Consider the following 887041-nt stretch of genomic DNA (forward strand, 5'->3'; position numbering starts at 1 on the left):
CACCGAGCCGGGACCGCGCAGCATCGGCGACATCCCACAGGCTGGGTGAGTCGAGCGCAGCCTGGAGCCGGGCACGCCCTTCGGTCCCGCCTTCCTGATAATCGAGAAAGCGCGGATCCTTGATGCCGAGGCGATATTCGAGCTCGCGGAACTGCGCCGACTGAAAGCCCGACGAGGTGCCGAGCACGTGGCGGAAGCGCGAATAGTCGACCGGTGTCATGGTCGCGAGCACGTCCCACGACAGGGTCATGACCGACTGGATTCGGCTGACCCTGGCAAGCGACTTGTAGGCAGAGGCGAATTCATCCGCTTCGACCAGGCGGATCGCGAGATCCACCTCGTGAAGCATCTGCTTCAGCCACAATTCCTTGGTCTGATGGATGATGATGAACAGCAGCTCGTCATGCAGGTCGGACAGCGGTTGCTGCGCCGAGAGCAGGGCGGGAAGCTGGAGATAATCGGCATAGGTCATGCCGGCCGGGTGCGCGGTCATGACCAATGCCTCTAGGCGGATCGCCGCCGAACACCAACCTTCATCCCCGGCAAGCGGGGAAGCAGGCGATTACTGGCCGGGCTGCCCCGCGCCGGTGCCGACGCCGCCGACCGTACCGATATTGCCGAAGAACTCCTCGAAGAAGCTCTTGCGGCGGCCCAGCGTCGGGGTGGTCCGGCCGTAGGGGTCGATCGAGGCGATCTGCTCCTTGCCGGTGCGGTCGACGGCGGTGACGTTGCCGGCCGGATCGAAGCGGATCCGGAGCACCGTCTGTTCGGTCACCCGCGGATTGCGGAAGGCGAAGGTCGAGGTGTTGCGGCTGACATAATACCATTCGCTGTCGCCGAACTGGCCGGTGAAGGTCGGCCGGCCGAGCGTCTTCTCGACGCTGGTCTTGTTGTCGGTCCCGACCTGCACCGCAGAGGCGAGCTGCTCGTCCATGATGTAGCCGCGGCTCTCGCGGTAGCCGGCGCAACCACCAGTGAGGAGGCCGAGGGCGACGAGAGTGCCGAGGAAAGCGAGACGGTTGCTGGTCACTACGAGATGCTCCGGGTACCGCCGCCCTTGCGCCGGTTCTTGCCGCGCTCAATATCGGCTGTGGACGACAACGCCAAGTGCGGTCGGCCGTCTGAACGGAGGATGACAGATGAAGTCGCTGATGCGACTGTTTCGCAGTGAGCCCAGCATCGCCCGGCCGCTCTACCAGCAGGTCGTGGCGAAGGCCCGCCAGCCCCACTGGTATGTGGCCGGCGAAGCCGAGGACACGATGGAAGGGCGATTCGCCGTCCTCGCGACGTTGCTCGCGCTGACCGACCTCCGGCTCGAGCAGGGCGGCGAACATGCGCGGCAGGCGAGCGTCGGCCTTACCGAATGCTTCGTCGACGACATGGATTCGCAGCTTCGGCAGGACGGGGTCGGCGATCCCGTCATGGGAAAGAAGGTCGGGAGCCTGGTGGGCGCGCTCGGCGGCCGGGTCGGCGCCTGGCGGCGCGTCGTTGCCGGCGAGGAAAGCTGGGAAGCAGTCGCGGGCCGCTCCTTCTACCGCGACCGGGTGCCCGGCGAGGCCGCGCTGGCGCATACGGTGGACGAGCTGAAGCGTTACTGGTCCGCGCTTAAGGGCCGGACCGACGAGGCGCTGGTCGAGGGAGTTCTTCCATGAGTTCGTCCGACAGCTTCGCCCATCATCTGTCCCTTGCGGCGCTGCGCGACGGGCAGCGGCTCGATCTTGTCGCCGACGAAGCCGAGCGGGCGGCGATCGCCGAGCGGCTCGACCTCCTCGCGCTCGACCGGTTCGAGGCGCATGCGGTGATCGGCCGCAACGGCGACGAAGTGCGCGCCGAAGGGCGCATTCGCGCGACGCTCGCGCAGGCCTGCGTCGCGACGGGCGAGCCCGTCCCGGGCACGGTCGACGCCCCTTTCCTGCTGCTGTTCCGGCCCGAGCCGTCGGTCGGTCCCGACGAGGATATTGAGCTCAGCGAAGAGGATTGCGATGTCGTCTTCCACGACGGGCGCGAGATCGATCTCGGGCAGGCGCTGGCGGACGAATTGTCGCTTGGCCTCGATCCTTATCCACGCAGCCCGCAGGCCGACGATGCGCTGAAGGAAGCGGGCGTGTTGAGCGAGGCCGAGGCGGGACCATTTGCCGCGCTTGCGGCGCTCAAGGGCAAGTAAGGCCGCGCGTCACTCGAGCGACGCGCGGCAAAAGTTCGCGCCTAGAACGGTTATTCCGGGAGACAGCTGTAACTGTATGTAAGAACAGGCTCCTGCCGTCTCCTAGGTTGGCCGATTAGCTTATTATTTCATGATCCTATCTGTAACTAAAGCCTTTTTTTTCCTTTGGCATGTCAGCTAAGCGCCGCCCGGAGGGAAGTCGGCGCGGAATGCCTAGGATAGTGCTTGCGAGCCGATCCTCCTTCTGTAAGCATTCGTTTCGCCGCCGGTGAAAGCCTGGCGGTGGGGCGTGGAAACCCCTGAACTTACGACACCGGTCACGATGGCCGGGTGGCCGTCGCGCATGTCCAAGGCTCCGCCTAAAGGCGGCGGCGCCTGTGCGTAAGTCCAGGTTTCCAACACCCGGCTCAGCCTCGGGTCGCCTCAATCATATATTGGATTTGCCGGCGCTAAGGTTGGGCTGGAGGAGGCGATATGTCGGAACATGCTGATGCGGAGCTCTTGCGCAAGTGGATGTTCGGATATCTGCTCGAGCACACGGGCGAAGATAGCTCATACTACAACATCCTCGAGAGGCCTGTCTCGCAACAAAATGAGTTCCTTCCTCTGAATGGACCGGAGTTGGACCGGGCGGAGCTATTCAAAGAGCTCGTGACGCGACTGGCAACCATCCTCGGCTCCGAGGAGGCGGTGGGCCGGTGGCTGTTGCACAGCACCATCTTCGACGAGTTTGGGGAAGCTCGGCCCATCATGTACCTTGAAGAGGGAGGGTTCTGGTCGCTGAGTCTGCTCAACGACGTTGTTGGAATTGCGCGAGCTCACCCAACTGATCCCCTTGGGCTCAGGTTCGAGGTGAACGGGGCAGAGCGCGACTTAGCAAAGGATCTCGAGAGCTGCCTGGACCTTATTCCAGCTGCCTGGGACATGGATGACGAGACGTTCGAGCGTATCCTGGGTGTGGGACCAGGATACCTGCGGTCCTGGCGGCATCATGAGGCCGGAGTCAGTGCTAGTGTTCTGCAGCAGCTCCGACGCGTCCTCATCTTCCATGAGACGCTTCGGCTTCACGTTAGGCCACGAGGCTATGCGGCTTGGTGGCACAGGGAATGGGCGGGGGGTAGCGCGATCGGCGCTCGCTCGCCTCTCCAGGTCTGGCAGGATGAGGGCTGGGACGGACTCAACTTCATCAAGCAGGTGTTTTGGGGACAGCAAGCCTGAGAGGCCGTGCGAGCTGGAGGGTAGAATTGGACCTGCGCATCGTCACAGCGAAGGAGGCTGTCGAACTACTCGAACAAGGGTGGCCAACCTTAGCCGTGAGCTTGGTAGGCGATGACCTTCGGTTTCCCCTTGCCAGCTACGGGCCACATCACCTCGTGATCAAATTTCACGATATTGAGGGCGAGGTTCATGGCTACATGGCACCGACGACGCCGCAGATTGCCCAAGTGCTGGAGCATACTAGGCATCTTAAAGACGGCGACCGCTTGTTGGTGCATTGCCATGCCGGCAAAAGTCGATCGCCAGCGATGGCCATCGGTATCCTCGTTCAGAGTGGGCTTTCGCCACCCGAAGCGTTTGATGTGGTCCGAGCAGCCAGACCAGAACTCATACCAAACCGTTTGATGATCCGCTTGATCGATGGGCTCTTGGAACTTGACGGTAAGTTGGTTTCGTTAGTGGACACCTACTACAAGGGGTTTGGCTCAGAAGTGCTCCTACCGAATAGAGGCGGGCTGAATCTTTAGGTCATCGCGGGCTGGCACGGACTAATTAGGTGAGCCTTCATGGCTGCTTAGCGCCCAAATCAGTCATGCGCAGCCAATCTGATCGTACTCGCAAGCTGCCCTTCGTTCACATTAGCACCCTCGGGCAAGCCACCCGCTGATTTACATCCAGTGGGTGAGTAGGTCGAAACTGCTGCGATCCGCGCGGGGCCTTTAACATCTGTCTAACTGCCACGAAAATCTTTGGGCGCGACCCTCTCGTCGCGGCGACGATCTCAGACACAGTTAGCGAAATGTCCGCTTTCGACCCATCGCGGACAGAACGCCCGCGAATGCAGGATGCTAGGGTGGGCGACATGTTTCGGCGCTCGTGCCGGTCAACGGTTCAGCACGGTGCTGCCAGCTTAGAAGGGCGGCAATTCCTGGGCGATACGCCAGCGCTCGATCTCTTCCTCGAAATCCTCAATGAAGGCCGCCGCCATGCCTGCGTAGGGTTGGTCGTGCTCGGCGAACACCTTGAGGCCAGTGACCGCGTCGCGAATGGCCTGGAGTTCCTGCGGTGTACCCTGGCACTGGTTCAATCGGTCGACGATCAGGCCTTTTGCGTAGAGCATCGGGCGAAGCGGAGTCATGCGTTCGATGACCAGATTGGCGCGATTCAAGGCACAGGTCCGGATCGTATAGTCGCCGTATGCGCTCGCCTGACCCTTCGTGACCTTCGCGTGCATCAGCGGCAGTTCGGACGAGAAATCCCATGCCACATCGTTCCTTGGATCGCGCCGGCAGGGATCTATCAGCTTGGCGTCTTCCTGGTGGAGCGAGCAGGTGCTGCTGACCGCACGGACGCCGAGCACGTCGAACTGGCTGGCCTTGCCGACGCTGGCCGGACCGCGCTTGGTCAGCAGGGTCATCACCTCGGCATGGGTCATGCCCGGCTTCACGATATGCTGCCGAAGGCTCTTGTTGCAGTCGCGGCAGGTCGGGAGGAGGTTGAACCAGTCGTGGGCAAGCCACCAGTAGCCACAATGGCCAGGCACGTTATCGGGCGGGCCTTTGGGCCGGTAGTGCTCGACCTCATTGGCGCCGACCGCATAGATCTTGCTCTCGCAATAAGCGCATTTGTTGCCGCTGAGACGCGCGAGCGCGGCCCTGACGTCATTGTCCCGGTAGAACTTGAATTTGAACGACACGTAATTCGGCTGCCACGGCGAGCGTGCCGCGTAATAAGCGGCAGCGTCGAGCTTCTCCTGCGCGACCGAACCGCTAGGCGTCGTCAGGGAGGCGGGCGAGGCAACGCTCGCACGGTCCAATTTACGCATCTCAGCCTCGCGGGCCTGCCTGCTTCAGCGCCTGGAAAACCTCGCTGACCGCCTCGGCCCGCGCTTCTGTCGCAAGCCGGGGTTCCTCGCGTTGTCGGAGATAGCGCAGCAGGGCCTCGTGGATGATTTGAGCCGTAGCACTGTCGCCGACCGTGATCCTAGAGACGAGGTCCGCCGCCTCCTTGCCGATCATGCGTTCGGGATTGGCTTCGTCGATGTCGGCAATACGCGCGATGGCAAGATGCACGCTGGGGTCGATGGTGCTCGACAGCCCGAAGAATTCAGAGGTGAGCAGCTGCTCCGCGCGCATGCCGCTGACCGGGGGCAGGTCTTTAAGCAGGTGGACGCTTCCAAGCTCGTCCCTCGCAAGGACAGACACTTCGCCATCGTCCATGCCGCGCACGCACAAGGGATCATGCGTCGTTGCGATGAACTGGACGCCTGGAAGCGCGGTCCTCAGCGACGACATGACCTGCATCTTCCAGCGCGGATGGAGGTGGGTCTCGATCTCGTCGATCAGGACGACCGCTTCGGCCTTCTCGAGGTTCGACCAATGCTCGAGAAGCCAGCGGCACATGTCCGCGACCATGGCGATGACTGACCGATAGCCCTCGCTGAGCTGCGCGATAGGGGTCAGCTGTCCCTGTGCGTACACCGAGATTCCCGCGCGCGGGTCGTTGACGAGATGGTCGTCGTCGCCGATTGGAAGGATGGCCCGCACCGTTCGCGCAACCTGGTCGAACTCATAAGGAGACAGCTCGTTCAGCCAGTCCCCGGGATCGTCGATCGGGTGCCGACTGTCGAAGAGGCTCCGCACCGCGTCCGCCGCGGTCCGCTTTCGATGCCCACGGGCTGGCTTGAAGTAGCGGTGCGGCCCATAGCCGAGAACCAGCGCGGACGGGTCGAGCGTACCGTCGATCTGTTTTCGGACCGGATCGTATTGGAAGACGGCAGGATCGCTTCGGCTGTAGAATTCGATCGAGACCTCGGAAGTGTGCTTGCCCCAGACGTCCCAAGCGCCGCGCCGCTCGCTTCGGGCAAGCTGCTGGTCCGGAAGCTTCAGCCGCATTGCTTCCCGTCGGCCGAGCAAGGCCAGGGCGGTTGCAGCAAGCGAGGTTGACTTGCCGACCGCATTCTCGCCGAGCAGGAGCATGCATGGCGCGCCGTAGCGCTCCGACCGTCCGATCGGGAAAGAGATTGACAGGTGATCGACGGCCCGGAAATGCTGGACCTTGAGGCGGCGAAGCGATCCGCTGCTCGGCGGTCGCGCTGGGCTCACCTGTTCCATCGCGGCCGGCGCTTCGAAGATCTCGAGCGGCGCACGCCGCCGGCTAAGCTCGCCGACGCGCGCCCGGTCTCCATTTTCAACCAGATCAATGGCGGCTTCGAGCCGGCTGAGCTCGTCGGTTGTGCGCTCGGCGAGAATGGTCCGGAGTTTTCGAAGGAACGCGGGGCCGCTGTTCGGCGAGGCGTTGGCCTGCCCGAACTCGCTGAGCGTCCGGCAGATGACGTCGCGGCAGGCGCCGGCATGCGCTTCGGACTGCAGGAACCGGTAAGGTAGCTCGCTCTCGCGGCGAAGCGCCCGGCGCCAGATCTGCAGCGCGATCTGGATGGCTTCGTAGCGCGAACCGACGAGGTCAGGCTCATTCAGCTCGAAGATGTGGACGGTCGCATTGCCTTTCACTGAGTTTGGCTTCGGAAAGCATTCGCCCGACATGAGATAGGAGAGGTGGGTGAATGGGTTGTCCCTCGCGGGGTCGAGCAGATGCGGCCGCTCTTCACTCCGGACTTCGTCGGGCGTGGCGAGAAAGCGGGCGCGATAGCCGCCGACCGGAAACCGGTCATGCCTAGCCCGCTCGCACCTGCGGCACATCAGGAGGAGATTGTACCACTCGTAGGCGAGCCAGGAATAATGGTCCGCGAGTTCGGACCCCGGCTCTTCATCGCCAAGGGCAATTGGCCGGTAATGACTTACGTTGCCCGAAACGGCGCCGATCGGCCGTTCGCAATAAGCGCAGCGTCCGCTGAATTCTGAGATAAGCATCTCAAACAGCGGGCCTGAGTGAAAGAGATCGTGTTCGATTGGCGCGCGGCGCTGGCGCCGGTCGTCGCGCGGCCGACGCGCCCAATCCAGCAAGCGGTCTCGGGCCGGTTCGACCAGCTCGAAAAAAAGTTGGTTAGGTCGGGTCCGGGAGACTTTGAGCACGGACAAGCCTTCTTCACATCATTCCAACGGGAAAAACAACAGCTAATCCGAGCCCGGCCATTTTACCACTAAAGTGTCCGGAATCCAGCGTTGCACCGAGTTTCGAATATTTGTTCGATTGAACTGCGCATTGAAGGGAGTTCTGTCTGATACGTAGGCTAAGTTGTTAGTTCAGGTTTGGTCCCTATGCCGGTCCGTGGGCAACTCTGCCCCTCCCGCTTCATTGGCTGATAACTAAAACAAATTGGAAGATGTCTGACGATCGCTTCGGCACAAATGTGAAAGAGACTGGAGAGGACAGTAGTAAGCCCCTAACTGTTGCGCACAGCGCTGCGCAAAGGGCATTGTCAGAGAACCTCGGCTTCCAAAGTAAGGCAGATCATTGCAATTGTGGGAGAAAATGGTGGACGCACTATGGCCCGAACCTAGGACCCGCTGATTAAGAGTGAGTTGTCCCGCGCCCGTTTTCCGGTCTCAAGGCCGGAAAGCGGACGGGCCGCTACCGGCCAAACTCAGCCCCAATCACCATCCGTCTGAGACCCCCTCTCGAACCAGGCTCTATGGCCGCAAAAGGAGGTTGGCCATGGACTAAACGAAAGGCGAACAAAGACTTGCTCGGACATCGACAATATGTGACGTCCCGATAATGAAAGCTGCAGCTTCTAACGTTGTGCCAATCCGCACCGAGCCGCGCCACAACATCAAGTGCGCGGACAACCTCGATTATATGCGCTCTCACAAGAATGAGAGCATGAACCTCATCGTGACTTCGCCGCCTTACAATATCGGCAAGGCTTACGAGCAGCGAACCTCACTTGAGCGCTACGTCAAGCAGCAGGCCGCGACCATCGCCGAGGCTGTTCGGCTGCTGCACCCGAATGGCTCGATCTGCTGGCAGGTCGGCAATCATGTAGATGATGGCGAAGTCTTCCCGCTAGATCTCGTGCTGTATGACGTGTTCAAGAAGCACGGCCTCAAACTTCGCAACCGGATCGTCTGGACGTTCGGACACGGTCTACACTGTCAGAAGCGTTTCTCGGGCCGGCACGAGACAATCCTATGGTTCACCAAGTCAGACGATTATGTCTTCAACCTCGACCCTGTTCGAGTGCCCGCCAAATACCCGAACAAAAAGCATTTCAAGGGGCCAAACCGGGGTGAGCTTTCGGGGAATCCATTGGGCAAGAACCCGGGCGACGTCTGGGACATACCGAACGTTAAGGCCAACCACGTCGAAAAGACCGACCATCCATGCCAGTTTCCGGTAGCTTTGGTCGAGCGCTTGGTGCTCGCGCTGACTAAGCCAGGCCAGTCTGTCTTAGATCCATACCTCGGTGTCGGTTCATCAGCGATCGCTGCGTTGAAGCACGAGCGGCTCGCCTACGGCTGCGACCTTATGCCGGAATATGTGGCCATCGCAGAACAGCGCATCGCCGAGTTTTACGCCGGCACTCTTAGAACACGGCCGATGAACAAACCGGTTTACGATCCTTCGGGCCCGGCCGATGCGGTTTGAGTATGTTCATGACCATCATCATGCTGCCGCCGCCTTCCAGGAGCGCGACATCTATGAATGGCTGACTGACGTTTTCGAGGCGCCGGCTGTTCCAATCCGACCGGGCAGCACGAACGAGATAAGGGCGCATATTCAGTCGGAGTTGGAGAACGATGGCTGGGCTCTGAACGTCAGGATAGACCAGGAGCTGGCTAATACAGTTTCCGCTATCAAGGGCGACCTCGGTTTTCAAATCCAGACGGGTAACATGAGCCGTGCGCCATATGATCTATTGAAGCTTCAGTATCTGTTTCAGTCGAAGCGTATTGCTGTGGCTGCCTTCGCTTTGCCGACTAAACTTGCTGCCTCAAAAATTGGCAGCAACATTGCGCACTTTGAGCGTATCTGTAAGGAGTTGGCCGTCTTTGATAGGGTAATCACAGTACCTATACTGGTGATTGGATTCGGCTAGGGGGTCAGTTGCGTTGAAATACAAGATTGAGCTGGTCGCGCCGGTGACGCGCGAGGCAACTATCGCTGCCAAACTCAACACCAACCCGCCGCCAGCGACACGTGAGTTCTACGGATTTCGCAATCGCAAGTGGGACCTCCCGCTGATCAGCGTGCCGATCGGTCTTCCGATCTACCGGATGGCTAATTTTCGCACATTCACCGATCAGCGCGATTTCATCGCCGAGGAGCAGAAGCCAGCCGATTATTTCTCGGCTGGCCAAGAATCGGAGGCCGTTCAGCAGGATCAGCACAAGCTGCTCCACCGCCTGGCGGAAAGAGGCAAAGCGGAATCCGTTGTTTCTGTCAGCGCTGTGCTCGAAAAAGAGGGGCAGCGCCAGCCACTCCTCATTACCGCCTCTGGCGTTGTCGTGAACGGTAATCGTCGCCTCGCTGCGATGCGCGAGATCTACGAGGACGACCGGGTCAAGAACGCCAAATTCAGCCATATCGACGTGCTCGTGCTTCCCGCCGATGCAACGGCGGAAGAGGTTGTCGACATCGAAGCCAATCTCCAGGCGATGCCGGAGACCAAGTTAGATTATGACTGGATTGGCGAGGCGCAATTGATCAAGGCGCTGGTCTCGCTTGGCCGCAGCCACGCCCAAGTCGCCGATCAGCTGAATCGCAAGGAAAAGGAGATTGGCTACGCCATCCAGACGTTGAGCGAGGCCGACCTCTACTTGAAGGAGGCTGTTGGCGCCGAAGGCGGTTATGCCGAAATTCGCGAAGCTGCGGAGCAACTGTTCAAGGATTTGCCCAAGCTGATCGAGGACAAGTCGGAGGAGAAGAAACAGGCGAGCCGGGTGATTGCCTGGACGCTGTTCCAGAACAAGGAAAAGCTACCCGGCCGACTTTACGACTATAACGCTGCAATCGGTCGACTGGCCGACGATGTCATTGCCAGAGTCGCCGAAGAGCAGGGCCTGGACACCGACGAGGACGGCGAGGATGCTGATGTCGACGACGAGGGTTTCGACATTGTTCTTGATCCTGACGCGACCTCCAGTTCAACTGCAGCCGTCGTCGAGGCGCTACTTGGCGAGGATCGCGGCGACGCGGTCGACTCGTTAGTTGAAGCTGCCATCACTGTTATCGAGCTGGAGAAGGGCCAGCGCTCGGGCAAGGAAGCGCTGAAGGTCGTCACTCAAGCTCATTCCAAGCTAGCGTCGGTCGACATCTCCAAAGCGGCCGTGACCACCCATGCCGGCATTCTCAAGCAACTTGAGGCCATCAAAACCATAGTGACCAATCTCGAGAGCGAGCTCGCGAAGGCCAGCAAGGCGCCCGCAAAGGAATAACCTTCAGCATGCCGACCGAGATCGAGATCGACTATGACGCGCTGCGCGTCCGAGGGTTTGTGTCGCGCCGGACCGATGAGGGACATTCCTCGGTCTGGGAAAGGATTTCGGCTCGTCTTGCCGGCAATAGCGAAGTCCAGCAGCTCGGCGACCGGTTCGACATGCCCTGGCCCGAAACGCTTGGGCTGATTCGGGAATTCGGGACCGCCAGCCTTCAGCGCTCACTCGATTTCCGCTTTCGAGTCACCGAGCGTGCGCGCGGGCCGATGCAGCGCTTCATCGACGAAGCGCGCGAGACCAGGCAATGCCGCAACCAGCTCAAGGTGAACATTGAGCCACATGACATTCAAGCCCAGCTTCTATCGCTCGGTTACACGCGCCAGCTAAGGCAGTTCCAGCTGCGCGATCTCTCACACCTCCTTTCACTGTCTCACGGTGCCAACTTCTCAGTTCCGGGTGCCGGCAAAACATCGGTAAGTCTTGCGCTCAGCATGCTGGTCCGGCGCACGGACAGCCACCTGCTGGTGATTGCGCCGAAGGCCGCGTTCCCTGCGTGGCGCGAAATCGTCAGCGAGTGCATTGCCTCTGATGCGAGTGAGCAAGCAAAGGAGCCCTTCACTTTCCTCGACGGCAGCGAAGAGCAGAACGAGATTGCTCTACGCAGCGGCGCCACTCGGTTCGTGATGTCCTATGACCTGATGGTTCGCCAGCAGGGCTTGATCGCGGCCTATCTGGCCCGGACTCCGGTTCATCTGATCCTCGACGAATCGCACCGGATGAAGGCCGGACAAGCGTCACAGCGCGGGGCCTTCCTCACCAGCATCGCTACCCTCCCCGTTCGTCGCGACATCCTCTCGGGTACGCCAATGCCCCAGCAGGCAAGCGATATGGCATCGCAGCTGAGCTTCCTATGGCCAGGCCAGGGTTATGACCTGGATATCCAGCGTGGAGCAGCGCCACGGGAAGTGCTCGGCTCACTTTACGTGCGAACCACCAAGACCGAACTTGGGCTGCGGCCGCCCAAGCGCTTCTTCCATGACGTCGACATGGCGCCTGGCCAGCTTGCGCTCTACGGGGTCGTTAAAAGCGAAATCCTGCGCCAGCTTACCAAGGCGGTCAGTCAGGAGCAGACGGATTTCGTCTCGGCCCGCCGGTCGGTGATGCGGCTGCTTCAATTATCAACCAATCCCGCGCTCGCGCTCCAAGCCATGGCCCAGGACTATCATGGCATCACCTCAGGGATTGCCGAGCAGGTCGTGACGGAAGGGGCGTCAGCCAAGATGCGCGCCGTCGCTGAGCATGCCCGAAGGCTTGCTGCTGAGGGTCAGAAGAGCGTGATCTGGACGATTTTCACTCAATCGATCCTCGATATGGAGCGGCTGCTCGCCGATCTTGGCCCGGTGACGCTTTATGGCGCCATCTCAACGGGCGCGCCCGAAGACCCTGAGACCCGTGAGGGACGCCTGCGCACTTTCCACGAGGATCCGGCCTCGATGGTTATGATTGCCAACCCAGCAGCGGCCGGGGAAGGCATCAGTTTGCATAGGGTGTGCCACAACGCCCTTTATCTCGATCGAAGCTATGTATCGACGCATTACCTTCAGTCGATCGATCGAATTCACCGACTCGGTCTGGAAGACGGCATCGAGACCTTCATCCATGTTTACCGGACGAGGGCCCCAGCTGGTCTTGGCAGCGTCGACCTGTCGGTCAGCCGTCGACTGGCTGTCAAAATCCGCAACCTCCAAATGCTTCTGGACGATCAAGACCTCCACGAGTTGGCGTTCGACGAGGAGAATGCCGACGACCCAGTCGACTATGACATCCAGATGCAGGACCTTATCGACCTAGTCGAGGAGCTGGAGGGCCGGCAGCACAGTACCGACGTTGAAGAGGCCTGAGGCGTGGAGTTCGATCGCCTTTTCACCATTTCCGCCTTCGAGGGATTGAGGTTGCTCCGTGGCCTTCTGGCCGAACAGCCCGGCCTTCCAATCCACGAGTGCATGGCAGTGCTGATCGCGCGCTCCCCCCAAGCCAGCGGCTATGATCTTGAGGCGGCGCTAAAGCTCCACACCCTGGTTCGACGCGACGCGCCGGACGCGCACGTCGGCTTCTATCGCGAGTGCGTGATGGCGGTCATGATTCAGTCGTTGCCGGCCTGGGCCAAGGTCATGACGATCGGACGAGGGCGCTTTATCAAGAGCATCCGCAAAGATGAATATCGCGATATTCGGAGCGTCTTTCGCGAGGCGCGACTCCTAGCTGACCCACCTACGATGGATGACATACGTTGGTGGGATGAGATGAAGGAGCGGGTGCGAACGTCGAAGAATCTCGTCACGATGGAGCGGGCCCGCGAGGCCGAGCGCCTTTCGCTCGAGCATGAGATGCGCGAACTCAGCAAGGCTGGGATTGACCGATTGCCGGAATGGACCGCGATCGAAGACGACACGGTCGGCTATGATATCAAGTCCTTCCGCGAAGTTGCTGGGGTCATTCGACCGATCCTGATCGAGGTCAAATCGACGATCGCATCGCCACTTCGCTTCAACGTCAGCCGCAACGAGTGGAAACAGGCGGCGTCAGTCGGAGATGCCTACCGCTTCCACATTTGGGACCTCACCCCGACCCCTGCGCGGCTTTATGAGAAGAGCGTCGAGGATGTCCGCCCGCATATTCCGGTCGACAATGCGCAAGGCGAGTGGACCAATGTCCGTGTCCCGGTGTCGAGCAACAACGTCGTCGCGGCAGAGGATATCGACTGGGCGGCCTAACCGGCCCGGCGAGATATAGTCAAAGCATAAGCGGATTGGGCGGCTGTCCGCTCGGTGTCGCGATGGAAGCCGAACCGTGCCTGCTTGACCTACAAACCGCGCCGTAGACGAACCATCATGCTGCTACCCTTAACCTGCTGCTGATCGCGTCGCGAACTGCTTGCTGCAACCAAGTCTTACGCTTCGTTGCCTGCGCCGGTCGTGCCAGCGCAGAACGAAATTCCGCCGGATTGCCTACGAGCACCACGCGGCGCTTACCTCTAGTGACCGCCGTATAAATAAGCGCACGGTCTAGGATGCGGCTTGGCGTCACTGGTACAATAACTGTCTCGAACTGCGACCCCTGCGCCTTGTGCGTGGTGATCGCCCACGCCCGCTCAAGGTTGTCCAGTAGTTCAACGGGAATGGTGCGATCACCTTCATCAAACCTCACAGCTAGACCATCCGTGGTCATGCCAAGAACTTTGCCGAGGCTGCCGTTCCACAGGCCAAGGTCATAGTCATTAATGGTCCAGATGACCGGTTCGCCCCGCAGCCATGTCGTTGGATCAAGCTTACGCGCGGCCGACCACGAGTCATGAAGGCCCGCGTTCATTGCATCCGTGCCGCCGTCGGCGGGATCTCCGCCGCCCTTGATAGACCCAATGATCTGAGCGGAGGGAAGGCTACGGCGGATGGATACGGCAGTCGTCACCACGTCGGACCGGTGGCAGACCGCGATCGCCACGCCAACCTCGTTAGCCAGATTGTAGATGGGCAAATCTGGCAGAACCCCGTTGCGTATCGCTTGCGCGAACGCTGGAATGCCAGTCTCAGCGTCCTGACGCATCACCTCAGTCAGCACCGTGCGCGGTATCTCTTCGACGTCGAGCAGGGCGTGAAACGTAAGCCCGAAGCCGACTGGCGGCAGCTGTCCGTCGTCGCCCACGAGCAAGAAGCGACAACCCTCGGGTGCCATCGACATGATGCGGTACAGCGACCCGACATCGATCATGCTTGCTTCATCGATGATGATGATGGGCAACGTAGACAGGTCGTTGTGTCCGGCGAAGACGCCATGCAGCCAGCCCGCAATTGTGCGGGCCTGTTGGCCAGTCGCTTCGCGCATCCTTAGTGCGGCCCTGCCTGAAAGCGCCATCATTTCGACAGGTATCCCTGCGGCTGCGGCAGCGCGGCAGATCGCTTGCAGCGTCGTTGTCTTGCCAGTGCCGGCACCGCCAATAAGCAGTGAGAAGTTCTTGGTGATCGCCATGGCTACCGCCGAAGCTTGACCAGCGTTCAGAGTCAGAGCTTCCGATGATTTATCGGCGAGGGGCAGGATGGTCGCTCCTCGCAAACCAGAGGCGAGTTCATGCGCGATCCGTTCCGCCACGGCATCCTCCATGAGCGCGGCTCCTGGTGCCTGCCATCCAGTTTGGCGCTTGCGGACGGCACCAAGATGCAAAGCTATCTCGATATCCTGATTACTAACGGGAAAGCCCAGAAGGGCTCCCGCAGCATTCGTCAGACTTTCGGTATCCATCAGGGTGTCGCCCTCAGCCAGGCGGGCATTTAGCACGGCTTCAAATGCAGCAGCCAAGCGGCGCGGGTCCATCGCCTCGCAGCCCATCCGGCCGGCAATCGCGTCGACCGACTTCCAGTTGCTGAAAGCAAGCAGGCGGTAAGGGTCTTCATCGATCCGCTTGAGCGCGTCCGCCCCGTATATAGCGAGCAGCTCAACCGCGATGCGAGATGAGAGACCAAGCCTATCCAAGCCGGCGAGCACGCGTGGCTCGGCATCGACAGCCGGCCATTCCAGAAGAATTGTGTCAACCTGCGCTCGGGAACGGTTGTCATGCCCAAGGACGCGCAACAGTGCCTCAGTGTCGCCCGCATCTAGGCGGTCGACGAGTTGCTCGCCATAGGCGTCCCACAGTTTGTTCGCTGTTGAGTCACCAACACCGGGAAAGCGCTGGCCGGCTAGAAGGCGCGCAAGCAGTCGGCCTTGGGGCCTCACGAGCGCCATTTCATCTACCACGACTTGCGGGCCGAACTCGGGATGGCTCTCGTTCCGACCGCGAATGTGCCAAGTCTCACCGGTGGCAGGCGGGCGCGGCATATCCCGCGCCAAGAAGCGGCGGCGGACCGCCCTTTCGTCTTCTGCACGAAACACCGCCATGCTGGCGGTGGCATGCAGGACTTGGGTGACGGTTGCTTGGACGGTCATCTCGCTCATCGGGGCAGACGACCCGTCTCCGCTAGGTGCTTGTCGATCGCCTTGTAGCGAATCATGTCGCGCCTAAGCTCCGTAGCTTCGCTGCGGGCGATCAGCAGCTCGCGCTCGAGCTGATTTACGCGATGGCGTAGCTGCTTCTTCTCTTCATCATCGTCAGCGGTCGAATGCTTGGATGATGCCGTGGCAGTTTCGCTCCCTTTCGTTGCGATTGATGGAATTCCATGCAGTTCGAACCGCTCGTCGCACAAGTCGCGGTTCCGTTTATTTTGGTAGATGACCTGCCGGCTGGTGAGGGGCACATCGCGAACGATCGCAGCGATGTCGCCGGATCCGTCAGGCTTTCGTGGAATGCTGGCGCCCACACGGTCGAAGTAATCCTGCAGGGCTCTGTGGTTGGCGTCACCACGTTCCCTGTTGCTGATGTCCGCCATGTTAGTCGCTCTCGCGGGCAGGCAACGAACGCTCTAGGTCTTCTACGGTCACGCCCTTCATCTTGGCATTGTAGATGTAGCGGACGAACCGCTTCTCATAGCCTTCCACAAGGCGATTTAGCCGCGCAATCTCATCGTCGCGGGCCTTGAGCCGCTTCGCCGCGAGCTCCGCCTCGACCGGACGCACACTGTGCGCCAGCGGATGTAGTCTAGCGCCCATCCCATGCGCGCGAGGTGAGTGTCCTCGTGAACGATGCGGGCGACCTCTTTCCCTGCCACAAGCTTGGCAGGCTTCTTGCTCGCCCGCATGGCTTCGGAGAGCGTCTCGATCTCCTGCGGATAGAATAGGCGGCCGCCTTGAATTCGTTGATCAAGGTCAATCCCATGCTCATCTAGCCACTCGTGAAATAGGCAGATCGCATCGATTTCGCGCTTAGCGCTGTTGATCGACCCCTTTCGGTGATGTGCGGTGCTGTAGCTGCAGACCTGCGCATCTGGCAGGCCGGTCGAACGGGAAATCATCAAGGGAAAGCGCTCGCCGCTCTCCATTCTGATGATCTTGGTACTGTATCCTACGTTCGAACGCACACTCGCCCCCACCTCCCCGGCAAGGGGCCGTGGATACAATTCGTAACTGGTGACTCGGTAGTCAACCGCTCAGGTGCAGCAACAGAGTGCTTAGCATCACACCGAGGAAGGCGGGCAACAGCTACAAACAGTCACCCGTCAATTTCCTTGGGAAAAGAACCTTTCGCTAGCTACAACTTTTGCCGCTGAATGGCTACCACCGTCTCGTTCGCGGGGCGCTCAGTTACAAAACGCCGCCTCACCCTATATCAGAAGGGCACGTCGTCGTCGAGATCGTCGAACGCCGCCGGCGCCGGACGGTTGGCCGAGCTCGACGACCCGCCGCGGCTGCCGCCACCCGAATAGCCGCCACCGAAGCCGCCATCATCATAGCCCGAGCCGCCGCCGCTGCTGCGACCGCCGCCGAAGCCGGCGCCACCACCGGCGCCGTCACCGCGACCGTCGAGGAGCACCATCGAGCTGTTGAAGTTGCGCAGCACGACCTCGGTCGAATAGCGATCCTGGCCGTTCTGGTCCTGCCACTTGCGGGTCTCGAGCTGACCCTCGAGATACACTTTCGAGCCCTTTTTGAGATAGCTCTTGGCGACCTTGGCGAGGCCTTCCGAAAAGATCGCCACCGAATGCCACTGGGTGCGCTCCTGGCGATTGCCGTCGCGATCCTTCCAGTTTTCGGAAGTGGCGACGCGCAGGTTCACGACCTCGCCCCCGTTCTGGAACGAGCGGCTTTCCGGGTCCTGCCCGAGATTGCCGACCAGGATGACCTTGTTGACGCTTCCCGCCATGAATCGAACTCCTCTTTCTTGAAGAGCAGCTATAGGCCGAGCGCGACTGCCGTCCAGTAGGTGACGCCCGCCGCGACATAGGCGAGCGCGAAGAGGTAGCCGAGCATGAACAGCGGCCATTTCCAGCCATTGGTTTCTCGCCGCGTGACCGCGATCGTCGACACGCATTGCGGCGCAAAGACGAACCAGGCGAGGAAGGCGAGCGCAGTCGGAAGCGGCCAGTTCTGGCCAAGACGCTCGGCGAGGCTCTGCTGCACCTGCGCCTCGTCGGCCTGGTCGATCGCATAGACGGTGGCGATGGCGCTTACCGCCACTTCGCGGGCGGCCATGGAGGGAAGCAGGGCAAGCGCGATGTCGTGGTTGAAGCCGATCGGCTTGACCACGACCTCGATCCCGCTCGCGATCTTGCCGGCGATCGACACCTCGCTCTGCTTTTCGCCCGGGCCGGCCTGCGGGAAGCTGGCGAGCGCCCAAAGCAGGACCGTGGTGATCATGATGATCCCGCCGGCACGCTTGAGGAAGATGATGGCGCGCTGCCACAGTCCGAGGGCGACGTCCTTCAGCGCGGGCAGCTGGTATTTTGGCAGCTCCATCATGAAGAAGGAGGAGGCGCCCTTCGCCACCGTCCGGCGCAGCAGCAGCGCCGCGACCAGCGCACCGACGATCCCGGCGAGATACAGGCCGAACATGACGATGCCCTGCAAGTTCACGCCCGGCAGCACGTCGCGATTGGGAATGAAGGCGGCGATGACGAGGGTGTAGACCGGGAGCCGGGCCGAACAGGTCATCAGCGGGGCCACGAGGATGGTCGTCAGCCGGTCCTTCTCATTGTCGATGGTCCGGGTCGCCATGATCCCGGGGACGGCGCAGGCGAAGCTCGACAGCAACGGGATGAAGGAGCGGCCCGAGAGGCCGGCGCGGCTCATCAGCCGATCCATGAGGAAGGCGGCGCGAACCATGTAGCCGGTGCCTTCGAGTGCAAGGATGAAGAGGAACAGGATGAGGATCTGCGGCAGGAAGACGACCACCGCGCCGACCCCGCCGATCACGCCATCGACCAGCAGCGAACGGAGCACGCCTTCGGGAAGGGCGGCGGTCACCGCGGTGCCGAGGGCTTCCATCCCCGCCTCGAGCCACCCGACCGGAGTCTCGGACCAGGCGAATACCGCCTGGAACATGGTGAACATCACGAGGGCGAGGATCAGCGGCCCGGTGACGGGGTGAAGGAGCCAGCGGTCGAGCCGGTGGGTCCAGCGCCTGACCTTGGTTTCGCTGACCACGGTCGCGGCGGCGATGCGCCGGGCTTCCCGCGCGAGCGATTCGGGCGCGGACCGCGGTTCGGGCGTGGTGCCGAGCTGCGCTGCAACCGCATCGCGAAGCGCCTCGACCCCGCGGCGCCGGACGGCGACGGTCTCAATCACGGGGACGCCCAGTTCGGCCGACAGCGCCTCGGCGCTGAGCTTGAGGCCGTCGCGCTCGGCCATGTCGACCATGTTGAGGGCGACCACCATCGGTAGTCCGAGGGCGCGGAGCTCGAGCGTGAAGCGGAGGTGGTTGTCGAGATTGGATGCGTCGAGCACGACCAGCAGGGCGTCAGGCCGACGTTCGCCGGCCTGGGCCCCGGTGAGGACGTCGCGAGTGACCGCTTCGTCGGGGCTGGAGGGCTCGAGCCCGTAGGCGCCCGGGAGATCGACCAGCTCGACCGGCCGGCCATCTCCGAGCAGCAGCTTGCCGCTCTTCCGCTCGACCGTGACGCCCGGATAATTGCCGACCTTCTGCCGCGCACCGGTCAGTGCGTTGAAGAGCGCGCTCTTGCCGGCGTTTGGATTGCCGACCACCGCGACAAGAGGAATGGGCAGGGTCATGCCGTGACGTTCCGGCTTGTTCACCGACCGCGGATCAGGATGCGGGAACGACGCGAATCGCGCGGGCGTGGGTCCGGCGAATCGCCACGGTCATGCGGCCGACCCGGACGGCGAGCGGATCGCGGCCGAGGGGGCCCGTGTGCAGCGGCTCGACCTCGACATCATGGTCGAAGCCGAAATGGCGCAAACGCGCCGCTTCGCTGAAGCCCAGCGATGCCCAATCGACGTCCGCGATCCGGCCACGGCGTCCGAGCGCAAGCTCGTCGAGACGGAACGCAAAGTCAGCGGGGGCGGGCTGAACGGTCATTACTGAGATTGATTATCAATAACAGGAGCGAAGGTCCAGTGGGACAAAACGTCCCACCGCTTCGCCTCGCTCACCGTGGCGGATAGCGGAGCCTTCCGAGGAAGCGCGTCAGGCTCGGTCGCTCGCGTTGTCCGACGCCCGCCTTCCACTTCTCGAAGCGCATCACCTCGTCGATTCGCCGATCGAGGAAGGCAGCGGTGTCGGCCGCGCCTTCGCTTTCATCCTGGAGCCAGGCGAGCAGGGTCGATCCGTAGACCGCCGAGAGGATCGCGCGCTTGGTGTAGTGATTATAGTCGGTCGCCGTGTCGCCAGCGAGGCGCCACATGACGTCAGCACTCCGCCACGACAGGCGAGTCGCGGCCGCGAGGTTCTGCGGCATGGCAAGCACCGACAAAGCGCGGCGGATGGCCTCCTTGGCGGGTTCCTGGATCTGGAGCCGCTCCCAGACGAGGCTGCGGATCCGCTCGCGGATCTTCATCGTCGCCAGTGTCTCGGGCGGGAGCCGCTCGGCCAATGCCGCGTCCACGCCTTCGCCGAAGAGGTCGATCAGGCCGACGGCATCGTCCGGGACAGCGAGGGCGGCCACCGCGGGATCGACGCCTTCCGACAGCGCCGCGGCCTCGACGGCCGTCCGGGTCCAGCCGTCGAAGGCGGCATTTTCGCCGATGGCGAGGGCCAGCTGCCGGCGGGCGGCGGCGACGGGAGTTTCGATGGTTTCGCTCATGCCGCCTCCGAAGTGGGGGAAGAGGGTCGCTCCTGCAAGCGCACGAGGATGAGGGCGAGAGCGATCGCGGCGGCACCGGCAAGGTCGAGTGGCGTCATGACTTCGCCATAGACCAGCCAGCCGATCGCTGCCGATACGGCAGGTTGGGTGAGAAGAGCGAGGCCGACAATCAGCGGCGGAACCTGTCCGAGCGCATAGACGAGGCATCCTTGGCCGATCACCTGGCTGCACAGCGCGAGCAGGAGCAGCGCGGTCCACTGCTCAGGCATCACCTGCTCGCCCAACAGCAGCGCGAAGGGCAGGAGCATGGCCGCACCGAACAGGCTGGCGAGAATCAGGACCGGCAGCGGCTTCATCTCGCCGCGAACCCGCTCGATCGCGATCAGGTAGCCGGCGTAGAGGAGGCCGGCGATCAGAGCGAGGATATCGCCGTGAAGGTAGCGCGGGCTGAGTTCGGCACTGCTGGCCATCAGGAGGCCCGAGCCGAGCGCGGCGAGGAGCAGGGCGCTCCCCTGGCGCAGGGTAGGCCAGGAGCGCGCCAGCCACAGGCCCCAGCCGGCAAAGGCGAAGCTTGCGACATTTCCGAACAGGGTCGCATTGCCGAGCTTGGTCAGGTGAATGCCCGCATGCCAGGCCGCAAGGTCCGCCGCGAAGAAGAAGGCGGCGATCGCAATCACGATTCCGACTCCGCGGCGCGGCCAGATGGCGGGCTGGCCCATGGCCTTTCCGAGCAGCAGCAGGAACGGCAATGCCAGCGCCAGTCGCCAGAAACCGGCCGCTGAAGGGCCGACGTCGCTGAGGCGCACCATCCACGGGCCGAACGCCAGCGCGACGTTGCCGATCAGAAGGATGATGAAGGCGCGAGCGGGAACGTGCGTCACCCGGTCACCCGTAGCGCCGGAATGACGCTGGTCCACCCATGGGAAGCAGCAACCCGCCATTGCCGCGAGCGATCGCCTCCCTACCTATCGGCTCGTGCTCGCTTCACTTTGCCAGGATCGATATGCCCAATCTGTTTGACCCGGTCGCCTTTGGTGACCTCCAGCTTGCCAACCGAATCGTGATGGCGCCGCTGACCCGCGGCCGGGCCGGGCGCGAAGCCGTCCCGAACGACCTGATGGCCACCTATTACGAGCAGCGGGCCGATGCCGGGCTGATCATCTCCGAAGCGACCGGAATCAGCCGCGAAGGCCTCGGCTGGCCCAACGCGCCCGGGCTGTGGAACCGGGATCAGGTGGAGGGCTGGAAGAAGGTCACCGAGCGGGTCCACGCCAAAGGCGGGAAGATCGTTGCGCAGCTCTGGCACATGGGGCGGCTGGTCCATTCGGACCTCGGCGGCGGCCAGCCCGTCTCGTCGAGCGTCACGACCGCGCCGTTCAAGGCACACACCTATGAGGGCAAGAAGCCCTATGAAGAGGCCCGCGCGGCGACCCTCGATGACATCAAGCGGATCATCGGCGACTATGCGACGGCGTCGCGGCACGCCATCGAAGCCGGCTTCGACGGCGTCCAGCTGCATGGCGCCAATGGCTATCTGATTGACCAGTTCCTGCGTTCGTCGGCCAATCACCGCGATGACGATTATGGCGGGTCGATAGAGAACCGCCTGCGCTTCGTCGCCGAAGCGCTCGAAGCGGTGGGCGCGGAGATCGGCATGAGCAAGGTCGGGATCCGCTTTTCGCCCAACAGCCTCAGCCAGGGTGTCGAGGATGATGATCCCGAGACGCTGTTCGTGGCGCTCGCGAAGCGGCTCGAGGACCTGCGCGTGCCGTGGATCGAGCTTCGCGAACCGCGTCCGGGGACGACCTTCGGCGACAATCCGAGCGACCCCGTCAGTCCGCTGATGCGGCCGATCTATTCGGGCGGGATTGTCCTCAACAGCGACTATGTGCGCGACAATGCGACCGAGCGCCTGCACGAGGGCGTCGCCGATGCGATCAGCTTCGGGCGACCGTTCATCTCCAATCCCGATCTGGTCGAACGGCTCCGCGCCGATCTGCCGCTCGCCCAGGCCGACGTGAAGACCTTCTATTCGGAAGGGCCCGAGGGATACACCGACTATCCTCTGGCGACGGAACAGGCGACGGCCTGATTGTTTCTTAGGGCATGGAGACAGCAACGATGCGGGTGAACTGGAAAGCCACGGGCGCGGTCGCGGCGGGAGCCCTGGTGGGCCTCGGGATCGCTTATGTCCTGCGCGAGAAGGCGACCCCGCAGCCCGGCTATCGCGTGCTCGTGAGCGAGGGCGATCTTCAGATCCGGGCCTATCCGGCGCTGAAGGTCGCCGAGACCGTTGTCGCGGGACCGCGCAAGGAAGCGCTGCGGGAGGGCTTTCGCCGGCTTGCGGCCTACATCTTCGCCGAATCGCGCGAGGGTGAGAAGATTCCGATGACCGCGCCGGTCCTGCAGGACGCGGGCAATCCGATGGCGAGCGATCCGCCGGTTTTTGACGACGAGGTCGAAGGTGGCTGGCGGGTGCGCTTCATCCTGCCCGAAGAGTTAACCGATCCGCCGGCACCGCCCGAGGGAGTGACGATCGTCGACCTGCCCGCCCGCCGGGTCGGCGCGGCGAGTTTCCACGGGACGGCGCATGACGAGCGGCTGGCGGCGGCGGAAGATCGGCTGCGCGGCTGGCTTGCGCGCCATGGCGAAGAAGTGGTCCGGAGCGAGGCCGAATACGCCTTCTACAACAGCCCGATGATCCCGCCGGCCCTGCGCCGCAACGAGGTGCTGCTGGCGCTCGTCTGATTTCCCGGCGCCGGGGGGGCACCTGGAATTAGAGCGGGTGCCCGTCGGTATCCATCAGCACTTCGCGGCGGCCGACATGGTCGGGCTGGCCGACCTTGCCGTCCTTCTCCATCCGCTCGATCAGGCGCGCGGCGCTGTTGTAGCCGACCCGCATCTGCCGCTGGAGGTAGGAGGTCGAGGCCTTCTGGCTTTCGGCCACGATCTGCACCGCCTTGCGGTAGAGCGCATTTTCGGGATCGTCGTCCCCGTCGGGCGCGCCGTCGAGGGCGAAGCCGCCGTCCTCGGGCTCCTCGGTGACCGCGCTGATATAGTCGGGCGTGCCCTGCTTGCGCCAATGATCGGCGATCAGGCGGACTTCCTCGTCGCTGACGAAGGGGCCGTGGACGCGCAGGATCTGCTTGCCGCCTGGCATGTAGAGCATGTCGCCCTTGCCGAGCAGCTGCTCCGCTCCCTGCTCGCCGAGGATGGTCCGGCTGTCGATCTTGCTCGTCACCTGGAAGGAGATGCGGGTCGGCAGGTTGGCCTTGATGACGCCGGTGATGACGTCGACCGAGGGGCGCTGGGTTGCCATGATGAGGTGGATGCCGGCCGCACGCGCCTTCTGGGCGAGGCGCTGGATGAGGAATTCGACTTCCTTGCCGGCGGTCATCATGAGGTCGGCGAGTTCGTCGACCACCACCACGATCTGCGGCAGGACCTCATATTCGAGCTCCTCGGTCTCGTACACCGGCTGGCCGCTGTCGGCGTCATAGCCGGTCTGCACCTTGCGCCCGAGCTTGGTACCGCGCGCCTTCGCCTCGAGGACCTTTTCGTTGAAGCTCTTGAGTGCGCGGACCCCGAGGCTCGCCATCATCCGGTAGCGCTCCTCCATCTGCTCGACCGCCCACTTCAGGGCGCGGATCGCCTTGGGCGGCTCGGTCACGACCGGCGCGAGAAGGTGGGGAATGCCGTCATAGATGCTCAGTTCGAGCATCTTGGGATCGATCATGATCATCCGGCACTGGTCCGGACCCATCCGGTAAAGGAGCGAGAGGATCATGCAATTGAGCCCGACCGACTTGCCCGAGCCGGTGGTGCCCGCGACGAGGAGGTGCGGCATCGGCGCGAGATCAGCGATGACGGGGTCGCCGGCGATATTCTTGCCGAGGATCAGCGGCAGGCTCATCGCCTGATCGGCAAAGGCCTGACTCCCGATCAGTTCGCGGAGCGCCACGCTCTCGCGCTTCGGGTTGGGAAGCTCGATGCCGATGACGCTGCGGCCGGGAATGGTCGCGACGCGGGCCGACAGCGCCGACATGTTGCGGGCGATGTCGTCGGCAAGCTGAATGACCCGGCTGGCCTTGATCCCGCTGGCGGGCTCGAGTTCGTACATGGTGACGACCGGGCCAGGGCGGACCTCGACGATGTCGCCGCGAACGTGGAAGTCCTCGAGCACGCTTTCGAGCAGGCGCGCGTTGCGCTCGAGCCCGGCGCGGTCCACCTGGCCGCGGCCCGCTTCGGATGGCGCGGCGAGGAGGTCGATCGGCGGAAGGGCATAGCTGTCGCCGAGCGCGAGGCTCTGCTGCTGCGCGGCATTGCCGCCCTTCTTGCCGCGGACCTTCTCGGCGACAGCGGGAGCGATGGCCCGGGTCGGCTCGCTGACCGCGACCTGCGGGCGTGACTTGGGCGGCGCGGCGACGCGCGGCTCGGCCGCTTCCGTCGCCGTCCGGCGGGGCGCCGGAACACGTTCCGCCGAACGCTTGAGCTTCTCGGTGACGAAGGCCTTCTCTTCCTCGCGCAGCGCGAGCGCGAAAAAGGCAAGGGCGATCCCGCTCAGACCGAGCAGGATGATGAGCGCGATCCGGGTCGGGCCGGCGATCGCCTGCTCCGGGATCATCGCCAGAAGCGAGTTCCAGCCGGCGGCACCGGCCAGGCCGAGGACCCCGCCCCAGCCGGCGGGAAGACCCGAGATGCCTGCGCTGGAATTGATCGTCAGGCCGAGCGCCATGCCGATCAGGAAAGCGCCAAGCGATGCGATCAGCAGCGCGCGTCCGATCCGGCCAGCGTGGCGGCCGCCGAGGAGACGGACCCCCGCGAGGGCAAGGACGGGCAGCAAGGCCAGACCACCCGGGCCGAAGACGAGAAGCAGCGCATCGCTGGCGTAGGCGCCGGGCAGGCCGAGCCAATTGGCGGCAGGACCGCCCGCCGCGGTGCTCCAGCTGGGATCGGTCCGCTCGTGCGTCAGGAGCGCGATGGCGAGGCCACCGGCGAGCGAGAGCAGGAGCAGGCCCGCGACGCGCACCGCGAACGCGCGCACGGCATCGCCAAGCCGATCCCGCCAATCGGGTTCGAGCGCGCGCCGGTCGGCGCGGGTACGTGCTGCAACGGTCGCCATGATCCTCTTCCCCGCCCTCTTCGGCCGTTCACCTATTGTGCCTGTCACCCGAGTCCATGGTCAAGGATGACGGCATGACGACGAGCCTCTACATGCGACTTCCATGACACGGTCCATCTCTTCGTCCACGGACGTCATCATTCTCGGCGGCGGGCTGGTCGGCCTGTCCCTGGCCGCCGCGCTCGACGGCGCCGGCCTGACCTCGACGATTATCGATCCCGCCGACCCCGCCCCGTGGCGGGAGGCGGCGTTCGACGGACGGACGACCGCTGTCTCCTCCTCGAGCATGCGAATGTTCCGGGTGACGGGGGTCGCCGACCACTTCGCTACCGAGGGCTGTCCGATCGAGGCGATCAGGGTCGCCGATGGCCTGCAGCCGGGCGGCCTGACCTTCGAACCCGGCGAGGATGGCGAACCGCTGGGTGTCATGCACGAGAATCGCAACCTGCGGAGCGCGCTGCTCGACCGCGCCGAGGCCGGGGCGAACATCACGATCCACTGGAAGAGCCGGGTGCAGGAAGTCGTCCGAGACGATTATCGGGCCTTGGTCCGGCTTGCAGACGGTCGCGAACTGCAGGCGCCGCTGGTCGTCGGTGCCGAAGGGCGAAAGTCGCCGAGCCGCGAGGCCGCAGGCATCCGCATGGCCCGCTGGTCCTATCGTCACACCGCAATCGTCTCGACACTGGCCCACGAACGGCCGCACGAGCAGATCGCCTACGAAATCTTCTATCCCGCGGGCCCCTTTGCGCTGCTGCCGATGCGCGACCTTGCCGATGGCCGCCACCGCTCGGCGATCGTCTGGTCGATCGAGAACGACAAGGCGGCCGGACTGCTGGCGCTTGATGATGCCGCTTTCTGTGCCGAGGCCGAAGCGGCAATGGGCGGCTTCCTCGGGAAGATCGCGCTTCTGACGCCGCGCACCTCCTACCCCCTCGGTTTCCATCACGCAGTACGGATCACCGACCGGCGGCTTGCGCTGATCGGGGACGCGGCCCACGCGGTCCACCCGATCGCGGGTCAGGGGGTCAATCTCGGCTTCCGCGACGCGGCTGCGCTGGCGGAAGTTCTCGTAGACGGCGCCCGGCTGGGGCTCGACCTCGGGGATGCGCAGCTTCTGGCGCGCTATCAGCGCTGGCGGGCCCTCGATGCCTTCAGTGTCGCGCTGGCGACCGACGGCCTCACCCGCCTTTACGGCGTCCCGGGAAAGACGGCCTCGGCGGTACGGCGATTCGGGATGGCGATGGTCGACCGGCTCGGGCCGCTCAAGGAGCGGCTGAATGCGGCTGCGCGCGGCAATAGCGGCGACCTGCCGCGCCTCCTCATCGGCGAAGCGCTCTGATCACTGCAAGCGGGGGCTGAGGTCCCCGCCGCCCTGCGCGAGGCGCAGGAACTGCATCAATTGCACAAGCAGCTCGGCGCGGGTCGAGAGGCCCTCCTCCTCGAGCAGCGCCTGCTTGGCACCCGCGTCGAAGGGCGCGACCTGCGCGATGGCATTGACCAGCATCTCGTCGTCGAGGCGCTCGACCGCGGCCCAATCGACAGTCAGCCCCATCGCATCGCCGAGCAGGCGTGCCTCCTGCTCCACCGCCGCGCGGAGCACCGACGGCAAGGCATCGGGCTCTGTTTCCGCATCGCCGCCGGGAAGGACATCGGCCTGGCGGTAGGGCGTGCCCACATCCGCTTCCGCAATCAGGCGAAAGCGGGTCGTGCCCTGGAGGACGATGTTGAAGCGACCGTCGCCGAGCTCCTCGAGGCCAACGATCTCGCCAATGCAGCCTACCCGGTAAAGCTCGGGCTGGCCGAGACCGTCGTCGGGCTCCGCCTTCGGCTGGATCATTCCGATTAGCCCGCCGCCGGCGACGGCGTCCTCCACCATCTGCCGGTAGCGCGGCTCGAAAATGTGCAGCGGGAGATGGCTGCGCGGAAAGAGGATCGCGCCGCCGAGTGGAAAGAGCGGAAGACGGAGCGGCGATTCGCTCACGTGAACAGCAGCGCCGACAGGCGGCGGCGCTGACCGCGGGCCCAGGGATCCTCGAGACCGGTCGCCTCGAGCAGCTGTAGGAAACGGGCCCGCGCCGCGCCCTCGTTCCATTCGCGATCGCGCCGGACAATCTCGAGAAGGGCGTCGGCAGCCTCGTCGCGTCGCCCGCCAGCCATCAACGCATTCGCCAGCTCGAGCCGGGCCTCATGATCATCGGGATTGACGTCAAGGCGTCGCTCGAAATCGCCGGTGTCGATCGCTGCAGCGGCAGGCGGACCGGCGATGTCCAGGGCCGCCCTTGCCCGCGCCACCGCGGGATCAGCCTTTGCCGATTCGGGCAGCGCCTCGACCAGGGCCGAAGCCTCGTCATGCCGGCCGAGCGCAATCAGCGCGCGAGCGAGACCGGAGACGACCTCGGGGTGGTCTGGGTCCATCTCCGCGACCTGGCGAAAGATATTTTCGGCGCGTTCCGCATCGCCCGCGGCAAGCACTTCCTCGCCCATCGCGATCAGGGGCGCGATTTCGGCTTCAAGCGCCTGTGCCTCGCCCTTGACGGGCAGCTGGCCAAGAAGCTGGTCCAGTACGCGAGTCAGCTGGCCTTCGGTCCGGTAGCTGGTGAGATCCGCCACCGGCTGACCGCCGAAAATGGCATAGACGGTGGGAATCGACCGGATCTGGAACTGGGCGGCAATCACCTTTTCCTGGTCGACGTCGATCTTGACCAGCGTGACCCCGCGGTTCGCATAGTCGGCGGCGACCTTTTCGAGCACCGGGCCGAGTTGCTTGCACGGCCCGCACCACTCCGCCCAGAAGTCGAGAATGACGAGGCTGTCGAGCGACGGCTGAAGCACCCGTTCCTGGAAGCTCCGAATCGCTTCGCGCTCGTCCGCGCTCATCCCGAGGTTGGTGGCCACGTGCTTTGCTTGTCCTTTCACCGGTGCTTGCGGCCATATGGGCTACGGCTGCTTCTGCGCCAAGGTGTGCAACGGTAGAGCGTCATGAGGGTTGCCAGCCGCCTGACCCGTTGCTAATGGCCCGCGACCCGACGGCCTCCAGCGCCGTCCAACACGCCAGAGCGGGCGTAGCTCAGGGGTAGAGCACAACCTTGCCAAGGTTGGGGTCGAGGGTTCGAATCCCTTCGCCCGCTCCAGCGATTAGAAGCACTTACGCCGGCCATCCGCCGCCTTGCCAAATTTCTGGTCACCACCCCGGTCACCACGGGCCCTGCTTTTGTCTCAGGGCGTCTCACCGCGTCCGGCAGCTTCCTTTGCCGGTTGGCGCATCGCCGTTAGACACTGACGCCCAGCCTCACTCGCGTAGCATCTTTAAGGCGCCGAGTGCTCACCTTGAGCACGGCGAATTTCGCTTCACCAAAAGCCAGCGCTTCTGTATAGAGTACAGAGCGAAACTATATATTTATGAAGAGCAGTTCTCCTCAGGGCTACAATGTCCAAATGGTGGCCGCCTTGGCGGGGCTTACCCCTGCTATGGTGAACTATCTTTGCCGCCAGAAGCTCATACAGCCGAGTTTGTCGAAGCAGCGCGGTCGTGGCCGGCCGCTAACTTACGGCTTCGGCGACATAGTTATGCTGCGTGTGATCGCTCGGTTGTTGGGTGCTGGCGTGGCGGTTGCGCGGGTCCGAAAGGCATTTACAGCTCTCCGCAAGCACCATCCGGCAATTACACCGACTGCTCTTCCGGCTCGCTACCTGGTCACCGATGGTAAGAGGGTCTTTCTCTCCGACGGAAAGGCTCAACTCGAAGAGCTGGACGATGGGGGCCAGATGTCCTTTGCATTCGTTTTAGAACTTTCAGCGATTCGCGATGAGGTCCTGAACGAGGCCAAGAAGCGCGATCTGCTACTGAGGAGCGCATGATGGCGATGGCCGCAGCATCAACGGGGCGGGTGGACAGCCTTCCGATGGGCGAGCTGTTGGACCGTATCCAACTGGAGCAATTTCGCCACGACGAGCTCTATCATCGGGAAATCAGCCGCCTACCGACGCAAGCTAAGCTCAAGCATATGGCACTTCACTTCGCCAAGTATGCTGGCAACCTAGCGGAGCGCCCTGATGATACCGCAAACTACAAGCGGATCGTCACTGACGTGTTCGTGATAGCGACCTCGACGGCAAACATCTTAAATGTTCGTCTCGCAAATGAGCCGATCAATAGGGACGATGATGTTCGATTTGAAGCGGGCTCTACGATTGCAATGAGCAGGGCACTTTCCATCAATGCAGGCCGGATGGCAGCCGCGTGTGAGAAGTTGGACCACCTTGAGGATTATCCGTTCCGGCCAGTTATCAAGGCCGCAACAATCGAACTGCTCCGGGCAGCACTGAAGGCTTGTCGTGCGGAGTCTTGGGTGATCCAAGATCTCGTGTCGGCTCGCCTTCAGCCCGTTAAGGAGAAATCGATCTTCTACGGTAAGCTCTGACATGGCGTTCTGGAGCGGCAACAAGCTTACCGTGGAGATACCTAGGCAGAACATCGTTGAGGGTTTTCAAGCAGAGCAGGTCGACTGCTCTGCGTACACTCTGACATTGGGCGAAGAGTTCTTTGTAACGCCTGATTACTCCGTACCCGTTCGCAAGAATACGAAGCAAACACTCGCAGCTTCGAAGCGCTGGGACCAAAGCCTCCCCGCTTCTAAACGGGTAGAGGGGGGGCCAATGATCGTTCCCCCAGGACAATTCGCCTTCCTCTTAACGGAGGAGCTTCTTCGAATACCGCACGATGTCATGGCTTTCATCTCGCTCAAGTCGAGCGCGAAATGGCGCGGGCTTATCAACGTGTCGGGCTTCCACGTAGATCCAGGCTTCGAAGGGCGGCTCATCTATTCGGTTTATAATGCTGGCCCGACACCCATCCAGCTTAATCGCGGACAAGATTTGTTCCTCCTTTGGTTGGCCGATTTGGATAGCAGTGCCACGGTTGACTTCGCTAAGAAGCAATCGAAGCCGCTCCTCGAAATTCCTTCCAATATGATTTCGGAAGTGAACCGGCAGATCCACTCTCTGCAGGAATTATCTAATCGGATCGAAACAGTAGCAAGCCGCCTCACGGTTATGGGGTCCATCCTTACTATCTTGAGCGTTGTTGCTGGTCTTGTATTTGCTGCCATGCAGGTACTTCCTCGCAAAGAGGCGGCCTCGGCTCCGCCCGTCACGTCAGTCCCACCAATGCCCTCTGTGGCACCTACAACTTCGGGGGCAGCGCCAGCCGCCGCTCCACCAGTTGGAACTGGCTCCCCCGTCGCTCCAGGGTCGCCTCTACCGACGAATCCGGCAGTAGGCACAGCGCCACAGCCGGCCGTGCCTCCCACAAATAAATTGACGCAGTGACGGGAGCTGACCTCGTTCCCCTTCTGGGTGCTGCCGACATTTCGCCTTGTGGACGGTATCGTTACACTCTTTCGCGCGTGTGGAAGCGAGAGCTTCCGAGCCTCACGTTCATCATGCTCAACCCTTCAACTGCCGATGCAACAAAAGATGATCCAACTATTCGTCGCTGCATCGGCTTCGCGCGCACTCGGGGGTTTGGAGGATTGCGGGTGCTTAATCTATTCGCATTTCGGGCTACCGATCCCGCACAGTTGAGCGCTGAACTTGATCCGGTAGGGCCGGACAACAACAAGCACCTCGGCGAAGCGTTCGAGGGTGCGCGAGACAAAGCGCCAGTGATTGCTGCGTGGGGCGTCCATGGGGTTCTAAACGAGCGGGAGCACGAGGTGCGGCAGCTGGCCGCTGAGTGCGGTGTTCCGCTTATGTGTCTTGGCACAACCAAAGCGGGGCATCCGCGGCACCCGCTTTATGTACGAGCCGCCCAGGAGTTCATCCATTTCGCTTAGTTGATGTAGAAGGTAGCGCTCGAACGGCGGTGCTGCCCTTCTCAACGCTGAGGAGCCGCTTGGAGCCCTCAACCAACTATCGGCTGAGTTATCTGCAAGGCGTAACTATTGATTGGAGCTGAGGGAGCGTGGTGGCGCGGCTAAGTCAGAAGCACCGAGGGGCTTTCTTCACCCCCGATTATGTGTCGACGGCGTTGGTCCGATGGGCAATCCGCAGTGCGGAGGATCGATTGCTTGACCCAAGTTGCGGTGATGGCCGCTTCATCGCGGAGCATCGCAATAGCGTCGGCATTGAGCAGGATGGGCAATCCGCTGGTGAGGCCATCGCCCGTGCCCCTTGGGCGTTGGTACACGAAGGCGACTTCTTTGCATGGGCTTGTGAGACAACTGAGCGATTCGAGTGCGCCGCGGGCAACCCGCCCTTCATCCGCTACCAAACTTTTAAGGGGCCTGTCCGCGAGCGAGCGCTCCAATATTGCCAAGGCTTAGGTGTGAGCTTCTCAGGCCTCGCGTCCAGCTGGGCACCGTTCTTGGTGGCCACGGCCAGCTTACTGAAGCCTGGCGGCCGCTTGGCTTTTGTTGTTCCCGCCGAAATAGGGCACGCGCCCTACTCGGCTCCCCTTCTTGAGTATCTCGTCAGCAATTTCGCCACGGTGCACGTGGTGGCAGTCCGGTCCAAGCTGTTTCCGGATCTGTCGGAAGACTGCTGGCTCCTCTACACGGACGGGTTTGGAGCCCGAACGGAGACAATCCGCTTTACGGCGCTTGATGCCTTTACCGGGGCGCACACAGCCCGCCCGCCCCGCGAGTGGACGCCGGTGCCCGTCGCGGAGTGGCGTTCAGATTGGAAGCGGAGGCTTCGGCCGTTCATCCTCCCGACCTCCGTGCGACAAGCTTACGTTCTAGCTTCACGCGACTTTAGCGGGCGCCGCTTCAAGGACGTTGCTGGGGTGGGCATCGGCTACGTGTCTGGGGCGAATGAATTTTTTCACCTCCGGCCATCGGAGGCGGCGCGGTGGGGCATTCCAGATGCGTTCTTGCATCCGACCGTCCGCAATGGCCGAGCGCTCCCGAACAAGCACCTCACCCGCTCCACCATCGCGAAGTGGCAAGCCGCGGATGATCCGGTCATGTTGCTCCGGCTACCGAAGGTAGCAGCGAGCGAACTGCCCGCGGCTGTTCGGCGCTATCTGGACAGCGGCCCGGGCCTTGAGGCGCGCGAAGCTTACAAGTGCCGCGTCCGCAAGCCGTGGTTCTCCGTGCCGGACGTGCAAACGCCCGACTTCTTCATGGCCTACATGAGCGGCACGTCCGCCGGACTCGTGCGCAATGGTGGCGGCGCCACGTGCACCAACTCCGTTCACGGCGTCCGCGTCCACGATGCCAGCGGCATGCAGGACTTCGTGGAGGCGTGGGATAGCCCCTTCCTCGCTCTAAGCCGCGAAATTGAGGGCCACCCGCTTGGGGGCGGCATGCTCAAGCTGGAGCCGCGGGAGGCTGGCCAGTTACTCTTGCCCCCAGGCCGGGCCGCGCTCCGCTCGGACGACCTTGAGCAAGCCGTGAGCACGATGCGCCAGTGGAGGCATTATGCAAGCGCGGAGGTCTCGTGATGGCCGCCAAGAAGCCCAACTTCAAGGCCCAAGCTTGGGTGCTTTTTGACCATATTGTTGCGAGCGCGGCCCCGGGTGGTGTTCACGGCAATCCGTGGACGAAGGACCAGCACGGCGCGCTCCGCCTAGAGCCCGACTATGCAACTTTAGAGCTTCTACTTGGCGTGCCACTTCACTTGCAGGCCGGGACGCAATCCGGAGTTCCGGCGCTCGCGCTAGATGTGTGGCTTAGCTACGAGCTTCGGCGGGCAGGGTTCGACCTGGACCGGGTTTGGCCCCGGCCCATCAATCCGCGCATCTACCCCGCATCGGTGGCGGCGCTCCTCACCTCTCTCCCGGCCACGTTGCGCAAGCCCGTTGCGGACCGGATTGCCTCCAAGTCATCCATCAAGGGCCTCACGTCGGCCTCCGCAGCGATCCTAGGCAAGAACTACTTCAAGCAAGTCGACGTCATTATGACGGACTGGGACACGGGCCCAGAGCTTCTCGTGTCAACGAAGCGGATGGATTCTTCCTATGGGAAGAACGCTCCGAACCGGATTGAGGAGTCCTATGGGGACGCCAAGAACCTTAGACTCAGACATCCCCTCGCGGCCTTGGGATTTGTTTTTGGGCTCCGGTCGGACATTCTGCAAAAGGAGCCCGGGACGGCCGTGAGGCTCTTCGATCTACTTGCGAAGCTTGGGCAAGAAGATGACGCCTACCACGCCACTTGCCTTATCCTGATGGAGTATGGGAACGCAGCGGCCTTGCCGAATGAAGGCGATGAGCCGGAAGACGGCTTCCCCGAGCCGGGCCCCCAAGTGGATGGCGAGGACGGTGACGAAGAGGTCCCCATCGACGTTCCGGAAGAAACCTTGACAAAGGCTATTGCGAGCCTCCCCACCGTAAAGGTGCGCACGGATCTCACGCCGGATGAACTGGACCCGGGCCGGTTCTTGGCGGCGATGGTGACCCGGGTGCTTCGCACCACTCCAGTGAACATGCACGAAGAGGCCCGGCGGCGCCGCGCGTCTCCGATCTAAGAGACCTACGAGATCATGCCCGGAGAATCCGGGAGACAATGGCCTCAAGCTCCGTCTCCACTCCGGCCGCGGGCGGAGAAAGGGCATCCGTCCCGGCCGGAATGAAGGTGGTTGAAGCGGGTGCAGGAAAAGGCAAAGCGCTCATCGCGCTTACTTCCGCACGAAGATAGCGAGCCCGCCGGCGGAGGTCGGACGCTTGCTCAAGGTCTGCTCGTGAGCCGGCAGGATGAAGGTAGCGACCACCGTGGGGGCAAGCTTCGCCAATGCCCACGCGGGCGAATATGGCGTCTGCCTCGCGGTCGGCGTTGGCGGCATCGGATAGAAGCTGGGCGGTCATGCGCGCTCTCGCGGATTGATGACCCCCGTAGGGCGCCGCCCGACCGCGGCGGCAATGAAGGCGAGGCATGGAAGCGCAGTTCCATGCTTGGCCGCCACCATCTCCAAATCAGCTCGAAGCTCGTGCGGGAGCGTCTCCGGCTCCGGCACCGCAAGCACATGCCACCCGAGCGCCCCAAGAGCCGCTTCAATGGTATCTAAGCCGGGCCTGTTGTTAGTCCGCCATGCCTTGAAGGTGGACCGGAGCACGCCGGAGCGGTGCTCAAGTTCGTCATAGCTCATGCGCTGCCTCTTCATCTCGGCGAAGGTGGCCTTTGCGAGAGGGTGGCAGTGCTCCGGGATTGTGATTCTGCTTGCCCGGTTGGTGAGGGTGTCGTGGTGTCCCATGGCCACAAGAATGGCGGCCTTTCAGTGCCCGTCAGGAGCGTTCCGGTAGCCTCACTTTTGATGGTTTTGCGAGGTCCGCAAGCGGCTGTTTCTTGTGGCTAACCATCTAACAGACTCTAATGATTCAGTTTTTTAGACGCCCTTTAAGTGCCTGAGACTCTTGCAGGAATCATGGAATTTCGTTATCAGCGAATAAGGCCCTGCGCTCACCGAAGCCTCCAGTTTTGCTGGAGGTCCTTAGTAGGTGGATGTGGGGCCTACTTGTTTGGGTTCTTCCCGCGAGTGTGGTCCTGTACGGCGCCGCGGGGCTCGAATTTCCAATGCCGGTAGGGGTGAATCCAGCGTGACTGGACTCCATCAGCGTGACCGGTAGACGCACCGATATTGAAACCCGGGTATATGCATCGAACACGAGCATTGATGTGCTTGTAGACGCGTTCTTTCGCCCGAGTTCGATTACCTCGCCGTCTCTTTCCCTCCGGGATGGCCTTGTGAAGTTCATTAAGCCGAAACTGCATCGAGCCGAGTACCACGTCCACGGCTTGCAAAATGACGTGCTCACTTGAGTTTACCTCAGCGATGTCGGCCTTGGCGATGCTCACGCGAGCTTGCCTAAAACCCGCAAGATCGCTGACTGCGGCAAGGTAGTTTCGAAAATTGTTCAGCTTTTCGGCCGTGTCAGGTGCTTGGTCCAGAAGCACGGCGCACGTGATTTCCTCAGCGGCCTCCGGATTGCAGTGCTCCAGGCCGAAGGCATGCTTGATGAATTGATAGTAGAGTTTGAAGTAAGCAGCCCCTTCCTCGTACTGGAGGTGCGCCACCTGGTTGATGTTCTGTGTGAACATCACCCGGACCTTGAGGGTGCCAGCCTCAAGGAATTCAAATATCTTGTCTACGAAGGCGATGTAGCCGGCCTCGTTATAGGCGCTAATTTTCGTCCACTTCGCCTCACCGTTGAGGTTGTGAGCTTTCTTGACGGCCTCTAGCGCGTCCGCAATCTCTTGCCGATCGGACTCTTGGAGGAGGGCTCCACCGTAGAAGTTCGAAAAGTACCTGCCCTTATCCTGTGACTCGTCGCAGTAGATCACATAGCGCATGGGCAGGCTCTAGCTTGTCACGCCCCTCAGTTGAATCGCGAAAACAATCATTGCGCCTCTTCGCGCATGAAATTGAAGGAAGAAACAAGTCGGATAGTTTTACATAATCTAGAAGGGTGTTGGGATCGCGCGTTTACCCCCTCCCGGCGCCGGTCCGGGAGGACCCGCCGCTTTTTGCCGGGTATCCCCTCGCTGGCGGCCCGCCGTGCCGGCCGGGGTTACACCCGGCCCGTCTCCGACCAACGCGACAGGAGCCTCACATAGATGCGAGGGTAGTGGGACCGGACCACCCGCCCCACAATGCCCTGAGCGTCCAAGCGAGCCTCCACCTTGGCTCCCTGTTGAAGCTTGCCAAGGATGACAAGCGGCGTGCTCTTCTTGCCTTTGCGCCGTGCCAGGAACGTGCTTCCGCCGGTCCGGAGAAAGAAGGGCTTCCGCTTCGTGCCCTCCATGCGCTTGAGCTTTGCGCGTTCCTGTATGTGGGTGCGCGCCTCACCAATTCGGCGATACATGGGGATGAAGAGCTTGCCCTGCTTGGGCTCATTGATGCCGACTACGTGCCGGCCCATGAAGCGGTCCAGGGTGCCGACCTCAGCCGTGAGCTTGCTAGGCGTGGCGGCGCGCATCCGCACGCCCCGGTCCAGCCAAGAGTTGCGCCGGTGAAAGACGGCTTGCCCGGCGCGCCAAGCCGGAACCGCCTTCTCCGCCACGAAGGTGAGCGACTTGGCCGCCATGAGCCGAGAGACCCCCGCGAGCCGACGGAAGCGGGCAATGTCCTTGCGGTCGAGGATGATGTTGAGTTCGGGCAATTGTGGGCCTTTCGTTTTCTAATTCATCCTCTGCTCCACCCACTGCTCCACCGGCCTTCTAATAAAGGCCGGTGGAGCAGGTGGAGCAGTGGAGCAGATGTTTGCTCTACCTAAGTGGAGCACGGGTGGAGCGGCGGTGGAGCAGGTGGAGCAAAGCCTTAGATTTCCGCCGTTTCGCGTTGGCCCAAGCGGAACACAGGCACGGTCTTGCGGCGCTCATCCTGTCCGAAGCTCCGAATGATGATGCGGCGGGCCTCAAGTTCCTTGATGATGAGCTGCGCGCGCCTTTCCCAACCGTCCTCCGTGCCGAGTTCGAAGGCATCCGCAACCGCCCGTCCAACCCACCCGTGAGCCTGTTGTGAAGCCCGCCACTCCTCCTCGCCCAAGAGGTCCGCAAGCCGCGCGACGGCCACCCGTGAGAGTTCTTGCTCCACGACTGGAGGCTCCCACTTCGTCACGACCGCCACTTGGTCCTCCGGCCGGCTCAGACCTTCGGAATTGCCGAGCCCAACGGAGACGAGGTGAAACCAAGTCTTGCGGTCACCTTTCGGCGCCATGTTGGACTTCCCGCCGGTGCCGGTCGAAAAGTAGCCGTGACGCTCGTGCTTGGGGATGCCGAGTGCATTGGCATCGGCCTCGCTCATTGGGTTGAGCGCGCGCGCATCACGAACCTTGGACACTAGCGCGTCACCGCCGCGGCTATCCTCTGCCGTGATGGCGTTGCCGTTCGGCTTGCGGGTGTGGTGGGCGAGCCCAATGGCCACCCCGGCCCGCTGCGCCACTGTTTTCCAGGCGGATGCGGCTTGCTGGATGGCGCTGTTGTCGTTCTCGTGGACAGAGTGCGTTGAGACAAACGGGTCCACGAGCATGACGTCAATCTGCCGTGCCTTGAGAGCCTCAACCAATTGGTCGATCTTGGGCGTAAGGATGCGGGTGCCGTCCTTGCCTTGCTCAGCAAGCACAAGCGGCACGTCATGGCCGTTGTCGATGAAGAGCCGGTCGCCAAAGGCACCGGGGGGAAGCCGGTGATGCTTGGCCACGGCCATGAGGCGGCGGACCATCTCATCTTCCGGCTCCTCGCCATTCCACCACCAAACACGAAGTGGCCGCTCCGGCACGTCATGAAGGAGCGCCCGGCCGGTAGCCATCGCCGCCGCCTCAGCCGCCGCGAGCGACGTCTTGCCCACGCCGCCCGGCGCCAAGGTAAGGCTCACCTCGCCGCGGATGAGGTGCCGGCCGTAGAGCCATTGCCGGCGCGGAATGCGGGCAGGGTTGATCCACACGAACGGCGTTGGGGCAATCGGCCCGTCCTCCGGCTTGCGAAGGTGCGCGAATGTTTGCTCGCGCCCCACCCGCAAGCGCTCCAACTCAAATTCGGTGTCCTCATCCTCGCGCTGGTCTTGGGTGAGTGCTTCGCGGCGGAGACGCTCATTGCGCTCCACGGCGGCCGCGCGGGCCGCCACCCTTGCCTTCGCAATTGCGGGGAAAAGAGGCTCAACACCCTGTCTCCGAAACTCGGCAACGGCCGCATCAAGGGCCTCATCTCCGCTCAAAGCAGGCAACTCGCGGGCGAGATGCGCCGCCGCGTAGGCGAGGCCCGTTTCCGGGTCGGCAAGCAGTGCGGCGCCCCTCATGCTTCACCCGTGAAAAGAAGGGTCGTCGCAAGCGTCACTTCGGCCGCGCGCTGCCTTGCGCGCTCCTCCTCAGCCTCGCGGTCCGCCCGGCCGCTTGCCGCACTTTCCAGCGCGTAACTGGCCGTCTCCAATTCGGCCTTCATGCCAAGCTCCTCAAAGGCCTTGAGGGCGCAATAAGCGGCCTCGGCATTTGTCACTGCATGGCGGCGGGCGACTTTCGTAGCCACGCGACAAATCCCGGAGTCGATGGCGCTAGGGTGCGTGTCCATTGGGAACTCGCACTCGCTCGCGTATATGGCGGCGTGAGCCCGGGCGAGGATTAGTGCGGGCTCTGGAACGCGCCCCTCGGCGGGCTGCACGGGCGCGTAGATGTTGGCGCGCCCGACGTTGGCAACGGCAAGGTCTATTTCCCGCTGCGCCTGGCCCCCGCGGAAGGCTTGGCTAAGAAGTGACTTCGCCTTGAGGAAGCTGGCGCTGCGCGGGTGGATGGTGCCGGGCTCAATTGGCTTCTGGAAGAAGGCATCGACCAAGGCGAGGTCCGCCTCTTCCGCCCAATCCCACTCATCGTCACCGGCGCGACCGGCTACGTAGCTGAGTTCGGCGAGGCCGGAGAGTTGTTTCTCGCTGTTTTGGAGAACGAAGGTGCGGAGGATGGAAATGGGGCCATCGGGATTGGCCTCACCTTCCTCAAGGAAACGGCTAAGGGTCATGCGCGTCATGCCTTCTAAGCGGCGGCCGGTTCGTTCCCGGCCGCCGTTTTCGTTTGGATGTCAGGAGCAGAACAGGGCTTCGCCATTCCAAGCGAGCACAGTGAGATTCTCGGTGAGTCCGCGAAGCCCGTTCATGCCGGCAAAGTGCTTATGCCTAAGGCTTCCTTCGGCGTTTTCATGCGGGGTCGGCACGCGCGGCGTGAAGCAATCCGCGCCAGCCCGGAGGCTCCGCCACGCATCCTTGTCCGCCTGAATCTCCCGGCACACTTCTGCAAAGGCTTCGGCCGCCTTGGTGTAGCGGGCCTCAAGACCGCGCTTAAGCTTGTCGGTGCGGCGCGCCTGCTCATCGATCCGCAACTGGAACTCAGCACGCCGCTCACGGCTCTCTGCAATCGGGATTGCTTCGCGGATTGCCGTCACGGTCCGCCGCTTGGTCCTAATAAGCGCCTCAAGCTCACCGTGCCTTTGCTGGGCCTCATTAAAGCGCGCATCACCGACTAGGTCGGGAAGAGCGCCATCCAGTTCGGTGAACTCCTCTTCCATCCCGGCGAGGATGGCTTGCTCACTGGCAAGGTTCGAAGTGAGCAGTTCCACCGAGGCGGGAGCGGCATCACGCCGCGGTGCCCACCGGCTCATTGGACGGCCCCGGCTGCGAAGGCTTCGACTTCGGCCCGATCATAAAGGAGGCGCGAGCCCGGGCGTTCACCCTCGCGGACCGGCCGCGGGCCAAAGCCGGAGCGATGCCAATTGTTCAGGGTTTGACGCGTCACACCCAAGAGTGCCGCTGCCTCAACCTGGCTCAAGCCAAGGCGGAGGGTGGGAGAAGGGGAAGTAAGCAAGTTTGCCTCCATCGGTTGCGGAGGTCACTTTTCCACCGGTGCAAATGCTCGTCAGGGCTGTTTCAATAGCCTTAGGCCGCTCCTTTGCCTCCCAACGCCTCCGCCAGCGGCGCAATGGCTCGATCCGCCGCGAGCCGGGCGGGGTCATGCGCGATGTGGGCGTAAATGGCCGTGGAGCGCGCATTGGCGTGTCCAAGGATGCTGCCCACCATAAGCAGCGCCTCTCCGCTAGACGCCGCGGCCGAGCCAACACTGTGGCGTAAGGAGTGGGGAGTGACGCCAGGCAACCCGGCGCGCTTCACCACCTCCGGCCACACGCCCTTAGTGCCGTTGTAGAAGCCTTCGCCGCGCTCCGCCGGGAAGACATACTCCTCGCCCTCCTCCGCGTCCTTCTTGAGTGCCTCAAGCAGGGCGACCGCCGCACCGCTTAGAGGGCGCACACTCCGGCCAGTCTTGGTGTCCTCAAAGATGAGGAGACCGCGCTCAAGGTCGCACTCCGCCCACCGAAGCCCGGCAATCTCGTTGCGCCGGCATCCCGTGAGCACCCAAAGCCTAGCAATGTTCGTCGCCTTCGGATTGACCCCCTCGGCCTCAAGGTCGCTCAGAGCCGCTCCTAAGCGTTTGACCTCCTCAAGGGACAGGAAGCGTTCGCGCCGGTTATCGGTTTTGCGGACGCTCGCCATGGCCACGGGGTTGCTCGCCACGATGCGGCGGCGCTGAGCGAAGCTGAACACCGCGGAGAGGTCACGCACCACCTTGCGAGCCGCCCCTTCCCCACCTTTGACGATAATGCGCTTCCGCGGCCCGACCTTCTCATCCTTGGCGGTCCTGCCCTTGGCCACGTCCCGGACGAACTTCTCCACATCACCCTCTGTGACATCGGCGGCGCGTTTGGTGCCGAGCAGGGGAACAACGTGGTGGCGGAGACGCGCCAAGGTGTATGCCTTCGTGGCGTCCTTCATCGGCTCGCCTTGACGCATGCCGCGCTGAATAACGCACCCCTCTTCCTCATAGAGGCTGACGAGTTGGGCCATCGTCATTGCTTGGCGCCGCTCCTTAAGTGCTCCGGCCGGGTCATGGCCAAGCCGCGCCTTTGCCAACACCTTCGTTGCTTCGGCACGTGCTTCCGGTGCTGACACGAGCGGATACTTGCCGAGCGTCATGAGCCGTTGAGCCGCGTTCCGGCCGCCCCCATCCGCGCGATACTTGACCACCCACACCCGGCCGCCGGTAGGCTCTACCCTCAGCCCGAAGCCTGGAAGGCCCGCATCCCAGATGGTGTAGCGGGCGGCCCGCATCTCAGCGTTGTCCGCGGTGACCTTTGTGATTCGGAGAGCTTTCATGAGCCCTCTTTAGCGGCTGGTCACCACGCGGTCACCACCGATCCCGATATTGTGCACACGAGCGCATAGAGCCGCACCGGACCGCAAGGCTTCTGGTTTTCCTCTGTTTTCTCCCGCAAATTGCCGGATGTAAAGTCCGCAGGAGTTCGCAGCAATTCACGTTTGCCAACCTTGCCAAGGTTGGGGTCGAGGGTTCGAATCCCTTCGCCCGCTCCAGCGGTTCCTTCCATAGAACCCGCACATTCCGGCCGCATCGAGCGGCTCAGCGTAGCGCGATCCCGCCGGATTCCGCTTCGTGCGCGGCGATGACGCTGCGCACGACGTCATTCATGAGGTTCATTCGGACGATCAGCGGCGTTGCAGTCCGCTTGATCATCACGGCGACGGCGTAGCTTCGCCCGTCGGGCGCGGTGAGCACGCCAATATCGTTGTAGCCGGCCTGGATGCCGTTGAGGATCTGGCCCGTCCCCGTCTTGTGGGCGAGGGTCCAGCCGGGCTTCAGCCCGCCGCGAAGACGATTCTTCCCCGTCCGTGTGTCGCTCATGATGGTAAGAAGCCGCGCCGTGGAGGCTGGCGACAGCAATTCCCCACGCTTGAGCCGCGCGAGGGTCCCGACGATCGCCGTTGGCGCCGCTCCGTCATAGGGATCAGCGATATAGCGCTCGAACAGGCTTTTCCGGACCGGCATCGGCAGCTTGTCGCGGGCGCGGTAGAAAGCGTCGCCGATCGAATAGCTCTGGCTCCAGGTAAGGCCGGCGATCTTCGACTGGAGTGCCCGCTCCCCTTCGTAGAAGCGGATCGAGCCGAGCTTGCGGTCGGCGATGAAGCGGCGCACGGCGGCCGGGCCACCCGCGACCCGCATCAGCTTGTCGTTTGCCGTATTGTCGGACTTGGTGATGGCGTCGATCAGCAAGGCTTCGACCGTGGTCGTATAGGTGCCGCCGGCGATCACCCGCTGCGCGATGGGCTGGTTGAACAGGGTAAGGTCGCTCCTGGTGAGCGTGACCGGCCCCTCGAGGGTCAGGCGCCCGCGATCCACCGCGTCCATCGCCGTCAGGGCAACGAAGAATTTGCTGACGCTCTGCTGCGGGTAGAGTTCGGTTTCCTTCCAGCCGGTCTTCCAGCCGCGATCGACCGACTGGACGGCAATGCCGACCTTGCCATCGAATCCCTGACCCAAGGCGTCTATCCGCTGCGCAAGCCCGGCAGGAGCGGTCGCGGTCGGTTGCACCGCTGCCGGAGACCCAAGCGCTGCGATGCCGAGAAAAGCACCGACAAACAAGCGGATGACCCGTGGCGTCATGGCGTCGCCCCTCCCCTTCAGCAGCGTGGCGCGAGCCGTGCCCCGCGCCCGAGCCCAAGATTCGCAAAGTGAAGTTGCCCGCGCAACCCTCTAGCGACTGAGCAGCGCCGCGCCTTCGATCTCGTCGAGTGCCCGGTGTGCCGCGACATAGCTGCGCGCATCGGCGACCCATTTGGGCGCACCGCCGATCCCGGGAAGCCGCATCGCTTCCGCAAGCGCCTGGTCGACTTGGCCGGTCGCCAGCCGCGCGGCCGCACGATCATACGTCGCGACCGGTCGCTGGCTTGGCTGGTCGGCGCGCCGGATGCTGACGAGGCCACCCATTTCGCGCTTCAGGTTCTGCCAGAGGCTCGCGCTTTCCGGTGCAGACTTGAGCCGGGGGGCGAGCGCCGAGAAGTCGGCGCTGAGCTGATCGAGCCGGACGGGCCGGCGCGAGGCGGTAATGATCGTGGCTACCGCCCGTGCATGGGTCGGTCCGAACCGCTCGGTGAGCAAGGGTTCAAGATAGCCGAGCGCCACGCCGCGCTCGATCGCCCGGCGCGCCGCGAAGGCAACGAGCAAGGCGTCGGCGCGACCGGCCGACCCTTCGGCCTTGGCGGTCGCCGCTTCGACCCGGGCAATACGTTGTTCCAGGGTAGCGACGCGTGCTTCCTCGAGCGGCGTGGGTGCCACGACCGTCGGCGCTACCTGCGCCAAGGGCTGAACGGTCTGCGGCGTCGTCGCAAGTGCCTGTGCCGGCTGGTTGCGGACAACCCCCGCAATTCGGGCAGCATCGGGATAGTGGGACAGCACCCACAAGGTGGCGCCGCCGCCTGCCAGCAGCAGAAGCAAGGCGACGAGCAGGAGCGCGCTGAAGCTCATTCCCTTGGTCGAGGCGTTGCTGGTCATGGCGCAGAGTCCTTGCACAGGTCGGCGGCAAGGAAAAGCAAGGCGGGTTCGCTGGGCTGTGGGGCGGCTTCGCAGCGCTGCCAGCCCTCGCCGCAGGCCGCGGCCGCGGCCGGGCTGATCGCCGCAATGGCAATGCGGCTTCGATCGAGGTCGAGGTCGGCGACCCTGCGGCCTGCCGCGGGCGAGTGAATCAGGAGGACCGCATCGAGCAGCGACGCGGGGTCGGGCGGCGGCAGGGCCTCGGTCCGGTAGACGGTGACGCTTTCGATTTGTTGCCGGGGCGCGCTGGGCGCGATCCGCTCCTCGCCCGCGAGGTGGAGAAGCCGCAAATTCTCGGGAACGGAAGCGAGCAATGCGTCCACTCCGCCGTTGCCGACACTGACGACCGTGGCCCCTGCCCTCCGGGCCTTGTTGGCGGTTGCCTCGCCGACGGCATGGACCGGGAGGTCGGGCAGGGTGCCCGCATTGCGAACGGCGTTTGCGCTGGTGAGTAGAAGGCCATCGAACGGGCCCGGCGGCATGTCCCAGTCTACCGATATTGTCCGGAAAAGCGGATGGAGGCGGACGTCAAAGCCCTTGAGCGCGGCATTCGTCGCCGTCGTCAGGGCAGCCGGCTCCGGCCGGAGGACGAAGAGCGGCTTCACGCGCCGGCGAACAGCGCTCGTATGTCGGGAGACGCGCGGCCGAGCAGCTCTTCCGCGAGCGCCTGGCCCGCCCGCTCCTCATCACCCTCGTCGGCGCGTATCTCCCCGCTGACGCAGCTGGCACCATCGCTGCTGAGCAATTCGGCCCGGAGCCACAGCCGCTCGTCACCCTCGATCACGCCAAGTGCCGCGACCGGGCTGTGGCAGGAGCCGCCGACCCCGCGCGCGAAGGCACGTTCGGCAAGGACCGCGCGATGGGTCGGGCGATGGTCGATTGCGGCGAGGAAAGCGCGCGTATCGCCATCGTCGGCCCGGCATTCGATGGCGATCGCCGCCTGTCCGGGGGCAGGAAGGAAATCGTCGGTCTCGATCGCGCAGCCTTCCTCGATGCCGAGGCGGTCGAGACCGGCCGCGGCGAGGAAGGTGGCGTCATAGCTGCCCTCCGCGATCCGCATGAGGCGCGTCGCGACATTGCCGCGCATGATCGACACCTGAAGGTCCGGGCGCTGGCGAAGGAGCTGGGCGGTGCGCCGGGGCGAGCTGGTCCCCACCCGCGCGCCCTGCGACAGCGCATCGAGCGAGGGAGCGCCGATCAGCCGGTCGCGGACGTCGGCGCGCGGCAGGAAGGCGGCAATGACGAGCTCGGGCGGACGTTCGCTCTCGACGTCCTTGCAGCTGTGCACCGACAATTGGGTGGCGCCCCCGAGCAGTGCCACGTCCAGTTCCTTGGTCCACAGGGCCTTGCCGCCGATCTCGGCGAGTGCACGGTCCTGGATACGGTCACCGCTGGTGCGCACCTCGAAGAGCGAGACCGCGCCGCTGTCCCAGCCGTGTGTTTCCTCGAGCGCGGCGGCGGTTGCCCGCGCCTGTGCGAGGGCCAAAGGTGAAGCTCGGGTCCCGAGGGTCAATCGCGCGCTCATCGGCTCCCCTCTTGCCAGAGCCGCCCGGTGAGGCAAAGGCCTGCCCGCAATGGCATTGATCCTCGGTCTTGAATCCTCCTGCGACGACAGCGCGGTCGCGCTGGTCAATGACGACCGGCAGATCATCGCGCAGCGCGTGATCGGGCAGAACCAGGCGCATCAGCCGTTCGGCGGGGTCGTCCCCGAAATTGCCGCGCGTGCGCACGTCGAGGTCTTGCCCGGGTTGGTCCGCGAAGTGCTCGACGAGGCGGGAATGACGCTTGGCGACGTTGACGCCATTGCGGCAACTGCGGGACCCGGCCTGATCGGGGGCGTGCTGGTCGGCCTCCTCACGGCCAAGGGGCTGGCCCTCGCCAGTGGCAAGCCGTTGCTGGCGGTCAACCATCTCGAAGGCCATGCGCTGTCACCGCGGCTGATCGATCCCGACCTCCGCTTCCCCTATCTGCTGCTGCTTGCAAGCGGCGGGCACTGCCAGTTGCTCGAGGTGCGTGGCGTCGGAGACTATCGGCGGCTCGCGACCACCATCGACGATGCCGCGGGCGAAGCCTTCGACAAGGCCGCAAAGTTGCTCGGGCTGCCTTATCCGGGTGGCCCTGCGGTCGAGGCGCTGGCGCGCGAGGGTGATCCGACCGCGGTTCCGCTTCCACGCCCCCTGGTCGGAAGCGGCGAGCCGCATTTCTCCTTCGCCGGATTGAAGAGCGCGGTGCAGCGCGCGGTGGTGGCGGGCACCAATCGTCCGGCCGACATCGCGGCCAGTTTCCAGCAAGCGGTGGTGGACTGCTTCGTCGACCGGACCCGCATCGCCTTGGAGAAAAGCGACGCGCCCGCGCTGGTCGTGGCCGGCGGGGTCGCGGCCAATGAGTCAGTACGCTCCGCGCTTCAGGAGTTGGCCGCGAGCAGCGGCCGCCGTTTCTCGGTGCCGCCTAGCTGGCTCTGCACCGACAATGCCGCCATGATCGCCTGGGCAGGGGCGGAACGCTTCGCCGCGGGCCTGGTGGACGGGCTCGACGCACCCGCCCGCGCCCGCTGGCCGCTCGACGAACGGGCCGAGGCGGTCCGGGGGGCAGGAGTGAAGGCATGAAGGTCGGAGTGATTGGCGGCGGCGCCTGGGGCACGGCTCTTGCGCAGGTCGCCGCGCAGAAGGGCGAGACCCTGTTGTGGGCCCGCGAGCCCGAGGTCGTGGAGAGTATCGCCTCGACACGGCAGAATGCGCTGTTCCTGCCGGGCGTGCCCTTGTCCGAAAATATCCGCCCGACCGCGGACCTCGCCGATCTCGCGGAATGCCAGCTCTGGCTGGTGGTCACGCCCGCCCAGCATATGCGGCAGGTGCTCGAGGCCGCGCCGCGCTGCGCCGGCGCACTCCTGCTCTGCTCGAAGGGGATTGAGGAACGCTCCGGCCTGCTGCTCCACGCCGTGGCGCGGGAAAGCTGTGCCGACGCCGAGGTGATGGTGCTGTCGGGGCCGACCTTCGCCCATGAGGTGGCGGCCGGCCTCCCGACCGCGTTGACCCTTGCCGCCGAGGATGGCGCCGACGCCGAGGCGGTCCGGGCGCGTCTCGCCCTCCCCGCTTTCCGAATCTATCTTTCGGATGACGTCGCGGGCGCCGAAGTCGGCGGCGCCGTGAAGAATGTGCTCGCGATCGCCTGCGGGGTCGTCGAGGGGCGCCGGCTCGGCCAGAATGCCCGCGCGGCGCTGATTGCCCGCGGCTTTGCCGAGATGACCCGGTTTGGACTCGCGCGGGGTGCCCGGGCGGAGACCCTTGCCGGTCTTTCGGGGCTTGGGGACCTCGTCCTCACCTGCTCCTCGACCAGCTCGCGCAACTTCTCGCTCGGCAAGGGGCTCGGGGAAGGTCGTGCCGCGGCCGAACTGATGGCCGATCGCCGTACGGTGGCCGAGGGCGCTTTCACCGCGCCAGTACTTCGCAGGCTCGCCGAGGACGAAGGGATCGACATGCCGATCGTCGCGGCGGTCGATGACCTTCTTGCCGGGCGGGTCGACGTCGATCAGGTGCTCGAACGACTGCTCAGCCGACCCCTACGTGCCGAAAGGATCTAGAAATCCCACGCAATGCCCTTCTTTTCCCAGTCCCCGTAGCGGGTGGGATCGGGCCGCGGCTTGTCGCCGGCAGGCGGCGGCGCGGGTTCGGCCGCCTCGGGCTCGGGCACGGGCGGCGACTTGCTGAGGTAAGCGGGCGGCTTGAGATTGCTGGGGCGCGGCATGCCATGGGAGATGGGCGATGAGGCGGCCGCAGCCAAGGGGGTCGGAAGCCGGTGTCGATCTGCGCCGCGCCGCGTTGCGAATCCTCGATAGGACGCTGCGCGGCGGGCAGACGATGGAATCGGCCGCGCAGGGTGGCCCCAAGCTGTCTCCCGCCGACCAGGCGCTGGCGCTTGCCATTGCCGGCGAGACGTTGCGCCGCCTGCCGCTGCTCGACCGGTTGATCGACAGCGCCACGCGCCAGCCGCTTCCCGAAGACAGCAAGGCCCGCATGGTGCTGCGCCTGGCGCTTGCCCAGCGGATCGCGCTCAATGTTCCCGACCATGCGCTGGTGGCGACGGCCTTGCCGCTGGTGGACGGCGGGCCGCGACGGCTCGTGCATGGCGTGCTCGGCACGCTGCTGCGCGGAACGCTCCCCGGGCCCGACGAAGGCGCGCTTCCTGAAGCGGTGGAAGCCCGCTGGACGGCGGCCTGGGGCGCGGAAGCGGTCGCCGCAGCGCGTCGTGCCATCGTCCGCCGCCCGCCGCTCGATCTCAGCTTCAAGACGACCGAAGCCGCGACGGCGTTCGCCGAGGCCGAGGGCGGCCGCAGTCTTGCCGAGCGCCATGTCCGACTGGCCGATTCGCGCTCGGTGACGGGTCTTCCGGGGTTCGAGGAGGGCGACTGGTGGGTCCAGGACCTCGCTTCGACCCTGCCTGCCCGCCTGATACCGGAAGCGGCGGTACGGATTCTCGACGCCTGCGCGGCCCCTGGGGGCAAGACGCTCCAGATCGCCGCGGCCGGCCACGAGGTCACTGCGCTCGACCGATCGGAGAGTCGTCTCGCGCGACTTCGCGCCAATCTCCACCGGACCAAGCTCTCGTCCGCGATCGTCGTGGCCGACGTGCTCGGCTACGTTCCGGACACGTTATTCGATGCCGTCCTGCTCGACGCGCCCTGCTCCGCGACCGGCACCTTCCGGCGGCATCCCGAGGTCCTTTATCGCGCGAGCGATCGCATCATCGCCGAAAGCGCCGAACTCCAAGGCCGCCTCCTTGCCGCCTCCGCGGCGTGGGTCCGACCGGGCGGGTCGCTTGTCTATGCGGTGTGCAGCCTGGAGCCCAGCGAGGGGGAGGCGCAGATCACAACCTTTCTCGCCGCGCATGAGGATTTCGCGCTGGCGGAACAGCGCCGCGTTCTCCCCGGCGAACTTGAAGAGGAGGGCGGAATGGACGGCTTCTTCACGGCGCGCCTTGTCCGACGGGGCTAAGCCCGTCTAATCGGTCCCATGGCCCAGCCGATCATCGCGCCTTCGATCCTTTCCGCCGACTTCGCACGCCTCGGCGAGGAGGTCCGCGCCATCGATGCGGCCGGGGCCGACTGGATCCACATCGACGTCATGGACGGGCATTTCGTGCCGAATCTCACCATCGGCCCGATGGTGGTGAAGGCGCTCCGCCCGCACAGTGCCAAGCCGTTCGATGTGCACCTGATGATCAGCCCGGTCGATCCGATGCTCGACGCCTTTGCCGAGGCAGGGGCCGATATCATCACGGTGCACCCCGAGGCGGGTCCGCACCTTCACCGGACGGTCCAGCGGATCAAGGCGCTCGGCAAGAAGGCCGGCGTGTCGCTCAACCCCGCGACACCCGCCAAGATGCTCGACTATGTGCTCGAGGAGATCGACCTCGTGCTGGTGATGAGCGTCAATCCCGGTTTCGGCGGCCAGAAGTTCATCTCCTCGCAGCTCAGGAAGATCGAGGCGATCGCCAAGCGCGTCGCCAAGGAAGGCCTGGACGTCACGGTCGAGGTCGATGGCGGGGTTGATGCCGCCATCGCCCGGCAGTGCACCGATGCCGGAGCGACCGCGCTGGTTGCGGGCACCGCCGCCTTCCGTGGCGGGCCGGATGCCTATGCGGCCAATATCGCCGCCCTGAAGAGCGGCGAATGAGCGAGCCCGGCGCGCTCCAGCGGCTGGCGAATGTGCCGCTGCTGCAGCGGCTGGTCGCCCGCGGCAAGCCGCCGCTTCGCCTGATCGGGGTTGCCCGTGATCATGTCACCGGGACCAAGGCGCGTGGCGAGCAGTTGCTGAAACAGCAATTCGTTGCCGGTGGCGAAGCCATCGAGCTGACGGACTTTAATTGGTCGTCGATCGATCCGGCGACGCCGCTCGGTGCCGAGCTTCAGGGCTTCGGTTGGCTTCGGGACCTCGCCGCTGCGGCGACCCGCGAGCGCGGCGCCGGGATCGCCGAGGATCTCGTCGGGCGCTGGCTGCTTGCGCATGGCGCGAAAGTCGATGTTGCCTGGGCCCCTGCCTTGTGGGGCGAACGCCTGCTCTTCTGGCTGGCCTATGCGCCTTACATCCTGTCACGGCGTGATGCCGATTATCGCTCCGCCCTGCTCAACACGATGGCGCGGGGCGCCCGCCATCTTTCGGCCGAAGCGGACAAGGCGCCGCCGGGCCTGCCGCGCATCACCGCCTGGGCAGGACTGACGGGAGCCTGCCTGCTCCTTTCTTCGGGAACGGCCCGCCTCGCCCGCGCCGAGGCCGGGCTGTCGCGGGCGCTGGCGAGTGCGCAATTCGATGATGGCGGACTGATGAGCCGCTCGCCGGCCGAGCAGGTCGTGCTCGTCGATCGTCTCGGGCTTCTTCGTTCGGCTTATGCGGCCGCGCGGCACGACTTTCCGCAGGGGTTCGAGGATGCCGGTGCCGCAGCGCTGGCCGCGCTTCATGGCGTCACGATGGGCGATGGCAGCCTGTCGAGCTGGCAGGGAGGTAACGAAGGCAGCAAGACGGGGCTCGCCGCGCTGGTCGAGGGCTGCGGCTTCCGCGCCCGGCCGCTGCGACAGCCGAGGGGGTGGGGCTACCATCGGCTGAGCGCGCTCGGCACCATCCTCGTCATCGACGCAGCGCCGCCGCCCGAGCGCAAGCTGGCACGGATCGGCTCGGCCTCGACGCTCGCCATCGAACTCAGCGACGGGCAGCAGAAGCTGGTCGTCAATTGCGGGGGTCCAGGGGCCTATCTCGGAACCCTGCCGGAAGGACTGGCTCCCGCCCTGCGGACAACCGCGGCTCATTCGACGCTGACGCTCGCCGACACCAATTCGACCGCGATCATGCCCGACGGCTCGCTCGGCAAGGGCGTCGCGGATGTCACCGTCACCCGCTCCGAAGACAATGACGCCAGCCGGATCGAGGCCGCGCACGACGGCTATGTCCGCGGCTTCGGTCTGGTCCACGACCGGGCGCTCAGTCTCGGCAACGACGGCAAGGAAATCCGCGGGCTCGACCGCCTGATCGCCAGAGGCCGGCGCAAGCTTCGCGAAGACGTGGCCTTCGCCATCCGCTTTCATCTTGCCCCCGGAGTCGAAGCCGTTGCGACGGCCGATGGTTTCGGAGCACTGATCCGCTCGCCCGGGGCCCCGCCCTGGTCCTTCCGCTGCCGCGGCGCCCAGCTCTCGCTCGAGGAGAGCGTGGCGGTCGACGGCAATGGACAGCTTCGCGCCACGCTCCAGCTCGTTCTTGCCGGCGAGGTCTCGCACCTCGGCGGCGAGGTCGGCTGGCAATTCCGCCGCTCCAGCTAGGACTTCCTTCTTCCCATGACCGATCACGTTCCCGTTCGCCGCGCTCTCCTGTCCGTGTCCGACAAGGAGGGCCTCGACCGCCTTGCCGACGGGCTGGTCAAGCATGGCGTCGAGCTTGTCTCGACCGGGGGGACTGCGGCCCGGCTGCGCGAGCTCGGTCACGCGGTAAAGGACGTCAGCGAACTGACCGGCTTTCCCGAAATGATGGACGGGCGCGTGAAGACGCTTCACCCGACGGTCCACGGAGGCCTTCTCGCCGTGCGCGATGAGCCCGAACATGCGGCGGCGGCACAAGCCCACGGGATCGGCTTCATCGATCTCGTGGTGGTGAACCTCTATCCCTTCGAGCGCACCGTCGCCGGCGGGGCCGATCGGGATACGGTGATCGAGAATATCGACATCGGCGGTCCCTCGATGGTCCGCTCGGCGGCCAAGAATCATCGCTACGTGACGATCGTCACCGACCCGACCGACTATGCGGCCGTCCTGACCGAGATGGACGGCAGCGGCGGCACGACGTCAGCGAGCCTTCGCAAGCGCCTTGCGGCCAAGGCCTTCGCTCGCACCGCGGCTTATGACAGCGCGATCGCGAACTGGTTCGCCTTTGCCGACCAGGGCGAAGCGATGCCCGCGACGCTGCCGGTCGCGCTCACAAAGGCCGCCGAGCTTCGCTATGGCGAGAATCCGCACCAGTCGGCAGCGCTCTATTTGCCGCAGGCGAGCAACGTCGCCGGTGTCGCCGGGGCCCGCCAGGTGCAGGGCAAGGAGCTTAGCTACAACAATCTCAACGACGCGGACGCCGCGCTGGAACTGGTTGCCGAGTTCCGCGACGGCAAGCCCGCGTGCGTCATCGTCAAGCATGCCAATCCGTGCGGCGTGGCCGAGGCCGACAGCCTCGAGGATGCCTACACGCGGGCATTTCAGTGCGATTCGGTGTCGGCCTTCGGCGGCATCGTCGCGGTGAACCGGCCGCTTGACGGCCCGACGGCCCGGGCGATCGTCGACATCTTCACCGAGGTCGTGATCGCGCCCGATGCCGACGCCGACGCGCTCGCGCTGTTCGCGGCGAAGAAGAACCTCCGCCTGCTACTGACCGGTTCGCTCCCCGATCCGCGGCGGCCGGGCCTCCAGATGAAGAGCATCGCCGGCGGCATGCTGGTGCAGAGCCGCGACAATGGCGTGATCCTTCCGGCCGACCTTCAGGTGGTGACGAAGCGCCAGCCTACCGCCGCCGAGGTCGCGGACTGCCGCTTTGCCTGGACCGTCGCCAAGCATGTGAAGTCGAATGCCATCGTCTACGCCAAGGACGGCGCGACGGCCGGGATCGGCGCGGGCCAGATGAATCGGCGCGATTCGGCGCGCATCGCAGCGGCCAAGGCGCGTGAGGCCGCCGACACCTTCGGCTGGGGCGAATCCCGGACCGTCGGCTCGGCCGTGGCGAGCGATGCCTTCTTCCCCTTCGCCGACGGGCTGCTTGCGGCGGTCGAGGCGGGTGCGAGCGCGGTGATCCAGCCGGGCGGCTCGATCCGCGACGACGAGGTCATCGCGGCTGCCGACGAGGCAGGTCTGGCGATGATCTTCACGGGCATGCGCCACTTCCGCCACTAAGGCTCAGCGCGCGGCTTCCCCCGTCGTGCCGGGCGCCGGGAGATCGACGTCGATATCCTTCTTCTTCATCTTGAAGAGGACGCGGTCCTCGGGGCCGAAGCCCTTCTTCCAGACGACAAACCCGAAGGTGCCGAGGATCGCCGGGATACCCAGCCCGAGCGCCAGCCATTCGGGCAGCCGAATGGCGAGCTGACCGACGACGAGCGCGGCGGCGGCGGCCCACACCAGGGGCCAGCGCCAGCCACTGACCGGCGCGCCGAGGAGCTTGGAGGCGAGGCGCGCCTTGCTCACGGCAGCAAAGGCGAGGGCTAGGCAGAGGGCCACGGCAGGCGCGGTCGCCTGCCACTCGGGCGGCCAGCCAAGCCGGCGGAAGAGGATGATCAGCGCGACCGTCAGCACCGCCTGAAGTGCTAGCATGGCGAGGCTCAGCATCATGTTGCGGTGGCGCGCAATGTAGATGAGCGCAGCCTCGCTCGTCGTGGCGGTCGCCGCGATGACCTCGGCGCCGAGAAGGAAGATGAGCGCGGCGGTACCGGCGACGAAGGCCGGGCCGACGAGACCCATCACGCCCTCGCCAGGGATGCCGAGCGCAAGCGCCACGGCCGCCTGCGCGGCGATTACCCAGAAACCGACCTGACGGATCTGGCGCGCGACGCCGACCCTGTCGCCCTCCTCGAGGCTCCGGCTGATTACCGGGCCGAGGATCGGATCGAAACTGGTCTTGAGCTTGCTCGGTAGCGAGGCGACGTTCTGGGCGACGTAATAGACGCCGACCAGAGCCGGGGCGGCAAACAGGCCGAGGATGGCGAGGTCGATGCGCCGACTGGCCCATTCGACCGTGTCGGCGGCGGCGATCGGCATGTACTGGCGTGCGAGGCGCCAGCTTTCCACCGGTTGCGGCCGCCAGCCATGAGCGCGGCCGTAGGTTCGCAGAAACGGGATGATCGAGGCGATCAGGGCACCGATCATCGACAACGCATAGGCAAAGATGAGGCCGTCGCGCTTCGAGATGAAGGCAAAGGCCAGCGCCGCGATGCTGATCGTCCAGGGTTCGACGATCGCCCGGGCGCGGACCGTCGCGCCGACGTCGTGACGATAAGCCAGAGCGGCGAGCATGACGTCGCTCCACGCCAAGGCCAGGACGGCGACTGGGAGAAGCCACTCCAGACCGTAGATTTCGCTGTTGGGGAACATCACCCGCGGGAAGGCGAACAGGATCGCCATGCCGATCAGGCTAGCAACGAGGGCCACCAACAGCGCGTCCCAGGTGATGCAGACATGGGGCTTGTCGGTCTTGCTCAGCTGCTGCGCGAGCCCGCGCTTGAGGCCGAGCGTCGCCAGCTGGGCCACGAATTCCACGACCAGCACGGCATAGGCGAAGCGGCCGAGTGCTTCGGCGCCGTAAAGCCGTCCGGCAATGAACAGGAACGGCAGCCGCGCTGCCAGCCGGAGCAGGAATCCGAAGAAGTTGATCCGCCCGCCCCGCGCCAGCGCCGCAAGGTCCTGCCGTGGTGCTTCCGGCGCGGCGGTCGTCTCCGCCTCGCTCAATGCGCGACGCCCCAGTTCGCGCCCCAGCCCACCTCGACGCTAAGGGGAACATCAAGGGTCACGACCGGCTCTGCTGCCGACGCCATGACGTCGCGGATGACCGCCGCGGCCTTTTCCTCGTCGCCATGCGGGACTTCGAAGACGAGTTCGTCATGCACCTGGAGGAGCATTCGCGTGCCTTCGAGGCCGGCGGCCCGCAGCGCTTCTGGCATCTTCACCATCGCCCGTTTGATGATGTCGGCGCTGGTGCCCTGGATGGGGGCATTGATCGCCGCCCGTTCGGCGCCCTGGCGCAGGTTCATGATGCCCGACTTGATGTTCGGGAAATGCGTCTTGCGACCAAAGAGGGTCTCGGAGAAACCGCACTCCCGGACCTTCTGTAGGGTCGTCGAGATATAATCCTTGATGCCCGGGAAGCGCTCGAAATAGCGGTCGATCATCGCCTTGCCCTCTTCCCGGCTGATCCCGAGCCGGCCGGCCAGGCCCCAGCTCGAGATGCCGTAAAGAATGGCGAAGTTGATGGTCTTGGCCTTGCCGCGGCTGTCCTTGCCCGCGTCACCGAACAATTCCATCGCCGTAATCGTGTGAATGTCGTCGCCCGCCGCAAAGGCTTCCTTCAGCTGCGGCACGTCGGCGATGTCGGCCGCGAGGCGTAGCTCGATCTGGCCATAGTCGGCCGAGAGCAGGCTGTGGCCTTCCTCGGCGATGAAGGCGTGGCGAATCTTGGCGCCAAGCTCGGTGCGGATCGGAATGTTCTGGAGATTGGGGTCGGTGGACGACAGGCGTCCGGTCTGCGCGGCCGCCAGCGCATAGCGCGTATGAACCCGTCCGCTCCTGGGATCGATCTGCGCCTGGAGCGCGTCGGTGTAGGTAATCTTGAGCTTGGTGAGCAGGCGCCAGTCGAGGACGAGCCGGGCGACTTCGACCCCGTCGGCCTCAAGCCGCTCGAGTTCGCTCTGATCGGTCGAATAGGCGCCGCTCTTCCCCTTTCGGCCGCCCTTGAGGCCGAGCCGGTCGTAGAGCACCCCACCCAGTTGCTGCGGCGAACCGATGGTGAAGGGGCCGCCGGCCGCGGCGTAGATCTTCTCCTCGAGCGCGGCGATCTCGGTTGCGAAAGTGGCAGAGAGCTCGGCCAGATAGGGGCGATCGACCTTGATGCCGTCGCGCTCCATCGCCCCGACGACGGGAACGAGCGGAAGGTCCACCATCCGGTAGACTCGCGTCCCATGCTCGGCGGCAAGGCGATGCTCAAGCCGCTGCCAGAGCCGCCAGACCATGTCGGCATTTTCGGCCGCATATTCGGTCGCGGCCGCGACCGGCGCGGCGCCGAAGCGGATCGCCTTCTGGCCGGTCCCGACCACCGCCTTGAGCGGAAGGCACTCATGCTCGAAATGCTTCTTCACCAGTTCGTCGAGGCCGTGGCCGAAGCGACCGCCATCGAGGGCGAAGCTGGCCAGCATCACATCCTCATGCGGGGCAACCGTGATGCCATGTTCCGCGAGGAGCTTGAGCTGGTCCTTGAGATTATGCCCGAGCTTGAGGACGCTATCGTCCTCGAGGAGGGGCTTGAGCAGGGTCAGGCCCTCGGCGAGCTTGAGCTGCGCGGGCCCCTCGCTGAGGAGATCCGTCGTCCCGTGGCCGAGGGGGACATAGGCCACCTTGCCCGGCGCCAGCGCGAGGCTGATCCCCGCCAGCCCCTCGGCAAGTCCATGGCCGCCGTCGCCCTGCAGGTCGATCGCCACCTTGCCCTGCGCGCGCGCCTCCTCGATCCAGCGGCCGAGCGTATCAGCGTCCGCGATGGTCGCGTAGCTCGACCGGTCGATGGTGATCGGCTCGGGATCGCCCGGACCGGCAGTACGCGGCGGCACGGCGGCGCGCTCGCCTTCGGGCGGCTTGGCGCCGGGTCCGAGCATGCGCGCAAGAAGCGTCTTCCAACCCTGATCCTCGAGGAATTCACGAAGTGGGGCTTCCGGGATGTTCTTCAATTCGAGCGCTTCGAGCGGCTCGGGCAGGTTCATCTCGCACACCAGCCGGACGAGTTCGCGGCTGAGACGCGCATTGTCGGCATGGTCGAGCAGGTTCTGGCGGAGCTTGGGCTTCTTGATGCCGTCGGCGGCCGCGAGCACCGCATCGAGGCTGCCATGCTCTTGGATAAGCTGGCTTGCGGTCTTGGGCCCGATGCCCGGCACGCCCGGGACATTGTCGACGCTGTCACCCATCAGCGCCAGCACGTCGCCAAGAAGCTCGGGGCCGACACCGAACTTGTCGACCACGTAGGCGCGATCGATCCGCCGGTCGTTCATCGTGTCGAGCATGTCGACCGAGCCATCCTCGATGAGCTGCATCAGATCCTTGTCGGAACTGACGATCGTGACCTTCCAGCCCTGTCGCTTGGCCTCGGTGACGTAGCAGGCGATGATGTCGTCGGCCTCGAGGCCTGCCTGCTCGATGCAGGGAATGGAAAAGGCGCGAGTGGCGACCCGGATCAGCGGAAGCTGCGGGACGAGATCCTCGGGTGCTGGTGGCCGGTGCGCCTTGTACTGGTCGTACATCTCGTTGCGGAACGAGGACGAACCCTTATCGAGGATGACGGCCATGTGGGTCGGTCCATCGGCCTTGCTGAGCCCGTCGGCGAGCTTCCACAGCATGGACGTGTAGCCATAGACCGCGCCGGTGTTCATGCCGTGGCGGTTGGTCAGCGGCGGAAGCCGGTGATAGGCGCGGAAGATGTAGCTCGATCCGTCGACGAGATAGAGGTGGGGCTGGGCGTCAGACATGAGCCGGCGGGTGTAGCAACATCCGCACCCGAATCCACCCGAGGGGCGCGAAGCCACAGCCATTTGACATCGATCAAGGCACCGCCGCCTGCGTCGCCTTACTCCCCTTGGCAGCAAGCCAAGGAGTCGAACGATGACCGACCGTTTCAATCGCGATCTGCTCGCCGCGCGCGGCGAGGTGGTGCCGGCGCCGGCAGTCAATCAGCCCGAAGCCGACGAGCGGCCCTATTGCACCGACCGCAACTTCGGTTTGCCGCCGGTCCTGCTGCTCGGCGCCTTCGCCTGCTTCTTCGGCTATCTCGCGATCATGTGGATCGGCTTCTCAGCCGACGGTCTGATCCTGCCCATGGTGGTCAATTTCATCTTCGTCGCCGCCTTCGCCTTCGTTCCGGCGAAATGGGCGACGATGAAACCGGAGCATCGCAGGAAGGCGCTCGACTGGGCGCACTTCCGGGCGGTCGGGATCGACACCGAGACCGGGCAGACCAGCGCGCGCGAGGCCATCACGCTCGTCCTGCTGCTTCCGGCGGTGATTCTGTTCTGGGGGCTGGCCACGACCACCATAGCGGCTCTGGTCTGACCCTCCGGCTTGCTTAGGGCAGGCCTCCGGTCCCCAGTTGCGCGGCGTCGATCAGTTCGACGCCGCGCAATCCCTTGCGGCGGATCGCGCCGTTCCTTTCGAGAATTCCCATCTGGCGGCTGACGGTTTCGATGGTGAGGCCGAGCAGACTGGCGATCTCGGCCCGGCTGAGCGGCAGGTCGAAACGCGCTGCCGGATGACAGGGCGAATCGCTGGCGGCGTCGGCCATGGCCAGCAGGAACGCTCCGACCCGTTCGCGAGCCGAATGCCGACCGACCATGGCCATCAGCGAGCGGGCGCCGAACAGGTCCTCACTCGACCGGCGGAGAAGGGCGCGGGCAAGCGCCGGATAGCGCTCGACAGCCGCTTCATACTCGCGGCGCGAGAAGAGGCAGACCTCGCTCTGCGTCAGCGCCACCACGTCGAAATTGGTCAGCGGCGCGAAGAGTTCGCCGACGAAGCCCGCGGGATGGACGAGACTGAGGATCCGCTCGGTCCCCTCCTCGTCGCTGGCGCTGATCTTGAGCGCCCCGCGCACGAGCGTCGCGCAGCGATCATTGTCCTCGCCCGCGGCAAACAGGGTCTCTCCGGGCTCGAGCAGCCGGTGCCGGCCGAACCGCGCCAGGTCGGCCCGCTCACCGTCGTCGAGCGCCGCGCAAGCCGCGCGATCGCGGACCGGGCAGGTTGCGCAGGCAAGCGGGCTTGAACTCATGAGCGGGGTGTAACCGAAGCCGGCCGGGGATTGCCACCGCCCGCGCACGGGTCGATGACAGAGCCATGGCCGAGAAATTCGCACGACATAAGCAACCCTGGACCCCCGACGAGATCGCCAAGCTTCATACGCTTGCGGCCAAGGGCATGGGGCTGAAGGCCATCGCCAAGGCCCTGACCCGCTCGGAGGAAAGCACGCAGGCGCAAGCCAAGGTGCTCAAGCTCAAGATCGCGAAGCTGCGCTAGGGCGCCAGCACCGTATCCTTGGCCTGAGCGAGCGTCCGCGGATAATCCGTCGTGAAGTGCAGCCCGCGGCTCTCGCGGCGATGGAGAGCCGAGCGGACGATGAGGTCGGCGACCTCAACCAGATTGCGCAGCTCGATCAGGTCGGGCGTGACGCGAAAGTTCGAATAATAGTCGGTCACTTCGCCGCGGAGCATGTCGATCCGCCGCTTGGCCCGCTCGAGCCGCTTCGTGGTCCGGACGATGCCGACATAATTCCACATGAAACGGCGGATCTCGCCCCAGGTCTGGGCGATAACGACTTCCTCGTCGCTGTTCGTTACCCGGCTCTCGTCCCATTCACGGACCCTGGCCAGCGGCGGCAATTCGTCCCAGCGTGTTAGGATGTCCTTCGCCGCGGCCTCGCCGAAGACGAGGCATTCGAGCAGTGAATTGGAGGCGAGCCGGTTCGCGCCATGGAGGCCGCTCTCCGTGACCTCGCCTGCGGCATAGAGCCCGGGCGCGTCGGTCCGGCCGGCGATATCCGCCACGACGCCGCCGCAGGTGTAATGCTGCGCGGGGACGACCGGGATCGGGCCCTTGGTCATGTCGATGCCCAGCCCGATCAGCTTCTCGTAGATGTTGGGGAAGTGCCCCTTCACGAATTCGGGATCACGGTGCGAGATGTCGAGGTGGACGAAGTCGAGCCCGTCGCGCTTGATCTCATTGTCGATGGCGCGGGCGACCACGTCACGTGGCGCTAGCTCGGCCCGCTCGTCATAGTCGGGCATGAAGCGGTGGCCGGTGAGCGGATGCTTGAGCACCCCGCCTTCGCCGCGGACCGCCTCGGTGATCAGGAAATTCTTGACCTCGAGATTGTAGAGGCAGGTCGGGTGGAACTGCATCATCTCCATGTTGGAGACACGGCAGCCCGCACGCCAGGCCATGGCAATCCCGTCGCCCGTCGCCCCGCGCGGCGCGGTCGAATAGAGATAGACGCGCCCCGCACCGCCGGTCGCCAGCACGGTCGCCCGGGCAAGCAAGGTCTCGACCTTCCGGGTCTGGCGGTTGAGCGCATAAAGCCCGTGTACCGCCCCTCCGCTCGAGAAGCGTTCCTCGTGCCGCCCGGTGATGAGGTCGATCGCGACCATGTCCGGGAGGAGGACGATATTGGGATTGGCGGCGGCCGCCTTTTCGAGCGCCTGCTGGACCGCCCAACCCGTCGCGTCGGCGACGTGGACGATCCTTCTGTGGCTGTGGCCGCCCTCGCGGGTCAGGTGAAGCGCGCCACCTTCTTCAGCGAAGGGGACGCCGAGCTCGATCAGCCGCGCGATCGCTGCCGGTGCGGCGCCGACGACATGTTCGACGACATCGCGGTCATTCAGTCCCGCGCCGGCCGCCATCGTGTCCTCGACATGGGCCTCGAAGCTGTCGCCCTCTTCGAGGACGGCGGCGATCCCGCCCTGCGCCCAGCCCGTCGCGCCCTCGCCGAGGCCGCCCTTGGCGATGACCGCCACCCGGCGATGCTCGGCAAGGTTGAGCGCTGCGGTCAGTCCGGCAGCGCCCGACCCGATGACGAGGACATCAAAGGACTTCATGCGGCGCGATCAGGCTTCGGAGCGCACGAGGCTAAGGAACACATCCTCGAGGTCGGGCTCCTTCGTCACCACGTCGACGATACCAAGGCCGTCACGCTGAAGGGCGGCGAGGACCTCGCCGGCGTTCACCTGGTCCTTGCGATAGGTGATGGCGAGACTGCGCTGCCCCTGCAGCACGACCTTATCGAAGCAGATATTGTCGGGAACGGCAGCAAGGTCGCGGTCGACCGTTACTACCACGTTCTTTTCCTGCGCACGACCGAGCAATTGCCCGGTCGGCTCGTTGGCGACCACCTTGCCGTGGTTGATGATCGCGATCCGCTCGCACAGCTCCTCGGCTTCTTCGAGATAGTGCGTCGTCAGGATCACCGTCGTTCCCTGCCGGTGCAGCTCGCGCACATATTCCCACAATTGCTGGCGAAGCTCGATGTCGACCCCGGCGGTGGGCTCGTCGAGCACTAGGATGGGCGGCGAATGCACCATCGCCTTGGCGACGAGCAGCCGCCGCTTCATGCCACCGGACAGCGTCCGGCTGTAGGCATGGGCCTTGTCGGTCAGGCGCATCGCCGCCAGCAGTTCGTTGCTGCGCCGCTCGCCCTTCGGAATGCCGTAGAGGCCCGCCTGGATCTCGAGCGCCTCGCGCGGCGTGAAGAAGGGATCGAACAGGATTTCCTGCGGCACGATCCCGATCGACAGCTTCGCATTGCGCGGGTGCTGATCGATGTCGAAGCCCCAGATGTCGACCTTGCCCTCCGACTTGGTGACGAGGCCCGCAAGGATGTTGATCAGGGTCGACTTGCCGGCACCGTTGGGGCCGAGCAGGCCGAAGAATTCTCCTTGCTTCACTTCGAGCGAAACGCCGTCGAGGGCGCGCTTGCCCCCGTCGTAGGTCTTGCCGAGGCCGTCGATTCGAATGGCGGGTGCGTCGCTGCTCATGGCTGATTCGCTTAGCGGCGGGGCGATGCGGGCGAAAGCGGAAGAGGTAAATTGAGCATTTACCCTACTTCCTAAAGTGGATTTGACGTTAACCCTCCTAGAGCAGCACCCATGTGGCGCGCTCCTTGCCTGTTCTGTCTTGCGGCGATCGTCGCCGCGACCCCGGCGGCAGCGCAGAATGCGCGCTTTTCGGCGACCCCGCGTGCCAAGGCCAGTGCGGCGCTCATCTTCCCGCTGACGGTCGTCACCAAGAACAACCTCGATTTCGGCTACATCGCCGTCAACGCCGCGGGAACGGTGGTGATCGATCCGAACACCAGTGCTCGGAGTGTCACCGGTGGCGTGCTCGCCCTCGGGGGGAGCCCCCGCCCTGCCACCTTCCTCGGTGCGGCACGAAGCGCCTCGGTGGTCATCATCCGCCTGCCAAAGTCGGCCGTCACGATCCGCCGTGTCGGTGGGACCGAGACGATGCAGGTCCAGAACTGGACCCTCCAGGGGCAGGACAAGCGCACGCTGGCGCGATTGGAGGCCTTCGAATTCAACGTCGGGGCGACCTTGGTAGTCAATGCTAACCAGGCCGAGGGCTTCTACACGGGCGAATTCGACGTCACCGTCCAGTATCCATAAGCGCCGCCGACTTCTGAAGGCACAGGGTTAAGGCCGCCTTGAGGAGCCTTGGTGAACCACTGTTGAGACGCATCCAACCAAAATGGTGGGGTTCAACAAATGTGGGGAACCCGAACAATGCGTTTTCATCTTGCCGCCGCGGCGCTCGCCGCCACCACCGCTTTCGCTGCTCCGGCCGCCGCCCAGTCGGTTCCGGTTTCATCGTCGGACTCGATCCAGGCCCGTGCGCTGCTGATCCAGCCCGCCACGATCCAGCGCGTCGACGACCTCAGCTTCGGTACGATCGTCGCCACTCCGTCGTCGACCGGCACCGTTACCATCAACCCGAATGATGGCAGCCGTACCGTCGCGGCGCCGCTGGTCGGCTCGACCGCCGACGTCGGTCAGCGCGGTCGCTTCATCGCCAACGGCCTGCCGAACCAGCCGGTCAACCTGGTGGCGGCCTTCCCGGCCTACCTCCAGAACACCGCCGACCTGACCCGCACCGTCGCCTTCACCGGCAGCCTCGACAATGACGGCACCAGCCGCGTCATCGGCGCGACCGGTGTCTTCTATGTCGGCGTGGGCGGCACCATCACCATCGCGGCCAACCAGATGCCCGGTCTCTACACCGGCGAAGTCACGGTCACGGCCCAGTTTCAATAAGCACCCCACAGCTTATTGAAGCGACGGGAGGCGGTTGCTACCTCGAGGGTATGCAGCCGCCTCCCGAAGTCGTTCGTGTCACCAGCAACGCCGTCCATTGCGACGGCAGCGGCGACATCAGCCCCGCGCTCGGCCATCCGCGCGTCTTCCTCCGCATCGACGAAAAGGGTTTCGTCGAATGCGGCTATTGCGACCGCCGCTTCGTCCTCGTCGGCGGTCCGGCCGATGACGGGGTCGACGGGCAGGTCGCCGCCTGATGGGGGCCGAAGACCCCCGCCGCTTCCTTTTTTCGTCGGCGCTCGATCCGGACGAGGCGCGTCGCCTCGCCGCCAAGCACCTGTCGCCCCATGACGATGGCGAACTTTACCTTCAGTATCGCCGCTCCGAGGCGTTCGGCTTCGACGATGGCCGGCTGAAGACCGCCGACTATCATGTCGGCCAGGGCTTCGGCCTGCGCGGGGTCAGCGGCGAAGCAACGGCCTTTGCCCACGCCAACGAACTTTCCGCTGCCGCCATCGATCGGGCGGCCGAAACGCTCCGACTGCTCGTTCCGGGCGGCAGGCCGACGCTTGCGCCCCCGAGGACCAATCGCGCGCAATATGGCAGCGAGGATCCGCTCGGCGTTCTGCCCTTCGCCGACAAGGTCGCGCTCTGCCAGCAGATCGACGCCGTCGCCCGAGCCCGCGATCCGCGCGTGGTCCAGGTCAGCGTCGGCCTCCAGGCGAGCTGGAGCGTGGTCGAGATCGTCCGTGCCGACGGCTTCGTCGCCACCGACGTCCGCCCGCTTGTCCGATTGAACGTCCAGATCGTGGTCGAACAGAACGGCCGGCGCGAGATGGGCTTCCATGGCCTTGGCGGGCGCTACGACATGCATCGCCTGTTCGATGAAGCCACCTGGAACCGGGCGATCAACAGCGCCCTCGCCCAGGCGCTGGTCAATCTCGATGCCGTCGCCGCACCCGCGGGTGAGATGACCGTCGTCTGCGGACCGGGCTGGCCCGGCGTGCTGCTTCACGAGGCCGTGGGCCACACGCTCGAAGGCGACTTCAACCGCAAGGGCACGAGCGCCTTTTCCGGCCGCCTTGGCGACCGCATCGCGGCCCTGGGCGTCACCGTGGTTGACGACGGCTCGCTCCACGAACGGCGTGGCAGCCTGACCATCGACGACGAAGGCACGCCGACAGGGCGGACCACACTGATCGAGGACGGAATCCTGGTCGGCTATCTCCAGGACCGGCTCAACGCCCGCCTGATGGGAGTCGAGCCGACCGGCAACGGGCGCCGCGAAAGCTTCGCCCACGCGCCCATGCCGCGCATGACCAACACCTTCATGCTCGGCGGAAAAGACGATCCCGCCGAGCTGGTGTCACGGGTCAAGGACGGCATCTATGCCAAGAGCTTCGGCGGCGGGCAGGTCGACATCACCAGCGGCAAGTTCGTCTTCGGCTGCACCGAGGCCTATCGCATCCGCGACGGCAAGCTCGGCGAACCTCTCAAGGGCGCGACCCTGATCGGAGACGGACCGACCGTCCTCACCCGGGTCAAGGGCATCGGCAACGATCTCGAACTCGACGAAGGCGTCGGCATTTGCGGCAAGGGCGGGCAGAGCGTTCCCGCTGGGGTCGGGCAGCCAACCCTCCTGATCGACGGAATTACGGTCGGGGGCACCGCCTGAGCCTCGTCGAGGTCGCCCGTTACCCAACTCGGGTGGATGCCGATCTCGCGCGCTTGCTGCTTGGAAGCCATGGCATCGAAGCGCGGCTGTTCGACGCCGAGGTGCACAGCTTCCTCGCGATCGGATCGCTGATGCCGGTCCGGCTGATGGTGCTGGACGAGGACGCTCTCGACGCCCTCGCGCTACTCATAGAAGATGGTCGACTGCCGCCAGGCTGAAACCGGCTTCACCTGCCTTGCGCTCGAGGTCGGCCCGCGGAACGCCCTGCTCGCGGCAGGCGACTGCCCAGGCAAGGGTCGAGCGCATCCCCGATCGGCAATAGGCAAGCATCTTGCCGTCCCCGACCTCGTTCATCGCCTCGCGCATCTGTTCGATCGTGGTCGGACCCAGCCCGCGCGCAATCGGGATGTGACGATAGCCGAGCCCGGCCGCCTTCGCCGCGGCTTCGATCTCGTCGCTGGTCGGCTGTCCGTCGTCCTCGCCGTCCGGGCGATTGTTGATCACCATCGTGACGCCATGCCGCCGCGCTTCCTCGAGATCCTCGCAGTGGATCTGCCCGGCCACCATCACCCTGTCGTCAAGCGGCTTGAACGCGGTCATCGTCGGTTTCCTCCTCAGGGCCTTGCCAGCGGGCACGGATCATCTCGCTGGTCAGGCGGCTGCCATCGTGGCTCCAGCCCGGCTCGCGCCAGGCATAATGCCATTTGGCACGTCCGGGTGCCGTTCCCAAGTCGCGGATCATCGCCACCCATTCGTGGACCGCGGCCCAGAGGGGATTGAAGGATCGCAGCGGGGTGACAATCCCGTAGCGCGGCCGGTCGTCGTCGCGCTCGGGCTCGAAGGTGCCGAGCATGCGGTCCCACACGATGAACACCCCCGCATAGTTACGGTCGAGATAGCGCGGATTGACCGCATGGTGAACGCGATGGTGCGAGGGCGTGTTCATCACCGCTTCGAACCAGCGCGGAAGCCGCCCGATCGCCTCGGTGTGGATCCAGTATTGGTAGACGAGGTTGAGGCCTGCGCAGAAGAAGACGAGCGCGGGCGGAAAGCCGATCACGAACAAGGGCAGGCGAAAAAGGAAATTAAGGCTGATGAAGCCGGTCCACGTCTGCCGCAGCGCCGTCGAAAGGTTGTAGGCCTCGCTCGAATGGTGGACGACATGGCTTGCCCAGAACCAGCGTACGCGATGCGCCGACCGGTGGAAGAGGTAATAGGCAAAGTCGTCTGAGACGAAACAGAGGATGAAGCTCCACCAGGCGACCGGGATATCGAACAGCCGGACGCGATGGAGCCCGGTGGCAAAGGCGAAGACGAGCCCTGCCGTCAGCGTGCCCGCGGCGAGGCTTCCCAGTCCCAGCGTGATCGACGTCGCGCTATCCTTGAGGTCAGGCCCCTTTCCCCGCGCGCGCTTAAGCCACCGTGCTTCAAGCCCCAGCGTGGCCAGGAAGAAGGGGATGGCGAGGATGACCGGATCGGGAAAGGTCATGGCCGTGCGATCCTAGGCGAATGCGGCAACCGTCTCCAGCATTGCCGCGCCGTAACGCTTCAGCTTTGCCGCGCCGACACCCTGGATTTCGGCCAGTTCGTGCAGCGTCGCAGGCTTGGCGGACGCGATTTCCCGCAAGGTGGCGTCGTGGAAGACGACATAGGGCGGCACCCCTGCCTCCTTCGCGAGCGAACGGCGGGTATCGCGCAGCGCATCGAACAGCGGATCGTCGGGAAAGTCGGTGCTGTCGGCTCCGCGACGTGAGCGCCGCTTGCGCGCCAGCGGGATCGCGATGCGCACCTCCTCCCCCGCCTTGAGGATGGCGCGCGCGCCTGGCCCGAAGCTAAGACCCCCATAGGCATCGGCGCGCAAGGCATCGCGGGCGATGAGGGCGCGCGCGACGGGCTGAACCAGACGCAATTCCTCGTCCGAGCATATGCCGAAGACGCTCAAGCGGTGATGCCCGTTGGCGTGGACCTTATCTGTCTCCTTGCCCGCAAGAACATCGGAAAGATGTCCGACCCCGAAGCGCATCTCCGTGCGGAAGGCGGCCGAGAGCAGTTTCTTTGCGACCTCGGTGACCTCGATTGTCTGCGGCGGGTCGAGGCAATTGTCGCAATTGCCGCAGCGCACCGGCGGATCCTCGCCGAAATGGCGAAGCAGCACGGCGCGGCGGCAATCTGTCGTTTCTACCAGCCCCGCGAGCGACTGGAGACGCGCCCGTTCGTCTGCCTGCCGTTCTGGCGGCGTGTCCCGCTCGATCCGCTGGCGAGCAAGCGCGAAGTCGCCGGCCGACCAGAAGAAATGCGCCTCGGCAGGATCGCCATCACGCCCGGCGCGCCCGGTTTCCTGATAATATGCCTCGATCGACTTCGGGCTCCCGGCATGGACGACCGTCCGGACGTCGGGCTTGTCGATCCCCATGCCGAAGGCGATCGTCGCGGCCATCACCATCTCTTCCGAAGCGACGAACGCGGCCTGGTTGGCGGCGCGGATCGGGGCCTCGAGCCCGGCATGATAGGAAAGCGCGGACCGCCCGCTCGCGGCGATCTGCGCGGCCATCGAATCCGCATCCTTGCGGCTCGACACATAGACGATTGCCGGACCAGGCCGCTCCTTGAGCAGGGCAAGCACCTGCCGCCCGGCCTGCTCGCGCGGGCGAATATGGTAGCGGATGTTGGGCCGGTCGAAACCGCTGATGATCAGCCCGTCCTCGGGGATGCCGAGCTGGACGAGGATATCGGCCCGCGTTCGCGGGTCGGCGGTCGCAGTGAGCGCCAGCCGCGGCACCTCCTCGTGATCGCCGAGCAATCTCGTCAGCAGCCGGTAGTCGGGCCGGAAGTCGTGCCCCCACTCGCTGACGCAATGCGCCTCGTCGATGGCGATGAGGCTGAGCGGCACGCGATCCGCGAGACGCCGGAAGCCGTCGGTCGTCGCCCGTTCGGGCGCGACGTAGAGAAGGTCGAGGTCGCCGCCGAGGAAGCGCTTCACCACCGTGTCGCGATCGTCGGCACTGGTCAGCGACGCCGCCCGAATGCCAAGCGCCTCGGCGCTCCGGATCTGATCGTGCATCAGCGCGATCAGCGGCGAGATGACCAGCGCGGTGCCGTCGAGCGCGAGCGCCGGCAGCTGGTAGCAAAGGCTCTTGCCCGCCCCCGTCGGCATGATCGCAAGCGTCGGCCGCCCGGCAAGCACGCGCCCGACCACCTCTTCCTGCACCCCGCGGAAGTGGTCGAATCCAAAGACTTGTTTGAGTAGCTGATGCGGGTCGGTCACAGCATCGCCTTTGGCCGCCCTTTCGCACCCGGCGCAACCTTGTCTTGGCTGCCGTGCCCGTCCAAACGAGAAATTGGGTAGGGGATCGATAAGATGAACATGTCCGAGCGGAGCCTTGCGGAGCTCCATGCCGATTTCCGTGCATCCAGCACCAATGCCATGCCGATCGCCGGCCTCCTCACCTGGGGGGCACTGGGGCTAGCCGCGCTCGTCCTGCCCGAGCGGACAGTCGCCAACGCCTCGCTCTACATCATGGCGGCGATCCTGCCGCTCGCCTTCCTCATCGACCGGCTGCGCGGCCGCAACCTGTTCGGCGGGGGCGACAATCCACTGGTCCGCCTCTTCCTGCTCGGGATCCTGATGGTCGGCCTGACCGTCCCGCTGGCGGTGATCGGGAGCAAGGGCGGGCAAGCGCTGCTGGTCCTCCTCGGCATGGCGATCCTTGCCGGCATCGTCTGGATCCCCTTCGCCTGGGCCGCCGACGACCGCAGCGGGATCACCCACGCCGTCGCCCGCGCGCTCGGCTGCTACCTCGCCTATGGCTTCGTGCCCGCACCCTTCACCGCCAGCGCGATCTGCGCGGTGGTCGTCGCGGCCTATGTCTATTCGCTTCTCGCCATGCGCCCGATCGGCCCGGCGGCCCGCACCGCGGGGGCTCGCACCGCCGCCGCATGACCGTCGCCGTCGACATGGGCCTGTCGCCGCAAGGCCAGCCCGTCACCATCGATCTCGAGGAACTGCTCGCCACCCGCCTGCTCGTCCAGGGCAATTCGGGAAGCGGCAAGTCGCACCTGCTGCGCCGCCTGCTCGAGAAGAGCGCGGGGCAGGTGCAGCAGATCGTGATCGACCCCGAAGGCGACTTCGTCACGCTCGCCGGCCCCTACGGCCACCTCGCGATCGAGGCCGCCGAGCATGACGAGAAGGAGATCGCCCGCGCCGCCGCCCGGATCCGCGAGCATCGCGCCTCGGTCGTGCTCAGCCTCGAGGGCCTTGAAGCCGAAGGCCAGATGCGCTGCGCCGCCTCCTTCCTCTCGGCCCTGTTCGATGCGCCGCGCGACCATTGGTATCCCGCGCTCGTGGTCGTCGACGAAGCCCAGCTCTTCGCCCCTGCCGGCGGCGGCGAGGTCGCCGAGGAAGTCCGCCGCGCCTCGCTCTCGGCCATGACCAACCTCATGTGCCGCGGCCGCAAGCGCGGGCTCGCCGGGATCATCGCCACCCAGCGCCTCGCCAAGCTCGCCAAGAACGTCGCGGCCGAGGCCTCGAACTTCCTCATGGGCCGGACCTTCCTCGACATCGACATGGCGAGAGCCGCCGATCTCCTCGGCATGGAGCGCCGGCAGGCCGAGGCGATCCGCGACCTGCCCCGCGGCACCTTCCTCGCGCTGGGCCCCGCGGTCAGCCGCCGCCCGCTGTCGATCGCGATCGGCGAAGTGGAAACCCGCGCCCGTTCGATGAGCCCCAAGCTCGTGCCGCTGCCGACCGCGACCAAGAGCGAAGATTTGCAGGAGCTGCTGTTCCAGCCGGGCTTCGATTTCGAGCCCGCCCCCGCGCCGCGTCCCGAGCCCAAGCCGCTTCGCTCCGAAGCGCTGATCGAGATGCTCGCCGCCAAGCAGCCCGCGCCGACGCCGGCGCTCCCGGCCAAGTCGGACGAGGAGCAGGCCGCCGCGGTCGCGGCCGCGCTCGAGGCGATGGTCGCCGATCCCGATTCCTCGGGCCGCTCGGGCGCGGTGCTGTTCCAGGACTTCACCGTCCGGCTGCGCATGGCCGGCGTCTCCCCGAGCCCGCTCGACCTTCCGGCCTTCACCCGCCGCCTCGCCATGGCCCGCGCGGGCATCTTCACCGAGGACCCCGACTGGCATCCCGCGCTTGAGGCCGCCGAGGGCCTGCCCGAGGACATGCTCGGCCCCTTCCTGCTCCTTGCCCGCGCCGCGCGCGACAGCCAGCCGACCCCGAGCGACGAGGCGATCGCGGCGAGCTACGGGACCGCCAGCCTCGGCCGTGCCCGCCGTCTCCTGAGCTACATCGAAAGCCGCGACCTCATCGTCACCCGTACCGACCTCAGCGGCAAGCGCAGCATCGCCATCCCTAGGCTGGGCTGGAGCACCGCAGCGGCCTGACGGCCAGCTATTTACTGGCGATTATTGTCGCGCTTTACCGGAAAGTGTAAATGGAGTCGGCTTCCAGGGGGAAGCGATCCATGTCCGGAATCGAGATCGTCGTCTGCATCGCATTCGACCATCGCGCATCGGCCGATGGTCTGGCGCGCTTCAGGGACTGCCTTGCCCGCTGCCCGCGGGTAGCAAGTACGCTCGAAGTCACCGGGACCTTCGACCTGATCGTCGAGGCGCGGTGTGAGACACTTGCCGACTATCTCGCTGAGCTCGAGCGTTTGCGCCCCCTTCTCGCAGAATATGCGACGCGGGTCGAAAGCAGCTTCGTCTGTCGCAAGCTTCAGCAGGCGGTTGTTACCGAAAATGATCACGCCATCTGGCTGACATGCGAGGATGGCCGCCGCCGGGTCCCGCTCGAACTGATCGACAAGGTAATCGCCGAGGGCGACTATATGCGCGTCCATGTCGGCGAATGGTCGACCCTGGTTCACCAGACGCTCTGTCGGACGGCCGAGCAGCTCTCGCTCGGTCGCTTTCTCAAGCTGCACCGCTCCTGCCTGGTGCGACTTAGCTTCATCGATCGGCTGATCCACGAAGGTCGGCGGTGGCGCGCCCGCCTGCGCGATGGCAGCGAGGTCCCCATCGCCCCGAGCAGCGTCCATGACGTCCTTCGCGCGACCAATGGCGAGTCGTCGACGGATCGACCGGCCTCATCGAAAAAGAGCGAGCCCATCGTTCTCGGCAACTGACCTCACCGAATCCTGCGGGCGGCAACCGGCTCCACGTGAAAGGAATATCGCCGGGACGCTCGGTCCCGATGGAGGCTTCTCATGCAACAGCGGACAATCCCCTGCCTGGTCGCCGCCGGTTTCCTCGGCGTGGCCCTGTGCGCCAGCGCGACGCAGGCCCTTGCCGGACCACCGGCCGAAAATGTCGTGGTGCAGGGCAAGCGGATCGATCCCGCCACGCAGCGCGTGGTCAGCTATGCCGACCTCAACCTCACCATCCGCCAGGATCGTCGACGATTGGATCATCGCATCTACCGGACCGCGGGGTCGCTCTGCTTCGACATGAATGGCTTTGACAGTGGCGAATGCACCAGCCTCGCCGTGCGCAGCACCGATGCGCAGGTCGCCGAGGCCGTGAAGCGCGCCTATCGCCAGATGGCCGGACTGCCGACCGGGCCGGCGCTGCAGATCACGATGGTGATCGGGCACTAGGTCCGGCGACCGGGGGCACCCGCTTCTCGCTCAGATAGCGAGGAGCGGGGGTCGCCCGGCACCCGCTTCATTCGGCCGCTTCGGCGAGCGCCTGTTCCTGGGCCTGCCGTGCCCACATGTCGGCATAGAGACCACCGCGCCGAAGGAGCTCCGCGTGGCTTCCTTCTTCCGCCACCTGTCCCCCGTCGAGGACGACGATCCGGTCGGCGTCAACGACGGTCGAAAGTCGATGCGCGATGGTGATGGTGGTTCGCCCGGTCGAGACGCCGCGGAGCGTGTCGAGGATCGCTTCCTCGGTTCGGCTGTCGAGTGCGCTGGTCGCCTCGTCGAGGATCAGGATCGGCGGGTTCTTGACCAGGGTGCGGGCGATCGCGACGCGCTGCTTCTCGCCGCCCGAGAGCTTCAGCCCCCGCTCGCCGACGCGGGCATCAAACCCCTCCGGAAGCGCCGCAACGAAGCGGTCGAGCGACGCGCCGCGGGCAGCGGCTTCGACCTCTTCCTGCGTTGCCGCATCGCGGCCGTAGGCGATGTTGTAGCCGAGCGTGTCGTTGAACAGCACCGTATCCTGCGGGACGATGCCGATGGCCGCGCGGAGGCTGTCCTGGCGAACCGCGGCAATGTCCTGCCCATCGATCGTGATGCGCCCCTGCTGGGGATCGTAGAAACGGAAGAGTAGCCGCGCCAGCGTCGACTTGCCCGCACCGCTCGGCCCCACCACAGCCACCGTCTGGCCGGCGGGGACATCCAGCGTCAGCCCTTTCAGGATCTCGCGCCCGTCCTCGTAGCCGAACCTGACGTCTTCGAAGCGAACGTGGCCGCGTTCCACGTGGATCGGAGGCGCGCCGGGTCGGTCGGTGACCTCGGCCGGCGTGTCGAGCAGCCGGAACATCTCGTCCATGTCGGTCAGGCCCTGGCGGATCGTCCGATAGACGGTGCCAAGCATGTCGAGCGGACGGAAGAGCTGGGTCAGCAGCGCATTGACCACCACCAGATCGCCGGTCGTAAAACGCCCCTGGCTCCAGCCCCAGACGGTGTAGGCCATCGCCCCGAACATCAGGAGATTGGTGATCAGGCTCTGCCCGATGTTCATCGCCGCGAGGCTGGTCTCGATCTTGACGGTCGACCGGGCGAGGTTCGCCACGGCTCGGCCGTAAAGGGTCCGCTCCCGCTCCTCGGCGTTGAAATATTTCACCGTCTCGAAGTTGAGCAGGCTGTCGACCGCGCGGGCAGTCGTGGCGGTGTCATGCTCGGTCCATTGCTCGCGCAGCCGAACGCGCCAGTCCGTGACCGCCTTGGTGAACCAGATGTAGGCGACCACGGCAACCGCCGTGGCGGCGACCAACCCCGGCCCGAACTGAGTCCAGAAGAGGACCGCCACGATCAGCAGTTGGAGAATCGTCGGCGCGAGATTGAAGAGGAGGAAATAGAGCATCATGTCGATGCTCTTCGAGCCCCGCTCGATGATCTTGGTCACCGCGCCCGTGCGCCGCTCGAGATGAAAGCGGAGCGACAGGCCATGAAGATGCGCGAAGGTCCGCTCGCCAAGGACCCGCGTCGCCTCCTGCCCGACCGTCTCGAACAAGGCGTTGCGCAGATTGTCGAGGAGGACGCCGCCGAAGCGGGCCGCGGCGAAGGCTGCAACCAGGGCAAGCGCAAGCGAGGCCGCGTCCGCGCGGCCAGCCGTCATTGCGTCGACTGCGCCGCCAAACGCCTTTGGAAGGACGATCGTGGTGACCGTGATCGACAGCAGCACCATCAGGAACGAGCCGACCACGCGGAGCTTCAGGCCCGCCTGCCCCTTCGGCCACAGATAGGGCAGGAAGCGCAGCAGGACCTTGAAGCCGCTCGGCTCGCGGACGGGTGAAGATCGATCGGCAGCGGGAGGCATGAGGCACCAAGGTAGGAAGTCGTCGCCGCCCGTGCAAACGCACAACCGAAACGACTGGAACCGCGTCATTATCTCCGGGTTCTACCCTCCAAGTCACCTTGCGGGGTTAAGCATCATGGGTCCGGTCACTTTCGTCATTGCCATCATGGGTTGCGCCGACGGCGGCGCGTCGTGTCAGCAGGTCGCGCAGACGCCCGTCCGCTACGAGAGCGCAGCCTCCTGTGAGGCCGCGACCGCCGGCGTGCTTGCACAGAGCACCGATTTCGATTTCCCCACTCTGATCGCCCGCTGTCAGGCCGCCAAGGCGCCGGCCGCGGCCGAGCGCGCGCCGATCCGTCGTGGCGGCCAGCCGGTCAAGGAGGGCTGAACCGTGGCCGACGTCCTCGATCCCCCCACCCGCGAAGAGCCGCAGATGCCGGGCAACGAGCATGAGCTCGAACCCAAACCCGACTTCATGCCACGCTACCCCGGGTCGGGACGGCTCAAGGACAAGGTTGCGATCGTCACCGGCGGTGACAGCGGGATCGGCCGGGCGGTTGCCGTGCTCTTTGCCCGCGAAGGGGCCGACGTCGCGATCCTCTACCTCAACGAGCATGAGGACGCTGCCGACACGCGCAAGGCTATCGAGGCCGAGGGCCGCCGCGCCATCTGCATCCCGGGGGATCTCGGCAGCCGCGATTTCTGTTTCAAGGTCGTCCAGCAGGTCGTGGATACCTTCGGCAAGCTCGACATCCTGATCAACAATGCCGGCGAGCAGCATCCCGACGAGAAGATCGAGGACATTACCGAAGAGCAGCTCCGCCGCACCTTCCAGACCAACATCTTCTCGATGTTCTTCCTGACCCAGGCCGCGATGCCACACCTCAAGAAGGGGTCGACCATCGTCAACTGCACGTCGGAGACGATGTATAAGGGCGCCCCGATCCTGCTCGACTATTCATCGACCAAGGGAGCCATCACGGCCTTCACGCGGAGCCTTGCGCAGAATCTCGTCGACCAGGGAATCCGGGTGAACGGCGTGGCGCCGGGTCCGATCTGGACCCCGCTCAATCCTTTCGGCGGCCAGCCGAAGGAGAAAATGCCGGAATTCGGCAAGGACACCCCGATGGGCCGGCCGGGTCAGCCCAATGAGGTCGCCCCGGCCTTCCTGTTCCTCGCCTGCGAGGACTCAAGCTACATGACCGGGCAGGTGCTGCACCCCGACGGGGGCAACACCATGTCCAGCTAGAAGCTCACTGATAGGCGACCTGGATATCGAGCGTGCCCGCGTAGAGGCCGTCCGGCATGGTCGAGGTGAAGGACAGGGTCCCGCCGACTTCGAACAGCTTCCCAGGATTGCCGCTGTTGTCGATCGTCACGCTCGACGGGAACGTGGGCGTTAGCGTCAGCGTCCCGCCCGTCCCGTTGGTCATCGTGACGGTTGGCGTAACCGAGCTGATGAGCGCCACCTGATTGTTGGTGCCCGTTACCCGATATTGCGCGGTGCTGAAGGTGCCCGAGCAGGTCAGTCCGCCGGTCGACCCGCAGGTCCGGCCCGATGGCGTGATGGCCACCGTATCGGACCCGGTGAACGTCCCGACCAGCACCGTTCCAAACACGAGGTTGCGAAGGCCGGTCAGCTGCAGCGGCTTCATCACGTTGACGCTGGCGGTAGGCTTGGCCCCGGTGACGCTGACCTGCTGGGCTGCGGCTGGCGTGGCCAGGAGGAAGAGAGCAGCCGTGGCCGCCCCCGCTAGAAACGAGGTTACGCGCATTCGTTCGACCCCCACGATCGACGTTGAAGTAAGTGCCGCATTAACCGTCCCGCGCTACCGAAGGCTTCGCGGGCATGGTTAAGACGACGGTGAGAATTGCGGCCGGTCACAGATAATCGACCGTGATCGGGACGTCGCCGCGGTAGGTGCCCTCGGCATCGCCGCTGACGAAGAGCTCGCCGCCGAAGCGGACCCTCAGGCGTCCGTCAGCATCGAGCCTCGGAAAGGCCGGCAGGTCGCTGCGGATGGCCGAAATGGTCAGCATTCCGCCGGAAAAACCGAACAATTCGATCCGCTGCGGAAGCGCGACCCGAACCTGCCGTCCGGGCTCCCCACGAATGACGACTTCGCCATTCATCGCCCGTCCCGTCATCGGCGCGAGGGCGCCGTTGGTGACCCGGCTGCCATCTGGTCCGAGTTGGGCCGTTCCACCGGACGGTCCGGTCAGGATGACCCGATCAAAGTCGAGACTGGTCTCGACCTGGAGCGCCATCGGCTTTGCAGCGTCCGGCTCGGCCGTAAGCCCTGCCTCCTCACTGCACAGACGACAAGGCGCCGCACTCGCCACCGTTGGCGGGAGCGTCGCAAGCAGCAGAAAGGGCAGAAGCCACCGCATCGGAACCGCGATAGCTCCAGAATGGTGTAAGCTTGGTAAAGCGGGCGATAACCATTGCAGCTCCCGGGCTTATCCCCACATTCGCATGCAAAGGAGTGTGTCCATGAGCGATCAGAATGAAGCGGGCGCCGCCCCAACCACCGAAGAGGAATGGAAGGCCAAGCTTGGCCCAGAGCGCTACCGCATCCTGCGTCAGTCAGGGACCGAAGCGCCGTGGAGCGGTGCCTTGCTCGAGAACAAGGCCGAGGGCGAATATATCTGCGCTGGCTGCGGTACGCCGCTGTTCGAGAGCGACACGAAATACGAGAGCGGCAGCGGGTGGCCGAGCTTCACCGCACCGGTCGATAAGGATGCCGTGGCCGAAATCGAGGACTTCTCGCATGGCATGCACCGGGTCGAAGTGCGCTGCGCCAAATGTGCCGGACATCTGGGTCATGTCTTCCCTGATGGCCCCGGACCCGACGGCCTCCGCTACTGCATCAATTCGGCGAGTCTCGACTTCAAGCCGGAGAAGTGAGGATTTGCGGGGAGCGGCTCCTCTTGCCGCTCCCCGCGTGACCGCTTAAGCCCTCTCTCCTCATGGCCAGGCAGCCCGTTCGTCCGCGCGCAGCGCCGGCACCCTCATCTTCCGGATTTGGCGCCATGGTAATGCGTCTGGTGAAATGGGGCATCGTCCTTGCCCTTGTCGGCCTGGTGGTGCTCGGTGTGGCGGTCAGCGTCGCCTACACCCAGCTTCCCTCCTACCAGAGCCTGTCGAACCGGACCGATCTCGGCCAGAACATTCGGATTCGCTCCGCCGACGGGAAGCTGCTCGTGCAGCTCGGGCCCAATCTTGGCGAGTGGATTCCGTACGACGAGATCCCCGCGACGATGCGCGCGGCGATGATCGCAGTCGAGGACAAGCGGTTCCGCCACCATCCCGGGGTCGATCCGATCGGCATGGCGCGCTCGATCAAGGTTCGCCTTCAGACAGGCCGCTTCAGCCAGGGTGGCTCGACCATCACCCAGCAGCTGGCGCGCAACATCTTCCTCAACAACAGCCGCAACTTCGGACGCAAGCTCAAGGAAGCCGTGCTGGCGCTCGCGCTCGAGGCCAAGTTCAGCAAGGACCAGATCCTCGAACTATACCTCAACCGGGTCTATTTCGGCGGCGGTGCCTACGGGATCGATGCGGCAAGTCGCACCTTTTTCGGCCATGGCGCAAGCCGACTGAGCCTTGGCGAGGCGACCATCATCGCCGGCCTGGTCAAGGCGCCGAGCAACTATTCCCCGACCGCCGACGTCGAAGCCGCACGCGGACGCGCCGACGTCGTGCTGAAGTCGATGGTCGACAATGGCTTCGTGTCGGCCAGCGCCGCGGCCAATGTCGATCCGGCCAAGATCGTCGTCCAGCAGGGCGCCAAGCAGAACAGTATCCGCTACTTCACCGACTGGGCCCTCCCCCAGCTCGACACGCTGATCGACGAGAGCAGCGAGCCGATCGAGGTCTGGACCACGCTCGACACGGGCATGCAGGCCGCTGCCGACCGGGCGATCAACGCCAATGCACCCAAGGGAGCGCAGGGCGCACTCGTCGCGCTCGACCGGGACGGGGCGGTCCGGGCGATGATCGGCGGACGCGATTATGTGAGCAGCATCTACAATCGCGCGACCCAGGCGCAGCGCCAGCCCGGCTCTTCCTTCAAGCTGTTCGTCTATCTCGCCGCGCTCGAAAGCGGGATGAAGCCGACCACCACGCTCGTCGACGAGCCGGTCGACGTCGAGGGCTGGCGTCCGCGCAATTCAACCCGCGCCTATCTCGGTCCGGTCTCGCTGCGCGAAGCCTTCGCCAGGTCGATCAACACGATCAGCGCAAAGATCGGTGCCGAGCTGGGCTTCGGGACGATCGCGGACATGGCGCGGCGCTTCGGGATCACCTCCCCGCTGTCGACCTATCCCTCGATGGTCCTCGGTACCTCCGACGTGCGGCTACTCGACATGACCCGCGCCTACGCATCGGTCGCCAACCAGGGCCTGTCGGTCAGCCCCTATGCCATCACCAAGGTGACCAGCAGCGACGGGCGCCTTCTCTATCGTCATGCCGCCGACGAGCAGCGGACCCTGGTCGCCCCCTGGGTTGCAGCGGGGATGACCGACCTCCTCCAGACCGCGGTCATGAGCGGGACCGGGCGTGCAGCGCAGATCGGCAGGCCTGTCGCCGGCAAGACGGGCACCACCCAGTCCAACAAGGACGGCTGGTTCATTGGCTTCTCGAGCGGAATCACGGCCGGTGTCTGGATGGGCCGCGACGATGCCCGGGCCATTGCCGGTCTTCAGGGCGGCACCGCGCCCGCGCGTGCCTTCCACGACTTCATGGTGAAGGCGGTGGCCAATCGTCCGGTCGAGCAATTCCAGACCGAAGTCCCGATGCCCGACTGGCAGCTCGAGCCCGGCGAAGAGACCTACATCGGGAACGAAGAATTGCCATTCGAGCCGCAGGTGGATGCCGACGGGAATCCGATCGGCACTCTTCCCGACGATCCGCTTGCGGCACAGCCAGGGCAGCCGGGCGTCCAGGATGGCCAGCCAGTGGCGCCGGCAACGCCCCCGGGTCAGGAAACCGAGATCGACCGGATCTTCGGCGGCGAGCTTCCGCCGCCGGAGCGCCAGCAACCCGCCCCACCGCGTGAGCGCGCCCCGGCGCCGGGATCAGTGCCGTCCGACGGCACGCAGCGCCGGACCCAGCCGACGCAATTCTGACCGCGCCTTCAGGACCGGGCCGCCGAACAGGCGCTGCTCTGCGGCCTTGAAGGCGGGCGAGTGATCCATGTGCAGCCGATGCGCGACTTCGTGCGCCACCACGAAGCGAAGGACGTCGGGCGGCGCCAGGATCAGGCGCCAGCTGTAGCGGATTGCCCCTGACGACGAGCAGCTGCCCCACCGGCTGGTGGCATCGCCCACCGTCACCGAGCGGACCGGCACGCCGGCATCCGCGGCAATTCTGGCAGTCTCGGTGCTGAGCACTTCGCGCGCCCGACCCCGGAGCCAGCGTTCGATGGCGGCAGGCAGGCTAGTGGCCGGGCCCCCGACCACCAGCCGGTCGCCGTCGAGCCGAACACCGCGTCGTCCCGCGGGATCGTGCTGGACGATCACTTCCTTGCCTTCGAGCGGAAGCACTGCTCCGTCCGCAAAAGGCTGGCCTGCCGGCGCACGCTCCAGCTGCTGATCGATCCACGGCCGCTGCTCCGCGACCCAATCAAGCGCGGAGCGCGCCGACGTCCGCCACGGCATGGTCAGTTTGAGGAGCCGCCGATCATGGTCGATCCGGAGGCGCAGTCGACGCGCCCGGCGAAGGCGGCTCAGCTGGACGGGAAGAGGCAGCCGCGGATCGTCAGAGATCACGGTCGGTCAGGTGGAATTCGAGCTCGCCCGCGTCGACTTCGCTGATCGTCCAGCCGCGCGTCGACATGCCGGCCTCGTGGACCGATTCCCGGCTGCCGCTTTCGAGATAGTGCCATTCGGGAAGAGGCGCACCATCGGCCCGCAACTTGTAGGCACAGGTCGAAGGCAGCCACTCGAGCTCGTCCACGCGGTCCATCGACAGCTGGACGCAGTCCGCGACCCATTTCTTGCGATTGGGATAATCGGTGCAGCGGCCGTTCTTCCGGTCGAGCAGCTTGCAGGCGACGTTGGTGGGATAGAGCTCGCCGGTGTCGGCATCTTCGAGCTTGTGGAGGCAGCAGCGCCCGCAGCCGTCGCACAGGGCTTCCCACTGGCCGGCATCAAGCGCGTCGAGCGGCTTGTCCCACCAGCGGACATCGGCAGTTGCGGGCTTGTTCATTGGAAGCGCAGACTTGGTCTGCTAGAGGCCTGACTTCAAGCATTTATCCTGATCGACTGGCGGACATGGCACAACATCGGCTCTTCCTTGCGGCAGCGGCGCTGGCGCTGGTTACGGTTCCCGCCGCAGCGCAGTTCAAGAGCGCCGGCTATGATTTCATCCAGGCCGTCCGCGACCGTGATGGCAACAAGGTCACCGAGCTCGTCAATCAGCCCGGTTCGACCGTGGTCAACTACCGCGACGACAGCGGGGAAGCGGCAATCCACATCGTGGCCGGTCGCCGCGATCTTGGCTGGCTGCGCTTCCTGATCGGTGAGGGCGCCGATGTGAACCTCGGCAACCGGAACGGCGACACCGCCCTGATGATCGCCACTCGGATCGGTTTCGGCGAGGGCGTGGACGCACTGCTCAAGGGTGGTGCGCAGGTCGACAAGACCAACCGTCTCGGAGAGACCGCGCTGATCCTAGCGGTCCAGCAGCGGCAGCTGCCGATCATCCGCAAGCTGGTCGAGAAGGGCGCCAACCCCGACAAGACCGACAATGCGAGCGGCCGAAGCGCACGGGATTATGCGAAGCGCGACGCGCGCGGTCCCGAGATGCTCAAGCTGATGGAAACTGCCACGGCCACCAAGCCCAAGGCCGCTGCCGGACCGGGCCTCTAGAAAAGACTTACTGACCCCAGCCGAGCGTGGGGTCGATCTGCGCGCTGAGGCGCCGCGCGGCCCGTCGCGCGAAGCGCAATAGCTCCGCCTTGCGCCGTGCCGCCGCGAGCGGCCGGTGCGGCGCTTCTCGCAGGACCGCTGCATCATAGCGATCAGCGACGATCACGCCCGCGGTGTCGGGGAGGAAACGCTCCTCATCGAGCAGGGCGGACAAATGCCCCGGCACCGCCCAGAAGAAGCGGTCGCAATAATCGAGATAGTCGGTCCACTTGCCGTCGCTGGTGAGGTCAGCCTTGCTGACCTTGATCTCAACGATGGTGAGCTGCCCCTTGGGATCAATGCCCATCAGGTCAGCACGTCGCCCATTGGGAAGCGGCACTTCGCAGATCGCGAACAGATCCCAGCGGTTGAACAGGCGCGTGACCCCTCGCGCGACTTCGATCGCGACCGGGGGAAGGTCACGGAAACAGTCGGGCGCAAGGGCGGAATCGGCAGCGGCGGTCACAGGTCCTGCTTAGAACAGGACGGGAACGCTCGCTAGACTTCAGCGGTAGAAGATGTGATTTCCGACCGCCGCGACGCGGGTCATGCGCCAGCCCGGGCTAACCCGGCGGGCATGGAAGAAGAGCGCCTTGCCGACATTGCTCTCGCGCATGTCGCCGTCAACGATGCGGGCAATCGCGACCGCATTCTTCCACTGGAGGCTGTTCTTGTTGATCGACGGCCAGCGACCGCCGCGAACGAAGCTGAACTGACCGCGCTGGGTCAGCACGCCGCAATAGGAACCCGGAAAACGACCACGGCTTTCGGCGCGATTCTCGATCACCTGACCGACGGCAAGCTGACCGGCGAGCGGCTCGCTCTTGCTCTCGAAATAGACACCGGCGGCCAGGCACTCGAGCTCGCGGCTTCCGGCATCGCTGCGGCGAAGCTGGGCCACGGTTTCGGCAAGGCTCGCGCCCGGCGCGATCGCCACGCGGTCTTCGCCGTCGGCCGGGGTTGCGGGCGCGGGCTCTTCACTCCCGGCACTCTGTGCCGGAGCAAGCGGATCGCGGGAAAGGGGGGTGGTGACGAGCGGTTCGGGATCGAGCTTGGCAACGGCGGCGACCACCCGGTCGGTTGCAGTGCCCGGGACGACCTGGGCGGGAGCAACGGACCCTGCGCCAAGCGCAGCGGCAGCAACCATCAAGACAAAGCGACGAACCACGAACTACCTATCCAACTGCGGTGGACAGCCGGATGACGTGGGTTGCAGCCGCAGACGCGACCGATACCAAGAACGCCAGGGCTGATCCCCCGTCTCGCGCGATACCCCGGGCGGTTCTGGACCGGCCCGGGGCATACCCCGCTCGAAAGCTGTTCCTCGGTTCGTCGCATTCCTGCCGTGGGTCAATCGTCGGAGATCATTCCCGCGATGAATCGTTCCGCCGACGGGACGTCCAGTTCAATCACCCACAGATCGGGGTCGGAGTCCCGCGCACGCGCAAGATGTTGTTGGGGATTCGCCGAATCGTCCCATTTTCGGCTTTCCCAGCAGTAGCGGCCATCGCGCTGCAGGAGGCGCTGAACGATCGCCGCGGTCGTGCCGCGCTCGAGGATCACGACCAGCAACGCGCCTCTTTCGGCCTCGCCGCGCGCAAGGACAGCCCCAAATCCGCCCTCGGTCTGGGCACGGGCAATAAGCGCAGACACCTCGACGGCGGACGCAAGCCGCGGCTCGCTCACGTCGGCTGGTATCCGGGCAATCCGGCAAGCGCGATATGCGAGCGAAGGAAGGTCCCGGTCCCGCGCGCGCACTCTTCCCCCGACGAATCCACGATCCGCGCATCGGCGACGAACACGCGCCGTTTGCCACTGATCCAGCGCCCCTCGGCAAAGGCCGGACCCTCGCGCAGCGGCTTGGTGAAATGGAGGTTGAAGGCCGTGGTCAGCAGGAAGCGATCGCTGACGAGGCTGTTCGCCGCATAGAAGGAGGCATCGTCGAGCATCTTGAAATAGAGCGTGCCATGCGCGGCGCCGGCCGCGTGGAAGCTCTGCGGCTCGACCGAGAAGTCGATCCGCGACACACCCGCGTCGAGCAGCGTCAGGGTCGAGCGGAACAGGCGATTGATCGGCGCGGAATCGTAGAGGGCCTCGAGCGCACGAAAATGCGCTTCGGCCCCCGTTGCCGTTCCGCCCTCAGGCAGCGTGCGGTTCATCGACCCCGATCAGCACCGCGGCCAGCGCATCGCTGGAGCGCGCACCGCGCAGCTTCTCCAGCGTCGGCGCATGGCGAACCACGCGGCTGATCGCGGCCAGCGCCTTCAGGTGGTCCGCGCCCGCGTCGGGCGGCGAAAGCAGAAGAAAGACGAGATCGACCGGATCGCCATCGATCGCCTTGTAGTCGATCGGCTCGGTAAGCTGCGCGACAAGCCCGTAGATACGCTTCAGTCCGGCCACCTTGCCGTGCGGAATGGCGACGCCATTGCCGAAGCCGGTCGATCCCAGCCGCTCGCGTTCGCCAAGAGCCGCCACCAGTTCCGCCGAATCGATGCCGAGACGCTGCCCGGCAATCTGTCCCAGGCTCTGGAACAAGGCGCGCTTGTTGGCCGCCGCGAGGGCAGGGCGAATGGCGTCGAAGTCGATGAACGAACCAAGCTGCATTACGAACACTCTAGTGCCGGGCCGAATACCCGCCGCGGCTGATGCCTCAACGACCGCGCGCGGTCTAGCGATCCGTGGGTTCGACCCAGCCGATGCTGCCGTCGTCCCGGCGATACACCATATTGTAGGCCCCGCTGGCGCTGTTGCGGAACATGAGGGCGTTGGTGTTGCGCAGGTCGAGCATCATGACCGCGTCCGACACGCTGGCGTTGGGAATGTCCACGCGGGTTTCCGCGACGACCGGCGGATGCTCGGGCGCGGGCTCCTCTTCCGACGGCGGCGGTGCGAAGACCGTGTAGGCGGCGACGAGCTCGTCGGGGACGGCGACCTGCCCGTCACCCTTCCGCTCGCGCAGGCGCGATTTGTAGCGCTTGAGCTGCCGTTCGATCTTGTCGGCGGCGCCGTCAAAGGCGAGATGCGCCTCGGAAGCCCGGTTGCTAGCCTTCAGCACCACCCCGTTCACGACCGGGGCGACGATGTCGCAGGTGAAGCCGTTGTCGTGCGGGCCCTTGCCGAAGGTCACGTTGGCGGCCGAGGCGCGGCTGAAATAGCGCTGGATCATCGGCTCGAGACGATCACCGACGTGGGTCCGGAGCGCGGCGCCCGTTTCCACCTGGTGGCCTGCGACCCTGATATCCATTCCGACGTCCTCCTGCCTTGCGAAGGCCACTTCTACTGGAGGGCGATTGCCGACCAGAGAGTATCCTTCATCTTACCGATGAACTGGGCATGCGCCTCGAGCTCGTCAAGCGAAGGGGCGTGCGGACGCGGTGGACGCACCGGGCGGTTCGTCGAACGAAGCCCAACGATGATGTCGGGCGCCGCGGCGGCGCTCTTCGCGGTCGTGTCGGCAAGCAGCGACAGGCCGATCTGCCGGCCGCCCGTCAATTCGACATAGACCTGCGCGAGAAGCTGCGCGTCGAGCAGGGCGCCATGCTTCACCCGGGCCGATCGATCGACGCCGAAGCGGGAGCACAGCGCGTCGAGGCTGTGCTTGGCCCCCGGATGCTTGGATCGGGCAAGGACCAAGGTACAGATCATCCGGGTCAGGCAAACGGGGTCACGACCGCACTGCGACAGCTCGGCATTGAGAAAGCCGAAGTCGAAGGCGGCATTGTGAGCGATCAGTGGCGCGTCGCCAATGAAGTCGAGCAATTCCTCGCACTTGTCGGCGAACAGCGGCTTGTCGCTGAGGAAAATGGACGACAGGCCGTGGACGGCCTCAGCCTCGCTCGGCATCGAGCGTTCGGGATTGAAATAGGCATGATATTCGCGGCCGGTGGGGCAGCGATTGACCAATTCGACGCAGCCAATTTCGACCATGCGGTCGCCCGTCGCCGGGTTCACCCCCGTCGTCTCGGTATCGAACACGATTTCGCGCATGCGAAAGGCTATGCGCCCTTGCCTTGCGTCAGTCCAGCAAGGATCGCATCCACCTGGCGCTCGGTTTCGGTGAGGCTGATCGACGTGTCGATCACATGGTCGGCGCGCGCCCGTTTCTCTGCGTCGGGCAACTGCCGCGCCAGGATATGCTCGAGCTTCTGCGGGGTCATGCCCGGCCGCGCGAGCACGCGGGCGCGCTGTACCTGCGGCGGGGCCGACACGACCACCACCGTATCAAAGGCCTTCTCGCCACCCGTCTCAAAGAGCAGGGGAATGTCGAAGAGGAGCAGCGGCGCGTCAGCATTGTCCATGATGAAGCGCGTCCGCTCATGATGCACGGCCGGATGGACGATCGCCTCGAGCGCGGCGAGTTCGTCGGGCTTGCCAAGAACGGCGGCGGCAAGGGCGTCACGATCGACCGCACCGTCACGCGTGGTCTCGGGAAAACGCTGTTCGATGGACGGAACCAGCCTACCACCGGGGCCCTGCAGCGAGCGCACCGTCGCGTCGGCATCGAACACCGGCACACCGCGCGCCGCAAACATTGCCGCGACGGTCGACTTGCCCATTCCGATCGAGCCGGTGAGGGCGATCCTCTTCATGCCGTGAGCAATGCCCGCAACTCGGGGTCACAGCCACGGGGTGCCGACTCGCCGAAGAAATGCTCGAATGCCGCTGCTGCCTGCGCGATGAGCATGGCCAGCCCATCGATCGCAGTCAGCCTCAATGCCCGCGCCTGGCGGAGAAGAGCGGTCTCGAGCGGATCATAGACCATGTCGAAGACGATCGATCCCGGTGCCATCCGGGTCAAGTCGACGTCGAGCGGCGGATGGCCGCGCATTCCGAGCGGCGAGGCGTTGATGAGGAGGCCGGGCCTGCCACCAGCGACACCCGCCCGCGCCAGCTCCTCAATGGCCTCAACCGCATATGGCGCATCCTCGTCGCCATCGAAACGGCGACGGAAAGCCAGGGCGCTTTCATAGGTCCGCCCATAGGTGTTGAGGTGAAGACTTGTCGGTCGGCGCAGCAGCGCGATAGTCGCGGCGGCGGCGGCGCCTCCGGTACCGATGACCGAGGCCGTGAAATGGTCGTCGCTCTCAAGCCAGTCCGACAGCGGCTCGCGCACCCCGATCCAGTCGGTGTTATGCCCCGACAGGCGAGCCGGATTGCCGAGACGGGTGATCGTATTCGCGGCGCCGATCAGCCGCACCTCGTCCGATTGCTCGGCAAGATGACCGATGATGTCCCGCTTGAGCGGCATGGTGACGTTGCACCCGCACCAGAGCGGATCCGCGCGCCGCGCTTCGAGATAAACCGGCAATTCCGCGCTCGTCACCCGCGTAGCGCGGTAGTCGTGGTCGAGGCCAAGCTTCTCCAGCCAGAACTTGTGGATCAGCGGCGACTTCGAATGACCGACCGGATCGCCAATCACCTCGGCATAAGGCACGCCTGACGTCATAACGGCAGCACGCCCCGCTCCCGCAGCGCGCGCAGGAGCGGCAGCAGCGGGAGCCCGAGGATCGTGAAGTGATCGCCCTCGATGCGCTCGAACAACTGGACGCCCGGCCCCTCGAGCCGGAACACGCCGACGCAATAGCTGACCTCGGGCCAGTCCGCCTCGAGATATGCTTCGATAAACGCTTCGCTCAGCGGCCGGACCTGGAGCCGCGCCTCGCTTGCATGGCGCCAGACGACCTGCCCGCCCTGCGCCAGCACCACCGCGCTGGTGAGCCGCATCGTCTTGCCCGAGAAGAAGCGCAGATGCTCGGCCGCGGTCTCGCGGCCGGCGGGCTTGTCGAACCGGCGCCCCTCGACGCTGACCAGACTGTCGCTTCCGATCACCAGCGCGTCGCCTTGATCCGCACTCACCGCCAAAGCCTTCGCTTCGGCCAGCCGCGTCGCGAGCGCCGCATCGTCGCCCGCGAAGCCCGCCTTCACCGCCGCTTCGTCGACCCCCGGCGCCCGCACCCCATAAGCCACCCCTGCATTGGCGAGCAGGGTGCCCCGAATAGGTGAAGTTGAGGCCAAGATCAGGGTCACGCCGCCAGTTCCATGTTCGTTCCTGTGGAGAAATGCCCCTCAGCCCCTAGCGCGGATCGGGGGATGGACCAATCGGAGCGCGTCCAAACCGCCCGCGGTCGATTCCCCGACTCGTTTATCCACGGGCCACGAAGCCATCCACAAGCCTGTGGATAGCGGGAATCCTGCGCCGCGAATCGGCGGTCTTGCGAGAAGAACGGTTTCCGGCCACCTGTTGGCAACCGCGGGAGGTCCACTTAATCCCCCTCATGGGGCGACCAACAGACTCCAACTACCTTTTAAGAATCTAAGAGAGAAAGAGATAAGGGTGGCGGATCAGCCTTCGAGTTTGACGACCGACAAACCCCTTCTGGCCGTGCTGCAAGGCGAGCGCCGGGATCCGCCGCCGGTATGGATGATGCGCCAGGCGGGCCGCTATCTTCCTGAATATCGTGCGCTTCGGGCCGCGAAGGGCGGTTTTCTCGACATGGTATACGATCCGGCCGCCGCGGCCGAGATCACACTCCAGCCGCTCCGCCGCTTCCCGCTCGACGCCGCGATCCTCTTCTCAGACATCCTGATCGTCCCGCACGCGCTCGGCCAGGACCTGACCTTTGTCGCCGGGGAGGGGCCGCGACTCTCGCCGCCGCTCAAGGACGCCGAGATGTCGGCCTTCATGCCGCGCCCGGATCGCTTCGAGCCAATCTACGAGACGGTCCGCCAAGTGAAGGCGGCGCTTGCGCCTGAGACGACGTTCCTCGGCTTTGCGGGAAGCCCCTGGACCGTCGCGACCTACATGGTCGCCGGCGAAGGCAGCCGCGAGCAGGCCGAGGCGCGCAGCCTTGCCTATCTCGACAGCGGCAAGTTCGCGGCGATCATCGCAGCCATCGAGGAATCGATGATCGGCTACCTCGTTGGGCAGGCCGACGCCGGGGTCGACGCCGTGCAATTGTTCGACAGCTGGTCGGGCAGCCTTGCGCCTTCTGAATTCGAGCGCTGGGTGATTGCCCCGACCGCACGCATCGTCGAGCGGCTGCGGGCGCTTCGCCCCAATCTCACGATCATCGGCTTTCCCAAGGGCGCCGGCGGCAAGCTCGCCGCTTATGCGCGGGAAACCGGGATCGACGCGGTCGGCCTCGACGAGACGGTCGATCCGGTCTGGGCCCATGCCAGCCTTCCCCCGGGGATGCCGGTACAAGGCAATCTCGATCCGCTGGCGCTGATTGCCGGCGGTGAATCGCTCGAGCAGGCCGTGAATCGGATTCTGGCGGCGCTTGAAGAACGTCCGCACGTGTTCAACCTCGGCCACGGCATCCAGCAGACGACGCCGATCGCCCATGTCGAGCAGCTGCTGCGCCTGCTCGGGAAGGCCATCTGATGCTTGATCCCTACATCGGCTTTCTCGGCAACGCCTATCCTTGGGTGAAGGCCGCGCACCTCACTTTCGTGATCTTCTGGGTCGCCGGCCTCTTCCTGCTGCCGCGCTTCTACGTCTATCACCACGCGACCGCGCCCGGTTCGGCCGAGGATCGCGCCTGGATCGAGCGCGAGAACCGGACCCGCTCGATCATCCTAACCCCGGCCTTGATCATCGTCTGGGTGCTGGGCCTTGCCCTCGCGGTGCACCTCGGGGCGTGGACGATGGGCTGGTTCCACGCCAAGCTCCTCTTCGTCATCCTGCTGTCAGGCTACCAAGGCTGGCTCGGCGCCTACGGTCGCAAGCTCGCCAAGGGCGATCGGCCGCTCGAGAATCGCACGCTCCGGATCATGAACGAGGTGCCCGGCATCATGACCGCGATCATCGTGGTTCTGGTGATCGTCAAACCCTTCTGAATCGTCGTCGCCGGCAGGGGTGACCTTGTCGGCGGCGCCACCTCTTCCCACATCAGTGTCAGCGCAGGCTTGGCGCCACCTGCTTCCGATGCTTTCGCGAAGCGCCCTCAGCGTGCAGGTTGACTTGCCGCCCGCCTCGCCATAGGCCGAAGGCAGATACGGCCGCACCGGCCCGTATTTTCCCTTGATCGCCGGTGTGACCGCACGTTTCTCGCTGCGGCTCTACAGTCATCCGACTGCCAAACTTTCCAGCAAAAGACAGATACATGCATCTGAAAGATCTCAAGCAGAAGACCCCCGCCCAACTGGTCGCACAGGCCGAAGAAATGGGAATCGAGGGGGCGTCCACGCTTCGCAAGCAGGACCTGCTTTTCTCCATCCTCAAGGTCCGCGCCGAAAGCGGCGCCGAGATCATGGGCTCGGGCACGATCGAAGTCCTCAACGACGGCTTCGGCTTCCTGCGCAGCGCCGAGGCGAACTATCTCGCCGGCCCTGACGACATCTATGTCACGCCGCAGGTCGTCCGCCGCTTCGGCCTTCGCACCGGCGACACCGTCGAAGGCGAGATTCGCGCGCCCAAGGATGGCGAGCGCTACTTCGCGCTCAACCGCGTCACGTCGATCAACTTCGATGAACCCGATGCCGTCCGCCACCGCGTCAACTTCGACAATCTGACGCCGCTCTATCCGGATTCGAAGCTCAAGCTCGACACCCTCGATCCGACGATCAAGGACAAGTCGGCGCGCGTGATCGACATCGTTTCGCCGCTCGGCAAGGGCCAGCGCGCGTTGATCGTCGCGCCGCCGCGGACCGGCAAGACCGTGCTCCTGCAGAACATCGCCCGCGCGATCACCGACAACAATCCCGAAGTCTTCCTGATCGTCCTCTTGATCGACGAGCGGCCCGAGGAAGTCACCGACATGCAGCGCAGCGTCAAGGGCGAGGTCGTCTCTTCGACCTTCGACGAGCCCGCGCAGCGTCACGTCCAGGTCGCCGAAATGGTGATCGAGAAGGCCAAGCGCCTCGTCGAGCACAAGAAGGATGTCGTCATCCTCCTGGACTCGATCACCCGCCTGGGCCGCGCCTACAACACGGTCGTGCCGAGCTCGGGCAAGGTGCTGACCGGTGGTGTCGATGCCAATGCGCTCCAGCGTCCGAAGCGCTTCTTCGGCGCTGCCCGCAACATCGAGGAGGGCGGCTCGCTCTCGATCATCGCCACTGCGCTGATCGACACCGGCTCCAAGATGGACGAAGTCATCTTCGAAGAATTCAAGGGCACGGGTAACAGCGAAATCGTGCTCGACCGCAAGGTCGCCGACAAGCGCATCTTCCCGGCGCTTGACGTGGGCAAGAGCGGCACCCGCAAGGAAGAGCTGCTGGTCCCGCAGAATACCCTCACCAAGATGTGGGTGCTGCGCCGGATCCTCATGCAGATGGGCACTGTCGACGCGATGCAGTTCCTCCTCGACAAGATGCGCGACGCCAAGTCGAACGAGGACTTCTTCGCCTCGATGAACCAGTAAGCGGAACGAAGGCGGTACCGGTGCGGTTGGCGTGCCGGTGCCGCGTTCCTCTCAAGATGATTTTGCCCGGAGCCTGCCTTGCTTGACCTCATGATCGCCGCCGCCGCCGCAATTGGCGGCCCAGCCGATATCTGGGCCTCGATCGTCAAGGATTTCAGCAACATCACCGAGCCGGCGGCCTTCTCCGCCTTCCTTCAGGTGCTGATGATCGACCTCGTCCTCGCGGGCGACAATGCGATCGTGGTCGGGGCACTCGCTGCCGGCCTTCCGGCGGAGCAGCGCAAGAAGGTCATCCTCATCGGTGTCGCCGCGGCCCTCGTGCTGCGCATCATCTTCGCATTGATCGTCACGCAGCTTCTGCAGATCGTCGGCCTGATCCTGGTCGGCGGGCTTCTCCTCCTGTGGGTGGCATGGAAGATGTGGCGCGAACTCCGCCATCATGACGACAATGCCGGATCGCCCGAGATTGCGGGTGATGAGCACAGCGGCCTTCGCCCCGCGAAGAGCTTCGCCGGTGCGGCCTGGGCGGTCGCTGTCGCCGATGTCTCGATGAGCCTCGACAATGTCCTGGCGGTCGCAGGTGCCGCACGCGAACATCCCGGCATCCTCATCGTCGGCCTGATCTTCGCTGTCGCGCTGATGGGCCTCGCGGCCAACATCATCGCTAAATATATCGAGCGCTATCGCTGGATCGCCTACATCGGCCTTGCCGTCATCGTCTATGTCGCCGGCAAGATGATCTACGAAGGCTGGATCGATCCGCAGGTCGGCCTGGGTCGCCTCTTCGGCTGACTTGCCTTGCCCCGCCGCGCCGGGGCATCGGTCAGCGGTGAGCAGGACAGTCTACGCACTTTCGAGTGGCGCCCTCCCGGCGGCCATCGGCATCGTCCGTATCAGCGGCCCGCAGGCGTTCAGCGCGCTCGAGCGGCTCACGGGTAGGCGAACCCCCCCACCAAGGCTTATGGCGCTGAGCGCGCTCCACAGCGCCGATGGCGCCGTGCTCGATCATGCGGTCGTCGTCTGCTTTCCGGGGCCGAACTCGGCGACCGGGGAGGATCTCTGCGAACTTCATCTGCACGGGGGAAGGGCGGTCGTCGCTCGGGTCCTCGATGAGCTTGCGGCATTCGAATATCTTCGCGCGGCCGAGCCAGGAGAGTTCACGCGCCGGGCGCTCGAGAATGGGCGGATCGACCTGACCGAGGCAGAAGGACTTGGGGACCTGCTGGCGGCCGAGACCGAATGGCAGCGCCGCGCCGCGTTGCAGGTCGCTGGCGGCGGTCTCAGGCACCAGGTGGAAGCCTGGCGCGAGCGACTGGTCACCCTTGCAGCCCGGGCGGAAGCCGCGATCGATTATGTCGACGAGGACGAAACCGAACTCGATCTTTCTGACCTCAGCGCCGAAGTGGCGAGATTGGCCGAGGAATGGCGACACTGGATTGCCCAGCCTCGAGTGGAAATGCTTACCTCTGGACTGCGCGTCGTGCTGGCCGGTCCTCCCAACAGCGGAAAGTCCAGCCTCTTCAATGCGTTGGTTGGGGACGAGCGGGCCATCGTCACCGATATCCCGGGCACTACCCGCGACTTGGTTGAAGCGCGCCTCGATATCAAAGGCATTCCCGTCACCTTGGTCGACACCGCTGGCCTCCGGGAAAGCCAGGACGTGGTGGAGGCTATCGGCATCGAGCGTGCGGAAGCCGCGATCGAGGGTGCCGACATCGTCCTATGGTTAGGTGCTGATGCGCCGCCGTCGGACTCTCGGGTGATCGATGTTCATGCTCGCTGCGACGTGAGGGCGGATGATGTTAGAGAAGGCGCGCTGTCGGTATCGGCTATGACGGGCCTTGGAATATCTACGCTCGTGGAACGCCTGGCGCAGGTGGCAAGTACGCTTCTGCCTGCACTTGACCAGCTATCACTGAATCGTCGGCAGGCTGATCTCATTGAAGAGGCGCTGGACGCGCTGGTATTGGCCGATGCATCTGACGCTTTGCTCACCGCGGAGGCATTGCGACAGGCGCTTAGTGCCTTCGACCGCTTGTCAGGACGCCAAAGCGTTGATGAAGTTCTCGATGCGCTATTCGGACGCTTCTGCCTCGGCAAGTGATGTTCCACGTGGAACATCTCGATAATGTGAGCCAACGAAACTATGTGATTGCAGATGTTTGACGTTGTCGTCGTTGGAGCTGGCCATGCCGGCGTGGAAGCTGCAGCGGCCGCTGCGAGGCGAGGAGCGACCGTGGCTCTGCTGAGCCTGTCGCCTGACAATATTGGCCAAATGAGCTGCAATCCGTCGATCGGTGGAGTGGGCAAGGGGCATCTTGTCCGTGAACTCGACGTCTTCGATGGTTTGATGGCGCGCGCGGCCGACCGTTCGGCGATTCATCGCAGGATGCTCAATCGCAGCAAGGGGCCAGCAGTTTGGGGGCCGCGAATGCAGGCCGACCGCCAACTGTTCGCGCGTGGCATTCGCGCCTTGCTCACTGAAGTGCCCGTTCAAATCCTTTCAGGCGAGGCAGTCGCTTTGCTTTTGCGCGGTGGCGCCGTGCAAGGCGTGACACTCAAGGACGGCTCGAACATCCTGTGCCGGGCGGCGGTCCTTGCGACGGGGACCTTCCTCGATGCGCGCATCTTCATCGGAGATGACGTGCGCCGTGCCGGGCGTCTGGGAGAGGTGGCCAGCATTCCGCTCGCCGCACAGCTACGGGAAGTTGGGCTCGCGCAGCGTCGCCTGAAAACGGGCACGCCGCCGCGCCTCGATGGCCGGACGATCGATTGGGCTCGTCTCGCCGATCAGCCGAGCGACGCCGACAATTGGCGTTTTTCGTCTCTCCCAGAAGTGGTTCCGCAAATCCCGCAGGTACGCTGCGCCATCACGCGAACGACAGAGGCGACCCACGAGATCATTCGGCATTCGGAGTCGCGGTCGCCGCTTTACTCCGGCGTGATCGAGGGGAGAGGGCCACGTTACTGCCCCTCCATCGAGGACAAGATTCGCCGCTTCGGTGATCGGGACGGTCACCAGATCTTTCTTGAGCCCGAGGGGCTGGACGACAATCTCGTCTATCCTAACGGGATTTCGACATCGATGCCGGTCGAGGTGCAGGAGGCCTTTGTCCGGTCGATACCCGGTCTTGAGCGGGCCGCTATCGCGCGTCCTGGCTATGCCGTCGAGTATGAGCATGTCGACCCTCGGCGCCTCGGGTCCGACTTACAGGCGCGCGAGATTGCTGGGCTGTTTCTCGCAGGACAGATCAACGGGACAACCGGCTATGAGGAAGCGGCCGCTCAAGGCCTTGTCGCCGGCCTCAACGCGGCAGCTCGGGCGACTGAAAAGCATCCCGTCCTATTTGATCGACGCAGCAGTTACATCGGCGTGATGGTGGACGATCTGACGGTTCAGGGCGTCACCGAGCCCTATCGAATGATGACGGCGCGCTCGGAATACCGCTTGGCTTTGCGGGCAGACAATGCCGTGGCCCGCCTTGGCGAGGCTGCACTCAGGTCCGACGCATTGAGCGTTGCCCGGAGGGGCGCGATTGAGGCGCATTTGTCGTTCAGGAGCACGCTGGCCTACCAGGATACGGACGAAGGGAAGGCAGACGCTCTGTATGCGCCCTACCTTATCCGCCAGGAACGGGAGTGGGAGGCGGTGGAGAAGGCGAAGGCGATGCGCCTTGGTGCAACCCTTGATTATGCGTCCATCCCTGGCCTTTCAGCTGAAATGGCGGAGCGCCTCACCTTGGCGAAACCGGAAGACATCGATCAGGCGAGTCGAATCGCCGGCGTTACTCCAGCAGCGCTAACTGCATTGCATCTGGCAGCAAGCAGGCTGACCGCGTGAGCAAAGTCTCCTACGTTGTTTCACGTGAAACACAGGCTCGCATCGATCGATTTGTCGCAATTCTCCTTGAGGAAAATGAGCGCCAAAACCTAATCAGCCGGAACAGCGTTGGGCATGTGCAGCGGCGGCATATTAACGATAGCCTCCAGCTCCTCTCTCACGCTCCATCGGACGCGACCTGGCTAGACATCGGGAGTGGCCCAGGCCTCCCGGGTCTGCTGCTGGCAATAAGCGGCGTCCGTCACATCACGATGGTCGAGCCTCGTCGTCTCCGCACCGACTTCCTTTCGCGCTGTCGCGACGAGCTTGCTCTCGACAATGTCACGATCGTCACGGGCAAGGCCGAGCAGCTTGATGGTACGTACGACGTCATCACGGCACGCGCCGTGGCCTCGCTCGACAAGCTCTTCGTGATGGCATCACCGCTAGCCCATGCAGGAAGCCGATGGGTGCTGCCAAAGGGCCGAAGTGCTGCGAAGGAACTGGAAGAGGCGAGGCGCACGTGGCAAGGTGAGTTTCGGCTGGAGCCCAGCGTAACGGATGCGGAGGCCCGCATCTTGGTGGCATCGGCGGTCCGGAAAAGGACGGGGCGGGGATGATCAAGGTCGCAATTGCCAATCAGAAGGGTGGGGTGGGGAAGACCACCACGGCCATCAATCTCGCGACCGGCTTGGCGGCCATGGGATGGAAGGTCCTGCTCGTTGATCTTGATCCGCAGGGTAACGCCTCGACGGGTCTCGGCGTTGGACCGCAGGCTCGCGAGCGTAGCTCGTATGAAGTCCTCATCGGCACGGAAACGGTCACGGACAGCGTTTTGGAAACACGCGTTCCGCGGCTCGATCTTCTTCCGGCAACGCAGGACCTTTCCGGCGCTGAGGTCGAGCTCGTCGAGCTTGAGCGCCGCACTCACCGCTTGTCGGATGCCCTCGATGCCGCACCGGGCCGATGGGACATCTGCCTGATCGACTGCCCGCCGTCGCTTGGCCTGCTTACGGTCAACGCGCTGGTTGCCGCGCGTCACCTACTGGTGCCGCTGCAGTGCGAATTCTTTGCGCTCGAAGGGCTTAGCCAGCTCCTACAGACCGTGGAGCGGATCCGCACCCGCTTCAATCCGGAGCTCTCCATCCTCGGTGTGGCTCTCACCATGTTCGACAAGCGCAATCGCCTTTCGGCGCAAGTGGCCGAGGACGTTCGCGCCTGCCTCGGTGCGGCGGTGTTCGACACCGTCGTCCCGCGCAACGTCCGACTGTCCGAAGCACCGAGCCATGGGCTTCCGGCGCTCATCTACGACCTGCGCTGCTCAGGCTCGACCGCTTATGTCGGTCTCGCCCGCGAGTTGATGGCGCGACTCCCGGCCCTGAAGGAAGCAGCATGAATCAGCAGGCGCGCGGCCTTGGCCGCGGTCTTTCGGCCCTCCTGGGCGATGTCCCGGCCACTGCGGCCGCGGGCAGCGCCGAAGGCGTGCGCGAACTCGACATCTCGGCCATCGAGCCCAACCCCGGCCAGCCCCGCCGAATCTTCGCGGAAGAGGCTCTGGCTGAGCTTGCCGAATCCATCGGTGCGCGGGGCGTGCTGCAGCCGATCCTGGTTCGCCCAGGCGCAAAGGCGGGGACGTACGAAATCATTGCCGGCGAGCGTCGCTGGCGCGCCGCACAGCGCGCACAGCTGCACCGCATCCCGGCCATCATCCGCAACTTCGACGAAGCAGGAACGGCTGAAGTCGCGCTGATCGAGAATGTGCAGCGCGCGGACCTCGGACCGCTCGAAGAAGCCGACGCTTATGCGGCGCTTGTCGAGCGCTTCGGGCACAAGGCCGAAGAGGTCGGCAAACTCGTCGGAAAGAGCCGGAGCCACGTCGCTAACCTGTTGAGATTGCGAGATCTTCCGGAGGCGGTCCGCAAGCATCTTGAGGCCGGATCGCTGACCATGGGTCATGCCCGGGCGATCGCGTCATCCGACGAGGCCGAGATGCTGGCCGAGGAGATTGTGCGCAAGGGATTGTCGGTGCGTCAGGCCGAGGCACTGGCGCGCAAGCGGCGACCGGGCCCTGGCGCGGACATCGCGCGGGGAAGTGCTCGCCTGGCCGCGTCGGCGCGGGATGCCGACCTGCTCGCGCTCGAGCGGCAGCTTGGCGATCTTCTCGGACTCAAGGTTGCCATCCAGCACAATGGGGGCACCGGCCACGTTGCGGTACATTTCTCGAGCCTCGATCAGCTCGACCTCATCTGCCAGCGCCTGAGCGGTGAGCCCATCTGAGAGGGGCCGGTCAGCGCTGCGCGGCGCGGGCCACTTCGAGCAGGGTTTCACCCAAGGATGCCGTCGGGGGCACGGGGCGCAGCAACAGCTCCTTTTCGAGCCGCTGGACGCGTGCAAAGGCATCGCTGAGGCGGGCCGATGTCCAGCGTGGCAGAATGCGGCGCACGGCATCCTTGTCGCGCCAGACATTCCGCATCACGTCGTCCGGTCGCTGTCCGGCATCCAGCCGGGCGCGAAGCGGCGCGAGCATCAGCAGGCGACGCTGCAGGGCGCGCACCACCGGGATGGGGTCGATGCCTGAACTCACCAGCAGTGCGAGCTCTTGCCCCAATCCCCGAAGATCGCCAGCAAGCGCGAGGTCGCCCGGCCGGCTGTGATCGGTTTCCGATTGGTCGATGCCGAGCGCATCCACTGTGTCCTCGGAAAGATCCTTGGGAGTCTCTGGCGACGCCTCGCAGTAGAGAGCGAACTTCTGCAATTCGAGCTTGGCAAGCATCAGATCGCCCGCCGCCTCCTCGGCGATCCGCTCGCCCAATTGCGGCGCGATGCGCAGGCCTTCGGCGCGGCCAAGCTCGAGGATGGCTGCCACGAGATCGCGGCCGGTCAGCGGCTCGCTGACGATGTGGAGCGCCCCATCGCGCTTGTCGGCGAGCTTCGCCAGATTGCTGTCCTTGCGAAGTGCCCCGCTGGTGATCGCCACCGTCGGCGCCTCGATACCCGGAAGCTCCAGCATCGCCTCCAGCGCAGCGATGCTCTCCTCGCCCGCAGGCTCGATCCAGAGCAGGCGCTTGCCGCCGAACATTGAAATGCTGGCGGCTTCGTCGGAGAGCCAGCCCGGATCAGACTTGAGCTGCGCGCCCGTACTTGCGACCTTCTCCGCGCCGAGCGCGCTCAGCAACCGCGCCGCCAGAAGTCGGCTGTTGGACTGGTCGTTGCCGGAGAAAAGATAAAGGCGCGCCGCGGCGTCGGGCCGGTCCAGCATGGCGCCGGCTCGGCCTGAATCAATTCTCACGGCTTGCGGCTGGCGTTTGCGTAGAGGCCGAGGCGGCCCACGATCTGGTCGGCGACGACCTGCGCGAGGCGCTCGGCAGCCGTCTGCTCCGCCGCCACCGTCGCCACATCGGAGCTGACCGCATCGATCCCCGCGTCCGAACCCGCGGTGGCGTCGAGCGCGATCTGGCCGGTAGCATTGTCCACCAGCCGGTAGCGCGCCCGAATAGTCCGGCGTTCGCGGGTGACCGCGGTATCGCCGCGGATACCGAAACCGGTCAGGTCATCGTCGACCTCCACCTCGAGCCGGTAGCGCTCATTGCCCTGCGGCTCGCCAAGTCGATCGGCGAGGGCGGCGCGAAGGAGCCAGCCGGTCCGGCCACCACCGATCGGCTGGACCGCGACGGACTGCAGGAAGGTCGCCGTCGGACCACTCGCACCGCCACCATAGACCGGGCGAAGCGCGCAGGCCGATACCGATGCCGCGAGGGCGAGGAGGAGGGCGATCCGCTTCACAGGACGATATTGACCAGCCGGTCGGGCACCACAATCACCTTCCGCGGAGTCGCGCCGTCGACCAGCGCGGCGACCTTGTCGGCCGACATTGCCATTTCCTGAAGCGCGTCCCGGTCGAGCCCGCGCGGTGCGCTCAGCGTGTGGCGAAGCTTGCCGTTGACCTGGACCGCGATCGTCACCTCGTCATCGACGAGGAGCGCAGGATCGTGCGTCGGCCAAGGCTGGTCGACGGCCATTCCGTCGCCGCCAAGCGCCTGCCATGCTTCCTCGGCGAGGTGCGGCGCCATCGGCGCGACCAGCACGACCAGCATGCGAATGGCGGCGCTTCGATCGGCCGAGGGCGCGGCTTTCTCAAGCGCTCCGACGAGCTCGTAGAGCGCAGCGATCGCCTTGTTGAACTGAAGCCCCTCAATGGCACCGCCGACCGAAGCGATCGTGCGGTGAAGCTTGCGGGTGATCGCCTGATCCTGGCCATCCGCAGTGACCGGGGAGGTCGCAAGGCGCCACACGCGCTGGACGAAGCGAGCCGCGCCCTCGATCCCGCCGATCGACCATTCGAGGTCTCGCTCGGGCGGGGAATCGGAGAGCATGAACCAGCGCACGGCGTCGGCGCCGTAGCGGTCGATGATGAAGTCCGGGTCGACGACATTCTTCTTCGACTTGGACATCTTCTCGACGCGCCCGGCAGTCACCGGATGGCCGCTCTCGACATGAATCCAGTCGTCGCCGTCGCGTTTGACCTCGTCGGGGCTGAGCCAGCTTCCGTCGCCGGCGCGATAGGTCTCGTGGGTGACCATGCCTTGGGTGAAGAGGCCCTTGAAGGGTTCCTTGACCGACAACTTCCCGATCCGCTCGAGCGCGCGGGTCCAGAAGCGGGCATATAGCAGGTGGAGGATCGCATGCTCGACCCCGCCGATATATTGGCCGACCGGAAGCCAGGCCTGGGCCTCGGCCGCGTCGAACGGCTCGTCGTCGGGCTGCGAGGCGAAGCGGATGAAATACCATGAAGAATCGACAAAGGTGTCGAGCGTGTCGGTCTCACGCCGGGCCGCCTTGCCGCACTGAGGGCAATCGACCTTGCTCCAGCTCGGGTGGCGGTCGAGCGGATTGCCCGGAATGTCGAAGGTGACGTCCTCGGGAAGAACGACCGGAAGCTGGTCCTTGGGTACCGGGACCGCGCCGCAATCATCGCAATGAATGATCGGGATCGGCGTGCCCCAATAGCGCTGCCGGCTCACGCCCCAGTCGCGGAGGCGATACTGGGTCTTGCCTTCGCCCCATCCGTCGGCCTCGGCGCGGCGAATGACCTCGGCCTTGGCGGCGTCGGTGGTGAGGCCATCGAGGAAGCGGCTGTTGACCGCGACGCCGGCAATGGTCTCGGCCTCGGCGAGCGGCGCGTCGGCCTGATCTGCGGAAGCGGCGACGACGCGGGTGATCGGAAGGCCGTATTTGGTCGCGAATTCGAAGTCGCGCGCGTCATGGCCGGGGACGCCGAACAGGGCGCCGGTGCCATAGTCCATCAGCACGAAGTTCGCGATCCAGACCGGCAGCTGCCAGTTGGGATCGAGCGGGTGGGTGACCGTCAGGCCGGTGTCGAACCCGAGCTTTTCGGCGGTCTCGATCTCGGCCGCGGTCGTGCCGCCCTGCTTGCAGCGCGCGATGAACGCCGCGACCTCGGCATTGTTGACCGCCAGTGCTTCGGCGATCGGATGGCCGGGCGAGATTGCGACGAAGCTCGCGCCAAAGATCGTGTCGGGACGCGTCGTGAAGACCTCGACCTTGCCACCTTCCGGCCGGGCAAAGCGGAATTGCAGACCGCGGCTCTTCCCGATCCAGTTTTCCTGCATCACCCGGACCTTGTCCGGCCACTGGTCGAGCGTGCCGAGGCCCTCGAGCAGTTCTTCCGCGAAGTCGGTGATCCGCAGGAACCACTGATTGAGCTTGCGCCGCTCGACGAGCGCGCCAGAGCGCCAGCCGCGCCCGTCGATCACCTGCTCGTTCGCCAGCACGGTCATGTCGACCGGGTCCCAGTTGACCTCGGATTCGCGGCGGAAGACGAGGCCGGCCGCGAACAGGTCGAGGAACAGGGCCTGCTCATGACCATAATAGTCAGGTTCGCAGGTCGCGAGCTCGCGGCTCCAGTCGAGCGCGAAACCGAGCCGTTTCAGCTGGCTGCGCATTTGCGCGATATTCGCACGGGTCCACTCGCCCGGGTGGACCTTCTTTTCCATCGCCGCATTCTCGGCCGGCATGCCGAACGCATCCCATCCCATCGGGTGAAGGACCTCAAAGCCCTGCGCGCGACGGAAGCGGGCGAGGACATCGCCCATGGTGTAATTGCGGACGTGCCCCATGTGGATGCGTCCCGACGGATAGGGAAACATCTCGAGGACGAACGACTTAGGCTTCGAGCTCGCGCTGTCCGCGCGGAAACAGGCCTGCGCCTCCCACCGCTCCTGCCAGCGGGAGTCGCTCGCCGCCGGTTCGAAACGGTCGGTGGTCATGCTTGCTCCTTAGATGGGATGGACCTCAGCCGCCGACGGCGGCGCGGCGGATGTCGCGGGCGCGGGTGAGGATGATGTCCTCGAGCTTCTGCACCGTCGCGGCAGTCACCGGGGCGTCGACCCACTGACCGTTCTGGCTGACTTGGCGCGAGGCGGCGACGCGCAGGGCGTCGGCACGGAGATCCTGATCGAGGATCGAGACGGTCAGCTTGACCCGCTCGCCCGGCGAATTGGGATTGGCATACCAGTCGGTCACGATGACGCCGCCGTTGCTGTCGGCGGTGACCAGCGGCGCGAAGCTGAGCGTGTCGATCGCCGCGCGCCACAGATAGGTGTTCACGCCGATCGCCGTGGTCCGGCTTGGCGCCAGCTCGACCGGGATGTTGCGGTTGCGGCTGCAGCCGGCGGCCGTCAGCGCCACGGCTGACAGGAGTACAACGGCAAGCGGTCGGCGCATGATCGGTTTCCTAGGTAGACAGGGCTTCGTGCCTAGCGCTGTATAGAAGGTGCGCCCTCCCTCGCAAGCCGTTCCGCTTGGCGGCGCACCTGTGGATTCGATGTCACAGAACGGGGCGATTCCCGATCCGACGTGGAACATTCATCTTCGCCAGCCTATGTATCGCTTGAAAGGACCGGGGAAGTGGTGAGTCGCCTGCGCGACATGAAAGGAAAGCTGGCTGTGGCGGTTGCCGCAGTGAGCCTTGTCCTGCCCGCTTCGGTGGTGATCGCAGCGCCCGAGAAGGGCAAGCGTCCGCCCGCCGTTTCCTTGAGCTTCGATGGCGGTTTCACGCCGGCGCAGGCCGATCCGCGGCTCGCGGCGGCGCTTGCGAGCCGGCCGGCGCTCGCTTCAGACCTGCGCTTCACGCCGGCGGCCAGCCGTCAGCGTCCGTCGCAGATCCGAATCGCGATTCGTGCGCGGGCGTCGTCGCCGACCCAGGTCGCGCTGCGGGATCGCGCAGCCGCTGCGGCGCCGATGAACGGCGGGATGGCCCTTACCCCGGCGAGCTACAATCTTGGTGCGGCCGTCGGCTGGAAGCGCTTCGCCGTTTCGGCCGATGTCAGCAAGGCGCAGGGCGCGACTCCGGCGCTCAGCCCGCGCGAAGGCGCGACCGTCGGCGTCAGCTACAGCGTGAAGCGCTTCACCGGGCGTGTCGCCGCCAGCGCCGACCGGGCCGAGCAGACCCGCTCGAGCGTGATTGCGGATCCGACCGCTTATGCCCTCGATGTCGGCGGCGCCTACAATATCAGCCGTAACATCGCGGTCACCGGCGGCGTGAAGTACAAGATCGAGCGTGAACGCGTCGCCACCTTCCGCGACCAGCGCCGCGACAGCCAGGCTGTCTACATCGGCACGGCATTCAAGTTCTAAGCCAGCAGTCGATTCCGGCCCAACCGTAGAAGCCAAGTGCCATCAGCGCTTCGCCGCGTCCTGCATCCATGCCGCCCAGGGCAATCGTCCTGCAGCCGCTTCTTTCGGCTAGCTTCAGAGCCTCGTCGACGCCAAGCGCAGGCGCTCCCGGATGGGAACGCGTTGCATGAACCGGCGAGACGAAGGCAAGATCGGCGCTCGCCGTCCTTGCAGCCTCTGCCTGATCAAGGTCGTGAACCGAGAGACTGAAGGGCAGGTGCGTTGCGGCCGCTGGGTTGTGCACAAGATCGGCCCCGACCTCGGTTGCGAGGTCGACATCCCGCGCCACACCCAGAATCAGACCAAGGTCCTTCACCTGCTCGGCGAGGACACGACGCAGGGCCGGTGGCGAGGCATGGTGGCGAACGATAACGCCTGCATTGGCGGCGGCGGATCGGCGAAGCGCTTCGCCCAGCCGGTCGCCAATTCTCTCGTCGGTCAACAGCCACGCGCGCGGCCAGTCTTGCCTTTGCATCGCCTGCCCTCCTAGCAGGCGGCGATGTCCGACGCAGCCGCCCGCCTATCCGCCATTCATTCCATCATCGCGCGAGCCGCTGGCGCCGCGAGGCGCTCGGCCGGCGACGTGACTCTCGTCGCGGTGAGCAAGAATCGCTCGGCAGACCAGATCGAGGAGCTGATTCTCGCCGGGCAGCGCGACTTCGGCGAGAATCGGGTGCAGGAGGCCGCCGACAAGTGGCCCGCCCTGCGAGCGCGCTACCCAGACATCCGGCTGCACATGATCGGACGCCTCCAGTCGAACAAGGCGGCGCAGGCTGCCGGCCTCTTTGACGTTATCCACTCACTCGACCGCAGAAGCCTCCTCGATGCGCTGGTGGCGGCGGGCTGGCAGGGACCGACCTACGTGCAGGTCAACATTGGCGATGAAGAGCAGAAGGGCGGCATCGACCTGAAGGATCTGCCGGATTTCCTCGCGGCAGTGCGCGGGAGTTCGCTGGATCTCGAGGGTCTGATGGCGGTCCCGCCCGCGGACGTCGAAGCCAGTCCCTATTTCGCCCTGCTCGCAAAGCTCGCGCGGCGCCATGACGTCAAGGGTTTGTCGATGGGTATGAGTAGCGACCTGCGCTCGGCGGTCATGCTTGGAGCCACTGTCGTCAGGGTCGGGACGGCGCTGTTCGAAGACTAGTCGAGGTGCCCGCTCTTGGCTTTCTTGGTCGCAAGATAATGGGCGTTGTGCGGGTTCTCGGGAAGGTGATGGGGCACGCGCGTGACCCGAATGCCTTCCGCAGCAAGACCATCCATCTTGGCGGGATTGTTGGTGAGTAGTCGCACCTCGTTGATTCCGAGCGCCCGGAGCATCGCAGCCGCCAAGGCAAAGTCCCGTTCGTCGTCGGCGAAGCCTAAGCGCCGATTGGCTTCCACCGTGTCGAGGCCGCGGTCCTGGAGCGCATAGGCGCGAATCTTGTTGGCAAGACCAATCCCGCGGCCCTCCTGGCGGAGGTAGAGTAGGACACCGCTTCCTTCGGCCTCCATCAGGCGAAGCGCGGCCTGCAACTGCGGACCGCAATCGCACTTCAGGCTGCCGAAGACGTCGCCGGTAAGGCATTCGCTATGCAGCCGGACGAGCGGCGCCTTGCCCCCCAGGGTCCCGACGACCAGCGCAACATGTTCGCTGCCATCCTCGGCTGCACGCATCGCCACGATCTGCGTTGCCGCGTCGAGGCCTTCGACCGGCAAGGCAGCGCGTGCCGCGATCGACACGGTGCGGGGGCGCGCGGCATTTGTCGCTTCGGACGACTTGATGGCGATGCTGCTGGGAGTGTTCACGACCCACAGCGCCGGCATCAGCCCGGCCATCCGCGTCAGCGCCAACGCGCCCCGCGCGGCCTCGACATCCGCGACATCGATGGCGCGCAGCGGCCCGCCGAGGAAACGCGCGAAATCCTGTCCCGCGTCGACAAGGGCGAGCGCTGCCTTGCGATCGAGCCATCGTTCGCGGGCAATCAGGGCGGGCTGGCGGTTCGAGGCAGCATCGCGCTGGTTGCCAAGACCGATGGCGGCGGCACGCGCACCGCTGACAAGAATAGGCGCAGTCGCGTCGGCATCGACCAGCGCGAGCAGCTCTGCCGTTGCCGTCTCCACCGCGGCCACGGTCAGGCCGTCGACACTGACCGACCGGCCAGCGCGCAAGGCGGCGATGGCGTCGGCCGCCGTGCTCAAAGATCGAGCTCGACCACCAAGGGCACGTGATCGGACGGCTTCTCCCACGCGCGGCAGGGTTCATGCACCATATGCATGGTGGCCTGCGCGGCGACACTCGGGCTCGCCCACATGTGGTCGAGACGGCGCCCGCGATCATTCTTGGTCCAGTCCGGCGAGCGATAGCTCCACCAGGTGTAGTTGCGCTGGGGCGCGGGCACGAACTTGCGGCCGAGATCCACCCAGTCATGCGCCTGCTGAAGCCGGCCAAGCGCCTCGACCTCGATCGGCGTATGGCTGACGACGTCGAGCAATGCCTTGTGGCTCCAGACGTCGCATTCGAGCGGCGCGACGTTGAAGTCGCCGACGATCAGGCTCGGCTCGCGCAGGTCTTCCGACCAGCGCGTCATGCGCTCGATGAAGTCGAGCTTCTGCCCGAACTTGGGATTGACCGTGCGATCCGGGATATCGCCCCCGGCCGGAACATAGACATTCTCGAGCCGGAGGCCCTGGGGCAGTCGGACGCCGATGTGGCGCGCCTCGCCATTATCCTGCCAGTCGTGCCGGCCAGGCTCCTCGAGAGGGATCTTGCTGAGGATGGCGACGCCATGATGCATGCGCTGTCCGTGTAGCGCCTGGTGGACATAGCCGAGATCGCGGAAGAACTCCGCCGGGAAGACCTTGTCCTCGGCCTTCGTCTCCTGAAGGCAAAGGACATCAGGCTGTTCCTCGGCGAGGAAGCGGCCGACGATGCCGGTCCGGGCGCGGACCGAATTGATGTTCCAGCTGGCGATCTTGATACGGGTCACGAACGCTCCCTAGCGCGAGGGGAGCCCCATAGGCAAAGGCCCCCGCTCCGGGGGCATGGAGCGAGGGCCGACCAAGCGTTCGTCACGCGAGGGACCTGTCGGCGGCAAGGTAACAGGGGGAAACCCTAGCCATTCCGACGGTCAGATGCGCTACTATCTCATTCCGGATGAAGCCCGCATGAACAGTGGCGCTTTTGCTACCAATTACTTGCGCTTACGGGGTTCGGCGTAGCTGAACGCGCTGTCGGGCACGGCGACATTGTAACGCTGCCCGTCCAGCTTCACCGTGGTCCGCTTGTTCTGCGCGTCGATCGCGGTCCAGCCCTCGAGCATCAGCCCGCCGGGCGCGCCGGCGTTGCGGGAGAAAGCCAGCAACAGCGTGCCGAACTCGGGACGCCGCGCATCACGCGCACGAACGATCACGACGCCGGCATTCTTCTGCGGCTCGATGCGGGCGATGCGCGACAGGTTCGGCTGCGGCGAGAGCAGCACGGCGAGCGGCGACTTGGCGATCGGCCAGGCCGACTTCTGCCCGACCTCATAGTCAATGAAGGTGAGGTTCCGGCCGTCGCCGACCATCAGCATGTTGGCGCCTGCGCCATATTCGAAGCGGATCTTGCCCGGCCGCTTGAGGCTGAGATTGCCCGACTGGCTGCGGCCGCGACCATCGGTCTGGACGAAGCGCGCAGTCATCGACTGGGTCGCGCCGAGGCTCTGCTCGACCTGCTTGAGGGTCGAGGCCGACTGGGCGAGCGCGGCCGGCGCGGTCAGCGACACCAACGCGACGGGCGCGAGAAGGCGGGCCGAGAAACGGAGGAGGGACATGGATGCTCCTGTGATCATGATTGGCGGATTGCCTAGGACGTCCGCCTTGAATGCCCTCTGAACTTGGCGGTTCCCTGCGGTTCAGCCAGCGAAGCGGGCATTGAGTGCAAGAAACGCCAGCGCGGCCTCGGCCGCACCGCCACCCTTGTCGAGCTGCGCGGGGTCGGCGCGAACCAACGCCTGCGCCTCGTTTTCGACCGTGAGGATGCCATTCCCGATCGCCAGCCCGTCCAAGGTGAGGTCCATGATCCCGCGCGCGCTCTCGTTCGAGACCACCTCGAAATGGTAGGTTTCGCCGCGGATGACGACGCCAAGCGCGACAAAGCCATCGAATTTCTCGGTCCGGGCCAGCGCGGCGATGGTGCCGGGAACCTCGAGGGCGCCGGGAACGGTCACCGTCTCATGCGTGTGTCCAGCCGCCTCGATCGCCTTGCGGGCGCCCTCAAGCAGCATGTCGTTGAGGTGCGCATAGAAGCGGGCCTCGACGATCGCGATGTGCAGCGGCTCCATCTCCTCAGCCCTCCTGTCCAATGCAGCGCTCTTCGACGATGGCGAGGCCATAGCCGCTGAGGCCGACGGGCGTATGGCGGGTATTGGAAAGCAGGATCATGTCGTGGATCCCAAGCGCGGCGAGGATCTGCGCGCCGATGCCATAGCTGCGCAGCGCTTCGCCTTCCTCGACGTCCTTGCCTGAGCGGCGGTCCGCCGCGCGCGACAGCGAGCCGGGGCTCGCCGCATGGAGCGCAACCACCACGCCCGAGCCCTGCTGCTCGATCATCTTCATGGCGCCACCGAGGAGCCCCGTCCGTTCGGAGCGCTCGCCCAGGACGTCGGCAAAGAGGTCGAGGCTGTGCATCCGCACCATCACCGGCTGCTCCGGATCGAGAGGGCCCAGCACGAGCGCCAACTGCTCGGCGCCGGTCGCCTTGTCGCGGAACACCTGCGCCTGCCATTCGGTGCCCGAGGCGCTGGTGAAGGGCGACGCGGCAACTCTCTCGACAAGGTGATCGCGACGCAGGCGGTAGGCGATGAGGTCGCGGATGGTGCCGATCTTCAGCCCGTGGGTGCGCGCGAAGTCGATCAGGTCGTCGAGCCGGGCCATGGTCCCGTCCTCGCGCATGATTTCACAGATCACGCCCGAGGGGTTGAGGCCGGCGAGCCGCGAGACGTCGACTGCAGCCTCGGTATGGCCGGCCCGGACCAGCACACCGCCCGGGCGGGCGACCAGCGGGAAGACATGCCCGGGCGAGACGATGTCGTCGGCGCCATTGGCGGCATCGATGGCGACGGCGATGGTCCGCGCGCGGTCGCCCGCGCTGATCCCGGTCGAGACGCCGGTGCGCGCCTCGATCGAGACGGTGAAGGCGGTCTCGTGGCGGGTGCCATTGGTCCGCGTCATCAGCGGCAGGCCGAGCTGGTCGACCCTGTCCTTGGTCAAGGCAAGGCAGATAAGCCCGCGGCCGTGGCGAGCCATGAAGTTGATCGCGTCGGGGGTCGCCATCTGAGCGGGGATGACGAGATCGCCCTCATTCTCCCGGTCGTCGTCGTCGACGAGAATGAACATGCGCCCATTGCGCGCCTCGTTGATGATCGCTTCCGGGCCGACCAGCACTTCCGCCGTACCGCGCTGGAGCAGCTTCTCCAGCCTGACCAACGTGTCGGCGGTCGGATTCCATTCGGACGAGCCGAGTTTCCTCAGGCTGTTGGGATGCAGTCCCGCGGCACGGGCCAGACCCGACCGGCTGATCTCGCCGGTCTCGATGATCGCATTGAGGCGATCGATGAGATTGGTAGACATGCTCAACCAGTATCACATCAAAATGTGATACTCCAGTGCGACAACCTAACCTGCAATGTGATGTGCGGTCGTCATGCGCTGGAGATAACGTGCGAGCACATCAATCTCCACATTGAGCTTTCGTCCCAATGTGGTGCTGCCGAGCGTGGTGTGCTGCCAGGTATGCGGAATGATGTTGACGCTGAAGTGCGTCGCATCCTCGTGATCCTCGACCTGGTTCACCGTCAGCGAGACGCCATCAAGGGTTACCGAGCCCTTGGCGGCGAGCATCGGCCCGAGCGCCTTGTCGACCGCCAGGCCGACGCGGGTGGAATCGCCCTCGGGGCAAAGTCCGATCACTTCGGCGAGGCCATCGACATGTCCGGTCACCAGATGGCCGCCAAGTTCGTCGCCAAGGCGTAGCGCCCGCTCGAGATTGATCCGTGCTCCTTCGGTCCACAGCCCGGGCGCGGTGCGTGCGATCGATTCCAAGCTGATATCGACGGCGAACCAGTCGTCGCCCTTGTCGACCACCGTCAGGCAGGCGCCGGAACAGGCGATGGAGGCGCCGAGGGTCACGCCGGCCATGTCGTAGCCGCAGCCAATCACGAGCCGTAGGTCGCCGCGCTGCTCGACGCTGCGGACGGTGCCGATATCGGTGATGATCCCGGTGAACATATTATCCTCTCGCGGCCGCCGACCGGACGCGCTCGTAGACTTCGAGCCGGTCGATGCCAAGCGAACGCCCGTCTCGCGCCTCCCATCGGCCGTGCGCGTCGCCAATCGCGTCGAGGCCGATATATCCGACGCTCTGGCGCCCCTCGCCGATGATGATCGGGGCCCGGTAGAGCAGGATCCGGTCGACAAGATCGGCCGCGAGAAAGGCCGTCGCCGTCGCCGAACCGCCTTCGACCAGCAGATCGTTGACGTCATGAAGCCGGTAGACTTCCTCGGGCGAGCGCAGCATCACCCAGCCATCCACGGCCTCGCCGCGGCTCAGGAGGGCCCGTCGGGGCGAGCGCTCCTCGAGGCCTGGAAGCCGCACGTCGAGCCGGGGCTGATCGGCCTGGAGGGTGCCGCGGCCCACCAGGATCATGTCGTGGTGGGCGCGCTCCAGATGGACATGGGCGCGGGCATCCTCGCCGGTGATCCACTTGGACTCGCCCGAGGGCAGCGCGATCTTGCCGTCGATCGACAGCGCGAGCTTGAGGGTGACGCGCGGCCGTCCCAGCGCCTGGCGGGTGAGCCAGCCGGCCATGCTCTCGCGCGCTGCCTCGGCAAGCACGCCCGTCTCGACCACGATCTCTTCGTCCCGGAGCTTGGCAAAGCCTTGGCCCCTGGTTCGCGGATCAGGATCTTCGATCGCGGCAATCACACGCGCTAGCCCCGCCGCAATGATGAGGTCGGCACAGGCTGCTCCGCGTTCGCTCCGATGATTGCAGGGCTCGAGCGAGGTGTAGAGCGTGCCGCCCCGCGCACGATCGCCCGCCATGGCGAGCGCAACGGCCTCGGCGTGCGGCCGACCGCCTTCGGCAGTGGCGCCAAGGCCCACCACCTTGCCGGCGGCGTCCAGGACGAGGCAGCCGACGTTGGGATTGGGCGCGGTCGTCCCCCGCGCCGCGCGGCCGAGGGCGATCGCCTCGGCCATCCGCTCGGCGTCAGTTCTCGATGCCGAAGGTATTGGCGATCTCCTGGAACTGCTTCTGGCGAGCCGCCGCCCGCTCCTCGTTCTTCTTCTGGTCCTTGACCTGGTCCGCCTTGATCTCTGCGTCGGTGCGGTTGGCCGACCAGCTGTCGACGTAGGTGATGGTCGGGGGCGGGGCGGTGTTCACCTTCGCGTCGAAGAAGAAGAGCACGAGGATGAAGAGCGTGAAGAAGAGGCTGAGGCCGAGGGCGATCGTATGCTCGCGCCCGCGGCGGGATACGAAGGCCTTCAGGTCTTTGTACGCGGCCTTCGGGCTGTGCATGGGGGGAAGCACGGACATGACCGGAATGTAGGGGGGCGGAAGGCGTACGGCAAACACCGCTCCTCCCGCCCCTCGAGATCTACTCCTCGAGCTGAAAGCGAAGGGTCACGACCATGGTCGTCGCGACGGCGCGACCGTCCTCGGTCGCAGGCTTGTAACGCCAGTAGCGCAGCAGGTGGGACCGGGCGGCGGCGAGGAACTCAGGGTCCGCCGCACCGACGGGTTCGACGCCGGTCACCCGGCCCCGGGCGTCGATCGAGAGTCGGAGCCGGAGCGAGGCCTGCTCTTCGGCGCGACGCTTGGACTCGGGGTAAGGCGGACGGAGGAGGTCAGCCGGCGTGATCGCTCGGGCCGCCAGGCGGACAGGCGGGGCTGGCTTCTCCACCGTGGGAGGCTGCAAGGGAGTTTCGATGATCGGACCCAGCTCGGGCACCGTCGTCTCGATATTGACGCCGGTCTCGAACGTCGGGCCGGGGTTGGGGATTGGCACCACCGGGGGCGTCGGATCGACGAACGTCGGCCGCTGCGGTCGCGGAATCGGCTGGTTGCCCTCTTCGATCGGCTTCGGCGGCACTGGCTTGGGGGGCTCCGGCTTCACGTCGTAGATAACCGTGTCGATGATCGGAGGCAGCGTCGGCGTCTTCATCTTCGCTGCGGCAAGCAGCCCAAGCGCAACGACATGCGCGCCAACGATCAGCGTGAGGGTCGAGGAACTGAGCGGACGCCGGGTCTTCTGATGTGCGGCATAAGCAAGCATGACCACCTCCTCATCTCGAGTCGATGAGAGAATGTTACATCATAACATTTAAGTGGCAAGCTTCGACTTAGCTCGCCTTGAACGGCTCCGTTAGGCTTGTGCGGCGGCCCGCAAGCGCGTGACGGCTCGGTCCTGTCCGATCAGCTGGACGAGGGGGCCCATTTCGGGACCGTTGTCACGCCCAGTCAGCGCAAGACGAAGTGGGAGGAACAGCGCCTTGCCCTTCCGGCCGCTGCTCGCCTTCAGCGCGCTTGTCAGCGCCTGCCAGGGTGCATCGTCCCAGGCGATCACGGTTGCAGCCTCGGCCGCATCCCGGAGGAAGGGGCGATCTTCTTCGGCCGGCGCCGCAGCCGGAATGTCGCCTTGGACGACATCGCGCCATTGTTCGATCTCGCCGAGATGCTGGAGAGCCGTGCGCAAGGCCAACCAGCGCGGTTCGTCTACCCAGGCGGGAACGCGGTCGGTCACCGCTCCTAACGGCAATAGATGCAGCAGCCGCGCATTCAGCTGATGCACCTCGGCCATGTCGAAATGGGCCGGCGCACGGCCGAAGTGCGCAAAGTCGAAGGTGGCGGCAAGCGGCGCAAGATCAGCGACGGGCTCGACGGGCTGGCTCGTTCCCAAACGGGCGAGAAGGCTCAGCAAGGACATGGGCTCGAGCCCCTGCTCCTGCATGGCCGGTACACCGACCGCGCCGAAGCGCTTCGACAGCTTGCCTTCGGCGGCAACGAGCAGCGCTTCGTGCGCAAGAGTTGGGGGCTTGGCACCAAGTGCGGCGAACATCTGCAGTTGCACCGCACTGTTCGACACATGATCTTCACCGCGCACGATGTGCGTGATGCCGAGATCGATGTCGTCGATCACCGACGGCAGCAGGTAGAGCCAGCTTCCGTCCGCCCGGCGGATCACCGGGTCGGAGAGGAGCCGCGGGTCGAACTTTTGCTCGCCCCGGACCAGATCGACCCACGCAATCGGCGCCTCATGGTCGAGACGGAACCGCCAGTGCGGCGACCGGCCTTCGACCGCGACATTCTCGCCTGCGGGCCGCTCGTAGACCGGCGGCAACCCGCGCCCGAGCAGCACCTTGCGGCGCAGGTCGAGCTCTTCCGGTGTCTCGTAACAGGCATAGACCCGGCCCGCGGCCCGAAGTCGCTCGAACTCCCGTTCGTACAATTCAAAGCGCTCGGACTGGCGGACACTCGCATCGGTATGAAGCCCCAGCCAGGCGAGATCCTCGTGGATCGCCACCTCGGCCTCCGGGGTCGAGCGCTCGCGATCGGTATCGTCGATCCGCAACAGGAACCTGCCGCCGTGCCGCGTGGCGAACAGATAATTGTGGAGCGCGGTCCGAATGTTGCCGACGTGGAGGCGGCCGGTGGGCGAGGGGGCGAAGCGAGTGACGACGGTCATTGCCCAGTGCCGCTACCCCGTTGGCGCCCCGGAGGAAAGGAGAGGACGGCCTAGCCGCCCGTGCGGAAGGCGTTGGTGATCGGGTAGCGACGATCGCGACCGAAGTTGCGCCCGCCGATCTTGACCCCCGGCGGCGCCTGCCGCCGCTTGTACTCGGCACGGAGCACCAGTTTCTCCATCTCCGCGACCAGGGCGCGGGGCTCACCCGTCTCGTCCACGATCTCGCTGACCGACAATTCGCGGTCTATCAATCCGTGAAGGATCGGGTCGAGCCGGTCGTAGGGCGGCAAGCTATCCTCGTCCTTCTGGTTGTCGCGAAGCTCGGCCGAAGGCGGTTTGGTGATCACCTGTTGAGGCATGACGGGGCCCTCAGGGCCGAGGAAGCCGGCGGGACGATGCGCGTTCCGCCAGCGCGAGAGCGTGAAGACCGTCGTCTTGTAGGCGTCCTTCAGGACCGAATAGCCGCCCGCCATGTCGCCATAGAGCGTCGCGTAGCCCACGCTCATCTCGCTCTTGTTGCCGGTCGTCAGCAGCATGTGGCCGAACTTGTTCGACAGTCCCATCAGCGTGACCATCCGCAGCCGGGCCTGGATATTCTCCTCCGCAAGGTCGGGCTTCCGCCCCGTAAAATTCTCGGCGAGCATCGTCTTTATGGCCTCGACCGCGGGGACGATCGGAATGACGTCATGACGGATGCCGAGAAGCCGGGCGCTTTCGGCTGCGTCCGCTACGCTGGTCGAGGCCGTGTAGACCGAGGGCATCATCACGCCCCAGACCTTGTCCGCACCGAGCGCGTCGACCGCCACCGCCGCCGACAAGGCCGAGTCGATGCCGCCCGACAGGCCGAGCAGCACGCCCGGAAACCCGTTCCGGCCGACATAATCGCGAAGGGCGACGACCATCGCCCGGTAGACGTCCTCGGGGTAGGGCGCGAGCGTCGCCACCTCACGCGTTGCGCACCCCCAGCGCCCGTCCGCCCCGCGCGACCAGTCGGTCAGCAGCAACTGCTCCTCCCAGTCGCGCATCTGGACGACCAGTTCGCCATCGCTGTTGAAGACCATCGAACTGCCGTCGAAGGCCAGTTCGTCTTGCCCGCCGACCCGGTTGAGATAGGCGAGCGGCAGGTTCGTCTCGCGAGCACGATTGCCGAACAGCTTGCGGCGCAGATCGTCCTTGTTGATCTCGTAGGGACTGCCATTCGGGCTGAGCAGGATTTCCGCCCCGCGCGCCTTCAGATGGTTGGGCACGTCCTCGAGCCACAGATCCTCGCAGATCGGGAAGCCGATCCGGACACCCTTGAAGGTGAACACCTCGGGCAGAGGCCCCGGCGTGAAGACGCGCTTCTCGTCGAACGTGCCGTAGTTCGGCAGCTCGCGCTTCAGCGTGGTGAAGAGGATTTGGCCTCCGTCAGCGACCACCAGCGCATTATGCGCCTTGCCGTCGCGGACCAGGATCGTCCCGAAGGCGATCGCCGGACCGGGCTCCACCGTCGCGGCGACAAGCCGCTCGGTCGCCGCTGCCGTCTCGCGAAGGAACGCCGGCTTCAGCACCAGATCCTCGGGCGGATAGCCGACCAGCTGGAGCTCGGGAACGAGAAGGAGGTCGGCGCCCGCCGCCGCCCCGCGCATGGCGAGGATCGCCTCGGCATTGGCCGAGAGATCCCCCACCCGCTGGTTCATCTGGGCAAGCGCAATGATCAGCCGGTCGGTCATGCTTCGTCCCTAGCCGCTAGCGGGCTTTCGTCCAACGCAAGCCCCCGCTAGAGGGCGGTCGAGAGCTCCCGGGGAGAAGGCACGATGAAACTGTTGGCCGGCAATTCCAATGCGCCGCTCGCCAAGGCGATCAGCGATTATCTGGAGCTGCCCCTGACGCAGGCCAGCGTCCGCCGCTTTTCGGACGAGGAAATCTTCGTCGAGATCCACGAGAATGTCCGCGGCGAGGACGTCTTCCTGATTCAGTCGACCAGCTATCCCGCCAACGACAATCTGATGGAGCTGCTGATCTGCGTCGACGCCCTGCGCCGGGCCTCGGCCAAGCGCATCACCGCGGTCATTCCTTACTTCGGCTATGCCCGCCAGGACCGAAAACCCGGCCCGCGCACGCCGATCTCGGCCAAGCTGGTGGCGAACCTCATCACGACCGCCGGCGCCAACCGCGTCCTGTCGGTCGACCTTCACGCCGGCCAGATCCAGGGCTTCTTCGACATCCCGACCGACAACCTGTTCGGGGCACCGGTCATGAGCGCCGACATCCAGGCCCGTTTCAGCGACCAGCCGATCACCGTGGTGTCGCCCGACGTCGGCGGCGTGGTTCGCGCCCGGAGCCTCGCCAAGCGGCTCGATAACGCGCCCCTCGCCATCGTCGACAAGCGGCGCGAACGTGCTGGCGAATCGGAAGTGATGAACATCATCGGCGACGTCGAAGGGCGCTTTTGCATCCTGATCGACGATATCGTCGATTCGGCCGGGACGCTCTGCAATGCCGCTGCGGCGCTCAAGGCACAGGGCGCAGTCGGCGTGGTCGCTTACGTCACGCATGGCGTGCTGTCCGGCGGTGCGGCGGCCCGCGTCGCCGCCAGCGAGCTGACCGAACTCGTCGTCACCGACAGCATTTATGCGGGCGAAGCCGATCTTCCCGGCACCAAGATCCGCCGGCTCACCATTGCCCCGCTATTGGCCGAGGCCATCCGGCGCATTGCCGACGAGTCGAGCGTTTCGTCGCTGTTCGACTGATCGTCAGGGAGCGGCGACGGCGCGCGTCGTCGCGCTGACCGTCGCGGTCTTGGCCAGGGTGCGCAGGCGCCCATGGACCCAAGCACGCCCGGCGCCGAAGCTCGCGGCCGGCTCGAAGCCGGTGCGGCCGTCGGCGGAGACGGGCGCGTCGCCCTGCTCCTCGAGCAGCCACCAGCGACCATTGGCGCGCGCGGCCAGCATCACATAGTCGCCGCGAATCCGATCCCGGCCCATGACCAGATAATAATCGTTCCGCGGGTAGCCGAGCGCCTTCAACGCCTGAAATTTGAGGATCGCGCGATCGTCGTCGTCGCCGAGCCCGGTGGAAAGCGTCTCCGAGGCATTCGCCCAGTAGGTGCGGGCACCATATTGCGTCGCGTCGGAGCGCCAGTTCACGCGCCGGTCGACCTGCGCCTGAAGAAAGCGGAGCTGGTCGAGCTTGCCGAGCTCACGCGCCGGGGCGACGAACGCCGCCAGCGCGGGCGTCGGCCGCGCTTCCTGCATGATCTTATGCCATTTGTCCGCCCAGCGCCCCTGCGGACCGGGGATGGCGACCGTGCCGAACAGATTGGGACGAACCGGAGCAGTTACGACCGCATCGTCGCCGCCAGGTGACGGATCAGCGCTTGCGATTGCGGGAGCCCCGAGGCCGGCCACCAGCAGAAACGCAGCCGCGCCAGCCATGGCAGATCGCAATCCGTCGCAAGCGCTCATCGAGCCTCCGATGCTGAGAACCCCCTCTCGGCCTAGAGATGAGTTCACGAGGAGGACGCTTGAGGAAGATGATGGTTAACAGCCCAAGGCCAAACTACGCTGTAACGTGCTTGTATTAAGTTGAACCGAGTAAGATGCTCTTGCCTTGCTGCTCCAAGTTAATCTCGCGGTACAGTCCTTTGACGGTAGTCGAGTCGGTAACAGCGAAAGACTCCCATTTCTCGCGAATCATGCAGTCGGTGCAAGAAGACCGGTCGCGACATAAAGAATGGCGGCGACGGGCCCCGTCAGCAGCACGGCGGCGATCAGCCCAAGTCGGACGAACAGGGGGTCGACGCCGGTACGATCGGCGATACCGGCGGCAACACCCATGAACTTGGCGTCGCGGCGATTAAGGACGAAGCGTTCCATCTTTCTACTCCAGATAGGGTTGGTGATCAGGCGACGGGGAGGGGGCCGACAGCCGCGCTGACGAAGAGCAGGGCGGTGATGAATGCGCCGGCAAAGGAGACGGCGATCTGGCGGGGATCGATGGTCGAAGTCATGGTCAGTTCCACTGTCTGGGCGGCGAAAGTGCCGCATGCCGACGTCAATGCAGGGGCCGTGCCAAACAGAAGAAACCTCGCTTCGTCAGTGCCTTAACCAAGAGCCTGCACGGAAGCGGAAGCTTGGACGACAGCGGGGTTGGGCAAATTCCCCATCTTTTGGCGCTGTCCGGAAATTCCCCAACGGCCCGTTAACCAATCTCGCCAGCAAAGCGGCAAGGGGTGAGGGTTAATGGAGGGCTTACCGCGTTTGGGGCCTTCTGCCGCCGAACGCTCGGTGTGGGGACTGAACGACTATGAAGAAGCTGATCTTTGCTGCGGCCGCGCTGGCCGCTTTCGCCGCCGCGACTCCGGCTGCTGCCCAGTCGGCGACGGGCGCGACGCCCAAGGCGACGGCCAATGCCCGCCTGATCAAGCCGCTGACGCTGACCGCGATGCGCGACCTCAATTTCGGCACCATCGTGATGGGCACACTGACCGCCAACGAAACGGTCAGCATCAATGCCGCCGGCGTCGTCAGCTGCGGTTCGTCGGGTAACCTCGTCTGCACCGGCACGCCGCAGTCGGCGGGCTATCGCATCACCGGCACCCAGGGTCAGGTCGTGGTCGTTTCCTCGGCCGCTGCCAGCTTCCCGCTGAGCGGCAGCAACGGTGGCACCCTCAACTTCGTGCCCAGCCTGCCGACCCCGATCACGCTCGGCAACTCGGGCAGCCCGGGCAATGATTTTAGCGTCGGCGGCTCGGTCTCGATCGGCAGCGCCACTCCGGACGGCGTCTACCAGGGCCAGATCGATATCCAGGTTGCCTATCAATAAGACCCGCTGATCTCGCGATCAGACCAGAGAAGGGCGGTCCCGGAAGGGGCCGCCCTTTGTCGTTATCCAGCGGCGGATAAGCGGGATGGTTAGCGCTTCATCAACCATTGGCTGCGAGAAACACTCCGAAATGGCGGCAATTGGGCCGCCTTCGGGAGCCGACAACGCCATGACCCTGACTGCTCGATTCGCCCTCCGGACTGCCTTGCTCGCACCGCTCCTGGCACTTGCCCCGGCGGCGCAGGCGGGCGTGGGCGATCTGCTGGTCGCACCGACCCGGATCATCCTGAACGGTGGCAAGGGCACCGAGATCATCCTCAACAACATCGGCGACGATACCGCGACCTACCGTATCTCGGTCGAGCTGAAGCGGATGCGGCCCGATGGCACCTTCGAGGACGTCGCCACGCCGAGCGCCGCCGAGGCAGCCGCCCGCGACATGGTCATCTTCGCGCCGCGCCGGGTCGTCCTTCCGCCCAAGCAGCCGCAGACGATCCGTATCGCCGCCCGCGCCCCGGCCGGACTGCCCGACGGTGAATATCGCGTCCACATGCTCTTCCGCGCCGTTCCGCCGGCACAGCCCCCGGTCCAGACCCCGGCGGACTTCAAAGGCATCGGCTTTGCCCTGACGCCAGTCTATGGCGTCACCATTCCGGTCATCGTCCGCCTCGGCAATCTCGCGGCGACGGCTGGAATCGCCAATGTCGGCAAGGTCCAGGTCGAAGGGCGTCCCGCGGTTGCGCTGGAGCTGACCCGCTCGGGCTCTCGCTCCACCTATGGCGAAGTCCGGATCATGAAGGCTGGCTCCAAGGAGCCGCTCGCCATGCAGCGCGGCATCGCCGTTTACACCGAGCTCGGGCGCCGGCAGGTCACCATTCCGCTCGAACCTGCGGTCGCCGCGCAGGCGGTCGGACCGGTCACCGTTCAATATGTCGAGAATGTCGACGGCGTGACGACGACGCTCGCCGAGACGAGCGCGGTCCTCCGGTAAGCCAGCGCAGGGGGCGGGGACACTTACGGTCATGACGCGGCGCTGGCTTCGCTGGCCCCTGTCGCTGGCAGTCGCCAGCGGCCTGGGCATCGCCGCGCCCGCTTCCTCGCCCCAAGGCGCCGCCGCCTGGTCGGCCGACCCCGAAAGCCAGTTCCTCCTCGACGTCCAGATCCGCCAGCGCGCGATCGGCGACGGGGTTCGTGCCTATCCGGTGGCGGGGGGCACCTGCGTCATTCTCGGTGACCTCGTCACGGCCTTGGACCTCCCGATCAAGATCGACCTCGCTGGACGCCGCGCGGCTGGCTGGGCCTTCAAGGAGCAGAACAAGCTCCTGATCGACCGCGCCGCCGGGCGGGTGACCTACGGCAGCAAGAGCGAAGCCCTCGATAGCGCCCTCATCGAGGATGCCCCTGAGGGCTGGTGCGTCGACACCCGGGCTCTGTCCCGCTGGCTCGGCCTCGTCGTCGAGCCGCGCACCGATGCCTCGCTGCTGACCCTCCAGACGGACATGAAGCTCCCGGTCGAGCTTGCCGCCGAACGACGTGAGCGCGCAGCCCGCCTCAGCAAGGCGAGCTTCGACCTCAAGTCCCTGCCGCAGGTGCGCCTGCCCTATCGCATGTGGCGGACGCCATCGGTTGACGTCATGGTTGACGCCGGCCTCACTTATTCTGCCTCCACCGGCGCCCGAATCGACCATCGCGCAAGCATCATCGCCGCCGGCGAGGCGCTGCAGATGAGCTACGAGGCCCGGATCGGAACCGATCAGCGCGGGCTTCCGACCAATCTTCGCTTTCGCGCCTTCCGGTCCGATCCTGACGGAGGTCTGCTGGGCCCGCTCCAGGCGACCCACGTCGCCGTCGGCGATGTCGAAGGTCTCGGATCGCCGCTCGCCGCAGCCACGGCGACAGGCCGCGGAGCCGTCGTCACCAATCGTCCGTTGTTCAAGTCGGTCGCCTTCGACCGCACGCAATTCAGCGGTGAGCTTCCCCCCGGCTGGGATGCCGAGCTCTACCGCAACGGCGAACTGGTCGCCTTTGCCGCCGCCACCGGCGACGGTCGCTACCGCTTCGACGACGTCGCCTTGTCCTTCGGCGACAATCGCTTCGAGATCCTCACCTACGGTCCGCAGGGGCAGGTGAAGAGCCGCATCGAGACCGTAAATGTCGGGCCCGATGCGGTCCCGCCCGGACAGACCTATTATTGGGCCGGCGTGGTCGACCCTGGCCGCGACATGCTCGACTTCCGGCATAGCCGCGCTCCGCCTGACCGGGACGGGGGCTGGCGCGCGACGGCGCAGGTCGAGCATGGCCTCGATCGCCGCACCTCGGTCGCAGCGCTGGTCCAGACGCTCAGCGTCAACGACGAGCGCGTCACCTATGTCGAAGGCACCGTCCGGCGTTCGATCGGGCCCGCGATCGTCGAGGTCGCCGCTGCGCGCGATGATCGCGGCGGATTGGCCTTTCGCGGCCAGGCGCTGGCGAAGATCGGCGGGACCAGCATCGCCTGGAGCAGCTTCCTCAGCCGCGACTTTGCTGCGCGCCCCGACGGGCTCGGCGCCACGTCCGAGCACCGCCTGAGCGTCGACACGCCGATCAAATTCTCTTCGAACTTCACCCTGCCGCTTCACGGCGATGTGCGACTGGCGCGCCGCGAGGACGGGGGGCGCACCATCGAGGCCAATGGCCGCACCAGCATCATGCTGAGTCGCTTCAACCTCGCCGCCCTCGTCCGCTACCGCGACGAGCAGCCTGCGGGCGGCATCGAGCGGCGGCGCGAGGCCGAACTGGGGCTGATCGGCAGCGGCCGCATCGGACCGGTCCGCGTTCGCGGCTCCACCGAATGGGAAATCGCCCCCGGCACACGTCTTCGCCGTGCCGAGCTATCCGGCTACTGGAGCCGTGGCGGCAACGCGGACTGGGAAGGCGCGCTCGCCTACGAGAAGACCGAGGGCCGCTTCCGTGCCCGGGTCACGCACATCCGCCGCTTCGACCAGCTCGCCCTTGCCGGGACGCTCGAAGCCGCGAGTGACGGATCGGTCGCTGCAGGCCTCAACCTCACCTTCTCGCTCGACCGGGGCAACAATGGCTGGCGCTTCAGCCGGCAATCGCTCGCCGGCACGGGCAGCGTGCGCGCGCAGGTCTTCCGCGACGCCAATGGCAATGGCATCCGGGACGGGGACGAAGCACTGGAGAGCGGGGCCTTGCTCACCGCGGGCCTCCGCCCCGCCGACAAGCCGACCGGCAAGGACGGCTGGGGCTCGGTTGCCGGCCTCGACAATTATCGCCCGGTCGCGATCGGCGTGGATACGAGCTCGCTCAGCGATCCGAACCTCGTCCCGGTGCGCCCGGCCCAGGTTGTCGTTCCGCGCCCCGGCATTTCGGCCGAGCTGCTGATCCCGCTGACCGGCGGGGGTGCAATCGAAGGCGTGCTGATTAAGGACGGCGGCGGCGCCTTCGAAGGCTTGGCGCTCGAGCTGGTCGACGCCGACGGCAATGTCGTCGCGACCTCGAGCAGCGATTATGACGGTTATTTCCTGTTCGAACGCGTGCCCCCGGGCCGCTACGCACTGCGTCTCAGCGAAGCCAGCGCTGCCGCCGCCAAGGCGCAGGACCGAATGGTGATGCCGACGGTCGAGCTCAAGACCGACCAGGCGGTTGCCCGGCTGGGATCGCTGGTCGTTCGGGCAGCGCCGAAGATGGCCGTTAACCAAGAAGTCGTCTCAGGCGACTTGGCATCTCTTCAGCGCTAAACTGCTGGATAGCTTCACTTCTTGAGTGAAGTGGTGCGGTCGAGAAGACTCGAACTTCCACGGCCTTTCGGCCACAGCGACCTCAACGCTGCGCGTCTACCAATTCCGCCACGACCGCACGTGATGTCGGCACCCGCAGGAGGAGCGCCGTTGGCAAGGCCCGCGCCTCTAGCAGCGGGATTCGGGGAGCGCAACAGGGGATGATCCGTTCCAATTCGGATCAAAGGTAAACGTCGCGTTTACCTTTCTGCCCGCTGATGCGTATCCTGAGCATGATGCTGACGTTCGCCTTGCTGGCCGTGTCCGCAGTGACCGCGCCGCCACCTCCGCCACCGGTGGCGCGCGCCTCGACCACGGCGTTCGTCCGCGTGGTCCGCGCGGCCGCGATCCGCAATGGACGCAGCGATGAGCCCCATCGCCGGACCATCGTTCGTGATGAGCAGGGGCACTCCCGATTGTTGCTGGAATTCGAGTAGGTTAGGCGCCGACCGCTTCGCCGTCGCGGCAGACCGGCGGCTTCTGCTGCTCGCCGAAGAAGACTTCGAGGCAGGCCGCCGCGGGTGGAATATTGAGGTTCGCGCTGTTGAAGCTCGCGCTTCCGCCGGGCGCAAGGCGCGGCGCGGGCGGCGGAATGGTCCACTTGTAGACCACCTGCTGGTCGAGGCTGCGCAGCTGGGCATTCAGCGCCGGAACCGCCTGCGGCTGGTCGGTCGGATTGATCACCATGCCGCTGACTTCGAGAAGCTGATTTCCGCTCGCGAGCTTCTGTCGGCTGTGCTGCTGCAGCTGGAGAAGCAGCTTCGTCTGTCCGTCGGCCTGGGCGAGGCCGAGGCGATTCTTGAATTCGCTCGGCGCCAGGAACCAGATTCCGGCTGCGATCGCCGCCACCAGCACAAGAAGCCCAAGGATGGCGAGCGGCCAGCGACGACGGGCTGGCGCCTCGTCCTCGTCGCCGTTGGCGAAGGGGCTGTAGAGATCGTCGATCGCTTCGGCCCGGCCGGCCCGGAGCGGGTGCGAGGTGCGCTGCGGCTCCGACTCTTGGGCCGGCACGGCCTCGGCGGGATAGGGATCGCTCGCCGCCGCGGCTTCGGCTGGCATGACGGCGGGCTCGCTCTCGACGCGATCGACCACCGGCTCCTCGACGAGGTCGGCCTGCATGCTGCTCTCGGTCGCCGCGGGCTCGGGAAGAACAGCCTCGTCATGACGCGCATCGGCGGCATTCTCGAGCGGCTGATCGGGATGCGCGTGATCACCGACGTCGCCGGGCGAGGCGGTGTCCGCCGACTGGTCGAATGCGGAAGCTTCGGACCGCTCCTCGCCCAGACCCTCGCGACCCGTTTCCGGAACGTGCTGGACGGGCGCTTCCTGCACGGGATCGTCCTGACCGAGCGTCTCCGGATCCTGGTGCCAGCTGTGCTTGCACTGGGCGCAACGCACCGTGCGTCCCTCCGGCGGAATGGCGCCATCCTTGACGACGTAACGCGTCCCGCATGACGGGCAGGTAAGGATCATGGTCGGCCGCTTTCCCTCAGAACCGTCAACAATAACGGTGCGTAACCTTTTCGTGAATCCATTGGCAAGCTAGAGCCTTGCACTTGAGACGATTAGAGGGGGCGAGACTGGCCGCGCTGGTCGAGTTTGACGGGGTGGGGCTGCGTTACGGGACCGGCGCGGAAGTGCTGGCCGGTCTCGACTTTCGCCTTGCGCCCGGCGGATTCTACTTCCTCACCGGCCCGTCCGGGGCGGGCAAGACGTCGCTGCTCAAGCTGCTGTACCTCGCCCAGCGTCCGACCCGCGGCCGCCTGCGCCTGTTCGGCGAGGACCTCGGCGAGGCGCCGCGCGCGACCCTTCCCGCCTTCCGCCGCCGGATCGGCGTGGTTTTCCAGGATTTCCGGCTCGTCCGGCACCTCTCGGCTTTCGACAATGTCGCGCTTCCGCTGCGCATCGCGGGGCAGAGCGACCGCGAGATCGAGGGGCCGGTCCGGGAGATGTTGGCCTGGGTCGGTCTGGCCGATCGTGCCAGCGCGAAACCGCCGACCCTGTCCGGTGGGGAGCAGCAACGCGTGGCCATCGCCAGGGCCGTGATTGCCCGTCCCGAGCTGCTCGTCGCCGACGAACCGACCGGCAACGTCGATGCCGCAATGGCCGACCGCCTCATCCACCTGTTCGAATCGCTCAATCGCCTCGGCACCACCGTCGTGGTCGCAACGCACGACATGTCGCTGATCGCGGCGGTGAAAGGCGCACGGCTGATGCGGCTCGAGAACGGCCGCCTCGCCGATCCGACCGGCGAACTGCGCCATCCGCCATCGGCCGGTGCGCCGGAGCTCGACCGATGAGGGGCTGGCTTCCGCCCACGCCGGCGATGCGCAAGCTCCTGCCGGACCAGCGCAAGCGCGCGGCGCCGTGGATCATGGGGCTGATGACCTTCGTCAGCCTTGTCGTCGGCGCCCTTGGCGTCAGCCTGCTCGGCGCCGTTGCCGATCTCGAAGGTGCGGCCAAGGGGCGCTGGTCGCTCCAGGTCACCGGCACGCCGGCCGAGGCCGCCCGCGCCGAGGCCCTGCTCCGCGCGTCGCCTGACGTCATCGCCATTGCGCGCGTTCCTGACGCCGAACTGCGCAAGACCCTTCGTCAGTGGCTCGGTCCCGCCGCCGAGACGCTCGACCTCCCCTTGCCCGCCCTCGCCGACGTGTCGCTCAAGGCGGGCGCTGATGGAGAGCGCCTCGCCCGCAATCTCGGCGCGACGGTCCCGAGCGCGCGCCTGGCTCCCTATGCCACGGAGTTGAAGCCGCTCCTCGCGACGCTGCAGGGGCTTGCCTTGCTGGTGACCGGCCTCCTCGTCGTTCTCGCCGCGGCGATGGCGGCGGCTGTCGCGCTCGCCACGCGCGCCACGCTGGACAGCAACCGCGCAACCCTCGAGGTGCTGCATGGGATCGGGGCGACCGACACCCAGCTCGTCGGCCTCGTCCAGCGGCGCATCGCACTCGATGCCCTCGGAGGAAGCCTCGCCGGCGCGATCGCCGCAGCATTGGTCCTTGGCCTCGCGCTTATCCCCGCGCGCGACCTTCTTGCCGGCTGGGGCGGCGCGCCCTTGCTCTCGGTCTCTCAGCTGACCCTTCTCGCGCTGCTGCCGCTTGCCCAGGCCGCTCTTGCGACTTTGGTTGCTAGGCGTGCCCTTCGGCGGGCACTGGCGGACACCTTATGACGCTTCGTCTCGCCGCGCTCGGGCTGCTTTTCTATGCCCTCGGCTTCGTGCTCTTTGGCGTGTCGCTGGCCAAGCCCGCGCCGGCCGAGCGGACCGACGCCATCATCGTCCTTACCGGCGGAAGCGGGCGGCTCGAGCGCGGCATGGCCTTGATGAAGCAGCGCCAGGCGACGCGAATGCTGGTCGCCGGCGCCGATCCCAGCGTCACCCGCGCCGACCTCGCCCGCCGCCTCGGGAAGGGTTCGCGCGCGACGCTTCGCTGCTGTGTCGATCTCGGCTCGGAGTCGGTCGATACCCGCAGCAATGCCGAAGAAGCCCGGCGCTGGATGCAGAAGCGCGGCTATCGCTCGCTCCGCCTCGTGACCAGCGACTGGCACATGCGGCGTGCGGCCTATGAATTTCATCAGGACCTGCCCGACACGCGGATCCTGCTGGACGCGGTCGCGACCCGGCCCAGCCTGTTCACGCTCTTCGCCGAATATAACAAATATCTGCTTCGGCGCGCGGCGCTGTGGCTCGACGTCTGAGGAATCCGGACCCGTGAATGCGTTGCGCTCCGCGCTCTACTTCCTGCTCTTCTATCCGGGCACCGTCTTCTATTGCATCGCGACTCTTCTGGTCGCGCCGTTCGGAAGCGGGCCCGTCCGCACGGTCATTCACGGCTGGGCGAACTTCCATCACCTGCTCGTGACCAGGCTGCTGCGGATCCGCTTCAACGTCGAAGGCACGGTGCCGCCCGGGCCCTTCCTCGTTGCGGTGAAGCATCAGGCGATGGTCGAGACGATCGAGGTTCTCCGCCTCGTCGATACGCCCGTCGTCGTGATGAAGCAGCAATATGTGAATACGCCGCTGCTGGGCGCGGTCATGCGACGCTATGGCGTCATCGGGGTCGACCGCGAGGCTGGCGCGAGCGCGCTGCGCGAGATGATGCAGCGCGGAAAGCAGGCGATTGCCGACGGTCGTCCCGTGGTCATCTTCCCCGAAGGCACGCGCGTGCCGGTCGGCGAGCATCCCCCGCTGCGACCTGGCTTTGCGGGTCTCTATCGCGCGCTCGGCCTCCCGGTCGTGCCGGTCGCCCACGACAGCGGACGCCTCTGGCCCAAGGGCTTCATCAAGCGTCCCGGAGTGATCAATGTCCGTATCGGCGAGACCATTCCCGCCGGCCTCAAGCGCGACGCGATTGAAGAACGCGTCCACGCCGCGATCAACGACCTCGCCTAGGCCCGCAGTCGCGCGCCGAGCTTGCCCGCTGCCGCAACCACCTTGTCGCCGAGCGCCTTGAGGTCGGCATCGGTAAGGCTGCGCTCGACCGGCTGGAGCAGGACCTCGAGCGCGAGGCTGAGATCGCCACCTTCTGGCTGATAGCGGTCGAACACACGCACGTCGGTGATCAGCGCCTTGTCCGCCCCGCGGATCGCCCGGACGAGATCTCCCGCTGCAAGTGACGGCGGCACCACGAAGGCGAAATCGCGGCTTACCGGCTGCAGCGCCGGCGGGGTGAAGGCCGGCCGCGCCCGACCCTTGTCGCGAGCGGCCGGGACGGCGTCGATATAGAGCTCGGCCATCTGCGTCGTCGTCGGCAGGTCGAACTGCCGGGCAAGCGCCGGGTGGATCTCGCCGAAGCGCGCCAGTTCGGCCTTGCCGAGACGGAGCGAAGTAGAGCGGCCAGGATGATAGGTCTCGCCCGCGCCCGCGCTCAGCTGGAGATTGGCGACCGGCGCGCCCGCTTCCTCGAGCAGCCGAAGGACAGACGCCTTGACGTCAAATGGCCCGAACGGCTGCGCTTTTCCGCCTTGCCAGTCGCGCGGCGAAGCCTCGCCCGTCAGCAGGATTCCGACGGTCACGCGCTCGCCTTCGGCAAGGTAGCGGCGCCCCACCTCGAACAGCCGAACGCTGGTCGCGCCGCGTGCAAGGTTGCGGGCCGCGGCCCGCACGAGGCCCGGCAACAGCGAGCCGCGCATCACCTTCATATCTTCGCTGATCGGGTTGGCGAGGACGTGCGCCGAGCCGCCGAATGCCGCCGCTTCCTCTTCCGAGATGAAGCTCCACGTCACCGCTTCATGAAGACCGCTTGCCGCCGCCGCACGGCGAACCCGCCGTTCGACCCGCTGCGCAGGCAAGGCGACCGGCGCCGCCACTCCCGGCTGGCGGGGGAGCGGGGTCGAGGGAAGCTGGTCGTAGCCGGCGACGCGGGTGACTTCCTCGACGAGATCGGCCTCCCCGTCGATGTCCGGGCGCCAGCCGGGGACCGTCCAGCCGCCACCGCTCTCGCTGAAGCCCAGCGACCGAAGGATCTCCGCCTGACGCGCCGGGTCGAGCGACAAGCCCGCCAGCGCCTCGACCCGCTCCGGACGGAGCGCGACCGTCTTCGGTGCCACCACCCCGGCCCATTGCGCTCCCGTCGCGAGGGTGACGTCGGTGGGAATGCCACCGCACAGATCCACGATCATCGCGGTCGCCGCATCCACCATTGCCAGCAGATTCTGCGGATCGACGCCGCGCTCGAACCGGGCCCGGGCATCGGTGTTGATCTGGTGGCGCTGGCCGGTACGCGCGATCGCGACGGGATCGAACCAGGCGCATTCAAGAAGGACGTCGGTCGTCTCGTCTGAGACGCCGGTGCTGCTCCCGCCGATGACGCCGCCGAGGCCGAGCACCCCATTGTCGTCGGCGATCACGGTGTCGCTCTCCGCGACGGTATAATCCTTGTCGTTGAGCGCCGCGAATGTCTCGCCCGCACGTCCGCGGCGGGCGCTGACCGCACCGCTGAGCTTGGCCGCATCATAGACGTGGAGTGGCCGCGCCTGGTCGAGCGAGAAGAAATTGGTGATGTCGACCAGCGCCGAGATCGGACGCAGCCCGACGGCAAGCAGTCGGCGCTGCAGCCACTCGGGGCTGGGGCCATTCCTGACTCCGCGGATCAACCGCCCGGCAAAGGCCGCGCAGCCACTGTCGTCCGCGACCCCGATCGAGACCGGATTGGCGCCGGCGGCCGCGATCGCCGGCTGCGGCAGTTCGCGGAGCGTCCCGAGGCCGCCCGCCGCCAGATCGCGGGCAATGCCGCGAACCCCGAAGCAATCGGGACGGTTGGGGGTCACCGCAATGTCGAACACCGGATCCTGAAGCCCGCGATAGGCAGCGAAGCTCTCCCCGACCGGCGCGTCGGCGGGAAGCTCGATGATCCCGTCATGCCCTTGGCCGAGCTCGAGCTCGCGCTCCGAGCACATCATGCCGTTGGACTCGACGCCGCGGATCGCCGCGACCTTGAGCGTGAAGTCGCTACCCGGAACATAAGCGCCCGGCGGGCCGAACACGCCCTTCATCCCGGCCCGCGCATTGGGCGCGCCGCAGACGACCTGCATCGGACCGTTGCCGGCATCGACCTGGAGCACCTGCAGCTTGTCCGCCTGCGGATGGCGTTCGGCCGACAGCACCTCGGCGACCACGAATGGCGCCAGTTTCTCCGCCGGATCGTCGACGCTTTCGACTTCGAGGCCGAGCGCGGTGAGCTTGTCGGCGATCTCGGTGACGCTCGCCTCGGTGTCGAGGTGATCCTTGAGCCAGGACAGAGTGAACTTCATGCGCCCACTCCCGCGCTCAGCGTGGGAACGCTCAGCGCCCCGAACCCATAATGTTTCAGCCAGCGAAGATCGCCGTCGAAGAACTGGCGCAGGTCGTTCATCCCATATTTGAGCATCGCCAGCCGATCGATGCCGGTTCCGAAGGCAAAGCCCTGCCACTCGTTGGGATCGAGCCCGGCGGCAGCGATCACCCGCGGATGGACCATCCCCGAGCCGAGCACCTCCATCCAGCCCTCAGCGCCGCCAACGACGCGGCGACCCTTCTCCATCGACCAGCCGACATCGACTTCGGCCGAGGGCTCGGTGAACGGAAAATAGGAGGGACGCAGGCGGATCGCGATGTCGTCACGCTCGAAGAAGGCCTTCAGGAAGGTCTCGAGCGTCCACTTCAGATGCCCCATGGTGATGCCGCGATCGATCACCAGCCCCTCGACCTGATGGAACATCGGCGTGTGCGTGGCGTCGCTGTCCGAGCGATAGACCCGGCCGGGCGCGATCACCCGCAGTGGCGCGCCATGCTTCCGCATCGCCCGGATCTGCACCGGCGAGGTGTGCGTCCGCAGCACGAAAGTGCCTTCGACGCCTTCGCGCGGCTCGACATAGAAGGTGTCGTGCATCGCGCGTGCCGGATGCGTCTCCGGCATGTTGAGCGCGGTGAAATTATACCAGTCGCTCTCGATCTCGGGTCCCTCGGCGACCGCGAAACCGAGGTCGGCGAAGATCTCCGCCAGCTCGTCCATCACCTGGCTGACCGGGTGTACCGATCCCGCCGGCACTTCGGCAGAGGGCAGCGACAGGTCGATGGTTTCGGTCGCGAGCTTGCGCTCCAGTTCGGCCGCTTCGAGCGCCGCCTTGCGTGCCTCGATCGCGTCCGCGACTTGTGCCCGCTGCCCCTGGATCTCGGGTCCCCGTAGCTGACGCTCCTCGGGGCTCATGCCGCCGAGGGTCTTGAGGAGGGCGGTTACCCAGCCGCTCTTGCCGAGCGCGGCGACGCGTTCGGAATCGAGCGTCGCAAGGTCGACGGCGTCGGCGATCCGCTGCAGGGTCGAGGGAAGATCAGACATGGTCGGCGCCTGTAGCGCCTCATGCTTTGCGGCGAAAGCGGGCGGCCCGCCGCGCGCGGCCGATCAGGCCACGAACGGATAGGGCGAGATCGTCTTCCTGTTCTCGTGCACCGCCAGCCGCGCCCCGGCCGGCGGCGTCGCGCGATAGGCACAGTCGAGCCGCGGGCAGATCGAGCAGGCCGGTCCGACCGGTGTCACCGGCGCCTTGTCGAGATCGATCCCGGTCGCGCAATGGAGCTTGTGGGCATGCTCGATGCTACATCCGAGCCCGATCGCCAGCAGCCCGCCCGACAATTCGGTCTTGATCGGCCGCTCGATTGTCCGCGCGACCGTGAAATAGCGATGGCCGTCGGGCGTCTCGATAAGCTGCGTGACGACCTGCCCCGCGGCCTGGAAGGCGGCATGCAGGTTCCAGCGCGGACAGGTGCCGCCGAAGCGCGAGAAGGGGAATCGTTCGCCGGCATATCGCTTGCTGACATTCCCGGCGGGGTCGATCCGCAGCATGAAGAAGGGAATGCCGCGCGCACCCTGCCGGCCGAGCGTGGTGAATCGGTGCGACACCTGCTCGACATTGGCACCGAACTCGGCGCACAGCCGGTCGATCGAATAATGATAGCGCTCCGCCGCGGCGAGAAACTTGCCATAGGGCATCATGATCGCCCCCGCCGCATAATTGGCAAAACTCATGTGCAGGAGGTGGCGGGTGCCGGGGTCGGGTGGCCGCGCGGCATCGAGCAGCCGCGCGATGATCGGGTGGAATTCGAGCAGCGACAATTGATAGGCGATGCCGAACGTCTTGTTCTCCGGCCGCAGCAGCGACGACAGCATGAGCAGGCGCCGCTGCGGGTCATAAGCCTGGCTCGCACCCTGCAATTCCTCGGGTCCGACGACCCGGACCTCGACGCCATAGGCTTCCTTCAGCCGGCGCCGCAGCGGCTCGGCCACCGACAGCGGATCGCCCAGCGCGCCGCCGAGGGTCTCCGCGCCTTCCTCCAGCTCGGGGAAATGGTTGAAGCGGGCCTGGATGAAGTCGCGCACCCAGGTCTCGGGCGTGATCAGCGCGCGCTCGTCCCCGTCGAGCGCGACATCGGTCGCCACCGGGCGCCGCTCGCGCAGCGCGGTGTAAAGTCGTGACACACCCTCGGCGATGCTGGGGCTGTTGTCGCTGAGCTCGAGGATTTCCTGGCGGCTGATTTGGAGGTCGGCGAACATCGGGTCCGCGAAGACCTCCGCCAATTGCTCGGCCGATCCCTGTTCGCCGCTTTCACTCGCGAACTGCCGGATGTCGATTTCGAACGCCTCGGCGAGGCGCAACAGAATGCCCGCCGTCACCGGTCGCTGATTGCGCTCCAGATGATTGAGATAGCTCGGGGAAATGCCGAGCTCGGCCGCCATGCTGCTCTGCTGGAGGCCACGATCGCGCCTGAGCCGCTTGAGCCGCGCACCGAGGAAGAGCTTCTTGGGCATGCTGTGTTTTGTCAAAACTTTTACAAACTCACAAGTCGCGCTTTGACGCTTCTGCATTTTTCCTTGGTGCCTTGCCCGCCTCTCGATGTTTTCAGGGCAACAACTTCAGGCAGCCCCTTCCCCGGGCCGCCGAACCACGAGGAGACAGGCCATGGGTCAGCGCTTTTGGGTCATCGGCGGCGAATATCGCGATTGCGCATTCAACGAGATCGAGCCCGGCACCGAGCGGGTCAGCGGCCCCTTCGGCGACGAACTCAAGGCGCGCATGGAATGGCAGCGCCTGACGTTCCGCGACAATTGCGCCGCCACCGAGCGCTACACCATCGCCATCGAACCGCGGATGGGCCGGGCCTGATCGTGTCGGGCGCCGCAGCGGGCGGCGCCTTTCAGTGAAAGGAAGTTTCTTGTCGTATCAGTCCGAGATTGCGACGGCTGCCCAGTTGATCGGCGGCCAGGGTTCCCCGTGGGAGGGTATCGATGCCGAGGCGGTGGCGCGCATGCGGCTGCAGAACCGCTTCCAGTGCGGCCTCGACATCGCGCGCTACACCGCCGGGGTGATGCGCCGCGACATGGCCGCCTATGATGCCGACCCCGCGGCGTACACCCAGTCGCTCGGCTGCTGGCACGGCTTCATCGCCCAGCAGAAGATGATCGCGATCAAGAAGCATTTCGGCACCACCAAGGGCCGCTATCTCTATCTCTCCGGCTGGATGATCGCCGCGCTCCGCAGCGATTTCGGTCCGCTTCCCGACCAGTCGATGCACGAGAAAACCTCGGTGCCGGCACTGATCGAGGAGATTTATACGTTTCTCCGCCAGGCCGACTCGCGCGAGCTGAGCCTCCTCTTCCGCGACCTCGACAAGGCCCGCGCCGGCGGCAACGAGGTCGAGGAGAAGCGCCTCCTCAACGCCATCGACAATCACGAGACGCACGTTGTCCCGATCGTCGCCGACATTGACGCGGGCTTCGGCAATGCCGAGGCGACCTATCTCCTTGCCAAGAAGATGATCGAGGCTGGCGCCTGCGCCATCCAGATCGAGAACCAGGTCTCCGACGAAAAGCAGTGCGGTCACCAGGACGGCAAGGTGACCGTCCCGCACGAGGACTTCATCGCCAAGCTCCGCGCGGTCCGTTACGCCTTCCTCGAACTCGGCGTCGACGACGGGATCATCGTAGCCCGGACCGACAGCCTGGGGGCTGGCCTGACCAAGCAGATCGCGGTGAGCAAGGCGCCCGGCGACCTCGGCGACCAGTATAACAGCTTCCTCGACTGCGAGGAGATCGGCGACATCACGCAGGTCAACGGCGACGTGCTGATCAACCGCGACGGGCGCCTGATGCGGCCCAAGCGGCTGCCGTCGAACCTCTACCAGTTCCGACCCGGCACCGGCGAGGACCGCTGCGTCCTCGACTGCATCACCTCGCTCCAGAATGGCGCCGACCTCATCTGGATCGAGACCGAGAAGCCGCACATCGAGCAGATCGCCGGCATGGTCGACCGGATCCGCGAGGTGATCCCCAACGCCAAGCTCGCCTATAACAATTCGCCGTCGTTCAACTGGACGCTGAACTTCCGTCAGCAGGTGTATGACGCCTGGGGCGCGGAAGGCCGCGACCTCGCCGCTTACGACCGCGCCAAGCTCATGAGCGTCGACTATGACGACACCGACCTCGGTCGCGAGGCCGACGAGCGGATCCGGACCTTCCAGCGCGACGCCGCCGCTCGCGCCGGCATCTTCCATCACCTGATCACGCTCCCGACCTATCACACGGCCGCGCTGTCGACCGACAATCTCGCCCGCGAATATTTCGGTACCGAAGGAATGCTCGGCTACGTGAAGAACGTGCAGCGCGAGGAGATCCGCCAGGGAATCGCCTGCGTGAAGCACCAGAACATGTCGGGCTCGGACATCGGCGACGACCACAAGGAATATTTCGCCGGCGAAGCCGCGCTCAAGGCCGGCGGCGCCCTCAACACCATGAACCAGTTCGCGGCTTGATCCGTTCGAAAAGGTTCGCAGGATGGCGCGGTCCGGACTGATCTCCGGGCCGCGTTTCTCCCTGTTCCCTATCCCAGAGCTTCAGAAAGTGCCGCGTTGATGGATGCCGCCACCACGACCCGCCTGACCGTCGATCCCTGCCTCGCCGCCTTCATCGACGAAGAAGTGCTGCCCGGCCTGGCGCTTGATCGCCGGGCCTTCTGGGATGGGGTGGAGGACATCTTCGCCCGCTTTACCCCGCGCAACCGGGCCCTGCTCGAGACGCGCGACCGACTTCAGCAACAGCTCGACGACTGGCACCGCACCCACGGCGGCCAGGATAGCGACCCGGTGGCCTACGAAGGCTTCCTCCGCGAGATCGGCTATCTCGTCCCCGAACCCGCCCTTTTCCACATCGGCTCCGACCGCATCGACCCCGAGATCGCGACCATGGCCGGGCCCCAGCTGGTGGTCCCGATCCTCAACGCCCGCTTCCTCCTCAACGCCGCCAACGCACGCTGGGGGAGCCTCTATGACGCGCTCTACGGCACCGATGCGCTTGGCAGCCTCCCCCCGGCCGGCGGCTATGACAAGGCCCGCGGCGCCGAGGTGATCGCCTTCGCCCGCCGCTTCCTCGACGAGGCCATTCCGGGGTGGCAGGCCGCCCTCGACGGCGGGACTTGCGAGCATCTCGTCGCGCGCCGCGACGGTGGCCTTCTCTTCGCCCACCACGGTCTTCACGTCGAGCTGGTCATCGATCCCTCGCACCCGATCGGGCGCGACGACCCCGACGGCATCGCCGACGTCATCCTTGAAAGCGCCCTCAGCACCATCTGCGACCTGGAAGACAGCGTTGCCGCCGTCGATGCCGAGGACAAGGTCGCGGCTTACCGCAACTGGCTCGGCCTGATGCGCGGCGACCTCGAGGCCAGCTTTGACAAGGGCGGTCGGAGCCAGACCCGCTCGCTCGCCGAAGACCGCCACTGGACCGCGCTCGATGGCACCCCCCTGACGCTTCCCGGCCGAAGCCTGCTCCTCGTCCGCAACGTCGGCCACCTGATGACCAATCCCGCGGTCCGGCTCGCGGACGGCGCGGAGGGTCCCGAGGGGATCCTCGACGCCATCGTCACCAGCCTGATTGCACTCTACGACCTCCGTGGCCTCGGCCGCTTCCGCAACAGCCGCGCCGGCTCGGTCTATATCGTCAAACCCAAGATGCACGGCCCGGAGGAAGCGGCCTTCACCGACGCGCTCTTCGCCGCGGTCGAGGACCTGCTCGGTCTCGCCCGCAACACGCTGAAAGTCGGGGTGATGGACGAGGAGCGCCGCACCTCGGCCAATCTCGCCGCCACCATCCATGCCGTCCGCGACCGGATCTTTTTCATCAACACGGGCTTCCTCGATCGCACCGGCGACGAGATGCACAGCGCGATGCAGGCGGGCCCGATGATCCGCAAGGCGGAGATGAAGGAGAGCGCTTGGATCAAGGCCTATGAAGGCCGCAATGTCGCCATTGGCCTGGCCTGCGGGCTCGGCGGCAAGGCACAGATCGGCAAGGGCATGTGGGCCGCGCCCGACCGCATGGCGGACATGCTCGCGCAGAAAGTCGGGCATCCGAAGACGGGCGCCAACACCGCATGGGTGCCGAGCCCGACCGCGGCCACGCTCCACGCCGTCCATTATCATCAGGTCGATGTATTCGCCTGCCGCGACGCGCTCCGCGGGACGCCCGAGCCGCCCTTGCGCGACCTCCTGAGCATCCCGCTCGCCCGGGGCATCAACTGGTCTGCCGAGGACATCACGGCCGAGCTCGACAATAATGCGCAGGGCATCCTCGGCTATGTCGTCCGCTGGGTCGACCAGGGCGTCGGCTGCTCCAAGGTCCCCGACATCCACGACATCGGCATGATGGAGGATCGGGCGACGCTTCGGATCAGTTCGCAGCACCTTGCCAACTGGCTTCTCCACGGAGTCTGCACCCGTGAGCAGGTCGAGGAGTCGCTCCGCCGCATGGCCGCCAAAGTCGACGCCCAGAACGAGGGCGATCCGCTCTATCGCCCCATGGCGCCGAACCCCGACGCCAGCCTTGCCTTCCAGGCCGCCCGCGCGCTGATTTTCGAGGGCCTCGAGCAGCCCAATGGCTATACGGAGCCGCTCCTTCACCGTTTCCGCCAGCAGGTGAAGGCCACCGCGTGAGCTGGCCGGCGCTCGATCCGGCGCGCGACGCGGGTACTTGGAGCGTTCTTCACCTCGCCAGCCAGATGCTCGGAAAGCTCCGGATCGCGCATGCCGACTGGGTCAATCACGGCTGGCACGCAGCGCTTCAGCCGAGCGCCAGCGGATTTGCCACCGCCCCGATCGCGGCGGGGCCGCGTCGATATTCGCTGTCGATCGACCTGTGCGACCACCACATCCACCTGACAACCAGCGAAGGCGCAAGCGACGCCGCACCGCTTGCCCAGCCGTCGATCGCAAGCCTGCACCGCGACTTGGTCGCGATGCTCGATCGCCATCGGCTGCCGAGCAGCTTTCACGGCCGCCCGAACGAGGTTGAGGATGCGCTCCCCTTTGCCGCGGACGAGCGCCCAATCGACTATCGTCCGGACAGTGCCGAACGCCTCCGCGACGCGCTTGCCCATATCGTCCCCGTCTTCGAACGCTTCCGCGCGGGCTTCGCCGGCAAGGTCAGCCCGGTCCATTTCTGGTGGGGCAGCTTCGACCTTGCCGTGACGCGCTTCTCGGGCCGCGCCGCGCCGGTGCATCCCGGCGGCATCCCCGGCCTCCCCGACCGCGTCACGCGCGAAGCCTATAGCCACGAAGTGTCGAGCGCGGGCTTCTGGCCGGGCGGGATCGTGGGCGCCGACCCAATCTTCTACAGCTACGCTTATCCTTCGCCGCCAGGCTTTGCCGAGGCGCAGGTGGCGGCCGGCCAATTCGACCAGTCGCTTGGCGAATTCGTCCTGCGCTATGACGAAGTGCGCGCGGCGGGCGACCCGGCAGCGATGCTGCTCGATTTCCTCGAGTTGACCTACGCCGCCGCGGCCGACCTCGCGAACTGGGACCGCTCGACCTTGGAGCGCGAGCCCGTCGCCCCCTGAAAGCGACGGACCGTCAGCCGGCGCGCACCCGAATGACCGCTTCGACGTTGCGCCCGTAGCGCTCGGCGAGGCTTGGGCCGGACCCCTCGCTTAGCCCTACAACCGCCAGCGCGATGTCGCTGCAGTCGAGGCGGGCAAAGGTCTGCAGCGGAGCGAGGTCCTCGGGCCGCCCGATCCACGGGTCGGCATTGCCGCGCGGCTGCGGGAAGTCGAACGGCTCGGTCGTGACGCGGATCAGCAGCTGCTGACGATGGACGGATGGTCGCTCTTCCGGACGTTCGAGAGCGTCGATGATCGTGCGGACGCGTTCGTGGAGCGTCAGGGCGAGCTCGAAGCCCGTCCACTGGAGCACGCTGCGGTGATAATCATCATAGATGAGGGCTTCGGACAGGCTAGCCTTTGCGGCGGAGCAGAGCGTAGCGGCGTAGCTCAGGCGGAGCGAGTTCGCGCTGAGCCAACCCTTCGCCATCAGTTCAGCAGGCTGCTCGACCGGCCTCGTCAGCGGCTTCGTCCAGTCTTCCGCGAACCCCCATGCGAAGATTGAGTGGGGATCGGAAAGACCGCGGTGGCCGCCCGCGACGAGGAAAAGGGAAGGGCGCGTCGTGGCGAGGGCCGCCTCGACCTCTTGATGCTCGATCACCGGCGGATGAGCCCGGAAACCAGCAAACAGATACATGTGGCCGTCTACCCCAAAAAGTGGCCGACACGAAAAAGGGCGCCCCGGTTGCCCGGAGCGCCCCTGATATCGTCACCGAAGTGCGGCGTTACGCGGCGGCCTGAGCCGAGCGGTCGCCGTCGTTCGGAAGCGCCTTCTTCGCCTGCGCGATGAGCGCGGAGAAAGCGGCACCCTCGTGCATCGCCATGTCGGCCAGGACCTTGCGGTCGAGGTCGATGCCCGAAAGCTTCAGCGCGTGCATGAACTGACCATAGGTCAGGTTCTCGGCGCGGACCGCGGCGTTGATGCGCTGGATCCACAAAGCGCGGAAGCTCCGCTTCTTCACCTTGCGGTCGCGGTAGGCGTACTGCCCGGCCTTCTCGACCGCCTGACGGGCAATGCGGATCGTGTTCTTGCGACGGCCATAATAGCCCTTCGCCTGTTCAAGGATGCGCTTGTGCTTGGCGCGGGTGGTTACACCCCTCTTGACGCGTGCCATCTGTCAGAACTCCTTACTTGAGACCGTAGGGGGCCCAGAGCTTCACGCGGGCCGTATCGGCTTCGGCGAGAACTTCGGTGCCGCGGTTCTGGCGGATGTACTTGGCGTTGTGGCTGATGAGCCGGTGGCGCTTGCCGGCGACTCCGTGCTTCACCTTGCCAGTGGCGGTGAGCTTGAAGCGCTTCTTGACGCCGCTCTTGGTCTTGAGCTTGGGCATTTCGTCTCCTGTGCTGCCCGCGAGCGGGCGACGTTTCTCACCTGACACGGCAGCCCTGACTGGCCGGCCCGGTGGTTTTTCCAACGATCTGGAAAGGAGCGCCCCCTAGCGGCGAGTCGCCCGCTTGGCAAGGTCACCAGGGAACGCGCTGCCCCTGATAGTCGAAGAAAGCGCCGCTGTCCTTGGCCGTCAGGCCCGCGATGACGTCCATCATGCCGGCGATGCTCTGCTCGGGCGTGACCGGAGCATTGCTTCCGCCCATCCGGGTCTGGACCCAGCCGGGGTGGAGCATGGTGCAGACGAGGTCGGTGTGGGTGAGCGCGAGCGTCTTCCACGCCATGTTGAGCGCGGTCTTGCTCGAGCGATAGGCGAGGAACCCGCCAGAACCGTTATCGGCGAGCGAGCCCATCCGCGTGCTGATCGCGATGAGCTTGCCCTTCGCCGCGCTGACGTCGGGCTGAAGCGCCTTGGCGAGGAGATAGGGGGCGACGGTGTTGACCGCGAACGTGTCGAGCCATTGGTGGGCCGAGGCCGCGTCTTCGGCCTCGCGCGGGCCGTAGGTGCCGGCATTGGCGATGAGGAGATCGAGCGGCTTTCCCGCCCGCATCGCGCTCACCGCACCGGCATCGCTCATGTCGAGATGGCGAACCTCGGCGCCGAGGCCGTCGAGCTCGGCGGACGGCTCGCGGACGGTGGCGATGACGTCCCAGCCCGCGGCGCGATACTGGCGCACGAACTCGAGGCCGAGGCCGCGGCTTGCGCCGGTGACGAAGACGGTAGGCATGACTTTTTCCTTTGTTGCGGTCGAATGGGCAGCCCCCGAACGCACCGCGCCGCCGGGGTGTCCTTTGTACCACCCCGGGCTCCCTCGCTATCGGCGGGTGTTTCCGTTATGCTGGCCTCATCTTCGTTTCTATCAACGAGGGAGAGCCGACATGATTTCGGACGAGCGTCACTATAGCGCAGAGCAGGTGACCGGAGCACGCCAGGAAGGGGTGGTGCGGTGGATATTGGGAATATCACTCCTGCTGATCGTTGTCGCCATGTCGGCGGTCTGGATCTTGCCAGCGCTCATCGACTGAGCCTCGCGCGGTTCGTCGCCGCGCAGGGTGGGGTCTATGAAATGGCGCTGGCCGAGCTTCGCGCCGGCGAGAAGCGAACCCACTGGATGTGGTTCGTTCTCCCGCAGCTACGCGGGCTCGGCTTCAGCATCATGGCCGACCGCTACGGGCTCGAGGACCTCGCCGAGGCGCGGGCTTATCTCCATCACCCCTTGCTCGGCACGCGCCTGGTGGAATGCATCGAAGCCCTGCTCGGCCATGCCGGGCGCCGGACCGCGGGCGAAATCATGGGCGTAGTCGACGGGATCAAGCTTCTCTCCTGCCTGACCCTCTTCGAGGCCGCCGGCGGCGGGCCGATCTTCGGCCGGGCGATCGAGGCTTTCTACGGCGGCGAACGCGACCGCCGGACCCTTGCGATCATCGAGCCGTAACAAAAGTTGGTCGTTCCGGGAACGGAAGGGTCGCTTGCGCGCTTGTGCCTGCTGGGATGAGCACGCATCCTGTGCACCGCGGCTCCCGGGCCGCGGTGCTTACCTTTCAACGGGGAAAAGACGCTCATGAACAAGTTCAAGCTCACCATGGTGGCCGCGGGCCTCGCTGCCCTTGCCGCCTGCAACAACAACACGCCGCAGGAGCAGGCTGCCGACAACATCGAGGCCAATGCCGAGATGACTGCCGACAACCTCGAGGAAGCCGCCGACAACGCCGCGACCGACGCTCAGGAAGATGCGCTCGAGAACCAAGCCAGCCAGGTTCGCGAGAAGGGCGAGGAAAAGGCCGACGCGACCCGCACCAGCGCGGACCTCGACGGCAACAGCGCCGACGACACGGTCTCGGGCAACAGCTCGAACTAAGCCGCAAGGCTTGGCACGAAGGAGGGTCGCTCGCGCTGCGGGCGGCCCTTTTTCTTGCCTCGGCCCCCCAAGACGGGCTGTAACGGCGCCGTGACCGATCGCGCTTCGACCCCGCCGCTCTCCCGACCCGCCCGCTGGGTGAAGCGCGGCTTCCTCCGCTGGTTCGAGCGGAACGGGTGGAGCGTCGAGGGCCAACTGCCGCTGCCCGACAAGGCGGTGGTGATGGGCGCGCCGCATACCAGCAACTGGGATTTCCTCGTCTTCGTCGGGGCGATGGAGGAGCTGGGCGTCGAGGGGCGCTACATCGGCAAGTCGAGCCTGTTCAAGTTCGGTCCCATGGCCCGCTTCATGCGCGGGCTGGGCGGGATCCCGGTCGAGCGGACCAAGCGCAACGACCTCGTCGCGCAGGTCAGCGCCGAGCTCCGCCGGGCCGACAGGATGCTCCTCGTCATCGCCCCCGAAGGCACCCGCCAGCCGACGCAGGACTGGCGGCTCGGCTTCTACCGGATCGCCCTTGCCGCGGGGGTGCCGATCGTCCCCGCGGGTCCCGATTATGGCCGCAAGGTCGCGATCTTCGGTCCGCCGATCATGCCGACGGGCGATCCGGTCACCGACCTCGAGCCCGCCTGGGACTTCTTCCGGACGCTCGTCCCGCTCCATCCGGACAAGGTCCTTTTCCCGGATGGCACCGGGATGGACGGACGCCTACACTCGCCCGCAATTCCCTGACGCCCGACAAGGAGCCCAACGATGCGCCGCTTCCTCCTGCCCTTCCTGCTCCTCACCGCCTGCTCGCCGCTCAGCGCGGCGCTTCCGGTCGGCGCTAAGGCGCCCGATTTCACCACCACCGGCGCGCTGGCGGGCAAGCCCTTCACCCTGCATCTCAAGGACCAGCTCAAGAACGGCCCGCTGGTGCTCTATTTCTATCCCAAGGCCTTCACCGAGGGCTGCACGCTCGAGGCCAAGGCGTTCAGCGACGCGATGCCCCAGTTCCGCAAGGCCGGCGCGCGGGTCGTGGGGATGAGCGCCGACGGGCTCGACAGCCTGAAGAAGTTCAGCGTCGAGGCCTGCCGCGGCCAGTTCCCGGTCGCGACCGCCTCGCCCGAGCTGATCAAGGCCTATGACGTGAAGCTGCCGGTCGCCCCGCTCAGTAACCGCACCAGCTATGTCATCGGGCAGGACGGCCGGATCATCTACGTCCACTCGGAGCTGAGCTGGAAGGACCATGTCTCGAAGACTCTGGCGGCGGTCCAGTCGCTCAAGGCGAAGAAGTAAGCCAGGGTCACGAAGGTAACACAGGACGGGGTGCCGATCCGTCCCCGTCACCACCGCATCCGCGGCGAAAAACCGCCAAGGATGGCGCGGCGTCGAAGGTGACGAGCCGTGACCCCGCCGGCCGGCGTGGTCCGCATGATCGCAACCCACATGCGGGCGAACAGGCTGTCCGGATGGCGCCGGCGAAAGCGATAGGCGCTTTCGCGGCTCAGCCCCGCGGCAGCGGCCGCGTCGCTGACGCAGCGGGTCTGTTCAAGGGCGACGAGGAAGCGGCACTGACGGAGCGCCGTCCAGTGGCGGGAGCGACGATCGTCTTCAGGGTCGTCGTTGGCAATCGAGTCGCGCATCGACCAGCGTAGATCATGCGAAATCCTACTAGTGAAGCCCTGCCGGCGAGCCGCGCGCTCAGGGTGCGTCGGGCAGGCGTTCGAGCACCATCCGATCGCTCTCGTCGCCGCTGGCCGAGCGATAGGTCTCCCCCCGCACCGGGTGCGCGGGATCGGCAAGGTCGAAACTCAGCGCATGCTGGTGGCTTTCGCGCTCCGAATCGAGGTCGGTCGCGTCCCGGAAGGCAAAGCGGATGGCCGGCCCGTTGCCGCTGAGCGCCAGCCGCGGCTGGTTGCCCTGCGGGCAGTAATGGGTCGCGAGCAGAGTGTTGCCGTCGCGATGGTAGAGGGTGAGGCTGTGCGGCTTGCCGCGGGCGGTCCATTCCTCGACCAGCACCGTGTCCCTGGCCGTAAGATAGTAGCGGATCCGCAGCGGGGACGATGGATCGTCCTTCCGGCGCCAGGTTCCGACCATGGTCTTCAGCCGGAAGAAAGCGGTGCCGATCGGATCGGGCGTGACCATGACCGGCGGCGGCGGGGCGAAGGGCAAGGTCAGATAGGCAAGAAAGGCGATCATGCGGGCCGGGCCTCCATGCGCCCGCCGGCGATGGTGGACCGCTTCCCCTTCAGGAGGCAAGGCGCAAAAGGACGTCGTGCCGAGCGCTTCCCAGCGGCGATGGATCCGATGCGGGACGATTGCCGCCCCTTTACCTTCTGGCAGCAGCTTTGCCCCTAGGATGGGTTCATGGCCCGCCGATGACCCCAGCACTGACCGCCCAAGCCGAGCCGGACCCGTACGCCGATCGCCGCCTGCATCCGCGGGTAACCGTGGCGCTTCCGGCCTTCCTGATCCTCGGCGGGCGGCGCTATCCCGTGCAGATCGTCGACCTGTCGGCGGGCGGCGCGCGGCTCGACTGCGGCACGGCGCTGGTCGCAGCGGGCGCGCCGGTGACGCTGAACTGGGGCGCGGCGAGCGCGCAGGGAACGGTTCGCTGGCGCGACGGCCGGCAGGCGGGTCTGGCCTTCGCGGCCGAACTCGATCCCCGTGACGTGGCCGACCTCGCCCGGCGCTCGGAAGCGCTCGAGGCGCGGATGCGGGGCTGACTGACGGCGCGGGCGCCGGTCAGGCGAGCGCGATGCCGGCGCCCTCGGTGGTGACGGGGGCTTCCTCGCCGCGCGAATAGGTGCCGACGAGGATTCCGGCGGCAAGGACATTGCCCGCAAGCAGCGTGCGGACGTCGCTCCGGCCCGGATTGGGGTCGGGGGCCGCGGCCTGCTCCTTCAGCGCGAAGAGCTGGAAGACATAATCATGGGCACCGTGGCCGGTCGGGGGATCGGGCGGAAGCCAGCCCTCGGCGAAATAGCTATTGCGACCGACGTCCCGCCCGTCCTGCCCCTCGCCGTCGGCGATGATCGCGCCTTCGGCGAGCTGGTTCGAGGCGGGATCGATCCCGGCCACGATGGCATGAACGAAGGGGTTGGGCGCAGGAGCGTCGGGGTCCTCGACGATCAGGAGCAGGCTGGCCGCTTCAGCGGGAATGCCGGTCCAGACCAGGGGCGGCGACAGGCCGTCGCCATCGGCGGTGAAGCGCGGCGGCAGTCGGCCGCCGGGCGCGAAGGCCGGACTCGTCAACTGGATGGTCGCGGGCGGCGCCTCGGACAGAGCGGCGATGGTGAGGCGGTCGTGCCCGGCCCGGACATTGCCGAGCGCGGCGCCGAGCCAGTGGGGAAGTTTCTCGAGCATGGTCACGCAACGCACGAGGCGCCGCCGGGGCCCATTGGCGCGGCGCCGCCCGCCCGGGCACAGACCCGGACGGGCGGCGACTTGGTCATCAGCGCACCTGGACGCGGACGACCGGGCGATTGGCGCGATAGGCGACCGGCTCGTAGCGGAGGCGGACCGATTCCACGTCGCGGCGGTTGCCGCGGAGGTCGACGGCCCGCGTACAGGTCCCGGCATTGAGGATCGCGCGGGTGTTCACGTCCTGGCGGCCGCCATTGGCGAAGCGAATGTCGAAATCGCGCAGGCGAAGCGGGGCGTTGATCGCACAGACCCGGATCTCGCGCTGGCGGGTGACGCCGGGAAGGCGGATCGTGTCACTGTCGCGCCCGTCGACGCGGGCGGTGCCGATGGTCCGCCAATTGCCCTCGTTCCAGCGCCACTGCTGGGCGACGGCGGGGGTCGCGGCGGCGGCGAGGCCAACGGCCGCGGTCACGGCGGCGAGCATCAGTCGGCTGGTCATCATGCGTCTCCTTTGCATACTTCCAAGGAGCTTCTTCAATGCGCGTCGGGGCGGAGACGTTGCCTGAACGAACCCCCGTTTGCACTCGGTTCGTCGCTTGTGAACGGGGGCGAAACGAGCCGTTGCGCGAGGGTCAGGAAGGCGGCTTGTCGCGGCCGAGGCGCTTTGCCCAGTCGACCCGCATCAGGAGGACGATGGCACCGATCATGGCGACCTGGACCGCAATGCCAAGCGGGCTGGTCAGCTCCTTGCGGAAGCTGTCGCCGAGGCTGGTCGCCCGGAGGCCATCGGCGGCGAGCGCATAGATGGAATAGCTGACGAGGCGGCCGGCGAAGAAGGCGAGGGTGAAGGGGAGGAGGCGAACCCGGGCGAGGCCGGCGGCTTCGAACAATTGCGCCGACGGCAGCGGTGACAAAGCGAACAGGCCGAGTGCGAGCAGGCCGTTGCGCCGGTTCTTCTCGAGCGCTTCGCGGGCGGCGGTGAGGTTGGCGCGCGAGCGGTCCGAGAGGAAGCGGTCGCCGACGAGGCGGGTGGCGGTGGCGAGGAGCAGTCGCCCGCTCGCCGCTGCCGCCGCGCCGGTCGCGATCAGGACCGGGGCGGAGACCTCGCTGTTGAGCATGAACAGGACGATCACCGACCAGGTCGGCGGCCCGAACGCCGGGAGCAGATTGATGCCGAGGACCAGCGCGACGAAAATCAGAATGTCGTGCACGTGGTCGCCCGGCGATCCTTTCTTCGACCTCCGCCCGGCTCAGTCGTGCTCGCGGCCGTTGCTGCCGATGTAGAGCTCGTTGCCGCCGGCGCGGTATTTCTCGCTCATCTCGGCCATGCCGGCCTCGGCTTCCTCGACCGCGACGCTGCTGGTCTCGAGGGGGGCGTTCTGCTTCGCCGCGAAGTCGCGGACTTCCTGCGTGATCTTCATCGAGCAGAATTTGGGCCCGCACATCGAGCAGAAGTGCGCGGTCTTGGCGCCTTCGGCGGGGAGCGTCTGGTCGTGGTAGCGCTCGGCCGTGTCCGGATCGAGGCTCAGGTGGAACTGGTCGCGCCAGCGGAATTCGAAGCGGGCGCGGGATAAAGCGTCGTCGCGGACCTTGGCGGCGGGGTGGCCCTTGGCGAGGTCTGCGGCGTGGGCGGCAAGCTTGTAGGTGACGACACCGACCTTGACGTCGTCGCGGTCGGGGAGGCCGAGATGCTCCTTGGGCGTGACGTAGCAGAGCATTGCCGTGCCGAACCAGCCGATCATCGCGGCGCCGATGCCGCTGGTGATGTGGTCGTAGCCGGGCGCGATGTCGGTGGTGAGCGGCCCGAGCGTGTAGAAGGGCGCCTCGCCGCAGCTTTCCAGCTGCTTGTCCATATTCTCCTTGATCTTGTGCATCGGCACGTGGCCGGGGCCCTCGATCATCACCTGGCAGTCGTGCTCCCACGCCTTTTTGGTCAGCTCGCCGAGCGTGTAGAGTTCGGCGAATTGCGCTTCGTCATTGGCGTCGGCGATCGAGCCGGGGCGAAGGCCGTCGCCGAGGGAGAAGGCGACGTCATAGGCCTTCATGATCTCGCAGATCTCGTCGAACTTCTCGTAGAGGAAGCTTTCGCGGTGATGGGCGAGGCACCATTTGGCCATGATCGAGCCGCCGCGGCTGACGATGCCGGTGACGCGCTTCGCCGTCAGCGGAACGTAGGGCAGCCGGACCCCGGCGTGGATGGTGAAATAGTCGACGCCCTGCTCGGCCTGCTCGATCAGCGTGTCGCGGAAGATCTCCCAGTTGAGGTCCTCGGCAATGCCGCCGACCTTCTCGAGCGCCTGGTAGATGGGGACGGTGCCGATCGGCACGGGCGAGTTGCGCAGGATCCACTCGCGCGTGTCGTGGATGTTGCGGCCGGTCGAGAGGTCCATGACCGTGTCGGCGCCCCAGCGGATCGCCCAGACCATCTTGTCGACTTCGGAGGCCACGTCGGAGGCGACCGCCGAATTGCCGATGTTGGCGTTGATCTTGACCAGGAAGTTGCGGCCGATCGCCATCGGCTCGGTTTCGGGGTGGTTGATGTTGTTGGGGATGATCGCGCGGCCGCGGGCGACCTCGTCGCGGACGAATTCGGGGGTGACGTAGTCCGGGACGGCGGCGCCGAAGCTTTCGCCGTCGCGGGCCGCGGCTTCCTTCAGCTGGCGCCGGCCGAGATTCTCGCGGACCGCGACATATTCCATCTCGGGGGTGATGATGCCGCGGCGGGCATAATGCATCTGCGTGACGTTCTGGCCGGCCTTGGCGCGGAGCACGGTCTTACGGACGCCGGGGAAGGGCGGGACCCCGCCCGAGCGGTCCGGGCCCAACTGGCCATTGTCCTCGGGACGGACCTCGCGCTGGAGCTTCTCCTCGACGTCGCCGCGCGCGCGGATCCATTCGCGGCGAAGCTCAGGAAGCCCCGCCATGATGTCGATCCGGGCGATGGGGTCGGTGTAGGGGCCCGAGGTGTCGTAGAGGGTGACCGGCGGCTCGAGGCTCGACGGCTCGAGCTCGACCTGGCGCATAGCGACGCGGATCCCGCCCGGGCCTTCGACATGGATCTTGGTCGAGCCACGGATCGGCCCGGTGGTGACGGTGAGTTCGGTGCGCGCGTTGATGTCGGCCATAGTGGTGTTCCTCTTCCTCCGCCGGGGTCAGCCGGATCAGGTTCTCGGGTCGGAGGTTGCAAGGCCTCCCTCTCAGCTCAGGCGAGCTCCCCGGGGATGCCGCACGCATAGGCGCGCCGGTGCCATTGCGCCAGCCGTTAGGCCTTGCCATTCAGGCGGGGCATGGGGCTGACACATCTCGACCGGCTGGAAGCGGAGAGCATCCACATCCTGCGGGAGGTGGTGGCGACCTGCCGGCGGCCGGTGTTCCTCTATTCGATCGGCAAGGATTCGAGCGTCATGCTCCACCTGGCGCTGAAGGCCTTCGCGCCGGCGCCGCCGCCCTTCCCGTTCCTGCACATCGCGAGCGGATGGGATTTCCAGGCGATGCTCGAGCATCGTGACGCCATGGCGTCACGCCACGGGCTCGATCTCAGGGTCTGGCACAACGAGGCGTCGCTGAGCCCGTTCGACACGCCGACCCCGGCCTATACCCGGGCCATGCTGACCGAGGCGCTGCGCGACGCGCTGACGGCGGGCGGTCATGACGCGGCGTTCGGAGGCGGGCGGCGCGACGAGGAAAAGGCGCGCGCAAAGGAGCGCATCTTCTCCTTCCGGGGGCCGGCCGGGGGCTGGGACCCCAAGTTGCAGCGGCCCGAACCGTGGAACAACTATAATGCGCGGGTCCATCCCGGGGAGAGCATCCGCGTCTTTCCCCTGTCCAACTGGACCGAGCGCGACGTGTGGGATTATGTCGCCCGAGAGGACGTGCCGCTGGTGCCGCTTTATTATGCGGCGGAGCGGCCGACCGTGGTCCGCGACGGGACCTTGCTGATGGTCGACGATCCGGCGCGCTTCCCCGGCCTCGATCCTGCTGAAGTGGTGATGCGCCGGGTGCGCTTCCGGACGATGGGCTGCTGGCCGCTGACAGGCGCGATGGAAAGCGACGCCGACGATATCGCCAAGGTCCGCGCCGAGATGGCCGCGCTCCGAACCAGCGAGCGGCAGGGCAGGGTCATCGACCGCGACGAGAGCGCGTCGATGGAGATGAAGAAGCGTGAGGGCTATTTCTGATGGACCTGCTGCGGTTCATCACCTGCGGCAGCGTCGACGACGGCAAGTCGACCCTGATCGGGCGGCTGCTACACGACAGCATGGCTCTGATGGAGGACCAGCTTGCGGCGCTGGAAAGCGACAGCAGGCGAGTGGGGACGCAGGGGCAGGAGATCGACTTCGCGCTGCTGGTCGATGGCCTCGCCGCCGAGCGCGAGCAGGGCATCACCATCGACGTCGCCTATCGCTTTTTCTCGAGCGCGACCCGGCGCTTCATCGTCGCCGACTGTCCGGGCCACGAGCAATATACGCGCAACATGGCGACGGGCGCCTCGACCGCCGACGCCGCGGTGCTGCTGGTCGATGCGCGCAAGGGCGTGCTGACCCAGACCCGGCGCCATGCCGCGATCTGCCGGCTGATGGGCGTCCGGCACCTGATCCTCGCGGTCAACAAGATGGACCTCGTCGGGTTCGATCGCGAGCTGTTCCAGAAGATCACCGACGAGGCGGCGGCACTCGGCGCTGCGGAGGCCGTTCCGCTGTCGGGGCTGGGCGGGGACAATGTCTTCGCCCGGTCGGCGCGCATGCCCTGGTACGGCGGGCCGACCCTGATGGAAGCGCTGGATGCGATTCCGGTCGCGGAGTCCGACGCGGCCGGGCCGCTGCGGATGCCGGTCCAGTGGGTCAACCGGCCGCACCAGGACTTTCGCGGCTTTGCCGGGCAGATCGCGGGCGGCTCGGTGCGACGCGGTGACGATGTCCGCGTGCTCCCGTCGGGACGGACCAGCCGGGTTGCGGGCATCTTCCTCGGCGATGGGGAGGTCGGCGAGGCCGAGGCCGGCCAGTCGGTGACCCTGACGCTGACCGACGCGGTCGAATGCGGGCGCGGGTCGATCATCGCCGGGCAGGCCCATCCCCCCGAAGTTTCCGACCAGTTCGAAGCGAGCCTCGTCTGGCTTGGCGACGAGGACCTGCTGCCGGGGCGGGGTTACTGGCTGCAGATGGCGGGCCAGTGCGTCACCGCGACCGTCCAGCAGCCCAAATATGAGCTGGGTATCGACAGCGGCGAGCAACTGGCCGCGAAGACGCTGGCGATGAACGGGATCGGCGTGGTGGAGTTTGCCACCGACCGGCCGCTCGTGTTCGAGCCCTATGAGCGCAGCCGGACGCTCGGCGGCTTCATCCTGATCGACAAGCGCAGCAATGCGACAATTGCCTGCGGGATGATCAATTTCGCGCTGCGCCGGGCGCAGAACGTCCACTGGCAGGCGATCGAGGTCGGCCGCGAGGCCCATGCGCGGCAGAAGGGGCAGCGGCCCTGCGTCGTGTGGCTGACGGGCCTCAGCGGGGCGGGCAAGTCGACCATCGCCAACCTGGTCGAGAAAAGGTTGTTCGACCTCGGTCGGCACAGCTTCCTCCTCGACGGGGACAATGTCCGCCACGGGCTGAGCCGCGACCTCGGTTTCACCGAGGCGGACCGGATCGAGAATATCCGACGGGTGGGCGAAGTCGCGCGGCTGATGGCCGACGCCGGGCTGATCGTCATCACCGCCTTCATCTCTCCCTTCCGGGCCGAGCGGGCGCTGGTCCGGCGGATGCTGCCCGAGGGCGAATTCCTCGAAGTGTTTGTCGACGCGCCGCTGGCCGAGGCCGAGGCCCGGGACGTGAAGGGCCTCTATGCCAAGGCGCGCGCGGGCGAGATCAAGAATTTCACCGGTATCGACAGCCCCTACGAGGCGCCCGAGCGGCCCGACCTCAGGATCGATACGACGGAAATGAGCGCCGAAGAGGCGGCCGAGGCGATCGTGGCGGTGCTGCTGCGCCGCGAGTGAAGTGCGGGGAGAGAGCGAAATGCTGAAGCCGGTGTTCGGACGAAAGAAAGCGAGCACGTCGCCTCCCCTCCCGCAAGCCCTGGGCGTGGTGATCGTGCCCCGGGGCGCCTTCGACAGCGCGCAGACCTGGTCGCTCGCCGAGGCGCTGGCGATGTTCGTCGACCATGCCCGGGAGGATGCCCTGTTCGAGCCTGCCGAACTGGTCGCCGATGCGGTTGCGGTAGCGGCGGCCTATGGCTGGTCGGGCGAGATCGACAGCCGCTCCAACGGTGAGTGGCGCGAGCGGGCGACCGCCGAGGACGTCGAGCCGGTCGGCCGCGGCCTCCGCCTCATCGGGCGGAGCGACGTCGCCGCGCAGCTTGCCGGGGAATTTGCCCCGGGCCAGCAGCCCGACATCCTTGGGCTCGCCGCCGACGTCAGCGCTTGGGTCAGGGGCCAGCCGTGGCTCCTAGTGCTCGGCGACGGTGGAAAGGACCGGGTCTACAAGGAAGTGATGAAGCGGCTGTTCCGGGCCAATCCCGCCTTCGCCGCGCGGGCGCCTGGGCGCCGCTTCACCAGAGCCCAAGTCGAGCGGCATTCCGATCCGGCAGTGGCGGGGCTACCAGCCCCGCTCGAGGCGCTGATCGCCGAGGCCGAGCATATTGCTGACAGGGAGTCGCGAGGGGCCTGATCCGCGAGCGGCATGGCGACCGGTCGAACACGCAGGAAGAAGGACGTTCGGAATGACTCATGACATGCAGAAGTGCTGGTTCCTCGTCGCGGCGATCGTGATTGCCGGCGGGGCGCCGATGCTCATGCTGGCGGGTTCCTCCTATTCTTGGATCACTCACTGGACGCTCGACCTCCTGAGCTGGCCGCTCGACGGGGACATGGTGGTCGACGGTGGGGCCGAGCGGCTGCTGTCGCCGATCCTCGGCGGGATCCTGATCGGCTGGGGCGTGACCATGTGACTGATGGGACGGCTGATCTACGATGTCGCGCCCGAGCCGACCCGCAAGGCCGCGCTGGTCGGGCTGAGCTGCTGGTTCGTCGCCGACAGCCTCGGCTCGATCGCCGCCGGAATTCCCGCCAATGCCGTGTGGAACATCCTCTTCTACGCCATCGCCAGCTATGGCTTCTGGCGCCCGGTCGCGCGGTAGCGCGGGCGCGGCTGGCGGTCAGGGCGGCGCGGCCGGCTTGCGGGAGAGTCGGACCCATGTTCGCGGTTCCGCGTTCAGGCCCTTACAATAAAGGGAGAAATGACGTGCGTGCTCTGATCCTGGTCGCTGGTGCGGCCCTTTCCCTCGCGGCCTGCGGAAGCAATGCCAACGAGGCCGACAATGCCGATGCCAACCTGATGATGGCCGACAACATGTCGATGGACGCCAACATGGCGGCGCCGATGGATGCCAACATGATGGGCGGCAACATGGGCGGCATGGGCGGCATGGACGGCAACATGGCGACCAATGGGTCGACCGAAGCCAACATGATGGCGACCGACATGAACACCAACGATCGCGACACCAACCTCGCGAACGGCATGTAAGCCGACCGGTTCACCGGACCGCCGGGACGATCGCGTCCTTGCGGTCCGTCTCCGGGGAAGCGCCCGCTCCTGGTTCAGGAGCCGGGCGCTTCTTTGTTTGTGGCGATTCCGACACAATCGGTACGCGGCTGCAACCATCGGCGTGGCCGCGGGTTCGGCTGGCCATGAAGCATCTTCCCCTGATCGCCGCTATCGCCCTCCTCGCTCCCGGCGCCGCCCTTGCGCAGGACAAGCCCGACCTTCGCGTACGGGCGGGGCTGGGCGCGCAGATCAAGCCCAAGTTCCTCGGCTCGGACGAATTCCGGATCGCCGCGCTGCCGAGCATCGACATCGCCAAGGGCGACGAGGAGTTCAGCTTCGACGCCGCCGACGACGGGATCAGCGTTCCGCTGGTGAAGAGCGGCGACTTCTCGTTCGGGCCGTCGGCGAACCTCGCCCAGGGGCGCAAGGACAAAGATGTCGGCGCGCCGCTCGGGCGGGTGAAGACGACGATCGAGGTCGGCGGCTTCGCGCAATATCAGCTGAGCGACACGCTCCGGCTGCGCGGCGAGCTGCGCAAGGGGCTGAACGGCCACGACGGGCTGGTCGGCAATGTCGGGGTCGACAAGGTCTGGCGCGACGGCGACCGCTACCTGTTCGCGGTGGGCCCGCGGGTCCTCTGGTCGGACGCGAAATACCAGCGCGCCTTTTTCGGCGTGACCCCGCAGGCGGCGCTGGCCTCGGGCCTGCCCGCTTATCGCCCGAGCAGCGGGATCCACGCGGTTGCGCTTCAGGGCGGCGGCAACGTCCAGCTCGGGCGCGGGCCGTTCGGGCTGTTCGGGATCGCGCGCTACGACCGGCTGGTCGGCGACGCGGCCAGGTCGCCAGTGGTGCGCGAGCTCGGCTCCCGCAACCAGTGGAGCGCGGGGCTGGGGCTCAGCTACACCTTCCGGGTCAAGCGCTAGGCGTCAGTCGCCTTCGCCGGGCTCGGGCGAGAAGTAGGCGTCATACTTGCCGTCCTTGCCCTTATACTCGTCGGCGTCGGCCGGGCTGTCCTTCTTGCGGGTGATGTTCGGCCATTGCGCCGAGAAGGTCGAATTGAGTTCGAGCCACTTCTCGTTGCCGCTCTCGGTGTCGGGCAGGATCGCCTCGGCCGGGCATTCGGGCTCGCACACGCCGCAGTCGATGCACTCGTTGGGATTGATGACGAGCATGTTCTCGCCCTCGTAGAAGCAATCGACCGGACAGACCTCGACGCAGTCCATATATTTGCAACGGATGCAGGCGTCGGTGACGACGTAGGTCATGGGTCTTCTTCGCTCCTCTGTTGCCAGCAGCGCTATTGCGCGCCGCCGCCATCGTCAACAACGAGCTCTTCATAGTGGGTCCGCGCCTCGGGCGCAGGGCCGCGCCGGGCGGGGAGCGCGACGACCCGGATGACCCGCACCGCACCGCGCAGGGGGAAGGTGACGACGCTGCCGACGCGGACGCTGTCGGCGACCTTCTCGACCCGGCGGCCGTCGATCCGCGTGCGGCCTTCCTCGATCAGGGCCTGGGCCTGGGTGCGGCTTTTCAGCAGGCGGACGCAGAACAGATATTTGTCGAGGCGCATGGGTCCTAGCGCTTGAGCCCGGCAAGGGCGGCAAAGGCATTGCCGGGGCGGGCGGGGGCCGGCCGGGCCCGGGTGCGCGGGCGGGTGCCGCGCCAGTGCCAGGCGCTGTCCGACTGGCGGAAGCCGACCTCGGCCATCAGCGATGCCAGTGCCGGGTCGGACAGGCCGAGCGAGGTGACGAGGTCGCGGTCGATCGGCTCGAGCGGCTCGCCCACGGGGCGCTCGGCGGCGCGGGCGCGATGGGCGAAGGCGGCGAGGCGATCGGCAAGGTCGACCCGCAGCCAGCTGTCGCCGAGCCGGCGATAGGCAAGCGCGGCGCCGTCGCGATCGGCCTGCCCGTCGAGGGTCGAAGCGCCCGGACGGGGCAGCGCCGGCATCGGCCGGCCGGCTCGGACCGCGAGGAGGACTGCCCGCCAGCGCTGCGCCTCGGGCTTGAGCAGCGACGGGGCGAAGACGTCGAGCGCGCCGAGCCTTACCTTCAGCTTGTGAAGCGCGGCGCGCATTGGCCGGTCGAGCTGGGCGATGGGTTCGGTCAGCGCGCGGCGGGGAAGCAGGCCGCCGGCATCGTAGAGCATCGCGGTAAGCGCCCGCACCGGAGCGCCGAAATGGCGATCGGTGGCGGCACTGCCGAGCCGGGCGAGGTCGCCGACGTGGCGCTGGACCTGGCGTTCGAGCCAGGCCTCCATCCGGGCGCGAAGCTCGGCCCTGGCGGGAGCCGACAGGCGGTCGAGCGCGCGCGCGGTGCGCAGGGCGGGCTCGGTCAGGCTGCGTCCGGGAGCGAGCCGGGCGAGGAGATGACCGTCGGCGGCGATGCCGATGTCGCCGCCGGCGGGCGCGAACAGGGTGAAGCGCTTGTCCTCGTCGGCGCAGAGCGCGCGGGCGCGGCGGTCGAGCTCGTCGCCGAGGCGGCGCTCGGCGGCGGCGAGGAGCAGGCGCTTGTCCGCAAGGCGCGCGTTCGGATCGACCTTGAAGTCGAAGCCGGTGAGGTGGCCGATCGGCTCGGGCCCGACGCTGACCTCGCCGTCGGCGGCGACGGTGACGGGCAGCGCATCGGCCCCGCGCGCGCCGATGTCGCGGATGAGGACGGCGGTGCGGCGGTCGACGAAGCGCTGGGTCAGCCGCTCGTGCAGCGCGTCCGAAAGGCGGGCCTCGACCAAGCGCGTGCGCTCCGCCCAGCGGGCCGGCTCGGCCAGCCAGTCGGAGCGGTGGGCGATATAGGCCCAGCTGCGAATGCCGGCGAGGCGGTCGGCGAGCGCCTCGATGTCGCCCTGCACATTGTCGAGCCGGGCGACTTCGGCGGCGAACCATTCGTGCGAGAGGTGGCCGCCATCGGCGATGTAGCCGAACACCCGGCGGACCATCCGCGCATGGTGCATCGGGCCGACCTTGCGGAAATCGGGGAGGCCGCAGGCGGCCCACAGGCGGCGGGCGACGACCCCCTTGCGATCGGCGACCGCGGGATCCTCGGCGATGAGCTTCAGGACCGCGAGGTCGATCGACAAAGGCGCGGGCCGGAGCAGCGGATTGTCGCTCCGCGCCTCGAGACTGCGGATCAGCGCGGTCACGTCGGTGAAGTCGAGATCCGACGAGCGCCAGTAGAGATGGTCGAGGGGGCGGAAGCGATGCTCCTCGATCGCGCTGATCTCCTCCTCGGTGAAGGCCGGGCCATTGTCGCCGCCGAGACCGAGCGTGCCGAAGGTGCCGTCGCGCTGGTGGCGCCCGGCGCGGCCCGCGATCTGGGCCATTTCGGGGATCGTCAGGCGGCGGTCGCGGCGGCCGTCGAATTTCTCGAGCCCGGCGAAGGCGACATGGGCGACGTCCATGTTGAGCCCCATGCCGACGGCATCGGTGGCGACCAGATAGTCGACCTCGCCGCGCTGGAACATCGCGACCTGGGCATTGCGGGTGGCGGGCGACAGCGCGCCCATCACCACCGCGGCGCCGCCCTTGAAGCGGCGCAGCATCTCGGCGAGGCCGTAGACCTGCTCGGCCGAGAAAGCGACGATCGCCGAGCGCGGGGGAAGCCGCGAGAGCTTGACCGAGCCCGCATAGCGCAGGGTCGAGAAGCGCGGCCGGCTGACGATCTCGGCCTGGGGAATGAGCTGGCGGACGAGCGGCTTGAGGGTCGCCGAGCCGAGGATCAACGTCTCCTCGCGGCCACGGGCGCGAAGCATCCGGTCGGTGAAGACGTGGCCGCGTTCGGGATCGGTGCCAAGTTGCGCCTCGTCGATCGCGCAGAAGGCGAAGTCCTGGTCGGTCGGCATGCTTTCGACCGTCGACAGGAAATAGCGGGCGGCGGGGGGCACGATCCGCTCTTCGCCGGTTATCAGGGCAACCGAATTCTCGCCCTTCAGCTTGACCACGCGGTCGTACACCTCGCGCGCCAGGAGCCGCAGCGGAAAGCCGATGACGCCCGAACTGTGGGCGCACATCCGCTCGATCGCCAAGTGGGTCTTGCCGGTGTTGGTGGGCCCGAGAACGGCCCGAATGATGCCGTCATCACGCGCGGCCATGGAGTTCATGTTGGCAGCAACGCGCGGCAGCGCAAGACGGCGCGTCATCCATCCGTCGCTTAGCGGTGCGTTAACCTTGATCGCCGACAAGGCGGGCATGTTTCAGTCGCCCCGCCCGCTGGTCGCCGCCGCTCCGGTGTCGGCATTCGGCCGTGCCGCCGCGCTGCGCCCGCCGGCGCCGCCGTTCCGGCTGGTCGTCGACCTGACCGAGGCACCCTTCAGCCGCACCTGGTGGCGCGGCGCGGCGACCTTGCTCCTGCTGATCGCCGGGGTGACGCAACTGGCGCCGCCGCTGCGGCCGCTGCCCTCGGGCGTGCCCGAAGCAGCCGGGCCCGACCAGGCGCGGCAGGAAAGGGCGCTCGCGATCGCACCGATCGACGCCGGCTCACGGACGGGGATGGTGCTCGGCGAAGGGCCGCGCGCACGGCTGATCGCCGCGGCGCCGGCCCGGCAGTCGCGCGACCTCAGCCTCGTCTTCGCGGCGGGCGACGATCTCGTCGCCTTGCTTCAGCGCAACGGCGTCGCCAATGCCGACGCGGTCGCCGCGGCGAGCCGGATCCGGGCCGAGAGCGCGGTGCCGCCGGCCGGGACGACCCTGTCGCTCCGGCTCGGCGCGCCCGATTCGTCCGGCCGTCGGCCGATCGAACTGATGCGTTTCCGTGCCCGCCTCGACCTCGAGCTGACGCTGGTACGCGGCGCCGACGGCCTCGCTGCCGAGCGGCGGTCGCTCCATGTCGACCGGACCCCGCTGCGGATCCGCGGCAGTGCGAGCGGGGGCCTCTACTGGGCGCTGCGCGCCGCGGGGGCGACCCCGGCGCAGGCGGCCGACTATCTCCAGGCGGTGGGCGACCGGGTCGACGTCGGCAGCGAGATCAGTTCGGGGGACCGGTTCGAGCTGGTGATCGCGCAGGCGAAGGCCGCCTCGGGCGAGGCAGTCCCGGGCCCGCTTCTCTATGCCCGGCTCGAGCGCGCGGGCGCGACGCCCGTGTCGCTGGTGCGCTGGCCGGTCGCGGGCAAGCTCCAGTGGCTCGACGAGAGCCGGTCGCCCGAGCCGGTCCGGAGCGGGCTCCTGCGCCCGGTGGACGGGCCGGTGACCTCGGGCTTCGGATCGCGCATGCATCCGATCCTGCGCTTCCTGCGGATGCACAAGGGGATCGATTTCGGCGCCAGCTGGGGCACGCCGATCGTCGCCGCCGCCGACGGGCAGGTGATCCGCGCGGGTTGGGCCGGCGGCTATGGCCGGCAGGTGCGGATCGCCCATTCGGGCGGGCTCGTCACCAGCTACAGTCACATGAGCCGGATCGTCGCCCCCGACGGCGGGGTGGTCCGGCGCGGCGAACTGATCGGCTATGTGGGGTCGAGCGGTCTTTCGACCGGTCCGCACCTTCATTACGAGGTGCTGAAGGACGGCGTTCCGGTGAACCCGCTGGGGGTGACCTTCGTCAGCCGGCCGATCGTCAACGAAGGCCTGATGGCGGCGCTCCGCGCCCGGGTAAAGGCGCTCCGCGGCGGCTGATACCTGGCGCCGGCAACGCCCGACGCGCCGGCGCAACAGACGATTGACGGTCCCCGATCTTCTCGCCAGATTTTGCCCTTCCTATGGGGGGAAATGAGAATGAAGACGTTGCTTGCCGCCGCGATGCTTGCTGCCGTGGCGATCGCCGCTCCGGCGTCCGCGGGGGAAAAGAAGACCTATGTGATGGTCAATGAGGAAGTCGGTGTTCCGGTCTTCCCTTACGACATCAAGGATCGCCCGTACGAGGTGCTCGGCGAGGTGAAGGCCGGGGTGCGCAAGGCGACTGCCTTCAGCAAGTCGCCGAGCCAGGCCAAGATCTATCGCGAGCTGTGGGAACGGGCCGAGAAGCTCGGCGCCGATGCGGTGATTAACGCCAGCTACGGCAATGCCCATGTCACCGCCTTCAGCTGGGGCAAGGCCAATGCCACCGGGACGGCGATCCGCTTCAAGGCGGCAGCGCCCGCCCCCGCTCCCGCCCAGTAAGGCGATGAGCATCCTGCTGGTCGCGGCGGCTTTCCAGGCCGCCGCGGTCGCGTCGCCCGCCACGCCGGCGGTGACGCCTGCCGCTCCGGTGAGCATCGCGCCGGTGCCGGCCCCGCCGGTCGCCGCGCCACTGCCCGCAACCGTCCTGCCCAAGAACACGATGCTCCGGCTGATGGTGCTCAGCGAGGTCAATTCGCGCGACCACAAGCCGGGCTATCGCTTCAAGCTGCGGGTCGACGAGGATGTGGTGGTCGACGGGGTCAAACTCGTCCCGACCGGCGCGATGGCGTGGGGCGAGGTGACCAGCGCCGAGGGCACGGGCAGCGCCGGCAAGTCGGGGCGGATCGGGGCCAAGCTCCTCTATCTCGACCTTGGCGGGCGGCAGGTGCCGCTCTCGGGCGATCGCCAGAACAATGGCAGCGGCGGGACCGGGCAGATGGTCGGCGGGATCGTTGCCTTCGGCGTGCTCGGCCTGTTCATGAAAGGCAATAACGCGAGCATCAAGGCGGGCGAGATCATCAACGGCTACACGCTCGAGGATGTCGCGCTCGAGACAAAGGCCGCGCCAGGCGCATGACCTCGCTCCTGCTCGCCTTTGCACTGGTTCAGGCGGCGCCCGCGCCGACGATCCTGCGGGCGGGCACCCCGGTGCGGCTGGCGACCGTCACCGAGATCAGCTCGCGCGGACTGGTCCAGGGAAGGCGCGTGCCGCTCCGGGTGACCCAGGAGATTTCGGTCGGTGGCCAGGTGCTGGTCCCTGCGGGCACGGCGGCGGTAGGCGAGATCGAAGCGGTGTCAGAGAAGGGAATGTTCGGCAAGGCCGCCAAATTCACCCTCCGCCCGTTGTTCGTCGAGCTCGGCGGGCGGCGGGTCAACCTCATTGGCCGGCGGCAGGAAGCCGGCGAGAAGGGGACGACCGCGGCGGCGGTGACGACCTTCCTCACGGGCGGGCTCGGCCTCATCATCACCGGCAAAAGCGCGATCCTTGCGGCAGGAAGCGAAGTGCGGGGCGAAGTGCGCGACGACCTGACGGTGCGCTGACCCATGAAAGTCCGAACCCCTCGCCCCTCGTTCTGGCGCGTCCGGCGAACGGGTCGTGCTTAACGGGCGTTAACCACTATCGCGCGGGCCTTGCTGCGGCCATCCCCTTCCTTTGCAATCCTTTTTCGGGGTGGGGACCTCTTCATGCGTAGCCTGTTCGGCCTGTCTTCGCGCGACATCGCGATCGATCTCGGGACGGCCAACACCGTCGTCTATGTCCGCGGCACCGGGATCGTTTCGAGCGAACCGTCGGTGGTCGCGCTCGAGGTGGTCGACGGGATCCAGAAGGTTCGCGCGGTCGGCAACGATGCCAAGCTGATGCTCGGCAAGACCCCGCAGGGCGTCCGGACCGTTCGTCCCTTGCGCAACGGGGTGATCGCCGACCTCGAGACCGCCGAGGAGATGATCAAGCATTTCATCCGCCGCGCCGGCGGGGGGCCGAGCCGCTTCTCGCGCGGGCCGGAGGTCGTGATCTGCATTCCCTCGGGCGCGACCAGCGTCGAGCGGCGGGCGATCCGCGACGCGGTCAGCAATGCCGGCGCGGATTCGGTGTCGCTGATCGAGGAGCCGATGGCGGCCGCGATCGGGGCGGGCCTGCCGGTGACCGATCCGATCGGCTCGATGGTGGTCGATATCGGCGGCGGGACGACCGAGGTTGGCGTGATCTCGCTCCAGGGGATGGCCTATTGCAGGTCGGCGCGGGTCGGGGGCGACCGGATGGACGATGCGATCGCGAGTCACGTCCGGCGCAAGTTCAACCTGCTGATCGGCGAGGGCACGGCCGAGCGGGTCAAGCTCGAGATCGGTACCTCGCTCCGCCCGGGCGACGGGATCGGGCGGACGACGATCGTGCGCGGGCTCGACGTCAGCCGCGGCGTGCCGGCGGAAATCGAACTCAACCAGGGCCATGTCGCCGAAGCGCTGGCCGAGCCGGTCAACCAGATCGTCGAGGTGGTCCGGATGGCGCTCGAGCACACCCAGCCCGAGATCGCCGCCGACGTGATCGATCACGGCATCACCATGACCGGCGGCGGCTCGCTTCTGACGGGCATCTCGACGCTGCTGCAGGAAGCGACGGGGCTTCCGGTGCATATTGCCGACGATCCGATGAGCTGCGTCGCGCTTGGCGCCGGCCGGACGCTCGAGAACCAGGTGCTGCGCGGGGCGCTGCAGGCGGCCTGACCCTGCTCAGGTCGCGGAAAGGATGAGCGCGGCGGCCTTCGCCGGTTCGTCCCACATCGGAAAATGTCCGCTGTGCTCGAACCAGTGGAGGCGAGCCCCCGGAAAGGCCTGCTGGGCGCGTGACGCCTGTACCGGGAGGCAAAGGCGGTCGTGACGGCCCCAGCCGATGGTCACCGGGCCCGAAGTGGCCGGACCGGTCTGCGCCGGACCGGACGCGAGATCGCGGACCAGAGGTTCGGCCGTAGGGGTGCGGGCGAGGCCGACAAGTTCGCGGGCGACGAAATCGCCGTCGAGCGCCCACGGCCGCGCCGATAGCTGGGCGAGAAGGGCGGAGCGGCTCACGGCATTGCGGGCGAGCGCGGGGACTGCCCCTCCGAGGGATCGGAGCAATTTGATCGAACCGAGCAGGGTCGTGCGGACGAGGCTTCGCTCCCAGCCCTGCCAGAAGCCGCCGGGATCGAGTGCGACGACCGGACCCGAGAGCCCGCGCCGCGCCATGTCGAGGACCAGCCGGGCGCCGAGGGAGCTTCCGACCATTGGCACACCGGCCAGTCCTTGCGCGCCGAGCCAGTTGTCGAGGCTCTGCGCGAGCCCGGCAAAGGTCCCGGACCCCGGCTCAGCGGGACTGTCGCCATGCCCGGGAAGGTCGACGAGGATCAGCTCGCGCTCGGCAAGGAGCGGGATGATCGGGTTCCAGGCGGCGCGGCTGCTGCCGAGCCCATGGACGAGCAGCAATGGGCGGCCGCTGCCGCGTCGTTCGAATGCAATGGTCATGGCGGGTGAACGAAGCGCGCCGGGAAACGGACCGGTTTTTCTCGATTTCGTCGACAGGCCGAGGGCGACAGGGCGTTCCGGCCATGCCAACATGCCGCCGGGGGAGATCATTCGAGCATGCGCCAATCCGTCGACCGGCTGACCATCATCGGGCTCGCGGCCCTGCTGATGCCGCTCCTGACCATGTGGCACGAGATCGGCGGCCATGCTGCAAGCTGCGCCGCGCAGGGTGGGCAGGTGGCGACGCTCGGCGCCTTCTATGTGGACTGCAAGGGGTTGACGGGTACGCCCGACCTCGTGGTCGCCCTCGCCGGCGTCACCGTGAACATCCTGCTCGGGCTCGTCGCTTATGCGGCCTGGTGGGGAGCGCGGGGTGACCTTGCGAGGCTCTTGCTGTGGCTGGTGTGGGTCAGCAACGGCTTCGTCGCGGCGGGCTATTTCCTCTTTTCCGGTGTCACCTCGGTCGGGGATCTCGGTGTGGGGAGCGGTGGCGGACTGGCCCCGCTCGCGGTCTCGCAGCCCGTGCTGGTGCGGGCCGCGGAAATTGCGGTCGGCGGCGGGGCCTACATCCTGCTCGTCAAGGCGGCGATCCGCGCGCTCGACACGATGATCGGCAGCGGACCCGCGACCCGCCAGGCCCGGCGCGGGATCGCCCATGTCTTCTATGCCGGGGTCGGGGTTGGAGCGGTGCTGGTCGGCCTGCTCAACCCTGTCGGCTTCTTCGTCACCATCATGTCGGCCGCGGCATCGAGCTTCGGCGGGCATGCCGGCCTCATCTCGGTGGGCTATGCCGACGGCAAGGCAGACGCGCCGCGCGCCTTCGTGATCGAACGCAGATGGCCGCTGATCATCGCCGGGGCGGCGGTCCTTGCCGCCTTTGCGATCATCCTCGGCCCATCACGGCATTTCTGACGGGCGTCAGCGCCCGTGGCCGCGCCAGCGCTTGACGGTGCGGGTAATGATCTCGGCTTCGCCGCCGGTCTCGCGCCAGAGGTTGGCGAAGCTCGGGTCGGACGAGGCCGGGCGCTTCTCAGGCTCGAGATCGTCGAAGCGGACCCGGATCGGAATGGCGACGCCTTCGCCGCAGACGATGCACTCGCGATTGCGGAGCGCGGGGATGGCGTCGAGGAAGCCGCGGGCGCCTTCCGGCATGGCGGCGCGGACGCAGGCCTGGTCGCGGTCGTTGTTGAGGCGCATCGAGATGATCGTGCCGCACTGCGACAGCACGCCCTCGGCAAGATCGGACGGGCGCTGCGTGATGAGGCCGAGCGAGACGCCATATTTACGGCCTTCCTTGGCGATCCGCTCGAGGATCTTGCGGACGGCCTGGACGCCGTTGTTCTCGTCCTTGGGGACGTAGCGATGGGCTTCCTCGCAGACGAGGAGGATCGGGCGCTGCGCCTCGGTCCGGCTCCAGATCGCATAGTCGAAGACCATGCGCGCAAGCACCGAGACGACGACGCTGGTGATGTCCGAGGGCACGCCCGAAACGTCAACGATCGAGATCGGCTTGCCGTTGGCGGGCAGGCGGAACAGCTTGGCGATGAAGCTGCCCATGCTGTCGGTGATGTTCATGCCCGAGAACATGAAGGTGTAGCGCGGATCGGCCTTGAGCTCGTCGAGCTTGGTCTTCAGCCGCTGGTAGGGCGTGGTGTCGCCGGCGCGGTCGAGCTTGCCCATCTCGGCGACGAGGATCGCGTTAAGATCAGTCAGGAGATAGGGAATCGGGCTGTCGACGGTGACCTTGCCGAACTGCTCGGAGAATTTGTTCTTGGTCCGGGCGGCGAGCAGGCACTTGGCGAGGATGTCGGCGTCGCGGTTGCGCTCGGCGCCGTCGGTGGTGAGCAGCACCTCGCAATGCTCCTCGAAGTTGAGGAGCCAGTATGGCAGCTGGAGATTGTCGACGTTGAACAGTTCGCCGCAGCCCTTGAAGGCGGCCGAATATTCGCCGTGCGGGTCGATCATCACGATGTGCCCCTCGGGCGAATAGTTGCTGATCCGATGGAGGATCAGCGCGACCGAGGTCGACTTGCCGGTACCGGTGCTGCCGAGGATCGCGAAATGCTTGGACAGCATCGGATCGATGTAGAGTGCGCCGCGAATGTCGTCGGTCGGATAGACGGTGCCGATCTCGACGTGGGCGCTGTCGCTGGCGGCGAACACCTGACGGAGGTCGTCGGTCGAGACCGGATGCACTTCGGCGCCAGGGATCGGATAGCGGGTGACGCCGCGGCGGAAGCCCGACATGCCGCCGCTCTTTTCGCGGGTGCCTTCGCCGAGGAAGTCGATGGCGGCGAGGACGCTGCCGTCATTGCCTTCGCGCATGGTGCGGACGTTGGCGATGAGCCAGCTCGAGCCGACCGCCATCTTCACCTGGCTGCCGACCTGCCCCGACATGGCGACCGAGGGATCACGATGGTCGGCGAGCGAGAGGAGGCGGCGAGGGTCGAGCTTCACCTGGCTGCCCGACCCGGCGATCTCGAGCACCGCGCCGATCGGATCGAGGCGCTCGGAGAAAGCCGGGACGCGACCGCCCTGATCCTCTTCCGCGACGTTCGAAAGCTCGTCGATGAGCTGCCTGAGGTTGACGTTCTCGTCCATGGTGAAGGCACAATCCCCGAGTGAATTTCGGGAAAAGTCCTAGCTGCGCGAGGTTAAGATTTCTTTTTACACGCGGCGGCCGAGGAGGGCGGCGGCGCCCCAGCCGAGGAACAGGCTGAGGAGGACGGCGGCGAGGCCGTAGAAGAAGCCGTGGCGGCGCGCGGCGGTGGCGACGAAGCGCTCGAACCCGGCCTTGCGGACTTCGACCTCCTTGGTCGAGGCGGCGATGACCTTCCCGCGATCGATGAGGAAGGTTTCGGTCTCGTAGGTACCGACCGGGACCTGGCTCGGGATGGCGATGCGGGCGCGGTAGAGGACGCCGTCGCTGATCTCCACGCCATGATCGTTTTCGGCGTAGAGGCCCTGGCGGGCACGAAGCTCGAGCAGCCCGGCCTCGAAGCGCCGCTCCTTGTCGGGCTGGGCGCCGCCGCCGGGGGAGAGCTGGAGGTTCTGGACCCCGAGCTCGTAGACGGCGGCAGTACGCTCGTCGACGATCAGCCGTAGTGGGCGGTTGGAGGCGACGGCGTAATAAGAGGGCGCCGAGGAGAAGCGGTGGCTGTCGGCGTTCATCCAGATCCCGGCGATCTTCTGCTTCTCGCGGACGATCAGCGGCTGGACCGGGCCCTTGAGGACAACCGCGACGTCGAGCGGCCGGGTCGGGGTGCGGCCGCCGGGGTAGAGGATCGCGCCGAACAGCAGGAGCTGCGCGCCGCTGAAGCTGTAGCGTATCTCGATGTTGCGGGCCGAAATGTCGGGGACCAGCCGGGGCCCCGCCTGGCCGAGCAGGAGCGGGGTCAGCGCGAGGAGTGGCAAGAGTCGGCGGCGCGGCATCGCTCAGGCGAACTCGATCGAGAAGATCTCGTCGGGGCGATAGGTCAGTCCGAGCGCCATCCGCAACGCGACGAGGAGAATGATGACCGCGAGGCTGAAGCGGAGGAGGTCGGGCTTCAGCCGGGTGGTGAGGCGCGCGCCATATTGCGCGCCGACCACGCCGCCGACGAGAAGCAAGGCGGCAAGCACGATGTCGACCGAGCGGGTGGTGAGCGAGTGGATCATCGTCGTGCCCGCGCTCACCGCGATGATCATCACGAGGCTGGTGCCGACGACGACGCGCGGGGCCATGCCGAGGATGTAGATCATCGCCGGGACCAGCACGAAGCCGCCGCCGACCCCGAGGAGGACGGTAAGGATGCCGGCCATGAAGCCGAGCGCGAGCGGAGCCAGGGGCGAGAGGTAGAGGCCGCTCGCATAGAAGCGCCAGCGCATCGGCAGGGAGGCGACCAGCCGGTGGTGGCGACGGCGCGGAGCCGCATCTTCGTTGCGGGGAAGCCAGCCCAGCGCGGTCGCGGCGTCCTTCAGCATCAGGCCGCCGATGCTGCCGAGGAGAAGGACGTAAAGAAGGCCGATGAGGACGTCGATCTGGCCGCTCGCCTGGGCGAGGCGGAAGAGGACGGCGCCGGCCAAGCTCCCGAACAGGCCGCCGACGATCATCACCGCACCCATCCGGAAGTCGACCCCGCCGCGCTTGGTATGGGCCATGACGCCGGAGACGCTGGCGCCGATGATCTGGGTGGTGGCCGAGGCGACCGCGACGCTCGGCGGGATTCCGTAAAAGATCAGCAACGGCGTGGTGAGGAAACCGCCGCCGACGCCGAACAGGCCCGACAGGATCCCGACCAGCCCGCCCAGCGCCACGATGAGCAGCGCGTTGACGCTCATGTTGGCGATGGGAAGGTAGATATCCATGGGCCGGGCAAGCGATAGCGGCTCGGGCGCTGGAGGCAAAGGCGCGGGCGGTCGGCGGCGCGCAGGGCACCAGCTTGGCGGTGCCGCGTTGCGCCTCTAGTCCATGACTATGACCCTGCGCCTCCTGCTCGCCCCGGCCGCCGCCCTCCTTGCCGGAGCCTGCGCCACCCTTCCCCAAGCGACGGCGCCGACCCAGGCGCCGGCGAGCGCCCGGCCGGGCTTCGTGATCGCCGCCAACCCGCTTGCCGCCAAGGCCGGGATGGAGGTGCTGCAGCGCGGCGGCAGCGCGGCCGACGCGGCGGTCGCGGTGCAGGCGACGCTCGGCCTCGTCGAGCCGCAGTCGAGCGGGCTCGGGGGCGGCGCCTTCATGACCTATTATGACGGGGCGACGCGGAAGGTCACCGTCTACGACGGCCGCGAGGTCGCTCCGGCGGGCGCGACCCCGACCATGTTCATCGGCGCCGACGGCAAGGCCCTTCCTTTCCCGGTCGCGGTGCTGAGCGGACGCGCGACAGGCGTCCCGGGCGCGGTCCGGATGCTCGAGACGGTCCAGCGGGCGCATGGCGCGCTGCCCTGGAACAGCCTGTTCGAAGGGACGGCACAGCTCGCCGAGCAGGGCTTTGTCATCAGCCCGCGGCTCGGCAAGCTGCTGGGCGGCAACTACCCGCAGCTGACCGCACCCGACGTAGTCAAATATTTCAGCAAGCGCGACGGGAGCAGGCTCACCACCGGCGATGTTCTCCAGAACCCGGCCTATGCGACCTTCGTCCGGCGGCTGGCGCGGAACGGGGCGAATGCGCTCTATCGGGGCGAGACGGCCGCGCGGATCGTCGCCCGGGTGCGCGAGGGGGCGCTACCGGGGGCGATGAGCACCGCCGACCTCGCGCGCTACAAGCCGGTGACCCGCGAGCCCCTGTGCCGCGACTGGCAGGGCTACCGCGTGTGCGTGCCGCCGCCCCCATCGAGCGGAGTGGCGACGTTGCAATTGCTCGGGCTGCTCGACCGGACCGACATTGCGGCGCGCGGCCCGACCGACCCGCAGGCCTGGTACCTGTTCGCCGAGGCCTCGCGCCTGATGTATGCCGATCGCGACCGTTATGTCGGCGATCCGGCCTTCGTCGACGTGCCGGTCGAGGGGCTGCTCGCGCCCGACTATCTCGCCGAGCGGGCGCGGCTGATCGGGAGCAGGGCCGGTCCGCCGCCAATGGCGGGGACCCCGCGCGGCACGGTCACCGCCGGGCTCGACCGGACGCAGGAGCCGGCCGGGACCAGCCACTTCATCGTCGGCGACAGCGCCGGCAATGTGGTGAGCATGACCACGACCGTCGAGAGCATCTTCGGCTCAGGGAGGATGGTCGACGGCTTCTTCCTCAACAACCAGATGACCGACTTCAACTTCTCGCCGGTCGACGAGGCGGGGCGGCCGGCCGCCAATGCGGTCGCCGCAGGCAAGCGGCCGCGCTCGTCGATGACCCCGCTGATCCTGCTCGGCCCCGACGGAAGCTTCGCCGGTGCGTTCGGGAGCCCGGGCGGGAGCTCGATCCTCGCTTATGTCGGCAAGTCGATGACGGGCGCGATCCTGTGGAAGATGCCGGTGCAGGACGCGATCGCGCTGCCCAATCTCGTCGCCCGCGGGTCGAGCTTCGGCGGGGAGACGGGCAAGTTCGCACCGGGCGTCCTCGAGGGACTCCGCGCGCGGGGCATCGACCTCAAGCCCGGCCAGGGCGAGGACAGCGGAGTCCATGCGGTGATGATCCGCGACGGGCGGTTCGACGGGGGCTATGACCCGCGCCGCGAGGGCGTGGTGCTGATCGACGACAAGAGGACCGCGGTCAGGCGCTAGAGCCGACCGCCTCGGCAAGGGTCGAGAAGCGGGTCTGTCTTAGGCGCTGCAGCAGGTCGTCGGCGATCGCGCGGGCGATGCCCGGCCCCTGATAGACCATCGCCGAATAGAGCTGGACGAGGCTCGCCCCGGCGCAGATGCGGCGCCAGGCGTCATAACCGTTGGCGATGCCGCCCGCCGAAATGAGCGGCACCTCGCCGCCGGTCACCGCGTGGAAGGCTTTCAGCTGGTGCATGGCGAGGCTTGCCAGCGGCACGCCCGAGAGCCCGCCTGCCTCGCCGGCGTGGCGCGAGCTGAGCGGGGGACGCGTGACCGTGGTGTTGGAGACGATGATCCCGTCGATCCCATGATCCCTGACAGCCCGGACGATCCGGATGGGGTCGCCGTCGTCGAGGTCGGGCGCGACCTTGAGGAAGACGGGCGGATTGCGGAAGGCCGCGCCTCGTGCCTCACGGACCGCGGCGAGGAGCTCGGACAGCTCGCCGCCTGCCTGGAGGTTGCGCAGTCCCGGCGTGTTGGGCGAGCTGATGTTGACGGTGAGATAGTCGGCGACGGGCACCATCCGCTGGATGCCCTCGGCATAGTCGCGGATGCGGTCGGGGCTGTCCTTGTTGGCGCCGATATTGACCCCGACGATGCCGCGGCGCGGCGCCTTGAGGCGCGCGAGCGCCGCCTCCTGTCCGCGGTTGTTGAAGCCCAGCCGGTTGATCACGGCTGCGTCCTCGACCAGCCGGAACATGCGGGGCCTGGGATTGCCCGGCTGGGCGAGCGGGGTGAGGGTGCCGACCTCGACGAAGCCGAAGCCGAGGCCGAGCATGGGGCCGAAGACCTCGGCGTCCTTATCGTATCCCGCGGCAAGGCCGACTGGCGACGGGAAGGACAGGCCCGCGACGTCCATCTTGAGCGCCGGGTCGAACGACGGTGGCGTTCCGGCCGGCAGCGCCTTCAGGCCCGCGATGCTCAATTTGTGCGCGCGCTCCGCGTCGAGCGTGAAGACGAGCGGCCGGAGGAGGGAATAGAGGGCCATGGGCCTTTCGCTGTTGGTCGAACTTTCGTCGGCCCGGCCTTGAGCCGGGGTGCGCCCACCTGCAAGAAGCAAGCTGCTGGCCGGGTCAAGCCCGGCGACCAACCGGAAAGGCCCGACTTGAAGCAACTCCTTCTTCTTGCCTCCACCGCAATGCTGGCGGCCTGCGCGACCACGACGCCCGATCCGCTGATCGCCCCGCCGCCCGATAGCATCGCGGCCGAAGCGCCGGCAGCCGCTCCGGCCCCGGCCGCGATCCCGGCGCGCAATGCCGCGCTCGCCGCCTTCTTCGAGGAATATGACAAGGCGGGCCTCGCCCTGTCGCCGCTGTCCAAGGCCTATCGCGGGATCAAGGACGCCGATTACGGCAAGTGGGACGAACTCAGCGACGCCGCCGACGCGCGCGACCGGGCGCTCGACCGGCGGTATCTCGCCGAGCTTCGCCAGCGCTTTCCGCGTGCGTCGCTCAGCCCCGAGGACCAGCTGAGCTATGACCTGTTCGAATATCGGATCGCGCGCAGCGAATCGCTCTGGCCCTATCGCAAGAACGGGCTGATCTTCGACCAGATGAACGGCGCGCAGAGCGACGGTCCCGCCTTCCTCATCAACATCCACAAGGTCGACAGCGTCTCGGACGCGGAGGCCTATGTCAGCCGCATCTCGGCGATCGCGACCTATCTCGACCAGTCGGTCGCCGAGGCCAAGGCGCGCGAAGCGAACGGCGTGCTCGCCCCCAAGTGGGTCTATCCCTACGTCATCGCCGACAGCCGCAACCTCATTCGCGGCGCGCCTTTTGACAGGGGCGAGGACAACGATCTGTGGGCTGACTTCAAGGCCAAGGTCGGCAAGCTCGACACCGATGCGGCGACCAAGGCCCGCCTGCTCGGGGCCGGGCGCACCGCCATGGTCCGCGACCTCAAGCCCGCCTACGCCCGAGTCATCACCGCGATGCAGGCGCAGATGGCCAAGGCCGGCACCGACGACGGCATCTGGCGCTTCCCCAACGGTGCGGCGGAATATCAGGCGCGGCTGAAATTCTACACGACGACCGATTACACCCCCGACCAGGTCCACGCGCTCGGCCTCGCGCAGGTGGCGCGGATCCACGGCGAGATGACCGCGCTCAAGGACAAGGTCGGGTTCAAGGGCTCGCTGGAGGACTTCTTCAAGTTCATGCGCGAGGACAGGCGCTTCTATTACCCGAACACGGCGGCCGGAAAGCAGACCTATCTCGACGAGAGCCTGAAGGCGCAAGCGCAGGTCCAGGCCGCGCTCCCGCGCTTCTTCGGCCGGCTGCCCAAGACCGCGCTCCTGATCAAGCCGGTCGAGGCGTTCCGCGAGAAGAGCGCGGGCAAGGCCTTCTATTCGGATCCGCCCCCGGACGGCTCGCGCCCGGGCACCTATTACGTCAACCTCTACAATATGAACGACATGCCTTCGATCGAAGTCGAGGCCTTGTTCTGCCACGAGGGCATTCCCGGCCACCACCTCCAGGGCGCGCTGTTGAGCGAACTTGGCGAAGGCGAAGTGCCGCCCTTCCGCCAGTTCTCCGGCTACACCGCGACCGACGAGGGCTGGGGCCTCTATGCCGAGAAACTGTGCAAGGAGATGGGGCTCTACCAGGATCCCTATCGCGACTTCGGGCGCCTGCAGCTCGAGCTCCACCGGGCGATCCGGCTGGTCGTCGACAGCGGCCTCCACCACAAGCGCTGGACCCGCGCGCAGGCGATCAAATATGTCGAGGACAATAGCGCCGACGCCAAGGGCGGGATCGTCAAGGCGATCGAGCGCTACATCGTCTATCCGGGCCAGGCGACGGCCTACATGATCGGCAAATTGAAGATCGAGGAGCTGCGCGCCAAGGCCAAGGCGCAGCTCGGGACCCGCTACGACGACCGGCAATTCCACGACACGATCCTGCTCGCCGGTTCGATGCCGCTGAGCATGCTCGAGACCCGCGTCGACGAATGGATCGCACGGACCAAGGCCTAGGCCCCGGCCAGTTGTGAAATGGAGTGTTCCGGCCTAAATAGGACCGGAACACTCCATTATGCGACTGACCCACCTTGCCGACTATGCGGTCGTGATCCTGACCGCTGCCGCCCAGCACTTGGGCGAGGAGCGCCTGTCCGCGGCCGCGCTATCGGCCGAGACGGGGGTTCCGTTGCCAACGGCGCAGAAGGTGCTCGGCAAGCTTGCCGCGGCCGGGCTGCTGCAGTCGAGCCGGGGCGTCGGCGGCGGGGTGACCCTCGCCCGGGCGCCCGGACTCATCTCGCTGGCCGAGATCATCGAGGCGGTCGAGGGACCGATCGCGATGACCCAGTGCAGCGGGTCGGACGAGGCCAGCGACTGCGCGCTCGACAGCCGCTGCCGGCTAAAGCCGCACATGAACATCGTCAGCCGCACGGTGCGTGACGCACTGGCGGGCGTGACCCTCGAACAGCTGGCGCGCGAGCGCTCCATGGAAATTGCATGACCGACGACGTCACCATCAAGAATCGCGAGGCGCACGAGGCCGCCGACAAGCTTGCCACCTACGAGTGGGGCTTCTCGACCGACATCGAGTCCGAAAAGGCCGAGAAGGGCCTGTCCGAGGATACGGTGCGCTTCATCTCGGCCAAGAAGGGCGAGCCGGAATGGCTGCTCGAATGGCGGCTGAAGGCCTATCGCGCCTGGCTGGAGATGGAGGAGGTCGACTGGGCCAAGCTCGACATTCCGGCGATCGATTACCAGGACGCTTATTATTACGCCGAGCCCAAGAAGAAGCCGACGATCGCGTCGCTCGACGAGCTCGACCCCGAAATTCGCCGCACCTACGAGAAGCTCGGAATCCCGATCGAGGAGCAGAAGGTGCTCGCCGGCGTCGAGGGCGCACGGAAAGTGGCGGTCGACGCGGTGTTCGACAGCGTCTCGGTCGCGACCACCTTCCGCGAGGAACTGGATCGCGCGGGCGTGATCTTCCGCTCGATTTCCGAAGCGGTGAAGGAATTCCCGGACCTCGTCCGCAAGTATCTTGGGTCGGTGGTCCCGCAGCGCGACAATTTCTTCGCCTGCCTGAACTCGGCGGTCTTCTCCGACGGGACCTTCGTTTACATCCCCGAGGGCGTCCGCTGCCCGATGGAGCTGTCGACCTATTTCCGCATCAATGCCGAGAATACGGGCCAGTTCGAGCGGACTTTGATCGTCGCCGACAAGGGCAGCTACGTCAGCTACCTCGAGGGCTGCACCGCGCCGATGCGGGACGAGAACCAGCTTCACGCCGCGGTGGTCGAGATCTTCGCCCACGAGGATGCGGAGGTGAAATATTCCACCGTCCAGAACTGGTATCCGGGCAATTCGGAAGGCGTCGGCGGAATCTACAATTTCGTCACCAAGCGCGCGATGTGCTCGGGCGCGCGCTCGAAGGTGTCGTGGACGCAAGTCGAGACCGGTTCGGCAATCACCTGGAAATATCCGAGCTGCATCTTGAAGGGCGAGGGCAGCGTCGGCGAATTCTATTCGGTCGCGCTCACCAATAACCGCCAACAGGCCGACACCGGCACCAAGATGGTGCACATCGGCGCCAACACCCGCTCGACCATCGTGTCGAAGGGCATTTCGGCGGGCCGCAGCGACAATACCTATCGCGGGCTGGTCCGGGTGCTCCCGGGGGCGGAGAACGTCCGCAACTTCACCCAGTGCGACAGCCTGCTCCTGGGCGACCAGTGCGGCGCGCACACCGTGCCCTATATCGAGGTCAGGAACCCGACCGCGACCATCGAGCATGAGGCGACCACGTCCAAGATCAGCGAGGACCAGCTGTTCTACGCCATGAGCCGCGGGCTGGATCAGGAAGCGGCGGTGGCGCTGATCGTGAACGGCTTCGCCCGCGAAGTGCTGAAGCAGCTGCCGATGGAGTTCGCCGTCGAGGCGCAGAAGCTGCTTGGAATCAGTTTGGAAGGAAGTGTTGGCTAAGTGCTGAAGATCGAGAACCTCCACGCGACCGTCGCCGACAAGCCGATCCTGAACGGTCTCACCCTCTCCGTTCCGGCGGGTGAGGTGCATGCGATTATGGGGCCCAACGGGGCGGGCAAATCGACGCTGGCTTATGTGCTCGGTGGGCGGCCGGGCTATGAGGTGACCGGCGGTTCTGTGACGCTCGACGGCACCGACCTCCTCGCACAGGAAGCGCATGAGCGCGCCGCGGCGGGTCTGTTCCTCGGCTTCCAGTATCCGGTCGAAATTCCCGGCGTGTCGTCGATGCAGTTCATCCGCGAGAGCCTCAATGCCCAGCGCCGCGCTCGCGGCGAGGCGGAGCTGTCAGGTGCCGAATTCATCCGCCTCGCCAAGGCCGAAAGCGCCGAGCTCGGCATGGATGTCGAGATGCTCAAGCGCCCGGTCAACGTCGGCTTCTCGGGCGGCGAGAAGAAGCGCGCCGAGATGGTCCAGATGGGGATCATGCGGCCCAAATTCGCGGTGCTCGACGAGACCGACAGCGGCCTCGACATCGACGCGCTCAGGATCGTCGGCGCCGGCATCAATCGCATCATGCGCGCGCCCGATCGCGGCGTGCTGCTCATCACCCACTACCAGCGGCTGCTCGACGTCGTGCAGCCGGACAAGGTGCATGTTCTCGCGGGCGGGCGGATCGTCCGCTCGGGCGGGCCAGAGCTGGCGCTCGAGCTCGAGCGCGAAGGCTATGCGGAGGTCGCATGATCGCGCGCCTGCTTCTTCTTCCGCTGATGCTCGCGGCATGCAGCCAGCAGCCGCCGGTGGCGGTCAATGACGAGGCGCCGGCGATGACCGACGCGCCCGCGGCCGAGCAGGATGCGATCGAGGACGCGCCGATCGGCAATTCGTCGATGGTGGCGGCAAACCATGCGACGCCGACTGCGCCGGCTTCGAACGGGGCGATGCCGCCCTTCGCCGAAGTGCCGAACGCGCATCCGACCGCGCCCGAGAAGGCGCCGATCCCGGCCAAGTTCCGCGGCACCTATGCCAAAGACGCGGCCGCCTGCGCCGACCTGAATGACCCGAGCCGCCTGACCGTTTCGGGCACGACGGTACGAATGCCCGACAAGGTGATCTTCGGCGACCGCTTCGATACGTCGGATGCGAGCAGTGTCACGGTGTCGGGCAAGATCGAGGGCACCGACACTCCGGCGAGCACGCGCCTGACCCTCGACGGCACGGTGTTGCGTCAGGCGGGCGCCGCCGACCGGGTGCGCTGCGCATGACCGTCGACACGCTTCCGCTCCCGACCCGCAAGGATGAGGCCTGGCGCTATGCCGACCTCGGCGCGCTCGACCGCGTCTGGCACGGGCTTGCCGCGCCGCGCCGGATCGAGATTCCCGCCGCCGAGCAGCACCAGCATGTCCTGATCGCCGCAGACGAGCCGGTCGAGGTGCATCGGGCCGAGATCATTCTTGGGGAAGGCGCGACCCTCGCGCTGTTCGTCCTCAATGGAGTCAGCGACTATGGCCGGGTCGAAGTCGACGTGACCGTCGGCCGGGGCGCGCATTTTGAACTCAGCGCAGCGAATATCGCTGGCGGCAAGGCGACCCAGGAAATCGTCACCGTGGTCCGCCATGTCGAACCCGAGGGCACGTCGAGCCAGACCGTGCGGAGCGTCCTCGCGGGCCAGTCGACCGGTTCCTACCTCGGCAAGGTCGCGGTCGCGCGCCACGCCCAGAAGGTCGACGGCGAACAGTCGGTGAAGGCGATGTTGCTTGATCGCGGCGCGACGGCGAACTGCAAGCCCGAGCTCGAAATCTACGCCGACGACGTGAAGTGCGCCCATGGCGCCAGCGTCGGCGAGCTCGATTCGGATCAGCTCTTCTATGCGCTGTCGCGCGGGCTCGATCCGGCTAGCGCCAAGGCGCTGCTGCTCGAGGGCTTCGTCATGCAATTGTGGGACGGGGCGCCAGAGGACCGGCGCGAAGAACTGGTCGAGGAAACGCGGCGCCTGCTGCGAGCGGTGGCGGCGTGAACGTCCAGGCGCCAATCCCTGCGCCGCTCGACGTGCGTGACCAGTTTCCGGCGATCGCCGGCTGGCACTATCTCGACAGCGCGGTCTCGGCGCAAAAGCCGCAGGCGGTGATCGACGCGATCACCAATGCTTATGCGCGCGATTATGCGAGCGTGCATCGCGGGGTCTACCAGCGCTCGGCCGACATGACGCTCGCCTATGAAGCGGCGCGGGCGCGGGCGGCCGAATTCATTGGCGGCTCGGCCGAGGAGCTGATCTTCACCCGCGGCGCGACCGAGGCGATCAACCTCGTTGCCCATCGCCTGCCCAGGGAAGGCCGCGGGCGGGTGCTCCTCTCGGCGCTCGAGCACCACAGCAACATCGTGCCGTGGCAGCTTGCGGGCTACGAGATCGACGCGGTGCCGCTGACGGCGGATGGGCGGATCGATCTCGACGCGGCCGAAGCGATGATCAGCGAAGAGCATCGGGTGGTGAGCTTCGCGCACGTCTCGAACGTGCTCGGCTCGGTCGTCGACGCGGCCCGCGCGGCGGCGATCACGCATTCAAAGGGCGCCCTGCTGCTGCTCGATGGCTGCCAAGCGGCGCCGCGGCTCGCGGTCGACGTCGCGGCCATCGGCGCGGACTTCTACGCTTATTCGGGGCACAAGCTTTATGGTCCGACCGGGATCGGCGTGCTGTGGGGCCGCAAGGCGCTGCTCGAGAGCATGCCGCCCTGGCAGGGCGGCGGGGCGATGATCGACCGGGTGACCTTCGCTGGCACGACCTTCATGCCGCCGCCGCAGCGCTTCGAGGCGGGCACGCCGCACATCGTCGGCGGGATCGGGCTGGCCGCGGCGATCGACTGGGTCGAGGGGATCGGGGTCGAGCGCCTTCATGCGCACGAGGCGGCGCTGGTCGCCGACTGCCGTGCGCGGCTGCGCGACCTCGGCTTCGTGACGCTCTACGGCCCGGAGGAAAGCGCGGGAATCGTCAGCTTCACGGTCGACGGGGTGCATCCGCACGATGTCGGCACCATATTGGACGATGCCGGGGTGGCGATCCGGGCCGGGCACCATTGCGCCCAGCCGCTGATGGACCTGCTCGGGGTGCCCGCGACCTGCCGGGCGAGCTTCGCCGCGCACAGCGACGCAAGCGATCTGGATGCCCTCGTGGAGGGCCTGCACAAGGTGAAACGGATCTTCGGATGAACGAGGAACGCAAGATCGAGGTCGAGGAAGTGGCGAGCGTCGCGTCGCCCCCCAAGGCGCGTGTCGAAAGCGCGGGCGAGACGTTCGAGCGGAAACGCGACTATCTCGCCGGCTTCCTCAGCGAAACGCCGGCCGAGCTGCCCAAGGGCGGAGCCGGGAGCGATCTTCAGGCCGCGATCGTCGAGACGCTCAAGACCATCTACGACCCGGAAATCCCGGTCGACATCTACGAACTCGGCCTGATCTACGACGTCAGCGTGACCGACGAAGGCGATGCGACGGTGCTGATGACGCTGACCACGCCGCATTGCCCGGTCGCGGAATCGATGCCGGGCGAGGTCGAGATCCGGGTCCTGTCGGTGCCGGGCGTCCGTGACGCCGAGGTGAAGCTCGTCTGGGATCCGCCCTGGGATCCGTCCAAGATGAGCGACGAGGCGCGGCTCGAACTGGGCATGCTGTGATGAGCGAGACCAGGCTCCGCGCCCGCCCTGCGGCGATCATCCTCACCCCGGCCGCCGAGCAGCGCGTCGCCGACCTCATGGCCAAGGCCCCGGCCGACGCGATCGGGGTCAAGCTCTCGACCCCGCGGCGCGGCTGCTCGGGCCTCGCTTATTCGGTCGATTATGTCACGAGCGAGGACAAGTTCGACGAGAAGATCGAGACGCCGGGCGGGACCTTCTACGTCGACGGCGGGTCGATCCTCTACCTGATCGGCTCGACCATGGACTGGCGCGAGGACGATTTCACCGCTGGTTTCGTGTTCGAGAACCCCAATGCCAAGGGCAGCTGCGGCTGCGGGGAAAGCTTCACCGTCTGACGGGGGTGCACATGCCGCGGCTCACCCGCTAAGGGGCGAGCCATGTCCAAGATGTTCCGAATCTCGCTTCCCGATGGTTCCGTCCGGGAGATGCCCGAAGGGTCGACCCCGGCCGATGTCGCCGCGGCGATCGGGCCGGGCCTTGCGAAGGCCGCGCTCGCGGCGCGGGTCAACGGCGAGGTGCGCGACATCATGCGCCCCTTCGAGGAAGACAGCGAGCTCGCGCTGATCACTGCGCGCGACGAGAAGGACGCGCTCGAGCTGGTTCGCCACGACTTCGCCCACGTCCTCGCCGAGGCGGTGCAGAAGCTGTTCCCCGGCACCCAGATCACCTTCGGTCCGGCGACCGACGACGGCTTCTATTACGACTTCGCGCCGTCGGCCGATCGCGGTCCCTTCACCGAGGAGGATTTGCCGGCGATCGAGGAGGCGATGCGCAAGGTGATCGCGGCCGACGAGCCGCTGATCCGCGAAGTGTGGCGCCGCGAGGACGTGCGCGACTTCTTCGCCCGCACCGGCGAGACCTTCAAGGCCGAGTGGGTGATGGAGCTCCCCGCCGACCAGACCATCACCATGTATCGCTCGGGCAGGGGCGACGACGCCTGGATGGATCTGTGCCGAGGTCCGCACCTTGCCTCGACCGGCAAGCTCGACCCGCAGGCGTTCAAGCTGACGCGCGTGTCGGGCGCCTACTGGCGCGGCGATCCCAAGAACCCGATGCTCAGCCGCATCTACGGGACGGCGTGGCTCAACAAGAAGCAGCTCGCCGAGCATCTGACGCGGCTCGAGGAAGCTGCCAAGCGCGACCATCGCAAGATCGGCCAGGCGATGGACCTGTTCCATCTCCAGGCCGAGGCGCACGGCAGCGTCTTCTGGCACCCCAAGGGCTTTCTCATCTGGCGGCAGCTCGAGAGCTACATGCGGCGCAAGCTCGACGCCGCCGGCTATCAGGAGGTGAAGACCCCGCAGGTGATGGACGCGCGCCAGTGGGAGAAGTCGGGCCACTGGGGCAAGTATCGCGAGAACATGTTCGTCATCCCCGACGAAGTGCCGAACACCGAGGACGAGGGTCCCTTGGTGTCGGACGACGCCCAGTGGATGGCCCTGAAGCCGATGAACTGCCCGGCGCACGTCCTCATCTTCAAGCAGGGCATCACCAGCTATCGTGACCTGCCGCTGCGCATGGCCGAGTTCGGCTGCTGCCACCGCAACGAACCGCATGGCGCGCTTCACGGCATCATGCGCGTCCGCCAGTTCACGCAGGACGACGCGCACATCTTCTGCCGCGAGGATCAGCTCGTGCAGGAAGTCCGCGATTTCTGCGACCTGCTCGACGGCATCTACAAGGACCTGGGCTTCGACAAATATGCGGTGAAGCTCGCGCTTCGCCCCGACAAGCGCTTCGGCAGCGACGACATGTGGGACCAGGCCGAGGCCGAGCTGCGCGAAGCGGTGGTGGCGAGCGGCCGGGCGACCGAGGAGTTCGGCTGGGAAGAGCTGCCCGGCGAAGGCGCCTTCTACGCGCCCAAGCTCGAATTCCATCTGACTGATGCGATCGGCCGGACCTGGCAGGTCGGCACCATCCAGTCGGACCGCGTGCTGCCCGAGCGGCTCGATGCGAGCTATGTCGGCGAGGATGGCGAGCGCCACCGGCCGGTGATGCTCCACCGTGCGATCCTCGGCACGTTCGAGCGTTTCATCGGGATCCTGATTGAGCATCATGCGGGCAATCTCCCGCTGTGGCTCGCCCCGGTGCAGGCGGTGGTCGCGACGATCGTCTCGGACGCCGACGGCTATGCCGACGAAGTGAGCGCCAAGCTGCGGGCCGCGGGCTTCCGGGTCGAGGCCGACACGCGCAACGAGAAGATCAACTACAAGGTGCGCGAGCACAGCCTTGCCAAGGTCCCGCTGCTGCTCGTGGTGGGCAAGCGCGAGGCCGAGGAAGGCAGCGTCGCGGTCCGCCGGCTCGGCTCCGAGGAGCGACAGCAGGTGATGAGCCTCGATGAGGCGCTGGCGATGCTTCGGGCCGAAGCGACCCCGCCCGACCTTCGCTAGGGCTCAGGCGCTAGGCCGGATCGCGACGCGCCACCGCGTCGAAATAATGGTGCATGGTGGTGAGCTGCTGGTCGTCGCGGCCGCGGATCGCGCGGCGCGCCGCTTCGGCTTCCTCGCCGATCCGGACCAGCCGCTCGAGCGTCGGCGCGGCATAGTCGCAGCGCTCGTCGGTGCGGGCGGTGCGGCAGCGCTCGAGACAGGCGTCGATCAGCTCGGGCACGCGCTTCTCGCAGCTGATCATCAGCTGGGCCTCGTCGGGCGTAAGCGCGGCGGAGCGGCGCTCGGCGAGAAGGGCGGCGATCCGCTCGCGAGCGAGCCGGGCCTGCTCGCGCTGGCGGCGATCGAGCAATGCGCTGAGGCGTGACCAGCGCGGGTCGAGCGGCATCGCGCGCGGCGCCGCTCCGACGAAATTCGCGGCCGCCGCCTGGAACGAGCGCAGCACGCGCTTCGCCATCCGGACACCGAGCCAGACGAGCGCGATCGTCATCACCAGGAAGAAGATCAGCAGGGCGCCAAGGAATTCGAGCATTGTTTCAACCACTCCCGCTCCCCATGTAGGAACGACGGCGGCGCGCTTCGAGAGGGGCGCAGCTGACGCCACGCCGCCACAGCGGGCAAGAAAAAGCACCGTTTCAGCGGGCCGCACCTTTTCAGCGGCGGTCCGAGCGCCTAGCTGGCAACCTCATCCCATTGCATACGGAGATTGCGTTATACGTCCGCCCATGATGCGCCGCCCGATGGCGCCGCCCCAATTGTCCGGTCCTCGCTACAACGAATTCATCCAGAGCCAGAAGGTGCGGGTGATCGACGAGAACGGCGAGAACCTTGGCGTGATGTATACGCGTGAAGCCATCGAGCAGGCGGCAGACGTCGGCCTCGATCTGGTCGAGATCAGCCCGAACGCCGATCCGCCCGTCGCGAAGTTCCTCGACATCGGCCGCTTCAAATATGAAGCCCAGAAGAAGGCCAACGAGCAGCGCAAGCGCCAGAAGACGCAGGAGATCAAGGAGATCAAAATGCGTCCGAATATCGACGACCACGACTACGAGACCAAGATGAAGAAGGTCGTCGAGTTCCTCGAGGAGGGCGACAAGGTGAAGGTCACCATGCGCTTCCGCGGTCGCGAAATGGCGCACGGCCAGCTCGGCATGGCGGTGCTTCAGCGAGTCGCCGCGGCGACCGCCGAGATCGCCAAGGTGGAGGCCCATCCGCGCATGGAAGGCCGCCAGATGCTGATGGTGATCGCGCCCAAGTGATCCGGCGCGGGTTCGCCTGCGCCTTATCATTCAAGTAAGTTAATGGAAAACCGTTGCTGCGGTGCAGCATGTTGCGGCTCTGACACAGGGCCGCAACATTAGCCGCTGCGGCACGTCCGCGCCGCTTCCCAAGGGGCGCGGCGCTCCTCTACGCCTTCCCTTCTGAAAGAAGTGATTTTCTCGGAGGGGTTCTTTTCCATGCGCAAGTCCATCTGGCTGCTTTCGGCCGGCCTGTTCGCCATCTCGACACCGGCTTATGCCCAGTCGACGGATACCGACGGTCAGGGCGCACAGCCGACCGAAGGTGCGACCGCCGAAGCGGGCGCCGTCGCCAAGACCGACACTCAGCCGCAGACCGCCGAGCAGACCAACCAGGCCGACGTCGGCGACATCGTCGTTACCGCGACCCGCCGTAACGAAGCCCTTTCGGACGTTCCGCTCGCCGTCAGTGCGATCACCGCGCAGACCCTCGAGAATTCGGGCGTCGCCGACATCCGCCAGCTGACCCAGGTCAGCCCCTCGCTGCTCGTTTCCTCGACCTCGTCGGAAGCCGGCGCGGGCGCCGCCCGTATCCGCGGCATCGGCACCGTCGGCGACAACCCCGGCCTCGAAAGCTCGGTCGCGGTCTTCATCGACGGCGTCTATCGCTCGCGTACCGGCGTCGGCCTCACCGAACTCGGCCAAGTCGATCGCATCGAAGTCCTTCGTGGTCCGCAGGGCACCCTGTTCGGCCGCAACGCCTCGGCCGGCCTGATCTCGATCATCACCGCCAAGCCGAGCTTCCAGCGCAAGGTCAATGCCGAGCTGACGGTCGGCAACTATGACCTCCGCCGCCTCGAAGTCGGCGCGACCGGCGCGCTCAACGACCAGTTCGCGATCCGCGCCGACGCCATCTACCTGAAGCGCGACGGCTTCCTCAACGACGTGATCTCGGGCCGCGACGTCAACAATCGCGACCGCTACCTCGTCCGCCTGCAGGGCCTCTACAAGCCGAACGACCAGTTCAGCTTCCGCCTGATCGGCGACTATTCGAAGCGCGACGAGGAATGCTGCGCCGCGACGTTCCTGCGCGCCCGCAACTACGCCAGCGTCGGCGGCGCGGTGGTCGAGCAGCCGTCGAACATCGCCGCCCTCGAGCGTGGGCTCGGCGGTGTCATCAACGACGACACCTTCTCGCGCGACATCGCGATCACCCCGGGCCGCAGCTTCCGCCAGGACGTGAAGGACTATGGCGTGTCGGGCGAAGCGGTGTGGGACTTCGGCGGTGCCGAACTGACCAGCATCACCGCTTATCGCTACAACAACTACATCCGCGGCCAGGACGCGGACTTCAACAACCTCGACATCATCTATCGTGGTGACGACGGCAGCGCCTACAACAAGTTCAAGACCTTCAGCCAGGAACTCCGGCTGCAGGGAAGCGCGGTCAACGACCGCCTGAACTGGCTCGTCGGCGGCTATTTCGCCAACGAGGACCTGACCGTCGCCGACAACCTCAGCTACGGTGCGGACTACGAGCGCTACAGCAACTGCCTGCTCTTCTCGAGCGTGCTCCCGACCGCGGTCCAGACCAGCTCGCCGACCTGCATCAACCAGACGGTCGTGACCGGCACCATCGCCGGCCTGCAGGCGCTGCCCGCGACCGATCCGCGCCGCGCGAACATCCCGGTGCTCCAGGCGCTGAACGCGATCCCGGGCCGCCCCGGCTTCGGCTCGCTCGCCGCGGCGCTCGGCCTGTCGCCGACCACCTCGTTCAACGGGGTCGGCCTGCGTGACGTCTACGACCAGAAGAGCCGCAACTTCGCGCTGTTCACGCACAACATCTTCGCGATCACGGACAATGTGAAGCTGACGATCGGTGCGCGCTACACCCGCGAGCGCAAGACGCTCGATGCGACCTTCAGCGACAACAACCTGCTGTGCCGCACGCTGACCGCGCTCAACGGCACGACCAACCCGCTGGCGGGCTTCCAGGCGCTGCAGCAGCTGCCCTGCGTCATCCCGAGCGTTCCGGGCGGCAGCCTCTCGCTGACCGACGGCAAGCGCACCGAATCGAAGATCTCGGGCACCGCGGTGCTGAGCTGGAAGCCGGCCGACAACGTCCTGACCTATGCGAGCTACTCGCGTGGCTACAAGGCGGGCGGCTTCAACCTCGACCGGTCGGCCTTCGCCCGGACCGTCGTCTCGGGTGCGCCGGGCGGCGTGACCGCGGCGGCTAACCTCAACCAGCTCGAGTTCAAGCCGGAGATCAACGACGCGCTCGAACTCGGCGTGAAGTACAATGGCCGCGGCATCGACATCAACGTCGCCGCCTTCAACCAGCTGTTCCGCGACTTCCAGCTGAACACCTTCAACGGCCTCAACTTCTTCGTCGAGAACATCAACAGCTGCCAGAAGTACCTCGGCGGCGGCGACAGCGACAACGTCGCGACGACCGGTGCCTGCGCCAAGAAGGATCTTCGCGCCGGTGTCCGCAGCCGCGGCATCGAGATCGAGGTCTTCACCCGCCCGGCGACCGACGTGGCGATCAACCTCGGCGGCACCTTCGCCGACACCCGCTATCGTCGTAACCTCGTCGGCACCGACGGCCGCGCGCTGAGCCCGGCGCTGTTCCAGCTGCCGGATCGTCGCCTGTCGAACAGTGCCGCGCTGTCGCTGACCGGCTCGGCCTCGTTCACGCCGCGCATCACCGCCAGCGGCATCCGTGCCCTGTTCTACATGGATGCGCGTCACTCGAGCGCATTCAACACCGGGTCGGACCTCGACTTCGAGAAGATCCAGCCGGCCTACACCGTGGTGAACGGCCGCGTCGGCATCAGCGGTCCGAACGGCCTGTGGGCGGTCGAGCTGTGGGGCCAGAACCTCTTCAACGAGGAAGTGCTGCAGGTCGCGTTCGACGCCACCCTGCAGGGCTCGGGCACCTATCGCGCGGTCCGCAACAACGCCCTTAACGGCGCGGTCCGCGGCTTCACCGCGACCTCCTCCAACCAGCTGTTCGGCGCCTTCCTCGCCGAGCCGCGCACCTACGGCCTGACGCTGCGCACGCGCTTCTAAGCCAAGGGATCGAACAGGAAGGGGCCTCGCGGGAAACCGCGGGGCCCTTTTCCTTTGCGGCAGGGAAAAGAAGGTCAGGCCGCGACGGGCGCGGCGACCTCCTCGACCCGCGCGGCGGCCAGCAGCAGAGGGCGCAACTCAACCTGCTCGGCCTCGCTCAGCTTCCGGCCACTCGCCCCGGCAAGATAGAAGACGTCCACGGCCTTCTCGCCAAAGGTGGCGATATGGGCCGAGTGGATGGTGAGCCCCGCCTGGTGGATGGCGCGGGCGAGCGCCGCGAGCAGGCCGGGCCGGTCGACCGCGCGGACCTCGACCACGGTGAAGCGGCGTGAGGCGCCTTCGGCAATGGTGACCGAAGGGACCAGGGGAAAGGCGGTCATGCGGGTGGTCGGCGCGAGCTCGGGCAGGCGGTCGGCGGCGATCGCGTCGGTGACCGCGCGGACGATGCGGCTGCGCCGGCGCCGGTCGGCATAGGGCCGCCCCTGCCCATCCTGAATCAGGAGATTGTCGAGGGCCATTCCGTCGCGCGTCGTGTGGATCCGCGCGTCGACGATGCCGGCGCCCGCGGCGGCAAGGCCGGCGCAGATGCGGTAGAAGAGGCCGGGGCGGTCGGGCGCGAAGATGGTGACTCGGCTCGCGCCTTCGGCCTCGCCCTCGACGCGGATCGAGGCCGACCGATCGCCGGCAGCCGTGGCTTCGGCGATCTGGCGGGCATTGTCCTCGATCCAGTCGGCGGGTTCGGCCAGCCAGTAGCTGTCGGGCAGGCGGTCGCCGTGGGCGGCGGCGGTGGCTTCGTCCCATCCCATCGCCCGCCGGAGAGCGTCCTGGCGGGCGGCGACTTCCTCGCTTCGGCCACGCTGCTTGTGGCCGAGCCGCAGCCGCTCCTCGGCGAGGTCGTAGAGGGTGCGAAGAAGGCCGCGCTTCCAGTCGGTCCAGACGACGGGCCCGACGGCTCGGATGTCGACCACGGTCAGGAGGAAGAGCAGGCGGAGACGCTCGGCGCTCTGCACCTCGGCGACGAGGTCGTCGATCGTCTTGGGATCGGCGAGATCGCGCTTGAAGGCGGTACGGCTGAGGAGGAGATGCTGGCGGACCAGCCAGGCGACGGTGTCGGTCTCACCCGGGTCGAGCCCGAGGCGTGGGCAAAGCTCGCGGGCGACCTCTTCGCCAAGAATGCTGTGGTCGCCTTTGCGGCCCTTGGCGATGTCGTGAAGCAGCACCGCGACATAGAGGACGCGGCGCGACCCGATCTGCCGGAAGAGCGCGCTGGCCAGTGGATGGTCCTCGGCGAGCTCCCCCCGCTCGATCGCCGCCAGCAGCCCGACCGCGCGGATCGTATGCTCGTCGACGGTATAGTGGTGGTACATGTCGAACTGCATCTGGCCGACCACGCGGCGGAAGTCGGGGACGAAGCGGCCGAAGACATTGGCCTCGTTCATCCAGCGCAGCACCAGTTCGGGCCGGTCGCGGCTGGTCAGTACCTCGAGGAACAGGGCATTGGCCTCGGGATCGTCGCGGACGTCGTCGACCAGCCGCGAATCCCGGGTCGCGATCCGCATCGCGTGGGGATGCACCTCCATCTTCTCGCGGGCGGCAATGGCGAAGAGGGCAAGCAGGCGGCGCGGGTCCTCGCGGAGATAGCGATCGTGCGGCAGCGCCAGCCGGCCACGATCGATGACGAACCCGCCGAGCCGCCGCGGACGGCGGAGGAAGGTCGGCATGGCGAAGCGGCGGCCCTTGCTGCCGAGCTGGTCGTCGAGCTGGGCAAGGAACTGGCCGGTAAGGTCCCCCACGGTCCGTGCCTGAAGGAAGTACATGTGCATGAAGCGCTCGACCGCGCTCTTGCCCGGACGATCGGCATAATGGAGCGCTTCGGCCAGTTCGCGCTGGTGGGCGAAGCTCAGCCGTTCCTCGGCCCTCCCGGCGGAGGCATGAAGCAGGCAGCGCACCGACCAGAAGAAGCGCGCCGCGCGATCGAACCGGGCATATTCGGCATGGGTCAGCAGGCGCTCGGTGACTAGTTCCTCGGGCCTGGCGATCCGGCGGACATAGCGCCCGACCCACATCAGGGTCTGGAGGTCGCGAAGGCCACCCTTGCCGTTCTTGACGTTGGGCTCGACGAGATAGCGGCTGTCGCCGAATTTCTCGTGGCGCTCGTCGCGCTCGGCAAGCTTGGCGGCGACGAACTCGGCCGCGCTGCCGCTGACGATCTCGGACCAGAAACGGGCGTCCGCCTCCTCGTAGAGCGCGCGGTCGCCGGTGACGAAGCGACTCTCGAGCATGGCCGTGCGGATGGTCATGTCCTCCTGCGCAAGCTTCAGCAGCTCGGGCAGGGTGCGGATCGCCTGGCCGACCTTCAGCTTGGCATCCCACAGCGCATAGAGTGTCGCCTCGATCACCTGCTCGCACCAGGCGGCGCGCGGGTGAGGGACGAGGAACATGAGGTCGATGTCGCTGAACGGCGCCATCTCGCCGCGGCCGTAACCGCCGAGGGCAACCAGCGCGACACGCTCGGCGGCGGTCGGGTTGCTGTTCGGGTAGAGGCGGCAGGCGTCGGCAAAGGCCTGTGCGACGAGGCTGTCGGTGAAGGCTGAGACGGCCGCAGCGTGGCTCCGGCCCGCCTCGGGCGCCGCCGCAAGACGCTCGGCAAGGTCGATGCGGAAGGCTTCGATTCGCTCGGGCAGTGAGGCGTTGAGGTCCACATTTCCCTCCTACAGGCTGTCGCCTTGCCGGGCGAGGGGCGCATGCTAGTCTTGTTCGCACGGGGGTGCGGTCATGGACTGGGGCAACGTCGTCGCGCGCGCAGTGGAATGCCTGAGGGCAGGGGACGCCGCCGCGGCCCGCGCCCTTCTCGAACCGGCGGTGGAACGCCCCGACGCCCCGCCCGCCGCTTGGCTGCTTCTCGCGGATTCGCGGCGGATCGGTGGCGACGAGCCTGGCCATGAAGCGGCGCTCGACCGCGCGCTGGCCCGTGACGGCCGCTTCGTCCCCGCCCTGCTCGCTAAGGGAGAGTTGCTAGGCCAGCGCGGCGACGACCGGGGCTCGGTCAGCTTCCTGTCACTGGCTCTGGCCAATGCCCCTTCCGACGCGCCGCCAGCGCTCGCCGCCCGGCTCGTTCGTGCGCGGGAGATGGTCGCCGCGGCACAGGCGCGGTTCATGGACCATCTCCAGGGTGAGCTTGGTCGGGCCGGGTTCGGCGGCGCGCATCCGCCGCGTTTTGCCGAAGCGCTTGCGATCCTGTCGGGCAGCAAGGCGATGCAAATCCAGCAGCCGACCAGCTTCTTCTACCCGGGCCTGCCGCAGACCGCCTTTCATGACCCGGCCGACCATCCGTGGGTTCGGATGCTCGAAGCGGCCGCCCCGGCGATGCGCGCGGAGCTGGAGGCCCTGCTCCAGGAAGAGGGTGCGTTCGCGCCTTATGTGCAGGGCGATCCCGCACGTCCGAACCGCGGGCATGCGCTCCTCGACGATCCGCGCTGGAGCGCACTCTACCTGTGGCGGAACGGCAGGCCGGTCGCGGACAATGCCGCGCGCTGCCCGGCGACGATGCGTGCGCTCGAGGCGGCGCCGATGCCGATGATCCCCGGGCGTGCGCCCAACGTCCTCTTCTCGATGCTTCGACCGAAGACCCACATTCCGCCGCACTGGGGCATGCTCAATACGAGGCTGATCTGCCACATTCCGCTGATCGTGCCCGACGGTTGCCGCCTCCGGGTCGGCAATCATGAGCGGACCGTCGAGGCGGGGAAGGCTCTCCTCTTCGACGATTCGATCGAGCACGAGGCGTGGAACGACAGCGACGAAGTGCGTGTGATCCTGCTGCTCGAAGTGTGGAATCCCGCGCTCGATGCGGCCGAACGCGCGCGGCTGACCGCGATGTTCGAGGGCATCAACCTCTACGGCGAGGGCTGAGCGAGCGCCTTTAGCCGGTAGAGTGCTTCGAGTGCCTCGCGCGGGGTGAGCGCGTCGGGATCGATCGCGCTTAGCGCGTCGGCCAGCGGATCGGCGGCGGCAGGTTCCTTGGCCAGCGCGGCAAACAGCGGCAGGTCGTCGAGCCCGGCGGCGATCCCGCCCGTTGCGTCGCGCCCGGCCTCGAGCTTTGCGAGCACCGCCTTCGCCCGCGACACGACCGCCGGGGGAAGGCCGGCCAGCCGCGCCACCGCGATACCATAGCTGCGGTCGGCGGCCCCCTCGGCGACCTCGTGGAGGAGGACGAGATCGCCCTTCCATTCGCGCGCACGAACGTTGTGGAGCGACAGGCAGGGAAGCCGTCCGGCAAGCCGCGTCAGCTCGTGATAATGGGTCGCGAAAAGGGTCCGGCTCCTCGCTTCGTCATGCATCGCCTCGACCACCGCCCAGGCGATGGCGAGCCCGTCATAGGTCGAGGTGCCGCGGCCGATCTCGTCGAGGATGACGAGGCTGCGCTCGGTCGCCTGCGCGAGGATGGCCGCGGTCTCGACCATCTCGACCATGAAGGTCGAGCGGCCGCGGGCGAGATTGTCGGACGCGCCGACCCGGCTGAACAGGCGATCGACGAGGCCGACCCTGGCGCGGGCGGCGGGGACGAAGCTGCCCGCCTGGGCGAGGAGAGCGATCAGCGCGACCTGGCGAAGGAAGGTCGACTTGCCGCCCATGTTGGGACCGGTGATCAGCCATAGCCGGTCGCTCGCGCCGAGCATGCAGTCATTGGCGACGAACCGCTCGCCGCTGGCGGTGAGGGCGCGTTCGACCACCGGGTGACGGCCGGCCTCGATCTCGAGGCAGGGGGCGTCGTCGAGCGCGGGCCGGGTCCAGCTGCCCTCGATCGCCCGCTCGGCAAGGCCGGCCGCGACGTCGATCCGGGCAAGCGCGTCGGCGCTGGTGGCGATCGCCTCGGCCTTTGCGATGGCGGCCTCGGTGAGGCGCTGGAAATGCGCCTGCTCGAGAGCGAGCGCATGGCCGCCGGCCTCGAGAACCCGGCTTGCCTCCTCGTGGAGGGCGGGGCTGTTGAAGCGGACCGCGCCGGCAAGGGTCTGGCGGTGGGTGAAGCCGCTATCGGGCGCAAGCAGGCGATCGGCATGCCGTGCCGGCACCTCGACATGATAGCCGAGGACGGCATTGTGGCGGATCTTGAGCGCGGCGATGCCGGTGAGTTCGCGATAACGTCCCTCGAGCTCGGCGATGGCCCGGCGGCCGTCGGTCGAGGCGCTGCGCAGCCGGTCGAGTTCGGGATCATGACCCTCGGCGATGAAGCCTCCCTTGGCGGCATCGAGCGGTGGCGAGGGGACAAGCGCGCGGGCGAGCTGGTCGACCAGCGCTTCATGGCCCCCGAGGTCTGGCAGCAGAGCATCGAGCAGCGCAGGGCGGAGCGCCTGGCCGGCAAGCGCCGCGGCGAGGTCGGCGGCACCGGACAGTCCGTCGCGCAGTGCGGCAAGGTCGCGCGGGCTGCCGCGTCCGGCGACGAGGCGGCCGAGTGCCCGGCCGAGATCAGGCAGGCTGCGGAGGACGGAGCGGACCCGTTCGCGGCGGATCGGCTCCTCGGTGAGCCAGGCGACGAGGTCGAGCCGTTCCTCGATCCGGCGCCGATCGGTGAGCGGTGCGGCAAGATCCTGACCGAGCAGGCGGCGACCTGCGGCGGTGACGCAACGGTCGACTTCGGCGAACACCGAGCCCGCCACCGCGCCGTCCTGCGCACGGCAGATCTCGAGGCTGGCGCGGGTCGCGGCGTCGATCGCCATATGGGCCGAGCGCTGGACCCGGCGGGGGAGACCAAGGAAGGCGGTCGATTCGCGCTGGGTCGAATCGAGATAGGCGAGCAGGCCCGAAGCAGCGGCGAGTTCGGCGCGACCGGGATTGCCGAGGCCGGCGAGGTCGGCGAGGCCGAACCGCCGTTTCAGGGCCCGTTCGCCCGATGCGCTGTCGAATCCGTCGTGCTTCCAGCGTCCGGCGATGCCCGCGACGGGCTCCGCGCCGATCACCTCGGCGGGACCGAGGCGTGCCAGCTCGGCGGCGAGCTCGCCCTCGCCGCAGGCAATGAGTTCGAAGCGGCCGGTCGAGATATCGCAGGCGGCAATCGCCCACTCCTCGCCTGCGCGCCCGATCGCGGCCAGCCAGTTGGCCGAGCCGCTGTCGAGGAGATTGTCCTCGGTGAGCGTGCCCGGCGTGACCAGCCGCACGATGGCGCGGTCGACCAGTGCCTTGGAACCGCGCAGGCGCCGCGCCTCGGCCGGGCTCTCGGTCTGCTCGGCGATGGCGACGCGGTGGCCGGCACGGATCAGCCGGGCGAGATAGCCTTCGGCCGAATGAACCGGGACCCCGCACATCGGCACTTCGTCGCCGCGCCGGGTCAGCGCGATGTCGAGGCAGGAGGCGGCGACCTTGGCGTCGTCGAAGAAGAGCTCGAAGAAGTCGCCCATCCGGTAGAACAGCAAGGCGTCACCGGCCTCGGCCTTGAGGCGGTGATATTGCTGCATCATTGGGGTGTCGGCGTCGGCCCGGGCCATGCCACCGTCCTAGCTGCTCATCGCGCCTCACGTAACCACTTCGTTCGTGCTGAGCGCAGTCGAAGCACGCTCGCGCCAAAGCCCTTCGACTTCGCTCAGGGCGAACGATCGTTGGGAAACATAGGCAAATCGGCTAGGGGCTCCCCCATGTCCGAAAGCAATGTGAAGTTTTCCGAAGCCGAGGCGCTGCATTTCCACTCGCGTGGGCGGCCCGGCAAGATCGAGATCGTCGCGTCGAAGCCGATGGCGACCCAGCGCGACCTCAGCCTCGCTTATTCGCCCGGCGTGGCCGTGCCCGTGCGCGCGATCGCCGAGGATCCGGCAACGGCCTACGACTATACCGCCAAGGGCAATCTCGTCGCGGTTATCTCCAACGGGACGGCGATCCTCGGTCTCGGTGACCTTGGCGCACTGGCGTCGAAGCCGGTGATGGAAGGCAAGGCGGTGCTGTTCAAGCGCTTTGCCGACGTCGATTCGATCGACCTCGAGGTCGACACGCGCGATGCCGAGGCGTTCATCAACGCGGTGGCCCTGCTCGAGCCGAGCTTCGGCGGGATCAATCTCGAGGACATTGCCGCGCCCGACTGCTTCGTGATCGAGCAGACGCTGCGCGAGCGGATGAACATTCCGGTGTTCCATGACGACCAGCATGGCACCGCGATCATCACCGCTGCCGGCCTCATCAACGCCTGCCTGCTGACCGGCCGCGACCTCAGGGACATCAAGGTGGTGGTGAATGGCGCCGGCGCGGCGGCGATCGCCTGCACCGAGCTCATCAAGGCGATGGGCGTGCGCGGCGACAATGTCATCATGTGCGACCGCACCGGGGTCATTCACAAGGGCCGCGACGATCTCGACCAGTGGAAGAGCGCGCATGCGGTCGAGACCGAGCGCCGATCACTCGCGGATGCGCTGAAGGGCGCGGACGTGTTCCTCGGCCTGTCGGCGGCGAAGGCGCTGAAGCCCGAATGGGTGACCGACATGGCGCCCAAGCCGATCATCTTCGCGATGGCCAATCCCGATCCCGAGATCACGCCGCCCGAAGCCAAGGCGGCGCGCCCGGACGCCATCGTGGCGACCGGCCGGTCGGACTACCCCAACCAGGTCAACAACGTCCTCGGCTTCCCCTTCATCTTCCGGGGGGCGCTCGACGTGCGCGCGACCGCGATCAACGACGAGATGAAGATCGCCGCCGCCAATGCGCTCGCCGAACTGGCGCGCGAGGCGGTCCCCGAGGAAGTGGCCGCGGCCTATGGCGGCATCAGCCAGCGCTTCGGCGCCGACTACATCATTCCGGCCCCGTTCGACCCGCGGCTGATGGAGCGGGTGCCCGCGGCGGTCGCCGAAGCCGCGATGCGCTCGGGCGTCGCCCAGCGCCCGATCGAGAATTTCGCCGCCTATCGCCAGCAGCTCCGGGCTCGGCTCAACCCGACCGTCAGCGTGCTCAGCCTCGCCTACGAGGCGGCCAAGGCCAATCCCAAGCGCGTGCTGTTCGCCGAGGGCGAGGAGCATGTGGTGCTGCGCGCCGCCATCGCCTTCAAGGAAGGGGGCTATGGCACGCCGGTGCTGGTCGGGCGCGACGACGTCCATGACCGGCTGCGCGAGCTCGGGATCGACGATCCGTCAGGCTACGAAGTCCTCAACAGCCGCAATTCGCCGCTCGTCGGTCGTGCGGTCGACCACCTCTATGCCCGGCTCCAGCGCAAGGGCTTCCTGCGCCGCGAGATCGAGCGGATGGTCAACCAGGACCGCAACTATTTCGCCGCCGCCATGCTCGCGCTGGGGGAAGCCGATGCGATGATCACCGGCGTCACTCGCCCCTTCAGCCAGTCGCTCCGGCAGGTCGAGATGGTGATCGACCATGAGGAAGGAAGCGATCCGTTCGGCGTGAACATTATCGTCGGGCAGAACCAGACGGTGCTGATCGCCGACACCGCGGTGACCGAGCGCCCGACCGCCGAGCAACTGGCGGCGATCGCGATCCGCTCGGCGGCTTTCGCCCGCCGCATGGGGCAGGAGCCGCGCGTCGCGTTTGTCAGCTATACCACCTTCGGCAACCCGCCCGGCGCCTATGTCGGTGAATTGCGCGAGGCGGTGGCACTGCTCGACACGCGCTCGGTCGACTTCGAATATGAAGGCGAGATGGCGCCTGACCTCGCGCTCAACCACGACATGCAGCGGCGCTTCTATCCGTTCAGCCGCCTGTCGGGTCCGGCCAACATCCTGATCATGCCGGGCCTACAATCGGCCAGCCTGTCGGCGAAGATGCTGCGCGCGCTGAGCGGCGAGAATGTTCTCGGGCCGTTCCTGCTCGGCATGAAGCTGCCGGTGCAGATCGCGCCGATGACCGCTGGCGCGAGCGATCTCGTGACCCTCGCGGTGCTCGCCGCTGGCGCGGTCGACGGGGTGCGGCGGGGCTAGACCCGCTCGACGCTCGAGACGGCGTCGGTCGCCCGGAGCGCGGCCATGATCGAGTGGAGGTGCGCAAGATCGTGCACTTCCACGTCGACGTGGAAGGTGTGGAAGCTGCCGTCGCGGTGGACCTGGGCGAGATTGACGATGTTCGCGCCCTTGGCGCCGAGCGTCGTCGCCATGCTGCCGAGCGCGCCGGCGACGTCGCGCAGGATGATGCAGAGGCGCGCGGCCGCCCCGTCCGAATCGTCGCTCCAGCTGAGGTCGAGCCAGTCGGCGTCGATCCCGCTCGCGAGGAGGTCGCAGCCGATCGCATGGACCTCGATCTCCTCGTCCTCGCGGCGGAGGCCGACGATCCGGTCGCCCGGAATCGGGTGGCAGCAGGGCGCGAGGTGGAAGGCGACCCCCGGGGTCAGGCCGCGGATCGAGATGGCACGGCGCTGCGCGGCCGGCCGCGGGGCGACATCGCCGCCGGTCGATCCGGGCACCAGCGCCTCCATCAGCGCCTCGTCGCCGATCCGCTTGCGCGCGATGGCGATCATCAGCGCGTCCTCGTCCTCGAGCTTGAGCTTCTTCAGCGCGCGCGGGAGCGCTTCCTTGGGTGGGGCCACGGGCAGGCGGGCGACGATCTCGTCATAGATCTTGCGGCCGAGCTCGACCGTCTCGTCGCGCTCCTTGTGGCGGACGAAGCGGCGGATCGCCGAGCGCGCCTTGCCGGTCGCGACGAAGCGCAGCCACGACGGCTGGGGCGTCTGCGCGTCCGAGGTCAGGATTTCGACCTGGTCGCCATTGTCGAGAAGCGTGCGCAGAGGGACCACCCGGCCGTTGACCTTGGCGCCGACGGTCTTGTCGCCGAGGCGGGTGTGGACGGCATAGGCGAAGTCGACCGGGGTCGCGCCCTTGGGAAGCTGGATGAGCTCGCCCTTGGGAGTGAAGGCGAAGATCCGGTCCTGGTACATCGCCATCCGGGTATGCTCGAGGAGCTCCTCGGGGCTGGCGGCATGGTCGAGGATCTCGACCAGGTCGTCGATCCAGGGGACGTGGATATCCGCGACCGGCTTGCCTTCCTTGTAGGCCCAGTGGGAGGCAAGTCCCTTCTCGGCCTGGAGATGCATCTCGCGGGTCCGGATCTGGACCTCGATACGCATCTTGCTGTCGTGGATCACCGACGTGTGCAGCGAACGGTATCCGTTGCGCTTGGGCGTCGAGATGAAGTCCTTGAAGCGGCCGGGGACCATCGGCCAGCGGCGGTGGATGTCGCCGAGGGTGCGGTAGCAATCGGCCTCGTCGGCGACGATCACGCGGAAGGCCATGACGTCCGACAATTGCTCGAAGCTGATGTGGCGCTCGGCCATCTTGCGCCAGATCGAATAGGGATGCTTCTCGCGCCCGGTGACCTCGGCCTCGAGCCCGTGGTCGGCGAGGTGGAGCTTGAGCCCGAGCCCGATCCTGCTGACGAGGTCGCCGCCCTCGGCATGAAGCTGGGCAAGGCGGCGGGTGATCGAGGCGTAGGCGTCCGGCTCCAGCTCGCGGAAAGCCAGCGTCTGCATCTCGTTCATGATCTCGTACATGCCGATCCGCTCGGCGAGCGGCGCATAGATATCCATCGTCTCGCGCGCGATCCGGCGGCGCTTCTCCTCATTCTTAATGTGGTGGAGCGTGCGCATGTTGTGGAGCCGGTCGGCCAGCTTCACGAGGAGGACACGGATGTCGCCGGAGAGCGCGAGCAGGAACTTGCGGAGGTTCTCGGCAGCCCGCTCGCTCTCGGACTGGGCCTCGATCTTGCTGAGCTTGGTCACGCCGTCGACCAAGCGCGCGACGCTGGCACCGAACAGCCGCTCGACCTCATCGGGGGTGGCCACCGTATCCTCGATCGTGTCGTGGAGGATCCCGGTGACGATCGTCTCGTCGTCGAGCTTCAGGTCGGTAAGGATCCCGGCCACCTCGATCGGGTGGCTGAAATAGGGATCGCCCGAGGCACGGGTCTGCGAACCATGCGCCTTCATCGAGAAAACGTAGGCGCGGTTGATCAATCCCTCATCGGCATCGGGATCGTAAGAGCGAACCCGCTCGACCAGCTCATATTGACGAAGCACTTTCGCTATGTGGGACGAGCAGGCGTCCTGTTGCAAGTGCGAAGTGGTGCGTCCCCGCAGCAACATTAACCTATGTTAGTGCAAGCGCGCTGGCGACGACCGGGAAACTATGCTTCTTCTCCGCCAACTTAACGCCAGGGGAGCAAAGTATGGCGCGTGATGCCGGTCTCGTTAAGGCATTTCAGGCATCCTCCGACGCTTGTCCGATACCGGAAGCGATCGCGCTGATCGGCGAGCGCTGGACCTGTCTCATCCTGCGCGCCTCGATGCTGGGACTGCGTCATTTCGAGGAATTCCAGTCGTGCCTGGGGATTGCGCGCAACATCCTGTCCGACCGGCTCGGCCGGCTGGTCGAAGCCGACATTCTTGCCCGCTCGCCGGATCCGGACGACCGCCGGAAGGTGATCTATGCGCTGACCGAGCGGGGCGCGCAGCTGCTTCCGGTCATGGCCGCGCTTCGCCAGTGGGCGCTCGACGCCGGTCTCGGCAAGCCGACCCATCCCGCGCTCGCCGACCGGCGCGACCGCAAGCCGGTGGCCCGGATGACGCTTCAGGCGCACGATGGGCGCGAGCTCGCGCTCGAGGACCTGGTCTGGATCGGGGCCGACGGGGAGGTGCTCGCGCTTCCGGCGCCGATCAGCCGGAGCAGAAAAAAGGCCGCCTGAACCAGGCGGCCTTTTCAAGGAAGCTTATTCGTAGTCGCCGCCCGACGGGGTCGGCCGCGGCGGGGCGGCCGCGGTGAGGCGGAGCGCCTCGGCCGATTCGGCCAGCGAGGCCAGCTCGTCGGTCGCATCCTCTTCATCAATCTGGACGCGCTGGAGGCTCGACACCACCGCTTCCTGAAGATCGCGCGGACGAACGGTTTCCTCGGCGATCTCGCGCAGGGCCACGACCGGGTTCTTGTCGCGGTCGCGATCGATGGTGAGGTCGGCGCCGCCCGAAATCTGGCGGGCGCGCTGGGCGGCCATCAGGACCAGATCGAAACGGTTCGGGATCTTGTCGACGCAATCTTCGACGGTGACGCGTGCCATGCGGCTTGGCCTTCTCGGGTAAAAGCAGAAGCTGTGAAGAGAGGCCGGGGACCTAAGGAGGAAGTGGCCACAAGTCAAGGAAAGCCGGTTTGCGTGCCCCGCCGGACCAGCTAGGCAAGGACGCACGATGGCCACCGTCCAGCCCCGTCCCGAGCCCGCCGGTCCAATCACGGCCGAGATTGCCGGAACGCGCCTGACGCTGGTCGAGCGTGGCGCCGACCGGCTCCGGCTTCTCCTGCTGATGATCGACCGGGCGACGACCTCGGTGCGGATGATCTTCTACATGATGGACGGCGACGCGGTCGGCGAGGCGGTGCGCGATGCGCTGGTCCGGGCGGCCCGGCGCGGCTGCGACGTGCGGCTGGTCCTGGACGGCTTCGGTTCGGACATTCCTTCCGGCTTCCTCGATCCGCTCCACGAGGCAGGCGGCCATAGCTGCCTGTTCCACCCGCGGATCGGCGCACGCTACCTCCTGCGCAACCATCAGAAACTGGTCGTGATCGACGATTCCGAAGGCCTGACCGGCGGCGCGAATCTGACGGTCGATTATATGAGCGACCACAGCGACAGCCGCTGGCGCGACCTGTGGATCCACATCGAGGGGCCGGCGATCCGTCCCGCAGCGCGCTATTTCGACGCCGTGCAGCGCTGGACCACCTCGCCCAAGCCCCGGCTTCGCGAACTGCGCCGGCTGCTGCACCGCTTCTCGCAGCACAAGGGGCCGCTGCAGTGGCAATATTCAGGGCCGGTGCGACGCTTCCATCCCTGGACGGTGGGGGTCGCGCGCGAGCTGATCGCAGCGAAGCGGCTGGACATGATCTCGGCCTATTTCGCACCTCCCTTCGCGATGCTGCGGCGGCTGTGGCGGCTCGGCGACCGGGGTGAGGTGCGGATCGTGACCGCGGCCAAGTCGGACAATAATGCGACCATCGCCGCGGCGCGCTTCACCTACCGCCGCCTGCTTCGCCACCGGGTGCGAATGTTCGAATATCAGCCGGAGAAATTGCACACCAAGCTGCTGATCATCGACGATGTCGTCCACATCGGCTCGGCCAATTTCGATTTCCGCAGCCTCTACCTCAATCTCGAGATCATGTTGCGGATCGACGATGCCGGCTTCGCCCGGGAGGTGCGCGGCTATTTCGAGCGTCAGCTTGCCGACTGCACCGAAATCACCCCCGCGCTCCACCGCGCCCGCGCGACCTGGTGGAAGCGGATCAAATGGGCGCTCAGCAATTTCCTGGTGACGGCGGTGGATTATACCGTGACCCGCCGCCTCAACTTCGGGCCCGAAGGCTAGGCCTCGTTCCTCCACGCCCAGAAGAGGGTCGCGGGGGGAACGTTGATCCACTCGAAGCCGCGGTCCAGCCGATCGAAGAAGGGCGCGATGAAGTCGCGGACCTTGGGGCTGAACTGATAAACGAGGAAGGCGCCGCCCGGACGGACCGCGCGCGCCGTCGCCGCACCGATCGCATCGCCGACGCCCGGCGGAAGCGTCGAGAAGGGCAGGCCCGAGACGATATAGTCGGCCTGGCCGAGGCCGCGGTCCGATAGCACCTTCTCCACGTCCGCCGCGCTCGCGGTCACCGCGATCAGGCGGGGATCGTCGATGCTTTCCTTCAGGTAGGCGGTGAATTCAGGGTTGGTGTCGATCGTCACCAGCTTCGCATCTTCCGGAAGCCGGTCGAGGATCACGCGGGTGAAGGTCCCGACGCCCGGGCCATATTCGACGAACAGCTTGGTCTCGGCCCAGTCGACCGGGCCGAGCATCTTGTCGATGAGGCGCTGCGAGGAGGGGATGATCGAACCGACCATCACCGGGTGCTTGACGAACCCCAGAAGGAAGGCGAGCCGCTCCGAGCCGCCCCTGCGGCGTCGGGCAAGGCGGCGCCGTTCCTTGAGAGCGCGGGCAGAAGTGGCTTGCATGGGGGCTCCGGCTAAAGCGTCGGCGGGCGGCTGGCAATGGAGAAGAGCCAATGCCCGCCGCCTTGGCAAGTTCCGCCGGGCCGCTAGGAGCATTTTCCATGGCGGACGGAGCATTGCGGCGACAGAAGGTCGGGAGATCGGCCCTCACCACCACGCATTTCCTGCTGCTCTTTTCCGCCATGCTGGTCGCGGCCGCGGGCAATACCGCGCTCCAGTCGGTCATGCCGGCGATCGGCCGCGCGGTCGGGATCGCCGATTTTTGGGTCGCCATCGCCTATACGTGGAGCGCGGTCCTGTGGGTCTGGCTCGCGCCCTACTGGGCCGAGCGCAGCGACCACCACGGGCGCAAGGCGCTGACCCTGCTCGGGCTCGGCGGCTTCATCGTCTCGATGACCCTGTGCGGCTTTGCGCTCATCGCCGGCCTTCACGGCTGGGTCGGGCCGGCGCTGACCTTCGTCCTGTTCGGCCTGTTCCGGGCGATCTACGGCGCGCTCGGCTGCGCGACGCCGAGCGCGACCCAGGCCTATCTGGCCTCGCGCACACGCCGCTCCGCCCGGACCGCACAGCTTTCCGCCTTGTCGAGCTCGTTCGGGCTGGGGACGATCGTCGGGCCGGCGCTGGCGCCCCTGTTCGTCTTGCCCTTCATCGGCCTGCCCGGCCCGCTTTTCGCCTTCGCGATCATCGCGCTCGTGGTGTTCGCCGCGATCCAGCTCGGCCTGCCCGACGATCGCGGGCATCTGGGCCGCGGCCGCGGCGCGGCAATGAGCTATCCGAGCCTCGCCTCGATGATCACCGGGGCGAGCGTCCGCGCCGCGACCGCACCTTATCGCCAGAAAAGGCTGTCATGGCGTGACAGCCGGATCCGGCAGTGGATCCTCGCCGGTGTCGTCGCCGGTCATGCCCAGGCCGCGACCCTGACCTGCCTTGGCTTCTTCATTATCGACACGCTCAAGGTCCCGCCGCTCGGCGCCGAGCAGCCGATCGCGATCGTGATGATGGCCGGCGCGGGCGGGACGCTGGCGGCGCAATGGGGGATCATCCCCAAGCTCAACCTGTCGCCGCGCGCGCTGATCGTATGGGGCTCGGTGATCGCCGCCATCGGTCTGGGCGTGACCGCGCTTGCGTCCGACCTCTACGGGCTGGTGCTCGGCTTCGGCCTTACCTCGATCGGCTTCGGCTTCACCCGGCCGGGCTTCACCTCGGGCGCGAGCCTCGCCGTCCCGCTCGCCGAGCAGGGCGGCGTGGCCGGGGTGATCACCTCGGCCAACGGCATTTCCTATGTCGCCGCGCCGGGGCTCGGCATGGCGCTCTACGCGGTCGACCCGCACCTGCCCTTCGCGGTGGCGCTGGGCACGGTGCTGGTCCTCGCCTGGTGGGGCCGCCGCCTCGCCTAGCTCTTCCCGCCCGCCTTGGGCTGGAGCATGCCCGGACTGACGAAGCCGATGCCGCCGCGATCCGGGCGGACCGCGTCGCTCTTTAGCGTGTCCTGGATCCGCTCATATTCCGCGAGCATCTCCGGGGTCACCGACGCACGGGTTTCGGCCAGCGCGGTCTCGAAGTCGCCCATCGATACCTGCGCGTTGCCGAGGTCGCGGCGGAGCGCGGTAAGGCCCGCGCGCCGGGTCAGGTCCTCGAGATCGGCGCCGGTGAAGCGCTCGGTCCGGCGGGCCAGCACCTCGAGGTCGACATCGGGGGCAAGCGGCATCGACTTGGTGTGGATCGCGAGGATTCGGCGCCGGCCGGCGACGTCGGGCGGCCCGACATAGACGAGCTCGTCGAGGCGCCCCGGACGGAGCAGCGCCGGATCGATGAGGTTCGGCCGGTTGGTCGCGCCGATCAGCACCACCCCCTGGAGCTCCTCGAGCCCGTCCATCTCGGCAAGGATGGTGTTGACCACCCGCTCGGTCACCTGCGGCTCGCCGAGGCCCCCGCCACGCGCCGGGACCAGGCTGTCGAGCTCGTCGATGAAGATCACCGTCGGCGCGACCTGGCGGGCCCGTGCGAACAGCCGCGCGATCTGCTGCTCGCTCTCGCCATACCATTTGGAAAGGAGGTCCGAGCTCTTGGTCGCGATGAAATTCGCCTGGCTCTCGCGCGCCGCCGCCTTGGCGAGGAGCGTCTTGCCGGTGCCCGGCGGACCGTAGAGGAGGAAGCCCTTGGCCGGCCGGATGCCGAGGCGCCGGAAGGCATCGGGATGCTTGAGGGGAAGCTCGACGCCTTCCTTGAGCTTGGACGCGGCGGCATCGAGCCCGCCGACATCATCCCAGCCGATGGTCGGGACCTGGACCATGACCTCGCGCATGGCCGACGGCTGGACGCGCTTCAGGGCATTGTCGAAGTCGGACGCGAGCACGCTCAGCTTGTCGAGGATCTCGGTCGGGATGGTCCCGTCGGCGAGATTGATCTCGGGCATGATCCGGCGGACCGCCTCGAGCGCGGCCTCGCGGGTCAAGGCGCCGAGGTCGGCCCCGACGAAGCCGTAGGTGCGCTTGGCCAGCTCATCGAGATCGACGCCGTCGGCCAGCGGCATGCCGCGAGTATGGATGCCGAGGATCTCGCGGCGACCGGTCTCGTCGGGGACGCCGACCACGATCTCGCGGTCGAACCGGCCGGGACGGCGAAGCGCCTCGTCGATCGCCTCGGGCCGGTTGGTCGCGGCGATGACGACGAGGTTCTGCCGCGGCTCAAGCCCATCCATCAGCGTCAGCAACTGCGCGACGAGGCGCTTCTCGGCCTCGCCCGAGACCTGGTCGCGCTTGGGCGCGATCGAGTCGATCTCGTCGATGAAGATGATCGACGGCGCGGCCTGGCTGGCCTCCTCGAACAGTTCGCGGAGGCGCTTTTCGGATTCACCATAGGCCGAGCCCATGATCTCGGGGCCGGCGATATGGAAGAATTGCGCATCGCTCTCGTTGGCGACCGCGCGCGCCAGCCGGGTCTTGCCGGTGCCGGGCGGGCCATGGAGCAGCACGCCCTTGGGCGGATCGACGCCGAGGCGCTGGAACAATTCGGGGTGGCGGAGCGGAAGCTCGACCATTTCGCGCAGCGCGTCGATGGTGTCGCGCATGCCGCCGAGATCGTCATAGGTGACATCGGCCCGGCGCTCGCCATGCTGCTCGGTATATTCGGGAAGCAGTTCGACCACCGTGTCGCGGTCGATGTGGACGATCCCGCGGGGCGTGGTGGCGACCACCGCCAGCCGCACTTCCTGAAGCGCGAAGGCGGGCGCGTTGAGTAGCTGGCGGACATGGTCGGGCATGTCGGCATTGACCCGCTGGTGGCCCGCGGTCGCGACCGTATCACCCGCGGTCAGCGGCCGTCCGGCGAAGCTGCGCTTCAGCGCCTCCGACGAGCCCTGCAGCCGGACATTGTTCTGTGCCGGCGCGAACACGACCCGGGTGGCCGCCTTGGACGTGCCGCGGCGGACCTCGACGAAATCGCCCGAGCCGACGCCCGCATTGGCGCGCTGGAGGCCGTCGAGGCGGATGATGTCGAGACCCTCGTCATCGCCATAGGGGCGGATCGCGCGGGCCGGGGTCGAGCGCTTGCCGACGATCTCGATCACGTCGCCGTCCTGCAGGCCGAGCTGGTCCATGATGGTGGTCGGCACGCGCGCGATCCCGCGGCCGCTGTCGGCTGGTGGCAGGTTGGCCACCTGCAGGCGGCGAATTTCGGTCTCGACGTCGGCCATTCATTGCTCCTTTGCGGCGCCCAACATCAGGCACCGCACATGGGTTCAATGTGGGCGAAGGTGCGCGCGAAAAAAGAGGGCTATTTGAGCAGGCCCGCGATCCGCCGGAGGACGGACCGGGGCAGGATGCGCGGACTTTGCGCGCCGACCTTGTTGAAAAGGCCGGGCACCACGACGGCTTGGTTGGCCGACAGCGCGGCGAGCCCCGCCTCGACCACCGGCCCCGGGAGCATGGCGATCCGGTCGAAGGTCTTGGCGACCGTCGGTTCGAAGCCGGCGAGCTCGCCGAACTCGGTCTGGGTCGGTCCGGGGCAGAGCGCGGTGACGTGGACCCCGGTCCCCCGCACTTCCTCGTGCAGCGCCTCGGTGAAGCTCAGCACGTAGGCCTTGGTGGCGAAATAGACGCCCATGCCGGGGCCGGGCTGGAAGGCGGCGGTCGAGGCGACGTTGAGGATTCCGCCGCGCCCGCGTTCGATCATGCCGGGCAGGACGCCGCGCGACAGTTCGGTAAGGAGGCCGCAGTTGAGGTCGATCATCTGCCGCAGGCGCTTCACATCCTGCTCGGCGACCCGGCCGCGAAGCCCGAAGCCCGCATTATTGATCAGGCAGTCGACATGTTCGCCATGGCTGGCGAGGTCGGAGAGTAGGCGCTCGGCAGCGCCCTCCTCGGCAAGATCGAGGGCAAGGGCGCGGGCATTGCCGAGTTCGGCCGCCAGCGCCTCGAGCCGGTCCTTGCGCCGGGCGACCAGCACCAGCCGCGATCCCTGCTTCGAGAGCTGGCGGGCGAAGTCGACCCCCAGGCCCGCCGAAGCGCCGGTGATGAGAACGACTGGTGCGGTCATCAATGTCTCCGTTAGGCGACGGTCGCCTTGACGATGGTGCCCGGGGTACGCGGCGGCTCACCAACGGGAAGCGCGTCGACATGCTCCATGCCGCTCTCGACATTGCCCCAGACGGTGTACTGGCGGTCGAGGAAGCGGGCGTCGTCGAAGCAGATGAAGAACTGGCTGTTGGCCGTGTCGGGCTGATTGGTCCGGGCCATCGAGCAGGTCCCGCGGACGTGCGGCTCGGCGTTGAACTCGGCCTTGAGGTCGGGAAGGTCCGAACCGCCCATGCCAGTGCCGGTGGGGTCGCCGCCCTGGGCCATGAAGCCCGGGATCACGCGGTGAAACTTCACGCCGTCGTAAAAGCCCTTGGCGGCGAGACCGGCGATGCGCTCGACATGACCCGGGGCGAGATCCGGACGGAGGCGAATGACGACGTCGCCGCCGCTCGAAAGGGTAAGGGTGAGGGTCTGCGGCTGGTCGGCCATGAAAAACGCTCCTGCTGTAATATTGCCGCGCACTTAAGCATTGCGCCCGCCGAGCGCCACCCCGCAGGGGTGACAAAGGCGCCGCGGAGTGACAGGAGGCGCCGAGCATCACCAGCAAGCGGGACGGGGAGGACAGATGAGCGAGCGCGAACCGCTTGATGCCGAACTGCTGTCCGCGACCGACGCGAGCCCCGCGCATGGCGAGGAGCCCGAGCGGGTGGTGATGGACAGCGAGGACCGGCTTCGTCCCGACTTCGTCGCCGAAGTGCTCGACGCGGTGCACGACGGCGACGCCGAGACCGCGCGCGAACTGGTCGAGCCGCTCCATCCCGCCGATGTCGCCGATCTCATCGAGCTGGCCCGCGCCGACGAGCGCGAGGGGCTGGTGGCGGCGCTTGCCGAACTGGTCGACGCCGAGGTGCTGGCCGAGCTCAACGAGCATGTCCGCGAGATCCTCGTTGCCGAAATGGCGCCCGAGCGGGTCGCCGAAATCGCCGGCGAACTCGACACCGACGACGCGGTCGCGATCATCGAGGATCTCGAGGAGGACGAGCAGCGCGCCGTGCTGCGCGCGATGGAGCCCGACGACCGGGCGGCGATCGAGGAAGCGCTTACCTACGGCGAGGAGACCGCCGGCCGCCTGATGCAGCGGGACCTGATCGCGGTTCCGACGCACTGGAACGTCGGCCAGGTGATCGATTACCTGCGCTCCGAAAGCGATCTTGCCGACGATTTCTGGGAAGTGTTCGTGGTCTCGCCGTCGCACCATCCGGTCGGGACCTGCAAGCTGTCGACCATCCTCCGCTCGCCCCGCGCGACGAGCGTCTCCTCGATCATGGCCGAGGAGCAGACCCTCATCCCGGTCGACATGGACCAGGAAGACGTCGCGCTGCGCTTCCAGAAATATGCGCTGGTCTCGGCCGCGGTGGTCGATGCGAGTGGCCGGCTCGTCGGCATGATCACCGTCGACGACATCGTCCACATCATCCAGCAGGAAGCGGGCGAGGACGTGCTGCTGCTCGCCGGCGCGGGCGAAGGCGACATCAACGAGGCGCTTGCCCCGACCATCCGGCGGCGGCTGACCTGGCTGGTGATCAACCTCGGTACCGCCATCCTTGCGGCAAGCGTGGTCGGCTTCTTCCAGTCGGAGATCGCGGCCTTCGCGCTGCTCGCGGTGCTGATGCCGATCGTCTCGGGTATGGGCGGCAATGCCGGGACGCAGACGCTGGCGGTCACGGTGCGGGCGCTTGCGACCAACCAGCTGACCTCGTCGAACACGCTCCGGATGTTCGGCCGCGAGTTCAAGATCGCGCTCGCCAACGGCCTCGCCCTCGGCGTGCTGATCGGTTGCGGGGTCGGGCTCCTGTTCGGCAATGCGACGCTCGGCTGGGTGATCGCGGCGGCGATGGTGATCAACAATCTTGTCGCGGGGACGGTCGGGATCATGGTCCCGGTGACCCTCGAGCGGCTGCGGATCGACCCTGCGGTCTCATCGGCGGTGTTCGTCACCACGGCGACCGACGTGATGGGCTTCTTCAGCTTCCTCGGGCTTGCGGCAGCGGTCGGGCTGGCTAGCTAAGCCCTTGATCGGGCGTCGCTAAATAGCCATTAGCAGCCTCGTGCCGCTGCATCTCACCAAAGTCGCCGTCGGCTGCCGCGACCTTCCCGCGCTGGAACGCCGCTTCGCCTCGCGCAGCGTCGACGGCGAGGTGCGTGTCGTGACCAGGATGCGGCCCAAGCGAATGGCCGAGATCGTCGAGGGCGGCGCGCTTTACTGGATCGTCCAGCACCGGCTGGTCGCCTGCGCCACCATCCTGCGGTTCGAGGACCGGCCCGACGGTCGGCTCGACATCGTCTGTTCCGAGCGCCTTCAGGCGATCCCGACCATGCCCAAGCGCGCGCATCAGGGCTGGCGCTATCTCGCCCACGAGGATGCGCCCAAGGCCGGGGACAATGACGATAGCGGGATGAGCCTGCTTCCGCCCTCTCTCTATGGGCGGCTGTCGGCGCTGGCCCTGCTCTAGCGCGCCTCGCGGCAGCCGCTGACGGTGACCGAGCCGCTTGCGCGAAGGACGCAGGCGGGGTTGCCCGCGACCTGCACCTGGACCGCGCCGCTGGCCGTGACGGTCGCCTTCGACCTTGCGACGACCGAGACCGTTCCGGCGCCGTCGGCGGCGAGGGTGATCTCGTCGGACAGGAGACTGGCCGCATCGAGCGCGGCGGTGCCGCGGTTGATATAATTGGCGGCCTTGGTCCGGCCCGCGAGCTTCAGCGAGCCGCTGCCCTGGGCCGAGGCATTGACCCGGTCGGCCGTCAGCGCGCCGACGCTGAGCACTCCCGAGCCCTGCATCGCGAGATCGACCGAAAGGCCGCTCATCCGGTCAATGGCGAGGCTGCCGGCGCCGACGAGGAGCGCCGTTCGCAGCGAAGGCGTCGCAAGGCTGATTCGAACGGGGCCATAAGAGGCTGCGCCGCTGAACGACTGGCTGCGCTGGCGGAGGATGAGGGTTGTGCCTTCGACCCTGAGATCGATAGCGTCGAGCGCGGCAGGGCTCCCTTCTGCCCGCGCGGACGGGGCGCGGCCGGTAGCAAGCGTGATGCTGTAGGGGCCCTCCACCCGGATCCGGTCGAAGCTCGTGACCGAGAAGGTCCGCGGGAGCGACGCCGCACCGAGCGGGGTCGAGGCGGCGAGCAGGAAAAGGGCGAGGTAGCGCGTCATGGCGCCACACTCGCCCCTAATGGTTAACGGACCTTCAAGCCGCCAGGATCAGGAGCAGCGGATATCGCCGCTGCCCTTCTTGCTGGTCTCGCAACGCGCGCCGCCGCTGATCTCGATATCGCCCGAGCCCATGATGCTGGCACGGGCCTGGCCGGTGGCATTGGCGCGGATGCTGCCGCTGCCGGCGATCGAGGCTTCGGCGCGAGTCGCGGTGAGGCCGGCGGCGTCAACCTCGCCCGACCCGGCGATCGAATAGCGCGCATCCTCGGCCTTGCCGGCGACGCGACCGTTGCCGGAGCCCGCGATCGACAGCTTCAGCTCGCGGACCGCGACCTGCCCGACGTCGAGATCGCCCGAACCTGCCACATCGGCTTCGAAACGTTCGCCGGAGACGCGGTCGATGCGGACATCGCCCGAGCCTGCGATCCTTGCCGCCTCGAGCGCCGGGACCGTGATGGTGACCGTGGCGTTGCGGTCGTTCCAGCTGAACGAGTTCAGCCACCCCTTCTGCTCGGGGCGGATGCGGAGGCGATTGCCTTCGACCGACACGTTCATCCGCTCAATCAGCTTCTGCGGGCCCTCGGCCCGGACCGAGGCCGTCTTGCCGGTCGTGACCTGGACATCGAAGGGCCCGGCAATCTCGATCGAGCGGAAGTCGCCGACCTCGAAGGCGCGGCTGGTGGCCGGACCGCCGTTTTCCTTGGCGCCCGCGGAGCAGGCCGCCGCGGCGACGGAGAGAAGGACGATCGATCCGAGATGCTGGCGACGCATGGGCATTCCCCTGACTAGCTGTATTGCATGATTAATACAGCAGTGCGGAGCGCCACGCAAACAAAAAGGCGCCGCCCCGTCGGGCAGCGCCTTCCTGTTTCGCGGAAGAATAGCGGAGGGGCTTAGTCCTCGACGACTTCCTTGGTCTTGTGATGGACCAGCGCGGCCTTGTTCAGGATCTCGTGGATCTTGGCCAGCGCCGACTTCTCGTCGGTCTGCTCCATCGCACCGAGTTCGCGCGCCAGGCGCGAGGCGGCGGCTTCGAAGATCTGGCGTTCCGAATAGCTCTGCTCGGGCGCATCGTCCGGGCGGAACAGGTCACGGGTCACCTCGGCGATCGACGACAGGTCACCCGAGTTGATCTTCGCTTCATATTCCTGGGCGCGGCGCGACCACATGGTGCGCTTCACCTTGGGCTTGCCCTTGAGGATCTCGAGCGCGGCCAGCATCGTCTTGTCGCTGCTGAGCTTGCGCATGCCCACCGAGTCGGCCTTGTTGACCGGAACCCGCAGGGTCATCTTTTCCTTTTCGAAACGGAGAACATAGAGCTGCAGGCTGGTGCCCGCGATCTCGGTGCTCTGGAGTTCCACGACGCGTCCAACACCATGCTTGGGGTAAACCACGTAATCGCCAACGTCGAAGCTAAGAGCCTTCGCTGCCATTATTGACCTTTCCAGATGCGGGATATGGTCAATGGTCGGATCGGCGCCCCCAAGTCGCCCCGGCCATCATCATCCCTGTGCGGACACTGCCTGTGTTAAACAGTTGCGAACAAGGCCGCCTGCACGGTCATGCAGGTCGGCCCCTTGTCTTCACTCTTTAACACAAAGCCATTCAAATCGCTAGCCCCAGCTGCCGGGGCATCCCGTCGTTAACGGGGACGAGGTTGGACAGTCCGAGCCCGAGCAGCCGCACCCCCCGCGGAACCGGAAGCAGCTGGTCGAGGAGAAAGTGACCGGCAGCGGCGAAGCTGGCCGGATCGGCGATCGGGTCGGCGAAGGTCTTGGCGCGGCTGATCAGCTGGAAGTCCGAAAATTTGACCTTGAGCGTGACCGTGTGCCCGGTCGCCTTGGAGCGCATGATCCGCTCCCAGGCGAGGCCCGCGACCCGCTCGAGCTCGCCGTGCAGGGCTTCGGGTCTCGAATGGTCCTCGTTGAAGGTCCGCTCGGCGCTGACCGACTTCGCCTGCCGGCTGCTGCGCACCGGGCGCTCGTCAAGTCCGCGGGCGATCCGCCAGTACCAGTCACCCGAACTGCCGAACCTGCCCTTCAGCTCGTCGAGGCTGAGTTGCTGCAGGTCGGCTCCGGTCATGATTCCCAGTGCCTCGAGTCGCTCGGCCGTCTTCGGGCCGATCCCGTGGAAGCGGCCGACCGGAAGCGAGGCGATGTAGCGCTGCGCCTGCTCGGGGCGGATCACGCACAGGCCGTCGGGCTTGTTCTGGTCGCTGGCGAGCTTGGCGACGAACTTGCAGTAGGAGACGCCTGCGGATGCGGTTAGGCCCGTCTCCTCGCGGATTCGACGGCGGATCGCCTCGGCGATCGCGCGGGCCGACCCGAGGCCGTGGCGGTCCTCGCTGACATCGAGATAGGCCTCGTCGAGGCTCAGCGGCTCGATATGGTCGGTATAGTCGGCGAAGATCGCCCGGATCTGCGTCGACACCGCCTTATAGGCATCGAAGCGGGGCTTCACGAAGATGAGGTCGGGACAGCGCCGCTTGGCGGTGACCGAGGGCATGGCGGAGCGCACGCCGAACACCCGCGCTTCGTAGCTCGCCGCGGCAACTACCCCGCGATGACCACCGCCCACCGCCACCGGCTTGCCGCGAAGCTCGGGATTGTCGCGCTGCTCGACGCTGGCGAAGAAGGCATCCATGTCGACGTGGATGATCTTGCGCACGGGGGGGGGCGGTTCGGGCGTATCGTCGGGGAGCGGAGACGGGGCCGGCGCGTTCACCCCCCGTTCCCTACCTTGGCTTGAGCGGAGAGTCATGCTTTAGGGCCGCCAAACTCTCATCTTCCGGGAAGATTCATGAACATCCACGAATATCAGGCCAAGGAATTGCTCGCGAAATATGGCGTGCCGGTTCCGGCGGGACATGCGGCGATGACTGTCGAAGAAGCCGTCAAGGCGGCCGAGCAGCTTCCCGGACCCCTGTGGGTGGTCAAGGCGCAGATCCACGCAGGCGGTCGCGGCAAGGGCAAGTTCAAGGAACTGGGACCCGACGCCAAAGGCGGTGTCCGCCTCGCCAAGTCGATCGACGAAGTCCGCGCCCACGCCGAGGAGATGCTCGGCAAGACGCTCGTCACGGTCCAGACCGGCGATGCCGGCAAGGAGGTGCAGCGCCTCTACATCACCGACGGCGTCGATATCGCCAAGGAATTCTACCTCGCGCTGCTGGTCGACCGCGAGACCGGCCGTATCGCGGTGGTCGCCTCGACCGAGGGCGGCATGAACATCGAGGACGTCGCCCACGACACCCCCGAGAAGATCGAGACCATCACCATCGATCCCGCCACCGGGCTGATGCCGCACCACGGCCGCGCGGTCGCGGCGGCGCTTGGCCTCACCGGCGATCTCGCCAAGCAGGCCTCGAAGGTCCTCGCCGGCCTCTACGCCGCCTTCCTCGGCAGCGACGCCGAGCAGATCGAGATTAACCCGCTCGCCATCACCGACGACGGCAAGCTGATGGTGCTCGACGCTAAGGTCGGCTTCGACGGCAACGCCATGTTCCGCCACAAGGATCTCGCCGACCTGCGCGACCTCACCGAAGAGGATCCGATGGAAGTCGAGGCGTCCAAGTACGACCTCGCCTACATCAAGCTCGACGGCGACATCGGCTGCATGGTGAACGGCGCCGGCCTCGCCATGGCGACGATGGACATCATCAAGCTGAATGGCGCCTTCCCGGCCAATTTCCTCGACGTCGGCGGCGGCGCCAACAAGGAAAAGGTCACCGCGGCGTTCAAGATCATCCTCGCCGATCCGGCGGTGAAGGGAATCCTGGTCAACATCTTCGGCGGCATCATGAAGTGCGACATCATCGCCGACGGCATCGTCGCCGCCGCGCGCGAGGTCGATCTCAAGGTCCCGCTGGTGGTCCGCCTCGAGGGCACCAACGTCCAGCAGGGCAAGGACATTCTCGCCAACTCGGGCCTGCCGATCGTCGCCGCCAACGACCTCGGCGATGCGGCCGCCAAGATCGTCGCGGAAGTGAAGAAGGCGGCCTGAGCGTCGTCCCGGTGAAGGCCGGGACCTCAGGCTACCTAGGAAATGCTCATGTCACCTGAGATCCCGGCCTGCGCCGGGATGACGGAGGAAACGAAATGAAGGTACTCGTCGCGGTCAAGCGCGTGATCGACTACAATGTGAAACCCCGGGTGAAGATGGACGGTACGGGCGTCGATCTCGCCAACGTGAAGATGAGCATGAACCCCTTCGACGAGATCGCCGTCGAGGAAGCCATCCGCCTGAAGGAAAAGGCCGGGGCGACCGAGATCGTGGTCGTGTCGGTGGGCCCGCAGAAGGCGCAGGAAACGATCCGCACCGCGCTCGCCATGGGCGCCGACCGCGGCATCCTCGTCCAGACCGACGACGAGGTCGAGCCGCTCGGCGTCGCCAAGATTCTTGCCAGGATCGTCGAGGAAGAGCAGCCGCAGGTCGTGCTGCTCGGCAAGCAGGCGATCGACGACGATTCGAGCCAGGTCGGGCAGATGCTCGGCGCGCTGACCGGCTACGGCCAGGGCACTTTCGCCTCGAAGGTCGAGATCGCGGGCGATACCGCGAACGTCACCCGCGAGGTCGACGGCGGGCTCGAGACCGTCGCGCTCAAGCTCCCGGCGATCGTCACCACCGACCTTCGCCTCAACGACCCGCGCTACCCGTCGCTGCCGAACATCATGAAGGCCAAGGCCAAGCCGCTCGCGACCAAGTCGCCGGCCGACTATGGCGTCGACACCGCGCCGCGGCTCGAAATGCTCAAGGTCGCCGAGCCCGCCAAGCGCGTCGGCGGCGCCAAGGTCGGATCGGTCGATGAACTGGTCGCCAAGCTCAAGTCTCTCGGAGTTGTCGCATGAAGATCCTGGTTCTCGGCGAGCACGCCAACGGCAAGGTGAAGGATTCGACGCTGGCGACCCTCGGCGCCGCGGCCAAGCTCGGCGGCGAAACCGATCTGCTGCTGATCGGGTCGGATGCGGCTGGCGCCGCGGACGACGCCAAGAGCATCGGCGGTGTCGCCAAGGTGCTGGTCGCTGCCGACGCGGGCCTCGACCATGAGCTGGCCGAGACGGTCGCGCCGCTGCTCCATCGCCTGATGGAAGGCTATGACGTCCTTCTCGCCAGCTCGACCACCACGGGTCGCAACATCGCCCCGCGCGTCGCCGCCTTGCTCGACGTCGCGCAGGTCAGCGACATCATCGCGGTCGAAGGGCCGGACACGTTCCAGCGCCCGATCTACGCCGGCAACGCGATCGCCACGGTTCGCTCGAAGGACGCCAAGAAGGTCATCACCGTTCGCGGCACCGCCTTCACCAAGGCCGAGCGCAGCGGCGGATCGGCCTCGGTCGAGACGGTCGACGCAGGCGTCAGCAACGCCGTGTCGAGCTTCGTGTCGATGGAAGCTTCGGAAAGCGAACGCCCCGAGCTGACCAGCGCCAAGATCATCGTCTCGGGTGGCCGTGCCCTGGGCTCGTCGGACCAGTTCCATGCGCTGATCGACCCGCTCGCCGACAAGCTCGGCGCCGCGGTCGGTGCCAGCCGCGCCGCGGTCGACGCGGGTTATGCCCCGAACGACTATCAGGTCGGCCAGACCGGCAAGATCGTTGCCCCGGAGCTCTATGTCGCGGTCGGCATCTCGGGCGCGATCCAGCATCTCGCCGGCATGAAGGACTCCAAGGTCATCGTCGCGATCAACAAGGACGAGGAAGCCCCGATCTTCCAGATCGCCGACGTCGGGCTCGTCGGCGACCTGTTCAAGCTGGTCCCGGAGCTGACCGAGAAGCTCTGAGCTTCCGGGGCACTAGCCGCGGCTCGAATATCGGCTAACCTCGTCCGGCCGATCATCTGGACGAGGATGGCCTGTACATGTCGAACGCGTTGACGATCCTGATCGTGGCGAGCCTCGCCGCCGGGACGGCGGAACCCAAGGCGCCGGTGACCCTCGCGCCGCTGACGCCGTGGAACCTCGACTATGGCGAGAACAGCTGCAAGCTCGCCCGGACCTTCGGCGACAAGGCCAATCCGCTGACCCTGATCTTCGAACGGATCGGGCCGGGATCGCGGATGACCATGATCGCCCTCGGCGGACCGCTCGGCGCCCCGATGAGCGCGGGCTGGGCCAAGGCCAGCTTCCTGCCTTTCTCCGAGCGGCTGTTCGAGGACGGCATGATCGCCGAGACGAAGGAGACCAAGAAGACCGCCATCCTGTGGTCGGGCGTCGGCTTCGTCGACGAGGAGCGGCTGTCGCCCTCGGACCGCCGAATGAAGGATCGCGAGCGGCGCGACCTCGCCAAGGAAGAGGCGGAGCGCGCGGAGATCGACCGCAGTGCGGCGGCGGTGACCGCGGTGCGCATCGCCGAGCCGGGACGCAAGCCGATCCTCCTGCAGACCGGTGCGATGGGGAAGGGCGTGGCGATGATGCGCGACTGCGCCCGCGACCAGCTCCGCACCTGGGGCATCGATCCCGCCGTCGAGGACAAGATCGTCGTCCGCGCCAGGGCGACCAAGGACCTCGCCAGCCTCCTCGACTGGCGCGACTATCCGTCGAACGCGATGCGCGAGGGCCAGCAGCAGAAGCTCGATTATCGCCTCAACGTCGATGCGACCGGCAAGGTCACGCGCTGCGTCACGCTCACCATGTTCGATTCGCCCGAATTCGGGAAAGTCGTCTGCGAGAAATTCTCGCGGGCGAAGTTCATGCCGGCAGAACTCGCCGACGGCACCAAGGTGCCGACCTACGTCAACGGCAGCGTCCGCTTCCAGATGCCGGACTAGGCTGACACTTAATCCGGATTTAAGCAGTTTCCCCTAGCCCTCCGCTTGCCGAAGTCAGGGGGGGTGACGTGGAACATCAACGTATCGAAGCCAGCGAATCGCGGGTGAGGGGGGCGGAAAGGCTCGAGCGGGGACTTGAGGCCGTGCTGTTCGGCAGCCGCTGGCTGATGGCGCCCTTCTACCTGCTGATGGTGGTCGCCCTTGGCATGCTGCTGGTCAAGTTCACGCAGGAAAGCTGGCACATCGTCACGCACACGCTGACGATGACCGAATCCGACGCCGTGCTCGCGGTCCTGTCGCTGATCGACATCACGCTGACCGGCAATCTGCTCCTGATGGTGCTGTTCGCCGGCTACGAGAACTTTGTCTCGAAGATGGACGTGAATGATCATGAGGACCGGCCCGAATGGATGGGCAAGGTCGATTTCGCCGGCCTGAAGCTCAAGCTCATCGCCTCGATCGTCGCGATTTCGGGCATCAACCTACTCAAGAATTTCATGGCGCTTGAACCGGGTGCCATGGCCGCGGGCAAGACCGAGCAACTGTTCTGGATGGTGGTCATCCACATGACCTTCATCGCCTCGGGCGTAATGCTGGCCTTCATGGACAAGATCGCAGCGAGCACTGGCAAGCACGGCTGAGCGGCAGGATTCAGAAGCCCGCCAGGAAGCCGGCCACGTTGTCGCCGAGCGCCTCGACGGCATAACCGCCTTCGAGGATGATGAGGGTCGGAAGGCCCATCGCCGCGACGCGCGCCGCGAGTCGCCGATAATCGTCGGTGCGGATGGCGAAGTGGCTGATGGGATCGCCCTCGTAGGTGTCGGCGCCGAAGCTCACGACCAGGAGCTCGGGCGCCTGCGTCCCGAGCCAGTCGCAGGCCGTTGCGAGGGCCGCGTCATAGGCGGCGAAGCTGGTGCCGCGCGCCAGCGGAAGGTTCAGGACGTTGCCGCCGCTCTCGTCGGCGTGGCCCCAGTAGAAGGGATAGTCGGTTCTCGGATCGGCGTGCAGCGACGCGAAGGCGATGTCGCTGCGCCCGTGGACGATGTCCTGCGTGCCATTGCCATGATGATAGTCGAGGTCGAGGATGGCAGTACGCCCGCCTGACACGAGCGCGGCGATGGCTGCCCAGTTCAGGTAGCTGTAGCCCCCCATATAGTCCGGGCCCGCATGGTGCCCCGGCGGGCGGGTGAGGGCGAAGGCATGGTCACCGGCGACCGTCGCCCCGAGCGCGCCGAGCAGCGTCGCCGTGCCCGCCTGAAGCGCGTCCCACGTGCCTTGGCTGATCGGTGCGCAGGTGTCGTAGCAGTGCTGCCCGAGCCGCGCGTCGATGCGGGTCAGCTCACGCGGTCGCCGGTGCACAGGAAAGGCATAGGGGAGGACGTCGCCCGCCCGTCCCGCTGCCCGCCATTCCTCATGCGCGGTGCGGAGGAGGTCGAGATAGGCCGGATCGTGCGCCGCGGCCGCGGCCGCGAGCAGGTCTTCGCCCGAACATACTGGCGGCGCCTCGACCGGGCCGATCGCGGCGAGCACCGAATCCACCCGCTCGACCACGTCCGCGGCCGGGTGGAGCGCCCCGTTGAAGAACTCGCTCTGCGGCTCGTGGCCGCGCTGCCGCTCGTCCCAGAAGCAGCGCATGGTTAGCGCTGCAGGTCGCTCGGGAGGGTCGGCTCGCTCAGCAACTGCTCCATCCGCTCCCACCGCGCCTTGGGATCGGCAAAGCGCTCGACGTCGCGTGCGACCATGTCCCGGCCGATATTGTAGTTGATGACGTAGGATCGGTACTGGCGCGTGAAGGCGATCGACTGCTTTGCCCGGTCGGCGCCGACGAGCTGATACTTCTGGGTCAGCCGGATGGCGGTCGGTTCGTCGATCTGTCCGTCGAGGAATTGCTGGGCAATAGTGTTGCGCGCCGGGCCGAGGTCGCGGATCGCGTCGAGCAAGGCGTCATAGCGGGCGATCTCGCCCGCCGGCAGGCCGGCGATCGGTGCCAGCACCGCCGCTTCGTAGCGGGCCTTGCGCGCGCTCGGGAAGGCAAGGTCGATCCCGTAATTGGCCGAGCCCTCGGCCAGCAGCGACTGCGGCGAGAAGAGCGGGTAGACGGTGAATTCAGTCCAGCCCTTGGCTTTCACCAGCCGCTCCTCGAGCAGCACGTTCAGGACATGGTGGCCCGGATAGCCCTCGTGGCACCCGAGATCGACCGCGCGGCTGAGGCGGATCGGAAGGTCGGTGTTGATCTCGATCCGGCTGTGGTCGTTGCCGAGATAGTAATTGTAGCCCGACCAGCTCTTGCCGGTGACGAAGGCGAGATCGAACTTCTCGGCCGGGGGCAGGTCGATATGCTCGATCGTCGCCTGGCGGCAGGCGGCGATGGCCTGGCGGAACACCGGCTCGAGCTTGTCGCGCGGGATGGTGAAGCGGTTCTGATAGGCCTCGACCCTGTCGGCGAGCGCGCCGTCGCCCGGCACCAGCGCCTCGATGCGCGCCAGTACGGGGTCGAAGGTCGCAAGCGGCTTCACCTCGGGACGCACGCCAAACAGGCCCTGCGCTTCGTCGGCGAAGGACAGCTTCTCTCCCTGCAGCATGCGCAGGCGGGTGGCGGCGGCGGTCAGCTGCGCCTGGAGGAAGGCGGCGCGGCGCGGCTCCTCGGCGGACAGCGACGCGACCCGGCCCTGCAGCGCGGCAACCCGGGCCGCGAGAGCCGGGAAATCGCTCGCGGCGGCCAGCGCCTGGCCTTCGCTCTTGAGCGCCGGATCGCCGTAGTAAGCGTCGATATAGCCGTCTTCCTTCTCGCCGATCGCGAGCTGGAGCACGACATAATCGCGGGCGACCGCCGGCCAGCCCGAGGCGGGCGCTGCCCCGGGCGCGGTGGCGCAGGCGGCGAGGGTCAGCGCGGCAAGGGCGGAGAAAAGGGATCGTTGCATACGGTGGGGTCCTTCTCGGCGTCCTCGCCGAAGATTTCGTCGCATTCCTCGCGGTCGCCCGGTCCGTCCTCGGTCGGACGCGCAAGCGCGAGCATGATCGTCCCCGCTATCCCCGACAGGAGCGAGCCGAGCAAGGTGCCGATCTTGGCCTCGTCGATCAGCAGCCGGTCGGTGAAGGCCAGTTCGCCGATGAACAGGCTCATGGTGAACCCGACCCCGCACAGGAGCGCCGCGCCATAGACGTGCGCCCAGCTCAGTGACTGCGGCTTGCGGGCTAGGCCGGTCCGGTCAGCCAGCCAGATCGCGCTAAGCACGCCCACCTGTTTGCCGACGAACAGGCCGGCCGCGATCGCGAGCGGAAGGGTGTCGAGCAGCTGGTCGAGCCCGCCGATGGTGACGCCCGCGCTGGCGAAGCCGAACAGGGGCACGATCCCGAACATGACGATCGGATGCAGGCGATGCTCGAGCCACTTGAGCGGCGAGCGGGCTTCGCCCCGGCCGAGCGGAATGGTCAGCGCGGCGACGACCCCGGCGATGGTCGCGTGGACCCCCGACAGGAACACCGCCAGCCAGAGGAACGGGAACAGCAGCAGGAAGGGCCACAGCCGCCGAACCCCGAACATGTTGAGCGCCGCCATCGCCCCGACCAGCAATGCGCTCGCGCCCAATGCCGTGAGGTTGATGTCGGCGGTGTAGAAAAGCGCGATGATCGCGACCGCCCCGATGTCGTCGATGATGGCGATGGTGACGAGCAGCAGCTTGACCGCGGCGGGCACGCGCTTTCCGAGCAGGGCCAGCAGGCCGAGCGCGAAGGCGATGTCGGTCGCGGCGGGGATCGCCCAGCCGGGCGACAGGACCGGGTCGAAGCCGCTGACCAGCTTGTAGACGAGCGCCGGCACCGCCATGCCCACCGCCGCCGCGATGATCGGCAGACGCCGGGCCTCGGGGCTCGCCAGCTGGCCGTCATACCATTCGCGCTTCACTTCCAGCCCGACGAGCAGGAAGAACAGTGCCATCAGCGCGTCGGCGATCCAGTAATGGACCGACAGCGGCCCGAGCTTCGCCTCGAGCAGCGCATGGTAGTTGTGCTCGAGCGGGCTGTTGGCGATGATGAGCGCCAGCGCGGCGGCTCCCATGAGGAGCAGCCCGGCGTTACGATCGTGCGAGGATGAAGCTGCGTCCGCCATGCCCGGGGACATGCCGGGCAGCTTCAACTCACGCAACCACTATCGGGTCAGGCAGTGGCGGCCTGCCGGACTACGACCTCGAGGCTCATCTCGGCGTTGAGCAGCTTGGAGATGGGGCAGTTGGTCTTGGCTTCCTCGGCGAGACGGCGAAGTTCGGATTCCTCGATGCCGGGCACGCTGGCGACCAGCTTGAGGTCGGAGCGGCTGACCTTGAAGCCGGCGCCATCCTGGTCGAGCTTCACCCGCGCCTCGGTCTCGAGCGTGCCGTCCGAATGGCCCGCGCCGGCAAGACCGAAGCTCAGCGCCATGGTGAAGCAGCTCGCATGCGCCGCGGCGATCAGTTCCTCGGGATTGGTCCCGGGTTCGCCCTCGAAGCGCGTGTTGAAGCCGTAGCGGCTTTCTTCGAGCACCTTCGACTGGGTGGAGACCCAGCCTTTCCCGGTCTTGCCGAGGCCTTCGTAGCGCGCGGTCGCCGAGCGGGTGATCATGATCGTCTTCTCCTTGGGTGGTGGACCAATGGACAGGTGGGGTGTCCGTTCGATCCTGCAACGGATGAAGAGGCGGACCGTTCACCGGCCATGGCCTGCAACGCACAACAGGCGAGTGGCGCTTTCCGGGGCTGGCTCGACACCATCGACGGCAAGCCGCTGATCATGGGGCATTTCGACGCCGACGGGCTGGCCGCGGTGGCGATCCTCGCCCGCTCGCTCCCCGACAGCGCGGTGCGGCTCGTCGGCAAGGGCGAGACGCCGTGGACCCCGGCGGTCCGATCCGAACTCGAGAAAGCGAGGCCATCGGCGGTCGTCGCGACCGACCTCGGCGTCCGCGAGGGCAATATCCTGCCCGGCACGCCGACCTGCCTGATCGATCATCATGTGCCGACCGGCACGCCCGGCGACGCCCTAGTCATCAGCGGCAATGGCTGCACGCCCGAGCCGACCAGTGCGCTCCTCGCCTGGTGGGCCTGCGGCTGCCGCGAGGAGCTGCTGTGGCTCGCCGCCATCGGCCTCATCGGCGACATGGCCGAGGACAAGGGCTTCGACGAAATCGCCCGGGCGCAGACCCGCTACGGCAAGACCGCGCTCCGCCAGGCAGTCAGCCTCATCAACGCGCCGCGCCGCACCGCCGCGGCCGATGCCAGCCCGGCGCTCGCGCTGCTCATGAAATGCGACAATCCGAAGGAGCTTCTCTCGGGCATCCATCCGGAGACTGCTGTGCTGCTTGCGGCCAAGGAAGAAGTGAAGGCGGCGATGGACGGCGCGAAGAGGGTCGCGCCCAAGGTTCGCGGCGAGGTCGCGCTCATCCCGCTCGACAGCCCGTGCCAGATCCATCCGCTGATCGCGCAGCAATGGCGGACGCGCCTCAAGGACAAGGTCGTGATCGCCGCCAACAAGGCCTATCGCCCGGGCTGGGTCCACTTCGCCGCACGCACCGCCGCCGGCCACGACCTCATCCGCTTCTTCGCCGACCGCCGTCCCAAGGGCGCGGGCAGCGAATATGGCAGTGGCCACCGCGCGGCGAGTGGCGGCGCACTCAAGATTCCCGACTGGAACCGCTTCGTCGCGGACCTCGGCTTCCCGGAGGAACAGATCGCGTGACCATCGACCCCAATCGTCCCCTGCGTCTCGGCTTTCCGGTGAAAGTCATGGGCGTCCCTGGCCTCAAGTCGGGCGACAGCCGCCGCTGGCAGAAGGACCCGCATCTCAAGTGCAGCCTCGAGCTGCTCGACGGCGTGCTCGACTATCTCAAGAAGGTCGAGATCGACATGTACCGGCTGAGCTCGGACATCGCGCCCTACGCGACCCATCCCGACATGCCGCAATTCCACAACATGGTGGCCGAGAGCGACGCCGAGCTGGCGGCGTTCGGCAAGAAGGCGCGCGAACTCGACATCCGCCTCTCCTTCCACCCCTCGCAATATGTGCTCCTGAACAGCCCCGACCCCGACCTCACCGCCAAGTCGATCTGGGACCTGTCGAGCCAGGCCGAGATGCTCGACCGCATGGGCTGCGGGCCCGAAGCGGTGCTCGTCACCCACGTCGGCGGCGTCTATGGCGACCGCGAGGCCTCGCGCGCCCGCTGGATCGAGGGCTACAACCAGTGCCCCGAGCATGTGAAGCGCCGCCTCGTCCTCGAGAATGACGACATCCGCTTCTCGGCCGCCGACGTCCTGTGGATCACCGAGCGCTGCGGCGTGCCTTGCGTCTTCGACTACCAGCACTTCTGGTGCCTGAACCCAGAACGTCTCGACATGCGCGACACGCTCGAGAAGATCCTCGCCACCTGGCCCGAGGGCGTCCGACCCAAGATCCACTTCTCCTCGCCGCGCACCGAGCTTCGCGAAGTGAAGCGCAAGATCACGCCCAAGCAGCGCGAAGCCGCGATGGCCGGCAAGAAGAGCAAGTCGAAGGAGCTGACGCGCGCGCCGGTCAAGGCGACCGCCCGGGTGAAGACCGTCCTCCTGCCGCCGATCTGGACCGGCCACAGCGACTTCACCAATCCGTTCGAATTCGCGACCTTCATGCGCCACGCCGAGGGGCTCGAATTCGACGTGATGATGGAGGGCAAGGCGAAGGACGTGTCGATCATCAAGCTGCGCCCCGACCTCCTGCGCTTCGCGCCCGACGTCGCCGCCCGCTTCGGCATCTATCCGGACGATGCCGAGGAGCTCGCCGCGCAGGACAAGGCGCTCGAGCAGGGGGTCAGCGCCGAGGATGAGCCCGACGTCGACGAAGGCGGCCGGGTCGACGCGCCCGAGGAGGCGCTCGCCTGACGCGCTCACGAAGAGGGGCGCGAACCCTGACGGTCCGCGCCCCTCGTCGTTCCCGGCGGCTTACTTGCCGAGATAGGCAGTCAGCTCGGCCTTGCTGACGCTTCCGCTCTTGTCGGCATCGGCCTTCTTGAACGATGCCGCGAGATAGCCGGTGGTCGGCTTCTTGCCCCCGTTCGCGGTCTGGAGCGCGCTGATCCAGCTGTTGAACTCGGCTTTGCTCAGCGCGTCATTGCTGTTCTTGTCATAGCTCGCCCATTCCGAATCGATCACGCTTCCGGCCTGCGTGTCATTCTTAGTCGAGGCGGGCGAGGCAGGGGTGGCTGGAGTCGCCGGCGTGGCGGGTGTCGCGGACGTGTCCGGCACCGCGGGCGACAGCGGATCGCTCGACGGCGTCGCTGGCGTGGCGGGCGTGGCGGGCTGCGCCGGGGTGGCCGGGGTCACCGGCCCGGCAACCGGCTTGCCATTCTCGGCCGGCGGCGCGGTCTGAGCCATGGCGGCCGCACTGGCAAGCAGCGTCGAGGCGGCAAGAAGGGTCTTCAGCATGGATGTCTCCAGGATTGAAAGGGGAAGGTCGGCCGGAGAGCCAACACATCCTTTCAACGGCTGCTCCTTGCTTCCGGTGCCTCGGCACAACCTGTAGTTGGCTCGTTCCGCCTGTAGAACAAGCGTTTACTTGCAGCGGCTTAGCGGAGGTCGCAGATCTTACGCTCAGACCGGAGTCGGCGCGACGACGATCACGGTCCGATAGCCGTCGGGATCATGATGGCTCGTCACGGTGCCGCCGAGCTGCTGCACCGAATGGGCAATGAGCCGCAGTCCCAGTCCAGAGCGGCTCTTGGGTTCGGACGGGGCGGCAGGCCGCGATCCATTGTCCTCACAGGTCAGCCGGTAGCGCCCAGCTTCCAGCGTCTCGCCACGAAAGCGGATGGAACCCGTTCCGTCACCCACCGAATGCTTGACCGCGTTCGCGGCAAGCTCGTTCACGACCGTACCGAGGTTCGCCGCCTCGCGCGCTTCGACGTCAAAGGAATCGAACTCGCCGGTCACGGTCACTGCGGGCGGCTGCGACTGGTCGATGAGGTTGACGACTTCCCCGAGATAAGCGGCGAGATCGACCCGCCGCTGACCGCCATCGCTGAGGTGCCGATGGAGCAGCGACACGGTGTCGATCTGCTGCGCCACGCGGTCGAGCACCTCGCCGGCGTGCGGATCGGCTTCCGATCGGCGCTCGAGCCGGACGAACGCCGCCACCGTGCTCAGCGAATTCTTGATCCGGTGATCCATCTCGTTGCGCAGAACAGCTTCGGCCGCAAGCACCTGGCGCAGTTCGATCTGGGTCATCACCTGCCGCGCGAGCACCTCGAGCGCGTCGCGCTGCATCGGGGTCAGATTGCGCGGCTTGCGGTCGAGCACGCACAAGGTCCCGAGCGGCACGCCCGCGGCCGTCCGGAGCAAAGCGCCCGCATAGAATCGCATGCCGTCCTCGCCGGCGCAGAGCGGATTGTCGCGGGTTCGCTCATCGGCGTGCGTGTCGGGGATCTCGACGAAATCATTCTCGCGAATCACATGGGCACAGATCGAGCTTTCGAGCGACGTCTGGTCGCATCCGAGGCCGACCTCGGCCTTAAACCACTGCCGGTCGGAATCGACCAGCGACACCAGGCTCACCGGGACGTCGCACAGACGCGACGCCAGCGTGACGATATCGTCGAAATCCCGCTCCCGCGGCGTATCGAGGATGTTGTACGACCGCAGGACGTTCAGTCGGGTACCGAGCAACTCGTCAGAAGACACGTACGGAGAAACCCCCTCGTTTCGGACAATTCCGCCGCTTGCAGCACAATGTGGCGTCATTGGGGAGAGGGGGTGGTGCCCAGAGCCGGGATCGAACCAGCGACACTGCGATTTTCAGTCGCATGCTCTACCAACTGAGCTATCTGGGCCCACGGTCTCGCGGGCAGGCCGTTCGGCCGTGCGAGCGGCTCCCCTAACGGCGCTCATCCTCGCTGTCCAGCCCGGGATCGGCGGGCGGGCCCGGAATACGATAGCCCTCGCCCAGCCACTGCAGCAGATCGCGGTCCTTGCAGCCGCGCGAGCAGAAGGGCGCATGGTCAGGGCTGGCAGGCTTCTTGCACAAAGGGCAGGGCTTAGACGGGTTCGGCATGGCCACCTGAAATGGCGAGCCCGGGGTCCGCGCGCAAGCTGACGGCGCCGCCGCGCTGGCGGGCGAGGAAGTCGAGCCAGTCGGGCCTGGCCTCGAGCAGCGCGGCTACCGAAGGTGCCACCGCGAGCCGGGTCGGCCCATGCCCCGCCATGCCGGAACGGCGCAACAGGGCGCGCGCCGCGAAGGCGGGGCGGTCGTGCGCAAGTTCGAGCAAGGACGCGCGGCGGCGAGGCCGGACGACTTGGAGGAAGCCGAAACCGTTCACCGCCGTCCGCTCGAAAGGTTCGTCGGCGAGGGCTGCGTCGAGCGCCTCCGCGGCGGCCTGCCTTGCCGCCTTGCCCGGGGTCGACGGAAGGTCGATGCCGATATTGCCCTGAAGGTCGAGCCGGCGGATTGCCGCACCGGCCGCCGCGGCGCCCGCAACCGCGAGCTCGGCCGGATCGAGCCAGCCGTCGACGTCGATCACGGTCATCGCCGGGGTCAGCGCAAGCAGCAGCTCGCCGCCGCGAAAGGCGACGCGGCCGCTCGCCGCCTCGTCGAGCAAGTCGTCCCAGCCGGCCGCGCCGAGCCGATCACCCGCGTGGGGTGGGAAGGGGAGCTCCGTTGCGGGGGGCAGCGCCGGGATTGCCGGAGCATCGGTCGACGCCGGTCGCCCGAGCGCCCGCTTCCACGGCTCGGGGCCGGGCAGCGCCGGACGGGTGATCTCGAGCGTGAAGCGTCCGCCTTCGCTTTTCCCCGCCGGGCGCCGCTGAAGCAGGACCTCGCTTCCGTCCTCGAGCCGGGCAAGCGGCCGCGGTGCCACCGAGACGAGCCGCGCCTCCTGCACCGTCCCCGCGACCAAGAGGTCATCGGGCTGGATCCGGGCAGCGAGGATGTGATCGCGCTCGAGCAGGGCGTAGCGGGTTTCCCCGATCCCGCGCTCGGCGACCCACTCAGGCAAGCGGGTAACCGGCGCTCTTCAGGAGGAGTCGGGTCTCGGCGAGGGGCAGGCCGACGACATTGGACCAGCTGCCGGCCATGAAGCGCACATAGACTTCGCCATAGCCCTGGAGCGCATAGCCGCCGGCCTTGCCGCGCCATTCTCCATGCCCGGCGTAGTAATCGATTTCCTCGTCGGACAATCGCTTCATCGCAATCACGGTCTCGACCAGGCGGGTCCTCAGCGACTTGCCGGGGGCCGCGAGGGCGACCCCGGTCAGCACCTTGTGCCGGCGGCCCGAGAGCAGGGCCATGCACGAGCGCAGCGTTGCTTCGTCCTCGACCTTGGGGAGGATCCGGCGGCCGACCGCGACCACTGTGTCGGCCGCGAGCACCAGCGCGTCAGGCTCGAGCGCGGCAACCGCCAGCGCCTTTTCGCTGGCGAGACGCAGCGCGTGGGGGCGCGGAAGCTCGGCCTTGCCGGGCTCTTCGTCGATGTCGGCGGGACGGATCGCGTCGGGGGTGACTCCGATCCTGGCAAGCAGATCGACCCGGCGCGGGCTCGCCGAAGCGAGGACCAGGCGCATCACGCGCCCTTAGCCGTTGTAGCCGGGCGGGCCTCCGCGGCCGGGCATGAAGCGGTAGGTGATGCGGCCCTTGGTCAGGTCATAAGGGGTCAGTTCGACCAGCACTTCGTCCCCGGTGAGGACGCGGATGCGGTTCTTGCGCATCTTGCCGGCGGTGTGCCCCAGGATCTCGTGACCATTCTCGAGTTCGACGCGGAACATCGCGTTGGGGAGCAGTTCGACCACCCGCCCGCGCATCTCGAGAAGTTCTTCCTTGGCCATGCAAATCCTTTGTGAAGCGTCAGCTTTTCGCCGCGCCCTTAGCGGGGACGCGGCGAAAAGGGAAGGAGCGGCTCAGGCGGGATTGTAGCGTGCGAGCCACTTGGCGGCTTCCTCGAGCCACTGCAGGCGGTCGCTTTCGAGCGGGAACTGGTGCGTGTTGCGCGGCTGCTCGATGTAGCGGAAGTCCTTGCCCTCGACCTTGCCCGACGACTTCAGCCGTTCGACCAGGAAGCGGGCCTGCGCCGGGGGCACGCGTTCGTCCTTGGCGCCCTGCACGATGAGGATTGGCGCCCATTGGCCATCGGTGTTCCGGGCCGGGGACACGTCGGCGAGGCTGGACGCTGCCGAGCCGATATATTTCGAGCTGAATTCGCCGAGATAGTTGCGGTCGTAAGCGGTCATCTTGGGGATGTCGTAGACTCCCGCGCCGGCGATCGCGCAGCGATAAAGCTCGGGATTGCGCTGCGCTGCACGGGCGGCGGCATAGCCGCCATAGGACCAGCCCATGACGCAGACCCGCTTGGCATCGACCAGGCCCTGTGCGGCGAGATGGCGGACGCTGTCGTCGAGGTCGTCCTGCATCGCGGCGCCCCAATTACCGTCGCTCATGGCCACCCAGGCGTAGCCGAAGCCATCCGAGCCCCGATAGTTGGGCTGGACCACGGCATAGCCAAGCTCGGCCATCGCCTGCGCCCAGCTGTCGAAGCGCTCGTAATCGCGCGCCCACGGGCCGCCGTGCGGCATGACCACCAGCGGCAGGCCCTTCGCCTCGCGCAGTCGCGGCAGGGTCAGCACCGCATCCACGTCCTTGCCGTCGCGCGCCTTGTAGGTGATCGTCCGGACGGGGTTGAGGCGCGCGTCCTTCAGCGTCTCGCTCATCCAGCCGACCTGCCGCGTCGCGCCCGTTTCCGTGTTGAACAGATAATAGCCGCCGCGCTGATCCGGCCGCCCGACGTGGAAGAGGATGTTCTGCCGCGGCTTGTCGGTCGAGACGATCGTCGCATTGCCCTTGCCCGCCGTCTCGTCGAGCGCGGCCTGGATTTCCTTCAGGCGCGCATCGTACCAGATGCGCTCGGGCCGATTGCGGATGATCGCAATGCTCTCGATCGCGTCCCCGGCATCGGTCGAGTCCACGTCGGAGACGTCATATTTGGGATCGGAGAACACCTTTCGCCCGATGTCGAGCGTCTGCAGGTCCATCTCGTAGACCGCGTTCGTGCCCTCGTGACGGCTGACGACCAGCGCCTTGCCGCCGGGCAGGAACAGGCGCGGGATGGGGAGGGTCTTGTAGCGCTCGTTGCGCTCCTTGATGATCGTCTTGAACGGCCCGCTCCCGCCCGCGCGATAGAGCACGGTCGTTCGGCCGGTCTCGCGGTCGTTGCTCCCGCCCATGCGGACGTTGCCCTGCGCGTCGGCGACCCAGAAATTGACCCCGCGGGTCGGCCGGAGAACCACCGTCTGGGCCCCGGTGAGAGCATCGATCTCGAGCACTTCGGGGTTGCTGAGCCGCTCGGTCCCGCGACCGGCCGCCATCCGCGACAGCAGGATCCGCGGCCGGCCCTCGTTCGACACCCACAGGACCTGGCCGCCCGAGATGAAGGTTCCATCCCAGCCGAGCAGGGTCCGCGCCTTCGTCTTCCTGTTGTACGACAGCGCCCGGCTGGCGGTGACGCGATTGCCGTTGAGGTCGGTCACGGCCGAAATGATAATCAGCAGATTGTCGGGGTCGAGCCAGCGCCAGCTGTTCACCCGGACGTCGTTGAGCTTGTCGAACTCGCCGTCGCGGGCGATGACTTCGGGCTTCGCATTGGGCTGGTCGAGCGGAATGATCGTCAGCACCTGCTCGTCGCCGTTCCGGACCCGCGCCGCGATCGCGGTCGCATTGGGATTGAGCCGCGGCTGCTCGAGCTGGGGATTGGCCGCGAACACGCTGAGCGGCTGGCGCGGCAGCGGTGCTTTCGCCGCCTGCGACTGGGCCGCGGTCGCGACCGGAAGCGTCAGCGACGCCCCCGCGAGAAGGAGCAGCCCGCCCAACGCCTTACGAAATGTCATCTGATCTTTCCCCCGGAACCCGATTCGGCGTGCCGAAGGTAACCGCCTGGGAAATGGAGAAAAGAGGGAATCCCGGAAGGCTCCGGCGGATTAGGCCTCGACCTTTTCGCGCTTGTGCCGACGCTGGACCAGCAGCTTGTCGATCTTGCGCCCGTCGAGGTCGACGATCTCGAATCGCCAGCCGTCATGATCGAAGGTTTCGCCCGTCTCGGGGAGGTGCTTCAGCACCGACAGGGCAAAGCCCGCCACCGTCGAGAAGTCGCGGTCGGCGGCGAGATTGATCCCGAGCCGGTCCTCGAGGCAGTCGGCATTGGCCGAGCCCGAAACCAGGAAGCTGCCGTCCTCGCGCTCGACCAAAGGAGGATCGTCATCATCGTCGGCGTCGTTGGCGAAGGTGCCGGCCAGCGCAGCAAGGATCGAGCCAGGGGTCACGATCCCGTCGAGATGGCCATATTCGTCGTGGACGAGCGCCAGCGGGACTTCGGCCGAGCGGAGCACGGTGAGCGCGTCCATCGCGTCCATGACGTCGGGGATGACCTGCGCCTTGCGGGCCAGCGCCCGAAGATCGATCGAGCGGCCGTCGAGCAGGGCGTCGAGCATGTCGCGGGTCTGGACCACCCCGACGATCTTCTCGACCGACCCTTCCGCGACCGGAAGCCGGCTGTGCGGTGTCTCGGCGAGCGCAGCGCGGATTTCATCGGGCGAGCTGTCGATGTCGATCCAGTCGACCTCGGTCCGCGGGGTCATCACCTCGCGCACCGGACGGTCGGCGAGCCGCACGATGCCGGAAATGATCGCGCGTTCCGATTCCTCGAGCACGCCCGCGGTCTGCGCTTCGGCGACCACCAGGTGCAGCTCCTCGGCAGTGACCTGGTTCTCGTTGGTGCGGTTGAGCCCGAGCAGGCGGAAGATGAGCGCGCTGCTCTTGTCGAGCACCCACACCAGCGGCGAGGTGATCTTGCTCAGCCACAGCATCGGCCGGGCGACGAGGGTCGCGATCCGCTCGGGATTGCGCAGCGCGAACTGCTTGGGGACCAGCTCGCCGATGATCAGCGACAGATAGGTGGTGACCGCGATGACCAGCCCGAAGCCGACCTGCTTGGCAAGGTCGGGATCGAGCCCGAGCCCCTGCAACCGCTGCGCGGTCGGTTCACCAAGGCTGGCGCCCGAATAGGCACCGGCAAGAATGCCGATAAGGGTGATCCCGATCTGTACCGTCGACAGAAAGCGCCCCGGGTCGGACGCCAGCTGGAGCGCGGTCTTGGCGCCGCCGCTGCCGCCACGGGCAAGCGCCTTCAGTCGCGCCTCGCGTGCCGACACGATCGCCAGCTCGCTCATCGCGAACACGCCATTCAGCGCGATCAGCGCCACGATCAGGACCAGATCGAACCAGGGAAAGGGGAGCAGGGTGCCGCTCATCGAGGGGTCAGCTTCTAGCCTTCATGCACGGCCAGCGGCAAGCGGCCGATCGTTCTGCGAACGGAACCATCGAAGCCGGTCGCGGTTTCGTCGTCCTGCGTTTAAAATACGGAGAAATGCAAACATGAAGCTTTCCAAGAAGCTGACGGTCGGCGCGATGGCCGCCTCGCTCGTGGCCACCTCGGCCTGCACCACCAATCCCGAGACCGGCAACCGCCGCCTGAGCAACACCGGCCTCGGCGCCATCCTCGGCACCGGCGCGGGCTATATCCTCGGTGACATCATCGGTGGCCGCAACAGCCGCACCGAGCAGATCATCGGCGCCGGCATCGGCGGCCTCGCGGGTGCCGCGGTCGGTCGCTACATGGACCAGCAGGAAGCCGAGCTTCGCCGCGAGACGGCCGGCACCGGGGTCGACGTCATCCGCCAGGGCGATGACCTCATCCTGCGCATGCCGAGCGGGATCACCTTCGCCTACAACCGCTACGACATCCAGCCGCAGTTCCAGTCGACCCTGAACGAAGTCGCGAGCACGCTGGCCCAGTACAACCAGAGCTACATCGACATCTACGGCCACACCGACTCGAGCGGGTCGGACGCCTACAATCAGACGCTGTCGGAGCGTCGGGCCGAATCGGTCGCCAACTATCTCAGCGCTCGCGGTGTCGCCCGCGCCCGCATGGCTACCCGCGGCTTCGGCGAATCGCAGCTGCTGGTGAACCCGGAGACGAGCGAAGCCGATCGCGCCGCCAACCGCCGCGTCGAGATCAAGGTCGTTCCCTTCCGCGGCTAGCGCCGTTCGGAGAAGAAGCGGCGGAGCTGCTCCGCCGCTTCTTCCTCTCCAATCCCGCCAAGCACGTCGGGCCGGTGGTGGCAGGTCGGCTGGCCGAACAGCCGCGGGCCGTTGACCACCGCCCCGCCCTTCGGGTCCTCGGCCGCAAACCGCAGCCGCGCGATGCGGGCAAGGGCGATCGCCCCCGCGCACATGGCGCAGGGCTCGAGGCTCACCCACAGATCACAATCATCGAGCCGGCTGGTGCCGAGGTGCGCCGCTGCGATACGCAGCGCGACCATCTCGGCGTGGGCGGTCGGGTCAAGGCCACCGCGCATGGCATTGCGGCCTTCGGCGACGATCCGGTCGCCGCGGGTCACCACCGCTCCGACGGGCACTTCGCCCGCCCGAGCGGCCTCGGCCGCAAGGTCGAGCGCACGGCGCATGGGGAGGGGAAGCGGGAAGCCCATGCCTCCCGCTACCCGGTTGGTTAGCGCTGCGTCGAGTCGGTCGTCGCGGGCTGCTGGCGGTTGGCGGCCGGGGCGGTCGCCGGTGCCGAGCCACCGGGAGCGACGCGGATTTCCGGAACCGGGATCGTCCGCTGGCCGGTGCCGACTTCGATCTTGCCGGTCTCGACCTTGAACTTGGGCTCCTGGCCGCCCTTGACGGTCACGCCATTGCCGTTGGCCGCAACCCCGGGCGCGACGGCAGGCTGGGTCTGGGTGATGCTCACGAAGCCCGTTGCGACGAGGGCGATCGCCCCGACGACCAGCAGCATGAGGATAAGGATGATGGCGCGCATCGCCGACGTTCTCCTGTTTCGTTTCGCCTCGACAACGCACCGTTGCGCGCAAGGGTTGCGGTTGACGCGAAGGGGGGGAAGGGTTAGGGGGCAGCGCTTTCCGGGAGCGCTCATGAGAGTGCACCCTCGATCAATCACGGGATAGAGATAATGGCGCGCGTCTGCGAGCTGACCGGCAAGGGCCGGCAGGTGGGCAACAATGTTTCCCACGCGAACAACAAGACCAAGCGGACGTTTCTGCCGAACCTGCAGAACGTGACCCTGATCAGCGATTCGCTGGGCAAGAGCGTCAAGCTGCGCGTCTCGACCCACGGACTGCGCTCGGTCGAGCATGTCGGCGGCCTCGACAACTGGCTGACCAAGACCAGCGAAGAGAAGCTCGGCACCGAGGCGCGCAAGCTGAAGCGCGAACTCGCCAAGAAGGCCAAGTCGGCCGCCTGATCCTGCGTCGTCCCGGTCTCGGCCGGGACTTCAGTGCCTCAGGGTAGAGAAGCCTCGGCTCCGGCCGGGGCTTTTGGCGTGTCAAGCTCCAGGCGCAGCAGTATCGTCCGCCGCCAGCCGTCATTGTCGGTGACCGCCCAGAGGCGGACTCCGCCGCCCGGCAGCGGCTCGGCCGCCAGCCCCTCGACATTGTCGACCGGTCCGAGCGGCAAGGTCGCGACGATCCGGAGATGCAGTCCGTCCCGGGACCGCCCGAGCAGCGCCAGCCGGTTCCGGATCCCGCGCCAGGTGATTTCGCGCACCGCAACCACCACCCGTCCACCGGGCAGCGCCGCCGCGTCGGCGATGCCCCCGGTCCGTCCCTGAAGCTTCAGCCATTGCCGCTCGCCCGTCGGCCCCAGCAGGAGCGCTTGGTCGCTTTCCTCTGGCAGGAGCAGCAGCCCGTCGCGGAGCATCACCATCGCCTCGACCCCGGCATTGCGCTTCCAGCCTTCACCCGGGAGCCCGACCCGAACGGGGGCGCCCCGGCCATAGGACCAAAGCGAATGGCGATTCTCGAAGGCGACGAGCAATTGCCCGCCATGCACCAGCATCGCTTCCGAATCGCGAAAGCGGCGGAAGGTCGGATAACCCGGGCCATCGGGAAGATCGCGCAGCACGGCACGCTCGCCCTCGCCCGGTCGCGGGATCGCGATGAGCACGGCCGAATCGGTGAGGGTGAGCAATCGACCGTCGCGAAGCAAGCGAAGCGCTGACAGTCCCGCGAAGCGCGGGTCGGGGCTCGCCAGCGTCCAGCTACCCGTCAGTCGCCAGCCGGGCGGCGCGTCCCAGCGCAGCGGCAGCGTTGTCGCCGTCACCACCGTCACCCGCGGCGGGGCGGGCAAGCGGTCCGGAAAGTCGTCGCGCCGATCGCCGTGCAGCAGTCCGGTCGCAACCAACGTAAAAACGAGGAAAATCAGGAGCTTGAATATGAACAGGGGCTGCCAGTGCCGTTCAGCCCCGTTCAACCCCGAATCGCGCATAAGCTCTTCAACGGACGGGCTTTTTCCCCCTGTCGGCCCGTCCGCCCATTTCCCTCGTGTCGCATATCGAGGGGGGCTCGGCAGCTAGTCGCATAGCGCTGCCGGGCCCATCCTCTTCCCATCAGGCCGGCACGTCGAACAGCTGGGCCAGCTGCTCGACCAGCGCACCGCCCAATTGCTCCGCATCCATGATCGTCACTGCCCGCGCATAGTAGCGGGTCACGTCATGCCCGATACCGATCGCCGCGAGCTCGACCGGCGAGCGCGCCTCGATCCAGCCGATCACCTGCCGCAAATGCTTCTCGAGATAGGCGCCGCCGTTGGCGCTCGCGGTCGAATCGTCGACCGGCGCGCCGTCGCTGATCACCATCAGGATGCGCCGTTCTTCGGGCCGCGCGACGAGGCGATTGTGCGCCCACAGGAGCGCTTCACCGTCGATATTCTCCTTGAGCAGGCCCTCGCGCATCATCAGCCCGAGATTGCGCCGCGAATGGCGATAAGGCTCGTCCGCGCGCTTGTAGACGATGTGGCGAAGGTCGTTGAGGCGACCGGGATTGGGCGGCCGTCCCTCGCCGAGCCAGGCCTCGCGGCTCTGCCCGCCCTTCCAGGCGCGGGTGGTGAAGCCGAGCACCTCGGTCGCGACCCCGCAGCGCTCGAGCGTCCGCGCAAGAATGTCGGCGCAGATGGCGGCGATCGAGATCGGCCGCCCGCGCATCGAGCCGCTATTGTCGATCAGCAGGCTGACGACCGTATCCTTGAATTCGGTCTCGCGCTCGACCTTGTAGCTCAGCGAATGGCCGGGGGAGACGATCACCCGCGCCAGCCGGGCGGCGTCGAGCAGCCCTTCCTCCTGGTCGAAGTCCCACGAGCGGGCCTGCTGCGCCATCAGCCGCCGCTGCAGCCGGTTGGCGAGCCGCGTCACGACCCCGCCAAGCTGCCCCATCTGCGTATCGAGATAGGCGCGCAGCCGGTTAAGCTCTTCCTCGTCGGTGAGGTCGGAGGCTTCGACCACCTCGTCGAAGCGGGTGGTGAAGGCCTTATACTCGCCGGTGAGCTCGGGCTCGTTCGAGCGGCGGTTTGGCCTGGCGGCGGCGCTGGTATCGCCTTCCTCTCCGGCCTCGGCAGGTTCGTCGTCCTGCTCCTCGCTCTCGACGTCCTGCTCGTCCTCGTCGCTTTCCTCTTCCTGCGCGCGCTGCTCCATGTCGCCGCCCGACGCGCCGGCATCCTGATCCTGGTCCTCGCCGTCGTCCTCGCCCTGGTCCTCGCCCTCCTCGTCTTCGCCGCCTTCCTCCGGCTCGTCCTCGGGGCGATCCTCGGCGCTGACGAGCTCGAGATCCTCGAGCAGCTTGCGGGCGAGGGCGGCAAAGGCCTGCTGGTCGTCGAGGGTCAGCGCGAGCCCGTCGAGGTCGGCGCCTGCCTTCTCCTCGATCCAGCCCTGCACCAGCTCGAGCCCGCGCGCGGCGGCATCCGGCGGCGGTGCGCCCGTCAACCGCTCTCGGGCAAGCAGCCCGAGCGCGGTCGACAGCGGCACTTCCTCGGCATTGCGGGCGCGGGTGATGGCGTCGCTCCGGACCCGGGCCTCGGCCAGTTCGGACAGATTGTCGCGAACCCCGGCCATCGTCCGGGCACCCAGCGCCTCCACGCGCGCGCCCTCCAGCGCATCGAACACCGCGCGGGCTTCGGGGTCGGCCGGTGCCAGCCCGGCATGAAGCTTGGGATCGTGATGTCGGATACGGAGCGCCGCCGCATCGGCCGCGCCGCGCGCCTCGGCGACCAGCTTGGGCGCAAGGCCCGGCCCCGGCGACACGACCCGCGCCAGCTTGCCGCCCTGCGCCCCGCTTTCCGAGGCGAAGGCGACTTCGACGTCATTGTCGCGCGCGATCGCCCGGGCGGTGCCCGCGAGCACCTGCCGGAAGCGGTCGAGGGGCGTGGTCTCGGCCATCAGGCCTTGCCGGCCACGCTCTCCGGCAGGTCCTTGCCGAACACCCGCTGATACATTTCGGCGATCAGCGAGCGCTCGCTTTCGTCGCACTTGTTGAGGAACGACACCCGGAAGGCGAAGCCGACATCGCCGAAGATCAGCGCGTTCTGCGCCCAGCTGATCACCGTGCGCGGGCTCATCACGGTCGAGATGTCGCCGTTGATGAAGGCGTTGCGGCTGAGCTCGGCGACCTTGACCATCTGCTCGACCGTCTTGCGACCGTCGGGCTTGTCATATTCGCCCGACTTGGCGAGCACGATCTGCGCCTCGGTCGCGGCCGGCAGATAGTTCAGCGTCGTCACGATGTTCCAGCGGTCGAGCTGGCCCTGATTGAGCGCCTGCGTCCCGTGATAGAGGCCGGTGGTGTCGCCCAGCCCGATCGTGTTGGTGGTCGCGAACATCCGGAAGAAGGGGTTCGGGCGGATCACGCGATTCTGGTCGAGGAGGGTGAGCTTGCCCTCGACCTCGAGCACGCGCTGGATGACGAACATGACGTCGGGCCGGCCCGCGTCATATTCGTCGAACACCAGAGCGACCGGGTGCTGCAGCGCCCACGGCAGCAGGCCTTCGCGAAATTCGGTCACCTGCTGGCCGTTTCGAAGCACGATCGCATCGCGGCCGATGAGGTCGATGCGGCTGATGTGCGCGTCGAGATTGATTCGGATGCAGGGCCACTTCAGCCGCGCCGCGACCTGTTCGATATGGGTCGACTTGCCGGTGCCGTGATAGCCCTGGACCATGACCCGGCGATTGCGGGCGAAGCCGGCGCAGATCGCGAGGGTGGTGTCCGGATCGAACACATAGGCCGGATCGAGATCGGGCACGCGTTCGTCGGCGTCCGAGAAGGCCGGGACCTCCATGTCGCTGTCGATGCCGAAGGCGTCGCGTACCTTCACCATCTTGTCGGGCGCGCTCATCAGCGTCTCGCCCGAAGGCATCTGCGTGTCGTTCGAAAGGTCGGCCATGAAGCGGGCTCTAGCTTGCGCCGCCGGGCGTCTCAACCTTCGGCGGCAGGGTGAAGAGCGTGAGGAAACGCCGGGCGAGCGCCTCGTCTCCCTCGATCTGCAACAAAGTCAGCGGAGCGCCGCCATAGACCACCGCCGCAATGCTTGTCGGGGGAGCGGTGATCACCGCCGCCGCCTCCTCGATCGTGCCGCGGCGGACCTTGATCGCGCCATCCCTCACCACCGCGACATAGATCATGTCGCCGAAGCGGAAGGCGATCGTCCCGCTAAAGTCCGCGGCACGCTCGGCGTTTAGCATGGCGTCGAAGGACAGCATGATCGAGACGCCCGACAGCGGCAGCGTCGGGTCGTGGCCCGGTGAACGCGCCGCCCAGCGGCCGAGCTCGCGGATCAGGACCGCCGTCTCCAGCCCCCAGGCGGTCGCCTCATAGACCTGCACCGAGGCCGGCGGCGGAAGGCGGCGCTTGCGGACCAGACCGCGCGCCTTGAGCTCGGTCAGGCGCTGGGTCAGGACATTGGCGCTGATCGCCGGAAGGTCGGCGCGAAGCTCGGAGAAGCGCCGCGGCCCGAGCAGCAGCTCGCGCAGCACGAGGAGCGCCCATCGTTCCCCGATCAATTCGAGGGCGTGGGCAGTCCCGCAGGCATCATCATATCCCCGCCGCGCCTCGGCTCGCCCCAGCTTGGTTATTTTTTCTAACGACACGGTTGCAATGTATAACTCTGGTGGTCATGCTTCAAGGGTTCCGAGTCGCCAGGAGGAGGGAAGCCCGTGGCCCGAATGATCTTCATCAACCTGCCCGTCACCGACGTCGCCAAGGCGACCGCTTTCTACGAGGCGATCGGACTGACGAAGAATCCGGCCTTCTCGAACGAGCAGGCGAGCGCGATGGTGTGGAGCGACGTCATCAACGTGATGCTGCTCGACCGGGCCTTCTTTGCGACCTTCACGCCCAAGGAGATCGCCGACGCCCACCGCACTGCGCAAGTCGCGCTGTGCGTGTCGGAGGACAGCCGCGCGGCCGTCGACCAGCTGGTCGAGAAAGCGGGCGCCGCCGGGGCCGAGATGGATCCCGGCCCCAAGCAGGAAATGGGCGAGATGATGTACGGCCGCAGCTTCGCCGACCTCGACGGGCATCACTGGGAAGTGATGTGGATGGACCCCGCCGCCGCGGCGCAGGGTGCCCATGCCCTCGAACAGGCCTGAGGCGCGCTGACCATGTCCAAGCCGATCGTCAGCGTCTTCGCCTGGGTGCCCCCCTTCGCCCGCGGCCAGGTCCGCGACCTTCGCGTCCGCTGGGCGCTGGAGGAAGTCGGCCAGCCCTATGATGTCCGCAAGCTCGCCCTCGGCGAGCACAAGCAGGCTGCGCATCGCGCCCGCCAGCCCTTCGGCCAGGTCCCGACCTACGAGGAGGACGATCTTGTCCTCTTCGAATCGGGCGCGATCGTCCATCATGTGGCGAGCCGCTGGCCGGGCCTCTTCCCGGAAGACCGCTCCGGCCAGGCCCGTGCGACCGAGTGGATGTTTGCCGCGCTCAACACGCTCGAGCCGCAGATCATGGAGCTGGCGATCATCGACATCTTCGAGGCCGACAAGCCCTGGTCCAAGCCGCGCCGCCCGGCGGTCGAGAAGCGGGTCGCCGAACGCCTCACCGAAGCCGCCCGTCGCCTCGGCGACCAGCGCTGGTTCGATGGCGACTTCTCGGCCGGGGACCTGCTGATGGTGTCGGTGCTCCGGATCCTCGACGGTGACCCGCTGCTCGCGGCCGAGCCCAGCCTCCTCGCCTATGTCGAGCGCGGCACCGCCCGTCCGGCCTTCCAGCGTGCCCTTGCCGCGCAGCTGGCCGATTTCACCGGCGAACCCCCGGTCGGCTTTGCTGCCTGACACCCTTTGCCCGAAGGAGAGATGACCATGACCTATGTCGAAGGCTTCCTCACCCCCGTGCCCGTCGCCAACAAGGAACGCTACCTCGCCCATGCGCGCGAAGCGGCGGCGATGATCCGTGACCATGGCGCGACCCGGATGGTCGAAACCTGGGGCGACGATGTGCCGCGCGGCACGACCAACGATCTGTGGAGCGCGGTCGAGGCAGCGCATGACGAAGCCGTCCTGTTCAGCTGGTTCGAATATCCCGACAGGGCGGCGCGCGACGCGGCCAACCAGAAGATGATGGACGATCCGCGGATGGAGGGCATGGCCAAGGACATGCCCTTCGACGGCAGCCGCATGATCTATGCCGGTTTCGAGGTCATCAACGACGAGGGACGAGGCGGACCGTTCGGCTATCTCGACGGCGTCGTCGTGCCCGCCCTCAGCGCGCACCGCGATGCCTATCTCGCCTTCGCGCGCAAGGCCGCGGCGATATTCGTCGAACATGGTGCGACCCGCGTCGTCGACGCCTGGGGTGACGATGTCCCCGAGGGCAAGGTCACCGATTACCGCCGGGCCACGCATCTCAAGGACGGCGAGGCGGTCGCGTACAGCTGGATCGAATGGCCCTCGAAGGAAGTCCGCGACCAGGCCTGGGGCAAGATCATGGCCGACAACCGCCTCGCCGGCAGCAGCGAGGAGCGCGGGATGGACGGCAAGCGCATGATGTTCGGCGGGTTCGCGCCGCTGCTGGAGGCCTGAATCATGACGAGCACCAGCGGCAATTTCATCTGGTACGAACTGATGACCCCCGATCCCGACGGGGCGAAGGCCTTCTACGACAGTGTCGTCGGCTGGGACATCGAGCCGCAACCGGCGGGCGAGATGGACTATCGCATGATCCGGCGGGGCGACGGAGGCAATGCCGGGGGCGTGCTCCGGCTGACCGAGGCCATGCTCGAGGGCGGGGCCGGGCCCGGCTGGCTCGGCTATCTCGACGTCGCGGATGTCGACGCCGCCGTCTCGGCGATGGTCGCCGACGGCGCGAGCGTCCACATGCCGCCGACCGACATGCCCGGCGTCGGACGACTGGCGATGGTCGCCGATCCCTCCGGCGCGCCCTTCTACCTGATGAAGCCGACCCCGCCGCCGGGCCGGCCCGACGCGGTCAGCGACGTCTTCTCGGTCGACCGTCCGCACCACGTGCGCTGGAACGAGCTCACGTCGGCCGACCCGGCCCGCGCCATCGATTTCTACAGCAGGCACTTCGGCTGGTCGCAGGAGGGCGCGATGCCGATGGGTCCCGCCGGTGACTATCAGTTCCTCCAGCATGGCGGGGTGGGGATCGGCGCGGTGATGCCGTTCATGGCCCCCGAGGCCCGCTCCGCCTGGACCTTCTATGTCGGCGTCGACGACATCGACCGGGCGGCGGAAGCAGTCCGCGACGGCGGCGGGCAGGTGCTGATTGGCCCGCACCAGATCCCGGGCGGGGAATATTCGCTCACCGGCCAGGATCCGCAGGGAGCCTTCTTCGGCCTGGTCGGTCCGCGCCGGGGAGAGCAGGCATGAACGACAAGCTCGTCACCTGCCTGTGGTTCGACCATGGCGAGGCAGGAAAGTTCGCGGCGCATTATGCGGCGCTCCTTCCCGACAGCGCGGTCGGCGCGACCCACCACGCGCCGTCCGACTTTCCCGGCGGCCAGGCGGGCGCCGAGCTGACGGTCGAGTTCACCTTGCTTGGCCGACCCTTTCTCGGCCTCAACGGCGGGCCCAACTTCAAGCCCAACATGGCGGTCAGCCAGATGGTGGTCACCGAGACCCAGGCCGAAACCGATCGTTACTGGGACGCGATCACCGGCGACGGCGGCCAGCCGAGCGACTGCGGCTGGTGCATCGATCGCTGGGGCTATGCTTGGCAGATCACCCCGCGAGTCCTGCTCGAGGGCACGACCAGCAGCGATCCCGCCGTCGCCAGGCGCGTCTTCGCGGCGATGATGACCATGCAGAAGATCGATCATGCGGCCATCGAGGCCGCGCTTCGTGGAGATAGTGATGCGTAAGATCCTGGGCTGCGCCTTCGTATCGCTCGACGGCGTGATGCAGGCCCCGGGCGGGCCGAGCGAGGACCCGACGGGCGGCTTCGAGCATGGGGGCTGGCTTCCCCAGTTCTTCGACGAGGAGGTCGGCGCCGCAATCGATCGCTTCTTCGCCAAGCCATACGACTTGCTCCTCGGCCGGCGCACCTACGACATCTTCGCGGCCTACTGGCCTTATGTCGGCGGCGAGGCGACCGGCATCGGCGAGGTGTTCGACCTCACCGGCAAGGACGACGGCGAAGCCGCCGCCATCCAGATGGGCAAGGACTTCACCGAGGCGACCAAGTTCGTCCTGACCCGCGGCAATCCCGATCTCGGCTGGTCCAATACCCGCCGCCTGTCGAGCATCGACGACCTAGCCGCGGTGAAGCAGGAGGAAGGCCCCGATCTCCTCATCCAGGGATCGAGCACGCTCTATCCGCAATTGCTCGCCGCTGGCCTCCTCGATCGCCTGACCCTGATGATCTTCCCGGCGCTCGTCGGCGGGGGCAAAAGGCTGCTGGGACAAGGGACGCCCGCGAAGGCGATGACCCTGCTCGATCAGGTGACGACCCCTTCCGGGGCGGTGATCGCTACCTACGAGCCCGCCGGCGCCATCGCCCACCAATGGGCCGGCCCGCAGTCGACCAGCCCGCGCGAGACCGCGCGGCAGCACGCCATCGCGGAGGGACGCTGGTGAGCGGCCTCGTCCTCCACGGCCATCCGTTCAGCAGCTACACCTGGAAGGCGCTGATCCCGCTCTACGCGAACGACACGCCGTTCGAATTCCGCATGATCGACCAGTCGGTCCCGAAATTCGAAAGCTTCACCGGCCGCAATCATCCCGCCGGCCAGTTTCCCATCCTCGAAGATGGGGATCGCGTGGTGATCGAGGCCAGCTCGATCATCGAGCATCTCGCCCTTCATCATCCCGGACCCGCGCCGCTGGTGCCGACCGATCCCGGGGAAGCCAATGTCGCGCGGATGATGGACCGGGTCTTCGATCATTATGTCATGGCGAACGTCCAGCGCGTCATGGCGGCCTATTTCAACAACAAGGATGATCCGGGCGGCGAGGGACTCCGCGCGGAGCCCGATGCGCAGGAAATCGCCCGGGCCAAGGTGGCGCTGACCAGGGCCTATCGCTGGATCGAGCGCTGGCTCGAGACCCACAGCCTCCCGCCGCATGTCAGCTTGGTGAGCTGCGCCGCCGCGCCGTCGCTCTTCTATGCCGACTGGGTCGAACGGATTCCGGCCGATTGCCCGCGCCTCATCGCGCTCCGCGCCGAGCTGCTGGCCCTCCCGCCGGTCATCCGCTGCGTCGAGGATGCCCGGCCCTACCGCGCCTTCTTCCCCTACGGCGCCCCGGACCGGGACTAGGCGAAGGCGCTCGCCACCTTCAGGGTCGCCCAGGCGTCGAGCACGGCCGCGAGCTTCTTCTCGTGCGCCCGGTCGCCGCCGTTGCGGTCGGGATGGTAGCGGCGCACCAGCTCCGAATAACGCTTGCGCACCCCGTGGAGGTCGCTGTCCTCGCCGAGGCCGAGCACGCCGAGGGCCTGCCGCTCCTCGCCCGAGAAGCGGCTGCGGACCGGAGCTTCGCGGCGGAAACGATCGCCGAACCGTCCACTGATCGCATCGAGCGGGTCCTTGAGGTCGCTCCACGCGGGAGCGGGATCGGCTCCCGCCGCCGTCGCGAAGGCGCGGGTCGAGCGATCCCAGCCGGCGATCGGCGACTGCGCCGCCTCGATCTCCTCGGTGCTCATGCCCGCGAAGAAATTGTAGCGCGCATTGTGCGCCCGGACGTGGTCGAGGCAGAGCCACTGCCATTCGCCCGGCCCGTCGAAGGTCGGAGCGGTCAGCGGCGCCTTATATTCGCCCGGCTCGGGGCAGCCGGGGACCGCGCAATGGGCGGCGGCGCCTTCGACCCGGCCGTGGAACTTGGGAGTGCGGGAAGCCATCTATCTCTTCGTGTCTCAGCCTGACTATATAGGAGCGATGAACGCTCCTTCGAAGGGGCCGGTCGCCACCGAAATGCTGACCCGCCTTGAATCCGCGCTCGCGCCCACGGCGATCGAGCTGGTCGACGACAGCGAGGCCCATCGCGGCCACGGCGGCTATCGCGGTGAGGGTGGGGAGAGCCATTTCACCCTGCGCGTCGAAAGCCCGGCCTTTGCCGGCCTCAACCGGGTCCAGCGCCAGCGGCTGGTCTACAAGGCGCTCGGCGATCTCATGCACCAGCAGGTGCACGCCCTGGCAATGGAAACGAAGGCACCCGGCGAATGACCAACGACGATCCCCGCCTCCTGAGCCTCGCCCCCGTCACCCACGACCTTGGCGGCTTCAAGGTCCATCGCACCTTGCCGCACAAGCAGCGGACGATGGTCGGCCCCTTCATCTTCTTCGACCAGATGGGCCCCGCGCGCCTCGGCGTCGACGAAGGCCTCGACGTCCGCCCGCACCCGCACATCAACCTCGCCACCGTCACCTATCTGTTCGAGGGCGCGATCGACCACCGCGACAGCGTCGGCTCGATCCAGCGCATCGAGCCGGGCGCGGTCAATCTCATGACCGCGGGCAAGGGCATCAGCCATTCGGAGCGCTCGCCTGCCGACGAGCGCGCGGCCGGCCCCAGGCTTGACGGCATCCAGACCTGGCTCGCGCTCCCGCAATCCAAGGAAGAACTCGACCCCGGCTTCGAGCACACCCCCGCCAGCGCCATGCCGTGGATCGAGGGCGACGGCGCGAGGGTCAACCTCATCATGGGCGAGGCGTTCGGCGCGGTCTCGCCCGTCACCCAGCACCACCCGACTATCTACGCCGCCATCCACCTCGCCCCCGGCGCGGCGCTCGAGCTCGACCGCGAGGCCGATGAGCGCGCGCTCTATCTCCTCGAGGGCGATGCGGGCGTCGACGGCTTCGCCCTCGAGCAGATGCACCTCGTCCTCCTGCGCCCCGGCACGAAGCCCGTCCTCCGCTCGGAGCGCGGCGCCCGCCTGATGCTCGCCGGCGGCGCGCCGATGGACGGGGAACGCCACGTCTGGTGGAACTTCGTCTCCAGCCGCCGCGACCGCATCCAGGAAGCCAAGCGCGCCTGGAAAGCCGGCGAATTCGCGCTGCCGCCGCAAGACGACCACGAGTGGATCCCGCTCCCCGAGGTTCCGCTCACCGTCAGCTATCCCTGATCGTCCCGCCACCTCGCGCGAACGATCGGACTTCGCAGCCCCCCCCCACCAAGCTTCGAAGAGGTGCGCGCACTCACCGCCGTCGATGATTCGCGGGAGCAAGGTGTCGAAGGACGTCGCGCGGCGCGGTCGGGCAGCGCCTGGCTCGCTGGTTCCGGACCCCCGCACGACATCGAATGCGGCTATCGGCTCACCAGGTTTCGACGGGGGTAGGCCTGATCCCGGTAAGGCCCTTGTCGCGCAACTCTTCTGCCAGCGGGTCGGAGATGAACGTCGCGCCGCTTGCGGATCGACTGTCGACCCACAGGTGGGCCGTGCCGATCCTGTCCCGGCTGAGAACAAGTTTGGGCGGAAGCCCTGGGTCCTTGCCGGCCGGAAGCTCCTGTCCGCGTCGAAGCAGGTCACCCAGCGGCACCCAGTAGATGCCGCGATTGAGCGCCATGGTCGGATTGTCGGGATGCATCGAATCGATGCGCTGACCGACGAAAAGGAAGTAGCGCGTCTCGAGCGCCTGACCGGCGCTGTTCTCGTAAGCGACGGGGACGAACTGGTGCACGCCGGGCTCGAGCGCTTCGATCACTTCCTTCGCGCGGGACGAGACATTCCGGATCAGCCCGTTGTCGAAGTCCGGGACTGCATGACCTTGCCGATCCTTCCAGCGCATCCGGGTCGGAAGATGCTCGGTCCGCACCGGTCGGCCCGCCATCAGCGGCAACCCTCGCGCGGGATAGCCGCCATCCGGCGTTTCGTCGTCCAGCTTCACCTGATCGATCGCCCCGTCGAGCGCTTCGACCTCGACGTAATAGCCATGCGCCGGCACCACGTTCAAAGCATATGGCATCGCGATTCCCCCGATTTGCGACCCGCCGGTGAGGCCGTCCCGTCGTGACCGCGAAACTCGGCAGGCCCACCGTCCGCAACGGGCCGAACGCAAGTGAGCATCAGTCCCGGCCGCCCTTGTATCCCTTGATCGGTTTCAATTTCCCGAACTCTTCCTCGAGCGGCGCATGCCCGAGCGGGGCCATCGCCGCCGGCTTCTCGTCCATCCTCGTGTCCGGCAGCCGGTCGAGCAGGTCGCGGATCAGCGTCAGCCGGCCGCGCCGCTGGTCGTTGAAGTCGACCAGTGTCCACGGCGCCGCCTTGGTATGCGAGGCCTTCAGCATCGCCTCGCGCGCCGCCGTGTAATCCGCATATTTCTCCCTCGCGGCCGCGTCGATCGGGGACAATTTCCATTGCTTCAAGGGATCGGTCTGGCGCTCGGCGAAGCGCTCCTCCTGCTCGGCCTGGTCGCAGGTCAGCCAATATTTGAAGAGGAGGATGCCGTCTTGCGCCAGCATCTTCTCGAACTTCGGCACGGCCTCGAGGAAGGCATCGACCTGCGCCTCGGTCGCGAAGCCCATCACCTTCTCGACGCCCGCCCGGTTGTACCAGCTGCGGTCGAACAGCGCGATCTCGCCCTTGCCCGGCAGGTGGGCGACATAGCGCTGGAAATACCATTGCCCGGCTTCCTGCTCGGTCGGCTTCGCGAGCGCGACGATCTTGCACTGACGGGGATTGAGGTTCTCCGCGACCGCCTTGATCGCCCCGCCCTTTCCGGCGGTGTCGCGGCCCTCGAAAATGACGAGGATGCGCTGCCCCGTCGCCGCCGCCCAGCGCGCCATCGCCACCAGCTCGACCTGCAGCGGCTCGGCGAGAGCCTCATATTCCTTGCGCTTTAGACGATCCATGAGCCGACCTCCGGCGACCAACATTGCGGGAAGAGCAGGGCGACGCAATCGGGCGTCCTTCGTCTTCGCTCAGGACAAACGAGCGTATAAGGGAGCGTTCGTCCTGGGCGCAGCGCGGCACGCGCGCCGTCGAAGGGCGCCAGTGCAAAGGGCCGCGCATGACCGACGTCACCTTCACCAAGCATCCGCTGTCCACCGGCGTCACCTTGAACGTGGCTACCGCCGGTCCCGAGGATGGTCCCGCACTCGTCTTCCTCCACGGCTTTCCCGAATCGCACCGCACATGGCGCGGGCTAATGCCGCTGCTCGCCGACCAATATCGCCTGATCATGCCCGACCAGCGCGGGTTCGCGGGTTCGGACGCGCCGCAGGACAAGGCCGACTACGCCACCGACAAGATCGTCGCCGACCTCTTCGCGCTGGTCGACCGGCTCGGCCTCGACGACTTCACCCTCGTCGGCCACGACTGGGGCGGGGCGGTGAGCTGGGCCGCGGCATTGCGGGGCGATCCGCGGCTGAAGCGGCTCGTCATCATCAACGCGCCCCACCCGGTCATCTTCCAGAAGAGCCTGATCGAGGATTCCGACCAGCGCGCGGCAAGCCAGTATATCACCGCCTTCCGCGCGCCCGGCTTCGAGCATTTCCCCGAGACGATCGGCTGGGACGCCTTCTTCGTTAAAAGCTTCCAGGGCCATGTCGACCTCGCCGCCATTCCGGCCGAAGAGAAAGCCCAATATCTCGCCGAATGGTCGCAGCCGGGTGTCTTCAACGCGATGCTCAACTGGTATCGCGGCGCGGCGATCATGGTCCCGCCGCCCGGCGTGACCGTGCCGCTGCCCGACTTCCTGCTGCGCGCCTTCCCCTCGGTGAAGATTCCGACCCTGATCGTCTGGGGAATGCGCGACAAGGCGCTCCTTCCGCTCCAGCTCGACGGGCTCGATGCGCTGATCGACGACGTCACGGTCGTCCGGGTCGAGGATGCCGGTCACTTCCTCCCCTGGGAGAAGCCCGAGGCGGTCGCCGCGCCCCTGCGCACTTTCCTCGACCGCCGTCTGGAGGCATAGGCGCCTCCATCATGGCAGCTCCCAAGAAATCCCGCGCGCGATCGGCCGCCCGCCTCAACGCCGTTCAGGCGCTCTATCAGCAGGAGATGGAAGGCACGCCGACCCCGATCCTGCTGCACGAATTCCACCAGCACCGGTTCGGCGCGACGATCGACGAATCGACCCTGGTCGATGCCGAGATGGATTTCTTCGACGACATCGTCCGCGGCGTCACCGCCCGCAAGGACGAGATCGACGCCACCGTCACCGATCGCCTCGCCGAGGGCTGGAAGCTCGACCGGCTCGACCGCTCGATGCGCGCCATCCTCCGTGCCGGCACCTACGAGCTGATGGCCCGCCCCGACGTGGCGGTGGGTACGGTGATCGACGAATATCTCGACGTCGCTCACGCCTTCTTCGACGAGAAGGAAGTGAAGTTCGTGAACGGCCTGCTCGACAAGGTCGCCAAGGACGTCCGCCGCTGACCAGCGAGGGCGCGATCCTCGCGCGGCTCCGGGCCATCGCGACCGATCCCGCCGCGCGCGGCCTGCGCGACGATGTCGCTCTGTTCGGGGACTTCGTCCTTACCCACGACACGATCGTCGAGGGCGTTCATTATCTCCCCGACGATCCGCCCGAGAGCGTTGGCTGGAAGCTCGCCGCGGTGAACCTCTCCGACCTCGCCGCCAAGGGCGCGGCGCCGGCCGGCGCGCTGCTGTCGCTGGCGCTGAAGAGCGACAGCGGTTGGGAAGAGCATTTCCTGTCCGGCCTCGCCGAGGCGTGCGCGCGGTACGGCCTTTCCCTGCTCGGCGGCGATACAGTCGCGCTTCCGCAAGGCGCGCCGCGCGTGCTCGGGCTGACCGCCATCGGTCGGGCCGGGAAATCAATCCCATCTCGGGGCGGCGCGCAGGCCGGCGACATCCTGTGGCTGGTCGGCCATGTCGGTGACGCGGCAGCCGGGCTGGCACTGCTCCAGGCCGATGGCGCGGCGGCCGGCCCGTTGGTCGAGGCCTATCGCCGCCCGACGCCGCTGCTCGTCGAGGGCGCCGCGCTCGCCCCTCATGCCACGGCCATGATGGACGTGTCCGACGGGCTCCTCATCGACGCCCGTCGCCTCGCCGAGGCGAGCGGCTGCGGGCTGCGCATCGACCTCGCCGCCCTTCCTCTTTCCGCGGCCTTTCGCGCCGCGCGGGGCGGCGATCGCGCGGCCCGCCTGTTCGCGGCGACGTGCGGGGATGACTATGCCCTCCTCGCCGCGCTTCCCCCGGCAAGCGATGCCTTAACGCTTTTGAAAGAAACAAATGTCAGTGTCGCGAGGGTCGGCGAGTTGACGAGGGACGGGGCCTTCGCACTCGTCGACGACCTCGGCCCCGTGCCGCTTCCAGGACGCCTCGGCTATGAGCATCATCCATCCTGACCTGCGACGCTTCGGCATCGCCCTGGTGGGTTTGATCTCGGGCGGACTGACCGCCTTCCTGCTGGCCTAGACAGACCCGAAAGCTGCCTTACAACCTCCGTCAACAACAGGACGGGGGAACGCTTACCCATGACACTCGTGTTGATTGCGATCGGCTGTGGGCTGCTCGCTGTAGTCTACGGCATCGTCACTAGCGGCCAGGTGCTTCGGGCACCCGCCGGCAACCAGAAAATGCAGGACATCGCCGCCGCCATCCAGGAAGGCGCGCAGGCCTATCTCGGACGGCAATACACGACCATCGGGATCGTCGGCGTAGTCGTCGCGGTGCTCGTCTACGTCTTCCTCGGGCCGATCGCTGCGGTCGGCTTCGTGGTCGGCGCCCTCCTGTCAGGCGTTGCCGGCTATATCGGGATGAACATCTCGGTCCGGGCCAACGTCCGCACCGCCGAAGCAGCCCGCGTCTCGCTCCAGGGCGGCCTCACCACCGCCTTCCGCTCGGGCGCCATCACCGGCATGCTCGTCGCGGGGCTGGCGCTGCTCGCCATCGCCGCCTTCTTCTACGTGCTCGTGGGCATACAGGGCCGAGCGCCCGACGACCGCACCGTGGTCGACGCGCTCGTCGCTCTCGCCTTCGGCGCCTCGCTCATCTCGATCTTCGCCCGTCTCGGCGGCGGCATCTTCACCAAGGCCGCCGACGTCGGCGCCGACCTCGTCGGCAAGGTCGAGGCCGGCATTCCTGAGGACGATCCCCGCAACCCGGCGGTGATCGCCGACAATGTCGGTGACAATGTCGGCGACTGCGCCGGCATGGCTGCCGACCTGTTCGAAACCTATGTCGTCACCGTCGGCGCCACCATGGTGCTGACCGCGCTGCTGGTGAATGCCGGCACCGAGCAACTGACCGCGCTGATGAGCCTGCCGCTGCTGGTCGGCGGCGTCTGCATCATCACCTCGATCATCGGCACCTACATGGTCCGTCTGGGATCCGGCCAGTCGATCATGGGCGCGCTCTACAAGGGCTTCTGGACCACCGCGATCCTGTCGATCCCGGCGCTCTACTTCGCCAGCGCCTATGCGCTGGGCGACCTCAACGCCGTCATCGGCGGGCAGGAAGCCGCCGGCCTCGACGTCACCGGCGCCGTCGCCGAGCAGACCGGTGGCTTCACCGGCATGGACCTCTTCTGGTGCATGATGATCGGCCTCGGCGTGACCGGCCTCCTGGTCTGGATCACCGAATATTACACCGGCACCAACTATCGCCCGGTCAAGTCGATCGCCAAGGCCTCGGAGACCGGCCACGGCACCAACGTCATCCAGGGCCTCGCGATCAGCCTTGAATCGACCGCCATGCCGACGGTCGTCATCTGCGTCGCGATCATCGCGTCCTATCTGCTCGCCGGCCTCATCGGTATCGCCTTCGCGGCCACCGCGATGCTGGCGCTCGCCGGCATGGTCGTCGCGCTCGACGCCTACGGCCCGGTCACCGACAATGCTGGCGGCATTGCCGAGATGAGCGGCATGGAGGACGAGGTCCGCACCCGGACCGACGCCCTCGATGCGGTCGGCAACACCACCAAGGCCGTCACCAAGGGTTATGCCATCGGCTCGGCCGCGCTGGCCGCGCTGGTGCTGTTCGGGGCTTATACCACCGACCTCAAGGAGTTTTCGGCGGATCTGGGCATCGGCGGCAGCGCCGTCGATTTCAGTCTCTCCAACCCCTACGTGGTCGTTGGCCTCCTACTCGGCGCGCTCCTGCCCTATCTCTTCGGGGCGATGGGCATGACCGCCGTCGGCCGGGCTGCGGGCAATGTCGTGCTCGACGTGCGCGACCAGTTCCGCAACAACCCGGGCATCATGGACGGCAGCAGCCGCCCCAATTACGCCCGCACGGTCGACCTCGTCACCAAGGCCGCCATCCGCGAGATGATCATCCCCTCGCTGCTGCCGGTCCTGACCCCGATCGTGGTCTACTTCCTGATCGCCTGGGTGGCGGGCAAGGAACAGGGCTTCGCGGCCCTCGGCGCCCTGCTCCTCGGCGTGATCGTCTCGGGCCTGTTCGTCGCCATCTCGATGACCTCGGGCGGCGGCGCCTGGGACAATGCCAAGAAGTATATCGAAGACGGCAATTACGGCGGCAAGGGGTCGGAAGCCCACAAGGCCGCAGTGACCGGTGACACGGTCGGCGATCCCTACAAGGATACCGCAGGTCCGGCCGTCAATCCGATGATCAAGATCACCAACATTGTCGCGCTGCTCCTGCTTGCGGCACTGGCGGGCCACGCCGGCTGATCTTAACCATCGACCTTTAGACTTGCCCCGCCGGCGAAATCCGGCGGGGCTTTTCTTTGTCCGCCCGATGCGTCAACTTTCCTCCGGTCAACAGGGGAAAATGGATGCGTAGCTTGCTGCCGGCGCTGGTCGTCGGCCTGTTCGTGACAAATGCGGCCGGGGCCGCGCCACCGACCATCGCCGATTTCGCCGAGCCACCCACCGCGGTCGGGGCGCTCCTCTCGGCCGACGGCAAGCTGCTCGCCGCGCGTGCCTGGAAGGGCGAGGACAGCAGCCTCCTCATCTTCGACGCCGCCCAGCCCGAGAAGCCGCCCCGCGCGCTTCCGCTCGGCAAGGCCGACATCACTTCGATCAGCTGGGCAGGCGGCAATCGCCTGCTGCTCCGGGTCCGCCGCTACGAGGAAATCTACGGCTCCATGTATCCGATGACCCGGCTCGTGGTGGTCGACGTCGACACCGGGGCGAGCCGCGTCGCCGATCCCGCCAACCGCGGCCTGCTCGGCGGCGACGTCCTCTACACCGACCCAGCCGGGCGCACTGCCCTCGTCGCGAGCCAGGATCACATCGACCAGACCCCTGCGGTCAAGCAGGTCGACCTCGCCACCGGCAAGGCCGTGATCGTCGAGAAGCCGCGTCCCGACGTGTGGGACTGGTATGCCGACAGCGACGGTGTGGTCCGCGCGGGCCTCGCCTACGACGAGCGCTCGTGGCGGCTCTATTACCGCGACACTGCCGGCGAACCGCTGCGCGTGATCAAGGGCAAGTTCGCCAAGGATGGCGACAGCAGCGTCGAGCGCTTCACCTTCGGGCAGGGCGGTACCGGCACGATCATCACCAACGAGAAGACCGGACGCTTCGGGGTCTATCGATACGACTTCAAGACCGCGAGCATCGGCGAGCCCGTGTTCGAGCATGCCGAAGTCGATGTCACCGGCGTGTGGGGCGACCGCTGGTCGGGCGACGTCTCGGGCGTCGAATATGAAAGCGACCGCAAGCGCTTCTTCTGGCTCGATCCCGACATGAAGAAAGCGCAGGAAAAGATCGACCGCGCGCTTCCCGGCAAGGTCAACGAGATCGTCTCGCGCTCGCACGACAAGAGCAGGATGCTCGTCTTCTCGAGCAGCGCGTCCGATCCCGGCCTCTACTATCTGCTCGACCAGAAGACGATGCGGATGAACGCGGTCTACGCGCCCATGGCCCGGATCGAGCCCGACGACATGGCCCCGACCACCAGTTTCAGCTACACCGCGCGCGACGGCCTCAAGGTGCCTGCCTACCTTACCCTGCCCAAGAACAGCACGGGCAAGGCGCTTCCCCTTATCGTCATTCCCCACGGCGGGCCGTTCCTTCGCGACAGCTGGGAATTCGACACCTTCGTTCAGTTCCTGGCCAGCCGCGGCTATGCCGTCTTCCAGCCGCAGTTCCGGGGCTCGACGGGGTACGGGAAAGCCTTTGTCGAAAAGGGCTATGGTCAGTGGGGCCGGGCGATGCAGGACGATCTCGACGATGGGCTCGACCATCTGGTGAAGGCCGGGACCGTCGACCCGAAGAGGGTCTGCCTCGTCGGCGCCTCCTATGGCGGTTACGCCGCCCTGTGGGGCGCGATCCGCAACCCTGACCGCTACCGCTGCGCGGCCAGCCTCGCCGGGGTCACCGACCTCGAGGCGCAGCTCAAGGCCAATCGCAGGTCCTTCACCGCGACGCGCTACTTCCGCGAATGGCGGAGCAAGGTCGCCGGCGAGCAGAAGGTCGACCTCGCCACCGTCTCGCCGCTCCAGCAGGCCGGCCGCCTCAGGGTGCCGGTGCTGATCGGGCACGGCGACAAGGACGAGGTGGTGCCGGTCAAGCAAGGGCGGCTGCTCGTCGACACCCTCCAGAAGAACAAGGCCGACGTGACGGCCGTCTTCTACCCCAAGTCCGGGCATAATCTCGAAGGGGAAGGCGATCTCGCCGATTATCTCGGCCGGCTCGAAGCCTTCCTTCGGAAGAATAATCCGGCGAGCTAGGGCTCAGCCCGCAAGGTGCATGGCCGCGTCGGTCCAGCCAGGCTGAGCGGCCATCCACATCAGTCCCATCAGGAGGTCGAGCCGCGGGGGTTCGACCTTCTCGAGCCCGCTTCCCGGATAGAATGTCAGCTCGCCGAAGCGCGGCGCGCCGTCGACCTCGTAGAAATCGGCGCGGACGAAGCAGAAGCCCTCGGCCAGCTGTTCGGCCGAGCGCAGCATCGCCGCCAGCGACGCGGGCGGGGACGGGTCGGGGTCGTCAGTCGCTTCCGACACGCGCCGCCAGTCGGTGTCGAACACGATCCAGCGATGCCGCCGGGCGCGCTCGAGGTGGACCTGGACGAACCGCGCCTTGCCGCCGAAGACGAACACCTTGAAGTCGACCGGAAGCGCGTCGCCGTCGCCGATGAACGGCTCGACCAGAAGACCGCGCTCGATCTCGCCATAGAGCCATTCGTCGAGCCAAGCCCCATAGGGCCGGGCCATCCACCCGCGCGATGCGGCGACTGCGGCACGATGCCCGGCCGCGTCGCGGACCACGGCCGTATGTCCGCAGCCGTGGCGCGACTTGACGACGTAAGGGAAAGGCCAGGCCGGCATCGCGGGGAGCGACCGACCCTCCCACGCGGTCGGGGTCACCGCAGCCATTCCCAGCCGCTCGGCGACGAAGGCCTTCACCAATATCTTGTCGGCGAGCCTTGGCAGCTGCGGATCGCGATCCCGCAGCTTGCGGAGCTGAACCCACTCGGTGAACAGCATCGGCTGGTCGAGCCGAGCCCGTCGCCGATGCCGCCAGGCATAGGTCAGCTGGATCCGGAACGGGCTGCTCCCCGCCGCCGTCGGCGGGTGGAGGAGGGGACGCAGCGCCGCCCGGATCAGTCTTCGAGCGAGCGTCAGAGCTTGCCGAATTCGCGTTCGTAGCCAGCCTCATCGCCGCGGGCGAGATAGGCCGCCTGCTCGATGACCCGGTCCCGGGTAAGCCGGCCCTTGAACGCCCCGAGATGGACGTCGAGCGCGGTCACTTCCGGCGGGGTCAGCGCCGCGATCTGCTCGTAGCGCGACAGGCCGCGCTCCTGCAGGATCCCGGCGAGCTTGGGGCCGACGCCCTTCATCCGCTGGAGATTGTCGGGCACGCCGCGGCTGCCGGGAAGGTTGGAGTGGACCTCGGCGTCGATCACCTGGCCGACCACGTCGCTCGCCGCCGCGGCCATGCCGTCGCCGACCCCTTCGCCCTCGCCGCCGCCATCGCTGTCGAAGCGCGACGGGGTCGGGACGGCCCGCTCCTCGGTCACCGCCATGTGCGGACGGACCGGGGTCTCGGTCTTGCTCAGCGTGACCCGCTGCTTGGGCTTGCGGAAGACGATCAGGCCCGTGATCAGGCCGATGGCGACCGCGATCAGGATCATCGGCCAATAGGTGTTCAGAAGTTCAGTCATTCCCACTCATTCCATCCCCTGGATTGGCGCCGGCGGTGAAGCTCGGCGAGATAGGCGAGCACGAGGCCGAGGCCGTAGCCGAGGAGGCCCAGCACCGCCGCTTCCACGAACAACGGGATCGTCGGCATCAGCGCGCCTCCCCGGTCGCTGGACGAGCCGCTTCGGCGACCGGCTGCTCTTGCTGCTGCGCGGCCCGGCGCCGCCGGATATCGGCCCAATAGTCGACCACCGGGCTCCCGGGCTTCCACTGCACTTCATTCACTCCCGGAAGCTCGCCGACCTTTTCGACCAGCGCGCGGCGCTGGAAGTCGTCGGCCGGCCCGTCGAGGATGACCCGCCGTTCGAGCGGGCCGTCATCGAGCCGCGCCGTGACGTTCGGAAGCTCGTAATAGTCGAGGAGGTTGCGGGCCCGCCGCTCGACCGACGCGCGAAACTCGTCCGATGCGCCCCACGGGCCATGATAGAGCTCGGCCAGCCCGACCGTCGCCAGCGCCCCGAGCGCGATCCCGAGCCGGCGGTTCACGACTGCCGCTCCAGTTCGCGCCAGCCGATGTCGCGGCGGTGGAAGCCGTCGGCGAAGTCGATCGCGTCGACCGCCTGGTAGGCGCGGGCGCGTGCTTCGGCGAGCGTATCGCCGAGCGCCGTGACCGCGAGCACCCGCCCGCCGGCCGACAGGAGGGCGCCCGAGCCGTGCCGCGCGGTGCCGGCATGGAAAACGCTCACTCCGGGCACGCGCTCGGCCGCTTCGATCCCGTCGATCGTCCCGCCCTTGCGCGGCGTTCCCGGATAACCCTCGGCGGCGAGGATCACGGTCATGCTGTGCGCGTCCGAGAGTTCGGGCGCGACCGTGCCCAGTCGGCCTTCCGCGACGCTCAGCAGCAAGGCCGCGAGATCGCCCTTCAGTCGGGGGATGATGGCCTCGCATTCGGGATCGCCGAAGCGGACGTTATATTCGATCAGCTTGGGTCCCTCGGCGGTCAGCATGAGACCGGCATAAAGCACGCCGCTGAAGGGCGTTCCCGCGCGGACCATCGCCCGGGCGGTCGGAAGCACGATCTCATCCATCGCCCGCGCCGCGAGCTCGGCCGTCAGCACCGGGGCCGGCGAATAGGCGCCCATTCCGCCCGTGTTCGGTCCGGTGTCGCCTTCGCCCACCCGTTTGTGGTCCTGTGCCGAGGCGAGTGCGAGCGCTTCCTCGCCGTCGACCAGCGCGAACAAGCTGGCTTCCTCGCCCTCGAGGAACTCCTCGATCACCAGCGGCGCGCCGCCCGCGGCACGGACGGCCTCCTCGGCCTCGGCGCGGGTCATGGCGACCGCCACGCCCTTGCCCGCGGCAAGGCCGTCGGCCTTGATCACGACGGGCAGTCCGAAATCGTCGAGCGAGGCCAGCGCCGCTTCGGTGTCCGCGATCCGCACGAAGCGTGCGGTCGGGATCCCCTCGGCGAAGCAGAGGTCCTTGGTGAAACCCTTCGACCCCTCCAGCATCGCCGCGGCGGCCGAGGGGCCGAACACCGGGATCCCCGCGGCGCGGCAGGCATCCGCCACCCCGGCGACCAGCGGCGCTTCGGGTCCGACCACCACCAGTCCGACATTGTGCGCGGCGGCCAGCGCCACCACCTTGTCGGGATCGGCGGGATCGAGCGCGACGCACTCGGCCCAGCGGGCGATGCCCGGATTGCCCGGCGCGGCGAAAAGCTTGCCGCAGCTCGGCGATTGCCTCAGTCCCCAGGCCAGCGCATCCTCGCGTCCGCCCGAGCCCAGCAACAGGATATTGATGGAAGAGTTTGACATGCCCGCCGGTCTCCTAGCGGAGGGAAGGCAAGGCGACAATTCGCCGGCGATGAGCGTTGGCGAGCTGGCCAGTGCGGTCAAGCGAACGGTCGAGGACCGGTTCGGCCGGGTCCGCGTGCGCGGCGAAATCTCGGGCTGGAAGCGCCACAGCTCGGGCCATTGCTATTTCACCCTCAAGGACGACAGCGCCTGCATCGACGCCGTCATGTGGCGGGGCAGCGCAGGCAATCTTGCCTTTCGCCCCGAGGACGGAGCCGAGGTCATCGCGACCGGGAAGATGACCACCTATCCCGGTCGCTCCAAATATCAGGTCGTCGTCGAGCGGATGGAGCTGGCGGGCGAGGGCGCGCTGATGGCGTTGCTCGAACGCCGCCGGAAGGCGCTCGCCGCCGAAGGGCTGTTCGACGCCGCGCGCAAGCGGCCGCTGCCGTTCCTCCCCCGGCTGATCGGGGTCATCACCTCTCCGACCGGCGCGGTCATCCGCGACATCCTCCACCGGCTCGAGGACCGCTGCCCGACCCGGGTCATCCTCTTCCCCGTGCCGGTCCAGGGCGATGGCGCCGCCGCCAAGGTCGCCGCGGCGATCCGCGCCATGGCGACGCTCCCGGAAGTGCCCGACCTGCTGATCGTCGCCCGGGGCGGCGGCTCGATCGAGGATTTGTGGGCCTTCAACGAGGAGGAAGTGGTTCGCGCCGCCGCCGAGAGCCCGATCCCCCTCATCAGCGCCGTCGGGCATGAAACCGACACCACGCTCATCGACCATGCCGCGGATCTGCGCGCTCCGACCCCCACGGCGGCGGCCGAAATGGCGGTCCCGGTCCGGGCGGAACTCCTTGGCTTTCTCGACGAACTGTCGGCCCGCAGCCGTCGCTGCCTGACCAAGCGGGCAAGTGACGCGCATGAACGGCTCGCGCTCACCGCCTGCCGCTGGCCTGCGGTCGACGCCCTGTTGGGACCTAAGCGCCAGCGCCTCGACGAGATCGGCGATCGCCTGCCGCGCGGCCTTGCCGCCCGTGCCCACAAGGCCGAGGCGACCATGAACCTGACGGCGGCGCGGCTTCGCCCCGATCTTCTCCGGCAGAAGCTGGCACGGCTCGGCGACAAGCTCGATTCGGCCGCTCGGATGCTGCCCATCGTCCATCCCGACCGGCCGCTGCAGCGCGGCTTCGTCCGGGTCACCACCGCTGACGGCCGGACCCTGACCAGGGCCGCCGACGCGCTCGCGGCGCGCGATCTCCGGCTCCGCTTCGGTGACGGCGAGGTGGCGGCGACCACCGGGGAGGGGCCACCGGCCCCGGCGCCCGCACCGGCAAAGGTTGAGCGCAGCCGCGCCCGACCCTATGTCGCACCCCATCCGAACCTCTTCGACTAGGGGTCGAAGGAGCGGAGAGAGGCTTCGATGTTGATGCAGGGCAGCGGCCGCGAGGCGCGAATCCACTATATGGCCGGCACCTTCCGCCTGCTCAGCGACGGCGATCACGTCCGCTGCGCGGTGACCGGTACCCGCATCCCGCTCGACCAGCTCCGCTACTGGAGCGTCGCCCGGCAGGAGCCGTACATCGATGCGGCGACCAGTGTTGCCGCCGAGGAACGCGGCCACCCGGCCTGACCGCAAGGCCTACGGGCAAGCCGATATTCGGGGATTTCCGCCATCGTCGGACCTGTTGCAATCGCGCCATCAGGGGCCGAGACAATCCCGCAACATGTTATATGATAACAATGTTGCAAACCGGTAACACAAATCCGTTTTCTAAACTGCTTTAACCTCGAACACTGGCGCGGTTTCCTCAAGCGTGGCTAACAACTGCCACCGAACCGCTTAGGCCGGTTCGCCGCGTCCGGATTCTGCGTGCAGTCGGGCGCCAGTCGGCAGACGAAAGGTTAGTCAGTGAATTTTGATCGCAAGAACTTCGGAGCGCTGCGCAGCAGCACTGCCCTGCAGGCCATCGCCCTGCTCGGCCTCTCCCTCGCCGCGACCCCGGCCTTCGCGCAGGACGCGACCAACACCCCCGGCGCCCAGTCGTCGACTCCCCAGCCGCAGGCTGAGGATGAGGCGCAGTCGGACGCTCCGGTTCCCAACACCAACACCGACGATGCCGGCGGCCAGGAAGTCGTCGTCACCGGCTCGATCTTCCGTGGCACCACGTCGAAGACCGTCTCGCCGATCACCGTCGTGACCGCCGACTCGATCGACAAGCGCGGCCAGAACACCGTTCAGGACGCGATCCAGTCGCTCGCCTCGAACAACGGTCCGGCGCTGACCAACAGCTTCTCGGCGAACGGCGCGTTCGCGGCCGGCGCCTCGGCCGTGTCGCTGCGCGGCCTGTCGACCAACTCGACGCTCGTCCTGTTCGACGGCCAGCGCGCGGCTTACTACCCGCTCGCCGACGACGGTTCGCGTAACTTCGTCGACCTCAACACCATCCCGGACGACATCGTCGACCGCGTCGAGGTGCTCCGTGACGGTGCATCGTCGACCTACGGCGCCGACGCGATCGCGGGCGTGGTCAACATCATCACCAAGCGCCAGTTCACCGGCCTCTCGGGTCGTCTGGAAGGCGGCATCAGCCAGGACGGCAACGCGCCGAACTATCGCGCCTCGCTGACCCTCGGCACCGGTGATCTCGCGACCAAGGGCATCAACGCCTACATCAGCGGCTTCTACTTCAAGCAGGGCAAGGTCATGAACCGCGACCTGCCCTATCCGTTCAACAGCGACAATCTGACGGGCATCTGCACCGACGATGTCTGCGGTCCGAACAACATCATCGGTTCGCGTCCGGCCGGCGGCTACACGTCGTTCCCGATCGGCTACGATTCGTATGTCCGTCCGTACAACGCGACCAACACCACGGCCGCCGGTGCCTACCAGCTGCTGAACCCGAATGCGGGCTGCCTCTACGGCGACGGCATCAACACGACTGCCGCCGAGCGCGCCGCCGTGGCCGCCCTGCCGACCACGGTCTGCACCGTCAGCGTCACCAACCGCTTCGGCACCGTGACCCCGGACATCCAGCGCTTCGGCGCCTCGGGCCGCGTCACCGCCCGCATCGATGACAATACCGAAGGGTATGTCATGGTGAACTTCCAGCAGAGCGACGTCTCGTACGACGGCTTCCCGCCGACCGTCCGCGGCACCGCCAATGCCGGCATCCTGTTCCGTCCGTTCTCGACCTCGACCGGTCCGGCCGCCAACCTGGCACCGGGTTCGTTCGTGCTGACCCTCCCGGTCTACGTCTGCCCGAACGGCCTGCCGGATCCGAGCGGCCTCAACACGGGCTGCACCGCGACCACCCCGGGCGCCACCCTCAACCCGAACAACCCGTTCGCGGCGCAGGGCCAGGTTGCTCGCTACGTCGGTCGTCCGTTCACGGATCCGACCTTCAACGCCACCCGCAGCCGCGTCTATCGCGCCGCCGCCGGTGTCACCACCAGCCTCGCCGGCTTCGACGTTCGCGCCGACCTGACCGCGATGCACAACGATCTGCGCCGCACGCAGAACGGCTATGTGTACATCAACAACTTCCTGACGGCGATCGCCAACGGGTCGCTGAACCTGGTCAACCCGACGCTCAACAGCCAGCAGGTCCTCGACTACGTCCGTCCGGACAACATCACCAACGCGACCTCGGACCTGTTCGCGGCGCAGGTGTCGTTCGGCCGCTCGCTGTTCGACCTGCCGGGCGGTGCCCTGCAGCTCGGCTTCGGTGGTCAGATCCGTTACGAGGCGGTCGACGCCCCCTCGGCCAACCCGGACTACAACGGCCCGACCCAGCGCTACTTCACCCTGAACGCCTTCGGCACCAAGGGTAACCGCACGGTCAAGTCGGTGTTCGCCGAGGTCAACGCCCCGGTCCTCGACATGCTCGAGATCAACGCTTCGGGCCGTTACGACCATTATTCGTCGGGTCAGAGCAACTTCTCGCCGAAGGTCGGCGCGAAGTTCGAGCCGTTCGACATGCTGGCGCTGCGTGCCACCTGGTCGAAGGGCTTCCGTATCCCGTCGTTCGGTGAGGCCAACGCGCTTCCGACGACCGGCTTCGTGAACACCAACGCCGGTAACTTCACCGACTCGTTCCTGGCGCAGTACGGCTGCTCGGTCGCGACCTACAGCAGCTGCCCGATCTACATCCGGAACAACAGCTACGGCCTGACCACTCTGGCCTCGCCGAACCTGGATCCGGAGAAGTCGCGCAGCATCACGCTCGGTGCGATCCTCAACCCGATCCGTCAGCTGACCTTCACGGTCGACTACTTCAACATCAAGAAGACGGGTGCGATCACCTCGCCGTCGAACGCTCCGGCGCTGGCTGCTTACTATGCCTGCACCGCGGCCCAGTTCAACGGCGGCACCTGCCCGATCCCGGCTGGCTACAACGTCATCGCCGGTGCGCCGGACCCGAACAACCCGAACGCCCTCCCGGTGATCGGTTTCATCGAGGCCCAGCTCGTCAACGCCAACACCATCAAGTCGCGCGGTCTCGACTTCGCTGCCCTGGCTCGCTTCGAGTTCGGCAACGTGAAGTGGACCTCGTCGCTTGAGGCGAGCCGCATCCTGGAGCTCAGCACGACCTTCCCGGACGGCACCAAGGAGCGCTACGAAGGCACCCTCGGCAACTACAACCTGACCGCCGGGTCGGGCACGCCGAAGTGGCATGGTAGCTGGCAGAACACCCTTGACTTCGGCACCATCGCGGTGACCGGCACCCTGAACTACTTCGGCGGCTACAACCTGTCGGCGGAAGATCAGGGCGGCACCCGTGGCGACTGCAGCCTCGGCGTCGACTACCTGCCGTGCGACGTGAAGCGCTACATCACGCTGGACATGAACACCCAGTTCCGCGTGAATGACCAGTTCACCTTCTACGTGAACGTGCTCAACGCGCTCGACAAGCTGCCGCCGATCGATCCGGCCACCTACGGTGCGCACCTGTACAACCCGGTTCAGGGTGGTCAGGGCGTCCTCGGTCGCCAGTTCCGCGCCGGCGTCCGCGTCACCCTCTAAGGTTGACGACGACAGCGTAAGTGAAACGGTGAGGGCGGTGTCGAAAGGCACCGCCCTCATCACTTTTGGGGAGTATGCGTAATGATGATCCTTCTGCTTGCCGCGGCCCTGACCCCGGCTCCCGCCATTGCCGCCGTCCCGGCGCCGATGCCGGCCCCTGCCGAGGTGGCCACGACCGAGCCCAAGAAGATCTGCAAAAAGCTGGTCCCGACCGGTTCGATCCTGCCGGTGAAGAGCTGCCGCACGCAGCAGCAGTGGGACAAGATCACCGGATCGGGCGGCGACACGCTCCGCCAGGTCAAGGACGCCAGCCAAGCGACTATGGGCGCTCCCGCCAACTGACCCCTAATCCCTCGCCGCCGGATCCCGCCGAATGGCGGATTTTCCGGTCGGCGCCGGGATAGCCAATCTGGTTACTTAATCTGCGTTGTATTGTGCCTGCAACAGGCCCGTAACGAAACAGCAGCGCACAGGCCGGACGGATTGCGACGCCTGCCCGCTGAACGTTAGGTCGGCCCCACTTGAGGTTTCAGGAACCGCGTGAAGCGCCCTGAAATGAGCTAAGGGGAGACCAAAATGCGGTTTAAAAACAAGCTGCTGACCACGAGCCTGCTCGTCGGCACCAGCATGCTCGCGACTCCGGCGTTCGCCCAGTCGCAGCCGAGCGCGGGCGAAAACGCCCCCTCGCCAGCCATTACCACGCAGGCCGATGAGCAGGTTCAGCAGGCCCAGGCCGAGCCGACGACCGAGAATGAAGTCGTCATCACCGGCACCCTGATCCGCAACCCGAACCTCGTCGCCTCGTCGCCGGTCAACGTCGTCAACGAGAACGAAATCGCCCTTCGCGCGCCGAACAACGCCGAAGAACTGATCCGTCGCATCCCGGGCGTCAGCCCCGGCATCGGCAGCCAGGTCAACAACGGCTCGAACGGCACCAACCAGGTCGACCTTCGCGGCCTCGGCACGCAGCGCAACCTGGTGCTGCTCGACGGCAACCGCGTCGTTCCGACCCTCGCCAACGGCGCGGTCGACCTCAACGTCATCCCGCTCGCCCTCGTCAGCCGCGTCGACGTGCTGACCGGCGGTGCGTCGACCACCTACGGCGCCGACGCCGTCTCGGGTGTCGTCAACTTCATCACCCGCCGCGACTTCTCGGGCGTCGATGCCCGGGCGTCGTACAAGCTGACCGAGGAAGGCGACGGCCAGGCCTATCGCATCGACCTCACCGTCGGCGGCAACTTCGCGGACAACCGCGGCAACGCCGTGCTCAGCATGGGCTACACCAAGGTCAACCCGGTCTATCAGACCCGGCCCTTCTCGATCTTCGGCGTGAACAGCCGTTCGGGTGCCGCTTCGGGCTCGTCCTTCACCTCGGTCCCGTCGACCTTCTCCTATCCGACCGGCGACCTTCAGCTGAACCCGGCTGCGACTGCGCTCGTGCCGCAGTATCAGGGCTTCAACTTCAACCCGTACAACATCTTCCAGACCCCGCTGGAGCGGAAGAGCGCCTACGGTTCGGCCAACTACGAGATCGCCGACGGCATCGAAGTCTATGCCCGCGGCCTGTTCTCGTCGAACGAGATCAGCTCGATCATCGCTCCGTCGGGTATCTTCGGCGCTCCGCTGACGATCAACTCGCAGAACCCGTACCTGACCCCGGCGATCCGGACCCAGCTCTGCCAGGCGCAGGGAATCGATCCGACCACCGCGGCCTGCACCAACAACCCGGCGCTTTCGCTGGGCGGTGTCTACCGCCGTCTCGTCGAGCTCGGGCCGCGCATCGGCAACTATCGCAACAATCTCTACGATGCGCGCACCGGCGTCCGCTTCGACGTCACCTCGAACAGCAACCTCGACCTGTCGCTCAGCTACGGCAAGTCGGAGCAGCGCCTCGAGAACTCGGGTTACGTGCTCAACAGCCGCGTGCAGCAGGCGCTCAACGCTACCAGCACCACGGCCTGCACCGTGACCACCGGCGGCTGCGTCCCGCTCAACCTGTTCGGCCCGGCCGGCAGCATCACCTCGGCCCAGGCGAACTTCCTCCAGGGGTCGAGCAACGTTGCGATCGACACAGAGCTGACCCAGGCGCGTGCGCTCTACTCGGGTGACTTCGGCTTCTCGGCGCCGTGGGCCTCGGCTCCGGTCAGCTTCGCCCTCGGTGGCGAATGGCGCAAGTACACCTACGACCGCGTCCCCGACGCGCGTGCCCAGGATCCGTCGGAACTCGGCGGCGCCGGCGGCGCGGTGCTGCCCTTCTCGGGCGGCTTCAGCGTCAAGGAAGGCTATGCCGAGCTGATCGCCCCGATCGCCGCGGACCGGCCCTTCTTCAACGAGCTGACCGTCGAGGCGGGTATCCGTTACTCGGACTACTCGATCGACGCGCCGGGCAAGCCGAAGTTCGACGCCACCACCTACAAGGTGGGCGGGACCTGGGAGCCGGTCGACGGCCTCCGCTTCCGTGGCAACTACCAGCGCGCCGTTCGTGCCCCGAACATCGCCGAGCTCTTCTCGCCGACCGTCGTCGGCCTGACGAACCTCGCGGTGGATCCGTGCGCGGGCGCCGCTCCGACCACCAACGCCAACCTGGCCGCGGTCTGCCTCGCGCAGGGTGCCCCGGCGGCGTCGATCGGCAGCATCCAGAACCCGTCGGCCGGCCAGGCCAACGGCACCTTCGTCTACAGCACTGCGCTGAAGCCGGAGAAGGCCGACACCTACACCCTCGGCTTCGTCGCTACGCCGAAGCAGTGGCTGCCGGGCTTCAGCCTGTCGCTGGATTACTACAACATCGTCATCAACGACGCGATCACCTTCGCGACGCCGGGTGACGCCATCGCGGCCTGCTTCAACAGCATCACGGCCTCGTCGGCGACCAGCGCGGCCTGCACCTCGATCCGTCGTAACCCGGCGAATGGCCGTCTCAGCGGCCCGAGCTCGACCACCTTCGGCCTGCGTCTCGAGGAAACCAACCTCGGCCGCCTCAAGACCGACGGCTTCGACCTCACGGCCAACTACGACCGCGACCTCGGTCCGGTCCGCCTCGGCCTGAACTTCGCCGGCAACTACACCAAGAGCCTGAGCTTCCGCGCCTCGCCGTCGTCCTACGACCGTGACTGCGTCGGTTACTTCAGCGCCAACTGCGGCCCGAGCCTCGGCCAGATCCAGCCGAAGTACAGCTGGACCCAGCGGACCAGCCTGGGCTTCGGTGCGGCGACGCTGTCACTCCTGTGGCGCCACATCGGCAAGGTCGCGTACGAAGGTACGGCAGACGACTTCGCCGCCCGTGGCTTCACCGGCACGGCCTGCGCCGCGACCGGCAACCCGGGGGCGACCTGCAGCCGCTACCTGTTCAACGGAACGGTCACCGGTGCCGGTCCGCTGGTTGGCCAAAGCTTCAACTTCAACAAGATCCCGGCGTTCGACTATTTCGACCTGAATGCTCAGTTCGACATCGACCGTCGCTTCCTGCTGACGCTGGGCGTGACCAACCTGTTCGACAAGAAGCCGCCGGTCGTCGGCACTGCTGCGGGCACCACCACCGCCAACAGCGGCAACACCTTCCCGTCGACCTACGATCCGCTCGGCCGGTCGTACTCCGCGGCGGTGCGCGTGAAGTTCTAAGCTTCACCGCCAGGCGAAATGAGCGAGGGGGTGGCCGCGAGGCCGCCCCCTTTCTCTTTGTGCCGTTCGTGAGGGAGGTCGGGACCGGCCGCGGCTCGGGCGCGGATCAGCCGAGGAGGGGGAGGGGCGCGCTCAGCGGCACGCCGGCGCTTTCCGCCACCGCCAGCGCCCAGCCGTGCACCTTGTCGATCTCGTCTTGGTAGGCGCTCTCGGCCGAGCGCTGGTTGGCCTGGCGATCGGCGGCGGTGAAGCGCTCACCGGTCTGCTTGGCGTTGCGGCTGAAGACGTCGGCGACGATCCGTTCCCGCCGCGCCGCATCGTCGGCTATTCCGAACAAGCGATCGAGCGCCGCGAGGCATTCGGTCGGCCGTGCCAGCAGCACCTCGCTGTCGAGCGTCCGCACCCGGTCGGGAAAGCGCTCCGCCAGCCGGTGATAGAGCGCATGCTGCGCCAGCCATCCCGTCGCGGCGACCTGGAGATCGGTCTGGAGGAAATAATCCTCGGCGGTGAAACCCGGCAGGACCAGTTGTTCCTTCAGCTGCTTGTGCAGCAGGTCGCGGACCCAGCGCCGCCCCCACAGCCCCTTCTTGGCGATCGACCCCAGATATTGCCGAAGCGGCGCGTAGAGTAGCAGCGCCCTGGCGTCTGCCTCGCCCGCCAGCAGCGCGGGCGCGAGCCCGTTCACGACATTGGAGGGCTTGATCACCGCCACCTCGCCGCCGGCGAATGGCCGCGCGAGCAGCGCCACCGCCTCGTGCAGGATCGGCCCCAGTTTCTCCGGCGGCGCGCCGCGATGGCGCCAGCCGACCAGATCGTTGAGGATCACCGGCTCCTTGAGGCTGAAGGCGCTGCCCGGCCGGTCATAGGCATTGGTGAGGAGCGTCGAGCAGCAATAGGCCGAGTGGAAGATGAAGTGCACGGGCGCCGGTTCGGCCCGGAGAGCGGCGAGGTTCTGCCGCCGCACGATCTGCGGCGCGCCCGGTCCGCCAAGCTCCTCGTCGGTCAGGAAGGGGACCCGCGCCCGCGTTGCCCGGTCGACAGCGCGCAGGTGCACGGCGTCGTGCGTCGGATCATAGCGATGGGCCAGCCATTCGGGTCCGAGCTTGCTCATGTCCGCCGTCATGGGCGAGCCGACCGCCGAGGGCAAGCAGCCCCGCTTGCCTCCGCGAAGCCGCGACTTATGGTCGCGAAATGGCCACTTCCGACGATCCGCGCCTTCACAACAAGCTTGGCATGGAAGCCCTTGCGCAGGGCCGGGCCGCCGACGCGGCGACCGCCTTTGCGCGCGCGGCCGAACTCGACCCGGGCGAGCCGGTGCTGCGGATCAACCTCGCGACCGCGCATCGCCAGGCCGGCAACCAGCCGGGCGAGCAGCAGGCGCTCGAGGACGTGCTCGCGCTCGATGCGCGCCACTTCATCGCCCACCTCCGCCTGGCCGAACTGTTCGAGGGGCAGGGCCTCCTGTCGCGCGCCGCACCGCACTGGTCGGCGGTGGTCCAGCTCGCCGCCGGCATGGCCGACCGCCCGCCGCTCGCCAGCGATGCGCTGCGGCGCGGCCAGGATTTCCTCCAGCGCCACAATGCCGCTTTCGCCGAAGCGCTCGCTGGCGAATTCGGACAGGAACTCGATGCGCCCGAAGCACGCCGCCTGTGCGCGGCGATCGACGTGATGCTGGGTCGCCGCCGGGTCTATCAGAACGAGTGCCACGGGGTGCACTACCCCTTCCTCCCCGCCGACGAATATTTCGAGCGCCGCCACTTCCCCTGGTTCGAGGCGCTCGAGGCCCGGACCGACGCCATCCGCGCCGAGGCGCTGGCCCTGCTCGAAAATGGCAGCGCCGACATCCGGCCCTACGTCCGCCAGCCCAAGGGCACGCCCCAGAACAAATGGTCGCCGCTCGACGACAATCTCGCCTGGGGCGCCTGCTTCCTGTGGGAATATGGCCGGCGCAACGATCCGGTCTGCGAGGCCTGTCCCGAAACCGCCGCGGCGCTCGACCTCGCGCCCAAGAGCAACATCCCCGGCAAGGCGCCCTCCGCCTTCTTCTCGATCCTCCAGCCGGGCGCGCACATCCCGCCGCACACGGGCGTCACCAACACCCGCGCGATCATCCACCTGCCGCTGGTCGTCCCCGAGGGCTGCACCTTCCGGGTCGGCGGCGAGACCCGCGCCTGGCGCGAGGGTGAGGCCTTCGCCTTCGACGACACGATCGAGCACGAAGCCTGGAACCGCAGCGACAAGGTCCGCATCGTCCTCATCTTCGACGTCTGGAACCCGCACCTCACCGAGGCCGAGCAGGACCAGCTTGCGCGCCTCTTCGCCATTGCCGACAAGGGGCTGGTCGCCCCGCGCGCCTAGTCGGGAACGGCGACCCCGCCCGCCTCGAGCGCGCGCCGGGCAGCAGCCAGCTCGTCACGATAATGGTGCCAGCGCCCCGAGGAGCGGGCGTGCAGCGGCTGGCGTACCTGCCAGTTGCTCGCCGTCCGGACCGGACCGTCTGTTCCCGCCGCGAGCAGCGCCGCGTCCCACGGCAGTCCGAGCGCCGCGATCACCGGCGGCAGTACCGCGCCCGGCGCCCGCACCAGCGCATCATAGTCGAGTTCGACGAGGCTTTGCGGGAAGACCGTGCGCCAGTGCCGCATCAGCCGCGCATGCTGGACCGCATGATGCACCGCATCCTCGAGCCGGTGGCTGTAGGCGATCCCGTCCCCGAACCGCAGGAACAGAGTCGACAGCAAGGTGTCGAGCGGGTGGCGCTCGGTGTGGAGCAGGGGCGCGCCCGGGAAGAGCCGCTTGATCAGCCCGAGGTGCAGGTAATTGTCGCACCTCTTGTCGCTGTGTCGCGCGTCGCTTCCCACCGCCCGCCGCGCCTCGGCGCGATAGCGCTCGCGAAAGCCTGCCGCCGCTTCGTCCGACAGCGTCGCCGCGGCTTCGGGATAGGGCTGGAGCTCCGCGGCGAAGGCGGGGATCGCCTCCAGCTCGCCGCCCGCAACCAGCGCGGGGTGGCGGGCAAGGATCTGCTCGGCGAGCGTCGAACCCGAGCGGAACAGCCCGCAGATGAAGAGCGGCGACTGGCTGTCGCTCCCGCTGTCGTCCGGGGCCGGAAAGCTCGCGATGATGTCATCGACCAACGTCGCGAAGCGGGCTGCATCATAGCGGACGGGCGACAGCGCCGCGGCGAGCGCATTGGCCTCGCGCAGCGCCGCGAAGGCTTCGCCATACCGTCCCGCCGCATCGAGCGCTGAGGCACGCGCGAACAGCAGTTCCGCGCGGTCATCGGGATCGCGGGCGCGGGCGAGGGCCTGCGCCAATTCGGCCGCGATCGCCGCTGCATCGCCATTCGCCAGCCGGAGCATGGCCACCCGGCCGATCGCGCGTCCGCTGTCGGGGGTTGCCGCCAGCAGCCGGCGATAGGTTTCGAGCGCCTCCTCGCGCCGTCCCTCGTCCTCGTGCAATTGCGCCAGCCCCAGCAGCGCCGGAGGATAGTCGCCTGCCAGGCTGAGCGCGCGGCCATATTCGGCGGCGGCGGCCTGCGGATCGAACAGATGGTCGGCAAGGATCGCCGCGCGATTGACGTGCACTTCCTCGGCACCCGCGACGCCCGCTGCCAGCGCCGCTTCATAGCTCGCCAGTGCCTCCGGAAAGCGCCGCCGCGCGCGCTGAACCCAGCCGAGGTTGAACCAGCCATCGGCAAGCCCGGGCGCGGCCGCCACCGCCGCCGCATAGGCCTCCTCGGCGCGCGCGAGGTCGCCCGCTTGGAGCGCCGCTGCGCCCGCTGCCATCGCCTGTCCCGCCCGCGCGTCCATCGCCGCCATGACTAGGAGGGGCGGGCGCGGCTGGCTAGCGCTTGCTGCGGTGCGGTCGGCGGGTTAGCCTCACGCCCGTCCCCAGCGCGCTGAAGGGAATTTGGCATGCTCCTGTTGATGGCGTCCCTCGTCCTCGCGACCCCCGAAAGCCCGGCCCGGGCACCGACCGCGTCGCAGATCGCCGCCGCCGAAGGGCAGAAGATCAAGTGTCGCAAGCTTCCGGTGACGGGCTCGCTCGCGGGCTTCACCCGCGAATGTCGCACCGTCGCCGAATGGGATCGGCTCGACGAGGCCAATCGCGAAGCGGGAATCAAGATCCAGGATCGCGGCCAGGTCGTCTCCTGCGGGAGCAGTGCCGGCGGCTGCTAGGCCGCCGCCACTTCCTCCACCGGGGTCAGCACCAGCGCGCCGTCGCCCTCGTCGACCCGCACTTCCTGCCCGTCGCGGACCTTGCCCGACAGGATCGCGTCCGCCAGCGGGTCCTGCAGGTAGCGCTGGACCGCGCGCTTCAGCGGCCGCGCGCCGTAGATCGGATCATAGCCGACCCGCCCGAGCCACGCCCGCGCCGCATCGCTGAGGTCGAGGCGGATGCCCCGCTCCTGAAGCAGCTTCTGCAGGCGCGACACCTGAATATCGACGATCGGCGCCATGTGGCTCGCCGACAGGCGGTGGAACAGGATGATGTCGTCGAGCCGGTTGAGGAATTCGGGCCGGAAATGGCCACGCACCACCTCCATCACCTGCGCCTCGACCGTGTCGGCCGGCTCGTCCTCACCGAGGTTGGCGAGATATTGCGAGCCGAGGTTCGAGGTCAGGATGATGAGCGTGTTGGTGAAGTCCACCGTTCGCCCCTGGCCGTCGGTCAGCCGTCCGTCGTCAAGCACCTGGAGGAGGATGTTGAAGACGTCCGAATGCGCCTTCTCGACCTCGTCGAACAGCACCACCTGATAAGGCCGGCGCCGGACCGCCTCGGTCAGCGTCCCGCCCTCCTCGTAACCGACATAGCCCGGAGGCGCGCCGACCAGCCGGGCGACGCTGTGCTTCTCCATATACTCGCTCATGTCGATGCGAACCATCGCGCTCGCGTCGTCGAACAAGAATTCGGCCAGCGCCTTGGTCAGCTCGGTCTTGCCGACGCCCGTCGGCCCGAGGAACAGGAAGGAGCCCAAGGGCCGGTTGGGGTCCTGAAGGCCAGCGCGCGCACGGCGGACCGCGGTCGATACGGCCTTCACCGCCTCGGCCTGCCCGATCACCCTCTTGCCGATGATCTGCTCCATCTGGAGCAGTTTCTCTCGCTCGCCTTCCATCATCCGCTCGACCGGCACCCCGGTCCAGCGCGACACCACTGCGGCAATGTCGTCGGCGGTCACTTCCTCGCGCAGCATGGCATTGGCCTGGCTGTCGTTGGCCTCGGCAAGCTTCTTCTCGAGCTCGGGGATTAGCCCGTACTGGAGTTCGCCCGCACGGCCGAGATCGCCATTGCGCTGCGCCTGCTCGAGCTCGATCCGAAGCGCGTCGAGCTGTTCCTTGAGCTTGCTCTCGGCGGCGATCTTCTCCTTGTCGCCCTGCCAGCGCGTGGTCAGCTCCGACGACTGCTGCTCGAGATTGGCGAGCTCGCGCTCGAGCGTGACGAGGCGATCCTTGGAGCCCTTGTCGGTCTCCTTGCGCAGCGCCTCGCGCTCGATCTTGAGCTGGATGATCCGCCGGTCGAGATTCTCGATCTCCTCGGGCTTGCTCTCCACCTCCATCCGAAGCCGCGACGCGGCTTCGTCCATCAGGTCGATCGCCTTGTCCGGCAGAAAGCGGTCGGTGATGTAGCGGTTGCTGAGCGTCGCCGCGGCGACCAGCGCGCCGTCTGTGATGTTGATGCCGTGGTGAAGGGCATATTTGTCCTTCAGCCCGCGCAGGATCGAGATCGTGTCCTCGACCGTCGGCTCGCCCACGAACACCGGCTGGAAGCGCCGCTGCAGCGCGGGGTCCTTCTCGACATGCTTGCGATATTCATCGAGCGTGGTCGCGCCGATGCAGTGAAGCTCGCCCCGTGCCAGCGCGGGCTTGAGGAGGTTGGAAGCGTCCATCGCCCCCTCGCTTTTCCCGGCGCCCACCAGCGTGTGCATCTCGTCGATGAACAGGATGATCTCGCCCGCGGCCTGCTTCACTTCGTCGAGCACGCCCTTCAACCGCTCCTCGAACTCGCCGCGATATTTGGCGCCCGCGATGAGCGAACCCATGTCGAGGCTGAGCAGGCGCCGGTCCTTGATCCCGTCGGGCACGTCGCCGTTGGTGATGCGCAGCGCGAGCCCTTCCGCGATCGCGGTCTTGCCGACGCCCGGCTCGCCGATCAGCACCGGATTGTTCTTGGTCCGCCGCGCCAGCACCTGAATCGTGCGGCGGATTTCCTCGTCGCGGCCGATCACCGGGTCGAGCTTGCCCTCGCGCGCCGCCGCGGTGAGGTCGCGGGCATATTTCTTGAGCGCGTCGTAGCGGTCCTCCGCGCCTTGCGTGTCGGCGGTGCGCCCGCCGCGCAACTTCTCGATCGCGGCATTGAGCGCCTGCGGCTGGACCCCGGTCCGCGCCAGCGCATCGGCCACCGCCGTCCCCTTGGCGAGCGCCATCGCCAGCAGCATCCGCTCGACCGTGACAAAACTGTCCCCGGCCTTGCTCGCCACCTGCTCGGCCTGGTCGAGCAGGCGGATCGTGTCGCCATCGAGCGCCGGCGCCGAGCTCGCGCCCGAGCCGGTGACCGACGGCACCTTGGCGACCAGGGCGTCGGCTTCGCGCTTGGCCGCGCGCGGGTCGCCGCCGGCGGCCTGGATCAGCCCCGCGGCCATGCCCTGCTCGTCGTCGAGCAGCGCCTTGAACAGGTGCGCCGGCTCGATCCGCTGGTGATGCTCGCGCACGGCGATGGTCTGGGCCGCCTGGACAAAGCCCTTCGACCGGTCGGTGAACTTCTCGAAATCCATGTGGACTAGCTTCCCCTCTCTTCGGCAGGGAAGATAGTGTTGCCTTTACGCCACACAAGCCCCGCGGCTCAGCGCCCCGCGCTGGTGTCCGGGAGCGGGGCGAGGGGGTCGCCGGTGGCCCGGGCGACGCTCGGCGAGACTGACGCGGTCGGCGCCGGGACAGGGGTCGCGGCCGTCGGCGGCGCGCTTGCCGGAACGGTCTGGAAGACGAGCCCATTTGCCGGCGCACTGGCCTGCGGGTCGGGCGCCCTGGCCAGCACGGGCGCGGGCAGTTCGACCTTCGGACAGGCGATATGCCCGCCATCGTCGCGGCCCCAGGTGCGATATTTCCAGCTGTCCACGTGGAAGCGCATCTTGGTGTAGAAACCGAGACCCGCATTGTAGCGTGGGCCCTCGACCTGATGCTCGGCGCAGAGCCGACGGATCATCGTCGTCCGGTCGATCGGCGTCAGCGGCACGAAGTCGATCGCGCTCATGCTGCGGTGGACGCTCTCGGGCGCCCCGCCGGCGCAGCGGTTGAGGCCGGCATTGCGGAAGACGCTGACCGGCTCGACCGGGCCGACCCGCGGCACGACATGGTCGCGCACGTAGCGCAGCGTGTTGACGATATTCGGCCATTCGTCGGCCGGCGGGATCTCGAACGGCTCGGCTCCGCAGCGCCGCCAGTCGCTCGCGGTCCGGAGCAGCTGCCAGGTCGGCGCGATGAAGGCGACCCCGCTCGCCTCGAGATAGCGGTGGAACTGGCTGACCGCTCCGGCCCGCCACGGCCCCATTGCGATCCACGCCCGGTAGCCGGGCTCGTCCTGCCCGCGCTCGACATAGTCGGCCGAAGGATTCCAGATCGCTGGCGCCGGGATCGGCCGGATGATCGACGGTATCGTCGACGGGGGCGCGACCGTCACCGGCTGGGCCGCCGAGGGGGCGGCCAGCAGGGAGGTCGTCAGTGCTGCCACGAGCATCCGCATCGGCCCAACATAACGCACCGCTGCTTGAAAAGACACTGAACGGCGCTCACTTCGACCCGCATGAGCACGCAACCCATCCACGTCGACCTTCCTCATCAGCTCGGCCGGGTGGAAGCCCGCCGCCGGATCGAGAGCAATATCCACAAGCTCACCGGCTTCATCCCGGGTGGGGCCACGGTCAGCCACGAATGGCAGGGCGACCGGCTCGACCTCGACGTCGGCGCGATGGGCCAGACGGTCACCGCCAGGATCGAAATCGAGGAGCAGCTGGTCCGCTGCCACATCATGCTCCCCGGCCTGCTCGGCATGCTCGCCAAACCGATCGAGGCCGCCCTCCGCTCCAAGGGCAGCGAACTGCTGCTAGAGGATCGCAGCAAGAAGTAGGGCGCTGGACCGCGGCGCCTGCGCGGCTAATATCCGGCATCGGAGGAGTGTTCGCTGATGCGCCACATCGCCATCGTCGGGTCGGGCCCGGCCGGCTTCTACACCGCCGAAGCCTTGATCAAGGCGGGTGACGCGCGGATCGACATCCTCGACCGGCTGCCCGTGCCCTACGGCCTGATCCGCTTCGGGGTCGCCCCCGACCACCAGTCGATCAAGGCCGTCGCCAAGCGCTACGAAAAGGTCGCGCTGACTCCGGGGGTCCGCTTTCTCGGCAACGTCCACCTCGGCGCCGACGTCTCGATCGAGGAGCTGCTCCATTATTACGACGCGGTCGTGCTTGCGACCGGCGCGCCATATGACCGCCGCCTCGGCATCCCCGGCGACGAGCTTCCGGGCGTGATCGGCTCGGCGGCCTTCGTCGGCTGGTACAACGGCCACCCCGATTTCGCCGACCTCGCCCCGCCGCTCGACAGCGAGCATGCGGTGGTCGTCGGCAACGGCAATGTCGCGCTCGACGTCGCCCGGATCCTCTCCAAGACCCCGGCCGAGTTCGCCGGCTCCGACATCGTCGCCCACGCCTTCGACGCGCTCGGCAACAGCCGTATCCGCCACATCACCATCCTCGGACGGCGCGGTCCCAACCAGATCGCCATGACTCCCAAGGAGCTGGGCGAGCTCGGCCATCTCGAGGCCGCCGCGCCCCAGGTCGACCCGGGCGACTTTCCGCCGGAAGGCACCGATGCCGCGCTCGAGCCCGGGCAGCGCAAGTCGGTCGAGCATCTCCGCGCCTTCGCGGCCGCGGCGCCCGACGGCGCTAAGCCCAAGACCGTCAGCTTCGACTTCTTCGCCCGCCCGCTCGCGATCGAGGGCGATGGCCGGGCCGAGCGGATCGTGGTCGAGCGCACTGCGCTCGATCCCACCGGCCAGGCCCGCGGCACCGGCGAGACCTATGTCCTCCCAGCCGGGCTGGTGGTCAGCTGCATCGGCTACAGCTCGCCGCCCATTCCCGGCATCCCCTATGACGAGGCACTGGGCCGCTATCCCAATTCCTCGGGGCTGATCGCCGACCGGCTCTATGCCGTCGGCTGGGCCAGGCGCGGCCCGACCGGGACCATCGGCACCAACCGGCCCGACGGCTTCGAGGTCGCCGAGGCGATTGCCGCGGCCATCCCGCCGGGCGCGCCGGACAGCGGTCGCGAGGGCGCCGAGGGGCTCGACCGCCTGCTCCATTCGCGCGGCTGCGATCCCATTCCCTTCGCCGACTGGCAGAAGATCGAAGCGGCCGAGGTCGCCGCCGCCCGCCTGGGCTTCGCCCGCGAGAAGCTGGTCCGCGTGCCCGACCTCCTCAAGGCCGGCGGCCACTGATAGATTTTCCCGGTCTTCCGCCAATGCTATGATTGGTCGCGGTCGACTCGGGGTCTCCACCAAGTTGCGTTCTGCAGTTGAGGGAGAAAGTTGATGATCAAGCACGCGAAACTTGCCGTTCTTTGCCTGGTCTGCGCCGCCAGCCCTGCCATGGGCGGGGAAATCGGCGGCAGCGGGGGCATCACGCCGATCGAATCCCGCGGGGTCGCCGCCTCGATCTGCGCTTATTCGGGCCTCAATGACGACTATGTCCTCGGCGGGGCCGGGAGCCGGACCCAGAATTGGGGAACGATCGTCGCGGCCTTTGGCGGCCTCCCGCCATTCCCCGGTCCGGGAACGGCCTGCCGGGGCTGATCGAACGGCCCCGAGCCGACCGATCGCGAGACGGCGCTTGCATCCGTCAGAACCGCCGCCTAAAGACCGCCCCGCCTTGGCTCCCGCTTCACCGCGGGTGCCGGTCGGGGAGTAGCTCAGCCTGGTAGAGCACTGTCTTCGGGAGGCAGGGGCCGGAGGTTCGAATCCTCTCTCCCCGACCACTTTTCTTTTGTCACCGTGCGCGGATGAAGGCGCGGAGGTCGCGGGTCAGCTTGGCCCGGTCCTCATCGCGCACGTACATCATGTGGCCCGCGTCATAATAATGATATTCGACCCGGTCCTGCGGGATGCCCGTCCGGCTCAGCGCATATTCGGCCGCGAAGAAGGGCGTCGCGAAATCATACCAGCCCTGCGCCACCAGCACCTTCAGCCCGCGATTCTCGCGTAAGGCGGTACCGATCCACGGCGCGACGTTGAGATAGGCATTCTCGTCGCGGCCGCCGATCCGCCAGTCCCACTGCCCGCCGATCCCGCTGATCGACTGATATTCGCGGTCGGTCCGGAAGCCGAGGCTGCCGCGCTGCCAGCTGTTGACCGCCGCGGTATAGCCCGCGTCGATCCCGTAGAAGCTGGGGTCGTTGTCGGGCCCCTCGCCGGCATCGTCATAATCCTTGCCGGTGTAGCGTGCGTCGAGCCGGCCGATCGTCAGCCCGCGGTCGCGCAGCAATTCCTTGTAGAAGCGCTGCGGCGTGACCCGGAGGTCGGCACGGTCGAGATAGCTTTCCGACAGCCCCGTATATTGCGCGAGCTGGCGGCGGACCGCGGCGCGCTCCTCGGCGCCCGCTCGCTGGCCCTTGAGCAGATAGGCGGCATAGGGCCCGATCGCCCACTGCCGCGCCTGCTCGGCGAGCTGCGCCGCGGGCGTGCCGCTCATCCCCTTGCCATGATAGGCCGCGGTCACCGCCATCGAGGGCAGGTTGGTGATGTAGCCGAGCTCGTTGCCGGGCGTGTCCGACCCCGCCGCAAAGTCGAGCACGGTCGAGATGAGAATCAGCCCGTTCAGCCCGACATCGTTGAAGGTCGCGCCCTCGAGTTGGTTGACCACCGCCGCGGTCCGGGTCGTGCCGTAGCTTTCCCCGCCGAGGAACTTGGGGCTGTTCCAGCGCCCATTGTCGCTGAGCCAGCGGCGGATCACCTCGGCCACCGCCTTGGCGTCCTGCTGGACCCCGTAATAATCCTTCGGGTCGGCACCGGGCAGGAGCACCGAGAAGCCCGTCCCCGGCGGGTCGATGAAGACCATGTCGGTGACGTCGAGCAGGCTGTCGGGATTGTCGAGCAGCGGATAGGGCGGGGCGCCGTCGTCGCGTCCGTCGGACGGGATGGCGACCCGCTTCGGCCCGAAGGCGCCCATCTGCAGCCACACCGTGCCCGAGCCCGGCCCGCCGTTGAAAAGGAAGGTCACCGGCCGTGAGGGATCGCGCGGCTCCTTGACGTAGGCGGTGGTGACGATCGCCGCCTTGGGGACGCCTTCCTTGTCCTTGAGCAGGGTCTCGCCGATCGTCGCCGAATAAGCGACCCTCTGCCCACCGAAGGTCCCGCTGTGGCGGGTGGTCACGACCTGCGGCTGATAGGCCCGCGCCTCCGCCTCCTGCTTGTCCTTGTCCTGGGCGAGGACGGCCGTGGGTACGGTGGCGGCGAGCAGGGCGGCGAGGAGAAGCTTGATGCGCATGGACGCAAGCTAAGCGGGCTTCGTGACGCCCGTCAAACGACCCTCAGCGCAGCGGCTTGCGGAAGCGGTAGAGGAAGCGGTCGGTCTTTCCGCGGATCGCCGGGTCGAACACCAGTTTGTCATGATCGTCGGCCGGATTGGCGAGCAACGGGCTCTGTGCCTCGAGCCGGAAGCCGGCCCGTTCGAAATCGGCGCGGACGGTTGCGGGATCGATCCGGTGCAGCCTGTCGACGATCTGCCGCGTGTCCCCGGGCCTGCCGACATGGTCGATCACCCCGACCACGCCGCCCGGCCGCATCGCCCCGTAGAGGTTACGGACGAAGGCCGCCGGATCTGTCCGGGGAATCTTGAACTTCGCCGATTCCCAGTAGAGGTCGTGATAGCTGAGGTTGATTAGCGCGACGTCGAACCGGTTGGCGCCCGGCGCGAAGGCTTCGAACGGATAGCGCGCGAGCGTGACCCCCGGCGAGGCGGCGATCAGCGCGTCGAGCTTCGCCCGTTCCTCGCCCTCGCCATAGAATTGCTCGGGCTCGAACGCCGTTACCGAGCCGCGCGGGCCGACCACGCTCGCCATCAGCTGCGCCCAGTAGCCCGTGCCCGTCAGCAGGTCGGCGGCGTCCATCCCGGGCTTCAGGCCGAGGAAGGCGAGCACGTCGGCCGGGCGGCGGCTCTCGTCGAGCTTGCGCAATTCTTCGGTCCGCGCCGGATTGGCGACGCTCGCGGCGTAGAGGGCGGGACTGTCGGCGCGGGGACCGGGCGTCGCGCAGCCCGCAAGCAGCAGGACGGATGCAAGGCAGGCGGCGGCGTGGCGCATGATGACGGGCTCCCCTGATGATCGCGGGGGATCATGCGCCCTCGGCGGCACGAAAGGCTAGCTGCCCTTCGACGAACGGCCGGCTTCGGCGCTTTTCTGCGCTTCCACCATCGCGGCGACGTCGGCGAGCAGCGCCTTGGCGTCGTAGACGATCCCGTCCTTGATCGTGAACCGGACCCCGCCGACCCTCTTGACCGTGCCGTCGGGCTGGAGCCGTTCGAAGCCGGTGCCGTAGAGCGTCTTCAGATTCTGCAGCGGATTCTCGCTCGTCACCACGAGGTCGGCGAGCATCCCCGGGCGGACGATCCCGTAAGGCGCGGGCTTGCCCTTGGGCAGGTAGATTTCCTCGGCGCCGTGCATGGTCGCGGCGCGGATCACCTCGAGCGGCGAGAAGCCCGCTTCCTCGAGCATCTCCATCTCGCCGATGTAGCTGAAGCCCCAGGTCTGGTAGATGTAGCCGGGGTCCGACCCCAGCGTCACCCGCCCGCCCATGTTCTTATAGTCGTTCATCAGCCGCATGTAGGGCCCGTAGAAGCGCCGCCACGCCACCTCCTTGCCGCTGGTCCAGTCGAACCAGTAGCTGCCGTGCGCGTCGCGGCTCGGGCCGAAGAAGCGCATCAGGCTCGGCAGCGTGTAGCGGGCATGCCAGTCGGCATTCTTCGCCCGCATCAGGTCGCGCGACGCCGAATAGATGTTGAAGGTCGGGTTGAAGGTGACGTTCCGCGCCAGTTGCTCGCGCAGATAGGCGTTCCACTCGGGCCCGCCCGGCTCGTGGATGCTGTCGATGATCCGGGTAAATTCGTAGAAGCGGTCCTGCTCGTCGTTGAAATTATAGCCCGCCGGATAATCGGGCAGCGAGCGGTCCTTCAGCAGGCTTTCGAAATGGCCGTAGAAATGGGTTACGGTGCCGAGCCCAAGCTCGCCCGCGCGGCGCGCGTTGATCTCGGCGACCCCGGTCTGGCGAAGATGCGCCACCGTCCCGAGCTTCAGCGTCTTCGCCTCGTCGAGCACCGCCGCGGTGACCGCGGGCGGCTGGTCGAGGAACAGTTTCACTCCCTCATAACCGGCCTTGGCCGCCCAGCGGGTCCAGGCCCGGCCCTCCTCGGGGGTCGTGGGCGAACCGCGGCCCCAGCCGTCGCCGACCACCACATAGGGTACGAGCCGCGGCGCGACGATGCTGTTCGCCTCGCTCCGCGCGCGGTCGGCGAGGCTGCGGTCGCCCGGCCCGAAGGTGAAGCTGATCCCGCGCACAGTCGTCACCCCGTGCGCAAGCCACAATTTGTAGCCGTAGCTCGGATCCGGCGCCTTGTCGGGATCGCCATTGTGGCCGTGGGTGTCGATGAAGCCGGGCATCACATATTGCCCGGTCGCATCGATCTCCCGGGTCGCGCCGGCGGGTGGACGGCCCGCGCGAAGCGCCGTGCCTAGCGTTCCGGCCGAGCGGATGGCGGTGATGCGGTTGCGCTCGATGACGATATCGACCGGCCCGCGCGGCGGGGCCCCCGTGCCGTCGATCAAGGTCGCGCCGCGGATGACCAGCGTCGGGTAGGGGCCGCCGCCCTCGTTCGCCCCACGGGCCGCGACCGGGACCATGCCCTCCTGCGCCAGCGCCGCGCCACCCGACGCCAGAGCGGCCAGCGCCGCCAACAGCTTTAGCATTCCTTCCCCCTTTGCCGCCGCATCATGCCGCGCGCTGGGAGAAGCGCAATCTCTAGGGCCGCGCCCGCTTGTTCATGCGCATCTGCTTCTGCTTGCCGAAGCGGGTCTTGCGGGTGCCCGGCTTGCCTTCGGTCGAATGCCCGACCCGTGGTGCCGCGCGCTGATGATCGGGGATGCCGAGCTCGTCCTCCTCGAGCTTGCGGATCTCGTCGCGAAGCCGCGCCGCTTCCTCGAACTCGAGGTCGGCCGCGGCCTTGCGCATCCTTTCCTCGAGGTCGCTGATGTAGGCCCTGAGATTGTGCCCGACGAGGTGCGGCGTGTCCGGATCGCCGGTGTCGACCACCACGCCGTCGCGGGTCGAGACATGGGCAATGATGTCGCTGATGTCGCGCTTGATGGTCGCCGGGGTGATCCCGTGGATCCGGTTATATTCCTCCTGCTTCTCGCGCCGCCGATTGGTCTCGTTGAGCGCGCGCTCCATCGAGCCGGTGACCCGGTCGGCATAGAGGATGACCTTGCCCTCGACGTTGCGCGCCGCACGGCCGATGGTCTGGATGAGACTCGTCTCCGAGCGCAGGAATCCCTCCTTGTCGGCATCGAGGATCGCGACCAGCCCGCATTCGGGAATGTCGAGGCCCTCGCGCAGGAGGTTGATCCCGACCAGCACGTCATAGACCCCGAGCCGCAAGTCGCGGATCAGCTCGATGCGCTCCAGCGTCTCGACGTCCGAGTGCATGTAGCGGACCTTGAGCCCGGCTTCGTGGAGATATTCGGTAAGGTCCTCGGCCATCCGCTTGGTCAGCGTGGTGACCAGCGTCCGGTAGCCCTTCTTGGCGGTGGCCTTGGCCTCGGCGACGAGGTCGTCGACCTGGTCCTCGACCGGCTTGATCTCGACCGGCGGATCGATGAGCCCGGTCGGGCGAATGACCTGCTCGGAGAAGACGCCCCCGGTCTCGTTCATCTCCCACGGCCCCGGCGTCGCCGACACGAACACCGACTGCGGGCGCATCGCGTCCCACTCGTTGAACCGCAGCGGGCGGTTGTCGATGCAGCTCGGCAGGCGGAAGCCGAACTCCGCCAGCGTGATCTTCCGCCGGTGGTCGCCCCGCGCCATCGCGCCGATCTGCGGAACCGTCTGATGCGATTCGTCGATGAACAGCAAGGCATTGTCGGGAAGATATTCGAACAGCGTCGGCGGCGGCTCGCCGGGGAGGCGGCCGGTCAGGAAGCGGCTGTAATTCTCGATGCCCGCGCAGCTTCCCGTCGCCGCGATCATCTCGAGATCGAAGTTCGTCCTTTGCTCGAGCCGCTGCGCCTCGAGGAACCGCCCCTCGGCGTTCAGCTCCTTCAGCCGCTCCTCCAGCTCGTGGCGGATCGCATGGCTCGCCTGCTTGAGCGTCGGCCCTGGCGTTACATAGTGCGAATTGGCGTAGATCTTCACCGACGGAAGGGCCGCGACCTTCTTGCCGGTCAGCGGATCGAACTCGACGATTTCCTCGATCTCGTCGCCGAAGAAGGAGATGCGCCAGGCGCTGTCCTCATAGTGCGACGGGAAGACCTCGAGGCTGTCGCCGCGGACCCGGAAATTGCCGCGCGCGAAGGCCGCGTCGTTGCGCTTGTACTGGAGCGCCACGAGCTTGCGCACCACTTCGCGCTGGTCGGCGGTCTCGCCCTTCTTGAGCGAGAAGGTCATCGCCGAATAGGTCTCGACCGAGCCGATGCCGTAGAGGCAGCTGACCGACGCGACGATGATCACGTCGTCCCGCTCGAGCAGCGCCCGCGTCGCCGAATGCCGCATCCGGTCGATCGCCTCGTTCACCGAGCTTTCCTTCTCGATGTAGGTGTCGGTCCGCGGCACATAGGCTTCGGGCTGGTAATAATCGTAGTAGCTGACGAAATATTCGACCGCATTGTCGGGGAAGAAGCTCTTGAACTCCCCGTAGAGCTGCGCCGCCAGGATCTTGTTGGGCGCCAGCACCAGCGCCGGGCGCTGGGTATGCTGGATGATCTGCGCCATGGTGAAGGTCTTGCCCGAGCCCGTCACGCCCAGCAGCACCTGGCTCTTCTCGTTCTGGTCGCGGATCCCGTCGACCAGCTCGCGGATCGCCGCCGGCTGGTCGCCCGCCGGTTCATAATCGCTCTTGAGCACGAACGGCCGGCCGCCTTCGGCCTTCTCGGGCCGCGCCGGCCGATGCGGCACGAACTCCTCGCCGGTCTCGGGTTCGGCAAGGGACGTGCGGATCTGGATTTCCATGCCGTTGATATGGGGATTGCATGGCCCGGCGACAATTCTGTTCGTTCGGCGTTGAGCGTCCAGAAGGAGCATCGAGAATGGCGGTTTCGAAGGACGGCAGGCTGACGGTCACCAACCCGGCGACGGGCGCGGAAGGAAAGAGCTATCCGCTCTGCTCGCCCGAGGAGGCGGCCGCCGCGGCCAAGGCGGCGCATGCGGCCTATCGCGACTGGCGCCGGACCAGCTTCGACGAGCGCGCCGCGATCATCCGCAAGGCCGCGGTCCTGCTTCGTGACGGTGCCGACCGCTTCGCCGCGCTCATGACCGAGGAAATGGGCAAGACCCTCGACGAGGGCCGCGCCGAGATCGAGAAATGCGCCTTCCACTGCGACTGGTTCGCCGATCATGCGCCGGCCTATCTCGCCGAGGAGAAGGTCGACCTCGGCGGCAATGGCGAGGCGGAAGCCTTCGTCACTTTCAACCCGCTCGGCGTCGTCCTTGCGGTGATGCCGTGGAATTTCCCCTTTTGGCAGGTGTTCCGTTTCGCCGCGCCCGCGCTGATGGCGGGCAATGGCGCGCTTCTCAAGCATGCCAGCAACGTCCCCGGCTGCGCCCTTGCGATCGAGGAAGTGCTCCACCAGGCCGGCGTCCCCCGCGACCTCTTCCGCACGCTTCTCCTCCCGAGTAAGGCAGTCGAGGCGCTGATCAAGGACGAGCATGTCGCCGCCGTCACGCTCACCGGCAGCGTGCCCGCAGGCAAGAGCGTCGCCGAGACCGCCGGATCGGTCCTCAAGAAATGCGTGCTCGAGCTCGGCGGCTCCGATGCCTATCTCGTGCTCGAGGATGCCGATGTCGCCGCCGCGGCCAAGGTCGCCGCCACCGCGCGCATGGTGAACGGCGGGCAGAGCTGCATCGCGGGCAAACGGTTCATCGTCATCGACAGCATCCGCCCGGCGTTCGAGGCCGCGATGGTCGATGCGATGAGCGCCTTCGCCATGGGCGATCCGACCAAAGAGGGCACCAAGCTCGGGCCGATGCAGAGCATCGAGGCACGCGACGAGATTCACGAGCAGGTCGAGAAGAGCATCGCCAATGGCGCCCGGCTCCTTCTCGGCGGCGCAAAGCCCGACCGGCCCGGCGCCTGGTATCCCGCCACCGTCCTTGCCGACGTCCGTGCAGGCCAGCCCGCGCATGACGAGGAGGTGTTCGGCCCGGTCGCCGCGATCATCGCCGCGCGCGACGAGGCGGAAGCTATCGCCATCGCCAATACGAGCGAGTTCGGGCTCGGCTCGGGCGTCCTTACCGGCGACCTCGCCCGCGGCCGGCGCATCGCGGCGGAAGAGCTCGAGGCGGGCATGAGCTTCGTCAACGAGAATGTCCGCTCCGACCCGCGCCTCCCCTTCGGCGGGGTCAAGCATTCGGGCTACGGCCGCGAATGCGCCGCCTACGGCATCCGCGAGTTCGTCAACATCAAGACCGTCCAGGTGAAGAGGCTGGCGAGCTCCTCGGGGAGCAAGGTCGAATAAGGAGAGCGGCGGTTTTCCGCCGTCCCCCGTGACAGGCCCCTGCCGCTGCTGCTAGGTTCCGGCCCAGCGGCTCGGCCGCCTGTGATGCGTGCACCCAGGGGGGCCGGGCTGCATGATCTTCAATTCGCTGACGTTCATCGTCTTTTTTGCGTTCGTTCTGCTGCTTCACAACCTGCCGCTCACCTGGCGGCAGAAGAAGCTGAACCTGCTTGTCGCGAGCTACCTGTTCTACGCGGCCTGGAACCCGCCCTTCGTCATCCTTCTGTGGGTGTCGACCGTGGTCGACTGGTGGGCGGCACAGTGGATGGTCCGTTCCTCGCGGCAGTCCACCCGACGGGCATGGATGATCATCTCGGTGGTCGTGAACCTCGGGATGCTCGGCTACTTCAAGTACGGCAATTTCCTGCTCGAGAACTTCACCGCCGCCGTGAATGCCGCGGGGATCGCCTACCACCCGCCCAAGTGGGACATCATCCTGCCGGTCGGGATCAGCTTCTACACGTTCGCCACCCTGTCCTACACGCTCGACGTCTACCTACGCCGCGCCGCGCCGGCGAAGCATTTCCTCGACTACGCCTTGTTCGTGACCTTCTTTCCGCACCTCGTCGCGGGACCGATCATGCGTCCGACCGAGCTCGTCCCGCAGTTCGAGCAACCGCGCCGGGCCAATGCCAACATGCGGCTGTTCGGCCTCGCTTTGTTGACCCTCGGCATGTTCCAGAAAGTGGTCATCGCCGACGGCCTGCTCGCACCTGTCGCCGAAACGGTGTTCGACCGCCCGGGTGTGCCGCTGACGATCGACGCCTGGGCGGGGACCCTCGCCTTCGCAGGGCAGATCTTTTGCGACTTTGCCGGCTATTCGACGTCGGCGATCGGGGTGGCGCTCGCGCTGGGCTTCGCCATGCCGGACAATTTTCGCTTTCCCTATGGCGCGGTCGGCTTCTCGGACTTCTGGCGTCGATGGCACATCACTTTGTCGAGCTGGCTGCGCGACTATCTCTACATCCCGCTTGGCGGCAACCGCCACGGCCCGGCGCGGACCTATATGGCCCTGATGGGGACGATGCTCCTCGGAGGACTGTGGCACGGCGCCTCGTGGACCTTCGTCGTGTGGGGCGGCCTCCACGGCCTCTACCTGTCCGCCGAGCGCTGGCTGAAGGCCCGCTTCGGCGGCTGGACCCCGAACCCGGCACAGCTGCTTGGCCTTGCCCTGCTCACCTTCCTTGCGATCAATGTCACCTGGGTCTTCTTCCGCGCCAAGACCTTTGCCACCGCCGGTACCATTCTCGCCAGCATGGTCGGCTACGCCCCGGGCGGGCAGGCGGTTCTGCCGGGCTTCGATCTCCTCGCCGCCTTCGGCATCATGGCGCTGATCTTCATCATCCACTGGCGAATGCGCGACACCACGCTCGAAGCCGTGGTCGAGCGGACACCGGCCATCCTCCTCACGCCCGCCCTCGGGCTCATGGCCTTCCTCGTCATCATCGAACAGGGGCGCGGCAATGCCTTCCTCTATTTCGCCTTCTGAAGACCTCCCACCGGTCGGGACGATCCACGAAGGCGCGCTTCCCCGCGGCCTGCGCCTCACCGCCAGCGATCGCCCCGGTCAGGCCCAGCCGGTGCCCGTCCGTGACGTACCCAGCCGGCCCTGGCGCGGGATCGCGCTCGTCGCGGCCCTCCTGGCCGCCTTCCTGACCGCAAGCTGGGAAGTCTGGGCGCGAAGCGCGGGGCTCAGCAATGCCGACATCGGCGACAGCCCGCAGGCCTGGGCCGAGATGCGGGCAGGCATCCATCCCGACGACCTCGTCATCGTCGGCGATAGCCGGATCCTGTTCGACACCGACCTTGCCCATTTCGAGCAACTGACCGGAATCCGCCCGAAGCAGCTCGCCATCCACGGCACCAATGGGCGGGTGCTGATGGAGCATCTCACCCGCGATCCCGGCTATCGCGGGCTGCTCATCGTCGGCATGGCCGACACCAGCTTCTTCCGCCCGGTGTCGGCGCCCGCCGGGGTCGGCCAGCCCTGGATCGACGGCTATGAGCGCAACCGCGAGCCGAGCCAGATTACCGGCCTCATCCTCGACCGCTGGCTCCAGCGCCTCTTCGCCTTCCTCGACGAGGACATGCGGTTCAGCCGCCTCGCCGGACGCCTCGACCATGGCTGGCGAAAGGGCGTCGACAGCCCGTACGAGGATGTCTGGAAGGTCGATGAGAGCTTCGACTACCGGCAGCGTTTCATGTGGCCGAGGATCGAGCAGCCCGGCTATTATCAAGACCAGGCCCGGCACGCCTGGGACAATTTCCGCGGCAAGCCGGGTGATCCCAAGGAGATTGCCGCGGTGATCGCCGCAAGCCGCAAAGCGGTCGCCGAGCTTCGTCAGCGCGGCGGCGACGTGGTCTTCATCCGCCCGCCCTCGGCCGCCCCGATCCGTGAGAATGAGGAAAAGAGGCTGCCCAAGGCACGGGTCTGGGATGCGCTCCTGGCCGGCACCGGGGCGCCGGGCATCCATGCCGACGACCTCCCCCAGGCGCAGGATCTCGACATCCCCGAGTGGAGCCATCTCAGTCGCACCTGCGCGACCGTCTTCACCGATGCCTACGTCCGGCGGCTGGTCCAGCTGACCCGGCGGATCCGGCTCCGCACGGACGCTCCGGCGCCGCTGTCGACCGCCAACTGCAAGGGCCGGCTGGCCGGGGCACCACTGCGCCCGTCCTGACGTTGGGGCAGGTAATGGACCAATGCTGGCTCTGCGCACGCCCGCTCGGCCGCCGGGTCGAACAGCATCACCCTGTGCCCAAGAGCCGCGGCGGGCGCGAGACGCGCGCGGTGCATCCCATCTGCCACCGCACGCTCCACGCGACCTTCACCAACAAGGAGCTTGCGCGCATCGGCGACGATCCGCCGGCGCTGGGGCGCAATCCCGAGCTCGCGCGCTTTCTCGCATGGGTGGCGACCAAGCCGCCCGACTTCCACGCGCCGACCCGGCGCCGGAAAGCTTAGGCCTGCACCGCCCCGTAATCGGACGGGGTCCGCCGGACCGTCGCGATGTCCGCCCGGTTGTTGAGCGACTGCCGGATACGGTCGAGCAGCTCCGAGCGCCGATAGGGCTTGCCGAGCACGTCCTTGTGCGGCCGGTCGGGGCCCGCGATCACCAGCTCCTCATTGTAGCCGGTGGTCAGCAGGATCGCGATTGCGGGGTCGCGCTTGCGGATTTCGTCGGCGAGCATCAGCCCGTTGATCCCGCCCGGCATGACGAGGTCGGTGAAGAGGAGGTCGAAGGTCCCTGCCGGGGTCCTGTCGAACAGCTTCAGCGCCGCTTCGCCGCTGTCGGCGGTCGTGACGCGATAGCCCGCCGCGCCGAGGATCTCGACCGCCAGCTCGAGCACTTCGGCGCTGTCCTCGACCACCAGCAGATGCTCGACCGGCTGGCCGCGGCTCTCGCTGATCGCGACCTGCTTGTCGGCCGACCGCTCGCTGATTTCGTCCTCCTGGTCGATTGAGACCGGAAACAGCATCCGCATCAGTGCGCCTTCGCCGAGCCGGCTCTCGATCTCGAGCCGCCCGCGCGACTGCTGCACGAAGCCCGAGGCCATGGCGAGCCCGAGCCCGGTGCCCTTGCCCTGGCTCTTGGTCGTGAAGAAGGGCTCGGTCGCCCGCTCGATCACGTCCTCGCTCATCCCGGTGCCCTCGTCCGAGATTTCGAGCGCGACATAATCGCCTTCGCTGAGCTGCCGCGCCGGCGCATCGCCGTTGAGGTGCACCGCGCGGGTCGCGATCGTCACCACGCCGCCGGTCGGCATGGCGTCGCGCGCATTCATCAATATGTTGAGCAGCGCCATCTCGAGCTGCTCGGGATCGACCATCACCCGCGGAAGCCGTCGGCGCAGGTTCAGCTGGAGATGCACCTGGCTCCCCAGCGAACTCTCGATGACGTCGATAAAGTTGGTGACCAGCGCGCTGAGGTCGGTCGGCTTGGGGCTGAGCCTGGTCTTGCGCGCGAAGGCGAGCAGCTGGCGCGTCAGCTTGGCCCCGCGCTCGGCCGCGGACCGCGCATTGTCGATATAGCGCTTCGCCTTGTCGCCATCGATGTGCGACGACAGCAATTCGAGATTGCCGTTCACCACCTGAAGCAGATTGTTGAAGTCGTGCGCGAGGCCGGCGGTCAGCTGGCCGATCGATTCCATCTTCTGCGCCTGGCGGAAGGCCTGTTCGCTGTTGCGCCGCCGCGTGACGTCGAGCTGGCTGGCGAACTGGTAGGCGAGCTTGCCGCTTTCGTCGAACACCGGGCCGATGAAGACCGCATTCCAGAACGGGCTGCCGTCGCGCTTGTAGTTGAGAATCTCGGCCGCGATTGAGCCGCCGCTCTCCACGGCTTCGCGGATTGCCGCGACCGTCTCGCGATTTGTGTTGGCGCCCTGGAGAAAGCGGCAGTTGCGCCCGAGGACTTCGCTTTCCTCGTAGCCGGTAAGGTCGAGGAAGGCCTTGTTGGCGAAAGCGATGGGATTGTCGGGCTGGTTCGGATCCGTGAGGATCATCGGCATCCGGGTCATCTCGATCGCGGCGAAGAAGACGTTGCCGCGTTCGTCGAGACCGGGCCGCGAGATGACGCTCTCGCGCCAGTGGTTCATCCCCGGGCTCGACCCGAAAGTGCTGGTTTCGCTGTTGGTATCTAGGGCACCCGCCGCCGGCCGACCGCGACTCTGCCCACCGCCTTCGGTGTCCGTCGCCTTGTCGGGATCGGACCCCGAGGTACGAATTTCCTCATCCACGCGGCTTTACCACTCCACCTTATGTCGGTCGTTCGACATACTCCGCCCGCTAACGTCGCCCTAAAATCCTTTGCTTCGCAAAAGGTTCCGTGGGTGCGCATTGCTTCCGTCGGCGCCCGGGCTAAGCTCCGATCGTTATTCGAAGAGGGGGGTACAGGGATGCGTGCATTTTTGCCAACGATGATCGCGGCGCTCGCGCTGGCCGGCTGCGGCGAGGCCGAGGCGCCCAAGGAGGCCGCTGCCGTCCCGGCCAAGCTTCCGGCCGGCGAATATGAGGTGGTGCGGACGGTGAAGTCGCTTGCCTCGACTGACAAGACACCGCTTCCGACCTTCACCAAGGTCGGCCAGGCCAGCACCAGCCGCGGCTGCGTCGGCGAAGACGGGCTTCCCGCCGCCGAACTGCTCGCCGCCAAGGGCGACAGCTGCGAACTCCAGAATCCCTATGTCCGCTCGGGCCGCATGAACACGCAGGTCTCCTGCACCCGCAAGGGGCAGGGCTCGGTGATGGGCGACCTCCAGGGCAAATATACCGCCGACGGCTTTACCGGCACGCTCACCAGCAGCAGCTTCTTCAGCGGCCCCGGCGACTACAAGCTCGTCGAGGACGTCGTCGCCCGCAAGGTCGGCGACCAGTGTGCCGCCGCCGGCGGCGCGGCCAAGGCCTGATCTCGAAAGGGCCTGCGCTTTCCCCCTCGGGGGGTGCGCAGGCCCTGCATCGTCAGTGAACGGCCGCGGTCCGCACCACGGGTTCGGGCATCAGCGAGCTGTGCAGATGGTCGATCCGCCACTGCCCCGCCTCGAAGCGATAGATGAAGGAAAATCGCGCCGCCGCCTGGCTGGTCGCGTGGCTCGCCGGGTCGGTCAGCGTCCAGGTCCAGGTTCCGACCCGCTCGGCGATGTTGCAGCCGATCCGGACCGTGCTGCTGTCGATCTGCACCACCGGCGACTTGGCGAGGAAGTGGACGAAATAGTCGCGCACCTCGGCCGGATTGGTCCGCACCCTGTTGGACAGGGTCGGAAGCAGGACCGCGTCCGGGGCGAACAGCGCGGTCACCTTGTCGGGATCGTGGGTCGCCAGCGCGGACCGGAAACGGTCGACCTGCGCCTCGATCTCGGCCGGGGTGGCGGCGGCGCAGGCGGGCGAAGAAGCGGCCGGGACGGGACCGGCGAGAAGGAGGGCGGTCAGGGGAAGGATCGGGAGCATCGCGTTCCTTTCAGGTGAAGGGAAGGACGAGGCCGACCGGACGGAAAGCCTCTTCCCTCCCTTCACTCTTAGGAACGCCGCCGGACGCGCGGGCCCGGCGGGGGCAAAGCCTCGCCGCGCTTAGTCGCTGACCGGCATCATCGAGCTGTGCAGGTGGGCGATCTTCCACGCCCCGTCTTCCACCTTGTAGATGAAGGTGTAGCGCGCCTTGACGTTGTTCCGCACGCCGCTGTTCTGGTTGGTGAGGCCGACCGTCCAGGTGCCCATCCGGACCATCATGTTGCAGCCTTCGCGAACGTTGCTGCTGTTGATGGTGCCGACCGGAGCGCCCTTGAGGAAGCTGGTGAAATAGTCGCGGATCGCGCCATGGTCGGTCCGCGGCACGTTCGACACCGTCGCGAGCAGCACGGCATCCTTGGCGAACAGCTTGGTCACCGTGTCGGGGTCGCGGGTCGCCCAGGCGGCATTGAAGTCGGCGAACAATTTGTCGGGTGCGCCCGCCGGAATTGCCGCGCACTGGGCCGTGGTAGCGCCCTGCGCGGGCGAGGGGGTTGCCGCGAAGACGGTCGCGGCGCCGGCAAGAAGGATCGTATATTTCAGCATGATCTTCGGTCAGCTCCGTTTCAGGATGAGGACGAAAGACGCAGGTACTAGGGGAGGAAGCGGCGCCGGGCGGCCGGGTGCGCCGGTCCGGCCGGCACGGCGCCGCGCCGCCTCAGCCCGGCTTGTGGCCGGTCAGCTCCTCCAGGTGGCGACGTCCGGCGTCCGGTCCTTCGTCGACCGGCCACTGGGGCTCCTCGGCGCCGCGCGTCTTCCACAGCGAGTAGACGACGCCGCCGGCGATCAGCCCGACTGTGATCCCGAGGCTCAGGAGGGGCGGGAACTTGGCGCCGCCCATCAGGAAGTCCGAAATGAAGATCTTCGCGCCGATGAAGACCAGCACGAGGGCGAGCGCATATTTCAGATAGTGGAAGCGATGGACCATCGCCGCGAGCGCGAAATAGAGCGCGCGCAGGCCGAGGATCGCCATGATGTTCGAGGTGTAGACCACGAACGTGTCGGTGGTGATGGCGAAGATCGCCGGGACGCTGTCGACCGCGAAGACGAGGTCGGCGAGGTTGATCACCACCAGCGCCAGGAACAGCGGGGTCGCCGCCCACACCAGCTTGCCGCTGGTGCTGTCGGGCACCTTCACGAAGAAATGCTGCTCGTGAAGCTCGGGCGTCACCCGCATGTGGCGGCTGATCCAGCGGATCACCGGATTGTGCGCGATGTCCATCGGCTTGTCGCCGGCGAACAGCATCTTCACGCCGGTGAACAGGAGGAAGGCGGCGAAGATGTAGAGCACCCAGCTATATTGCTGGACCACCGCCGCGCCGACGCCGATCATCAGCCCGCGCAGCAGGATCACCGCGATGATGCCCCAGAGCAAAGCGCGATACTGATATTTCGCGGGGATGGCGAAGAAGCTGAAGATGAGGCTGATCACGAAGACGTTGTCGATCGACAGCGCCTTCTCGATGAAGAAGCCCGTATAATATTGCATGCCGAGCTCGGGCCCGCGCTCGAGCCAGACCCAGCCGCCGAACGCCAGCGCGATCGAGATGTAGAAAAGCGACAGCTTGAGGCTCTCGCGGATGCCCATCTCCTTGTCCTCCTTGTGGAGGACTCCGAGGTCGAAGGCGGTCAGCGCGATGACGATGCCGATGAACGACAGCCAGAACCAGGCCGGGGTGCCGAGCCAGTCGGCGAACAGGAATTCCATGGTGGCGATGCTCCCTTAGCGGGCCGAAGCCCGGCGGGGAGCATCGCCCCCGCTCAGAGCTTCCAGGTGAGGTTGAGAGTGGGCGCGTGACCGACCACGTCCGGCCGGTTCTTGCGGATGTTCTGCTGGCGCGTGTAGCCGACCGACACGTCGACCTTGCCGAACGGCTTCTGCACCCCGACGAAGGTGCGCAGGCCGGTCAGGCCCGTGTCCCCGGTCGGCGAGGTCGCGCGCAGGGTGAAGAAGCCCTCGACGTTCGCGACCGCTTCCCAGTCCTTCTTCTTGTCGGTCAGCGGAACGCCGATCCCGACCCGCTGGCGAAGCCGCCAGCCGGTGCGGCCGCTGTTGTCGATGAAGCGCTGCTCGAGCCGGGTCCGGCCCTTGAGCTTGAGCGTGTCCGAGATCGGATAGCTCAATTGCTCGATCAGCCGCGTCTCGTAGGTCGTGCCTTCCTTCGAGCGATGCAGCCCGAAGCTCCCCGACACGCCGCCACCCAGCCGCTGGCCGAGCCAGATTCGATAGATGTGGCTGTCGCCCGCCGGCGCCTCGCGGAAGCGCTGCTGGGTCTGCAGCTCGACATAGGTATTCTTGTCGAGGTCCTTGCTGACGGTCCCCTCGAACCAGAATTCGAGATCGTTCTCCTCCGCCAGCGCAGGCGTGGCGGCGGACACGGCCAGCGCCGCGACAAGCAGGTAGGAAATCTTCATGGTCACCCCGCAGCGGCCCCATCGCCGCGGCCCCGCCTTCATCACAGGCGCGTGACGCTTTCATGTCACTTTCCGGGCGGATCCAAGTCGGGCGCAGAAGCCGCTGGGATCCCCGGGTCGGAAACAGATGCATGTGCTCCTCGTCGGAAAACTGATGGTTCAGCCGATCGGAGCATCGTCAGTGGGTGCTGGGCGTCGTGCCCGGGCCAGTCACATCGGATGATCCGATGCGGTCCGACATCACGCGCCATCCGCTCCATCGAGAGCAACATGGACGCGCCAGAGGGGCCCGGTCCGCGGAGACAATATTACGTGACGGGCGAAAAAGTTCAATCCTTCGCGAAAAACCGGGACCAAAGGCCGTGCTTTTCGCTTGCCGCCAAGGCCGCGCCCGGTCCAGCCTCGCCTCCGATGCGGCCGCTTCTGCCCCTGCTGCTCCTGCTCGCCGGCTGCGCCACCACCCCGCGCGACAACGTGCCGCCGGGCGTCGTCGCCGGCCTTTCCTTCTCCGCCGCCGGCGAGGGCAGGGGCTTTGCCGAAGGCCGCGCCGATCCCGCGACCGACCGCGTCGCCACGCTCAACGATCCGGTCCGCGTCGCCTCGGTCAGTAAGCTGGTCGTCGCGCTCGGGGTGATGAAGCTGGTCGAGCAGCGCCGCCTGTCGCTCGACGCCGATCTATCCGGCCGGCTCGGCTGGCCGCTCCGCAATCCCGTCTATCCGGACGCGCCCGTCACCCTCGCCATGCTGCTCGGCCACCGCGCGGGAGTCCGCGACCATGACGACCAATATGCCGTGCCGCTCGGCGAGACCGTCGCCGCCGCCATGGCCGATCCGCGCAGCTGGGACCCCCGGCATCCGCCCGGCGCTTTCTTCACTTATGCCAACATGAATTTCCCGCTGGTCGCGGCGGCCGTCGAGCGCGCGACCGGCGAACGCTTCGACCGCTGGATGCGCCGCGAGATCCTCGATCCCCTGAAGATCGACGGCTGTTTCAACTGGCCGACCTGCTCCGATGCCGCCGTCGCCCGCGCCATCGTCCTCACCCAGGGCGGCAGGCCGATCCGCGACGACCTGCGCGGCCGCCGCCCCGACTGTCCCGTCTTCGTCCGGGAGGGCGTCGCCTGCGACCTCGCGCGCTGGGCCCCGGGCGACAATGGCGCCCTGTTTGCGCCGCAAGGAGGGCTTCGCATCTCGGTCCGGGGCCTCGCCCGCATCGGCCGCCTCCTCCTCAACGACGGGGCGCTCGACGGCATTCGCCTGCTCGAATCCGCCAGCGTCCGTACCCTGCTAACCGCGCGCTGGACCTTCGACGGCGGCAATGGAGAGACGGAGCAGGGCTTCTACTGCCGCTATGGTCTCGCCGCGCACCGCATCCCGACGAAAGTACCGGGCTGCCGCGACCGGATCGCCGGGGCGACCGGCGCCTGGGTCGGCCATGCCGGCGAAGCCTATGGCCTTCGCTCGGGCCTGTGGATCGACCCCGGGCGCCGGGTCGGAATCGCCTATGTCGTCACCGGGCTCGATCCCGTCCCGCCCGCTGGCCGCTCGGCCTTCACCGCGGCCGAGGAACGCGCCTTCCGCCGCGCCGCAGCCCTGCTCCAAGCACACTAGCGGCGCTTGATCCCGTAATCGATCCGGATCTGGACCCACTCGCCGACCTTGTAGCTTCCGCCGACCCGCGGCGGGCGCACCTTGAACTGCCAGGCCGCCGCCAGCACCGCCCGCGCCAGTCGCGATCCGCTCGGCCATTCGTCGACCGCCACGCAATCGTCGACCTTGAAGTCGGGCACGGTCTTGCAGGCGATCAGCGCCCAGCCCGGGTCGGCGGTCGAGAGATAGCCGCGAAGCTCGCTGTCATAGGGCTCGCGATACCAGGCCGCGGCATAGAGCTTGTCGCCATTGGGTGCCCGCCCGACCACTTCCGAATCCTGCTCCCCGCGCGGCGCCGGCGGTCCGGCCGGCGCGCGTGGCTTGGTCGGGGTCGGAAGATTGCGAAGATCGGCGCTGCGCAGATCCTCGGACGGCAGCGGCACGACCGGCGAGGGCAGCTTCACCACCGGCTCGGGAAGCCGCGGCGCGACCGGCTGCGGTGGGACGGGGAGCGGCGGCCGGGGCGGGGTCGGCTGGCTCGGCGATTCGGGACGGGCCTCCTCGCGCTTCGGCTCGGGCCTGGCTTCCTCGACCGCCTGTTCCGGAACCTCGCTGACATCGAAGGTGCTGAGCGGCTTGTCCTCGGCGATCGGGACTGTCCGCGCCGTGCCGAGCGTCAGCAGGATCAGCACCACCAGCGCTTCGAACGCGAGCGCGGCGGTGAGCGCGACGATGCGCCGGCGGCGCGGGCCATGCACCGCCTCCGCCTGTCGTCTCCGCCCCGACACTGCTTCACTCACCCGCTTCAACTCCCGGCCCGCGCGGTCCGACCCAGCCGTCCTGCACCTGAACCGCGGCTGGCCGATGGCGCCCGCTCATGGCGGTTGTGGGGCAGGGCGGGAGGGAAAGGAAAGATTACCGCCGTTACCCGCCCGGCGATCGCCCCATGCGCCCTCTCGGGACCGCTCGGAAGTGCGGCGCGGAAAACACATTATCCACCGCAATAATGCGTTAACCGTCATTTTCCCGCTTGCGCCCGAACACGGGTCAAAGCACAAGATGTTGTAGCGGCTCAGGGGCACCAACGCACAAACTTGTGGTTGGCGCTGGGGATAACTATATCTCCGGCGGAGGGAAAGCGCGTCCTTGTGGATAACGGGGACAGGCAATTTCCGACCCTCTGGGCCCTAGCGAATCACGGCGGACGGGCGTACTCCGGCTCCGCGAACAGAACGGGAACATCGAGCGGCGTTAGTGGCCGCCAGGAGGAAGCAGTCATGGACTTCTCGAGTGGCAGCGAGGTCGGCACCGCCGACGTCACCCCCACCGCAACCGCGGCGAAGAAGGACAGCAAGACCGTCGACGAGCGCCGCTTCTCGGTGGTCACCGATCCGTCCCGCGATTCGCTCCTGACCGACTTCGGCAAGGAAACGCTGAACGACCGCTACCTGCTTCCGGGCGAGGGCTATCAGGACCTCTTTGCCCGCGTCGCCGCGGCCTATGCCGACGACGAGGCGCATGCCCAGCGCGTCTATGACTATGTCTCGAAGCTGTGGTTCATGCCCGCGACGCCCGTGCTGTCGAACGGCGGCACCGGTCGCGGCCTGCCGATCAGCTGCTATCTGAACTCGGTCAGCGACAGCCTCGACGGCATCGTCAACACCTGGAACGAGAATGTCTGGCTCGCCTCCAAGGGCGGCGGCATCGGCACCTACTGGGGCAATGTCCGCGGCATCGGCGAACCGGTCGGCCTCAACGGCAAGACCAGCGGCATCATTCCCTTCGTCCGCGTGATGGACTCGCTGACCCTCGCCATCAGCCAAGGGTCGCTGCGCCGCGGTTCGGCCGCCTGCTATCTCGACATCTCGCATCCCGAGATCGAGGAATTCCTCGAGATCCGGAAGCCTAGCGGGGACTTCAACCGCAAGGCGCTCAACCTCCACCACGGCGTGCTCGTCACCGACGAGTTCATGGAGTGCGTCCGCGAAGGCGGCGAGTTCACGCTCCGCAGCCCCAAGGACCAGTCGGAGCGTGGCAAGGTCGACGCCCGCTCGCTCTTCCAGAAGCTGGTCGAGACCCGCCTGGCGACGGGCGAGCCCTACATCATCTTCATCGACCAGGTGAACCGGTCGATGCCCAAGCATCACCGCGACCTCGGCCTCAAGGTCTCGACCTCGAACCTCTGCTCCGAGATCACCCTGCCGACCGGCAAGGACCATCTCGGCGCCGACCGGACCGCGGTCTGCTGCCTGTCGTCCTTGAACCTCGAGACCTGGGACGAGTGGAACGGCGACAAGCAGTTCATCGAGGACGTCATGCGCTTCCTCGACAATGTCCTCACCGACTATATCGATCGCGCGCCCGACGAGATGGCGCGGGCCAAGTATAGCGCGATGCGCGAACGCTCGGTCGGCCTCGGCGTGATGGGCTTCCACTCCTTCCTCCAGGCCCGCGGCCTGCCCTTCGAGGGCGCCATGGCCAAGAGCTGGAACATGCGCATCTTCAAGCACATCAAGGCGCAGGTCGACGAAGCCTCGATGATGCTGGCGCACGAGCGCGGACCGTGCCCCGACGCCGCCGACATGGGCGTGATGGAGCGCTTCTCCTGCAAGATGGCGATCGCGCCGACCGCGTCGATCTCGATCATCTGCGGCGGCACCTCGGCCTGCATCGAGCCGATCCCGGCCAACGTCTATACCCACAAAACGCTGTCGGGCAGCTTCTCGATCCGCAATCCCTATCTGGAGAAATTGCTCATCGAGAAGAGCAAGAACTCCGATGCGGTGTGGAATTCGATCCTCGAGCAGGGCGGCAGCGTCGCCCACCTCGACTTCCTCTCCGAGGACGAGAAGGCGACCTTCAAGACCAGCTTCGAGATCGACCAGCGCTGGCTGATCGAGCTCGCCGCCGATCGCACGCCCTACATCGACCAGGCCACGTCGCTGAACCTGTTCATCCCGGCCGATGTCGACAAGTGGGACCTGATGATGCTCCACTTCCGCGCCTGGGAGCTCGGCATCAAGTCGCTCTACTATCTCCGCTCCAAGTCGGTGCAGCGCGCCGGCTTCGCGGGCGGGGTCGAGGCCGACAACACTGCCGAAGCGCCCAAGTACGAACTGGCCGCCTCGACCGACTACGACGAGTGCCTCGCCTGCCAGTAAGCCATCGCTCCTCCCCCAGATTGCCGCGTTAGCGGCAACGCGGGGGAGGTGCCCCGAAGGGGCGGAGGGGGTCCGTCCGCCAGAGAACGACAGCCGATCATGCTCGCCAACCCCGTCCTCTTCTTCCTCCTCGCCGTCGGCGTCATCGCCTTCGGCGCGTGGGTGGGACGCAAGCAGCAGGGTGGGCGTTGAGCGGCCATGAACATGCTCTTCGTCATCGTCGGCGGCCTCGCCACCCTCATCGGGCTTCTTCTCCTCGTCTCCGCGCTGCGCGGCCGCGTCGGGGAATCGCGCAAGTCCACTGCCCAGCTCATCGCCGGCATGATGATCCTCGCCTTCGGCCTAGTCCTCGCCGGCTTCGCCATCGCTTACTCGACCACCAAGCCCTACCCCGAATTCCGTAACGAGGCGCAGCCATGAGCTATCGCCAGTCGAGCTTCGATCCCCTCGCGCCGTCGGCGCCGGTCGGCCCCAGGCGTCCCTTCAACTGGGTGCAGTGGCTCGGCGTCGGGTGCGAGGCAGCGGCGATCACGATCCTGCTCTGGCACTATGCCGGCCTGCTCGGCTGGACCGGCGCCAAGGCCGTCTCGCCCATCTACGCCACCTCGACCGCGCTCCTTGGCATGACGCTCATCAACTCGCATACCCAGCCGCTCGCGGCCGAGGACGATGCCCAGCGCCGCCGCAACCGGACCTGGCTCAGCTGGACGCTCGACGTCGTCGCCATCCTCGCGGTCCTCGCCGTCATGATCGACATCTTCGCATGACCCGTCCCCTCATCCTTGGAGCGCGTCATGCGTAAGTGGCACCGCTGGCTCTCGGTCTTCTTCGGGATCCTCATCCTGTTCATCGCCACCACCGGGCTCCTCAGCCAGGTGGGCAGCCTCGTGAACGAGAGCCGCCAGGCCGCCGCGCCGCCGCCGGCGATCCCGGCGGGCTTCGTCTGCCCGGAGACGATGAACTGCCGGCCCAAGCCCCAGCCCGGCGGCTGGAACGTCGGCCTGCTCCATCACCTCCACTCGGGCGAGGAGTTCGGTGCCATCGGCGTCGCGCTCTCGATCCTCAGTGGTCTTGCGCTGCTTTTCTTCGCTTTTTCAGGGCTTTGGATGTATATCCAGATGTTTCGGGCCCGCGCGTCCAAGTCGTCGAACCCCAGTCGGAGGATGTTCTGGTGAAACCCGAAATGCTCGTCACTTTGTCGGCGCTGATCGCTCTTTTCGCGGGCCTCTACGCCATCCTCGTCTTCAAGCGCCGCCGCAGCGACGCCGCCGCTTCCACCCCCGCTTCAACGCCCAAGGACTAAGCGAAATGCCCCTTCTCCAAGCCAACAAGGCCTACAAGCCCTTCGAATATCCCTGGGCGTTCGAATTCTGGAAGCGCCAGCAGCAGATCCACTGGATGCCCGAGGAAGTGCCGCTCGGCGAGGACTGCCGCGACTGGGCGCAGAAGCTCACCCCGCACGAGCGCAACCTCCTCACCCAGATCTTCCGCTTCTTCACCCAGGCCGACGTCGAGGTGCAGGACTGCTACCACGACAAGTACGGCTCGGTGTTCAAGCCGACCGAGATCAAGATGATGCTCACCGCTTTCTCCAACATGGAGACGGTGCACATCGCCGCTTACTCGCACCTGCTCGACACGATCGGCATGCCCGAGAGCGAATATAGCGCCTTCCTCCAGTACAAGGAGATGAAGGACAAGCACGACTATCTGAACACCTTCGGGGTCGAGACCGACGCCGACATCGCCAAGACGCTCGCCATGTTCGGCGCCTTCACCGAGGGGCTGCAGCTGTTCGCCAGCTTCGCGATGCTGATGAACTTCCCGCGCTTCAACAAGATGAAGGGCATGGGCCAGATCGTCAGCTGGTCGGTTCGCGACGAATCCTTGCACTGCGAGGGCATCATCAAGCTCTTCCACGCCTTCGTGAAGGAGCGCGACTGCCTCACCGCCGACGTGCGCGATTCGATCATCGACCAGTGTCAGAAGACCGTCCGCCTCGAGGACGCCTTCATCGACCTCGCCTTCGAGCAGGGCCCGGTCGAGGGCATGACCCCCAAGGCGATCAAGAAGTATATCCGCTACATCGCCGACTGGCGCCTCGGCCAGCTGGGCTTCCAGCCGATCTACATGGTCGACGAGCACCCGCTCCCCTGGCTCGCCCCGCTGCTCAACGGCGTCGAGCACGCCAACTTCTTCGAGACCCGCGCGACCGAATATTCCAAGGCCGCGACCCGCGGGAACTGGAACGAGGTCTGGGACAATTTCGACCGCCGCCAGAAGGCCAAGGTCGCCAACGACGCGCCGGAAGCGGAGGCTGAGGGCGGGCTGTTCGATGCTGCGACGGTGGCGGCGGAGTAAGTAGATGTCAGATCAGGCGATCGGAATTGCGCTCTCCGTACTCGGCATCGCAATAAGTATCTTTTTTGGGCTTCGAGCCACGAAAAGCCGAAGCTTGCAGCAGCACGTAGGTGATAACTCAGTATCTGTTCAAAGCGGTCGGGATACAAAAATAAACTCAAATGAATAAGCAGACACAATCAGTAGGTAGCAACTCCCTGGCAGTTATTAGCCAGGGAGACACTCATATAAACCAAGGTTTAGATGAGGATCAGTTGCGCGCGATAATGGAATGTGTCTCTGATCAAATTCCAAAATTTGCTGCTATTGCGGGACAGATCGTTGATGATCGTGTAAAACAGTTTGAAGCGAAAATAATTGAAAGATTTGGGGCGGACAAGAAAGCTGATCCGGAAACATTTAAGGATCCAGATTTTCTTTATGCAGTTCAATCTGCTCAGGTTTCGTATGCCCGCGTCGGAGACGATAGCTTGGGAGAGAACCTTGCTGACTTGATCGCTGAACGTTCCCAATTTAAATCAAAGAGTCGCTCGTCCTTGATTCTAAACGATGCGATTTCAAAAGTATCTCTCCTCACCGCCGACGAGCTTTCGCTTCTTAGTTTTGCATTTCTGATGCAGCAAGTTAGGGTCACTAATGCAACGAAGACTTCTTTATCTTCATACCTAAATAAGAATGTTTCCGGGATTTTAGATGAAGTCCCAAAGACGGATGACTCAGTCGCTTACTTGGAAACGCTCGGCTGTGGCCGACTGGTCGCGTTTGCTGGTATGAAGTTGGAAGATGTCCTGTCGAGGGCTTATCCCATATTCCGGCGAGAAGTCGACATTAATAGCGTGAGGGCGCGAATTCCTGAGACAACGTTATCCACCCTTATTGCTGCCGGCTTCGTTACCGTTGATCATAACGATAAAATACTTCTGCAGTTCAGTGACGAAGTCGAACTCCGCACCGCTCTTCTCGGTGCGGGGTTGGAAGACTTAAACGCTGAACAAGTCTGGGCTGCGTGTGTAGGTCAATCCCTCGGTCGTGACGGAATCATTGCTTATCTTCAAGACAGTGTTCCACGTATTGTAGAATTCTTCTCCGCTTGGGACGCTGCTTCGTTAAATCTCTTCCAAATATCGCCGATTGGAATTGCGATCGCTCATGCAAATGTGAAGAGGCACTATGCGTTCCCAGCGCCGCTAAGCATTTGGCTGAAGTAGGCTCAAAATTTAGCATCAGTTATTATCTGCTCAGCCGCCAATCAATCCCCTCGATCCCCTTGGTTGCGCGGCTTCGTCGCCGCCGCATGCTTGCGGGCATCCTGGCTAAGCGACTTCGACACATCGACGCTCTCCTTGAAGGTGCCATCCTCGCGGCGGCGCACGAAGCGTTTGTCGGTGCCCGTATCGATCAGCTCGCGTTCGTTGGTCATCACGCATACTCCCTTGAACCGCCCGACCAACGAACGAGGCCGCGACCGGATTCGCCGTAAAGCCCAAACTGCGACGAACCCCCCGTGCCCCTGCGACCAAATGCGACTAGGCTCGCGCCCATGACCCTCACCAGCCTCCTCGTCCCCACCTTCCGCCACCAGCTCGGGGCCCTGTCCGCCTGGCTCGACAAGGGCGCGGCCCATGCCGCGGCGCAGGGGATGAGCGAGACCGAATTGCTCGGGGTCCGGCTCGCGGTCGACATGTTCCCGCTCCACAGCCAGGTCCGCGTCGCCGCATTCCTCGTCCAGGAAACCATCCATCGCCTGCTTGGGCAGGAAACCCCCGACGCCATTGTCGCGCTCCGCACCCATGCCGCGACCCGGCAGGAGGAGACGGGTTCGGTCGCCGACCTCCGCGCGATGCTTAGCGCGGCGCTCGCCTTTCTCGACACCGTCGGCGATGGCACGCTCGACGCCGCCGCCGACCGGCCGCTCGCCCATGCCCTGCCGATGGGCATGGTGTTCGACATGACCGGCTTCACCTTCGCCCGCGACTGGGCGCTGCCGCAGGTCGGCTTCCATGTCGACATCGCCTACGCCCTGCTCCGCAGCGCGGGCGTGCCGCTCGGCAAGCAGGACTATGTCCCCCACATGTTCGCCTACCTCCGCCCCGGCACCATGCCCGGCGCCTGACCTCCTGTTCCCCTGCGAAGGCAGGGGCCCAGTGCCTTCCTTGTTCTTCCGGCCTCGCGCCTGCCGAAAGAATACTGGGCCCCTGCCTGCGCAGGGGAGCCTCCCGATTAGGCCTTTCCCCCGCCCCGTGCTAAGCCATGGCCATCGCACGGAACGGCTATCCAAGCCCGTGCGGCTGAGAGACCCAACGCGCTCCCGCTTGATCCACAAGGGAGCCTTCATGGACCTCAACTATCTCTACCACCGTCGCGGCATCTCGCTCGCCCGCGCCCTCGACAGCAATTGCGCCCGCGCCCGCTCGGCCCACATGGGCCTGTTCGACGGCTATGGCGCGAAGATCGACGCCCGCCGCAAGGCGGTGGCCAAGTGAGCCGCGTCCTCTTCCTCAGCCTCAGCGAGCAGGACGTGATCGCCAAATGCACCGCCGCCAAGGTCGGCATCTCGGCGCTGGAGCGGCTTCCCGAGGGCGGCACCCGCCTCGTGACCATGAGCAGCGCCGGCGCCGCGGTCATGACCCGCAAGCTCAAGTCCAGCCTGATCGCCGCCACCACCACCCGCGCGCGCTTCCGCCCGGCCTATTCGGGCAGCGCCTCGCGCTAGGCCCGGTCTAGCGGGACCGAAGGCTGCGTCGCGCGATTAACATCGATCAGGGCAGCGTTTCGGCGATTCTTCTATCGGATCCGGGATGAACGAGGAGATTGACTTTCTCGAGCGGCAGGCCGCGCGTTGCCGCCGCCTTGCCCGCGAGGTCAATGATCCGGTGACCGTCGAGCTGTTGACGACCCTTGCCGACGATTATGACCGCCGCGCCGCCGCGCTCCGCTTGGCCGATCCCGTCATCCTCCCCGAGCCGCCCCCTGCCACCGCCTGACGATCGTGCCGCAAGACTTTGGTAACCCTGTCGCCTTAGCCTTGCGGCAATGCGCAACATCGTCATCCCGCTGATCGTGCTGCTGCCGTCGCTCGCCGGCATCGCCCACGCGGCGCAGGACCGACGCGCAGCGGACCTGGCCGACCGCCCGTCGCAGCAGCGCAGTATCGCCGCGCCGCGCTGACAGCCAACGTGCTGCCTTCGAGGTCGGGCACAAAAACCCTGTCCTACACGAGCCATATCGGTTAAGGGGCTGGCGTGCGCTTCCTGTCCGCACCCCGCGTCCATCGCCCTCGCGCTTCCGTCATGCCCGTGCCCACCCGAAGCTTCAGGGTCACGGCACGTCACCTTCCTCGCACCGCCAGGAACGGCCCGTCTCCGCCATTTTCCCCGGGGATACGCGCCTTCGCCGACACCCGATCGTGCGTCATCTTCGTGACCTGCGACCAACGAAAGACGGGGCCGGACAGCCTCGCCGTCCGACCCCGTCCAAGGGCATTCCTGCCGTCGCTTAGGCTTAGCCGATCGGCTCGCCCGATTCTTCCTGCTCGAACAGGCCGGCGGCGACGTCGGCATTGGCGCTGAGGCGGACCTTGTCGCCCTCGACGCCGGCGACCAGGCCGCCCGGGATATAGTGGTGGTGGTCGCCATGGGTCATGCCGCTGTCCTTCTTGGTCAGCTTGATGCGCTCGCCCTCGACCTTGTCGACGGTGCCGAGATGCACGCCGTCGGCGCCGATGACTTCCATATGTTCATTGATCTGGCTGAGGTCGGCCATGGCAGTCGGTCCTTTTCCGCTTGGTTGTTCCGGCGCCTTAACGCTCGGGGTCGCGGCTGGGTCCGTTACCCGACCTTTGGCCAGCTCAGCGGTGGTCGACGATGCTGATCGTATACTGGCTGGGGCTCCAGCCGGCCCATTGCGAGGCGGCGGTGAGGATCACCGCAATGGCCAGCGCGACCGCGGTGATCCCGGTGCCGATCACCCAGGCTTCCTGCTCGCGCAGCTCGCCCGGGGTCACCTTGCGTTCGGGCGGGGGCGGGGGGTCGCGGCGGATCCGCGAGCCGACGGGACGCGCCCCGCCGCGGAGGTCGACGGCTTTCTTGCTACGGCTCGGAAGCGGGCTCGCCATGCGCCCGTGATAGCCTGCCAGCCTTACCCGAAGGTTAGCGCGGCGGGAGGCCGATCAGGCTGATCTGGCGGCCGTAGCTCGGCTCGGCCCGGTGGGTCGCGCGGCGGAAGGAATAGAAGTCGGCCTCGTGCCCATAGGTGTCGAGCCCGAGCGCCTCGACCCGGCGCAGCCCCGCCGCGGCGAGGCGGTGGAGGAGATAGGCCGGAAGATCGAAGTGGGGCTTTCCGGCCGGGCCCTCGGCGAAGAAGCGCTCGGCTTCGGGATCGGCGGCGAGGAAGGGATCGGGGAAGGCGGTGTCGACCTCGTAGCTTGCCCGGGCGATGGTCGGGCCGATCGCGGCGGCGATCCGCTCGCGGCGGGCGCCCAGTGCCTCCATCGCGGCGATGGTGGTGTCGGTCACCCCGCCGAGCGCCCCGCGCCAACCGGCATGGGCCGCCCCGACCACCCCCGCCTCGCGGTCGGCGAACAGGACCGGGGCGCAGTCGGCGGTGAGGATCCCGAGCAGGATCCCGGGCCGGTCGGTGACGAGGGCATCGGCCTCGGGCCGCGCGTCGTCGGTCCAGTCGCCGGCCTCGAGAACGGTCGTGCCGTGGACCTGATAGGGCGAGACGATCCTCGCTCCGGGGATCACCGCGTCGGCCGCGCGGCGGCGGTTCTCGGTGATGACCGCGAGGTCGTCGCCGCTCCCCCAGCCGCAGTTGAGGCTGGCCATCGCCCCCTCGGACACGCCTCCGCGGCGGCCGAGGAAGCCATGGGGGACGGCGAGCGCCTGGCTGGTCCAGGCGGGCGGCGGAGAGGCGGCGGTCAAAGCGACTTCTCCCACACCCGGTCCTCGTCGGGATGATTGCCGACCATGAAGGTGACCGGCCCCCGGTCCGCGAAGCCGTATCGGCGGTAGAAGGCCTGCGCCCGGTGGTTCTCGGTGAAGACCGACAGGGCGATCCGCTCCGCCCCCCGCCGCCGCGCCTCGGCCAGCACCCACTCCATCAGCGCCCCCGCCAGCCCGGTCCCGTGCGCTTGCTTGAGTAGGTAGAGCTGCTTCAGCTCGATCGCCCCCTCGCTCACCACATGGGGCAGCTTGTTGGGTCCGACCTTGGCATAGCCGAGCACCGCTCCATCGACCTCACCCACCGCAAACGCGAAGTCCGGGTCGCGAAACTCTCCGGCCCAGGCGTCGGGCGTAAAGCCGGCGAGGAAGGCCTCGAGGTCGGCAGGATCGTAGAGGTGCGCGAAGGTCGCGCAGAAGCTGGTGCGGAAGATGCCGGCGATGGCGGCGAGGTCGGCGGCGGTGGCGGGACGGACGATCATAGCCCGGCGGGCCTTGGCCATTCAGGCGAGTGGATGGCAAGCACCTTGAACAGGCTGCCCATCTGGTCGGGTCGGCACAATCGCGCCCGCGCCTCTTCGATCTCGGCAGCCCGCTCGGGCGAGGCATTGGCGAGCGCCCGGGCGCGGGCCTGGATGCCGAGCCGTTCGAGCCAGGCACCCTGCTCGGCCGGCCCGGCGACAAAGGCCCCGGCCTCGCGCGCCACGGCGGCCACGCGCTCGAAATCGACATGGCTGGTGAGGTCCTGCTCGCCCGGCTCGGCAAGGACCGGGGCGAAGCGGTGGCCGCGGACTGCCTGGAGCGTGTCGCCGGGCGCCGTTCGCTCATGACCATAATCAATGATGAGAGCGACCCCGCCGAGCGGGACGAGGCCCTCGGCCAGCGCCTCGACCGCGCCGTCGCGGGCGGGCGACGTCTCGATCACCTCCCCGTCACGATCGAAGGCCAGTCCGTCGCCGATCCATTCGACATGCCGCTCGGCACCGCCGACGTGCTGGCGAATAGGAAGGGCGTCGAGGAATTCGTTGGCGACCACCAGCAGGGGCCCGTCGCCGGGAAGGTCGCCGATCCGGTCATGATGGGTGACTTCCCCGAGCGTCGCGACTTGCGCTTCGCGCAGAACAGGGCTGGTCTCGACAAGGTGGACGGGCGGGGCGAGCCCGGCCGAACGCATCACCCGCAGCGCATCGCTGGCGAGCGTTCCCCGGCCCGGGCCGAGCTCGACATAGCGGACGTTGCCGGGGGCGCCGGCCCGGCGCCAGCAATCGACCAGCACGGCGCCGACCAGTTCGCCAAACATCTGGCTGATCTCGGGCGCGGTGGTAAAGTCGCCGGCGCTGCCAAGCGGGTCGCGGGTGGCGTAATAATAATCGTTGCAGGCCTCCATATAGGCCTCGACCGTCATCCGGCCCTCGGCCTTCAGACGGTCACGCAACGCCCGCTCGAACGGAGTCAGGCGATGCTCTCCAGGCCGGCCGTTGGCTCGACCCGCTGCCGGCGCCGGGCGGCGGTCAGCATCAGGTAGAGGCCGCCGAGGATCATCGGCACGCAGAGCCACTGGCCCATGTGGAGCCCGGTCGCCAGCGCAAATTCCCGGAGCTGCTCGTCAGGCTCGCGGATGAACTCGACCCCGAAGCGGAACAGGCCGTAGAAGAAGAGGAAGGCGCCGACGAGGAGGCCCGGCTGGTAACGGGCGCGGGTCTTCCAGAACATGACGGCGAGGATCGCGAACAGCAGCAGCCCCTCGAGCGCGGCTTCGTAGAGCTGGCTCGGATGACGCGGCGGGCCCAGCGTGGCGACACCCGCGATGACTTCGGGAAAGCGGACCGCCCAGGGCACGGTGGTCGGCGCGCCCCACAATTCGCCGTTGACGAAATTGGCGAGGCGACCGGTGAAGAGGCCGATCGGCACGACGCAGGCGACATAGTCGTGCACCCGGAGCCAGTTCAGCTTCTCCTTCCAGCTGAGGTAGATGATCCCGAGGCTGGTGCCGAGGACGCCGCCGTGGAAGCTCATGCCTCCGTCCCACAGCTTCACGATTTCGAGCGGATTCTCGATGTAGAAATCGGGCCGGTAGAAGAGGACGTAGCCGAGGCGGCCGCCGAGGATCACGCCCAGCGAGGCGTAAAAGACGAGGTCGTCGGCATGGCGACGGGCCATCGGCGCGCCGGGCTGCTTGATGAGTTTGAGCAGGTAGAAATAACCGAGGAAGATGCCCGCGAGATAGGCGAGGCTGTACCAGCGCAGCTGAAAGAAGCCGAGGTCGAGCGCCACCGGATCGAGGCCGAGGCTCGTATAGGAAATCCCGGCAATCAACGCAGCTTCCATTCAGACACTTCCCTCTTGGCCCTCGCGTCTCATAAGAGGGACGAAGCCAAAGTCCAAGGAGACCCGAGACGATGCCGAGTGAGCTCGACCAACGTTATGACGCCGTGTTCGCGGCCGTCACGGGGCCGGGCGGTCGGATCGTGCTGGGGGAGGACGAGCATGGCTGCGCAGTGGTCACGAATTTCCCGGCGACCCTGCCGACCTTCTTCAAGGCCTTCTGTGCGCTGAACGGAGCGGTCGAGGCGGTCATCGCGGGCGAGGAACGGCTGACATTTGCCGATCTCGACCGGGTATCCGACATGCTGGCCCGGGCACTGGTCGAGCGTCACGGGGTTGTGAAGGGCGACCGTGTCGGGATCGCGATGCGCAATTGTCCGAGCTGGATTGTCGCGCACATGGCCGTGCTCAAGGCCGGCGGCATTTCCACCCTGCTCAACGGCTGGTGGCAGAGCGCCGAGATGAATCATGCGCTCGAACTGACCGAGCCAAGGCTGATCATCGCCGATGAGCCACGCGCCAAGCGGATCGCCGCGGCCTGTGGCCCCTGGCCCCTCGTGTCGTTGCCGATCGAGCGGCCGATCGTCGAAGCGCTGGCGCCGCTGATGGGCGGCGAGGACAGCACCGCCGAGCTGCCCGAGATCGGACCGGACGACGATGCGACCATCCTCTTCACCTCCGGCTCGACCGGCGAAGCCAAGGGTGCGCTGTCGACCCACCGCGCGGTGACGATGGGCGTCTATACCTATGCGACCAGCCTGATGACCCTGCTGGGCGTGATGGAAAGCATGGGCGAGGGGCCGAAGAACCCGCCGCGCACCCTCGTCAACGTGCCCCTGTTCCACGTCACTGGCGAAGTGCCTGTGCTCCTCAACAGCTTCGTCATCGGTCGCGGCATGGTGCTCCTGCCCAAGTGGGATGCCGGCGAAGCGCTGCGGCTGATCGCGCGGGAGAAGATCACCTATTTCGTGGGCGTGCCGACGATGAGCCTCGAGCTCATGAACCATCCCGACCGCGACCAGCATGACCTGTCGAGCCTGACCGACATCGCCGCCGGCGGGGCGCCTCGTCCGGTCGCCCATGTCGAGCGGCTGAAGGAAAGCTTCACCACCGCCCAGCCGGCGCTTGGCTATGGCCTGACCGAGACGAACGCGGTCGGCTGCGGCAATTACTGGGGCAATTACCTCGCCAAGCCGGCCTCGACCGGGCGGGCGCTGCCCTACGTCAAGCTCGCCATCCTCGGCGCCGGCGACACGCATCTGGCGCAGGGCGAGCGCGGCGAGATCGGGATCAAGGCCGCGGCCAACATCAAGGGCTATTGGAAGAACCCCGAAGCGACCGTCGATGCCTTCACCGCGGACGGCTATTTCAAGACGGGCGACATCGGCTACCTCGACGAGGACGGCTATCTGTTCATCGTCGATCGCAAGAAGGACATCATCATCCGCGGCGGCGAGAACATCAGCTCGGCCGAGGTCGAGGCTGCCGTCTACGCCTGCGAGAATGTCGCGGAGGCGGCAGTGTTCGGCGTGCCCGACGAGCGGCTCGGCGAGGTCCCGGTCGCGGTGGTCGTGCCGGCCGAGGGCAGCGACCTTGGCGAAGAGGAGCTGCGCGCCTTCCTCCAGCCGCGCCTCGCCGCCTTCAAGGTGCCCGACCGCTTCATCTTCGCCAGCGACAGCCTGCCCCGACTGGGCACCGGCAAGATCGACCGCGTGGCGCTCAAGGCCCAGTACGCGGCTTGAAGGTCGATCGCCGGACCCTGCTGGTGGGCGCCGGCGCGACGGGTGCGCTGGTCGTCGCCTATGCGGCCTGGCCTCGGGCCGCGCTTCCGAGCCTCCTGCCGGGCAAGGACGAAGCCTTGCTCGGCCCCGGGATCGTCATCGCGCCTGACGGGCGGGTGACCATCGCCGTGCCCCAGGTGGAGACGGGGCAGGGGATATGGACCGGCCTTGCGCAGATTGCGGCCGACGAACTCGGTGCCGACTGGACCGCGGTCGGGGTCGCCCCGGCGCGGACGGGAACGCACTGGGGAAACGGGCTGGCCGAGGGCGAAGGCTGGCTCGGCGGTGTCTCGTCATGGCGCCGGTGGCAGCTGCCCGACGGGGCGCTGCGCATCACCGCCGGATCGACCTCGCTCCGGGCAATGGAAGGGCCGATGCGGCAGCTGGGGGCGGCGGCGCGCGCATTGCTCGTAGCCGAGGCCGCGGACCAGTGGGGCGTGTCGGCGGCCGAATGCGACACGGCGGACGGCGTCGTCATGCATGAGGGCAAGCGGCTTCCCTTTGCGGTGCTGGCCGAAGGGGCGGCGGGCCGGACTCCGCCGCGCGACGTCGCGCTTCGCCCGCGCTCGGGTCAGCTTGCGGGACGCGCGCTGCCGCGGCTCGACGCCTTGCCCAAGGCGAGGGCAAGCCTGCGCTTCGCCGGCGACGTGCGCCTGCCCGAGATGCTGCACGCGTCGGTCCGGCGATCGGGCGGTGCGGGGATCAGGGTAGACGGTGCCCCGCCGAACGGGGTCCGCTTCGTCAGCGGGGATCAATGGGTCGCCGCGCTCGCCTCCGACTGGTGGACGGCGGAAAAGGCGCTTGCCGGGGCGAAGGTCCGCAGTTTCGCGCGAGCCGGCGGCAATGACGACGATGTGGAGGCGGCGCTCGACGCTGCGCTTGGCGGCGATGATTTCGCAACGCTCCATTCGCTCGGCGACGTCGACGATATCTTCGACGGCATCCGCCCGCTTGCCGCGAGCTATTCGGCCGGGGCTGCGATCCATGCCGACCTCGAGCCGCTGAGCGCGACGGCCCGGCTGGAGGGCGACCTGCTCGAGATCTGGGCGGCGACGCAGGCGCCCGAGCTCGCCCGCCTTGCCGCCGCGGCGGCGGCGGGGGTCGCGGCCGACCGAACCATCCTCTACCCAATGCCGGTCGGCGGGCAGGGCGGCGCGGCGCTCGAGAATGACGCCGTTCCGATCGCTGCGACGCTCGCGCGGCAGACGGGGAAACCGGTGCAAGTGACCTTGAGCCGGATCGACCAGGCCCGCGCCGATCCGGTCCGCTCGCCACTGCGGGCCCGCCTCTATGCGCGGCCGATGCCCGACGGCAGCATTGCCGGGTGGAGGATGCGGGTGGCGGGTGGCGACGGCACGGCGCAGGCGATGACACGGCTGTTCGGCGGATCGGGCGGGGGCGTGCGACAAGCCGTGATGGCGATGCTGCCTTACGCGGTGCCCAATGTCGCGCTCGAGCTGGCCGAGACGGCGCTTCCGGTGCGGCTCGGCTATCATCGTGGCGAGCTGCACGGCTCGCTCGCCTTCTTCACCGAAGGCTTCCTCGACGAACTGGCGCGGATTGGGGGACGCGATCCGCTGAGCCAGCGGCTGGCGCTGCTCGGCAGTAACCCGCGGCTCGCGCGCTGCCTGGTCCGGGCGATCGCGCTCGGCGGCTGGGACGGCGGCGGGCCGGGGAGCCAGATGGGTCTTGCCACTGTGAGCGCCTACGGCAGCCATATCGCCGTGATCGCCAGTGCCAACGTGGGCGCGGGTGGGCGGGTCCAGGTCAGCCGGCTGGTCGCGGTGGTCGATTGCGGGCGAGTGGCGAATCCCGACCTTGTCCGACAGCAGGTCGAAGGCGGGATGATCGCGGCGATCCACCAGGCCATCGCGCCCGCGGCGCAGTTCCGGAACGGCCGGATCGTCGCGCCGCTCGGCCCGGTCGCGCAGGGGCTGGGACAGATGCCCGAGACACTGGTCGAAATACTGCCTAGCCGCGCCGCGCCCGGTGGGGTCAACGGCCTCGGTCCGGCCGCTGCCCCCGCGGCGGTCGGCAACGCGCTCGCCGCCGCAACCGGACGGCGCTTGCGCTCGCTTCCATTGAACCCGATGTCCTGATCCATGCAGCCACCGCCCGACCATCCCCATGTCCCGCCACGCAAGGTCGGGGTCCTGCTGATCAACCTCGGCACTCCCGAGGCGCCGTCGGTATCGGCCGTGCGCCGCTATCTCGCGGAATTCCTGTCGGATCCGCGCGTGATCGAAGTGCCCAAGGCGGTGTGGAAGCCGATCCTTCACGGGATCATCCTGCGCACCCGTCCGGCCAAGTCGGCGCATGCCTATTCGCAGGTCTGGACCGAGGAGGGATCGCCGCTCGCCGCCATCACCCGCAAGCAGGCCGAGAAATTGCAGGCGATGCTCGGTGAGACGGTACTGGTCGACTGGGCGATGCGCTACGGCGCGCCGGCGATCCCGGCGGGGGTCGAACGGCTGAAGGAGCTCGGCTGCGAACGGATCCTGATCGCGCCGCTCTATCCGCAATATTGCGCGGCGACGACGGCGACCGCCAACGACATGGCCTTTGCGACCCTCGCCGCGATGCGCTGGCAGCCGGCGATCCGGACGCTTCCACCCTATCACGACAGCGACGATTATATCGACGCGCTGCATCGCGATCTCGAGCGGCAGATTGCCGCGCTCGACTTCGTGCCCGAGCGGCTGCTCCTCTCCTATCACGGCATGCCCGAGCGAACCCTGCGCAAGGGCGATCCCTATCATTGTCACTGCCGCAAGACCGCGCGGCTGCTGGGCGAGCGGATGAGCATCCCGACCGACACCAGCTTCCAATCGCGGTTCGGGCGCGACAAGTGGCTCGAGCCGGCAACGGAGGATGTGCTCGAGGCCTATCCGGCGCGGGGGATCAAGAAGATCGCGATCGCCGCACCGGGCTTCTCGGCCGACTGCATCGAGACGATCGAGGAACTGGGCATCCGCGGCAAGGAAAGCTTCGAGGAAGCGGGCGGAACCCACTTCGCGCGGCTCGACTGCCTCAATGATGGCGAGACCGGAATGGCGATGCTGGGCGCGATCATCCGGCGCGAGCTTGCGGGGTGGATTGCGCCTGCCTAGGCTCCCCCTGTCGGCGACAGGGAGAGTGAGTTTATGGCACGCGTGGCAATCGTAACCGGGGGAACACGCGGCATCGGCGAGGCGATCAGCGTCGCACTTCGCGACAGCGGCATGACCGTCGCGGCCAATTACGCCGGGAATGACGAGCGCGCGCGGGTGTTTACCGAGCGGACTGGAATCCGCGCCTTTAAGTGGGATGTCAGCGACCATGAGGCGTGCGTCGCGGGCGTGCGCGAGGTCGAGGCGGCGCTCGGCCCGGTCGACGTACTGGTCAATAATGCCGGCATTACCCGCGACACGACGATGAAGCGGATGGACCATGCCAAGTGGCAGGAGGTCATCGACACCAATCTCGGTGGCTGCTTCAACATGGCCAAGGCGGCCTGGGACGGCATGGTCGGGCGCGGCTACGGCCGGATCGTCAACATCGGCTCGATCAACGGGCAGGCCGGCCAATATGGCCAGGTCAATTATGCCGCCGCCAAGTCGGGCATTCATGGCTTCACCAAGGCGCTGGCGCAGGAAGGCGCGCGCTCGGGGATCACGGTCAACGCCATCGCACCGGGCTATATCGACACCGACATGGTCGCGGCCGTGCCCGAGGAAGTGCTCGGCAAGATCGTGGCGCGGATCCCGGTCGGCCGTCTCGGCCGGGCCGACGAGATCGCCCGCGGGGTCTGCTTCCTGGTCGACGAGAATGCCGGCTTCGTGACGGGCTCGACCTTGTCCATCAACGGTGGTCAGCACATGTACTGACGGTGGAAACCGTCACTTATTCGCCGCCGGTAAAGCGTAGCGTCCTGATCCGCGGTCACCAGACCAGCATCAGTCTCGAGCCGATCTTCTGGACCGCGCTCGAGATTGCGGCGCGCGACGCCGTCATTCCGATCAACGCGCTGGTCGCCGAGGTCGACGAGGCCCGGCTGCGCGTCGCCGATCCACCGAACCTGACCAGCGCGCTGCGCCAGTGGCTGTTCGGCCGGGCGCTAGGCGGCTGAGGCTTCGGCGAGGACCGCGGCGGCGAAGTTCGGGGCGGCCTCGGGAACGCAGTGCAGGAACAGCGCGGGCTCGATCAGCTCGAGCTCCATCAACTGCAGTCCACCGTCGGCGCCGCGAATGAGGTCGACCCGCGCATAGGTGGATGGCGCCGGTGCCGCGGCCAAGGCCGCCTCCGCCAGCGCGAGGCCGCCTTCGGGACATTCACAGCGCGCGGTCGTTCCCCCATGGTCGGGCTGGACCCGGAAGTCGCCATCCTGCGGGCGCTTGATGACGCAATGCGAATAGCGGCCGCCGAACAGGATCAGACTATATTCGCCCTCGGCGACGATGCCTTCGAGCCACGGCTGGACAAGCATTCGGCGGCCATGAACCTCGGGCGGGACGGGGTCGCCCGCGCCGAGGCGGAAGGTGCTCCAGGCGGCGCCCGAGACGGGCGGCTTCACCACCAGGTCGCTGCTTTTGAGCACGCCATGCGCCGCGGCCAGCGCGGCCTCGTTCAGATGATCGACCTCGAGCGTCGGAACGGTCGCGATGCCCTTGCCCGACAGTTCGGCCAGATAGGCCTTGTCGCTGTTCCAGCGCAGCAAGGCGGGTGGATTGCGCATCGGCCAGCCGGCCGCTTCCGCGCGGTCGAGAAAGGCGAACCATTCCTCATGCCGCCGGTAATAGTCCCAGACGACAAGTGGCAGGACGAGGTCGACATCCTGCGGCGTGTCGAATTCGGTCCATGGCGCGGCGATGACGTCCGCCCCTGCCTCGCGGAGCGCTTCGGCTTCGACGTCAAAGGCCCAGCGCCACTCGGCATCATAGTCCGGCGCTGGGCTCAGCAGGGCGATGCGCATCCGAACGTCCCTAGCGGGCGAGCAGGATCCGCGCCTGGCCCGCAATCTGCGAGAGCATCGGCACGGTCACCGTCCCGCTGCTCCGCGCACGGGTGACGAGCCGGCGGAATTGGTCGATCCGCGGCCCCTGGCGCTCGGTCCAGCGATCGACCGCCCCTTCGGGATCGTCGCCACGGGTCCGTGACAGCCAATCGAGGCGCAGCTGCTCGAAGTCGCGGGCGAGGCCCGCCACGAGCAGCCGTTCCCATTGATCGGTCGGACGCAGACGGATCGCCTGACTCTGGGCCCAGTCGATCCCGAGCACTTCGCCGAGCCGGACATAGGCCTTGGTCAGTGCCAGCTCGTCGACTTCCTTGCGGGCCGCGAGCGCGGTGATCCCGAACACGCCGTCGAGCTCGTATAGCTTGACCAGACCGCGGGTGATCTCGCCGCTGGCCCCGAGCGCTTCGAGTGCCTCGCTGCGCGACTGGGCCTGGCGCCGCACTTCCTCACGGATGAGGCGGCGCGAAGCCACATTGACCTTGCCAAGCCCGGGCTCAAGCATTTCCACGATCCGGGTGACGCAGGTCTCGCCCGAAGTGGCGCGAAGGATGTCGGCGATGTGGCCGCGGATGCTCTGCGCCGCGATCCCGAAGATCTTGAGGCGGACGTCCTCGGGCACCATCGCCTCGTCGATCCGCTCCCACAGCCGGTCAAGCTGCAGCAGCTGCTCGACCGCGAGGAAGGCCGCGACTACCTGGCCGAGCGAGCTTCCCTCTTCCTCGGTGAGATCGAGCGCGATGCTCGGCCCGAGGCGGTTCACGAAGCGATTGGCGACCTTGGTCGCGATGATCTCGTGACGCAGGCGGTGGTTGAGGATCGACTCTCGATGCTTCTTGCGCATCGGCGCCGGGAAGGCTGCAAGCAGTTGATCAACGAGCAGGGGATCGTCGGCGAGCTGGAGTGCTTCGGCCGCGTCCTGCAGCTCGAGCTTGCTGAGGCTGAGCAGCACCGCGAGCTCGGGGCGGGTCAGGCCGCGGTTCTCGGCGGCGCGGCGAAGCAGTTCCTCGCTGTCGGCCAAGCCCTCGACATTGCGGTCGAGGCGACCCGAGGCTTCGAGCAGCTCCATCGTGCGGACCTGCGAGGGCACCGCCGCGGCGCCGCCGCTCTCGGCGATCGACAGCGCGAGCGACTGGAGGCGATTGTCCTCGAGCACCAGCTCGGAGACTTCGTCGGTCATCCGGGCGAGCAGCTCGTTCCGCGCCTCGAGGGTCAGCTTGCCGTGCAGCATCTCCTCGTTGAGCGGGATCTTGATATTCACTTCATTGTCCGAGCAGTCGACGCCGGCGCTGTTGTCGATGAAGTCGGTGTTGCAGCGACCGCCATGCTCGTCGAACTCGATCCGCGCGGCCTGCGTGATGGCGAGGTTGGCACCTTCGCCGATGACCTTGGCGCGAAGCTCGTCGGCGTCGACGCGAACGGGGTCATTGGCGGGGTCGCCGACCGAGCTGTTCACCTGGGTCGACGCCTTCACATAGGTGCCGATGCCGCCGAACCAGATCAGCCCGACCGGCGCCTTGAGGATGCCGGAAATGAGCGAGGCGGGGTCGATCACGTCGACATCGAGGCCGAGCGCCGCCTTGGCCTCGGGGGTCAGCGTGATTTCCTTCTGGCTGCGCGGGACGATCATCCCGCCCTGGCTCAGCTTGCTGCGATCATAATCGTCCCAGCTCGAGCGCGGCATGGCGAACAGGCATTCGCGTTCGGCCCAGCTGCGGTGCGGATTGGGATCGGGATCGATGAAGATGTGGCGATGGTCGAAGGCGGCGACAAGCTTAATCTCCTTGCTGAGCAGCATGCCGTTGCCGAACACGTCGCCCGACATGTCGCCGCAGCCGACCACGGTGACCGGCTCCTTCTGGATGTCGATCCCCATTTCGAGGAAGTGACGCTGGACGCTGATCCACGCGCCCTTGGCGGTGATGCCCATCGCCTTGTGGTCGTAGCCGTTGGAGCCGCCGCTGGCGAAGGCGTCGCCGAGCCAGAAGCCACGCTCGAGCGCGATCGCGTTGGCGACGTCGGAGAAGGTTGCGGTGCCCTTGTCGGCGGCGACCACGAAATAGGGGTCCTCGCCGTCATGAATGACGACGCCGTCGGGATGAACGACCTTGCCGTCGACGATGTTGTCGGTGACCGACAGCAGCGAGCGGATGAAGGTGCGGTAGCTCTCGGTCCCTTCGGCCAGCCACGCCTCGCGGTCGACCGCGGGCGAGGGAAGCTGCTTGGGATAGAAGCCGCCCTTGGCGCCGGTCGGCACGATCACCGCATTCTTGACCAGCTGCGCCTTCACGAGGCCAAGGATCTCGGTCCGGAAATCGTCGCGCCGGTCGGACCAGCGGAGGCCGCCGCGCGCGATCGGGCCGCCGCGCAGGTGGATGCCCTCGACCCGGGGGCTGTAGACCCAGATCTCGCGATAGGGGACAGGCGCGGGAAGACCCGGAATCCTGGCCGGATCAAGCTTGAACGCGAGCGCTTCGCCCGGACGCGGGGCGAAGGCGTTTGTGCGCAGCGTCGCATCGACCACGTTGCGGAACAGGCGGAGGATGCGATCGTCGTCGATCGACTTCACGTCCTGCAGGGCCGCTTCGAAGGCGCCGCGCTCGCTGGCGACGGCCTGGGCACGGTCGGCGCGGGCCGGATCGTGCATCGCCGCGAACCAGCCGATCAGCGAGCGGGTCGCGGCCGGGCTGCGCTTCAGCGCTTCGACGATAGTGACGAGGCTGTAGGCGGCGCCGGTCTGGCGCAGGTAGCGGAACCAGGCGCGCAGCCAGACCACCGGCTGCGGGTCGAGCCCGGCAAGCAGGATAAGCTGATTGAACTCGTCGTCCTCGGCATGACGCTGGAGAACGGCCGAGATGGCGCCCTCGATGACGTCGGTGCGCGCGAGCACGGTGTCGAGTTCGGCCCCCGGAAGGTCGAGGCGGAAGTCGTGGACGTGGCCGAGGCGGCTGTCCTCGCCGAGCGAGGCGGCGCGCTCCTCGATCACGCGGAAGCCGAAATTCTCCATTACGGGAACGGCTTCCGAAAGCGGGATCAGCCCGCCCGAGCGATAGAGCTTGAGTCGCAGCTGGCCGGGACGATCGGAAGGATCGCGGAACAGCCGCACGTCGCGGTCGTCGCTGCCTTCAAGCGCGTTGAGGCGCAGGATGTCGAGCGCCGCTTCGCTGGCGGTGGCGCGGGTCCGGTAATCCTCGGGAATGCCGGCGAGATAGGTGAGCGCGAGCCGGGTCGCGCGGCCGGTGCCGACCCGCTCGGTCAGCTCGGATTCGACGGCCGGGGCCCAGCCGCGGACCATTTCGACCAGCTGGCGATCGAGCTCGGCGACGTCGGGCAGCGGACGCGAGGCGGCATAGCCGAGGGTCAGGCGGATGAGGGCGAGATCGCCGTCGCCAAGCTCGACCGACCAGCTCGTCACCGAGGACAGGACCGCTTCCTCGATCATCTTCATGATCGCGTGCCGGCGGGTGGTGGTGAGTTCGTCGCGGGGCAGCCAGACGAAGGCGAACAGGTGGCGGCGAAGCGCGCCGGGAAGCAGCAGCAGCGCCGGACGCGGGCGATCGGCGAGGCTCATCGCGGTTACCGCGGCTTCGCGCACCATCGCCGCGTCGAACGACACGAGGAGGTCGTGCGGAAGGGTCGAGATGGCGTGGGCGAGAGCCTTGGCGCCATGGCTGGCTGGCGCGAAGCGGAGCTCGGCATCGAGCTCGGCGAGGCGACGGCGAATGACCGGAATCTCGGTCGGCGGCGAGCGGAGGGCGGCGCTGGTCCAAAGACCGGCGTGGACCGACAGCGAGCCATCGCCGCGGCGGACGATCAGCACGTCGAGCGGCACCCGGCGATGAACCGGGGACAGGCGGTCGGCCTTCAGGGCGAGCACGGCACGGGGATCGTCGGCGATCGCCTCGAGCAGGCCGCGCAGGTCCTCCGCGCTCCACAGGTCGATGCCGTCGGAGGAGAGAATGCCAAGGGCCTCGCCGCCACGGCCGTCGGCCGACACGACCTTGTGGCCGAGGAGCGTGAAGTGATTGTCGGCAAGCCACTCGAGCAGCGCCGCGCTTTCGGGATCGCGCACCGCGACCTCGGCGGCGTCCGAACGCATGATCTCGAGCATGGTGCGCCAGTCGCCCACCGCCGCCCGGACGCTGGCAAGGGCGCCCTCGATGCCCTGGACCAGTTCGTGGCGGCCGCGCGCGTCGGCCCGGTCGAGCTCGACGTAGATGATCGATTCCGGTTCGCCCTCGCCGACCGCCTTCAGGCGGCCATCGCTGCGCTGGACCCGGACGATCGGGTGGAGCAGCCGGCGAACGGTCAAGCCATGGCCGGCGATGACGGCGGCAACACTATCCACCAGGAAGGGCATGTCGTCGTTGACGATGACGAGGCGCATGGTGCGCGCACCGGCTTCGCCGCCGACGGATTCGAGCTTGAGCACGATCTGGTTGGGCGGCCGGTCGGCCGCCGCTTCGGCGATGAATGCCGCGGCCTCGGCCTGCTCGGCGGGGGAGAAGCCAGAGGTCTCGCCCGGCAGCGCACTGCTCAGCAAGGCCTTGGAAAAAGCATCCGTCAACGCGCCGGACACGCGGGGGTCAGCCGCCATGATCGATTATCGCTCCGCCTCTGAAGATAGGCGGGCGTCTAGGCCTGTCGACGCGGGGTCACAACCCCGCGGCTGGTCAGACCAGCCGGCGCAGCGCCTTTTCGAGGAGGGTGAGGTCGGTCACCGCCGAGACGGGTTCGACCCGGCCCTGCGCGTCGCGGCGGACTAGAACCAGCGTGAATTCGTCGTTTCCGGCAAGCGCGCTGAGCGGCTGGGCATGCGCCGTGCGGAGGCGTGTCCGGGCGCGATCGGCGCGATTGTCGACCCGCGGCTCGGGACGGCGCGCGTCGCGCTCGGCTGCCACCAGTCCCTTGAGGCCGCCGGGGTGCTGTTCGATGAACGGCAGGAACCCCTCGAACGGCACGTCGCTGCGTTCAGCAAAGGACAAGGCTGCGGCAAATTCGGTCAGGCGCGCCTTGTCATAGTCGACCCCGAAGACGAGCTTCACGATCGGGGTCATCGGCGCACGCGCCTGAGTCTTCACTCCGGCATCCTCGAGCAGCTCGGCATAATCATCGGGCACGCGGCGGGCCGCGACCGCGAAGTCGTACGCCATCGACAAAGCGCGATAGAGGGCGGCGCGGCTTCGCCCGTCGGCGGCCTTGAGGATTTCCACCGTCTCACGCGCGGCCGACAGGCGGTCGGCGAGGCCGGCGTCCTCGTCGATCGAGACCTCGTCTTCGGCCTGAAGCGCTTCGCTGAGCTCGAGAACGTCCCCGTCATCCGCGTCGACCGCAATATTAGCCAGCGACAAGGCCGGCGCGGCAGGGGCGCTGGCGCCATCCTTCCAGTTGATCACGCCATAGATGAAGTCGATGGTCTCGCCGTCCGACGAGAAGGGCATGAGGATGCCCCGGTAGCAGATGTCGGCGCCGCGCTGGTTCGAGAATTCGGCCTCGAAGCCGATCGGCGCGCGATTGGCGATGATCTGCAGATAATGATCGGTCAGGCGGCTCAGCAATGAGCGCGGCGGGACGTCGGCGATCGAGCGGACCTCGTCGCCGATCTCGCACTCGGCGCGGATCGCGGTGCCGATGAAGCTGGTCGCCGGATTGTCGGGCGAGGCGGTGAAGTCGAGCAGCAGGCTGTGGTCGGAAAAGTCCTTCACATCGCTGCTGTCGAGATCTTCGATCGACGGGAATTCGCGGCCCTCGAGGAGCGATGCCCAATAATTGTAGGCGCGCACGTGCATCCGCCGCTCGTCGGTGCCGATCACCGAAGTCGCGTCCGGAACGTCCGTGTCCGTCGTCACGCTCGAAGGTAGGATTCCGTCCATGCCGTCAACAATGACCCCCAGTCCGGATGCAATTGCCTCAATGGCGGTTACCAAGAAGTTAAGTATACCCGTTGGACTCGCGTGGGAATCCCTTCATCGCACGGGATGAATCTGGATGTGCGGAAGGGGCGTTCACACCGGTTGATGTCGTCGCCCTCGTCCACGCTGATCCGCTCGGCCCGCTACTGGCCCGATACCCAGGCGCTCGAGCTGTGCCTCGCGAACGGAGGGCGCTACCTCTATCTCGGCGTGCCGGCGCTGCTTGCGGAGGAATTCGCCGCCGCTTCGTCGAAGGGCCGATTCTTCAACGCCAACATCCGCGGCCGCTACGACTGCCACCGGCTGCACCAGGACCGGACAGAAACGCCGACGACACATTGAGGCGGAACGGTTCGTCCTCCGTCCGCGTTCGTTTCGCCGCAACAACAGGAGCATTTCCATGGCGGACATTAACGGGGACGGCATCGACGATGGTCGCGTCGTCGAGCGCACGACGGTAGTGAATACGGGCAGCGGCGGCGGAAGCGGCGCGCTGGTCGCGGTGGTCCTGATCATCGCCCTGCTGATCCTGGCCTATGTCTTCCGCGACAATCTCGGCTTCGGCAGCAAGACCACCGAGATCAAGATCCCGGACAAGATCAACGTCAACGTCAACTGATGCGGCGGTGCTCGGGCTCCGGCCCGAGCACGCTTTTCAGCGTCGTCGCGCAGTCCTAGAGCAGGACGCATGCTGACGACCTCAACTCCCGCCTACCTGCCGGGCTTCGGCGGGCATGTCGCGACCGAAGCCGTTCCAGGCGCACTGCCCAAGGGGCGCAATTCTCCGCAGCGACCGGCCTTCGGCCTCTATACCGAGCAGCTGTCGGGCACGGCCTTCACCATGCCGCGGCACGAGAATCGCCGCTCGTGGCTGTATCGTCTCCGTCCGACCGCCGATCACCGGCCATTCACGGCCTATGACGGCGCGCCTGGGCTCATTTGCAAGGCGGGGCCGGAGCTGCTCGCCCCGAACCGGCTTCGCTGGGACCCGATCGCGTCGTCCGCGCCGGGGACCGACTTCATCGATTCCCTCACGACCGCGGTCTTCAATCGTGCGCCGCACGAGCTAGAAGGCGTCGCCGTCCACCTCTATGCGGCCAATGTGGAGCGTGAGGACCGGGTCTTCTTTTCGGCTGACGGCGAACTGCTGTTTCTGCCGCAGGAAGGCCGGCTCGACCTCATCACCGAATTCGGTCGGATCGAGATCGCCCCCGGGCAGATTGCGCTCGTCCCGCGCGGGGTCCGCTTCAAGGTCCTGCTCCCGGACGGGGCGGCGCGGGGCTATGTCGCCGAAAATTACGGCGCACCCTTCCGGCTTCCGGACCTCGGGCCGATAGGTGCCAACGGCCTTGCCAACCCGCGCGATTTCGAGACCCCGGTCGCTTGGTTCGAGGACCGCGACCAGCCGCACGAAGTTATCCAGAAATATGGCGGACGACTGTGGGCGACGACGCTCGACCATAGCCCGCTCGACGTCGTCGCCTGGCACGGCAACCTCGCGCCGTGCCGCTACGACCTCGCGCATTTCAACGTCATCGGCACAGTCAGCTTCGACCACCCCGATCCCTCCATCTTCACCGTCCTGACCTCGCCTTCGAGCGTGGTCGGCCGGGCCAATGCCGATTTCGTGATCTTCCCCCCGCGCTGGATGGTCGCCGAGGGCACCTTCCGGCCGCCATGGTTCCACCGCAACGTGATGAGCGAGTGCATGGGCCTGCTGACGGGCGAATATGACGCCAAGGCCGACGGCTTCCGCCCGGGCGGGCTGTCGCTGCACAACATGATGAGCGGGCACGGGCCCGACGTCGACACCTGGCGCAAGGCCAGCGAAGCGGAGCTGAAACCAGTGAAGATCGATGGGACCATGGCCTTCATGGTCGAAAGCTGCTGGCCATTCGAGGTCCCGGCCGAGGCCTTGTCGCGGGCGCAGTCCGACTATGACCTTGCCTGGGCCGACTTCCCCAAGGCGCGCCTGCCATGAGGATCGATCACAGCCACGATCCGGCGCTGACCAGCTGGGTCGACAGCGCCAATGGACATCGGGACTTTCCGATCCAGAACCTGCCGCTGTGCATCTTCTCGAGCGAGGGTCGCGAGCGGCGCGCGGGCGTCGCCATCGGCGACATGCTGCTCGATCTGCCCGCGGTCGCCGAACCGCTCGGCGACGCCTGGTCCGAGGAATTGCAGAGCCCGGTCCTGAACGGCTTCCTCGCGCTCGGCCGCGGGGCGCGGGTCGCGCTTCGCCATCGCGTTTGCGAACTGCTCGGCAACGAAGCGCATCGCGACGCGGTCGAGGAAGCGCTGATCGGTCAGAGCGAAGCGACCATGCACCTGCCGACGCTGATCGGCGACTATACCGATTTCTACGTCGGCATTCATCACGCGACCAACGTCGGACGGCAGTTCCGCCCCGACAATCCGCTGCTGCCCAACTACAAATATGTGCCGATCGGCTATCACGGCCGCGCGTCGAGCGTGCGGGTATCGGGCGAGCCGGTGATTCGGCCCAAGGGGCAGCGCAAGCCGCCCGAGGCCGACGTGCCCGTCTTCGGCGCGTCGCGGCGGCTCGATTACGAACTCGAGCTCGGGATCTGGGTGGGGCCGGGAAATGCGCTCGGCGAAGCTATCCCGATCGACGAGGCCGAGGATCATGTCGCGGGCTACTGCTTGCTCAACGACTGGTCCGCGCGCGACCTTCAGGCATGGGAATATCAGCCGCTCGGGCCGTTCCTCGCCAAGAATTTCCTGACCAGCGTCTCGCCCTTCCTGGTGACGCCCGAGGCGCTCGCCCCATTCATGACGGCGGCGTTCGCGCGCCCTGAAGGTGATCCGGCACCGCTCGATTATCTGACGGGCGGATCGGAGCGTCCGGGGCTAGGCCTGACGGTGGAGGCGAGCCTCAGCAGTGCTGCGATGCGTGCCGCTGGCCAGGCCCCGCTCCGCCTCAGCCGCGGGCGTGCGGCCGACGCCATGTACTGGACCGTCGAGCAGATCGTCACGCACCATGCCTGCAACGGCTGCAATCTCCAGCCGGGCGACCTCATCGGAACGGGAACGCTGTCGACGGCGTCGGCCGACGGGCTTGGGTCGTTGCTCGAGATCAGCAAGGGCGGGAAGGCGCCGCTGACCCTGCCATCGGGAGAGGAGCGCAGCTTCCTCGAGGATGGCGACGAACTGATCCTGACTGCTCGTGCCGAGGCCGAGGGCTTTGTGTCGATCGGGCTCGGCGAATGCCGCGGGCTGGTGGTCGGATGAGGCGTCTGCTCGCCGCTGCTGCACTGCTACTCGCAAGTCCCGCGGCCGCGCAGCTGACGAGCGCCGAGCGCAGCATGCAGGCGACGATCACCGCCGAGGAGGAGCGCACCATCGCCCTGCTCGAGCGGATGGTGAACCAGAACAGCGGCAGCCAGAACCCCGAGGGGGTCGAGAAGGTCGCCGCGATGGTCCGGGCCGAGCTCGAGCCTCTGGGCTTCAAAGTGCGCTGGATTCCGCTCCGCCAGACCGGCCGGGCGGGCCATCTGGTCGCGACGCACGCGGGTCGCAAGGGCAACAAGCGACTGCTCCTGATCGGGCATCTCGATACGGTGTTCGAGCCCGATTCCCCCTTCCAGCGCTGGACCCGCGAGGGTGACCGGGGCCACGGTCCCGGGGCTGCCGACAACAAGGGTGGCGTCGCGGTAATCATCGCCGCGCTTCGGGCGATGCGGACGGCCGGCACCTTGCGCGACGCCAACCTCACCGTCTTTCTCACTGGTGATGAAGAAGATCCCGGCACGCCGGTGGCGACCGCACGGGCGGACCTCATCGCCGCCGGCAAGGCGGCCGACGCGGCGCTCGACTTCGAAGGACTGGCTCAGGAGAATAGCCGGGACATGGGCTCGATCGCCCGGCGCTCGGTCAACGACTGGACGCTGACGATACGCGCCCGAGGCGCCCATTCGAGCGGTGTCTTCTCGGCCAGCAGCGGCTTCGGCGCCAATTACGAATTGGCGCGGATCCTCGATGCGTTTCGCCGCGAGGTCGCGGAGCCGAGCCTGACCTTCAACGTCGGGCTGGTCGCGGGCGGAACCAGCGCAGCGCTCGCGCCGGGCGGGATCCGTGCCGAGGTCACGGGCAAGACCAATATCATCGCCGCGCAGGCGGTCGCCCGAGGCGACCTCCGTGCATTGAGCGCCGACCAGATCAGCCGCGCCAGGGCCAAGATGGAGACGATCGTCCGGGCCTCGCTTCCGGGCGTCCTCGAAGCGAAGCTCGAATTCGAGGACGGCTATCCGCCAATGGCGCCGACCGCGGGAAACCGCGCGCTCCTCACTCGCCTGAACGCGGTCAATCGCGACCTTGACCTGCCGGTCATGGAAGCGCTCGATCCGCTGAAGCGCGGGGCGGGCGACATCAGCTTCGTCGCTGCGGACGTCGACGGGCTGGTCGGTCTCGGCCCGGCGTCCTCTGGCGACCATACGGCGGAGGAGCGGGTCGATATCCCCTCGATCAGCCGACAGGCAGTGCGCGCGGCCATCCTGATGAGCCGCCTGGGCAAGGAGCGGCGGTGATGCAGGTAAGGCACAATGAAGAGCGGCAGCGGTTCGAGATCGCACTCGACGATGGCGACGTCGCCTTTGCCGACTATCGCCGCGCCGGGGACCGGGTCCTTTTTCCGCACACGGTCGTCCCAAGGGCGCACGAGGGACAGGGTCTCGCTTCGGCCATCGCCAAGGCGTCGCTCGAATGGGCACGCTCGGAAGGACTGAGCGTGGTGCCGCAATGCTCCTTCTATGTGACCTACATGCGCCGGCACCCCGAGGTGCGCGACCTGCTCGACCCTGCCTCGGCGCACCTCCTCGAGCGCTGATAGCCGCACCTGTTGCCGCGCCGCCACTTGTCAGGGCGGCGGGAGCGGTTGCATAGCCAAACGCGGAGGCCGCGTTCGTCGGTCGGGGAGGAAATGACACATGATTCAGCGTCTTGGCGCTCGTGCTCTGCTTGGCGCGACGGCTCTTGCTCTGTTTTCGGCGGCGACCCCTGTGGCCGCCCAGCGGGTCGACCGGATCGTCACCTTCGGTGACAGCTATGCCGACGACGGCAATCTGTTCGAGCTGACCGGCCTCAACCCGAACACCTACCTCAACGGCATCTACAAGACCGGCCGTTTCTCGGGCGGCACCAACTATGTCGACAGCCTGTCGGCTTTGCTCGGCGTGCCGGTCGAGAACTTCGCCATCGGCGGCGCGAGCGCGGTCCGCGGCGCGCCTGCGACGCCATTCGACTTCCAGCTCCAGGTCGACAATTTCCTGAACGTCGGGACCCAGCTGCCGGCCTTCCCGAACGGCACGCCCTCGTTCGACAAGGGCGACCTCGTCACCGTCTCGATCGGCGGCAACGACGCCCGCTACTTCCAGCAGGGCCTCTACGGCTCGTTCACGGTCAACAACGCCATCACGTCGACCAAGACCCAGCTCGACCGGCTGGTCGCGGCGGGCGCGCCGACCATCAGCTTCCTCGCGGGCAACACCGCGCTGCTGCCCGAGGTCGCCAACGACCCCGCCGCGCGCGCCATCCGCAACACCTTCTCGACCAGCTTCAACACTGGCATGCAGAGCATCCTTGCCGGCTATGCGAGCCAGGGCGTCGTGGTCCATTATCTCGACCTCACCAAGGTGCTGGACTCGATCTCGACCAACAGCGCTGCCTTCGGCCTGCCCAACGGCGTCGTCTGCCCGCCGACCAGCGCAAACGTCGGCACCGGTTGCGCCGGCTACCTCTTCTACGTCGACAACCTCCACCTGAGCTCGGACGGCTTCCGCATCGTCGCCCGCTACGTGCAGCGCCAGCTCCAGGCGCCGCTCAACATCGGCGCGACCAGCGACCTCGGCCTCGACACCGCCCGCCAGTTCGGCCGGACGCTCAACAGCCGGATGGACGTCGGCAGCCCGCGCGACGGCGAAGTCCTCGAGGGCGCGCGCGTCTTCGTGCTTGGTGACAGCCTCACCCGCGACGTCGGGATGAGCGACGTGACCGACGCCTTCGACATCGACAGCGTCGGTGCGACCGCGGGCGTCGAATTCGGTTTCGGCGGCAATGGCGTGGTCGGCATCGCGGGCAACTACAGCCGCGGCAAGGCCAAGTTCGGCAACAAGAGCGCGGACGTCACGGGCAAGACCCTGCAGGGCGGCCTCTATGCGTCCTATGCGCTTGGGCCGGTCTTCGTTCAGGGTCATGCCGGCGCCGGCCGGACCGACTATGACATCGAGCGTGCCGGCGTCGTCGGCGGCATGTCCGCCAGCCCGAACGGCAGCCACATCCTCGCCGGTGCCAAGCTCGGCTATCTGATGCCGCTCGGTGCGGTCCGCCTCGGCCCGGTCGCGGCGATCGACTACGCCCGCGCCAAGGTCGACGGCTACACCGAGACCGGCGATGGCGCGCTGACCCTCAACGTCGGCAAGCAGCGCTACGAGGCGCTGGTCGGTGGGCTCGGCCTCGAGCTTCGCGGCGACTTCGACGCCGCCGGCACCGCGCTGCGTCCGTTCGCCTCGGCGATGGTCGAGAAGGACCTCAAGGGTGATGGGCGCACGATCAGCTTTGCGCAGACCGCATCGCCGACCATCGTCAACAGCTTCGACCTCGGCGAGCGCGACAAGGGGGTCTATACCCGCTTCTCGGGCGGTGCCTCGGCCCGCATCAGCGGCCGGGTCCAGCTGGACGTCGTCGCCAGCACGACCGCCGGCAAGGATCAGGGCAACGAGCTGAGCGCGCACGCAGGCGTTCGCGTCGGCTTCTGATCAGGGGGGCGCCGGGGATCGAACCTCGGCGCCCGCTTCCGCTGATCAGGCGGCGATCCTGACCAACTTCGACAGGGGCAGCGCGACGCTGCCGAACCCTGCCCACAATTCGCCCTCGCGGCTGACGACTTCCTCGATCCGGCCGAGGCTGCTGAGTTGCGGAGTGATGGGCGCTCCCGACGCGTCCTTGGCGACGAGGCGGAGGACATAGGCGCCGGGCGCCGCCTTACCGCCCGAGGCGAGCGAACCATCCCATTGCAGCGACCCGCTTCCCGCCAGCGCCACGCTCGGCCTCGCAACGACCCGCCCGCTGCTGTCGAGGATCTCGGCGTCCACGGACGCCGGCGCGCGATCGAAGGCCCAGCGCCATTCGGCCGGCCGACCCTCGCTCAGACCGCTCACCGAACTGTCGAATTCCCCGTTGCGTCCGATCAGCTGCCCTGCCCGGGTCAGGTCGTCCGAAGACAGTCGCGACAATATGTCCTTCAGCACCGCGGTCTGCTGGAGCGACTGTTCGACCTGCGAATATTGGACCAGCTGCTGGGCTCCAACCGCCTGAGCGACGTGGTCGAATCGTCGGTCGGCAACCTCGTTGACGCCGACCTGGCCAAGGAAAGCGCGAAGCTGCAGGCGCTGCAGGTCAAGCAGCAGCTCGGCATCCAGGCCTTGTCGATCGCCAACCAGGCGCCGCAGGCCATCATGGCGCTGTTCCGCTAAGTCACGTCACACCAGTCCGGCACGGGGCCGGTGCGTGGGGGCCGGGGCGAGGATCATCGCTCCGGCCCTTTTCGCGTCCGGGTCCAGCCGAAGGGCCGGCCCTGCGGCGCTGCTGCCACGTCCGGTCGCAAACCTGACCCGGCACCCCGGACTTTGCGCCGGGGTGCGAAGCCAAGCCAAATGTGGTGCGTTAGCCCGATAGCCATGCCGATTCCCGACGAGAAAGCGCGGGCTTGGACCCGCCCCGAAGATTACTGGCCGCCCCGTCGCCCTCGGCGGACGGGGCGCCCGGCGGCCAGTCCCCTGCGACCCGCGACCGATCGGAGCGAACCGGTCCAGCAGCCTCGGCTCATGCTGGGGGTCGTGCCCTACATGCTCCTCATGCTCGGCCTGGCGGTCCTGTCCTTCGCGATCATGGTCGTGGCTTGGCCCGGCTCGACGCCCAAGGCGGCTCCGCCCGTTCCCGCCGCTGCCGAGATCGGCACCGCGCCAAAGGGCTGGCTCGAAGACTAGCAATGAGGGCGAGCCGAGCTCTGCGATTTCGCAGAACGGCAGCGCAACATCGTTGCTCCCTGCAACGCTTTTGGAGGTCCATATGGCCTCCCTGTTCTGCTGACAGGGAGAATGACCATGCGGACCGCTTCCCTCACTTTCGGCTTTTTGGCCCTGCTTGCCGGGGGCCTTTCCGGCCCTGCTCTGGCCGCCGCGCCCGGGGCGACGGTCGAAACGACCATCGTCACCCGCGACCTCGACGTCACCAGCGCCGAAGGCCGTGCGACCTTTGCCCGGCGACTGTCGATCGCCGCGGCCGAATTGTGCGGCGAACCGAGTGCGAGCGATCCCGAAGGTCGCCGTGCGGTCCGGGCCTGCCGGGCAGAAGTGATCGCCCAGGCCGAGCGCGCCTTCGCCAACCGCGAGACCGCGGCAAGGCTCGCCGCTCGCTGATCCTTCGGCTAGGGAAAGCCGATGGACCGCCAATGGCTTTCCCGCCCCGACCATCCCCGCCTTGCCGTCCGGCACCGGCCCGGCGCCAGCCCGACCATCCTCTTCCTGCCTGGCTACGCCTCGGACATGCTCGGCACCAAGGCCGCGGCGCTCGACGCGCTGGCGGAGCGGGAGGGCTTTAGCCTCCTTCGCTTCGATTATCGCGGCACCGGTGAATCCGAAGGCCGGTTCGAGGACGCGTCGTTGCGCGACTGGATCGAGGACGCCGAAGCGGTCGCCGGCCTCGTCAATGGACCGTTGGTCCTCGTCGGTTCGTCGATGGGCGGCTGGATCATGGGTCATCTCGCCCGGCGCCTCGGCGCGCGGGTCGCGGCGCTGGTCGGGATCGCCGCGGCACCCGATTTCACCGACTGGGGTTATGGGCCGGCCGAAAAGACGCAGCTTGCCGCGGGCAAAGACCTTCGCCGACCCAATCCCTATGGCGGCGATGCCGAGCTCACCACCGCGCAATTCTGGGCCTCGGGCGAGCAATTGCGCCTCCTTGATGCGCCGATCCCCTTCTCCGGCCCGGTCCGCCTTCTCCATGGCGACCGCGATGCCGAAGTCCCGCTCGACATCGCCTTCCGCCTCAAGGATGCGCTCGAATCGACGGACGTGCAGGTCACGGTGGTCAAGGGCGGAACCCATCGCATGTCCGCTCCGGGCGAGATCGCGCTTCTCGAGCGCACGATCCGCGGCCTGTTTGCCGAAGAAGCGCGCCGCCGCCCTTGAAGTCGCCGCATCGAAGGGCACCTAAGGCGCCGACGGGCATTGAACCCGGGCCAGTTCTGCCGCCCGGCGCCGCACCACATTCGAACCTCGGAGAAATCCTGCCGTGAAATTCCTGCACACCATGCTTCGTGTCGCCGACCCCGAGCGCACCATCGCCTTCTTCAAGCTGCTCGGCCTCGAGGAGCGCCGGCGGATCGAGAATGAGGGCGGGCGCTTCACCCTCATCTTTCTCGGCGTGCCCGGCGACGAAGGCGGCGAGGTCGAACTAACCCACAATTGGGACCCCGAGGATTATGACGGCGGCCGCAACTTCGGCCACCTCGCTTACTCGGTCGACGACATCTATGAGACCTGCCAGCGCCTCATGGACGCCGGCGTCACCATCAATCGGCCCCCGCGCGACGGGCGGATGGCCTTCGTCCGCACCCCCGACAACATCTCGATCGAGCTGCTCAACAAGGGCGGGGCGCGGGCGCCGCAGGAGCCGTGGGCCTCGATGCCCAACACCGGCAGCTGGTGATGCAGGTCGTCCCGGTCGCGGCGCTCAGCGACAATTATATCTGGCTTCTGCACGATGACGCGACCGGGCACACGGCCGTGGTCGACCCCGGCGACGGCGCCGTCGCGCTGGCCGCAGCGGCCGAGCGTGGCTGGACCATCGATCAGGTCCTGATCACCCACTGGCACCCCGACCATACCGCCGGGATCCCGGCGGTGGTCGCGGCGACAGGCGCGAGGGTCTGGGGTCCGGAAAGCGAGCGCGACCGCTTCGCCGGGCTCGATCATGGCCTCGCCGATGGCGACCGGCTTTCGGTCGGCCCGTTCCAGGCCGAGGTCTGGGCCGTGCCCGGCCACACGCTCGGGCACATCGCCTTCATCCTTCCCGGCCATGCCTTCGTCGGCGACACCCTGTTTGCCGGCGGCTGCGGACGACTGTTCGAGGGCACGCCCGAGCAGATGCACGCCTCGCTGCAGCGGCTGGCGACCCTTCCCGACGACACGATCGTCTACCCCGCGCACGAATATAGCCTGTCCAACTATCGGTTCCTCAGCGCCGAAGCGCCGGACGATCCCGCCGTCGCGCGCCGTCACGAAGAGATTGTTGCGCTTCGCGAAGAGGGGCGTCCGACGGTGCCGACCACCATCGCCGAGGAGAAAGGCAGCAACCTCTTTCTCCGAGCGACATCCGCCGAAGAATTCGCCCGCCTCCGCGCGGCCAAGGACAGCTTCCGTTAATCCTGGAGACAGCAGGCTGCTGATGCGTTGCGTTAGGATATAATGTGAGGACCCACTCATGCGTGGATTGACCGTCGCTTCCGTCGCCATTCTCGCCGCCGCCACCGGGCTTGCTGCCTGTGCCACCACCGCGACGCCCGAGGTTCGGACCGTCGCCGCCCAGCAGGAATTGTCCAAGTGGCTCGCCGGCCGGGTCGCGGGTCGCCCGCAGAGCTGCCTGCCGAACTCGCGCGCGACCGACATGGTGGTGATCGACGAGCGCACCATCCTCTTCCGTGATGGCGCCAACCGCGTCTGGCGGAATGACGTCAACGGACCCTGCTACGGTCTTGGCCGCCCCGGCTATGCCCTTGTCACCAAGCAGTTCGGTACCGGCCTCTGCCGCGGCGAGATCGCGCAGGTCGTCGACACCTCGACCGGCTTCAATGTCGGCAGCTGCAGCCTCGGCGACTTCGTCCCCTACAACGGGCGCGGCCTCCGCTAGGTCCTATTTCCCGTAGAGCGCGTCGAGCCGCTCGCCATAGGCCTGCTTGAGGACATGGCGCCGGATCTTCATGCTCGGCGTCATCTGCTCGTTGTCGACGCTGAACGCGGCGTCGGCGAGGGTGAAGCGGCGAACCTTCTCGATCACGCTGAGCTCGGCATTGACCCGGTCGACCGCCTTCTGCAGCCGGGCGCGGATCGTGGCCTCGTCGCGCTTGCATTCGGTGACCAGCTCGGGCTCGGGCACCAGCAGCGCCACGAGGTGCGGCCTGCGGTCGCCGTAGACCATCGCCTGCGCGATCTCCGGCTGCAGCGTCAGCATGCCCTCGACCCGCTGGGGCGAGACATTGTCGCCCTTGTCGTTGACGATCAGGTCCTTCTTGCGGTCGGTAATGACGATCCGGCCATGATCGTCGAAATGGCCGACGTCGCCGGTGTGCAGCCAGCCATCCTTGAGGACCCGGGCCGTCTCCTCGTCATTGTTCCAGTAGCCGTGCATGACGAGCTCGCCCCGGACCAGCAGTTCGCCGTCCTCGGCCACCTTCACCTCGGTATTGAGGAGCGGCGGCCCGACCGTCTCCATCCGCACGCCCGCCTTGGGCCGGTTGCAGCTGATCACCGGACCGCTTTCGGTCTGGCCATAGCCCTGGAGCATGGTCAGCCCGAGCGAGTGGAAGAAGAGGCCGACATCGGGATTGAGCGGCGCGCCGCCCGAGACCATCGCCTTGATCCGGCCGCCGAACTTCTGGCTGACCTTGCGCTTGAGAAGCAGCCGGACCGCGATGTCAGCCGGCCAGTCCTTCAGGGGAATCGAACCCTTCTCGTAGCGTTCCTTGCCGATCTCGAGCGCCCGGGCGAGAAGCTTCTGGCCGAGCCCGCCTTGCTTCTCGAGGGTCTTCAACATTCGCTGGCGGAGCATCTCGAACAGGCGCGGGACCACGACCATGATGGTCGGACGCACTTCCTCGATGTTGGCGGCAAGCTTCTCGAGGCTCTCGGCATAATAGATCTGCCCGCCGAGCCCGATCGGGAACATCTGCCCGCCGCTATGCTCGTAGGCGTGGCTCGCCGGAAGGAACGAGAGGAAGATTTCGTCGTCCCAGCCGAAGTCGTTGGCAATGACGTCGAGGCAGGCGGCGACATTGTGGAGGATAGCGCCATGATGCTGGCGAACGCCGCGCGGCGCACCGCCGGTGCCACTCGTGTAGATGAGGCAGGCCAGGTCGTTGCGGCCGATCGTCGCGATCCGTTCGCGCACTTCGGCCAGCTCGCCGCCCAGGCTGGCGAGTTCGTCCCACTGGTGGAAGCGGGCGCCATTGACCGGCTGGCCGGTGCGGATGTCCTCGATCCCGATGACGTCCTGGCAGTCGGACGCGAACAGCACGGCGGGTATCAGCGCCTTGGCCAGCTTCTGGGTCGAGACGATCACCGCCCGCGCGCCCGAGTTGGTCAGGATGTGCGTATGATCGCGGGTCGTGTTGGTGGTGTAGGTCGGCACCGTGACGCACCCCGCGGCCATGATCGCGAGATCGGCGATCAGCCATTCGGGGCGGTTCTCGGACACCAGCATGACGCGATCACCGGGTCGGCAGCCGAGGCGGATCAGGCTGGCCGACAGCGCCGCCACCTGGCGCGCCGCTTCGGCATAACTGATCGACTTCCACGCCCCGTCGCGCTTCGCCCACAGGAAGGGCGCATCGCCCCGTTGCTCGACGCGGTCGAGGAACATGGCGACCAGATTGGGGAAATTCTCGAGCTTGGTGCCCTTGCGCATAACGATACTTCTGCCTCCTCCCGCGTGGGCGGGGTCTTAGGCGAGAAGAAGCGGCTTCGCAAAAGCTTGGCGCGGAAAGGACGAGGCCCCCTTCACTGGGGTGGGAAGGGGGCCTCGGAGCCGGCTGACTGGGGACGGGGCCGGCTCGGGGACCTCAGAAGCCGCCGGCGATCGTCAATGCGGGCCCGCTTCGCGGTTCCGCATTGCCGGTCATCTGGAAGCGATAGTCGAGGTGCAGCCGAAGCCTCGGACTGAGCTGGTAGCTAAGCCGTGGCCCCGCATCGACGCGGTAAAGCCCGGGCTGCGTCCCGCCCCAGACGCCCGCGCCGATCGCGAGCCGTGGAAGGAACGGGTAGGTCGCCGCAAGCGCGCCGTCGGCAAAGAGGTCGCGCCGGTTCATGCCGACGATCCCGGCCTGGCCATAGCCGTCGAGCTGAATCCCGTAGGGCAGCCGCGCGCCATAGATTCCGCCTTCGGCCAGCACGGCAAAGGCGTTGCGCCCGCCGCCGAGCGCCGGCCCGAGCCGCTGGCGTCGTTCGCCCATCAGCCGGATCGGGATCTGCCGGAAGGGCTGCCAGCTGACGCCGACCGCGCCTTCGCCTCCGGCCAGTGCCTGTCCACCGCGACCCTGCGGCATCAGCGCGGTCGAGGCGCGGACATGGACCCCGACCGACTGCAGGGGCCGCCAGGTGATCCGGACCCCGGCCTGGCTACCGCCCAGCGATCCCGCCGAGGCCAGTCCCGGATTGAGCCCGCCATTGGGATCGTTGAGCTTGATCAGGCCCTCGCGTGGCGGGCGGAGCAGGGTCCAGGCGTCGACCGACCAGCGATTGGGCCGTGCCTCCGCGATCGGTTCGGAATCATCGAGGTTCTTGCCCCAACGCGGAGTCCGCTGGAGCGAGGCGACGCTAGCGGGGCCGACAGTGCCAATCGCCGGCCACTGGTCGAGCGGTGCGACTGGCTGGTCATAACCCGATCCCGGAAGTGCGCCGATCGCCGCATCGTCGGTGCCGGGGGGCGGCGGCGGAGGGTAGCTCCGATCCCGATCGCGCTCCCGCTCGCGATAGGGTGCGGGATAACAGAGGATCTGCGCCGGCCGTGCCGCGGGATAGGCCGCCGGCATCACCGGATAAGGCATGATCACGGGCGCCTGGCCCTGCACGCCCGGCGGCGGGCCATAGCCATAGGCCATGGTGGGATAGGTATAGGGGGCCGGGCCCATTTCGGCGGGGACGCCGGGCGGCGGGAGCGGGGCGTCGGCCGTCGCCGCGGTCTCGACCGATGGCGCGGGCTTGTCGGCCGTCAGGGGCAGGATGGGTTCGAGCGCGAGCGCACTGCTCGCCGTCCGCAGGCCGACGTAGCTGATGATCGCCAGCCCAAGGAAGCGCAGCGGCGCGCTCACGGCCGCACCATTTCGGCCGGGAAGACATGCGCGGTCTTGTCCCACTGCTTCGGCCCTCCGCCGGCATGCTGGAACAGGGCTCGTCCCGCGGCGAGGATGGCGATGAGGTTCCCGGCAAGGATCCGGGGCACCGAGGCGAGCCCTTCGCCAAGGCCATAGAGGCGCGTGGTGAAGCTGATGCGCATGATCGTTCTCCACAGAAGCAGGACGAAATTCACCTGGAGGAGGCTTGCCAGCAGCGGCGAGGGCTGGGGCGGCAGGGGAGCACCGAGCTGCGCTGAAAGCCACAGCTGGCCCCACAGGATCGCGGCAAGATAGCCGGACAGCAAAAGGACCGCGGCGAGCGGCCCGCGCCGGTCGCGCAGCCGGAACCAGCGTTCGCCGAGGCCGCCGCGCCAGCCGAGCCGGTCCCATCCGGCAAAGGCGATCCCGCCCAGCCAGCGCGCCTTCTGCCGCACCGCCGCGCCGAGTGTCGCCGGAAAGTGACCGCGCGAGGCCACGAACCCGGCCTGCCCGTTGTGCGCCGGAATACGGACGAACATCGTCCGCTCGCCCAGCGCGCCGAGCCGCAGGCCCATCTCATAATCCTCGGTCATCGACCCGCCCGCGAAAGGCTTGCCGTCATGCGCGGAAGCGAGCCGCGCGATCGCGTCGCGCGATATGGCGCAGCCGACGCCCGCCAGCGGAATGGCGGCGCCGACCGCTTCCCGCACCACCAGCTCCTTGCCGTGGCTCTCGGCGAACTCGTCGCAATAATGGCCCGCGATCCACGGGCTCGCGCGATCGGGCAGCGGGACCACCGGCAGTTGCACCACCCCGGCACGCTCGATCAGCCGATCGAACAGCCGCAGCTCGAGCGGATGGACGAGGTCTTCGGCATCGTGCAGCACCAGCGCCTTGGCCCGCACACCCCGCGCCGCCTCTTCGCGGACGAGGAAGGCGTAGAGATGGTTGAGGCAGTCGGCCTTGGTCGTCGGTCCGTCGGCCGGCACCTCGACAGCAATGACGCGCGCGTCATGAACCCCCTCGATCGCGAGGCGGGTCGCCGGATCGTTGCGATAATAGCCGACCAGAAGGCTGAAATCGGGATGGTCGAACCGTGCGAGCGTCGAGCGCAGCATCGGGCCGATCACGGCGGCTTCGTCCCATGCCGGAACCAAGACCACCATCCAGCCATGGTCGCGGCCTGCCACCAGGGTCGCGGCATCGATCCGCGGGTGCCGGCGATAGACCGTCAGCGCCCGCCACAGGCGGCGAACGAAATAGATGACGTCGACCGCAAGGTCGTCGAGCGAGAAGAGCAGGAAACCGAGCGCAGCGAACAGCGCAAGCTCGGCCGCAGCCTCGGCGAGAGCGAGCTGAAGCGTCATCGCGACGCACCCTTGCGGGGCGTTCTGACGGCCACTGCGATCGAGGTCTTTGCCCGGTCCACGCGCCCCCCAGCGCTGGTCATCCGAGCAACAGCAGTGTCTCATGGAGTCCCCGCCGACGCAAGCGGCCTTGCCAGCGCCGCGCGGGCACGCCATCGCTAGTCGGGGACGGGAGGGGGAGAAGCCATGAATCTCATGACGTTGGTGCCGGACTGGTTGTTCTGGGCACTGATCGGACTGCTGGTGCTTGCCGCGCTGCAGGACTCGGTGATGCTGAAGATCAGCAACTATATCGTGGGTGCGGTACTGATCCTCGGGCTGGTTGCGGCAGTGGTCGCGGGCCCCCGAGTCGATCTGTGGGAGAATGGGCTCGTCTTCGTTCTCGCGCTTGTGATCGGCACCTTCCTGTTCGGCCGCGGAATCCTTGGCGGCGGTGACGTCAAACTGTTCGCCGCGACCGTGCTCTGGTTCGAGCTCGGCGGATCGCTCCGCTTCCTTATCTGGACCGCGATCAGCGGCGGCATCCTCGCCGTGCTGATCATCATCCTGCGGACCTTGCCCTGGCCCGATGCGCTGCGCTCGCGCGTGCGGGTGCTCCAGCCCAAGGCCGGCATCCCCTACGGCATCGCCATCGCCGCAGGCGCGATCATCGCCAGCCTGCAACTGTCTGCGCTGCCGAAGTTCTGATCCGCCGGTGACCCGCGCAGCCCTGATCGCCGCGGCGCTGCTCGGGCTGGCGGCGCCAGCGCCGGCGCAGCGGCTGCTTCACGCAGGGACCGACTGGGCGGCCTTCGAGCGCCCGGGTGGCCTGTGCGAAGCCGTCGCGCGAAGCGAACTTCAGGCACTGCCCGGCCGCCCGCAGGCCCGCGCGGCCTTCGCCTTCACCCGCGACGGTCGCCGGCGGGGACAGTTGCACCTGCTCTTCGCGCGGCCCGTCCGGCCGGGCTCGGCCGCGGTGCTGACGATCGGCGGCGGCACCTTCCTTCTCGTCGCCGAGGGCAATAGCGCATGGAGCCGCGGCCCCGAGCAGGAGCGGGCCATTATCGCCGCGATCCGCGCCAACGGCGAGATGCGGGTTCGTGCGCAGGGCCTCGGGGCAAGCATCAGCGACCGTTACCTCCTGGCCGGCGCCCCCACCGCGATCGACGCTGCCGCCATCGCCTGTGCTCCCTGAGCGAAGCACTGGAAGAATCGGGCAAAAGCGACTACATGGCCGCTCTCCCATGAGCGCTGATACCTCCCTGATGCCGATCCCCGGCCCGGTCGACCCCGTGCCCGTCCCCCGCCCCGAGCCGAGGAGCGACGACCCGCGTGTCGAGCTTATCGGCCTCCCGCGCGAGGGCATCCGTGCCGCGCTCGAGGCCGCCGGGATGGACGCGCGCCAGGCCAAGCTTCGCGCCAAGCAGCTGTGGCATTGGATCTACAATCGCGGCGTCACCGATTTTTCGCTGATGACCGACGTCGCCAAGGCCCAGCAGCCCTGGCTCGCCGAGCGTTTCCGTATCTCGCGCCCCGGCGTCGTCGAGGCACAGGTGTCGTCGGACGGAACCCGCAAGTGGCTGCTCCGTACCCACGACAACCATGACTTCGAGATGGTCTTCATCCCCGATGCGGACCGCGGCACCCTGTGCGTCTCGAGCCAGGTCGGTTGTACGCTCAACTGCCGCTTCTGCCACACCGGCACCATGCGCCTCGTCCGCAACCTCGAGCCGCATGAGATCGTCGGCCAGGTCATGCTCGCCCGCGACGCGCTTGGCGAGTGGCCGAGCCAGCCCGACGGGCGCATGCTCACCAACATCGTCATGATGGGCATGGGCGAGCCGCTCTACAATTTCGACAATGTCCGCGACGCGCTGAAGATCGTCATGGACGGCGACGGCCTCGGCCTCTCGAAGCGCCGCATCACCCTCTCGACCTCGGGCGTGGTCCCGATGATGGCGAAGGCGGGTGAGGAAATCGGCGTCAATCTGGCGGTGTCGCTGCACGCGGTCACCAAGGAGATCCGCGACGAGATCGTGCCGCTGAACCGCAAGTACGGCATCGAGGAACTGCTCCAGGCCTGCGCCGACTATCCCGGCGCCAACAATGCCCGCCGCATCACCTTCGAATATGTGATGCTCAAGGACAAGAACGACAGCGACGACCATGCCCGCGAGCTGGTCCGCCTGATCCGTCACTATCGCCTTCCGGCGAAGGTCAATTTGATCCCGTTCAACCCCTGGCCGGGCGCCGAATATGAATGCTCGACGCCCGAGCGCATCCGCTCCTTCTCGAACATCGTATTCGAGGGCGGGATCTCGGCGCCCGTGCGCACGCCGCGGGGCCGCGACATCGACGCCGCCTGCGGGCAGCTCAAGACCGCCGCCGAGAAGAAGCGCCGCGCCAACCTCGACCGGGAGCAGGCCGCCTGACGAGGCGTTGACGGGAGATGGCTAGCCTCGCTCCCGCCGAACGCCTCCGCCGCGCCATCGCCGGCGGCGTGATCGGCTTCTTCAACGACGCCGAGCGCGGCCAGCAGCCGATCTTTCGCGCCGACGATTCCCTCTGTCCGCCGGACGGCGTCGCCTGGAAGGTCCATGCCGACGTCGCCGGGATGATGGTCGGAGGCATTGCCGCGCTCCTCTGGCAGATGCTTCATCCCAAGGCGCTGGCCGGAGTCTGGGACCACAGCGACTTCCAGCGCAACATGCACGGGCGGCTGCGCAACACCGCCCGCTTCATCGCGGTCACGACCTATGGCGCGAGGGCCGATGCCGAGGCGGCGATCGACCGCGTCCGCCGGATCCACGATCATGTCGGCGGAACCCTTCCGGGCGGCGAGCCTTATGCCGCCAGCGATCCCCGCCTGCTCGCCTTCGTCCACCTCGCGGGCTCGGCCATGTTCCTCGCCGGCTATCGGCGCTTCGCCAATCCGCTCATGCCGGCCCGCGATCGCGACCGTTACTGGCAGGAAGTGGCGGTGATCGCGCGATTGCTCGGCGCCGACCCGGTTCCGCTCAGCGAAGCCGAGGCAGAGGCGCTCGCCCGCGACTTCCTCCTCGAGCTTCGCGCCGACGAGCGCAGCCGGACCATCCGCGATATCATCCTCAACGCGCCGCCGCAGCGGCTCCGCCTGCTTCCGGTGCAGAGCCTGCTCACTCGCTCGGCGGTCGACCTTTTGCCCCCCGAAGTGCGCCACCTCCACGGCCTCAAGGGCAGCGGACTGGCGCGACCGACAACCCGGGCCGCGACCTTCGGCCTCGCCTCGACGTTGCGTTGGGCGCTCGCGCCGAGCAAGAAGGAGGCATGATCCTCCAACGGCTGCTCGGCGACCGCATCACCGATGGCACTCTCACCGTCCTCCTGCCCGACGGCGAGCGGACCACGCTTGGTGCGGGCGAACCCCATGTCATCGCGCGGATCCACGACCGGGCGGCCCTGCTCCGGCTCGTCCGCCATCCAAGGCTCGCGTTCGGCGAACTCTACATGGATGGGCGACTGACGATCGAGCAGGGCACCCTCCTCGAGCTTCTCACCATGGTGGTCGGGGCCAATCGCTTCGAGGATGGCGGCCATGGCGGGCGGCTCAAGAAGCAGGTCTCGCTGCTGAAGCGTTTCCTTCCGCGCCGCCGCAACGACGCCAAGCTGTCGCGCCGCAACGTCGCGCACCACTACGATCTCGACGAGCGGCTCTACCGGCTCTTCCTCGACCCGGACATGCAGTACAGCTGCGCCTACTTCTACGATCCCGCCAACGACCTTGCCCAGGCACAGGTCGACAAGAAGGCGCATATCGCCGCCAAGCTTCACCTGAAGCCGGGCCAGCGCGTGCTCGACATCGGCTGCGGCTGGGGCGGAATGGCCCTGACTTTGCATCGCCTCGCCGACGTCGACGTCCTTGGCGTCACCCTGTCGGAGGAGCAGCTACGCGTCGCTCGTCAGCGCGCCGCCGACGCCGGGGTCGCCGACCGGGTGAAATTCGAGCTGATCGACTATCGCGCCGTCACCGGCCGCTTCGACCGGATCGTCTCGGTCGGCATGTTCGAGCATGTCGGCACGGCGCATTATCACGAATTCTTCGCCAAGTGCCGCGACTTGCTCGCCGACGACGGCGTGATGCTGCTCCACACGATCGGCAAATATGGCAAGGCCGGGAAGCCCGATCCCTTCACCGACAAGTGGATCTTCCCCGGCTACCACCTGCCGAGCCTCAGCCAGATGATGGCCGCAAGCGAAAGCGTCCGGCTGATCGCGACCGACGTCGAGACCCTCCGCCTCCATTATGCCTATACGCTCCGCGCCTGGCTCGCCAATTGCCACGCCCACCGCGCCGAGATCGAGGCACTCTACGACGCCCGCTTCTTCCGGATGTGGGAATTCTACCTCGCCGCGGGCGCCGTCGCCTTCGAGCAGGGCGCGATGAACAATTTCCAGGTCCAGTATGTCCGCGACCGGCGCGCGCTGCCGATCACGCGCAACTATATGCTCGAGGACGAGCAGCGCTACCGGACAGCCGAACGCCGATAAGGAAAGGGCCCGGCAGTTTCCTGCCGAGCCCTTTCCCCGATTGATCGGCTGACTTTAGCGGACCGGAGCCGGCCGCTGCTGCGGCCACTGCTGCCGCGCCTGCTGGCGCTCGTCCTGCGTGACCCGGCCGTCGCGATTGCGGTCGGCCTGGTCGAAGCGCTGCAGCGCCGCGGTCTCGGCCTCGGCGAGCGAGATGCGGCGGTCGCCATTGGCGTCGGCGCGGCGCATCATCCCGCCGCCCATCCGCTGCATGCCCATCCGGCGGCCGTTCATCGCGCCGCGCGGACCGCGCTCGCCGCGCATGGCCTCGGCCCGGGCGAATTCGTCGCGGCTGATCATGTTGTCACGGTTGGTATCGAGCCGCTCGAACATCGCCATCCGGCGCGCCGGATCGTCACGACGTTCGCCGCGAAGCTTCTGCTTCTGGCCCTTCATCGCCTGGCGGTCGTTCCGCGTGATGAAGCCGTCGCGATCGGAATCCATCCGGGCGAACATGGCGCGCACGCGGTTCACGACCTCGGCCCGGGTCTGGACCCCGTCGCGCTGCGCCATCGGCGGGATCGGCTTCATCGGCGGCGGCGGGGGAACCTGCGCAATGGCGGCCGAAGCGGCCAGAAAGGCACCCGCCGCGATCAGAACCTTCTTCATCGAAAACCTCCAAAAGCCCCTGCGATGAAGGGAGCTTTAATGCGGCTCGGCTGAACCGGGGGTGACAGGAGGAACGCAAGGTGCAAGGGGCGACGGCCACGCCCATGATTCCGCCCGCAGCGCCCCCGACACCTAGAGGAGCCCCCCGTCCGTGGTGGGAGACGCGCGCCTTCGTGGTCGCGATGGTGCTCCTCGCGGCCGTGCCTTTGCTCTATCCGCCCGTGCCGCCGCTGGTCGATCTGCTCGGGCACATGGGCCGCTACCGGGTGATGCTCGATGGCGACGCGCCGAGCCTCGCCGCCGTCTACCAGTTCCGCTGGGCGCTGATGGGCAATCTCGGGGTCGATCTCCTCGTCTATCCGCTGGCCAAGCTGATCGGGCTCGAGCCCGCGGTGAAGCTGGTCGTCATCGCCATTCCGATGATGACCGTGGCGGGCATGTTGTGGGTCGCGCGCGAGGTCCATCACCGGCTCCCGCCGACGGTGATGTTCGCGCTGCCGTTCGTCTACGGCCACCATTTCCTGTTCGGCTTCGTCAATTACGCGCTGAGCGTCGGCCTTGCCCTGCTCGCCTTCGGCCTGTGGCTACGGCTCGGACGCCTTCGCCGCTACCGGCTGCGCGCTGCGCTCTTCGTCCCGATCAGCATCCTCGTCTGGCTCTGCCATGCCTTTGGCTGGGGAATGCTCGGGCTGCTGGCCTTCTCGGCCGAAGTCGTCCGCGCGCACGACGATGGCCGAAGCTGGTGGAAGGCGATCCTGCGCGGCACGGGGCAGGCGCTGGTACTCGCGCTTCCGGCCGTGCTCATGCTGCTGTGGCGCGACGGCGCGGGCGGCCAGACCGCCGACTGGTTCAACTGGACCAACAAGCTCTTTTCGCTCCGGACGGTGCTTCGCGATCGCTGGATGAGCTGGGACATGCTCAGCTTCCTCGTCACGATCGCCGTCTTCCTGTTCGCGATCGTCTATCCGCGCCTGACCCTGTCGCGGATGCTGACCTTCACCGCGCTGATACTTGCCGCCACCTTCGTGATCCTGCCGCGGATCATCTTCGGCTCGGCCTATGCCGACATGCGCCTGATGCCGTTCGTGCTGGCCATGGCGCTGCTCGCGATCCGCTTCCGCCGCGACACCGATCTCAAGGTCGGCTGGGTGCTGGCGAGCCTCGCCCTCGTCTTCCTCCTCGCCCGCACCGCCAGCGTCACCTGGAGCCTCAAGCTCGCCAGCGACGAATATGACCAGCAGCTCACGGCAATCGAGAAGCTTCCCGTCGGGGCGCGGGTGGTGTCCATGGTCGGCCTCGGCTGCACCCGCGATTCGAGCTGGCCGATGTGGCGCAACGCGCACCTCGGCGGGATGGTCGTGGTCCGCCGCCTCGGCTTCTCCAACGACCACTGGGACGTCGAGGGCGCCAAGCTTCTCACCGTAATCAACGATCGCGCGGGCTTCTGGCGCTACGATCCGTCGAACCTCGTCGTCGCCAACATTTGCCCGGCGCGCTGGGCCCGGCCGATCGGTCCGATGCTGGCGAGATTCCCGCGGCAGGCATTCGACTATCTCTGGCTGATCAATCCGCCGCCCTATGATCCGGCACAGGTCGCGGGGATGGAGAAGGTCTGGTCGCTGCCCGACGGCTCGGCCCTCTACCGCATCCCGAATCAAGGCGCTAATCCCGCCCGATGATCGGCCTTTCCATCGTCGTTCCCTGCTTCAACGAGGAAGAGTGCCTGCCGCTCCTCCACCAGCGGCTGAGCGGGGCGGCCCGGACCTCGTTTGGCGACGATTACGAGATCATCCTCGTCAACGATGGCTCGCGCGACGCGACCTGGTCGATCATGCAGGACCTCGCCGGCCGCGACCCGAACCTCACCTGCGTCAACCTGTCGCGTAACCATGGTCACCAGCTGGCGCTCACCGCCGGGCTCGACCTCGCCCGCGGCAACCGGATCCTGATCGTCGACGCCGACCTCCAGGATCCGCCCGAACTGCTCGCCCCGATGCTAGAGGTGATGGACCGCGAAGGCGCCGACGTCGTCTATGGCGTCCGTCGCAGTCGTGCCGGCGAGACCCGCTTCAAGCGCGCCACCGCCCATGCCTTCTATCGCCTTCTGTCGAGCGCGACCGAGATCGACATTCCGCTCGACGCCGGCGACTTCCGGCTGATGAGCCGGCGGGCGCTCGACGTGCTCCTCGCCATGCCCGAGCAGGCCCGTTTCGTCCGCGGCATGGTCGCCTGGATCGGCTTCAAGCAGCTGCCGTTTCTCTACGATCGCGCCGAGCGGGCCGCGGGCGAGACCAAATATCCGCTGTCGAAGATGATCCGCTTCGCGCTCGACGCGCTGACCGGCTTCAGCTCCGCCCCGCTCAAGCTCGCCAGCCATGTCGGTCTGCTGCTGAGCGTCGGCTCGATGCTGATCATCCTCTACATCCTCTACGCCTTCCTCGCCGGGCGTAGCATCCCGGGCTGGACCTCGCTGATGCTGGTCGTGGTGGTGATCGGCGCGGTGCAGATGTTCGTGCTGGCGATGATGGGCGAATATATCGGCCGACTCTACAGCCAGGCCAAGCAGCGCCCGCTCTACATCGTCCAGGATATTGCCGGCGAAGCGCGGAGCCCCCGCAAGGGCCTCGGTCAGGTGCCCGAGGCGACGACCCAAAGCGACAGCCCGGGCGGCAGCGGCACCTTGCCGATCAGCCGCGCTTCCTGAGCGAACACCGCTTCCAGCGCCTTGTTGACCGGCGCGGGCGGGAGCGTGTCGTCGCCATCTTCCTTGCCGGTGATCTTGCCCGCGGCCCGGGCCGCGATGGCCACCGGGAAGAGCAGGCTGTTGAGATAGCCCATCCGCTCGATCTTGAGCGGTGAGCCGGCGAACAGCGCCTTCAGGGCCTTCTTGGAGTAACGGCGATGATGGTGGTTCACCACGTCGTGCGCCGACCACATCCACTGGTGCGCGGGAACGGTCATCACGAACCGGCCACCGGGCTTGAGGCAGCGGGCGATCCCCGCCAGCGCCGCTCGGTCGTCCTCAATATGCTCGATCACGTCGAACGAGGCGATGAGGTCGAAGCTCTGGTCGGCGACGCCGGGGAGGTCGGGGAGGGGGGCCGAGCCGATCGGGCGACCAAGCCGTTTCTCGGCCATCCGCCGGGCTTCGGGGTCGACCTCGATTGCCTCGACCATTCCGAACCGGTCGAGCATCGACAGATTGTGCCCGGTCCCGCAACCGACCTCGAGGATCTTGCCGTTGCGGCGGGGGCGGGCGACCCGCGAGATCAGCGAAGCCAGCACATGGCGGCGCGCGCGGTACCACCAGTGAAGCTGGTCGAGCTCCGCCATGCGATCATAAACCTGACGTTCCATCAGCGAAAAACCCACCAGCGATTGAGTGCAAAGGTTGCGAACGGGGTGATGAGGACGGCCGGGACCAGCGGCCACCAGGTCGGCCCGTGAAGGATGTCGGTCGCGATCCAGGTGAACAGCGCATTGAGCGACATGCCGAAAGCCTGGACGATCAGGAACTGCCCCTTGGTCCGCGGATCCTCGACCTTGCCGTGGCCCTTGAAGCTCCACCGGCTGTGCAGGAAGAAGCCGACCGTCACCGCGACCACGAAGGCGATGATGACCGCGAACACCGGCCACATGACATAGGTGGCGAGCGGCCAGTAGACCACGGCGTAGAGCAGGGTGAGGCCGATGCCGACGACGCCGAAGCGCATCAGCTGGCCCAGCATTTCGCGGCGGCGGGGATCGGAAGACAGGGTGGTAATGACCATCCTCTTGCCCTCTAGCGGCGAGTCCCTAGAGCAGCAACGCGCTGAACCGGCGTATCCAAGGGAGTGGTGGCGGGTGCCGGAACGTCTGTTGGGGTGGATGGAGCGCCATTGGCGCCAGGTGGTGGTGCTGACCTGGCTCGCCGCCTGCACGGTCTTCCTGTGGCAGCGCTGGGGGGTGATCCAGTCCTTCGGCCTCGGCGATACCGACGACAATCTGCGCATCGCGCAGGTTCGCGCATGGATGGCAGGCCAAGGCTGGTTCGACCTCCGCCAATATCGCTTCGATCCCGCCTTCGGAGGCGCCAACATCCACTGGAGCCGGATCGTCGATCTTCCGATCGCCGGGCTGATTCTCCTCGGACGCCTGTTCATGAGCGGTGCGGCGGCCGAGCGGATGGCGGTCGCGGTCGCACCGCTCCTCCCCTACGTCATTCTCCTGATGGGAGTGGCGCTCACCGCCCGCCGGCTGGTCAGTCCGGCAGCTTTCATCGCCGCCCTCATCACGCTCTACTTCGCCGGCTCGACCAACGGCATGTTCATGCCGACGCGGATCGATCACCACGGCTGGCAACTGGCGATGCTCAGCCTGGCGATGACCGGGCTCGCCGATCCCGACCGGCGCCGGGGCGGGCTTACCGTGGGCATCGCCACCGCGATCAGCCTCTCCATCGGCCTCGAGATGCTGATCTATCTCGCGCTCGCCGGGGTCGCGCTGGTGCTGATGTGGGTCGCCGACCGCACCGAGCGCGACCGGCTCATGGCCTATGCCGTGAGCCTTGCCGCCGGCTGCAGCCTCGGCTTCCTGCTTTTCGCAAGCTACGCCAATCGCGCGCCCGTCTGCGACGCCTTGTCGCCGGTCTGGCTGTCGGATGCCCTGCTCGGCGGCGGACTGCTGCTGCTGCTCGCCCGGAGGAGCCCCGAGCGCTGGCCGGTCCGCCTCGCCATCGCCGCCGTGGCGGGGGTCGCCATTGCGGCCTTCCACGCCCTCGCCTGGCCGCACTGCCTGTCGCGCCTCGAAGGCGTCACGCCCGAGGTCCAGCGCCTCTGGCTCGACAATGTCCGCGAGGCACGGCCGATCACCCGCCACAGCTGGCGGACGATGGTCACCGTCCTGTCGCTTCCGGTCGTCGGGCTGCTCGGCTGGCTGTGGCTGGTCTGGCTGCACCGCCGCGACGAGGCCCGGCTGCCTCGCATCCTCGCGCTCGCCGTCATCGCCGCCGCCGCCTTCGGTCTTCTCTTCTGGCAAACGCGCGCCGGTCCCGCGGCGCAATTGCTCGGCGTGGTCGGCTGTGCCGCACTCATCGCGACTCTCCTGCCGCGGCTCTGGCACGCCAGGAACAGCCTGGTCGTGATCCTCGGCAGCAGCGCGCTCGTACTCGTCGGGAGCGGCGCCGCAGCCCCGGCCGTCCTGTCGTTCTTCCCCGAAAAGCAGGTCGCGCAGACCCCCGCCCAGCGGGCCAACAACCGCGCCAACCGGCTCTGCCCGACATTGTGGGCGATGCGCCCCGTCGCCCGCCAGCCCAAGGGAATGGTCTTCACCTTCATCGATCTCGGCCCGCGGTTGATCGCCGTGACCCATCATGACGCGCTCGGCGGCCCCTACCACCGCAATGGCCAGGCGATCGCCGACAGCATGAACGCCTTCCGAGGTACCCCCGAGCAGGCGCGGGCGCTCATCATGAAGCACCGCTCGGACTATCTGCTGGTCTGCCCGCAAATGAACCAGGCGACCATCTTCACCGCCCGCACGCCCAAGGGCTTCTATGCACAGCTCGAGAAGGGCGCGACCTTCCCCTGGCTGCAGCCGATCGACCTCGGTGCCGACAGCCCGCTCAAGATGTGGCGGGTGGTCCGCTAGCCGGCGAGGCCGGGGAGGCTTCGTTCGAGCCCGTCGAGCACGAACTGCACCGCCAGCGCGGCGAGGATCACGCCGAGGATCCGGGTGATCATCGCCTCGAGCTTGGCGCCGATCAGCCGCATCAGCGGCCCGGCGGCGAGGAGGGCGGCCAGCGTGAGCGCGATCACCGTGGTCATCGCGCCGAGCACGACCGCCTGCTGGACGATCCCCTCGGCTCGCGCCGAGAGCAGCATCATCGAGGCGATCGATCCCGGGCCCGCGATCATTGGGATCGCCATCGGGAAGACCGAAATGTCCTCCGCCTCGGGGGTCCCCTCGATCTCCCGCGCGCGCTCCTCGCGCCGCTCGGTCCGCTTCTCGAACACCATGTCGAGCGCGATCATGAAGAGCATGATTCCGCCGGCCAGTCGGAAGGCCGAAAGGCTGATCCCGAGCGTCTTCAGCAGCGGTTCGCCGAGCAGGGCAAAGAAGGTGAGGATGCACCAGGCGACCAGCGCCGAGCGGATCGCCATGCGCCGGCGATGGATCGCGTCGGTCCCCTTGGTGAGGCCCGCGAAGATCGGCGCGCAGCCTGGCGGGTCGATGATGACCACCAGGGTGATGAAGGCCGAGGTGAAGAATTCGATCACCGGGATGACGATGCCCTCACGTTGAGGTCGGCGACCGTCTCGAACCGCCGCCCGGTCCACAACTGTACCCGCGTCCGCCGCGCGCCGTCGGCGGCGACGGTCCAGCGGAACAGGAGGGTTCCGTCGGCCGAGCGCGAGAAGCCGCTGTCACCCGGCGGGGCGGTGCGGTTTGCCGGATTGCCGTAGACGCGGTCGATCTGGCGCAAGCGGGCCGCACGATTGGTGCAGGCCGCGGTCCTTACCTGCGGGGTCGCCGGCGCCGCCATCGGTGTCGCCAGCGCGTCGCCGCCGTCCACCGTCCAGCGCCAGTCGCCGCTCGGCTGCTTCATCCAGAGGGTCACGAAATAGCCCTGCGTGCCCGGCATCTGCCAGGGCCCGGTGTTGACCGCGGTCCGCCCGTCGCAGCTGACCCAGCTCTTCGCCGGCTGCCAGCGCACTGCGACCGCGGGCTCCTTGCGATCCTTGAAATAGTCCTGTGCCCAGACCGCCTGCGGATCGAACATCACCGCGGTGGGATCGGCCCATTTTCGGAAGGCGGCCCACTGGCCCATCGCCTGGGCGTCGGTCGCGAAGACCCGCTCGGCCTCGACCGCCGTCGCCGGCTGGGTCGCGGCAAGCATGGCTGCAAGAAGGATCATCGTCACAGGCCCTCGGGGGCGGGCAGGCCGGCCCGGCGGTGCGCTGCGACCAGCGTGTTGCGAAGAAGCATGGCGATGGTCATCGGCCCGACCCCGCCCGGGACCGGCGTGATCGCCCCGGCGACCGCGCTCGCCTCGGCGAAGGCGACGTCGCCGACAAGTCGGCTCTTGCCTTCCTCGGCCCCGGCGATGCGGTTGATGCCGACATCGATCACCGCCGCGCCCGGCTTGATCCAGTCGCCGCGGACCATCTCGGGCCGGCCGACCGCCGCGACCAGGATGTCGGCGCCGCGGCAGACCTCGGGCAGGTCGCGCGTGCGGCTGTGGGCGACGGTCACGGTGCAGCTTTCGCCGAGCAGCAGCATCGCCATGGGCTTGCCGACGATGTTCGACCGCCCGATCACCACCGCATGGCGACCGCTGAGGTCGCCCAGCTCGGCCTTGAGGAGATGAAGGCAGCCGAGCGGAGTGCAGGGGACGAGCGCCGCCGGATCGCCGACCGCCAGCCGCCCGGCGTTGACGACGTGGAAGCCGTCGACATCCTTGTCGGGATCGATGGTCGCAATCACCCGCGCCGCATCCATGTGCGGCGGAAGCGGCAGCTGGACGAGGATGCCGTCGACCGCCGGGTCGGCGTTCAGGCGCTCGACCAGCGCGAGCAATTCCGCCTCGCTGGTGTCGGGGGCGAGCGCGTGATGCACGCTCTCCATGCCCGCGTCGCCCGTCGCAGCCCGCTTGGAGCGGATATAGACCGCACTTGCCGGATCCTCGCCGACCAGCACGGTCGCAAGCCCGATTTTCCGGCCCTGATTGGCCGCGAACAGGCCGGCGAGATGGCCCACCCGTTCACGCAGCGCCAGCGCCGCCGCCTTTCCGTCGATCACCCGTGCCGGCACGATCTTACATCCCTGGTGGGGGAAGCGACGCCATCGCGTTGCTGATCACCGGGTTGATCAGGATCCCGATCAGCAGCAGCACCACGACCGGCGACAGGTCGAGCCCGCCGAAGTCGGGCAGGATCTTGCGGAACGGCCGGTAAAGCGGCTCCAGGAACCGGTCGAGGCCGACGAGGAAGCGACGGACGCCCTGGCTCGACGTGTTGAGGACGTTGAAGGCGACCAGCCAGCTCAGGATGACTTGGATGATGATCAGCCACCACAGCAGGTTGAGCAGGATGGTGGCGATCTCGAGCAATGTGCGGAGGATCATGTCCGGCCTCTAGCGTAGAGGGCGGCCCCCCGGCAACACGGGCTCAGGGGGCCGAACGGTCCGCTTCGGCGATCGCCAGCAGCAGCGCGAAGTCGCCTTCGGGATCCTTCCATTCGTCGACCGGGGTCCAGCCGCCGGCGGCGAGCAGCAGGCGCGCGCTCTCGCTCGTATATTTGTGGCTGTTCTCGGTATGGATGCTCGACCCCGCCGCAAGGGCGAAGGACTGGCCGTCGATAGCGAAGGTCACGTCCTCGACCGCGACCAGATGCATCTCGATCCGCGACAGCATCGCGTTCCAGCGCGCCTCGTGGCGGAACGCCGACACCGGCACGTCTCCGCCAAGCTCGCGGTTGATCCGCTCGAGGAGGTTGAGATTGAACGCCGCCGTCACGCCCTGCGCATCGTCATAGGCCGCGGTCAGCCGACCGACGTCCTTCACCTGGTCCATGCCGATCAGCAGCATCGAGCCCGTGCCTAGCGTCTCTCGGAACGAGCGCAGCAGATCGACTGCGCTTGCCGGCACAAAATTGCCGATCGTCGACCCGGGGAAGAAGCCGAGCCGCGGCTGGCGCCGGACCGCTGCGGGAAGCGGGAAGGGGCGGGTGAAATCGGCTTCGATCGGTTCGATCGCAAGCTTGGGAAAGCGCTCCTGGAGCTTGCCCGCGCTGTCCCGCAGGAACTCGCCACTGATGTCGACCGGCACGTAGAGCGCGGGATCGATGCCCTCGAGGAGCACGGGGGTCTTGGTCAGTGAGCCCGCGCCATAATCGACCACGGCCCGGCCGGGACCGACCCGCGCCGCAATGTCGGCCATCGCCCGGCCGAGGATCGCGGTCTCGGTGCGCGACGGATAATATTCGGGCAGCCGGGTGATGTCGTCGAACAGCGCCGAGCCCTTCTGGTCGTAGAACCAGCGAGCGGGGATCGCCGGAGGCTCCTGGCGAAGGCCGGACAGGACGTCGTGGAGAAAGGCGGGATCGACCCGCTCAGAGATCGCGAGCAAGACGGACTCCCGTGAACTGCCAGCGCGCGGCCGGCGGAAAGAAATTGCGATAGGAGGCGCGCGAATGGCCCCGCGGGGTGGCGCAACTCGCCCCCTTGAGGATCATCTGCCCGCTCATGAACTTGCCATTATATTCGCCGACCGTGCCCTCGGGCGGGCGGAAGCCGGGGTGCGACAGATAGGCCGATCCGGTCCAGCACCAGACGTCCCCGAACAGGCCGCCACCGGCCCGGGGCAGGACCGCCCCGGCCGTGTCGAGCTGATGGCCACCCGATGGATCGGCACCACGCGCCGCATCCTCATATTCGGCCTCGATCGGAAGCCGCGCGCCGGCCCAGCGCGCGAAGGCGTCGGCCTCGTAGAAGCAGACGTGCGCGACCGGTGCGGCGGGATCGAGCGCGCGGACCCCGGCGAGGGTGAAGCTGCTGCCATCCCCCTGCCAGTAGAGCGGCGCCGTGACATTCTCGCGGCGCACCCAGTCCCAGCCATCGCTCAGCCACAGGCCAGGCGTCCGATAGCCGCCGTCTGCTATGAATTCGGCCCACTCGCCGTTCGTCACGGCGCGATCGGCGAGCGCATGCGGCTGCAGCCAGGTCTGATGCCGGGGGCGCTCGCAATCGAACGCGAAGCCCGCGTCGCCGGCGCCGATCTCGACGAGGCCCGAACGTCCTTCGATCCACTGAACCGGCGCTGCCGGTACCGCGTCCATCGGCGGCAGGCTGCCATAAGCGGGGAGCAGGGGATTGGCGGCGAAGGTCGCGAGGATGTCGGTCAGGAACAGTTCCTGATGCTGCTGCTCGTGATTGATGCCGAGCTCGACCAGCGTCCGCGCATCCGCCCCGAGCGCCGGCATCGCCGTCTCGAGCGCCGCGTCGACATGGCGGCGATAAGCGCGCACCTCGTCGAGCGTCGGGCGGGCCAGCATGCCGCGCCGGTCGCGCGCCAGCCGCTCGCCCGCGCCTTCATAATAGCTGTTGAAAAGGAAGGCGAAGCGCTCGTCGAACGGCCGATAGCCCGGCACGTGCTCGGCGAGCACGAATGTCTCGAAGAACCAGCTGGTATGCGCGAGATGCCACTTGGCCGGGGAGGCGTCGGGCATCGGCTGCACCGTCGCCTCCGCGTCGCTCAGCGGCTCGGCCAGCGCCAGCGTCAGCGCCCGGACCTCACGCAATCGTTCGTCGAGCGACGCTTCGCGGACGGGCAGCGCGACATTCATCCTGCTTACTTTACCCCAGGATAGGTCTTGTCGGCCAGCAATTGCGCGAGGTGCGCCGTGTTCACCGCCAGCGTCTTAATCGCCGCCGTGACCTCGTCGGGCACCTTGGGCAGGTCCTTGAAGTCGGTCTTGTGCATCGCTTCTCCGACCCAGTAGGTCGCCGAGGCGGCGGGGATGGTCCAGCCCACGTCGTTCAGGCCCTGGAAGAGGTCGGCGGTCACCCGATGCGCGCCATCCTCGTTGCCGACGATCGCCGCCACCGCGACCTTGCCGCTGCTTGGCATCCGGCCCTGCTCGTCGGTTTCCGAGAGAAAGGCATCCATGCGCTCGAGCACGAGCTTGGCCTGGCTCGACAATTGTCCGAGCCAGATCGGAGTCCCGAAGACGAGGATGTCGGCGTCGAGGATCTTCTTGCGGATCGCCGGCCATTCGTCCCCATCGCCTTCGTCCGAGCTCACGCCCGGCTTGATTCGGAAGTCCGCCAGACGGATCGTCTCGGTCCATTCGACGCCCTGCTCGCCAAGCGCATCCTTGACGAGGTCGATCATCTTGTCGGTGGACGAAGGCTCCTTGCCGCTCGGCTTGAGGGTCGCGTTGATCGCAATGGCTTTGAGGGTCACGAAGGCTCCGGGGCTAGGATATATTAGTCACAACCCCCGGCATTCGTTTCAGTGCCGTACCTGACCCAACAACTAGGTTCGGGTGGCACCCGGCTGCCACAATACGTCGCCGCCCCGGTCCCTGGCAACGAACCGCGCCATCACGAACAGATGGTCCGACAGGCGATTGAGATAGGCGAGGGCGTGCGGATTGATGGCTTCCTCAGCCCCCAGCGCGACCGTCCAGCGCTCGGCCCGGCGCGCCGTCGCGCGGGCAAGGTGAAGCGCCGCGACCGCCGCCGATCCGCCCGGCAGGATGAAGCTCGTCAGCGGCGACAGCTCGGCGTTCATCGCATCGATCTCGCGCTCGAGCCGCTCGACCTGCTCGGGGACGATCCGCAGCGCGCCTTCCATCTCGCCCGGCGTCGCAAGGTCCGCGCCGAGGTCGAACAGCTCGTTCTGCACCCGCGACAGCGACGCCGCTGCCTCATCCTCGAGCGAGACGAGCGCCAGCCCGATCGCGCTATTGGCCTCGTCGACCTCGCCGATCGCATGCATCCGCGCGGACGCCTTGCTGATCCGGCTGCCGTCGACCAGCCCGCTGTCCCCGCCGTCGCCGGTCCGGGTGTAGATCTTCGTCAGCTTGACCAGGGTCTTACTTCCCTGCGCTGGCGAGAAGCAGGATGGCGGCCGCGATGAAGACGGCGATGCCCTGGTAGAGGACGCGCTTGCGCATCCACTGCTGCTGCTGTTCCTGGTTCCCGACCTTGCCCGACGCCATCGCGAGGACGCCGCGGACGAGAACATAGGCGGTCGCCGCCATGGCGAGCACCAGCGCGATGATGAGAAGCGTGTTCATAGCCGTCCCTACTTAAGCCTCCGCAAGCCGATAACCAGTGGGCAGAATGTCCATGCCGAGGTCGCGGGCGAGCGCCTTGCCGTCGACCCCCGCCTCGCGCATCGCGGCGAGGGTCGGCGCCTGGTCGCGCTTGGCCAGCCGCCGTCCGTCCTCGTGGCACACCAGCCGGTGGTGGCAGTAGGTCGGCTCGGGCGCCCCGAGCAGCGTCTGCAGCAGCCGCTGGACCGGGGTCGAGGGCCTGAGGTCGGCTCCGCGCACTACGCAGTCGACTCCGCTTTCCCAGTCGTCGATCACGCACGACAGATGGTAGGAGGAGGGCGCGTCCTTCCGCGCCAGCACCGCGTCGCCGATCATCGCGTTAGTGCCCGCGAAGGTCCGCCCGTCGGTTTCCCGCCACCCGGGTACCCCGCCGACGAGCGCGATCGCCTTGCCTGCGTCGAGCCGCCAGCTGTGCGGGGTCGAGGCGCGGCGCTCGGGGTCGTCGGCAAGGCCGCGGCAGGTCCCCGGATAGGCGCTTCCCGCATCACCGTGCGGGGCGGTCAGCGAGGCGGCGATGTCGGCGCGGGTACAGAAACAGGGATAGACCAGCCCCATTTCCTTCAGCGCATCGAGCGCCGCGGCATATCGTTCGGTCCGCGCCGACTGGACGATCGGCGCCCCGTCGAAGGCCAGTCCCAGCCAGGCGATGTCCTCGGCGATGGCGGCGACGAACTCGGACCGCGCCCGCCCGGGATCGAGATCCTCGATCCGCAGCAGCCAGCGCTCTCCGAGGGCCTGCCCGTGCACCGCGCTATAGGCATGGCCGAGATGAAGCCGGCCGGTCGGGGAGGGGGCGAACCGGGTGATCACTTCGCGCGCAAAGCCCCTTGACCGCGAATCGGCAACTTGCGATTCATCAGGGCGTCACATCGGCTTGGCAACCGATGGGCACAAGGGAAGCGGCCGAAGACGGTCTCTCCTCCTTGCGTGCGACGAGGCCGGAGAGGCGCGTTCGGCAGGACCGAACGGAGACCTGAGCGCTCGTGTATCATCCCGATCTTATCCGCCACCCCGACAGCTGTCCGGCGCTGGTGCTGAACGCCGACTATACCCCGCTGTCTTATTATCCATTGAGCCTGTGGCCGTGGCAGACCGCGATCAAGGCGATGTTCCTCGAACGGGTGGACGTCATCGCCCATTATGACCGCGAGGTGCATTCGCCGAGCCATACGCTGAAGCTGCCGAGCGTGATTGCGCTGCGCCAGTTCGTCCGGCCGAGCGAGCATCCCGCCTTCACCCGCTTCAATCTGTTCCTCCGCGACCGCTTCCGCTGCGTCTATTGCGGCAGCCACCGCGAACTGACCTTCGACCATGTCATCCCGCGCGCACAGGGCGGGCGGACGACCTGGGAGAATGTCGCCACCGCCTGCGCGCCCTGCAACCTCAGGAAGGGCGGGCGCACCCCGCGCCAGGCCGGCATGTCGATCGCGCACTGGCCCGAGCGTCCGACCAGCTGGCAATTGCAGGACCATGGCCGTGCCTTTCCGCCCGGCTACCTCCACGAAAGCTGGCGCGACTATCTTTACTGGGACGTCGAACTGGAGGCCTGACCGCCCGCTTTTCCTAACGTCTCGTTAACCATTTCCCACCACTATGGGCGAATGCCCCGCCCCGTCCCATCCGCGCGTCGTCCCAGGCTCCTCGTCGTGACGCCGAACCGTGGCCATCTGTCGCTGCTCGCGCGGCGGCTCGGGGACGAGGGTTATGCCATCGCCGCCGCGTCCGACGGAGCTGGTGCGCTCGGGGAATTGCATCGCGGCCAGGTCGACCTCGTCCTTGCCGAACTGGTGATGACCCCGATGAGCGGGCCCGAGCTGACCCGCGCGATCCGCGAGCAGGCGGCGTTCGCGAACCTTCCCGTTCTGCTCCTCGCCGGCCGGTCCGAGCCCGACCCTGCCGTCCGCGCCTACGCCGCGGGCGCCGACGACGTCATGCTCAAGCCCTTCCACTTCGAACTGCTGGTCGCCCGGATCGAGCGCCGCCTCGCTGCCGCCCGCCAGCTCGCCGCCCTCCGCGCTGACATGGACGCGATGGACGCCCGTGCCGCCCTGAAGGCGATCGAGCTCGGCGAACTCAAGGACCGCATGTACGCGCTCGAAGCCGAGCGCCGGCGCCAGACCGCCTAGAGGCCGGCCATCGCCTCGCGCACCAGCGGCGCGAGGTCCGGCCGGGCCATCGCCAGCTTGAGCGTCGCCAGCACATAGCCTGCCCGGTCGCCGCAATCGTGGCGGACCGCGTCGACCTTGACCGCATGGAACGGCTGGCGGCCAATCAGCTTGGCCATGGCGTCGGTCAGCTGGATCTCGCCGCCCGCGCCCGGCTCCTGCGCGTCGAGCACGTCCATCACTTCGGGCTGCAGGATGTAGCGCCCGATCACGCCCAGCCGCGACGGCGCCACTTCGGGGGCCGGCTTCTCGACCAGGCCGCGGACCTCGGTCAGCGCGCCATCGCTCGCGCCTGGCGTGACGATGCCGTAGCTCGCGGTCTTCTCGGCCGCGACTTCCTCGGCGCAGACGATGTTGCCGCCGACCTTGTTATAGGCCTCGACCATCTGTTTCAGCGCACCCGGCGTGCCGGCCATCAGGTCGTCGGGCAGGAGCACCGCGAACGGCTCGTTGCCGACCACGTGTCGCGCGCACCAGACCGCATGGCCGAGGCCCAGCGGCTGCTGCTGGCGGACGCTGATCAGCTCGCCGAAATCGGCCCGGCTCTGCTCGAGCACGTCGAGGCTCTTGCCCTTGCCCTTCATCGTCGTCTCGAGCTCGAACGACATGTCGAAATAATCGACCAGGCTCGACTTGCCGCGCCCGGTCACGAAGATGAGCTGTTCGATTCCCGCCTCGCGCGCCTCGTCGACCGCATATTGGATCAGCGGACGGTCGATCACCGTCAGCATTTCCTTGGGCATGGTCTTGGTCGCGGGGAGCAGGCGGGTGCCGAGACCGGCGACGGGGAAGACGGCCTTGCGGACGGGCAGAAAAGCAGAACTCATTGGGGCTCCTGGACTCCGGTCTGGTTGTTCGCAGGCGGAGCGCTGCTGTCGCCTTCCGGTTCCGCCGCCGATTCCGCGCCGCTCGGCGGGGGGAGGTCGAAGCGGTCCGGACGGCGCGGTTCGGACCGGCGCAGGATCTCGTCGACCCGGACCGGGCGCGCGATCGCCGGCGGGGTCAGCAATTCCTCGGGGGTCGGGGTGGTCGTCGCCAGCTTGGGCTTGACCGGAAGCGGCTGGCCCGGCGGCGGCTTGAGGTCGCCGACCGACCCGCAGGCGCCGAGCGCGAGCGCGGCGCCGATGGGCCAAAGCCCAAGCTTGTAAGGCAGACCCCTTGGCGGGTAGCGCAACGTCATGCGAGCTCTTTTCCTGGCCGCCGCACTGGCGGCGCTGATGACCGGCGGCTGCGATAGGCAAAGCACCGGGCAAAGCCAAGCCGACGACTCCCCCGCCAAGGCCGCAAGCCCCGGCGGGCCCGGGCTCGACCGCTCGCAGGCGGGCAAGCCGATGCCGGCCGTGACCATTCTCGACGGGGACGGGGAGGAGACCAGCCTGTCGGCCGCTGCCGCGGGCAAGCCGTTGCTGGTCAACCTCTGGGCGACCTGGTGCGCGCCCTGCATCAAGGAACTGCCGACCCTCGACGCGCTCGCGGACCGTAGCGGCGCACCGCAGGTGCTGGCGCTCAGCCAGGACATGCAACCCCAGCCGACCGTCGCCGCCTTCCTCGACGAGAAGAAGATCGGGCTCGAGGCATTCCAGGACAAGGAAATGGCGGTGTCGGGCGCGCTCGGCGTCCAGATCCTGCCGACCACCATCCTCTATGGCTCGGACGGGAAGGAGATCTGGCGCTATTCAGGCGACCTCGACTGGACCGGACCCGAAGCCGCCAAGCTCCTCGCCCAGGCGCGCTAGCGACAGCGCCGGGGGGCTGGAAATGAGATCGATCGTCGGGGACCGAGCCGCCTGGTTCTGGGCGGGCTGCGCCGCCATCAGCGCCGGCGTCCTCCTCCACCTGCCGATGCTCGCCATGGCGCACCGCATGGGCAACCACCTCGTCGGGATGCCCGTCGACTGGCAGATGATTGTCGGGATGGGCCTCATCGGTCTTGGCGTCCCGCTCGCCTGCTGGGGCGCCCTCCCGCGCCACCGTGCGCCCCATGGCGACGCGGCTGGCACCAATTACGAGGCGCCCAACAGCACGCCCCTCAACCGCTGGCACGCCGCGGTACTGCTCGTCCTTACCCTCGGCCTCGTCATCGACGTGATGAAGCCCGCGACCCTCGGCTTCGTCCTCCCCGGTCTTGCCGCCGAATATGGGATCGAGCGAAGCACCGCGGCGCTGCTCCCGCTGACCGCGCTGATCGGGACCACGGTCGGCTCCTTCCTGTGGGGCTGGCTCGCCGACGTCTACGGCCGCCGGGTCTCCATCCTCCTCTCCTCGATCCTGTTCGCCTCAACCGCCATCTGCGGGGCGATGCCGTCGTTCGGCTGGAACCTCCTCATGTGCTTCCTGATGGGCTCCTCGGCGGGGGGCATGCTGCCCGTCGTCTACGCCCTCCTCGCCGAGGTGATGCCGCCGCGCCATCGCAGCTGGGTGCTCGTGCTGGTCGGCGGGACCGGCCTCGTCGGCGGCTATCTCGCGGCAAGCGGCGCCGCGCATGCGCTCGAGCCCGTCTACGGCTGGCGCTCGCTCTGGCTGCAGGGATTTCCGAGCGGGCTCCTCCTGCTCGCGCTCGCCCGCTTCATCCCCGAGACACCGCGCTTCCTCGCCGAGCAGGGCCGGACCGAGGAGCTGCGCCTCATGGAGCAGCGCTTCGGCCTCGTTCCAAGGCCGCGCGCGCCGGCGCCCGCCGATGCCGCCGCGGCGGCCGCCAGCCACGGCCGGCTGACCCTCGCCCTCGTCGTCGCCGCCCTCAGCTGGAGCTTCGTCAATTTCGGACTTCTGCTCTGGCTCCCGAGCGACCTTCAGAGCCGCGGCTTCAGCGCCGAGCTCGCCAGCGGGATCCTCGCCCGTTCCTCGCTGCTCGCGCTGCCGACGATCCTCCTCTGCGCCCTCTTTTATGCGAAGTTCAGCAGCAAGTGGACGCTCGTCGCGACCATCCTCCTGACGCTCGTCGGTCTGGCCGGTGCCCTGCTGCCCGCGTCGCTGCTGAGCTGGCAGCCCCTGCTGGTCGCGGTGATCGCGCTGCTCATCCTCGGCACCAACGGCACCATCGCCGTACTGCTGCCCTATACGGCCGAAAACTATCCGCTCGGCACACGCGGTCGGGCCACGGGGCTCGTCGCCGGAAGCAGCAAGTTTGGCGGGGTCGCGGTTCAGGTCGCGGCGCTGGTCGGCTTCATCCCGACCCTGACCGGCGCCGCGCTCGCGCTGGTCGTCCCGACGGCATTCTCGGCGGTGCTGCTCGGCTGGGCGGGCCGCGAGACGCGCGGCCGAAGCCTGCGCGAGCTTGAGGCCGGCCAGTCCTAGCGGCTTTCGAGCGCCTTCACCTTGGCATTGGCCTCGGCCCGGACCGCCTCGGCCCGATCATTGCCCTGCTCGCGCGCGAGATCGGCCTGCTTCTCCAGCGCCTCGGCCTGGATCTCCAGCCGCTTGCCGTCATAGCCCGAGACCTGCTTGGCCCGCTCGCGCAGGCCCTTCGCCTCATTGTCGAGCGGATCGGCCTGCTTGTCCGCCTCGCTCTCGATCGCGTCCGCACGGGTATCCGCTTCCGCCTTGATGTCGTGAATCTGTTGCTCCTGCGGCGTGCGCGAGCAGGCCGCGAGAAGCAGCAGCGAAAGCGTCAAGGCGGTCGAGCGCATCATTTCCCTCATCTTTGTTCCCGTGCCGGAACGCTCGATGCGGGCCCCGGTGCCCTCCGCCTAGTCGCGCAGCAGTTCGTTGATGCCGGTCTTGGATCGGGTGCGCTCGTCGACCCGCTTGACGATCACCGCGCAGGCGAGGCTCGGACCACCGTCCTTGCCCGGGAGGCTGCCCGGCACGACCACCGAATAGGCCGGCACCCGGCCGTACATCACCTCACCGGTCGCCCGGTCGACGATCTTGGTCGAGGCGCCGAGGAACACGCCCATGCTGAGCACCGCGCCCTTCTCGACCACCACGCCCTCGGCGACTTCGCTGCGCGCGCCAATGAAGCAATCGTCCTCGATGATCACCGGCCCGGCCTGCAGCGGCTCGAGGACCCCGCCGATCCCGGCGCCGCCCGAGATATGGACGTTCTTGCCGATCTGCGCGCAGCTTCCGACCGTCGCCCAGGTGTCGACCATCGTTCCTTCGCCGACATAGGCGCCGAGGTTGACGAAGCTCGGCATCAGCACGGCGCCCGGCGCGACATAGGCGCCCCGGCGGACGATCGCGCCCGGCACCGCGCGGAAGCCCGCTTCCTGGAACTTGCCCGCGTCCCAGCCTTCAAACTTGCTCGGCACCTTGTCCCACCAGCTGGCGCCACCCGGGCCGCCCGGAATGGTCTCCATTCCGTTGAGGCGGAAGCTCAGCAGCACCGCCTTCTTCAGCCACTGGTTGACGACCCATCCGTCGGGACCCGGCTCGGCCACCCGGACCACGCCCGCATCGAGCATGCCAAGCGCCCATTCGACCGGCTGGCGAACCTCCTTCGGCGCGTCGGTCCCGAGGCTGTCGCACTTCTCCCAGAGAGCGTCGATGATCGGTTCGAGTTCGTTATTCTGGTTCAAGCCTCGTCTCCAAGCAGGTCGTGCAGCCAGTCCGCGACGTCGCTGATGGTGACGTCGATATGGCCGGGGTCGCAGTCGTGATTGCCGCGCTCCGAGCCATTGTCCACCCACACCGTGGTCATTCCGAGCGCCTTCGCGGGCCGTAGATTCTGCGCCATGTCCTCGACCATGCAGGCCCGCGTCGGATCGATCCCCATCCGCGCGCACAGCAACTCGTAGCCATGGCGCTGCGGCTTGGGTTGCAGCTCGGCCGCATGGATGTCGTGGAGATGCTCGAATTGGTCGGCGATTCCGATCCGGTCGAGCACGCGGCGGGCATAAGGCGCATCGCCGTTGGTGAAGACGAACTTGCGACCGGGCAGCCGCCCGAGCCCCTGCGCCAGCCGCGCATTGGCGCCGACCCGGTCGAGCGGGATCGCATGGACGTCGTCGAGGAAGTCGTGGGGATCGACCCCATGCTCCCTCATCAGCCCGGCGAGCGTCGTTCCGTGGGTGTGGAAATGATGCTTCTGAATCCGCCGCGCCTCGGCCGCCTCCACCCCCAGGAGCCGCTGGATATAGGCGCCCATCCGCTCGTCGATCAGCGCGAACAGTCCGGTCGAGGCCGGATACAGGCAATTGTCCAGATCGAAGATCCACGCTTCGATGTGGCCGAATGTCGCTTGATGGTGCCGGGAGAGCGCAGAACCTGCCATAATGAATGGGCCTAGCGTTGGTTCCGCCTTTCAGCAAAACGAAAGGATTCGTTAGGCATAAGCCGCTAGAAGAAAGTGACTATTTCCTAGAGGTTTGCGGAAGGATTGGGCGAATGAGGAAGGCGCTTCTGGGATCATCGGCCGGTGCGGCCATGCTGGCGCTGTCGGCATGCGGTGGTGGCGGCGGCGGAGGCGTGAACTCGACTCCGACTCCGCCGAGCAATCTGACTCCCGCGCCGACCCCGGCGCCGACGCCCACGCCAACCCCCGCACCGGCGCCGACCCCGACGCCCACGCCCACCGTCAATTACAACACGCAGGAATATCTTAATTCGAACGCGGCGGTCGCGGCCAATGCCATCGCCGCCTACAATGCCGGGGCGACCGGCCGCGGGGTCAAGGTCGCGGTCATCGACAGCGGCATCAATCCCGCGATCAGCGAATTCGCCGGCAAGATCGATCCGGCCAGCCGCGACGTCACCACCGCCGGGCGCGAGCTCGCCGACGAGCAGGGCCATGGCTCGGCCGTGGCCGGGGTCGCCGTCGCCGCCCGCGACAACAACAACATGCATGGCGTCGCCTTCGATTCGACCGTCATCGCCCTTCGCGCTGATACGCCCGGCACTTGCACCGACACCGAGGGCGATGGCTGTTCCTTCAACGACCTCAACATCGCTCGGGGCGTCGATGCCGCGGTTGCTGCCGGGGCGCGGGTCATCAACATGTCGCTCGGTGGATCGGAACCCGGTTCGACCCTGCTCTCCGCCATGCAGCGCGCGGTCGCCGCGGGCGTGGTCTTCGTCATCTCGGCCGGCAACGACGGCGACAAGCCCGAAGGCGTCAACGCCGATCCCTTCGCCGCCGTCCCCGCCACCTATTTCCCGGGTAAGATCATCATCGCCGGCTCGGTTGGGACCACCGTCGGCGGGGTGACCAGCGGCCTCGACCAGCTCAGCGTCTTCAGCAACAAGGCGGGCACCGCCGCCAACGCCTATCTCGCCGCGCTCGGTTCGGGCGTCCGCACCGTCAACAAGGATGGCGTGCCCTCGCGCTGGAGCGGGACCAGCTTCTCGGCCCCGACCGTCAGCGGCGCCGTCGCCTTGCTCGCCTCGGCCTTCCCCAATCTCACCGGTACCCAGATCGTCGACATCCTGTTCCGCTCGGCCGACGACCTCGGCGCGGTCGGGACCGACGAGATCTTCGGCCGCGGCCGGCTCAACATCGCCCGGGCGATGCAGCCGATCGGCACCGCCACCCTCGCCGGAAGCGGCACGCCGATCACCGGCCAGACCGCCGGTGCTCCGCCGGCCGCGGGCGATGCCCCGCCGGTCAACGGCAGCGGTCTCGGCGCGATCATCCTCGACGGCTATTCGCGGGCCTTTGCGGTCGACCTTGCCCGAAGCATTCGCGCCGCACCGCGGACCGAGCCGCTTCGCCGCGCGCTCGACGGGTCGGTGATGGTCGGCGGCGCCCGCGCGGGCGGGGTCAGCATCGCCATGACCATTGCGCAGCGCAAGGATGCGGTCGGGACCATGCTCCGCCAGACCGGCATCGGGCCCGAGGACCTCCGCAAGGCCCGCCTCATCGCCGGGTCCGCAGTCGCGCGCCTCGACGACCGGACCGCCATCGCCATGGGCTTCTCCGAAGGCGCCAAGGCGATGGAGCGCCGGCTCTCGGGCGCAGACGCGGGGTCGTTCCTCATCGCCAAGGACGTCGCCGGCAACCCCGGCTTCGACGCCAAGCGCGGGACGTCGATCGCGGTCCGCCGCAATCTCGGCCCCGCCGCGATCACTTTCTCGGGCGAGACCGGCGAGGTCTACAGCGAGCGACGCCTGACCTCGCTCGATTCCCCCTATCGCTGGACCAATGTCGCGCTCGACCGCAACTTCGGCCGGACCTGGCTGTCGCTCGGCCTCGGCCGCCTCGACGAGAAGCGCAGCCTGCTCGGCGGGCAGATGACCGACCTTCTCGGCGGGGGCGGGGCGGCGACGACCTTCCTCGACCTCGAGGCACGGCGCGAGCTCGGCAACGGCTGGACCGCGAGCCTCAATGCGCGGCGCGGCTGGACCAGCTTCGCCGGCGGCGCCTTCCGCACCGGTGCCTATGGCCTCGACCTGTCGCGCGCCGACCTGCTGAGCGACGGCGACCGCCTCGGTTTCCGCCTGTCGCAGCCGCTCCGGATCGACGGCGGCGGTTTCGCGATGAGCCTTCCGACCTCGTTCAACTACGACACCATGACCCCGGGCTACAGCATTGTCCGCTCGAGCCTGGTGCCGCGGGGACGCGAGGTCGATGCCGAGCTGAGCTATCAGCGCCGTCTGCTCGCGACCGGCTGGCTCGGCGGCAACGTCTTCGTCCGCCGCCAGCCGGGCCACATCGCCGCGGTCGATGCCGACGTCGGCGTCGCCGCGCGATTCAGCCTCGGTTTCTGACGCGCGGGGCTTTAACCGGCCTGCAATGGGTGGCACCTAGGCTCCCACCCATGATCGACAAGCCAGCCGACCCGGCCGCCGCCAAGCGCGAGCGGATCAAGGCCATCAGCCGAACCGTCCACAGCATTCCGGTGGAGGAGGGCGGCCAGCTGCGCCGTCCGAAGGCCGTGCCTGCGATTGCCGAGGCCCCGTCCGGCGAGCATTTCTGGCGCAGGACCGCGCTCACCGCCGGCGGGGTCGCCGGGGTGGCAATCGGGTTCGCGGCCGGCCTGCTCGCCGGTCGCCGCCGCTGATATTTTCTAGAGAAGGCCGCCCGGTTCGGCCGTCACCACGCCGGTCCCGACGAGAATGACGGCGATGGTCAGCACCAGGGCCGCGACATAGGCAAGAGAGCGAAACCCGCCGCCCGATTGGGGGCGGGTCGCGTTCGACAGACGATCGTTCATCCGCGCACAACTATCGAGGGCCGCACAAGGTCCCGGATTCGTTGAAGAAGATTCTTGCATCCGTCGCCTTCGACCCGCCATGACGGCGTTTGGGGGAGATTGAGCATGACGCAGCGCTGGGGCTTGTGGGGCGGACTGCTGCTGTTCGGGCTTTTGTTGCTGCTCGATCCGCCCGCCGGAATGCCGCTCGTCGCCTGGCACGTCGTCGCGCTGTCGGCGCTGATGGCCTGCTGGTGGATGACCCAGGCCCTGCCGCTGACCGCCACCGCGCTCTTGCCCTTCCTCCTGCTTCCCGCCTTCGGGGTGATGACCGCGACCGCTGCAGCGGCGACCTATTACAGCCCGATCCTCTTCCTTGTCCTTGGCGGAGCGATCATCGCGCTCGCGATCGAGCGCACCGGCCTCCATCGCCGGCTGGCGCTGGCGATCATCGCCCGCGGCGGGACCACGCCCTCGGCGATGCTGCTCGCCTTCATGACCGCCACCGCGATCGTCTCGATGATCGTCTCCAACACCGCGACCACCCTGATCATGATGCCGATCGCGGTCGCGGTGCTGCGCGCCGCGCGGATCGAGCCCGGCCATACCGACGGCTTCGCCGGGGCGCTGGCGATGGGCATCGCCTTCGCCGCCTCGATCGGCGGCCTCGCGACCCTCGTCGGCTCGCCCACCAACGCCATCGCCGCCGGGATCATCGAGCGCGCCATCGGGCTGCGCATCGACTTCCTCCTCTGGGCGACATTCGGCGTGCCGCTGGTGCTGGTCGCCATTCCGCTCTGCTGGCTGATCCTGCTCAAGGTGCAGAAGGTCGCCCCGACCGACTTCGACCCCGCCGCCGCCATGGCCGCGATTGGCGAGGCCGGACCCTGGTCGAGCGCCGAGAAGCGACTCGTGCCGGTCATCCTCCTCACTGTCGCCGCCTGGGTCGTCCTGCCGCTCGTCGCCGACCGCCTGCCCAAGGACGTGCTGGTCGACGGCACGGTCGCGGTGGTCGCGGCGCTCATCCTGTTCGTCCTCCCCGACGGGACCGGCCGTCCGATCCTCACCTGGGTCGAAGCCAATCGCGCGCCGTGGGACGTCATCATGCTCTTCGGCGGTGGCCTCGCGCTGGCCGCGGGGATCGGCGAAAGCGGCCTCGACACCTGGTTAGGGGTCGCGCTCGCGCCGCTGAAATCGGTCCATCCGCTGCTGATCGCGCTTGCATTAGTCGCCCTGGTGGTGGTGATCACCGAATTCGCCAGCAACGTCGCCGCCGCCTCGGGGATCATCCCGGTGGTCGCGGGGATCATCGCCGCGACCGGAATCGACCCCATCCTCCTCGCGCTCCCCGCCGCCTGGGCCGCGAGCTGGGGCTTCATGCTGCCGAGCGGCACCGGGCCAAACGCCATCGCCTGGGCGACCGGGCACATCGCGCTCCCCCGAATGCTCAAGGCCGGGCTCCTGCTCGACATCGCGGGCGTGCCCCTCCTCGTCGGGATGGTCTGGCTATTGCAGCCCTTGCTGGGCTAGGGGCTCAGCCCATGGAAAACGAAGCCCAGATGAGCGGTGTGCCCGCCAAGCGCCCGATGAAGAAGAGCCCGACCGCGATCGGCAACCACCAGCTCAGCCCCGAGACGATGATGATGGGCTTCGGCTTTGACCCGGCCCTGTCCGAGGGCAGCCTCAAGCCGCCGATCTTCCTCACCTCGACCTTCGTCTTCGAGACCGCGGCCCACGGCAAGCGCTTCTTCGAAGGCATCACCGGCAAGCGTCCGGGCGGTGCCGAGGGCCTCGTCTATTCGCGCTTCAACGGCCCCAACCAGGAAATTCTCGAAGCCCGACTCCGCCTCTGGGAAGAAGCCGAGGAAGCGCTCGCCTTCTCGAGCGGCATGTCGGCCATCGCCACCTTGCTCCTTACCTACGCCCGCCCGGGCGACGTCATCGTCCACTCGGGTCCGCTCTATGCCGCGACCGAGACGTTGATCGCCAAGATCCTCGGCCAGTTCGGCATCACCTGGCTCGACTTCCCCGCTGGCTCGACTCAGGAAGAGATCGCCGCGGTGATCGAAGCCGCAAAGGCCAAGGGCCGCCTGAGCCTCATCTATCTCGAGAGCCCGGCCAACCCGACCAACGCGTTGGTCGACGTCGAGGCGGTCCGCGCCGCCCGTGACGCCGCCTTCGCAGGCGGCGACGTGCCGCCGATCGCGATCGACAACACCTTCCTCGGCCCTCTCTGGGCGCGGCCGCTGGCGCAGGGCGCGGACATCACCGTCTACTCGCTCACCAAATATGCCGGCGGGCACAGCGACCTCGTCGCGGGCGGCCTGGTCGGCTCGAAGAAGTTCCTCGATCCGATCCGGATGATGCGCAACACCATCGGCACCATCTGCGATCCCAACACCGCCTGGATGCTGCTGCGCAGCCTCGAGACGCTCGAGCTCCGGATGAGCCGCGCGGGCGAGAATGCCGCCAAGGTCTGCGAATTCCTCCGCACCCATCCCAAGGTCGAGAGCGTCGGCTACCTCGGCTTCCTCGAGGAAGGCAGCCGCCAGGCCGACATCTACAAGCGCCACTGCACCGGCGCGGGCTCGACCTTCTCGCTCTACCTCAAGGGCGGCGAGAAGGAGGCCTTCGCCTTCCTCGACAACCTGACCATCGCGCACCTCGCGGTCAGCCTCGGCGGCACCGAGACCCTCGCCAGCGCGCCCGCGGCGATGACCCACCTCAGCGTTCCCGACGAGCGGAAGGCCGCCCTCGGGATCACCGACAATCTCGTCCGCATCAGCATCGGCGTCGAAAATGCCGACGACCTGATCGCCGACTTCGCCCACGCGCTCGACGCCGTCTGAGCCGCTCGGCCACGCCCCTTGGGCGGCAGCACTTCCACTTCGGTTGGGAAGCGCTGCCGCCTTGGGAGCATTGCCTTAACACACTGGTAAAAACGCTCGCCTAGGCAGGGGCCATGTCGGTCTTCCAGAGCCTCGCGCTGTGCGGAATCTTCATGGTCGTGGGCGGGTGCGTGATCCTCGCTTTCGCCATGGCGCGATCGCGCCAGGAGCTTCGCCAGAGCAATTTGCTCCTTAAGGATTTGCTGACGACGATGCGCGACCGGCTCTAGCCGGTCAGCCCCAGTCCTCGATCGCCCAGCCGCGCGCCTTGGCGAGCGTCGCGAGCTTCGCATGCGGGTTCACCGCGACCGGCTCATCGGACCATTCGAACACCGGCGCGTCGCTGGCATGATCCGAATAGAAGCGGACATGGCCGTGCCGCCCGGTCAGGCCGCTCGCCTCGACCCAGTCGGCGACCATCCGCATCTTGGCCTCGCCATAGCAATTGTCGCCCTGAATCCGGCAGATGACGCTGTCGTCGAGGCCGAGCATCGTGTTGGTCCCGATGACGTCGTCGAAGCCCAGCCGCCGCGCGATTGCCGCCGCATAGAAGCGATAGCTGGCGGTCGCCATCACCACCCGCCGCCCCTGCGCCTTGTCACGCGCGATGGCGGCACGGGCGCCCGGCCGGATATTGGTCGCGACTTGCTGCTCGGCGAAGCTCTCGACCAAGGGCCCGAGCGCTGTGGGCGAGATGCTGTGCCCGATCAGCAGCCGGTGGTTGATCTCCTTCAGCCGCCCGCGGGTGATGAGCTTCGCCACATAAGCCAGCATCGACAGGACCACCAAGGGCACGAACAGCAGCCGCCACGGCGCCCGCTTCGCCGCGCAATGGAGCAGGAAGTTCGTATAGGTGGCGCGGCGCGTGACCGTCCGGTCCATGTCGTAGATGGCGAGGTCCATCAGGCGCGGCCCTCGAGGATCGCGCTCACCAGCCGGTGATCCGACGGCTTGTCGACGTCGACTGCCGCCAGCGGATCGCTCAGCACCACCGCGCGAAGCGAGATGCCGAGCCGCCGCCCGAGCCCGAGCGCGGTCTGGTGGATGTCGCGAATCCGGAGCACCGCGCCGAGGAACAGCGGCAGCCCCAGCTGGAGCAGCACCCGCCAGCCCTTCTTGCGATCCTGCTCGATCGCCCGCCAGCGCTCGACCCCGGCGCGGGCCTCCGGCGAAGCGAGGGCGAAGAGGTTGGCGCCGCTGTAGAGTTCCTGCCCGAAGCGGAGCCAGGTGCGCTGCGCCTCGGGGAAGCGGGCAAGGAGGTTGGTCCGGCTGACCACCCCCACCGCCACGTCACAGCCTTCGGCGCCGGTCAGGAATTCCTCGACCATCTGCGGGGTCAGCAGCGCATGGTCGGCAGTGGTCACCAGCAGCGGGAAGTGGGTCGCCGGATCGTCGCAGATCTTGAGCAAGGTCTCGGCGATGGTCCGCTCAGACCGCTGGATGTGCACCGCATTGTCGCTCGGGATGACCGCATCGAGCCGCTCAGGCTGTTGGGTGAGGACGCGCACCTCGCCGATGGCGGGAACCGCCCGCAGCGCCCGGATCGGTCGCAGCAGCATCGGTTCGCCATGGATCGGGAGCAGCGGCTTCAGGTCGACACCGAGGCTCTCGGCCAGCGGATCATTGGGCCGCGACCCGGCCAGCAGCAGGGCCGTCCAGCGCGCGGTCACGGCTGGTCAAGCCAGCTGACGATCGTCCCGCCGCGAAGCTTGACGTTCTCGGCCTGGGCCAGCCGAACCGCATGGAAGATGAGGCTCAGCACCGACCACAAGGCAACCAGCTCGATCCCGAGGTCGGGCCGGCCGGCACACAGGCAGGCGACCAGGATCACCATGTTGGGGTTGCGCCGGGCGGTGATCAGCCGGAACTGGCTGTCGATCCGCTTCCAGACGTGGATATGCATCCCGAAGCGCCACTTGAACGCGCCCTCGATCAGCCGTCCAGCAATATAGGTGCCGACGATCACCGCCAGCAGCCCGCCCTTGTAGACCTCCTCGAGCTGGTGGCCCGCGGCGCCAAGCCCGTGCAGCCAGGCCCACCACCAGAAGGGCGGATGGATGAGGTCGATGCCATGGTCGAACTTGTCGCCCCACTTGCTCGACTGGCCGGTGGTACGCGCCAGCTTCCCGTCGACCGTGTCGAGTACCATGAAGACGAAGCCGACCGCCGTGCCCGACCAGTAATGGCCATTCCAGTAGAGCCAGAAGGCGAGGGCGCAGAAGACGAAGCCGATCAGCGTGACCTGGTTGGGGCTCATCCCCGCCTGCGCCGCCCAGCGGGTCAGCCAGAAGGCGGGGCGCCGCCACAGGTAGAGCGTCAGGACATCGGTGACGCCCTTGTAGGCGGCATCATAGAGGGCGCGCTCGACCGGGATCGGATCGGCCGGATCGACCGCCATCACGAACGGCCGTTCGCGCTTGCGCAGTTCGAAATAGCTGAGGCTCGCCGTGCGCGCGTCAAGCTGCGCCAGGCTTGCGGGGTCCGTGTCCGCCGGCCGTCCTTCGGAAAGGTGGACCAGCACCGCACGCCCATCGAGCATCAGCGCCGTGTCGGGGCGGTTCTTGAGCTCGGCGAGCCACGCCGGATCCCAGGCGAAGCCCATGTCGGCAAGGATGCGGGGGCGGGAAGAATCCTCGGCCTCACCGACCGCAAGGCCGGCCTTGGCGGCGACCTGCTCGGCGCGGGCGCGCGCGGTCCGGCCGAACAAACGCACCGGCGGATCGCCGATGCTTAGGAACTGAATGGGGCGGGCGGACGTCTCGGCCATGATGGAATCGGCGAAAAGCGGCAAAGCTTGGCAATAACAAGGCAGATGGTGACATCGGCCACACGCTTGCCGTTGCCAAGCTTTGCGGGCATGTCCCACGAATAATGGCTTCTGCGGCGGTGCCCGAGACGGATGATCATGTCTTCGCGCCCAGCGGCGCGTTGACGATTGCGCGCGCCGGTTCGACGCAGCGCGAGCTCGATCAGGCTCCTGATCCCCTCACCATCGACCTCTCCAATGTCGAGCGGATCGACACTGTCGGCGCCTGGCTCGTCCATCGCACCGTCCGCGACCGCAATGCGAAGGTGGTCGGCGCCTCCAGCGACGTCGAGAAACTGCTCGCGCAGGTTGGTGACGCCGATCGCGCGGTCGAGACCAAGCCGCCCAAGAAGCTCGGCGCGGTTGGCGAGCTCGGCCAGTGGGCGATCGACAGCGGGCGGACGCTTGCCGGGCTGGTCGGCTTCTTCGGCGCGACCCTGATCAGCTTCTTCGCCGTCATCACCCACCCCAAGCGCTTCCGCTTCAACGCCGTCGTCCAGCAGTTCGACGTCGTCGGCGTCCGCGCGCTCGGGATCATCGGGCTGATGAGCTTCCTGATCGGGATCGTCGTCGGCCAGCAGGGCGCGGTCCAGCTCCAGCAGTTCGGCGCCGAGGTCTATACGATCAACCTGATCGGCCGGATCACCGTCCGCGAACTGGGGCCCCTGATGACCGCGATCATGGTCGCGGGCCGCTCGGGCTCGGCCTTCGCGGCGCAGATCGGGACGATGAAGATCACCGAGGAAGTGGACGCGATGCGCACCATCGGCGTCTCGCCGGTCGAGGCGCTGGTCGTCCCGCGCGTCCTCTCGACCATCTTCGTCATGCCCCTGCTCGCCTTCTGGGCGATGCTGACCGCGATCATCGGCGGCGGCGTCTTCTGCTGGCTCGGCCTCGAGATCCCGCCGCTCACCTACATCCAGCGAATGGCCGAGGTCGTGCCCGCGACCGATCTCTGGGTCGGCCTCATCAAGGCGCCGGTGTTCGGCTTCATCATCGCGCTCGCCGGCTGCTTCCAGGGCATGCTCGTCGCCAATGACGCCGAGCAGGTCGGACTCAAGACCACCTCCGCGGTGGTCCAGTCGATCTTCCTCGTGATCGTCCTCGACGCGGTGTTCGCCGTCTTCTTCAGCTCGATCGGCTGGCTCTGATGAGCGTGCCCTTCCCCGAATCGAGCCCGATCCTCCCCGACGAGGAACAGCCGATCATCCGCGTCCGTGGGCTCGAGAACCGCTTCGGCGACCAGATCGTCCACCAGGACCTCGACCTCGACGTCCGCCGCGGCGAGATCATCGGCGTGGTCGGCGGGTCGGGTACCGGCAAGTCGGTGCTGATGCGTTCGATCATCGGGCTCCAGCGTCCGACCGCCGGCGAGATCGAGGTACTCGGCGAGAACATGATCGACCGGCCCGAGGACGAGGCCAAGAACATCCGCCGCCGCTGGGGCATCCTGTTCCAGAATGGCGCCCTCTTCTCGACCCTGACCGTGGCCGAGAACGTCCAGGTCCCGATCCGCGAATATTTCCCCTTCATCAAGCAGCCGCTGCTCGACGAGATCGCCGGCTACAAGATCGCCATGTCGGGCCTTCCCGACAATGCCGGGGGCAAATATCCGAGCGAGCTGTCGGGCGGCATGCGCAAGCGCGCCGGCCTCGCCCGGGCCCTCGCGCTCGACCCCGAGCTCCTCTTCCTCGACGAGCCCACCGCCGGCCTCGACCCGATCGGCGCGCAGGCCTTCGACCAGCTCATTCTCGACCTCCAGAAGCGGCTCGGCCTGACCGTCTTCCTCATCACACACGATCTCGACAGCCTTCACGCGATCTGCGACCGGGTCGCGGTGCTGGCCGATCGACAGGTCATCGCGGTCGACACGATCGACCGCCTGCTCAAGCTGGACCACCCCTGGATCCAGGAATATTTCAACGGACCCCGCGGCCGCGCCGCGGCGGCGGCGTAGCGAGAGACCATGGAAACCCGCTCCAATCAGGTGCTCGTCGGCACCGTCGTCCTGGCCCTCCTTGTCGGCCTGCTCTTCTTCGCGGTGTGGATCGCGGGGCTGAAGACCGACAAGCGCAAATGCTTCGACATCTATTTCAGCCAAGGCGTCGGCGGCCTCAACGAGGGCTCGAACGTCAGTTTCTCGGGCGTCCCGGTCGGGCAGATCACCGACATCTCGCTGCTGCCCGACCGCCCCGAATTCGTCTGGGTCCGGATCGCGGTCAAGGAAAGCACCCCGGTCCTCCAGGGCACCAATGCCCAGATCAAGGGCGTCGGCTTCACGGGCGTCAGCGAGATCCAGCTCGACGGCGCGGTCAAGGGCGCTCAGCCGCTGACCCAGCTCGGTCCGCAGGGCTGCCCGGTCATCCCGAGCTCGGCCGGCGGCCTCGGCGCGCTGCTCAACTCGGCCCCGGAACTGCTCGAGCGCATCCAGCGCCTGACCGAGCGGCTGACCGAGCTCCTCAGCGACCGCAACCAGAATGCGATCTCGGACATCCTCGAGAATATCGACAAGACCAGCAAGGTTCTCGCCGATCGCTCGCCCGAGATGGCCGACACGCTGACCGAGGCCCGGGTCGCGGCGCGCAATGCCGCCCGCGCCGCCGACGAGGTCGCCAAGCTCGCCAACAGCAGCAACGTCGTGGTCCAGCGCGACGTCCAGCCGGCAGCGGCCGACCTTCGCAAGACGCTCCAATCGCTGCAGCAGACCTCGGCCAACATCGACACGTTGGTCGCCGACGCGCGGCCGGGCGTGCAGAATTTCTCCAAGTCGACCCTGCCCGAGGTCAATCGCCTGGTCCGCGACCTGCGTGACCTCACCTCCAGCCTCGAGGGCGTCTCGAGCCGCCTCGAGCAGGGCGGCGTGACCGGCGTCCTCGGTGCGCCCAAGCTCCCCGATCACAAGCCCGGAAAGTCCCGCTGATGCGTCTTACCATCCTGCCCGCGCTGGCCGCTCTTGCCCTTGCCGGCTGCTTCGGCGGCGGCAAGGTGCCCGCGACCCTGCTGACCCTGACGCCCTCGGCCGCGCCCGCCGCGATCGACCGGGCCGGGGCCGCCGGCGACGCCGTCTCGATCGAGCTTCCGGTCGCGTCGAAGGAAATCCGCCAGGTCCGCGTGCCGGTGCTCGAGGCGCCGGGCCGGGTCACCTACGTCAAGGATCTCCAATATACCGAGACCCCGGACAGGCTATTCCAGCAGCTGCTGAGCGAGACGATCAAGCGTTCGACCAACCGCGTCGTCATCGATCCCCGCCAGACCGGGATCGATCCGGGGACGCGCGTCTCGGGCCTGCTCGAAAGCTTCGGCTATGACGCGACCACGGGCCAGGTCACGGTGACCTATGACGCGACCGCCGCGCGCGGGGCGACGGTGCAGACCCGCCGCTTCACCGCCTCGGTCCCGGCCGACGGCACCGCCGCGACGGTCGGCCCGGCGGTCAATCAGGCCGCCAACACCGTCGCCCGCGACGTCGCGATCTGGATCGGCCGCTAGGCCAAACCAGCCCTAGAGGCTCTTGCTGGCGAGCTCGAACACGTCCTTGCTGAGCCCCGGCTCACGCAGGATCCGCTCGAGCGCCTCGCGCATCAGCGCGGCCCGGCCCGGCTCAAGCTTCCGCCACCGCCCGAGCGGCGCGACGAAGCGCGCGGCGGTCTGCGGGTTCAGCTTGTCGGCCGCGACGATCGTCTCCGTCAGCCAGGCGTAGCCGCGCCCGTCGGCCCGGTGGAAGGCCGAGGGCGTTCCGGCGAAGCTTCCCGCCAGCGCCCGCAGCCGGTTGGGGTTGCCGAGCGTGAAGGCCGGATGCACCGCCAGACGCTCGACCGTCGTCAGCGTCTCCTCGCCCGGCACCGAGGCCTGCACCGCGAACCATTTGTCGATCACCAGCGGATCGTCCTCGAAGCGCTGGTAGAAGTCGGCCAGCGCCCGCTCCGCCGCGTCGCCACCAAGCATCGTCAGCACCATCAGCGCCGACTGCCGCTCGGTCATCGTCCCCGCCGCCTCATATTGCCGGGTCGCAAGCGCACGGCCGAGCTCGGGCTCGCCTGCCGCAAGCAACCCGAGCGTCGCGCCGCGCAGGCGCCGAAGCCCCTTGTCGCGCCCGTCAAGGCTGTCGGCCTTCGCTCCCGCCGCCATCTGGTGCGCGCGGGAAAGGTCGTCGCGAAGACCTCGTCCGATCGCGGTCCGCATCGCTTCGCGCACCGCATGGACCTTGGCCGGGTCCGCCGCGTCGAGCTTGTCGATCAATAGGCTCTCGGCCGGAAGCGCGATCGCATCGGCCTTGAAGGCGGGGTCGAGCGCGTTGCTTCGCAAGGTCGCCCCGACGGCTTTCAGCACCGCCTCGGTCCGCAGCGGGCCGCCGCCGATCGCCGCGAGGAGATCGCGGGTCATCAGCTCCTGCCCGGCCTCGAACCGCGCGAAGCTGTCGCTGTCGCATTCGGCCAGCGCCTCGATCTCGCCCGGCCTGCGCTCGGCACTGACGATCACCGGCGCCGAGAAGTCGCGGTTGATCGACAGATAGGCCGGCTCGGCGACGTCGGCGAAGGGTTCGACCTGCTCGGCCTCGCGCAGCATCACCACCCGCTCGGGCGCGATCTCCGCCCCGCTCTCGGCGCCGATCAGCGCGACCTTGAGCGGAATGACCATCGGCTGCTTGGCCGGCTGGCCGGGGGTCGCCGGGACGCTCTGGCGCAGTCGGAGCGCGGCGCGGCCGCCCTGCTGCTCGAGCGTCGCGCTGATCCGCGGCGTGCCCGCCTGGCTGTACCACAAGCGGAACTGCGCCAGGTCGACCCCGCTCGCATCCTCCATCGCCTTGACGAAATCCTCGCAGGTCACCGCCTGCCCGTCGTGCCGCTCGAAATAGAGGTCGGTGCCCTTGCGATAGCGCTCGGGCCCGAGGATCGTGCGCATCATCCGGATCACCTCGGCGCCCTTGTTGTACACCGTGGCGGTGTAGAAATTGGCGATCTCGAGATAGGAATCGGGCCGGATCGGGTGCGCGAGCGGTCCCGCATCCTCGGGGAATTGCGCCCCGCGCAGCGTCCGCACCTGGTCGATCCGCTGCACCGCATGGCTGCCCATGTCTTCGGAGAAGCCCTGGTCGCGGAAGACCGTCAGGCCTTCCTTGAGGCTCAACTGGAACCAGTCGCGGCAGGTGACCCGGTTGCCCGACCAGTTGTGGAAATATTCGTGCGCGACCACCGCGGCGACCGCGTCGATGTCGGCATCGGTCGCTGTCTCGGGGTCGGCCAGCACGTAGCGGGTGTTGAAGATGTTGAGGCCCTTGTTCTCCATCGCCCCGAAATTGAAGTCGCTGACCGCGACGATGTTGAACCGGTCGAGGTCATATTCGCGCCCGTAGGTGCGCTCGTCCCAGGCTATCGAATCCTTGAGCGCCTGCATCGCCAGCGCGGTCTTGGGAAGGTCCGCCTCGCGCACCCAGATGCCGAGCTCGACCGTCCGCCCGCTCATGGTCCGGAACCGGTCCTGGTTGCAGGCCAGGTCGCCGGCCACGATCGCGAACAGGTAGCAGGGCTTGGGGAAGGGGTCTTCCCACACCGCCCAGTGAGTCCCGCCCGGACCGCTGCCGCTGTCGACCGGATTGCCGTTGGCAAGCAGGATCGGGAAAGCTTGCTGGTTGGCCGAGAGCCGCACCCGGTAGCGGCTGAGGACGTCGGGCCGGTCGGGGAAGAAGGTGATCCGCCGGAAGCCCTCGGCTTCGCACTGCGTGCAGAGGATCCCGCCCGAGGCATAGAGCCCCATCAGCTGGCTGTTTTTCTCCGGCGCGATCGCGACTTCGGTCTCGACCACCGCATGGTCGCCCGCCAGCGCCACCGCCAGCCGCCCGTCGGTGAACAGCGCATCGCGCCGCTCGCCGTCGACGCGCAGCGCCAGCAGCTCCAGTTCCTCGCCGTCGAGCAGCAAAGGCCGGTCGTGCGCGCCGTTGCGGGTGACCGTCAGCCGCGCCCGGACGATCGTCCGGGCAGGGTCGAGATCGAACTCGAGCGCGATCTCCGGCACCAGCCAGTCGGGTGCCCGATAGTCTTCGCGGAGGATGGGGGTCGGGGCGGCGGGCGTCTGGAACGCGTCACGGGCATCGAGCATGGCGACGGGCTTAGTCCGCGCACTTGAGGCCCACAACCCGCCGCCTGCCCACTCGTCGAACGGCGGTGGCGAACCGCGGCGAGCCGCCCTAGCAAGGCCATGGGGGGAATTTCACGATGCACGATCTGATGCTTGCCGCGGCCACCACCGGCTTCGACGTCAATGCCGCGACGCGCGCCTATCTCGACATGGTCGCAGGACCGATCCGGGCCCGTTCGGACGCCTATTTCGAGGGCGGCTATTGGATGCTCCTGTGGGGGACGCTCATCGCGGTCGGCATCCACTCGCTCGTTCTCCGGCTCGGCTGGTCGGCCGCGTGGAGCCGCTGGGCCGGCGCCCGGACCCGCCGCCCGTGGCTCCGGACCATGCTCTACGCGCTGCCCTTCGTCCTCGTGACGACCCTCATGGTCCTTCCCTGGACGCTCTACGGCGGCTTCTTCCGCGAGCATCAATATGCGATGAGCAACCAGACGCTCGGCGCCTTCCTCGGCGACCAGGGCAAGGAATTGCTCATCTCGCTGATCGTCATGCCGCTCATCCTCGCGGCGATTTATGGCGTGATCCGCAAGTCGCCGCGCCGCTGGTGGCTGTGGGCGACGGGCGTGGTGGTCGGCTTCCTGACCTTCGGCACGCTCCTCTCGCCGGTGTTCATCGCGCCGCTCTTCAACAGCTACACGCCGATGGCCGAAAGCCCCCTGCGCGACGAGATCCTCGCCATGGCGAGGGCCAACAACGTGCCCGCCGACAATGTCTATGTCGTCGATGCCTCGCGCCAGACCGACCGCATCTCGGCCAATGTCAGCGGCCTCGGCCCGACCGTCCGGATCAGCCTCAACGACAATCTCCTCAAGCGCACCAGCCCCGCCGAAGTGAAGGCGGTGATGGGTCACGAGCTTGGCCACTATGTCCTCAATCACGTCGTCAAGATGCTCTTCGCCTTCACCTCGGTGGTCCTCGCGGTGTTTCTCTTCGTGTGGTGGATGACCCCGCGCCTGCTGGCCCGCTACGGCGGCCGCTGGGGCGTGCGCGAGGTCGGCGATCCCGCCTCGCTGCCCGTCCTTTACATGCTCGGCGCGGTGGCGATGCTGGTCGCGACCCCGGTCACCAACTCGATCATCCGGATCAACGAGGTCGAGGCCGACGCCTTCGGCCTCGATGCCGCGCGCGAGCCCGACGGCTTTGCCCATGTCGCGATGCGCCTGTCCGAATATCGCAAGCTCGAGCCCGGCCGGATCGAGGAGCTGGTCTTCTTCGACCACCCCTCGGGCGCCAACCGCGCGCGCATGTCGATGGAATGGAAGGCCCGCCACCTCGCCGAGCTTCCGCCGGTCGAGCGTGCCCTCGTCCGTCCCGCGCCGCTCCCGGTGAAGGACTAGTCGGCGACCGGGGTCGGGACCACCTCGCGCCGGCTGGTCAGCGCCCAGACCATGCCGGCCATGGCGAGCACCGCCCCGCCCGCCGCGAGCGGGGTCCAGCGATAGTCCTCGAACACGGTCGACAGCGCCATGGCGATGATCGGCACGATGACGCTCGAATAAGCCGCGCGTCCGGCGCCGATCGTCCGGATGATCGGCATGTAGAGGCTGAAGGCGAGGGCGGAGGCGAACAGCGCGAGATAGGCAAGCCCCAGCCAGTAGCCCGGGCGCGGGTCGAACACCGGCGGCCCGCTCACCGCCAGCGCGAACAGCGCGTCGAAGCTCGCCCCGAAGATCATCCCCCAGGTCAGCATCGTCGGCAGCGGCACCTTCTTCGCCTTGTCGGTGGTCTGGAGCACGTTCGACACGCTCGCGCCCATCACGCCGAGGAGGGTCAGCCCGATCCCCAGCAGCACCTGGTCGAGCGGCGCCCGCGCGCTCTGCACCTCGTTCCAGAAGAGGAGCGCAATGCCCCCCACCGCCGGGATCGCCGAGAGGATGAAGCTGCGGCTCGGGCGGTGCCCGGTCCAGGCCCAGGCGAGCAGGCTGTTGGGGATGAGCAGCAGCGCGAAGACGCAGGCCACCAGCCCCGAGGTGATGTGATGCTCGGCGAGATAGACCGCGTTGAAGTTGACGCAGAACTGGCAGAAACCGAACAGGGCCGCGATCCGCCACGCGCCCGGCGGCAGCCGCAGCCCGCTTCCCTGCCAGCTGGTATAGGCCGCCATCGCGCCGGCCGCGATGACGAAGCGATAGGTCACCGACCAGTGCGCCGGAACCACCCCGAGCTGGTCGCGAATGACGATCCAGGTCGAACCCCAGATCAAGGTGATGATGGTGAAGAAGAGGAGGACCGTGCCGCGGCCGAGGGGCGCGCTCACAGCGCCCGGATCGCGTTCGCCAGCCGGTCCACCGCGCCGAGATCCTGGTCCCAGCTCGTCACCATCCGCGCCTCGCCGACGCCCCAGTCGTAGAAGTCGAACCCCTCCGCGCGGAGCCGCGCGGCTTCCTCGGCGCTGACCTTGAGGAACACCTCATTGGCCTCGACCGGGAAGACCAGCCGGTCGCCCGCCGCCTGCCCCAGCCGCCGCGCCGCCTCGTTCGCGGTCCGCGCATTGGCGAGCCAGATGTCATTCTTGAGCATCGCCAGCAATTGCGCGGCGAGGTAGCGGCCCTTGCTGAGGAGATGCCCCGAGCGCTTGCGCCGGCGCCTGATGCCGTCGGCGAGGCTCGGATCGAACAGGATCAGCGCTTCCGCCGACAGCCCGCCATTCTTGACGAAGCCGAACGACAGCGCGTCGACTCCAGCCTTCCACGTGAGCTCGGCGACGCTCGCCCCGGTCGACACCACCGCATTGGCGAATCGCGCGCCGTCGAGATGGAAGCCGAGCCCATGGCGCTTTGCCCACTCGCCCAGCGCCGCCGTCTCGGCCGCCGAATAGGTCAGGCCATATTCGGTCGCATTGGTGATCGACAGCGCATTGGCCTGGACCTGGTGGACGTCGGCCCGGATTCGCGACCGCGCCTCCTCCAGCGCGTCCGGGGTCAGCTTGGCGCCCGGCCCGTCGACCAGCAAAAGCTTCGCCCCACCCGAGAAGAATTCGGGCGCACCGGCCTCGTCGACCTGGATATGCGCCTCGCGGTGGCAGAGGATCCCGCCATAGGAAGGCACCATGCCGGCCAGCGCGAGGCAGTTGGCGGCGGTCCCGGTAGTCACCCAAAGGGCCGTGACCTCGCGCTCGAACAGGGTCGAGAAGGCAGCATCGAGCCGCTGGCTCCACGCGTCGCCGTCATAAGCCGTGTCGAGCCGGTCGGCCTCGGCCATCGCCTGGAACACCGCCGGGTGAACGGCCGCCGCATTATCCGAAAAGAAGCGCATGCGCCGCCTCTACCGGCCGCCGCCCACGGGCGAAAGCCGGGGCCCGGCAACTTCTTTTGCGATGTCTGGACTTACCTGGCGGGCGATCGTTCCGCCTGCGCTCCCCGAGGGGAGGAAAATGGTGCTGCCGGTGAGGATTGAACTCACGACCTCAGCCTTACCAAGGATGCGCTCTACCACTGAGCTACGGCAGCACTGTCCGGAGACGGGCGGGCCTATGGCGGTTGCCCATGCGAAGTGTCAAGGGAAGAGAATGAATAAGCAGGAAAAGGAAGCCCGTCTCGCCGCCGCGTTGCGCGAGAACCTCAGGAAGCGGAAGGCGGGGGCGGTGGCGGGGAGGCCCGAACCACTCCGGTCGGACAAGCCCGAGGACTGAGCCGCCGCGGCGTGACCGGCATCGCAGTGTTGGCCCAACGGCCATTGCGGCCGTCGTCGGAGGTCGTCCAATTCCCAGAAGCGCGAACTCCGACACGTGGCCGTGGCTGGAATTCGTAGTGAAGAAAGGCTAGGCCGCCGCCACTCGCATGGACCCGGTGCAATTCCGGGTGGCTATTCCGGCCGCCAATCCGCCGGACAACATCACGCATGAAGTCACGCGCCAGTCGAGCGCCATGCGTTCTGATGTGGATTTTCCATGACCCAGATTTCCGCCCGCCTTCGCCAGCAATGGCTGGGCGACAATGGCTCGCCCCGCCATGAACTGCTTGCCGGTATTGTCGTTGCGCTCGCCCTGATCCCCGAGGCCATCGGCTTCTCGATTATTGCAGGGGTCGATCCGCGGGTCGGCCTATACGCCTCCGTGGCCATCGCCATCGTTGTGGCCTTCACTGGCGGCCGCCCGGGCATGATTTCGGCTGCGACAGCCGCCGTCGCCGTCCTCGTGGGGCCGCTCGTTCGCGAGCATGGCGTCGAATATCTGTTCGCCGCCACCATCCTGATGGGGCTGATTCAGATGATCGCCGGGCTCGCAAGACTCGACCTGTTGATGCAGTTCGTGTCCCGGTCGGTCATCACAGGCTTCGTCAACGCGCTGGCGATCCTGATCTTCATGGCGCAGCTGCCTCAGCTGACGAATGTGACCTGGCAGGCTTATGCGATGGTCGCGGCGGGTCTGGGGATCATCTATCTGCTTCCGCGCCTCACCAAGGCCGTGCCCTCGCCGCTGGTGGCCATCCTTGTCCTGTCGGCGATCTCGATCTGGACCGGGGCGCCGGTCAACAGCGTGGGCGACATGGGCCATTTGCCCGAAGGTCTACCGAGTTTCGCTCTTCCCGCCGTACCGCTGACACTCGAGACCCTCCAGATCATCTTACCCTATTCGCTGGCGATGGCGGCGGTCGGTCTGCTGGAATCCTTGCTGACCGCGCAGATCGTTGACGACATGACCCACACCGACAGCGACAAGCGCCGGGAATGTGCGGGCCAGGGCACTGCCAACATCGCCGCTGCATTGGTTGGAGGAATGGGCGGTTGTGCCATGATCGGTCAGTCGGTGATCAACGTCACGTCTGGCGGGCGCGGACGTTTGTCGACCTTCACCGCCGGTGCCTTCCTCCTGTTCCTGCTCGCCGTCCTCGGCCCCTTCGTTGGCCAGATCCCGATGCCGGCGCTGGTCGCCGTGATGATCATGGTCTCGATCGGAACCTTCAGCTGGAACTCGATTCCGAACCTTGGAAAGCACCCTTGGCCTTCGTCAGTGGTGATGCTGACGACAGTGGTCGTGGTGGTCGCAACGCATGATTTGTCGATGGGCGTGCTCGCTGGCGTGCTGCTGTCGGGCATCTTCTTCGCGGGCAAGGTGCAACGCATGTTCGCGGTCAAGCGAACGGTCTCGCCCGACGGTGAGACCGCGACCTATCGGGTGACAGGGCAAATCTTCTTCGCTTCGGTGGCGCGCTTCGTTCGAGCTTTCCAAGTCGAGGAGAGCGCTGCGAATATCCTCATCGACATGACGGCCGCGCACTTCTGGGACATCTCGGCCGTCGGAGCGCTCGACAAGGTCGTAGCGCGGCTGCGCCGAGAAGGGCGGGCCGTGGAGATGGTTGGCTACAACAGGGCAAGCGCGGACATCGTCGACAAATTCGCACTGCACGACAAGACGGGTTTTGAAATCGGCGCGGTGCCGCACTGAGTGATGCGTCCGCGAAGGTCGGACTTTGCGGCTTGGCAGCTCCGGCGCCGACCGGCGGAGTGAGTCAAAAAGCCCTTGTGCGGACCAGAATAACCAATGGCCGCAATGGGACGAAACGGACATCGGTGCGCCCGATCTTCGTCACCCCGGGTCAGGCCCGGGGCGACGGGAGAGGGTAAGGCGCCCGGAGGCCTACAGCGCCGCGCAGGCCGCTTCGAGCCAGGCGCGCTCCTCAGCATCGAGCCCCGGCCCGATCCGCTTCACCACTTCGGCGTGATAATCGTCGACCCACTGGCGCTCGCGCGGGCTCAGCATCTCGGTGACGATCAGCCGCCGGTCGATCGGCGCGAAGGTGAGGGTCTCGAAGCCGAGCATCTCCTTCTCCGCGCCAGCGATGTCGACCGGCACGACGAGAATGAGGTTCTCGGTGCGGATTCCATATTCGCCGGCCTTGTAGAAGCCCGGCTCGTTCGAGAGGATCATGCCGGGCGCGAGCGGCTCGTCGGAGCCTGACTGGCTGCTCCCCATCGGCGCGATCCGCTGCGGGCCTTCGTGGACCGAGAGGAAGCTGCCGACGCCGTGGCCGGTTCCATGGGCATAATCGACGCCCGCTTCCCACAGCGGCCGGCGGGCGAAGCTGTCGAGCTGGCCGCCGCGCGTGCCCTTGGGGAAGACGGCGGTCGCGAGCGCGATATGCCCCTGGAGGACGCGGGTAAAACGGTCGCGCATTTCGTCCGTCGGCTCGCCGACCGCGACGGTGCGGGTGATGTCGGTGGTCCCGTCCTGATACTGGCCACCCGAATCGATCAGGTAGAGCGAGCCCGGCGCGAACGGCACGTTGCTCTTCTCGGTCGAATGATAATGCGGGCTCGCGGCATTGGCGCCGAAGGCCGAGATGCTGTCGAAGCTGAGGTCCTTCAGTGCCGGATCGGTGCGGCGGATCTCCTCGAGCTTCGACGCGGCCTTGAGTTCGTCGAGGTCGCCCGTCTCCTGGACCCATTTGAGGAAGCGGCTGATGTAGGCGCCGTCGCGGGTCTGGGCGGCGCGCTGGCCCGCAAGCTCGACCTCGTTCTTGATCGCGCGCGGAAGGACGGTCGGATCGCGCAGCTCGACGACCTTCGCGCCGGCCTTGTCGAGCGCTTCGAAGATGGCGGCGACCGAACGCTCGGGATCGACCGCGACGGTCTTGCCGGAGAGTTCGCCGAGCGCGGCCTCGAAGTCGGCGCGCTCGTGGAGGCGCACGCCATTGCCGAGATGCTGGCGAAGCTCGGGCGTCACCTTCTCGCCCGCGACGAACAGGTCGGCGGTGCCGTCGGCGTGGACGAGCGCGTAAGCGAGCGCGACCGGGGTGCGGGCGACGTCGGTACCGCGGACGTTGAAGGTCCAGGCGATCGAATCCAGCGCGGCGAGGACCGCGGCATCGGCCTTGCTGGCGCTCAGCCAGTCGCCGATCGCCTGGCGCTTGTCGGCGCTCGAGCGGCCGGCGAAGCGTTCGGGGTGGACGACCAGCGCGGCCTTGCTCGGCTGCTCTCGGTCGTGCCAGATCCGGTCGATCGGGTTGGTCGTGACGGGGACAAGGGTCGCGCCGCGTGCGGCGAGCGCACGGCTTGCGGCCTTCACCCAGTCGGCACGGTGGAGCCAGGGATCGTAACCGATCCGCCCGCCCTCGGGCGCATGCTCCTTGAGCCAGCCGGCGATGCTCGTCTCCGGCACCGACTGGTAGGACCAGTTCTGGCCATCCACCTGCTGGCGCACCTGCAGCGTGTAGCGCCCGTCGGTGAAGATGGCCGCTTCCTCCGGCAGCACCACCGCCGACCCGGCCGAGCCCTCGAAGCCCGTCAGCCAGGCAAGGCGCTGCGCGTAACTCCCGACATATTCGCTCATATGCTCGTCGGTGAGGGGCACGACGAAGCCGTCGAGGCGGTCGGCGGCAAGCTGGGCGCGAAGGGCGGCGAGGCGGTCTGCATGGGTCGACATGCCGCCTCTCTAGCGCGTGTCGGGGGCTGGACGAAACCTCCGCTCTTGCGGCATCCCTCGGGCACACCACTTGGGGAGGGTAATCATGCGTTCCGTCCTGCTCGCCGCATTGCTCCTCGCGGCGGTCCCAGCAACAGCCCAGAAAGCCGCGATGACAGCCAAGCTTCCCACCCCGCCCAAGGCCGAGCAGCGCCCCCACAGCTACACCCGCCACGGCGAGACCATTTCCGATCCCTGGGCCTGGCTCCGCGACCAGGGCTATCCCAAGGTCGATGACAAGGACGTGCTCGACTATCTCAAGGCCGAGAACGCCTATTTCGAAGCCTGGAAGGCGCCGCACGAACCGCTGGTCGAGACCCTCTTCCAGGAATTGAAGGGCCGCCAGAAGGAGGACGACAAGTCCGTTCCGGTGAAGGACGGCAACTGGACCTATTGGTGGGAATTCGAGCCCGGCGCGCAATATCGCCAATGGTATCGCCAGCCGCTGATGAAGGGCGGGGTCCCGGCCGGCGGCGCGCCGCTCGGCAGCGGGCCCGTGGTCATCAATGAGCTCCCACCCCGCCAGCTGATCCTCGACGAGGTCAAGGAAGCCGCGGGCAAGGAATATTATCGCCTCGGCGCGCTTGAGGTCAGCCCCGACGGCCGCCTCGCCGCGGTCTCTGCCGACGTCAACGGCTCCGAGCGCTTCCGCCTCGAGATCCGTGACCTCGCCACCGGCAAGACGCTCGAGACCGTCTCCGAGGTCGCCAGCGGAACCCCGATCTGGAGCGCCGACGGCAAGGCCATCCTGTTCACCGAGACCAACAAGGAATGGCGCAGCTATCGTGCCCGCCATCACCGTATCGGCGCCGATCCCAGGAACGACCGCACCCTCTATGAGGAGAAGCTCGACAAGGGCTTCGGAGTCGGCCTGTCGAAGAGCCAGGACAAGAGCCTGATCTTCTTCTCGACCGGCGACAATCGCACCAGCGAGGTCCGCTTCGTCCCCGCCGCCGATCCGCTGGCCGAGCCGGTCCTGATCAGCCCGCGGGCCGAGAACCGCCTCTACGAAGCCGATGCCGCCCACGGCAAATTGTGGATCCTGACGAACGACAAGCACGTGAATTTCCGGGTCGTCTCGGCCGATCCGAAGAAGCCGGGCGACTGGACCGAGGTCGTGCCGGGGTCCGACCGCACCTATCTTCGCGGCGCGACCAGCTTTGCCCGGCACCTCGTCCTTACCGCCCGGGTCGACGGCCTCGACCAGATCCTGCTGCGCGACTATTCGACCGGCAGGATCGAGCCCATTCCCTTCAAGGAAGCGAGCTACACCGTCTCGCTCGGCAGCAACCCCGAATATGACCACCCGACCTATCGGCTGAGCTATTCCTCGATGGTCACCCCGGGCACGGTCTACGACTATCACCGCGACGGTGGGACGCTGACGGCGCTCAAGGTCCAGGAAATCCCCTCGGGCTACGACCCCTCGCAATATGTCACCGAGCGGCTGATGATCCCGGCCCGCGACGGCAAGAAGGTGCCCGTCAGCATCGTCTACAAGAAGGGCTACCGGAAGGACGGCAGCCAGCCGCTCTTCCTCTATGCCTATGGCGCCTACGGCTATGCCATTCCGCCGAGCTTCTCCTCGGCGCGCCTCAGCCTCCTCGACCGCGGCTTCGCCTACGCCATCGCCCACATCCGCGGCGGCGACGACCTTGGCTACGGCTGGTATTTGGACGGCACCGCGAAGAACCGCTGGAACACCTTCCACGACTTCGTCGACGCGGCGAAGGGCCTCAATGCCGCGGGTTTTGCCAAGCCCGGCAGGATCGCCATCCAGGGCGGCTCGGCCGGCGGCAAGCTGATGGGCGTCGTCGTCAACACCGATCCCCAATTGTGGGGCGCCGTCATCGCCGATGTGCCCTTTGTCGACGTCGTCAACACCATGCTCGACGACACGCTTCCGCTGACCCCGGGCGAATGGCCGGTGTGGGGCAATCCGATCACCGACCCGGAAGCGTTCAAGCTCCTCAAGAGCTACAGCCCCTACGACAATGTCACGGCCAAGGCCTATCCGCCGATGCTGGTCACCGCCGGTCTGAACGACCCGCGCGTCACCTACTGGGAGCCGGCCAAGTGGGTCGCGCGCCTCCGCGCCACCAAGACCGACGACAATCTCCTCCTCCTCAAGACCAACATGGGCGCCGGCCACGGCGGCAAGTCCGGCCGCTGGGACAGCCTGCGCGAAACCGCCGAGGACTATGCCTTCGTCCTTACCCAGCTGAAGGTCGCCGAATGACCGACAAAGCCCTCTCCCGCCTGCGGGAGAGGGTTGGGTGAGGGTTCTGTCGAGCTATTTTCATCCGGCACCGCGAGAGGCGCAATGGCAGCGCAGATAGGACGAACCAATCCACATGCCAGGCGATTGCGGAAGAGCGGAACGGATGCGGAGCGCAAGCTCTGGCAGCACCTTCACAATCGGCAACTCGACGGTTTCAAGTTTCGCCGACAGGCGACCATCGGCCCCTACGTCGTGGACTTCCTTTGCGCGGAGCTTTCCCTGGTGATCGAAGCGGATGGCGGCCAGCATGACGAGATGACGGATGCGCGGCGGACGGCCTTTCTCGAAGCAAGAGGCTTCTCGTTGCTGCGCTTCTGGAATGACGACATCCTGCAAAATACAGGCGGCGTTCTTTCGGTAATCTTGTCCTCGGCCAGGAAGGCAAGACCCTCACCCAACCCTCTCCCGCCAGCGGGAGAGGGCCAGTGACTGCGCTTCTCGCCGCCGCGCTCGTCGCGGCTGCCCCCGGGGCCGTTGCGGCGGCGCCGGCCGAGGTCAGCGTCACCCGCCGCGGCGAGACGTTCGAGGCAGTCTTCACCCTGCCGCGGAGCGCCCCCGCCTGGGGCTTCTTCCGCTCCTCGCTCGCCGCAAACGACCGGCTGCCGTGGCGGCCGCGCAGCTGGACCATCCTCACTCCCGGGGTACGGCTCGAACGACGCGGCAATTATGACGCCTTCGTCGGCGAGGGTGGCCGCGACGTGCCCCGCCGGATCCTCGTCCGGGTCACTCCCTACACGCGCGAAGTGCTGAGCGACTATGTCCCCGCGCTCCGCCTCGGGCGCGACGGCATCGCTTTGTTCGACGGGCAATTCTCGCTCTTCTCGGTGGCTTCCGCGAGCCGCCTCGACAGCCTCGGCCTCGATCCGCAGGACGCCGCGGTCGGCGACGGCGGGACCAGGATCCGCTTCCGCGGCGATCCCGCCTCGCTCCGGCTGGCCGGCGACACGCGCGGCTATGCCCGCGGCAACAGCGCCGGCACCTACGGCCTCTATGGCGTTCCCGGCGCGGTCGACCATGGCGGGATGGCGACCGTGGTCGACCCCGGCATGCCGGCCTGGCTCGCCACCGACATCCGCACCTTCACGCCGAGGCTCCTCGACCGCTACCGGCGGCTGCTCGGCTCGCCGGGCGACCTCAACCCGACCGTGCTCGCCAGCTGGGCCGGGTCCGACCAGCCCGGCGCCAGCCTCAACGGCGGTGTGCTCAAGGGCCTCGTCCTGATGCGCATGTCGGGCCGTGCCGCGCTTCAGCCCTCGCCCCCGCTGCGCGCGCTCGCCTATCGCTATGTCGCGCACGAAAGCGCGCATTTCTGGCTGGGGCAATTGCTCGACTATGACCGGGTCGCCGACAACTGGATCATGGAAGGCGGCGCCGACCTCCTCGCCATCCGTGCGCTGGGCGCGTCCGATCCTTCATACGACACCCGCGCCGCCCTGCAGAAATCGCTCAGCCAGTGTGTCACGGCGTCGCGCAAGGGCGGCCTCGCATCCGCGTCCGACCGCCAGGACTTCCAGGCCAAATATGATTGCGGCGCGCTTCTGTCGCTGGTTGCCGAACGAGTCTCGGGGGGCGACTTTCACGCCTTCGTTCGTCGCCTGATCGCGGCCAACCGAGCCGACCGCAGCGTCTCCACCGATGAGTGGATCGCGCTGGTCGAAAGCTATCCCGCCGGTCGCGGGCTCGGCGCCCGGATCCGTCCGCTGCTTGCCGGCGCGCAGCCGGACGGGCAGGGCTGGACGAACCTCCTGACCGCCGCCGGGATCCGCACCCGGCCGGGATCCGACACAGCTCCGGAGCTATTGTGACGACGCCAAGCTATTCGCTGACCCTGACCGCGCTGCCCGAACACATCGACGAGCTCGGCCATGTCAACAATGCGGTCTGGGTGCAGTGGATCCAGACGGTCGCCACCAGCCACTGGTATGCGACCGCCTCGGACCAGTATCGCGATGCCTTCGTCTGGGTCGTGATCCGGCACGAGATCGACTATCTTCGCCCGGCCCTCGTCGGTGACGTGGTGACCGGCCGCACCTGGGTCGGCGACGCGCCCAAGGGCGCCCGCTTCGACCGCTTCATGGAATTCACCGGTGCCGACGGGAAGCTGCTGGTCCGCGCCCGCACGACCTGGGCGATGCTCGACAAGGCTACCGGCCGCCCGCAGCGCATCACCACCGAGATTGTCGCCCCGTTCCTCGGTTGAGGCCGGCGACAAAGCGCTGTCCTACACGCCCCGCTTTTGGCACAAGGAAAGCGATGACGAAGGCCGACTCCCGCCCCATTTCGTGCGCGACGCGCCAGGGCGAAGCGAGGGGAAGGGCCGGACGGGCCGCGGACTATGTCAACTTCGTCAACTTCGCCTAGGATCTGAGGCCATGCCCCGCGTCATCCTCCACGATTATTTCCGTTCCTCGGCCAGCTACCGGGTCCGCATCGCCCTCAATCTGAAGGGCATCGCCTACGAGCAGCACAGCGTCAGCCTTGCGAAGGGCGAACAGAAGGAAGCGGCCTATACCGCGCTTAACCCACAGGGCTTCGTGCCGATGCTCGAATGGGGGACCAAGCGCTTCACCCAGAGCCTCGCCATCTTCGACTGGCTCGACGCGCAGGTGAAGGAGCCGCCCTTCGTGCCCCATGATCCGGAAGGCCGCGCCCATGTCCTCGCGCTGGCGCTCACCATCGCCTGCGACATCCACCCGCTCAACAATCTGCGGATCCTCAAATATCTGAAGAACGACCTTGGCCATGACCAGGCGACGGTCGACGACTGGTATCGCCACTGGGTCGCCGAAGGCCTGGCCGCGCTCGAAGGCCTGTCCGCCCCCACCGCCGGCCGCCACCTCTACGGCGACGAGCTCGGCATGGCCGACATCTGCCTCGTTCCCCAATTGTTCAACGCGCGCCGGTTCGACGTCCCGCTCGATTCCTATCCGACCCTGCTGCGTGCCGAGGCCGCCGCGCTCGATCATCCGGCCTTCCAGGCCGCGCACCCCGACCGTCAGGAGATCCAGGCATGAACCGCGTCGACAACATGACCGCCGGAATCGACCGCGTCCGCGCGCCGTCGGCCCATCTCGCCGAGGTCGACATCCCGAGCCTCGAGGGCAAGGTCAGCGAGGAGGAATGGAAGCTCCGCGTCGACCTCGCCGCGGCCTATCGCCTCGTCGCCCACTACGGCTGGGACGATCTCATCTTCACCCACATGAGCGTCCGGGTGCCGGGGCCCGAGCATCACTTCCTTCTGAACCCCTATAACCTCATGTTCGAGGAAGTGACCGCCTCGAGTCTGGTGAAGGTCGACCTCCAGGGCAATCCGGTCGAGCCCTCGCCCTTCATCACCAACCCGGCGGGCTTCACCATCCATTCGGCGGTCCACATGGCGCGCGAGGACGCCCATGCGGTGATCCACCTCCATACGCCCCACGGCCAGGCGGTCGCCGCGCACGAGGAGGGGCTGCTGCCGCTCACCCAGACCGCAATGCTGATCCGCGGCGACATCGCCTTCCACGACTATGAAGGGGTCGCGACCGACCATGAGGAGCGCGAGCGGATCGTCGCGGACCTCGGCACGAAGAATGCCATGCTGCTGCGCAACCATGGCACGCTCGCCGTCGGCGAGAGCGTCGGCGAGGCGTTCATCCGCATCTATTTCCTCGAGCGCGCCTGCGAGGCGCAGATCTACGCGCTGTCCGCCGGCGAGAGGATCAATAATCCGCCGCAGGGCACCCCCGAGATCGCGGCGCAGCAGGGCGCGCAGGGGCTGAAGCTCGCCGCGCAGTTCCTCGCCTGGCCGGCCCTCCTGCGGAAGGCCTACCGGCTCGATCCCGCCTTCGCCAGCTAGGCGGCGAGGCGGACAGCGGGCAACGCCGCGGGGCCGTTCGGGAGGACGAAGCGGCCCGAGGCGCGCGACAGGACCTCGGCCTGCTCGGTCAGCTGCGAGGCCGCCGCGGCGCTTTCCTCGACCATCGCCGCGCTCTGCTGGGTGGTCGTGTTCATCGCCTCGATCGCCTCGCGGATCTGGCTGATGAGATTGGCCTGTTCGCCATTGGCCTCGGCGATCGCGCCCAGCCGTCCGTGAACCGCCTCGACGTTGCCCGCGATCTCGTTCAGCGCCCGGTCGACCGACCGCACCGCCTCGACCGCATCGCCGATGTCGCTCTGGGTCGTGGTCAGCTGCGCCCGCGCCAGCTTGGCCTCCTCCTCGGCCCGCATGGCGAGCGCGCTGACGAGGTCGGCGACCACCGCAAACCCGCGCCCCGCCTCGCCCGCACGACCCGCCTCGACCGCCGCGTTCATCGCCAGCACCCGGGTCTGGAAGGCAATCTTGTCGAGCCCCTCGATCACCGCGTCGATCCCCTGCGCGCTGTCGCTGACCCGGTTCATCGCCGACACCGCCGAGCCGGTCGTCGACCGTCCCTCGACCAGCGAGGCCATCCCGCTGTTCGCGACCTCGACCGTCTGGGTCGCCGTCGCCGCCGTGTCGCGGACGTGCCGGTCGATCTCGTTCAGCGCCGCCGACGTCTCCTCGAGCGTCGCCGCATTGCGCTCGGTCCGCCGGGCGATCTCGCCGTTGGCCTCGGCGATCTCGCGCGCGCTCAGCCGCACCACGCCGGCGCTGTCGCGCACCTCGCCCACGATCCCCGACAGGCTCGTCAACGAATTGTTGAAGTCGGATTTCAGCGACGCGAACGGCGCGTGGAGCTCGGTCTCGATCGAGCGGCTGAGATTGCCTTCCGCCAGCGCGGCCAGCCCGCTGCCGATGCTCTTCACGATCAGCTCGGACTGCTGTTCGCGCGCCGCCTCGCTTGCTTCGAGCTGGGTGCGAAAGTCGGCGATCCCGCGAGCAAGCGTACCGACTTCGTCGCCGCGATCGGCACCCTCGACCGCCTGCGTCCGGTCACCCGCCGCCATGCGCTCGATCACGGTGGCAAGGCCGACAATCGGCAGGATCAGGCCCGACCGCATCCCTGCCGCGATCCGGGTCGCAAGCGCGATCGCCGCGCCCATGGCGACCACGATCAGGAGGATCGCCGAGAGACCGAGCCAGGAGGCGCGCCGGCTCTGCTCGGCGCCATGGCTCTCGATCACCTCGGTGACCTTTTCCATCGCCCCTTCGAGTTCCTCGAAGCGGACAAAGAACTGGGGCAGCGCGCGGCCCGCGGCCTCGGGGTTGCGCGACGACAGTTGCGCGATGGTGAGGGCGGCCCGGGCATAGGCATTGAGCGGCCCGGCGACGCCGCGGGTTGCCGTCGTCACGGCCGGGCTGTTGGGATAGCTTGCGGTCTCGGCGACCGACTGGCGAAAGGCCTCGAGGCGGCCGCGGAGGTCCTCGCGTGCCTGCGCCCCGTCGATCCCGAACGCCGGGTCGCGCGAGCTGAGGATCGAGAGAACGTCGCCGCGCACCGCGTCGTGCATCATGTCCGCGGTCATGTGGCTGCGCATCAGCGCGGTGACCGCTTCCTCCTTGTGGATGGCATTACGAAGGAGGAAGGCGGCGCCGGTGCCCATCCCTCCGCACAGGATCAGGAGCAGCATCATCAGCAGCTGGACCCGGCGGGTGGCCTCGATCAGCGATCGGCTCTCGGACATGACCTCTCCTTCATCGCGCGGCGCGGCCGGCGGACCATTCTCCTCTTTATAGGCAGCCGCAGCCGGGCCGGGCCCGAGCCCTCTATCATTGCTGCAAGGGCGCCGGGGGCGCGGGCATCGGGCCCGCCGGGCGCGGTCAGGAGCGATGATGTTGGGACCCTTTGCCCTGCTCGCGGTGGCGGGCGACATTCCGCCGGCGCCGGAAGCAATTCCGGCCGCGGCGACGACGGAGAAGTCCTTCGTCCTCGGCGCCGCCTATCAGCTCGACCTCAGCCTCGGTTCGCACGGAGGCCGTTCGCTCCAGCGGCTCGATCGCCTCGACCTCACCGCGGAAGCGAGCTTCGACCAGCTCGGCTGGACCGGCGGCAAGGCCTTCGTCCGGCTCCTCGGCAACAGCGGGGCCAAGCCCAACGAGCGCGCCGCCACCCTTCAGGGCATCAACAATATTGAAGTGCCGAAGAATGGCCTTCGCCTGTTCGAGGCGTGGATCCAGCAGGATTTCGATCGCGCTTCGGTCCGGTTCGGCGCCTATGACCTCAACAGTGAATTCTACGCGACCCGGAGTTCGGCGCAGTTGCTCGCGCCGGCCTTTGGGATCGGACCCGAGCTTGCCATGACCGGACCGCGCGGGCCGGCGATCTTTCCCTATTCGGCGCTCGCCCTCCGCGCCGAAGCCAGGGTCGGTGCAGCCGGTCTCGTGCGCGCGGCGCTCGTCAATGCCGATGCCGGGACGCTGACCGACCGTGGGGGGCTCCATCTCGGTCTCCGCCAGGGCGTGCTTGCCATCACCGAGGCCGGCAGGGAAGCGAGCGGTCGGCGGATCCTCGCCGGGCTGTGGGCCTATAGCCGCGCCCAGCCCGCGGCCGACCCCGCAAGCAGCAATCGCCATCGTGCCTTCGGCGGCTATCTCCTGTTCGAGCAGCAGTTCGGAGAACGGCTTACGGGTTTCGTCCGGAGCGGCCTGTCCGACGGCCGGACGACCGCCTTCAAGGCGAGCTGGCAAGCCGGCTTCCAGCGCAAGCCCGCGCCGCTCGGAAGCGCCGACAGCGCGGTCTCGCTCGGTCTCTACCAGGCCTTTCTCTCTTCCGGGCGACGCCAGGCGATCGCCGGCGACGGAGACCGGTCCGCCCGCGCCGAGACGGGAGTCGAACTCACCTGGAAGGATCGCCTGCTCGGTCCGGTGACGCTTCAGCCAAGCCTGCAGTTCGTCCGCAACGGCGGCGGGATCGCGGCCAGCGGCGGCCAGTGGATCGGCGCGCTGCGCTTCGGCTGGGAGCTTTGACCACAAGTGTTGCGCGCAAAGCTTGAGCCGCACGCCGCACCCTGTTAGGGCGCCCCCCGCTGCCGCTTTAGCTCAGTTGGTAGAGCACCTCATTCGTAATGAGGGGGTCACAGGTTCGAGTCCTGTAAGCGGCACCATCCTCCAGCTTCTCCGTCACGGGCGTGGCCGCTGCTTTTCCTGGCGGACGCATGATCGCCATCGGATGATGGGGAATGCTCTTCTCCCGCTTGCGCACCGGCGTCAAAGCCAGAAGCCAAAAGGCCAGCCCCGCCTGGTCGCTCCCGGGACGAACAAGGCGTCCCGCTCAGAACGCGTGCTGCGGCTGCGCTTGTACGGATTTGCCGGTACTGTCGCTCAATTGCTTTTTGATGTGGATGTAGAAGACCGGAATCGCCGCAAGGATCGCCAGGAACGGCGAGGCAAAGAGCACCAGCGCGATCCAGAAGAAGGTGCTTGCGCGCGGTTTCGGTTCGAGTGCCAGGATCGCCGGGACGAGCAATGCAACCTCATATCCCAAGGCGTAGGGTGAGATGAGAATAGCGCCGCCAAGCAGGGCGAGTAACTGCAGCGGCACGCTTTTCCCGCGGAAGCTCCACCAGACGGCAGCCAGCGCCATTGGAATGGTCAGGAGCAGGCTGAAGGGACCGATATGCGCATAGGGCGTTGCCGACATACGGACCAAGGTCGGATCGCTTGCCACGAGATCACGGAAACGAGCCAAGGCGCCAAGCCACGCGACCCAATCTCCCCCGAGCAGCCAGGAGATTGCCACGAGCGCGCCGCTCACGACAGCGGTGGCGATCATGGTTCGCCAACGGCCGCCAGCGATGAGCGCGATCGGCAGCAGGAGCAGCATCTGGGGTTTCAGGGCCCCGGCAAGCGCGAAAAGCACTCCTTGCAGGATCGGTCTCTTCGGCATGGTCAGGCCCAACATGACCAACCCGCCAACCACGAAGGTGACCTGCCCGACCAGTATCACCAGGACGCAAACGTGAGGTATGAGCACGAGGCGCCAGTCCGCGCCGACCCTCGATGACGCCCAGGCAAACAGAGCGGAAGAGAGGGTGATGAAGGATGCGTATGCGACGAAGAACGGCATCGACCCGAAGACCCACAGCATTGATAGGGTCGACGGAGGATTGATGAACGGTCTTACCTTCCGCTCGAACAGCCAGGTTTGAAGTTCGGTGATGTACGCGAAGTCATAGACGCGTGCCGCATTCTCGACGCGAAGGGCGGTCCAGAGTGGAAGAAAGTCCAGGCCGAGCGGCTGATTTGCAAGAACCGCCTGGATCAGTCTGACGTCCAGCATCACGCAGCCGACGATCACCAGAGGCAGCAGTGGAAATCCCGGGCCGAGGCGCCAGCGACGTGCGAATTCGCCGAACTTATTGGCTTCCGCATCAGGCGGGCTGAAGGTCCCGGCAGTATGGCCGGGCCCCGATGGCGATCCGATCATCGGAGGTTTCGCTGATTCTCGTCGACGCGCCTAGGCATTCGCACGCTCGGGGTTTTCAGGGCTCAGGCCAATTCTGTCCCGGATGACATAAAGGGGCCTCTGCTTGGTCTCGGAGAGTATGCGTCCGACATATTCACCAAGGACCCCAAGCGAGATCAGCTGAAAGCCGCCGAGCAGAAGAATGGAAACAATGAGCGATGCATATCCTGGGACCGTGACGCCGAAGACGACCGTCTGCACAAGGATGAAGGACGCATAGGCGATCGCAAGCATGGCGACGACCGCACCCACATAGCTCCACACCCGAAGCGGAACGGTCGACGAAGATGTTATTCCGTCAAGAGCAAGCGTCCAGAGCTTCCAGAAACTGAACTTGCTCGACCCGACCTCTCGCTCTTCCCGGTCATATTCGACCGTGGTCTGCGAGAAACCAGCCCAGGCGAAAAGTCCCTTCATGAAGCGGTTGCGCTCGGGCAGGCGGCGAAGGACGTCGACGATGCGGCTGTCCAGCAATCGGAAATCACCGGCATGTTCCGGGATCTTGTCCGACGAAAGCAGATTGTGGGCGCGGTAGAAGAGGTTTGCAGACGTGCGCTTGAGCAGGGTGTCGCTGGACCGGCAGCGCCGGATGCCGATCACCATTTCATAGCCTTCGCGCCATTTGGCGACCATCTGCGGCAGGACTTCCGGGGGGTCCTGCATATCAACATCCATCGGCACCACGGCTTGCCCCGACGCCAGGTCGAGCCCTGCGCTGAGGGCTGCTTCCTTGCCGAAATTCCGCGAGAGCGAGACGATCTTGACCCGGGGTTCGACCGCATGGGACGCCAATAGAGCGACCAGCGTGTTGTCACTGCTTCCGTCGTCGACGAACAGGATTTCCCAGCCGGCATCGCCCGCGATGCCTTCGAGGATGGGCTGCACGCGAGCCAGGAACGGCTCGATCGCATTCTCCTCGTTCTTCACCGGAACCACGATGGAGAGAAGCGGCCGCGCGTCGCACGCTCCGTAGCGCTCGGTTGTCCGACCGGAATCAAGGGAGGATAGGAATGACACGTGAACCGCTCCTTCCCGATCCTCGATAAGCAGGAATGGTTTACGAAAACTTCACCTCGATTCTGCAAATGTGGGCGAAAGGGAGGACGTCCACAGTGGAACGAGTTGTCTTTGATCGCATGGCCGAGCTCGACCAGGAGCATTGGTGGTTTCTGGCGCGCCGGAAAATTCTCGCGAGCGCGATTCGACATGTCGTCGCTCCGCCCGAGGATGCGCGCATCCTCGAAATCGGTTGCGGAACCGGTCACAACCTCGAGATGCTCCAGCAATTCGGTCACCTCAACGCCTGCGAAATGGACGCGGGTGCGCGTGATCTCGCAAGCCTGCGTCTGGGCCGCGACGTAGCCGATGCGTCGCTGCCCGCGCTTTCACCCTATGGGACGACCACCTTCGACATGGTGGCCCTGCTCGACGTGCTCGAGCATATCGACGATGACGCTGCCGCGCTGAAACGCATCCACGATGTGCTCAAGATCGGCGGTGCCCTCCTGGTCACGGTTCCTGCGAACGAGTGGATGTGGAGTTCGCATGACGTCGCCCACCACCACCACCGCCGCTACACCAGGAAGAGCTTCCAGCAAGCGCTCACTGCGGCCGGCTTCGAGATCCAGTATCTGACCTACTTCAATACGATCCTTTTTCCGTTGATCGCCGTGATCCGGGGCATGAACAAGGTCCTTGGCCGCCACGAGTCCGACGACGCACTGCCGAGCTCGTTCGTCAATCGCGCTCTCAAGAAGATCTTCTCGTTGGAGGCAGGAGCAATGGGCCGTTTCTCGATGCCGTTCGGGGTCAGCCTTCTGGCCGTGGTCAGACGCAAAGCCTGAGGCTTTTCCCGCAGACCGTCAGCCCGCCAGCGCCTTCGCGACGAGGGGGCGCAGGGGGACGCGCGCCTTGAAGCGGGCGCCGAGCAGGGCGGTTCCGCTGATCTTGCGCTGGACGAACAGGAGGTCTGCGGGCGGCAGGTGCCAGGCGGTGCGGTCGGCGGCGATCGCCATGCCTTCCTCGCGCAAGCTTCCGAGAAACGCCCGGTCGCCGAAGTCGAACTCTGCATCGCGGTGCAGTTCGGTCAGCACGACGCGCACCATCCGATCGAGCGCCTCGCCGTGGCGATCGGCGACCGCCTGGCCGATGAAGCCCGCGGCGACCGCGCCGCGCTTCACCGCTTCGGCATCACCATCGAGCGCGGCCGACAACAAGGTCCGGTAGCCGGCGCTGATCGGAGCCGGCACGTCCTGCGCCGCGCCGAAGTCGAGCAGGGCGATCCGCCCGTCGTCCATCAGGCGGTAATTGGCGTAATTGGGATCCGTCTGCATGACGCCGAAGTCGAACAATTCGCGCAGCACGAGATCGACGATCCGCGTCATCGCCCGGTCGCGGATTTCCTGCGGCGCGTCGTCCAGCGCCTCGATCGGGCGGCTCTCGATGAAGCTCATGGCGAGCGCCCGGCGCGTGGTGAATTCCGCGTCGAGGACCGGCACGACGAAATCATCGCTGCCCTCGAGCAAGGCGGCATAACGGCGCATCTGCAAGCCTTCGCGATTGTAGTCGGCTTCGCGCGCAAGCTGCGCCTTCGCTTCGGCGAGCAGGGGCGCGATGTCGAGCTCGGCCGGAAGCAGCCCCGACAGGCGCAGCAGCGAGGCGACATTGTCGACGTCGGCATCGATGCTCTCGGCGACGCCCGGATACTGGACCTTGATCGCCAGCACCCGTCCGTCGAGCGTCTCGGCGCGATGAACCTGGCCGATCGAGGCGGCGGCGATCGGATGCGCCTGGAAGCGGCGGAAGCGCCGGCGCCAGTCGGGGCCCCATTCCTCGGTCAGCAGCTTCGACAGCTGCGCCGGGGGCATGTGGAACGCATTGCTCCGCAGCCGGGCGAGGATGTCGGACAATTCGGGCGGCAGGAAATCGCCCGAATCGAGCGAGATCATCTGCCCGAGCTTCATCGCCGCGCCGCGCAGGTGCGCCAGCCGGTCGGCGACGCGGGTGAGATTGGCCGGGGTCAGCAGGAGGTCGCGGGTCTTGGGCCGCTGTCCGTCCGCGAGCCGCCGTGCCCCTTCGGCCAGCATCCCTCCGGCAAGGCCGCCGGCGAGGCGACCGAACTGCCCGGCGCGGGCCAAGCGGGAGCGGGGGACGGCGCGTCCCTTGTCGTCACTCACGCGGCAAGCCGCCGCTGCAGGGCCGGACGGACCCGAAGGAAGGCGAGGTAGGCGCGCTCGAGGAAAGCGAGGACCGCACGGTTCCGGGCAAGAAGCCCGAGCGGCCGGAGCAGCGGGATCGCCCGCCACATGGCGGCAAAGGCCGCGGCGCCGCTGAGGAGCGTCCCATCCTCCCGCGCGTGGAAGCGGGCAAGCAGCGCCGCCTGGTCGATCGGGCATTGATCGGCCGAGCCGGGATCGGCGACATCGACGAACTCGATCCGGCCGCGCCGGTCGAGCCGGCGCATGAGGGCGATCTCGCGGCGGCAGAGCGGGCAGGCGCCATCGAACCAGACGGTCAGCATGGTCTGCATATAGGGAGGGGAGGGCGCCCGTTCACCCGGCCACAAGGCCGGGTGCAGCGATCATGCGAGGAGGTCGCGAAGCGCCTTTGCCAGCTGGTCGCGTCCGTAGGGTTTGGCGATCACCGCCGCCTGCCCCTTCCAGTTGACCCCGCTCTCGGCATAGCCGGTGGCGAACAGGAAGGGGATTCCGCGGTCGGACAGGATGTCGGCGACGGGGAAGCTCGGCTGCTCGTTCAGATTGACGTCGAGGATCGCGGCCTCGAACTCTCCTTCGGCGGCGATCGCCATCGCGTCGGTCAGCTTGAACGCCGGGCCGACGACGCCATAGCCCAGCTCCTCGACCAGATCCTCGAGGGCGAAGGCAATGACCGGCTCGTCCTCGACCAGCAAAAGGCGGCAGACGTCAGGCATAAGCCGGCATCGGTGCGTCCACGATGCAGCGAACGCCGTCGCTTTCGAAGTGGATGGTCACCGTCCCTCCCAGTTCCGCGGCGAGGCCGCGCTCGATCATGCGGCTGCCAAAGCCGCGGCGTTCAGGCGGAATGACCGTCGGGCCGCCATGTTCCTTCCAATCGAGATGAAGCCGGCTGCTTTCGTTGCTCCAGCGGATGGCGACCTTGCCGCCTTCGGTGCTGAGGCTGCCATATTTGAGCGCGTTGGTGGCGAGCTCGTGGATCGCCATCGCCAGGCTCACCGCGACCTTGGGCGAGAGCATCAGGTCGGGCCCGTCGAGCTTCAGACGGTTGTCGTCCGAGCGCACCGCGGTGAAGGTGTCGCAGATCAGCCGGCGAAGCGGGACGGCTTCCCATTTCTCGCGGGTGAGGATGCCGTGGGCAGCGGACAGCGCGCCGAGGCGCCCCTCGAAGCGCGACAATTGCTCGGCCGGCGAACCGGCGCCCTTGAAGCTCTGCTGGGCAAGGCTCTGGATGATGGCGAGCAAGTTCTTGGCGCGGTGGCTCAGCTCGTTGATGAGCAATTGCTGGTGCGCGTCGGCCTGCTTGCGCTGCGTGATATCCTGCAGCGCGACGATCGCGATCTCGGCCTTGCCGTCATCCCCGACGATCGGAGCGGCCTGGGCGAGGAGGGTGATCACCCGCCCGTCGGGACGGCGATAGAGCATTTCGTCGTCGATCACGGTCTCGCCGGCGTTGACCGCGCGGTAGAGCGGATAGGCCTCGACCGGTACGGGCCTGCCTTCCTCGTCGATCCCGCCATAGCGATCATAGGTTTCGGCGCCCTCGGACAGGATCTGGTGGCCGAGCATCTCCTCCAGCGCCTGGTTGTAGAGGAAGATCTCGCCGCTGGGCACGCGGGCGATGGCGACCCCAATCGGCATCTGGTCGATCACCGCGCGGAGCTGTTCCTCGCTGCGGCGGACGCGGTCGCTCGCCTCGCGGCGTTCGTCATTGTCGATGACCGAGCCGACATAGCCGAGGAAGCGGCCCGAACCGTCGAACCGGGGCGCGGCGGCGTCGATGCACCAGCGGTAGCTGCCGTCCTTGCGGCGGAGGCGGAACTCGGTCTCGTACTCGACCTGCTGCTCGTTGGCCCGAACGAAGGCGCGCTCGGCCGCCGGCCGGTCGTCATCATGGACCGCGTCGAGCCAGCCGAAGCCCTCGCCCTCGGCCTCGTTCTGCCCGGTGAAATCGTACCAGGTGCGGTTGAGATAGGTGCAATAGCCGGTCTCGTCGGTCACCCACAGCATCACCGGCGTGTGGTCGGCGATGTTGCGGAAGCGGCCCTCGCTCTCGCGCAGGATCGCCTCGGACCGCACCCGAACGACATGCGCCCAGCTGCGGTCGGTCGCTTCGGCGATCAGCGACAGGTCTTCCGCGGTCCAGGTCCGCGGCTCCTTCTGGTGGACCGCCATCAGCGCGACCAGCCGGCCGGCGCGGACATAGGGCATGCAGACCGTCGCCCCGAGCCCGAGGTCGAGCAGCGCCTTGCCCTCGACCGGCCCGAGTTCGGCAAGCGTGTCGTTGGTGATCAGCGGCCGACCGGCGTGCAGCTCGGCCACCGCGGTCGCGCCGAAATCGTCGAGGCTGTAGCGCCCGACGATGCTCTGGATTCCTTCCGCAGCCCAGTTGCCGCGGATGGTGAAGATGTTCTGGTCCTCCTCCATGTCGGCATAGGCGACCACCGAGGCGTCCATATGCTCGCCGAGAAGCTGCGCGGTAACGCCCATGATCTCGGTCGGGGAGGAGAGGCTGCGGACCGCCTGCGACAGGCGATCGAACAGCGTCAGCCGTTCCGCGCGCTGCTGGAGCGAGCGTTCGGCGGCGAGCCTCGCGGTGGTCTCGATGACGATGGCGAGCACGCCCGCCGGCCGGCCGTTGTCGCCGAGCACGGGAGAATAATCGAGGTTCATCGCGACCGTCTCGGGACGGCCATGACGATGGAGGACCAGCTCCTGGTCCTGGAAGGAGAGGGTGCCTCCGGCGAGGCCGACCTTCATCACATGGTCGTTGAAGTCGGCGACCTCGGGCCAGCCCTCGCGGACCCGCGAGCCCAGGAGCTGCGGGTGGCGACCCCCGGCGAAGACCGAATAGGCATCGTTGTAGAGCATGATCCCGTCCTCGCCCCACAGCATGACGATGGGGACGGGGGACCGGAGGATCAGTCCGGTGGCGGCCTTGAGGCTCGTCGGCCACGACGCGACAGGCCCGAGACTGTCCGACCAGTCACGAGCGAGAATGAGGGCGCCACATTCGCCCCCGCCTTCAAGAAACGTAGGCATTCAAACGCGCTAGACGACGAAATGCGCTTCGCAAAGCGGTGGTTTGCGAAGGATGCGGCGGCGCCTATCATCGCGTCCATGCCACGCTATGCCCTCGGTTCGGTCGCCCCCACCCTTGGCGAGGGGAGCTGGGCCGCGCCGTCCGCCGATCTCATCGGCGACGTCCGCCTCGGCGCCCGCGCCAGCATCTGGTTCGGGGCCGTGGTCCGGGCCGACAACACGCCGATCCTCATCGGCGAGGAAAGCAACCTCCAGGACGGGGCGGTCTGCCACAGCGATCCCCATGCCCCACTGACCGTTGGCCGGCGCGTGACCGTCGGCCACCAGGCGATCCTCCATGGCTGCACCATCGCCGACGGCGCGCTGATCGGCATGGGCGCAAGGGTGCTGAACGGGGCTTTCGTCGGCGAGCGCTGCCTCGTCGGGGCAGGGGCACTCATCCCCGAGGGCAAGACGTTCGAGCCCGGCCACCTCATCGTCGGGGTCCCCGCCCGGATCGTCCGCCCGCTTACCGACAGCGAGCTCCAGACCCTCGAGGGAAGCGCGCTCCTCTATGCCGAAAAAGCGGCGCTCTACGCCTCGGGCCTGCAGTTACAGCGCTGACACTTGAGGCCGCCCGGACAAGCCTCCACCTTCCCGGACATGATCGACATTCGCCCCTTCGCTTCGCTCGGCCACGCCGACCATGGCTGGCTCGACGCACGTCACCATTTCTCCTTCGCCAATTATCATGACCCGGCCCGCATGGGCTGGGGCAAGATCCGCGTCTGGAACGATGACCGGATCGCGGCCAAGTCGGGCTTTCCGCCTCACCCGCACCGCGACATGGAGATCGTCACCTATGTCCGCACCGGCGCGATCACGCACCAGGACAGTCTCGGCAACAAGGGCCGGACCGGCGCCGGCGACGTGCAGGTGATGAGCGCCGGGAAGGGCGTCGTCCATGCCGAATATAATCTCGAGGACGAGGAAACGACGCTCTTCCAGATCTGGATCGAGACCGACCGGACCGGCGCCAACCCGAGCTGGGGGGCAATGCCCTTCCCGCGCGAGGCCCGCGACGGTGCCTTCCAGCTCCTCGCCAGCGGCAACCCCGACGATGGCGTGCTGACGATCAACGCCGATGCGCGGATCCTCGGCGCGACGCTCAAGGCCGGGGGGACCATCACGCTCGAAGCCGATCCGGCGCGTCACCTCTATCTGGTGCCCTCGGCGCCGGTGCGGGTGAACGGTGTCGCGGCGTCGGCGCGGGACGGCATTGCGGTGACCGGCGAGAGCGCGCTCCGGATCGAGGCCGATGCGGACGCCGAGCTGGTGCTCGTCGACGCCCGCTAGCGGGCTGATGGCTTGCCGCCGCGGCACGAACGGTTCAAAGGGACATCAACTTCCCTAAGCCGATGAAATTGAACGACCCCGTGCCGCGGACCTGCCTTGCCCTTGCCTGCCTGCTGCTGAGCAGCGCCTCGCTCGCCCAGACGGCCCCTGGCGCCGCCAATGTCGTCACCCCGTCGCCGCCCCCGCGCGAAGGGACCGTCGGCCCTGAGCAACTGCGCGATTTCTCGCTTCCCGGCACCCGGACCACGCCGGCGCCGACCCCGCGGACGGACGCGCCGGCCGAGACCGCCCCGGTCCCGGGTCGGCCGGCAGCCAGTGCCCCTCCGACCGGCACGCCCGCGCCTGCGCGGACGACGACGGCGCCCGCCGAGCGCCCGGCGCCAGGGACCGGCCCCGCCGCCGCGGCGCCGCTGACCACTACCGCGACGCCGACGACGCCGGCCGCATCGACGCCGTCGCGATCGGTCGAGCCCGCACCGTCGGTCGCGATCCCGCTTGGTGACGCCGTCCCGTCGCCGGCTTTCGAAACCGCGCCTGTCGCCGTTCCCCCGGTCACCCAGGGAGCGACCGACACGGCGGCGCCGGCGAGTACCTTCCTCTGGTGGCCATGGGCCCTTGTCGCGGTGCTCGGCGGGGTGGCGCTGGCCTTCCTGCTGCGCCAGCGTCGCCGCCGTAGTGCCCGGCTCGGCTATGCCGGCGCGACGGAGGCTTATGCGCCGCCGGTCGAGCGACCCGTCGCGCCGCCCGCGCCCGCACCGCGCCCGGCTCCTGTGGCGCGAACGCCGGTCGCGGATGAACCGCGCCAACCCGTCGCGCCCAATCCGACGGGCATCGTCACCACTCGCCTCCGTTCGCCGGCACCCGCGCCCGCGCCGGCTCCTGCACCGGCGCCTGCGCCTGCGCCCGTTCCGGCCGCGCCGGTCGGCGCGGTCGTCAGCCGCCGGCTCCGCCCCTGGATCGACCTCGACCTCCAGGTGCGCGAGGTGCTGCTCAACGAGACCGAGGCGCTGATCCGCTTCGACCTGCTGGTGGTGAATGGCGGCGCCGCGCCGGCACGCCAGGTCGTCGTCGAAGCGCTTGCCCTCAACGCGGGTGACGCCCAGTCCGACGAGCTCAGGACCTTCTTCGCCCGGGCGGCCTCGACCGACCAGGGCATCGCCGAGATCCTGCCGATGGAGACGACCACCGTCAGCCACGAGATCCGCATGCCGCGCGGCGCGATCCGCGCCTATGAAGCGCAGGGCCGCTCGCTGTTCGTGCCGATCGTCGCCTTCAACGCTACCTATCGCGCGGGCTCGGGCGTGGGGCGGACGAGCGCCGCCTATCTGCTCGGGCGGCACAACCCGGCCTCGGATCGTCTTGCTCCGCTCACCCTTGATGCGGGGAGCGCGCGGATGCTCGGCGTGGGGGTCCGCAGGCTGGAAGATACGGTCAGACGTTAGTCAAAGCGTTGACAGCGCACCGGCCGGGGGGCATTGGCGCCCGGCCTGACCTCGTGGAGAGGTGGCCGAGTGGTTAAAGGCAGCAGACTGTAAATCTGCCCGCGCAAGCGTACGCTGGTTCGAATCCAGCCCTCTCCACCATTACCGCCGCGGGGCGGACCGGGACTTACCCACAGAAATGGTTGCGAGTCGAAACTGATTCGCGAATCTTCGCTACAGTTGCGGCGGCGATCGCGCCTGCGCGTCACGGCTATTTGGGAGAAATCCGGAATTTCTGCCCATTTCTCCCAAAATGGTAGCTTTATTGCGGACTCACTTTTGCGCGTATTATCTGGTAATTATTGACCATGGCCTTCAATGCCTTGGCAGGATTGGGGTCGACGCGTGATGTTGAGCCGGTCGGGGGGCCGAGCATAGTGGGCGGGGCAGAGTTTGCCGCATCGGGTCGTTGCTCGCAGCTGAGCAATGGCCAGCTCGAAGTGCTTCGTCTCGTCAATCGCCACCTCAACTCGAAGGAAATCGCGAGCAGGCTCGGGATTTCCAGCCACACGGTCGACCAGCGCGTCCGCGGTGCGATCCGCGTGCTCGGCGTCACGCGCCGCAGCGAAGCAGCGCGCCTCGTCGACGCCTATGACCGTGCCCTGGCCATCGAAGCCCTGGCATCGACACCTGCGGCGTCCGAGACGGTGCCGTCCGAACCGCCATATCAGCGATTGATACATCAAGCGCCGGACATCGACGCCGCTGCCGCCGGACCGCACATCGACGGGGCGGTCAGTTTACAGATTCGGCACGCTGATCGCACAGGGGGGTCCGGGGCAGAACGCCTCGAAACCGAGCAGAGGCCTCAGTTCCGGCCCTCCCTGTTTCTTCCGTGGTCCACACCACAGCAACCCCGCAACGGGTGGAGCGTGGGACAACGGTTGGTAGCGATCACGGGCTTTGCGATCGCCGCCAGCTTCTCGGCCGGGATGTTCCTCGCGGGGCTCGAAAGCCTGGCCCGCCTGGTCCGTCCCTGACGAGGCCCCGACGCCTGACCGTTCGGACCCACATTCGGCGCGGAAGTCGCGGCTTCCGGCAAGGAGAGGTCATGCGCAGGCAGATTCTTGAACAGACGGCCGTCGATGTCGCAAGCCAGGTGCGGGCGGTCGAGGACAGCATCGAAGCCGCCCTCATCGAACTCGCTGAACTCCAGAACCGCATGATCCGGGCGCGCTCGATCGCCGGCGTCGGGATCGCGACCGGCCATGGCGCGCTCGAACAGGTCGCCCATTCGCTGAGCGCGCTGGTCACCGCCCGCGGCGGCATGGCCAATTGCCATGCGGCGCTGCTCGACGCCAAGCAGCATGTCCCGGGCCTTCGCACCATTGCCTTCGGCGACGGCCAGGAGTGCCCGAAGCCCGAGCTCGCGGCGCTCCGAGTGGTCGCTTGACGACCCTCCCGCATCCGACACGCAGGACGCCGTCGGCCCCCGGCCGGCGGTGTCCGGTCATGTGATGCGGATCCTCGTCTATTATGCGCTGCTGCTGCTGGTGGTGGCACTGGCCTTCTGGCGCGGCCGCCTCGACGAGAAGTGGGCGGCCTGCACCTGCGTCGTCGGGACCGGGCTGACCGCCGCGACCTCGCACGCGCTCGGCGACCGCTGGGGCGATTTCGATCCCTTCCTGTTCGTGGTCGACGCCTCGGTCCTCGCCTCCTTCCTGTTCATCGCCCTCCGCTCGCAGCGCTTCTGGCCGATGTGGGTCGCGGGCCTCCAGCTCACCGCCACCAGCGTCCATCTGCTCAAGCTCATCAATCCCGAACTGATGCGCTTCGTGTTCGGCGCGGCGCTGGCCTTCTGGTCCTATCCGATCCTCGCGCTGATCGCGGTCGGGGCCTGGCGCACGACCCTCGTCGAACATTGGCGCAGCCAGTCGATTGCCTGGGACCGCCCGACGCAATAGCCAAGGGTCGCCATGACCCTCCCGCCCTTCGTCACTGCCTTGCTCGACGCGCTCGAGGAGCCCGCGCTGATCGTCTCGGGCGACCGGACGCTTGCCGCCAACCGGGCGGCACGCGCGCTCCTCGGCGACCAGCTGGTGGGGCAGGACGTCCGCTTCGCCGTCCGCCAGCCCCAGGCGCTCGACGCCATCCTCGCCGGCCAGTCGCGCAGCGTCGAGGTGCGGGGCATCGGCGGGGTCGAGCGAAGCTGGGAAGTCGCGCTGACCAGGCTCGGCCAGGGCCAGCTGCTGGTCCGGCTGGTCGATCGCTCCGCCCGCCGCGCCGCCGAGAAGGCGCAGGTCGATTTCGTCGCCAACGCCAGCCACGAGCTGCGCACCCCGCTCGCCGCCGTGCTCGGTTTTGCCGAAACCCTCGCCGAGGAAGGCCCGCTTCCCGACGATCTCCGCCAGCGCTTCGCGACCCAGATCGGCGACCAGGCCGGCCGGATGATGGAGATCATCCGCGACCTCATGAGCCTGTCGCGGATCGAGGCCGACCGCTTCCGCGGACCGACCGGCAAGGTCGCGCTGGCCACCATCGTTGAAGCGGCAGTCAGGGCTGCCCAGCCGCTGCTCGACGAACGCGGCTGCGCCATCCGCCTCGCACTTGCCGAAGACCTCCCCGCCATTCCCGGGGACGAGGCCCAGCTTCGCCAGGTGGTCGACAATCTCGTCGCCAACGCCATCCGCTACGGCTGCCGCAAGCCGGGCGACGCGATCGACGTCGCGCTGACCGCGGCCGGGCCGCTTCAGCGCCTCGTCATCCGCGACCATGGCGAGGGCATCGCCGCCATCCACCTCCCGCGCCTGACCGAGCGATTCTACCGGGTCGATTCGGCGCGTGGCCGCGATCAGGGCGGGACCGGCCTCGGCCTCGCCATCGTCGCCCAGATCGTCGAGCGCCATCGCGGCCTCCTCGACATCCGCAGCACGCTCGGTCGCGGAACCGAGGTCGAGGTCCGCCTGCCGCAGGCCTGACCCGGCCATTGTCATCACTTTGTCATGCTGGCGTCACACTGCGGCCTCTGGTCCCCCGCTAGGGGGCGGGTCGGGGGGCATCTGGGCCCTGATGGAGAAAGCCAAGACCATGACCAAGTTCTGGGTCGCGCTGCCGCTCGCCATGACGCTGGCGGCGTGCGGCGGGGGCGGCAGCAACAATGCCGCATCGCAGCTCAAGATCGTCGGTTCCTCGACCGTCTATCCGTTCACGACCGCCATTGCGGAGGCCTTCCAGAAGGCCAACCCGGGCTCGAGCGTGATCGTCGAATCGACCGGCACCGGCTCGGGCATCAAGCTCTTCTGCGAAGGCGTCGGCTCGAAGTTCCCCGACATGGTGAACGCGTCGCGCCCGATGAAGAAGAGCGAATATGACGCCTGCGCGGCCGCCGGCGCCAAGCAGGTGATCGAGATTCCGATCGGCATCGACGGCCTGACCCTGATCGAATCGAACAAGGCCGCGCCGCTCAAGGTGACGCTCGCCGACATCTACGCCGCGGTCGCCGCCAATCCCTATGGCAAGGGCCCGAACAAGGCGCAGACCTGGAAGGACGTCAATCCGGCGCTGCCCGCGCTCAAGATCCGTGTCCTCGGCCCGCCGCCGACCAGCGGCACCCGCGACAGCTTTGCCGAGCTGATGCTGACCAAGGGTTGCGAGAGCGATCCCGCGATGAAGGCGCTCAAGAAGAGCGACGAGCCCAAGCACAAGGACCTGTGCACCAAGATCCGCGAGGACGGCGTGTTCGTCGAGGCGGGCGAGAATGACAATCTGCTCGTCCAGAAGGTCGAGGCCGACCCCGGCACCATCGGCGTGCTCGGCTACAGTTTCCTCGCCGAAAATGCCGACAAGATCCGTCCGGTCGAGATCAATGGCGTGCTTCCCTCCGAAGCCACCATCCAGGATCTCAGCTATCCGGGCGCTCGCAAGCTCTACATCTATGCCAAGGGCGAGCATGCGGCGGTGAAGCCCTCCATGAAGGCCTTCCTCGCAGCCTATGCAAAGGAATGGGCCCCGGGCGGCCTGCTCGAGAAGCGCGGCCTCGTGCCGTTCAAGGGCGCTGACGGCGCGGCCGCGACCAAGGCCGCGACCGAGATGACCCCGCTCGACCCGGCGTCGCTCAAGTAAGGCCCGGACCGTGAGTTTGCTTCTGTCCCTCGTCCTCGTCCTTGTCGTCGCCGCCGCGGTCTTCGCGGTGGCGCGGGGCCGGGCGGCTGCCCTCCAGGGGGCGGGCGAGGGGCGGAAGCGGCTCAACAGCCTGCCCGCCTACCACGGCGGCTTTGCCTTTATCTGGGCCGCTATCCCGGCCCTCCTGTTCCTCGCCGCTTGGAGCCCCATCCAGAACGGCCTCGTCGACCAGGCGGTCATGGCGAGCCCGGCCGGCCAGCAGCTGCCGGCCTTCGACCTTGCCCGCGATTCGATCCTCGGCGAGGCCCGCGCGGTCGCGAGCGGCGCCTCGGACCTCGCCTTCACCCCGCTCGCCCGCGAACTCGTGCCGGTCTACCAGGACGCGCTCGGTCGCTACGGGCTGATCGGCGGTATCGGCGCCATCCTGCTCGCGCTCGCCGGCGGTCTCTGGGCCCTGTCGCGCGTGGGCCTCGACTTCCGCGCCCGGGCCGGGGTCGAGCGCTGGCTGATGGGACTGCTCGTCGCCGCCTCGCTGATCGCCATCCTGACCACCTTCGGGATCGTCCTCTCGCTTCTGTTCGAGACGCTCCGCTTCTTCTCGATGGTCCCGGCAAGCGATTTCCTGTTCGGGCTGCAATGGTCGCCCCAGGTCGCGATCCGCGCCGACCAGGCCGGTTCGTCGGGTGCCTTCGGCTCGATCCCGCTCTTCTGGGGGACGGTCTTCATCGGCGCGATCATCGCCATGATCGTCGCCATCCCGCTCGGCCTGATGAGCGCGATCTTCCTCACCCAATATGCGCCCGCCGGGCTGCGCAAGGTGCTGAAGCCGCTGCTCGAGATCCTCGCCGGCGTGCCGACCGTGGTCTACGGCTATTTCGCCGCGCTGACCGTCGCGCCGCTGGTCCGCGACCTCGGCCTCGCCATCGGCATCGAAAGCGCGTCTAGCGAAAGCGCGCTCGCCGCCGGACTCGTCATGGGCGTGATGATCATCCCGTTCGTCAGCTCGATGGCCGACGACAGCATCGCCGCCGTGCCCCAGTCGATGCGCGACGGCAGCCTCGCGCTCGGCGCGACCCGGTCGGAGACGATCCGCAAGGTCATCCTCCCCGCCGCGCTTCCGGGCGTGGTCGGCGGGGTGCTCCTCGCCGTCAGCCGCGCGATCGGCGAGACGATGATCGTGGTGATGGCGGCAGGCCTTTCGGCCAACCTCACCGCCAATCCGTTCAACAGCGTCACCACCGTCACCACGCAGATCGTGCAGCTGCTGACCGGCGACCAGGAATTCGACAGCCCCAAGACCCTCGCGGCCTTCGCGCTCGGGCTGGTCCTGTTCCTCGTGACCCTGTTCCTCAACCTCATCGCGCTGCGCGTCGTGCGCAAGTATCGGGAAGCTTATGAGTAAGTCAGCCGGCCGCTGGTCGAGCGAGGCCATGAAGCGGCGCGTCGCCCGCCGCTACGCGTCCGAGCGCCTGTTCAAGGGGCTGGGCCTTGCCGCCATCCTGATCAGCCTCGCCTTTCTCGTCTTCCTGCTGGTCACCATGACCTTGCGCGGGATCGGCGGGTTCAGCGAAGGCTTCCTCACCGCCAGCGATGCGACCGACCCGACCCAGGTCGGTGTCTGGGGGGCGCTCAAGGGCTCGTTCCTGACCATTGTCGTGACCATGGCGCTGGCCTTCCCGATCGGCGTGCTCGCCGCCGTCTACCTCGAGGAATTTGCCCGGCGGAACCGCTGGAACGACTTCATCGAGGTCAGCATCAACAATCTCGCCGCCGTGCCCTCGATCATCTTCGGCCTGCTTGGCCTCGCGGTGTTCCTCAACTTCATGCACCTGCCGCGCTCGGCCGCGCTCGTCGGCGGGTTGACGCTCGCGCTGATGACCATGCCGGTCATCGTCATCGCCGGGCGCAACGCGATCAAGGCGGTGCCGCCCTCGATCCGGGACGCGGCGCTGGGGGTGGGCGCGTCGAAGATGCAGGTCGTGTTCCACCATGTCCTGCCGCTCGCGCTTCCGGGGATCCTCACCGGCACGATCATCGGCATGGCTCGTGCGCTGGGCGAGACCGCGCCGCTGCTGATGATCGGCATGCGGGCCTTCATCGCCACGCCGCCGCAGGGCTTCACCGATCCCGCCACCGTGCTTCCGGTCCAGATCTTCCTTTGGTCGGACGAGGTCGACCGCGCCTTCGTCGAGAAGACCAGTGCGGCGATCATCGTCCTGCTGCTGTTCATGCTCCTCATGAACGGCCTCGCAATCTATCTTCGCAACCGCTTCGAGCGCCGCTGGTAAGGCCGCTGATATGAACAACGAAAAAGAACCCCTGGTCACCAATTCGCCGGTGCCTTTCCCCTCGACCGCCATCGCCGCGGAAGCCGCTCGCGACGGGGCCGGCGTGCCCGTCCCCGAGGTCGAGGACCATGGCTCCGACGAGGAAGAGGGTGGGGCGGTCATACACCCCGACAGCGTCAGCGGCCCCGAGCCCAAGATGCGCGCCGAGAACGTCCGCGTCTTCTATGGCGAGAAGGAAGCGCTGAAGGGCGTCTCGATCGAGGTCCACGACGACAAGGTCACCGCCTTCATCGGCCCGTCGGGCTGCGGCAAGTCGACCTTCCTGCGCTGCCTCAACCGGATGAACGACACCATCTCGGGCGCGCGCGTGACCGGCCGGATCACCCTCGACGGGCACGACATCAACGCGCCCGACATGGACATCGTCCAGCTTCGCGCCCGTGTCGGGATGGTCTTCCAGAAGCCCAATCCCTTCCCCAAGTCGATTTACGAGAATGTCGCCTACGGCCCCCGCATCCACGGGCTTGCCGCGGGTAAGGACGAACTCGACGCGATCGTCGAGAAGAGCCTCCAGCGCGCCGGCCTCTGGGACGAGGTCAAGGACCGCCTCGCCGAGAGCGGCACCGCATTGTCGGGCGGCCAGCAGCAGCGCCTCTGCATCGCCCGCGCCATCGCGGTCGATCCCGAGGTCATCCTGATGGACGAGCCCTGCTCGGCGCTCGACCCGATCGCGACCGCCAAGATCGAGGAGCTGATCCACGAGCTTCGCGGCCGCTACGCGATCGCGATCGTCACCCACAACATGCAGCAGGCGGCGCGGGTCAGCCAGCGGACCGCCTTCTTCCACCTCGGTGAACTGATCGAGTACGGCAAGACCAAGGAGATCTTCACCAACCCGCGCGAGCAGCGCACCCAGGACTATATCACCGGCCGCTACGGCTGAGGGGGACAGGATACGTGGCTACGCAAGGACATACGCTCAAGGCGTTCGACGAGGATCTCGACCGGCTGCGCGCGCTCATCACCGAGATGGGCGGCCGCGCCGAGCATGCGATCATCGAGGCGATGCGCTGCCTGTCGGAACGCGACAGCGAAGGCGCGCAGATGGTCATCGCCGAGGACAAGAAGATCGACGCGCTTGAGGTCGAGACCGAGCGCCGGGTGATCCAGCTGATCGCGCTCCGCGCACCGATGGCGGGCGATCTTCGCGACGTTGTCGCCGCGCTCAAGATCTCGGGCGTGGTCGAGCGGATCGGCGACTATGCCAAGAACATCGCCAAGCGCGTCGCGGTGCTCGAGAATGCCGGCAAGATCGAGCCCTTGTCGCTCCTCCCCGAGATGGCGCGGATCGCCAGCAGCATGGTCCACGACGTGCTGAACGCCTTCGTCCAGCGCGACGCCGAGGCCGCGGTCCGGGTCAGCGCGCGCGACAAGGCGGTCGACGATTTCTACGACAGCGTCTTCCGCACCCTCCTCACGCACATGATGGAGAACCCGCACAACATCGGCCAGGCGGCGCACCTTCTGTTCGTCGCCAAGAACCTCGAGCGGGTCGGCGACCATGCCACCAACATCGCCGAGATGGTCTATTATGCGGCGACCGGCCAGCACATGGCCGACCGGGTCAAGGGCCCCGAAGGGATCGCCCTCTGATGCCGGCCCAGGGACGCCTGCTCCTGGTCGAGGACGACCGCTCGCTCGCCGACCTCATCACCTATCATTTCGAGCGCGAGGGCTATGCCGTCACCCGCACCGGCGACGGCGAGGAAGCGCTGCTGCTGGCCGAGGAGATCCGTCCCGATCTCATGATCCTCGACTGGATGATCGAGGGGATCAGCGGGATCGAGGTCTGCCGCCGCCTGCGCCGCCGCCCGACCACCTCCAACCTTCCGATCCTGATGCTGACTGCACGGGGCGAGGAGGACGACCGGATCCGCGGCCTCGAGACCGGCGCCGACGACTATATCACCAAGCCGTTCAGCCCCAAGGAACTGGTCGCCCGCGCTGCCGCGGTGCTCCGCCGGGTCCGCCCGGCGCTTGCCGCCCAGACGCTCGACTATGGCGGGCTCGAGATGGACATCGGCGCCCACCGGGTGAAGCGCGACGGCAAGACGCTCAGCCTCGGTCCCACCGAATATCGCCTGCTGCGCCACTTCCTCGAGCATCCCGGCCGGGTCTTCTCGCGCCAGCAGCTGCTCGAGACCGTCTGGCCGCACAGCGAGGAGATCGAATTGAGGACGGTCGACGTCCACATCCGCCGTCTGCGCCTGTCGCTCGGCGAGCCCGACCTCATCCGCACCGTCCGCAGCGCGGGCTATGCGCTAGACGCCGACGGGGTCGCCTGACGCCTAGCGCGCGGCGATCGCGAGCAGGCTTGCGCCCGCGCTGGCGAGAAAGGCGATGAGGATGAAGGCGACCCGCGCGCCGGCGGCCTTGCCGCGTGCGATCGCCTCCTCGTCGAGCCAGTAACGCTCGCCCCCAGCGCTCCGGACCTGCCCGCGCTTGACGAGGTAGGCGAGCATTTCGGGTGCGCCCTTGGCGGAGACGTCGAGCGGCATCGCTGCCCTGGCATGGATCGCCCCGCCCTTGCGCAATTGTCCGAGCAGCCCTTCGGCGCTGGCCGCGCCCTGCTGCGCGGCGACGATCAGGGCGGTGTTGATCGCGGGATAGGCCATGGCCGTGCAACTTATCGGAACAAGCCGGCGCTCCCAAGCGATTCCGGTGCGTAACGATTTTTGGAGGAGCCACGCCCATGGCCGCCCGTCCCAGCTGGCGCGGACACATCCGCCTCGCGCTCGTCTCGATCCCTGTCGAAATCTATCCCGCGTCCAAGTCGGGCGCCGGAATCGCCTTCCACCAGATTCACGAGCCGACCGGCAAGAGGGTCAAATATGAGAAGGTCGTCCCCGGCATTGGCCCGGTCAGCACCGACGACATCGTCAAGGGCTTCGAGGTGACCAAGGGCGAATATGTCCTGCTCGAGCCCGAGGAGATCGAGAGCGTCAAGCTCGAGAGCCGCAAGACGCTTGAGCTCGCCCAGTTCGTCGACGTCGACGACATCGACCCGCTCTATTACGAAAAGCCCTATTTCGTGGTCCCGGCCGACGACCTCGCCGAGGAAGCGTTCATCGTCCTTCGGGAAGCGCTCCGCCGCGCGCGCAAGGTCGGGATCGGCCAGCTCGCCATGCGCGGGCAGGAATATGTCGTCGCGATCAAGCCCTGCGGGCGCGGCATGCTGATGGAGACGCTCCGCTACGCCGACGAGCTCAACAAGGCGTCGAGCTACTTCCGCGACATCGAGGACAGCGAGCCCGATGCCGACCTCCTCGAACTCGCCACCACGCTGATCGACAAGAAGAGCGGCAAGTTCGACGCGGGCGAATTCCACAATCGCTACGTCGACGCGGTGAAGGGCCTGATCGAGCAGAAGCGCAAGAAGAAGGGCGGGGGCCTCGTCATCCAGGACCCCGACAAGGAGACAAAGCCCAAGAGCAACGTCATCGACCTCATGGCCGCCCTCAAGAAGAGCCTCGGCGACGGCGGCGACAACGCGGCCAAGCCCGCCGCCAAGAAAGCCAGCGCGCCGAAGAAGCCGGCCCCGGCCAAGAAGGCAGCGGGAGGAAAGCGGTGATGCTCCCCTGCGAAAGCAGGGGCCCAGTATCTTCTGGCGGGTCGATCGAAATCACTGGGTTCCTGCCTTCGCAGGAGAACATTCGTGGCTAAATCCCCCCGCCCCAAGGGCCTCGACATCGAGACCTACAACGCCAAGCGCGACTTCGCGAAGACGAAGGAGCCCAAGGGGCGCAAGCTGAAGGGCGAGGGTGACAGCTTCGTCGTCCAGAAGCATGACGCCTCGCGCCTCCACTGGGACTTTCGCCTCGAGCTCGACGGCGTGCTGAAGAGCTGGGCCGTTCCCCGCGGCCCGTCGCTCGACCCCAGGACCAACCGTCTCGCGATGCGGACCGAGGACCATCCGCTCGACTACGGCAGTTTCGAGGGCATCATCCCCGCCGGCGAATATGGCGGCGGCACGGTCATGCTGTGGGATCGCGGCCGCTGGATCCCGCATCCCGACAAGGATCCCCGCAAGACGCTCGCGGAAGGCCATCTCCATTTCACCCTCGAGGGCGAGCGGATGAAAGGGGAATGGGTGATGTTCCGGATGAAGCCCAAGCCCGGTGAGAAGGGCGAGGCATGGATGCTGAAGAAGGTCACCGACGACTTCGCCAGGCCCGACGAGGGCGATGCCCTGGTCGAGCACTGCCTGACCAGCGTCGAGAGCGAGCGCAGCATGGCTGAAATCGCAGCCGGTGAGGATGTGTGGGAGAGCAACCGGTCGGGCAAGAAGGGCGGGCGGACCAAGCGCAAGGTCACCCCGCCGCCGGCTTTCCAGGCTCCGCAGCTCGCGACGCTTGCCGACCATGTCCCGACCGGCAGTGGCTGGCTCCACGAATTCAAATATGACGGCTATCGATTGCTCCTCAGCGTCGGCGACGGTGCCGCGCTCGCCTGGACCCGCAACGGCAAGGACTGGAGCGACTTCTTCGCCGAGCTGACCGAGGCTGCGGCCGCCTCGCTGCCCGCCGGCTGCCTGCTCGACGGCGAGGCGGTCGCGCTTGACCCCGACGGCAAGCCCAACTTCCAGCTGCTCCAGTCGACCCTCAAGGGCGGGAAGGGCGCCGACAGGCCGCCGCTCGCCTACTACGCCTTCGACCTGCTCACCGACCGCGGCGAGGACGTCACGGGCCTTTCCAATCTCGAGCGCAAGCAGCGCCTCGCTGCCCTGCTCAAGGGCGTGCCGGCGCCGCTCGTCTATGGCGACCATATCGTCGGCAAGGGCGAGCAATTGTTCGACCGCATCTGCAAGGACGGCGGCGAGGGGATCATCTCGAAAAAGGCCGGCGCCCCCTATCGCGGCACGCGCACCAAATGCTGGCTCAAGATCAAGTGTATCGCCCGCCAGGAGTTCGTCATCGTCGGCTGGCAGGCGAGCGACAAGCGCCGCGGCTTCCGTTCGCTCCACCTCGCCGTGAACGAGAAGGGCGCCCTTCGCTATGTCGGCAAGGTCGGTACCGGCTTCGACACCAAGACGATCGAGGCTCTGAGCGAGCGCATGGCGCCGATGAAGCGCGACGAACCCGCACTCGAAATCCCCCGCGCCGCCCGCCGCGGCTCGACCTGGATCGAGCCGAGCCTCGTCGCCGAAATTGCCTTTACCGAATTCACCAGCGACGGCGTCCTCCGGCATCCGAGCTTCCTTGGCCTGCGCGAAGACAAGCCCGCCAAGGACGTCGTGCTGGAATCCGCCTCGTTCCTCCCCCGGGAACCGGGGGGAGGTGCCCCGAAGGGGCGGAGGGGGAAAGGCGACGGCGCCAAGGCCGCTGCGCCGTCGGAAACCAAGGCCTCCAAGGCCTCCAAGGTAAAAAAGGCGGACCTCCGCACCGCCGCCGACTTCGACCTTCGCCTGACCTCGCCCGACCGGGTCATCTTCCCCGAGGATGGCCTCACCAAGGGCGACCTCGCCGATTATTATGCCGCGGTCGCCGACCTCCTTATGGTCGACCTCGCCAACCGCCCGATGACCCTCATCCGTTGCCCTTCCGGCCGCTCGAAGAACTGCTTCTTCCAGAAGCATGACAGCGGCTCGATGGGCGCCCACGTTCGGCACGTTCCGGTCAAGGAAAGCGACGGCTCGACCGAGGATTATCTCTTCGTCGACGAACCCATCGGCGCGCTCGAATGCGTGCAGATGAACACGATCGAATTCCACGGCTGGGGCAGCCGGATCGATCCGCTCGAAATGCCCGACCGCCTGGTGTTCGACCTCGATCCCGACGAGGGCCTCGACTTCGCGCGCGTGAGGACCGCCGCGCTTCGCCTCCGCGACCTCCTCGCCGACCTCGGACTCGAGACCTTCCCCTTGCTCTCGGGCGGGAAGGGCATCCACGTCGTCGCGCCGCTCGACCAGAGCCGCGACTGGCCGACCGTGAAGAGCTTTGCCGAGCGCTTCAGCCGCGCCATCGCCGAGGCCGAGCCCGAGACCTTCACCGCCAATATCCGCAAGAATCAGCGCAAGGGCCGGATCTTCCTCGACTGGCTCCGCAACCAGCGCGGCGCGACCGCGGTCCTGCCTTATTCGGCCCGCGCCCGCGAAGGGGCGCCGGTAGCGGCGCCGGTCGCCTGGGACGAGCTGCCGGATCTTGTCGGCGCCAACATCTGGTCGATCCGCGATGCGCGGACCTTGCTCGACCGCGCGGCGGCGAGGGGTCTCAAGGGCTGGGGCCAGGCCCGCCAGGCCCTGCCCGACCTATAGGCCGGCGAAGCGGTCCGTCGCGCGCACCAGCTGGTCGAGGACCCCGGGCTCGCTGTAGAGATGCCCGCCGTCGGGAATGATGTGCAGCTCGGCCTCCGGCCAGGCCTTGTGCAATTCCCAGGCGGCCTTGGGCGGCGTGCAGCTGTCGTGACGGCCCTGCACGATCACGCCCGGAATATGGCGGATCTTCTCGACCCCGCGCAGCAGTTGCCCTTCCTCGAGCCAGCCGCCACTGCGCATATAGTGGTTCTCGATCCTCGCCACCGCGATTGCCTTATGCGGCTCGGTGAAGTCCTCGATCACCGACGGGTCGGGAAGCAGCGTGACTGTAACCCCCTCCCACTTGCTCCACGCCTTGGCCGCGGCGAGCTGGACCGCTTCGTCCGCGCTGGTCAGCCGCTTGTGATAGGCCTCGAGGAGGTCGCCGCGCTCCTCTTTGGGGATCGCCGCCACGAACTCGTCCCAGCCGTCGGGATAGACCTGCGACGCGCCGCCTTCCTGGTAGAGCCAGTCGACCTCGTAGCGGTCGAACAGGAAGATGCCGCGCAGCACCAGCTCGGTGACCCGGTCGGGATGCGCCTCGGCATAGGCCAGCGAAAGGGTCGATCCCCAGCTCCCGCCGAACACCTGCCAGCGCGCGCAGCCCATCACCTCGGTCCGCAATTTCTCGATGTCGGCGACGAGGTCCCAGGTCGTGTTCGCCTCGAGGCTCGCAAAGGGCGTCGAGCGCCCGCAGCCGCGCTGGTCGAAGACGAGGATATGATAGAGCTCGGGATTGAACTGCCGTCGGTGCGAAGGGCTCGCGCCGCCGCCCGGCCCGCCGTGCAGGAAGACCACCGGCTTGCCGTCCGGATTGCCGCACAATTCCCAGTAGAGCCGGTGGCCGTCCCCGACCTCCAGCATCCCGGTGCGATAGGGTTCGATCGGCGGATAGAGAGTGCGGCGCTCGCTCATGCTCAGAAGCTCAGCTCGTCATAGACGCGGGAAACGTCGCCGCCCCACTCGCCATTGTACCAGGCGAGCAAGCGGTCGGCCGGGGTGACGCCCGTCGCCACCACTTCGCGCAAGGGGTCGAGGAAGCCCACCTCGTTGGTCCCGCCCGCATCGAGCTTGGCTCGGTTGCTAAGCCCCATCGAGGCGATCTCGACCACCTGCGCGGCGAATTCCTGCATGCTCCGCCCGCCCGGCACCTTGGCCTCGAGCGCCTGCGCCGGCACCGCCGAACGCAATTCCTCGCGCTCGTCGATGGTCCAGTCCTTGACGAGGTCCCAGGCCGCGTCGAGCGCCTGGCGGTCGTAGAGCAGCCCGACCCACAAGGCCGGCAGCGCGCAGATCCGCCCCCAGCGCCCGCCATCGGCCCCGCGCATCTCGAGGAAGCTCTTGAGCCGCACCTCGGGGAAGGCGGTCGACAGATGATCCGTCCAGTCGGCGACCGTGGGCTTCTCGCCCGGCAGCTGCGGCAGCTTGCCCTCGAGGAAGGCCCGGAAGCTCTCGCCCGCGCAATCGATATATCTGCCGTCGCGCATCACGAAATACATCGGCACGTCGAGCGCATAGTCGCAGTAGCGCTCGTAGCCGAAGCCGTCCTCGAACACGAACGGCAGCATCCCCGTCCGGTGCGGATCGGTGTCGGTCCAGATATGGCTGCGGAAGCTCTTGAAGCCGTTGGGCCGCCCTTCCGTCAGCGGCGAGTTGGCGAAGAGCGCGGTGGCGACCGGCTGGAGCGCAAGCCCGACCCGGAACTTCTTCGCCATGTCGGCTTCGCTCTCATAGTCGAGATTGACTTGGATGGTGCAGGTCCGGAGCATCATGTCGAGCCCGAGGCCGCCGACCCGCGGCATATGCCGGAGCATGATCCCGTAGCGCCCCTTGGGCATGATCGGCAGCTCGGCGCGGCTCTTGTCGGGCCACATGCCGAGCCCGAGGAAGCCGAGCCCCAGCCGGTCCCCGACCGCCTTCACCTGCTCGAGGTGCCGGCCCGCCTCGGCGCAGGTCTCGTGGAGCGAGGCGAGCGGCGCGCCCGACAGCTCGAGCTGCCCCGCGGGCTCGAGGCTGATCGTCCCGTCGCTGCCGGTCAGCGCGATGACCTTGCCGTCCTCCTCGACCGGCCGCCAGCCATAGTCGGTAAGGCCCATCAAAAGATCGCGAATCCCGCCGGGCTCGTCCCACGAGGGCGCGCGATGGTCGGCGAGGCGATAGACGAACTTCTCGTGCTCGGTCCCGATCCGCCAGCGCTCGGGCGGCTTTTCGCCTCCCGCGAACACCGACAGGAGGTCGTCCCGTCCCTCGATGAGCGGGCTGTCGCTAAGATCGGTTCGCGTCGTCATGAGCCGCGCGTTAGCGCCAATCCCCGGCGCCCGCCATATAGAGGCTGACGGCGGCGAGCGCCGCGGTTTCGGCGCGGAGGATCCGGGGGCCGAGCCCGACCCCCGTCGCCCCCGCCGCGAGGATCGCCGTGCGCTCGTCGGGGGTAAAGCCGCCCTCGGGGCCGATCAGGATCGTCGCCGGTCCGGGCGCGACCGCCGAGGCCATCGGCACGCCGCCCGTCTCGTCGGCGAAGATCAGCATCCCCTCGTGCGCGGCGAGCAGCGCCGGAAGCTTCACCGCCGGCGCGATCACCGGCAGCCGGGTCCGCCCGCACTGCTCGGCCGCCTCGATCGCGATCGCGGCGAGGCGCTCGGGATTGAGCCGCTCGACCACCGTCCGCTGGGTCACCACCGGAAGCAGCCGCGCGACGCCGAGTTCGGTCGCTTTCTCCACCAGCCATTCGACCGGCGCACGCTTCACCGGCGCGAAGGCGAGGGTCAGCGGCGGCAGCGTCTCGGCGGGGCGGACCTGCTCGGCTACCCGCAGCACCAGCCGCTTCTTCGCCGCGCCCTCGATCCGCGCGAGCCATTCGCCGCTCTCCCCGTCGAACAGCAGCAGCTCGGCCCCTTCGCCCATCCGCAGCACGTTGCCGAGATAATGGGCGGGCTTGCCCTCGAGCAGCACCGCATGGTCGGCCGCAAGCGGCTGCGCGACGAACAGGCGGGGGAGGGCGCGGGGCGGCCAGGCGGGAGTGGCGGGCATGGCCAAGCGCTAACCGCGCCGCGCCCCGATGGGAAGGTTGACCACCCCCGCCGCCCCGTGGCAGGGCACGGCCAGCCAAGCGGGTGTAGCTCAATGGTAGAGCAGAAGCCTTCCAAGCTTACGACGAGGGTTCGATTCCCTTCACCCGCTCCACGCTCCCAGAGAAGCGCCGGCTCTCCACTCGATGATCGATTTCGAAGTCCGGTTCCGACCCGTTGCGGACATTGAGGCTGCTCCGCATAAGTCGGCTATGAGCACCCCGTCCAAAGCAGAGCGAATGGAACTTCGGCGCAGCTTGGGGAACCGTCAGGTTACTGCTCCTTACGTGCCGCCCTATCACAGGGGAGCCGACTGCCTATGGCCACACGCCTGTTGCGAGTGCCACAAGTCTTGGAAGCTGGCAGAGGAAGCCTCGGCTAAATGTCCGGAATGTGGTAGCGACCTCCGCTGGATGGGTCGGGCGTTCAAAGTCCCTAAGAAGGCAGACACTGAGCAGTGGGCAAAAGTTCGTGCCCTGTGGTTCGCGGGCTTCCGCTTCTTCAACTCACCCAGCACGAAAGGCACTGCTGAGCCGCTCCCGGAGCGGCTGCGAGAGGTTGACGACTTCGTGCGCCGCAATCCTGAGCATCCCTATCGAGTGAAAAGCTAAGGTCCGCTTTCCACCCATTGCGGACATTTCGTCGCTCCATCATCATAGAAGAGTGGCCCTACTTACCGCTCTTCTGATTGGTCCTTTCGCGCTAAACTTGCTGGCGGTGCTCTACTTGGGCAGCCGCGTGAGCAGGGTGATTTTTTTGAGCACCTCGGCCTCGCCGCTCATCTGGTGGTTAGGGCTGAACTGCCTGCTTACATTGAGGGACGGACCGAAGACCTTCTCCGACCCCTATTTCCTAGTTTTGCTCATGATGGTTGCAGATTTCTGCTTGATCACGCTTCCACTGGCTCTTTTGGGCAAGTTGACCGGTAACTGGCTGAAGGAGAGGGCCACCAGCTGAGGTCCGCTCTCCACCCATAGCGGAGATTGGCGCCTACGAATTCGCCCTTCGAAGCCATCTGCTGTCGAGGCGTGCACGCTTCACCCGCTCCACGCTTGCAGGGAGCGCCGGCTCTCCCACACGCTAAGCCCCAGCTCCGCAGCTCGCTGCGAACCGACCTCACGACAACGCCTTCGCAGCGGGCGAATTGGGTCAATAAGACGTGCGAGCGGGAGGCGCGTATGATGGGCCATGTGTTGCGTTAAGCCACCAGATCGAGCTTCGCTTGCCTGGTCTCCATCGGCACTCTGCTCGCACCGATCCCGGGCGCGGCGGCCCAGTCCAGGCAAGCGGCTGACGCCGGCGGGTCGGCCGACGAGATAGTCATCACGGCGCAACGCAGCGGCATTCCCGTTTGGCGGGTAGTTCGGTGACCATCGGATCGTTCAAGAAAAGAGATGGTACCCGTGCCTTCGGAATCACGACCTCACGCTGACTGTCCGACTCGACGACCGCGATCGAAGCGAACCGTTGAAGTGTAGGAAGAATTCCGATAACGAACCGAAATGGATAATTTTTCCTCTCCGCCTTGTTACGGCAGATTGACGCCGTGTCGGACAGGAGGGGTCTGGCATCGGTAGAAAGTGGGCCTGAACAACCCCCGCCCTATGTCAACTTCGTCAACTTCGCGACCGCTCAGGCCCGGGCGACGAGGGTGCGCCAGGTGTCGAGCCGGCGGCGGCGCTCGGGGCCGAGGTCGCGGGGGAGGAAGGATCGGCCCTCGCTGACCATCGCCGCGGCGGCGGCGGGGAGGTCGGGGTAGAGGCCGGCGCCGACCGCGGCGAGGAGGGCGGCGCCGCGGGCGGTGGTCTCGATGTCGGCGGGCCGGGCGACCGGCAGGCCGGTCATGTCGGCGAGATCCTGCGCGAGCCAGTCGTTGGCCGCCATCCCGCCGTCGATCCGGAGGTCGTGCCACGGCGCGCCCGCGGCGGCGAAGGCGGCGGCGAGGTCGACCAGTTGGTGACTGACGGTCTCGAGCGCGGCGCGGGCGACATGGGCGCGGGTCGAGGCGAAGGTAAGGCCGGTAATGGCGGCGGTCGCCTCGGGCTTCCAGTAGGGCGCGCCGAGGCCGGACAAGGCGGGAAGCAGGGCGACCCCGCCATTGTTGGGGACCGAGCGGGCGAGTTCCTCGGTCTCGGCGGCGGAGCGGACCAGCCCGAGATTGTCGCGAAGCCATTTGACCAGGCTGCCCGCGACGAAGATCGCGCCCTCCAGTGCGAACAGGCGCTCACCGCCGACTTCGCACAGGATCGTGCCGAGAAGGCCATCGGCGGCAAGCGGGCGGTCGGCGCCGCGGTTGGTGAGGACGAAGGCGCCGGTGCCGAGCGTCAGCTTGGTCTGGCCGGGCGTGAGGCAGGCCTGGCCGAGGGTCGCGGACTGCTGGTCGCCGATGAGGGCGGTAAGCGGGATGGCGGCGCCGAAATGTTCGGGGCGGACCTCGGCGAGGGGTCCGGCATTGGCGACGATCCGCGGCAGGCTTCCCCGGGGGACGGCGAAGAGGGTGAGCAATTGCTCGTCCCAGTCCCGTCCTTCGAGATCGAGGAGGAGGGTGCGGCTGGCATTGCTGACGTCGGTGAGATGGTCCCCGCTGAGGCGAAAGGCGAGCCAGCTCTCGATCGTCCCGAAGGCGAGCCGGTCGCCCGCGTCGGCGACCTCGGGGGCGTTGGCGAGGAGCCAGCCCATCTTGGTCGCCGAGAAATAGGGATCGAGGCGGAGGCCGGTGCGGCGCTGGAGCCCGGGTTCGAGACCGGCCTCCCGGAGCGTTCGGCAGCGGTCGGCGGTGCGGCGGTCCTGCCAGACGATGGCGCGGGCGAGCGGACGGCCGGTGGCGCGGTCCCAGGCGACCACCGTCTCGCGCTGGTTGGTGATCCCGATCCCGGCGATCCGGTCGGCGCCGCCAGCCTCGGCGACCATGTCGCGGGCGCAGGCAAGGGTCTTGGTCCAGATCTCCTCGGCATCATGCTCGACGAGGCCGGGGCCGGGATAATGCTGGACGATGTCGCGGCTGCAGTGGCCGAGGACAATGCCCGTGGCGGGGTCGTAGCGAATGGCGCGGGTCGAGCTCGTCCCGGCATCGAGGACGAGGATCTCGCGCCCGCTCACCCCAGGCGGCCCGCCGCCTGCGCGACCTGCTGCCCGACCAGCCGGAGCTGGCCGGCCATGTCGGGGTCGGTGAGGGCGCCCGCGGGATCGAAGCTGTCGGCCCCGATCTTGAGCGCGGCGCCGAACGGAGTCGGCCAGCCGCGCAGGGCGTGCGCGATGGTTCGCAGCGTGGTCATGGAGGAGTTGGCGGCTTGGTGGCCGAAGGCGGTGACGATCAGCCCGACAGGCCGCCCTTCGAGATAGGGGCGGGTATCACCGGCCAGTTCCTCGAAATAGTCGATCGCATTCTTGACCATGCCCGAGACGGTGCCGTGATAGCCGGGCGTGGCGAGGAGGATGCCATCGGCGGCTCGGACCGCGTCGATCATCTCAGCCCCGGTCCCGGCCTTCCAGTCGGGGCCGCGATAATGGGGCAGGCCGGCGATATAGGCGCCGCCGAAGAGGGCGATGTCGGCGCCGAGCGCCCGGGCCGCGTCGGCCGCGACGGCGAGCACCCGCTCGGTGCTGCTCCCGGGGCGGGCGGTCCCGCCGATGGCGACGATCCGGCGCTGCATCGGTCAGATCACTTTCGTATTGTAGCTGTGCCAGGCGAGGACCGCCGCCGCGCCGCGATAGGGAGCCCAGCCTTCGGCCCGGTCGCGAAGCCACTTTTCGCTCGGCTTGGTCTCGGATCCGAGCAGCCGCCCGAGCTCGATCTGGACCGCGAGGTCGCCAGCCGGGAAGACGTCGGCCCGGCCTTCCGCGAAGAGAAGGTAGATTTCGGCCGACCAGCGACCGATGCCCTTGACCCGGGTGAGGAGCGCGATGGCCTCCTCATTGTCATCGGGGAGCGCCGAAAGGTCGAGTTCGCCCGACAGCACCAGCCCGGCAAGGCTGCGGAGGTAGCCGGCCTTCTGCCGCGACTGGCCGAGCGCGCGCAATTCCTCGTCGCTCGCCTCGGCGAGGCGGGCAAGGTCGGGCGGATCGCCATAAGCGTCGGTCAGCTTGTTCCACATCGACTGGGCGGCCGCGACGCTGACCTGCTGGCCGACGATGGTCCGAAGCAGCGCCGCCGTTCCGCGCGCCGAGGAACGCGGTTCGGGGGTGCCGAGCCGTTCGATCACGCTGCCGAAGGCGGGTTCGGCCGAGACGAGGTGGGCGAGCGCCTCGTCGAGCGACTCGCGGCTGTGGACCATCAGGCCTGTGCCGCCGCGTAGAGCGCCACTGCGGCGGCGTTCGACACGTTGAGGCTTTCGATCGCATCGCTGATCGGAAGCTTCGCAAGCGCATCGCAATGGTCGCGGATGTTCTGGCGCATCCCCGGCCCTTCGGCACCGAGGACCAGCGCGACCCGCGGCGGTCCAAGTGCCTCGGCGAGGGTCGACTTGGCTTCGCCGGCAAGGCCGATCCGCCAGAAGCCCGCTTCGGCGATCTCCTCGAGCGCGCGGGCGAGGTTGACGACCCGGACCCATGGTACCCGCTCGAGCGCGCCCGAGGCGGCCTTGGCGAGCGCGCCGCCCTCGGGCGGGGCATGCCGGTCCTGGGTGACGATGCCGATCGCTCCGAAGGCTGCGGCCGAGCGGAGGATGGCGCCGACATTGTGGGGGTCGGTGACCTGGTCGAGGACCAGCAGCACGGCTTTCTCGTCGGCCTCTGCGAGGAGGTCGCCGAGCCAGATGTCCTCGAGCGGTTCGACCTCGATCACCACGCCCTGGTGCGGCGCGTCGTTCGGCACGAGCCGGGCGAGGTCGGTCACTTCGGCCCGGGTCAGGACGACCTCGGGCGGAAAGTTCATGAAGTTGGCGGCTTCCTGCGTCGCCCAGGCCTTGAGCACCCGGCGATCGGGATTGTCGAGCGCGGCGGCGATGGCGTGGCGGCCCCAGAAGCGCGGGCGATTGGCGCTGCCGTGGGAGGATGTGTGCGACTTCTTGCGACGGGTCATGGGCTTTGCTGTAGCTTCGCCTTGCCCCCCGGTGAACCCGCGTTAAAGCCCTAGCCCATGTGGCAGCTCCTGCAATTTCCCCTGTGCCCCTTTTCCCGCAAGGTCCGGCTGGTCATGGCCGAGAAGGGCGTGCCCGCCGAACTGGTGCGGGAAAATCCGTGGGAGCGGCGCGACGAGTTCATCGATCTCAACCCGGCCGGCGAGACGCCGGTTCTGGTCGAGACCGAGCTCGGCATTACCCTTATCGGTAGCCAGCCGATCGCCGAATATTTCGAGGAGACGGTCGACAAGGTCCCGATGATCCACGGCGATTCGTCGCAGCGGGCGGAGATCCGGCGGCTGACCGAATGGTTCGACGAGAAGCTCTACCGCGAGGTGGTCGAACCCTTGATGGTCGAGCGGATGCGCAAGCGTCTGGTCAGCAAGGAGAGCCCCGACACGCGAGTGCTTCGCGAGGCCATGCGAGTGGGCAACAACCACCTCGACTATCTCGATTATCTGCTGGACCACCGGCGCTGGCTGGCAGGGGCGGCACTGAGCCTCGCCGATTTCACCGCGGCCGCGCACCTCAGCGTCATCGACTATCTCGGTGCGGTCGACTGGCGCGGGCACAAGCAGACCAAGGACTGGTATTCGGTGATGAAGAGCCGCCCGGCCTTCCGGCCCTTGCTCGGCGAGCGGATGGAAGTGATCGTCCCGCCGCAGCATTACGACAAGGTCGACTTCTAGGCGGCGTCGCGCCACTTCTCGAGGAGCAGGGCATAGACCGCGGGGTGGATCGGCTTCTCGAAGTGAAGGCCGGCGCGATGGCCCTCGACCCAGCGGACCCGGCCCTGCAGCGCCTCGAGCCCCGGTAGCTGGATCCAGAGCAGATCGTCCTGGCGGGGCGCGTCGACGAAGTTCAGGCAGCAACCCAGCGGGGAGATGTCATTGGCATCGAGCCACTGGCTCCGGCGATACTGGCGACGGACGAGGACCGAGGCTTCGACCTTGGCTCGGTCGACCTGGCGGGCAATGACCTTTTTGTCGTCGATCGGATCGAAGGATAGGCCGACATCGTCCCCGCGGCGCCAGCGGACCACGGCATCGATCTTGCCCTTGTCGCCGACGATCAGGCGGATTTCCTCTCCGCGGAACAGTGGTGCGAGGGTTTGCAGCCGGCAGCCGCCATAGGAAAGGTTCGTCATGACGAAGTTCCAGCGGCTGTCGTCGGGACGGATGAACCAGCCCTTCAGTTTCGATTCGCGACGTTCGGGGCGGGGCGAATGCCCATCGGCCAGTCGTTCAGCGGCGTTGCTCACCGGGAAGCCACCATCCTCTTCGTGCAGCGCTGGTACGAGGACAGGCTGCGGCGATCATGAGCCCCACAGCACCACGGCAAATAAATGGCTGCGGTTAAAGGATTCCTAACGTGCCGGTCATTCCGGTGCAGCAGTGGACGCCGATTAACTTTGCGCCAACGGTCCCGGGTCTAGTGAAGTTTTGCCTGAACGTGTAACGCGGCGCCGCCATTCACTTAGCGGGGTTCCGCGTATGAGTTCGGATGAGGTTCCCCGGAGCGAAGAGCGACGAAGCGCGCTCCTGCGCGGCTATATCCGCAAGAACGGCGGCAGCGTGGAAGCCGCGGAATTCGAGGATGTCTCCGAAAATGGCTGCTGCGTCCGCGGCGAGCATGTGATCGGCGACATCGTCATCGTCACCGTTCCCACCGTCGGCACGGCCGAGGCGCAGGTCCGCTGGGCCATCGGCGGGCGCTCGGGACTTCGCTTCCTGACGAAGCGCGGCGCGTCCGACCCGGCCTGAGCGGGGGCCGTCAGGCCGCGCGGCTGGCCGCCACCAGATAGTTGAGCCGCAGGTCGTCGCTGAGGTGAAGGCCGCGGCTTGGCGAAAAGGCGATGCCGCGGGTCGAGCGCACTTCGAGCCCCTGGGCCGCAAGCATCGCGCCGAGCGCCTCGGGCGGCAGGAACTGGTCATAGGCATGCGTGCCGCGCGGAATCCGGCCGGTACCCTCGGCGAGCGTGATGGTCAGCAGGCGCGAAAGCGGCGTCTTGTTGGGCGTGCTCATCAGCAGCAGCCCGCCCGGTGCGAGCCGATCGGCGAGGCTGCGGATGAAGGCCGCCGGGTCGGCGACATGCTCGACCACCTCAAGGGCGGTCACCAGATCGAACTGCCCGTCGAGCGCGGCGACTTCGCCCGCGACGTAGCGGATGCCGAGACCACTCTGCCCGGCATGGGTTCGGGCCGCCTCGATGAGCTCGGGCGCGGCATCGATGCCGGTCACCGCCGCGCCGAGGCGGGCGAGCGGCTCGCACAGCAGCCCCGCGCCGCAACCGACATCGAGCGCGCTGCGGCCGCTCAGGGGACGAAACGTCCGTTCGTCGGCGCCGAAGTGCCGGTCGATCGCCTCGCGGATGAAGCCGAGGCGGACCGGGTTCAGCCGGTGAAGCATCGCCGAGGCACCCTTGGGATCCCACCAGTCGTCGGCGAGCGATCCGAAGTGCGCGGCTTCTTCGGGGCGGATACTTGTTTCAGCCATGCCCGCCCCCTAACAGGACGCCGCCTTCAACCCAAGAAAGCCGCGCCCGGATAAATGGCCCGCATCGTGATGAAATTCGGCGGAACGTCGATGGCCGGGATCGAGCGGATCCGGAGTGTCGCCGAACGTGTCGGACGCGAGGCGGCGGCCGGGCACGAAGTGCTGGTCGTGGTCTCGGCCATGGCCGGAGAGACCGACCGGCTGGTGCAATTGTGCCGCGAAGCCGCCGCGCTTCATGATCCGCGCGAATATGACGTGGTGGTCGCGAGCGGCGAGCAGGTCACCGCCGGCCTCCTTGCGATGACCCTCCAGAACAATGGCGTCGAGGCGCGCAGCTTCATGGGCTGGCAGCTGGTCCGGGCCTCGGGGACGCACGGCAATGCTCGGGTCGAGACGGTCGAGCGGCAGCATCTCGACGAGGCGCTGAAGGCCGGCGTCGTGTGCGTCATCCCCGGCTTCCAGGGCGTCAGCGAGGATGGCCGGATCGCGACCCTCGGGCGCGGCGGCTCCGACACCAGCGCCGTGGCCATCGCCGCGGGGGTCAAGGCCGATCGCTGCGACATCTATACCGACGTCGACGGCGTCTACACCACCGACCCGCGGATCGTGCCGAGGGCGCGCAAGCTGCCGCAGGTGACGTTCGAGGAAATGCTCGAGCTCGCCGGGGTCGGATCGAAGGTCCTCCAGGTCCGCAGCGTCGGCCTCGCCATGCGCGAGCGGATGCCGCTTCGGGTGCTGAGCGCCTTCGAGGACCGGAGCGGGACCGAAATCGTCGTCAGCCTGAGCGAGGACATGGAAAGAAACGAAATCGCCGGCATTGCTGCCGACCGCAACGAAGCGCGGATCACCTTGACCGGGATCGCCGACAGGCCGGGCACCGTCGCCGGGGCGATCCGCCCCCTGGCGCAGGCGGGAATTGCGGTCGACATGATCGTCCATGCCGCAACTCCGAGCGCGGGCGCCTCGGACCTCACCTTCACCGTCCCGCGGGCGAGCCTGTCGCAGGCGCTGGCCGTGCTCGGCGACTGGAAGGGCGAGATCGGCTTCGAGCGGCTGATCACCGATGACCGGGTCGCAAAGGTCTCGATCGTCGGCGTCGGAATCCGCTCGAACCCGGCGCTCGCGGCGCGGATGTTCGACGTTCTGGCCGAGCGCGGGATCAACCTGCTCGCCGTCACCACCAGCGAGATCAAGGTGTCGGCATTGATTGCGGAAGAGGAATTGGAATTGGCGGTTCGCGTGCTTCACACCAGTTTCGGCCTCGACGAGGAGCGCAGCGCGTGAGCCGTCTCGACACGCTGATGGCACGCGGCGCCGACTTCCTCGGCACCCGCTATGCGATCCTCGGCGGCGCGATGAGCTGGGTCTCCGAGCGCCATCTCGTCGCCGCGATCAGCAATGCCGGCGGGTTCGGCGTGGTCGCCTGCGGGGCGATGAACCCCGAGCTGCTCGACAAGGAAATCAGCGAGACCAGGGCGCGGACCGACAAGCCGTTCGGCGTCAACCTCATCACCATGCACCCCCAGCTCAGTGAGCTGATCGAGGTCTGCGGCCGTCACGGGGTCAGCCACATCGTCCTAGCCGGCGGCCTTCCGCCGGGCGGCGCGATCGACCGGATCAAGGGCACGGGCGCCAAGCTCATCGCCTTCGCGCCGGCGCTGAGCCTCGCCAAGAAGCTGATGCGCTCGGGCGCCGACGCGATCGTGATCGAGGGCATGGAGGCGGGCGGGCACATCGGCCCGGTCTCGACCAATGTCCTCGCGCAGGAAATCCTGCCTCACGTCGCGGGCGACATTCCGGTGTTCGTCGCCGGCGGGATCGGGCGCGGCGAGGCGATCGCCGCCTATCTCGAGATGGGCGCCGCCGGCGTGCAGCTCGGCACGCGCTTCGTTTGCGCGACCGAGAGCATCGCGCATCCCAACTTCAAGAAGGCCTTCATCCGCGCCTCCGCACGCGACGCCGTGCCTAGCGTCCAGATCGATCCCCGCCTGCCGGTGATTCCGGTCCGCGCGCTCAAGAACAAGGAAACCGAGCGCTTTGCCGCCAAGCAGCGAGAGATTGCCGCGCAGCTCGACGGCAAGGAACTGGAGATGGCCGAGGCCCAGCTCCAGATCGAGCATTATTGGGCGGGCGCCCTGCGCCGCGCGGTGATCGACGGCGACGTCGAGACCGGAAGCGTGATGGCCGGCCAGTCGGTCGGCATGGTGACCAAGGAGCAGCCGACCGCCGAGATCATCGCCGAGCTGGTGGCCGAGGCCGAAGCCGCGCTCGCGCGGCGCTGAACGGCCGGTCGCCAGCGCCGGACTTGGCGGCTATAGACGGGTCGACGAAGGAAGAGTCAGGTCGCCGCCGGGGATGATCAATCATTACCGTACCTTGGGGATCGATCCCGCCGCCGACGACCAGGCGATCAGGCGCGCTTATCTTGCGCAGATGCGCCGCTTCCACCCCGACCGGGTGGGGGGCGAAGCCGATGCTGCCAAGGCGCAGGCCGTTGCGGCCGCCTATGCCGTGCTGCGCGATCCCGAGCAGCGCGCGGCCTATGACCGCAAGCGCACGCATTTCCTCCATGGCGAAATGCTCAACGGCAATGCGCAGGGCGGTGCCGCGGTGGCGCGGGCGCGCGGCGGCCATATGGGGCGAAACCTCTTCATCCTGCTCGCCGCGGGCACGGGCTATCTTGCCTATGTCGCCGTCCAGCAATCGACCCCGACGATCGAGCGGCCTGCGGCCCGGACGACCGCGGCCGCGCCCAGGCTCGCCGAGCGCGAGGCGGAGCCGCGGCTCGTCCCGCCCGAACCCGCGCCGGTCGAGGCCGAGCCGCCGCCCGAACCCGAGGTGATCGTGCCCGAGCCGGTCGAGGTCGCCGACGAGGTGGTCCTGCCGCCGCTCCCGACCCTTCCGCCGGCCCGGGTCGCCCGCGCGACGGTCCTGCCGACCGCGCCGCGGCACATTGCCGCCCGGGCCACCCCGGCGCCCACACCGGCTCCGCGCCGTTCGGCACCGGTCGCGGCGGCGGCAGCCACTCCGGCGGCGACGTCGGCGCCGGAGCGCCCGGCGGCGGTCAATCTTGCCGATCTCCAGCGTCACCTGAGGCTGCTGACCGATCAGAGCCTGCGCTACGGGAATGCCAGGAAGCAGGCGCGGGTAGCGGCGACCACCGCACCCTTCACCGCTCGGCTCAACGCCTGCGCGACCGACAGCTGCCGCCGTGATCTTTATCTCAGCCGCAACGCCGAGATTGCGGAGATCATGCGCAACTAGGCGCTGTCGCTTGGAAGCGGTCGGGCTTCCTGTTAGCGCATGCCCATGCCGCTGTCCGCAGCCACCTCCGCCCGCGAGATCCTGACCGGCCTCCATGCCGTCATGGCCCGCCGCGGTTCTGCCCAGGCCAAGCTCGACCATGTCGTCGATCTGATCGCGGATGCGATGCGCAGCGAGGTCTGCTCGATCTACCTGCTGCGCGATTCGGTGCTCGAGCTGTTCGCGACCCACGGCCTCAACAAGGAAGCGGTGCACGTCACCCGCTTGTCGCCGGGGCAGGGCCTGGTCGGCACGATCGCGTCCGAAGGCCGGATCCTCAATCTCGCCGAGGCCAGCAACCACCCGGCCTTCGCCTTCCGGCCCGAGACGGGCGAGGAGCGCTTCCACAGCTTCGCCGGGGTGCCGATCATCTTCCGTGAGCGGGGGATCGGCGTGCTCGCGGTCCAGCATGCCGAGCCGCGCGCCTATGCCGACGTCGAGATCGAGGCGCTCCAGACCGTCGCCATGGTCCTGTCCGAACTGATCGCCGGGGCACGGCTGGTGGACGGGGCCGAGCGGCGCGGCGGGCAGCGCGAGGGCATGGTCCGGGCGGCGGGCCTCAAGCTGGTGGCCGGCATGGCGCGGGGCACGGCGGTCTTCCACCAGCCGCGGGTAGTGGTCGAGCATACCGTCGCCGACGATCCCGAGCTCGAACGGTCGCGCGTCGTCTCCGCCTTCCGCAAAATGCGCGAGCAGATCGAGCATATGACCCGCGAGGCCGAATTCGGCACGGCGGGCGAGCATCAGGAAATCCTCGAGACCTACAAGATGTTCGCCTACGACGAGGGCTGGGTCCGGCGCATCAATGCCGCGATCGACAGCGGCCTTACCGCCGAGGCGGCGATCGAGCGGGTCCAGCAGCGGACCCGGGCGCGGATGCTCGAGATCGACGATCCGATCCTGAAGGAGCGGATGCACGATCTCGAGGATCTCTCCAACCGCCTGATGCGGATCGTGAGCGGACGGATGGGGACCGCGGCGCAGACCGGGCTGACCGGCGACGCGATCCTGATCGCTCGCAACCTCGGGCCTGCCGAACTGCTCGAATATGATCGCCGGCGCCTCAAGGCGGTGGTGATGGAGGAAGGCTCGCTGACCGCCCACGTGACCATCGTCGCGCGGGCGATGGGCGTTCCGGTGATCGGCCGCGTCAAGGATATCGGCCACATCGCCAACGAGGGCGACACGGTTCTCGTCGACGGGAACCAGGGCAGCATCGTCGTCCGTCCGACCCGCACGGTCGCGACCTCGTTCGATTCGCGCATGGCGATGAGCCAGAAGCGACGGGCCGAGTTCGTCGCGCTTCGCTCGCTTCCGCCGATCACCAAGGACGGCTTGCGCGCGACCCTGATGGTCAATGCCGGACTGGCCGAGGATGCCGGGGCGCTCGACCTCACCGGGGCCGACGGCATCGGGCTGTTCCGGACCGAATTCCAGTTCCTCGTGTCTGCCGCGCTGCCCGGGCGCGACGCGCAATATCGCCTTTACCGGCAGGTGCTCGACGCCGCCGGTGACCGGCCCGTGGTCTTCCGGACGGTCGATATCGGCGGCGACAAGGCGCTTCCCTATCTCGCCGACGTTCGCGACGAAGCCGAGAATCCGGCAATGGGTTGGCGCGCGCTTCGCCTCAGCCTCGACCGCTCGACGCTGATGAAGGCGCAGGCGCGGGCGCTGATCGAGGCCTCGGAAGGCAAGACCCTCAGGGTCATGTTCCCGATGATCTCCGAGCCTTGGGAATATGAGGAAGCCCGCGCCTTGTTCGAGGCGCAGGTCGACTGGGTGCGGGCGCGCAAGCCCGGCCCGGCGCGGATCGAATATGGGGCGATGCTCGAGGTGCCGAGCCTGGCCGAAATGCTCGACCAGCTCCTGCCGCGGATCGATTTCCTGTCGATCGGCACCAACGATCTCACCCAGTTCCTGTTTGCCGCCGACCGCGCCGACCCCCGGCTGGCGCTCCGCTACGACTGGCTGAGCCCGGCGATCCTCCGCTTCCTCCGCCGTGTCGCGCGCGAGGCCGAGGCGGCGGGCGTCCCGGTCCGCGTCTGCGGCGAGATGGGCGGGCGACCGCTCGAGGCGATGGCGCTGATCGGGCTCGGAATCACCAACTTCTCGATCACCCCGGCGGCGGTCGGGCCGGTCAAGGCGATGATCCGCTCGCTCGACGCCTCGGCTGCACGAACCAAGGTCGAGGCCCTGCTCGCGCGGCCGCCGCGCGACATGCGCAAGACGCTGATCGATTGGGCAAGGCGGCATTCGGTCGCGCTGGACTGAGCCCGACAAGTTGACGGGGGGACTTGACCCCGCAACAAGGCGCAGGAGCTTGTTGGCGTTCAGGTAAGGGCGGGTCGGTTCGAAATGGATGACGTGACGAACGGTTCGGGGACGGTGGGCGAGCAGCTGCGTGCCGCGCGCGAGGCGCAGGGCATCACGCTCGAGGATGTCGCCGCGCGCACGCGCATTCCGACGCGCCACCTCGAAAGCCTCGAGGCGTCCGAATGGGACAAGCTTCCGGCGCCGACCTACACCATGGGTTTCGCCAAATCCTATGCCTCGGTGGTCGGGCTCGACCGGGCCGCCATTGGCGAGGCCCTTCGCGAGGAACTCGGCCATGGCGCGCTCGCCGCGCGCCCCGAGGCGCAGGTGTTCGAGCCCGCCGACCCGGCGCGGGTGATGCCGCGCTGGCTGGTGCTGGCGACGCTCGTCGCGCTGGTCGCCGTCGCGGCGGCCTTCCTCGTCTATCGCAACCGCCAGCTCGCCGCCGACGAGGTGCCGCCCGCGGCCACGCAGCCTGCGGCGACCACCGCCGCGCCGACCGCCGGTGCCGCTCCGGCGGCGCCCGCCGCGGCCTCCGGCCCGGTCGTCATCACTGCCAACGAGCCCGTCTGGATCCAGGTCCGCGAGCGCGGCGGCAAGACCCTGTTCCAGGCCGAGCTTGCCGCCGGGCAGAGCTACGAGGTGCCGGCTACCGCCACTGCGCCGGTACTCCGGACCGGGCGGCCGCAGTCGATCCGCATCTCGGTCGGCACCGCCGATGCGCCCGCGGTCGGACCGGCCGACACGATCGTCAACAACGTCAGCCTTGCGCCGGCGGACCTGATGCGTGGCCCGTCGGCAACGCCTCCGGCCCCCGCGACCCCGGCGGCCCGCTAGTTCATTGACGGGCAAGCTGCCCACCGACACGAAATGACCATGACCCGACACCTGATGCTGGGCCTTGCGGCCCTCACCATTACCGTTCCTGCCGCCGCGCAGCGCCAGCCCACCCCCGAGCAGCGGATCGACCGCCTCGAGCGCCAGACCCGCCAAATCCAGCGGCAGGTTTTCCCCAAGGGGCAGCCGGCCGACACGGCCGGCGTCGACGACAGCCCGGCCGCGAGCCAAGTCGTGGTGGTCGCCCTGTCGAACCGGATCGATGCGCTCGAGCGGCAGCTCGCCGAGATGACCCGCCTCGCCGAGGAAAATGGTAATCGCGTCGCGACGCTCGAGGCCGAGCTTGCCCGCGTGCGGACCGACATGGACGCCCGCCTCCGCAAGATCGAAGCCGGCGCGTCCGAGGGAGCTCCGGCCAGCGCCGAGCCTGCTGAGACCGCGGCATCGACCCCGCCGAGCCGACCCGAGCCGCGCCCCGAAGTGGCGCCCAAGCCCGTCCGCACCGGCGACGTCACCGCCGATGGTGAGGCGGCCTATGATACCGGCTACCAGCTCTGGCTGCAGAAGAAGTATCCGCAGTCGATCGCCGCGCTCCGGGCCATGGCATCGAGCTTCCCCGGTCATCGCCGGGTCAGCTGGGCCAACAACCTTGCCGGCCGTGCGCTGCTCGACAGCGGCCAGCCGCGTGCCGCGGCCGAGGCGCTCCTCGCCAACTATCGCGGCAATCCGCAGGGCGAGCGCGCCGCGGACAGCCTTTATTATCTCGGCCAGTCGCTGATGGCGCTCAAGCAGTCGGCGCAGGCCTGCAAGGCCTATGCCGAGCTCGAAGACGTCTACGGCAGCAGCATGCGGGGCGAGCTTCGCAGCCTGCTTCCGGCCGCCAAGGCCAAGGCGGGGTGCAAGTAGGAGCCGAGCAGAGGTTCGGCGACCAGCTTCGCCAGCTTGCTCCTGACGGCCGGATCGGCCTCGCCGTCTCGGGCGGTCCCGACAGCCTCGCGCTGCTGCTGCTTGCGGCCGCCGCAGCGCCCGGACGGACCGAGGCGGCGACGGTTGATCACGGCCTCCGCGCCGACAGTGCGGCCGAAGCGCAAACAGTGGCCGATCTGTGTGCCGGCCTGGGCGTTCCGCACAGCATCCTAAAAGTGACCGTCGGTCCCGGGTCCAGTCTCCAGGCCAAGGCACGCGAGGCGCGCTATGCGGCGCTGGCGGACTGGGCGAGGTCGCGGGATCTGCAAGCCGTGGCCACCGGTCACCATTGCGACGACCAGGCCGAGACGCTCCTCATGCGGCTTGCACGGGGAAGCGGGGCAGGGGGGCTTGCCGGGATGCGCGAGGACCGGCCGCTCGCCGCGGGCATCCGCCTGATCCGCCCCTTGCTCGGCTTCCGGAAGGCCGAGCTCGTCGCCCTCGTAGAAGCCGCTGGCCTCGAGGCCGCCGAGGATCCCGCCAATGCCGACCCGCGTCACGATCGCACCCGGGCGCGGGCCTTGCTGGAAGCGAGTGACTGGCTCGATCCGCAGCGCCTGTCGCGCTCGGCGGCGGCGCTGTCGGAAGCGGAGGAAGCACTGCGGTTCAGCGCGGACCGGCTCGCCGAAGAGCATATCCGGGCGGACGGCGATGCGCTCGAGGTCGATGCAAGGGCGCTCCCGCGCGAATATCAGCGGCGCCTCGTGGTTCTGGCGATGATGCGTATCGGCGCGCCCGTCCCGCGCGGCCCCGACCTCGACCGCGCGCTCGAATGCCTGCGCATGGAAAGAAGCTGCACCCTGTCCGGGCTGAAGCTCAGCGGCGGATCATGCTGGCGGCTCGAAGCGGAGCCCAAGCGCCGGGCCTAGTTGGCGAGCGCCATGCCGGGATTGAAGAGCGACGCACGGACCCAGGTCGAGAAGCCGTCGTAGATGGTCCGCGCGGTCTGGGCGATGGTGGTCGGGCGGTCGGTCCCGCCGCGGGCGAAAATCGCGATGGCGAGCCGGCGTCCGGTCGGCAGGGTGATGAAGCCGACGTCGCTGCTGTAATTGTTGAGCGTGCCGGTCTTGTGGGCGATCGGCACTCCGGCAAGGAGGCCGCGGATACGGTTCTTGCCGGTTTGGCAACGAGCCATCACGCCCAGCAGGTAGCTGTGGCTCGAGGCGCTCAGCACATTGCCCTTGTCGATCGTGCGGAGCAGCGAGACCATCGCCAGCGGGGTCGCGCTGTCGCGAAGGTCCCACAGGTCGCGCTTGTCGGCGAGCAGGCGGGCGATGGTGCGATCGACCCGCACCCCGCGGACATTGTTGAATTCGAGCCAGTTCTGGACCGCGCGCGGACCGCCAAGATTGTTGATCAGCTGGTCGGTCGCATTGTTGTTCGAATGGATCAGCATTGCCTCGAGCAGGCTCTGCGCGCTCTGGCTGCCGATGCGGTCGGAGAGCGAGCGGCGGCCATGATCGACCTGGGCAAGGAAGGCGGCGGCGACCGCGACCTTCATCGTGCTCGCCATCGGATAGGCCTTTCCGCCATTGATCGCGATTGTCTCGCCAGTAGCAAGGTCGAGCGCGGCGACGCCGACGTCACCGCTGCGGGTCGCAAGCAGCGAGGCGAGCTGCTGTTCGATCGTCTGCAGGGCCGGATTGGATGCCGCCGCGACCGGCTGGGCGACGGTGAGGGCCAGAATCCAGGCGAAGAAGGCGAAAACGCGCATCCGGGCTCCACAATGATCGGAAAAGGAGGACCAACGTTCCGCGCAGTATCGCGGCGATCGGCCCAACGGTTCCTTAACGCTACGGCGCTGTTCCCTTCTGCGACAAGCACTTGGCGCAGGAGTGAGGCGAGCTGTTGCCAACTTGCGGTGAGTCGAATCCGGCGGCCCCTCTAGGCGGTGGGCTGTCGCTGACCTACATTGTCGGCATGGACGAGAAGAATAAGAAGCCCAACAGCCCCTGGACCAAGAGCCTGCTGATCTGGGTCGGCGTGCTCTTCGCGCTGGTGCTCTTCGCGCAGATGCTCGACGGCGGAAGCCGCGCGACCGCGGGCAACCCGATCGCCTACTCGGACTTCATCCGCCAGGTGGGCGAAGGCAACGTCAAGCAGGTGACCAGTTCGGCCACGACCACCGGCAACCAAGTCATCACGGGCAAGCTCGCCAACGGCGACGCCTTCCGCACCACCGCGCCCTCGGACGCGCAGGTGACCGAGAAGCTGCTCGCGGCCGGGGTGCAGGTGCAGGTCAAGGAAGCCGAGCAGTCGAGCTTCTGGCTGATCCTTCTCTATCAGTCGCTGCCGTTCCTGCTGATCCTCGGGATCAGCTTCTTCATCATGCGCCAGATGCAGAAGAATGCGGGCTCGGGCGCGATGGGCTTCGGCAAGAGCCGGGCCAAGGTGCTGACCCCCAAGGAAGGCCGCGTCACCTTCGCCGACGTCGCCGGCATCGACGAGGCGCGCGAGGAGCTTCAGGAGATCGTCGAATTCCTGAAGGATCCGGGCCGCTTCGCCCGCCTCGGCGGCAAGATCCCCAAGGGCGCGCTGCTGGTCGGCTCGCCCGGTACCGGCAAGACCCTGCTCGCCCGCGCCATCGCGGGTGAGGCGGGCGTGCCCTTCTTCACCATTTCGGGTTCGGACTTCGTCGAGATGTTCGTCGGTGTCGGCGCGAGCCGCGTCCGCGACATGTTCGAGCAGGCCAAGAAGTCGGCGCCGTGCATCGTCTTCATCGACGAGATCGACGCGGTCGGCCGCCATCGCGGCGCCGGCCTCGGCAACGGCAATGACGAGCGCGAGCAGACTCTCAACCAGCTGCTGGTCGAGATGGACGGCTTCGAGGCCAACGAAGGCATCATCATCATCGCCGCGACCAACCGTCCGGACGTGCTCGACCCTGCGCTGCTGCGCCCGGGCCGGTTCGACCGCCAGGTCGTGGTGCCGCGCCCCGACATCGAGGGCCGCGAGCAGATCCTCGGCGTCCACATGAAGAAGGTGCCGCTGGCACCCGACGTCGACGCCCGGGTCATCGCCCGCGGCACGCCGGGCTTCTCGGGCGCCGACCTCGCCAACCTCGTCAACGAGGCGGCGCTGCTTGCGGCCCGCCGCGGCAAGCGGCTGGTCGCGGCGCAGGAGTTCGATGACGCCCGTGACAAGGTGATGATGGGCGCCGAGCGCCGCTCGATGGTCATGACCGAGGACGAGAAGCGCATGACCGCCTATCACGAGGCAGGCCACGCTCTGGTCTTTGCGCACGAGCCGACTGCCGATCCGATCCACAAGGCGACGATCATCCCGCGCGGCTTTGCGCTCGGCATGGTCCAGCCGCTGCCGGAGCGGGACAGCTACAGCTATCACCGCGACAAGATGCACGCCGACCTCGCCGTCGCCTTCGGTGGCCGCGTCGCCGAAGAGTTGATCTTTGGCCACGACAAGGTCTCCTCGGGCGCGCAGAGCGACATCCAGCAGGCGACCCGTCTGGCGCGCGCCATGGTCACCAAGTGGGGCATGTCCGACGCGCTCGGCCCGCTCGACTTCTCCGACGGCGACGAAAGCCCGACCGGCTATTTCGCCCCGCAACAGAAGCGGATGAGCGGCGAGACGATCAAGCTGATTGACAGCGAGGTTCGCCGGTTCGTCGAGGGCGGCCTCGAGCGGGCCCGGCACATCCTCACCGAGCATGTCGACCAGCTTCACCTGATCGCCAAGGCCCTGCTCGAGTTCGAGACCCTCACCGGCGAGGAGATCAAGACCCTCCTCGGCGGCGGGACGATCGACCGCAACACGCCTAACAAGCCGCTGGTCCCGACCGCGGGCGCGGGCATTCCCAAGACCCGCAAGGCAGGCGGGATCGGGGGCGCCGCTCCGGCCGGCGCCTGACCATTCACTTCGCATTCACGGGAACGGCGCATGTCTCTGGCATGCGCCGTTTTCTTTTGCTGGGCCTGTCTACCGCTCTGATCGCTTCGGCTTCCTCGGCGGCAGCGCCGGGCACCGCCCAGAATTTCCTCCAACGGGCCGACCGGCTTCTCGCCAAGGGACCGCTCGCGCTGGTCGACGGCGACTACAAGCGGCTGCAGCGCGAGGGCACGGCCGCGGGCGAAAGCATCAAGGCCGACCGTATCGCCGCCGAGAAGGCTGGGCGACCGATACTCTATTGCAGCCCGAAGCCGCGCGCCCAGCTCGGCAATATGGAATTCGTCAGCGCGCTGCGGCAGATACCGCAGGCGCAGCGCGAGAAGCTCAGCCTCAAGGCGGCGATGCTGATCGTGCTCCAGCGCAAATATCCGTGCCGCCGCTGAGCGGACAACCCGGGGGAATGATGATCCGACCTGCGCTTCTGCTTGCCGTCCTGTTGGTGCCGGCGGCGCCGGCCTTCGCCCAGAACATGCCGCTCCCGACCTTCATCCAACGCGCCGGCGCGCTTGAGAAGCTTGGGCCGCTCGCGCTCCTGAAGAAGGGCGAGCTCGATGAGCTGATGGGCGAGCTGAAGCGCTCGGGCGCGGCGCTCAAGGCCGAGCGACTGGCCGCCGAGAAGGCCGGGCGCAAGCCGCTCTACTGCCCGCCCGCCGACGGCGGCTCGATGGGACCGCAGAAGCTGCTCGCGCAATTGCGAGCGATCCCCGCCGAGCGGGCGCGGACCATGACCACCAGGGACGGAATGCGGCATGTCGCCGTCACCAACTATCCCTGCCGCAAGTGATCAGTCGTAAATCCCCATCACGACGAGGGTGATGGCGAATAGCAGGGCGATTACCGTCGCCCCGCTGCTGAGCATGATCGTCCGCCAGCCGGCCGAGAAGCGCGACAGCGAATAGGCGCCGCGCAGCTGGCGGTACATGTGGACCGGCGGGATCAGGAGGAGGAGACCGGTGAAGCCGAGCCCGGTCAGCCGCCACAGGGTCCCCACCACCACCAGGAAGGTCATGAAGCAGAGCGAATAGGTGACGAACACCGTGTGGTCGTACATCCGGAAGCGCCGCGAGAAGGGGAACATCAGCCACATCAGCGGCAGCGACAGCGGGATCAGCGCCCAGCTGTATTTGTAGCCGTTGCTCTTGAGCTTGTAGAAGAGGAGCTCGGGATTCTTCTTGGCCTTGCGATAGGCGCTGTTGAGCATCTCGACGTTGCTCGACAGGCCTTCGTCCGAAGTGATTAGCGCATCCCCGGTCCCCTCGGTCGAGATCTTTCGGGCGAAGGCGAGGTCCTTCTGTTCCTTTGCGATCTTGTTGGCGAGCGCCGTCGCTTCCGCGCTGTTCCCGGCTCTGACGGCCGCGGTCCGCTGCTGCTCGAGCGCGGCAAGCTTGGCTTCGTCTTCCTTCACCTGGACGGCCATGCCCTGCTTGAGATTGTCGTCGGTGGGGATGGCCATCTTGCCGCCCAGCTGGCTCACCACCGCGAACATCAGGAAGACGCCGAACAGGAAGAGGGGCAGGGGCCCGACATAGGTCGCGCGCTTGCCTTCGATGTAGCTGCGGGTGAGTTCGCCCGGACGCCAGGCGAGCATCGGCAGGGTGCGCCAGATCTTGCCTTCGAAATGGAAGACGCCGTGAAGCAGGTCGTGCGCGAAGGCGCCGAGCGAGCGATGGACGTGGCCATGCTGCCCGCAGCGGTGGCAATAATCGCCAACCAGCTCCGCGCCGCAGTTGAGGCAGGCATGCTCGGCGGTATGTCCGGTGCGGTCGACCCCGTCGTTGGGCTCGATCGCCCGCGCGGCCAGCCCCCCGCTCAGGACGTCGGCAATCGGTTCGACGGCATTCATCGCTGCAAGCACTCCCCTTCGGGCCAATTTGGCAGAGAGGCGCCAGCGCTGCTAGCCCCGGACGCGTGACACGGCGGATCGGACTTCTCGGCGGGAGCTTCAATCCCGCGCATCGGGCGCACCGGGCGATGAGCCTTGCTGCGGCACGGGCGCTCGGGCTCGACGAGATCTGGTGGCTGGTGTCGCCGGGCAATCCCCTGAAGCCCAAGGCCGGGATGGCGCCTTATGCCGCCCGCCTCGCCTCCGCCCGGCGGCAGGCCCGGCGTTCGATCATCAAGGTCAGCGACCTCGAGTGCCGGTTGGGCACCGTCTACACCGTCGACACCGTCCGCGCGGTGATCGCGCGCTACCCCAACGACCGCTTCATCTGGCTGATGGGCGAGGACACTGTGGCGCAATTCCACCAGTGGAAGGATTGGCGTCGGCTGGCCCGAACCCTGCCGATTGCCGTAATGAGCCGTCCGGGGTATGATGACGACGCTCGCACGGCCCGCGTGGCGAGCTGGCTTCGGCGCTTCGTCCGGTCTCGGAGCCAGCAAGGCGAATGGACGCGTTGGAGTGCCCCGGCGATCGTCTTCCTGAGGCTTCCGCCTGACCGTACTTCCGCAACGCAGCTCCGCGCCGCTGATCCCCATTGGCACGAACGATCCGGCCGCAACATGGTCGGGCACTCGTGCGTTCCCATTAGTGAAAGAAACAGGAGAGACCTTGGCCGACACCCCTGAACAGGCCGGCGCCCGCGCGCAGGCTTCCGTCGAAGACCTCCATGCCGCAGTGATGCGCAGCCTCGACGACGATCAGGCCCTCGAAGTCGTCTCCATCCCGCTCGCCGGCAAGTCGAGCATCGCCGACTATATGGTGATCGCCTCAGGACGCTCGACCCGCCAGGTCGCCAGCATGGCGACCAAGCTCGCCGACCGGCTCAAGCAGGATTATGGCAAGCTGGTCCGGATCGAGGGCCTGCCGACCGCCGACTGGGTGCTGATCGACGCCGACGACATCATCGTCCACCTCTTCCGCCCCGAGGTCCGCAGCTTCTACAATCTCGAGCGCATGTGGGCGTTCGGGGACGAAAAGGCCGCGGCGGCGGGCTGATTGCTCCTCCACGTCATCGCGCGGGGCAAGATCGGGCGTTCGCCCGAGGCTGACCTCGTCGATCGCTACATGAAACGGCTGACCTGGCCGGCGAAGGTGACCGAGCTGCCCGACCGGGGCGGAACGGTCCCGCCGCCGCTGAGCCCGTGCGTCACCGTGCTGCTCGACGAACGCGGCAAGGCGCTGGCGTCGAGCGATTTTGCGGCACGGCTCGAGCGGTGGCGCGACGAGGGACGGCGCGAATGCCGCTTCCTCATCGGCGCGGCCGACGGCCACAGCGACGAGGAACGCGCCGCGGCCGACCTCCTGCTGAGCTTCGGGCCCGCGACCTGGCCGCACATGCTGGCGAGGGCGATGCTTGCCGAGCAGCTCTATCGCGCCACGAGCTGGCTTGCCGGGCACCCCTATCACCGGCAAGGCTAGGCCATGCGCCGCGTCAGCCTCGTCCTGCTCGCTCCCGTCCTCGCTTCCGCCGCCGACCCCGTGACGGTCGCGCAGCGCGAAGCGGATGCCGCGGCGCGCGAGCAGCAACGCCTCGAACGCTCGGCCGATGCGGCGCGAAGCACGGCCGAACGCGCCGCCGCCCAGTCCGCCGCGGCGGCCCAGGCCATCCTCGCCATCGATTCGCGCGTGGCCTTGGCCGAGGCGCAATTGCTCGATCTCCGGCGCCGCAAGGAAGTGCTCGATCGCCGGCTGGCCGAGGTCCGGCGTCCGGCCTCCGCGCTGCTCGCCGGGCTCGCGCAGGCGGGACGGCAGCCGGCCTGGCTCGCGCTTGCGGGCGCCGGGCGCGCCGACGAACAGGTGAGGCTCGCCGCTTTGGCCCGTACCCTTGGGCCCGAAGTCGAGCGCCGCGCCGCCAGTCTCCGCAGCGAAGCCGAAGCGCTGGCCGCGATCCAGCGCCGGCAGCAGGCACTCCAGGCCGGTCTAATCCGAGACCGGCAGGCGTCGATCGATGCCCAGCAACGTTTCGCGGCGCAGGAGAAAAATGCGCTCGCAGCCGCGGCGACGCAAAGCCGGCAGGCCTTTGAAGCGACCGATCAGGTCCTCGACCGAAGCGAGCGGCTGCGGGCGCTGGCAAGTGATGCCGAGCGGCGTCGGCAAGCGGTCCGGCTGGCGGCGGGCCTCGCCGAGCTTCCGCCGTCGACCCCGCGTCCCGGCGGATCGGAAGGCGAGGTGCTTCGCCCGCCCTTTGCCTGGCAGGTGCCCGCCAGCGGCAGCGTGACCGTCGGTCTCGGCGAACTTCTCGACAATGGCGTCCGGGCCCGGGGCATGACCATTGCCGCCGCGCAAGGCACTCAGGTGGTCGCGCCGGCTCCCGGCCGGATCGCCTTCGCCGGGCCCTTCCGCCGCCGCGCCGGGATCGTCATCGTCGATCATGGCAAGGGCTGGCTGACCCTCCTCAGCGAGGTCCGCCCGAACGTTCGCGTCGGCGACTCGGTCGCGGGCGGGCAGCCGATCGGCCGGGCGCTCGGTCCGGTCACCGCGGAATTGTTCCGGGACGGCACGGCGGAGCCCGCTGCCCTCATCGCCCGTTCATCGGACGCGCTATTAAGTCGCCGCACAACTGGCTAGAAGTGAAGACATGATCCGCAAGCTGCTTCCGCCCCTGGCACTCGTCGGCGCCCTCGCGCTGATCCCGGTCACGACCGCGACCGTCGCCGCCGCCGATGCCGACACCTACAAGGAGCTGGAGACCTTCATGGGGGTCTTCGAGCGGGTTCGCGCCAATTATGTCGACAAGGTCGACGATCATCAGCTCATCAAGGGCGCGATCGAGGGCATGCTGGCCAGCCTCGATCCGCACAGCAGCTATCTCGAAGCCTCGGACTTCCAGCAGCTCAAGACCACCACCGACGGCAATTACGGCGGGCTCGGCCTGTCGGTCACGCAGGAAGACGGCACGGTCAAGGTGATCGCCCCGACCGAGGACACGCCCGCCGACCGCGCCGGGATCAAGGCCGGCGACTATATCACCCACCTTGACGGCGAGCTGCTCTACGGGCTCGACCTCGACCAGGCGGTGGAGAAGATGCGCGGGCCTCCGGGCAGCGCGATCAAGCTCACCATCGTCCGGCCCGGCCGCGACAAGCCCTTCGATGTCACCCTTCGCCGCGAGCGGATCGAGCTTCGTCCGGTGAAGTGGGAGATCAAGGAGGGCGTCGGCGTCCTCAACATCAACCAGTTCTCGGCCAATGTCGGCGACCAGGTCGCGGCGGCACTGACCGCCATGGACAAGGCCGCGGGTGGCAAGCCAATCGGCTATGTCGTCGACCTGCGCAGCAATCCGGGCGGCCTGCTCGACCAGGCGGTGTCGGTCAGCGACGCCTTCCTCGAACGCGGCGAGATCGTCAGCGAGCGCGGCCGGGCCAAGGACGACATCGAGCGCTTCTACGCCCGTCCCGGTGACCTCACCGGCGGCAAGCCGATCATCGTGCTGGTCGACGCAGGCTCGGCCAGTGCTGCCGAGATCGTCGCCGGCGCGCTTCAGGATCACCGCCGCGCCCTCGTCATGGGCGAGCGCAGCTTCGGCAAGGGCTCCGTCCAGACCGTCATCCAGCTCGACCAGAATAGCGCGCTCCGGCTGACCACGGCCCGCTACTTCACGCCGTCGGGCCGTTCGGTCCAGGCGGGCGGGATCGATCCCGACATCGTCGTGCCGCAGCTCAGCGACCCCGATTACAAGGATCGGCCGACGGTCCGCGAGGCCGACCTGCGCCGGCATCTGATCAGCCAGAATAAGGTCGACGACAAGCTGCTTGAGAAGGACGATGCCGTCGATCCGCGCTTCCAGGTGACCGCCGCCGAGCTCGAGAAGAAGGGGGTCAAGGACTTCCAGCTCGACTATGCGGTGAAGGCGCTTCGCCGTCTTGCAAGCGGCCCTGCGAGCCTGACCAAGGCCCGGTGATGGACGCCCGCATGACGTCCCTCGCGGCGGTGGGCGGCGAAAGGGTCCGCCTCGCCCAGTGGCTCGCGCTTGCGGTGCCTGGCGCGCTGTTGCTCGGTGCCCTCGGCTCGCAGGTGATTGGCGGGCTGGTCCCGTGCGAGATGTGCCTGTGGCAGCGCTGGCCGCACCTCGCCGCCATCGTCCTCGCCGGCCTGTCCTTCGCCGTCCCGCGCCAGGCAAGGCTGCTGGTCGTGCTTGCAGCGCTCGCCATCGCCGCCTCGGGAGCGATCGGGGTCTTCCATGCCGGGGTCGAGGCGGGCTGGTGGCCCGGTCTTACTACCTGTTCGACCATGGCGAGCGGCACCAGCACGGCTGACCTCCTCAATGCCATTCGCGCGACCCCTTTGGTGCGCTGCGACCAGGTGCAATGGTCCTTCGCCGGTCTGTCGCTGGCCGCCTGGAATGCCATTATCTCGCTGTTTTCCGCAGGAGTGATAACGTGGCTGGTGGCAAAGCGTTGAGCAGCGGCTGGAAGCCGGGCGACCGGGCGTCCGACATGCATTCGATGCTTCGGGTCGACCATGCCGGGGAATATGGCGCGACCCGCATCTACGCCGGGCAACTCGCGGTCCTTCGCGGCTCGTCCCCGGCAGCGCATCTCGTCACCCACATGGCGGCGCAGGAAGAACGGCATCTCGCCCGCTTCAATCAGCTCCTTGCCGAGCGGCGGGTCCGTCCGACCTTGCTTCAGCCGCTGTGGCACGTCGGCGGCTTCGCGCTCGGCGCCGTGACCGCGCTGATCAGCGAGAAGGCCGCCATGGCCTGCACCGATGCGGTCGAGACCGAGATCGACCTTCATTACGCCGAGCAGCTCGAGGAGCTGGGCGACCGCGATCCCGAGCTCGCTGCGGATATCCGCCAGTTCCAGGCCGAGGAGCTCGAGCATCGCGACACGGCGCGCGAGCATGGCGCGCTCGAGGCGCCCGGCTATCCGCTGCTGAGCTTCGGTATTCGCGCCATCTGCAAGGCCGCAATTGCCATTTCCAAGAAGGTCTAGGCGCGGGAACGCACCTTGGCCCCGTGCGCTGAAGCGCTTGAAAGGACGAGATACGATGAACATTCGCCTGCCCCTCGCGACCATGATCCTGGCCGGTGCCGGGCTCGCCGCCGCGCTTCCCGCGACTGCGCAGCAGGCGCAGGTCCGCACCCGCGAGATCATCGTCTACGGCACCGATCCCTGCCCGCGCTCGACCGATGACGAGGCCGTCGTCTGCGCCCGTCGCCCCGAGAAGGAGCGCTATCGCCTGCCCGAGGCGCTTCGTCCGAGCGGCCCGCCGCAGGTGACGCAGAGCTGGGGCGTCCGTTCGAAGCAGCTGGCGACCATTGGCCAGACCGGTCCGGGCACCTGCTCGGGCGTCGGCCCCGGCGGCAATGTCGGCTGCGCGCTCAAGGACATCCAGCAGGGCGTCGCCGAGCGTGAAGAGCAGGACGCGGCCGACGTCGCACCGCGCTGAGTGACGCTGGGGCCCGTCCCTGGCGGACGGGCCGTTGCAGCGACGGAACGGACGGCATCAACATGCATTGGCAGCCTCGACAGGAGGCTTTGAACAATGCGGACCGACCCGAGCGCCACGCTCACCATGCTGACGAGGATGGGCTTTGCCGCCCGCGGCCTCCTCTACGTAATCATCGGCATGCTCGTTATCCGCAATGGCCGCGCCGAGGATCCGATGGGCGCGCTCGAACTGCTCGCCAACGGCAGTGGCCGGATCCTCCTCTACCTCGTGATCGCCGGCTTCTGCGCCTACGGCCTGTGGCGCCTGAGCGACGCGGCCTTCAACATCGAGCGGCACCCTGATGACAACAAGGGGATCCGCGAGCGGATCGGCGCCGCGGCAAGCGGTCTCGCCCACCTCTTCCTCGCCTGGCAGGCAGTCCGCCTGCTTCAGGGCAGCAAGGGCCTCAGCGCCGGTAACAATACTGCCGACAAGGCGGGCAGCGCGCTCCAGCTTCCCGGCGGTGACCTTGCGCTCGAGGCGGCCGGGCTGGTCCTCCTCGGGGTCGGAATCGGCCAGTTCATCAAGGCCTGGAAAGCCAACTTCCTCGACGACCTCGAACCGCGCATGGCTTCGCAGCCGTGGGCGCGCTGGATTGGGCAGGGCGGCTATGCCGCGCGCGGGCTCGTCTTCCTGATCAGCGGCGTCTTCCTGTTCGGCGCTGGGCTGAAGGAGCGCGCGGGCGAGGCGGGTGGCATGGCCGAGGCGCTGACCTGGCTGAGTTCGCCGTGGGACGTGATCGTCGCGGCCGGCCTGCTCCTGTTCGGTCTCTACAGCCTCATCGAAGCCCGGTTCCGGGTGATTCACGACGTTCCGGTGGAGGGCGCCGTCCGCAAGGCCCGAAGCAAGCTTCCTGTCTGAGCTAAGCGTCGGAAACTAACGGAAAAGCTTGCTTCGGCCACGAACGGAACATATACCGAACACATGGCGCAGCTGGACACGCGAGAGAAGCTGGCGATCCTCGCGGACGCCGCCAAATATGATGCCAGCTGCGCTTCCAGCGGGACTTCCAAGCGCAACAGCGTCGGCGGCAAGGGGCTGGGCTCGACCGAGGGGTCGGGCATCTGCCACGCTTATGCGCCCGACGGCCGCTGCATCAGCCTGCTCAAGATCCTGCTGACCAACAGCTGCGTGTTCGACTGCCATTATTGCATCAACCGCAAGAGCTCGAACGTTCGCCGCGCCCGCTTCACCGCGCAGGAAGTCGTCCAGCTCACGCTCGCTTTCTACAAGCGCAATTACATCGAGGGGCTGTTCCTCTCCTCAGGCATCATCAAGTCGTCGAACTATACGATGGAGCAATTGGTCGAGGTCGCTCGGTCCTTGCGCGAGGATCACGACTTTCGCGGCTACATCCATCTCAAGACCATTCCCGATGCCGATCCTGAGTTGGTGCGGATGGCCGGCCTTTACGCCGACCGCGTTTCGATCAACGTCGAACTTCCCACGGTGCCGGGCTTGAAGCGTCTCGCGCCCGAGAAGAGCGCGCCACAGATCGAGGGCGCGATGCTCGGGATGAAGGGCGCGATCGAGGACGGGAAGGACGCCCGCAAGAAGTATAAGTCGGCGCCGAATTTCGCGCCCGCGGGCCAGTCGACCCAAATGATCGTTGGCGCCGACGCCGCGACCGACGGCGACATCGTGCGCAAGGCGAGCACGCTCTACGATCGCTTCAGCCTTCGCCGGGTCTATTATTCGGCCTTCTCGCCAATCCCCGACGCCAGCGCCGTCCTGCCGCTGCAGCGACCGCCGCTGATGCGCGAGCATCGCCTCTACCAGTCGGACTGGCTGATGCGCTTCTACGGCTTCTCACCCGAGGAAGTGGTCAGCGCGGCCGAACCCGACGGCATGCTCCCGCTCGACATCGATCCCAAGCTCGCCTGGGCGCTCAAGTTTCGCGAGCATTTCCCCGTGGACGTCAATCGCGCCAGCCGCGAGCAGCTCCTCCGCGTCCCCGGCCTCGGGACCAAGGCGGTCGACCGGATCCTTCGCTCGCGCCGCTTCCGCACCTTCTCGCTCGACGACGTCGCGCGCCTGACCGTGAGCGTCGCCAAGATCCGGCCGTTCATCGTAACCAGCGACTGGCGGCCGACGTTGCTGACCGATCGCGCCGACCTCAAGCGCTGGATCAAGCCCGAGAAGCACCAGCTGGAACTCTTCGCCGCGTGAGCGACGCCAACGGCCGCTGCGGCAACCCCGCCGATCTGTTCGATGCGCGGCATGGCCTCAGCGGCAAGGCGGGCGTGCTCCTGCCCGACGGCCCCCAGCTCGACCCGCTCAAGATCACGCTCGATCAGCCCGACGATTTCGACGGCTGGCGCGACGCGGCGCGGGAGCTGGTGATGGCCGGGGTCCCCCCGATGAGCGTCGTCTGGCAGGTCGCGGGCGAGGACGGGGAGCTGTTCGGCAACGAGGGCGCAGTACCGCCACTGTCCGGCGGCGAGCCCATGTTCTCGGTGCCCAAGCCCTTTCTGGACCTCGCCAAGGCCGCCATCTGCCATTCCGAGCCGCAGCGCTTCGCCCTGCTCTACAGCCTGCTGTGGAAACTGAAGGCCAACCGCCGCGCGCTCGAGGATCGCGCTGATCCGCTGGTCGACCGGCTGGAAAAACTCGCCAAGGAAGTGCGCCGCGATGCGCACAAGATGCACGCCTTCGTCCGCTTCCGCGAAGTCGAGGACGATGGCCGCGAGCATTTCGTCGCCTTCTTCGAGCCGGACCATCACATCGTCCGCCGCGAGGCTGGCTTCTTCGTCCGCCGCTTCGCGACCATGCGCTGGTCGATCCTGACGCCCGAACTGTCGATCCACTGGGAGCCCGACAGCGAGACGCTCAGCGAAGGCCCCGGTGCGACTCGCGCCGACGCACCCGACGGCGACCCGCTCGAGGAGACGTGGCGGACCTACTATTCGAACATCTTCAACCCCGCTCGCCTCAAGGTGAAGGCGATGCTGAAGGAGATGCCGAAGAAATATTGGCGCAACATGCCCGAGACCCAGCTCGTTGCCCCCCTGATCGCGGGAGCACGCGCACGGGAGCTGGAGATGATCGAACGGGCACAATCGGCACCGCGGGCCGGCGGCAACAGCGAGGCCGCCTGGGCGGCGCTGCGCGGCGAGGCGATGGGCTGCACCCGCTGCGACCTTCATCGCTGCGGCACCCAGACCGTATTTGGCGAAGGTCCGCTCGATGCGCGCCTGTTCTTCGTCGGCGAGCAGCCTGGCGATCAGGAGGATCTGGCCGGACGGCCCTTCGTCGGTCCCGCCGGGCAGCTGTTCGATGTGGCGCTGGAGAAAGCCGGGATCGATCGCTCGACCACTTACGTCACCAATGCGGTCAAGCATTTCAAGTTCGTCCTGCGCGGCAAGAAGCGGATCCACGCGCGGCCTGACACGGCGGAGATCGACGCCTGCCGCTGGTGGCAGGAGCAGGAGCGCAGCATCATCCGGCCGCCGCTCACCGTCGCGCTCGGCGCCACGGCGGCACGGTCGCTGACCGGCAAGACGCTGACCATCACCAAGGCGCGCGAAGCACCGCTGATGCTTGCGGACGGCAGCGAATGTTGGGTGACGGTCCACCCGAGCTTCCTCCTCCGCATCCCCGAGGAAGACCGGCGCCGGGAGGAGCGTGCCCGCTTCGTCGCGGATCTGGTACGGATAAGGGAGCGGGCGGAGGCGCTTTAGTTCTTTTGCGAAAGCAGAAGCCCAGTGCCTCTCCGTCCAAGAACGTCGGTCCCCGGCTTTCGCCGGGACCAGCCCCTCAGCCTAGAAATCCGCCTTGAGGCTGATTCGGGCCGTCCGCGGGGCGCCCGGTGCGATATTGTTGTCGTTGTGCGCGGTCGGGAAATAATCGCGGTTGGTGAGATTCTCGATGTTGAGCTGCGCCTCCAGCCCCCGCATCAGCTTGTAATAGACCGCCCCGTCGAGCCGCGTGTAGCCCGGCAGCACCACCGCATTGTTGATCGAGGCATAGCTCTTCGACCGGGCAAGCACGCCGAGGCCAAGCGCCAGCGGCGTGTCAAGCTGATACTTGGCCCACAGCGACGCGCTGTGCCGCGGGACGAGCGGGGTCTGGCGTCCGGCCGGCGCACTGGTCGCGCGGCGCACTTCGCTCTTCTGGAGGGCATAGCCCGCCGACACTTGCAGCCGCGAGGCGATGCTCCGCTCGATCCCGATCTCGAGCCCGCGGTTGCGCGTCGCCCCGCTCAGCTGGACGACGTTGGTGACGGGATCGCGAAACTGGGTGTTGGTGCGATCGAGCTGGTAGACGGCGACTGTCGCCAGCAGGCCGTCGAGCAGCTCCCACTTGGCGCCGGCTTCGACATTGTCGAACCGTTCGGGCTTCAGCTCGCTGGTGGTCGACGTCAGCCCGCTGAACTGATCGCCCGACTGCGGCAGGAAGGATCGCGAGAAGCTGGTATAGAGCGACAGGTCGTGACGCGGCTTCAGGATGAGCCCGAGACGCGGCGAGACGAAGCGGTCGGTGCGCGCGAAGGTCGGGACGGTCGTGCGCTCGTCGTCGACCCGCAGCTTGAAACGATCGAACCGGAGACCGCCGACGAGCTCCAGCCAGTCGGTCGGGCGAAGCTGGCCCTGGACATAGGCGGCGGCGACCGTGGCGCGGGTGCGATTGTCCGCGTCGCTCGCGGCGCGGGCGAAGGTGACCGTGACGTCCTTGGTCGTCTGCGGAAGCGTGACGACCCCGGCACTGGTGCCGCTCAGGCGCTGGTTGCGGCTAATCTGGCTGCCGAGCTCAACCCCGACCAGCCAGGTCTGATCGATTCCGCCGAGGCTGCCGTCCCACACGAGATCGGCCTGGCTGATCAGGTTCCGCCGGTCGTTGCGGCTGTTGTAGGCGCCGAGCGCGACCGTGCCGGCGGCGGTGACGGGGCCGCTCGGATAGATGTTCTGGTAGAATTTGTCATAGTCGGCGAACTGGCTGCGGTGGCGGAGCAGCAGCTGGTCGCCGAACTTCTGCTCGACCGCGAGCGTCGCGATCTGCACGTCGGCGTTCGAGTGGCTGTCGCCCGGATCACCGAAGAATTCGCGGTCATAGCCTTCGAGCGGCCGCCCGTTGAGCGAGGGGACGCCGCGGTCGGCGGTACGCCGGTCATGGAAATATTCGTAGGAGAGATCGACGCGCGTGTCGGCGCCCGGCTGCCAGCCGATGGTCGGGTTGATCCCGTAGCGCTTGAGGTCGGTGAAGCGGCGGAAGCTCTCGCCCTTCTCCCACAGGCTGTTGAGGCGGAAGCCAAGCGCGCCGCCAAGCCGGACATTGTCGTCGGCGGTGATGCGTGTCCCGCCCTCGCTGTCGTGGCTGAGGAGATATTGCTGATCGTTCTTGAGCGTCGCCCGCTTGGTCACCCGATTGACGATGCCGCCGCCGCCGCCGCGGCCGAAGATCATCGCGTTCGGACCCTTCAGCACCTCGACCCGGTCGAGATTGTAGAAGTCGCGGAAATATTGGGCATCATCGCGGATCCCGTCGACGAAGAAGTCGGCGGTGGTGTTGTTGCCGCGCAGGGTCAGCTGGTCGCGATTGGCCTCGCCCGTCCCGGGGGTGGCGCCGGGCACGAAGAAGAGGAGATCGGCGACCGACCGAAGCGACTGGTCCTCGATCTGCGCCTCCGACACGACCGACATGGCCTGCGGGATGTTGCGGATCGGCGTGCTGGTCTTCGTCCCCGTGACGGTCGCCTTGACCCCATATTCCTCGCGGCTGCCGGTGACGGTCACGACCTGCGTCGGCTGCTCCTCGGCGCCGGCCTCCACCGCCACGCCCGCACGCACTTCACCCTCGGCGGTGGCGGCAGCGGCGGAGGACATGGGGACAACGACGAGGGTGGCGCCAGCAAGGGCGCGCGCGATCGTGAGCACGGCAAAATCCTTCGGAAACGTGGGATCGTTTCGGTGGAGCCTAGCTAAAGCTAATGCGAGTTATTCGCAACAAGGGCCGTGCCTATGTTCGGAATCTCTCATCGAACGATTTCGACTAATCGGATTTGCCGAACATCATTCCGCTGCGAGCAATTCTTCCGCCCCGCCGAGGTCGACCGACACGATCCGGCTGACCCCCTTCTCGACCATCGTCACCCCGTAGAGCCGGTGCATCCGGCTCATCGTCACCGCATTGTGCGTGACGATGAGATAGCGCGTGTCGGTTTCCGCGGTCATCCGCACGAGAAGGTCGCAGAAGCGCTCGACATTGGCGTCGTCGAGCGGCGCGTCGACCTCGTCGAGGACGCAGATCGGCGAGGGCTTGGTCAGGAACAGGGCGAAGATCAGCGCGACCGCGGTCAGCGCCTGCTCGCCGCCCGACAACAGCGACAGGGCGGTCAGCCGCTTCCCCGGCGGCTGGGCCATGATTTCGAGGCCGGCCTCAAGCGGATCGTCGCTGTCGATCAGCGCGAGATGCGCCTGTCCGCCGTCGAAGAGGGTCGTGAAGAGGCTCCGGAAGTGCCGGTCGACTTCCTCGAAGGCGGCGAGCAAGCGGGCCCGGCCCTCACGGTTGAGGCTGCCGATGGAGCCGCGCAGCCGGTGGATGGCTTCGGACAGTTCGTCCCGCTCGCCCGCGCCCTGCAGCCGTGCTTCCTCAAGCTCGGCCAGTTCCTGCTCGGCGACGAGGTTGACCGGTCCCAGCCGCTCGCGGTCGGCGGTCAGTCGCTCGAGCGATGCGCTCTCCTCGGCGCTGTCGGCAAGCGCGTCGGGATCGAAACCGAGCTTGCCCGGAAGGAGCGGGGGCGGGCATTCGAACTTCTCGCCGCAGACCCGGCCATATTCGATCCGCCGAGCGACCTGCGCTTCGGCCCGGGCGCTCGCCGCGGCCCGGCGCTCTCGCGCCTCGGCCATGGCTTCATTCTCGCGCGCAAAGGCCGCCGCAAGATCGGCAAGCGCCTTTTCGGCCTCGCGCTCCGCATCGAGCGCTCGCGACAGGAGCGCGCCCGAGCCCGCCACCGCCTGCTCGGTCTTCGCCACTTCGCCCTGCAGCCGCTCGGGCTCACCGTCGAGCGACGTCTTCTCGGCCTCGATCCGCTCGCGCCGCACCGCCGTGTCGGCGATCCGCCGGTCGGCCGCCTCGCTTCGTTCGGTCCAGGCCGCCTGCTCCCGCGCCGCGGCCAGCTGCCGCTCGCGATCGGCGCTCGCGGTCCGGGCAGCCGTCGCGAGATCGGCCCGCCGCTCGGCCAGCAGCCGCCCCTGTTCGAGCGCATGGGCACGCGCTTCGGCCAGGGCGCCCGCCAGCGCATCGTCGGCCGGGAGCGCGGCGAGCGCCTGCTCGGCCTGCGCCACCGCCGTGCGCGCGGCCTCGGTAACCGGCGCAAGTTCGGCCTGCCGCTTGAGCAAGGCGTCGCGCTGCTGCTCAAGCCGCTCGAGCGCGAGGGCGATCCGGTCGGCCTCGCGCTGCGCCGTGCGGGCGGTGGCCTCGGCCCTCGCAAGATCGCCCCGCGCGCCCTCGACCGCCGCTGCCGCCGCCTTGGCGCCAGCCACCTTTTCCTCGAAGGTCCTTTTCGCCTGGGCATGGGCGCCCGCCAGCGTCGGCGCCTCGGCTTCGAGCATCGCCAGCCGGTTGCCGCGCTCGAGCCGCTCGGCCGCCGCCGCGCCGGTCCCGCTGCTGACGAAGCCGTCCCATCGCCGCAGCCGGCCGTCGCGGGTGACCAGCCGCTGCCCGACCGCCAGTACCTGCCCTTCGTCGCGCTCTGCGACGCCAACCTGCGCCAGCCGCCGCGCCAGTTCGGGCGGCGCCGAGACCTGATCGGCAAGCCGGACCAGCCCGGCGGGGAGCGGCGGGTCGTCCGGCTCGATCGCGGCGCCGCTCCAATGGCGTTCGTCCGCGCGGTTCGTGGAAGCGCCGAGATCGTCGCCAAGCGCCGCGGCCAGCGCCTTCTCATAACCCGGCGCGACCTTGAGCTGCCCGAGCACACCGGTGCCCGCGGACACGGCCAGCGTCTTCGTGAGCGCAGCGATCTCACTCAGGGCCGAGGCCTCGGCGGCCCGCGCTTCGGACAGGACCAGTTCGGCCGCCTCTCGCGCTGCGGCGGCTTCCTGCCGCGCTGCCTCCGCCGTTCCGATCGCCCGCTCGGCCGCGATGGCTTCGCGCGCTGCCTTGGCCGCCAGCGCCTCCGCCTCTTCCCGCTCGGCTGCCATGGCCTCGACCGAACCAAGGTCCCTTAACCCCGCCGCCAGCCCAGCAAGCTCGGCGTCGAGCCGCGCGGCGTGGCTCCGCGCGGCACTGAGCGCCGCGAGCGCCACCTGCTTTTCGGCCCGGAGTGCGGCTTCGCGGGTAAGGAGCGCGGCCAGCGCCGCCTCCGCCTCGCGGCTTGCTTCCTCGGCCTTGCCCAGCGCCAGCACGAGCCCCGCCTGCCGGGCCTCGCCCGTGGCAAGCCGCTCGGCCAGCGCCGCCATTTCCGCAGTCAGCGCCGCCATCGCCTGCTCGCTGTCGGCCTTCAGCGCCTCTTCGCGGGTCCGTTCGGCCTCGACCCCATTTGCCATGCGCTCGAGTTCGACCAGGCGCCGCCGCGCCGTGTCGAGCGCAGCGCGGCAGGTCGCGAGCCGATGGGCGAGTTCCTGCCCCTCTTCGCGGGCCCGGGTCGCGGCCTGCCGCCGCTCGGCCACCAGCGCCGCCGCCTTGGCCTGCGCGTCCTGCGCCCGACCGAGATTGGCGGACAGCGCCTCGACGTCGCGCACCGCCTTGTCGGCCTCGGCGCCCGCTGACCGCGCCGCCGCGTCGGCTTCGGCCCAGCGCCGATAGATGAGTTTTCCCTCGGCCAGCCGGATCCGATCGGTCAGCGCGCGATAGCGTTCCGCGGCCCGGGCCTGCCGCTTCAGCGAAGCGGCCCGCTGCTCCTGGTCGCCAAGCAACTCGTCGAGCCTTTGCAGATTGGCCTCGGTCGCGCGGAGCTTCTGCTCGGCATCCTTGCGCCGGACATGAAGCCCGGCGATGCCCGCCGCTTCCTCGAGCATCTGGCGCCGCTCGGCCGGGCGCGCGGCGATGACGGCGCCGATCCGGCCCTGGCTGACGAGGGCGGGGGAGTGGGCGCCGGTCGCCGCATCGGCGAACAGCAAAGCGACGTCCTTCTGGCGGACGTCGCGGCCATTGATCCGGTAGGCCGACCCCGCCCCGCGCTCGATCCGGCGGGTGACCTCGCTCTCGCCCTCGTCCCCGCCGCGATCGACGAGCAGGGACACTTCGGCAAAGTCACGCGCCGGTCGCTGGGTGGTCCCGGCGAAGATGACGTCTTCCATGCCCCCGCCGCGCAGCGACTTGGGGCTTCCTTCGCCCATCACCCAGCGGAGCGCTTCGAGGAGGTTCGACTTGCCGCAGCCGTTCGGACCCACGACCCCCGTCAGCCCCGGCTCGATCCGAAGATCGGCCGGTTCGACGAAGCTCTTGAAGCCGGTCAGCTTGAGGCGGCGGAACCGCACCTGTCGTCACTCCCCCCCGGGCGTGAAGACGCTCCTGGTCGTCAGAGCGCCTTCTTGATCGCGGCTTCGACCTGGTCCCAGGTCGACGAACCCGGCTGCACCTGGACCACGTCGCCATTGAGGACGAAGGTCGGCGTGCCCTCGATCGTATACTGGCTCGAGGCATCGCTCACCATCTGGACCAGGCGGTCGATCTCGGCCTGGTTGGTGAGGCACTGGCTGGTCTTGCCCGACGGCAGGCCGCGCTGCGCCGCCCACTCCTGAAGACCGGCATATTCGGCCATCTTGGTGAACTGCTGCGCCGGGGTCATGCTCTGGAGCCCGGCGAGCTGCTGCTGCGGAACGGCCTGGAGCCGGTCGAAGAAACTGCGCTGGTCGGCATAGATGCCGTTAGTCAGGTCGAAGAATTGCGGGGTCGCGCCGGCACAGCGGGCGATCAGCGAGGCGCTGATGTCGAGCGGGTCACGCACGAAGTTGCGGAATTCGAAGCTGACGTTGCCGGTCTTCACGTAATTCTCGACCAGCTTCGGCTCGCCTTCCTTGGCGAAGTCGGCGCAGTGCGAGCAGCTCATCGAGCCGAACTCGATCAGCTTCACCTTGGCCTGCGGATTGCCCATCAGCATGCCGCCTTCGCTGGTCTGCGAGACGAGCTTGCTCCAGTCGCCGTTGGGCGCCTGCACCGGCGCGGCGGCGGGGCTGTCGTTGGCCGCGGTGGGCTGCTGCTTGCAGGCCGTGGCGCCGAGCACGATCAGGCTGGCGGCCACCGCGAGGGAGAGCTTGTTCATACGTCCTGGTCACTCCGAGTGTTGATTTTGCCAAGTTTGAAAGGGGGCGGGACGATGGTCGGCGGACCATCGGCGGCAGCGATCTTGCCGGCAAGGCTTTCGAGCATGGTGCGAAGCTCGGGATCGGCGATCTCGCGCAGGCCGTCACCGAGATCACGAGGGACCGGCACCGGACGCGGGCGCTCGGGCCGCGGCCGCGCCGCCGCCTTGCTGCCTTGCCGGAAGACGACCTTGGCCACCGCCTCGTAGCCGAAGAAGAGATTGACCCGCTCCATGATCATCGGAGCGAGATGCTGCAGCAGCGGCGCGTGCGCGCCTTCCACCGCCAGCGTCAGCGTACCACCGGCCTTGCGACCGGCGGGAAAGCGGATCGATTCGGGGGTCGAGACCTTGGCGTAGCGATCGCCGACGATCTCGGCCCAGCGGGCGACCACCGCGCCCTGGACGAAGCCGAAGCGCTTGAACGCCATTCCGCCGACGTCGACCGCAAGCTCGCCCGCGGCGCGCGCGCGACCCTGGCGCGGTGCTTCGGCGGGGACGGGCTTTTTCTTCGACATCGCGGCGGGTCATGCCATAGGCCGCGCATGGACGCTACCGCGGCCGAACGGCTTCTCGACCATTATGCGCGCCATGCCCGGGACTTGCCGTGGCGGGGCGGGCCGGCCGACCCCTATCGCACATGGCTGAGCGAAGTGATGCTCCAGCAGACCACTGTCGCGACCGTCACCCCGCGCTTCCTCCGTTTCCTTGAGCGCTGGCCGACGATCGAGGCGCTGGCGGCCGCCAAGGACGAGGACATTCTCGGCGAATGGGCGGGGCTCGGCTATTATGCCCGCGCCCGCAACCTCATCGCCTGCGCCCGGGCCGTCGCGGCGCGCGGCGCCTTTCCCCGGACCGAGGCCGAACTTCGCAATCTGCCGGGTCTGGGCGCCTATACCGCTGCCGCCGTCGCCGCGATCGCGTTCGGGGAGGATGCGGTTCCGGTTGACACCAATGTCGAGCGGGTGGTGGCACGGGTGTTCGGGATCGCCGAGCGGTCCGCGCTCGCTGCCGCGGCACGGGCCTGGTTCCCGGCCGGCCGTCATGGCGACTTCGCGCAGGCGCTAATGGACCTCGGCGCGACCATCTGCCGCCCCAAGCAGCCCCGCTGCGACATCTGCCCGCTTGTCGCCGACTGCACCGCGGCCCGGCTCGGCACGCCCGAGCTTTTCCCCGCGCCGAAGCGGCGCAAGGAGCGGCCGCATCGCTACGGTCTTGCCTGGTGGGTGCGGCAGGACGACCGGGTCTGGCTGGTCCGGCGACCAGGCGAGGGGCTTCTCGGCGGAATGGCCGCGCTGCCGGGCGAGGAATGGAGCGAGGAGCGACCGAGCGCCAACGCCATCGCCATTCACCGCCACGGCTTCACCCACTTCACGCTCGACCTGTTGATCGTCCCGCGCAGCGAGCCGCCGTCGGGCGAGGGCTGGTGGCAGGAGCTTGCAACGCTGGACGATGCAGGCCTGCCGACCCTCTATCGAAAGGCGGCCGAGGCCGCGCTGCGTGCCGAACGGGAGCCCCGACTTGCCGCCTGAGATCTTCTTCGCCGGACCCGGCCTCGACCGGGCCGATGCCCTCCGCGCCGACCCTGACGCTATCGCCGAACTCGCGGCCTCGCCGCTGGCGCGGCAATTGTTGTGGGAGGACGGGTTTCCCGCGATCGACGCCGATGGCAGGCTCCGCTGGGGCCCGGTCACCGATCCCGCGCTGTTCCTCGGCCTCGACGGCGACGTGCCTTGCTTCTCCGCGATCGGCACCGAGGCGGGCGACCTGCGCGCCCAGTTCAACGCGCTTGCCCACCTCGACGCGGGTGACGCACCGGTGTTCGCCGCGGCGGCCAGTCTTGCTTCCTGGCACCGCCGCCACCCCTATTGCGCGCTGTGCGGCAAGCCGAGCGTGATCGTCCGCGGCGGCTGGTCGCGGCAGTGCGAGGCCTGCGGCGGCGAACATTATCCGCGGGTCGATCCCGTAGTGATCATGCTTGCGGAGCATGACGGCCGCGTCCTTCTCGGCCGCCAGCCGCGCTTCCCGCCGCAGCGCTATTCGGCGCTGGCCGGGTTCGTCGAGGTCGGCGAGAGCCTCGAGGATGCGGTGGCGCGCGAATTGTTCGAGGAGGCCGGGGTGACCGTCGGCAACGTCCGCTACGTCGCGAGCCAGCCCTGGCCCTTTCCTTCCTCGCTGATGATCGCCTGCACGGCGACCAGCCTCGGCGAAGAATTGACCGTCGACACGACCGAACTGGAGGATGCGCGCTGGTTCGGCCGGGACGAGGTCGCCGCCGCGCTGGCGGGGGCGCCCGACGCCGCCTTCGTCGCCCCGCCGCCCTTCGCCATTGCGCGGAGCCTGCTGGAGCACTGGCTCGCCGCTTGAAGAAGCGGGAGGGGCCGCTTAAAGGGACGCCAGTTTTCTTCCGATCGGACCTTAAAGACCCACATGCAGGACAATAACAACACCATCGCCGGCTGGGTGCTGTTTGCCGGAATCGTTGCCCTGGGCGGAAGCCTCGCGGCCGGGACCTATTTCCGCGGCGAGCGCCCGGAGAAGATGGGCTATCCGATCGAGGGCGTGGTCGAGGAAGGCGCCGGCGGCGGCGAGGCCGAGAAGCCGATCGAATTCTACCTCGCCAGCGCCGATCCGGCGAAGGGCGCCGAGGTCTTCAAGAAGTGCCAGGCCTGCCACACCATCAACCAGGGTGGCGCGAACGGTCTCGGCCCGAACCTCTACCACGTGGTCGGCGAGCCGGTCGGGCAGGGCCGCGGCTTCGCCTGGTCGGACGCGCTGAGCGGCCATGGCGGCAAGTGGGACTGGGCGACGCTGAGCGAGTGGCTCGCCAACCCCAAGAAGTTCGCCCCGGGCACCAAGATGACCTTCGCCGGCCTCAGCAATCCCGAGGACCGCGCCAACGTCATCGCCTACCTAAACCAGAACAGCCCGGCCCCGCTGCCGATGCCGGCCGCGCCGGTTGCCGGGACCGAGGGTGCGGCGGGCGACAAGGCCGCGTCGGAAGCCGACGATGCCGGTGCCCAGAAGGCCGAGAACGAGCCGGTGCTGAACGAGCAGCAGGCGGCCACCGGCGGGATGGCCAACGTCCGCGGCGAAGGCGCGCCCAAGGTCAGCGCGCCGGGCACCACCGCGACTCCGGCGCCCAAGCAGTAAGCCACGCAAGCCCAAGCAAAAGGGCCGCTCCGGACATTGCCGGGGCGGCCCTTTTCTTATGCCCTATTCGGCCGCGGCCCGGGCTTCCTGCGCGGCATAATGGTCGCACACCTTGGCCCAGCCTTCCTCGGCGGTTTCGCACCAGGTGAGGAGGTCGAGGTCGCGGGCCGAGATGACGCCTTCCTCGACGAGGGCCTCGAAATTCACCACCCGCTCCCAGAATTCGCGCCCGTAGAGCAGGATCGGCAGCGGCCGGACCTTGCCGGTCTGGATGAGGGTCAGCAGCTCGAACATCTCGTCAAAGGTGCCGAAGCCGCCTGGGAACACCGCCACGGCCCGCGCGCGGAGCAGGAAGTGCATCTTCCTGAGCGCGAAATAGTGGAACTGGAAGCTCAGCGACGGGGTGACGTAGGGATTGGGCAGCTGCTCGTGCGGAAGCACGATGTTGAGCCCGATGCTCTCGGCACCGACGTCCTGCGCGCCGCGGTTGGCGGCTTCCATGAACGAGGGACCGCCGCCCGAACAGACGACGAAGTGGCGCTTGCCTTCCTCGTCGCGGTCGGTCTGGCTGACCAGCCGCGCGAGCTCGCGGGCGACGTCGTAATAATGCGACTTGGCCTTGAGGCGCTCGGCGATGACCCGCTCCTGGTCGGTGCGGGCGGCGGCGAGCAGGGCCTCGGCCTTGGCCGGCTCGGGCACGCGGGCCGAACCGTAGAAGACGAAGGTCGAGCCGATCTGCTGCTCGTCGAGGAACAGTTCGGGCTTCAGCAATTCGAGCTGGAAGCGGACTGGCCGCAGGTCCGGACGAAGGAGGAAATCCTTGTCCTGGAAGGCGAGGGTGTAGGCGGGGTCCTCGGTCTGGGGCGAGGACGGAATGTGCTTGGCCGCTTCGGCGTCGACCTTCGCATCAGGAAAGATGCGCTTCGGTGGGATTGGATCAGTCATAAGCGGCGCGGCTTAGCCGAGGCGGCGAGGTTTCCCAAGAGGGGCGGCCGCGGGTCACGAAGTTGACTCACGATCGGGTGCCGGGGCGGACGCGAGAATTACCGCAAGTGACGGAAAATACAAAAATATTGCGCCGAGACCCAAGTTGACGTGCCGTGACCTTCACCCCTGTCCGATGAGCCTCAAACGAACCAGAGAGGCGAGGTAAGCATCCGAAATCCTACTTTGCAAGGGCGCGGCCCGATTGGCCGGTCGGTCCGAGCGGGCTTTTGTCTCCGCTCATTTGCGCTGTTTCGGAGAAGGTTAATGATGTTGCTGCCAGTTCGCGGCTATGGCGGTGGCAGAATCATCGTCCTTGCCGTCTTCCCTTCAGTGAAAGCCGACCCTTGACCGCCGCCTCCGCAACGCCGCTCAATCCTTCCGACCTTCTCAAGACGATGGCGTCCTATCGCGACCCGAAGACGGGCCGGAGCCTCGCCGAACTGGCGATCACCGCAGGCCCCTTCCTCCTCCTCTGGGGCCTCGCCGCCATCCTGCATTCGATGAGCGCGCTTGCAGGGATCGCGCTGGCGGTCGTTGCCGGCCTGTTCCTGCTGCGTCTGTTCCTGATCCAGCACGACTGCGGCCACGGCGCTTTCTTCGGCCGCCGCGCCGCCAACGACTGGGTTGGCCGGGTGATTGGGGTACTGACCTTCACGCCCTATGAATATTGGCGCCGGTCGCACGCCCATCATCATGCGGGCACGGGCAATCTCGACCGGCGCGGCCTTGGCGACATCGATACGCTGACCGTCGCCGAATATCGCGCGCTCAGCCTCACCGGCCGGCTGCGCTACCGCCTCTATCGCCATCCCCTGGTCCTGTTCGGGCTTGGGCCGGCCTATCTCTTCCTGCTCCGCCACCGGCTTCCGATCGGCATGATGTCGATGGGCTACCGGCCGTGGCTGAGCACGCTTGGCACCAATGCCGCGATCGCGATGGTCGCGGGGCTGATGATCTGGCTGTTCGGGCTCGCCGCCTTCCTCACCGTCCAGGTGATCGTGGTCCTGACCGCCGCGACCATCGGGGTGTGGCTGTTCTACGTGCAGCATCAGTTCGAAGGCACGCAATGGGACCGGCAGGAGGACTGGTCCTTCGCCGAGAGCGCACTTCACGGAAGCTCGCACTATCGCCTGCCGGGCGTGCTGCGCTGGTTCACCGCCAATATCGGCGTTCACCACGTCCATCACCTGGCGAGCCGAATCCCTTTCTATCGCCTCGGCGAAGTGATGCGCGACATTCCCGCGCTCAAGACCTGCAGCGAGCTCGGCATCCGCGAGAGCTTCCGGACGGTCCGGCTGGTGCTGTGGGACGAGGCGAGCCGGCGGCTGGTCACCTGGCGCGAGGCCAAGGCGCTCGCCTGATCCAGGGAGTCCCGCGCTTGCAATCGCGCCCGGAGCGGCGATGCTGGCCGGCGGGGAGGGGGGATGGCCCAGACGCATGACCGGATCATCGCCGCGGCAGCGCAGGAGAGGCTCGCGCCGCTCGGCTTCGTGCGCAAGGGCCGCTCGCGCATCTGGCTTGCCGATCATGGCTGGTGGCTGGCGCTGATCGAGTTCCAGCCAAGCCGCTTCGCTCAGGGCTGCTATCTCAACGTGGGGGCGCATTTCCTCTGGTCGGAGAGCGAGGCGCTGACGTTCGATCATGGCGGGCGGATCACCGAGTTCGTCGGCGCGGAGGACGAGGCCGCCTTCGCGCGCGAGGTCGGCCACATGGCCGATCGCGCGGCCAGGGAAGCCGTGCGGATGTGCGCGGACCTCGAGGATATGGGCAAGGCGGCCGACCGCATCGCAGGGCGGTCCGCCAGGGCCCGGGCGGACGGCGGACATCCCGGCTGGAGCCATGTGAACGCCGGCAACCTTCTTGCACTGACCAAACGTCCCGAGCAGGCGGAGGCGCAGTTTGCGGCGGCGATAGGTCGCGCGCCGACGGGCTCGCTGTTGCATGACAGCGCGATCCGGCTGGCGGGGCTGGCGGGCGACCACGCCGCCTTCCGGGCGCACATCGGTGCCAAGGTGGCGCGGCGGCGCGCGTCCCTCGCGTTGCCCGCGGCAGAGATCGCATTCGCCTGAGCTCGCGCGGATTTCTGGCCGCAGCCGAGTCGGGCCGCCCCAAAAGCCTTGGCGCCAAGGATTTTGGGATTGTCGATGGTGCGCGAGGGGGCACGATCGGGCGTGCCAGTCCGGGCCGGAAAGGCCTGCGCGGCTGGGCGATCGGAGGAGCGCTTCTGATGTCAGCGATATTTGCCGCCGCTTTCTTGCTGTGGACCGGGCCGGAGACCGAACCCGGCACCTGGCGAACCGCTTCCGCCATCCCGACGGGGACGCAGCTTCCGACCAATGTCGTGCGGCTGGACGGCGCCCGCATGGTCTGGAACGGGAGCGAGATCAGCGAGGCTCAGCTCCGCACCTATCTCGACATCACCACCCAGATGAGCCCGCAGCCTGTGCCCGTCTTCAGCCACAGCGCGCAGACCAAGCCGGCGCGGGTCGACGACATCCGGCGGACGATCGGCTCCATCCTCCACTGCACGCCCGCCACCTGCGTCGAGGTAGGCCCGGCCCTGGGGCGCTGAACGAGCTCTTGCGGGCGCCGTGAGGGCGTGGAAAAACCATCGAAACAGGCCGGTATCGGGGGATGCTGATGGCGCAGTGGGGCAAGGCGGATCGGAGCGACGGGACGGTGGACTGGGCCGGCGTCGCCCTGTTCATGGCGGTCGCCTGCGGCTGGTCGTGGATCGCGGTCCGGTGGAGCCCGCTCGACCTTCCCGGGACGATCTTCGGGCTGCGGATCGACGATGCGCTGCTGGTCGGCTTCGGTCCCGCGCTGGGGGCGATCGTCGCCGGCACGCTCCGGGGCGGCGGAGTAGAGCGGACCGTGACGATGCTCGGGCGGGTGCACTGGACCGCCTGGCTCGCGCTCGCCGCGCCGATCCTGACGGCGACCCTGTTCGGCATGCCCAAGGCGGCGCAGCCGTGGCTGGCCGGGCTGGTCTTCGCCGCGACGGTCGTCCTCTACTGCATCGGCGAGGAAATCGGCTGGCGCGGCTGGCTGTTCGACGCGCTTCGGCCGCTACCCCTGTGGCAGGGGACGCTCGTCACGGCGGTGCTCTGGTATGGCTGGCACTGGACCTTTCTCGCCGAGCTCTGGGCGAGCGCCGCCTCCGCGCTTCAGTTCGCGCTGTTCGTGCTCGTCGGAAGCGCCGGCCTTGCGCAGGCGGTGAGCCGCTCGCGGAGCATTGGCGTTGCGGCGGGGATCCATGCGGCGCTGAAGGTAATGCTGGCGCCGGCGCAGATCGCGGCCATGGCGGGGCTCATCGCCCTCGCCTTGTGGAAGAGCCGGCCGGACGCGGCCGCGGATGAGGTCAGCGGATCGCTCCAGCCCCAGGCCTGAGGCGGTCGGCCCCGCGGACGCACCGCGGGGCCTGCCGGATCAGTAGACGCGGGCCTTGGGCTTGATGTAGCCGACCTCGTCGGTGAGCGTGTAGTCGTGCACCGGGCGGTAATCGATCGTGACATTGCCGCTCTTGCCGCCCCAGCCATCGAACCAGGCGATGGTGTGCTTCATCCAGTTGGCGTCGTCGCGGTCGGGGAAGTCCTCGTGCATGTGGGCGCCACGGCTTTCCTTGCGGTTGGCGGCGCTGTGCATGGTAATGAGGGCCTGGCCGAGCATGTTGTCGAGCTCGAGCGTCTCGACGAGGTCGGTGTTCCAGACGAGGCTGCGGTCGGTGACCTTGACGTCGGCCATGCTGCGATAGACCGCGTCGATCTTGCCGACGCCTTCGTTCAGCGTGCGCTCGGTCCGGAAGACTGCGCAATCGGCCTGCATCGTGCGCTGCATGTCGTTGCGGATCTTGGCGGTCGGCGTGCTTCCGTCGGCGTGGCGGAAGTGGTCGAGGCGGCCGAGCGCGAGTTCGGCGCTGTCGGCCGGGAGCGGCTTGGGCGCGGCGCCCGGACGGAGGATCTCGCCGAGGCGGAGGCCCGCCGCGCGGCCGAAGACGACAAGGTCGATCAGCGAGTTGGAGCCGAGGCGGTTGGCGCCATGGACCGAGACGCAGGCCGCCTCGCCGACCGCGAACAGGCCGGGGACGACGCTGTCGGGGTTGCCGTCCTTCAGGGTCACGACTTCGCCGTGATAATTGGTCGGGATCCCGCCCATGTTGTAGTGGACGGTCGGGACCACCGGGATCGGTTCGCGGGTCAGGTCGACGCCGGCGAAGATCTTGGCGGTCTCGGTGATGCCGGGCAGGCGCTCGGCGAGGATCTTGGGATCGATGTGGTCGAGGTGAAGGAAGATATGGTCCTTCTCCTTGCCGACGCCGCGGCCCTCGCGAATCTCCATCGCCATCGAGCGCGACACGACGTCGCGGCTGGCGAGGTCCTTGGCCGACGGGGCATAGCGCTCCATGAAACGCTCACCGGCCGAGTTGGTGAGGTAGCCGCCCTCGCCCCGCGCGCCCTCGGTGATGAGGACGCCGGCGCCGTAGATTCCGGTCGGGTGGAACTGGACGAATTCCATGTCCTGCAGCGGAAGCCCGGCGCGGGCGACCATCGCGTTGCCGTCGCCGGTGCAGGTGTGGGCGCTGGTCGCCGAGAAGTAGCAGCGGCCGTAGCCGCCGGTGGCGAGGACCACGGCCTGGGCGCGGAAGCGGTGGATCGAGCCGTCTTCCATGCAGAGCGCGACGACGCCGCGGCATTCGCCGTCGACCATGATGAGGTCGAGCGCGAAATATTCGACGAAGAAGTCGGAATTATACTTCAGGCTCTGCTGGTAGAGCGCGTGGAGCATGGCGTGGCCGGTGCGGTCGGCGGCGGCGCAGGTGCGCTGCGCGGCCGGGCCCTCGCCCATGTTCTGGGTCATGCCGCCGAAGGCGCGCTGGTAGATCCGGCCGTCCTCGGTCCGGCTGAAGGGCAGGCCGGCATGCTCGAGTTCGTAGACCGCGGCCGGGGCCTCGCGGCAGAGATATTCGATCGCGTCCTGGTCGCCGAGCCAGTCGGAGCCCTTGACGGTGTCGTACATGTGCCAGGTCCAGTGGTCCGGACCCATGTTGCCGAGGCTGGCGGCGATCCCGCCCTGCGCGGCGACGGTGTGGCTGCGGGTCGGGAAGACCTTGGTGACGCAGGCCGTCTTCAGGCCTTTCTCGGCGGCGCCCATGGTGGCGCGAAGGCCGGCACCGCCGGCGCCCACCACCACCACGTCGTAGACATGATCGATGATCTGGTAGGCCTGGGACATCAGGAAGCAGCTCCGAAAGCGATACGGGCGAGGGCGAACAGCGCGAAGGCGCCGACCCCGACATGGAGGAAGAGGCTGACGAGGTGCCAGGTCATCCGGCCGCCTTCGTCACCCTGATAGTCGTCGATGATGACCTTCACGCCCTCGAGGCTGTGCTCGAAGCAGAGGTAAACGAACAGCGCCATCGGCACGAAGCCGAACGGCCCCGACAGCCAGGCCGCGATCGTCGAGGGCGAGAGGTCGGGCAGCAGCAGCAGCGAGACCAGGAACCAGGTCCCGAGCAGGAGCAGGGCGGCCGAGGAGACGCGCTCCTTGATCCAGTGCTCGCCGCCATGATGGGCCGAACCCAGCCCGCGGACCCGACCGAGGGCGGTCTTGCCGTCGGGAACGGCGTTGCGCTCGTGGCGGCCCATATCCTTCGGCCCGGTCATGCGGCTTTCCCCAGCAGGAGGGCCCAGAAGACGGCGGTCAGCAGGAGCGACCCCACCATCGTCGCATAGGCCATGGTCTTGTTGGTCTTGAGTTCAAAGCCCGCGCCAATGTCCATCACGAGGTGGCGGATGCCCGACAAGGTGTGCTGGAAGAAGGCCCAGGTCAGCGCGACGAGCCCGAGCTGGATCAGCGGCACGGGGCCGAGCTTCCAGCCGATGAAGCCGGCGAACGTCTCGTAGGAAAGTGCGCCCGAAAGGGCGAGCAGCCACCAGCTCAGCAGCAGCAGGCCGCCGATGGTCAGCGCCATGCCGGTCGCCCGGTGGAGGATGGAAACGGCCATGTGCGGACCCCACCGCCAGATGGTGAGATGGGGAGAAAGCGGCCTTGCAGTGTTGCGCGCCATGAGACCCTTCGATTGCTCCGGCAGGAACGGCGGAATGAAACCCGGGGTGCACCTAGGACGCGCGCGGCTGCGAGGCAAGGCGAAGCACCCTGTCCCAACGGCCTAACCGCCCCTTAACCAATGGTGGCTAGGCAGTCGGCAGTGAAGCAACGCGTTTCAGGAGTAACGCCACCGATGCCCGCCACCGACGCCAGTCACCAGCGCCGCCTTCGTGCCTTCGACCCGGCCGGGGACCTCCCCGCCCGCGCCGCCGCACTGTGGAGCGCGGTCCAGGGCCACGAGCGCAGCATCGCGCGCAAGTTCTGGGAGCGGTACCGCGAGCATTCGGGCGGGACCCAGACGTTCGACGACACCAAGCTCGAGCAGCTGGCCGAGCGGATCATCCCCTATCTGCGCGACAAGTTCCTGCGCCTGACCGAGACCGGCTGGGTGGTGACCGCCAAGGGCTATGTCGAGAATGCGATGGCGGCCGACGTGTCGCTGACGACGTTGCTGGCCGGCCTGTCGGGCGAATCCGAAGGGCTGGTCGCGGCGATGCGCGAAACCTTCGCCGATTCGGCCGAGCGCGCCGCGGCATCGCGCACGATCCATGAACTCAGCATGGTCGAGATCGACGTCTTCGTCTCGCACGCCATTCACTACCAGCAGCAGAGCCATGACCGCGAGCGGCAGGCCAAGGCGGAGGAATTCAACCGCCGGGTGGTGGCCTCGGTCGCCCGTGCCTCAAGCGACAGCGACATGCTTCGCGGCCAGGCCAGCGCGACCGCCGCGGCGACCCGCGGCATGCTCGGCAAGACCAGCGAAGTCGCCGCCGCGGCCGAGCAATCGGCGGTGGCGATGCGCGAGGCGGCGCATACCGCGGCCGGCCTCATCCGCGCGATCGAGGACGCCCGCTCCGAAGTCGAGGTGGCGGCGGATGTCGCCAGCCGCGCAGGCGATCAGGCCAGCCAGGCGGTGAAGGTCAGCCAGGCCCTGTCGGCGCATGTCGAGGCGATCGAATCGATCCTCGGCCTGATCCGCGACATTGCCGGCCAGACCAACCTCCTTGCCCTCAACGCCACCATCGAGGCGGCGCGGGCGGGCGATGCGGGCCGCGGCTTCGCGGTCGTCGCGCAGGAAGTGAAGAGCCTCGCCAGCCAGACGGCGCGCGCGACCGACGACATCACCGCCAAGATCTCGGCGATCACCGCCGCGACCCGCCAGACGGTCGATGCCAACAGCTCGATCCAGGGCACGGTCGAGGAAGTGCAGACCAGCGCCGACCGCATCCGCCAGGCGATGGAATTGCAGGCGCAGACGGTGACCATGATCACCGCCGCGGTCGACGAGACGGCGCTCGCCGCCGATTCGATGAGCTCGACCATCGCCGCGATCCGCTCGGACACCGAGAATGTCGCCCGCGACATCGACGGGGTCGAGCAGGGCTTCGGCCGCTTCTCCGAGCAGATCGGCGAGTTCAAGAGCGCGACCGCCGAGTTTATCTCGAAGTTCGCGGCCTAGAAGAGGGCATCGTCCCCGCGCAGGCGGGGACCTCGTCGGCTTTCGCGCAATTGCCTGAGGCCCCCGCCTTCGCGGGGGCGACGTCTTCGGCTAAGCCGCGCCCATGAACATTCTCCTCACCGGCGCGAGCCGGGGTATCGGCAAGGCGGCGGCCGACGCGCTGACCGCCGCCGGGCACCGGGTGCTGGGCACCTCCACCAAGGGCGGCGACGGGCTGCTTGCCGCCGACTTCGCCGATCCCAATGCCGCGGCGCGCTGCTGGGCCGAGGCGCTCGGCGCGCTCGGCTCGATCGACGTGCTCGTCAATAATGCCGGCGTCTATGAAGCGGTCGCCGACGATGCCGATGCCGCCGAATGGCACGCGAGCTGGGCGCGGACGATGCAGGTCAACCTCCAGGCCGCGGCCGACCTGTCGCAGCACGCCATCGCCCATTTCCGCAAGCGCGGCGGCGGGCGGATCGTCAATGTCGCGAGTCGCGCCGGCTATCGCGGGGATTCGCCCCAGCATTGGCATTATGCCGCGTCGAAGGCGGCGCTGATCGCGGTCACCAAGACCATCGCGCGGGGCTATGCGGGCGAGAATATCCTCGCCTTCGCGGTCGCGCCGGGTTTCACCGTGACCGAGATGACCGAGGAATATCTGGCCAGCCGGGGCGGGGAGAAACTGCTGGCCGACATCCCGCTCGGCCGGGTCGCGCAGGCGGCCGAGGTCGGCGAGACCATCCGCTGGCTCGCGACCGACGCGCCCGCCAGCGCCACCGGCAGCGTGATCGACGTCAACGGGGCGAGCTATGTCCGCTAGCATCCTCCTCGCGCTCGCGCTCGCCGGACAGCAGATCACCATCCCACTCGGCGGGACCAAGGCGCCCGAGAAGCTGCCTGCGCCGATCGCCACCGCCGGGCCGGCCTTCGCCCGCATCTGCGGCGACAGCGACGACTGGGACAAGCCGGCGCCGCCCGTCCGGCTTCACGGCAACACTTATTATGTCGGGACCTGCGGGATCAGCGCGATCCTGATCACCGACAAGGACGGCGCCGTGCTGATCGATTCGGGAACGGAGAAGGGCGCCGACCTCGTCGCCGCCAATATTCGCCGGCTTGGCTTCAATCCGTCGGACGTGCGCTATCTCCTCCATAGCCACGAGCATATCGACCATGTCGGCGGCATGGCCCGGCTGCAGCAGCTGACGGGCGGGCAGGTGATCGCCTCGGCCGACGCGGCCAAGGTCTACCGGACCGGCAAGGCCAATGCCGGCGATCCGCAGGACGGTCTCTTCCCCGCGGCCCCGATCGTGCCGGTGGCGCGGGTGGTGAAGGATGGCGACCAGGTCCGCAGCGGCGCTGTCCAGCTGACCGCGATCGCGACTCCGGGCCACACTTCGGGCGCGCTGAGCTGGACCTGGGTGAGCTGCGACGGCGGGGTCTGCCGGACCTTCGTCTATGCCGACAGCCTCTCGCCGGTCAGCCGCGACGATTATCGCTTCACCGACCATCCCGATATTCTCGCGGCTTTCCGCGCGAGCTTCGCCAAGGTGGCCAAGCTCGACTGCGACATCCTGCTCACCCCGCATCCGTCGGCGAGCAACATGGCGGCGCGCTTTGCCGGCCAGGCGGCGCTGTTCGATCCCAAGGGGTGCGCGACCTATGCCGCGGCGAAGGCGGCCCAGCTCGACGCTCGGCTCGCCAAGGAAGGAGGCGCGAAATGAGCTGGCGGGTGACCATCGCCTGCAACCGGGCCGAGGGCGAGGCGGTCGGCGCGATGGACGATCCCTTCCCGGAATCGGCCAATCCGCCGGTGATCGTCGCCGACGAACCCGACGAGCATCGCCCCGATGAGTGGCTGCTCCACGCTTATTTCGAGGAAGAGCCGAGCGCGGCCGAATTGGCGGTGCTGCGCAAGCTTGCGAGCGGGACGCCGGTGGTGGCCGAGCTCGAGGACGAGGATTGGGTGACGCAGAGCCAGGCCGGGCTCGAGCCGATCCGCGCCGGGCGCTTCTTCGTCCATACGCCGGCCCATCCGCCCGAGGCGGCCAAGACCAGCTTCCTGATCGACGCCGGGCTCGCCTTCGGGACCGGGCATCATCACACGACCAAGGGCTGCCTCGAGGCGCTCGACCGGCTGGAGGTCGCGGGCAAGCGCTTCGCCAACATCGCCGACATCGGGACCGGCACGGGCCTTCTCGCCTTTGCCGCGATGCGGCTGTGGCCCGAGGCGCTGGCAATCGCGACCGACATCGACCCGATCAGCGTCGACGTGACCCGCGACAATGCGCAGGCGAACGGGATCGCGCTCGGCGCGGGCAAGGGCGCGCTGGCGCTCGCGGTGGCTGACGGCATGGCGCATCCGGCGCTGGCGGAACGCGCGCCATTCGACCTCCTCATCGCCAACATCCTCGCCGGGCCGCTGATCGAGCTGGCGGGTGACTTCGTCGCCGCGACCGCGCCGGGCGGGACGATCCTGCTCGCAGGGCTTCTCGACACGCAGGCCGAAGCGGTGACCGAGGCCTATACGCGCCGGGGCTGCGTGCTGGTCGAGGGCGGCAGCGGCGAGTGGCGCGTGCTGGTGCTAACCCGGCGGTGAAGGATCACGACGAGCCGGTAGCGCTTGTCGGGCGCGACACGATCATGGCGGCTTCCTGCCTCGCAACGATCCTCGCCGCGCCGCTGATGGTCGGCATCTTCGCGCTGGCCGCCTCTCTGCTCGACCCCTCGCCATTTGCGGGAGGCCACCTCAAGACGCTCGTGACAGGCATCCCATTCGTGGTCGTGGCAGCGATGATGGGCGTGGTCCTGATGCCTTGGAGCGTCGGCGGCGCCCTGGTCCTGACGGTCATCGCGACCGCCTTCATCACCCGCCGCAAGGACGGCAGCGCCTGGCGCCAGGCCACGCCCTGGCTGCTTGCCGGGCTGGGGATCGGGCTGGTCGTCGCTACGGTCATGAAGGTCGAGGGCGGGACGCTCACGAGCAAGGCCGATCCGGCCTTGCTCGTCGGCTCGGGCGCACTGACGGGGATGGCGGCGATGCTCTTCTGCCGCCACCTCGTCAGGAGCTTCGAGGGCTAGGCCTCAGCGCGAAGCCAGGCGCGGGGCGAGGGCGTCGAGGCGGGGGGTGATGTCGGCCCAGGCCTGCGCGGCGCACTTCAGCGAGTCGGTCGGCTCGGCCACCGAGAAACGCCTGGGATCGCACAGATCGGTGATCGCCATGCCGACCCGGTTGCGAAGCTCGGCGCGGCCGCTGGCGGAGGCGAGCTGGAGATCGGCATAGGCAACGCTGCGCTGATTGTCGGCGAGCGCGCGATTGGCCTTGATGAGGAGCGTTCCCGACGGCTCGGCAGCGGCAGCCCCCGAAAGGGTCAGCAGGGCGGCGGCGGAAGCGATGGCGAAGCTGCGCATGTCTCTCTCCTCGTGTCTGTCACGAAAGAGAAATCACGCCGTAACATTTCTGTCAAACATCATAGAAATGTGACAGTTAGCGGCGCTTCAAGCCTCCGCGACGATCTGCGCCCATTCGGCTTCGGTCGCGACCCGGATGCCGAGTTCCTCGGCCTTCTTGAGCTTCGAGCCTGCGCCCGGGCCGGCGACAACGAGGTCGGTCTTGGCGCTGACCGAGCCCGCCGCCCGTGCACCGAGCCGTTCGGCCTGCGCTTTCGCCTCGTCACGGCTCATCGTCTCGAGGCTCCCGGTAAAGACGATGGTCTTGCCGCTCCATTCGGTCTCGCGGGCCTGGTTCACGAAGGGCACGGGGCGAGCGAGATCGAGTAGGGCGGCGACTTCCTCGCGATTGTGGGCTTCGTGGAAGAAGTCGTGGACCGCCTCGGCGACGACCGGGCCGACGCCCTCGACCGCGGAGAGTTCTGCGGTGCCGTTCTCGCCGAGCGCCGCCGCCTGCAGCGCGTCGATCGTACCGAAGCATTTGAGGAGGTCGCGCGCGGTGACGATCCCGACGTGGCGGATGCCGAGGCCGAACAGCAGGCGCGCGCTGTCGAAGCCCTTGCGCGCCTCGATCGCGGCGAGGAGCGCGTCGACGCTCTTCTCCTTCCAGCCCTCGCGACCGAGGAGTTCGGCGCGGTGGGCGCCAAGGCGGAAGATGTCGGACGGCTTCTCGATCCAGCCGAGCCCGGCGAATTCGACGATGCTCTTTTCGCCGAGGCCATCGATGTCCATCGCGCCGCGGCTGACGAAATGCTTGAGGCGCTCGAGGCGCTGGGCGGGGCAGACGAGGCCGCCGGTGCAGCGGATGTCGACCTCGCCCTCTTCGGCGACCGCCTCGGATCCGCAGGCGGGGCAATGGTCGGGATAGACGAAGGGGGGGCGGGGTTCGTCGGGGGTGAGGTTCTCGACCACCTGCGGGATGACGTCGCCGGCGCGCTGGATGCGGACCCGGTCGCCTTCGCGCAAGGCCAGCCGCCCGATCTCGTCGCGGTTGTGGAGGGTGACGTTGCTGACGATGACCCCGCCGACGCCGACCGGGGTCAGCCGGCCGATGGGGGTCAGCTTGCCGGTGCGGCCGACCTGGATCTCGATCCGCTCGAGCGTGGTCTCGGCCTTTTCGGCGGGGAATTTGTGCGCGATCGCCCAGCGCGGCGCGCGGCCGACGAAGCCCAGACGCTCCTGCCAATCGAGGCGGTCGAGCTTGTAGACGACGCCGTCGATGTCGAACGGCAAGTCGGCGCGCGCGTGCTCGATGGCAGCGTAATGAGCGAGAGCTTCCTCGACGTCGGCGCAGCGGACGACGCGCTCGTCGACGGGAAAGCCGAGGGCGCGCAGTCGGTCGACGGCGTCCATCTGGGTCTCGCCGAGCGGTTCGGAGACTTCGCCCCAGCCGTGCATGAGAAAGCGCAAGGGGCGGGCGGCGGTGATCGCCGGGTCCTTCTGGCGGAGCGAGCCCGCCGCGGCGTTGCGGGGGTTGGCGAAGACCTTGCCGCCGGCCTCGGTCTGGCGCGCGTTCAAGGCGGCGAAGTCGGCCTTCGACATGTAGACCTCGCCGCGGACCTCGAGGATCGCGGGGGCGCCGTGAAGCTCCTGCGGGATGTCGGCGATGGTCCTGACATTGGGGGTGACGTCCTCGCCGATGGTGCCGTCGCCGCGGGTGGCGGCGAGGACGAGCTTGCCCTCCTCGTAGCGGAGCGAGGCCGAGAGGCCGTCGATCTTGGGCTCGGCGGTCAGCGCGACCGGTTCGTCGTCGGCGAGGCTGAGGAAGCGCCGAACCCGGCGGACGAAGTCGCGCACGTCGTCGCCCGAAAAGGCATTTTCGAGGCTCAGCATCGGCCGTGCATGGGCGACCTTGGCGAGCACGCTCGAGGGCGCCGCACCGACCTGGCGGCTGGGGCTGTCGGGGCGGACGAGGTGCGGGAAGGCGGCCTCGAGCGCGTTGTTCTCCCGGATCAGCGCGTCATAGTCGGCGTCGCTGATCTCTGGCGCGTCCTGGTCGTGATACAGACGGTTGTGCCGCGCGATCTCCTTCGCCAGCAACCGCAGCCGCCGCCCGGCCTCCACTTCGTTCACGCCATCTTCTCCAGCAGGTCCGCGATCTTCTCGACGGTGTTGCGGTTCCGCGCCGTCCGGCCGTCGGGGTCGGGCAGCTTGAGCTTCGACTTGCCGATGCCCTCGCCATAGGCAACCGAGATTTCACGCAATCCGACATGGATGCGCTCGTCCTGCTGGCCACGGATGCGGTGGAGAAGGTCGGCCGGGGCCGGGCGAGCGAGGAAGAAGACCATATTGCGGCTGCCCTTCTCGTCAGGGAAGGGATTGGTGTCGGCGATTGCCCGCATCTCGGCGGCGGTGCGGATGAAGACGGGCGTCCGGCGACCGGTGACGGCCTCCAGCCGATCCTCGAGCGCGGTCTGCGCCGACGCCGCCTCGTCGTTCGAGCAAAAGAGGAGATTGCCGCTCGCGATGAAGGTGCGGACATGGGTGAAGCCGCAATGTTCGCCGATCGCCTTGAGGTCGCTCATCGCGAGCTTGCCGGTGCCCGCGACGTTCACCGCGCGGAGCAACGCGACATAGGCCGTCACCCGAACAGCTCGTCCAGATAGTCGCCGAGCGCGGCCCAGCTGCGGCGGGCGGCCGCGGCATTAAAGTCGACGCCGGGGATGCCGAGGCCCGAGGCGGCGGGATTGGTGAAGGCGTGACCGACATGGCCGTAGCCGTGGATCTGCCAGTCCGCCCCGGCGTCGGTCAGCTCGGCGGCAAGCGCGACCACGGCGTCGGGCGGGACCATCGGGTCGGCCCAGCCATGAAGGGCGAGGACCTTGGCCCGGATCGGCTGCTTCGGCAGGTCGGGCGCGTCGAACAGGCCGTGGAAGCTGGCGACCCCGGCGAGGTCGGCGCCCGAGCGGGCGAGGTCGAGGACGCACAGGCCGCCGAAGCAATAGCCGATCGCCGCGATCCGGGCGGGGTCGGTGCCCTCCTGCGCGCGGGCGAGGTCGAGGATGGCGAGCATCCGGTCGCGAAGCGCGGCGCGGTCGGACTTGAGGCGCGTCATGTGCGCGAAAGCCTGGTCGCGCGCCTCGGGCCCCGAATAGCTGCAGCCCCACAGGTCGGCGATAAGGCAGGTGAAGCCATTGGCGGCGAGCTCGCGGGCAAAGCCCTTCTCGAGGTCGCTGACGCCGGCGAAGGTGGGCACGATGATGACCGTCGCGCGCGCCGCTCCGCCGGTGCCGACAAGGACGCTTTCGAACTGCTCGCCGGCAAATTCGTGGGCGATGATGCGCTCGGTCATGATCTCTCCGTTCAAGCGGTTTCGAGCAGGCGGGCGGCCTGCGCCCGCGCTTCCTCGGTGACTTCGGCGCCCGACAGCATCCGGGCAATCTCCTCCCGCCTTTCCTCGGCGGAGAGCAGGCGCACGGTGGTGCGGGTGCCGTCTTCGGCGTGGCGCTTCTCGATCCGGTAATGGTGGCGCGCGCGGGCGGCGACCTGGGGCGAGTGGGTGACGACGAGGAGCTGGCTGCGCTGGGCGAGGCGGGCGAGGCGTTCGCCGATCGCGCTGGCGACCGCGCCGCCGACCCCGCGGTCGATCTCGTCGAAGATCATGGTCGACGCGCCGCCCTCTTCGGCGAGCGCGACCTTGAGCGCGAGGATGAAGCGCGACAATTCGCCGCCAGAGGCGATCTTGATGAGCGCCCCGAACGGCGCGCCGGGGTTGGTCGAGACTTCGAACTCGACCCGGTCGGTGCCGGTCGGGCCGGGCTCGCCCGCGGCGACCACGGTGCGGAAGCGCGCGGCCTCGAGCTTCAGGGGCGCGAGCTCGGCGGCGACGGCCTGATCGAGCCGGGTGGCCGCGGCCTGGCGGGCAGCGGTGAGCGCGGCGGCGGCCTCGTCATACTGGGCCTGGGCGGTGACCAGTGCCCGCTCGAGCTCCTCCTGGCGTTCGGCGCCATGCGTGACGGCGTCGCGCTCGGCGCGCATCCGGGCGAGGAGTTCGGCCAATTGGTCGGGCTCGACCCGGTGCTTGCGGGCGAGGCCGCGAAGGTCGAACAGGCGGGCCTCGGCTTCCTCGAGCTCGGTCGGGGAGAAATCGAGCTCGCGGCGGGCGCGCTCGATCTTGTCCTCGGCCTCGGAGGCCTCGATCACCGCCCGGTCGACCGCGGCGAGTGCTTCGGCCAGCAACGGATGGGTGTCGCCGATCCGCTCGAGCCGGCGCGCGGCCTGGCGGAGCTGGGACAGCCCGCCCTCGGAGCCGGTGAAGAGATCGCCGAGCCCTTCGAGATCGTCCTGGATGCGCGCGAACTGCTTCATCGCGGCGCGCTTCTCGGCCAGCGCCTGCTCCTCGCCTTCCTCGGGCGAAAGCGCAGCCAGTTCCTCGATGCTGTGGTCGAGCCAGTCGCGGTTGCGGTCGGCGTCGGCCTGCTGTGCGGCAAGGCTCGCAAGCTCGGCGCGAAGGTCGGCGAGGCGGGTCCAGGCGCGCGCGGTTGCGGCGCTGTCGACCCGCCCGAAACTGTCGAGCAGGGCGCGGTGGCCCTTGGGGTTGAGCAGTCCGCGGTCGTCATGCTGGCCGTGGATTTCAACGAGGCTGGTGCCGATCTCGCGCAGGGTCGCGGCGGGGACGGGGGCGCCGCCGAGGAAGGCGCGGCTGCCGCCGTCGGCCTTCAGCGTGCGGCGGAAGATGAGTGGCTCGCCCGGCTCCTGGTCGACGCCGGCCTCGTCGAGCGCGGCGAGGGCGGGGTGGCCGGCGGGAAGGTCGAACTCGGCGGTGACCGCGGCGGCCTCCTGCCCGGCGCGGACCAGCCCGCTGTCGGCGCGCATGCCGAGCGCAAGGCCGAGCGAATCGAGCAGGATCGACTTGCCGGCACCGGTCTCGCCGGTGAGGACGCCGAGCCCGTCGCCGAAATCGAGGGTCAGCCGGTCGATCAGCACCACGTCACGGATGACGAGCTGCCTGAGCATGCCCCCGGCTCGGTTGCCCGTCAGGCCGCGCTCTGCGGCGTGTTGGGCACGTGCTTGCGGACGAGGCTGTAGGCACGCTCGTACCAGACGGTGCCCGGATAATTCTTGCCCAGCACCGCCGCCGACTTCACCGCCTCGTCGGGAATGCCGAGGGCGAGATAGCTTTCGGTCAGGCGCATCAGCGCCTCGGGCGTGTGGGTGGTGGTCTGATATTTGTCGACCACGGTCCGGAAGCGGTTGACGCTGGCGAGCCAGTTGCCCGAGCGCTGATAGTAGCGGCCGACTTCCATTTCCTTGCCGGCGAGCTGGTCGTTGATGAGGTCCAGCTTCAGGCGCGCGTCGGCGGCGTAGCGGCTCTCGGGATAGCGGCGGATGAGCTCCTGGAAGGCATCGCCGGCCTGGCCGGTGATCTTCTGGTCGCGGGTCACGTCCGCGATCTGGTTGTAGTAGCTCATCGCGATCAGATAGTTCGCGTAGGGCGCGTCCTTGTTACCCGGGTGGATGGTCAGGAAGCGCTGGGCCGAGCTGATCGCGTCGGGATATTTCTCGCCCATGTAATAGCTGAAGGCGCTCATCAGCTGCGCGCGGCGGGCCCAGACCGAATAAGGGTGCTGGCGCTCGACCTCGTCGAAGATCTTGGCGGCCTGTTCATAGTCCTGGCGGTCGAGCCGGCTCTTGGCGAGCGCGTAGAGCGTGTTGACGTCCCGTGCGACATAGGCGGTGTCGGCCTTGGTCCGGTTACGGGCGCAGCCGGCCATGGGAAGGGCCACGGCACAGGCGAGCAGGAGGAGGATCGGACGGGAGGGCTTCAGCATGAGCGGCCTTCTAGGACAGTCGAAAGGGGAGGCCAAGCGGAGATGGAGCGGGGTAGCTGAACCCCGGCTTACACCACCGCTCCGTCGCCACTGGTCACCGCGGGCGCCTTGTCCTCGGCCTTGAGGAAGCTGTCGGGCTTGACCCCCAGCCAGACCAGGATCGGCGCCGAAATGTAGATCGACGAATAGGTGCCGATGAAGGTGCCGAGCAGGATCGCGATGGTCAGGCCGAAGATGACATCGGGGCCGAACAGCAGCAGCATCAGCAGCGCGAGCATGATCGACAGCGAGGTGACCATGGTCCGGCTCAACGTTTCGTTGAGCGAGAGGTTGAGCAGCGGGATGATCTGCATCTTGCGATATTTGCGCAGATTCTCGCGGATCCGGTCATAGATGACGACCGTGTCGTTGAGCGAGTAGCCGACCACCGCGAGGAAGGCGGCGACGATGTTGAGGTCGACCTGGAGCCGGGTCACGGCGAAGAAGCCGAGGATCATCGACACGTCGTGGAACAGGGTCACCAGCGCCCCGACGCCGAACTGCCATTCGAACCGGAACCAGATGTAGATGGCGATCCCGAGCATCGCGAGGGTGATGGCGAGCAGGCCGTCGCGGGCGAGCTCCTCCGACACCTTGCCCGACACGGCTTCGCCCGCGCCGACCTTCACGCCCGGATAGTCGCGCTCGAGCAGGCCGCGGACCTCGCCGACGATGCGCGCGGCCTCGGCATTGGCGTCGGGGCGGGGCAGGCGGACCTGGTAGGTGCGATTGTCGCCGAAGTCCTGGATGCTCGCCTCACCGACGTTGAGCCGGTCGATCCGGCCACGCAGGTCCTCGATGTCGACCGGCTGGGTGAAGGTCGCGCGAACGACCTGGCCGCCGACGAAGTCGATCCCGAGGTTCAGTCCCTTGACCGCGACCAGCGCGAGGCTGGCGGCGGTGACCAGGATCGACAGCACGAGGGCGATGTTGCGCACCTTCATGAAGTCGATGTTGGTGTTGTCGGGGACGAGCTTGAGCAGCTTCATGGCAGCGGCCTCAGATGTTCAGTTCGCGCGGGCGCTTGGAGCGGACCCACATGGCGACCAGAAGGCGGGTGAAGTTCACCGCGGTGAAGACCGAGGTGATGATGCCGATCAGCAGCACGATGGCGAAGCCGCGGACGGGCCCCGAGCCGAAGTACCACATCAGGGCCGCGGCGATGACGTTGGTGATGTTGGCGTCGAAGATGGCGGTGGACGCCTCCTTGTAGCCGGTCTCGATCGCGTCGAGGATCTTGCGGCCGCGCCGCTGCTCCTCGCGGATGCGCTCGTTGATCAGCACGTTGGCGTCGACCGCAGCGCCGATGGTCAGCACGAAGCCGGCGATACCGGGCAGGGTCAAGGCGGATCCGAAGATGCCCATGATGCCGAGGATCAGCAGCGCGTTGATGACGAGGCCGAGGTTCGCGTACCAACCGAAGCGGCCATAGGTGATGACCATGAACAGCATCACCGCGAAGATCGCGACAGCCGAGGCGATCAGGCCCGATTCGATCGAATCGCGGCCGAGTTCGGCCGAGACGGTGCGCTCCTCGATGACGTCGAGCTTCACCGGCAGCTTGCCCGACGACAAGGCGACGGCGAGTTCGCTCGCGGTCTCGGTGGTAAAGCCGCCGCTGATCTGCGCGGTGCCGCCGAGGATCGGCTCGTTGATGTTGGGTGCCGACAGCACCTTGTTGTCGAGGATGATGGCGAAGGGCTTGCCGACATTCTCGGTGGTGGTGCGGCCGAAGCGGCGGGCACCGGCGTTGTCGAAGCGAATGCTGACGACCGGCGCGCCGGTCTGCTGATCGAACACCTGCTGGGCGCTGCTGATCTGCTCGCCCGAGACCATCGCCCGGCGCTGGACCGCGATCGAGCCCGAGCCGTCGGCCATCGGCAGCACCTGGCTGCCGGCCGGGGCACGGCCCTGCGCGACCTGCGCGGGATCGGCATTCTGGTCGACCAGCTTGAACTCGAGCCGGGCGGTCTGGCCGATCAGGCGCTTCAGCGCCTCGGGATCGTCGATGCCCGGAACCTGGACGAGGATCCGGTTCTGGCCCTGGTTGACCACGGTGATTTCGCGCGTGCCCGACGGATCGATGCGGCGGCGGACGACGTCGCGGGCGACGGTCATGGCTTCCTTGACCGCCTGGGCATTGCCCTCGGGGGTCGGGACCATGATCACCCGATTGCCGTCCTGCGTGCTGACATTCCAGGTGCGGGTGCCGGTGAGGCCGACGCCCTGGGTCAGGGTGCGGACGCGCTCGACCGCGGCGTCGAGCTGGGTCGGATCGCGCAGCATGAAGCTGACCTGTCCGCCCGAGGTCGAGATGTCGCCGACCTGGATTCGCGGATCACGCCGCATCTCCTGGCTGACGCTGTCTTCCATCGCCGCGATGCGCTGGCGGGTCGCGTCGTTGAGATCGGCCTCGAGCAGCAGCTGGCTGCCGCCGGCGAGATCGAGCCCGAGGGCGATCTGCGTGCGCGGGACCAGGGTCGGCCAGGTGGCGACCTGGCTGCGCGGGAAGAAGCTCGGAATGGCGAAGGCGATTCCAACGGCGATCAGGAGGAAGATCGACCAGATCTTCCAGCGCGGCGGATCGAACATCAGTCGTTGGCTACCGTGGCGGTCGGGTTCAGCACCTGGCTGAGGGTCGACTTGACCACCCGGACCTTCACGCCCTGGGCAATCTCGACCTCGACTTCACGTTCGTCGATGACCCGGGTCACGCGGCCGCGGATACCGCCGGCGGTGATGACCTCGTCGCCCTTCTTGACCGCGGCGATCATCGCCTGATGGTCACGCACGCGCTTCTGCTGCGGGCGGATCATCAGGAAATAGAAGATCACGAAGATCAGCAGGAACGGGAAGGTCTGGAGCAGGAAGGCCGTCGCACCAGACGGAGCGGCCGGCGCGGCAGCGGCGAGGATCAGGCTCATGTCGGGCATCGGCTCAGCAGGACTTTCCGCAATGAGAAGAAATGGTCGGGGCGACAGGATTCGAACCTGCGACCCCCACACCCCCAGTGTGATGCGCTACCAGGCTGCGCTACGCCCCGACCGATGCCGCCCCTTTGCACGGGACGACGAGCGGCGCAGATAGTTGGCATGAGCCCAATAGGCAAGGCGAGACGAGCAGGCGTGGCGAAGCGGCGGGGAAAAGGGCGACGGTTCGGGGTCGCGAAACGGCTGTTGCTGGTGCTTGCCGCGGTGCCCTTGCTCTATCTTTCGGCGGCGCTGGTGGGGGCGCTGGTCCCGGTCAATGCCGACTGGAAAGAGGCCGAGCAGGGGACGACCATCTATCTTCGCTCGAACGGCATCCACCTCGACATCATCATGCCGGCCAAGGCCCAGGGGCTCGACTGGCGGCCCCTGCTTCCCGAAAGCGATTTCGCCGCGCCGCCGTTCGAGGCACGCTGGTTCGGCTTCGGCGCGGGCGAGCGGAAGGTCTATCTCGAGACCCCCGCCTGGACCGACATCACGCCCTCGACCGCGCTCCATGCCATCGCGGGCGGCGAGCGGGTGCTCCATGTTGACCGCACGGCTGGGCCGGGGGCCGAGTTGGTCGCGATCCGGCTCCGGCCCGAGGAATATCGGCGGCTGTGGGCCTCGGTCCGGGCCGAGTTCGATGGGCCGCCCAAGCGGATCGACCATCCGGGCTATGGCCCCGACGACGCCTTCTACCGCGGCCGCGGCCGGGCCAGCGCGGTCCAGACCTGCAACCAGTGGGTCGCCGACAAGCTTCGCCTCGCCGGGGTCCGGACCAGCCTCTGGTCACCCTTCGTGCAGGGGCTGACCTGGCGCTACCGGCCGGTGCCGGCGGGTCAGCCGGGATAGCGTTCGAACGCGGGCAGGCCGTCGAGCCGGCCCATCCAGCCGATCCGCTCGGCGGTCTGGATCTGGCCCTGGACCGGGAAGGCGTCGGGATGGTCGAGCGTGGCCGACTGGATGTCGATCTGGCCGGGGAAGATCTGGTCGTTGAGATAGAAGAGGCTGGTCCCGCAGGTGCCGCAGAACTGCCGCTCGGCATGTTCCGAGCTCCGGTAGCCCTTGGCCGTGCCGGTGATGGTCACGTCGTCCTTCGCGAACAGGCTCCAGCTGTTGGCCGGGGCGCCGCTCGCCTTCTGGCAGTCGCGGCAATGGCAGAGCGCGTGATGCACCGGCGAGGCCCCGTCCCGGATCTCGTAGCGCACCGCGCCGCAAAGGCAGCCACCCTGCTCGGCCATCATCCTCACTCCCTTCGATTCGGATGAGTAGGAGGATGGCCGAACGGACGGAACGTTTCAAGAACGTCAGAGCACGTAGCGACTGAGGTCGGTGTTCCTCGCGAGGCTGCTGAGCTGCGAATCGACGAAGGCCGCATCGACCACCAATTCCTCGCCGCGGCGATCCTCGGCCTCGAAGCTGACCGTTTCGAGCAGCTTCTCCATCACCGTCTGGAGGCGGCGGGCGCCGATATTCTCGACACTCTCGTTCACTTCGGCCGCGATCCGGGCAAGCGCGCGGATGCCGTCGTCCGCGAAGCTGATGGTGACCCCCTCGGTCCCCAGCAGCGCCCGATATTGCTCGGTAAGGCTGGCCCGGGTGGTCGACAGGATGCGGACGAAATCCTCCTCGGTCAGCGCCTTCAGCTCGACCCGGATCGGCAGGCGGCCCTGGAGCTCGGGGAGGAGGTCGGCGGGCTTGGCGACGTGGAAGGCACCGCTCGCGATGAAGAGGATATGGTCGGTCTTGAGCGGACCATATTTGGTCGCGACCGTGGTCCCCTCGATCAGCGGGAGGAGGTCGCGCTGGACGCCTTCCCGGCTGACCGAGCCGCCGCGCACGTCGCTGACCGCGATCTTGTCGATCTCGTCGAGGAAGACGATCCCGTTGGCCTCGGCGTCGGCCAGCGCGACCCGGCTGATATCGTCCTGGTCGAGGCGCTTGTCGGCCTCCTCCTCGGTTAGCTTGGCGAAGGCCGCGGGGACCTTGAGCTTGCGGCGCTTCTTGGGCGGGCCGCCCATCGCCTTGCTCATCATGTCGCTGAGGTTGATCATCCCCATCCCGCCCTGGCCGGGGAGGTCGAAGGGCATGGCCGGGGCCTCGGTCACGTCGATCTCGACCTCGGCGGTATCGAGGCTGCCGTCGGAGAAGCGCTGGCGGAAGGAAGCGCGGGTCGCCTCGCTCGAGCCCTTGCCGGTGAGGGCGTCGAGCAGCCGCTCCATCGCCGCTTCCTCGGCGCCCTGGCGGACCCGGTCGCGGCGGCGTTCCTTCTCGAGCCGGACGGCCTCCTCGACGAGGTCGCGGGCGATCTGCTCGACGTCGCGGCCGACATAGCCGACCTCGGTGAACTTGGTCGCCTCGACCTTGACGAAGGGCGCGTCGGCGAGCTTCGCCAGCCGACGGCTGATCTCGGTCTTGCCGCAACCGGTCGGCCCGATCATCAGGATGTTCTTGGGCGTGACCTCGTCGCGCAGCTCAGGGCTGAGCTGCTGGCGGCGCCAGCGATTGCGCATCGCCACGGCCACCGCGCGCTTGGCCTCGGCCTGGCCGATGATGTGCTCGTCGAGCGCGGCGACGATGGTCTTGGGGGTGAAATTGTCGTTCATTTCTTGTGCCTTCTCCCCTCCCGCTTGCGGGAGGGGGCGGGGGAGGGAATGTGGGGTAGCGGAGGAGGGCAGGCCCTCCCCCAGCCCCTCCCGCAAGCGGGAGGGGAGTTGAATGTCAGACCGTCTCGACGGTCAGGCGGTCGTTGGTGAAGACGCAGACCTCGGCGGCGATCGCCATGGCGCGGCGGGCGAGCTTCTCGGGGTCGGGCTCATATTCCTGGAGCGCCTTGGCGGCGGCGAGGGCGTAATTGCCGCCCGAACCGATGGCGGCGATCCCGGCCTCGGGCTCGAGCACGTCGCCATTACCGGTGATGACCAGCATCACCTCCTTGTCGGCGACGATCATCATCGCCTCGAGGTTGCGCAGATATTTGTCGGTGCGCCAGTCCTTGGCGAGCTCGACCGCGGCGCGAAGCAGCTGCCCGTGATGCGTCTCGAGCTTCTTCTCGAGCCGCTCGAACAAAGTGAAGGCGTCGGCGGTGGCGCCCGCGAAGCCGCCGATCACCGCGCCGTCACGGCCGAGCCGCCGGACCTTCTTGGCATTGGGCTTCATCACCGTATTGCCCATGCTGACCTGGCCGTCGCCGGCGATCACCGTGCGGCCATCCGTACGCACCCCGAGGATGGTGGTGCCGTGCCATTGTTCCATGTTGTTCCCGCTCATGTGGTTGGCGGGGAGGTGGGCATTCCCAGCACCGAGCGCAAGAAAGCCGCCGCATCGGCCAGCACCGGGAAGCGGCTCCGGAAGGGGCGCGACAAGGCGACCACGGTCCCGGCATGGTCGCAGCCCTGGTAGATTCGCAGCTCGTGCGGCGCCCCGACCCTGGCCAGCGCGGCATCGAGGCTCTTGCTGTTCTTGGCATAGACCAGCCGGTCCGAGCTGCCATGGAGCAGCAGCAGCGGCGGGGCGTCGGCGCGGACATGGTTGATCGGCTGGGTTTCGGCGGGGTCGTGGTGGCTGCCGAAGGTCGCGCGGCCGCGCCATTCGCGGAACGGCGCGAAGTCGAACGGGCCCGACAGGAGCACGCCGGCGCGGATCGTGCTCGGCGGGAGCTGGACCGCCGCGAGCCAGCGCGGGTCGAGCGCCAGCATCGCCGCGATATAGGCCCCCGCGCTATGGCCGGCGACGCTGATCTTCCCGGGATCGCCGCCGAACAAGGCGATGTTGTTCCAGACCCATTTCAGCGCCAGCGCGGCATCGTCGAGGAAGTCGGGATAGCGGACCTCGGGCACCAGACGATAATCGGGGACGACCGCGATGAAGCCCTGCGCGGCGAAGGCCGCCCCGGCAAAGCCATAGTCGGCGCGCTCGCCCGAGTGCCAGCCGCCGCCATAGAAGAAGACCACCACCGGAAGTCGCGCCGACGTCGGGTGCGAGGGCGCCCAGACGTCGAGGTGATGGCGGGAATGGGGGCCGAAGCGGACATCCTCGCCGACCTTGCGGGCGCGGTCGCCGCGGCCGGGGGTGAGCCGATCGATCCGGTTGAGCAGCGCGACCGGGCTCCAGCCGAAGCGATCGACCAGTTCGGCGGCGACCCGCGGGATGTTGTGCCAGCGCGTGCGGCGCGCCGACCGAGCCATCAGGCAGGGACCTTGCGGCCGCGATGCCGCAGTTTCCGGAGCCTGCCGCGCAAGGGATCGAACAGGGTCTTCCTCGTCATCCCCTCGAACATCATGTCGGGGCTCTTGGGGTCGAGCAACTCGGTCTCGGCGATCGCCTTGGCGACGCCCTCGGGCCGCTCGAACGGAAGCGGTTCGAGCCGGCGGCCATCGGGATTGGTCAGCTCGGCGATCGTCGCGAGGAGCGAGCCGGTCCGCGTGAAGCTCTCCGCCACTTCCTCTTCGCTGCTGTCGGTATGTTCGGCGATCAGCCGGGTGCGGAGCGCGGAAAGCGCCGCGCGCTCGGCCTCGTCGGTCGCTTCGAGCGCGACGTCGCATTCGCTGTCGAGCCCGAGGCTGCGGTTGTTCATGTTGGCCGACCCGATCTTGAGCAGCCGGTCGTCGACGATCATCAGCTTGGCATGGACATAGATGTCCTGCCCGCCCTCCGTCTTGGGGGTGAAGATGCGGAAGCGATTCTGGGGGTCGACCGCGCCGATGATCTCCATCAGCCGGAGCCGGGTCGCATCCATCGCCACCTGCTCGAGCCAGCCGTCGGCCGTGACCGGATTGACCATCACGATCTCGGGCGGGTCGGGCTCCTCCATCCGGTGAAGGATCGCCGCGGCGATCTTGGGCGAGGTGAAATATTGATTCTCGATGTAGATGAACTTCTTGGCGGCCGCGATGAGGTCGAGGGTCAGCGCCTCGATCTCCTTGACCTCGGACCAGTCGCGATAGGCGGCGACGGTGCGGGCGATGGCGAAGCGGCTGTCGCGGACCTGCGGCTCGAGGCCTTCGGGCCAGATTTCATGGTCGCAGGGAATGGCGGGCAGGCGCTCGCCGGTGGCATGTTCCCAGCGGGTCCGGGCAAGCTCGGCGAGGCCGGCGGCGAGCGGCCCGTCACAGGCCATGGTCGCGTCATGCCAGGGGCCATAAGGCGAACCGTCGGGATGGATACGGTCGGGATCATCGTCGGCATGGGCCGGCCGGTCCCAGCGGTCCGCGGTCATGTCGATCCCGCCGCAGATAGCGAAGCAATCGTCGATCACCACGATCTTCTGGTGGTGCGAGCAGCCCGGCGGATGCGCCCCGTCCATCACGAAGCGGATCGCCTTGGTCCACATCAGCCGCCCGAGCCACAGCAGGGCCCGGCCGCGCAGCGCGAGCTTGAACGCGCCCACCCGCCAGCTGAGGATCTTGATCGGAACATTGGGCTTGGTCCGGGCGAGGTCGAGCAGGAAGTCGCCGAGGCTCTGTTCGCTCTCGGTCCGGTCGAGGATGATCCGGGGATCAAAGTCCCAGCCGATGATCAGGATGCGGTGCTTGGCGGCGAGCATCGCCTCGCGGATGTTGCGATAATAATCGCAGGCGTCGACGATCACGCTCGCGCGCCCCGCCTGCTCGATCCGCCAGCAATTCCGTCCCGGTTCGAGCAGGCTGTCCAACGGTCCCGATCCCTCCCTCGTGCTGCCCGTAGAAAGGCCGCGCGTGGCAGATCGTTCCATGCCCGGACTAAAGTCTCAAGGGGGCGATGGTGGTCGGCACGGCATGAGCGCCCGCTCCGGGTCGCGAGGAAGGTGCGATCCACGGCATGACTTGGCATTCTGCTTCCGCACCGCTATCCATGTAACAATATTACATTCTGTCGAGGTGCCGTGATCAATCCTGCAAATGCCCCTACCGCACGCTTTTTCGCGGGCCTCGGCATCGAGGCGGGCATGCGAGTGCTCGACGTCGGATGCGGAAGTGGCGACCTCAGCCGCTTCGTGGCCGAGTTGGCAGGGCCCGAAGGCGAGGTGGTTGCAATCGATCGCAGCGACGAAGCCCTGGCCATGGCGCGCACCGCGCCGATCAGTCCCTCTGCGGCGCCAATTCGCTATCGCGCAGTGGACTTGTCGGATGAGCTGCCGGATCTCGGCCCGTTCGATGCGATCGTGGGGCGGAGAGTGCTGATGTACCTTCCTCAGGCAGCTTCAACGATCGCGCGCTTGACGCAGCTGGCAAAGCCGGGGGCGGTCCTGGCATTTCAGGAGCATGCCCGCTCCAGCCTGCCGGCCGGTCTTGGACGGCTCGACCTGCATCGTCAGCTTTATGACTGGATGTGGACGACCGTCGCGGCCGAGGGTGGCGACGTGGGTCTCGCCCTTCGCTTGGTCGATCTCTTTCGAGCGGAAGGCCTCGCCATCGAAGTCGCACGAAGTGAAGCTATTCTGCTCCAGCCCGGCGAACCATCGTTCCTGCCGACGCTCATTGCAATGATGCTTCCGCGCCTTGTCGAGCGGAAGGTTGCAAGCGCTGCGGATGTGGGACTGGAAACCTTGGCCGAACGGCTCGAGGAAGAGCGCTGCGCTGCCGGAGGGACGATCGTGTGGGACCTCGCCTTCCTGGTCGCTGCAAGGCTTTCGGCCTAGCAAGCCCGGGCACGCAAAAGCCATGGAGGCTATTGCGCGCAGCGCGCCGGATCAGCCCTAGCGCACGCCCTTGATGTTCCCCCAAGTGCGGGCGGCGGTGTAGCCGAGGTAGCCGGTGCCGAAGAGCGTGTAGAGCTCGCTCGGAAGACCGCGCAGGTAGGAAGTCATGCCGGTCGCGATCGCGGCGGCGGTGGCCGGGTTGGCGGCGGCGATCAGGCCCATCGGGATCGACCACAGCATCAGCGCATACATGACGTAGAGGAAGCTCGGCCGGGCGCGGCTGGTCCAGGGGTCGCTACTGTTGGCCTCGGCGATGATCGCCTGCATCTGCTGCGCGATCTGCGCGGCTTCCTGGTCGCCCTCGAGCTTGAGCAGTTCAAGCTTGGCCCGGTCGCGGGCCTGGGGATCGGGGATGATCTTGTCGATCAGCTTGGCGAGCGGACCGACGACGGCTTCGATGAGGGGCATGGAAAAGCTCCTGCGGCTTGAAGGGAAAAGGGGGTTCGCTCAGCGCTGCTCGCCGAGGCGGTTGGCGAGCCAGCCGTAGAGGAAGGCCTCGTTGGCGGGCCGTTTCTCGGCGAGGCGGAGGTAACGTTCGCCCTGCAGCGCCTCGAGCGCGCGCAGCAGCACGGTCTCGCCGCCTTCGCCGCGGCGGTCGAGATAGGCATCGAGCGCGGCGAGCGTATGCGGCCCGACCCGGCCGTCGGGCGTGATGTCGGCGAAGTCCTTCCCATTGCGGTTGAGCGCGGTCAGCGCCCGCTGGAGGAAGGTCGTCGCGACCGCCGGCCCCATGTTGGCGCCGGTGTCGAACAGTTCGGCCGCGATCCGGGGCGCCCGACGCGCAACCTGGTCGAAGCGCGGACGGAGCCAGTAGAGCCGGCGATAGATGGCGGCCGCTTCGTCACGCGGAAGCAATGCCATCGGCCCGTCATAGCCATGGGCCCGGGCGACCGCCTCGGTGATCCCGTAATTGGTCGCGCCGCCGCGGTCGGCGGGATGATGGACGTAGCCGCCCTCGCGGCTGATCAGGCCGTCGATCAGGTCGTCGATGGCCGGGGGTGGGGATTCGGGCAATGCTTGCTCCTGCTGAACCACCGAGTCGCTATATAGCTAACCTATATGGCTCACTGTAGGACAGCGATTTGTCCGTGAAGGATGGCTATGCCGAGGAGGAGGCGGTCATCCACAGAAAAGATGACGCCCCATGTTCCTGATTTGTTCTTCGCGCGTTATGTCGTCGCCGTGTCTACCAAGCATGTCCGAACCACTGGCGACCTGGTCCGCTTCCGCGCAGCGGTGAAGATCGATTGCGGGTATTGCGGCGCATCGCGCACGCTCGATGGGCAGGGTGCGGTGCAGCTTGGCGGTTCATGCGACCTGGCCAAGTTCGAGGCGCGGCTCCGTTGCGCGCGCTGCCAGGAGAAATCGGCGCGACTGACCATCCTGCCCCCTCTGTAATGGGGTTTCCGGATTGGCTAGATATTTGAGCCGTGCGCGAACCGGAGACATTTCTTGCCGCCGTTGCCGCAGGAGCGCATCATCCCGCCGTGCTGCTCCTCCTCGCCCTCGCGGCTGGCCCCAATCTTGTCGGCTCCGCTACCCATGAGGTGGCGCGGCAGGAATGTCGGCTTCGCGACCGCGAGGATGCGGTCACCGTCTGCGGCCGCCGCGACCAGCGCCGCATCTATCAGGTGACCGATCCCGACGCCCCCTACGATCCCAAGGGCAATGTCATGGGCGCGATGGCCGAGCGGATGAACTGGGTCGCGGAAGGCGACAGCGGGATCGGCAGTTGCAGCAACATCGGCCCCTCGGCCGGCACCGGCTGCTTCGAGAAGGCCTTCCGCCGCTCGCTCCAGCAGAAGGGCTGGCTGGTCCGCTAGCGGCGGCCAGGCCGGACAATCGCCGCGCTTGCCCGAGGGGGCGCCGCACACCGCCTATAAGGGAAAGGAGCGATCGTCGCCCGGTGCCGCGGCACGTCGGGCGGCGCCGCATGGCTGGACAAGGGGCGGGCAGGATGAAGCGGCTGCTGCAGGACATCGGGATCATGAAGAAGATTTTGGCGATGCTGCTGCTGCTCGGCGGCGTGGCGGTCGTCACCGCTGGCGTGAATGCCTGGAAGATCCGTGCCATCGATGCCCGCTATGCCGAACTGATCGACCGCAAGCTGCCCGCCATCGCGCAGATGGTGCGGAGCCACCGGCAGACGTCCGACATCCTCCGCCACGGCTTTCGCGCGGTGACCTATCCGCAAGGGAGCGCCGCGTCGCGCAGCGCGGCCGGGGATGCCGATGCGGCGATGGCGGCGCTGACCGAGACCATCCGCAAGGCCGAGGAGCTCGACCCCGACCTCACCCCGTCGGCCGAGGCGCTGCTCACCCAGACCGGCGCGATCCACCGCACCGTCCGGGTCGCGATCGCGCGGGCGGGCGCCGGCGATCAGGCGGGCGCGGTGCGGCTGCTTGGGCGGGCCGATGCCATGCTCGATGAGTTCAGCGGCCAGCTGAAGGACAGCAACGACCGCCGCATCGCCGCGACCGATGCCGAGGCCGCCGCGCTGGCGGAGACGACCGACCGCAACCTTCTCTACGCCATCCTCCTGACCCTGGTCGGGACGGGCGTCGCGCTGGCGCTCGCCCATGTCGTGGTGAAGGGCGGGATCGTCCGGCCGCTGCTCGACCTCAAGGACAAGATGGGGCTGCTCGCGGCGGGCGACCATCAGGTGGCGATCGACCAGACCGGGCGCGCCGACGAGATCGGCGCGATGAGCCGGGCGGTGCAGGTGTTCCGCGACCAGGCCGAGGAACGGGCGCAGCTCGAGGCCGCAAAGAAGGTTGCCGATGCCGAGCAGCAGCAGGTGGTCGACACGCTCGGCGACCGGCTCGACCGGCTGGCCGACGGCGACCTTACCGTCGAGATCGGCGACAGCTTCCCCGACACCTATCGCCAGCTCCGGACCGCCTTCAACGGCGCGGTCGGACGGCTCGGCGAACTCATCCGAACCGTCGGCGAAAGCACGGCCGAGATCCGCACCGGCAGCAGCGAGATCGCGCAGGCGAGCGAGGATCTCGCCCGCCGCACCGAGGGCAATGCCGCGAGCCTCGAGCAGACCAGCGCCGCGATCCAGCAGATGGACCAGCGGCTGCGCGCCTCGGCGACCTCCTCCTCGCAGACCGTGGCCCGCGCCGACCAGACGATCGCCACCGTCAGCGGTGGGCGCGAGCGGGCCGACGAGGCGGTGCAGGCGATGGGCCGGGTCAGCGAAAGCGCCAAGGGCATCGACAGCGTCATTGAAGGCCTCGACAAGATCGCCTTCCAGACCCGCGTCCTGGCGATGAATGCCGCGGTCGAGGCGGGTCGTGCGGGCGAGGCGGGGCGCGGCTTCGCGGTCGTCGCCGATCTCGTCAGCGCGCTGGCGATGCGGGCCGAGGAAGAGGCCAAGCGCGCCCGCGACCAGCTGACCGTGACCCAGACCGACATCGTCACTGCCGTCGGCGCGGTCGAGAAGGTGGATTCGGCGCTTCAGGACATTTCCACCGACGTCGGCGAGGTCCACCAGTTGCTCGGCTCGATGGCCACCGACAATCAGGCGCAGGCGCAGGCGATCAGCGAGATCAATGCCGCCATCGCCAGCATGGACCAGTCGACCCAGCAGAATGCCGCGATGGTCGAGGAGACCTCGGCGGCGGCGCGCAATCTCCTCAAGGAAGTCGATGCGCTGGGCGAGCAGGCGGGCCGCTTCCGCCATTCGGGCCGCCCGGCAGCGCGCGCCGTCGTCGCGCCTCCGCCCGCCGCGGCGCCGAAGCCGGCTGCGCCGACGGAGAAGGCGATGCCCAAGGCTCCCCCGCCGCGCGCCGCGAAGAAGGCGGCCGCGCCAAAGCCCGCCAAGGCCGCTCCCGCAGGGCTCGACCTTCCCCGCCACGGCAAGGAAGGCGCCTACCAGTCCCCCGTCGCCGCCCTGCCCGCAGCGGCCATTCCCGGGCTGACCGAATTCGTCGAGGACGACTGGAAGGAATTCTGACAACGGGGCGACCCGGCCATCGGCGGACAAGCAAAAGGCCCGGCAGGCGAAACTGCCGGGCCTTTCCTCGTCTGGCCTGCAATCGCGTTCAGGCCGCGAGCGGCCCCGGCCGGCGGAGCGGCGGCAAGGGGCGTAGCGAAGCGCCCTCGGACCCGCCGGCGCTGCCGGGATCGGGGTTCGAGTGGGCGAGCACCGGGGCGGTCTCGCTGCCCTTGCGGCGGCTGGCGACGGTCGGGCCGTAGTCGGCCATGACCCGGAAGCGCGGATGAACCTCGGTGAGCTCGGCCATGACCTTGGCCGCGCGCTTGCCGATCTGGCGGACCTGCTCCCGGCTGAGGCCGCTGCCTTCGGGCGCATCATAATCGGCAAGCTCGCCGAACACGCGCGCCTCGAGGATCTCGCGGTCGCGTTCGAGCCGCGATTCGATCGCCCCCACCGCCTCGGCGTCCAGGCCCGCGCGGCCACCGGCTTTCAGCGCCCGCGCGAGTTCGCGCTTGGGCTGCTTGCGGCGGAGCGATTCGAGCGCGGCATGGCGGCCCTTGTTGACGAATTCCTCGATCAGGCACTGGGCGGCGGCGCGGGCGAGATAGTCGCTGGCGGAGCGCTCGGTCCGCTCCAGCGCATCCTCGTCCTCGATCAGCGCCTCGAGCGAACTGTCCTCGCCATCGGGGCCCGACACCTGGTTATGGAGCGAGACGGTCGTCGCCGACACCTTCTGCGCCGAGGGGCGCTGGTCGGTCATCAGGCGGAAGCGGAGCGACTGCAGCTCGCCGCGGATCTGCCAGTTCACGAAGGTGGTGAACTGCGCCTTTTCGGGGTCATAGGCCTCGACCGCCCGGTGCACCGCGATCGCGCAGCATTGCTCGGCATCGTCCCAGTGACCGACCAGGCCATATTGCCGGATGAAGTGGCGGAAGCGCGGGCTGAGCAGCCGCAGCAGGCGGGCAAAGACGAGATCGACGTCGCGGCGCTGCCGCGGAGTCCGTTCGGCCCCCTCCACCGGACGCAGGGCAATCAGTTCGGCGACGGCGGTTTCGAGCGCCGCAGTAGTCTTCGACATGGCATCCCCCGGACGGGGTGACCGGGACCCATTCCCGGCACCCCCGCGGACACCAGCAAGCGACCCGCGCAGTTAATCGGGTCGAACCACTTCCTCCGGAGCGGAGTGATTGGCCGCGCAGCCGCCCTGAGCCCCCTTCGGCGGTGCGCCGGATCGCTCGAAAACGGACTGTTTGGCGGAAGTCAGGCGGTAAGGTATCGGGCCGGGCGGATGCGCTTCTCGACATAGGTGTCGAGCCAGGCGCGATGCGCTTCGGCGGCCGAGCCGGCGGCGGCGATCCAGCGCGCGGCGGCGGCGCTCCCTACCTGTGCGTCGAGCAGCCGCGCCGCCCGCGCCTCGTCGAGCCCACGGCCAAGATAGCGGACCGCGTCGCCGAGCCCGAGGTGGTGCGCGAGATAGGCGGCGCGCGACATGTCCTGCAGGCCTTCGGGCCGCACGCCGGCCCGCGCGAGGCTGCCAAGGTTGCGCGCAGCATGGTCGGCGATGGCCTCGATCGCCACCGCCGGGTCACTCCGCAGCGCAAGCAAGGCCGTGCGCGCCTCGCTCCGGACGCCGCCACCCGGCGCCAGCCAGCCCCGCGCGCTGGCGAGCGCATGGAGTGCGCTTCCCGGCCGTCGCGCCTCGTCGAGCCAGGTGCCGGCGAGGAACTGGCCGAGCCCGGTCGCGGTCGAGCGCGGATTGCGGCTCTGCGCGTGCCACCGGCCGTCCGGACGGCGCGCGGCCTCCGCATCGACGATCGCGGCCAGCATGGCCGGGTCGAGCCCGGTTCGCGCGGCCGCAGCCTCGAGCAGAGGCTCGAATGCTGCGTTGGCGCCGAGCGCGAGCGTCGTCCGACCGCTCGGGGCAGGGGACGGGGGTGTCTCCGGGCTGAGCCGGGGCTGCAATCGGTCGTCGGCCTGGAGTGCATCGACCAGGGTGTCGAGGCTGAGCAGGTTTCGCCCGTGCGGCGTCGGCATTGGCGCTGTTGGATCCGCGGTGCGGCCGAGCGCGGTCGCCCAAAGGCGACCGTCGATCTCCCCCCGGGCCGCGCGATAGATGAGGTCGGCGCGGGCCGACGCGCTCAGCCGCTGGAGTTCGGTACCGCTCATCGCCGGGCCCAGCGCGCGGCGGTCAGCTCGTCGAGTGCAGCCTGGCGCCGCCGTTCGTCGGCCCGCTGTTCGGCCCGCCGCTGCTCGGCCTCGGCCTCCTCGAGCAAGCGTAAGCGGGCACGAAGCGCGACCGTCTCCGCCCTCAGCGCGTCCAGTCGCCGCGACCGCTCAGCGCGTTCGTCCGCAATCGATCCGAGGCGCCTTCGCGCGGCGCCGAACCAGGCTTCGGCGACGCTCGGGCATGGCGCGGCAAGGCTCCGCTCGTCCTGCCGCTGCTGGTCCAGCGCCGCCGCCTCATCAGCAAGCGCGGCGCCGGCGCGGACTTCGGCTGCGATGGCAAGCGCCAGCCGGTCGAGCGCCCGGCGGCGGTGGCGAATGGCGGGGGCGAGCCGGCTCACGGCATGGCCTCGGCCAGCAAGTCGCCAAGCGCGGCAAAGGCGGCGTCGGGTTCACCCCGGTCATCTTTCCCTTGCGCCACCAGCGCCTCGATCCGCGGCGCGAGGGCGATCGCCCGGTCGACCTCCGCATTCGCGCCCGGCGCATAGGCTCCCAGCCGGACGAGCTCTTCCATGTAGGCCCAGGTCGCAAGCAAGGCGCGTGCCTCGAGTCGGCGCCGGTTGTCGTCGGGGGCAAGGCAATGGGGGAGGGTGCGGCTGACCGATTTGAGCAGGTCGATCGCCGGATAGCGGCCGCGCTCGGCGATCCGGCGGGTCATCACGACATGGCCATCGAGGATCCCGCGCACCGCGTCGGCGATCGGCTCGTCATGATCGTCGCCGTCGACCAGCACGGTGAAGAGGCCGGTGATGCTGCCTTCGCCCGCCGGGCCGGGGCCGGCCCGTTCGAGCAGCCGCGGCAGTTCGGCGAAGACCGACGGCGGGTAGCCGCGGGTGGCGGGCGGTTCGCCCGAGGCGAGGCCGATCTCGCGCCCCGCCATGGCGAAGCGCGTGACCGAATCCATCAGGCAGAGGACGCGGCAGCCCTGCCGCCGGAAATGCTCGGCGACCGCGAAGGTCGCATAGGCCGCCTGGCGCCGGAGCAGGGCCGGGGCGTCCGAGGTCGCGACCACGACGACGGAGCGGGCAAGCCCGTCGGGGCCGAGGTCATCGAGGATGAATTCCTGCACCTCGCGGCCGCGTTCGCCGATCAGCCCGATGACCGCGACATCGCAGTCGGCCCAGCGGGCAAGCATCGACAGCAGGACCGACTTGCCGACCCCCGAGCCGGCGAACAGGCCGAGCCTTTGCCCTTCGCAAAGCGGCGCGAACAGGTCGAGCGCGCGGACCCCTGTCGCAAGCGTCGGGCCGACCCGGCTGCGCTCGGCGGCGGGGGGCGGGGCCGCGCGCAACGGCGCAGGCGTTCCTCCGCGCGGCAAGGGCCCGAGGCCGTCGAGCGGCCGGCCGAGCCCGTCGATGATCCGTCCGAGCCAGCCTTCGCAGGGGCGAAGCGCGGCCTGGCCCGCAAGCAGTTCCGCCGGCGTGCCCGAGACCAGCTGCTCGGTCGAATCGAACGCCATGGCGGTCGCGCGGTCGCCGTCGATCGCGGTCACCTCGGCATCGACCGGACCGGCCGATCCCACCAGCCGCAGTCGTGCGCCGACCGTCGCCGCGCCGCCAAGCCCGCTCACTTCGAGGCAGGCGCCCTGGACCTTGAGCAAGGTCCCGAAGCGTCGCCAGCGCGGCGTCTCACGGACCGTCCGGGCCAGGCCGCCAAGCGCGGCGGTGACGCTCAGGCGGCGATCTCCGCCACCTGCGCCAGCGCGTCATGCTCGAGCCGCATCAGCGTCCGGCAGTCGCCCAGCGCCCGATAATAATCGGCCTGCGCCGCGCGCTCGGCGAATTGCGCGACCGCGGCGCGACCCTGTTCGCAGGTCGAGAGGCGGGTCACCGAGGACAGGCTGTCGATGATCTGGCGATGGTGCTGCTCGATCGATTCCGGGTCGAGATAGGCCATCATCGTGTGGAAATAGAGCGCCCGCGCGGGCGTGCTCGCCTCGGCCGGGCTCATGATCTCGCGGCCGCGCAGGATCGTCACCTTGCTTTCGATCGCAAGGTCGGTGCGGCCCGACGCGCGGATGATCGCGCCGTTGATGACGACGCGTTCCCCGTCGCGAAGAGAAATCCTCAAGGTCATGGTCCACCTTCCGTCTGGTTCGTCCTCCCCCATCATAGGCAGGGCCCCGGGGCGCGGGCGGGCAAGGCGGCAAATTTTGCCGGTCGGCGGGGCCATCGGCGCGCCCCCCTATAAAGTTCGGGAAGGGATCGGCGCCGGGCCGGATCCGCTGTTGGGGAGCCTTGCACCTTGAGCCTCTATTCCGCCCTTTATGCCGGCGTTTCCGGCCTCGGCGCCCAATCCTCGGCAATGGCCACGGTCGCCGACAACATCACCAATATCAACACCATCGGCTACAAGGGCGTCGCGACCGAATTCAGGACCCTCGTCACCGACGGGCGGATGAAGTCGAGCTATTCGGCCGGCGGTGTCGCGGCCGCCCCGCAGGCGCTGATCAGCAAGCAGGGGCTGCTCCAGGCGAGTTCGAGCCAGACCGACCTTGCGATCGACGGGGCGGGCTTCTTCGTGGTTCGCTCCGGGGTCGGGTCCGATTCTGAGGTCGCCTTCACCCGCGCCGGCGCCTTCAAGCCTGACCTCCAGGGTTATCTGCGCAACACCAGCGGCTATTATCTCCAGGGCTGGCGGCTCGATGCCGCGGGCAATTATGTCGATACCGGCAATCTCAATGCGCTGGAGCCCGTGCGCCTCAGCGAACTGACCGGCTCGGCCGCCCCGACCAGCCGGCTCCAGATGCGCGCCAATCTCCAGTCCGATGCCCCGGTCCTCGCCGGCACCTACACCGCGGGCGACATGGCGGCCGGAACGGTCACCCCGCAATTCCAGCGCAGCTTCGACGTCTATGACGCGCAGGGCGGCGCGCACCGGCTGAGCATCGCCTTCGCCAAGACCGCCCCCAACCAGTGGCAGGCAGAAATCTTCGCCGTCCCCGCGACCGACGTCACCGCGGCCGGGGGCCTCCTCGCCAGCGGGACGGTGATGTTCAACCCCGACGGGAGCCTCGACCTCGCTGGTTCCTCGCCCGCCCTGTTCGGATCGCTGACCCCGGCCTGGACCAATGGCGCGGGGGCGCAGCCGATTGACCTCCAGCTCGGCAGCGACGGCGGGCTCGACGGCCTCACCCAGTTCGGCGGGCAGAGCGCGCTGATCAGCTCGAGCGTCGACGGCGGCCTCCTCGGCAACATCGCCAGCATCGAGGTCGACGAGAAGGGCGTGGTCAGCGCGGTGTTCGACGACGGCACCGCGCGCAAGGTCTTCCAGCTCCCCGTCGCGACCTTCCAGAATCCCGACGGCCTCACCCGCCTCACCGGCAACGGCTTTGCCGTGTCGAGCGCCAGCGGCTCGGTCGCGATCAACCCGCCCGGCGCGCTCGGCGCAGGGATGATCTCGAGCGCGACGCTCGAAGCTTCCAACGTCGACCTTGCCCAGGAATTCACCAACATGATCCGCTACCAGCGGGCCTACAGCGCGTCGTCCAAGATCATCACCACGGTCGACGACATGCTGCAGGAACTGTCCAACCTGAAGCGCTGACGGCCTGAGGGATGAGCCTGTCGCAGATCCTCGGGAGCGCCCTGTCGGGGCTGAACGCCGCCCAGGCGGGGCTGCGCTCGGCGTCGAACAACATCGCCAACGTCAACACCCCCGGCTACGCCCGCGAGCGCGTGCCGCTCCAGACGGGGGTGACCGCGGGGCAGGTGACCGGGGTCCGCGCGCAGGAGGCGGTCCGGGTCGCCGACCGCTTCCTCGAGGCGACGGTCTACCGCCGGGCCGGCGACTGGGGCCAGGCCGAGGCGGTCGCGGGCTCGCTCGACCGGCTCCAGGCCCTGCTCGGCGCCCCGGGCGAATCGAACGGCCTTCCCGCCCGCCTCGACGCGATCGGCGCGGCGGCGGTGGCGATGACCGGCGCGGCCGGCAGCGAGCCTACCGTCCGAGGCTTCGTCGGCGCGGTCCAGCAGGCGCTCTCCTCGCTCCAGACGCTCGACGGCGACATCGACAGCCTCCGGGTCGATGCCGAGCGCGAATTCAGCTTCACCGTCGACACGATCAACACGCTCCTCCAGCGGATCGACGCCCTCAACGACGCGGTCGCGCGGCAGGCGGCGGGGGGCCGCGCCAGCAACGGCTCGATCGACCAGCGCATGACCGCGGTCGAGGAACTGGCCGGGCTCATCAACATCGAGGTTCGGGAAGGCAGCGACGGCCGCCTCTCGATCGACACGGCGGGCGGGCTGACCCTGCTCGACCGTCGGCTGCGCCTGCTCGACTATCCCCCCAGTGACGGCAGTGCGCAGCCGCTTTATCCCGCGGTCCGCCTTCGCTTCGCCGAGGCCGACGGAAGCCTCGGCGCCGACACCGGCGAGCGGCTCGACAGCCCCGCGATCGGCGGGCGGCTCGGCGGCCTGATGGATCTTCGCGATCGCCGTCTGCCCGCCTTTGCCGAGCAGATCGGAAGCCTGTTCGGCGGGCTTGCCGAAAGCCTCAACGCGGTCAGCAACGCCGGCACCGCCATGCCCCCGCCGGCGCGGCTCGACGGCGCGCTGACCGGTTTTGCCGCCACCGACCGGCTCGGCTTTTCGGGCCGGGCGGTGGTCGCGGCGCTGGCGAGCGACGGCACGCTCGCCGCAAGCTTCACCCTCGAATTCGCAAGCCTCGGCCCGGGCGCCACGATCCAGGATGCGGTCGATGCGATCAACGCCGGCATGGGCGGCCTCGCCACCGCCAGTTTTGCGGGCGGAAAGCTCAGCATCGCCGGGTCGGCGGGGCTGGGGGTCGCGGTGGCGCAGGACCCCGCGGTGCCGAGCGAGCGGGCGGGGATGGGCTTTGCCCAGCTGTTCGGCCTCAACGATCTCGTCAGCGGGCCGCGCACCTATGGCCCGGCGGGCTTCGTCGCCGGCGATCCCCATGGCCTCGGCGCGGGCGAAGCAGCCCAATTCGTCCTTCGCGGGCCCGACGGGCGGGTGCTTGCGCAGGAGACGCTGTCCCCCGTCGCGGGCGGCACCTTCGGCGACCTCGTCGCCGCGCTCAATGCCGGGCCGCTCGCCGCCTTCGGCAGCGCCTCGCTCGATCCGCGCGGGCGGCTGACCTTCACGCCCGTGGCCAACCTTCCGACCGCGACGCTCGACGTCGTGTCGGACACGACCAGCCGGTTCGGCACCGGGCGTTCGCTGACCTCGCTGCTGCTCCCCTCGGGCCGCGAGGCGGGGCTGGCGCTGGCCGAGGTCCGGCCAGACATCGCCGCCAGCGCCCGCAATCTCCCGCTCGCCCGCCTCGATACCAGCGCCGCGGTCGGGACCAAGGCGGTCGGAAGCGGCGACAGCCGCGGCGCCAACGCCTTCGTCGACCAGCTTCGCGCCGCGGTCGACCTCGGCCGGGGGCGTCGCTCGGGAATGGAAAGCTTCGCCAGCGCGGTCCTCGGCCAGGCCGGGCTCGACGCCTCGGGGGCCAAGGACCGGCTGGACGACATGGCCGCGCGCAAGGCCGACGCGGTCAATCGGCGCGACAGCTATTCGGGAGTGAATATCGATGAAGAACTGGCCAGCCTCGTGACGCTCCAGAACAGCTATTCGGCGGCCGCCCGGGTGATGACCACGGCCACCGACATGTACGACACGCTGATCGCCATGGTGCAGCGATGAGCGGCTGGTACCGCGTCGCCACCGTGCCGATGCAGCGGACCCTGTTCGAATCGATTGCCGTCTCGCAGCGCAAGCTCGCCGAGACCCAGCAGCAGATGGCGACGGGCAAGAAGGCGCCCGACTTCGCCTCGCTCGGGATCGAGACGATGCGCAACCTGTCAGCGCGGACCCTGCTCGCACGGCAGGAAGCCCATGCCGCGGTGGGGGTGAGGATCGGCACCACGCTGGCGCTGATGGACAATCAGATCGGCGGGATCGAGGAGTCGCTGAACGGGCTTCGCGACACGCTGCTCGCCAGCGCCGCGACCGGCCGTGCCGAGGGGGTGCAGGAGAAGATCGAGGAAGCCTTCCAGCGCTTCCGCACCGGGCTCAACAGCGACGAAGGCGGGACCTATCTCTTCGCCGGCTCGCGGACCGATAGCGCGCCCTTCGTCCCCGCGACCCTCGCCGCGACTGCCGGCCTTGCGACTGCGAGTGCCTTCGCCAACGACAATGTCGAGGCGCGGGCGCGGGTCGCCGACGGGCTTGACGTCGCCTACGGCACGACGGCCAGCGCACTGGGGACGGGGCTGTTCGAAGCCTTTCGGACGCTGGCCGAGGCGGGGCCGATCCCCGATGCGCCCACGGCCGCGCAGCTGACCGCGATCAGCCAGGCGGTGGGGCAGATCAACGACGGGCTGAAGACGCTTCGCGCGGTCCATGCCGAGACCGGCCGGCGTCAGGCGCAGGTCGAGAACCTTACCGAGCGGGCAGGGGAGCGCGCGCTCATCCTCCAGCGGCTGGTCGCGCGCAACGAGGATGCCGACATGGCCGAGGTGGCGAGCACCCTGGTCCAGCGCCAGACGACGCTCGAAAGCAGCTATACGGTGTTCAGCCGTCTGGCGAACCTCAGCCTGGTGAACTTCATCCGCTAGCGAGTTGGGCGATGATGGACCGGCGCTCTTCGCCGGCGACCACCGCGCGAAAGGCGGTGGTGACCCCTACGGGACTCGAACCCGTGTTTCAGCCGTGAAAGGGCCGCGTCCTAACCACTAGACGAAGGGGCCATGCGTTGCGCGGCGCTCCTAGGCGAGGCTGGCGGGACCGTCAAGCAAGCGCGGCATCTTCGAGATGAAGTTCCGCCTTGTTGCCTCCGTTCCAAGTGTCGCGGTGGACCGTTCCGGCCAGCCACAGCCGCCGGTCCGACGGCATCGACAGCAAGGCCGCGCCGAGCGGGGTCTCGGCGGCACGGAAGGCGATCCACTTGAAGCTCGCCCCGTCGCCGCCGCTGGCGAGGCCGCGGACATGGCCGTTGCCGACCACTCCGACCTGGAGCAGTCGCGATTCCCCCGCGGCGACCCGCGGCTGGGGCCAGCCGACGCCATAGGGGCCAGCGGCGTCGAGCGCGTCGCACAGGCCCGCCGCCACCCCGCGCGGGGCGCAGAGCGTGTCGAGCAAGAGCGCGCGATTGGCGGTCGCCACCGCGACATCGTCGGCAAGCCGGGCCGAGAGATAGTCGCGCAACGCCTCGACCCCGCCCGGCGCGACGGTCACGCCCGCCGCCATCGCATGGCCGCCGCCGCCCGCAAGCAGGCCCTCGTCCTTGGCCGCGAGCACTGCCGCGCCGAGGTCGACCCCGCTGATCGAGCGGCCCGAGCCCTTGCCGATCCCGTCCTCTCCGATCGCGATGACCAGCGCCGGCCGGCCGAACTGTTCCTTGATCCGCCCCGCGACGATCCCGATGACGCCGGGATGCCAGCCGGTCGCCGCGACGGTGATGACCGGCGCGTCGCGCTGGGCTTCGGCGGCGCTCAGCGCCTGCTCGAGCACCATCTGCTCGATCGCCCGCCTTTCCTCGTTCAGCCGGTCGAGTTCGATCGCGATGGCGCGCGCTTCCTCGGGGTCGGTGGTGGTGAGGAGGCGAACCCCGAGATCGGCGCGCCCGACCCGTCCGCCGGCATTGATCCGGGGCCCCAACGCGAAGCCGAGGTCGCGGCAGGAGGGGGCGGTCGTCAGCCGCGCCGCCTCGGCAAGAGCGCGAAGCCCGATATTCTGGCCCCTGGCCATGACCTTCAGGCCCTGCGCGACGAAGGCGCGGTTGAGGCCGTGGAGCTTTGCGACGTCGGCGACCGTGCCGAGCGCGACGAGGTCGAGCAGCTCGATCAGCCGCGGCTCGGGGCGGCTTGCGAAATAGCCGCGTGCGCGGAGCACCCGGACCAGCGCGACGCCGAGCAGGAAGGCCATGCCGACCGCCGCGACATGGCCGTGGGCGAGCCCGGTCTCCCCTTCGTCGAGGCGATTGGGATTGACCAGGGCATGGCACAGCGGAAGCGCGGCGGCGCACTGGTGATGGTCGACCACCACCACGTCAAGGCCGGCGCTGCGGGCCGCCGCGAGCGGCTCGAATGCCTGCGCGCCGCAGTCGACTGTCACCACCAGCCCCGCGCCGCGGTCGCGCAGCGCAAGCAAAGCGGGGAAGTTGGGGCCATAGCCTTCCGCCTGGCGGTCGGGGATGTGGATCATCGCCTCGCTGCCGAGCTGCCGGAGAAGCAGGGTCAGGAGCGCGCTGCTGGTCGCGCCGTCGACGTCATAGTCGCCGAAGATAGCGATTCCCTCGCCGCGCTCGACCGCATCGGCCACCCGCTCGGCGGCGGCGTCCATGTCGCGGAACTGGCTCGGGTCGGGCAGCAGGTCGCGGATGGTCGGAACGCGATAGCGGTCGAGCTCGTGCGGAAGGACCCCGCGTCCGAGCAGCAATTCGTCGACCAGCGCCGATCCCAGTTTCTCGTCCGATTGCGGCCGCCGCCAGCGCCACGGCTGGCCCGACAGCGACCTTTCGACCCCAAGCGCCATGTTCATGCCGCGTGCGATAGCAGCAGCCGGTGCAAATGACTCGCCTCTTTTCGCGGAAGCGAGGGGAGGCGGTGCCCGCTTGCGCTGCCGCCGGCGGTGCCGATCACCAGACTCGCGATCCCGAACCGCCGGCCGAGCGCATTTTCGGTCCGGTCCACGGTCTGGATGTTGGCGAGCGGGATGAGCAGGGTGCGGCGCTTCCACCAGCCGGTCCGGATCAGCAGCCGCCCGCCTTCGAGCGCGTAGGCGGTGCGCTTCCATTCGTGCCAGCGCAGCGGTCCAAGCAGGAGAAGCAGCGGGAAGACCGGAAGCAGCGCGACGCAGAAGCTGGTGACATGGGCCTTGTCGACGGCACGCCATTCGGTCGCCTCGTCGGGCAGCGGCCAGCCGATCTCACTTCCGATCGGCGCCAGTTCGTCGCGGGTTGCGAGCGGGGCCAGCACATGGTCGCTCTGCCCGCGTCCCCCCGCGCCGGGATCGCTGGCGAGGCTCTCGACCGCGAAGCGATGGAAACCGAGCCGCTCGCGCACCGGTCCGGTCCCGATCACCCCGACCTGCATCCGCCGGATCGGGAGCGAGACGTCGGTCCGGGTGAAGAGGCCGCGGCGCCGGCGCAGCGCCCGGCCGCTCCGGGTGAGGGTGAAGCCCCATTCGCGCGGCACCGTCCGGACGATCCCGGTCAGCACGCCGACCAGCAGCAGGACGATCGTCCCGCCGATCGCCACGCCATAGCGATGGCCGAGCACGAAGGGCCCGATCCCGCTGTCGGTCAGCACCATCCGCCAGAAGCGCCGCGAGAAAGGATCGAAGTCGAACACGTCGCCGATCGTCTGAGTCGCGCCGAACAGCACCGCGAGGATGGCGAGGCTGAAGCTCAGGAGGCTGAGCGTCAGCACGCGCTTCAAATCCATCGCGAACAAGGGCGCGGGCTCCTCGGCGCTCGCCGCCGCCGGTCCCGCCTCGGTCGAGACCACCCCGCCGCGCCGGCTCCGGACCCGTTCGCGAAGCGCCTCGGCGCGGGCCAGCGACACCGCCTCGAGCACGCCCTCCTCCTTGCCCGCGGTCGAGCTTCCGGTCTCGAGCGTCACCCGCGCGACGCCGATCAGCCGGTGGAGCAGCGGCTGCGCGATGCTGACGTCCTGCACCCGGTCGAAGGGGATGGTCCGGTGGTTCCGGCTGAGGATCCCGCTGTCGATCCGGATCGCGTCATGGCCGACCCGATAGGAGAAGCGCCACCAGTGGAGGACCAGCCCGGCGATGCTGACCGCCACGATCCCCGCGACGATCAGCAGCCCGGTCGCGGCATTGCCCTTGAGCGCGAAATAACCGCCCGCCGCGATCCCGCCGAACAGGTTGCGGACCGCCTTGCCGAACCCGCTGACCAGCGCGATCGGGTGGAGATGCTCGGCCGGGGCCTCGTCGGCGCTCACGCTTCGTCGGGCTCGGCCCGGATCTGGGCGCGGATCACGCCTGCCATCTCGGCCGCGCGGTCGGGGCTGAGGCCGGGGAGGGTAACCGTGCTGTTGTGCGTGCCGGCGGTATGGATGACGATGCTGGCAGTCCCGAACACACGGTCGAGCGGCCCGCGCGCGATGTCGAGATGCTGAACCCTCGTCAGCGGCACCAGCGTATCGCGGTGCCACATCCAGCCCCGCACCACCCGCAGCATCGCCGGTTCGAGCGCATAGCCGAGCCTCTGCCAGACCCGGGCCGGCGCCGCGACGATCGTCAGCAGCGCAAGCAGCGGCACCAGCACCAGCAGCAGCCCGCCCGCGGCGGTCTTCGCCAGGATCATCCGGTCGAGCACCACCGCGCCCACCACCAGCGGCAGCCACAGCATCGCCGTGTGGATCCGCAACACCTGGCGATAGCCGGGCTCGACCCGCTCGATCTCCTGCGCCTCCCCCGGCGCCACTTCAACTGTCATAGGGCAACAATACAGCGCCCTTCGGCAGCGTCAAACGTCCTTGCGATGCTCGCCGGCGATCCGCCGCACCGTGCCTGAGCTCGCGCGCATCACGATGCTCTCGGTGGTGATGCAATGCTTGCGCCGTTTGACACCCTTGAGGAGCGATCCGTCGGTCACTCCCGTCGCGGCGAAGATGCAGTCGCCGGTCGCCATGTCCTCGATCCGGTAGATCCGGTCGAGGTCCTCGATCCCCCAGCGATGCGCGCGGGCCCGCTCGTCGTCGTTGCGGAACAGGAGCCGGCCCTCGATCTGGCCGCCGACGCAGCGCAGCGCGGCCGCCGCGAGCACGCCTTCCGGCGCCCCGCCCGAGCCCATGTAGATGTCGACCGTGGTGTCGGGATTGGTGGTCGCGATGACCCCGGCGACGTCGCCGTCGGGGATCAGCATGATCCCGCAGCCGAGCGCGCGCAGCTCGGCGATGATCGAGGCGTGGCGCGGCCGGTCGAGGACGCAGGCGATAATCTCGTTCGGCTGGACGCCCTTCGCCTTGGCCAGCGAGCGGACATTCTCCGACGGGCTGCGGTCGAGGCTGACGGTGCCCGGCGCATAGCCCGGCCCGATCGCCAGCTTCTCCATGTAGACGTCGGGCGCGTTGAGGAGGCAGCCCGCTTCGGCGATCGCCAGCACGGCCAGGGCATTCGGCCCGGCCTTGGCGGTGATGGTGGTGCCTTCGAGCGGATCGAGCGCGATGTCGATCTTGGGCCCGCTGCCCTGCTCCGAGCCGACCTTCTCGCCGATGAACAGCATCGGCGCCTCGTCGCGCTCGCCCTCGCCGATGACGACCGTGCCATCCATCGGCAGCTCGTTCAGCGCCGCGCGCATCGCTTCGACCGCCGCGGCGTCCGCGGCCTTTTCGTCGCCCCGGCCGACCAGCTCGGAGGCGGCGATGGCGGCGGCTTCGGTCACGCGGACCATCTCGAGGACGAGCACTCGGTCGAGCACATGGGACGCGTTGATCACGGGCGGGTCTTCCTCCTGTTGGGCTTGGGGAGGCTCCTAGAGCCGAGCCGTCCCCGCGGCAACCAAGCGCCCCGCGGCGTCGTCCGTTCCGTCCGGGTAACGACGAACGCAGCCTATCGCGGGTCCGCGCGTTGGGCCCCCATGCGCTTCATCCTGCTCTCCCTTTCGCTTCCCCTCCTGCTCGCCGCCTGCGGCTCGGGCGACGATGTCGTCGCCGAGGGCGCGGCCGTCCCGACCCTTGCGGTGATGAGCGAGAAGCCCGGCGACTGGTCCGCGCTCGAAGGCATGGTCGGCCGCCGCCCGTCCGAAAGCGGGCTCATCGAGAACAGCCCGATCAGCGTCGATCTCGACGCCCGGCTCGGCAGGCACAGCGCCCGTTTCCGCGACGCGATGATGCGCGCGGGTCCGCTGGTCCGCGAAGGCGAGATGATGGTCGTGCGCGGGCCCGACAGCTGGCTGGTGATCGACCCCGCCGACCACAGCTTCCGCGCCGCGATGCAGGACCATGGCCAACTGCGCGAATGGCAGACCCCGGGCGCGAGCCTTCCCGCGCCCACCAGCTGATCACTCGTCGCCGGCGGCCTCGTCGATCTCGACCTCGTGGGCGAGCAGGGTCTTGCGGACCCGGATCGCCCGCGCCGCGACCCGTGTCTCGACGAGGAAGATGCTGAGCCCCGTTGCCAGCGTCACCATCGACCCGATGAAGAGGAGCGCGATCGCGGTCCCGACATGAAGGTTGATCAGCGCTGCCGCGAACAGCAGCACGACGACCGCGCACACCAGTACCGCCGAGGCGACCGTCGCCGTAATGGCGCTGCTGACCAGCCGCATTCGCCGGTCGACCGTGCGCAGTTCGACGATCAGACGGTCATGCTCCGCCCCGCGGCTGGCAAGGATCATCGGCTCGAGGCTCCGTCCGCGATCTACGATCCGGGCGAGGCGCGAGGCGCAGACGTTGAGGAAGGCGCCGACGCCCGCCAGCAGGAACACCGGCGCCACCGCCAGCTGGATGATCTGCGCGACCGCCGTCGCGCTCTCGGTCGCCGGGGTCATCCGCTCTTCGCCCCGGTAATCCGGCACTTGTCCGAGCAGTAGCGGACATTCTCCCAGTCGCGCTCCCACTTCTTGCGCCACGTGAACGGGCGCCCGCAGCTGGCGCAGGTCTTGGTCGGGAGGTCGGCCTTCTTGCGCATCGGCGGCATGCCCGCTTCATGCGGTCCGCCCCCTGGCTAGTCAAACCGATATCCCGACCGCATGGTAGCGGCCGATGAGCGACTTCGAGTTCCTGTTCGCCCTCTATGGCCTGCTTCTCGGTCTCTCGATCGCCGAGGTGCTGAGCGGTTTCGCCCGGAGCCTCGAGGAACGGCTGCAGGGCAGCGCGACGCTGAAGCTCGGGTTGCTGAGCCCGTTGCTCGCGGCTTTCGTGCTCCTCGACCTCCTTTCCTTCTGGGCCTCGGCCTGGCTGGTGCGCGACATCGTTCGGGTGTCGGGCGAAAGCCTGATGCTGGTGACCGCCTTTGCCGCGGCCTATTACATGGCCGCGCGGCTGGTTTTCCCGCGCGACGTCGAGAAGCTCGACAGCCTCGATGAGCATTTCATGCGCATCCGCCGGATCGTGATCGGCATCCTCTTCGTGCTGCTGGTCGTCCAGCTCGGCTGGTATGCCAGCGTTCCCGAGATCGCGCCGAAGCTGTTCCGCCCGGCCTCGCTGTTCCTGACCCTGCTCCTCGTCGTCCTGATGTTCCTTGCGATGCTGCTGCCCAAGGGACGCCTGCTCACCCTCGTCATGGCGGCGCTGGTCGGGCGCTACGTCGGGGCCTACCTGTTCTTCTGACGGGCTCTGCACCTTGTCATTCCGGGTCCGCGACCCTTAGTCGGTCGGGATGACGAGCCTCACCCACAAAGCCAGCGACGCCTCTCCCATCCTGGCGATCCTCGTCGTCGCCCTGCAGTTCGCTGGCCTTTCCTGGTGGGGCCTGTCGGCGATCGTGCTCGCCGCCACCGTCCTTGCCGCGGTCCATCATGCCGAAGTGGTCGCCGAGCGGGTGGGCGAGCCGTTCGGCACGCTGATCCTCGCGCTTGCGGTGACCATCATCGAGACGGGCCTCATCGTCAGCCTGATGCTCGCCGCGCCCGAGGGATCGAGCGCGCTCGCCCGCGACACGGTGGTCGCGGCAAGCATGATCATCCTCAACCTGCTGCTCGGTCTGTGCCTGATCGCCGCGGGCCGGCGGAAGGAGGAGCAACGCTTCATCCGCACCGGCGCCAATGCCGCGCTCAGCACCATCGCCGCTTTGCTGGTGCTGACCCTGGTCCTGCCCAATTTCACCACCAGCGTCTCGGGACCGGTCTACAGCTTCACCCAGCTCGCCTTCGTCGCCGGCTTCGCGCTCATCCTCTACCTGACTTTCGTCTTCGCCCAGACCATCCGCCACCGCGACTATTTCGTCCGGCCCGTGCATGGCGACGAGGTCGACGACCGCCCGACCAAGGGAATCGCGGTCCGCTCCTTCCTGCTCCTGCTCGTCAGCCTGGTGGCGGTGGTGCTGCTCGCCAAGGGGCTGTCGAAGCCGCTCGAGAATGCGATCGCCGCGGCCGGCCTCCCGCGCGCGCTGGTCGGTATCGCCATCGCCGCCATCGTCCTCCTTCCCGAAGGGCTTGCGGCGGTGAAGGCGGCGCGGATCGGGCGCATCCAGACCAGCCTCAACCTCGCGCTCGGCTCGGCGCTGGCGACGATCGGCCTCACCATTCCGGCGGTCGCGCTCGTCTCCTGGTGGCTCCAGCTGCCGCTCGCGCTCGGGCTCGATCCCAAGGGCATCGTGCTCCTCGCGCTTACCCTGTTCGTCGCCAGCATGTCGCTCGCCCGCGGGCGCGTCACCGTGCTCCACGGCGCCGTCCACATCGTGGTCTTCGCCGCCTACCTCCTGGTGACGATCCTCCCCTAGGCGCTCTTGAGGAGCTTCTTCACGCCGCGCGCCGCCTGGCGCAGGCGCTGCTCATTCTCGACCATCGCGATCCGGACGAAGCCTTCGCCTTCCTCGCCGAAGCCGACGCCGGGCGCGACCGCGACCCCGGCCTCGGCCAGCATCTTCTTGGCGAATTCCATGCTGCCCATCGCCCGGAAGGGCTCGGGGATCGGCGCCCAGGCGAACATCGACGCCTGCGGCACCGGAATGTCCCAGCCGGCCCGGCCGAAGCTCTCGACCAGCACGTCGCGCCGCTTGCGATAGAGTTCGCGCGTCGCCGCGACGCAGTCCTGCGGCCCGTTCAGCGCCGCCACCGCCGCCGCCTGGATCGGGGTGAAGGCGCCGTAATCGAGATAGCTCTTCACCCGCGTCAGTGCCGCGATCAGTTCGGGATTGCCGACCGCGAAGCCGATCCGCCACCCGGCCATCGAATAGGTCTTGCTCATGCTCGTGAACTCGACCGCCACCTCCTTCGCGCCCTCGACGCTGAGGATCGACGGGGTCGGCTCCTCGCCGAAATAGATTTCGGCATAAGCGAGGTCGGAGATGATCCAGATCTGGTGCTCGCGGGCGAAGGCGACGAGCTTTTCGTAGAAGGGCTTGTCGGCGACATAGGCTGTCGGATTGCTCGGATAGCCGATCACCAGCGCCTTGGGCCGCGGCACCGTGTAGCGCATCGCAAGCCGCAGCCGCTCGAAGAAGTCGGGACCCGGTGCCGCCGGGATCGAGCGGATCGCCGCGCCCGCGATGATGAAGCCGAAGCTGTGGATCGGATAGGATGGATTGGGCGCGAGGATGACGTCGCCCGGCGCGGTGATCGCCTGCGCGAGGTTCGCCAGCCCCTCCTTCGACCCCAGGGTTACGATGATCTCGCTTTCGGGATCGAGGTCGACCCCGAACCGCCGCTGGTAATAAGACGCCTGCGCCTTCCTTAGCCCCGGAATGCCCTTCGACGCCGAATAGCCATGCGCGTCGGGCTTGGCCGCGACTTCCGCCAGCTTGGCGATGACGTGCGGCGGGGGCGGGCTGTCGGGATTGCCCATGCCGAGGTCGATCACGTCCTCGCCCTTCGCCCGCATCGCCGCGCGCATCCCGTTCACTTCGGCGAAGACGTAGGGCGGCAGCCGCTCGATGCGGTAGAAATCGGTGTGCATCCGCCGATTGTGCCGCCCCTGCTGCACTGCGGCAAGGGTCAGAGCAGGCGCACCGGGGCAGGATTGCCGCGTTCGGCGATGAGCTGCACCCGCGCTTCGGCCCGGCACGCCGCATAGTCGTCGCCGAGCGCCCGGCCGTGCGCTGCCTCGAGGCTGGCGAGCACCCCGGCATCGTCGCTTCCGGCGATCCTCACCACCACCGCCTCGGGATCGTCGCCGAGCCGCGCGGCCAGCAGGCGGAAGGTCCGCGCCCGCAGCCGGAAGTCGAAATCGGCCAGCCGCGCCGATTCCTTCTCCTCCTTCTTCAGGAGCGCGCCGCGAAGGTCCCACACCATGCCCGTCATATGGGATGCAAAAGACCGTCTTAAAAGCGAACCGATCGCTTCCTATGTCGTTGAGCGCCGGGGCGGGGCAAAGACATTTCGAAAGACAGGCGCACCCATGAAGATACTGATGGTCCTCACCAGCCACGACCAGCTCGGCGACACCGGCAAGAAGACCGGCTTCTGGCTCGAGGAATTCGCGGCTCCCTATTACGTCCTCAAGGACGCCGGCCACGACATCACCCTCGCCAGCCCCAAGGGCGGCCAGCCGCCGCTCGATCCCAAGAGCGACGAGCCCGACGCCCAGACCGAGGCGACCGAGCGCTTCAAGCAGGACGAGGCCGCCAAGGCCCAGCTCGCTTCCACCGAAGTCCTCTCCTCGATCGACCCGGCGCAGTTCGACGCCGTCTTCTATCCGGGTGGTCACGGCCCGCTGTGGGACCTCGCCAATGACGCCGACTCCAAGTCGCTGATCGAGACCACGCTCGGCGCCGACAAGCCGGTCGCCCTCGTCTGCCACGCGCCGGCGGTGCTCAAGAACGTCACCGCGCCCGGCGGCGAGCCCTTGGTCAAGGGCCGCAAGGTCACCGGCTTCACCAACGAGGAAGAGGAAGCGGTGAAGCTCACCGACGTCGTTCCCTTCCTCCTCGAGGACGAGTTGAAGCGGCTCGGCGGCGACTATTCGAAGGGCGCGACCTTCAAGCCCTATGTCGTCCGCGACGGCCTCCTCATCACCGGCCAGAACCCGCAGTCGAGCGAGCAGGCCGCCGAGGAACTGCTCCAGGTCCTGACCAGCGCGCGCGAGCCCGCCGAGGCCTGACACCTCTCTCCTGGCGGTCCGTCCCCCCGGCGGACCGCCAGCCTTTTGCCTTGCCGCGACTTTGGGTTACCAAGCGGGCGGGCAAGAAACGGGGGAAAGTACGATGACGGCAGTCGCTGGCCGGCGTGGTCTCGAGGCCTATCGCAGCCTGGCGCTGTGGATGGTCCTGCCGATGGTCATCATGCAGGCCGGGATCCTCCGCGACTATTGGGGCGACTTCTCGGACAATGCCTGGGCCGTCCACGTCCATTACTGGACCGCGACCCTCTGGTACCTGTTCCTCATCACCCAGCCCTGGCTTGCGACCCACGGCCAGATCGATCGCCACCGCACCTGGGGGATGATCGGCTTCTTCCTCGCCGGCGGCGTGGCGCTGACCGCGCTTGCGGCGCTCGCCCGCGACATCGTCAACGCCGAGAATTCGGCGCTCCACCCGGACCAGTTCGCCGCCTTCGGCCCGTGGTTCTTCTATGGCATCGCCGCGGTCGAGCTGGTGATGATGAGCGCCTTCATCGTCGCCATCATCCAGGCCATCCGCCTTCGCCGCTCACTCGAGGACCATGCCTGGTGGCTGGTCTCGACGGTGTTCATCATCATGATGCCCTCGTTCGGCCGCGGGCTGCAGTTCCTCTGGATCATGCAGCTCGGCCCGAACGATCCGGTCGTGGTGCTGACCCCGCTCTACGTGGCGACCGGAATCATCATCGCCCTCCTGTTCTGGGCGGCGCATCGCTACGGCCGCTGGAACCACCCCGCGACCTTGCTCGCGCTGGGGGTCAATCTGTTCAACCTGCTGGTCGAGCCGCTCGGTCGGTGGCCGTGGCTCCAAGGCGCGCTCAAGATTTTGCTCAAGCCCTGAGGGCCGAGGCTCATTCCTGGTAGGCGGGAAGGCTCCAGCCGCGCGCGATCGCCAGCCCGCGAAGACCGAATCCCGCCACCGCCGCGACCAGCGCCGCCGGCCAGCCGACCAGCCCCAGAAGGGTCAGCCCGACCAGCAGCCCCGCGCTCAGCGCCGCCGCGGTGACATAGAGTTCGGGGCGCATCAGGATCGAGGGCTCGCCCGCCAGCACATCGCGGATGATCCCGCCCGCGCAGGCGGTCAGCACGCCCATGGCGAAGGCCGGCACCGGGGCGATCCCGAACGCCAGCGCCTTGGCCGCGCCATAAGTGGCGTAGGCGCCGAGCCCGAGCGCGTCGAACCACAGGAGCGCCGAGCCGGCGAACCAGCGGCGGCTGGTCAGCCACACCAGCAGCGCCGCGCCGATGCAGATGAGGAGCACGAGGTTGCGGTGCACCCAGAAGACCGGTGCCCCGATCAGGAGGTCGCGCAAGGTCCCCCCGCCGACCCCGGTCACCACCGCGAAGAAGACGAAGGTGACGAGGGTCTGCTTCTTTTCCGCCGCCAGCAGCGCGCCCGAAATGGCGAACACCGCGATTCCGAAGATGTCGAGCGCCTGCATCGCCATCGGCAGGGTGGGGGCGGGAAGATCGGGCGTCATGCCGGTCCCTCATGCCCGGACCGGCGACCCCAAGTCGAGAGGGCGGGGCTGCGCCGGACGCTCCACCGGGCGGATCGGCGTGAGGCTGTCCTACAGGCCCCTTTCTGTGCCATGCTTCGACTCATGCATTCGGCTTGTGCTCGCCTCCTTCCCTCAGCCTTCCGACCCGGCGCGGGAGAGGGGGCCGCAAGGACCCCGGACTGTGTCAACTTCGTCAACTTCGCCGCTCTAGGGCCCTGCGTATGACGAACGAGACGACCACGGCCTTCCCGACTCTCGAGGACTGGCAGCACTGGACCCTGGTCATCGGCCGGGCTCAGCAGATGCTCCTCGAAAGCTGGTCCGACAGCTGGAAGGCGGGGGAGGCCGCGCCCGGGTTCAAGCTTCCGCCCGCACCCGATCCGATGGCGCTGATGACCGCCGGCGCCGACGCCTGGAGCAAGGGGCTCGAGGCCTGGGGCCAGATGCTCGGTGCCATGTCCGACGCGGCCGAGCGCAAGGACAAGCGCTTCGCCGCGCCCGAATGGCGCGACCATCCGGTCTACGACACCATCCGCCAGTCCTATCTCGCCATCTCCGACCAGATGATGAAGTCGGTCGACGAGGCCGAGGGGCTCGATGCCGAGGCGCACCAGCGGCTGAAGTTCCTGACCCGCGGCGTGCTCGACGCGATGAGCCCGTCCAACTTCGCCCTTACCAACCCGCAGGTGCTGAAGGCGACCCTCGAAAGCCGCGGCGAAAATCTGCTCAACGGCCTTCGCAACATGCTCGACGACATGAAGGCCGGGCAGTTGGCGCAGGTGCCCAAGGGTGCCTACGAGGTCGGCCGCAACCTCGCGACCACCCCCGGCAAGGTCATCCACGAGACCCCGCTCTACCAGCTCATCCATTACGCCCCGACCACCGAGACGGTGTTCGAGACCCCGCTGGTGATCTTCCCGCCGTGGATCAACCGCTACTACATCCTCGACCTGACCGCCGAGAAGAGCTTCGTCCGCTGGTGCGTCGAGAACGGCATTTCGCTCTTCATGGTCAGCTGGAAGTCGGCCGACGAGAGCCTGCGCGACGTGACACTCGACGATTATGTCCTGCGCGGCCAGATCGACGCGATCGACACCGTTCGCGACCTGCTCGGCGTCGAGGCCGTCCACACCATCGGCTATTGCGTCGCGGGCACCACGCTCGCCGCGACCCTGGCGCTGCTCGCGGCGCGCGGGGAAGCGGGCAAGGTCGCCTCGGCCACCTTCTTTACCGCGCAGGTCGATTTCGCCGATGCGGGGGACCTTCGCCTGTTCCTCGGCGACGAGACGATGGCGCTGCTCGGGCAGATGTCGGCGGAGACGGGGATCGTCGACGGGCGGGTGATGGCGGCGACCTTCAACCAGCTTCGCGGCCGCGACCTTGTCTGGAACTATGTCGTCAACAATTACCTGCTGGGCAAGGAGCCGCCGCCCTTCGACCTGCTCCACTGGAATGGCGACGTCACCAACCTGCCCGCGGGCTGGCATCGCGACTATCTCGAGACGCTCTACAAGGGGAACAAGCTGGTCGAGCGCGGCGGGATCAGCGTCGACGGCACGCCGATCGACCTCTCGGCCATCACCACGCCGCTCTACATCCAGGCCGGGCGCGAGGACCATATCGCGCCGCCGCAGAGCGTCTGGAAGATCATGGACCATGTGCCCGGCGAGAAGCGCTTCGTGCTCGCCGGCTCGGGCCATATCGCGGGCGTGGTCAACCCACCGAGCGCGGGCAAATATCAATATTGGGTCAATGAGGGTGAGCCGAGGACGCTCGACGACTTCATCGCCGGCGCGACCGAGGTGAAGGGGAGCTGGTGGCCCGACTGGCTCGCCTGGCTCGAGAAGAAGGCCCCAGCGCGGGTCCCCGCCGCCGGCGCCCGAATCCCCGGCAAGAGCAAGAAGAAAGCGATCGAGGACGCGCCAGGGAGGTACGTCAGGACAAGATAGCCCCTCCCCCTTCAGGGGGAGGTGACCCGAAGGGGCGGAGGGGGCTTTGGCCTAGAGGATGCCCCCGCCCAGCATCAGCCGGAGAATGCCGACCACGATCACGAAGATGCACAGGTTGCGACCGGCCTTGGACCCGCCGCTCATCGCGCCGATCCCGGCCCCGACCACCGCCAGCGGCAGGATCAGCCAGTTGGCCCAGCCGAGCAACGGCAGGAAGGCGACGGCAGTCAGGACGAGGGCGACGAGACCAACGAGGATCGAGACGAGGTTCAGCATGGTGTCTTATGTGGGTAGGTCACGTGCGGATGTCCAGTGCCGCGTCATTCCGGTGCTTCGACGTTCGACGCACCGCCACGCAGCGCCGACAGGAGATAGATGATCGCCGCCGTCCAGATGCAGGCGAAGGCGAGGGCGTGGCTGGTGGTGAACGGCTCGCCATAAAGGAACACCGCGACCAGGAATTGGAGGGTCGGGGCGATAAACTGGAGGATGCCGAGCGTCGAATAAGGGAGTCGCCGCGCCGCCGCGGTGAACAGGAGGAGGGGGATGGTCGAGGCGATCCCGCTTCCGACCAGAAGCCAGGTGTCGGTGGTGTCGAGCCCCCACACCGGCGCGCTGCCTCCGCTGGCCCAGGCCAGCCAGGCGACGGCGGGAAGGAACAGGAGCGCGGTTTCGATCCCCAGCCCGGCGGTCGCGTCGACATGGGCGATCTTCCGGAGCAGGCCGTAGAGCGCGAAGGAAATGCACAGGGCGAGGCTGATCCAGAGGTGCGACAGCGCGCCTACCGCGAGGATCGACACGCCCACCCCGGCGATGCCCACCGCCAGCCATCGCGGCCGGCTCAGCGGCTCGCGCAGGACGAAGCGGCCGAGCAGGATGTTGGCGAGGGGATTGAGATAATAGCCGAGGCTGCCGGCGAGGATGTGCCCGCTGTTCACCGCATAGACGTAGATTAGCCAGTTGGTCCCGATCAGCAGGCTGGTGGCGAGGAGCAGCTTGACCGAGCCGGGATGGCGGAGCGCGACCCCGACCTCGCGCCAGGCCTTGGCGACGGTGAGGAGGGCGGCGAGGACCAGCAGCGACCAGACGATCCGGTGCGCAACGATGGCGACCGCGGGTACCCCGACCAGCAGCTTGAAGTAGATCGGAAGCAGGCCCCACATCGCATAGGCCCCGACCCCGAGGGCAAGGCCAGTGCGGGCGCGGTCGGCGGCGGGGCGGGAAGGGGCGTCCATCGGTCGCGCCTTGGCCGGGTCGCGACGCCATCGCAACTATTTGTTAACTAATTTCCCTGCTTCCGGAGATGGACGGGGGACAAGGCTATGCTAGCGTGAGGACGACCATGCAGACCGCCCGGCCCCTTTTGATTGCCGCCGCCCTCGGGCTCCTCGCCGGCTGTGCCGACCTCGGCCTCAATCGCGGATCGCCGCCGCCGCGTCCGACCGCGGTCGCGCTTCCGCCGACCAAGTCCGACGTCTGGCAGCAGGTCGCCAACGCGCCCGACGTCGATCGCCTCCGCCGCCTGCCGATGGCGTGGAGCGAAGGATTGGCCGAAGCGCGGGCGGGCCGCTTCGGGGTCGCAATCCGCGAGGAAGGCGACCTCCTCCGCCCGGGCGCCGCGCTGGCTCGTCCGGCGCCGACCCCCGGGTCGTACAATTGCCGGCTGGTCCGGCTCGGCAAGAGCGCGCCCCGGGCCCCGGCCCTCGTCCGCTTCAAGCCCTTCTTCTGTTACGTCGATGTCGAGGGCGAGCTGCTGACCGTGGTCAAGCAGACCGGGACCGAGCGGCCGGCGGGTCGCCTGTGGGAAGACGATACGGCGACGCGGCTCATCTTTCTCGGGACGCTGGCGCTTGGCGAGCGCGAGGCGGCCAAGGCCTATGGCGCCGATGCCAAGCGCGACATGGCCGGGGTGTTCGAGCGGATTGGCCCGATGCGCTTCCGGCTGGTGCTGCCCTATTCGATCACCGGATCGAAGGTCGACGTCTACGAGATGACCCCGGTCGCGGAACAGCCGCAGGGGTGAGCCTGTCGGACCCGCAGGAGGTCCGCGGCCACCTCCTCGCCGCCGCGGCCGCCGGCCATCCCTTGACCTATTCCGAACTGCTGGAGCGGCTCGGCTATCCCTTCAGCCGTCCCAAGATGCGCGCCCTGTGCAAGACGCTGGCGGTGGTCGACGACGCGGCCGAGGCCGCGGGCGAGCCCGAGCTGGCGGTGCTGGTGGTACGCCAGTCCGACGGGCTTCCGGGGCAGGGCTGGTGGATCTCGAGCTGGGAGCGGCATCGCTTTTCGGGCGAATGGACCGGGCCCAAGGCGCAGGCGCTGGTCCGGCGGCTGCAGGAGGCGGCATATGCCTATTGGCAGACGCGCGCCGATCCCTAAGCTCCCGCTCATGATCGCACTCGCCCTCGCACTGGCGGCCCAGGCCGCCGCCACTCCCGCCCCGCCCGTCACCGTCATCCATGCCGGCACCCTGATCGACGTTCCCGGCAAGGCGCCGCGGCGCAACGCCTCGGTGATCGTGCAGGGACGCAAGATCCTCGAGGTCCGCGACGGCTTCGTCGATCTGCCCGGCGCGCGCGTGATCGAGCTTCGGTCGAGCACGGTGATGCCGGGATTCATCGACAGCCATGTCCACCTCGCTGGTCTCGACGACCGGCTCCAGGCGCGGCTCCAAGCGCCGGTCCGCAACGACGAGGACGAAGCCTATACCGCGCTCGCCAATGCCAAGAAGACGCTGGGCGCGGGCTTCACCACCGTCCGCGACCTCGGTGGCGATCCGCCGACGGTCCGAGCGCTGAAGAATGCCATCAACAATGGCGCGCTGGTCGGTCCGAGCATCGTGATGGCGGCGCGGATGGTGTCGGTCTCGGGCGGGCACGGGGATCCGGCCAACGGGGTCAATCGCGAGCTGGCGGAGATTGCCCACGCGCATGACAGCAACGTTTGCAACGGGCCCGACGATTGCCGCCGCGCCACCCGCGAGCAGATCCGCGACGGCGCCGACGTGGTGAAGTTCGCCGCGACCGGCGGCGTGCTCAGCAATGTCGCGGGCGGGCTAAACCAGCAGATGGCCGAGGACGAGATGCGGGCGATCGTCGAGACCGCGCGGTCCTTCGGCCGCAAGACCGCGGCCCATGCCCATGGTGCCGACGGGATCAATGCCGCGCTGCGGGCCGGCGTCAGCTCGATCGAGCATGGCACCTTCACCAACGACGAGACCTTCCGCCTCTATAAGCAGACCGGGGCCTATTACGTCCCGACGCTGGTCGCGCCCGCCGCGGCCTATGCCGATGGCGCACGCGGCGCGCTGACCCCGGCGCAGTTCGAGAAGGCGAAGGCCGCGTTCGGCAATGCCGAGAAGAGCTTCGCGCGGGCGGTCCGCGAGGGTGTGAAGATCGCCTTCGGGACCGACAGCGCGGTCAGTCCGCACGGCCAGAATGCGAAGGAATTCGCGCTCATGGTCAAGAATGGCATGGCGCCGGCGGACGCGATCCGGACGGCGACGGTGAACGCCGCCGACCTTCTGGGCGTGTCGGACGTCGCCGGCACCATCCAGGCCGGCAAGGACGCCGACATCATCGCGGTCGACGGCGATCCGCTGGCCGATGTCCGCCAGCTGGAGAATGTCGGCTTCGTGATGAAGTGGGGACAGGTGTTCAAGCAGGGCGGCCAGCGGCAGCTGACCGCCGCCGACTAGCCCGCGCTCTTGCGCTCGATCGTCGCGCCGACCGCCGAGAGCTTCTCTTCCAGGCGTTCGTAGCCGCGATCGAGATGGTAGACTCGAAGCACCTCGGTCTCGCCTTCGGCGGCGAGGCCGGCGAGAATGAGGCTCATCGAGGCACGAAGGTCGGTCGCCATCACCTGCGCGCCGGTCAGCTTGGGCACGCCATGGACGATCGCCGAGCGGCCGCGCACGTCGATGTTGGCGCCCATGCGGCGAAGCTCGGGCACGTGCATGTAGCGGTTCTCGAAGATGGTCTCCTCGAGGAAGCTCTCGCCGTTGGTGCGGCAGAGCATCGCCATGAACTGCGCCTGCATGTCGGTCGGGAACCCCGGGAAGGGAGCGGTCGACAGGGCGAGCGGCTTGAGCGGCCCGTCGGCGCTGACCTTGATACCCTTGTCGTGGAATTCGACGATCAGGCCGCACTGGGCGAGCGCATTGGTAGTCGCCAGCATATCCTCTGGGCGCGCGCCAATGAGGTCGAGGCTGCCGCCGGTGATTCCGGCCGCGCAGGCGTAGCTGCCCGCTTCGATCCGGTCCGGCATGACCGCATAGGTGCAGCCGTGCAGGCTATCGACGCCGTCGATGATGAGGTGGGACGACCCGATGCCGTCGATCCGGGCGCCCATCGCGACCAGCAGGTTGCAGAGATCGACGATCTCGGGTTCGCGGGCGGCGTTGAAGAGCTGGCTTCGACCGTTGGCCGTGGCGGCGGCCATCAAAGCATTTTCGGTCGCGCCGACCGAGACCACCGGGAAGCTGTAGTCGCCGCCCGAGATGCGGCCCTTGGGCGCGCTCGCCTTCACATAGCCGGCGGCAAGCTCGATCTCGGCGCCGAGGGCTTCGAGTGCTCGGAGGTGAAGGTCGATCGGCCGGTCGCCGATCGCGCAGCCGCCCGGCAGCGACACGGTCGCCTCCCCTTCGCGGGCGAGCATCGGCCCGAGCACGAGGATCGACGCCCGCATCCGGCGAACCATGTCGTAGGGCGCGACGGTCGAGGCGATCTCGGCGGCCTGAAGCGTCATCCGCCGACCGAACTCGCCCTTCTTCACGCCCTCGATCTTGGTCGACACGCCAAGCCCGTTGAGAAGGTGGCCGAAGCTGTCGACGTCGGCGAGACGCGGCAGGTTGGTCAGCGTGAGCTTGTCGGCGGTAAGGAGGGCACAGGGCAGCAAGGTGAGCGCACTGTTCTTGGCGCCGGAAATGGGGATTGCGCCTTCGAGGCGAGTCCCGCCCTGGATGAGGATGGAGTCCATTTTGCGCCTTTAGGGCTTCGTTCCGGGGGTGCAAGGGGCGCGACGCCGGGAGCGGGCCGCTGGCGCTATCGCCCAGGCGGGCTCAGGCCTTTTCGAGCGTGCACTGCAAGGGATGCTGGTTTTCCCGCGCAAAGTCGGTGACCTGACTGACCTTGGTCTCGGCGACTTCGTAGGTGAAGACGCCGCAGACGGCGACGCCCTGCTGGTGGACCTGGAGCATGACCCGGGTCGCGTCCTCGATCCCCATGTTGAAGAAGCGCTGCAGGCATAGGACGACGAACTCCATCGGAGTATAATCGTCGTTGAGCATGAGCACCTTGTAGTTGCTCGGCTTGCGGGTGCGCGGCCGGGTGCGGGTGACGACCCCGCGCTCGATCTCCTCGACCCCGTCGCCCTTTCCGGGGACGTCGTCTTCGCCGGCCATGATGATGCGTTGAACCATTATGCCCTTAGATAGTGGAGGGGGCGCAGGCTTGCCAAGGCGGACATGCGACGGTGTGCCGCCTTAAAACGATGGCGGCCGCCCCTTGGTACGCAAGGGGCGGCCGCGCTGAAGTGCCTGACAGGAGGAGGGTTATCAGGCAGTCAGTTCGTTGATCTTCTCGGCGCTGACCGCGGCGCGGTTCTGCAGCGGCTGGATCGCCTCGCCGGCAAGCTTGACGGTCGCCTCGGTCAGCTGGCTGAAGCTGGCGACGACGCGGTCGAAGTTCTGCTTGGCGATCTCGCTCTGGAGCTGGAAGAATTCGCTCGGGCTCTGGGCCTGGGCGAGGCTCTTGAACTCGGCGACATTCTGCTCGAGGCCTTCGCGGGTGCGCTGAAGGGCATCCTCGCCGACGCTCTTGGCACCGGTCGCGGCGATCTTGCCGGCTTCGACGACGGCTTCGACATTGGCACGGGCCAGGTCAGCCAGTTCCTCGGCGGCGCGGCGGCTCTTCTCGAGCGCTTCCTGGCCACGGCTGCCGGCTTCGGCGAACATGGTCTGGAAACGGTCGGCGCCCGGGAGGTTCGCGAAGGCCTGGAAATTGGTCCAGTTGGTCGGATCGAAGTTCACGGCAAATTCCTTCTGTTCGGTGGCGGGCGCTGCGATCTTCGCGGCGCGCGGCTTACTGGTGACGCCGGCGGCCTTGCGGGCCCGCGGCTTGCGCTCGGTCTTCACCCGGCGGGCGTTGACCTTCTTCACGGCGTCGACGACGGCAGTCTCCACCGCTTCGACAGTCTCGGTGACGGCTTCGATGCCGTCGGTGACGATGTTGTCGCTCATGATATTTCCCTTGTTGCAGTGCACAATATAGTGCGCCGCACAATTTTGCAAGGGTTTGTTCGCACCTGCAGCATTGACGGTGGGGGCGGGCTCGCGGCAAGAGCGCGCATGGACCAAGCTCAGCGCACCCGCCGCGGCCTCCTCATCGTGCTCTCATCGCCTTCGGGTGCCGGCAAGTCGACCATCAGCAGGATGCTGCTGAAGGCCGATCCCGAAGTGACCATGTCGATTTCGGCGACGACCCGGCCGATGCGCCCGGGCGAACGCGACGATGTGGATTATCATTTCGTCGATCCCGCCCAGTTCGAGCAGCTGATCGAGGAAGGCGAATTCGTCGAATGGGCGCCGGTGTTCGATCACCTCTACGGAACCCCCAAGGCGCCGGTGAAGGCGGCGCTCAAGGCCGGGCGGGACATCCTCTTCGACATCGACTGGCAGGGGACGCAGCAGCTTCACGCCGCGATGGGCGAGGATCTTGTGCGGATCTTCATTCTCCCGCCCTCAATGACCGAACTGGAGCGGCGCCTGACCGCGCGCGGGACCGACAGCCCGGAGGTCGTCGCCTCGCGGATGGCGCGGGCGGCGAGCGAGATCAGCCACTGGGCCGAATATGATTATGTGCTGGTCAACCGCAGCACCGACGATTGCCTCGCGCAGGTCCAGGCGATCGTCGCGGCCGAGCGGCTGAAGCGGCAGCGCCAGCTCGGCCTCGTGCCCTTCGTCCGCGATCTGGTCGCCGGGCGCTAGGCCCGGAGCAGGGCGAGGAAGGTGGCGCCGGCGGTGAAGTCGGCCTGCCGGGCGGCGAGCGCCTTCTCGGCTTCGGCGTCGCTTCCCCACTGATCGAGCTGCCAGCGTTCATCGACGGTGACCGCCGCCCAGGCATCGTCCGGCGATGTCGCTTCCTCGAGCAGGGCCAGCGCGGCGACCAGCGAGCCGCCGACCGTCACGAGCGGCGACATGCCCGCCAGCGTGAAGGGATCGAGCGCCCGGACCGCATGGCCGAGGCGCTCGATCGTCGCGCCGGGCTGGTCGACGGGGGCCACGCCCTCGGTGACCACGAAGTCGACGTCGTAGCGGCGGCGGGCCCAGTGCAGCAGCGGATCCCAGGCCGAAGCCTGGGCGGCGACGAGGCCGCGGGGATGGTCGGCGCGATAGCAGAAGAGGTCGTTGGCGGCGTAGCGGGCGAGGCCGGCGGCGAAGGCGTCGGCGGCCGGTGCGACCCGGTCGATCGCGGCATTGGCAAGACCCGTCAGCGGCATCTTGCGCGGGTCGATCTCCTCGCCGGCATCGCGCCATTCGCCAGCGACGGCTTGCGCGAGGGCGGCGTTCGCTAGCCGAAGCGGCGCACGGGCAGGGGTCTGGACCGGGCGGCCGTCGAGCTCGATCCGCCAGCCGTCATCGCCCGCGATGGCGGCGACATCCTTCCAGAAGCGCTTCACTTGCGGTCGGCCTTTTCCCACGACTGGCGGAGGAGGACGGGGCCGAGCAGCGCCTCGACGAGCCCGCATCCGATCACCACCATGCCAAGCGCGAGGTCGCCGTCCGGCTGGACGAGGTCGCTGAAGGTGATCGCCATGCCGATCAGGAACAGGGCGAGGCCCGATATCCGAAGAAGCGCGAAGATCCGGAAGCGTTTGGCCCAGAGGGCATCCTGCTGCTCGCTCATGCCGTCACCGTCACCAGTTGCTCGGCCTGGTCGAAGACCTCGGCCGGCGCGGCGGCCAGGCGGTCGGCACCCGCGGCGCGCAGTTCCTCGGCGTCATGATAGCCCCACAGCGCCCCGATCGCGTGCATGCCGGCGCTCTTCGCCATGCCCATGTCCCAGCCAGTGTCACCGATCACGACGCACTGCTCCGGGGCAGCGCCGCACTCGGCCATGGCCTGGAGGGCCATCGACGGATGGGGCTTGGACGGGTGGCGATCAGCGGTCTGGAGCGACAGGAAGCGGGCATGGATGCCGTGGCTCGTCAGGCAGTGGCGAAGCCCCCGGTCCGACTTGCCGGTGGCCACCGCGAGCAGCCAGCCGCTCGCCTCGAGCCGGTCGAGCAGTTCGAGAATGCCGTCGAACAAGGGCTCCTCGACCTGCGATTGCCCGCGGAGGGTGACGAAGCCCTGCTTGTAGGTCTCGGACATGGCGCGATGCGTGTCGCCGTCGAGGTCGGGGGCAAGCGCGGCCATCGCCTCCACCAGCGATAGGCCGATGACCTTCTGCGCCTCCTGGCGCGGAGGCAGCGGAATGCCATGGGCATCGAAGGCCATGCCGAGCGCGCGATGGATGGTCCCGCCCGAATCGACGAGCGTCCCGTCGCAGTCGAAGATGGCGCAGCGGATCATCGGCGGCCCTTGGGCGGGCTCTTGGCGCGGGTCCCGCGGGCAGGGGTCGAGGCCCCGCGCGAGCGCCGTTCGCCCTTGCGTTCCTTGCGCGCGGTCTTGGCCGCGGCCGCCACGCGGCGAGCCTTTACCACCTTATCCTTGGCCGGATCCGGCCGATCGAGCGGCATGTTATCGCCGGCCCTGGTCTCGAACCCGAGGGTGGCGAGACTTTCGGCGAAATGACCGGGAAGCTCGGCCGAGACGTCGATCTCCTTGTTGCCGGGCGCGTCGATCTTGAGGCGGCGGGCGTGAAGATGGAGCTTGCGGCTGATCCCGCCGGTCAGGAAGGCATCGGCGCCGCCATATTTCGCGTCGCCGACGATCGGATGGCCGAGATAGGCCATGTGGGCGCGCAGCTGGTGGGTGCGGCCCGTCAGCGGCTGCAGCTCGACCCAGGCCGCGCGGGTGCCGGCGCGGTCGATTACCCGCCAGCGGGTGCGGGCGGCCTGGCCCTCCTCGCTGACATGCATCTTCTCGCCGCCGGTGCCGGGCTGCTTGGCGAGCGGCGCGTCGATCAGGCCTTCGTCCTGCCCGAGGTCGCCGACGACGATCGCCCAATAGACCTTGCGCGCCGTGCGGCCCGAGAAGCTCTTGGAGAAATAGGCCGCCGAGCGGGCCGAGCGGGCGACGAGGAGCACGCCGCTGGTGTCCTTGTCGAGGCGGTGGACCAGCTTGGGGCGATTGCCCATTTCGTCGGCGAGGCCATCGAGCAGGCGGTCGAGATGCTGGTCGGTCTTGGTTCCGCCCTGGGTGGCGAGGCCCGGAGGCTTGTTGAGCACGAAGGCGTCGGGAGTCGCCTCGATCACCATCTCCTGGACGAACAGGCGCTCGTCCTCGGTCAGCGGCTCGAGCTGGCGCTGGGGCCTTCCGCTGCGCTCGGGGGTCTGGTCGGCCGGCGGGATGCGGATGATCTGCCCGGTCTGAATCCGGTCGCCCGGCGTCGCCTTCCGGTCGTCGAGCCGAAGCTGGCCCGTCCGAGCCCAGCGCGAGACGAGGTTGAAGCTGACTTCCTCGCCCATGTGGCGCTTGAACCAGCGGTCGAGGCGGATGCCATCGTCGTCCGGGGAGACGGTGAAGGAGCGGGTTTCGGCCGACGTCATGGCGCGCCCCCTAGCCGGTCGGGCTAGATGGAGTCGAGGACATGGAGCGCGAGACCGACCAGTCCGCCGACGATGGTGCCGTTGATTCGGATATACTGAAGGTCGCGGCCGACGGCGGATTCGAGCCGTTCGGTGACCGTCTTCGCGTCCCAGCCGCGGATGGTATCGCTGACGAGGCTGACGATCGACCCGCCGTAGCTGGACGCCATGCCCGCGACCGCGCGGCGGACGAACTGGTTGACCGCCTGGCGGATGCGAGGATCGCCCTCGAGGGTCGCGCCGGCCGAGCGCAGGACCTCGCCCATCCGGCCCGCCATGGCCGCGTCGGGATCGCGCGCGGCGGCAATGACCGCGGCCCGTCCGCGCTGCCACAGTCGGTCGAGCCACTGGGCGACCGATCGGTTGGCGAGCAGCTCTTCCTTCCACGCCTCGACCCGGGCCCGGGTCTCGGGCTTGTGCTGGAGATCGTGGGCGAGCTGGCCGAGCGCTTCGACCGTCTTCTCGCGGACGGGATGGTCGGGGTCGGTGCTCATCTCGACGGTGAGCTTGCGCAGGCCGTCGAGGATCGCGTCGGAGAGTTTCTCGTCGAGCGCGGCGAGGCGAAGCACCCAGCTGGCGCGATTCTTGACCATCTCCCGGATCAGCGGCTCGTTGGCGTCGAGTGCACGGGCAAGCGCGCGGATCGCCGCCTCGAGCATCGGCACATGGCGATTGTCCTCGATCGCCGAGGCGAGGGCCGCGCCGAGTAGGGGAGAGACTTCGGTCTTGGCCAGACGCGCGGAGATAGCACCCTTGACGATCCCGCCGAGCCGTTCGTCGTCGAGGCCTTCGAACAGGTCGGCGATGAGGCGCGAGGCGCCGCGGCGGATGCGATTGCCCTCGCCGCTCGGGGTGCGAAGGAAACGGCCCGCCGCGCTGGCGACGTCGATCCCGCGCATGCGCCGTGCAACCACGCGCGCGACGAGGAAATTGTCGCGGATGAAGCCGGCAAGGGCGAGACCGATCCGGTCCTTGTTGCGCGGGATGATGGCGGTGTGGGGGATCGGCAGCCCGAGCGGATGGCGAAAGAGCGCGGTCACGGCGAACCAGTCGGCGAGCCCGCCGACCATCGCTGCCTCGGCGAACGCCTTGACGAAGCTGAGCCAGGGATAACGCGGTTCCAGCGCGCGCGTCCCGGCATAGAGCAGGGCCATGACGACCAGCAGGCCGGTCGCCACCAGCTTCATGCCGGCGGCGCCGGGCTGGGCCGGGTTAAAGCGGGTAAGCGGTCCGGTACGTGTCATCCGAACCGCTCAATAGCCGAACCCTCGGTCGGGTTCACTCCGCCGGCTGGGGAATTCCCGCGCTGCCGGGAGCACGGGGCTCGTCGACCGCTTCCGGAACCTCATGCGCGGTGGCGCGAAGGTGCCGGCCGAGCTTGCGCCCGATCCAGGATTCGATGTCGATCGCCAGGCTGAAGTAGGCCGGGACCAGCAGCAGGGTGAGGAAGGTCGACATGAGGAGGCCGCCGATCACCGTCACGCCCATCGGCGCACGCCAGCTTCCGTCGCCGGTGAGGCTGAGCGCGATCGGGATCATGCCCGCGACCATCGCCACCGTGGTCATGACGATCGGCTGGGCGCGCTTGTGCCCGGCCTCGACGATCGCCTCGTCCTTGGTCATGCCATGGTCCATCATCTCGACCGCGAAGTCGACCAGCAGGATCGAGTTCTTGGCGACGATGCCGAACAGCATGAGCAAGCCGATGAATACCGGCAGGCTTAGCGGCTGGCCGGCGGCGTGGAGCGCGATGACCGCGCCGAGCGGCGCGAGCAGCAGCGACCCCAAGTTCACCAGAGGCGCGAGGAAGCGGCGGTAGAGCAGCACCAGCACCGCGAACACGAGGGCGATGCCCGCGAACACCGCGAGGACGAAGTTGAAGATCAGCTCCTGCTGCCACTTCTGGTCGCCGAGCGTCAGGCGCTGCACGCCCGCCGGGAGGTTCTTCATCGTCGGAAGCTGATCGATCTGCTTCCACGCATCGCCGCTGACGGCGTTGGGGATGAGGTCCGCGCCGACCGCGATGCGATACATCTGGTTGGTGCGGTTCACGGTCACCGGGCCCGAGCCGAAGGTGATCTCGGCGACCGACTTCAGCGGGACCGATCCGCCGCTCCCCGTGGGCACCGGCAGATTCTCGAGCGTGGCGATGTCCCGGCGCTCGGACTTGTCGAGGCTGACGATGATCGGGACCTGGCGGTCCGACAGCGAGAAGCGCGCGCTGTTCTGGTCGATGTCGCCGATGGTCGCGATGCGGATGGTCTGGGCCAGCGCCGAGGTGCTGACGCCGAGGTCCGCGGCGAGGTCGAAGCGCGGCTTGATGCGGATTTCCGGCCGGACCACGTCGCCCTGGACGCGCGGGGCGACCAGCATCGGAATGGTCTGCATCTCGTCCGAGATCTTGGCCGCGGCCACCGCCAGCTTCGCGGGATCGTCACCGCCGAGATAGAGGGTGATCGGACGCCCGCCGCTGCCCGGACCGCCGCCGCCCTGGCTCATGAAGTTGACCCGCGCGTCGGCGATTTGCGCGAGCTTGGGCGTGATCTCGCGCTCGATCTCGTAGCTCTTGGCGTCGCGGTCCTTCTTGTAGACGACGTTGATGAAGGCCGACGAGGTGAAGCTGCGCTGGAAGACGTTCTCGACGTTCGGATTCTGCAGCACGATGTCGGTGACCCGGCGCGTGACTTCCTTGGTCTGGTCGAGCGTGGTCCCCGGCGCGAGGCCGATGCGGATCGTGCTGTTGGGCAGATCGAGCTGCGGCTGGAAGGTCATCGACAGCGTGCTGATGCCGATGCCGGTGGCGATCAGGATCAGGAAGCCGACTCCGACCATCCAGATGCGATGATCGTGAATCCGCGCCCAGCGGCGGCCGAGGAAGCCCGAGGCGCGATCACGGGTGGCGACCGCCTTGCGGCTGTCGATCGTCCAGCGCAGCGCATTGAGGTAGCGCTCCATCCACTTGCCCGAGGCATGTTCCTGGACGCCGCCGCTGCGGAGGAAATAGGCGGCCATGAGCGGGGTGATCATGCGCGCGACGAGCAGGCTCATGAAGACCGCGAGGACGACCGTGTAGCCGAAGTTGCGGAAGAACTGGCCCGAGATGCCGGGCATCAGCGCCACGGGGAGGAACACCGCGACGATCGACATGGTGGTGGCAAGGACGGCGAGGCCGATCTCGTCCGCCGCGTCGATCGACGCCTGGTAGGCGCTCTTGCCCATGCGCATGTGGCGGACGATGTTCTCGATCTCCACGATCGCATCGTCGACGAGCACGCCCGCGACCAGCGCAAGCGCGAGCAGCGAGAGGAAGTTCAGGTTGATGGACATGAGGTCCATGAACCAGAAGGCCGGGATCGCCGAGAGCGGGATGGCGACCGCCGAGATGACGGTGGCGCGGACGTCGCGAAGGAACAGGAAGACCACGAGAACGGCCAGCACGGCGCCTTCGATCAGCGCGTGCATGGAGCTCGAATACTGGCCCTTCGTATAGTCGACGCTGTTGTTGATCTCGACGAAGCGGACGCGCGGGTCCTCCTTCTCGATCTTGCGCAGCTCGGCCCAGGTATTCTCGTAAGCAGTGACGTCCGAGGCGCCCTTGGCGCGGGCGACGTTGAAGCTGACCACCGGGCGGCCGCCGAGCTCGGTCGCCGAGCGCGGCTCGGCCGAGCTGTCGCGGACCTGAGCGATGTCGCCGAGGCGGACGAAGCGGCCACCGGGGAGGGCGATCTGCGTGTCAGCGAGCGCGGCGGCGCTCTTGGCGTTGCCGAGGACTCGGACGGTCTGTTCGGAGCCGGCGATCTCGGCGCGTCCGCCGGGGGCGTCGAGGTTGATCGCGCGAAGCTGCTGGTTGACCTGCGCCGCAGTGATCCCCTGCGACTGGAGTGCCGCGGGATCGAGGATGACGCGGATCTGGCGGTCGACGCCGCCTTCGCGGCTGACCTGCGCGACGCCGCTCTGCGCGAGCAGGCGGCGCGAGACCAGGCTGTCGACGTACCAGCTGAGTTCCTCGAGGCTCATGTCGGTCGCCTCGACGGCGATGAAGACGAAGCCGTCGCCGCCGATGTTCACGCGGCTGACCTGCGGTTCGAGGATGCCGTCGGGAAGGTCGCCGCGGATCTGGTCGATCGCCGCCTTGACGTCATTGACCGCGCGGTCAGTCGGAGTGCCGATCTTGAACTGGATGAAGGTGTTGCTGTTGCCTTCGCGAACGTCCGAATTGATCTCGTCCACGCCGTCGACACCGCGCACCGCGGCCTCGACCTTCTGGGTCACCTGGTTGACCATCTCCGACGGGGCGGCGCCCGGCTGGGAGATGTTCACGTTGGCGGCCGGAAAATCGATGTCCGGGTTGTTCGTGATCTCCATCGTCGCGAAGGCGTAGATGCCGGTCAGCAGCAGCGCGATGAAGAGCACGATCGGGGGAACCGGGTTGCGAATGCACCAGGCCGAGATGTTGCGGAAGCTCATGGTTCTTGCCTGTCCTTAAGCCGCCTAGTTGGCGGCAGCCTGCCGCTTCGGATTGACCTTCTGGCCCGGGTTGAGGAACGGCCCCGCCGACAGCACGACCATCTCCTGGCCGCTGAGCCCGGCGACGATGGTAGCACCGCTCTCGTCGACCGTGCCGACCTTAACGTTGCGCCGCTCGGCCTCGTTCTTGGCGTTGACGACGTAAACGTAATTGCCTTCCCCGTCGGACAGCACCGCGCTCTGCGGAAGCAGCGGCGCGGTGGTCGCGCCGGCCGAGATCCGCGCTTCGGCGAAGCCGCCGGGGCGGACACCGGCCGAATAGGGGATGGCAATCCGGACTTCGCCCTGGCGGCTGTTCGGATCGATCACGGGCGCGACCTGCCAGACCGAGCCGGTGATGCTGGTGCCGGCGCCGATGGGGGTGACGCTGGCCGGCATGCCGACGCGAATCGCCGCGAGGTCCTGCTGCGAGAGCTGCGCGCGCATCTCCATCTCGCCGCCACGGGCGAGGCGGAACAGTCCCTGGCTGCCCGGGCCGATGACCTGGCCGACTTCGAGGTTGCGCTGGAGGATGAGGCCCGCGGTGGGGGCGCGGATGTCGAGCAGGCCGATGCCGGCGCGGGTGGCGCCGAGCTGAGCCTCGGCGACCCGGACCTGCGCATTGGCCTGGTCGCGCGCCGCCTTCTTGCGGTCGAGGTCGGCCTTGGAGACGAAGCCCCGGCCGACGAGCGCTGCCGAGCGGTCATATTCATTCTGCGCCAAGGCCGCGCTGGCGCGGGCCGAAGCCACGGCGGCCGCGAGCTGGGCGCTGGTCTGGACCTGGACCGAACGGTCGACGGTGGCAAGGGTCTGGCCCGCGCGGACCCAGGTGCCGGCATCGACAAGGACGGCGGTGACCCGCCCGCCCTGGCCGGCGGCGCCGATCGGCTGGTCGCGGCGAGCGGCGAGGGCGCCGCTGGCGGTGATGATGCGCGCGACCTGCGAGCGGCCGGGGACGACCACGCTGACCGTGGGGACCTGCCCGCCACGACCGCCGCCCTGCGCGCCGGCAGCGGCGGTTTCGCCCTCGGCCGGCTTGTCGGAGCGACCGAACAGGTAATAGGCCAAGGCCAGCACCAGCACGGCCGCCACCACCGCGAGGATCATGTTGCGGCGCCGCCGCGAACCATCGACCACCACGATCGTTTCGTCCCGCTCCAGCCGGGTCTCGCGATTCATCTGCACAACCTTTTCCATCAAATGCGACCTAGCGCCGCGCGCCCACTGTATTAGACCTGTAAGTCACCAAGTGCAACACAAGGCGAAGGGCCGACCAACGGCAAGGGTCATTCGACCAACGGCCGCCGCTTACCCGTGAAAAGAGGTTTGCTCCGGCAGCCGCTTCGTGGATAGCCTGAGGCGCGACACGAAGGAGGGCCACTAATGCTTGCAGATTATGGTTGGTTGAGCTGGATCATCATCGGCTTCATCGCGGGTGCGATCGCCAAGGCGGTGATGCCGGGCAAGGATCCGGGTGGCTGCGTCATCACCATCCTCCTCGGGATCGGCGGCGCGATGGTGGCGGGTTTCCTGGGGCGGGCGCTCGGCTGGTACAATGAGCCCACCGACGGCGCGGGATTCCTAGCGGCGATCGCCGGCGCCTTCCTCATCCTCCTCATCTACCGTTTGATCTTGAAGCGCCGCTAAACGGCATTCGTCAGCGGCGCTGGAGCCTTTGCACGGCGACAGCGCCGCCAAGCGCCAGGAAGGCGCCGAGCAGCGACAAGAGGACGCCGGGCAGCGAGAAGCCGGTCGCCTCGAGCCGGCCGGCAAGGACCGGCACGATCAGCAGTGCACCAAGCAGGGCACCGGCGGCGCCAAGCGCGACGGTGGTCAGCACTTCGCGAGCGGTCTGGGCGTGAAGGATCACGCTGGCGATCCAGCCGAGCGCCGCGCCGGCGATGATGAGGGCCAACCAGGTCAGAGGCATGATGGCCTCCTACGACAAGGGGCCGCCCACTCCAAGAGTGGACGGCCCCGATGTCATTCAACCGAGATCGATGCGCTTAGCGCACGCGACCACGACGAACGAGGTTCACGATCGCGAGCAGGACGATGGCGCCCAGCAGCGAGTAGAGGAAGCTCTCGATGGTGATGCCATTGTTCAGGCTGGCACCGCCGCCGAGCAGGAAGCCGGCGAGCGCCGCACCGATGATGCCAACGATGATGTTCAGGAAGATGCCCTGCTGACCGTCGGTCCGCATGACGATGCTCGCCAGCCACCCGCAGATGCCGCCGACGATAAGCCAGATGATGATACCCATATGCGTTCCCTCCTGTATCCGTCCGTGCGTGACCGCCGGACGGTTCTTGCGGCATCAAGACGCCCGTATGGCTTGTCTTGTTCCGGAGTAGGGAACGGCGAACTGACGTGTCGGTTCCGAAACGAGCCCGAGGAGGTCGGACTCGTCCGGCAAATCAGTAGCGCTGCTGGCGCTCGTAGACCTGACGATAATGCTGGATTCGGGTCACGCGCAGGCCGGGCATGCCGCTGCGGTCGACCGCGCGCTGCCAGCTCGCGAATTCCTCGAGGCTGAGACCATAACGCTGGCAGGCTTCGTCGACGGTGAGGAGACCGCCAGCGACGGCCGCGACGACTTCCGCCTTGCGGCGGACGACCCAGCGGGTGGTGTCCGGTGAGGGAAGCGAATCGAGGGTCAGCGGCTCGCCGAGGGGGCCGATCACCTGATGCGGACGAAACTTCTGATTCTCTAGCATTGCTTCCTCAGGCGGATCTTGGTGGCATTGGCTTGGTGAGGCTCGTTTAACGCCGGCCCCCTCAAGCAATTCTGAAGTCCGCTGGTAAACGGGGTCGTCATATTTGGTTCGCAGTCCGCGAAGGTGCCCCCACGACATCCTTGCTTCATGCGTTCCCCGGTGAGCAGGGCCACGACCGCCGCGAGGCGCGATCGACCGTCTCCCGCCGGGCCGAGGCTTGCCAGCACGGCGCCAAGCTCATCCGAGCTCAAGGCCGTCGCCGGTACTAATTGCCTACCCAGTTCCACCAAGCTCTTGGCCTTCCTCCATCGTGGCGCCACGGAAGGACCACTAGCGAAAGAGGGTGAATGCCGAGTAAAGACCCGGCCGTGTCATCCACAGATTTCCAGCTCGAGAAGCCGATTTCGGCTGCGCGGATCGTCGTCGCCATGTCCGGCGGGGTCGATTCGTCGGTCGCGGCCATGCTCGCGGCACGCTCGGGCGCCGAGGTCATCGGGGTGACGCTCCAGCTTTACGACCATGGCGAGGCGGTGAAGCGCTCGGGCGCCTGCTGCGCCGGGCAGGACATCTATGATGCGGCGCAGGTCTGCGAGCGGCTCGGCATCGCTCATTATGTGCTCGATTACGAAAGCCGCTTCCGCGAGGGCGTGATCGAGCGTTTTGCCGACGATTATGCGCGGGGTCGGACGCCCGTGCCCTGTTCGCTCTGCAACCAGGGCGTGAAGTTCACCGACCTTCATGCCTTCGCCCGCGAGCTTGGCGCCGACGCGCTGGTGACGGGCCATTATGTCCGGCGGGTGGTGCGCAACGGCAAGGCCGAGCTCCACAAGGGGCGCGACCCGGCGCGCGACCAGAGCTATTTCCTCTACGGCACCACCGCCGAGCAGCTCGACCTGTTGCGCTTCCCGATCGGGGAATTGCCCAAGAGCGCGGTCCGCGACCTCGCGCAGGAAGCCGGCCTGTCGGTCGCGGCCAAGCCCGACAGCCAGGACATCTGTTTCGTCCCGGACGGGGACTATGCCGGGCTGGTGAAACGGATGCGGGCCGAGACCGAGGCGCCGGGCGAGATCGTCGACCTCGAGGGCCGGGTGCTCGGGCGCCACGCCGGGGTCGTCCACTTCACGGTGGGGCAGCGCCGCGGGCTTGAGATCGGCGGCCATGCCGAACCGCTCTACGTCGTCCGGATCGAGCCGGCCGAGCGGCGGCTGGTGGTCGGTCCCAAGCAGGCGCTTGCGGTCGCCGAGGCCGAGGTCACCGACTGGAACTGGCTCGGCGAGGATCAGCAGGAGGTCGAGGCGAAGGTCCGGTCGCTCAGTCGCCCGGTCGCCGCACGGCGCGACGGTGACAGGATCCGCTTCGCCCAGCCGGAATATGGCGTCGCACCGGGCCAGGCCCTCGTCGTCTACGAGGGCGACCGGCTGCTTGGCGGAGGCTGGATCGACCGGACGGTGCCGGCTTTGCCCGAGGCGCTCGCGGCCGCCTAGTCGGGCTGGCCGAGGAACTTGGCCTGGAAAGTCTGGCCCTTCACCACCTTCACCCACCAATTGCCGAGCGCGCCGCGCTTCACCGTCACGGCATCGCCCGCCTTGGGCATCCTTTCATTGCCTTCGAGCTGGAAGATCCAGCGATCGCCATTGTCGAACTGGACCAGCATCCGGTCATAGCCTTGCTGCTTCATCGCCCGGATCCGCGCCTCGAGCGCCTTGGGACCGAGCGAGCGGGCTTCGAGCGCACCGGCCTCGGCTGCCTTGCGCAGCGGCGCGATCGCCGAATCGAAGCAGGCGAGGCGCTGGGCGGAGTCGGCGATCTTGGGGCATGCGAGGACCGCCTCGAGGCGCGGATCGACCTTCTGCGCCGCTGCCGCAACGGGAAGCAGCAGCGCTGCCGCACCGAATAACATCGTCAACCGCATGCGCATCCTCCCCGTAGTTACCCCGTCACAAGCATGGCATTGCGCCACGGTGCTGAAAAGCCGAAAGGCAGGCCATGCCGCGGACATCCTTCCCGCCCAAGAAGCGAAGTGCCGGCGTGCTCCTTTACCGGCGGCGCGGAGGGCGGATCGAAGTGCTCCTCGGGCATCCGGGCGGTCCCTATTGGACGCGCAAGGACGAAGGTGCCTGGATGGTGCCCAAGGGCGCGGTCGAGGCCGGCGAGCAAGCGCTCGAGGCGGCGCTCAGGGAGTTTGCCGAGGAAGTAGGGCCGGTCCCTTCCGGCAATCCGGTGCCGCTGAAGACCATCCGCCAGAATGGCGGCAAGCTGGTCGAAGTCTTCGCGCTCGAGGGCGAGTTCGATCCGGCGCAGCTGGAAAGCAATGATTTCGAGATGGAATGGCCGCCGCGGTCGGGCCAGATGCGCCACTATCCCGAGCTCGACCGTGTCGACTGGATGGGCCTCGAGGAAGCCGAGGCGCGGATGCTGGAAAGCCAGCGGCCGCTGATCGCGGCGTTGCGCGAACTGCTGTCGAGCGACGCTGCCGACTAGAGCTGGAAACTGCCCTCGATCACGGTGCGGCACTGGCCCGAGAGGAGCACGCGGTCACCGTCGAGGGTGCAGTCGAGCAGGCCGCCGCGCGGTCCGACCTGCGCCGCGCTGAAGCTCTTCCGTTCGAGCCGCCCGGCCCAGAAGGGGACGAGCGCGGCATGAGCGGCGCCCGTCACCGGATCCTCGTCGATGCCGACGTTGGCGGCGAACACCCGGCTCGCGATTTCCTGCATGTCGCCCGGCGCGGTGACGATCACCAGCGCATCGATGCCGCGGAGGGCAGCGAAGTCGGGGCCGACCGCGCGGACGGCGGCTTCGTCGGCGAGGAGGACGATGATCGTCTGCTCGGCATTGTGGCCGACGAACGTCTCTCCCGATACGCCGAGCGCCGAAAGCGCCTCGGCAGCCGGGGCGGGACTGACGCTGGCGGCGGGGAGGCTGAGCTCAAGGCGGTCGCCGGCAACCCGACGCACCGTCAGCAGCCCGGCCTGGCGAGTCCGGAAGCGCAATAGATCGCCGCTCATCAGGACATGGCCCGAGGCGATGGTCGCGTGGCCGCACATCGGCACTTCGGTAGTGGGGGTGAACCAGCGCAGCTCGTAATCGGCATCGTCGCTGGCCGAGGGCACGGTGAAGGCGGTCTCGCTGAGGTTGTTCTCGGCCGCGATGGCCTGGAGCGTCGCGTCGGGGAGCCATTCCTCAAGTGGCATCACCGCGGCGGGATTGCCGCTGAGCGGGGTGGGCGCGAAGGCGTCGACCTGGAAGAAGGGAATGATCATGTCCGCTCCGTCAGGTGGTGGGGCAGCATGCCCTCCCGGTCGGTATGCCCCTCGGGATCGAGGTGAAGCAGGATCTCCGTGCCCGGAAAACGCTTCTGCAATTCCTCCTCCACACGGTCGAGCCGGTCGTGCGCCTGGCGGACGGTCCAGTCCTCTGGCACCCAGACGTGGAACTGGATGAAGTCATGCACGCCCGAGGTGCGGGTGCGGACGTCGTGGATGCCCTTGAGTTCGGGATAATCGGCACAGGCGGAGAGAAAGGCGAGGCGCTTCTCCTCGGGCCATTCGGCGTCCATCAGCTGGTTGACGCTCTCGCCCGCGGCGCGCCACGCACCCCACAACAGCCAGAGGGCAAGCGCCACGCCGAAGGCCGCGTCGGCGCCCTTCACCCTCAGATATTGCTCGATCACCAGCGCGGCGATGACCGCGCCGTTGAGGAACAGGTCCGACTTGTAGTGGATGTTGTCGGTCTGGATCGCGATCGAGCCGGTCTTGGCGATGACCCTCTTCTGGTAGCTGAGGAGCAGCAGGGTGGCGGCCATGGCGGCGATCGAGACGCCGATGCCGAGCTCGGCATTGGCGGTCTCGGCGCCGTTGAGCAGGCGGTCGATCGCGCGCCAGCCGATCCCGAGCGCACTCGCGGCGATCAGCACGACCTGCCCCAGCGCGACCAGGGCCTCGGCCTTGCCATGACCGAAGCGATGGTCGTGATCGGCCGGAAGCGCGGCAATGCGGACCCCGGCGAGCGTCACCAGGCTGGCGACGAGATCGAGGGCGGTGTCGGCGAGGCTGCCAAGCATGGCGGTCGAATCGGTCGCAATCGCGGCCCAGCTTTTCGCCACGAGCAGGGTGAGGGCCATGCTGACGCTGGCGATGGCGGCGCGCTGGGACAGGCGCGCGCGCTCGGGACCGGTTACTCTCATGGGTACAACAAGCCTTCGCTCCAGCTCCCGTCGCCATCGCGGGTGAAGAGCCGGCGGTGATGGAGGCGGAACTCCCCGTCCTCCCAGAATTCGATCCGGTCGGGGACCAGGCGGAAACCCGACCAGTGCGGCGGACGACCGACATCCTCCTCGCCGAAGCGCGCCTTCATGGCTTCGAGCTTGGCAAGGAAATCGTCGCGCGAGCCGAGCGGCCGCGACTGGTCGCTCGCCCAGGCACCGATCCGGCTGTCGCGCGAGCGGCTCGCGAAATAGGCGTCCGCGTCGGCATCGCTGACCTGCACGAGGTGGCCCTCGGCGCGGACCTGCTTACGCAAACTCTTCCAGTGGATGCACAGAGCGGCGAATGGGTTGGCGGCAATCTCGCTGCCCTTGCGGCTTTCGAGATTGGTGAAGAAGCCGAAGCCCTCGGGTCCGTAGAGCCGCATCAGGACCATCCGGACCGACGGGCGGCCGTCGGGGGTCGCGGTGGCCAGCGCCATGGCGTCGGGATCATTGATCTCCTTCGCCTGGGCCTCGCTCATCCAGGTGGCAAAGAGGGCGAAGGGATCGGTCGCGGCCATGGCGCGGCCTCTATCGCCGGATGACCTTGGCAGGCAAGCGACCGGCGCATAGCTAGCCAGCCGATGATCTTGCTCTATGAGGAGCCATGGACCTTTACGCACGCCTCGGGGTGAAGCGGGGGGCGACCGACGCCGAGATCAAGAAGGCGTATCGCAGCCTCGCGAAGCAACTGCATCCCGACCGGAACCAGGACAATCCCAAGGCCGCCGAGCGCTTTGCGCAGGTAACGGCCGCCTACGACCTGCTGTCGGACAGCGCCAAGCGGGCGCGTTACGACCGCGGTGAGATCGACGAGGACGGCAACCCCAAGATGCCGTTCGGCGGTGGCGGCTCCTACGGCGGCGCGCGGCCGGCCGGCGGCGGTGCCGGCTTCGAGGGCTTTCCCGGCGGCGGCGGCGCGGCGCCCGATCTGTCGGACCTCTTCGAAGGGCTGTTCGGCGGGAGCACGCGGCGGCCGACCGGCGGTGGCTTCGGTGGCGGCGGGCGGTCGCGGGCTGCTCCCAAGGGCGCCGACATCGCTTATCGCCTGACCGTCCCCTTCGTCGATGCGGCGATGCTGAGCCCGCAGCGGGTGACGTTGGCGGGCGGCGCGACGGTCGAGATCAAGCTTCCCAAGGGGGTAGAGGACGGCGCCAAGATCCGCCTCGGCGGAAAGGGCGAGCAGGGACCCGGCGGCAATGGCGATGCGATCATCACCATCGCCATCGAGCCGCATCGATTCTTCGTCCGCGACGGCAACAATGTCCGTCTCGACCTTCCCGTCTCGCTGCGTGAGGCGGTCCTCGGTGGCAAGGTGAAGGTACCGACGCCCGACGGCGCGGTGATGCTGAGCATCCCGAAGGGATCGAGCGCGGGCAAGGTGCTGCGGATCAAGGGCCGAGGCTTCAGCGACAAGAGCGGCACGCGCGGCGACCTCCTGGTCTCGCTGATGATCGACATTCCCGCGGGTGATGCGGCGCTCGAGCAATTTGTCAGCGGCTGGACGGGCGGCGAAGGCAACCCGCGCGCGGGTCTCGGCGTCTAGACAGGCGGATGAAGGATCTATCGCCGCAAAGTCCCGAGGCCCGCCGCAAGCGGCTGGCCAAGCTCAAGGCGCGGTTCGGCGAGCAGGTGGTCGACCGGATCCGGCCGGGCACGCGGCCGTTCGAAATCCTGAAAAGGGTCGGGGTCGGCGTCTACAACGATGGCTTCATCCACGCCGGCAACCTTGCCTATCTCAGCCTGCTGTCGATGTTTCCCTTCTTCATCCTCGCCGCCGCCATCGCGCAGCTGCTGGGGAGTACCCAGGGCGCGCAGCAGGTCGTCTTCAACGTTCTCCAGTCGGTCCCGCCCGATATCGCTGCGGTGGTTCGCGAGCCGATCCGCGAAGTGCTGACCGCCCGCCAAGGGCCGCTCCTGTGGTTCGGCGCGATCGTCGGGCTGTGGACCGCGAGCAGCTTCATCGAGACGATCCGCGACATCCTCAGGCGAGCCTATGGCGTCAAATATGGCGCGCCCTTCTGGGAATATCGGCTGATCTCGATCGTCTTCCTGCTCGGCCTCGTGCTGCTGCTGATGATCGCGCTGGCGCTGACCGTGGTACTGAGCTCGCTCGAGGCGCTGCTTCTCCATGTCGTGCCGCAATTCCAGCAGCTGATCGAATCGCTCTATCTCGTGAAGCTGCTGCCGACGGTGATGCTCTATGCGACCGTCTACCTCATCTTCGTGGTGCTGACCCCGTCGCGCTACCGCAAGTTCCATTGCCGCAAGTGGCCGGGCGCGTTGCTGGTGACCTGCTGGTGGGTGGCGACGGCCGTGCTGCTGCCCAAGGCGATCGGCCTCGCCGGCGGTTATGACCTTACCTACGGCAGCCTCGCCGGCGTGATGATCACCCTCCTGTTCTTCTTCGTCGTCGGGCTTGGCGTGGTGATGGGCGCCGAACTGAACGCCGCACTGGCGGAAACCGGACCGACCGCGCTAGAGGGCGAGGTCTTCAAGGGGCCGCATGCGGAGGAACTCGATATCGAGACTCCGGGGCCGGACGAAGTCGTAAGCAAGGGAAGCGGGGAGACACAGGCGGCATGACGGGATTGATGACGGGCAAGCGGGGGCTGATCATGGGCCTCGCGAACGATCGCTCGCTGGCCTGGGGCATCGCCAAGCAGCTCGCCGAGCAGGGCGCGGAGCTGGCCTTCTCCTATCAGGGCGAGGCGCTTGAGAAGCGCGTGCGTCCGCTCGCCGCGGAGCTGGGCAGCGACTTCCTCGTGGACTGCGATGTCGGCGACATGGACGCGCTTGATCGGACCTTTTCCGAAGTCGAGAAGCGCTGGGGCGGGCTCAATTTCCTCGTCCATGCCATCGGCTTCTCGGACAAGAACGAGCTTCGCGGCCGCTTCGTCGACACGACCCTCGACAACTTCCTGCTGACGATGAACATCTCGGTCTACAGCTTCGTCGCGGTGTCGCAGCGCGCGGCCAAGCTGATGAAGCCCGGCGGAAGCCTGCTGACGTTAACCTACTACGGCGCCGAGAAGGTCATCCCGCACTACAACGTCATGGGCGTCGCCAAGGCCGCGCTCGAGACCGCGACCAAATATCTCGCGGCCGACCTCGGCAAGGACGGGGTCCGGGTCAATGCGATCAGCGCCGGCCCGATCAAGACGCTGGCGGCAAGCGGGATCGGCGATTTCCGCTACATCCTCAAATGGAACGAGCTCAACAGCCCGCTTCGCCGCAACGTCACGATCGAGGATGTCGGCGGCGCCGGCCTCTACCTGCTGAGCGATCTTTCCGCTGGCGTGACCGGCGAGATCCACCATGTCGACGCCGGCTATAATGTGGTCGGCATGAAGGCTGAGGACGCGCCCGACATCGCGACCGTCTGAGCGGGAAGGGGCGACGCCACCACGGCGCCGCCCACCCGACTTCTCAGCCGATGGCCGTGGCCGCCCGCTGCGAGGCTCGAAGGCCCATCCATTCCAATGCGGCCATGCCGAGGACCGCGAGGCCCTGTGCGCTGACCAGGGTCCGACCCAGCGCGGTGGCGTCGGGGCTGTCGGCGGCAACGAGAAAGCTTGCCGCGGCCCAGCCGACATTGCCGACGATGACGAGCATCACCAGCGCGTGGGCTGCACGGGTTTTGAGCCCGAGCGCGAGGATGAAGAGCCCGATCGGGATCAGGGTCGCCGCCGCGCCCGTCAGGAGCGCCGCCGGCAGGCCTATGAGCGGCGACAGCGTCGCCGACAGCGGCAGGATGAGCGCGGCCAGGCCGAGGCAGCTGAGGCCGTCGAGTTTGAGGACCGTGCGGAGGAAGGGCGAAAGGATCATCGTCAGGCTCCTTGGGGTTGGGAAGCCGATGGATGATCGAGAAGAGGGCTTGCTGCGATTACCTCCGAGGTAATGGAATTGCGCGGGAAGCAGCCTAACATGAGGCCGTGCAGCAAGAGCCGGCCATCGGGGAACAGCTTCGCGCGTGGCGGCAGCGCCGCCGCCTCAGCCAGCTCGACCTCGCCTGCCAGGCCGAGCTCAGCGCCCGCCACCTGAGCTTCGTCGAGACGGGCCGGAGCCGACCCTCGCGCGAGATGATCGAGCGACTGTCCGAAGCACTCGCGCTGCCGCTCCGGACACGCAATGCCCTGTTGCTGGCAGGCGGGTTCGCACCGCGCTTTCCCGAGCGGCCGGCCGCGGTGAGCGCCGATTCGATGGCCGCGGTGCAGCAGGTGCTCGACTGCCAGATGCCATTTCCTTCGCTCGCCATCGATGCGGGCTGGAACCTCGTTGCGAGCAATGCCGCGGTGCCGCCCTTGCTTGCCGGCGTGTCCCCGATGTTGCTGGCGCCGCCGGTCAATGTGCTCCGGCTGAGCCTCCACCCCGAAGGCCTCTCCCCACGGATCGAGAATCTCGCGGAGTGGAAGCGACATCTGCTCGCGCGGGTCCGACACCAGATCGCGCAGGGAGGAGAGCCCGGGCTCCAGACGCTGCTCGGCGAGCTCATCGCCTATCCCGCCGCAGTGAGCACGAGCCCAGAGGAGGCCGCCACGGTGTCGCTGGTCGCGACCCCGATGCGCATGGCGACCCCGGCGGGGACCCTCAACCTCCTTTCCACCACCACGGTGTTCGGAACGCCGGTCGAGGTGACCTTGTCGGAAGTGGCGATCGAGACCTTCTTCCCGGCAGACGAGACGACCCGTGGGCGATTGCTCGCGCTTCAGGAGGCTGCATGACCTCATCACGATTTCTGGCGATGCTTGGACTGGCGCTCGGGCTTTCCGCCATCGCCGATGCGGCTTCCGCGGCGCCCTGCCGTTTCTCGCCGTTCGATCAGCAGTGGCTAAGCCGGTCGGTGAGCGCCTGGCATGTCGCGCGGACGCAGATCCTCGGGCGCCGGGACAGCGGACCGATCGAGGCCATCGTCTTCGATCGCCACTGTGCCCTGCGAAGCCAGACGGCATTCAACAGGACAGGCGGCCGGTGGCAGGCAAGCGCCATTCCCGGCTCCGGCTTGCGCGTCGGCAGCCAGGATATTCCGGTCGGGGTCTTCTCCGCGGCGCTGGCCGACGAAAAGGCGCAGCGCTTCGTCATGTCGACGCCGACTGTGTGGACCGCGGGCAAGGTCCCGCCCGGCGTGCTCGGGCTCGACCGGTTGATGACCGCGGTGCTGCTGCACGAGGCGACCCACCTCTACCAGATGCGCAGCTACGGGGCGCGAATCAGCGAGCTTCAGGCGCGCGAACATATTCCCGACGACGATTTCGACGATGATGCCATCCAGCGCCGCTTCGAAAGCGACAAGGGTTTTGCCGACAGCATCGCCCGGGAGACCGCCCTCTATCTCGCGGCAGCGGAGGCGAAGGACCGGTCCGAGGTGGAGGCGCTGGCCCGGGAGGCGCGCGCGCTGACCGCGGCACGACAGGCGAAATATTATGTCGCCGACCAGGCCTATCAGCGCGACGCCGAGGCTTTGTGGTTCACCATGGAAGGCTCGGGCCAGTGGGTCGGTTACCGGTGGCTCCGGATGCCCGCGGCTCGCGGCGGGGCCGGCGAGAGCCGCGAACGGGCGATGGCGGGCTTCGGCCAGCGCGGCCGCCACTGGTCGCAGCTTCAGGGCCTTGCCATGGTCTTGCTCGTCGAGCGGCTCGATCCGCCGGGCTGGAAGGATCATCTCTTCGGCAGCGGGGGCGAAACGGCGGGTCAATTGCTCGATCGCGCGCTCCGTTAAGACTGATTGTTGTGCAGCGGTTTAAGGTTGGGCAAACATGGGGGCGTGGGGACGCTGCCTGACTGACGGGCGGCGACGAACGGGGGAATGATCACGTGAGACTGAAGTTGATGCTTGCCGCGACGGCCCTGTCGGTTGCGCTGGTGCCCAATGCTGCCTCGGCTGCGCCGACGAAGACCGTGGTGACCAAGAAGGTGCCGGCCAAGCCCGAGATGGACCCGGTCCAGGCCATGGCCATGATGACCAAGATGTTCGATCGCTTCTTCCCGGCCGGGCCGGAGCCCGATCCTGCGCGGCTGGCGGTCGCGCGCGATGCGACGGTGCAGATGTTCCCCAAGGGTGCCTATGCCGAGGCGATGAACGGCTTTGTCGACCGCATGGCCGACCAGGTGCTCAGCATGAGCGAGGCCGACTTCGCCGACATGATCCCCCAGACCGGAAAGAAGGATCCGAAGGCCAAGCCGCCGAGCACGATGCCGCTGCGCGAGATGCTGGCGCAGAAGGAGCCGAATTTCGACGCCAAACTCGCAGCCGGAAAAGCCTTCGCGAAGACGATGTTCGTGAAGTTCGGTGATGTCGCCGAGCCGAAGTTCCGCGAGGGCATGGCACGGTCGATGGCGCGCAAGTTCGACGCGCAGCAGATGGCTGAAATCCGCGCCTTCCTCTCGACGCCGACCGGGGCCGCCTACGGCCGGCAGATGATCGGCATGTGGTTCGAGCCCGACGTCCTGCGCGGCTCGTTCCAGGCGTTCCCGGAAATGATGAAGCTCATGCCGGACCTGATGAAGGACGCGGGCGCTTTCGATGCGCAGATGAAGGCCGTCGACAAGAAGCCCGACTGATCACCGCCGAGGCGCTGGCCGGAAGGCCGGCGCCTCAGTTGGCGAAGGGGTCGCGCACGAGGATCGTGTCGTCGCGGTCCGGCGAGGTCGAGACCAGCGCGACCGGGCAGCGGATCAGCTCCTCGATCCGGCGGATATATTTGATCGCCTGCGCCGGAAGATCGGCCCAGCTCCGCGCGCCCGCAGTGCTCTCTGACCAGCCCGGCATTTCCTCGTAGATCGGACGAACCCGCGCCTGGTCGGCGGCGTGCGGGGGCAGATAGTCGAAGCGCTTGCCGTCGATCTCGTAGCCGACGCAGATCTTCACCACCGCAAGACCGTCGAGCACGTCGATCTTGGTCAGCGCGATGCCGGTGATCCCGCTCACCGCGGCAGCCTGCCGGACGAGGACCGAATCGAACCAGCCGCAGCGGCGCTGGCGACCGGTGACAGTGCCGAATTCACGCCCGCGCTCCCCGAGCTGGCGGCCGATCTCGTCGTCGAGCTCGGTCGGGAAGGGGCCGGAGCCGACGCGGGTCGTGTAGGCCTTGACGATGCCGAGCACGAAGCCGGCCGCGCCGGGGCCCATTCCGCTGCCGCTGCCGGTGGTGCCGGCGACGGTGTTGGATGAGGTGACGAACGGATAGGTGCCGTGGTCGACATCGAGGAGCACGCCCTGCGCGCCCTCGAACAGGATTCGGCGGCCGCGGCTGCGGGCCTCGTCGAGGTCGACCCAGACCGGACGCGCGAACTGCAGCACGAAGTCGGCAATCTCGGCGAGATCGGCCTTGAGCCGGGCGCGATCGACCGGTGGTTGGTCGAAGCCTGCGCGCAGCGCATCATGGTGGGCACAGAGGCGATCGAGCAGCGGATCGAGCTCGTCGAGATGGGCGAGGTCGCAGACTCGGATCGCGCGGCGGCCGACCTTGTCCTCGTAGGCCGGGCCGATGCCGCGGCGAGTCGTGCCGATCTTGCCCGCGCCGCTCGCATCTTCGCGAAGGGCGTCGAGGTCACGGTGGATCGGGAGGATGAGCGGGCACGTCTCGGCGATGCGGAGGACATCGGGCTCGATCCGGACGCCCTGGCCGCGGAGCTTCTCGACCTCGGCCTGGAGCGCCCAGGGATCCAGCACCACGCCATTGCCGATGATCGACAGCGTGCCGGTGACGATGCCGCTCGGAAGCAGGGACAATTTGTAGACATTGTCGCCAACGACCAGCGTGTGGCCGGCATTGTGGCCACCCTGGAAGCGGACCACGCAGTCGGCGCGGCTGGCGAGCCAGTCAACGATCTTGCCCTTGCCCTCGTCGCCCCACTGGGCGCCGATCACGGTAACGTTACCCATGCGTAATCAATCCTGCTGGTGCATGAACGTCGGTCTCATCGGCCGTTCAGCGGCGCTCCTATTCATTGTCGTCGACAAGGTCCAGAAAAGGGGCAGGGGAATGAAGCTTTCGCGAACCTCGATCGGAGCGGCGCTGCTTGCCGCGACCGCACTCATCGCCAGTCACGGCGCCTGGGCGCAGCGCGCGCGCCTGCTTTCGCCCGAATGCCGGACGCCGGAGATTCGGCAGTGCCTGATGGCTGGGGAAAATCGGCGGCAGTGCCTGCTCGGTGCAATGCAGAAGCTCCCCGATCAATGCCGCAAGGCGATCAGCGACGGGGCGGCCGCGCGGGCGCCGCTGCCGAGCGGGGCGCAGGAACTCTCCTTCGGCTCCGACCCAAAGCAGAAACTCGACCTGTTCCGACCTGCGATCGCGCCCGCCAAGGCGCCGATCCTGCTTTTCGTGCACGGTGGCGGTTGGTCGATCGGCGACAAGCGCACGGGGACCAGCGGCAAGCCCGCGCATTTCACCGCGCAGGGCTGGGCATTCGCCAGCACCAACTACCGGCTGGTGCCGCAGGCGACGGTCGAGCAGCAGGCGGCCGACATTGCGGCGGCGATCGCTTTGCTCCGGCGTCAGCCAGGGGTCGACCCCGAGAGGATCGTGCTCATGGGTCACAGCGCCGGGGCGCATCTTGCCGCGCTGGTCGCGACCGATCCCGTCTATCTGAAGGCCGCCGGCGTGCCGATGGGGGCGGTCCGCGGCGTCGTGCTGCTCGATGGCGCGGGCTACGACATTGCCGGACAGATGGCGCAGCCGCGCAATCCCGTCGCGAGCATGTACAACCAGGCCTTCGGGACCGACCCCAAGCGCCAGCAAGCGCTCTCGCCCACCTTCCATGCCGCCGCGCCCAATGCCGCCAACTGGCTGATCCTGCCGGTCGCACGCCGGGCCGATTCGATCCGCCAGAGCGAGCAGCTCGCGGCCGCGCTCAAGGCGGCCGGGAACAGCGCCACGGTTTCGCCGCAGGAGGGCAAGAACCATGGCACGCTCAACAAGGAGATGGGCGAACCCGGCGATCCGGCGACGGCCGAGGTCGACGCCTTCATCGCCAGGCTTCGCTAGAAGCGCAGCGGCACCACCTCGCGCACGCCTTCGAGCGCGCAGAGCTGGTCGACCACAGCCGCGGGCACCGGATCGTCGATGGCGACCAGGGCCACCGCCTCGCCCCCCGCCGCGCGGCGACCGAGGTTGAAGGTCGCGATGTTGAGCCCGGCGCTCCCCAGCGTCGTGCCGAGCTTGCCGATGAAGCCCGGCGTGTCGTTGTTGACGATGTAGAGCATGTTGCCGGTAAGCTCGGCCTCGACCGCGACCCCGAAGATGTCGACGAGGCGCGGGGCGGCATTGCCAAATAGGGTGCCCGCGACGCAGCGGTCTCCGGTGGGCGTGGTTGCGGTGACCCGGACGAGGGTCTGGTAGTCGCCCTCGCGCTCGTGCCGGACCTCGCGCACGTCGAGGCCGCGCTCCTTCGCGAGGACGGGGGCGTTCACCATGTTCACGGTCTGCGAATAGGTGCCCATCAGGCCCGCGAGCACCGCGCCGGTGATCGGCTTCTGGTTCAAGGCCGCGGCCGCGCCCTCGACCTCGATCGCGACGCCGGTGACCTGGTCGCCGAGCACCTGGCCGAGCAGGCGGCCGAGCTTGTCGGCTAGCGCCATATAGGGCTTGAGGCGCGGCGCCTCCTCGGCCGAGAGCGAGGGCATGTTGATGGCGTTGGTGACGCCGCCCAGCAGCAGGAAGTCGCTCATCTGCTCGGCGACCTGGATCGCGACATTCACCTGCGCTTCGGTGGTCGAGGCGCCAAGGTGCGGGGTCGAGATGAAGCCCGGGGTGCCGAACAGGGGCGAAGCGGTGGCGGGCTCGGTCTCGAACACGTCGAGCGCGGCGCCGGCAACCTGGCCGCTATCGAGCGCGTCCTTGAGGGCGGCCTCGTCGATCAGCCCGCCGCGCGCGCAGTTGATGATCCGCACGCCCTTCTTGGTCTTGGCCAGCGCCTCACGGCTCAGGATCCCGCGGGTCTGGTCGGTCAGCGGCGTGTGGAGGGTGATGAAGTCGGCGCGCTTCAGCAGCTCGTCGAGTTCGACCTTCTCGATCCCGAGCTCGAGCGCGCGTTCGGGCGAAAGGAAGGGATCGAAGGCGATGACCTTCATCTTGAGGCCGAGCGCGCGGCTGGCGACGATCGAGCCGATATTGCCTGCACCGATGAGGCCCAGCGTCTTGGCGGTCAGCTCGACCCCCATGAAGCGGTTCTTCTCCCACTTGCCGGCCTGGGTCGAGGCGTCGGCCTCGGGAAGCTGGCGGGCGAGGGCGAACATCAGCGCGATGGCATGCTCGGCGGTGGTGATCGAGTTGCCGAAGGGCGTGTTCATGACCACGATGCCGCGCTGGGTGGCGGCGGGGATGTCGACGTTGTCGACGCCGATGCCGGCGCGGCCGATGACCTTCAAATTGGTCGCGTGGTCGAGAAGCTTGGCGGTTGCCTTGGTCGAGGAGCGGATGGCGAGGCCGTCATAGTCGCCGATGATCGCGGCGAGTTCGTCGGGGGTCTTGCCGGTGATCTCGTCGACCTGGATCCCGCGCTCGCGGAAAATCGCGGCGGCGCGGGGGTCCATCTTGTCGGAGATGAGGACTTTGGGCTGGGTCATAATTTCCTCGTCATTCCTGCGAAGGCGGGAATCCATCTCCCGGCTCGCGAAGGTTCAGGTGGATCCCCGCCTTCGCGGGGATGACGAAAAAGGGATCAGGCGGCCGAGGCCCCGTACGCCCAGTCGAGCCACGGCCCGAGGGCTTCGATGTCGCTCGTGTCGACCGTGGCGCCGCACCAGATGCGAAGCCCCGGCGGGGCGTCGCGGTAGCCGGCGATGTCGAAGGCGGCGCCTTGCTCTTCGAGGAGGGCGGCCATCTTCTTGATCCGGGCTTCGTCGGCGCCTTCGACCGTCAGGCAGACGCTGGTCTTCGAGCGGCTGGCGGGGTCGGCGGCGAGGTGGCCGAGCCACGGGCGCGCGTCGACGATGCGCCCAAGCGCCTCGGCATTGGCATCTGAGCGCGCGATCATTCCGGGGCCGCCGCCGATGCTCTTCGCCCATTCGAGGCTGACAATCGCATCCTCGACCGCGAGCATCGAGGGGGTGTTGATCGTCTCGCCCTTGAAGATGCCTTCGCTCAAATTGCCCTTGGAGATGAGCCGGAAGAGCTTGGGGAGGGGCCAGGCGGGAGTGTAGGTCTCGAGCCGCTCGACCGCGCGGGGCCCGAGGATCAGGATCCCGTGCGCGCCTTCGCCGCCGAGTACCTTCTGCCAGGAGAAGGTCGCGACATCGATCTTGTCCCACGGAATGTCGTAGGCGAAGACCGCGCTGGTGGCGTCGGCGAAGCTCAAGCCCTCGCGGTCTTGCAGGATCCAGTCGCCGTCGGGGACGCGGACGCCGCTGGTCGTGCCGTTCCAGGTGAAGAGGACGTCGTTGGACCAGTCGACCTGGCCGAGGTCCGGGAGGTCGCCATAGTCGGCGCGGATGACGGTCGGATCGATCTTCAGCTGCTTGACCGCATCGGTGACCCAGCCCTCGCCGAAGCTTTCCCAGGCGAGCGCGGTGACGGGCCGGGCGCCGAGCATCGTCCACATCGCCATCTCATAGGCGCCGGTGTCCGAGCCGGGGACGATGCCGATGCGGTGGGTGTCGGGCAGGCCGAGCAGCTCGCGCATGAGGTCGATGCAATATTGGAGGCGCTGCTTGCCGAGCTTCGATCGGTGCGAGCGGCCGAGGCTGTCGGTGGCGAGGAGCGAGGGCGACCAGCCGGGCGGCTTGGCGCAGGGGCCCGAGGAAAAGTGCGGGCGCGCCGGGCGCACCTCGGGCATCGGGGTCGTGGCATTCGTCATTTCTGACTCTCCTTACAGAGAGCACGCGCCGCGTTGGGACGGCGTGGCCCGCCGCCGGATGTACAGGCTTCCCGACCCGCGGCAACCCCGAACCGCTGATTCTCCGGATACGACCTTTGGTCCGGGGTGCGGAATGCCAACGTGAATCAAGCGAATGGCTCAGTTCACCGCTCGAGCCTCGCAACTCGTCCCGGAGAGGGAACGAAAAGGTTGTATTCATTAACCCTAGAGGGTCTTTTCCTGCTTGTCGGTCGTGGCGGAGGGCAAAAACGCCGCGACGGGCAGGGGCTGGGGAGCTCCAGACATGCTGATCGTCACACGCCGCTTTGCTGCGGCGCGTCGGCGATCTTCGACGTGAAGAGCTTAGGAGCATCAATCGTATGGCGCATGCACTGGGAACATCGGGACTGCTCCGCAGCCGCGACCTGTTCGTGCACGACGGCAACAAGCTCCGTCGCATTCGCCTCACCGCTCCCGTCCAGCTTGCCTTTCTCGCCCTCGCCGCCGTGATGTTCGCTTGGTCGGCCTTTGCCGCCGCGCATTTCATGACCGGTGACAAGGCCCAGGTTGTCGTCAGCGACGCCGCCCAGCTTCAGCAACTCGCCGCCGCGACCGAGCAGCGCGCCAAGCTCATCGAGCAGCGCCAGCGCCTCCTCGCGACGATGATCGCCGGCGGTGACGTCGACCCGTCCGCCCTCCCCGAGGCCAGTGCCGCGCAGGCGCTTCCCGCCGCCATCGCCGCTCCGCTCGAGCGGGCCGAGGGCAAGCTTGCCGCCGAGGAGGCCGCCGCGGCCGATCGCCTCGAGGCGCGCTACAAGACGGCGACCCGCGAACTGCGCAAGCTCGGCCTCTCGCCGCAGCGCCTCGCAGTCGGTGGGCCGTACGAGCCGGTGACCAAGAGCGACCCGACCTTCAAGGCGCTGTTCAACAGCTGGAAGAAGCTGGACTCGCTGCAGGATGGCGTGATCGCGGTCCCCTCGGACAAGCCGGTCAAGACCGCCGACTTCACCTCGAGCTTCGGCGTCCGCAACGATCCCTTCGGTCGCGGCGCTGCCATGCACGCCGGCATCGACCTCGCCGGCCCGCTCGGCACCCCGATCTACGCGACTGCCGACGGCACCGTGATCAATGCCGGCTTCAACAGCGGCGGCTATGGCAACCTCATCAAGATCGACCACGGTCGCGGCATCGAGACCCGCTACGGCCACCTGTCGTACATCGGCGTCCGCGCTGGCGACCGCATCAAGCGCGGCCAGCTGATCGGTCGCATGGGCTCGACCGGCCGTTCGACCGGCAGCCATCTCCACTACGAAGTCCGGATCGACGGCCGTGCGGTCAACCCGATCCCCTTCATGCGCTCGACCGATTATCTCGCCTCGATCAAGAGCCGCAGCACGCACAGCATGGACCAGATCGCGCTGGGTGGTCCGGGTTCGGGCGGCCGCTGAGCCTTGCCTTGAGGGCGCCCGCAGCGCGCCCTACATTGCGATCATGACTTCCCTCCTCCTCACCGAAGCTGCTGCACGCCGCGTGGCACAGATCGCGACCAAGCAGTCGCGGCCGGCGATCCTCCGGCTCGCCGTCGATGGTGGGGGGTGCGCGGGTTTCACCTATCGTTTCGCACTCGGTGAACCGGAAGCCGACGACCTCGTCGCGGAGACCGACGGTGTCCGGCTGGTGGTCGATCCGGTGAGCTTCGACCTGCTCGACGGCAGCGAGGTCGATTATGTCGAGGATCTCGGCGGGGCGGCCTTCAAGGTGCGCAATCCCAACGCCGCCAGCGGCTGCGGCTGCGGCTCGAGCTTCGGGATCTGACCTTTCACCGCGCCCCTCCAGGGGAGCTGTCGGCATCGCCGACTGAGGGGTTTGGCGAACCCATCCGTCAGCCGCTTCGCGACTGCCACCTTCCCTGAAGGGAAGGGGCGAAGTACGGCAGCCGCATGAAGATCGCGACCTTCAACATCAACGGTATCCGCGCGCGGCTTCCGCGCCTGCTCGAATGGCTCGAGAAGGAGCAGCCGGACGTCGCCTGCCTCCAGGAGCTGAAGTGCGCCGACGAGTTGCTTCCCGTGCTCGACATCGAGGGCGCGGGTTACCGCGCCGTCTGGCATGGGCAGAAGGGCTTCAACGGCGTCGCGATCCTGGCCCGCGAACAGAGCCCCGACCTTCGCCGGGTGGGGCTTCCGGGCGATCCCGACGACAGCCACAGCCGCTACATCGAAGCCGAGGTCGGCGGGGTCGTAATCGCCTCCATCTACCTGCCCAACGGCAATCCGATCGGCACCGAAAAGTTCGACTATAAGCTGCGCTGGATGGAGCGGCTGCGCGAGCATGCGGCGCACCTCCTGTCCGAGGAGCGACCGGTCGTGCTCGCCGGCGACTTCAACATCATCCCCGAGGATCGCGATACCTTCTCGGTCTCGGCCATGGCGCGGGATGCGCTGACCCAGCCCGAGAGCCGCGCGGCCTGGCGGCGGATCGTCAATCAGGGCTGGACCGACGCCGTCCGGGCGCTGCACCCGACCGAGGACAAGCTATACACCTTCTGGGACTATACCGCGGGCTGCTGGCAGCGCGACGCGGGCTTCCGCATCGACCACCTGCTCTGTTCGCCGCAGGTCACCGACCGGCTGCAGGCGGCGGGGATCGATCGCTGGGCGCGCGGCGAGGAAAAATCCAGCGACCACACGCCAACCTGGATCACGCTGGCTTAGGGCGCCCGCGGCCGAGCGCCGCGACTAAAGTGCCTTCTCGTAGATGCGGTAGGTCTTGTTGACCTCGGCGCCCGGCAGCTGCGCGATAGACAGCATGCCCTGATTGTCCTCGAGCACCCAGCCGAACTCGCCATGGCTCGCGCCATAAGGGCCGACGCTCGCCACCCGGTTTCGTTCGATCATCATGAAGGCAAGCTGGGCCGACAGGCGGCCGCCCTGATACTTCTTGGCGACGCCCATCAGCGGCACCCGCATCCTTTTCACCCGCGGCTTGCGTAGCCGCCAGAGCAACTTGACGAAGCCGAACGGGAAGAGCTCGCCGTTGAGGTCGCGGGTCAGCTCATTGAGGTCGGGAATGGTGATCATGAAGGCCGCGGGCTCGAACACCCCGGCCTCGTTCTTCACCTCGGCGATGCAGACGAGGTCCTCGTAGATGATCGGCTTCAGCTTCTTGCCGGCATAAGCGATCTCGGACTCGGTCAGCGGCACGAAGCCCCAATTGTCCGACCAGGCATCGTTGAGCAGCGTCAGGATCGTGTGCGCTTCCTCGTCGAAACGACTCTTGTCGACGCTGCGGATGCGGATCTTGCCCGAGCGATCGCCGGCATCGATCAGTCGCTGGATCATCGGGATCATGTTGATCCGGATGTCGAGTTCGTAGGTGACGAGGTCCTTCGCCTTGGCATAGCCGGCGCCTTCGACAATCGCCTGGTAGCTCGGCCGATGATGGCCCATCATCGCGGTCGGCGGCTCGCCGAAGCCCTGGACGAGCAGGCCTGGCTCGTCCCAGATCGACAGGCTGAGCGGCCCGAGCGAGCTCGTCATGCCCTTGTCGCGAAGCCATTGTTCGGCGGTGGCGATGAGCTTCGGGCCAGCCTCGGCCTCGCCGTCGAAGACTTCGAACATGCCCCAGTTGCCGATGCCCGGACCCATATGTTCGAGGACCAGGCGATCGACCTGCGCCGAGATACGCCCGATCGCGCGGCCACCACGTTCGGCCAGCCACAGGGCGGCCTCGGCATGTTCGAACCAGGGATTCTTGCCTGGGGTGATCAGCCCCATCATCTCGTCCTTGAGGGGCGGCACCCAGTTGGGATCGTCCCGATAGACGTCCCAGACGAGGTCGACGAAGCGCTTGCGGTCGGCCTTGGACGCCACCGGCCGGATGATGAGATCGGACATTATTTGAGCAGGCTTCCCAGGATGCCGCGGAGCAGCTTGTTGCCGAGCTGGCGCCCGACCGAGCTCGCCGCCGAACGGGCGGCGCTCTGGACGGCCTTGTCGAACATGGTCGGACGGGCGGCCTCGCGGGCGGCGCGCTCCGCTTCGCGGCGGGCAGCGGCGTCGGCCTTGTCCTGCTCGCGCTGCAGCCGGGCTTCCTCGCGTTGGCGGGCAGCATCGGCTTGCGCCTGTTCACGCGCCAGCCGGGCCTGTTCCTTCGCGGCGAGCGCGTCGGCCTTTGCCTGCTCCTTCTCCGCCTGGGCCGCGGCGGCCGCGGCGGCGGCTTCGCCGGCCTTGGCCTTGAGGATTTCCTCGGCGCTGTCGCGGTCGACCAGCGTATCGTATTTCGTCCCGATCGCATCGGTGGTGACGAAGATCTGGCGCTCCTGCGCGGTCACCGGGCCGACCCGGCTGGCGGGCGGCTTGATCAGCACGCGCTCGACCGGCGAGGGGCTGCCGTCGGGCAGCAGGAGCGAGACCAGTGCCTCGCCGACCTTCAATTCGGTGATCGCGCTGGTGACGTCGATCTCGGGATTGGGACGGAAGGTCTCGGCCGCGCTCTTCACCGCCGCCTGGTCGCGCGGGGTGAAGGCCCGCAGCGCGTGCTGGACGCGGTTGCCGAGCTGGCCCGCGACCGTGTCGGGGATGTCGATCGGATTCTGGGTGATGAAATAGACGCCGACGCCCTTGGAGCGGATCAGGCGGACGACCTGCTCGACCTTCTCGAGGAGCGCCGGGGGCGCATCGTCGAATAGCAGGTGGGCCTCGTCGAAGAAGAAACAGAGCTTGGGCTGGTCCTGGTCGCCGACCTCGGGAAGGAGCTCGAACAGTTCGGAGAGGAGCCAGAGGAGGAAGGTGGAGTAGAGCCTTGGGGAGGCCATTAACTTGTCGGCGGCGAGGATGTTGACGATGCCCCGCCCGCTCTCGTCGATCTTGAGGAAGTCCTCGAGGGCCAGCGCCGGCTCGCCGAAGAAATGGTCGCCACCTTGGCTGCGCAGCTGGAGCAGGCTGCGCTGGATGGCGCCGATGGTGGGCTTGGCCACATTGCCATATTCGAGCGTCAGTTCGTCGGCGCGCTCTCCGCAGGCGACCAGCATCGCCTGAAGGTCGTCGAGGTCGAGGAGGAGCAGGCCCTCCTTGTCGGCGACATGGAAGGCGATCGTCAGCACGCCTTCCTGGACGTCGTTGAGGTTCATCAGCCGCGCGAGGAGCAGTGGGCCCATCTCACTGACGGTGGTCCTGATGGGGTGACCCTGCTCGCCGAAGAGGTCCCAGAACTGGACCGGGCAATCGCGATACTGCCAGTCGCTGATGCCGAGCTCGGCGGCACGGGCGGCGAAGATCTCGTGAGTCTTGGCGGTGGGCGACCCGGCCATGGCGAGGCCGGCGAGGTCGCCCTTCACATCGGCGACGAAGGTCGGGACGCCGGCGGCGGCGAAGCCTTCGACCAGGCCCTGGAGGGTCACGGTCTTGCCGGTGCCCGTCGCGCCCGCGATCAGGCCGTGGCGATTGGCGCGCTTCAGTTCCAGCTGCTGCGGGCTAACGCCGCCGCTCTTTGCACCGATGAAGATGCTGCCCATGTCGTCTCCCGTCCCTTGCCGTGGCCGAAGCCTAGCGAGGGACGGGAGGATAGGCGAGGGGTCAGCGCGCGATATCGATCCCGATGAAGGTCTCGGGAGCCGAGCCGCGCTTCACCAGCAGCAGGACCGCGGTCCGGCCGGCGCGGCGTGCCGCGTCCACCGCGGCCGCGACCTGCGCGGTCGAGGCGACCGGTTGGCGATTGACCGACATGACGACGTCGCCGCGGCGAAGGCCCTTGTCGGCGGCATCGCTGTTGGGATCGACGTTGGTGACGACGAGCCCGCGCGTGGTCGCCGGGACCTGCACGGCACGCGCGATTTCCGGGGTCAGCGGCTGCAGCGACAGGCCGAGCGCCTGCCCGGCAGGGACGGCCGGCTGGTTGCTGTCGTTGGGGTCGAACGAACCCTGGTCGGTCCCACCGTTGATCTTGGCCAGCTCTTCCTCGGTCGGGCGCTGCGCGACCGTTGCGGTGAAGGTCTGGCGGCGACCGTCGCGGATCACCTCGATCGGCACCTTGGCGCCAGGGGTGACGTTGGCGATGAGGTAGGAGGCGGTCTCGTCGGGGGTCACGTCGCGGCCACCGACACGGACGATCACGTCGCCCTGCTGGAGACCGGCGCGCTGCGCGGGCTGGCCGGGGACGACCGAGCGCACGAGCTCGCCGCGATCCTTGGGCAGGCCCAATGCGGCGGCGCTGCTCTCGTCGAGCGGAAGCAGGCCGATGCCGAGATAGCCGCGCTGCGGACGCTGCCCGCGGCGAAGGCTCTCGATCACCGGCTTGGCGAGCTCGGCCGGGATGGCGAGGCCGATGCCGACGCTCGCGCCGGTCGGGCTGATCAGCGCCGAATTGACCCCGATGACATTGCCGTTGAGGTCGAACATCGGGCCGCCGCTGTTGCCCATGTTGATGCTGGCATCGGTCTGGATGTAGCGGTCGTAGGCGCCCGCGCCGGTGATCCCGCGATGAAGCGCCGAGATGATACCGGCGGTGACGGTGCCGCCGAGGCCGTAGGGATTGCCGATCGCCATCACCCAGTCGCCGACACGCGCGCGCTGGCTGTCGCCCCACTGGACGAACGGGAAGTTGGCGCCCTCGACCTTGAGGAGGGCAAGATCGGACGCCTGGTCGCGGCCGATGATGCGGGCCGGAAGCTCGCGGCGGTCGGACAGGATGACGGTCACGCTGTCGACCGTCCCGGTGCCCTGCGCGCCCTGGATGAGGTGATTGTTGGTCACGACGTAACCGTCGGGCGAGATAATGAAGCCCGAACCGAGCGACCCAGTCTCGCGGGTCCGCGGCGCGGCGCCACCACTCTCGCCCTCATTCCCCTGGCCGGGCTGGCCGAAGCGGCGCAGGAACTCGGCGAGCGGATCATTCTGTTGGTTCTGGACCGGCACGCGCTGGCGGGTCGAGATATTGACCACGGCCGGCTGAAGCCGCGCGGCGAGGTCGGCGAAGGAAACCGGAGCGCCCTTCGGCGGCATGGCGGCCGGAGCATTTTGCGCAACCTGCGCACCGACCGGCCCGGTGGCGATCGAAAAGGCACTCCCGCCAATCAGCAGGGCCGCCGCGACACCGTAGGCATAGCGCACTTTGGAGAACTCCCTCGACGACTTCATATGGTCAGAACTTCCTTTAAGCGGTGAGCCCCAGCCACACGTGCTAGGTCAAGCACCTGAACGCTCATTGAACCGGTTCAGCGCCCACCCCCTCGCGTGAATTCGCGCAGGAACTCATTTTGCGGGGACAGGATCACGTTGGTCGGACGCGCCTTACCGTCGTCGCCGACGAAGGTGCGCTGATAGGCCTGCATCGCGCGGTAGAAGTCGTAGAAGGCCGGATCCTTGCCGAAACTGGTGGCATAGGTCTTGGCCGCCTCGGCATCGGCTTCGGCGCGGATGATCTGGGCCTGCTTGGCACCCTCGGCCCGAATCGAGCGCGCTTCCTGCTCGCGCGCGGTCTTCATCCGGTCGTAGGCGCTTTGCAGCGGGCTTCCGTCGGGAAGGTCGGCGCGCTTGATCCGGACGTCGATGATCTGGACGCCATATTGGCGCGCGACCCGGTCGAGGCCGCGACGGATATTCTCCATCGCGCCCTGCCGCTCGGGGCTGAGCAGGTCGGCGAACGGCCGCTTGCCGAGCTCGTTGCGAAGTTCCGAGCCGAGGATCGGACGAAGCGCCTCGCCAACGCGGTCCTCCGACCGGGCGCTGACGTACATCCGCAGCGGATCGACGATCCGGTAGCGGGCGAAGGCATCGACCTCGAGCCGAAGCTGGTCGGTCGACAGCACCTGCTGCCGTTCCATGTCGACGTCGCGGACGCGCTTGTCGATCCGGACCAGTTCCTCGAAGAAGGGGATGCGAAAGGCGAGGCCGGCGCCCGCGCTGCCGATCGGCTGGTTCGCGCGGTAGCGGTTGTAGATGCGCTCGGGCTTGCCAAAGCGCACCACCAGCGCCTGTTCGGTCTCGCTGATCACGCTGACGCTCGACAGCACGGTCACCAGCAGGAGCGTGGCGAGGATGGCTGCCATCAACGGGCGGCGGAGGAAGGCGTCGATCATCGACCGCCTCCCTGCTGGGCGCCGCCCTGGGCCTGCGGCTCCGATATCGCGGCTGCTGGCGGTCGGGTCTGCTGAAGCGGCAGGTAGGGCGTCACGCCGGGCGCCTCGACGATCGTCTTGTCGACGTTCTGCAGGACGCGTTCCATGGTCTCGTAATACATGCGGCGGCGGGTGACCTCGGGGGCGAGCTTGTACTGCTCGTAGACCTTGTCGAAGGCCGTCGCTTCACCCTGACTGAGCTGGCGCAGCTGGAGGGAATAAGCGCGGGCCTGGTTGATGTCGCTCTGCGCGGCCTGCTGCGCCGCGCTGACCGCCTTGAAGGCGTCATTGACGGCCGAGGGCGGGTCCGCCTGCTTGATCGCGACGCCCTGGATGACGACGCCGCTGCGATAGAAGTCGAGAATCCGCTGCATCGTCTCCTGCACCCGGGCCTCAATCTCGCCGCGGCCTTCGCCGATGGCTTCGTTGAGGGTGGTGCCGCTGAGCGCCGCGCGCATCGCGCTTTCGGCGACCTGCTGGATCGTCTCTTCCGGATTCTGGAGCTCGAACAGGTAAAGCTCGGGATCGCGGACGTTCCAGCGGACCGTATAGGCGATGTCGATGATATTCTGGTCGCCCGTCAGCATCAGCGTCTCGCTGGTGGTCGAACCGAGGTCGATTCCGCGGATGTTCTCGACGTCGACCTTCTGGACCCGCTCGATCGGGCTCGGGAGGGTGAATCCGACACCTGGCCCGAGCGTGCGGCTGTAGCGGCCGAACTGGGTCACGACGCCGCGCTCTTCCGGCGCGATGCGGTGGAAGGTGGTCAGCACCAGCCACAGCGCGAGGAAGGCGGCAAAGAGCCAGAAGATCAGCGACGCGCTCGGCGGACGGCGGCCGATGCCTCCGCCGATCCCGCCACCGCCACCCCCGCCGAAGCGGGCGCGGCTGCGAGCGATCAGATCGTCGAGGCTGGTGACGTTGTTGCCGGCGCCGGGCTTGGTCGCGCCGGGCGAACCCCAGGGGCTGGTCGGCCCCGGGCTCGGCGGTTCCTTGCCGCCGCCATTGTCAGGCGGCGTCGATCCGCCACTTGGACCCCATGGTCCCTTGCTGTCCGCAAAAAGGCCGCGCACGCGTGAAGCCCACCCCGGGATGCTGTTCATGCGGACAGATATAGATGCAGGTCCGGCATTTAACAGTGGGGGCGAAACAATGACCCTTGTGCCGGGTGGACGAGACCCTAGGTGCTGCCCGCCATGACCATCGAGAAGAGCCACTTCGGCGCCGACGCCGACACCATCCGCTCGATCCGCGAGAAGGACGGCGTGCTGACCCTGGTAGTCGATGCGACCGGGCTCGACGAGGCGGCGCGCACGGCGCTCGAGGCGCGTCTGCGCGATGAAGCGAGGACCCAGGAAGGCATTTCCGAAGTCCGTGTCGCCATGACCGCCGGCAAGGCGGAAGGTCCGCGCCTGATCGCCGTCGGGGCGGGGAAGGGCGGGGTCGGCAAGTCGACCGTCTCCACCAATCTGGCCATCGCGCTCAGCCGCCTCGGCCACAAGGTCGGGATCATCGACGCCGATATCTACGGCCCCTCGCAGCCGACCCTTCTAGGCACGTCCGAGCGGCCCGAAGCCCGCGACAAGCAGCTGATCCCGGTCGAGGCGCAGGGGATCAAGTTTCTCTCCGTCGGCCAGCTCGTCAGCCCGGGCCATGCGCTCGCCTGGCGGGGGCCGATGGCGTCGGGGGCACTGACCCAGCTGGTGGAAGGCGACTGGAGCGGGACCGACTATATCATCGTCGACCTTCCCCCCGGCACCGGGGACGTGCAGCTTTCCCTGATCCAGAAGTCGCGACCGGTGGGGGCGGTGATCGTTTCCACCCCGCAGGACCTCTCCCTCGCCGATGCGCGGCGCGCGATCGACCTGTTCGGCAAGACCTCGGTGCCAGTCCTCGGCCTGATCGAGAACATGGCCGGCTATCAATGCCCCCATTGCGGGGAGACCAGCGATCCGTTCGGCAGCGGCGGGGCCGAGGCGACGGCGCGCGAACTCGACGTGCCCTTCCTCGGGCGGCTTCCGCTCTCGGCGAGCCTTCGCGCCGAATCCGATGCCGGACGTCCTCCGGCCGCCGGCGACGGCCCTGCCGCGGCTGCCTTCCGGACGCTCGCCGAAGCCGTCCTCGTCCAGCTTCGCGGCTAGGCGCTCGCGACCGTCATTTCGGAGATCAGGATCGTCGGTGCGTCGATCCCACGGCGCAGCTCGAGGTCGCTTGCCGGCTCGAGCGAACGGAACATGTCCTTGAGATTGCCGGCGATGGTGATCTCGGCAACCGCCGGTCCGATCGCGCCATTCTCGACCAGGAAGCCGGCCGCGCCCCGGCTGTAGTCGCCGGTCACCGGATTGACGCCCTGTCCGATCAATTCGGTCACGAGGATCGCCCGCGGGCCCGAGGCGAGCAGCGCATCGCGGCTCCGCTGCCCTGGCAGCATGAAAAGATTGGACGGCCCCGCCGCCGGGCTTCCGCCGACCGAGCGACTGGCGTGCCCGGTGGGGGCGATTCCAAGCTGCCGGGCCGAGGCGCTTTCGGCGAGCCAGCTGGTCAGCACGCCGTCGGCGATGAGGTCGAGCTGGCGGCACGGCAGGCCTTCGCCGTCGAACGCCCGGCTGCGCAGGCCGCGCACGCGGAAGGGATCGTCACGGACCGTTACGCCCGCGGCGAACAGCTGCGTGCCCAGCGCATCGAGGAGGAAGCTCGTCTTGCGCGCGATCGCGCTGCCCGTGATCGAGGCGACGAGGTGGCCGAGCAGAGAGGAGGAGACGCGCGGGTCGAACAGCACGGCACAGGGGCCGCTTTCCATCCGCACGGGATTAACGCGCGCGACCGTTCGTTCGGCGGCGAGGAGGCCGATCTTCTCGGCCGGGTCGAGGTCGGCGAGGTGCCGCGCCGAATGCGACGCATAGTCGCGCTGGAGGGCGCCGGCCTCGCCCGCGACGACGCTGGCCGAGATGCTGTGGTGGGTCCCGCGGATCGCGCGGGCGAAGCCCGTCGAGGTGGCGAGCGCGACGAGGCTTTGACCCGTGCCCGCCGATGCCCCGTTGCTGTTCGTCACCCCGGCGACGCCCCGCGCCGCAGTCTCGGCCTCGCGCGCGCTGTGCTCGAGCCAGGCGAGGGTCGGCAATTCCCCTTCGGCCAGATCGAGGTCCGGCCTGTCGCCGCTCCCGAGGAGGGCGGGGTCGGCAAGCCCGGCATAGGGGTCCTCGGGTGCCTGCCGGGCCATGGCGACCGCGCGTTCGGCGAGGTCGGCGAAGCCCGCCGGATCGATGTCGGCCGAGGAGACAGTCGCCGAACGGTGCCCGTCGAACACGCGCAGGCCGATCTCGAAGCTCTCGCTATGGTCGATGTCCTCGATCTCGCCGAGGCGGACTGAGATGCCGCTCGAGCGGCTGATCCCGATCATCGCGTCGGCGGACGAGGCGCCTGCCTTACGTGCGGCGTCGACCAGCTTCGCCGCGCGCTCGGCGGCATCCTTCTCGTTCAGCATGCCCCGCCTGTAACGGCTAGGGAGCGGCGCTCAAGCCTACGGCGGCAAATCCGAGCAGCAGCAGCAGTCCGGTGAAGCGATTGGACCGGAACAGGCGAAGCGCGAGTTCGCCGTCGTCGGGACTGGCACGGGCGACCTGGCTGCCGAGGTGAAGCGCGGCGGGGAAGAGGGCGGCGAGGGCGAGCGGCTCTGGTCGCACCGTCCACAGCGCCGCGGCCCAACCCATCAAAGCGAGTAGATAGAAGATGCCGACACCGAGCGCGGCATGCCGCCCCAGCCGCCGCGCCGAGGAGCGGACTCCGACCAGCGCGTCGTCCTCCTTGTCCTGGATGGCGTAGAGCGTGTCGTAGCCGATCACCCAGAAGATGCTTCCGATCCACAGCCACAGCGCCGCAAGGTCGAACGTGCCGCGCACGGCCGGCCAGCCGACCAGCGCGCCCCAGCTGAAGACCAGCCCGAGCCACGCCTGCGGCCACCAGGTGATCCGCTTCATGAAGGGATAGGCGAGGACGGGAAGCACGGCCGCGAGCGCGATCAGCTGGGCGATGAGCGGAAGCTGGAAGAGGACGATGAGCCCGACGGCGCACAGCGCGGCGATCAGGCTCCACGCCGCTTTCGGTGTCACGCGGCCGCTGGCGAGGGGACGGAGACGGGTTCGGGCGACCTGACGGTCAAGGTCGCGGTCGACGAGGTCGTTGTAGACGCAGCCCGCCGAACGCAGCGCGAAGGCGCCGAGGAGCAACCAGGCGAACAGGTCCCAGCGGCCGCCGACCCCGGCCAAGGCCACGCTCCATGCGCAGGGCCAGTAGAGGAGCCAGGTCCCGATCGGCCGATCGACCCGCATCAGGCTGGCATAAGGCCGCCAGGAGGCCGGAAGTCCGCCGATCAGGCCGTGGCGCTCGGAATCCGGGACGAGGTCGGTGGTCACGCGCCGGGGCTTACCCGCTGCCGTTCTACTGCGAAAGCGGGAGCCCGGTCCTTGTTTTCAGGCCCCTCCGGTCCTCGCCGGAGACCCGTTCAGGCGGCTTCGCGCTCGCTGCCGGCCTGGTCGCCGCGCTTGCGGGGATGGCCAGTGGCGACGATCCCGCCCGACAGGGTCTTCACCCACGGATAGCGCTTGGCCACTTCCTCGGTGTAGCCGAGGTTGAAGACGGTCGGGCTCTTCTTGGGGCGCTCGGGCCGGTCGTAGAAGGTGCCAAGCACGCGATCCCAAAGATAGCTTGTGATCCCGTAATTGCCGTTCTCATCGTGGAAATGGTGCGCCATGTGGCGCTTCTTCATCTCGGCGATGACCTTGCTCTTGGGCTTGTAGGCGAGGTGCTGGATGCAGTGCACGAACTCGTAGACGCAGGTCGTGATGAGGCCCGCCGCGAACGCCGCCGCCGCGCCGCCGATCCCGCCGATCGCATAGCCGACCGGGAGGCTCACGGCCGCAATGGTCGGAAGCGTCGTGTGGAGCGCGCCGAACAGCACCTCGAGGTGGTTCGGGTCCTGGTGGTGATCATAATGGATGCGCTTCCAGGTCGAGGCGAGGAAGGGCACCTTGAACATCCAGTTGCTGTGAAGCACCCAGCGGTGCAGACAGTACCAGACGAGCGGGTACAGAATGACCACGGTGCCAACCGCGATACCGGTCTGCAGCAGGCTCGCAGGATATTCGGCCCACACGACGATGCTGGCGAACGCCAGCGCGATGTAGGTGATGATCGCCGGATACTGGAAATAGGCGATCCAGAGATCCTTCAGGGTCATGCGATCGAGATAATGCGACCGCTTCCAGATGCCGGGCTTCACCGAACTGCTCACGTTTCTCATGCCTCTGAATATGGGGCGCGGGCACCGCGGTGCCAGTCCACAAGCCCTTATTCCTGCACCTTCAATGCGGCGACATTGGGACAAAAGCCCTAGCGCGGCAGCTTCGCAAGCAGCTGTTCGGGCGTGAGTTCAGAGTCGAGACGGACACCCCTCAGCTCATAGGTCGGCGTACCCGTGACGCCGGATGTCCGCGACGTCAGGTCGGCATTGGTGACCCAGTCATGCGCCGCCTGGCTGGCGAGGCATTGCTGCGCGGCGGTTGCGGTAAGGCCGTGTTGCGCGGCAATGGCGAGAAGGCCGCCGGCCTCGGCAAGCGCCCGCGCATGATCGAGCGGTCCGGCCAGTTCGGCAGCATAGATCCGGCCCCGCGCCGTCTCGTCGGCATCCGCAGCCGTCAGCGCGGCCTTGGTCTCGGCCTGCCGGGCGAACATCTGCTCGAGGAAGGCGAGGCGGCGCGAGGGGGCGACGCAGCGGGCAAGGACGGTCCCGGCACGGTCATGCGGGAAGATGAGGAAAGGCCGGAAGGCGAAACGCAGCTTGCCCGCCCTGACCAGTGAATCGACCTTGGCGCCCGTCTCGGCCGCGAAATGCCCGCAATGGGGGCAGCCGAGGCTGGCATATTCGGTCAGGAGCGGCGCGCCCGGCTTGCCGAAGGTCCAGCCGGCCGCGCTTTCGACGACATTGCTGCGCCAGTCTTTGGCAGCAGGCGGCGCGGCCGCTCCGATGGCAAACAGCGAGAGCAGGGCGAGAAACAGGCGCTGCATCATTCCTCCGAACGGATGAGGACGGTCTCGCCGATGAGCAGGAACAAGAGGAAGGGTGCCCAGGCCGCGAGCAGCGGCGGGTAGGCCCCGACATTGCCGAGCGCGACGGCGAAATTGTCGATGACGAAATAGGCAAAGCCGAGCGCCATGCCGATCACCGCCCGGACGAGCACCTTGCCCGAGCGGGCGAGGCCGAAGGCGGCGATCGCGGCGAGGAGCGGCATCAGCATGGTCGAAAGCGGCTGCGAAACCTTGTGCCAGAGGCCGGTCCGGGCGGTGGCGGTGGTCACGCCGGCGCGCTCCATCTCGCCGATATTGTGCTGCAGCGTGCCGAAGGTCTGTGCGGCCGGATCGACCTTGGCGAGGGTGAAGCGCTGCGGCTCGACCCCTTCGAGCGCGCGAACGGTCGGCCGCTGGAGGACCATGTTCATGCCGCTGTCGTAAGTCGAAACCTTCTGCAGCATCCACGCGCCGGCATAAGGCCGGGCCTCCTCGGCGTTGACGATCCGGCGGATCGTATTGTTCTCGCGCTCGAAGATGCGGACCCCGCGAAGCATGACCCCGCTGCCGCGCCCGGTGACGATCCGCGCCTGGACGAGGTCGTCGCCGGCGGTCACCCAGACGTTGCTGAGAATCCCGCTGTCGGGCGGCACCGGCTTGTAGTCATTGTCGCTCCACGCCGAGAGCTGGCGCGATCCTTTAACCACCACCATCTCGTTGAAGGCGAAGGACAGGCCGGCAAGTACCAGGCTCGCGGCGATCAGCGGCGCAAGCAGCTGATGCGCGGAAAGGCCAGCCGCCTTCATCGCCACCACCTCGCTGCTCTGGTTGAGCGTGGTGAAGGTAATCAATGCGCCGAGCAGGAAGGAGAAAGGGAAAGCGAAGGCGATCAGCTGTGGGTAGCGATAGCCGACATAGGCCCAGAGCTCGCCCTCGCCATTGCCCGGGATGGCCAGGATCTTTCCCGATTCCGACAGGAGGTTCAGCATCATCAGCACGATGCTGAGCGAGAGCAGCACCGCGAGGCTGCGCGAGACGTAGAGCCACACGGTGTAGCGGGCGAGCCGCGGCGACGGGAAGAAGTTGAGGTTGATCATGCGGCGGTCGCGACCGTCCGCCGGCGCGGCTTGGGAAGCAGCCGCTTGATGAAGCTCCATGCCTTGGCCCCGCCGCGCTCGAGCGCGCCGATCGGCTGGCCGCCGGGCTTGGTCGCCAGCGTCATGAACATCCAGATGATGCAGCCGGCGAAGATCAGGAACGGAATGTACATCACCACCTCGGGGGTGAAGTCGCCACGGGCGCCGGCGTCCTCGGCCCACTGGTTCACCTTGTGATAGGCGACCACCATCACGATCCCGATGAAGATGCCGAGGCTCGAACTGCTCCGCTTGGGCGGCACCGCCAGCGCGACCGCGAGCAATGGCAGGAGCATCATCATGATGACCTCGACCATCCGGAAGTGAAGATTCGACCGCGCCGCCAGATTGGCCTCGCCGGTGACCGTCCCGCCATAGCTGACCCGGATTAGCTCGGGCAGGATCATCTCCTCGGTCTCGTCCTGCGCGCGGGCACGGAAGCTGTCGACGCGCGGAAGTTTGATCGGGAGGTCGTAGCTCTGAAACGCCAGCGTCCGCGGGACGGTGAACTTGGGATCCTGCTGGATCAGCCGTCCTTCCTCGAGCCGGAGGAGGATGGTGTCGGGATCGTCGGTGGCGAGAAATCGGCCATGCGCGGCGGTCGCGACCACGGCCGCGCCCTTGTCGTCGGCCTGAACGAAGATGCCGTGGAGCTGCGTGCCCTTGTTCTCGCTCCGGTCGATCCGGATCGTGAAGCGCTTGGACAGGGTGTTGAACTCGCCCACCTTGAGGCTCGCGCCGAGCGCGCCCGAGCGCAGGTCGAAGCGCAGCCGCTCATAGCCATAATGCGTCCAGGGCTGGAGCCAGCCGACGATGAACAGGTTGAGTAGCAGCAGCACGAAGGCATAAGCGTAGGGCACGCGTAGCAGCCGCCCGAAGCCCGCCCCGATCCCGCGCAGCGCGTCAAGCTCGCTCGACAGGGCCAGCCGCCGGAAGGCGAGGAGGATCCCGAGCATCAGCCCGATCGGAATGCCGAGCGCGAAATATTCGGGGAGGAGGTTGGCAAGCATCCGCCAGACGACGCTGACCGGCCCGCCCGCGTTGATCACGAAGTCGAACAGGCGCAGCATCTTGTCGAGGACGAGCAGCATCGCCGCCAGCACGAGCGTGCCGAACAGGGGGATGGCGATCGCCTTGGCGATGTAGCGGTCAATCAGCGACATTGGTCTTTTCGGGTGCGGCCCCTCAACACCATCATTTGGCCGCAAAGCAAGTGCAACCACAACAAACCAGCATTCCGTCTGCTCTGGGCTTCCTGAAGCTGGGCTGACGAAAACTGCTTTGGCGTGAGGTGAAACAGGCTTTTTGATGCGTTGCCCGATGCTGCTTGCTGCCGGATTGTTGACCGCGATGGCGTTGCCGTCGGCGGCGACGGCTGCGCCGCTGGGCGACAGCGCGGCCTGCAACGGCGGCACGCCGGCGATCCTCGTTCGCGTCTCGGGCTTCAAGGAATCGCGAGGGCTGCTCCGCTTCGCCCTCTATGATTCGGGTAGCTGGCTGAAGAAGGGGGCGTCGCTGAAGAAGGTAAAGGTACCGGTGAGCGGTCGCTCGATGGACGTCTGCATCGCCGTGCCCCGGTCCGGCGCCTATGGCGTCGCGGTCCATCACGACATCGATTCGGACAAGGCAAAGGACCGTACCGACGGTGCCGGCTTCTCGGGCAACCCGGCGCTCAGCCTCGTTGGCCGGCCGAGCTTCTCCGGCAGCCGAGTCCAGGTTGCGGGAACGGTCGTCCCGATCGCGATCCGGCTGCAATATCTGCGCGGCCTGTCGATCGGCCCGCTGAGGAACAGCTGATGGCCAAGGCCCGAATCGCGCTTCTCAGCAACCCCAAGTCGACCGGCAACCTGTCGCAGCTGCCGCGCATCCGCGCCTTCTGTGCCGAGCATCCGGACATCTTCCACTATGAGGTCGAGAAGGCCGACCAAGTCGGCTGCGCGCTCAAGACCATCGCCCGGGTCCGCCCGAAGATGCTGGTCATCAACGGCGGCGACGGCACCGTTCAGGCGGCGCTGACCGAGATCGTCAACGGCGGCCATTTCGCCGACCAGCGCCCGCCCGTCGCGGTCCTGCCCAACGGCAAGACCAACCTCATCGCCCTCGACCTCGGCGCGCAGGGCGATCCAGTCGAGGCGCTGCAACGGCTGATGGAGATGGCGGAGGGCGACCTCAGCGACCGGCTGGTCGCGCGCGAACTGATCGCGCTTACCAGCGACGGCTCGACCCAGCCGGTCATCGGCATGTTCCTCGGCGGCGCCGGGCTTGCCGACACGATGAAATATTGCCGCGAGAAGATCTATCCGCTCGGCCTGCCCAACGGGATCAGCCACGTCATCACCGCCATTGCGGTGCTGATCCGGCAGATGGTCGGGCTCGGTGGCGGCCTGCTTCCGCCCAAGCCAGCGCCGATCGAGGTCAAGGTCCGCCGCCGCGGGACGCTGAGCGGGCGCTTCGCCCTCCTCGCCGTCACCACGCTCGAGAAGCTCCTCCTCGGGAGCGATCTCCATACCGCCGGCAAGGGGCCGCTGAAGCTGCTCGCGGTCGATCACCGCTCGACCTCGCTCGTCCGCGGCCTCGTCGCGGGTCTCGGCGGGCGCCTCGGCCGCAAGCAGGTCGACGGCGTTCATGTCGAGGAAGCGGACGAAATCTCGATCGAGGGCGACAACAGCTCGGTGTTCCTCGACGGTGAGATGTTCCACGCCCGTATCGGCATGCCGATCACCCTGACCCCGGCTGCGCCTTTGTCCTTTGTCCGCCTCGCCGCCTGATCCCGCCCTTGAACTGAAACGCCTGGTTGCCGAGGAGCTCGGCACCCCGGTCGATCCGCGCGTGGCCGAGATGGCCGCGGCGATCGCGGCCCAGCATGGGCAGGCGTCGCGGGCGGTCCTCTTCTACGGCTCCTGCCTTCGCGATGTCGCGCTTGAGGGCGCGATGCTCGATTTCTACCTGATCGTCTCGGACTATGGCGCGGCTTACGACCAGCGCTGGCTGGCGACCGCCAACCGGCTGATCCCGCCCAACGTCTTTCCCTTCGCCCATGCCGGCCTTGCCGCCAAATATGCGGTGCTGAGCGAAGCGGACTTCCGCCGCCTCAACGGGCCGGAGACCCGCAATGTCTCGGTCTGGGCGCGCTTCGCCCAGCCGTCGCGGCTGGTCTGGGCCGCGGACGAGGCCGCGCGCGAGCGGGCCATCGCCGCCGTCGCCCGGGCAGCGCCGACGCTCCTCAGCGCCGCCATGTGCAGCGTCCCCAACGACCAGCCGCCGCTCGATCTCTGGCGGGCGGCCTTCGCACTCACCTATTCGGCCGAGCTTCGCGCCGAGAAGAAGAGCCGCGGCCAGTCGGTCGTCGACAGCGATCCCAGCCGTTACCAGCGCTTCTTCGGCCCGGCGATGGCCGCCGCGCGCGAGGGCGGAAAGCGCTGCAAGGGCTCGTGGCGCCGCCGCCGCATCGAGGGCAAGCTGCTTTCGGTCGCCCGCCTCGCCAAGGCCAGCGCCACCTTTGCGGGCGGTGCCGAATATATCGTCTGGAAGATCAACCGCCACGCCGGCACGAACTTCGCGCTCAGCGACTGGCAGAAGAAGCATCCTCTGGTCACCGCGGTGACACTCCTGCCGCGGCTCCTGAAGAGCGGCGCGATCCGCTAGTCGGCGGGCGCGAGCAGGAAGTTGATCCGGGCGCTGGCGATCGGCGCGCTGCGATCCTTCTGCCAGGCGAAGGTTTCGACATTGGCGATACGCCCGCCGAGCCGCTCGATCGTCGCCTTGGCGAACGTGTCGCGGTTCTTGCCGCCGAGCAGGAAATCGACCGTCACCGACACCGGTTTCGGCACCAGCCCGCGCCCCTTGAGCGCCTGCGCCAGCTCGCCATAGGCCGCGAATTCGAGCAGCCCGGTGATCGCACCGCCGTGAAGGAAGCCCGGCCGCCCGACCACGTCGTCATGAAAGGGCATGACGAACAGCAGCCCATCCTCGTCCTGCTCGGTTCGAAGCTGGAGCAATTGGGCGTAAGGGGGGAGGGGGGCGTTCATGGCGTGCTTCTCTACCCCGGGCTTGCCCGCATTTCGCCCCTTTGTTGCGCTTCAGGCCTCGAAACCCTAGCGAGAATGACATGACGGACCGCGACGAACGCAAGCAATCGATCCTCCGGCTGGTGGCCGAGTTCAACAAGAAAGGCATCGAGGTGGGCGAGGAAACCCGCTTCGCCCAGGATCTCGAATGGGACAGCCTGACGGTGATGGACTTCGTCGCCGCGGTCGAGGACGAGTTCGACATCATCATCACCATGAACCGCGCCGCCGAGATCGAGACGGTCGGTGCGCTGATCGACGCGGTCGGCGAGCTTCAGGGACAGTAAGGATGACCGATCCGGGCCTCGCCATGACCGCCGATGCCGGCAAGCCCGCGCCGCGCGGCACCGCCCCCGACCTGTTCGACAAGTTCCAGCCGCTGATCGACCAGCGCGAGGCGTTGCTGTCGACCGGCGTGACCGATCCGTTCAACCTCACCATGGAGCGGGTCGAGAGCCCGACCGTGGCGATCTGCAACGGCAAGCGGACGATCCTGCTCGGCACCTACAATTACATGGGCCAGACCTTCGATCCCGACGTGCTGGCGGCGGGCAAGCAGGCGCTGGACGAGTTCGGCTCGGGCACCACCGGAAGCCGGGTGCTCAATGGCACCTACCAAGGCCACCGCGAATGCGAGGAAGCGCTCAAGCGCTTCTATGCCATGGACCATGCGATGGTCTTCTCGACCGGCTACCAGGCCAATCTCGGGATCATTTCGACCATGGCGGGGAAGGACGATTACGTCATCCTCGACATCGACAGCCATGCCTCGATCTACGACGGTTGCGCGCTCGGCAACGCCCAGATCGTCGCCTTCCGCCACAATGACGTCGACGCGCTCGAGAAGCGCCTCAAGCGCCTGCCCGCCGAGGCCGGCAAGCTGGTCGTCCTCGAGGGCGTCTATTCGATGCTCGGCGACGTCGCCCCGCTGAAGGAGATGGTCGCCATCTCCAAGGCACATGGCGCGATGGTGCTGGTCGACGAAGCGCATTCGATGGGTTTCATCGGTCCCAACGGCCGCGGCGTCGCCGAAGAGCAGGGCGTGCTCGACGACGTCGACTTCGTGATCGGCACCTTCTCCAAGTCGGTCGGTACCGTCGGTGGCTTCTGCGTCTCGAACCACCCCAAGTTCGAAATCCTCCGCCTCGTCTGCCGCCCCTATGTCTTCACCGCTTCGCTTCCGCCGAGCGTGGTCGCCACCGCCGCGACCTCGATCGACAAGCTTCAGGGAGCGGCCGACAAGCGTGCGCATCTCTGGGCCAACAGCCGCCGCCTCCACGGCGGGCTGAAGGATCTCGGCTTCACGCTCGGCACCGACGAGCCGCAGTCGGCGATCATCGCGGTGATCATGCCCGACCTCGAAAAGGGCGCGGCCATGTGGGAAGCGCTGCTGCAGGAAGGGCTCTACGTGAACCTCGCCCGCCCGCCGGCGACCCCGGCCGGCATGACCCTCCTGCGCTGCTCGCTCTGCGCGCTCCACAGCGAAAGCCAGGTCGGCGAGATCCTTGGCATGTTCGAAGCCGCGGGCAAGCGCGTCGGGGTTATCTGACCGTCAGGACCCGCCAGCCCTCGGGCAGATAGTCGACGCTCTGATAGTAAGAGAAGGCGCAGGTGCCTCCCGGGAGGTAGGCACCGCCCTTCAGCACGCCATAGGCGACCGAGCCGAGGAAGATTGGCGCGCCGCTGTCCCCGCGCCGGCATTCGGGCCCGCGAAGGGTGATCCAGCTGTTGGTGCAGAGCCCGCCGCAAAGGTCGCCCGCCGGCGCGAAGTCGGTCAGCTCGACCTCGGAGCAGGCATAGCCGCTGCTCTCCCCGCGAAGGCACAGCCAGTCGCCGACGCGAGTCATCGGTCGGGTCGCCCAGGTGGTCACCGGACGCACCGCGGTCTTGCCCTTGTCGCTGAAGATCAGGGGCTCGGCCGGCCCCACGCCGCCATGGATCTGGACGTCGTTTTGCGCCGCGCCCCAGGCGCCGAGCAGCGGAAGCAGCCGTTCCTCCCCGTCGGGCCCGCGCCAGCTCAACGTATCGGGGCAGTGCGCCGCGGTGGTGATTCCAAGCTTCCCCGCCTCGTCCTTGACCACGAAGCCGGTCGTGCAGCGGAAGCGCCGACCTTCGGCGTTCGGGCCCTCGACCCGTCCCCCACCGATCGCCGCGCTGTCGGTCATGATTGCGTCGAGGCGACGGATCCGGACCGGAATGCTGAGCCGGTCGAACAGGCCCTTCTCGACGTCGGCCACGGGACGCGTGTCGGCCGCGGGGCGCTGCATCACGATGAGGCCGCCCGTCGCCGGATCGACCCCGGCGCCGCGATAGCCGGGGACCAGCCCGGGCAGGTTGCCGCGCTCGGCATCGAGCACCCGCAAGGCCATCGCCCGGGTCGAAGGCGCGCGGATCTCGAATCGGATCGGGATCGACAGGCCCTGCTCGCTCGCGACGAAATCGCCGGGTGCCGCCCCGCCTTCGAGCCGCACGACCACGCCCCAGCTCGGCCGATGCTCGATGCGGATCGATGCAAGGCGGTCGGTGTAGCGGACCCGCAATTGCTCGGTCACCGGAATGCTCGCCTGCTGCATCCGAAGCCGCTGGAGCGCGTCGGCCGGCGAGATCCCGAACGCCTTCGCATAGGAGTCCGCATCCTGTTGCAAAGCAGCCTCGGGCGTGAGGCGCACGGGCTCGGCGGCGATGGCGGGTGCCGCGACGGACAGAGCGGCAAAGGCGGCGAAAAGCCTGGTCATGGGCCATCTTTTGGCAAGCGGATGATGAACGAGCGGTTGTGCCGCTCCTAGTGGAGTCCTAGACACGCAGGTCATGAGGGCGACCACCGAGGACAGCGAGTTCGACGGACGCCGGTTCGGGGCAGCAGCCGGGGCGACTCTGGCGGCACTCATCCTGCTTGGCATGGTCCTCCTGGTCGCGATGAGCAACCGTGCCCGCGACGCGGCGCTCGAGCGGGAACGCCATGCCTATGACGTGACTTTGCTCGTCCGCACCGCCGACGCCACCCTCGCCCGGTCCGAGGCGGCACTCGGCCGCTTCGTGCTCGACGAGGACGTCAGAACCTCGGGCAGCATCTACGCCAACGAATGGCGCCTGGCGGGGACCCAGCTGCGCCAGCTCGAGCGGCTGGTTCGCTACGATCGCGTCCAGTCGCGCCGGGTTGCCGAGGCGCAGGAGCTGTACGACCAGCATGGCATCAACCTCGCCAAGGTCGCGCAGGCCGCCGCCAGTGCCCGCGGCGAAGGCGGCATCGCGCTTTTCTACACCTTCACCCGCGAGGGGCAGGGCGAGGCGAAGACGCTGGGCTCCAAGCTTCGCAGCAAGCTTGCGGAGATCGCCACCAGCGAACGCAACGTCCTCCGCAACAGCATGGAGGAGACGCAGTTCTTCTCGGCGCAGGCCGACCGGCTGACCGACTATCTGTCGTGGCTCGGCGTGCTGATCGGTCTGGCGGCGATCGGGCTTGGCCTGCTCGCGGTCCAGGCAGTCCGCCAGAACCTCCTCTCGCGGCGCGAGGCGGAGACGCTCGAGCAGGCGGTCGCGCTTCGCACCCAGGAACTGTCGGCGGCGAACGAGGCGCTGCGGGCCGAGGCCGAGGACCGCGAGGCGGCCGAGGCGCAGCTTCGCCAGATCCAGAAGATGGAAGCCGTGGGCCAGCTCACCGGCGGCATCGCGCACGACTTCAACAACATGCTGGCGGTAGTGGTCGGCGGCATCGACCTCGCCAAGCGTCGCATCGGCGGGCCCAAGCGCGAGGTGCTTCAGCATCTCAACAATGCGATGGACGGCGCGACCCGGGCGGCGGCGCTGACCCGGCGCCTGCTCGGCTTCGCCCGGGCCGAGCCACTGCTTCCCGAGCAGGTCCAGCCGGGCGACCTCGTCCGCGGGCTGACCGACCTTCTCGACCGGACCCTCGGCGAGCGAATCCACGTTCGCGTCGAACCCCGCGGCGAGTGGCCGGTCTATTGCGACCCTCACCAGCTCGAGAACGCGCTGCTCAACATGGCGGTGAACGGGCGCGACGCGATGGAGGGCGAGGGGATGCTCACCATCGCCACCAGCGACATCGCGCTGTCCGACGGCGAGGTCAGCGGGCTGCCCGCGGGCGACTATGTCAGGATCGCGGTCGCGGACCAGGGCTGCGGGATGAGCGAGGAGGTCCAGCGCCGCGCATTCGAGCCCTTCTTCACCACCAAGGAAGTGGGCAAGGGCACCGGCCTCGGCCTCAGCCAGATCTTCGGCTTCGCCCGCCAGTCGGGGGGCGAGGTAACGATCGACAGCGCGGTGGGCGTGGGGACGGTGGTCAGCCTGTTCCTCCCGCGCAGCCACATCGTGGTCGAGGAGCCGCGGGTCGCTGCACCGGCGCAGAGCCCGTCGCGGGAGAGCGTGCTGGCGATGCGCGGGGCGCGGATCCTGCTGGTCGAGGACGATCCCCGGGTGCGCGGCGCGACGGTCGAGGCGCTCGAGGACCTCGAATATCAGCCGGTCGCCTGCGCCAATGCCGAGGAGGCGCTGAGTGCCTTCGAGCGGCAGGAATTCGACCTCGTCATCAGCGACGTCATCATGCCCGGCATGACCGGCCCGGAGCTCGTCCGGCTGCTCAAGCGCCGCTACCCGGAGGTCGCGGTGCTGTTCGTCACCGGCTATGTCGGCGACGGCGAGGGCGAGGACCTCAAGGGCCACGAGCTGCTCCGCAAGCCCTTCACCGTCGGCGGGCTGGCCGATGCGGTGGCGGCGGCGCTGAGCCGGGCCGAAGTGCGGGCGGCCTAGTCCGGGGCCCTAACGGTCAGGCCAGCGCGCCGTCGACTCCCATCAGTTCGGGCAGGAAGGCTTCGTGGGCGCGGCGGATGTCGGCGAGAGCGACTTCCGACAGGCCGTCGAAGCGGTCGGCTTCCCATTCCTCGACGTCGACGAACTTGATCGTGTCTCCGCCGACCACGCCGATCACGGCGCAGGGCACGCCCGCGTCCTCGCAGGCATCCTCGAGGGCTTCGAGCGCCGACAGCTCCTCGGCATCGTCGCGGACGGTGACGAGGTAGAGGCCCTGATCCTCGCCGAAGGCGTCGGCGATGAACGGCTTCCACAGCAGGATCTCGGCACCGCGGTTGCCCGCCAGCGCCATTTCCGCGACCGCGACCGCGACGCCGCCGTCGGAGACGTCGTGGACCGCGGTCACCTTGCCGCTTTCGATGAGGTCGCGGACGAGGGTGCCGACGACGAGTTCATGGTCGAGGTCGACGGGCGGCGGCGCCCCGGCATTCTCGCCGGCGATCTCGCGCAGCCAGAGCGACTGGCCGAGATGGCCCGAACCGTCCTGGCGAGTGCCGCCGATCAGGCAGACGACATCGCCTTCGTTCTTGAAGGCGATGGTCGCCGACCTGGACCAGTCCTTCATCAGGCCGACCGCGCCGATCGCGGGCGTGGGCAGGATGGCGCTTCCGCCGCCGGTCGCCTTGCTCTCGTTGTAGAGCGAGACGTTGCCCGAGACGATCGGGAAGTCGAGCGCGCGGCAGGCCTCGCTCATGCCGTCGAGGCAGCCGGTGATCTGGGCCATGATCTCGGGCCGCTGGGGGTTGGCGAAGTTGAGGCAGTTGGTGACCGCGAGCGGAGTCGCCCCGACCGCCGAGATATTGCGATAGGCCTCGGCGATCGCCTGCTTGCCGCCCTCATGGGGGTCGGCGAAGCAATAGCGCGGGGTGCAGTCGGTGGTGATGGCGAGCGCCTTGTCGGTGCCGTGGACCCGGACGAGGGCCGCATCGCCGCCCGACTTCTGGACCGTGTCGCCGCCGACCTGGCTGTCATATTGCTCCCAGATCCAGCGCCGCGAGGCGAGGGCGGGGGAGCCCATGAGCTTGAGAAGGTCACCCGCGATGTCGGTTGACTGGGGGATGTCGCCGAGCGGCTTCACCTTGGCCCAGGCCTGATAATCCTCGCGGCTGAGCGCGGGACGGTCATAGAGCGGGGCTTCGTCGGCAAGCGGTCCGAGCGGAATGTCGGCGACGATCTCGCCCTTCCAGACCAGCTCCATGTGGCCGCTGTCGGTGACTTCGCCGATCACCGCGAAGTCGAGCTCCCACTTGCGGAAGATGGCCTCGGCCTCGGCCTCGCGGCCGGGCTTGAGGACCATGAGCATGCGCTCCTGGCTCTCGGAGAGCATCATCTCATAGGGGGTCATGCCGGTCTCGCGGCAGGGGACCTGGTCCATGATGAGCTTGATGCCCACCCCGCCCTTCGAGGCCATTTCGACTGAGGAGGAAGTGAGGCCGGCGGCGCCCATGTCCTGGATGGCGACGATCGCGTCCGAGGCCATCAGCTCGAGGCAGGCCTCGATCAGCAATTTCTCGGTGAAGGGATCACCGACCTGGACGGTGGGTCGCTTCTCCTCGCTGTCCTCGCCGAAGTCCGCACTCGCCATGGTCGCGCCGTGGATACCGTCGCGGCCGGTCTTGGAGCCGACATAGACCACCGGATTGCCGATGCCGGCGGCGGCCGAATAGAAAATCTTGTCGGTCTTCGCGACGCCGACGGTCATGGCGTTGACGAGGATGTTGCCATTGTAGGCGGGGTCGAAATTGGTTTCGCCGCCGACGGTAGGGACGCCAACGCAATTGCCGTAGCCGCCGATCCCCGCGACCACGCCCGCGATGAGGTGGCGCATCTTCGGGTGGCTGGGATCGCCGAAGCGAAGCGCATTCATGTTGGCGATCGGCCGTGCGCCCATGGTGAAGACGTCGCGCAGGATCCCACCGACCCCGGTCGCCGCGCCCTGATAGGGCTCAATGTAGCTGGGGTGGTTGTGGCTCTCCATCTTGAAGATGGCGGCGTCGCCGTCGCCGATGTCGATGACCCCGGCATTCTCGCCCGGGCCGCAGATTACCCAGGGCGCCGTGGTCGGCAGCTTCTTCAAGTGGATCCGCGAGGATTTGTACGAGCAATGCTCGGACCACATGACCGAGAAGATGCCGAGCTCGGTAAGGTTCGGCTCGCGTCCCATCGCATGCAGGATGCGCTCATATTCTTCGGGGGAGAGGCCGTGCTCGGCAACCTGCGCGGGAGAGATGGCGGTCATGGCTGCGCCCTTAGCGGGACCGGCGCGATTGGCCAACGGGGCGGCGACAGAGGAGCGAAGTTGACGAAGTTGACACACTCCGCGGGTCGATCGCGGGGAGGGGCGGCAATGGAAGCGGGGCACAGGGCGTCGAGCGAATCATCCGCCCGGAGGATCAATGCCGTTCTCGAACCATTTGGGTTCAGGAAAGCAGCGCAAATCCTACTTTGCAAGAGGTGAGGGAGGCCTCACGCGGCCGCCAGCAACCATCTTGGATGTTTTATCTCCGGGCCAAGCGGGCAAAGCCGGACGGCAGGTCAAAAAAGCTGTCCTCGACTGGCGTGCCGGGGCCGTCCGGCAGCCCCGATCCCAGCGCCTGGAAGAGAGTATCCGCGATGACGTGCGTCGGCCGAGTGCTGGTTTGCGATGACGATGAACTGCTGCTCGAGCTGCTCCAGTTCCGGTTGTGCGCCAAGGGCTTCGACGTGCTGACCGCTCCCGATGGCCAGGCCGCGATGGACATTGCCGAGCGCGAGCCGCTCGATGCGGTGGTCCTCGATGCGATGATGCCGCGGCTCGATGGCTATGAAGTGCTGCGGCGGCTGCGCGAGATGCCCGCGACGCGGGAGGTGCCGGTCATCATGCTGACCGCCCGCAAGGGCGAGCGGGACATATTGGAGGCGCTGCGCCTCGGCGCGTCGGATTATCTGGCCAAGCCCTTCATTCCCGACGAGCTGACCGCGCGACTGGTCCGGCTGATGCCGAAGGTCGCCTGATGCGGCGGGTGCTGGGGGTTGTCGCGGCAGGCCTGCTGGCGACGGGCGCGGCCGCGCAGGCGCCGCAGTCGGGTTATGCAAGGGGCGTGGCGGCGCGGCAGGCAGGCGATGCGGGGACCGCGGCGGCCGCGCTGTCGGCCTGGCTCGCGGACCATCCGGAGGATGTCGACGCGCGGCTGCAATATGGGCTGGCCCTGCTCGACCTCGGGCGGCTGGGCGCGGCGCGCGTAGCCTTCGAGCAGGTGCTGGCGGCCGCGCCCGACTATCGCGATGCGCGGCTCGGGCTGGCCCGGGTCGAGGAGCGGAGCGGACGGGCTGCCGCGGCACGGGACGTGCTCGCGCGCCTCGGCCCCGACGATGCGGAGGCGGCGGCGATCCGGGCGCGGCTCGACCGGCCGCAACCCGCGCGGTCGCGGATCGACCTGGACGCGGGGGTGAGCGCGGTCGAGGGCGGGCAGAAGGACTGGCGCGCGCTGGCGCTCGGCTTCCGGACCGAGGCCGGTCCGGCGACGGCGATCGGCGGGCAGATCGAGCTGACGAGGCGGTTCGGGCGGAACGATACGTACGGGCAGGTCGAGGTGGAGCAGAAGCTTTCGCCCGCGGTCAGCGTATCGCTCCTCGCCGGGGGGACGCCGAACGCCGACTACCGCCCGCGCTGGCAGGTGGGGGCGGGCGCGCGGGTGCGGGTGCAGGCGGGGATTAATCCGACCATCGCGACGATCGATGTCCGCAAGGCGCGCTTCCGTTCGGGCGACGTGACGCTCGTTCGGCCGGGGGTCGAGCAATATCTCTTGGGCGGACGCGCCTGGGTGACGGGGCAGGTCATCCTGCTTTCGGCTGACGGCCGGACCACGAGCGGCCTGTCGGGGCGGATCGACGGCGAGGTTCGCCCGGGACTTCGGCTGAGCCTCGGCGCGGCCGACGCGCCCGACACGCCGGAGGGGATCGTCTCGCGGGTCCGGAGCCTGTTCGCGGGAGTCGAGGCCGAGTTCGCTACCAACCGCGTGCTGCGGCTGTCGGTCGCCCGGCACGCGCAGCAGCGGGGGGCCAACCGGACCGAACTCAGCCTCGGCGCGGGAGTGCGGTTCTGATCTCCCTCTACGACCTGTGGACGCTGTCGCTGAGCCTCGCGCTGATGGCGCTGGTGATCATGGCCGGGCTGATCGCGGCACGGATCGTCTCGGCCCGGCGGGCGACCGCGCTCAAGGCCTATCGCGAGGCCTGGCTTCCCAAATTGCTCGACGGCGGGCGCGAGGGCGAGCTCGACGCGCTTCCCGACCGGCCGCAGCTGCTGGCGCAGCTGGCGGCGGAGCTCATCACCCTGGTCAGGGGCGAGGAGCGGGCGCAGTTCGTGGCGACCGCGACCCGGCTCGGCGTTGCCGACACCTTGCTGCGCAGGCTCCGCCGGGGAAGTGTGCGCGAGCGCATCCTCGCCGCCGAGGTGCTGGCCTTCTTTCCCGACGACCACAGCACTGATGCGCTCGACCGGGCGATCGACGACAAGAGCGCCGACGTGCGGCTGACCGCGGCGCTGGCGCTGGCGGGCTCGGGCCGGGCGCCGCCGCTGACCGACCTCGTCGAGCGGCTGCGGTTGGGGACGCTCGAACAATCGCTGCTGATCGTGTCGCTGGTCGCCGAAGTGGCGCGCGACCGGCCGGACGAGGTGCGGGCGCTGCTGCTCGACGAGGCGACCCCGGCGCCGCTCAAGGCCGCGGCGATCGATGCCTTGTCGGGGAGCGGCGACTATTCGCTGGTGCCGCTTATTACCCGGCTGGCGTGCGCGGCGCCGGACGAGGCGCCCGAGCTTGCCCGCTATCTGCGTGCGCTTGGCCAGTTCCAGCATCCCGCGGCCGCTCCGGCGATCCGGCGCGGGCTCGGCAGCCGGACCTGGTTCGTGCGCGCCGCCGCCGCCGAGGCCGCGGGGAAGGTGGGGCTGGTCGAGACGGTGGATCGGCTGTTCGGGCTTCTTGACGACGATGACTGGTGGGTCCGCTACCGTGCGGGCGAGGCGCTGACCCGGCTCGGGCGGCCGGGGCTGGCGACGCTCCGGGAGACAAGCTGCCTCGGTTCGCTCCGGGCGCGGGAAGCGGCGCGGCTGGCGCTGATCGAGCAGGCGCTGTGATGATCGGCTTCGAATGGAACGAGGCGGCGATCGGCGCGGCGACGGTCGTCGCCTGGATCGTGGTCGGGACCGGGCTGCTCCAGATCCTCATCTACCTCATCCAGCTGGTCTTCGCGGGCATCTCGCTGGCGCAGCGGCCACCAGTGGTCCGTTCCTCCTTGCTGTGGCAGCGCTATGCCGACCGCGCGCCGCCGATCGCGGTGCTCGCGCCCGCCTACAATGAGGCGGTGACGATCGTCGAAAGCGTCACCTCGCTGCTCGCGCTTCATTATCCCGAGTTCGAGGTGGTGGTGATCAACGACGGCTCGGCCGACGCGACGTTGCAGACGCTGATCGACCATTTCGACGTGCGGCCGGTCGACCGTTATTACGACCGGACGGTGGGACACCAGCCGATCCGCGGCCTCTACGCCAATCCGCGGCTGCCGCGGCTGCTGGTGGTGGACAAGGAGAATGGCGGCAAGTCGGATGCGCTCAATGCCGGGATCAACGTCGCCCGGGCGCCGCTCTTCTGTTCGATCGACGCGGATTCGCTGCTCGAGAGCGATGCGCTGCTGCGCGCGGTCCGGCCGTTCGTCGAGGAGCCCGACCGGATGGTGGCGGTCGGTGGGACCATCCGCCTCGCCAACGGCAGCCGGATCGAGGGCGGGCGGGTGCGCGAGGTCTGCCTGCCGCGCAACTTCCTCGCGCTGGTCCAGATCGTCGAATATCTCCGCGCCTTCCTGATGGCCCGGCTGGCGCTCAGCCGACTGCAGGTGCTGACGGTCATCTCGGGCGCCTTCGGCCTGTTCCGGCGCCGGCTGGTGCTTGAGGTCGGCGGCTACAGCCACGGCACGGTCGGCGAGGACATGGAGCTGGTGATCAAGCTCCACCGCCACATGCGGGCGCTCAAGCGCCCCTACCGGATCGACTTCATTCCCGAACCCGTCTGCTGGACCGAGGCGCCCGAGGACCTCACCATCCTCGGACGGCAGCGCGCCCGCTGGCAGCGTGGGTCGCTCGAGACCTTCGTCAAGCATCGCGACATGCTGTTCAATCCGCGCTTCGGGCGGATCGGCTTCCTCGGCATGGGGCAGGTGCTGGTAGTCGACGTGTTGGGGCCGGTGATCGAGGTGATCGGCTATGTCCTCATCCCCCTGCTGTGGGCGGTCGGGCTGCTCGCGGTCGACTATCTGATGGCCTTCCTCGCGGTGACCTTCACCTTCGGAATCTTCATCAGCGTCGCGACCCTGATCCTCGAGGAGGTGGAATTGCGCCGCTTCCCCCGGGCGCGCGACCTCGCGGTCCTGACCCTCGTCGCGGTGGCGGAGAATTTCGGCTACCGGCAGGTCAGCAATTTCTGGCGCCTGCGCGGCGTCTGGCAGTTCTTCCGCAAGCATCAGGGCTGGGGCCAGATGACCCGCAAGGGATTTCAGTCGGCGTCCTGAGCCGCGTCCCGCAGGAGGGCGACGAGACGCCCGGCATGATCGCGACGGAGGGCGGGATCGCTTAGCCCCTGCGCCTGCTGGTCGAGCGTGCGGGCGAGATTGCCGATCTCGGCATAGCCGAAGATGGCGGCGCTTCCGGCAAGCTTGTGCGCCAGCGCCGCGACCGTCTCGAGGTCGCCCGCGGCGACCGCGTCGGCGAGCGTGTCGGCCTGCTCGCCTGCCCGGGCCCGAAAGCGAACGCGGAGCGCGGCGATAACATCGGCGACCTGCGCCGCGTCGGGACTGCTGGGATCGGCCGGCTCGCTCACGTCCTGTCAAAGCTCCCTCCCGCGGCGCGATCGGCTGGCGGGACGGCAAGGAGTGGCGACCGGGCCGCGCGAAGGCAAGCACCGCGCTGGTCCGGCCGCGTCCCGGCTCAGTCGTCGCGGAGGAAGCGCACCGTGCGGACCTGCCGGTCGTCGCCCGAAGCCCAGGTGATGGTCTCGGTCAAGGCGCGGCCGTCACGGGCAAGGGTGTAGACCCGGGTCGAGACCGGCGCGTCGCCGCGGCGAAGGGTCATGACGAGGGTCGCCGGATCGGGCTGGCGGAGCGCAACGCTGTCGGCGAAGCCGAGATTGCCGCTGATCGGCACCGGGACGCCGTCGGCCGCGGCGACCGAGCGGCCTTCGCGGACGCTGCCATCGGCCCCGACAATGATGACGACATTGGTCCATCGGCCGTCCCTGCCGGGCGCAAAGGCGAGGGTGACCCGCTGCGGTCGCTCGGCCTCGGGCACGCCCGACAGGTCGAGCGACCAGCGGCCGGCGATGCCGGATGCAGTGGCGGGCGCGACCGCCACTGGCGAGGCGGGCGGCGTGGCGAGGATCAGGCCCCCGGTGGCGAGGGCGGCGGCGGCGATGATCGAGACGAACATGACAGACCTTCCTTTCGGCTGGGCCGGCCCGATGCGGGCGGCGTCGCCGGAAAGGTCGATCGGGCCGGCGGGCCGCGAAAGGCCGATATTCTCGTCCCAGAATTTCTGGGCATCAAGGCGCCGGGCAAGCTCGCGGCTGCTCCCCACGCCGGTCTTGCGCCGGGCATCGCGCAACCGTTCGTTGATGGCGCCTTCCGAGCAGCCGAGCTGCGCCGCAATGGTCTTGGCGGTATGCCCCGAGGCGAGCAGCCGGAGCACCGCCAGCTCCTTGTCGTTGAGCGTGGCGGCCGGGACGGGAGCAACTGGCGCGGACATGACCACGCCCTTGTGACCCCGCCGACCGATGGGCGTCCATCCCAATAAATTTGGGAAGGTCTCCGGGTGTCCAGACGCGGCCATCACGAATGATGGGCAACAAAAAACCCCGGCGGGTTAGGCCGGGGTTTGTTGGGGTGGGTGGGGGATCAGGCCTTGCAGCTCTTGCCCGTGTAGGAGACCGTAGTGTCGGTCGGGGCGCCGATCGCCTTGGCGGCGGCGGCGTCGACTTCGACGCCTTCGAGGTCGGTCGCGCTCTTCTTCACGCGGGCCGCGCCGTTGGCGAGCCAGTCGATGTAGATCACGCTGTTGTCGGTGCAGCGATAGCTCTTGCTCGCGGTGATCGCGGGCGGAAGCTCGACGGGGGCCGCGTTGGCGAGTTCGTTCGCCATCGGATCGACCGGGCCACCAGCCACGATCGTGTGGTCGTCGTTGTTGCAGGCCGTCAGCGAGAGCGCGGCGGCCAGGGCGAGAAGGGGAAGGCGAGTCGTCATGGCGTCGCCTTTCGCGGCTGCAACATGAACGGTCAATGGCGGGCGACGGACATCGGCGGTGAAGAGCGGGCTTGCAATGTCGTCCGATGGGCATAATTTCACGGGCATGGGGGTGGGAGCAACCGCGATGCAGCGCATCCGCTATGGGCTGACTGGCCTTGCCTTCGTCTTCCTGATGGTGCTCCTCGGAACCGCGATCACCCGCAGCAGCGACGAACCCGCCAACAATGTCAGCGCCAACGAACTGGCGAGCCCGAGCGACCCGCTGGCCGAGCTCGGCGTCGCGCCGGGGCAGGGCGCGGACAATGTCGCGGACACCCAGAACCAAGCGCCCAACCCCTGATGCGAAGGCTGGCCTGGGGGCTGGCGGCGCTGCTTGCCGGCTGCTCGCAGGCGGCGCCGCCGCCTCCGGCCAAGGCCGACAAGCCCGCGCTGGCGGTGCTGACCAGCCTGCCGATCTTTTTTGGTGAACAGTTCACGCTCGACGCGCCGCCGAGCCCGCTGCGCGACGCGCTGGAGCAGGACTATCGGGTCGACCTCGTCGACGGGCCCGAGGCGCTTCCCGCCAGGGGCCTGCTGCTCGCGATCCAGCCGCAGGCACTGACCGCCGAGCGGCTGGTCGCGCTCGACCGCTGGGTGCGAGACGGGGGGCGGCTGGTGCTGCTGGCCGACCCCAAGCTCGACTGGGAGAGCGAGCGGCCGCTCGGCGACCGCTTCCGGCCGCCCTTCGCTTATCCCGACACCGGGCTGCTCGATCATTGGGGCGTGAGAATCGCCGAGGACAAGGCGCGGGCGGTGCGGGTCGGAAAGGCGGAAGAGGCGGCGGAAATTTCTTCGTCGGGGCAAGTGACCGCGACGGGGCCGTCCTGCCGGGCTGTGGATGCTTTTGTCGCGACCTGCCGGGTGGGTGCGGGGAGGGTGTTGATAATTCCGGATGCGGACTTTGCGATGCGGGGTCGGCCAGCCGACTTATCCGCCGTTTCCGCGCTGCTTGCGGCGGCGCGCGCAGACTGACTGCGCAACATCGATGGGAAGCCGTGGGATTCACTGGCTTTCCGTGGTTCACAGACTTATCCACAGGGTCATACGCGAGAACGGGGAGCGAACAGTGCGGATTGAGTGATGCCATAAAGCCGCAGAAAACGGGCAAAAACCACTTTTGCCCATGGTTTCCCATTGAATCCCATTGAGTCCCACGCAAACCCGCGTTACACACAGTCTGTAGCGCGGGGCTGATCCCATTATTGTTGGGCCGGCCGCCGGTCGCGGTGACCCCGCGTTCCGGCGAACGGGAGAAATCTGTCCACCGCGCCTGGGGAGCGTGTCGCGGTGGCATTGGAGCATCTGTTCCAGGGCAGTGCATTGAACGGGGTGGACGCCAAGGGGCGTGTCTCCGTCCCCGCCTTCCTGCGCACCGTGATCGAGCGCCGCGGCGATGCCCGCACCATCGTCCTTGCCAAGCACGAAGCCTTCCCCTGCCTCTCGGCCTATGATCCCGCCTACGCGGCCCTGAAGCACAGCAAGATCGAGCGCCTGCTCGAGAAGGAAGAGACGAGCGCCGACGCGCAGCTCGACTATCAGCGCCGCAACCTGCTCGCCTTCGCGGTCAGCGAGGAAGTCCCCTACGACAGCACCGGCCGCATTCTGCTCCCGACGATGATGCGCCGGAAGGGCGGCATCGCCGACCTCGCGCTGTTCCTCGGCGTCGGAGAGACCTTCCAGATCTGGAACCCGCAAACGCTCCTCGAGGATGACCGCATCCCCGAGGATCTGAAGGATGTCTGCCGTTATCGGCTTGAGGAACGGGGACTCGCATGAGCGAGGGTCCCCTCCCTGTTCCTGGTGCGCCCGCACACAGGCCGGTCCTGGTCGACGAGGTCGTCGCTGGTCTCGCCATCGCCCTTGGCGAGACTCATGTCGACGGCACGTTTGGAGCGGGCGGCTATACGCGCGCCATGCTCCGGGCGGGGGCGGGACGAGTGATTGCCTTTGATCGTGACCCCGATGCGATCGCCAATGGGCCTTCACTCGTCCCGGACTCGCGCCTCATCCTGATCCACGAGCGCTTCTCGAAGATGGCAGAGGCGCTCGAGGAGCGTGGCTTAGCGCCGGTCGACGGCATCACCCTCGACATCGGCGTGAGCTCGATGCAGCTCGACCAGCGCGAGCGCGGCTTTTCCTTCAAGGAAGACGGTCCCCTCGACATGCGGATGAGCCAGGACGGCCCGACCGCGGCCGACTTCCTCAATCACGCCGAAGAAGCGGAGATCGCCCGCGTGATCCGCGACTTCGGCGACGAGCCCCGCGCCAGGAGCCTGGCCCGGGCGATCGTCGCCGCGCGTCCGCTGACCCGTACCTCCGAGCTGTCGGCGGTGTGCCGCAAGGTGCTCGGCTGGCATGCGGGGATGAAGACGGACCCCGCGACCCGCACCTTCCAGGCGATCCGGATCCACATCAACGCCGAGCTCGAGGAACTCGAGGCCGGCCTCGAGGCGGCCGAGCGCAGCCTCCGTCCCGGCGGCCGCCTCGCGGTCGTCACCTTCCACAGTCTTGAAGATCGAATCGTGAAGCAATTCCTAAAGGTGCGGAGTGGGGCCGCGCCGGCCGGCTCGCGCCACCGTCCCGCGGTGGCCGCAGGGCCGGCCCCCACGTTCCGCTCGGTCGCCAAGCCCGTCGCCGCGGGCGAGGCCGAGCTTGCTGACAATCCTCGAGCGCGCTCGGCCCGCCTGCGCACGGCGGTCCGGACCGAGGCGCCCGTTGTTCCGAGGAAGGCCGCGTGATGGTTCGAGGGTTTCGCGAAGTCGGCTGGGTCGCGGCGGTCGCCGGTACCGCGCTCGGCTGCTACATGGTCAGCCTCAAGGTCGCTTCCGAGCGGGCCTCGCTGGACGATGTCCAGAACCGGATCGTGCTCGCCCAGCGCGACATCCGCGTGCTCCAGACCGAGATCGGCACCCGCGGCCGGCTCGAGCAGCTCGAAAGCTGGAACGTGAAGGTGCTGGCGCTGTCGGCGCCCAAGGCACAGCAGTTCCTCGAAGGCGAGTTCCAGCTGGCCACGCTCGCCGCGCCGAAGAAGACGGTCGATCCGGCAGCGCCGGTGGTGCTCGCCTCGGCGCCCGCGCCGGCGCCCGCCCGGCCGGTCGACCAGGCCGCCGGCGGTTCGACCGCGCGCGACCTGATGCAGGTCGCCAGCCTCCGCCGCGACATTCCGGCGGACAGCGAAAAAGTTGTGGATAAGCCGAAGGTTGAGCAGCCCAAGGCGGTGAAGGTGGCGGCCAAGCCTGCTACGCCCGCGGCATCGATCGAGAAGCCTCGGACGGCAGCGAAGACCGTCCTGAAGGAGAAGCCCGCGGTGACGGCCTCCTCCGAATCGAAGACAAAGCCCAAACCCAAGCCGGCCGCGCCGGCGGATGCCAAGACCAAGGACGCTAAAGCCCGGCAATGAACGCCCCGACCCCCGCTCTCGTCGCCCGGCCCGAGCGGCTTCGACTGGTCGGCCAGCGGCGGCAGCTGCTGGCGGTCATGCACCAGCGGCTGATGGTCGGGATGCTGGTGTTCATGGGGGTGATCGGGGCGATCTTCCTGCGCCTGACCTGGCTCGGCGTGTTCGGCACGCACGCCGGCGCGCAGGGCGGGGTGGCCTCGCTGGTCCCGGCGCGGGGCGACATCGTCGATCGCGACGGCCAGCCGCTGGCCCGGACCATCGACAGCTGGACGGTCGCGCTCCAGCCCTCGAAGGTGATCGGCGACAAGCGCGCGCTGGCCGAGAACCTTGCCCGGCTGATGCCCGAGAAGGATGCGGCGGGCTGGCTTGCCGAGGTCAACAGCAAGAAGAGCTTCATCTATCTTCGCCGCCGCGCCGCGCCGCGCCTCGTCCAGGCGCTCAACGCGCTCGGAGAGCCCGGCATCGCGCTCAGCCGCGAGCCCGACCGGCTCTACCCGCAGACCGACCTTGCCGCGCACGTGCTCGGCTACACCAACATCGACGGCCATGGCGCGGCGGGCATGGAGCGGGCCTATGACGCCTACCTCTCCGACCCGGCCAAGCGCGCCGAGCCGCTGACGCTGTCGATCAGCAGCCGGGTCCAGCAGGCGCTCGAGCATGAGCTCCTGTCGGCCAAGGCCGAGTTCAACGCGATCGGCGCGGCCGGCGTGCTGATGGACATCCACACCGGCGAAGTGCTGGCGATGACCTCGCTGCCGCAGCTCAACCCCAACGTTGCCGGCAACATGGATCCGCAGGCCCAGTTCAACCGCGCCACGCTCGGCGCGTTCGAGCTCGGTTCGACCTTCAAGCCCTTCACCGTCGCGATGGCGATGGATGCGGGGACGGTGAAGTCGATGGGGCAGATGTACCCCTGCTACGACCGGCTGAGCCTGCCGGGCGGGCGGGTCATCACCGACACCCATCCATTCGGCCGGCCCTGCTCGGTCGCCGAGATCATGATGGAAAGCTCAAACATCGGCACCGCCCAAATCGCGGCGCAGGTCGGCGGCGAGCGCCAGCGCGAATTCCTAAAGAAGATGACCTTCCTCGGGAAGCCCGAGATCGAGCTTCCCGAGCGCGGCCGCGCCCTCACCATTCCGGTGGCACGCTGGAACCAGGCGACGACGATGACGGTCGGCTTCGGCCACTCGATCGCGGTCACCCCGCTGCACCTCGCGATCGGTTATGCCACGCTCTACAACGGCGGCATCTATCGTCCGGCGACCCTGCTCAAGGTCAACAAGGGCCATCCGGTCGCCAAGGGCGTCCGCGTGTTCAGCGAGGAGACCAGCTACAAGTCGCGGGCGCTGCTCCGGCTGGTGGTGATGAAGGGCACCGGCAAGAAGGCCAATGCCATCGGCTACCGCGTCGGAGGCAAGACCGGCACCGCCGAGAAGGTCATCAACGGCCGCTATTCCAAGACGGTGAACATCACTTCCTTCGCGGGCGTTTTCCCGATGGACGAGCCTCGCTATGCGATGGTGGTGATGCTCGACGAACCCAAGGCCACCGCCGATACTTACGGCTTCCGCACCGCCGGCTGGAATGCCGCCCCCACCTTCGGCAAGGTGGTGGCGCGGATCGCGCCGATGCTCGGCGTCCGCCCGGACCTGAAGCGCGACGCCAACATGAGCGAAGTGCTGCCCTTCGTCCGCGAAGAGAAATAGCCGCCATGCGCCTGTCGGAATTCGTCGACGCCCTGCCGGAGGGTGGTGACGCCGCCGTTACCGGCTTCGCCATTGACCATCGCAAGGTCGCGCCCGGAACCGTGTTCGGGGCCTTTCCCGGCTCGGCCCACAATGGCGAGGATTATATCGCCGCGGCGATCGAGCGCGGCGCGGTGGCGGTGGTCGCCCGGCCCGGAGCGACGGTAGAGGGCGCCGTCCATATCCCATCGGACGCGCCGCGGCGGCGCTTCGCCGACCTCGCCGCGCGCTTCTTCGCGCCTTATCCCGAGACCCTGGTCGCGGTGACCGGCACCAACGGCAAGACCTCGACGGTCGAGATGGTGCGCCAGCTGTGGCGGATGGCCGGGCACCGCTCGGCCTCGGTCGGAACGCTCGGGGTGACCACCGCCGACGACCAGGTGAAGACCGGGCTCACCACGCCCGACATCGTCACCTTCCTGTCGAACATGGCGGGCCTGCGGAAGCTCGGGATCAGCCATGTCGCGTTCGAGGCGTCGAGCCACGGGCTGGACCAGTTTCGCAGCGAAGGTCCCAAGGTCAGCGCGGCGGCCTTCACCAATTTCTCGCGCGACCACCTCGATTACCACGGCACCATGGAGGCCTATTTCGCGGCCAAGCTGCGCCTGTTCGACGAAGTGGTCGACGAAGGCGGCACGGTGGTCGTGTGGACCGGCGATCCAAAGAGTGCCGAGGTGATCGCGCATGCCCGCCAGCGCGGGATTGAAATACTGTCGGTCGGGCCGGGGGGCGAGACGATCGACCTCAAGGCGCAGAGCGCGAGCGCGCTCGGCCAGGTGCTGACGCTCGGCCACGGCGGGCGCGACTGGACCCTCAAGCTGCCGCTGATCGGAGCCTATCAGGCGGCCAACGTCTTGGTCGCGGCCGGGCTGGTCCTCGCCACTGGCGGGACCTGGGCCGAGACCTTCGCCGGCCTGTCGCGGCTGAGCCCGGTCCGCGGAAGGCTCGAGCGGGCGGTGATCACCCCTGCGGGCGCGCCGGTCTATGTCGACTATGCCCATACGCCCGACGCGCTCGAGGCGGCGATCGCGGCGCTCCGCCCGCACGTCGAAGGGCGGCTGATCACTCTGCTCGGCGCCGGCGGCGACCGCGACGAGGGCAAGAGGCCCGAGATGGGTCGGGTGGCGGCCGAGGCGAGCGACGTGGTGATCGTCACCGACGACAATCCGCGGACCGAGGACCCGGCCGCGATCCGCCGCGCGGTCCTCGCCGGGGCTCCGGACGCAAAGGAGATTGGCGATCGCCGCGCGGCCATTGCCGCCGCAATCGCCGAGGCGCGGGCCGGGGACATCGTCCTCCTCGCCGGCAAGGGTCACGAGACGGTGCAGATCATCGGCGATACCTCGCTTCCGTTCGACGATGCGGCGGTAGCCCGGGAGGTCGCCCGATGAGCGCGCCCTTGTGGACCTCCGCAGAGATTGAAGCCGCGACCGGCGGCACCGCAAGCGCGCCTTTCGACGCGGTCGGAATCACCTTCGATAGCCGCGAGGTCGAGGAAGGCTGGCTGTTCGTCGCCATGCCGGGGACGGTCGCCGACGGGCATGACTTCGTTGCCGGGGCGTTCGGGCGGGGCGCGTCGGGCGCGCTCGTCAGCAGGCCGGTCAAGGGCCCGCACGTGCTCGTCGCCGACGTTCCGCAGGCGCTCGAGGCGCTGGCCATCGCCGCGCGGGCGCGGATGGATGGCAAGGTGCTCGGGGTCACCGGTTCGGTCGGCAAGACCAGCACCAAGGAAGCGCTCGCGGCGGCGCTCGAGCGGCGGCACCGGGGCAGGGTCCATCGCAGCCTCAAGAGCTACAATAACCATACGGGCGTACCGCTGAGCCTCGCCCGGATGCCGCGCGACAGCGTCTATGGCGTGTTCGAGATGGGCATGAACAATGCCGGCGAGATCAGCGCGCTGACCCGGCTGGTCCGCCCGCACGTCACCCTGATTACCGCCATCGCCCCGGCCCACATCGAGAATCTCGGCTCGATGGAAGCGATCGCCGACGCCAAGGGCGAGATCTTCGAGGGGCTGGAGCCCGAGGGGACGGCGATCATCCCCAATGACACGCCCTATCGCGACCGGCTGCTGAAGAAGGCGCGGCGCCATGCCGAGACGATCCTGACCTTCGGTTCGGGCGATGCCGACATCGCCGCGCTCCACGCCGTCCGGGCCGACAATGGCGGTAGCCTCGTCACCGCCCGCCTGCAGGGCGCGGACCTCACCTACAATATCGCCCAGCCGGGCGAGCATTGGGTGTCGAACAGCCTCGCCGTGCTGGCCGCGGTCGAGGCGGTCGGCGCCGACCTTGCCGCCGCGGGCCTCGCGCTCGGCGACATGGGCGGCCTCAAGGGCCGCGGCGAGCGGCACCGGATCGCGGTGCCCGGCGGGACCGCCTTGCTGATCGACGAAAGCTACAATGCCAATCCGGCAAGCATGGCGGCGACGCTGCGCAACCTCGCCAACGAGAAGATCGAGGGGCGGCGGATCGCGGTGCTCGGGACGATGCTCGAGCTTGGCGGGCATAGCGCCTCGGCCCATGCCGGGCTCGCCCCGGCGATCCGCGAGGCGGGGGTTTCGGACGTGATCCTGGTTGGCGAAGCGACGCGGCCGCTGCTCGAGGCGCTTGGCGGCGAGCCGGCGGCGACGCTGGTGGCGGACGCGGCGGCGGCGACCGACGCGCTCCGGGCACGGCTCGGCCCGGGGGATGCGGTGCTGGTCAAGGCATCGAACGGGATCGGTCTTGCGTCGCTGGTCGAGCGGATGGCAGGGGGCGCCGCGACATGCTCTACGTAATCGCGGAATATCTCGGCTTTCCGGGACTCCTCAACCTCATCCGCTACATCAGTTTCCGCGCCGGCGCGGCGACTGCGACCGCGCTCGCCATCGGCCTGCTCATCGGCCCGTGGTTCATCAACTACCTCCGGGTCCGGCAGGGCAAGGGCCAGCCGATCCGCGCCGACGGGCCGCAGACCCACCTCGCCAAGCGCGGCACGCCGACCATGGGCGGGCTGCTGATCCTCATCTCGGTGAGCATCTCCTGCCTTCTGTGGATGGACCTGCGCAGCCCCTATGTCTGGGCCTGCCTGCTGGTCACCGCCGGCTTCGGCGCGATCGGGTTCATGGACGACTATGACAAGGTCAAGAAGGCGCATCATGCGGGCATTCCGGGCAAGGTCCGGCTGGCACTCGAATTCCTGATCGCGGGCCTTGCGACCTGGATGATGGTGCGGGTCAGCGGGACGAACCTCTATCTGCCGTTCGTGCAGGGGCCGGTGATGGACATCGGTTGGCTCTACGTCGTGTTCGGCGCCTTCGTGATCGTCGCCTTCGGCAATGCGGTGAACCTCACCGATGGCCTGGACGGGCTGGCGACCATGCCCGTGGTGATCGCGGCGCTGGCGTTCACCCTGATTGCCTATCTCGTCGGCAACGTGAAGTTCGCTTCCTATCTCGGGATTCCGCATGTCCTCGGCGCGGGCGACCTCACCGTGCTGCTGCTGGCGATTGTCGGCGCCTGCCTTGCCTTCCTCTGGTTCAACGCGCCCCCGGCGGCGGTGTTCATGGGCGATACCGGGAGCCTCGCCTTGGGCGGGGCGCTCGGCGCGGTCGCGGTCGCGGCGCACCATGAGTTCGTGCTGGCGATCATCGGCGGGCTGTTCGTGGTCGAGGCGCTGAGCGTCATCATCCAGGTCGCGGTCTACAAGAAGACCGGCCGGCGGGTGTTCCTGATGGCGCCGATCCACCACCATTTCGAACATAAGGGCTGGAGCGAGCCGACGGTGGTGATCCGCTTCTGGATCATCGCCTTCGTGCTGGCACTGGCCGGCCTCTCGACGCTCAAGCTGCGGTGATCACGGCCGGGGCCTGGAAGAACAAGACATACGCCGTCTACGGGCTCGCCCGCTCCGGCCTCGCGACCGTGCGCGCATTGGTGGCGAGCGGGGCGGAGGTCATCGCCTGGGACCGGAACGAGGAGGCGCGGGCGAAGGCTGAGGGGGCGACCCTGCTCGACCTCGACCACGCCGACCTTTCACAGTTCGACAGCCTTGTCGTCTCGCCCGGCGTGCCGCTCAACACGCATCCGATCGCCGCCCGGGCGCGGGAGGCGGGGGTTGAGATCATCGGCGACATCGAGCTGTTCGCCCGCGCGCGGCCCGAGCTTCCGCCGCACAAGGTGGTCGGGATCACCGGCACCAACGGCAAGAGCACGACGACCGCGCTCGTCCACCACATCCTCAAGACCGCGGGCGTGCCGACGACCATGGGCGGGAACATCGGCCTGCCGATCCTCGCGCAGGACCCGCTGCCCGAGGGCGGGGTCTATGTGCTCGAGCTGTCGAGCTACCAGATCGACCTGACGCAAAGCCTCGACTGCGAGGTGGCGGTGCTGCTCAACATCACGCCGGATCACTTGGATCGTTACGAGAGCTTCGAGGCTTATGCGGCGAGCAAGCTTCGGCTCTTCTCTATGCAGTCGCCCTGCCAGTTTGTGATTGTCGATAACGACACCGATGCTGCCTTCGGAGCGACGAACAAGCAGCGCGATATTGAGATTATTTTCACTGACATGATCGAAGGCTTTGGCGCTCAGATTTCGATGAATGCGCAATCCGAGTGGCCGACCCTACAGGGACCGCACAACCGCCTGAACGCTGCAGCTGCGATTGGGGTCAGCTACGCGTTGGAAGTGTCAGCCGCAGCTATCGAATTGGGCCTCCGCACCTACCCCGGCCTTCCGCACCGCATGGAGCGCGTGCGCGAGATCGGGGGCGTGCTCTTCGTCAACGACAGCAAGGCGACCAATGCCGAGGCCGCCGCGCCGGCGCTGGCGGCTTACCCGCGCATTCGCTGGATCGTCGGGGGGCAGGCGAAGACCAAGGAGTTGGGCGATACCGCGAAGCATCTCGACCATGTCGTCCACGCCTACACCATCGGCGAGGCGGGGCCGATGTTCGCCGAGCTGCTCGAGGCGCGTGGGATTGACGTCACGCGCGCGGAAACGCTGGAAAATGCGGTGAAATGTTGCGCGGAGGATTCCCAGCCGGGCGAGACCGTCCTACTCTCGCCAGCCTGCGCTTCGTTCGACCAGTTTCGTGACTTCGAGGCGCGTGGGGACGCCTTCAAGGCGCTAGTGGGGACCTTATGAACCTGAGCCTGGCCAAGGCCTTTCCGATCGACACGAGCAATCGCTACGGCCGCGCCGACCGAAGCGAGGTCGGGCGCTGGTTCTGGGAGATCGACCGGGTCCTCCTCGTCCTCGTCGCGGTGCTGATCGCGATCGGCCTCGTCGCCGTCGCCGCCGCCAGCCCGGCCGCCGCCGAACGCTATTCGGGCGGCTCGGTGCGCTTCGCCCCGCTGCATTATTTCTACCGTCAGCTGGTCTGGCTGGCGCTGTCGCTGCCAGTGATGGTCCTCATCTCGATGATGCCGCGCGAGCGATTGAAGCGACTGAGCCTGATCGGGACGGGCGTCTGCCTGGTCGCGATGCTGCTGGTCCCGATCATCGGCCCCGAGGTGAACGGCGCGCGGCGCTGGATCGGCTTCGGCTTCGCGCAGATCCAGCCGTCCGAATTCCTGAAGCCGCTGTTCATCGTCAGCACCGCCTGGCTGCTCAGCCTCAAGGAGAAGGACAAGGGCCTGCCGGTGATGATCCTGTCCGGCGCCTTCACCGGGCTGGTCGCGGTGCTGCTGATGATCCAGCCGGACTTCGGTTCGACTATCATCTTCGGGACGGTGTGGATCGCGATGATCGCGCTTGCCGGTGCCAACATCCGGCTGCTCGCCGGGATCGGTGTCGGCGGCCTCGTCGGGATCGTCCTTGCCTATTTCTTCTACGACGTGGCGACGGTCCGGATCGACGGCTTCCTGTTCGGAGAGGGCGACAATTTCCAGGTCGAGAATGCGATGCGCACGCTGACCGCGGGCGGCCTGCTCGGCATGGGGCCGGGCGGCGGCACCCGCAAGTTCCACCTGCCCGAGCCCCACACCGACTATATCTTCTCGGTGATCGGCGAGGAGTTCGGCCTCATCGCCTGCATGGCGATCGCCGCCATCTATTGCGCGATCGTGGTTCGGGTGCTGGTCAAGCTCCTCGACGAAGACGAGCCTTTCGCGCTGCTCGCGGCCGCGGGCCTTGCCTGCCAGTTCGGGCTGCAGGCGCTGATCAACATGGCGGTCAACGTCCAGCTTGCGCCGTCCAAGGGCATGACGCTGCCGTTCATCTCCTATGGCGGGAGCTCGATGCTGGCGCTGTCGATCGGCATGGGACTGCTGCTCGCCTTCACCCGCCGAAACCCCTATCTGAAGCGCTCGCCCTATGTCGTGAAGTGGAGCGGGGAGCAGTCGCCTAAATGAATTTCGTCCTCGCCGCCGGTGGTACCGGTGGTCACATGATCCCGGCCCATGCGCTCGCCGCCGAATTGAAGGCGCGCGGCCACGGGGTCATGCTCCTGACCGATGCGCGCGGGGCGAAGATCCCGGGCCTGTTCGACAAGGTCCCGGTCCACATCCTTCCCGCCGGAAGGCTGAGCAAGACCCCGTGGGGCCTGCTCAAGGGCGTCCGCTCGGTGCTCGCCGGGCGGCGTGCGGCCAAGGCGCTCTACCGCGAGCATCGCCCGCATGCGGTGATCGGCTTCGGCGGCTATCCCGCCTTCCCGGCCCTGCTGGCGGCGTCGGCGCTGAAGATCCCGACGGTGCTCCACGAGCAGAATGCGGTGCTCGGCCGGGTCAATCGCCTGCTGGCGTCCGGCGCGGAGGCGATCGCAACCGCCTATGAGCGGATCGAGCGGCTGAAGCCGTCGCAGCGCGGCAAGGTCGTGCTGGTCGGCAATCCCGTCCGCGAAAGCATCGTCCGGCTGGGCGAGCTGCCGTTCCCGGCATTCGACGACGTCGCCCCGCTGAAGCTGCTGGTGACGGGCGGAAGCCAGGGCGCGACCATACTCGGGTCGGTCGTTCCGGCGGGGCTCGGCGCGCTCGGCGAGAATCTGCGCCACCGGCTCCAGGTGGTGCAGCAGTGCCGGCCCGACGACATCGAGCGGGTCCGCGACACCTATCGCTCGCTCGGCATTCCGGCCGAGCTTTCGACTTACCTCGAAGACATGGATTCCAAGCTTGGCGAGTGCCACCTGATGATTGGCCGGGCGGGTGCCTCGACCATTGCCGAGCTGACCGCGGCAGGGCGGCCGGCGATCCTCGTCCCGCTTCCGATCGCAACCGATGACCACCAGACGGCCAATGCCCGCGAACTCGCCCGTGCGGGCGGGGCGCGGATGATCCCGCAGCCGCAGTTCACCCCGGAGGCGCTGGCGCGGCAGATCGAGGCGCTGGCTGACGATCCCGAGGCGCTCGCCAATGCCGCCGGCCGCGCGCTGTCGGTCGGGCGGCCGCACGCCGCGCGCGATCTTGCCGACCTCGTCGAGCGGATCGGCAATGGCGAGAAGCCGGTGATGGTGGGCAAGGCCGTGTCGAGCCCTGAGCCAGCGGCTGCCCTCGCCCCTGCGGGAGCCGCGGCATGAAGGCGCTCGGACGCGACATCGGGACGATCCATTTCGTCGGCATCGGCGGGATCGGCATGTCCGGCATCGCCGAGGTGATGCACCACCTCGGCTACAAGGTGCAGGGGTCGGACCAGGCGGAAAGCTATGTCACCGAGGGGCTGCGCAAGGCCGGCATCCCGGTGATGATCGGGCAGAGCGCGGATAATCTCGGCGACGCGACCGTGCTGGTCTGCTCGACCGCGATCCGGGCCGACAATCCCGAGGTCCAGGCCGCGGCCGAGCGCCGGCTTCCGCGCGTGCGCCGGGCCGAGATGCTGGCCGAGCTGATGCGGATGCAGAATACGGTCGCGGTCGCCGGCACTCACGGCAAGACCACCACGACCTCGATGATCGCGGCGCTGCTCGATGCGGGCCAGCTAGACCCGACGGTCATCAACGGCGGGATCATCAACGCCTATGGCTCCAACGCCCGCCTCGGCAAGGGCGACTGGATGGTGGTCGAGGCCGACGAAAGCGACGGCAGCTTCCTCCGGCTCGACGGGACGATCGCGGTCGTCACCAACATCGATCCCGAGCATCTCGATCATTATGGCAGCTTCGACGCGGCCAAGGACGCCTTCGTCGAATTCATCGAGAACGTGCCTTTCTACGGCCTCGCGGTGATGTGCATCGACCATCCCGAAGTCGCCAACCTGCTCAGCCGGATCAAGGACCGGCGGGTCGTGACCTATGGTTTCTCGGCGGCCGCCGACCTTCGCGCGGACAATGTCTCGACGAGCGGCGGGGTGACCACCTTTGACGCGCTGGTGCTCGAGCGCTCGGGCGAGCGGCGGCGGATTGCCGGCGTTACCCTGCCGATGCCGGGCCGGCACAATGTCCAGAATGCGCTGGCGGCGATCGCGGTCGGGCTCGAGCTGGGGCTGGCCGATGAGGTCATTGCCCGCGGGTTCGAGCGGTTCGGCGGGGTCAAGCGGCGCTTCACCCGGGTCGGCGACGTCGACGGGGCGATCATCATCGACGATTATGCCCACCATCCGGTCGAGATCCGCGCGGTCCTGTCGGCGGCGCGCGACAGCACGGCCGGGCGGGTCATCGCGGTGGTCCAGCCGCATCGCTTCACCCGGCTGCGCGACCTGATGGAGGATTTCGCCAACGCCTTCGTCGAGGCCGACGCGGTGATGGTGGCTCCGGTCTATGCCGCGGGCGAGGGCCCGATCGAGGGCGTCGACCATGCCGCGCTCGCCGAGGCGATCCGCAGCCACGGCCACCGCATGGTGCAGACCGTCGGGGGCCCTGGTGAGCTGGCCCACAGCCTGCGCGACCTTGCCGCCGACGGCGATCTCGTCGTGTGCATGGGCGCGGGCGACATCACCAAATGGGCGGCGGGCCTTGCCGACGCGATCCGGGCCGAGCGGGCGAACAAGGGATGAGCGCGTTCCCGACCGAGGCGGTGCGTGGCCGCCTGACCCCCGACGCGCCGCTGGCGCCTTTGGTCTGGTTCAAGGCGGGCGGGGCGGCCGAGCGCCTGTTCGAGCCCGCCGACGTGGCGGACCTTCAGGAATTCCTGCGCGGGCTCGATGCGGACGTGCCGGTGATGGCGCTCGGCCTCGGCTCCAACCTCATCGTCCGCGACGGCGGCGTTCCCGGGGTCGTGGTCCGGCTGGGCAAGCCGTTCGCGCGGGTTCGCCGGATCGACGAGACCATTCTCGAATGCGGCGGCGGGGCGTCGGGAATCCTGGTCAGCTCCTCGGCGCGCGACGCGGGTATCGGCGGGATCGAATTCCTCCGCTCGATTCCCGGCACGGTCGGCGGCTTCGTGCGGATGAACGGCGGCGCCTATGGCCGCGAGGTCAAGGACATCCTCGTCTCGGCCGACGTCGTGCTCCGCTCGGGCGAGCGGGTGACGCTGTCGAACGATGACCTCGGCTACACCTACCGGCACAGCGCGCTTCCGGCAGGCGCGATCGTCGTCGGCGCGGTGTTCCGCGGCCATCCCGAGGAGCCGCAGGCGATCCAGGTCGAGATGGACCGGATCGCGGCCAGCCGCGAGGCGTCGCAGCCGCTTCGCAGCAAGACCGGCGGCTCGACCTTCAAGAACCCGCTCCCGAGCAAGGCCTGGGAAGTGATCGACGCGGCCGGGTGCCGCGGGCTCACCATCGGCGACGCGCAGGTGAGCGAGAAGCATTGCAACTTCCTCCTCAATCTTGGAAGCGCGACCAGCGACGACATCGAGACGCTGGGCGAGGAAGTCCGTCGCCGGGTCCGGGAGCACAGTGGCACCGAACTCGAATGGGAAATCCAGCGCGTGGGAGTGAAGCGTTGAGCGTGGTGAACAAGGACCTTCATGTCGTCGTCCTCAAGGGCGGCTGGTCCTCCGAGCGCGAAGTGTCGCTGATGAGCGGCAAGGGCGTCGCCGACGCGCTGCGCGAGCGCGGCTGGAGCCGGATCACCGAAGTCGACATGGACCGCAACGTCGCGCAGGTGCTGCAGGGGCTGCGCCCCGACGTGGTGTTCAACGCGCTTCACGGCCACCCGGGCGAGGACGGCTCGGTCCAGGGCATGCTCGACCTGATGGGCATTCCCTATACTCATTCGGGGCTGAGCACCTCGGCCATCGCGATCGACAAGGAGCTGACCAAGCTGCTGCTGGTGCCCGCGGGCGTGCGCATGCCCAAGGGGACGATGGCGCGTTCGGAAACCTTGTTCGAGCGTGATCCGATTCCCCGGCCCTATGTGCTCAAGCCGGTCAACGAAGGTTCGTCGGTCGGGGTCGCGATCGTCACCGACGCCAGCAACTACGGCAACCCGATCGGGCGCGACACCAAGGGGCCGTGGAACGACTTCGACGAATTGCTCGCCGAACCCTTCATTCGCGGGCGCGAGCTGACCGTGGCGGTGCTCGGCGACGAGGCTTTGTGCGTGACCGAGCTGAAGCCGCACAACGACTTCTACGATTTCGAGGCCAAATATACCGACGGGGTGACCCAGCATATCTGCCCGGCCGAAATCCCGGCGGAGATTGCCCAGTCGATGCTCGACATGGCGCTGCTCGCGCACCGGGCGCTTGGCTGCAAGGGGGCCAGCCGGTCGGACTTCCGCTGGGACGACGAGCAGGGCGAAGCCGGCATCTATCTCCTCGAGGTGAACACCCAGCCGGGGATGACCCCGCTGAGCCTCGTTCCCGAGCAGGCGCGGCAGCGCGGCATCGCCTACGGCGAACTGGCCGAGCGGCTCATCGCCGAAGCGCTCGAAGGCAGGCAGGCCGCGTGAACGCACAGGCCATCCGGCGGCCGGCTTCGGGCAAGGGGCGAGGGAAGGGCAGCCGCAAGGCGCCCGCCCGCGCCGCGTCGCCCTGGCCCGAGGGGAGCGGCAAGCTCGCGCGTTATGCGTTCCTCGTGCTGGTCGCCGTCATGGCCCTGGTCGCGATCATCGCGCTCGACCTGCCGGGCAAGGCGCTCCGCGCGACCGGCGCCGCCACCGGCGAGGCGGGGTTCAAAGTCGACAGCTACCAGATCGTCGGCCTCAAGAACATGGATCGGCGCAAGGTCGATTCGGTGGTGACCGACGAGCTTCGCCGCGCCGCCGAGGAAGCGCCGATCGGGACCGACGAACCGGCCCAGGCGCTGGTCGACCTCGACCGGATCCGCGAGAATCTGCTGCAGTTCGGGTGGGTCAAGGATGCGCGCGTGTCGCGCCAGCTTCCCGGCGGGCTCGTGGTCGACCTCGTCGAGCGCACCCCCGCAGCGGTTTGGCAGCAGCAGGGCCGGCTCAGCCTGATCGACGGCGAGGGCGTGGTCCTCGACGCGGTCCCGGTCGACAAGATGCCCGACCTGCCGCTGCTGATCGGGCCCGGCGCCAACCGGCAGGCCGTGTCGCTTCACCGGATGGTCGACGCGGTTCCGACGCTGAAGCCGCAACTCGCCTCGGCGACGTGGATCGGCGGGCGTCGCTGGGACCTGTCCTTCGCGACCGGCGAGACCGTGTCGCTGCCCGAAGGCGAGGCCGCGGCCGCCAAGGCGCTCAAGCGCTTCGCCAAGATGGATCGCTCGGTCGGCCTCCTCGGCCGCGACATGATCCGCTTCGACCTCAGAGTGCCCGGCAAGATGATCGTCCGCGTTCCCCCGGGGGCAACCCCGCCCGAAGCCACCACGCAAGAGGTGGCCAACTGATGGCCAATCGCGAAGAGCCGGTCCTGATCGGCGCGCTCGACATCGGATCGTCCAAGGTCTCGGCCCTGGTCTGCACCCTCGACGAGGAAGGGCGCCCGCGCGTCCTCGGCACGGGCCAGCGACAGAGTCGCGGCGTCAAGCGCGGCTTCGTCACCGACATGGAGGCGACCGAGGTCGCGGTCCGCGAGGCGGTCGAGCAGGCCGAGCGGATGAGCAGCCAGACGATCGAGGACGTCTGGGCGAGCTATGGCGCGGGCGGGCTCAGCAGCGATCTCGCCACGGTCGAGGTCGAGATCGGCGGGCACCAGGTCGAGCCGACCGACGTCGAGGAATTGCTCCAGTCCGGGCGCGACGCGGTCGATCGCGACGGACAGGTGGTGCTCCACGCCAATCCCGCGCTCTACACGATCGACGAGGTGCAGGGCGTGCGCTCGCCGATCGGCATGCACGCCAGCCGGCTGGGCGTCGACATCCACGTCATCGCCGCCGACGAGGCGCCGCTGCGCAACGTCGACCTCACCATCCGCCAGGCGCATCTCGGGGTCCGCGCGATCGTCGCCTCGCCCGTCGCGGCGGCGCTGGCCTGCCTCAGCCCCGAGGAGCGCGACCTCGGCGTGGCGCTGGTCGAGCTGGGCGCGGAAGTCACCAATGTCTCGCTCCATGCCGGCGGCATGCTGGTCGGGCTGCGCTCGATCCCGCTCGGCGCCAAGGATATCACCGACGACATCGCCGCCGCCTTCGGGGTTAGGCGCCGCGATGCCGAGCGGATCAAATGCTTCCACGGCTCGGCGATGACGAGCCCGCGCGACAATCACGAAGTGGTCGAGGCGCTTCCGATCGGGGCCGACGACGGGGCCGAGCCGCTGCGGATCAGCCGCGCGCAGCTGATGACCGTCATCCGCCAGCGGGTCGAGCGGACCACCGCCGAGGTCGAGGAAGCCCTGAAGGACATGGGCTTCGTGAAGCCGGTCGGCGGGCAGGTCGTTCTGACGGGTGGCGGCGCCGAGCTCAAGAATATCGCGGACTATATGCAGGGCGTGCTCGGGCGGGCGGTCCGGGTCGGCCGGCCGCGGGCGCTGACCGGGCTTCCCGACGCGCACAGCGGCCCGGCCTTCACCAGCCTCGTCGGGCTGGCGATGCTGGCGAGCCAGGGCAGCGGCGGCGACATCCGCGACCTCGCCTTGCCGAGCGCCAAGCCGGGCCCGCAGGCCGGCGGAATGCTCGCGCGACTGGTGTCGGCGATCCGCGGCGGGCGGTGATCGTCCCGGTTCGGGACGATTGAGTCCCCCGAGCCACGTCTCGTCGGAAAAGATGCACCAATGTTAACTTTTCCGCTTGTGCCGCAGACTCCGGTGAATCATAGATTCATCCTTACAAGTTCAACGCGTTGATAGGCGGGGGTCCCACCACATGAGCATCGATTTCGTCCGGCCGGCGGTTGACGAGCTGAAGCCGCGGATCACGGTCATCGGAGTCGGCGGTGCTGGCGGCAACGCGATCGCCAACATGATTCGCGCCGACGTGCAGGGCGTCGACTTCGCGGTCGCCAACACCGATGCCCAGGCGCTCAACGCCAGCCTCGCCGATCGCCGGATCCAGCTCGGCCACAAGATCACGCAAGGCCTCGGCGCCGGCGCCCGGCCCGAGATCGGTCGCGCCGCCGCCGAAGAGGCGATGGAAGAGATCGAGCGCGCGCTCGAAGGCGCGCACATGTGCTTCATCGCGGCCGGCATGGGCGGCGGCACCGGCACCGGCGCCGCGCCGGTCATGGCCAAGGCGGCGCGTGACAAGGGCATCCTGACGGTCGGCGTCGTGACCAAGCCGTTCGCGTTCGAAGGCTCGCGCCGGACCCGCGCGGCCGAATCGGGCATCGCCGAGCTCCAGCAGCACGTCGACACGCTGATCGTTATCCCGAACCAGAACCTGTTCCGCCTCGCCAATTCGGACACGACCTTCAAGGAAGCGTTCCAGATGGCGGACGAGGTCCTCCAGCAGGGCGTCCGCGGGATCACCGATCTGATGGTCATGCCGGGCCTCATCAACCTCGACTTTGCCGACGTCCGCTCGGTCATGGGCGAGATGGGCAAGGCGATGATGGGCACCGGCGAAGCGTCGGGCGACAATCGCGCGATCGAGGCGGCCGAGAAGGCGATCTCGAACCCGCTGCTCGACGGCGTCTCGATGAAGGGCGCCAAGGGCGTCATCATCTCGATCACTGGCGGCGAGGACATGCGCCTCATGGAAGTCGACGAGGCCGCCAGCCACATCAAGGAACTGGTCGACCCCGACGCCAACATCATCTGGGGTTCGGCGTTCAACAACGACCTCGACGGCAAGATCCGCGTTTCGGTCGTCGCCACCGGCATCGAGGCCGAAGAAGCGACCAAGCCGGTCACCGGCGGGTCGACCGCGACCGCGTCAAGCAAGGTCTTCACCTTCCCGGGCCGCACCAGCGCGACCCCGGCACCGGCTGCCACGACCGCCGCGCCGGCCCCGGTCGCCAAGGCGCCCGGGCCGCTCGACCTCGGTGACGAGGGCAATGGCGACGAGCTGCTGCTCGACAGCGACGATATCCTGACCACTCCGGTCGGAACGCCGCCAATTGCGCCGCCGCGCGATGAAGAGATCACGCCGGCCAAGCCGGCGGTCGCCTCGGGCACCCTGTTCGAGCGGATGAGCTCGATGGCCCGTGCCGGCGGCAAGATCGAGGAAGAGCAGACCCCGAGCCTCCGCCGCGAGCCGCTCGACATCCCGCGCTTCCTCAACCGCCAGAACAACCAGTAAGCCAGCGCGCCCCGGCGGGGGCCGAGCGACGAAGCGATCTCGCTTCTCCTCGGCCACCGCCGGGGCGACGTGCGTCCGGAGGCCTCGGTTCGCCGTTCGCGGCCAACGCTTCGCCGCCACCAGCCCTTTTCGTCAGCGCCCGCTCAGCTAGACCCGGACATGGGATGGGGATGATCCGCTTTTCGTATCTGCTGCTCGGCGGCGCCGTGCTGCTGCCCGCGCCGGCGGCTGCCCAATATATCGGTGGGAACGCCCCCGCGCCGCCGCCCGCGCCGGTCGCCGGGATGCTCGAGAGCCCCGAGGCCGCGCTCGCTCGCAACGTCCGGCTGCTGGCGATCAACCCCAAGGATTATAATGCACTGCTGGCCGCCGGCCGGTCGGCGCTGAAGCTTGGCGACAGCGAGGCTGCGATCGGCTTCTTCGGGCGCGCCGAGGAAATCAATTCGGCGCACTGGGCGCCCAAGGCCGGGCAGGGTGCGGCGCTGGCGCAGATGGGCGAGGCGCAGGCGGCGCTCGGCCTGTTTGAGCAGGCGCAGCGTCTGGGGGCGACCCAGTCGCTGATCGCGCTCGACCGCGGGCTCGCCTTCGACCTCCTCGCCCGCCAAGCCGAAGCGCAGAGCGACTATCGCGCGGTGCTCGCCGGGCCCGACGCCGACGAGGCGCGTCGCCGGCTCGCGCTCAGCCTCGGCATCAGCGGCCGCAAGGCCGAAGCGCTGACCATGCTCGATCCCCTGCTCGCGCGGCGCGATGCGGGGGCGCGGCGCGCGCGAGCGCTGATCCTCGCCCTCGGCGGCGACCTCGAAGGCGCGCGCCAGGCCATTGCGGCGATGATGCCGGGCTCGAGCGCCGGCTTCGATCCGTTCCTGCGACGCCTGTCAACGCTCGGGCCGGGGCAGAAGGCCGCGGCGGTGCATCTCGGCATCATGCCGGCGGAAGGCGCGGCGCTTGCCAGCGTCGAATCTCCGGCGCCGGTTCCGGTCGCGCCGACTCCCGCGCCGGTCGTCGCCAGGATCACTCCAGCCCCGGTGCGGGTAGCATCAGTCACCCCGCGCATCAGCAAGAGCCGCCCCGGCGAGGTGACGCCGCTGATCGACCGGATCGCCGATATCGAGACCACCCTGGGCAAGATCCCGAAGGAAGCAGCCTCGGCCCCCAAGCCGCCGCCCGCGCCCAAGCCGATCGTCGAAAAGAGCGCGGCCAAGGCCAAGACCAAGGCCAAGTCGGTGGAGGAGCCCGCGGCCAAGGACAAGGTCCGGCTCGCCGAGCTGTCGCTGAAGGGGAAGACGACGGGAAAAGCCGACGCCAAGGCCAAGGGCGGCAAGGCTGACGGCAAGGACAAGAAGGCGGAGGCCGAGGCCGACGACAAGCCGGCCAAGGGCGCCTCGACATCGTCGCGCATCTACGTCCAACTCGCCGGGGGATCGAAGGCGGACCAGATGGAGCGCGAATTTTCCCGGATCCGCGCGAAGAAGGCGAGCCTGTTCAAGGGGCGTCAGCCGGTGGTGGTCGCGGTGAAGGGCTGGTCGCGGCTGCTGGTCGGGCCGTTCAAGGACCAGGACAGCGCGCAGGAGTTGGTGAACGACCTTCACGAGGCGAAGCTCGAAGGCTTCGTCTGGACCGCGCCCGCCGGGATCAAGGTCGAGAAGCTCGCCGCCAAGTGACGCTTCCTCCCGGCATTGCTGCCCAGCCTTCCGCCAGCCGCGGCCGTTTCCATCCCGAGCCCGATCAGGGTCCGCGGGGCCCGCGCGACGCCTTCCAACGCGACCGCGACCGGATCGTCCACTCGGTCGCCTTCCGCCGCCTGCGCCACAAGACGCAGGTCTTCGTCGCGCCCGACGGCGACCATTACCGGGTCCGCCTGACCCACAGCCTCGAAGTCGCGCAGATCGGGCGGACCATCGCCCGCGTTCTCGGGCTCAACGAGGACCTGACCGAGGCGCTCTGCCTCGCGCACGACCTCGGCCATCCACCCTTCGGCCATGCCGGGGAAGATGCGCTCGACGAGGCGATCGAGCCGCACGGCGGGTTCGACCACAACGGCCACACGCTGCGACTCGTGACCGAGCTCGAGACGCCCTATCCGCAATTCGACGGGCTCAATCTCAGCTGGGAGACGCTGGAGGGGCTGGCCAAGCACAATGGGCCGGCGAGGGCGCCGCAATGGGCGCTGGCAGGGGTCGATGCCGCCTGGCCGCTCGACCTCGAAAGCTGGCCGAGCCTCGAGGCACAGGTCGCGGCGCTCGCCGACGACATCGCCTACGATAATCACGACATCGACGACGGGCTTCGCGCGGGGGTACTCCCGCTCGACCTGCTGCTCGAGCAGCCGTTCGTGAAGCGCCACTGGGATGCGATATCGGCGCGCTGGCCCGACCTCAGCATGGAGCGGCGGGTGAAGGCGCTGGTCCGCGACCAGATCGGGACGATGGTCGGCGACCTTCTGGCCGAGACGCGGCGGCGGGTGGCGGAAGGCGGGATCGAGACGATCGACGACGTCCGCCAAGCCGGGCACGCGCTGGCAGGTTTCTCCGAGAAGCTGGCGGGCGAGGAGCGGGCGCTGAAGCGCTGCCTTTATGCCAATCTCTACAATGCGCCGGCGTTGCAGCCGGTGCGGATCGAGGCGCAGCGCGTGGTGGCCAATCTCGCGGCCGCCTATCTCGACGACCCGCGCCTGCTGCCCGATGCCTGGCATCGGGGCGAGTGCGCGGAGACGACCGCGCGCAACATCGCCGACTATGTGGCGGGCATGACCGACCCCTTTGCCATCGCGCGCCACGAGGCGCTCGTCGGCCCGGTCGAACTGCCCGAGAAATTCTGATGAGGGTCGGACTGATCGGCGCCACGGGGCTGATCGGGCGGCAGCTCTGGCCGTTGCTCGAGGCGCGGCACGACCTCCTGGTGCTCGGGCGCCGGCCGAGCGGCGCGGCGCGGGAGAAGCTGGGGCCGATGGCCGACTGGCCGGGGCTGCTGGCGGGCGAACGGCTCGATGTCGCGATGTCGACGCTGGGCAGCACGCGCAAGGCGGTCGGAAGCTGGGAGGCGTTCGCCGCCGTCGACCGGGACGCGGTGCTGGCCTTCGCGGAAGCGGCGCGCAAGGCCGGTGCGCGGCACTTCCTGCTGGTGTCCTCGAGCGGCGCCGACGCGGGGAGCCGCAATGCCTATCTTCGCCTCAAGGGCGAGGTCGAGGCCGCAATCGAGGCGATGGGCTTCGCGCGGGTCGACATCGTCCGTCCGGGCCTGTTGCTCGGGCAGCGCAAAGAGCGCCGCGCAGCGGAAGGCATTGGCCAGCGCCTGGCGCCGTTGCTGAATGCGATCCTGGTCGGAAAGCTCGACCGTTATGCGCCCATTCCGGCGACCATGGTCGCCCAGGCGCTTGCTGCTCTCGTCGAGCAGGAAGCGCCTGGGCTCCATGTGCATCACAATCGGGCGATCCACCGCCTTGCGAGCGGCGGGGCCTAGGCCTTAGCCGAAGGTCCGCGACCACCAGCCCTTGCGGGCCGGCTGGGTCTCCTCGCTATCGCCAGCGGCAGCAGCAACGGGCGCTTTGTCAGTCTCGGCCTGCGCTTCGGCAGCGACGGGCTCCTCAGCCGCGGGCGCGGCTGGGGTGTCCGCGACCGGGGCGGCCGCTTCGGCGGGCTCGGCCTTCTTGCGGGTCCGGCGCTTGGGCTTGGGCTTCTCTTCCGCGACCGGTTCGCTCGGCAGGTCGGCAGCCGGAGCGTCCGCAGCCACGGTCGGCTCGGGCGCAGCGGCTTCGGCGGCGGCGTCGGCCTTGCGGGCCCGCGGACGGCGGCGCGCCTTGGGTTTCTCTTCGGCGACCGGCTCGGCCTCGGGCTGGGCCGCAACGACCTCGGGAGCCGGGTCCTCGCTCGGAACGGGCTCGATCATCGGCGCTTCGACCGGGACCGGCGACTGCTCCTCCGAGCCTTCCTCGCCATCGCGGCCACGGCCACCCCGGCGGCGGCCGCCACGACGACCGCGACGCTTGCGCGGCTCGTCCTCATGGGTCTCGCCCTCGGCGATACGCTCCTCGCCAGCCTCGTCGGTCGGCTCGGCCACCTCGTCGGAGTCGGCTTCCTCGCCGCGTTCGCTGTCGTCGCGCTCGCCCGCTTCGCCATCGCGGCGGCGGTTCCGACCGCCACGGCGACGACGGCGGCGGCGGCGGCCGCGCTCATCCTCGTCGCTGTCGCCGCGATCGCCACGCTCGGCGCGATCCTCGTCGGCGCCCTCTTCCTCGATTTCCTCCTCGTCGATCTCGAAATCATCTTCCTCGATCGGGGCGGGGGCGGCGACGGGGCGGACCGGAGCGACCGGGCGGGGCCCGCTGCTCTCGACCGCCATGCGGGCGCCTTCGAAGGTCGGGTCGACCAGCACCTCGACCGAGACGCCGTAGCGGGCCTCGATGTCGGCGAGCTCGGCGCGCTTCTTGTTGAGGACATAGACCGCCGCTTCGGCGCCGGCGCGGAGGCAGACCTTCTCGCCGCGGCCGCGGGCCGCTTCGTCCTCGATCATGCGCAGCGCGCTGAGGCCGGCCGACGAGGCGGTCCGCATCAGGCCGGTGCCGTCGCAATGCGGGCAGGCCTTGGTCGAGGCTTCGAGCACGCCGGTGCGCAGGCGCTGGCGGCTCATCTCCATCAGGCCGAAGCTCGAGATACGGCCGACCTGGATCCGGGCGCGGTCGTTCTTGAGCGCTTCCTTCATCGCCTTCTCGACCTTCCGGACATGGCTGTTCTGTTCCATGTCGATGAAGTCGATGACGACGAGGCCGGCCATGTCGCGCAGGCGAAGCTGGCGGGCGATTTCCTGCGCGGCCTCGATGTTGGTCGCGTAGGCGGTTTGCTCGATGTTGTGCTCGCGCGTCGAGCGGCCCGAGTTGATGTCGATCGAGACCAGGGCCTCGGTCGGGTTGATGACGATGTAACCGCCGCTCTTCAGCTGAACGAGCGGGTGGTACATGGCCGCGAGCTGGTCCTCGACGCCGTAGCGTTGGAAAAGCGGGGTCGCGTCATTGTGCGACTGCACCTTCTTCACGTGGCTCGGCATGAGCAGCTTCATGAAGCCGCGGGCGGCCTTGTAGCCGTCCTCGCCCTCGACCAGCACCTCGTCGATGTCGCGGTGGTAGAGATCGCGGATGGCGCGCTTCACAAGGTCGCTGTCGCGGTAGATGAGCGCCGGGGCCGACGAGGCGAGGGTCCGTTCGCGGACCTCGTCCCAAAGGCGCGCGAGATAATCGAAGTCGCGCTTGATCTCGACCTTGGTCCGTTCAAGCCCGGCGGTGCGGACGATGAGGCCCATCGTGCCCGGCAGCTTGAGGTCGGCGATGATCGACTTCAGGCGCTTGCGGTCCGAACCGTTCGAGATCTTGCGGCTGATACCGCCGCCATGGCTCGTGTTCGGCATCAGCACGCAATAGCGGCCGGCGAGGCTGAGATAGGTGGTGAGCGCCGCGCCCTTGTTGCCGCGCTCTTCCTTGACGACCTGGACCAGCAGCACCTGGCGGCGCTGGATGACGTCCTGGATCTTGTAGCGGCGGCGCAGGTTCAGACGCTTGCGGCGAACCTCGTCGGCGGCCTCGTCCTTGCGGTTGCGGCGGCCGTTGCGGGGGCGGGCATCGCCCTCTTCGCTGGCTTCGCCGTCGTGCTCGCCCTCGGGCTCCTCGGGGCGGTCGTCGGTGCCGTCGTCCTCATGATGCGGATCGAGCGGCTCGTCCTCGGCCTCGGCGCGGAGGCGTTCTTCCTCGGCGGCATGCTCCGCCTCTTCGCGGAGCAGGGCTTCGCGATCGGACTTCGGGATCTGGTAGTAATCGGGGTGGATTTCGCTGAAGGCGAGGAAGCCGTGGCGGTTTCCGCCGTAATCGACGAACGCCGCCTGGAGCGACGGTTCGACGCGGGTCACCTTGGCGAGATAGATATTACCCTTGAGTTGCTTGTGCTCGGCGGATTCGAAGTCAAACTCCTCGATCCGGTTCCCCTGGACGACGGCGACCCGGGTCTCTTCCGGGTGACGCGCGTCGATCAGCATGCGCGTGGTCATTGAATAGTCTCCGAGCGCGCGCCCTGAACAGGGTCAGGCGGCGCGCGCGTGTTGCGGCCATGGCGGGCGCTTTCGGGCCGGCCGGAATGGCAATGAGATGGGGTGCGTCTGCTGCCTGATGTTCCCCGGCGGAAATCGCCGGCAAACGCGCGTCACTGCTCATGTCAGCAGGATCAACAAGCGCGTTCTTGAACTTCATGGATCAGCATCAACCTGTACGACGCCGTGGGGACAGCCCTGTCACCGGCCCCCCGGCCTTCCCGCCGGAAGCTCGCGTGGGCGAACTGGCGGACCCTGTCGTCGTAGCAGCGTCCTTGCCGCCAAGCAACGGCACGCTAGGGTCGCCGCCATGGCGTCCCGAACGACAGCGAGATTGGCGATCCTTGGCCTTGGCGGCCTGGTCCTGGCCGCGGCCCTGTGGGCCGGGGTCGAGCGGTCGCGCGGCGGTGCAAGCCTCGGGCGCGCGGTGGAGGGCGAGGCGCGCGAAGGGGGGCTGAGCCTTGTCCTGTCGCCGGCGGTGGCGGACGTGAAGGTGATCGAGGCGCGGGTGCCGGGGCGGCCGCTGATCGTGATCGACGCGGGCCATGGCGGGAGGGATCCGGGCGCACCGGGGGCGAGCGGCCGCGCGATCGAGAAGGACGTGACGCTCCAGCTTGCCCGCGACGTCCGCGACGAACTGGCGAAGCGGGGAAGGGTGCGGATCGCGCTGACCCGCGACGGGGACACGACGCTGACGCTCGAGGACCGGGCGGCGATCGCGCGCCGTCTCGGCGCCAGCCTGTTCCTGTCGATCCATGCCGACAGCGCGGCCAATGCCGCGGCGCGCGGGGCGACCTTCTATTCGCTGTCCGAAGTCGCGAGCGATGCCGACGCCGCGCTGCTCGCCGAACGCCAGAATGGCGAGGAAGCGGTGGCGAGCGAGGCCGACGGATCGGTCCGGGCGTTGCTCGCCGATGTCGCGGCCCGCGACGAGATGGCGGCCTCGGCCGATTTCGCGGTCCGCTTGCTGCGCGAGGCCGAGGGGCGGGTGCCGCTTCGGCCCGAGCCGCACCGCTTCGCCGCCTTCCGGGTGCTGCGCCGCTCGAACGCGCCCGCGGTGCTGTTCGAGGCGGGCTACATGAGCAACGCCGCCGACGAGGCGATGCTGCTCGACCCCGTGCAGCGCGGGCGCATCGCCGCCGCGCTTGCCCGGGCGATCGAGGCCCAGGCGGCGGTCGCGCGCTGACACGCCTTTCCCCCGCCAGCCCAAGCGAGTAGAGCCGCGCCCATGGACGCCGTTGCGACCCGATCTTCCCCCCCCTGGCTCGAGCGTCATCACCGAGCCGCCGACCGCCTCTGCACCGCGTGGAGCGAGCGACGCTGGCTCCGCTTCGCCGGCTGGGGACTGCTCGCGGGCTATGGATTCTTCATCCTCGTCTGGCTGTTCTTCGCCGCCGGCCTGCCCTCGAGCGAGAAACTGCTGGCCTACCAGCCGCCGCTTCCGACCAACATCCGCGGTGTCGACGGCCAGCCGGTCGGGACCTTCGCCCGCGAACGGCGGGTTGAGCTCAACTACAACGAATATCCGCCGATGGTGGTCGAGGCCTTCATCTCGGCCGAGGACAAGACCTTCTTCACCCATGGCGGGATCGACTATCCGGGCCTGATCGGCGCGGTCGGCGACTTTGCGGTCAAGAAGGCGACCGGGGGCGCCCGGGCCCGCGGCGGCTCGACCATCACCCAGCAGGTCGCCAAGGCGCTGCTGCAGGATTCGAGCTACAACGTTACCCGCAAGATCCGCGAGGCGATCCTTGCCTTCCGGCTCGAGAATACGCTCTCCAAGGAGCAGATCCTCGAGCTCTACCTCAACCAGATCTTCCTTGGCCGGAACGCTTATGGCGTGCAGGCGGCGGCGCGGGCCTATTTCGACAAGGACGTCGCCGATCTGACCCTGCCCGAGGTCGCCTATCTCGCGGTGCTGCCCAAGGCGCCGTCCAACTACGATCCCGTCCGCGCGACCCGCAAGGCGCTCGACCGGCGCAATTACGTGCTGCGCGAGATGGTCAACAACGGCTATATCACCGAGGCCCAGCGCGCCGCGGCCGCCGTCGCTCCGCTCGGTACGATCCGCTACGGCTCCAACGCCAAGTTCCGCGAAGTCGGCGGCTATTTCACCGAGGAAGTCCGCCGCGAACTCCTCCGCAAATATGGCGAGGACGCCAAGGCGGGGACGAACAGCGTCTATGCGGGCGGCCTGTGGGTGCGGACCTCGATGAACCCGGTCATGCAGGATGCCGCGGCCGAGGCGCTGCGCGAAGGCCTCGCCCGCTTCGACGGCGGGCGCGGCTGGCGCGACACCGGGCTCAGCATCGAGACCAGCGGCAACTGGCAGGCGGCGCTCGACCGGGCGCCCGTCGGCACGGGCTTTGCCGACTGGCGCAAGGCGGTGGTGCTCGACAAGGGCTCCTCGTCGGCGGAGATCGGCTTCACCGACGGTTCGACCGGCACGCTGCCGGCGAGCAATGCGGTCCAGCCCAAGCGCGGCGGGGGCGGAAGCGCCTTCTCCAACCTTCGCGACGGCATGGTCATCATCGTCAAGAATGTCGGTGGCTCGACCTACGCGATCCGCTCGATCCCGGAGATTGGCGGGGGCTTCATCGCGCAGGAGATCCGGACCGGCCGCGTGCTCGCGATGCAGGGCGGGTTCGACAATATCGGCGCGAGCTACAACCGCGCGACCCAGGCGCTTCGCCAGCCCGGCTCCACCTTCAAGCCGATCGTCTATTATACCGCGCTGGCCAACGGCATGACCCCGGCCAGCCTGGTCGAGGACGCGCCCTTCTGCGTCTGGCAGGGCGCCGGTCTCGGCAACAAATGCTTCCGCAATTTCGACGGCAATTATGCCGGCTCGAAGACCCTGCGCTGGGGCGTCGAGCAGTCGCGCAACCTGATGACGGTGCGGGTCGCCTCGCAGACGGGCATGGCCAAGATCACCGACACGGCGCGCAAGCTCGGGGTCGGCGACTATCCCAATTACCTCGCGATGGCGCTGGGCGCGGGCGACACGACGGTCCTCAAGCTGACCAACGCTTATGCCATCCTTGCCAATCACGGCCGGGCGGTGAGCCCGACGCTGATCGACTATGTCCAGGACCGTGACGGCAAGGTCATCTTCCGCACCGACAATCGCTGCGCGGTGATGGACGGTCGCTGCAACGCGCCCGACTGGGACGGAAGCGCGATGCCGCGTCCGCCGAGCCGCAGCCGCCAGATCCTCGACCCGCAGGCCGCCTTCCAGATGGTCCATGTCATGACCGGCGTGATCGAGCGCGGCACGGCAACCATCCTGCGCGACCTCAACCGGCCATTGTTCGGCAAGACCGGCACAACTACCGGCCCGACCAACGTCTGGTTCGTCGGCGGCACGCCCGACGTCGTTGCCGGCACCTACCTCGGCTACGACCAGCCGCGCTCGCTCGGCGGGGCGGCGCAGGGCGGGCGGATCGCGGCGCCGATCTTCAAGCAATGGGCGCAGGTCGCGTTCAAGGACGTCCCGGGGACCCCGTTCGTTGCGCCCGAGGGCATCCGTATGGTGCGGATCGACCGGGTCACCGGGCGGCGGGTGTTCGGCACCTTCCCGGTCCGCGAGGATCCCAAGTCGCCGGTCATCTGGGAAGCGTTCAAGCCCGAGACCGAGCCGCGGCGGACCTACCGGCCCGGCGGCCAGTCCGACGAGGTCGCAAGTGCGGCCCCGGCACCGGCCGCTCGGCGTCGGCCGGCCTCCCGTCCGGCCACTGCCGCGCCGGCGAATAAGCCCGCGCCGACCGCGCCGCCGCCAGACGACTTCTTGGCAAGGCAGGGCGGAATCTACTAGGAGCGTGGGCGCCGTTCGTCCCGAGCGACCGCGAGGGACGTCAGCGTCTGCGGTGCCTCGACCTCGCTCGGCACGAACGGCGTTTCAGAAAAGGACCACTTACGATGCGCGCTGAAGCGCAGGCCTATATCGACCAGGTCAACGCCGCGACCGCCTTGCTCCGTCGCTTCCTAGACTGGGACCGGGCCCTGCAGCGGCTCGACGAGCTCAACGCCCGGGTCGAGGATCCGACGCTGTGGAACGACCCCAAGGCAGCGCAGGAGGTGATGCGCGAACGGCGCCGTCTCGACGAGGCTGTCGCCGCGACGCGCAAGCTCGAGACGGAGCTCGCCGACACGATCGAGCTGATCGAGATGGCCGAGGCCGAGGGCGATGACGGGCTGGTCGACGACGGCGTGACCGCGCTCGCCGACCTTGCCGAGCGGGCCGAGCGCGACAAGGTCGCGGCGCTGCTGGCGGGTGAGGCCGACGCCAACAACAGCTATGTCGAGGTCAATTCGGGCGCCGGCGGGACCGAGAGCCAGGATTGGGCCGGCATGCTCCAGCGCATGTATTCGCGCTGGGCCGAGCGCCACAAGATGAAGGTGGAGCTGGTCGATTATCATGCGGGCGAGCAGGCCGGGATCAAGTCGGCGACGCTGCTGATCAAGGGCGAGAATGCCTATGGCAACTTGAAGGTCGAGAGCGGGGTCCACCGCCTCGTCCGGATCAGCCCCTACGACAGCTCGGCGCGGCGCCACACCAGCTTCGCCTCGGTCTGGGTCTATCCCGAAGTCGACGACGACATCGACATCGAGGTCAACGAGGGCGATCTCAAGATCGACACCTATCGTGCGTCCGGCGCGGGCGGGCAGCACGTCAACACGACCGACTCCGCGGTCCGCATCACCCACCTTCCCACCGGGATCGTGGTGCAGTGCCAGAACCAGCGGTCGCAGCACAAGAACAAGGCCGAGGCGATGAAGCAGCTCAAGGCCCGGCTCTACGAGGCCGAGCTGCAACGGCGCGAGGCGGAAGCCAACAAGACCGAGGCGGCTAAGACCGACATCGGCTGGGGCCACCAGATCCGCTCCTACGTGCTCCAGCCCTATCAGCTGGTGAAGGATCTGCGCACCGGCATGACCTCGACCGCACCGGGCGATGTGCTCGACGGTGAGCTCGACCGCTTCATGGCCGCGGCGCTGAGCCAGCGGGTGACCGGCGAGAAGGTCGACGTCGAGGACGTGGACTAGGATGAGTTCGGGGCGTTCGACCGGCCCGGCGTTGGGCGGGGCGCGCTGAGCGATGCGCGCCGGGGGCGTCGGCATGCTCGGTCCGGGCGGGCTTCTCGGACTTGCGCTGCTTGCCGGTTGCCAGGCGCAGCCGCAGGCGGAAAGCTTTCCGGCCGCCGGCCGTGACGTCGCGCCGATCGTTTCCGATGCCTTCTCGACCGAAGACGCCCGCGACCGCGTCGGCGAGTTCGAGGCGGTAGTCGCCGCGGCCGAGGTGAAGCCCGGCATGTCGGTCGCCGACATCGGCGCCGGCGAGGGTTACTATACGACGCGCCTGTCGCCGCTGGTCGGGGCCAAGGGCCGGGTACTGGCGCAGGACATCGTCCCCGAGGTCCGCGACCGGCTTGCCGAGCGAGTCCAGCGCGAGCAGCTCAACAATGTCGCGGTCCGGCTCGGGACGCCCGACGACCCGCGCCTTCCGCCGCGTGGCTTCGACCGGATCTTCCTCGTCCACATGTATCATGAGGTGACCGACCCTTATGCCTTCCTGTGGCACCTCGCGGGCGGGCTGAAGGCGGGGGGCGAGGTGGTCGTGGTCGATGCGGACCGGCCGGTGAAGCGCCACGGCATTCCGCCCGACCGGCTCGAGTGCGAGCTTCGCAGCGTCGGGCTCGCGCTGCAGCGGTTCGAACGGCTGCCGGGCGGCGACAGCTATGTCGCGGCCTTCACCGCCGCCCAGCCGCGCCCGGCCGCCGATGCCTTGAAGCCGTGCGGGTCAAAGGCGTGACGATCGCCTTCGACCAGTTTCTCGCAGTCGAAATTCATGCCGGGACGGTGGTCGCGGCCGAGCCCTTTCCCGAGGCCCGCAAGCCCGCGATCAAGTTGACCATCGACTTCGGGCCCGAGATCGGGACCAAGCGAAGCTCGGCGCAAATCACCGCACTTTATGCGCCGGAGGATCTGGTCGGCCGCCAGGTCGTCGCGGTCACCAATTTCCCGCCGCGCCAGATCGGCCCCTTCATGAGCGAGGTGCTGGTGCTCGGCCTCAGTGACGCCGAGGGGCGCATCACCCTGCTCGTGCCCGACAGCCCGGTGCCGAACGGCGCAAGGATGCATTAGTCGAACGGCGCTTCCCCTCGTCCCCCGCCCGCCCTATCTCGAACGGACACGCGAGCGGGACCGACCATATCATGCGCATTCTGAAAGCTGTCTGGCACCTTCTGATCGGCATCAAGGACGCGCTGGTCCTGGTCTTCATGCTGCTCTTCTTCGCTGGGCTCTATGCGCTCCTGTCGTCCCGGCCGGCGCCGACCGTGTCGGACGGCGTGCTGGTGATGAACCTCCGCTCGGGCGTGGTCGAACAGCCGGCCGAACAGGATGCCTTCGCGCTTGCCGGCGGCAGCTCGGGCCCCGGGCCGCTTGCCCTGCGCGACGTCCGCGCCGCTTTGCGCAAGGCGAAGGATGACGACCGGGTGAAGGCGATCGCGCTGGACCTTGACGGTTTTTCGGCCGGGCAGACGGTGGTCGCGGACTTGGGCGAGGCGCTCGACGAGGTGAAGCGGAGCGGCAAGCCGGTGCTGGCCTATGCCACCGGCTATGCCGACCGCGGCTACCAGCTCGCCGCGCACGCAAGCGAAATCTGGGTCGACCCGATGGGCGGCGTCCAGCTGCGCGGCCCGGGCGGCAATAACCTTTATTATGCGGGGCTGCTCGAGAAGCTCGGCGTCACCGCCAATGTCTACAAGGTCGGCAAGTTCAAGAGCGCGGTCGAGCCCTTCATCCGCTCGGACATGAGCCCCGAGGCGCGCGAGAATGCCGAGGCGCTGGCCGGCGCCCTGTTCGAGACCTGGCGTGACGACATCCGCAAGGCGCGGCCGCAGGCCAATGTCGATGGCGCGCTGAAGGCGCCGGTCCAGATGGTCCAGGCGGCGGGCGGCGATTTCGCGCTGGCCTCGCAGCGGGCGAAGCTGGTCGACAAGGTCGCCGACCGCCGCGCCTTCGAGCAGCGCCTCGCGGCGCTCGGCGGCGTGGACGAGAAGGTCGCGGGCGGCTTCAAGCGCATTCGCCTCGACCGCTATATCGCCGCCGAAGTGCAGCCCGAGCGCGGCAGCGGGCCGATCGGCGTGGTGACGGTCGCGGGCAACATCGTCGATGGCCGCGCACCGCTCGGCACCGCGGGCGGGGACAGCATCGCGGCCTCGATCGAGAAGGGGCTTCGCGACGGCAAGATCAAGGCGCTGGTGGTGCGGATCGACTCCCCCGGCGGCTCGGCGCTTGCGTCCGAGCGGATCCGGCAGGCCCTGCTGGCGGCGCGGGAGAAGAAGATCCCGGTGGTCGCGTCGATGGGTAATGTCGCGGCGTCGGGCGGCTACTGGGTGTCGACCGCGGCGCAGCATGTCTTTGCCGAGCCCTCGACCATTACCGGGTCGATCGGCGTGTTCGGGATCCTGCCGAGCTTCCAGGGCAGCCTCGCCAAGCTCGGGATCAACGCCGACGGGGTGAAGTCGACCCCGCTGTCGGGCGAACCCGATCTCCTCAAGGGTCCGTCCCCCGAAGCCGGGCAGCTGATCCAGCTCGGGGTCGAGAGCACCTATGGCAAGTTCCTCAAGATCGTCGGCGACGCCCGCCGCAAGACCCCCGCGCAGGTCGATGCGATCGGACAGGGCCGGGTCTGGTCGGGCGGTCAGGCGCGGCAGATCGGGCTGGTCGACCAGTTCGGCGGGCTCGACGAGGCGATCGCCAAGGCGGGCGACCTTGCCGGCCTCGCCAAGGACGATCGCGCGGTCACCTATCTCGACCGCAAGAAGGGGTGGCGCGCCGAACTGGCCGGGCTGCTCCGCGACGATGAGGACAGCGCCGACGAGGCCGATCCCTTCGCCAGCCTCCGGGCCAATCCCGAGCAGATGCTCATGGCGGTCCGGAACGAGCTTCACTTCCTGCTGTCCGGGCCGACCATCCAGGCGCGCTGCCTGACCTGCGTCGCGGACGAGCCGGTGGCGCCCGTGGCACCGGCGCGCGAGGGCTTTCTCGCGAGGCTGCTCGCCTTGCTCTCCTGAGGCACTTCGGCTAAGGGCGCGCACGTCGTTCCGGGATGAAATGCCCGGGCGCGCGCCGCTCAGCAGCTCTTTGTCGTCCTTTCGGCCATCAGCTCGGTCCGGCCCGTGCCCGTCCTTCATGCCGGGCGATCCGCTCGTCCGGCATCCGGCCGGCGCGCGGCTCTACGCAACGCTTGCCAGGTCCGCCTGATGGTAAGCCGGCCCTAATGGTCCGGCTGGCGGCACATTGACCGAGCACGAGAAGGACGTCCATTTTCCTATGGCAACCCAAGCCAATCCGACCCGCGACGATTTCGCGGCCCTCCTGAACGAAAGCCTTGGCGGCGAGAACGAGGCCTTCGAAGGCCGCGTCGTCATCGGCACCGTCACCGCCCTCGAGAATGACCTCGCGGTCATCGACGTCGGTCTCAAGAGCGAAGGCCGCGTTCCGCTGCGCGAGTTCGCCGCCCCCGGCCAGAAGGCCGAGCTGAAGGTCGGCGACCAGGTCGAAGTCTATGTCGACCGCGTCGAGAATTCGCAGGGCGAAGCGATGCTCAGCCGCGATCGCGCCCGCCGCGAAGCCGCCTGGGACAAGCTCGAGGGCGAGTTCGCCGAAGAGAAGCGCGTCGAGGGTGTCATCTTCGGTCGCGTCAAGGGCGGCTTCACCGTCGACCTCGGCGGCGCCGTGGCCTTCCTTCCGGGCAGCCAGGTCGACATCCGTCCGGTCCGCGACGTGCAGCCGCTGATGGACGTCGCCCAGCCGTTCCAGATCCTCAAGATGGACCGTCGCCGCGGCAACATCGTCGTGTCGCGCCGCGCCATCCTCGAAGAGACCCGCGCCGAGCAGCGTTCGGGCCTCATCCAGAGCCTGGCCGAGGGTCAGGTCATCGAGGGCGTGGTCAAGAACATCACCGACTATGGTGCCTTCGTCGACCTCGGCGGCATCGACGGCCTGCTCCACGTCACCGACATCAGCTACAAGCGGGTCAACCACCCGTCGGAAGTGCTGAACATCGGCGACACGGTGAAGGTGCAGATCATCCGCATCAACCGCGACACCCAGCGCATCAGCCTCGGCATGAAGCAGCTCGAGAGCGATCCGTGGGAAGGCGCCACCGCCAAGTATCCGGTCGGCGGCGTGTTCCAGGGCCGTGTCACGAACATCACCGAATATGGTGCGTTCGTTGAGCTCGAGCCGGGCATCGAGGGCCTCGTCCACGTCAGCGAGATGAGCTGGACCAAGAAGAACGTCCACCCGGGCAAGATCGTCAGCACCAGCCAGGAAGTCGAGGTCAAGGTCCTCGAGGTCGACGGCGAGAAGCGTCGCATCAGCCTCGGCCTCAAGCAGGCCCAGACCAATCCGTGGAACGACTTCGCCGAGAAGCATCCGGTCGGCAGCCAGGTCGAGGGCGAAGTCAAGAACGCCACCGAGTTCGGCCTGTTCGTCGGCCTCGACGGCGACGTCGACGGCATGGTCCACATGTCGGACATCGCCTGGGGCGTGTCGGGCGAGGAAGCGCTGGCGCTGCACCGCAAGGGTGAGACCGTCCAGGCGATCGTGCTCGACGTCGACGTCGAGAAGGAGCGCATCAGCCTCGGCATGAAGCAGCTCGAGCGCGGCGGTGTCGCGGCGGGCGGTGCTGCCGGCGGCGATGGCGCGCGCAAGGGCGAGACCAAGACCGTCACCGTGCTCGAAGTCATGGACGGTGGCCTCACCGTGCAGGTCGGCGAAGACGGCCCGACCGGCTTCATCAAGCGCTCGGATCTCGGCCGCGACCGCGACGAGCAGCGTCCGGAGCGCTTCCAGGTCGGCCAGAAGTTCGACGCGATGGTCACCGGGACCGACCGTTCGAAGAAGCCGACCTTCTCGATCAAGGCGATGCAGATCGCCGAAGAGAAGCAGGCCGTTGCCCAGTACGGTTCGTCCGACTCGGGTGCGTCGCTCGGCGACATCCTCGGTGCCGCTCTGGAGCGCGCCAACAAGAAGTAAGCCGGTTCGCCCTCCCCGGACCGCCTGCGGATCGGGGAGGGCATCGGTTGCTCGCCACTCTTCGGCGAGCGGGTTTTTCTCTTCGCTCGCGGGCACTTGCGGTCAGGCATAACATCTGACAGCTTGCGCTCCGCGGGTGGGGGCCCGTCATATTTTGCAGCGCGGACCTGTTCGTTCGTCCGCACAGCCTTGGAAGCGGGGAAGGTCGAACGATGATACGGTCGGAACTGGTGCAGAAGCTCTGTGACGACTTTCCCGATCTGACCCAGCGCGAGATCGAGCTGATGGTCACCGGCCTCTTCAACGAGATCACGGTTCAGCTGGCCAAGGGCGGCCGGGTTGAGCTGCGCGGCTTCGGGGCCTTTTCGACCCGCCAGCGCGATGCCCGCACTGGCCGCAATCCTCGCACCGGCGAGCAGGTCGAGGTGGACGCCAAGAAGGTCCCCTATTTCAAGCCCGGCAAGGAAATGCGCGAGCGGCTGAATCTCACCGAGGTCACCGCCGAATAATCCTGCCGCCGGCCGCGGATTTCTGCGCCCGGCAGCCTCCCAAAGACCCGTTGCGGCCTGCAATTTGTTGAGGCATCGTCGGCGCATGGCTGACGAGGAGACAGCGGAAGAACGGCTGCGGGCGCTGGAGCTCGAAGTCGAGCGCCTGCGCGAGGAGCGCGCCGAGGCAGTGTCGCAGGGCGCCATGCTCAAGACCCTTCTCGACGACATCGCCCGGCGGCGGCAGGTCGAGGGCAAGCTCGCCGAGGCCGAGACCTGGCTCGATCTTGCGCAGCAAGCGGGGCGCGTCGCCGCTTACACCTATGATTTCAGAAGCCAGAAGCTCGACTGGTCGCCGTCCACGCAGGCGCTCTACGGGCTGAGCCCGAGTGACGAGCCGACGCTCGACCGGTGGCTGGCGGCGGTCCACCCCGATGACCGCGCCGGAGTCGAGACGGTGGCGACCACCGCGCTCGCGACCCATGTCGATGTCGATCATCGCTTCCGAATCGTCCGGAATGACGGGAGCGTAAGCTGGATCCAGGATCGCGGCCGCGTTCTGTTCGACGACCATGGCCAGCCGAGCCGCCTCGTCGGGATCAACATCGACGTGACGGATTTGGTGACGCTCGAGCGCGAGGCGAGCGAGGGGAGGGAGCGTCTTCGCCTTGCCTTGTCGGCCGGCTCGCTCGCCTGCTGGGATTGGGATCTCGGCTCGGGCTCGGTGCGGTGGGATTCGCAGCTTGAGGACTATGCCGGGGTCGACGAGTTCGGCGGCTCGTTCGACAGCTTCTGGGACATGGTCCACGAGGAGGACAAAGCGTCGGTCCGCGCGGCACTCGGCCACAGCATGGCGACGGGCGAGGATTATCGGATCGAATTCCGGATGCTCCGCCCCGATGGCTCGGTACGCTGGACCCATACGCGGGCCAAGGTCGTCCTCGACGAAAAGGGCGTGCCCCGGCGGTTCGTCGGGATCGACGGTGACATCACCGAGCAGCGTGTGGCCCAGGCGGCCTTGCAGGACAGCCGTCTCTTCCTCGAGACGGTGCTTGCGGCCTCCCCCGACTGCATCAAGGTGGTCGAGACCGATGGCCGCCTCAGCTACATGAACGTCAACGGCCAGACCATCCTCGAGATCGACGATCTCGCCACGGTGATCGGGCGCCAATGGGCGGAGCTGTGGCCGGAGCAAAGCCGGGGCACGATCGAGATCGCCCTGCGGCGGGCCCTGGCCGGCGAACATTATCGCTTCGAGGAGCAGTGCCCGACCGCCGGCGGGACGATGAAATGGTGGGACGTGTCGGTCGCGCCGGTGCTCGGGGCGGACGGCAAGGTCGAGCGGATCGTCTCCATCTCGCGCGACATCAGCGACGGGGTCCGAGCGAAGGACCAGTTGCAGCTGCTCAACGCCGAGCTTCACCACCGGGTGAAGAACAATCTCGCGACGGTCCAGGCGCTGGCCCGAGCGACCCTTCGTAGCAGCAACGAGCCGCGTCAGTTCGAGGCGACCTTCTCGGGCCGGCTGGAGGCGCTGGGCAAGACCTACGGCCTGCTTCGCTCAGGACAGGCCGCGGCGCAGCTGCGCGACCTCGTCGAGTCCGAGCTCAGCCCATTCGGCGGCTCGTCTGAGCGCATCAGCTATGGCGGTCCCGACGTGCATCTCTCGTCTGATGCGGCGGTCTCCGTCGGCATGATCCTTCACGAACTGACCACCAACGCCACCAAATATGGCGCGCTCGCCTGCAGCGAGGGCCGGCTCACCGTCCGGTGGAGCTTCGACGAAGAGGCGAACGTCGTCCGGCTCGAGTGGCAGGAGCGCCATCGTGGCGCGCCGGTCCATCGCGCGGTCGAGTCCGGCGGCTTCGGGTCGGTGCTGATCGACCGGCTGGTCCGCCAGCTCGGCGGGACCATCTCGCGCCAATGGGGTGCCGAGGGGCTGACGCTTGGTCTCGACCTTCCGGGACTGTGCCAGCGCTGAGCGGCTGATCAGACCGCGACCGGCGCCGCGATATGCGGGTGCGGGTCGTAGCCGATGACCTCGAAATCCTCGAGCTCGTAGCCGAACAGATCCTGGCCGCGATCCTTGATCCGGAGCTGGGGCAGGGGCCGCTGCTCGCGGCTCAGCTGCAGCCGCGCCTGGTCGAGGTGATTGGAATAAAGATGCACGTCGCCGCCGGTCCAGACGAAGGTGCCCGGCTCGAGCCCGCATTCGCGCGCCAGCATGTGGGTCAGCAGGGCATAGCTCGCGATGTTGAAGGGGACGCCTAAGAAGAAATCGGCGCTGCGCTGGTAGAGCTGAAGGTTGAGGCGACCGGCCGCGACCTGCGTCTGGAACAGGCAGTGGCAGGGCGCGAGCGCCATCTGCCCGAGCTCGCCCGGGTTCCAGGCGGAGACGATCTGCCGCCGGCTGGCGGGATCCTTGCGGATCAGCGCGACCAATTCCCTGATCTGGTCGATGTGGCGTCCGTCGGCGCTTTCCCAGTCGCGCCACTGCTTGCCGTAGACGGGGCCGAGGTCGCCATTGTCGTCGGCCCATTCGTCCCAGATGCTGACCTTGCGCTCCTGCAGCCAGCGGACATTGGTGTCGCCGCGCAGGAACCAGAGCAGCTCGACGATGATCGAACGAAGGTGCAGCTTCTTGGTGGTGACGAGCGGGAAGCCGTCCTGAAGGTTGAAGCGCATCTGCGCCCCGAACAGCGACAGGGTCCCGGTACCGGTCCGGTCTTCCTGCGGCACACCCTCGGCGAGGATCCGGGCCATGACGTCGTGATAGGCTTGCATGCGAAAGACCTACTCCGAAGGGAGGCGCTGGCGGAAGAGCGTTTGACGGGGCGTCGCGGGGAGCGGGTACGAATTCGCCGGAGCGGTGGCGAATGGCGAGCAGATGGTCCATTCCGGACGCGCTTCCATTTGGGCCGGGAGGGCAGGGAGCGCATCCTCCTTTCATGCTTCAGCGTGCCGAATCACCCTCCATTCTCTCCAGCGTCGAAGCCAGTCGAACTTTCTTTGCCCCGTCCTTCTCAGACCGCTCGCCAAGCCGGCTGATGGTCGCGCATGTCGACGAAGAAGCGCGGTGCATTCATCTTGCCACCTATGACGAAGGCGATGGGCCTTCCGACCTGCCGGTGCGGCGGATCATCGGCGATGCCATCCGCCACGACAGCGCGGGGATCATCATCGCGCACAATCACCCGGTGGAGGATTCGCTGCCGAGTCGGCTCGATCGCATCGCCAGCCGCGCCCTGTCCCTCGCGGCCGACGCCATCGCTCTGGCCGTCCTCGATCACCTGATCTTCTCGGGCCGGGAATGCCTCTCCTTCCGGCGGCTCGGATTGCTCTGACAGCGCTGACTCCAGAACGGGTCGCGAGTTGGGATTGGGGGGATTTGGTGGGCTTTGCCGCGCGAAGCGAAGCGAGCTTGTTGAGCAACGCGGCCTTGCGGCTTTGCGGCTTTGCGGCATCGCGGCTCTGCAGCTTTGCAGCTTTGCGGCCTTGCGGCCTTGCGGCCTTGCGGCTTTGCGGGATCGCGGCAGGTGACGAAGGGGCGGTCGCGCCGCTAAGGGCAGCCGATGCCCGTCCTCCCCGCCGCGCCCCGAACCATCGGTGAAGAACTGGCGGCGACGCTGCGCCTCGCCTGGCCGCTGATCCTGTCCAACGTCGCGGCCAATGCGATCACCACGACCGACGTGCTGATGCTCGGACGGTTGGGTCCGGAGCCGCTCGCGGCGGCCGCCCTAGCGGTCAATCTCTACAATCTCCTGCTCTTCACGGGGGTCGGTTTCTCGGTCGCCATTTCGCCGATGATCGCCTCGGCGCTGGGCCGCCGCCGCGGGGCGGCGCGCGACAGCCGGCGGACCTTCCGCATGGGGCTGTGGCTGGTCAGCATCTATGCCGCCGCAGGGACCCTCCTCCTGTCCTTCGCCGAGCCGCTGTTCCTGCTGCTCGGGCAGGACGCGGCGCTGAGCCGGCTGGCAGGCGGGTTCATGGACGTCCTGCGCTGGGCCTTGTGGCCGACCCTGCTCGGGTTCCTGATGCGCAATCTCCTCACCGCCTTCGACCGGGCGTGGGTGCCGCTGGTGGTGGCGCTCGGCGGGGTAGCGCTCAATGTCTTCCTCAACGTCGCCCTCATCTTCGGTCGCTTCGGCTTTCCCGCCTACGGCATGGAAGGCTCGGCGCTCGCCACCCTTCTCACCAATGTCGCGATGCTCGCGGCGCAGATGTTCGCGGTCGTGCGGCTGCCCCGGCTTCGGCTGATGCACCTGTTCGGCCATTTCTGGCGGTTCGACTGGGTTCGTTTCCGCGAACTGGCCAGGCTTGGGATCCCGATCGGGCTGACCTGGTCCTTCGAGGTCGGGGTCTTCTCGGCCGCGGTCTATCTGATGGGCCTGATCGACACGACCAGCGTCGCCGCGCACGTCATCGCGCTCCAGCTCGCCGCTCTGATGTTCATGGTCCCGCTCGGGCTCAGTCAGGCCGCCACCGTCCGGGTAGGCTATGGCTATGGCGCGCGCGATCCCCAGTGGGTGGGTCGGGCCGGACGGGTGGCCATCGGTCTTGCGCTTGCCTTCGCGGCGGCCTCCGCGCTCATCATGTGGCTGTTCCCGCGCGAGCTTGCGGCGCAGTTCCTCGACCCCGCCGAACCCGACAGCGGCAAGGTGCTGGCGCTTGCGGTGCAGTTCCTCCTGATCGCCGCGGTCTTCCAGCTGGCCGATGGCACCCAGGTGATCGGTGCGGCGATCCTGCGCGGGATTCACGATACGCGGGTGCCGATGCTGTTCGCCGCCTTCGGCTACTGGGTGATCGGGATCGGCGCGGGCGCCTATCTCGCCTTCTGGACGCCGCTTGCCGGGCGCGGGATCTGGATCGGCCTCGCGCTCGGGCTGGCGGTCGTCGCGATGCTCATGCTCTGGCGATGGTCACGTCGCGAACAGCTCGGCCTCGTTCCAGCTCAGTCCTCGATCCAGACCGGGGTACCGACCGCCGTCGCGGCATAGAGCCGTTCGGCAAAGCCCATCGGCAGGCGGATGCAGCCATGGCTTGCAGGGTAGGGCGGGATCGCCCCGCCGTGAAGCGCCACGCCCCAGCGGTTCAGCCGCTGCATGAAGGGCATGGGTGCGCTCGAATAGCGATTTGACCGGTGGAAGCGCTTCTTCTCGAGGATCGGAAAGCGGCCGACCGGGCTCTCATGTCCGATGCTGCCGCTCGAGATGGTCGTCACCGCCGCCAGTTCCCCGCCGCGATAGAGCCAGGCCCGCTGCCGGCCGAGGTTCACCACCAGTTCGGAAGCGCCCGCCCTGGGGGCCGCGGCATTCCATTTCCATTCGCCAGCCTTCAGCGGGAGGGTGCCGCCGAACACGCGGGCCTCGGCCAACGCGGCGCGGTCGCTATGGCCCCAGCCATATTTGACCGGCGCCGACGGTGCCGGCGGCGTGCCGACGGTCGACGCGCAGCCAGCGACAAGCCCTGCGCAAACCGCCACGAGCGTGAGTTTCCTGAACATCTCCAGCGCCTTGCCCTTGCATGAATGAACCCGCCATTGACGTTTGAAAGGCCCCCAACCATATGGCCGCCATCGCTGGCACTCCCATCATGAGAGTGCCAGCGGAAGCATTCAACAGAGCAACTTTGAGGGGCTTACCTATGGCTTTCAGGCCGCTTCATGACCGAGTCCTCGTCCGCCGTGTCGAGGCCGAAGAAAAGACCGCCGGCGGGATCATCATCCCCGACACGGCGAAGGAAAAGCCGCAGGAAGGCGAAGTCGTCGCCGTCGGCACCGGCGCCCGCAACGACCAGGGCACCGTCACCCCGCTCGAGGTCAAGGCCGGCGACCGCATCCTGTTCGGCAAGTGGTCGGGCACCGAGGTCAAGGTCGATGGTGAAGACCTGATCATCATGAAGGAAAGCGACATCCTCGGGATCGTCGGCTGAGCCGTCGTCCCGGCACGCGCCGGGGCAGCGGACGACCTTTTCTCTTTATCAACTAGGATCCCGGCCGTCGCCGGGATGACGAACTGGAGTTAGCCAAATGGCAGCCAAGGACGTGAAATTCAGCCGCGACGCGCGTGAGCGCATCCTTCGCGGCGTCGACATCCTCGCCGACGCGGTGAAGGTGACCCTCGGGCCCAAGGGCCGCAACGTCGTCATCGACAAGAGCTTCGGCGCGCCGCGCATCACCAAGGACGGCGTCACCGTCGCCAAGGAGATCGAGCTCAAGGACAAGTTCGAGAACATGGGCGCGCAGATGCTGCGCGAAGTGGCCTCGAAGACCAACGACCTCGCCGGCGACGGCACCACCACCGCGACCGTTCTCGCCCAGGCGATCGTCCGCGAGGGCATGAAGTCGGTCGCGGCCGGCATGAACCCGATGGACCTGAAGCGCGGCATCGATCTCGCGGTCGGCAAGGTCGTCGAGGACCTCAAGAGCCGTTCGAAGCCCGTCGCCAACAGCCAGGAAGTTGCCCAGGTCGGCATCATCTCGGCCAACGGCGACCGTGAAGTCGGCGAGAAGATCGCCGAGGCCATGGACAAGGTCGGCAAGGAAGGCGTCATCACCGTCGAGGAGGCCAAGGGCCTCGAGTTCGAACTCGACGTCGTCGAAGGCATGCAGTTCGACCGCGGCTACCTGTCGCCCTACTTCATCACCAACCCGGAGAAGATGCAGGTCGAGCTCGCCGATCCGTACATCCTGATCCACGAGAAGAAGCTTTCGAACCTGCAGGCGATGCTTCCGATCCTCGAGGCGGTCGTGCAGTCGGGTCGTCCGCTGCTGATCATCGCCGAGGACATCGAAGGCGAAGCGCTGGCGACCCTCGTCGTCAACAAGCTGCGCGGCGGCCTCAAGGTCGCGGCCGTCAAGGCGCCGGGCTTCGGTGATCGCCGCAAGGCGATGCTCGAGGACATTGCCATCCTGACCGGTGGCGAGATGATCTCGGAAGACCTCGGCATCAAGCTCGAGAACGTGACCGTCGGCATGCTCGGCACCGCCAAGCGCGTCACCATCGACAAGGACAACACCACCATCGTCGATGGCGCCGGTGCCAAGGACGGCATCGAGGGCCGTGTCGCCGCGATCCGCCAGCAGATCGAGATCACCACCAGCGACTATGACCGCGAGAAGCTCCAGGAGCGTCTCGCCAAGCTCGCCGGCGGTGTCGCCGTGATCAAGGTCGGCGGTTCGACCGAAGTCGAGGTGAAGGAGCGCAAGGATCGCGTCGACGACGCGCTGCACGCGACCCGCGCTGCTGTCGAGGAAGGCATCGTCCCCGGTGGCGGTACCGCGCTCCTCTACGCGACCAAGGCGATCGAAGGCCTCAAGGGCCAGAACGACGACCAGACCCGCGGCATCGATATCATCCGCAAGGCGCTCTACGCGCCGGTCCGCCAGATCGCGCAGAATGCCGGTCATGACGGTGCGGTGATCTCGGGCAAGCTGCTCGACGGCGGCGATTCGAGCCTCGGCTTCAACGCCCAGACCGACACCTATGAAAACCTGGTCCAGGCCGGCGTGATCGACCCGACCAAGGTCGTCCGTACCGCGCTTCAGGACGCGGCTTCGGTCGCCGGTCTGCTGATCACCACCGAAGCGGCGGTCAGCGAAGTGCCGGAAGACAAGCCTGCGGCCGGCGGCATGCCGGGCGGCATGGGCGGCATGGGCGGCATGGACTTCTAAGTCCGCGCCACACCTGCAGACCAACGAAGAGGGGTCGGGCGAAAGCCCGGCCCCTTTTTGCTGCGCTCACCTTTCCTTAGCCCCAAGCGCCTAATATCATTTGCCGAACGTCGGGGGTGATATGGGTCTGTTGTTCGGCATCTTCTGGCTGTGGGTCATCATCGCCGGCTTCAAGTCGGTCGGCCGCCGCATTTCGGGCGTGCTTCGGCTCGACCGCCCGGGCGGAGCGAGGCAGGGGATCATCTGGTCCAATTCGGGCAGCCAGCTGCTGACCGGCGACAATGCGCCGCGCATCCGCGCGTCGAGCAACCAGCCGCTCCTCGGCCGCAGCTACGGCGCGGTCAGCAATCAGCCGATTCGCGGGGGTGAACTCGTCCACGCGCCGTCGGATATCTGGAGCCCCGAGGAACGACGCTCCTTCGGACGCAAGCTCGACCAGGCGGCGCCGGTCAGCCCCGACGCCGTGCTTTCGGAGATGCAGCGCGAGCTCGACACGCTCGTCCGCAATGCCGCCGACGTCGAGAAGAACCTCCAGAAGTGGCGCGGCGATCTCGGGCGGATCGAGGCGGCGCAGAAGGATTGGCAGGGGCGGGCCGAGCTCGCGGTGCAGAAAGGTCGCGACCCGCTTGCCCGCGCCGCGCTCGAGCAGAAAGCCAAGCTGGCGCCGCGCGCCGCGGGGCTCGCCGCCGATATCGGGCGGATGGAGGAGCTTGCGATCGGCTACATCCGCGACATCACCGCACTCGAAGCCAAGCTCAGCGAGAGCACGCGCCGCCATGTGGTGACCCAGTCTCGCCTCGAATGCGCGGAAGACAGCGTTCGCGCCCGCGAGCTCATCTACGGCCAGCGGACCGCCGCGGCCCTGTCGTCGCTCGAAGAGCTGGATCGGGCGGCCGACCTTGCCGAGGGACAGGCCGAGGCGCTGACCCTTGGGGCCGATCCGCAGCTCACCAACGAATTCGCTGCGCTCGAGAAGGAGGCTGCGATCGACCGGGAGCTAGCCGCCCTAAAGGCGGCGCGGGAGCGGCCGGCCGCATAGAAAAGGGCCGCCCGGTTACCCGGACGGCCCTTCCCGTGTTCCGTCAGGAACGTCGCGGCTTACTGACCGGCGACGTTGTCCTGGCCGTTGGCGACGTCGTTGGCCGCGTCCGAAACGGCATTGGCGCCGTTCGAGAGCGAATTGCCGGCCGCGTCGAGCGCGTTGTCGGCAGCCGCACCGAGGTTGTCGGTCGCGTTCAGGGCCGAGTTGGTGTCGGCAGCAGCTTCGGTCTCGATAGTGTTCTCGGTCGAGACGGCGTTGTCCGGAGCATTGTCCTGGCAAGCGGCGAGGCCGAGGCCGAGGGTCGCGACGGCGACGAGAGCGATCTTCTTCATAATGGTTTCCATCCCTTTATTTTCAGAAATCCCGCCTCCCCTTGAGTAGAGGCGGTGGTTCCCAAGCGACCTGCCCATATTTGGGTCAAGCCAGCGCGCGGATGTAGGTGACGATAAGGGACGGTGCAATTCTCTTTTGCGACGAGCCGTTTTCGGTGACGTCCACGCTTGTAGATATAAAGATATCTTTATATCGTTATGTCCGTGAGCGTGCCCCTGCCTCTTGCTGATCTGTTCCAGGCTGTCGCCGATTCGTCGCGGCTACGCCTGGTCGCCTTGCTGCGCGAGATGGAGCTCACCGTGGGCGAGCTTGCGCAGGTGCTTGGCCAAAGCCAGCCGCGGGTCAGCCGCCATCTCAAGATTCTTGCCGATGCTGGTCTGATCGAGCGGCGCAAGGAAGGCAGCTGGGTCTATCTTCAGCTCGGCCGCCAGTCGCTGGTCGATCCGCTCTTCGCGCTGATCGAGGCTTCGGGGGACCAATCTGCCGAGCGCCAGTTTGAAAGCGATCGTGCCCGCCTCGCGGCAGTGCGGGCGGACCGGGCGCAAGCGGCCGCGCGCTATTTCGCCGCCCATGCCGCAGAGTGGGACCAGATCCGCTCGCTCCATGTTGCCGAGAGCGAGGTCGAAGCCGCGATCCGCGAGGCGCTTGGGGAAGGCAATATCGGCAGCCTGGTCGACATCGGCACCGGTACGGGGCGGATGATCGAACTGTTCGGCTCGCATGCCGAACGCAGCATCGGCATCGATCGGTCGACCGAAATGCTGCGGCTTGCACGGGTGAAGCTCGAGGCGGCTGGCGTTGCTGCCGTCTCGCTTCGCCAAGGCGACATGTATGCGCTTCCCCTGCCTGACGAGGATGCCGACGTCGTCCTCCTCCATCAGGTGCTGCATTATGCGCAGTCGCCCGCGGCGGCGATTGCGGAAGGGGCGCGCCTGCTTCGGCCGGGCGGGCGGCTGCTGATCATCGATTTTGCGCCGCACGAGCGCGAGGAGCTTCGCGACAGCGCGCAGCATGCCCGGCTGGGCTTCGCCGACGAGGCGGTCCTTGGCTGGCTAGGCGACGCGGGTCTCGACGCGCGGGTCGTGCGTCATCTGGAAGGTGGGGAATTGACGGTAACCTTGTGGGCCGGCGTGCGCCGGGCCCGTCCCGAACGAGAGAGGAAAGCGGCATGAGCCGTGCGACCGCCAACGTGGTGCCGCTGCCGGTGTCCGAGCCGCCGCCCCTGTTCGCTCATGCCCGGGGCGACATCGACGTCAGCTTCGAATTCTTTCCGCCCAAGACGGACTCGATGAACGAGACCCTGTGGCGCTCGATCCAGATGCTCGAGCCGCTGCATCCGAGGTTCGTCTCGGTGACCTATGGCGCGGGCGGGTCGACCCGCGAGCGGACCCACCAGACGGTCGCCCGGATCGTCGCCGAGACCGGCCTCGCCGCCGCCGCGCACCTCACCTGCGTCGACGCGAGCAAGGCCGAGATCGACGATATCGCGCGATGTTACTGGGATGCCGGGGTGCGGCACATCGTCGCGCTGCGCGGCGATCCGCCCGAGGAGGGCCGCGACTATGCGCCCCATCCCGACGGCTATGCGAGCGCGGCCGACCTCGTCGCCGGACTCAAGAAGGTCGCACCGTTCGAGATTTCGGTGGCCTGCTATCCGGAGGTTCATCCGCAGGCGGATTGTCCCGAGAGCGATCTCGACAATCTGAAGCGCAAGGTCGACGCCGGCGCCGACCGCGCGATCAGCCAGTTCTTCTTCTCCGCCGACAATTTCTTCCGCTTCCGCGACCGCGCAGCGGCGGCCGGAGTCGACGCCGAGATCGTGCCGGGCATCCTGCCGGTCAGCAATGTCGCCCAGACCCGCAAGTTCGCCGGACTCTGCGGCGCCGCCATTCCGCCGTGGATGGACCGGATGTTCGAAGGTCTCGACGCGCTCCCCGCCGCCCGCCAGCTGATCGCCGCCACCATTGCCGCCGAACTGTGCGGCCAGCTCTATGCCGGCGGCATCCGCCACTTCCATTTCTACACGCTCAACCGGGCCGAACTTGCTTATGCCATCTGTCACCTGCTCGGCGTTCGCGCGCCGTGCGAAGCTGCGGAGGCGCTGAAGTGAGCGCGCGTGAAGCCCTCCGCGCCGCTGCTGCCGAGCGGATCCTGGTGATCGACGGCGCCTTCGGGACCGAGATCCAGAACCGCGGGCTCGCGGAAGAGGATTATGCCGGCGCGCTCGGCCTCGGCCACGACCAGAAGGGCAATAACGACATCCTTGCGCTGACCCGGCCCGACGTCCCGGAAGCCATTCACCGCGCCTATTTCGAGGCCGGCGCCGACATCGCCGAGACCAACACCTTCTCGGCCAACCGGATCAGCCAGGCCGATTATGGCGCCGAGCATCTGGTTCGCGACATCAATCGCGAGAGCGCCCGGATCGCCCGCCGCGTCGCCGACGAATATAGCGCGCGCGACGGCCGTCGCCGCTTCGTCGCCGGGGCGCTCGGGCCGACGAACAAGACGCTCTCGCTGTCGCCCGACGTCAACGATCCCGGCTTCCGCGAGATCGACTTCGACTATCTGAAGGACGTGTATCGCGAACAGATCGACGCGCTGGTCGAGGGCGGGGTCGACTTCATCCTGATCGAGACCATCTTCGATACGCTGAACGCCAAGGCCGGGATCAAGGCCGCGCTCGAGGCGGAGGAAGCACTCGGCCGCGACCTGCCGATCATGCTGTCGATGACGATCACCGATTTGTCCGGCCGCAACCTCTCCGGTCACACGGTCGAGGCCTTCTGGCATGCTGTCCGCCACGCGCGGCCGGTGACCATCGGGCTCAACTGCTCCTTCGGTGCCGAGCAGCTTCGTCCGCACGTCCGGACGCTCGCCGACAGCTGCGACGCACTGGTGATGGTCTATCCCAATGCCGGGCTGCCCAACGATCTCGGCGCCTATGACGAAAAGCCGGAGACCACCGCGAGTCTCGTCGGAGAGTGGGCGAAGAGCGGCCAGGTCAACATCCTTGGCGGGTGTTGCGGTTCGACCCCCGAGCATATCCGCGCCATCGCCGACTTCGTGCGCGACCTTCCGCCGCGCGCGCTCCCGCAAGTGCCCGTAAAGACCCGCCTCGCGGGCCTCGAACCCATGGTGATCGCCGCGTGAATTCCGTTTCTTCCGGTTCGTCCTTCGTCAACATCGGCGAGCGGACGAATGTCACCGGCTCGGCCAAGTTCAAGAAACTGATCCTCGCGGGCGATTATGACGCCGCGGTCGAGGTCGCGCGCGACCAAGTCGAGAATGGCGCGCAGGTGATCGACGTCAACATGGACGAGGCGCTGCTCGACGGCGAACTGGCCATGACGACGTTCCTGAAGCGCATCGCCGCCGAGCCCGACATCGCCCGCGTGCCGGTGATGATCGACAGCTCCAAATGGAGCGTGATCGAGGCCGGCTTGAAGTGCGTGTCGGGCAAGCCGATCGTCAATTCGATCAGCATGAAAGAAGGGGAGGAGCCGTTCCTCGCCCAGGCCCGTGCCTGCATGGCCTATGGCGCCGCGGTCGTGGTCATGGCCTTCGACGAGGTCGGGCAGGCCGATACCGCGCAGCGCAAGATCGAGATATGCGAGCGGGGCTATAAGCTGCTCACCGGCATCGGCTTTCCGCCCGAAGACATCATCTTCGATCCCAACGTCTTCGCGGTCGCGACCGGGATCGAGGAGCATAACCGCTACGCCATCGACTTCATCGAGGCGCTCCGCGAGATCAAGCGCCGCTGTCCGCACGTCCATTTCTCGGGCGGCCTGTCGAACCTGTCGTTCAGCTTCCGCGGCAACGAGCCGGTGCGCCGGGCGATGCACTCGGTGTTCCTCTATCACGCGATCCCCGCCGGGCTCGACATGGCGATCGTCAACGCCGGCCAGCTCGACGTCTATGACGCGATCGATCCCGAGCTTCGCGACGCCTGCGAGGATGTCATCTTCGATCGTCGCCCGGACGCGACTGAGCGGCTGATCACGCTCGCGGAGCGCTTCCGCGGGACCGACTCGGCGGTCGAGGTGCGCGAAGCCGCCTGGCGCAGCTGGCCCGTCCGCGAGCGCCTGGCCCATGCGCTGGTCAAGGGCATCGACGCGCATGTCGTCGACGACACCGAGGAAGCCCGGCACACCGTCAAACGCCCCATCGAAGTGATCGAGGGGCCGCTGATGGACGGCATGAACATCGTCGGCGACCTGTTCGGGTCGGGCAAGATGTTCCTCCCGCAGGTGGTGAAGTCCGCGCGCGTCATGAAGAAGGCGGTCGCCCACCTCCTCCCCTTTATCGAGGCCGAGAAGGTCGCTGGCGAGACCGCTGGCAAGGGCAAGGTCGTGATGGCGACCGTGAAGGGCGACGTTCACGATATCGGCAAGAACATCGTCGGGGTGGTCCTCGCCTGCAACGGCTTCGAGGTCATCGATCTCGGCGTGATGACGCCCTGGCCCAAGATCCTCGAGGCGGCGAACGAGAATGATGCCGACATCATCGGCCTTTCAGGTCTCATCACCCCGTCGCTCGACGAGATGGTAACCGTTGCCGAGGAGATGGAGCGCGCCGGCATGACCCGGCCGCTGCTGATCGGCGGGGCGACCACTAGCCGGGCGCATACCGCGCTGCGGATCGCGCCGCGCTATTCGGGCCCGGTGATCCATGTCCTCGACGCCAGCCGTGCAGTCGGCGTCGCCGGTGCTTTGGTCAGCGACGGACCGCAGCGCCAGGACCTGATCGGCCGCACGGCGAGCGATTATCAGCAGCTTCGCGAGCAGCGCGAGGGGCGGGGACAGAGTGACCTGGCGTCGATTGGCGAAGCGCGTGCCAACCGCTTCGACGGCGACATGGCCGGTCCGTCCGCGGCGCCGCTCCGGCCGGGCCTGCATCGCTTCGACAATTGGGATCTCGCCGATCTCCGCCGGGTCATCGATTGGACGCCGTTCTTCCGAGCCTGGGAATTGCACGGCACCTATCCGTCGATCCTCGACGATCCGATCGTCGGCAAGGAAGCGCGGTCGCTGTTCCACGATGCCGAGGCGATGCTCGACCAGATCATCGAGGGGCAGTGGCTGACGGCCAAGGGCGCGGTCGGCCTGTGGCCGGCGAAGCGCGAGGGCGATGACGTCCTTGCCGGCGGCAAGCGGCTTCCCTTCCTGCGCCAGCAGGTCCGCAAGCGCGAGGGCCGCGCCAACATGTGCCTTGCCGACTTCGTCGCCGAGGCGGACGACTGGCTGGGCGGCTTTGCAGTGGCGATCCACGGCATCGAGCCGCACCTCGAACGCTTCCAGGCCGACAAGGACGATTACAGCGATATCCTGTTGAAGGCCCTTGCCGATCGCCTCGCCGAGGCCTTCGCCGAGCGCCTTCACCAGCATGTCCGGACCGAGCTCTGGGGCTATGCGCCGGACGAGAATCTCAGCAACGAGGAGCTGATCCGCGAGGCTTATCGCGGAATCCGGCCGGCGCCCGGCTATCCGGCCTGCCCCGACCATAGCCTCAAGCCGATCCTCCTCGAGCTGCTCGGCGAGGGCGAACCCGCGGGCGTGCGGCTGACGGAAAGCTTCGCGATGCTGCCGGCTTCGGCGGTGTCGGGCTTCTATTTCGCCCACCCCGACAGCGCCTATTTCGGCGTTGCCCGGATCGGACAGGATCAGCTCGAGGATTATGCGGAGCGTCGCGGGGTCGATGTCGAGACGGTGGCGCGCTGGCTCCGGCCCAACCTCGACTGAGCTACGGCCTCAGGGGTCCCTTCGCGTGCCCGCCGACATCGCCTAGAGCAGCGTCCATGCTTCGCCTTCTGGCCCTGTTCCTCCTGTTTCTTGCCGCCCCGGCTGCCGCGCAGCTTGGCGGCGGCAGCGCGCACATGCGCCCGATGCTGGTCGCCGAAGGACCAGTGGTGCCGGGCAAGGAGGTCGAGCTCGCCATCCTCATCACCCCCGAGGAGGGGTGGCACGGTTATTGGGAAAATCCCGGCGATGCCGGCAAGCCGATGACGGTCGCCTGGGAGCTTCCCGAGGGCGCCACGGCCGGGCCGCTGCGCTATCCGGTTCCGACCCGCCTGACGATCGCGGGACTGATGAACTATGTGTTCAAGGGCCCCTATGCGGTGCTGGTGCGGCTGAAGGTTCCGGCCACGGCAAGCGGCACGCTGCCGGTCCGGGCGAGCCTCGATTATCTGGTCTGCACCGACGAAGTCTGCGTGCCCGAGCGCGGGTCGGTCGCGCTCAATCTGCCGGTCGGCACGGGGGATCGTGATCCGCGCTTCGACGAGTGGCGTGCCCGCGTGCCGCAGCCGCTGGGTTCGGCGGCGCGATATGCGACGAGCGGGGAGCGCCTGCAGATCGCCATTCCGCTGCCCGAGAGCGTTGCGGTCGACCGACCCTATTTCTATCCGCTGAGCGACGGCGCCGTTCGCTATGCCGAGGCCCAGCGTTTCCGCCGCGCCGGCTCGATGCTGGTTGCCGACCTCGCGCTCGATCAGGCGCCCACGGGACCGGTCAGTGGCGTGGTCGCGCTCGGCGATCGCCGGGCATTGCGGGTCGATGCGGCGCCTGGCCAGGTGCCGGCGGGTGGCGAGTGGATCGGCGAGGGAAGCCAGGCCTCGCTTCTGCTCTTTGCACTCCTCGGGGCGATCGCCGGGGGATTGATCCTCAACCTCATGCCGTGCGTCTTCCCGATCCTCGCCCTGAAGGCGCTGGCGCTCGCACGCGCCGGCGGCGAGGAGCGCCACGCCCGCCGCGACGCGCTCGGCTATACCGCAGGCGCCGTCGTCGGGACCGGCGCGCTCGGCGCGATCCTGCTCGCGCTTCGGGCCGGGGGCAGCGCGGCCGGTTGGGCCTTCCAGCTGCAGGATCCGCGAACGGTGCTCCTCCTCGCGCTGCTGGCGACGGCGATCACGCTCAACCTCCTTGGCCTGTTCAAGCTTCCGGTCCTTGGCGGGGACAGCAATCCGCGCGGAGGCTTTGCGACTGGCGCGCTGGCCGCTTTCGTTGCCACGCCCTGCGCAGGGCCCTTCATGGGCGCGGCGCTCGGGACCGCCTTGCTGCTCCCGCCGGCCGGCGCCTTGCTGGTGTTCGCCGGGCTCGGTTTCGGGCTGGCGCTGCCCTTCCTGCTGCTCGCTTACTGGCCATGGCTTCGGCGGCATCTGCCCAAGCCCGGCCCGTGGATGCTGCGCCTCCAGCGGATCCTTGCGGTCCCGATGGCATTGTCGGCCCTCGCCGCTTTCTGGCTGCTGTGGCGAATGGGGGGCCAGCCGGCGCTGCTTGCCGGCCTCGCCGCCGCGGCCGTCGTGATCCTGCTGCTGGTCGTGCTCGGCCGCCGCCAGGACCGCGGGCTTCTTGCCTGGCCGCTTGGCGTTGCGACGCTGGGCATTGCCGCTGCCGCGATGCTGTTCGTTCCGACCGTCGCGGCGGGTGGCGGCAGCGTTGGCGGCCACGACCGCTGGAGCGAGGCCAAGGTCGCCGCCGCGCGCGCCGAAGGGCGGCCGGTATTCGTCTATTTCACCGCCGACTGGTGCCTTAGCTGCAAGGTCAACGAAGCGAGCACGATTGACCGCGACAGCGTCCGCGACGCGCTCAAGGCGGGCGGAGTCGAGGTGCTGCGCGCCGACTGGACCGATGCCGACCCGGCCATCACGCGCTTCCTCGACAGCCGCGGCCGGGCGGCAATCCCGCTCTACCTCTGGTACGCGCCCGGCGCCGCCGAGCCCGAGGAACTGCCGCAGGTGCTAACCCCCGCAACGCTGATCAGCCGCGCGAGCAGGCCGAAGCCCTAGCCGCGCTCCCCCGCCGTCCGGGCCTGCTCGGCCGGACGGGCCCAGACGCGCTGCCCCGCAATCCACGTCTGGAGGACTTGGGTGCGGGCAAGGTCGTGCGGGGTGGAGGCGACGGGATCGCGGTCGACCAGGATGAAATCTGCCCACTGGCCGACGTCGAGCGCCCCGAACTTGCCCTCGGCAAAGCCCGCATAAGCGGCGTCGCGGGTGAAGCCCGCCAGCGCCTGCCCGATGGTGAGTTTCTCCCACGGGCGCCAGCCACCCGGCGGCTGGTCGTCCATGCCCTGCCGGCTGACAGCAGCGGCGAGGCCTGGGAAGGGATTGGGATCCTCGACCGGGAAATCGGAACCAAGCGCGAGGGGAACGCGCCGCTTCGCAAGCGTCTGCCAGGAATAAGCGCCGCCAAGCCGCTGCGGACCGAGCCGGGCTTCGGCCATCAGCCGGTCGCTGGTCTGGTGGACCGGCTGCATCGACGCGATCGCCTTGGCGCGGGCGAAGAGATCGAGGTCGGCGACGTCGAGGATCTGCGCATGTTCGACCCGCCACCTTTTGTCGCCGGTCGCGCTTCCTGCGTCCTGATAGGCACCGAGCACCATCGCATTGGCGGCATCCCCGATCGCATGGACCGCAACCTGGAAGCCCTGCGCATCGCGGATCGCGGTGCGGAGCTCGGCCGGGGTCAGCAGGGGCAGCCCGCGCGTGGTCGGGGCGTCGGCATAAGGGGCCTTGAGCCAGGCACCGCGCGAGCCGAGCGCGCCGTCGGCATAGAGCTTGACCCCGAGGAAGCCGAGGCGGTCGCCATATTGCCAGCCTTGCCGCTCGCTCTGGCGAAGCGTGGCCAGCGCCTTCGAGCCGGCGGCGTAGCTCATGATTCGGAGCTTCGCCTCGCCCGAGCGATAGGCGCTCGTCATCGCCGCCCAGTCCTCGGGCGAGGTCCCCATGTCGGCGACGGCGGTCAGCCCCCGCGACAGCAGCGCCTCCTGTGCGCGCAGGAGGCCGGCACGGCGCATTTCCGTTGTGGGGGCGGGGACGACCCGGTCGACCAGCGCGGTCGCGGCATCGACGAAGAGGCCATTCTCGATCCGCCCGCCGCTCGGGACCGGCGTGTCGCGCGTCACTCCGGCGGCGGCGATCGCCGCGCTGTTGCCGACGCTCGCATGGCCGTCGACGCGCTCAAGCCAGACCGGCCGGTCGGAGACCACCGCATCGAGGTCGGCGCTGGTCGGGAAGCGCTTGTCGGCCCAGAGTTCCTGGTTCCAGCCGCGTCCGACGATCCAGGGAAGAGAGGGATTGGCCGCGGCATAGGTCCGCAGGCGCTGCTGCAGTTCGGCGAGGCTGGCGGCGCCGGTCAGGTCGAGGGCGCCGAGCGCTTGGCCGTAGCCCATCACATGGCCGTGGGCGTCGATCAGTCCCGGCATCAGGACCCGCCCTCCGCCGTTCAGCACCCGCGTGCCCGCGGGGAGCTTGAACTGCTCGCCGTGAAGCACCCGCTTCACCTTGCCGTCGTCGCCGACGAGGAGCCCGGTGAAGCGCTCGACCTGGCGGTCGGACGTGGTGCGGACACCTTTGACGTTGGTCACGAGAAGGTCGGCATAGGCCGGGGCGGCGGTGCCGAGCAGAAGGGCGGCGGCGAGGAACGAGGGACGCTTGATCATCGCTCGACGGTAGCATTGTGGAGCCCGGAAGGAAGGGCTACCGGCTGACCGGGCATGACACCGCCCACCATCGCCGACATCCGCGCCGCCGCCGCCCGTATCGACGGAGCCGTGCTGCGCACGCCCTTCCTGAAGAGCCGGACCCTGTCCGAGATCATCGGGGCGGAGGTCTGGCTGAAGTTCGAGAACCTCCAGTTCACCGCCGCCTACAAGGAGCGCGGCGCGCTCAACAAGCTGCTCCAGCTGAGCGACGACGAGCGGGCCCGCGGGGTGATCGCGGCGAGCGCCGGCAACCATGCCCAGGCCGTCGCCTACCATGGTCGTCGCCTCGGCATTCCGGTGACGATCGTCATGCCGACCAGCACGCCGCTGATGAAGGTCGGGCAGACCGAGGAGCATGGCGCGCGGGTGATCCTGCATGGTGCGCGCTTCGACGATGCCTATGCCCACGCCCGTGAGCTCGAGGCGGCCGAGGGACTGGTCTTCGTCCACCCCTTCGACGACCCCGCCATCGTCGCGGGGACCGGAACGATCGCCCTCGAGATGCTGGCCGAAGTTCCCGACCTCGACACGTTGGTGGTGCCGATCGGGGGCGGCGGGCTGATCAGCGGGATCGCGATCGCGGCGCGGTCGGAGCGGCCCGACATCGAGGTCGTCGGCGTCGAGGCCGAGCTCTATCCGTCGATGAAGAACGTCGTCGAGGGCGGGGCGGGGGCAATCGGCGGCGACACGCTGGCCGAGGGCATTGCGGTCAAGGAGCCCGGCAAGCTCACCCGCGCCATCATCAAGGATCAGGTCGACCGCATCGAGCTCGTCGCCGAGCGCGACCTCGAGCATGCGGTGGCGTTGCTGGTCGGGATCGAGAAGACCGTGGTCGAGGGGGCGGGCGCCGCCGGTCTCGCTTTGCTTCTCGCCAATCCCGAGCAATTCCGCGGCAAGAAGGTCGCGACCGTGCTGTGCGGCGGGAACATCGACACGCACCTCCTCGCCAACGTGCTGATCCGCGAGCTGGTCCGCTGCGGGCGGATCGCCCGGCTCCGGATCGGGGCGCAGGACCAGCCGGGCGCTTTGGCGTCGATTACCGCCTGCTTCCATGCGGCCGGGGTCAACATCATCGAGGTCAACCACCAGCGCATCTTCTCGAAGCTGCCGGCCAAGGACACGGTCATCGAGGTCGAGTGCGAGGCGCGGGATTCGCAGGCCATCGATGCGCTCGTCGCCCGGCTCGAGGCCAAGGGCTTCATCGTCGAGCGGGCCGAGCTCGACTAGTCGGCACCCTCGCGTTCGCAGGCGGCGATCTGGAGCAGCATCGCGCCCGTGGCGAGGAAGCTCGTCGCAAGCACCCATGAGAAGCTCGCCACAAGGTCGCTGGTCGTCCCGAACAGCGCGACGATGATGCTCGCGAGCGGCAGGCCGAGGATGAGGATCACCGACAGCGCAAGGTCGGTCGCCGCGGCGATGCCGGTCCAGCGGCGGATCGCGGAACCACCCGAGCGCGCGGTCGCAACACCGAGCGCCAGCACGCGCAGCACCAGCCAGAAGGTCATGACCGTGATGTTGGGGAGGAAGCGCGTTTCCTCGCGGGCGAGGAAGAGACCGCCGGCGATCACCGTCGCAAGCCCGGCAAGGCTGGCGGGAAGCCGGGCGACCCGCCGGCCGCTCGCCGCGACGACCTCGAGCAGGCCTGCGACGAGCAACAGCTGACCGACCACCAGCGCACCGCTCGACGCGGCGACTTCGGGAAGGAGGAGCGCGCCGGCGCCGAGGAGGAGAATGAGCCATCCGCACAAGGCGGTGGTCCGAGCCCGGCGTTGATCGGGGGTCGCTGTCATTGCAGCAAAGTAACAAGAATGAGGCGGCGGTGGTTCCGCCGAGCGTCAGGCAGCGGCCTGATCCCCGCTCCGCGACTCCCTCCCCTCCGACCGCGAGCGGCGCGAGCGAAGGGTGCGTTTGCCCGGCGCCGACCCGCTGGCAGTGGGAAGCGTCCGATCGAGCAGGACGTCGAGGTTGGCGACGAGCCCCGTCTCGGCAAAGTCGATGGCGATGCTTCCGGCCAGCTGGCGCTCGACGCTGTTCCTGATGAGCTTCAGGCCGAAGCCGCCGTCGTTGCGCGGCTCCTTCACCGCGGGCCCGCCGCGCTCGCGCCATGACAGGATGAGGTGAGGGAGCCCGCCGCGCTCGCCGGTCTTCCAGTGGACCGAGACCTCACCCGAAGGGGAGGACAAAGCGCCATGGGCGACGGCGTTGCTCGCCAGTTCGTGGATGATCAGCGCCAGGCTCTGCGCGACCACCGGCTTCAGCAGCACCGGCGGGCCCGACAGGTGGAACCGGCCTTCGCTCAACTCGAACCCGGCCATCTCCTCACCGACGATCCGCTGGAGGTCGGCGCCCTCCCAGCGGCTCGCCGAAAGCATGGCATGGGTCCGTCCGAGCGCATGGATTCGGCCTTCGACCGCGCTCTTGAAGGCGGTGACGGTAGGAGCGCGGGTCAAGGCGACGACGGACTGGACGACGGCAAGCAGGTTCTTGGCCCGGTGATCGAGCTCGCGGGTGAGGAGCTTCTCGCGGAGGTCGGCCTCGCGCTTGTCGGTGAAATCGGTCGAGACCCCGAACACCCCGATGATCGCGCCCGACCGATCGCGCAGCGGGCTCTTCATCGAGCGATAGTAACGTGGGGACCCGCCGCGCCCGGTAAAGACCTCTTCCAGGTCCTCGCTCCGTCCCGAGGCCATCACCCTGAGGTCCGCGGTACGGAAGGCCTGGGCCTCGAGCGGATCGGCATTCCATTCGGCGTCGGTCTTGCCGAGGATTTCCGCGAGACTGACGCCGGCCAGCCGCTCGAGCGCGCGATTGGCATAGACGAGGCGCCCCTCGCGATCCTTCACGTACATCAGGCTGTCGGTCGAAGTGCCGATCATCTCCAGCAGGCTCGAGGTCTGGCGCAATTGCTCCTCGGCGACGCGGCGCTCGTGAACATCCTCGAACATGCCGTGCCAGCTGCGGATGCTGCCGTCGGAATTGCGCACGGGAGTCGCGAAGCTGCGGATCCAGCGGTAACGGTTCGAGGTGAAGAGCAGGCGATATTCCTGCTCGGAATCGACGCCCGAAGCGACCGCATTCGCCCAGGCCGCGACCACGGTCGCACGGTCGTCGGGATGAACCGCGTCGGTCCAGCGCCCGGCCGCCGCCTCGCCCGCGTCCATCCCGGTCCACTCGGTCCAGCGCGATCCGACATGGGTGAAGCGCCCGTCGGGCGTGGCGAGGAACACCGCCTGCGGCGGGAATTCGATCAGGTCCGAATGAAGCTGCCGGGCCGATTCCAGCTCGGTCGAGACCTGGCGCATCTTCGGACGGACCGAGAAGATGACCAGCGCGCCGCCGGCCAGTGCGGAAAGAAGCCCGATCGCGACGCTCGCCCAGGCACCATTAAGCGCGGCGACGACGAGCAGTCCGGCAAGCGTGATCGCCGCCAGCGTCGCCGCGACCTTCTGCCCGGTCGCTTCCGCCCCCTGTCCGGACTCCCGCATGCGCATCGTCCCCGCCCGTTCCGCTACCGCGACTCGGCATGCGGACCATGAGGGACGGTCTCATGGCTTTTCCTACAGGGCAACAAACTCGTTTAAGGTTCTGCCCTCCGGCGGCCCAAGGCACTTTCTTGCCTCTGCTCCCGATCAATCGGATTTTCCGGTCAGACCGGCGAAGATTGTTTGTTTTGGTCGATGTCCGCGCCGAGCTAGGGGAACATCGGAATTCATTCTCAGGAGGCTCGAAATTATGGACGCAAAGACCGGCGATCTCAGCGGCGGCTGTCCCTTTCATCAGGACAAGGCGCGTTCGCTGCTCGGGCGACAGAACAAGGACTGGTGGCCGGAAGCGCTGCCGGTCGATATCCTCACCCAGGGCGGCATGTCGCCCGACCCGATGGGTGCCGACTTCGATTATGCCGAGGCGTTCAACGCGCTCGACTATCAGGCGCTGAAGGCTGACCTCACCGCCCTGATGACCGACAGCAAGCCGTGGTGGCCGGCGGACTATGGCCATTATGGCCCGTTCATGATCCGCATGGCGTGGCACGCGGCCGGCACCTACCGCACCGCCGATGGCCGTGGCGGCGCGAACAGCGGTCAGCAGCGCTTCGCGCCGCTCAACAGCTGGCCGGACAACGGCAATCTCGACAAGGCCCGCCGCCTGCTCTGGCCGATCAAGCAGAAGTACGGGAAGAACATCAGCTGGGCCGACCTCTTCATCCTCGCCGGCAACGTCGCCATCGAGAGCATGGGCGGGCCGGTGTTTGGCTTCGGCGGCGGTCGCCGCGACGTCTTCGAGCCCGAGCGGGACATCTACTGGGGTGCCGAGGAGCAGTGGGTGGCCGCGGAGGAAACCCGTATCCAGCCCGATCACGAGATGGAGCTCGAGCATCCGCTTGCCGCGATCCAGATGGGCCTCATCTACGTCAATCCGGAAGGCCCGGGCGGCAATCCCGACCCGCTCCAGTCGGCGCGCGACATCAAGATCACTTTCGAGCGCATGGCGATGAACCATGAGGAGACCGTCGCGCTGACCGCGGGCGGCCACACCTTCGGCAAGGCGCACGGCGCGGGCGACGCGAGCCTCGTCGGTGCCGCGCCCGAGGGCTCGGACATTTCGATGATGGGCCTCGGCTGGACCAGCACCTTCGAGAGCGGGATGGGCGAGCACACCATCACCAGCGGCATCGAAGGCGCGTGGGTGAACACCCCGACCGAATGGTCGGAGAACTATTTCCGCCTGCTCCTCGACTATGAATATGAGCTCGTCCGCTCGCCGGCCGGCGCCCAGCAGTGGCAGCCGATTAACCAGAAGCCCGAGGACATGGCCCCGGCCGCGCACGATCCGTCGAAGCGCGTTCCGACCATGATGACCACGGCCGACATGGCGCTCAAGGTCGACCCGGAATTCCGCAAGATCAGCGAGAAGTTCCGCAACGACCACGAGGCGTTCAAGGACGCCTTCGCCCGCGCCTGGTTCAAGCTCTGCCACCGCGACATGGGCCCCAAGATCCGCTACCTCGGGCCGGAAGTCCCGGCGGAAGACCTCATCTGGCAGGATCCGGTCCCGGCCGGCACCAAGCCGTCCGACGGCGATGTCTCGGCCTTCAAGGACAAGATCCTGAATGCCGGCTTCTCGGTCGGCCAGCTGGTCAAGGCGGCCTGGGCCTCGGCCTCGACCTATCGCAAGTCGGACCATCGCGGCGGTGCCAACGGCGCACGCGTCCGCCTCGAGCCGCAGCGCAACTGGGAGGTCAACGAGCCGGAAGAGCTTGGCGCGATCCTCGCCAAGATCGAGGAGCTTCGCGGCAGCCTCTCGATGGCCGACGCCATCGTGCTGGCCGGCACCGCGGCGGTCGAGAAGGCGGCGCGTGATGCCGGCTACTCGGTCGAGGTGCCGTTCAGCGGCGGTCGCGGCGACGCGACCGAGGAATGGACCGATGCCGAGAGCTTTGCGGTGATGGAGCCGGCGGCCGATGGCTTCCGCAACTATCTCAAGACCAAGCACAGCGTGAAGACCGAGGAGCTGCTGATCGACAAGGCGGCTTTGCTCGGGCTGTCGGTGCCGGAGATGACGGCGCTGGTCGGCGGGCTTCGCGTGCTCGGCGCCACCTACCAGAACCGCAAGGAAGGCGTGCTGACCAACCGCGTCGGCCAGCTGACCAACGACTTCTTCGTCAACCTGCTGGACAATGACACCTTCTGGGAAGTGGTCGACAGCAGCGCCGACGAGGAGTTCATCGGCTACGACCGCGGCGGCCGGACCGAGAAGTGGCGGGCGACCCGCACCGACCTCATCTTCGGTTCGAACAGCCAGCTGCGCGCCACCGCCGAGGTCTATGCCGAGAAGGGCAACGAGCAGCTCTTCGTCCGCCACTTCGTCGATGCCTGGACCAAGGTGATGAACGCCGACCGCTTCGACCTCCTGCCCGAGCGCAAGGTCTCGGCCGACCAGGCGGGCGACGGCACCTACGCCGGCGTCTGATCGCGGATTGGAGCTGAAGGAGGGGCCGGCGGAGCGATCCGCCGGCCCTTTTTTCATGCGCTGCGGAGGCGGCGCAGTTCGTCGGCGAGAAGCCGGAATTCCGCTTCGCGCGGCGATCCCTGGCGCCAGATCAACGCCACGTCGCGGCGGGCCTGCTCGGAATTGAGCGCATGGGCCTCGACCTGCGTGCCCTCGAGCAGGCCGGCATCGACCGCCATTTCCGGGACGAGCGTCACGCCGAGCCGGTTGTCGACCATCTGGACGAGCGTATGGAGCGAGGTTCCGAGCATCATCGCCGACGAGCGGAGGTCGGGCCGGTTGCAGGCGGCGAGCGCATGGTCCTTGAGGCAATGCCCGTCCTCGAGGAGCAGCATACGGCTTGCGCTGATGTCCTCGGGCCGCACTGCGCCATTGCCAACTTCTCCGGCTGCGGCGGCGACCAGCAACTTGTCCTCGAACAGAAGGTCGTGGGCGATGTCGCCGCATTCGAACGGCATGGCGAGGAGGACGCAGTCGACCACGCCGCGATGAAGGCTGTCGCAGGCCGCGCCGCTCGGCTCCTCGCGCAGGAAGAGCTTGAGTTGCGGATGGGCCGCGCGAAGCCGGGGGAGGAGCGGCGGAAGAAGGAAGGGGGCAATGGTCGGAATGACCGCCATCCGCAATTCACCGGTCAAGGGCTCGCGCTCCGCCTGCGCCATGTCGGCCAATTCCTCGGCCGCGCGCAGCACCAGCCGCGCCTTGCTCACGATCCGCATGCCGAGCGGCGTGAAGCGCGTGACGCGGCGCGATCGCTCGACCAGCGTCGATCCCAGCAACGTCTCCAGCTCGCGCAGCGAGGCGGACAAAGTCGACTGGGTGATGAAGCAGCTTTCGGCGGCGCGGCCGAAATGGCCGTGGTCGTGGAGCGCAACCAGATATTGCAATTGCCGGAGGGTCGGGAGGTAGGCTGTCATTAATTTCGCCACTGAAGGTGACCGCACTAAGTTGTTGGACCGCATAATGCAAAAGGTTCAGATGGAAGGGCAACGGATTGTATCTGTTCCCCTGCAGAGCGATCCGGGCCGCCGCCCATCTGTCGATCTATCCCCTTGGACCGGCACCTCGCGGCGGCGGCCACCCTTGACCCTTACTGTTTTATGCCGATAACACACCGTCGTCTTTGAGGAGGATGGTGAATGTTGAAGCCTATGGCCGCGCTGGTCGCGCTTGCCACGAGCGCAAGCGCCCTCGCTGCGCCGACGCCCCTCCAGCAGCGCGCCACCGCGCTCCTCGTCGCAGAAGTGCCGGCCGACGGATCCGGGGTCAGCGCCGTCATCTCCCGGGACGGCAAGATCGCCTGGAACGGCGCGGTCGGCCGGGCATCATTGAGTGATTCGCGGCCGCTCAAGCCCGACGACGTCTTCCGCTATGCCTCGATCACCAAGCAGTTCACCGCGGCGCTGGTGCTGAAGCTGGTCGACGAGGGAAAGCTCTCGCTCGACGACAATCTCGGCAAGCTGCTGCCGACCGCCACGCCCACCGCCTGGCATGACGTGACGCTCCGGCAATTGCTCAACCATACGTCGGGCATTCCGAGCTACACCGCCAAGCCCTTCTTCATGATCGAGGCGCGGACCAGCCAGCCGATCACCACCCAGCAGCTGATCGACGCGACCCGCGACCAGCCCCTCGATTTCGCACCCGGTACCCGCTTCCGCTACAACAATAGCGGTTACGTGCTGCTTTCCGCCGTAGTCGAACAGGTCACCGGCAAGCCCTGGTACGCTGCGCTTCGCGACAAGATCACCGGACCCCTTGGGCTCAAGTCCATCCGCTGCGGGTGCGAGCCGGGCGCCACGACGGTCGACGGCTTCAACGGCCCCGGCAAGGCGGCGCAGAAGATCGACATGAGCTTTCCGAGCGGGGCCGGGGCGCTGGTGGGGACGGCCGCCGACCTCGCCCGGTGGGCGGCGGCGCTCCATGGCGGCAAGGTCCTCTCACCCGCAAGCTATACGGCGATGACCACGCCGATGCTGCCGGCTGGCGCGACCGAGCGCTACGGCTTCGGTCTGTCGCTGGGCGAGGTTCGCGGGCAGGGGACGATCGGCCACAATGGCGGGATCTTCGGCTTCTCGACCGAGAGCATTTACGTGCCCTCGCGCAAGCTGTTCGTCGCCGTGCTCGGCAACAGCGACAGCGGCCCCGTGGATAGCGGCATTCTCGCTCGGCGCCTGGTCGCCGAAGCGCTCGGACAACCGCTTCCGCGCCTTGTCGCGCAGCCGGTCGCGCTCGAAGCCGTCACGCCGTGGCTCGGCATCTATCGCGACGACAAGGGCGAGCGGCGCTTCTTCGCCCGCGAGGGCAAGCTCTACACGCAGCGTTCCGACGGCCCGGCCAACGCAGTGCTGTCAGCGGGGAATGGGCGCTTCTTCTACGGTCCGCGCTCGCTCAGCTATTTCGACATCGCAAAGGGACCCGACGGCAAGCCGCAGATGCTCTTCTACGGCAACGGGGCGATCGAGCCGCAGGTCGGAACCTGGGCGGGGCCGCCTCCAACAGAAGAGGTAAATCCGAGCTGAGCGCGAGCGCCCGCGTCAGTCGCGCAAGGGGCTTCCGGCAAGGCCCTCGATCTGCGCGATGGCGACGTCGCGGATGACTTCACGGTCGAGCCCGCAGGCCCGCGCGATCTCGACCCCGGCGAGACTGTCGCCGATCGCGAGCAGGGTAAGGCTCATCGTCATCCGGTCGACTGGGCGCGGATCGCCCGCGGCGCGCATCGTGCGGATGATCCGCTCGATCGTCGCCACCACCGGCTCGAGCGCCTCGCGCTGCCGCGTGAGCGCAATCCAGCCGATGAGTTCGCCCGCGCCGTCACGGCGGAAGGCATCGAACATAGCGTCGATGACGTCGCGCTCGCTCGCCTCGCCTCGGCGGCGCTGCTCGATCGCGCTCTCGATCGAGCTCGACACCGTCCGCGCAATATCCTCGGCGAGCGCGCGCTGGAGCCCCGCGGCCGAGCCGAAATGATGGAGCAGATTGGCGTGCGTCCGCCCGACTCGCGCGGCGACGGCCTGGAGCGTGACCGCAGCCGCGCCCTCGCTCTTGAGGAGGTCACGCGCAGCCGAAAGGGCGGCAGCGCGGCTTTCCTCGGGCGACACACGCTTGCGTGCCAGTGTTCTTATTGACATTCTTGTAAGCAATCATCAGATGTTCGTCCTATCGGATTGGAGGACCAGCATGAGTGTGGCAAGTCTCGAGCGCAGTCAGGTGACGCCCGACGACCTCACCATCACCCCGCGCGACCGCCGTTTCGGGCGTGACGAACAGACCCCGCGCTGGTGGCTGAACAACTCGCCTTACGAGACCGCGCTCTACAATGCGCTCTCGGCGACCTTCCCCAAGGGCGAGGCCTATTTTATCGAGAGCATTCGCGCCTTCCGCGATTGCGCCGATGAAAAGCTCGCCGGCGAGATCCGTGCCTTCACCACGCAGGAAGTCATTCACAGCCGCGAGCATCTCGCCTTCAACCGCCGCGCGGTCGACGCGGGCTACGATCTCGCGCCGCTCGAGAAGACCGTTCAAGAGAGCCTCGACCTCCTCAAGGGCCGTCCGCCGATCCTCGATCTCGCGGCGACCATGGCGCTCGAGCATTTCACCGCGATCATTGCTCATGAGCTGCTCGCCAACCCGCGCCACCTCGCCAACGCCGATCAGGCGACCGCCGACCTGTGGCGCTGGCATGCCGTCGAGGAGATCGAGCACAAGGGCGTCGCCTATGACACCTGGCTGGCCGCCACCAAGGACTGGAGCCGCTGGAAGCGGTGGAAGGTGAAGTCGCTGCTGATGGTCCTCGTCACCCGCAACTTCGTCCATCACCGGACGCAAGGCGTGCTCGAACTGCTTCGCCAGGATGGCATCACGGGCGTCCGCGCTTGGGCCGGCGCCCTGTGGGCGATGTGGGGCCGTCCGGGGATCTTCCGCAAGGTCGCGTCGGCCTGGGTCGGCTACTTCCTGCCCGGCTTCCACCCGTGGAAGCATGACGATCGCGCGCTCATCCGCGGCTGGGATTCGACCTACGACTATCGCCAGGAGCCGCCGGCGCGGCGCGTGCGCCGGGCGGCCTAGGCCGCCAGCGCCGCTTCTCCGCAGTCAAGGTCGAGCGCGAACAGCTTGGCCGGCTGTTCGCTCTGCCGCGCGCAACTGTGGCGCGGGGCCGTCCGGCCGACGGGCAGGAAGCCGAGCTTCTCGAGCACCCGTCCGCTCGCCGGATTGTCGATGAAGTGCGCGGCCTCGAGCCGGCACAGCCCGATCGTCCGGGCGATCTCCACCAGCTGGCGTCCGGCCTCCGTCGCATAGCCTTGGCCCCAGTGGGCGCGGGCGATCCAGTAGCCGATCTCGACCGCGCCCCCCGGCTTGCGGGCGAAGCCGGCGGCGCCGATCAGCTCGGGCGCGCCGTCGGTGCGGCGGAGGAGGAGGAAGCTCGGCAGAACCGGGTCCTTGGGCTTCTCCAGGAACTCGAGCGCTTCCTTGAGGCCGTAGGGCCAGGGCGCAGTGGCCAGATTGCGGACGATCGCCTCGTCGGCGATGGCGCGGGCGAGGGCCGGGGCGTCTTCCGCCCAGCCTGGCCTCAGCAATAATCTTTCGGTGCGGGCGAACATCGTCGGACCTTCCTTCCCCTGCCGGCCCGCTAGCGGAGCCAGATGACAAATCCGGGAGAAGAAAAAGAAAGGGAGAAGAGGGGGCTGCCCTCTTCTCCCTTTCAGGTCTTCGGATGAAGTCCTGGTTCGGGCTGCCCCCACCTGGGGCGGCCCGTCAGCGACCAACCCCTATTCGGCTGCGTCCGCCATCGGCGCCATGTTAAGCGCCTCGACGTGGACGTACTTGCGGCCTTGGCGGCCGTCACGAAACGCAACTTTGCCGTCGGTGAGCGCGAACAGTGTGTGATCCTTGCCGAGGCCCACGTTCGAGCCCGGGTACCAGCGCGTGCCGCGCTGACGCACGATGATGTTGCCGGCGACGACAGCTTCGCCACCGAACTTCTTCACGCCAAGGCGCTTGCTCTCGGAATCACGGCCGTTACGCGACGAGCCGCCTGCCTTCTTATGTGCCATCGTTCTTAAGCCTTCGGAGTCTTCTTGGCCTTGCCCTTAGCAGGCGCAGCATCCTGAGTCGAGTTGGTCACGTCCTGCGTGGCCTCGGTACCGGCGTCGGCGGGGACCACGCCCTCGCTCGAAGCGACCTTGGTCTCGTCGATCTCGCCCGGGGCCGGAGCGGCCTTGGCCTTCTTCGGCGCCTTCTTGGCGTCGCCGTCGGCAGCCTTCTGCTGCTTCTCGCCGCCGATCGACACGATCTTGAGGATCGTGTGCTGCTGGCGATGACCCGCCTTGCGGCGATAGTTGTGGCGGCGACGCTTCTTGAAGACGACCACCTTGTCGCCCTTGGCCTGGGCGACGATCTCGGCGGCGACGGTCAGACCGTCGGTGCCCTTCAGGTCCGAGCCGTCACCGGCGAGCAGGACGTCGGAGATGGTGATGCTGTCACCGGCATTGCCGTCCAGCTTCTCGACGACGATCTTGTCTCCCGGTGACACGCGATACTGCTTGCCGCCGGTGCGCACGATAGCGAACATGGGCCTCTTCTCTTTTCTATGCTTCAACGCATTGATTGCTTGACCCATGCGGCAGCGTGGCGCCGGTCCGCGCGGGAAGGTGTGCCCACTAGGCAGAGAAGTCGCCGCCGTCAACCGACCGGATAGGCCGTCGAGCTCTTGCAGCGCTCCATCGCGAATTTCGACGTCACGTTCTTGAGCGGTCCGGCGGCGATCAACTCCTTATAGAAATTGTCGAAATGGGTCATGTCGCGGACTGCGACGCGGAGCCAGTAATCGGTTTCGCCCGCCATCCGCACCACTTCGAGCACCTCGGGAAGCCGCGAGACCCCGGCGAGGAAGCGCTCCTGCCACTCGCTGCTGTGGTCGCGGGCCTCGACCTCGATGAACACGATGAGGTCGAGTCCCAGTGCCTTGGGGTCGACCACCGCGACGGTCCGCTCGATCACCCCGGCCTGCCGCAGCTTCTGGATTCGCCGCCAGCAGGGGGTGGGCGAAAGGCCGACCCGGGCACCGATGTCGGCCACGGGCAGGGTCGCGTCCTCCTGGAGGATGGCGAGAATCCTGCGGTCGGTCTGATCCATTTTCATATCGCCTCGATTTTGAGCAAGAACTTGCAGAAGTGCAAGGCGCGCTGCACGCCGCTTGTTATTCCTTCCACCCCCTTGCGAGGCTGCTCGAGAAAGCGCAATTTCCGGGTGTTCCGAGCGGAAGACGTCTTGATCAGAGCACGCAAGATTATTCCAATTTCGGGATGGCCGGCATCTATCGCGCTCATCTGCGCCCGGATGCCGGCCCCCTTCTCGACCCTTGAGAAACTCGCCCCGGTGGATCCCTCCCACCGGGGCCTTTTCTCGTGTCCGCGGCCCGCTGTGGCCCGGTCAGCACAACGGGCGGGAAAAGCAGGGCAGGGGCCGGCTGCTCGTCGAAATTCATGCTGGTCCCGATGCCCGGGCGTGACAGCTTCGTCTGCTTCAGGGCCGGCTGGCCCGACGATGGGGGTAAAGTGATGACCAGATCGATGACTGCGTTGCTTGTCGGTGCCAGCACTCTTGCGGTCCTCGCCGCGACTCCGGCCAGCGCCCAGCAGAATCAGGCCGCCATCCAGGAAGCCACCGTCGGCGAGGCGGCGGCGCAGGGCGACACGCCCGACCAGTCGACCGTGGTGGTCACCGGCACCCGCCGCAACGACCGGACCGTGGCCGATTCGCCCGTCCCGGTCGACGTGCTGTCGGCCGAGAGCCTCGGCAATACCGGCTTTACCGAGGTCAACCGCGCGCTGACCCAGGAAGTGCCGAGCTTCAACTTTCCGCAGCCTTCGATCACCGACGGCACCGACGTCATCCGCCCGGCGACGCTCCGCGGCCTCGGCCCCGACCAGACGCTGGTCCTGATCAACGGCAAGCGCCGCCACAGCGCCGCGCTGCTCAACATCAACGGGTCGGTCGGACGCGGCACCAGCGCGGTCGACATCAACATGATCCCGACCATCGCGCTAAGCCGGGTCGAAGTGCTGCGCGATGGCGCGGCCGCCCAATATGGCTCGGACGCGATCGCCGGCGTGATCAACTTCCAGCTCCGCAGCGCCCGCAGCGGCGGCAAGGCGAGCGTCACCTTCGGCCGCTACGTCACCGACGTCGACGGCGTCGAGACATACACCGGCGTCCAGACCAATCCCGACGGCTCGCCCGTGCTGACCCCCGACGGGGTGCTGACGCTCAATTACACCGGCGACGACCGCAAGCGCCGGGATGGCCGCACCATCACCCTGGCTGCGGTGGTCGGCGTGCCGCTCGGGAGCGAGGGCCAGCTCAACGTCGCGGGCGAGTTCCAGGATCGCAACAGCACCAACCGGACCGGCGCCGACCAGCGCCGCCAGTATCCGCTGGTCGGCACGGCGCTCGATCCGCGTGAACTGACCTTCAACCGCTTCAGCCATCGCTACGGCGATGCCGCGACCGAGGATTACAAGCTGTGGCTGAACGGCGACCTGCCGATCGGCGCGGCCGAACTCTACTGGTTCGGCAATGCCAACCAGCGCAACGGAGAGAGCGCGGGCTTCTATCGCCAGCCGCTCAACAGCAACAACATTCCAAGCATCTATCCCGACGGCTTCCTGCCGCTGATCAACACCAAGACCAAGGACCTCGCCGGAACGGTCGGCGTGCGCGGCGATCTCAGCGGCTGGCGCTGGGACGTGTCGGTCCAGCAGGGACGCAACAAGACCGACTTCAAGATCACCAATACGCTCAACCGCTCGCTCGGGCCGACCTCGCCGACCGAATTCGACAGCGGCGGCCTTCGCTACCGCCAGACGCTCGCCAACCTCGACGTGACCCGCGACCTCGCGCTCGGCTTCGCGGCGAAGACCAGCCTGTCGGTCGGTGCGGAATATCGCCGGGAACGGTTCGACATCCGCCCGGGCGAATTCAACAGCTATGGCAATGGCACGTTCGGGGGCTCGCCGGGCGCGCAGGTCTTCCCGGGCTTCCAGCCGACCATTGCCGGCCAGCGGGTCGACCAGCCGCATAGCCGCAACAACAAGTCGCTCTACGCCGAGATCGACAGCGACATCACCGACAAGATCAACATCCAGGGTGCGCTTCGCTACGAGGATTACTCGGACTTCGGCTCCGACCTCAACTGGAAGGTCGCCGGGCGGATCGAGCCGGTCGACGGGATCGCCCTGCGCGCCTCGGCCTCGACCGGCTTCCGCGCGCCCTCGCTGCAGCAGCAATTCTTCGCCGCGGCCTCGACCCAGAACGTCAGCGGCGTCCTGCTCGACACGGTCACCTTGCCGGTCAGCAATCCGGCGGCGCAGGCGCTTGGTGCGCGCGAACTGAAGGCCGAGCAGAGCCAGAGCTATTCGGCGGGCCTCGTCTTCAGCGCGGTGCCGCGTCTCAACGTCACGCTCGACGTCTACCAAGTGAAGATCGACGACCGCATCGTGGTCACCGAGAATCTCGGCGCGTTCGGCACGGCGGCGCAGAATACCGCGGTCCGCAACGTGCTGATCGCGGCCGGCTTCCCGACCGTCACCGCGGCCCGCTTCTTCATCAACGGAGTCGATACCCGCACGCGCGGCCTCGACTTCGTCGCGACCTACCGGGTGCCCGACATGATGGGGGGCCGGCTCAATCTCACCGGCGGCTTCAACTACAACAAGACCAAGATCACGCGGAACGCCCCGCAGCCGGGCGCGCTGGCGTCGATCCCGGGCCTGGTCCTCTTCGGCCGCCAGGAATCGCTCCGGCTCGAGCAGGGGCAGCCGCGGACCAAGATCAATGCCTCGGCCGACTTCGAGCGGCAGTGGTTCGGGCTGACGCTCCGTGCGACGCGCTACGGCAAGGTCCTTGCCGCGGGCGCCGACGAGTTCAACGACGTCAACCTGGCCGCCAAGACGATCACCGACCTCGAGTTCCGGGTGAAGCCGGTCGGCGACCAGCTGACGCTCGCGCTTGGCGGAAACAACATCTTCGATGTCTACCCGACGAAGCTGGCGACCGGGCGCGGGATCGATCCGGCGACCGGACTGCCGCGCAACTATTCGGCGAACAACTATTTCCTGCCGTTCAGCAGCTTCTCGCCATTCGGCTTCAACGGGCGCTATCTCTACGCCCGCGCGAGCCTCAACTTCTAGGAGAGGTGGGCTGCCCCGGTCGGTTCGACCGGGGCGGGAGCCTCAGTGGCGATGCTCGGGCCGGAGCTTGTAGCGGCCAGGCTCGAACGCCTCGAACAGATTCTCGATCGCCGGATGGTCGACCGGCTCGTCCTCGTCGTCGGGGATGAGGTTCTGCTGCGACACGTAGGCGACGTAACTGCCTTCGCCATTCTCGGCGAGCAGGTGATAGAAAGGCTGATCCTTCGACGGGCGGATGTCGGCCGGGATGGCCTGATACCATTCCTCGCTGTTCGCGAAGACGGGGTCGACGTCGAACACCACGCCGCGGAAATCGAGCAGGCGGTGACGGACGACTTCGCCGATGCCGAAGCGCGCCAGAGCAATCGGCGGGGCCGGGATCTGGTCCATTTTTGAAGAACGCGTGACAGGCTGCATCGGTGCAACTTAGGGCTTTGCTCCCTCGCTGCAAGAGCGTCAGAAGGGGATGGCGTCCCCCCTCCAGTCGAAGAAGCCGCCACTTTGGGCCGGGGTCAGCCGGTCCATCACCGCGCACAATTGCTCGGCAGCGCGCTCGGGCGAAAAGAGCTTCTCCGCCGCTACATTGCCCTGAAAGGGACGGCTCATGCCGGTGTCGACGGTGCCGGGATGAAGCGCGACCACCACCCCTTCCGGCCGGGTGCGTGCGATCTCGACGGCGGCGGTGCGGACTAGCTGGTTGAGCGCGGCCTTGCTCGCCCGGTAGCCGTACCAGCCACCCAGCCGGTTATCACTGATGCTCCCGACCCGCGCCGACAGCAAAGCGGCAGTCGAGCGCCCGTCCTTTCGCAGCAGGGGCACGAAATGGCGAAGCACGAGCGCCGGCCCCACGGCATTGATCCTAAAGCTCTGCAGCAGGCGCTCGGCGTCGAGCTCGCGCAGCGACCGCTCAGGCTTGAGCGCGCCGTTGTGGAGCATGCCGGTCGCCACGATCAGCCGGTCGATGGCCGCGAAGGGCAGGGCCGCGGCGGCGTGCGCGATGCTCTCCTCCTGCGTGAGGTCGAAGCCGTCGGCGCGTCGCGACAGTCGGTGAACGATTTCGCCCTGTCCCTCCAGCCGGTCGGCCAGTGCCTGCCCGATACCGCCCGAGGCGCCGATCACGACGGTATTCATGGCTGCCATGTGGCGCTCATACGATGATGCGGCCAAGCTGGCCTCAATCCCAATTGCCGCTAGGCAAGCCCGAAACACGCTGCTAGAGGCGCCCCGCGACCCCGGTCCTTCCGACCGGATGCCTCATTTCTCACTGCGGAGAGGTGGCTGAGTGGTCGAAAGCACCGCACTCGAAATGCGGCGTGCCCTCACGGGTACCGTGGGTTCGAATCCCACCCTCTCCGCCACTGACTGACGACGATCAGCGCAGCGCCGCTGCCCGCCGCGCGGCCTCGCCGATGTCGGTGAGGGTCATGCCCTTCTTCACCAGCCAGCTGCCGCCGATGCAGGTCACCGCCGGCTCCGCCAGCCAGTCGCGCGCGGTTGCCTCGGTGATTCCGCCGGTCGGGCAGAATCGGGCCGCGCCGAACGGACCGGTGAGCGAGCGCAGCGCCGGAAGACCGCCCGCCGCCTCGGCCGGAAAGAATTTGAAGCGCTCGAGCCCGAGATCCATCCCGCGCATGATGTCACCCGCCGTCGCGACACCCGGAAGATAGGCGATGCCCGATGCCTGCGCGGCGCGGGTGAGGGGCTCGGTCAGCCCGGGCGCGACGATGAACTGCGCGCCCGCTTCCTGCGCCTCGTCCAGCATGCGCTCGTTGAGCACGGTGCCGGCGCCGACGATGGCTCCCGGCACGCGCGCCATTGCCCGGACCGCGTCGAGCGCGTCGGGCGTGCGGAGCGTGACTTCGAGCACGGGGAGGCCGGCCTCGACCAGCGTCTCGGCGAGCGCGGCGGGATCATGGTCGCCGCCCAGCACCAGCACGGGAATGACCGGCGCGGCCTGCATGACGGTGTCGATCAGCATGGGTTGGACCTTGCAAAGGCCGCGGCGGCGCCGAACAGGCCCGGCTGCGGATGGGTGATGAGCTTGACCGGAAGGCCGTCCATGCGCCGCTCGAAGCGACCCTTGGCGATGAACCGATCACGAAAGCCCGAACGGGGGAGATGATCGCGAAGACGGAAGCCGAGCCCGCCGCCGATCGCGACGGCGGCGGCGCCCTGCGCCAGTGCGAGGTCGCCGGCGACCGCACCCAGAGTCAGGCAGAAGCGGTCGAGCGCGGCGGCAGCGAGGCTGTCGCTTCCCTCCATCGCCGCGGCCCACAGCGCCTTCTCGTCATGGATCGCGGCCGGCCGGCCTTCGATCGCGGCCAGCGCCTCGTAGATATTCATCAGGCCGCGCCCGGACAGGATCCGCTCGACCGACACCCGGCGGAAGCTCCGGCGCAGTTCGACGAGGATCCGGTCCTCGAGGGCGTCGAGCGGGGCGAAATCGACATGGCCTCCTTCGGTTTCGATCACCTGAGGCCCGCTCTCGCTGAGCCACAGCCCGGCGACACCGAGCCCTGTCCCCGGGCCGAGGATGGTCACCATACCGCGCTCGGGCAGCGGACCGTCAGGCCCGCACAGATGGGTGTAGGCGCTGCCGTCGAACGCCGCGACGGCATGCGCCACCGCGCCGAAGTCATTGACGACCACATAGTCGCTGACCCCGAGCTTCGACGGGATCAGCGCCGGGCGGATCACCCAGGGATTGTTGGTGAGCTTGAGCAATTCGCCGCCGACCGGACCGGCGAAGCTGATCGCCAGCGCCGGCGGCAGGCTTCCCCCGTTGCGGCGGCCGAACTCCTCCCAGGCCAGCTGGAAGCTGCCATGGTCGGCGGTCTTCAGGGTGACCGGCTCGCCAAGCTCGACCACGCGCCCCTGGTCGAGCGTCGCGAGCGCGAAGCGCGCGTGGGTGCCGCCAATGTCGGCGGCGACAATCTGCCGGGTCATGCCTGCTCGCTTTCCATCGCGAAGAGCATCGCCGAAGCGCCGCGTTCCGCATCATCGGCCGTGTGACGCATGAGGGCGAAGAGTTCGCGCCCTGTGCCCTGCGGCGGTGGAGGGGGTGCCGCCGGCTCGCGTGCGGCGAGGTCGACGCCGATTGCTTCCAGCGCGCCGGTCTCGGCACAAAGCCGAACCATGTCGCCATCATGCAGGCGGCTGAGCGGGCCGCCGCCGAGCGCCTCGGGCGAGAGGTGGATCGCGGCGGGCACCTTGCCGCTCGCGCCCGACATGCGCCCGTCGGTGACGAGCGCGACCCGGTGGCCGCGATCCTGCAGCACGCCCAGCGTCGGTACCAGCTTGTGGAGTTCGGGCATGCCGTTCGCCCGGGGTCCCTGGAAGCGGACCACCACGACCACGTCGCGGTCGAGTTCGCCCGCCTGGAAGGCCTTCAGCACGTCGCCCTGATCGGAGAAGATCCGCGCCGGCGCCTCGATGGTCCAGCGCTCCTTCTCGACCGCGCTGGTCTTGAAGGTCGCACGCCCGAGATTGCCCCGGACCAGCCGCATCCCCCCGTCGGGGAGGAAGGGCTTCTCGACGGTGCCCAGCATCGTGTCGTTGCGGATTTCGGTGACTTTGCGCCAGACGAGCGCGTCGCCCTCGAGTTCAGGATGGCTCGACCAGGCGGAGAAGTCCTCGGCGCCCGCGGTCAAAATGTCGGTATGGAGCAGCCCGGCCTGCCCGAGCTCGCGCGCGATCCAGGCGATGCCCCCGGCATAATGGAAATCGTTCACGTCGCCCGAGCCGTTGGGATAGACTCGCGCGAGCAGCGGCACCGCCGACGAGAGGTCGTCGAAATCCTCCCAGTCGATCACGATCCCCGCGGCGCGGGCGATGGCGGGGAGGTGGATCGCATGGTTGGTCGATCCGCCGGTGGCGAGCAGGCCGATGATCGCATTGACGATGGCGCGCTCGTCCACGCACTGCGCCAGCGGCCGGTCCTTCCGCGCGGCAAGGTCGGCGAGGCGATGCACCGCCGCCTGCGTGAGGCGCGGCCGGAGCGGAGTGTTGGGCTGGATAAAGGCGCTATTGGGCACATGGAGGCCCATCAGCTCCATCATCATCTGATTGCTGTTGGCGGTGCCGTAGAAGGTGCAGGTGCCAGGCGAATGATAGCTCGCCGCCTCGGACGCCAGCAGTTCGTCGCGCCCGATCTTGCCCTCGGCATAGAGCTGGCGGACCCGGACCTTCTCCTTGTTGGGTAGCCCCGACGGCATCGGCCCGCCCGGGACCAGCAGCATCGGCAGATGGCCGAAGCGAAGGGCGCCGATGAGCAGGCCGGGCACGATCTTGTCGCAGATGCCCAGCAGGGCCGCGCCGTCGAACATGCCGTGGCTCAGCGCGACCGCGGTGCTCATCGCGATGACGTCACGGCTGAACAGCGACAGGTCCATCCCGTCCTGCCCCTGCGTGACCCCGTCGCACATGGCCGGGACACCGCCGGCGACCTGCGCGGTGGCGCCGACCTCGCGGGCATAGATCTTCATCTGTTCGGGGAAGCGCGCATAGGGCTGATGCGCCGACAGCATGTCGTTATAGGCAGTGACGATCCCGAGGTTGGGCCCGGCGACGGTCCGGATCCGATCCTTGTCACCCTCGGCCGCGGCGAAGCCATGGGCGAAGTTCCCGCAGCTCATCCGGGTCCGCGAAATGCCGCGCTCGGCCTGATCGGCCATCAGCGCGAGATAGCGCTCCCGGCCCGGGCGCGACCGTTCGATGATGCGGTCGGTGACGCGTGCGACCCGCGGGTCGAGCCTAGTCATTCCAGCTTCTCCCGTCGCGCTCGATCAGCGCGATCGCGGCCGACGGGCCCCAGGTCCCGGCCGCATAAGGCCTGGGCTTCAGCCCGGCCTGCGACCAGGCGGCGCGGATACCGTCGATCCAGTGCCATTGCGCCTCGACCTCGTCGCGGCGCACGAACAAGGTGGGATCGCCTTCGACCAGATCAAGCAGCAGCCGCTCGTAGGCGATCCGCCGCCGCGTGTCGGCGAAGGCATCGGCCCGGCCGATCGCCAGCGGCACTTCGCGCAGGCGGATCCCGCCGCGATCGAGCCCGGGCTGCTTGGCCATCAGCTCGAGCGTGATGTTCTCCTCGGGCTGGATCGAGATGATCAGCCGATTGGGCGACGAGGTCGCGCCGCGGCTGGCGAACATCGAATGGGGCACGCACTTGAACTGGATCGCGATCTCTGTCTTGCGTGCCGGGCAGCGCTTGCCGGTGCGAAGGTAAAAGGGGACGCCGGCCCAGCGCCAGTTGTCGACATGCGCCTTGAGGGCGACGAAGGTCTCGGTCCCGCTCTCGCGGCCCAGATCCTCGACATAGGAGCCGACCGGACGGCCCTCGACCGCCCCTGAGCCATATTGGCCGATGACGCTGTCCTCGACCCGCATCGGGCGGAGCGAGCGCAGCACCTTGACCTTCTCATCGCGCACGGCGGTCGCGTCGAAATGCGAAGGCGGCTCCATCGCGACCAGCGCCAGCAGCTGGAGCATGTGGTTCTGGACCATGTCGCGAAGCGCGCCGGCCCCGTCATAATAGTCGCCGCGCCCTTCGAGCCCGATCGTCTCGGAGACGGTGATCTGGACATGGTCGATGTAGCTCGCGCTCCACACCGGCTCGAACAGCAGGTTGGCGAAGCGCAGCGCGAGGAGGTTCTGGACGGTCTCCTTGCCGAGATAATGATCGATCCGGAAGGTCCGCTCCTCGGGGAAAGCCGAGGCGACCGCGTCGTTGATCTCGCGACTGGAGTCGAGGTCGCTGCCGAGCGGCTTCTCGAGCGCAAGGCGGACATGCGCCCCGGCCAGCCCGACCGCGTTCAGATTGTCGATCGTCGGCTTGAACAGCGACGGAGCCGTCGAAAGGAAGATCGCGGTTTCGCCCGGCGTTCCGGCGGCTTCGGCGAGGCGCTGGTAGCCCGAGGCATCGGTCGCATCGAGCGTGACATAGGTGACCCGTTCGAGGAAGCGGTCGGCGGCGGCCTGGTCGAATGCCGGCGCCGGGACATGCGCCCTCAGCGCCTCGAGCGCCAAGGCGGCGAAGCTCGCATCGTCATGCTCCGAGCGCGCGGTGGCGACGATCCGCAACTGGGCCGGGAGCAGGCCATCGCGGACCAGGCCATAGAGCGAGGGGAGGAGCATGCGCGCGGCGAGATCGCCGGTCGCGCCGAACAGGATCAGGGTCGTGGCTTTGTCGGGCATCAGGCAGCCTTGGCTTCGGCGAGACGCGTTAGCGCCTCGGCGTGCGAGGGAAAGTTGAGCGCGCAGCCGCCGACGAACCGCTCGACCTCGGCGAGGTCGACCGGCGACGTGGGCAGCGGCGACAGTCTGTCGGGAGCCGGGAAGTTGCCGTAGCCGGCGAGCATCGCGTGCCAGGACATGGCCGAGTAATAGCCCGCGATGCCCTGCCGTTCGACCTCTTCCTCGAGGTCGGCACCGGTGAACCAGGCGGTCATGATGCCCTTGAGGCTGTCACTGATCCGGTCATGCCCGGCGGCATCGCGCCAGTAGTCCGTGTCGCGGCGCAGAGCGGTGCGATAATGGCAGACGATATAATCGCGGATGCCGTCGTAGCGGGCGGCGATCCGGGCGTTGAAGCCATCGCGGTCACCGGCCTCCCACGCATCGGTGAAGCCCTGCACGGTGGCGAGCACGATGTGCAGCGCGGTCGCTTCGAGCGGCTCGAGGAAGCCCTGGGCAAGGCCGATGGCGAGGCAGTTGCCGACCCAGCTTCGCGCGACCCGGCCGCACTTCATCCGCAGGTGGCGGACCTCGGCATCCTCGGGAAGGTCGCAATGCCGGCGAAGCTCCGCGGCGGCCGCCTCCTTGTCGAGGTAGCGGCTCGAATAGACATAGCCGTTGCCCGCCCGGCTGGTCAGCGGGATGTGCCAGATCCAGCCGGCACTCGCTGCCGTCGCGCGGGTCATCGCCTGCGGGCCGCCGGCGGGCAGGGGGGTGGGGGTTACCACCGCGCTGTCGTTGAAGAGATTGTCCGAGAAGCCGAGATGCGGTTCGCCGAGCGCGCCTTCGATGAGCGTCGCGCGAAAGCCGCTGGCGTCGAGGAAGAAGTCGGCCTCGAACCGGCGCCGGTCGTCGGCGATCAGAGCGACGATCTCGCCGCCTTCGCCCAGCTCGGTGTCGGCGATGGTGGCGGTGACATGGGCGACGCCGCGCTCGACCGCGAAGTCCCGCAGGGTCGCGCCGACGAGGTGCGCGTCGAAATGATAGCCGTAGCCCGTCTCGAACGGGAAGTTCGCCGGAGCCAGTGGCGCCCGGCCCTCGCGGGCGATCCGGGTCGCGAGGAAATAGGGGTCGGGATGGGCGGGAACGTCGGCCCCGCGGCGACGAAGCGCGCTGGCGGTGAAGAAGGTCTGCTCGGTGAACGGGTCGACCGCCGTCGCGAAGGGATGGAAATAGCGCTCGTGGCCGGTCCGGTCGGACCAGCCGACGAACTCGATCCCCGCCTTGTAGGTCGCATTGCAGCGCGGCATCCACTCGGCCTCGGCGATGCCGAGTTCGTCGAAGAAGGCCTTGAGCTGCGGGGTCGAGCCTTCGCCGACGCCGATGATCCCGATTTCCGGGCTCTCGATAAGCGTGACCTTGGACCCCTGGCCGCCCCACCTCTTCTGCAGGAGGTTGGCGGCCATCCAGCCCGCGGTGCCGCCGCCAAGGATGATGATCGAACGCGGCGGCGGTCTACGCGTCACGGCTTCCAGTCGCTCAGCAGCCAGCCGAAGATCTCGGGCAGCCGCCGTGCCCAGGCATTTTCCTCATGCTCCGCGCCCTGGTAGACGCGGCTCTGGAAGTTGCGGTCGCTCCACCCCAGCCGCCGGATCTCGGTGTCGATGACCTCCTGGTAGGGGCCGTAATATTGGTCGAGCGTCGCGGTGCCGTGGTCCATCCACAGCTTGCGGCCCGTGGGCGCGCCGAGCTGGTTGTAGAGGTAGGTGCGCCAGCTTCCCTTAACCGTGTCGCCGAGCGCGGGCGCCTGCGCGATATTCTCGGGACCAACCAGCAGCGAGTGGGTCGAGATGGCGGCCGCCTTGCCGAAGACATCGGGCCGCTCCGCCAGCGTGTAGAGGCTGATGAGGCCGCCCATGCTGCTTCCCGCGACCGCGGTGAATCGGGGCTGTGGACGGGTACGATAGTCGCGGTCGATGAGCGGCTTCAGCTCGTCGGCCATGAACTTGACGTAGCCATCGCCCTGCGGCGCGCCTGCGAAACCGGCCATGGCGGCGGCGAGGTTCTTCTCCGGCACCTTGGCCGGGAAGTAGCGCTGGAAACGCAGCTTTCCGGGATGATCGATGCCGACAATGATGAAGGGGGCGACCTTGCGCGCCTCGATCAGCGCCAGCGCCGCCTTGTCGGCCGCCCAGACCTTGTTGAAGTTGGACCGCTTGGGGAAGAAGAGGTTCTGCGCGTCCTGCATGTAGACGACCGGGTAGCGCCGGCCCTTGTCCGCGTCATAGCCGGGCGGAAGCCACAAGGTGACGTGGATCGGGCCGAACTGCGACGAGGTCACGTCGCGCTCGACCAAGCGTCCCTCGTCGACGGCGGCACTCGCCGTCACGCTGAACAACAATGCACATAAAGCCAGCAGGAAACGCATCAGCGACCGATCCTCACGAGGCGGACGGCAAATCCGCCCCCCGGCGCCATCCGTAGCTTCAGACGGTCGTTGCTGCGAAGCTCCTTTTTCTCGATCGCGATCGCCCGCGGGTTGGTGCGGAAGTCCGCGCCGTCCCCATCGCGATAGATTTCGGCGCGATAGCGGACGCCGGCATCGAGGAAGTCGAGCGGAAGGTCGAGGTCGCGGCCCTCCTCGTCGGTGAGGCCGCCGAGGAACCAGGTCGGCTTGCCCCGCTCCTTGCGCGCGAAGACCGCATATTTGCCGACGTCGCCGTCAAGCATGCGCGTGTCGTCCCAGTCGACCGCCACATCTTTGATGAACTGCAGCGGGCCCGGATTGGCCTCGTAATTCTCGGGCAGGTCCGCCGCCATCTGGATCGGCGAGTAGAGCACGACATAATAGCTCAGCTGCCGCGCGAGCGTCGACGGGATCGGCGTATTGCCACGCCCCATCAGGCTCAGCACGCCCGGGGTGAAATCCATCGGCCCGCCAAGCATCCGGGTGAAGACCAGCTCCGCGTCATAATGCGGCGGGTTCTTGGGGCTCCCCCAGGCGTTATATTCCATGCCGCGCTGACCTTCGCGGCTGACCCAGTTGGGATAGGTCCGGCGAAGCCCCGTGTCCTTGATCGGCTCGTGGGCATTGATCGCGATCCGCCGCTTGGCGGCCTCGGTCACGACCTTGAGGTGGTGGCGGCTCATCACCTGGCCTTCGTGCCACTCGAAGGTCTTGCGGCCTTCGGCATCGACGGCCTGGACGCCGCCCGCATCGGCGACATAGCCCGTCTTGATCGTGTCCATCCCGACCGAGCGGGCGAAGTCGAGGCCGGCGCCGAGCTGGCTCTCGTAATGGGCGATGTTGGCGCTGGTCTCGTGGTGCCCGATCAGGTGCACGCCCTTCTTCAGGCCGTAGGCCGAGATCGCCTTGATGTCATAATCGGGATAGGCCTCGGTGAAGCTGAAGTCGTCGCCGGTCGCGAACCAGTCGCCGTCCCAGCCCTTGTTCCAGCCTTCGACGAGAAGGCCGCTGAAGCCGTTCTTCGCGGCGAAATCGATCATCTTCTTGGCGTAGGCCGTCGTCGCGCCATGCTTCGGGCCCGACGCCCAGCTCTGGGTGTCGAGGTGCATCCCCCACCAGATGCCGACATATTTGCGCGGCCGGACCCAGCTCACGTCGCCGAGCTTGTTGGGCTCGTTGAGGTTCAGGATGACGCTGTTCGCATGATAGAGGGAGGGTGCGTCCGCGGTGATCAGGATCACCCGCCACGGCGTCTCGAACGGCGTGTCACGGACGACCTTGGCCCCGCTCGACGAGGGCGTCAGTACCGCCTTCAGCAGCCCGTCCTGGACCCGCGCAATGTTCATGCCCGAATAGTCGACCAGCGCCGCTTCGTGGATGGCGATGTGAAGCCCGCTGCGGGTCTTCATCGTGAAGGGCGTCTGCGCGATGCCGATCCCGTCGATCGGCGTATGATTGTAGAGATATTCCTCGCGGTTGCTCTCGAATGCCGGCGCCCACCAGGCCTCGCCCGGCTCGGCGATCTGGAACTGGGTCAGCTCCTCGGCGATGCGCGCGGTCCGGAGATTTGGCTGCTGCGGGAATTCGGTGCGGAAGGCGACCGCATTGTCGAACAGACGGAAGCGGAGGCGGATTGTCCGCTTGAGCTTGTCGCGCTCCTGGAAGGTCAGCGCCACTTCCTCGTGGCGGTCGCGGATCGTCCGCCACTCGCCCCACGGCTGCTCCCAGCTTTCGTCATGGCTGCGGCGGACGCTGTCCTTGAGCTCCATGTTGCGCAGCAGCTGCGGCGCGTCGGTGAGGAGGAAGCCGACATGGCTCTCGCCGATCACCGGGGTCGATCCGCGCGTCACTGCATAGCCGATCCGGCCCTCGCCATTCAGCGTCACCCGGAGCTTGAGCACGCCCGAAGGCGAGCTTGCCTCGGCGACGACCGGCGACTGGGCGGCGGCGGGAACGGCGGCAAGCAGCGCGAGCAGCGCAAGCAGGAAACGCATGACGGTCAGAGTTCCTCGATGGTGGCGGCATAGGCGCCGAGGCTGCCGTCCCCGGCCTCCCCGGTGCTGAAGAGGCGGCGGCCGCAGGATGCGAGCGCCTGTTCACCCGCGCCGAGATTGAAGCTGCAGCGAAGCCGCCGGCCCTCATGCTCGCGGTCGAACACGAGAAGGTCGCCCTCGGCCGCGACGATGTCGAGCGAGCCCCACCGCAGCGGCGGCTGGTTGTTGCGCAGCGCGATCACTCCGCGGGTGAAGTGCAGCAGGCTGTCATTGTCGCGCGTCTGGCGATCGACGCTCAATTCGGCATGATCCTGTCCGAAAGGCAGCCATGGCGCGCCGTCGCTGAAGCCATGCCCGCGCCCGTCGGACTGCCAGGGGAGGGGCGTGCGAACGCCGTCCCGGCTCAGCGTCTGTGGCCAGTTGGCGATCGCTTCCGGATCCTGCAGCAATTCGAACGGCACCTCGACCTGCGTCAGGCCCAGTTCCTCGCCCTGGAACAGGATGATCGATCCGCGAAGTGCCGCCAGCAGGAGCATCTTGGTGCGCGCGAATTGCTCGCGATGCTCGGCGGCAACCCAGCGGCTGACCGCCCGCGGCGCGTCATGATTCTCGAAGGCCCAGCTCGGCCAGCCACGGTCGTCGCCGGAAGGCCAGCGGCGCGCGGTCTCGGCGACCAGCGCCGGAGTCAGCGCATCGGCATAGAGATAGTCGAACCCGTAGGCACTGTGGAGCCGGCCGGGCGCGGTATAGTCCTGCATCTCCCGATAGGCCTGCTCGCCGCCGACCTCAGCCACCGCGAACGCACCATAAGCGTCGAGCAGGGCTCGCAGCTTCTCGAGAAAGAGCGGGATTTCGGGCTGCGACTGGTTGTTGAAATGATGCTGGAAATCGAACGGCCGGGTCTTCTTCGCCGGTACCGCGACGGGCGGATTATCGGTCAGCTTCGGATCGTGCATCATGAAGTTGATGGCGTCGAAGCGAAAGCCGTCGACCCCGCGATCCAGCCAGAATTCGACAACCTCGAGCAGCGCCTTCTGAACCTCCGGGTGATGCCCGTTGAGCTGCGGCTGCTCCTTGAGGAAATTGTGGTGGTAATATTGCTCGCGCCGCGCGTCCCAGGTCCAGCTCGGCCCGCCGAACACCGATTGCCAGTTGCTCGGCGGCGAGCCGTCGGGCTTGGGATCGGCCCAGACATACCATTCGGCCTTGGCATTGGTCCGGTTCGACCGGCTTTCGGCGAACCATATGTGCTCGTCGCTGGTGTGCGCGAAGACGAGGTCGATCAGTACCTTGAGGCCGAGCGCGCGGGCACGAGTGACGAGCGCGTCAAAATCCGCGAGCGACCCGAACAGGGGATCGACCGAGCGATAGTCGGCGACGTCATAGCCGAAGTCGCGCATGGGCGAGGTGAAGAAGGGCGAGATCCACACCGCGTCCGCGCCGAGCGCGGCGACATGGTCGAGTTTCTCGGTGATGCCGGGGAGGTCGCCGATCCCGTCGCCGTTGGAATCGCGAAAGCTGCGTGGATAGATCTGGTAGATGGTCGCGCCGCGCCACCAGGGCTGGCCCGCCGCCACGTCGGTCATGGTGAGGGCCTCAGCGTGCGGCACGGCACACCGCGTATCCGAAGGCGGGCAGGGTGACCTTGATGGTCCCTGGCGCCGCGGGGACCGAAGGGCAGCTGCCCGCAAGCGTGACGAGCGCGCGGACGTCGGCCGGGACTGCGATGTTGCGGGTGATCTCGGCGTTCGACGTATTCACTGCCACGACCACCTGATCGTCCGCAGCAGTGCGCGAAAAGGCGAGCAGTCCCGGCTTGTCCTCGGTCGCGAGGATCCGCGTCGCGCCGTGGCGAAGCGCCGCGCTTCCCCGCCGCACCGCGCTCAGCGAGGCGACCAGCCGGTAGAGCGGATGATCGGTTGCATAATTGTCGACCGCCGTGGTCCGCTCGGTCCCGAGCAGGTCATTGTCGTTGTAGGTCGCCACCTTGGAGGCGAAGAGCGTCTCGCGCGCATCCTGGTCGCCGCCGTCGCCGACGAAGCCCTGCTCGTCGCCGTAATAGACGGTCGGAACGCCGCGCCAAGTGAACAGCAGCACGTTGCCGAGCATGGTGCGCTTCAGCAGTTCGTCCGCCGACGCCGCCGGCACCTCGCGCTTCAGCCAGCCGGCGAAGCGGCCCGCGTCATGATTGCCGAGGAAGGTCGGAAGCTGCTTCGCCGTCGCCTCGCCTTCGGCGTAGAGCACGTCCTGCATCTGCATGCCGCGGAAGACCTCGGTCGGCTGCTTGCCCGACACGATCCGGACCGTGGTCGCGAAGAAGGCGAAGTCGAGCACCGCAGGCAGTTTGTCGCGCCGCGTATATTGCGCGAGCCGGCCGGGCTCGCCGCTGTCGTCGAACACTTCGCCGAAGATGTGGAAATTGGGAATGCCGCGGGCGGCCGCGCGGGCCTTCATCGCCGGCGCGAACTGCGCCCAGAATTCGGGGTTCACGTGCCGCGCCGTGTCGATGCGGAAACCATCGATCCCGAACCGGTCGATCCAGCTTCCGTAGACGTCAATGAAACCCGCGACGACCTTGGGATTTTCGGTCATCAGATCGTCGAGCCCGACAAAGTCGCCCATCGTCGAGCTCTCGCCCGTGAACGTGCTGTCGCCGCGGTTGTGGTAGAGCAGGGGGTCGTTGAGCCAGGCCGGCACCTTGACCTTCTGCTCGGCCTTGGGCGTGCTCAGCGTATACGCATAATTGGGGTCGGTCAGCCGCGCGAAATTCTCCGCCGTCTGGACCTGCTCGCCGGCAAAGCCGCCATTGATCGCCGCCCCGCCCGGGCCACCGCGCCGCTGGTAGGGATAGTCGGCGATCGAGCGATAGGGGCAGGCGTTGGCCTTCTCGCACTCGGCGAACTTGATCACGTCGGCGGTGTGGTTGGTGATGATGTCCATGTAGACCTTCATCCCGCGCGCATGCGCCGCGTCGACGAAGGCCTTGAACTCGGCGTTGGTGCCGAAATGCGGATCGACCGAGGTGAAGTCGGTCACCCAATAGCCGTGATAGCCCGCGCTCTCCTGGCCTGCGGGACCCTGCACCGGCTTATTCTTGAAGATGGGCGCGAACCAGATGGCGGTGACGCCAAGCCCCTCGAGATAGTCGAGCCGCGCGGTCAGCCCCTTGAGGTCGCCGCCTTGGTAAAAGCCCTTTGCCACCGGGTCGAAGCCCGTCTTCAGCCGGTCACCCTTGAGCCCGCCGCGATCGTTGCGCGGATCGCCATTGGCGAAGCGGTCGGGGAGGAGGAAGTAGATTACCTCGTCTTCGGGCAGCCGGCTGCGGAAGTCGGCCGGCGCGGCGGGCTGCAGCGCGGCGGCTGCGAGAAGGGTCAACAATGTCATGCGGCAACCTCCGCGGGCGAGCCGCACAAAGTAGACAGATAGGTCGCGTGATCGGGCATCCGCGACACCTTGGCTGAGACGAGTTCGCGGATGCTTGCAAGATAGCGATCGACATTCGCGTCGCCCGGCGCATCGGCCAGCGGATGATAGGATCGCGGCAGGATTCCCTGACCGACCATCACCTGGAGCCAGCCGAGCTCGGTGAACAGTTCCTCGTTGAAGCGGAAGATCCGCCCCGCGCTTCGGAAGGTCTCGATCTTCTCGACCAAGGTGTCGGGCAGCGCCATCTCGCGGCAATGCGCCCACAGCGCGCCGTCGCGATCGTTCGCGTGATAGTGAAGGATGATGAAGTCGCGGATCCGCTCGAATTCGAACCCGAGCTTGGCATTGTAGCTTGCCACATCCGCCGGATCGATCGCGCCGTTGGGCAGCAGGTCGACGAGATGCTTGATGCCTGACTGGACGAGGTGGATCGACGTCGATTCCAGCGGCTCTAGGAACCCGCTCGACAGGCCGAGCGCGACCACGTTGCCCTTCCAGAATTCACGCCGCCGACCGGTCGTGAAGCGCAGCGGCCGCGGGTCCGCCAGCGGCTTGCCGTCGAGATTCGCGAGCAGGATGTCCGCGGCCTCGTCGTCCGAGATGAAATCGCTGCAATAGACGTGGCCGTTGCCGATGCGATGCTGCAGCGGGATGCGCCATTGCCAGCCCGCCTTGCGTGCGGTCGACCGCGTATAGGGGGTCAGCGGGGTCACGCTCTCGCACGGCACCGCCAGCGCGCGGTTCATCGGCAGCCACTGCGACCAGTCGATGTAGTCGACGCCCATGGTCTTGCCGAGCAGCAGCGAAACGAAGCCCGAGCAGTCGATGAAGAGATCGCCCGCGATCCGCCGGCCATCCTCCATCACGATCGCGGCGACATTGCCGTTCTCGCCGTCACGCTCGACCTCGACGATGCGGCCCTCGTGCCGGACGACGCCGAAGCCTTCCGCTTTCTCGCGCAGGAAGGCGGCATAAAGGCCGGCGTCAAAATGATAGGCGTAGGTGGCGGAGCCCAGCGGCGTCCCCGGAAGCGCGTCCTCGCGCATGAAGCGATTGGCCCAGGCGGCGGTGCCCGACTGGCTATAGTCTTCGAGCCGTCCGGCCGTGCCGCGGGCGCGGGCCTGGAGCCAATAATGATGGAAGGGGATGAGGCCGAGGTCGCGGCCGACCTGGCCGAAGGCGTGGATGTAGCGGGCGTCCTCGCCGCCATCCCAGCCGACGAACTCGATCCCGAGCTTGAAGCTGCCCTTGGTGCGGCGGACGAACTCGGCTTCGTCGAGCCCGACCACGCCATTGAACAACTGGATCTGGGGAATGGTGGCTTCGCCGACCCCAACGGTGCCGATCGCATCGGATTCGACCAGTTCGATCGGCCACATGTCGCCGACGATCCGCCCGAGTGCGGCTGCGGCCATCCACCCGGCCGACCCGCCTCCGACAATCACAACCTTCATGCCCACCTCTTCTGCCTGGACGGCGCTCCCGGTCAGGAAGCGCCGTCCATCGTCAGTCTGGGCGCGTTCAGAACTTGAACGTGACGCCCGCCTGATAGCGCCGGCCGTAGCGCTGATAGTCGATCACGCGAAGGTTATCGCCCGGGACGGTGGTCACGAACGGCTCGTTCGTGAGGTTCTGCCCCTGGAGGAAGATCGACAGGCCTTCGAGGGCACTGCCCGGCTGGAAGTCGTAGCCGACCTGCGCGTCGAGGATCGTTTCCGCCTTCGCCTGGCGCCGCTGGATGTCGCCGCCGAGCCCGACCACGTCGCCGAGGTAGGTCGAACGGTAACGGACCGAGCCGCGCGCCGAGAAGCCCCACTTTTCGAAGAAGAGCGTGCCGTTGGCGACGTGCTTGCTGTAGCCCGGAATGGCGGTGATTTCGCCATTCTGGCCGGCCCGGACGCGGCTCTTGGTGTAGCCGTAGCCACCCGTGAGACCGAAGCCGTCGAGGGCGCTGACGAACTCGCCGAACGGCAGGGTGCCGGCCAGTTCGAAGCCCTTGATGTTGCCGCCGCCGACGTTGATCGGCTGGGTCGTCACGCCCGGGATGCCGGCCGGGATGATCCCGCCCGGCGCTTCGGCCAGCGGAAGGCCGGTATAGTCGAACGCGACGGTCCGGCGATCGACGTAGTTCTTCAGGTCCTTGTAGAAGAACTGTGCGGCCAGATAGCCCTTGATCCCGAAGTACTTCTCGAACGTCAGGTCGACGGCGTTGGCGCGATACGGACGGAGCAGCGGGTTGCCGCCACCGCCCTCGACGCGCTGGTTGGTCGCCGAGTAGCTGTAGTCGAACGAGTTGCGCATGTCGTCGATGCGCGGGCGCTGCATCTGCCGCGCGGCAGCGAAGCGGATGACGAAATCGGAATCGGTGCGGAGCGACAGGTTGAGGCTCGGCAGGATGTCCCAATATTTGTCGCCGCGGGTCTGGCGGGTGAAGGTCGTGCCGACCGTCGCCGCGCCCGTCGAGGACTGGTCGGTGTGGACCGCCTGGACGCCGACATTGCCGGTCAGCTTCGACGTGCCGACTTCATGGTCGATGTTCGCCATGAGATAGGCGGTCGTGACCTTCTCGCTGATCTCGTACGCCTTGCGGGCGACATCGGCGTTGGGATTGCGGACCTTCTTGTAGAAGCCGTCATTGAGCAGCGCGACGGGATCGTAGCTGATGACCGGGCCGAGGCCGAGATAGTCGAGCTGGGTCGGCTTGAGCAGATACTGGTCCGGAACGCGCTGCTGCGCCGCGCCGCTGGCGAGGACGAGGAAATATTCGTCCGGCGTGAAGTCACGCGAGCGATCGGTGTAGGCGAGGCCGCCACGGACGCTCGAGATGAAGCCGCCGATCTCGCGCTCGAGGTCGCCGCGATATTGGGTCAGGCGATCCTTGAGGATGCGGTCGTTGTAATAGCCGTCCTGGCCCGCGGTGACACCCGGGACGCCGCCACCCCAGCCCATCGGCGAGGTGAGCTGGATGAGGCTCGGATCCGAATAGTTGAGCGTCGGCTTGAAGGTGCAGCCGGTGGTGCCGCAGGTGAACTGGATCGTGTCGCGAACGCCGACGCCCTGGCCACGGCCGGTACCGGCGTTGGTCTCGAGGTTCAGCTCGTTGCGGTCGGTCCGCGAGTGGCTGATGTCGAGCGAGCCCTTCCAGCCGTTGCCCGGCTTCCACTCGAGGTTGATGCCGCCCGAGTAGAGGTCGGCCTCACGCTGCAGCGCGTGGTTGTTCACCACCGCCTCGATGTCGGTGAAGGTGCCGCTGGTGACGACGCCGTCGGTGACGGTGGCATTGCTCAGCGCGGCCGAGGTCCAGCCGAACGCACCACCCAGCGGAAGCTCGATGCCCCGCTTGATGATGTCGTCCTCGAAGTGCGAATAGAAGCCGTCGACGGTCAGTCGGACGCTGTCGGTCACGTCGGCCTGGAAGGTGCCGGTGATGCCGGCGCGCTTCAGCTGGGTCGAGGTGACGAACGACTTGTTGCCGTCGATCAGGCGGGCGCCGTTCGGGCCGTTGGTGCCGAAGCCCCAGGCGTTATATTCCTTCACCTGGTACGGCTCGTCGACGTAGCTCGCCGACAGAGCGATGCCCATCGTGTCGTTGGCGAACTGGTCGACATAGGTGGCGTTAGCGCGCCAGCCATATTCTTTCGAGCCCGAGTTGAGCTTGCCGAGGCCGACCTTCGATCCCTTGAGACCGACCGCGATCACCTGCCGCTTGCTGTCGAGCGGGCGGGCGGTGCGGATGTCGACGGTGCCGACGAGGCCCTGACCGATGATGTTCGGCGTGAACGTCTTGTAGACGTCGACGCGGTTGACGACTTCCGACGGATACTGGTCGAACTCGACGCCGCGATTGTCGTTGGTCGAGGTCTGCTCGCGCCCGTTGAGGAGGGTCGTCGAGAAGTCGGGGCCGAAGCCGCGGATGGCGATGAAGGCCGAGCGCCCGTTGAGGCGCTGCGAGGTCAGGCCCGGAAGGCGGGCGATCGATTCACCGATCGAGGCGTCGGGCAGCTTGCCGATGTCTTCGGCCGACACCGACTCGACGATCTGCTCGCTGTTCTTCTTCTTGTTGATCGCGTTCTCGAGCGCGCGGCGGAAGCCGGTGACGACGACCGTGTCGTCGGTCGCGGCGGCTTCGGTGGTGGCCGGCTCGGACGGGTTCGAAGCCGTCGGGGCAGTCGTGGTCTGGGCGGCCGCCGGAGTCGCGACGAGCGCGAAACCAAGGGCCAGCGGGCTCGCGGCCAGCGCGAGACGGCTCGTAAATTTGGTAGATGTCATTGTCGTGTTCACCCCTCCTCGGACAGGCGCAATGCTTTCCGCAACGAGCGCCACGTCACGCCACTGAAACCTACCAGTCATTTCCCGGGTGAACAGGATAAGGGCCGGGTATACATACGTATTCAGCCCGCTACACTGTGGCTTCCATGACGCAGCGGCGACCGACATCCTTCGATATTGCGGCGCTGGCCGGCGTTTCGCAGCCGACGGTCAGCCGCGCGTTGAGCGGCAATCCCGCGGTCAGCGCCGAGACTCGCGCCCGAGTCCTCGCGGCCGCCGAGCAGCTCCATTACAAGGTCGACAAGAACGCCAGCGGATTGCGCCGGCAGCAGAGCCGGACGCTCGCGCTCCTCTTCTTCGAGGACCCGACGCCCGACGAGACGCTGATCAATCCCTTCTACCTGTCGATGCTCGGCGCGATGGTCCGCACCTGCGCGGCGCACGGCTACGACCTCCTCATCAGTTTCCAGCAGCTCTCGGACGACTGGCACGTCGACTATGAGGACAGCCGCAAGGCCGACGGCATCATCCTGCTCGGCTACGGCGACTATCTTCTCTACCGGCCACGGCTCGAGCAGCTGGTCCGGCGCGGCGCGCATTTCGTCTGCTGGGGCAATCCGCGGGCGGGCGAATTCGGCGCGATCGTTGGTTCGGACAATGAGAGTGGCGGCTACGAGGCCACCCGCCACCTGCTCGGTACCGGCCGCCGACACGTCGCCTTCATTGGCACCGCGACCGAGGCCTATCCCGAATTCCTCGACCGCTACCAGGGCTACGTCCGGGCGCATGATGCGGCGAACCTGTCGGTGCTCGACGGGCTTCGCGTCGCAGCCGGTCCGAGCGAGGAGGAGGGGCGTGCCGCCGTCGCCGAGCTCGAGAGCCGCAAGATCGCCTATGACGCCATCTTCGCCGCTTCGGACCTTGCCGCGATCGGCGCGATGAAGGCGCTTCAGGAACGCGGCCGCCGCGTCCCCGAGGATGTCGCGGTGGTCGGCTTCGACGACCTCGCCGCGGCCGGCTATGCGAGCCCGCCGCTGACCAGCGTGTCGCAGGACGCGAAGGCCGCCGGGACCGCGCTGGTCGAAGCGCTGATCGAGCGGATCGAAGGGCGCGAGAGCGCGCCGAGATTGCTCCCGGTCGCGCTCAAGGTGCGGGGCTCAAGCCTCGTCTGAAGCGGGGCGGCGGGCGTAGAGTCCGTAGGCCGCAATCACCGCATAGCAGGCCGCCGGGAGCAGCAGCGCGATCGCCAGCCGGCCGCTCGTATCGGCCAGCATCCCGGTCAGCAGCGGCACGACCGCACCGCCGAAGATGGCGATGTTGATGATCCCCGAACCGTCCGCCGCGCGCGCGCCGAGCCGCTCGCAGGCGAGGCTGAAGATGGTCGGGAACATGATCGAGTTCATCAGGCCGATCGCGAGGAGCGTATAGGCCGCGATAGCGCCGGTGCTGTTGGTCGAGATGAGGATCAGCGCGATCGCGCCGGTCGCGACCATCGCCAGCAGCGCGCCGGGGTTGATCACGCGGAGCAGGGCCGAGCCGATGAAGCGACCGATCATCGCGCCGCCCCAGTACATGAAGATCATGTCGCCGGCGCTGCGTTCGCTGAGGCCCAGGACCTGCTTTTGCTGAAGGTAGCTGACGATGAGCGAACCGATCGAGACTTCGGCGCCAACATAAAGGAAGATGCAAAGGGCGCCCCAGCCGAAGCGCTTGCGGCGAAGGAGCGAGAAGCCGGCCAGCGGCGAGCTATGCTCGTGATGCTCGCCATGCAGGCGATTGCGGAACAGGTAGACCGCACCGGCAATCACCAGCAGCGCGACCGCAAGGCCGATATAAGTGTGGGTGATCGCGCTGGTTTCGGCCGCGCGATAGCTGTCGAGCGCGGCACCGGTCAGCTTGCTCGCATCGACATTGGCAAGGCTGCCGAGGATCAACGCCGAGCCGACGATCGGGAAGACCGTGGTGCCGAGGCTGTTGAAGGCCTGGGCGAAGGTCAGCCGGCTGTGCACCGTCTTTTGCGGCCCGAGCATGCTGATCAGCGGATTGGCGACGACCTGCACGATGACGACACCGCTCGCGAGGATGAACAGCGCGAACAGGAACAGGCCGTAAGTCGCGGTGCTCGACGCAGGGATGAAGAGCAGGCAGCCCGCCATCATCACGAGCAGGCCGGTCATCGCTCCGCGCATGTAGCCGATCCTTTTGACCAGCTGCGCGCCGGGGATTCCGATCACCAGATAGGCGGTGAAGAAGCAGAACTGGACCAGCATCGCCTGCGTGTAGTTGAGCGTGAACAGCTCTTTCAGCTTGGGCAGGATGACGTCGTTGAGGCTGGTGATGCCGCCGAAGATGAAGAATAGCGCGAATACGAAATAGCGCAGCTCGGGGGCATCGACGCCGCCCTCCGCACCCTTGACTTCCGAACTGGTCGGCGCGGCGACGGCCATGCTTCATTCCCCCTGATGTGAGCGTTCACGTGTGAGCATAGGACGTGCCGCTGTCACCTGTGAATACCTATTCTGCTGCAGCGCACAAAGGATTGTTCCGGCTCGGATATCCTGCTTGGTTGCGGCGCTGAGGAGAGTGTGATGGATCAGGTGACGGGTCGGCTCGAGAAGCCGCGCCAAAGCTGGGCGGGACTGTGGAATATCTCGTTCGGCTTCTTCGGAATCCAGATCGGGTTCGCGCTCCAGAACGCCAACATGAGCCGGGTCTTCCAGTCGCTCGGCGCGAGCCTCGACGACTTGCCGGCTTTGTGGGTCGCGGCACCGCTGACCGGACTCCTCGTCCAGCCGATCATCGGCTTCATGAGCGACCGGACCTGGCTCGGCCGCTTCGGTCGCCGCCGGCCCTATTTCGTCGCCGGTGCGCTGCTCGCGGCGCTGTCGCTGTTCCTGATGCCGCTTGCGCACGTCTTGCTGATGGCAGCACTGCTGCTGTGGACACTCGACGCCAGCCTCAACATCTCGATGGAGCCGTTCCGCGCCTTCGTCGGCGACCAGTTGCGCAAGGACCAGCATACCGCCGGCTATGCGGTGCAGACCGCCTTCATCGGCGCCGGCGCCGTGGTCGGGTCGATCTTCCCCTATCTCCTCGAGCATTGGGGCGTCAGCAATATCGCCACCACCGGCAACATTCCCGACACGGTGAAATGGAGCTTTTGGGCGGGCGGTGCGGCGCTGTTCCTGGCGGTGGCCTGGACCGTACTCACCACCCGCGAATATTCGCCCGAGCAATTGCGCAGCTTCGGCGAGGAAGTGAACGAAAGCGGCGGCGACACCATTCGCGCGCTCGCCTCGCGCAGCTACGCGACCAGTCTTGCCTGGATCGCCGCCGGCGCGGTGGTCGTCTTCGCCGTCGCCGAGCTCGCGCTCGAGAAGGAAGTCTATCTCCTCGGCGGGCTGCTTGCGGCCTACGGCATCCTCTCGGCGATCGCCATTGCCTCGGCCAAGAGCGGGCGCGGTGCGGGCATGCTCGGAAGCCTCGTCGGCGACTTTTCCGGCATGCCGCCGGTGATGAAGAAGCTCGCGCTGGTGCAGTTTTTCAGCTGGTCGGCGCTGTTCATCATGTGGATCAACACGACGCCGGTGGTCGCGCAGAATTTCTTCGGCTCGGCCGATCCCGCTAGCCCGGCCTTCCAGGAAGCGGGCAACTGGGTCGGCGTCTTGTTCGCGGTCTACAATGGCGTCGCGGCGGTCGCGGCGCTTGCGCTGCTCCCGGCGCTCGCGGCGCGGATCGGCAAGGCCCGAACCCACGCGCTCTGCCTCACCGCCGGCGCGCTCGGCTATGCTAGCTTCTTCCTGTTCAAGGATCCCCAGCACCTGCTGATCGCCGAGATCGGGGTCGGCATCGCCTGGGCCTCGATCCTCGCCATGCCCTACGCCATCCTCGCGAGCAGCCTGCCGCAGGCCAAGCTCGGCACCTACATGGGTCTGTTCAACATCTTCATCGTCGTTCCGCAATTGCTGGTCGCGACGGTGATGGGGTCGATCATGAAGGCCTTCTTCCCGGGCGAGCCGATCTGGACCATGGCCTTCGCCGCGGCCGTCATGGGGCTGGCGGCGCTTGCGACCTTGCGGGTCCGCGAGGACTGAGCGCCCCGCCGGGCGTCACTCGGCGGCGGCGAGCACCGTCGTGTCGGAGGCGTCGAGTCCAAGCTGCGAGCGATAATAAGCGATCGTCGCGCGAAGGCCGTCGTCGAGCGCGACCCGCGGTTGCCAGCCGAGTAGCTCCCGGGCGCGCTCGATATCGGGCTTGCGCCGGCGCGGATCGTCCTGTGGCAGGGGGCGGTAGGTCGACATGCTGCGTGAGCCGATCAGCGCGAGAACGCGATCGACCAATTCCGATACGGTCAACTCATGGGGGTTGCCCAGATTGACCGGTCCGGGCTGCGGACCGTCGAGCGCCATCATCGCCATGATCCCGTCGACCAGATCGTCGACATAGCAGAAGCTTCGGCTCTGGCTTCCGTCGCCATAGACGGTGATCTCGGCTTGCAGGAGGGCCTGGCAGATGAGGTTGCTGACCACCCGGCCGTCCTCGGGGTCCATCCGCGGTCCATAGGTATTGAAGATCCGCACCACCCGGACATCCGCGCGGCCGGCGCGGTCGAAATCGAAGGCCAGCGTCTCCGCGGCGCGCTTGCCTTCGTCGTAACAGGCACGCGGTCCGGTGCAGCTGACCCAGCCCCGGTAATCCTCACGCTGCGGGTGACGCTCGGGGTCGCCATAAACCTCGCTCGTGGAGCTCAGAAGGTAGCGCGCGCCATGCGCCTCGGCGAGGCGCAGCAGGTTGCGGCTGCCCATCACGCTCGTCAGCAACGTATGCTCGGGATCGGCCTGGTAGGCGGGCGGCGAGGCCGGACAGGCGAGGTTGTAGACATGGGTGAAGCGGCTGCCGGTGACCGCGGGGGGCAGGGGTTCGATCACGTCATGCTCGACCAGCCGGTAATCGCGTCCGGCCGTCAGATGCGCCAGATTCTCGTGGCGTCCCGTCAGGAAATTGTCGAGCACCGTCACGTCGGCGCCGCGGGCGAGCAGACGGTCGACCAGGGTGGAGCCGATGAATCCGGCACCGCCGGCCACCAGCGCTCGTTCCCCTGACCGTGATGCCATGTTCAAACTCTCCTGGCTGATCGCGGATGGCGAACGCCCCATGCGGCTCTTCGGAGCCATGATCGTGAAGCGCCGTACCTGCCTTGGCTCGGCGGAGCGATAGCGCGTGACTGGCGCTGCGCAATGCCTCCCCGTGCCGGCTGCCTCGCCAGACCTTCCGGCGGACCGCATTTGGCGGCCGATCGAACGCTGAAGATGGCATTGCCACGTCGCCCGCGCGCGGCAATGACGGTCCGGGCATGACCGACCTCACCGCCTTCCTCGAGCATCTCTCCCGCGTCGCCCGCAGCGTCACCCTCGACGCGCCGGTGCCGGCCGCCGACAACAAGGCCGGGGAGGGTGCGTACGACCCCGTCACCGAACTCGACCGCGCCGCCGAACGCCTGCTCCGCGCCGAGATCGAGCAGGTCTTCCCCGAGGACGGGATCGAGGGCGAAGAATATGGCGTCGTGCGCGACCATGCGGCGCGGCGCTGGCTGCTCGATCCGATCGACGGAACCCGCGCGCTCATCTGCGGCCTGCCGAGCTGGACCACGCTCGTCGCCCTGGTCGAGGACGGAACGCCCGTCGTGGGAATGATCGACGCACCGGCGCTTGGCGAGACGATGATCGGGCTGCCCGGCCGGACCACGCGCAACGGCCGGCCGATGCGCGTGTCGGGCTGCACCGCGCTCGGCGATGCGCGCCTTTCGACCACCGATCCCTTTCTCTTCAGCGGGCCCGATTTCGCCGCCTTCGACCGGATCCGCCGCGCGGTCCGTCTCGCCCGCTACGGCTATGACGCGCTCGCTTATGCGCGGCTCGCCGACGGCCATTTTGACCTCGTCATCGAGAACCAGCTCAAGCCCCACGACTGGGCGGCGCTCGTCCCCGTCATCCGCGGGGCGGGCGGGGTGGTCGGCAACTGGCAGGGCGGCGAGGACCTTTCCGGCGGCGCCATTGTCGCCGCCGCGACGCAGCCGCTGTTCGATGCAGCGGTCGCGCTCCTCAACAGCGCGGAGTGATCAGACGGTAATCGCCTCGACCGTGTCACGGCGGCTGACCAGCAGACTGTCCGCGACCAGCCGCAGCGGTTCGGCATCGACCAGGCTCGTCCGGCGATCGATGAGGTCGGCGAAAGTCGCGTAAAGGTCAGGATATTCGCCGACGTTGGTGCCCGGCACCTCCTCGCCGTTGAGCAGCAGGCGCGCCCCGCCGTCGACCAGCTTCAGCTGTTGCCCGTCGCCGGTCTCGATCGCGATCGTCCATTCCTCGCCATCGGTCTTGCGCCAGTCGAGGCTTGCGCTCAGCGGGCCGTCGGCGATCGGGCTGTCGAACTGGAGTTCGGCGGCGATCGGCGTCTGCGCATTGGCCGGGTAGGACAGTCGTCCCTCGCGCACGAACAACCGCCCGGGGAGGATCGCGGTCGCGACCGAGAAGGCGTTGATCCCCGGGTCGAACACCCCGAACCCGCCGGGCTCGAACACCCATTGCTGGCCCGGATGCCATTTGTGCACATCCTCGTGCCAGGTGATCGCCATCGCGCGGATCCGCTGGCCGGCGAGCAAGGTCCGCGCCGCCGCGACCCCGGCATTGTGCTGGGCATGCCAGGTGGTGAAGAGCGTCACGCCCTTCGCCGCCGCCAGCCGCTGTAGTTCCTCGACCTCGCCCAAGGTCGCGCAGGGCGGCTTTTCGAGCAAAAGGTGAAGCCCGCGGGCGATGCACTCGCGCGCGATGTCGAAGCGCGGCCCGGGCGGGGTGGTGATCGCCGCCGCCTCGATCCCCTCGACCCGGTCGAGAAGGTCGCGCCACTCGACGAAATTGGGCGCCGGGCCCTTGCCCTGCCGACTGCTGCTTCCGGCGAGCACGAACCGGTCGTTGCCGGCGATGGCCGGGACATGCTGATCCTCGGCGATCTTGCCGAAGCCGATGATGGCGATGCGGATCGGCTTCATGCCCGGACCGCCTCGACATAAGCCGCCGCGCGCCGGTGCACCTCGTCGGCGCTGCGCCCGGGCGCGAACACGCCCGAACCGAGGCCGAAACCATTGGCGCCCGCGTCCATCCACGGCTTCATCCCGTCGGGCTGGACACCGCCTACGACCAGCACCGGGACCGACCGCGGCAGCACCGCACGCTGCGCCTTCAATACGGCGGGGGTCGCGGCTTCGGCCGGGAAGAGCTTCAGCGCCTGCGCGCCCGCGTCGAGCGCCACGAAAGCTTCGCTCGGCGTGAAATAGCCGGGCGCGGCGACCATCCCGGCCTGGACCGCCGCGGCGATCACCTGGGCATTGGTATTGGGGGCGACGATCAGCCGTCCGCCGGCATCCTTCACCCGCGCGACGCTGAGCGTGTCGAGCACAGTTCCGGCCCCGACCAGAGCGCGATCTCCGAGCGCCTGCGCCAGCCGGTCGATGCTCTCGAACGGCTGCGGGCTGTTGAGCGGAACCTCGATGATCCGGATTCCGGCCGCAAAGATCGCCTCGCCGACCGCCACCACTTCCTCCGGCGTGACCCCGCGGATGATCGCCACCAGCGGGCATTCCCCGAGGTAGCGCGTGAAATCCTCGTCGGCATTCATGACAGATGCTCCACTATGGCCTCGGCGCCGGCCAGGAAGGCTTGCTCGCCGTCGACCTCACGGTTCGGGCGGCCGACCTGGGTCAGCGCTGCCGAGAAGAGCCGGGTCAGCGCGCCGCGGCCCATGACGACGACGTCGCCGTCGGGAAGGTCGGAGAGGCCGGTGCGAAAATCGGCGCCGATCAGCAGCCCGCTGACGAAGCTCGCCACCTGATATTCGGGCAGTTTCCCCATCAGCACGCGGGCCCTGACGGTGAACAGATCGGCGGTCAAAGCCCGCCCTTCGAAGCCGCGCGCGACGCCCTCTCCGAAGGGCTCGCCCGGCGCCGCCTCGGTCTCGAGCCAGGCTTTCAGGAGGCTGCCGTGCTTCAGCAGGCTGAACATCTCGCCCGTCATCACCGTCCGGAAGCGGGTCAGCCGCCCGCCCTCGAGCAGCGCCCATTTGTTGTGCGTGCCGGGATGGCAGATGATCGCGTCAGGGGCGCAGAGGCCCGCCGCGACCGCGCCGAAGAACTGCGTTTCCTCGCCGCGCATGACGTCGGCCCGAACCCCGTCCTCGAAGGAAGCGCCCGGGACGATGAAGGCGCGCTCGCCCTCGACCGGGATCAGACCGTAGACGAGGCCCTGGAGGTCGAGCGGGCAGGGAAGGTAGGGTGCATCGATCCAGCCGCCGCGTGCGCCGACCATTCCCGCGAGCAGCAACGGCACGTCGCCGAGCCGCCGCCTTATGCCAGCGACCTCGTCGGGAAAGCCGCCCTTGGGCACGCTGGTGAAGCCGAGGTCGTCCGCGAACTCGCCGGTGACCTTGCCGCCCTCGACCCGCCACGCCCGGCGGTTGGTCGTGCCCCAGTCGACCGCGATGTATCCGTCTGTCCACATGCCCGAACTCATTGGCAAGAAAAGCGACGAAGCGCGACTTGTGTCCCTACCAATGCCCGGGCGACCCGTTATTTTGCCTCTGCCATGGACGTCACCTGCGTAGCCGATGTCAAAGCGCTGCTGGGCGAGGGGCCGCACTGGGACCCTGCGACCGAGGCGCTGACCTTTGTCGACATCAAGGGCCGCCGCGCCTTCCGCTGGCGCGACGGACAGCCACTCGAGGAATTCGCCACGCCCTATCGCATCGGCAGCCTCATTCCGCGCGCCGGCGGCGGCCATATCGCCGGGACCGACCGCGGGATCGTCGCGGTCGACCTCGCCCGCGAGCGCTACGACCTCCTCTTCGATCCCGAGGAAGAGCGCGACACCAACCGCTTCAACGATGCCAAGGTCGACCGCACCGGCCGCCTCTTCGCGGGCACGATGGACGACGAGGAAAAGGCCGCCAGCGGTGCCTTCTACCGGGTCGATCGCAACCTCATCTGCACCCGCGTCGACGACGGCTTCAAGGTCACCAACGGTCCTGCCTTCAGTCCCGACGGCAAGGCCATGTACGCCAACGACAGCGCGCTTCAGGTCACTTACCGATACGACCTCGCGCCCGATGGCACCCCGCTCAACCGGCGCGAGTTCGCCCGCTTCGGCGCGGGCGAGGGTTATCCCGACGGGATGACGGTGGACGCCGAGGGCTGCCTGTGGATCGCCTTCTGGGACGGCTGGTGCCTGCGCCGCCTGTCCCCCGAGGGCGAGTGCCTGTCCGAGCTTCGCCTGCCGGTCCAGCGCCCGACCAGCTGTGCCTTTGGCGGCGCCGCGCTCGACCGTCTGTTCATCACCTCGGCCCGGATCGGGCTGACGGAAAGTGACCTTGCCGCGCAACCATATGCTGGCGGGCTCTTTATGACCCTACCGGGCGTCGCCGGGATCGCAGACCTGCCCTTCGCGGGCTGATCCGCCTTTTGTTCAGTGCTGCCGAGGGAGGCAACCATCGCCAATTTCATGTTCGCCACGGGGATCGAGAACAGCATTCCCACGATCAACGGCGGCCGGACCCGGGTCGACCAGATGGAAGCATCCAACCATTACCAAAGGTGGCAGGAGGACTTCGACTGCGTCGAGGAGATCGGCATCCAGTATCTCCGCTTCGGGCCCCCGATCCACAAGACCTTCCTCGCGCCCGGCAAATATGACTGGGAATTCGCCGACCTCACGCTGAACGACCTGCGCCGCCGCGACATCACCCCGATCGTCGACCTCTGCCACTTCGGCGTGCCCGACTGGATCGGCAATTTCCAGAACCCCGACTTCAGCCAGCAATTCGCCAACTACGCCGCCGACTTCGCCGAGCGTTACCCCTGGATCCAGCTCTACACGCCGGTGAACGAGATGTTCATCTGCGCCGCCTTCAGCGCCAAATATGGCTGGTGGAACGAGCAGGAGCAGACCGACCGCTCGTTCGTCACCGCCCTGAAGCACATCGTGAAGGCCAATGTGCTCGCGATGACCGAGATCCTGAAGCGGCGTCCCGACGCCATCTTCATCCAGTCGGAATCGTCCGAATATTTCCATGCCGACAGCCCGGCCGCGATCGGCCCTGCCGAAGTGCTCAACAGCCGCCGTTTCCTCAGCCTCGACCTCAACTACGGGCGCCGGGTCGACAGCGAGATGTACGAATATCTGATGGATAACGGGATGACCCGGGAGGAATATCACTTCTTCCTCGGCAACCGCCTCAAGCAGCACTGCATCCTCGGCAACGATTATTACTGGACCAACGAGCATCGCGTCCATGCCGACGGCCACACCGAGGCCTCGGGCGAAGTGTTCGGCTATTCCGAGATCACCCGCCAGTATCACAATCGCTATCGGCTCCCGATCATGCACACCGAGACCAACCTCAAGGAAGGTCCGACGGGGCAGGAAGCCGTGCAGTGGCTGTGGAAGGAGTGGGCCAACGTCCTTCGCCTGCGCAACGTCGGCATTCCCACCGTCGGCTTCACCTGGTATTCGCTGACCGACCAGGTCGACTGGGACACCGCGCTTCGCGAGCAGAACGGCAACGTCAATCCGCTTGGCCTGTTCGACCTCAATCGCAACATCCGGAACGTCGGCAAGGCCTACAAGCAGCTGATCAAGGACTGGCGCGACGTGCTTCCGGCCTCGTCGGTCTGCCTCGCTGTTCCGGTCAAGCCGCTGCACCAGGCCGTCTGGCCGCCGGTCACCACCCCACCCGGCGAGCGCAAGGAGACGCAGGACAAGGGTCTCGCCCTCGGCAACCAGGACCAGCAGACTCCGGAAGCCGCCTGATGCCCTGTCCCGAACTGAAAATCGGCCGGATCGAGACCTTCCTCGTCCCGCCGCGCTGGCTGTTCGTCCGCGTCGAGACCGTCGACGGGGCGGTCGGCTGGGGCGAGGCCAGCCTCGAGGGCCATGCCGAGGCGGTTGCCGGTGCCTTCGAGGCGATCCGCGACCGCTTCCTCGGCCACGACGCGCGGCGTATCGAGGACATCTGGCAGATCGCCTATCGCGGCGGCTTCTACCGCGGCGGCCCGGTCCTGATGAGCGCGCTGTCGGGCCTCGACCAGGCGCTCTGGGACCTCAAGGGCAAGGCGCTCGGCGTTCCCGCCTGGGAGCTGATGGGTGGCCGGGTCCGCGACAAGGTCCGGGCCTATGCCTGGATCGGCGGCGACCGGCCGCACGAGATCGCCGACGCCGCCCGCGCCCGCAAGGAACAGGGCTTCTCGGCGGTCAAGATGAACGCCACTGCCGAGCTCGACTGGATCGGGACGCCGCGCCTGTTCGACGAGGTGATCGAGCGGGTGAAGGCGGCGCAGGCCGCGGGCGTCGACGTCGGGCTCGACTTCCATGGCCGCGTCCACCGCGCCATGGCCAAGCAGCTCGCCAAGGTGCTCGAGCCTCTGGGCCTCCTCTTCATCGAGGAACCGCTGCTGAGCGAAAATCCCGAAGGCCTCGCCGACATTGCGGCGCTCACTTCCACCCCGATCGCGCTTGGCGAGCGGCTCTACAGCCGGTGGGACTTCAAGCGTTTCTTCGAGACCGGCGCGGTCGACATCATCCAGCCCGATCTCAGTCATGCCGGCGGTCTGTCCGAATGCCGCCGGATCGCGGCCATGGCCGAAGCCTATGACGTGGCGGTCGCGCCGCACTGCCCCCTCGGGCCGCTCGCGCTCGCCGCCTGCCTCCAGCTCGCCGCCACCGCGCCCAATGTCGCGATTCAGGAAATGAGCCTCGGCATCCACTATAACGTGGGCCACGACCTCCTGAACTTCATCACCGATCCCGAGGTGCTGACCCCCGACCAGGGCTATCTCCACCTGCCGCAGAAGCCCGGCCTCGGGGTGACGATCGACGAGGCGATGGTCCGCGAGGTCGCCAGGGAGGGCCATCGCTGGCGCAACCCGATCTGGCGCCAGCACGACGGCAGCTTCGCCGAATGGTGAGCTGAAGCCCCGTCCCGGCGCGACGCAGCGGGAAGGGCCGCAGGATCAGGCCGCCTTGCGGTCCTTGGCGTAGGGCACGCCGTCGAGCCGCGCCGCCAGCGCCGCCAGTTCGGCCCCGGCCTCGGCATCGGCGCTGCTGTAGCGCGCGTCGGCCTCCTGCTCTTCCGCGCTCAGTTCGCGAAAGTAGGTGATCGACAGCCGCCGGCCGAAGACGTCGTCGCCGCGCATCTTCAGTTCGGGGTCAGCGCCTTCGGGCAGGCTGTCCCGGATCGCCGTCAATGTGGTGATCAATCGATCGAGCGACGTATAGTCGCTGACTTCGACAAAGTCCTTCACGCGTGTCCGCATGGTGTCCATCCCTCCCCGGATAACGGGGTGTGTTTCGCGCCGGTGACTCGCCGGCGCAACCTGATTTGACCCACTTATCCCCAGATCAGTTGCCGCCGACTGAACATGTCGCCAAGAACGAGTTCATATGACGACCCCGACCGACCGGATCACGCTCTGCGCTGGCAATCTCGAACTGGTGCTAAGCCCCTGTATTGGCGGAGCAATCCAGCGTTTCACCTGGGTCGGCGGCGGAAGGCGCGTACCGCTCATGCGCGAAAGCCACAGTGACGCGGATACTGTTCTCGATCAGGCGAGCTTCCCGCTCGTGCCGTTCGTCAATCGCATCCGCGACGGCCGCTTCACCTTCCGTGGACGGACCGTCACGCTCCGCTCCAACATGGCGGGAGACATCTCGCCGCTCCACGGCCAGGGCTGGCTCGGCGAATGGGAGGTGGTCTCGGCCGGCAACCAGGATGCCGAGCTGCACTTCGTCCACGATGCCGGCGAATGGCCCTGGTCCTATGACGCGCTCCAGGTGTTCGCGCTCGACGAGCAGGGCCTGTCGGTCCGTCTCGAATGCCGCAACACCAGCGACAGCCCCATGCCGTGCGGCCTTGGCCAGCACCCCTATTTTCCCTGCACCGCCGAGACCCGCATCCGGACCGAGGTCGCCACTGCCTTCGAGATCGACGCGAACGTCCTTCCGACTGGCGAGGTCCCGGCGACCGGCCGCTTCGACCTCTCCGACCGCGCGGCCTGCGGGCAGGGGCTCGACCATGGCTTCGGCGGCTGGGGCGGCGAGGCCCTGCTCAGCGATCCCGCCTGGCCCGCCGACCTCCGCCTCTCGAGCCCGCAGGCCCGCTTCTTCCAGCTCTATTCGCCAGCGGCCGGCGGAATCGTCGTCGCGGAGCCCGTCACCCATGCCAATGCCGCGCTGAACGAGCCCGAAGCGCGCTGGCCCGAACTCGGGATGCAGGTCCTCGAGCCCGGCGAGAGCATGCGCCTCGACATGCGGCTTGAGCTGGTGGACCGCCCGCAATGAGCCTCAGCCTCATCGCCACCGGCACGCTCGGCAGCTTCCTCGCCGGCCAAGCGACCACGCTCGGCGCGCTTCCGGTCTTCTTCATGCGCTCGATCAGCAAGCGCACCGAAAACGCCTTCCTCGGCTTTTCCGCGGGTATCATGCTCGCCGCCAGCTTCTTCTCGCTGATCATCCCGGCGCTCGAGGCCGCGGGCGACCTTCACGGCGGCAACAAGAGCCTCGCCTCCTTCATCGTCGCCGGCGCCGTGCTGCTCGGCGCGACCACGCTTCACCTCGTCAACCGCTACGCGCCCCACGAGCATTTCATCTCCGGCCCGATGAGCGGCGCCGAGCGGAGCAAGCTCGCCCGCATCTGGCTGTTCGTCATCGCCATCTCGCTCCACAACTTTCCCGAAGGGCTCGCGGTCGGCGTCAGCTTCGGCAGCCCCGACCAGGCGGCGGGCTATGCCACTGCCTTCGGCATCGGCCTCCAGAACGTGCCCGAGGGCCTCGCCGTCGCCCTCAGCCTCGCCGCGGTCGGCTATGGCCGGCTCTTCTCCTTCCTCGTCGCGGTGTTGACCGGTTTGATCGAGCCGCTCGGCGGCTTCATCGGCATCGGCGCCATTTCGATCTCGAGCGAACTCCTCCCCTGGGGCCTCGGCTTTGCCGGGGGGGCGATGATCTGGGTGGTGTCGAGCGAGATTATTCCCGAGACCCACCGCGACCATCAGGAAGGCATCGCGACCTATGCCTTGATGCTCGGTCTGTCGGTGATGATGGTGCTCGACTGGACCTTCGGTTGAGGGTCCGGCGTTGGACCGGACATGCAACGATCCTGGGTCAGCAATCGTGATCGGGCGGCCGCCATCATCGGCGTGGTCGCGGTCCATGTCGGCGTCCTCGCCGCGCTGCTGACCCTCGGCAGCGGTCCGGCGAAGGTCATTGCCGGGCTCGATCCGCTGCAGGTCTTCGACGTCCCCATCGATCCCCCGCCGCCACCGCCCCCGCCGGTCGCGGTGGAGGTGAAGAAGGCGCCCGAAAAGGAAGGCGCCGCCGCGCCCCCGGCGCGCAAGGCCGATGCTACCCCCGTCGTCCAGCCGCCGCCGAAGGTCGAGCTTCCCGTCACCTCGCCGGTGGTCGCCGCTGAAAAGCCCAACACGGGCGCGGCTCCGACGCAGGGCGCGGCGCCGGTCGACGGGCCCGGCACGGGCGCCGGCGGGCAGGGCAATGGTACGGGCAGCGGAAGCGGCGGCAACGGGACGGGCGGGGGCGGCTCGGGCGGCGGCACCGGGCCCTCCGTCATCGAGCGGACCAAGCTCACCGGCCGAAGCTATCCGCGCGAGGTGCTCCGCGCCTGGCCCTCGGGCCGCCCGGTGTTCGTCGCCGTCCGGGTCCAAGTCGACGGCCGCGCCACCGACTGCAAGGTCAACCGCTCGAGCGGCAATCCGATCGTCGACCAGTGGACCTGCCGGCTGGTCGAGGAACGGGTGCGCTTCCGCCCGGCGATCGACGACAATGGCCAGCCCTATGTCCGCTGGTACGGCTACATCCAGACCCCGGTGAACTTCTAGTCGCGCACCTCGACCGGATCGATCCAGCGGTCCGGGCCCTGCCGCGGGAGCCATTCGAAATCACTCGGCGCCCACGCTTCGACGGGATTGCCGGCCCGGTCGCGCGCCGGCGCCCAGCGCAGCCGCCGGAGCGCCGACGAACAGGTCGCCTGGTCGAGCACCGCAATCCCGCTCGACCGCGTGATCCGGCAGTCGCGCGGCCGCCCGTCACGGCCGATCAGCAATCGGAAGAAGATATGCATGGGCCGCCGCAGCTCGAGCCCGCGCGGCAGGTCGCGGTCGAGGATGTCGCCCGAGAGATATTCAGGCCCTTCCGCGACCCCGCCATTGCCCCCGCCGCCGGTGCCATTGCCGAACCGCCCTGCGCCGAGCCCGTCGCCGACCCCGCCGCGGCCCGTCCCCGGGCCGTCGATCGGCGCCGCCCCGGCCTTGGGCTGGCTGCCGGTGCCCGCGACCGGCGCGGCGGGCAGCGGCGGCGGCACCGGCAGGCGCACCACCGGCTCGGGCGCGACCACTTCGGTCGGCGTATTCTTCTTCGCCGGCGGCGCCGCCGCGCCCTCGGGATCCTTGGCCCGCTCGGTCGGCTTGGGCGCAGGCTCCGGGAGCATCGGCGTCGCCGGCGGCTCGGGTTCCTCGGGCCGGATGTCGATCAGTGCCAGCGGCTCGGTGAGGACCGTTGGAACGCTCGTCACCCCGAGGCCCGTCAGCAAGGCATAGGCAAGGCCGGCGTGGACCAGCGCGACGAGGGTCGCGGATCGGGCCCGGTCGGCGGGAGAGGCGAGGGGACGGCGCACCAGCCCTCTTTGTCAGCCCGCCGCTGAACTCGACCTTGCTTGATTGCCGTGCTGGGCGAGCAAGGCGGCCGTCACCGTGATCGGGTTGATCACCCGGTCTGCGCCCGCCGCTTCGGCGATATCCTCATTGTCGTGGTTGCGGATGGTGAGCGCGATATCGAGCGCGGGTGCGAGCTTGCGGGCGCTCAGCACGATGAGTATCCCGGTATCGTCGCGGCCTGCCGACACGATCAGCCGCCGCGCGGCATTGATCCTGACCGCTTCGAGCAATTCGTTGCGGCTGGCGTCGCCCTGGATCACCGCGACCCCCAGCGCGCGCGCTGCCTCGCACGGCTCGGGCTGGCAGTCGATCACCACCAGTTCGTCCGCCCGCGTGCCCTCGGCCAGCAGCCGTTCGGCGGTGGTGCTCCCGTTCCGTCCGAAGCCGGCGATGATGATATGGCCGCTGAGGCCCTCCTGGATGCGCGCCATGCGCCACCTTTCCCAAACGCGTTTGAAGAGAAGCTCGAAGGCCGTCCCGAGGAAGATCAGCCAGATGAACAGCCGGATCGGGGTGAGCAGGAAGGCGTCGATCAGCCGCGCCTTCTCGGTCACCGGGACGATGTCGCCATAACCCACCGTCGTGATGGTGATCATCGTGAAATAGAGCGTGTCCGCGAAGGTCACGGCCCCGTCGATATTGTCGCGCAGCCCGTCACGGTCGAACCACAGCAGCAGGAAGGCGCTGACCAGCAGTCCCAGCGCAAGCAGCGCACGAAGCCCGAGCGTCCGCCACGGCGAGCGCATCGATCGGCGGGAAAGGGCGGGAAGCTCGCGGGTCATTGAGAGGTCGGAACGATCATCCCCGCGCATGGCTCCCCCGCGATCTGGCCCCGGGGACAGGTTGGACCCAAATCGTTTCGCAAGCATTCTGACTTGGTCATGCGGTTCGCTGTCGGGGGAGATCGTTCGATGCCTGCGTCCTTCATTCGCTTCGGGGGGCTTGCAACCCTATCCCTCGCAGCCGTGGCGCTTCCGCTCCCCGCCCAAGCGCAGCAGGCGGGCCAGCTGATCGCCGCCGACCCGGTTGTCGAAACCCCCGCCGGCACGCAGGCGTGGAAGGTGCGCTACTGGACCCGCGGCGATCGCGGCGACCTCCGTCAGGTCACCGGCATGGTCGTCGCCCCCCGCGAGGGCCAGCCGCGCCAGCCGCGCCCGGTCATCGCCTGGACCCACGGCACCTGGGGCACCGCCGAACTATGCGCCCCCTCGCTCAGCCCGAATTTCTTCACCGCGACCGCCGCGGTCGATGCCGTGCGCCGCGGCTATGTCGTGGTCGCGCCCGATTATGTCGGCCTCGGCAATCCCGGCCCGCACCCCTATCTCGTCGGCACCATCACCGCCCGCTCGGTCCTCGACGGGCTGCGCGCGGCGGGCTCCATCCCTGGCGCTTATGCGGGCAGCCGCTACGCCGTTTGGGGCGAAAGCCAGGGCGGCCATGCCGCGCTTTGGACCGCGCAGCTCCAGCAGGCCGAGGGCGCCGGCCTGACCCTGGTCGGGACCGCCGCCGCGGCGCCGCCGACCGATCTTGCCGCCAACCTCCGCCAGTCGAGCGATGCCAATGCCAAGGCTTTCTTCACCTCGCTCGTCGCTGACAGCTGGTCGCGCTATTACAATATCCCGCTGACCCTTGGCGCACGCCGCACGCCCGGCCTCATCCAGCGCCTCGCGGGCAATTGCATCAAGATCGATTCCAAGCCCAAATTCTCGACCCTCCTCGGGATCCTCGCTCTTCGTCAGGACCTCCGCCGCGTCGACCTCGCCGCGACCCCGCCCTGGGCGAGCTTCGTCGCCGCCAACAGCACCACGCCCGTCAGCCGGGTCCCGGTCCTGTTCGCGCAGACCGTCGGCGATCCCCTCGTCGCGCCCGCCGTCACCCGCGCCTTTGCGCGCCGAATGTGCACCAACCGGGTCCGGGTCCGCTGGATCGACCTTCCCGGCAAGGACCATCCGACCACCGCCAAGCAGAGCGCCGCGGCGACCATCGACTGGATCGACCAGCGCTTCGCCGGCGCCCCCGCGCCAAGCGACTGCGGACGTTTCTGATCAATCACGCCAGGGGAAAGACCATGAAGCCTTTGATCGCCACCGCCGTCCTTGCGCTCGGAGCCTCCGCCGCAACTGCCTCGACCCCGCAGGCCTGGGCCCAGCTCGACCGCCAGGTCAATCGCGCCTGCCTCCTCGCCTCGGGCCTCCGGCAGGCCAAGATCATCCCCGACAAGGCGAGCTTCTCCGACCGCGTTCCGGTCGAGATCCGCATCGTCGAAGGCTATAATCGCGGCAACGTCATCGACGTGAAGCTCTGCGCCTACGACCGCCGCACCAAGCGCGCCACCACCACCGAAGCCACCGGCCGCCTCGGCGTCTATCGGCGCTAGAGACGTTCAGGGCGCCGGCTAACCCCGTCTTTACTCGGCGCACCTAGACCGACCCCCTCGTCATCCGGGGGAATGCAGTGAACGATCATATCTGGGTCAGCAGCATGCGAGCCGACCCCTCGCTCGGTCGCGACCTGGTCGCCAACCTTCCCGAGCCCTCGTTCGAGGAAGCGATGGAGAATATGAAGGTTGCGAGCCAGGGACTGCCCGCCGGCCCCGGCTATTGCCCGCGTCGCCTTTCGGCCGAGCCCTTGCACGGGACCCGGAAGGCGACGGCCGGCAAGCTTGCGCCCGGGCCGCTGTTCGAGGCCGGCGGTCGCCTGATCGTCAACTCCGCTGCCAAGGCAGTCATCGAGCGCTTCGATCTCGGAGGCGGGGAACTCCGCCTGCTCGATGGCGGCGTCTGGGCGCCCGATCCTGCCGAGCGCCATCCCGACGACTTCTATTGCTGGGTCATCGGCAACAGCAAGAAATGCTTCTCGGAAGCACATTCTCCGGAAATCCCCGGCCGTGGCGGACCCTCGCCGCGCTACGTCTGCCTGATGCCGTGGCCGATGCGCGACGACATCGCTTTCGTCACCCGCGACGCGCTCGACGGCCCGGACATGTGGGTCGACAAGGGTCTGCTCAATTCGGTGTTCCTCAGCCGCGCGCTTGGTGACGCGCTCGTCGCCGCCGGCCTCGGCAAGGCCTTCCGTCTCTATCGGTCGCCACTGCTCTAGCGGCGCAAGGACCCTATGCGTCCAGTTCCTCGTCGCTGACCGCGGCGGCGCGGGACTGGATGAAGGCGAAGCGGTGTTCGGGGTTCTTGCCCATCAGCCGCTCGACCAGGTCCTTGACCGGCTGACGGTCCTCATACTGGCTCGGCAACGTGACCCGGAGCAGCGAGCGGGTCGCCGGGTCCATGGTCGTTTCCTTGAGCTGGTTGGGGTTCATCTCGCCGAGCCCCTTGAACCGGCTGACCTCGACCTTCTTGCCCTTGAACTCCTTCGCCTCGAGCTCGGCGCGGTGCGCGTCGTCGCGGGCGTAGAGCGTCTTCGCGCCCGCAGTCAGGCGGTAGAGCGGGGGCTGGGCGAGGAACAGATGCCCGCGCCGGACGAGCTCGGGCATCTCCTGAAAGAAGAAGGTCATCAGCAGCGTCGCGATATGCGCGCCGTCGACGTCGGCGTCGGTCATGATGATGACCTTCTCGTAGCGTAAGCTCGCCTCGTCGAACTTGTCGCGGATGCCGCAGCCGAGCGCCAGCTGGAGGTCGGCGACTTCCTGGTTGGCGCGGATCTTGTCGGCGGTGGCGCTGGCGACGTTGAGGATCTTGCCGCGGATCGGCAGGATCGCCTGCGTCTTGCGGTTGCGCGCCTGCTTGGCCGAGCCGCCCGCGCTGTCGCCCTCGACGATGAACAGTTCGGTCCCGGCCGGCTCGTCCGAGGCGCAGTCGGTGAGCTTGCCCGGGAGCCGCAACTTGCGGGCGCTGGTGGCGGTCTTGCGCTTGACCTCGCGCTCGGCGCGGCGCTTGAGCCGCTCTTCCATCCGTTCGACGATCGAGCCGAGGAGCGCCCGCCCGCGGTCCATGTTGTCGGCCAGATAATGGTCGACATGGTCGCGCATCGCCGTCTCGACGAAACGCGCCGCCTCGAGGCTGGTCAGCCGGTCCTTGGTCTGGCTCTGGAAATGCGGATTGCGGATGAACACCGACAGATAGCATTCGCACGACGCCATGACGTCATCGGCGGTGATGTCCTTGGCGCGCTTGTTGCCGACGAGGTCGCCGAACGCGCGGATGCCCTTGGTCAGCGCGGCGCGAAGCCCGGCCTCGTGCGTCCCGCCGTCGGGCGTCGGGATCGTGTTGCAATAATAAGAGGTGAAGCCCTCGCTCCACAGCGGCCACGCGACCGCCCACTCGCACCGCCCCTGCGCGTCGGGAAAGTCCTGGGCCCCGGCGAAGGGCACGTTGGTGACGCATTCGCGTCCCTCGAGCTGCTCGGCGAGCGCGTCGCCAAGGCCGTGCTCGAACTGGAGGACCGCCGCCTCGGGCACCTGCTCGGAGGCAAGGCTGGGGTCGCATTTCCAGCGGATCTCGACCCCGGCGAAGAGATAGGCCTTGGACCGCGCCAACCGGAACAGCCGGGCCGGATCGAATTCGAGCGCGCCGAAGATCTCGGGATCGGGATGGAAGGCGACGCTCGTCCCGCGCCGATTGGGCGCCGCGCCGACTTCCTCGAGCGGGCCGGTGGCGAGGCCCTTGGAGAAACGCTGGCGGTAAAGCTTCTTGTCGCGGGCGACCTCGATCACCGTCTCGGTCGACAGCGCATTGACCACGCTGACGCCGACCCCGTGGAGGCCGCCCGAGGTCGCATAGGCCTTGCCCTCGAACTTGCCGCCCGAGTGAAGCGTGGTGAGGATCACCTCGAGCGCCGACTTGCCCGGATATTTGGGGTGGGGGTCGACCGGGATGCCGCGACCATTGTCGGTCACCGTCAGCCGGTTGCCCGGCATCAGCGTGATCTCGATCCGGTTGGCGTGGCCGGCGACGGCCTCGTCCATGCAATTGTCGATGACCTCGGCGGCGAGATGGTGGAGCGCGCGCTCGTCGGTCCCGCCGATATACATGCCCGGCCGGCGCCGGACGGGCTCGAGCCCCTCGAGCACCTCGATCGCGGAGGCGTCGTAATCGCTGGACGGGACGGGAGCGGGCTCGGCGCCGAAGAGGTCTGTCATTGCTCCATTGCTTCTAATCGGACCGGCGCCGCAAGGGAACAGGGCGCGAACATCGGATAACCGCCAGATTCGCTTTTGCCCCGGGAATGGCGTAAAAGCGACGCATCGACGGCCAATGCCCTGCGACAGCCGTCGCCTGAGAGACTGTACGTGCTCCCTCGCCAGTTGAAGGAGCGTCCCATGTCCAAACTCGTCCCGATCACCGGGGATAGCCCCGACCGCAACTATTATGCGCAGCGCGCCGAGGCCGAGCGCCGTCTCGCCGCCATGGCGATCGACGAACGCGCCCGCGCGGTCCACGCGCAGCTCGCCGAAGAATATGCCACCCGCGCCAGGGTCTCGCCCGCGAACGACTGAGCCGACCCGCGCATCATCGACCGATCGAAAAAGGGCTCCGGAGGCTAATGCTTCCGGAGCCCTTTCTGTCTGAACTCTTACCGCTTAGCGGACCCGCGGGCCGCCGTAGGGGAGGGGCGGGGGCGGGCGACGGTCGCGGCGCGGCAGCTGCGCCTGGTAGGCGACGCCGCAATGCTGGACGCAATAGGGATAGCCGGGGTTGGCGGCCTGCCCGCAGAAGTGGAAGTCGGGCTCGCCCGGATGTCCCATCGGCCACTTGCAGATGCGGTCGTTGAGCTCGAGCAGGCTGGTCTTGTCGGCGATCTCGGGCGACGGCTTGGCCGGGACCAGGCGGCGCGGCGGGGCCGGCGGAATCGGGGCCTGCTGTTCGCCCGGACCCTGGCGGATGAAGCCGCCCGGACCGATCGAGCGATAGACTAGCGTCGGCTCGCCGGCCTTGCCCGACGGGGCTCCGGCCGGCGCGGCCGGCGCTGCTGCTGCCGGAGCGGCCGCACGCGCGGGCTTGTCCTCGGGCATTGGAGCGGCGGTCTCGAGGATCGCCGCGATCGGCGCCTTGTCCTTGACCTTGGCGGCGGGCGGGCGGGCCGGGGCGGCAGGCGCCTCGGCGGGCGCGGCAGCCGCAGCGGCCGGCTTGTCCTCGCCGGCCTTCACCGGCGACGGCCGCGAATCGAGGCCGAGTCGGTGCGCCTTGCCGATCACCGCGTTGCGGCTGACGCCGCCGAGTTCCTCGGCGATCGCGCTCGCGGTCTTGCCCTCGGCCCACATGGCCTTCAGGCGGTCGATCCTCTCGTCAGTCCAGCTCATCGCTTCTTATCAATCTCATGCAAGGCGGTTGCCGCCATCGTCCGCAGCCGATAGGCGCTCATCCGGTGAACGACCAGCCCTCTCAGCTCTATCGGATGCACCGCGCCGCGCCGGGCGAACAGCGCCTCACCGGGATCAACTGGGGTGGGCTGAAGACCCTCTATGTGAAGGAGGTGCGGCGCTTCTTCAAGGTCCAGACCCAAACCGTCTGGGCGCCGGCGGTCACCACCATGCTGTTCCTGGTGATCTTCAGCGTCGCGCTCGGCGGCGCGCGGCGCGAAGTGATGGGCGTTCCCTTCAGCCATTTCATCGCCCCCGGCCTCATCGTCATGGCGATGATCCAGAACGCCTTCGCCAATGCGAGCTTCTCGCTGCTGGTCGGCAAGATCCAGGGCACGATCGTCGACTATCTGATGCCGCCGCTGTCGACCGGCGAGCTGATCGCCGGGCTGGTCGGCGCCGCGGTCACCCGCGCCTTCCTCGTCGGCGGTGCCGTCTGGCTGGCGATGGCGCTGTGGCCGGGGGTCGACGTCGCCGTCCGCCACCCGCTCGCGGCCCTGTGGTTCGGGCTGATGGGCGCGCTGCTCCTCTCCTTCCTCGGCCTCATCACCTCGATCTGGGCGGAGAAGTTCGACCACGCCGCGGCGGTCACCAACTTCGTCGTCGCGCCGTTGTCGCTCCTCTCGGGCACCTTCTATTCGGTCGAGCAGCTGTCACCCCTGTTCCGCGCGATCAGCCATGCCAACCCCTTCTTCTACGTCATCTCGGGCTTCCGCTACGGCTTCCTTCGCGAAGCCGATTCGCCGGTGATGTTCGGCGCCCTTCTGCTGCTCGGCATCAATCTCGCGCTTTTCGCGCTCTGCTACGGCCTTCTAAAGAGCGGCTGGAAGATCAAGAACTAGGCTTTTCCGCCATTGCCTCGTTAAGGTCGGTGAACCGGCGATAACGAGCGCATTCAGGCTCCAGACCGCGCGCCAAGCGTAGAACCTCTCCATCAAGCCTCGATGAGGGAGTGAAGTCATGAAGAAGTTTCTGATCGCCGCCGCCGGCCTGTCGGCCATTGCCGCCGCCGCCCCGGCCTCGGCCCAATATTATCCGGCCCCGCAGCCGGCGCCGGTCTATGGCTATGGCTACAACCAGCCGCAGCCCTACGGTTATGGCCAGCAGCCCTACGGCTACAACGGCTACAACCAGCAGGCGCTGGTCCAGTCCTACCTGCAGCGCGCCGACCAGCTGCGCTACCGGATCGAGCGTCTCGACGGTCGTGACCGGATCAGCGAGCGCGAGGCCCGTCAGCTCCGCGCGATGGCCGTCGACCTGCAGAACCGTACCCGCGCCTATGTCCGCGGCGGCCTGAGCAGCAGCGAGCGTCGTGACCTCGACAACCGCTTCTACCAGCTCTCGCAGCGGGCCCGTCTGGAAGTCCGTGACGGCAACAACCGCTACGGCAACGGCTGGGGCCGCGGCGTCGGCGGTGGTCGTGACCGCGACCGCGACGGCGTCCGCGACAATCGTGACGGCTATGTCGACGCCAACCGCAACGGCATCGACGATCGTCGCGAGAATTATCCCTACCGCCGCTAAGGCGGAGGGCTGAGGCAAGGGGGTTAACCCGCGCGCATCAGCCGCCTATAGAGGGCGCGGCTCCACCTCGGGGCCGCGCCCTTTTTCTTGTCTGATACCCAGGAGCCCGATCCCATGGCCATCACGCCGCTCATGCCCGTCTATCCGCGCTGCGACGTGCGGCCGGTCCGAGGCGAGGGCGTCTATCTGATCGGCGAGCAGGGTGAGCGCTATCTCGACTTCGCCAGCGGCATTGCGGTGAACCTCCTCGGTCACAGCCACCCGCACCTGATCGGCGCGATCCAGAAGCAGGCCGAGACGCTGATGCACGTCTCCAACCTCTACGGCAGCCCGCAGGGCGAGGCGCTGGCCAAGCGGCTGACCGACCTCACCTTTGCCGACACGGTCTTTTTCACCAATTCGGGCGCCGAGGCGGTCGAGTGCGCGATCAAGACCGCGCGCCGCTACCACCATGCCAAGGGCAACCCGCACAAGAACAAGCTCATCACCTTCTCGAACGCCTTCCACGGCCGGACGATGGCGACGATCTCGGCCACCGACCAGATGAAGCTGCGCGACGGTTTCGCCCCGCTGCTCGAGGGCTTCGAGGTGGTCGCGTTCGACGATCTCGATGCCGCGCTCGCCGCAATCGACGATTCGACTGCGGGCTTCCTCGTCGAGCCGGTCCAGGGCGAGGGCGGCATCCGCCCGGCCAGCGACGCCTTCATGAAGGGCCTTCGCGCCGCCTGCGACGAGCATGACCTGATGCTGGTCCTCGACGAGGTCCAGTGCGGCGTCGCCCGCACCGGCACGCTCTATGCCTACGAGCAATATGGCATCGTCCCCGACATCCTCGCCACCGCCAAGGGCATTGGCGGCGGCTTCCCGCTCGGCGCCTGCATGGCGACCGAGAAGGCCGCGGCCGGCATGGTCATCGGCACCCACGGCTCGACCTATGGCGGCAATCCGCTGGCCATGGCGGCCGGCATGGCCGTCCTCGACGTGGTCGCGACGCCCGAGTTCCTCACCCAGGTGCGCGAGACCGGTCAGCGTCTCCGCTCTGCGCTCGAGCAGATGCTCCCCAATCACGACCATCTGTTCGAAAGCGTCCGCGGGCTCGGCCTGATGCTCGGCATCAAGATGAAGACCGACAGCCGCGCCTTCGTAGGTTACCTGCGCACGAAGGGCATCCTCACCGTCGCCGCGGGCGACAATGTCGTCCGCGTCCTTCCGCCGCTGATCATCGACGAGGCCAACATCGCCGAGTTCGTCGAGCGCCTCAGCGCCGCCGCGGCCGACTATGAGGTCCCGGCCCAGGCCGCGTAAGCATTTCCTCAAGGCTTCCCCGCTAGCACTGCGACCCTGTTCGCAGGAGGGGAGCCGAACCCATGAATGACGAGGAAGCCGCGCTCGCCGCGCAGCACCAGGCCGAACTTGACGCCTTGCGCCGGGCCTCGCCCGACGACTGGCATCGTTATGCTCATGCCCTCAATTGGGACGATCCGCTCGACGGCCTCTACTGGATCGTCCAGCAACCCGACTGCGACCGCGCCACCGCCCACCTCGTCTTCTGGAAGGGTGAGCCCACCGGCTACGAATGGGAAACGGACGACGGAGTGATGGGCGAGGACGACTATTCGGTCGCCCCGATGCTCCGCTACATCGCCGAGCGCTTCCACGCCGAAGGCTATCCCCGCGCTGAGATCGCCTACGACTTCCTCGCCGATCACGGGCTCGACATGCCCGAATATCACGCGCTGGAGAAAGAGCGCCGCCTCCGCGACATTCGCGCGCTCGAGCAAAGGCAGGAAGAGAATGGCTGGACGCCGAGCCTCCACCCGGACCTGAAGGCGCTCACCATCCCCGGGCGCAAGGTTGCCGGCTACGAGACCGAGCCCGGCTTCTCTTCCGAGGAAGCCACGCCCGCCACGTCTACCGCGCCCTCCTTTGCGCCGCCACCACCGCCGCCGCCGCCCGCGCCGGCCGCCGATCCCGTCGCCGTGCAGCGCGAATCCGCCGCCTCCGCTAAGGTCCGCGACCTCCGCCGCCAGGCAGGCGAGGCGCCCGCGTCCGAGGATGGTGAGGCAAAGACCGGCGGCTGGCTCCGCAAGCTCTTCGGCCGCTGAGGCCGCGCGCCTTGTAATCGCGGCCGGCGACCCCATATCGGCCCGGCTATCAGTCGCAAGTTTTGACGGTCTACGGCGCTTTGCGGCTCCTAACTCCTTCTCTCCTCGCTGCTCCTAGCGGGGCTTTCCGACACCCGGACGCCCCCAGAGAAGGACACAGAAAATGATCATCGGTACCGTCAAATTCTTCAACGCCGACAAGGGCTATGGCTTCATTTCGCCCGACGACGGAAGCCCCGACGCCTTTGTTCACATCTCGGCGGTCGAGGCCGCCGGCATGCGCACCCTCGATCGCGAGCAGCGCGTGCGCTATGAGCTTCAGTCGGGCCGCGACGGCCGCGCCAGCGCGGTCAACCTCGAAGGCGCGTAAGTTTCATCGCCGGGGCCTGCGGCAGACGCCGCGGGCCCTGGTTCGTCCCCTCCAACCGGAAGGCAGTCCCCCATGTCGACCCTCGAATTCTACGCCGAGCGTGCCGCCCAGTGCCGCCGCGATGCCGATGCCTCGACCCTCACCAACGTCCGTCAGCGCAATCTCGACGCCGCCGAGGCGTGGGACGCGATGGCCGACCGCCTCGTCCGCACCAATGCGCACCGCGAAGCCAATGAGGAAGCCCGCGCCGCCCGCGAGGCCTGACCTCCCCGCCTAGCGCCCGCTCTGGCGGGCGCCACGCGCCTGCAACAGGGCGATGCTCGCCTTCGGATTGATGAGATGCCGCCGCCCGTCGGCGCTCGCATCGGCGCCTTCGCGGATCAGCGCGATCACCGCCGTTGGAGTTAGTGCTGGAGCAAGCGCGATCAGCTTGGCGGCGAGATTGGCGACATTGGGCGCCGCCATCGACGTTCCCGACATGGCGATCTCCCGCCCGCCCGGCACCTTCGACACCACCTGGTAGCCGTTGCTGCTGACCACGACATTGCTGCCGTTGCTGGTGAAGCTGGTCTCCTCGCCGGCCTGGTCGACCGCATTGGCAACGATCAGGTTGGGCGCCACCACCGAGGACGGATAGCCCCCCTCGAACCCATTGTCAGAATTGCTGTTGCCCGCCGCCGACACGAACAACGTCGCGGGATTGTCGGCCAGCACTTGCACGAACGCGCCCCGGGTCCGCGCGAAGAAGCGCGCGGCCATCGCCTTCCGCTCCCCGGCATCCTTGCCGATCCCATGCTGCTCGAGCCCGCGCTCATAGGCGAGCGGGGTCCCGATCCAGCTCATGTTGACCACCCGCACCCTGTTGGCCTTCAGCCACCGCGACACATCGCGCAGATGCTCGACCTCGCGCGCTACCGTCGCGTCGGTCGGCGGGGGCGGGAAGGGCCCATCGTAGAAAGTCTCGCGAACCACCGCGAGGCGAACCGCCGGATTGCCGCGGGCGAGGATGCCGGCGACATGGGTGCCGTGGGTATAATCCCCGAACAGGTCGAGGTCCTCGATGAACTGCTTCGACTGCTGCGGCGTCATGCTCGCCATCTTGGCGCGCAGCTGCTCGGCATCGGGCGTGTCGAGCGCCGCCTGGAGGTCGTTCAGCCCCTGCATGTCGGGCAGCATGGCGCGATAGGCCGCCTTCTCCCGCGCATCGAGCGGGCGAAGGGTCCCGCCGGTCGGCCGCGATTCCCGGTCGAAGCTGATCCCGTAGCCGTTGCCCGGTCCCCGCGCGGGCCTGGCCGAGGCGCGATAGCCGAGGCCGGGGAAGAGCGGCATGTCGACGCCCGTGTCCCAGACGGCGACCGTCACCGGGGTCAGGCGGTCGGCCGGGGCAAGAACCACCTCGCGCGCCGCCCAGATGTCGGGCTTCACCACCGTATTGGCGCTGATGATCGACTTCAGCACCGCCGTGGCGCGGCTCCGCAGTGGCCAGTAGATCTTCTCGACCAGGCGCGCCCGGATGAGGAATTGCGCGCCATCGTCCCCGATGGCGTGGCGCTTGGCGACCTCGGGTTCGAAATCGTTGAGGATGATCCCCCGGAACGCACTGGGCGAATTGACCTCGAAGCTCGACTTTCCTTCCTTGAGGCGGTTGCCGACCACCGCGAAGGGCTGGTCGACCAGCGCCGCGCGATAGGCGCGGGCAAAGGCATCCTCATAGGCCGGGCCCGCGGTGGCGCCGGTTTCGAGCCGCGCGGTCAGCACCGCATTCTCCCGCGCGCCCGAGATGAGCTTGGCATCGGGCTTCTGCTCGAGCGCCCGGATCGCGGCACTGGTCTCGAGCGCCTCGCAATTACGCCCGTTCAGCATCTGCGCCGCGAGCCGCATCGACAGCAGCATCCGGCGCGTCGCCGGATCCTCGACCACATAATTGGCGAGCACCGCGTCGGCATCGGCCGCGACCTTGTCGGCAAAGGCGTTGAAGGTCGCATCGTCGCTTTCGAACAGGGCCATCATCGTCGTCGGGACGGGATAATCGTGCCGCGGCAGGTCGCTCGCCGCGCGGATCACGGCCTTGGCCGCGGCGGGTGGCGGCGCGCCTTGGGCGAGGGCGCTTCCCGGAAGCGCGGCGGCACAGAGCAAGGCGGCGGCAAAGGTCCGGACGGTCATGAAGCGTCTCCCCCGATCGGCAATGACGAAGCTATGCCGAATCCGCCCGCATCGCCAGTGGCGGGGTCGTCCCTGCCGGCAGCCTGCATCGGGATGCTTGGAAGCCGCGCACTTGCTTCCTATCTTTGCCTCATGACCCCCGAAATCTCGACCCTCGACGCCGCGCTTGGCGTGACCGTTCCCGCGCGCCACGCCCGTGGCCGCGCCGCCCGCCTGGGCCCGGCGCTCGACGCCGTGCTCTCCGCGCACAATTATCCCGCCCCGATCGAGAAACTGCTCGCCGAGGCGCTGATCCTGACCGCGCTGCTCGGCTCCCTCCTCAAGGACCCGGGCGGGCAGATGACCCTCCAGGCCCAGACCCAGGGCGGGATCGTCGACCTCCTCGTCTGCGACTACAAGGGCGGCGAACTCCGTGGCTACGTGCGCCACGACGCCGTTCGCCTCGCCGACGCGGCCCATGCGCCGACCCTCTCGACCCTGTTCGGCGAGGGCTATCTCGCGATCACCTTCGACCAGCCGGCGACCGACGAACGCTACCAGGGCATCGTCCCGCTCGAAGGCGAAAGCCTCGCCGCCGCGGCACAGAGCTATTTCGCCCAGTCGGAGCAGATCCCCTCGATCGTCCGCCTCGCCGCCGAGAAGGGCGCCGACGGCCACTGGATCGCCGGCGGGATCCTGTTCCAGCACCTCCCCGAGGGCGAGGAAGGGCGCGAGCGGCTCCACACCCGGCTCGACCATCCCGACTGGGACCATGTCGCGGTGCTCGCCGGCTCGGTCCGGCCCGAGGAGCTGACCGATCCTTCGCTGTCGCTCGACCAGCTGGTCTGGCGCCTGTTCCACGAGGAAGCCGAGGTGCGGATCCTCGCCGGGGCGCCGCTGTCGCGCGGCTGCCGCTGCGATCCCGACTATGTCCGCTCGGTCATCGCCCGCTTCCCCGAGGAGGAGCGCGAGGCGATGAAGGGCGACGACGGCGTGATCCGGGTCAATTGCGAATTCTGCTCGACCAGTTTCCCGATTGAAATCGATTAGGATTGTTCATGCTAGGATGACGGGGATGCGGCGATTCGTCCTTCTCGTGGCCGGGTTTGGTGCGCTTGCCCTGACGGGGGCGGCCGCGCCCGTCGCCGTGCGGGCCCTCAACGGCATCGCGCCGGGACAGTGGGCAGTCAGCCGCTCGGCCAGCGGACGCACGCCCGTTCGCCTCTGCGTCCCCCGGCTCGAACTGCTCGGGCAGATCGCCCACGGCTCGGAAATGTGCCGCCGGACGGTGCTGATCGACCAGCCCGGCCGGCTGGTGATGGACGTCAATTGCGCGCCCGGCGATTTCGCTCGCTCGGAGATCACCGTCACCACGCCCCGTTCGCTCAAGATCGAGACCCAGGGCTTCCACCGCGGCGAGCCCTTCAACAAGACGTTTTTCGCCCGCCGGGTGGGCGAATGCAGTCCGCAACGGGCGGGACGTTAAGGCCTCGTTTAACCATGTTTACGTAAGAAGATGGCTGTGCCACCCAAGGGTCGGCACGCTTTCCTCCCTGACGGGCCTTGGCCCGAACCTGGGCCGCCTTTCGGGGCGGCCCTTCTTTTTGTCCCACCGCCCTGTTTTGCCTTTGGCAGGCCGGGCGACTAGATGCGCGCCGCCATGTCCACCGCCCCACGCTCCGCCGTCGTCCTCCTCTCGGGAGGGCTCGACTCGATGGTCTGCACCGCGCTTGCCCGCGAGGCCGGCTATTCAGTCATCGCGCTCACCGTCGATTATGGCCAGCGCCACCGGGTTGAGCTCGAGGCGGCCAGGGCCATCGCCGCCGCGCATGCCGACCGCCACGTCGTCCTCCCGCTCGACCTGCGCGCCTTCGGCGGCTCGGCGCTGACCGCCGATGTCGCGGTGCCCAAGAGCGGCGTCGAGGAGGGCATTCCGGTGACCTATGTCCCGGCCCGCAACACCATCTTCCTCAGCCTTGCGCTCGGCCTCGCCGAAGCGAGCGGCGCGCGCGACCTGTTCGTCGGCGTCAATGCGCTCGACTATTCGGGCTATCCCGACTGCCGGCCCGAATTCGTCGCCGCCTTCGAGGGTCTCGCCAACCTCGCCACCAAGGCCGGGGTCGAGGGTGAGCCCTTCACCATCCATGCGCCCCTCCAGCACATGACCAAGGCCGACATTGCCCGCGAGGCCGCCCGCCTCGGGCTCGACGCGGGCCTCAGCCACAGCTGCTACGATCCCGCCCCCGACGGCGGCGCCTGCGGCGAATGCGACGCCTGTCGCCTCCGCGCCCGCGGCTTCGAGGAAGCGGGCCTGCCCGATCCGACGCGCTACGCGGCGCCATGACCTACGCGGTCAAGGAATGCTTCCTCACCCTCCAGGGCGAGGGGGTCCAGACGGGCAGCCGCGCGGTCTTCCTGCGCTTTGCCGGCTGCAACCTGTGGAGCGGGCGCGAGGCTGACCGGGCCACCGCCCAATGCCGCTTCTGCGACACCGATTTCGTCGGCACCGACGGGGTCAACGGCGGCAAGTTCGCCGATGCCGACCTCCTTGCCGACCATGTCGCCGCCATCTGGCAGGGCGGTCCTGACCGGCGGCTGGTCATCATCACCGGGGGCGAACCCATGCTCCAGCTCGACGCGCCGCTGATCGCAGCGCTCCACGACCGCGGCTTCCGGATCGCGGTCGAAAGCAACGGGACCCTGCCCGCGACGCCCGGCATCGACTGGCTCTGCATCAGCCCCAAGGCGGGGACCGACGTGGTCCAGCGCCGCGGCGACGAGCTCAAGCTGGTCTGGCCGCAGGCGGGGATCGATCCTGCCGCGCTCGAGGGCTGGGATTTTGGCCATTTCCTCGTCCAGCCGATGGACGGCCCCGACGGAAGCACCGAGGCCGCGATCGCGCTGGCCATGGCCCGGCCGCGCTGGCGCCTCTCGCTCCAGGCCCACAAGGTCGTGGGCCTGGCCTGAGCCTCAGGCCGCGTTGCCCTCGACCGGCGCGGCGTCCTCGGCCGCCGGCGCATCGCTCGCCGCCGGCGCGCTGGGGCCGCTTTCGGAGGTCGAGCGCGTGCTGCTGCTGCCCGATCCGCTCCGGCGCGGCTCGGCCTTGCTGGCAGTGCTTGTATTGCCGTCGCCATTGCCGAGCTCGCCGTCGAGCGGGGGCGGGGTATCCGCCGCCATCTTCGAATCGTCGGCGGTCGCCGCGTCGATCGCGGTGACGTCGTTGGCGATCACATTTTCCTGCGCCAGGCCGACATCGGCCGCGCTGTCATTGGTGGCCGCCTCGTCCTTGCCGCCGCAGGCAGCGAGCAGGAGGGCGAGGGGAAGGAGCAGGGAAAGGCGGGTCATGCCCGTCGGGCTAGCCGCTTCCGCCCCATGAGAAAAGGGGCCGCCGGCACCTGGCCGACGACCCCTCAACTCCAGTCGGACCTCCGGGTTGGAGGCCCGGACCATTACATCGCGTTGGCGGTGTTGGTGGTCATGTTGGCGTCCATGGTGTTCGCGGTCATGTTCGCGTCCATCATGTTCGAGTCCATGGCGTTGGCGTCCATGGTCATGTTCGCGTCCATCGCGTTCATGTCGGCCATGCCGGCATTCGCGTCGACGGCGACATTCTCTTCAACAACGGTGTTGTTCGCAGCTTCGTTGCTGCTGCAAGCCGAAACAGCAAGGGCCGCACCAGCGACCAGGATCAGAGCACGCATTCAAGACTCCCTCGAAAAATAGCTGATCTGGCGTGGTTGGCCCACGTCGCAAATCGGGCGCATTAGTAGAGGTTCGTTTCCCGTCCGCCAAGGGGGAGGGCGATCAGCCGAGTTTTGCGAGGAAAAACGGGAAGTTGCGGGCCAAAGCCGCATCCAGCTCAGCCATTTTCGCACCGGATCCGAGCGCGTCGAGGCTGGTCACGCCATGCGTTGCGATTCCACACGGCACGATCCCGCCGAAGTGGGCGAGGTCGGGCGAGACGTTGATCGAGAAGCCGTGAAGCGTGACCCAGCGCTTCACCCGGACCCCGATCGCGCCGATCTTGGCCTCGGACGCGCCGCTCCCGGTCCAGATGCCGATCCGGCCCTCCGACCGGTGCGCCTCGACCCCGAGGTCGCGAAGCGCGTCGATCACCCAGCCTTCGAGCGCATGGACGAAGCAGCGTATGTCCTTGCCGCGCTTTGCGAGGTCGAGCGTCAGATAGCCGACCCGCTGGCCCGGCCCATGATAGGTGTAGCGCCCGCCGCGACCGGCTTCGAATACGGGGAAGTTGAGCGGATTGAACAATTCGGCCGGGTCGGCGCTGGTGCCCGCGGTGAACAGCGGCGGATGCTCGAGCAGCCAGATTCGCTCGGCTGCCGTGCCTTCCTGCACTGCGGCTGCGCGCGCCTCCATGTCGGCAAGGGCTGCCGCATAATCGACCAGCCCTTCGCTGACCGTCCATTCCACGCCATCGATCGATTGCATCGCTCCCCTTGGCCACGTCATTGGCAAAGGAGCAAGAGGGCGGCTAAGCCCGCGCTCGACCAACACAGGCGGGACCAGGGACGAATGAAGCTGTCGATCGGCAAGGCGTGGGACGAAACCAGGGCGATCGTCGCCCGTGACGGAAACCCGCTGATCGCAATCGCGCTGGCGTTGCTGGTCCTTCCCGGCGCGATCGTCGAGACCGTCGCGCCCTCTACGCTTCGCACCATGGATACACCCTTCTGGGTCAGCACCATCGGCCTGTTCGCCCTGCTGGTCAGCCTGACCGGGCAGATCGCGGTCAGCCGGATCGCCCTCGGGCCCTCGACCACGGTCCGCGACGCCATTGCGACCGGCTTCCGCCGCCTCCCGGCCCTGTTCGTCGCGCTGCTGATCTTCGCTCTGCCGTTCCTGGTGGTGCTGGTGGTACTCCTCGGCGGCGATCCCGATCCGGCCAAGATCCCGCTCGGCGTGTCGATCGCCGCGCTCGTGCTGATGCTGGCCTTCCTCTACGTCCTCGTCCGGATGCTGTTCCTGACGCCGCTCGCGGCCGACCGGACCGAATCGCCCGTCGCATTGCTGCGCTCCTCCTGGGCCCTAACCCGCGGCAAGGCGGGCAAGCTGTTCGTGCTGGTGCTGCTGCTCGCGCTCGTCGCGCTGCTGCTGGTCGGCGGCCTTGCCGGCGCACTGTCGGCGGCGGTGATCCTGCTCCTCGGCCCGGTCGAGCCCGGCAACGTCAGCGCGCTCCTCGTCGCCCTGATCCAGCAGATCATCGGTGCGACCGTCTCGCTCTTCTTCGCGATCGTCGTCGCCCGCCTCTACCTCCAGGCCCGCGACGGCGCCGTCACCGTTTCGGTCCCCGACGCCGGTCACGACTAGAGGGGCAGGGGCGCCCCCTAGTTCCAGCGCGCCAGCGGGGGCAGGCTCATCAGGATCGAATCGACATTGCCGCCGGTCTTGAGGCCGAAGGTCGTGCCCCGGTCGTAGAGCAGGTTGAACTCGGCATAGCGCCCGCGAAAGACGAGCAATTGCTCCATGTCGGCCTCGGTCCACGGCTCGCCCATCCGCTTGCGGACGATCGGCGGGAAGGCTGCGAGGAACGCCTCGCCGACGTCACGGGTGAAGGCGAAATTGTCGTCGAAATCGCCTTCCAGCCGGTCGTAGAAGATCCCCCCGACGCCGCGCGCGACCTTGCGGTGGGGAAGCCAGAAATATTCCTCGCACCACTTGGAATAGCGCTCGTAATAATCCGCGCCGTGCGCGTCGCACGCGGCCTTGAGCGCTTCGTGGAAGGCGGCAGTGTCCTCGGCCCTGGGAAGCGCCGGGTTGAGGTCCGCGCCGCCGCCGAACCAGCGTCGGCTGGTGGTCAGGAAGCGCGTGTTCATGTGGACCGCGGGAACGTGCGGATTGGCCATGTGCGCGACGAGGCTGATCCCGGTCGCGAAGAAGCGGCGGCCATTGTCCTCGGCGCCGGGAATCGCCTTGGCGAATTCCTCGCTGAAGGTCCCGCCGACGGTCGAGACATTGACCCCGACCTTCTCGAACACCTTGCCCTTCATGAGTCCGCGGACGCCGCCGCCGCCGGGTTCGCCCGAGGGGTCCTCGCGGTCCCAGGCGGTATAGTTGAAGGCGGCGTCGGAGCCGGCCTCGCGCTCGATTGCCTCGAATTCGGCGCAGATTCGGTCGCGCAGTTCCTCGAACCAGGCGCGGGCGGCGGTTTGCTGTTCGTCCAGGGCTTGCATGGCCCGTTGGCTAGCGTCTCGGCGGGCCCAGCGCCATTGATTAGGATCAAATCCTCGCGCCACACCTGCGAACGTTTCGTACCCGGACCGCCCTTTGGACCCTTGAGGAGCGATGAACGGCTCGCTATCAGGCCCGCGAACTCCGTTCCGGCTCCGGCTGGCGCGGCATTCTCATGCACCTGCCCGGTTCTGCCGGGACGACCAAAGCCAAGCGAGCGCAAGGACCTGTATGGCCACCGTCGAAAATACCCAGCCGCTGATGCCCGGGGAGCCTGTTCCGGCCGAAGCCGGCGAACCCGGCGTCCGTCGCCGCGACTTCATCAACATTGCCGCGGTGAGCTTTGCCGGGGTCGGCGCCGCCGCCGCGGTCGCGCCGTTGCTCATGCAGGCCGCGCCGTCGGCCGACGTGCTCGCTCTGTCCTCGATCGAGGTCGACATCTCGAAGATCGCCGCGGGGCAGGGGATCAAGACCAGCTGGCGCAAGCAGCCGGTGTTCATCCGCAACCTCACCCCGGACGAGATCAACAAGGCCAATGCCGTCCCCGCCAGCGAGCTGCGCGATCCCCAGACGCTCGCCGACCGGACCAAGCCCGGCAAGGCAAACTGGCTGATCACGCTCGGCGTCTGCACCCACCTCGGCTGCGTCCCGCTCGGGATCGGCGAGGGCGAGACCCGCGGCGACTATGGCGGCTACTTCTGCCCCTGCCACGGCAGCCACTACGACACCGCCGCCCGCATCCGTAAGGGTCCGGCTCCCAAGAACCTTCACGTGCCGGACTATTCGTTCAAGTCCGACACTGTCGTTCAGATCGGTTGAGGTAGACCAAGATGAGCTTTGCCTGGGCCAAGCCCTACGAACCGAAGAGCCCGCTCTCCAAGTGGGTCGACGAGCGCCTGCCGCTCCCGCGCCTCGTCTACGGCGCCATCGGCGGCGGCTATCCGGTGCCGCGGAACCTCAACTATTTCTGGAACTTCGGCGTCCTCGCCGGCCTTGCCCTGATGATCCAGATCATCACCGGCATCGTGCTGGCGATGCACTATTACAGCTTCACCGGCGGCGCGTTCGACAGCGTCGAGCGCATCATGCGCGACGTGAACGCCGGCTGGGTGCTCCGCTACGTCCACCAGAATGGCGCGAGCTTCTTCTTCGTCGTGGTCTACATCCACATCTTCCGCGGCCTCTACTACGGTTCGTACAAGGCCCCGCGCGAGATGGTCTGGCTGCTCGGCCTCGTCATCTACCTCCTCATGATGGCCACCGCCTTCATGGGCTACGTCCTTCCCTGGGGCCAGATGAGCTACTGGGGTGCGCAGGTCATCACCGGCTTCTTCTCGGCGATCCCGGTCGTCGGTGAGCCGCTGCGGGTCTTCATCCTCGGTGGCTATGCCCCCGACCAGGCCGCGCTGACCCGCTTCTTCTCGCTCCACTATTTGCTTCCGTTCGTGATCGCGGGCGTCACCGTCCTCAAGATCTGGGCGCTGCACATCCCGGGTTCGTCGAACCCGACCGGCGTGGACGTGAAGGACGAGAAGGACACGCTTCCCTTCCACCCCTTCTACACCGCCAAGGACGGCTTCGGCATCGGCGTCGCCCTGTTCCTGTTCGCCCTGGTGGTGTTCTTCTTCCCCTACAGCCTCGGTCACCCCGACAATTACATCGAGGCCAACCCGCTGGTGACCCCGGCGCACATCGTCCCCGAATGGTATTTCTGGCCGTTCTACGCGATCCTGCGCGCCTTCACCGTCGACTTCATCCTGCCGGCCAAGCTGTGGGGCGTGCTGGCGATGTTCGGCTCGATCCTGCTGCTGTTCTTCCTCAGCTGGCTCGACCGCTCGCCGATCCGCTCGACCAGCTACCGCCCGGTCTACAAGATCTTCTTCTGGATCCTGGTGGTCGACATCCTGATCCTCGGCTGGTGCGGCGTCTCGCCGGCGGAGCAGCCGTATATCGCGATCAGCCAGATCGCGGCGGCCTACTACTTCGCCCACTTCCTGATCATCCTTCCGCTGGTCTCGAAGTTCGAGAAGCCCTTGCCGCTGCCCAACTCCATCTCCGAGAGCGTGCTGCACGGGGAAGCCAAGGAAAGCCGGCCCTATGGCCTGGCGCCCAGCGGCTCCACCACCGCGCCTCAGCCGGCCGAATAAGGAAAGAAGCAGACACATGGTCCGCATCATTGGGTTCTTCGTCGGCCTCGGCTTTGTCGGCGTCCTGCTCTTCTCGCTGATCGTCAACGGGCTGGATTACTTCCGTAATCCGCCCGAGCCGACCGCGGCGCACGAGTTCTTCGAGCATCCCAAGGATGCCGAGCTCCCGTCGGACGGCATGGCGGGCAAGTTCGACCGGGCACAGCTGCAGCGCGGCTTCCAGGTCTACAAGGAGGTCTGCTCGGCCTGCCACAGCCTGAAGTATGTCAGCTTCTACCAGCTCCACGACCTCGGCTATTCCGAGGCCGAGGTGAAGGCGATCGCCAACCAGTGGGCGACCGAGGTCCCGACGGTGAACCCGGACACGGGTGAACCCGCGACCCGCAAGGCGCTGGTCTCCGACCGCTTCCCCAGCCCCTATGCGAACGAGACGGCCGCCCGTGCCGCCAACAACAATGCGCTTCCGCCCGATCTTTCGCTGATCACCGAGGCGCGTCACGACGGCTCGAACTACGTCTACTCGCTGCTGAACGGCTACACCGATCAGCCGGCGGAGCTGCTCAAGAAGTTCCCGGACGCGAAGACGCCGACCGGCCTCTACTACAATCCCTATTTCGCGAACCTCAACATCGCCATGCCGCCGCCGCTCGCGTCGGACGGCCAGGTGACCTACGCGGACGGGACCAAGGCGACCAAGGATCAGATGGCCAAGGACGTCGCGGCCTTCCTGACCTGGACGGCCGAGCCGACCCTCGAGAACCGGCACCGCGCCGGCTGGGCGGTGCTGCTGTTCCTCGGCATCGCCACGATCCTCGCCTACTTCTCCTATCGCAATATCTGGGCGTCGGCGAAGCGCAAGGTCGCGCCGCGCGGTCCGCTCGACCCGGACTTCCGCGAGCGGATGGACGAACAGAAGGCCGAACGCGGCATCGCGGGCTGAATCGCTCCTCCCCCCTCGGGGGGGAGGTGGCAGCCGAAGGCTGACGGAGGGGTTCTTCTCGGGAGAGAAGGGCCCCTCAGTCGTTTTCGACGACAGCTCCCCTGAGGGGAGCGGCAAAGGAGAACCATGACCCCCGACCAGCTCCGCGCCCTCGTCCGGACGATCCCCGACCATCCCAAGCCCGGGATCATATTCCGCGACGTCACCACCCTGCTGCTCGATCCCGCGGGCCTCGCTGCCGCGATCGACGCGCTCGCCGCGACGATCACCGAGACGCCCGACCTCATCGCCGCGATCGATGCGCGGGGCTTTATCGTCGGCACCGGCCTTGCCCTCCGGCTCGGCTGCGGGCTCCTCCTCATCCGCAAGGACGGCAAGCTTCCGGGCGAGACGATCGCCGAGGATTATGCGCTCGAATATGGGACCGACCGGCTGGCCATGCATGTCGATGCCTGTACGCCCGGCGCGCGGGTGCTGATCGCGGACGATCTCCTCGCCACCGGCGGCACCGCGCTCGCCGCAGCGCGCCTCATCCGGCGTGCTGGCGGGACCATCTCCGGGGCGCGCTTCTTCGTCGACCTTCCCGACCTTGGCGGCCGAGCGGCGCTCGAGGCCGACGGCATCGACGTGCGCTGCCTGATGGACTTCGAAGGCGACTGAGCCCGCCCGGCGCGGCACTGGCTGCGGCCCGGAAGCCGCGCTAGGGCGCTCCCTCCAGATCCACGCGGACCCGCCCCATCGACCTTTCCCAGATCCTGCTCGCTGCCCTTGCCGGGATCGTCGGCGGGGCGATGAACGCCATGGCCGGGGGCGGGACCTTCGCCACGCTGCCGGCGCTGATCGCGCTCGGGCTTCCCGCGAACGTCGCCAATGCCACCAGCAACGTCGCCCTGCTTCCCGGAGCCGCCACCAGCGCGTGGACCTTCCGGCGCGAACTTGCGTCCGTTGCAGGCCTCTCGGTCCGCACCCTTGCGGGCCTCACCTTCGCCTTCGGCCTCGTCGGCAGCCTGCTCCTCGTCCTGACGCCGAGCGCGACCTTCGACATCATCATTCCCTGGCTGTTGCTGTTCGCTTTCGTGGTGATGGCCTTCGGCAGCCGCGCCTCGGCCTGGCTCCATGCGCGGGTGACGATCGGCCGTCCGACCCTGCTCGGCGCCCAGGCCCTGCTCGGCATCTATGGCGGCTTTTTCGGCGGCGGGGTGGGGCTCATCACGACCGCGCTCTACGGGCTCCTCGCCAACATCCAGCCGCGCGAGCTGTTCGCGATCCGGACCCTGCTGCTGGCGGTCGCCAACTTCGCCGCGGCCTTCGTCTTCATCGGCTTCGCCTTGGTCTGGTGGCCTGCCTGCCTGCCGATGCTCGCGGGCTCGGTCCTCGGCGGCTGGCTCGGCGCGATGATCGGCAAGCGCCTCTCGCCTGCCCTCATCCGCGGGTGGACCCTCCTGGTCACCGCCGCCACCACGATCGTCTTCTTCGTCCGCGCCTATGGCGGCTGAGCGGCGCCACGGTTGCAAAGTAGGATTTCGCCTGCTTTCCTAACCGAAGCGGTTCGCTGCTACGCTCTTTTCCTCGTCGACTCCCCGTCATGCCGGGTCACGGCATGTCGCCTTGGCGAAGGCCAGAAGAATGGCGAAAAATCGCCGCTTCTGGCCCGAAACCGGGTTCGCGCCGACCGTCGGTCCTGTGTCACTTTCGTGACCCCGACCGATCCCGGCCGGGGCCGCGACTCAGACGTTGAACTTGAAGTGCAGGACGTCGCCGTCCTGGACGACATATTCCTTGCCCTCCTGGCGCAGCTTGCCGGCGTCGCGCGCGCCCGCTTCGCCGCCCAGCGCGACATAATCGTCAAAGGCGATGGTCTCGGCCCGGATGAAGCCGCGCTCGAAGTCCGAGTGGATGACCCCTGCGGCCTGCGGTCCCTTGGCACCCTTCTCGACCGTCCAGGCCCGCGCTTCCTTGGGCCCCACGGTGAAGAAGGTGATGAGGTCGAGCAATTCGTAGCCGGCGCGGATCACGCGTGCGAGGCCGGTCTCCTTGAGGCCCATCTCGCCGAGGAATTCCATCTTCTCGGCCTCGTCCATGCCGGTCAGCTCGGCCTCGATCGCGGCCGAGACGACCACCGCATTGGCGCCCTCGGCCTTGGCCTTCTCGAACACCTTGGCCGACAGTTCGTTGCCGTTCGCCGCATCCTCCTCGTTGACGTTGCAGACGTAGAGCACCGGCTTGGCGGTGATCAGCTGGGCCTGCGCGAACAGCCGCGCTTCCTCCTCGTCCTTGGGCTGGGTCAGGCGGGCCGGCTTGCCCTCGCGCAGGAGGTCGAGCGCCTGGCCGAGCACCGAGGCCGCGATCTTGGCCTCCTTGTCGCCCTGCTGCCCCTTCTTGACGAGATTGGGCACGCGCTTCTCGAGGCTCTCGAGGTCGGACAGCAGCAGCTCGGTCTCGACCACGTCGGCGTCGGCCAGCGGGTCGACCTTGTTGGCGACATGCTGGATGTCGTCATTCTCGAAGCAGCGCAGCACGTGGACGATCGCGTCCACCTCGCGGATGTTGCCGAGGAACTGGTTGCCGAGCCCCTCGCCCTGGCTCGCGCCCTTCACCAGGCCGGCGATGTCGACGAAGCCGAGCTGGGTGGCGATGATCTTGGCCGACTTGGCGATCTCGGCCAGCTTGTCGAGCCGCGGGTCGGGCACCGCGACCTGCCCGACGTTGGGCTCGATCGTGCAGAAGGGATAGTTGGCCGCCTGCGCCGCCTGCGTCTCGGTGAGCGCATTGAAGAGGGTCGATTTGCCGACGTTCGGCAAGCCGACGATGCCGCAGCGGAAGCCCATGGTTCGTCCTTGTGATTTCGGGTTTGCCCGCCCTCTAGCGAGGGATCAGGCGAAATTGAAGCTGACGCTCAGCCGCTCGCCCTTGCCCGTCCCGGGCAGCACCTCGTGGCGCAGCCAGCTTTCCCACAGGAGCAGCTGGCCGGGGGCGGGGTGGACTGTGACGAAGGGCTGGAGCGGCTCGGGCGCGTCGGGGAGCCGGGTCGGGGCGGCCATCATCATCGCCAGCCGCGGATCTTCGAAGCGAATCCCGCCTGAACCCTCGGGCACCTCGACATAGAAAGTGCCGCTGAGGATCGAATGGGGATGAATGTGCGCGCTATGGTGCCCGCCGCCCTTGAGGAGGTTGACCCACAGGCTGTCGAGCTTGGGCTTCACCCCCCAGCCGAGGTCCTTGGCGAAAGCGGCGGCATGGCGTGCGAGGAGCCTGGCGAGATCGGCGAAGACCGGATCGCGGCGGGGAAGGTCGTCGAGCGAAGCGTAGCTCGTATAGCCCTTATAGCCATGCTCCTTCGCCCAGGCCCGGCCCGCCCGGTCGTCGGCGCTGAGCGAGCGGATCGAGTGAGCGAGTTCCTCGAGGTCGAGGTCGAGGGCCGCCTCGTAGAGCGGGGTCGCGAACAGCTGGCGCATCAGCTGTCCTGAAGCCGCATGGCGATATCGTTCATGAAACGGGTGTCGTCGCCGGCAGCGAGAAGCGGGGCCTCGGCGGCGATGGCGGCAAGGAGGTCGGACAAAGGCTCCATCTCGCTCTTGGCATAGTTGCCGAGCACGTGGGGCGTCACCTTGTCCTTGGAGCCGGGGTGCCCGATCCCGATCCGCACCCGGCGAAAGTCGGGGCCGAGTGCGGCGTTGATCGAGCGCAGGCCATTATGCCCTGCGAGGCCGCCGCCGACCCGGACCTTGAGCTTCATCGGGGCAAGGTCGAGCTCGTCATGGAAGACGGTCAGCGCTTCCTCGTCGAGCTTGTAGAAGCGCAGCGCCTGCTGAACAGCGTCGCCACTGTCGTTCATGAAGGTCTGCGGCTTGAGGATGATGAGCTTCTGCCCGCCGACCCGGCCTTCGGAGACGAGGCTCCGGAATTTCTTCTGCCACGGGCCGAAATTGTGGACGGCAGCGATCGCATCGACGGCCATGAAGCCGACATTGTGGCGATGGAGGGCGTATTGAGCGCCGGGATTGCCGAGGCCGGTCCAGATCTGCATCGCGCCGGTCCCCTTCGACTACGCGCTTCGCGCCTCGCCCAGGACAAACGAGCCTGAAGCCGTTCGTCCTGGGCGAAGTCGAAGAACGGTGAGCGAAGGCTTATTCGCCTTCGGTCTCACCCTCGGTGACGGTGGTGTCACCCTCATCGCTCTTCAGCGCCGACGGAGCGACGATGGTGGCGATGGTGAAGTCGCGATCGGTGATGGTCGGGGTCGCACCCTTCGGCAGGTCCACGTTCGAGATGTGGATGCTGTCGCCGACGTCGAGGCCCTTGAGGCTGATCTCGATGTCGTCGGGGATCTCGGCCGCATCGCAGCTGAGCTCGATCTCGTGCTTGACGATGTTGAGCACCGCGCCGCGCTTCACGCCCGGGCTTTCCTCTTCGTCGACGAAGCGCACGGGCACCGCGACGGTGACCTTGCTGTGCTCACCGATGCGCAGGAAGTCCACGTGGACCGGGCGGCTGGTGACGGGGTGGAACTGCACGTCCTTGGGGAGCGTGCGGGTGGTCTTGCCGCCCGCTTCGATCATCACGACCGAGTTCATGAAGTGGCCGGTCGACAGCATCTTGGCGAGGAGCTTTTCCTCGACGTGGATGCTCAGCGGCTCCTGATTGGCGCCATAGACAACGGCGGGGACCCGGCCTTGGGTACGCAGCTCACGGGAGGCTCCCTTGCCAGCCCGGTCGCGCGTCTCGGCGGTCAGCGTCAGCTGTTCGCTCATACGTGCAATTCCTTGAATGAGTTATCGATGCGCTCCCCACGCCTCCAGGGATGACCATGTAGGAGCGGGGGCGCGCATAGCGTGGGCGGGCCCGAATGGCAACTTCGGGCCCGGCCGCGACGGGGCTTACTTCCGTGGGGCCGCCGGCTTCAGCGTCTGGCGGAAGCGGAACAGCTCCTCGCGCTGGACCTCGCCGACCTGGCCGGGATCGAGGTCGAGCATGTCGAACGGCCCGTAGGAGGTTCGGATCAGGCGGCTGACCTGAAGGCCGAGGTGAGCGAGGACGCGGCGGACCTCGCGATTCTTGCCCTCGGTGAGGGCCATCTCGATCCAGCAGTTGCGGCCCGTGCGGCGTTCGAGATTGGCGTCGATCGAGCCGTAGCGGATGCCCTCGATCTCGACGCCTTCGCTCAGTTCCTCGAGCTGTTCCTGGCTGACTTCACCGAAAGCACGCGCACGGTAGCGGCGGACGACCGCCGTCGCTGGCAATTCGAGCTGGCGCTTCAATTCGCCGTCGTTGGTGAGGAGCAGCAGCCCTTCGGTCATATAGTCGAGGCGCCCGACGGGCATGACCCGGGGGAGGCCCGGGGGAAGCCGGTCGTAGATCGTCGGGCGACCCTTGGGGTCGAAGGCGGCGGTAAGGCAGCCGGCGGGCTTGTAGAAGCGCCACAGGCGCGCCGCGGCGGGCGGAGCGACGGGCTTTCCGTCGACCGTCACACCCTTGAGATCCTCGAGCAGGGTCGCGGGCGTGGTCAGGACGTCGCCGTCGAGGGCGATTCGTCCTTCGGCGATCATCCGTTCGATGTCGCGTCGCGACGCCACCCCGGCGCGCGCCAGAAGCTTGGCGATCCGCTGCGGACCGCTCTCTCTTGCTGCGGGCGGGCCACGGTGATTATTATTTTCCGGTCGGCGCGATGGTCGCTGGGGGCCACGTGCGCCCGTCGTTCGTTGCGGGGGCAAAATCTAATTCCTCGAGGATCGCGAATGCTGTTCGGCACACGGGAACGCCACGTCAAGCGCATCCTCATCGTCGAGGACGAACCGCTCGTCGCCTTCGACAATGAAACCATGGTCGAGGCCGCCGGATACACAGTTGTGGCGACTGTGGACACCGTCCGCGACGCACTGGCCGTGCTGGCGCGCGAGGAGGGCGGTGCGCCGGACGCACGCGACCGCGGCGTCGACCTCATCCTTACCGACATCAGCCTCGCCGGAAAGCGTAACGGACTCGACCTTGCCGCCGAGGCCAAGGCGTTCGGCGTGCCGGTGCTGTTCGCAACCGCCAACCCGCCCGAGGACGGGGAGAGCCTCGCGCTCGGCGTGCTTCTGAAGCCCTATAACGAGCGCCGCCTCAAGGCCGCGCTCAAGGCGGTCGATGCGTTGCTGTCGGGCAAGAAGAAGGTGAAGGCGCCCGACGGGGTGATCCTGTTCGAGCCCCCGCTCGCCGCCTGACTTTCAGTCGTCGATGGCCTGTGCGATCAGCCCATGGAAGTCGGCGACCCCGGTTTCGAGCGTGCCGAGGGTGATGTCCTCGATGAGACCGCTCGCCAGCCCCTGATGGCAGAGGGCGGCGGCGCGAAAATCCTCACCGCCGAACGTTCCTTCGTCGAGGAGGGCCCAGCTTTTCGCCCAATGCGCTTCTTCCTCCGCCGTACGCGGCGCGCCGGGGATCAGCATGAGGTCCTCGACCAAGGTTCGGTAGACCGCCTGGGGATAGCAGATGAGGAGGTTCACATAGTCCGGGCTGACGACCAGCACGGCATTGGGGAAGAGGTGGTAGGTGTAGGTCACCGCCCGGCGAAGCTGCCGCCAGTCGTCGAGATCGACCTTGGCGAGATAATCGGCCCGGCCGACCGCGGCGCGCTGGTGCGGGCCGATCCGGTCGGCGACGGTCACGCCGTCAGCGAAGAAGGGGGCAATGGTCGCGGTGTGGAGCCGCTGCACGTGATAGCTTTCGAGGAAGGCGTCGATCACGAGCTTCCAGTTCGCCGCAACCTCGTGCGTGCGCCGGCGGTAGAGGTGGAGGTCGCCGATCCCGAAGGCGTCCATCTCGGGCGCCAGCGGCGCGAGGCTTGAGAAATCCACATCTGGCGACCGGCCGAACCAGATGAGGCCGCCGCTTTCGACCGCCGGGAAGCGGCTGAGGTCATGGTCGGCGGGCTCCAGCCCGGGAAAGCATTCGGGCCTCGGTAAGGCTGCAAGTTGCCCGTCGGGGCGATAGGCCCAGGCATGATAGGGGCAGACGATGCGGGTCGCCGGAACAACGCCGTCCGCCTCGATCAGGCGCGTGCCGCGGTGGCGGCAGACGTTGGCAAGGACGTGCGCGCTCCCGTCGCCATCGCGGCTGAGGATGAGGGGCAGGCCATAGGCATCATGCGCGAGCGCCTGCCGCGGGGCGGGCAGGAGCGCCGAGGGGCCGAGCAGGAGCGGCAGCCGTGCGAACAGCCTGTCCTGTTCGGCGGCGAACCGGGCCTCGTCGAGGTAGAGCGACGCGGGCAGGCGCTTGGTCCCTGTGCCCTGGTCGGCTTCGCCTGCCGCCAGCCGTTCGGCGAGGGCGCGCTGGCCCGGGGTCGGCCTGGTGGAGCGGAGCGGCGCATCCATGCGGCGAAGAGTGCGCCTGCTGCGCCCTTTGCGCAAGGAGCGCGGGAAGCGGCCCGCTCACCCCCTGTTCAGCGCCATTGCGGCTGCTAGGGTCACTGGCAAATTGAAGTGGGGGATCCGAATTTTGGCGAGCGCGGCGGCGACGGAGAATGGAACGGCGGGCGCACCGCCCAAGGGCTGGCGGTTGCTGACGACCGCATTGTCGAACCGCAAGACTGCCGTGATGCTGGCCTTCGGCTTCGGTGCCGGGCTCCCCTACACGTTGCTGATCGGCACGCTCAATGCGTGGCTCGGCGAATGGAAGATCGATCTCGCGACCATCGGCGTCCTGTCGTGGATCGGTCTTGCCTATGCCTTCAAGTTCCTCTGGTCGCCGCTGGTCGACCGCGTGCGGTTGCCCGGGCTCGAGCGGCTTGGCCGGCGGCGCGGCTGGCTGCTGCTCTGCCAGCTGGTGCTGACCCTGACCTTTTTCGGCCTGTCGCTGTCCGATCCGCGCATGGGGCTGGGGACGTTCGCGCTGATCGCGGTGATCGGGGCCTTCGCCTCGGCGACGCAGGACGTGGTGATCGACGCCTGGCGGATCGACGTCGCCGACGCGGCCGCGCCGGTCGAAATCCTCTCCTCCATCTACCAGTTCGGCTACCGGATCGCGGCCCTGATCGGCGGCGCGCTGGCGCTGGTCTTGTCGGTGCGGATGAGCTGGCCGACGGTCTACGCGATCATGGGCGGCTTCATGGCGCTGACCCTGATCGCGACACTCCTCGCGCCCGACACCCCGCGCACCGCCTCGGAGGCGGAGCAGAGCGCGCTTCGCCGGGCGGGCGCGATCTCGCCGAAGCTGCGCAATGTCGGGCTCGCGATCGTCGGGCTCGGCTGGGGCTGGGCGATCTGGACGGTCGGAGCCTTCATGGCGCGGATGCTGGGCGGCGAAGTCGACGCGGCGACGGGCAAGCCCCCGTCGGTGGGCGACTTCACCCGCGACTATGGCCCGCTGATCGTCGCCGCGACCGTGCTGGTGCCGGCGATCGTTGCGGCGGTTTTCAACTGGCTCGCGGCGCGACCGGGCTATGTCCTCGATCATGACGCACCTGCGCAAAGCGGCATGGAGCGCGCCGCCGACCATGCCTATTCGGCGCTGATCCTGCCGCTCGCCGAGCTGGTGAAGCGGCTGGGATGGGGAGTGATCGTCGTCCTCGGGCTGATTCTCAGCTACCGGATCACCGACAATATCTGGGGGAGCTTCGCCTTCCCATTCTATCTCCAGGAGCTGAAATATACCGGGGACGAGGTAGCCTTCGCCTCCAAGATCTTCGGCGTGTTCATGACCATGGCGGGGATTGCGATCGGCGGGATCCTGTTCGCGACCGTGGGGCGGATGCCGACCCTGATGATCGGCGCGATCGTCGCGGCGGCGAGCAACCTTCTCTATGCCGACCTCGCCTCGGGCGCGGCGGGGATCGACGCCTTCGCACGCACCTTCGGGCTCGACACCTTCGGGCATGACCTGCGGATGGTCCGGCTGCTGGTCGCCATCTCGGGCGAGAATATCGCGGGCGGCCTCGCCGGCGCGGCGTTCGTCGCTTACCTGTCGTCGATCACCAGCCGCGAGTTCAGCGCCGTCCAATATGCGCTGCTGTCCTCGCTGACCTTCCTGATCGGCTCGCTGGGGCGTGCGGCCCTGGGCGAGATGATCGACCAGGTCGGCTATGCCCCGGTCTTCTATCTGACCGCCAAGATCGGCCTGGTCGCGATCATCTTCGTCGCGCTCGAATGGATGCGGCAGGCGTGGAGCGGGCGGCGCGGCGGCGCCGGCGACGTCCCGGCGAGCGATGCCGCGCGGGCGGCCGAGGGCGATACCGCCTAGTCGGGCAGCTCGTCGTTGAGCGCGAGGACTTCGCCGGCGAGGTAGAGAGAGCCGGCGACGAGGATCGCCGCGTCGGCAGGGATCGCGGCCAGCGCCTCTCGTACGTCGGCATGAGGCGTTGCGGGCAGCCCGAGGCTGGACGCGATTGCGGCGATGTCCGCGGGCTCAAGCGCGAGGTCGTGGGCAAAGCCGATCGCGTGGACCGCGGCGACGCGGCCGCGGAACGGGGCGAGTAGGCCCGCCGCATCCTTGGTCGACAGGATCCCGGCAACGAGGTGGAGCGGACGGCCGTGGGTGAGGTCCGTGATGCTCTTGGCGAGGACGTCGGCTGCCTGCGGGTTATGGCCGCCATCGAGCCAGACGTCGCGGATGCCGATCAGCGGGCCTGGTTCCAGTTTCTGGAGGCGGGCGGGCCAGCGGACCGTGCACATCGCCTCTGGCATCGCCGCATCCGGAACGGCGAGCTGCTTCTGATGACGAAGCATGGCGATAGCGAGCGCGGCGTTGTCGGCCTGGTGCAGGCCCGGAAGGGCGGGCAGGGGGAGGTCGAGCGCGCCCTGCGCGTCCTGATAGCGAAGCCGGCCATGTTCGACATGACTGTCCCAGGCATCGCCGCGGGCCAGGAGCGGGGCGCCGACGCGTTCGGCGATGGCGCGGACCCTGGCCGCGGCTTCGGCTGGATGCGCGAGCGTGACGAGCGGGACCCCGGGCTTGGCGATCCCCGCTTTCTCGCCCGCGATGGCGGCAAGATCATCGCCCAGCCATTGCTGATGATCGAGCCCGAGGGCGGTTATCCCGGTCACGGCGGGGGAGGCGACCACATTGGTGGCGTCAAGGCGGCCGCCCATGCCGACTTCGAGCACTAGCGCATCGGCGGGGGTCCGGGCGAAGGCGAGGAAGGCAACCGCCGCGGTCGCTTCGAAGAAGCTGGGCGCAAGCCCATCGCTGGCGTCAAGCACTTCGCCGAGGAGCGCGTCGAGCTGCTCGTCGTCGATCAAGGTTCCGGCGAGGCGGATGCGCTCGTTGAAGCGGACGAGGTGGGGCGAGGTGAAGGCGTGGACCTTCAACCCCGCAGCCTCGAGCCCGGCACGAAGAAAGGCGCAGGTCGAGCCCTTGCCGTTGGTGCCGGCGACGTGGAAGACCGGCGGGAGCGTGCGCTCGGGATGCCCGAGGCGTGCCAGGAGGGCCTCGATCCGCTCGAGGCCGAGGCGATCGCCGCCGGGGCTCAGCGCCGCGAGCCGGTCTAGCTGCCGCTGCACGCCCGGATGGTCCGAGCGGGCGCCGTCGGCCATCAGGCGGCCGCCTTCTCCGCCGGCGCCAGATAGTCGACCAGCTTGCCGAGGCGTTCGCGCAGTTCGGCGCGGTGCACCACCATGTCGATCATCCCGTGCTCGAGCAGATACTCGGCGCGCTGGAAGCCTTCCGGAAGCTTCTCGCGGATCGTCTGCTCGATGACACGCTGGCCGGCGAAGCCGATCAGGGCGCCGGGTTCGGCGATCTGGACGTCGCCGAGCATCGCGTAGCTCGCCGTCACGCCGCCGGTGGTGGGGTCGGTCAGCACCACGATGTAGGGAAGGCCCGCCTCGTGCAGCATTTCAAGCGCAACGGTGGTGCGCGGCATCTGCATCAGGCTGAGGATGCCTTCCTGCATGCGGGCGCCGCCGGCGGCGGTGAAGACGATGTAGGGCGCCTTGGCAGCGATCGCGGCCTCGACTCCGGCAACGAAGGCCGAGCCGACTGCAACACCCATCGAGCCGCCCATGAAGGCGAAATCCTGGACCCCGACGATCGCCGTGCGGCCATCGATCGTGCCGCGGGCGTTGAGGAAGGCATCCTTCTGCTCGGTGGTCGTTCGCGCGGCCTTGATGCGGTCGGTGTAGCGCTTGGTATCGCGGAACTTGAGCGGGTCTTCGCGCACGTCGGGGGTGGCGAGCACCTCGAACTTCGACTCGTCGAAGATCTGCTCGAACCGTGTGTGGGCGCGGATCCGGTCATGATGGTCGCAGCGCGGGCAGACCATGAGATTGTCCTCCCACTCCTTGGTGAAGACCATCGAGCCGCACTTCTTGCACTTGTGCCAGAGCGTGTCGGTGGTCTGCCGCTTGGGCAGGAAGCTGATGCTGTTACGAACCCGGCTGAGCCAGCTCATCGGAATACCTCGGAAAATTCAGGCGGTGGCGGTTAGCGCCGGGGTGCCTTCAAGGGAAGCGGCGATCGCGCGGGCGGCCTCGGCCGGGTCGGCGGCGGCGGTGATCGGGCGGCCGATGACCAGCATCGAGGCGCCGCGGTCGAGGGCGTCAGCAGGGGTCAAGACGCGCTTCTGGTCACCGACGTCGCTGCCGGCGGGGCGAAGGCCGGGCACTACGAAATAACCGTCGGGCCAGGCCGAATGCGCTTCGCCGACCTCCGCGCCCGAGCAAACGATCCCGTCGCAGCCCGAGTCCCGCGCCAGCGTCGACAGTCGCGCAACCTGGTCGGCGGGCGATCCGTCGACGCCCGCGTCGGCAAGGTCCGCCGCGTCGAGGCTGGTGAGGACGGTCACCGCGACGACCTTGCAGCCTTGCGGCGCGGCCGCCTTGGCGGCGGTAAGCATTTCGCGTCCGCCCGCGGCGTGAACAGTCAGCACGGCGGGCCTTAGCGGCGCCAGCGCGGCGACGGCCTTGGCGACCGTGTTGGGAATGTCGTGGAGCTTGAGATCGAGGAAGATCGGCAGGCCCAGATCGGCCAGGGTCGCGACGCCCGAAGGACCATTGGCGGTGAAGAATTCCAGGCCGAGCTTCAACCCCGCGACATGCGGCCGGACCTTCTCGGCAAGGTCACGGGCAGTGTCGAGCGAGGGCGTGTCGATCGCAACGAAGATCGGCGAGGTCATGGGCGCGGCTCCGGGTTCGTGACGGGATCGGCGTCGGCGGGCGGCGCGGGCGGATTGGCGACCGACAGGCGGCGCTCGAGCGACCACAGCCGGGCCCGAAGCCAGAGATAGGTGGGCAGGAAGCCGAGGAAGGCGGCGATGAAGACCAGCAGCGGCAGCTTGATGTCCGCCTGCAGGCTTCCCCACAGATTGATGGTGATGTCGGTCCAGTTGTTCCTGGCCATGATCGCAAGGAACACGGCGAGGACGACCCAGAAAAGCGTTCGGAGGAACTGCATGAGGACCGGCTTTTAGGGAGGCTCGCCGGGGAAGGCGAGTCAGTGGTTCATTCGTCGCTGCAGCCTGTCGTCCTGCCGCAGCAGGTGGCGGGGAACGGTTGAGCGGGCATGAAGTCCGTTTCAAGCGGAGGCCGGGGAGGACAAGTCACTGAAGAAGAGCGTCATCGCCGGCGCAGGTGCCGTGCTGTTGATGGCCGGCGCGCTGGCCAGCATTCGCGTGGTAGAGCCGAAGCCGGCCGCCGCGACCGACCAGCTTGCGGCCACGCGTGCGACCAGCCTGCGGCTGGCCAAGGTTCAGCCCGCTGCCCGCCAGCGGATTGATTATGCGCGCCTCGACGCGCGGCTGCGCCAGCTCGTCACCAAGCCGACGATGGTCGGCATGGCGGTGGGGATCGTCGAAAACGGGCGGATCACCTTCCTGTCGGGCTATGGCGAGACCGCCGCGGGTTCGGGCGAGCAGGTGACCCCGGAGACCGTGTTCCGCTGGGCGTCGGTCAGCAAGGGCGTGGCCGCCACCATGGTCGCCAAGCTGGCGCAGGAGGGCAAGATCAACCTCGCGGCGCCCGTCGCCAACTATGCTCCGGGGCTGAAGCTTCCGGCCGGCAACGAATATCGCGCGAGCGTGGCCGACGTGCTGAGCCACCGGCTCGGGCTTTATCGCAACGCGCTCGACAACAAGCTTGAGGAGGGCCAGTCGCCGCAAATGCTCCGGGCCGAGCTCGCGTCGCTCAACGCCATCTGTCCGCCCGACACCTGCTGGTCCTACCAGAATATCGCTTACGACAGCGCCAGCGACATGGTCGCCAAGGCGACCGGCGAGACCTATCAGCAGGCGGTCCAGCAGCGACTGTTCGCTCCGCTCGGCATGAGCAGCGCCAGCCTCACCCGCGAGGGGCTGGTGACCTCGGCGAGCTGGGCCAAGCCGCACAGCGTCGGCCGGCGGCCGCTCGAAGTGCTCGAGCCTTATTATCGCGTTCCTGCGGCGGGCGGGGTCAATAGCAACATCAAGGACATGTCGCTGTGGATGATCGCCCAGATGGGCGGGATGCCGACGGTGCTCGACCAGCGCTTGCTCGGGACGATCCATTCGCGGCTGGTGAAGACACCCGGCGAGCGCGGGCGGATGCGCAAGTTCCTCGAGCGGCTGGGGGACGCCTGGTACGGACTGGGGTGGCGTTCCTATGATTATGCCGGGCACCAGATCGTCGGGCACCGCGGCGGGGTCGCCGGCTATCGCTCGCTGATCCTGTTCGATCCCAAGCTGAAGAGCGGGGTGGTGGCGCTGTGGAACAGCAATACGAGCCAGCCCGGTGGCCTTGAATTCGAGGTCATGGACATGCTCTACGGACTCGAGTTTCGCGACTGGATGGAGCTCGACAAGCGCGGCGCCGCGCCCGAGCCTGCGGCGGAAGACCCGGCCATGACCGGGAGCGGCGACCGCAACTAGCGAAGGCCGCTCTTCCGTTCGACGGAATGGAGCTCGTGCAGCTGCTTGCGGCTTGCGGCCCAGCGAAGAGCCATGCCGCCGATCGAAAACAGCATTCCGACGATGACGACCGGAAGGTGCCAAGCCGGGTCGCCGGGCTTCGGCAGGGCGACAAGGCCGAGCATGACGACGCTGATGATCGAGATGAAGTAACCAATTCCGCGCATCACTTCCCCATGACACATCGATGACAATCGCGGGGGCGGAACATTCCGGCGCGGCTTCCGGTTTCCGGGGCAAGAAGCTTTACCGGAGAAACGATCATGGCCGCCAGCGCACCCGATGCCATCACCCTCCTCAAGGAGGACCACCGCGAGGTAGAGAAGCTGTTCAAGCAGTTCGAGGACACGAGCGGGCCGGCGGCGAAGCGCAAGATCGCCGAGAAGGTCGCGACGGCGCTGATCGTGCACACCCGGATCGAGAACGAAATCTTCTACCCGGCCTGCGAGGGGAAGGTCGACGAGGCCGACCTCAAGGAGGCCTATGTCGAGCATGACGCGGCCAATCTGCTGATCGCCGAAATCCTCGAGAGCGGGAAGGGCGACGAATTTTACGACGCCAAGGTCAAGGTGCTGCAGGAAGAGATCGAGCACCACGTCAAGGAAGAGGAGCGCTGGCTGACCGGGATCTTCAGCCAGGCGAAGAGGCACGGTGTCGACATGGATGCGCTGGGGGTCGAACTGGCCGGCGCCAAGGCGCGCTACGAGGGCGAGATCGCCAAGGACGGGCCGGAGATCCACCTCGCCGCCTTGAAGAAGACCAAGCTGGCGACGGCGTGAGGCACAAGAGGGTCGTCCCGGCCCGACCGGGACGACCGCTCGCTCAGACGTGCGCGGAGAGGAATTTCTCGAGTTCGTTGCAGCCGCCGATGGTCTCGCCGTCGACGATGATCAGCGGCGTGGTGCTGAGGTTGTGCTCGGCCTTGAAGGCGTCGACTTCGTCGCGGCTGGTGAGCTGGCGCTCCTCGACCTCAAAGCCATTTTCGTTGAGCAGGTCGAGGGCGCGGCGGCCGAACGGACATTCGTGATCGGGCAGGACCATCCGGGTGATCTGGGCGCTGGGCATGGGGAAATTCTCCTGGTTTGCTGCAATCCGGAGCGCCCCAGAAACAAGCTTGTTCCAGCAATGGCGCTTTGTTCGTTAAACGACTAAGGGGGCGCCCATGCCCCATCACCATCTCCCCGCCGCCCTTGCGCGAGCCCTTGACGCGCGCGGCTACGACACGCTGACCGAAGTCCAGACCGCCGTCTCGCAACCGGAGGTCGCCGGCCGCGACCTCGTCGTCTCCGCCCGCACCGGTTCGGGCAAGACCGTCGCCTTCGGGCTCGCCATGGCCGGCGAGTTGCTTGGCGAGGCCGAACAACTGCCGTTCGCGGTCGCCCCGCTGGCGCTGGTCATCGCCCCGACTCGCGAGCTTGCGCTGCAGGTCTCGAACGAGCTCACCTGGCTTTACGCCGACGCCAAGGGACGGGTGGTCACCTGCGTTGGTGGCATGGATCCGATCAAGGAGCGCCGCGCGCTGCAGGGCGGCACGCATATCGTGGTCGGCACCCCGGGCCGCCTTCGCGACCATCTCGAGCGCGGCGCGCTCGACCTTTCCGCGCTCCGGGTCGTCGTGCTCGACGAAGCCGACGAGATGCTCGACATGGGCTTTCGCGAGGAGCTCGAGGAAATCCTCGACGCGACCCCCGACGAGCGCCGGACCCTGCTCTTCTCGGCCACCATGCCGCGGCCGATCGTGGCGCTGGCCAAGCGCTACCAGAAGAATTCGATGCGGGTGGAGACGCTCAGCAACGATGCCGGTCACGGCGACATCTCCTACCAGGCGGTGACCGTCCGGCCGACCGACATCGAGCATGCGGTGGTCAATCTGCTGCGCTTCCACGATGCCGAGACGGCAATCCTGTTCTGTGCGACGCGCGAGGCGGTTCGGCGACTGCACGGCAGCCTCGCCGAGCGTGGCTTCGAGGCGGTATCCCTGTCGGGCGAGCATAGCCAGGCGGACCGCAACCGCGCGCTCCAGGCACTTCGCGACGGCCGCGCGCGCGTGCTGGTCGCCACCGACGTCGCCGCGCGCGGCATCGATCTTCCGGGCGTCAGCCTCGTCATCCACGTCGAATTGCCCCGTGACGCCGAGGCGCTTCAGCATCGCTCCGGCCGGACCGGGCGCGCGGGCCGGAAGGGCGTCGCGGTCCTCATCGTGCCGAACATGCGCCGCCGCCGGATCGAAGGGATGCTGCGGCTCGCCCGCATCCCCGTCGAATGGACCAATGTCCCCACCGCCGAGCAGATCCGCGACCAGGACCGCGCCCGGCTGCTTGCCCAGTTCGACGAGCCGGTGCCGCAGGAGGAAGGCGACGCCAACCTCGCTGCCGCCTTGCTTGACCGTCTCGGGCCACAGGGCGTTGCCCAGGCGCTGGTGGCCAGGCTCATGGCCGACCTTCCCGCGCCCGAGGACCTGCTCGACGGGCCTGCCGACGAAGGCCGTCCGCAGCATGGCGGATTCCAGGATTCGGGCTGGTTCCGGATCAACGCCGGTCGCCGACAGGGTGGTGACCCGAAGTGGCTGCTTCCGCTGATTTGCCGGATCGGGCACGTCAACCGCAGCGAGATCGGCGCGATCAAGGTGGCCGCGACCGACAGCTATTTCGAGGTGAGCGGTCGCGCCTTGCCCAATTTCGTCAAGGCGATGCGCCGGAACAGCGCGGCGATGGCGCAGGACGGGATCCTGGTCGAGCCGAGCACGAGCCCCGACGAGCATCATGCGGCCGGTGGCGGTCCGCCGAAGCCCCGGCAGCACCGTAAGGGTCCAGCTCCGCGCAGCTAGGCGTCGGGAAGCGACACGAAGCTGTCGAGGACCCGCTTGCGGCCGGAATGCTCGAAGTCGATCTCGAGCTTGTTGCCTTCGATGAGGGCGATGGTGCCGTAGCCGAACTTGCCGTGAAACACGCGCTGGCCCTGGGCAAGGTCATCGCGACCCTTGTTGCCGAGGCTGACGGCCGAGGCGCGAGCTTCGACGACTCGCTGCGGAGCGGTCGTGAACGTCTGCGCCGCACGGCCCCAGCCCGGACCCCGCGTGACGGCGCGATCGGGACGCTGGGTCGCGACATGGGCGAAGGGATCGCCGCGCTCGCTCCACTGCGCCCGCCACAGCGACTCGCCGCCGCTCATGGTGGTTTCCTCGTCGACATGCTCCTTGGGAAGCTCGGCGACGAAGCGGCTGGGGATGGAGGAGGTCCACTGGCCATAGATGCGGCGATTGGCGGCATGGATGATCGTCGCCTTCTCGCGCGCCCGGGTAATGGCGACGTAGGCAAGGCGGCGCTCTTCTTCGAGTGAGGCAGTGCCGCCCTCGTCGAGCGCGCGCTGCGAGGGGAAGACGCCTTCCTCCCAGCCGGCGAGATAGACGATCGGGAATTCGAGCCCCTTGGCGGCATGGATCGTCATGATCGTGACCTTGTCGCCACTCTTGTCGGCGTCATTGTCCATGACGAGGCTGACATGCTCGAGGAAGGCCGGGAGGCTTTCATATTCCTCCATCGCGCGGGTCAGCTCGGCGAGGTTCTCGAGCCGACCGGAGGCCTCGGCCGTGCGCTCGGCCTGAAGCATGGCGGTATAGCCGGATTCGTCGAGCAACTGGCGGGCGAGTTCGGCATGGGTGGGCGGTTCGTGCGGGGCTTTCACCTGGTCGGCGGCGGCGAGATGCATCTGGCGCCAGCGGGCGAGGTCGCCGACGAAGCGGCCGAGGCTGCGGCGGGCCTGCGGGGTGAGCTCGTCAGAGTCCAGCATCTGCGCGGCGGCCAGAAGCAGCGGCAGCCCGGCGGCGCGGGCATAGCGGTGGATGGTCGCGATCGCCTTGTCGCCGAGCCCGCGCTTGGGCGTGTTGACGATCCGCTCGAAGGCGAGGTCGTCGGCGGGGCTCTGGACGAGGCGCAGGTAGGCGAGGGCATCGCGGATTTCGGCGCGCTCGTAGAAGCGGAAGCCGCCGACGATCTGGTAGGAGAGGCCGATCGCGATGAAGCGCTCTTCGAACTCGCGGGTCTGGAACTGGGCGCGGACGAGGATGGCGACGTCGGCGAGCTTGCCGCCGCGGATCTGATGGCTCTCGATCTCCTCGCCGACCCGGCGGGCCTCCTCGGGGCCGTCCCAGACGCCGATCACCTTGACCTTCTCACCCGCGTCAATCTCGGTCCACAATTCCTTGCCGAGGCGGCCCGAATTGTTGGCGATGAGGCCCGAGGCTGCGCCGAGGATATGGGGGGTCGAACGATAATTCTGTTCGAGCCGGATGACCGCGGCGCCCGCAAATTCGCGCTCGAAGCGGAGGATGTTTGCGACCTCCGCTCCGCGCCACGAATAGATGGACTGGTCGTCGTCGCCGACGCAGCAGATGTTGCGGCGCGGTTCGGCGAGCAATTTCAGCCACTCATACTGGACCGCGTTGGTGTCCTGATATTCGTCGACCAGCAGATATTTGAAGCGGGTCCGATAGCGCTCCAGCACGTCCGCGTGGGTGCGGAAGATGACCAGCATGTGGAGCAGGAGGTCGCCAAAGTCGCAGGCATTCAGGGCGAGCAGGCGCTTCTGATACTGGTCGTAGAGGTCGCCGCCGCGGCCATTGGCGAAGGCTTCCGAATCGCCGGCGTCGATCTGGTCGGGGGTAAGGCCCTTGTTCTTCCACTTGTCGATCAGCCCGGCGAGCTGTCGCGCGGGCCAGCGCTTCTCGTCCAGCTCGGCGGCAACGATCAGCTGCTTCAGCAGGCGCAACTGGTCGTCGGTGTCGAGAATGGTGAAATTGCTCTGCAGCCCGGCGAGCTCGGCATGGATCCGGAGCATCTTGGCGGCGATCGAATGGAAGGTGCCGAGCCAGGGCATGCCCTCGATCGCCCCGCCGCTGATGCGCGAGACCCGCTCGCGCATCTCGCGCGCGGCCTTGTTGGTGAAGGTGACGGCGAGGATCTCGCTCGGCCAGGCGCGGCGGGTGGCGATCAGATGCGCGAGCCTAGCAGTAAGCGCCGCCGTCTTGCCGGTCCCCGCGCCCGCCAGCACCAACACCGGCCCCTCGGTCGTCAGCACAGCTTCGCGCTGGGGCGCGTTCAGGCCGGCAAGATAGGACGGCTCAGGATTAAGGGGAGCGGATTCGGACACTCGAGACAGTTAGGGTGAGGAGAACGGAACGGCAACAGCGGGGGCTTGGAACGGTAAAACGGCTTTCTCCCGATTTCCCCGTTATCCACAGGCATCACGCTGCCGATTATGCTTTGTGCGACTCGGTTTTGGAGTCATCTTCATCAGGTGATCGGGGGGCAACGGCCTCTCCTTCCGGGAAGCCCGCAAGGGTCCGAACGGCAAGGGAAGAACGGGAACTCCGATCTCCGCCGGCAAGGCGATGGAGTGGAATTGGTTTCGTGAAGGTCGGGCTTCCCCAGGACGCCTGACGCGATCGGACCGAGGATCTCCGGAGCGAAGCCGGCAAGAGGCGCCGGAAGAGATGGTCATCTCACCGCCGCAGGCCGGACAGGCTCGCAAGAGCAGGTCGGGGCAGCGCGAGTGATGATTGTCCCAAGAAGGGCCGCGAACGGACGGACGGTGGCGGATTGGAGAAGAGCCTGGCTTGCCAGGAACGATCCAGGAAGCAGGTGCCGAACCAGTCGGACGCATGAGGCGGAGGTGCTCGCAAGGGGACCGAAGCGGCAAGCGGAGGAGTGGAGCGGAACCGCCGCGAGGAACGGCAGCATGTCGAGGGTCTTCGGACCGGAGACGCGGTCGGGAGGCGTGGCAGAGCCAGGACGGAGCGAGCAGGGCCGAAAGGCGCTGGTCGGGACGGACTGGGGAAGAGTTCGGATGACCGGACAGCCGATCGGGACCGACGCGACGCCTGAGCGGGCGCGCAAGGATCGGGATGGAAGAGAGCCTCGTTCTTCGGAACGGAATTCTCGGACAGAGCGAACACCGGCAGACCCAGTCTCGGCGCAGTGGGGCTCGGCAGCAATGCCGGGCCCCATTTCTCGTTCGGGCCCATGTCTCCGCTGCGGCGGAGAGGCTTATCCCTAAGCCCGTAGGAGACGGACCAGACCTTGCTCGTTGATCGGGCGAGGAGAAAGACATGGCCGACACGATCGACGCCGATGATCGCAAGACGATCAAGGAATTCCACGAGGCGGTGAATATGACCCCCGCCGCGCTCGAGAAGTGGCTCGACAGCCCCGAGAGCAAGGACGTCGGCTGGAAAGGCGAAGACGGGAAAGGCGGCGGCGAGAGCGTCGGCCACCAGTCCGGCAAGAAGATCATCAAGCTGCTGCACAAGAAGCAGGCCGATCTCACCGATGACGATCTGGCGCACATGAAGAAGGTGGTGGGCTATGTTCACCGCCACATGGCGCAGAAGCCCAAGAATCCCGAAGGATCAAAGTGGGAGTCCAGCCTCAAGAACTGGGGGCACGACCCGGCCAAAAAATGATAGCTGCCCTGGCTCCGGCATGCCTATGCTGCGGGCATGTTGATTGCGTTCCTCGTCGCTGCGGCCCTTGCGCAGGCCTCGTCCAGCCCGCCGTCGCTTGGGGCGGAGGGCCCCGGGGCCGTCTTCACCGATGGTGATTATCCCGTCGATGCCATCCGCAAGGAGGAACAGGGAACGGTCGCCTTCCGGCTGCGGGTGACACCAGCCGGGGGAGTCGAGAATTGCACGGTCACCGCATCGAGTGGATCGGCTTCGCTCGATGCGGCGACGTGCCGCATCCTGTCGGAACGGGCCAAGCTCACTCCGGCGACCGACGCCTCGGGCAAGGCCGTTGCGGGCGATTTCGACGGACGGATCCGCTGGGTGCTCCCGGAGATGACACGCACCGAGGTCGTCACGGAGCGGCTGTCGTTCACCGCGCTTCGCGCGATCACCAATATCTGGGAAGTGACCGCAGGCGGCGAGCAGCGCTCCTGCCGGCGGGAATATCGCTTCGAGAGCGGCGAGACGCTGCACATGGGGCAATGCCTTCCGCTCGACCGCAATTTCGTGAAGGCCGCCGCAGCTTATTATGCGTGGCAGAAGAATGAGATCGTCACGCTGCGGCTGGACAATTTCTGGTTGGTCGACCCGACCATGCCATGGCCGGCGCATGACGAGTCCCGCGGAGAATTACTGGTTCGCGGGGAGAGCGATTATCACCTCGCCGAGGATCAGCGAGTGCAGACCTGCACCCTTGGCCGCGCGCTGGCGCGGATCAACTGGCGGACCGACCCCTGTTTCCGCCGGACCTTCACCGGCGAGGTGCCGGCGGGGAGCCAGGACGTTCGCATGGCGGTGCAATGGGTGGTTCAGAAGGGGCCGGACACGGGGCGGCCGGCGCAATTTCCGTGGATGGACGCCGCCCTACCCGTGACGGGAGAAGCGGCGGACCGGCCCGAGGACCGGCCCGCAACGCCAATCAGTCGATGAACGAGGCGGGCACGTTCCCGCCGTTCTGCGCGAGGCCGCGCATCACGGCCTTGTGGAGCCAGATGTTCATCTCGGCCGAGCCGTCGCGCTCGCCCGTGTAACCGAGCTCCTGCGCGAGTTCCTTGCGGTTCTCGAGGCTCGAATCGATGCCGAGCAGCTTCATCAGGTCAACGATGCTACTCTTGTAGTTGAGGTCGGGATTGCCGCGCTGGCGGCTGATGTCGGCGAGCACCTGCTCGACGTCCACCGGCTGCTGGGCAGCGGGCGCGGCCTGGGTCGGCGCAGGAGCCGGGGCGGGGGACGCCTGGGGCTGCTGCTGACCGGCGGGGAGGGGCGGACCCCCGGCCATGCCGGCCGGGATGGTCGGGCGATTGCCCGGTCCCGGATCCTTGTGGCCGAAGATCGCGCCCTTGATCTTGTCGAAGATCCCCATGGCGATCAGGCCTCGAGGCCGTGCTTGAGGCTGCTGATCTGGTCGTGGCCCTGGCGGACCGACTGATAGGCACGCTCGATCACCGACCGGGCCTGCGTGTCGATGTCGGTGTTGAGGGCCGCCTCGAACTTCTCCTTGAGATAGTCCTCGCCGCGCTCAACCTCGTTGATGATCGCCTTGTCGTCGCGGCCGGTCAGGGCAGCCTTGAGGTCGAGAAAGCGCTGGTGGGTGGCCCCGAGGAAGCTGCCATCGTCGGGCGCGTTGCCGCCGAGACGACGAATCTCGCCGCGCAGTTCTTCGGCGACGCGGCTGCGCTCATCGGCATTGCGACGGAAGATTTCCTGGAAGCGGGTGCCTTCGGCATTTTCGGCGGCATCGCGATAGCCGTTGACGCTGTCGATCAGCGTGGTGGTCAGGGTTTCCAGCGTGCCGACGCCGTTGCTGTCGTTCGAACCGATCATGGACGCACTCCTTCAGTCATGAAAATGGGATGGGAATAATGATCGGCACAACGCCGTGCTGGCCGTCTCGGTTCTTCTGGGCGCGAAATAATGAGACGGGCCGCAGGCGAAGGCTGACGGCCTGATCGTCCGGGCGCTCTTGCCGGGTGGGCCTGCCCCTCGCTAGGCAACGGGGGCGTGCTCGCGCCCTGGAGTTCTAATTGATGACCGAACGGACCGAAGCCGCCGCTTCGTCGCCTTCCAGCGGAGGAGGGCGGAGTGCCGTCATCCTGCTGCTCGCCCTGCTTGCCGGCCTGCTGCTCGGCATCATGGCGACCGGAATGGGCGACGGGACCAAGGAGCCGCTCGTCCAAGCCGCGAGCCTTGTCGGCGGGCTCTGGCTCGACGCCTTGCGCATGACCGTGATCCCGCTGATCGTGGCGTTGCTGGTCGTGGGCGTGGTCGGCGGCGCCGACGCGGCGCGGGCAGGCGGGCTGGCGGCCAAGGCGGTCGCCTGGTTCGTCGGCTTCTATATCTTTTCGGCGATCTTCGGCGCGGTCGTGACGCCAGCGCTCCTGGCCGTCTGGCCTTTGCCGCAAGCCGCCGCGCAGGCGCTCCAGGCGGGCCTTGCCGGGGTGGACCAGAGCGCGACTGCCGCCGCAGTCCCGACGGTCGCCGATTTCTTCAAGACGATCATCCCGCCCAACCCGATCGGAGCGGCGGCGAACGACCAGATCCTGCCGCTCGTCTTCTTCACTACGGTATTCGCCTTCGCGCTCGCGAAGGTCGAGCCGAAGCGCCGCGGCACTGCGCTCGGTTTCTTCGAAGGCGTTGCCGACGCCATGCTGCTGGTGATCGGCTGGGTGCTGGCGCTGGCCCCGATCGGGGTCTTCGCGCTGGCCTTCGCGGTCGGCGCTGGGGCGGGTGGATCGGCGCTCGGGGCCGTCCTTCACTATGTCATCATCCTCTCGCTGCTCGGGATCATCCTGACGGTGATCGGCTTCGGGATCGCGATCCTGGTCGCCGGCTTCGCGCCGGGCGCCTTCTTCAAGGCGATTGCGGGGCCGTCGGTGGTCGCCCTGTCGACCCGATCGTCACTGGCGTCGCTCCCGGCGATGCTTCGGGCGGCAGGGGATCTCAGGATCCGCGAGCGCGACGCCGACGTGGTGCTGCCGCTGTCGGTGGCCCTGTTCCGGTCGACGGGGCCGGCGATGAATATCGGTGTCGCCCTCTATGTCGCGCACTGGCTGGGGGTGACGATCACGCCGACCGGTTACGCCGCGGGCATCGCGGTTGCGGCAATGGCGTCCCTGGGAGCGGTCAGCCTTCCGGGCCAGATCAGCTTCGTCACGTCGATCGCTCCGATCAGCATCGCGCTCGGCGTTCCGATCGAGCCGCTGGCACTGTTACTCGCGCTCGAGACCATTCCCGACACCTTCCGGACGCTCGGCAATGTCGTTCTCGACGTGGCGGTGACGGGGGCGGTGACCGAGCGGGAACCGGCGGACTGAGGCCGTTCGTCGGCTCACCGACGTCGTTGGACGGACGGTCGAGTCGAACGCGACAGGGCGGCTGGACGCGCTAGGGAGAAGGCGCGGCGCGGAGCGAACGACGGATTTCCCCCTCAGGGTCCGATCGAGTGGATGGCAAACCCTCTCCGCGTCGCAACCCTGAAAAAGGGGGGAGCTCAGCGACCGGCGATGGCGCGGACACTGTCGGCGTAGAGGCGACCCACCGGCTGCTCGTTGCCATCGGCAAGGCGCGCAATCCAGCGGCCGGAGGCGTTGCGCTGAAAGCCGCTGATGAAGTCGCGCCGGACAATTGCCGAGCGGTGCAGGCGAACGAAGAGGTTGGGGTCCAGCCCGTCCTCGAGCGCGGCCATGCTGTGGTGAATGAGCCAGCTGCGGTTGCCGACGTGGAGCCGCATATAGTCGCGCTCGGCCGAGACGCGGTCGATGTCGATCGAACGGATGCGGACGAGGCCAGTGAGGTCGGAGGCCCAGAATTCGTCGAGATAACGACCCGGCACCGCCGGCGGCTGCGTGTCGCTGGAACGGTGCTCGATGTAGGCGCGGGCGCGCTCGAGTGCGCGCTCGAGGCGGGCGGGCTCGACCGGCTTGACCAGATAGTCGACCGCTTCGACTTCGAAGGCCGACACTGCGAACTGATCGAAAGCGGTGACAAAGATGACTGCGGGGCGGCCAGCGCTCCGGGCAAGCGCCCGAGCGACGTCGATGCCGTCCATGCCCGGCATGGCGATGTCGAGGAGCAGGAGGTCGGGGGCCAAGGCCTCGGCCATGCGGCAGGCGGCCTCGCCGTCGCTCGCGGTGCCGACGAGATCGATTCCGCCGATGCGGGCCAGGAGCAATTGCAGCCGCTCGGTCGCGAGCGGCTCGTCATCGACTACCAGGGTCTTCAAGGGCGGCTCATCCATCCTGTCGGGTCACGGGCAGTGTGAGTGCAACCTTGTACCCGCCCTCGGGCAAAGGTCCATGCTCGATCCCGGCGGCGCGGCCGAAGCGGGCACTCAGTCGCTGGGCGACATTGGCGAGGCCGACCTTGGTGCCGGAACGCGGCCCCGCCTGGCGGGCAGCCTTCAGCATCGTGCCGCCGAAATTGCTGATTTCGAGCCGCAGGCGGCCGGGCAGTGGCTCCTCGGCGACGATCCGGAGCGTCACCTTGTCGCGCGTGTTGCCGAGGCCGTACTTGATCGCATTTTCGACGATCGGCTGGAGGATGAGCGCCGGCAGGCGCGCTCCCGACAGCGTCTCGGGGACGTCGATCTCCACCTTCAGCCGGCGCGGGAAGCGGACCTTCTCGATCTCGAGGTAAAGACGCTGGAGCTCGATTTCCTCGGCGAGGCTGACGTCGGCAGTGGGGTCGAGCGACAGGCTGGTGCGGAAGAAGTTCGACAGCTTGAGGATCATCGCTTCCGCTTCTTCGGGGCGGTTGCTGATAACGAGGCTGGAAAGGCTGTTGAGCGTATTGAAGAGGAAGTGCGGATTGACCTGGTAGCGGAGCGCCCGGACCTGCGCGAGCTGGGCCGCACTTTCGGCATCCGCGGCACGGCGTTGCAGGTCAAGCGCCTGACGCTGGCTGACCGCGGCCAGATAGACCGCCGACCAGGCAGCGAAGAAGAAGAGCCACACGACGGCCGTGTCCGCGGCGACGCGGAACTGGTCGTGCTGCTTCAGATCCTGGAGGCGGGGCATGGTCACGACGACGGGGTCGGCCGCATTGCGCTCGATCCGGACCTGGTCGCCCTTCTGAACGACGACGAAGCCCTCGCGGGCCTGGAAGCGGAATTCTTCCTTGCTGGTCTTGAGCTGGCCTTCGCTGAGGACAAGCGTTCCGGAAAGGATCGCCGAGGCAAGGACCGAGCCGACCCCTGCGACCACGGCCTTGCGGTGCATCTTGTTGCCGGGGGCGAGGAGGGCGATCGTGACGTAGAGAAGGCCGGTCAGGCCCACGCCCACGACAAGGGTCAGCACCTTGTTGAGGAGGATGGTCGCCGGATCGCTGCTGAGGAAGGCACGGGCGATGACCGTGGACGAGTAGATCGCCCAGAAACCGAGGATCGCCTTGATCGCCATCCGCCAGTCGGAAAAGCGGCCATGGCCCAGCGGATCCTTGGCGTGCAACGGGTCGTTGGCGAGCGGCATTTCCATGGGACGGAGAGTGCCGAGAGCGCTCGGCAGGCGCAAGCGCCGGCGAGCCGCTTGGCGAAGCGACCCTGCTGCTGGTCGAAGCGGAACGGGGAATGGCAAACTTCGTTGACGGGCCGAAAGGAACTTGCCCCACATGACGGACACCAACGAAAAGGCGCCGCCGCCCCCGACGCTTTCGGGCGATCCCGAGAAGGATCTCGAACAGAAGCTGCGCCGCAATCCCGACGACCATGACGCCAAGGTCGATGTCGGGAGCGATGAATCGATGGACGCGTCCGACCCGCCCTCGACGTCGCAGCCGGGCAGTGCCGACCAGCCTGTCCCTTCGTCGGGATTTCCCGACTGACGCGGGGCGAGCGGTCAAGGTGAGTTGATCACCGCGTTGCAGGATTGCGACAGCCGCTCGACAAGTTTGCGTCTGACCGAAAAGAACGTGCAATCGCTCGTCTTTCCCGTTTCAATATGAACCGGGGTTGGGGTGATGGTTAAGCCATTGGCAACGCTTAATCTGTCAAATTCCCTCCTTGAGTTGAAGGAGCTGGGAGCATGACGACGCGTTCGGGACAGCCTGCTGGTGGGGCGCTGCTGCTGAGCGAGATGAAGGAGTTTGCGGGCTTTCCGAAAGCCACGCAGCGTTACCTCCGTCGTAGCCTTGACATCGCTTTTGGTCGCCGTGACGCGCTTGCCTGCTGGGCGCGCGACGAAGGCGAGGCCGCCTCAATCCGGGCCCAGAGTCGTCTGTACAAGCAGCTCGAGGCGCTTCGCCTTCAGGTGCCGGACGACAGCGGGCTCGACACGATCGACCCGTTCATGGGCCTGCTGATCACGATCACCGCCTTCGATCTCGGTCAGGACCGGATCCCCAATTTCGCGGCTTACCGCTTCCTCTACGAGCGACTGCTCGGAGCGGGGGCACGGCCGTGGCTGCCTGCGGCCTTCTGCGCTGCCGCGGCGCTGCCGCACCTCCATCCGGACCGGCGCCGGCTGCTGCTCCAGTCGATCAGCGAAAGCGCGGCGACCGCGCCGGGCTGGTCGAACCGCGAGCCGGTGTTCTGGCCCGAGTGGGTGGAAAAGGTCGACGTCGCCGAAGCGGCCTGAGCCGCCGCTTCAGCTGACGTCCGGATAGATTTCGGCAAGGCGGGCGATGCTGGTCTCGGCATCGCGGTGGAGGATGTAGATCCCGCCCGCCTCGACCCACGCCGCCATGTGCCGCTCGCTGTCGTCGACGAGGACGTCCGATCCTTCCATGTAGCGGTGCTTGTCGCGCGCCATGCAGGTGATGATCGGAACGCCGGGGAAATGCTCGGCGGCCCACGCGACCTTCTGGGGCGCCGCCCAATTGCCGATCGGAAGGCCGGTGAGGATGGTCGGGTTGAGGTGCCGGACGGCGTCGAACAACCGGTCGGCATCGGGCATCTTGGGCAAGGAGGCGTAGAAGCCGTCGGCGCGGGCAAGCTGGCGCCAGAATGCTCCCTTCCCGTGGCGTCGCTCGAAGACATCGACATCCATGCCGAGGAGCTTGCGCGCCCCGGCGTTGAAGTCGGCGAGCACGCCGTCGCAGTCGAGGAAGAGCTTGGGCTGGCTCACCGCAAGCGGGCCGGGGTCAATGTGAGGGGCACCGGATGATCCCATTCGGACCACCCGCGCTCCTTGAGGACGTCGTTGCTTTCCTTGGCCGCGCGGCCGTCGGCGAGCGACCAGGTGATGTGGTAGATCGAACCGTCGGGGCGGTCGACGCTGCCGTCGATACTGACCACCAGCGCCTCGACGCCCTTGTCGTCGTCGGTCGAACCCAGGACCGCAGCGCGGACGTCGTGCGGCGGATCGCTCGCCCGAAGCTCGTGGGTCACATGATGCGCGACGACATTGGCGTAGCGCGGCGGATGGTCACGAAGCAGCTGATCGCGCTCCGCCGTATCGAGTGTCCAGCCATTGGTCATGGCGTCTTCAAATCAGTCGCGCTGCCGCAGGTTCCCAAGGAGCGAGGCCGCAAATTCGCTGAGCGTGTCGTCGCGGGCGCCGAGAATGGCGATGCGATCGCCCGGGCGCGCTTCGGCGAGCAGGCGCTGACCAATGGCGGGTCGTTCGGGGATGTGCTCGGCCCGGCCGCCAGCGGAGGCGATCGCGGCCGCGAGCCAGTCCGACCCGCGCGAACGGTCGACCGTCCCGCCCTGGTAGACGGGATCGGAGAGGATCAGGAGATCGTCGGAACGGAGACCGTGAGCGAAGGTCTGGCTGAGCTCCTCGCCCATCTTGGCCAGCGGGCCGTAGCCATGGGGCTGGAAGAAGACGAGGAGGCGCCCGGGGGCGGCCGTCAGCGTGGCGAGCGTGGCGGCGATCTTGTCGGGATTGTGCGCGAAATCGTCGACGATCGTGATTCCTTTAACGGACCCGACAGTCTCAAGGCGGCGGCGGAGACCCGTGAAACCGGCAAGCGCCGTTGCGGCATCCTCGAGCCCGATGCCCATGGCGGTCACGGCGGCGAGCGCGCCGAGCGCATTCATGGCATTGTGCCTGCCCGGCACCTGCAGCGTCACCGTGACGGTCGTTGATCCGTCCGTGGCGGAAAAGGTCGACCCCATCGCGGTCGGTGTGAAATCACTGCCGCGAAGGTGGGTGCCCGCCTTGTCGAAGCCGTAACCGAGCACCCCGGGGACGTCGGCGGCGATGGTGCGGCTTTCCGGATCATCGAGATTGACCACTGCCCGGCTGGAGGATCGAAGGAAGTCGCCGAATAACTGACGAAGCTCCTCCATTTCCTTGTGGTCGAGGCTGACGTTGTTGAGCAGCGCGATGGTCGGCCGGTAGAGGGCGATCGAGCCGTCGCTTTCGTCGACTTCGCTGACGAAGAGGTGGGGATCGCCGACGAGCGCGCTCGCGAACGGGGTCTGGTCCGACACGAAATTCTTCATCACCGCGCCGTTCATCACGGTCGGGTCGCGGCCGAGCGCATGGAGGATCCAGCCGATCATCCCGGTCACCGTCGACTTGCCCGAGGTGCCGCCGACGGCGATGCTGAGATCGGCTTCGTTGAGGAGCTGACTGAGCAGCTGGGGCCGGGTGAGGTGCGGGAGGCCCAGTTCGCGGGCGCGGACGACGTCAGGGATCGTGTCCTCGACCGCGGCCGAAGTGACGAGGGTCATGCCGGGGGCGAGGCCGCTGCCGTCCTGCGGGTAAAGGCCAATCCCGAGGCCGCGAAGAAATTCGAACTTGGGCGCGAGGCGGCCGGCGTCGAGCGCCCGGTCCGACCCAGCGACGGTCGCGCCGCTGGCCCGGACGATGCAGGCGAGGGGCAGCATGCCGCTGCCGCCGATACCACAGAAGAAGGTGCTGGAAGCCGTCATGCCGAACGCCCTATTGAGGGGCGGGCGACGTGGCAATCGGAGGGACGATGAGGATCGCAGTGGTAGCGCCGAGCTGCCCGTTGAAGCGCGACGCAGCGACGCGGGTCGAGGCAATCGCGCGGGCGCGCGGCATCGACCTTCGCATCCACCCCCAATGCTTTTTGCAAGCCGGGCACTTCGCCGGATCCGACGCGGAGCGGCTCGCGGCCCTGCGCGAGGTTGCGGCCGACCCTTCCGTCGATGCCGTCTGGTTCGCCCGCGGCGGCTACGGCTCGAACCGGATTGCCGAGGAGGCGATGATCGACCTCGCCGCCGCGGCGTGTTCGAAGCGGTTTCTCGGCTACAGCGACGGGGGCTTTCTGCTGGCCGCCTTGCACAAGGCAGGGTGCGCAGTGGCGCATGGCCCGATGGTGCAGGACGTGCTGCGCGACGGGGGGGAGGCGGCGGTCGGCAGGGCGCTCGACTGGTTCGAAGGGAGCAGCGAGCCGCTCGAGCATGGCCTCGACGGGCCAGCCTTTGCTTTCAACCTCGTAGTCCTGTCTAGCCTGATGGGGACGTCGATCGAGCCTGACTTCGAAGGCGCCGAACTGTTGATCGAGGAACTGGACGAAGAACTGTATCGCATCGACCGATTTCTTTTCCACGTCACTAGTCAGCCGGGATTCGGCAAGGTCCGGCAATTGCGGATGGGACGCATGCTGGTGAAGGATAATGACCGGGCGTTCGGTGCGGAGGTCAGCGAGGTCGTCCGCGACTGGTGCGAACGCGCGGGCGTGCCCTTTGGCGGCCGGGCCGACATCGGCCACGACAGCCTTAACAGGATTGTGCCGTTTCCCTTGCGCAACGCCTGAGGCGCTTCTCTCTGAAGCACCTCTTGCAGAGGCCTTCGCTTTGCGCTCTACCCCTGTGGCGAAACAACAGGAGGGCCTCATGGCTAAAGAAGCGAGCGGGACTGGGCGTAAGGCAGGGGGCGGTCTGGCGCGTCCGGTGACTCCGTCGCCGGACCTGGCGGAAATCGTCGGCAAGGAGCCGCTTCCGCGCAGCGAAGTGGTGTCGAAGGTTTGGGATCACATCCGCAAGAACAACCTGCAGAATCCGCAGAACAAGCGGGAAATCGTTGCCGACGACAAGCTGAAGAAGATCTTCGGCAAGGATCGTTGCACAATGTTCGAAATGAACAAGCACCTTTCCAAGCATCTCTCGTAAGCGCTTCGAAGCAGCTTCGAGATGATCGGGGGCTCGCCATCAGGCGGGCCCCTTTTCTTTTGGCGAATCGGTTCTCAGCGACAGGCGGTCCAGCCGCCAGGTCCGCGATCGGCGGTGTCGAGGTGCAGATGGTCCCGGTGCGCCGCATTATAGTCGGGGGACAGGACAGTCGTGAATGAACGGCAGGCGGCATCCCGTATATTGCGGAGAAAGGTCCCGCGGGCGCCGGTAGCGGGCCAGTCGCGGAGGACCGAGACATTGCGTCCATCGGCAAGCTGGAAGCCGATGATATCGACCGCGTCGGCCGTGGCATGCTCGCTCCACGCCCCCTGGTCGCGGCCATAAAGTCGTCGGCACGAGAAGCTTCCGGCATGGAGGAAGCGGGTCACGCGCTGGCCGAGGTGACGCTGTGCTTCGGCCTGTACCTCCTTTTCCCATAAGGTGAGCGCGGCGGCGACCGGGCAGCTCGTGACGAGGCCTGCGGGCGAGGGGGACAGGAACCCGCTGACCACCGTGCCGTCGCGATAGCCGCAATCAGTCCCGATGATGCGGTCGGGTGCGGGGGCAAGCGTGATCCCAGCGCGACCGAGCAGGGCGCGGCAGCGGGGCGCATCCTCGCCGAGCTCGGCGATCTTCGAGGGGGTGAAACGCCCAGGCGGGGCGGCGAGATCAAGCTCGGTCCAGGGCAAGTCCTGCCGATGGCGGCGAAGCCAGGCGGCGCCCTGGATGATGATGACGGCGATGAGGGTGGCGATGAAGAACAGTCGGACGGCGGAAAGCATGGCTGGCTGAACGCCCGGACCGCGCATTCAGGCGCGAAGTGCGTCCTCGAGGCGTTCGCGGGTCACCGGATAGCCGAGATGAGCGGGAATGGTGAGCCAGCGCTCGCCTTCATGCTCCTCAATCCAGGGGCTGATGATCTCTACCGGATGCGCCAGCGCATGTGCCCTGGCCTCGGCAAAGGTTTCGAACTGCGCGAGCCGCTCGAGGTTACGAATGGTGGGGAAGATCGCGCTTGCCTCCCCGGCCCTGATCGATTCGAGCATGGCGGCGGCCGTCACCCAGATCGCCCGCTCGCACTCGCCGGGCTGGGGGAGGAGAGGCGCGGGGTCGGGAGGCGACTGGGCGAGGAAGAAGAAGGTGTCGAAGCGGCGATGGCGGACATTGTCCGGGCGCCAGCGGGCGAAGGGCAGCAACTGGTCGGGCGCGAGCCGGAGCCCCGTCTCCTCGGCGGTTTCGCGGACCGCGGCGCGGATCGCGGCCTGGTGGAGGTCAGGATCACCGGCAAAGTCCGCTTCGTCGATCCGACCGCCAGGGAAGACCATCGCGCCCCCGGCGAATGCCATGGTTCGCGGGCGTTCGACCATTACCAGCTCTGGCGGGCCCGAAGGCTGGTCACGCATGACGACGAGGGTTGCGGCCGGGATCGCCGGATTGTCGGTCATGTCTCGTCCGATGCGGGAAGCGAAGGCAAAAAGAAAGGCCGGCACCCAAGGGTACCGGCCTTCCCATCAATGCAGTTTCGCCGGAGCGAAGCTTACATGGCGTTGACGGCAGCAGCGGCTTCGGCGCCGTTCTGCGCATTCACGTCGGCGTCGTCGATCGCGTCTTCCTTGCGATCGCCTTCGGCCTTCAGGGCGTCGGCCTGGTTCTCGAGGGTCGCGGCCTCGGCGGCGTTGCCGGTGTTGTCGGCAGCGGCTTCGAGGTTGTCGGCAGCGGCCTCGTAGTTCTCCTGGACGTTCTCGCCCAGCGCGTCGTCGCCCTTACCGCCGCAAGCGGCGAGAGCGATGCTGGCGGCGCCGACGAGCGCGAAATGGATCTTCTTCATGGTAACTCCCCTTATGGTTCTTGTTAGCACGGATCTTCTATCCGCTTGAGGCGGCCAAACGCCAGCCTGTTCCTTTCGGTTCCGTCACGCAGAACTTGGAATGCACCAAGCGATCGCCTACATAGTGAGGGTCGGGCGACCGACTATGCTGGTAGAGTGTGGGTTGAAATAGGCACTTCGGACCCGGGGGGCAGTACCCCGGCGCCTCCACCAGCAGCGGCGTGAATGGGGCTTAGCGGGACCCTGTGTACACGCCGTTGCTGATGGGGGCGAAACAGGATCGACGGGTGTAGTAAAGGATCTACTGCCAGCCGGCTTGGACAGGCCGTAAAACCGTCATTCTCACAAGTGCCAACGATAACGAGGCGCTCGCGATTGCTGCGTAACTGACGGCCTAACGGTCAGAAGTTACAAAGCTTAAGCGCGGTTGGACCGAACCGGGCAACAGAATCGGATTCCAGCGGTACGGGGAGCACCGGGCAACAGAAGCTCCCCACTTCCTTTCGGTCGCGCAACATGTCAGCTTTCCGGCTCCATCAGGGGGTCTGGTCTCATGCGCCTTGCCGTCGCCGCTTTGCTTCTCGCCGTCGCTCCAACCGCGCTCGTGGCGCATCCGCAAGGCGAAGGGCGGACCGTAATTCCTCTCGGTTTCAGCCAGGATCCGCCGGGGCCGGGCTCGCGGCCGGTGCCGAAGGAGCAGTTGCTCGTCCCCCCGGCAGGCGCCGAGCATTGGGTGATCGTCTCCTCGTCCGCCAAGCATGGTGATGCCTGGCGCTGGGCATTGCCGGACGGAAGCGTCGCCTACCGCCAGTCCCAGTCGCTGCGCGGATGGATCACGGAGACCGACGCGGTGGTGAAGCTTGCCGCCAACGGCAATCCGGCAAGCATCGTCATCCGTGGCGTGAGCCCGGGAGGCGACGCGGCGGAAAGCTTCACGGTGAGTGGCGACGGTGCGGCGCGCTGGGCTTCCGCGTCGGATACGGGGTCGGCCACGGGCGCGAAGGGCAAATTCTACCTCGATGCCAACGGGCCCTCGTCACTTGGCGCGCTGCTGATCGACCAGATGGCGAAGGCGGGCAATGCCGGGCTTCCCGTCCTGCCCTCGGGCCGCGCCTTCCTCGAACGAACCCCCATTTCCGCGGAGGTGATTGGTCCGGACGGGGCCCGGAAGAGGGTTCAACTCGCCTGGAGCAAGGGCCTGGGCATGTCGCCGGGTGCGGTCTGGATGGACGGCGACCGGATGTTTGCGCAGGTCGGCTGGATCAGCCTGGTACCCGCCGGCTGGGAGGCTGCCGCGGAGGTGCTTCGGCCGCTGCAGGAGAAGGCCGAGGCCGATGCCGTGAAGGCGGTCGCGGCCCGTTTCATCGGCGGAGCGAACCGGACCCCGATCCTCTTCGACAATGTCCAGCTGTTCGATGCCGATGCCGGCCGCTTCGTCGCCGACCAGGCCGTGCTGGTGGTCGGAAGCAAGATTGCCCGGATCGGCAAGGCGGGCTCGATCCCCTCACCGGCGGACGCGCGGCGTATCGACGGGAGGGGCCGGAGCCTCGTCCCGGGGCTGTGGGACGCGCATCGCCACGTCGGGGGGGATTGGGAGCTTCTTTCGAACGTCGCGGCCGGCATGACCAGCTTCCGTTCGCCGGGGACGATGATCGACCGCGCGCAGGACGTGACCAGGCGGCGGGCGGACGGCTCGCTGGTGATGGGCGAGGGCTGGCAGCAGGCGATCGTCGATCGCAAGGATCCCCTGGCGGCGCAGGGCGCGCTGACCGTGTCGAGCGCCGACGAAGCCGTCGCCGCCGTCCGCAAGATCAAGGATGCGGGCCTGTGGGGCGTGAAATTCTACACCTCGATGAATCCGGCCTGGATCGCGCCGGCCGCGGCCGAGGCGCATCGGCTGGGTCTCCACGTCAGCGGCCACGTCCCGGCCGGAATGCGTCCGCTCGAAGCGGTCCAGGCAGGCTATGACGAGCTCACCCATCTCAATTTCGTCGTCATGCAATTCATGCCCAAGGCGGTGGTCGACAAGGCGAATACCGCGGCCCGGATCGAGGGGCCGGCGAAATATGCCAAGGACCTCGACCTCAACGCGCCAGAGGTCAGGGCAGCGCTGGCCGAACTGAAGCGGCGCGGGACGTGGGTCGACCCGACCCTGGTCGTATTCGAATCCCAGCTGACCAGCGACGGCGGCGTGCCGCAGCCGGCCTATGTGGCCTATGCCGACGTGGTGCCGCCGCTTGTCGCACGGTCATTCCGCGGCGGCGGCTATCCGCTGGTCGAAAACCTGACCCGCGACGATTACCGCAAGAGCTTTGCGAAGATGGTCGAACTCGTCGGGGCGCTCCATCGAGCCGGGGTCCCGATGGTCGCCGGGACCGACGGCGAGGGGATCGAGCTGGTTCGCGAGCTCGAGCTCTACCAGCGCGCCGGGTTGACGCCCGCCGAAGCGCTGAAAACCGCAACGATCAACGTCGCTCGGCTGGTCGGGGCGGACAAGCGCACCGGGTCGATCGCCGTCGGAAAGGAGGCCGACATGGTACTCGTCGACGGCGACGTCAGCCGCGATCTCGGTGCCCTGCGGCGGACGATCAGCATCGTCAGCGACGGGGTGCTGATGGACGCCGACGCGCTTCGCGCCGCGGCCGGCTACACGGGGCGGCCGAAGTAGGATTGAAGAGCCGGACTGTCCCACCTAGGTAAGGCACCTGACGGGCTACCACAGGGGACAATCACATGACCGCTCTTCGTCGTTTCGGACTTCTCGCGCCCATCGCGGCGGTCAGCCTCGCCGGGTGCGGCCTCAACTCGGTTCCGACCGCCGAGGAGAATGTGAACGCCAAGTGGGGCAACCTCCAAGGCGAATATCAGCGCCGCTCCGACCTCATCCCCAACCTCGTCGCGACCGTGAAGGGCGCCGCCCAGCAAGAGAAGAGCGTCCTCGTCGAGGTAACCGAGGCGAGGGCGGGCGCGAACCGCATTCAGCTCAATCCCGCCGACCTTTCGGACCCGGCCAAGGTGGCGGCCTTCAACGATGCGCAAAATCGGCTGACCATCAGCCTCCAGCGGCTTCAGGAAGCCTATCCCGAGCTCAAGACCAATCAGAACTTCCTGACGCTGCAGAGCCAGATCGAGGGGACGGAGAATAGCATCCTCGTCGCGCGGCGCGACTATAACGAGGCGGTGCAGGGCTATAACACCCGCATCCGTACCTTCCCCGATGCGATTGGTGCGAAGGTCTTCTACGGGGCCAAGCCCAAGGTGCCGTTCGAAGCCACGGCAAGCGCGCAGAGCGCTCCGACGGTCGACTTCAACGCGCAATAGGCCGGTGCTTCGCGCCCTTCCTGTCCTGCTGGCCGGGATCCTCGCTGCCTGCGGCCAGGCCCCCGTTCCGGGCGACATCCGCGATGCCGATCGGTTGGGTGCCGATTCCTCCGTCCGCGTCGTCGAGATGAAGACGTGGGGGCGGGTGATCGATTCGGCTGCTGTTCTCTCGACCCTCGAGGAGAAGGCGATCGCGAACCGGATCGAATCGCTCCGCGCCACGAAAGGGCTCGCGGTCGTCGTCGTCACCCTCGTCCCACAAGGCGGCGACAGCATGGAGCGCGTGGGCTGGGCCGTCAGTGGCGGACAGGATGGCAAGCGGCCCCTTCTGCTCCTCGTCGATCCCAAGCAGGGAAGCGTCCGCGTCGAAGGCAACATGTCGGCCGAGCAGCGTGCGATGATTGCGAGCGCGATGCAGTCCGAGCTTCGTGACGGGCGGATCGGTTCGGCAATCGGGCGCGGGCTCGACCGCCTGCAGGTGATGCCGACATGAACCTGACGCGGCTGCTAGCGATCCTCGCGATGTTGCTCTGGGTCGTTCCGGCCGGTGCGCAGACCTTTCCGCCGCTGACCGGGCGGGTGGTGGACCAGGCGAACCTCCTCGATGCGAGCCAGGAGGCGGCCCTCACAGTAAGGTTGCAGCAGATCGACCAGCAGACGGGACGGCAGCTGGTGGTCGCGACCATCCCCGACCTCGAGGGTCGATCGATCGAGGATTATGGCTATCGGCTTGGCCGGGCCTGGGGCATCGGCAGCGCGGACAAGGATGACGGGGTCGTCCTGATCGTCGCGCCGAACGAGCGCAAGGTCCGGATCGAGACGGGCTATGGCGCGCGTGTCTTCCTGACCGACGCAATGAGCAGCATCATCATCCGCAATGCGATCCTTCCGCGGTTCAAGGCCGGTGACTATCCCGGTGGGATCACGGCCGGGGTCGATGAGATTGCGGTGCAGATGCAACTTCCGGCGGAGGAAGCCGCAAAGCGTGTTCGGGAGGCGGAAGCGCAAGCTGCGCCACGCCGCGAGCAATCGGGCGATCCGGGAATCGTCCCGATAATCTTCTGGGGCATGGTGGTCATGTTCGTGCTGCTGTCCTTCGCTCGCGGCGGTGGTGGGCGGCGGTATCGTGGCCAGCGCCGCCGCGGCGTCGATCCGTGGGTCGTGCTGTGGGGCTTGGACGCGCTGAGCCGCGCGAGCCGCAACAGTGGCGGATGGAGCGGGGGCGGTGGCGGCTTTGGCGGCGGCTTCGGCGGTGGGGGCGGCTTCTCCGGCGGCGGCGGATCATTTGGCGGTGGGGGAGCCTCGGGATCATGGTGAGCCTTCGTCTCCAGCCCGAGGACCATGCGCGCGTCAGCAGCGCGATCGCAGCGGCGGAAGCGCGAAGCGACGGCGAGATCCTGACGATCGTCAGCGCCGGCAGCGATAACTATCATGACGTGGCGTTGCACTGGGCGATCGCCGCCATGCTCGGTGTCATCGCCTTCGCGGCCTGGCAATCGGCCTTCATCGTACGGCTCGGCGAGCGGGTCCTTGGCGACTGGGGCCAGGAGACCGGGGCGGGGCAATTGCTCTTCTTCGTGCTGATCGTCGTCGTCCTGAAGTTCCTTGCGGTCATGCTGCTGCTCCGCTGGCGGCCGTTGCGGCTGGCGCTGACCCCAGGCGGGACCAAGGGGCGGAGGGTCCGGCGCAGGGCCATTGCGCTCTTCCGTGCGGCGGCGGAGCGGCGCACGGTCGGCCGGACCGCGGTGCTGGTCTATCTCTCGCTTGCGGAGCGACGGGCGGAGATCGTTGCCGACGAGGCCATTGCCAGCGTCACGACGTCGGAATGCTGGGGCGATGCCATGGCCGACCTCGTGGCCGAAATCAGGGCCGGGCGCCCGGGCGAAGGACTGGTGCTGGCCGTGAATGAGATCGGCGAGGTGCTGAGCCGGCACTTCCCGAAGACCGGCGGGGACACCAACGAGATACCCGACAAGCTGATTGAGCTGTGAGCGGCGATCCCGATCTTGATCTGCCACCCGAGGTGATGTGGTCGGGCAAGTTCGTGCAGGCGGTCCGGAAGGGCCGCTGGGAATATGCCGGGCGGGTCGGGGGCATCCGCGCGGTGGTGATCCTTGCGGAGCATGAAGGCTGCTGGCTGCTGGTGGAGCAGACGCGCGCGCCGCTCGGCGGACCGTGCCTCGAGCTTCCCGCGGGGCTGGTCGGCGACCATGGCGACGACAGCAGTGTCGAGGAAACGGCGGTCCGCGAGCTCGAAGAGGAGACGGGCTTCACGGCGGCGCGGATCGAGCGGCTCGGCGACTTTCACTCGTCGCCCGGCATGCTCAGCGAGAGCTTTGCTCTGGTGCGGGCGCATGGGCTCAGCCGGGGCAGCGAGGGTGGCGGGGTCCCGGGCGAGGAGGAGATCGTCGTCCACCTCGTCCCGAAGGACGAACTGACGACCTTCGTCGCAGCCAAGCGCGCCGAGGGCGTTGCGATGGACGTCAAGCTGCTGCTTCCGCTTGCATCTTATTTGCTTGATTCTTCAACGGCTTAGCAAGGCGGCATTCAGGCCGCATCGATAGGCTTGGCCAAAAGGTTCACGTCGTTCGTCGATCCCGGCCTTGGCAGATCCAAGGGGCCTCGGCAGGGAGCGGGACGACAAAGATGATGAGGTCGCTCTTCAATGCGGAATATGTTTCTTCTCGCCGGGTCGGCGATGGTCCTCCTGTCGGGGTGCGCGACCGTGCCGCCCGCTGAGCAGGCTAGCGTGAACCCGGCCGCGGTTCCGGTCGCTGCCCCGGTCGACGCGCCGGCGGTGCCGAACAATCCTCTGCTGGCCGACTGGTCGGGGGGTTTCGAGGGGGTTCCGCCCTGGGACAAGGTCAAGGTCACCGACTTCCCCGAGGCATTCGCTTTCGCGATCGACGAGCAGCGCCGTGAATATCGCGCGATCACCGAAAATCCGGAAGCGCCGACCTTCGCCAACACGATCGAGGCGATGGAGAAGGCGGGCCGGCGGCTCGACCGGGTCGGATCGATCTTCGGTGTCTACACCGACAATCTGTCGACGCCCGAAGTGCAGGCGCTGGACAAGGAGTGGAGCCCCAAATTTTCGGCCGCGAGCGACGAGATCCGGCTCGACCCGAAGCTCTTCGCTCGGGTCGAGACGCTCTACAACAATCGCGCGAGCCTCGGCCTCGATGCGGTCCAGACCCGCTTGCTGACCCGCACCTACGAGAGTTTCGTTCGCAATGGCGCGAAGCTCGACGCGGCGCAGAAGCAGCAGCTGTCGGCCTACAATCAGCAACTCGCGGGTCTTTTCTCCGACTTCAATGCGCGGCTGCTCGCTGATGAGGGCAGTTTCATCCAGGCGAGCGCTGCGGAAATGAAGGGCGTGCCGGCGGACGTGATGAGCGTCGCGGCGACCACGGCCAAGGCGAAGGGCCTTCCGGCCGGCACCTACGCCATCCGCAATACGCGTTCGGCGGTGGAACCCGTGCTTACCTTCGGCACCAACCGCGCGCTTCGGCAGAAGGTCTGGACTGCATTCGTCAATCGCGGCGACAACGGAAATGCCAACGATACCAATGGTCTGATCAAGCAGATCGTGAAGCTTCGCGCCGATCGCGCCAAGCTGCTCGGCTATCCGACGCATGCGCACTGGCGGATGCAGGACACGATGGCGAAGACGCCCGAGCGGGCCATGGAGCTGATGATGCGCGTGTGGCCTGCGGCGGTCGCTAGGGTCAAGGAAGAGGTCGCCGACATGGCGCCCTTCGCCAAGCGCGAAGGCGTGAAGACGGTCGAGCCGTGGGACTATCGCTACTTCAACGAGAAGGTGCGCAAGGCAAAGTACGACCTGTCGGAAGAGGAGATCAAACCCTACTTCCAGCTCGATAACCTCGTGCAGGGCATGTTCTGGTCGGCAGGCCAGCTCTATGGCCTCGAATTCAAGGAGAATACCGGGGCGGTCCCGGTCTTCCACCCCGACGTGCGCACCTTCGAGGTCAGCCGCGAAGGCAAGCCGGTCGGGCTCTTCTACCTCGACACCTATGGCCGTGAGGGCAAGCGCTCAGGCGCGTGGATGACGACCTATCGGTCGCGTGCGCGACTGCTCGGCGACGACATCGTGCTGGCGAGCAATAACAACAACTTCAACAAGCCGGCCCCGGGCGAGCCGGTGCTGGTCAGCCTCGACGATGCGTCGACGCTGTTCCACGAGTTCGGGCACGCGATCCACTATCTCAATGTGGACGTGAAGTATCCGAGCCTCGGCGGCGCCCAGCGCGACTTCGTGGAATATCCGAGCCAGGTGAACGAGAATTGGCTGCTGACCCGGCCGGTGCTCGATCGCTTCGCGAAGCATTACAAGACCGGCCAGTCGATGCCGCAGAGCCTGGTCGACAAGATCGAGAAGGCCGACACGTTCGGTCAGGGCTTTGCGACCGTGGAATATCTCTCGTCGGCGCTGGTCGACATGAAGCTGCACCTGCAGCCGGGCGGGGACGTCGACCCTGACTCGTTCGAGCGGAACACGCTGACCGAACTGGGAATGCCGCGCGAGATGGTGATGCGCCACCGCCTGCCGCAGTTCGGGCATCTGTTCAGCTCGGACGCCTATTCGGCGGGCTATTACAGCTATCTCTGGTCCGAGACGATGGATGCCGACACCTGGGCGGCGTTCGAGGAGACTGGCGATCCGTTCAACAAGACGATCGCCGAGCGTTTCCGGACCATTCTGCTGAAGACCGGCAACGAGACCGACCGCGCGGAGGCCTATCGTCAGTTCCGCGGGCGGGATCCCGACGTGACGGCGCTGCTCAAGCGGCGCGGCTTCCCGGTGAAGTGACCACGATGCCGCTCCGGCCGGGGCCGGGGCGGCATTGCCGCTTCTAAAGGCGGGCTTTCTCGGCCTGCTTCCAGGCCAAAGCGGCAAGCGGCTCCAGCGCCTTTGCGCTTTCGGCGGCATGGGCGCTGGACGCATTGCCCCGGGCAAGCCGACCCTTGATGCCATGGATGATCGCGGCGAGGCGGAAGAAGTTGAAGACCATCAGATAGTCGAAGGCGGGAATGCCGCTTCGACCGGTGCGGCGACAGTAGGCCGCCACATATTCTTCTTCCGACGGAATACCGAGCGAGGGAAGATCGAGTCCGGCGAGGCCGGTGAAGATGCCGGCGGGCATGCGGTACATCATGCAATGGTAGACGAAGTCGCTTTCGGGATCGCCTAGAGTCGACAATTCCCAATCGAGCACAGCCTTTACCGCCGGGCGTTCGGCATCGAAGATCATGTTGTCGCAGCGATAGTCGCCATGGACGATCCGGCTGTCGCCGCTGTCCGCGGGAAGATGCTTCTGAAGCCAGTCGACCAGCAGGTCCATGTGGTCGACACGCCCGGCGTCGGTGTCGGAAAGATATTGTTTGGACCAGCGGGCCACTTGGCGCTCGACGAAGCCGCCGGCGCGGCCATAATCGGCGAGGCCGATGGCAACAGGATCAAAGCCGTGAAGCGCGGCGATGGTGGCGTTCATCGCGTCGAAGTGCGCGGCGCGGTCGGACGGTTCGAGGCCAGGAAAATGCGCTTCCCAGACGATCCGTCCCGGGACCATGTCCATGAGGAAGAAGGCGGTGCCGATGACGCTTTCGTCTTCGCACAGGCCGTGGACGCGGGGCACGGGAAAGCCTTCGCCGCCGAGCGCCGCCATGACACGATATTCGCGATCGACGGCATGGGCGCCGGGCAGCGTCTTGCCCGGGGGTTTGCGGCGCAGCACGTAGGAGCCCGACGGCGTGTCGAGCTTGTAGGTCGGGTTCGACTGCCCGCCCTTGAACTGACTGACCGTGAGGGGGCCCGTGAAGCCCTCGACGTTCGTCGCCATCCAGTCGGCGAGGGCCTGCTCGTCGAAGCGCAGGCGCTCCGAAACATCACGGGTACCGGTGTTGGCGGAAGTGCGATCCATCGGTCGTTCATCGGCTGGCGCGAAGCGAGTGGCAAGGCAGGTCGCGCAACTTGTTGGCGCATGCGACGGTTTGAGGGACATGCCGAAGCTTATCCAGATTTCAGACCTTCATTTCGGGGCGCATGACGAGGCGATCGTCGAGGCCGTCGAGCGCGAAGTCGACCAGGCCGCGCCAGACCTGCTGATCGTCAGCGGGGATTTCACCCAGCGCGCCCGGACCGAGCAATATCAGCGTGCGGGCAAGTTTCTCGAGCGGATGCGCGACGCCGGGCACGAGGTCCTCGCAGTTCCGGGCAATCACGACATTCCGCTCTACGACGTCCTGCGTCGCTTCCTCTCGCCGCTTTCGCGCTACAAGAAATATATCGATGGGACGCTCTGCCCCTGGCATCAGCTGTCCGGTGTCGCGGTGCTCGGGCTGAACACGGCGCGATCGTTGACGATCAAGGATGGTCGCATCAATCGCGAACAGGTCGACTTCGTGCGCGAGCACTTCGAAAGCGTGTCGAGCGGAGACCTGAAGGTTCTCGTCACCCATCATCCGCTGTTCGCGCTCCCGGTCGACGACCAGGGCATCCTGGGCAAGGCAATCGGACGGCAGGAGCTCGCGCTCGACGTGGTGAACGACCTCGGCATCGATGTCCTCCTTGCCGGGCACAACCATCGGGCCTCGACCCATTATGCGCGTGACCTCGTGACGCGGGCGGGCGGGGCGCTGGTCGTGCAGGCGGGCACTGCAACGTCGGTCCGGACTCGTGAGGAAGTGCAGAGCTTCAACATCCTTGAGGTCTCGCCGCATGAGGTGGCGGTCGGCCTGAAGCGCTGGAACGGCACGCAGTTCGAGGCGGCCGAGCCGGCGCGTTACGTCGAGCGCGATGGTGGTTGGAACCAGGCGGAGGTGGTCGCGGATCCGGCAGAGGCTTGAGCCACGGTCGCGACCGGTCCATTGCCGCGTCATGATCGACGGCTTCGACCTTGCAGACTTCGTGAACCGCGCTTTGGCCGAGGACCTCGGCACGGGTGGAGACGTCACGTCGACGAGCACCATTCCGGCAGATGCGCGCTTTGTCGCAGTGATGAACTGCCGCGAGGAGATCGTGGTCGCGGGAATCGAGATTGCGGAAGCCTTCTTCCGGCAGCTCGACCCCCATGTGCAGATCGACCGCCGCTGTGAGGACGGGGATCGGATCGCCGCGGGCACGGTCATGATGCGGCTCGAAGGACAAGCGCGGGCGATGCTGACCGCCGAACGGTCGGCGCTCAACACGCTTCAGCATCTGTCGGGGATCGCGACCCTGACCCGGCGCTATGTCGATCTCATCGAGGGCACCGGGGCGGTATTGCTCGACACGCGCAAGACCACGCCTGGCCTTCGGCTGCTCGAGAAATATGCGGCCAGGATGGGAGGCGCGACCAATCATCGGCTGCGCCTCGACGACGGCCTGCTGATCAAGGACAATCATGTCGCGGTGAATGGCAATGTCGAGGCGGCTGTCGCCAAGGCGAAGGCGGCGAACTCGGGCCTGCAGATCCAAGTCGAGGTGGACCGCGTGGCACAGATCGAACCCGCGCTGGCGGCGGGTGCGGAGCGCCTCCTTCTCGACAACATGCCGCCGCCGGTGCTTCGTGAAGCGGTGGCGCTGGTCGCCGGGCGGGTGCCGCTCGAGGCATCGGGCGGCGTCAACCTCGACACCATCCGCGCGATCGCCGAGACGGGAGTCGACTTCATCTCCGTCGGGCGGATCACGCAGAGCGCCCCGGCGGTCGATATCGGCCTCGATTTCTCGTTAACCTAGCTGAACGAAGCCGAACGCCGCCATTCAGGGCGATGTCAGCGGGGCGGGTGCAGAACGGCTCCAACGAAAGGAGCCCTGCTCATGTTCAAGAAGATCCTCTTTGCCGCCTCCGCCGCTTCGCTGGTCGCCATTCCGGGCGTCGCGAGCGCGCAATATTATCCGGGTGCCGGCTATGACGGCGGCTACAGCGGCCGCGGCTATTATGGCTACAATGGCAACCGCTGCTCGGGCACGACCGGCACCGTCGTTGGCGGTGTCGCCGGCGCAGTCCTCGGGAACCAGATCGGCAAGGGTCGCGGCGGCTACGACTATTACGGCAACCGCCGTGGTGGCAGCGGCACGACCGGGGCCATCATCGGTGGTGCGGTCGGTGCCCTCCTCGGTCGGAAGATCGACAAGGACAGCTGCAAGAGCCGTCGCTACAATGGTTATGACAACCGCTACAGCCGTTACGGCTATCGCTACTAAGCGACTGGTCTGACGCGAGAAGAGGCCGCCGGGCAATCGTCCGGCGGCCTTTTTCGTTTGGGGCTGGCAAAGGCGGCGTTATAGGCGCTGCCGAGAAGAGGAGTTTGCACGCCGTGTTCAAGGGACTGTCGCCGATCATGTACCAGGGCCGCGAGGTCTGGCCGCTGGTAGAAGGCGGCAAGGGTGTCAGCGCGACCAATCACGCCAGTTCGGGCGCCTGGGCGGCGGCCGGCGGGATCGGGACGGTCAGCGCGGTCAATGCCGACAGCTACGACCCCGAAGGCCGGATCGTGCCGCAGGTCTACCGCGGGATGACCCGCCGCGAGCGCCACGAAGAATTGATCCAATATGCGATCGACGGCGCGGTGACGCAGGTCAAGAAGGCCTATGACATCGCCAGCGGCAAGGGTGCGATCAACATCAACGTGCTGTGGGAAATGGGCGGCGCGCAGCATGTCCTCCACGGCGTACTCGAGCGGACCAAGGGCCTCGTCGCGGGAGTCACCTGCGGCGCGGGCATGCCCTACAAGCTCAGCGAGATCGCGGCGCAGTACAATGTTTCCTACCTTCCGATCGTCAGTTCGGGCCGCGCTTTCCGCGCGCTTTGGAAACGTGCCTACAGCAAGGTCGCGAACCTTCTTTCGGCGGTCGTCTACGAAGATCCCTGGCTCGCCGGCGGCCACAACGGCCTCAGCAACGCCGAGGACCCGCGCGCGCCTCAGGATCCCTATCCGCGCGTCGCCGAACTGCGTGCCGTGATGCGCGAGGGCGGGATCAGCGACGATGTGCCGATCGTCATGGCGGGCGGCGTGTGGCGGCTCGATGAGTGGGAAGACTGGATCGGCAACCCGGAGCTTGGGAGCATCCTCTTCCAGTTCGGAACGCGCCCGCTGTTGACGCAGGAGAGCCCGATCCCGGTCGAGTGGAAGCAGCGGCTGATGACCCTCGAAGAGGGCGATGTCCTGCTCCACAAGTTCAGCCCGACTGGGTTCTATTCGTCGGCGGTGCGCAACCCCTTCCTGCGCAATCTCGAAGCGCGCAGCGAGCGCCAGATCGCTTTCACCAAGGAGAGCATCGGCGATCATGCATTCGAACTCGACGTCGGCATCGGGACCAAGAAGAACTATTGGGTGACCAAGGGTGACCTGCAGCACGCCCGCGAGTGGTATGGTGCCGGCTACACCCAGGCGATGAAGACCCCGGACGACACCCTGGTGTTCGTCACGCCCGAGGAAGAAAAGATCATCCGCAAGGATCAGGCGGACTGCATGGGCTGCCTGTCGCAGTGCAGCTTCTCCAGCTGGGCCGACAATGAGAAGAACAGCACTGGCCGCCTTGCCGATCCGCGCAGCTTCTGCATCCAGAAGACCCTCCAGGACATTGCCCACGGCGGGCCGGTCGAGGAGAATCTGATGTTCGCTGGCCATGCGGCCTTCCGCTTCAAGACCGATCCCTTCTACTCGAACGGCTTCGTGCCCACGGTGAAGCAACTCGTCGATCGGATCCGGACGGGGGCGTGATGAAGCGGCTGCTCGCCCTCGCATTGCTGGCGGCGGCCACGGCCGCGCCGGCGCAGGACAAGGAAGTGCCCTATTGGGCCTCCCTGGCAAGCGGCGAGGCGATGATGCGGACGGGGCCGGCGCGGACCTATCCCGGCATCTGGCTGTACAAGCGACGCGACCTTCCCGTCCGGGTGCTGAAGCGTCACGAGAACTGGCGCTTGATCGAGGACAGCGAAGGCGCGCGCGGCTGGATGCTGCGAACCATGCTCAGCGATCGGCGGACCGCGATCATCAAGGGGGATTCGCCGCGCCCCGTCCATGCCAACCCCGACGACGGGAGCCGGGTCCGCTACATGGTCGAGCCCGGCGTCGTCGGGCGGATCAGCGACTGCGACGACGGCTGGTGCCATATCGAGATGGGCAAGCGTCAGGGGAGCGTGCGTATCTCCGATCTGTGGGGCGTCGCTCCCGGCGAAGTCGTCGACGACTAGCCTGTAAAGAGTTCTTGACTGTAAAGTATGCTTGTCATACCCCGACTCTCATGGAGAATCGGGTCAAGCACTGGCGTGAGCATTCCGGCTGGTCGCAAGGCGAACTTGCCCGCAGGCTCGGCGTGTCACGGCAGACGATCAACGCGGTCGAGACCGACAAATATGATCCGAGCCTCCCGCTGGCATTGCGAATGGCCAAGCTGTTCGCGGTGTCGGTCGATCTCCTTTTCATCGATCATTGGGAGCCCGAAGCATGAGCTCGATGCCGCGCCTGTCGAACGCCAAGGTTCGAAAGTCCCTTCTGCAGATGCTGATCGGAGGCATTGCCGGAGGGACCGCAATGGTCGCCATGCTGACCGCGCTCGAGCGGCACGAGGGTCTGCTTGAAGATGGCGGGCGGCTGGCAGCGCTGGCGACGGCCCTGGTCTATGCGCTGATGGCCGTCTTTGTTGCCATTGGGACCATGTTGCCGAGGTTTGGTGCCAAGACGCTCAATGTCGAGGACGAGGGCGAAATCGCCGAGCAGAAGGTCGCGCTGGTGATCGGCTTCATCACCTTCGTGCTGGTCGCGATCTTCCTCGGGTCATTGGCTCTGGTCTCGACCGCGGACCAGCCTGGGCTCCTCTCGCCCCCGGTGGCCGCCATCCTCGCGGCCGGGTCTGCCCTGATCCTGATTGCCGTGGCAATCCGCTATCGGAATGTCGGTGACGAAATGATGCGGCTCGCGTCCAAGGATGCGAGCAACACCCTCGTTCTGCTTCTGCTCGCCGTGGTCGGGACGAAGTCGGCGGCCGCACAACTCGGTTACGCGTCGCCGCTGGCGCCGCTCGAGCTTCTGTCCGCCTTCTTCGCCCTCTATCTCCTCGCCGTCTTTATCTCGGTCGGACGGCGAGGCCTGCTGACGCCGCGCTAGACGAGCTCGACCGCGACGGCGGTGGCTTCGCCGCCGCCGATGCAAAGACTGGCGACCCCGCGCTTCAGGCCCTTCTGTTTGAGCGCATTGAGCAGGGTCACGATGATGCGGGTGCCGCTGGCGCCAATCGGGTGACCGAGCGCCGTGGCGCCGCCGTGGACGTTGATCTTGTCGTGGCCGATGCCGAGGTCCTTCATCGCGAACATGGCGACGCAGGCGAAGGCTTCGTTGACCTCGAACAGGTCGACCTCGCCGATGCTCCAGCCGGCCTTGTCGAGGACCTTGTGGATCGCACCGATGGGGGCGATCGTGAATTCGGCCGGGGCCTGCGCATGCGCGGCGGTGGCGACGATCCGGGCGAGGGGGGTCAGCCCCTTACCGCGCGCCAGCGATTCGCGGGTGAGCACCACAGCGGCGGCGCCGTCCGAGATGGAGGAGCTGGTCGCGGCGGTGATCGTCCCGTCCTTTGCGAAGGCAGGCTTGAGCTGCGGGATCTTGTCGGGACGGCCACGGCCGGGAGCCTCGTCGGTATCGACGATCGTCTCGCCCGCGCGGCTCTTTACCGTCACCGGCACGATCTCGTCGGCAAAGCCGCCGCCGTCGATGGCCGCCTTGGCGCGGGTCAGGCTCTCGATCGCATACTCGTCCATCGACTCGCGGGTCAGCTGATAGTCGTTGGCGGTGTCCTGCGCGAAGGTGCCCATCGCGCGGCCTTCCTCATAGGCGTCCTCGAGCCCGTCGAGGAACATGTGATCATAGGCCATGTCGTGGCCGATGCGCGCGCCCGAGCGGTGCTTCTTGAGTAGGTAAGGCGCGTTGGTCATGCTCTCCATGCCGCCCGCGACGATCACGTCGGCATTGCCGGTGGCAATGGCTTCCGAGCCCATGATCACCGTCTGCATGCCCGAGCCGCAGACCTTGTTGACCGTGGTCGCCTGAACCGAGGTCGGGAGCCCGGCCTTGATCGCCGCCTGACGCGCCGGCGCCTGGCCGAGGCCGGCCGGAAGGACGCAGCCCATGTAGATGCGGTCGATCTGCTCGCCAGTCACGCCGGCGCGCTCGACCGCCGCCTTCACAGCGGTGGCGCCGAGGTCGGTCGCGCTGACATCGGCCAGGGCCCCCTGCATCGCACCCATGGGCGTGCGGGCGTAGGAGAGGATGACAGTCGCATTGGACGGGGCAGTAGCCATTGTTCAGCTCCGGTGAGAAAAGATGTTGCACTGCACATAAGACTGAAGCCCGCCTTGTCCAAGCCTCGGCGCCTCTGCTAGCGCGAGCCCCATGTCAGCACCGACCTTGGACTTCGATCTCGGCGAAATGGCCGACGCCATTCGCGACTCCACCCAGCGTTTCGCGACCGACCGGATTTTGCCGATCGCGGCGGAAATCGACCGCGACGATCGCTTCCCCATCGAACTCTGGCCCGAAATGGGCGCGCTCGGCCTCCATGGCATCACCGTCGAGGAGGAATGGGGCGGGCTCGGCCTTGGCTACCTCGAGCATGTGGTCGCGCAGGAAGAAGTGGCGCGGGCCTCGGCTTCGGTCGGTCTTAGCTATGGCGCGCATTCCAACCTCTGCATCAACCAGGTTCGCCGTTGGGGTAATGACGAGCAGAAGCGGAAGTATCTGCCCAAGCTGATCAGTGGCGAGCATGTCGGCGCGCTGGCGATGAGCGAGGCGGGCGCGGGCTCCGACGTCGTGTCGATGAAGCTCAAGGCCGAGAAGAGTGGCAACGGCTATCGGCTGAACGGCACCAAATTCTGGATCACCAACGCCGCTTATGCGGACACTTTGGTGGTCTATGCGAAGACCGCCCCTGACGCCGGCAGCCGCGGGATCACGGCCTTCCTCGTCGAAAAGGACATGGAAGGTTTTTCGATCGGACAGAAGATCGACAAGGTCGGCATGCGCGGTTCGCCGACGGCCGAACTCGTCTTCGACGACTGCTTCGTCCCCGCCGAGAATATCATGGGTCCCGAGAATGGCGGTGTGGCCGTCCTGATGAGTGGGCTCGACTATGAGCGGGCGGTTCTCGCGGGCATCCAGCTCGGCATCATGCAGGCGTGCCTCGATGTCGTCCTGCCCTACGTCCGTGAACGCAAGCAGTTCGGCAAGCCGATCGGGTCGCAGCAGCTGATCCAGGCCAAGGTCGCCGACATGTATGTCGCGCTGAATTCGGCGCGCGCCTATGTCTACCAGGTCGCCAAGGCCTGCGACGCGGGCAAGACCACCCGCTTCGACGCCGCCGGCGCGATCCTGCTGGCGAGCGAGAGCGCGTTCAAGGTGGCGGGCGAAGCCGTCCAGGCGCTTGGCGGCGCGGGCTACACCAAGGATTGGCCGGTCGAGCGCTTCATGCGCGACGCCAAGCTCCTCGACATCGGCGCGGGCACCAACGAGATCCGCCGCATGCTCATCGGACGCGAGCTGATCGGGGCCTAGGCCCCGATCTTCACCTGCCGACGAAGAGGAAGCCGACGCCGGCCATGACGCAGGCGAAGGCGGCGGCGTGGCGCCAGTGGAGGGGCTCGCCGAGCACCGTCACCATGAAGCCCGCGAAGATGATCAGCGTGATCGCTTCCTGCGCGATCTTGAGCTGCGCCCCCGACCAGCCGCTGGCGTAGCCGACCCGGTTGGCGGGTACGGCAAAGCAATATTCGACGAGCGCGATCCCCCAGCTGATCAGGATGACCAGCATGATGGGTTTGTTCATGCCGCCCTTGAGGTGCCAGTACCAGGCGATGGTCATGAAAAGGTTGGAGCAGATGAGCAGCAGGATCGTGGGCATGACGCCCTGCTAGCTCATCTGCTCTTACACGGCGATTGCCTTACCAGACCTTCACGCGTTCCTCGGGCTTGAGATACAGCTTCTGCCCCGCCTTGACGTCGAAGGCGCTATACCAGGGATCGAGGTTGCGGACGGTGAGCGCGCGATACTGACCAGGGGCGTGACCGTCGGTGGCAATCCGGCCGCGCAAACTCTCCTCGCGCATCTTGGTGGCCCAGGCCTGCGAATAAGCGATGAAGAAGCGCTGGTCGCCCGTGAAGCCCTCGATGGTCGGGGCGGGCTTGCCGCCGAGGCTGTCCTGATAGGCCTGATAGGCTGCGGCGAGGCCGGCGACGTCGGCGATGTTCTCGCCGAGCGTCAGCTTGCCGTTCACATGGAGGCCCGGAAGCGGTTCGTAGGCATCATACTGCTTCGCCAGCGCGGCGCCGGCCTGCTGGAAGCGGCTGAAGTCGGCCGGGGTCCACCAGTTGCGGAGAGCGCCGGTCGAGTCGAACAGCGCGCCATTGTTGTCGAAGCTGTGGCTGATCTCGTGCCCAATGACGCTTCCGATCGCGCCATAGTTATAGGCGGCATCGGCCTTGGGATCGAAGAAGGGCCGGACAAGGATCGCTGCCGGGAAGTTGAGCGCATTCTGCACGGGCAGGTTGACGGCGTTCACCAGCTGCGGCGGCATCCACCATTCCGCGCGATCCATGGGCTTGCCGATCTTCGCGATCTGGTGGCGATATTCGGCGAGCGAGGCAGCCTTCTGGTTGGCATAGGCATTGTCGGCGGTGATGCTGAGGCCCGAATAGTCGCGCCAATTGTCCGGATAGCCGACGCCGACAACGATCGAATTGACCTTCTTCAGCGCCTCTTCCTTGGTCGAGGGCGCCATCCAATCGAGGGCCTGCACGCGCTTGGCGAACGCGGCCTTGATACGATCGACCATCTGCTGGACTTCGGCCTTTGCCGAGGCCGGGAAGTATTTGTCGACATACGCCTTGCCGACCGCATCCTGAAGCGCGTTGCTGGTGGCGTTAAGAGCGAGCACGTCGCGCGGGCGCTGCTGCGGAGTGCCCTGAAGGGCAGTTCCGTTGAAGGCGAAGCTGGCGTCGCGGATCGCCTGGGGAAGGACATTCGCCTGCTGGTTCAGCGTGTGGAAGGCGAGCCATTCCTTCCAGCTGTCGAGGGGTTCGGATCCGACCAGTGCGGCCAGCCGCGGGATAGCGGTCGAATGATAGGCCTGGAACTTGGGCGTGCTGCCAAGCTGGGCGGCGTCGAGGAGCGCCGCCCAATCGAGGCCGGGCGCATTCCTCTCGAGCTCGGCACGAGTCCAGACCTTGGCGGCCCTGCTGAAGTCTTCGCTTTCCTCACGGCTGGCATGTGCCTGCGCAATCTTGGTTTCAAGCGCGAGGATGCGCTGGGCGGCACCGGCCGCGTCTGCGCTTCCGGCCGCCCGCATAATCGTCTGCACATAGTTCTTATACTTGTCGCGGATGCCGGCCATCTTGGGATCGGCCGCCAGATAATATTCGCGCTCGGGCAGGCCGATGCCGCCCTGAAGGAGATAAGGCAGGGTTTCGCCGGGCGTGTTCAGACCCTGCGTGACGAAAATTCCGAAGAGATTGTCGGTCTGGAAGTTGGTCGCATTCAGCGGGTCGACGTCGGCGCGGATCGTCCCGCCGATGGCCGAAGCAAGTGCCTTCTTGTCGGCAATGGCGGCGATGGCGTCGAGGTCCGCCTTAGCCGGCGTGAGGCCCGCGCGGTCGATCGCGTCGGTGTTGAGATAGGCATTGTAGTAGTTGGCGATCCGGCCTTCGTTCGTATCGGCGCCGGGGCTGCTCTTGAGGATCGAATCGAACAGCTCGCGCGTGTTCTTCTCGCGCACTTGGTCGGCGGTGAAGAAGGCGCCAACGCTCGACCTGTCGGCCGGGATCTCGGTCGATTTCATCCAGCCGCCGTTGGCGAAGGCGTAGAAGTCGTCACCCGGTGCGACGCTCTTGTCCATCGCAGCCGGAACGATGCCGAGGCCGTTGCCGCTGGCGGGCTGGACGGCGGTCTGGTCCGGCCCCTTGCCGCAGGCGGCAAGGCCGAGCGGAAGGGCGAGAACGGAAGCGGCAAGGAGAAGACGAGTACGGATCATGCAGGCACCCTCATTTGGCGATCAGGAGGTTTGGCTGCGCCCAAGCCTCCGCCTTTGCAAGCCGTCCGCGCCCCGCTAGGCGCGAACACCCACCCTTGTTCGACGAACGTAGGTCAGAGCCAGACGACATGAGCGCGCCGCGCATCGATACGAAGATCAATCTGGACAGCGCGGAGTCTCGCGCCCGTTCGGAGCACAATCGCAAGCTGGCCGAAAAGCTTCGGGCGGACGTCGCGAAGGCGGCGCTTGGCGGGTCGGAAAAGAGCCGCGAGCGGCATGTCAGCCGCGGCAAGCTGCTCCCGCGCGAGCGCGTCGAGCGATTGCTCGACCCGGGCTCGCCTTTCCTCGAGATCGGGCAGCTCGCCGCTTTCGACCTCTACGACGGAGAAGTGCCCGGCGCGGGCATGATCTGCGGCATCGGACGTGTGTCGGGGCGGCAGGTGATGATCGTCTGCAATGATGCGACGGTGAAGGGCGGGACCTATTATCCGCTGACCGTGAAAAAGCATCTGCGGGCGCAGGAGATTGCCGAGGCGAACCGGCTGCCGTGCATCTACCTGGTGGATTCGGGTGGGGCCAACCTGCCGCATCAGGCCGAGGTGTTCCCCGATCGCGATCATTTCGGCCGGATCTTCTTCAACCAGGCCAACATGAGTGCACTCGGCATTCCCCAGATCGCATGCGTGATGGGCAGCTGCACCGCGGGCGGTGCCTATGTCCCGGCGATGAGCGATGAAAGCGTCATCGTCCGCAATCAGGGCACCATCTTCCTCGCCGGGCCGCCGCTGGTGAAGGCCGCGACGGGCGAGGTGATCAGTGCCGAGGATCTTGGTGGCGGCGATCTCCATGCGCGCAAGTCGGGCGTGGTCGATCATCTCGCCGAGAATGACGAACATGCCTTGTCGATCGTCCGCGACATTGTCTCGACGCTCCCCGAGCAGACTGGCGCATTCGAGGTGAGCGAAGTTCAGGAGCCTGCCTTCAGCGCCGAGGAGCTCTATTCGATCATTCCCGAGGACGTCCGCGCGCCCTACGACGTTCACGAGGTCATCGCGCGGATCGTCGACGCTAGCGAATTCCACCAGTTCAAGCCGCTCTACGGCACCTCGCTGGTGTGCGGCTTTGCCCACATTCACGGAATGCCCGTCGCGATCCTCGCCAACAATGGGGTTCTGTTCAGCGAGAGCGCGGTCAAGGGCGCGCATTTCATCGAGCTGGCCTGCCAGCGCCGGGTGCCGCTGCTTTTCCTTCAGAACATCTCGGGCTTCATGGTCGGCGGCAAATATGAAGCCGAAGGAATTGCGAAGCACGGAGCCAAGCTGGTGACGGCGGTCGCGACCGCGCAGGTTCCGAAGGTCACTGTCCTGATCGGCGGCAGCTTCGGCGCCGGCAATTACGGCATGTGCGGCCGGGCTTATTCGCCTCGCTTCCTTTTCAGCTGGCCCAACAGCCGGATCAGCGTCATGGGCGGCGAGCAGGCTGCGAGCGTGCTGGCGACCGTCCACCGCGACGCCGAGAAGTGGTCGCCGGAAGAGGCCGAAGCCTTCAAGCAGCCGATCCGCGACGATTATGAAGCGCAGGGGTCGCCTTGGCACGCGACCGCGCGTCTTTGGGACGATGGGATCATCGATCCGGTCCAGACCCGCGACGTCCTCGGCCTTGCGCTTGCCGCCTCGCTCAATGCTCCCATTCCCGAACGACCGCAGTTCGGCATCTTCCGGATGTAAAGAGATCATGCGTACCGACTGGACCCGCGCGGAGATCGCGCAGCTTTTCGATCTGCCCTTCACCGAGCTTCTGTTTCGTGCTGCCGAAACGCACCGGGCGAACCACGCGGCGGGTGAGGTGCAACTCTGCACGTTGCTGTCGATCAAGACCGGCGGCTGCCCCGAGGATTGCGGCTATTGCTCGCAATCGGCGCACGCAAAGTCCGGGCTCAGGGCCGAGAAGCTGATGGACGTCGATGCGGTACTCGCAGCGGCGGCCGAGGCCAAGGCGGCGGGATCGCAGCGTTTCTGCATGGGCGCTGCCTGGCGGAGCCCAAAGGATCGCGACATGGCTGCGGTCTGCTCGATGGTGGCCGGGGTGAAGGCCATGGGGCTCGAGACCTGTATGACGTTGGGCATGCTGACCGGCGAACAGGCGCGGGCGCTGAGCAACGCCGGGCTCGATTATTACAATCACAACATCGACACGTCGCCCGAACATTACGGCGAGATCATCTCGACCCGTAGTTTCGGTGAGCGGCTAGATACGCTGGAGGAAGTGCGGAAGGCGGGAATCAGCGTATGCTGCGGAGGTATCGTCGGCATGGGCGAACGGCGTGAGGATCGCGTCGGCTTCCTCCATTCGCTGGCGACGCTGCCGAGGCATCCTGAGAGTGTCCCGATCAATGCGCTCGTACCGGTCAAGGGGACGGTACTTGGCGACATGTATGCGGGCGAGCGGCTGATCGACGACATCGAGTTCGTGCGCACCGTGGCGGTGGCGCGGATCACCATGCCGCGTTCGATGGTGCGTCTGTCCGCGGGTCGCGAGAGCATGAGCGAGGCGACGCAGGCGCTGTGCTTCTTCGCGGGCGCGAACAGCATCTTTACGGGCGACAAATTGCTCACGACGAGCAACGCCGGCGAGGATCGCGATGCCGCGTTGCTGACGAAGCTCGGGCTTACGCCGATGCAGGGCGAGGAGCCCATGCGTGTTCTGGAGGCTGCCGAATGATGCAATCATTGCTCATCGCCAATCGCGGTGAGATCGCTTGCCGGATCATGCGGACCGCGCAGCGGCTGGGCATTCGCACCATCGCCGTTTTTTCGGACGCCGATGCAACGGCGCTGCACGTGCGAACGGCCGATGAGGCAGTGCATATCGGTCCGAGCCCTGCGCGCGAGAGCTATCTCGTTGGCGAGCGGATCATTGCCGCCGCGAAGGAAACGGGCGCTGAAGCCATTCACCCCGGTTACGGCTTCCTCAGCGAGAATGCCGATTTCGCGCAGGCGGTCATCGATGCCGGGCTGATCTGGGTCGGGCCGAAGCCTGCCAGCATTCGCGCCATGGGCCTTAAGGATGCGGCCAAGCGGCTGATGTCCGAGGCAGGTGTCCCGGTTACTCCAGGCTATCTCGGCGATGACCAGTCGCTGGCGCGCTTGCAGGCAGAGGCCGACGGCATCGGTTACCCGATTCTCATCAAGGCAGTGGCCGGGGGCGGCGGCAAGGGGATGAGGCTCGTGGAGCGAGCGGAGGACTTTGCCGATGCACTTGCCAGCTGCCAGCGGGAAGCGGAGTCGAGCTTCGGCAATGCCGTCGTCCTGCTCGAACGGTACATCCGCTCCCCGCGGCATATCGAAGTGCAGGTGTTCGGCGACAGTCACGGCGACGTCGTGCACCTGTTCGAACGCGACTGTTCGCTGCAGCGCCGGCACCAGAAGGTGATCGAGGAAGCGCCGGCCCCTGGCATGGACGAGGCGACGCGCGAGGCGGTCTGCTCGTCCGCTGTTCGGGCGGCGAAAGCCGTCGATTACGAGGGCGCGGGCACCATTGAGTTCATCGCCGATGCGAGCGAGGGACTTCGCGCCGACCGCATCTGGTTCATGGAGATGAACACCCGCCTACAGGTCGAGCACCCGGTGACCGAAGAAATTACCGGGCAGGATCTTGTAGAGTGGCAGCTCAGGGTCGCCGCGGGCGAACGACTGCCGCGCCAGCAGGACGAACTTTCGATCCATGGGCATGCGATCGAGGCGCGGCTCTATGCCGAAGACCCCGCGAGCGGGTTCCTGCCGTCGACGGGCTTACTCGAGCATTTCGATCTCGGGGATGAGGGCCGCATCGAGACCGGGGTCGAAGAGGGCGATGAAATCTCGCCTTTCTACGATCCGATGATTGCCAAGCTTGTTGCGCACGGGGACAGCCGGGACGAAGCCGTTGGCGCGCTGGCGACGATCCTCGATGAGGTCGAGGTCTGGCCAGTACGGACGAACGCGGCTTTCCTCTTCAATTGCCTGCTCGATGACGAGTTTGGCGAGGGCGATGTCGATACGGGTTTCATCGCTCGCAAGTCCGACACACTCGTTCCGCCGTCGCTGGCCGATGACGCCTTGTGGCAAGCCGCCGCTGCGATTGCACTTGCCGATGAAGAGGGCGAGGCAAATCCCCTCAGCGGGTTCCGGCTCAATGCGCCACCGTCGCCCTCGGTCACCCTCAGCCATGGCCAGGAACGACGGCGGGTCACGCTGTCGGACGACAGCGATCTTGGCCCTGTGTCGGGTTTTCGGGACGACAAGCGCGTGGTCGTCTTCTTCGAAGGCCAGGCCTACGAATTCAGCTTCGCCGCACGTGGCAAGGTCGGTGGTGCACTCAGCGATGGTTCGCTCGTGGCGCCGATGCCGGGCAAGGTCACGAGCGTCGACGTGGCCGCCGGGGACCAGGTCGCGAAGGGACAGCGCCTCCTCACGCTCGAGGCGATGAAGATGGAGCATGCCATCGTTGCGCCCTTCGACGGTGTCGTCGGCGAACTGAATGTCGCCGCCGGAAGCCAGGTGCAGGTCGAAGCCGTGCTTGCGAGGGTGGACGCGGCTGCGGCCTAACGCCGACTTGATCCGACTGGTTCGGAGGCTCTAGCGGCGATGACTAAATTAATGGTGCCCCGGATGCAGGGCACGGCAGGGAGGTTAAGCAGATGCAGATCAATGGTGTCGCCGCGGTTGTGACGGGTGGTGCGTCGGGGCTGGGTGAAGCGACGGCGCGCGCGCTGGCGGAGAAGGGGGCCCGCGTCGCCATCTTCGACCGCAATGAAGAGCAGGGCCAGAAGGTCGCGAGCGAGATCGGCGGCATTTTCTGCGAATGCGACGTGACGAGCGATGACGCGGTCGCTGCGGCCTTCGCCAAGGCCCGGGAAGCGCAGGGGCAGGAGCGCGTGCTCATCAATTGCGCCGGTGTCGCGAATGCCGTGAAGACCGTGGGTCGGGACCGCGAAACAAAGGAAGTGAAAAAGTATCCGCTGCACCAGTTTGAATTGGTGATTGGGATCAACCTCATCGGCACGTTCCGCTGCATTGCGCATTCGGCGGCCGGAATGGTGGATGCGGAGCCGCTCGAAGACGGCGAGAAGGGCGTCATCATCAACACCGCGTCGGTCGCCGCCGAGGACGGGCAGATCGGTCAGGCCGCTTATTCGGCCTCGAAGGGCGGTGTCCTTGCGATGACGCTCCCGATCGCCCGCGACCTGATGAACGAGGGCGTTCGCGTCAACACGATCCTGCCGGGCGTCTTCAAGACCCCGATGGTCGCGATGATGCCGCAAAATGTTCAGGATGCGCTGGCTGCCCAGGTCCCATTTCCCAAGCGCCTCGGCCAGCCGGCGGAATATGCCAAGCTTGCAGTCTTCATGGTCGAGAGCGGCTATCTAAACGCAGAGCATGTCCGGCTCGACGGCGGCATCCGCATGGCTCCGAAGTAAGGTGGATCTGCGGTTTCTTCTCGAACAGCTTGTTCCTGCCTGCTGGGAGGCGGGGGAAGCCATTCGAGAAGTCCGCAGGAGGGGCTTTGTCCATCAATTGAAGGGGGATCAGTCTCCAGTCACCGAAGCCGATCATGCGGCCGAGGCCATTTTGCTGCGCGCATTGTCGGAAGCCGCGCCCACCATTCCGGTCGTGGCGGAGGAAGAAGTTGCGGCCGGGCGCTGCCCGGACGTCGGCGACTTTTTCTTCCTCGTCGATCCGCTTGATGGGACGAAAGAATTTGTCCGCGGCGGCGACGATTATACGGTGAATATCGGCCTCGTATCGCGGGAAGCACCGCTGCTTGGGCTGGTGCTTGCGCCCGAGCAGGGGCGCCTTTTCGGTGGCATCTGCGAAGAAGGGGCCTTCGTCGAGGAGCGAGGCGCGCGCCGCTCCATTGCCGTTTACGAGCGTCGTCACGAACCGATGCGCGTGGTCGCGTCGAAGTCGCATTATAATCCCGAGACGCAAGCCTATCTCGATGCGCATGCCGCTGGCGCCGAGCTCGTCTCGGTCGGATCGAGCCTGAAGTTCTGCGTCGTGGCCGAAGGTCGGGCGGACTTTTACCCTCGCCTGTCGCCGACCTGTGAATGGGATACGGCAGCAGGCCATGCAGTGCTGGTGGCAGCAGGTGGAAGGGTCGATGGGCCCGATGGGAGGCCCCTTGCCTATGGAAAGAGTGGTTTTCTCAATCCGGGCTTCACCGCCACCAGTGGATGGGCAGCACCTTCGGTCGGTGTGTATCTGCGCGACTAGTTTTCACTGCCAGAGGCGGTGATTGCCGGTGTCGTCATCATTGTCCGAGGCCCTGACCTGCGCCCTGATCACGGTCATCACATCGACTTCCGCCTGGATGCAATCGAGCCGGGTAAGCAGGCCGCGAACTTCGCCGCCGATGAGCGGGTCGCGCGACAAGTGACGGGCCAGTAGGACCGTTCGCTCCAGCGCGTGCTGGAGCGTGGCCAGGGCCTCCTGGCGGTCGTCCGACTGGCTTCGAAATTCCTTCATGCAGGCTCCGCGGTGTCTCGACATGCACCTTGGCTTCTGAATGCTTTCCGGCGCCCTTGCGCTCCCTCGAAGGCGGAGCAATTTTTTCGGCGACAATCCCAATGCGAAGAGTGTAGGCTTGTCACGCTCGGTTGACGGTTTCCCTAGGGGTGGCTTCATGTCCCGAGCTTCTGCGCAACTATCCTACGACCAGGCCCCGGTACTTCCGCCCGTCCTCGTGATTGGCGACACGCCGGCTGCCCGGGAGCGCGCCCGGCAGACGGTGGACTGCAGCGACCATCATTCGTCCGCGATCCTTACGCTGAAGGAAGCCGCCGAGGACGTCGGACATGCGATTTCGCTCTCGGCAATCTGGGTGGAGTTTCAGGAAGCGCCCGATGCACAGGGACGGGGGCTACTCGAACGGATCGGCGTTGAAGCCGCGCGCCGCCAAGCGGGCGTGGTCGTATCTACGAAGCTTGATCATCTCGACGAGGTCCTACTCTGGCTCGGGGGAGCCGACGCCGAGGTCCTGGTCGATGCGGACGAGGCCGAGCGTTTTGGTGCCCTTTCGGTAGCGGGCAGCCGCTTCGGTTCGGGACTGCGTGAGGGCGCGACGGAGGCCAGCAGTGCCAAGCTTCGGCAATTGAGCGAGGAAGTCAGCCGCATCGCAGCGACGTTGTCGCGACTGAGCAGCTCGACCAACCAGCCGCCCTTGTCGCCCGCGACCATGGCGCCGCCGAGGGCGGACGTTCCGACCGTATCGGCGGAAGCCTTGCGCGGCATGATCAGGGCGCGGCGGCTTCGGTCGAATTTCCTGCCGGCCGATCTCTTCGCCGACCCGGCATGGGACATGCTGCTCGATCTTCTTCAGGCGGAAATCGTGCAGCATCGCGTGCCTGTCTCGAGCCTCTGCATTGCGGCTGCGGTGCCGGCGACGACCGCGCTACGATGGATAAAGTCGATGACCGAGCGGGGGCTGCTGGTCCGACGCGACGACCCGCATGACGGCCGACGCGTGTTCATCGAGATGGCGCCGGCGACGAGCGCGTCGCTCCGGCATTATTTCGCGGACGTCGGGATGGCCGCAATCTGAGAGGGCTTGCCAGTGGGCGGTCTTGGCTCCATCGGGCGTCCGGGGGCGCTTAGCTCAGCTGGTAGAGCGGCTCGTTTACACCGAGTAGGTCGGCGGTTCGAACCCGTCAGCGCCCACCATCCCTCCGTCTAGCCCAGTGGGCGCACCAGTTTCGTTGGCAAGGCCAGATAGGGCGGATCGTTGATGACGATCTGCCGCGTGCCGCTGCCATGTGGCAGGAGATGGAGTTTGCCGCCATCCCGGGCGAGCAGCCGCCCGAAGACGAACCGGCCGGCCGGCCGGGGCACCACGATGTCGCGGTTGATCGCCCTGCCGAAATCTTCCGGACCGAGGCGGTCGCACCAGATTTCGTCACCGAGGCGGTAATCGCCAAGGCTTCCCGTGACCGTGAGGGCGACCTGCCCGGGGGCAGGCCGGGGCGGAAGGACGACTTGGGCTTTCTTCGGAGCAACGGCATTGTCACTGCCGATCTGCGCAAGGACCTCGAGCTGTTCTCTGGCCGGATGATCAACCAGATCGGTTGGCGCTACACCTAAGGCATCGGCAATCCGGTTTAGCCAGCCGACCGAAACGGTTCGCATTCCGGTCTCAAGCCGTCCGATTGTCTGCGGCGTCGTCGGAGGATCGCAGCGCTTGGCGACGTCATCGAGCGTCATGCGCTTGGCTTTTCGAACTTCTCGAATTCGCGTGATCATCTAGCCCTCCTAACCGATGCGGTTTTATTTCTGTCCTACAAGTGCATCGATATGGCAAGTCCCTGACGTCCAAAATCTTATTGGAGACAAGCTTTGCCCAAGCGAAAGTCGAGAAAGGCCACGGTCAACAAGGAGCAAAAGGGAGCGAGGCGGAGTGTCACTGTGAATGATGTGGAGTCGCCGCTCGGCTGGCTGCATCGGCACGGGCATCTTGATGTCCGGCAGTTCGATGCGGGCGAGAAGCTCAGGGAGGATTGGGAGCAGGCGTGCCTGTCGCCGCATGTCACGATGCGCTGGGATCCGGCTCCGGTCGGTGGAAGGCGTAACCATTCGTCAGGCCTCACGATGAGTGAGCAGCAAGTGCGGGCGAAGCAGAGATTCGATGGGGCAGTGGATATGTGCGGACCGGGAATGTCCGACATTCTCTGGCGGATCGTCTGCGCTGGCGAGGGTATGCGCGACGCCGAGACGGCGTTGGGTTGGCCAGCGCGTGCGGGCAAGCTGGTCCTTAGGATGGCGCTCGACCGGGTGGCCGATTATTATCGTCTGCCAGACGGAAAGTAGGGAGCGCGTCGAAACGCGCCCCCTCTTTGCTCACACGTTGGTCGAGGACTGGTCGCTCTGCTGCGAACGTTCCTGATCAACACCGTTACGGTTCGACGACATGCTTTCGCTGTCCTGTGCGCCCTGACCGTCGGGAGCGAACTCCTGGTCAGGCTGTGCGCCGGCAGCGGTCATGCCTTCATTGGCTGTGTTGCCCATGTCTTCAGCGGAGGCGCTGAAGAGGCCACTGCCGCTCTCGTCTGGAGCGTTGCCCGAGGCGCCCTGCGGCGAGGCGTCGGACTGCTGGTCGCGGACATTAACTTCGCCGCTGTTGCCATAAGCTGCCTGGCCGGTGGCAAAGCCGTCGCTGCCGATTTGCTGATCCTGGCCGGTCGGCTGCTTCCGCTGGTCATCGATCGGTTGCTGAGAAGTCTGACCTGTCTGCTGCCCATCGTCCTGCTGGCCGGGCGTGCGTTCGTTGGCGTTCATACTCTTACTCCTCCATGGCCCCGATACTCAGGTCAACAAAGCCCGGGAGTGAGCGGTCGTTCCGTACGGGTCTTTGGCGGGGCTCGAGCAGGCAAAAGAAAAGGGCCGCCCGATCTTCTCGGGCAGCCCAATTCTTTTCCTGAAGCGGAGGCTATCAGGCCTGTTCGGCAGGGCTCTCTTCTTCAGTTACCTCGGCGGTCGCGCCGGGCTCGGCATTCGGATCGTAATCCTCGGTGAACCCACCGGTATCACGCTCGAACATCTGCGCCATGACGTCCACGCCCTGCGCCTGCAGGTCGGCTTCCTCGGGCGAACGAGCGACGTTCACCTTGATGGTGACGGCGACTTCGGCATGCAGCACGATGCGGACGTCGTGAAGCCCGATAGCCTTGATCGGACGATCGAGGACGACCTGGCTCTTAGCGACCTTGGCGCCGTCAGCTTCGAGCGCCTCGACGATGTCGCGGGCCGAAACCGAGCCATAGAGCTGACCGGTGTTCGAAGCCTGACGGATCAGCTGAACCGTCTTGCCGTCGATGCCGGTGGCCGACTCCTGAGCCGCGGTGCGACGCTCGGCATTGTCCGACTCGATCTTTGCACGGTTGGCTTCGAACAGCTTCCGGTTCGCTTCGTTGGCACGAAGCGCCTTCTTGTTCGGAAGCAGATAGTTGCGCGCGAAACCGTTCTTAACGGTGACGACGTCGCCGATGGCGCCGAGCTTCTCGACGCGCTCAAGCAGGATGACTTCCATCTCAGAGGCTCCTTACTTGACCACGTAGGGGAGCAGGCCGATGTGGCGGGCGCGCTTGATCGCCTTGGCCAGCTCGCGCTGCTTCTTGGTGCTCACCGCGGTGATGCGGCTCGGAACGATCTTGCCACGCTCGGACACGAAGCCCTGCAGCAGACGAACGTCCTTGTAATCGATGCGGGGGGCATCCTTGCCCGAGAAGGGGCAGGACTTGCGGCGGCGGAAGAATGCACGGGCCATGAGTTACGCTCCCATCTCTTCGCGATTGCCACGCTCCGGGCGATCCGAACGGCTGCCGCGGTCGCGCTCCTGGCGGCGCATCATGGCCGACGGGCCCTTCTCGTGGGCGTCGACGCGGATCGTCATGAAACGGATCACGTCTTCGTTGATGCCGGTCTGACGCTCGAGCTCGGCGACGGCCGCAGCGGGCGCGTCGATGTCGAGCATCACGTAGTGAGCCTTGCGGTTCTTCGCGATGCGATAGGCGAGGCCGCGCAGGCCCCAAGTTTCCGCCTTCACGACGGAGCCACCGTTTTCGGTGATGATGTTGGTCGCAGTCTCGGCGAGAGCGTCGACCTGGGCTTGCGCCAGATCCTGCCTCGCGAGAAAGACATGCTCATAGAGCGGCATGATTTCTCTCATTGTTGGCCGATCGCTGGCGCCCGCCCCATGCGGACGCCCCTCCGGCTGTCTTCTTATCGATTGCCCGCTCCCGGCTGACCGGTCGACGGACGCGGCGCATTCGCACAACTGGCCCGAAAACACAACCTCACCCTGTCGAGTTAAGAAAGTCCGTTCCAAATACAAACCAATAAGGCACAAACCAATTGACATCGTAACGCTTATCTGGCACAAGTATCAACACTGGGGTGATTCGGTGACGACGCCCTGGGGTTAGCAAAGGATGAGCGATGCGGTGGTTCGGGCGAAAGTCGGCGGACCTTCCGTCGCTGTTCCTGTCTTATCCTGGGTCTGACGAGCGGGTGCTGTTCCCGGCATCTTACCAATCGCGATTGCGGGAGGTCTTCTTTCGCAATCCCGTGGGGCAGCGCGCCGTCCGGCTTGTCGCAGGTGCCGTCGGCTCCCTGAAAATCTATGCGCTCGAAGGTGATGAGAGATCAGCGGCGCTGCTCGCAAGGCCACGACTTCTCGAGCAAGTCGCAGCCTCGCTGCTTCTTCACGGCAACAGCTATCTTCAGATCATCGAGGCGCTCGGAGCGCCGGCAGAGCTATTTGCCCTGCAGGCGGACCGGGTGACGGTCGAGGCCGACGAGCGGGGCTGGCCAAAGGCCTATGTCTACAAGCCGGGCCGGAAGCCGGTGCGGATTGGGCGGACCGACCTGCTCGAACGCCAGCAGATCATCCACGTGAAAGCGCTGAACCCGGCGCACGAGCAATATGGCCAGGGATGCCTCGAGGCGGCGGTGGCGGCCGCCGCGATCCACAACAAGGCGAGCTGCTGGAACAAGGCGCTCCTCGACAATGCCGCCCGGCCGTCGGGTGCGCTGAGCTATGAGCCCGCCGATGGTGCTGCCTTGAGCGCGGCACAGTTTGCGAGATTGCGCGAAGAGATCGACCGCCAGTTCAGCGGTAGCGACAATGCCGGTCGACCGATGCTGCTCGAAGGCGGGCTCAAGTGGCAGTCGCTGGGTCTGACTCCGACGGACATGGACTTCGTCAAGGTCAAGGAGGCGGCCGCGCGGGACATCGCGCTCGCTTTCGGTGTCCCGCCGGTGCTTCTCGGGCTGCCCGGTGACACGGCCTATGCCAATCTCCGGGAAGCCGGGCGAGCCTTGTATCGGCAGACCATCATTCCGCTGGCCGAGCGAATTGTAAGCGAGGTGTCCACGGCCCTGTCCGACTGGGTGGGCCCCCTCCGGCTCGCGGTCGATACGGATGCGATCAGCGAATTGTCCGAGGATCGCGAACGACTCTGGTCGATGATTGCGTCCGCAGAGTTCATCAGTGCTGACGAGAAACGCGAGATGCTGGGCTTCGCACCTTTGTCGGCGCCGCGTTCGTGAACCGGCCGGCAGCCGACGAACTTCTCGCGCAACTTCTCGTCACGGCCAGCGGCCAGCAGGTCGACTATGTGCTTCTCCAAGCCGTGATCGAAGAGGCGAGTGAAGCGGGAGCCTGCAGGGCCCTGGCGTCGCTCGGCCTAGAGGACGCACGGGCACGACGCGACATGGATGAGCTGCGCGAGTTGCTCGGCACCTGGCGGGACGTGAAGAAGTCGGCCTGGCAGACGGCAGCCCGATGGGTGGTCCGCGTCCTCCTCGCGCTTCTCATGGTCAGCATCGCCTACCGATTGAACCTTCGCGACCTCCTGGAAGGTTGAGATCATGCCTGCTGAACGTGGGCCGCAGGGACTGCGGTTCGCTGGCTACGCATCGGTGTTCGATCGCGTGGACCGGGGCGGGGACATCGTCCGTCGCGGCGCTTTCGCTCGAACGCTGAAGCGCGAGCGAAGCATTCCGCTGCTCTGGCAGCATCAAGGATCACGGGTCGTGGGTGTCATCGAGCACCTCGCCGAGGATCATCGTGGTCTGCAGGTGATCGGTCGCCTGAATGACGACGATTTCGGACGGATGCTCGGGCGAGAGCTGAAGCGCGGATCGTTGAAAGGATTGAGTTTCGGGTACCGGGTCGAGGCGTCGAAAGCCGGCCCGAAGGGGCGAGAGCTCAATCAGGTCGATCTGCTCGAGGTGAGCATTGTGCGTCGGCCGATGCAGCCCCTGGCTCAGGTCCACCAAGTCGCGGCGTGAGCGCCGAAAGACAGTCTCAAATCACACTGGAGAATATGAATGGAAGTCAAAGCGGATTCCCTGGAAGAGTCGTTTGCGTCCTTTCCGCAGGCGGAAGTGGCGGAACTGCGCGCCGAACTCGACACCATCAAGTCGAAGCTTCGGCAGAATATTGTCGTCAATGCCCGTCCCGATATTGGCGACGAACACAAGAGTGTCGGCGACAGCGGATTTCATGCGTTCCTGCGGTCAGGTGAGCCGGTGCTGGAAGGCAAGTCGGCCGACAATGCGACTTCGGCCTCCGGCGGTTTCGCAATCCCGCGCGAGATCGACGAGGTCATCGACCGGACGCTGGTCGCCATTTCGCCGATCCGACGCATCTCGAATGTCGTCAAGGTCGGCAGCTCCAACTACCGCAAGCTGATTACCAACGGCGGTACTCCGTCGGGCTGGGTCGGCTTCGAGGCTCTCCGCCCGGAGACGGCGACGCCGAGCTTTACCGAAATCGTCCCTGCATCGGGCGAACTCTACGCTAACCCCGCGGCCTCGCAGCACATGCTCGATGACGGCATGTTTGATGTCGAGGCCTGGCTGGCCAATGAGATCGCGACGGAGTTTGCCCGGGCCGAGGGCCTCGCCTTCGTCAAGGGCACCGGTACCAATCAGCCGCTGGGCTTCCTGTCCTCGCCGAACGCCACGACGGCAGATTCTGCTCGCCCGATCGGAACGCTTCAGACCATCGGCACCGGTGTCCTCGGCGGCTTCCCGGCGACCAATCCGCAGGACAAGCTGGTCGATCTCGTTCAGTCGCTGCGGCAGCCGTACCGGCAGGGCGCCGTCTTCGTGATGAATTCGGCGACGGCCGCCACGGTTCGCAAGATGAAGACGACCGACGGTGCCTTCATCTGGCAGCCGGGGATGATTGCCGGCCAGCCGGCGACCCTGCTCGGCTATCCGGTCATCGAGGCCGAGGACATGCCGGACGTGGCTGGCAACAGCCTCTCAATCGCTTTCGGCAACTTCAAGGCCGGCTACATCATCACCGAGCGGGCCGAGACCAGCATCCTGCGCGATCCCTATTCGAAGAAGCCCTACGTCTATTTCTACGCGACGAAGCGGGTGGGGGGACAGGTCGTGAACTCGGAAGCGATCAAGCTTCTCAAGTTCGCCTGACGACTTCTGTCCCCGACTTCTGACCTTACCCCAAGAGGCTCCTGACCATGCCGCAGCTTTTCACTCCCAAGTTTGTCGACATGGTCAGGGTGACCTCTAACACGCAGGGAACGGGTGCCCTGGTCTGCGGCAATGCCGTCCAGGGCTTCTCCAGCTTCGCTGACACGGTCGCGGTCGGGGACAATTTCTATTATTCGGTACAGGGGCAGGACAAGCCGCAGGAGCGGGAAGTCGGCCGCGGCACCTTGCTGGCAAACGGCAACATCAGCCGCCAGCCCTTGCGTGGCTCCCTCACCAACTTCAGTTCCGGCACGAAGACCATCTCCCTGGTCGCGGCGGCAGAGTGGTTCGGCGCTGTTCAGGACATCGCCGTCGGTGCCGACAGCATTGGCAATGCAAGCAGTCGAGCGGCGCTTGCGGCGCTGTCCGGGAGCGCCGGCATGCAGCGTATGCTCCTCGAGACTGGGCGCGAGGGGGTGTTTGTTTTTACCCCGGGTGACAGGGCCGCGCTGGTTTCGGCGGATCCCATGCAAGCCATGGTCATTCCTCCGGCGTCGACGCCCAGCGGGTCGGCAGGTGTCTGGATGCGGCAATTCACGGCGCCCATCAACGTGCGCTGGTTCGGTGCGGTTGGCGATGGGACATCTAACGACGGCCCAGCGTTCGTGGCGGCGCTTGCCTACGCGAAATCGGTCGCTCAGGGCGGCTTTGGATACGGGGTCGGCGCCCCGCGGGTATTCGTGCCCAAAGGGCACTATTACCTCGGTTCGAACACCCTCGACATCTCCGACTTCTCTGTCGTGCTGGAAGGCGAGGGGATCGGCATCGCGGCAGGCGCTGCGAGCGTCCTGCGCTGGGCAGCGAACACGACCGGCATCAGGACGCAGACGGAACGCACCACTGGTGGTTCGGCAAGTCGCGAGCGAACCTATGTTGGTGGCAAGAGCCTTTTTCGCGGCCTTTTCCTCCGCGGCGGCTATGTGCACGGGAGCACCCCGGAAGCCGAGGCTTATGGCTTCCACCTGCGCGAGACGGCTGCCATCGAGGATTGCTACGTTTCGCAATTCCAGGGCGATGGCCTCCGCATCGTCGCCGATGTCGGCACCGACGGCGGCAATGCCAATTGCTCGGCCGTGACGCGGACGACGATCGAAGCGTGCCGCAACGGCATTTACCTGCAGGGCGGCGACTCAAATGCGTGCAGCTTCATTCACGTAAACACTTACGGGAACCGCCAGTGGGGCGTGCTCGATTGTTCGTTCCTGGGAAATAGCTTCTTCGGATTGCATTCCGCAACCAACGGGACAGCTATCGACAGTCTCGGCGCGAGCGTCATCGTTCCCAACCGCGCTCGCCACAATGGCAAGCTATATTCGGTTCGCTTCGGTCAGGAGGCCTGGTGCTCGGTCAATGCGCCATCCGGGACGACCGCGGACAATCAGGGCTGGTATTACATTCGGGCGCTAGCCGCCGAGGAGCCGCCCAACAACATTCGCAACTGGGTATCAGGAACGACCTATCGTTCGGGCGGCAGTTACGCAGCGACCAACCTGAACAGCCGTACTCTCTTCACCGGCTGCTATTCCGAGGGCGATCAGGGTCCAAATCAGCTCTACGGTCGCGCCGTTCTCATTCACGGCCTTCATGAGGAGAATGGTACGAAAGGGACGGGCTGCTTCGTCTATGGTTCGTACGACGGTCTTCATGTCGCCAACAATTCGCTGACGGCCGAATCCGGGTTCGTCCTGCGCGGCCCAGGCGGGGCGATCGGTCAGATCGGCGACGATGCAGATGCCGGCGCCGTCATCGACTGGCGGACGGCAAGCGGTGGCGGTGCCGCGGGCATGCGCATGCGCTGGAACGGAACGCAGGTCGGCTTCTTCGGCTACGACAGCAATGTCCTCTATTACCAAAGTGCGCTGTGGCACTGGTTCTCGGTGGGCGGGGCGCGAACGCTGCAGATCGATAGCGCCGGCCTGAGCCTCGATACCGGGAAGGTCGTGAAGATTGATGGATTGCAGGTCGTCGGCGCTCGAAACACCGGTTGGACTGCTGCCACCGGAACCGGGAGCAAAGGCGCTTTCGCGGCAACGGCGGCAGGCACTGCCTCGGCCGCATACGCGCAAGGCGAATTGCAAGGGGCGCTGAACCGCATCGCAGCGCTCGAGGCGCGGGTCGTCAGCTATGACGGGGCACTCAGGGGCCACGGCCTCATCAACTGATTGTCTTCCACACACGAGCAGGAGGAGCGAGCCTTGAGCATTGCTTCATCCGCGCTGTCGGCCGCGCCCGTAGCGCAGGCGACCGCCGGTTCTGATCAAAACACAAAGACACCCCCGAAGCGCACCATCACGGCCCTGTCCGACGCGCTCGTCATCCCCGAGGCTCGCTAAGGAAAATGGCATGACCCTTGTCCTGAAGGACCCTTCCAGCTCGCTCGACTATGCCGTCGACTGGGGTGCTCGATACCTTGATGACGACGGTCTGGCCGAGTCGAACTGGAGCGTCGTTCCTGTCGAACCCGGCGGCGTGACGATCGACGGCGCGCGCTTCGACGCGGCAATCTCGACGGTGCAGATCAGCGGTGGGCAGCCGGGAAAGCTCTATCGTCTTCTCAACCAGGTAGCGACGAATTCCGGGCGTGAGGACAGCCGTTCGATCCTCGTCCGCGTGGAGGTCCGCTGATGTTGCGTCAGGACAAGCCAATGCTCTGCGTGGGTCTCGATGAAATCCAGGCTTACGTGCGTGTCGAGACGGGGGAGGAGGAGGCGCTCATCGCCGGTCTTCTTCGAAGCGCTACGGAAATCTGTGAGGCCTTCATCAACCAGGCGCTGATGCTTCGAGCGTTCAGTGTCGACCTTACGCCACGGGGTGAGTGGAGCTTGGTGCCGGTGCAGCCAATCCGTGAAGTTTCGGGAATATATGTTGGCGAGAGCCCGACCTTGGTGCCCGCCTCGACCTACCGCGTAGATATCGATCACGATGGACGTGCGTTCGTTGCCGGCTTGAGTGGAGTAGGCACTTTTCGCGTGGAAGGCGTCGCTGGCCACGGGGAGAGCCCCAATGACATTCCGGAGCCCCTCCGGCAGGGCATTTTGCGACTTGCAGCCTCCTTCTATGCCAATCGAGACGATCCTCGCGGCGACATTCCAAATGGGGTTACGGCCTTATGGCGGCCGTATCGCCGCGCAGGACTTTGCCGGTGACGGAGTTCGCCGGCCAGCTCAGGACGCGGGTCGAACTATGGCGGCCGCTTGAGCCGCAGTTCGCCACCGGCGCGACCGGTGAGGAATGGCGCCTGGTCGATACTTGCCTCGCCAAGGTGGAAGCGGATGGAACTGCGTCGCTTTCTGAGGCCATGGCGTATAGCGCCATGCCGAAATGGCGCCTGACCGTGCGCCCGCATCTTCCCTTTGCGGTCGACATGCAGATCCGTTGGCAGGGAAGGCGGCTCGTGATCCGTCAACTCCTCGAAGATCCTGGGCTACGCGATCGGTTGGTCCTGCGTTGTGAGGAGCTCCGCTGATGGCTCTTGCGGCAGAGATGCAGAAGGCGGTCGCTGATCGGTTCACCAACATAGCTGGCCTGAGCGGAGTGTTTGGCGACGTCCCGGCCCGGGCTCCATATCCCTACCTCGTCGTGAACTGCGCAGAGGAGAAGGACTGCAGCTGCAAGGCGCACGCCGGGCGCGACCTGTTCATCGAGATTGCTCTTTGGGACGATCAGCCTCAGCGGCTGCTCACGATCGAGGGGGAGATCGAGCAGCTTGGCTTTGCGGCACCCATGATCGAGGGATGGATGGCCACGAGCTGGCAGCTTGCAAGCAGAAAGCGGCAACGAAATGCCGCTGGTCCCTGGGCGAGCATCATTTCGATGCGGGTGCGATTTTTCGAGACTGCGGCAGGAGGCGCGTGATGGGCAGTTTCACCAGCCCGTCGCTGGCGGACATCCGTATTGCCGGCCCGGACACCAACGGGGATCTTTTGCCGATAAACGGAACGCGCGTGACGACGTGGTCACTGTCGCGGGCAGGAGTTGAAGCCACGACGATCGATGATGGTGCGTGGCGCCGGCTGCTGTCTGGTGCGGGCGTAGGGTCGCTCGAACTCAGCGCATCGGGCCCGTGTCTCGCCCCGACCGTCGACGCGATCCTCGTAGACCTCGCAACCAGTGGCAAGACATTCGTCGGCGAGTGCGATCTCAACAGTGAACGAACGGCAAGAGGCGAGTTCGTCGTGCTCGAACTGCAAGTCAGCAGCGAGCCGGGCGAGGAGGCTGCTTTCGTCGTCAGGCTAGGCAGCGCGGGGCCTATCTCTTTCATCTAAATGCTCATGTGAGCGACCGTGCGGCGACATTACCAGGAGCGATGGATGCGACATTGGCTCACGCGGGCAGACATGGGTCTGCGTCAGGGCTGGACGAAACGCTTCGAGCCGAGCCACTGGACCGTCGACTTTCCGAGAACGACCCGCGCCGCGGTCGTGTCGCATCCCGGCGAGGCGAAGCTCACAGTTACACTGGCATTCGGTGGTGAAGGTGACCTTGCGGGTCTCATCTACAGCTCGAGCGACGAAGGCATTCACGCGGGCCAGCGCCGAAGGCCCGACCGAGACTATTCGCACTGCCAACTGAAATTTCGGTGGCGGTCGACTGGGCTGATGCCGCTCGACGCCGTGAACGGCCCGACCTTGACGATCGAAGGCCGCGACGAGGGCGGGAATCAGCGAGCCTGGTACGTTCGGCTGTGGAACTACTCCGAAGGCGGGCCGGACGATGCCGTCGTCACCTTGCCATTTGACACGCTGAAAGCGGGTTTTGCACCGGGACCGGATGGCGAGCCCGTTTATTCGAAGGATGTGGATCGCATCTTCATCTCTCTCGTCCCTTCCGGCTTTGTCGAGGGGAGCGAGGCGGCCTGGCCAAGCCCGATCGACGCCGAAGTGACGCTGTCGGAAATCGAGTGCAGCGGTTCAGGAAGCGTCATCGCGATCAACGATGCATTTACCCCCGAGCATCGCGCGCGCATCGCCACTGCCTATGACGATTGCTATCACCTGACGCCCGAGCGCGTCATCGATAGCCTCGAATGCCTAGGCTATCGGAAACTCATCAATCACTACGTGGGCATGAGCCATTACCCGTCGATGACCGGGAGCGGCATTGTCGATGCCGCGACCCCCGTGTGCACGCCCGCTCGCCGGTGGCACGAAAGCTTCGCTGAGATCGCCGCGGCGCGGGGATACCAAGTTATCTGGTCGCTATCGTTTGAACTGCTCGACATGTTCTGCCCGGACGCGTGGAAACAACGGGCTTTCGATGGAGCGCCAGCGCAAACGGGGTACGAGCCACCCAGCACGTTGCTATCCCCTGCGTCCGCACCGGCCATGGCCTACCTGGGCGATGTCGCGAGAATTTTCGTCGGTCTGGCTGTCGATGCAGGGCTTGAGCCTCGCCTTCAGATCGGCGAGCCATGGTGGTGGACGTCGCCGGAAGGCCGGCTTTGCATCTACGACGATGTAGCACGGCAGAATTGGTCGGCGCATTCCGAAATTGCGGATGTCACGATCCCCCTGGATGCTGCGCAATTCACCGCGCTGGACGAGGCAGGTGCACTTCTTGCTTCCGCGACATTCGGGCTCGTCGAAGGGGTCCGGGAGCTCCACCCTGCTCTGATTTCGCACGTCCTCGTCTATCTGCCTGGGATCTATCGCCTGGACGGGGTGCAACTCGACCGGGTCAATATGCCTGCTGCCTGGGCAGATGCATTCGATGTCGTGCAACTCGAAGATTATGAGTTTGTCACGGACAAGATCGACACTCGCCGCCGGAATGCTTTGTCGGCGGCTTTGATCAAGCTTGGCGCGACGCGGAGCCGGGCGCACTATTTTGCCGGCTTCGCGCGGCCGTCGAGTGTCAGCGAGGACTGGTCCGCCATCCTCGCGGCATTGAACAGTGCGCTGGCGGAAGGCTTCAGCGAAGTATTTCTGTGGGCGCTTCCCCAAGTCTCGCGCGACAGCCTGACGATCTTTGATGGAGAAGACGACGTGGACTCGTTCAAGGACGTCCGCTTCCCGCTCAGCCTTGGCAACCGGGCGAGTGTCGAACCTGAGTTTTCAACGACCATCTTCACGACGACGGGCGGTTTCGAATATCGTAACGCAAACTGGGCCCAGTCTCGAACGCGGTTCGATGTCGGTCAGGGCGTCCGCAGCCTCGAAGACATCGAAGTGCTTCTTCAGTTCTTCCGAGCCATGCGTGGCAACGCGCACAGCTTTCGCTTCCGCGACCCGACCGACAGCAGCAGCTGCGACGTCGGTAACATTCCGACCGCCGCTGACATCAGGCTTGGAACGGGCGATGGCACCAGACGCCAATTTCCGCTGATCAAGACCTATGGAGACGGCGAGGAGCGCCGCATAACGCGGCCCGATCCGCGATCCATTCTCGTCTCGGTCGCCGGCGTAGTCTCCGACAGCTGGACGCTAGTCGAGAAGGGCGTGATCGAGTTCGACGATCCTCCACCCAGCGGCACTGAAGTGCGTGCGGGGTTTGAGTTCGACGTGCCCGTTCGCTTCGAGAACGACCAACTGCGGGTATCGCATCACACGTATTTGGCAGGCGAGGTCCTGTCGGTGGCACTGATCGAGGTTCGCGAGGCATGAGCCCGACGTTCAGCGAGGTGACCACGGGCTGCTATTTCTGGTGCTGTCAGCGAGTTGATGGCGCTGGTTTCGCCGGAGTTGGGCATGATGGCCCTCTTCACCGCGGGGGCGTACTATACGACCCCGCATCGGGTCTTGCGCCGGCGAAGATCTCGCTCCTCGACACGATGTTCGGCAGTGAGTTCATGCTCGGCGAGGGGCTTTCAAGCACAGCGCTTACCCTTGCAGATCTTGAGATCGGACGATGGGACGGGGCGACGCTGCAGCTCTCTTGGGGGAGCTGGCACGAGGCTTCCCCGAGCAGAAAACTGTGTGAAGGCAGACTCGGCACAATCACGGTCAAGGGTGGTGCCGTGACCGCGAACGTTGACCTGCTGCCGACGCGCCTAGCCGAAGTGCCTTGCGTAAAGACGAGCCCGGAGTGTCGTGCAGTGCTGGGCGATCAACGATGCGGTGTCGCAATGCGTAGCAGGAGGAAACGGGTAACCGTCCTCGAAAGCAGCGAGGGCGAGATCCGCTGCAGCCAAGTTCTCGGTGCGGAATTCAACTTCGGTGTCGCGCGGTGGGTCACCGGCGTCAATGCCGGGCTCGAGGCCATTATCCTCAATGTCAGTGAGGATTGGGTTACGTTGCGTGACCAACCCAGGGGTGAAATCGCGACGGGCGACGTCTTGCTGATTTTCGAGGGCTGCGATGGGCAGCTCGCAACATGCAGTGACCGTTTTGGCAACGCCGCAAACTTCCGGGGTGAACCACACCTGCCCGGCACGGACGTTTTGCTGCGCTATCCAGGTGCTTAGTCCGTTCGAGAAGGCGAAGACCTTAATCGGAACGTCTTTTCGTCCTCAAGGGCGTGATCCGCGTCACGGACTGGACTGCCTTGGATTGGTGGTCGAAGCCTTCCCCATTACCCTGCCCCCGATCCCGGCATATCGTCTTGATGACGGCAATTGGGCTGAGATCGAGGACGCCGTCCGGCCTCACTTCGACGCGCGGCACGTTCCGGAGTGGGACCAGAACGACCTGCTCGTCCTGAAGCTTCCCCGATGCTTTCACTTTGCCGTGATGGGCATAGCGAGCTTTATACATGCGGATCTTCGTCTTCGCAGCGTCGTGGAGCAGCCCGTGATGCTTCCATGGCGCGGCGAAGCGCGCTTCTACACCTTGCGGGAGAGCTGAGTTGGCAACCTTGGCTTTAGGGGCAGTGGGAGGCGCGCTCGGGGGACAATTGGGCAGCGCCTTGGGGCGTTTCGCCGGAAGACAGCTTGATCGAGAGATCCGCGGTGGCGGTCGCAGACGGATCAGCGACCTTCGTGTGCAGTCTTCGCAATATGGCGACGACATTCCGGCCGTGCATGGCACCATGCGTGTTGCCGGGGTGGTGATCTGGGTCAGCGACCTCGTGCCCGCGTTGACCGTGAGCAAGAATGGATCCTCGCACAGCTACAGCGTCAGTTTCGCACTTGCTGTTTCGAGCGCTCCGATGACCGCAGTTCGACGAATCTGGGCAGATGGGCGCCTCATCCGTGACGACACGGGTACCCAGTCGATTTCTTTTTCATACCGCCTGCACAGGGGCGAAGGTGATCAGTCTCCCGATCCGCTCATCGCTGCAGCGCAAGGCCTTGATGATGCCCCCGGGTACCGAGATCTTTGCTACCTACTGTTCGAAGACTTCGATCTTTCTACCTTCGGCAATCGTATCCCGCAGATCACCGTCGAGTTGATCGGATCAGAACCCCCTAGCATTTTCGAGGCTTGCTTGGGGCAGGGAGATCCTGGTCAACTGGCATCGAGCGTGAGCGGCTTTGCGCTTGATGGCCACACCTTGGCTGAGTGTTTGGAAGGGGTGATTCAGGCCTTTGACATCAGGCTGTCCTGCGACGGGGATTGGGCTTCGCAAAACACTGAAATTGTCCATCTAATCCCGCAGGATCTTTGGAACGTCCCTTTCAACGAGCACCGAACGCTTCCCAGTCAAAAAGAGGCTCCGACCAAAATCTCGGTTCGGTTCTTTAACCCGGACCGAGACTTCATTGCGGATGAGCGCAGCGCGCGTCTTCCCGGTCAGGCGCGCCTCGCGACTGTGGATCTACCGGTGGCCATGGCCGCCGCGTCTGCGCAATCTTTGGCGCTGAGGAAGCTGAGCAATGCCTGCCTCGAAAAGCAGAAGACAATCTTGGAACTACCCAACAGTTTCCTGCACATTGGCGTTGGCGACGCAGTCGCTCCCCTTGATCACCCTGCGGAGCGGCTGCGCGTGTGTGAAAAGCACTTTGGCGCAGAGGCGGTCATGCTCGTCCTCGGCAGGTTCTCCTCGGCTTTCCCGGCTGTCAAGCAGGCCGGACCTGCTCCCCCCAGGGAACGGCTTACTAACGAGCCTCTGCGATTGGCGGTCGTCGAAGCCGTGAATGAGACCAACGCCGAAGGACCTGCCGTCTCTCTCATCGCGTCGGGCCGATCCGGCCAACTGGGAGTGCAACTGCGGGCCGGAGCGATGGTCAGGGATCTCGCTGTTGGAGTTCGTTCGGGGGCCATCGGCATCCTGCAGAACGTCTTGCCGCCAGGCGTTCCGGGCATTTTCGACGACAAACACGAGCTTCACGTCCAATTCGACAGCGACCCCATACTGACGAGTTGTGCCGATATTGGCCTCCTTAGCGGACGGAATGCCATTGTCGTCGGTTCTGAGCATATCCAGTTCGGGGAAGCGATCCCCACTGGCTCGGCGCGTTATACCCTGAGGCACTTAATTCGCGGCCGCTTCGACACCGAAGCTGCTGTCGCACACCCGATTGGTGCCGCGCTCACCTTGCTCGGGGCATCAACGGAAGTCTTTGGTCTTCCCCTCGAGACAATTGGGAGCGAGGTCCGGGCGTCGACCAACGCGGTCGACGGAGCCTTGGTTGAAGCGATGCTTGGCCCTCTGGAGGCTCGATCGTCCAGGCCCTGGCGCCCCTGCCACCTGCGGCTCGAGGAAGCGGCTGGCTCGCTTTCCATGCACTGGACCCGATGTTCGCGCGAGGCGAGCGCTTGGCTAGACTTCATCGAGGCGCCGACGCTCGGCGCGCTTGCCTATCGAGTTATCCTGCAAGGCGCAGGAGGCGCGGTCCAAAAGGACGTCACACATCCGGAAGCCACATTCGCAGCTTCAGAATTGCAACCGCTCGGGCCGAAGCCGTGGACCATCCGGCTCCAGGAAATCGGTAGCCATGCTCTGAGCCGCGAGTTCGTTCATCAATTCAGCTGACTGAGGATTTCTGTCGTGGCGAATACTCCGAACCTCGATTTGCCGCTACTCGTCGCCGGCCAGGGCCAGAAAGAGGTCACACACAACGAGGCACTCCTCGTCCTGGATGGCATTTGTCGGGGGGTATGCTCGGGCGGGCCGCGTGATACGCCTCCGTCTGACCCTCAAGAGGGGGCGCTCTATATCTGTGGCGTTTCTCCGTCGGGGACATGGGCAAATCATGCGAATGCGCTCGCCATTGCTACTGCCGGCGGGTGGCGTTTCATCAATGCCTTCGACGGAATGAAGGTGCTTGATTCCGTTACGATGCTTGAGCGGCGCTTCCAGTCCGGTGAATGGTCGCTCGGGGTGATGCAGGCGCAGCATGTCGAGATTGGCGGAAAGAAAGTGATCGGAAACCAGCTTGCGGCGATCACGGGGCCGACTGGTGGCACGAGCGTTGATGTCGAAGCCCGGCAAGCCATCTCGTCGATCTTGGCGGCCCTGCGATCTCACGGATTGATTGCCTCTTAGTGAGGCGCAACGGCAACACGAAGCCATAAAGATTGCAGGGATGCAACAAAGGTCGGAACAGCCGGGCGACAGCCACTATTAAGGCCCCTTCGAACATAAGGAGGGGCCTGACCCATGATTTCGAAATTGGCGCTCGCTGGAGCAGCCGCTCTCATCGCGCTCTCGTCTACCGCGCAGGCGCGCGACGGCACGCCGTACATCGGTCTGGAAGTCGGCGTCATCAAGCCGGAAAAGACTAAGCTGGACTATCGGCTGAACACGCTGAATGTCGACAACGGACTCATCGTCGAGCACCGCTCGGGGATCGATACCGATTTCCTTGCCGGCTATGACTTCGGTCTGATCCGGGCCGAAGGCGAACTTGGCTACAAGCGCGCCAACGCGTCCGACCTCACCGTCAGCCCGTCGGTCCTGCCGACGACCGGCCGTCCAGCAATCTCGGGCCGCACCACCGTCATTTCGGCCATGGGCAATGCGCTGTTCGACATCGGGGTCAACGATGGCCTGCAGCTTTATGCCGGCGGTGGCGCGGGCATCGCTCGCTTCAGCCACAAGTCCGACATCACCGGCCCGGGCGTCCCGGCCGGTACGGATCTGCGCGGCAAGGACCATTCTTTCGCCTGGCAGCTTATCGCCGGCATGCGAGTTCCGGTCAGCACGGCCGTCGATCTTGGTCTCAAGTATCGCTACTTCCGCTCGAAGCTGAGCTTCAGCGACGATACGTCAAGCCTCGCGACGGAGAGCGTTTCCGGTCGCTTCAAGTCGCATTCGCTGCTTGCGAGCGTGCTTGTGAACTTCGGTGCCGCTCCGGCTCCGCTGCCGCCGGCGCCCGAACCCGTGATCGCGCCGCCGCCGCCGCCACCTCCCGCGACGCAGACCTGTGCGGACGGTTCGGTCATCCTCGCGACCGATAGCTGCTCGGTTCCGCCGCCGCCGCCGCCGCCGCCGGCTCCGGCTCCCGAGCGCGGTTAAACCTCCTGTTGGCCTGGCTCTTCCATTGTGAGGGGCCAGGCCACTCGACCGGAATTCCGCCCGGCGATAAGGCCGGGCGATGCATCATCCCCTCCAGCTTCGTTGCGATGCGTCAGCGCTGAGCGAGAATTACCGCACCCTCGCGACCCTTTCGGGTGTCGCAGCGGGGGCGGCGATCAAGGCCAATGGCTATGGTCTAGGCGCGGCCGAGGTTGCCAAGCGACTTCTCGATGGTGGCTGCCGCGACTTCTTTGTCTCGACCTGGTGGGAAGCCGCCGAGCTATCCTTCCTGCCGCACGGTTCCTTGTCGGTCCTTCACGGTTTCGGGCCTGCTGATGAGCCGATTGCCGGCGTACGGCCGGTGCTCATCAGTGCCGATCAGGTCGCCCGATGGCTCGCCAGCCCATATTGCGACCAGCCTTGTGATGTCATGGTCGACACGGGAATGAATCGGCTAGGGCTCGGGCTGGATGAGCTCCCAATCCTCCGCGACCTGCGAATTCACACACTGCACAGTCATCTGGCCTGCGCCGATGAAGATCATCCACTAAACGACAGGCAGCTCAACCGGTTCGGGCAGCTTTGCGCCGAGGTACAGGCGGAGCGTTACAGCCTCGCCAACAGCGCCGGGATCATGCTTGGCCGGGCATATTCGTTCGACCTCGTCCGGCCGGGGATCGGCCTTTACGGCGGCATTCCGCGTCCAGAAGCGGCGGAATGTCTGCGGCAGGTCGTCACGCCGCAGGCACAGATCGTGCAACTTCGGAAGGTGGCTGCTGGCGAGACGGTCGGGTACAACGCGACCTACATCGCGGACCGTGAAATCACCGCCGCCGTCCTCAACATCGGCTATGCTGACGGCTACTGGCGCGCATTCTCGTCTTGCGGAACCGCGCGGATCGACGGGGAGGCACTGCCGGTGATCGGACGGGTCTCGATGGATCTGGTGACGATTAATGTTTCGGCCGTGCCGACCGCACGCGAGGGGGACTGGGTCGACCTCGACTTCAACCTCGTCGAAGCGTCGCGCCTGACTGGCTATTCGCAATATGAGCTGTTCACGGGGCTGGGGCGGCGGTTTTCGCGCTCTTGGCGGTAGGCGGCATCAGGCGCTTCTGCTTGTACTGACAAAGATCCACGATCGGGCAGCGCCAGCATTCCGGCGCTCGCGCCTTGCAGAGGTAGCGGCCATGCAGGATCAGCCAATGGTGCGCATGAAGCAGGAATGGTCCCGGCACCATCTTGGCTAGTTTCAGTTCCACGGCGAGCGGAGTCTTGCCCGGCGCAAGGCCGGTGCGGTTAGCCACCCTGAAGACATGCGTATCGACCGCAATCGCCGGCTCGCCAAAGGCGATATTGAGGACGACATTGGCCGTCTTGCGGCCAACCCCCGCCAGTTCCTCCAGCGCCGCTCGATCCCGCGGGACCTCCCCATCGTATCTGTCGACAAGCTGCTGGGCCATCAGCACGAGGTTCTTGGCTTTGGTGTTGAAGAGGCCAATCGTCTTGATGTGCTCCTTGATGCCAGCCTCGCCGAGCGCCAGCATCTTCTCGGGCGTGTCGGCGACTGCGAAGAGCTTGCGCGTTGCAATGTTGACGCTGACGTCCGTTGCCTGCGCCGAGAGAGCGACCGCCACGAGAAGCGTGTAAGGCGTCGTCCAGTCGAGCTCCCCCTTCGGCTCAGGATTGAGTTCTGCCAGCCTCACGAAGATTTCGGCTGCCTGCGCCTTCTTCATAAAGCGCCGACCACATCCCGCATGCCGTAGAGCCCCGCCTCACGACCCTTCAGGAAGGCAGCGGCGGCAAGCGCTCCACGCGCGAAGATCATTCGATTTTCCGCACGATGCGAGAGGATCAGCCTTTCTTCCTGCCCGGCGAAGATGACGTCGTGATCACCGACGACAGTCCCCCCGCGCAAGGAAGCGAAGCCAATCGCACCTTCCTCCCGCACGAGCTGACGGCCGCTACGGACATCCTCCCTGCTCATCGGCGTGCCACGGCCCTTCGCCGCTGCCTCTCCGAGGGTAAGCGCGGTTCCCGAAGGAGCGTCGCGCTTCAGTCGGTGATGCATTTCGAGAATCTCGATATCCCAACCACGGTCCAGCACCTTCGCCGCGCGCTCGACGAGCTCCGACAGAAGCGCCACACCGAGTGAGGTGTTCGACGCGCGCAGGACGGCCACGCTCCCGCTGGCATCCGCGATACGGCGGTCGGCAAAGTCGTCCAGCCCGGTCGTGCCGATAAGGATCGGCGTTGCGCTCCTGACGGCACGGTCAAGCGAGGCCGCAAGCGCTTCGGGTGCGGAAAAGTCGATGATGACGTCGCCATGTTCCTGGTCGATCACGAACCGTTCGTCAGCTTCGGCGGCGGCGGTGATGGCCTTCCCCATGCGGCCATTGGGGGCGATCAGGCTCAGGCGGATCGGCAAGCTTTCGGTGCGCATGCCGTCTTCTTGGCCCCGGCCGGGACCAGGCGCAACCAGCTCAGGCGGCGACGAAGCGGCTCACGACATCCTTAGCCAGCCGGGCAGGGCGCAGCGAGGCGGCGTCCAGGCAGCACCAGGTGCTCTTCACCTCCGCCAGCACTTCCTCCCCACGGCGGATCACGGTCGTGAAGAGGGCCTTCGCGCCCTGCACCCGCTCGGCGATCACGTCCGCCACCACCACGTCCTCGAGGAAGGTCGGGCGGCGAAACTCGATCTCGTGCTTGAGCGCGACCCACAGGTGCCGAGCCACGGCCTCGGCCGGCGCTACGCCTTCCCAATAGCGAACGACCGCTTCCTGCACCCATTTCAGGTACACGCTGTTGTTCACATGGCCCATGTGGTCGATGTCGGCAGGGTCGATCCCGATGGCGTGGCGATACATGGCTCTTTTATCGTCTCTCAGGGGCTTGCTGACAATAGTGTCAACAAATGGAATTATAGATGGTTGCTGAGCTAGGCGCTGCCAAAGGCGCGATTGTCGTCCTCACCGGCGCTGGGATTTCCGCCGATAGTGGCGTCCCGACCTTTCGTGCGGCCGACGGGCTGTGGGAGGGGCATCGCGTCGAGGATGTCGCCACACCAGAGGCTTTCCGCCGAAACCCGGCACTCGTCCACCGATTCTACGATGCCCGCCGGGCGCATCTGGCATCGGTCGAGCCCAATGCGGCGCACCGGGCGCTGGCTCGGCTCGAGGACGCATGGCCGGGTGACTTCCTGCTCGTGACGCAGAATGTCGATGATCTTCACGAACGAGCCGGCTCGAAGGGGCTCATTCATATGCACGGCGAACTGAAGAGTGGCTGGTGTCTCGCGTGCGACGAGCGTTCGCGCTGGGTCGGCCCGATGGGGCCGGGCGCATCCTGTCCAGTCTGCGGCCTCTCGGGCCGGGTCAGGCCCGACATAGTCTGGTTTGGCGAAATGCCCTACGACATGGATGTCATCGACCGCGCGCTACGATCATGCCGTCTGTTCGTCTCGGTCGGTACATCGGGCGCAGTCTATCCCGCCGCCGGCTTCGTCCAGACCGCGCGTTACGTCGGCGCGCACTGTGTCGAGCTCAATCTCGAACCCAGCCAGGGCAGCATCTACTTCGACGAGGTGCGGATTGGCCGGGCAGCCGACATCGTGCCTGAGTGGGTCGAGGAAGTCTTGCAGCAGCTGGACTAGGCGGCAGCGCCTCAGTTTGCCCAGTCGAGCCCGATATCCTGGTAGAGACCGCGGTCTTCCGCCCACCGCGGCGCGACCTTTACATGCAGGAAGAGGTGCACTTTCCGGCCGAGATGCTCGGAAATGGCCTCACGCGCGGCAGCGCCGATCGCCTTCAGCTTGGAGCCGCCCTTGCCGAGCACGATGGCCTTCTGGCTGTCACGTTCGATGAGGATCTGCTGGTGGATGACCGCGGATCCGTCCTTGCGCTCTTCCCATTTCTCCGTCTCGACCGCACTTGCGTAAGGAAGCTCGGCGTGAAGCTGAAGATACAGCTGCTCGCGCGTCAGTTCGGCCGCAACCATGCGGTCGGTAGCGTCGCTGAGCTGATCCTCCGGATAATGCCACGGGCCCTCCGGCATCACCTTGGCGAGATGACGCTTGAGGTCGGGCACGCCGTCGCCGCTCGTCGCGGAGACCATGAAGATTTCTTCCGGCTTCAGTCGCGCGCTGAGTTCGGTAGCGAGCTTCAGGAGGTCGCCCTTGTTTGCGATGTCGACCTTGTTGAGGACGAGAATCTTGGGCTCGGGACGGTCCTCGATGCCTTGAAGCACCATCTCCGCCCGCTGCCCGATCGTCGCCGCCGCGTCGATGACCAGGACCAGGCGGTCTGCGCTTTCGGCGCCTTCCCAGGCGGCCTTGACCATTGCCCGGTCGAGCCGCCGCTTGGGCGCGAAGATCCCGGGCGTGTCCACCAGCAGGATCTGGGCGTCGCCCTCGATGGCGATGCCCATCAGGCGGGCCCGGGTGGTCTGCGCCTTCGGGCTGACAATGGCGACCTTCTGGCCGACCAGGGCATTGACGAGGGTCGACTTGCCCGCATTGGGCGCGCCGATCACCGCGACCAGGCCACAAACTTGATTCAACAGATACTCTCCAGCAAGGCGGCCGCGGCCGCCGTTTCGGCTTCCTGCTTGCTTGCCCCTTCGGCTTCCGCCTCGCCGGCGCCGCCGACGCTCACCTTCACCCGGAACGTGGGCGCATGATGCCTCCCGAACTGCCCTAGCAGTTCATAGACCGGCGGGCGATGCCCGCGCGCCGCGGCGACTTCCTGAAGCAGCGACTTGGGATGCTGGGGCGCCTTCTTCTGGCTGTCGAGATAGGGCGCCCAGCTGGCGCGGATCACCGTCTCCGCCGCCTCGAGTCCGGCGTCGAGATAGAGCGCGCCAAGCAGGGCCTCCACGACATCGCCGACGACATTGTCGCTGAGCAACGCGCCGTCTTCGCGCGCCTGCTTGCCGAGGCGGATCATCGCGGGAACCCCCCATTCGCGACCCACTTCAGCGCAGCTCTCACGCGCGACCAGTGCATTGTAGCGACGGCTCATCTTGCCCTCGGGCTCGTCCGGGAAGCGCTCGAACAGCCAGCTCGCGACGACCAGGCCGAGGACGCGATCGCCGAGGAATTCCAGCCGCTCATAGCTGTCGCGGGCCGCGCTGCCGTGCGTGATGGCGCGCGTGAAGAGGCTGGCGTTGCGCGGCTGGTGCGCAAAGCGGCCGCGAACGAAATCAAGCACGTCGCTCATCGGTGCGTGTTGCCGATCCGGTCGAAGCGCGCGGCGCTGAACCAGGTCCAGGGCTTGATCCACTCGGCGCTTCCGTCGGTCGACCAGAAGGTTACCATCGCCCGCCCGATCAGCGCTTCCATCGGCACGAAGCCCATGCCGCCGAGCGACGGGGGGATCCGGCTGTCCGCGCTGTCGTCGCGATTGTCGCCCATCAGGAAGAGGTTGCCCTGCGGGACCGTCACCGGGCCGAAGTCGTCGACCACCGGATTGTCGGTCTGGTCGAGGACAACATGGCTTCGGCCGTTGGGCAGGGTTTCGCGATAGGCATCGAACAGGCAGCGGCCGCCTTCGACCCGGGGAACGACGGCCCGGCAGGGCGAATTGGGACTGACTGGCACGGCGACGGGCGCGATCGCCTGTCGCGCGACGGGCTTTCCATTAAGGACAACCTGTCCATTCACCGTCGCCACCGTGTCGCCGGGAAGGCCGATCACGCGCTTGATGACGTCATTCCCTTCGGGGCCGCGAAACACCACCACGTCGCCACGTTCGGGTAGGCTGGCGAGGAGGCGCCCCTCGATGGGCGGGAAACCGAACAGGAAGCTCCAGCGGCTGTAGCCATAGGGCCATTTTGCGACGAGCAGATAATCGCCGACATACAGGCTCGGAAGCATCGAACCCGAGGGGATGCTGAAGGGCGCAACGATCAGGCTTCGCAGCACCCATGCGAAGAGAAGGACGATCAGCAGGCCCCGCCGGAGCCCGCCGCCTTCGGCTTCCTTGCCTTTCGTGACTGTCGTCGTTGCCATCGTGAGGTGCCTTGGGACCAGCGCGCGTCGACCGTCAAGCGCACCAGGGTGGAATCTGCGCCCTTCGTCGCTATGTCGCGGCCATGACCGCCCATCCGATGCCCGCCAACGTCCCGGACACGACGCTTCGCAGCTTGTTCGAGGAGGATGGGAACCGCGCCGCCAGTTTCTCGCACCACCTCGGCGGAATCTACTTCGACTTCTCCAAGACCCACCTGACCGCCGCGATGCTCGAGCAGATCGACGCCGCTGGCTACGAGGATGCGCTGCGGCGCCTCTTCGCCGGCGAGGTGGTCAATCCGACCGAGGGCAGGGCGGCAGAGCATCCAGCAGAGCGCGGGACGGGATCACCCGACGCGGTCGCGCTCGCCCGCCAGCGGCACCTGAGGATGCGGGCACTCGTCGATGCGATCGAGGCCGGCGCCTTCGGCGACATCACCGGAATCCTTCACATCGGGATCGGCGGCTCCGCGCTCGGCCCGGCGTTGCTGGTCGATGCGCTCGGACGCAACGAGCGCCGCTACAAGGTCGAGATCCTGTCCAACATCGACGGGCAGGCGGTCGATGCGGCCCTTGCCCGGCTCGACCCCGCCACGACCCTCGTCGCCATCGCTTCGAAGACCTTCACTACCGCCGAGACCCTCCGGAACGCCGAGGCCGCGCTCGCCTGGCTGTCCGAAGCCGGTGTCGACGACCCCTACGGTCGCCTTGTCGCCATCACGGCGGCGCCGGAGCGGGCGGTCGAGTTCGGGATAGACGAGACCCGAATCCTGCCCTTCGCCCCGAGTGTGGGCGGGCGCTATTCGCTCTGGTCCTCGATCGGTTTTCCGGCCGCGGTGGCGCTCGGCATGGATGCGTTCGAAGCGCTGCTCGAAGGCGCAGCGACGATCGACGAACATGTCCGCGATGTGTCGCCCGCACAGAATGTCGCGCTCGTCGCCGCGACTGCGGACCTTCTCTACAGTCGCAGCTATCGGGCCGAGACCCGCGCCGTCTTCGCCTATGACGACCGCCTCCGCCTTCTCCCGTCCTACCTCCAGCAGCTGGTCATGGAATCAAACGGCAAGTCGGCCACGCTCGACGGAACAGCAGTAGAGGGCCCGACGTCGGCGATCCTGTGGGGCGGGACCGGGACCGACGCGCAGCATGCCGTCTTCCAGCTGCTCCACCAGGGCACGCACCTCGTCCCGGTGGAATTCGTCGCCGTCGCCGAGGCCACCGACGAGCAGGATCTCGCGCATCACCGCGAACTCCTCCTCAACATGGTGGCACAGGGCGCCGCCCTCATGGCCGGTCGGCCTTCCGACGACCGCCATCGCAATTATCCGGGCAATCGGCCCTCGACCACGATCCTCCTCGACCGGCTCGACGCGGCGACCCTCGGGGCGCTGATCGCCTTCTACGAGCATCGGACTTTCGCCGAGGCCGTTCTGCTCGGAATCAATCCGTTCGACCAGTTTGGTGTCGAGCTTGGCAAGGAAATGGCGCGTGCGATCGACGAGCCGGAGGCGCGTGCGGCCTTCGATCCCTCGACGCGTGCACTGATCGAAAGGGCCGGCCTGTGAGCGACTTCGACTACGATCTGTTCGTCATCGGCGCCGGCTCTGGCGGCGTCCGTGCCGCCCGTATCTCGGCCGGCTACGGCGCCCGGGTCGCCGTGGCCGAGGATCATCGCGTCGGCGGCACCTGCGTCATCCGCGGCTGCGTTCCGAAGAAGCTCCTGGTCTACGGCTCGCACTTTGCCGAGGACCTCGACGATGCCGCCATGTTCGGCTGGGACGTTCCCTCGAAGCGCTTCGACTGGCCCGTGCTGCGCGACAATGTCCTCGCCGAGGTCACGCGCCTCGAAGGCGCCTATGGCGAGACCCTCGCCAGCCACAAGGTAACTGTCTTCAAGGCCCGGGCCGTGCTGACCGGGCCCAATTCGATCGAGCTCTCGGACGGTCGGACCATTACCGCCGACAAGATCCTTCTCGCGCCCGGGGCCCGGCCCGTTCTCCCGGAAATCCCCGGGGTCGAGCATGCCATCACCTCGAACGAGGTCTTCCATCTCGAACGCCTGCCGAAGCGGATCGTGATTGTCGGCGGCGGCTACATCGCCAACGAATTCGCCGGGATCTTTCATCAGTTCGGGTCCCACGTGACCATCGTCAATCGCTCGGACACGATTCTGCGCGGCTATGACGAACAGATCGTCGACCGCCTCGTGAAGATCAGCCTCGGCAAGGGGATCGACTTCCGCTTCAACGCGAAATTCTCCTCGATCGAGCGGCAGGAGGATGGCAGCCTGCTGTGCCGGATGGCCGGGTGCGACGACCTCGTCGCCGACGAGGTCCTGTTTGCCATCGGGCGCCAGCCCAACACCGACAATCTCGGCCTCGACGAGATCGGGGTGAAGCGCAATGATCGCGGCGCAATCGTGGTCGACGACGAATATCGTTCGTCCGTCTCCAACATCTTTGCCGTCGGCGACGTCACCGACCGGATCCAGCTCACTCCCGTCGCCATCCGCGAAGGCCATGCCTTTGCCGACACCCAATTCGGGAAGAAGCCCTGCACCGTCGACTATGAGAATATCCCGAGCGCCGTCTTCTCGCATCCGCCGATCGGCGCGGTCGGCCTCACCGAGGGCGAGGCTCGCAACAAGCTGGGCGTCATCCGCACCTACACCTCGGACTTCCGCCCGATGAAGAACGTCCTGGCCGGACGGAACGAGCGCTCGCTCTACAAGCTCGTCGTCGACGAGGGCTCGGACAAGGTCGTTGGCCTCCACATGATTGGCCCGGACTCCCCCGAGATTCTCCAAGCGGCGGCGATCGCGGTGAAGGCCGGGCTGACCAAGGCCGACTTCGACGCCACCGTCGCGCTTCATCCCAGCATGTCCGAAGAGCTCGTCCTCATGCGGTAAGGCGAAGGGTGCCGGTTCGTTGACGGCGGCATCTCGACTTTGCCGCGGGCGACCGGCTACCTGACGGGCGTGACCTACGACGCCATCATCATCGGGGCAGGCCACAATGGCCTCGTCTGCAGCTTCTACCTCGCCAAGCGCGGCCTCAAGGTCGCGATCCTCGAATCGCAGCCGACCGTCGGCGGCGCCGCCGTCACCGACGAATTCCTGCCGGGATTCCGGAACAGCGCGGCGAGCTACACCGTCAGCCTGCTCCAGCCCAAGGTCATCCGCGACCTCGAACTCGAGCGGCACGGGCTCAAGGTCGTGCTCCGCAAGATCGACAATTTCCTGCCGGGGGAGGGGGACTATCTCCTTGGCGGGCGCAATGGCCTGACCCGCGCCGAGATCGTTCGCCATCATGCCGGCGACGGTGCCGCCTACAACCGTTACATGGCTGAGCTGGAAACGGTTGTCCCGCTCATCCAGAAGTGGATCCTGAAGTCCCCGCCCGAGGCCGGCGCCGGGCTCGCCGGCCTGCCGACCATGCTCCGCCTCGGCCGCGACCTGGTCGGCCTTTCGACGGACGAAGTCCGAGTCGTCCACGACTATGCGACCAAGTCGGCCGGCGACATCCTCGACCGCCATTTCGAAGGCGATCTCGCCAAGGCCCTGTTCGGATTCGATGGCGTGGTCGGCAACTTCGCTTCGCCTTACACGCCAGGCACCGCCTACGTCCTGCTTCACCACCTTTTCGGTGAGGCCGCGGGCGTGCCCGGCGCGTGGGGCCATGCGATCGGCGGGATGGGCGCCATCACCCAGGCGATGGCCCGCGCCGCGCGCGAGGCCGGCGTCGACATCGTCCTCAACGCTCCGGCCGAGGAGATCATCGTCGAACGCGGCAAGGCGGTCGGCGTGGTCGCGGCGGGCAAGGCCTGGCGGGCGACTCAGGTCGTCGCCGGCGTCAATCCGCGCCTACTCTTCGGCAAATTGCTCCCCAAGGGGGCCGTCAACGACAGCGTCGACCGCCACATGACCAATTGGTCATGCGAGAGCGCGACCTTCCGGATGAATGTCGCACTGTCCGAACTGCCGACCTTCACGGTCAAGCCGGACAAGGGCGACCACCTCACCGCCGGAATCATCATGGCGCCGAGCCTCGACTATATGGATCGCGCCTTCACCGACGCGAAGCGCGACGGCTGGTCGCGCAAACCCATCATCGAGATGCTAATTCCGACGACGCTCGACCCCAGCCTCGCGCCCAAGGGCAAGCATGTCGCATCGCTCTTCTGCCAGCATTTCCGCTACGCGCTTCCGGGCGGGAAGAGCTGGGACAAGGTCCGCGACAAGGTCGCCGACCATGTCATCGCCACCGTCGACGCGCACGCGCCCGGCTTTGCCGCCAGCGTGATCGGCCGCCAGATCCATTCGCCGCTCGATCTAGAGCGGCGCTTCGGGCTGATCGGTGGCGACATCTTCCACGGCAAGATGGGGCTCGATCAGCTATTCAGCGCGCGCCCGATGATCGGCGCCGCCGACTATCGGATGCCGCTTCCCGGCCTCTACCTCTGCGGCTCGGGCGCGCATCCCGGGGGCGGTGTCACCGGCGCGCCGGGGCATAATGCCGCGCAGGCCGTGCTCGCCGATCGACGCCCGTGGAAGCGGAGGGCATGAGCAAGCCGCTCGCGGGCATCCGGGTCCTCGATCTCTCCCGTGTCCTTGCCGGCCCATGGTGCACTCAGCTCCTCGCCGATCTCGGTGCGGACGTCGTCAAGATCGAGCGGCCGGGAAGCGGCGACGACACGCGCCACTGGGGGCCGCCCTGGCATGAGGATGAAGACGACCGCGTCGCCGCCTATTTCCTCGCCTGCAATCGCGGCAAACGAAGCGCGGCGATCGACCTCGCGTCCGAGAGCGGCGCCGATCAGGTCCGCCGGCTGGCCGACAAGAGCGACGTGGTCGTCGAGAATTTCAAGGTGGGTGCGCTGGCAAAATATGGCCTCGACGCGATGAGCCTGCGAGCCCGCAACCCGCGTCTCGTCTATGCCAGCATCACCGGCTTCGGTCAGGACGGACCGCGCGCCACCCAGGCGGGCTACGACTTCATGATCCAGGGCCAGGCCGGGCTGATGAGCATTACCGGGCTCCCCGACGATGAGCCCGGCGGCGGGCCGCTCCGCACGGGCGTTGCCGTCGTCGACCTCTTCACCGGCATGTATACTGCCAATGCCATCCTCGCCGCGCTCGTTCGCCGTGCGTCGACGGGGGAGGGGGCGGTCATCGACAGCGCCCTGTTCGATTGCGGCCTTGCCATGCTTGCCAATCAGGCGAGCAATTATCTGGTCAGTGGGCAAGACCCCGGGCGCCAAGGCAACAGCCACCCCAATCTCGTCCCCTATCAGCCCTTCGCCTGCGCCGATAAGCCGCTGATCATTGCCGTCGGCAACGACCGCCAGTTCGCCGCCCTTGCGGCGCTGCTGGGCGAGCCCTCCTGGGCCGGGGACGACCGCTACGCTACCAATGCCGCCCGGATCGCCAATCGCGAGGGGCTCGTCGCAGCGATCGAGACCATCACCCGGGCACGCCCAGCCGCCCACTGGTATGAGGCTTGCGAGCGCGCCGGCATTCCGGCCGGGCCGATCAACGCCATCTCGCAGGCTTTGGCCGATCCGCAGGCCATGCACCGCGAAATGCTCCGCGCGATGGACGGCTACCGTCTGCTCGGAAGCCCGCTTCGTCTCGACGGCAAGCGGATGGATAGCAGCCGCCCCCCGCCGCGGCTCGGGCAGCATACCGAGGAAGTCCTCACAGAACTCTGACCTCTTCTATCCGTTGGCCGCATGGGCCTTGCGGACATGACGGAGCATCGCGGCGACGGCATCGAAATCGATCCTGTCGGGCTTCGTGAAGCGCACGCATCCGCCGCCGAAGCTGGCGTGCGCCAAGCGATCGCGATGCTCGTCGAGCGCAGCTTTGCCCGGATAGACGGAGATATAGTTCTTCTGGTTGTTGAAGCTCACGACCGCGTCCTGGCCCTCAGGCCCATAGCCCGGCATTCCCCACTGCATCCGCTCACTCCAGTCACCCAGATGCTCGAGGCACAATGCGCGTATCTGCTGGAGCGCGGGAAGCCGCTCGGGCTGCACTTCGGAAAGAAACGCATCGACGGTCTCGGCCTTGGACTGCATGCCCGCTGCTCCCTATCTGCGGCACCGGCCTTTAGCAGATTCGCGGTCTCGTAGGATGCCAGGCGACCCATTTGCGGCGAAGCGAACTTGCCATCTCGTGTGAACTTCCCAAGTTGATGCCTGACGATGCGACGGATCGACCAGCAGCTTAAGGCGCGGAGCCAGAGCGTGGCAGTGCTCATCGCACTGCTTTACGGCCTGCTTGCGGGCGCGGCATTCTCGCCGCTCCCGGCCGACGCGCGGGTCGCGGCCTCGATCCAGACGCTCGCACGCCAGCAGGGCGCCGCGATTACCACTGCCTCGGGCAAGGCGGTCGCCGCCAAGCCCAAGCGCGGCTCGCCCGAGCCGATCGACCTCCCGGTCGCGCTCGCAGCCGCATCCGAGATTTCTTCCTATCCGGCAGCGCGGCCAGCCGCATCGCTGCCCGTCATCGTTCGGCAGGACCGTCCGAACGCCTATCGCGCCCGCGCTCCACCGGCCGCCTGATCACCCCATCACCTTTGATCAGACTTACTGCCGCAGCGCCCCTGCGCGCGGCAGCGATGGAGTTTTGCCATGTCGACCCAAGCTATCAGGCTTACTGCGCTTCACTATGACGTGGAGCGTGCCCTCTCGGGCGAAATGCTGAAGCGCCGCCCGGACGCGCTGCGCGTCTTCCGGCTCCGCCGTCTCAAGACCCGCCTCAAGGACCGGTTCGCCAGTCTCTTCCGGCGCGGCTGATCAAGGCCATTTCCTGAAAATCGAAGGGTGCGGACGGGGCGATGCCTTCGTCCGCACCCTCTGTTGCGAGTATCTTCATGACCAACGAAACGGGGCGCGCTCGCGTCGCCGAAAATCCCGCCGCGCTCGATCGCCTCGAAAGCCTCCTCGTCCGCTATCCGGCAGTCAGTTCGGGCGAACAGGCGGAGATCGGCGAGCTACTCCGCGCCACGGGCCCGCTCGACATGGGCCTCCTCTCCGCCAATGCGCAGGCCTGGGAGCGGGCCGAACATTATCGCCGCGACCATCCCCGGCTGTTTCGGATGGGCGTCAGGGAGCGCCTGTTCTGGATCGTCGCCGGCGTGGGGACCATCCTCACCCTCATCCTCATCTGGGATATCGGGATCGCATGATCGGTAGGCGGGAAGGGTACGGTCCTTCCCGCCTCGTCATCTATTCGGTCTGGCCGTACTTGCTTTCGATGAAGCGGCCCTGCGTCTGGAAGGCGTCCATGTCGCGCTTCGCCAGCCGCTCGCTGACCTCGCTAAGGGCCGTGCGGCTCGCCTGAAGCCCTTCGACCAGCCGCTGGTCGACGGTCTTGCCCTCGGCGTCGGCTTCCTCGCGATAGGCTGCCGGAACGTTGGCGTAGCGGTCGATGAGATTGGGCAGGTGCTTGCTCATCAGCCGGCGCGCGTCCTGGGCATCGGGATCGTTGATGTCCGCGCGTTCGAGCGTCTGCTTCAGCGTTCCCAGCTGCGCGCTGATCGAATCCACTACCGTCTGGGCCGGCGCGGGGAGGGCGCGGCGGTTCTGGTAGAGATAGCTCCCGAACTTCTGCACCATCTCGCCATTGGGCAGGTCCGGCTGGACCGTGGCCACGGCTTCCTCGCGGACACCCCAGAAGAACAGCATTCCGGCGATCGCCACGGCCAGCAGCACGGCGGCAAGGAAGCCGAACATGCCGATCGGCGTCACCAGCCCGATGATGATCACCGCAAGGCTGCTGATGAGCAGGGCGAATACCGCATTGCGGGTCGCCTTGGCGTAGCGACGAATGTGCCGCTGCCGCTCGACCCGCGCCTGGACCGCGACAGGCCCCTGCTTCTCGTCGATCACCGTCATGACCCGGTCGAACCGGGCCAGCGCCTTGGAGACCTTCTCGTCGGTCTCGGTCACTGGGCGTCGAGCGGCGTGAAGGCCGGCGCGGAATCGAGCTTCGCCTGATTGGCGCCTTCGGCCCGAGCGATGTAGCCGCGGCTCTTCTCGACCTCGTTACCGAGCGTGTTCACCGTCTGCTTCATGTTCTCGAGCGCCTTCAGCTTGAAGCTGTCGATCGAGTCCATCGTGTCATAGATGTTCTGGAAGGCGCGCTGCAGCGTCTCCAGGGGAATGGTCGAGCTCGCGGCCTGCTCGTGGATCGCCGCCGACTGGGTCTTCAGCATCGATCCGGTGGAATCGATCATGTTGGCGGTCGTCGTGTTGAGCGCGCCAATCTGCTCGAGCACCAGCTTCTGGTTGGTCAGCGCCTGCGCGACCGTCACCGCCGTGCGCAGCGCCGAAACGGTGGTGGTCGAGGCGCGGTCGACGCCCTTCACCAGCTCGACATTGTTCTTCTTCACGATGTCGAGCGCGAGATAGCCCTGCACGGTCACTGCCATCTGGGTGAGGAGGTCGGTGGTCCGCTGGCGCGTGTAGAAGAGCGCGGTCTCGCGGATCGCCTTGGCCTTCGCCGGCTCGGTCGCGTCGAGCTCGTTCGCCTTTTCTTCGAGCTTGGCGTCGAGCGCCTTGGAGATGTGAATCATCTGCTCGAGTTTGTGCATCGTCTTCCACAAGTTCGCGCGCTCGGTGTCGATCGCCGCATTGTCCATCAACAGCTCGTCCTTGCCGCTCTGCAGGCGAGCGAGGATCTGGCTGATGTGCGTCTGCGCGCTCTGATACTGGCGGAAATAGCCCTTGATCGAGTTGCCGAAGGGGATGATCCCGAACAGCTTGCGGCCGGGCGACAGCGCTCCGTTGCGCTTGGGATCGAGCTCCTCGACGGTCGTGCGGAGCTGGGTCAGGTCGGCGCCGATGCCGGTATCGCTGTCGATCGCCTTCACCGGCCGGTCGAGGAAGCGGTTCGACGCGCCCGCCGCTTCCGCGATTTCCTTGCGGCCCATCGCGGTCAGCTGGTCGACCTTCTTGCCGAACTCGGGGCTGTTGCTGTCGAGTGCGACCAGTTCATCGACAAAAGAGTCGACCTTCGTCTCGAGCTGCGTCCGCTCGGTGTCGCGCAGGGGAACGAGGCCGGCCGCCTCCTGCGGCATCACGGGCTGCAGGACCTCGGGCGGATCGAGCTTGAGCTTGGTCGCGGTGGCCGTCGCGGTCTCGGGTGCAGTAGTCGACATCATTCTCCCCTTCTTGGGCCGAACATGGCGGGGGTGCCTGCCCGGTGCAAGAAGCTAAGTGTCTTATAAGAATAAGACAGTGCGTCTTCAAGCGGGACTCGGGTCAACACTCCGTTAACCCTGCTTCCAAGCAATTCGCTCACCTTGTTGCCGCTAGACGGGTCTCGGATTTCAACTTTCACGAGGCGTTCAATGCTGCGACTGCTGAAGAAGCTCCGGCGCAATGAACGGGGTAACGTCCTGATTCTGACGGCTGCGGCCATGCCGCTGCTGGTCGGCTCGGCCGGGCTTGCCGTCGATACCATCCAGTGGACATTGTGGAAGCGCCAGCTCCAGCGCGCCGCCGATTCCGCCGCCATCGCGGGCGTCTATCAGCGCGTCCAGGGCGCGGACCTGACGGGCGTCCAGTCTGCCGTCACCCGTGACCTCGGCTTCAACCAGAATACCGGCATCGCTCTCTACACCGGCTATCCGCAGGTGAACATCGACGCCGACACCAGCACCGAAACGACCCAGGAAGTCCAGGTGTCGCTTGGCGTCCAGAAGTCGCTGACCTTCAGCTCGATCTTCATGGCGTCGGCACCGATCATCGTCGCCACCGCGCGCGCGGCCAGCGTTCCCGGCACCGACGAATATTGCCTTGTCAGCCTCGAGAATAATGCCGCCAACACCGGCATCACCTTCACCGGCAACAGCGGCGTCGAGATGGATTGCAGCGCCATCTCCAACTCGCCGTCGAGCAACTCGGCGGTCGCCCGCGGCAGCAGCATCTTCAAGGCGCCCTCGGTCGCGGCAGTCGGCGGCATTCAGCGCTCGGCGAACTTCCAGGTCGATCGCTACGAGCCTTATGTTCCGGCGCTGAAGGACCCCTACGCGAACGTCAGCCCGAAGCAGAGCGACCTCGACAACCTTTGCCCCAACGGCAACGGCAACAACAGCGTTCTCGACGAAGATACCAATATCCCGAGCAACCAGACGGTCTTCTGCTACAATTCGATGCGAGTGGGAGCCAACAGGACGCTCTCGCTTCGGCCGGGCACCTACTACATCAACGGCGGCGATGCCTTCATCCAAGGCGATCTCAGCTGCACCGGTTGCACGATCGTGCTCACCAACAAGAGCACGTCGACGACGGCGAGCATCGGCCAGTTCAAGGTCAACGCGACGTCGAAGATCAACATCTCGCCGCCGAGCAGTGGCTGCACGCTCGGGACCGCAGGCTGCTTCAAAGGGATCAGCATCTTTCAGGATCGCCGCGCCCTCGACAGCAATCAGACCAACAAGATCAACGGCAACAGCGCGTCGCGCATCCTCGGCTCGGTCTATTTTCCCAAGCAGGAGATCGACTACAACGGTACCGGGACCAGCGACTTCATCTGCACGCGCCTGGTGGGGCGGAGGGTCACCTTCAGCGGCAACAGCGGCATCACCAACAAATTCAAGGCCGACTGCGCCGGGGACGGTATGGATGCCATCGTCGGTGGTCGCCGGGTCAGGCTGATCGCATGATCTCGCTCCTGCGCAGCCTTCGCCGCGATGAGCGCGGCGCGGCGGTGATCGAGCTCGCGCTGGCGGCCCCGATCCTTGCCACCATGGTCATCGGGATCGTCGACATCTCGAACGCCTATTCGCGCAAGCTTGCTCTCGAGCAGGCGGCGCAGCGGGCGATCGAGAAGATCATGCAGACGACCGACGACGATACGGTCGACACCACGGTGACCAAGGACATCGAGGAAGCCGCCGGCGTTCCGACCGCGAACATTACGATGACCACCAAGCTCTTCTGCACCAACCGCAGCAGCGGCGCGGTGACCCAGAAGGCTGCATTCACCGACGATTGCGACGGCTCGACCGAGTGGGAATCGCGCTACATCGAGATCACGGTCGTCGACGAGTTCCAGCCGATGTTCCCGATCAAGTTCGGGGCCAATGCCAACGGCAAATACCCGATCCGGGTCAAGGTGGGGATGCGAACCCAATGACGCAGCTTCATCACTTTCGGCGCCTGCTGCGCGACGAGCGCGGCGCGACGGTCGTCGAGTTCGCCTTCGCCTTCCCGGCGCTGATCGTCCTCATCTATGCCATCGCCCAGCTCGGCATGGTCTATCGCGCGATGAGCGGCATCCAGCACGCGCTCGGCGAAGGCGCCCGCGTGGCGTCGATCTGGCGGGATCCGGCGGTGACCAATTCGGACATTCGCGCCGAGATGCAGAATACCGTCTACGGTATCGGCCCCGGCACCTTCACCATTCCCGAGCCCAAGCTCGGCATGACCAGCACCGGGATCAAGTTCGTCCTGCTGAAGGTGACCTATACCCAGCCGACGAGCCTTCTGCTGTTCCCGGGACCGACGGTCGCCGTGACCCGCGAGAAGCGCGTCTACCTCGCCGAACAGGGTGGCGCGGCACCGTGCAGCGTGAGCGGCACCGCCACCTCCTGCGTCGCCAGCTAGCCCCTGGCGGCGCGGGCCGCGAAGAAGGCCATGATCTGCTGCTTCACTTCGTCGGAGGTAAGCCGCTCCGAGAAATGGCCGTTCTCGAGGTCCATCCGTTCAAGCACCGCGGCATGATCACGCCCGCGCAGCAGCCGCTGCGTCAGCCGTAGCGCCTGCGGCGGACGGGCGAGGAGGCTGTCGACCACCCCGGCCAGCCGCTCGGCCAGCCCACCGGCTTGGGCGCGATGGGTCACCAACCCGAAGCGCTCGGCCTCGTCGACGCCGAAGGCTTCGCCAATCAGCAGATATTTCGCGGCAAGCTGCCGGCCGGCGAGGCTCGGCAGGATGAGCGAGCTTGCGGCTTCGGGAACGAGGCCGAGCTCGGTGAACGGCATCTTGAACTTCGTCCCTTCCTCCGCGACCACCAGGTCGCAGTGGAACAGCATGGTCGTGCCAATGCCCACCGCATTGCCGTGAACGGCAGCGACCAGCGGAATATCGTTTGTCGCCAGCGCCTTCAGCAGCCGCCATACCGGAATGTCGCTCTGCCCGTCCTGCGGCAGCTCGTTCATGAAGTCGGCAAGGTCGTTGCCGCCGGTGAAGTCGACGCCTTCGCCTTCGAGCGTGATGACCCTGATTTCGGGATCGCCCTGAGCGCCAGCGATCGCATCTGCCAGCGCGGCATACATTGCCACCGTGATCGCGTTGCGGCGCTCGGGGCGGTTCATCACCAGCCGCAGTTGCGGCCCGCGACGTTCGACTAGGACATGCTCGGTCATGGACGCTTGTCTGCCTTGTCGCTAAGCGCGGCGCAACCGCAGCCCAAGGACCATCGACCCATGAAGTTCTTCGCCGACACCGCCGATCTCGCCGACATCCGCGAGCTCATGGATACGGGCCTCCTCGACGGGGTGACCACCAATCCCTCGCTGGTCCGCAAGTCGGGCGGCGACTTCATCGAGACCGTCACCGAGATCGCCCGGATCTGCCCCGGTCCCGTCTCGGCCGAGGTGGTCGCGCTCGACCATGCCGAGATGATGCGCGAGGCCGAGGTCCTCCGGAAGATCGCCGACAATATCACCATCAAGGTGCCGCTGACACTCGATGGCCTGAAGACCTGCAAGGCGCTCACCACCGACGGGACGATGGTCAATGTGACCCTCTGCTTCTCGGCCAACCAGGCGCTGCTCGCCGCCAAGGCTGGCGCGACCTTCGTTTCGCCCTTCGTCGGCCGCCACGACGATGTCGGCTACCCGGGCATGGAGCTGATCGCCGACATCCGGATGATCTACGACAATTACGACTTCGGCACCGAAATCCTCGTCGCCTCGGTCCGCAACCCCATCCATGTCCACGAAAGCGCCAAGCTTGGCGCCGACGTGATGACCGCGCCGCCGTCGGTCATCAAGCAGCTGTTCAATCATCCGCTGACCGACAAGGGCATCGCCGCCTTCCTCAAGGACTGGGAGGCGACGGGCCAGAAGATCGGCTGATTGCGCCGAGGCACTGGACGTTAACTCTTCCCGTTCTAGAATCACTGGCATGGGACAGATCCTCTCCTTCGAGGACCATGCACTGGCACGCCTCCGGGCGCGGGCCGAAGCCGCCGAGGAGGCCCGTGAGGATCTGCTCGCCTTCGCCCGCGGCCAGTCGGGCGCGGTCGCGGCCATCCATCAGGCGGTGCTGGCGGCGCTCGAAGCGACCGACTTCGAGCATCTCCTCCATGTCGTCGTCCAGGAATGGCCGCTGATCCTCGGGCTTGACGCCGTCGCGCTCGGCCTGATCATCGGCGAACGCGGCTTCCGGGTCGACAGCTCGGGCGTCCAGCATTGCGAGGCGGCGCTCTTGCGCCAGTGGATCGGGCGCGCCGAACCGGTCGAACTCCGCACCGTCGAGCGCGGCCACGCCCTGTTCGGCCCGGCTTCCGACCTCATCGGCGCCGAGGCGCTCATCCGCCTCCCCGACGCCATTCCCGAGGCGCTGCTGCTGCTCGGCCAGCGCGGAAGCCAGTCGCTCGACGGCCGCCACGGCTCGGAACTGCTACTGTTCCTCGGTGCCTCGCTCGCCGCTATACTCCGCCGGTGGACGCTCAACCCCTGACCGACGCGCCAGCGCTCGCCGCCCGCTTCGACCAGTCGCTTCGCCTCGAGCGCCGCTGCAGCCCGCATACCGCACGCGCCTATGTCGCGACCGCGCACCGCTTCATTGCCTTCTTGACCCGCCACTGCGGCGAGCCGCCGACGCCGCGTACGCTCACGGCCATCCCTGCGGTCGACCTGCGCGCCTATCTGGCGCAGCGGCGAGGGGAGGGGCTCGGACCGTCCGCCGCCGCGCGGGAAATGTCGGCGGTTCGCGCCTTTCTCCGCTTCGCCGGCGACCAGCAGGGTGAGGCGGTGCAGATGCCGCGGGTCCAGGCTCCGAAGCGCCCCCGCACCTTGCCGCGCCCGGCTTCGCCGACCGACGCCGTGGCGCTTGCCGAGGAGACCGGCGCGCAGGCGCACCAGCCGTGGATCGCCGCCCGCGACACCGCGCTGCTCCTGCTCCTCTACGGATCGGGCCTGCGCATCTCCGAAGCGCTCTCCTTGCCGGCGTCCATTCATCCGCTCGACGCAAGCATCCGGGTGACCGGCAAGCGCGCCAAGATGCGGGTCGTGCCCGTGCTCCCGCTCGTCGCGGCCGCGATCGCCGATTATGTCCGCCTCTGCCCCTATCCGCTCGAGGGCGATCAGCCGCTGTTCCGCGGGGCAAGGGGCGGTCCGCTCAGTGCCGACGTCGTCCGCCGCGCCGCCGCGTCGGCGCGCAAGGCCCTGGGCCTCGATGATCGCCTGACGCCCCATGCGCTACGCCACAGCTTTGCGACCCACCTGCTTGCAGGCGGTGCCGACCTTCGTTCGCTACAGGAACTGCTCGGCCATGCGAGCCTTTCGTCGACGCAGGTCTACACCGCCGTCGATGCCGCGCATCTGCTCGACGTCTACCGCCACGCCCATCCGCGGGCGTGAAAGCTGGTTTCAGGGGGGAGGTTTGTCGAGGCGGGCGGGCTGTGGGGATTACCCGATCGCCTCGACCTGACCCATGTCGCCCGGCCCGGTAAACGAGACGCTAAAGATCTGAAACGGTGGAAAAGTCCTCGCGGCTTTCCCTCGTCTTTCAATCCGTCCCGGATCGATTTGCCGGGCGATAACGGATGACCCGCCAGAGATAGCCGAGAATCATCGTCGCCAGGATCGCGTTGCTGACGGGGCCGATCCAGTCGTCGACCTCGTTGAACCGCTCGCGCAGCGAGTAGCCCGCATAGGCGAGGGCGGCGGTCCAGCCGGCGGTTCCGATGGTCGAGGCGATGAAGAAGGTCTTGAACCGCATCTTCAGCAGACCCGCCGGGACCGAGACGAGGCTCCGCACCGTCGGCAGCATCCGCCCGAGGAAGACGAAGAAGGTCCCGTTCTGCCGGAACCAGCGTTCGGCGCGCTGCACCTCAGCCCAGTCCATCGTCAGCCAACGGCCGTAGCGGTCTATGAAGGGCTTCAGGCGGATGATGCCGAGCGCGCGGGCGGCGAGATACCAGACGATGTTGCCGAGCATCGCCCCCGACGTTCCCGCGGCAATCGCGAGGGGCAGGGACATCTGCCCCTTGGCCGCCGTCACGCCCGCGACCGACATGATCACCTCCGACGGGATCGGCGGAAAAACCGTCTCGAGGAACATGAGGAAACCGACGCCGAGGTAGCCCGACTGTTCGATCATCCGGACAACCCAGTCACCCACGCGCGTTCTGTCCTTCAAGCTTGGCTTCGATCGCGTCCCAGATCGGGCCCGCGCTGTTGATCCCCTCGAACTTATCGAGCGCGACGAGGCCGGTCGGCGAGGTCACGTTGATCTCGGTCAGCATGCCGCCGATGACGTCGATGCCGACGAACAGCAGTCCGCGCCGGCGTAGTTCCGGCCCGAGCGCGGCGCAGATCTCGCGCTCGCGCGCCGTCAGGGCTGTCTGGTGGGCAGAGCCGCCGGCTGCGAGGTTCGAACGGATCTCGCCCTTGCCCGGGACCCGGTTGATTGCTCCGATCGGCTCACCGTCCACCAGGATAATCCGCTTGTCACCGTCGCTGACCGCCGGGAGGAAGGCCTGCGCAATGAACGGCTCGCGCCAGGTTTCGGAAAAGAGTTCGGCGAGCGCCCGAAGGTTCGTCCCGTCCCGGCTGATCCGGAACACCGCCGCTCCGGCATTGCCGTGAAGCGGCTTGAGGACGATCTCGCCATGCTTGGTGTGGAACGCCTGAAGGGCGTCCATGTCGCGCGTGATCAGCGTCGGCGGCATGAATTGTGCGAAATCGAGCACGAACATCTTCTCGGGCGCGCTGCGGACGTTGGCGGGGTCGTTGACGACCAATGTCCTGCCCTCGAGCCGCTCGAGCAGATGCGCGGCGGTGATGTAGGCGATGTCGAACGGCGGATCCTGCCGCATCAGGACGACATCCACCTCGGTCTCAAGATCGAGGTCACGCGGCGCTGAAGCGCTGAAATGATCGCCCTCGACCCGCTGCACGGTGATCTCGCGAGCCTTGGCCCGGAGCGTGCCGTCCTCGTAGCTCAGCTGATCGGCCGCATAGTGAAACAGCCGGTGCCCGCGCGCCTGCGCCTCGACCATCAGGGCGAAAGTCGAATCGCCGGCAATGTTGATCTCTTCGAGCGGGTCCATCTGGACCGCGACAGTGAGGGTCATGAAGGCTCCCGGTGAACGCAGGCCGCCGCCTTAGTGCGGTGCCCGGCTGCTGTCATCCGTGCCAGACATCGACGAGGTGCCGCGGCTTGCGCCACGGCACGATGAAGATGGCGTCGATCCGGACGGTGTCGGCATCCCCGAGAAAACGCGGCAGGAGCAGATTGGCCGCGTCGGCCACCCGGCGAAGACGATGCCGGTCGAGCGACCAGTCCGCCGCCTCGTCGGTCGCGCGGGCCTTCACCTCGACGAACGCCAGTACCGAGCCGCGCCGCGCCACCAGATCGACCTCGCCGACCTTGGTCTTCACTCTTGTGCCGAGGATCGACCAGCCCTTGAGCCTGAGATAGGTTGCCGCCAGCGCTTCGGCGCGGCGGCCGCGTCGTTCCGCCTTGGCCCGGTCAGCGCGCGAGGGGCGTCTCCGGCTTGGGGCAGCGCAGGTAGAGCGTCCCGCGGCCGGCATCGTCGACCAGCCGCATCCGGTCGTTCGACAGTCGCAGGATCCGGCTCGTCACCGGATCGCCGACGCTCTCTTCCTCGTCACCGCCGCCTTCCTGAGTGAAGGTGATTTCCTTCTGCACCAGCCGTGGACCTTCGACACTCCACTGGCCGGTCGCCTGGCCGTGGAGGTAATGGCCGTCGGCCTGGAAGAAGAGGGCGGTCCATTCGGCGCAGCCCTCCATCTGCTCGCCCTTGGCCGAGTCCGCCACCCACAGACCCATCAGCCAGTCGGCCGACGGCGGGGCGGTGACGGTCGCGGCGGGACGGCGTGCACGGACGGGCGTCCGGCTCTTGGTGGCCGGCTGCGCTGCAAGGAGGAGGGCGGTAAGAAGCATCATCTGGCGAGCTCTAACGCGCGATCGTAAACGAGTTTCCGTTTGATCCCAAGCTTCTGCGCGACCTGAGCCGCCGCCCGGCTCGGCGACTCGCCTGCCGCGAGCGCCGCCCGCAGCGCTTCGTCGAGGTCGTCGGCGGTCGGCGGAGGCGCTTCGGCGGGAGGGCCGACGACGACGACGATCTCGCCCTTGGGTTCGCGTTCCGCGTAGGTGGCCGCCAGCTCCTCGAGCGTACCGGTGACGCATTCCTCGTGATATTTGGTGAGTTCGCGGGCGACCGCGGCATCGCGCGTTCCCAGGCCTGCTGCCAGCGCGGCGAGGGTCGCGCCGAGCCTCGGCCCGCTTTCGTAAAGGACGAGGCTCGCCCGCACCGCGGCGACTTCGGCGATCGTGTCGGCCCGGGCTTTCTCCTTGGGAGGGAGGAAGCCGAGGAACAGGAAGCGGTCTGTCGGCAGGCCGGCCAGCGTCAGCGCGGCGACGGCGGCGCAGGGTCCGGGAATGCCGAAGATATCACGTCCCGCGGCGCGTGCCTCGCGGACCAGCTTGTAGCCCGGATCGCTGATCAGCGGCGTTCCGGCGTCGCTCACCAGCGCGATCGCCTCACCCGCCAGCCGGTCGACGATGGCGCTCCGGTCGGCGGCATCCGAATGATCGTTGTAGGTCCGCATCGGCACCGAAATGCCGGCGTGCGACAGGAGCCGGGCGGTCACCCTCTTGTCTTCGGCAAGCACCAGCGACGCGCCCGCGAGGGTCGCGGCGGCACGGGGACTGAAGTCGCCAAGATTGCCGATCGGCGTCGCGACGATATAGAGGCCAGGAGGCAGGGGCGTGGACATGGGAAGCGGATCGGTCATGGCATCCTCACACCGTTCGGCACAAGGCCGGCGTCATTTTCTGGTTGCAACGGTCGCTGCCGCCTTGCTTGCCGGCTGCGCGACGGGACCGTCCTCGCGCCCAGGCCCCGGACAGGGGAAGACCAACCGCGTCGCGCTGCTGGTGCCGTTGAGCGGCCCGGATGCGGCGGTGGGACGCGCGATCGGCAATGCCGCCCGGCTGGCGATGTTCGATACCAAGAGCACCGCCTTCGAAATGACTTTGTTCGACACGGCCGAAGGCGGCGCAGCGGCCGCCGCGGCGCGGGCTCTGGGGCAGGGAAACGACCTCATCCTCGGCCCGCTCCTTGCCGATGACGTCCGCGCGGTGTCTCCCGTCGCCCAGCGCGCGCGGGTTCCTGTCATCGCCTTCAGCAACGACGTCAGCGCCGCAGCGCAAGGCACCTACATCCTCGGCTTCACGCCCAGCCAGGCCGTCGACCGGGTCGTTGCGCATGCCGCCGCCTCGGGTGCCCGGCGCTTTGCGGCAGTCGTGCCTGCCAATACCTACGGTCAGCGTTCGGCGCAGGCGCTGTCTGCCGCCGTCCAGCGTGCCGGCGGACAGGTTGCTGGCATCGAGACCTATGCGACCCCGCAGGCTGCACGCGCTGCCGCAGCGCGCCTTTCCAGCCGCCCCTATGACGCGGTGCTGCTTGCCGACGGCGGCCGGATCGCGGCGCTCGCCGCTCCCGCGGTCCGCCCCGGTGCGCGCATCCTTGGTACCGAATTATGGGCCTCGACCGAACTCGGCGGTACCGCCCGCATGCGCGGGGCCTGGTATGCCGCGCCGACGCAGGGTCGGTGGACCCAGTTCGTCCAGCGCTACCGGGCGCGGTACGGCGGCGCGACCCCGCCGCGCATCGCGAGCCTCGGCTATGACGCGGTGCTGCTAAGCGTCCGCGCCGCGCGCAACTGGCCCGCCGGTCGCCGCTTCCCGCTCGGCGCGATCGACGATCGCGAGGGCTTCGACGGGGTCGACGGCATCTTCCGCTTCCGCTCGGACAATGTCGCCCAGCGCGCTTTCGAGGTCCGTCAGGTGACCGCCAGCGGATCGACCGTCGTCTCGCCCGCGCCGACCCAGTTCTGAGCCCCCGAACGACCGCGAAAAAGGGCTAGCCAAGGCCCTTCTCGAGAGTCATCCTGCCCTCACAATAACTTGAGGGGAGCTTGAGGGGATGCTCACGTTGTTGTTCGTAATGGCCGCCGCCGCGGCACCGGCCGATGGCTCGGCCCAGCGCAAGGAATTCGTCGGCTGTCTTCGCACCGTGGTCACTAAGGCCAAGGACGAGAAGAAGTCGGCGGCCGACTTCGCGCCGATGGCCAAGGCGACATGCGCGGCGCAGATGGACACGTTCAAGTCGGCGCTGGTCGCGATCGACGTCCGTAACGGGCGCCCGCGCAAGCCGGCCGAAAGCGACGCCGAATCGCAGATCAGCGACTATGTCGCAAGCTATGCGGAGCGGGTGACGGCCGAAGGCGGCTGATCCGCCGCGACCATTCCAAGGATCGTATCGAGGAGCAGGCGGCCCGCCGCGGTCGTCCGGAGCCGCTTGCCTGCCCATTCGAGGTGACCGGACCCGACCAGCGCCGCCACCTTATCCTCGTCGATCACCGTCGGCAGCCCGAAGCGGGCCGCGATGGCGGAGGGATCGATCCCTTCAGCCAGCCTCAGGCCCATCACCAGCGCCTCGTCGGCGGCCTCGACCGGGCTGAGCGGCGCTTCCTCGACCATCCCGTGCCCGTTGCGGGCGAGGCCTGACAGGAAATTCTCGGGCTTGCGATGCCGCACCGTGCGAAGCCCCAGCCTGCGGCCATGCGCTCCGGGCCCGACCCCGACATAATCCCGGTAGCGCCAGTAGGTCAGGTTGTGGCGGCTCTCCTCGCCCGGCCGCGCGTGATTGCTGATCTCGTAGGCGGGAAGACCGGCCTCCTCCGTCATTGCGGCGGTCATCTCGAACAGGTCGGCCGCCGCATCGGCGTCGAGCGGCTCGAGCTTCCCCGCGGCATGAAGCGCCGCGAACCGCGTGCCCGGCTCGATCGTCAGCTGGTAAAGCGACAGATGCCCGGTGCCGAACCCGAGCGCCCGCCCGAGCATCGCCTGCCACGCCGCCGCGCTCTGCCCCGGCAGGGCATAGATGAGATCGAAGGTCACCCGCCCGAAATGGCGCTGCGCCACCTCGAGCGCGGCCAGTCCCTCGTCGACGCCGTGGGCCCGGCCCAGGAAGGCCAGCGCCTGGTCGTCCAGCGATTGCAGGCCGAGGCTGACCCGATTGACCCCAGCCGATGCAAGATCGGCGAACCGCGCCGCTTCGACGGACGAAGGATTGGCCTCCAGCGTCACCTCGAGGTCGTCCGCCGCCGGCCAGGCCTCGCAAGCCGCGGCGATCAGCGCCTCGGCCGTCGCCGGGTCCATCAGCGAGGGCGTGCCGCCGCCGAAGAAGATGCTCGTCAGCCGCCGCCCAGGGAGCAGCCGCGCTTCATGCGCCAGGTCGGCGAGCAGGGCCTTGCGCCAAGCCTGCTGGTCGATCGAATCGCGAACGTGGCTATTGAAGTCGCAATAGGGGCATTTGCTGACGCAGAACGGCCAGTGGATGTAGAGGGCTAGCTCTTCAGCCATCCGACCAGCTGCTCGAACGCCTTGGCGCGGTGGCTCATGGCGTGCTTCGCCTCGGGGTCCATCTCGCCGAAGGTTTCCTCATGGCCGTGCGGCACGAAGACGGGATCATAGCCGAAGCCATTCTCCCCGCGCGGAGGCCAGACGAGGTGGCCAAAGACCTTGCCCTCGAAGCTCTCGGTGCGGCCGTCGGGCCAGGCGAGGGTGAGGGCGCAGGTGAAATGCGCGTCGCGGCCAGCCTCGGGTCCGGCGTCGGCGAGGGCCCGTTCGACCCGCTCCATCGCAAAACCGAAGTCGCGCTTGCCGCTCTCATCCTCGGCCCAGCGGGCCGAGTGGATCCCGGGCTCGCCGTGGAGCGCATCGACGCTGAGGCCGCTGTCGTCGGACAGAGCGGGGAGGCCGGTCTGGTCGGCGGCGGCGCGGGCCTTCAATTCGGCATTGGCGACGAAGCTGGTGCCGGTCTCCTCGGGCTCGGGGAGGTCGAGCTCGGCCGCGCCGACGCACTCGATCCCGAACGGGGCGACGAGCGCGCGAATCTCGCGCAGCTTGCCTTCATTGTGCGTCGCGATGACGAGGCGAGGCCCGACCGCGTTCACCGGCCGGTAGCCTTGCGCTGCGCCTCGAAGATCTGGTCGCAGCCGATCCGCGCGAGGCGGAGGAGGCGCAGCAGGCCCTCTTCGTCGAAGGTCGCGCCCTCGGCAGTCAGCTGCGCTTCGCAGATGGCGCCGTCGGAGGTGAGGACGAAATTGCCGTCGCTGCCCGCGTTGGAATCCTCGAGATAGTCGAGGTCGAGCACGGCGGTGCCGTCGTGGAAGCCGCAGCTTACCGCCGCGACCTGCCGCTGGAGCGGGTCGGCCGAGAGCTTGCCCATGATCCCGTCAATCGCGAGGCGGAGCGCGACCCAGGCGCCGGAGATCGCCGCGGTGCGGGTGCCGCCGTCGGCCTGGATGACGTCGCAGTCGAGGACGATCTGGCGCTCGCCGAGAAGGCTAAGGTCGGTGACGGCGCGCAGGGAGCGGCCGATCAGGCGCTGGATTTCCTGGGTGCGGCCCGACTGCTTGCCCTTGGCCGCTTCACGCGCGCCGCGGGTGTGGGTCGCGCGCGGCAGCATGCCATATTCGGCGGTGACCCAGCCCTGACCCTTGCCGCGCAGGAAAGGCGGGACCTTCTCATCGAGGCTGGCCGTCACCAGCACGCGCGTCTCGCCGAAGCTGACGAGGCACGAACCTTCGGCATGCTTGGTGAAGCCGGGTTCGAACGAAAGCGTGCGCATCTGGTCGGGGGCGCGGCCGCTGGGGCGCATGGGTCTGATCTCCTGGTGATGATTTGGCACGCCCTTACCCGTTAGTGCCGCGCGAAGTCGAGGCACGGCCCCGCCCAGTCGCCAAAGACGATCGCAATTGAGCGGGACGGCGAGGGCCACTACATCGCGCTCATGCAGCCGCCTCTTCCCGAACTGACCGACCGCATGCGCGCGATCTTCGGGACGGTGGTCGAGGCCTATCTCCAGCGCGGCAGCCCGGTCGGGTCGAAGAGCCTCGTCGGAACGATCAATCTTTCTCCCGCTTCGATCCGCTCGGTCCTCGCCGAGCTCGAGGATCGCGGGCTCCTCACCCATCCCCACACCTCCGCCGGGCGCGTGCCTACCGAAAGCGGGCTCCGGCTGTTCGTTGACGGGATCATGCAGACGCACCTGCCAAGCGCCGAAGAGCGCGCCGCGATCGAGGCGCAGGTCAGCAATCGTCCGCTCGACGAGGCGCTCGCCAGTGCGATCGGCGCGCTCTCGGGCCTGTCGGCCTGCGCCGGCGTCGTCGTCTCGCCCAAGATAGAGCGGCGGCTTCGCCAGCTTGCCTTCGTGCCGCTGGGGCAGGGGCAGGCACTGGCCGTCCTCGTCGGCGAGGACGGCAATGTCGAGAATCGCGTCGTCGACCTTCCGCCGGGCACCACTGCCCCGGCGCTGGCCGAGGTCGCCAATTACGTCACCGCCCGGCTCTCCGGCCTGACGCTCGGCGAGGCCGAAGCGCGGCTCCGGCAGGAGATCAACGAGCATCGCGCCGCGCTCGACCGGGCCGCCGCCGAACTGGTCGCGACCGGGCTCGCCGAATGGCGCGACGACGGGCCCTCGCGGCCGGTGCTGATCGTCCGCGGGCAGGCCAATCTCCTCGATGAAGCCGCTGCCGCCGATCTCGAACGCGTCCGCCGCCTGCTCGACGAACTTGAGGATCGGCAGGAAATCGTCCGGCTCCTCGAAAGCGCCCGGGAGGGCGAGGGCTGCCGCATCTTCATTGGCTCCGAGAACCGCATGTTCGCGCTCTCGGGCTCGAGCGTCATCGCCGCTCCCTATCGCGGGAGCGAAGGCAAGGTGGTTGGCGTTGTAGGGGTGATCGGGCCGACGCGGTTGAACTATGCGCGGATCGTTCCCATGGTGGATTATACGGCGCAAGCACTCACGAGATTGATGGGATAGGAATGAACAAGCTTCACGACGAGGCCGAGGAAATCCGCGCGGAGACGGCGGAGAACAGCCCCGAATTGCAGGAACATGACCAGCTCGCCGAGCTCCAGAAGAAGCTGGAGGAGGCTGAACAGAAGTCGCTCTACGCCGCCGCCGAGGTGCAGAATGTCCGCCGCCGCGCCGAGCAGGAGCGCGCGCAGGCCGTGACCTACGCCAACACCGGCTTTGCCCGCGACATGCTGAGCGTGAAGGACAATCTCGACCGCGCGCTGGCGCACATTCCCGCCGGCGCCCGCGAGGGAGAGCTCAAGAATTTCATCGAGGGCATTGAGGCCACCGCCCGCGAGCTCGACGCCGTGTTCGGCCGCAACGGGGTCAGCCGGGTCGAAGCGAAGGGCCTGCCGCTCGATCCCAACCGCCACCAGGCGATGATCGAGATCGTCTCGGATGCCGAGCCGGGCACCGTGGTCGAGGAGATGCAGGCCGGCTACGTTCTCAAGGACCGCCTGCTTCGTCCGGCGCTCGTCGGCGTCGCCAAGAAGGCCGACTGACCGGATCCCCGGCGACGGCCGGGGGTCACTCCCTCGTCAGTCCGAGGCGCGCCTGCTTTGCGCAGGCCGCCTCAGATGACCTCGCGCTTCTGAACGCGGCCCTTCGTCGCAAGGCTGAACCGGGCGTCCGGGCTCTTCCCCTCCAGCGCCAGTTCGGCCGCGATCCGGCCGACCTCGGGGCCGTGCTTGAAGCCGTGCCCCGATCCGCCGCCAACAAGGACGACGTTGCCGACCTGCGGGTGGCGATCGATCAGGAAGTCGCCGTTCGAGCTATTCTCATATTGGCAGACTTCCGCCGTCGCGAGCGGCGCCCCGCGCAGTCCCGGAAAACGGCGATCGCGGAAGGCGATCACTTCGGCCAGCGCGGCGTCGGTGAACCGCCGGTCCTGCCGATCGGGATCGACATCGGCCCCATGCGCGTCGTGCGCGAACTTCACCCCTTTGCCCTCCAGGTCTGGGAAACCATAGTAAACGTCCCCGCCATTGAAGTCCGCCCAGCCCGGCATCAGGCCGGGTTGGTAGTCGAGACTTCCGGCAGGGGGCGCGAAGGTGAAGACCTCCTGCCGTGTCGCAACGATCCGCCCGCCGAGAAGCGCGGGAAACAGTTTCGGCAACCATGGCCCGCAGGCGAAGACGAACAGGTCGGCCTCGATCGCGGCACCCGCAGCATTGCGGACGTGGCTCAGCCGCGCGCTTCCTTCCGCGGGCGGGACGATCGCCATCGTCTGCTGGATCCCGCCGTCGCGGGCGAAGCGCTCGACGAGCGTCTGCACCGCACGGCGGGCCATCAGCGCGCCGAACCGCGCTTCGAACATTCCCGCCGTGACCCCGGCGAAATCGATCATCGGAAAGCGCCGCGCCATGTCGGCGGCGGTCATGGCGACGGTGTCGAGGCCGAGCGCCCGATGCACCCGGAGGCTGTCGGCAAGATAGGGATTGTCGCCCTGGAAGAAGAACAGGACGCCATGGTCGTGCAGGATCGGCAGACCGGAAACAGAGCTGAGCTTGCGCCATTCCCCTAGGCTCGCGAGCGCCATGCGGGCGTAGATCGCGTCCTTGCCGTAGCCGGCGCGGGTCATTCGCGATTCGCCGCCCGAGCTCGCCCGGCTGTGCGCGGGGCTCCAGGCGTCGACCAGCGTGACGCGCGCGCCGCGGCGGCGAAGCTGCTCGGCGGTCCATGTGCCGAAGACACCCGCACCGATGACCGCCACCCGCAGGGCCGAACCCAGGCTTCGCGCTCGGACAAGCGCTGGCCCCGAAACGGCAGCGCCGCCCGCTCCGAGGAGGAGCGAGCGGCGCGTTACCGTGACCTCATGGTCCTTCTCGCTCATCCCCGCTCGGGTGCCGGCGGCGGCGGCGGAGGCGGCGGCGGCGCGACCGGGCAGGCATCCGTCGCGAGAATCACCGACCCGTCGCTGCAGGTCTGCGTGGCCGGCGGCGGCGGGGGAGGCGGCGGCGGCGGAGGCGGCGGGGGCGGCGGCGCAGCCTCTTCTTCCCGGCCCGACTGGAACTTCCACCGCAGAGTCACGCCCATTTCGCGCGGGCGCCCGATATTGTAGCCGAGCCGCGCCCGGCCGCCGCGTTCGCGGTCGAACGACAGCAGCGCATTCTCGTCGAACAGATTGTTGACGTAGACCTGCACGCCGAGCCCGTTGTCGAAGTCGATCCCGCCCGACAGGTTGACGAGGTCATAGTGCGGCAGCCGCAGGTCGACGACCGTCGCCCCGGTCCCGGTCGCGCCGTTGAACGGAAGGCCCGAGATGAAGGTCCGCGGGTTGTTCTCCTGGTCGGCGGGCTGGGTGTAGCGGTTGCCGACCCGCTGCCAGCTCGCACTGACGAACCATTCGGCATTGTCGCTGAGGCGGGTGCCGTAGGTCGCCGAGGTCGCGAACTGATATTTGGGCACGCTCGGCAGGCGATTGCCGTTGCGGATGCCCGTCGCGCCGGCGAGCACGCCCGGGAGGGTCGTGTCGAACTCGGCTTCGACGAGGCTCCCGGCAAAGCTCAGGTCGAGACCCCGCATCGGCCGGATGTTGAGCTCGGCCTCGACACCCTTGGTGTGCGCCTTGTCGACGTTGAACACGATCCGGCTCGAGCAGCTCCCCGCATCGAGCGTGACCTGGAGGTCCTTGATGTCGGTGTAGAAGCCCGCCGCGTTGAAGGTGATCGGGCCCTTGCTGTACTTGACCCCGGCTTCGTAGTTCCAGAGCGTCTCGTCGTCGTAATTCTGGAAGCCGCCGAACAGCGCCGCGTCGCTCGGGCTGCACAGCGGCAGGTTGAGCGGATCGTTGACCCCGCCGAGACGGAAGCCCTTCGCCGCCTGCACGTTGACCGACAGATTGCGGTTCGGTTCCCAGGTCAGGATGGCGCGCGGACTAAAGCCGTTCGAGCTGGTCCGGTCGTCGAGCCGGCGGTCGCCGTTCGAGAAGAGACCGCCCGAGATGAAGTCGCGGCTTTCGCTAAAGTCATAATAGCGCCCGCCCGCGGTCAGCTTCACCTGCCCGAAGTCATAGCTCGCTTCGCCGAACACCGCCTTCTGCTCGATGTCGTAGGGCAGGTCGGAATTATAGGGCGAATTGGCCGGGAAGCCGTTGGCCGTCGCAGCAGCCGTTCCAGCGCCCAGGGTCGCATCGGTGAAGGCGTCATAGCCCGGGGTGGGCAGGCGCTGCTTATACTCGCGATCGACGCTCGAATAGAAACCGCCGATCACCCACTGGAACGGCCCGGTGCCGGTCGAGCTGGCGCGGATTTCTTGGCTCCACTGACCAAGCTTGGTCGTGTCGCGAAGGTTCGACGGCAGGTTCACCGCCGCGGTCGGGTAGCCGAGATCGACCGACACCGATCCCGTCAGTGCCGACGCGTCGCGGCTGACCAGGATCTCGCGGTCGATGTAGCTGGTGATCGAGGTCAGCTCGACCGGGCCGACGTCGACCGATGCGGTCAGGTCGAAGAGGTTGGTCTTGTCCGAGAATTTCTCGCGCAGCAGCAGATATTGCTCGCGCTCGTCGAAGGTCCGCGACGGCGTCGTGAACCGGTTCGAATAGAGATTGAAGATCTCCTGCCGGTTGAAGCCGTCGGCCTCGACCTTCTGCAGCACGTAGCGCGGGGTGATCTTCACGAAGGGCGAGGGCTGCCACAGCAGCGACAGGCGCATGCCGGCGCGCTTCCCGTCGTTGACGTCCTTGCCGGCCGCCGGGCCGACGGCGTCAACGAAGCCCGCATATTTGGTGTAGTAGCCTACCGCGCGGAGCGACACGGTGTCGCTGATCGCGGCATTGACCATGCCCTTGAAATGACCGCCATTGCCGCCGTCGGTCAGCGTGTTGAGGTTGGCTTCGACCATTCCCTCGTTGACGCCGATCTTGGGCTGATTGGTGATGTAGCGGATGGTGCCGCCGACACTGCCTGATCCGAACAGTGTGCCCTGCGGCCCGCGCAGGGTCTCGACGCGGTTGAGGTCGAACAGGTCGAAGTCGGGCGTGAACAACGACAGCGAGACGACGCTCTCGTCGAGATAAACGCCGACCTGCTCCTTCACGCCCGGCTGGTCACGGACGATCTGCCCGGCCGACACGCCGCGGACGCTCACCTGGCTTTGCCCCGGACCGAGGTTCTGCACCTGGAGGCCGGCAACGTTGCGACTGATGTCCTCGATCGATCGGGCATTGGCGCGCTGGATGTCTTCCTGCGTTTGCGCATTGATCGAGAAGGGGACGTCCTGCACCGTCGAGGCGCGCTTGGTCGCGGTGACGACGATGTCGCCGAGCGTCCGCTCGTCCTCGTCCGGCGAGGGATCGGCGACGGTCGAGGTGGCCGCCTGCGCCACGCTCTCCTGCGTGGTCTGCGCCGCGGCTGGAACCGCGACCGCGAAGACGGCGGCGCTTGCGAGCAGGCTACGATTGATCAAGGTAAGGCGCATAATCTTCCCCCACAAATCGTTGTGAAGAGAAACTAACCTTCAATCGCGGCCGCACGAAAGCCTTCGCGCGCCAATTTGATTACTTCAGCGCAACGGTGTTGCAGAAGCGCGACAGGCGATTCAGGCCTCGCGAAATGGCAGAATTGCCTCGATGTCAGCAAGTTGTGCGCCGCTGACCAGCCGCAAGCCGCGGCGCTGGAGAAACGCGTGCCGGACGAGTTCGGCCTGCTGTTCGAGTCCATAGCGGAGGAAAGGCCGGCCCTCGCGATACTGATAGGCATAGCGGCAGAAGGGATGCCGCATCAGCGGCAGGTAGAAGCGGCCGCTCCGCTGCGCCTGCCAGACATGCGTCATCTCGTGCATAAAGAGGCCTTGGAGGCTCCAGTCGGCGGCGCTGAAATCCGCTCGCCAGTTTTCGTCCTCGGGGTGGAAGTGGATGTTGCCGGTCGGCGCCATCACGATGCCCTTGGGCTGGAATGGCCACCATTTGCCCCGCACGAGCCGCACCCGCGAATAGTCGATCCCGTCACCGAACAGGGAACGGGCCATCGCGATTTCGCCCGGGGTGAGCGCGCGCTCGGTCCGGCTCATCAACTCGGTCCTCCCTGAAACTCTTGGCAAGCGATTGGCGCCTCGCTAACGCGTTGGCCAAATACACACAGGAAGGGAAGACTATGAGCGAGACTGCTGAGCGGGTGAAGAAGATCGTCGTCGAGCACCTCGGCGTCGAAGCCGAGAAGGTGACCGAGGAAGCGAGCTTCATCGACGACCTGGGCGCGGACAGCCTCGACATCGTCGAGCTGGTCATGGCGTTCGAAGAGGAATTCGGCGTCGAGATCCCCGACGATGCGGCCGAGAAGATCACGACCGTCAAGGACGCGATCGACTATATCGATCAGCACCAGGGCTGAGCCAGAACCGACGAACTGTTGGCAGACCACAGGCTCGGCACCTTGCCGGGCCTGTTCTGCGTTAAGGAGATTGCGATGCGGCGTGTTGTCGTCACCGGACTTGGACTCGTCACCCCGCTGGGGGCCGACGTCGAGACCAGCTGGCGCAATATCCTTGCGTCAAAGAGCGGGGCGGGGCCGATCACCCGCTTCGACACGTCCGACCAGAAGTGCACCATCGCCTGCGAGGTGAAGCCCGCCGGTCACGAGTGGGGCTTCGATCCGGGCAAGCGCGTCGATCACAAGATCCAGCGCCAGGTCGATCCGTTCATTGTCTACGGCCTCGATGCCGCCGGCCAGGCGCTCGAGGATGCCGGCCTCACCGACATGATTGAAGAGATGAAGCTGCGTGCCGGCACGTCGATCGGCAGCGGCATCGGCGGACTCCCGGGAATCGAGAGCGAGAGCCTCGTCCTTCATGAGAAGGGCCCGGGCCGCGTCAGCCCGCACTTCGTGCACGGCCGCCTGATCAACCTCATTTCGGGCCAGGTCTCCATCAAATATGGCCTGATGGGCCCCAACCATGCGGTCGTCACGGCTTGCTCGACCGGCGCCCATTCCATCGGCGACGCCGCGCGGATGATCCGCGACGACGATGCCGACATCATGCTCGCCGGCGGCGCCGAATCGACCATCTGCCCGATTGGCATCGCCGGTTTCGCCCAGGCACGGGCGCTCGCCACCTCGTTCAACGACCGGCCCGAACAGGCCAGCCGGCCCTATGACAAGGACCGCGATGGCTTCGTCATGGGCGAGGGCGCGGGCGTCGTGGTGCTCGAGGAATATGAGCATGCCAAGGCACGCGGCGCGAAGATCTATGCCGAAGTCGTCGGCTACGGCCTGTCGGGCGACGCCTATCACGTGACGGCTCCGCACCCCGAGGGTCGCGGCGCCGAGAACGCCATGCGCATGGCGCTCCGCAAGGCCGGCCTCGGGCCGGGCGACATCGACTATGTCAACGCCCACGGCACCTCGACCATGGCCGACACGATCGAGCTGGCGGCTGTGAAGCGAGTCCTCGGCGACGACCTCGGCGGCGCGTCGATGAGCAGCACCAAGTCGGCGATCGGGCACCTGCTCGGCGGCGCCGGCGCGGTCGAGGCGATCTTCTGCATCCTCGCGATCCGCGACCAGATCGTCCCGCCGACGCTCAACCTCGATACGCCGGACGAGGGCACCGAGGGCGTCGATCTCGTCCCCCACGTGGCGCGCGAGCGGCCGGTGCGGGCGGTGCTGAACAACAGCTTCGGCTTCGGCGGCACCAATGCCAGCCTGGTGATGAAGGCCGTCGACTGATCGCGCCCCTGCGATGCAGGGGCCAGTTACAGTCTCGCGCTGACAGGTTGAGGCCGTCCCTGCCGAAGCAGGGGCGGCCTTACATTTCTCCGCGTGCCTTGCGGATGGCGAACCACTTGCGGACGTTGGCATTATGCTCGTCCAGTGTTGCCGCGAAGACGTGCCCGCCCGTGCCGTCGGCCACGAAATAGAGATATTTGTGCGGCTCGGGATCGAGCACCGCGGCGATGCTGTCGCGGCCGGGATTGGCGATCGGGCCGGCCGGCAGCCCTGCCCGGCGATAGGTGTTGTAGCCGGTGTCGGCATTGAGCTCGGAGCGAAGGATTCGGCGGCCGAGCGGCTTGCCCTTGGTCACCGGATAGATGACCGTCGGATCCGCATCGAGCTTCATCCCGATCTTCAGCCGGTTGCAGTAGACGCCGGCCACCGCGCGCCGCTCGGACGGCTTGCCAGTCTCCTTCTCGACGATCGAGGCGAGGATGATCGCCTGCTCTGGCGTCGCGACCGGGCAGCTGCCGATTTTCCTCTCGGGCCACAGCGCCGCCAGCGCTTTGTCCATCGCGGCGGTCATCCGCCCGGCCACGGCGGCCCGGCTCTCGCCTTTCTGGAAGCTGTAGCTGTCGGGCAGGACCTTCCCTTCGCCCGGCAGCGGCGCGTCGCCGGTGAGGTCGGGAAGGGCGGCGAGCTTCTCCTGAACGAGGATGCTCGGCATGCCTTCGGGAATGGCCACCAGCCGCTGGACCGGCTGGCCGTGCTGGAGGATGTCGAGGAGGGCCGCGTTGCTGGTGCCCGCGGGAATGTCGAACTCGCCGGCCTGGATGCCGTCCTTCGATCCCAGGAGCCGGGCGAAGAGGCGGTAGGTCGTGCAATTGCCGCTGATCAGCCCCTTGCGTTCAAGGCCCGGGCAGAGGCTGGTAAGCGTCGCGCCTTCCTCGACGGTGATCGTCGTGTCCTTGGCCGCGCCGCCCGACCACCAGAGGAGGGTGGGGGCCGCCAGCGCTGCGCCGACGGCGAGGATCAGGAGGACCAGCAGCCGCTTCATTCAGGCAAGCTTCTGCGCGCGCACATAGCCGACGCGTTCACCCGCATAGCCCCAGGCCCAATCGCCGCGCTTGTCGAGGATCCGCATCTCGGACCCGGCCTCGAGCTGCCCAAGCACCTCAGAGCCCTCGTCCGCCGCCGCGTGGAGCGTCGCTGGCTGTTCGAGAGCGACCGGGAGCGGGACCGCATAATGCGAGGCGATCACCGTCCCCGCCAGCGCCACATCGGCGAGGTCCTGCCGGTAGGCATGGGTGCGTGGGTCGGGGTGGCTGGAGGGGCCGGCGAGCGGATAACCGCCCGGCGGCGTGTCAGCGATGGGCGTGAGCGAGCTGGCCGAGGGCCGGCCGGCGTTCGGAGTCGCGGTCTCCGCCGCGTTCGCTGCCCCGGATATTGCGTTTGAACCCTTCAAGAAATTCCGCCCCGCTGCTGGTCCGGACGACGAACACGTTGCGGCGGTCGTCCTGGTCTCGTTCGCGGCGCAGATAGCCGAGCGCACCCAGCGTGTTCAAGGCACGGGTCACGACGGGTTTGGAAACACCGAGGACTCGGGCAAGTCCTCGTACGGTATGCGGGCCCGGCGTCAGATAGACGATCATCAGCAGGGCCATCTGGCGGTTGGTCAAATCGGGTTCTCCCGATCGGACATAACCGACCAGGGCCCTCATCCACCCGCTTAGCGAAGCATCGCTCATTGGCCTGGAAACTCCTCGCCTGCTTAGCGTGACCGGTTAACCGGCGAGGAACAGAAATGTTGCGCTGGCGAGTCGCGTTTCTCGAAAAAACGATTGCTACTTACGACGATAGCGGCCCGCGAGCGCGGCATGGACGGCCCGCAAACCGAGCGCCTCGCCGCCCTTCGGCCGCCCCGGACGCGGTGCCGGGCGCCAGGCGAACGTGTCGAGATGCGCCCACTTCGCGCCCTCAGGGACGAACCGGCGAAGGAAGAGCGCGGCGGTGATCGTTCCCGCAAATGGCGAATCTGCGCTGTTGCTGAGGTCGGCGAGGTCGCTCTTGAGCATCTCGTCATAGCCGTCCCACAGCGGCAGCCGCCACAGCGGATCGCCGAGCTCGGTGCCGGCCGCGAGCATCTCGGCGGCAAGATCGTCGTCGTTGCTGAAGGTCGCCGGGAGGTCGGGACCGAGCGCGACCCGCGCCGCGCCCGTCAGCGTCGCGAAATCGACCACCATCTCGGGCTTCTCCTCGCCCGCCCGGGTCAGGGCGTCGCCGAGGACGAGGCGCCCTTCGGCATCGGTATTGTCGATCTCGACCTTGAGCCCGGCGCGGCTGACCAGAACGTCGCCCGGCCGGAAGGCGCCGCCCGAGACGGCATTCTCGACCGCAGGGATGAGGAGGTGGAGGCGGACGGGCCAGCGCTCGGCGACGATCAGCCGGGCCAGCGCGAAAGCGTGGGCAGCACCGCCCATGTCCTTCTTCATCAGCCGCATGCCCGCAGCGGGCTTGAGGTCGAGGCCGCCGCTGTCGAACACCACGCCCTTGCCGATGATGGCGATGTGCGGATGCGACGGATCGCCCCAGCGCGCCTCGATTAGCCGCGGCGCACGGGCCGGAGTGGCGGCGGCGCCGACGGCGTGGATCATCGGAAAGCCCTGCTCGAGGGCGTCACCCTTGGTGACCTCGACCTCGACCCCGGCGGAGGAGGCCCACTGGCGCACCTCGCGCTCGAGCTCGGCCGGACCGAGGTCACCGGCGGGCGTGTCGACGAGGTCGCGGACGAGGGCGGTCGCCTCGGCCAGCCGGACCATCTCCTCGATCCGCGCCGGTTCGGGGCTCAGCAGGACGCGAGGGCCAACGGCGGGCTCGGGCTTGCTCTTGAAGCGGGTAAGACGATGCTGGGCGAGCAGCCAGCCAAGCGCGGCGGTGCCGGGAAGGACGTCGCCCGCGATCCGGTAGCTGCCCTCGGGCAGGCGGTCGGCGGCCGCGGCGAGGCACCAGGGGGTGAGCGCCGACAGCTTGCCGACCCCGACCAGCACCTCGACCTCGTCGCCAGCGCCGTTGCCGGGGATGACGAGCAGCTGGCCGGCCTTGGCCTCGAACCGCCCCGCCTCGATCAGCGCGCGGCGGGTGCCGGCATGGGCCTTCAGCCATTCGGGGAAGAGCTGCGCGTCGATCAGGTGGAGCGGACGCGCCGCCTCGCCACGGTCAGGTCGGAGGAGAGCGGCAAAATCGGTCATCCTGCCGCTCTAGCCTATTCGTGCCCGACGGGAACACCGAAGAGGTCGTGCTCGTCGGCTTCCTCGACCGTCACCCGGACGATGTCGCCGGCAACGAGATGGCCAGCGTCGCGCAGGTGGACCTCGCCGTCGATCTCGGGCGCGTCGGCCTTCGAGCGGCCGGTCGCGCCACCGCTGTCGGGATCGACCGCGTCGATGATGACGTCGATGTCGCTGCCGACCTTGGCGGCGAGCTTCTCGGCCGAGATGCGCGCGGTCAGCTCCATCACCCTGCGGTAGCGCTCTTCCTTGACCTCTTCCGGCACGTGGCCGGGAAGGTCGTTGGCAGGAGCGCCCTCGACGGGCTCGAAACGGAAGGCGCCGACGCGGTCGAGCCGGGCTTCGGCGAGCCACTGGAGGAGATATTCGAAATCCTCCTCGGTCTCGCCGGGGAAGCCGACGACGAAGGAGGAGCGGATGGCGATGTCGGGCACGTCGCGGCGCCACTGGACCAGCCGCTCGAGGACGCGGGCCTCGTTGGCGGGGCGGCGCATCGCCTTCAGCACCTTGGGGCTGGCGTGCTGGAAGGGAATGTCGAGATAGGGGAGGACCAGCCCCTCGGCCATCAGCGGCATGACCCGGTCGACGTGCGGATAGGGATAGACGTAGTGGAGCCTGACCCACGGCTTCGACCCGTCGGGCGCCCGCAATTCGCCGAGCGCCTTGGCGAGGTCGGTCATGTGGGCACGGACCTCGCCGCCCTTCCACGGCCAGGCGGCGTGCTTGAGGTCGAGGCCGTAGGCGCTGGTGTCCTGGCTGATGACCAGCAGCTCCTTGGTCCCCTGCGCCAAGAGCTTCTCGCCTTCGCGGAGGATGGCGTCGGGACGGCGGCTGACGAGGTCGCCGCGGATCTGCGGGATGATGCAGAAGGCGCAGCGGTGATTGCAGCCCTCGGAAATCTTCAGATAGCTGTAGTGGCGCGGGGTCAGCTTGAGGTTGGGCGTCGCGCTGGGGACGAGGTCCAGATAGGGCGAGCGCGGCGCGGGCGCGGCCTCGTGGACCGCGGCGACGACATCCTCATAGGCGTGGGCGCCGGTGATCGCGAGGACGTTGGGGAAGCGCTCGCGGATGACCTCGGCCTCGCGGCCCATGCAGCCGGTGACGATGACCCGGCCATTCTCGGCCAGCGCCTCGCCGATCGCCTCGAGGCTTTCTTCCTTGGCGCTGTCGAGGAAGCCGCAGGTGTTGACCAGCACGACGTCGGCGCCCTGATAGTCGGGGCTCATCTGATAGCCGTCCGAACGGAGCTGGCCGAGGATGCGCTCGGAATCGACGAGGTTCTTGGGGCAGCCCAAGGAAACCATGCCGACGCGCGGCGGGGTGGGAAGAACAGTAGCCATGGCGGAAGTGGCGGGCGGTTAACGGAAAAAAGCGGCGAAAGCTAGGCGGCGCGTTCGGCGATGCGCGGCGAAGTTGACGAAGTTGACATAGTCCGCGGTCCGATCGTCACGCTCCTTCCCCTTACCGGAGCCCGATAAATGCGCTCCGATGACGGCAAACAGCCAATCAGTCGAAATCCTACTTTGCAAGGGGCTTGCGGATGGTCTCCTCGAGGACCGCGACGCGGATCCCGAACTTGAAGGCGGTGAGCCGGTTGAGCACGGTCCGGCCGTCGGCCTGGAGGGCGAGCTCCTGGTGGATGCGGATCCCGCCCGGCGTGACGTAGCCGATCATCGCGCGCGGGCCGCTGGTCTCGACCGTCACCATGCCCTTGGCGTCGGTCAGGGTGGAGAGGTAGCCGTTCGGGAGCCTCCGAATGGTCCACAGCCGGGTGCGCTCCTTCTTGTCGCCTTCCTTGATGCGCTGGGTGAGCGTCAGCGTGTCGCCGCGCAGCACGCCTTCGCTGCGGACGGTCACCCGCGCGGACTTGCCGACAATGGGGTCGAGGATGCCGGTGCCGCTGGTCGGGCCGGTGAAGAAGGCGATCGGGTCGAGGGGGGCAGGGCCGGCGGGAAGGTCGGCGGCGTTGGCGCAGGCGGAGAGGAGGAGGAGGGCAAGAACGCCGCTCCCCTTCAGGGGAGCTGGCAGCGAAGCTGACTGAGGGGTCGGGGCCGCGGGGCCAAACCCCTCCGTCGCCTGCGGCGACACCTCCCCTGAAGGGGAGGGGCTAGGCTGCACGACCCGCCACCAGTTGATCCACCACCCCGGGATCGGCGAGGGTCGAGGTGTCCCCGAGCTGTTCCAATTGGCCTTCGGCGATCTTGCGGAGGATCCGTCGCATGATCTTGCCCGAGCGGGTCTTGGGGAGGCCGGGGGCGAACTGGATGCATTCGGGGACGGCGAGGGCGCCGATATGCTTGCGCACTTCGGCGTTGAGCTCGCCGAGCAGGGCGTCGCTGCCCGCCTCGCCGGCGTTCAGGGTGACGAAGGCGTGGATGCCCTGGCCCTTGAGGTCGTGCGGCGCGGCGACGACCGCGGCTTCGGCGACGAGCGGGTGGGCGACCAGCGCGCTCTCGACCTCGGCGGTGCCGATGCGGTGGCCCGAGACATTGATCACGTCATCGACCCGGCCGGTGATCCAATAGTCGCCGTCGGCGTCGCGGCGGCAGCCGTCGCCGGTGAAGTAGAGGCCGGGGTAGGTGGTGAAATAGGTGTCGATGAAGCGTTGGGGATCGCCCCAGACCGTCCGCATCTGCCCGGGCCAGGAGGTGCGGAGGCAGAGATTGCCGCTGACATCGTCGCCGTGGATCTCGCGGCCCTCGGTGTCGACCAGCAGCGGCGTGATGCCGGGCAGCGGGCGGGTCGCGCTGCCGGGCTTCATCGAGGTGGCGTCGGGAAGCGGGGTCATCAGCACGCCCCCGGTCTCGGTCTGCCACCAGGTGTCGACCACCGGCAGCCGGCCGTCGCCGACGACGTCATGATACCAGCGCCAGGCTTCGGGATTGATCGGCTCGCCGACGGTGCCGAGGAGGCGAAGGCTGTCGCGGCGATGCCGTTTCACCGGCGCATCGCCCTCGCGCATCAGCGCGCGGATGGCGGTGGGGGCGGTGTAGAGGATGGTGACTCCGAGTCGGTCGATCGTCTCCCACAGGCGCGAGGCGTCGGGGTAGGTGGGGACACCGTCGAACATGACCGTCGGGACGCCGTGGAGGAGCGGCGCGTAGAGGGTGTAGCTGTGGCCCGTGACCCAGCCGATGTCGGCAGTGCACCAGAAGAGGTCATCTGCGCGGGGCTCGAACACCCAGTCGAAGGTGGTCGCGATCCAGGTGGCGTAGCCGCCGGTGGTGTGGACGACGCCCTTGGGCTTTCCGGTCGAGCCCGAGGTGTAGAGGATGAAGAGCGGGTCTTCCGCCGCCATCGGCTCGGCCGGGCAGTCGGGCGAGAGGCGGTCCTGATGGTCCTCCCAGCGCAGGTCGCGGCCGTCTGCCATGGGCACGTCGGCGCCGGTGCGGGTGACCATGACCACCGTCTCGACGATCGGGGCCATTTCGCAGGCGGCATCGACATTGGCCTTGAGCGGAATGGGCTTGCCGCCGCGGACGCCCTGGTCGGCGGTGACGATGAGCCTTGCGCCGCAATCCTCGATCCGGCCGGCGAGGCTTTCGGGGCTGAAGCCGCCGAACACCACCGAATGGACCGCGCCGATACGGGCGCAGGCGAGCATCGCCGCCGCTGCCTCGGGCATGTTGGGCATGTAGATGATGACCCGGTCGCCCTTGGCGATGCCGCGCTCCTTGAGGAGGTTGGCGAAGCGGCCGGTGAGCGCATGGAGCTCGGCATAGGTGATGGCGTGGCCGGCGCCGGGCTCGTCGGGCTCGAAGACGAGGGCGGGCTGGTCGGCGCGGGCGGGAAGGTGCCGGTCGAGGCAGTTGGCGGCGAGGTTGAGGACCCCGTCCTCATACCAGCGGATGTGGAAGCTGCCCGCGTCGAACGACCAGTCGCCGGCCTTGGTCGGGAAGCGATCCCAGTCGAGCCGCCGTGCCTGTTCCAGCCAGAAGGCCGAAGGATCGGCCGCATGGGCCTGATGGAGGGCGGCAAGCTCGACTGGGGTCATGGGACGCCTGTTACTCCTGTTCGGCCATGTCGATCACGAAGCGGTAGCGAACGTCGTTCTTGAGCAGGCGCTCATAGGCTTCGTTGACCTGTTCGATGCCGATATGCTCGGTCTCGGGATAGATGTCGTGGCGCGCGCAGAAGTCGAGCATCTCCTGCGTCTCGGGAATGCCGCCGATGGCCGAGCCGCCGACCGCGCGGTTCCAGAAGATGAGGTTGGCGCCGACAAAGCCCGGCATCGGGGTCAGCGCGCCGACGATCACCATCCGGCCCGACCGGCCGAGCAACTGGAGATAGCCGTCGATCTCGTGGCTGACGGGGATGGTGTTGAGGATGAAGTCGAAGCGGGTCGCCGCAGCCTTCATCTGCTCCTTGTCGGTCGAGATGATCACGTCATGCGCGCCGAGGCGGCGGGCGTCCTCGCCCTTCTCGGGCGTGGTGGTGATCATGGTGACGTGGGCGCCCATGGCGGCGGCGAGCTTGACGCCCATGTGGCCGAGCCCGCCGAGCCCGACGACCGCGACCTTGGTGCCTTCGCCGACATTATACTGGCGGAGCGGCGAATAGGTGGTGATCCCGGCGCAGAGCAGGGGAGCGACGCGCTTCACGTCCATGCCGTCCGGCACCTTGCAGACGAAATGGTCGCGGACGACGATATGGTCGGAATAGCCGCCCTTGGTCACCGTCCCGTCGTGGCGGTCCTTGCTGTTGTAGGTCTGGGTAGCGCCTTCGCGGCAGAAGATCTCCCAGCCTTCGAGGCACTGATCGCACTGCATGCAGCTGTCGACCATGCAGCCGACCGCGACCGTGTCGCCGACCTTGTGCTTGGTAACCTCGGGGCCGACCTCGGTGACGGTTCCGACGATCTCGTGGCCGGGGACGACCGGGTAGCGGCTTCCGCCCCAGTCGTTGCGGCAGGTGTGGAGGTCGGAGTGGCAGATCCCCGAATGGGTGATCCGGATCGCGACATCGTTGGGACGGAGGTCGCGGCGTTCGAACTCCATGGCGCGAAGCGGCTGGTCGGCGGCGTCGGTGCCCCAGCCCTTGGCGGTGGTCGGCATGTGTTTCAGTCTCCTGCGCGGTCCAGCACTCGCTGGGCCTGGATGAGGTGGGGTTTGTCGACCATTCGGCCGTTCACGCTCAACACGCCAGCCGAGGGTTCGGCGGCAAAGGCTTCAACGATCGAACGCGCATGAAGGATCTGTTCGTCGGTCGGGGTGAAGGCCTCGTTGATCGGACCGACCTGCGCGGGGTGGATGGCGAGCTTGCCGGTGAAGCCGTCGCGGGCCGCGTCGAGCGCCTCGTCGATGAGGCCGGGCTCGTCGCGGAAGTCGGCGAACACCCCGTCGACCGGCTGGACCCCGGCGGCGCTGGCCCCGGCGAGGCAGAGCGTCCGGGCGAGCTGGTAGGGGAAGGTGAGGCGGCCCTTGCCGTCGAGCTTGGAGGCGGCGCCCAAGGCGGCGGAAAGGTCCTCGGCGCCCCAGCTCATCGCGGCGAGCGGCGATGACTTGATGTCGCAGTAGGAGAGGAGGCCGAACAAGGAGGCGGCGGTCTCGGTGACGATGGCGTGGAGCGGGATGTTGCCCGTGCGATGCTGCAGCTCGACGATGTCGGCGCCGCTCTCGGCCTTGGGGAGGACGAGGCCGTGGATGTCGGCGGAGCCGAGCAGTTCGAGGTCGAGCCGGTGCTCCTCCGTGCGCAGGGGATTGATCCGGACCCACCATTGCGGGCCGCCGCTGCGCGCGGGAAGGCCTTTGAGGGTGTCGCGGGCGCGGCTCTTCTCGGTCGGCGCGACGCTGTCCTCGAGGTCGAAGATGATCGCGTCGGCCTCGGATTCGAGCGCCTTGGCAATCTTCTTGTCGCTGTCGGCGGGGACGAACAGCCAGGAGCGGGGCTGGCGGCTCATGCGGCGGGTCGCTTCTGGATGAGGGCGGTGCGCTTCATCGTGCAGACGGTCTGGCCGCGCTGGTTGATCGCGCGGTGCGCCCAGGTGACGAGCCCGGCGGTGGGGCGCGAATTGCTTGGCCGTGCGCCGATGCACTCGCTTTCGAAATGGAGCGTGTCGCCGATGAAGACGGGGCTCGGCAGGCGGACCTCGTCGAAGCCCATGTTGGCGACGAGCACGCCTTCGGTCGTGTCGCTGACCGAGGCGCCGACCAGCAGCGAGAAGGTGAAGCAGCTGTTGACGAGGATCCGGCCGAACTCGGTCTCGGCGGCGGCCTCGGCGTCGAGGTGCAGCGGCTGCGGATTGTGGGTCAGCGTCGAGATCAGCAGATTGTCGGTCTCGGTGACGGTGCGGCGGAGGGCATGGGCGACGGTCTGGCCGACTTCCCATTCCTCGAAATAGCGTCCGGGCATGGCGGAGGCTTAGGCCGGGCCTCAGCCGATGAGAAGCCCCGCCATGGCCTCGGTGATGGCTTCGCCGTCGAGACGATATTCGCCGTAGAGGTCGGGGAGGTTGCCGGTCTGGCCGAAGCGGTCGACCCCCAGCGGCGCGACGCGGTGGCCGAGGACTGCGCCAAGCCAGGAGAGCGAAGCGGGCGCGGCATCACACAAGGTGACGAGGCGGGCGGTGGGCGCGAGGCGGGAGAGGAGGCGGGCGACGTGGCTGTCGGCGGGGACACCGTGCCAGCGGCTCGCGCTCGCCGCGCTCCAGCCGCGGTGGAGGAGGTTGGGGCTGGTCACGCTGAGGAGGCCGAGGCCGGGGAGGTCGTCCTTGAGCGCGTCGAAGGCGGCGAGCGCCTCGGGCATGACCGCGCCCATGGCGACGATCGCGGCATCGGCGGGCCCGGCGGGCTCGCGCAGCCAGTAGCCGCCCTGGAGCGCGTTGGCCTGCCAGCCGTCCGAGGAACGAGGTTCCTGCGCGATGCTGCGGGTGGAGAGGCGGAGGTAGGTGCTCTCGCCGGCGGGGTCGTCGATCAGGCGGATCGCCTCGCGCATGAAGAGCGCGAGCTCGTCGGCGAAGGCGGGCTCGTAGTGGCGAAGACCGGGCTGGCCGAGCGCGATCAGCGGCGGGTTGATCGACTGATGCGCGCCGCCTTCGGGCCCGAGCGTCAGACCCGACGGGGTCGCGACGAGGAGGAAGCGCGCGTCCTGGTAGCAACCGTAGTTGAGGCTATCGAGGCCGCGCGCGATGAACGGGTCGTAGAGCGTCCCGATGGGGATCAGGCGGTGCCCGAACAGGTCGCCCGAGAGGCCCGCGGCGGCGAGCATCAGGAAGAGATTGGATTCGGCGATTCCAAGCTCGACATGCTGGCCGGCGTCCTTCGCGGCCCATTTCTGCGCCGACGGAATCTTGGCTTCGGCGAAGACGTCGCGGATGGCGCGGCGGTGGAACAGGCCGCGGTTGTTCACGAAGGCGCCGAGGTTCGTCGAGACGGTGACGTCGGGCGAGGTGGTGAGTATTCGGTCGGCGAGGGGATCGCCCGATTTGGCGAGGTCGAGGAGGATGCGGCCGAAGGCGGCCTGGGTCGACTGCTCGTCACCGGTGGGGGTGGGGAGGGCGGGGACCTGCCAGCTGGTGAAGCCGCGCGGCTCCTTCTCGCGGCGGACCTTGGTGGCGTCGACCAATGCCTGGACGCCGGTGCGGGCATTGCCGCCGAGGCCGGCGAGCGGCTCCCATTCCGAACCCTCGGCGATGCCCAGCCCGTCGCGATAGGCGGCGAACTGGGTCGGGTTCATGAGGCCGGCATGATTGTCCTTGTGGCCGGCAAAGGGGAGGCCATAGCCCTTGACCGTCCAGGCGATGAAGACGGTCGGGACATCGTCTTGGGCGGCGGCAAAGGCTTCGGTGAGGCTTGCCATGCAGTGGCCGCCAAGATCGCTGAACAGGGCGGCGAGCTGGTCGTCGTCATGGGCGTCGAGAAAGCCCAAGGCGAGCTCGCCGAGGTCCTTCTGCACCCGCGCGCGCCAGGCGCTGCCGCCCTGATAGAGAAGCGCGCTGTGGTCCGCATTGGGGAGGGCCTCGAGCCACTCCTTGACGGCCGGGGCTCCGGCGAGGGCGGCGGCGAGCTTCTTGCCATGGCGAAGCTCGACCACGCGCCAGCCGCAGGTGCGAAAGATGTCGTCGAAGCGCTCGAACATCCGGTCGGCGCTGGTCGCGTCGAGGCTCTGCCGGTTGTAGTCGACGATCCACCAGAGGTTGCGGACGTCGTGCTTGTGGCCCTCAATGAGCGCTTCGTAGATGTTGCCCTCGTCCAACTCGGCATCGCCCATCAGCGCGACGAAGCGGCCGCGCTCGTCCGCCGGCAGGGCGTCGCGGGCCGACAGCCAGTCCTGGACGAGGCTGGCGAAGAGGGTGATGGCGACGCCGAGGCCGACCGAGCCGGTGGAGAAATCGACCGGGATCTTGTCCTTGGTCCGCGAGGGATAGCTTTGCGCGCCCTTGAAGCCGCGGAAATTCTCGAGCGTCTCCCGGTCCTGGCCGCCGAGGAGATAGTGGATGGCGTGGAGGACGGGACCGGCATGGGGTTTCACCGCGACCCGGTCATTAGGGCCGAGCGCGTCGAAATAGAGGGCGGTCAGGATCGCGCTCATCGAGGCACTCGAGGCCTGGTGTCCACCGACCTTCAGCCCGTCGGCGCTGTCGCGGACGTGGTTGGCGTGGTGGATGATCCACGAGGCGGTGAAGCGGAGGCGTTCTTCGAGGGTCGCGAGGGCGGCGAGATCGGTCATGCGGGAGCGCGTAGCAGCAAGGGTCGCCGCGACGCTAGGCTCGCCGCCCTTTGAGGGGAGCTGTCACGAAGTGACTGAGGGGTTTTGGCGCGTGGCGAGAACCCCTCCGTCAGCCTTCGGCCGCCACCTCCCCTGAAGGGGAGGAGCGGGTTCGTCACGCCGCCTCGCGCTCGTCGGCGGCGGCGTCGAAGCGGCGCTGGGCTTCATGGATTTCCTCGACGTTGGCGATCGCCCAGTCGGACAAGGCCGCGATCGGGCAGCGGAGGGATTCGCCGAGCGGGGTCAGCGCATAGTCGACCCGCGGCGGGATCGAGGGGGTGACCGCGCGGCTGACGAGACCGTCGCGCTCGAGGTTGCGGAGCGTCAGGGTCAGCATCCGCTGCGACACCGCCGGGATCTCGCGGCGAAGCTCGTTGAAGCGGCGCGGGCCTTCGCCGAGCGTGGTCACGACCAGCACCGACCATTTGTCGCCGATCCGGCTGAGCAGGGTGCTGATGGTGCGGCAGACGGGGCTTGCGGGGTCCTTCATGGTCTTTCTCCGATGGCGCGGTCACATCCTTGTGCCCGGGCCACAAACTTGTTCGTCGCCCACAAATTGGTGCGTTCTTGCGAGCGTCCTTCGGGTGGTTACTTAGCGTGCTCCAGTTACAAAACAATACTTAGGAGCGAATAGTGACCATCCTTCAGCTCGACAGCAGCATCACCGGCGAGAACAGCGTCAGCCGTCAGCTCACCCGTTCGATCGTCGAGCGGCTGGCCGCCCAGACTCCGGGCGCGGCCGTGGTCCGCCGCGACCTCGTCGCCGACCCGATCGACCATCTGACGCTGGGCGCCTTCGCCGATACGAGCGTACTCGACGAATTTCTGGCGGCGGACACGATCGTGATCGGCGCGCCGATGTACAATTTCACCGTTCCGACCCAGCTCAAGGCGTGGCTCGACCGGATCCTCGTGGCGGGCAAGACCTTCCGCTACACCGAGACCGGCCCGGAAGGCCTTGTCGGCGGCAAGCGCGTGATCATCGCGCTGGCGCGGGGCGGCTTCTATGATGCGGGCTCGCCGGCGAGCGCGCTCGAGCATCTCGAGACCTATTTGCGCGGCGTGTTCGGCTTCATCGGCATCACTCCCGAGTTCGTCGCCGCCGACGGCATCGCGGTCGGGCCGGAGCAGCGCGAGACCAGCCTCGCCTCCGCGCTTGACGAGACCGTCCGGCTTGCGGCCTAAGTCCTTCCTGAACAAAGGAGCCCCGTGCCGATGACCAATGATCGCCTGTCCGCGTCCGCCCCGCTTGCCCTTGGGGTGCTGCGTATCATGTCGGGGCTCCTTTTCCTCGCGCACGGGACGCAGAAACTGCTGTCCTTCCCGGGCGGCGAGCGGGCCGGGTCGGGACTCGCCTTCGACAATCCGGGGGCCTATGCCGGGGTGATCGAGCTGGTCTGCGGGCTGCTGATCGCGCTCGGCCTGTTCACCCGGCCGGCGGCGTTCCTGGCGTCGGGGACCATGGCGGTGGCTTATTTCATGGCCCATGCGCCGCAGAACTTCTTCCCCGTCAACAATGGCGGGGATGCGGCGATCCTCTACTGCTTCGTCTTCCTCTACCTGGTGTTCGCGGGCCCCGGCCGGCTGAGCATCGATCATGCGCGCGGGCGCGCGGGCGGCCGCCGCTAAGCGGTGAACGGCGGCGTCACGCGCCGGGGTCCGAACGATCCTGGCGGGTGGCGTCGCTGACCTCGCGGTCAATCCCGCTCTTGTCGCTGAAGAAGGCGGCGGCGAAGAGGCCGCAGCCGAGCAGCACCGACAGGAACACGCCCCCGACGACCGCCACGACCATGTGGAGATAGAGCTCGCCCGTCGCGCCGAGGTAGGCGAGCGCGAGCGCGGTCGCGGCGATTCCGATGAGGACGATCCAGCGAAGCGCGCGGCGGAACTCCGCGCTGGCCTGGGTGCGGTCGTTGGGCATGGCGCCTCTCCTAGGGGAGAGGGTCAACGGCCGACATTGGACATAATGTCCGTGGCGGCCATGGCCCGGGCGGCTCCCCGCCCGGCCAGGACCGGCGCCGGCTTACGCCAGCAGGCGGAGCGGGTTCTCGATCAGCGGCTTCAGCGCCTGAAGGAAGCTCGCCGCATCCCAGCCGTCGACCACGCGATGGTCGCAGGAAAGCGAGAGGTTCATCCGCTTGCGGATCTCGAGCTCGCCGTTCACCGGGACCACCTTTTCCTCGACCTTGTTGACCGCGATGGTCGCGACCTGGGGCGGGGAGATGACGGGGGTCGAGGCGATCCCGCCCATCGGCCCAAGCGAGCTGATGGTGAAGGTCGGGTTGGACAGTTCCTCGCGGGTCGCCTTGCCGGTCTTGGCGGCGTCCGACAGGCGGGCGATCTCGCTCGCCAGCTGCCAGATGCCCATCCTCTCGGCATTGCGAAGGACGGGGACCATCAGCCCGTTCGGGGTCTGCGCCGCCATGCCCATGTGGACCGCGCCGTGGCGGGTCACGACATTGGCCTCGTCGTCATAGGTGGCGTTGATCATCGGGAAGTCGGCGAGGGCCTTGTTCAGCGCGGTGATCAGGAAGGGGAGGAGGGTGAGCTTGGGGTTCGAGCCGCGATCGCGGTTCATCATCGCGCGCGTTTCCTCAAGCGCGGTGACGTCAAACTCCTCGACCAGGGCGAAGTGCGGGATGCGGCGCTTGGCGGCCTGCATATTCTCCGCGATCTTGCGGCGGAGACCGACGACCTTGACCTGCTCGTCGGCGCGGGCGGCACCCGACCGGCCGGAGACGCTGCCGCCATTGTAGAGGAGGTAGGCGTCGAGGTCGGCGTGACGGATGTGCGCGCCGCTGTGCTTCACGTTCGCGAGATCGATGCCGAGGTCGCGGGCGCGCTGGCGGACGGCGGGGGAGGTGAGGATTTGCGGCTTGTGTCCGCCAACACTCTCGCTCGTGCTGAGCGAAGTCGAAGCACGCTCGTCCTGCGCTTCGGTCGGGCGCCCTTCGACTGCGCGCTCCGCGCTCCGCTCAGGACGAACGGGTTCAGGGGCAATCTCGAGGACCGGCAGCGCTTCTTCCTGCGCTTGCGTCGGCACCGCGGCGCCGTCGGCGAGGGGGACTTCCTCGGTCTCCGCCGGCGCGGCGTCCGCGCCCTCGGTCTCGATCTCGACCAGCACCGAGCCGATCGCGATCTGGTCGCCGACGTCGCCGGCGAGCTTGCGGACCACGCCGGCGACGGGCGATTCCATCTCGACCGTGGCCTTGTCGGTCATCATGTCGGCGAGCTGCTGGTCTTCCTCGACCCGGTCGCCGACCTTGACGTGCCAGGCGACGATTTCGGCTTCGGCGATGCCTTCGCCGATGTCGGGGAGCTTGAACGAGTACATTGCCATCAGTCGGCCATCACTTTCTGAAGGGCTTGGCGCATCCGGATCGGGCCGGGGAAATAGATCCATTCGTAAGCGTGGGGATAGGGCGTGTCCCAGCCGGACACGCGCCCGATCGGCGCCTCGAGATGGTAGAAGCAGCGTTCCTGGATCAGGGTCACGAGCTCGGACATGTAGCCGCTGGTCTTGGTCGCTTCCTGGACGACGAGGCAACGGCCGGTCTTCTTCACGCTCTCCTCGATCGTCTCCATGTCGACGGGGACGAGGGTGCGAAGGTCGATGACCTCGGCGTCGATTCCATTCTCCTCGACCGCGGCGAGGGCGACGTGGACCATCGTGCCATAGGCGAGGACGGTGAGGTCATTGCCTTCGCGCACGACCCGGGCCTTGCCCAGCGGAACGGTATAGTGGCCGTCGGGAACGTCGCTGTCGGCATGCTTCGCCCAAGGCGTGACCGGGCGATCGTGGTGACCGTCGAACGGGCCATTGTAGATGCGCTTGGGCTCGAAGAAGATGACCGGGTCGGGATCTTCCACGGCGGCGATCAGCAGGCCCTTGGCGTCGTGCGGGGTCGAGGGGATGACCACCTTCAGCCCGGCGACATGGGTGAAGAGGGCTTCGGGGCTCTGGCTGTGGGTCTGGCCGCCGAAGATGCCGCCGCCATAGGGCGACCGGATGACCATCGGCATGGTCCATTCGCCGGCGGTGCGGTAGCGCATGCGGGCGACTTCGGAGACGATCTGGTCGTAGCCGGGGTAGATGTAGTCGGCGAACTGGATCTCGATCAGGGGCTTCAAGCCATAGGCCGCCATGCCGACCGCGGTGCCGACGATCCCGCCTTCCGAGATCGGCGCGTCGAAGCAGCGCTCCTTGCCGAATTCCTTCTGGAGACCGGCGGTGGCGCGGAACACGCCGCCGAAATAGCCGACATCCTCGCCAAAGACGACGATGTCGGGATCGCGCGCCATCATCACGCGGTGGGCGTCGTTGATCGCCTCGATCATGTTACGCGTGGGCATCAGTCGACGTCCCGTCCAAGATAGATTTGGGCTTCCTCGAGCGCGGCGTCGCGCTGCTCGGCGAGGTGCCAGGGGGTGTCGGCATAGACGTCCTCGAACATCGAGCCGATGCGGTCGAAGCCCTGGCCGGGGAGGATGCCCTGCGCCTCGGCCGCCTTCTGGGCGGCGCGGACTTCCTTTTCGGCCTCGGCGACGAGGGCGGCATGGCGCTCGTCATCCCATTCGCCGAGCGACACGAGATGCGCCTTGAGGCGCTCGACGGGATCGCCGAGCGGCCATTGCTGGGCCTCGCCGGCGGGACGGTAGCCGGTCGGATCGTCCGAGGTGCTGTGGCCCTCGGCACGGTAGGTGAAGAATTCGATCAGGGTCGGGCCGGCGTTGGCGCGGGCGCGTTCGGACGCCCACTGGACCGCGGCATAGACGGCCAGCGCGTCATTGCCGTCGACCCGCAGGCCGGCGACGCCGTAGCCGACCGCGCGGGCGGCGAAGGTCGCCTGCTCGGCCCCGGCGATGCCGGAGAAGCTCGAGATGGCCCACTGGTTGTTGACCACCGCGAGGATGACCGGCGCCTGGTAGACGGCGGCGAAGGTGAGTGCCGAGTGGAAGTCGCCCTCGGCCGTCGCGCCTTCGCCGATCCAGCCCATGGCGATCCGGCTGTCGCCCTTGATCGCCGACGCCATCGCCCAGCCCACGGCCTGTGGATATTGCGTGCCGAGGTTGCCCGAGATCGAGAAGAAGCCGTGCGCCTTGTCCGAATACATGATCGGCAGCTGGCGGCCGTGGAGCTTGTCGCCGGCGTTCGAATAGATCTGGCACATCATGTCGACCAGCGGATAGCCGCGCGACACGAGCAGGCCCTGCTGACGATAAGTGGGGAAGCACATGTCGTCGGCGTGGAGGGCATTGGCGGCGGCGACCGCGATCGCCTCCTCGCCGGTGCACTTCATGTAGAAGCTGGTCTTCCCCTGCCGCTGGGCGCGGTACATGCGGTCGTCGAAGGCGCGCACGGTGACCATGTCGCGGAGCATTTTGCGCATCCGGTCGGGGTCGAGGCGTGGGTCCCACGGACCGACCGCGCGGCCATCCTCGTCGAGCACCCGGACCAGGGCATTGGTCAGCGGATGGGTCTCGGCGGCGGGCGCGACCGTGTCGGGCCGCGGCGCGGAGCCGGCCGCGGGGACCTTGATCGCGGAGAAGTCCGGCGTGTCGCCGGGCCGATAGGCGGGCTCCGGCACGTGCAGGGACAGCGAAGGCGCGTTCCTGCGGGTCTGGGGTTCGGCGTCGCTCATTGCCGCCGCCGCTTAGAGCGGTCGGGGCCAAGCGGCAACCACAGCCGGGGTGGACAGGGCACGGGGGCGTTCTAGGCTGGTGCGATGAAGCGTCCTGTCCTTGCGTTCGCGATCGTCGCGACTCTCTCCACGCCCGCCCTGTCCCAGAGCCTCACCGCCGAGGAACAGCAGAACATCGATGCCGCGGTGACGAGCTCGCTCGAAACCTATGGCGTGCCGGCGGCGTCGGTCGCGATCGTGCGCGGCGGGCGAATCGTCATGGCCAAGGCCTATGGCAAGGCGTCCGAGAGGCTGCCGGTGGCGAGCCCCGCCATGCCGTTCCAGATTGCGAGCAATTCGAAGCAGTTCACCGCCGCGGCGCTGCTGCTGCTCGAGGACGAGGGGAAATTGAGCCTCGACGACAAGGTCGCGAAATATCTTCCGGGGATCAGCGGCGGGGACCGGATCAGCATCCGGCAGCTGCTCAGCCACACCTCGGGGCTGCAGGATTACTGGCCGCACGACTATAGTTTCGCGGCGATGGCGCGGCCGGTGACTCCGCAGGGCATCGTCGATGTCTGGGCGAAGAAGCCGCTCGATTATGTGCCGGGCGAGAAGTGGCAATATTCGAATACGGGTTATGTCGTGGCGGGGATGATCGCCGAGAAGGTGTCGGGGATGCCGCTCCTCGCTTTTCTCCAAAAGCGCGTGTTCAGGCCGCTCGGCATGAAAAGCGTGATGGACCAGGATCTCGCCATCGGCGCACGCTATCCGCAGGGCTATGGCCGGGCGGCGCTGGGACCGGTGCGGCCGGTGACCCCGGCGGCGCGCGGCTGGCTCTATGCCGCGGGCGAATTGTCAATGACCGCCGAGGATCTCGCCAAGTGGGACATCGCGCGGATGAACCGGGCGCTGATGCCCGCCGACGACTGGGAAGCGCAGGAGACGAGCGTCAGGCTGAGCGACGGCACCGACACGAAGTATGGGCTCGGCGTCTTCACGGGCGACCGTGACGGGCGCCGGGCGATCACGCACACCGGGGAGGCGGTCGGCTTCCTGTCGGTCAACAACGTCTATCCCGACGACAAGGCGGCGATCGTGGTGCTGACCAACAGCTGGTCGGGCCGGGCCTATGGCGCGATTGCTCGGCAAATTGCGGGGATCGTCCTTCCGGCCAAGGCGGTCCCGGCGGCGGCGAGCGGGGAGGCGGCGATGACCGCGCGGACCCGGGCGCTCTACGATGCGCTTCGCCGCGGCGCGCTCGACCGCGGGCAGGTCACCGACAATCTCGCTTATTATTTCACGCCTCAGGTGCGGGCCGATTTCCAGTCGAGCCTCGCGCCGCTGGGCGAGCCGACGGGCTTCGAGGTGCAGGGCGAGCCCGAGCTTCGCGGCGGGTTCGAGATCCGCAGCTACAAGGTGACCTACCCGACGCGCACCTTGTCGGTCTCGGTCTTCACCGAGCCGGGCGTGAACGGGCGGTTCGAGCAGTTCCTGGTCAATCCCGCCTGAGGAGCGAAACCCGCCCGAGGTTGAAATATGGCGGCGGGATTGGCAGGGCGGGCGGATGACCGACATCAGCGATACGCCCCCCGATCACCTCAGCCTCGACCCCCGCAGCCCGCACTTCGACGAGGAAAAGCTGCGCCGCGGTGTCGGCATCCGCTTCAATGGCGTCGAGAAGACCAACGTCGAGGAATATAGCGTGTCCGAGGGCTGGATCCGCGTCGCCGCCGGCAAGAGCCGCGACCGCTTCGGCCAGCCGATGACGATCAAGCTCAAGGGCACGGTCGAGCCTTATTACGAGACCGCCGCCGAGGGTGCCGCGCCCGAAGCCGACGCCGCCAAGGGCGAGGAATAAGACAGCAAAAAAGGGCCGCGCTCCCCGGGGAGGCGGCCCTTTCCTTTGATGGGTCCGTCAATGACGCCCCGGCCGTGACCGGGGCGAGGGCGGATCAGACGCTCTGGCTGCGGCGGGTGCGCTGGCTCGGGGTGGCCGAAGCGGGATAGCCCGGGCTCGCCTTGCGATCCTTGTTCCACTGATAGAGCTTCTTGGCGCCATAGCCGACCATCAGGGCGGTTCCGAGCGGGCCGAGGCCACGCGCCGCGATGCGCGCGCCGGCCGCGCCGAGGAGCGCGCCCTTGAGGCCGTCATTGCGGCCCGCAATCTTCTTGCCGAGGAACGCGCCGGCGATCTTTCCAAGCATCATCTAGTCCTTTGTTGAAATCGTTTCGGGTGCACGACGCGCACCGCCGCATCCGGGTTCCGAAGGGGAGTGGGACTTTCGCCCAGATCGGGTGGTGGAAAATCCCAAACCGGGCCGCCGCCGAGCCGCATTTCATCAAAAAGTGGCCGAAAACCGCAAATGGCACGCTTGCTGCATCATGAACGGCATGACCGGTCCGACGACCGATCAACGAAATGAAACAGGAGCCCGTCATGAACATCAAGACCACCATCTTCTCCGCGGTAGCCGCTCTTCTGGTCAGTACGCTGGCCGTCGGTTCCGCCATCGCCCCCGGCAGCGTCGCCATCGCCGCCCCGGTGAAGATCGCCCAATATGCTTGAGCGCTCGCTCGGCCAGCCGGTCGGTCGGCTCGAGTATCTCGGCCCGATCGACACGCCTCCGGCACCGCTCGGACCGGTCGGCCAGGTACTCGACACCGTCGACATCTGGCTGGCCGGCACCCTTCAGAGCCTGTTCGGCCTGATCAAGCGCTAAGCCCCCTTCGTTTCGCCCTTTCCAAGGACCTCGTCCCATGAACCGCCTGCCCTTCCGCCTCGAGACCCGCGACCGCAAATTGCTCGGCGTCTGCGCCGGCATTGGCAACTCGCTGAACATCGACCCGACCTTCGTCCGGATCGGCTTTGTCGCGGTGCCGCTGCTGACCTTCGTGACCGTCTGGCAGGCGCTGCTGGTTTATTTCGTCTGCGGCCTCATCGGCGCGGCCAAGACCGGCAAGCTTCGGCGGCGGAGCGACTTCGAGCGGATGGACGGCGGGCGCCGGGCGAGCGTGCATGACGTGCGCACCAGGCTCGATACCGCAGACCGCCGGATGATGGCGATCGACCACCATCTCAACAACAGCCAGAGCGACGCCCTCGCCCGCGAGATCGAGGCGCTGCGCAAGGAGGAAGCATGATGGACGTGCTGTCGCTGGGCCTGACCGGGGCGATCGGCCTTTCGGCCCTGGTCCTCGCCGCCCACTTCCTGCTGAAGGGCTGGAACGGCTGGCTCGAGGTCAAGAAGATGGAGCTGGCGAGCGGCCGGCCCCAGCATGACGAAGCGCTGCCGGGCGGCGGGGCGGACCTGATCGAACTGGCCGACCTCCGGGCCCGGGTCCGCAAGCTCGAAGCGATCGCGAGCGGGATCGACCTTTAGGGCAAAGGCACAATTTGAAGCAGAGCGGGGTGGGCCCGGCGGAGCGATCCGCCGGGCCTTTCGCTTTTCAAGCTCAGAAGCCGAGGCGCGCGGTCAGGCGGAGATCGCGGCCGGCGATCGGGGCATAGTCCTTGAGCAGGCTGGTGTGCCGCCGGGCCTCGACGTCGAACAGATTGTTGGCCTGGAGGCCGAGGGTCAGTTCGGGGCGGTCGGCCAGCGGCTTCCAGTTGAGCGACGCATTGACGAGGGTGAAGCCGTTGGTCTCGGTCTCGACCGGGGCGTTGCGGTTCTGTCGGAAGCTGTGCTCGATCTCGAGCCGGCCGTCGACCGCGCCGCGGCGGCCCTCGACCGCGCCGAGCAGGCGGAAGGGCGGGATCGACGGCGCGGGACCGAAGCCCTTGATCCGGGCGTGGACATAATCGGCCTGGCCTTCGACCGACCATTCGGCCCCGGCGAATTCGCCCGCCTTGGCCTTCGCCTCGAGCTCGAAGCCGGTGAAGTCGGCGGTGCCCTGGCGGTAGAAATACACCGGCAGGTCATCCTCGACGAGGTCGCTCGGCGCCAGATAGACGAAGTTGCGGAAGTGGCTGTGGTAGAGGTTGACGCCCCAGGTCAGCGGACCCGCCGAACGCTTGAGGCTGAGCTCGGCCGAGAGGCTTCGTTCCTTCTTGGCGTCGGGCAGGCCGATCTCGAAGGCCTGGGTGCCGCCGTGCGGGCCGTTGGCGAAGAGTTCGTCGTTGCTCGGCGCGCGCTCCGAATAGGACAGATTGAGGCCAGCGCGGGTGGCGGGAGCGACCGCGATGCTGCCGCCGAGCGACCCCGACAAAGCGGTGAACTTGCGCTTGAGGTCGGGGTTGCCGATGTCGGCATCGGCCTCAGCCGTCTGGATCGCGCGCTCGATCCGGGCGCCCGCCTCGAGGCGGACCGGTCCGGTCTCGAAATTCTGCAGGGCGAACAGGCCGAACTGACGCTGGCGGTTGGCCGGGAGATATTTCTCCTCGCCGACAACCGAGACCCGGCGGTCGAGCCATTGCGCGCCGAAGCCGCCGCCCCAGCCGTTGACGGTGCGCTGGACGGCCTCGATCCGGGCCTCCTCGCCGCGGCTGCGGAAGGTGCTTCCGATCTCGCCCGTGTCCTGCTCGATCTCGTTATGGCGGTAGCGGACCGCGCCGCTGCGGATCCGGACTTGGTCGAGGAAGCCGCCGACGGGGATTTCGGCGCGGACGTCGGCGCGAGTCTGCTTGAGGTCGATCGCGACTTCCTCGGCCTCGACCGCGGGATCGAGCGAGTAGCGGACCGGCACGCCGTAGAGATTCTCGAGCCTTGCGACCGAGAAGCCGAGGTTGAAGCCGCCATCGATATAGGCGGCGCCGCCGGCGATCTCGTGGCTTTCGGCGGCGCTGTTGGGAAGCTTGCCCTTGAGGTCGGCGAGCGCGCGGACCGAGGGATCGGCGCTGGCCGCGGCTTCCTCGCGCAGGTCGCGCGAGAGGATGTAGCCGCCGGTCTCGAGGTCGCCGGTCTTGAGCCAGCTGCCGTCGGCATGAAGGACGATGTTGCTGCCGACGGGGACGTCGACGCGGGCGCCGAGGTTCCGCTCATTGGCCGCGGTGCCATAGGTGGCGGTCGCGTCGACGTGGATCGGGGTCTCGGGGATCTGGCGCGGAATGCGCGAATCGATGACGTTGACCACGCCGCCGATCGCCGAGCTTCCGAACAGGAGGGCGGCGGGGCCGCGGAGGACCTCGATCCGGTCGGCGGTCAGCGGGTTGATCGCGACCGCATGATCGACGCTCGAGGTCGAGACATCGAGGCTGCCGATGCCGTCGGTGAGGACGCGGACGCGCTCGCCGCCGAGGCCGCGGATGATCGGGCGGCTGGCATTGGGACCGAAGCTGGTGGCGCTGACACCGGGCTGGCGCTGGAGCGTCTCGCCGATGGTCGAGCGGACTTCGCGGGCGAGGTCGGTGGAGGACAGGACGGTGGTCCCGCCGAGCACGTCCTCGCGATTGCGGCGAATGCCGGTGACGACGATGTTGCCGTCCTGTGCGCTGTCATGGTCGCTGGCGCGCGGTGCGGGCGCCGGGGCGGGGACGGTCGTCGAGGCCGGCTGGGCGGCGGCCTGCGCGGCGAGCGCCGCGGCGAGGGTCAACAGCATGAAAAGCTCCGGTGAAGCAATGGGGAAACTCGATGGGGCGGCGCCTTACGAGCGATGATACATTGTGACAAGCCGTGGCGACGCGCGGTTCGACGAAAGGCTCGTGCCGGTCGCCGGAATGCGGCTAGAGGGGGTCATGACCAGCACCCGCGCCTCCTTCGTCACCCACCTTGAATGTTCGCTGACCGGGGAAATCTATCCCGCGGGCGAAGTCCACAATCTCAGCCGGGCGGGGCGGCCGCTGCTGGTGCGCTACGACCTCGAGAGCATCGGCCGGGCGCTCGATCGCGAGACCCTGGCGGGCCGCGCGCCGGGCATGTGGAAGTGGCGCGAACTGCTGCCCCTGCCACTGGGCGAAGCGCCGGTGAGTCTCGGCGAGATCGAGACGCCGCTGCTTCCGCTCGAACGGCTGTCGGCCAAGGCGGGTGTGCGGACCTTGCTGGTCAAGGATGAAGGAAGGCTCCCGACCGGCTCGTTCAAGGCACGCGGCCTTGCGATGGCGGTCAGCATGGCCAAGCATTTCGGGATCACCGACATGGCGCTTCCGACCAACGGCAATGCCGGTGCTGCACTTGCGGCCTATGCGGCGGCGGCGGGGATAAGCGCGACGGTCATCTGTCCCGAGGAAACGCCGCCGATCAACGTCGCCGAGGCCGAGGCCTATGGCGCGCGCGTGCTCGTCGCCGACGGGCAGATCGACGAATGCGGGCGGCTGGTGGGCGAGGGGGCGGCGGCGGGCCGTTGGTTCGATGTCTCGACGCTGAAGGAGCCCTATCGCGCCGAGGGCAAGAAGGTGATGGGGCTCGAGCTCGCCGAGCAGGGCGGGTGGGAATTGCCCGACATCATCTTCTATCCGACCGGTGGCGGGACGGGCCTCATCGGCATGTGGAAGGCCTTCGCCGAAATGGAGGCGGCCGGACTGATCGGGCCGAAGCGGCCGCGGATGGTCGCGGTCCAGGCGACCGGCTGCGCGCCGATGGTCCGGGCGTGGGAGCAGGGCGACGAGTTCGCCGAGCGGTGGGAAGACCCCGCGACGGTCGCGACCGGGATCCGCGTGCCCAAGGCGGTGGGCGACTTCCTGATCCTGCGCGCGGTGCGGGAAAGCGGCGGCTTCGCCATCGCGGTTGAAGAGGAGGCGATCCACGCGGCGCTGGGCGAGGCGGCGCGCGAGGACGGGATGCTGCTCTGCCCCGAGGGCGCGGCGGTGCTGGCCGGGTGGCGGCTTGCACTCGAGCGCGGGCTGGTCGGCAAGGACGATCGCGTCCTCCTGTTCAACTGCGCGGCGGGCAACAAATATCCGCTAGTGCCGACGGCGCCGCACATCAGGCTGGCGGAGTCGAACGGGGCGACGCTCTAGCCGCCAGCCTTCGACCAGCGGCCGTTCGTCGAGCCCGCCTGCGATTGGTCGATGCCGGGCGCCGGGCCGACGACTGCCCCCTTTCAAAAGTTGGGGCGGATTCCCAACTAGGGGAGAAGGACGCGGCGACCAGACTATATGGCGTGTCCTCAAGTCTCGGAAAGACAAGCAAAACCACCAGGTGGCACGGCTCGTGCATCTGACTGGTCAAGCACCGTTCCGAACGGTCGCCGACAGGAGAGAATAAGATGAAGTGGCTGCCCGGACCCGACTATTTCCGCAACAATGTGGCGTTCCGCAACGACACGCTGCTGGGCGTCTGCGAGGCGCTGGGTCATGACCTCGGCTTCAATCCCAACTTCCTGCGCGTGCCGCTGGCGGCCGGGATCATCTTCGCGCCGATGCTGATGGTCGGAATCTATCTGGCGCTGGGCGCGATCGCCTTCGTCAGCCGGACCTTCTTCCCGGACCGGGTCGTGGCGGTCGCAGCGGATGCGCCGGTCGCCGAGACGGCGGTGAGCAACAGCGAGGTCGTGCTTCCGCGCGCGGCCTGACGAGGTTGGCGAGGCCGGACGGTGGCTCCCGATGCGCCGTCCGGCCCCGCCACATCAATTGCCATCACGGATGATAGGCGCGCTCGCCATGGGCGCTGATGTCGAGGCCCTCCCGCTCCGCGTCGCGCGAGACCCGGAGGCCGACCAGCCGGTCGATCCCCACGAACAGCAGGGCTGAGAGCCCGCCGGACCAGAGCAGGGTGAAGGCAACCGCCTTGGCCTGGATCAGCAGCTGCGCGGCCATGTCGTAGGCGGCGGGCACGGCCGGGATGACGCTATAGTCGATCGTCCCCTGGCCGCCGAGCGCAGGCGCGGCGACGATCGCGGTGCCGAGCGCGCCGACGATTCCGCCGATGCAGTGAACTCCGAACACGTCGAGGCTGTCGTCATAGCCGAGCCGGTTCTTCACGCGTGCCACGAACAGGAAGCAGATGCCCGAGGCGACGGCGCCGAGGAGGATCGACGTGCCGGGCGCGGCAAAGCCGGCGGCGGGCGTGATCGCGACGAGGCCCGCGACGGCGCCGGTCGCAGCACCGAGGAGCGACGACTTGCCGTGGACTCCTTGCTCGATCCCCGCCCAGGCGAGCGCGGCGGCGGCAGCCGCGACCAAGGTGTTGATGAAGGCGAGGGCGGCGATGCCGTTCGCTTCGAGCGCGGAGCCGGCGTTGAAGCCGAACCAGCCGACCCATAGCAAGGAGGCGCCGATCATGGTCATGACGAGCGAATGCGGGGGCATGGGCTCGCTGGCAAAGCCGATCCTCCTGCCGAGGACGAGGCAGCCGACCAGGCCGGCGATCCCGGCGTTGATGTGGACTACGGTGCCGCCCGCAAAGTCGATCGCGCCCCAGCCGAACAAGAGGCCGACGTCGCCGGGATTGGCGGGAAGCGCGTCGGGACCGGCCCAGTACCAGACCATGTGGGCGAGCGGAAAATAGACGATCGTCAGCCACAGCAGCACGAACAGCATCAGCGGCCAGAAGCGGATCCGCTCGGCGAAGGCGCCGACGATCAGCGCCGGGGTGATGCAGGCGAAGGTCATCTGGAAGACGGCATAGGCATATTCGGGAACGACCACGCCGTTGGAGAAGGTCGCGGCGAGGCTGGCCGGGCCCACCCCGGCGAAGAAGGCCTTGGACAGGCCGCCGATCAGCGGGCCGCCGCTGGTGAAGGCAAGGCTGTAGCCCCAGCCGACCCAGGCGAGCGCCGAGGTGGCGACGATGGTAAGCACCTGCATCAGCACCGACAGCATGTTCTTGGCCCGCACCAGCCCGCCGTAGAAGAGGGCGAGGCCGGGAACCGACATCAGCAGGACAAGCGCGGCGCTGATCAGCACCCAGGCGGTGTCGCCCTTGTCGGGAATGGGACCGGTAAGCCCGGTGGCGGTTGCGGGCGCAGCGAGGAGGGCGAGGCCCGCCAGCACCAGTGCCGCCCGTGTCGCCATCATCCGGGGCCAGGCCCCGCCATGGTACGTCACCATTTCCCTCCCGCGTTTCCCGGGACGGAGGCTGGAAGAAGTTGCTGCGCCGCACAACGCCAAGCCGCGCCGGCGCCAATATTTCACGTGGGGGAGGGGTGGTGCCGGTTGCAGGATTCGAACCCGCGACCTTCGGTTTACAAAACCGCTGCTCTACCAACTGAGCTAAACCGGCGTGCGGGGGCTCCCTTGGCTTAGACGATGCCGAAGGTCCAGCCCTCGGTGCGGGCGAGGGTCGGCGTCAGGCCGGGAGGCGCGAAGGCGTGGGGATGGCGGGCGTGGGCGCGCATTCCGGCGGCGGTGACCAGCGCGTCGGTCTGGTGGTCGTCGGGTTCGAAGCGCAGCCGGGCGGGCGGACTGCCGAGGCCGGCGAGCGCGGCATTGAGGTCGGCGCGGGTGCGCAGCTTGGTGCCCGGAAGGCCGGCGTTGCGGAGATAGATGCGAGTGTAGATCTCGACCACAGCGCTCCGGCCGGGCTCGAGCGGGTCCATCGGCCAGATCGGGACCTTGCCGTCGATATGGTGAAGGAGGCGCATGCCGGCGAAGCTCGCCTTGGCGACCTGGGCGGCGCCGATCGCGTCATAGGCGCTCGCGGTCTTGCGGCCGCCGGCCTCGTTCAGGCGGTGGTCGCACTGGCGGAAGCGGACGAAATCGGCCTTCACGCCGTCGGCGATGCCGAAATAGAAATGCGGGCGGTGGACCTGTTCGAGGAAGCTGGCGGCGCCGAGATCCTCGTCGGGGGCCATGGCGTCGACATAGGCCCAGAAGTCGCGGGCAGTGTCGGGGACGCCGGTCTCGCCGGGGAGGTAGGCGCCGCGCTCGGCGTGCGGCGGAGCGAAGGAGAAATCGAAACCGAACAGAGTGGGCTCGCGCGCGGCCTCGGCGACGAGCCAGTCGGCCGCTTCAGTGCGGCTCCAGACATGACCGGGGCGGACGAGGCGGGGAGCCCCGTCGAGACCGCAGGCGGCGATGGCGATGCCCTTGTGCCTGCGTCCCTTGGCGCCCGACCAGTCGATCGCGACGAAGCGGGTGAAGCTCACGCCTTGCGCGGGCGGGCGCGGGGCCGGGCGGCGGCGATGGCGAGGCCGCGCTCGACCCATTCGGCGACTGGCGCGGCCGGACCGTAGCGGATCAGAAGCGCGGGATAGCCGGCATAATGCGGGGTCTCCCACGCGCGCTCGGGGAGGAGGTCGAGCAGCATCGCCTTGGTGTCGTGGTCGACGTGGAGGACGAAGCTGTCGGGCTCGCGGCTCGGGGTGACGACCGGGCGGCCGCTGGCCGAGGCCATGACCGCCGGACCGCCGTAATAGGTGCCGGCCTCCGCCCCCGGGAGGGCGGAGGCGAAGGCGAGCAGTTCGTCGAAACTGGCGAGCGTGCCGCTCACACCAGGGTCGGGCCGTCGTTGGTCGGCTTTTCCTTGGTCCCCTCGAGCCGGGGCGGGCGCGGCGGCGCGACCGGCTTTGCCGGGCCGACGATGCGGTCGGCATAATGGTTGAGGACCCGGCCCGCGGCCTCGCGGCCACCGAGGCCGAAGGCGAGCGCCGCGGCGATCGCGCCCGACCCCAGGATCAGCCCGAACGCCATGTAGACGATGACGTCGGCGAGACCCATGAAGGTGAGGCCGATGGCGGTGAACAAGGCGATGATCGCGTAGCGGACGATCGTCTGGGCATAGCCGCCTTCGCCGGTCGAGGAGCCCACGAGGGCCGCAAGGATCCGGGCGAGGAAGATGCCCGCGACGATGATCAGGGTCCCGAAGATGACCTTGGAGCCGAGCTCGGTCACCTGGACGAGGAAGATCGCCACCGTGTCACCGCCGAGCTGGTGCGCGGCCTCGATCGCGGCGGCCAGCATGATTGCGACGAATGCGACGTTCGCGACCAGTCGGCTGGGCGCGGTGCGGGCGGGCATGACGCCGGTCGAGCGGAGCGCGTCGTCAAAGCCCATCGGCGGAAGGATCGCCTCGATGATGGTCTTGAGGAACTTGGCCGCGACGAAGGCGATGCCGAGCCACAAGGCGGCGGTCAGCAGGCGCGGAATCGCGGCGCTGATCTGGTCGAGCATGTGGATGGCAGGGCCGCTGATCGCCTCGATGCCGAGCACCTGAAGGGCGGCGATGGCGACCGGGATGATGATCAGCGCGAAGACCAGGATGCCCGCCGCGCGGGCGAGCGTGGCCCGGCTTGCGCCCGGCGCGGCGCCCGGGGGCACGGCGGCGGGATCGGGGCGGACCGTCGGCGGATGATCGCCAAGGCCGGCGCGGGCCATGAAGCCGTCGACATTGGCCGCGGTCAGCACGGTCTCGACTAGGCGGCGGACGATCCGCGCGACGATCAGTCCGACGAAGAAGATCAGCCCGGCGCCGATCAGACGCGGCAGGAAGGCGAAGATCTCCTGCGTCAGCGTGTTGATGGGGGCGAGGATCTGCCCGATCTGCAGGAAGTTGAGCGCGGCCATGATGCCGACCAGCCAGACGATCAGCTTGGCGACGGTGCCGATCTGCTGGCCGACCGTCTCATGGCTGTTGCCGGGGGTGTGCTTCTGGAGGGCCGGGGTGCGCGAGATAGCCTTGGCCAGCGCCCACTTGACCGCCCGGGCGATGACCCAGGTCGCGACGAGGATGAGCAGGGCGATCGCGATCCGCGGACCCCATTCGACGAGTTGTGCGCGCCAGGCGTCCGTGGTGGTCGGTGGATACATCAGCTTCCCTCCTGCAAATTCTGGCGTTGCTCGTTCCACCAGGCGATCCGTTCGGCAAGCCGCTTCTCGAATCCTCGGTCGGTGGGACGGTAGAAAGTTTCCGCCGCCATCTCCTCGGGCCAGTAATCGGCGCCGGAGAAGGCGTCGGGACGGTCATGGTCGTAGGCATAGCCCTTGCCGTAGCCGAGCCCCTTCATGAGCTTGGTCGGGGCGCCGAGGATATGCTTGGGCGGGGAAAGGGAGCCATTGGCCTTGGCGCTCGCCCAGGCTTCCTTCTGCGCGGTGTAGACCGCGTTCGATTTGGGCGCGGTGGCGAGGTAGAGGCAGGCCTGGACGATGGCGAGTTCACCTTCGGGGCTCCCAAGGAAATCGTAGGTGTCCTTGGCCGCCATGCACTGGATGAGTGCCTGGGGGTCGGCGAGGCCGATGTCCTCGACCGCGGCGCGGGTCAGGCGGCGGAGGAGATAAAGCGGCTCCTCGCCCGCGGTCAGCATTCGCGCGAGATAGTAGAGGGCGGCGTCGGGGTCGGAGCCGCGGATCGATTTGTGAAGCGCCGAGATGAGCCCGTAATGGCCCTCGCGATCCTTGTCGTAGACCGGCAGGCGGCGCTGGATGAGGTCGCGCAGCGCCGCGGTGTCGAGCGGTTGCTCGATCCCGGCCGAGAAGAGCATCTCGGCCTGGTTGAGGAGGAAGCGGCCGTCGCCGTCGGCGCTGGCGACGAGCGCGGCGCGGGCGTCGTCGGTGAGCGGGAGCAAGCGCTCCATCGCGGCTTCGGCGCGGAGGAGGAGAGCCGACAGCGCCGCTTCGTCGAGGCGGTTGAGGACCAGCACCTGCGCCCGCGACAGCAAGGCGGCGTTGAGCTCGAAGCTGGGATTTTCGGTGGTCGCGCCGACAAGGGTGACGGCACCGGCCTCGACATAGGGGAGGAAGCCGTCCTGCTGACTCCGGTTGAAGCGGTGGATCTCGTCCACGAAGAGCAATGTGCGGCGGCCGCTCGCGGCCTGCATCTCGGCTTCGGCGAACACCTTCTTGAGGTCGGCGACCCCGCTGAACACCGCGGAAATCTGGACGAAGCGATAGCCGACGGCGTCGGCGAGCAGCCGGGCGATGGTGGTCTTGCCGGTGCCGGGCGGGCCCCACAGGATGAGGCTGGTCAGGCGGCCGGCGGCGACCATCCGGCCGATCGCCCCGTCGGGCCCGGTCAGATGCTCCTGGCCGATGACGTCGGCGAGCTTGTCGGGCCGCAACCGCTCGGCGAGCGGAACGGCGCGGGCGGCCTCAGGCACGGGCTCGGAAGCAAACAGGTCGGCCATCGGGCCGTTCGTAGAAAATGCGGGCCGCCGTGGCCATGCCCCTTGTCGCGTGCGCCGCTCGTTATCGAGCGACGAGGCGGATCGAGCGGGCGGGCTAGCCCTTGATGCGGGTCAGGCGTTCGCGCCGTTCGATGGCACGGGCGTAGGTCTTGAGGACCGCGCCGTTGATCACGTCCCAGTCCTGCGTCTTGGCGAAGGCGAGCCCGGCCTCGCCATGCGCCCGGCGCAAGGCGGGGTCGGCGACATAGGCCGAGATGGCGTCGGCCAGCGCGCCAATGTCGCCCGGTTCGGACAGGGTCCCGGTCTCGCCGTCGCGGACGAGGTTGGTCGCTCCGGTCGCGGCGGCGGCGACGACGGGGAGCGCGCAGGCCATCGCCTCGAGCGTCACGTTGCCGAAGGTCTCGGTGATCGAGGGATTGAAGAAGAGATCGGCGCTGGCGAGCGCGCGGGCGAGGTCGGCGCCTTCCTGGTGACCGACGAAGATGCCGGCGGGCAGGGCCTTTTCGAACCAGGGGCGGGCGGGGCCCTCGCCGATCACCAGCACCTTGTGGGCAACGTTGCGGCTGCGCAGTTCGTCATGGACCGCGGCGAAGACGTCGAGGCCCTTTTCCATCACGATCCGGCCAAGGAAGGCGACCACCACTTCGTCGTCGGCAATGCCGAGCGAGCGGCGCCATTCGAGGCTTCGGCGCTCGGGGTTGAACTGGCCGCGGTCGACCCCGCGCGACCAGATGGCGATGTTGCGGTTCATCCGCTGCGCGCGAAGCACCGCGGCGGTGGATTCGGCCGGCACCAGCAAAGCGTCGCAGCGGCGATAGAGCCGGCGGAGAATGGCGCGGACGGTCGGCTCGAGCAGCTCGAGATGATAATAAGCGAGATAGGTCTCGAAGCGGGTGTGGACCGAGGCGATGGCCGGGATGTTGCGCTTGCGCGCCCAGGTCACCGCGCGGTGCGAACTGACGTCGGGGCTGGCGATGTGGACGACGTTGGGGCGGAAAGCGGCAAGATCGTCACGGACCGCCTTGGGCAGTCCGAGCGGAAAGCGATATTCGTCGCGGGTCGGGACCGCGAGCGAGGGCAGCGAGACGAGGTCGCCGGTGGGGGCGAAGGCGGGCTCGTCGACAGTCGGCGAATAGATTCGCACCTGGCAGCCCTGGCGGAGCAGGAAGCCGACCAGCCGGTTGAGCGCCTGGTTGGCGCCGTCGCGCACATAATTGTAGTTGCCCGATACGAGGGCGATGCGGAGTTCCTCCGGAGCCATGGCAGCGCCCTTAGCGTTGGCGGGGCGGTCTCGTCCAATCGCGGCTGCTGCTGCGGGTGAGGAGCAGGGTGATCAGGCCGAGCAGGGCGAAGCGGAACGGGCGGAACATGGCCAGGGGCATAGCATGACCGGGCCGATGAAGCGCGGCCTTCCGCCGATCGCCCGCGCCGACGCGCGCCTGCTTATCCTCGGCAGCCTTCCGGGCGACGCCTCGCTCAAGGCCGAGCGTTATTATGCGCATCCGCAGAACCAGTTCTGGCGCCTGCTCGAAGGCGCAGCAGGGATCCCGCTCGTCGCGCTCGACTATGCGGCGCGTCTCGACGCGCTGATGGCCCGCGGCATCGCGCTGTGGGACGTGGTCGATGCGGCGCGGCGGACGGGCAGCCTCGACGGGCAGATGAAGGATATCGAGGCGCGGGACCTGGCCGGTTTCGCCGCAACCCTCCCGGCGCTCCGGGCGGTGGCGTTCAATGGGGGGACGGCGGCGCGGATCGGGCGGAAACTGCTCGGCGGGTCCGGCCTCGCGCTCGTGGATTTGCCGTCCTCGAGCCCGGCCTACACGCTGCCGTTCGCCGACAAGGCGGCGCGGTGGGCCGTGCTTCACGCCTTTCTCGATTGACGCGCCGCGGCCCGCTTTCTTTAAGGGCGTCATGGCCGACGACATCCCCGAGGACGACACCAGCCCCGAAAGCGAAAGCCCCGAGGAAGACCGGACGCAATTGTCGATGGTCGACGAGGCGCTGGTCGCGGGCACCATCGCCAATACCAACGGCCTCCTGGTGATCCTCGCCAAGCTGGTCGCACGCGGGGTGTTCGACGAAAGCGACCTCAAGGCGTTCAGCGACAGCTATTCCAAGCCGCTCGACCATGAGGGCATGCGCGAGAATGAGCTGGTCAGCCAGATGCAGGACCAGATGGAGAGCACGCTCGCCGAGCTGATGCGCTTCCTCAGCGAGACACGGTAGAAGCGCCGGCTTCGCAGGACGGGCGGCGACGCCTATATGAGCGGCATGTCCTGGCTTGCCGGAAGCGCCCTGTTCCTCTTGACCGTCCTCGTGATGGAGGCGTTCGCCTACGTCCTTCACCGGTTCGTGATGCATTCGCGGCTGGGCTGGCGCTGGCATGAGAGCCATCACCGCGACCGCGAGGGCTGGTTCGAGAAGAACGACCTCTATGCGGTGGTCTTCGGGCTGCCTTCGATCGCGCTCATCTATCTCGGGACGCAGGGACTGGCCGGCGAGTGGGCCCTGTGGGTCGGAGCCGGGGTCGCCTTCTACGGCGCGATCTATTTCGGCTTCCATGACATCATCGTCCATGGCCGGCTGCCGCACCGGGTCGTTCCGCGGTCGCGCTATTTCAAGCGGATCGTCCAGGCGCACAAATTGCATCATGCGGTCGAGAGCCGCGACGGGGCGGTGAGCTTCGGTTTCCTCTATGCGCCGCCGGTCGAGCGGGTGAAGCAGGCGCTGGCGGCGAGCCGGGGCAAGACGATCAGGGCCGCGAAGGGCGGGTCCACAATCCGTCACGAGGAACGGGCCTGACCGGCCACAGCGCTTCCCAGAAGGCTTCCATCACCAGCGCCGCTTTCTCCGCCTTGGAGGTAGTGATGCGCTCGTCCCAGGCGCGGGGCCCGAGCGCCGCGGCGCGGGTCGCGATCTCGCCGTAGATGCCGCTCGCCGAAAGCACCGCCCAGCGGCTCCGGAAGGGAAGGCGGGCAGCGCCGACGCGGGCCGAGCGGCGATAGGCCGCGGCCATGTCCCCGAGGCGGCGGGCGAGCCGGGCGAGCGCGGGCCGGTGGCGCGGATCGGCGAGGTCGGCCCCTTCGAGGCCTTCGGCGACGAGCCAGTCGGACGGAAGATAGATGCGGCCGACCTTTGCATCGTCGACGATGTCGCGCGCGATGTTGGCGAGCTGGAAGGCAATCCCGAGGTCGGCCGCCCGGTCGAGCGTGTCGTGGTCCCCGGCGTCGACGCCCATGACATGGGCCATCATCACCCCGACCGCGCCGGCGACCTGGTAGCAATAGGAGAGCAGGTCCTCGGTGGTCCGGGGGCGCCAACCGGCGGCGTCGCGCTCGAAGCCGGCGAGATGGTCGGCCGCGACGGCTTCGGGGATGGCGCATTCGGCTGCGACGGCGCGGAGTGCATCGAAGGGCACGAGGCCGGTCGGCTGGCCCGCGAAGGCCTCGCCGGTCTTCTCCTTGAGAAAGGCGATTCGCGCGGCGGGGTCGTCGACCCGGACCGCGTCATGGCCGAGGGTCTGGCCGTCGGTGACGTCGTCGCAGGCGCGGCACCAGGCGTAGAGCAGCCAGCTCCGCTCGCGGGTCGGCTGGTCGAACAGCTGGCTGGCGAAGCGGAAGCTCTTGGAGCCCGCCGAGATGCTTTCCAGCGCGGCCTGGACCAGCCGCGCCCGTTCGTCGGCTTCGCTCACGCCAGCATCAGCCCCGCAGTCGCCTCGGCGCTTCCGACCACGCCCGGGATGCCCGCGCCCGGGTGCGTGCCGGCGCCGACGAAGTAGAGGTTGCGGATCTTGTCGTCGCGATTGTGGGTGCGGAACCAGGCCGACTGCCAGAGCACCGGTTCGAGACTGAAAGCCGAACCGAGATGGGCCGAGAGGTCACGGCCGAAGTCGGTCGGGGTGTAATGGAAGATGGTCCGGATCCGGCTGCGGATGTCGGGGATCAGCCGCTCGGCGAGCGTGTCGAGGATTACGTCCTGGTAGCGCTGGCCTTCCTTGGCCCAGTCGACCGGCGCCTTGCCGAGATGGGGCACGGGGGCGAGCGCGTAGAAGGTCGAGCAGCCCGGCGGCGCCATCGACGGGTCGGTGACGGTCGGGTGGTGGAGATAGAGCGCGGGATCGGTGGCGAGCTCGCCCCCCTTGTAGATGTCGCCGATCAGTCCCTGGTAGCGCGGTCCGAACAGGATCGAATGGTGCGGAATGTCGGGGAAGGTGCCCTCCAGCCCGAAGTGGAGGACGTAGAGCGAGGGGCTGAAACGCTTGCGCTTCATCGCCCGCGACTGGCTGGGACCGCGGGCCGAGCCTTCGACGAGGTCGTAGGTGTGGACGACGTCGCCGTTGGAGGCGATGGCATCGGCCTCGCCGCGCCAGCCCGAGGCGGTGCGGACGGCGCGGGCCTGCTCGCCGGCGACCTCGATCGCGGTGACCGGATCGCCGAGGCGGATGGTGCCCCCGAGCCGTTCGAACAAGGCGACCATGCCGCCGATCAGCTTGTTGGTGCCGCCCATCGCGAACCAGACGCCGCCGTCACGCTCGAGCTTGTGGATGAGCGCGTAGATCGACGAGCAGGTCATGGGATTGCCGCCGACCAGCAGGGTATGGAAGCTGAGCGCCTGGCGGAGATGCTCGTCCTTCACATAGCCCGACACGATCGAATAGACCGAGCGCCACGCCTGATAGCGGGCAAGCGCGGGGGCGGCCTTGAGCATGTCGCCGATGCTCTCGAAGGCCTTGGTGCCGAGCTTGAGATAGCCTTCCTCGAAGACGCCCTTCGAATATTGGAGGAAGCGCTGGTAGCCGTCCCAGTCGCCGGGCGAGAGCCTGTCCATGCTCGCCTTCAGCTCGGCATCGTCGTTGGTGTAGTCGAACACCGTGCCGTCGGGCCAGGAGAGGCGGTAGAAGGGGGTGACGGGGACGAGGTCGACGTCCTTCGCCATGTCCTGCCCGCTCAATTTCCACAGGCGCTGAAGGCAGTCCGGATCGGTGACGACGGTCGGGCCGGCGTCGAACACGTGGCCGTCCTTTTCCCAGACATAAGCGCGGCCACCGGGCCGGTCGCGGGCCTCGACGATGGTCGTCTGCACGCCCGCCGACTGGAGCCTGATGGCAAGGGCCAGGCCGCCGAAGCCGGCCCCGATCACGATCGCACTCTTCACAGACTATCCTTTAGAACCTTGAGTGCCCGGAAGAAGGGCACGGGCGGCTTGCCCGCAAGAACCCGGGCCTTGTCGAAGCCGTTGCTTTCGCCCGCATAGAAGCGCCCGATCAAGGGGCCGGAAAGGCGGTAGAAGCGCTCGAGCACCCGGTAGCGGTCGCCGGGGTCGGCGGCGTGGAACAGGAGCGCGGTGAGCAAACGGTAGAAGGCGCCGGTCTTCCAGTGCCGGCGGCCGCGTGCCCGGGTGGCGGCGCCGAGCCGGGAATCGAGCGGGGCGTCCTCGGCGAGCCAGATGGCGAACTTGACCGCGTCGGGGAGCGAATAGCTGGTCAGCGGGTGGAAGAAGCCGCCGCGGGCGCCGGCGCGGGCGACGGTATCCGACGCCGGCCAGAGCCGGTCGAAGTCGCCGCCGGTGACGACCGGGAGCGAGCCATGCTCCTCGCGGGTGCGGGCGGCGACCTGCCATCCTTGCGCCGCGGCATAATCGGCGATCCGCTCACGCAGGACTTCGGCGTCGATCTCTGGCGTGTCGCTGTAATAGGTGTCCTCGACGAACAATTCGGTGTCCGAGAAGGGCAGGCAGTAGACGAAGCGGTAGCCGTCGTGCTGGTCAACCGTCGCGTCCATGACGATCGGGCGGTCGAGGCCATGGCCCTGCGGGATGGTGAGGAGCTGGCCGAGGAATTTCTGCCAGCCAAGATCGAGCCCCTCCGCCTTGCCGCCACGCGCGTCGAGCACCGCGCTGGCCTCGATCCGGCTGCCATCGGCGAGGGTCACGTGGGTCGGGGCGACGTCGCGGGCTTCGGCGCGGAGGATCGCGTCCGCGGGCAGCGCGGCGCGGACCGCGGCGTCGAGCGCCTCGCTCTCGATCGTCCGATAGGGTTCGTGGAGGTGGCGGCGGTGGGCCGGGAAGCGGACCTCATAATCGGCCCAGCGGTGGCGGATGAGCGGCTCGGTCAGCCAGCGGTTGCGCGGGCTGATGTCGCCCTCGAAGAAGGACCAGAGGTGATTGCCGCCAATCTTCTCGCCGGGTTCGACGAGGAGGAGGGAAAGATCGGGACGGCGCTTTTGAAGCGCGAGGGCGCACAGGCCGCCGGCCAGTCCCCCTCCCACGATTGCCAGGTCCGCGCGCCGCATCTCCTTCGGGCTGTAGCGGGACGGAACCATGCTGGCGACCCCGCCCGAGGGCCGTTAAGCTGAGGCTTAGCTTTATGGTGGCAGGGGGCGCGGCCATGACCTTTTCGAGATTGAGCAAGGCGGCACTGGCGTTGCTGGCGGCGGTGGGCGCAACCGGCGCGGCGGCGCCCTCGGGCGAGGCCGACCTCAAGGTGCAATTGAGCGGGATCCGCTCCGCCAAGGGGGTCGTGCACCTCTGCCTCACGTCCAATTCGGGCAACTTCCTCCGCTGCAAGGACGATCGCGGCGCGCTGTCGCGGACGGTGCCCGCCGGCAGCGCGGCGCGGCTCGACCTCGGGCCGGTGAAGCCCGGGACGTATGCGCTCCTGGTGATCCACGACGAGAATAACAACGGGAAGCTCGACATGACCTTCAGCATCCCGCGCGAAGGTTTCGGCTTTTCGAACAATCCCGCGATGCGGCCGCGGCCGCCGCGCTGGGAAGAGATCCGCTTCACCATGCCGGCCACCGCGACCACCCAGCAGATCAGGGTCCGCTACGTCCTCTAGAAGCTGCCGGTCACCGCGAGGCCGAAGATCGGCCCGATCAGCTGGTTGTGACTCTGCCGGAAGCGGAGCGGGCTGACGTTGCGGCGGCCGTCATAGACGAAGCGTTCCTGGCGATGGCGGGCGTTGAGCAGGTTGGTGACCTGCGCCCGGACGGTCAGCCCGAACACATTCTTGTTCTCGACGAAGATCTGGTCGAACCACGGCCCCTCCCAGGTGCGGGTCACTTCGGTCAGATAATAGGAATAAGCGTTGCGGCTGTGGCTGCCGCTGAAGCCCCAGGCATAGCTGGTGCCGGGAACGTCCTGACGGAAGGAAAGGTCGACCCAGAGCTTGCGGTTGCCGCTGATCGGACGCTGCTCGCCGGTCAGGGGATCGCGCACCCGGCTGCGTTCGAGGCCGACGGTCGAATCGATCTTGGCGCCGCGCAGACCGAGCGGATCGAGGGTGAAGGTGCTGGTCCATTCGGCGCCGGTGCGGGTCGCCTTGGGCAGGTTGCCGATGCCTTCGCCGTCCGGGCCGATCGGGATGATGTCGACGATGTCGGTGATGCGGTGATGGTAGGTGCGCAGCCGGGTCTGGCCGAAGCGGCCGAGCTTGCGGCCGACCTCGAGCTCGGCTTCCCAGCTCTGCGGCGGGACGAGGTCGGGATTGCCGCTATTCTCGCGGTCGTCGCTAAGCTTGGGCTGGGCGAGAAAGTCGTAGAAGCTGATCTGGCCGACCCGGCGATTGAGCTTGAGGCTGACGTCCCATGGCGCGCTCGGCCGCCAGCCGAGCGTGAGGCTGCCCTTGGGGCGGAAGAACTTGCGGGCGGGTAGGTCGCCGTCGACGCGTTCGAGGCGGCTGATCTCGCCACCCGCGACCAGCTGGAGGTCGAGCTTGGGGGAAAGGGCGCGGCTGACAGTGACGAGGCCTTCGTAGCGGCGTTCCTGGACGATGCCCGAGCCTTGCGGGAAATCCTGCTCGACGAATTCGCCCGAGGGGGCGAGCGTGAAGAGGCGGCCGACCTGCGAGAGGCGGTTGTCGGCGCGTTCGAGCGAGATCTGGAGATTGGTCCGGCCGATCTTCCAGTCATATTCGCCCCGGCCGATCGTTTCCGAGATGCGGGCGAGGCGATTGAAGCGGATGCCTTCGTCGGCGCGGCCGTCGTCGAAGCTGGTGACCTGCGTGGTGACGGTCGGCTCGCGCTCGAAGTGGCGGAGCGCGATGAGCTTCAGGCGGCCAGGACCGAAGGCGAAGGCATAGTCGGCGCTGGCGTCGAACAGGTGCCCGTCCTGCTTCTGGCGGGTGAAGCGGGTGCGGTCGTCACCGTCCTCGCGCAGGCGCCGGTCATGGTCCTCGAAGCGTGACCAGTATGGCTGGATCGAAACCGACAGGTTGCCGACCGACGAGCCCGGCCCGTCGATCCCGGTGGCGGCGAGGAACTTGGGACCTTCGAAGGTCGACCAGATGTGCTGGTCGCGCCGCTCGATGATGTCGCCGTCGCCGTCGTAGATCTCGGCCGGACCGCCATAGGCGCCGCGGCCGGTGTTCATGTCGAACGACAATTTATAGGCGAACGGGCCGGCCTTGTCGTTCCAGGTAACCGAACCGGCGAGAAAGCGCGGCTTGGCATAATGGGCGCGAAAATCGGGGCGCCATTCGAACTGGCCCGAGCCCTTCTGTTCGGCCTTGAGTACGACGTTGGCGACCTGGCCCGCGAGCCCGGCAATGCCGAGGCGGGCGGCGTCGACCAGCTCGATCTTCTCGACCGCGCTGGCGGCGGTGCGCTGCAGCGTATCGATCGCCCCGCCCGACTTGTTGGCGATGCGCTGGCCGTTGATCAGTACATTCTCGGTCGCCTGGCCGAGACCGCGGCCGCCGTTGGTCGCGCGGATGGTGAAGCCGGGGACCTGCGCCAGCATGTCGAAGGCGGTGCGCGGCGCGAAGCGGGCGAAGTCGGCGGGGACATAGACGGTCTGCCCGCCGGCCGGTGCGGCGGCGGGCGCGGCCGGCGCGGTCTGGGCGAGGGCGGGGAAGGATGCCGCGCCGGCGAGAAGGGCGGCACGGGACAGGAAACGCAACATGGGAGCCGCTCCTCGGGGAAGATAAGGGGAAAGGGAATGGGTCCGGGTCACGGGAGCAGGCCCGCCACCTTCATCGCGACCAGCGCGTCGGCCGACATGGCGACCCCCTTGGCCCTGGCGAAGGTGCGAAGGTCTTCGGGGCCGATCCCCATCGCCTTGCACTGGACGAGCTGCTCGACGCTGAGCCGGGGGTGGCCGGCGCGCTGGAAGCCGCGGATGAAATCGGGGGTGATGCCGAGCGCGCGCAGCTGGACGATCTCGTCAGGACGAAGGTCGGCATAGCCGACCGCCGCGAGCGAACGGACGAAGGCGGGCGAGATGCCGAGCGCCTTGAACTGGACGATCTCGTCGGCAGGCATGCGGGTGAAGCCCGCGGCGCGGAGCTCGGCGATATAGGCCGGGGTGACGTCGAGGGCCTTGAACGCCATCAGGTCGCCGAGGCGCTGCGGCCGGTAGCCGGCCGCGGCAAGGTCGCGGATGTAGGTAGGCGAGACCTTGAGCGCGGCGAGGCCGATCAAGTCGTCGAGCTCGGGACGGGGGTAGGCGGCGGCGGCGATGCCGTCGACCAGGGCGCGATCGGCGCCGACCATGGTCAATGCAAAGGCGTCGCGCTCGTCGGGGCGCTCGATGCCGCGGGCGACGAGATAGTCGGCAAAGGCGCGGTCGGGCGCGAAGTTGCAGCTTCCCTCGGCGGTGCCGCGCCCGGCGGTACCGGTGCAGTCGATCCGGCCGGCCGGGCGAACGAGGGCGAAGCGGAGCGGGCCGTCGACTCGGAGCGCGGCGGGGTCGACGCCCTGGAGGTCGCGCCAGGCCATGCTGCTGTCGAAGCGGTTGCCGCTGGCCGAGTGGGCATAGATCCGCAGCTGGGGCTCGGCCGTGCCGGTGGCGCTGACCCGGAAGCGGAGCGGGCCAAGATCGGCGGCGAGGCCGGTCGAGGTCATGCACAGGCCGGTCAGGAGAAGGGCGAAGAGAAGGGCAAGCGGACGGTTCATGACGAACTCCCTTGGTTGGTCAGGTCGGCAGGCAAGGCGCTCCCGGTCCGCCCGGGACGGGCGGTGCGGCGGCAGCAGTCAGCGGTGGGTCAGGGGTCGGCTATTGATCCGGGTCGGGATCGCCGGCGTCCTCGGGTGGCTCGGGCACCTCGGGCGGTTCAGGCGAGCGCGCGCCCGACCGAGGCGGGGTGGGCGGCCGGACCCGAATGCCGGTGAAGCCCAGCGCTCGAAGCTCGATCAGCCGGTCGGGGGTGAGGCCGGTCATGCCCCGCTGCTGGAGGCTGCGGATGAAGCGGCCATCGACCCCCATGGCCCGCATCGCGGTGAGATCGCCAAGGTCGACATTGCGCAGGCCCGCGGCGGCGAGGTCGGCGACATAAGCACCGTTGACCCCAACCGCGCGGGCGCCGGTAAGGTCGTTGATGTCGCGGGCCCGGTAGCCCGAGCGGGTCATGTCGCGGAGCCACTCGGGCGTCACGCCCACCGCCTTGAGCCCGGTCAGGTCCTCGTCGGCGATCGCGAGTCCCGGCGCCGCGGCGCGGATCTGGGCGGCATAGTCGGGGGTGATGCCGAGCGACTTGGCGGCGACGGCGCGGGTGATGGCCCGGTCGAGCGCCAGTTCCTGCGGCGTGCGCGGGCGGACGGGCTTCGGCGACCGCGGCAGCGCGGGCGAAAGCGGGTCCTGGGCAAGCTGGCGTTCGATCTGGGCTTCGAGCTTGCGCTCGAAATCGGAAGCCGGGGCGGCGTCATTGCCGGTGATGGCCGAGCTGACGTGCGTGACAACCGTCTCGCTGGTCAGCGTGGCGGCGCCAGCGACCGAGCGGGCGACCACGGCCGGCAGCGAGTTGGCGGGCTCGGGCGCGCTCACATAATAAGGCTTTGCCGGGTCCGCGGCGGCGGTTGGGGTGAAGGTCAGCGCGGCCAGTGGCGCAGCCGTGCCGACCACGCCGAGCGCGATCCCGGCGGCAAAGCCGCGGGCGGCCGGCGTGCGCGGAAGGCTCGAATCGAGGACCCGGCGGACACGGCGCGAAAGGCTGCTCCTGGACGGGGCGACGCCGTGGGCGCCGAGCAGCAGGCCGCGGCAGTCATGACGGGCGACACCGACCAGCAGCTGGGCATAATCGGGACCCGAGACATCGGCCGCGAGGACGGCATCGTCGGCGGTCTCCTCGCGCAGCTGATGCGCTTCGCGGGCGAGGATCCAGACGAGGGGGTTCATCCAATAGAGCGCGGTGACGATCCGCGAGAGGAGGAGCTTGGCCCAGTCGAGGCCGCGGACGTGGGCGAGCTCGTGGGCGATGATCGCCTCGGCCTCGGCCTGCGCGCCAAGGGCTTCCTCGTTGAGGAGGATGACCGGGCTGACCAGGCCCCAGCTGATCGGCGACTTGAGATCGCGGCTGGTGAGGAGGGCAGTGCCATGCTTGAAGTCCATCCGGCGCTGCGCGTGGGCGAGCGCGGACAGCCAGATCGGCTCCACCAGCACCGAGGCCTTGGTCCGCAGCGCAAGCAGGCGGAGGACGGCCAGCAGGGTGATGGCGAGCAGGATGGCGACCGGCACGCCATAGAGGAGTGGCCAGAAGTCGGCGGCGCTGAATTGCGCGGTGGCGGTGAGCGGTGCGGGCGAGTTGCTGAGAACCGCCCCGGTCTCGGCCATGGTCGGTGCCTGGACGGTGGTGTCGGCGACGGCCGCGGCCGGGCGCGAGATGACCAGTTGCGGCAGGAACATCGAACCCAGGGGCAGGACCAGCAGCGCGAGCAGGCCGAAATGGGCGACCATGTTGCGCTCGGACGCCGAGCGGCCGCGCAGCAGGTGGAGGAGGCCGAGCGTCACGCCCGAGATGAGGATCGACTTCAGAATGAAGGCGGCAAGCTGTTCCATCCTACTTCCCCTTCGCCTTGCGGGCTTCGGCGATCATCTTCTCGAGCGCGTCCAGTTCGTCGGTATCGATCCGGTCGGACATGCCGAGGAGCGCGCTGGCGGCGCTGGTCGGCGAGCCGTTGAAGAAGACCCGGACGACCTCGCTGAGCGCCGACTTTCGCGCGGTCTGATCGGACACGGTCGGCGCGTAGACGAAGCCGCGCTCGCTCTCGCTGCGCTCGACATAGCCCTTGTCCTCGAGCCGGCGGAGCATGGTCCGGACGGCCGAACCGCTGACCTGGTCGGGGAGGGCATCGGTCACTTCGGACGCGGTCATCCCGCCCTGCTGGTAGAGCAGGTCGACGATCTGGCGTTCCTTGGGTGGCAGTCGATTCAGCACGAGTCGTTCCTAGCGCTACATTTGTAACGCCGGGGTGCTACAATTGTAGCGCATGGTCAAGGCCGAAACGAAAACCGTTCGTCGGTTGGTCGAAGAAGCGCGTTCTGCGAACGGCGGATCAGGCCGGCCAGCCCTTGCCGAAGGGCGCGAGATGCTCCTGCCAGTAACGCTCGGCGGTGCCGTAGCCGCCCTCGCTGGCGTCGATCAGCCCCTTGCGGTCGCGGATGGTGATGCAGCCCCGGACCATGTCGATGAGGCCGGAGGCGCGCATCGCCTGCAAGGCGTTGGTGATGGTCGGCCGGTGCGACACGGTCATTTGCGCCAGCGCGTCATGGGTGACGTGGATCGTGTCCGACGGGAGGCGGTCATGGCACATCAGCAGCCAGCGGGCGACGCGCGATACGACTGACTGTTCGGTGCACAGGAGGTTGGAGGAGATTTGCGCGATGAAGCTATAGAGATAGCGGCGGATGACCTGCTGGGCGTCCTCGCTGGCGCCGACGATCCGCTGGAAATCCTTGGTCCGCACGCGCCGGCCCCTCAGCGGCCCGACCTGGACCAGCACGATATGCGGCGCGCTCGGTACGTCGAGCAGGGCGGCGGCGGGAAACATGCCCTCGAAGCCGACCATTCCGACTTCGGACGACTTGCCGTTGGGCGAGAGCTGGAACTTGGACGCAACGCCCTCGGTCACGATGAAGACCTGGCTGCCGTCGAGCTGCGCGCTTGGCAGCAAATGGCCGGTCTCGACCGCGAAGTCGCCTCCGCTGGCAAGCAGGTCCTCGGCAATGTCCGGCGGCATCAGCCCCGTCAGCAGATTCGTCGACGACACAGGTTTCCCCTCCTGCGCACGTTGACCGAGCAATGACGCCAGGAAGACCGTTCGGCCGATCCTCCTGCCGCTTTGGTAACTCTGCATACAAAAACAGATTAATTCAATGTCTTTCAAGCGACCGTCGAGGCGCGCGGTTGGTTCGGCCGCGGACCAACTTTGCGGCAATCTAACGACGGTAAATTCCTCCAATCATTGACGAAAGTTGGAGGTTCGAATGCCGAAGCATTGTCAGATCACGCCTGTTGCACACCCGCGCCGCCTGTCACTGCGACTGGCATCGCTGGCGCTTCCGATCGTCGCCATGATGACGGCTGCCCCGGCCACCGCGCAGACGGTCCCGCCGCCCTCGACGGTGGTCAGCGTCTGCTCGGGGGTCAGCCTGCCGCGCTCGGTCGTGACCGACATCATGCGCCCGGTGGTGAACGGCATCTATGCGCCGATCGAGACGCGCGTGAACGGCGTGCTCGGCGTGCTCAGCCTCAATCCGCTCCTCAACCTCACCGGGCTTCCGACCCCGCTCAGCGTGGACGTGACCGGGCTTCTCAACACCGCAGCCTCGGGCAGCAACATCGGCCTCAACGTCATCGCCCAGGACGGGACCCTCGTCGGTCCGGCAAGCACCTGCAACGCGACCGCCGACGGCTACATGCTCGACACGCCCGCGGGGATCGCGATCGGCGGCAACATGATCAGCGGGCTCGGCGCCAGCGGCCAGCAGGCGAGCGCGGGTGAGATCAACTCGATCGCCTTCGGCAATCGCGCCAATACCGATGCGCTGGCCACCAGCAGCATCGCGATCGGCCCCGACGCCAATGTCGGCGCGGCCGGTATCAGCGGCGTCGCACTGGGGTCGGGGGCGAGCGTCACCGCCGCCAACAGCGTCGCTTTGGGCGCGGGCTCGATCGCGGCCCGGGGGCCGTTGAGCAACTACAGCGCACCGCTCCTCACCGGGACCTTCTCCTCGGTGGGCGAGGTCAGCATCGGCGCTCCGGGCGCCCTTCGCCAGCTGACCAATGTCGCGCCGGGTTCGGCCCCGACCGACGCGGCGAACATCGCGCAATTGCAGGCGCTGGCCGCGCTCGTTCCAACCGATCCGGTGGTCTATGACGACCCGAGCAAGACCGTGGTCACGCTCGAGGGCGCAGGTGGGACGCGAGTGACCAATGTCGCCGCGGGGACGCTCAGCGCGACCTCCACCGACGCGGTCAACGGAAGCCAGCTCTATGCGCTTGGCCAGCAGGTTGCGGGTCTGACCGCGGCGGCGGGCAACAATGTCCAGTATGACGACGCGACGCAGGCACAGGTGACGCTTGGCGGTGCGGCGGGCACGCTCATCACCAATGTCGCGGCGGGGACGGTCGCGGCGGGCTCGACCGACGCGGTCAACGGCAGCCAGCTCGCCGCGACCAACGCGCAGGTCACGACCAACACCACGGCGATCGTCAACCTCACCACGCAGGTCAACGCCAACACCGGCGACATCAACGCCATCCAGATCCAGCTGACCAACCTCACGGTCGCCGGCGGGAGCCCGGTCCAGTACAGCAACCCGGCGAGCCCGACGACGCCCAACGGCGGGATCCCGACCAATGACGTGACCATCGTCGGCGGCGCGCCGGGGCCGGTGACGGTGCACAATGTCGCAGCGGGTTCGGTCGCCGCCGGCTCGACCGACGCGGTGAACGGTGGCCAGCTCGCCGCTACCAATGCGGCGGTGCTGACGGCGCAGACGACGGCGACGGCGGCCCAGACCGCAGCGGCGGCGGCCCAGGCGACCGCGGACCAGGCCGATGCCACTGCCAATGACGCGCTCGACCTCGCGTCGAACAGCGTCCAGTATGACAATCCGCAGCGGACCAGCGTCACGCTCAATCCCGGCGGTTCGGCGACCCGCTTCACCAACGTCGCGGCGGGCACGGCGGCGAGCGACGCGGTCAATCTCGCCCAGCTTCAGGCGGTAGCGACGGGGGCGATCAACACCGCGGTCAACCAGGCCAATGCCTATACCGACGCGCGGCTGATGGCGTTCGACTATGACCTTCGCGCCGCGCGCCGCGAAGCGCGGGCCGGAAGCGCCTCGGCCCTTGCCGCGGCCGCCCTTCCCCAGGCGACCGAGGCAGGCCGGGCGATGATCTCGGCGGGTGTCGGCACCTATGGCGGCCGCAATGCCATCGCGATCGGCGCGAGCTACGCCAGCGAGAATGGCCGGACGGTCTTCCGCCTCGGGGTCAGCTACGACAGCAACGAGAAGGTCGGGGCCAACGCCGGGGTCGGCTTCCACCTCTAAGGGAATAACTGCAACGACCGGATGCGGCGGGCTCGCAGGGGGCCCGCCGCATCCGTGCGTCAGGCGAAGGCGAGCTCTCGGGCAGGAGCCGCCTGCGCATGCTCGGCGATGACCTCGCGGTAGAGGGCTTCGCAGCGGTCGAGGAAGCGGGCCTGGGTGAAATGGTCGAGCATGCGGCGACGGGGGACCGCAGGCGGGATAGCGAGCGCGGTGCGGATCGCCGACGCCAGCCCTGCGACGTCGCCGGGCGCGGCAAAGGCGCCGGCTTCTCCGACCACCTCGCGCGCCGCGCCGCAGTCGAACGCCGCGACCGGCAGGCCGCAGGCCATGGCTTCGGCCGCGACCAGGCCGAAGGGCTCGTCCCAGCAGGGCGTGAAGAGGAAGACCGAGGCCTTGCCGAGCGCGGCCGCGAGGGCGTCGGCCTCGCAATGACCGGCATAGGTGATCGTCGGACCGAGCAACGGGGCGACCTCGTCGGCGAAATAGATTTCGTTCTCGATCGGCCCGTAGAGCGTGAGCGGGACCTGCGCTTGGAGGGCCGCGCGGGCGGCGAGGTGCGGACCCTTGTTGGGGGTGATCCGGCCGCACCAGACGGCTTCGCCATTGCCAGTCGGCGCGAAGGGCCAGCGATCGGGGTCGAGGCCGTTGTGAAGCACCGAGACGGCGTCGGGCGCGCCCACCGGCCACCAGGCCTCGCGCTGGCGGGCGGAGGTGACGGTGAGGCGATGCCCGGGCGCGACGCTGACCCGGACGAAATGGTGGATCGCGTCATAGGGCGGGACATGGAGCGAGGTGACCGTCGGCGTCATGCCGGTGCGCCGCGGCTCGAGTGGGAAGCGGTGCAGGCTGTTGTTGTGGACGACATCGAAGCCGCCCGCCGCGATCCGGTCGCAGGCATCGGCGTAGGCGGTATCGAGATAGGCCGTCAGCACCGCCGAGCCGCGATAGTCGGCCCAGGGGTAACGCGCTTCATAATGCTGGGGCAGCAGCGGATCGATGGCGAAGCGGGAATCGCTGTCGGCCGAGGCGAACAGCACGACGTCATGGCCGCGCGCCGACAGTCCCTCGGCGAGATGCCAGCAATGCGCTTCCATCCCGCCCGCGAAAGGCTGGGCGATCGGCTGGCGGGCATGCGCCAGGATGGCGATCCTCATGCCGCTTCGGCTTGAAGCGCGTCGGCATTCTCGTTGCGGGCGCGCACCTCGGCTTCGAGCTGGCGAATGACCCGCGCGGTATTGGCATAGGGCTGGTGGCTCTGCTGGCCCGTCAGCGCCCGATCGGCGTCGTCGGGACGGCGGAGAATGCGGATCGGACGGCCGGGCGTGTCGTCGACGAGGCCCATCATCCGGAAGGCGTAGAGCCAGTGGTCCATCGTCCGGAAACCCCACTTCTCCTCGAACAACTGGGCATTGCGGACGACGCTGTCGAGGTGATGGACCGGCGGCATGTGGTGCGGGTGATACTGGTGATAGGCGAGGCCGCCCTTGATCCAGGCGATGGGAACGCCCGCTTCCTGGATCATCTTCCCGAAGTCGGTGTCCTCGCCGCCATAGCCGTAGTAACGCTCGTCGAAGCCGCCGAGGGCGAGGAAGCGCGCGCGCGGCATGGCGAAATTCAGCGACCAGAAGCAGCGATAGTCCTCGCAGATCTCGAGCCCTTCCGCCGGCGGGCCGCGGCGGTCGCTCTGCTTGACCGCGCAGTCGGCGAAGCTTTCGTAGGTCCAGCCAACGGCGTTGGCGCCGCCCGGAAGATAGAGGACCTCGCCCATCTGGAGGCCGTCGAAGTCGGCGGCCAAATGCGCGTAGGTCTCGAGGCAGTCCGGGGTGGGGACGCAGTCCATGTCGAGGAAGACGAGAAGCTCGCCGCTGGCGGCCGTAGCAGCGGCGTTGCGCGCGGCGGCGAGGGGAAGGTGGGTGCCGTCGATCAGCATCTGGCGGATCGGAAAGTCGGCCTCGGACAGCTCATATGCCTCGCGCTGCATCACCGCGACGACGAGCTCGACCGGCGTGAGCGACTGGCGCTTCAGGCCCTCGACAAGATTGACGAGATGGTCGGGACGGCCGTTGGCGAGGGTGACGACGGAAACGCGGTTCATGCGGAAAATTGCTCCAGCGAAGAGGGGGTGGAGGCAGGGGCGCGGTCGGCGTCGCCCCACAGCCGCCACGACAATTGTTCGAGCCAGTCGGCGACGATCTCGGCCGGGGCGTGATCGATCGTGTTGCGCTGGCGCTCGGGCCGATGGTTGGCGAGGGTCTCGGTCAGCGCCTGCTCCCAGGCGTGGGCCGAGGAGGGGAGGTGCGGTCGGACGGTCGCGAGGCCGGCGGCGGCAAGCGCCTCGGCCTTGCGGTGTTGCTCGTCGAAATAGCGCCATTCGGGCACCGCCAGCCACGGCCGCGCCGCGGCGAGGATCTGCTGGCAGGTGGTGTTGCCGGTCGAGGCGACGACGAGGTCGGCGGCAGCGATATGGTCGGCGGCATTGTCGACCCAGCCGCGATGCTCGACGTTCGACGGCTCGGTCGCATGCCAGTCGCGCTGGACCTTGCCGATGGTGATCCAGCGCGCGTCGGGCCGGGCCCGGGCCCCGACCCCGATCGGGGCCTGCGAAAAGCCTTCGCCGCCGCCGCCCGAGAGGACGAGGATGACCTCCTCGTTGGAGAGGATCCCGATCCGCTGCCGCGCGACCTCGCGCTCGGGGAGGCGGAGGTCGACCCCAAGGCCGCCGGCGAAGCAGGTCTTGGCGATCATGTCCGTGCCCCATTCGGGCTGGGCGAGGTCGGCATGGAAGGGGGCGAGCAGGCCGGCGGCGCCGCGATAGGCGGCCTGGTGGCCGGGGTCGCTGCGGTCGCCATGCTGGAGGATCTTCACGTGCGGGACCGAGCAGATCCGTGCGAGCTGCGCGATCTCGGCCGAGACGTCGGAGAGCATCAGCGACGGCGCGGCGGTTGCGAACCAGCCCGACAGCGTCGCCATGGCGGTGCGGATCCCGGGCCAGCCGAGCGGCGCGCAGTGAAGCGTGTCGGGGGTCGGCACCCAGTCCATGCCGGTCGCCTCGTCCCCCTGCGGCTCAAACAGCGAGGGCAGGCGGACGATCGTTGCCTGCGGCGGGAGCGACGGAAAGATATCATCGCGCGCGCTGAAGATGGTGAGTGGCCGGTCGGCCGGGAGCGCGGCCGCAATCGCCGCGCAGCGCTCGGCATGACCGCGGCCCTGGTGGTGGACGAAATAGCCGAAGGGACGCTTCATGCCGCTTCTGCCGCAATCGCAGTGGTCGTTGCGGCAAGGCCGAGGGCGGACAGTCCTTCGAGCACGCCGGCGGCATGGTGCGCCGCGACCCGGTGGAGGCCGGGCCGTTCGGGAAGGTCGGCGAGGCGGGCTTCCGCATTGCCGACGACGATCGCCGACCCGCAGGCGGCGAGCATGTCGATATCGTTGCCGCTGTCTCCAGCGGCGACGCAATTGGCGAGGGTGAAGCCGCAGCGCGCGGCATAGCTGGCGATGGCCGCGGCCTTGCCGCCGGTCACCGGCACGACGTCGATCAGCCGCCCATGCGAATGGATCACCCGGGCCTCGAGGCCATGCTGGTCGAGCCGGTCGCGGATCGCGTCGCCATCGGCGGCGTCGCCGAAGAAGCTGATCTTGTGCGGGCCGTCGGTGGAGGGCGGCTGGGGCGTGATGGCAAGCGGTGCGAGGCTTTGCGTGATGGCGGCGCGATCCCAGTTCGCGTCGAGCGCGGCGGCATGGTCACCGCACTCGCAAAAGCCGCCCTCGGGATCGGCGCGCATGATCCGCGTGCCCACGTCGACGATGAAGGCGTCGGGTTCGGGCAGCCGCCAGTGACGAAGGATCAGGCGCGCGGCGTCGAGGCTGCGCCCGGTCGCGACGATGAAGGGCAGCGGCGAGGAAGCACGCCAGCGGGCGAAGTCGAGCGCGGCGGAGCGGCTACCGGTGAGGGTGTTGTCGATGTCGCACACGAGCAGCATCGGCTCGGCAAGGCCGGCGTAGATGGCGTTGCTCGCACGGGCATAGGCGTCCCACGAATAGAGATTCGCACCGGTTCGGGCGGCGACCGCGCACTGCTCGTGCCGGGCAGGGTCGGTGACAAGGGCGAGCAGCGCGTCGGCGATCTGCAGGTCGTCGCGGGGATCGACGAGCAGACCGTGGCCGATGGTGGCGAGGATCTCGGCCGGGCCGCCATTGCCGGTGGCGACGACCGGAACTCCGGCCGCGGCGGCCTCGACTAGGGTCAGGCCGAAGGGCTCGTGGAGGGCGGGATTGGCGAAGACCCCGCCCTGGGCCGCGCGGGCGTAGAGTGCCGCGACGTCGGCGGCGTCGTGGGTCGGGGGCAGGGCGACGCGGCCACGAAGCTCGGGCGTGGCGGCGAGGGCGGTCAGTTCGGAAAGCACGGCCGCTTCCTCGCCCGAGGCATGGGCATGCTGACCGGCGAGGATGACGAGATTGGCGGTGTCGCGCAGCGCGGCGCTTGCGGCGAAGGCGCGGACCAGTGCGGCAAGGTTCTTCTTGGCGACCGGCCGGGCGATGGCGAGGACGATCGGGCGCTGCGGCGCGTCGAGCCAGTCGCCGAGGCGATCGGCGATGGTCGGCGCGGAGGCTGCCGCGTCGTGACGGGGGACGCCGGGGCGCACCACATGAATGCGGCCGTCGACGGCGACACCATAGCCCGCGACCTGCCGCTCGGCTTCCTCACGGGTCGAGACGATGATCGCCGCGGCGTTGCGCAACGCGTCGGTTTCAGCCCGGATGCGGAGCGCGAGGCCGGGGCTTTCGAGGGCCTGGTCGCGCTTGTCGATGCCGAGCGAATGGGGGGTGTAGACGAACGGGATGCCGAAGCGGCGCTGGGCTTCCATCGCGACCGCGGCGGCGTCGGCGAAGTGGGCGTGGATGACGTCGGGCAATTTGGGAAGCGCGGCGAGCCAGGCGCAGAAGGCAGTGGTGAAGGCCGGGAGCTCGGCTCCGAGCGCTTCCTTCTCGAGATAGGACTGGTTGGCGGTGGCGATCCGGCGAATTCGGAGCTTGGGGGCGACGAGTTCGTCCGCCGTGCCGTGGACCGGGTCGAGCCCGGGGGGATCGAACAGGCGGGTGACGATGGTGACCCGCTCGACCTCCGGCCGCTGTGCCTGGTGCATCGCCGCCTCGAGAAGATAGGCGATATGGCCACCGGTGTCGGCCGTCACTCCATAAGCGACCGGCGGGGCCTTCAGGCAGCCGCCAAGCGCCAGATGGAGGATATCAGTCATGAAAAGGGGAGACCTTCTAAGTTGCCCCACCCGAACGGACACGGGCGCCAAACGGTCCGTGCTGGACCTTAGGCCAATGCAAGAATCCGGGTTTCGGTGAGTTTCTCGCTATTGCTATTGATAATCGTTCGCAGGAAGCTTAGTCCGCGCTCCACTTGATGGAGGTTAAGTGACGATGTTTCTTGTGAGTGGCGTCATGTCCGTACTGCTTGGGTCGGTGGCGCCCGTGACAATGGCCGAAGAAGCCGGGACCGCGCAGGCGACCCTCGCGCCGGCGGAAGAGCGCGAGGAGGAGATCGTCGTCACCGGCGCGCGCACGATCCTTCCGGTCACCGCGCTTCCGCTGACCGTCGACGTGCTGGGCGGCGAGGATTTCCAGCGCCAGGTCGCGACCTCGGGATCGGTGATCGAGGCGGTGGCGGCCAGGCTCCCCTCCTTCTCGCCGACCCGCGAGAAGCTGAGCGGGGCGGGGGAATCGCTACGCGGGCGCTCGCCACTGTTCGCCATCAATGGCGTTCCGCAGTCGACCCCGATCCGCGACGGGTCGCGCGACGGCTATACGATCGATCCCTTCTTCATCGACCGGGTCGAGGTCATCTACGGTTCGAACGCCCTGCAGGGGATCGGGGCGACCGGCGGCGTAGTGAACCAGGTGACGGTGGGCGCTCCGCTGCGCGACGGCGTCTCGGTACGCACCCTCATCCAGGGCAGTGCGCAAGACGGTCTTGGCGGCGCGTCGCTTGGCGGCAAGGCGGCGGCGCTTGCTGGCTGGCGAAGCGGTGCGTGGGACGCGACCGTCGGGGCGGCGGTCGAGCGGCGCGGCGTTTTCCTCGACGGCGCCGGCCGCAAGATCGGCGTCGACAGCACGCAGGGCGAAATCCAGGACAGCGACAGCAATTCGCTGTTCGGCCGCGTCGGGGTGGCGCTGAGCGACAGCGCCCGGCTGGAAATCGTCGCCAATCGTTTCGCGCTCGACGGGCGCGGCAATTATGTCGTGGTGCGCGGCATTCCGACGACCAGCGTGCGCGGCGAACTGGCGGGCGAGCCCCCGTCGAACCGCGCCGAGCTGCTGAGCGCGGCCTTCACCGAGAACAACCTCTTCGGCGGCGCGCTGAAGGCGCAGGCCTTTTTCAGCCGCACCCGCGACATCTTTGGCGGAAGCATCACCGGCACCTTCCAGGACCCGGCGATCGCGCCGTCGGGGACGCTGTTCGACCAGTCGGTCAATCGCAGCCGCAAGCTCGGGGCCAAGCTCAGCTACGAGCGGGCAGTGCCGGGCCTCGAGGCGCTGACCGTCATTGGCGGTGTCGACCTGCTCCACGACCGCACTGCGCAGACTCTGCTCCAGACCAATCGAGTCTGGGTGCCCGAGACCGACTTCCTCAGCGTCGCGCCCTTCGTGCAGGGCAATCTGAACTTGCTCGACGGCAAGCTCCGGCTGGCCGGCGGGGCGCGGCTCGAGAAGGTCAGGCTCGACGTGCCGGACTTCACCACTTTGGCCTTCTACGGCTCGCGCGCGGTCGATGGCGGCTCGCCCTCCTTCCGGGAAGGGCTGCTCAACGGCGGGATCATCGTCGAGCCGGTTCGCGGCCTTCGCGCCTACGGCAGCTATGCCGAGGGCTATACCATCGCCGATGTCGGCCGGATCCTTCGCGCGATCAACGTCGCCGGGGTCGACGTCGACCGCTATCTCGCGCTCGAGCCGGTGGTGTCGAACAATCGCGAGCTCGGGGTCGAATGGAAGCGCGGCGCGATCAACGCCAGCGCGGCCTATTGGTGGAGTTCGTCGAAGCTCGGCTCGCTCCTCGTCCGCAATGCCGACGGTATCTTCGACGTCGCCCGCCAGCCGATCGCGCTTGAAGGGCTCGACCTCTCGGTCGACGCGGCGCTTCCGGTCGACGGGCTCCGCATCGGCGCAGCCTATGCGCGGGTCCGCGGGCAGACCGACAGCGACAATGACGGGCGGACCGACGACGATCTCGACGGCGCGAACATCGCGCCCGACCGCCTCAACCTCTTCGCATCCTATGAGCGCGGTAAGTTCGACGCGCGGGCGGCGGCGCGGGTGCATTTCGCGCGTCGCTTCGACGATGCGGCGACCGCGACCGATTTCGAGGGCTACACCCTGGTCGACTTCGACGTCGGCTATCGCTTCGGCCGGCACCGTCTGTCGTTCAGCGTCGCCAACCTCCTCGACAAGGACTACCTCAGCTACAACAGCGACACGGTGGCCGCGGGCGATCCGCTGCGCAGCTTCACCGGGCGTGGCCGGACGATGACGCTCGGCCTCAGCAGCCAATTCTAGGAGCGGCGGCGATGAAGCTTCTGTCGCTCCTCCATCGCTGGACCGGTGGCCTCATCGGCTTCGTGCTGGCGATCCTCGGGCTCACGGGCGCGATCCTCGTTTGGGAAGAACAATGGATCGCGCTGCCCCAGTCGAAGGAGGCGGTCGTGCAGCAGCCTGCCGCGATGGCCGAGGTAATCGCGGCGGCGGGGCCCGACCTTGCCCGGGTGACCTTCGCCGAGCCGGGCATGAGCCTCCACCACCTCGTCTTCCGCGACGGCAGCGGGGCCTATGTCGCGCAGGACGGCACCGTGGTCGAACGCTGGGCGGGTAAGTGGGAGCGGCCCGAATTGTGGTTGTTCGACCTTCACCATTATCTGCTGGCCGGGGACAGTGGGGAAACGGTCGCGGGCATCGCGGGGATCATCGGCCTCCTGTTCGTGGTGACCGGACTGATCCTCTGGTGGCGGAGCCGACGCTCGTTTGCCTTTCGGCTGTGGCCGCGGGCCTGGAAGCCGGGGCCGATCGTTTCGCATCACCGTGACCTCGGGCTCGTCTCGGCACCGCTCCTGCTGCTGTCGCTGGTGACCGGCGTGGCGATGATCTTCGCGCCGCTGCGGGCTGCGGTCATCGGCGAGGAAAAGCGACCACGGGTGACGGCGAGTGAGCGGGTCGCGGCGGACCCCGCGGCGGCGCTCGCCTTCGCGGCCGAGCGATTTCCCGACGCCGCGCTTCGCCGCCTGTCGCTGCCCAAGAAGCCCGGCGACCCGATCACCGTCCGGCTCCGCCAGCCGTTCGAATGGACCCCGAACGGGCGCACGCAGGTCGGGGTCGAGGCGGACGGCGAAGTCTGGGTCGAGGACGCCGCCACCGCCAATCGCGCCGCTGCCATCGTTGAAAAGGCTTATCCGCTGCACAGCGCGAAGGTCGGCGGGATCGCTTACAAACTGGTCATGACCCTGTCCGGGTTGGCGCTGGCGATGCTCGGCGGCTTCACGACGTGGAGCTTCTGGTCGCGCCGCGCGACCAAGCGCCGGCGCCGCCCCGAGGCCGCACGCCTCCTGTCTCGCGCCTGAGCGGAAGCGGTGAGGCTGTCAGGCTAGCCGCCTTCCAGATCATCGACGTTCCGCGGAGGAGTCACCGGCCGTTCACCCAAGCGGGCCGAGAAGGCGGTCAGCCATGCTCGTGGAGCGAAAGTGATGAGCGACGTTATATTCGCGCAGAACCGGTTCGGCCTCGGGCCGCGCGGGCGGGAGCCGGAGACGGGGCGCGATGGTCGTGGGTGGGTCGAGGCGCAGATCGGACAGCGGCTCGCCGCGCTCCAGCAGATCCCGACCCGCGCCGAGGCCGCCGAAGCGCTGATCGCCTATCGCGACGAACGGCGCGATGCCCGGCAGAACGGCAGCGAGAGGCCTTCCCCCATGCCGGACAGCGCCGCGATGATGGCCCCGGCCGCGATGACCATGGCCCCGGCCGCCGGTGCCCCGGGACCTGCCCGCCGTGCCGCGCGCCCGCCCGAGCTCGTCGCTGCGCGCAAGGACCAGCGGGACCTCTATCTTCGTGCCGTCGACGCCCGGGTCGGGGCGGCGCTTACGACCACCACGCCCTTCCTCGAGCGAATGGCGCATTTCTGGGCCAACCATTTCGCGGTCGCCGCGACCAAGATGACGACGGTGGGCTATGCCGGCCTGCTCGAGCTCGACGCGATCCGGCCCAATCTCACGGGCCGCTTCGGCGACCTGTTGCTCGCGGTCGAGCGTCATCCGGCGATGCTCCTCTATCTCGACCAGGCCCAGTCGGTCGGGCCCAACAGCATCGCCGGCGAACGGGCCGGCGCGCGCGGCCGGGATGTCGGCCTCAACGAGAATCTCGCGCGCGAAATCCTCGAGCTGCACACGCTTGGCGTGCGCACCGGCTACAGCCAGGCCGACGTGACCGAATTCGCGCGGGCGCTGACCGGCTGGACGGTCGCCGGGCTCGGGCGCGGGCCGATGCAGCGCCGGCTGGGCGGCTCAACCGGCGACTTCGTCTTTTCCGATCTCCTCCACGAGCCGGGTGCCCGGACCATCCTCGGCAAGCGCTACGGGGAAGAGGGGGAGGGCCAGGCCGAGGCGGTGCTGCGCGACCTCGCGGTACACCCGGCGACCGCCCGCCATATTGCCACCAAGCTTGCCCGCCACTTCATCGCCGACGATCCGCCCAAGGCGGCGGTGGCCAGGATCGAGCAGGCATTCCTCGTCAGCCGCGGTGATCTACCGACGGTTTATCGCGCGCTCATCGCTGCGCCCGAGGCGTGGCAGGCCGATCGGCCGAAGTTCCGCACTCCCTGGGACTGGACCATCGCCAGCATGCGCGCGCTCGATATGCCGCCGCCGCCCGCGCAACGCACCGTGGGCCTTCTGAGCGAGCTTGGCATGCCGGTCTGGCGTCCGACCTCTCCGGCGGGGTTCGACGATATCGCCGCCAGCTGGGCGGGTCCCGATGCGCTTGTCCGACGGGTCGAGGCGGCCGGGCGTCTCGCCACGGCAGCCGGGCAGGGCGTCGATGCCCGGGTGCTTGCCCCGCGGCTGCTCGGGGCGCGGCTGACCGAGGCGACCGCCACCGCCATCAGCCGCGCCGAAAGTCCGCGGACGGGGCTCGCCCTGCTGCTGGTCTCGCCCGAATTCCTCAGGAGATAGTCATGGATCGCCGGAGCTTTCTCGCCGCCGGGGCAAGTGGTGTCGCCGCCGTCACGCTCGCCCCGCGCATGGCCTTCGCCGCCGCCGCGACCGATCGCCGTTTCCTGTTCGTGATCCAGCGCGGCGCGGCCGATGGCCTCGCCATACTCGCGCCAACCGGCGATCCCGCATTTGCCGCCCTGCGCCCGCAACTGGGCGCCGAGGCCGCCGGCGGCACCAAGCTCGACGCCATGTTCACCCTCCACCCCGCGCTCCGGCAGGTGGCGGCAATGACCGCAGCCAAGCAGGCGCTGCTGGTCCACGCCGTCGCCTCGCCCTACCGCGATCGCTCCCATTTCGACGGGCAGAACGTGCTCGAGACCGGCGGGGCCTTGCCCTACCGGCTGCAGGACGGGTGGATGAACCGGCTGGTCCGGACGATGCCCGACAATCCGCAGGCGATCGCCTTTGCCCCGGCGGTGCCGCCGGCCCTGCGCGGCGCCGCCCGGGTGGCGTCCTATGCCCCGTCCAACCTGCCGGAAGCGGGCGACGACCTGATGATCCGCGTCGGCGACCTCTATGCCCGCGACAGCCAGCTCGGCCCCTTGTGGAACGAGGCGCTGCAGGCGCGGACCAAGGCAGGCGATCTCGCCTCGGGCAAGGGCGCAGCCGCGGCCGGAGCGCTTGCGGCGCGGATGATGAAGGGGCCGGGCGGGGCAAGGATCGGGATGATCGAGACCGACGGCTGGGATACGCACACCGCCCAGAAGGGCCGCCTGAACGCGCAGCTCACCGGCCTGGACGCCCTGCTTGCAGCCTACCGCGACGGCCTCGGGGAGGACTGGAAGAACAGCCTCGTCCTGGTCGCCACCGAATTTGGCCGCACCGCACGCGAGAATGGCACCGGCGGGACCGACCACGGGACCGGCGCCGCGGCCTTCCTTCTGGGCGGCGCGGTCGCCGGCGGGAAGGTGCTTGCGGACTGGCCCGGGCTGGGGGCCTCCGCGCTTTACGAAGCGCGCGATCTTAAGCCGACCCTCGCCCTCGACGCCTTGATCGCGACGGCGCTTGGCCAGCATTTCGGCCACGATCCCGCGATGATGGCGAAGGCGCTGTTCCCGGCAACGGACACGGCGCCCCTTCGGCAGACGTTCGTTCTCGGCTGATCTGTTGGCACTTGGCGCGCGGGAGTAACGCAAGGAACCGCAGTCCTGGCCTGAGGCGCGGACGATCGCCTGGAGAAAAGGCCGAAGCTTCGAGCTTGGCGAAGCGCCCGCGTGGAGGCAGGCGGTGATGGTGACCCCTACGGGACTCGAACCCGTGTTTTCGCCGTGAGAGGGCGACGTCCTAGACCGCTAGACGAAGGGGCCATGCGGCAATTGCTCGCGGAAGGCGCGCATATGGCGGGCATGGGGGCGTTCGTCAATCAGGCGATGACGGCTTCGTTCGGACGACGCTGGCGGGCGAGCCATTCCTCGACGAGGCCGGCGATTCGCGGGGCCGACTTGCCGTCGCCGAAGGGAAGCGAGGGCACGGCCATCGCCCGATAGGCGGCGCGGTCGTCGAGGAGGCGGCTGACTTCGCGAACGATGGCGTGGCGGTCGGTGCCGACGAGAAGGCTGTTGCCGCTGGCGAAACCCTCGGGTCGCTCGCTATTGGCGCGAAGGACGAGCAAAGGCACGCCGAGCGCCGGAGCTTCCTCCTGGATCCCGCCGCTGTCGCTCAGCACCAGGTGGGCCGAACGCAGGAGGGCGATCATCGCGCGGTGATCCATCGGCGGGATCAGGCGGAGCCGGGGATGGCCGCCGAGCATCAGCCGCGCCGTGGCAGCGAGCGTCGGATTGGTATGGAGCACGACCTCGATCCGGAGCCAGGGCGAACGCGCAAGCTCGACCAGCGCGAGGGCGATGGGGGTGAAGGCCGCCCCCCAATTCTCGCGCCGGTGGCAGGTGACGAGGAGGCGCGGCAGGCCCCCGGTGTCCGAGATCCGCGGCGGCATCCCGGCCAGCGCCTCGAACAGCGCGTCGATGGCGGTGTTGCCGGTGATGTGGATCTCGCCGCGTACCTGCTCGGCGACGAGGTTGGCGGCATTATCCTCGGTCGGGGCGAAGAGGAGGTCGGCGAGCCCGTCGATCGTGACGCGATTGCCCTCCTCGGGCCAGGGGAGGGCGGTGTCGTGGCTGCGCAGCCCAGCCTCGACATGGCCGAGCGGAATGCCCGACGCGGACGCGGCAAGCGCCCCGCCGAGGGCGCTCGACGTATCGCCTTGAACAATTAGCAGCTCGGGCCGCGCGTCCTCGGAGCGGAGGGCAGGAACAAGCGCAGTAGCGACTTCCTCGGCGTGGAGCGCAGGATCGGTCCCCGCCCGGCAGCGCAGACGAAGCGCCGGAAAGGAGGACAGGCCGAAATTCGCCGGGTCGAGCGTCGCATGCTGGCCGGTGAAGACGAGCTGGACCGACAGGCCGCGCGCGGCGACGGCCTGCGCAAGCGGGGCGAGCTTGATCGCTTCGGGACGAGTCCCGATCACGAGCATGACATGGGGTCGGGCCACCGGCGCTCTCCTTCGAGCGATCCGGCGAGGCGTATCTTAACTCTTCACCACCGTAACGGCAACGTAACGGAAGTTAAGCGCGATCCTAGCGGAAGTTGTCGGCGTAGGCCTGGAGTTTGAGCTTCACCGGGGGCGCGGGAACGATGTGATAATCGTAGCCGTGGCGCTCGGCATAAGCGATCGCCTGCACCTTGGTCTCGAAGGCGAGGCGGACCTGCGTGGCGGTGGTCGCATTGCCGACCCAGCCGGTCAGCGGATCATGCTTCTGGGGGCGGTCGCTCGCAAATTCGAGCGTCCACTTGCCGGACTTGGCCCGGCCGGACTGGGTGGTCTTGCGATCCTGTTCGATGATCCGGGCAGTCGGCATGGCGCGCGAGGTGGCGGAAGACAGCGCTGAAATCAAGAGCGGGGCTTGGCCCGGAGGGTCGGCGCGGCGCTGGCCGGATCGTCGGGCCATGGGTGGCGCGGGTAGCGGCCGCGCATTTCCTTGGCGACCTCGCGCCAGCTTCCCGCCCAGAAGCCGGGGAGGTCGCGGCTGGTCTGGATTGGCCGGCCTGCGGGAGACGTGATCGCAAGGGTGAGCGGGATGCGGCCGCCGGCGACGGAGGGGTGAGCGGCAAGCCCGAACAGCGCCTGCGCGCGCACTTCGACGGTGGGTCCGCCCGGCGCCGCATAGTCGATGGGGTGGGTCGAGCCCGCGGGCGAGCGGAAGTGGCTGGGAAGGAGCTTGTCAAGCTTCTGCTGGCCGTCCCAGCCGAGGATGCCCTGAAGCGCCTGGTGAAGCGCGGGGCCGCCAATTTCCGAGAGGCGGCGGCGGCCGGAGACCAAGGGCGCAAACCATTCGTCGAGGATGGCGAGCAGCGCTTCGTCGGAAAGATCGGGCAAGTCGGGCGCGAAGGGACGAGCGTAAGCGGCGCGGTGGCGGAGGGCCTCGGATTCCTCGCCCCACGGCAGGAGTGCGAGGCCATGCTCGCGCACGCCGTCGACCAGCGCGGCAGCGATCGCCTCGGGGTCGGGCTTGGGATCGGGGCCGCTGGCGAGCCGAATCGCGCCGAGGCGCCGGCTTCGGGTCGGAGTGACGCTGCCGGTGGCAGGATCGAAGGTTCCGTCGTGGCGGACTTCGACCCGGTCGCCGAACAGGGCCAGCACATCAGCCTCCTCGATCGCGACGGCCGAGAGGATTCGCGCGCCTGCTGCGCTTCCAGCCACTTCGGCGATGGCAAGCCATTGCGCGGACGCCAGTGAAGACGTGGGATCGAGCCGGAAGCCGCGGCCACCGACCGACTGCCAATGCTCTCCCGAAGCGTCGCGGCGGCGCGACAGGCGGTCGGGAAAGGCGAGGGCGAGGCTGGCGGCGAGGGCTTCCCCGGCGGAGGCTGCCGAGGCCTGGGCCGCGGGCTTGCCCTGGACGAGCGAGACGTAGCGTCGCGCAAGGCCGCGTGCGCCGTCCGCCCTCTTGCCGCGATCATTCCGCCAGCGGCGCCAGCGCAGTTCGAGGTCGGGATCGTTGCCGCCAAGGCCGCGCTCGGTGAGCAGGACGGCGGCATCGGCCGCCGCGGCGGCAAAGCCCCGGCCTGCCGCCTCCACCAGCATGTGCGCGAGACGGGGCTCGAGCGGGAGCCGGGCGACGGCGCGGCCATGTGCCGTGACGCGGCCTTCGGCGTCGATCGCACCGATGGTCGCCAGCCGCTGTCGTGCTTCGGCGATGGCCGGGGCCGGTGGGGGATCGAGGAAGGGCAGGCGAAGCGGATCGCCTTCGCCCCACAGGAGGCAGGTGAGGAGGAGGCTCGACAGATCGGCCTCGAGGATCTCGGGCGGGTCGTGCGCGGGAAGCGCGGCGGTCGCGGCCTCCTCCCACAGGCGATAGCCGACGCCGGGCCGCTGGCGGGCGGCTCGGCCGGCGCGCTGGGTGACGGCGGCGCGGGACGCCCGCTCGGTGACGAGGCGGGTAAGACCGGCGCCGCGGTCGTAGCGCGGGCGGCGGGCAAGGCCGCTGTCGACCACCGCGGTGACATGGTCGAGGGTGACGCTCGTCTCCGCGATGCTGGTCGCGAGCACCAGCTTGCGAGTGCCGTCGGGCGGCGGCGCGAGGGCCTGGCGCTGGGCGGCGGGATCGACCTGGCCGTGGAGGCGATGAAGGATCACGTTCGGAGGAAGATTGCCGATCGCGTCGGCCGTGCGCTCGATCTCGGCGACCCCGGGGAGGAAGGCGAGGACCGAGGCCTCCTGTTCGGCGAGCGCGAGGCGGCAGGCGGCGGCGACCTGCGGCTCGATCCGGGCGGCGGCGTCGCGGCCGAGGTGGCGCAAGGCAAGGGGAAAGCTCTTTCCTTCCGAACGGATCATCGGAGGATCGCCAAGCAGACGGGCGAAGCGTTCGCCATCGAGCGTGGCGCTCATCGCCAGGACGCGAAGGTCGGGGCGCAGGGCCGCGGCGGCGTCGAGAGTCAATGCGAGCGCGAGGTCGTTATCGAGGCTGCGCTCGTGGACCTCGTCGAACAGCACGGCCGAGATCCCGGCCATTTCGGGATCGGCCTGGAGGCGCGCGAGAAAGACGCCGTGGGTCATGGCAACGAGCCGGGTGGCCTTGCCGACCTTGCTGTCGAGGCGGGTCTGGTAACCGATCGTATCGCCGGGCTGCTGGCCGAGGCTCCGGGCCATATACTCGGCCGCTGCCCGAGCCGCGAGGCGGCGGGGGACGAGCAGCAGCACCTGGCCGTTGCACCACGGTTCGCCGAGGAGCGCCGGTGGCACCGCGGTCGTCTTGCCCGCGCCCGGCGGCGCGATCAGCAGCGCGCGCGGGCCGTCGCGGAGCGCGGCGAGGAGCTCGGGCAGGACGGCATGGATCGGAAGACTGGCGCTCACGCGGTCGCCCATGCGGGGAGCGGGCGCCGCGCGCAACTCACCGGCAAGCGGCGCGTGCGCTCAGTTGCCGTAAAGGCCGCCGAGCATGGCGAACTGCATCAGCGGGATCATGCCGACCATCACCGCAGCAAACATCGCCGTGCCCAGCAGGAGGGCCTTGCCGATGCCGGCCGGCCAGGACTGGAACCAGCGGCCCTGGCCAATCCGCAGGAAGGCGACGAACAGCGCGCCCCACATGATAAGGCTGCCGATCGCTTCATAGCCCTTCATCAGAGTGAGCGGACCGAGCGGCAGGATCGGCACGGTCCAGGCGCAGAGCAGCGCAAAGGTCGCCCGGAAGGTCAGCCGCCAGTCAAGCTTGCCCCACCATTTGAGGAGGGGCGCCGCACCCAGCGCATAGAAGATCGACAGCATTGGGACGGCGATCAGCGACATCCAGCCGTCGGCATCGTCGATGAAGGCCTCGCGGCTCTTGCCCGACCGCGCAATCCACGAATCGAGCACGGCTGGCGGCTGCTGCTCGATCATGCCTTTCAGCCCGCCCATCAGGAACAGGTAGAACATGAGCACGCCGCAAAGCGCGAGATAGAAGCCCCACGGGCGCGCAAATTGGCCACCGCCGGTGGGACCGCGCGTGAGATAGGCATCGAGCACCAAGCGGGGCCTGACCAGCAGGTCGCGGAAGGTTCGCCATTCGGTCGACCCGAACCCCGTCGCCTCGGCGGCGACGTCGGCAAAGCGGGTGCGCTCTTCGGTGGTCAGGTCGGCGGGCGGCATGGTCACGGCGAAGGGCACCCCTGGATGGCACAGGCGCCCTATGGATTGCCGCCGCGGCAATCCCCGTCAAGCGGTGCACGGCCGGGGAGTACGCCCCCGGCCGTGCGCGCGCCTTATTCCGCTTCGGCTTCTTCCTGCGCGAAGCTTGCCGCGTCGATGACGTAGCGGAAGCGGACGTCGCCCTTCTCGACCTTCTTCATCGCGCTGTTGATGTCCTGGATTGGAATGATCGTGATCTCGGGCGCGATGCCGTGCTCGGCGCAGAAGTCGATGATCTCCTGCGTCTCTGCGATCGAGCCGATCAGCGAACCGGCGACCGAGCGGCGGTGGAACGCGACCTGGCTGTTGTCGACCCCCGCCATCGGCTCCAGCGCCCCGACGATGACCAGCGTCTTGTCGCGCTTCAGGAGGGCGATGAAGGGGTTGATGTCGTGCTTCTCGGGTACGGTCGAGATGATGAAGTCGAAGGTGCCGGGCATCGCCGAAAGCTTCTCGGCTTCCTTCTTCAATTCCTTCTCGATCGTGACGTGGCTCGCGCCGAGCTTCTCGGCCTCGTCCTTCTTCTCCGGCGACGTGGTGAAGACCGTGACGTCGGCGCCGAGCGCCTTGGCGATCTTCACCGCCATGTGGCCAAGCCCGCCAAGTCCGACGACGCCGACCTTGTCGCCCTTCTTCACGCCCCAATGCTTCATCGGCGAATAGGTGGTGACGCCGGCGCACAGGATCGGCGCGGCTTCCTCGGGCTTGAGCCCGTCGGGAATACCGATCACGAAATCCTCGCGGCACACGATATTCGAGGAATAGCCTCCGTAGGTATTGTCGCGGCCGTACATATTTTCGCCCGTCGCGGCCATCTTAGCGGGAATGAAGGGGCCGTTGTAGGTGGCGAGGAAGCCGTTCGGACCCTCGCAATATTGCTCGTCGCCGCTCTTGCAGGGCGCGCAGGACTGGCAGCTGTCGACCATGCAGCCGACGCCGACGATGTCGCCAACCTTATACTTGCCGTTTTTCGCCGCCTTGGCGACGCGGCCGACGACTTCGTGGCCGGGGACGCAAGGGTAGACGGTGTTCGACCATTCGTTCTTCACCTGGTGAATGTCCGAATGGCAGACGCCGCAATAGAGGACGTCGATCAGGACCTCATTGTCCTTGGGTTCCTCGCGCTCGAAGCGGAAGGGCTTGAGGCGGCTGAAGCTGTGCTTGGCGGCGTAACCAATCGTATCGACCATGAGTGCTCTTTTCTGTCTCGCGGGAGTGAGACAGGGAAAGCACCCGGCGGTAGCGATGGTTCCTCTTACCTCAGTAGGCTCGGGCGACCGCGAATTCGACCGCCTGGGTGAGGGCGGCCTTGGCCTTGCCGGCGGGGAAGGGGGCGATATTGTCGAGGGCGCGGCGGGCGTAGGTGCGCGCGCGCTCGAGCGTTTCGGCGATGGCACCGGTCTGCTGGAACAGGGCGATGGCGTGGGCGAGATCGGCATCGCTGGTGCGGTCGCCGCCGACCGCATCGCGCCAGAAGCTGCGGTCTTCCTCAGACCCGCGGGCATAAGCGAGGATGATCGGAAGCGTCATCTTGCCCTCGCGGAAATCGTCGCCGAGGTCCTTGCCGCTGGTCGCGCTCTCGCTGGTGTAGTCGATCGCGTCGTCGACGAGCTGGAAGGCGACCCCGAGGTTGCGGCCGAAGGCGCCGAGCGCTTCCTCCGCCTCCTCGCCCGCTTCGGCCACGACCGGGGCGATCTGGCAGGCGGCGGCGAACAGGGCGGCGGTCTTGGCCTCGATGATCTGGAGGTAGGTGTCCTCGCTGGTCGAGATCTGGCGCTGCGCGGTCAGCTGCGCGACCTCGCCCTCGGCGATCACGGCCGAGGCGCGGCTGAGGATCTTCAGCACCTTGAGGCTGCCGTCTTCAACCATCAGCTCGAAGGCGCGGGAAAAGAGGAAGTCGCCGACCAGAACGCTGGCGGGATTGCCCCAGATGAGGTTGGCGGTGCGCTTGCCGCGGCGGGTCTCGCTGACGTCGACCACGTCGTCATGGAGCAGGGTCGCCGTGTGGATGAACTCGACCGCAGCGGCGAGCTTGTGCTGGCGGCTGCCGGTATATTGGCAGAGCGCGGCGCTCGCGCAGGTCAGCATCGGCCGCATCCTTTTGCCGCCGCCCGCGATCAGGTGACCGGCGAGCTCGGGGATGAGCGGGACCTCGCTCTGCATCCGCGACAGGATGACCTGGTTCACCGCGTTCATGTCGGCGGCAGTGAGCGCCACCAGCGGATCGAGGCTGGGCGCGGGGTTCAGGCTGTGCAGGGTAGCAGTCACGATGGCTGGCGGGGTTAAGCGAGGGGCGCCCCGGCGGCAAGACCGGCGATTGTGACAGGGGCGAAAAGGTCTTAACCTGCATTGATAGCAGGGGCGTGTTTCCATGGCGAAAGAGCGGCAGATTCGATCGACCGGGCAATCCGCCTGGCTGATTGCCGCGGCCGCGCTCATCCCGCTCTTCCTGTTTCTCCTCCTGCAAGCCGGCTTCAGCGCGCTCGAACAGCGCCGCGAACTCGAGGATCGGGCGGACCGGCGAAGCCAGTCGATCATCCTTCGGGCCGACGGCGAGGTCCGGCGCCTGACGACGATTATCGATGCACTGGCTACCTCGACGGCATTGCAGCGCGGCGACATCGACGCCTTCCGCTTGCGCTACCAAAGGTTCGCGGCGCGCCATTCCGATCTCGCCGGCGTGACGGTGACCAGCGCCGACGGCGGGCCCGTGATGCGCGAGGGCGTGTCGCTCGCCGGCGTCCAGCGGGTCGCGGGCAAGCCAGTGGCAACGGGCTTTGCCGGCTATGCCCGAAGCGGGGGGTGCCATTGCCTCCTGTTCGAAAGCCCCGCCACCGATGTTGCCGGGCGAAAGCTGATGGTCAGCCTCCTCGTCCGGGCCGAGCCCTTCGCTGCCCTGCTCCCGGCCACCAGCGAATATACGGTGTCGGCCCTGAGCGATGCCGAAGGGCGGTTCGTCGCCCGCTCGCTCCAGTTCGACCACCGGTTCGCGACCCTCGGCTCGACCTATCTCCGCGATGCCATCCGGGGCGGCCAGGCGCAGGGCATCTACAAGGGCAGGACGCTTGAGGGGGTCGAGAATTATACGGCCTTTACGCGCTCCAGCCTGACGGGGTGGAGCGCCCATGTCGCGCTCGGCTCCGACTATCTCGACCGGCAAGGGCGGCGGTTCCTGGCGTCGATGGGCTTTGCGGCGCTGCTGTCGCTGCTCCTCGCAGCGCTGCTGATCCTGTTCGCGGTGCGGCAGATGCGGGCGGCCCGGCGCATGGCCGAGCGGCTCGAGCAGGCACAGAAGATGGAAGCGCTCGGCCAGCTGACCGGGGGGCTTGCGCATGACTTCAACAATCTGCTGACCCCGGTGATCGGGACGCTCGACCAGCTGCAGCGGCGCGACAGCCTCGACGAGCGCGGCAGGAAGCTCGCGGCCGGTGCGCTGTCCTCGGCGCAGCGCGCGGCCAAGCTGACGAAGCAACTCCTTGCCTTCTCCCGGCGTCAACGGCTGTCGATCGAGCCGCTCGATGTCGGCGCGATGGTCGAGGAGGTGCGCGACCTCGTGATGCGCTCGCTCGGTCCGCGGCACGATTTCCGGATCGAGCTGGATCCGCGGGCCGGTTGCGCGCGGAGTGACCGCAATCAGCTCGAGCTTGCGCTGCTCAACCTCACCCTCAACGCCCGTGACGCCTCGGCCGAGGGTGGCCCGATCCTGCTGTCGGTGATGCGCGAAGCCGATCGCGACGGGGGCGAATGGGTCCGCTTCAGCGTCCGTGACGAGGGCAGCGGGATGGACGAGGAAACCCGGCGGCGCGCGTTCGAACCTTTCTTCACCACCAAGGAAGTCGGGCGGGGCACGGGGCTCGGGCTGGCACAGGTCTTCGGCGTCGTCGAGCAGTCGGGCGGGTCGGTTTCGATCGACAGCGCGCCGGGCGAGGGGACCTGCGTCTCGCTCCGCCTACCGGCCTGCGATTCGGACGAAGCTGCCGCAATCGCCGCGGCGGCAATCGTTCCGGTCCCCACGATCGCCACCTTGCGGATCCTCGTGGTCGACGACGAACCCGACGTGCGCGCGGCCGTGTCGCGGATGCTCGACGAAGCCGGGCACAGTGTCGACGCGGTCGCGAGCGGGTCAAGCGCGCTCGCGGCGCTGGCGAACGAGCGCTTCGACCTCCTCGTCACTGATTATCTGATGCCGGGCATGACCGGGGTCGAGCTGATCGAGCGGGCGGCGGCGTTACGGCCCCAGCTTCGCTTCTTCATCATCACCGGCTTTGCCGACAGCGACATGCTCGAGCGGGCGCCGAGCGGGACGGTGCTGCTGGCCAAGCCGTTCACGGGCGACGAGCTTCTCGAAGCCGCCGCCCGCACGATGGCCTGAACCCTACCAGACGCGGACCCGCTGGGCGGGCGCGAGGTAGAGCTTGTCGGTCGGCTTGACGCTGAAGGCCTTGTACCAGGCGTCCATGTTCCGGACGACGCCGTTGACGCGATACTTGGCCGGGCTGTGCTCATTGGTGAGCAGCTGCGCCCGAAGCGCGCCCTCGCGCTGCTTGTTCTGCCAGCTGTAGCCGTAGGCGATGAAGAAGCGCTGATCGCCGGTCAGGCCGTCGATGACCTTGGGCTCGCCATGCTTGGCGACGTAGCGGCGGTAGGCGGCATAAGCGACTTCGAGGCCGCCAAGATCCCCAAGGTTTTCGCCGAGCGTCAGTTCGCCCTTGATGGGCGTCCCGGGGAGCGGTTCGTAGGCATTATACTGGCTGACCAGGCGATTGGCCTTGGCCGTGTAGAGCTTTGCGGTCTGCGGGGTCCACCAGTCGCGAAGTGCGCCCTTGCCGTCGAACTTGCGGCCCTGGTCGTCGAAGCCGTGGCCGATCTCGTGCCCGATGGTCGCGCCGATGCTGCCGTAGTTGGACGCCGGGTCGGCCTTGGGATCGAAATAGGGCGGCTGGAGGATCGCGGCCGGGAAGGTGATCTGGTTCTGGGTCGGGTCGTAATAAGCGTTGTTGGTCTGGGGGAACATGTCCCACAGGCTGCGATCGACCGGGTTGGGGAAGCGCGACAACGCGAGTTGCCAGTCGAAGTCCTCGGAGCGGAGCGCGTTGCCGAGGACATCGCCGCGCTTCACCTCGAGCTTGCTGTAGTCGATGTAGTTCTTCGGATGGCCCGTGCGCGGATCGAAGGCCGCGAGCTTGGCCAGCGCTTCCTTGCGAGTCGGCGCGTCCATCCAGTCGCTGCGGGTGATCTTGTCGGCGAGCGCGGCCCGGATGTTGCTGATGAGCTCACCCATCTGGCGATCGCTCTCGGGCGGATAATGGCGCTCGACATAGACCTGCCCCACCGCTTCGCCGAGTGCGCCGTTGAGGAGGTCGATCCCGCGCTTCCAGCGCGCCCGCTGGCTTTCGACGTCACGCAAGGTCTTCGAGTAAAAGCCGAACTTCGCTTCGTCGAAGGCCCGCGGGAGGAACTGGGCGGTGTTGCTGATGAAGTGGAAAGCGCTCCAGTCCTTCCAGGTCTGCAGCGGGGTTGCGGCAAGAAGGGCACCCTCGGCCGCGATCGCGGTGGGCTGGAGGACGATCAGCTCCTTCGCGTTCGACAGACCCTGACGGGCCATCAGCCGCTCCCACGGCACCTGCGGCGCGAGCGTCTTCAGCTGCGCGAGGGTCTTGGGATTGTAGGTCGCGTCGACGTCGCGGCTCTGTTCTGGCGTCCAGTGGATCTTGGCGATCGCGGTCTCGAGCGCGATGATGCGGTCGGCGCGAGCCGCGGCGTCGCTGATCCCGGCGAGTGTCTGGAGCTTGATGATATAGTCGCGGTAGGCCGACCGGTAGGCGTCATACTTCGCGCCGGTCAGCAGGTAATAGTCGCGGTTGGGAAGGCCGAGGCCGGCCTGCGAGACATAGGCCGCATAGCGGGTCGGGGTCTTGAGGTCGGGATAGATGCCGAGCGCGAGCGGCGAGCCGTAGCCGGGCGCGGCGAACAGGTCGATCAGCCCGCCGATGTCGCTGACCGCGTCGATCCGGGCGAGATAGGGCTTGAGCGGCGCGGTGCCCTGCGCCTCGATCCCGGCCTCGTCCATCCAGCTTGCGTAATAGTCGCCGACCTGCTGGCCGAGGCGGCCCGAGGATTGCGGGTCCTTGGCGAGATCCTCGACGATCGAGCGGAGGTCGCTGTCGATCTTGTCGTTGAGGACCGAATCGATGCCGACAAAGGTCCGGTCGGGCGCGATCTGCGTGCGCTTCGCCCAGCTTCCATTGACGAAGTCGAAGAAGTCGTCGCCCGGGCGGACCGAGCGATCCATGCTGGTCTGATCATAGCCCCAGCTGCCGAAGGCCGGCGCGGCAGCGGCGGGGGCGGCGGCGAACAAGGCAAGGGCAGCGACGCCCGCGACGAGGAATGGCTTCATGGGATGGCACCTTCAACTGACAGGCGATGATTGTTCGTCCGCGCTGTCGGCGTTGCAAGCGCTTCTTCTGCGAACGGCGGGGCGGGTCAGCCCATCGGCAGGCTGAGTTTCGCGAGGAGGCCGCCAAGGTCCTCGCTTTCCTCGAGCGTGATCCGGCCGCCGTAGATTTCGGCGACGTCGCGGACGATGGCGAGGCCGAGGCCGGTGCCCGGCTTGCCGGTCGTGTCGAGCCTCTTGCCGCGGGTGAAGAGTTCGTCGCGCTGGGCGGCGGGAATGCCGGGCCCGTCGTCCTCGACGAGGATGTCGATGAAGGGCGCGCTCTTCTCGACCGTCACGAACACCCTGCCCGAACCATATTTGGCGGCATTCTCGACGAGGTTGCCGAGCATCTCGTCGAGGTCCTGACGTTCGACGCGCGCGGTCGCATTCTTGTCCCCGGCGATGTCGATGGTGACGCCCTCGTGCATCCGGCTGACCGCGCGCTGGACCGCGGCGAGGCTGTCCCACACGCCGGCGCGGGCCTGGGCCGAGGCACGGCGGCCGATGGCACGAGCGCGGGCGAGATGATGATCAACCTGCCGGCGCATCGTCGTCGCCTCGCGGCAAACGGTGTCGACGAGGTCGTCGCTGCGCGCGGTCGCCGCATTGGTGATGACGGTTAGCGGGGTCTTGAGCGCGTGGGCGAGGTTGCCGGCGTGGCGACGGGCTTCCTCCGCCTGCTCCTCATTGTGCGCGAGCAGCTGATTGATCTCGTCGGTGAGGGGACGGAGTTCGTCGGGAAAATCCTCTGAGACGCGGGTCTTGGCGCCCGAGCGGATCGCCGCAACCTCGCTCCGCACCCGGCGCAGCGGCCACAGGCCGTAGACCGTCTGGAGCGCCGCCAGGATGATGAGGCCGAGGCCGAGGACGGCGAAGGCCCAGATCAGGGTCGTCCGCAGCTCCTTCAGCTGGCTGTCCAGATTCTCGCGGCTCTGCGCCACCTGGAAGCGCCATTTCACGTCGCTTCCGGGGATGATCACGTCGCGCTCGACGATGCGCAGGGGTTCGCCCGCGAACTGGTAGCTGTCGTAGGTCTGCGTGATGTTGTGGTCGTGCGCGCTGTCGATGCGAAGCCGCCGGTCCCACAGCGAGCGCGAGGGAAAGTCCTCGACCGGAGGGACCTTGCCGTCGGCGCCGGGCAGGGGCGAGATCTGGAAATAGCTGCCCGAATAGCTTTCGATGAAGCGCTGGTCGGCCGGCGGACGCGAGAATTTGATCTCGCCCATGGTGCCGATCTCGGACGCGCCGATCATCGAGCGGAGGACCAGCTCGAGCTGCTCGTCGAAGTTGCGGACGAGGCTGTTGGTCAGCACGCGGTCGAGCGCGAAGCCGCCGGCGAACAGCAGGATCGAGATCCACACCGCTGCGACCACGATCATGCGGCGGGTCAGCGAGCCGGTCCCGCTCTTGCGAACGGACCGGCCAGCCTGTCCTGAAGTCCCCGCCTGCGCGGGGACGACGCCGTCCACTATGCCGGTTCCTCCAGGCTGTAGCCGAGGCCGCGGATAGTGGTGATGACGTCGGGCCCGAGCTTCTTGCGGATGCGGGTCACGAACACTTCGATGGTGTTCGAATCGCGATCGAAATCCTGGTCGTAGATATGTTCGATGAGCTCGGTCCGGCTGACCACCTTGCCCTTGTGGTGCATCAGGTAGCTGAGGAGCTTATATTCCTGCGCGGTGAGCTTCACCGGCTCGCCCGCCTTCGTGACCTTGCCCGAGCGGGTGTCGAGGCGAATGTCGCCGGCGATGAGCTCGCTCGAGGCATTGCCCGAGGCGCGGCGGATGAGCGCGCGGAGGCGGGCGATTAGTTCCTCGGTCTGGAACGGCTTGGCGAGATAGTCGTCGGCGCCGGCATCGAGCCCGGCGACCTTGTCCGACCAGCTGTCGCGTGCGGTGAGGACGAGCACCGGCATCCGCCGCCCTTCCTTGCGCCAGCGATCGAGCACGGTCAGGCCGTCGACCTCGGGCAAGCCGAGGTCGAGGACCACCGCGTCATAGCTTTCGGTCTGGCCGAGATAGTGGCCATCCTCGCCGTCGGTGGCGAGGTCGACGGCATAGCCCGCGCCTTCGAGCGTCGAGCGAAGCTGGCGGCCGAGCGAGGGTTCGTCTTCGACGATCAGAACGCGCATGGGATCAGAAACTCCTTCGAGGAGGTCAAACACGTTCCAAGATGAACGGTTGCAGACTCGAAATGAAGTAGGTCCGTGGGATCAATCGCCCGAACGGCCGACGACCCGCCCGGTCTGCGCATCGACGTCGATCCAGATCACCCGCCCGCCACGCATGAATTTCAGCCGGTAGGTACGCCCGTTGAATTCAGGTCCGAGATAGTCGGCACCATTCATCGACGGCAGGACTCGCCGCTCGATCTGCGGAAGCGGCATCGAGCGCCCCTCGCGGAACGCCTCGAACGCACGATCCTGATCGCGCGGGCGCTCGGCCGCAGCCGGCGTGACGATGGCCAGGGCCGCCAGGATCAAGGTGAGAGTGGTACGCATGACGATGGCGTTTCTACCACAAGCTGTTGAATAACTTCTGAACCGGTCTTTCAGCTGGCGTTCGCCGGCTGCCAGAGCTCGATCGGATTGCCTTCGGGGTCGTGGACCCGCGCGAAGCGGCCGACCTCGTCGGGCGCGCTGTTCCATTCGTCCTTGGTCGTTACCGGAATGCCCGCTGCTTCGAGCCTGGCAACGAGGCCATCGAGGTCGCTGACGCGGAAGTTGATCATCGCCTGCCGCTCGGCGGCGAAATAGTCGCTGTCGGCCTTGAACGGCTCGAACACCATCGGCCCGCCCTGCGTCTGCCAGAGCCATTCGTTCGATTGGCCGTCGGCATCGGCCCCGCAGCCTGCGCCGACGCCGAGGTGATCGCGATACCACGCCTTGAGTGCAGCCGGGTCCCTCGCACGGAAGAAATAGCCGCCCATTCCGACCACGCTCATTGCATCCCCCTCAAGCCCCGGACGTTGCGCGAAGCCTAGGTGATGACGAAGCGCATTGCACCGCCTAAGTGGCGCCTATGGCCGCACCGCCCATCCTGTCATTTGAAGATCTTGGCCTCGTTCAGGGCGAGGGCTGGCTGTTCCGGCACCTCGACGTCCATGTCGGTCCGCGCGACCGGCTGGCGCTGATCGGGCGCAACGGCGCAGGCAAGACAACGCTCCTCAAGTGCCTCGCGGGCACCATCGACACCGACGAGGGCAAGCGCTCGGTGGTTCCGGGGAAGAAGGTGGTGCTGCTCGAGCAGGATCCGCCGATGGCCGGCCATACGACGCTGGAGGACTGGGTGCTCGCGGGCGAAGGCGCACCCGAGGCGCACGAGGCGGCGGCGATCGCCGACCAGCTCGGGATCGATCTGTCGCGCACGACGCAGACCGCGAGCGGCGGCGAACGGCGACGGGCGGCGATCGTCCGGGCGCTCGCGCAGGAGCCCGACCTCCTCTTCCTCGACGAGCCGACCAACCATCTCGACCTCGCCGCGATCGACTGGCTCGAGGGCTGGCTGCAGCGCTTCAAGGGCGCATTCATCGTCATCAGCCACGACCGCACCTTCCTGACCCGCCTGACGAAAAGCTGCCTGTGGCTCGACCGCGGACAGATCCGCCGGGCCGAGGTCGGCTTCGGCGGGTTCGAGGCCTGGACCGAGGCGGTCTATGCCGAGGAGGAGCGGGCGGCGGCCAAGCTCGACGCCAAGCTCGCGATCGAACTTCACTGGCTGCAGCGCGGGGTGACCGCGCGGCGTCGCCGCAACCAGGGGCGGCTTGCCAAGCTCGAGGACATGCGCGCGACCCGCGCGGCGATGATCGGCGGGCCGGGCGTGAGCAAGCTCGGGCTGGCCAAGGACGACACCAAGACCAAGACCGTGATCGATGCCGAGGGCGTCACCAAGCGCTTCGGCGACCGGACGATCATCAAGGATTTCACGCTGCGCGTGCAGCGCGGCGACCGGATCGGCATCGTCGGCGCCAACGGGGCGGGGAAGACCACCCTGCTGAAGCTCCTGACCGGTGAGCTTGCACCGGACGAGGGCCGGGTGACGCTCGCCAAGACCCTGTCGGGGATCATCATCGATCAGCAGCGCAAGCTGATGAGCCCGGAAAAGCGCGTCCGCGACGTTCTTGCCGATGGCGGCGACTGGATCGAGGTGCGGGGCGTCAAGAAGCACATCAAGGGGTATCTCAAGGAATTCCTCTTTGCGCCCGAGCTGACCGAGGCGCCGGTCGGAAGCCTGTCTGGAGGCGAGCGCTCGCGGCTGCTGCTCGCCCGCGAATTCGCCCGGGCCTCGAACCTCCTCGTCCTCGACGAGCCGACCAACGACCTCGACCTCGAGACGCTGGATCTCCTCCAGGAAGTGATCGCCGACTATGAAGGCACGGTGCTGATCGTCAGCCACGACCGTGACTTCCTCGACCGGACGGTGACGGTGACGCTCGGGCTCGACGGTTCGGGCAAGGTCGACGTGGTCGCTGGCGGTTATGAGGACTGGGCCAAGCGCCGGGTCCCGGCGAAGGCGCCGAGCACGCCCAAGGCGAAGGCACCGGAAGCTGTGGCGACGGCCAAGCCCGCGCCGGCCGCCAAGCTTAGCTACAAGGACCAGCGCGATTTCGACCGGCTCCCGGGCGAGATCGAGAAGATCGAGGCGGCGATCGCGGCTGACGAGGCGGCGCTGGCCGACCCCGATCTTTATACCCGCGATCCCAAGAAGTTCGCCGCGCTGATGAAGGCCATCGAGCAGAAGCGCGCCGACAAGGAGGCCGCCGAGCTCCGCTGGCTGGAGGTAGCCGAAATGGCGGAGCAGCTCGGCTGAGGCAGCCCCTCTGACGCTGGACTGGCCTGTTACGGCGAAGCCCGCGCGCGGGCTTTCTGTGCGTGCTTGTCCGGCGGCCCGGCGCGGTCGGGGGCCTATGCCCTGAGCGCGGCCGCCGTCCGCTCCTTGATGCGGCGCTCGAGGATGGTGAGGGGCATCGCGCCTTCCTTCAGGACCTCGTGGAATTGCTTCTCGTCGAAGCGCGACCCGAGGCTCTTCTCGGCATCCGCGCGGGCGCGGGTCCAGGCCATGTGGCCGATCTTGTAGGTGCAGGCCTGGCCGAGCTGGGTGCAATAGCGTTCGATCTCGCGCTGCGAGCGGGCGCGGGCAAAGCCGGTGGTGGCGACGAGATAGTCGGTCGCCTTCTCGCGGCTCCAGCGCTTCGTGTGGATGCCGGTGTCGACCACCAGCCGCGCGGCGCGGAACAGATAGGACTGAAGGAACCCCGCGCGCTCGATCCCGTCATAGCCACCAAGCTCGTCCGCGACGCTTTCGGCGTAGAGCGCCCAGCCTTCCGAATAGGCCGAGAAGCCGCCGACCTTGCGCAGGGTGGGGATGTCGGCCGAGGTCTGCGCCAGGCTGATCTGGAGGTGATGGCCGGGCGTGCCCTCATGATAGGTAAGGGCCGGAAGGCTGTACTTCGGCCAGTCGCCGGTATCCTTGAGGTTGATGAAATAGATGGCCGGGCGCGACCCATCGAGGCTCGCGCGATTATAGTAGCCGTTGCTGGCGCCATCCTGGATTTCGACCGGCACGCGGCGGATTTCGAGTGGCTGGGTCGGCAGCGTCGCAAAGGCGCGCGGAAGCTGCGCGTTCATCTTCTCGACGCCGCGATTGAGACTGGCGAGCAGGGCCGCACGGCCCTCATCGGTATTGGGATAGAGCTGCGCCGGATCGGTGTTGAGCCGCGCCAGCCGCTCACCGACGGTGCCCTGGGTGTAACCCGCGCCCTTTAGGATGGTGTCGAGCTGCGCACTGATTTCCGCCACTTGCGCAAGTCCCAGACGGTGAACTTCGTCGGGGGTGAAGCGCGTCGTGGTCATCTGTTCGAGAGCGAGCGCGTAAATCGCCTCGCCATTGGGAAGGCGCCAGCCGCCGTCGCCGGGACGGGTGGTTGGGCGGAGCGCGGTGAGCGCGGCGATCTGCCGGTCGAGCGCGGGATAGACCTGCCGCTCGACGATCGCGGTGGCCCGGCCCTGCCAGTCGCCGGCGATATTCCTGGCGGCGGCGCGAGTGGCCAGCGACTGGACCATCGAGCTCGTGGCGGCTGGCTGGTCGCGAAGCTTCTTGAGCTGGCCAAGCGTGAGGTCGAGCGACCAGCCGGGGGCGAGGAAGCCGCGGGCAGCCTGGGCGCGCTGCTCCTCGGTGTCATGGTCGAGGAGCGCCGGGAATTGGGCGAGGCGCGAGAGATAGGCCTCGGCGTCCGCCGCTGCGGCGATGGTGTGCGAGGTATTGAGGAAGTCGGGGGTCGAGAAATAGGCGCCGCCCTGCTGGAAGATCGGATAGGGGCGGACCGCGCTGTCGATGCCGAAGCGGGCCGGGGCCTTTTCGCCCTGCTCGAGCTGGTAAAGCACGACTTCGCGGTTGAGACGGCCGCTGTCGCCGAGGCTTGCGGCGGGCACCGCGTGAACCCGGGCGATCTCGCGGCGGAGGAGGGCGAGGTCTTCCTTGCGTGCGGCCGCGGCGGGGCGGATGTCGAACTTGCCCTTGAGCGCGGCCAGCGGTCCTTTGTCGAGGCCCAGCGAAGTGGCGAGCTCGGGCGAGCGGGCCACACGTTCCTGGAAGATGGTCTCGAGCAAGCTGTTGAGCGCCGCGTCGCCGCCGGTGGCGGGTGCAAGTGTCTGGGCCGGAGAACGGGCCGCGGCGAGGCCGATGGCGGCGGTCGAAGTGGTCAGAAAGGCGCGGCGGTCCATCGGCTAGTCTCCCCTGTATGACGGGGATGCTAGCTGCTGCAGTCGCGGCGGCAAGCGCGTTCGTCGAGCCGGCGCTGCCGCTCGCAGCGATCTAGAAGAGGGTGGTGATCCAGTAGATGGCGGCGGCGACGCCGGCGCTGGCGGGGATGGTGATGAGCCAGGCCATGACCACGCTCTGCGCGACGCCCCAGTTCACCGCACTCGCCCGCCGCGCGACGCCGGCGCCGATGACCGCGCCGGTGATGGTGTGCGTGGTCGAGACAGGAATGCCGAGCAGGCTCGCTCCGAACAGCATGAACGACCCGCCGGTCGAGGCCGAGAAACCCTGGTGCTGGTCGAGCTTGGTGATCCGGCTGCCCATCGTCTCGATGATCTTCCAGCCGCCCGTCATCGTGCCGAGGCCGATGGCGATGTAGCAGCTGATCGCGACCCAGTGCGGCACTTCGAACTCACCCTGCAGGTAGCCGGTCGAAAAGAGCAGCACGGTGATGATGCCCATCGTCTTCTGCGCGTCGTTAAGGCCGTGGCCGAGCGAGTAGGCGGCGGAGGAGACGAGATGCAGGGCGCGGAAGCTGCGGTCGGCACCGCGGACGCTGGCGCGTCGCGCAAGCCAGCTCGAGACCAGCATCACCAGCATCGACATCGCCATGCCGAGCAGGGGGGCGAGGGGGATGAAAAGCAGCGTCTTCGAGACGCCGCTCCATTGGATCGTGCCGAGTCCGGCGGAGGCGAGGCCGGCGCCGACAATCCCGCCGACAAGCGCATGGCTCGACGAGGAGGGAATGCCCTTGAGCCACGTGACGACGTTCCAGAACATCGCCCCGATCAGCGCCGAGAAGACCACCGAGGGAGTGACGAGATCCTTGTCGATGAGGCCCTTGCCGACCGTATCCGCGACTTTGTGCAGCGCAGGGAAGGCGAGGGTCAGGAAGTAAGCGGCGAAGTTGAAGAAGGCGGCGAAGGCGACGGCCTGTACCGGGCCCAGCAGGCGGGTCGCGACCACGGTAGCGATCGAGTTGGCCGCGTCGTGGAGGCCGTTCAGGAAGTCGAACGCGAGCGCGACGAGGATCAGCCCGACGAGCAGCGGAAAAGCGAGCTCGTGCATCAGGCGTGATCGATGACGATGCCGTCGATTTCGTTCGCGACGTCCTCGAAGGCGTCGACGATCCGCTCGAGATGCTTGAAGATCTCGCGGCGTACGGTGAAGTGCATGGCGCCCGCGGGATCGTTGCCGAAGCGCTGGAAGGCGCTCTTCAGGCCGGCGCGATGCAGTTCGTCGGCATGGCCTTCCATCCGGACCAGGCGCTCGGTCAGCTCATGGAGGCGCGACGCATTGGGGCCGACGTCGCGAAGCAGCGGCAGCGCCTCGGCCATCAGCCGGCCGCTGTCGATGATGATCGCGACCATGTCCTTCATCTCGGGACCGAAGTCGTTGAAGTCGTAGAGATCGACGGCATTGGCGGCCGCCTGCATCTCGTCGATCGCATCGTCCATCGCGCCGATCAGGGAAGTGATCGCGCCGCGGTCGAACGGAGTGAGGAAGGTGCGGCGGACCGTGCCGAGCGTTTCGCGGATGATGTTGTCGGCATCATGCTCGCGCTCGTTGATCTCGCGGATGTGCTCGGCCCGGGCGCTGCCCTCGTTGAACAGCCGGCCGAGCGCCTGGGCAGCGCCGCAGACGCTTTCCGCATGCGCTTCGAACAGCTCAAAGAAATTGCCGGTCTTCGGCAGGAGGTTCTGAAACCAGGCAAACATGGGACCAACCTTCGATCGTTCGGCGACTACGGTGAACAGGCTCTTGCGGCGAGCAGCGATATTGAATTCGGCGGCATTGAAGGAGCGGATGAGGTCGGCAAGGTCGTCTTCCTCGACCGCTTCGGCAGCCTCGGCGAGGGTGAACCAGCGTCGGGTCCGCTGCCCGGCTTCCTTCCAGTCGCCAAGCTCCTCATCGACGGCGAGGGGATAGACCTCGACGTCGAACATCAGCGAGGCGCCGGTCTTGCGGCGCTTGCGATAGCGATAGGAACCGAGCGGAACGGGGCAGACGGGACCGCGGACGCCAGCCTCCTCCTCGGCCTCGAGCGCAGCCGCGGCGTGCGGCGCGAGGCCGCCCATCGGATTGCCCTTGGGAATGACCCAGCGCTTGGTCTCGCGCGAGGTGACGAGGAGCACGCTGACGGGGGCGTCGAGCGTGGCGCCGCGCGCGCGGTAGGGCAAGGCTGCGATCTGGCGAATGGATGGTCCCCGGGCTTGATGCCGAGGCAGTACGCTGCCCGGGCTCTTGGGTCACAGCCAAATGACAGATTTGCGGCAAAGCGCAAGCGGGGCGTGCGGCACCCCGCCGGCCCCGGTCACTGCTGCAGCTGATATTGCTTGAGCAGGTCGTAGAGCGTCGGACGGCTGATCCCGAGGAGCTTGGCCGCGCCCGAGATATTATGCTCGGTCCGGATCAGCGCCTGGTTGATCGCCCGGCGATCGGCCTTCTCGCGCGCCGCACGAAGATTGATCGCGTCGAACATCTCCTCCGAGATGCCGGGGAAATCGAGGTCGAGCGCGCCGATCAGCTTGCCTTCGGCCATGATGACCGCGCGCTTGATCCGGTTCTCGAGCTCGCGGACGTTGCCGGGCCAAGCGTAGCTGTCGATCGCATCGACCGCGTCGGGGGCGAGGCCGGTCACGGGCGAGCCGAGCTCGCGGGCGAAGCGGCGGGTGAAGTGGCGGGCGAGGAGCACCGCGTCGCCCGGGCGTTCGGCGAGCGTCGGGATCGGCACCACCATCTCGGCGAGGCGGTAGTAGAGGTCCTCGCGGAAGCGGCCGTCGGCCTGCATCGCGTGGAGATCCTGATGGGTCGCACAGACGATGCGGATGTCGACGGGGATAGTCGCCCGCCCGCCGATCCGCTCGATCACGCGCTCCTGGAGGAAGCGCAGCAGCTTGACCTGGAGCGGGAGCGGCACGTCGCCGATCTCGTCGAGGAAGAGGGTCCCGCCCTCGGCCAGCTCGATCTTGCCGGGGGTGGTCTTGACCGCGCCGGTGAAGGCGCCGCGCTCGTAGCCGAACAATTCGGCCTCGAGCAGGTTCTCAGGAATGGCGGCGCAGTTGATCGCGATGAATGGCTTGTCGGCGCGCCGGCTCTTTTCGTGGACAGCGCGGGCGAGCAGTTCCTTGCCGGTCCCGCTGGCGCCGAGCAGCATCACCGACACATCGGCGGGGGCGACCCGCTCGATCGTCCGCGCGACCTTCAGCATCGCCGGCGACGCGCTGATGATCGAGCCAAGGACGGTCCCGCTTTCCGGCCCTTGCGCCTCCAGGCGGCGATTCTCGGCTTCGAGCGCATGGAGCTGGAAGGCGCGGGCGACGATCAGGCCGAGCTCGTCGATGTCGACCGGCTTCTTGTAGAAGTCGTAGGCGCCGAGCGCGATCGCGTTGAGCGCGCTTTCGCGAGCGCCGTGGCCCGAGGCGACGATGATCTTGGTGTCGGGTTTGAGGCGCAGGATTTCGGACAGGATGGCGAAGCCCTCGGTCGTTCCGTCGGGGTCGGGCGGAAGGCCGAGATCGAGCGTCACCACCGCAGGCTCATGGAGGCGGAGCTGCTCGAGCGCCTGGGCGCGGTCGAGCGCGCTCACCACGCGATAGCCCTCATAGGCCCATTTGAGCTGGCGCTGCAGGCCCTCGTCATCCTCGACGACGAGCAGGACGGGCAGTTCGACGGGGTCGCTCATGCGGACAGTCTTTCCAATTGATCGCTGGACGGCGGGCTGACCGCCAGGGTGATGGTGAAGCGGGTGCCATGGCCGGGGCGGCTGTCGACGGTGAGCTGCCCGCCCATGGCATGGACCAGGCTGCGCGCCTCGAAGGCACCGATCCCGAACCCGCCGTCCTTGGTGGAGGCGAAGGGAGCGAACAGGCGGGTGGCGATGAAGTCGGCGTCCATGCCGGGGCCACTGTCGGTGATCTCGATCCGAGCGGAGTCGCCAGCCGTCGTGACGCGGACCGTGACGGGCTCGGCGGCTGGACTGGCCTCCACGGCATTGGCGAGGAGGTGGCCGATCGCCTGCTCGAGCCCGAGGGGGTCGGCGATGACTTCGAGCCCGCTGTCGCCCAGCAGGCGAACGTCATGATGGCCACGGTGGCCGGCGATGGCCCCGGCCAGCAGCGGACGCAGTTCGACATCGCGCAGCGGCGTGCGCGACTGGCTCGACGCGGCAGGAGCGAGGCGGGCGAGGAGATCGTTCATCTTGCCGACCGAGCCCTGCAGCGTCGCGACCATGTCGGCGCGCCATTCGGGATTGTCAGCGTGACGCTCGGCGTTGCGGGCGAGCAGTTTCAGCTGGCTGACAAGGTTCTTAATGTCGTGAAGGATGAAGGCGAAGCGGCGATTGAATTCGTCGAAGCGCTGCGATTCCGAAAGTCGCTGCTGACCGATCGCCTCGGCGAAGCTCGACGCTGCCTGGCGGCCGGCGGTGCGGAGGAGGTCGAAATCCTCCCAGTCGAGCGGACGGCGAAGCTCGGGGGCAGCTAGAAGGACGAGGCCGACCAAGGTGTCGCCATGGACCAGCGGGATCCCGACCCAAAGCGCTGGATCGTCACGCATCCACGCAGGCACGGGGAGGGCAAGGTCGGCGGCCGATCCCCAGCGATAGCGGTGCGCGTCGAGTTCGAGGATCCGGCCTTCTCCAAGCTGCGACCAGAGCGCCGCGAAGCCGTCGCCCGAAAGCGCCTCGGCCGGAAGGCGCCCGGCCCAGCGCCAGGGGGCTGCGACGGTGAAGCGGTTCATGTCGTCGGGCGCGACGAGCAGGCCGGCGGGCGCCTCGAGGATGTCGGCGAAAGCCTTGACGATCCGCGCCGCGAGAGGCTCCGAAGAGCCGCGCTCACCGAGCGTCGCGGCGAAACGCAGCCATTCGGCCCGATAGTCGTAGCGATGCTCGAAGAAATGCTTGGCGATCTTGACCCGGGTCCAGCTGCGCGCGCGGCGGCTGGGGAGGAGAACGGCCAAGGCGACGGTCATGCCGGCGAGGACGAGGATGGCGAGCGCGCGGAGCCAGTCCCATTCGCCCGCGCGCAGGGTCGCCGACAGCAGCGACATGATCCCGAAGTAGGAGCAGATGGCGAGCAGCGAGAGGGACTGGAAGGTTGCCGCGCGCGAAAGCCTCGGGCGCCAGGCGGCGCTGTCGCTTCGGGTCACGGCGAAGAAGGGGGCTGCGACCGCGACCAGGATGCCGCGAAGCTCGGCGAGGGTCGACCCGACCGGAATATGAAGCGCCTGGAGCGTGTAGAGGTTGAGATCGTAGCTCCAGATGAGGGCGAGTCCGAGCATCGGGAGGCGAATGAGGCCTCGGCTCGCCGCGGCGCTCTGTCCGTAAAGGTTATGGACGAGGATCAGCGCTCCGGCGGCCGCGAGGGTGCGCAAGATGGTGCTGGCCGAATCGAGCGCTCGCTGGTCGCTGTGGAAGGCAAAGGGCGCGAGCGTGTCGACGAGGAGTTGGAGGCCGAGGACCAGGGCCACGGCACCATAGACGAGTGCGACCCCGCGCTGGCGGCCGCCTTCCTCGTCGCTCTCCGACAAGGCGAACAGCATTGCGACCCACAGGAGGTTGCGGGCGGTCTCGGCATGTTCGGCGAGCATCGAACCGGGCGTGACCCCGCTCAGCCAGGTGGCCGCCGCAGTCGTGGTGAGACCGCCCAGCAGGAGCTTCTGCGCGGGGCCCGCCGCCCAGCCGCGCAGCTGCCAGATGAGCACGGCCGCCACGGCCACCGCGCCAATCGCATGGCTCCAGAAGTAAAGCAGGCTGTCCACGGCCTGCACTGTCGGAGAAATTTACAAAGGAAGGGTGAACGTCAGAGCTTGTTCCTGTCGCTTACGCGGGCATTCCCCGCGACGGTCGCTCAGATTCACGAAGTCCCCGCCGTCGTAGGGACGACCTTATTTCTTCAGTTCGGCCTTGGCGGCGGTGGCCAGTGCCTCGCTGGCGGTGGCGATGACCGTTTCGGCCTCCGGCGCCCAGAATGGCGAGTGGAGCGAGGGCAGCTTGGCGGGGTCGCCGCCAGCCTTTTCCCACGCCGCCTGGGGTACGCCGCCAACCCAGAAGATCAGGCTCTCGATCTTCTTGTCGGCCAGCCAGAAGCGGCTGAAATCCTCGCCGCCCATGACCGGATTGACCTTGCGGACGCGATCCTTGCCGAAGCGCTGCTCGAACAGGCTGAGGGTTCGTGCCGAAATGGCGTCGGTGTTGAACGTCGAGGGCGTGAACATCTCCTCGCGGACCGTCACCACCGGCATCCGGTCGGCGGGCAGCCCGGCGGCGATCGCCTCGCCACGGGCGATCCGGGCAATGCCGTCGAGCAGCAGCTTGCGCACCTCGGGGGTGTAGCTGCGGACCGTCAGCTGGAGCTTGGCCTCGTCGGGAATGATGTTGTGCTTGGCCCCGGCCTGGAAGCTGCCGACGGTGACGACGGCGGGGTCGAGCGGGCTGTTCTCACGGCTGACGAGGGTCTGCAGGCCCATGACGATCTGGCTTGCAAGGACGATCGGGTCCTTGGTCGTCTGCGGATAGGCGCCATGACCGCCGACACCCTTCACGAGCACGTCGACGCTGTCGACATTGGCGAGGGCGTAGCCGGGCGTGATTCCGATGGTGCCGGCCGGAAGGCTCGCGCTGTCGTGAAAGGCGATCGCGGCATCGGGCTTGGGAAAGCGGCTGTAGAGGCCGTGGTCGAGCATCGCCTTGGCGCCTTCGCCGGTTTCCTCGCCGGGCTGGAAGACGACCAGCAGCGTCCCGCTCCAGTTCGCCTTGTCGGCGACGAGATTGCGAGCCGCGCCGATCATCGCGGTCATGTGCGTGTCGTGGCCGCAGGCATGCATCACACCGGTCTCGACCCCCGAGCGCGCGGCGGCCCGCACCTTGGAGGCGAAGGGAAGGCCGGTCTGCTCGATCACCGGAAGGCCGTCCATGTCGGCGCGCATCAGCAGCGTCTTGCCGGGACCGTTCCTAAGGACGCCGACGACGCCAGTGCCGCCGACCTTCTCCGTGACGGTGAATCCGAGCTTGCGTAATTCGGGCGCGAGGCGGGCGGCGGTCTTCACCTCCTGCATCGACAGTTCGGGATTAGCGTGAAGCTCGCGGTAGAGCGCCATCAGGCTGGCGTCGGCGGGCGGGACTGCTTGCGCGGCGAGGGCGGCGGCGAGAAGCGAGGTCAGCATGAACATGTTGTAACCGGCGATTTCCGCCCGTCCATGCCCTTTGTCACGTCGCCGGAACGAGCTCCATCACGTCGGTCAAACTCTCGAAACGGGGGGCCGGGAAGACGATCCGCCAGCGTCGCTCGCCGATGCGCTCGACCAAGCCCGCCACATCGCGGTCCGCGTCGGCGCCATAGGGGAGGGCCTTTTGCTCGTCGCCAAGCACCAAGGTTCCGAGGAAGACCGAGCGGAGCTGGTCATGGACGAAGATGGCGCCGACCTGGCGCTGCGAACCGGTCAGCTTGGCGAAGGACTGGAGGCGGCCGTCCTGACCGATCCGGCAGGTGAAGGCCGGATAGGGAATGTAGGGCAGCATTCCGGCGCTGCGCTTGCCGAGCTTGATGATGCGGCAGCGATAGTCGCCGTTGGGAATGCCGCCACCGATCGCCGCGTCGGGCCGGAGCAAAGCGCCCTCGCGAAGGATCGCATCCGAATGGCCGGCGGCCCGGGCCTGCGCGAGCGCCTCGACGAAGACCGGGCGCCACTCGCGCAGTCTCTCGCGATCATTGATCGTCGCTACCGTCCGCCACGCCGACGCCCGCGCGATCGGGCCTGCGGTGGGGCGCTCGGTCGGGGTGCAGGCGGCAAGTCCGAGGAGTGCGAGCGGCAGGAGCAGGGCGCGGGTCATTGCGCGGTCCACCCGCCGTCCATGCTGAGGTTGGCGCCGGTGATGCTCGCGGCTTCGGGACGGCAGAGGAAGAGCGCGAGGGCCGCGACCTCGACCGGCTCGACGAAGCGCTTGGTCGGCTGGGCGGCGAGGAGGACGTCGTTCATCACCTGCTCGCGGGTCATCCCGCGCGCCTTCATCGTGTCGGGGATCTGACCCTCAACCAGCGGCGTCCAGACATAGCCCGGCGAAATGCAATTGACGGTGACGCCGTCGCGCGCCGCCTCGAGGGCGACGGTCTTGGTGAAGCCGGCCACGCCATGCTTCGCCGCGACATAGGCGCTCTTGTTGGGGGAGGCGACGAGGCTGTGCGCGCTGGCGGTATTGATGATCCGTCCCCAGCCGCGCTGCCGCATCGAGGGAAGGCAGAGGCGGGTGGTGTGGAAGACGGCCGAAAGGTTGACCGCCATGATCATGTCCCACTTCTCCGTCGGGAAGTCGTCGACCGGCGCGACATGCTGGACGCCGGCATTGTTGACGAGGACCGAGGGGCTGCCGAGCTCGTTGGTGCAGTCCGCGACCAGCTGATCGATCGCGTCCGCCGAGGAGAGGTCCGCGTCGGAGAATGAAGCGCTGTCTCCCGAAAGAGCGGCGAGCTCGTCCTTGAGCGCGAGGTTGGCGTCGCGGTCACCAAAGCCGTGAAGCATGACCCGCGCGCCTTCCGCGGCCAGCGTGCGCGCGATCGCAAGACCGATGCCGCTCGTAGATCCGGTGACCAACGCAACCTTGTCCTTGAGGATCATGTCCATTCCTTCTTCGCCGCCCGGGCGCCTGCCTGATGTCGGCTGCAGGCAAGAACGAAGGCAGGTGCCGGGTCAAGCCCGGGATGATGCGACCGATTGCAACTTAAGCGCCCGAACGATCATTATGGGGGCGTAAGGGAGAAGCGAATGCGGATTGGTGGCGGCGGCAACGACGACGATTTCATCGACCGGACCGGGCAATCGGGCGGCGGATTCGCGCTGGGCGGTGGCGGCGGCATCCTCGGGATGCTGATTCCGCTGATCCTCAGCCGGTTCGGGATCGTCGGCCTCCTCATCCTCGCGCTCGGCTATTGCGCGCTTGGCGGGCTTGGCGGCGGCGGCATTCTCGGCGGCGGCGGATCCGGCCCGACGACCCAGTCGTCAAGCGCCGAATCGCGCCTCAGTCAGCAGGACCGCGACATCCTCGTTGGCACGCTGCGCAACACCGACCAGGTCTGGGGTGCGCTGTTTCAGTCTGCCGGGCAGCGTTACGTCGAGCCCAAGCTTGTCGCTTATACCGGCGGCACCCGCACTGCCTGCGGCGCAGGACAGGCGAGCTTCGGGCCCTTCTACTGCCCGGGGGACCAGAGCATCTACATCGATCCGAGCTTCTTCCAAGAGCTCAAGACCAAGTTCGGCGCGACCGGCGACTTCGCGCCTTATTACGTGATCGCCCACGAGGTCGGGCACCACATCCAGAATCTCGAAGGCACGCTCGACAAGGCGAGCCGGGCGCAGGCGAGCCTCAGCAAGGCCGAAGGCAACGCCGTGCAGGTCGGCGTCGAGCTTCAGGCCGACTGCTACGCCGGCGTCTGGGCGGCGCTGGCCAAGGCGCCGGACGGGACCCGGGCGATCGATCCGGGCGACCTCGAGGAAGGCCTCCAGGCCGCTTCGGCGATCGGCGACGATACGCTGCAGCGCGAAGCCGGGCAGGCAGTCCGTCCCGAAAGCTTCACCCACGGGTCGAGCCAGCAGCGGATGGAAGCGCTTCGCCGCGGGCTGAGCAGCGGCAATCCGCAGGTGTGCAACTACAACCGGATCTAAGGAAAAAGGCCTCCCCGCAGCGCTTGCCGCGGGGAGGCCTTCGAGGGTTAGAGGCGGACCAGCATCTTGCCGGTATTGGCGCCGGTGAAGAGACCGAGGAACGCGTCCGGGGTCTTCTCCAGGCCTTCGACGATCGTGTCGCGGCTCTTCACCTGGCCCGAGGCGATCATCTGCCCCATGTCCGCGAAGAATTCGGCGTTGCGAGGCAGGTAGTCGGTGTAGATGAAGCCCTTCAGCATGATCCGCATCGCGATCACCCGCATGATGTAGCGGAGCGAGGTCGGCTCGCCGCTATTGTAGCCGTCGATCATCCCGCAGATGGCAAAACGCGCGTCCTTGCGGGCAAGCGCCAGCGCGGCGTCGAGATGCTCGCCGCCGACATTGTCGAAATAGACGTCGATGCCCTTGGGGGCGA

Annotated in this window: 894 protein-coding genes, 15 tRNA genes, 1 other RNA gene, 2 pseudogenes and 1 other annotated feature (2 of these 913 cut by a window edge); of the genes and pseudogenes, 473 read left to right on the top strand and 439 right to left on the bottom strand. The window is 67.5% G+C overall.

The window, feature by feature from the left end:
* Positions 1–493: the 5' portion of a tryptophan 2,3-dioxygenase gene (locus tag AC4GYU_RS03150; RefSeq protein WP_491085448.1), read on the bottom strand. The gene continues 242 nt to the left of window position 1, outside the view; only the first 493 of its 735 coding nucleotides appear in the window; its start codon is at positions 491–493; the stop codon falls past the left edge of the window.
* A gap of 69 nt (positions 494–562) precedes the next feature.
* Positions 563–1030 carry an outer membrane protein assembly factor BamE gene (locus AC4GYU_RS03155; RefSeq protein ID WP_491085449.1) on the bottom strand — a complete coding sequence of 156 codons (468 nt, stop codon included), beginning with the start codon at positions 1028–1030 and terminating at the stop codon, positions 563–565.
* Between the two features lie 109 nt (positions 1031–1139).
* On the opposite strand from AC4GYU_RS03155, the gene AC4GYU_RS03160 reads away from it, so the two are divergent.
* From AC4GYU_RS03160 to AC4GYU_RS03175, 4 genes are all read left to right on the top strand, one after another.
* A complete protein-coding gene (locus AC4GYU_RS03160; RefSeq protein WP_491085450.1) occupies positions 1140–1652 on the top strand; it encodes a ubiquinol-cytochrome C chaperone family protein in 513 nt (170 codons plus the stop codon).
* Positions 1649–2164, top strand: a complete 516-nt coding sequence (locus AC4GYU_RS03165; protein ID WP_491085451.1) for a YceD family protein — start codon at positions 1649–1651, stop codon at positions 2162–2164. The genes AC4GYU_RS03160 and AC4GYU_RS03165 overlap by 4 nt, the downstream gene beginning before the upstream one ends.
* Before the next feature lie 474 nt (positions 2165–2638).
* The gene (locus AC4GYU_RS03170; protein WP_491085452.1) at positions 2639–3382 is read left to right on the top strand and encodes a hypothetical protein; all 744 of its coding nucleotides are present in this window, start codon (positions 2639–2641) and stop codon (positions 3380–3382) included.
* 26 nt (positions 3383–3408) lie between these two features.
* The gene (locus tag AC4GYU_RS03175; protein WP_491085453.1) at positions 3409–3909 is read left to right on the top strand and encodes a dual specificity protein phosphatase family protein; all 501 of its coding nucleotides are present in this window, start codon (positions 3409–3411) and stop codon (positions 3907–3909) included.
* Positions 3910–4292: 383 nt separating this feature from the next.
* On the opposite strand, the gene AC4GYU_RS03180 is transcribed toward AC4GYU_RS03175, so the two are convergent.
* Together AC4GYU_RS03180 and AC4GYU_RS03185 are read right to left on the bottom strand one after the other, a co-directional pair.
* Positions 4293–5207, bottom strand: coding sequence for an HNH endonuclease family protein (locus AC4GYU_RS03180; RefSeq protein ID WP_491085454.1), 915 nt, complete (start codon positions 5205–5207; stop codon positions 4293–4295).
* A 1-nt stretch (position 5208) separates the two neighbouring features.
* A complete protein-coding gene (locus AC4GYU_RS03185; RefSeq protein WP_491085455.1) occupies positions 5209–7251 on the bottom strand; it encodes an AAA family ATPase in 2043 nt (680 codons plus the stop codon).
* An 808-nt stretch (positions 7252–8059) separates the two neighbouring features.
* Between AC4GYU_RS03185 and AC4GYU_RS03190 the strand changes: the two genes are divergently transcribed.
* Genes AC4GYU_RS03190 through AC4GYU_RS03210 form a run of 5 tightly spaced genes read left to right on the top strand, consistent with a single transcriptional unit; the run spans position 8060 to position 13493 of the window.
* On the top strand, positions 8060–8929 hold the full coding sequence (locus AC4GYU_RS03190) for a DNA-methyltransferase (RefSeq protein WP_491085456.1): 870 nt from the start codon (positions 8060–8062) through the stop codon (positions 8927–8929).
* Positions 8919–9380 (top strand): BglII/BstYI family type II restriction endonuclease, encoded by a 462-nt coding sequence (locus AC4GYU_RS03195; RefSeq protein WP_491085457.1) that lies wholly within the window; start codon positions 8919–8921, stop codon positions 9378–9380. The genes AC4GYU_RS03190 and AC4GYU_RS03195 overlap by 11 nt, the downstream gene beginning before the upstream one ends.
* Positions 9381–9393: 13 nt before the next feature.
* Positions 9394–10719 (top strand): hypothetical protein, encoded by a 1326-nt coding sequence (locus tag AC4GYU_RS03200; protein ID WP_491085458.1) that lies wholly within the window; start codon positions 9394–9396, stop codon positions 10717–10719.
* An 8-nt stretch (positions 10720–10727) separates the two neighbouring features.
* Positions 10728–12620 carry an SNF2-related protein gene (locus tag AC4GYU_RS03205; protein WP_491085459.1) on the top strand — a complete coding sequence of 631 codons (1893 nt, stop codon included), beginning with the start codon at positions 10728–10730 and terminating at the stop codon, positions 12618–12620.
* A gap of 3 nt (positions 12621–12623) precedes the next feature.
* Positions 12624–13493, top strand: a complete 870-nt coding sequence (locus AC4GYU_RS03210) for a protein NO VEIN domain-containing protein (RefSeq protein ID WP_491085460.1) — start codon at positions 12624–12626, stop codon at positions 13491–13493.
* Positions 13494–13608: 115 nt separating this feature from the next.
* On the opposite strand, the gene AC4GYU_RS03215 is transcribed toward AC4GYU_RS03210, so the two are convergent.
* The 8 genes from AC4GYU_RS03215 to AC4GYU_RS03250 form a co-directional block, all read right to left on the bottom strand.
* On the bottom strand, positions 13609–15708 hold the full coding sequence (locus AC4GYU_RS03215) for an AAA family ATPase (protein WP_491085461.1): 2100 nt from the start codon (positions 15706–15708) through the stop codon (positions 13609–13611).
* Positions 15705–16139: a hypothetical protein gene (locus tag AC4GYU_RS03220; RefSeq protein WP_491085462.1), complete on the bottom strand. Its 435-nt coding sequence runs from the start codon at positions 16137–16139 to the stop codon at positions 15705–15707. Before AC4GYU_RS03220 ends, AC4GYU_RS03215 begins: the two co-directional genes overlap by 4 nt.
* Before the next feature lies 1 nt (position 16140).
* Positions 16141–16326, bottom strand: a complete 186-nt coding sequence (locus tag AC4GYU_RS03225) for a hypothetical protein (RefSeq protein ID WP_491085463.1) — start codon at positions 16324–16326, stop codon at positions 16141–16143.
* A gap of 649 nt (positions 16327–16975) precedes the next feature.
* Entirely contained in the window at positions 16976–17509 is a 534-nt protein-coding gene (ssb, locus tag AC4GYU_RS03230; protein ID WP_491085464.1) for a single-stranded DNA-binding protein, read from the bottom strand.
* 29 nt (positions 17510–17538) lie between these two features.
* A complete protein-coding gene (gene feoB, locus AC4GYU_RS03235) occupies positions 17539–19374 on the bottom strand; it encodes a ferrous iron transport protein B (protein ID WP_491086868.1) in 1836 nt (611 codons plus the stop codon).
* 34 nt (positions 19375–19408) lie between these two features.
* On the bottom strand, positions 19409–19681 hold the full coding sequence (locus AC4GYU_RS03240; RefSeq protein WP_491085465.1) for a FeoA family protein: 273 nt from the start codon (positions 19679–19681) through the stop codon (positions 19409–19411).
* Positions 19682–19751: 70 nt separating this feature from the next.
* Entirely contained in the window at positions 19752–20405 is a 654-nt protein-coding gene (locus tag AC4GYU_RS03245; RefSeq protein WP_491085466.1) for a COQ9 family protein, read from the bottom strand.
* A complete protein-coding gene (locus tag AC4GYU_RS03250) occupies positions 20402–21322 on the bottom strand; it encodes a DMT family transporter (protein WP_491085467.1) in 921 nt (306 codons plus the stop codon). Before AC4GYU_RS03250 ends, AC4GYU_RS03245 begins: the two co-directional genes overlap by 4 nt.
* Before the next feature lie 86 nt (positions 21323–21408).
* Between AC4GYU_RS03250 and AC4GYU_RS03255 the strand changes: the two genes are divergently transcribed.
* Positions 21409–22497: an alkene reductase gene (locus AC4GYU_RS03255; protein WP_491085468.1), complete on the top strand. Its 1089-nt coding sequence runs from the start codon at positions 21409–21411 to the stop codon at positions 22495–22497.
* A gap of 35 nt (positions 22498–22532) precedes the next feature.
* Positions 22533–23153: an SOUL family heme-binding protein gene (locus tag AC4GYU_RS03260; protein ID WP_491085469.1), complete on the top strand. Its 621-nt coding sequence runs from the start codon at positions 22533–22535 to the stop codon at positions 23151–23153.
* Positions 23154–23181: 28 nt separating this feature from the next.
* Here the strand turns inward: AC4GYU_RS03260 and AC4GYU_RS03265 are convergent, their stop codons facing one another.
* Complete coding sequence (locus tag AC4GYU_RS03265; RefSeq protein WP_491085470.1) at positions 23182–25527, bottom strand: FtsK/SpoIIIE family DNA translocase; 2346 nt, start codon at positions 25525–25527, stop codon at positions 23182–23184.
* 103 nt (positions 25528–25630) lie between these two features.
* On the opposite strand from AC4GYU_RS03265, the gene AC4GYU_RS03270 reads away from it, so the two are divergent.
* Positions 25631–26866, top strand: a complete 1236-nt coding sequence (locus AC4GYU_RS03270; protein ID WP_491085471.1) for an FAD-dependent monooxygenase — start codon at positions 25631–25633, stop codon at positions 26864–26866.
* On the opposite strand, the gene AC4GYU_RS03275 is transcribed toward AC4GYU_RS03270, so the two are convergent.
* Both AC4GYU_RS03275 and AC4GYU_RS03280 read right to left on the bottom strand, forming a co-directional pair.
* On the bottom strand, positions 26867–27508 hold the full coding sequence (locus AC4GYU_RS03275) for an LON peptidase substrate-binding domain-containing protein (RefSeq protein WP_491085472.1): 642 nt from the start codon (positions 27506–27508) through the stop codon (positions 26867–26869).
* Positions 27505–28404: a tetratricopeptide repeat protein gene (locus AC4GYU_RS03280; RefSeq protein ID WP_491086869.1), complete on the bottom strand. Its 900-nt coding sequence runs from the start codon at positions 28402–28404 to the stop codon at positions 27505–27507. Before AC4GYU_RS03280 ends, AC4GYU_RS03275 begins: the two co-directional genes overlap by 4 nt.
* 179 nt (positions 28405–28583) lie before the next feature.
* On the opposite strand from AC4GYU_RS03280, the gene AC4GYU_RS03285 reads away from it, so the two are divergent.
* From AC4GYU_RS03285 to AC4GYU_RS03315, 7 genes are all read left to right on the top strand, one after another.
* Positions 28584–28658 (top strand) — tRNA-Gly (locus AC4GYU_RS03285).
* Between the two features lie 268 nt (positions 28659–28926).
* Positions 28927–29385, top strand: a complete 459-nt coding sequence (locus AC4GYU_RS03290; protein WP_491085473.1) for a MerR family transcriptional regulator — start codon at positions 28927–28929, stop codon at positions 29383–29385.
* Positions 29382–29948 carry a hypothetical protein gene (locus tag AC4GYU_RS03295; protein ID WP_491085474.1) on the top strand — a complete coding sequence of 189 codons (567 nt, stop codon included), beginning with the start codon at positions 29382–29384 and terminating at the stop codon, positions 29946–29948. Before AC4GYU_RS03290 ends, AC4GYU_RS03295 begins: the two co-directional genes overlap by 4 nt.
* 1 nt (position 29949) lies before the next feature.
* Positions 29950–30855 (top strand): dCTP deaminase domain-containing protein, encoded by a 906-nt coding sequence (locus AC4GYU_RS03300; RefSeq protein ID WP_491085475.1) that lies wholly within the window; start codon positions 29950–29952, stop codon positions 30853–30855.
* A complete protein-coding gene (locus tag AC4GYU_RS03305; protein ID WP_491085476.1) occupies positions 30852–31361 on the top strand; it encodes a DUF1643 domain-containing protein in 510 nt (169 codons plus the stop codon). The genes AC4GYU_RS03300 and AC4GYU_RS03305 overlap by 4 nt, the downstream gene beginning before the upstream one ends.
* A gap of 131 nt (positions 31362–31492) precedes the next feature.
* Complete coding sequence (locus AC4GYU_RS03310) at positions 31493–32971, top strand: N-6 DNA methylase (RefSeq protein WP_491085477.1); 1479 nt, start codon at positions 31493–31495, stop codon at positions 32969–32971.
* Positions 32971–33996 carry a hypothetical protein gene (locus AC4GYU_RS03315; RefSeq protein ID WP_491085478.1) on the top strand — a complete coding sequence of 342 codons (1026 nt, stop codon included), beginning with the start codon at positions 32971–32973 and terminating at the stop codon, positions 33994–33996. Before AC4GYU_RS03310 ends, AC4GYU_RS03315 begins: the two co-directional genes overlap by 1 nt.
* A 333-nt stretch (positions 33997–34329) precedes the next feature.
* On the opposite strand, the gene AC4GYU_RS03320 is transcribed toward AC4GYU_RS03315, so the two are convergent.
* The 8 genes from AC4GYU_RS03320 to AC4GYU_RS03355 form a co-directional block, all read right to left on the bottom strand.
* Entirely contained in the window at positions 34330–34614 is a 285-nt protein-coding gene (locus tag AC4GYU_RS03320) for a hypothetical protein (RefSeq protein ID WP_491085479.1), read from the bottom strand.
* A gap of 362 nt (positions 34615–34976) precedes the next feature.
* Positions 34977–35816, bottom strand: coding sequence for a DUF3800 domain-containing protein (locus AC4GYU_RS03325; RefSeq protein WP_491085480.1), 840 nt, complete (start codon positions 35814–35816; stop codon positions 34977–34979).
* A gap of 218 nt (positions 35817–36034) precedes the next feature.
* Positions 36035–36625: a hypothetical protein gene (locus tag AC4GYU_RS03330; RefSeq protein ID WP_491085481.1), complete on the bottom strand. Its 591-nt coding sequence runs from the start codon at positions 36623–36625 to the stop codon at positions 36035–36037.
* Positions 36626–36783: 158 nt separating this feature from the next.
* Positions 36784–38259: an AAA family ATPase gene (locus AC4GYU_RS03335; protein ID WP_491085482.1), complete on the bottom strand. Its 1476-nt coding sequence runs from the start codon at positions 38257–38259 to the stop codon at positions 36784–36786.
* Positions 38256–38969: a hypothetical protein gene (locus tag AC4GYU_RS03340; RefSeq protein WP_491085483.1), complete on the bottom strand. Its 714-nt coding sequence runs from the start codon at positions 38967–38969 to the stop codon at positions 38256–38258. The genes AC4GYU_RS03335 and AC4GYU_RS03340 overlap by 4 nt, the downstream gene beginning before the upstream one ends.
* A 60-nt stretch (positions 38970–39029) precedes the next feature.
* Positions 39030–39563 carry a hypothetical protein gene (locus AC4GYU_RS03345; protein ID WP_491085484.1) on the bottom strand — a complete coding sequence of 178 codons (534 nt, stop codon included), beginning with the start codon at positions 39561–39563 and terminating at the stop codon, positions 39030–39032.
* A gap of 38 nt (positions 39564–39601) precedes the next feature.
* Positions 39602–39820, bottom strand: a complete 219-nt coding sequence (locus tag AC4GYU_RS03350; RefSeq protein WP_491085485.1) for a helix-turn-helix transcriptional regulator — start codon at positions 39818–39820, stop codon at positions 39602–39604.
* 59 nt (positions 39821–39879) lie between these two features.
* On the bottom strand, positions 39880–41151 hold the full coding sequence (locus tag AC4GYU_RS03355; protein ID WP_491085486.1) for a tyrosine-type recombinase/integrase: 1272 nt from the start codon (positions 41149–41151) through the stop codon (positions 39880–39882).
* Between the two features lie 122 nt (positions 41152–41273).
* Here AC4GYU_RS03355 and AC4GYU_RS03360 point away from each other — a divergent pair.
* A tRNA-Ser gene (locus AC4GYU_RS03360) sits at positions 41274–41367 on the top strand.
* Between the two features lie 46 nt (positions 41368–41413).
* Here the strand turns inward: AC4GYU_RS03360 and bla (AC4GYU_RS03365) are convergent.
* From bla (AC4GYU_RS03365) to hemC, 4 genes are all read right to left on the bottom strand, one after another.
* A complete protein-coding gene (gene bla, locus AC4GYU_RS03365; protein WP_491085487.1) occupies positions 41414–42454 on the bottom strand; it encodes a class A beta-lactamase in 1041 nt (346 codons plus the stop codon).
* Positions 42455–42544: 90 nt separating this feature from the next.
* The gene (locus AC4GYU_RS03370) at positions 42545–43342 is read right to left on the bottom strand and encodes a hypothetical protein (protein WP_491085488.1); all 798 of its coding nucleotides are present in this window, start codon (positions 43340–43342) and stop codon (positions 42545–42547) included.
* A complete protein-coding gene (locus AC4GYU_RS03375) occupies positions 43339–43986 on the bottom strand; it encodes a uroporphyrinogen-III synthase (RefSeq protein WP_491085489.1) in 648 nt (215 codons plus the stop codon). Before AC4GYU_RS03375 ends, AC4GYU_RS03370 begins: the two co-directional genes overlap by 4 nt.
* Positions 43983–44906, bottom strand: coding sequence for a hydroxymethylbilane synthase (gene hemC, locus AC4GYU_RS03380; RefSeq protein ID WP_491085490.1), 924 nt, complete (start codon positions 44904–44906; stop codon positions 43983–43985). Before hemC ends, AC4GYU_RS03375 begins: the two co-directional genes overlap by 4 nt.
* A gap of 49 nt (positions 44907–44955) precedes the next feature.
* On the opposite strand from hemC, the gene tsaD reads away from it, so the two are divergent.
* Together tsaD and AC4GYU_RS03390 are read left to right on the top strand one after the other, a co-directional pair.
* Positions 44956–45987 (top strand): tRNA (adenosine(37)-N6)-threonylcarbamoyltransferase complex transferase subunit TsaD, encoded by a 1032-nt coding sequence (gene tsaD / locus AC4GYU_RS03385; protein WP_491085491.1) that lies wholly within the window; start codon positions 44956–44958, stop codon positions 45985–45987.
* The gene (locus AC4GYU_RS03390; RefSeq protein ID WP_491085492.1) at positions 45984–46961 is read left to right on the top strand and encodes an NAD(P)H-dependent glycerol-3-phosphate dehydrogenase; all 978 of its coding nucleotides are present in this window, start codon (positions 45984–45986) and stop codon (positions 46959–46961) included. Before tsaD ends, AC4GYU_RS03390 begins: the two co-directional genes overlap by 4 nt.
* Here the strand turns inward: AC4GYU_RS03390 and AC4GYU_RS03395 are convergent.
* On the bottom strand, positions 46958–47125 hold the full coding sequence (locus AC4GYU_RS03395) for a DUF1674 domain-containing protein (RefSeq protein WP_491085493.1): 168 nt from the start codon (positions 47123–47125) through the stop codon (positions 46958–46960). The genes AC4GYU_RS03390 and AC4GYU_RS03395 overlap by 4 nt on opposite strands.
* A 17-nt stretch (positions 47126–47142) precedes the next feature.
* Here AC4GYU_RS03395 and AC4GYU_RS03400 point away from each other — a divergent pair, with 17 nt between their 5' ends.
* The 4 genes from AC4GYU_RS03400 to purH are packed head-to-tail and all read left to right on the top strand — an operon-like array spanning position 47143 to position 52295.
* Positions 47143–48372, top strand: a complete 1230-nt coding sequence (locus AC4GYU_RS03400) for an RsmB/NOP family class I SAM-dependent RNA methyltransferase (RefSeq protein ID WP_491085494.1) — start codon at positions 47143–47145, stop codon at positions 48370–48372.
* Between the two features lie 18 nt (positions 48373–48390).
* Entirely contained in the window at positions 48391–49053 is a 663-nt protein-coding gene (gene rpe / locus AC4GYU_RS03405; RefSeq protein WP_491085495.1) for a ribulose-phosphate 3-epimerase, read from the top strand.
* Positions 49050–50687: a heparinase II/III family protein gene (locus AC4GYU_RS03410; protein WP_491085496.1), complete on the top strand. Its 1638-nt coding sequence runs from the start codon at positions 49050–49052 to the stop codon at positions 50685–50687. The genes rpe and AC4GYU_RS03410 overlap by 4 nt, the downstream gene beginning before the upstream one ends.
* A gap of 15 nt (positions 50688–50702) precedes the next feature.
* Positions 50703–52295 carry a bifunctional phosphoribosylaminoimidazolecarboxamide formyltransferase/IMP cyclohydrolase gene (gene purH, locus AC4GYU_RS03415; RefSeq protein WP_491085497.1) on the top strand — a complete coding sequence of 531 codons (1593 nt, stop codon included), beginning with the start codon at positions 50703–50705 and terminating at the stop codon, positions 52293–52295.
* Positions 52296–52298: 3 nt separating this feature from the next.
* On the opposite strand, the gene AC4GYU_RS03420 is transcribed toward purH, so the two are convergent.
* Both AC4GYU_RS03420 and polA read right to left on the bottom strand, forming a co-directional pair.
* Complete coding sequence (locus AC4GYU_RS03420) at positions 52299–53843, bottom strand: lipopolysaccharide biosynthesis protein (protein ID WP_491085498.1); 1545 nt, start codon at positions 53841–53843, stop codon at positions 52299–52301.
* Positions 53840–56620 carry a DNA polymerase I gene (polA, locus tag AC4GYU_RS03425; RefSeq protein WP_491085499.1) on the bottom strand — a complete coding sequence of 927 codons (2781 nt, stop codon included), beginning with the start codon at positions 56618–56620 and terminating at the stop codon, positions 53840–53842. Before polA ends, AC4GYU_RS03420 begins: the two co-directional genes overlap by 4 nt.
* 133 nt (positions 56621–56753) lie before the next feature.
* On the opposite strand from polA, the gene AC4GYU_RS03430 reads away from it, so the two are divergent.
* On the top strand, positions 56754–57200 hold the full coding sequence (locus AC4GYU_RS03430) for a hypothetical protein (protein ID WP_491085500.1): 447 nt from the start codon (positions 56754–56756) through the stop codon (positions 57198–57200).
* Between the two features lie 13 nt (positions 57201–57213).
* Here AC4GYU_RS03430 and AC4GYU_RS03435 read toward each other — a convergent pair whose 3' ends face one another.
* Positions 57214–57912, bottom strand: a complete 699-nt coding sequence (locus tag AC4GYU_RS03435; protein ID WP_491085501.1) for a Crp/Fnr family transcriptional regulator — start codon at positions 57910–57912, stop codon at positions 57214–57216.
* Between the two features lie 65 nt (positions 57913–57977).
* Here AC4GYU_RS03435 and AC4GYU_RS03440 point away from each other — a divergent pair, with 65 nt between their 5' ends.
* On the top strand, positions 57978–58157 hold the full coding sequence (locus AC4GYU_RS03440; protein ID WP_491085502.1) for a hypothetical protein: 180 nt from the start codon (positions 57978–57980) through the stop codon (positions 58155–58157).
* Here the strand turns inward: AC4GYU_RS03440 and nadB are convergent.
* Both nadB and AC4GYU_RS03450 read right to left on the bottom strand, forming a co-directional pair.
* A complete protein-coding gene (gene nadB, locus AC4GYU_RS03445) occupies positions 58154–59731 on the bottom strand; it encodes an L-aspartate oxidase (RefSeq protein ID WP_491085503.1) in 1578 nt (525 codons plus the stop codon). The two genes, AC4GYU_RS03440 and nadB, sit on opposite strands and share 4 nt — an antisense overlap.
* A 9-nt stretch (positions 59732–59740) precedes the next feature.
* Positions 59741–60667, bottom strand: a complete 927-nt coding sequence (locus AC4GYU_RS03450; RefSeq protein ID WP_491085504.1) for an ABC transporter ATP-binding protein — start codon at positions 60665–60667, stop codon at positions 59741–59743.
* A 111-nt stretch (positions 60668–60778) separates the two neighbouring features.
* On the opposite strand from AC4GYU_RS03450, the gene AC4GYU_RS03455 reads away from it, so the two are divergent.
* From AC4GYU_RS03455 to AC4GYU_RS03475, 5 genes are all read left to right on the top strand, one after another.
* Positions 60779–61294, top strand: a complete 516-nt coding sequence (locus tag AC4GYU_RS03455; RefSeq protein ID WP_491085505.1) for a DUF4402 domain-containing protein — start codon at positions 60779–60781, stop codon at positions 61292–61294.
* A 117-nt stretch (positions 61295–61411) separates the two neighbouring features.
* Positions 61412–61939, top strand: a complete 528-nt coding sequence (locus AC4GYU_RS03460) for a DUF4402 domain-containing protein (protein WP_491085506.1) — start codon at positions 61412–61414, stop codon at positions 61937–61939.
* Between the two features lie 50 nt (positions 61940–61989).
* The gene (locus tag AC4GYU_RS03465; RefSeq protein ID WP_491085507.1) at positions 61990–62196 is read left to right on the top strand and encodes a zinc-finger domain-containing protein; all 207 of its coding nucleotides are present in this window, start codon (positions 61990–61992) and stop codon (positions 62194–62196) included.
* A complete protein-coding gene (gene tldD, locus AC4GYU_RS03470; RefSeq protein WP_491085508.1) occupies positions 62196–63614 on the top strand; it encodes a metalloprotease TldD in 1419 nt (472 codons plus the stop codon). The genes AC4GYU_RS03465 and tldD overlap by 1 nt, the downstream gene beginning before the upstream one ends.
* A 32-nt stretch (positions 63615–63646) precedes the next feature.
* On the top strand, positions 63647–63832 hold the full coding sequence (locus tag AC4GYU_RS03475; RefSeq protein WP_491085509.1) for a putative signal transducing protein: 186 nt from the start codon (positions 63647–63649) through the stop codon (positions 63830–63832).
* On the opposite strand, the gene AC4GYU_RS03480 is transcribed toward AC4GYU_RS03475, so the two are convergent.
* Genes AC4GYU_RS03480 through recQ form a run of 3 tightly spaced genes read right to left on the bottom strand, consistent with a single transcriptional unit; the run spans position 63801 to position 66879 of the window.
* Positions 63801–64214: a protein tyrosine phosphatase family protein gene (locus tag AC4GYU_RS03480; protein ID WP_491085510.1), complete on the bottom strand. Its 414-nt coding sequence runs from the start codon at positions 64212–64214 to the stop codon at positions 63801–63803. The two genes, AC4GYU_RS03475 and AC4GYU_RS03480, sit on opposite strands and share 32 nt — an antisense overlap.
* A complete protein-coding gene (locus tag AC4GYU_RS03485; RefSeq protein WP_491085511.1) occupies positions 64192–65103 on the bottom strand; it encodes a sterol desaturase family protein in 912 nt (303 codons plus the stop codon). Before AC4GYU_RS03485 ends, AC4GYU_RS03480 begins: the two co-directional genes overlap by 23 nt.
* 12 nt (positions 65104–65115) lie before the next feature.
* A complete protein-coding gene (gene recQ / locus AC4GYU_RS03490) occupies positions 65116–66879 on the bottom strand; it encodes a DNA helicase RecQ (RefSeq protein WP_491085512.1) in 1764 nt (587 codons plus the stop codon).
* Positions 66880–66972: 93 nt separating this feature from the next.
* Here recQ and AC4GYU_RS03495 point away from each other — a divergent pair, with 93 nt between their 5' ends.
* The 4 genes from AC4GYU_RS03495 (at position 66973) to AC4GYU_RS03510 (ending at position 70210) form a co-directional block, all read left to right on the top strand.
* The gene (locus AC4GYU_RS03495; protein WP_491085513.1) at positions 66973–67554 is read left to right on the top strand and encodes a DUF7010 family protein; all 582 of its coding nucleotides are present in this window, start codon (positions 66973–66975) and stop codon (positions 67552–67554) included.
* Entirely contained in the window at positions 67551–68996 is a 1446-nt protein-coding gene (locus AC4GYU_RS03500; RefSeq protein WP_491085514.1) for an ATP-binding protein, read from the top strand. Before AC4GYU_RS03495 ends, AC4GYU_RS03500 begins: the two co-directional genes overlap by 4 nt.
* Positions 68997–69076: 80 nt before the next feature.
* Entirely contained in the window at positions 69077–69739 is a 663-nt protein-coding gene (locus tag AC4GYU_RS03505; protein WP_491085515.1) for a LytTR family transcriptional regulator DNA-binding domain-containing protein, read from the top strand.
* 81 nt (positions 69740–69820) lie between these two features.
* The gene (locus AC4GYU_RS03510) at positions 69821–70210 is read left to right on the top strand and encodes a UrcA family protein (protein WP_491085516.1); all 390 of its coding nucleotides are present in this window, start codon (positions 69821–69823) and stop codon (positions 70208–70210) included.
* Between the two features lie 67 nt (positions 70211–70277).
* Here the strand turns inward: AC4GYU_RS03510 and AC4GYU_RS03515 are convergent, their stop codons facing one another.
* Positions 70278–72098: an ABCB family ABC transporter ATP-binding protein/permease gene (locus AC4GYU_RS03515; RefSeq protein ID WP_491085517.1), complete on the bottom strand. Its 1821-nt coding sequence runs from the start codon at positions 72096–72098 to the stop codon at positions 70278–70280.
* A 115-nt stretch (positions 72099–72213) separates the two neighbouring features.
* Between AC4GYU_RS03515 and AC4GYU_RS03520 the strand changes: the two genes are divergently transcribed.
* Together AC4GYU_RS03520 and AC4GYU_RS03525 are read left to right on the top strand one after the other, a co-directional pair.
* Positions 72214–72465, top strand: coding sequence for a hypothetical protein (locus AC4GYU_RS03520; protein WP_491085518.1), 252 nt, complete (start codon positions 72214–72216; stop codon positions 72463–72465).
* 45 nt (positions 72466–72510) lie between these two features.
* Positions 72511–73326, top strand: a complete 816-nt coding sequence (locus AC4GYU_RS03525) for an SDR family oxidoreductase (protein ID WP_491086870.1) — start codon at positions 72511–72513, stop codon at positions 73324–73326.
* Positions 73327–73330: 4 nt separating this feature from the next.
* Here the strand turns inward: AC4GYU_RS03525 and AC4GYU_RS03530 are convergent, their stop codons facing one another.
* Both AC4GYU_RS03530 and AC4GYU_RS03535 read right to left on the bottom strand, forming a co-directional pair.
* Positions 73331–73852, bottom strand: coding sequence for a DUF4402 domain-containing protein (locus AC4GYU_RS03530; protein WP_491085519.1), 522 nt, complete (start codon positions 73850–73852; stop codon positions 73331–73333).
* Between the two features lie 106 nt (positions 73853–73958).
* Entirely contained in the window at positions 73959–74345 is a 387-nt protein-coding gene (locus tag AC4GYU_RS03535; protein WP_491085520.1) for a DUF4402 domain-containing protein, read from the bottom strand.
* Positions 74346–74571: 226 nt separating this feature from the next.
* Here AC4GYU_RS03535 and msrB point away from each other — a divergent pair, with 226 nt between their 5' ends.
* Both msrB and AC4GYU_RS03545 read left to right on the top strand, forming a co-directional pair.
* Positions 74572–74985, top strand: a complete 414-nt coding sequence (gene msrB, locus AC4GYU_RS03540) for a peptide-methionine (R)-S-oxide reductase MsrB (protein ID WP_491085521.1) — start codon at positions 74572–74574, stop codon at positions 74983–74985.
* A 131-nt stretch (positions 74986–75116) separates the two neighbouring features.
* Positions 75117–77207 carry a transglycosylase domain-containing protein gene (locus AC4GYU_RS03545; protein ID WP_491085522.1) on the top strand — a complete coding sequence of 697 codons (2091 nt, stop codon included), beginning with the start codon at positions 75117–75119 and terminating at the stop codon, positions 77205–77207.
* Here AC4GYU_RS03545 and AC4GYU_RS03550 read toward each other — a convergent pair.
* Complete coding sequence (locus AC4GYU_RS03550) at positions 77157–77849, bottom strand: M48 family metallopeptidase (protein WP_491085523.1); 693 nt, start codon at positions 77847–77849, stop codon at positions 77157–77159. The two genes, AC4GYU_RS03545 and AC4GYU_RS03550, sit on opposite strands and share 51 nt — an antisense overlap.
* Positions 77839–78288 (bottom strand): YcgN family cysteine cluster protein, encoded by a 450-nt coding sequence (locus AC4GYU_RS03555; RefSeq protein WP_491085524.1) that lies wholly within the window; start codon positions 78286–78288, stop codon positions 77839–77841. Before AC4GYU_RS03555 ends, AC4GYU_RS03550 begins: the two co-directional genes overlap by 11 nt.
* A 65-nt stretch (positions 78289–78353) precedes the next feature.
* Between AC4GYU_RS03555 and AC4GYU_RS03560 the strand changes: the two genes are divergently transcribed.
* Positions 78354–78950: an ankyrin repeat domain-containing protein gene (locus tag AC4GYU_RS03560; protein ID WP_491085525.1), complete on the top strand. Its 597-nt coding sequence runs from the start codon at positions 78354–78356 to the stop codon at positions 78948–78950.
* Positions 78951–78957: 7 nt separating this feature from the next.
* On the opposite strand, the gene AC4GYU_RS03565 is transcribed toward AC4GYU_RS03560, so the two are convergent.
* The 10 genes from AC4GYU_RS03565 to AC4GYU_RS03610 all read right to left on the bottom strand — a co-directional run bounded on the left by AC4GYU_RS03565 (position 78958) and on the right by AC4GYU_RS03610 (position 85016).
* Positions 78958–79455: an MmcB family DNA repair protein gene (locus AC4GYU_RS03565; protein WP_491085526.1), complete on the bottom strand. Its 498-nt coding sequence runs from the start codon at positions 79453–79455 to the stop codon at positions 78958–78960.
* A 39-nt stretch (positions 79456–79494) separates the two neighbouring features.
* On the bottom strand, positions 79495–80136 hold the full coding sequence (locus AC4GYU_RS03570; protein ID WP_491085527.1) for a cell wall hydrolase: 642 nt from the start codon (positions 80134–80136) through the stop codon (positions 79495–79497).
* 203 nt (positions 80137–80339) lie between these two features.
* Complete coding sequence (locus tag AC4GYU_RS03575; RefSeq protein ID WP_491085528.1) at positions 80340–80675, bottom strand: DUF1491 family protein; 336 nt, start codon at positions 80673–80675, stop codon at positions 80340–80342.
* Complete coding sequence (locus AC4GYU_RS03580; RefSeq protein ID WP_491085529.1) at positions 80672–81148, bottom strand: PaaI family thioesterase; 477 nt, start codon at positions 81146–81148, stop codon at positions 80672–80674. The genes AC4GYU_RS03575 and AC4GYU_RS03580 overlap by 4 nt, the downstream gene beginning before the upstream one ends.
* Positions 81129–81593, bottom strand: a complete 465-nt coding sequence (locus AC4GYU_RS03585) for a PTS sugar transporter subunit IIA (RefSeq protein ID WP_491085530.1) — start codon at positions 81591–81593, stop codon at positions 81129–81131. Before AC4GYU_RS03585 ends, AC4GYU_RS03580 begins: the two co-directional genes overlap by 20 nt.
* 64 nt (positions 81594–81657) lie before the next feature.
* Positions 81658–82233, bottom strand: a complete 576-nt coding sequence (hpf, locus tag AC4GYU_RS03590; RefSeq protein WP_491085531.1) for a ribosome hibernation-promoting factor, HPF/YfiA family — start codon at positions 82231–82233, stop codon at positions 81658–81660.
* 32 nt (positions 82234–82265) lie between these two features.
* Entirely contained in the window at positions 82266–82976 is a 711-nt protein-coding gene (gene dnaQ, locus AC4GYU_RS03595; RefSeq protein WP_491085532.1) for a DNA polymerase III subunit epsilon, read from the bottom strand.
* 8 nt (positions 82977–82984) lie between these two features.
* Positions 82985–83578 carry a dephospho-CoA kinase gene (gene coaE, locus AC4GYU_RS03600; RefSeq protein WP_491085533.1) on the bottom strand — a complete coding sequence of 198 codons (594 nt, stop codon included), beginning with the start codon at positions 83576–83578 and terminating at the stop codon, positions 82985–82987.
* Positions 83575–84435, bottom strand: a complete 861-nt coding sequence (locus AC4GYU_RS03605) for a shikimate dehydrogenase family protein (RefSeq protein ID WP_491085534.1) — start codon at positions 84433–84435, stop codon at positions 83575–83577. The genes coaE and AC4GYU_RS03605 overlap by 4 nt, the downstream gene beginning before the upstream one ends.
* Entirely contained in the window at positions 84432–85016 is a 585-nt protein-coding gene (locus AC4GYU_RS03610; protein WP_491085535.1) for a Maf family protein, read from the bottom strand. The genes AC4GYU_RS03605 and AC4GYU_RS03610 overlap by 4 nt, the downstream gene beginning before the upstream one ends.
* 328 nt (positions 85017–85344) lie before the next feature.
* On the opposite strand from AC4GYU_RS03610, the gene hemE reads away from it, so the two are divergent.
* The 9 genes from hemE to AC4GYU_RS03655 all read left to right on the top strand — a co-directional run bounded on the left by hemE (position 85345) and on the right by AC4GYU_RS03655 (position 94448).
* Positions 85345–86373, top strand: coding sequence for a uroporphyrinogen decarboxylase (gene hemE / locus AC4GYU_RS03615; protein WP_491086871.1), 1029 nt, complete (start codon positions 85345–85347; stop codon positions 86371–86373).
* Positions 86373–86828, top strand: coding sequence for a CopD family protein (locus AC4GYU_RS03620; RefSeq protein ID WP_491085536.1), 456 nt, complete (start codon positions 86373–86375; stop codon positions 86826–86828). Before hemE ends, AC4GYU_RS03620 begins: the two co-directional genes overlap by 1 nt.
* Before the next feature lie 266 nt (positions 86829–87094).
* The gene (gene rho / locus AC4GYU_RS03625; RefSeq protein ID WP_491085537.1) at positions 87095–88351 is read left to right on the top strand and encodes a transcription termination factor Rho; all 1257 of its coding nucleotides are present in this window, start codon (positions 87095–87097) and stop codon (positions 88349–88351) included.
* Positions 88352–88441: 90 nt separating this feature from the next.
* Entirely contained in the window at positions 88442–89143 is a 702-nt protein-coding gene (locus AC4GYU_RS03630; protein ID WP_491085538.1) for a YjbE family putative metal transport protein, read from the top strand.
* 37 nt (positions 89144–89180) lie between these two features.
* Entirely contained in the window at positions 89181–90455 is a 1275-nt protein-coding gene (gene mnmE, locus AC4GYU_RS03635; protein ID WP_491085539.1) for a tRNA uridine-5-carboxymethylaminomethyl(34) synthesis GTPase MnmE, read from the top strand.
* Positions 90456–90509: 54 nt separating this feature from the next.
* A complete protein-coding gene (mnmG, locus tag AC4GYU_RS03640) occupies positions 90510–92192 on the top strand; it encodes a tRNA uridine-5-carboxymethylaminomethyl(34) synthesis enzyme MnmG (RefSeq protein ID WP_491085540.1) in 1683 nt (560 codons plus the stop codon).
* Positions 92189–92791 (top strand): 16S rRNA (guanine(527)-N(7))-methyltransferase RsmG, encoded by a 603-nt coding sequence (gene rsmG / locus AC4GYU_RS03645; RefSeq protein ID WP_491085541.1) that lies wholly within the window; start codon positions 92189–92191, stop codon positions 92789–92791. The genes mnmG and rsmG overlap by 4 nt, the downstream gene beginning before the upstream one ends.
* Complete coding sequence (locus tag AC4GYU_RS03650; protein WP_491085542.1) at positions 92788–93567, top strand: ParA family protein; 780 nt, start codon at positions 92788–92790, stop codon at positions 93565–93567. The genes rsmG and AC4GYU_RS03650 overlap by 4 nt, the downstream gene beginning before the upstream one ends.
* Complete coding sequence (locus tag AC4GYU_RS03655) at positions 93564–94448, top strand: ParB/RepB/Spo0J family partition protein (protein WP_491085543.1); 885 nt, start codon at positions 93564–93566, stop codon at positions 94446–94448. The genes AC4GYU_RS03650 and AC4GYU_RS03655 overlap by 4 nt, the downstream gene beginning before the upstream one ends.
* 10 nt (positions 94449–94458) lie before the next feature.
* Here AC4GYU_RS03655 and holA read toward each other — a convergent pair whose 3' ends face one another.
* Genes holA through AC4GYU_RS03675 form a run of 4 tightly spaced genes read right to left on the bottom strand, consistent with a single transcriptional unit; the run spans position 94459 to position 98915 of the window.
* Positions 94459–95430 (bottom strand): DNA polymerase III subunit delta, encoded by a 972-nt coding sequence (gene holA / locus AC4GYU_RS03660; protein WP_491085544.1) that lies wholly within the window; start codon positions 95428–95430, stop codon positions 94459–94461.
* 26 nt (positions 95431–95456) lie between these two features.
* Positions 95457–95954 (bottom strand): LPS assembly lipoprotein LptE, encoded by a 498-nt coding sequence (gene lptE / locus AC4GYU_RS03665; protein WP_491085545.1) that lies wholly within the window; start codon positions 95952–95954, stop codon positions 95457–95459.
* The gene (leuS, locus tag AC4GYU_RS03670) at positions 95951–98458 is read right to left on the bottom strand and encodes a leucine--tRNA ligase (RefSeq protein ID WP_491085546.1); all 2508 of its coding nucleotides are present in this window, start codon (positions 98456–98458) and stop codon (positions 95951–95953) included. The genes lptE and leuS overlap by 4 nt, the downstream gene beginning before the upstream one ends.
* A gap of 25 nt (positions 98459–98483) precedes the next feature.
* A complete protein-coding gene (locus AC4GYU_RS03675) occupies positions 98484–98915 on the bottom strand; it encodes a DUF3576 domain-containing protein (protein ID WP_491085547.1) in 432 nt (143 codons plus the stop codon).
* Between the two features lie 222 nt (positions 98916–99137).
* Here AC4GYU_RS03675 and AC4GYU_RS03680 point away from each other — a divergent pair, with 222 nt between their 5' ends.
* Positions 99138–99827, top strand: coding sequence for a porin (locus AC4GYU_RS03680; RefSeq protein ID WP_491085548.1), 690 nt, complete (start codon positions 99138–99140; stop codon positions 99825–99827).
* On the opposite strand, the gene AC4GYU_RS03685 is transcribed toward AC4GYU_RS03680, so the two are convergent.
* On the bottom strand, positions 99817–100341 hold the full coding sequence (locus tag AC4GYU_RS03685; RefSeq protein WP_491085549.1) for a thiamine phosphate synthase: 525 nt from the start codon (positions 100339–100341) through the stop codon (positions 99817–99819). The two genes, AC4GYU_RS03680 and AC4GYU_RS03685, sit on opposite strands and share 11 nt — an antisense overlap.
* 24 nt (positions 100342–100365) lie before the next feature.
* Between AC4GYU_RS03685 and AC4GYU_RS03690 the strand changes: the two genes are divergently transcribed.
* Entirely contained in the window at positions 100366–101010 is a 645-nt protein-coding gene (locus AC4GYU_RS03690; RefSeq protein WP_491085550.1) for a YggS family pyridoxal phosphate-dependent enzyme, read from the top strand.
* Here AC4GYU_RS03690 and ribA read toward each other — a convergent pair.
* The 11 genes from ribA to AC4GYU_RS03745 all read right to left on the bottom strand — a co-directional run bounded on the left by ribA (position 101007) and on the right by AC4GYU_RS03745 (position 111280).
* The gene (gene ribA, locus AC4GYU_RS03695) at positions 101007–102044 is read right to left on the bottom strand and encodes a GTP cyclohydrolase II (protein WP_491085551.1); all 1038 of its coding nucleotides are present in this window, start codon (positions 102042–102044) and stop codon (positions 101007–101009) included. The two genes, AC4GYU_RS03690 and ribA, sit on opposite strands and share 4 nt — an antisense overlap.
* Positions 102041–102823: an exodeoxyribonuclease III gene (locus tag AC4GYU_RS03700; RefSeq protein WP_491086872.1), complete on the bottom strand. Its 783-nt coding sequence runs from the start codon at positions 102821–102823 to the stop codon at positions 102041–102043. The genes ribA and AC4GYU_RS03700 overlap by 4 nt, the downstream gene beginning before the upstream one ends.
* A 213-nt stretch (positions 102824–103036) precedes the next feature.
* A complete protein-coding gene (locus AC4GYU_RS03705; protein WP_491085552.1) occupies positions 103037–103657 on the bottom strand; it encodes a LolA family protein in 621 nt (206 codons plus the stop codon).
* Positions 103658–103738: 81 nt separating this feature from the next.
* A complete protein-coding gene (ribH, locus tag AC4GYU_RS03710; protein WP_491085553.1) occupies positions 103739–104167 on the bottom strand; it encodes a 6,7-dimethyl-8-ribityllumazine synthase in 429 nt (142 codons plus the stop codon).
* Between the two features lie 4 nt (positions 104168–104171).
* Positions 104172–105455 carry a 3,4-dihydroxy-2-butanone-4-phosphate synthase gene (ribB, locus tag AC4GYU_RS03715; RefSeq protein ID WP_491085554.1) on the bottom strand — a complete coding sequence of 428 codons (1284 nt, stop codon included), beginning with the start codon at positions 105453–105455 and terminating at the stop codon, positions 104172–104174.
* 45 nt (positions 105456–105500) lie between these two features.
* The gene (locus tag AC4GYU_RS03720) at positions 105501–106112 is read right to left on the bottom strand and encodes a riboflavin synthase (RefSeq protein ID WP_491085555.1); all 612 of its coding nucleotides are present in this window, start codon (positions 106110–106112) and stop codon (positions 105501–105503) included.
* Position 106113: 1 nt separating this feature from the next.
* Positions 106114–107082, bottom strand: coding sequence for a bifunctional diaminohydroxyphosphoribosylaminopyrimidine deaminase/5-amino-6-(5-phosphoribosylamino)uracil reductase RibD (gene ribD / locus AC4GYU_RS03725; protein ID WP_491085556.1), 969 nt, complete (start codon positions 107080–107082; stop codon positions 106114–106116).
* Between the two features lie 10 nt (positions 107083–107092).
* Positions 107093–107419, bottom strand: a complete 327-nt coding sequence (locus AC4GYU_RS03730; protein WP_491085557.1) for a hypothetical protein — start codon at positions 107417–107419, stop codon at positions 107093–107095.
* 61 nt (positions 107420–107480) lie between these two features.
* Complete coding sequence (locus AC4GYU_RS03735; protein ID WP_491085558.1) at positions 107481–108158, bottom strand: energy transducer TonB; 678 nt, start codon at positions 108156–108158, stop codon at positions 107481–107483.
* Between the two features lie 90 nt (positions 108159–108248).
* The gene (locus tag AC4GYU_RS03740) at positions 108249–109568 is read right to left on the bottom strand and encodes a glutamate--tRNA ligase (RefSeq protein ID WP_491085559.1); all 1320 of its coding nucleotides are present in this window, start codon (positions 109566–109568) and stop codon (positions 108249–108251) included.
* 50 nt (positions 109569–109618) lie between these two features.
* On the bottom strand, positions 109619–111280 hold the full coding sequence (locus AC4GYU_RS03745; protein ID WP_491085560.1) for an NAD+ synthase: 1662 nt from the start codon (positions 111278–111280) through the stop codon (positions 109619–109621).
* An 84-nt stretch (positions 111281–111364) separates the two neighbouring features.
* On the opposite strand from AC4GYU_RS03745, the gene AC4GYU_RS03750 reads away from it, so the two are divergent.
* Positions 111365–112300, top strand: coding sequence for a ribose-phosphate pyrophosphokinase (locus AC4GYU_RS03750; RefSeq protein ID WP_491085561.1), 936 nt, complete (start codon positions 111365–111367; stop codon positions 112298–112300).
* A 3-nt stretch (positions 112301–112303) separates the two neighbouring features.
* Here AC4GYU_RS03750 and AC4GYU_RS03755 read toward each other — a convergent pair whose 3' ends face one another.
* Positions 112304–112984: a hypothetical protein gene (locus AC4GYU_RS03755; RefSeq protein ID WP_491085562.1), complete on the bottom strand. Its 681-nt coding sequence runs from the start codon at positions 112982–112984 to the stop codon at positions 112304–112306.
* Positions 112985–113242: 258 nt separating this feature from the next.
* A complete protein-coding gene (locus AC4GYU_RS03760; RefSeq protein WP_491085563.1) occupies positions 113243–113425 on the bottom strand; it encodes a PspC domain-containing protein in 183 nt (60 codons plus the stop codon).
* A gap of 430 nt (positions 113426–113855) precedes the next feature.
* On the opposite strand from AC4GYU_RS03760, the gene AC4GYU_RS03765 reads away from it, so the two are divergent.
* The 3 genes from AC4GYU_RS03765 to AC4GYU_RS03775 all read left to right on the top strand — a co-directional run bounded on the left by AC4GYU_RS03765 (position 113856) and on the right by AC4GYU_RS03775 (position 118114).
* On the top strand, positions 113856–114374 hold the full coding sequence (locus tag AC4GYU_RS03765) for a DUF4402 domain-containing protein (RefSeq protein ID WP_491085564.1): 519 nt from the start codon (positions 113856–113858) through the stop codon (positions 114372–114374).
* Positions 114375–114543: 169 nt separating this feature from the next.
* Positions 114544–115365 carry a fimbrial biogenesis chaperone gene (locus AC4GYU_RS03770; protein ID WP_491085565.1) on the top strand — a complete coding sequence of 274 codons (822 nt, stop codon included), beginning with the start codon at positions 114544–114546 and terminating at the stop codon, positions 115363–115365.
* 31 nt (positions 115366–115396) lie between these two features.
* A complete protein-coding gene (locus AC4GYU_RS03775; RefSeq protein WP_491085566.1) occupies positions 115397–118114 on the top strand; it encodes an MSCRAMM family protein in 2718 nt (905 codons plus the stop codon).
* Between the two features lie 31 nt (positions 118115–118145).
* On the opposite strand, the gene AC4GYU_RS03780 is transcribed toward AC4GYU_RS03775, so the two are convergent.
* Positions 118146–118232: transfer RNA gene (locus tag AC4GYU_RS03780), tRNA-Leu, on the bottom strand.
* Between the two features lie 139 nt (positions 118233–118371).
* Here AC4GYU_RS03780 and AC4GYU_RS03785 point away from each other — a divergent pair.
* Entirely contained in the window at positions 118372–118590 is a 219-nt protein-coding gene (locus AC4GYU_RS03785) for a hypothetical protein (protein WP_491085567.1), read from the top strand.
* A 1-nt stretch (position 118591) separates the two neighbouring features.
* Here AC4GYU_RS03785 and AC4GYU_RS03790 read toward each other — a convergent pair whose 3' ends face one another.
* Positions 118592–119626 carry a zinc-ribbon domain-containing protein gene (locus AC4GYU_RS03790; RefSeq protein WP_491085568.1) on the bottom strand — a complete coding sequence of 345 codons (1035 nt, stop codon included), beginning with the start codon at positions 119624–119626 and terminating at the stop codon, positions 118592–118594.
* A 107-nt stretch (positions 119627–119733) separates the two neighbouring features.
* Between AC4GYU_RS03790 and ftsE the strand changes: the two genes are divergently transcribed.
* From ftsE to AC4GYU_RS03810, 4 genes are read left to right on the top strand one after another with little or no spacing between them, the layout of a single operon-like run.
* Positions 119734–120453: a cell division ATP-binding protein FtsE gene (ftsE, locus tag AC4GYU_RS03795; RefSeq protein WP_491086873.1), complete on the top strand. Its 720-nt coding sequence runs from the start codon at positions 119734–119736 to the stop codon at positions 120451–120453.
* A gap of 26 nt (positions 120454–120479) precedes the next feature.
* Entirely contained in the window at positions 120480–121319 is an 840-nt protein-coding gene (locus AC4GYU_RS03800) for a cell division protein FtsX (RefSeq protein WP_491085569.1), read from the top strand.
* Complete coding sequence (locus AC4GYU_RS03805) at positions 121316–121846, top strand: YdcF family protein (protein ID WP_491085570.1); 531 nt, start codon at positions 121316–121318, stop codon at positions 121844–121846. Before AC4GYU_RS03800 ends, AC4GYU_RS03805 begins: the two co-directional genes overlap by 4 nt.
* Before the next feature lie 13 nt (positions 121847–121859).
* Positions 121860–122540, top strand: coding sequence for a lysophospholipid acyltransferase family protein (locus AC4GYU_RS03810; protein ID WP_491085571.1), 681 nt, complete (start codon positions 121860–121862; stop codon positions 122538–122540).
* Here AC4GYU_RS03810 and pheT read toward each other — a convergent pair.
* From pheT to AC4GYU_RS03825, 3 genes are all read right to left on the bottom strand, one after another.
* On the bottom strand, positions 122537–124900 hold the full coding sequence (gene pheT, locus AC4GYU_RS03815) for a phenylalanine--tRNA ligase subunit beta (protein ID WP_491085572.1): 2364 nt from the start codon (positions 124898–124900) through the stop codon (positions 122537–122539). The two genes, AC4GYU_RS03810 and pheT, sit on opposite strands and share 4 nt — an antisense overlap.
* Positions 124897–125964 carry a phenylalanine--tRNA ligase subunit alpha gene (pheS, locus tag AC4GYU_RS03820; protein WP_491085573.1) on the bottom strand — a complete coding sequence of 356 codons (1068 nt, stop codon included), beginning with the start codon at positions 125962–125964 and terminating at the stop codon, positions 124897–124899. Before pheS ends, pheT begins: the two co-directional genes overlap by 4 nt.
* Before the next feature lie 63 nt (positions 125965–126027).
* On the bottom strand, positions 126028–127431 hold the full coding sequence (locus tag AC4GYU_RS03825) for a helix-turn-helix domain-containing protein (RefSeq protein WP_491085574.1): 1404 nt from the start codon (positions 127429–127431) through the stop codon (positions 126028–126030).
* 151 nt (positions 127432–127582) lie between these two features.
* Here AC4GYU_RS03825 and AC4GYU_RS03830 point away from each other — a divergent pair, with 151 nt between their 5' ends.
* The 4 genes from AC4GYU_RS03830 to AC4GYU_RS03845 all read left to right on the top strand — a co-directional run bounded on the left by AC4GYU_RS03830 (position 127583) and on the right by AC4GYU_RS03845 (position 132508).
* On the top strand, positions 127583–127786 hold the full coding sequence (locus AC4GYU_RS03830; RefSeq protein WP_491085575.1) for a DUF4170 domain-containing protein: 204 nt from the start codon (positions 127583–127585) through the stop codon (positions 127784–127786).
* A gap of 49 nt (positions 127787–127835) precedes the next feature.
* Entirely contained in the window at positions 127836–129431 is a 1596-nt protein-coding gene (locus tag AC4GYU_RS03835) for an isocitrate lyase (protein WP_491085576.1), read from the top strand.
* Positions 129432–129530: 99 nt separating this feature from the next.
* Positions 129531–131606, top strand: a complete 2076-nt coding sequence (locus tag AC4GYU_RS03840) for a malate synthase G (RefSeq protein ID WP_491085577.1) — start codon at positions 129531–129533, stop codon at positions 131604–131606.
* The gene (locus tag AC4GYU_RS03845; RefSeq protein WP_491085578.1) at positions 131603–132508 is read left to right on the top strand and encodes a DUF5996 family protein; all 906 of its coding nucleotides are present in this window, start codon (positions 131603–131605) and stop codon (positions 132506–132508) included. The genes AC4GYU_RS03840 and AC4GYU_RS03845 overlap by 4 nt, the downstream gene beginning before the upstream one ends.
* Before the next feature lie 13 nt (positions 132509–132521).
* Here the strand turns inward: AC4GYU_RS03845 and AC4GYU_RS03850 are convergent, their stop codons facing one another.
* The 4 genes from AC4GYU_RS03850 to AC4GYU_RS03865 all read right to left on the bottom strand — a co-directional run bounded on the left by AC4GYU_RS03850 (position 132522) and on the right by AC4GYU_RS03865 (position 134663).
* Positions 132522–133184 (bottom strand): hypothetical protein, encoded by a 663-nt coding sequence (locus AC4GYU_RS03850; protein WP_491085579.1) that lies wholly within the window; start codon positions 133182–133184, stop codon positions 132522–132524.
* Positions 133185–133272: 88 nt separating this feature from the next.
* Positions 133273–133662 (bottom strand): 50S ribosomal protein L20, encoded by a 390-nt coding sequence (gene rplT, locus AC4GYU_RS03855; protein WP_344695847.1) that lies wholly within the window; start codon positions 133660–133662, stop codon positions 133273–133275.
* 13 nt (positions 133663–133675) lie between these two features.
* Complete coding sequence (gene rpmI, locus AC4GYU_RS03860; protein WP_491085580.1) at positions 133676–133879, bottom strand: 50S ribosomal protein L35; 204 nt, start codon at positions 133877–133879, stop codon at positions 133676–133678.
* Positions 133880–134012: 133 nt separating this feature from the next.
* Positions 134013–134663: an SDR family oxidoreductase gene (locus tag AC4GYU_RS03865; protein ID WP_491085581.1), complete on the bottom strand. Its 651-nt coding sequence runs from the start codon at positions 134661–134663 to the stop codon at positions 134013–134015.
* 219 nt (positions 134664–134882) lie between these two features.
* Here AC4GYU_RS03865 and AC4GYU_RS03870 point away from each other — a divergent pair, with 219 nt between their 5' ends.
* The 4 genes from AC4GYU_RS03870 (at position 134883) to AC4GYU_RS03885 (ending at position 137069) form a co-directional block, all read left to right on the top strand.
* Positions 134883–135371 carry a DUF1810 domain-containing protein gene (locus AC4GYU_RS03870; RefSeq protein ID WP_491085582.1) on the top strand — a complete coding sequence of 163 codons (489 nt, stop codon included), beginning with the start codon at positions 134883–134885 and terminating at the stop codon, positions 135369–135371.
* A 126-nt stretch (positions 135372–135497) separates the two neighbouring features.
* A complete protein-coding gene (locus AC4GYU_RS03875; RefSeq protein ID WP_491085583.1) occupies positions 135498–135794 on the top strand; it encodes a hypothetical protein in 297 nt (98 codons plus the stop codon).
* 90 nt (positions 135795–135884) lie between these two features.
* Positions 135885–136523 (top strand): 1-acyl-sn-glycerol-3-phosphate acyltransferase, encoded by a 639-nt coding sequence (locus AC4GYU_RS03880; RefSeq protein ID WP_491085584.1) that lies wholly within the window; start codon positions 135885–135887, stop codon positions 136521–136523.
* A 21-nt stretch (positions 136524–136544) separates the two neighbouring features.
* Positions 136545–137069, top strand: a complete 525-nt coding sequence (locus AC4GYU_RS03885; protein ID WP_491085585.1) for a peroxiredoxin — start codon at positions 136545–136547, stop codon at positions 137067–137069.
* Positions 137070–137116: 47 nt separating this feature from the next.
* On the opposite strand, the gene AC4GYU_RS03890 is transcribed toward AC4GYU_RS03885, so the two are convergent.
* Positions 137117–137416 carry a hypothetical protein gene (locus AC4GYU_RS03890; RefSeq protein WP_491085586.1) on the bottom strand — a complete coding sequence of 100 codons (300 nt, stop codon included), beginning with the start codon at positions 137414–137416 and terminating at the stop codon, positions 137117–137119.
* 58 nt (positions 137417–137474) lie between these two features.
* Positions 137475–137972, bottom strand: coding sequence for a hypothetical protein (locus AC4GYU_RS03895; RefSeq protein WP_491085587.1), 498 nt, complete (start codon positions 137970–137972; stop codon positions 137475–137477).
* Positions 137973–138151: 179 nt separating this feature from the next.
* Here AC4GYU_RS03895 and AC4GYU_RS03900 point away from each other — a divergent pair, with 179 nt between their 5' ends.
* On the top strand, positions 138152–138499 hold the full coding sequence (locus AC4GYU_RS03900) for a PilZ domain-containing protein (protein ID WP_491085588.1): 348 nt from the start codon (positions 138152–138154) through the stop codon (positions 138497–138499).
* A 19-nt stretch (positions 138500–138518) separates the two neighbouring features.
* Here the strand turns inward: AC4GYU_RS03900 and AC4GYU_RS03905 are convergent, their stop codons facing one another.
* The 4 genes from AC4GYU_RS03905 to thiC form a co-directional block, all read right to left on the bottom strand.
* A complete protein-coding gene (locus AC4GYU_RS03905; RefSeq protein ID WP_491085589.1) occupies positions 138519–139139 on the bottom strand; it encodes a YbhB/YbcL family Raf kinase inhibitor-like protein in 621 nt (206 codons plus the stop codon).
* A gap of 88 nt (positions 139140–139227) precedes the next feature.
* Positions 139228–139641 carry a DUF2541 family protein gene (locus AC4GYU_RS03910; RefSeq protein ID WP_491085590.1) on the bottom strand — a complete coding sequence of 138 codons (414 nt, stop codon included), beginning with the start codon at positions 139639–139641 and terminating at the stop codon, positions 139228–139230.
* Between the two features lie 130 nt (positions 139642–139771).
* The gene (locus AC4GYU_RS03915; protein ID WP_491085591.1) at positions 139772–140350 is read right to left on the bottom strand and encodes a hypothetical protein; all 579 of its coding nucleotides are present in this window, start codon (positions 140348–140350) and stop codon (positions 139772–139774) included.
* A 39-nt stretch (positions 140351–140389) separates the two neighbouring features.
* Complete coding sequence (gene thiC, locus AC4GYU_RS03920; protein WP_491085592.1) at positions 140390–142264, bottom strand: phosphomethylpyrimidine synthase ThiC; 1875 nt, start codon at positions 142262–142264, stop codon at positions 140390–140392.
* A 162-nt stretch (positions 142265–142426) separates the two neighbouring features.
* Between thiC and cysD the strand changes: the two genes are divergently transcribed.
* The 7 genes from cysD (at position 142427) to AC4GYU_RS03955 (ending at position 147600) form a co-directional block, all read left to right on the top strand.
* Positions 142427–143317, top strand: coding sequence for a sulfate adenylyltransferase subunit CysD (gene cysD / locus AC4GYU_RS03925; RefSeq protein WP_491085593.1), 891 nt, complete (start codon positions 142427–142429; stop codon positions 143315–143317).
* Complete coding sequence (gene cysC / locus AC4GYU_RS03930) at positions 143317–145128, top strand: adenylyl-sulfate kinase (RefSeq protein ID WP_491085594.1); 1812 nt, start codon at positions 143317–143319, stop codon at positions 145126–145128. Before cysD ends, cysC begins: the two co-directional genes overlap by 1 nt.
* A gap of 19 nt (positions 145129–145147) precedes the next feature.
* Positions 145148–145798, top strand: a complete 651-nt coding sequence (locus AC4GYU_RS03935; protein ID WP_491085595.1) for a hypothetical protein — start codon at positions 145148–145150, stop codon at positions 145796–145798.
* A 52-nt stretch (positions 145799–145850) separates the two neighbouring features.
* Positions 145851–146078, top strand: a complete 228-nt coding sequence (locus AC4GYU_RS03940) for a hypothetical protein (protein WP_491085596.1) — start codon at positions 145851–145853, stop codon at positions 146076–146078.
* 3 nt (positions 146079–146081) lie between these two features.
* Positions 146082–146267, top strand: a complete 186-nt coding sequence (locus tag AC4GYU_RS03945; RefSeq protein ID WP_491085597.1) for a hypothetical protein — start codon at positions 146082–146084, stop codon at positions 146265–146267.
* Positions 146268–146371: 104 nt separating this feature from the next.
* On the top strand, positions 146372–146656 hold the full coding sequence (locus AC4GYU_RS03950) for a hypothetical protein (RefSeq protein ID WP_491085598.1): 285 nt from the start codon (positions 146372–146374) through the stop codon (positions 146654–146656).
* 164 nt (positions 146657–146820) lie between these two features.
* Positions 146821–147600: a MipA/OmpV family protein gene (locus tag AC4GYU_RS03955; RefSeq protein WP_491085599.1), complete on the top strand. Its 780-nt coding sequence runs from the start codon at positions 146821–146823 to the stop codon at positions 147598–147600.
* Between the two features lie 3 nt (positions 147601–147603).
* On the opposite strand, the gene fdxA is transcribed toward AC4GYU_RS03955, so the two are convergent.
* From fdxA to AC4GYU_RS03970, 3 genes are read right to left on the bottom strand one after another with little or no spacing between them, the layout of a single operon-like run.
* Complete coding sequence (fdxA, locus tag AC4GYU_RS03960) at positions 147604–147942, bottom strand: ferredoxin FdxA (RefSeq protein ID WP_491085600.1); 339 nt, start codon at positions 147940–147942, stop codon at positions 147604–147606.
* A gap of 32 nt (positions 147943–147974) precedes the next feature.
* Positions 147975–148247: an RNA-binding S4 domain-containing protein gene (locus AC4GYU_RS03965; protein WP_491085601.1), complete on the bottom strand. Its 273-nt coding sequence runs from the start codon at positions 148245–148247 to the stop codon at positions 147975–147977.
* 5 nt (positions 148248–148252) lie between these two features.
* Positions 148253–150760 carry a helicase-related protein gene (locus AC4GYU_RS03970; protein ID WP_491085602.1) on the bottom strand — a complete coding sequence of 836 codons (2508 nt, stop codon included), beginning with the start codon at positions 150758–150760 and terminating at the stop codon, positions 148253–148255.
* 97 nt (positions 150761–150857) lie between these two features.
* On the opposite strand from AC4GYU_RS03970, the gene AC4GYU_RS03975 reads away from it, so the two are divergent.
* The 5 genes from AC4GYU_RS03975 (at position 150858) to AC4GYU_RS03995 (ending at position 154982) form a co-directional block, all read left to right on the top strand.
* Positions 150858–152276, top strand: coding sequence for a M23 family metallopeptidase (locus AC4GYU_RS03975; protein ID WP_491085603.1), 1419 nt, complete (start codon positions 150858–150860; stop codon positions 152274–152276).
* Positions 152277–152375: 99 nt separating this feature from the next.
* Entirely contained in the window at positions 152376–152759 is a 384-nt protein-coding gene (locus AC4GYU_RS03980) for a hypothetical protein (protein ID WP_491085604.1), read from the top strand.
* 4 nt (positions 152760–152763) lie between these two features.
* Complete coding sequence (locus AC4GYU_RS03985; protein ID WP_491085605.1) at positions 152764–153336, top strand: hypothetical protein; 573 nt, start codon at positions 152764–152766, stop codon at positions 153334–153336.
* Positions 153333–153800: a hypothetical protein gene (locus AC4GYU_RS03990; protein WP_491085606.1), complete on the top strand. Its 468-nt coding sequence runs from the start codon at positions 153333–153335 to the stop codon at positions 153798–153800. Before AC4GYU_RS03985 ends, AC4GYU_RS03990 begins: the two co-directional genes overlap by 4 nt.
* A 144-nt stretch (positions 153801–153944) precedes the next feature.
* On the top strand, positions 153945–154982 hold the full coding sequence (locus tag AC4GYU_RS03995; protein WP_491085607.1) for a rod shape-determining protein: 1038 nt from the start codon (positions 153945–153947) through the stop codon (positions 154980–154982).
* Positions 154983–154988: 6 nt separating this feature from the next.
* On the opposite strand, the gene AC4GYU_RS04000 is transcribed toward AC4GYU_RS03995, so the two are convergent.
* Positions 154989–155756, bottom strand: a complete 768-nt coding sequence (locus AC4GYU_RS04000; RefSeq protein ID WP_491085608.1) for an alpha/beta fold hydrolase — start codon at positions 155754–155756, stop codon at positions 154989–154991.
* Positions 155757–155873: 117 nt separating this feature from the next.
* On the opposite strand from AC4GYU_RS04000, the gene AC4GYU_RS04005 reads away from it, so the two are divergent.
* Positions 155874–156668, top strand: coding sequence for a hypothetical protein (locus tag AC4GYU_RS04005; protein ID WP_491085609.1), 795 nt, complete (start codon positions 155874–155876; stop codon positions 156666–156668).
* A gap of 6 nt (positions 156669–156674) precedes the next feature.
* On the opposite strand, the gene AC4GYU_RS04010 is transcribed toward AC4GYU_RS04005, so the two are convergent.
* The 3 genes from AC4GYU_RS04010 to AC4GYU_RS04020 all read right to left on the bottom strand — a co-directional run bounded on the left by AC4GYU_RS04010 (position 156675) and on the right by AC4GYU_RS04020 (position 160103).
* Positions 156675–158357, bottom strand: coding sequence for an ATP-binding protein (locus tag AC4GYU_RS04010; RefSeq protein WP_491085610.1), 1683 nt, complete (start codon positions 158355–158357; stop codon positions 156675–156677).
* Positions 158358–158423: 66 nt separating this feature from the next.
* Positions 158424–159188, bottom strand: coding sequence for a TIGR02186 family protein (locus tag AC4GYU_RS04015; RefSeq protein ID WP_491085611.1), 765 nt, complete (start codon positions 159186–159188; stop codon positions 158424–158426).
* 3 nt (positions 159189–159191) lie between these two features.
* Complete coding sequence (locus tag AC4GYU_RS04020; RefSeq protein ID WP_491085612.1) at positions 159192–160103, bottom strand: sulfite exporter TauE/SafE family protein; 912 nt, start codon at positions 160101–160103, stop codon at positions 159192–159194.
* 109 nt (positions 160104–160212) lie between these two features.
* Here AC4GYU_RS04020 and ggt point away from each other — a divergent pair, with 109 nt between their 5' ends.
* Positions 160213–161946: a gamma-glutamyltransferase gene (gene ggt / locus AC4GYU_RS04025; RefSeq protein ID WP_491085613.1), complete on the top strand. Its 1734-nt coding sequence runs from the start codon at positions 160213–160215 to the stop codon at positions 161944–161946.
* On the opposite strand, the gene AC4GYU_RS04030 is transcribed toward ggt, so the two are convergent.
* Positions 161936–162973, bottom strand: a complete 1038-nt coding sequence (locus tag AC4GYU_RS04030) for a quinone-dependent dihydroorotate dehydrogenase (RefSeq protein WP_491085614.1) — start codon at positions 162971–162973, stop codon at positions 161936–161938. The two genes, ggt and AC4GYU_RS04030, sit on opposite strands and share 11 nt — an antisense overlap.
* 117 nt (positions 162974–163090) lie before the next feature.
* Between AC4GYU_RS04030 and AC4GYU_RS04035 the strand changes: the two genes are divergently transcribed.
* From AC4GYU_RS04035 to thrS, 10 genes are read left to right on the top strand one after another with little or no spacing between them, the layout of a single operon-like run.
* A complete protein-coding gene (locus tag AC4GYU_RS04035) occupies positions 163091–164962 on the top strand; it encodes a DUF885 domain-containing protein (protein WP_491085615.1) in 1872 nt (623 codons plus the stop codon).
* A 58-nt stretch (positions 164963–165020) separates the two neighbouring features.
* Entirely contained in the window at positions 165021–165446 is a 426-nt protein-coding gene (locus AC4GYU_RS04040; RefSeq protein WP_491085616.1) for an SUF system Fe-S cluster assembly regulator, read from the top strand.
* A complete protein-coding gene (sufB, locus tag AC4GYU_RS04045) occupies positions 165443–166924 on the top strand; it encodes a Fe-S cluster assembly protein SufB (RefSeq protein WP_491085617.1) in 1482 nt (493 codons plus the stop codon). Before AC4GYU_RS04040 ends, sufB begins: the two co-directional genes overlap by 4 nt.
* Positions 166925–167665 carry a Fe-S cluster assembly ATPase SufC gene (sufC, locus tag AC4GYU_RS04050; RefSeq protein ID WP_491085618.1) on the top strand — a complete coding sequence of 247 codons (741 nt, stop codon included), beginning with the start codon at positions 166925–166927 and terminating at the stop codon, positions 167663–167665. It abuts the gene before it with no gap.
* The gene (locus tag AC4GYU_RS04055) at positions 167662–168186 is read left to right on the top strand and encodes a hypothetical protein (RefSeq protein ID WP_491085619.1); all 525 of its coding nucleotides are present in this window, start codon (positions 167662–167664) and stop codon (positions 168184–168186) included. Before sufC ends, AC4GYU_RS04055 begins: the two co-directional genes overlap by 4 nt.
* On the top strand, positions 168183–168938 hold the full coding sequence (locus tag AC4GYU_RS04060) for a SufD family Fe-S cluster assembly protein (protein WP_491085620.1): 756 nt from the start codon (positions 168183–168185) through the stop codon (positions 168936–168938). The genes AC4GYU_RS04055 and AC4GYU_RS04060 overlap by 4 nt, the downstream gene beginning before the upstream one ends.
* On the top strand, positions 168935–170125 hold the full coding sequence (locus tag AC4GYU_RS04065) for an aminotransferase class V-fold PLP-dependent enzyme (RefSeq protein WP_491085621.1): 1191 nt from the start codon (positions 168935–168937) through the stop codon (positions 170123–170125). The genes AC4GYU_RS04060 and AC4GYU_RS04065 overlap by 4 nt, the downstream gene beginning before the upstream one ends.
* Positions 170122–170586: an SUF system Fe-S cluster assembly protein gene (locus tag AC4GYU_RS04070; RefSeq protein ID WP_491085622.1), complete on the top strand. Its 465-nt coding sequence runs from the start codon at positions 170122–170124 to the stop codon at positions 170584–170586. The genes AC4GYU_RS04065 and AC4GYU_RS04070 overlap by 4 nt, the downstream gene beginning before the upstream one ends.
* Positions 170586–170942: a HesB/IscA family protein gene (locus tag AC4GYU_RS04075; RefSeq protein WP_491085623.1), complete on the top strand. Its 357-nt coding sequence runs from the start codon at positions 170586–170588 to the stop codon at positions 170940–170942. The genes AC4GYU_RS04070 and AC4GYU_RS04075 overlap by 1 nt, the downstream gene beginning before the upstream one ends.
* A 42-nt stretch (positions 170943–170984) precedes the next feature.
* Positions 170985–172997, top strand: coding sequence for a threonine--tRNA ligase (thrS, locus tag AC4GYU_RS04080; protein WP_491085624.1), 2013 nt, complete (start codon positions 170985–170987; stop codon positions 172995–172997).
* Between the two features lie 10 nt (positions 172998–173007).
* Here thrS and AC4GYU_RS04085 read toward each other — a convergent pair whose 3' ends face one another.
* Positions 173008–173526, bottom strand: coding sequence for a hypothetical protein (locus tag AC4GYU_RS04085; RefSeq protein WP_491085625.1), 519 nt, complete (start codon positions 173524–173526; stop codon positions 173008–173010).
* A 193-nt stretch (positions 173527–173719) separates the two neighbouring features.
* Here AC4GYU_RS04085 and infC point away from each other — a divergent pair, with 193 nt between their 5' ends.
* Positions 173720–174253, top strand: a complete 534-nt coding sequence (gene infC / locus AC4GYU_RS04090) for a translation initiation factor IF-3 (RefSeq protein WP_491085626.1) — start codon at positions 173720–173722, stop codon at positions 174251–174253.
* A gap of 198 nt (positions 174254–174451) precedes the next feature.
* Entirely contained in the window at positions 174452–177307 is a 2856-nt protein-coding gene (locus tag AC4GYU_RS04095) for a TonB-dependent receptor (protein WP_491085627.1), read from the top strand.
* 74 nt (positions 177308–177381) lie between these two features.
* Here AC4GYU_RS04095 and AC4GYU_RS04100 read toward each other — a convergent pair whose 3' ends face one another.
* Positions 177382–180009, bottom strand: a complete 2628-nt coding sequence (locus AC4GYU_RS04100; RefSeq protein WP_491085628.1) for a [protein-PII] uridylyltransferase — start codon at positions 180007–180009, stop codon at positions 177382–177384.
* A 73-nt stretch (positions 180010–180082) separates the two neighbouring features.
* Here AC4GYU_RS04100 and AC4GYU_RS04105 point away from each other — a divergent pair, with 73 nt between their 5' ends.
* Positions 180083–181219 (top strand): aspartyl/asparaginyl beta-hydroxylase domain-containing protein, encoded by a 1137-nt coding sequence (locus AC4GYU_RS04105; RefSeq protein WP_491085629.1) that lies wholly within the window; start codon positions 180083–180085, stop codon positions 181217–181219.
* On the opposite strand, the gene mutS is transcribed toward AC4GYU_RS04105, so the two are convergent.
* Complete coding sequence (gene mutS / locus AC4GYU_RS04110) at positions 181204–183789, bottom strand: DNA mismatch repair protein MutS (RefSeq protein WP_491085630.1); 2586 nt, start codon at positions 183787–183789, stop codon at positions 181204–181206. The two genes, AC4GYU_RS04105 and mutS, sit on opposite strands and share 16 nt — an antisense overlap.
* A gap of 147 nt (positions 183790–183936) precedes the next feature.
* Here mutS and AC4GYU_RS04115 point away from each other — a divergent pair, with 147 nt between their 5' ends.
* Entirely contained in the window at positions 183937–186210 is a 2274-nt protein-coding gene (locus AC4GYU_RS04115; protein WP_491085631.1) for an NADP-dependent malic enzyme, read from the top strand.
* Here the strand turns inward: AC4GYU_RS04115 and AC4GYU_RS04120 are convergent.
* On the bottom strand, positions 186207–188297 hold the full coding sequence (locus AC4GYU_RS04120) for a RelA/SpoT family protein (RefSeq protein WP_491085632.1): 2091 nt from the start codon (positions 188295–188297) through the stop codon (positions 186207–186209). The two genes, AC4GYU_RS04115 and AC4GYU_RS04120, sit on opposite strands and share 4 nt — an antisense overlap.
* Positions 188298–188446: 149 nt before the next feature.
* Here AC4GYU_RS04120 and AC4GYU_RS04125 point away from each other — a divergent pair, with 149 nt between their 5' ends.
* Positions 188447–188962 carry a winged helix-turn-helix transcriptional regulator gene (locus tag AC4GYU_RS04125; protein ID WP_491085633.1) on the top strand — a complete coding sequence of 172 codons (516 nt, stop codon included), beginning with the start codon at positions 188447–188449 and terminating at the stop codon, positions 188960–188962.
* Positions 188963–188986: 24 nt separating this feature from the next.
* On the opposite strand, the gene rpoZ is transcribed toward AC4GYU_RS04125, so the two are convergent.
* Positions 188987–189328, bottom strand: coding sequence for a DNA-directed RNA polymerase subunit omega (gene rpoZ, locus AC4GYU_RS04130; RefSeq protein ID WP_491085634.1), 342 nt, complete (start codon positions 189326–189328; stop codon positions 188987–188989).
* 127 nt (positions 189329–189455) lie between these two features.
* Here rpoZ and AC4GYU_RS04135 point away from each other — a divergent pair, with 127 nt between their 5' ends.
* A complete protein-coding gene (locus tag AC4GYU_RS04135) occupies positions 189456–190628 on the top strand; it encodes a phospholipase D-like domain-containing protein (RefSeq protein WP_491085635.1) in 1173 nt (390 codons plus the stop codon).
* Here AC4GYU_RS04135 and AC4GYU_RS04140 read toward each other — a convergent pair.
* The gene (locus AC4GYU_RS04140) at positions 190625–191254 is read right to left on the bottom strand and encodes a class I SAM-dependent methyltransferase (protein WP_491085636.1); all 630 of its coding nucleotides are present in this window, start codon (positions 191252–191254) and stop codon (positions 190625–190627) included. The two genes, AC4GYU_RS04135 and AC4GYU_RS04140, sit on opposite strands and share 4 nt — an antisense overlap.
* Before the next feature lie 98 nt (positions 191255–191352).
* Here AC4GYU_RS04140 and AC4GYU_RS04145 point away from each other — a divergent pair, with 98 nt between their 5' ends.
* Positions 191353–192648, top strand: a complete 1296-nt coding sequence (locus AC4GYU_RS04145) for an MFS transporter (protein ID WP_491085637.1) — start codon at positions 191353–191355, stop codon at positions 192646–192648.
* Here AC4GYU_RS04145 and AC4GYU_RS04150 read toward each other — a convergent pair.
* The 3 genes from AC4GYU_RS04150 to AC4GYU_RS04160 form a co-directional block, all read right to left on the bottom strand.
* Positions 192645–194945, bottom strand: coding sequence for a CDC48 family AAA ATPase (locus AC4GYU_RS04150; protein WP_491085638.1), 2301 nt, complete (start codon positions 194943–194945; stop codon positions 192645–192647). The genes AC4GYU_RS04145 and AC4GYU_RS04150 overlap by 4 nt on opposite strands.
* Before the next feature lie 80 nt (positions 194946–195025).
* Positions 195026–195787, bottom strand: coding sequence for an SDR family NAD(P)-dependent oxidoreductase (locus AC4GYU_RS04155; RefSeq protein WP_491085639.1), 762 nt, complete (start codon positions 195785–195787; stop codon positions 195026–195028).
* A gap of 11 nt (positions 195788–195798) precedes the next feature.
* Positions 195799–196257, bottom strand: coding sequence for a peptidylprolyl isomerase (locus AC4GYU_RS04160; protein WP_491085640.1), 459 nt, complete (start codon positions 196255–196257; stop codon positions 195799–195801).
* Between the two features lie 136 nt (positions 196258–196393).
* Between AC4GYU_RS04160 and mgtE the strand changes: the two genes are divergently transcribed.
* Entirely contained in the window at positions 196394–197836 is a 1443-nt protein-coding gene (gene mgtE, locus AC4GYU_RS04165) for a magnesium transporter (RefSeq protein ID WP_491085641.1), read from the top strand.
* 40 nt (positions 197837–197876) lie between these two features.
* Positions 197877–198281: a DUF1489 family protein gene (locus AC4GYU_RS04170; RefSeq protein ID WP_491085642.1), complete on the top strand. Its 405-nt coding sequence runs from the start codon at positions 197877–197879 to the stop codon at positions 198279–198281.
* Here the strand turns inward: AC4GYU_RS04170 and AC4GYU_RS04175 are convergent.
* The 4 genes from AC4GYU_RS04175 to dinB form a co-directional block, all read right to left on the bottom strand.
* Positions 198278–198976: a GIN domain-containing protein gene (locus AC4GYU_RS04175; RefSeq protein ID WP_491085643.1), complete on the bottom strand. Its 699-nt coding sequence runs from the start codon at positions 198974–198976 to the stop codon at positions 198278–198280. The two genes, AC4GYU_RS04170 and AC4GYU_RS04175, sit on opposite strands and share 4 nt — an antisense overlap.
* 48 nt (positions 198977–199024) lie before the next feature.
* On the bottom strand, positions 199025–199747 hold the full coding sequence (locus AC4GYU_RS04180) for a head GIN domain-containing protein (RefSeq protein WP_491085644.1): 723 nt from the start codon (positions 199745–199747) through the stop codon (positions 199025–199027).
* 122 nt (positions 199748–199869) lie between these two features.
* A complete protein-coding gene (locus tag AC4GYU_RS04185; RefSeq protein WP_029941569.1) occupies positions 199870–200409 on the bottom strand; it encodes a CarD family transcriptional regulator in 540 nt (179 codons plus the stop codon).
* A gap of 172 nt (positions 200410–200581) precedes the next feature.
* Positions 200582–201700 carry a DNA polymerase IV gene (dinB, locus tag AC4GYU_RS04190; RefSeq protein WP_491085645.1) on the bottom strand — a complete coding sequence of 373 codons (1119 nt, stop codon included), beginning with the start codon at positions 201698–201700 and terminating at the stop codon, positions 200582–200584.
* 75 nt (positions 201701–201775) lie between these two features.
* On the opposite strand from dinB, the gene sucC reads away from it, so the two are divergent.
* The 5 genes from sucC to AC4GYU_RS04215 all read left to right on the top strand — a co-directional run bounded on the left by sucC (position 201776) and on the right by AC4GYU_RS04215 (position 206376).
* The gene (gene sucC, locus AC4GYU_RS04195) at positions 201776–202975 is read left to right on the top strand and encodes an ADP-forming succinate--CoA ligase subunit beta (protein ID WP_491085646.1); all 1200 of its coding nucleotides are present in this window, start codon (positions 201776–201778) and stop codon (positions 202973–202975) included.
* 95 nt (positions 202976–203070) lie between these two features.
* A complete protein-coding gene (locus AC4GYU_RS04200; RefSeq protein ID WP_491085647.1) occupies positions 203071–203820 on the top strand; it encodes an electron transfer flavoprotein subunit beta/FixA family protein in 750 nt (249 codons plus the stop codon).
* A complete protein-coding gene (locus AC4GYU_RS04205; protein ID WP_491085648.1) occupies positions 203817–204749 on the top strand; it encodes an electron transfer flavoprotein subunit alpha/FixB family protein in 933 nt (310 codons plus the stop codon). Before AC4GYU_RS04200 ends, AC4GYU_RS04205 begins: the two co-directional genes overlap by 4 nt.
* A gap of 77 nt (positions 204750–204826) precedes the next feature.
* Positions 204827–205735, top strand: coding sequence for an energy transducer TonB (locus tag AC4GYU_RS04210; RefSeq protein ID WP_491085649.1), 909 nt, complete (start codon positions 204827–204829; stop codon positions 205733–205735).
* Positions 205736–205803: 68 nt separating this feature from the next.
* The gene (locus AC4GYU_RS04215; protein WP_491085650.1) at positions 205804–206376 is read left to right on the top strand and encodes a TIGR00645 family protein; all 573 of its coding nucleotides are present in this window, start codon (positions 205804–205806) and stop codon (positions 206374–206376) included.
* 10 nt (positions 206377–206386) lie between these two features.
* Here AC4GYU_RS04215 and AC4GYU_RS04220 read toward each other — a convergent pair whose 3' ends face one another.
* From AC4GYU_RS04220 to AC4GYU_RS04235, 4 genes are read right to left on the bottom strand one after another with little or no spacing between them, the layout of a single operon-like run.
* Positions 206387–207370, bottom strand: coding sequence for an arginase family protein (locus AC4GYU_RS04220; RefSeq protein WP_491085651.1), 984 nt, complete (start codon positions 207368–207370; stop codon positions 206387–206389).
* 2 nt (positions 207371–207372) lie between these two features.
* Positions 207373–208656 (bottom strand): hypothetical protein, encoded by a 1284-nt coding sequence (locus AC4GYU_RS04225; protein ID WP_491085652.1) that lies wholly within the window; start codon positions 208654–208656, stop codon positions 207373–207375.
* Entirely contained in the window at positions 208620–209843 is a 1224-nt protein-coding gene (gene nhaA / locus AC4GYU_RS04230; protein WP_491085653.1) for a Na+/H+ antiporter NhaA, read from the bottom strand. The genes AC4GYU_RS04225 and nhaA overlap by 37 nt, the downstream gene beginning before the upstream one ends.
* Positions 209844–209890: 47 nt before the next feature.
* Positions 209891–210331: an OsmC family protein gene (locus tag AC4GYU_RS04235; protein ID WP_491085654.1), complete on the bottom strand. Its 441-nt coding sequence runs from the start codon at positions 210329–210331 to the stop codon at positions 209891–209893.
* A gap of 90 nt (positions 210332–210421) precedes the next feature.
* Here AC4GYU_RS04235 and AC4GYU_RS04240 point away from each other — a divergent pair, with 90 nt between their 5' ends.
* Complete coding sequence (locus AC4GYU_RS04240; RefSeq protein WP_491085655.1) at positions 210422–211441, top strand: DHH family phosphoesterase; 1020 nt, start codon at positions 210422–210424, stop codon at positions 211439–211441.
* Complete coding sequence (uvsE, locus tag AC4GYU_RS04245) at positions 211438–212616, top strand: UV DNA damage repair endonuclease UvsE (protein ID WP_491085656.1); 1179 nt, start codon at positions 211438–211440, stop codon at positions 212614–212616. Before AC4GYU_RS04240 ends, uvsE begins: the two co-directional genes overlap by 4 nt.
* Before the next feature lie 60 nt (positions 212617–212676).
* On the opposite strand, the gene AC4GYU_RS04250 is transcribed toward uvsE, so the two are convergent.
* The 9 genes from AC4GYU_RS04250 to AC4GYU_RS04290 form a co-directional block, all read right to left on the bottom strand.
* Positions 212677–213159: an EF-hand domain-containing protein gene (locus AC4GYU_RS04250; protein ID WP_491085657.1), complete on the bottom strand. Its 483-nt coding sequence runs from the start codon at positions 213157–213159 to the stop codon at positions 212677–212679.
* Positions 213160–213324: 165 nt separating this feature from the next.
* Entirely contained in the window at positions 213325–214410 is a 1086-nt protein-coding gene (locus tag AC4GYU_RS04255) for a histidine kinase dimerization/phosphoacceptor domain -containing protein (protein ID WP_491085658.1), read from the bottom strand.
* A 73-nt stretch (positions 214411–214483) separates the two neighbouring features.
* A tRNA-Phe gene (locus tag AC4GYU_RS04260) sits at positions 214484–214559 on the bottom strand.
* Positions 214560–214603: 44 nt separating this feature from the next.
* Positions 214604–214780 (bottom strand): DNA gyrase inhibitor YacG, encoded by a 177-nt coding sequence (locus AC4GYU_RS04265; RefSeq protein WP_491085659.1) that lies wholly within the window; start codon positions 214778–214780, stop codon positions 214604–214606.
* Entirely contained in the window at positions 214764–215720 is a 957-nt protein-coding gene (locus tag AC4GYU_RS04270) for a ribonuclease (protein WP_491085660.1), read from the bottom strand. The genes AC4GYU_RS04265 and AC4GYU_RS04270 overlap by 17 nt, the downstream gene beginning before the upstream one ends.
* Positions 215713–216285, bottom strand: a complete 573-nt coding sequence (locus AC4GYU_RS04275; RefSeq protein ID WP_491085661.1) for a Maf family protein — start codon at positions 216283–216285, stop codon at positions 215713–215715. Before AC4GYU_RS04275 ends, AC4GYU_RS04270 begins: the two co-directional genes overlap by 8 nt.
* A gap of 9 nt (positions 216286–216294) precedes the next feature.
* Positions 216295–216546 carry a translation initiation factor IF-1 gene (gene infA / locus AC4GYU_RS04280; RefSeq protein ID WP_029941555.1) on the bottom strand — a complete coding sequence of 84 codons (252 nt, stop codon included), beginning with the start codon at positions 216544–216546 and terminating at the stop codon, positions 216295–216297.
* Between the two features lie 72 nt (positions 216547–216618).
* On the bottom strand, positions 216619–218598 hold the full coding sequence (locus tag AC4GYU_RS04285) for an alpha/beta hydrolase family protein (protein WP_491085662.1): 1980 nt from the start codon (positions 218596–218598) through the stop codon (positions 216619–216621).
* Between the two features lie 90 nt (positions 218599–218688).
* A complete protein-coding gene (locus AC4GYU_RS04290; RefSeq protein WP_491085663.1) occupies positions 218689–220017 on the bottom strand; it encodes a hemolysin family protein in 1329 nt (442 codons plus the stop codon).
* A gap of 124 nt (positions 220018–220141) precedes the next feature.
* On the opposite strand from AC4GYU_RS04290, the gene AC4GYU_RS04295 reads away from it, so the two are divergent.
* On the top strand, positions 220142–220810 hold the full coding sequence (locus AC4GYU_RS04295) for a YiaD family glycine zipper/OmpA-like lipoprotein (protein WP_491085664.1): 669 nt from the start codon (positions 220142–220144) through the stop codon (positions 220808–220810).
* On the opposite strand, the gene AC4GYU_RS04300 is transcribed toward AC4GYU_RS04295, so the two are convergent.
* Together AC4GYU_RS04300 and AC4GYU_RS04305 are read right to left on the bottom strand one after the other, a co-directional pair.
* Positions 220807–221235 (bottom strand): nucleoside deaminase, encoded by a 429-nt coding sequence (locus AC4GYU_RS04300; RefSeq protein ID WP_491085665.1) that lies wholly within the window; start codon positions 221233–221235, stop codon positions 220807–220809. The genes AC4GYU_RS04295 and AC4GYU_RS04300 overlap by 4 nt on opposite strands.
* A gap of 44 nt (positions 221236–221279) precedes the next feature.
* On the bottom strand, positions 221280–221591 hold the full coding sequence (locus AC4GYU_RS04305) for a hypothetical protein (RefSeq protein WP_491085666.1): 312 nt from the start codon (positions 221589–221591) through the stop codon (positions 221280–221282).
* A 150-nt stretch (positions 221592–221741) separates the two neighbouring features.
* Here AC4GYU_RS04305 and rpmB point away from each other — a divergent pair, with 150 nt between their 5' ends.
* Positions 221742–222032 carry a 50S ribosomal protein L28 gene (gene rpmB / locus AC4GYU_RS04310; RefSeq protein WP_491085667.1) on the top strand — a complete coding sequence of 97 codons (291 nt, stop codon included), beginning with the start codon at positions 221742–221744 and terminating at the stop codon, positions 222030–222032.
* Between the two features lie 38 nt (positions 222033–222070).
* On the opposite strand, the gene AC4GYU_RS04315 is transcribed toward rpmB, so the two are convergent.
* The 4 genes from AC4GYU_RS04315 to AC4GYU_RS04330 all read right to left on the bottom strand — a co-directional run bounded on the left by AC4GYU_RS04315 (position 222071) and on the right by AC4GYU_RS04330 (position 226616).
* Positions 222071–222970, bottom strand: coding sequence for an esterase-like activity of phytase family protein (locus AC4GYU_RS04315; protein ID WP_491085668.1), 900 nt, complete (start codon positions 222968–222970; stop codon positions 222071–222073).
* A gap of 205 nt (positions 222971–223175) precedes the next feature.
* Entirely contained in the window at positions 223176–224996 is a 1821-nt protein-coding gene (cobT, locus tag AC4GYU_RS04320; protein ID WP_491085669.1) for a cobaltochelatase subunit CobT, read from the bottom strand.
* Positions 224996–226000, bottom strand: a complete 1005-nt coding sequence (cobS, locus tag AC4GYU_RS04325; RefSeq protein WP_491085670.1) for a cobaltochelatase subunit CobS — start codon at positions 225998–226000, stop codon at positions 224996–224998. Before cobS ends, cobT begins: the two co-directional genes overlap by 1 nt.
* A 10-nt stretch (positions 226001–226010) precedes the next feature.
* Positions 226011–226616 (bottom strand): winged helix-turn-helix transcriptional regulator, encoded by a 606-nt coding sequence (locus AC4GYU_RS04330; RefSeq protein ID WP_491085671.1) that lies wholly within the window; start codon positions 226614–226616, stop codon positions 226011–226013.
* Positions 226617–226778: 162 nt separating this feature from the next.
* On the opposite strand from AC4GYU_RS04330, the gene AC4GYU_RS04335 reads away from it, so the two are divergent.
* From AC4GYU_RS04335 to AC4GYU_RS04365, 7 genes are read left to right on the top strand one after another with little or no spacing between them, the layout of a single operon-like run.
* A complete protein-coding gene (locus tag AC4GYU_RS04335) occupies positions 226779–227204 on the top strand; it encodes a VOC family protein (RefSeq protein WP_491086874.1) in 426 nt (141 codons plus the stop codon).
* 12 nt (positions 227205–227216) lie between these two features.
* Positions 227217–227882 carry a glutathione S-transferase family protein gene (locus AC4GYU_RS04340; RefSeq protein ID WP_491085672.1) on the top strand — a complete coding sequence of 222 codons (666 nt, stop codon included), beginning with the start codon at positions 227217–227219 and terminating at the stop codon, positions 227880–227882.
* A 27-nt stretch (positions 227883–227909) separates the two neighbouring features.
* On the top strand, positions 227910–228629 hold the full coding sequence (locus AC4GYU_RS04345; protein ID WP_491085673.1) for a DUF1428 domain-containing protein: 720 nt from the start codon (positions 227910–227912) through the stop codon (positions 228627–228629).
* 3 nt (positions 228630–228632) lie between these two features.
* Positions 228633–229436 (top strand): VOC family protein, encoded by an 804-nt coding sequence (locus AC4GYU_RS04350; protein ID WP_491085674.1) that lies wholly within the window; start codon positions 228633–228635, stop codon positions 229434–229436.
* Positions 229433–229927 carry a VOC family protein gene (locus AC4GYU_RS04355; protein ID WP_491085675.1) on the top strand — a complete coding sequence of 165 codons (495 nt, stop codon included), beginning with the start codon at positions 229433–229435 and terminating at the stop codon, positions 229925–229927. Before AC4GYU_RS04350 ends, AC4GYU_RS04355 begins: the two co-directional genes overlap by 4 nt.
* Positions 229920–230642, top strand: a complete 723-nt coding sequence (locus AC4GYU_RS04360; protein ID WP_491085676.1) for a dihydrofolate reductase family protein — start codon at positions 229920–229922, stop codon at positions 230640–230642. The genes AC4GYU_RS04355 and AC4GYU_RS04360 overlap by 8 nt, the downstream gene beginning before the upstream one ends.
* Entirely contained in the window at positions 230639–231322 is a 684-nt protein-coding gene (locus tag AC4GYU_RS04365) for a glutathione S-transferase family protein (RefSeq protein ID WP_491085677.1), read from the top strand. Before AC4GYU_RS04360 ends, AC4GYU_RS04365 begins: the two co-directional genes overlap by 4 nt.
* Here the strand turns inward: AC4GYU_RS04365 and AC4GYU_RS04370 are convergent.
* Positions 231319–231900, bottom strand: coding sequence for a J domain-containing protein (locus AC4GYU_RS04370; RefSeq protein ID WP_491085678.1), 582 nt, complete (start codon positions 231898–231900; stop codon positions 231319–231321). The two genes, AC4GYU_RS04365 and AC4GYU_RS04370, sit on opposite strands and share 4 nt — an antisense overlap.
* Before the next feature lie 37 nt (positions 231901–231937).
* Here AC4GYU_RS04370 and AC4GYU_RS04375 point away from each other — a divergent pair, with 37 nt between their 5' ends.
* Both AC4GYU_RS04375 and AC4GYU_RS04380 read left to right on the top strand, forming a co-directional pair.
* Entirely contained in the window at positions 231938–232225 is a 288-nt protein-coding gene (locus AC4GYU_RS04375; protein WP_491085679.1) for a BolA family protein, read from the top strand.
* Entirely contained in the window at positions 232222–233124 is a 903-nt protein-coding gene (locus AC4GYU_RS04380; RefSeq protein ID WP_491085680.1) for a pirin family protein, read from the top strand. Before AC4GYU_RS04375 ends, AC4GYU_RS04380 begins: the two co-directional genes overlap by 4 nt.
* A 190-nt stretch (positions 233125–233314) precedes the next feature.
* On the opposite strand, the gene AC4GYU_RS04385 is transcribed toward AC4GYU_RS04380, so the two are convergent.
* The gene (locus tag AC4GYU_RS04385) at positions 233315–233965 is read right to left on the bottom strand and encodes an imm11 family protein (RefSeq protein ID WP_491085681.1); all 651 of its coding nucleotides are present in this window, start codon (positions 233963–233965) and stop codon (positions 233315–233317) included.
* A 100-nt stretch (positions 233966–234065) separates the two neighbouring features.
* Complete coding sequence (gene ppk2 / locus AC4GYU_RS04390) at positions 234066–234851, bottom strand: polyphosphate kinase 2 (protein ID WP_491085682.1); 786 nt, start codon at positions 234849–234851, stop codon at positions 234066–234068.
* 158 nt (positions 234852–235009) lie between these two features.
* Here ppk2 and AC4GYU_RS04395 point away from each other — a divergent pair, with 158 nt between their 5' ends.
* From AC4GYU_RS04395 to AC4GYU_RS04415, 5 genes are all read left to right on the top strand, one after another.
* Positions 235010–235915, top strand: a complete 906-nt coding sequence (locus AC4GYU_RS04395; RefSeq protein ID WP_491085683.1) for an alpha/beta fold hydrolase — start codon at positions 235010–235012, stop codon at positions 235913–235915.
* 11 nt (positions 235916–235926) lie between these two features.
* Positions 235927–236379 carry a transcription antitermination factor NusB gene (gene nusB, locus AC4GYU_RS04400; RefSeq protein ID WP_491085684.1) on the top strand — a complete coding sequence of 151 codons (453 nt, stop codon included), beginning with the start codon at positions 235927–235929 and terminating at the stop codon, positions 236377–236379.
* Entirely contained in the window at positions 236376–237311 is a 936-nt protein-coding gene (thiL, locus tag AC4GYU_RS04405; protein ID WP_491086875.1) for a thiamine-phosphate kinase, read from the top strand. The genes nusB and thiL overlap by 4 nt, the downstream gene beginning before the upstream one ends.
* A 129-nt stretch (positions 237312–237440) precedes the next feature.
* Positions 237441–239600: a sodium-translocating pyrophosphatase gene (locus tag AC4GYU_RS04410; protein ID WP_491085685.1), complete on the top strand. Its 2160-nt coding sequence runs from the start codon at positions 237441–237443 to the stop codon at positions 239598–239600.
* A 104-nt stretch (positions 239601–239704) separates the two neighbouring features.
* A complete protein-coding gene (locus AC4GYU_RS04415; protein ID WP_491085686.1) occupies positions 239705–241606 on the top strand; it encodes an alpha/beta hydrolase family protein in 1902 nt (633 codons plus the stop codon).
* A gap of 3 nt (positions 241607–241609) precedes the next feature.
* On the opposite strand, the gene AC4GYU_RS04420 is transcribed toward AC4GYU_RS04415, so the two are convergent.
* From AC4GYU_RS04420 to purD, 5 genes are all read right to left on the bottom strand, one after another.
* Positions 241610–242362 (bottom strand): ATP-grasp fold amidoligase family protein, encoded by a 753-nt coding sequence (locus AC4GYU_RS04420; protein WP_491085687.1) that lies wholly within the window; start codon positions 242360–242362, stop codon positions 241610–241612.
* Between the two features lie 134 nt (positions 242363–242496).
* Positions 242497–243039, bottom strand: a complete 543-nt coding sequence (locus AC4GYU_RS04425; protein WP_491085688.1) for a helix-hairpin-helix domain-containing protein — start codon at positions 243037–243039, stop codon at positions 242497–242499.
* Positions 243036–243167 (bottom strand): hypothetical protein, encoded by a 132-nt coding sequence (locus AC4GYU_RS04430; RefSeq protein ID WP_491085689.1) that lies wholly within the window; start codon positions 243165–243167, stop codon positions 243036–243038. The genes AC4GYU_RS04425 and AC4GYU_RS04430 overlap by 4 nt, the downstream gene beginning before the upstream one ends.
* On the bottom strand, positions 243167–243562 hold the full coding sequence (locus AC4GYU_RS04435; RefSeq protein WP_491085690.1) for a hypothetical protein: 396 nt from the start codon (positions 243560–243562) through the stop codon (positions 243167–243169). The genes AC4GYU_RS04430 and AC4GYU_RS04435 overlap by 1 nt, the downstream gene beginning before the upstream one ends.
* Positions 243559–244815 carry a phosphoribosylamine--glycine ligase gene (gene purD / locus AC4GYU_RS04440; protein ID WP_491086876.1) on the bottom strand — a complete coding sequence of 419 codons (1257 nt, stop codon included), beginning with the start codon at positions 244813–244815 and terminating at the stop codon, positions 243559–243561. Before purD ends, AC4GYU_RS04435 begins: the two co-directional genes overlap by 4 nt.
* Here purD and xseA point away from each other — a divergent pair.
* The 5 genes from xseA to AC4GYU_RS04465 all read left to right on the top strand — a co-directional run bounded on the left by xseA (position 244814) and on the right by AC4GYU_RS04465 (position 253453).
* A complete protein-coding gene (gene xseA, locus AC4GYU_RS04445) occupies positions 244814–246202 on the top strand; it encodes an exodeoxyribonuclease VII large subunit (RefSeq protein WP_491085691.1) in 1389 nt (462 codons plus the stop codon). The two genes, purD and xseA, sit on opposite strands and share 2 nt — an antisense overlap.
* Positions 246203–246229: 27 nt before the next feature.
* On the top strand, positions 246230–246439 hold the full coding sequence (locus AC4GYU_RS04450) for a DUF2093 domain-containing protein (protein WP_491085692.1): 210 nt from the start codon (positions 246230–246232) through the stop codon (positions 246437–246439).
* Between the two features lie 279 nt (positions 246440–246718).
* Positions 246719–249835, top strand: coding sequence for a TonB-dependent receptor domain-containing protein (locus tag AC4GYU_RS04455; RefSeq protein WP_491085693.1), 3117 nt, complete (start codon positions 246719–246721; stop codon positions 249833–249835).
* Positions 249836–249916: 81 nt separating this feature from the next.
* Positions 249917–250177 carry a hypothetical protein gene (locus tag AC4GYU_RS04460; protein WP_491085694.1) on the top strand — a complete coding sequence of 87 codons (261 nt, stop codon included), beginning with the start codon at positions 249917–249919 and terminating at the stop codon, positions 250175–250177.
* A gap of 234 nt (positions 250178–250411) precedes the next feature.
* Positions 250412–253453 carry a TonB-dependent receptor domain-containing protein gene (locus tag AC4GYU_RS04465; protein WP_491085695.1) on the top strand — a complete coding sequence of 1014 codons (3042 nt, stop codon included), beginning with the start codon at positions 250412–250414 and terminating at the stop codon, positions 253451–253453.
* 106 nt (positions 253454–253559) lie between these two features.
* On the opposite strand, the gene AC4GYU_RS04470 is transcribed toward AC4GYU_RS04465, so the two are convergent.
* A complete protein-coding gene (locus AC4GYU_RS04470) occupies positions 253560–254564 on the bottom strand; it encodes a hypothetical protein (RefSeq protein ID WP_491085696.1) in 1005 nt (334 codons plus the stop codon).
* An 80-nt stretch (positions 254565–254644) separates the two neighbouring features.
* On the opposite strand from AC4GYU_RS04470, the gene AC4GYU_RS04475 reads away from it, so the two are divergent.
* The gene (locus tag AC4GYU_RS04475) at positions 254645–255811 is read left to right on the top strand and encodes an aspartyl/asparaginyl beta-hydroxylase domain-containing protein (protein ID WP_491085697.1); all 1167 of its coding nucleotides are present in this window, start codon (positions 254645–254647) and stop codon (positions 255809–255811) included.
* Here the strand turns inward: AC4GYU_RS04475 and AC4GYU_RS04480 are convergent.
* Positions 255808–257268 (bottom strand): tetratricopeptide repeat-containing sulfotransferase family protein, encoded by a 1461-nt coding sequence (locus AC4GYU_RS04480; RefSeq protein ID WP_491085698.1) that lies wholly within the window; start codon positions 257266–257268, stop codon positions 255808–255810. The genes AC4GYU_RS04475 and AC4GYU_RS04480 overlap by 4 nt on opposite strands.
* Before the next feature lie 96 nt (positions 257269–257364).
* Here AC4GYU_RS04480 and AC4GYU_RS04485 point away from each other — a divergent pair, with 96 nt between their 5' ends.
* Complete coding sequence (locus AC4GYU_RS04485) at positions 257365–257628, top strand: hypothetical protein (RefSeq protein WP_491085699.1); 264 nt, start codon at positions 257365–257367, stop codon at positions 257626–257628.
* Here AC4GYU_RS04485 and clpB read toward each other — a convergent pair.
* Both clpB and AC4GYU_RS04495 read right to left on the bottom strand, forming a co-directional pair.
* The gene (clpB, locus tag AC4GYU_RS04490) at positions 257625–260222 is read right to left on the bottom strand and encodes an ATP-dependent chaperone ClpB (protein ID WP_491085700.1); all 2598 of its coding nucleotides are present in this window, start codon (positions 260220–260222) and stop codon (positions 257625–257627) included. The two genes, AC4GYU_RS04485 and clpB, sit on opposite strands and share 4 nt — an antisense overlap.
* Positions 260223–260290: 68 nt before the next feature.
* On the bottom strand, positions 260291–261175 hold the full coding sequence (locus AC4GYU_RS04495) for a hypothetical protein (RefSeq protein ID WP_491085701.1): 885 nt from the start codon (positions 261173–261175) through the stop codon (positions 260291–260293).
* Between the two features lie 72 nt (positions 261176–261247).
* Here AC4GYU_RS04495 and AC4GYU_RS04500 point away from each other — a divergent pair, with 72 nt between their 5' ends.
* The 4 genes from AC4GYU_RS04500 (at position 261248) to AC4GYU_RS04515 (ending at position 263472) form a co-directional block, all read left to right on the top strand.
* Entirely contained in the window at positions 261248–261571 is a 324-nt protein-coding gene (locus tag AC4GYU_RS04500) for a polyhydroxyalkanoic acid system family protein (protein WP_491085702.1), read from the top strand.
* 57 nt (positions 261572–261628) lie between these two features.
* On the top strand, positions 261629–262936 hold the full coding sequence (locus tag AC4GYU_RS04505; protein WP_491085703.1) for an FAD-dependent oxidoreductase: 1308 nt from the start codon (positions 261629–261631) through the stop codon (positions 262934–262936).
* A gap of 93 nt (positions 262937–263029) precedes the next feature.
* On the top strand, positions 263030–263290 hold the full coding sequence (locus AC4GYU_RS04510) for a hypothetical protein (protein ID WP_491085704.1): 261 nt from the start codon (positions 263030–263032) through the stop codon (positions 263288–263290).
* 105 nt (positions 263291–263395) lie between these two features.
* Positions 263396–263472 (top strand) — tRNA-Pro (locus tag AC4GYU_RS04515).
* Between the two features lie 11 nt (positions 263473–263483).
* Here the strand turns inward: AC4GYU_RS04515 and AC4GYU_RS04520 are convergent.
* From AC4GYU_RS04520 to uvrB, 4 genes are read right to left on the bottom strand one after another with little or no spacing between them, the layout of a single operon-like run.
* Positions 263484–264980: a S10 family peptidase gene (locus AC4GYU_RS04520; RefSeq protein WP_491085705.1), complete on the bottom strand. Its 1497-nt coding sequence runs from the start codon at positions 264978–264980 to the stop codon at positions 263484–263486.
* A gap of 43 nt (positions 264981–265023) precedes the next feature.
* Complete coding sequence (locus AC4GYU_RS04525; RefSeq protein ID WP_491085706.1) at positions 265024–265794, bottom strand: class I SAM-dependent methyltransferase; 771 nt, start codon at positions 265792–265794, stop codon at positions 265024–265026.
* A 57-nt stretch (positions 265795–265851) separates the two neighbouring features.
* On the bottom strand, positions 265852–267453 hold the full coding sequence (locus AC4GYU_RS04530) for an amidohydrolase family protein (RefSeq protein WP_491085707.1): 1602 nt from the start codon (positions 267451–267453) through the stop codon (positions 265852–265854).
* A gap of 52 nt (positions 267454–267505) precedes the next feature.
* Entirely contained in the window at positions 267506–269707 is a 2202-nt protein-coding gene (uvrB, locus tag AC4GYU_RS04535) for an excinuclease ABC subunit UvrB (protein WP_491085708.1), read from the bottom strand.
* Between the two features lie 77 nt (positions 269708–269784).
* Here uvrB and AC4GYU_RS04540 point away from each other — a divergent pair, with 77 nt between their 5' ends.
* The 4 genes from AC4GYU_RS04540 to AC4GYU_RS04555 all read left to right on the top strand — a co-directional run bounded on the left by AC4GYU_RS04540 (position 269785) and on the right by AC4GYU_RS04555 (position 274216).
* Positions 269785–271212: an NAD-dependent succinate-semialdehyde dehydrogenase gene (locus tag AC4GYU_RS04540; protein ID WP_491085709.1), complete on the top strand. Its 1428-nt coding sequence runs from the start codon at positions 269785–269787 to the stop codon at positions 271210–271212.
* Between the two features lie 112 nt (positions 271213–271324).
* Entirely contained in the window at positions 271325–272740 is a 1416-nt protein-coding gene (locus AC4GYU_RS04545; RefSeq protein WP_491085710.1) for an MBOAT family O-acyltransferase, read from the top strand.
* Positions 272715–273932, top strand: a complete 1218-nt coding sequence (locus tag AC4GYU_RS04550) for a hypothetical protein (RefSeq protein WP_491085711.1) — start codon at positions 272715–272717, stop codon at positions 273930–273932. The genes AC4GYU_RS04545 and AC4GYU_RS04550 overlap by 26 nt, the downstream gene beginning before the upstream one ends.
* A gap of 14 nt (positions 273933–273946) precedes the next feature.
* Positions 273947–274216, top strand: coding sequence for an HNH endonuclease (locus AC4GYU_RS04555; protein ID WP_491085712.1), 270 nt, complete (start codon positions 273947–273949; stop codon positions 274214–274216).
* On the opposite strand, the gene AC4GYU_RS04560 is transcribed toward AC4GYU_RS04555, so the two are convergent.
* A complete protein-coding gene (locus AC4GYU_RS04560) occupies positions 274213–275985 on the bottom strand; it encodes a histidine kinase famiy protein (protein WP_491085713.1) in 1773 nt (590 codons plus the stop codon). The genes AC4GYU_RS04555 and AC4GYU_RS04560 overlap by 4 nt on opposite strands.
* A 159-nt stretch (positions 275986–276144) precedes the next feature.
* Between AC4GYU_RS04560 and AC4GYU_RS04565 the strand changes: the two genes are divergently transcribed.
* Positions 276145–276651 (top strand): DUF3617 domain-containing protein, encoded by a 507-nt coding sequence (locus AC4GYU_RS04565; protein WP_491085714.1) that lies wholly within the window; start codon positions 276145–276147, stop codon positions 276649–276651.
* A 52-nt stretch (positions 276652–276703) separates the two neighbouring features.
* On the opposite strand, the gene AC4GYU_RS04570 is transcribed toward AC4GYU_RS04565, so the two are convergent.
* The 4 genes from AC4GYU_RS04570 to AC4GYU_RS04585 all read right to left on the bottom strand — a co-directional run bounded on the left by AC4GYU_RS04570 (position 276704) and on the right by AC4GYU_RS04585 (position 279661).
* Positions 276704–277189, bottom strand: coding sequence for an SgcJ/EcaC family oxidoreductase (locus AC4GYU_RS04570; RefSeq protein WP_491085715.1), 486 nt, complete (start codon positions 277187–277189; stop codon positions 276704–276706).
* Positions 277190–277309: 120 nt separating this feature from the next.
* Positions 277310–277792, bottom strand: a complete 483-nt coding sequence (locus AC4GYU_RS04575; protein ID WP_491085716.1) for an SgcJ/EcaC family oxidoreductase — start codon at positions 277790–277792, stop codon at positions 277310–277312.
* Between the two features lie 112 nt (positions 277793–277904).
* On the bottom strand, positions 277905–278954 hold the full coding sequence (locus tag AC4GYU_RS04580; protein WP_491085717.1) for a TerC family protein: 1050 nt from the start codon (positions 278952–278954) through the stop codon (positions 277905–277907).
* 53 nt (positions 278955–279007) lie between these two features.
* Entirely contained in the window at positions 279008–279661 is a 654-nt protein-coding gene (locus tag AC4GYU_RS04585) for a DUF2490 domain-containing protein (RefSeq protein ID WP_491085718.1), read from the bottom strand.
* A gap of 411 nt (positions 279662–280072) precedes the next feature.
* Here AC4GYU_RS04585 and AC4GYU_RS04590 point away from each other — a divergent pair, with 411 nt between their 5' ends.
* Positions 280073–281272, top strand: coding sequence for a serine hydrolase domain-containing protein (locus tag AC4GYU_RS04590; RefSeq protein WP_491085719.1), 1200 nt, complete (start codon positions 280073–280075; stop codon positions 281270–281272).
* On the opposite strand, the gene AC4GYU_RS04595 is transcribed toward AC4GYU_RS04590, so the two are convergent.
* Positions 281269–282009, bottom strand: coding sequence for a hypothetical protein (locus AC4GYU_RS04595; RefSeq protein ID WP_491085720.1), 741 nt, complete (start codon positions 282007–282009; stop codon positions 281269–281271). The genes AC4GYU_RS04590 and AC4GYU_RS04595 overlap by 4 nt on opposite strands.
* Before the next feature lie 519 nt (positions 282010–282528).
* Here AC4GYU_RS04595 and AC4GYU_RS04600 point away from each other — a divergent pair.
* The 7 genes from AC4GYU_RS04600 to AC4GYU_RS04630 all read left to right on the top strand — a co-directional run bounded on the left by AC4GYU_RS04600 (position 282529) and on the right by AC4GYU_RS04630 (position 287981).
* Positions 282529–284412 (top strand): ribonucleoside-diphosphate reductase subunit alpha, encoded by a 1884-nt coding sequence (locus tag AC4GYU_RS04600; protein ID WP_491085721.1) that lies wholly within the window; start codon positions 282529–282531, stop codon positions 284410–284412.
* A 198-nt stretch (positions 284413–284610) separates the two neighbouring features.
* Positions 284611–284832, top strand: coding sequence for a hypothetical protein (locus AC4GYU_RS04605; RefSeq protein WP_491085722.1), 222 nt, complete (start codon positions 284611–284613; stop codon positions 284830–284832).
* Complete coding sequence (locus AC4GYU_RS04610; protein ID WP_491085723.1) at positions 284829–285179, top strand: hypothetical protein; 351 nt, start codon at positions 284829–284831, stop codon at positions 285177–285179. The genes AC4GYU_RS04605 and AC4GYU_RS04610 overlap by 4 nt, the downstream gene beginning before the upstream one ends.
* A 27-nt stretch (positions 285180–285206) precedes the next feature.
* Complete coding sequence (locus AC4GYU_RS04615; protein WP_491085724.1) at positions 285207–285587, top strand: PepSY domain-containing protein; 381 nt, start codon at positions 285207–285209, stop codon at positions 285585–285587.
* Positions 285584–285715, top strand: a complete 132-nt coding sequence (locus tag AC4GYU_RS04620; RefSeq protein ID WP_491085725.1) for a hypothetical protein — start codon at positions 285584–285586, stop codon at positions 285713–285715. Before AC4GYU_RS04615 ends, AC4GYU_RS04620 begins: the two co-directional genes overlap by 4 nt.
* A 5-nt stretch (positions 285716–285720) precedes the next feature.
* Complete coding sequence (locus AC4GYU_RS04625; RefSeq protein WP_491085726.1) at positions 285721–286773, top strand: ribonucleotide-diphosphate reductase subunit beta; 1053 nt, start codon at positions 285721–285723, stop codon at positions 286771–286773.
* A gap of 161 nt (positions 286774–286934) precedes the next feature.
* Complete coding sequence (locus tag AC4GYU_RS04630; RefSeq protein ID WP_491085727.1) at positions 286935–287981, top strand: LPO_1073/Vpar_1526 family protein; 1047 nt, start codon at positions 286935–286937, stop codon at positions 287979–287981.
* Between the two features lie 41 nt (positions 287982–288022).
* On the opposite strand, the gene AC4GYU_RS04635 is transcribed toward AC4GYU_RS04630, so the two are convergent.
* Entirely contained in the window at positions 288023–288193 is a 171-nt protein-coding gene (locus AC4GYU_RS04635; RefSeq protein WP_491085728.1) for a hypothetical protein, read from the bottom strand.
* Positions 288194–288313: 120 nt separating this feature from the next.
* Here AC4GYU_RS04635 and AC4GYU_RS04640 point away from each other — a divergent pair, with 120 nt between their 5' ends.
* The 5 genes from AC4GYU_RS04640 to AC4GYU_RS04660 all read left to right on the top strand — a co-directional run bounded on the left by AC4GYU_RS04640 (position 288314) and on the right by AC4GYU_RS04660 (position 289941).
* Positions 288314–288886: a DUF1993 domain-containing protein gene (locus tag AC4GYU_RS04640; RefSeq protein WP_491085729.1), complete on the top strand. Its 573-nt coding sequence runs from the start codon at positions 288314–288316 to the stop codon at positions 288884–288886.
* 199 nt (positions 288887–289085) lie between these two features.
* Positions 289086–289256: a hypothetical protein gene (locus tag AC4GYU_RS04645; protein WP_491085730.1), complete on the top strand. Its 171-nt coding sequence runs from the start codon at positions 289086–289088 to the stop codon at positions 289254–289256.
* Positions 289253–289486 carry a hypothetical protein gene (locus AC4GYU_RS04650; protein WP_491085731.1) on the top strand — a complete coding sequence of 78 codons (234 nt, stop codon included), beginning with the start codon at positions 289253–289255 and terminating at the stop codon, positions 289484–289486. Before AC4GYU_RS04645 ends, AC4GYU_RS04650 begins: the two co-directional genes overlap by 4 nt.
* A gap of 85 nt (positions 289487–289571) precedes the next feature.
* The gene (locus AC4GYU_RS04655; protein ID WP_491085732.1) at positions 289572–289757 is read left to right on the top strand and encodes a hypothetical protein; all 186 of its coding nucleotides are present in this window, start codon (positions 289572–289574) and stop codon (positions 289755–289757) included.
* 49 nt (positions 289758–289806) lie between these two features.
* On the top strand, positions 289807–289941 hold the full coding sequence (locus AC4GYU_RS04660; protein WP_491085733.1) for a hypothetical protein: 135 nt from the start codon (positions 289807–289809) through the stop codon (positions 289939–289941).
* Between the two features lie 333 nt (positions 289942–290274).
* On the opposite strand, the gene AC4GYU_RS04665 is transcribed toward AC4GYU_RS04660, so the two are convergent.
* The 6 genes from AC4GYU_RS04665 to lgt all read right to left on the bottom strand — a co-directional run bounded on the left by AC4GYU_RS04665 (position 290275) and on the right by lgt (position 294041).
* Entirely contained in the window at positions 290275–290535 is a 261-nt protein-coding gene (locus AC4GYU_RS04665) for a DUF2171 domain-containing protein (protein ID WP_491085734.1), read from the bottom strand.
* A gap of 85 nt (positions 290536–290620) precedes the next feature.
* Positions 290621–290887, bottom strand: coding sequence for a hypothetical protein (locus tag AC4GYU_RS04670; RefSeq protein ID WP_491085735.1), 267 nt, complete (start codon positions 290885–290887; stop codon positions 290621–290623).
* Positions 290888–290921: 34 nt separating this feature from the next.
* A complete protein-coding gene (gene pgeF, locus AC4GYU_RS04675; RefSeq protein ID WP_491085736.1) occupies positions 290922–291695 on the bottom strand; it encodes a peptidoglycan editing factor PgeF in 774 nt (257 codons plus the stop codon).
* Positions 291692–292195 (bottom strand): GNAT family N-acetyltransferase, encoded by a 504-nt coding sequence (locus AC4GYU_RS04680; RefSeq protein ID WP_491085737.1) that lies wholly within the window; start codon positions 292193–292195, stop codon positions 291692–291694. The genes pgeF and AC4GYU_RS04680 overlap by 4 nt, the downstream gene beginning before the upstream one ends.
* A complete protein-coding gene (locus tag AC4GYU_RS04685) occupies positions 292192–293118 on the bottom strand; it encodes a class I SAM-dependent methyltransferase (protein WP_491086877.1) in 927 nt (308 codons plus the stop codon). The genes AC4GYU_RS04680 and AC4GYU_RS04685 overlap by 4 nt, the downstream gene beginning before the upstream one ends.
* A 47-nt stretch (positions 293119–293165) precedes the next feature.
* The gene (lgt, locus tag AC4GYU_RS04690; RefSeq protein ID WP_491085738.1) at positions 293166–294041 is read right to left on the bottom strand and encodes a prolipoprotein diacylglyceryl transferase; all 876 of its coding nucleotides are present in this window, start codon (positions 294039–294041) and stop codon (positions 293166–293168) included.
* Positions 294042–294112: 71 nt separating this feature from the next.
* Between lgt and AC4GYU_RS04695 the strand changes: the two genes are divergently transcribed.
* Genes AC4GYU_RS04695 through AC4GYU_RS04715 form a run of 5 tightly spaced genes read left to right on the top strand, consistent with a single transcriptional unit; the run spans position 294113 to position 299927 of the window.
* The gene (locus tag AC4GYU_RS04695) at positions 294113–295780 is read left to right on the top strand and encodes a class I adenylate-forming enzyme family protein (protein ID WP_491085739.1); all 1668 of its coding nucleotides are present in this window, start codon (positions 294113–294115) and stop codon (positions 295778–295780) included.
* The gene (locus AC4GYU_RS04700) at positions 295777–297918 is read left to right on the top strand and encodes a molybdopterin cofactor-binding domain-containing protein (RefSeq protein ID WP_491085740.1); all 2142 of its coding nucleotides are present in this window, start codon (positions 295777–295779) and stop codon (positions 297916–297918) included. The genes AC4GYU_RS04695 and AC4GYU_RS04700 overlap by 4 nt, the downstream gene beginning before the upstream one ends.
* A gap of 3 nt (positions 297919–297921) precedes the next feature.
* Positions 297922–298929, top strand: coding sequence for a ferrochelatase (hemH, locus tag AC4GYU_RS04705; protein WP_491085741.1), 1008 nt, complete (start codon positions 297922–297924; stop codon positions 298927–298929).
* A 33-nt stretch (positions 298930–298962) separates the two neighbouring features.
* Entirely contained in the window at positions 298963–299685 is a 723-nt protein-coding gene (phbB, locus tag AC4GYU_RS04710; protein WP_491085742.1) for an acetoacetyl-CoA reductase, read from the top strand.
* A gap of 2 nt (positions 299686–299687) precedes the next feature.
* Entirely contained in the window at positions 299688–299927 is a 240-nt protein-coding gene (locus AC4GYU_RS04715) for a ribbon-helix-helix domain-containing protein (protein WP_491085743.1), read from the top strand.
* Here the strand turns inward: AC4GYU_RS04715 and AC4GYU_RS04720 are convergent.
* The 3 genes from AC4GYU_RS04720 to AC4GYU_RS04730 all read right to left on the bottom strand — a co-directional run bounded on the left by AC4GYU_RS04720 (position 299916) and on the right by AC4GYU_RS04730 (position 306658).
* Positions 299916–300770, bottom strand: coding sequence for an ATP-grasp domain-containing protein (locus tag AC4GYU_RS04720; RefSeq protein WP_491085744.1), 855 nt, complete (start codon positions 300768–300770; stop codon positions 299916–299918). The genes AC4GYU_RS04715 and AC4GYU_RS04720 overlap by 12 nt on opposite strands.
* 10 nt (positions 300771–300780) lie before the next feature.
* Positions 300781–305406 carry an NAD-glutamate dehydrogenase gene (locus AC4GYU_RS04725; protein WP_491085745.1) on the bottom strand — a complete coding sequence of 1542 codons (4626 nt, stop codon included), beginning with the start codon at positions 305404–305406 and terminating at the stop codon, positions 300781–300783.
* Positions 305407–305482: 76 nt separating this feature from the next.
* Positions 305483–306658 carry a PAS domain-containing protein gene (locus AC4GYU_RS04730; protein WP_491085746.1) on the bottom strand — a complete coding sequence of 392 codons (1176 nt, stop codon included), beginning with the start codon at positions 306656–306658 and terminating at the stop codon, positions 305483–305485.
* Between the two features lie 168 nt (positions 306659–306826).
* Between AC4GYU_RS04730 and AC4GYU_RS04735 the strand changes: the two genes are divergently transcribed.
* From AC4GYU_RS04735 to AC4GYU_RS04765, 7 genes are all read left to right on the top strand, one after another.
* Positions 306827–307063 carry a KTSC domain-containing protein gene (locus AC4GYU_RS04735; RefSeq protein ID WP_491085747.1) on the top strand — a complete coding sequence of 79 codons (237 nt, stop codon included), beginning with the start codon at positions 306827–306829 and terminating at the stop codon, positions 307061–307063.
* Positions 307064–307121: 58 nt separating this feature from the next.
* Positions 307122–307340 carry a hypothetical protein gene (locus tag AC4GYU_RS04740; protein ID WP_491085748.1) on the top strand — a complete coding sequence of 73 codons (219 nt, stop codon included), beginning with the start codon at positions 307122–307124 and terminating at the stop codon, positions 307338–307340.
* A gap of 69 nt (positions 307341–307409) precedes the next feature.
* Positions 307410–308702, top strand: a complete 1293-nt coding sequence (hmgA, locus tag AC4GYU_RS04745; protein WP_491085749.1) for a homogentisate 1,2-dioxygenase — start codon at positions 307410–307412, stop codon at positions 308700–308702.
* Entirely contained in the window at positions 308699–309976 is a 1278-nt protein-coding gene (fahA, locus tag AC4GYU_RS04750) for a fumarylacetoacetase (protein ID WP_491085750.1), read from the top strand. The genes hmgA and fahA overlap by 4 nt, the downstream gene beginning before the upstream one ends.
* Positions 309973–311271, top strand: a complete 1299-nt coding sequence (locus AC4GYU_RS04755) for a M20/M25/M40 family metallo-hydrolase (protein ID WP_491085751.1) — start codon at positions 309973–309975, stop codon at positions 311269–311271. The genes fahA and AC4GYU_RS04755 overlap by 4 nt, the downstream gene beginning before the upstream one ends.
* Positions 311271–311570, top strand: coding sequence for a GNAT family N-acetyltransferase (locus AC4GYU_RS04760; protein ID WP_491085752.1), 300 nt, complete (start codon positions 311271–311273; stop codon positions 311568–311570). The genes AC4GYU_RS04755 and AC4GYU_RS04760 overlap by 1 nt, the downstream gene beginning before the upstream one ends.
* Positions 311571–311670: 100 nt before the next feature.
* Positions 311671–313497: an autotransporter domain-containing protein gene (locus tag AC4GYU_RS04765; protein WP_491085753.1), complete on the top strand. Its 1827-nt coding sequence runs from the start codon at positions 311671–311673 to the stop codon at positions 313495–313497.
* A 45-nt stretch (positions 313498–313542) separates the two neighbouring features.
* Here AC4GYU_RS04765 and AC4GYU_RS04770 read toward each other — a convergent pair whose 3' ends face one another.
* Positions 313543–313974 (bottom strand): flagellar hook assembly protein FlgD, encoded by a 432-nt coding sequence (locus tag AC4GYU_RS04770; RefSeq protein WP_491085754.1) that lies wholly within the window; start codon positions 313972–313974, stop codon positions 313543–313545.
* Between the two features lie 75 nt (positions 313975–314049).
* Between AC4GYU_RS04770 and AC4GYU_RS04775 the strand changes: the two are divergent.
* From AC4GYU_RS04775 to AC4GYU_RS04805, 7 genes and pseudogenes are all read left to right on the top strand, one after another.
* Positions 314050–314214 (top strand): annotated as a pseudogene (locus AC4GYU_RS04775) (flagellin); the annotation flags it as partial.
* Between the two features lie 351 nt (positions 314215–314565).
* Entirely contained in the window at positions 314566–314727 is a 162-nt protein-coding gene (locus tag AC4GYU_RS04780) for a hypothetical protein (protein WP_491085755.1), read from the top strand.
* A gap of 117 nt (positions 314728–314844) precedes the next feature.
* On the top strand, positions 314845–315159 hold the full coding sequence (locus AC4GYU_RS04785; protein ID WP_491085756.1) for a UrcA family protein: 315 nt from the start codon (positions 314845–314847) through the stop codon (positions 315157–315159).
* A gap of 21 nt (positions 315160–315180) precedes the next feature.
* Entirely contained in the window at positions 315181–315930 is a 750-nt protein-coding gene (locus AC4GYU_RS04790; RefSeq protein ID WP_491085757.1) for an alpha/beta fold hydrolase, read from the top strand.
* A 103-nt stretch (positions 315931–316033) separates the two neighbouring features.
* Complete coding sequence (locus AC4GYU_RS04795; protein WP_491085758.1) at positions 316034–316450, top strand: VOC family protein; 417 nt, start codon at positions 316034–316036, stop codon at positions 316448–316450.
* Positions 316450–317166, top strand: coding sequence for a hydroxyacylglutathione hydrolase (gene gloB / locus AC4GYU_RS04800; protein ID WP_491086878.1), 717 nt, complete (start codon positions 316450–316452; stop codon positions 317164–317166). The genes AC4GYU_RS04795 and gloB overlap by 1 nt, the downstream gene beginning before the upstream one ends.
* Before the next feature lie 58 nt (positions 317167–317224).
* On the top strand, positions 317225–317650 hold the full coding sequence (locus tag AC4GYU_RS04805; RefSeq protein ID WP_491085759.1) for a hypothetical protein: 426 nt from the start codon (positions 317225–317227) through the stop codon (positions 317648–317650).
* A gap of 3 nt (positions 317651–317653) precedes the next feature.
* Here AC4GYU_RS04805 and AC4GYU_RS04810 read toward each other — a convergent pair whose 3' ends face one another.
* The 3 genes from AC4GYU_RS04810 to AC4GYU_RS04820 all read right to left on the bottom strand — a co-directional run bounded on the left by AC4GYU_RS04810 (position 317654) and on the right by AC4GYU_RS04820 (position 322195).
* Positions 317654–319423, bottom strand: a complete 1770-nt coding sequence (locus AC4GYU_RS04810; RefSeq protein WP_491085760.1) for an AMP-dependent synthetase/ligase — start codon at positions 319421–319423, stop codon at positions 317654–317656.
* Positions 319424–319577: 154 nt separating this feature from the next.
* On the bottom strand, positions 319578–320825 hold the full coding sequence (locus tag AC4GYU_RS04815) for a hypothetical protein (protein WP_491085761.1): 1248 nt from the start codon (positions 320823–320825) through the stop codon (positions 319578–319580).
* Positions 320822–322195, bottom strand: a complete 1374-nt coding sequence (locus tag AC4GYU_RS04820) for a glycosyl transferase family protein (RefSeq protein ID WP_491085762.1) — start codon at positions 322193–322195, stop codon at positions 320822–320824. The genes AC4GYU_RS04815 and AC4GYU_RS04820 overlap by 4 nt, the downstream gene beginning before the upstream one ends.
* A gap of 186 nt (positions 322196–322381) precedes the next feature.
* Between AC4GYU_RS04820 and AC4GYU_RS04825 the strand changes: the two genes are divergently transcribed.
* The 5 genes from AC4GYU_RS04825 to AC4GYU_RS04845 are packed head-to-tail and all read left to right on the top strand — an operon-like array spanning position 322382 to position 326701.
* Positions 322382–322882 (top strand): A24 family peptidase, encoded by a 501-nt coding sequence (locus AC4GYU_RS04825; protein WP_491085763.1) that lies wholly within the window; start codon positions 322382–322384, stop codon positions 322880–322882.
* A gap of 7 nt (positions 322883–322889) precedes the next feature.
* Positions 322890–323369: a hypothetical protein gene (locus tag AC4GYU_RS04830; RefSeq protein WP_491085764.1), complete on the top strand. Its 480-nt coding sequence runs from the start codon at positions 322890–322892 to the stop codon at positions 323367–323369.
* Positions 323370–323418: 49 nt separating this feature from the next.
* Positions 323419–324606 (top strand): dual-specificity RNA methyltransferase RlmN, encoded by a 1188-nt coding sequence (gene rlmN / locus AC4GYU_RS04835; protein ID WP_491085765.1) that lies wholly within the window; start codon positions 323419–323421, stop codon positions 324604–324606.
* Between the two features lie 17 nt (positions 324607–324623).
* Positions 324624–325484, top strand: a complete 861-nt coding sequence (locus AC4GYU_RS04840; RefSeq protein ID WP_491085766.1) for an oxygenase MpaB family protein — start codon at positions 324624–324626, stop codon at positions 325482–325484.
* Entirely contained in the window at positions 325481–326701 is a 1221-nt protein-coding gene (locus AC4GYU_RS04845; protein WP_491085767.1) for a class I SAM-dependent methyltransferase, read from the top strand. The genes AC4GYU_RS04840 and AC4GYU_RS04845 overlap by 4 nt, the downstream gene beginning before the upstream one ends.
* A 54-nt stretch (positions 326702–326755) precedes the next feature.
* On the opposite strand, the gene AC4GYU_RS04850 is transcribed toward AC4GYU_RS04845, so the two are convergent.
* Complete coding sequence (locus AC4GYU_RS04850) at positions 326756–327349, bottom strand: EF-hand domain-containing protein (protein ID WP_491085768.1); 594 nt, start codon at positions 327347–327349, stop codon at positions 326756–326758.
* 104 nt (positions 327350–327453) lie between these two features.
* Here AC4GYU_RS04850 and AC4GYU_RS04855 point away from each other — a divergent pair, with 104 nt between their 5' ends.
* Positions 327454–329028 (top strand): hypothetical protein, encoded by a 1575-nt coding sequence (locus tag AC4GYU_RS04855; RefSeq protein ID WP_491085769.1) that lies wholly within the window; start codon positions 327454–327456, stop codon positions 329026–329028.
* The gene (locus AC4GYU_RS04860) at positions 329025–330053 is read left to right on the top strand and encodes a glycosyltransferase family 2 protein (RefSeq protein ID WP_491085770.1); all 1029 of its coding nucleotides are present in this window, start codon (positions 329025–329027) and stop codon (positions 330051–330053) included. Before AC4GYU_RS04855 ends, AC4GYU_RS04860 begins: the two co-directional genes overlap by 4 nt.
* Here AC4GYU_RS04860 and AC4GYU_RS04865 read toward each other — a convergent pair.
* Together AC4GYU_RS04865 and AC4GYU_RS04870 are read right to left on the bottom strand one after the other, a co-directional pair.
* Complete coding sequence (locus AC4GYU_RS04865) at positions 329978–330706, bottom strand: class I SAM-dependent methyltransferase (RefSeq protein ID WP_491085771.1); 729 nt, start codon at positions 330704–330706, stop codon at positions 329978–329980. The two genes, AC4GYU_RS04860 and AC4GYU_RS04865, sit on opposite strands and share 76 nt — an antisense overlap.
* Entirely contained in the window at positions 330706–331119 is a 414-nt protein-coding gene (locus AC4GYU_RS04870; protein ID WP_491085772.1) for a GtrA family protein, read from the bottom strand. The genes AC4GYU_RS04865 and AC4GYU_RS04870 overlap by 1 nt, the downstream gene beginning before the upstream one ends.
* Before the next feature lie 73 nt (positions 331120–331192).
* Here AC4GYU_RS04870 and AC4GYU_RS04875 point away from each other — a divergent pair, with 73 nt between their 5' ends.
* The gene (locus tag AC4GYU_RS04875) at positions 331193–332977 is read left to right on the top strand and encodes an AcrB/AcrD/AcrF family protein (RefSeq protein WP_491085773.1); all 1785 of its coding nucleotides are present in this window, start codon (positions 331193–331195) and stop codon (positions 332975–332977) included.
* Here AC4GYU_RS04875 and AC4GYU_RS04880 read toward each other — a convergent pair.
* The 10 genes from AC4GYU_RS04880 to gluQRS form a co-directional block, all read right to left on the bottom strand.
* Positions 332974–333606: a MarC family protein gene (locus AC4GYU_RS04880; RefSeq protein ID WP_491085774.1), complete on the bottom strand. Its 633-nt coding sequence runs from the start codon at positions 333604–333606 to the stop codon at positions 332974–332976. The genes AC4GYU_RS04875 and AC4GYU_RS04880 overlap by 4 nt on opposite strands.
* Positions 333603–334244 (bottom strand): hypothetical protein, encoded by a 642-nt coding sequence (locus AC4GYU_RS04885; RefSeq protein WP_491085775.1) that lies wholly within the window; start codon positions 334242–334244, stop codon positions 333603–333605. Before AC4GYU_RS04885 ends, AC4GYU_RS04880 begins: the two co-directional genes overlap by 4 nt.
* Before the next feature lie 2 nt (positions 334245–334246).
* The gene (gene folD, locus AC4GYU_RS04890) at positions 334247–335140 is read right to left on the bottom strand and encodes a bifunctional methylenetetrahydrofolate dehydrogenase/methenyltetrahydrofolate cyclohydrolase FolD (RefSeq protein ID WP_491085776.1); all 894 of its coding nucleotides are present in this window, start codon (positions 335138–335140) and stop codon (positions 334247–334249) included.
* A 4-nt stretch (positions 335141–335144) separates the two neighbouring features.
* Positions 335145–335453, bottom strand: a complete 309-nt coding sequence (locus AC4GYU_RS04895) for a YggT family protein (protein ID WP_491085777.1) — start codon at positions 335451–335453, stop codon at positions 335145–335147.
* A gap of 43 nt (positions 335454–335496) precedes the next feature.
* Positions 335497–336456, bottom strand: a complete 960-nt coding sequence (gene egtD / locus AC4GYU_RS04900) for an L-histidine N(alpha)-methyltransferase (protein WP_491085778.1) — start codon at positions 336454–336456, stop codon at positions 335497–335499.
* Positions 336440–337672, bottom strand: coding sequence for an ergothioneine biosynthesis protein EgtB (gene egtB, locus AC4GYU_RS04905; RefSeq protein ID WP_491085779.1), 1233 nt, complete (start codon positions 337670–337672; stop codon positions 336440–336442). Before egtB ends, egtD begins: the two co-directional genes overlap by 17 nt.
* 5 nt (positions 337673–337677) lie before the next feature.
* The gene (locus AC4GYU_RS04910; RefSeq protein ID WP_491085780.1) at positions 337678–338292 is read right to left on the bottom strand and encodes a flavodoxin family protein; all 615 of its coding nucleotides are present in this window, start codon (positions 338290–338292) and stop codon (positions 337678–337680) included.
* A 72-nt stretch (positions 338293–338364) separates the two neighbouring features.
* Positions 338365–338922, bottom strand: a complete 558-nt coding sequence (locus AC4GYU_RS04915; RefSeq protein ID WP_491086879.1) for a cob(I)yrinic acid a,c-diamide adenosyltransferase — start codon at positions 338920–338922, stop codon at positions 338365–338367.
* A gap of 4 nt (positions 338923–338926) precedes the next feature.
* Entirely contained in the window at positions 338927–339130 is a 204-nt protein-coding gene (locus tag AC4GYU_RS04920; RefSeq protein WP_491085781.1) for an HIG1 domain-containing protein, read from the bottom strand.
* Positions 339131–339142: 12 nt separating this feature from the next.
* Positions 339143–339979 carry a tRNA glutamyl-Q(34) synthetase GluQRS gene (gene gluQRS, locus AC4GYU_RS04925; RefSeq protein ID WP_491085782.1) on the bottom strand — a complete coding sequence of 279 codons (837 nt, stop codon included), beginning with the start codon at positions 339977–339979 and terminating at the stop codon, positions 339143–339145.
* 173 nt (positions 339980–340152) lie between these two features.
* Between gluQRS and AC4GYU_RS04930 the strand changes: the two genes are divergently transcribed.
* The gene (locus AC4GYU_RS04930; protein ID WP_491085783.1) at positions 340153–340719 is read left to right on the top strand and encodes an HNH endonuclease; all 567 of its coding nucleotides are present in this window, start codon (positions 340153–340155) and stop codon (positions 340717–340719) included.
* A gap of 96 nt (positions 340720–340815) precedes the next feature.
* On the top strand, positions 340816–341295 hold the full coding sequence (locus AC4GYU_RS04935) for a response regulator (protein WP_491085784.1): 480 nt from the start codon (positions 340816–340818) through the stop codon (positions 341293–341295).
* On the opposite strand, the gene AC4GYU_RS04940 is transcribed toward AC4GYU_RS04935, so the two are convergent.
* Positions 341292–342161: a UTP--glucose-1-phosphate uridylyltransferase gene (locus AC4GYU_RS04940; protein WP_491085785.1), complete on the bottom strand. Its 870-nt coding sequence runs from the start codon at positions 342159–342161 to the stop codon at positions 341292–341294. The genes AC4GYU_RS04935 and AC4GYU_RS04940 overlap by 4 nt on opposite strands.
* The gene (locus AC4GYU_RS04945; protein WP_491085786.1) at positions 342158–342514 is read right to left on the bottom strand and encodes a hypothetical protein; all 357 of its coding nucleotides are present in this window, start codon (positions 342512–342514) and stop codon (positions 342158–342160) included. Before AC4GYU_RS04945 ends, AC4GYU_RS04940 begins: the two co-directional genes overlap by 4 nt.
* Here AC4GYU_RS04945 and AC4GYU_RS04950 point away from each other — a divergent pair.
* Together AC4GYU_RS04950 and AC4GYU_RS04955 are read left to right on the top strand one after the other, a co-directional pair.
* A complete protein-coding gene (locus tag AC4GYU_RS04950) occupies positions 342513–343070 on the top strand; it encodes a TlpA family protein disulfide reductase (RefSeq protein WP_491085787.1) in 558 nt (185 codons plus the stop codon). The two genes, AC4GYU_RS04945 and AC4GYU_RS04950, sit on opposite strands and share 2 nt — an antisense overlap.
* A gap of 22 nt (positions 343071–343092) precedes the next feature.
* Complete coding sequence (locus AC4GYU_RS04955) at positions 343093–344628, top strand: MFS transporter (RefSeq protein WP_491085788.1); 1536 nt, start codon at positions 343093–343095, stop codon at positions 344626–344628.
* On the opposite strand, the gene AC4GYU_RS04960 is transcribed toward AC4GYU_RS04955, so the two are convergent.
* The 3 genes from AC4GYU_RS04960 to AC4GYU_RS04970 are packed head-to-tail and all read right to left on the bottom strand — an operon-like array spanning position 344625 to position 346546.
* The gene (locus AC4GYU_RS04960) at positions 344625–344963 is read right to left on the bottom strand and encodes a hypothetical protein (protein ID WP_491085789.1); all 339 of its coding nucleotides are present in this window, start codon (positions 344961–344963) and stop codon (positions 344625–344627) included. The genes AC4GYU_RS04955 and AC4GYU_RS04960 overlap by 4 nt on opposite strands.
* A 57-nt stretch (positions 344964–345020) precedes the next feature.
* Positions 345021–345824: a 2,3,4,5-tetrahydropyridine-2,6-dicarboxylate N-succinyltransferase gene (gene dapD / locus AC4GYU_RS04965; protein ID WP_491086880.1), complete on the bottom strand. Its 804-nt coding sequence runs from the start codon at positions 345822–345824 to the stop codon at positions 345021–345023.
* 23 nt (positions 345825–345847) lie between these two features.
* Positions 345848–346546: a pyrimidine 5'-nucleotidase gene (locus AC4GYU_RS04970; protein WP_491085790.1), complete on the bottom strand. Its 699-nt coding sequence runs from the start codon at positions 346544–346546 to the stop codon at positions 345848–345850.
* A gap of 113 nt (positions 346547–346659) precedes the next feature.
* On the opposite strand from AC4GYU_RS04970, the gene AC4GYU_RS04975 reads away from it, so the two are divergent.
* Positions 346660–348978: a S8 family peptidase gene (locus tag AC4GYU_RS04975; protein ID WP_491085791.1), complete on the top strand. Its 2319-nt coding sequence runs from the start codon at positions 346660–346662 to the stop codon at positions 348976–348978.
* Positions 348979–349028: 50 nt separating this feature from the next.
* Positions 349029–349271, top strand: coding sequence for a hypothetical protein (locus AC4GYU_RS04980; protein WP_491085792.1), 243 nt, complete (start codon positions 349029–349031; stop codon positions 349269–349271).
* A 6-nt stretch (positions 349272–349277) separates the two neighbouring features.
* Here AC4GYU_RS04980 and AC4GYU_RS04985 read toward each other — a convergent pair whose 3' ends face one another.
* Positions 349278–349424, bottom strand: a complete 147-nt coding sequence (locus AC4GYU_RS04985; protein ID WP_491085793.1) for a hypothetical protein — start codon at positions 349422–349424, stop codon at positions 349278–349280.
* A gap of 105 nt (positions 349425–349529) precedes the next feature.
* Between AC4GYU_RS04985 and AC4GYU_RS04990 the strand changes: the two genes are divergently transcribed.
* The 3 genes from AC4GYU_RS04990 (at position 349530) to AC4GYU_RS05000 (ending at position 352521) form a co-directional block, all read left to right on the top strand.
* Complete coding sequence (locus AC4GYU_RS04990; protein WP_491085794.1) at positions 349530–350933, top strand: SLC13 family permease; 1404 nt, start codon at positions 349530–349532, stop codon at positions 350931–350933.
* Positions 350934–350944: 11 nt separating this feature from the next.
* The gene (locus AC4GYU_RS04995) at positions 350945–352252 is read left to right on the top strand and encodes a cystathionine gamma-synthase family protein (protein WP_491085795.1); all 1308 of its coding nucleotides are present in this window, start codon (positions 350945–350947) and stop codon (positions 352250–352252) included.
* A 113-nt stretch (positions 352253–352365) separates the two neighbouring features.
* A complete protein-coding gene (locus tag AC4GYU_RS05000) occupies positions 352366–352521 on the top strand; it encodes a hypothetical protein (RefSeq protein WP_491085796.1) in 156 nt (51 codons plus the stop codon).
* Between the two features lie 4 nt (positions 352522–352525).
* Here the strand turns inward: AC4GYU_RS05000 and AC4GYU_RS05005 are convergent, their stop codons facing one another.
* Genes AC4GYU_RS05005 through AC4GYU_RS05015 form a run of 3 tightly spaced genes read right to left on the bottom strand, consistent with a single transcriptional unit; the run spans position 352526 to position 355058 of the window.
* A complete protein-coding gene (locus AC4GYU_RS05005) occupies positions 352526–353194 on the bottom strand; it encodes an HAD family hydrolase (RefSeq protein WP_491085797.1) in 669 nt (222 codons plus the stop codon).
* On the bottom strand, positions 353194–353961 hold the full coding sequence (locus tag AC4GYU_RS05010; protein ID WP_491085798.1) for an NTP transferase domain-containing protein: 768 nt from the start codon (positions 353959–353961) through the stop codon (positions 353194–353196). Before AC4GYU_RS05010 ends, AC4GYU_RS05005 begins: the two co-directional genes overlap by 1 nt.
* Positions 353958–355058: a CDP-alcohol phosphatidyltransferase family protein gene (locus AC4GYU_RS05015; protein ID WP_491085799.1), complete on the bottom strand. Its 1101-nt coding sequence runs from the start codon at positions 355056–355058 to the stop codon at positions 353958–353960. The genes AC4GYU_RS05010 and AC4GYU_RS05015 overlap by 4 nt, the downstream gene beginning before the upstream one ends.
* Positions 355059–355162: 104 nt before the next feature.
* Between AC4GYU_RS05015 and AC4GYU_RS05020 the strand changes: the two genes are divergently transcribed.
* The 4 genes from AC4GYU_RS05020 to AC4GYU_RS05035 are packed head-to-tail and all read left to right on the top strand — an operon-like array spanning position 355163 to position 358586.
* Complete coding sequence (locus AC4GYU_RS05020; RefSeq protein WP_491085800.1) at positions 355163–356248, top strand: ABC transporter permease; 1086 nt, start codon at positions 355163–355165, stop codon at positions 356246–356248.
* Positions 356248–357054, top strand: coding sequence for an ABC transporter ATP-binding protein (locus AC4GYU_RS05025; RefSeq protein WP_491085801.1), 807 nt, complete (start codon positions 356248–356250; stop codon positions 357052–357054). Before AC4GYU_RS05020 ends, AC4GYU_RS05025 begins: the two co-directional genes overlap by 1 nt.
* Before the next feature lie 9 nt (positions 357055–357063).
* A complete protein-coding gene (locus tag AC4GYU_RS05030; protein WP_491085802.1) occupies positions 357064–358017 on the top strand; it encodes an MlaD family protein in 954 nt (317 codons plus the stop codon).
* Complete coding sequence (locus tag AC4GYU_RS05035) at positions 358017–358586, top strand: ABC-type transport auxiliary lipoprotein family protein (RefSeq protein WP_491085803.1); 570 nt, start codon at positions 358017–358019, stop codon at positions 358584–358586. The genes AC4GYU_RS05030 and AC4GYU_RS05035 overlap by 1 nt, the downstream gene beginning before the upstream one ends.
* 12 nt (positions 358587–358598) lie before the next feature.
* On the opposite strand, the gene pepN is transcribed toward AC4GYU_RS05035, so the two are convergent.
* A complete protein-coding gene (pepN, locus tag AC4GYU_RS05040) occupies positions 358599–361193 on the bottom strand; it encodes an aminopeptidase N (RefSeq protein WP_491085804.1) in 2595 nt (864 codons plus the stop codon).
* A gap of 116 nt (positions 361194–361309) precedes the next feature.
* Here pepN and AC4GYU_RS05045 point away from each other — a divergent pair, with 116 nt between their 5' ends.
* Positions 361310–362569: a M48 family metallopeptidase gene (locus tag AC4GYU_RS05045; protein WP_491085805.1), complete on the top strand. Its 1260-nt coding sequence runs from the start codon at positions 361310–361312 to the stop codon at positions 362567–362569.
* Here the strand turns inward: AC4GYU_RS05045 and AC4GYU_RS05050 are convergent.
* The 3 genes from AC4GYU_RS05050 to AC4GYU_RS05060 all read right to left on the bottom strand — a co-directional run bounded on the left by AC4GYU_RS05050 (position 362566) and on the right by AC4GYU_RS05060 (position 364681).
* On the bottom strand, positions 362566–363489 hold the full coding sequence (locus AC4GYU_RS05050) for a DMT family transporter (RefSeq protein WP_491085806.1): 924 nt from the start codon (positions 363487–363489) through the stop codon (positions 362566–362568). The two genes, AC4GYU_RS05045 and AC4GYU_RS05050, sit on opposite strands and share 4 nt — an antisense overlap.
* Positions 363486–364487, bottom strand: a complete 1002-nt coding sequence (locus tag AC4GYU_RS05055; RefSeq protein WP_491085807.1) for a threonine aldolase family protein — start codon at positions 364485–364487, stop codon at positions 363486–363488. The genes AC4GYU_RS05050 and AC4GYU_RS05055 overlap by 4 nt, the downstream gene beginning before the upstream one ends.
* 119 nt (positions 364488–364606) lie before the next feature.
* A tRNA-Thr gene (locus AC4GYU_RS05060) sits at positions 364607–364681 on the bottom strand.
* Between the two features lie 59 nt (positions 364682–364740).
* On the opposite strand from AC4GYU_RS05060, the gene AC4GYU_RS05065 reads away from it, so the two are divergent.
* Positions 364741–364863 (top strand): hypothetical protein, encoded by a 123-nt coding sequence (locus tag AC4GYU_RS05065; protein ID WP_491085808.1) that lies wholly within the window; start codon positions 364741–364743, stop codon positions 364861–364863.
* A 147-nt stretch (positions 364864–365010) separates the two neighbouring features.
* Positions 365011–365066 (top strand) — a sequence feature (sul1 is cis-regulatory element that is thought to sense ions involved in sulfur or methionine metabolism; They are found in Alphaproteobacteria).
* Between the two features lie 55 nt (positions 365067–365121).
* Positions 365122–366618, top strand: a complete 1497-nt coding sequence (locus AC4GYU_RS05070; protein ID WP_491085809.1) for a SulP family inorganic anion transporter — start codon at positions 365122–365124, stop codon at positions 366616–366618.
* 192 nt (positions 366619–366810) lie between these two features.
* Here the strand turns inward: AC4GYU_RS05070 and AC4GYU_RS05075 are convergent, their stop codons facing one another.
* Positions 366811–368595, bottom strand: coding sequence for an aminopeptidase P family protein (locus AC4GYU_RS05075; RefSeq protein ID WP_491085810.1), 1785 nt, complete (start codon positions 368593–368595; stop codon positions 366811–366813).
* Positions 368596–368746: 151 nt separating this feature from the next.
* On the opposite strand from AC4GYU_RS05075, the gene AC4GYU_RS05080 reads away from it, so the two are divergent.
* The 6 genes from AC4GYU_RS05080 (at position 368747) to AC4GYU_RS05105 (ending at position 374753) form a co-directional block, all read left to right on the top strand.
* The gene (locus AC4GYU_RS05080) at positions 368747–370873 is read left to right on the top strand and encodes a S9 family peptidase (RefSeq protein WP_491086881.1); all 2127 of its coding nucleotides are present in this window, start codon (positions 368747–368749) and stop codon (positions 370871–370873) included.
* Positions 370874–370957: 84 nt separating this feature from the next.
* Positions 370958–371344, top strand: a complete 387-nt coding sequence (locus AC4GYU_RS05085; RefSeq protein WP_491085811.1) for an endonuclease domain-containing protein — start codon at positions 370958–370960, stop codon at positions 371342–371344.
* A complete protein-coding gene (locus AC4GYU_RS05090; protein WP_491085812.1) occupies positions 371341–372720 on the top strand; it encodes a hypothetical protein in 1380 nt (459 codons plus the stop codon). The genes AC4GYU_RS05085 and AC4GYU_RS05090 overlap by 4 nt, the downstream gene beginning before the upstream one ends.
* On the top strand, positions 372717–373115 hold the full coding sequence (locus AC4GYU_RS05095; RefSeq protein WP_491085813.1) for an acyl-CoA thioesterase: 399 nt from the start codon (positions 372717–372719) through the stop codon (positions 373113–373115). Before AC4GYU_RS05090 ends, AC4GYU_RS05095 begins: the two co-directional genes overlap by 4 nt.
* Positions 373116–373287: 172 nt before the next feature.
* Positions 373288–373929, top strand: a complete 642-nt coding sequence (gene maiA / locus AC4GYU_RS05100; protein ID WP_491085814.1) for a maleylacetoacetate isomerase — start codon at positions 373288–373290, stop codon at positions 373927–373929.
* Positions 373926–374753, top strand: coding sequence for a class II aldolase/adducin family protein (locus AC4GYU_RS05105; protein WP_491085815.1), 828 nt, complete (start codon positions 373926–373928; stop codon positions 374751–374753). Before maiA ends, AC4GYU_RS05105 begins: the two co-directional genes overlap by 4 nt.
* Here AC4GYU_RS05105 and AC4GYU_RS05110 read toward each other — a convergent pair.
* Complete coding sequence (locus AC4GYU_RS05110) at positions 374750–376501, bottom strand: methyl-accepting chemotaxis protein (RefSeq protein ID WP_491085816.1); 1752 nt, start codon at positions 376499–376501, stop codon at positions 374750–374752. The genes AC4GYU_RS05105 and AC4GYU_RS05110 overlap by 4 nt on opposite strands.
* A gap of 145 nt (positions 376502–376646) precedes the next feature.
* Here AC4GYU_RS05110 and AC4GYU_RS05115 point away from each other — a divergent pair, with 145 nt between their 5' ends.
* Both AC4GYU_RS05115 and AC4GYU_RS05120 read left to right on the top strand, forming a co-directional pair.
* Positions 376647–377783, top strand: a complete 1137-nt coding sequence (locus AC4GYU_RS05115) for a carbohydrate porin (protein WP_491085817.1) — start codon at positions 376647–376649, stop codon at positions 377781–377783.
* Between the two features lie 61 nt (positions 377784–377844).
* Positions 377845–377920, top strand: a tRNA-Thr gene (locus AC4GYU_RS05120).
* Positions 377921–378087: 167 nt separating this feature from the next.
* Here the strand turns inward: AC4GYU_RS05120 and AC4GYU_RS05125 are convergent.
* Together AC4GYU_RS05125 and AC4GYU_RS05130 are read right to left on the bottom strand one after the other, a co-directional pair.
* Entirely contained in the window at positions 378088–379242 is a 1155-nt protein-coding gene (locus AC4GYU_RS05125; protein ID WP_491085818.1) for a glycosyltransferase family 87 protein, read from the bottom strand.
* A 30-nt stretch (positions 379243–379272) separates the two neighbouring features.
* On the bottom strand, positions 379273–380298 hold the full coding sequence (locus AC4GYU_RS05130; protein ID WP_491085819.1) for a glycosyltransferase family 2 protein: 1026 nt from the start codon (positions 380296–380298) through the stop codon (positions 379273–379275).
* A gap of 119 nt (positions 380299–380417) precedes the next feature.
* Between AC4GYU_RS05130 and AC4GYU_RS05135 the strand changes: the two genes are divergently transcribed.
* The gene (locus AC4GYU_RS05135) at positions 380418–381125 is read left to right on the top strand and encodes a class I SAM-dependent methyltransferase (RefSeq protein WP_491085820.1); all 708 of its coding nucleotides are present in this window, start codon (positions 380418–380420) and stop codon (positions 381123–381125) included.
* 18 nt (positions 381126–381143) lie between these two features.
* On the opposite strand, the gene AC4GYU_RS05140 is transcribed toward AC4GYU_RS05135, so the two are convergent.
* Genes AC4GYU_RS05140 through AC4GYU_RS05155 form a run of 4 tightly spaced genes read right to left on the bottom strand, consistent with a single transcriptional unit; the run spans position 381144 to position 385538 of the window.
* Positions 381144–382457, bottom strand: coding sequence for an ABC1 kinase family protein (locus tag AC4GYU_RS05140; protein ID WP_491085821.1), 1314 nt, complete (start codon positions 382455–382457; stop codon positions 381144–381146).
* Entirely contained in the window at positions 382454–382801 is a 348-nt protein-coding gene (locus tag AC4GYU_RS05145; protein WP_491086882.1) for a thiol-disulfide oxidoreductase DCC family protein, read from the bottom strand. Before AC4GYU_RS05145 ends, AC4GYU_RS05140 begins: the two co-directional genes overlap by 4 nt.
* Before the next feature lie 60 nt (positions 382802–382861).
* On the bottom strand, positions 382862–383212 hold the full coding sequence (locus AC4GYU_RS05150) for a response regulator (protein WP_491085822.1): 351 nt from the start codon (positions 383210–383212) through the stop codon (positions 382862–382864).
* Entirely contained in the window at positions 383205–385538 is a 2334-nt protein-coding gene (locus AC4GYU_RS05155) for a PAS domain S-box protein (protein ID WP_491085823.1), read from the bottom strand. The genes AC4GYU_RS05150 and AC4GYU_RS05155 overlap by 8 nt, the downstream gene beginning before the upstream one ends.
* A 78-nt stretch (positions 385539–385616) precedes the next feature.
* On the opposite strand from AC4GYU_RS05155, the gene AC4GYU_RS05160 reads away from it, so the two are divergent.
* From AC4GYU_RS05160 to phoB, 14 genes are all read left to right on the top strand, one after another.
* Positions 385617–386141, top strand: coding sequence for a gamma carbonic anhydrase family protein (locus AC4GYU_RS05160; protein WP_491085824.1), 525 nt, complete (start codon positions 385617–385619; stop codon positions 386139–386141).
* 39 nt (positions 386142–386180) lie between these two features.
* Positions 386181–386873, top strand: coding sequence for a pirin family protein (locus AC4GYU_RS05165; protein ID WP_491085825.1), 693 nt, complete (start codon positions 386181–386183; stop codon positions 386871–386873).
* Positions 386874–386935: 62 nt separating this feature from the next.
* Positions 386936–388315, top strand: a complete 1380-nt coding sequence (locus AC4GYU_RS05170; RefSeq protein ID WP_491085826.1) for a hypothetical protein — start codon at positions 386936–386938, stop codon at positions 388313–388315.
* A gap of 55 nt (positions 388316–388370) precedes the next feature.
* A tRNA-Tyr gene (locus AC4GYU_RS05175) sits at positions 388371–388456 on the top strand.
* A gap of 206 nt (positions 388457–388662) precedes the next feature.
* Positions 388663–389334 (top strand): response regulator transcription factor, encoded by a 672-nt coding sequence (locus tag AC4GYU_RS05180; protein WP_491085827.1) that lies wholly within the window; start codon positions 388663–388665, stop codon positions 389332–389334.
* A gap of 71 nt (positions 389335–389405) precedes the next feature.
* Entirely contained in the window at positions 389406–389747 is a 342-nt protein-coding gene (locus AC4GYU_RS05185) for a hypothetical protein (protein ID WP_491085828.1), read from the top strand.
* A gap of 49 nt (positions 389748–389796) precedes the next feature.
* Positions 389797–390258 (top strand): hypothetical protein, encoded by a 462-nt coding sequence (locus AC4GYU_RS05190; protein ID WP_491085829.1) that lies wholly within the window; start codon positions 389797–389799, stop codon positions 390256–390258.
* Positions 390259–390270: 12 nt separating this feature from the next.
* Entirely contained in the window at positions 390271–391272 is a 1002-nt protein-coding gene (locus tag AC4GYU_RS05195) for a sensor histidine kinase (protein WP_491085830.1), read from the top strand.
* 109 nt (positions 391273–391381) lie between these two features.
* Entirely contained in the window at positions 391382–392416 is a 1035-nt protein-coding gene (locus AC4GYU_RS05200) for a substrate-binding domain-containing protein (RefSeq protein WP_491085831.1), read from the top strand.
* Between the two features lie 10 nt (positions 392417–392426).
* Positions 392427–393818 carry a phosphate ABC transporter permease subunit PstC gene (gene pstC / locus AC4GYU_RS05205; protein ID WP_491085832.1) on the top strand — a complete coding sequence of 464 codons (1392 nt, stop codon included), beginning with the start codon at positions 392427–392429 and terminating at the stop codon, positions 393816–393818.
* Positions 393811–394704, top strand: coding sequence for a phosphate ABC transporter permease PstA (pstA, locus tag AC4GYU_RS05210; protein ID WP_491085833.1), 894 nt, complete (start codon positions 393811–393813; stop codon positions 394702–394704). Before pstC ends, pstA begins: the two co-directional genes overlap by 8 nt.
* Before the next feature lie 196 nt (positions 394705–394900).
* Positions 394901–395647 carry a phosphate ABC transporter ATP-binding protein PstB gene (gene pstB, locus AC4GYU_RS05215; RefSeq protein ID WP_491086883.1) on the top strand — a complete coding sequence of 249 codons (747 nt, stop codon included), beginning with the start codon at positions 394901–394903 and terminating at the stop codon, positions 395645–395647.
* A 14-nt stretch (positions 395648–395661) separates the two neighbouring features.
* Positions 395662–396357 carry a phosphate signaling complex protein PhoU gene (gene phoU / locus AC4GYU_RS05220; RefSeq protein ID WP_491085834.1) on the top strand — a complete coding sequence of 232 codons (696 nt, stop codon included), beginning with the start codon at positions 395662–395664 and terminating at the stop codon, positions 396355–396357.
* A complete protein-coding gene (gene phoB, locus AC4GYU_RS05225) occupies positions 396357–397049 on the top strand; it encodes a phosphate regulon transcriptional regulator PhoB (RefSeq protein ID WP_491085835.1) in 693 nt (230 codons plus the stop codon). The genes phoU and phoB overlap by 1 nt, the downstream gene beginning before the upstream one ends.
* Positions 397050–397052: 3 nt before the next feature.
* Here the strand turns inward: phoB and AC4GYU_RS05230 are convergent, their stop codons facing one another.
* Positions 397053–397379 carry a hypothetical protein gene (locus AC4GYU_RS05230; RefSeq protein WP_491085836.1) on the bottom strand — a complete coding sequence of 109 codons (327 nt, stop codon included), beginning with the start codon at positions 397377–397379 and terminating at the stop codon, positions 397053–397055.
* A gap of 77 nt (positions 397380–397456) precedes the next feature.
* On the opposite strand from AC4GYU_RS05230, the gene ku reads away from it, so the two are divergent.
* Both ku and ligD read left to right on the top strand, forming a co-directional pair.
* Positions 397457–398335, top strand: coding sequence for a non-homologous end joining protein Ku (gene ku, locus AC4GYU_RS05235; protein WP_491085837.1), 879 nt, complete (start codon positions 397457–397459; stop codon positions 398333–398335).
* Positions 398336–398419: 84 nt separating this feature from the next.
* The gene (ligD, locus tag AC4GYU_RS05240) at positions 398420–401017 is read left to right on the top strand and encodes a DNA ligase D (protein WP_491085838.1); all 2598 of its coding nucleotides are present in this window, start codon (positions 398420–398422) and stop codon (positions 401015–401017) included.
* Here the strand turns inward: ligD and pip are convergent.
* From pip to AC4GYU_RS05255, 3 genes are read right to left on the bottom strand one after another with little or no spacing between them, the layout of a single operon-like run.
* Positions 401012–401971 carry a prolyl aminopeptidase gene (pip, locus tag AC4GYU_RS05245; RefSeq protein WP_491085839.1) on the bottom strand — a complete coding sequence of 320 codons (960 nt, stop codon included), beginning with the start codon at positions 401969–401971 and terminating at the stop codon, positions 401012–401014. The two genes, ligD and pip, sit on opposite strands and share 6 nt — an antisense overlap.
* A 2-nt stretch (positions 401972–401973) precedes the next feature.
* The gene (locus AC4GYU_RS05250; RefSeq protein ID WP_491085840.1) at positions 401974–403344 is read right to left on the bottom strand and encodes a glutamate--cysteine ligase; all 1371 of its coding nucleotides are present in this window, start codon (positions 403342–403344) and stop codon (positions 401974–401976) included.
* A gap of 10 nt (positions 403345–403354) precedes the next feature.
* Positions 403355–404086, bottom strand: coding sequence for a 16S rRNA (uracil(1498)-N(3))-methyltransferase (locus AC4GYU_RS05255; protein ID WP_491085841.1), 732 nt, complete (start codon positions 404084–404086; stop codon positions 403355–403357).
* 79 nt (positions 404087–404165) lie between these two features.
* On the opposite strand from AC4GYU_RS05255, the gene AC4GYU_RS05260 reads away from it, so the two are divergent.
* Both AC4GYU_RS05260 and AC4GYU_RS05265 read left to right on the top strand, forming a co-directional pair.
* A tRNA-Gly gene (locus AC4GYU_RS05260) sits at positions 404166–404239 on the top strand.
* A gap of 548 nt (positions 404240–404787) precedes the next feature.
* Positions 404788–405081 (top strand): hypothetical protein, encoded by a 294-nt coding sequence (locus tag AC4GYU_RS05265; RefSeq protein ID WP_491085842.1) that lies wholly within the window; start codon positions 404788–404790, stop codon positions 405079–405081.
* Positions 405082–405756: 675 nt separating this feature from the next.
* Here AC4GYU_RS05265 and AC4GYU_RS05270 read toward each other — a convergent pair.
* From AC4GYU_RS05270 to rlmB, 4 genes are read right to left on the bottom strand one after another with little or no spacing between them, the layout of a single operon-like run.
* Positions 405757–407223 (bottom strand): FGGY family carbohydrate kinase, encoded by a 1467-nt coding sequence (locus AC4GYU_RS05270; RefSeq protein WP_491085843.1) that lies wholly within the window; start codon positions 407221–407223, stop codon positions 405757–405759.
* Entirely contained in the window at positions 407220–407777 is a 558-nt protein-coding gene (locus AC4GYU_RS05275) for an NADPH-dependent FMN reductase (protein WP_491085844.1), read from the bottom strand. The genes AC4GYU_RS05270 and AC4GYU_RS05275 overlap by 4 nt, the downstream gene beginning before the upstream one ends.
* A gap of 3 nt (positions 407778–407780) precedes the next feature.
* Positions 407781–408398 (bottom strand): DNA-3-methyladenine glycosylase family protein, encoded by a 618-nt coding sequence (locus AC4GYU_RS05280; RefSeq protein ID WP_491085845.1) that lies wholly within the window; start codon positions 408396–408398, stop codon positions 407781–407783.
* Complete coding sequence (gene rlmB / locus AC4GYU_RS05285) at positions 408398–409144, bottom strand: 23S rRNA (guanosine(2251)-2'-O)-methyltransferase RlmB (RefSeq protein WP_491085846.1); 747 nt, start codon at positions 409142–409144, stop codon at positions 408398–408400. Before rlmB ends, AC4GYU_RS05280 begins: the two co-directional genes overlap by 1 nt.
* Before the next feature lie 57 nt (positions 409145–409201).
* Between rlmB and AC4GYU_RS05290 the strand changes: the two genes are divergently transcribed.
* The gene (locus AC4GYU_RS05290; RefSeq protein WP_491085847.1) at positions 409202–409873 is read left to right on the top strand and encodes a glutathione S-transferase family protein; all 672 of its coding nucleotides are present in this window, start codon (positions 409202–409204) and stop codon (positions 409871–409873) included.
* Here the strand turns inward: AC4GYU_RS05290 and AC4GYU_RS05295 are convergent.
* Positions 409870–410445, bottom strand: coding sequence for a PilZ domain-containing protein (locus AC4GYU_RS05295; RefSeq protein ID WP_491085848.1), 576 nt, complete (start codon positions 410443–410445; stop codon positions 409870–409872). The genes AC4GYU_RS05290 and AC4GYU_RS05295 overlap by 4 nt on opposite strands.
* A gap of 232 nt (positions 410446–410677) precedes the next feature.
* Between AC4GYU_RS05295 and AC4GYU_RS05300 the strand changes: the two genes are divergently transcribed.
* Entirely contained in the window at positions 410678–410947 is a 270-nt protein-coding gene (locus tag AC4GYU_RS05300) for a PilZ domain-containing protein (protein ID WP_491085849.1), read from the top strand.
* A 10-nt stretch (positions 410948–410957) separates the two neighbouring features.
* On the opposite strand, the gene ubiG is transcribed toward AC4GYU_RS05300, so the two are convergent.
* Entirely contained in the window at positions 410958–411680 is a 723-nt protein-coding gene (gene ubiG, locus AC4GYU_RS05305) for a bifunctional 2-polyprenyl-6-hydroxyphenol methylase/3-demethylubiquinol 3-O-methyltransferase UbiG (protein ID WP_491085850.1), read from the bottom strand.
* A gap of 54 nt (positions 411681–411734) precedes the next feature.
* Here ubiG and AC4GYU_RS05310 point away from each other — a divergent pair, with 54 nt between their 5' ends.
* The 7 genes from AC4GYU_RS05310 (at position 411735) to tilS (ending at position 419968) form a co-directional block, all read left to right on the top strand.
* A complete protein-coding gene (locus tag AC4GYU_RS05310) occupies positions 411735–412964 on the top strand; it encodes an aspartate kinase (RefSeq protein ID WP_491085851.1) in 1230 nt (409 codons plus the stop codon).
* Between the two features lie 17 nt (positions 412965–412981).
* Positions 412982–413962 carry an NAD(P)H-dependent flavin oxidoreductase gene (locus AC4GYU_RS05315; RefSeq protein ID WP_491086884.1) on the top strand — a complete coding sequence of 327 codons (981 nt, stop codon included), beginning with the start codon at positions 412982–412984 and terminating at the stop codon, positions 413960–413962.
* Positions 413963–414035: 73 nt separating this feature from the next.
* Positions 414036–414944 (top strand): J domain-containing protein, encoded by a 909-nt coding sequence (locus AC4GYU_RS05320; protein ID WP_491085852.1) that lies wholly within the window; start codon positions 414036–414038, stop codon positions 414942–414944.
* A 45-nt stretch (positions 414945–414989) separates the two neighbouring features.
* Positions 414990–417254 carry a phosphoenolpyruvate--protein phosphotransferase gene (gene ptsP / locus AC4GYU_RS05325; RefSeq protein WP_491085853.1) on the top strand — a complete coding sequence of 755 codons (2265 nt, stop codon included), beginning with the start codon at positions 414990–414992 and terminating at the stop codon, positions 417252–417254.
* A gap of 84 nt (positions 417255–417338) precedes the next feature.
* The gene (locus AC4GYU_RS05330; RefSeq protein ID WP_491085854.1) at positions 417339–418133 is read left to right on the top strand and encodes a helix-turn-helix domain-containing protein; all 795 of its coding nucleotides are present in this window, start codon (positions 417339–417341) and stop codon (positions 418131–418133) included.
* A gap of 39 nt (positions 418134–418172) precedes the next feature.
* Positions 418173–419039, top strand: a complete 867-nt coding sequence (locus AC4GYU_RS05335) for a tetratricopeptide repeat protein (protein ID WP_491085855.1) — start codon at positions 418173–418175, stop codon at positions 419037–419039.
* Positions 419030–419968, top strand: a complete 939-nt coding sequence (gene tilS, locus AC4GYU_RS05340; RefSeq protein ID WP_491085856.1) for a tRNA lysidine(34) synthetase TilS — start codon at positions 419030–419032, stop codon at positions 419966–419968. Before AC4GYU_RS05335 ends, tilS begins: the two co-directional genes overlap by 10 nt.
* Here tilS and AC4GYU_RS05345 read toward each other — a convergent pair.
* The gene (locus AC4GYU_RS05345; protein WP_491085857.1) at positions 419965–420813 is read right to left on the bottom strand and encodes a serine hydrolase; all 849 of its coding nucleotides are present in this window, start codon (positions 420811–420813) and stop codon (positions 419965–419967) included. The genes tilS and AC4GYU_RS05345 overlap by 4 nt on opposite strands.
* 206 nt (positions 420814–421019) lie before the next feature.
* Here AC4GYU_RS05345 and ftsH point away from each other — a divergent pair, with 206 nt between their 5' ends.
* The 3 genes from ftsH to AC4GYU_RS05360 are packed head-to-tail and all read left to right on the top strand — an operon-like array spanning position 421020 to position 423789.
* Entirely contained in the window at positions 421020–422966 is a 1947-nt protein-coding gene (gene ftsH / locus AC4GYU_RS05350) for an ATP-dependent zinc metalloprotease FtsH (RefSeq protein WP_491085858.1), read from the top strand.
* 41 nt (positions 422967–423007) lie between these two features.
* Positions 423008–423388 (top strand): hypothetical protein, encoded by a 381-nt coding sequence (locus AC4GYU_RS05355; protein WP_491085859.1) that lies wholly within the window; start codon positions 423008–423010, stop codon positions 423386–423388.
* A gap of 17 nt (positions 423389–423405) precedes the next feature.
* Complete coding sequence (locus AC4GYU_RS05360) at positions 423406–423789, top strand: hypothetical protein (protein WP_491085860.1); 384 nt, start codon at positions 423406–423408, stop codon at positions 423787–423789.
* Here the strand turns inward: AC4GYU_RS05360 and AC4GYU_RS05365 are convergent, their stop codons facing one another.
* Entirely contained in the window at positions 423790–424848 is a 1059-nt protein-coding gene (locus AC4GYU_RS05365; RefSeq protein WP_491085861.1) for a DUF3667 domain-containing protein, read from the bottom strand. It lies immediately after the preceding gene.
* Positions 424849–424913: 65 nt separating this feature from the next.
* On the opposite strand from AC4GYU_RS05365, the gene AC4GYU_RS05370 reads away from it, so the two are divergent.
* The 11 genes from AC4GYU_RS05370 to AC4GYU_RS05420 all read left to right on the top strand — a co-directional run bounded on the left by AC4GYU_RS05370 (position 424914) and on the right by AC4GYU_RS05420 (position 434063).
* A complete protein-coding gene (locus AC4GYU_RS05370; RefSeq protein ID WP_491085862.1) occupies positions 424914–425573 on the top strand; it encodes a nicotinate-nucleotide adenylyltransferase in 660 nt (219 codons plus the stop codon).
* A complete protein-coding gene (gene rsfS, locus AC4GYU_RS05375) occupies positions 425557–425943 on the top strand; it encodes a ribosome silencing factor (RefSeq protein ID WP_491085863.1) in 387 nt (128 codons plus the stop codon). The genes AC4GYU_RS05370 and rsfS overlap by 17 nt, the downstream gene beginning before the upstream one ends.
* A complete protein-coding gene (locus AC4GYU_RS05380) occupies positions 425944–426366 on the top strand; it encodes a 23S rRNA (pseudouridine(1915)-N(3))-methyltransferase RlmH (RefSeq protein WP_491085864.1) in 423 nt (140 codons plus the stop codon). It abuts the gene before it with no gap.
* Positions 426367–426369: 3 nt separating this feature from the next.
* The gene (locus AC4GYU_RS05385) at positions 426370–427515 is read left to right on the top strand and encodes a murein hydrolase activator EnvC family protein (RefSeq protein WP_491085865.1); all 1146 of its coding nucleotides are present in this window, start codon (positions 426370–426372) and stop codon (positions 427513–427515) included.
* Between the two features lie 10 nt (positions 427516–427525).
* Positions 427526–428848 (top strand): S41 family peptidase, encoded by a 1323-nt coding sequence (locus AC4GYU_RS05390; RefSeq protein WP_491085866.1) that lies wholly within the window; start codon positions 427526–427528, stop codon positions 428846–428848.
* 11 nt (positions 428849–428859) lie between these two features.
* Positions 428860–429348 carry a disulfide bond formation protein B gene (locus tag AC4GYU_RS05395; protein ID WP_491085867.1) on the top strand — a complete coding sequence of 163 codons (489 nt, stop codon included), beginning with the start codon at positions 428860–428862 and terminating at the stop codon, positions 429346–429348.
* A gap of 35 nt (positions 429349–429383) precedes the next feature.
* Positions 429384–429884 carry a demethoxyubiquinone hydroxylase family protein gene (locus tag AC4GYU_RS05400; RefSeq protein ID WP_491086885.1) on the top strand — a complete coding sequence of 167 codons (501 nt, stop codon included), beginning with the start codon at positions 429384–429386 and terminating at the stop codon, positions 429882–429884.
* 55 nt (positions 429885–429939) lie between these two features.
* Entirely contained in the window at positions 429940–430341 is a 402-nt protein-coding gene (locus AC4GYU_RS05405) for a hypothetical protein (protein ID WP_491085868.1), read from the top strand.
* A 96-nt stretch (positions 430342–430437) separates the two neighbouring features.
* Positions 430438–431244 (top strand): DUF1206 domain-containing protein, encoded by an 807-nt coding sequence (locus AC4GYU_RS05410; RefSeq protein ID WP_491085869.1) that lies wholly within the window; start codon positions 430438–430440, stop codon positions 431242–431244.
* Between the two features lie 63 nt (positions 431245–431307).
* The gene (locus tag AC4GYU_RS05415) at positions 431308–432552 is read left to right on the top strand and encodes a putative DNA modification/repair radical SAM protein (RefSeq protein WP_491085870.1); all 1245 of its coding nucleotides are present in this window, start codon (positions 431308–431310) and stop codon (positions 432550–432552) included.
* Positions 432553–432665: 113 nt separating this feature from the next.
* Positions 432666–434063: a UdgX family uracil-DNA binding protein gene (locus tag AC4GYU_RS05420; RefSeq protein ID WP_491086886.1), complete on the top strand. Its 1398-nt coding sequence runs from the start codon at positions 432666–432668 to the stop codon at positions 434061–434063.
* Positions 434064–434144: 81 nt separating this feature from the next.
* Here the strand turns inward: AC4GYU_RS05420 and AC4GYU_RS05425 are convergent, their stop codons facing one another.
* The 4 genes from AC4GYU_RS05425 to AC4GYU_RS05440 form a co-directional block, all read right to left on the bottom strand.
* Complete coding sequence (locus tag AC4GYU_RS05425) at positions 434145–436256, bottom strand: TonB-dependent receptor (protein WP_491085871.1); 2112 nt, start codon at positions 436254–436256, stop codon at positions 434145–434147.
* Positions 436257–436391: 135 nt separating this feature from the next.
* Positions 436392–439799, bottom strand: a complete 3408-nt coding sequence (locus AC4GYU_RS05430) for a chromosome segregation SMC family protein (RefSeq protein ID WP_491085872.1) — start codon at positions 439797–439799, stop codon at positions 436392–436394.
* Between the two features lie 41 nt (positions 439800–439840).
* The gene (locus AC4GYU_RS05435) at positions 439841–440584 is read right to left on the bottom strand and encodes a thioredoxin domain-containing protein (protein ID WP_491085873.1); all 744 of its coding nucleotides are present in this window, start codon (positions 440582–440584) and stop codon (positions 439841–439843) included.
* Entirely contained in the window at positions 440581–441141 is a 561-nt protein-coding gene (locus tag AC4GYU_RS05440) for a DUF721 domain-containing protein (protein ID WP_491085874.1), read from the bottom strand. Before AC4GYU_RS05440 ends, AC4GYU_RS05435 begins: the two co-directional genes overlap by 4 nt.
* Before the next feature lie 27 nt (positions 441142–441168).
* Between AC4GYU_RS05440 and AC4GYU_RS05445 the strand changes: the two genes are divergently transcribed.
* The 3 genes from AC4GYU_RS05445 to AC4GYU_RS05455 all read left to right on the top strand — a co-directional run bounded on the left by AC4GYU_RS05445 (position 441169) and on the right by AC4GYU_RS05455 (position 443776).
* A complete protein-coding gene (locus AC4GYU_RS05445; RefSeq protein ID WP_491085875.1) occupies positions 441169–442155 on the top strand; it encodes an A/G-specific adenine glycosylase in 987 nt (328 codons plus the stop codon).
* Positions 442145–442990, top strand: coding sequence for an NAD(+) diphosphatase (gene nudC / locus AC4GYU_RS05450; RefSeq protein ID WP_491085876.1), 846 nt, complete (start codon positions 442145–442147; stop codon positions 442988–442990). The genes AC4GYU_RS05445 and nudC overlap by 11 nt, the downstream gene beginning before the upstream one ends.
* A 63-nt stretch (positions 442991–443053) precedes the next feature.
* The gene (locus AC4GYU_RS05455; protein ID WP_491085877.1) at positions 443054–443776 is read left to right on the top strand and encodes a c-type cytochrome; all 723 of its coding nucleotides are present in this window, start codon (positions 443054–443056) and stop codon (positions 443774–443776) included.
* Between the two features lie 63 nt (positions 443777–443839).
* Here AC4GYU_RS05455 and AC4GYU_RS05460 read toward each other — a convergent pair whose 3' ends face one another.
* Positions 443840–444721, bottom strand: a complete 882-nt coding sequence (locus AC4GYU_RS05460) for an LOG family protein (RefSeq protein WP_491085878.1) — start codon at positions 444719–444721, stop codon at positions 443840–443842.
* Positions 444722–445107: 386 nt separating this feature from the next.
* On the opposite strand from AC4GYU_RS05460, the gene AC4GYU_RS05465 reads away from it, so the two are divergent.
* The 4 genes from AC4GYU_RS05465 (at position 445108) to AC4GYU_RS05480 (ending at position 448153) form a co-directional block, all read left to right on the top strand.
* On the top strand, positions 445108–446124 hold the full coding sequence (locus tag AC4GYU_RS05465; protein ID WP_491085879.1) for a fatty acid desaturase: 1017 nt from the start codon (positions 445108–445110) through the stop codon (positions 446122–446124).
* Between the two features lie 63 nt (positions 446125–446187).
* Complete coding sequence (locus AC4GYU_RS05470) at positions 446188–446832, top strand: DUF4304 domain-containing protein (RefSeq protein WP_491085880.1); 645 nt, start codon at positions 446188–446190, stop codon at positions 446830–446832.
* 158 nt (positions 446833–446990) lie between these two features.
* Entirely contained in the window at positions 446991–447335 is a 345-nt protein-coding gene (locus AC4GYU_RS05475; protein ID WP_491085881.1) for a hypothetical protein, read from the top strand.
* A gap of 68 nt (positions 447336–447403) precedes the next feature.
* Positions 447404–448153: a CPBP family intramembrane glutamic endopeptidase gene (locus AC4GYU_RS05480; protein ID WP_491085882.1), complete on the top strand. Its 750-nt coding sequence runs from the start codon at positions 447404–447406 to the stop codon at positions 448151–448153.
* Between the two features lie 39 nt (positions 448154–448192).
* On the opposite strand, the gene sdhA is transcribed toward AC4GYU_RS05480, so the two are convergent.
* From sdhA to sdhC, 3 genes are read right to left on the bottom strand one after another with little or no spacing between them, the layout of a single operon-like run.
* Positions 448193–449995 carry a succinate dehydrogenase flavoprotein subunit gene (sdhA, locus tag AC4GYU_RS05485; RefSeq protein ID WP_491085883.1) on the bottom strand — a complete coding sequence of 601 codons (1803 nt, stop codon included), beginning with the start codon at positions 449993–449995 and terminating at the stop codon, positions 448193–448195.
* Complete coding sequence (gene sdhD, locus AC4GYU_RS05490) at positions 449995–450426, bottom strand: succinate dehydrogenase, hydrophobic membrane anchor protein (protein WP_491085884.1); 432 nt, start codon at positions 450424–450426, stop codon at positions 449995–449997. The genes sdhA and sdhD overlap by 1 nt, the downstream gene beginning before the upstream one ends.
* Positions 450423–450830, bottom strand: a complete 408-nt coding sequence (sdhC, locus tag AC4GYU_RS05495) for a succinate dehydrogenase, cytochrome b556 subunit (protein WP_491085885.1) — start codon at positions 450828–450830, stop codon at positions 450423–450425. The genes sdhD and sdhC overlap by 4 nt, the downstream gene beginning before the upstream one ends.
* A gap of 174 nt (positions 450831–451004) precedes the next feature.
* Here sdhC and AC4GYU_RS05500 point away from each other — a divergent pair, with 174 nt between their 5' ends.
* The 5 genes from AC4GYU_RS05500 (at position 451005) to AC4GYU_RS05520 (ending at position 455393) form a co-directional block, all read left to right on the top strand.
* A complete protein-coding gene (locus tag AC4GYU_RS05500; RefSeq protein WP_491085886.1) occupies positions 451005–452330 on the top strand; it encodes a methyl-accepting chemotaxis protein in 1326 nt (441 codons plus the stop codon).
* Positions 452331–452433: 103 nt separating this feature from the next.
* On the top strand, positions 452434–453132 hold the full coding sequence (locus AC4GYU_RS05505; protein WP_491085887.1) for an SDR family NAD(P)-dependent oxidoreductase: 699 nt from the start codon (positions 452434–452436) through the stop codon (positions 453130–453132).
* Entirely contained in the window at positions 453122–454036 is a 915-nt protein-coding gene (bla, locus tag AC4GYU_RS05510) for a subclass B3 metallo-beta-lactamase (protein ID WP_491085888.1), read from the top strand. The genes AC4GYU_RS05505 and bla (AC4GYU_RS05510) overlap by 11 nt, the downstream gene beginning before the upstream one ends.
* Entirely contained in the window at positions 454033–454911 is an 879-nt protein-coding gene (locus AC4GYU_RS05515) for a 50S ribosomal protein L11 methyltransferase (RefSeq protein WP_491085889.1), read from the top strand. The genes bla (AC4GYU_RS05510) and AC4GYU_RS05515 overlap by 4 nt, the downstream gene beginning before the upstream one ends.
* Complete coding sequence (locus AC4GYU_RS05520) at positions 454908–455393, top strand: hypothetical protein (RefSeq protein ID WP_491085890.1); 486 nt, start codon at positions 454908–454910, stop codon at positions 455391–455393. The genes AC4GYU_RS05515 and AC4GYU_RS05520 overlap by 4 nt, the downstream gene beginning before the upstream one ends.
* Before the next feature lie 3 nt (positions 455394–455396).
* On the opposite strand, the gene AC4GYU_RS05525 is transcribed toward AC4GYU_RS05520, so the two are convergent.
* From AC4GYU_RS05525 to AC4GYU_RS05570, 10 genes are all read right to left on the bottom strand, one after another.
* Entirely contained in the window at positions 455397–455723 is a 327-nt protein-coding gene (locus AC4GYU_RS05525) for a UrcA family protein (RefSeq protein ID WP_491085891.1), read from the bottom strand.
* Between the two features lie 87 nt (positions 455724–455810).
* Entirely contained in the window at positions 455811–457835 is a 2025-nt protein-coding gene (ligA, locus tag AC4GYU_RS05530; RefSeq protein WP_491085892.1) for an NAD-dependent DNA ligase LigA, read from the bottom strand.
* A complete protein-coding gene (locus AC4GYU_RS05535) occupies positions 457832–458347 on the bottom strand; it encodes a DUF1697 domain-containing protein (RefSeq protein WP_491085893.1) in 516 nt (171 codons plus the stop codon). The genes ligA and AC4GYU_RS05535 overlap by 4 nt, the downstream gene beginning before the upstream one ends.
* On the bottom strand, positions 458344–459054 hold the full coding sequence (locus AC4GYU_RS05540; protein WP_491085894.1) for a dienelactone hydrolase family protein: 711 nt from the start codon (positions 459052–459054) through the stop codon (positions 458344–458346). The genes AC4GYU_RS05535 and AC4GYU_RS05540 overlap by 4 nt, the downstream gene beginning before the upstream one ends.
* 11 nt (positions 459055–459065) lie before the next feature.
* Positions 459066–460718 (bottom strand): DNA repair protein RecN, encoded by a 1653-nt coding sequence (gene recN / locus AC4GYU_RS05545; protein ID WP_491085895.1) that lies wholly within the window; start codon positions 460716–460718, stop codon positions 459066–459068.
* Between the two features lie 20 nt (positions 460719–460738).
* Positions 460739–461533 (bottom strand): outer membrane protein assembly factor BamD, encoded by a 795-nt coding sequence (locus AC4GYU_RS05550; RefSeq protein ID WP_491085896.1) that lies wholly within the window; start codon positions 461531–461533, stop codon positions 460739–460741.
* A gap of 68 nt (positions 461534–461601) precedes the next feature.
* Positions 461602–462561 (bottom strand): protein translocase subunit SecF, encoded by a 960-nt coding sequence (gene secF / locus AC4GYU_RS05555; RefSeq protein WP_491085897.1) that lies wholly within the window; start codon positions 462559–462561, stop codon positions 461602–461604.
* A gap of 10 nt (positions 462562–462571) precedes the next feature.
* A complete protein-coding gene (gene secD, locus AC4GYU_RS05560; RefSeq protein WP_491085898.1) occupies positions 462572–464164 on the bottom strand; it encodes a protein translocase subunit SecD in 1593 nt (530 codons plus the stop codon).
* Positions 464164–464496, bottom strand: a complete 333-nt coding sequence (gene yajC, locus AC4GYU_RS05565; protein ID WP_491085899.1) for a preprotein translocase subunit YajC — start codon at positions 464494–464496, stop codon at positions 464164–464166. Before yajC ends, secD begins: the two co-directional genes overlap by 1 nt.
* 42 nt (positions 464497–464538) lie before the next feature.
* Positions 464539–464615 (bottom strand) — tRNA-Pro (locus AC4GYU_RS05570).
* Positions 464616–464697: 82 nt separating this feature from the next.
* Between AC4GYU_RS05570 and AC4GYU_RS05575 the strand changes: the two genes are divergently transcribed.
* Complete coding sequence (locus tag AC4GYU_RS05575) at positions 464698–465393, top strand: TIGR02117 family protein (protein WP_491085900.1); 696 nt, start codon at positions 464698–464700, stop codon at positions 465391–465393.
* Here the strand turns inward: AC4GYU_RS05575 and AC4GYU_RS05580 are convergent.
* The 5 genes from AC4GYU_RS05580 to AC4GYU_RS05600 form a co-directional block, all read right to left on the bottom strand.
* Positions 465381–465785, bottom strand: coding sequence for a GFA family protein (locus AC4GYU_RS05580; RefSeq protein ID WP_491085901.1), 405 nt, complete (start codon positions 465783–465785; stop codon positions 465381–465383). The two genes, AC4GYU_RS05575 and AC4GYU_RS05580, sit on opposite strands and share 13 nt — an antisense overlap.
* A 63-nt stretch (positions 465786–465848) precedes the next feature.
* Positions 465849–467147: an ATP-dependent protease ATPase subunit HslU gene (gene hslU / locus AC4GYU_RS05585; RefSeq protein WP_491085902.1), complete on the bottom strand. Its 1299-nt coding sequence runs from the start codon at positions 467145–467147 to the stop codon at positions 465849–465851.
* A 115-nt stretch (positions 467148–467262) separates the two neighbouring features.
* Complete coding sequence (hslV, locus tag AC4GYU_RS05590; RefSeq protein WP_491085903.1) at positions 467263–467811, bottom strand: ATP-dependent protease subunit HslV; 549 nt, start codon at positions 467809–467811, stop codon at positions 467263–467265.
* Positions 467808–468728, bottom strand: coding sequence for an alpha/beta hydrolase (locus tag AC4GYU_RS05595; RefSeq protein ID WP_491085904.1), 921 nt, complete (start codon positions 468726–468728; stop codon positions 467808–467810). The genes hslV and AC4GYU_RS05595 overlap by 4 nt, the downstream gene beginning before the upstream one ends.
* On the bottom strand, positions 468728–470194 hold the full coding sequence (locus AC4GYU_RS05600) for a phospholipase D-like domain-containing protein (RefSeq protein ID WP_491085905.1): 1467 nt from the start codon (positions 470192–470194) through the stop codon (positions 468728–468730). The genes AC4GYU_RS05595 and AC4GYU_RS05600 overlap by 1 nt, the downstream gene beginning before the upstream one ends.
* Positions 470195–470404: 210 nt before the next feature.
* Here AC4GYU_RS05600 and AC4GYU_RS05605 point away from each other — a divergent pair, with 210 nt between their 5' ends.
* A complete protein-coding gene (locus tag AC4GYU_RS05605) occupies positions 470405–471160 on the top strand; it encodes a class I SAM-dependent methyltransferase (protein WP_491085906.1) in 756 nt (251 codons plus the stop codon).
* A 57-nt stretch (positions 471161–471217) separates the two neighbouring features.
* Here AC4GYU_RS05605 and AC4GYU_RS05610 read toward each other — a convergent pair whose 3' ends face one another.
* Both AC4GYU_RS05610 and AC4GYU_RS05615 read right to left on the bottom strand, forming a co-directional pair.
* Positions 471218–471628, bottom strand: a complete 411-nt coding sequence (locus AC4GYU_RS05610; protein ID WP_491085907.1) for a 3TM-type holin — start codon at positions 471626–471628, stop codon at positions 471218–471220.
* 39 nt (positions 471629–471667) lie between these two features.
* Positions 471668–472234, bottom strand: a complete 567-nt coding sequence (locus AC4GYU_RS05615; RefSeq protein ID WP_491085908.1) for a glycoside hydrolase family 108 protein — start codon at positions 472232–472234, stop codon at positions 471668–471670.
* Between the two features lie 120 nt (positions 472235–472354).
* Here AC4GYU_RS05615 and AC4GYU_RS05620 point away from each other — a divergent pair, with 120 nt between their 5' ends.
* The 3 genes from AC4GYU_RS05620 (at position 472355) to AC4GYU_RS05630 (ending at position 475181) form a co-directional block, all read left to right on the top strand.
* On the top strand, positions 472355–472618 hold the full coding sequence (locus AC4GYU_RS05620; protein ID WP_491085909.1) for a hypothetical protein: 264 nt from the start codon (positions 472355–472357) through the stop codon (positions 472616–472618).
* 89 nt (positions 472619–472707) lie between these two features.
* On the top strand, positions 472708–473043 hold the full coding sequence (locus AC4GYU_RS05625; RefSeq protein ID WP_491085910.1) for a hypothetical protein: 336 nt from the start codon (positions 472708–472710) through the stop codon (positions 473041–473043).
* A 134-nt stretch (positions 473044–473177) separates the two neighbouring features.
* Entirely contained in the window at positions 473178–475181 is a 2004-nt protein-coding gene (locus tag AC4GYU_RS05630; protein WP_491085911.1) for a methyl-accepting chemotaxis protein, read from the top strand.
* An 88-nt stretch (positions 475182–475269) separates the two neighbouring features.
* On the opposite strand, the gene AC4GYU_RS05635 is transcribed toward AC4GYU_RS05630, so the two are convergent.
* From AC4GYU_RS05635 to AC4GYU_RS05655, 5 genes are all read right to left on the bottom strand, one after another.
* A complete protein-coding gene (locus AC4GYU_RS05635) occupies positions 475270–476241 on the bottom strand; it encodes a sigma-70 family RNA polymerase sigma factor (RefSeq protein ID WP_491085912.1) in 972 nt (323 codons plus the stop codon).
* A gap of 182 nt (positions 476242–476423) precedes the next feature.
* On the bottom strand, positions 476424–477329 hold the full coding sequence (locus AC4GYU_RS05640; RefSeq protein WP_491085913.1) for a peptidoglycan-binding protein: 906 nt from the start codon (positions 477327–477329) through the stop codon (positions 476424–476426).
* A complete protein-coding gene (locus tag AC4GYU_RS05645) occupies positions 477326–477727 on the bottom strand; it encodes a hypothetical protein (RefSeq protein ID WP_491085914.1) in 402 nt (133 codons plus the stop codon). The genes AC4GYU_RS05640 and AC4GYU_RS05645 overlap by 4 nt, the downstream gene beginning before the upstream one ends.
* Positions 477724–479034: a FliI/YscN family ATPase gene (locus AC4GYU_RS05650; RefSeq protein WP_491086887.1), complete on the bottom strand. Its 1311-nt coding sequence runs from the start codon at positions 479032–479034 to the stop codon at positions 477724–477726. The genes AC4GYU_RS05645 and AC4GYU_RS05650 overlap by 4 nt, the downstream gene beginning before the upstream one ends.
* A 23-nt stretch (positions 479035–479057) precedes the next feature.
* Positions 479058–479462, bottom strand: coding sequence for a flagellar biosynthesis repressor FlbT (locus AC4GYU_RS05655; protein ID WP_491085915.1), 405 nt, complete (start codon positions 479460–479462; stop codon positions 479058–479060).
* 168 nt (positions 479463–479630) lie between these two features.
* Here AC4GYU_RS05655 and flgE point away from each other — a divergent pair, with 168 nt between their 5' ends.
* The 3 genes from flgE to AC4GYU_RS05670 are packed head-to-tail and all read left to right on the top strand — an operon-like array spanning position 479631 to position 483951.
* A complete protein-coding gene (gene flgE / locus AC4GYU_RS05660; protein ID WP_491085916.1) occupies positions 479631–480932 on the top strand; it encodes a flagellar hook protein FlgE in 1302 nt (433 codons plus the stop codon).
* Positions 480933–480943: 11 nt separating this feature from the next.
* Positions 480944–483037: a flagellar hook-associated protein FlgK gene (locus AC4GYU_RS05665; protein ID WP_491085917.1), complete on the top strand. Its 2094-nt coding sequence runs from the start codon at positions 480944–480946 to the stop codon at positions 483035–483037.
* Positions 483034–483951, top strand: coding sequence for a flagellin family protein (locus AC4GYU_RS05670; RefSeq protein ID WP_491085918.1), 918 nt, complete (start codon positions 483034–483036; stop codon positions 483949–483951). The genes AC4GYU_RS05665 and AC4GYU_RS05670 overlap by 4 nt, the downstream gene beginning before the upstream one ends.
* Positions 483952–484008: 57 nt before the next feature.
* On the opposite strand, the gene AC4GYU_RS05675 is transcribed toward AC4GYU_RS05670, so the two are convergent.
* The 5 genes from AC4GYU_RS05675 to glpX all read right to left on the bottom strand — a co-directional run bounded on the left by AC4GYU_RS05675 (position 484009) and on the right by glpX (position 488798).
* Positions 484009–484083, bottom strand: a tRNA-Glu gene (locus AC4GYU_RS05675).
* A 40-nt stretch (positions 484084–484123) separates the two neighbouring features.
* The gene (recJ, locus tag AC4GYU_RS05680) at positions 484124–485875 is read right to left on the bottom strand and encodes a single-stranded-DNA-specific exonuclease RecJ (protein WP_491085919.1); all 1752 of its coding nucleotides are present in this window, start codon (positions 485873–485875) and stop codon (positions 484124–484126) included.
* Positions 485872–487299, bottom strand: coding sequence for a PH domain-containing protein (locus AC4GYU_RS05685; RefSeq protein WP_491085920.1), 1428 nt, complete (start codon positions 487297–487299; stop codon positions 485872–485874). The genes recJ and AC4GYU_RS05685 overlap by 4 nt, the downstream gene beginning before the upstream one ends.
* Positions 487296–487796, bottom strand: coding sequence for a PH domain-containing protein (locus tag AC4GYU_RS05690; RefSeq protein WP_491085921.1), 501 nt, complete (start codon positions 487794–487796; stop codon positions 487296–487298). The genes AC4GYU_RS05685 and AC4GYU_RS05690 overlap by 4 nt, the downstream gene beginning before the upstream one ends.
* Positions 487797–487826: 30 nt before the next feature.
* Positions 487827–488798: a class II fructose-bisphosphatase gene (gene glpX / locus AC4GYU_RS05695; RefSeq protein WP_491085922.1), complete on the bottom strand. Its 972-nt coding sequence runs from the start codon at positions 488796–488798 to the stop codon at positions 487827–487829.
* Positions 488799–488939: 141 nt separating this feature from the next.
* Between glpX and AC4GYU_RS05700 the strand changes: the two genes are divergently transcribed.
* Complete coding sequence (locus AC4GYU_RS05700; protein WP_491085923.1) at positions 488940–489362, top strand: hypothetical protein; 423 nt, start codon at positions 488940–488942, stop codon at positions 489360–489362.
* On the opposite strand, the gene AC4GYU_RS05705 is transcribed toward AC4GYU_RS05700, so the two are convergent.
* Both AC4GYU_RS05705 and AC4GYU_RS05710 read right to left on the bottom strand, forming a co-directional pair.
* Positions 489363–489851 carry a DUF2721 domain-containing protein gene (locus tag AC4GYU_RS05705; protein WP_491085924.1) on the bottom strand — a complete coding sequence of 163 codons (489 nt, stop codon included), beginning with the start codon at positions 489849–489851 and terminating at the stop codon, positions 489363–489365. It abuts the gene before it with no gap.
* On the bottom strand, positions 489848–490000 hold the full coding sequence (locus AC4GYU_RS05710) for a DUF2256 domain-containing protein (RefSeq protein ID WP_491085925.1): 153 nt from the start codon (positions 489998–490000) through the stop codon (positions 489848–489850). Before AC4GYU_RS05710 ends, AC4GYU_RS05705 begins: the two co-directional genes overlap by 4 nt.
* Positions 490001–490065: 65 nt before the next feature.
* On the opposite strand from AC4GYU_RS05710, the gene AC4GYU_RS05715 reads away from it, so the two are divergent.
* Together AC4GYU_RS05715 and AC4GYU_RS05720 are read left to right on the top strand one after the other, a co-directional pair.
* Positions 490066–490632 carry a hypothetical protein gene (locus AC4GYU_RS05715; RefSeq protein ID WP_491085926.1) on the top strand — a complete coding sequence of 189 codons (567 nt, stop codon included), beginning with the start codon at positions 490066–490068 and terminating at the stop codon, positions 490630–490632.
* A 49-nt stretch (positions 490633–490681) separates the two neighbouring features.
* Positions 490682–491743, top strand: coding sequence for a calcium:cation antiporter (locus AC4GYU_RS05720; RefSeq protein WP_491085927.1), 1062 nt, complete (start codon positions 490682–490684; stop codon positions 491741–491743).
* On the opposite strand, the gene AC4GYU_RS05725 is transcribed toward AC4GYU_RS05720, so the two are convergent.
* Positions 491740–492918 (bottom strand): LL-diaminopimelate aminotransferase, encoded by a 1179-nt coding sequence (locus tag AC4GYU_RS05725; protein ID WP_491085928.1) that lies wholly within the window; start codon positions 492916–492918, stop codon positions 491740–491742. The two genes, AC4GYU_RS05720 and AC4GYU_RS05725, sit on opposite strands and share 4 nt — an antisense overlap.
* A 38-nt stretch (positions 492919–492956) precedes the next feature.
* Complete coding sequence (locus AC4GYU_RS05730) at positions 492957–493262, bottom strand: hypothetical protein (protein ID WP_491085929.1); 306 nt, start codon at positions 493260–493262, stop codon at positions 492957–492959.
* Between the two features lie 97 nt (positions 493263–493359).
* Here AC4GYU_RS05730 and AC4GYU_RS05735 point away from each other — a divergent pair, with 97 nt between their 5' ends.
* Together AC4GYU_RS05735 and AC4GYU_RS05740 are read left to right on the top strand one after the other, a co-directional pair.
* A complete protein-coding gene (locus AC4GYU_RS05735; protein WP_491085930.1) occupies positions 493360–494061 on the top strand; it encodes a type 1 glutamine amidotransferase domain-containing protein in 702 nt (233 codons plus the stop codon).
* 103 nt (positions 494062–494164) lie between these two features.
* A complete protein-coding gene (locus tag AC4GYU_RS05740) occupies positions 494165–494920 on the top strand; it encodes a hypothetical protein (protein WP_491085931.1) in 756 nt (251 codons plus the stop codon).
* A 10-nt stretch (positions 494921–494930) separates the two neighbouring features.
* On the opposite strand, the gene AC4GYU_RS05745 is transcribed toward AC4GYU_RS05740, so the two are convergent.
* Positions 494931–495560 (bottom strand): trimeric intracellular cation channel family protein, encoded by a 630-nt coding sequence (locus tag AC4GYU_RS05745; protein WP_491085932.1) that lies wholly within the window; start codon positions 495558–495560, stop codon positions 494931–494933.
* 242 nt (positions 495561–495802) lie between these two features.
* On the opposite strand from AC4GYU_RS05745, the gene AC4GYU_RS05750 reads away from it, so the two are divergent.
* Positions 495803–497530: a PHA/PHB synthase family protein gene (locus AC4GYU_RS05750; protein WP_491085933.1), complete on the top strand. Its 1728-nt coding sequence runs from the start codon at positions 495803–495805 to the stop codon at positions 497528–497530.
* A 51-nt stretch (positions 497531–497581) separates the two neighbouring features.
* Here the strand turns inward: AC4GYU_RS05750 and AC4GYU_RS05755 are convergent, their stop codons facing one another.
* Together AC4GYU_RS05755 and rarD are read right to left on the bottom strand one after the other, a co-directional pair.
* Complete coding sequence (locus tag AC4GYU_RS05755) at positions 497582–497806, bottom strand: hypothetical protein (RefSeq protein ID WP_491085934.1); 225 nt, start codon at positions 497804–497806, stop codon at positions 497582–497584.
* Between the two features lie 44 nt (positions 497807–497850).
* Positions 497851–498765 (bottom strand): EamA family transporter RarD, encoded by a 915-nt coding sequence (gene rarD, locus AC4GYU_RS05760; protein WP_491085935.1) that lies wholly within the window; start codon positions 498763–498765, stop codon positions 497851–497853.
* A 95-nt stretch (positions 498766–498860) separates the two neighbouring features.
* Between rarD and AC4GYU_RS05765 the strand changes: the two genes are divergently transcribed.
* Genes AC4GYU_RS05765 through AC4GYU_RS05775 form a run of 3 tightly spaced genes read left to right on the top strand, consistent with a single transcriptional unit; the run spans position 498861 to position 501227 of the window.
* Positions 498861–499553, top strand: coding sequence for a DUF4893 domain-containing protein (locus AC4GYU_RS05765; protein WP_491085936.1), 693 nt, complete (start codon positions 498861–498863; stop codon positions 499551–499553).
* Positions 499550–499909 (top strand): ribose-phosphate pyrophosphokinase, encoded by a 360-nt coding sequence (locus AC4GYU_RS05770; RefSeq protein WP_491085937.1) that lies wholly within the window; start codon positions 499550–499552, stop codon positions 499907–499909. Before AC4GYU_RS05765 ends, AC4GYU_RS05770 begins: the two co-directional genes overlap by 4 nt.
* Positions 499910–499919: 10 nt before the next feature.
* The gene (locus tag AC4GYU_RS05775) at positions 499920–501227 is read left to right on the top strand and encodes a metal-dependent hydrolase family protein (protein ID WP_491085938.1); all 1308 of its coding nucleotides are present in this window, start codon (positions 499920–499922) and stop codon (positions 501225–501227) included.
* On the opposite strand, the gene murA is transcribed toward AC4GYU_RS05775, so the two are convergent.
* From murA to AC4GYU_RS05790, 3 genes are all read right to left on the bottom strand, one after another.
* Positions 501224–502507, bottom strand: a complete 1284-nt coding sequence (gene murA, locus AC4GYU_RS05780) for a UDP-N-acetylglucosamine 1-carboxyvinyltransferase (RefSeq protein WP_491085939.1) — start codon at positions 502505–502507, stop codon at positions 501224–501226. The two genes, AC4GYU_RS05775 and murA, sit on opposite strands and share 4 nt — an antisense overlap.
* An 82-nt stretch (positions 502508–502589) precedes the next feature.
* Positions 502590–502931 carry an ATP-dependent Clp protease adapter ClpS gene (gene clpS / locus AC4GYU_RS05785; protein WP_491086888.1) on the bottom strand — a complete coding sequence of 114 codons (342 nt, stop codon included), beginning with the start codon at positions 502929–502931 and terminating at the stop codon, positions 502590–502592.
* A gap of 153 nt (positions 502932–503084) precedes the next feature.
* The gene (locus tag AC4GYU_RS05790) at positions 503085–503768 is read right to left on the bottom strand and encodes a phasin family protein (protein WP_491085940.1); all 684 of its coding nucleotides are present in this window, start codon (positions 503766–503768) and stop codon (positions 503085–503087) included.
* A gap of 108 nt (positions 503769–503876) precedes the next feature.
* Here AC4GYU_RS05790 and gmk point away from each other — a divergent pair, with 108 nt between their 5' ends.
* A complete protein-coding gene (gene gmk / locus AC4GYU_RS05795; RefSeq protein ID WP_491085941.1) occupies positions 503877–504515 on the top strand; it encodes a guanylate kinase in 639 nt (212 codons plus the stop codon).
* Here gmk and AC4GYU_RS05800 read toward each other — a convergent pair.
* The 7 genes from AC4GYU_RS05800 to AC4GYU_RS05830 are packed head-to-tail and all read right to left on the bottom strand — an operon-like array spanning position 504512 to position 512965.
* On the bottom strand, positions 504512–505207 hold the full coding sequence (locus tag AC4GYU_RS05800) for an ATP12 family chaperone protein (protein ID WP_491085942.1): 696 nt from the start codon (positions 505205–505207) through the stop codon (positions 504512–504514). The genes gmk and AC4GYU_RS05800 overlap by 4 nt on opposite strands.
* The gene (locus AC4GYU_RS05805) at positions 505204–505434 is read right to left on the bottom strand and encodes a hypothetical protein (protein ID WP_491085943.1); all 231 of its coding nucleotides are present in this window, start codon (positions 505432–505434) and stop codon (positions 505204–505206) included. Before AC4GYU_RS05805 ends, AC4GYU_RS05800 begins: the two co-directional genes overlap by 4 nt.
* Positions 505431–506102 carry an HAD-IA family hydrolase gene (locus tag AC4GYU_RS05810; protein WP_491085944.1) on the bottom strand — a complete coding sequence of 224 codons (672 nt, stop codon included), beginning with the start codon at positions 506100–506102 and terminating at the stop codon, positions 505431–505433. The genes AC4GYU_RS05805 and AC4GYU_RS05810 overlap by 4 nt, the downstream gene beginning before the upstream one ends.
* A complete protein-coding gene (locus AC4GYU_RS05815) occupies positions 506099–507241 on the bottom strand; it encodes an RluA family pseudouridine synthase (RefSeq protein WP_491085945.1) in 1143 nt (380 codons plus the stop codon). The genes AC4GYU_RS05810 and AC4GYU_RS05815 overlap by 4 nt, the downstream gene beginning before the upstream one ends.
* 23 nt (positions 507242–507264) lie before the next feature.
* Complete coding sequence (locus AC4GYU_RS05820; RefSeq protein ID WP_491085946.1) at positions 507265–508524, bottom strand: DUF445 domain-containing protein; 1260 nt, start codon at positions 508522–508524, stop codon at positions 507265–507267.
* 34 nt (positions 508525–508558) lie between these two features.
* The gene (locus tag AC4GYU_RS05825) at positions 508559–511747 is read right to left on the bottom strand and encodes an efflux RND transporter permease subunit (protein WP_491085947.1); all 3189 of its coding nucleotides are present in this window, start codon (positions 511745–511747) and stop codon (positions 508559–508561) included.
* 24 nt (positions 511748–511771) lie between these two features.
* Positions 511772–512965 (bottom strand): efflux RND transporter periplasmic adaptor subunit, encoded by a 1194-nt coding sequence (locus tag AC4GYU_RS05830; RefSeq protein WP_491085948.1) that lies wholly within the window; start codon positions 512963–512965, stop codon positions 511772–511774.
* A gap of 204 nt (positions 512966–513169) precedes the next feature.
* Here AC4GYU_RS05830 and AC4GYU_RS05835 point away from each other — a divergent pair, with 204 nt between their 5' ends.
* Positions 513170–513433: a GlsB/YeaQ/YmgE family stress response membrane protein gene (locus AC4GYU_RS05835; RefSeq protein ID WP_491085949.1), complete on the top strand. Its 264-nt coding sequence runs from the start codon at positions 513170–513172 to the stop codon at positions 513431–513433.
* A gap of 10 nt (positions 513434–513443) precedes the next feature.
* Here AC4GYU_RS05835 and AC4GYU_RS05840 read toward each other — a convergent pair whose 3' ends face one another.
* The 3 genes from AC4GYU_RS05840 to sciP all read right to left on the bottom strand — a co-directional run bounded on the left by AC4GYU_RS05840 (position 513444) and on the right by sciP (position 514504).
* Positions 513444–513716, bottom strand: a complete 273-nt coding sequence (locus AC4GYU_RS05840; protein ID WP_491085950.1) for a hypothetical protein — start codon at positions 513714–513716, stop codon at positions 513444–513446.
* Between the two features lie 76 nt (positions 513717–513792).
* Complete coding sequence (locus AC4GYU_RS05845) at positions 513793–514050, bottom strand: GlsB/YeaQ/YmgE family stress response membrane protein (protein WP_491085951.1); 258 nt, start codon at positions 514048–514050, stop codon at positions 513793–513795.
* Positions 514051–514204: 154 nt separating this feature from the next.
* The gene (sciP, locus tag AC4GYU_RS05850; protein ID WP_491085952.1) at positions 514205–514504 is read right to left on the bottom strand and encodes a CtrA inhibitor SciP; all 300 of its coding nucleotides are present in this window, start codon (positions 514502–514504) and stop codon (positions 514205–514207) included.
* Positions 514505–514851: 347 nt separating this feature from the next.
* Between sciP and mnmA the strand changes: the two genes are divergently transcribed.
* Positions 514852–515988, top strand: coding sequence for a tRNA 2-thiouridine(34) synthase MnmA (gene mnmA / locus AC4GYU_RS05855; protein ID WP_491085953.1), 1137 nt, complete (start codon positions 514852–514854; stop codon positions 515986–515988).
* On the opposite strand, the gene AC4GYU_RS05860 is transcribed toward mnmA, so the two are convergent.
* A complete protein-coding gene (locus tag AC4GYU_RS05860; protein ID WP_491085954.1) occupies positions 515985–516416 on the bottom strand; it encodes a hypothetical protein in 432 nt (143 codons plus the stop codon). The genes mnmA and AC4GYU_RS05860 overlap by 4 nt on opposite strands.
* A 74-nt stretch (positions 516417–516490) precedes the next feature.
* On the opposite strand from AC4GYU_RS05860, the gene AC4GYU_RS05865 reads away from it, so the two are divergent.
* Positions 516491–516985, top strand: a complete 495-nt coding sequence (locus AC4GYU_RS05865; RefSeq protein ID WP_491085955.1) for an NUDIX hydrolase — start codon at positions 516491–516493, stop codon at positions 516983–516985.
* On the opposite strand, the gene AC4GYU_RS05870 is transcribed toward AC4GYU_RS05865, so the two are convergent.
* The 3 genes from AC4GYU_RS05870 to pdxH are packed head-to-tail and all read right to left on the bottom strand — an operon-like array spanning position 516982 to position 519268.
* Entirely contained in the window at positions 516982–517764 is a 783-nt protein-coding gene (locus AC4GYU_RS05870) for a PhzF family phenazine biosynthesis protein (protein ID WP_491085956.1), read from the bottom strand. The genes AC4GYU_RS05865 and AC4GYU_RS05870 overlap by 4 nt on opposite strands.
* Positions 517761–518687, bottom strand: coding sequence for a cation diffusion facilitator family transporter (locus tag AC4GYU_RS05875; protein WP_491085957.1), 927 nt, complete (start codon positions 518685–518687; stop codon positions 517761–517763). The genes AC4GYU_RS05870 and AC4GYU_RS05875 overlap by 4 nt, the downstream gene beginning before the upstream one ends.
* The gene (gene pdxH, locus AC4GYU_RS05880; protein ID WP_491085958.1) at positions 518684–519268 is read right to left on the bottom strand and encodes a pyridoxamine 5'-phosphate oxidase; all 585 of its coding nucleotides are present in this window, start codon (positions 519266–519268) and stop codon (positions 518684–518686) included. The genes AC4GYU_RS05875 and pdxH overlap by 4 nt, the downstream gene beginning before the upstream one ends.
* A gap of 86 nt (positions 519269–519354) precedes the next feature.
* Here pdxH and AC4GYU_RS05885 point away from each other — a divergent pair, with 86 nt between their 5' ends.
* Genes AC4GYU_RS05885 through fabI form a run of 3 tightly spaced genes read left to right on the top strand, consistent with a single transcriptional unit; the run spans position 519355 to position 522133 of the window.
* Positions 519355–520293 carry a DnaJ C-terminal domain-containing protein gene (locus AC4GYU_RS05885; protein WP_491085959.1) on the top strand — a complete coding sequence of 313 codons (939 nt, stop codon included), beginning with the start codon at positions 519355–519357 and terminating at the stop codon, positions 520291–520293.
* Positions 520294–520301: 8 nt separating this feature from the next.
* Positions 520302–521333, top strand: a complete 1032-nt coding sequence (locus AC4GYU_RS05890) for a YihY/virulence factor BrkB family protein (protein ID WP_491085960.1) — start codon at positions 520302–520304, stop codon at positions 521331–521333.
* Positions 521330–522133: an enoyl-ACP reductase FabI gene (gene fabI / locus AC4GYU_RS05895; RefSeq protein WP_491085961.1), complete on the top strand. Its 804-nt coding sequence runs from the start codon at positions 521330–521332 to the stop codon at positions 522131–522133. Before AC4GYU_RS05890 ends, fabI begins: the two co-directional genes overlap by 4 nt.
* Positions 522134–522176: 43 nt before the next feature.
* On the opposite strand, the gene AC4GYU_RS05900 is transcribed toward fabI, so the two are convergent.
* Positions 522177–522575, bottom strand: coding sequence for a hypothetical protein (locus AC4GYU_RS05900; RefSeq protein ID WP_491085962.1), 399 nt, complete (start codon positions 522573–522575; stop codon positions 522177–522179).
* A 107-nt stretch (positions 522576–522682) separates the two neighbouring features.
* Here AC4GYU_RS05900 and AC4GYU_RS05905 point away from each other — a divergent pair, with 107 nt between their 5' ends.
* The 3 genes from AC4GYU_RS05905 (at position 522683) to AC4GYU_RS05915 (ending at position 525308) form a co-directional block, all read left to right on the top strand.
* Positions 522683–523471 carry a helix-turn-helix domain-containing protein gene (locus tag AC4GYU_RS05905; protein ID WP_491085963.1) on the top strand — a complete coding sequence of 263 codons (789 nt, stop codon included), beginning with the start codon at positions 522683–522685 and terminating at the stop codon, positions 523469–523471.
* A complete protein-coding gene (locus AC4GYU_RS05910) occupies positions 523468–524466 on the top strand; it encodes a hypothetical protein (RefSeq protein ID WP_491085964.1) in 999 nt (332 codons plus the stop codon). Before AC4GYU_RS05905 ends, AC4GYU_RS05910 begins: the two co-directional genes overlap by 4 nt.
* 95 nt (positions 524467–524561) lie before the next feature.
* Positions 524562–525308, top strand: a complete 747-nt coding sequence (locus tag AC4GYU_RS05915; protein WP_491085965.1) for a DUF2059 domain-containing protein — start codon at positions 524562–524564, stop codon at positions 525306–525308.
* A 34-nt stretch (positions 525309–525342) separates the two neighbouring features.
* Here AC4GYU_RS05915 and AC4GYU_RS05920 read toward each other — a convergent pair whose 3' ends face one another.
* A complete protein-coding gene (locus AC4GYU_RS05920; RefSeq protein WP_491085966.1) occupies positions 525343–526632 on the bottom strand; it encodes an adenylosuccinate synthase in 1290 nt (429 codons plus the stop codon).
* A gap of 100 nt (positions 526633–526732) precedes the next feature.
* Here AC4GYU_RS05920 and AC4GYU_RS05925 point away from each other — a divergent pair, with 100 nt between their 5' ends.
* Positions 526733–527737 carry an alpha/beta hydrolase gene (locus AC4GYU_RS05925; RefSeq protein WP_491085967.1) on the top strand — a complete coding sequence of 335 codons (1005 nt, stop codon included), beginning with the start codon at positions 526733–526735 and terminating at the stop codon, positions 527735–527737.
* On the opposite strand, the gene serA is transcribed toward AC4GYU_RS05925, so the two are convergent.
* Together serA and AC4GYU_RS05935 are read right to left on the bottom strand one after the other, a co-directional pair.
* On the bottom strand, positions 527734–529317 hold the full coding sequence (gene serA / locus AC4GYU_RS05930; protein ID WP_491085968.1) for a phosphoglycerate dehydrogenase: 1584 nt from the start codon (positions 529315–529317) through the stop codon (positions 527734–527736). The two genes, AC4GYU_RS05925 and serA, sit on opposite strands and share 4 nt — an antisense overlap.
* Before the next feature lie 95 nt (positions 529318–529412).
* Positions 529413–530546: a phosphoserine transaminase gene (locus AC4GYU_RS05935; RefSeq protein ID WP_491085969.1), complete on the bottom strand. Its 1134-nt coding sequence runs from the start codon at positions 530544–530546 to the stop codon at positions 529413–529415.
* A 380-nt stretch (positions 530547–530926) separates the two neighbouring features.
* Here AC4GYU_RS05935 and AC4GYU_RS05940 point away from each other — a divergent pair, with 380 nt between their 5' ends.
* The 3 genes from AC4GYU_RS05940 (at position 530927) to xth (ending at position 533260) form a co-directional block, all read left to right on the top strand.
* Complete coding sequence (locus AC4GYU_RS05940; protein ID WP_491085970.1) at positions 530927–531994, top strand: M23 family metallopeptidase; 1068 nt, start codon at positions 530927–530929, stop codon at positions 531992–531994.
* 43 nt (positions 531995–532037) lie between these two features.
* Complete coding sequence (locus AC4GYU_RS05945) at positions 532038–532361, top strand: HesB/IscA family protein (RefSeq protein WP_491085971.1); 324 nt, start codon at positions 532038–532040, stop codon at positions 532359–532361.
* 125 nt (positions 532362–532486) lie between these two features.
* The gene (gene xth, locus AC4GYU_RS05950; RefSeq protein WP_491085972.1) at positions 532487–533260 is read left to right on the top strand and encodes an exodeoxyribonuclease III; all 774 of its coding nucleotides are present in this window, start codon (positions 532487–532489) and stop codon (positions 533258–533260) included.
* Positions 533261–533284: 24 nt separating this feature from the next.
* On the opposite strand, the gene AC4GYU_RS05955 is transcribed toward xth, so the two are convergent.
* The 5 genes from AC4GYU_RS05955 to hflK form a co-directional block, all read right to left on the bottom strand.
* Entirely contained in the window at positions 533285–534442 is a 1158-nt protein-coding gene (locus AC4GYU_RS05955) for an N-acetyltransferase (RefSeq protein ID WP_491085973.1), read from the bottom strand.
* Complete coding sequence (locus AC4GYU_RS05960) at positions 534442–536061, bottom strand: helicase HerA-like domain-containing protein (protein WP_491085974.1); 1620 nt, start codon at positions 536059–536061, stop codon at positions 534442–534444. Before AC4GYU_RS05960 ends, AC4GYU_RS05955 begins: the two co-directional genes overlap by 1 nt.
* Positions 536062–536122: 61 nt before the next feature.
* The gene (locus tag AC4GYU_RS05965; RefSeq protein ID WP_491085975.1) at positions 536123–537655 is read right to left on the bottom strand and encodes a Do family serine endopeptidase; all 1533 of its coding nucleotides are present in this window, start codon (positions 537653–537655) and stop codon (positions 536123–536125) included.
* 104 nt (positions 537656–537759) lie between these two features.
* Positions 537760–538623 carry a protease modulator HflC gene (hflC, locus tag AC4GYU_RS05970; RefSeq protein ID WP_491085976.1) on the bottom strand — a complete coding sequence of 288 codons (864 nt, stop codon included), beginning with the start codon at positions 538621–538623 and terminating at the stop codon, positions 537760–537762.
* The gene (gene hflK / locus AC4GYU_RS05975) at positions 538620–539765 is read right to left on the bottom strand and encodes an FtsH protease activity modulator HflK (RefSeq protein WP_491085977.1); all 1146 of its coding nucleotides are present in this window, start codon (positions 539763–539765) and stop codon (positions 538620–538622) included. Before hflK ends, hflC begins: the two co-directional genes overlap by 4 nt.
* 93 nt (positions 539766–539858) lie before the next feature.
* On the opposite strand from hflK, the gene AC4GYU_RS05980 reads away from it, so the two are divergent.
* Positions 539859–540803 (top strand): Mrp/NBP35 family ATP-binding protein, encoded by a 945-nt coding sequence (locus AC4GYU_RS05980; RefSeq protein WP_491085978.1) that lies wholly within the window; start codon positions 539859–539861, stop codon positions 540801–540803.
* Here AC4GYU_RS05980 and AC4GYU_RS05985 read toward each other — a convergent pair.
* From AC4GYU_RS05985 to lptF, 6 genes are all read right to left on the bottom strand, one after another.
* Positions 540800–542146 carry a TldD/PmbA family protein gene (locus AC4GYU_RS05985; RefSeq protein ID WP_491085979.1) on the bottom strand — a complete coding sequence of 449 codons (1347 nt, stop codon included), beginning with the start codon at positions 542144–542146 and terminating at the stop codon, positions 540800–540802. The genes AC4GYU_RS05980 and AC4GYU_RS05985 overlap by 4 nt on opposite strands.
* A gap of 16 nt (positions 542147–542162) precedes the next feature.
* On the bottom strand, positions 542163–543074 hold the full coding sequence (ubiA, locus tag AC4GYU_RS05990; protein ID WP_491085980.1) for a 4-hydroxybenzoate octaprenyltransferase: 912 nt from the start codon (positions 543072–543074) through the stop codon (positions 542163–542165).
* Positions 543075–543163: 89 nt separating this feature from the next.
* Positions 543164–543961, bottom strand: coding sequence for a sterol desaturase family protein (locus AC4GYU_RS05995; protein ID WP_491085981.1), 798 nt, complete (start codon positions 543959–543961; stop codon positions 543164–543166).
* Between the two features lie 89 nt (positions 543962–544050).
* On the bottom strand, positions 544051–544728 hold the full coding sequence (locus AC4GYU_RS06000; RefSeq protein WP_491085982.1) for a thioredoxin domain-containing protein: 678 nt from the start codon (positions 544726–544728) through the stop codon (positions 544051–544053).
* Complete coding sequence (gene lptG / locus AC4GYU_RS06005) at positions 544725–545822, bottom strand: LPS export ABC transporter permease LptG (protein WP_491085983.1); 1098 nt, start codon at positions 545820–545822, stop codon at positions 544725–544727. The genes AC4GYU_RS06000 and lptG overlap by 4 nt, the downstream gene beginning before the upstream one ends.
* Complete coding sequence (lptF, locus tag AC4GYU_RS06010) at positions 545819–547024, bottom strand: LPS export ABC transporter permease LptF (protein WP_491085984.1); 1206 nt, start codon at positions 547022–547024, stop codon at positions 545819–545821. Before lptF ends, lptG begins: the two co-directional genes overlap by 4 nt.
* A gap of 157 nt (positions 547025–547181) precedes the next feature.
* Here lptF and AC4GYU_RS06015 point away from each other — a divergent pair, with 157 nt between their 5' ends.
* The 3 genes from AC4GYU_RS06015 to AC4GYU_RS06025 all read left to right on the top strand — a co-directional run bounded on the left by AC4GYU_RS06015 (position 547182) and on the right by AC4GYU_RS06025 (position 549506).
* Positions 547182–547658 carry a DUF2141 domain-containing protein gene (locus tag AC4GYU_RS06015; RefSeq protein WP_491085985.1) on the top strand — a complete coding sequence of 159 codons (477 nt, stop codon included), beginning with the start codon at positions 547182–547184 and terminating at the stop codon, positions 547656–547658.
* Entirely contained in the window at positions 547658–548629 is a 972-nt protein-coding gene (locus AC4GYU_RS06020; protein ID WP_491085986.1) for a diacylglycerol/lipid kinase family protein, read from the top strand. Before AC4GYU_RS06015 ends, AC4GYU_RS06020 begins: the two co-directional genes overlap by 1 nt.
* Positions 548630–548699: 70 nt before the next feature.
* Complete coding sequence (locus AC4GYU_RS06025) at positions 548700–549506, top strand: hypothetical protein (protein ID WP_491086889.1); 807 nt, start codon at positions 548700–548702, stop codon at positions 549504–549506.
* Here AC4GYU_RS06025 and AC4GYU_RS06030 read toward each other — a convergent pair.
* Positions 549503–549889, bottom strand: coding sequence for a PaaI family thioesterase (locus AC4GYU_RS06030; protein ID WP_491085987.1), 387 nt, complete (start codon positions 549887–549889; stop codon positions 549503–549505). The two genes, AC4GYU_RS06025 and AC4GYU_RS06030, sit on opposite strands and share 4 nt — an antisense overlap.
* An 80-nt stretch (positions 549890–549969) precedes the next feature.
* Between AC4GYU_RS06030 and AC4GYU_RS06035 the strand changes: the two genes are divergently transcribed.
* Positions 549970–550215, top strand: a complete 246-nt coding sequence (locus tag AC4GYU_RS06035) for an acyl carrier protein (protein WP_491085988.1) — start codon at positions 549970–549972, stop codon at positions 550213–550215.
* A 23-nt stretch (positions 550216–550238) separates the two neighbouring features.
* Positions 550239–551477 carry a serine palmitoyltransferase gene (gene spt / locus AC4GYU_RS06040; protein ID WP_491086890.1) on the top strand — a complete coding sequence of 413 codons (1239 nt, stop codon included), beginning with the start codon at positions 550239–550241 and terminating at the stop codon, positions 551475–551477.
* Here spt and AC4GYU_RS06045 read toward each other — a convergent pair.
* Positions 551470–552663, bottom strand: a complete 1194-nt coding sequence (locus AC4GYU_RS06045) for a chymotrypsin family serine protease (RefSeq protein WP_491085989.1) — start codon at positions 552661–552663, stop codon at positions 551470–551472. The genes spt and AC4GYU_RS06045 overlap by 8 nt on opposite strands.
* Before the next feature lie 73 nt (positions 552664–552736).
* Between AC4GYU_RS06045 and AC4GYU_RS06050 the strand changes: the two genes are divergently transcribed.
* Positions 552737–554695: a response regulator gene (locus tag AC4GYU_RS06050; protein WP_491085990.1), complete on the top strand. Its 1959-nt coding sequence runs from the start codon at positions 552737–552739 to the stop codon at positions 554693–554695.
* Between the two features lie 16 nt (positions 554696–554711).
* On the opposite strand, the gene purL is transcribed toward AC4GYU_RS06050, so the two are convergent.
* Positions 554712–556994, bottom strand: coding sequence for a phosphoribosylformylglycinamidine synthase subunit PurL (purL, locus tag AC4GYU_RS06055; RefSeq protein WP_491085991.1), 2283 nt, complete (start codon positions 556992–556994; stop codon positions 554712–554714).
* Between the two features lie 392 nt (positions 556995–557386).
* Between purL and AC4GYU_RS06060 the strand changes: the two genes are divergently transcribed.
* The 4 genes from AC4GYU_RS06060 to AC4GYU_RS06075 are packed head-to-tail and all read left to right on the top strand — an operon-like array spanning position 557387 to position 561298.
* The gene (locus AC4GYU_RS06060; protein ID WP_491085992.1) at positions 557387–557749 is read left to right on the top strand and encodes a response regulator; all 363 of its coding nucleotides are present in this window, start codon (positions 557387–557389) and stop codon (positions 557747–557749) included.
* Positions 557749–558840: a YaiO family outer membrane beta-barrel protein gene (locus AC4GYU_RS06065; RefSeq protein WP_491085993.1), complete on the top strand. Its 1092-nt coding sequence runs from the start codon at positions 557749–557751 to the stop codon at positions 558838–558840. Before AC4GYU_RS06060 ends, AC4GYU_RS06065 begins: the two co-directional genes overlap by 1 nt.
* 44 nt (positions 558841–558884) lie before the next feature.
* A complete protein-coding gene (locus tag AC4GYU_RS06070) occupies positions 558885–559871 on the top strand; it encodes a HEAT repeat domain-containing protein (RefSeq protein WP_491085994.1) in 987 nt (328 codons plus the stop codon).
* Positions 559871–561298 (top strand): glycosyltransferase family 2 protein, encoded by a 1428-nt coding sequence (locus AC4GYU_RS06075; protein ID WP_491085995.1) that lies wholly within the window; start codon positions 559871–559873, stop codon positions 561296–561298. The genes AC4GYU_RS06070 and AC4GYU_RS06075 overlap by 1 nt, the downstream gene beginning before the upstream one ends.
* Here the strand turns inward: AC4GYU_RS06075 and AC4GYU_RS06080 are convergent.
* The 3 genes from AC4GYU_RS06080 to AC4GYU_RS06090 all read right to left on the bottom strand — a co-directional run bounded on the left by AC4GYU_RS06080 (position 561283) and on the right by AC4GYU_RS06090 (position 563020).
* Positions 561283–561606 carry an Hpt domain-containing protein gene (locus tag AC4GYU_RS06080; RefSeq protein ID WP_491085996.1) on the bottom strand — a complete coding sequence of 108 codons (324 nt, stop codon included), beginning with the start codon at positions 561604–561606 and terminating at the stop codon, positions 561283–561285. The two genes, AC4GYU_RS06075 and AC4GYU_RS06080, sit on opposite strands and share 16 nt — an antisense overlap.
* Positions 561607–561713: 107 nt before the next feature.
* Positions 561714–562526 carry a helix-turn-helix domain-containing protein gene (locus tag AC4GYU_RS06085; RefSeq protein WP_491085997.1) on the bottom strand — a complete coding sequence of 271 codons (813 nt, stop codon included), beginning with the start codon at positions 562524–562526 and terminating at the stop codon, positions 561714–561716.
* A gap of 149 nt (positions 562527–562675) precedes the next feature.
* Complete coding sequence (locus AC4GYU_RS06090) at positions 562676–563020, bottom strand: hypothetical protein (protein ID WP_491085998.1); 345 nt, start codon at positions 563018–563020, stop codon at positions 562676–562678.
* Positions 563021–563126: 106 nt separating this feature from the next.
* On the opposite strand from AC4GYU_RS06090, the gene AC4GYU_RS06095 reads away from it, so the two are divergent.
* The 21 genes from AC4GYU_RS06095 to AC4GYU_RS06195 all read left to right on the top strand — a co-directional run bounded on the left by AC4GYU_RS06095 (position 563127) and on the right by AC4GYU_RS06195 (position 586104).
* On the top strand, positions 563127–563363 hold the full coding sequence (locus tag AC4GYU_RS06095) for a hypothetical protein (RefSeq protein ID WP_491085999.1): 237 nt from the start codon (positions 563127–563129) through the stop codon (positions 563361–563363).
* Entirely contained in the window at positions 563363–564034 is a 672-nt protein-coding gene (locus tag AC4GYU_RS06100) for a Gldg family protein (protein WP_491086000.1), read from the top strand. Before AC4GYU_RS06095 ends, AC4GYU_RS06100 begins: the two co-directional genes overlap by 1 nt.
* A 315-nt stretch (positions 564035–564349) precedes the next feature.
* Positions 564350–564838: a division/cell wall cluster transcriptional repressor MraZ gene (locus AC4GYU_RS06105; RefSeq protein WP_491086001.1), complete on the top strand. Its 489-nt coding sequence runs from the start codon at positions 564350–564352 to the stop codon at positions 564836–564838.
* Positions 564835–565800 (top strand): 16S rRNA (cytosine(1402)-N(4))-methyltransferase RsmH, encoded by a 966-nt coding sequence (gene rsmH / locus AC4GYU_RS06110; protein WP_491086002.1) that lies wholly within the window; start codon positions 564835–564837, stop codon positions 565798–565800. Before AC4GYU_RS06105 ends, rsmH begins: the two co-directional genes overlap by 4 nt.
* Entirely contained in the window at positions 565800–566462 is a 663-nt protein-coding gene (locus AC4GYU_RS06115) for a hypothetical protein (protein WP_491086003.1), read from the top strand. Before rsmH ends, AC4GYU_RS06115 begins: the two co-directional genes overlap by 1 nt.
* Positions 566459–568171: a peptidoglycan D,D-transpeptidase FtsI family protein gene (locus tag AC4GYU_RS06120; RefSeq protein WP_491086004.1), complete on the top strand. Its 1713-nt coding sequence runs from the start codon at positions 566459–566461 to the stop codon at positions 568169–568171. The genes AC4GYU_RS06115 and AC4GYU_RS06120 overlap by 4 nt, the downstream gene beginning before the upstream one ends.
* A 5-nt stretch (positions 568172–568176) precedes the next feature.
* Complete coding sequence (locus tag AC4GYU_RS06125) at positions 568177–569601, top strand: UDP-N-acetylmuramoyl-L-alanyl-D-glutamate--2,6-diaminopimelate ligase (RefSeq protein ID WP_491086005.1); 1425 nt, start codon at positions 568177–568179, stop codon at positions 569599–569601.
* The gene (locus AC4GYU_RS06130; RefSeq protein ID WP_491086006.1) at positions 569598–570989 is read left to right on the top strand and encodes a UDP-N-acetylmuramoyl-tripeptide--D-alanyl-D-alanine ligase; all 1392 of its coding nucleotides are present in this window, start codon (positions 569598–569600) and stop codon (positions 570987–570989) included. The genes AC4GYU_RS06125 and AC4GYU_RS06130 overlap by 4 nt, the downstream gene beginning before the upstream one ends.
* Positions 570977–572047, top strand: a complete 1071-nt coding sequence (gene mraY, locus AC4GYU_RS06135) for a phospho-N-acetylmuramoyl-pentapeptide-transferase (protein WP_491086007.1) — start codon at positions 570977–570979, stop codon at positions 572045–572047. The genes AC4GYU_RS06130 and mraY overlap by 13 nt, the downstream gene beginning before the upstream one ends.
* Entirely contained in the window at positions 572044–573342 is a 1299-nt protein-coding gene (murD, locus tag AC4GYU_RS06140) for a UDP-N-acetylmuramoyl-L-alanine--D-glutamate ligase (protein WP_491086008.1), read from the top strand. The genes mraY and murD overlap by 4 nt, the downstream gene beginning before the upstream one ends.
* Positions 573339–574550 carry an FtsW/RodA/SpoVE family cell cycle protein gene (locus AC4GYU_RS06145; RefSeq protein ID WP_491086009.1) on the top strand — a complete coding sequence of 404 codons (1212 nt, stop codon included), beginning with the start codon at positions 573339–573341 and terminating at the stop codon, positions 574548–574550. Before murD ends, AC4GYU_RS06145 begins: the two co-directional genes overlap by 4 nt.
* Positions 574547–575710, top strand: a complete 1164-nt coding sequence (gene murG / locus AC4GYU_RS06150) for an undecaprenyldiphospho-muramoylpentapeptide beta-N-acetylglucosaminyltransferase (protein ID WP_491086010.1) — start codon at positions 574547–574549, stop codon at positions 575708–575710. Before AC4GYU_RS06145 ends, murG begins: the two co-directional genes overlap by 4 nt.
* On the top strand, positions 575707–577122 hold the full coding sequence (murC, locus tag AC4GYU_RS06155) for a UDP-N-acetylmuramate--L-alanine ligase (RefSeq protein WP_491086011.1): 1416 nt from the start codon (positions 575707–575709) through the stop codon (positions 577120–577122). The genes murG and murC overlap by 4 nt, the downstream gene beginning before the upstream one ends.
* Positions 577119–578015 carry a UDP-N-acetylmuramate dehydrogenase gene (murB, locus tag AC4GYU_RS06160; RefSeq protein ID WP_491086012.1) on the top strand — a complete coding sequence of 299 codons (897 nt, stop codon included), beginning with the start codon at positions 577119–577121 and terminating at the stop codon, positions 578013–578015. Before murC ends, murB begins: the two co-directional genes overlap by 4 nt.
* On the top strand, positions 577982–578962 hold the full coding sequence (locus tag AC4GYU_RS06165) for a D-alanine--D-alanine ligase (protein ID WP_491086013.1): 981 nt from the start codon (positions 577982–577984) through the stop codon (positions 578960–578962). Before murB ends, AC4GYU_RS06165 begins: the two co-directional genes overlap by 34 nt.
* The gene (locus tag AC4GYU_RS06170; protein WP_491086014.1) at positions 578959–579861 is read left to right on the top strand and encodes a cell division protein FtsQ/DivIB; all 903 of its coding nucleotides are present in this window, start codon (positions 578959–578961) and stop codon (positions 579859–579861) included. The genes AC4GYU_RS06165 and AC4GYU_RS06170 overlap by 4 nt, the downstream gene beginning before the upstream one ends.
* Positions 579861–581120 carry a cell division protein FtsA gene (ftsA, locus tag AC4GYU_RS06175; RefSeq protein ID WP_491086015.1) on the top strand — a complete coding sequence of 420 codons (1260 nt, stop codon included), beginning with the start codon at positions 579861–579863 and terminating at the stop codon, positions 581118–581120. Before AC4GYU_RS06170 ends, ftsA begins: the two co-directional genes overlap by 1 nt.
* Before the next feature lie 151 nt (positions 581121–581271).
* Positions 581272–582645 carry a cell division protein FtsZ gene (ftsZ, locus tag AC4GYU_RS06180; protein ID WP_491086016.1) on the top strand — a complete coding sequence of 458 codons (1374 nt, stop codon included), beginning with the start codon at positions 581272–581274 and terminating at the stop codon, positions 582643–582645.
* A gap of 170 nt (positions 582646–582815) precedes the next feature.
* Positions 582816–584306 (top strand): SPOR domain-containing protein, encoded by a 1491-nt coding sequence (locus tag AC4GYU_RS06185; protein ID WP_491086017.1) that lies wholly within the window; start codon positions 582816–582818, stop codon positions 584304–584306.
* Positions 584303–585463, top strand: a complete 1161-nt coding sequence (locus AC4GYU_RS06190) for a deoxyguanosinetriphosphate triphosphohydrolase (RefSeq protein WP_491086018.1) — start codon at positions 584303–584305, stop codon at positions 585461–585463. Before AC4GYU_RS06185 ends, AC4GYU_RS06190 begins: the two co-directional genes overlap by 4 nt.
* Positions 585463–586104: an NAD(P)H-binding protein gene (locus AC4GYU_RS06195; protein WP_491086019.1), complete on the top strand. Its 642-nt coding sequence runs from the start codon at positions 585463–585465 to the stop codon at positions 586102–586104. The genes AC4GYU_RS06190 and AC4GYU_RS06195 overlap by 1 nt, the downstream gene beginning before the upstream one ends.
* Positions 586105–586107: 3 nt before the next feature.
* Here the strand turns inward: AC4GYU_RS06195 and AC4GYU_RS06200 are convergent, their stop codons facing one another.
* Positions 586108–588675 carry an Rne/Rng family ribonuclease gene (locus AC4GYU_RS06200; RefSeq protein ID WP_491086020.1) on the bottom strand — a complete coding sequence of 856 codons (2568 nt, stop codon included), beginning with the start codon at positions 588673–588675 and terminating at the stop codon, positions 586108–586110.
* 349 nt (positions 588676–589024) lie between these two features.
* On the opposite strand from AC4GYU_RS06200, the gene AC4GYU_RS06205 reads away from it, so the two are divergent.
* From AC4GYU_RS06205 to AC4GYU_RS06245, 9 genes are all read left to right on the top strand, one after another.
* Positions 589025–589900: an N-acetylmuramoyl-L-alanine amidase family protein gene (locus AC4GYU_RS06205; protein ID WP_491086021.1), complete on the top strand. Its 876-nt coding sequence runs from the start codon at positions 589025–589027 to the stop codon at positions 589898–589900.
* Between the two features lie 42 nt (positions 589901–589942).
* The gene (locus AC4GYU_RS06210; protein WP_491086022.1) at positions 589943–592528 is read left to right on the top strand and encodes a penicillin-binding protein 1A; all 2586 of its coding nucleotides are present in this window, start codon (positions 589943–589945) and stop codon (positions 592526–592528) included.
* A gap of 104 nt (positions 592529–592632) precedes the next feature.
* Positions 592633–593760 (top strand): peptide chain release factor 2, encoded by a 1128-nt coding sequence (gene prfB, locus AC4GYU_RS06215; RefSeq protein WP_491086023.1) that lies wholly within the window; start codon positions 592633–592635, stop codon positions 593758–593760.
* A gap of 52 nt (positions 593761–593812) precedes the next feature.
* Positions 593813–594526 (top strand): class I SAM-dependent methyltransferase, encoded by a 714-nt coding sequence (locus tag AC4GYU_RS06220; RefSeq protein ID WP_491086024.1) that lies wholly within the window; start codon positions 593813–593815, stop codon positions 594524–594526.
* Positions 594508–594858, top strand: a complete 351-nt coding sequence (locus AC4GYU_RS06225) for a tRNA-binding protein (protein WP_491086025.1) — start codon at positions 594508–594510, stop codon at positions 594856–594858. The genes AC4GYU_RS06220 and AC4GYU_RS06225 overlap by 19 nt, the downstream gene beginning before the upstream one ends.
* Before the next feature lie 71 nt (positions 594859–594929).
* Positions 594930–596795, top strand: coding sequence for a signal peptide peptidase SppA (sppA, locus tag AC4GYU_RS06230; protein ID WP_491086026.1), 1866 nt, complete (start codon positions 594930–594932; stop codon positions 596793–596795).
* 259 nt (positions 596796–597054) lie between these two features.
* Positions 597055–598764 (top strand): 30S ribosomal protein S1, encoded by a 1710-nt coding sequence (rpsA, locus tag AC4GYU_RS06235; RefSeq protein WP_491086027.1) that lies wholly within the window; start codon positions 597055–597057, stop codon positions 598762–598764.
* 212 nt (positions 598765–598976) lie between these two features.
* Positions 598977–599273: an integration host factor subunit beta gene (locus tag AC4GYU_RS06240; RefSeq protein ID WP_491086028.1), complete on the top strand. Its 297-nt coding sequence runs from the start codon at positions 598977–598979 to the stop codon at positions 599271–599273.
* A gap of 85 nt (positions 599274–599358) precedes the next feature.
* A complete protein-coding gene (locus AC4GYU_RS06245) occupies positions 599359–601233 on the top strand; it encodes a sensor histidine kinase (RefSeq protein ID WP_491086029.1) in 1875 nt (624 codons plus the stop codon).
* Between the two features lie 8 nt (positions 601234–601241).
* Here AC4GYU_RS06245 and AC4GYU_RS06250 read toward each other — a convergent pair whose 3' ends face one another.
* Positions 601242–602036: a thymidylate synthase gene (locus AC4GYU_RS06250; protein ID WP_491086030.1), complete on the bottom strand. Its 795-nt coding sequence runs from the start codon at positions 602034–602036 to the stop codon at positions 601242–601244.
* Positions 602037–602200: 164 nt separating this feature from the next.
* Here AC4GYU_RS06250 and AC4GYU_RS06255 point away from each other — a divergent pair, with 164 nt between their 5' ends.
* Both AC4GYU_RS06255 and AC4GYU_RS06260 read left to right on the top strand, forming a co-directional pair.
* Complete coding sequence (locus tag AC4GYU_RS06255; protein WP_491086031.1) at positions 602201–602596, top strand: JAB domain-containing protein; 396 nt, start codon at positions 602201–602203, stop codon at positions 602594–602596.
* Positions 602597–602824: 228 nt separating this feature from the next.
* Entirely contained in the window at positions 602825–604249 is a 1425-nt protein-coding gene (locus AC4GYU_RS06260; protein ID WP_491086032.1) for an MATE family efflux transporter, read from the top strand.
* On the opposite strand, the gene AC4GYU_RS06265 is transcribed toward AC4GYU_RS06260, so the two are convergent.
* Positions 604204–604755, bottom strand: a complete 552-nt coding sequence (locus tag AC4GYU_RS06265) for a L,D-transpeptidase family protein (protein WP_491086033.1) — start codon at positions 604753–604755, stop codon at positions 604204–604206. The genes AC4GYU_RS06260 and AC4GYU_RS06265 overlap by 46 nt on opposite strands.
* A 140-nt stretch (positions 604756–604895) precedes the next feature.
* Here AC4GYU_RS06265 and groES point away from each other — a divergent pair, with 140 nt between their 5' ends.
* The 3 genes from groES (at position 604896) to AC4GYU_RS06280 (ending at position 607963) form a co-directional block, all read left to right on the top strand.
* A complete protein-coding gene (gene groES, locus AC4GYU_RS06270; protein ID WP_491086034.1) occupies positions 604896–605183 on the top strand; it encodes a co-chaperone GroES in 288 nt (95 codons plus the stop codon).
* A 97-nt stretch (positions 605184–605280) separates the two neighbouring features.
* On the top strand, positions 605281–606924 hold the full coding sequence (groL, locus tag AC4GYU_RS06275; protein WP_491086035.1) for a chaperonin GroEL: 1644 nt from the start codon (positions 605281–605283) through the stop codon (positions 606922–606924).
* A 121-nt stretch (positions 606925–607045) separates the two neighbouring features.
* On the top strand, positions 607046–607963 hold the full coding sequence (locus tag AC4GYU_RS06280) for a PspA/IM30 family protein (protein ID WP_491086036.1): 918 nt from the start codon (positions 607046–607048) through the stop codon (positions 607961–607963).
* Positions 607964–608022: 59 nt separating this feature from the next.
* Here AC4GYU_RS06280 and AC4GYU_RS06285 read toward each other — a convergent pair whose 3' ends face one another.
* On the bottom strand, positions 608023–608298 hold the full coding sequence (locus tag AC4GYU_RS06285) for a circumsporozoite protein (RefSeq protein ID WP_491086037.1): 276 nt from the start codon (positions 608296–608298) through the stop codon (positions 608023–608025).
* Positions 608299–608496: 198 nt separating this feature from the next.
* Here AC4GYU_RS06285 and AC4GYU_RS06290 point away from each other — a divergent pair, with 198 nt between their 5' ends.
* From AC4GYU_RS06290 to AC4GYU_RS06310, 5 genes are read left to right on the top strand one after another with little or no spacing between them, the layout of a single operon-like run.
* Positions 608497–609471, top strand: coding sequence for an ArsR/SmtB family transcription factor (locus AC4GYU_RS06290; protein ID WP_491086038.1), 975 nt, complete (start codon positions 608497–608499; stop codon positions 609469–609471).
* Positions 609468–610409, top strand: coding sequence for a methylenetetrahydrofolate reductase (gene metF / locus AC4GYU_RS06295; RefSeq protein WP_491086039.1), 942 nt, complete (start codon positions 609468–609470; stop codon positions 610407–610409). The genes AC4GYU_RS06290 and metF overlap by 4 nt, the downstream gene beginning before the upstream one ends.
* A complete protein-coding gene (locus AC4GYU_RS06300) occupies positions 610406–611452 on the top strand; it encodes a homocysteine S-methyltransferase family protein (RefSeq protein ID WP_491086040.1) in 1047 nt (348 codons plus the stop codon). The genes metF and AC4GYU_RS06300 overlap by 4 nt, the downstream gene beginning before the upstream one ends.
* Positions 611449–614043 carry a methionine synthase gene (gene metH / locus AC4GYU_RS06305; RefSeq protein ID WP_491086041.1) on the top strand — a complete coding sequence of 865 codons (2595 nt, stop codon included), beginning with the start codon at positions 611449–611451 and terminating at the stop codon, positions 614041–614043. The genes AC4GYU_RS06300 and metH overlap by 4 nt, the downstream gene beginning before the upstream one ends.
* A 56-nt stretch (positions 614044–614099) precedes the next feature.
* Entirely contained in the window at positions 614100–616088 is a 1989-nt protein-coding gene (locus AC4GYU_RS06310; RefSeq protein ID WP_491086042.1) for a protein-disulfide reductase DsbD family protein, read from the top strand.
* On the opposite strand, the gene AC4GYU_RS06315 is transcribed toward AC4GYU_RS06310, so the two are convergent.
* Entirely contained in the window at positions 616085–617743 is a 1659-nt protein-coding gene (locus tag AC4GYU_RS06315) for an amidohydrolase (RefSeq protein ID WP_491086043.1), read from the bottom strand. The two genes, AC4GYU_RS06310 and AC4GYU_RS06315, sit on opposite strands and share 4 nt — an antisense overlap.
* 54 nt (positions 617744–617797) lie before the next feature.
* Here AC4GYU_RS06315 and AC4GYU_RS06320 point away from each other — a divergent pair, with 54 nt between their 5' ends.
* Complete coding sequence (locus AC4GYU_RS06320; protein WP_491086044.1) at positions 617798–619012, top strand: threonine ammonia-lyase; 1215 nt, start codon at positions 617798–617800, stop codon at positions 619010–619012.
* On the opposite strand, the gene AC4GYU_RS06325 is transcribed toward AC4GYU_RS06320, so the two are convergent.
* On the bottom strand, positions 619009–619575 hold the full coding sequence (locus AC4GYU_RS06325; protein ID WP_491086045.1) for a hypothetical protein: 567 nt from the start codon (positions 619573–619575) through the stop codon (positions 619009–619011). The two genes, AC4GYU_RS06320 and AC4GYU_RS06325, sit on opposite strands and share 4 nt — an antisense overlap.
* Before the next feature lie 45 nt (positions 619576–619620).
* Positions 619621–621270, bottom strand: a complete 1650-nt coding sequence (locus tag AC4GYU_RS06330; RefSeq protein ID WP_491086046.1) for a PAS domain-containing protein — start codon at positions 621268–621270, stop codon at positions 619621–619623.
* A 247-nt stretch (positions 621271–621517) separates the two neighbouring features.
* Between AC4GYU_RS06330 and katG the strand changes: the two genes are divergently transcribed.
* The gene (gene katG, locus AC4GYU_RS06335) at positions 621518–623755 is read left to right on the top strand and encodes a catalase/peroxidase HPI (RefSeq protein WP_491086047.1); all 2238 of its coding nucleotides are present in this window, start codon (positions 621518–621520) and stop codon (positions 623753–623755) included.
* A gap of 53 nt (positions 623756–623808) precedes the next feature.
* Here katG and AC4GYU_RS06340 read toward each other — a convergent pair whose 3' ends face one another.
* Positions 623809–624708: a hydrogen peroxide-inducible genes activator gene (locus tag AC4GYU_RS06340; protein ID WP_491086048.1), complete on the bottom strand. Its 900-nt coding sequence runs from the start codon at positions 624706–624708 to the stop codon at positions 623809–623811.
* Between the two features lie 222 nt (positions 624709–624930).
* Here AC4GYU_RS06340 and AC4GYU_RS06345 point away from each other — a divergent pair, with 222 nt between their 5' ends.
* On the top strand, positions 624931–626313 hold the full coding sequence (locus AC4GYU_RS06345) for a serine hydrolase domain-containing protein (RefSeq protein ID WP_491086049.1): 1383 nt from the start codon (positions 624931–624933) through the stop codon (positions 626311–626313).
* A 15-nt stretch (positions 626314–626328) separates the two neighbouring features.
* Here AC4GYU_RS06345 and AC4GYU_RS06350 read toward each other — a convergent pair whose 3' ends face one another.
* Positions 626329–626922 carry a TetR/AcrR family transcriptional regulator gene (locus AC4GYU_RS06350; RefSeq protein ID WP_491086050.1) on the bottom strand — a complete coding sequence of 198 codons (594 nt, stop codon included), beginning with the start codon at positions 626920–626922 and terminating at the stop codon, positions 626329–626331.
* A 49-nt stretch (positions 626923–626971) separates the two neighbouring features.
* On the opposite strand from AC4GYU_RS06350, the gene AC4GYU_RS06355 reads away from it, so the two are divergent.
* Positions 626972–627859 carry a metal-dependent hydrolase gene (locus AC4GYU_RS06355; protein WP_491086051.1) on the top strand — a complete coding sequence of 296 codons (888 nt, stop codon included), beginning with the start codon at positions 626972–626974 and terminating at the stop codon, positions 627857–627859.
* Here the strand turns inward: AC4GYU_RS06355 and AC4GYU_RS06360 are convergent.
* The 4 genes and pseudogenes from AC4GYU_RS06360 to AC4GYU_RS06375 form a co-directional block, all read right to left on the bottom strand.
* On the bottom strand, positions 627856–628392 hold the full coding sequence (locus AC4GYU_RS06360) for a GNAT family N-acetyltransferase (protein ID WP_491086052.1): 537 nt from the start codon (positions 628390–628392) through the stop codon (positions 627856–627858). The two genes, AC4GYU_RS06355 and AC4GYU_RS06360, sit on opposite strands and share 4 nt — an antisense overlap.
* A 168-nt stretch (positions 628393–628560) precedes the next feature.
* The gene (gene rpmA / locus AC4GYU_RS06365; protein ID WP_491086053.1) at positions 628561–628845 is read right to left on the bottom strand and encodes a 50S ribosomal protein L27; all 285 of its coding nucleotides are present in this window, start codon (positions 628843–628845) and stop codon (positions 628561–628563) included.
* A gap of 143 nt (positions 628846–628988) precedes the next feature.
* Positions 628989–629363 (bottom strand): annotated as a pseudogene (gene rplU / locus AC4GYU_RS06370) (50S ribosomal protein L21); the annotation flags it as partial.
* Positions 629364–629473: 110 nt separating this feature from the next.
* Positions 629474–629926: an Lrp/AsnC family transcriptional regulator gene (locus AC4GYU_RS06375; protein ID WP_491086054.1), complete on the bottom strand. Its 453-nt coding sequence runs from the start codon at positions 629924–629926 to the stop codon at positions 629474–629476.
* 437 nt (positions 629927–630363) lie between these two features.
* Between AC4GYU_RS06375 and AC4GYU_RS06380 the strand changes: the two genes are divergently transcribed.
* Positions 630364–632982 (top strand): TonB-dependent receptor plug domain-containing protein, encoded by a 2619-nt coding sequence (locus tag AC4GYU_RS06380; RefSeq protein ID WP_491086055.1) that lies wholly within the window; start codon positions 630364–630366, stop codon positions 632980–632982.
* Positions 632983–633024: 42 nt separating this feature from the next.
* Here AC4GYU_RS06380 and hspQ read toward each other — a convergent pair whose 3' ends face one another.
* Positions 633025–633372 (bottom strand): heat shock protein HspQ, encoded by a 348-nt coding sequence (gene hspQ / locus AC4GYU_RS06385; RefSeq protein ID WP_491086056.1) that lies wholly within the window; start codon positions 633370–633372, stop codon positions 633025–633027.
* Positions 633373–633438: 66 nt separating this feature from the next.
* Positions 633439–634122 (bottom strand): SDR family NAD(P)-dependent oxidoreductase, encoded by a 684-nt coding sequence (locus AC4GYU_RS06390; protein ID WP_491086057.1) that lies wholly within the window; start codon positions 634120–634122, stop codon positions 633439–633441.
* A gap of 128 nt (positions 634123–634250) precedes the next feature.
* Between AC4GYU_RS06390 and AC4GYU_RS06395 the strand changes: the two genes are divergently transcribed.
* A tRNA-Ser gene (locus tag AC4GYU_RS06395) sits at positions 634251–634340 on the top strand.
* A gap of 14 nt (positions 634341–634354) precedes the next feature.
* Here the strand turns inward: AC4GYU_RS06395 and eda are convergent.
* The 11 genes from eda to AC4GYU_RS06450 form a co-directional block, all read right to left on the bottom strand.
* Positions 634355–634960 carry a bifunctional 4-hydroxy-2-oxoglutarate aldolase/2-dehydro-3-deoxy-phosphogluconate aldolase gene (gene eda / locus AC4GYU_RS06400; protein WP_491086058.1) on the bottom strand — a complete coding sequence of 202 codons (606 nt, stop codon included), beginning with the start codon at positions 634958–634960 and terminating at the stop codon, positions 634355–634357.
* Complete coding sequence (locus tag AC4GYU_RS06405) at positions 634954–635928, bottom strand: glucokinase (RefSeq protein ID WP_491086059.1); 975 nt, start codon at positions 635926–635928, stop codon at positions 634954–634956. Before AC4GYU_RS06405 ends, eda begins: the two co-directional genes overlap by 7 nt.
* On the bottom strand, positions 635925–637742 hold the full coding sequence (gene edd / locus AC4GYU_RS06410) for a phosphogluconate dehydratase (RefSeq protein WP_491086060.1): 1818 nt from the start codon (positions 637740–637742) through the stop codon (positions 635925–635927). Before edd ends, AC4GYU_RS06405 begins: the two co-directional genes overlap by 4 nt.
* Positions 637735–639177 (bottom strand): glucose-6-phosphate dehydrogenase, encoded by a 1443-nt coding sequence (gene zwf, locus AC4GYU_RS06415; protein ID WP_491086061.1) that lies wholly within the window; start codon positions 639175–639177, stop codon positions 637735–637737. Before zwf ends, edd begins: the two co-directional genes overlap by 8 nt.
* Positions 639177–640682 carry a tryptophan halogenase family protein gene (locus AC4GYU_RS06420; RefSeq protein ID WP_491086062.1) on the bottom strand — a complete coding sequence of 502 codons (1506 nt, stop codon included), beginning with the start codon at positions 640680–640682 and terminating at the stop codon, positions 639177–639179. The genes zwf and AC4GYU_RS06420 overlap by 1 nt, the downstream gene beginning before the upstream one ends.
* Entirely contained in the window at positions 640679–641584 is a 906-nt protein-coding gene (locus AC4GYU_RS06425; RefSeq protein ID WP_491086063.1) for an alpha/beta hydrolase, read from the bottom strand. Before AC4GYU_RS06425 ends, AC4GYU_RS06420 begins: the two co-directional genes overlap by 4 nt.
* Positions 641584–643617: a glycoside hydrolase family 97 protein gene (locus AC4GYU_RS06430; protein WP_491086064.1), complete on the bottom strand. Its 2034-nt coding sequence runs from the start codon at positions 643615–643617 to the stop codon at positions 641584–641586. Before AC4GYU_RS06430 ends, AC4GYU_RS06425 begins: the two co-directional genes overlap by 1 nt.
* A 5-nt stretch (positions 643618–643622) precedes the next feature.
* Positions 643623–645203 (bottom strand): alpha-amylase family glycosyl hydrolase, encoded by a 1581-nt coding sequence (locus AC4GYU_RS06435; protein WP_491086065.1) that lies wholly within the window; start codon positions 645201–645203, stop codon positions 643623–643625.
* A gap of 10 nt (positions 645204–645213) precedes the next feature.
* Positions 645214–647001 carry an alpha-amylase family glycosyl hydrolase gene (locus AC4GYU_RS06440; RefSeq protein ID WP_491086066.1) on the bottom strand — a complete coding sequence of 596 codons (1788 nt, stop codon included), beginning with the start codon at positions 646999–647001 and terminating at the stop codon, positions 645214–645216.
* Positions 646998–648497 carry a tryptophan halogenase family protein gene (locus tag AC4GYU_RS06445; RefSeq protein ID WP_491086067.1) on the bottom strand — a complete coding sequence of 500 codons (1500 nt, stop codon included), beginning with the start codon at positions 648495–648497 and terminating at the stop codon, positions 646998–647000. Before AC4GYU_RS06445 ends, AC4GYU_RS06440 begins: the two co-directional genes overlap by 4 nt.
* 67 nt (positions 648498–648564) lie before the next feature.
* Complete coding sequence (locus tag AC4GYU_RS06450) at positions 648565–651312, bottom strand: TonB-dependent receptor (protein WP_491086068.1); 2748 nt, start codon at positions 651310–651312, stop codon at positions 648565–648567.
* 146 nt (positions 651313–651458) lie between these two features.
* Here AC4GYU_RS06450 and AC4GYU_RS06455 point away from each other — a divergent pair, with 146 nt between their 5' ends.
* Positions 651459–652484 carry a LacI family DNA-binding transcriptional regulator gene (locus AC4GYU_RS06455; protein WP_491086069.1) on the top strand — a complete coding sequence of 342 codons (1026 nt, stop codon included), beginning with the start codon at positions 651459–651461 and terminating at the stop codon, positions 652482–652484.
* Here the strand turns inward: AC4GYU_RS06455 and AC4GYU_RS06460 are convergent.
* Positions 652470–653759, bottom strand: coding sequence for a sugar MFS transporter (locus tag AC4GYU_RS06460; protein WP_491086070.1), 1290 nt, complete (start codon positions 653757–653759; stop codon positions 652470–652472). The genes AC4GYU_RS06455 and AC4GYU_RS06460 overlap by 15 nt on opposite strands.
* Positions 653760–653900: 141 nt before the next feature.
* Between AC4GYU_RS06460 and AC4GYU_RS06465 the strand changes: the two genes are divergently transcribed.
* Positions 653901–655406, top strand: coding sequence for an MFS transporter (locus AC4GYU_RS06465; RefSeq protein WP_491086071.1), 1506 nt, complete (start codon positions 653901–653903; stop codon positions 655404–655406).
* A gap of 15 nt (positions 655407–655421) precedes the next feature.
* Here the strand turns inward: AC4GYU_RS06465 and AC4GYU_RS06470 are convergent, their stop codons facing one another.
* Positions 655422–656426, bottom strand: coding sequence for a UDP-glucuronic acid decarboxylase family protein (locus AC4GYU_RS06470; RefSeq protein ID WP_491086072.1), 1005 nt, complete (start codon positions 656424–656426; stop codon positions 655422–655424).
* Between the two features lie 239 nt (positions 656427–656665).
* On the opposite strand from AC4GYU_RS06470, the gene AC4GYU_RS06475 reads away from it, so the two are divergent.
* On the top strand, positions 656666–657430 hold the full coding sequence (locus AC4GYU_RS06475; protein WP_491086073.1) for an inositol monophosphatase family protein: 765 nt from the start codon (positions 656666–656668) through the stop codon (positions 657428–657430).
* Here AC4GYU_RS06475 and AC4GYU_RS06480 read toward each other — a convergent pair whose 3' ends face one another.
* Genes AC4GYU_RS06480 through AC4GYU_RS06490 form a run of 3 tightly spaced genes read right to left on the bottom strand, consistent with a single transcriptional unit; the run spans position 657431 to position 659864 of the window.
* Entirely contained in the window at positions 657431–658360 is a 930-nt protein-coding gene (locus AC4GYU_RS06480; RefSeq protein ID WP_491086074.1) for a Gfo/Idh/MocA family protein, read from the bottom strand.
* Positions 658357–658986 (bottom strand): 2-dehydro-3-deoxy-6-phosphogalactonate aldolase, encoded by a 630-nt coding sequence (locus AC4GYU_RS06485; protein ID WP_491086075.1) that lies wholly within the window; start codon positions 658984–658986, stop codon positions 658357–658359. Before AC4GYU_RS06485 ends, AC4GYU_RS06480 begins: the two co-directional genes overlap by 4 nt.
* Entirely contained in the window at positions 658983–659864 is an 882-nt protein-coding gene (locus tag AC4GYU_RS06490; protein ID WP_491086076.1) for a 2-dehydro-3-deoxygalactonokinase, read from the bottom strand. Before AC4GYU_RS06490 ends, AC4GYU_RS06485 begins: the two co-directional genes overlap by 4 nt.
* An 84-nt stretch (positions 659865–659948) precedes the next feature.
* On the opposite strand from AC4GYU_RS06490, the gene AC4GYU_RS06495 reads away from it, so the two are divergent.
* The 3 genes from AC4GYU_RS06495 to dgoD are packed head-to-tail and all read left to right on the top strand — an operon-like array spanning position 659949 to position 663322.
* Positions 659949–660812, top strand: coding sequence for an SMP-30/gluconolactonase/LRE family protein (locus AC4GYU_RS06495; RefSeq protein WP_491086077.1), 864 nt, complete (start codon positions 659949–659951; stop codon positions 660810–660812).
* Between the two features lie 15 nt (positions 660813–660827).
* A complete protein-coding gene (locus AC4GYU_RS06500; RefSeq protein WP_491086078.1) occupies positions 660828–662168 on the top strand; it encodes a family 1 glycosylhydrolase in 1341 nt (446 codons plus the stop codon).
* Complete coding sequence (dgoD, locus tag AC4GYU_RS06505; RefSeq protein ID WP_491086079.1) at positions 662168–663322, top strand: galactonate dehydratase; 1155 nt, start codon at positions 662168–662170, stop codon at positions 663320–663322. Before AC4GYU_RS06500 ends, dgoD begins: the two co-directional genes overlap by 1 nt.
* Positions 663323–663367: 45 nt before the next feature.
* Here the strand turns inward: dgoD and AC4GYU_RS06510 are convergent, their stop codons facing one another.
* The gene (locus AC4GYU_RS06510; protein WP_491086080.1) at positions 663368–663670 is read right to left on the bottom strand and encodes a hypothetical protein; all 303 of its coding nucleotides are present in this window, start codon (positions 663668–663670) and stop codon (positions 663368–663370) included.
* Positions 663671–663797: 127 nt separating this feature from the next.
* On the opposite strand from AC4GYU_RS06510, the gene AC4GYU_RS06515 reads away from it, so the two are divergent.
* The 3 genes from AC4GYU_RS06515 to AC4GYU_RS06525 are packed head-to-tail and all read left to right on the top strand — an operon-like array spanning position 663798 to position 666244.
* Positions 663798–664694: an aldose 1-epimerase gene (locus tag AC4GYU_RS06515; RefSeq protein ID WP_491086081.1), complete on the top strand. Its 897-nt coding sequence runs from the start codon at positions 663798–663800 to the stop codon at positions 664692–664694.
* Positions 664691–665476 (top strand): ZIP family metal transporter, encoded by a 786-nt coding sequence (locus tag AC4GYU_RS06520; RefSeq protein WP_491086082.1) that lies wholly within the window; start codon positions 664691–664693, stop codon positions 665474–665476. Before AC4GYU_RS06515 ends, AC4GYU_RS06520 begins: the two co-directional genes overlap by 4 nt.
* Before the next feature lie 21 nt (positions 665477–665497).
* Entirely contained in the window at positions 665498–666244 is a 747-nt protein-coding gene (locus AC4GYU_RS06525) for a TonB family protein (protein WP_491086083.1), read from the top strand.
* On the opposite strand, the gene AC4GYU_RS06530 is transcribed toward AC4GYU_RS06525, so the two are convergent.
* Both AC4GYU_RS06530 and AC4GYU_RS06535 read right to left on the bottom strand, forming a co-directional pair.
* Positions 666241–667038 (bottom strand): energy transducer TonB, encoded by a 798-nt coding sequence (locus tag AC4GYU_RS06530; protein ID WP_491086084.1) that lies wholly within the window; start codon positions 667036–667038, stop codon positions 666241–666243. The genes AC4GYU_RS06525 and AC4GYU_RS06530 overlap by 4 nt on opposite strands.
* A gap of 12 nt (positions 667039–667050) precedes the next feature.
* Entirely contained in the window at positions 667051–667824 is a 774-nt protein-coding gene (locus AC4GYU_RS06535) for a potassium channel family protein (protein ID WP_491086085.1), read from the bottom strand.
* A gap of 219 nt (positions 667825–668043) precedes the next feature.
* Between AC4GYU_RS06535 and AC4GYU_RS06540 the strand changes: the two genes are divergently transcribed.
* The 3 genes from AC4GYU_RS06540 (at position 668044) to AC4GYU_RS06550 (ending at position 670177) form a co-directional block, all read left to right on the top strand.
* A complete protein-coding gene (locus AC4GYU_RS06540) occupies positions 668044–669123 on the top strand; it encodes a lipase family protein (protein WP_491086086.1) in 1080 nt (359 codons plus the stop codon).
* A gap of 23 nt (positions 669124–669146) precedes the next feature.
* A complete protein-coding gene (locus AC4GYU_RS06545) occupies positions 669147–669455 on the top strand; it encodes a hypothetical protein (RefSeq protein ID WP_491086087.1) in 309 nt (102 codons plus the stop codon).
* A 77-nt stretch (positions 669456–669532) separates the two neighbouring features.
* A complete protein-coding gene (locus AC4GYU_RS06550) occupies positions 669533–670177 on the top strand; it encodes a hypothetical protein (protein ID WP_491086088.1) in 645 nt (214 codons plus the stop codon).
* Between the two features lie 13 nt (positions 670178–670190).
* On the opposite strand, the gene parE is transcribed toward AC4GYU_RS06550, so the two are convergent.
* The gene (parE, locus tag AC4GYU_RS06555) at positions 670191–672170 is read right to left on the bottom strand and encodes a DNA topoisomerase IV subunit B (RefSeq protein ID WP_491086089.1); all 1980 of its coding nucleotides are present in this window, start codon (positions 672168–672170) and stop codon (positions 670191–670193) included.
* A gap of 180 nt (positions 672171–672350) precedes the next feature.
* Between parE and AC4GYU_RS06560 the strand changes: the two genes are divergently transcribed.
* Entirely contained in the window at positions 672351–672527 is a 177-nt protein-coding gene (locus AC4GYU_RS06560) for a hypothetical protein (protein WP_491086090.1), read from the top strand.
* Positions 672528–672611: 84 nt separating this feature from the next.
* Here AC4GYU_RS06560 and AC4GYU_RS06565 read toward each other — a convergent pair whose 3' ends face one another.
* On the bottom strand, positions 672612–673331 hold the full coding sequence (locus AC4GYU_RS06565) for a GcrA family cell cycle regulator (RefSeq protein ID WP_491086091.1): 720 nt from the start codon (positions 673329–673331) through the stop codon (positions 672612–672614).
* A 65-nt stretch (positions 673332–673396) separates the two neighbouring features.
* Here AC4GYU_RS06565 and AC4GYU_RS06570 point away from each other — a divergent pair, with 65 nt between their 5' ends.
* The 6 genes from AC4GYU_RS06570 (at position 673397) to AC4GYU_RS06595 (ending at position 677654) form a co-directional block, all read left to right on the top strand.
* Positions 673397–674233: an ABC transporter permease gene (locus tag AC4GYU_RS06570; protein ID WP_491086092.1), complete on the top strand. Its 837-nt coding sequence runs from the start codon at positions 673397–673399 to the stop codon at positions 674231–674233.
* A 118-nt stretch (positions 674234–674351) separates the two neighbouring features.
* Positions 674352–674915 carry a hypothetical protein gene (locus AC4GYU_RS06575; protein ID WP_491086093.1) on the top strand — a complete coding sequence of 188 codons (564 nt, stop codon included), beginning with the start codon at positions 674352–674354 and terminating at the stop codon, positions 674913–674915.
* Positions 674916–675029: 114 nt separating this feature from the next.
* Positions 675030–676220 carry an aspartate aminotransferase family protein gene (locus AC4GYU_RS06580; RefSeq protein WP_491086094.1) on the top strand — a complete coding sequence of 397 codons (1191 nt, stop codon included), beginning with the start codon at positions 675030–675032 and terminating at the stop codon, positions 676218–676220.
* A 62-nt stretch (positions 676221–676282) separates the two neighbouring features.
* Positions 676283–677020: a DUF4274 domain-containing protein gene (locus AC4GYU_RS06585; RefSeq protein ID WP_491086095.1), complete on the top strand. Its 738-nt coding sequence runs from the start codon at positions 676283–676285 to the stop codon at positions 677018–677020.
* 163 nt (positions 677021–677183) lie between these two features.
* Positions 677184–677390 (top strand): cold-shock protein, encoded by a 207-nt coding sequence (locus AC4GYU_RS06590; RefSeq protein WP_491086096.1) that lies wholly within the window; start codon positions 677184–677186, stop codon positions 677388–677390.
* 72 nt (positions 677391–677462) lie between these two features.
* Positions 677463–677654 (top strand): hypothetical protein, encoded by a 192-nt coding sequence (locus AC4GYU_RS06595; protein WP_491086097.1) that lies wholly within the window; start codon positions 677463–677465, stop codon positions 677652–677654.
* 9 nt (positions 677655–677663) lie between these two features.
* Here AC4GYU_RS06595 and AC4GYU_RS06600 read toward each other — a convergent pair whose 3' ends face one another.
* Entirely contained in the window at positions 677664–679553 is a 1890-nt protein-coding gene (locus tag AC4GYU_RS06600; protein WP_491086098.1) for a S8 family serine peptidase, read from the bottom strand.
* Positions 679554–679685: 132 nt separating this feature from the next.
* Between AC4GYU_RS06600 and hslO the strand changes: the two genes are divergently transcribed.
* The 4 genes from hslO (at position 679686) to queE (ending at position 682499) form a co-directional block, all read left to right on the top strand.
* The gene (gene hslO, locus AC4GYU_RS06605) at positions 679686–680582 is read left to right on the top strand and encodes an Hsp33 family molecular chaperone HslO (RefSeq protein WP_491086099.1); all 897 of its coding nucleotides are present in this window, start codon (positions 679686–679688) and stop codon (positions 680580–680582) included.
* Positions 680583–680607: 25 nt separating this feature from the next.
* Positions 680608–681018 (top strand): hypothetical protein, encoded by a 411-nt coding sequence (locus AC4GYU_RS06610; RefSeq protein ID WP_491086100.1) that lies wholly within the window; start codon positions 680608–680610, stop codon positions 681016–681018.
* A gap of 174 nt (positions 681019–681192) precedes the next feature.
* A complete protein-coding gene (queC, locus tag AC4GYU_RS06615) occupies positions 681193–681876 on the top strand; it encodes a 7-cyano-7-deazaguanine synthase QueC (RefSeq protein ID WP_491086101.1) in 684 nt (227 codons plus the stop codon).
* A complete protein-coding gene (gene queE / locus AC4GYU_RS06620; RefSeq protein WP_491086102.1) occupies positions 681873–682499 on the top strand; it encodes a 7-carboxy-7-deazaguanine synthase in 627 nt (208 codons plus the stop codon). The genes queC and queE overlap by 4 nt, the downstream gene beginning before the upstream one ends.
* Before the next feature lie 3 nt (positions 682500–682502).
* On the opposite strand, the gene AC4GYU_RS06625 is transcribed toward queE, so the two are convergent.
* From AC4GYU_RS06625 to lipB, 3 genes are all read right to left on the bottom strand, one after another.
* The gene (locus AC4GYU_RS06625) at positions 682503–682877 is read right to left on the bottom strand and encodes a hypothetical protein (protein ID WP_491086103.1); all 375 of its coding nucleotides are present in this window, start codon (positions 682875–682877) and stop codon (positions 682503–682505) included.
* 104 nt (positions 682878–682981) lie between these two features.
* Positions 682982–683233, bottom strand: coding sequence for a hypothetical protein (locus AC4GYU_RS06630; protein ID WP_491086104.1), 252 nt, complete (start codon positions 683231–683233; stop codon positions 682982–682984).
* Positions 683234–683336: 103 nt separating this feature from the next.
* Positions 683337–683981 carry a lipoyl(octanoyl) transferase LipB gene (gene lipB, locus AC4GYU_RS06635; protein WP_491086105.1) on the bottom strand — a complete coding sequence of 215 codons (645 nt, stop codon included), beginning with the start codon at positions 683979–683981 and terminating at the stop codon, positions 683337–683339.
* Positions 683982–684065: 84 nt separating this feature from the next.
* On the opposite strand from lipB, the gene AC4GYU_RS06640 reads away from it, so the two are divergent.
* Entirely contained in the window at positions 684066–684860 is a 795-nt protein-coding gene (locus AC4GYU_RS06640; protein WP_491086106.1) for a hypothetical protein, read from the top strand.
* A gap of 17 nt (positions 684861–684877) precedes the next feature.
* Here the strand turns inward: AC4GYU_RS06640 and hemF are convergent, their stop codons facing one another.
* Positions 684878–685723, bottom strand: coding sequence for an oxygen-dependent coproporphyrinogen oxidase (gene hemF / locus AC4GYU_RS06645; protein WP_491086107.1), 846 nt, complete (start codon positions 685721–685723; stop codon positions 684878–684880).
* Between the two features lie 229 nt (positions 685724–685952).
* Here hemF and petA point away from each other — a divergent pair, with 229 nt between their 5' ends.
* The 5 genes from petA (at position 685953) to AC4GYU_RS06670 (ending at position 690304) form a co-directional block, all read left to right on the top strand.
* Positions 685953–686540, top strand: coding sequence for a ubiquinol-cytochrome c reductase iron-sulfur subunit (gene petA / locus AC4GYU_RS06650; RefSeq protein WP_491086108.1), 588 nt, complete (start codon positions 685953–685955; stop codon positions 686538–686540).
* 11 nt (positions 686541–686551) lie between these two features.
* Positions 686552–687868, top strand: a complete 1317-nt coding sequence (locus AC4GYU_RS06655) for a cytochrome b (protein ID WP_491086109.1) — start codon at positions 686552–686554, stop codon at positions 687866–687868.
* Positions 687869–687884: 16 nt separating this feature from the next.
* Positions 687885–688808 (top strand): cytochrome c1, encoded by a 924-nt coding sequence (locus AC4GYU_RS06660; protein ID WP_491086110.1) that lies wholly within the window; start codon positions 687885–687887, stop codon positions 688806–688808.
* 126 nt (positions 688809–688934) lie between these two features.
* Positions 688935–689468 (top strand): adenine phosphoribosyltransferase, encoded by a 534-nt coding sequence (locus tag AC4GYU_RS06665; protein ID WP_491086111.1) that lies wholly within the window; start codon positions 688935–688937, stop codon positions 689466–689468.
* A gap of 116 nt (positions 689469–689584) precedes the next feature.
* Positions 689585–690304, top strand: a complete 720-nt coding sequence (locus AC4GYU_RS06670) for a sulfite exporter TauE/SafE family protein (RefSeq protein ID WP_491086891.1) — start codon at positions 689585–689587, stop codon at positions 690302–690304.
* 231 nt (positions 690305–690535) lie between these two features.
* On the opposite strand, the gene ychF is transcribed toward AC4GYU_RS06670, so the two are convergent.
* The 5 genes from ychF to AC4GYU_RS06695 all read right to left on the bottom strand — a co-directional run bounded on the left by ychF (position 690536) and on the right by AC4GYU_RS06695 (position 694522).
* On the bottom strand, positions 690536–691636 hold the full coding sequence (ychF, locus tag AC4GYU_RS06675) for a redox-regulated ATPase YchF (protein WP_491086112.1): 1101 nt from the start codon (positions 691634–691636) through the stop codon (positions 690536–690538).
* Between the two features lie 45 nt (positions 691637–691681).
* Positions 691682–692263, bottom strand: a complete 582-nt coding sequence (locus tag AC4GYU_RS06680; protein ID WP_491086113.1) for a TIGR02466 family protein — start codon at positions 692261–692263, stop codon at positions 691682–691684.
* A complete protein-coding gene (gene pth / locus AC4GYU_RS06685) occupies positions 692263–692835 on the bottom strand; it encodes an aminoacyl-tRNA hydrolase (protein WP_491086114.1) in 573 nt (190 codons plus the stop codon). The genes AC4GYU_RS06680 and pth overlap by 1 nt, the downstream gene beginning before the upstream one ends.
* A 100-nt stretch (positions 692836–692935) precedes the next feature.
* Positions 692936–693559: a 50S ribosomal protein L25/general stress protein Ctc gene (locus tag AC4GYU_RS06690; protein WP_491086115.1), complete on the bottom strand. Its 624-nt coding sequence runs from the start codon at positions 693557–693559 to the stop codon at positions 692936–692938.
* A gap of 126 nt (positions 693560–693685) precedes the next feature.
* Positions 693686–694522 (bottom strand): pseudouridine synthase, encoded by an 837-nt coding sequence (locus tag AC4GYU_RS06695; protein ID WP_491086892.1) that lies wholly within the window; start codon positions 694520–694522, stop codon positions 693686–693688.
* A 21-nt stretch (positions 694523–694543) separates the two neighbouring features.
* Here AC4GYU_RS06695 and AC4GYU_RS06700 point away from each other — a divergent pair, with 21 nt between their 5' ends.
* Complete coding sequence (locus tag AC4GYU_RS06700; protein ID WP_491086116.1) at positions 694544–695011, top strand: response regulator; 468 nt, start codon at positions 694544–694546, stop codon at positions 695009–695011.
* 3 nt (positions 695012–695014) lie between these two features.
* Here the strand turns inward: AC4GYU_RS06700 and AC4GYU_RS06705 are convergent, their stop codons facing one another.
* Entirely contained in the window at positions 695015–696160 is a 1146-nt protein-coding gene (locus AC4GYU_RS06705) for an aromatic ring-hydroxylating oxygenase subunit alpha (protein WP_491086117.1), read from the bottom strand.
* 124 nt (positions 696161–696284) lie between these two features.
* Between AC4GYU_RS06705 and AC4GYU_RS06710 the strand changes: the two genes are divergently transcribed.
* Entirely contained in the window at positions 696285–698024 is a 1740-nt protein-coding gene (locus AC4GYU_RS06710; protein WP_491086118.1) for an AmpG family muropeptide MFS transporter, read from the top strand.
* Here the strand turns inward: AC4GYU_RS06710 and AC4GYU_RS06715 are convergent.
* Genes AC4GYU_RS06715 through AC4GYU_RS06730 form a run of 4 tightly spaced genes read right to left on the bottom strand, consistent with a single transcriptional unit; the run spans position 698021 to position 701174 of the window.
* Positions 698021–699316 carry a bifunctional folylpolyglutamate synthase/dihydrofolate synthase gene (locus tag AC4GYU_RS06715; protein WP_491086119.1) on the bottom strand — a complete coding sequence of 432 codons (1296 nt, stop codon included), beginning with the start codon at positions 699314–699316 and terminating at the stop codon, positions 698021–698023. The genes AC4GYU_RS06710 and AC4GYU_RS06715 overlap by 4 nt on opposite strands.
* The gene (gene accD, locus AC4GYU_RS06720; protein ID WP_491086120.1) at positions 699316–700173 is read right to left on the bottom strand and encodes an acetyl-CoA carboxylase, carboxyltransferase subunit beta; all 858 of its coding nucleotides are present in this window, start codon (positions 700171–700173) and stop codon (positions 699316–699318) included. The genes AC4GYU_RS06715 and accD overlap by 1 nt, the downstream gene beginning before the upstream one ends.
* An 18-nt stretch (positions 700174–700191) precedes the next feature.
* Complete coding sequence (gene pyrF, locus AC4GYU_RS06725) at positions 700192–700896, bottom strand: orotidine-5'-phosphate decarboxylase (RefSeq protein WP_491086121.1); 705 nt, start codon at positions 700894–700896, stop codon at positions 700192–700194.
* Positions 700893–701174: a hypothetical protein gene (locus AC4GYU_RS06730; protein ID WP_491086122.1), complete on the bottom strand. Its 282-nt coding sequence runs from the start codon at positions 701172–701174 to the stop codon at positions 700893–700895. The genes pyrF and AC4GYU_RS06730 overlap by 4 nt, the downstream gene beginning before the upstream one ends.
* Positions 701175–701364: 190 nt before the next feature.
* Between AC4GYU_RS06730 and AC4GYU_RS06735 the strand changes: the two genes are divergently transcribed.
* A complete protein-coding gene (locus AC4GYU_RS06735; protein ID WP_491086893.1) occupies positions 701365–702621 on the top strand; it encodes a serine hydrolase domain-containing protein in 1257 nt (418 codons plus the stop codon).
* Here AC4GYU_RS06735 and AC4GYU_RS06740 read toward each other — a convergent pair.
* On the bottom strand, positions 702618–702827 hold the full coding sequence (locus tag AC4GYU_RS06740) for a hypothetical protein (RefSeq protein WP_491086123.1): 210 nt from the start codon (positions 702825–702827) through the stop codon (positions 702618–702620). The genes AC4GYU_RS06735 and AC4GYU_RS06740 overlap by 4 nt on opposite strands.
* Positions 702828–702923: 96 nt before the next feature.
* Here AC4GYU_RS06740 and AC4GYU_RS06745 point away from each other — a divergent pair, with 96 nt between their 5' ends.
* The gene (locus tag AC4GYU_RS06745) at positions 702924–703439 is read left to right on the top strand and encodes a hemerythrin domain-containing protein (RefSeq protein WP_491086124.1); all 516 of its coding nucleotides are present in this window, start codon (positions 702924–702926) and stop codon (positions 703437–703439) included.
* Positions 703440–703482: 43 nt separating this feature from the next.
* Here the strand turns inward: AC4GYU_RS06745 and AC4GYU_RS06750 are convergent, their stop codons facing one another.
* On the bottom strand, positions 703483–703725 hold the full coding sequence (locus tag AC4GYU_RS06750) for a glutaredoxin domain-containing protein (RefSeq protein ID WP_491086125.1): 243 nt from the start codon (positions 703723–703725) through the stop codon (positions 703483–703485).
* A 97-nt stretch (positions 703726–703822) separates the two neighbouring features.
* On the opposite strand from AC4GYU_RS06750, the gene AC4GYU_RS06755 reads away from it, so the two are divergent.
* Positions 703823–705487, top strand: coding sequence for a DEAD/DEAH box helicase (locus AC4GYU_RS06755; protein WP_491086126.1), 1665 nt, complete (start codon positions 703823–703825; stop codon positions 705485–705487).
* Here AC4GYU_RS06755 and AC4GYU_RS06760 read toward each other — a convergent pair.
* Positions 705484–707808, bottom strand: a complete 2325-nt coding sequence (locus tag AC4GYU_RS06760; RefSeq protein ID WP_491086127.1) for an ATP-dependent helicase — start codon at positions 707806–707808, stop codon at positions 705484–705486. The two genes, AC4GYU_RS06755 and AC4GYU_RS06760, sit on opposite strands and share 4 nt — an antisense overlap.
* 958 nt (positions 707809–708766) lie before the next feature.
* Here AC4GYU_RS06760 and AC4GYU_RS06765 point away from each other — a divergent pair.
* Both AC4GYU_RS06765 and AC4GYU_RS06770 read left to right on the top strand, forming a co-directional pair.
* Positions 708767–709120, top strand: coding sequence for a DUF3140 domain-containing protein (locus tag AC4GYU_RS06765; RefSeq protein ID WP_491086128.1), 354 nt, complete (start codon positions 708767–708769; stop codon positions 709118–709120).
* Positions 709121–709156: 36 nt separating this feature from the next.
* Positions 709157–710092, top strand: a complete 936-nt coding sequence (locus AC4GYU_RS06770) for an energy transducer TonB (protein WP_491086129.1) — start codon at positions 709157–709159, stop codon at positions 710090–710092.
* Here AC4GYU_RS06770 and AC4GYU_RS06775 read toward each other — a convergent pair.
* Together AC4GYU_RS06775 and AC4GYU_RS06780 are read right to left on the bottom strand one after the other, a co-directional pair.
* Positions 710082–710525, bottom strand: a complete 444-nt coding sequence (locus AC4GYU_RS06775; RefSeq protein WP_491086130.1) for a DUF3597 domain-containing protein — start codon at positions 710523–710525, stop codon at positions 710082–710084. The genes AC4GYU_RS06770 and AC4GYU_RS06775 overlap by 11 nt on opposite strands.
* Before the next feature lie 5 nt (positions 710526–710530).
* Positions 710531–710986 carry a ferritin-like domain-containing protein gene (locus tag AC4GYU_RS06780; protein ID WP_491086131.1) on the bottom strand — a complete coding sequence of 152 codons (456 nt, stop codon included), beginning with the start codon at positions 710984–710986 and terminating at the stop codon, positions 710531–710533.
* A gap of 203 nt (positions 710987–711189) precedes the next feature.
* Between AC4GYU_RS06780 and AC4GYU_RS06785 the strand changes: the two genes are divergently transcribed.
* Complete coding sequence (locus AC4GYU_RS06785) at positions 711190–712476, top strand: dicarboxylate/amino acid:cation symporter (protein WP_491086132.1); 1287 nt, start codon at positions 711190–711192, stop codon at positions 712474–712476.
* A 176-nt stretch (positions 712477–712652) separates the two neighbouring features.
* Here the strand turns inward: AC4GYU_RS06785 and AC4GYU_RS06790 are convergent, their stop codons facing one another.
* Both AC4GYU_RS06790 and AC4GYU_RS06795 read right to left on the bottom strand, forming a co-directional pair.
* Complete coding sequence (locus AC4GYU_RS06790; protein ID WP_491086133.1) at positions 712653–713384, bottom strand: LytR/AlgR family response regulator transcription factor; 732 nt, start codon at positions 713382–713384, stop codon at positions 712653–712655.
* A gap of 7 nt (positions 713385–713391) precedes the next feature.
* Positions 713392–714633: a sensor histidine kinase gene (locus AC4GYU_RS06795; RefSeq protein WP_491086134.1), complete on the bottom strand. Its 1242-nt coding sequence runs from the start codon at positions 714631–714633 to the stop codon at positions 713392–713394.
* 133 nt (positions 714634–714766) lie between these two features.
* Between AC4GYU_RS06795 and AC4GYU_RS06800 the strand changes: the two genes are divergently transcribed.
* On the top strand, positions 714767–714979 hold the full coding sequence (locus tag AC4GYU_RS06800) for a hypothetical protein (protein WP_491086135.1): 213 nt from the start codon (positions 714767–714769) through the stop codon (positions 714977–714979).
* Between the two features lie 200 nt (positions 714980–715179).
* The gene (locus AC4GYU_RS06805; RefSeq protein WP_491086136.1) at positions 715180–715731 is read left to right on the top strand and encodes a P-loop NTPase family protein; all 552 of its coding nucleotides are present in this window, start codon (positions 715180–715182) and stop codon (positions 715729–715731) included.
* A 9-nt stretch (positions 715732–715740) separates the two neighbouring features.
* On the opposite strand, the gene AC4GYU_RS06810 is transcribed toward AC4GYU_RS06805, so the two are convergent.
* Genes AC4GYU_RS06810 through AC4GYU_RS06820 form a run of 3 tightly spaced genes read right to left on the bottom strand, consistent with a single transcriptional unit; the run spans position 715741 to position 717977 of the window.
* Complete coding sequence (locus AC4GYU_RS06810; RefSeq protein WP_491086137.1) at positions 715741–716220, bottom strand: 5' nucleotidase, NT5C type; 480 nt, start codon at positions 716218–716220, stop codon at positions 715741–715743.
* Positions 716217–716573, bottom strand: coding sequence for a hypothetical protein (locus AC4GYU_RS06815; protein ID WP_491086138.1), 357 nt, complete (start codon positions 716571–716573; stop codon positions 716217–716219). The genes AC4GYU_RS06810 and AC4GYU_RS06815 overlap by 4 nt, the downstream gene beginning before the upstream one ends.
* Positions 716574–716585: 12 nt before the next feature.
* A complete protein-coding gene (locus AC4GYU_RS06820; protein WP_491086139.1) occupies positions 716586–717977 on the bottom strand; it encodes a UDP-N-acetylmuramate--L-alanine ligase in 1392 nt (463 codons plus the stop codon).
* A gap of 47 nt (positions 717978–718024) precedes the next feature.
* Between AC4GYU_RS06820 and AC4GYU_RS06825 the strand changes: the two genes are divergently transcribed.
* Positions 718025–718828 (top strand): LD-carboxypeptidase, encoded by an 804-nt coding sequence (locus tag AC4GYU_RS06825; RefSeq protein ID WP_491086140.1) that lies wholly within the window; start codon positions 718025–718027, stop codon positions 718826–718828.
* Positions 718829–718907: 79 nt separating this feature from the next.
* Positions 718908–719183, top strand: a complete 276-nt coding sequence (locus AC4GYU_RS06830) for an SWIB/MDM2 domain-containing protein (RefSeq protein WP_491086141.1) — start codon at positions 718908–718910, stop codon at positions 719181–719183.
* A 74-nt stretch (positions 719184–719257) separates the two neighbouring features.
* Here the strand turns inward: AC4GYU_RS06830 and AC4GYU_RS06835 are convergent, their stop codons facing one another.
* From AC4GYU_RS06835 to AC4GYU_RS06845, 3 genes are all read right to left on the bottom strand, one after another.
* A complete protein-coding gene (locus AC4GYU_RS06835) occupies positions 719258–719965 on the bottom strand; it encodes an extensin-like domain-containing protein (RefSeq protein WP_491086142.1) in 708 nt (235 codons plus the stop codon).
* A gap of 27 nt (positions 719966–719992) precedes the next feature.
* Positions 719993–720628, bottom strand: a complete 636-nt coding sequence (locus tag AC4GYU_RS06840) for an NUDIX hydrolase (RefSeq protein WP_491086143.1) — start codon at positions 720626–720628, stop codon at positions 719993–719995.
* Positions 720629–720720: 92 nt separating this feature from the next.
* Entirely contained in the window at positions 720721–721011 is a 291-nt protein-coding gene (locus AC4GYU_RS06845; RefSeq protein WP_491086144.1) for a hypothetical protein, read from the bottom strand.
* 91 nt (positions 721012–721102) lie between these two features.
* Here AC4GYU_RS06845 and ssrA point away from each other — a divergent pair.
* The 8 genes from ssrA to AC4GYU_RS06885 all read left to right on the top strand — a co-directional run bounded on the left by ssrA (position 721103) and on the right by AC4GYU_RS06885 (position 729163).
* Positions 721103–721470: a transfer-messenger RNA gene (gene ssrA / locus AC4GYU_RS06850) on the top strand.
* A 94-nt stretch (positions 721471–721564) separates the two neighbouring features.
* Positions 721565–723679, top strand: a complete 2115-nt coding sequence (locus AC4GYU_RS06855; protein ID WP_491086145.1) for an amidohydrolase family protein — start codon at positions 721565–721567, stop codon at positions 723677–723679.
* 65 nt (positions 723680–723744) lie between these two features.
* Positions 723745–724332, top strand: coding sequence for a LemA family protein (locus tag AC4GYU_RS06860; RefSeq protein ID WP_491086146.1), 588 nt, complete (start codon positions 723745–723747; stop codon positions 724330–724332).
* 4 nt (positions 724333–724336) lie between these two features.
* Positions 724337–724825, top strand: a complete 489-nt coding sequence (locus AC4GYU_RS06865; protein WP_491086147.1) for a TPM domain-containing protein — start codon at positions 724337–724339, stop codon at positions 724823–724825.
* Positions 724822–725649, top strand: coding sequence for a TPM domain-containing protein (locus AC4GYU_RS06870; protein ID WP_491086148.1), 828 nt, complete (start codon positions 724822–724824; stop codon positions 725647–725649). The genes AC4GYU_RS06865 and AC4GYU_RS06870 overlap by 4 nt, the downstream gene beginning before the upstream one ends.
* The gene (locus AC4GYU_RS06875; protein ID WP_491086149.1) at positions 725643–726323 is read left to right on the top strand and encodes a TPM domain-containing protein; all 681 of its coding nucleotides are present in this window, start codon (positions 725643–725645) and stop codon (positions 726321–726323) included. The genes AC4GYU_RS06870 and AC4GYU_RS06875 overlap by 7 nt, the downstream gene beginning before the upstream one ends.
* Positions 726320–726868, top strand: a complete 549-nt coding sequence (locus tag AC4GYU_RS06880) for an NUDIX hydrolase (RefSeq protein ID WP_491086150.1) — start codon at positions 726320–726322, stop codon at positions 726866–726868. Before AC4GYU_RS06875 ends, AC4GYU_RS06880 begins: the two co-directional genes overlap by 4 nt.
* Positions 726869–726997: 129 nt before the next feature.
* A complete protein-coding gene (locus AC4GYU_RS06885) occupies positions 726998–729163 on the top strand; it encodes a M3 family metallopeptidase (protein WP_491086151.1) in 2166 nt (721 codons plus the stop codon).
* A 43-nt stretch (positions 729164–729206) separates the two neighbouring features.
* Here AC4GYU_RS06885 and AC4GYU_RS06890 read toward each other — a convergent pair whose 3' ends face one another.
* A complete protein-coding gene (locus AC4GYU_RS06890) occupies positions 729207–730274 on the bottom strand; it encodes a phosphotransferase family protein (protein ID WP_491086152.1) in 1068 nt (355 codons plus the stop codon).
* A gap of 79 nt (positions 730275–730353) precedes the next feature.
* On the opposite strand from AC4GYU_RS06890, the gene AC4GYU_RS06895 reads away from it, so the two are divergent.
* The 7 genes from AC4GYU_RS06895 (at position 730354) to AC4GYU_RS06925 (ending at position 735444) form a co-directional block, all read left to right on the top strand.
* Positions 730354–731199 (top strand): metallophosphoesterase family protein, encoded by an 846-nt coding sequence (locus AC4GYU_RS06895; RefSeq protein WP_491086153.1) that lies wholly within the window; start codon positions 730354–730356, stop codon positions 731197–731199.
* A gap of 31 nt (positions 731200–731230) precedes the next feature.
* Positions 731231–732070: a carboxylating nicotinate-nucleotide diphosphorylase gene (gene nadC, locus AC4GYU_RS06900; RefSeq protein ID WP_491086154.1), complete on the top strand. Its 840-nt coding sequence runs from the start codon at positions 731231–731233 to the stop codon at positions 732068–732070.
* An 81-nt stretch (positions 732071–732151) separates the two neighbouring features.
* Positions 732152–732538 (top strand): hypothetical protein, encoded by a 387-nt coding sequence (locus tag AC4GYU_RS06905; protein ID WP_491086155.1) that lies wholly within the window; start codon positions 732152–732154, stop codon positions 732536–732538.
* 113 nt (positions 732539–732651) lie between these two features.
* Positions 732652–734058 carry an NAD(P)H-dependent flavin oxidoreductase gene (locus AC4GYU_RS06910; protein ID WP_491086156.1) on the top strand — a complete coding sequence of 469 codons (1407 nt, stop codon included), beginning with the start codon at positions 732652–732654 and terminating at the stop codon, positions 734056–734058.
* On the top strand, positions 734058–734531 hold the full coding sequence (locus AC4GYU_RS06915; RefSeq protein ID WP_491086157.1) for an SH3 domain-containing protein: 474 nt from the start codon (positions 734058–734060) through the stop codon (positions 734529–734531). The genes AC4GYU_RS06910 and AC4GYU_RS06915 overlap by 1 nt, the downstream gene beginning before the upstream one ends.
* A 50-nt stretch (positions 734532–734581) precedes the next feature.
* The gene (locus tag AC4GYU_RS06920; RefSeq protein ID WP_491086158.1) at positions 734582–734788 is read left to right on the top strand and encodes a helix-turn-helix transcriptional regulator; all 207 of its coding nucleotides are present in this window, start codon (positions 734582–734584) and stop codon (positions 734786–734788) included.
* Entirely contained in the window at positions 734785–735444 is a 660-nt protein-coding gene (locus tag AC4GYU_RS06925) for a hypothetical protein (RefSeq protein WP_491086159.1), read from the top strand. The genes AC4GYU_RS06920 and AC4GYU_RS06925 overlap by 4 nt, the downstream gene beginning before the upstream one ends.
* Here AC4GYU_RS06925 and AC4GYU_RS06930 read toward each other — a convergent pair.
* Entirely contained in the window at positions 735441–736634 is a 1194-nt protein-coding gene (locus AC4GYU_RS06930) for an acetyl-CoA C-acyltransferase (RefSeq protein WP_491086160.1), read from the bottom strand. The genes AC4GYU_RS06925 and AC4GYU_RS06930 overlap by 4 nt on opposite strands.
* A 91-nt stretch (positions 736635–736725) precedes the next feature.
* On the opposite strand from AC4GYU_RS06930, the gene AC4GYU_RS06935 reads away from it, so the two are divergent.
* Positions 736726–737883: an isovaleryl-CoA dehydrogenase gene (locus tag AC4GYU_RS06935; protein WP_491086161.1), complete on the top strand. Its 1158-nt coding sequence runs from the start codon at positions 736726–736728 to the stop codon at positions 737881–737883.
* Between the two features lie 10 nt (positions 737884–737893).
* On the opposite strand, the gene AC4GYU_RS06940 is transcribed toward AC4GYU_RS06935, so the two are convergent.
* Together AC4GYU_RS06940 and AC4GYU_RS06945 are read right to left on the bottom strand one after the other, a co-directional pair.
* On the bottom strand, positions 737894–738229 hold the full coding sequence (locus AC4GYU_RS06940; protein WP_491086162.1) for a DMT family protein: 336 nt from the start codon (positions 738227–738229) through the stop codon (positions 737894–737896).
* Between the two features lie 40 nt (positions 738230–738269).
* The gene (locus AC4GYU_RS06945; RefSeq protein ID WP_491086163.1) at positions 738270–740354 is read right to left on the bottom strand and encodes a M13 family metallopeptidase; all 2085 of its coding nucleotides are present in this window, start codon (positions 740352–740354) and stop codon (positions 738270–738272) included.
* 128 nt (positions 740355–740482) lie between these two features.
* On the opposite strand from AC4GYU_RS06945, the gene AC4GYU_RS06950 reads away from it, so the two are divergent.
* The 5 genes from AC4GYU_RS06950 to cysQ all read left to right on the top strand — a co-directional run bounded on the left by AC4GYU_RS06950 (position 740483) and on the right by cysQ (position 746608).
* Positions 740483–742081, top strand: a complete 1599-nt coding sequence (locus tag AC4GYU_RS06950; protein ID WP_491086164.1) for a carboxyl transferase domain-containing protein — start codon at positions 740483–740485, stop codon at positions 742079–742081.
* A 7-nt stretch (positions 742082–742088) separates the two neighbouring features.
* Positions 742089–743075, top strand: coding sequence for a biotin synthase BioB (bioB, locus tag AC4GYU_RS06955; RefSeq protein WP_491086165.1), 987 nt, complete (start codon positions 742089–742091; stop codon positions 743073–743075).
* Positions 743072–744940, top strand: a complete 1869-nt coding sequence (locus AC4GYU_RS06960) for an acetyl/propionyl/methylcrotonyl-CoA carboxylase subunit alpha (protein WP_491086894.1) — start codon at positions 743072–743074, stop codon at positions 744938–744940. Before bioB ends, AC4GYU_RS06960 begins: the two co-directional genes overlap by 4 nt.
* 92 nt (positions 744941–745032) lie before the next feature.
* A complete protein-coding gene (locus AC4GYU_RS06965; RefSeq protein ID WP_491086166.1) occupies positions 745033–745812 on the top strand; it encodes an SDR family oxidoreductase in 780 nt (259 codons plus the stop codon).
* Complete coding sequence (gene cysQ / locus AC4GYU_RS06970; protein WP_491086167.1) at positions 745772–746608, top strand: 3'(2'),5'-bisphosphate nucleotidase CysQ; 837 nt, start codon at positions 745772–745774, stop codon at positions 746606–746608. The genes AC4GYU_RS06965 and cysQ overlap by 41 nt, the downstream gene beginning before the upstream one ends.
* 3 nt (positions 746609–746611) lie before the next feature.
* Here cysQ and AC4GYU_RS06975 read toward each other — a convergent pair whose 3' ends face one another.
* Positions 746612–746860: a hypothetical protein gene (locus AC4GYU_RS06975; protein ID WP_491086168.1), complete on the bottom strand. Its 249-nt coding sequence runs from the start codon at positions 746858–746860 to the stop codon at positions 746612–746614.
* A 157-nt stretch (positions 746861–747017) separates the two neighbouring features.
* Between AC4GYU_RS06975 and AC4GYU_RS06980 the strand changes: the two genes are divergently transcribed.
* Together AC4GYU_RS06980 and AC4GYU_RS06985 are read left to right on the top strand one after the other, a co-directional pair.
* Positions 747018–747935, top strand: a complete 918-nt coding sequence (locus AC4GYU_RS06980) for a hypothetical protein (protein ID WP_491086169.1) — start codon at positions 747018–747020, stop codon at positions 747933–747935.
* Between the two features lie 43 nt (positions 747936–747978).
* Positions 747979–748054 (top strand) — tRNA-Val (locus AC4GYU_RS06985).
* Positions 748055–748063: 9 nt separating this feature from the next.
* On the opposite strand, the gene AC4GYU_RS06990 is transcribed toward AC4GYU_RS06985, so the two are convergent.
* The gene (locus AC4GYU_RS06990) at positions 748064–748630 is read right to left on the bottom strand and encodes a helix-turn-helix domain-containing protein (RefSeq protein ID WP_491086170.1); all 567 of its coding nucleotides are present in this window, start codon (positions 748628–748630) and stop codon (positions 748064–748066) included.
* A gap of 162 nt (positions 748631–748792) precedes the next feature.
* Here AC4GYU_RS06990 and AC4GYU_RS06995 point away from each other — a divergent pair, with 162 nt between their 5' ends.
* Positions 748793–749194: a DUF6456 domain-containing protein gene (locus AC4GYU_RS06995; RefSeq protein WP_491086171.1), complete on the top strand. Its 402-nt coding sequence runs from the start codon at positions 748793–748795 to the stop codon at positions 749192–749194.
* A gap of 30 nt (positions 749195–749224) precedes the next feature.
* On the opposite strand, the gene AC4GYU_RS07000 is transcribed toward AC4GYU_RS06995, so the two are convergent.
* The 4 genes from AC4GYU_RS07000 to rpsF all read right to left on the bottom strand — a co-directional run bounded on the left by AC4GYU_RS07000 (position 749225) and on the right by rpsF (position 751040).
* Positions 749225–749662: a hypothetical protein gene (locus AC4GYU_RS07000; RefSeq protein ID WP_491086172.1), complete on the bottom strand. Its 438-nt coding sequence runs from the start codon at positions 749660–749662 to the stop codon at positions 749225–749227.
* Between the two features lie 154 nt (positions 749663–749816).
* Positions 749817–750413, bottom strand: a complete 597-nt coding sequence (gene rplI / locus AC4GYU_RS07005) for a 50S ribosomal protein L9 (protein WP_491086173.1) — start codon at positions 750411–750413, stop codon at positions 749817–749819.
* Positions 750414–750425: 12 nt separating this feature from the next.
* Positions 750426–750650: a 30S ribosomal protein S18 gene (rpsR, locus tag AC4GYU_RS07010; protein WP_264883537.1), complete on the bottom strand. Its 225-nt coding sequence runs from the start codon at positions 750648–750650 to the stop codon at positions 750426–750428.
* Between the two features lie 3 nt (positions 750651–750653).
* On the bottom strand, positions 750654–751040 hold the full coding sequence (gene rpsF / locus AC4GYU_RS07015) for a 30S ribosomal protein S6 (RefSeq protein WP_491086174.1): 387 nt from the start codon (positions 751038–751040) through the stop codon (positions 750654–750656).
* 410 nt (positions 751041–751450) lie between these two features.
* On the opposite strand from rpsF, the gene AC4GYU_RS07020 reads away from it, so the two are divergent.
* The 17 genes from AC4GYU_RS07020 to alr all read left to right on the top strand — a co-directional run bounded on the left by AC4GYU_RS07020 (position 751451) and on the right by alr (position 766826).
* Positions 751451–752434 carry a phage portal protein gene (locus AC4GYU_RS07020; protein ID WP_491086175.1) on the top strand — a complete coding sequence of 328 codons (984 nt, stop codon included), beginning with the start codon at positions 751451–751453 and terminating at the stop codon, positions 752432–752434.
* A complete protein-coding gene (locus AC4GYU_RS07025) occupies positions 752431–752751 on the top strand; it encodes a DUF6127 family protein (RefSeq protein ID WP_491086176.1) in 321 nt (106 codons plus the stop codon). Before AC4GYU_RS07020 ends, AC4GYU_RS07025 begins: the two co-directional genes overlap by 4 nt.
* 4 nt (positions 752752–752755) lie before the next feature.
* The gene (locus tag AC4GYU_RS07030; RefSeq protein WP_491086177.1) at positions 752756–753178 is read left to right on the top strand and encodes an HK97 family phage prohead protease; all 423 of its coding nucleotides are present in this window, start codon (positions 752756–752758) and stop codon (positions 753176–753178) included.
* Positions 753179–753217: 39 nt separating this feature from the next.
* Positions 753218–754330 carry a phage major capsid protein gene (locus AC4GYU_RS07035; protein WP_491086178.1) on the top strand — a complete coding sequence of 371 codons (1113 nt, stop codon included), beginning with the start codon at positions 753218–753220 and terminating at the stop codon, positions 754328–754330.
* Positions 754331–754377: 47 nt separating this feature from the next.
* On the top strand, positions 754378–756552 hold the full coding sequence (locus tag AC4GYU_RS07040) for a pectate lyase family protein (protein WP_491086179.1): 2175 nt from the start codon (positions 754378–754380) through the stop codon (positions 756550–756552).
* Between the two features lie 181 nt (positions 756553–756733).
* Positions 756734–757015, top strand: a complete 282-nt coding sequence (locus tag AC4GYU_RS07045) for a phage fiber-tail adaptor protein (protein ID WP_491086180.1) — start codon at positions 756734–756736, stop codon at positions 757013–757015.
* Positions 757015–757536, top strand: coding sequence for a head-tail connector protein (locus tag AC4GYU_RS07050; RefSeq protein WP_491086181.1), 522 nt, complete (start codon positions 757015–757017; stop codon positions 757534–757536). Before AC4GYU_RS07045 ends, AC4GYU_RS07050 begins: the two co-directional genes overlap by 1 nt.
* Entirely contained in the window at positions 757533–757856 is a 324-nt protein-coding gene (locus AC4GYU_RS07055) for a phage head completion protein (RefSeq protein WP_491086182.1), read from the top strand. The genes AC4GYU_RS07050 and AC4GYU_RS07055 overlap by 4 nt, the downstream gene beginning before the upstream one ends.
* Positions 757856–758245 carry a hypothetical protein gene (locus tag AC4GYU_RS07060; protein WP_491086183.1) on the top strand — a complete coding sequence of 130 codons (390 nt, stop codon included), beginning with the start codon at positions 757856–757858 and terminating at the stop codon, positions 758243–758245. Before AC4GYU_RS07055 ends, AC4GYU_RS07060 begins: the two co-directional genes overlap by 1 nt.
* Positions 758245–758655 (top strand): phage tail tube protein, encoded by a 411-nt coding sequence (locus AC4GYU_RS07065; RefSeq protein WP_491086184.1) that lies wholly within the window; start codon positions 758245–758247, stop codon positions 758653–758655. Before AC4GYU_RS07060 ends, AC4GYU_RS07065 begins: the two co-directional genes overlap by 1 nt.
* Before the next feature lie 45 nt (positions 758656–758700).
* Entirely contained in the window at positions 758701–760992 is a 2292-nt protein-coding gene (locus tag AC4GYU_RS07070; RefSeq protein ID WP_491086185.1) for a DUF2460 domain-containing protein, read from the top strand.
* Positions 760989–761792 (top strand): DUF2163 domain-containing protein, encoded by an 804-nt coding sequence (locus AC4GYU_RS07075; protein ID WP_491086186.1) that lies wholly within the window; start codon positions 760989–760991, stop codon positions 761790–761792. The genes AC4GYU_RS07070 and AC4GYU_RS07075 overlap by 4 nt, the downstream gene beginning before the upstream one ends.
* Positions 761785–762171 carry a hypothetical protein gene (locus AC4GYU_RS07080; protein ID WP_491086187.1) on the top strand — a complete coding sequence of 129 codons (387 nt, stop codon included), beginning with the start codon at positions 761785–761787 and terminating at the stop codon, positions 762169–762171. Before AC4GYU_RS07075 ends, AC4GYU_RS07080 begins: the two co-directional genes overlap by 8 nt.
* 1 nt (position 762172) lies before the next feature.
* Entirely contained in the window at positions 762173–764242 is a 2070-nt protein-coding gene (locus tag AC4GYU_RS07085) for a GTA baseplate fiber-binding domain-containing protein (RefSeq protein ID WP_491086188.1), read from the top strand.
* 15 nt (positions 764243–764257) lie between these two features.
* Positions 764258–764755: a DUF2793 domain-containing protein gene (locus tag AC4GYU_RS07090; RefSeq protein WP_491086189.1), complete on the top strand. Its 498-nt coding sequence runs from the start codon at positions 764258–764260 to the stop codon at positions 764753–764755.
* A 114-nt stretch (positions 764756–764869) separates the two neighbouring features.
* The gene (locus AC4GYU_RS07095) at positions 764870–765727 is read left to right on the top strand and encodes an outer membrane protein (RefSeq protein ID WP_491086190.1); all 858 of its coding nucleotides are present in this window, start codon (positions 764870–764872) and stop codon (positions 765725–765727) included.
* 79 nt (positions 765728–765806) lie between these two features.
* On the top strand, positions 765807–766826 hold the full coding sequence (alr, locus tag AC4GYU_RS07100) for an alanine racemase (protein ID WP_491086191.1): 1020 nt from the start codon (positions 765807–765809) through the stop codon (positions 766824–766826).
* Here the strand turns inward: alr and nth are convergent.
* Genes nth through AC4GYU_RS07115 form a run of 3 tightly spaced genes read right to left on the bottom strand, consistent with a single transcriptional unit; the run spans position 766786 to position 768594 of the window.
* Complete coding sequence (gene nth, locus AC4GYU_RS07105; protein WP_491086192.1) at positions 766786–767463, bottom strand: endonuclease III; 678 nt, start codon at positions 767461–767463, stop codon at positions 766786–766788. The two genes, alr and nth, sit on opposite strands and share 41 nt — an antisense overlap.
* Positions 767460–768170 (bottom strand): 4-hydroxy-tetrahydrodipicolinate reductase, encoded by a 711-nt coding sequence (gene dapB, locus AC4GYU_RS07110; RefSeq protein WP_491086193.1) that lies wholly within the window; start codon positions 768168–768170, stop codon positions 767460–767462. Before dapB ends, nth begins: the two co-directional genes overlap by 4 nt.
* A gap of 40 nt (positions 768171–768210) precedes the next feature.
* Positions 768211–768594 carry an acyl-CoA thioesterase gene (locus tag AC4GYU_RS07115; RefSeq protein ID WP_491086194.1) on the bottom strand — a complete coding sequence of 128 codons (384 nt, stop codon included), beginning with the start codon at positions 768592–768594 and terminating at the stop codon, positions 768211–768213.
* A gap of 59 nt (positions 768595–768653) precedes the next feature.
* Here AC4GYU_RS07115 and AC4GYU_RS07120 point away from each other — a divergent pair, with 59 nt between their 5' ends.
* A complete protein-coding gene (locus tag AC4GYU_RS07120; RefSeq protein ID WP_491086195.1) occupies positions 768654–769379 on the top strand; it encodes an NAD-dependent deacylase in 726 nt (241 codons plus the stop codon).
* 11 nt (positions 769380–769390) lie between these two features.
* Here AC4GYU_RS07120 and era read toward each other — a convergent pair whose 3' ends face one another.
* From era to lepB, 3 genes are read right to left on the bottom strand one after another with little or no spacing between them, the layout of a single operon-like run.
* Entirely contained in the window at positions 769391–770284 is an 894-nt protein-coding gene (gene era, locus AC4GYU_RS07125) for a GTPase Era (protein WP_491086196.1), read from the bottom strand.
* Entirely contained in the window at positions 770281–770943 is a 663-nt protein-coding gene (gene rnc / locus AC4GYU_RS07130; RefSeq protein ID WP_491086197.1) for a ribonuclease III, read from the bottom strand. Before rnc ends, era begins: the two co-directional genes overlap by 4 nt.
* Positions 770940–771734, bottom strand: coding sequence for a signal peptidase I (gene lepB, locus AC4GYU_RS07135; protein ID WP_491086198.1), 795 nt, complete (start codon positions 771732–771734; stop codon positions 770940–770942). Before lepB ends, rnc begins: the two co-directional genes overlap by 4 nt.
* An 83-nt stretch (positions 771735–771817) precedes the next feature.
* Between lepB and pgi the strand changes: the two genes are divergently transcribed.
* The 4 genes from pgi to AC4GYU_RS07155 all read left to right on the top strand — a co-directional run bounded on the left by pgi (position 771818) and on the right by AC4GYU_RS07155 (position 777443).
* Positions 771818–773299, top strand: a complete 1482-nt coding sequence (pgi, locus tag AC4GYU_RS07140) for a glucose-6-phosphate isomerase (protein WP_491086199.1) — start codon at positions 771818–771820, stop codon at positions 773297–773299.
* The gene (gorA, locus tag AC4GYU_RS07145) at positions 773296–774642 is read left to right on the top strand and encodes a glutathione-disulfide reductase (protein ID WP_491086200.1); all 1347 of its coding nucleotides are present in this window, start codon (positions 773296–773298) and stop codon (positions 774640–774642) included. Before pgi ends, gorA begins: the two co-directional genes overlap by 4 nt.
* A gap of 69 nt (positions 774643–774711) precedes the next feature.
* Positions 774712–776298 (top strand): phytoene desaturase family protein, encoded by a 1587-nt coding sequence (locus AC4GYU_RS07150; RefSeq protein WP_491086201.1) that lies wholly within the window; start codon positions 774712–774714, stop codon positions 776296–776298.
* Complete coding sequence (locus AC4GYU_RS07155; RefSeq protein WP_491086202.1) at positions 776295–777443, top strand: CaiB/BaiF CoA transferase family protein; 1149 nt, start codon at positions 776295–776297, stop codon at positions 777441–777443. Before AC4GYU_RS07150 ends, AC4GYU_RS07155 begins: the two co-directional genes overlap by 4 nt.
* A 6-nt stretch (positions 777444–777449) precedes the next feature.
* Here AC4GYU_RS07155 and AC4GYU_RS07160 read toward each other — a convergent pair whose 3' ends face one another.
* Complete coding sequence (locus AC4GYU_RS07160) at positions 777450–777812, bottom strand: iron chaperone (protein WP_491086203.1); 363 nt, start codon at positions 777810–777812, stop codon at positions 777450–777452.
* 126 nt (positions 777813–777938) lie between these two features.
* Between AC4GYU_RS07160 and AC4GYU_RS07165 the strand changes: the two genes are divergently transcribed.
* From AC4GYU_RS07165 to AC4GYU_RS07175, 3 genes are all read left to right on the top strand, one after another.
* Positions 777939–778298, top strand: a complete 360-nt coding sequence (locus AC4GYU_RS07165; RefSeq protein WP_491086204.1) for a hypothetical protein — start codon at positions 777939–777941, stop codon at positions 778296–778298.
* Between the two features lie 69 nt (positions 778299–778367).
* Positions 778368–778532, top strand: a complete 165-nt coding sequence (locus tag AC4GYU_RS07170; protein ID WP_491086205.1) for a hypothetical protein — start codon at positions 778368–778370, stop codon at positions 778530–778532.
* 77 nt (positions 778533–778609) lie between these two features.
* Entirely contained in the window at positions 778610–778924 is a 315-nt protein-coding gene (locus tag AC4GYU_RS07175) for a hypothetical protein (RefSeq protein WP_491086206.1), read from the top strand.
* A 40-nt stretch (positions 778925–778964) separates the two neighbouring features.
* Here AC4GYU_RS07175 and AC4GYU_RS07180 read toward each other — a convergent pair whose 3' ends face one another.
* A complete protein-coding gene (locus tag AC4GYU_RS07180) occupies positions 778965–779687 on the bottom strand; it encodes a hypothetical protein (RefSeq protein WP_491086207.1) in 723 nt (240 codons plus the stop codon).
* Complete coding sequence (locus tag AC4GYU_RS07185; RefSeq protein ID WP_491086208.1) at positions 779684–780898, bottom strand: toxic anion resistance protein; 1215 nt, start codon at positions 780896–780898, stop codon at positions 779684–779686. The genes AC4GYU_RS07180 and AC4GYU_RS07185 overlap by 4 nt, the downstream gene beginning before the upstream one ends.
* Before the next feature lie 192 nt (positions 780899–781090).
* On the opposite strand from AC4GYU_RS07185, the gene AC4GYU_RS07190 reads away from it, so the two are divergent.
* Genes AC4GYU_RS07190 through AC4GYU_RS07200 form a run of 3 tightly spaced genes read left to right on the top strand, consistent with a single transcriptional unit; the run spans position 781091 to position 783350 of the window.
* A complete protein-coding gene (locus tag AC4GYU_RS07190) occupies positions 781091–782407 on the top strand; it encodes a pilus assembly protein TadG-related protein (RefSeq protein ID WP_491086209.1) in 1317 nt (438 codons plus the stop codon).
* Positions 782404–782880, top strand: a complete 477-nt coding sequence (locus tag AC4GYU_RS07195; protein WP_491086210.1) for a TadE/TadG family type IV pilus assembly protein — start codon at positions 782404–782406, stop codon at positions 782878–782880. The genes AC4GYU_RS07190 and AC4GYU_RS07195 overlap by 4 nt, the downstream gene beginning before the upstream one ends.
* Complete coding sequence (locus AC4GYU_RS07200) at positions 782877–783350, top strand: TadE/TadG family type IV pilus assembly protein (protein WP_491086211.1); 474 nt, start codon at positions 782877–782879, stop codon at positions 783348–783350. The genes AC4GYU_RS07195 and AC4GYU_RS07200 overlap by 4 nt, the downstream gene beginning before the upstream one ends.
* Here AC4GYU_RS07200 and AC4GYU_RS07205 read toward each other — a convergent pair.
* On the bottom strand, positions 783347–784111 hold the full coding sequence (locus AC4GYU_RS07205) for an enoyl-CoA hydratase-related protein (RefSeq protein ID WP_491086212.1): 765 nt from the start codon (positions 784109–784111) through the stop codon (positions 783347–783349). The genes AC4GYU_RS07200 and AC4GYU_RS07205 overlap by 4 nt on opposite strands.
* Positions 784112–784171: 60 nt before the next feature.
* Between AC4GYU_RS07205 and fsa the strand changes: the two genes are divergently transcribed.
* From fsa to AC4GYU_RS07220, 3 genes are read left to right on the top strand one after another with little or no spacing between them, the layout of a single operon-like run.
* Positions 784172–784825 carry a fructose-6-phosphate aldolase gene (fsa, locus tag AC4GYU_RS07210; RefSeq protein WP_491086213.1) on the top strand — a complete coding sequence of 218 codons (654 nt, stop codon included), beginning with the start codon at positions 784172–784174 and terminating at the stop codon, positions 784823–784825.
* 49 nt (positions 784826–784874) lie between these two features.
* A complete protein-coding gene (locus AC4GYU_RS07215; protein ID WP_491086214.1) occupies positions 784875–785432 on the top strand; it encodes a DUF484 family protein in 558 nt (185 codons plus the stop codon).
* Positions 785414–786334, top strand: coding sequence for a tyrosine recombinase XerC (locus AC4GYU_RS07220; protein WP_491086215.1), 921 nt, complete (start codon positions 785414–785416; stop codon positions 786332–786334). The genes AC4GYU_RS07215 and AC4GYU_RS07220 overlap by 19 nt, the downstream gene beginning before the upstream one ends.
* A gap of 148 nt (positions 786335–786482) precedes the next feature.
* On the opposite strand, the gene AC4GYU_RS07225 is transcribed toward AC4GYU_RS07220, so the two are convergent.
* From AC4GYU_RS07225 to rsmI, 5 genes are read right to left on the bottom strand one after another with little or no spacing between them, the layout of a single operon-like run.
* The gene (locus AC4GYU_RS07225; RefSeq protein ID WP_491086216.1) at positions 786483–787097 is read right to left on the bottom strand and encodes a DedA family protein; all 615 of its coding nucleotides are present in this window, start codon (positions 787095–787097) and stop codon (positions 786483–786485) included.
* Complete coding sequence (gshB, locus tag AC4GYU_RS07230; protein WP_491086217.1) at positions 787090–788052, bottom strand: glutathione synthase; 963 nt, start codon at positions 788050–788052, stop codon at positions 787090–787092. The genes AC4GYU_RS07225 and gshB overlap by 8 nt, the downstream gene beginning before the upstream one ends.
* Positions 788053–788104: 52 nt before the next feature.
* Entirely contained in the window at positions 788105–788512 is a 408-nt protein-coding gene (locus AC4GYU_RS07235; RefSeq protein WP_491086218.1) for a YraN family protein, read from the bottom strand.
* Positions 788451–788888 carry a hypothetical protein gene (locus AC4GYU_RS07240; protein WP_491086219.1) on the bottom strand — a complete coding sequence of 146 codons (438 nt, stop codon included), beginning with the start codon at positions 788886–788888 and terminating at the stop codon, positions 788451–788453. The genes AC4GYU_RS07235 and AC4GYU_RS07240 overlap by 62 nt, the downstream gene beginning before the upstream one ends.
* Positions 788885–789721 carry a 16S rRNA (cytidine(1402)-2'-O)-methyltransferase gene (gene rsmI / locus AC4GYU_RS07245; RefSeq protein WP_491086895.1) on the bottom strand — a complete coding sequence of 279 codons (837 nt, stop codon included), beginning with the start codon at positions 789719–789721 and terminating at the stop codon, positions 788885–788887. Before rsmI ends, AC4GYU_RS07240 begins: the two co-directional genes overlap by 4 nt.
* Before the next feature lie 16 nt (positions 789722–789737).
* On the opposite strand from rsmI, the gene AC4GYU_RS07250 reads away from it, so the two are divergent.
* Together AC4GYU_RS07250 and AC4GYU_RS07255 are read left to right on the top strand one after the other, a co-directional pair.
* Positions 789738–790844, top strand: a complete 1107-nt coding sequence (locus AC4GYU_RS07250) for a penicillin-binding protein activator (protein WP_491086220.1) — start codon at positions 789738–789740, stop codon at positions 790842–790844.
* A gap of 88 nt (positions 790845–790932) precedes the next feature.
* Positions 790933–791241: a hypothetical protein gene (locus AC4GYU_RS07255; protein WP_491086221.1), complete on the top strand. Its 309-nt coding sequence runs from the start codon at positions 790933–790935 to the stop codon at positions 791239–791241.
* On the opposite strand, the gene hemW is transcribed toward AC4GYU_RS07255, so the two are convergent.
* From hemW to rph, 3 genes are read right to left on the bottom strand one after another with little or no spacing between them, the layout of a single operon-like run.
* Positions 791208–792374: a radical SAM family heme chaperone HemW gene (gene hemW, locus AC4GYU_RS07260; RefSeq protein ID WP_491086222.1), complete on the bottom strand. Its 1167-nt coding sequence runs from the start codon at positions 792372–792374 to the stop codon at positions 791208–791210. The two genes, AC4GYU_RS07255 and hemW, sit on opposite strands and share 34 nt — an antisense overlap.
* A complete protein-coding gene (gene rdgB, locus AC4GYU_RS07265) occupies positions 792359–792967 on the bottom strand; it encodes an RdgB/HAM1 family non-canonical purine NTP pyrophosphatase (RefSeq protein ID WP_491086223.1) in 609 nt (202 codons plus the stop codon). The genes hemW and rdgB overlap by 16 nt, the downstream gene beginning before the upstream one ends.
* A complete protein-coding gene (gene rph / locus AC4GYU_RS07270; RefSeq protein WP_491086224.1) occupies positions 792964–793674 on the bottom strand; it encodes a ribonuclease PH in 711 nt (236 codons plus the stop codon). Before rph ends, rdgB begins: the two co-directional genes overlap by 4 nt.
* Positions 793675–793806: 132 nt before the next feature.
* Between rph and hrcA the strand changes: the two genes are divergently transcribed.
* Positions 793807–794838, top strand: a complete 1032-nt coding sequence (hrcA, locus tag AC4GYU_RS07275; protein ID WP_491086225.1) for a heat-inducible transcriptional repressor HrcA — start codon at positions 793807–793809, stop codon at positions 794836–794838.
* A gap of 2 nt (positions 794839–794840) precedes the next feature.
* A complete protein-coding gene (gene grpE / locus AC4GYU_RS07280) occupies positions 794841–795377 on the top strand; it encodes a nucleotide exchange factor GrpE (RefSeq protein WP_491086226.1) in 537 nt (178 codons plus the stop codon).
* A gap of 71 nt (positions 795378–795448) precedes the next feature.
* Here the strand turns inward: grpE and AC4GYU_RS07285 are convergent, their stop codons facing one another.
* The 3 genes from AC4GYU_RS07285 to AC4GYU_RS07295 all read right to left on the bottom strand — a co-directional run bounded on the left by AC4GYU_RS07285 (position 795449) and on the right by AC4GYU_RS07295 (position 799887).
* On the bottom strand, positions 795449–796708 hold the full coding sequence (locus tag AC4GYU_RS07285) for an FAD-dependent oxidoreductase (RefSeq protein WP_491086227.1): 1260 nt from the start codon (positions 796706–796708) through the stop codon (positions 795449–795451).
* Positions 796705–799296 carry a TonB-dependent receptor gene (locus AC4GYU_RS07290; RefSeq protein WP_491086228.1) on the bottom strand — a complete coding sequence of 864 codons (2592 nt, stop codon included), beginning with the start codon at positions 799294–799296 and terminating at the stop codon, positions 796705–796707. The genes AC4GYU_RS07285 and AC4GYU_RS07290 overlap by 4 nt, the downstream gene beginning before the upstream one ends.
* A 120-nt stretch (positions 799297–799416) precedes the next feature.
* Positions 799417–799887, bottom strand: coding sequence for a vgr related protein (locus AC4GYU_RS07295; RefSeq protein ID WP_491086229.1), 471 nt, complete (start codon positions 799885–799887; stop codon positions 799417–799419).
* An 83-nt stretch (positions 799888–799970) separates the two neighbouring features.
* On the opposite strand from AC4GYU_RS07295, the gene AC4GYU_RS07300 reads away from it, so the two are divergent.
* Both AC4GYU_RS07300 and fabF read left to right on the top strand, forming a co-directional pair.
* The gene (locus tag AC4GYU_RS07300; protein ID WP_029940227.1) at positions 799971–800207 is read left to right on the top strand and encodes an acyl carrier protein; all 237 of its coding nucleotides are present in this window, start codon (positions 799971–799973) and stop codon (positions 800205–800207) included.
* A gap of 75 nt (positions 800208–800282) precedes the next feature.
* On the top strand, positions 800283–801542 hold the full coding sequence (fabF, locus tag AC4GYU_RS07305) for a beta-ketoacyl-ACP synthase II (RefSeq protein ID WP_491086230.1): 1260 nt from the start codon (positions 800283–800285) through the stop codon (positions 801540–801542).
* A 79-nt stretch (positions 801543–801621) separates the two neighbouring features.
* On the opposite strand, the gene mltG is transcribed toward fabF, so the two are convergent.
* The 12 genes from mltG to AC4GYU_RS07365 all read right to left on the bottom strand — a co-directional run bounded on the left by mltG (position 801622) and on the right by AC4GYU_RS07365 (position 814010).
* A complete protein-coding gene (mltG, locus tag AC4GYU_RS07310; RefSeq protein ID WP_491086231.1) occupies positions 801622–802584 on the bottom strand; it encodes an endolytic transglycosylase MltG in 963 nt (320 codons plus the stop codon).
* Positions 802585–802806 carry an SH3 domain-containing protein gene (locus tag AC4GYU_RS07315; RefSeq protein ID WP_491086232.1) on the bottom strand — a complete coding sequence of 74 codons (222 nt, stop codon included), beginning with the start codon at positions 802804–802806 and terminating at the stop codon, positions 802585–802587.
* 85 nt (positions 802807–802891) lie between these two features.
* The gene (locus AC4GYU_RS07320; protein WP_491086233.1) at positions 802892–803275 is read right to left on the bottom strand and encodes a MarR family transcriptional regulator; all 384 of its coding nucleotides are present in this window, start codon (positions 803273–803275) and stop codon (positions 802892–802894) included.
* Between the two features lie 96 nt (positions 803276–803371).
* On the bottom strand, positions 803372–804775 hold the full coding sequence (locus AC4GYU_RS07325) for a leucyl aminopeptidase family protein (protein WP_491086234.1): 1404 nt from the start codon (positions 804773–804775) through the stop codon (positions 803372–803374).
* Between the two features lie 14 nt (positions 804776–804789).
* A complete protein-coding gene (gene rimO, locus AC4GYU_RS07330) occupies positions 804790–806154 on the bottom strand; it encodes a 30S ribosomal protein S12 methylthiotransferase RimO (RefSeq protein ID WP_491086235.1) in 1365 nt (454 codons plus the stop codon).
* Between the two features lie 178 nt (positions 806155–806332).
* Positions 806333–806902 carry a DUF3833 family protein gene (locus AC4GYU_RS07335; protein WP_491086236.1) on the bottom strand — a complete coding sequence of 190 codons (570 nt, stop codon included), beginning with the start codon at positions 806900–806902 and terminating at the stop codon, positions 806333–806335.
* Between the two features lie 19 nt (positions 806903–806921).
* Positions 806922–808808 carry an acetate--CoA ligase gene (gene acs / locus AC4GYU_RS07340; RefSeq protein ID WP_491086237.1) on the bottom strand — a complete coding sequence of 629 codons (1887 nt, stop codon included), beginning with the start codon at positions 808806–808808 and terminating at the stop codon, positions 806922–806924.
* Between the two features lie 10 nt (positions 808809–808818).
* Positions 808819–809868, bottom strand: a complete 1050-nt coding sequence (locus AC4GYU_RS07345; protein ID WP_491086238.1) for an NAD(P)-dependent alcohol dehydrogenase — start codon at positions 809866–809868, stop codon at positions 808819–808821.
* A 5-nt stretch (positions 809869–809873) separates the two neighbouring features.
* On the bottom strand, positions 809874–810713 hold the full coding sequence (locus AC4GYU_RS07350; RefSeq protein ID WP_491086239.1) for an HpcH/HpaI aldolase/citrate lyase family protein: 840 nt from the start codon (positions 810711–810713) through the stop codon (positions 809874–809876).
* On the bottom strand, positions 810710–811165 hold the full coding sequence (locus AC4GYU_RS07355) for a MaoC family dehydratase (RefSeq protein ID WP_491086240.1): 456 nt from the start codon (positions 811163–811165) through the stop codon (positions 810710–810712). Before AC4GYU_RS07355 ends, AC4GYU_RS07350 begins: the two co-directional genes overlap by 4 nt.
* Positions 811166–811186: 21 nt before the next feature.
* The gene (locus AC4GYU_RS07360; RefSeq protein ID WP_491086241.1) at positions 811187–813481 is read right to left on the bottom strand and encodes a thiamine pyrophosphate-binding protein; all 2295 of its coding nucleotides are present in this window, start codon (positions 813479–813481) and stop codon (positions 811187–811189) included.
* A gap of 154 nt (positions 813482–813635) precedes the next feature.
* A complete protein-coding gene (locus AC4GYU_RS07365; protein WP_491086242.1) occupies positions 813636–814010 on the bottom strand; it encodes a winged helix-turn-helix transcriptional regulator in 375 nt (124 codons plus the stop codon).
* A gap of 143 nt (positions 814011–814153) precedes the next feature.
* Between AC4GYU_RS07365 and AC4GYU_RS07370 the strand changes: the two genes are divergently transcribed.
* Entirely contained in the window at positions 814154–814705 is a 552-nt protein-coding gene (locus AC4GYU_RS07370; RefSeq protein WP_491086243.1) for an FMN-dependent NADH-azoreductase, read from the top strand.
* 30 nt (positions 814706–814735) lie between these two features.
* On the top strand, positions 814736–815149 hold the full coding sequence (locus AC4GYU_RS07375; RefSeq protein WP_491086244.1) for a DoxX family protein: 414 nt from the start codon (positions 814736–814738) through the stop codon (positions 815147–815149).
* A gap of 16 nt (positions 815150–815165) precedes the next feature.
* Here AC4GYU_RS07375 and AC4GYU_RS07380 read toward each other — a convergent pair whose 3' ends face one another.
* The 4 genes from AC4GYU_RS07380 to AC4GYU_RS07395 form a co-directional block, all read right to left on the bottom strand.
* A complete protein-coding gene (locus AC4GYU_RS07380) occupies positions 815166–815441 on the bottom strand; it encodes a hypothetical protein (protein WP_491086245.1) in 276 nt (91 codons plus the stop codon).
* Positions 815442–815543: 102 nt separating this feature from the next.
* On the bottom strand, positions 815544–816860 hold the full coding sequence (locus tag AC4GYU_RS07385; protein ID WP_491086246.1) for a dihydrolipoamide acetyltransferase family protein: 1317 nt from the start codon (positions 816858–816860) through the stop codon (positions 815544–815546).
* Positions 816860–817873, bottom strand: coding sequence for an alpha-ketoacid dehydrogenase subunit beta (locus tag AC4GYU_RS07390; RefSeq protein WP_491086247.1), 1014 nt, complete (start codon positions 817871–817873; stop codon positions 816860–816862). Before AC4GYU_RS07390 ends, AC4GYU_RS07385 begins: the two co-directional genes overlap by 1 nt.
* Positions 817873–819162: a 3-methyl-2-oxobutanoate dehydrogenase (2-methylpropanoyl-transferring) subunit alpha gene (locus AC4GYU_RS07395; RefSeq protein ID WP_491086248.1), complete on the bottom strand. Its 1290-nt coding sequence runs from the start codon at positions 819160–819162 to the stop codon at positions 817873–817875. Before AC4GYU_RS07395 ends, AC4GYU_RS07390 begins: the two co-directional genes overlap by 1 nt.
* 84 nt (positions 819163–819246) lie before the next feature.
* On the opposite strand from AC4GYU_RS07395, the gene AC4GYU_RS07400 reads away from it, so the two are divergent.
* Together AC4GYU_RS07400 and AC4GYU_RS07405 are read left to right on the top strand one after the other, a co-directional pair.
* The gene (locus tag AC4GYU_RS07400) at positions 819247–820653 is read left to right on the top strand and encodes a serine hydrolase domain-containing protein (protein ID WP_491086249.1); all 1407 of its coding nucleotides are present in this window, start codon (positions 819247–819249) and stop codon (positions 820651–820653) included.
* Positions 820654–820717: 64 nt separating this feature from the next.
* Positions 820718–821002, top strand: a complete 285-nt coding sequence (locus tag AC4GYU_RS07405) for a DUF3297 family protein (RefSeq protein ID WP_491086896.1) — start codon at positions 820718–820720, stop codon at positions 821000–821002.
* A gap of 94 nt (positions 821003–821096) precedes the next feature.
* Here the strand turns inward: AC4GYU_RS07405 and AC4GYU_RS07410 are convergent, their stop codons facing one another.
* Complete coding sequence (locus tag AC4GYU_RS07410) at positions 821097–821351, bottom strand: hypothetical protein (RefSeq protein WP_491086250.1); 255 nt, start codon at positions 821349–821351, stop codon at positions 821097–821099.
* 230 nt (positions 821352–821581) lie between these two features.
* On the opposite strand from AC4GYU_RS07410, the gene AC4GYU_RS07415 reads away from it, so the two are divergent.
* The 4 genes from AC4GYU_RS07415 to AC4GYU_RS07430 are packed head-to-tail and all read left to right on the top strand — an operon-like array spanning position 821582 to position 822524.
* Positions 821582–821710, top strand: coding sequence for a hypothetical protein (locus AC4GYU_RS07415; RefSeq protein WP_491086251.1), 129 nt, complete (start codon positions 821582–821584; stop codon positions 821708–821710).
* Positions 821703–821864: a hypothetical protein gene (locus tag AC4GYU_RS07420; RefSeq protein WP_491086252.1), complete on the top strand. Its 162-nt coding sequence runs from the start codon at positions 821703–821705 to the stop codon at positions 821862–821864. Before AC4GYU_RS07415 ends, AC4GYU_RS07420 begins: the two co-directional genes overlap by 8 nt.
* 37 nt (positions 821865–821901) lie before the next feature.
* Complete coding sequence (locus AC4GYU_RS07425) at positions 821902–822285, top strand: PspC domain-containing protein (protein ID WP_491086253.1); 384 nt, start codon at positions 821902–821904, stop codon at positions 822283–822285.
* Positions 822282–822524 (top strand): hypothetical protein, encoded by a 243-nt coding sequence (locus tag AC4GYU_RS07430; protein WP_491086254.1) that lies wholly within the window; start codon positions 822282–822284, stop codon positions 822522–822524. Before AC4GYU_RS07425 ends, AC4GYU_RS07430 begins: the two co-directional genes overlap by 4 nt.
* A gap of 73 nt (positions 822525–822597) precedes the next feature.
* On the opposite strand, the gene AC4GYU_RS07435 is transcribed toward AC4GYU_RS07430, so the two are convergent.
* On the bottom strand, positions 822598–824679 hold the full coding sequence (locus tag AC4GYU_RS07435) for a TonB-dependent receptor (RefSeq protein WP_491086255.1): 2082 nt from the start codon (positions 824677–824679) through the stop codon (positions 822598–822600).
* Between the two features lie 118 nt (positions 824680–824797).
* Here AC4GYU_RS07435 and AC4GYU_RS07440 point away from each other — a divergent pair, with 118 nt between their 5' ends.
* Both AC4GYU_RS07440 and AC4GYU_RS07445 read left to right on the top strand, forming a co-directional pair.
* Complete coding sequence (locus tag AC4GYU_RS07440) at positions 824798–826036, top strand: threonine synthase (RefSeq protein WP_491086897.1); 1239 nt, start codon at positions 824798–824800, stop codon at positions 826034–826036.
* 248 nt (positions 826037–826284) lie between these two features.
* Positions 826285–826590, top strand: a complete 306-nt coding sequence (locus tag AC4GYU_RS07445; RefSeq protein ID WP_491086256.1) for a PspC domain-containing protein — start codon at positions 826285–826287, stop codon at positions 826588–826590.
* A 64-nt stretch (positions 826591–826654) separates the two neighbouring features.
* Here AC4GYU_RS07445 and AC4GYU_RS07450 read toward each other — a convergent pair whose 3' ends face one another.
* The 7 genes from AC4GYU_RS07450 to AC4GYU_RS07480 all read right to left on the bottom strand — a co-directional run bounded on the left by AC4GYU_RS07450 (position 826655) and on the right by AC4GYU_RS07480 (position 833338).
* Positions 826655–828034 (bottom strand): ammonium transporter, encoded by a 1380-nt coding sequence (locus AC4GYU_RS07450; RefSeq protein ID WP_491086898.1) that lies wholly within the window; start codon positions 828032–828034, stop codon positions 826655–826657.
* Positions 828035–828163: 129 nt separating this feature from the next.
* A tRNA-Thr gene (locus tag AC4GYU_RS07455) sits at positions 828164–828239 on the bottom strand.
* Positions 828240–828258: 19 nt separating this feature from the next.
* On the bottom strand, positions 828259–829164 hold the full coding sequence (locus AC4GYU_RS07460; RefSeq protein ID WP_491086257.1) for a hypothetical protein: 906 nt from the start codon (positions 829162–829164) through the stop codon (positions 828259–828261).
* Complete coding sequence (locus AC4GYU_RS07465) at positions 829101–829448, bottom strand: hypothetical protein (protein ID WP_491086258.1); 348 nt, start codon at positions 829446–829448, stop codon at positions 829101–829103. Before AC4GYU_RS07465 ends, AC4GYU_RS07460 begins: the two co-directional genes overlap by 64 nt.
* The gene (locus AC4GYU_RS07470; RefSeq protein WP_491086259.1) at positions 829445–830764 is read right to left on the bottom strand and encodes a mechanosensitive ion channel; all 1320 of its coding nucleotides are present in this window, start codon (positions 830762–830764) and stop codon (positions 829445–829447) included. The genes AC4GYU_RS07465 and AC4GYU_RS07470 overlap by 4 nt, the downstream gene beginning before the upstream one ends.
* A complete protein-coding gene (locus AC4GYU_RS07475; RefSeq protein WP_491086260.1) occupies positions 830764–832077 on the bottom strand; it encodes a replication-associated recombination protein A in 1314 nt (437 codons plus the stop codon). Before AC4GYU_RS07475 ends, AC4GYU_RS07470 begins: the two co-directional genes overlap by 1 nt.
* Before the next feature lie 94 nt (positions 832078–832171).
* A complete protein-coding gene (locus AC4GYU_RS07480; protein WP_491086261.1) occupies positions 832172–833338 on the bottom strand; it encodes a glycosyltransferase family 4 protein in 1167 nt (388 codons plus the stop codon).
* Positions 833339–833462: 124 nt separating this feature from the next.
* Here AC4GYU_RS07480 and AC4GYU_RS07485 point away from each other — a divergent pair, with 124 nt between their 5' ends.
* Genes AC4GYU_RS07485 through AC4GYU_RS07495 form a run of 3 tightly spaced genes read left to right on the top strand, consistent with a single transcriptional unit; the run spans position 833463 to position 834879 of the window.
* A complete protein-coding gene (locus AC4GYU_RS07485; protein WP_491086262.1) occupies positions 833463–833957 on the top strand; it encodes a DNA-deoxyinosine glycosylase in 495 nt (164 codons plus the stop codon).
* A gap of 31 nt (positions 833958–833988) precedes the next feature.
* Positions 833989–834303 carry a hypothetical protein gene (locus tag AC4GYU_RS07490; RefSeq protein ID WP_491086263.1) on the top strand — a complete coding sequence of 105 codons (315 nt, stop codon included), beginning with the start codon at positions 833989–833991 and terminating at the stop codon, positions 834301–834303.
* Between the two features lie 45 nt (positions 834304–834348).
* On the top strand, positions 834349–834879 hold the full coding sequence (locus AC4GYU_RS07495) for a sterol desaturase family protein (RefSeq protein ID WP_491086899.1): 531 nt from the start codon (positions 834349–834351) through the stop codon (positions 834877–834879).
* On the opposite strand, the gene AC4GYU_RS07500 is transcribed toward AC4GYU_RS07495, so the two are convergent.
* Genes AC4GYU_RS07500 through crtY form a run of 3 tightly spaced genes read right to left on the bottom strand, consistent with a single transcriptional unit; the run spans position 834830 to position 838367 of the window.
* Positions 834830–835768, bottom strand: coding sequence for a phytoene/squalene synthase family protein (locus AC4GYU_RS07500; protein WP_491086264.1), 939 nt, complete (start codon positions 835766–835768; stop codon positions 834830–834832). The genes AC4GYU_RS07495 and AC4GYU_RS07500 overlap by 50 nt on opposite strands.
* Positions 835765–837231 (bottom strand): phytoene desaturase, encoded by a 1467-nt coding sequence (locus AC4GYU_RS07505; RefSeq protein ID WP_491086265.1) that lies wholly within the window; start codon positions 837229–837231, stop codon positions 835765–835767. Before AC4GYU_RS07505 ends, AC4GYU_RS07500 begins: the two co-directional genes overlap by 4 nt.
* Positions 837228–838367: a lycopene beta-cyclase CrtY gene (gene crtY, locus AC4GYU_RS07510; protein ID WP_491086266.1), complete on the bottom strand. Its 1140-nt coding sequence runs from the start codon at positions 838365–838367 to the stop codon at positions 837228–837230. The genes AC4GYU_RS07505 and crtY overlap by 4 nt, the downstream gene beginning before the upstream one ends.
* Before the next feature lie 95 nt (positions 838368–838462).
* Between crtY and AC4GYU_RS07515 the strand changes: the two genes are divergently transcribed.
* Complete coding sequence (locus tag AC4GYU_RS07515) at positions 838463–838915, top strand: DUF2141 domain-containing protein (RefSeq protein WP_491086267.1); 453 nt, start codon at positions 838463–838465, stop codon at positions 838913–838915.
* Here the strand turns inward: AC4GYU_RS07515 and AC4GYU_RS07520 are convergent.
* The 5 genes from AC4GYU_RS07520 to AC4GYU_RS07540 all read right to left on the bottom strand — a co-directional run bounded on the left by AC4GYU_RS07520 (position 838912) and on the right by AC4GYU_RS07540 (position 845060).
* Positions 838912–840978 (bottom strand): TonB-dependent receptor plug domain-containing protein, encoded by a 2067-nt coding sequence (locus tag AC4GYU_RS07520; protein WP_491086268.1) that lies wholly within the window; start codon positions 840976–840978, stop codon positions 838912–838914. The genes AC4GYU_RS07515 and AC4GYU_RS07520 overlap by 4 nt on opposite strands.
* A 47-nt stretch (positions 840979–841025) precedes the next feature.
* Complete coding sequence (locus AC4GYU_RS07525) at positions 841026–841970, bottom strand: hypothetical protein (protein ID WP_491086269.1); 945 nt, start codon at positions 841968–841970, stop codon at positions 841026–841028.
* 100 nt (positions 841971–842070) lie between these two features.
* Complete coding sequence (locus tag AC4GYU_RS07530) at positions 842071–843849, bottom strand: M56 family metallopeptidase (RefSeq protein WP_491086270.1); 1779 nt, start codon at positions 843847–843849, stop codon at positions 842071–842073.
* 1 nt (position 843850) lies between these two features.
* Complete coding sequence (locus tag AC4GYU_RS07535; protein ID WP_491086271.1) at positions 843851–844228, bottom strand: BlaI/MecI/CopY family transcriptional regulator; 378 nt, start codon at positions 844226–844228, stop codon at positions 843851–843853.
* 118 nt (positions 844229–844346) lie between these two features.
* Positions 844347–845060 carry a Crp/Fnr family transcriptional regulator gene (locus tag AC4GYU_RS07540; RefSeq protein WP_491086272.1) on the bottom strand — a complete coding sequence of 238 codons (714 nt, stop codon included), beginning with the start codon at positions 845058–845060 and terminating at the stop codon, positions 844347–844349.
* Between the two features lie 304 nt (positions 845061–845364).
* On the opposite strand from AC4GYU_RS07540, the gene AC4GYU_RS07545 reads away from it, so the two are divergent.
* The gene (locus AC4GYU_RS07545; protein WP_491086273.1) at positions 845365–847350 is read left to right on the top strand and encodes a YadA-like family protein; all 1986 of its coding nucleotides are present in this window, start codon (positions 845365–845367) and stop codon (positions 847348–847350) included.
* A 59-nt stretch (positions 847351–847409) separates the two neighbouring features.
* On the opposite strand, the gene AC4GYU_RS07550 is transcribed toward AC4GYU_RS07545, so the two are convergent.
* Genes AC4GYU_RS07550 through AC4GYU_RS07565 form a run of 4 tightly spaced genes read right to left on the bottom strand, consistent with a single transcriptional unit; the run spans position 847410 to position 852605 of the window.
* A complete protein-coding gene (locus tag AC4GYU_RS07550) occupies positions 847410–848504 on the bottom strand; it encodes a glycosyltransferase (protein WP_491086274.1) in 1095 nt (364 codons plus the stop codon).
* Positions 848501–849445 (bottom strand): galactosyltransferase-related protein, encoded by a 945-nt coding sequence (locus tag AC4GYU_RS07555; protein ID WP_491086275.1) that lies wholly within the window; start codon positions 849443–849445, stop codon positions 848501–848503. Before AC4GYU_RS07555 ends, AC4GYU_RS07550 begins: the two co-directional genes overlap by 4 nt.
* On the bottom strand, positions 849442–850593 hold the full coding sequence (locus tag AC4GYU_RS07560) for a glycosyltransferase (protein ID WP_491086276.1): 1152 nt from the start codon (positions 850591–850593) through the stop codon (positions 849442–849444). The genes AC4GYU_RS07555 and AC4GYU_RS07560 overlap by 4 nt, the downstream gene beginning before the upstream one ends.
* Positions 850590–852605 (bottom strand): HAD-IIB family hydrolase, encoded by a 2016-nt coding sequence (locus tag AC4GYU_RS07565; RefSeq protein ID WP_491086277.1) that lies wholly within the window; start codon positions 852603–852605, stop codon positions 850590–850592. The genes AC4GYU_RS07560 and AC4GYU_RS07565 overlap by 4 nt, the downstream gene beginning before the upstream one ends.
* Before the next feature lie 232 nt (positions 852606–852837).
* Here AC4GYU_RS07565 and AC4GYU_RS07570 point away from each other — a divergent pair, with 232 nt between their 5' ends.
* The 4 genes from AC4GYU_RS07570 (at position 852838) to AC4GYU_RS07585 (ending at position 858712) form a co-directional block, all read left to right on the top strand.
* Complete coding sequence (locus AC4GYU_RS07570) at positions 852838–854910, top strand: TonB-dependent receptor (RefSeq protein ID WP_491086278.1); 2073 nt, start codon at positions 852838–852840, stop codon at positions 854908–854910.
* Between the two features lie 11 nt (positions 854911–854921).
* A complete protein-coding gene (locus AC4GYU_RS07575; RefSeq protein ID WP_491086279.1) occupies positions 854922–855965 on the top strand; it encodes a PepSY-associated TM helix domain-containing protein in 1044 nt (347 codons plus the stop codon).
* A 123-nt stretch (positions 855966–856088) separates the two neighbouring features.
* The gene (locus AC4GYU_RS07580; RefSeq protein WP_491086280.1) at positions 856089–857567 is read left to right on the top strand and encodes a DUF1800 domain-containing protein; all 1479 of its coding nucleotides are present in this window, start codon (positions 856089–856091) and stop codon (positions 857565–857567) included.
* Between the two features lie 2 nt (positions 857568–857569).
* Positions 857570–858712, top strand: coding sequence for a DUF1501 domain-containing protein (locus AC4GYU_RS07585; RefSeq protein WP_491086281.1), 1143 nt, complete (start codon positions 857570–857572; stop codon positions 858710–858712).
* 128 nt (positions 858713–858840) lie between these two features.
* Here the strand turns inward: AC4GYU_RS07585 and AC4GYU_RS07590 are convergent.
* From AC4GYU_RS07590 to AC4GYU_RS07620, 7 genes are all read right to left on the bottom strand, one after another.
* Positions 858841–858916, bottom strand: a tRNA-Glu gene (locus tag AC4GYU_RS07590).
* A 56-nt stretch (positions 858917–858972) separates the two neighbouring features.
* Positions 858973–860097: a non-hydrolyzing UDP-N-acetylglucosamine 2-epimerase gene (wecB, locus tag AC4GYU_RS07595; protein ID WP_491086282.1), complete on the bottom strand. Its 1125-nt coding sequence runs from the start codon at positions 860095–860097 to the stop codon at positions 858973–858975.
* A gap of 85 nt (positions 860098–860182) precedes the next feature.
* The gene (locus AC4GYU_RS07600; RefSeq protein WP_491086283.1) at positions 860183–860464 is read right to left on the bottom strand and encodes an NADH dehydrogenase ubiquinone Fe-S protein 4; all 282 of its coding nucleotides are present in this window, start codon (positions 860462–860464) and stop codon (positions 860183–860185) included.
* A 32-nt stretch (positions 860465–860496) separates the two neighbouring features.
* Positions 860497–862971, bottom strand: a complete 2475-nt coding sequence (gene hrpB, locus AC4GYU_RS07605; RefSeq protein WP_491086284.1) for an ATP-dependent helicase HrpB — start codon at positions 862969–862971, stop codon at positions 860497–860499.
* 48 nt (positions 862972–863019) lie between these two features.
* Positions 863020–863742 carry a hypothetical protein gene (locus AC4GYU_RS07610; protein ID WP_491086285.1) on the bottom strand — a complete coding sequence of 241 codons (723 nt, stop codon included), beginning with the start codon at positions 863740–863742 and terminating at the stop codon, positions 863020–863022.
* Between the two features lie 107 nt (positions 863743–863849).
* Positions 863850–864965 (bottom strand): NAD(P)-dependent alcohol dehydrogenase, encoded by a 1116-nt coding sequence (locus AC4GYU_RS07615; protein WP_491086286.1) that lies wholly within the window; start codon positions 864963–864965, stop codon positions 863850–863852.
* 70 nt (positions 864966–865035) lie between these two features.
* Positions 865036–866043: a polyprenyl synthetase family protein gene (locus AC4GYU_RS07620; RefSeq protein ID WP_491086287.1), complete on the bottom strand. Its 1008-nt coding sequence runs from the start codon at positions 866041–866043 to the stop codon at positions 865036–865038.
* Positions 866044–866146: 103 nt separating this feature from the next.
* On the opposite strand from AC4GYU_RS07620, the gene AC4GYU_RS07625 reads away from it, so the two are divergent.
* Positions 866147–868147, top strand: a complete 2001-nt coding sequence (locus AC4GYU_RS07625; RefSeq protein ID WP_491086288.1) for an ATP-binding protein — start codon at positions 866147–866149, stop codon at positions 868145–868147.
* A gap of 3 nt (positions 868148–868150) precedes the next feature.
* On the opposite strand, the gene AC4GYU_RS07630 is transcribed toward AC4GYU_RS07625, so the two are convergent.
* The 5 genes from AC4GYU_RS07630 to AC4GYU_RS07650 all read right to left on the bottom strand — a co-directional run bounded on the left by AC4GYU_RS07630 (position 868151) and on the right by AC4GYU_RS07650 (position 873154).
* Positions 868151–870172 carry a M13 family metallopeptidase gene (locus AC4GYU_RS07630; protein ID WP_491086289.1) on the bottom strand — a complete coding sequence of 674 codons (2022 nt, stop codon included), beginning with the start codon at positions 870170–870172 and terminating at the stop codon, positions 868151–868153.
* Positions 870173–870258: 86 nt separating this feature from the next.
* Positions 870259–871590 (bottom strand): sensor histidine kinase, encoded by a 1332-nt coding sequence (locus AC4GYU_RS07635; RefSeq protein WP_491086900.1) that lies wholly within the window; start codon positions 871588–871590, stop codon positions 870259–870261.
* Between the two features lie 89 nt (positions 871591–871679).
* Positions 871680–872342 carry a response regulator transcription factor gene (locus AC4GYU_RS07640; RefSeq protein WP_491086290.1) on the bottom strand — a complete coding sequence of 221 codons (663 nt, stop codon included), beginning with the start codon at positions 872340–872342 and terminating at the stop codon, positions 871680–871682.
* Positions 872343–872423: 81 nt separating this feature from the next.
* Positions 872424–872711 (bottom strand): hypothetical protein, encoded by a 288-nt coding sequence (locus AC4GYU_RS07645; protein ID WP_491086291.1) that lies wholly within the window; start codon positions 872709–872711, stop codon positions 872424–872426.
* A 50-nt stretch (positions 872712–872761) separates the two neighbouring features.
* A complete protein-coding gene (locus AC4GYU_RS07650; protein WP_491086292.1) occupies positions 872762–873154 on the bottom strand; it encodes a VOC family protein in 393 nt (130 codons plus the stop codon).
* Positions 873155–873231: 77 nt separating this feature from the next.
* Here AC4GYU_RS07650 and AC4GYU_RS07655 point away from each other — a divergent pair, with 77 nt between their 5' ends.
* Positions 873232–875019: an ABC-F family ATP-binding cassette domain-containing protein gene (locus AC4GYU_RS07655; RefSeq protein WP_491086293.1), complete on the top strand. Its 1788-nt coding sequence runs from the start codon at positions 873232–873234 to the stop codon at positions 875017–875019.
* A 95-nt stretch (positions 875020–875114) separates the two neighbouring features.
* Here AC4GYU_RS07655 and AC4GYU_RS07660 read toward each other — a convergent pair whose 3' ends face one another.
* The 8 genes from AC4GYU_RS07660 to AC4GYU_RS07695 form a co-directional block, all read right to left on the bottom strand.
* Entirely contained in the window at positions 875115–876932 is a 1818-nt protein-coding gene (locus AC4GYU_RS07660; RefSeq protein ID WP_491086294.1) for a DUF885 domain-containing protein, read from the bottom strand.
* Between the two features lie 91 nt (positions 876933–877023).
* Positions 877024–878037: an inorganic phosphate transporter gene (locus tag AC4GYU_RS07665; protein ID WP_491086295.1), complete on the bottom strand. Its 1014-nt coding sequence runs from the start codon at positions 878035–878037 to the stop codon at positions 877024–877026.
* Complete coding sequence (locus AC4GYU_RS07670) at positions 878037–879149, bottom strand: DUF47 family protein (RefSeq protein WP_491086296.1); 1113 nt, start codon at positions 879147–879149, stop codon at positions 878037–878039. Before AC4GYU_RS07670 ends, AC4GYU_RS07665 begins: the two co-directional genes overlap by 1 nt.
* Before the next feature lie 134 nt (positions 879150–879283).
* Positions 879284–880654 carry a PEP-CTERM-box response regulator transcription factor gene (gene prsR, locus AC4GYU_RS07675; RefSeq protein ID WP_491086297.1) on the bottom strand — a complete coding sequence of 457 codons (1371 nt, stop codon included), beginning with the start codon at positions 880652–880654 and terminating at the stop codon, positions 879284–879286.
* Positions 880651–882729 (bottom strand): XrtA/PEP-CTERM system histidine kinase PrsK, encoded by a 2079-nt coding sequence (gene prsK / locus AC4GYU_RS07680; RefSeq protein ID WP_491086298.1) that lies wholly within the window; start codon positions 882727–882729, stop codon positions 880651–880653. The genes prsR and prsK overlap by 4 nt, the downstream gene beginning before the upstream one ends.
* 126 nt (positions 882730–882855) lie before the next feature.
* Positions 882856–884133 (bottom strand): amidohydrolase, encoded by a 1278-nt coding sequence (locus AC4GYU_RS07685; RefSeq protein WP_491086299.1) that lies wholly within the window; start codon positions 884131–884133, stop codon positions 882856–882858.
* Between the two features lie 43 nt (positions 884134–884176).
* Positions 884177–884800 carry a DUF4893 domain-containing protein gene (locus AC4GYU_RS07690; RefSeq protein WP_491086300.1) on the bottom strand — a complete coding sequence of 208 codons (624 nt, stop codon included), beginning with the start codon at positions 884798–884800 and terminating at the stop codon, positions 884177–884179.
* On the bottom strand, positions 884797–885582 hold the full coding sequence (locus AC4GYU_RS07695) for a 3-hydroxybutyrate dehydrogenase (protein WP_491086301.1): 786 nt from the start codon (positions 885580–885582) through the stop codon (positions 884797–884799). Before AC4GYU_RS07695 ends, AC4GYU_RS07690 begins: the two co-directional genes overlap by 4 nt.
* A gap of 147 nt (positions 885583–885729) precedes the next feature.
* On the opposite strand from AC4GYU_RS07695, the gene ypfJ reads away from it, so the two are divergent.
* Positions 885730–886626 carry a KPN_02809 family neutral zinc metallopeptidase gene (ypfJ, locus tag AC4GYU_RS07700; RefSeq protein WP_491086302.1) on the top strand — a complete coding sequence of 299 codons (897 nt, stop codon included), beginning with the start codon at positions 885730–885732 and terminating at the stop codon, positions 886624–886626.
* A 47-nt stretch (positions 886627–886673) separates the two neighbouring features.
* Here the strand turns inward: ypfJ and AC4GYU_RS07705 are convergent, their stop codons facing one another.
* Positions 886674–887041, bottom strand: partial view of an NADP-dependent oxidoreductase gene (locus tag AC4GYU_RS07705; RefSeq protein WP_491086303.1) — the 3' end only. It continues 625 nt past the right edge of the window; 368 of the gene's 993 nt are visible here — the last part of the coding sequence; its start codon lies beyond the right edge, outside the window; the stop codon is at positions 886674–886676.

This window comes from Sphingomonas sp. SP2, from assembly GCF_058313385.1.

Coding starts and splice junctions, on each gene's coding strand:
- AC4GYU_RS03160 (WP_491085450.1), top strand. CDS start 1,140: ATGAAGTCGCTGATGCGACTGTTTCGCAGTGAGCCCAGCATCGCCCGG.
- AC4GYU_RS03165 (WP_491085451.1), top strand. CDS start 1,649: ATGAGTTCGTCCGACAGCTTCGCCCATCATCTGTCCCTTGCGGCGCTG.
- AC4GYU_RS03170 (WP_491085452.1), top strand. CDS start 2,639: ATGTCGGAACATGCTGATGCGGAGCTCTTGCGCAAGTGGATGTTCGGA.
- AC4GYU_RS03180 (WP_491085454.1), bottom strand. CDS start 5,207: ATGCGTAAATTGGACCGTGCGAGCGTTGCCTCGCCCGCCTCCCTGACG.
- AC4GYU_RS03185 (WP_491085455.1), bottom strand. CDS start 7,251: ATGCTTATCTCAGAATTCAGCGGACGCTGCGCTTATTGCGAACGGCCG.
- AC4GYU_RS03190 (WP_491085456.1), top strand. CDS start 8,060: ATGAAAGCTGCAGCTTCTAACGTTGTGCCAATCCGCACCGAGCCGCGC.
- AC4GYU_RS03195 (WP_491085457.1), top strand. CDS start 8,919: ATGCGGTTTGAGTATGTTCATGACCATCATCATGCTGCCGCCGCCTTC.
- AC4GYU_RS03205 (WP_491085459.1), top strand. CDS start 10,728: ATGCCGACCGAGATCGAGATCGACTATGACGCGCTGCGCGTCCGAGGG.
- AC4GYU_RS03215 (WP_491085461.1), bottom strand. CDS start 15,708: ATGAGCGAGATGACCGTCCAAGCAACCGTCACCCAAGTCCTGCATGCC.
- AC4GYU_RS03220 (WP_491085462.1), bottom strand. CDS start 16,139: ATGGCGGACATCAGCAACAGGGAACGTGGTGACGCCAACCACAGAGCC.
- ssb (WP_491085464.1), bottom strand. CDS start 17,509: ATGGCGGGAAGCGTCAACAAGGTCATCCTGGTCGGCAATCTCGGGCAG.
- feoB (WP_491086868.1), bottom strand. CDS start 19,374: ATGACCCTGCCCATTCCTCTTGTCGCGGTGGTCGGCAATCCAAACGCC.
- AC4GYU_RS03240 (WP_491085465.1), bottom strand. CDS start 19,681: ATGACCGTTCAGCCCGCCCCCGCTGACTTTGCGTTCCGTCTCGACGAG.
- AC4GYU_RS03245 (WP_491085466.1), bottom strand. CDS start 20,405: ATGAGCGAAACCATCGAAACTCCCGTCGCCGCCGCCCGCCGGCAGCTG.
- AC4GYU_RS03255 (WP_491085468.1), top strand. CDS start 21,409: ATGCCCAATCTGTTTGACCCGGTCGCCTTTGGTGACCTCCAGCTTGCC.
- AC4GYU_RS03265 (WP_491085470.1), bottom strand. CDS start 25,527: ATGGCGACCGTTGCAGCACGTACCCGCGCCGACCGGCGCGCGCTCGAA.
- AC4GYU_RS03270 (WP_491085471.1), top strand. CDS start 25,631: ATGACACGGTCCATCTCTTCGTCCACGGACGTCATCATTCTCGGCGGC.
- AC4GYU_RS03280 (WP_491086869.1), bottom strand. CDS start 28,404: ATGAGCGCGGACGAGCGCGAAGCGATTCGGAGCTTCCAGGAACGGGTG.
- AC4GYU_RS03290 (WP_491085473.1), top strand. CDS start 28,927: ATGAAGAGCAGTTCTCCTCAGGGCTACAATGTCCAAATGGTGGCCGCC.
- AC4GYU_RS03295 (WP_491085474.1), top strand. CDS start 29,382: ATGATGGCGATGGCCGCAGCATCAACGGGGCGGGTGGACAGCCTTCCG.
- AC4GYU_RS03300 (WP_491085475.1), top strand. CDS start 29,950: ATGGCGTTCTGGAGCGGCAACAAGCTTACCGTGGAGATACCTAGGCAG.
- AC4GYU_RS03315 (WP_491085478.1), top strand. CDS start 32,971: ATGGCCGCCAAGAAGCCCAACTTCAAGGCCCAAGCTTGGGTGCTTTTT.
- AC4GYU_RS03320 (WP_491085479.1), bottom strand. CDS start 34,614: ATGAGCTATGACGAACTTGAGCACCGCTCCGGCGTGCTCCGGTCCACC.
- AC4GYU_RS03325 (WP_491085480.1), bottom strand. CDS start 35,816: ATGCGCTATGTGATCTACTGCGACGAGTCACAGGATAAGGGCAGGTAC.
- AC4GYU_RS03335 (WP_491085482.1), bottom strand. CDS start 38,259: ATGAGGGGCGCCGCACTGCTTGCCGACCCGGAAACGGGCCTCGCCTAC.
- AC4GYU_RS03340 (WP_491085483.1), bottom strand. CDS start 38,969: ATGACCCTTAGCCGTTTCCTTGAGGAAGGTGAGGCCAATCCCGATGGC.
- AC4GYU_RS03350 (WP_491085485.1), bottom strand. CDS start 39,820: ATGGAGGCAAACTTGCTTACTTCCCCTTCTCCCACCCTCCGCCTTGGC.
- AC4GYU_RS03355 (WP_491085486.1), bottom strand. CDS start 41,151: ATGAAAGCTCTCCGAATCACAAAGGTCACCGCGGACAACGCTGAGATG.
- bla (WP_491085487.1), bottom strand. CDS start 42,454: ATGACGCCACGGGTCATCCGCTTGTTTGTCGGTGCTTTTCTCGGCATC.
- AC4GYU_RS03370 (WP_491085488.1), bottom strand. CDS start 43,342: ATGACCAGCAACGCCTCGACCAAGGGAATGAGCTTCAGCGCGCTCCTG.
- hemC (WP_491085490.1), bottom strand. CDS start 44,906: ATGAGCGCGCGATTGACCCTCGGGACCCGAGCTTCACCTTTGGCCCTC.
- tsaD (WP_491085491.1), top strand. CDS start 44,956: ATGGCATTGATCCTCGGTCTTGAATCCTCCTGCGACGACAGCGCGGTC.
- AC4GYU_RS03390 (WP_491085492.1), top strand. CDS start 45,984: ATGAAGGTCGGAGTGATTGGCGGCGGCGCCTGGGGCACGGCTCTTGCG.
- AC4GYU_RS03395 (WP_491085493.1), bottom strand. CDS start 47,125: ATGCCGCGCCCCAGCAATCTCAAGCCGCCCGCTTACCTCAGCAAGTCG.
- AC4GYU_RS03400 (WP_491085494.1), top strand. CDS start 47,143: ATGAGGCGGCCGCAGCCAAGGGGGTCGGAAGCCGGTGTCGATCTGCGC.
- rpe (WP_491085495.1), top strand. CDS start 48,391: ATGGCCCAGCCGATCATCGCGCCTTCGATCCTTTCCGCCGACTTCGCA.
- AC4GYU_RS03410 (WP_491085496.1), top strand. CDS start 49,050: ATGAGCGAGCCCGGCGCGCTCCAGCGGCTGGCGAATGTGCCGCTGCTG.
- purH (WP_491085497.1), top strand. CDS start 50,703: ATGACCGATCACGTTCCCGTTCGCCGCGCTCTCCTGTCCGTGTCCGAC.
- polA (WP_491085499.1), bottom strand. CDS start 56,620: ATGTCTGACGCCCAGCCCCACCTCTATCTCGTCGACGGATCGAGCTAC.
- AC4GYU_RS03430 (WP_491085500.1), top strand. CDS start 56,754: ATGACCGACCGTTTCAATCGCGATCTGCTCGCCGCGCGCGGCGAGGTG.
- AC4GYU_RS03435 (WP_491085501.1), bottom strand. CDS start 57,912: ATGAGTTCAAGCCCGCTTGCCTGCGCAACCTGCCCGGTCCGCGATCGC.
- AC4GYU_RS03440 (WP_491085502.1), top strand. CDS start 57,978: ATGGCCGAGAAATTCGCACGACATAAGCAACCCTGGACCCCCGACGAG.
- nadB (WP_491085503.1), bottom strand. CDS start 59,731: ATGAAGTCCTTTGATGTCCTCGTCATCGGGTCGGGCGCTGCCGGACTG.
- AC4GYU_RS03450 (WP_491085504.1), bottom strand. CDS start 60,667: ATGAGCAGCGACGCACCCGCCATTCGAATCGACGGCCTCGGCAAGACC.
- AC4GYU_RS03455 (WP_491085505.1), top strand. CDS start 60,779: ATGTGGCGCGCTCCTTGCCTGTTCTGTCTTGCGGCGATCGTCGCCGCG.
- AC4GYU_RS03460 (WP_491085506.1), top strand. CDS start 61,412: ATGCGTTTTCATCTTGCCGCCGCGGCGCTCGCCGCCACCACCGCTTTC.
- AC4GYU_RS03465 (WP_491085507.1), top strand. CDS start 61,990: ATGCAGCCGCCTCCCGAAGTCGTTCGTGTCACCAGCAACGCCGTCCAT.
- tldD (WP_491085508.1), top strand. CDS start 62,196: ATGGGGGCCGAAGACCCCCGCCGCTTCCTTTTTTCGTCGGCGCTCGAT.
- AC4GYU_RS03480 (WP_491085510.1), bottom strand. CDS start 64,214: ATGACCGCGTTCAAGCCGCTTGACGACAGGGTGATGGTGGCCGGGCAG.
- AC4GYU_RS03485 (WP_491085511.1), bottom strand. CDS start 65,103: ATGACCTTTCCCGATCCGGTCATCCTCGCCATCCCCTTCTTCCTGGCC.
- AC4GYU_RS03495 (WP_491085513.1), top strand. CDS start 66,973: ATGAACATGTCCGAGCGGAGCCTTGCGGAGCTCCATGCCGATTTCCGT.
- AC4GYU_RS03500 (WP_491085514.1), top strand. CDS start 67,551: ATGACCGTCGCCGTCGACATGGGCCTGTCGCCGCAAGGCCAGCCCGTC.
- AC4GYU_RS03505 (WP_491085515.1), top strand. CDS start 69,077: ATGTCCGGAATCGAGATCGTCGTCTGCATCGCATTCGACCATCGCGCA.
- AC4GYU_RS03510 (WP_491085516.1), top strand. CDS start 69,821: ATGCAACAGCGGACAATCCCCTGCCTGGTCGCCGCCGGTTTCCTCGGC.
- AC4GYU_RS03515 (WP_491085517.1), bottom strand. CDS start 72,098: ATGCCTCCCGCTGCCGATCGATCTTCACCCGTCCGCGAGCCGAGCGGC.
- AC4GYU_RS03520 (WP_491085518.1), top strand. CDS start 72,214: ATGGGTCCGGTCACTTTCGTCATTGCCATCATGGGTTGCGCCGACGGC.
- AC4GYU_RS03525 (WP_491086870.1), top strand. CDS start 72,511: ATGCCGGGCAACGAGCATGAGCTCGAACCCAAACCCGACTTCATGCCA.
- AC4GYU_RS03530 (WP_491085519.1), bottom strand. CDS start 73,852: ATGCGCGTAACCTCGTTTCTAGCGGGGGCGGCCACGGCTGCTCTCTTC.
- AC4GYU_RS03535 (WP_491085520.1), bottom strand. CDS start 74,345: ATGGCGCTCCAGGTCGAGACCAGTCTCGACTTTGATCGGGTCATCCTG.
- msrB (WP_491085521.1), top strand. CDS start 74,572: ATGAGCGATCAGAATGAAGCGGGCGCCGCCCCAACCACCGAAGAGGAA.
- AC4GYU_RS03545 (WP_491085522.1), top strand. CDS start 75,117: ATGCGTCTGGTGAAATGGGGCATCGTCCTTGCCCTTGTCGGCCTGGTG.
- AC4GYU_RS03555 (WP_491085524.1), bottom strand. CDS start 78,288: ATGAACAAGCCCGCAACTGCCGATGTCCGCTGGTGGGACAAGCCGCTC.
- AC4GYU_RS03560 (WP_491085525.1), top strand. CDS start 78,354: ATGGCACAACATCGGCTCTTCCTTGCGGCAGCGGCGCTGGCGCTGGTT.
- AC4GYU_RS03570 (WP_491085527.1), bottom strand. CDS start 80,136: ATGGTTGCTGCCGCTGCGCTTGGCGCAGGGTCCGTTGCTCCCGCCCAG.
- AC4GYU_RS03580 (WP_491085529.1), bottom strand. CDS start 81,148: ATGAACCGCACGCTGCCTGAGGGCGGAACGGCAACGGGGGCCGAAGCG.
- AC4GYU_RS03585 (WP_491085530.1), bottom strand. CDS start 81,593: ATGCAGCTTGGTTCGTTCATCGACTTCGACGCCATTCGCCCTGCCCTC.
- hpf (WP_491085531.1), bottom strand. CDS start 82,233: ATGGATATCAGGGTCGCAGGCCACCAGGTGGAAACGGGCGCCGCGCTC.
- dnaQ (WP_491085532.1), bottom strand. CDS start 82,976: ATGCGCGAAATCGTGTTCGATACCGAGACGACGGGGGTGAACCCGGCG.
- coaE (WP_491085533.1), bottom strand. CDS start 83,578: ATGAAGAGGATCGCCCTCACCGGCTCGATCGGAATGGGCAAGTCGACC.
- AC4GYU_RS03605 (WP_491085534.1), bottom strand. CDS start 84,435: ATGACGTCAGGCGTGCCTTATGCCGAGGTGATTGGCGATCCGGTCGGT.
- AC4GYU_RS03620 (WP_491085536.1), top strand. CDS start 86,373: ATGCTTGATCCCTACATCGGCTTTCTCGGCAACGCCTATCCTTGGGTG.
- rho (WP_491085537.1), top strand. CDS start 87,095: ATGCATCTGAAAGATCTCAAGCAGAAGACCCCCGCCCAACTGGTCGCA.
- AC4GYU_RS03630 (WP_491085538.1), top strand. CDS start 88,442: ATGATCGCCGCCGCCGCCGCAATTGGCGGCCCAGCCGATATCTGGGCC.
- mnmG (WP_491085540.1), top strand. CDS start 90,510: ATGTTTGACGTTGTCGTCGTTGGAGCTGGCCATGCCGGCGTGGAAGCT.
- AC4GYU_RS03650 (WP_491085542.1), top strand. CDS start 92,788: ATGATCAAGGTCGCAATTGCCAATCAGAAGGGTGGGGTGGGGAAGACC.
- AC4GYU_RS03655 (WP_491085543.1), top strand. CDS start 93,564: ATGAATCAGCAGGCGCGCGGCCTTGGCCGCGGTCTTTCGGCCCTCCTG.
- holA (WP_491085544.1), bottom strand. CDS start 95,430: ATGCTGGACCGGCCCGACGCCGCGGCGCGCCTTTATCTTTTCTCCGGC.
- leuS (WP_491085546.1), bottom strand. CDS start 98,458: ATGACCACCGACCGTTTCGAACCGGCGGCGAGCGACTCCCGCTGGCAG.
- AC4GYU_RS03675 (WP_491085547.1), bottom strand. CDS start 98,915: ATGCGCCGACCGCTTGCCGTTGTACTCCTGTCAGCCGTGGCGCTGACG.
- AC4GYU_RS03685 (WP_491085549.1), bottom strand. CDS start 100,341: ATGCAAAGGCAAGACTGGCCGCGCGCGTGGCTGTTGACCGACGAGAGA.
- AC4GYU_RS03690 (WP_491085550.1), top strand. CDS start 100,366: ATGTCCGACGCAGCCGCCCGCCTATCCGCCATTCATTCCATCATCGCG.
- AC4GYU_RS03705 (WP_491085552.1), bottom strand. CDS start 103,657: ATGTCCCTCCTCCGTTTCTCGGCCCGCCTTCTCGCGCCCGTCGCGTTG.
- ribH (WP_491085553.1), bottom strand. CDS start 104,167: ATGGAGCCGCTGCACATCGCGATCGTCGAGGCCCGCTTCTATGCGCAC.
- ribB (WP_491085554.1), bottom strand. CDS start 105,455: ATGTCTACCAATCTCATCGATCGCCTCAATGCGATCATCGAGACCGGC.
- AC4GYU_RS03720 (WP_491085555.1), bottom strand. CDS start 106,112: ATGTTCACCGGGATCATCACCGATATCGGCACCGTCCGCAGCGTCGAG.
- ribD (WP_491085556.1), bottom strand. CDS start 107,082: ATGGCCGAGGCGATCGCCCTCGGCCGCGCGGCGCGGGGGACGACCGCG.
- AC4GYU_RS03730 (WP_491085557.1), bottom strand. CDS start 107,419: ATGTCCGTGCTTCCCCCCATGCACAGCCCGAAGGCCGCGTACAAAGAC.
- AC4GYU_RS03735 (WP_491085558.1), bottom strand. CDS start 108,158: ATGCTTGCTTATGCCGCACATCAGAAGACCCGGCGTCCGCTCAGTTCC.
- AC4GYU_RS03740 (WP_491085559.1), bottom strand. CDS start 109,568: ATGACCGTCGTCACTCGCTTCGCCCCCTCGCCCACCGGCCGCCTCCAC.
- AC4GYU_RS03745 (WP_491085560.1), bottom strand. CDS start 111,280: ATGACCGACCGGCTGATCATTGCGCTTGCCCAGATGAACCAGCGGGTG.
- AC4GYU_RS03750 (WP_491085561.1), top strand. CDS start 111,365: ATGAAACTGTTGGCCGGCAATTCCAATGCGCCGCTCGCCAAGGCGATC.
- AC4GYU_RS03755 (WP_491085562.1), bottom strand. CDS start 112,984: ATGGCTGGCGCGGCTGCGTTTCTGCTGGTGGCCGGCCTCGGGGCTCCC.
- AC4GYU_RS03760 (WP_491085563.1), bottom strand. CDS start 113,425: ATGGAACGCTTCGTCCTTAATCGCCGCGACGCCAAGTTCATGGGTGTT.
- AC4GYU_RS03765 (WP_491085564.1), top strand. CDS start 113,856: ATGAAGAAGCTGATCTTTGCTGCGGCCGCGCTGGCCGCTTTCGCCGCC.
- AC4GYU_RS03770 (WP_491085565.1), top strand. CDS start 114,544: ATGACCCTGACTGCTCGATTCGCCCTCCGGACTGCCTTGCTCGCACCG.
- AC4GYU_RS03775 (WP_491085566.1), top strand. CDS start 115,397: ATGACGCGGCGCTGGCTTCGCTGGCCCCTGTCGCTGGCAGTCGCCAGC.
- AC4GYU_RS03785 (WP_491085567.1), top strand. CDS start 118,372: ATGCGTATCCTGAGCATGATGCTGACGTTCGCCTTGCTGGCCGTGTCC.
- AC4GYU_RS03790 (WP_491085568.1), bottom strand. CDS start 119,626: ATGATCCTTACCTGCCCGTCATGCGGGACGCGTTACGTCGTCAAGGAT.
- AC4GYU_RS03800 (WP_491085569.1), top strand. CDS start 120,480: ATGCGCAAGCTCCTGCCGGACCAGCGCAAGCGCGCGGCGCCGTGGATC.
- AC4GYU_RS03805 (WP_491085570.1), top strand. CDS start 121,316: ATGACGCTTCGTCTCGCCGCGCTCGGGCTGCTTTTCTATGCCCTCGGC.
- pheT (WP_491085572.1), bottom strand. CDS start 124,900: ATGAAGTTCACTCTGTCCTGGCTCAAGGATCACCTCGACACCGAGGCG.
- pheS (WP_491085573.1), bottom strand. CDS start 125,964: ATGTCTGATCTTCCCTCGACCCTGCAGCGGATCGCCGACGCCGTCGAC.
- AC4GYU_RS03825 (WP_491085574.1), bottom strand. CDS start 127,431: ATGCCCAAGAAGCTCTTCCTCGGTGCGCGGCTCAAGCGGCTCAGGCGC.
- AC4GYU_RS03830 (WP_491085575.1), top strand. CDS start 127,583: ATGGGTCAGCGCTTTTGGGTCATCGGCGGCGAATATCGCGATTGCGCA.
- AC4GYU_RS03840 (WP_491085577.1), top strand. CDS start 129,531: ATGGATGCCGCCACCACGACCCGCCTGACCGTCGATCCCTGCCTCGCC.
- AC4GYU_RS03850 (WP_491085579.1), bottom strand. CDS start 133,184: ATGTATCTGTTTGCTGGTTTCCGGGCTCATCCGCCGGTGATCGAGCAT.
- rplT (WP_344695847.1), bottom strand. CDS start 133,662: ATGGCACGCGTCAAGAGGGGTGTAACCACCCGCGCCAAGCACAAGCGC.
- rpmI (WP_491085580.1), bottom strand. CDS start 133,879: ATGCCCAAGCTCAAGACCAAGAGCGGCGTCAAGAAGCGCTTCAAGCTC.
- AC4GYU_RS03865 (WP_491085581.1), bottom strand. CDS start 134,663: ATGCCTACCGTCTTCGTCACCGGCGCAAGCCGCGGCCTCGGCCTCGAG.
- AC4GYU_RS03875 (WP_491085583.1), top strand. CDS start 135,498: ATGAACAAGTTCAAGCTCACCATGGTGGCCGCGGGCCTCGCTGCCCTT.
- AC4GYU_RS03885 (WP_491085585.1), top strand. CDS start 136,545: ATGCGCCGCTTCCTCCTGCCCTTCCTGCTCCTCACCGCCTGCTCGCCG.
- AC4GYU_RS03890 (WP_491085586.1), bottom strand. CDS start 137,416: ATGCGCGACTCGATTGCCAACGACGACCCTGAAGACGATCGTCGCTCC.
- AC4GYU_RS03895 (WP_491085587.1), bottom strand. CDS start 137,972: ATGATCGCCTTTCTTGCCTATCTGACCTTGCCCTTCGCCCCGCCGCCG.
- AC4GYU_RS03900 (WP_491085588.1), top strand. CDS start 138,152: ATGACCCCAGCACTGACCGCCCAAGCCGAGCCGGACCCGTACGCCGAT.
- AC4GYU_RS03905 (WP_491085589.1), bottom strand. CDS start 139,139: ATGCTCGAGAAACTTCCCCACTGGCTCGGCGCCGCGCTCGGCAATGTC.
- AC4GYU_RS03910 (WP_491085590.1), bottom strand. CDS start 139,641: ATGATGACCAGCCGACTGATGCTCGCCGCCGTGACCGCGGCCGTTGGC.
- thiC (WP_491085592.1), bottom strand. CDS start 142,264: ATGGCCGACATCAACGCGCGCACCGAACTCACCGTCACCACCGGGCCG.
- cysD (WP_491085593.1), top strand. CDS start 142,427: ATGGGGCTGACACATCTCGACCGGCTGGAAGCGGAGAGCATCCACATC.
- cysC (WP_491085594.1), top strand. CDS start 143,317: ATGGACCTGCTGCGGTTCATCACCTGCGGCAGCGTCGACGACGGCAAG.
- AC4GYU_RS03935 (WP_491085595.1), top strand. CDS start 145,148: ATGCTGAAGCCGGTGTTCGGACGAAAGAAAGCGAGCACGTCGCCTCCC.
- AC4GYU_RS03940 (WP_491085596.1), top strand. CDS start 145,851: ATGACTCATGACATGCAGAAGTGCTGGTTCCTCGTCGCGGCGATCGTG.
- AC4GYU_RS03945 (WP_491085597.1), top strand. CDS start 146,082: ATGGGACGGCTGATCTACGATGTCGCGCCCGAGCCGACCCGCAAGGCC.
- AC4GYU_RS03955 (WP_491085599.1), top strand. CDS start 146,821: ATGAAGCATCTTCCCCTGATCGCCGCTATCGCCCTCCTCGCTCCCGGC.
- fdxA (WP_491085600.1), bottom strand. CDS start 147,942: ATGACCTACGTCGTCACCGACGCCTGCATCCGTTGCAAATATATGGAC.
- AC4GYU_RS03965 (WP_491085601.1), bottom strand. CDS start 148,247: ATGCGCCTCGACAAATATCTGTTCTGCGTCCGCCTGCTGAAAAGCCGC.
- AC4GYU_RS03970 (WP_491085602.1), bottom strand. CDS start 150,760: ATGGCCGCGCGTGATGACGGCATCATTCGGGCCGTTCTCGGGCCCACC.
- AC4GYU_RS03975 (WP_491085603.1), top strand. CDS start 150,858: ATGTTTCAGTCGCCCCGCCCGCTGGTCGCCGCCGCTCCGGTGTCGGCA.
- AC4GYU_RS03980 (WP_491085604.1), top strand. CDS start 152,376: ATGAAGACGTTGCTTGCCGCCGCGATGCTTGCTGCCGTGGCGATCGCC.
- AC4GYU_RS03985 (WP_491085605.1), top strand. CDS start 152,764: ATGAGCATCCTGCTGGTCGCGGCGGCTTTCCAGGCCGCCGCGGTCGCG.
- AC4GYU_RS03990 (WP_491085606.1), top strand. CDS start 153,333: ATGACCTCGCTCCTGCTCGCCTTTGCACTGGTTCAGGCGGCGCCCGCG.
- AC4GYU_RS03995 (WP_491085607.1), top strand. CDS start 153,945: ATGCGTAGCCTGTTCGGCCTGTCTTCGCGCGACATCGCGATCGATCTC.
- AC4GYU_RS04000 (WP_491085608.1), bottom strand. CDS start 155,756: ATGACCATTGCATTCGAACGACGCGGCAGCGGCCGCCCATTGCTGCTC.
- AC4GYU_RS04005 (WP_491085609.1), top strand. CDS start 155,874: ATGCGCCAATCCGTCGACCGGCTGACCATCATCGGGCTCGCGGCCCTG.
- AC4GYU_RS04010 (WP_491085610.1), bottom strand. CDS start 158,357: ATGGACGAGAACGTCAACCTCAGGCAGCTCATCGACGAGCTTTCGAAC.
- AC4GYU_RS04015 (WP_491085611.1), bottom strand. CDS start 159,188: ATGCCGCGCCGCCGACTCTTGCCACTCCTCGCGCTGACCCCGCTCCTG.
- AC4GYU_RS04020 (WP_491085612.1), bottom strand. CDS start 160,103: ATGGATATCTACCTTCCCATCGCCAACATGAGCGTCAACGCGCTGCTC.
- ggt (WP_491085613.1), top strand. CDS start 160,213: ATGACCCTGCGCCTCCTGCTCGCCCCGGCCGCCGCCCTCCTTGCCGGA.
- AC4GYU_RS04030 (WP_491085614.1), bottom strand. CDS start 162,973: ATGGCCCTCTATTCCCTCCTCCGGCCGCTCGTCTTCACGCTCGACGCG.
- AC4GYU_RS04040 (WP_491085616.1), top strand. CDS start 165,021: ATGCGACTGACCCACCTTGCCGACTATGCGGTCGTGATCCTGACCGCT.
- sufB (WP_491085617.1), top strand. CDS start 165,443: ATGACCGACGACGTCACCATCAAGAATCGCGAGGCGCACGAGGCCGCC.
- AC4GYU_RS04055 (WP_491085619.1), top strand. CDS start 167,662: ATGATCGCGCGCCTGCTTCTTCTTCCGCTGATGCTCGCGGCATGCAGC.
- AC4GYU_RS04060 (WP_491085620.1), top strand. CDS start 168,183: ATGACCGTCGACACGCTTCCGCTCCCGACCCGCAAGGATGAGGCCTGG.
- AC4GYU_RS04070 (WP_491085622.1), top strand. CDS start 170,122: ATGAACGAGGAACGCAAGATCGAGGTCGAGGAAGTGGCGAGCGTCGCG.
- AC4GYU_RS04075 (WP_491085623.1), top strand. CDS start 170,586: ATGAGCGAGACCAGGCTCCGCGCCCGCCCTGCGGCGATCATCCTCACC.
- thrS (WP_491085624.1), top strand. CDS start 170,985: ATGTCCAAGATGTTCCGAATCTCGCTTCCCGATGGTTCCGTCCGGGAG.
- AC4GYU_RS04085 (WP_491085625.1), bottom strand. CDS start 173,526: ATGCTCGAATTCCTTGGCGCCCTGCTGATCTTCTTCCTGGTGATGACG.
- infC (WP_491085626.1), top strand. CDS start 173,720: ATGATGCGCCGCCCGATGGCGCCGCCCCAATTGTCCGGTCCTCGCTAC.
- AC4GYU_RS04095 (WP_491085627.1), top strand. CDS start 174,452: ATGCGCAAGTCCATCTGGCTGCTTTCGGCCGGCCTGTTCGCCATCTCG.
- AC4GYU_RS04105 (WP_491085629.1), top strand. CDS start 180,083: ATGGACTGGGGCAACGTCGTCGCGCGCGCAGTGGAATGCCTGAGGGCA.
- mutS (WP_491085630.1), bottom strand. CDS start 183,789: ATGGCCCGGGCCGACGCCGACACCCCAATGATGCAGCAATATCACCGC.
- AC4GYU_RS04115 (WP_491085631.1), top strand. CDS start 183,937: ATGTCCGAAAGCAATGTGAAGTTTTCCGAAGCCGAGGCGCTGCATTTC.
- AC4GYU_RS04125 (WP_491085633.1), top strand. CDS start 188,447: ATGGCGCGTGATGCCGGTCTCGTTAAGGCATTTCAGGCATCCTCCGAC.
- rpoZ (WP_491085634.1), bottom strand. CDS start 189,328: ATGGCACGCGTCACCGTCGAAGATTGCGTCGACAAGATCCCGAACCGT.
- AC4GYU_RS04135 (WP_491085635.1), top strand. CDS start 189,456: ATGGCCACCGTCCAGCCCCGTCCCGAGCCCGCCGGTCCAATCACGGCC.
- AC4GYU_RS04140 (WP_491085636.1), bottom strand. CDS start 191,254: ATGCAAGCCACTTCTGCCCGCGCTCTCAAGGAACGGCGCCGCCTTGCC.
- AC4GYU_RS04145 (WP_491085637.1), top strand. CDS start 191,353: ATGGCGGACGGAGCATTGCGGCGACAGAAGGTCGGGAGATCGGCCCTC.
- AC4GYU_RS04150 (WP_491085638.1), bottom strand. CDS start 194,945: ATGGCCGACGTCGAGACCGAAATTCGCCGCCTGCAGGTGGCCAACCTG.
- AC4GYU_RS04155 (WP_491085639.1), bottom strand. CDS start 195,787: ATGACCGCACCAGTCGTTCTCATCACCGGCGCTTCGGCGGGCCTGGGG.
- AC4GYU_RS04160 (WP_491085640.1), bottom strand. CDS start 196,257: ATGGCCGACCAGCCGCAGACCCTCACCCTTACCCTTTCGAGCGGCGGC.
- mgtE (WP_491085641.1), top strand. CDS start 196,394: ATGAGCGAGCGCGAACCGCTTGATGCCGAACTGCTGTCCGCGACCGAC.
- AC4GYU_RS04175 (WP_491085643.1), bottom strand. CDS start 198,976: ATGACGCGCTACCTCGCCCTTTTCCTGCTCGCCGCCTCGACCCCGCTC.
- AC4GYU_RS04180 (WP_491085644.1), bottom strand. CDS start 199,747: ATGCGTCGCCAGCATCTCGGATCGATCGTCCTTCTCTCCGTCGCCGCG.
- AC4GYU_RS04185 (WP_029941569.1), bottom strand. CDS start 200,409: ATGGCAGCGAAGGCTCTTAGCTTCGACGTTGGCGATTACGTGGTTTAC.
- sucC (WP_491085646.1), top strand. CDS start 201,776: ATGAACATCCACGAATATCAGGCCAAGGAATTGCTCGCGAAATATGGC.
- AC4GYU_RS04200 (WP_491085647.1), top strand. CDS start 203,071: ATGAAGGTACTCGTCGCGGTCAAGCGCGTGATCGACTACAATGTGAAA.
- AC4GYU_RS04205 (WP_491085648.1), top strand. CDS start 203,817: ATGAAGATCCTGGTTCTCGGCGAGCACGCCAACGGCAAGGTGAAGGAT.
- AC4GYU_RS04210 (WP_491085649.1), top strand. CDS start 204,827: ATGTCGAACGCGTTGACGATCCTGATCGTGGCGAGCCTCGCCGCCGGG.
- AC4GYU_RS04220 (WP_491085651.1), bottom strand. CDS start 207,370: ATGCGCTGCTTCTGGGACGAGCGGCAGCGCGGCCACGAGCCGCAGAGC.
- AC4GYU_RS04225 (WP_491085652.1), bottom strand. CDS start 208,656: ATGCAACGATCCCTTTTCTCCGCCCTTGCCGCGCTGACCCTCGCCGCC.
- nhaA (WP_491085653.1), bottom strand. CDS start 209,843: ATGGCGGACGCAGCTTCATCCTCGCACGATCGTAACGCCGGGCTGCTC.
- AC4GYU_RS04235 (WP_491085654.1), bottom strand. CDS start 210,331: ATGATCACCCGCTCGGCGACCGCGCGCTACGAAGGCCTCGGCAAGACC.
- AC4GYU_RS04240 (WP_491085655.1), top strand. CDS start 210,422: ATGGCCTGCAACGCACAACAGGCGAGTGGCGCTTTCCGGGGCTGGCTC.
- AC4GYU_RS04250 (WP_491085657.1), bottom strand. CDS start 213,159: ATGCTGAAGACCCTTCTTGCCGCCTCGACGCTGCTTGCCAGTGCGGCC.
- AC4GYU_RS04265 (WP_491085659.1), bottom strand. CDS start 214,780: ATGCCGAACCCGTCTAAGCCCTGCCCTTTGTGCAAGAAGCCTGCCAGC.
- AC4GYU_RS04275 (WP_491085661.1), bottom strand. CDS start 216,285: ATGCGCCTGGTCCTCGCTTCGGCGAGCCCGCGCCGGGTCGATCTGCTT.
- infA (WP_029941555.1), bottom strand. CDS start 216,546: ATGGCCAAGGAAGAACTTCTCGAGATGCGCGGGCGGGTGGTCGAACTG.
- AC4GYU_RS04285 (WP_491085662.1), bottom strand. CDS start 218,598: ATGACATTTCGTAAGGCGTTGGGCGGGCTGCTCCTTCTCGCGGGGGCG.
- AC4GYU_RS04290 (WP_491085663.1), bottom strand. CDS start 220,017: ATGAGCGGCACCCTGCTCCCCTTTCCCTGGTTCGATCTGGTCCTGATC.
- AC4GYU_RS04295 (WP_491085664.1), top strand. CDS start 220,142: ATGAAGCTTTCCAAGAAGCTGACGGTCGGCGCGATGGCCGCCTCGCTC.
- AC4GYU_RS04300 (WP_491085665.1), bottom strand. CDS start 221,235: ATGCGCCGTGCGCTCGACCTTGCGGCCGAGGCCGCTCGGGCGGGCGAA.
- AC4GYU_RS04305 (WP_491085666.1), bottom strand. CDS start 221,591: ATGCGCGCCATCATCCTTATCCTCATGCTGCTGGTCGTCGGGGCGATC.
- rpmB (WP_491085667.1), top strand. CDS start 221,742: ATGGCGCGCGTCTGCGAGCTGACCGGCAAGGGCCGGCAGGTGGGCAAC.
- cobT (WP_491085669.1), bottom strand. CDS start 224,996: ATGGCCGAGACCACGCCCCTCGACCGCTTCCGGCAGGTGCTCGCGGGC.
- cobS (WP_491085670.1), bottom strand. CDS start 226,000: ATGGCCGACCTTTCGAACGACACGCAGATGCCTTCGGGCGAGACGCTG.
- AC4GYU_RS04335 (WP_491086874.1), top strand. CDS start 226,779: ATGATCTTCATCAACCTGCCCGTCACCGACGTCGCCAAGGCGACCGCT.
- AC4GYU_RS04340 (WP_491085672.1), top strand. CDS start 227,217: ATGTCCAAGCCGATCGTCAGCGTCTTCGCCTGGGTGCCCCCCTTCGCC.
- AC4GYU_RS04345 (WP_491085673.1), top strand. CDS start 227,910: ATGACCTATGTCGAAGGCTTCCTCACCCCCGTGCCCGTCGCCAACAAG.
- AC4GYU_RS04350 (WP_491085674.1), top strand. CDS start 228,633: ATGACGAGCACCAGCGGCAATTTCATCTGGTACGAACTGATGACCCCC.
- AC4GYU_RS04355 (WP_491085675.1), top strand. CDS start 229,433: ATGAACGACAAGCTCGTCACCTGCCTGTGGTTCGACCATGGCGAGGCA.
- AC4GYU_RS04360 (WP_491085676.1), top strand. CDS start 229,920: ATGCGTAAGATCCTGGGCTGCGCCTTCGTATCGCTCGACGGCGTGATG.
- AC4GYU_RS04370 (WP_491085678.1), bottom strand. CDS start 231,900: ATGGCTTCCCGCACTCCCAAGTTCCACGGCCGGGTCGAAGGCGCCGCC.
- AC4GYU_RS04375 (WP_491085679.1), top strand. CDS start 231,938: ATGAACGCTCCTTCGAAGGGGCCGGTCGCCACCGAAATGCTGACCCGC.
- AC4GYU_RS04380 (WP_491085680.1), top strand. CDS start 232,222: ATGACCAACGACGATCCCCGCCTCCTGAGCCTCGCCCCCGTCACCCAC.
- AC4GYU_RS04385 (WP_491085681.1), bottom strand. CDS start 233,965: ATGCCATATGCTTTGAACGTGGTGCCGGCGCATGGCTATTACGTCGAG.
- ppk2 (WP_491085682.1), bottom strand. CDS start 234,851: ATGGATCGTCTAAAGCGCAAGGAATATGAGGCTCTCGCCGAGCCGCTG.
- AC4GYU_RS04395 (WP_491085683.1), top strand. CDS start 235,010: ATGACCGACGTCACCTTCACCAAGCATCCGCTGTCCACCGGCGTCACC.
- nusB (WP_491085684.1), top strand. CDS start 235,927: ATGGCAGCTCCCAAGAAATCCCGCGCGCGATCGGCCGCCCGCCTCAAC.
- AC4GYU_RS04410 (WP_491085685.1), top strand. CDS start 237,441: ATGACACTCGTGTTGATTGCGATCGGCTGTGGGCTGCTCGCTGTAGTC.
- AC4GYU_RS04415 (WP_491085686.1), top strand. CDS start 239,705: ATGCGTAGCTTGCTGCCGGCGCTGGTCGTCGGCCTGTTCGTGACAAAT.
- AC4GYU_RS04420 (WP_491085687.1), bottom strand. CDS start 242,362: ATGCTGTTCACCGAGTGGGTTCAGCTCCGCAAGCTGCGGGATCGCGAT.
- AC4GYU_RS04425 (WP_491085688.1), bottom strand. CDS start 243,039: ATGACTGAACTTCTGAACACCTATTGGCCGATGATCCTGATCGCGGTC.
- AC4GYU_RS04430 (WP_491085689.1), bottom strand. CDS start 243,167: ATGCCGACGATCCCGTTGTTCGTGGAAGCGGCGGTGCTGGGCCTCCTC.
- xseA (WP_491085691.1), top strand. CDS start 244,814: ATGGAAGAGTTTGACATGCCCGCCGGTCTCCTAGCGGAGGGAAGGCAA.
- AC4GYU_RS04450 (WP_491085692.1), top strand. CDS start 246,230: ATGTTGATGCAGGGCAGCGGCCGCGAGGCGCGAATCCACTATATGGCC.
- AC4GYU_RS04460 (WP_491085694.1), top strand. CDS start 249,917: ATGATGATCCTTCTGCTTGCCGCGGCCCTGACCCCGGCTCCCGCCATT.
- AC4GYU_RS04465 (WP_491085695.1), top strand. CDS start 250,412: ATGCGGTTTAAAAACAAGCTGCTGACCACGAGCCTGCTCGTCGGCACC.
- AC4GYU_RS04470 (WP_491085696.1), bottom strand. CDS start 254,564: ATGAGCAAGCTCGGACCCGAATGGCTGGCCCATCGCTATGATCCGACG.
- AC4GYU_RS04475 (WP_491085697.1), top strand. CDS start 254,645: ATGGCCACTTCCGACGATCCGCGCCTTCACAACAAGCTTGGCATGGAA.
- AC4GYU_RS04480 (WP_491085698.1), bottom strand. CDS start 257,268: ATGGCGGCGATGGACGCGCGGGCGGGACAGGCGATGGCAGCGGGCGCA.
- AC4GYU_RS04485 (WP_491085699.1), top strand. CDS start 257,365: ATGCTCCTGTTGATGGCGTCCCTCGTCCTCGCGACCCCCGAAAGCCCG.
- clpB (WP_491085700.1), bottom strand. CDS start 260,222: ATGGATTTCGAGAAGTTCACCGACCGGTCGAAGGGCTTTGTCCAGGCG.
- AC4GYU_RS04500 (WP_491085702.1), top strand. CDS start 261,248: ATGAGCACGCAACCCATCCACGTCGACCTTCCTCATCAGCTCGGCCGG.
- AC4GYU_RS04505 (WP_491085703.1), top strand. CDS start 261,629: ATGCGCCACATCGCCATCGTCGGGTCGGGCCCGGCCGGCTTCTACACC.
- AC4GYU_RS04510 (WP_491085704.1), top strand. CDS start 263,030: ATGATCAAGCACGCGAAACTTGCCGTTCTTTGCCTGGTCTGCGCCGCC.
- AC4GYU_RS04520 (WP_491085705.1), bottom strand. CDS start 264,980: ATGCGCATCAAGCTTCTCCTCGCCGCCCTGCTCGCCGCCACCGTACCC.
- AC4GYU_RS04525 (WP_491085706.1), bottom strand. CDS start 265,794: ATGCGCCACGCCGCCGCCTGCCTTGCATCCGTCCTGCTGCTTGCGGGC.
- AC4GYU_RS04530 (WP_491085707.1), bottom strand. CDS start 267,453: ATGCTAAAGCTGTTGGCGGCGCTGGCCGCTCTGGCGTCGGGTGGCGCG.
- uvrB (WP_491085708.1), bottom strand. CDS start 269,707: ATGGAAATCCAGATCCGCACGTCCCTTGCCGAACCCGAGACCGGCGAG.
- AC4GYU_RS04540 (WP_491085709.1), top strand. CDS start 269,785: ATGGCGGTTTCGAAGGACGGCAGGCTGACGGTCACCAACCCGGCGACG.
- AC4GYU_RS04545 (WP_491085710.1), top strand. CDS start 271,325: ATGATCTTCAATTCGCTGACGTTCATCGTCTTTTTTGCGTTCGTTCTG.
- AC4GYU_RS04550 (WP_491085711.1), top strand. CDS start 272,715: ATGCCTTCCTCTATTTCGCCTTCTGAAGACCTCCCACCGGTCGGGACG.
- AC4GYU_RS04555 (WP_491085712.1), top strand. CDS start 273,947: ATGGACCAATGCTGGCTCTGCGCACGCCCGCTCGGCCGCCGGGTCGAA.
- AC4GYU_RS04565 (WP_491085714.1), top strand. CDS start 276,145: ATGCGTGCATTTTTGCCAACGATGATCGCGGCGCTCGCGCTGGCCGGC.
- AC4GYU_RS04570 (WP_491085715.1), bottom strand. CDS start 277,189: ATGCTCCCGATCCTTCCCCTGACCGCCCTCCTTCTCGCCGGTCCCGTC.
- AC4GYU_RS04575 (WP_491085716.1), bottom strand. CDS start 277,792: ATGCTGAAATATACGATCCTTCTTGCCGGCGCCGCGACCGTCTTCGCG.
- AC4GYU_RS04580 (WP_491085717.1), bottom strand. CDS start 278,954: ATGGAATTCCTGTTCGCCGACTGGCTCGGCACCCCGGCCTGGTTCTGG.
- AC4GYU_RS04585 (WP_491085718.1), bottom strand. CDS start 279,661: ATGAAGATTTCCTACCTGCTTGTCGCGGCGCTGGCCGTGTCCGCCGCC.
- AC4GYU_RS04590 (WP_491085719.1), top strand. CDS start 280,073: ATGCGGCCGCTTCTGCCCCTGCTGCTCCTGCTCGCCGGCTGCGCCACC.
- AC4GYU_RS04600 (WP_491085721.1), top strand. CDS start 282,529: ATGGACTTCTCGAGTGGCAGCGAGGTCGGCACCGCCGACGTCACCCCC.
- AC4GYU_RS04605 (WP_491085722.1), top strand. CDS start 284,611: ATGAACATGCTCTTCGTCATCGTCGGCGGCCTCGCCACCCTCATCGGG.
- AC4GYU_RS04610 (WP_491085723.1), top strand. CDS start 284,829: ATGAGCTATCGCCAGTCGAGCTTCGATCCCCTCGCGCCGTCGGCGCCG.
- AC4GYU_RS04615 (WP_491085724.1), top strand. CDS start 285,207: ATGCGTAAGTGGCACCGCTGGCTCTCGGTCTTCTTCGGGATCCTCATC.
- AC4GYU_RS04625 (WP_491085726.1), top strand. CDS start 285,721: ATGCCCCTTCTCCAAGCCAACAAGGCCTACAAGCCCTTCGAATATCCC.
- AC4GYU_RS04630 (WP_491085727.1), top strand. CDS start 286,935: ATGAATAAGCAGACACAATCAGTAGGTAGCAACTCCCTGGCAGTTATT.
- AC4GYU_RS04635 (WP_491085728.1), bottom strand. CDS start 288,193: ATGACCAACGAACGCGAGCTGATCGATACGGGCACCGACAAACGCTTC.
- AC4GYU_RS04640 (WP_491085729.1), top strand. CDS start 288,314: ATGACCCTCACCAGCCTCCTCGTCCCCACCTTCCGCCACCAGCTCGGG.
- AC4GYU_RS04655 (WP_491085732.1), top strand. CDS start 289,572: ATGAACGAGGAGATTGACTTTCTCGAGCGGCAGGCCGCGCGTTGCCGC.
- AC4GYU_RS04660 (WP_491085733.1), top strand. CDS start 289,807: ATGCGCAACATCGTCATCCCGCTGATCGTGCTGCTGCCGTCGCTCGCC.
- AC4GYU_RS04665 (WP_491085734.1), bottom strand. CDS start 290,535: ATGGCCGACCTCAGCCAGATCAATGAACATATGGAAGTCATCGGCGCC.
- AC4GYU_RS04670 (WP_491085735.1), bottom strand. CDS start 290,887: ATGGCGAGCCCGCTTCCGAGCCGTAGCAAGAAAGCCGTCGACCTCCGC.
- AC4GYU_RS04680 (WP_491085737.1), bottom strand. CDS start 292,195: ATGATCGTCCGTCCCGCCACCGCCGCCGACCTCGCCGCCATCGCCGGC.
- AC4GYU_RS04685 (WP_491086877.1), bottom strand. CDS start 293,118: ATGACGGTCGAGGCCTATATGGAGGCCTGCAACGATTATTATTACGCC.
- lgt (WP_491085738.1), bottom strand. CDS start 294,041: ATGGAAGCTGCGTTGATTGCCGGGATTTCCTATACGAGCCTCGGCCTC.
- AC4GYU_RS04695 (WP_491085739.1), top strand. CDS start 294,113: ATGCCGAGTGAGCTCGACCAACGTTATGACGCCGTGTTCGCGGCCGTC.
- hemH (WP_491085741.1), top strand. CDS start 297,922: ATGCAGCCACCGCCCGACCATCCCCATGTCCCGCCACGCAAGGTCGGG.
- phbB (WP_491085742.1), top strand. CDS start 298,963: ATGGCACGCGTGGCAATCGTAACCGGGGGAACACGCGGCATCGGCGAG.
- AC4GYU_RS04720 (WP_491085744.1), bottom strand. CDS start 300,770: ATGCGCATCGCCCTGCTGAGCCCAGCGCCGGACTATGATGCCGAGTGG.
- AC4GYU_RS04725 (WP_491085745.1), bottom strand. CDS start 305,406: ATGGCGGCTGACCCCCGCGTGTCCGGCGCGTTGACGGATGCTTTTTCC.
- AC4GYU_RS04735 (WP_491085747.1), top strand. CDS start 306,827: ATGTCGTCGCCCTCGTCCACGCTGATCCGCTCGGCCCGCTACTGGCCC.
- AC4GYU_RS04740 (WP_491085748.1), top strand. CDS start 307,122: ATGGCGGACATTAACGGGGACGGCATCGACGATGGTCGCGTCGTCGAG.
- hmgA (WP_491085749.1), top strand. CDS start 307,410: ATGCTGACGACCTCAACTCCCGCCTACCTGCCGGGCTTCGGCGGGCAT.
- fahA (WP_491085750.1), top strand. CDS start 308,699: ATGAGGATCGATCACAGCCACGATCCGGCGCTGACCAGCTGGGTCGAC.
- AC4GYU_RS04755 (WP_491085751.1), top strand. CDS start 309,973: ATGAGGCGTCTGCTCGCCGCTGCTGCACTGCTACTCGCAAGTCCCGCG.
- AC4GYU_RS04760 (WP_491085752.1), top strand. CDS start 311,271: ATGCAGGTAAGGCACAATGAAGAGCGGCAGCGGTTCGAGATCGCACTC.
- AC4GYU_RS04765 (WP_491085753.1), top strand. CDS start 311,671: ATGATTCAGCGTCTTGGCGCTCGTGCTCTGCTTGGCGCGACGGCTCTT.
- AC4GYU_RS04780 (WP_491085755.1), top strand. CDS start 314,566: ATGCTGGGGGTCGTGCCCTACATGCTCCTCATGCTCGGCCTGGCGGTC.
- AC4GYU_RS04785 (WP_491085756.1), top strand. CDS start 314,845: ATGCGGACCGCTTCCCTCACTTTCGGCTTTTTGGCCCTGCTTGCCGGG.
- AC4GYU_RS04790 (WP_491085757.1), top strand. CDS start 315,181: ATGGACCGCCAATGGCTTTCCCGCCCCGACCATCCCCGCCTTGCCGTC.
- gloB (WP_491086878.1), top strand. CDS start 316,450: ATGCAGGTCGTCCCGGTCGCGGCGCTCAGCGACAATTATATCTGGCTT.
- AC4GYU_RS04805 (WP_491085759.1), top strand. CDS start 317,225: ATGCGTGGATTGACCGTCGCTTCCGTCGCCATTCTCGCCGCCGCCACC.
- AC4GYU_RS04810 (WP_491085760.1), bottom strand. CDS start 319,423: ATGCGCAAGGGCACCAAGCTCGAGAATTTCCCCAATCTGGTCGCCATG.
- AC4GYU_RS04820 (WP_491085762.1), bottom strand. CDS start 322,195: ATGACGCTTCAGCTCGCTCTCGCCGAGGCTGCGGCCGAGCTTGCGCTG.
- AC4GYU_RS04825 (WP_491085763.1), top strand. CDS start 322,382: ATGAATCTCATGACGTTGGTGCCGGACTGGTTGTTCTGGGCACTGATC.
- rlmN (WP_491085765.1), top strand. CDS start 323,419: ATGAGCGCTGATACCTCCCTGATGCCGATCCCCGGCCCGGTCGACCCC.
- AC4GYU_RS04840 (WP_491085766.1), top strand. CDS start 324,624: ATGGCTAGCCTCGCTCCCGCCGAACGCCTCCGCCGCGCCATCGCCGGC.
- AC4GYU_RS04845 (WP_491085767.1), top strand. CDS start 325,481: ATGATCCTCCAACGGCTGCTCGGCGACCGCATCACCGATGGCACTCTC.
- AC4GYU_RS04850 (WP_491085768.1), bottom strand. CDS start 327,349: ATGAAGAAGGTTCTGATCGCGGCGGGTGCCTTTCTGGCCGCTTCGGCC.
- AC4GYU_RS04855 (WP_491085769.1), top strand. CDS start 327,454: ATGATTCCGCCCGCAGCGCCCCCGACACCTAGAGGAGCCCCCCGTCCG.
- AC4GYU_RS04860 (WP_491085770.1), top strand. CDS start 329,025: ATGATCGGCCTTTCCATCGTCGTTCCCTGCTTCAACGAGGAAGAGTGC.
- AC4GYU_RS04865 (WP_491085771.1), bottom strand. CDS start 330,706: ATGGAACGTCAGGTTTATGATCGCATGGCGGAGCTCGACCAGCTTCAC.
- AC4GYU_RS04870 (WP_491085772.1), bottom strand. CDS start 331,119: ATGGTCATTACCACCCTGTCTTCCGATCCCCGCCGCCGCGAAATGCTG.
- AC4GYU_RS04885 (WP_491085775.1), bottom strand. CDS start 334,244: ATGATCCTTCTTGCAGCCATGCTTGCCGCGACCCAGCCGGCGACGGCG.
- AC4GYU_RS04895 (WP_491085777.1), bottom strand. CDS start 335,453: ATGATCCTCCGCACATTGCTCGAGATCGCCACCATCCTGCTCAACCTG.
- egtB (WP_491085779.1), bottom strand. CDS start 337,672: ATGAATGTCGCGCTGCCCGTCCGCGAAGCGTCGCTCGACGAACGATTG.
- AC4GYU_RS04920 (WP_491085781.1), bottom strand. CDS start 339,130: ATGAACACGCTTCTCATCATCGCGCTGGTGCTCGCCATGGCGGCGACC.
- AC4GYU_RS04940 (WP_491085785.1), bottom strand. CDS start 342,161: ATGAGTTCTGCTTTTCTGCCCGTCCGCAAGGCCGTCTTCCCCGTCGCC.
- AC4GYU_RS04950 (WP_491085787.1), top strand. CDS start 342,513: ATGCGAGCTCTTTTCCTGGCCGCCGCACTGGCGGCGCTGATGACCGGC.
- AC4GYU_RS04945 (WP_491085786.1), bottom strand. CDS start 342,514: ATGACGTTGCGCTACCCGCCAAGGGGTCTGCCTTACAAGCTTGGGCTT.
- AC4GYU_RS04955 (WP_491085788.1), top strand. CDS start 343,093: ATGAGATCGATCGTCGGGGACCGAGCCGCCTGGTTCTGGGCGGGCTGC.
- AC4GYU_RS04960 (WP_491085789.1), bottom strand. CDS start 344,963: ATGATGCGCTCGACCGCCTTGACGCTTTCGCTGCTGCTTCTCGCGGCC.
- AC4GYU_RS04970 (WP_491085790.1), bottom strand. CDS start 346,546: ATGGCAGGTTCTGCGCTCTCCCGGCACCATCAAGCGACATTCGGCCAC.
- AC4GYU_RS04975 (WP_491085791.1), top strand. CDS start 346,660: ATGAGGAAGGCGCTTCTGGGATCATCGGCCGGTGCGGCCATGCTGGCG.
- AC4GYU_RS04980 (WP_491085792.1), top strand. CDS start 349,029: ATGATCGACAAGCCAGCCGACCCGGCCGCCGCCAAGCGCGAGCGGATC.
- AC4GYU_RS04985 (WP_491085793.1), bottom strand. CDS start 349,424: ATGAACGATCGTCTGTCGAACGCGACCCGCCCCCAATCGGGCGGCGGG.
- AC4GYU_RS04990 (WP_491085794.1), top strand. CDS start 349,530: ATGACGCAGCGCTGGGGCTTGTGGGGCGGACTGCTGCTGTTCGGGCTT.
- AC4GYU_RS04995 (WP_491085795.1), top strand. CDS start 350,945: ATGGAAAACGAAGCCCAGATGAGCGGTGTGCCCGCCAAGCGCCCGATG.
- AC4GYU_RS05000 (WP_491085796.1), top strand. CDS start 352,366: ATGTCGGTCTTCCAGAGCCTCGCGCTGTGCGGAATCTTCATGGTCGTG.
- AC4GYU_RS05005 (WP_491085797.1), bottom strand. CDS start 353,194: ATGGACCTCGCCATCTACGACATGGACCGGACGGTCACGCGCCGCGCC.
- AC4GYU_RS05015 (WP_491085799.1), bottom strand. CDS start 355,058: ATGGCCGAGACGTCCGCCCGCCCCATTCAGTTCCTAAGCATCGGCGAT.
- AC4GYU_RS05020 (WP_491085800.1), top strand. CDS start 355,163: ATGGCTTCTGCGGCGGTGCCCGAGACGGATGATCATGTCTTCGCGCCC.
- AC4GYU_RS05025 (WP_491085801.1), top strand. CDS start 356,248: ATGAGCGTGCCCTTCCCCGAATCGAGCCCGATCCTCCCCGACGAGGAA.
- AC4GYU_RS05030 (WP_491085802.1), top strand. CDS start 357,064: ATGGAAACCCGCTCCAATCAGGTGCTCGTCGGCACCGTCGTCCTGGCC.
- AC4GYU_RS05035 (WP_491085803.1), top strand. CDS start 358,017: ATGCGTCTTACCATCCTGCCCGCGCTGGCCGCTCTTGCCCTTGCCGGC.
- pepN (WP_491085804.1), bottom strand. CDS start 361,193: ATGCTCGATGCCCGTGACGCGTTCCAGACGCCCGCCGCCCCGACCCCC.
- AC4GYU_RS05045 (WP_491085805.1), top strand. CDS start 361,310: ATGCACGATCTGATGCTTGCCGCGGCCACCACCGGCTTCGACGTCAAT.
- AC4GYU_RS05055 (WP_491085807.1), bottom strand. CDS start 364,487: ATGCGCTTCTTTTCGGATAATGCGGCGGCCGTTCACCCGGCGGTGTTC.
- AC4GYU_RS05065 (WP_491085808.1), top strand. CDS start 364,741: ATGAATAAGCAGGAAAAGGAAGCCCGTCTCGCCGCCGCGTTGCGCGAG.
- AC4GYU_RS05070 (WP_491085809.1), top strand. CDS start 365,122: ATGACCCAGATTTCCGCCCGCCTTCGCCAGCAATGGCTGGGCGACAAT.
- AC4GYU_RS05075 (WP_491085810.1), bottom strand. CDS start 368,595: ATGTCGACCCATGCAGACCGCCTCGCCGCCCTTCGCGCCCAGCTTGCC.
- AC4GYU_RS05080 (WP_491086881.1), top strand. CDS start 368,747: ATGACAGCCAAGCTTCCCACCCCGCCCAAGGCCGAGCAGCGCCCCCAC.
- AC4GYU_RS05085 (WP_491085811.1), top strand. CDS start 370,958: ATGGCAGCGCAGATAGGACGAACCAATCCACATGCCAGGCGATTGCGG.
- maiA (WP_491085814.1), top strand. CDS start 373,288: ATGCCCCGCGTCATCCTCCACGATTATTTCCGTTCCTCGGCCAGCTAC.
- AC4GYU_RS05105 (WP_491085815.1), top strand. CDS start 373,926: ATGAACCGCGTCGACAACATGACCGCCGGAATCGACCGCGTCCGCGCG.
- AC4GYU_RS05110 (WP_491085816.1), bottom strand. CDS start 376,501: ATGTCCGAGAGCCGATCGCTGATCGAGGCCACCCGCCGGGTCCAGCTG.
- AC4GYU_RS05115 (WP_491085817.1), top strand. CDS start 376,647: ATGATGTTGGGACCCTTTGCCCTGCTCGCGGTGGCGGGCGACATTCCG.
- AC4GYU_RS05125 (WP_491085818.1), bottom strand. CDS start 379,242: ATGATCGGATCGCCATCGGGGCCCGGCCATACTGCCGGGACCTTCAGC.
- AC4GYU_RS05135 (WP_491085820.1), top strand. CDS start 380,418: ATGGCCGAGCTCGACCAGGAGCATTGGTGGTTTCTGGCGCGCCGGAAA.
- AC4GYU_RS05145 (WP_491086882.1), bottom strand. CDS start 382,801: ATGCTGACCGTCTGGTTCGATGGCGCCTGCCCGCTCTGCCGCCGCGAG.
- AC4GYU_RS05150 (WP_491085822.1), bottom strand. CDS start 383,212: ATGCCTGACGTCTGCCGCCTTTTGCTGGTCGAGGACGAGCCGGTCATT.
- AC4GYU_RS05155 (WP_491085823.1), bottom strand. CDS start 385,538: ATGCCTACGTTTCTTGAAGGCGGGGGCGAATGTGGCGCCCTCATTCTC.
- AC4GYU_RS05160 (WP_491085824.1), top strand. CDS start 385,617: ATGCCACGCTATGCCCTCGGTTCGGTCGCCCCCACCCTTGGCGAGGGG.
- AC4GYU_RS05165 (WP_491085825.1), top strand. CDS start 386,181: ATGATCGACATTCGCCCCTTCGCTTCGCTCGGCCACGCCGACCATGGC.
- AC4GYU_RS05170 (WP_491085826.1), top strand. CDS start 386,936: ATGAAATTGAACGACCCCGTGCCGCGGACCTGCCTTGCCCTTGCCTGC.
- AC4GYU_RS05180 (WP_491085827.1), top strand. CDS start 388,663: ATGGCCTTCAATGCCTTGGCAGGATTGGGGTCGACGCGTGATGTTGAG.
- AC4GYU_RS05185 (WP_491085828.1), top strand. CDS start 389,406: ATGCGCAGGCAGATTCTTGAACAGACGGCCGTCGATGTCGCAAGCCAG.
- AC4GYU_RS05195 (WP_491085830.1), top strand. CDS start 390,271: ATGACCCTCCCGCCCTTCGTCACTGCCTTGCTCGACGCGCTCGAGGAG.
- AC4GYU_RS05200 (WP_491085831.1), top strand. CDS start 391,382: ATGACCAAGTTCTGGGTCGCGCTGCCGCTCGCCATGACGCTGGCGGCG.
- pstA (WP_491085833.1), top strand. CDS start 393,811: ATGAGTAAGTCAGCCGGCCGCTGGTCGAGCGAGGCCATGAAGCGGCGC.
- pstB (WP_491086883.1), top strand. CDS start 394,901: ATGCGCGCCGAGAACGTCCGCGTCTTCTATGGCGAGAAGGAAGCGCTG.
- phoB (WP_491085835.1), top strand. CDS start 396,357: ATGCCGGCCCAGGGACGCCTGCTCCTGGTCGAGGACGACCGCTCGCTC.
- AC4GYU_RS05230 (WP_491085836.1), bottom strand. CDS start 397,379: ATGGCCTATCCCGCGATCAACACCGCCCTGATCGTCGCCGCGCAGCAG.
- ku (WP_491085837.1), top strand. CDS start 397,457: ATGGCCGCCCGTCCCAGCTGGCGCGGACACATCCGCCTCGCGCTCGTC.
- pip (WP_491085839.1), bottom strand. CDS start 401,971: ATGAGCGAGCGCCGCACTCTCTATCCGCCGATCGAACCCTATCGCACC.
- AC4GYU_RS05250 (WP_491085840.1), bottom strand. CDS start 403,344: ATGACGACGCGAACCGATCTTAGCGACAGCCCGCTCATCGAGGGACGG.
- AC4GYU_RS05255 (WP_491085841.1), bottom strand. CDS start 404,086: ATGCCCGCCACTCCCGCCTGGCCGCCCCGCGCCCTCCCCCGCCTGTTC.
- AC4GYU_RS05275 (WP_491085844.1), bottom strand. CDS start 407,777: ATGCAGCGCCGGATCGTCGCCATCGGCGGGACCGCCCGCCCCGGGAGC.
- AC4GYU_RS05280 (WP_491085845.1), bottom strand. CDS start 408,398: ATGGTCCACAGCCGCGAGTCGCTCGACGAGGCGCTCGCCCACCTCGTC.
- rlmB (WP_491085846.1), bottom strand. CDS start 409,144: ATGACCCGTCGCAAGAAGTCGCACACATCCTCCCACGGCAGCGCCAAT.
- AC4GYU_RS05290 (WP_491085847.1), top strand. CDS start 409,202: ATGTGGCAGCTCCTGCAATTTCCCCTGTGCCCCTTTTCCCGCAAGGTC.
- AC4GYU_RS05300 (WP_491085849.1), top strand. CDS start 410,678: ATGAGTTCGGATGAGGTTCCCCGGAGCGAAGAGCGACGAAGCGCGCTC.
- ubiG (WP_491085850.1), bottom strand. CDS start 411,680: ATGGCTGAAACAAGTATCCGCCCCGAAGAAGCCGCGCACTTCGGATCG.
- AC4GYU_RS05310 (WP_491085851.1), top strand. CDS start 411,735: ATGGCCCGCATCGTGATGAAATTCGGCGGAACGTCGATGGCCGGGATC.
- AC4GYU_RS05315 (WP_491086884.1), top strand. CDS start 412,982: ATGGCACGCGGCGCCGACTTCCTCGGCACCCGCTATGCGATCCTCGGC.
- AC4GYU_RS05320 (WP_491085852.1), top strand. CDS start 414,036: ATGATCAATCATTACCGTACCTTGGGGATCGATCCCGCCGCCGACGAC.
- ptsP (WP_491085853.1), top strand. CDS start 414,990: ATGCCGCTGTCCGCAGCCACCTCCGCCCGCGAGATCCTGACCGGCCTC.
- AC4GYU_RS05330 (WP_491085854.1), top strand. CDS start 417,339: ATGGATGACGTGACGAACGGTTCGGGGACGGTGGGCGAGCAGCTGCGT.
- AC4GYU_RS05335 (WP_491085855.1), top strand. CDS start 418,173: ATGACCCGACACCTGATGCTGGGCCTTGCGGCCCTCACCATTACCGTT.
- AC4GYU_RS05345 (WP_491085857.1), bottom strand. CDS start 420,813: ATGCGCGTTTTCGCCTTCTTCGCCTGGATTCTGGCCCTCACCGTCGCC.
- ftsH (WP_491085858.1), top strand. CDS start 421,020: ATGGACGAGAAGAATAAGAAGCCCAACAGCCCCTGGACCAAGAGCCTG.
- AC4GYU_RS05355 (WP_491085859.1), top strand. CDS start 423,008: ATGCGCCGTTTTCTTTTGCTGGGCCTGTCTACCGCTCTGATCGCTTCG.
- AC4GYU_RS05360 (WP_491085860.1), top strand. CDS start 423,406: ATGATGATCCGACCTGCGCTTCTGCTTGCCGTCCTGTTGGTGCCGGCG.
- AC4GYU_RS05365 (WP_491085861.1), bottom strand. CDS start 424,848: ATGAATGCCGTCGAACCGATTGCCGACGTCCTGAGCGGGGGGCTGGCC.
- AC4GYU_RS05385 (WP_491085865.1), top strand. CDS start 426,370: ATGCGCCGCGTCAGCCTCGTCCTGCTCGCTCCCGTCCTCGCTTCCGCC.
- AC4GYU_RS05390 (WP_491085866.1), top strand. CDS start 427,526: ATGATCCGCAAGCTGCTTCCGCCCCTGGCACTCGTCGGCGCCCTCGCG.
- AC4GYU_RS05395 (WP_491085867.1), top strand. CDS start 428,860: ATGACGTCCCTCGCGGCGGTGGGCGGCGAAAGGGTCCGCCTCGCCCAG.
- AC4GYU_RS05400 (WP_491086885.1), top strand. CDS start 429,384: ATGCATTCGATGCTTCGGGTCGACCATGCCGGGGAATATGGCGCGACC.
- AC4GYU_RS05405 (WP_491085868.1), top strand. CDS start 429,940: ATGAACATTCGCCTGCCCCTCGCGACCATGATCCTGGCCGGTGCCGGG.
- AC4GYU_RS05410 (WP_491085869.1), top strand. CDS start 430,438: ATGCGGACCGACCCGAGCGCCACGCTCACCATGCTGACGAGGATGGGC.
- AC4GYU_RS05415 (WP_491085870.1), top strand. CDS start 431,308: ATGGCGCAGCTGGACACGCGAGAGAAGCTGGCGATCCTCGCGGACGCC.
- AC4GYU_RS05435 (WP_491085873.1), bottom strand. CDS start 440,584: ATGAACAAGCTCTCCCTCGCGGTGGCCGCCAGCCTGATCGTGCTCGGC.
- AC4GYU_RS05440 (WP_491085874.1), bottom strand. CDS start 441,141: ATGTCGAAGAAAAAGCCCGTCCCCGCCGAAGCACCGCGCCAGGGTCGC.
- AC4GYU_RS05445 (WP_491085875.1), top strand. CDS start 441,169: ATGGACGCTACCGCGGCCGAACGGCTTCTCGACCATTATGCGCGCCAT.
- AC4GYU_RS05455 (WP_491085877.1), top strand. CDS start 443,054: ATGCAGGACAATAACAACACCATCGCCGGCTGGGTGCTGTTTGCCGGA.
- AC4GYU_RS05460 (WP_491085878.1), bottom strand. CDS start 444,721: ATGACTGATCCAATCCCACCGAAGCGCATCTTTCCTGATGCGAAGGTC.
- AC4GYU_RS05470 (WP_491085880.1), top strand. CDS start 446,188: ATGGCCCAGACGCATGACCGGATCATCGCCGCGGCAGCGCAGGAGAGG.
- AC4GYU_RS05475 (WP_491085881.1), top strand. CDS start 446,991: ATGTCAGCGATATTTGCCGCCGCTTTCTTGCTGTGGACCGGGCCGGAG.
- AC4GYU_RS05480 (WP_491085882.1), top strand. CDS start 447,404: ATGGCGCAGTGGGGCAAGGCGGATCGGAGCGACGGGACGGTGGACTGG.
- sdhA (WP_491085883.1), bottom strand. CDS start 449,995: ATGTCCCAGGCCTACCAGATCATCGATCATGTCTACGACGTGGTGGTG.
- sdhD (WP_491085884.1), bottom strand. CDS start 450,426: ATGACCGGGCCGAAGGATATGGGCCGCCACGAGCGCAACGCCGTTCCC.
- sdhC (WP_491085885.1), bottom strand. CDS start 450,830: ATGGCGCGCAACACTGCAAGGCCGCTTTCTCCCCATCTCACCATCTGG.
- AC4GYU_RS05500 (WP_491085886.1), top strand. CDS start 451,005: ATGCCCGCCACCGACGCCAGTCACCAGCGCCGCCTTCGTGCCTTCGAC.
- AC4GYU_RS05505 (WP_491085887.1), top strand. CDS start 452,434: ATGAACATTCTCCTCACCGGCGCGAGCCGGGGTATCGGCAAGGCGGCG.
- bla (WP_491085888.1), top strand. CDS start 453,122: ATGTCCGCTAGCATCCTCCTCGCGCTCGCGCTCGCCGGACAGCAGATC.
- AC4GYU_RS05515 (WP_491085889.1), top strand. CDS start 454,033: ATGAGCTGGCGGGTGACCATCGCCTGCAACCGGGCCGAGGGCGAGGCG.
- AC4GYU_RS05525 (WP_491085891.1), bottom strand. CDS start 455,723: ATGCGCAGCTTCGCCATCGCTTCCGCCGCCGCCCTGCTGACCCTTTCG.
- AC4GYU_RS05540 (WP_491085894.1), bottom strand. CDS start 459,054: ATGACCGAGCGCATCATCGCCCACGAATTTGCCGGCGAGCAGTTCGAA.
- recN (WP_491085895.1), bottom strand. CDS start 460,718: ATGCTCAGGCAGCTCGTCATCCGTGACGTGGTGCTGATCGACCGGCTG.
- AC4GYU_RS05550 (WP_491085896.1), bottom strand. CDS start 461,533: ATGCTGAAGCCCTCCCGTCCGATCCTCCTCCTGCTCGCCTGTGCCGTG.
- secF (WP_491085897.1), bottom strand. CDS start 462,561: ATGAAGCTGCTCAAGCTCGTCCCCGACAACACCAACATCGACTTCATG.
- secD (WP_491085898.1), bottom strand. CDS start 464,164: ATGTTCGATCCGCCGCGCTGGAAGATCTGGTCGATCTTCCTCCTGATC.
- yajC (WP_491085899.1), bottom strand. CDS start 464,496: ATGAGCCTGATCCTCGCCGCTGCCGCGCCGGCCGCTCCGTCTGGTGCG.
- AC4GYU_RS05580 (WP_491085901.1), bottom strand. CDS start 465,785: ATGATGGCCGAGCAGGGTGGCTGCCTTTGCGGCGCGGTGCGCTACGAG.
- hslU (WP_491085902.1), bottom strand. CDS start 467,147: ATGAACGACAATTTCACCCCCAAGACCATCGTCGCCGCGCTCGACGAG.
- hslV (WP_491085903.1), bottom strand. CDS start 467,811: ATGAGCGGGAACAACATGGAACAATGGCACGGCACCACCATCCTCGGG.
- AC4GYU_RS05595 (WP_491085904.1), bottom strand. CDS start 468,728: ATGGCTCGGTCGGCGCGCCGCACGCGCTGGCACAACATCCCGCGGGTC.
- AC4GYU_RS05610 (WP_491085907.1), bottom strand. CDS start 471,628: ATGCCCCTCATCGAAGCCGTCGTCGGTCCGCTCGCCAAGCTGATCGAC.
- AC4GYU_RS05620 (WP_491085909.1), top strand. CDS start 472,355: ATGACGCCCCATGTTCCTGATTTGTTCTTCGCGCGTTATGTCGTCGCC.
- AC4GYU_RS05630 (WP_491085911.1), top strand. CDS start 473,178: ATGAAGCGGCTGCTGCAGGACATCGGGATCATGAAGAAGATTTTGGCG.
- AC4GYU_RS05635 (WP_491085912.1), bottom strand. CDS start 476,241: ATGTCGAAGACTACTGCGGCGCTCGAAACCGCCGTCGCCGAACTGATT.
- AC4GYU_RS05640 (WP_491085913.1), bottom strand. CDS start 477,329: ATGAGCGGTACCGAACTCCAGCGGCTGAGCGCGTCGGCCCGCGCCGAC.
- AC4GYU_RS05655 (WP_491085915.1), bottom strand. CDS start 479,462: ATGACCTTGAGGATTTCTCTTCGCGACGGGGAACGCGTCGTCATCAAC.
- AC4GYU_RS05665 (WP_491085917.1), top strand. CDS start 480,944: ATGAGCCTGTCGCAGATCCTCGGGAGCGCCCTGTCGGGGCTGAACGCC.
- AC4GYU_RS05670 (WP_491085918.1), top strand. CDS start 483,034: ATGAGCGGCTGGTACCGCGTCGCCACCGTGCCGATGCAGCGGACCCTG.
- recJ (WP_491085919.1), bottom strand. CDS start 485,875: ATGAACATGGCGCTTGGGGTCGAAAGGTCGCTGTCGGGCCAGCCGTGG.
- AC4GYU_RS05690 (WP_491085921.1), bottom strand. CDS start 487,796: ATGACAGTTGAAGTGGCGCCGGGGGAGGCGCAGGAGATCGAGCGGGTC.
- AC4GYU_RS05700 (WP_491085923.1), top strand. CDS start 488,940: ATGCGCTTCATCCTGCTCTCCCTTTCGCTTCCCCTCCTGCTCGCCGCC.
- AC4GYU_RS05705 (WP_491085924.1), bottom strand. CDS start 489,851: ATGACCCCGGCGACCGAGAGCGCGACGGCGGTCGCGCAGATCATCCAG.
- AC4GYU_RS05710 (WP_491085925.1), bottom strand. CDS start 490,000: ATGCCGCCGATGCGCAAGAAGGCCGACCTCCCGACCAAGACCTGCGCC.
- AC4GYU_RS05715 (WP_491085926.1), top strand. CDS start 490,066: ATGAGCGACTTCGAGTTCCTGTTCGCCCTCTATGGCCTGCTTCTCGGT.
- AC4GYU_RS05720 (WP_491085927.1), top strand. CDS start 490,682: ATGACGAGCCTCACCCACAAAGCCAGCGACGCCTCTCCCATCCTGGCG.
- AC4GYU_RS05725 (WP_491085928.1), bottom strand. CDS start 492,918: ATGCACACCGATTTCTACCGCATCGAGCGGCTGCCGCCCTACGTCTTC.
- AC4GYU_RS05730 (WP_491085929.1), bottom strand. CDS start 493,262: ATGACGGGCATGGTGTGGGACCTTCGCGGCGCGCTCCTGAAGAAGGAG.
- AC4GYU_RS05735 (WP_491085930.1), top strand. CDS start 493,360: ATGAAGATACTGATGGTCCTCACCAGCCACGACCAGCTCGGCGACACC.
- AC4GYU_RS05740 (WP_491085931.1), top strand. CDS start 494,165: ATGACGGCAGTCGCTGGCCGGCGTGGTCTCGAGGCCTATCGCAGCCTG.
- AC4GYU_RS05745 (WP_491085932.1), bottom strand. CDS start 495,560: ATGACGCCCGATCTTCCCGCCCCCACCCTGCCGATGGCGATGCAGGCG.
- AC4GYU_RS05750 (WP_491085933.1), top strand. CDS start 495,803: ATGACGAACGAGACGACCACGGCCTTCCCGACTCTCGAGGACTGGCAG.
- AC4GYU_RS05755 (WP_491085934.1), bottom strand. CDS start 497,806: ATGCTGAACCTCGTCTCGATCCTCGTTGGTCTCGTCGCCCTCGTCCTG.
- rarD (WP_491085935.1), bottom strand. CDS start 498,765: ATGGACGCCCCTTCCCGCCCCGCCGCCGACCGCGCCCGCACTGGCCTT.
- AC4GYU_RS05775 (WP_491085938.1), top strand. CDS start 499,920: ATGATCGCACTCGCCCTCGCACTGGCGGCCCAGGCCGCCGCCACTCCC.
- murA (WP_491085939.1), bottom strand. CDS start 502,507: ATGGACTCCATCCTCATCCAGGGCGGGACTCGCCTCGAAGGCGCAATC.
- clpS (WP_491086888.1), bottom strand. CDS start 502,931: ATGGCCGGCGAAGACGACGTCCCCGGAAAGGGCGACGGGGTCGAGGAG.
- AC4GYU_RS05790 (WP_491085940.1), bottom strand. CDS start 503,768: ATGAGCGACAACATCGTCACCGACGGCATCGAAGCCGTCACCGAGACT.
- gmk (WP_491085941.1), top strand. CDS start 503,877: ATGGACCAAGCTCAGCGCACCCGCCGCGGCCTCCTCATCGTGCTCTCA.
- AC4GYU_RS05805 (WP_491085943.1), bottom strand. CDS start 505,434: ATGAGCGAGCAGCAGGATGCCCTCTGGGCCAAACGCTTCCGGATCTTC.
- AC4GYU_RS05810 (WP_491085944.1), bottom strand. CDS start 506,102: ATGATCCGCTGCGCCATCTTCGACTGCGACGGGACGCTCGTCGATTCG.
- AC4GYU_RS05815 (WP_491085945.1), bottom strand. CDS start 507,241: ATGACGTCGGCCGAAACCCGCTCCTTCACCGTCTCCCCGGACGACGAT.
- AC4GYU_RS05820 (WP_491085946.1), bottom strand. CDS start 508,524: ATGACACGTACCGGACCGCTTACCCGCTTTAACCCGGCCCAGCCCGGC.
- AC4GYU_RS05825 (WP_491085947.1), bottom strand. CDS start 511,747: ATGAGCTTCCGCAACATCTCGGCCTGGTGCATTCGCAACCCGGTTCCC.
- AC4GYU_RS05830 (WP_491085948.1), bottom strand. CDS start 512,965: ATGAATCGCGAGACCCGGCTGGAGCGGGACGAAACGATCGTGGTGGTC.
- AC4GYU_RS05835 (WP_491085949.1), top strand. CDS start 513,170: ATGCTTGCAGATTATGGTTGGTTGAGCTGGATCATCATCGGCTTCATC.
- AC4GYU_RS05840 (WP_491085950.1), bottom strand. CDS start 513,716: ATGCCTCTGACCTGGTTGGCCCTCATCATCGCCGGCGCGGCGCTCGGC.
- AC4GYU_RS05845 (WP_491085951.1), bottom strand. CDS start 514,050: ATGGGTATCATCATCTGGCTTATCGTCGGCGGCATCTGCGGGTGGCTG.
- sciP (WP_491085952.1), bottom strand. CDS start 514,504: ATGCTAGAGAATCAGAAGTTTCGTCCGCATCAGGTGATCGGCCCCCTC.
- mnmA (WP_491085953.1), top strand. CDS start 514,852: ATGCCGAGTAAAGACCCGGCCGTGTCATCCACAGATTTCCAGCTCGAG.
- AC4GYU_RS05860 (WP_491085954.1), bottom strand. CDS start 516,416: ATGCGGTTGACGATGTTATTCGGTGCGGCAGCGCTGCTGCTTCCCGTT.
- AC4GYU_RS05865 (WP_491085955.1), top strand. CDS start 516,491: ATGCCGCGGACATCCTTCCCGCCCAAGAAGCGAAGTGCCGGCGTGCTC.
- AC4GYU_RS05870 (WP_491085956.1), bottom strand. CDS start 517,764: ATGATCATTCCCTTCTTCCAGGTCGACGCCTTCGCGCCCACCCCGCTC.
- AC4GYU_RS05875 (WP_491085957.1), bottom strand. CDS start 518,687: ATGAGAGTAACCGGTCCCGAGCGCGCGCGCCTGTCCCAGCGCGCCGCC.
- pdxH (WP_491085958.1), bottom strand. CDS start 519,268: ATGGCCGCGACCGATCCCTTCGCCCTCTTTGCCACCTGGATGAGCGAG.
- AC4GYU_RS05885 (WP_491085959.1), top strand. CDS start 519,355: ATGGACCTTTACGCACGCCTCGGGGTGAAGCGGGGGGCGACCGACGCC.
- AC4GYU_RS05890 (WP_491085960.1), top strand. CDS start 520,302: ATGAAGGATCTATCGCCGCAAAGTCCCGAGGCCCGCCGCAAGCGGCTG.
- fabI (WP_491085961.1), top strand. CDS start 521,330: ATGACGGGATTGATGACGGGCAAGCGGGGGCTGATCATGGGCCTCGCG.
- AC4GYU_RS05900 (WP_491085962.1), bottom strand. CDS start 522,575: ATGATCCTTTCGCCCTTCCTCCGCACGGTCCTCAAACTCGACGGCCTC.
- AC4GYU_RS05910 (WP_491085964.1), top strand. CDS start 523,468: ATGACCTCATCACGATTTCTGGCGATGCTTGGACTGGCGCTCGGGCTT.
- AC4GYU_RS05920 (WP_491085966.1), bottom strand. CDS start 526,632: ATGGGTAACGTTACCGTGATCGGCGCCCAGTGGGGCGACGAGGGCAAG.
- AC4GYU_RS05925 (WP_491085967.1), top strand. CDS start 526,733: ATGAAGCTTTCGCGAACCTCGATCGGAGCGGCGCTGCTTGCCGCGACC.
- serA (WP_491085968.1), bottom strand. CDS start 529,317: ATGACCCAGCCCAAAGTCCTCATCTCCGACAAGATGGACCCCCGCGCC.
- AC4GYU_RS05935 (WP_491085969.1), bottom strand. CDS start 530,546: ATGACGAATGCCACGACCCCGATGCCCGAGGTGCGCCCGGCGCGCCCG.
- AC4GYU_RS05940 (WP_491085970.1), top strand. CDS start 530,927: ATGGCGCATGCACTGGGAACATCGGGACTGCTCCGCAGCCGCGACCTG.
- AC4GYU_RS05945 (WP_491085971.1), top strand. CDS start 532,038: ATGACTTCCCTCCTCCTCACCGAAGCTGCTGCACGCCGCGTGGCACAG.
- xth (WP_491085972.1), top strand. CDS start 532,487: ATGAAGATCGCGACCTTCAACATCAACGGTATCCGCGCGCGGCTTCCG.
- AC4GYU_RS05955 (WP_491085973.1), bottom strand. CDS start 534,442: ATGTCCGATCTCATCATCCGGCCGGTGGCGTCCAAGGCCGACCGCAAG.
- AC4GYU_RS05960 (WP_491085974.1), bottom strand. CDS start 536,061: ATGGGCAGCATCTTCATCGGTGCAAAGAGCGGCGGCGTTAGCCCGCAG.
- hflC (WP_491085976.1), bottom strand. CDS start 538,623: ATGATCGACGCCTTCCTCCGCCGCCCGTTGATGGCAGCCATCCTCGCC.
- hflK (WP_491085977.1), bottom strand. CDS start 539,765: ATGAACAGCATCCCGGGGTGGGCTTCACGCGTGCGCGGCCTTTTTGCG.
- AC4GYU_RS05980 (WP_491085978.1), top strand. CDS start 539,859: ATGACCATCGAGAAGAGCCACTTCGGCGCCGACGCCGACACCATCCGC.
- AC4GYU_RS05985 (WP_491085979.1), bottom strand. CDS start 542,146: ATGCTGAACGAGAAGGATGCCGCCGAGCGCGCGGCGAAGCTGGTCGAC.
- AC4GYU_RS05995 (WP_491085981.1), bottom strand. CDS start 543,961: ATGAGAAACGTGAGCAGTTCGGTGAAGCCCGGCATCTGGAAGCGGTCG.
- AC4GYU_RS06000 (WP_491085982.1), bottom strand. CDS start 544,728: ATGATGCAGCGCCTGTTTCTCGCCCTGCTCTCGCTGTTTGCCATCGGA.
- lptG (WP_491085983.1), bottom strand. CDS start 545,822: ATGATCAACCTCAACTTCTTCCCGTCGCCGCGGCTCGCCCGCTACACC.
- lptF (WP_491085984.1), bottom strand. CDS start 547,024: ATGTCGCTGATTGACCGCTACATCGCCAAGGCGATCGCCATCCCCCTG.
- AC4GYU_RS06015 (WP_491085985.1), top strand. CDS start 547,182: ATGCTGCTTGCTGCCGGATTGTTGACCGCGATGGCGTTGCCGTCGGCG.
- AC4GYU_RS06020 (WP_491085986.1), top strand. CDS start 547,658: ATGGCCAAGGCCCGAATCGCGCTTCTCAGCAACCCCAAGTCGACCGGC.
- AC4GYU_RS06025 (WP_491086889.1), top strand. CDS start 548,700: ATGGCCGCGGCGATCGCGGCCCAGCATGGGCAGGCGTCGCGGGCGGTC.
- AC4GYU_RS06030 (WP_491085987.1), bottom strand. CDS start 549,889: ATGAACGCCCCCCTCCCCCCTTACGCCCAATTGCTCCAGCTTCGAACC.
- AC4GYU_RS06035 (WP_491085988.1), top strand. CDS start 549,970: ATGACGGACCGCGACGAACGCAAGCAATCGATCCTCCGGCTGGTGGCC.
- spt (WP_491086890.1), top strand. CDS start 550,239: ATGACCGCCGATGCCGGCAAGCCCGCGCCGCGCGGCACCGCCCCCGAC.
- AC4GYU_RS06045 (WP_491085989.1), bottom strand. CDS start 552,663: ATGACCAGGCTTTTCGCCGCCTTTGCCGCTCTGTCCGTCGCGGCACCC.
- AC4GYU_RS06050 (WP_491085990.1), top strand. CDS start 552,737: ATGAGGGCGACCACCGAGGACAGCGAGTTCGACGGACGCCGGTTCGGG.
- purL (WP_491085991.1), bottom strand. CDS start 556,994: ATGACCGCCATCTCTCCCGCGCAGGTTGCCGAGCACGGCCTCTCCCCC.
- AC4GYU_RS06065 (WP_491085993.1), top strand. CDS start 557,749: ATGCGGCGGGTGCTGGGGGTTGTCGCGGCAGGCCTGCTGGCGACGGGC.
- AC4GYU_RS06070 (WP_491085994.1), top strand. CDS start 558,885: ATGGCGCTGGTGATCATGGCCGGGCTGATCGCGGCACGGATCGTCTCG.
- AC4GYU_RS06075 (WP_491085995.1), top strand. CDS start 559,871: ATGATCGGCTTCGAATGGAACGAGGCGGCGATCGGCGCGGCGACGGTC.
- AC4GYU_RS06085 (WP_491085997.1), bottom strand. CDS start 562,526: ATGTCCGCGCCAGTTGCTCCCGTCCCGGCCGCCACGCTCAACGACAAG.
- AC4GYU_RS06090 (WP_491085998.1), bottom strand. CDS start 563,020: ATGACGACTCGCCTTCCCCTTCTCGCCCTGGCCGCCGCGCTCTCGCTG.
- AC4GYU_RS06095 (WP_491085999.1), top strand. CDS start 563,127: ATGGGGGTGGGAGCAACCGCGATGCAGCGCATCCGCTATGGGCTGACT.
- AC4GYU_RS06100 (WP_491086000.1), top strand. CDS start 563,363: ATGCGAAGGCTGGCCTGGGGGCTGGCGGCGCTGCTTGCCGGCTGCTCG.
- rsmH (WP_491086002.1), top strand. CDS start 564,835: ATGAGCGAGGGTCCCCTCCCTGTTCCTGGTGCGCCCGCACACAGGCCG.
- AC4GYU_RS06115 (WP_491086003.1), top strand. CDS start 565,800: ATGGTTCGAGGGTTTCGCGAAGTCGGCTGGGTCGCGGCGGTCGCCGGT.
- AC4GYU_RS06120 (WP_491086004.1), top strand. CDS start 566,459: ATGAACGCCCCGACCCCCGCTCTCGTCGCCCGGCCCGAGCGGCTTCGA.
- AC4GYU_RS06125 (WP_491086005.1), top strand. CDS start 568,177: ATGCGCCTGTCGGAATTCGTCGACGCCCTGCCGGAGGGTGGTGACGCC.
- AC4GYU_RS06130 (WP_491086006.1), top strand. CDS start 569,598: ATGAGCGCGCCCTTGTGGACCTCCGCAGAGATTGAAGCCGCGACCGGC.
- mraY (WP_491086007.1), top strand. CDS start 570,977: ATGCTCTACGTAATCGCGGAATATCTCGGCTTTCCGGGACTCCTCAAC.
- AC4GYU_RS06145 (WP_491086009.1), top strand. CDS start 573,339: ATGAACCTGAGCCTGGCCAAGGCCTTTCCGATCGACACGAGCAATCGC.
- murG (WP_491086010.1), top strand. CDS start 574,547: ATGAATTTCGTCCTCGCCGCCGGTGGTACCGGTGGTCACATGATCCCG.
- murC (WP_491086011.1), top strand. CDS start 575,707: ATGAAGGCGCTCGGACGCGACATCGGGACGATCCATTTCGTCGGCATC.
- murB (WP_491086012.1), top strand. CDS start 577,119: ATGAGCGCGTTCCCGACCGAGGCGGTGCGTGGCCGCCTGACCCCCGAC.
- AC4GYU_RS06165 (WP_491086013.1), top strand. CDS start 577,982: ATGGGAAATCCAGCGCGTGGGAGTGAAGCGTTGAGCGTGGTGAACAAG.
- ftsA (WP_491086015.1), top strand. CDS start 579,861: ATGGCCAATCGCGAAGAGCCGGTCCTGATCGGCGCGCTCGACATCGGA.
- ftsZ (WP_491086016.1), top strand. CDS start 581,272: ATGAGCATCGATTTCGTCCGGCCGGCGGTTGACGAGCTGAAGCCGCGG.
- AC4GYU_RS06185 (WP_491086017.1), top strand. CDS start 582,816: ATGATCCGCTTTTCGTATCTGCTGCTCGGCGGCGCCGTGCTGCTGCCC.
- AC4GYU_RS06195 (WP_491086019.1), top strand. CDS start 585,463: ATGAGGGTCGGACTGATCGGCGCCACGGGGCTGATCGGGCGGCAGCTC.
- AC4GYU_RS06200 (WP_491086020.1), bottom strand. CDS start 588,675: ATGACCACGCGCATGCTGATCGACGCGCGTCACCCGGAAGAGACCCGG.
- AC4GYU_RS06205 (WP_491086021.1), top strand. CDS start 589,025: ATGGCGTCCCGAACGACAGCGAGATTGGCGATCCTTGGCCTTGGCGGC.
- AC4GYU_RS06210 (WP_491086022.1), top strand. CDS start 589,943: ATGGACGCCGTTGCGACCCGATCTTCCCCCCCCTGGCTCGAGCGTCAT.
- prfB (WP_491086023.1), top strand. CDS start 592,633: ATGCGCGCTGAAGCGCAGGCCTATATCGACCAGGTCAACGCCGCGACC.
- AC4GYU_RS06220 (WP_491086024.1), top strand. CDS start 593,813: ATGCGCGCCGGGGGCGTCGGCATGCTCGGTCCGGGCGGGCTTCTCGGA.
- sppA (WP_491086026.1), top strand. CDS start 594,930: ATGCGCATTCTGAAAGCTGTCTGGCACCTTCTGATCGGCATCAAGGAC.
- rpsA (WP_491086027.1), top strand. CDS start 597,055: ATGGCAACCCAAGCCAATCCGACCCGCGACGATTTCGCGGCCCTCCTG.
- AC4GYU_RS06240 (WP_491086028.1), top strand. CDS start 598,977: ATGATACGGTCGGAACTGGTGCAGAAGCTCTGTGACGACTTTCCCGAT.
- AC4GYU_RS06245 (WP_491086029.1), top strand. CDS start 599,359: ATGGCTGACGAGGAGACAGCGGAAGAACGGCTGCGGGCGCTGGAGCTC.
- AC4GYU_RS06250 (WP_491086030.1), bottom strand. CDS start 602,036: ATGCAAGCCTATCACGACGTCATGGCCCGGATCCTCGCCGAGGGTGTG.
- AC4GYU_RS06255 (WP_491086031.1), top strand. CDS start 602,201: ATGCTTCAGCGTGCCGAATCACCCTCCATTCTCTCCAGCGTCGAAGCC.
- AC4GYU_RS06260 (WP_491086032.1), top strand. CDS start 602,825: ATGCCCGTCCTCCCCGCCGCGCCCCGAACCATCGGTGAAGAACTGGCG.
- AC4GYU_RS06265 (WP_491086033.1), bottom strand. CDS start 604,755: ATGTTCAGGAAACTCACGCTCGTGGCGGTTTGCGCAGGGCTTGTCGCT.
- groES (WP_491086034.1), top strand. CDS start 604,896: ATGGCTTTCAGGCCGCTTCATGACCGAGTCCTCGTCCGCCGTGTCGAG.
- groL (WP_491086035.1), top strand. CDS start 605,281: ATGGCAGCCAAGGACGTGAAATTCAGCCGCGACGCGCGTGAGCGCATC.
- AC4GYU_RS06280 (WP_491086036.1), top strand. CDS start 607,046: ATGGGTCTGTTGTTCGGCATCTTCTGGCTGTGGGTCATCATCGCCGGC.
- AC4GYU_RS06285 (WP_491086037.1), bottom strand. CDS start 608,298: ATGAAGAAGATCGCTCTCGTCGCCGTCGCGACCCTCGGCCTCGGCCTC.
- AC4GYU_RS06290 (WP_491086038.1), top strand. CDS start 608,497: ATGTCCGTGAGCGTGCCCCTGCCTCTTGCTGATCTGTTCCAGGCTGTC.
- metF (WP_491086039.1), top strand. CDS start 609,468: ATGAGCCGTGCGACCGCCAACGTGGTGCCGCTGCCGGTGTCCGAGCCG.
- AC4GYU_RS06310 (WP_491086042.1), top strand. CDS start 614,100: ATGCTTCGCCTTCTGGCCCTGTTCCTCCTGTTTCTTGCCGCCCCGGCT.
- AC4GYU_RS06315 (WP_491086043.1), bottom strand. CDS start 617,743: ATGATCAAGCGTCCCTCGTTCCTCGCCGCCGCCCTTCTGCTCGGCACC.
- AC4GYU_RS06320 (WP_491086044.1), top strand. CDS start 617,798: ATGACACCGCCCACCATCGCCGACATCCGCGCCGCCGCCGCCCGTATC.
- AC4GYU_RS06325 (WP_491086045.1), bottom strand. CDS start 619,575: ATGACAGCGACCCCCGATCAACGCCGGGCTCGGACCACCGCCTTGTGC.
- AC4GYU_RS06330 (WP_491086046.1), bottom strand. CDS start 621,270: ATGCGGGAGTCCGGACAGGGGGCGGAAGCGACCGGGCAGAAGGTCGCG.
- katG (WP_491086047.1), top strand. CDS start 621,518: ATGGACGCAAAGACCGGCGATCTCAGCGGCGGCTGTCCCTTTCATCAG.
- AC4GYU_RS06340 (WP_491086048.1), bottom strand. CDS start 624,708: ATGACAGCCTACCTCCCGACCCTCCGGCAATTGCAATATCTGGTTGCG.
- AC4GYU_RS06345 (WP_491086049.1), top strand. CDS start 624,931: ATGTTGAAGCCTATGGCCGCGCTGGTCGCGCTTGCCACGAGCGCAAGC.
- AC4GYU_RS06350 (WP_491086050.1), bottom strand. CDS start 626,922: ATGTCAATAAGAACACTGGCACGCAAGCGTGTGTCGCCCGAGGAAAGC.
- AC4GYU_RS06355 (WP_491086051.1), top strand. CDS start 626,972: ATGAGTGTGGCAAGTCTCGAGCGCAGTCAGGTGACGCCCGACGACCTC.
- AC4GYU_RS06360 (WP_491086052.1), bottom strand. CDS start 628,392: ATGTTCGCCCGCACCGAAAGATTATTGCTGAGGCCAGGCTGGGCGGAA.
- rpmA (WP_491086053.1), bottom strand. CDS start 628,845: ATGGCACATAAGAAGGCAGGCGGCTCGTCGCGTAACGGCCGTGATTCC.
- AC4GYU_RS06375 (WP_491086054.1), bottom strand. CDS start 629,926: ATGGATCAGACCGACCGCAGGATTCTCGCCATCCTCCAGGAGGACGCG.
- AC4GYU_RS06380 (WP_491086055.1), top strand. CDS start 630,364: ATGACTGCGTTGCTTGTCGGTGCCAGCACTCTTGCGGTCCTCGCCGCG.
- hspQ (WP_491086056.1), bottom strand. CDS start 633,372: ATGGACCAGATCCCGGCCCCGCCGATTGCTCTGGCGCGCTTCGGCATC.
- AC4GYU_RS06390 (WP_491086057.1), bottom strand. CDS start 634,122: ATGGCAGCCATGAATACCGTCGTGATCGGCGCCTCGGGCGGTATCGGG.
- eda (WP_491086058.1), bottom strand. CDS start 634,960: ATGCTGATCGACACCGTCATGCAGGCCGCGCCGGTCATTCCCGTGCTG.
- AC4GYU_RS06405 (WP_491086059.1), bottom strand. CDS start 635,928: ATGACCCGGCAGATTGTCGCCGCCGACATTGGCGGCACCCACGCGCGC.
- edd (WP_491086060.1), bottom strand. CDS start 637,742: ATGACTAGGCTCGACCCGCGGGTCGCACGCGTCACCGACCGCATCATC.
- zwf (WP_491086061.1), bottom strand. CDS start 639,177: ATGCCCGACAAAGCCACGACCCTGATCCTGTTCGGCGCGACCGGCGAT.
- AC4GYU_RS06425 (WP_491086063.1), bottom strand. CDS start 641,584: ATGCGTTTCCTGCTGGCTTTATGTGCATTGTTGTTCAGCGTGACGGCG.
- AC4GYU_RS06430 (WP_491086064.1), bottom strand. CDS start 643,617: ATGCGTTTCCTGCTTGCGCTGCTCGCGCTGCTTGCCGCCGTTCCCGCC.
- AC4GYU_RS06435 (WP_491086065.1), bottom strand. CDS start 645,203: ATGACCGACGTGGCGGCGGGCCAGCCCTGGTGGCGCGGCGCGACCATC.
- AC4GYU_RS06440 (WP_491086066.1), bottom strand. CDS start 647,001: ATGACATTGTTGACCCTTCTCGCAGCCGCCGCGCTGCAGCCCGCCGCG.
- AC4GYU_RS06445 (WP_491086067.1), bottom strand. CDS start 648,497: ATGAAGGTTGTGATTGTCGGAGGCGGGTCGGCCGGGTGGATGGCCGCA.
- AC4GYU_RS06450 (WP_491086068.1), bottom strand. CDS start 651,312: ATGACATCTACCAAATTTACGAGCCGTCTCGCGCTGGCCGCGAGCCCG.
- AC4GYU_RS06455 (WP_491086069.1), top strand. CDS start 651,459: ATGACGCAGCGGCGACCGACATCCTTCGATATTGCGGCGCTGGCCGGC.
- AC4GYU_RS06460 (WP_491086070.1), bottom strand. CDS start 653,759: ATGGCCGTCGCCGCGCCGACCAGTTCGGAAGTCAAGGGTGCGGAGGGC.
- AC4GYU_RS06465 (WP_491086071.1), top strand. CDS start 653,901: ATGGATCAGGTGACGGGTCGGCTCGAGAAGCCGCGCCAAAGCTGGGCG.
- AC4GYU_RS06470 (WP_491086072.1), bottom strand. CDS start 656,426: ATGGCATCACGGTCAGGGGAACGAGCGCTGGTGGCCGGCGGTGCCGGA.
- AC4GYU_RS06475 (WP_491086073.1), top strand. CDS start 656,666: ATGACCGACCTCACCGCCTTCCTCGAGCATCTCTCCCGCGTCGCCCGC.
- AC4GYU_RS06480 (WP_491086074.1), bottom strand. CDS start 658,360: ATGAAGCCGATCCGCATCGCCATCATCGGCTTCGGCAAGATCGCCGAG.
- AC4GYU_RS06485 (WP_491086075.1), bottom strand. CDS start 658,986: ATGAATGCCGACGAGGATTTCACGCGCTACCTCGGGGAATGCCCGCTG.
- AC4GYU_RS06490 (WP_491086076.1), bottom strand. CDS start 659,864: ATGTGGACAGACGGATACATCGCGGTCGACTGGGGCACGACCAACCGC.
- AC4GYU_RS06495 (WP_491086077.1), top strand. CDS start 659,949: ATGGACGTCACCTGCGTAGCCGATGTCAAAGCGCTGCTGGGCGAGGGG.
- dgoD (WP_491086079.1), top strand. CDS start 662,168: ATGCCCTGTCCCGAACTGAAAATCGGCCGGATCGAGACCTTCCTCGTC.
- AC4GYU_RS06510 (WP_491086080.1), bottom strand. CDS start 663,670: ATGCGGACACGCGTGAAGGACTTTGTCGAAGTCAGCGACTATACGTCG.
- AC4GYU_RS06515 (WP_491086081.1), top strand. CDS start 663,798: ATGACGACCCCGACCGACCGGATCACGCTCTGCGCTGGCAATCTCGAA.
- AC4GYU_RS06520 (WP_491086082.1), top strand. CDS start 664,691: ATGAGCCTCAGCCTCATCGCCACCGGCACGCTCGGCAGCTTCCTCGCC.
- AC4GYU_RS06525 (WP_491086083.1), top strand. CDS start 665,498: ATGCAACGATCCTGGGTCAGCAATCGTGATCGGGCGGCCGCCATCATC.
- AC4GYU_RS06535 (WP_491086085.1), bottom strand. CDS start 667,824: ATGCGCTCGCCGTGGCGGACGCTCGGGCTTCGTGCGCTGCTTGCGCTG.
- AC4GYU_RS06545 (WP_491086087.1), top strand. CDS start 669,147: ATGAAGCCTTTGATCGCCACCGCCGTCCTTGCGCTCGGAGCCTCCGCC.
- parE (WP_491086089.1), bottom strand. CDS start 672,170: ATGACAGACCTCTTCGGCGCCGAGCCCGCTCCCGTCCCGTCCAGCGAT.
- AC4GYU_RS06560 (WP_491086090.1), top strand. CDS start 672,351: ATGTCCAAACTCGTCCCGATCACCGGGGATAGCCCCGACCGCAACTAT.
- AC4GYU_RS06565 (WP_491086091.1), bottom strand. CDS start 673,331: ATGAGCTGGACTGACGAGAGGATCGACCGCCTGAAGGCCATGTGGGCC.
- AC4GYU_RS06575 (WP_491086093.1), top strand. CDS start 674,352: ATGAAGAAGTTTCTGATCGCCGCCGCCGGCCTGTCGGCCATTGCCGCC.
- AC4GYU_RS06580 (WP_491086094.1), top strand. CDS start 675,030: ATGGCCATCACGCCGCTCATGCCCGTCTATCCGCGCTGCGACGTGCGG.
- AC4GYU_RS06585 (WP_491086095.1), top strand. CDS start 676,283: ATGAATGACGAGGAAGCCGCGCTCGCCGCGCAGCACCAGGCCGAACTT.
- AC4GYU_RS06590 (WP_491086096.1), top strand. CDS start 677,184: ATGATCATCGGTACCGTCAAATTCTTCAACGCCGACAAGGGCTATGGC.
- AC4GYU_RS06595 (WP_491086097.1), top strand. CDS start 677,463: ATGTCGACCCTCGAATTCTACGCCGAGCGTGCCGCCCAGTGCCGCCGC.
- AC4GYU_RS06600 (WP_491086098.1), bottom strand. CDS start 679,553: ATGACCGTCCGGACCTTTGCCGCCGCCTTGCTCTGTGCCGCCGCGCTT.
- hslO (WP_491086099.1), top strand. CDS start 679,686: ATGACCCCCGAAATCTCGACCCTCGACGCCGCGCTTGGCGTGACCGTT.
- AC4GYU_RS06610 (WP_491086100.1), top strand. CDS start 680,608: ATGCGGCGATTCGTCCTTCTCGTGGCCGGGTTTGGTGCGCTTGCCCTG.
- queC (WP_491086101.1), top strand. CDS start 681,193: ATGTCCACCGCCCCACGCTCCGCCGTCGTCCTCCTCTCGGGAGGGCTC.
- queE (WP_491086102.1), top strand. CDS start 681,873: ATGACCTACGCGGTCAAGGAATGCTTCCTCACCCTCCAGGGCGAGGGG.
- AC4GYU_RS06625 (WP_491086103.1), bottom strand. CDS start 682,877: ATGACCCGCCTTTCCCTGCTCCTTCCCCTCGCCCTCCTGCTCGCTGCC.
- AC4GYU_RS06630 (WP_491086104.1), bottom strand. CDS start 683,233: ATGCGTGCTCTGATCCTGGTCGCTGGTGCGGCCCTTGCTGTTTCGGCT.
- lipB (WP_491086105.1), bottom strand. CDS start 683,981: ATGCAATCGATCGATGGCGTGGAATGGACGGTCAGCGAAGGGCTGGTC.
- AC4GYU_RS06640 (WP_491086106.1), top strand. CDS start 684,066: ATGAAGCTGTCGATCGGCAAGGCGTGGGACGAAACCAGGGCGATCGTC.
- hemF (WP_491086107.1), bottom strand. CDS start 685,723: ATGCAAGCCCTGGACGAACAGCAAACCGCCGCCCGCGCCTGGTTCGAG.
- petA (WP_491086108.1), top strand. CDS start 685,953: ATGGCCACCGTCGAAAATACCCAGCCGCTGATGCCCGGGGAGCCTGTT.
- AC4GYU_RS06655 (WP_491086109.1), top strand. CDS start 686,552: ATGAGCTTTGCCTGGGCCAAGCCCTACGAACCGAAGAGCCCGCTCTCC.
- AC4GYU_RS06660 (WP_491086110.1), top strand. CDS start 687,885: ATGGTCCGCATCATTGGGTTCTTCGTCGGCCTCGGCTTTGTCGGCGTC.
- AC4GYU_RS06665 (WP_491086111.1), top strand. CDS start 688,935: ATGACCCCCGACCAGCTCCGCGCCCTCGTCCGGACGATCCCCGACCAT.
- ychF (WP_491086112.1), bottom strand. CDS start 691,636: ATGGGCTTCCGCTGCGGCATCGTCGGCTTGCCGAACGTCGGCAAATCG.
- AC4GYU_RS06680 (WP_491086113.1), bottom strand. CDS start 692,263: ATGCGCCAGCTGTTCGCGACCCCGCTCTACGAGGCGGCCCTCGACCTC.
- pth (WP_491086114.1), bottom strand. CDS start 692,835: ATGCAGATCTGGACCGGCCTCGGCAATCCCGGCGCTCAATACGCCCTC.
- AC4GYU_RS06690 (WP_491086115.1), bottom strand. CDS start 693,559: ATGAGCGAACAGCTGACGCTGACCGCCGAGACGCGCGACCGGGCTGGC.
- AC4GYU_RS06700 (WP_491086116.1), top strand. CDS start 694,544: ATGCTGTTCGGCACACGGGAACGCCACGTCAAGCGCATCCTCATCGTC.
- AC4GYU_RS06705 (WP_491086117.1), bottom strand. CDS start 696,160: ATGGATGCGCCGCTCCGCTCCACCAGGCCGACCCCGGGCCAGCGCGCC.
- AC4GYU_RS06715 (WP_491086119.1), bottom strand. CDS start 699,316: ATGGCCGACGGCGCCCGCTCGGACCATCCGGGCGTGCAGCGGCAGCTA.
- accD (WP_491086120.1), bottom strand. CDS start 700,173: ATGAGCTGGCTCAGCCGGGTTCGTAACAGCATCAGCTTCCTGCCCAAG.
- pyrF (WP_491086121.1), bottom strand. CDS start 700,896: ATGACCTCGCCGATCTTCGTTGCGATCGACACGCCCTCGCTCGACACT.
- AC4GYU_RS06730 (WP_491086122.1), bottom strand. CDS start 701,174: ATGCAGTTCCTCCGAACGCTTTTCTGGGTCGTCCTCGCCGTGTTCCTT.
- AC4GYU_RS06735 (WP_491086893.1), top strand. CDS start 701,365: ATGGCCGGCGCGCTGGCCAGCATTCGCGTGGTAGAGCCGAAGCCGGCC.
- AC4GYU_RS06740 (WP_491086123.1), bottom strand. CDS start 702,827: ATGCGCGGAATTGGTTACTTCATCTCGATCATCAGCGTCGTCATGCTC.
- AC4GYU_RS06745 (WP_491086124.1), top strand. CDS start 702,924: ATGGCCGCCAGCGCACCCGATGCCATCACCCTCCTCAAGGAGGACCAC.
- AC4GYU_RS06750 (WP_491086125.1), bottom strand. CDS start 703,725: ATGCCCAGCGCCCAGATCACCCGGATGGTCCTGCCCGATCACGAATGT.
- AC4GYU_RS06755 (WP_491086126.1), top strand. CDS start 703,823: ATGCCCCATCACCATCTCCCCGCCGCCCTTGCGCGAGCCCTTGACGCG.
- AC4GYU_RS06765 (WP_491086128.1), top strand. CDS start 708,767: ATGGCCGACACGATCGACGCCGATGATCGCAAGACGATCAAGGAATTC.
- AC4GYU_RS06770 (WP_491086129.1), top strand. CDS start 709,157: ATGTTGATTGCGTTCCTCGTCGCTGCGGCCCTTGCGCAGGCCTCGTCC.
- AC4GYU_RS06775 (WP_491086130.1), bottom strand. CDS start 710,525: ATGGGGATCTTCGACAAGATCAAGGGCGCGATCTTCGGCCACAAGGAT.
- AC4GYU_RS06780 (WP_491086131.1), bottom strand. CDS start 710,986: ATGATCGGTTCGAACGACAGCAACGGCGTCGGCACGCTGGAAACCCTG.
- AC4GYU_RS06785 (WP_491086132.1), top strand. CDS start 711,190: ATGACCGAACGGACCGAAGCCGCCGCTTCGTCGCCTTCCAGCGGAGGA.
- AC4GYU_RS06795 (WP_491086134.1), bottom strand. CDS start 714,633: ATGGAAATGCCGCTCGCCAACGACCCGTTGCACGCCAAGGATCCGCTG.
- AC4GYU_RS06800 (WP_491086135.1), top strand. CDS start 714,767: ATGACGGACACCAACGAAAAGGCGCCGCCGCCCCCGACGCTTTCGGGC.
- AC4GYU_RS06805 (WP_491086136.1), top strand. CDS start 715,180: ATGACGACGCGTTCGGGACAGCCTGCTGGTGGGGCGCTGCTGCTGAGC.
- AC4GYU_RS06815 (WP_491086138.1), bottom strand. CDS start 716,573: ATGACCAATGGCTGGACACTCGATACGGCGGAGCGCGATCAGCTGCTT.
- AC4GYU_RS06820 (WP_491086139.1), bottom strand. CDS start 717,977: ATGACGGCTTCCAGCACCTTCTTCTGTGGTATCGGCGGCAGCGGCATG.
- AC4GYU_RS06825 (WP_491086140.1), top strand. CDS start 718,025: ATGAGGATCGCAGTGGTAGCGCCGAGCTGCCCGTTGAAGCGCGACGCA.
- AC4GYU_RS06830 (WP_491086141.1), top strand. CDS start 718,908: ATGGCTAAAGAAGCGAGCGGGACTGGGCGTAAGGCAGGGGGCGGTCTG.
- AC4GYU_RS06835 (WP_491086142.1), bottom strand. CDS start 719,965: ATGCTTTCCGCCGTCCGACTGTTCTTCATCGCCACCCTCATCGCCGTC.
- AC4GYU_RS06840 (WP_491086143.1), bottom strand. CDS start 720,628: ATGACCGACAATCCGGCGATCCCGGCCGCAACCCTCGTCGTCATGCGT.
- AC4GYU_RS06845 (WP_491086144.1), bottom strand. CDS start 721,011: ATGAAGAAGATCCATTTCGCGCTCGTCGGCGCCGCCAGCATCGCTCTC.
- AC4GYU_RS06855 (WP_491086145.1), top strand. CDS start 721,565: ATGCGCCTTGCCGTCGCCGCTTTGCTTCTCGCCGTCGCTCCAACCGCG.
- AC4GYU_RS06860 (WP_491086146.1), top strand. CDS start 723,745: ATGACCGCTCTTCGTCGTTTCGGACTTCTCGCGCCCATCGCGGCGGTC.
- AC4GYU_RS06870 (WP_491086148.1), top strand. CDS start 724,822: ATGAACCTGACGCGGCTGCTAGCGATCCTCGCGATGTTGCTCTGGGTC.
- AC4GYU_RS06875 (WP_491086149.1), top strand. CDS start 725,643: ATGGTGAGCCTTCGTCTCCAGCCCGAGGACCATGCGCGCGTCAGCAGC.
- AC4GYU_RS06885 (WP_491086151.1), top strand. CDS start 726,998: ATGCGGAATATGTTTCTTCTCGCCGGGTCGGCGATGGTCCTCCTGTCG.
- AC4GYU_RS06890 (WP_491086152.1), bottom strand. CDS start 730,274: ATGGATCGCACTTCCGCCAACACCGGTACCCGTGATGTTTCGGAGCGC.
- AC4GYU_RS06895 (WP_491086153.1), top strand. CDS start 730,354: ATGCCGAAGCTTATCCAGATTTCAGACCTTCATTTCGGGGCGCATGAC.
- nadC (WP_491086154.1), top strand. CDS start 731,231: ATGATCGACGGCTTCGACCTTGCAGACTTCGTGAACCGCGCTTTGGCC.
- AC4GYU_RS06905 (WP_491086155.1), top strand. CDS start 732,152: ATGTTCAAGAAGATCCTCTTTGCCGCCTCCGCCGCTTCGCTGGTCGCC.
- AC4GYU_RS06915 (WP_491086157.1), top strand. CDS start 734,058: ATGAAGCGGCTGCTCGCCCTCGCATTGCTGGCGGCGGCCACGGCCGCG.
- AC4GYU_RS06920 (WP_491086158.1), top strand. CDS start 734,582: ATGGAGAATCGGGTCAAGCACTGGCGTGAGCATTCCGGCTGGTCGCAA.
- AC4GYU_RS06925 (WP_491086159.1), top strand. CDS start 734,785: ATGAGCTCGATGCCGCGCCTGTCGAACGCCAAGGTTCGAAAGTCCCTT.
- AC4GYU_RS06930 (WP_491086160.1), bottom strand. CDS start 736,634: ATGGCTACTGCCCCGTCCAATGCGACTGTCATCCTCTCCTACGCCCGC.
- AC4GYU_RS06935 (WP_491086161.1), top strand. CDS start 736,726: ATGTCAGCACCGACCTTGGACTTCGATCTCGGCGAAATGGCCGACGCC.
- AC4GYU_RS06940 (WP_491086162.1), bottom strand. CDS start 738,229: ATGCCCACGATCCTGCTGCTCATCTGCTCCAACCTTTTCATGACCATC.
- AC4GYU_RS06945 (WP_491086163.1), bottom strand. CDS start 740,354: ATGATCCGTACTCGTCTTCTCCTTGCCGCTTCCGTTCTCGCCCTTCCG.
- AC4GYU_RS06950 (WP_491086164.1), top strand. CDS start 740,483: ATGAGCGCGCCGCGCATCGATACGAAGATCAATCTGGACAGCGCGGAG.
- bioB (WP_491086165.1), top strand. CDS start 742,089: ATGCGTACCGACTGGACCCGCGCGGAGATCGCGCAGCTTTTCGATCTG.
- AC4GYU_RS06960 (WP_491086894.1), top strand. CDS start 743,072: ATGATGCAATCATTGCTCATCGCCAATCGCGGTGAGATCGCTTGCCGG.
- AC4GYU_RS06965 (WP_491086166.1), top strand. CDS start 745,033: ATGCAGATCAATGGTGTCGCCGCGGTTGTGACGGGTGGTGCGTCGGGG.
- cysQ (WP_491086167.1), top strand. CDS start 745,772: ATGTCCGGCTCGACGGCGGCATCCGCATGGCTCCGAAGTAAGGTGGAT.
- AC4GYU_RS06975 (WP_491086168.1), bottom strand. CDS start 746,860: ATGAAGGAATTTCGAAGCCAGTCGGACGACCGCCAGGAGGCCCTGGCC.
- AC4GYU_RS06980 (WP_491086169.1), top strand. CDS start 747,018: ATGTCCCGAGCTTCTGCGCAACTATCCTACGACCAGGCCCCGGTACTT.
- AC4GYU_RS06990 (WP_491086170.1), bottom strand. CDS start 748,630: ATGATCACGCGAATTCGAGAAGTTCGAAAAGCCAAGCGCATGACGCTC.
- AC4GYU_RS07000 (WP_491086172.1), bottom strand. CDS start 749,662: ATGAACGCCAACGAACGCACGCCCGGCCAGCAGGACGATGGGCAGCAG.
- rplI (WP_491086173.1), bottom strand. CDS start 750,413: ATGGAAGTCATCCTGCTTGAGCGCGTCGAGAAGCTCGGCGCCATCGGC.
- rpsR (WP_264883537.1), bottom strand. CDS start 750,650: ATGGCCCGTGCATTCTTCCGCCGCCGCAAGTCCTGCCCCTTCTCGGGC.
- rpsF (WP_491086174.1), bottom strand. CDS start 751,040: ATGCCGCTCTATGAGCATGTCTTTCTCGCGAGGCAGGATCTGGCGCAA.
- AC4GYU_RS07030 (WP_491086177.1), top strand. CDS start 752,756: ATGCCTGCTGAACGTGGGCCGCAGGGACTGCGGTTCGCTGGCTACGCA.
- AC4GYU_RS07035 (WP_491086178.1), top strand. CDS start 753,218: ATGGAAGTCAAAGCGGATTCCCTGGAAGAGTCGTTTGCGTCCTTTCCG.
- AC4GYU_RS07040 (WP_491086179.1), top strand. CDS start 754,378: ATGCCGCAGCTTTTCACTCCCAAGTTTGTCGACATGGTCAGGGTGACC.
- AC4GYU_RS07045 (WP_491086180.1), top strand. CDS start 756,734: ATGACCCTTGTCCTGAAGGACCCTTCCAGCTCGCTCGACTATGCCGTC.
- AC4GYU_RS07050 (WP_491086181.1), top strand. CDS start 757,015: ATGTTGCGTCAGGACAAGCCAATGCTCTGCGTGGGTCTCGATGAAATC.
- AC4GYU_RS07060 (WP_491086183.1), top strand. CDS start 757,856: ATGGCTCTTGCGGCAGAGATGCAGAAGGCGGTCGCTGATCGGTTCACC.
- AC4GYU_RS07065 (WP_491086184.1), top strand. CDS start 758,245: ATGGGCAGTTTCACCAGCCCGTCGCTGGCGGACATCCGTATTGCCGGC.
- AC4GYU_RS07070 (WP_491086185.1), top strand. CDS start 758,701: ATGCGACATTGGCTCACGCGGGCAGACATGGGTCTGCGTCAGGGCTGG.
- AC4GYU_RS07075 (WP_491086186.1), top strand. CDS start 760,989: ATGAGCCCGACGTTCAGCGAGGTGACCACGGGCTGCTATTTCTGGTGC.
- AC4GYU_RS07095 (WP_491086190.1), top strand. CDS start 764,870: ATGATTTCGAAATTGGCGCTCGCTGGAGCAGCCGCTCTCATCGCGCTC.
- alr (WP_491086191.1), top strand. CDS start 765,807: ATGCATCATCCCCTCCAGCTTCGTTGCGATGCGTCAGCGCTGAGCGAG.
- nth (WP_491086192.1), bottom strand. CDS start 767,463: ATGAAGAAGGCGCAGGCAGCCGAAATCTTCGTGAGGCTGGCAGAACTC.
- dapB (WP_491086193.1), bottom strand. CDS start 768,170: ATGCGCACCGAAAGCTTGCCGATCCGCCTGAGCCTGATCGCCCCCAAT.
- AC4GYU_RS07115 (WP_491086194.1), bottom strand. CDS start 768,594: ATGTATCGCCACGCCATCGGGATCGACCCTGCCGACATCGACCACATG.
- AC4GYU_RS07120 (WP_491086195.1), top strand. CDS start 768,654: ATGGTTGCTGAGCTAGGCGCTGCCAAAGGCGCGATTGTCGTCCTCACC.
- rnc (WP_491086197.1), bottom strand. CDS start 770,943: ATGAGCGACGTGCTTGATTTCGTTCGCGGCCGCTTTGCGCACCAGCCG.
- lepB (WP_491086198.1), bottom strand. CDS start 771,734: ATGGCAACGACGACAGTCACGAAAGGCAAGGAAGCCGAAGGCGGCGGG.
- pgi (WP_491086199.1), top strand. CDS start 771,818: ATGACCGCCCATCCGATGCCCGCCAACGTCCCGGACACGACGCTTCGC.
- AC4GYU_RS07155 (WP_491086202.1), top strand. CDS start 776,295: ATGAGCAAGCCGCTCGCGGGCATCCGGGTCCTCGATCTCTCCCGTGTC.
- AC4GYU_RS07160 (WP_491086203.1), bottom strand. CDS start 777,812: ATGCAGTCCAAGGCCGAGACCGTCGATGCGTTTCTTTCCGAAGTGCAG.
- AC4GYU_RS07165 (WP_491086204.1), top strand. CDS start 777,939: ATGCGACGGATCGACCAGCAGCTTAAGGCGCGGAGCCAGAGCGTGGCA.
- AC4GYU_RS07170 (WP_491086205.1), top strand. CDS start 778,368: ATGTCGACCCAAGCTATCAGGCTTACTGCGCTTCACTATGACGTGGAG.
- AC4GYU_RS07175 (WP_491086206.1), top strand. CDS start 778,610: ATGACCAACGAAACGGGGCGCGCTCGCGTCGCCGAAAATCCCGCCGCG.
- AC4GYU_RS07185 (WP_491086208.1), bottom strand. CDS start 780,898: ATGTCGACTACTGCACCCGAGACCGCGACGGCCACCGCGACCAAGCTC.
- AC4GYU_RS07190 (WP_491086209.1), top strand. CDS start 781,091: ATGCTGCGACTGCTGAAGAAGCTCCGGCGCAATGAACGGGGTAACGTC.
- AC4GYU_RS07195 (WP_491086210.1), top strand. CDS start 782,404: ATGATCTCGCTCCTGCGCAGCCTTCGCCGCGATGAGCGCGGCGCGGCG.
- AC4GYU_RS07200 (WP_491086211.1), top strand. CDS start 782,877: ATGACGCAGCTTCATCACTTTCGGCGCCTGCTGCGCGACGAGCGCGGC.
- AC4GYU_RS07205 (WP_491086212.1), bottom strand. CDS start 784,111: ATGACCGAGCATGTCCTAGTCGAACGTCGCGGGCCGCAACTGCGGCTG.
- fsa (WP_491086213.1), top strand. CDS start 784,172: ATGAAGTTCTTCGCCGACACCGCCGATCTCGCCGACATCCGCGAGCTC.
- AC4GYU_RS07215 (WP_491086214.1), top strand. CDS start 784,875: ATGGGACAGATCCTCTCCTTCGAGGACCATGCACTGGCACGCCTCCGG.
- gshB (WP_491086217.1), bottom strand. CDS start 788,052: ATGACCCTCACTGTCGCGGTCCAGATGGACCCGCTCGAAGAGATCAAC.
- AC4GYU_RS07235 (WP_491086218.1), bottom strand. CDS start 788,512: ATGCCGGCCGCGGGACGCTCTACCTGCGCTGCCCCAAGCCGGAGACGC.
- AC4GYU_RS07240 (WP_491086219.1), bottom strand. CDS start 788,888: ATGATGCTTCTTACCGCCCTCCTCCTTGCAGCGCAGCCGGCCACCAAG.
- rsmI (WP_491086895.1), bottom strand. CDS start 789,721: ATGTCCACGCCCCTGCCTCCTGGCCTCTATATCGTCGCGACGCCGATC.
- AC4GYU_RS07250 (WP_491086220.1), top strand. CDS start 789,738: ATGGCATCCTCACACCGTTCGGCACAAGGCCGGCGTCATTTTCTGGTT.
- AC4GYU_RS07255 (WP_491086221.1), top strand. CDS start 790,933: ATGCTCACGTTGTTGTTCGTAATGGCCGCCGCCGCGGCACCGGCCGAT.
- hemW (WP_491086222.1), bottom strand. CDS start 792,374: ATGGCTGAAGAGCTAGCCCTCTACATCCACTGGCCGTTCTGCGTCAGC.
- rph (WP_491086224.1), bottom strand. CDS start 793,674: ATGCGCCCCAGCGGCCGCGCCCCCGACCAGATGCGCACGCTTTCGTTC.
- hrcA (WP_491086225.1), top strand. CDS start 793,807: ATGCAGCCGCCTCTTCCCGAACTGACCGACCGCATGCGCGCGATCTTC.
- grpE (WP_491086226.1), top strand. CDS start 794,841: ATGAACAAGCTTCACGACGAGGCCGAGGAAATCCGCGCGGAGACGGCG.
- AC4GYU_RS07285 (WP_491086227.1), bottom strand. CDS start 796,708: ATGAGCGAGAAGGACCATGAGGTCACGGTAACGCGCCGCTCGCTCCTC.
- AC4GYU_RS07290 (WP_491086228.1), bottom strand. CDS start 799,296: ATGCGCCTTACCTTGATCAATCGTAGCCTGCTCGCAAGCGCCGCCGTC.
- AC4GYU_RS07295 (WP_491086229.1), bottom strand. CDS start 799,887: ATGAGCCGGACCGAGCGCGCGCTCACCCCGGGCGAAATCGCGATGGCC.
- AC4GYU_RS07300 (WP_029940227.1), top strand. CDS start 799,971: ATGAGCGAGACTGCTGAGCGGGTGAAGAAGATCGTCGTCGAGCACCTC.
- fabF (WP_491086230.1), top strand. CDS start 800,283: ATGCGGCGTGTTGTCGTCACCGGACTTGGACTCGTCACCCCGCTGGGG.
- mltG (WP_491086231.1), bottom strand. CDS start 802,584: ATGAAGCGGCTGCTGGTCCTCCTGATCCTCGCCGTCGGCGCAGCGCTG.
- AC4GYU_RS07320 (WP_491086233.1), bottom strand. CDS start 803,275: ATGAGCGATGCTTCGCTAAGCGGGTGGATGAGGGCCCTGGTCGGTTAT.
- AC4GYU_RS07325 (WP_491086234.1), bottom strand. CDS start 804,775: ATGACCGATTTTGCCGCTCTCCTCCGACCTGACCGTGGCGAGGCGGCG.
- rimO (WP_491086235.1), bottom strand. CDS start 806,154: ATGGCTACTGTTCTTCCCACCCCGCCGCGCGTCGGCATGGTTTCCTTG.
- acs (WP_491086237.1), bottom strand. CDS start 808,808: ATGACCCCAGTCGAGCTTGCCGCCCTCCATCAGGCCCATGCGGCCGAT.
- AC4GYU_RS07345 (WP_491086238.1), bottom strand. CDS start 809,868: ATGCCGACCACCGCCAAGGGCTGGGGCACCGACGCCGCCGACCAGCCG.
- AC4GYU_RS07350 (WP_491086239.1), bottom strand. CDS start 810,713: ATGAGCCGCCAGCCCCGCTCCTGGCTGTTCGTCCCCGCCGACAGCGAC.
- AC4GYU_RS07355 (WP_491086240.1), bottom strand. CDS start 811,165: ATGCCCGGACGCTATTTCGAGGAATGGGAAGTCGGCCAGACCGTCGCC.
- AC4GYU_RS07360 (WP_491086241.1), bottom strand. CDS start 813,481: ATGACCGATCTCGCCGCCCTCGCGACCCTCGAAGAACGCCTCCGCTTC.
- AC4GYU_RS07365 (WP_491086242.1), bottom strand. CDS start 814,010: ATGAAGGACCCCGCAAGCCCCGTCTGCCGCACCATCAGCACCCTGCTC.
- AC4GYU_RS07375 (WP_491086244.1), top strand. CDS start 814,736: ATGACCAATGATCGCCTGTCCGCGTCCGCCCCGCTTGCCCTTGGGGTG.
- AC4GYU_RS07380 (WP_491086245.1), bottom strand. CDS start 815,441: ATGCCCAACGACCGCACCCAGGCCAGCGCGGAGTTCCGCCGCGCGCTT.
- AC4GYU_RS07385 (WP_491086246.1), bottom strand. CDS start 816,860: ATGGCAATGTACTCGTTCAAGCTCCCCGACATCGGCGAAGGCATCGCC.
- AC4GYU_RS07390 (WP_491086247.1), bottom strand. CDS start 817,873: ATGCCCACGCGTAACATGATCGAGGCGATCAACGACGCCCACCGCGTG.
- AC4GYU_RS07395 (WP_491086248.1), bottom strand. CDS start 819,162: ATGAGCGACGCCGAACCCCAGACCCGCAGGAACGCGCCTTCGCTGTCC.
- AC4GYU_RS07400 (WP_491086249.1), top strand. CDS start 819,247: ATGAAGCGTCCTGTCCTTGCGTTCGCGATCGTCGCGACTCTCTCCACG.
- AC4GYU_RS07410 (WP_491086250.1), bottom strand. CDS start 821,351: ATGATGCTTGGAAAGATCGCCGGCGCGTTCCTCGGCAAGAAGATTGCG.
- AC4GYU_RS07415 (WP_491086251.1), top strand. CDS start 821,582: ATGAACATCAAGACCACCATCTTCTCCGCGGTAGCCGCTCTTCTGGTC.
- AC4GYU_RS07420 (WP_491086252.1), top strand. CDS start 821,703: ATGCTTGAGCGCTCGCTCGGCCAGCCGGTCGGTCGGCTCGAGTATCTC.
- AC4GYU_RS07425 (WP_491086253.1), top strand. CDS start 821,902: ATGAACCGCCTGCCCTTCCGCCTCGAGACCCGCGACCGCAAATTGCTC.
- AC4GYU_RS07430 (WP_491086254.1), top strand. CDS start 822,282: ATGATGGACGTGCTGTCGCTGGGCCTGACCGGGGCGATCGGCCTTTCG.
- AC4GYU_RS07435 (WP_491086255.1), bottom strand. CDS start 824,679: ATGCTGTTGACCCTCGCCGCGGCGCTCGCCGCGCAGGCCGCCGCCCAG.
- AC4GYU_RS07440 (WP_491086897.1), top strand. CDS start 824,798: ATGCGGCTAGAGGGGGTCATGACCAGCACCCGCGCCTCCTTCGTCACC.
- AC4GYU_RS07445 (WP_491086256.1), top strand. CDS start 826,285: ATGAAGTGGCTGCCCGGACCCGACTATTTCCGCAACAATGTGGCGTTC.
- AC4GYU_RS07450 (WP_491086898.1), bottom strand. CDS start 828,034: ATGATGGCGACACGGGCGGCACTGGTGCTGGCGGGCCTCGCCCTCCTC.
- AC4GYU_RS07460 (WP_491086257.1), bottom strand. CDS start 829,164: ATGGGTCGAGCGCGGCCTCGCCATCGCCGCCGCCCGGCCCCGCGCCCG.
- AC4GYU_RS07470 (WP_491086259.1), bottom strand. CDS start 830,764: ATGTATCCACCGACCACCACGGACGCCTGGCGCGCACAACTCGTCGAA.
- AC4GYU_RS07475 (WP_491086260.1), bottom strand. CDS start 832,077: ATGGCCGACCTGTTTGCTTCCGAGCCCGTGCCTGAGGCCGCCCGCGCC.
- AC4GYU_RS07480 (WP_491086261.1), bottom strand. CDS start 833,338: ATGGCTCCGGAGGAACTCCGCATCGCCCTCGTATCGGGCAACTACAAT.
- AC4GYU_RS07485 (WP_491086262.1), top strand. CDS start 833,463: ATGACCGGGCCGATGAAGCGCGGCCTTCCGCCGATCGCCCGCGCCGAC.
- AC4GYU_RS07490 (WP_491086263.1), top strand. CDS start 833,989: ATGGCCGACGACATCCCCGAGGACGACACCAGCCCCGAAAGCGAAAGC.
- AC4GYU_RS07495 (WP_491086899.1), top strand. CDS start 834,349: ATGTCCTGGCTTGCCGGAAGCGCCCTGTTCCTCTTGACCGTCCTCGTG.
- crtY (WP_491086266.1), bottom strand. CDS start 838,367: ATGCGGCGCGCGGACCTGGCAATCGTGGGAGGGGGACTGGCCGGCGGC.
- AC4GYU_RS07515 (WP_491086267.1), top strand. CDS start 838,463: ATGACCTTTTCGAGATTGAGCAAGGCGGCACTGGCGTTGCTGGCGGCG.
- AC4GYU_RS07520 (WP_491086268.1), bottom strand. CDS start 840,978: ATGTTGCGTTTCCTGTCCCGTGCCGCCCTTCTCGCCGGCGCGGCATCC.
- AC4GYU_RS07525 (WP_491086269.1), bottom strand. CDS start 841,970: ATGAACCGTCCGCTTGCCCTTCTCTTCGCCCTTCTCCTGACCGGCCTG.
- AC4GYU_RS07530 (WP_491086270.1), bottom strand. CDS start 843,849: ATGGAACAGCTTGCCGCCTTCATTCTGAAGTCGATCCTCATCTCGGGC.
- AC4GYU_RS07545 (WP_491086273.1), top strand. CDS start 845,365: ATGATGACGGCTGCCCCGGCCACCGCGCAGACGGTCCCGCCGCCCTCG.
- AC4GYU_RS07550 (WP_491086274.1), bottom strand. CDS start 848,504: ATGAGGATCGCCATCCTGGCGCATGCCCGCCAGCCGATCGCCCAGCCT.
- AC4GYU_RS07555 (WP_491086275.1), bottom strand. CDS start 849,445: ATGAACCGCGTTTCCGTCGTCACCCTCGCCAACGGCCGTCCCGACCAT.
- AC4GYU_RS07560 (WP_491086276.1), bottom strand. CDS start 850,593: ATGAAGCGTCCCTTCGGCTATTTCGTCCACCACCAGGGCCGCGGTCAT.
- AC4GYU_RS07565 (WP_491086277.1), bottom strand. CDS start 852,605: ATGACTGATATCCTCCATCTGGCGCTTGGCGGCTGCCTGAAGGCCCCG.
- AC4GYU_RS07570 (WP_491086278.1), top strand. CDS start 852,838: ATGGCCGAAGAAGCCGGGACCGCGCAGGCGACCCTCGCGCCGGCGGAA.
- AC4GYU_RS07575 (WP_491086279.1), top strand. CDS start 854,922: ATGAAGCTTCTGTCGCTCCTCCATCGCTGGACCGGTGGCCTCATCGGC.
- AC4GYU_RS07580 (WP_491086280.1), top strand. CDS start 856,089: ATGAGCGACGTTATATTCGCGCAGAACCGGTTCGGCCTCGGGCCGCGC.
- AC4GYU_RS07585 (WP_491086281.1), top strand. CDS start 857,570: ATGGATCGCCGGAGCTTTCTCGCCGCCGGGGCAAGTGGTGTCGCCGCC.
- AC4GYU_RS07600 (WP_491086283.1), bottom strand. CDS start 860,464: ATGCCGACTGCCCGGATCATCGAACAGGATCGCAAGACCACCCAGTCC.
- hrpB (WP_491086284.1), bottom strand. CDS start 862,971: ATGGGCGACCGCGTGAGCGCCAGTCTTCCGATCCATGCCGTCCTGCCC.
- AC4GYU_RS07615 (WP_491086286.1), bottom strand. CDS start 864,965: ATGGTCGATACGATTGGTTACGCCGCCAAGCACAGCTTCAGCCGCCTC.
- AC4GYU_RS07625 (WP_491086288.1), top strand. CDS start 866,147: ATGGCGAAAGAGCGGCAGATTCGATCGACCGGGCAATCCGCCTGGCTG.
- AC4GYU_RS07630 (WP_491086289.1), bottom strand. CDS start 870,172: ATGAAGCCATTCCTCGTCGCGGGCGTCGCTGCCCTTGCCTTGTTCGCC.
- AC4GYU_RS07635 (WP_491086900.1), bottom strand. CDS start 871,590: ATGATCGTGGTCGCAGCGGTGTGGATCTCGATCCTGCTGTTCGCCGGC.
- AC4GYU_RS07640 (WP_491086290.1), bottom strand. CDS start 872,342: ATGCGCGTTCTGATCGTCGAAGACGAACCCTCGCTCGGCCGCCAGCTT.
- AC4GYU_RS07645 (WP_491086291.1), bottom strand. CDS start 872,711: ATGCGTACCACTCTCACCTTGATCCTGGCGGCCCTGGCCATCGTCACG.
- AC4GYU_RS07650 (WP_491086292.1), bottom strand. CDS start 873,154: ATGAGCGTGGTCGGAATGGGCGGCTATTTCTTCCGTGCGAGGGACCCG.
- AC4GYU_RS07655 (WP_491086293.1), top strand. CDS start 873,232: ATGGCCGCACCGCCCATCCTGTCATTTGAAGATCTTGGCCTCGTTCAG.
- AC4GYU_RS07660 (WP_491086294.1), bottom strand. CDS start 876,932: ATGGACCGCCGCGCCTTTCTGACCACTTCGACCGCCGCCATCGGCCTC.
- AC4GYU_RS07665 (WP_491086295.1), bottom strand. CDS start 878,037: ATGCACGAGCTCGCTTTTCCGCTGCTCGTCGGGCTGATCCTCGTCGCG.
- prsR (WP_491086297.1), bottom strand. CDS start 880,654: ATGAGCGACCCCGTCGAACTGCCCGTCCTGCTCGTCGTCGAGGATGAC.
- AC4GYU_RS07685 (WP_491086299.1), bottom strand. CDS start 884,133: ATGCTGACCTCGCTTCTCGCCGCCGCCCTCGCCGCGCAAGCAGTCCCG.
- AC4GYU_RS07690 (WP_491086300.1), bottom strand. CDS start 884,800: ATGACCCGCGCCCTGCTCCTGCCGCTCGCACTCCTCGGACTTGCCGCC.
- AC4GYU_RS07695 (WP_491086301.1), bottom strand. CDS start 885,582: ATGATCCTCAAGGACAAGGTTGCGTTGGTCACCGGATCTACGAGCGGC.
- ypfJ (WP_491086302.1), top strand. CDS start 885,730: ATGCGGATTGGTGGCGGCGGCAACGACGACGATTTCATCGACCGGACC.